The sequence below is a fragment of the Nocardia vinacea genome (assembly GCF_035920345.1).
In the GTDB taxonomy this organism is placed as follows: Bacteria; Actinomycetota; Actinomycetes; order Mycobacteriales; family Mycobacteriaceae; genus Nocardia; species Nocardia vinacea_A.
Map to the genome: position 1 here is coordinate 2574466 of NZ_CP109149.1, position 922746 is coordinate 3497211.

Annotated in this window: 809 protein-coding genes, 5 tRNA genes, 22 pseudogenes and 1 riboswitch (2 of these 837 cut by a window edge); of the genes and pseudogenes, 373 read left to right on the forward strand and 463 right to left on the reverse strand. The window is 65.6% G+C overall.

Going from position 1 to position 922746, the window contains the following annotated elements; translation table 11 throughout:
• The 4 genes in view from OIE68_RS12135 to OIE68_RS12150 are tightly spaced (at most 8 nt apart) and all read right to left on the reverse strand, a layout consistent with a single transcriptional unit that may run on beyond the window.
• Positions 1-1121, reverse strand: partial view of an MlaD family protein gene (locus OIE68_RS12135; protein ID WP_327099480.1) — the 5' portion only. Its footprint begins 190 nt before the window's first position; the window shows 1121 of its 1311 coding nt (coding positions 1-1121); it begins with the start codon at positions 1119-1121; the stop codon falls past the left edge of the window.
• Positions 1122-1124: 3 nt separating this feature from the next.
• On the reverse strand, positions 1125-1979 hold the full coding sequence (locus OIE68_RS12140; protein WP_040701565.1) for an ABC transporter permease: 855 nt from the start codon (positions 1977-1979) through the stop codon (positions 1125-1127).
• Complete coding sequence (locus tag OIE68_RS12145; RefSeq protein WP_327099481.1) at positions 1979-2854, reverse strand: ABC transporter permease; 876 nt, start codon at positions 2852-2854, stop codon at positions 1979-1981. Before OIE68_RS12145 ends, OIE68_RS12140 begins: the two co-directional genes overlap by 1 nt.
• 8 nt (positions 2855-2862) lie before the next feature.
• On the reverse strand, positions 2863-3297 hold the full coding sequence (locus tag OIE68_RS12150) for a nuclear transport factor 2 family protein (protein WP_327099482.1): 435 nt from the start codon (positions 3295-3297) through the stop codon (positions 2863-2865).
• A gap of 121 nt (positions 3298-3418) precedes the next feature.
• Here OIE68_RS12150 and OIE68_RS12155 point away from each other — a divergent pair, with 121 nt between their 5' ends.
• Complete coding sequence (locus OIE68_RS12155; protein ID WP_327099483.1) at positions 3419-4285, forward strand: helix-turn-helix domain-containing protein; 867 nt, start codon at positions 3419-3421, stop codon at positions 4283-4285.
• A gap of 16 nt (positions 4286-4301) precedes the next feature.
• Here OIE68_RS12155 and OIE68_RS12160 read toward each other — a convergent pair whose 3' ends face one another.
• The 5 genes from OIE68_RS12160 to OIE68_RS12180 form a co-directional block, all read right to left on the reverse strand.
• Positions 4302-4850, reverse strand: coding sequence for a nuclear transport factor 2 family protein (locus tag OIE68_RS12160; RefSeq protein WP_327099484.1), 549 nt, complete (start codon positions 4848-4850; stop codon positions 4302-4304).
• The gene (locus OIE68_RS12165) at positions 4847-5260 is read right to left on the reverse strand and encodes a nuclear transport factor 2 family protein (RefSeq protein ID WP_327099485.1); all 414 of its coding nucleotides are present in this window, start codon (positions 5258-5260) and stop codon (positions 4847-4849) included. Before OIE68_RS12165 ends, OIE68_RS12160 begins: the two co-directional genes overlap by 4 nt.
• Positions 5261-5436: 176 nt before the next feature.
• A complete protein-coding gene (locus OIE68_RS12170) occupies positions 5437-5571 on the reverse strand; it encodes a hypothetical protein (RefSeq protein WP_327099486.1) in 135 nt (44 codons plus the stop codon).
• 231 nt (positions 5572-5802) lie between these two features.
• Positions 5803-6696, reverse strand: a complete 894-nt coding sequence (sigJ, locus tag OIE68_RS12175) for an RNA polymerase sigma factor SigJ (RefSeq protein ID WP_327101648.1) — start codon at positions 6694-6696, stop codon at positions 5803-5805.
• On the reverse strand, positions 6696-7874 hold the full coding sequence (locus OIE68_RS12180) for an NAD(P)/FAD-dependent oxidoreductase (RefSeq protein WP_327099487.1): 1179 nt from the start codon (positions 7872-7874) through the stop codon (positions 6696-6698). The genes sigJ and OIE68_RS12180 overlap by 1 nt, the downstream gene beginning before the upstream one ends.
• A 537-nt stretch (positions 7875-8411) precedes the next feature.
• Between OIE68_RS12180 and OIE68_RS12185 the strand changes: the two genes are divergently transcribed.
• Both OIE68_RS12185 and OIE68_RS12190 read left to right on the forward strand, forming a co-directional pair.
• Entirely contained in the window at positions 8412-8822 is a 411-nt protein-coding gene (locus OIE68_RS12185) for a nuclear transport factor 2 family protein (protein WP_327099488.1), read from the forward strand.
• Positions 8823-8914: 92 nt separating this feature from the next.
• The gene (locus tag OIE68_RS12190; protein ID WP_327099489.1) at positions 8915-9814 is read left to right on the forward strand and encodes a glycoside hydrolase family 43 protein; all 900 of its coding nucleotides are present in this window, start codon (positions 8915-8917) and stop codon (positions 9812-9814) included.
• Positions 9815-9851: 37 nt separating this feature from the next.
• Here the strand turns inward: OIE68_RS12190 and OIE68_RS12195 are convergent, their stop codons facing one another.
• The 3 genes from OIE68_RS12195 to OIE68_RS12205 form a co-directional block, all read right to left on the reverse strand.
• On the reverse strand, positions 9852-10646 hold the full coding sequence (locus OIE68_RS12195; RefSeq protein WP_327099490.1) for an MBL fold metallo-hydrolase: 795 nt from the start codon (positions 10644-10646) through the stop codon (positions 9852-9854).
• Positions 10647-10741: 95 nt separating this feature from the next.
• The gene (locus tag OIE68_RS12200) at positions 10742-11302 is read right to left on the reverse strand and encodes an ester cyclase (RefSeq protein WP_327099491.1); all 561 of its coding nucleotides are present in this window, start codon (positions 11300-11302) and stop codon (positions 10742-10744) included.
• Positions 11303-11318: 16 nt separating this feature from the next.
• A complete protein-coding gene (locus OIE68_RS12205) occupies positions 11319-12419 on the reverse strand; it encodes a hypothetical protein (protein ID WP_327101649.1) in 1101 nt (366 codons plus the stop codon).
• A gap of 80 nt (positions 12420-12499) precedes the next feature.
• Between OIE68_RS12205 and OIE68_RS12210 the strand changes: the two genes are divergently transcribed.
• The 3 genes and pseudogenes from OIE68_RS12210 to OIE68_RS12220 all read left to right on the forward strand — a co-directional run.
• Positions 12500-13198, forward strand: coding sequence for a TetR/AcrR family transcriptional regulator (locus OIE68_RS12210; protein WP_327099492.1), 699 nt, complete (start codon positions 12500-12502; stop codon positions 13196-13198).
• Positions 13199-13312: 114 nt separating this feature from the next.
• Positions 13313-16726: a protein kinase domain-containing protein gene (locus tag OIE68_RS12215; RefSeq protein WP_327099493.1), complete on the forward strand. Its 3414-nt coding sequence runs from the start codon at positions 13313-13315 to the stop codon at positions 16724-16726.
• Positions 16727-17026: 300 nt separating this feature from the next.
• A pseudogene (locus OIE68_RS12220) lies at positions 17027-17239 on the forward strand (alpha/beta hydrolase); the annotation flags it as partial.
• Positions 17240-17286: 47 nt separating this feature from the next.
• Here OIE68_RS12220 and OIE68_RS12225 read toward each other — a convergent pair.
• Complete coding sequence (locus OIE68_RS12225) at positions 17287-17643, reverse strand: helix-turn-helix domain-containing protein (RefSeq protein WP_327099494.1); 357 nt, start codon at positions 17641-17643, stop codon at positions 17287-17289.
• 525 nt (positions 17644-18168) lie between these two features.
• On the opposite strand from OIE68_RS12225, the gene OIE68_RS12230 reads away from it, so the two are divergent.
• Positions 18169-18600, forward strand: a complete 432-nt coding sequence (locus OIE68_RS12230; RefSeq protein WP_327099495.1) for an ATP-binding protein — start codon at positions 18169-18171, stop codon at positions 18598-18600.
• 12 nt (positions 18601-18612) lie between these two features.
• On the opposite strand, the gene OIE68_RS12235 is transcribed toward OIE68_RS12230, so the two are convergent.
• Positions 18613-18744, reverse strand: a complete 132-nt coding sequence (locus OIE68_RS12235; protein ID WP_327099496.1) for a hypothetical protein — start codon at positions 18742-18744, stop codon at positions 18613-18615.
• Positions 18745-19063: 319 nt separating this feature from the next.
• Here OIE68_RS12235 and OIE68_RS12240 point away from each other — a divergent pair.
• Positions 19064-19465, forward strand: a pseudogene (locus OIE68_RS12240) (acyl-CoA desaturase); the annotation flags it as partial.
• A 78-nt stretch (positions 19466-19543) separates the two neighbouring features.
• Here the strand turns inward: OIE68_RS12240 and OIE68_RS12245 are convergent.
• From OIE68_RS12245 to OIE68_RS12275, 7 genes are all read right to left on the reverse strand, one after another.
• Complete coding sequence (locus tag OIE68_RS12245) at positions 19544-19747, reverse strand: cold-shock protein (protein WP_327099497.1); 204 nt, start codon at positions 19745-19747, stop codon at positions 19544-19546.
• A 136-nt stretch (positions 19748-19883) separates the two neighbouring features.
• Positions 19884-20138 carry a MerR family transcriptional regulator gene (locus OIE68_RS12250; protein WP_327099498.1) on the reverse strand — a complete coding sequence of 85 codons (255 nt, stop codon included), beginning with the start codon at positions 20136-20138 and terminating at the stop codon, positions 19884-19886.
• A 526-nt stretch (positions 20139-20664) separates the two neighbouring features.
• The gene (locus tag OIE68_RS12255; RefSeq protein ID WP_327099499.1) at positions 20665-21360 is read right to left on the reverse strand and encodes a Tn3 family transposase; all 696 of its coding nucleotides are present in this window, start codon (positions 21358-21360) and stop codon (positions 20665-20667) included.
• On the reverse strand, positions 21348-21944 hold the full coding sequence (locus tag OIE68_RS12260) for a DUF4158 domain-containing protein (protein ID WP_327099500.1): 597 nt from the start codon (positions 21942-21944) through the stop codon (positions 21348-21350). Before OIE68_RS12260 ends, OIE68_RS12255 begins: the two co-directional genes overlap by 13 nt.
• Positions 21945-22116: 172 nt before the next feature.
• Entirely contained in the window at positions 22117-23157 is a 1041-nt protein-coding gene (locus OIE68_RS12265; protein WP_327099501.1) for an integrase, read from the reverse strand.
• A gap of 233 nt (positions 23158-23390) precedes the next feature.
• Positions 23391-23714 (reverse strand): helix-turn-helix transcriptional regulator, encoded by a 324-nt coding sequence (locus OIE68_RS12270; RefSeq protein ID WP_327099502.1) that lies wholly within the window; start codon positions 23712-23714, stop codon positions 23391-23393.
• The gene (locus tag OIE68_RS12275) at positions 23711-24787 is read right to left on the reverse strand and encodes a site-specific integrase (RefSeq protein WP_327099503.1); all 1077 of its coding nucleotides are present in this window, start codon (positions 24785-24787) and stop codon (positions 23711-23713) included. The genes OIE68_RS12270 and OIE68_RS12275 overlap by 4 nt, the downstream gene beginning before the upstream one ends.
• Positions 24788-25070: 283 nt before the next feature.
• On the opposite strand from OIE68_RS12275, the gene OIE68_RS12280 reads away from it, so the two are divergent.
• Positions 25071-26174, forward strand: coding sequence for a CapA family protein (locus tag OIE68_RS12280; protein WP_327099504.1), 1104 nt, complete (start codon positions 25071-25073; stop codon positions 26172-26174).
• On the opposite strand, the pseudogene OIE68_RS12285 reads toward OIE68_RS12280, so the two are convergent.
• Together OIE68_RS12285 and OIE68_RS12290 are read right to left on the reverse strand one after the other, a co-directional pair.
• A pseudogene (locus tag OIE68_RS12285) lies at positions 26155-26808 on the reverse strand (dienelactone hydrolase family protein); the annotation flags it as partial. The gene OIE68_RS12280 and the pseudogene OIE68_RS12285 sit on opposite strands and share 20 nt — an antisense overlap.
• 74 nt (positions 26809-26882) lie before the next feature.
• The gene (locus OIE68_RS12290) at positions 26883-27599 is read right to left on the reverse strand and encodes a carbonic anhydrase (protein WP_327099505.1); all 717 of its coding nucleotides are present in this window, start codon (positions 27597-27599) and stop codon (positions 26883-26885) included.
• A gap of 218 nt (positions 27600-27817) precedes the next feature.
• On the opposite strand from OIE68_RS12290, the gene OIE68_RS12295 reads away from it, so the two are divergent.
• A complete protein-coding gene (locus OIE68_RS12295; RefSeq protein ID WP_327099506.1) occupies positions 27818-29002 on the forward strand; it encodes an FAD/NAD(P)-binding oxidoreductase in 1185 nt (394 codons plus the stop codon).
• On the opposite strand, the gene OIE68_RS12300 is transcribed toward OIE68_RS12295, so the two are convergent.
• From OIE68_RS12300 to OIE68_RS12310, 3 genes are all read right to left on the reverse strand, one after another.
• Complete coding sequence (locus OIE68_RS12300; protein ID WP_327099507.1) at positions 28975-30039, reverse strand: sulfite oxidase; 1065 nt, start codon at positions 30037-30039, stop codon at positions 28975-28977. The two genes, OIE68_RS12295 and OIE68_RS12300, sit on opposite strands and share 28 nt — an antisense overlap.
• Before the next feature lie 85 nt (positions 30040-30124).
• Positions 30125-30766, reverse strand: coding sequence for a cutinase family protein (locus OIE68_RS12305; protein ID WP_327099508.1), 642 nt, complete (start codon positions 30764-30766; stop codon positions 30125-30127).
• 195 nt (positions 30767-30961) lie between these two features.
• Positions 30962-36424: a carboxyl transferase domain-containing protein gene (locus tag OIE68_RS12310; RefSeq protein ID WP_327099509.1), complete on the reverse strand. Its 5463-nt coding sequence runs from the start codon at positions 36422-36424 to the stop codon at positions 30962-30964.
• A 340-nt stretch (positions 36425-36764) separates the two neighbouring features.
• On the opposite strand from OIE68_RS12310, the gene OIE68_RS12315 reads away from it, so the two are divergent.
• On the forward strand, positions 36765-37136 hold the full coding sequence (locus OIE68_RS12315; protein ID WP_327099510.1) for a hypothetical protein: 372 nt from the start codon (positions 36765-36767) through the stop codon (positions 37134-37136).
• A gap of 5 nt (positions 37137-37141) precedes the next feature.
• On the opposite strand, the gene OIE68_RS12320 is transcribed toward OIE68_RS12315, so the two are convergent.
• From OIE68_RS12320 to OIE68_RS12335, 4 genes are all read right to left on the reverse strand, one after another.
• Complete coding sequence (locus OIE68_RS12320) at positions 37142-37291, reverse strand: hypothetical protein (RefSeq protein WP_327099511.1); 150 nt, start codon at positions 37289-37291, stop codon at positions 37142-37144.
• 258 nt (positions 37292-37549) lie between these two features.
• Complete coding sequence (locus OIE68_RS12325) at positions 37550-38176, reverse strand: hypothetical protein (protein ID WP_327099512.1); 627 nt, start codon at positions 38174-38176, stop codon at positions 37550-37552.
• 95 nt (positions 38177-38271) lie between these two features.
• Positions 38272-38472 carry an LLM class flavin-dependent oxidoreductase gene (locus OIE68_RS12330; protein ID WP_419150698.1) on the reverse strand — a complete coding sequence of 67 codons (201 nt, stop codon included), beginning with the start codon at positions 38470-38472 and terminating at the stop codon, positions 38272-38274.
• A gap of 24 nt (positions 38473-38496) precedes the next feature.
• A complete protein-coding gene (locus OIE68_RS12335) occupies positions 38497-39774 on the reverse strand; it encodes a lipase family protein (RefSeq protein WP_327099513.1) in 1278 nt (425 codons plus the stop codon).
• A gap of 455 nt (positions 39775-40229) precedes the next feature.
• Between OIE68_RS12335 and OIE68_RS12340 the strand changes: the two genes are divergently transcribed.
• The 10 genes from OIE68_RS12340 to OIE68_RS12385 all read left to right on the forward strand — a co-directional run bounded on the left by OIE68_RS12340 (position 40230) and on the right by OIE68_RS12385 (position 50540).
• A complete protein-coding gene (locus OIE68_RS12340) occupies positions 40230-40538 on the forward strand; it encodes a DUF1330 domain-containing protein (RefSeq protein ID WP_327099514.1) in 309 nt (102 codons plus the stop codon).
• Positions 40531-41496: an LLM class flavin-dependent oxidoreductase gene (locus tag OIE68_RS12345; protein ID WP_327099515.1), complete on the forward strand. Its 966-nt coding sequence runs from the start codon at positions 40531-40533 to the stop codon at positions 41494-41496. The genes OIE68_RS12340 and OIE68_RS12345 overlap by 8 nt, the downstream gene beginning before the upstream one ends.
• 18 nt (positions 41497-41514) lie before the next feature.
• Positions 41515-42051, forward strand: coding sequence for a VOC family protein (locus OIE68_RS12350; RefSeq protein WP_327099516.1), 537 nt, complete (start codon positions 41515-41517; stop codon positions 42049-42051).
• A 420-nt stretch (positions 42052-42471) separates the two neighbouring features.
• Entirely contained in the window at positions 42472-44043 is a 1572-nt protein-coding gene (locus OIE68_RS12355; protein ID WP_327099517.1) for a hypothetical protein, read from the forward strand.
• Complete coding sequence (locus OIE68_RS12360) at positions 44040-44687, forward strand: DUF305 domain-containing protein (RefSeq protein WP_327099518.1); 648 nt, start codon at positions 44040-44042, stop codon at positions 44685-44687. The genes OIE68_RS12355 and OIE68_RS12360 overlap by 4 nt, the downstream gene beginning before the upstream one ends.
• Before the next feature lie 4 nt (positions 44688-44691).
• Positions 44692-44835, forward strand: a complete 144-nt coding sequence (locus tag OIE68_RS12365) for a hypothetical protein (RefSeq protein WP_327099519.1) — start codon at positions 44692-44694, stop codon at positions 44833-44835.
• Positions 44836-45141: 306 nt separating this feature from the next.
• Complete coding sequence (locus tag OIE68_RS12370) at positions 45142-46071, forward strand: DUF4344 domain-containing metallopeptidase (RefSeq protein ID WP_327099520.1); 930 nt, start codon at positions 45142-45144, stop codon at positions 46069-46071.
• Between the two features lie 324 nt (positions 46072-46395).
• Positions 46396-47106 carry a hypothetical protein gene (locus OIE68_RS12375; RefSeq protein ID WP_327099521.1) on the forward strand — a complete coding sequence of 237 codons (711 nt, stop codon included), beginning with the start codon at positions 46396-46398 and terminating at the stop codon, positions 47104-47106.
• A gap of 2 nt (positions 47107-47108) precedes the next feature.
• Entirely contained in the window at positions 47109-48950 is a 1842-nt protein-coding gene (locus tag OIE68_RS12380) for a dynamin family protein (protein WP_327099522.1), read from the forward strand.
• Between the two features lie 162 nt (positions 48951-49112).
• Positions 49113-50540, forward strand: coding sequence for an Hsp70 family protein (locus tag OIE68_RS12385; RefSeq protein ID WP_327099523.1), 1428 nt, complete (start codon positions 49113-49115; stop codon positions 50538-50540).
• A gap of 6 nt (positions 50541-50546) precedes the next feature.
• Here the strand turns inward: OIE68_RS12385 and OIE68_RS12390 are convergent, their stop codons facing one another.
• On the reverse strand, positions 50547-52025 hold the full coding sequence (locus OIE68_RS12390) for a dynamin family protein (protein WP_327099524.1): 1479 nt from the start codon (positions 52023-52025) through the stop codon (positions 50547-50549).
• Between the two features lie 546 nt (positions 52026-52571).
• Between OIE68_RS12390 and OIE68_RS12395 the strand changes: the two genes are divergently transcribed.
• Entirely contained in the window at positions 52572-53234 is a 663-nt protein-coding gene (locus OIE68_RS12395) for a S1 family peptidase (RefSeq protein WP_327099525.1), read from the forward strand.
• A 29-nt stretch (positions 53235-53263) separates the two neighbouring features.
• On the opposite strand, the gene OIE68_RS12400 is transcribed toward OIE68_RS12395, so the two are convergent.
• The 15 genes from OIE68_RS12400 to OIE68_RS12470 all read right to left on the reverse strand — a co-directional run bounded on the left by OIE68_RS12400 (position 53264) and on the right by OIE68_RS12470 (position 64797).
• Positions 53264-53797 (reverse strand): FHA domain-containing protein, encoded by a 534-nt coding sequence (locus OIE68_RS12400; protein ID WP_327099526.1) that lies wholly within the window; start codon positions 53795-53797, stop codon positions 53264-53266.
• A gap of 390 nt (positions 53798-54187) precedes the next feature.
• A complete protein-coding gene (locus tag OIE68_RS12405; RefSeq protein ID WP_327099527.1) occupies positions 54188-55819 on the reverse strand; it encodes a tetratricopeptide repeat protein in 1632 nt (543 codons plus the stop codon).
• On the reverse strand, positions 55816-57636 hold the full coding sequence (locus OIE68_RS12410; RefSeq protein WP_327099528.1) for a hypothetical protein: 1821 nt from the start codon (positions 57634-57636) through the stop codon (positions 55816-55818). The genes OIE68_RS12405 and OIE68_RS12410 overlap by 4 nt, the downstream gene beginning before the upstream one ends.
• Positions 57633-58925, reverse strand: a complete 1293-nt coding sequence (locus tag OIE68_RS12415) for an ABC transporter substrate-binding protein (protein ID WP_327099529.1) — start codon at positions 58923-58925, stop codon at positions 57633-57635. The genes OIE68_RS12410 and OIE68_RS12415 overlap by 4 nt, the downstream gene beginning before the upstream one ends.
• A gap of 52 nt (positions 58926-58977) precedes the next feature.
• Positions 58978-59268 (reverse strand): gas vesicle protein K, encoded by a 291-nt coding sequence (locus OIE68_RS12420; protein ID WP_040695647.1) that lies wholly within the window; start codon positions 59266-59268, stop codon positions 58978-58980.
• Positions 59265-59498 (reverse strand): gas vesicle protein, encoded by a 234-nt coding sequence (locus OIE68_RS12425; RefSeq protein WP_327099530.1) that lies wholly within the window; start codon positions 59496-59498, stop codon positions 59265-59267. Before OIE68_RS12425 ends, OIE68_RS12420 begins: the two co-directional genes overlap by 4 nt.
• Positions 59495-60289 (reverse strand): GvpL/GvpF family gas vesicle protein, encoded by a 795-nt coding sequence (locus OIE68_RS12430; protein ID WP_327099531.1) that lies wholly within the window; start codon positions 60287-60289, stop codon positions 59495-59497. The genes OIE68_RS12425 and OIE68_RS12430 overlap by 4 nt, the downstream gene beginning before the upstream one ends.
• Positions 60282-60674 (reverse strand): gas vesicle protein, encoded by a 393-nt coding sequence (locus OIE68_RS12435; protein ID WP_327099532.1) that lies wholly within the window; start codon positions 60672-60674, stop codon positions 60282-60284. Before OIE68_RS12435 ends, OIE68_RS12430 begins: the two co-directional genes overlap by 8 nt.
• Positions 60671-60997, reverse strand: coding sequence for a gas vesicle protein GvpO (gene gvpO / locus OIE68_RS12440; protein WP_327101650.1), 327 nt, complete (start codon positions 60995-60997; stop codon positions 60671-60673). Before gvpO ends, OIE68_RS12435 begins: the two co-directional genes overlap by 4 nt.
• A 14-nt stretch (positions 60998-61011) precedes the next feature.
• Positions 61012-61269 (reverse strand): gas vesicle protein GvpG, encoded by a 258-nt coding sequence (locus OIE68_RS12445; protein WP_327099533.1) that lies wholly within the window; start codon positions 61267-61269, stop codon positions 61012-61014.
• 3 nt (positions 61270-61272) lie between these two features.
• Positions 61273-62031, reverse strand: coding sequence for a GvpL/GvpF family gas vesicle protein (locus OIE68_RS12450; RefSeq protein WP_327099534.1), 759 nt, complete (start codon positions 62029-62031; stop codon positions 61273-61275).
• Positions 62031-62435 (reverse strand): gas vesicle protein GvpJ, encoded by a 405-nt coding sequence (gene gvpJ / locus OIE68_RS12455; protein ID WP_327099535.1) that lies wholly within the window; start codon positions 62433-62435, stop codon positions 62031-62033. The genes OIE68_RS12450 and gvpJ overlap by 1 nt, the downstream gene beginning before the upstream one ends.
• Complete coding sequence (locus OIE68_RS12460) at positions 62432-63598, reverse strand: SRPBCC family protein (protein WP_327099536.1); 1167 nt, start codon at positions 63596-63598, stop codon at positions 62432-62434. The genes gvpJ and OIE68_RS12460 overlap by 4 nt, the downstream gene beginning before the upstream one ends.
• A gap of 5 nt (positions 63599-63603) precedes the next feature.
• A complete protein-coding gene (locus tag OIE68_RS12465) occupies positions 63604-64248 on the reverse strand; it encodes a hypothetical protein (protein ID WP_327099537.1) in 645 nt (214 codons plus the stop codon).
• Positions 64249-64425: 177 nt separating this feature from the next.
• Positions 64426-64797 carry a VOC family protein gene (locus OIE68_RS12470; RefSeq protein WP_327099538.1) on the reverse strand — a complete coding sequence of 124 codons (372 nt, stop codon included), beginning with the start codon at positions 64795-64797 and terminating at the stop codon, positions 64426-64428.
• Between the two features lie 85 nt (positions 64798-64882).
• Here OIE68_RS12470 and OIE68_RS12475 point away from each other — a divergent pair, with 85 nt between their 5' ends.
• From OIE68_RS12475 to OIE68_RS12505, 7 genes are all read left to right on the forward strand, one after another.
• Positions 64883-65368 carry a MarR family winged helix-turn-helix transcriptional regulator gene (locus OIE68_RS12475; RefSeq protein ID WP_327099539.1) on the forward strand — a complete coding sequence of 162 codons (486 nt, stop codon included), beginning with the start codon at positions 64883-64885 and terminating at the stop codon, positions 65366-65368.
• A gap of 72 nt (positions 65369-65440) precedes the next feature.
• A complete protein-coding gene (locus OIE68_RS12480; protein ID WP_327099540.1) occupies positions 65441-66640 on the forward strand; it encodes a helix-turn-helix domain-containing protein in 1200 nt (399 codons plus the stop codon).
• 155 nt (positions 66641-66795) lie between these two features.
• Positions 66796-68250, forward strand: a complete 1455-nt coding sequence (gene lpdA, locus OIE68_RS12485) for a dihydrolipoyl dehydrogenase (protein WP_327099541.1) — start codon at positions 66796-66798, stop codon at positions 68248-68250.
• 9 nt (positions 68251-68259) lie between these two features.
• Entirely contained in the window at positions 68260-69327 is a 1068-nt protein-coding gene (pdhA, locus tag OIE68_RS12490) for a pyruvate dehydrogenase (acetyl-transferring) E1 component subunit alpha (RefSeq protein ID WP_327099542.1), read from the forward strand.
• A gap of 41 nt (positions 69328-69368) precedes the next feature.
• Positions 69369-70352, forward strand: a complete 984-nt coding sequence (locus OIE68_RS12495; protein ID WP_327099543.1) for an alpha-ketoacid dehydrogenase subunit beta — start codon at positions 69369-69371, stop codon at positions 70350-70352.
• 11 nt (positions 70353-70363) lie between these two features.
• Positions 70364-71638, forward strand: coding sequence for a dihydrolipoamide acetyltransferase family protein (locus tag OIE68_RS12500; RefSeq protein ID WP_327099544.1), 1275 nt, complete (start codon positions 70364-70366; stop codon positions 71636-71638).
• Positions 71639-71732: 94 nt separating this feature from the next.
• Entirely contained in the window at positions 71733-72641 is a 909-nt protein-coding gene (locus OIE68_RS12505; RefSeq protein WP_327099545.1) for a bile acid:sodium symporter family protein, read from the forward strand.
• On the opposite strand, the gene OIE68_RS12510 is transcribed toward OIE68_RS12505, so the two are convergent.
• The 4 genes from OIE68_RS12510 to OIE68_RS12525 form a co-directional block, all read right to left on the reverse strand.
• A complete protein-coding gene (locus OIE68_RS12510) occupies positions 72619-73050 on the reverse strand; it encodes a MarR family winged helix-turn-helix transcriptional regulator (RefSeq protein ID WP_327099546.1) in 432 nt (143 codons plus the stop codon). The genes OIE68_RS12505 and OIE68_RS12510 overlap by 23 nt on opposite strands.
• A gap of 44 nt (positions 73051-73094) precedes the next feature.
• Positions 73095-74723: an MDR family MFS transporter gene (locus OIE68_RS12515; RefSeq protein ID WP_327099547.1), complete on the reverse strand. Its 1629-nt coding sequence runs from the start codon at positions 74721-74723 to the stop codon at positions 73095-73097.
• A gap of 144 nt (positions 74724-74867) precedes the next feature.
• Positions 74868-75323 carry a hypothetical protein gene (locus OIE68_RS12520; RefSeq protein WP_327099548.1) on the reverse strand — a complete coding sequence of 152 codons (456 nt, stop codon included), beginning with the start codon at positions 75321-75323 and terminating at the stop codon, positions 74868-74870.
• A 336-nt stretch (positions 75324-75659) separates the two neighbouring features.
• Positions 75660-75785: a hypothetical protein gene (locus OIE68_RS12525; protein ID WP_327099549.1), complete on the reverse strand. Its 126-nt coding sequence runs from the start codon at positions 75783-75785 to the stop codon at positions 75660-75662.
• Between the two features lie 579 nt (positions 75786-76364).
• On the opposite strand from OIE68_RS12525, the gene OIE68_RS12530 reads away from it, so the two are divergent.
• Complete coding sequence (locus OIE68_RS12530) at positions 76365-77789, forward strand: CYTH and CHAD domain-containing protein (protein ID WP_327099550.1); 1425 nt, start codon at positions 76365-76367, stop codon at positions 77787-77789.
• Positions 77790-77846: 57 nt separating this feature from the next.
• Here the strand turns inward: OIE68_RS12530 and OIE68_RS12535 are convergent.
• Positions 77847-81121: pseudogene (locus OIE68_RS12535) on the reverse strand (protein kinase domain-containing protein).
• A gap of 339 nt (positions 81122-81460) precedes the next feature.
• On the opposite strand from OIE68_RS12535, the gene OIE68_RS12540 reads away from it, so the two are divergent.
• Both OIE68_RS12540 and OIE68_RS12545 read left to right on the forward strand, forming a co-directional pair.
• Entirely contained in the window at positions 81461-83710 is a 2250-nt protein-coding gene (locus OIE68_RS12540; RefSeq protein WP_327099551.1) for a serine/threonine-protein kinase, read from the forward strand.
• A 47-nt stretch (positions 83711-83757) separates the two neighbouring features.
• Positions 83758-84660: a class I SAM-dependent methyltransferase gene (locus tag OIE68_RS12545; RefSeq protein ID WP_327099552.1), complete on the forward strand. Its 903-nt coding sequence runs from the start codon at positions 83758-83760 to the stop codon at positions 84658-84660.
• A gap of 21 nt (positions 84661-84681) precedes the next feature.
• On the opposite strand, the gene OIE68_RS12550 is transcribed toward OIE68_RS12545, so the two are convergent.
• Positions 84682-86847: an acyltransferase family protein gene (locus OIE68_RS12550; RefSeq protein WP_327099553.1), complete on the reverse strand. Its 2166-nt coding sequence runs from the start codon at positions 86845-86847 to the stop codon at positions 84682-84684.
• 228 nt (positions 86848-87075) lie between these two features.
• On the opposite strand from OIE68_RS12550, the gene OIE68_RS12555 reads away from it, so the two are divergent.
• Positions 87076-87612: a hypothetical protein gene (locus tag OIE68_RS12555; protein WP_327099554.1), complete on the forward strand. Its 537-nt coding sequence runs from the start codon at positions 87076-87078 to the stop codon at positions 87610-87612.
• Between the two features lie 329 nt (positions 87613-87941).
• Positions 87942-104507 (forward strand): non-ribosomal peptide synthetase, encoded by a 16566-nt coding sequence (locus tag OIE68_RS12560; RefSeq protein WP_327099555.1) that lies wholly within the window; start codon positions 87942-87944, stop codon positions 104505-104507.
• A gap of 18 nt (positions 104508-104525) precedes the next feature.
• Here the strand turns inward: OIE68_RS12560 and OIE68_RS12565 are convergent, their stop codons facing one another.
• Positions 104526-105173, reverse strand: a complete 648-nt coding sequence (locus OIE68_RS12565; RefSeq protein ID WP_327099556.1) for a TetR/AcrR family transcriptional regulator — start codon at positions 105171-105173, stop codon at positions 104526-104528.
• Between the two features lie 151 nt (positions 105174-105324).
• On the opposite strand from OIE68_RS12565, the gene OIE68_RS12570 reads away from it, so the two are divergent.
• Complete coding sequence (locus OIE68_RS12570; RefSeq protein ID WP_327099557.1) at positions 105325-105990, forward strand: SRPBCC family protein; 666 nt, start codon at positions 105325-105327, stop codon at positions 105988-105990.
• 121 nt (positions 105991-106111) lie between these two features.
• Positions 106112-106612 carry a DinB family protein gene (locus OIE68_RS12575; protein ID WP_327099558.1) on the forward strand — a complete coding sequence of 167 codons (501 nt, stop codon included), beginning with the start codon at positions 106112-106114 and terminating at the stop codon, positions 106610-106612.
• Positions 106613-106617: 5 nt separating this feature from the next.
• On the opposite strand, the pseudogene OIE68_RS12580 reads toward OIE68_RS12575, so the two are convergent.
• Positions 106618-107898 (reverse strand): annotated as a pseudogene (locus tag OIE68_RS12580) (condensation domain-containing protein).
• Positions 107899-108078: 180 nt separating this feature from the next.
• On the opposite strand from OIE68_RS12580, the gene OIE68_RS12585 reads away from it, so the two are divergent.
• Positions 108079-109146 carry a serine hydrolase domain-containing protein gene (locus OIE68_RS12585; RefSeq protein ID WP_327099559.1) on the forward strand — a complete coding sequence of 356 codons (1068 nt, stop codon included), beginning with the start codon at positions 108079-108081 and terminating at the stop codon, positions 109144-109146.
• Between the two features lie 11 nt (positions 109147-109157).
• On the opposite strand, the gene OIE68_RS12590 is transcribed toward OIE68_RS12585, so the two are convergent.
• The 10 genes from OIE68_RS12590 to OIE68_RS12635 all read right to left on the reverse strand — a co-directional run bounded on the left by OIE68_RS12590 (position 109158) and on the right by OIE68_RS12635 (position 121230).
• The gene (locus OIE68_RS12590; protein WP_327099560.1) at positions 109158-110666 is read right to left on the reverse strand and encodes a serine/threonine-protein kinase; all 1509 of its coding nucleotides are present in this window, start codon (positions 110664-110666) and stop codon (positions 109158-109160) included.
• Positions 110659-111894, reverse strand: coding sequence for a DUF7373 family lipoprotein (locus tag OIE68_RS12595; RefSeq protein WP_327099561.1), 1236 nt, complete (start codon positions 111892-111894; stop codon positions 110659-110661). The genes OIE68_RS12590 and OIE68_RS12595 overlap by 8 nt, the downstream gene beginning before the upstream one ends.
• An 11-nt stretch (positions 111895-111905) precedes the next feature.
• The gene (locus OIE68_RS12600) at positions 111906-113372 is read right to left on the reverse strand and encodes a serine/threonine-protein kinase (RefSeq protein WP_327099562.1); all 1467 of its coding nucleotides are present in this window, start codon (positions 113370-113372) and stop codon (positions 111906-111908) included.
• Between the two features lie 27 nt (positions 113373-113399).
• A complete protein-coding gene (locus OIE68_RS12605) occupies positions 113400-114971 on the reverse strand; it encodes a serine/threonine-protein kinase (RefSeq protein ID WP_327099563.1) in 1572 nt (523 codons plus the stop codon).
• Positions 114972-114975: 4 nt separating this feature from the next.
• Positions 114976-116163: a DUF7373 family lipoprotein gene (locus tag OIE68_RS12610; protein WP_327099564.1), complete on the reverse strand. Its 1188-nt coding sequence runs from the start codon at positions 116161-116163 to the stop codon at positions 114976-114978.
• Between the two features lie 11 nt (positions 116164-116174).
• Complete coding sequence (locus tag OIE68_RS12615; protein ID WP_419150699.1) at positions 116175-117656, reverse strand: serine/threonine-protein kinase; 1482 nt, start codon at positions 117654-117656, stop codon at positions 116175-116177.
• Positions 117657-117890: 234 nt separating this feature from the next.
• Positions 117891-118313: a tautomerase family protein gene (locus tag OIE68_RS12620; protein WP_327099565.1), complete on the reverse strand. Its 423-nt coding sequence runs from the start codon at positions 118311-118313 to the stop codon at positions 117891-117893.
• Between the two features lie 28 nt (positions 118314-118341).
• Positions 118342-119043 (reverse strand): SDR family oxidoreductase, encoded by a 702-nt coding sequence (locus OIE68_RS12625; RefSeq protein WP_327099566.1) that lies wholly within the window; start codon positions 119041-119043, stop codon positions 118342-118344.
• Positions 119044-119360: 317 nt separating this feature from the next.
• A complete protein-coding gene (locus OIE68_RS12630) occupies positions 119361-119582 on the reverse strand; it encodes a hypothetical protein (protein ID WP_327099567.1) in 222 nt (73 codons plus the stop codon).
• Positions 119583-119826: 244 nt separating this feature from the next.
• Complete coding sequence (locus OIE68_RS12635; protein WP_327099568.1) at positions 119827-121230, reverse strand: cellulase family glycosylhydrolase; 1404 nt, start codon at positions 121228-121230, stop codon at positions 119827-119829.
• A 467-nt stretch (positions 121231-121697) separates the two neighbouring features.
• On the opposite strand from OIE68_RS12635, the gene OIE68_RS12640 reads away from it, so the two are divergent.
• Complete coding sequence (locus OIE68_RS12640) at positions 121698-122687, forward strand: hypothetical protein (protein WP_327099569.1); 990 nt, start codon at positions 121698-121700, stop codon at positions 122685-122687.
• A 274-nt stretch (positions 122688-122961) separates the two neighbouring features.
• On the forward strand, positions 122962-124326 hold the full coding sequence (locus OIE68_RS12645; RefSeq protein ID WP_327099570.1) for a flavin monoamine oxidase family protein: 1365 nt from the start codon (positions 122962-122964) through the stop codon (positions 124324-124326).
• A gap of 67 nt (positions 124327-124393) precedes the next feature.
• Here OIE68_RS12645 and OIE68_RS12650 read toward each other — a convergent pair whose 3' ends face one another.
• Positions 124394-126031, reverse strand: coding sequence for a pentapeptide repeat-containing protein (locus OIE68_RS12650; protein ID WP_327099571.1), 1638 nt, complete (start codon positions 126029-126031; stop codon positions 124394-124396).
• Between the two features lie 264 nt (positions 126032-126295).
• Here OIE68_RS12650 and OIE68_RS12655 point away from each other — a divergent pair, with 264 nt between their 5' ends.
• Complete coding sequence (locus tag OIE68_RS12655; RefSeq protein WP_327099572.1) at positions 126296-127066, forward strand: MerR family transcriptional regulator; 771 nt, start codon at positions 126296-126298, stop codon at positions 127064-127066.
• Between the two features lie 189 nt (positions 127067-127255).
• Here OIE68_RS12655 and OIE68_RS12660 read toward each other — a convergent pair whose 3' ends face one another.
• From OIE68_RS12660 to OIE68_RS12690, 7 genes are all read right to left on the reverse strand, one after another.
• Positions 127256-127699: a TRADD-N-associated membrane domain-containing protein gene (locus OIE68_RS12660; protein WP_327099573.1), complete on the reverse strand. Its 444-nt coding sequence runs from the start codon at positions 127697-127699 to the stop codon at positions 127256-127258.
• A gap of 86 nt (positions 127700-127785) precedes the next feature.
• On the reverse strand, positions 127786-128643 hold the full coding sequence (locus OIE68_RS12665; RefSeq protein ID WP_327099574.1) for a tetratricopeptide repeat protein: 858 nt from the start codon (positions 128641-128643) through the stop codon (positions 127786-127788).
• Between the two features lie 121 nt (positions 128644-128764).
• Complete coding sequence (locus OIE68_RS12670) at positions 128765-129166, reverse strand: hypothetical protein (RefSeq protein WP_327099575.1); 402 nt, start codon at positions 129164-129166, stop codon at positions 128765-128767.
• A 553-nt stretch (positions 129167-129719) separates the two neighbouring features.
• Positions 129720-129875 (reverse strand): DUF6131 family protein, encoded by a 156-nt coding sequence (locus OIE68_RS12675; protein WP_327099576.1) that lies wholly within the window; start codon positions 129873-129875, stop codon positions 129720-129722.
• A gap of 334 nt (positions 129876-130209) precedes the next feature.
• The gene (locus OIE68_RS12680) at positions 130210-130671 is read right to left on the reverse strand and encodes an SRPBCC family protein (protein WP_327099577.1); all 462 of its coding nucleotides are present in this window, start codon (positions 130669-130671) and stop codon (positions 130210-130212) included.
• 78 nt (positions 130672-130749) lie between these two features.
• Positions 130750-130923 (reverse strand): CsbD family protein, encoded by a 174-nt coding sequence (locus OIE68_RS12685; RefSeq protein WP_327099578.1) that lies wholly within the window; start codon positions 130921-130923, stop codon positions 130750-130752.
• Between the two features lie 649 nt (positions 130924-131572).
• Positions 131573-131980 carry a hypothetical protein gene (locus tag OIE68_RS12690; protein ID WP_327099579.1) on the reverse strand — a complete coding sequence of 136 codons (408 nt, stop codon included), beginning with the start codon at positions 131978-131980 and terminating at the stop codon, positions 131573-131575.
• Between the two features lie 312 nt (positions 131981-132292).
• On the opposite strand from OIE68_RS12690, the gene OIE68_RS12695 reads away from it, so the two are divergent.
• Together OIE68_RS12695 and OIE68_RS12700 are read left to right on the forward strand one after the other, a co-directional pair.
• Entirely contained in the window at positions 132293-133537 is a 1245-nt protein-coding gene (locus OIE68_RS12695; protein ID WP_327101652.1) for an NAD(P)/FAD-dependent oxidoreductase, read from the forward strand.
• A gap of 859 nt (positions 133538-134396) precedes the next feature.
• On the forward strand, positions 134397-135011 hold the full coding sequence (locus OIE68_RS12700; protein WP_327099580.1) for a cutinase family protein: 615 nt from the start codon (positions 134397-134399) through the stop codon (positions 135009-135011).
• Positions 135012-135028: 17 nt separating this feature from the next.
• On the opposite strand, the gene OIE68_RS12705 is transcribed toward OIE68_RS12700, so the two are convergent.
• The 8 genes from OIE68_RS12705 to OIE68_RS12745 form a co-directional block, all read right to left on the reverse strand.
• Entirely contained in the window at positions 135029-135574 is a 546-nt protein-coding gene (locus OIE68_RS12705) for a hypothetical protein (RefSeq protein ID WP_327099581.1), read from the reverse strand.
• A 180-nt stretch (positions 135575-135754) separates the two neighbouring features.
• Positions 135755-136099 carry a hypothetical protein gene (locus OIE68_RS12710; protein ID WP_327099582.1) on the reverse strand — a complete coding sequence of 115 codons (345 nt, stop codon included), beginning with the start codon at positions 136097-136099 and terminating at the stop codon, positions 135755-135757.
• A 526-nt stretch (positions 136100-136625) separates the two neighbouring features.
• On the reverse strand, positions 136626-137558 hold the full coding sequence (locus OIE68_RS12715) for a hypothetical protein (RefSeq protein WP_327099583.1): 933 nt from the start codon (positions 137556-137558) through the stop codon (positions 136626-136628).
• A 961-nt stretch (positions 137559-138519) separates the two neighbouring features.
• On the reverse strand, positions 138520-140802 hold the full coding sequence (locus OIE68_RS12720) for a glycosyl hydrolase family 65 protein (protein ID WP_327099584.1): 2283 nt from the start codon (positions 140800-140802) through the stop codon (positions 138520-138522).
• A gap of 142 nt (positions 140803-140944) precedes the next feature.
• Positions 140945-141988, reverse strand: coding sequence for an L-glyceraldehyde 3-phosphate reductase (mgrA, locus tag OIE68_RS12725; protein ID WP_327099585.1), 1044 nt, complete (start codon positions 141986-141988; stop codon positions 140945-140947).
• Between the two features lie 472 nt (positions 141989-142460).
• Positions 142461-143186 (reverse strand): hypothetical protein, encoded by a 726-nt coding sequence (locus tag OIE68_RS12730; RefSeq protein WP_327099586.1) that lies wholly within the window; start codon positions 143184-143186, stop codon positions 142461-142463.
• Between the two features lie 347 nt (positions 143187-143533).
• Positions 143534-145105 carry an HD domain-containing phosphohydrolase gene (locus OIE68_RS12740; RefSeq protein ID WP_327099587.1) on the reverse strand — a complete coding sequence of 524 codons (1572 nt, stop codon included), beginning with the start codon at positions 145103-145105 and terminating at the stop codon, positions 143534-143536.
• A gap of 146 nt (positions 145106-145251) precedes the next feature.
• The gene (locus OIE68_RS12745; RefSeq protein WP_327099588.1) at positions 145252-146310 is read right to left on the reverse strand and encodes an endonuclease/exonuclease/phosphatase family protein; all 1059 of its coding nucleotides are present in this window, start codon (positions 146308-146310) and stop codon (positions 145252-145254) included.
• Between the two features lie 113 nt (positions 146311-146423).
• On the opposite strand from OIE68_RS12745, the gene OIE68_RS12750 reads away from it, so the two are divergent.
• From OIE68_RS12750 to OIE68_RS12760, 3 genes are all read left to right on the forward strand, one after another.
• Positions 146424-146729: a hypothetical protein gene (locus OIE68_RS12750; protein WP_327099589.1), complete on the forward strand. Its 306-nt coding sequence runs from the start codon at positions 146424-146426 to the stop codon at positions 146727-146729.
• A gap of 118 nt (positions 146730-146847) precedes the next feature.
• Entirely contained in the window at positions 146848-147051 is a 204-nt protein-coding gene (locus tag OIE68_RS12755; protein WP_327099590.1) for a cold-shock protein, read from the forward strand.
• Positions 147052-147487: 436 nt separating this feature from the next.
• Positions 147488-149062, forward strand: coding sequence for a molybdopterin-dependent oxidoreductase (locus tag OIE68_RS12760; protein WP_327099591.1), 1575 nt, complete (start codon positions 147488-147490; stop codon positions 149060-149062).
• Between the two features lie 22 nt (positions 149063-149084).
• On the opposite strand, the gene OIE68_RS12765 is transcribed toward OIE68_RS12760, so the two are convergent.
• The 3 genes from OIE68_RS12765 to OIE68_RS12775 form a co-directional block, all read right to left on the reverse strand.
• A complete protein-coding gene (locus tag OIE68_RS12765) occupies positions 149085-149270 on the reverse strand; it encodes a hypothetical protein (RefSeq protein WP_327099592.1) in 186 nt (61 codons plus the stop codon).
• Positions 149271-149840: 570 nt separating this feature from the next.
• Positions 149841-150161, reverse strand: coding sequence for a GYD domain-containing protein (locus OIE68_RS12770; protein ID WP_327099593.1), 321 nt, complete (start codon positions 150159-150161; stop codon positions 149841-149843).
• Between the two features lie 45 nt (positions 150162-150206).
• Entirely contained in the window at positions 150207-150338 is a 132-nt protein-coding gene (locus OIE68_RS12775) for a hypothetical protein (RefSeq protein WP_327099594.1), read from the reverse strand.
• 396 nt (positions 150339-150734) lie between these two features.
• Between OIE68_RS12775 and OIE68_RS12780 the strand changes: the two genes are divergently transcribed.
• Complete coding sequence (locus OIE68_RS12780; RefSeq protein ID WP_327099595.1) at positions 150735-151196, forward strand: PPOX class F420-dependent oxidoreductase; 462 nt, start codon at positions 150735-150737, stop codon at positions 151194-151196.
• A gap of 282 nt (positions 151197-151478) precedes the next feature.
• On the opposite strand, the gene OIE68_RS12785 is transcribed toward OIE68_RS12780, so the two are convergent.
• The 5 genes from OIE68_RS12785 to OIE68_RS12805 form a co-directional block, all read right to left on the reverse strand.
• Complete coding sequence (locus OIE68_RS12785; protein WP_327099596.1) at positions 151479-152192, reverse strand: FkbM family methyltransferase; 714 nt, start codon at positions 152190-152192, stop codon at positions 151479-151481.
• 68 nt (positions 152193-152260) lie between these two features.
• On the reverse strand, positions 152261-176686 hold the full coding sequence (locus tag OIE68_RS12790) for a non-ribosomal peptide synthase/polyketide synthase (protein ID WP_327099597.1): 24426 nt from the start codon (positions 176684-176686) through the stop codon (positions 152261-152263).
• 1611 nt (positions 176687-178297) lie between these two features.
• Positions 178298-187186, reverse strand: a complete 8889-nt coding sequence (locus OIE68_RS12795) for an IPT/TIG domain-containing protein (protein ID WP_327099598.1) — start codon at positions 187184-187186, stop codon at positions 178298-178300.
• 666 nt (positions 187187-187852) lie between these two features.
• A complete protein-coding gene (gene istB, locus OIE68_RS12800) occupies positions 187853-188824 on the reverse strand; it encodes an IS21-like element helper ATPase IstB (protein WP_327099599.1) in 972 nt (323 codons plus the stop codon).
• A gap of 481 nt (positions 188825-189305) precedes the next feature.
• Complete coding sequence (locus OIE68_RS12805) at positions 189306-189740, reverse strand: transposase (RefSeq protein WP_327099600.1); 435 nt, start codon at positions 189738-189740, stop codon at positions 189306-189308.
• Positions 189741-189762: 22 nt separating this feature from the next.
• Here OIE68_RS12805 and tnpA point away from each other — a divergent pair, with 22 nt between their 5' ends.
• Positions 189763-190209, forward strand: coding sequence for an IS200/IS605 family transposase (gene tnpA, locus OIE68_RS12810; RefSeq protein ID WP_327099601.1), 447 nt, complete (start codon positions 189763-189765; stop codon positions 190207-190209).
• Between the two features lie 41 nt (positions 190210-190250).
• Here tnpA and OIE68_RS12815 read toward each other — a convergent pair whose 3' ends face one another.
• The 3 genes from OIE68_RS12815 to OIE68_RS12825 are packed head-to-tail and all read right to left on the reverse strand — an operon-like array spanning position 190251 to position 192766.
• Positions 190251-191414: an oxygenase MpaB family protein gene (locus OIE68_RS12815; RefSeq protein WP_327099602.1), complete on the reverse strand. Its 1164-nt coding sequence runs from the start codon at positions 191412-191414 to the stop codon at positions 190251-190253.
• Positions 191415-191439: 25 nt separating this feature from the next.
• Positions 191440-192492, reverse strand: coding sequence for a polyprenyl synthetase family protein (locus OIE68_RS12820; RefSeq protein WP_327099603.1), 1053 nt, complete (start codon positions 192490-192492; stop codon positions 191440-191442).
• Complete coding sequence (locus OIE68_RS12825) at positions 192485-192766, reverse strand: hypothetical protein (RefSeq protein ID WP_327099604.1); 282 nt, start codon at positions 192764-192766, stop codon at positions 192485-192487. Before OIE68_RS12825 ends, OIE68_RS12820 begins: the two co-directional genes overlap by 8 nt.
• A 1183-nt stretch (positions 192767-193949) precedes the next feature.
• On the opposite strand from OIE68_RS12825, the gene OIE68_RS12830 reads away from it, so the two are divergent.
• Genes OIE68_RS12830 through OIE68_RS12845 form a run of 4 tightly spaced genes read left to right on the forward strand, consistent with a single transcriptional unit; the run spans position 193950 to position 198286 of the window.
• Positions 193950-195788, forward strand: a complete 1839-nt coding sequence (locus tag OIE68_RS12830; protein ID WP_327099605.1) for an asparagine synthase-related protein — start codon at positions 193950-193952, stop codon at positions 195786-195788.
• Between the two features lie 14 nt (positions 195789-195802).
• Positions 195803-196060, forward strand: a complete 258-nt coding sequence (locus tag OIE68_RS12835; protein ID WP_327099606.1) for a lasso peptide biosynthesis PqqD family chaperone — start codon at positions 195803-195805, stop codon at positions 196058-196060.
• Between the two features lie 8 nt (positions 196061-196068).
• A complete protein-coding gene (locus OIE68_RS12840) occupies positions 196069-196506 on the forward strand; it encodes a lasso peptide biosynthesis B2 protein (RefSeq protein ID WP_327101653.1) in 438 nt (145 codons plus the stop codon).
• A complete protein-coding gene (locus tag OIE68_RS12845; RefSeq protein WP_327099607.1) occupies positions 196496-198286 on the forward strand; it encodes an ABC transporter ATP-binding protein in 1791 nt (596 codons plus the stop codon). Before OIE68_RS12840 ends, OIE68_RS12845 begins: the two co-directional genes overlap by 11 nt.
• Before the next feature lie 170 nt (positions 198287-198456).
• Here the strand turns inward: OIE68_RS12845 and OIE68_RS12850 are convergent, their stop codons facing one another.
• Positions 198457-199242 (reverse strand): dienelactone hydrolase family protein, encoded by a 786-nt coding sequence (locus OIE68_RS12850; protein ID WP_327101654.1) that lies wholly within the window; start codon positions 199240-199242, stop codon positions 198457-198459.
• A gap of 131 nt (positions 199243-199373) precedes the next feature.
• Between OIE68_RS12850 and OIE68_RS12855 the strand changes: the two genes are divergently transcribed.
• The gene (locus OIE68_RS12855) at positions 199374-200378 is read left to right on the forward strand and encodes a GlxA family transcriptional regulator (protein WP_327099608.1); all 1005 of its coding nucleotides are present in this window, start codon (positions 199374-199376) and stop codon (positions 200376-200378) included.
• Positions 200379-201262: 884 nt separating this feature from the next.
• On the opposite strand, the pseudogene OIE68_RS12860 reads toward OIE68_RS12855, so the two are convergent.
• Both OIE68_RS12860 and OIE68_RS12865 read right to left on the reverse strand, forming a co-directional pair.
• Positions 201263-201619 (reverse strand): annotated as a pseudogene (locus tag OIE68_RS12860) (hypothetical protein); the annotation flags it as partial.
• A gap of 43 nt (positions 201620-201662) precedes the next feature.
• Positions 201663-202115, reverse strand: coding sequence for a hypothetical protein (locus OIE68_RS12865; RefSeq protein WP_327099609.1), 453 nt, complete (start codon positions 202113-202115; stop codon positions 201663-201665).
• A 95-nt stretch (positions 202116-202210) separates the two neighbouring features.
• Here OIE68_RS12865 and OIE68_RS12870 point away from each other — a divergent pair, with 95 nt between their 5' ends.
• A complete protein-coding gene (locus tag OIE68_RS12870; RefSeq protein WP_327099610.1) occupies positions 202211-202528 on the forward strand; it encodes a hypothetical protein in 318 nt (105 codons plus the stop codon).
• A gap of 1 nt (position 202529) precedes the next feature.
• Here OIE68_RS12870 and OIE68_RS12875 read toward each other — a convergent pair whose 3' ends face one another.
• From OIE68_RS12875 to OIE68_RS12885, 3 genes and pseudogenes are all read right to left on the reverse strand, one after another.
• Entirely contained in the window at positions 202530-207125 is a 4596-nt protein-coding gene (locus OIE68_RS12875; RefSeq protein WP_327099611.1) for a hypothetical protein, read from the reverse strand.
• Positions 207115-207621, reverse strand: a pseudogene (locus tag OIE68_RS12880) (LLM class flavin-dependent oxidoreductase); the annotation flags it as partial. The pseudogene OIE68_RS12880 and the gene OIE68_RS12875, both read right to left, overlap by 11 nt.
• 347 nt (positions 207622-207968) lie before the next feature.
• Positions 207969-209078 (reverse strand): LacI family DNA-binding transcriptional regulator, encoded by a 1110-nt coding sequence (locus OIE68_RS12885; RefSeq protein ID WP_327099612.1) that lies wholly within the window; start codon positions 209076-209078, stop codon positions 207969-207971.
• 92 nt (positions 209079-209170) lie between these two features.
• Here OIE68_RS12885 and OIE68_RS12890 point away from each other — a divergent pair, with 92 nt between their 5' ends.
• Genes OIE68_RS12890 through OIE68_RS12905 form a run of 4 tightly spaced genes read left to right on the forward strand, consistent with a single transcriptional unit; the run spans position 209171 to position 213031 of the window.
• On the forward strand, positions 209171-210490 hold the full coding sequence (locus OIE68_RS12890; RefSeq protein ID WP_327099613.1) for an aryl-sulfate sulfotransferase: 1320 nt from the start codon (positions 209171-209173) through the stop codon (positions 210488-210490).
• The gene (locus tag OIE68_RS12895; RefSeq protein WP_327099614.1) at positions 210487-211260 is read left to right on the forward strand and encodes an ABC transporter permease; all 774 of its coding nucleotides are present in this window, start codon (positions 210487-210489) and stop codon (positions 211258-211260) included. Before OIE68_RS12890 ends, OIE68_RS12895 begins: the two co-directional genes overlap by 4 nt.
• A 1-nt stretch (position 211261) precedes the next feature.
• Complete coding sequence (locus tag OIE68_RS12900; RefSeq protein WP_327099615.1) at positions 211262-212035, forward strand: ABC transporter ATP-binding protein; 774 nt, start codon at positions 211262-211264, stop codon at positions 212033-212035.
• A 30-nt stretch (positions 212036-212065) separates the two neighbouring features.
• Positions 212066-213031: an ABC transporter substrate-binding protein gene (locus OIE68_RS12905; RefSeq protein ID WP_327099616.1), complete on the forward strand. Its 966-nt coding sequence runs from the start codon at positions 212066-212068 to the stop codon at positions 213029-213031.
• Between the two features lie 167 nt (positions 213032-213198).
• Here the strand turns inward: OIE68_RS12905 and OIE68_RS12910 are convergent, their stop codons facing one another.
• Complete coding sequence (locus tag OIE68_RS12910; protein ID WP_327101655.1) at positions 213199-214671, reverse strand: MFS transporter; 1473 nt, start codon at positions 214669-214671, stop codon at positions 213199-213201.
• Between the two features lie 302 nt (positions 214672-214973).
• Here OIE68_RS12910 and OIE68_RS12915 point away from each other — a divergent pair, with 302 nt between their 5' ends.
• Entirely contained in the window at positions 214974-215795 is an 822-nt protein-coding gene (locus OIE68_RS12915; protein ID WP_327099617.1) for an SDR family oxidoreductase, read from the forward strand.
• A 213-nt stretch (positions 215796-216008) separates the two neighbouring features.
• Here OIE68_RS12915 and OIE68_RS12920 read toward each other — a convergent pair whose 3' ends face one another.
• The 8 genes from OIE68_RS12920 to OIE68_RS12955 all read right to left on the reverse strand — a co-directional run bounded on the left by OIE68_RS12920 (position 216009) and on the right by OIE68_RS12955 (position 223847).
• Entirely contained in the window at positions 216009-216959 is a 951-nt protein-coding gene (locus tag OIE68_RS12920; protein ID WP_327099618.1) for an ABC transporter substrate-binding protein, read from the reverse strand.
• A 33-nt stretch (positions 216960-216992) separates the two neighbouring features.
• Positions 216993-217700, reverse strand: coding sequence for a class II aldolase/adducin family protein (locus OIE68_RS12925; protein ID WP_327099619.1), 708 nt, complete (start codon positions 217698-217700; stop codon positions 216993-216995).
• A 12-nt stretch (positions 217701-217712) separates the two neighbouring features.
• Positions 217713-218876 (reverse strand): LLM class flavin-dependent oxidoreductase, encoded by a 1164-nt coding sequence (locus OIE68_RS12930; protein WP_327099620.1) that lies wholly within the window; start codon positions 218874-218876, stop codon positions 217713-217715.
• On the reverse strand, positions 218873-220003 hold the full coding sequence (locus OIE68_RS12935) for an LLM class flavin-dependent oxidoreductase (RefSeq protein WP_327099621.1): 1131 nt from the start codon (positions 220001-220003) through the stop codon (positions 218873-218875). Before OIE68_RS12935 ends, OIE68_RS12930 begins: the two co-directional genes overlap by 4 nt.
• A 151-nt stretch (positions 220004-220154) precedes the next feature.
• A complete protein-coding gene (locus OIE68_RS12940; protein ID WP_327099622.1) occupies positions 220155-221204 on the reverse strand; it encodes an ABC transporter substrate-binding protein in 1050 nt (349 codons plus the stop codon).
• A complete protein-coding gene (locus OIE68_RS12945) occupies positions 221205-221960 on the reverse strand; it encodes an ABC transporter ATP-binding protein (protein WP_327099623.1) in 756 nt (251 codons plus the stop codon).
• A complete protein-coding gene (locus tag OIE68_RS12950) occupies positions 221957-222802 on the reverse strand; it encodes an ABC transporter permease (protein ID WP_327099624.1) in 846 nt (281 codons plus the stop codon). Before OIE68_RS12950 ends, OIE68_RS12945 begins: the two co-directional genes overlap by 4 nt.
• Before the next feature lies 1 nt (position 222803).
• Positions 222804-223847 (reverse strand): NrtA/SsuA/CpmA family ABC transporter substrate-binding protein, encoded by a 1044-nt coding sequence (locus OIE68_RS12955; protein WP_327099625.1) that lies wholly within the window; start codon positions 223845-223847, stop codon positions 222804-222806.
• Positions 223848-224131: 284 nt separating this feature from the next.
• Between OIE68_RS12955 and OIE68_RS12960 the strand changes: the two genes are divergently transcribed.
• Both OIE68_RS12960 and OIE68_RS12965 read left to right on the forward strand, forming a co-directional pair.
• Entirely contained in the window at positions 224132-224890 is a 759-nt protein-coding gene (locus OIE68_RS12960) for an IclR family transcriptional regulator (protein WP_327099626.1), read from the forward strand.
• A gap of 273 nt (positions 224891-225163) precedes the next feature.
• On the forward strand, positions 225164-226114 hold the full coding sequence (locus OIE68_RS12965; RefSeq protein WP_327099627.1) for a TIGR03564 family F420-dependent LLM class oxidoreductase: 951 nt from the start codon (positions 225164-225166) through the stop codon (positions 226112-226114).
• A gap of 156 nt (positions 226115-226270) precedes the next feature.
• Here the strand turns inward: OIE68_RS12965 and OIE68_RS12970 are convergent, their stop codons facing one another.
• The 7 genes and pseudogenes from OIE68_RS12970 to OIE68_RS13000 all read right to left on the reverse strand — a co-directional run bounded on the left by OIE68_RS12970 (position 226271) and on the right by OIE68_RS13000 (position 232451).
• Positions 226271-226927, reverse strand: coding sequence for a GntR family transcriptional regulator (locus OIE68_RS12970; RefSeq protein WP_327099628.1), 657 nt, complete (start codon positions 226925-226927; stop codon positions 226271-226273).
• Between the two features lie 85 nt (positions 226928-227012).
• Positions 227013-228005 (reverse strand): isopenicillin N synthase family dioxygenase, encoded by a 993-nt coding sequence (locus tag OIE68_RS12975; protein WP_327099629.1) that lies wholly within the window; start codon positions 228003-228005, stop codon positions 227013-227015.
• 26 nt (positions 228006-228031) lie between these two features.
• A complete protein-coding gene (locus OIE68_RS12980; protein WP_327099630.1) occupies positions 228032-228361 on the reverse strand; it encodes a hypothetical protein in 330 nt (109 codons plus the stop codon).
• A pseudogene (locus OIE68_RS12985) lies at positions 228361-229092 on the reverse strand (ABC transporter ATP-binding protein). Before OIE68_RS12985 ends, OIE68_RS12980 begins: the two are co-directional and overlap by 1 nt.
• Before the next feature lie 176 nt (positions 229093-229268).
• The gene (locus OIE68_RS12990; protein WP_327099631.1) at positions 229269-230615 is read right to left on the reverse strand and encodes an amidohydrolase family protein; all 1347 of its coding nucleotides are present in this window, start codon (positions 230613-230615) and stop codon (positions 229269-229271) included.
• A gap of 420 nt (positions 230616-231035) precedes the next feature.
• Positions 231036-231485 (reverse strand): cupin domain-containing protein, encoded by a 450-nt coding sequence (locus OIE68_RS12995; RefSeq protein WP_327099632.1) that lies wholly within the window; start codon positions 231483-231485, stop codon positions 231036-231038.
• 45 nt (positions 231486-231530) lie between these two features.
• Positions 231531-232451 carry an MBL fold metallo-hydrolase gene (locus tag OIE68_RS13000; protein WP_327099633.1) on the reverse strand — a complete coding sequence of 307 codons (921 nt, stop codon included), beginning with the start codon at positions 232449-232451 and terminating at the stop codon, positions 231531-231533.
• A gap of 195 nt (positions 232452-232646) precedes the next feature.
• Between OIE68_RS13000 and OIE68_RS13005 the strand changes: the two genes are divergently transcribed.
• The 4 genes from OIE68_RS13005 to OIE68_RS13020 all read left to right on the forward strand — a co-directional run bounded on the left by OIE68_RS13005 (position 232647) and on the right by OIE68_RS13020 (position 236689).
• A complete protein-coding gene (locus OIE68_RS13005; protein WP_327099634.1) occupies positions 232647-234251 on the forward strand; it encodes an AtzH-like domain-containing protein in 1605 nt (534 codons plus the stop codon).
• The gene (locus OIE68_RS13010) at positions 234251-235033 is read left to right on the forward strand and encodes an isochorismatase family cysteine hydrolase (protein ID WP_327099635.1); all 783 of its coding nucleotides are present in this window, start codon (positions 234251-234253) and stop codon (positions 235031-235033) included. The genes OIE68_RS13005 and OIE68_RS13010 overlap by 1 nt, the downstream gene beginning before the upstream one ends.
• Positions 235034-235253: 220 nt before the next feature.
• On the forward strand, positions 235254-235829 hold the full coding sequence (locus OIE68_RS13015; protein ID WP_327099636.1) for a TetR/AcrR family transcriptional regulator: 576 nt from the start codon (positions 235254-235256) through the stop codon (positions 235827-235829).
• A gap of 71 nt (positions 235830-235900) precedes the next feature.
• Entirely contained in the window at positions 235901-236689 is a 789-nt protein-coding gene (locus OIE68_RS13020) for an SDR family oxidoreductase (RefSeq protein WP_327099637.1), read from the forward strand.
• 154 nt (positions 236690-236843) lie between these two features.
• Here the strand turns inward: OIE68_RS13020 and OIE68_RS13025 are convergent, their stop codons facing one another.
• Entirely contained in the window at positions 236844-237794 is a 951-nt protein-coding gene (locus OIE68_RS13025) for a PDR/VanB family oxidoreductase (protein ID WP_327099638.1), read from the reverse strand.
• A gap of 32 nt (positions 237795-237826) precedes the next feature.
• The gene (locus tag OIE68_RS13030; RefSeq protein WP_327099639.1) at positions 237827-238504 is read right to left on the reverse strand and encodes a helix-turn-helix domain-containing protein; all 678 of its coding nucleotides are present in this window, start codon (positions 238502-238504) and stop codon (positions 237827-237829) included.
• A 199-nt stretch (positions 238505-238703) separates the two neighbouring features.
• On the opposite strand from OIE68_RS13030, the gene OIE68_RS13035 reads away from it, so the two are divergent.
• Genes OIE68_RS13035 through OIE68_RS13065 form a run of 7 tightly spaced genes read left to right on the forward strand, consistent with a single transcriptional unit; the run spans position 238704 to position 246273 of the window.
• The gene (locus tag OIE68_RS13035) at positions 238704-239963 is read left to right on the forward strand and encodes an amidohydrolase family protein (protein WP_327099640.1); all 1260 of its coding nucleotides are present in this window, start codon (positions 238704-238706) and stop codon (positions 239961-239963) included.
• 17 nt (positions 239964-239980) lie between these two features.
• Positions 239981-240739: an ABC transporter ATP-binding protein gene (locus tag OIE68_RS13040; RefSeq protein WP_327099641.1), complete on the forward strand. Its 759-nt coding sequence runs from the start codon at positions 239981-239983 to the stop codon at positions 240737-240739.
• Complete coding sequence (locus OIE68_RS13045) at positions 240736-241581, forward strand: ABC transporter permease (protein WP_327099642.1); 846 nt, start codon at positions 240736-240738, stop codon at positions 241579-241581. The genes OIE68_RS13040 and OIE68_RS13045 overlap by 4 nt, the downstream gene beginning before the upstream one ends.
• A 36-nt stretch (positions 241582-241617) precedes the next feature.
• Complete coding sequence (locus tag OIE68_RS13050; RefSeq protein WP_327099643.1) at positions 241618-242796, forward strand: ABC transporter substrate-binding protein; 1179 nt, start codon at positions 241618-241620, stop codon at positions 242794-242796.
• Between the two features lie 8 nt (positions 242797-242804).
• Positions 242805-244121, forward strand: coding sequence for an FAD-binding oxidoreductase (locus tag OIE68_RS13055; RefSeq protein WP_327101656.1), 1317 nt, complete (start codon positions 242805-242807; stop codon positions 244119-244121).
• Entirely contained in the window at positions 244118-244888 is a 771-nt protein-coding gene (locus OIE68_RS13060; protein ID WP_327099644.1) for a creatininase family protein, read from the forward strand. Before OIE68_RS13055 ends, OIE68_RS13060 begins: the two co-directional genes overlap by 4 nt.
• Entirely contained in the window at positions 244885-246273 is a 1389-nt protein-coding gene (locus tag OIE68_RS13065) for an amidohydrolase family protein (protein ID WP_327099645.1), read from the forward strand. The genes OIE68_RS13060 and OIE68_RS13065 overlap by 4 nt, the downstream gene beginning before the upstream one ends.
• 105 nt (positions 246274-246378) lie before the next feature.
• On the opposite strand, the gene OIE68_RS13070 is transcribed toward OIE68_RS13065, so the two are convergent.
• From OIE68_RS13070 to OIE68_RS13095, 6 genes are all read right to left on the reverse strand, one after another.
• Positions 246379-247506 carry an ABC transporter substrate-binding protein gene (locus tag OIE68_RS13070; protein WP_327099646.1) on the reverse strand — a complete coding sequence of 376 codons (1128 nt, stop codon included), beginning with the start codon at positions 247504-247506 and terminating at the stop codon, positions 246379-246381.
• A gap of 51 nt (positions 247507-247557) precedes the next feature.
• Positions 247558-248424 (reverse strand): ABC transporter permease, encoded by an 867-nt coding sequence (locus OIE68_RS13075; RefSeq protein WP_327099647.1) that lies wholly within the window; start codon positions 248422-248424, stop codon positions 247558-247560.
• Complete coding sequence (locus tag OIE68_RS13080) at positions 248421-249248, reverse strand: ABC transporter ATP-binding protein (protein ID WP_327099648.1); 828 nt, start codon at positions 249246-249248, stop codon at positions 248421-248423. Before OIE68_RS13080 ends, OIE68_RS13075 begins: the two co-directional genes overlap by 4 nt.
• Positions 249249-249317: 69 nt before the next feature.
• Complete coding sequence (locus tag OIE68_RS13085) at positions 249318-250520, reverse strand: amidohydrolase (protein ID WP_327099649.1); 1203 nt, start codon at positions 250518-250520, stop codon at positions 249318-249320.
• 31 nt (positions 250521-250551) lie between these two features.
• Entirely contained in the window at positions 250552-250818 is a 267-nt protein-coding gene (locus OIE68_RS13090) for a hypothetical protein (RefSeq protein WP_327099650.1), read from the reverse strand.
• Positions 250819-251341: 523 nt separating this feature from the next.
• Positions 251342-252421, reverse strand: coding sequence for an acetamidase/formamidase family protein (locus OIE68_RS13095; protein WP_327099651.1), 1080 nt, complete (start codon positions 252419-252421; stop codon positions 251342-251344).
• 178 nt (positions 252422-252599) lie between these two features.
• Between OIE68_RS13095 and OIE68_RS13100 the strand changes: the two genes are divergently transcribed.
• Both OIE68_RS13100 and OIE68_RS13105 read left to right on the forward strand, forming a co-directional pair.
• Positions 252600-253250: a GntR family transcriptional regulator gene (locus tag OIE68_RS13100; RefSeq protein WP_327099652.1), complete on the forward strand. Its 651-nt coding sequence runs from the start codon at positions 252600-252602 to the stop codon at positions 253248-253250.
• Between the two features lie 83 nt (positions 253251-253333).
• Positions 253334-254617, forward strand: a complete 1284-nt coding sequence (locus OIE68_RS13105; protein ID WP_327099653.1) for an amidohydrolase family protein — start codon at positions 253334-253336, stop codon at positions 254615-254617.
• Between the two features lie 361 nt (positions 254618-254978).
• Here the strand turns inward: OIE68_RS13105 and OIE68_RS13110 are convergent, their stop codons facing one another.
• A complete protein-coding gene (locus tag OIE68_RS13110) occupies positions 254979-255482 on the reverse strand; it encodes a gluconokinase (protein ID WP_327101657.1) in 504 nt (167 codons plus the stop codon).
• Positions 255483-255548: 66 nt separating this feature from the next.
• Between OIE68_RS13110 and OIE68_RS13115 the strand changes: the two genes are divergently transcribed.
• Positions 255549-256217 carry a CAP domain-containing protein gene (locus OIE68_RS13115; RefSeq protein ID WP_327099654.1) on the forward strand — a complete coding sequence of 223 codons (669 nt, stop codon included), beginning with the start codon at positions 255549-255551 and terminating at the stop codon, positions 256215-256217.
• 43 nt (positions 256218-256260) lie between these two features.
• Here OIE68_RS13115 and OIE68_RS13120 read toward each other — a convergent pair.
• The 3 genes and pseudogenes from OIE68_RS13120 to OIE68_RS13130 all read right to left on the reverse strand — a co-directional run bounded on the left by OIE68_RS13120 (position 256261) and on the right by OIE68_RS13130 (position 259793).
• Positions 256261-257420: pseudogene (locus OIE68_RS13120) on the reverse strand (RNA polymerase sigma factor).
• Positions 257421-257533: 113 nt separating this feature from the next.
• The gene (locus OIE68_RS13125; RefSeq protein WP_327099655.1) at positions 257534-257917 is read right to left on the reverse strand and encodes a YciI family protein; all 384 of its coding nucleotides are present in this window, start codon (positions 257915-257917) and stop codon (positions 257534-257536) included.
• Positions 257918-258518: 601 nt separating this feature from the next.
• Positions 258519-259793 (reverse strand): PucR family transcriptional regulator, encoded by a 1275-nt coding sequence (locus tag OIE68_RS13130; RefSeq protein WP_327099656.1) that lies wholly within the window; start codon positions 259791-259793, stop codon positions 258519-258521.
• 373 nt (positions 259794-260166) lie between these two features.
• On the opposite strand from OIE68_RS13130, the gene OIE68_RS13135 reads away from it, so the two are divergent.
• On the forward strand, positions 260167-260556 hold the full coding sequence (locus OIE68_RS13135) for a hypothetical protein (RefSeq protein ID WP_327099657.1): 390 nt from the start codon (positions 260167-260169) through the stop codon (positions 260554-260556).
• Between the two features lie 395 nt (positions 260557-260951).
• Here the strand turns inward: OIE68_RS13135 and OIE68_RS13140 are convergent, their stop codons facing one another.
• Positions 260952-261290, reverse strand: a complete 339-nt coding sequence (locus OIE68_RS13140) for a carbonic anhydrase (protein WP_327099658.1) — start codon at positions 261288-261290, stop codon at positions 260952-260954.
• A 618-nt stretch (positions 261291-261908) separates the two neighbouring features.
• Here OIE68_RS13140 and OIE68_RS13145 point away from each other — a divergent pair.
• Positions 261909-262091: a hypothetical protein gene (locus OIE68_RS13145; RefSeq protein WP_327099659.1), complete on the forward strand. Its 183-nt coding sequence runs from the start codon at positions 261909-261911 to the stop codon at positions 262089-262091.
• A 438-nt stretch (positions 262092-262529) separates the two neighbouring features.
• Here the strand turns inward: OIE68_RS13145 and OIE68_RS13150 are convergent, their stop codons facing one another.
• On the reverse strand, positions 262530-263165 hold the full coding sequence (locus OIE68_RS13150; protein WP_327099660.1) for an inositol monophosphatase family protein: 636 nt from the start codon (positions 263163-263165) through the stop codon (positions 262530-262532).
• A gap of 2179 nt (positions 263166-265344) precedes the next feature.
• On the opposite strand from OIE68_RS13150, the pseudogene OIE68_RS13155 reads away from it, so the two are divergent.
• Positions 265345-265731 (forward strand): annotated as a pseudogene (locus OIE68_RS13155) (SulP family inorganic anion transporter); the annotation flags it as partial.
• Positions 265732-266180: 449 nt separating this feature from the next.
• Here the strand turns inward: OIE68_RS13155 and OIE68_RS13160 are convergent.
• Together OIE68_RS13160 and OIE68_RS13165 are read right to left on the reverse strand one after the other, a co-directional pair.
• Positions 266181-266798 (reverse strand): annotated as a pseudogene (locus OIE68_RS13160) (zinc-binding dehydrogenase); the annotation flags it as partial.
• Positions 266799-266994: 196 nt separating this feature from the next.
• Positions 266995-267108: pseudogene (locus OIE68_RS13165) on the reverse strand (hypothetical protein); the annotation flags it as partial.
• Here OIE68_RS13165 and OIE68_RS13170 point away from each other — a divergent pair.
• The 7 genes from OIE68_RS13170 (at position 267067) to OIE68_RS13200 (ending at position 285734) form a co-directional block, all read left to right on the forward strand.
• Positions 267067-267582 carry a hypothetical protein gene (locus OIE68_RS13170; protein WP_327102069.1) on the forward strand — a complete coding sequence of 172 codons (516 nt, stop codon included), beginning with the start codon at positions 267067-267069 and terminating at the stop codon, positions 267580-267582. The pseudogene OIE68_RS13165 and the gene OIE68_RS13170 sit on opposite strands and share 42 nt — an antisense overlap.
• Positions 267583-268361: 779 nt before the next feature.
• A complete protein-coding gene (locus tag OIE68_RS13175) occupies positions 268362-274943 on the forward strand; it encodes a polyketide synthase (protein ID WP_327099661.1) in 6582 nt (2193 codons plus the stop codon).
• Complete coding sequence (locus OIE68_RS13180) at positions 274936-280242, forward strand: type I polyketide synthase (RefSeq protein WP_327099662.1); 5307 nt, start codon at positions 274936-274938, stop codon at positions 280240-280242. Before OIE68_RS13175 ends, OIE68_RS13180 begins: the two co-directional genes overlap by 8 nt.
• A complete protein-coding gene (locus OIE68_RS13185; RefSeq protein ID WP_327099663.1) occupies positions 280239-283226 on the forward strand; it encodes a type I polyketide synthase in 2988 nt (995 codons plus the stop codon). The genes OIE68_RS13180 and OIE68_RS13185 overlap by 4 nt, the downstream gene beginning before the upstream one ends.
• Positions 283226-283888, forward strand: a complete 663-nt coding sequence (locus OIE68_RS13190) for a glutathione S-transferase family protein (protein ID WP_327099664.1) — start codon at positions 283226-283228, stop codon at positions 283886-283888. The genes OIE68_RS13185 and OIE68_RS13190 overlap by 1 nt, the downstream gene beginning before the upstream one ends.
• A 26-nt stretch (positions 283889-283914) precedes the next feature.
• On the forward strand, positions 283915-285093 hold the full coding sequence (locus tag OIE68_RS13195) for a cytochrome P450 (protein ID WP_327099665.1): 1179 nt from the start codon (positions 283915-283917) through the stop codon (positions 285091-285093).
• Positions 285090-285734, forward strand: a complete 645-nt coding sequence (locus OIE68_RS13200) for a hypothetical protein (RefSeq protein ID WP_327099666.1) — start codon at positions 285090-285092, stop codon at positions 285732-285734. The genes OIE68_RS13195 and OIE68_RS13200 overlap by 4 nt, the downstream gene beginning before the upstream one ends.
• Before the next feature lie 169 nt (positions 285735-285903).
• On the opposite strand, the gene OIE68_RS13205 is transcribed toward OIE68_RS13200, so the two are convergent.
• Positions 285904-286665 (reverse strand): helix-turn-helix transcriptional regulator, encoded by a 762-nt coding sequence (locus tag OIE68_RS13205; RefSeq protein ID WP_327099667.1) that lies wholly within the window; start codon positions 286663-286665, stop codon positions 285904-285906.
• Positions 286666-287426: 761 nt separating this feature from the next.
• Between OIE68_RS13205 and OIE68_RS13210 the strand changes: the two genes are divergently transcribed.
• On the forward strand, positions 287427-287987 hold the full coding sequence (locus OIE68_RS13210) for an MBL fold metallo-hydrolase (protein WP_327099668.1): 561 nt from the start codon (positions 287427-287429) through the stop codon (positions 287985-287987).
• Between the two features lie 76 nt (positions 287988-288063).
• Here the strand turns inward: OIE68_RS13210 and OIE68_RS13215 are convergent, their stop codons facing one another.
• Positions 288064-289119 carry a GlxA family transcriptional regulator gene (locus tag OIE68_RS13215; protein WP_327099669.1) on the reverse strand — a complete coding sequence of 352 codons (1056 nt, stop codon included), beginning with the start codon at positions 289117-289119 and terminating at the stop codon, positions 288064-288066.
• Between the two features lie 419 nt (positions 289120-289538).
• Here OIE68_RS13215 and OIE68_RS13220 point away from each other — a divergent pair, with 419 nt between their 5' ends.
• The 5 genes from OIE68_RS13220 to OIE68_RS13240 all read left to right on the forward strand — a co-directional run bounded on the left by OIE68_RS13220 (position 289539) and on the right by OIE68_RS13240 (position 292971).
• Positions 289539-290066, forward strand: coding sequence for a DUF1097 domain-containing protein (locus tag OIE68_RS13220; protein WP_327099670.1), 528 nt, complete (start codon positions 289539-289541; stop codon positions 290064-290066).
• The gene (gene nthB / locus OIE68_RS13225; RefSeq protein ID WP_327099671.1) at positions 290066-290818 is read left to right on the forward strand and encodes a nitrile hydratase subunit beta; all 753 of its coding nucleotides are present in this window, start codon (positions 290066-290068) and stop codon (positions 290816-290818) included. Before OIE68_RS13220 ends, nthB begins: the two co-directional genes overlap by 1 nt.
• Positions 290815-291438 carry a nitrile hydratase subunit alpha gene (gene nthA, locus OIE68_RS13230; protein ID WP_327099672.1) on the forward strand — a complete coding sequence of 208 codons (624 nt, stop codon included), beginning with the start codon at positions 290815-290817 and terminating at the stop codon, positions 291436-291438. Before nthB ends, nthA begins: the two co-directional genes overlap by 4 nt.
• A 26-nt stretch (positions 291439-291464) precedes the next feature.
• On the forward strand, positions 291465-291767 hold the full coding sequence (locus OIE68_RS13235; protein WP_327099673.1) for a nitrile hydratase accessory protein: 303 nt from the start codon (positions 291465-291467) through the stop codon (positions 291765-291767).
• A gap of 112 nt (positions 291768-291879) precedes the next feature.
• Positions 291880-292971, forward strand: a complete 1092-nt coding sequence (locus tag OIE68_RS13240) for a HoxN/HupN/NixA family nickel/cobalt transporter (protein ID WP_327099674.1) — start codon at positions 291880-291882, stop codon at positions 292969-292971.
• Here the strand turns inward: OIE68_RS13240 and OIE68_RS13245 are convergent.
• From OIE68_RS13245 to OIE68_RS13275, 7 genes are all read right to left on the reverse strand, one after another.
• Positions 292968-293987 (reverse strand): sensor histidine kinase, encoded by a 1020-nt coding sequence (locus OIE68_RS13245; RefSeq protein WP_327099675.1) that lies wholly within the window; start codon positions 293985-293987, stop codon positions 292968-292970. The genes OIE68_RS13240 and OIE68_RS13245 overlap by 4 nt on opposite strands.
• A gap of 97 nt (positions 293988-294084) precedes the next feature.
• Entirely contained in the window at positions 294085-295656 is a 1572-nt protein-coding gene (locus OIE68_RS13250; RefSeq protein ID WP_327099676.1) for a cation acetate symporter, read from the reverse strand.
• Complete coding sequence (locus OIE68_RS13255) at positions 295590-295982, reverse strand: hypothetical protein (protein ID WP_327099677.1); 393 nt, start codon at positions 295980-295982, stop codon at positions 295590-295592. The genes OIE68_RS13250 and OIE68_RS13255 overlap by 67 nt, the downstream gene beginning before the upstream one ends.
• A complete protein-coding gene (locus OIE68_RS13260) occupies positions 295979-296707 on the reverse strand; it encodes a LytR/AlgR family response regulator transcription factor (protein WP_327099678.1) in 729 nt (242 codons plus the stop codon). Before OIE68_RS13260 ends, OIE68_RS13255 begins: the two co-directional genes overlap by 4 nt.
• 4 nt (positions 296708-296711) lie before the next feature.
• Positions 296712-298250 carry an amidase gene (locus OIE68_RS13265; RefSeq protein WP_327099679.1) on the reverse strand — a complete coding sequence of 513 codons (1539 nt, stop codon included), beginning with the start codon at positions 298248-298250 and terminating at the stop codon, positions 296712-296714.
• Between the two features lie 41 nt (positions 298251-298291).
• Positions 298292-299908, reverse strand: coding sequence for a cation acetate symporter (locus OIE68_RS13270; protein WP_327099680.1), 1617 nt, complete (start codon positions 299906-299908; stop codon positions 298292-298294).
• Positions 299905-300576, reverse strand: a complete 672-nt coding sequence (locus OIE68_RS13275; RefSeq protein WP_327099681.1) for a DUF485 domain-containing protein — start codon at positions 300574-300576, stop codon at positions 299905-299907. Before OIE68_RS13275 ends, OIE68_RS13270 begins: the two co-directional genes overlap by 4 nt.
• Positions 300577-300659: 83 nt before the next feature.
• Here OIE68_RS13275 and OIE68_RS13280 point away from each other — a divergent pair.
• Positions 300660-301332: pseudogene (locus OIE68_RS13280) on the forward strand (PLP-dependent transferase).
• A 279-nt stretch (positions 301333-301611) separates the two neighbouring features.
• A pseudogene (locus OIE68_RS13285) lies at positions 301612-301980 on the forward strand (tyrosine-type recombinase/integrase); the annotation flags it as partial.
• 137 nt (positions 301981-302117) lie between these two features.
• Here the strand turns inward: OIE68_RS13285 and OIE68_RS13290 are convergent.
• Together OIE68_RS13290 and OIE68_RS13295 are read right to left on the reverse strand one after the other, a co-directional pair.
• Complete coding sequence (locus tag OIE68_RS13290; RefSeq protein ID WP_327099682.1) at positions 302118-303719, reverse strand: long-chain-fatty-acid--CoA ligase; 1602 nt, start codon at positions 303717-303719, stop codon at positions 302118-302120.
• A gap of 158 nt (positions 303720-303877) precedes the next feature.
• Positions 303878-305044 carry a serine hydrolase domain-containing protein gene (locus OIE68_RS13295; protein WP_327099683.1) on the reverse strand — a complete coding sequence of 389 codons (1167 nt, stop codon included), beginning with the start codon at positions 305042-305044 and terminating at the stop codon, positions 303878-303880.
• Between the two features lie 629 nt (positions 305045-305673).
• Here OIE68_RS13295 and OIE68_RS13300 point away from each other — a divergent pair.
• Together OIE68_RS13300 and OIE68_RS13305 are read left to right on the forward strand one after the other, a co-directional pair.
• A complete protein-coding gene (locus tag OIE68_RS13300; RefSeq protein ID WP_327099684.1) occupies positions 305674-306510 on the forward strand; it encodes an enoyl-CoA hydratase/isomerase family protein in 837 nt (278 codons plus the stop codon).
• A gap of 118 nt (positions 306511-306628) precedes the next feature.
• Positions 306629-307198, forward strand: a complete 570-nt coding sequence (locus tag OIE68_RS13305; RefSeq protein WP_327099685.1) for a TetR/AcrR family transcriptional regulator — start codon at positions 306629-306631, stop codon at positions 307196-307198.
• A gap of 203 nt (positions 307199-307401) precedes the next feature.
• Here the strand turns inward: OIE68_RS13305 and OIE68_RS13310 are convergent, their stop codons facing one another.
• From OIE68_RS13310 to OIE68_RS13320, 3 genes are all read right to left on the reverse strand, one after another.
• Positions 307402-308238, reverse strand: a complete 837-nt coding sequence (locus OIE68_RS13310) for a hypothetical protein (protein ID WP_327099686.1) — start codon at positions 308236-308238, stop codon at positions 307402-307404.
• Positions 308239-308309: 71 nt separating this feature from the next.
• Positions 308310-309212 carry a helix-turn-helix transcriptional regulator gene (locus OIE68_RS13315; RefSeq protein ID WP_327099687.1) on the reverse strand — a complete coding sequence of 301 codons (903 nt, stop codon included), beginning with the start codon at positions 309210-309212 and terminating at the stop codon, positions 308310-308312.
• A gap of 54 nt (positions 309213-309266) precedes the next feature.
• Positions 309267-309821, reverse strand: a complete 555-nt coding sequence (locus tag OIE68_RS13320) for a hemerythrin domain-containing protein (protein WP_327099688.1) — start codon at positions 309819-309821, stop codon at positions 309267-309269.
• Positions 309822-309940: 119 nt separating this feature from the next.
• On the opposite strand from OIE68_RS13320, the gene OIE68_RS13325 reads away from it, so the two are divergent.
• On the forward strand, positions 309941-311401 hold the full coding sequence (locus OIE68_RS13325; RefSeq protein WP_327099689.1) for an ornithine decarboxylase: 1461 nt from the start codon (positions 309941-309943) through the stop codon (positions 311399-311401).
• Positions 311402-311410: 9 nt separating this feature from the next.
• Here OIE68_RS13325 and OIE68_RS13330 read toward each other — a convergent pair whose 3' ends face one another.
• Entirely contained in the window at positions 311411-312880 is a 1470-nt protein-coding gene (locus OIE68_RS13330) for a bifunctional phosphatase PAP2/diacylglycerol kinase family protein (RefSeq protein ID WP_327099690.1), read from the reverse strand.
• Positions 312881-313062: 182 nt separating this feature from the next.
• On the opposite strand from OIE68_RS13330, the gene OIE68_RS13335 reads away from it, so the two are divergent.
• From OIE68_RS13335 to OIE68_RS13345, 3 genes are read left to right on the forward strand one after another with little or no spacing between them, the layout of a single operon-like run.
• Positions 313063-314541 (forward strand): NAD(P)/FAD-dependent oxidoreductase, encoded by a 1479-nt coding sequence (locus OIE68_RS13335; protein ID WP_327099691.1) that lies wholly within the window; start codon positions 313063-313065, stop codon positions 314539-314541.
• A complete protein-coding gene (locus OIE68_RS13340; RefSeq protein ID WP_327099692.1) occupies positions 314538-315422 on the forward strand; it encodes an SDR family oxidoreductase in 885 nt (294 codons plus the stop codon). Before OIE68_RS13335 ends, OIE68_RS13340 begins: the two co-directional genes overlap by 4 nt.
• A 13-nt stretch (positions 315423-315435) precedes the next feature.
• A complete protein-coding gene (locus OIE68_RS13345; protein WP_327099693.1) occupies positions 315436-316059 on the forward strand; it encodes a TetR/AcrR family transcriptional regulator in 624 nt (207 codons plus the stop codon).
• Here OIE68_RS13345 and car read toward each other — a convergent pair whose 3' ends face one another.
• A complete protein-coding gene (car, locus tag OIE68_RS13350; protein WP_327099694.1) occupies positions 316060-319539 on the reverse strand; it encodes a carboxylic acid reductase in 3480 nt (1159 codons plus the stop codon).
• Positions 319540-319705: 166 nt separating this feature from the next.
• On the opposite strand from car, the gene def (OIE68_RS13355) reads away from it, so the two are divergent.
• Positions 319706-320329 (forward strand): peptide deformylase, encoded by a 624-nt coding sequence (gene def, locus OIE68_RS13355; protein ID WP_327099695.1) that lies wholly within the window; start codon positions 319706-319708, stop codon positions 320327-320329.
• Positions 320330-320460: 131 nt separating this feature from the next.
• Here the strand turns inward: def (OIE68_RS13355) and OIE68_RS13360 are convergent, their stop codons facing one another.
• Genes OIE68_RS13360 through OIE68_RS13375 form a run of 4 tightly spaced genes read right to left on the reverse strand, consistent with a single transcriptional unit; the run spans position 320461 to position 325527 of the window.
• Positions 320461-322935: an Hsp70 family protein gene (locus OIE68_RS13360; RefSeq protein ID WP_327099696.1), complete on the reverse strand. Its 2475-nt coding sequence runs from the start codon at positions 322933-322935 to the stop codon at positions 320461-320463.
• A complete protein-coding gene (locus OIE68_RS13365) occupies positions 322932-323354 on the reverse strand; it encodes a hypothetical protein (protein WP_327099697.1) in 423 nt (140 codons plus the stop codon). The genes OIE68_RS13360 and OIE68_RS13365 overlap by 4 nt, the downstream gene beginning before the upstream one ends.
• Positions 323351-325003 (reverse strand): hypothetical protein, encoded by a 1653-nt coding sequence (locus tag OIE68_RS13370; protein ID WP_327099698.1) that lies wholly within the window; start codon positions 325001-325003, stop codon positions 323351-323353. The genes OIE68_RS13365 and OIE68_RS13370 overlap by 4 nt, the downstream gene beginning before the upstream one ends.
• Positions 325004-325011: 8 nt before the next feature.
• Positions 325012-325527, reverse strand: a complete 516-nt coding sequence (locus tag OIE68_RS13375) for a hypothetical protein (protein WP_327099699.1) — start codon at positions 325525-325527, stop codon at positions 325012-325014.
• A gap of 106 nt (positions 325528-325633) precedes the next feature.
• Between OIE68_RS13375 and OIE68_RS13380 the strand changes: the two genes are divergently transcribed.
• Complete coding sequence (locus OIE68_RS13380; protein WP_327099700.1) at positions 325634-326299, forward strand: sigma-70 family RNA polymerase sigma factor; 666 nt, start codon at positions 325634-325636, stop codon at positions 326297-326299.
• 27 nt (positions 326300-326326) lie between these two features.
• Here OIE68_RS13380 and OIE68_RS13385 read toward each other — a convergent pair whose 3' ends face one another.
• Entirely contained in the window at positions 326327-330490 is a 4164-nt protein-coding gene (locus OIE68_RS13385) for a trypsin-like peptidase domain-containing protein (RefSeq protein WP_327099701.1), read from the reverse strand.
• A gap of 194 nt (positions 330491-330684) precedes the next feature.
• Here OIE68_RS13385 and OIE68_RS13390 point away from each other — a divergent pair, with 194 nt between their 5' ends.
• From OIE68_RS13390 to OIE68_RS13405, 4 genes are all read left to right on the forward strand, one after another.
• Complete coding sequence (locus OIE68_RS13390) at positions 330685-332136, forward strand: MFS transporter (protein ID WP_327099702.1); 1452 nt, start codon at positions 330685-330687, stop codon at positions 332134-332136.
• 126 nt (positions 332137-332262) lie between these two features.
• A complete protein-coding gene (locus OIE68_RS13395; RefSeq protein WP_327099703.1) occupies positions 332263-333330 on the forward strand; it encodes an LLM class flavin-dependent oxidoreductase in 1068 nt (355 codons plus the stop codon).
• A complete protein-coding gene (locus OIE68_RS13400) occupies positions 333330-334694 on the forward strand; it encodes an NtaA/DmoA family FMN-dependent monooxygenase (protein ID WP_327099704.1) in 1365 nt (454 codons plus the stop codon). Before OIE68_RS13395 ends, OIE68_RS13400 begins: the two co-directional genes overlap by 1 nt.
• 104 nt (positions 334695-334798) lie before the next feature.
• Positions 334799-336397, forward strand: coding sequence for a GMC family oxidoreductase (locus OIE68_RS13405; protein WP_327099705.1), 1599 nt, complete (start codon positions 334799-334801; stop codon positions 336395-336397).
• Between the two features lie 475 nt (positions 336398-336872).
• Here OIE68_RS13405 and OIE68_RS13410 read toward each other — a convergent pair whose 3' ends face one another.
• The gene (locus OIE68_RS13410; RefSeq protein WP_327099706.1) at positions 336873-337220 is read right to left on the reverse strand and encodes a DoxX family protein; all 348 of its coding nucleotides are present in this window, start codon (positions 337218-337220) and stop codon (positions 336873-336875) included.
• Between the two features lie 103 nt (positions 337221-337323).
• Here OIE68_RS13410 and OIE68_RS13415 point away from each other — a divergent pair, with 103 nt between their 5' ends.
• Entirely contained in the window at positions 337324-338208 is an 885-nt protein-coding gene (locus OIE68_RS13415) for a sigma-70 family RNA polymerase sigma factor (RefSeq protein ID WP_327099707.1), read from the forward strand.
• A 171-nt stretch (positions 338209-338379) separates the two neighbouring features.
• On the opposite strand, the gene ilvD is transcribed toward OIE68_RS13415, so the two are convergent.
• The 14 genes from ilvD to OIE68_RS13485 form a co-directional block, all read right to left on the reverse strand.
• Complete coding sequence (ilvD, locus tag OIE68_RS13420; protein WP_327099708.1) at positions 338380-340086, reverse strand: dihydroxy-acid dehydratase; 1707 nt, start codon at positions 340084-340086, stop codon at positions 338380-338382.
• A gap of 163 nt (positions 340087-340249) precedes the next feature.
• Positions 340250-340723 carry an HAD-IIIC family phosphatase gene (locus OIE68_RS13425; RefSeq protein WP_327099709.1) on the reverse strand — a complete coding sequence of 158 codons (474 nt, stop codon included), beginning with the start codon at positions 340721-340723 and terminating at the stop codon, positions 340250-340252.
• A 166-nt stretch (positions 340724-340889) separates the two neighbouring features.
• Positions 340890-341666: an SDR family NAD(P)-dependent oxidoreductase gene (locus OIE68_RS13430; RefSeq protein WP_327099710.1), complete on the reverse strand. Its 777-nt coding sequence runs from the start codon at positions 341664-341666 to the stop codon at positions 340890-340892.
• The gene (locus OIE68_RS13435; protein ID WP_327099711.1) at positions 341663-342595 is read right to left on the reverse strand and encodes a diacylglycerol/lipid kinase family protein; all 933 of its coding nucleotides are present in this window, start codon (positions 342593-342595) and stop codon (positions 341663-341665) included. The genes OIE68_RS13430 and OIE68_RS13435 overlap by 4 nt, the downstream gene beginning before the upstream one ends.
• The gene (locus OIE68_RS13440; RefSeq protein ID WP_327099712.1) at positions 342580-343302 is read right to left on the reverse strand and encodes an HAD family hydrolase; all 723 of its coding nucleotides are present in this window, start codon (positions 343300-343302) and stop codon (positions 342580-342582) included. The genes OIE68_RS13435 and OIE68_RS13440 overlap by 16 nt, the downstream gene beginning before the upstream one ends.
• Entirely contained in the window at positions 343299-344702 is a 1404-nt protein-coding gene (locus OIE68_RS13445; RefSeq protein WP_327099713.1) for a nucleotidyltransferase family protein, read from the reverse strand. Before OIE68_RS13445 ends, OIE68_RS13440 begins: the two co-directional genes overlap by 4 nt.
• 1 nt (position 344703) lies before the next feature.
• Entirely contained in the window at positions 344704-346026 is a 1323-nt protein-coding gene (locus OIE68_RS13450) for a pyridoxal phosphate-dependent aminotransferase family protein (protein ID WP_327099714.1), read from the reverse strand.
• Entirely contained in the window at positions 346023-348746 is a 2724-nt protein-coding gene (locus OIE68_RS13455; protein WP_327099715.1) for a PEP/pyruvate-binding domain-containing protein, read from the reverse strand. Before OIE68_RS13455 ends, OIE68_RS13450 begins: the two co-directional genes overlap by 4 nt.
• The gene (locus OIE68_RS13460; protein ID WP_327099716.1) at positions 348743-350134 is read right to left on the reverse strand and encodes a cytochrome P450; all 1392 of its coding nucleotides are present in this window, start codon (positions 350132-350134) and stop codon (positions 348743-348745) included. The genes OIE68_RS13455 and OIE68_RS13460 overlap by 4 nt, the downstream gene beginning before the upstream one ends.
• The gene (locus OIE68_RS13465) at positions 350131-351846 is read right to left on the reverse strand and encodes a fatty acyl-AMP ligase (RefSeq protein WP_327099717.1); all 1716 of its coding nucleotides are present in this window, start codon (positions 351844-351846) and stop codon (positions 350131-350133) included. Before OIE68_RS13465 ends, OIE68_RS13460 begins: the two co-directional genes overlap by 4 nt.
• Positions 351843-352097, reverse strand: a complete 255-nt coding sequence (locus tag OIE68_RS13470; protein ID WP_327099718.1) for an acyl carrier protein — start codon at positions 352095-352097, stop codon at positions 351843-351845. Before OIE68_RS13470 ends, OIE68_RS13465 begins: the two co-directional genes overlap by 4 nt.
• Positions 352094-352933, reverse strand: coding sequence for a hypothetical protein (locus OIE68_RS13475; protein WP_327099719.1), 840 nt, complete (start codon positions 352931-352933; stop codon positions 352094-352096). Before OIE68_RS13475 ends, OIE68_RS13470 begins: the two co-directional genes overlap by 4 nt.
• Complete coding sequence (locus OIE68_RS13480) at positions 352930-358965, reverse strand: aminotransferase class III-fold pyridoxal phosphate-dependent enzyme (protein ID WP_327099720.1); 6036 nt, start codon at positions 358963-358965, stop codon at positions 352930-352932. The genes OIE68_RS13475 and OIE68_RS13480 overlap by 4 nt, the downstream gene beginning before the upstream one ends.
• A gap of 18 nt (positions 358966-358983) precedes the next feature.
• Positions 358984-359247 carry an acyl carrier protein gene (locus tag OIE68_RS13485; protein ID WP_327099721.1) on the reverse strand — a complete coding sequence of 88 codons (264 nt, stop codon included), beginning with the start codon at positions 359245-359247 and terminating at the stop codon, positions 358984-358986.
• 829 nt (positions 359248-360076) lie between these two features.
• Here OIE68_RS13485 and OIE68_RS13490 point away from each other — a divergent pair.
• Complete coding sequence (locus OIE68_RS13490; RefSeq protein WP_327099722.1) at positions 360077-361294, forward strand: helix-turn-helix domain-containing protein; 1218 nt, start codon at positions 360077-360079, stop codon at positions 361292-361294.
• A gap of 11 nt (positions 361295-361305) precedes the next feature.
• Here the strand turns inward: OIE68_RS13490 and OIE68_RS13495 are convergent, their stop codons facing one another.
• The 6 genes from OIE68_RS13495 to OIE68_RS13520 form a co-directional block, all read right to left on the reverse strand.
• Positions 361306-362268 carry an alpha/beta hydrolase gene (locus OIE68_RS13495; RefSeq protein ID WP_327101658.1) on the reverse strand — a complete coding sequence of 321 codons (963 nt, stop codon included), beginning with the start codon at positions 362266-362268 and terminating at the stop codon, positions 361306-361308.
• Between the two features lie 362 nt (positions 362269-362630).
• Entirely contained in the window at positions 362631-363143 is a 513-nt protein-coding gene (locus tag OIE68_RS13500) for a hypothetical protein (protein ID WP_327099723.1), read from the reverse strand.
• A complete protein-coding gene (locus OIE68_RS13505; protein WP_327099724.1) occupies positions 363144-363596 on the reverse strand; it encodes an ABA4-like family protein in 453 nt (150 codons plus the stop codon).
• Positions 363593-364549 carry a hypothetical protein gene (locus OIE68_RS13510; RefSeq protein WP_327099725.1) on the reverse strand — a complete coding sequence of 319 codons (957 nt, stop codon included), beginning with the start codon at positions 364547-364549 and terminating at the stop codon, positions 363593-363595. Before OIE68_RS13510 ends, OIE68_RS13505 begins: the two co-directional genes overlap by 4 nt.
• Positions 364550-364573: 24 nt before the next feature.
• Complete coding sequence (locus OIE68_RS13515) at positions 364574-365788, reverse strand: carboxylesterase/lipase family protein (RefSeq protein ID WP_327099726.1); 1215 nt, start codon at positions 365786-365788, stop codon at positions 364574-364576.
• Positions 365785-366666, reverse strand: coding sequence for a VOC family protein (locus OIE68_RS13520; protein ID WP_327099727.1), 882 nt, complete (start codon positions 366664-366666; stop codon positions 365785-365787). Before OIE68_RS13520 ends, OIE68_RS13515 begins: the two co-directional genes overlap by 4 nt.
• Positions 366667-366751: 85 nt before the next feature.
• Here OIE68_RS13520 and OIE68_RS13525 point away from each other — a divergent pair, with 85 nt between their 5' ends.
• Positions 366752-367705 (forward strand): AsnC family transcriptional regulator, encoded by a 954-nt coding sequence (locus tag OIE68_RS13525; protein WP_327099728.1) that lies wholly within the window; start codon positions 366752-366754, stop codon positions 367703-367705.
• Positions 367706-367723: 18 nt separating this feature from the next.
• Here the strand turns inward: OIE68_RS13525 and OIE68_RS13530 are convergent, their stop codons facing one another.
• Positions 367724-368524, reverse strand: coding sequence for a VOC family protein (locus tag OIE68_RS13530; RefSeq protein WP_327099729.1), 801 nt, complete (start codon positions 368522-368524; stop codon positions 367724-367726).
• Between the two features lie 363 nt (positions 368525-368887).
• Positions 368888-370096 carry an esterase/lipase family protein gene (locus OIE68_RS13535; protein WP_327099730.1) on the reverse strand — a complete coding sequence of 403 codons (1209 nt, stop codon included), beginning with the start codon at positions 370094-370096 and terminating at the stop codon, positions 368888-368890.
• Between the two features lie 337 nt (positions 370097-370433).
• Between OIE68_RS13535 and OIE68_RS13540 the strand changes: the two genes are divergently transcribed.
• Positions 370434-371084, forward strand: a complete 651-nt coding sequence (locus OIE68_RS13540) for a YdcF family protein (protein ID WP_327099731.1) — start codon at positions 370434-370436, stop codon at positions 371082-371084.
• 32 nt (positions 371085-371116) lie between these two features.
• On the forward strand, positions 371117-372169 hold the full coding sequence (locus tag OIE68_RS13545; protein ID WP_327099732.1) for a fused (3R)-hydroxyacyl-ACP dehydratase subunits HadA/HadB: 1053 nt from the start codon (positions 371117-371119) through the stop codon (positions 372167-372169).
• On the opposite strand, the gene OIE68_RS13550 is transcribed toward OIE68_RS13545, so the two are convergent.
• The gene (locus OIE68_RS13550; RefSeq protein WP_327099733.1) at positions 372130-373194 is read right to left on the reverse strand and encodes an LLM class flavin-dependent oxidoreductase; all 1065 of its coding nucleotides are present in this window, start codon (positions 373192-373194) and stop codon (positions 372130-372132) included. The two genes, OIE68_RS13545 and OIE68_RS13550, sit on opposite strands and share 40 nt — an antisense overlap.
• 157 nt (positions 373195-373351) lie before the next feature.
• On the opposite strand from OIE68_RS13550, the gene OIE68_RS13555 reads away from it, so the two are divergent.
• On the forward strand, positions 373352-376081 hold the full coding sequence (locus OIE68_RS13555; protein ID WP_327099734.1) for a discoidin domain-containing protein: 2730 nt from the start codon (positions 373352-373354) through the stop codon (positions 376079-376081).
• 95 nt (positions 376082-376176) lie between these two features.
• Here OIE68_RS13555 and OIE68_RS13560 read toward each other — a convergent pair.
• The 4 genes and pseudogenes from OIE68_RS13560 to OIE68_RS13575 form a co-directional block, all read right to left on the reverse strand.
• Positions 376177-376323: pseudogene (locus OIE68_RS13560) on the reverse strand (ABC transporter ATP-binding protein); the annotation flags it as partial.
• A 32-nt stretch (positions 376324-376355) separates the two neighbouring features.
• A complete protein-coding gene (locus OIE68_RS13565) occupies positions 376356-377366 on the reverse strand; it encodes an alpha/beta hydrolase family protein (RefSeq protein ID WP_327099735.1) in 1011 nt (336 codons plus the stop codon).
• Positions 377363-378313 (reverse strand): acyl-ACP desaturase, encoded by a 951-nt coding sequence (locus tag OIE68_RS13570; RefSeq protein WP_327099736.1) that lies wholly within the window; start codon positions 378311-378313, stop codon positions 377363-377365. The genes OIE68_RS13565 and OIE68_RS13570 overlap by 4 nt, the downstream gene beginning before the upstream one ends.
• A gap of 45 nt (positions 378314-378358) precedes the next feature.
• On the reverse strand, positions 378359-379192 hold the full coding sequence (locus tag OIE68_RS13575; RefSeq protein WP_327099737.1) for a transcriptional regulator: 834 nt from the start codon (positions 379190-379192) through the stop codon (positions 378359-378361).
• Positions 379193-379729: 537 nt separating this feature from the next.
• Between OIE68_RS13575 and OIE68_RS13580 the strand changes: the two genes are divergently transcribed.
• On the forward strand, positions 379730-381280 hold the full coding sequence (locus tag OIE68_RS13580) for an acyl-CoA carboxylase subunit beta (protein ID WP_327099738.1): 1551 nt from the start codon (positions 379730-379732) through the stop codon (positions 381278-381280).
• 206 nt (positions 381281-381486) lie between these two features.
• On the opposite strand, the gene OIE68_RS13585 is transcribed toward OIE68_RS13580, so the two are convergent.
• The 7 genes from OIE68_RS13585 to OIE68_RS13615 form a co-directional block, all read right to left on the reverse strand.
• Complete coding sequence (locus OIE68_RS13585; protein ID WP_327099739.1) at positions 381487-382095, reverse strand: hypothetical protein; 609 nt, start codon at positions 382093-382095, stop codon at positions 381487-381489.
• Positions 382092-382739 (reverse strand): helix-turn-helix domain-containing protein, encoded by a 648-nt coding sequence (locus OIE68_RS13590; protein ID WP_327099740.1) that lies wholly within the window; start codon positions 382737-382739, stop codon positions 382092-382094. The genes OIE68_RS13585 and OIE68_RS13590 overlap by 4 nt, the downstream gene beginning before the upstream one ends.
• A 55-nt stretch (positions 382740-382794) precedes the next feature.
• Positions 382795-383637, reverse strand: coding sequence for an SAM-dependent methyltransferase (locus OIE68_RS13595; protein WP_327099741.1), 843 nt, complete (start codon positions 383635-383637; stop codon positions 382795-382797).
• 136 nt (positions 383638-383773) lie between these two features.
• Entirely contained in the window at positions 383774-384715 is a 942-nt protein-coding gene (locus tag OIE68_RS13600) for a helix-turn-helix transcriptional regulator (RefSeq protein WP_327099742.1), read from the reverse strand.
• Between the two features lie 113 nt (positions 384716-384828).
• The gene (locus OIE68_RS13605) at positions 384829-385854 is read right to left on the reverse strand and encodes a fused (3R)-hydroxyacyl-ACP dehydratase subunits HadA/HadB (protein WP_327099743.1); all 1026 of its coding nucleotides are present in this window, start codon (positions 385852-385854) and stop codon (positions 384829-384831) included.
• 97 nt (positions 385855-385951) lie between these two features.
• A complete protein-coding gene (locus tag OIE68_RS13610; protein ID WP_327099744.1) occupies positions 385952-387355 on the reverse strand; it encodes a lipase family protein in 1404 nt (467 codons plus the stop codon).
• A 260-nt stretch (positions 387356-387615) separates the two neighbouring features.
• Positions 387616-388794, reverse strand: a complete 1179-nt coding sequence (locus OIE68_RS13615) for a lipase family protein (protein WP_327101659.1) — start codon at positions 388792-388794, stop codon at positions 387616-387618.
• 360 nt (positions 388795-389154) lie between these two features.
• Between OIE68_RS13615 and OIE68_RS13620 the strand changes: the two genes are divergently transcribed.
• From OIE68_RS13620 to OIE68_RS13640, 5 genes are all read left to right on the forward strand, one after another.
• Complete coding sequence (locus OIE68_RS13620) at positions 389155-389427, forward strand: hypothetical protein (RefSeq protein WP_327099745.1); 273 nt, start codon at positions 389155-389157, stop codon at positions 389425-389427.
• A gap of 125 nt (positions 389428-389552) precedes the next feature.
• Positions 389553-390053: a DUF2599 domain-containing protein gene (locus OIE68_RS13625; protein WP_327099746.1), complete on the forward strand. Its 501-nt coding sequence runs from the start codon at positions 389553-389555 to the stop codon at positions 390051-390053.
• 49 nt (positions 390054-390102) lie between these two features.
• Positions 390103-390798 carry an SDR family oxidoreductase gene (locus OIE68_RS13630; RefSeq protein WP_327099747.1) on the forward strand — a complete coding sequence of 232 codons (696 nt, stop codon included), beginning with the start codon at positions 390103-390105 and terminating at the stop codon, positions 390796-390798.
• A gap of 32 nt (positions 390799-390830) precedes the next feature.
• On the forward strand, positions 390831-391133 hold the full coding sequence (locus OIE68_RS13635) for a putative quinol monooxygenase (RefSeq protein ID WP_040700936.1): 303 nt from the start codon (positions 390831-390833) through the stop codon (positions 391131-391133).
• A 311-nt stretch (positions 391134-391444) separates the two neighbouring features.
• Positions 391445-391672 carry a hypothetical protein gene (locus OIE68_RS13640; protein WP_327099748.1) on the forward strand — a complete coding sequence of 76 codons (228 nt, stop codon included), beginning with the start codon at positions 391445-391447 and terminating at the stop codon, positions 391670-391672.
• A 53-nt stretch (positions 391673-391725) separates the two neighbouring features.
• Here OIE68_RS13640 and OIE68_RS13645 read toward each other — a convergent pair whose 3' ends face one another.
• Positions 391726-392364 (reverse strand): TetR family transcriptional regulator, encoded by a 639-nt coding sequence (locus OIE68_RS13645; RefSeq protein ID WP_327099749.1) that lies wholly within the window; start codon positions 392362-392364, stop codon positions 391726-391728.
• Positions 392365-392418: 54 nt separating this feature from the next.
• Here OIE68_RS13645 and OIE68_RS13650 point away from each other — a divergent pair, with 54 nt between their 5' ends.
• Together OIE68_RS13650 and OIE68_RS13655 are read left to right on the forward strand one after the other, a co-directional pair.
• Positions 392419-393087, forward strand: a complete 669-nt coding sequence (locus OIE68_RS13650) for a class II aldolase/adducin family protein (protein WP_327099750.1) — start codon at positions 392419-392421, stop codon at positions 393085-393087.
• Complete coding sequence (locus OIE68_RS13655; RefSeq protein ID WP_327099751.1) at positions 393084-394031, forward strand: carbohydrate kinase family protein; 948 nt, start codon at positions 393084-393086, stop codon at positions 394029-394031. The genes OIE68_RS13650 and OIE68_RS13655 overlap by 4 nt, the downstream gene beginning before the upstream one ends.
• Positions 394032-394037: 6 nt before the next feature.
• Here the strand turns inward: OIE68_RS13655 and OIE68_RS13660 are convergent, their stop codons facing one another.
• Together OIE68_RS13660 and OIE68_RS13665 are read right to left on the reverse strand one after the other, a co-directional pair.
• Positions 394038-394925, reverse strand: coding sequence for a helix-turn-helix transcriptional regulator (locus OIE68_RS13660; protein ID WP_327099752.1), 888 nt, complete (start codon positions 394923-394925; stop codon positions 394038-394040).
• A gap of 88 nt (positions 394926-395013) precedes the next feature.
• Positions 395014-395238: a DUF397 domain-containing protein gene (locus OIE68_RS13665; protein ID WP_085998535.1), complete on the reverse strand. Its 225-nt coding sequence runs from the start codon at positions 395236-395238 to the stop codon at positions 395014-395016.
• A gap of 362 nt (positions 395239-395600) precedes the next feature.
• Between OIE68_RS13665 and OIE68_RS13670 the strand changes: the two genes are divergently transcribed.
• The 12 genes from OIE68_RS13670 (at position 395601) to OIE68_RS13725 (ending at position 407429) form a co-directional block, all read left to right on the forward strand.
• Entirely contained in the window at positions 395601-396398 is a 798-nt protein-coding gene (locus OIE68_RS13670; RefSeq protein ID WP_327099753.1) for an SAM-dependent methyltransferase, read from the forward strand.
• Positions 396399-396601: 203 nt separating this feature from the next.
• Positions 396602-396838 carry a hypothetical protein gene (locus OIE68_RS13675; protein ID WP_327099754.1) on the forward strand — a complete coding sequence of 79 codons (237 nt, stop codon included), beginning with the start codon at positions 396602-396604 and terminating at the stop codon, positions 396836-396838.
• Positions 396839-397029: 191 nt separating this feature from the next.
• A complete protein-coding gene (locus OIE68_RS13680) occupies positions 397030-397227 on the forward strand; it encodes a hypothetical protein (protein WP_327099755.1) in 198 nt (65 codons plus the stop codon).
• A 445-nt stretch (positions 397228-397672) separates the two neighbouring features.
• The gene (locus tag OIE68_RS13685; RefSeq protein ID WP_327099756.1) at positions 397673-398932 is read left to right on the forward strand and encodes a helix-turn-helix domain-containing protein; all 1260 of its coding nucleotides are present in this window, start codon (positions 397673-397675) and stop codon (positions 398930-398932) included.
• A gap of 83 nt (positions 398933-399015) precedes the next feature.
• Positions 399016-399450, forward strand: a complete 435-nt coding sequence (locus OIE68_RS13690) for a CBS domain-containing protein (RefSeq protein ID WP_327099757.1) — start codon at positions 399016-399018, stop codon at positions 399448-399450.
• Between the two features lie 208 nt (positions 399451-399658).
• A complete protein-coding gene (locus OIE68_RS13695; protein WP_327099758.1) occupies positions 399659-400888 on the forward strand; it encodes an aminotransferase class V-fold PLP-dependent enzyme in 1230 nt (409 codons plus the stop codon).
• On the forward strand, positions 400885-402177 hold the full coding sequence (locus tag OIE68_RS13700; RefSeq protein ID WP_327099759.1) for a heavy-metal-associated domain-containing protein: 1293 nt from the start codon (positions 400885-400887) through the stop codon (positions 402175-402177). The genes OIE68_RS13695 and OIE68_RS13700 overlap by 4 nt, the downstream gene beginning before the upstream one ends.
• A complete protein-coding gene (locus OIE68_RS13705; protein ID WP_327099760.1) occupies positions 402174-403769 on the forward strand; it encodes a decarboxylase in 1596 nt (531 codons plus the stop codon). Before OIE68_RS13700 ends, OIE68_RS13705 begins: the two co-directional genes overlap by 4 nt.
• Entirely contained in the window at positions 403769-405088 is a 1320-nt protein-coding gene (locus tag OIE68_RS13710) for a pyridoxal-phosphate dependent enzyme (protein ID WP_327099761.1), read from the forward strand. Before OIE68_RS13705 ends, OIE68_RS13710 begins: the two co-directional genes overlap by 1 nt.
• 60 nt (positions 405089-405148) lie before the next feature.
• Entirely contained in the window at positions 405149-405775 is a 627-nt protein-coding gene (locus tag OIE68_RS13715) for a TetR/AcrR family transcriptional regulator (protein ID WP_327099762.1), read from the forward strand.
• Between the two features lie 98 nt (positions 405776-405873).
• Positions 405874-406045, forward strand: a riboswitch (M-box (ykoK) riboswitch).
• A 235-nt stretch (positions 406046-406280) separates the two neighbouring features.
• Positions 406281-407000 (forward strand): MgtC/SapB family protein, encoded by a 720-nt coding sequence (locus tag OIE68_RS13720; protein WP_327099763.1) that lies wholly within the window; start codon positions 406281-406283, stop codon positions 406998-407000.
• 168 nt (positions 407001-407168) lie between these two features.
• Complete coding sequence (locus OIE68_RS13725) at positions 407169-407429, forward strand: ATP-binding cassette domain-containing protein (RefSeq protein ID WP_327099764.1); 261 nt, start codon at positions 407169-407171, stop codon at positions 407427-407429.
• Positions 407430-407813: 384 nt separating this feature from the next.
• On the opposite strand, the gene OIE68_RS13730 is transcribed toward OIE68_RS13725, so the two are convergent.
• Complete coding sequence (locus tag OIE68_RS13730) at positions 407814-408176, reverse strand: GFA family protein (protein WP_327099765.1); 363 nt, start codon at positions 408174-408176, stop codon at positions 407814-407816.
• Positions 408177-408606: 430 nt separating this feature from the next.
• On the opposite strand from OIE68_RS13730, the gene OIE68_RS13735 reads away from it, so the two are divergent.
• The 3 genes from OIE68_RS13735 to OIE68_RS13745 all read left to right on the forward strand — a co-directional run bounded on the left by OIE68_RS13735 (position 408607) and on the right by OIE68_RS13745 (position 412136).
• Positions 408607-409329 (forward strand): hypothetical protein, encoded by a 723-nt coding sequence (locus OIE68_RS13735; RefSeq protein ID WP_327099766.1) that lies wholly within the window; start codon positions 408607-408609, stop codon positions 409327-409329.
• A gap of 250 nt (positions 409330-409579) precedes the next feature.
• Positions 409580-410131 carry an AAA family ATPase gene (locus tag OIE68_RS13740; RefSeq protein ID WP_327099767.1) on the forward strand — a complete coding sequence of 184 codons (552 nt, stop codon included), beginning with the start codon at positions 409580-409582 and terminating at the stop codon, positions 410129-410131.
• Between the two features lie 499 nt (positions 410132-410630).
• Complete coding sequence (locus OIE68_RS13745) at positions 410631-412136, forward strand: FGGY-family carbohydrate kinase (RefSeq protein ID WP_327101660.1); 1506 nt, start codon at positions 410631-410633, stop codon at positions 412134-412136.
• 82 nt (positions 412137-412218) lie between these two features.
• Here the strand turns inward: OIE68_RS13745 and OIE68_RS13750 are convergent, their stop codons facing one another.
• The 4 genes from OIE68_RS13750 to OIE68_RS13765 form a co-directional block, all read right to left on the reverse strand.
• Positions 412219-413490: a sugar ABC transporter permease gene (locus tag OIE68_RS13750; RefSeq protein ID WP_327099768.1), complete on the reverse strand. Its 1272-nt coding sequence runs from the start codon at positions 413488-413490 to the stop codon at positions 412219-412221.
• Entirely contained in the window at positions 413487-414311 is an 825-nt protein-coding gene (locus OIE68_RS13755) for an ATP-binding cassette domain-containing protein (protein WP_327099769.1), read from the reverse strand. Before OIE68_RS13755 ends, OIE68_RS13750 begins: the two co-directional genes overlap by 4 nt.
• 30 nt (positions 414312-414341) lie before the next feature.
• Positions 414342-415439, reverse strand: a complete 1098-nt coding sequence (locus OIE68_RS13760; RefSeq protein ID WP_327099770.1) for a substrate-binding domain-containing protein — start codon at positions 415437-415439, stop codon at positions 414342-414344.
• A gap of 101 nt (positions 415440-415540) precedes the next feature.
• Complete coding sequence (locus OIE68_RS13765) at positions 415541-416602, reverse strand: alcohol dehydrogenase catalytic domain-containing protein (RefSeq protein WP_327101661.1); 1062 nt, start codon at positions 416600-416602, stop codon at positions 415541-415543.
• Between the two features lie 195 nt (positions 416603-416797).
• Between OIE68_RS13765 and OIE68_RS13770 the strand changes: the two genes are divergently transcribed.
• Positions 416798-417772 (forward strand): sugar-binding transcriptional regulator, encoded by a 975-nt coding sequence (locus tag OIE68_RS13770; protein WP_327099771.1) that lies wholly within the window; start codon positions 416798-416800, stop codon positions 417770-417772.
• A gap of 71 nt (positions 417773-417843) precedes the next feature.
• On the opposite strand, the gene OIE68_RS13775 is transcribed toward OIE68_RS13770, so the two are convergent.
• Complete coding sequence (locus OIE68_RS13775) at positions 417844-419124, reverse strand: family 2 encapsulin nanocompartment cargo protein terpene cyclase (RefSeq protein WP_327099772.1); 1281 nt, start codon at positions 419122-419124, stop codon at positions 417844-417846.
• Between the two features lie 257 nt (positions 419125-419381).
• Here OIE68_RS13775 and OIE68_RS13780 point away from each other — a divergent pair, with 257 nt between their 5' ends.
• The 3 genes from OIE68_RS13780 (at position 419382) to OIE68_RS13785 (ending at position 420940) form a co-directional block, all read left to right on the forward strand.
• Positions 419382-419693: an AAA-associated domain-containing protein gene (locus OIE68_RS13780; protein ID WP_419150700.1), complete on the forward strand. Its 312-nt coding sequence runs from the start codon at positions 419382-419384 to the stop codon at positions 419691-419693.
• On the forward strand, positions 419690-420154 hold the full coding sequence (locus OIE68_RS47065; protein WP_419150701.1) for a tyrosine-type recombinase/integrase: 465 nt from the start codon (positions 419690-419692) through the stop codon (positions 420152-420154). Before OIE68_RS13780 ends, OIE68_RS47065 begins: the two co-directional genes overlap by 4 nt.
• A gap of 171 nt (positions 420155-420325) precedes the next feature.
• Positions 420326-420940, forward strand: coding sequence for a class I SAM-dependent methyltransferase (locus OIE68_RS13785; protein WP_327099773.1), 615 nt, complete (start codon positions 420326-420328; stop codon positions 420938-420940).
• 164 nt (positions 420941-421104) lie between these two features.
• Here OIE68_RS13785 and OIE68_RS13790 read toward each other — a convergent pair whose 3' ends face one another.
• The 6 genes and pseudogenes from OIE68_RS13790 to OIE68_RS13815 form a co-directional block, all read right to left on the reverse strand.
• Positions 421105-422880, reverse strand: a complete 1776-nt coding sequence (locus OIE68_RS13790; protein ID WP_327099774.1) for a transposase — start codon at positions 422878-422880, stop codon at positions 421105-421107.
• 154 nt (positions 422881-423034) lie between these two features.
• The gene (locus OIE68_RS13795) at positions 423035-423358 is read right to left on the reverse strand and encodes a hypothetical protein (protein ID WP_327099775.1); all 324 of its coding nucleotides are present in this window, start codon (positions 423356-423358) and stop codon (positions 423035-423037) included.
• A gap of 64 nt (positions 423359-423422) precedes the next feature.
• Positions 423423-423823 (reverse strand): annotated as a pseudogene (locus OIE68_RS13800) (BTAD domain-containing putative transcriptional regulator); the annotation flags it as partial.
• The gene (locus OIE68_RS13805; RefSeq protein ID WP_327099777.1) at positions 423774-423920 is read right to left on the reverse strand and encodes a hypothetical protein; all 147 of its coding nucleotides are present in this window, start codon (positions 423918-423920) and stop codon (positions 423774-423776) included. The pseudogene OIE68_RS13800 and the gene OIE68_RS13805, both read right to left, overlap by 50 nt.
• 5 nt (positions 423921-423925) lie before the next feature.
• Positions 423926-424072 (reverse strand): hypothetical protein, encoded by a 147-nt coding sequence (locus OIE68_RS13810; protein ID WP_327099778.1) that lies wholly within the window; start codon positions 424070-424072, stop codon positions 423926-423928.
• A gap of 74 nt (positions 424073-424146) precedes the next feature.
• Positions 424147-427083, reverse strand: coding sequence for a tetratricopeptide repeat protein (locus OIE68_RS13815; RefSeq protein WP_327099779.1), 2937 nt, complete (start codon positions 427081-427083; stop codon positions 424147-424149).
• 156 nt (positions 427084-427239) lie between these two features.
• Here OIE68_RS13815 and OIE68_RS13820 point away from each other — a divergent pair, with 156 nt between their 5' ends.
• From OIE68_RS13820 to ligD, 6 genes are all read left to right on the forward strand, one after another.
• Positions 427240-428160: a hypothetical protein gene (locus tag OIE68_RS13820; protein WP_327099780.1), complete on the forward strand. Its 921-nt coding sequence runs from the start codon at positions 427240-427242 to the stop codon at positions 428158-428160.
• Between the two features lie 65 nt (positions 428161-428225).
• The gene (locus OIE68_RS13825) at positions 428226-428459 is read left to right on the forward strand and encodes a hypothetical protein (protein ID WP_040690061.1); all 234 of its coding nucleotides are present in this window, start codon (positions 428226-428228) and stop codon (positions 428457-428459) included.
• Positions 428460-428496: 37 nt separating this feature from the next.
• A complete protein-coding gene (locus tag OIE68_RS13830) occupies positions 428497-429597 on the forward strand; it encodes an SPFH domain-containing protein (RefSeq protein ID WP_327099781.1) in 1101 nt (366 codons plus the stop codon).
• A 31-nt stretch (positions 429598-429628) separates the two neighbouring features.
• Complete coding sequence (locus OIE68_RS13835) at positions 429629-430027, forward strand: cold shock domain-containing protein (RefSeq protein WP_327099782.1); 399 nt, start codon at positions 429629-429631, stop codon at positions 430025-430027.
• 305 nt (positions 430028-430332) lie between these two features.
• Positions 430333-431418, forward strand: a complete 1086-nt coding sequence (locus OIE68_RS13840; RefSeq protein ID WP_327099783.1) for an ATP-dependent DNA ligase — start codon at positions 430333-430335, stop codon at positions 431416-431418.
• Complete coding sequence (gene ligD / locus OIE68_RS13845; protein WP_327099784.1) at positions 431418-432428, forward strand: non-homologous end-joining DNA ligase; 1011 nt, start codon at positions 431418-431420, stop codon at positions 432426-432428. Before OIE68_RS13840 ends, ligD begins: the two co-directional genes overlap by 1 nt.
• A gap of 11 nt (positions 432429-432439) precedes the next feature.
• On the opposite strand, the gene OIE68_RS13850 is transcribed toward ligD, so the two are convergent.
• Entirely contained in the window at positions 432440-433207 is a 768-nt protein-coding gene (locus tag OIE68_RS13850) for a DUF4190 domain-containing protein (protein WP_327099785.1), read from the reverse strand.
• Positions 433208-433520: 313 nt separating this feature from the next.
• Between OIE68_RS13850 and OIE68_RS13855 the strand changes: the two genes are divergently transcribed.
• Positions 433521-433889, forward strand: coding sequence for a hypothetical protein (locus tag OIE68_RS13855; RefSeq protein WP_327099786.1), 369 nt, complete (start codon positions 433521-433523; stop codon positions 433887-433889).
• Between the two features lie 14 nt (positions 433890-433903).
• Here OIE68_RS13855 and OIE68_RS13860 read toward each other — a convergent pair whose 3' ends face one another.
• Positions 433904-434575, reverse strand: coding sequence for a TetR/AcrR family transcriptional regulator (locus OIE68_RS13860; protein WP_419150702.1), 672 nt, complete (start codon positions 434573-434575; stop codon positions 433904-433906).
• Positions 434559-435704, reverse strand: coding sequence for an acyl-CoA dehydrogenase family protein (locus OIE68_RS13865; RefSeq protein WP_327099787.1), 1146 nt, complete (start codon positions 435702-435704; stop codon positions 434559-434561). Before OIE68_RS13865 ends, OIE68_RS13860 begins: the two co-directional genes overlap by 17 nt.
• Positions 435705-436083: 379 nt before the next feature.
• Here OIE68_RS13865 and OIE68_RS13870 point away from each other — a divergent pair, with 379 nt between their 5' ends.
• Entirely contained in the window at positions 436084-438642 is a 2559-nt protein-coding gene (locus tag OIE68_RS13870) for an ATP-binding protein (RefSeq protein ID WP_327099788.1), read from the forward strand.
• 1099 nt (positions 438643-439741) lie between these two features.
• On the opposite strand, the gene OIE68_RS13875 is transcribed toward OIE68_RS13870, so the two are convergent.
• A complete protein-coding gene (locus OIE68_RS13875) occupies positions 439742-440446 on the reverse strand; it encodes a TetR/AcrR family transcriptional regulator (protein ID WP_327099789.1) in 705 nt (234 codons plus the stop codon).
• A 181-nt stretch (positions 440447-440627) separates the two neighbouring features.
• On the opposite strand from OIE68_RS13875, the gene OIE68_RS13880 reads away from it, so the two are divergent.
• The 4 genes from OIE68_RS13880 to OIE68_RS13895 all read left to right on the forward strand — a co-directional run bounded on the left by OIE68_RS13880 (position 440628) and on the right by OIE68_RS13895 (position 444954).
• Complete coding sequence (locus tag OIE68_RS13880; protein ID WP_327099790.1) at positions 440628-441563, forward strand: alpha/beta fold hydrolase; 936 nt, start codon at positions 440628-440630, stop codon at positions 441561-441563.
• A gap of 61 nt (positions 441564-441624) precedes the next feature.
• Entirely contained in the window at positions 441625-442944 is a 1320-nt protein-coding gene (locus OIE68_RS13885) for a hypothetical protein (protein WP_327099791.1), read from the forward strand.
• A 105-nt stretch (positions 442945-443049) separates the two neighbouring features.
• Positions 443050-444519, forward strand: a complete 1470-nt coding sequence (locus OIE68_RS13890; RefSeq protein WP_327099792.1) for an SDR family NAD(P)-dependent oxidoreductase — start codon at positions 443050-443052, stop codon at positions 444517-444519.
• A 45-nt stretch (positions 444520-444564) separates the two neighbouring features.
• Positions 444565-444954 (forward strand): DUF2784 domain-containing protein, encoded by a 390-nt coding sequence (locus OIE68_RS13895; protein WP_327099793.1) that lies wholly within the window; start codon positions 444565-444567, stop codon positions 444952-444954.
• On the opposite strand, the gene OIE68_RS13900 is transcribed toward OIE68_RS13895, so the two are convergent.
• Both OIE68_RS13900 and OIE68_RS13905 read right to left on the reverse strand, forming a co-directional pair.
• Positions 444894-445652, reverse strand: a complete 759-nt coding sequence (locus OIE68_RS13900) for a thioesterase II family protein (RefSeq protein WP_327099794.1) — start codon at positions 445650-445652, stop codon at positions 444894-444896. The genes OIE68_RS13895 and OIE68_RS13900 overlap by 61 nt on opposite strands.
• Positions 445653-445663: 11 nt before the next feature.
• A complete protein-coding gene (locus tag OIE68_RS13905) occupies positions 445664-446569 on the reverse strand; it encodes a dienelactone hydrolase family protein (RefSeq protein WP_327099795.1) in 906 nt (301 codons plus the stop codon).
• Between the two features lie 44 nt (positions 446570-446613).
• Between OIE68_RS13905 and OIE68_RS13910 the strand changes: the two genes are divergently transcribed.
• Positions 446614-447960, forward strand: a complete 1347-nt coding sequence (locus tag OIE68_RS13910) for a CoA transferase (protein ID WP_327099796.1) — start codon at positions 446614-446616, stop codon at positions 447958-447960.
• 33 nt (positions 447961-447993) lie between these two features.
• On the opposite strand, the gene OIE68_RS13915 is transcribed toward OIE68_RS13910, so the two are convergent.
• A complete protein-coding gene (locus OIE68_RS13915) occupies positions 447994-448566 on the reverse strand; it encodes a TetR/AcrR family transcriptional regulator (RefSeq protein WP_327099797.1) in 573 nt (190 codons plus the stop codon).
• A gap of 101 nt (positions 448567-448667) precedes the next feature.
• Between OIE68_RS13915 and OIE68_RS13920 the strand changes: the two genes are divergently transcribed.
• The 3 genes from OIE68_RS13920 to OIE68_RS13930 are packed head-to-tail and all read left to right on the forward strand — an operon-like array spanning position 448668 to position 451832.
• Positions 448668-449870: an FAD-dependent monooxygenase gene (locus tag OIE68_RS13920; RefSeq protein ID WP_327099798.1), complete on the forward strand. Its 1203-nt coding sequence runs from the start codon at positions 448668-448670 to the stop codon at positions 449868-449870.
• A gap of 49 nt (positions 449871-449919) precedes the next feature.
• Positions 449920-450948, forward strand: coding sequence for a nucleoside hydrolase (locus tag OIE68_RS13925; protein ID WP_419150768.1), 1029 nt, complete (start codon positions 449920-449922; stop codon positions 450946-450948).
• On the forward strand, positions 450945-451832 hold the full coding sequence (locus tag OIE68_RS13930) for an amidohydrolase family protein (protein ID WP_327099799.1): 888 nt from the start codon (positions 450945-450947) through the stop codon (positions 451830-451832). Before OIE68_RS13925 ends, OIE68_RS13930 begins: the two co-directional genes overlap by 4 nt.
• A 3-nt stretch (positions 451833-451835) precedes the next feature.
• On the opposite strand, the gene OIE68_RS13935 is transcribed toward OIE68_RS13930, so the two are convergent.
• Positions 451836-452477, reverse strand: a complete 642-nt coding sequence (locus OIE68_RS13935) for an NAD(P)-dependent oxidoreductase (RefSeq protein WP_327099800.1) — start codon at positions 452475-452477, stop codon at positions 451836-451838.
• 120 nt (positions 452478-452597) lie between these two features.
• On the opposite strand from OIE68_RS13935, the gene OIE68_RS13940 reads away from it, so the two are divergent.
• Positions 452598-453092, forward strand: coding sequence for a MarR family transcriptional regulator (locus tag OIE68_RS13940; RefSeq protein WP_327099801.1), 495 nt, complete (start codon positions 452598-452600; stop codon positions 453090-453092).
• Positions 453093-453142: 50 nt separating this feature from the next.
• Here OIE68_RS13940 and meaB read toward each other — a convergent pair whose 3' ends face one another.
• The 3 genes from meaB to OIE68_RS13955 are packed head-to-tail and all read right to left on the reverse strand — an operon-like array spanning position 453143 to position 458333.
• On the reverse strand, positions 453143-454189 hold the full coding sequence (gene meaB, locus OIE68_RS13945) for a methylmalonyl Co-A mutase-associated GTPase MeaB (RefSeq protein WP_327099802.1): 1047 nt from the start codon (positions 454187-454189) through the stop codon (positions 453143-453145).
• Positions 454186-456486, reverse strand: a complete 2301-nt coding sequence (gene scpA / locus OIE68_RS13950; RefSeq protein ID WP_327099803.1) for a methylmalonyl-CoA mutase — start codon at positions 456484-456486, stop codon at positions 454186-454188. Before scpA ends, meaB begins: the two co-directional genes overlap by 4 nt.
• The gene (locus OIE68_RS13955) at positions 456486-458333 is read right to left on the reverse strand and encodes a methylmalonyl-CoA mutase family protein (RefSeq protein WP_327099804.1); all 1848 of its coding nucleotides are present in this window, start codon (positions 458331-458333) and stop codon (positions 456486-456488) included. Before OIE68_RS13955 ends, scpA begins: the two co-directional genes overlap by 1 nt.
• 174 nt (positions 458334-458507) lie before the next feature.
• Between OIE68_RS13955 and OIE68_RS13960 the strand changes: the two genes are divergently transcribed.
• Positions 458508-459191, forward strand: coding sequence for a TVP38/TMEM64 family protein (locus OIE68_RS13960; RefSeq protein WP_327099805.1), 684 nt, complete (start codon positions 458508-458510; stop codon positions 459189-459191).
• A 232-nt stretch (positions 459192-459423) separates the two neighbouring features.
• Here the strand turns inward: OIE68_RS13960 and OIE68_RS13965 are convergent, their stop codons facing one another.
• From OIE68_RS13965 to OIE68_RS13975, 3 genes are all read right to left on the reverse strand, one after another.
• Positions 459424-460326 (reverse strand): S1C family serine protease, encoded by a 903-nt coding sequence (locus OIE68_RS13965; RefSeq protein WP_327101665.1) that lies wholly within the window; start codon positions 460324-460326, stop codon positions 459424-459426.
• 446 nt (positions 460327-460772) lie between these two features.
• Positions 460773-461138 (reverse strand): nuclear transport factor 2 family protein, encoded by a 366-nt coding sequence (locus tag OIE68_RS13970; RefSeq protein WP_063040324.1) that lies wholly within the window; start codon positions 461136-461138, stop codon positions 460773-460775.
• Positions 461139-461247: 109 nt separating this feature from the next.
• Positions 461248-461640 (reverse strand): hypothetical protein, encoded by a 393-nt coding sequence (locus OIE68_RS13975; RefSeq protein WP_327099806.1) that lies wholly within the window; start codon positions 461638-461640, stop codon positions 461248-461250.
• Between the two features lie 164 nt (positions 461641-461804).
• Between OIE68_RS13975 and OIE68_RS13980 the strand changes: the two genes are divergently transcribed.
• Genes OIE68_RS13980 through OIE68_RS13990 form a run of 3 tightly spaced genes read left to right on the forward strand, consistent with a single transcriptional unit; the run spans position 461805 to position 463508 of the window.
• Positions 461805-462122, forward strand: a complete 318-nt coding sequence (locus OIE68_RS13980) for a hypothetical protein (protein ID WP_040691888.1) — start codon at positions 461805-461807, stop codon at positions 462120-462122.
• 4 nt (positions 462123-462126) lie between these two features.
• Positions 462127-462672: a DUF6879 family protein gene (locus OIE68_RS13985; RefSeq protein WP_327099807.1), complete on the forward strand. Its 546-nt coding sequence runs from the start codon at positions 462127-462129 to the stop codon at positions 462670-462672.
• Entirely contained in the window at positions 462669-463508 is an 840-nt protein-coding gene (locus tag OIE68_RS13990) for a helix-turn-helix transcriptional regulator (protein WP_327099808.1), read from the forward strand. Before OIE68_RS13985 ends, OIE68_RS13990 begins: the two co-directional genes overlap by 4 nt.
• Here the strand turns inward: OIE68_RS13990 and OIE68_RS13995 are convergent, their stop codons facing one another.
• The 4 genes from OIE68_RS13995 to argS all read right to left on the reverse strand — a co-directional run bounded on the left by OIE68_RS13995 (position 463509) and on the right by argS (position 466320).
• Positions 463509-464312, reverse strand: coding sequence for an LLM class flavin-dependent oxidoreductase (locus OIE68_RS13995; protein ID WP_327099809.1), 804 nt, complete (start codon positions 464310-464312; stop codon positions 463509-463511).
• 69 nt (positions 464313-464381) lie between these two features.
• Positions 464382-465689, reverse strand: coding sequence for a YhgE/Pip domain-containing protein (locus OIE68_RS14000; protein ID WP_327099810.1), 1308 nt, complete (start codon positions 465687-465689; stop codon positions 464382-464384).
• Between the two features lie 108 nt (positions 465690-465797).
• A complete protein-coding gene (locus OIE68_RS14005; protein ID WP_327099811.1) occupies positions 465798-466088 on the reverse strand; it encodes a CorA family divalent cation transporter in 291 nt (96 codons plus the stop codon).
• A 10-nt stretch (positions 466089-466098) separates the two neighbouring features.
• Positions 466099-466320, reverse strand: a complete 222-nt coding sequence (gene argS, locus OIE68_RS14010) for an arginine--tRNA ligase (RefSeq protein WP_327099812.1) — start codon at positions 466318-466320, stop codon at positions 466099-466101.
• A 205-nt stretch (positions 466321-466525) separates the two neighbouring features.
• On the opposite strand from argS, the gene OIE68_RS14015 reads away from it, so the two are divergent.
• Positions 466526-467062 carry a DUF3558 family protein gene (locus OIE68_RS14015; protein WP_327099813.1) on the forward strand — a complete coding sequence of 179 codons (537 nt, stop codon included), beginning with the start codon at positions 466526-466528 and terminating at the stop codon, positions 467060-467062.
• A 57-nt stretch (positions 467063-467119) separates the two neighbouring features.
• Here the strand turns inward: OIE68_RS14015 and OIE68_RS14020 are convergent, their stop codons facing one another.
• Positions 467120-468367, reverse strand: a complete 1248-nt coding sequence (locus OIE68_RS14020) for an SPFH domain-containing protein (RefSeq protein ID WP_327099814.1) — start codon at positions 468365-468367, stop codon at positions 467120-467122.
• Positions 468368-468799, reverse strand: coding sequence for an NfeD family protein (locus OIE68_RS14025; protein WP_327099815.1), 432 nt, complete (start codon positions 468797-468799; stop codon positions 468368-468370).
• 223 nt (positions 468800-469022) lie between these two features.
• Between OIE68_RS14025 and OIE68_RS14030 the strand changes: the two genes are divergently transcribed.
• From OIE68_RS14030 to OIE68_RS14050, 5 genes are all read left to right on the forward strand, one after another.
• Positions 469023-470240, forward strand: a complete 1218-nt coding sequence (locus OIE68_RS14030) for a DUF7373 family lipoprotein (protein WP_327099816.1) — start codon at positions 469023-469025, stop codon at positions 470238-470240.
• Positions 470241-470297: 57 nt separating this feature from the next.
• A complete protein-coding gene (locus OIE68_RS14035) occupies positions 470298-471125 on the forward strand; it encodes a DUF3097 domain-containing protein (RefSeq protein ID WP_327099817.1) in 828 nt (275 codons plus the stop codon).
• Between the two features lie 188 nt (positions 471126-471313).
• Positions 471314-472132, forward strand: a complete 819-nt coding sequence (locus OIE68_RS14040; protein WP_327099818.1) for a hypothetical protein — start codon at positions 471314-471316, stop codon at positions 472130-472132.
• A 109-nt stretch (positions 472133-472241) separates the two neighbouring features.
• Complete coding sequence (locus tag OIE68_RS14045) at positions 472242-473012, forward strand: serine protease (protein ID WP_327099819.1); 771 nt, start codon at positions 472242-472244, stop codon at positions 473010-473012.
• A gap of 297 nt (positions 473013-473309) precedes the next feature.
• The gene (locus OIE68_RS14050; protein WP_327099820.1) at positions 473310-475772 is read left to right on the forward strand and encodes an FHA domain-containing protein; all 2463 of its coding nucleotides are present in this window, start codon (positions 473310-473312) and stop codon (positions 475770-475772) included.
• A gap of 135 nt (positions 475773-475907) precedes the next feature.
• On the opposite strand, the gene OIE68_RS14055 is transcribed toward OIE68_RS14050, so the two are convergent.
• The 8 genes from OIE68_RS14055 to OIE68_RS14090 form a co-directional block, all read right to left on the reverse strand.
• Positions 475908-476969, reverse strand: a complete 1062-nt coding sequence (locus tag OIE68_RS14055; protein ID WP_327099821.1) for a ferrochelatase — start codon at positions 476967-476969, stop codon at positions 475908-475910.
• Positions 476970-476990: 21 nt separating this feature from the next.
• Complete coding sequence (inhA, locus tag OIE68_RS14060; protein ID WP_040691901.1) at positions 476991-477827, reverse strand: NADH-dependent enoyl-ACP reductase InhA; 837 nt, start codon at positions 477825-477827, stop codon at positions 476991-476993.
• Between the two features lie 72 nt (positions 477828-477899).
• Positions 477900-478616: a 3-oxoacyl-ACP reductase FabG1 gene (gene fabG1, locus OIE68_RS14065; RefSeq protein ID WP_040691902.1), complete on the reverse strand. Its 717-nt coding sequence runs from the start codon at positions 478614-478616 to the stop codon at positions 477900-477902.
• Positions 478617-478713: 97 nt separating this feature from the next.
• The gene (locus OIE68_RS14070) at positions 478714-479718 is read right to left on the reverse strand and encodes a VWA domain-containing protein (protein ID WP_327099822.1); all 1005 of its coding nucleotides are present in this window, start codon (positions 479716-479718) and stop codon (positions 478714-478716) included.
• The gene (locus OIE68_RS14075; RefSeq protein ID WP_327101666.1) at positions 479715-480665 is read right to left on the reverse strand and encodes a DUF58 domain-containing protein; all 951 of its coding nucleotides are present in this window, start codon (positions 480663-480665) and stop codon (positions 479715-479717) included. The genes OIE68_RS14070 and OIE68_RS14075 overlap by 4 nt, the downstream gene beginning before the upstream one ends.
• Before the next feature lie 32 nt (positions 480666-480697).
• The gene (locus OIE68_RS14080; protein ID WP_327099823.1) at positions 480698-481921 is read right to left on the reverse strand and encodes a MoxR family ATPase; all 1224 of its coding nucleotides are present in this window, start codon (positions 481919-481921) and stop codon (positions 480698-480700) included.
• Positions 481922-482078: 157 nt separating this feature from the next.
• A complete protein-coding gene (locus OIE68_RS14085; protein WP_327099824.1) occupies positions 482079-483506 on the reverse strand; it encodes an NlpC/P60 family protein in 1428 nt (475 codons plus the stop codon).
• A gap of 263 nt (positions 483507-483769) precedes the next feature.
• Complete coding sequence (locus tag OIE68_RS14090) at positions 483770-484345, reverse strand: DUF6676 family protein (RefSeq protein ID WP_327099825.1); 576 nt, start codon at positions 484343-484345, stop codon at positions 483770-483772.
• Between the two features lie 333 nt (positions 484346-484678).
• Here OIE68_RS14090 and OIE68_RS14095 point away from each other — a divergent pair, with 333 nt between their 5' ends.
• The 3 genes from OIE68_RS14095 to OIE68_RS14105 all read left to right on the forward strand — a co-directional run bounded on the left by OIE68_RS14095 (position 484679) and on the right by OIE68_RS14105 (position 489102).
• The gene (locus tag OIE68_RS14095) at positions 484679-487495 is read left to right on the forward strand and encodes an aconitate hydratase (protein ID WP_327099826.1); all 2817 of its coding nucleotides are present in this window, start codon (positions 484679-484681) and stop codon (positions 487493-487495) included.
• A 96-nt stretch (positions 487496-487591) separates the two neighbouring features.
• Positions 487592-488158, forward strand: coding sequence for a helix-turn-helix domain-containing protein (locus OIE68_RS14100; protein WP_327099827.1), 567 nt, complete (start codon positions 487592-487594; stop codon positions 488156-488158).
• A 152-nt stretch (positions 488159-488310) separates the two neighbouring features.
• Positions 488311-489102: an SDR family NAD(P)-dependent oxidoreductase gene (locus OIE68_RS14105; RefSeq protein ID WP_327099828.1), complete on the forward strand. Its 792-nt coding sequence runs from the start codon at positions 488311-488313 to the stop codon at positions 489100-489102.
• 94 nt (positions 489103-489196) lie between these two features.
• Here OIE68_RS14105 and OIE68_RS14110 read toward each other — a convergent pair whose 3' ends face one another.
• On the reverse strand, positions 489197-489925 hold the full coding sequence (locus OIE68_RS14110) for an ABC transporter permease (RefSeq protein WP_419150769.1): 729 nt from the start codon (positions 489923-489925) through the stop codon (positions 489197-489199).
• Positions 489926-489951: 26 nt separating this feature from the next.
• Entirely contained in the window at positions 489952-491229 is a 1278-nt protein-coding gene (locus OIE68_RS14115) for a glycosyltransferase (protein ID WP_327099830.1), read from the reverse strand.
• Between the two features lie 98 nt (positions 491230-491327).
• On the opposite strand from OIE68_RS14115, the gene OIE68_RS14120 reads away from it, so the two are divergent.
• Positions 491328-493892, forward strand: a complete 2565-nt coding sequence (locus OIE68_RS14120; protein ID WP_327099831.1) for a cytochrome P450 — start codon at positions 491328-491330, stop codon at positions 493890-493892.
• 42 nt (positions 493893-493934) lie between these two features.
• The gene (locus tag OIE68_RS14125; protein ID WP_327099832.1) at positions 493935-494753 is read left to right on the forward strand and encodes an SDR family oxidoreductase; all 819 of its coding nucleotides are present in this window, start codon (positions 493935-493937) and stop codon (positions 494751-494753) included.
• A gap of 191 nt (positions 494754-494944) precedes the next feature.
• Here OIE68_RS14125 and OIE68_RS14130 read toward each other — a convergent pair whose 3' ends face one another.
• Together OIE68_RS14130 and OIE68_RS14135 are read right to left on the reverse strand one after the other, a co-directional pair.
• Positions 494945-495736, reverse strand: a complete 792-nt coding sequence (locus OIE68_RS14130; protein ID WP_327099833.1) for a hypothetical protein — start codon at positions 495734-495736, stop codon at positions 494945-494947.
• A 50-nt stretch (positions 495737-495786) separates the two neighbouring features.
• Positions 495787-496272 carry a MarR family transcriptional regulator gene (locus OIE68_RS14135; protein ID WP_327099834.1) on the reverse strand — a complete coding sequence of 162 codons (486 nt, stop codon included), beginning with the start codon at positions 496270-496272 and terminating at the stop codon, positions 495787-495789.
• A gap of 300 nt (positions 496273-496572) precedes the next feature.
• Between OIE68_RS14135 and OIE68_RS14140 the strand changes: the two genes are divergently transcribed.
• The 4 genes from OIE68_RS14140 (at position 496573) to OIE68_RS14155 (ending at position 499083) form a co-directional block, all read left to right on the forward strand.
• Positions 496573-496998 carry a cupin domain-containing protein gene (locus OIE68_RS14140; RefSeq protein ID WP_327101667.1) on the forward strand — a complete coding sequence of 142 codons (426 nt, stop codon included), beginning with the start codon at positions 496573-496575 and terminating at the stop codon, positions 496996-496998.
• A gap of 18 nt (positions 496999-497016) precedes the next feature.
• Complete coding sequence (locus OIE68_RS14145; protein ID WP_327101668.1) at positions 497017-497376, forward strand: acyl-CoA thioesterase; 360 nt, start codon at positions 497017-497019, stop codon at positions 497374-497376.
• A gap of 273 nt (positions 497377-497649) precedes the next feature.
• A complete protein-coding gene (locus OIE68_RS14150) occupies positions 497650-498108 on the forward strand; it encodes a hypothetical protein (RefSeq protein ID WP_327099835.1) in 459 nt (152 codons plus the stop codon).
• Positions 498109-498120: 12 nt separating this feature from the next.
• Positions 498121-499083 (forward strand): hypothetical protein, encoded by a 963-nt coding sequence (locus tag OIE68_RS14155; RefSeq protein ID WP_327099836.1) that lies wholly within the window; start codon positions 498121-498123, stop codon positions 499081-499083.
• Between the two features lie 66 nt (positions 499084-499149).
• Here OIE68_RS14155 and OIE68_RS14160 read toward each other — a convergent pair whose 3' ends face one another.
• From OIE68_RS14160 to OIE68_RS14170, 3 genes are all read right to left on the reverse strand, one after another.
• On the reverse strand, positions 499150-499383 hold the full coding sequence (locus OIE68_RS14160) for a helix-turn-helix domain-containing protein (RefSeq protein ID WP_040692003.1): 234 nt from the start codon (positions 499381-499383) through the stop codon (positions 499150-499152).
• A 151-nt stretch (positions 499384-499534) separates the two neighbouring features.
• Positions 499535-501166, reverse strand: coding sequence for an ABC-F family ATP-binding cassette domain-containing protein (locus OIE68_RS14165; protein ID WP_040691953.1), 1632 nt, complete (start codon positions 501164-501166; stop codon positions 499535-499537).
• 211 nt (positions 501167-501377) lie between these two features.
• The gene (locus OIE68_RS14170; RefSeq protein WP_327099837.1) at positions 501378-502385 is read right to left on the reverse strand and encodes a transglycosylase SLT domain-containing protein; all 1008 of its coding nucleotides are present in this window, start codon (positions 502383-502385) and stop codon (positions 501378-501380) included.
• Positions 502386-502547: 162 nt separating this feature from the next.
• On the opposite strand from OIE68_RS14170, the gene OIE68_RS14175 reads away from it, so the two are divergent.
• Positions 502548-503312: an SDR family oxidoreductase gene (locus OIE68_RS14175; RefSeq protein ID WP_327099838.1), complete on the forward strand. Its 765-nt coding sequence runs from the start codon at positions 502548-502550 to the stop codon at positions 503310-503312.
• Positions 503313-503406: 94 nt separating this feature from the next.
• Here OIE68_RS14175 and OIE68_RS14180 read toward each other — a convergent pair whose 3' ends face one another.
• Genes OIE68_RS14180 through OIE68_RS14205 form a run of 6 tightly spaced genes read right to left on the reverse strand, consistent with a single transcriptional unit; the run spans position 503407 to position 511799 of the window.
• Positions 503407-505644 (reverse strand): MMPL family transporter, encoded by a 2238-nt coding sequence (locus OIE68_RS14180; RefSeq protein ID WP_327099839.1) that lies wholly within the window; start codon positions 505642-505644, stop codon positions 503407-503409.
• Between the two features lie 20 nt (positions 505645-505664).
• On the reverse strand, positions 505665-507083 hold the full coding sequence (locus OIE68_RS14185; RefSeq protein WP_327099840.1) for a cytochrome P450: 1419 nt from the start codon (positions 507081-507083) through the stop codon (positions 505665-505667).
• A 55-nt stretch (positions 507084-507138) separates the two neighbouring features.
• Positions 507139-508191 (reverse strand): NAD-dependent epimerase/dehydratase family protein, encoded by a 1053-nt coding sequence (locus tag OIE68_RS14190; protein ID WP_327099841.1) that lies wholly within the window; start codon positions 508189-508191, stop codon positions 507139-507141.
• Positions 508164-509855 carry a fatty acid CoA ligase family protein gene (locus OIE68_RS14195; RefSeq protein WP_327099842.1) on the reverse strand — a complete coding sequence of 564 codons (1692 nt, stop codon included), beginning with the start codon at positions 509853-509855 and terminating at the stop codon, positions 508164-508166. The genes OIE68_RS14190 and OIE68_RS14195 overlap by 28 nt, the downstream gene beginning before the upstream one ends.
• On the reverse strand, positions 509852-510760 hold the full coding sequence (locus OIE68_RS14200) for a hypothetical protein (protein WP_327099843.1): 909 nt from the start codon (positions 510758-510760) through the stop codon (positions 509852-509854). The genes OIE68_RS14195 and OIE68_RS14200 overlap by 4 nt, the downstream gene beginning before the upstream one ends.
• A gap of 1 nt (position 510761) precedes the next feature.
• Positions 510762-511799 carry a 3-oxoacyl-ACP synthase III family protein gene (locus OIE68_RS14205; protein ID WP_327099844.1) on the reverse strand — a complete coding sequence of 346 codons (1038 nt, stop codon included), beginning with the start codon at positions 511797-511799 and terminating at the stop codon, positions 510762-510764.
• 459 nt (positions 511800-512258) lie between these two features.
• Here OIE68_RS14205 and OIE68_RS14210 point away from each other — a divergent pair, with 459 nt between their 5' ends.
• Genes OIE68_RS14210 through OIE68_RS14220 form a run of 3 tightly spaced genes read left to right on the forward strand, consistent with a single transcriptional unit; the run spans position 512259 to position 514531 of the window.
• On the forward strand, positions 512259-513362 hold the full coding sequence (locus OIE68_RS14210) for a lycopene cyclase family protein (RefSeq protein ID WP_327099845.1): 1104 nt from the start codon (positions 512259-512261) through the stop codon (positions 513360-513362).
• On the forward strand, positions 513362-514312 hold the full coding sequence (locus OIE68_RS14215) for a Ku protein (RefSeq protein WP_327099846.1): 951 nt from the start codon (positions 513362-513364) through the stop codon (positions 514310-514312). The genes OIE68_RS14210 and OIE68_RS14215 overlap by 1 nt, the downstream gene beginning before the upstream one ends.
• Positions 514313-514372: 60 nt before the next feature.
• Positions 514373-514531 carry a hypothetical protein gene (locus OIE68_RS14220; protein ID WP_327099847.1) on the forward strand — a complete coding sequence of 53 codons (159 nt, stop codon included), beginning with the start codon at positions 514373-514375 and terminating at the stop codon, positions 514529-514531.
• Between the two features lie 144 nt (positions 514532-514675).
• Here the strand turns inward: OIE68_RS14220 and OIE68_RS14225 are convergent, their stop codons facing one another.
• Positions 514676-515053, reverse strand: a complete 378-nt coding sequence (locus OIE68_RS14225; RefSeq protein WP_327099848.1) for a nuclear transport factor 2 family protein — start codon at positions 515051-515053, stop codon at positions 514676-514678.
• A gap of 88 nt (positions 515054-515141) precedes the next feature.
• Here OIE68_RS14225 and OIE68_RS14230 point away from each other — a divergent pair, with 88 nt between their 5' ends.
• The gene (locus OIE68_RS14230; RefSeq protein WP_327099849.1) at positions 515142-515921 is read left to right on the forward strand and encodes a helix-turn-helix domain-containing protein; all 780 of its coding nucleotides are present in this window, start codon (positions 515142-515144) and stop codon (positions 515919-515921) included.
• 3 nt (positions 515922-515924) lie between these two features.
• Here the strand turns inward: OIE68_RS14230 and OIE68_RS14235 are convergent, their stop codons facing one another.
• On the reverse strand, positions 515925-516545 hold the full coding sequence (locus OIE68_RS14235; protein ID WP_327099850.1) for a hypothetical protein: 621 nt from the start codon (positions 516543-516545) through the stop codon (positions 515925-515927).
• Positions 516546-516684: 139 nt separating this feature from the next.
• Between OIE68_RS14235 and OIE68_RS14240 the strand changes: the two genes are divergently transcribed.
• The gene (locus OIE68_RS14240) at positions 516685-517737 is read left to right on the forward strand and encodes an isopenicillin N synthase family dioxygenase (protein ID WP_327099851.1); all 1053 of its coding nucleotides are present in this window, start codon (positions 516685-516687) and stop codon (positions 517735-517737) included.
• Positions 517738-517744: 7 nt separating this feature from the next.
• Here the strand turns inward: OIE68_RS14240 and OIE68_RS14245 are convergent, their stop codons facing one another.
• A complete protein-coding gene (locus OIE68_RS14245; protein ID WP_327099852.1) occupies positions 517745-518611 on the reverse strand; it encodes a MetQ/NlpA family ABC transporter substrate-binding protein in 867 nt (288 codons plus the stop codon).
• Between the two features lie 131 nt (positions 518612-518742).
• Between OIE68_RS14245 and OIE68_RS14250 the strand changes: the two genes are divergently transcribed.
• The 3 genes from OIE68_RS14250 to OIE68_RS14260 are packed head-to-tail and all read left to right on the forward strand — an operon-like array spanning position 518743 to position 521337.
• A complete protein-coding gene (locus tag OIE68_RS14250) occupies positions 518743-519615 on the forward strand; it encodes a MetQ/NlpA family ABC transporter substrate-binding protein (RefSeq protein ID WP_419150703.1) in 873 nt (290 codons plus the stop codon).
• Positions 519612-520622 (forward strand): methionine ABC transporter ATP-binding protein, encoded by a 1011-nt coding sequence (locus OIE68_RS14255; protein WP_327099853.1) that lies wholly within the window; start codon positions 519612-519614, stop codon positions 520620-520622. The genes OIE68_RS14250 and OIE68_RS14255 overlap by 4 nt, the downstream gene beginning before the upstream one ends.
• A gap of 52 nt (positions 520623-520674) precedes the next feature.
• Entirely contained in the window at positions 520675-521337 is a 663-nt protein-coding gene (locus OIE68_RS14260) for a methionine ABC transporter permease (protein WP_327099854.1), read from the forward strand.
• Between the two features lie 70 nt (positions 521338-521407).
• Here the strand turns inward: OIE68_RS14260 and OIE68_RS14265 are convergent, their stop codons facing one another.
• On the reverse strand, positions 521408-521845 hold the full coding sequence (locus OIE68_RS14265) for a DUF4189 domain-containing protein (RefSeq protein ID WP_327099855.1): 438 nt from the start codon (positions 521843-521845) through the stop codon (positions 521408-521410).
• A gap of 103 nt (positions 521846-521948) precedes the next feature.
• Entirely contained in the window at positions 521949-522401 is a 453-nt protein-coding gene (locus tag OIE68_RS14270) for a DoxX family protein (RefSeq protein ID WP_327099856.1), read from the reverse strand.
• Positions 522402-522828: 427 nt separating this feature from the next.
• Here OIE68_RS14270 and OIE68_RS14275 point away from each other — a divergent pair, with 427 nt between their 5' ends.
• Positions 522829-524487, forward strand: a complete 1659-nt coding sequence (locus tag OIE68_RS14275; RefSeq protein WP_327099857.1) for a nuclease-related domain-containing protein — start codon at positions 522829-522831, stop codon at positions 524485-524487.
• Between the two features lie 83 nt (positions 524488-524570).
• Here OIE68_RS14275 and OIE68_RS14280 read toward each other — a convergent pair whose 3' ends face one another.
• Genes OIE68_RS14280 through OIE68_RS14310 form a run of 7 tightly spaced genes read right to left on the reverse strand, consistent with a single transcriptional unit; the run spans position 524571 to position 531009 of the window.
• Positions 524571-524942: a metal-sulfur cluster assembly factor gene (locus OIE68_RS14280; RefSeq protein ID WP_327099858.1), complete on the reverse strand. Its 372-nt coding sequence runs from the start codon at positions 524940-524942 to the stop codon at positions 524571-524573.
• Positions 524939-525433: a Fe-S cluster assembly sulfur transfer protein SufU gene (gene sufU, locus OIE68_RS14285; RefSeq protein ID WP_327099859.1), complete on the reverse strand. Its 495-nt coding sequence runs from the start codon at positions 525431-525433 to the stop codon at positions 524939-524941. Before sufU ends, OIE68_RS14280 begins: the two co-directional genes overlap by 4 nt.
• Before the next feature lie 3 nt (positions 525434-525436).
• The gene (locus OIE68_RS14290; protein WP_327099860.1) at positions 525437-526690 is read right to left on the reverse strand and encodes a cysteine desulfurase; all 1254 of its coding nucleotides are present in this window, start codon (positions 526688-526690) and stop codon (positions 525437-525439) included.
• 1 nt (position 526691) lies between these two features.
• A complete protein-coding gene (gene sufC, locus OIE68_RS14295; RefSeq protein ID WP_327099861.1) occupies positions 526692-527510 on the reverse strand; it encodes a Fe-S cluster assembly ATPase SufC in 819 nt (272 codons plus the stop codon).
• 39 nt (positions 527511-527549) lie between these two features.
• The gene (sufD, locus tag OIE68_RS14300; protein WP_327099862.1) at positions 527550-528761 is read right to left on the reverse strand and encodes a Fe-S cluster assembly protein SufD; all 1212 of its coding nucleotides are present in this window, start codon (positions 528759-528761) and stop codon (positions 527550-527552) included.
• Positions 528761-530197, reverse strand: coding sequence for a Fe-S cluster assembly protein SufB (gene sufB / locus OIE68_RS14305; RefSeq protein ID WP_327099863.1), 1437 nt, complete (start codon positions 530195-530197; stop codon positions 528761-528763). The genes sufD and sufB overlap by 1 nt, the downstream gene beginning before the upstream one ends.
• A complete protein-coding gene (locus OIE68_RS14310; RefSeq protein ID WP_327099864.1) occupies positions 530194-531009 on the reverse strand; it encodes a metalloregulator ArsR/SmtB family transcription factor in 816 nt (271 codons plus the stop codon). Before OIE68_RS14310 ends, sufB begins: the two co-directional genes overlap by 4 nt.
• 361 nt (positions 531010-531370) lie before the next feature.
• Between OIE68_RS14310 and mptB the strand changes: the two genes are divergently transcribed.
• From mptB to OIE68_RS14340, 6 genes are all read left to right on the forward strand, one after another.
• Positions 531371-533110, forward strand: a complete 1740-nt coding sequence (gene mptB / locus OIE68_RS14315; RefSeq protein ID WP_327101670.1) for a polyprenol phosphomannose-dependent alpha 1,6 mannosyltransferase MptB — start codon at positions 531371-531373, stop codon at positions 533108-533110.
• Positions 533111-533235: 125 nt separating this feature from the next.
• Positions 533236-534171 carry an ABC transporter ATP-binding protein gene (locus tag OIE68_RS14320; protein ID WP_327099865.1) on the forward strand — a complete coding sequence of 312 codons (936 nt, stop codon included), beginning with the start codon at positions 533236-533238 and terminating at the stop codon, positions 534169-534171.
• Positions 534168-534959, forward strand: coding sequence for an ABC transporter permease (locus OIE68_RS14325; protein ID WP_327099866.1), 792 nt, complete (start codon positions 534168-534170; stop codon positions 534957-534959). The genes OIE68_RS14320 and OIE68_RS14325 overlap by 4 nt, the downstream gene beginning before the upstream one ends.
• Before the next feature lie 130 nt (positions 534960-535089).
• Positions 535090-536064, forward strand: coding sequence for a heme A synthase (locus OIE68_RS14330; RefSeq protein ID WP_327099867.1), 975 nt, complete (start codon positions 535090-535092; stop codon positions 536062-536064).
• Positions 536065-536078: 14 nt separating this feature from the next.
• Positions 536079-537107, forward strand: a complete 1029-nt coding sequence (gene pip / locus OIE68_RS14335; protein WP_327099868.1) for a prolyl aminopeptidase — start codon at positions 536079-536081, stop codon at positions 537105-537107.
• A 10-nt stretch (positions 537108-537117) separates the two neighbouring features.
• Positions 537118-538029: an NAD(P)-dependent oxidoreductase gene (locus OIE68_RS14340; protein ID WP_327099869.1), complete on the forward strand. Its 912-nt coding sequence runs from the start codon at positions 537118-537120 to the stop codon at positions 538027-538029.
• 22 nt (positions 538030-538051) lie between these two features.
• Here the strand turns inward: OIE68_RS14340 and OIE68_RS14345 are convergent, their stop codons facing one another.
• Complete coding sequence (locus OIE68_RS14345) at positions 538052-538888, reverse strand: hypothetical protein (protein WP_327099870.1); 837 nt, start codon at positions 538886-538888, stop codon at positions 538052-538054.
• 190 nt (positions 538889-539078) lie between these two features.
• Between OIE68_RS14345 and OIE68_RS14350 the strand changes: the two genes are divergently transcribed.
• The 3 genes from OIE68_RS14350 to OIE68_RS14360 all read left to right on the forward strand — a co-directional run bounded on the left by OIE68_RS14350 (position 539079) and on the right by OIE68_RS14360 (position 540948).
• Complete coding sequence (locus OIE68_RS14350; RefSeq protein ID WP_327099871.1) at positions 539079-539771, forward strand: type 1 glutamine amidotransferase domain-containing protein; 693 nt, start codon at positions 539079-539081, stop codon at positions 539769-539771.
• Positions 539772-539851: 80 nt separating this feature from the next.
• The gene (locus OIE68_RS14355; RefSeq protein WP_327099872.1) at positions 539852-540187 is read left to right on the forward strand and encodes a hypothetical protein; all 336 of its coding nucleotides are present in this window, start codon (positions 539852-539854) and stop codon (positions 540185-540187) included.
• A gap of 83 nt (positions 540188-540270) precedes the next feature.
• The gene (locus OIE68_RS14360) at positions 540271-540948 is read left to right on the forward strand and encodes a respiratory nitrate reductase subunit gamma (RefSeq protein WP_327099873.1); all 678 of its coding nucleotides are present in this window, start codon (positions 540271-540273) and stop codon (positions 540946-540948) included.
• A 5-nt stretch (positions 540949-540953) separates the two neighbouring features.
• Here OIE68_RS14360 and OIE68_RS14365 read toward each other — a convergent pair whose 3' ends face one another.
• On the reverse strand, positions 540954-541304 hold the full coding sequence (locus tag OIE68_RS14365) for a hypothetical protein (protein ID WP_327099874.1): 351 nt from the start codon (positions 541302-541304) through the stop codon (positions 540954-540956).
• Between the two features lie 61 nt (positions 541305-541365).
• Between OIE68_RS14365 and OIE68_RS14370 the strand changes: the two genes are divergently transcribed.
• Complete coding sequence (locus tag OIE68_RS14370; RefSeq protein ID WP_327099875.1) at positions 541366-542331, forward strand: quinone oxidoreductase; 966 nt, start codon at positions 541366-541368, stop codon at positions 542329-542331.
• A 172-nt stretch (positions 542332-542503) separates the two neighbouring features.
• Here OIE68_RS14370 and OIE68_RS14375 read toward each other — a convergent pair whose 3' ends face one another.
• Positions 542504-543106 (reverse strand): TetR/AcrR family transcriptional regulator, encoded by a 603-nt coding sequence (locus tag OIE68_RS14375; protein ID WP_327099876.1) that lies wholly within the window; start codon positions 543104-543106, stop codon positions 542504-542506.
• Positions 543107-543191: 85 nt separating this feature from the next.
• Between OIE68_RS14375 and OIE68_RS14380 the strand changes: the two genes are divergently transcribed.
• Together OIE68_RS14380 and OIE68_RS14385 are read left to right on the forward strand one after the other, a co-directional pair.
• Positions 543192-544166, forward strand: coding sequence for a zinc-binding alcohol dehydrogenase family protein (locus OIE68_RS14380; protein ID WP_327099877.1), 975 nt, complete (start codon positions 543192-543194; stop codon positions 544164-544166).
• A 44-nt stretch (positions 544167-544210) separates the two neighbouring features.
• The gene (locus OIE68_RS14385) at positions 544211-545632 is read left to right on the forward strand and encodes an FAD-dependent monooxygenase (protein ID WP_327099878.1); all 1422 of its coding nucleotides are present in this window, start codon (positions 544211-544213) and stop codon (positions 545630-545632) included.
• Position 545633: 1 nt separating this feature from the next.
• Here the strand turns inward: OIE68_RS14385 and OIE68_RS14390 are convergent, their stop codons facing one another.
• On the reverse strand, positions 545634-546623 hold the full coding sequence (locus OIE68_RS14390) for a heme o synthase (RefSeq protein ID WP_327099879.1): 990 nt from the start codon (positions 546621-546623) through the stop codon (positions 545634-545636).
• A 307-nt stretch (positions 546624-546930) separates the two neighbouring features.
• Between OIE68_RS14390 and tkt the strand changes: the two genes are divergently transcribed.
• Genes tkt through pgl form a run of 5 tightly spaced genes read left to right on the forward strand, consistent with a single transcriptional unit; the run spans position 546931 to position 553432 of the window.
• Positions 546931-549072 (forward strand): transketolase, encoded by a 2142-nt coding sequence (gene tkt / locus OIE68_RS14395; protein WP_327099880.1) that lies wholly within the window; start codon positions 546931-546933, stop codon positions 549070-549072.
• Positions 549073-549078: 6 nt separating this feature from the next.
• On the forward strand, positions 549079-550209 hold the full coding sequence (tal, locus tag OIE68_RS14400; protein ID WP_327099881.1) for a transaldolase: 1131 nt from the start codon (positions 549079-549081) through the stop codon (positions 550207-550209).
• Positions 550210-550213: 4 nt separating this feature from the next.
• Positions 550214-551773, forward strand: coding sequence for a glucose-6-phosphate dehydrogenase (zwf, locus tag OIE68_RS14405; protein WP_327099882.1), 1560 nt, complete (start codon positions 550214-550216; stop codon positions 551771-551773).
• Entirely contained in the window at positions 551770-552678 is a 909-nt protein-coding gene (gene opcA, locus OIE68_RS14410) for a glucose-6-phosphate dehydrogenase assembly protein OpcA (RefSeq protein WP_327099883.1), read from the forward strand. Before zwf ends, opcA begins: the two co-directional genes overlap by 4 nt.
• Positions 552671-553432 carry a 6-phosphogluconolactonase gene (pgl, locus tag OIE68_RS14415; protein WP_327099884.1) on the forward strand — a complete coding sequence of 254 codons (762 nt, stop codon included), beginning with the start codon at positions 552671-552673 and terminating at the stop codon, positions 553430-553432. The genes opcA and pgl overlap by 8 nt, the downstream gene beginning before the upstream one ends.
• On the opposite strand, the gene OIE68_RS14420 is transcribed toward pgl, so the two are convergent.
• Positions 553429-554199, reverse strand: coding sequence for an amidohydrolase family protein (locus OIE68_RS14420; protein ID WP_327099885.1), 771 nt, complete (start codon positions 554197-554199; stop codon positions 553429-553431). The genes pgl and OIE68_RS14420 overlap by 4 nt on opposite strands.
• A gap of 68 nt (positions 554200-554267) precedes the next feature.
• Between OIE68_RS14420 and OIE68_RS14425 the strand changes: the two genes are divergently transcribed.
• The gene (locus tag OIE68_RS14425) at positions 554268-554621 is read left to right on the forward strand and encodes a MerR family transcriptional regulator (protein WP_327099886.1); all 354 of its coding nucleotides are present in this window, start codon (positions 554268-554270) and stop codon (positions 554619-554621) included.
• A gap of 155 nt (positions 554622-554776) precedes the next feature.
• Entirely contained in the window at positions 554777-556951 is a 2175-nt protein-coding gene (locus OIE68_RS14430; RefSeq protein WP_327099887.1) for a thiamine pyrophosphate-dependent enzyme, read from the forward strand.
• A gap of 67 nt (positions 556952-557018) precedes the next feature.
• On the opposite strand, the gene OIE68_RS14435 is transcribed toward OIE68_RS14430, so the two are convergent.
• The gene (locus OIE68_RS14435) at positions 557019-557447 is read right to left on the reverse strand and encodes a hypothetical protein (RefSeq protein ID WP_327099888.1); all 429 of its coding nucleotides are present in this window, start codon (positions 557445-557447) and stop codon (positions 557019-557021) included.
• A gap of 190 nt (positions 557448-557637) precedes the next feature.
• Here OIE68_RS14435 and OIE68_RS14440 point away from each other — a divergent pair, with 190 nt between their 5' ends.
• The 3 genes from OIE68_RS14440 (at position 557638) to OIE68_RS14450 (ending at position 559836) form a co-directional block, all read left to right on the forward strand.
• Complete coding sequence (locus OIE68_RS14440; RefSeq protein WP_327099889.1) at positions 557638-558534, forward strand: DUF5753 domain-containing protein; 897 nt, start codon at positions 557638-557640, stop codon at positions 558532-558534.
• Between the two features lie 18 nt (positions 558535-558552).
• The gene (locus OIE68_RS14445; RefSeq protein WP_327099890.1) at positions 558553-559374 is read left to right on the forward strand and encodes an SAM-dependent methyltransferase; all 822 of its coding nucleotides are present in this window, start codon (positions 558553-558555) and stop codon (positions 559372-559374) included.
• A gap of 63 nt (positions 559375-559437) precedes the next feature.
• Positions 559438-559836 (forward strand): DUF397 domain-containing protein, encoded by a 399-nt coding sequence (locus tag OIE68_RS14450; RefSeq protein WP_327099891.1) that lies wholly within the window; start codon positions 559438-559440, stop codon positions 559834-559836.
• Positions 559837-559994: 158 nt separating this feature from the next.
• Here OIE68_RS14450 and OIE68_RS14455 read toward each other — a convergent pair whose 3' ends face one another.
• Positions 559995-561104, reverse strand: a complete 1110-nt coding sequence (locus tag OIE68_RS14455; protein WP_327099892.1) for an FAD-dependent oxidoreductase — start codon at positions 561102-561104, stop codon at positions 559995-559997.
• A gap of 66 nt (positions 561105-561170) precedes the next feature.
• On the opposite strand from OIE68_RS14455, the gene OIE68_RS14460 reads away from it, so the two are divergent.
• On the forward strand, positions 561171-561851 hold the full coding sequence (locus OIE68_RS14460) for a TetR/AcrR family transcriptional regulator (protein WP_327099893.1): 681 nt from the start codon (positions 561171-561173) through the stop codon (positions 561849-561851).
• Between the two features lie 320 nt (positions 561852-562171).
• Positions 562172-562651 carry a hypothetical protein gene (locus OIE68_RS14465; RefSeq protein WP_327099894.1) on the forward strand — a complete coding sequence of 160 codons (480 nt, stop codon included), beginning with the start codon at positions 562172-562174 and terminating at the stop codon, positions 562649-562651.
• Between the two features lie 5 nt (positions 562652-562656).
• On the opposite strand, the gene OIE68_RS14470 is transcribed toward OIE68_RS14465, so the two are convergent.
• The gene (locus OIE68_RS14470) at positions 562657-563643 is read right to left on the reverse strand and encodes an alpha/beta hydrolase (protein WP_327099895.1); all 987 of its coding nucleotides are present in this window, start codon (positions 563641-563643) and stop codon (positions 562657-562659) included.
• Between the two features lie 54 nt (positions 563644-563697).
• On the opposite strand from OIE68_RS14470, the gene OIE68_RS14475 reads away from it, so the two are divergent.
• On the forward strand, positions 563698-564546 hold the full coding sequence (locus tag OIE68_RS14475) for an SDR family NAD(P)-dependent oxidoreductase (protein WP_327099896.1): 849 nt from the start codon (positions 563698-563700) through the stop codon (positions 564544-564546).
• Positions 564547-564549: 3 nt separating this feature from the next.
• Here OIE68_RS14475 and OIE68_RS14480 read toward each other — a convergent pair whose 3' ends face one another.
• Positions 564550-565383, reverse strand: coding sequence for a LysR family transcriptional regulator (locus tag OIE68_RS14480; RefSeq protein ID WP_327099897.1), 834 nt, complete (start codon positions 565381-565383; stop codon positions 564550-564552).
• 70 nt (positions 565384-565453) lie between these two features.
• Here OIE68_RS14480 and OIE68_RS14485 point away from each other — a divergent pair, with 70 nt between their 5' ends.
• Positions 565454-566587, forward strand: coding sequence for a YbfB/YjiJ family MFS transporter (locus OIE68_RS14485; protein ID WP_327099898.1), 1134 nt, complete (start codon positions 565454-565456; stop codon positions 566585-566587).
• Here OIE68_RS14485 and secG read toward each other — a convergent pair.
• Genes secG through OIE68_RS14505 form a run of 4 tightly spaced genes read right to left on the reverse strand, consistent with a single transcriptional unit; the run spans position 566574 to position 569985 of the window.
• Positions 566574-566807 carry a preprotein translocase subunit SecG gene (gene secG, locus OIE68_RS14490; protein WP_040692092.1) on the reverse strand — a complete coding sequence of 78 codons (234 nt, stop codon included), beginning with the start codon at positions 566805-566807 and terminating at the stop codon, positions 566574-566576. The genes OIE68_RS14485 and secG overlap by 14 nt on opposite strands.
• A 58-nt stretch (positions 566808-566865) precedes the next feature.
• Positions 566866-568476, reverse strand: a complete 1611-nt coding sequence (locus OIE68_RS14495; protein WP_327099899.1) for an MFS transporter — start codon at positions 568474-568476, stop codon at positions 566866-566868.
• Positions 568477-568525: 49 nt separating this feature from the next.
• On the reverse strand, positions 568526-569158 hold the full coding sequence (locus OIE68_RS14500; RefSeq protein ID WP_327099900.1) for a hypothetical protein: 633 nt from the start codon (positions 569156-569158) through the stop codon (positions 568526-568528).
• Positions 569155-569985: a hypothetical protein gene (locus OIE68_RS14505; protein ID WP_327099901.1), complete on the reverse strand. Its 831-nt coding sequence runs from the start codon at positions 569983-569985 to the stop codon at positions 569155-569157. The genes OIE68_RS14500 and OIE68_RS14505 overlap by 4 nt, the downstream gene beginning before the upstream one ends.
• Before the next feature lie 174 nt (positions 569986-570159).
• Between OIE68_RS14505 and OIE68_RS14510 the strand changes: the two genes are divergently transcribed.
• The gene (locus tag OIE68_RS14510) at positions 570160-570954 is read left to right on the forward strand and encodes an META domain-containing protein (RefSeq protein WP_327099902.1); all 795 of its coding nucleotides are present in this window, start codon (positions 570160-570162) and stop codon (positions 570952-570954) included.
• Between the two features lie 2 nt (positions 570955-570956).
• Positions 570957-571475 carry a hypothetical protein gene (locus OIE68_RS14515; protein WP_327099903.1) on the forward strand — a complete coding sequence of 173 codons (519 nt, stop codon included), beginning with the start codon at positions 570957-570959 and terminating at the stop codon, positions 571473-571475.
• A 67-nt stretch (positions 571476-571542) separates the two neighbouring features.
• On the opposite strand, the gene OIE68_RS14520 is transcribed toward OIE68_RS14515, so the two are convergent.
• The 9 genes from OIE68_RS14520 to OIE68_RS14560 form a co-directional block, all read right to left on the reverse strand.
• Positions 571543-571824, reverse strand: coding sequence for a DUF1579 family protein (locus tag OIE68_RS14520; RefSeq protein ID WP_327099904.1), 282 nt, complete (start codon positions 571822-571824; stop codon positions 571543-571545).
• A 61-nt stretch (positions 571825-571885) separates the two neighbouring features.
• Positions 571886-572671: a triose-phosphate isomerase gene (gene tpiA / locus OIE68_RS14525; RefSeq protein WP_327099905.1), complete on the reverse strand. Its 786-nt coding sequence runs from the start codon at positions 572669-572671 to the stop codon at positions 571886-571888.
• A 3-nt stretch (positions 572672-572674) separates the two neighbouring features.
• On the reverse strand, positions 572675-573889 hold the full coding sequence (locus OIE68_RS14530) for a phosphoglycerate kinase (RefSeq protein WP_040692070.1): 1215 nt from the start codon (positions 573887-573889) through the stop codon (positions 572675-572677).
• Between the two features lie 5 nt (positions 573890-573894).
• Entirely contained in the window at positions 573895-574914 is a 1020-nt protein-coding gene (gene gap, locus OIE68_RS14535) for a type I glyceraldehyde-3-phosphate dehydrogenase (protein WP_327099906.1), read from the reverse strand.
• 330 nt (positions 574915-575244) lie between these two features.
• Positions 575245-576228: a DNA-binding protein WhiA gene (whiA, locus tag OIE68_RS14540; RefSeq protein ID WP_040692075.1), complete on the reverse strand. Its 984-nt coding sequence runs from the start codon at positions 576226-576228 to the stop codon at positions 575245-575247.
• Positions 576219-577265, reverse strand: coding sequence for a gluconeogenesis factor YvcK family protein (locus OIE68_RS14545; protein WP_040692079.1), 1047 nt, complete (start codon positions 577263-577265; stop codon positions 576219-576221). The genes whiA and OIE68_RS14545 overlap by 10 nt, the downstream gene beginning before the upstream one ends.
• On the reverse strand, positions 577262-578266 hold the full coding sequence (rapZ, locus tag OIE68_RS14550; protein ID WP_327099907.1) for an RNase adapter RapZ: 1005 nt from the start codon (positions 578264-578266) through the stop codon (positions 577262-577264). Before rapZ ends, OIE68_RS14545 begins: the two co-directional genes overlap by 4 nt.
• A gap of 83 nt (positions 578267-578349) precedes the next feature.
• Positions 578350-580398, reverse strand: coding sequence for an excinuclease ABC subunit UvrC (gene uvrC, locus OIE68_RS14555; protein ID WP_327099908.1), 2049 nt, complete (start codon positions 580396-580398; stop codon positions 578350-578352).
• Positions 580399-580445: 47 nt separating this feature from the next.
• Complete coding sequence (locus OIE68_RS14560) at positions 580446-581291, reverse strand: LysR family transcriptional regulator (protein WP_327099909.1); 846 nt, start codon at positions 581289-581291, stop codon at positions 580446-580448.
• 82 nt (positions 581292-581373) lie between these two features.
• Between OIE68_RS14560 and OIE68_RS14565 the strand changes: the two genes are divergently transcribed.
• Entirely contained in the window at positions 581374-582378 is a 1005-nt protein-coding gene (locus OIE68_RS14565) for a bile acid:sodium symporter family protein (RefSeq protein ID WP_327099910.1), read from the forward strand.
• Between the two features lie 10 nt (positions 582379-582388).
• On the opposite strand, the gene OIE68_RS14570 is transcribed toward OIE68_RS14565, so the two are convergent.
• Both OIE68_RS14570 and OIE68_RS14575 read right to left on the reverse strand, forming a co-directional pair.
• Positions 582389-582826, reverse strand: a complete 438-nt coding sequence (locus OIE68_RS14570; protein WP_327099911.1) for a hypothetical protein — start codon at positions 582824-582826, stop codon at positions 582389-582391.
• Between the two features lie 118 nt (positions 582827-582944).
• The gene (locus OIE68_RS14575; protein ID WP_327099912.1) at positions 582945-583628 is read right to left on the reverse strand and encodes an HAD-IA family hydrolase; all 684 of its coding nucleotides are present in this window, start codon (positions 583626-583628) and stop codon (positions 582945-582947) included.
• A 198-nt stretch (positions 583629-583826) separates the two neighbouring features.
• On the opposite strand from OIE68_RS14575, the gene OIE68_RS14580 reads away from it, so the two are divergent.
• A complete protein-coding gene (locus tag OIE68_RS14580; RefSeq protein WP_327099913.1) occupies positions 583827-585779 on the forward strand; it encodes a gamma-glutamyltransferase family protein in 1953 nt (650 codons plus the stop codon).
• Positions 585780-585965: 186 nt separating this feature from the next.
• Here the strand turns inward: OIE68_RS14580 and OIE68_RS14585 are convergent, their stop codons facing one another.
• From OIE68_RS14585 to OIE68_RS14600, 4 genes are all read right to left on the reverse strand, one after another.
• Positions 585966-586466, reverse strand: a complete 501-nt coding sequence (locus OIE68_RS14585) for a PH domain-containing protein (RefSeq protein ID WP_327099914.1) — start codon at positions 586464-586466, stop codon at positions 585966-585968.
• 3 nt (positions 586467-586469) lie between these two features.
• Positions 586470-586943 (reverse strand): 6,7-dimethyl-8-ribityllumazine synthase, encoded by a 474-nt coding sequence (gene ribH, locus OIE68_RS14590; protein ID WP_063043207.1) that lies wholly within the window; start codon positions 586941-586943, stop codon positions 586470-586472.
• Between the two features lie 111 nt (positions 586944-587054).
• Entirely contained in the window at positions 587055-588299 is a 1245-nt protein-coding gene (locus tag OIE68_RS14595) for a bifunctional 3,4-dihydroxy-2-butanone-4-phosphate synthase/GTP cyclohydrolase II (RefSeq protein ID WP_327099915.1), read from the reverse strand.
• 275 nt (positions 588300-588574) lie between these two features.
• Positions 588575-589198 carry a riboflavin synthase gene (locus tag OIE68_RS14600; protein WP_327099916.1) on the reverse strand — a complete coding sequence of 208 codons (624 nt, stop codon included), beginning with the start codon at positions 589196-589198 and terminating at the stop codon, positions 588575-588577.
• A 578-nt stretch (positions 589199-589776) separates the two neighbouring features.
• Here OIE68_RS14600 and OIE68_RS14605 point away from each other — a divergent pair.
• Positions 589777-590247, forward strand: coding sequence for a hypothetical protein (locus OIE68_RS14605; RefSeq protein ID WP_327099917.1), 471 nt, complete (start codon positions 589777-589779; stop codon positions 590245-590247).
• 12 nt (positions 590248-590259) lie between these two features.
• On the opposite strand, the gene rpe is transcribed toward OIE68_RS14605, so the two are convergent.
• Positions 590260-590916, reverse strand: coding sequence for a ribulose-phosphate 3-epimerase (gene rpe / locus OIE68_RS14610; protein WP_327101671.1), 657 nt, complete (start codon positions 590914-590916; stop codon positions 590260-590262).
• A gap of 96 nt (positions 590917-591012) precedes the next feature.
• On the opposite strand from rpe, the gene OIE68_RS14615 reads away from it, so the two are divergent.
• Together OIE68_RS14615 and OIE68_RS14620 are read left to right on the forward strand one after the other, a co-directional pair.
• A complete protein-coding gene (locus OIE68_RS14615) occupies positions 591013-591435 on the forward strand; it encodes an ATP-binding protein (RefSeq protein ID WP_040692115.1) in 423 nt (140 codons plus the stop codon).
• Between the two features lie 53 nt (positions 591436-591488).
• On the forward strand, positions 591489-592292 hold the full coding sequence (locus OIE68_RS14620; RefSeq protein ID WP_419150770.1) for an RNA polymerase sigma factor SigF: 804 nt from the start codon (positions 591489-591491) through the stop codon (positions 592290-592292).
• Between the two features lie 6 nt (positions 592293-592298).
• Here the strand turns inward: OIE68_RS14620 and OIE68_RS14625 are convergent, their stop codons facing one another.
• The 4 genes from OIE68_RS14625 to def (OIE68_RS14640) all read right to left on the reverse strand — a co-directional run bounded on the left by OIE68_RS14625 (position 592299) and on the right by def (OIE68_RS14640) (position 596220).
• On the reverse strand, positions 592299-592640 hold the full coding sequence (locus OIE68_RS14625) for an MmcQ/YjbR family DNA-binding protein (RefSeq protein WP_327099919.1): 342 nt from the start codon (positions 592638-592640) through the stop codon (positions 592299-592301).
• 225 nt (positions 592641-592865) lie between these two features.
• On the reverse strand, positions 592866-594191 hold the full coding sequence (locus OIE68_RS14630) for an RsmB/NOP family class I SAM-dependent RNA methyltransferase (RefSeq protein WP_327101672.1): 1326 nt from the start codon (positions 594189-594191) through the stop codon (positions 592866-592868).
• A gap of 542 nt (positions 594192-594733) precedes the next feature.
• Positions 594734-595657 (reverse strand): methionyl-tRNA formyltransferase, encoded by a 924-nt coding sequence (gene fmt / locus OIE68_RS14635; RefSeq protein ID WP_327099920.1) that lies wholly within the window; start codon positions 595655-595657, stop codon positions 594734-594736.
• Positions 595657-596220: a peptide deformylase gene (gene def / locus OIE68_RS14640; RefSeq protein ID WP_040692128.1), complete on the reverse strand. Its 564-nt coding sequence runs from the start codon at positions 596218-596220 to the stop codon at positions 595657-595659. The genes fmt and def (OIE68_RS14640) overlap by 1 nt, the downstream gene beginning before the upstream one ends.
• 228 nt (positions 596221-596448) lie before the next feature.
• On the opposite strand from def (OIE68_RS14640), the gene OIE68_RS14645 reads away from it, so the two are divergent.
• Positions 596449-597843 (forward strand): ATP-binding protein, encoded by a 1395-nt coding sequence (locus tag OIE68_RS14645; protein WP_327099921.1) that lies wholly within the window; start codon positions 596449-596451, stop codon positions 597841-597843.
• Positions 597840-599792: a VWA domain-containing protein gene (locus OIE68_RS14650; protein WP_327099922.1), complete on the forward strand. Its 1953-nt coding sequence runs from the start codon at positions 597840-597842 to the stop codon at positions 599790-599792. The genes OIE68_RS14645 and OIE68_RS14650 overlap by 4 nt, the downstream gene beginning before the upstream one ends.
• A gap of 4 nt (positions 599793-599796) precedes the next feature.
• On the opposite strand, the gene OIE68_RS14655 is transcribed toward OIE68_RS14650, so the two are convergent.
• From OIE68_RS14655 to OIE68_RS14675, 5 genes are all read right to left on the reverse strand, one after another.
• Entirely contained in the window at positions 599797-600108 is a 312-nt protein-coding gene (locus OIE68_RS14655) for a zinc-binding dehydrogenase (protein WP_419150704.1), read from the reverse strand.
• A 92-nt stretch (positions 600109-600200) separates the two neighbouring features.
• Positions 600201-601109: an esterase/lipase family protein gene (locus OIE68_RS14660; protein ID WP_419150705.1), complete on the reverse strand. Its 909-nt coding sequence runs from the start codon at positions 601107-601109 to the stop codon at positions 600201-600203.
• A gap of 203 nt (positions 601110-601312) precedes the next feature.
• Positions 601313-601969, reverse strand: a complete 657-nt coding sequence (locus OIE68_RS14665) for a PadR family transcriptional regulator (protein WP_327099924.1) — start codon at positions 601967-601969, stop codon at positions 601313-601315.
• A 187-nt stretch (positions 601970-602156) separates the two neighbouring features.
• Positions 602157-602387, reverse strand: a complete 231-nt coding sequence (locus OIE68_RS14670) for a carotenoid oxygenase family protein (RefSeq protein WP_419150706.1) — start codon at positions 602385-602387, stop codon at positions 602157-602159.
• Between the two features lie 62 nt (positions 602388-602449).
• Positions 602450-603040, reverse strand: coding sequence for a TetR/AcrR family transcriptional regulator (locus tag OIE68_RS14675; RefSeq protein ID WP_327099925.1), 591 nt, complete (start codon positions 603038-603040; stop codon positions 602450-602452).
• 74 nt (positions 603041-603114) lie between these two features.
• On the opposite strand from OIE68_RS14675, the gene OIE68_RS14680 reads away from it, so the two are divergent.
• Positions 603115-603960 carry an NAD(P)H-binding protein gene (locus OIE68_RS14680; protein ID WP_327099926.1) on the forward strand — a complete coding sequence of 282 codons (846 nt, stop codon included), beginning with the start codon at positions 603115-603117 and terminating at the stop codon, positions 603958-603960.
• 409 nt (positions 603961-604369) lie between these two features.
• On the opposite strand, the gene OIE68_RS14685 is transcribed toward OIE68_RS14680, so the two are convergent.
• The 14 genes from OIE68_RS14685 to OIE68_RS14750 all read right to left on the reverse strand — a co-directional run bounded on the left by OIE68_RS14685 (position 604370) and on the right by OIE68_RS14750 (position 621459).
• A complete protein-coding gene (locus OIE68_RS14685; RefSeq protein ID WP_327101674.1) occupies positions 604370-606925 on the reverse strand; it encodes a primosomal protein N' in 2556 nt (851 codons plus the stop codon).
• 131 nt (positions 606926-607056) lie between these two features.
• Positions 607057-608271 carry a methionine adenosyltransferase gene (gene metK / locus OIE68_RS14690; protein WP_327099927.1) on the reverse strand — a complete coding sequence of 405 codons (1215 nt, stop codon included), beginning with the start codon at positions 608269-608271 and terminating at the stop codon, positions 607057-607059.
• A gap of 287 nt (positions 608272-608558) precedes the next feature.
• Positions 608559-609782: a bifunctional phosphopantothenoylcysteine decarboxylase/phosphopantothenate--cysteine ligase CoaBC gene (gene coaBC, locus OIE68_RS14695; RefSeq protein WP_327099928.1), complete on the reverse strand. Its 1224-nt coding sequence runs from the start codon at positions 609780-609782 to the stop codon at positions 608559-608561.
• 25 nt (positions 609783-609807) lie between these two features.
• On the reverse strand, positions 609808-610089 hold the full coding sequence (rpoZ, locus tag OIE68_RS14700) for a DNA-directed RNA polymerase subunit omega (protein WP_040692158.1): 282 nt from the start codon (positions 610087-610089) through the stop codon (positions 609808-609810).
• Positions 610090-610148: 59 nt separating this feature from the next.
• On the reverse strand, positions 610149-610733 hold the full coding sequence (gene gmk, locus OIE68_RS14705; protein WP_327099929.1) for a guanylate kinase: 585 nt from the start codon (positions 610731-610733) through the stop codon (positions 610149-610151).
• 8 nt (positions 610734-610741) lie between these two features.
• Positions 610742-611059 carry an integration host factor, actinobacterial type gene (gene mihF / locus OIE68_RS14710; RefSeq protein ID WP_040692163.1) on the reverse strand — a complete coding sequence of 106 codons (318 nt, stop codon included), beginning with the start codon at positions 611057-611059 and terminating at the stop codon, positions 610742-610744.
• 658 nt (positions 611060-611717) lie between these two features.
• Positions 611718-612542 carry an orotidine-5'-phosphate decarboxylase gene (gene pyrF / locus OIE68_RS14715; RefSeq protein WP_327099930.1) on the reverse strand — a complete coding sequence of 275 codons (825 nt, stop codon included), beginning with the start codon at positions 612540-612542 and terminating at the stop codon, positions 611718-611720.
• A gap of 16 nt (positions 612543-612558) precedes the next feature.
• Positions 612559-615867, reverse strand: coding sequence for a carbamoyl-phosphate synthase large subunit (gene carB, locus OIE68_RS14720; RefSeq protein WP_327099931.1), 3309 nt, complete (start codon positions 615865-615867; stop codon positions 612559-612561).
• The gene (gene carA, locus OIE68_RS14725) at positions 615867-617009 is read right to left on the reverse strand and encodes a glutamine-hydrolyzing carbamoyl-phosphate synthase small subunit (RefSeq protein WP_327099932.1); all 1143 of its coding nucleotides are present in this window, start codon (positions 617007-617009) and stop codon (positions 615867-615869) included. The genes carB and carA overlap by 1 nt, the downstream gene beginning before the upstream one ends.
• 23 nt (positions 617010-617032) lie before the next feature.
• A complete protein-coding gene (locus tag OIE68_RS14730; protein WP_063043181.1) occupies positions 617033-617524 on the reverse strand; it encodes a hypothetical protein in 492 nt (163 codons plus the stop codon).
• Complete coding sequence (locus OIE68_RS14735; RefSeq protein ID WP_327099933.1) at positions 617521-618819, reverse strand: dihydroorotase; 1299 nt, start codon at positions 618817-618819, stop codon at positions 617521-617523. The genes OIE68_RS14730 and OIE68_RS14735 overlap by 4 nt, the downstream gene beginning before the upstream one ends.
• Positions 618816-619772, reverse strand: a complete 957-nt coding sequence (locus OIE68_RS14740) for an aspartate carbamoyltransferase catalytic subunit (RefSeq protein ID WP_327099934.1) — start codon at positions 619770-619772, stop codon at positions 618816-618818. The genes OIE68_RS14735 and OIE68_RS14740 overlap by 4 nt, the downstream gene beginning before the upstream one ends.
• 37 nt (positions 619773-619809) lie before the next feature.
• Positions 619810-620445 carry a bifunctional pyr operon transcriptional regulator/uracil phosphoribosyltransferase PyrR gene (gene pyrR / locus OIE68_RS14745; protein WP_327099935.1) on the reverse strand — a complete coding sequence of 212 codons (636 nt, stop codon included), beginning with the start codon at positions 620443-620445 and terminating at the stop codon, positions 619810-619812.
• Between the two features lie 153 nt (positions 620446-620598).
• Positions 620599-621459 (reverse strand): SAM-dependent methyltransferase, encoded by an 861-nt coding sequence (locus OIE68_RS14750; protein ID WP_327099936.1) that lies wholly within the window; start codon positions 621457-621459, stop codon positions 620599-620601.
• 105 nt (positions 621460-621564) lie between these two features.
• On the opposite strand from OIE68_RS14750, the gene OIE68_RS14755 reads away from it, so the two are divergent.
• The 3 genes from OIE68_RS14755 (at position 621565) to OIE68_RS14765 (ending at position 623305) form a co-directional block, all read left to right on the forward strand.
• The gene (locus OIE68_RS14755; RefSeq protein WP_327099937.1) at positions 621565-622119 is read left to right on the forward strand and encodes a helix-turn-helix domain-containing protein; all 555 of its coding nucleotides are present in this window, start codon (positions 621565-621567) and stop codon (positions 622117-622119) included.
• Between the two features lie 51 nt (positions 622120-622170).
• The gene (locus OIE68_RS14760) at positions 622171-622797 is read left to right on the forward strand and encodes an alpha-ketoglutarate-dependent dioxygenase AlkB (RefSeq protein WP_327099938.1); all 627 of its coding nucleotides are present in this window, start codon (positions 622171-622173) and stop codon (positions 622795-622797) included.
• Between the two features lie 61 nt (positions 622798-622858).
• Positions 622859-623305: an SgcJ/EcaC family oxidoreductase gene (locus OIE68_RS14765; RefSeq protein ID WP_327099939.1), complete on the forward strand. Its 447-nt coding sequence runs from the start codon at positions 622859-622861 to the stop codon at positions 623303-623305.
• Between the two features lie 3 nt (positions 623306-623308).
• Here OIE68_RS14765 and OIE68_RS14770 read toward each other — a convergent pair whose 3' ends face one another.
• Positions 623309-624157 carry a hypothetical protein gene (locus OIE68_RS14770; RefSeq protein WP_419150771.1) on the reverse strand — a complete coding sequence of 283 codons (849 nt, stop codon included), beginning with the start codon at positions 624155-624157 and terminating at the stop codon, positions 623309-623311.
• A 134-nt stretch (positions 624158-624291) separates the two neighbouring features.
• Between OIE68_RS14770 and OIE68_RS14775 the strand changes: the two genes are divergently transcribed.
• Entirely contained in the window at positions 624292-625005 is a 714-nt protein-coding gene (locus tag OIE68_RS14775; protein WP_040692189.1) for an HD domain-containing protein, read from the forward strand.
• On the opposite strand, the gene OIE68_RS14780 is transcribed toward OIE68_RS14775, so the two are convergent.
• Positions 625002-625577: a helix-turn-helix domain-containing protein gene (locus OIE68_RS14780; protein WP_327099941.1), complete on the reverse strand. Its 576-nt coding sequence runs from the start codon at positions 625575-625577 to the stop codon at positions 625002-625004. The two genes, OIE68_RS14775 and OIE68_RS14780, sit on opposite strands and share 4 nt — an antisense overlap.
• 82 nt (positions 625578-625659) lie before the next feature.
• Between OIE68_RS14780 and OIE68_RS14785 the strand changes: the two genes are divergently transcribed.
• Positions 625660-626628, forward strand: a complete 969-nt coding sequence (locus OIE68_RS14785; RefSeq protein ID WP_327099942.1) for a quinone oxidoreductase family protein — start codon at positions 625660-625662, stop codon at positions 626626-626628.
• Positions 626629-626921: 293 nt separating this feature from the next.
• Here OIE68_RS14785 and OIE68_RS14790 read toward each other — a convergent pair whose 3' ends face one another.
• The 3 genes from OIE68_RS14790 to OIE68_RS14800 form a co-directional block, all read right to left on the reverse strand.
• Positions 626922-628151 carry an FAD-dependent oxidoreductase gene (locus OIE68_RS14790; protein WP_327099943.1) on the reverse strand — a complete coding sequence of 410 codons (1230 nt, stop codon included), beginning with the start codon at positions 628149-628151 and terminating at the stop codon, positions 626922-626924.
• Positions 628152-628287: 136 nt separating this feature from the next.
• Entirely contained in the window at positions 628288-628836 is a 549-nt protein-coding gene (locus OIE68_RS14795; RefSeq protein WP_327099944.1) for a DUF4334 domain-containing protein, read from the reverse strand.
• A gap of 64 nt (positions 628837-628900) precedes the next feature.
• Positions 628901-634603 carry a TIR domain-containing protein gene (locus OIE68_RS14800; protein ID WP_327099945.1) on the reverse strand — a complete coding sequence of 1901 codons (5703 nt, stop codon included), beginning with the start codon at positions 634601-634603 and terminating at the stop codon, positions 628901-628903.
• A 96-nt stretch (positions 634604-634699) separates the two neighbouring features.
• On the opposite strand from OIE68_RS14800, the gene OIE68_RS14805 reads away from it, so the two are divergent.
• The gene (locus tag OIE68_RS14805; RefSeq protein ID WP_327101675.1) at positions 634700-635968 is read left to right on the forward strand and encodes an SLC13 family permease; all 1269 of its coding nucleotides are present in this window, start codon (positions 634700-634702) and stop codon (positions 635966-635968) included.
• 66 nt (positions 635969-636034) lie between these two features.
• Here the strand turns inward: OIE68_RS14805 and OIE68_RS14810 are convergent, their stop codons facing one another.
• From OIE68_RS14810 to OIE68_RS14825, 4 genes are all read right to left on the reverse strand, one after another.
• The gene (locus tag OIE68_RS14810; protein ID WP_327099946.1) at positions 636035-636976 is read right to left on the reverse strand and encodes an inositol monophosphatase; all 942 of its coding nucleotides are present in this window, start codon (positions 636974-636976) and stop codon (positions 636035-636037) included.
• Positions 636958-637644 carry a hypothetical protein gene (locus OIE68_RS14815; protein ID WP_327099947.1) on the reverse strand — a complete coding sequence of 229 codons (687 nt, stop codon included), beginning with the start codon at positions 637642-637644 and terminating at the stop codon, positions 636958-636960. The genes OIE68_RS14810 and OIE68_RS14815 overlap by 19 nt, the downstream gene beginning before the upstream one ends.
• On the reverse strand, positions 637645-638541 hold the full coding sequence (locus tag OIE68_RS14820) for a hypothetical protein (RefSeq protein WP_327099948.1): 897 nt from the start codon (positions 638539-638541) through the stop codon (positions 637645-637647).
• Positions 638542-638610: 69 nt separating this feature from the next.
• Positions 638611-639249 (reverse strand): TetR/AcrR family transcriptional regulator, encoded by a 639-nt coding sequence (locus OIE68_RS14825; protein WP_327099949.1) that lies wholly within the window; start codon positions 639247-639249, stop codon positions 638611-638613.
• A gap of 300 nt (positions 639250-639549) precedes the next feature.
• On the opposite strand from OIE68_RS14825, the gene OIE68_RS14830 reads away from it, so the two are divergent.
• Positions 639550-640512, forward strand: a complete 963-nt coding sequence (locus OIE68_RS14830; protein ID WP_327099950.1) for an NADP-dependent oxidoreductase — start codon at positions 639550-639552, stop codon at positions 640510-640512.
• A gap of 247 nt (positions 640513-640759) precedes the next feature.
• On the opposite strand, the gene OIE68_RS14835 is transcribed toward OIE68_RS14830, so the two are convergent.
• From OIE68_RS14835 to OIE68_RS14850, 4 genes are all read right to left on the reverse strand, one after another.
• A complete protein-coding gene (locus OIE68_RS14835; RefSeq protein WP_327099951.1) occupies positions 640760-641026 on the reverse strand; it encodes a YciI family protein in 267 nt (88 codons plus the stop codon).
• Positions 641023-641532 carry a transcription antitermination factor NusB gene (gene nusB / locus OIE68_RS14840; RefSeq protein WP_040692236.1) on the reverse strand — a complete coding sequence of 170 codons (510 nt, stop codon included), beginning with the start codon at positions 641530-641532 and terminating at the stop codon, positions 641023-641025. Before nusB ends, OIE68_RS14835 begins: the two co-directional genes overlap by 4 nt.
• A gap of 110 nt (positions 641533-641642) precedes the next feature.
• The gene (gene efp, locus OIE68_RS14845) at positions 641643-642206 is read right to left on the reverse strand and encodes an elongation factor P (RefSeq protein ID WP_040692206.1); all 564 of its coding nucleotides are present in this window, start codon (positions 642204-642206) and stop codon (positions 641643-641645) included.
• Positions 642207-642253: 47 nt separating this feature from the next.
• Positions 642254-643381 carry a Xaa-Pro peptidase family protein gene (locus tag OIE68_RS14850; RefSeq protein WP_327099952.1) on the reverse strand — a complete coding sequence of 376 codons (1128 nt, stop codon included), beginning with the start codon at positions 643379-643381 and terminating at the stop codon, positions 642254-642256.
• Positions 643382-643536: 155 nt separating this feature from the next.
• Here OIE68_RS14850 and OIE68_RS14855 point away from each other — a divergent pair, with 155 nt between their 5' ends.
• The 4 genes and pseudogenes from OIE68_RS14855 to aroB all read left to right on the forward strand — a co-directional run bounded on the left by OIE68_RS14855 (position 643537) and on the right by aroB (position 647371).
• Positions 643537-643992: an A24 family peptidase gene (locus tag OIE68_RS14855; RefSeq protein ID WP_327099953.1), complete on the forward strand. Its 456-nt coding sequence runs from the start codon at positions 643537-643539 to the stop codon at positions 643990-643992.
• A gap of 82 nt (positions 643993-644074) precedes the next feature.
• A complete protein-coding gene (gene aroC, locus OIE68_RS14860; RefSeq protein ID WP_327101676.1) occupies positions 644075-645268 on the forward strand; it encodes a chorismate synthase in 1194 nt (397 codons plus the stop codon).
• Positions 645265-645783, forward strand: a pseudogene (locus OIE68_RS14865) (shikimate kinase); the annotation flags it as partial. The gene aroC and the pseudogene OIE68_RS14865, both read left to right, overlap by 4 nt.
• A 412-nt stretch (positions 645784-646195) precedes the next feature.
• Positions 646196-647371 carry a 3-dehydroquinate synthase gene (aroB, locus tag OIE68_RS14870; RefSeq protein ID WP_327099954.1) on the forward strand — a complete coding sequence of 392 codons (1176 nt, stop codon included), beginning with the start codon at positions 646196-646198 and terminating at the stop codon, positions 647369-647371.
• Between the two features lie 213 nt (positions 647372-647584).
• On the opposite strand, the gene OIE68_RS14875 is transcribed toward aroB, so the two are convergent.
• The 6 genes from OIE68_RS14875 to OIE68_RS14900 form a co-directional block, all read right to left on the reverse strand.
• Positions 647585-648067 carry a B-4DMT family transporter gene (locus tag OIE68_RS14875; RefSeq protein WP_245567238.1) on the reverse strand — a complete coding sequence of 161 codons (483 nt, stop codon included), beginning with the start codon at positions 648065-648067 and terminating at the stop codon, positions 647585-647587.
• Between the two features lie 46 nt (positions 648068-648113).
• A complete protein-coding gene (locus tag OIE68_RS14880; RefSeq protein WP_327099955.1) occupies positions 648114-648926 on the reverse strand; it encodes a shikimate dehydrogenase in 813 nt (270 codons plus the stop codon).
• 4 nt (positions 648927-648930) lie between these two features.
• A complete protein-coding gene (locus OIE68_RS14885) occupies positions 648931-650508 on the reverse strand; it encodes an endolytic transglycosylase MltG (protein ID WP_327099956.1) in 1578 nt (525 codons plus the stop codon).
• Entirely contained in the window at positions 650505-651038 is a 534-nt protein-coding gene (gene ruvX / locus OIE68_RS14890; RefSeq protein ID WP_327099957.1) for a Holliday junction resolvase RuvX, read from the reverse strand. The genes OIE68_RS14885 and ruvX overlap by 4 nt, the downstream gene beginning before the upstream one ends.
• Positions 651038-653704, reverse strand: a complete 2667-nt coding sequence (gene alaS / locus OIE68_RS14895) for an alanine--tRNA ligase (protein ID WP_327099958.1) — start codon at positions 653702-653704, stop codon at positions 651038-651040. The genes ruvX and alaS overlap by 1 nt, the downstream gene beginning before the upstream one ends.
• A gap of 105 nt (positions 653705-653809) precedes the next feature.
• The gene (locus OIE68_RS14900) at positions 653810-655156 is read right to left on the reverse strand and encodes a replication-associated recombination protein A (protein WP_419150707.1); all 1347 of its coding nucleotides are present in this window, start codon (positions 655154-655156) and stop codon (positions 653810-653812) included.
• 110 nt (positions 655157-655266) lie between these two features.
• On the opposite strand from OIE68_RS14900, the gene OIE68_RS14905 reads away from it, so the two are divergent.
• From OIE68_RS14905 to OIE68_RS14915, 3 genes are all read left to right on the forward strand, one after another.
• On the forward strand, positions 655267-655422 hold the full coding sequence (locus OIE68_RS14905) for a hypothetical protein (protein ID WP_327099959.1): 156 nt from the start codon (positions 655267-655269) through the stop codon (positions 655420-655422).
• 200 nt (positions 655423-655622) lie between these two features.
• Entirely contained in the window at positions 655623-655970 is a 348-nt protein-coding gene (locus OIE68_RS14910; RefSeq protein ID WP_327099960.1) for a YciI family protein, read from the forward strand.
• Positions 655971-655974: 4 nt separating this feature from the next.
• A complete protein-coding gene (locus OIE68_RS14915; protein WP_327099961.1) occupies positions 655975-657228 on the forward strand; it encodes an RNA polymerase sigma factor in 1254 nt (417 codons plus the stop codon).
• A 140-nt stretch (positions 657229-657368) separates the two neighbouring features.
• On the opposite strand, the gene OIE68_RS14920 is transcribed toward OIE68_RS14915, so the two are convergent.
• Positions 657369-658538: a kinase gene (locus OIE68_RS14920; RefSeq protein ID WP_327099962.1), complete on the reverse strand. Its 1170-nt coding sequence runs from the start codon at positions 658536-658538 to the stop codon at positions 657369-657371.
• Positions 658539-658731: 193 nt separating this feature from the next.
• Here OIE68_RS14920 and OIE68_RS14925 point away from each other — a divergent pair, with 193 nt between their 5' ends.
• A complete protein-coding gene (locus OIE68_RS14925) occupies positions 658732-659946 on the forward strand; it encodes a hypothetical protein (RefSeq protein WP_327099963.1) in 1215 nt (404 codons plus the stop codon).
• 67 nt (positions 659947-660013) lie between these two features.
• On the opposite strand, the gene OIE68_RS14930 is transcribed toward OIE68_RS14925, so the two are convergent.
• A complete protein-coding gene (locus OIE68_RS14930; protein WP_327099964.1) occupies positions 660014-660982 on the reverse strand; it encodes a DUF389 domain-containing protein in 969 nt (322 codons plus the stop codon).
• 169 nt (positions 660983-661151) lie between these two features.
• A complete protein-coding gene (gene aspS, locus OIE68_RS14935) occupies positions 661152-662948 on the reverse strand; it encodes an aspartate--tRNA ligase (protein WP_327099965.1) in 1797 nt (598 codons plus the stop codon).
• Between the two features lie 341 nt (positions 662949-663289).
• Between aspS and OIE68_RS14940 the strand changes: the two genes are divergently transcribed.
• Together OIE68_RS14940 and OIE68_RS14945 are read left to right on the forward strand one after the other, a co-directional pair.
• On the forward strand, positions 663290-664213 hold the full coding sequence (locus tag OIE68_RS14940) for a neutral zinc metallopeptidase (RefSeq protein WP_327099966.1): 924 nt from the start codon (positions 663290-663292) through the stop codon (positions 664211-664213).
• A gap of 63 nt (positions 664214-664276) precedes the next feature.
• Positions 664277-664798, forward strand: a complete 522-nt coding sequence (locus OIE68_RS14945; protein ID WP_327099967.1) for a hypothetical protein — start codon at positions 664277-664279, stop codon at positions 664796-664798.
• A 158-nt stretch (positions 664799-664956) separates the two neighbouring features.
• On the opposite strand, the gene OIE68_RS14950 is transcribed toward OIE68_RS14945, so the two are convergent.
• Positions 664957-666573: a hypothetical protein gene (locus OIE68_RS14950; protein WP_327099968.1), complete on the reverse strand. Its 1617-nt coding sequence runs from the start codon at positions 666571-666573 to the stop codon at positions 664957-664959.
• Positions 666570-666899, reverse strand: coding sequence for a type VII secretion target (locus OIE68_RS14955; protein ID WP_327099969.1), 330 nt, complete (start codon positions 666897-666899; stop codon positions 666570-666572). Before OIE68_RS14955 ends, OIE68_RS14950 begins: the two co-directional genes overlap by 4 nt.
• Before the next feature lie 247 nt (positions 666900-667146).
• On the opposite strand from OIE68_RS14955, the gene OIE68_RS14960 reads away from it, so the two are divergent.
• From OIE68_RS14960 to OIE68_RS14975, 4 genes are all read left to right on the forward strand, one after another.
• Complete coding sequence (locus tag OIE68_RS14960) at positions 667147-668151, forward strand: NAD-dependent epimerase/dehydratase family protein (RefSeq protein WP_327099970.1); 1005 nt, start codon at positions 667147-667149, stop codon at positions 668149-668151.
• A gap of 31 nt (positions 668152-668182) precedes the next feature.
• Positions 668183-669199, forward strand: coding sequence for an Rv2578c family radical SAM protein (locus OIE68_RS14965; RefSeq protein WP_327099971.1), 1017 nt, complete (start codon positions 668183-668185; stop codon positions 669197-669199).
• 83 nt (positions 669200-669282) lie between these two features.
• Positions 669283-671208, forward strand: a complete 1926-nt coding sequence (locus tag OIE68_RS14970) for a 2-oxoacid:acceptor oxidoreductase subunit alpha (RefSeq protein ID WP_327099972.1) — start codon at positions 669283-669285, stop codon at positions 671206-671208.
• Positions 671208-672287: a 2-oxoacid:ferredoxin oxidoreductase subunit beta gene (locus tag OIE68_RS14975; RefSeq protein WP_327099973.1), complete on the forward strand. Its 1080-nt coding sequence runs from the start codon at positions 671208-671210 to the stop codon at positions 672285-672287. The genes OIE68_RS14970 and OIE68_RS14975 overlap by 1 nt, the downstream gene beginning before the upstream one ends.
• On the opposite strand, the gene OIE68_RS14980 is transcribed toward OIE68_RS14975, so the two are convergent.
• Entirely contained in the window at positions 672280-672726 is a 447-nt protein-coding gene (locus tag OIE68_RS14980) for a MarR family winged helix-turn-helix transcriptional regulator (protein ID WP_327099974.1), read from the reverse strand. The two genes, OIE68_RS14975 and OIE68_RS14980, sit on opposite strands and share 8 nt — an antisense overlap.
• 58 nt (positions 672727-672784) lie before the next feature.
• Between OIE68_RS14980 and OIE68_RS14985 the strand changes: the two genes are divergently transcribed.
• A complete protein-coding gene (locus tag OIE68_RS14985) occupies positions 672785-673180 on the forward strand; it encodes a hypothetical protein (protein ID WP_327099975.1) in 396 nt (131 codons plus the stop codon).
• Between the two features lie 20 nt (positions 673181-673200).
• Here OIE68_RS14985 and OIE68_RS14990 read toward each other — a convergent pair whose 3' ends face one another.
• From OIE68_RS14990 to hisS, 3 genes are all read right to left on the reverse strand, one after another.
• On the reverse strand, positions 673201-674208 hold the full coding sequence (locus OIE68_RS14990) for a malate dehydrogenase (protein WP_327099976.1): 1008 nt from the start codon (positions 674206-674208) through the stop codon (positions 673201-673203).
• Between the two features lie 382 nt (positions 674209-674590).
• Positions 674591-675247, reverse strand: a complete 657-nt coding sequence (locus OIE68_RS14995) for a hypothetical protein (RefSeq protein WP_327099977.1) — start codon at positions 675245-675247, stop codon at positions 674591-674593.
• Between the two features lie 42 nt (positions 675248-675289).
• Positions 675290-676567: a histidine--tRNA ligase gene (gene hisS / locus OIE68_RS15000; RefSeq protein ID WP_040692304.1), complete on the reverse strand. Its 1278-nt coding sequence runs from the start codon at positions 676565-676567 to the stop codon at positions 675290-675292.
• A gap of 194 nt (positions 676568-676761) precedes the next feature.
• Here hisS and OIE68_RS15005 point away from each other — a divergent pair, with 194 nt between their 5' ends.
• Both OIE68_RS15005 and OIE68_RS15010 read left to right on the forward strand, forming a co-directional pair.
• Entirely contained in the window at positions 676762-677577 is an 816-nt protein-coding gene (locus tag OIE68_RS15005) for a peptidylprolyl isomerase (RefSeq protein WP_327099978.1), read from the forward strand.
• 456 nt (positions 677578-678033) lie between these two features.
• Positions 678034-678588 carry a hypothetical protein gene (locus tag OIE68_RS15010; protein WP_327099979.1) on the forward strand — a complete coding sequence of 185 codons (555 nt, stop codon included), beginning with the start codon at positions 678034-678036 and terminating at the stop codon, positions 678586-678588.
• A 67-nt stretch (positions 678589-678655) separates the two neighbouring features.
• Here the strand turns inward: OIE68_RS15010 and OIE68_RS15015 are convergent, their stop codons facing one another.
• From OIE68_RS15015 to OIE68_RS15105, 19 genes are all read right to left on the reverse strand, one after another.
• The gene (locus OIE68_RS15015; protein WP_245567240.1) at positions 678656-679042 is read right to left on the reverse strand and encodes a DUF4913 domain-containing protein; all 387 of its coding nucleotides are present in this window, start codon (positions 679040-679042) and stop codon (positions 678656-678658) included.
• Positions 679043-679115: 73 nt separating this feature from the next.
• The gene (locus OIE68_RS15020) at positions 679116-680939 is read right to left on the reverse strand and encodes a type IV secretory system conjugative DNA transfer family protein (RefSeq protein ID WP_327099980.1); all 1824 of its coding nucleotides are present in this window, start codon (positions 680937-680939) and stop codon (positions 679116-679118) included.
• A gap of 48 nt (positions 680940-680987) precedes the next feature.
• Positions 680988-681701 (reverse strand): hypothetical protein, encoded by a 714-nt coding sequence (locus OIE68_RS15025; RefSeq protein WP_327099981.1) that lies wholly within the window; start codon positions 681699-681701, stop codon positions 680988-680990.
• A complete protein-coding gene (locus tag OIE68_RS15030; protein WP_327099982.1) occupies positions 681698-683380 on the reverse strand; it encodes a peptidoglycan DD-metalloendopeptidase family protein in 1683 nt (560 codons plus the stop codon). The genes OIE68_RS15025 and OIE68_RS15030 overlap by 4 nt, the downstream gene beginning before the upstream one ends.
• A gap of 46 nt (positions 683381-683426) precedes the next feature.
• On the reverse strand, positions 683427-683735 hold the full coding sequence (locus OIE68_RS15035) for a transposase (protein ID WP_327099983.1): 309 nt from the start codon (positions 683733-683735) through the stop codon (positions 683427-683429).
• Positions 683736-683820: 85 nt separating this feature from the next.
• The gene (locus OIE68_RS15040; protein ID WP_327099984.1) at positions 683821-686124 is read right to left on the reverse strand and encodes a hypothetical protein; all 2304 of its coding nucleotides are present in this window, start codon (positions 686122-686124) and stop codon (positions 683821-683823) included.
• Between the two features lie 7 nt (positions 686125-686131).
• Complete coding sequence (locus OIE68_RS15045; RefSeq protein ID WP_419150772.1) at positions 686132-687622, reverse strand: SCO6880 family protein; 1491 nt, start codon at positions 687620-687622, stop codon at positions 686132-686134.
• A 2-nt stretch (positions 687623-687624) separates the two neighbouring features.
• Positions 687625-689109, reverse strand: a complete 1485-nt coding sequence (locus OIE68_RS15050; protein WP_327099986.1) for a hypothetical protein — start codon at positions 689107-689109, stop codon at positions 687625-687627.
• Complete coding sequence (locus OIE68_RS15055; RefSeq protein WP_327099987.1) at positions 689103-689954, reverse strand: hypothetical protein; 852 nt, start codon at positions 689952-689954, stop codon at positions 689103-689105. Before OIE68_RS15055 ends, OIE68_RS15050 begins: the two co-directional genes overlap by 7 nt.
• Entirely contained in the window at positions 689948-690763 is an 816-nt protein-coding gene (locus OIE68_RS15060) for a hypothetical protein (protein ID WP_327099988.1), read from the reverse strand. The genes OIE68_RS15055 and OIE68_RS15060 overlap by 7 nt, the downstream gene beginning before the upstream one ends.
• Positions 690764-690836: 73 nt before the next feature.
• Complete coding sequence (locus tag OIE68_RS15065) at positions 690837-691490, reverse strand: hypothetical protein (RefSeq protein WP_327099989.1); 654 nt, start codon at positions 691488-691490, stop codon at positions 690837-690839.
• A gap of 23 nt (positions 691491-691513) precedes the next feature.
• Positions 691514-691789: a hypothetical protein gene (locus tag OIE68_RS15070; RefSeq protein ID WP_245567243.1), complete on the reverse strand. Its 276-nt coding sequence runs from the start codon at positions 691787-691789 to the stop codon at positions 691514-691516.
• A gap of 8 nt (positions 691790-691797) precedes the next feature.
• Complete coding sequence (locus OIE68_RS15075) at positions 691798-692094, reverse strand: hypothetical protein (RefSeq protein ID WP_040692318.1); 297 nt, start codon at positions 692092-692094, stop codon at positions 691798-691800.
• Between the two features lie 25 nt (positions 692095-692119).
• Complete coding sequence (locus OIE68_RS15080; protein ID WP_327099990.1) at positions 692120-692761, reverse strand: hypothetical protein; 642 nt, start codon at positions 692759-692761, stop codon at positions 692120-692122.
• Complete coding sequence (locus tag OIE68_RS15085; protein WP_327099991.1) at positions 692758-693633, reverse strand: hypothetical protein; 876 nt, start codon at positions 693631-693633, stop codon at positions 692758-692760. The genes OIE68_RS15080 and OIE68_RS15085 overlap by 4 nt, the downstream gene beginning before the upstream one ends.
• A gap of 19 nt (positions 693634-693652) precedes the next feature.
• Complete coding sequence (locus tag OIE68_RS15090) at positions 693653-694588, reverse strand: hypothetical protein (RefSeq protein ID WP_327099992.1); 936 nt, start codon at positions 694586-694588, stop codon at positions 693653-693655.
• A gap of 51 nt (positions 694589-694639) precedes the next feature.
• Positions 694640-696265 carry a cutinase family protein gene (locus OIE68_RS15095; protein WP_327099993.1) on the reverse strand — a complete coding sequence of 542 codons (1626 nt, stop codon included), beginning with the start codon at positions 696263-696265 and terminating at the stop codon, positions 694640-694642.
• 333 nt (positions 696266-696598) lie between these two features.
• Positions 696599-699004, reverse strand: a complete 2406-nt coding sequence (locus tag OIE68_RS15100; protein WP_419150708.1) for a RelA/SpoT family protein — start codon at positions 699002-699004, stop codon at positions 696599-696601.
• 193 nt (positions 699005-699197) lie between these two features.
• On the reverse strand, positions 699198-700169 hold the full coding sequence (locus OIE68_RS15105; protein ID WP_327099994.1) for an alkaline phosphatase family protein: 972 nt from the start codon (positions 700167-700169) through the stop codon (positions 699198-699200).
• A gap of 215 nt (positions 700170-700384) precedes the next feature.
• Between OIE68_RS15105 and OIE68_RS15110 the strand changes: the two genes are divergently transcribed.
• Positions 700385-701104, forward strand: a complete 720-nt coding sequence (locus OIE68_RS15110; protein ID WP_327099995.1) for a metallophosphoesterase family protein — start codon at positions 700385-700387, stop codon at positions 701102-701104.
• Positions 701105-701140: 36 nt separating this feature from the next.
• Positions 701141-701473 (forward strand): YnfA family protein, encoded by a 333-nt coding sequence (locus tag OIE68_RS15115; RefSeq protein ID WP_327099996.1) that lies wholly within the window; start codon positions 701141-701143, stop codon positions 701471-701473.
• A 33-nt stretch (positions 701474-701506) separates the two neighbouring features.
• On the opposite strand, the gene OIE68_RS15120 is transcribed toward OIE68_RS15115, so the two are convergent.
• From OIE68_RS15120 to OIE68_RS15140, 5 genes are all read right to left on the reverse strand, one after another.
• The gene (locus OIE68_RS15120) at positions 701507-702133 is read right to left on the reverse strand and encodes an NUDIX hydrolase (RefSeq protein ID WP_327099997.1); all 627 of its coding nucleotides are present in this window, start codon (positions 702131-702133) and stop codon (positions 701507-701509) included.
• Between the two features lie 58 nt (positions 702134-702191).
• Positions 702192-703445, reverse strand: a complete 1254-nt coding sequence (locus OIE68_RS15125) for an adenylosuccinate synthetase (protein ID WP_327099998.1) — start codon at positions 703443-703445, stop codon at positions 702192-702194.
• A gap of 215 nt (positions 703446-703660) precedes the next feature.
• Positions 703661-704611: a hypothetical protein gene (locus OIE68_RS15130; RefSeq protein WP_327099999.1), complete on the reverse strand. Its 951-nt coding sequence runs from the start codon at positions 704609-704611 to the stop codon at positions 703661-703663.
• A 105-nt stretch (positions 704612-704716) separates the two neighbouring features.
• A complete protein-coding gene (locus OIE68_RS15135) occupies positions 704717-705676 on the reverse strand; it encodes an acyl-ACP desaturase (RefSeq protein WP_327100000.1) in 960 nt (319 codons plus the stop codon).
• A 188-nt stretch (positions 705677-705864) separates the two neighbouring features.
• Entirely contained in the window at positions 705865-707115 is a 1251-nt protein-coding gene (locus tag OIE68_RS15140; RefSeq protein ID WP_327100001.1) for an alpha/beta fold hydrolase, read from the reverse strand.
• 81 nt (positions 707116-707196) lie between these two features.
• Between OIE68_RS15140 and OIE68_RS15145 the strand changes: the two genes are divergently transcribed.
• On the forward strand, positions 707197-707736 hold the full coding sequence (locus OIE68_RS15145) for a helix-turn-helix domain-containing protein (protein ID WP_327100002.1): 540 nt from the start codon (positions 707197-707199) through the stop codon (positions 707734-707736).
• Between the two features lie 36 nt (positions 707737-707772).
• Here OIE68_RS15145 and OIE68_RS15150 read toward each other — a convergent pair whose 3' ends face one another.
• The 4 genes from OIE68_RS15150 to OIE68_RS15165 form a co-directional block, all read right to left on the reverse strand.
• Positions 707773-708138 (reverse strand): DUF4345 domain-containing protein, encoded by a 366-nt coding sequence (locus OIE68_RS15150; RefSeq protein ID WP_329411167.1) that lies wholly within the window; start codon positions 708136-708138, stop codon positions 707773-707775.
• Positions 708139-708210: 72 nt separating this feature from the next.
• Entirely contained in the window at positions 708211-709482 is a 1272-nt protein-coding gene (locus tag OIE68_RS15155; protein WP_327100003.1) for a hypothetical protein, read from the reverse strand.
• A gap of 79 nt (positions 709483-709561) precedes the next feature.
• Positions 709562-710827 (reverse strand): hypothetical protein, encoded by a 1266-nt coding sequence (locus tag OIE68_RS15160; protein WP_327100004.1) that lies wholly within the window; start codon positions 710825-710827, stop codon positions 709562-709564.
• A 65-nt stretch (positions 710828-710892) separates the two neighbouring features.
• On the reverse strand, positions 710893-711393 hold the full coding sequence (locus OIE68_RS15165) for a helix-turn-helix domain-containing protein (RefSeq protein ID WP_327100005.1): 501 nt from the start codon (positions 711391-711393) through the stop codon (positions 710893-710895).
• A gap of 80 nt (positions 711394-711473) precedes the next feature.
• Between OIE68_RS15165 and OIE68_RS15170 the strand changes: the two genes are divergently transcribed.
• Positions 711474-711905 carry a nuclear transport factor 2 family protein gene (locus tag OIE68_RS15170; protein ID WP_327100006.1) on the forward strand — a complete coding sequence of 144 codons (432 nt, stop codon included), beginning with the start codon at positions 711474-711476 and terminating at the stop codon, positions 711903-711905.
• On the opposite strand, the gene OIE68_RS15175 is transcribed toward OIE68_RS15170, so the two are convergent.
• The 7 genes from OIE68_RS15175 to OIE68_RS15205 all read right to left on the reverse strand — a co-directional run bounded on the left by OIE68_RS15175 (position 711876) and on the right by OIE68_RS15205 (position 721212).
• Positions 711876-713456 carry an ABC-F family ATP-binding cassette domain-containing protein gene (locus OIE68_RS15175; RefSeq protein ID WP_327100007.1) on the reverse strand — a complete coding sequence of 527 codons (1581 nt, stop codon included), beginning with the start codon at positions 713454-713456 and terminating at the stop codon, positions 711876-711878. The genes OIE68_RS15170 and OIE68_RS15175 overlap by 30 nt on opposite strands.
• Before the next feature lie 318 nt (positions 713457-713774).
• Positions 713775-714347, reverse strand: a complete 573-nt coding sequence (locus tag OIE68_RS15180; RefSeq protein WP_327100008.1) for an adenine phosphoribosyltransferase — start codon at positions 714345-714347, stop codon at positions 713775-713777.
• 37 nt (positions 714348-714384) lie between these two features.
• On the reverse strand, positions 714385-716091 hold the full coding sequence (locus tag OIE68_RS15185; protein WP_327100009.1) for an ABC transporter substrate-binding protein: 1707 nt from the start codon (positions 716089-716091) through the stop codon (positions 714385-714387).
• Between the two features lie 26 nt (positions 716092-716117).
• Positions 716118-717314 (reverse strand): protein translocase subunit SecF, encoded by a 1197-nt coding sequence (secF, locus tag OIE68_RS15190; protein ID WP_327100010.1) that lies wholly within the window; start codon positions 717312-717314, stop codon positions 716118-716120.
• Positions 717311-719044, reverse strand: a complete 1734-nt coding sequence (gene secD / locus OIE68_RS15195) for a protein translocase subunit SecD (RefSeq protein ID WP_327100011.1) — start codon at positions 719042-719044, stop codon at positions 717311-717313. Before secD ends, secF begins: the two co-directional genes overlap by 4 nt.
• Positions 719045-719191: 147 nt before the next feature.
• On the reverse strand, positions 719192-719539 hold the full coding sequence (gene yajC / locus OIE68_RS15200; RefSeq protein WP_327100012.1) for a preprotein translocase subunit YajC: 348 nt from the start codon (positions 719537-719539) through the stop codon (positions 719192-719194).
• Between the two features lie 182 nt (positions 719540-719721).
• Positions 719722-721212 (reverse strand): NAD(P)/FAD-dependent oxidoreductase, encoded by a 1491-nt coding sequence (locus tag OIE68_RS15205; protein WP_327100013.1) that lies wholly within the window; start codon positions 721210-721212, stop codon positions 719722-719724.
• A 98-nt stretch (positions 721213-721310) separates the two neighbouring features.
• On the opposite strand from OIE68_RS15205, the gene OIE68_RS15210 reads away from it, so the two are divergent.
• Together OIE68_RS15210 and OIE68_RS15215 are read left to right on the forward strand one after the other, a co-directional pair.
• On the forward strand, positions 721311-721961 hold the full coding sequence (locus OIE68_RS15210) for a TetR/AcrR family transcriptional regulator (protein WP_245567247.1): 651 nt from the start codon (positions 721311-721313) through the stop codon (positions 721959-721961).
• A gap of 159 nt (positions 721962-722120) precedes the next feature.
• Positions 722121-722684, forward strand: a complete 564-nt coding sequence (locus OIE68_RS15215; protein WP_327100014.1) for a DivIVA domain-containing protein — start codon at positions 722121-722123, stop codon at positions 722682-722684.
• Positions 722685-722775: 91 nt separating this feature from the next.
• Here OIE68_RS15215 and ruvB read toward each other — a convergent pair whose 3' ends face one another.
• The 4 genes from ruvB to OIE68_RS15235 all read right to left on the reverse strand — a co-directional run bounded on the left by ruvB (position 722776) and on the right by OIE68_RS15235 (position 725610).
• Positions 722776-723861, reverse strand: coding sequence for a Holliday junction branch migration DNA helicase RuvB (gene ruvB, locus OIE68_RS15220; RefSeq protein WP_327100015.1), 1086 nt, complete (start codon positions 723859-723861; stop codon positions 722776-722778).
• Between the two features lie 6 nt (positions 723862-723867).
• Complete coding sequence (ruvA, locus tag OIE68_RS15225; protein ID WP_040692392.1) at positions 723868-724473, reverse strand: Holliday junction branch migration protein RuvA; 606 nt, start codon at positions 724471-724473, stop codon at positions 723868-723870.
• Positions 724470-725039 (reverse strand): crossover junction endodeoxyribonuclease RuvC, encoded by a 570-nt coding sequence (gene ruvC, locus OIE68_RS15230; protein ID WP_327100016.1) that lies wholly within the window; start codon positions 725037-725039, stop codon positions 724470-724472. The genes ruvA and ruvC overlap by 4 nt, the downstream gene beginning before the upstream one ends.
• A 94-nt stretch (positions 725040-725133) precedes the next feature.
• Positions 725134-725610 carry an MmpS family transport accessory protein gene (locus tag OIE68_RS15235; RefSeq protein ID WP_327100017.1) on the reverse strand — a complete coding sequence of 159 codons (477 nt, stop codon included), beginning with the start codon at positions 725608-725610 and terminating at the stop codon, positions 725134-725136.
• A gap of 177 nt (positions 725611-725787) precedes the next feature.
• On the opposite strand from OIE68_RS15235, the gene OIE68_RS15240 reads away from it, so the two are divergent.
• Positions 725788-727254 carry an alpha/beta hydrolase gene (locus OIE68_RS15240; protein WP_419150709.1) on the forward strand — a complete coding sequence of 489 codons (1467 nt, stop codon included), beginning with the start codon at positions 725788-725790 and terminating at the stop codon, positions 727252-727254.
• A gap of 33 nt (positions 727255-727287) precedes the next feature.
• On the opposite strand, the gene OIE68_RS15245 is transcribed toward OIE68_RS15240, so the two are convergent.
• Entirely contained in the window at positions 727288-728283 is a 996-nt protein-coding gene (locus OIE68_RS15245; protein ID WP_327100018.1) for a GlxA family transcriptional regulator, read from the reverse strand.
• Positions 728284-728353: 70 nt separating this feature from the next.
• On the opposite strand from OIE68_RS15245, the gene OIE68_RS15250 reads away from it, so the two are divergent.
• Positions 728354-729304: an NADP-dependent oxidoreductase gene (locus tag OIE68_RS15250; protein WP_327100019.1), complete on the forward strand. Its 951-nt coding sequence runs from the start codon at positions 728354-728356 to the stop codon at positions 729302-729304.
• A gap of 7 nt (positions 729305-729311) precedes the next feature.
• Here the strand turns inward: OIE68_RS15250 and OIE68_RS15255 are convergent, their stop codons facing one another.
• The gene (locus OIE68_RS15255) at positions 729312-729563 is read right to left on the reverse strand and encodes a hypothetical protein (protein ID WP_327100020.1); all 252 of its coding nucleotides are present in this window, start codon (positions 729561-729563) and stop codon (positions 729312-729314) included.
• Positions 729564-729870: 307 nt separating this feature from the next.
• Here OIE68_RS15255 and OIE68_RS15260 point away from each other — a divergent pair, with 307 nt between their 5' ends.
• Entirely contained in the window at positions 729871-730077 is a 207-nt protein-coding gene (locus OIE68_RS15260) for a DUF5988 family protein (RefSeq protein ID WP_327100021.1), read from the forward strand.
• 83 nt (positions 730078-730160) lie between these two features.
• On the opposite strand, the gene OIE68_RS15265 is transcribed toward OIE68_RS15260, so the two are convergent.
• Both OIE68_RS15265 and pdxT read right to left on the reverse strand, forming a co-directional pair.
• Positions 730161-730916: a YebC/PmpR family DNA-binding transcriptional regulator gene (locus OIE68_RS15265; RefSeq protein ID WP_327100022.1), complete on the reverse strand. Its 756-nt coding sequence runs from the start codon at positions 730914-730916 to the stop codon at positions 730161-730163.
• A 113-nt stretch (positions 730917-731029) separates the two neighbouring features.
• Positions 731030-731680 carry a pyridoxal 5'-phosphate synthase glutaminase subunit PdxT gene (gene pdxT / locus OIE68_RS15270; RefSeq protein WP_327100023.1) on the reverse strand — a complete coding sequence of 217 codons (651 nt, stop codon included), beginning with the start codon at positions 731678-731680 and terminating at the stop codon, positions 731030-731032.
• Positions 731681-731784: 104 nt separating this feature from the next.
• Here pdxT and OIE68_RS15275 point away from each other — a divergent pair, with 104 nt between their 5' ends.
• Positions 731785-732348, forward strand: a complete 564-nt coding sequence (locus OIE68_RS15275; RefSeq protein WP_327100024.1) for a hypothetical protein — start codon at positions 731785-731787, stop codon at positions 732346-732348.
• A 68-nt stretch (positions 732349-732416) separates the two neighbouring features.
• On the opposite strand, the gene OIE68_RS15280 is transcribed toward OIE68_RS15275, so the two are convergent.
• Positions 732417-732653 carry a hypothetical protein gene (locus OIE68_RS15280; RefSeq protein ID WP_040692402.1) on the reverse strand — a complete coding sequence of 79 codons (237 nt, stop codon included), beginning with the start codon at positions 732651-732653 and terminating at the stop codon, positions 732417-732419.
• A gap of 139 nt (positions 732654-732792) precedes the next feature.
• Positions 732793-733614, reverse strand: a complete 822-nt coding sequence (locus tag OIE68_RS15285) for an acyl-CoA thioesterase II (protein WP_327100025.1) — start codon at positions 733612-733614, stop codon at positions 732793-732795.
• Positions 733615-733724: 110 nt separating this feature from the next.
• Between OIE68_RS15285 and OIE68_RS15290 the strand changes: the two genes are divergently transcribed.
• Positions 733725-734345: a hypothetical protein gene (locus OIE68_RS15290; RefSeq protein WP_327100026.1), complete on the forward strand. Its 621-nt coding sequence runs from the start codon at positions 733725-733727 to the stop codon at positions 734343-734345.
• A 321-nt stretch (positions 734346-734666) separates the two neighbouring features.
• On the opposite strand, the gene OIE68_RS15295 is transcribed toward OIE68_RS15290, so the two are convergent.
• The 14 genes from OIE68_RS15295 to OIE68_RS15360 form a co-directional block, all read right to left on the reverse strand.
• On the reverse strand, positions 734667-735161 hold the full coding sequence (locus OIE68_RS15295) for a hypothetical protein (RefSeq protein ID WP_327100027.1): 495 nt from the start codon (positions 735159-735161) through the stop codon (positions 734667-734669).
• Between the two features lie 233 nt (positions 735162-735394).
• Entirely contained in the window at positions 735395-736297 is a 903-nt protein-coding gene (gene pdxS, locus OIE68_RS15300; protein WP_040692437.1) for a pyridoxal 5'-phosphate synthase lyase subunit PdxS, read from the reverse strand.
• A 217-nt stretch (positions 736298-736514) separates the two neighbouring features.
• Positions 736515-736640, reverse strand: coding sequence for a hypothetical protein (locus OIE68_RS15305; RefSeq protein ID WP_281005263.1), 126 nt, complete (start codon positions 736638-736640; stop codon positions 736515-736517).
• Between the two features lie 241 nt (positions 736641-736881).
• Complete coding sequence (locus tag OIE68_RS15310; RefSeq protein ID WP_327101681.1) at positions 736882-737925, reverse strand: NUDIX hydrolase; 1044 nt, start codon at positions 737923-737925, stop codon at positions 736882-736884.
• Positions 737926-737953: 28 nt separating this feature from the next.
• The gene (locus OIE68_RS15315) at positions 737954-739078 is read right to left on the reverse strand and encodes a glycosyltransferase family 4 protein (RefSeq protein WP_327100028.1); all 1125 of its coding nucleotides are present in this window, start codon (positions 739076-739078) and stop codon (positions 737954-737956) included.
• Complete coding sequence (locus tag OIE68_RS15320; RefSeq protein WP_327100029.1) at positions 739075-740073, reverse strand: phosphatidylinositol mannoside acyltransferase; 999 nt, start codon at positions 740071-740073, stop codon at positions 739075-739077. Before OIE68_RS15320 ends, OIE68_RS15315 begins: the two co-directional genes overlap by 4 nt.
• 73 nt (positions 740074-740146) lie before the next feature.
• On the reverse strand, positions 740147-740827 hold the full coding sequence (pgsA, locus tag OIE68_RS15325) for a phosphatidylinositol phosphate synthase (RefSeq protein WP_327100030.1): 681 nt from the start codon (positions 740825-740827) through the stop codon (positions 740147-740149).
• A gap of 1 nt (position 740828) precedes the next feature.
• On the reverse strand, positions 740829-741428 hold the full coding sequence (locus OIE68_RS15330; RefSeq protein WP_327100031.1) for an HIT domain-containing protein: 600 nt from the start codon (positions 741426-741428) through the stop codon (positions 740829-740831).
• Positions 741429-741499: 71 nt separating this feature from the next.
• On the reverse strand, positions 741500-743551 hold the full coding sequence (thrS, locus tag OIE68_RS15335) for a threonine--tRNA ligase (RefSeq protein ID WP_327100032.1): 2052 nt from the start codon (positions 743549-743551) through the stop codon (positions 741500-741502).
• 289 nt (positions 743552-743840) lie between these two features.
• On the reverse strand, positions 743841-744545 hold the full coding sequence (locus tag OIE68_RS15340) for a (2Fe-2S)-binding protein (RefSeq protein ID WP_327100033.1): 705 nt from the start codon (positions 744543-744545) through the stop codon (positions 743841-743843).
• Complete coding sequence (locus tag OIE68_RS15345; RefSeq protein ID WP_327100034.1) at positions 744512-744937, reverse strand: TIGR02611 family protein; 426 nt, start codon at positions 744935-744937, stop codon at positions 744512-744514. Before OIE68_RS15345 ends, OIE68_RS15340 begins: the two co-directional genes overlap by 34 nt.
• A 70-nt stretch (positions 744938-745007) precedes the next feature.
• The gene (locus OIE68_RS15350; RefSeq protein WP_327100035.1) at positions 745008-747263 is read right to left on the reverse strand and encodes a bifunctional SulP family inorganic anion transporter/carbonic anhydrase; all 2256 of its coding nucleotides are present in this window, start codon (positions 747261-747263) and stop codon (positions 745008-745010) included.
• 280 nt (positions 747264-747543) lie between these two features.
• Positions 747544-749808: a bifunctional SulP family inorganic anion transporter/carbonic anhydrase gene (locus OIE68_RS15355; protein WP_327100036.1), complete on the reverse strand. Its 2265-nt coding sequence runs from the start codon at positions 749806-749808 to the stop codon at positions 747544-747546.
• Positions 749809-750164: 356 nt separating this feature from the next.
• A tRNA-Val gene (locus OIE68_RS15360) sits at positions 750165-750232 on the reverse strand.
• Between the two features lie 129 nt (positions 750233-750361).
• Between OIE68_RS15360 and OIE68_RS15365 the strand changes: the two genes are divergently transcribed.
• The gene (locus tag OIE68_RS15365; RefSeq protein WP_327100037.1) at positions 750362-751726 is read left to right on the forward strand and encodes a site-specific integrase; all 1365 of its coding nucleotides are present in this window, start codon (positions 750362-750364) and stop codon (positions 751724-751726) included.
• A 425-nt stretch (positions 751727-752151) separates the two neighbouring features.
• Positions 752152-752337 (forward strand): annotated as a pseudogene (locus OIE68_RS15370) (DnaB-like helicase N-terminal domain-containing protein); the annotation flags it as partial.
• A 25-nt stretch (positions 752338-752362) separates the two neighbouring features.
• Here OIE68_RS15370 and OIE68_RS15375 read toward each other — a convergent pair.
• Positions 752363-752545 carry a hypothetical protein gene (locus tag OIE68_RS15375; protein ID WP_327100038.1) on the reverse strand — a complete coding sequence of 61 codons (183 nt, stop codon included), beginning with the start codon at positions 752543-752545 and terminating at the stop codon, positions 752363-752365.
• A gap of 326 nt (positions 752546-752871) precedes the next feature.
• Here OIE68_RS15375 and OIE68_RS15380 point away from each other — a divergent pair, with 326 nt between their 5' ends.
• From OIE68_RS15380 to OIE68_RS15405, 6 genes are all read left to right on the forward strand, one after another.
• Positions 752872-753096, forward strand: a complete 225-nt coding sequence (locus OIE68_RS15380; RefSeq protein WP_327100039.1) for a hypothetical protein — start codon at positions 752872-752874, stop codon at positions 753094-753096.
• A gap of 163 nt (positions 753097-753259) precedes the next feature.
• Positions 753260-753574 carry a hypothetical protein gene (locus OIE68_RS15385; protein ID WP_327100040.1) on the forward strand — a complete coding sequence of 105 codons (315 nt, stop codon included), beginning with the start codon at positions 753260-753262 and terminating at the stop codon, positions 753572-753574.
• Between the two features lie 402 nt (positions 753575-753976).
• Positions 753977-754828: a helix-turn-helix domain-containing protein gene (locus tag OIE68_RS15390; RefSeq protein ID WP_327100041.1), complete on the forward strand. Its 852-nt coding sequence runs from the start codon at positions 753977-753979 to the stop codon at positions 754826-754828.
• Between the two features lie 11 nt (positions 754829-754839).
• A complete protein-coding gene (locus OIE68_RS15395) occupies positions 754840-756144 on the forward strand; it encodes an AAA family ATPase (RefSeq protein ID WP_327100042.1) in 1305 nt (434 codons plus the stop codon).
• On the forward strand, positions 756141-756347 hold the full coding sequence (locus OIE68_RS15400; RefSeq protein WP_327100043.1) for a hypothetical protein: 207 nt from the start codon (positions 756141-756143) through the stop codon (positions 756345-756347). The genes OIE68_RS15395 and OIE68_RS15400 overlap by 4 nt, the downstream gene beginning before the upstream one ends.
• Before the next feature lie 60 nt (positions 756348-756407).
• Positions 756408-756782, forward strand: a complete 375-nt coding sequence (locus OIE68_RS15405) for a hypothetical protein (RefSeq protein ID WP_327100044.1) — start codon at positions 756408-756410, stop codon at positions 756780-756782.
• Positions 756783-756872: 90 nt separating this feature from the next.
• On the opposite strand, the gene OIE68_RS15410 is transcribed toward OIE68_RS15405, so the two are convergent.
• Entirely contained in the window at positions 756873-757160 is a 288-nt protein-coding gene (locus OIE68_RS15410) for a hypothetical protein (RefSeq protein WP_327100045.1), read from the reverse strand.
• A gap of 14 nt (positions 757161-757174) precedes the next feature.
• Here OIE68_RS15410 and OIE68_RS15415 point away from each other — a divergent pair, with 14 nt between their 5' ends.
• The 35 genes from OIE68_RS15415 to OIE68_RS15585 all read left to right on the forward strand — a co-directional run bounded on the left by OIE68_RS15415 (position 757175) and on the right by OIE68_RS15585 (position 785338).
• Entirely contained in the window at positions 757175-758134 is a 960-nt protein-coding gene (locus tag OIE68_RS15415; RefSeq protein ID WP_327100046.1) for a hypothetical protein, read from the forward strand.
• A complete protein-coding gene (locus OIE68_RS15420; protein WP_327100047.1) occupies positions 758131-758472 on the forward strand; it encodes a hypothetical protein in 342 nt (113 codons plus the stop codon). The genes OIE68_RS15415 and OIE68_RS15420 overlap by 4 nt, the downstream gene beginning before the upstream one ends.
• Positions 758473-758867: 395 nt before the next feature.
• A complete protein-coding gene (locus tag OIE68_RS15425; RefSeq protein ID WP_327100048.1) occupies positions 758868-759170 on the forward strand; it encodes a hypothetical protein in 303 nt (100 codons plus the stop codon).
• Positions 759171-759230: 60 nt separating this feature from the next.
• Positions 759231-759470 (forward strand): helix-turn-helix domain-containing protein, encoded by a 240-nt coding sequence (locus tag OIE68_RS15430; RefSeq protein ID WP_327100049.1) that lies wholly within the window; start codon positions 759231-759233, stop codon positions 759468-759470.
• Positions 759470-759829 carry a hypothetical protein gene (locus tag OIE68_RS15435; protein ID WP_327100050.1) on the forward strand — a complete coding sequence of 120 codons (360 nt, stop codon included), beginning with the start codon at positions 759470-759472 and terminating at the stop codon, positions 759827-759829. The genes OIE68_RS15430 and OIE68_RS15435 overlap by 1 nt, the downstream gene beginning before the upstream one ends.
• Before the next feature lie 268 nt (positions 759830-760097).
• Complete coding sequence (locus OIE68_RS15440) at positions 760098-760253, forward strand: hypothetical protein (RefSeq protein WP_327100051.1); 156 nt, start codon at positions 760098-760100, stop codon at positions 760251-760253.
• A 7-nt stretch (positions 760254-760260) separates the two neighbouring features.
• Positions 760261-760626 (forward strand): HNH endonuclease signature motif containing protein, encoded by a 366-nt coding sequence (locus tag OIE68_RS15445; RefSeq protein ID WP_327100052.1) that lies wholly within the window; start codon positions 760261-760263, stop codon positions 760624-760626.
• A 303-nt stretch (positions 760627-760929) separates the two neighbouring features.
• The gene (locus tag OIE68_RS15450) at positions 760930-761373 is read left to right on the forward strand and encodes a hypothetical protein (protein ID WP_327100053.1); all 444 of its coding nucleotides are present in this window, start codon (positions 760930-760932) and stop codon (positions 761371-761373) included.
• Between the two features lie 129 nt (positions 761374-761502).
• Positions 761503-761814 carry a hypothetical protein gene (locus tag OIE68_RS15455; RefSeq protein WP_327100054.1) on the forward strand — a complete coding sequence of 104 codons (312 nt, stop codon included), beginning with the start codon at positions 761503-761505 and terminating at the stop codon, positions 761812-761814.
• A complete protein-coding gene (locus tag OIE68_RS15460) occupies positions 761804-763600 on the forward strand; it encodes a hypothetical protein (protein WP_327100055.1) in 1797 nt (598 codons plus the stop codon). The genes OIE68_RS15455 and OIE68_RS15460 overlap by 11 nt, the downstream gene beginning before the upstream one ends.
• A gap of 25 nt (positions 763601-763625) precedes the next feature.
• Positions 763626-765116, forward strand: coding sequence for a phage portal protein (locus tag OIE68_RS15465; RefSeq protein WP_327101682.1), 1491 nt, complete (start codon positions 763626-763628; stop codon positions 765114-765116).
• On the forward strand, positions 765116-766051 hold the full coding sequence (locus OIE68_RS15470; RefSeq protein WP_327100056.1) for a hypothetical protein: 936 nt from the start codon (positions 765116-765118) through the stop codon (positions 766049-766051). Before OIE68_RS15465 ends, OIE68_RS15470 begins: the two co-directional genes overlap by 1 nt.
• Before the next feature lie 55 nt (positions 766052-766106).
• Positions 766107-766751 carry a hypothetical protein gene (locus tag OIE68_RS15475; RefSeq protein WP_327100057.1) on the forward strand — a complete coding sequence of 215 codons (645 nt, stop codon included), beginning with the start codon at positions 766107-766109 and terminating at the stop codon, positions 766749-766751.
• Positions 766752-766804: 53 nt separating this feature from the next.
• Positions 766805-767755, forward strand: coding sequence for an SU10 major capsid protein (locus OIE68_RS15480; RefSeq protein ID WP_327100058.1), 951 nt, complete (start codon positions 766805-766807; stop codon positions 767753-767755).
• A complete protein-coding gene (locus OIE68_RS15485) occupies positions 767755-767991 on the forward strand; it encodes a hypothetical protein (protein ID WP_327100059.1) in 237 nt (78 codons plus the stop codon). The genes OIE68_RS15480 and OIE68_RS15485 overlap by 1 nt, the downstream gene beginning before the upstream one ends.
• Before the next feature lie 15 nt (positions 767992-768006).
• Positions 768007-768465, forward strand: a complete 459-nt coding sequence (locus tag OIE68_RS15490; protein WP_327100060.1) for a Gp19/Gp15/Gp42 family protein — start codon at positions 768007-768009, stop codon at positions 768463-768465.
• Positions 768462-768827, forward strand: coding sequence for a hypothetical protein (locus tag OIE68_RS15495; RefSeq protein ID WP_327100061.1), 366 nt, complete (start codon positions 768462-768464; stop codon positions 768825-768827). The genes OIE68_RS15490 and OIE68_RS15495 overlap by 4 nt, the downstream gene beginning before the upstream one ends.
• A complete protein-coding gene (locus OIE68_RS15500) occupies positions 768828-769100 on the forward strand; it encodes a hypothetical protein (protein WP_327100062.1) in 273 nt (90 codons plus the stop codon).
• Positions 769097-769504 carry a hypothetical protein gene (locus OIE68_RS15505; protein WP_327100063.1) on the forward strand — a complete coding sequence of 136 codons (408 nt, stop codon included), beginning with the start codon at positions 769097-769099 and terminating at the stop codon, positions 769502-769504. Before OIE68_RS15500 ends, OIE68_RS15505 begins: the two co-directional genes overlap by 4 nt.
• 50 nt (positions 769505-769554) lie before the next feature.
• The gene (locus tag OIE68_RS15510) at positions 769555-770139 is read left to right on the forward strand and encodes a hypothetical protein (RefSeq protein WP_327100064.1); all 585 of its coding nucleotides are present in this window, start codon (positions 769555-769557) and stop codon (positions 770137-770139) included.
• Positions 770140-770260: 121 nt separating this feature from the next.
• Entirely contained in the window at positions 770261-770533 is a 273-nt protein-coding gene (locus OIE68_RS15515; RefSeq protein ID WP_327100065.1) for a hypothetical protein, read from the forward strand.
• Positions 770534-770682: 149 nt separating this feature from the next.
• Entirely contained in the window at positions 770683-770925 is a 243-nt protein-coding gene (locus tag OIE68_RS15520) for a DUF5361 domain-containing protein (protein ID WP_327100066.1), read from the forward strand.
• The gene (locus OIE68_RS15525) at positions 770926-775074 is read left to right on the forward strand and encodes a hypothetical protein (RefSeq protein ID WP_327100067.1); all 4149 of its coding nucleotides are present in this window, start codon (positions 770926-770928) and stop codon (positions 775072-775074) included.
• Entirely contained in the window at positions 775071-775943 is an 873-nt protein-coding gene (locus OIE68_RS15530; protein WP_327100068.1) for a phage tail protein, read from the forward strand. The genes OIE68_RS15525 and OIE68_RS15530 overlap by 4 nt, the downstream gene beginning before the upstream one ends.
• Positions 775943-777577 (forward strand): phage tail protein, encoded by a 1635-nt coding sequence (locus OIE68_RS15535; RefSeq protein WP_327100069.1) that lies wholly within the window; start codon positions 775943-775945, stop codon positions 777575-777577. The genes OIE68_RS15530 and OIE68_RS15535 overlap by 1 nt, the downstream gene beginning before the upstream one ends.
• Positions 777578-777587: 10 nt before the next feature.
• Positions 777588-778625 (forward strand): hypothetical protein, encoded by a 1038-nt coding sequence (locus tag OIE68_RS15540; RefSeq protein WP_327100070.1) that lies wholly within the window; start codon positions 777588-777590, stop codon positions 778623-778625.
• 10 nt (positions 778626-778635) lie between these two features.
• The gene (locus tag OIE68_RS15545) at positions 778636-779703 is read left to right on the forward strand and encodes a hypothetical protein (protein WP_327100071.1); all 1068 of its coding nucleotides are present in this window, start codon (positions 778636-778638) and stop codon (positions 779701-779703) included.
• Positions 779703-780752 carry a hypothetical protein gene (locus tag OIE68_RS15550; protein WP_327100072.1) on the forward strand — a complete coding sequence of 350 codons (1050 nt, stop codon included), beginning with the start codon at positions 779703-779705 and terminating at the stop codon, positions 780750-780752. The genes OIE68_RS15545 and OIE68_RS15550 overlap by 1 nt, the downstream gene beginning before the upstream one ends.
• Positions 780749-781366 (forward strand): hypothetical protein, encoded by a 618-nt coding sequence (locus tag OIE68_RS15555; protein ID WP_327100073.1) that lies wholly within the window; start codon positions 780749-780751, stop codon positions 781364-781366. Before OIE68_RS15550 ends, OIE68_RS15555 begins: the two co-directional genes overlap by 4 nt.
• Positions 781363-781965, forward strand: a complete 603-nt coding sequence (locus tag OIE68_RS15560; RefSeq protein WP_327100074.1) for a C39 family peptidase — start codon at positions 781363-781365, stop codon at positions 781963-781965. Before OIE68_RS15555 ends, OIE68_RS15560 begins: the two co-directional genes overlap by 4 nt.
• Entirely contained in the window at positions 781962-782885 is a 924-nt protein-coding gene (locus OIE68_RS15565; RefSeq protein WP_327100075.1) for a glycoside hydrolase family 25 protein, read from the forward strand. Before OIE68_RS15560 ends, OIE68_RS15565 begins: the two co-directional genes overlap by 4 nt.
• Positions 782885-783115 carry a hypothetical protein gene (locus OIE68_RS15570; RefSeq protein ID WP_327100076.1) on the forward strand — a complete coding sequence of 77 codons (231 nt, stop codon included), beginning with the start codon at positions 782885-782887 and terminating at the stop codon, positions 783113-783115. The genes OIE68_RS15565 and OIE68_RS15570 overlap by 1 nt, the downstream gene beginning before the upstream one ends.
• Positions 783115-783402, forward strand: a complete 288-nt coding sequence (locus OIE68_RS15575) for a hypothetical protein (RefSeq protein WP_327100077.1) — start codon at positions 783115-783117, stop codon at positions 783400-783402. Before OIE68_RS15570 ends, OIE68_RS15575 begins: the two co-directional genes overlap by 1 nt.
• Complete coding sequence (locus tag OIE68_RS15580; protein ID WP_327100078.1) at positions 783402-784907, forward strand: hypothetical protein; 1506 nt, start codon at positions 783402-783404, stop codon at positions 784905-784907. Before OIE68_RS15575 ends, OIE68_RS15580 begins: the two co-directional genes overlap by 1 nt.
• Positions 784904-785338, forward strand: coding sequence for a hypothetical protein (locus OIE68_RS15585; protein WP_327100079.1), 435 nt, complete (start codon positions 784904-784906; stop codon positions 785336-785338). Before OIE68_RS15580 ends, OIE68_RS15585 begins: the two co-directional genes overlap by 4 nt.
• Before the next feature lie 70 nt (positions 785339-785408).
• Here OIE68_RS15585 and OIE68_RS15590 read toward each other — a convergent pair whose 3' ends face one another.
• The 4 genes from OIE68_RS15590 to OIE68_RS15605 all read right to left on the reverse strand — a co-directional run bounded on the left by OIE68_RS15590 (position 785409) and on the right by OIE68_RS15605 (position 786980).
• Positions 785409-785735, reverse strand: a complete 327-nt coding sequence (locus tag OIE68_RS15590; protein WP_327100080.1) for a Clp protease N-terminal domain-containing protein — start codon at positions 785733-785735, stop codon at positions 785409-785411.
• A 17-nt stretch (positions 785736-785752) separates the two neighbouring features.
• On the reverse strand, positions 785753-786097 hold the full coding sequence (locus tag OIE68_RS15595) for a hypothetical protein (protein ID WP_327100081.1): 345 nt from the start codon (positions 786095-786097) through the stop codon (positions 785753-785755).
• A 257-nt stretch (positions 786098-786354) separates the two neighbouring features.
• On the reverse strand, positions 786355-786693 hold the full coding sequence (locus OIE68_RS15600; protein WP_327100082.1) for a hypothetical protein: 339 nt from the start codon (positions 786691-786693) through the stop codon (positions 786355-786357).
• Complete coding sequence (locus OIE68_RS15605) at positions 786690-786980, reverse strand: hypothetical protein (RefSeq protein ID WP_327100083.1); 291 nt, start codon at positions 786978-786980, stop codon at positions 786690-786692. Before OIE68_RS15605 ends, OIE68_RS15600 begins: the two co-directional genes overlap by 4 nt.
• A 404-nt stretch (positions 786981-787384) precedes the next feature.
• On the opposite strand from OIE68_RS15605, the gene OIE68_RS15610 reads away from it, so the two are divergent.
• The 4 genes and pseudogenes from OIE68_RS15610 (at position 787385) to OIE68_RS15625 (ending at position 789067) form a co-directional block, all read left to right on the forward strand.
• Positions 787385-787729 carry a hypothetical protein gene (locus OIE68_RS15610; protein WP_327100084.1) on the forward strand — a complete coding sequence of 115 codons (345 nt, stop codon included), beginning with the start codon at positions 787385-787387 and terminating at the stop codon, positions 787727-787729.
• A complete protein-coding gene (locus OIE68_RS15615; protein ID WP_327100085.1) occupies positions 787710-788228 on the forward strand; it encodes a DUF6879 family protein in 519 nt (172 codons plus the stop codon). Before OIE68_RS15610 ends, OIE68_RS15615 begins: the two co-directional genes overlap by 20 nt.
• A pseudogene (locus tag OIE68_RS15620) lies at positions 788225-788401 on the forward strand (helix-turn-helix domain-containing protein); the annotation flags it as partial. The gene OIE68_RS15615 and the pseudogene OIE68_RS15620, both read left to right, overlap by 4 nt.
• A gap of 18 nt (positions 788402-788419) precedes the next feature.
• The gene (locus OIE68_RS15625) at positions 788420-789067 is read left to right on the forward strand and encodes a DUF5753 domain-containing protein (protein ID WP_327101683.1); all 648 of its coding nucleotides are present in this window, start codon (positions 788420-788422) and stop codon (positions 789065-789067) included.
• Positions 789068-789147: 80 nt separating this feature from the next.
• Here the strand turns inward: OIE68_RS15625 and OIE68_RS15630 are convergent, their stop codons facing one another.
• The 4 genes from OIE68_RS15630 to OIE68_RS15645 form a co-directional block, all read right to left on the reverse strand.
• The gene (locus OIE68_RS15630) at positions 789148-789714 is read right to left on the reverse strand and encodes an MmpS family transport accessory protein (RefSeq protein ID WP_327100086.1); all 567 of its coding nucleotides are present in this window, start codon (positions 789712-789714) and stop codon (positions 789148-789150) included.
• Between the two features lie 143 nt (positions 789715-789857).
• The gene (locus OIE68_RS15635) at positions 789858-790025 is read right to left on the reverse strand and encodes a hypothetical protein (RefSeq protein ID WP_327100087.1); all 168 of its coding nucleotides are present in this window, start codon (positions 790023-790025) and stop codon (positions 789858-789860) included.
• On the reverse strand, positions 790022-790549 hold the full coding sequence (locus OIE68_RS15640; protein ID WP_327100088.1) for a hypothetical protein: 528 nt from the start codon (positions 790547-790549) through the stop codon (positions 790022-790024). The genes OIE68_RS15635 and OIE68_RS15640 overlap by 4 nt, the downstream gene beginning before the upstream one ends.
• Before the next feature lie 199 nt (positions 790550-790748).
• Positions 790749-790820 (reverse strand) — tRNA-Val (locus tag OIE68_RS15645).
• A 356-nt stretch (positions 790821-791176) separates the two neighbouring features.
• On the opposite strand from OIE68_RS15645, the gene OIE68_RS15650 reads away from it, so the two are divergent.
• The 3 genes from OIE68_RS15650 to OIE68_RS15660 all read left to right on the forward strand — a co-directional run bounded on the left by OIE68_RS15650 (position 791177) and on the right by OIE68_RS15660 (position 791440).
• Positions 791177-791249 (forward strand) — tRNA-Gly (locus OIE68_RS15650).
• Between the two features lie 44 nt (positions 791250-791293).
• Positions 791294-791364 (forward strand) — tRNA-Cys (locus tag OIE68_RS15655).
• Between the two features lies 1 nt (position 791365).
• Positions 791366-791440, forward strand: a tRNA-Val gene (locus OIE68_RS15660).
• 212 nt (positions 791441-791652) lie between these two features.
• On the opposite strand, the gene OIE68_RS15665 is transcribed toward OIE68_RS15660, so the two are convergent.
• Both OIE68_RS15665 and OIE68_RS15670 read right to left on the reverse strand, forming a co-directional pair.
• Complete coding sequence (locus tag OIE68_RS15665; protein WP_327100089.1) at positions 791653-792327, reverse strand: phosphodiesterase; 675 nt, start codon at positions 792325-792327, stop codon at positions 791653-791655.
• Between the two features lie 202 nt (positions 792328-792529).
• A complete protein-coding gene (locus OIE68_RS15670; protein WP_327100090.1) occupies positions 792530-793135 on the reverse strand; it encodes a TetR/AcrR family transcriptional regulator in 606 nt (201 codons plus the stop codon).
• Between the two features lie 78 nt (positions 793136-793213).
• Between OIE68_RS15670 and OIE68_RS15675 the strand changes: the two genes are divergently transcribed.
• From OIE68_RS15675 to OIE68_RS15690, 4 genes are all read left to right on the forward strand, one after another.
• Complete coding sequence (locus OIE68_RS15675) at positions 793214-794224, forward strand: GlxA family transcriptional regulator (protein ID WP_327100091.1); 1011 nt, start codon at positions 793214-793216, stop codon at positions 794222-794224.
• 93 nt (positions 794225-794317) lie between these two features.
• Positions 794318-795040, forward strand: coding sequence for an alpha/beta hydrolase (locus OIE68_RS15680; RefSeq protein WP_327100092.1), 723 nt, complete (start codon positions 794318-794320; stop codon positions 795038-795040).
• A 27-nt stretch (positions 795041-795067) separates the two neighbouring features.
• Entirely contained in the window at positions 795068-796033 is a 966-nt protein-coding gene (locus tag OIE68_RS15685) for an alpha/beta hydrolase (protein ID WP_327100093.1), read from the forward strand.
• A 152-nt stretch (positions 796034-796185) separates the two neighbouring features.
• On the forward strand, positions 796186-796776 hold the full coding sequence (locus OIE68_RS15690) for an alpha/beta hydrolase (RefSeq protein WP_327101684.1): 591 nt from the start codon (positions 796186-796188) through the stop codon (positions 796774-796776).
• Positions 796777-796825: 49 nt separating this feature from the next.
• Here the strand turns inward: OIE68_RS15690 and OIE68_RS15695 are convergent, their stop codons facing one another.
• Entirely contained in the window at positions 796826-797827 is a 1002-nt protein-coding gene (locus OIE68_RS15695; protein WP_327100094.1) for an MASE1 domain-containing protein, read from the reverse strand.
• A 191-nt stretch (positions 797828-798018) separates the two neighbouring features.
• On the opposite strand from OIE68_RS15695, the gene OIE68_RS15700 reads away from it, so the two are divergent.
• Positions 798019-799269: a sigma factor-like helix-turn-helix DNA-binding protein gene (locus OIE68_RS15700; RefSeq protein ID WP_327100095.1), complete on the forward strand. Its 1251-nt coding sequence runs from the start codon at positions 798019-798021 to the stop codon at positions 799267-799269.
• On the opposite strand, the gene OIE68_RS15705 is transcribed toward OIE68_RS15700, so the two are convergent.
• The gene (locus OIE68_RS15705) at positions 799241-800224 is read right to left on the reverse strand and encodes a hypothetical protein (protein WP_327100096.1); all 984 of its coding nucleotides are present in this window, start codon (positions 800222-800224) and stop codon (positions 799241-799243) included. The genes OIE68_RS15700 and OIE68_RS15705 overlap by 29 nt on opposite strands.
• A 400-nt stretch (positions 800225-800624) precedes the next feature.
• Here OIE68_RS15705 and OIE68_RS15710 point away from each other — a divergent pair, with 400 nt between their 5' ends.
• Positions 800625-801815: a hypothetical protein gene (locus OIE68_RS15710; RefSeq protein ID WP_327100097.1), complete on the forward strand. Its 1191-nt coding sequence runs from the start codon at positions 800625-800627 to the stop codon at positions 801813-801815.
• Here the strand turns inward: OIE68_RS15710 and OIE68_RS15715 are convergent.
• The 4 genes from OIE68_RS15715 to OIE68_RS15730 form a co-directional block, all read right to left on the reverse strand.
• Positions 801771-802772, reverse strand: a complete 1002-nt coding sequence (locus tag OIE68_RS15715; protein ID WP_327100098.1) for a LysR family transcriptional regulator — start codon at positions 802770-802772, stop codon at positions 801771-801773. The two genes, OIE68_RS15710 and OIE68_RS15715, sit on opposite strands and share 45 nt — an antisense overlap.
• A gap of 369 nt (positions 802773-803141) precedes the next feature.
• Complete coding sequence (locus tag OIE68_RS15720) at positions 803142-804665, reverse strand: NAD(P)/FAD-dependent oxidoreductase (protein ID WP_327100099.1); 1524 nt, start codon at positions 804663-804665, stop codon at positions 803142-803144.
• Positions 804666-804716: 51 nt separating this feature from the next.
• Positions 804717-806033, reverse strand: coding sequence for a cytochrome P450 (locus OIE68_RS15725; RefSeq protein ID WP_327100100.1), 1317 nt, complete (start codon positions 806031-806033; stop codon positions 804717-804719).
• Between the two features lie 149 nt (positions 806034-806182).
• The gene (locus tag OIE68_RS15730) at positions 806183-807412 is read right to left on the reverse strand and encodes a cytochrome P450 (RefSeq protein WP_327100101.1); all 1230 of its coding nucleotides are present in this window, start codon (positions 807410-807412) and stop codon (positions 806183-806185) included.
• Positions 807413-807610: 198 nt separating this feature from the next.
• On the opposite strand from OIE68_RS15730, the gene OIE68_RS15735 reads away from it, so the two are divergent.
• Both OIE68_RS15735 and OIE68_RS15740 read left to right on the forward strand, forming a co-directional pair.
• The gene (locus OIE68_RS15735) at positions 807611-808837 is read left to right on the forward strand and encodes an MFS transporter (protein ID WP_327100102.1); all 1227 of its coding nucleotides are present in this window, start codon (positions 807611-807613) and stop codon (positions 808835-808837) included.
• Positions 808834-809373 carry a GNAT family N-acetyltransferase gene (locus OIE68_RS15740; protein WP_419150710.1) on the forward strand — a complete coding sequence of 180 codons (540 nt, stop codon included), beginning with the start codon at positions 808834-808836 and terminating at the stop codon, positions 809371-809373. The genes OIE68_RS15735 and OIE68_RS15740 overlap by 4 nt, the downstream gene beginning before the upstream one ends.
• A 5-nt stretch (positions 809374-809378) precedes the next feature.
• Here the strand turns inward: OIE68_RS15740 and OIE68_RS15745 are convergent, their stop codons facing one another.
• Positions 809379-810131, reverse strand: a complete 753-nt coding sequence (locus OIE68_RS15745; protein WP_327100103.1) for an alpha/beta fold hydrolase — start codon at positions 810129-810131, stop codon at positions 809379-809381.
• Between the two features lie 112 nt (positions 810132-810243).
• Here OIE68_RS15745 and OIE68_RS15750 point away from each other — a divergent pair, with 112 nt between their 5' ends.
• The 3 genes from OIE68_RS15750 to OIE68_RS15760 all read left to right on the forward strand — a co-directional run bounded on the left by OIE68_RS15750 (position 810244) and on the right by OIE68_RS15760 (position 812505).
• Positions 810244-811131 carry an ABC transporter ATP-binding protein gene (locus OIE68_RS15750; protein ID WP_327100104.1) on the forward strand — a complete coding sequence of 296 codons (888 nt, stop codon included), beginning with the start codon at positions 810244-810246 and terminating at the stop codon, positions 811129-811131.
• Between the two features lie 42 nt (positions 811132-811173).
• Positions 811174-811938, forward strand: coding sequence for an ABC transporter permease subunit (locus tag OIE68_RS15755; protein ID WP_327100105.1), 765 nt, complete (start codon positions 811174-811176; stop codon positions 811936-811938).
• A gap of 75 nt (positions 811939-812013) precedes the next feature.
• Positions 812014-812505, forward strand: coding sequence for a GbsR/MarR family transcriptional regulator (locus OIE68_RS15760; protein WP_327100106.1), 492 nt, complete (start codon positions 812014-812016; stop codon positions 812503-812505).
• A 1-nt stretch (position 812506) separates the two neighbouring features.
• Here OIE68_RS15760 and OIE68_RS15765 read toward each other — a convergent pair whose 3' ends face one another.
• Together OIE68_RS15765 and zapE are read right to left on the reverse strand one after the other, a co-directional pair.
• Positions 812507-813316 carry a tyrosine-protein phosphatase gene (locus tag OIE68_RS15765; RefSeq protein ID WP_327100107.1) on the reverse strand — a complete coding sequence of 270 codons (810 nt, stop codon included), beginning with the start codon at positions 813314-813316 and terminating at the stop codon, positions 812507-812509.
• Between the two features lie 104 nt (positions 813317-813420).
• On the reverse strand, positions 813421-814437 hold the full coding sequence (gene zapE / locus OIE68_RS15770; protein ID WP_327100108.1) for a cell division protein ZapE: 1017 nt from the start codon (positions 814435-814437) through the stop codon (positions 813421-813423).
• A gap of 35 nt (positions 814438-814472) precedes the next feature.
• Here zapE and OIE68_RS15775 point away from each other — a divergent pair, with 35 nt between their 5' ends.
• The 4 genes from OIE68_RS15775 to msrB all read left to right on the forward strand — a co-directional run bounded on the left by OIE68_RS15775 (position 814473) and on the right by msrB (position 818883).
• Positions 814473-815234 carry a pyrimidine reductase family protein gene (locus tag OIE68_RS15775; protein ID WP_327100109.1) on the forward strand — a complete coding sequence of 254 codons (762 nt, stop codon included), beginning with the start codon at positions 814473-814475 and terminating at the stop codon, positions 815232-815234.
• Between the two features lie 32 nt (positions 815235-815266).
• Entirely contained in the window at positions 815267-816823 is a 1557-nt protein-coding gene (locus tag OIE68_RS15780) for an alpha/beta hydrolase (protein ID WP_327100110.1), read from the forward strand.
• Positions 816824-817045: 222 nt separating this feature from the next.
• The gene (locus tag OIE68_RS15785; protein ID WP_327100111.1) at positions 817046-818392 is read left to right on the forward strand and encodes a glycosyltransferase family 87 protein; all 1347 of its coding nucleotides are present in this window, start codon (positions 817046-817048) and stop codon (positions 818390-818392) included.
• Positions 818393-818439: 47 nt separating this feature from the next.
• Positions 818440-818883 (forward strand): peptide-methionine (R)-S-oxide reductase MsrB, encoded by a 444-nt coding sequence (msrB, locus tag OIE68_RS15790; RefSeq protein WP_040692485.1) that lies wholly within the window; start codon positions 818440-818442, stop codon positions 818881-818883.
• An 89-nt stretch (positions 818884-818972) separates the two neighbouring features.
• Here the strand turns inward: msrB and hemQ are convergent, their stop codons facing one another.
• From hemQ to OIE68_RS15815, 5 genes are all read right to left on the reverse strand, one after another.
• Complete coding sequence (gene hemQ / locus OIE68_RS15795; RefSeq protein WP_327100112.1) at positions 818973-819668, reverse strand: hydrogen peroxide-dependent heme synthase; 696 nt, start codon at positions 819666-819668, stop codon at positions 818973-818975.
• Between the two features lie 223 nt (positions 819669-819891).
• Positions 819892-821250 carry a protoporphyrinogen oxidase gene (locus tag OIE68_RS15800; RefSeq protein WP_327100113.1) on the reverse strand — a complete coding sequence of 453 codons (1359 nt, stop codon included), beginning with the start codon at positions 821248-821250 and terminating at the stop codon, positions 819892-819894.
• Positions 821251-821352: 102 nt separating this feature from the next.
• Complete coding sequence (locus OIE68_RS15805) at positions 821353-822888, reverse strand: long-chain fatty acid--CoA ligase (protein WP_327100114.1); 1536 nt, start codon at positions 822886-822888, stop codon at positions 821353-821355.
• Between the two features lie 82 nt (positions 822889-822970).
• Positions 822971-824098 carry a DUF5938 domain-containing protein gene (locus OIE68_RS15810; protein ID WP_327100115.1) on the reverse strand — a complete coding sequence of 376 codons (1128 nt, stop codon included), beginning with the start codon at positions 824096-824098 and terminating at the stop codon, positions 822971-822973.
• A 30-nt stretch (positions 824099-824128) separates the two neighbouring features.
• Positions 824129-824932 (reverse strand): SDR family NAD(P)-dependent oxidoreductase, encoded by an 804-nt coding sequence (locus tag OIE68_RS15815; protein ID WP_327100116.1) that lies wholly within the window; start codon positions 824930-824932, stop codon positions 824129-824131.
• A gap of 218 nt (positions 824933-825150) precedes the next feature.
• Here OIE68_RS15815 and OIE68_RS15820 point away from each other — a divergent pair, with 218 nt between their 5' ends.
• Complete coding sequence (locus tag OIE68_RS15820) at positions 825151-825792, forward strand: TetR/AcrR family transcriptional regulator (protein ID WP_327100117.1); 642 nt, start codon at positions 825151-825153, stop codon at positions 825790-825792.
• 92 nt (positions 825793-825884) lie between these two features.
• Here OIE68_RS15820 and OIE68_RS15825 read toward each other — a convergent pair whose 3' ends face one another.
• The gene (locus tag OIE68_RS15825) at positions 825885-826439 is read right to left on the reverse strand and encodes an aminodeoxychorismate synthase (RefSeq protein ID WP_327100118.1); all 555 of its coding nucleotides are present in this window, start codon (positions 826437-826439) and stop codon (positions 825885-825887) included.
• A 31-nt stretch (positions 826440-826470) separates the two neighbouring features.
• A complete protein-coding gene (gene hemE / locus OIE68_RS15830) occupies positions 826471-827526 on the reverse strand; it encodes a uroporphyrinogen decarboxylase (RefSeq protein ID WP_327100119.1) in 1056 nt (351 codons plus the stop codon).
• A gap of 171 nt (positions 827527-827697) precedes the next feature.
• On the opposite strand from hemE, the gene OIE68_RS15835 reads away from it, so the two are divergent.
• A complete protein-coding gene (locus OIE68_RS15835; RefSeq protein WP_327101686.1) occupies positions 827698-828249 on the forward strand; it encodes a DUF3000 domain-containing protein in 552 nt (183 codons plus the stop codon).
• 22 nt (positions 828250-828271) lie between these two features.
• The gene (locus OIE68_RS15840; protein ID WP_327100120.1) at positions 828272-829546 is read left to right on the forward strand and encodes an HRDC domain-containing protein; all 1275 of its coding nucleotides are present in this window, start codon (positions 828272-828274) and stop codon (positions 829544-829546) included.
• A 14-nt stretch (positions 829547-829560) separates the two neighbouring features.
• Here OIE68_RS15840 and OIE68_RS15845 read toward each other — a convergent pair whose 3' ends face one another.
• Complete coding sequence (locus tag OIE68_RS15845; protein WP_327100121.1) at positions 829561-829977, reverse strand: SRPBCC family protein; 417 nt, start codon at positions 829975-829977, stop codon at positions 829561-829563.
• Positions 829978-830084: 107 nt separating this feature from the next.
• Here OIE68_RS15845 and OIE68_RS15850 point away from each other — a divergent pair, with 107 nt between their 5' ends.
• Entirely contained in the window at positions 830085-830654 is a 570-nt protein-coding gene (locus tag OIE68_RS15850; protein ID WP_327100122.1) for a CGNR zinc finger domain-containing protein, read from the forward strand.
• A gap of 159 nt (positions 830655-830813) precedes the next feature.
• Here the strand turns inward: OIE68_RS15850 and dxs are convergent, their stop codons facing one another.
• Positions 830814-832712: a 1-deoxy-D-xylulose-5-phosphate synthase gene (gene dxs / locus OIE68_RS15855; protein ID WP_327100123.1), complete on the reverse strand. Its 1899-nt coding sequence runs from the start codon at positions 832710-832712 to the stop codon at positions 830814-830816.
• Positions 832713-832982: 270 nt separating this feature from the next.
• On the opposite strand from dxs, the pseudogene OIE68_RS47070 reads away from it, so the two are divergent.
• The 4 genes and pseudogenes from OIE68_RS47070 to OIE68_RS15875 all read left to right on the forward strand — a co-directional run.
• Positions 832983-833063 (forward strand): annotated as a pseudogene (locus tag OIE68_RS47070) (helix-turn-helix domain-containing protein); the annotation flags it as partial.
• 385 nt (positions 833064-833448) lie between these two features.
• Positions 833449-834132, forward strand: coding sequence for an SIMPL domain-containing protein (locus OIE68_RS15865; protein ID WP_327100125.1), 684 nt, complete (start codon positions 833449-833451; stop codon positions 834130-834132).
• 65 nt (positions 834133-834197) lie between these two features.
• On the forward strand, positions 834198-835001 hold the full coding sequence (locus OIE68_RS15870; protein ID WP_327100126.1) for an enoyl-CoA hydratase: 804 nt from the start codon (positions 834198-834200) through the stop codon (positions 834999-835001).
• 36 nt (positions 835002-835037) lie between these two features.
• Positions 835038-835457, forward strand: coding sequence for a CPBP family intramembrane glutamic endopeptidase (locus tag OIE68_RS15875; RefSeq protein ID WP_327100127.1), 420 nt, complete (start codon positions 835038-835040; stop codon positions 835455-835457).
• 41 nt (positions 835458-835498) lie between these two features.
• Here the strand turns inward: OIE68_RS15875 and OIE68_RS15880 are convergent, their stop codons facing one another.
• Positions 835499-837133 carry a class I SAM-dependent RNA methyltransferase gene (locus OIE68_RS15880; protein WP_327100128.1) on the reverse strand — a complete coding sequence of 545 codons (1635 nt, stop codon included), beginning with the start codon at positions 837131-837133 and terminating at the stop codon, positions 835499-835501.
• Positions 837130-839118, reverse strand: coding sequence for an APC family permease (locus OIE68_RS15885; protein ID WP_327100129.1), 1989 nt, complete (start codon positions 839116-839118; stop codon positions 837130-837132). Before OIE68_RS15885 ends, OIE68_RS15880 begins: the two co-directional genes overlap by 4 nt.
• Before the next feature lie 242 nt (positions 839119-839360).
• Here OIE68_RS15885 and OIE68_RS15890 point away from each other — a divergent pair, with 242 nt between their 5' ends.
• Positions 839361-840026, forward strand: a complete 666-nt coding sequence (locus tag OIE68_RS15890) for a TrkA family potassium uptake protein (RefSeq protein WP_327100130.1) — start codon at positions 839361-839363, stop codon at positions 840024-840026.
• 2 nt (positions 840027-840028) lie between these two features.
• Complete coding sequence (locus OIE68_RS15895) at positions 840029-840700, forward strand: potassium channel family protein (RefSeq protein ID WP_040692534.1); 672 nt, start codon at positions 840029-840031, stop codon at positions 840698-840700.
• Positions 840701-840740: 40 nt separating this feature from the next.
• On the opposite strand, the gene OIE68_RS15900 is transcribed toward OIE68_RS15895, so the two are convergent.
• From OIE68_RS15900 to OIE68_RS15910, 3 genes are all read right to left on the reverse strand, one after another.
• Positions 840741-841376 (reverse strand): sigma-70 family RNA polymerase sigma factor, encoded by a 636-nt coding sequence (locus tag OIE68_RS15900; protein WP_327100131.1) that lies wholly within the window; start codon positions 841374-841376, stop codon positions 840741-840743.
• A gap of 148 nt (positions 841377-841524) precedes the next feature.
• Positions 841525-842253 carry a DUF3159 domain-containing protein gene (locus OIE68_RS15905; RefSeq protein WP_327100132.1) on the reverse strand — a complete coding sequence of 243 codons (729 nt, stop codon included), beginning with the start codon at positions 842251-842253 and terminating at the stop codon, positions 841525-841527.
• Between the two features lie 3 nt (positions 842254-842256).
• Entirely contained in the window at positions 842257-842634 is a 378-nt protein-coding gene (locus OIE68_RS15910) for an OB-fold nucleic acid binding domain-containing protein (protein WP_040692536.1), read from the reverse strand.
• A gap of 130 nt (positions 842635-842764) precedes the next feature.
• On the opposite strand from OIE68_RS15910, the gene OIE68_RS15915 reads away from it, so the two are divergent.
• A complete protein-coding gene (locus OIE68_RS15915) occupies positions 842765-843481 on the forward strand; it encodes an alpha/beta hydrolase (protein WP_327100133.1) in 717 nt (238 codons plus the stop codon).
• Here OIE68_RS15915 and OIE68_RS15920 read toward each other — a convergent pair.
• The gene (locus OIE68_RS15920; protein WP_327101687.1) at positions 843478-844464 is read right to left on the reverse strand and encodes a DUF3710 domain-containing protein; all 987 of its coding nucleotides are present in this window, start codon (positions 844462-844464) and stop codon (positions 843478-843480) included. The genes OIE68_RS15915 and OIE68_RS15920 overlap by 4 nt on opposite strands.
• A 5-nt stretch (positions 844465-844469) precedes the next feature.
• Positions 844470-844967: a dUTP diphosphatase gene (dut, locus tag OIE68_RS15925; protein ID WP_040692540.1), complete on the reverse strand. Its 498-nt coding sequence runs from the start codon at positions 844965-844967 to the stop codon at positions 844470-844472.
• A gap of 159 nt (positions 844968-845126) precedes the next feature.
• On the opposite strand from dut, the gene OIE68_RS15930 reads away from it, so the two are divergent.
• A complete protein-coding gene (locus tag OIE68_RS15930; protein ID WP_327101689.1) occupies positions 845127-845606 on the forward strand; it encodes a DUF3093 domain-containing protein in 480 nt (159 codons plus the stop codon).
• A gap of 65 nt (positions 845607-845671) precedes the next feature.
• Here OIE68_RS15930 and OIE68_RS15935 read toward each other — a convergent pair whose 3' ends face one another.
• The gene (locus OIE68_RS15935) at positions 845672-845974 is read right to left on the reverse strand and encodes a DUF4193 domain-containing protein (RefSeq protein ID WP_040692543.1); all 303 of its coding nucleotides are present in this window, start codon (positions 845972-845974) and stop codon (positions 845672-845674) included.
• A gap of 373 nt (positions 845975-846347) precedes the next feature.
• Between OIE68_RS15935 and cei the strand changes: the two genes are divergently transcribed.
• Positions 846348-847028, forward strand: coding sequence for an envelope integrity protein Cei (gene cei / locus OIE68_RS15940; protein ID WP_327100134.1), 681 nt, complete (start codon positions 846348-846350; stop codon positions 847026-847028).
• 61 nt (positions 847029-847089) lie between these two features.
• On the opposite strand, the gene OIE68_RS15945 is transcribed toward cei, so the two are convergent.
• Positions 847090-847995 carry an inositol monophosphatase family protein gene (locus OIE68_RS15945; RefSeq protein WP_327100135.1) on the reverse strand — a complete coding sequence of 302 codons (906 nt, stop codon included), beginning with the start codon at positions 847993-847995 and terminating at the stop codon, positions 847090-847092.
• 179 nt (positions 847996-848174) lie between these two features.
• Between OIE68_RS15945 and ppgK the strand changes: the two genes are divergently transcribed.
• From ppgK to OIE68_RS15960, 3 genes are all read left to right on the forward strand, one after another.
• Positions 848175-848933 (forward strand): polyphosphate--glucose phosphotransferase, encoded by a 759-nt coding sequence (gene ppgK / locus OIE68_RS15950; RefSeq protein WP_327100136.1) that lies wholly within the window; start codon positions 848175-848177, stop codon positions 848931-848933.
• Positions 848934-849129: 196 nt separating this feature from the next.
• Positions 849130-850494, forward strand: a complete 1365-nt coding sequence (locus OIE68_RS15955) for an RNA polymerase sigma factor (protein ID WP_327100137.1) — start codon at positions 849130-849132, stop codon at positions 850492-850494.
• Positions 850495-850908: 414 nt separating this feature from the next.
• Positions 850909-851754 carry an MHYT domain-containing protein gene (locus tag OIE68_RS15960; protein ID WP_327100138.1) on the forward strand — a complete coding sequence of 282 codons (846 nt, stop codon included), beginning with the start codon at positions 850909-850911 and terminating at the stop codon, positions 851752-851754.
• Positions 851755-851813: 59 nt separating this feature from the next.
• On the opposite strand, the gene OIE68_RS15965 is transcribed toward OIE68_RS15960, so the two are convergent.
• Positions 851814-852590, reverse strand: a complete 777-nt coding sequence (locus OIE68_RS15965; RefSeq protein ID WP_327100139.1) for an MHYT domain-containing protein — start codon at positions 852588-852590, stop codon at positions 851814-851816.
• A 720-nt stretch (positions 852591-853310) separates the two neighbouring features.
• Between OIE68_RS15965 and OIE68_RS15970 the strand changes: the two genes are divergently transcribed.
• A complete protein-coding gene (locus tag OIE68_RS15970) occupies positions 853311-854255 on the forward strand; it encodes a rhomboid-like protein (protein WP_327100140.1) in 945 nt (314 codons plus the stop codon).
• Here the strand turns inward: OIE68_RS15970 and OIE68_RS15975 are convergent.
• Positions 854157-855341, reverse strand: a complete 1185-nt coding sequence (locus tag OIE68_RS15975; RefSeq protein WP_327100141.1) for a cation:proton antiporter — start codon at positions 855339-855341, stop codon at positions 854157-854159. The two genes, OIE68_RS15970 and OIE68_RS15975, sit on opposite strands and share 99 nt — an antisense overlap.
• A gap of 4 nt (positions 855342-855345) precedes the next feature.
• A complete protein-coding gene (locus tag OIE68_RS15980) occupies positions 855346-855828 on the reverse strand; it encodes a cation:proton antiporter regulatory subunit (protein WP_327100142.1) in 483 nt (160 codons plus the stop codon).
• A 263-nt stretch (positions 855829-856091) separates the two neighbouring features.
• Between OIE68_RS15980 and OIE68_RS15985 the strand changes: the two genes are divergently transcribed.
• Both OIE68_RS15985 and OIE68_RS15990 read left to right on the forward strand, forming a co-directional pair.
• Positions 856092-857288 (forward strand): sensor histidine kinase, encoded by a 1197-nt coding sequence (locus OIE68_RS15985; protein ID WP_327100143.1) that lies wholly within the window; start codon positions 856092-856094, stop codon positions 857286-857288.
• Positions 857285-857929 carry a response regulator transcription factor gene (locus OIE68_RS15990; RefSeq protein ID WP_327100144.1) on the forward strand — a complete coding sequence of 215 codons (645 nt, stop codon included), beginning with the start codon at positions 857285-857287 and terminating at the stop codon, positions 857927-857929. The genes OIE68_RS15985 and OIE68_RS15990 overlap by 4 nt, the downstream gene beginning before the upstream one ends.
• A 1-nt stretch (position 857930) precedes the next feature.
• On the opposite strand, the gene OIE68_RS15995 is transcribed toward OIE68_RS15990, so the two are convergent.
• Positions 857931-858302, reverse strand: coding sequence for a DUF952 domain-containing protein (locus OIE68_RS15995; RefSeq protein ID WP_040692576.1), 372 nt, complete (start codon positions 858300-858302; stop codon positions 857931-857933).
• A 276-nt stretch (positions 858303-858578) separates the two neighbouring features.
• Here OIE68_RS15995 and OIE68_RS16000 point away from each other — a divergent pair, with 276 nt between their 5' ends.
• Complete coding sequence (locus OIE68_RS16000) at positions 858579-858773, forward strand: DUF7455 domain-containing protein (RefSeq protein ID WP_029903635.1); 195 nt, start codon at positions 858579-858581, stop codon at positions 858771-858773.
• A gap of 68 nt (positions 858774-858841) precedes the next feature.
• On the opposite strand, the gene OIE68_RS16005 is transcribed toward OIE68_RS16000, so the two are convergent.
• Positions 858842-859582, reverse strand: a complete 741-nt coding sequence (locus tag OIE68_RS16005; RefSeq protein ID WP_419150773.1) for a TetR/AcrR family transcriptional regulator — start codon at positions 859580-859582, stop codon at positions 858842-858844.
• A gap of 509 nt (positions 859583-860091) precedes the next feature.
• Here OIE68_RS16005 and OIE68_RS16010 point away from each other — a divergent pair.
• Positions 860092-861645, forward strand: coding sequence for a DEAD/DEAH box helicase (locus tag OIE68_RS16010; RefSeq protein ID WP_327101690.1), 1554 nt, complete (start codon positions 860092-860094; stop codon positions 861643-861645).
• Positions 861645-862205, forward strand: a complete 561-nt coding sequence (locus OIE68_RS16015; RefSeq protein ID WP_327100146.1) for a hypothetical protein — start codon at positions 861645-861647, stop codon at positions 862203-862205. The genes OIE68_RS16010 and OIE68_RS16015 overlap by 1 nt, the downstream gene beginning before the upstream one ends.
• Positions 862206-862211: 6 nt before the next feature.
• On the opposite strand, the gene OIE68_RS16020 is transcribed toward OIE68_RS16015, so the two are convergent.
• Entirely contained in the window at positions 862212-862781 is a 570-nt protein-coding gene (locus OIE68_RS16020) for a class I SAM-dependent methyltransferase (RefSeq protein WP_327100147.1), read from the reverse strand.
• Between the two features lie 118 nt (positions 862782-862899).
• Between OIE68_RS16020 and OIE68_RS16025 the strand changes: the two genes are divergently transcribed.
• Positions 862900-863772 (forward strand): helix-turn-helix transcriptional regulator, encoded by an 873-nt coding sequence (locus OIE68_RS16025; protein WP_327100148.1) that lies wholly within the window; start codon positions 862900-862902, stop codon positions 863770-863772.
• Between the two features lie 13 nt (positions 863773-863785).
• Here the strand turns inward: OIE68_RS16025 and OIE68_RS16030 are convergent, their stop codons facing one another.
• Complete coding sequence (locus OIE68_RS16030) at positions 863786-864526, reverse strand: SDR family NAD(P)-dependent oxidoreductase (RefSeq protein WP_327100149.1); 741 nt, start codon at positions 864524-864526, stop codon at positions 863786-863788.
• Positions 864527-864633: 107 nt separating this feature from the next.
• Here OIE68_RS16030 and OIE68_RS16035 point away from each other — a divergent pair, with 107 nt between their 5' ends.
• Positions 864634-865242, forward strand: coding sequence for a TetR/AcrR family transcriptional regulator (locus OIE68_RS16035; RefSeq protein ID WP_327100150.1), 609 nt, complete (start codon positions 864634-864636; stop codon positions 865240-865242).
• A 9-nt stretch (positions 865243-865251) separates the two neighbouring features.
• Here OIE68_RS16035 and OIE68_RS16040 read toward each other — a convergent pair whose 3' ends face one another.
• Positions 865252-866910, reverse strand: a complete 1659-nt coding sequence (locus tag OIE68_RS16040) for a DEAD/DEAH box helicase (RefSeq protein WP_327101691.1) — start codon at positions 866908-866910, stop codon at positions 865252-865254.
• Between the two features lie 288 nt (positions 866911-867198).
• Here OIE68_RS16040 and OIE68_RS16045 point away from each other — a divergent pair, with 288 nt between their 5' ends.
• Positions 867199-868407, forward strand: coding sequence for a YihY/virulence factor BrkB family protein (locus tag OIE68_RS16045; protein ID WP_327100151.1), 1209 nt, complete (start codon positions 867199-867201; stop codon positions 868405-868407).
• Here the strand turns inward: OIE68_RS16045 and OIE68_RS16050 are convergent.
• Complete coding sequence (locus tag OIE68_RS16050) at positions 868380-868616, reverse strand: DUF3039 domain-containing protein (RefSeq protein WP_327100152.1); 237 nt, start codon at positions 868614-868616, stop codon at positions 868380-868382. The two genes, OIE68_RS16045 and OIE68_RS16050, sit on opposite strands and share 28 nt — an antisense overlap.
• Before the next feature lie 107 nt (positions 868617-868723).
• On the opposite strand from OIE68_RS16050, the gene OIE68_RS16055 reads away from it, so the two are divergent.
• A complete protein-coding gene (locus OIE68_RS16055) occupies positions 868724-869143 on the forward strand; it encodes a DUF3099 domain-containing protein (RefSeq protein WP_327100153.1) in 420 nt (139 codons plus the stop codon).
• A gap of 263 nt (positions 869144-869406) precedes the next feature.
• Here the strand turns inward: OIE68_RS16055 and OIE68_RS16060 are convergent, their stop codons facing one another.
• A complete protein-coding gene (locus OIE68_RS16060) occupies positions 869407-870684 on the reverse strand; it encodes an MFS transporter (protein WP_327100154.1) in 1278 nt (425 codons plus the stop codon).
• Positions 870685-870959: 275 nt separating this feature from the next.
• On the opposite strand from OIE68_RS16060, the gene OIE68_RS16065 reads away from it, so the two are divergent.
• From OIE68_RS16065 to OIE68_RS16075, 3 genes are all read left to right on the forward strand, one after another.
• Positions 870960-871700: a VOC family protein gene (locus tag OIE68_RS16065; protein WP_327100155.1), complete on the forward strand. Its 741-nt coding sequence runs from the start codon at positions 870960-870962 to the stop codon at positions 871698-871700.
• A 72-nt stretch (positions 871701-871772) separates the two neighbouring features.
• Positions 871773-873290 carry a DUF7059 domain-containing protein gene (locus OIE68_RS16070; protein WP_327100156.1) on the forward strand — a complete coding sequence of 506 codons (1518 nt, stop codon included), beginning with the start codon at positions 871773-871775 and terminating at the stop codon, positions 873288-873290.
• A gap of 194 nt (positions 873291-873484) precedes the next feature.
• The gene (locus OIE68_RS16075) at positions 873485-874453 is read left to right on the forward strand and encodes a sigma-70 family RNA polymerase sigma factor (RefSeq protein WP_327100157.1); all 969 of its coding nucleotides are present in this window, start codon (positions 873485-873487) and stop codon (positions 874451-874453) included.
• A gap of 172 nt (positions 874454-874625) precedes the next feature.
• Here the strand turns inward: OIE68_RS16075 and OIE68_RS16080 are convergent, their stop codons facing one another.
• Positions 874626-874760: a hypothetical protein gene (locus tag OIE68_RS16080; protein ID WP_327100158.1), complete on the reverse strand. Its 135-nt coding sequence runs from the start codon at positions 874758-874760 to the stop codon at positions 874626-874628.
• Between the two features lie 92 nt (positions 874761-874852).
• On the opposite strand from OIE68_RS16080, the pseudogene OIE68_RS47075 reads away from it, so the two are divergent.
• From OIE68_RS47075 to OIE68_RS47085, 3 genes and pseudogenes are all read left to right on the forward strand, one after another.
• Positions 874853-874996, forward strand: a pseudogene (locus OIE68_RS47075) (LacI family DNA-binding transcriptional regulator); the annotation flags it as partial.
• A 100-nt stretch (positions 874997-875096) separates the two neighbouring features.
• Positions 875097-875147, forward strand: a pseudogene (locus OIE68_RS47080) (hypothetical protein); the annotation flags it as partial.
• Between the two features lie 107 nt (positions 875148-875254).
• Complete coding sequence (locus OIE68_RS47085; RefSeq protein ID WP_419150774.1) at positions 875255-875584, forward strand: substrate-binding domain-containing protein; 330 nt, start codon at positions 875255-875257, stop codon at positions 875582-875584.
• 214 nt (positions 875585-875798) lie between these two features.
• Here the strand turns inward: OIE68_RS47085 and OIE68_RS16090 are convergent, their stop codons facing one another.
• Both OIE68_RS16090 and OIE68_RS16095 read right to left on the reverse strand, forming a co-directional pair.
• Positions 875799-878567, reverse strand: a complete 2769-nt coding sequence (locus OIE68_RS16090) for a GNAT family N-acetyltransferase (protein WP_327100160.1) — start codon at positions 878565-878567, stop codon at positions 875799-875801.
• Positions 878560-879837 (reverse strand): acetoin utilization protein AcuC, encoded by a 1278-nt coding sequence (locus tag OIE68_RS16095; RefSeq protein ID WP_419150712.1) that lies wholly within the window; start codon positions 879835-879837, stop codon positions 878560-878562. Before OIE68_RS16095 ends, OIE68_RS16090 begins: the two co-directional genes overlap by 8 nt.
• 198 nt (positions 879838-880035) lie before the next feature.
• Between OIE68_RS16095 and OIE68_RS16100 the strand changes: the two genes are divergently transcribed.
• The gene (locus tag OIE68_RS16100; RefSeq protein WP_327100161.1) at positions 880036-880722 is read left to right on the forward strand and encodes a metal-dependent transcriptional regulator; all 687 of its coding nucleotides are present in this window, start codon (positions 880036-880038) and stop codon (positions 880720-880722) included.
• A 3-nt stretch (positions 880723-880725) separates the two neighbouring features.
• Positions 880726-881706 carry a UDP-glucose 4-epimerase GalE gene (gene galE / locus OIE68_RS16105; protein ID WP_327100162.1) on the forward strand — a complete coding sequence of 327 codons (981 nt, stop codon included), beginning with the start codon at positions 880726-880728 and terminating at the stop codon, positions 881704-881706.
• Positions 881707-881808: 102 nt separating this feature from the next.
• Here the strand turns inward: galE and OIE68_RS16110 are convergent, their stop codons facing one another.
• Positions 881809-883032, reverse strand: coding sequence for a DUF4192 domain-containing protein (locus tag OIE68_RS16110; RefSeq protein WP_327100163.1), 1224 nt, complete (start codon positions 883030-883032; stop codon positions 881809-881811).
• A gap of 599 nt (positions 883033-883631) precedes the next feature.
• Positions 883632-884354, reverse strand: a complete 723-nt coding sequence (locus tag OIE68_RS16115) for a sensor domain-containing protein (RefSeq protein ID WP_327100164.1) — start codon at positions 884352-884354, stop codon at positions 883632-883634.
• A gap of 234 nt (positions 884355-884588) precedes the next feature.
• Here OIE68_RS16115 and OIE68_RS16120 point away from each other — a divergent pair, with 234 nt between their 5' ends.
• The 4 genes from OIE68_RS16120 (at position 884589) to speD (ending at position 890519) form a co-directional block, all read left to right on the forward strand.
• Positions 884589-885533 carry a PAC2 family protein gene (locus OIE68_RS16120; protein ID WP_327100165.1) on the forward strand — a complete coding sequence of 315 codons (945 nt, stop codon included), beginning with the start codon at positions 884589-884591 and terminating at the stop codon, positions 885531-885533.
• Between the two features lie 49 nt (positions 885534-885582).
• Complete coding sequence (locus OIE68_RS16125; protein ID WP_327100166.1) at positions 885583-888081, forward strand: DEAD/DEAH box helicase; 2499 nt, start codon at positions 885583-885585, stop codon at positions 888079-888081.
• Between the two features lie 126 nt (positions 888082-888207).
• A complete protein-coding gene (locus OIE68_RS16130) occupies positions 888208-889308 on the forward strand; it encodes a type III PLP-dependent enzyme (protein ID WP_327101693.1) in 1101 nt (366 codons plus the stop codon).
• Positions 889309-889316: 8 nt separating this feature from the next.
• Positions 889317-890519 carry an adenosylmethionine decarboxylase gene (speD, locus tag OIE68_RS16135; protein ID WP_327100167.1) on the forward strand — a complete coding sequence of 401 codons (1203 nt, stop codon included), beginning with the start codon at positions 889317-889319 and terminating at the stop codon, positions 890517-890519.
• Positions 890520-890584: 65 nt separating this feature from the next.
• Here speD and OIE68_RS16140 read toward each other — a convergent pair whose 3' ends face one another.
• The 5 genes from OIE68_RS16140 to OIE68_RS16160 all read right to left on the reverse strand — a co-directional run bounded on the left by OIE68_RS16140 (position 890585) and on the right by OIE68_RS16160 (position 894059).
• Positions 890585-890845 carry a 4-oxalocrotonate tautomerase family protein gene (locus OIE68_RS16140; RefSeq protein ID WP_327100168.1) on the reverse strand — a complete coding sequence of 87 codons (261 nt, stop codon included), beginning with the start codon at positions 890843-890845 and terminating at the stop codon, positions 890585-890587.
• Positions 890845-891579, reverse strand: a complete 735-nt coding sequence (locus OIE68_RS16145; RefSeq protein ID WP_327100169.1) for an SDR family NAD(P)-dependent oxidoreductase — start codon at positions 891577-891579, stop codon at positions 890845-890847. The genes OIE68_RS16140 and OIE68_RS16145 overlap by 1 nt, the downstream gene beginning before the upstream one ends.
• A gap of 88 nt (positions 891580-891667) precedes the next feature.
• Positions 891668-892216 (reverse strand): TetR/AcrR family transcriptional regulator, encoded by a 549-nt coding sequence (locus tag OIE68_RS16150; RefSeq protein ID WP_327100170.1) that lies wholly within the window; start codon positions 892214-892216, stop codon positions 891668-891670.
• Positions 892217-892306: 90 nt separating this feature from the next.
• Complete coding sequence (locus tag OIE68_RS16155) at positions 892307-892765, reverse strand: gamma-glutamylcyclotransferase family protein (RefSeq protein WP_327100171.1); 459 nt, start codon at positions 892763-892765, stop codon at positions 892307-892309.
• Positions 892766-893213: 448 nt separating this feature from the next.
• On the reverse strand, positions 893214-894059 hold the full coding sequence (locus tag OIE68_RS16160; RefSeq protein WP_327100172.1) for an SDR family oxidoreductase: 846 nt from the start codon (positions 894057-894059) through the stop codon (positions 893214-893216).
• Positions 894060-894145: 86 nt separating this feature from the next.
• Here OIE68_RS16160 and OIE68_RS16165 point away from each other — a divergent pair, with 86 nt between their 5' ends.
• Positions 894146-894580 carry a MarR family winged helix-turn-helix transcriptional regulator gene (locus OIE68_RS16165; protein WP_327100173.1) on the forward strand — a complete coding sequence of 145 codons (435 nt, stop codon included), beginning with the start codon at positions 894146-894148 and terminating at the stop codon, positions 894578-894580.
• A gap of 10 nt (positions 894581-894590) precedes the next feature.
• On the opposite strand, the gene OIE68_RS16170 is transcribed toward OIE68_RS16165, so the two are convergent.
• A complete protein-coding gene (locus tag OIE68_RS16170; protein WP_327100174.1) occupies positions 894591-895505 on the reverse strand; it encodes a hydrogen peroxide-inducible genes activator in 915 nt (304 codons plus the stop codon).
• A gap of 114 nt (positions 895506-895619) precedes the next feature.
• Here OIE68_RS16170 and OIE68_RS16175 point away from each other — a divergent pair, with 114 nt between their 5' ends.
• The 4 genes from OIE68_RS16175 to OIE68_RS16190 all read left to right on the forward strand — a co-directional run bounded on the left by OIE68_RS16175 (position 895620) and on the right by OIE68_RS16190 (position 901030).
• Positions 895620-896207, forward strand: coding sequence for a peroxiredoxin (locus OIE68_RS16175; protein ID WP_040692624.1), 588 nt, complete (start codon positions 895620-895622; stop codon positions 896205-896207).
• Between the two features lie 50 nt (positions 896208-896257).
• Positions 896258-896797 (forward strand): carboxymuconolactone decarboxylase family protein, encoded by a 540-nt coding sequence (locus tag OIE68_RS16180; RefSeq protein WP_327100175.1) that lies wholly within the window; start codon positions 896258-896260, stop codon positions 896795-896797.
• Between the two features lie 132 nt (positions 896798-896929).
• Entirely contained in the window at positions 896930-900211 is a 3282-nt protein-coding gene (locus OIE68_RS16185) for a DUF4132 domain-containing protein (protein ID WP_327100176.1), read from the forward strand.
• Positions 900212-900328: 117 nt separating this feature from the next.
• Entirely contained in the window at positions 900329-901030 is a 702-nt protein-coding gene (locus OIE68_RS16190; RefSeq protein WP_327100177.1) for a PhzF family phenazine biosynthesis protein, read from the forward strand.
• An 87-nt stretch (positions 901031-901117) separates the two neighbouring features.
• On the opposite strand, the gene OIE68_RS16195 is transcribed toward OIE68_RS16190, so the two are convergent.
• On the reverse strand, positions 901118-901543 hold the full coding sequence (locus OIE68_RS16195; protein ID WP_327100178.1) for a MarR family winged helix-turn-helix transcriptional regulator: 426 nt from the start codon (positions 901541-901543) through the stop codon (positions 901118-901120).
• 17 nt (positions 901544-901560) lie between these two features.
• Here OIE68_RS16195 and OIE68_RS16200 point away from each other — a divergent pair, with 17 nt between their 5' ends.
• Positions 901561-902076, forward strand: coding sequence for an amidohydrolase family protein (locus OIE68_RS16200; protein ID WP_327100179.1), 516 nt, complete (start codon positions 901561-901563; stop codon positions 902074-902076).
• 21 nt (positions 902077-902097) lie between these two features.
• Here OIE68_RS16200 and OIE68_RS16205 read toward each other — a convergent pair whose 3' ends face one another.
• Positions 902098-902772 (reverse strand): DUF5134 domain-containing protein, encoded by a 675-nt coding sequence (locus OIE68_RS16205; protein WP_327100180.1) that lies wholly within the window; start codon positions 902770-902772, stop codon positions 902098-902100.
• Positions 902773-902953: 181 nt separating this feature from the next.
• Entirely contained in the window at positions 902954-903991 is a 1038-nt protein-coding gene (locus tag OIE68_RS16210; protein ID WP_327100181.1) for an AraC family transcriptional regulator, read from the reverse strand.
• A 188-nt stretch (positions 903992-904179) separates the two neighbouring features.
• Here OIE68_RS16210 and OIE68_RS16215 point away from each other — a divergent pair, with 188 nt between their 5' ends.
• On the forward strand, positions 904180-904908 hold the full coding sequence (locus OIE68_RS16215; protein ID WP_327100182.1) for an SDR family NAD(P)-dependent oxidoreductase: 729 nt from the start codon (positions 904180-904182) through the stop codon (positions 904906-904908).
• Positions 904909-904912: 4 nt separating this feature from the next.
• Here OIE68_RS16215 and OIE68_RS16220 read toward each other — a convergent pair whose 3' ends face one another.
• Positions 904913-906556: an acyl-CoA synthetase gene (locus tag OIE68_RS16220; protein WP_327100183.1), complete on the reverse strand. Its 1644-nt coding sequence runs from the start codon at positions 906554-906556 to the stop codon at positions 904913-904915.
• 324 nt (positions 906557-906880) lie between these two features.
• Here OIE68_RS16220 and OIE68_RS16225 point away from each other — a divergent pair, with 324 nt between their 5' ends.
• On the forward strand, positions 906881-907390 hold the full coding sequence (locus tag OIE68_RS16225; RefSeq protein ID WP_327100184.1) for a GNAT family N-acetyltransferase: 510 nt from the start codon (positions 906881-906883) through the stop codon (positions 907388-907390).
• Between the two features lie 67 nt (positions 907391-907457).
• Here OIE68_RS16225 and OIE68_RS16230 read toward each other — a convergent pair whose 3' ends face one another.
• Genes OIE68_RS16230 through OIE68_RS16240 form a run of 3 tightly spaced genes read right to left on the reverse strand, consistent with a single transcriptional unit; the run spans position 907458 to position 910040 of the window.
• Positions 907458-908444, reverse strand: a complete 987-nt coding sequence (locus OIE68_RS16230) for a hypothetical protein (RefSeq protein WP_327100185.1) — start codon at positions 908442-908444, stop codon at positions 907458-907460.
• A complete protein-coding gene (locus OIE68_RS16235) occupies positions 908431-909720 on the reverse strand; it encodes a hypothetical protein (RefSeq protein WP_327100186.1) in 1290 nt (429 codons plus the stop codon). The genes OIE68_RS16230 and OIE68_RS16235 overlap by 14 nt, the downstream gene beginning before the upstream one ends.
• Positions 909717-910040 (reverse strand): hypothetical protein, encoded by a 324-nt coding sequence (locus OIE68_RS16240; RefSeq protein WP_327100187.1) that lies wholly within the window; start codon positions 910038-910040, stop codon positions 909717-909719. Before OIE68_RS16240 ends, OIE68_RS16235 begins: the two co-directional genes overlap by 4 nt.
• 366 nt (positions 910041-910406) lie before the next feature.
• Here OIE68_RS16240 and OIE68_RS16245 point away from each other — a divergent pair, with 366 nt between their 5' ends.
• A complete protein-coding gene (locus tag OIE68_RS16245) occupies positions 910407-910838 on the forward strand; it encodes a L,D-transpeptidase (protein ID WP_327100188.1) in 432 nt (143 codons plus the stop codon).
• Positions 910839-910906: 68 nt separating this feature from the next.
• On the opposite strand, the gene OIE68_RS16250 is transcribed toward OIE68_RS16245, so the two are convergent.
• Both OIE68_RS16250 and OIE68_RS16255 read right to left on the reverse strand, forming a co-directional pair.
• Positions 910907-912502 carry an MDR family MFS transporter gene (locus OIE68_RS16250; protein ID WP_327100189.1) on the reverse strand — a complete coding sequence of 532 codons (1596 nt, stop codon included), beginning with the start codon at positions 912500-912502 and terminating at the stop codon, positions 910907-910909.
• Positions 912499-913131 carry a helix-turn-helix domain-containing protein gene (locus OIE68_RS16255; protein WP_327100190.1) on the reverse strand — a complete coding sequence of 211 codons (633 nt, stop codon included), beginning with the start codon at positions 913129-913131 and terminating at the stop codon, positions 912499-912501. The genes OIE68_RS16250 and OIE68_RS16255 overlap by 4 nt, the downstream gene beginning before the upstream one ends.
• Positions 913132-913492: 361 nt before the next feature.
• On the opposite strand from OIE68_RS16255, the gene OIE68_RS16260 reads away from it, so the two are divergent.
• The gene (locus OIE68_RS16260; protein ID WP_327100191.1) at positions 913493-914362 is read left to right on the forward strand and encodes an AfsR/SARP family transcriptional regulator; all 870 of its coding nucleotides are present in this window, start codon (positions 913493-913495) and stop codon (positions 914360-914362) included.
• On the opposite strand, the gene accC is transcribed toward OIE68_RS16260, so the two are convergent.
• Positions 914359-915708, reverse strand: a complete 1350-nt coding sequence (gene accC, locus OIE68_RS16265; protein WP_327100192.1) for an acetyl-CoA carboxylase biotin carboxylase subunit — start codon at positions 915706-915708, stop codon at positions 914359-914361. The genes OIE68_RS16260 and accC overlap by 4 nt on opposite strands.
• 16 nt (positions 915709-915724) lie before the next feature.
• On the reverse strand, positions 915725-917416 hold the full coding sequence (accA, locus tag OIE68_RS16270) for an acetyl-CoA carboxylase carboxyl transferase subunit alpha (RefSeq protein ID WP_327100193.1): 1692 nt from the start codon (positions 917414-917416) through the stop codon (positions 915725-915727).
• A gap of 167 nt (positions 917417-917583) precedes the next feature.
• Between accA and OIE68_RS16275 the strand changes: the two genes are divergently transcribed.
• The 6 genes in view from OIE68_RS16275 to OIE68_RS16300 are tightly spaced (at most 10 nt apart) and all read left to right on the forward strand, a layout consistent with a single transcriptional unit that may run on beyond the window.
• Positions 917584-918852: a beta-ketoacyl-[acyl-carrier-protein] synthase family protein gene (locus OIE68_RS16275; RefSeq protein ID WP_327100194.1), complete on the forward strand. Its 1269-nt coding sequence runs from the start codon at positions 917584-917586 to the stop codon at positions 918850-918852.
• Positions 918849-920066, forward strand: coding sequence for a ketosynthase chain-length factor (locus OIE68_RS16280; RefSeq protein ID WP_327100195.1), 1218 nt, complete (start codon positions 918849-918851; stop codon positions 920064-920066). Before OIE68_RS16275 ends, OIE68_RS16280 begins: the two co-directional genes overlap by 4 nt.
• Positions 920067-920076: 10 nt before the next feature.
• Positions 920077-920322, forward strand: a complete 246-nt coding sequence (locus OIE68_RS16285) for an acyl carrier protein (protein ID WP_327100196.1) — start codon at positions 920077-920079, stop codon at positions 920320-920322.
• A complete protein-coding gene (locus OIE68_RS16290; RefSeq protein WP_327100197.1) occupies positions 920319-921257 on the forward strand; it encodes an aromatase/cyclase in 939 nt (312 codons plus the stop codon). Before OIE68_RS16285 ends, OIE68_RS16290 begins: the two co-directional genes overlap by 4 nt.
• A complete protein-coding gene (locus OIE68_RS16295) occupies positions 921254-922189 on the forward strand; it encodes an MBL fold metallo-hydrolase (RefSeq protein ID WP_327100198.1) in 936 nt (311 codons plus the stop codon). Before OIE68_RS16290 ends, OIE68_RS16295 begins: the two co-directional genes overlap by 4 nt.
• Positions 922177-922746: the start of an FAD-dependent oxidoreductase gene (locus tag OIE68_RS16300; RefSeq protein ID WP_327100199.1), read on the forward strand. The gene runs 690 nt beyond the window's last position; the window shows 570 of its 1260 coding nt (coding positions 1-570); it begins with the start codon at positions 922177-922179; its stop codon lies off the right edge, out of view. Before OIE68_RS16295 ends, OIE68_RS16300 begins: the two co-directional genes overlap by 13 nt.

The following is a 922746-nucleotide window of genomic DNA, read 5'->3' on the forward strand; positions in this document are numbered from 1 at the left end:
GGTGCTGCAGCCGCATTCGGGCCGATGATGGTGGGCCCCCCGACCGGGGCCGTGCGGCAACTCGGCCCCTCGAGATCGCCGTAGCGCGGGCAATCGGCGCGTGTGTACTGCCGATGCGGCGTCAGCTCGACGATGACCTTGGCAGTGACGTTCTGATCCGCGGTGTCCCACAGCCCGAGGAACGTCCGGGCCAGCCGGGTCTGCGAAGTGGTCATCTGGACGAAATTACGACTCCCCACGGCGATAGTGCCGACCACCGGGGACAGCTTCGCGGTCATATCGGTGATCGTCGCCGTGTTGTTCTCCAATGCCGTGCCGATCGTTTCGGAGGTGGACAGACCGCCCGTCAGCAAGGTCGCCAGCTGGTCTCGGCGCTCTGCCACCGCACGCATCGGCCCCACCGCGTTGTGCACCGCGCTCATCAGGTCGGGCGCCGAGTTGCGAAGTCCAGCAAGAGCATCCGAAAGTGCACCGAGTGTCGAAGCGGTACCGTCGGGAGCCATCGCCGCATTGAACGCCTCCGCGATACGGGTCAGTTCGGCACCGGCCCGAATTGCCTCGGCGCCGCGGCCGCTGGTGGCGCGTTCGACGACGGCCAGGAGCCCGAGCGCCGGATCCGATTCCGAACGCCCTGCGGCGGCGACGATTCGGCTCAGCGCAGTCAAGGATGTCTGCAGCCGGACCGTATCCAGGCTCTGGTCCTCGGGAATGTGCGCGCCCGCGGCAAGCGGTGCACCGCCGCCCTGGTAGACCAGCTGGACCGACGGCACCGCGAATACGTTGCTCGGCACCACACGTGCGGTCACCGTCGCCGGAATCCCCCGCACATATTCGGGTTTCAGATCGATCTGCACGTAATTCGGGCCGCCCTCGCTGGACGGCGTCACACTGTCGACCTGACCGACCAGAATGCCCTGATATTTCACATCCGATTTCACCGGCAGGCCGTCACCCACATTGACCAACACCGCTGTGACGCGAACGGTCTGCCGGAATACGCCTTGCGATCTGGCGATCATCAGGACCGCGGCCGTGGTGACGACCAGGAGCAAGGCAATCCCGCGCAGAAGCAGCTGCCAGTCGGGCAGGACCTTGCCGTCGGATTCGAACGCAATCGACATCTTTTACCCACTGATTCTCGCGCCGGCGTCGAAGCCCCACAGCGTCATCGTCATCAGCAGATTCACGAAGATCATCGCGGTGATGCTCGCGCGCATCGCACGCCCGGCCGCCACGCCGACCCCTTGCGGGCCGCCCGAGGCGTAGAAACCGAAATAGCACTGGATCGTCGTGGTAATGATGACGAAGACGACAGCCTTCGACAGCGAATAGATAATGTCGGTGCCGCTGAGCACCAGGCGGAAATAGTGTTCGTAGGTACCCGGTGACTGGCCGCCGGACAGACCGACAACGATTTCGACGGCCAGGTAGCTGGACGCGAGGCAGGCCAGGTACAGCGGAATCATCGCCACTATCGAGGCCAGCATCCTCGTCGTGACCAGATACGGTATCGGGCGGATCGCTATCGAATCGAGAGCGTCGACCTCCTCCGCGATGCGCATGGATCCCAGCTGCGCGGTGAAGCGGCAGCCCGCCTGCGCGGCGAAGGCGATCGAGGACATGATGGGCGCCAGTTCGCGGGTTACCGCCGTCGAGGCGATCATCCCGGTAGCCGGTGCCATGCCCAGCAGTTTCAGTGCGCTGAAGCCCTCGATGGCGACGATCGCCCCCGCTGCGGCACCGAGCACGAGAACGACCTGCCCGGTTCCGCCGCCCACGACGATGGAGCCGTTTCCCCACGTCACATTCGACAGAATGCGCAGGAACTCCGTGCGATAGTGCCGCAGCACCACCGGAATACCGCCCAGCACACGGCCGAAGAAGGTGACCATGTACCCCAGCCGCATGACCGGAACCGCCATCGTGGTCCCGGCTACTACGACCGGCCGGATTCCTGGCGGATAGTAACGCGACGCCATCAGAGCGTCGTCCTCGGAAACAGGATGGTGTACAACTCGGTGAATCCCGCATTCACCAGCATGAGCATGATGATGGAGGCGACGACGGCGGCGTTGACGGAGTTCGCGACGCCTCCTGGACCACCCTTGGTGCTCAGGCCTTTTTCACAGGCGACAACGGTGACGATGACGGCGAACACCACGGCCTTCGCCATCGCCAGATAGAGGTCGCCGATCCTGGCGAAAGAGGAGAACGTAGCCAGATAGCTTCCCGAGGTGCCGCCCTGGACATAGACGTTGAATAGGTATCCGGCCAGAAATCCGACGAAGGAGCTCAGAACCGTCAGCCCGAGCGCAACCACGATGCCTGCGGCCAAGCGGGGCACCACCAGCATCCGCAGTGGCGAGACGCCCATGACCTCCATCGCGTCGATCTCTTCGCGGATCGTGCGCGCTCCGAGGTCCGCGCAGATGGCGGATCCGACGGCCGCGGCCAACAGAATGGCCGTAACCATCGGCGCCGCCTGCCGGATCACCGCCAGGCCCCCCGCGGCACCAGCCAGCGAACTCGCCCCGACCTGACCGGCCAGCAGCCCGAACAGGATCGACATCGTCGCGCTGATCGGGATCGCCACGGCAATGGTCGGCACGTAGGAGGTCTTGGCCATGAACACCGCCTGGAGCACGAATTCACGGAACGGGAACTTGCCCGTGACGATGTCGACGAACAGGTACTGGATCGCCCGCACGGCCAGGACGACCTGCCCGCCGACGGTCTCCAGGGACGCACCGGGATGACGGCGCAGATATCCGCGTGCCCACAGCTCGATCTCACGGATCGCCGACCGCTCGGCGATCCCCCCCGAAGTCACCGGCATCTTTGCCCGTGCCATCATGAATGCCTCTATCTCTCAGTGGTGCCGGACTCTTCGGTGATCAGCCGGGTCAAGGTGAGCGAGGCGAGTTTCCAGTCATCGTGGCGTCGTACCCAGCGTTCGTGGTAGTGCCCGTATCCGGTCAGTGCCGTCCCGTTGTTCCATACGACGCGGTCCTGCATGGCCCAGACGACGCGGGCCTCGTCGCCGTCGGCGTCGATCAGCGGCGTGTGGACCTGGTGGGCGGTGCGGGCACCGGTAAGCGCGGTGCGGATCATCGCGACGGCGTTGTCTCGCCCGGTAATGACGGGGACGCCGGTGTTGCTGTGGCTGACGTCCAGTTCGACGTCCGGGGTCATCAAGTCGGTGAGGGCTGCCCAGTCCTGGGTGTCGACGGCCAGGCAATAACGCGCTTTTGCCTGCGTCAGTTCGTGGATCGTGATGAGAATGTCCGGTGTAGCCATGGATCGTGTTTTCCCTCGGTTTGCTTCGCGAGTCACCCTCAGGTACTGTTATCGAATATTCGATAATCTCTATCAGATATTCGATGGTTAGACCGTAGGGCAGAGCGGGAAGGGAGTCAAGATGCGTGGTGCTATATCTGCACCGACCGCACGTGTCGTAGATGTCGTGGAGTTGCTGGCACGTCGCGGCAACGTGCGGCTCCGCTACAGCGACATCGCGCGCGAGTTGGATATGACCCTGGCCACCACGCATGCCATCTTGAAGACCCTGTGCGATCGCGGGTGGGTCACCCGCGATCCGGCCGGGAAGGCCTACGCGCTCGGACCCGGGCTCGCCGTCGTGGCAGCGGCGGTGAATACGCGCCCGTTCGTCGAGGCCGCGCGGGCCGCCGCGGGCCGCCTTACGGCCGAATTCGGTTATGCCGCATCGGTAACCGAGAAGGTCGCCGACTCGTTGGTGATCACCGCTTTCGAAGGCGGCGAGCGACCATGGCCCGGTGATCGCATCCCCTACGCGCCGCCGTTCGGCGCCGTGTTCGCGGCCTGGGACATCGCCGAGGAACGCCGCGCCTGGATCCAGCGGGCTGCGTCGACGAATACGGCGATCGCCGAGCGCCTGAACGAGGCGCTGAACAGGATTCGCGGCCGCGGATTCGATGTGGACTACACCTCACCCGCTATCGGACAAGCCGCGAGCCTCATCGGCACGCTCGACACCGGCACGATCGCACTCCCATCGAACATCCAGGAGACTCTCGACCAGCTACGCGTGGAATTCACCACGCTCGGGTTTCCCGACGTCACCTCCGCCCAGCCCCACCCGGTATCCGCCATCACCGCGCCGGTACTCGACCCACAAGGACACGCGGCGCTGTTGCTCTCGGTCCACCCCCTCGGCGAACTCCCGCCGGAACAGACCGAGACCATCGGCCAACACCTGGTCCGGATAACGACCGCGATCACCGGCGTCGCCCGGTCCGAGGTCTGACCGGGCGACGCGGTCCTCACATGCCGAACAGTTTCTCCTCCGCGAGCGGATCGAGGTAGAGGCGGGTGAGTTTGGAGCTTTTGATGCGCCAGCGGTCACCGTCGAATGCGTAGGTTTCGTGGTAGTGCCCGAATCCGATGACTCGTACGTTGCCGGGAAAAATCAGCAGATCCTGCAACGCCCACACCCCGGTCGCGGCACTCGGTGACTGCACCTCGATTTCGGGCATATGCCCCTGGTGGACGGTCTGGGCAGCACCGATGGTCAGCTTCAGATAGGTGATGAAGGCATCATCGCCGACCGTGACGATTCCGGCCGAGCCGGTCGTGTCGATCACGACATCGGGCATCACCTGCTGCTTCAGCAGATCCCAGTCCTTGGTATCCACCGCCCGGAAATAGCGCGCCTTGACCTGCTTGATCGCGGCAACGGCCGCTACCGCGGCCGCAGGGTCCAGCGGCGCCGCATCACCCGGGTCCGCAGATACACGTGCCGACACCGCTGCAGCCAGACCGAAGGCGGCCGCCCCGGTCCCGATCATGAAGGCTCGCCGCGTATAGGTCATGACTGGTCCGCCTGTAGGCGAATCGATTTGATGCCCGTGATCACCCATCGGCCGTTACGAATGCCGTAGGTGTCGTTGTGGTGGCCGAATGCCAGGAAGCGTTTGCCGTCCGTCTTGACCAGCAGCACCTGCACCGCCCATGTTCCGGTCGCCGCGCCCGCGGCGGTGATCGCGATTTCGGGCATGTGCCCATGATGGACCGTCACCCCGTCGCCGTAATCGCGTTGCAGCGCAGCCACGTAGTTCGACGCACCCGTGACACGGGTACCACCCAGCGCCGTCGTGTCCACATCGATGTCATCAGCGAGGACGGAGCCGAATGCCGCCCAGTCCTTGGTATCGAGACTGCGGAAATAACGCGCCTTCAGCGACTCGATCGCATTGATCGCCTGCAGTATGTCCGGATCCACCGCTGTTCCTACTCTTCCTGTTGTCGACGATCGCGACTGCGGCACCGTCGTGAAGAAATTCCAGCGGCAGAGCATGCAACGATCATTATCGACTATTCGATATCTAACATCGAATAGTTGACAGAACCTTAGGCGGGCCGGTGAAAACGCGTCAAGCCCAAGTACTCGCCGCTCCGTCACTCACCGACGGCGACGGCGCGCACCCGGGTGAAGTCTTCGACCAGGAAGTCGGCCTCGACGCCATCCGGCGGCACCGAGCCGTGGACACACGCCAGCCCCCGAAGCCACGTCCCTCGGCGGGAGCTGCTCAAATCGATCCGGCAGGGTCGGGGACGTACCAGGTGCGATGCGGCGCAGGGCCGGACCGCACGAGGCTAGGTCGGAATGGCGCCGAGTTGTTGCATCTGGGCGAAGACGTCGACGACTCCCCAGATCTCAGCAATTCGGCCGTCGACGAAGCGGACAATGAGATCTCGTTGTAGGTGACGGATCTACCGGTTGGCGGCAGGCCCCGGTAGTCGCTCCTGGTGGGTTCCGGTCGGCTACCGGCTGATCTGACGCGGAACCACCGTGGCAAGTTTGTCCGGATTGCGGATGGCGTAGAAGTTGGTGATCTTGCCGTCGATGATCTCCATCAGGAAGACGCCTTCCAGGCGGTCGTCGCTGTGGACGGCCATCGCAGGCGCGTTGTTGCAGTTGACCATCTCGATCCGCAGGTTCGGCGTCTTCCTCGCCCGATGGAACAGGTCCATAAGGCGCGCGGCCACCTTTTCCGCGCCCACCACCGGCCGGCGTGCCGCGATGGCCTTGCCGCCGCTGTCGGCGGTCCAGGTGGCGTCCGGTGCGAGCAGCGAGAGCAGCGCCTGCGTGTCACCGGTGGCCGCCGCTGTCATGAACTGCTGCGTGATCTGCGCGATCTTCGCCGCGTCGACGGGTTCGAAGCGTTTGCGACGCGCCTGCACGTGTGAGCGGGCGCGATGCGCCACCTGGCGCACCGTCATCACGGATTTGCCTACCGCTGCGGCGATGTCGTCGTAATCGAAGCCGAACACCTCGCGCAGCACGAACACCGCACGCTCATCGGGCGTGAGTGTTTCGAGCAGCACCAGCATCGCCATCGACACCGACTCGGCGAGCACCACGTCAGCCGATGCGTCGTGCTCGTCGAGCAGCAGCGGCTCGGGCAGCCACGGTCCGATGTAGTCCTCGCGGCGGCGCGCGCCGGCCCGTACGGCGTTGAGCGCCTGACGGGTCACCAGCCGTGCCAGATACGACTTGGTGTCGCGCACCGTCGCGAGGTTCACCTCGGCCCACCGCAGATAGCTGTCCTGCAGCACGTCGTCGGATTCGGTTGCCGAGCCGAGGATTTCGTAGACGATCGTGAACAGCAGCGGCCGCAGCACGGTGAATCGCTCGGCATGCTCGTCGGTCATCATCACGATGTAACCATTGGTGCAGAGGCCGACCGCTCGGGACGCGGACCGCCCTTGGGCCAGATCAGCGAACCCGGCTTGCGGGCCTCCCGACGTATCTTCCACACCGCGACCTTGCAGGTCATCTCCTTGATTCTCGCGCCCATGCGGCCGCCGATATAGAGGTTCACCGCGATGTCGTCTTTGCGGGCGAGCTGTCGGATGCCGACGCGACGGCCGAGGCTGACGCACGCCCCCGTGAGGGCCAGGTCGAGCATCGCGGGTTCGGCCCCCGCGATGTGACTCAGCACGGTATCGGCGGCCTGCGCCCCGAGCGGCCCCGCGCCCTGGCAGCTCATCCGCAGTGGCTGGCCCGACGGTGCGGCGGCGTCGCCCGTCGCCACAATGCGGTCGTCGTCGATACTGGTCAGCGTCTCGTCGGTGAGCAGCCGGCCCAGCGCGTCGGTCTGCAGCCCGCTCTCGGCCGCCAACTCCGGCACGCCGAAACCCGTTGTCCAGATGGTGAGTTCGCTCGGACGCACCGCACCGTCGGCGAAGACGACCGCATCCGGCCTGACCTCGGTCACCACGTCGGCCTCGAGCACGGCGACACCGTGCCGCGACAGCCACTTGCCGACGTACCGGCGACCCGGCGCACTCAGCGACGGCATCAGGGTTCCGCCACACACCAGCGTGACCGTGCGTCCCTGTTCGGCCAGTTCGGCGGCCGTCTCGATGCCGGTCGGTCCGCCGCCGACCACGGTGACCGGAGCAGCGAGCGGCAACTCGTCCAGCCTGGCACGCACCCGCTGCGCGGACTCGAATTCAGCGATGGGGAAAGCGAACTCGGCCGCGCCGGACACCGACGGTATCGCCGCAGTGCTACCGACCGCGTAGATGACGTGGTCATAGTCCAGCACGCGCCCCGACGCCAACCGCACCATACGGGCAGCGGCGTCGATCCGCGTGGCACTGTCGACAACCAACCGGATACCGTCGCCGAGGAGCGTGCCATAGTCGATCGTCGTATCACCGGTCCCGGCCACGAACTGGTGCAGCCGGACTCGGTCGACGAACTCCGAGCGTGGATTGACCAGCGTGATATCGACATCGGTGCGCATCCGTAGATGGTTGGCCGCGAGCGTCCCGGCGTAACCGCCGCCGATGACGACGACCTTGTGGAGTGTGTCGTGTTCAGTCATGCCCTAGAGACACCGCGGACCGCCGAAACATGACACCGAGATGACGTGACGTGCGTCACTTCACTCGAGGGCGCGATACGCCGACCATCCCCGGATATCCGGGCCGGCACCAGCCACGGACCGCGAGAACCATTGCGGCATGCAAAGACAAACTGCCGACTTCCGTGGGCCGGAAGGAACGCCTGGTTGCTCCAGCGCACAGCGACCGCGGATCTCAGGGCAATCGGATTGGTGATGGGGCAGTCGGATCGAAGCCGATCATGGAGCAGATTCGATCGATTTCGGTGTGCGGGTACGCAGTTCTTCGATCTTCCGTATACCCCGCGATGCGGCACCACCCCACCGTACCTGAGGCTCGAGGCTCATTCCTCGAACCGCCGCAGCCGAGACACGATGCGGCTCAGCACATCCCGCCGTGATCGCAGGGCTAGGCGTGCGCGGATGCGAACCACGACATCTCAATTTCATTGGCGCAACCAATGAAAACCTGTATAGTTGGCGATGCCAATGTTGGCACTACCAACGAAAGAGGATGTCATGTCCACGGATACTCTGATCGCCGACCGTATCGAAATCGCCGACCTGTTCACCCGCTTCGCTCGCCTGCTCGACGAGGTTCGGTACGAGGATGTCGACACCGTCTTCACCGACGATGTGGAGGTCCACTCGCCGCGAATCCAAGTCCGCGGCATCGACAAGGTCACCGACTTCATGCGGCAGTCTCAGGTCGAGGGCGAACTCACTCAGCACACGACGACTGATCTGCTGGTGAAGCTCGACGGCGACCAAGCGGCGGCCTCGGCGAACTCGCTCGTGTACTACTACCGAGACGGTCAACCGCCCCACCAAACCGGCGGCCTGCGACTGGCCGGCACCGCAGTGCGGACCTCGGCGGGCTGGCGACTCCGCGAAGCCCGCATCATGCTCGCCTGGATGCGCAAGGACTGATCTCGAAAGGCCGGACAGGCCTTGCCTTTAGACCCACCGACACCACCGGCGTGTCGGTAAGTATTCAGACAACTTCACGGCACAATCAGCGCATGCTGCTCAGCCGAAGATCGTTGCTGGCGTTGACTGCCGCGCTGCCCGCCGCCGGGCACGCGGCAGCGACACAGCGACCACGTTCGGTGCCGCGGTACACCATGACCGCATTCACCAATGACAGCGAAACCGATCTGTATGTCTACGAATCCGACGATGCGATCACCTTCCGGCAGCTGTGCGGGCCCGCCTACCGTCCGCCGACGGGCCTGCTGCGCGACCCCAGCGTCTTTCGCAATATCGATGGCTACTACTACCTGACCTACACCACCGGCTGGGAAGGGCGAACCATCGGTTTCGCCTACAGCGCGGACCGGATGAACTGGAGTCATCTCTACGACATCACGATGCCGCTACCCGGCGTGACATCGACCTGGGCGCCGGAATGGTTCATCGACACGGACCGAAGCATCAACGTCATCGTGTCGCTCTCGGACGGCTATCGGTTCACACCGCACCTGATCACCGCCGAGTCGAGATTGCGCTCATGGAGCGTGCCGAGGCCGATGATCGGGCTGGCCCAGCCCGACAACACCTCCTACGGCTATATCGACACCACCGTGGTCCGCGCCGACCGGCGCTACTACGCGTTCACCAAGAACGAATCCACCAAATACATCGAACTCGCGGTCGCCGACCACCTGCTCGGCCCGTACACCTTTGTGGCGACCGACGATTGGGCCGGTTGGGGCACTCCCATCGAAGGACAGTGCGTCATCGCGCTGCCCGACGGCGGCTGGCGCATCTATTTCGACGCCTACACCGACCACCAATACTTCTACAGCGACTGCTACGACGACTTACGAACGTGGACAACTCCTCTCGAACTTCCTGAGATATCAGGTACGGTCCGCCATTTCACGGTCTTCCCGGAGTTCATCGAACAGCCCGATAGTTGATCTCCACCTCGCCACGCATAACGCCGAGCAAGCTGTGTCACGCGCGCCCGGTGGCACGGTCGAGCAGATGCGGGTCGTGTGCGTTGACGAGAAGAAGGTCCGGCTCGGCCATCGCCCACAACTGGGCCAGCCGTTGGTGATTGGCCTGGACCTGCTTCCAATCGTGGGCGATGACGCGTTCCATCGCGGTGATCGCTTTGGGTGCGGTATCGGTGCCGTCGAGTTGGCCGTGGTGATAGAAGGAATCCCCGACATGCAGGATCCAACGGTCACCGGCATCGACGGCGACGGCGGCGTGACCACGGCTGTGGCCGGGCAGGTTGATCAGCACGATCCCGGCCGCGATATCGGTGAGTTCTTCGGCTCCCGGAAACCCGCGCCACGACTCACCCGCCGACGGCTCGTGCTCGACGAGCACCGGGCGGTGGGCGCGCTGCGCCGGGCGATAGCGCTCTCGTTCGATCAAGGTCCGTGGATGCTGGGCGGCGAAGGCTTCGGCACCCGTGAGATGCACTCGAGCCCAAGGGAAGTCGGCGAGACCACCGGTGTGGTCGGCATCGAAGTGGGTGAGCACGATATGCCGGACCTCGGCCGGATCGTATCCGAGTTGCCGGATCTGGTTGATCGCGGCTTCGTTCGGGTCGAAGGTGGGCCGGACGTAGAAGCGGGCGGGGCCGAAGCGCTCGCCAGGCGCTACGGCATCGCGTAGGCCCAGGCCCGAATCGATCAGGACCAGACCACGATTGGTCTCGACGAGCAGGACGTGGCAGACCAATCCGCCGGGTGTGGCGGGTGGCCGCATCGTGCCGCAGTTGAGGTGGTGGACTTTCATCCGCGTGCCGCTTTCATCTCATCCATGTGTTTGCGGTGACGTCAGCGCCGGCCGCGGTGAGCGCGAATGCGCGAGATTCCTTTCATCCGTTCGAATCAGGCCGAGAGGTCGGCAGGTGCGGTGTCGACGAGCAGCCGATTCGGATTGCTCGACATAGCGAGCAATCCGCGCAGTGCGCGCAAGACCAGCGGCCACTTACGCGGGTAGCGCAGGTTCACGCCGCTGACGAGCTGTTTGAGCATCGACAGCGTGTCGAAGTAGATCCGCTCGACGATCAGGTTCTCGTTGTCGTCGAATACGAAGTACGCCGTCATCCGGGTGCGATGCCGGGAACCGGTGGCCGGAATGCCGCCGAGCGGCCCCAAATGTGTTCCGAGTAGCCAGAATTCGACAATGACCGCGTCGGCGCTGTGCCGCAGCGCGATGATCTCGTGGTCCTGATCGGGAAACGCGACGCGGGTGTCGTGGTAGTAGTCGCGGACCTCGGCGTCACCGTCATGGACGGTGAGCGTGGGAATGATCTCGTAATGCGGATGCGGGAACGTGGCCAGCACGTCGTCCCAGTCCTGGCGCACCTCGTCGTGGAAGTGATCGAGGACGAGTTTCTCGCGGGCGCGCAGCACCTCGGCGGATGGCACGGCAAAGCGGTCGGTCATGAAAACTCCTGCGGTATCAGTGATGTGTGATGCGGCCGTGGGTGAATGTCGGCGTTGTTCCCGGGTTCGTCCACGCACCGGTCAACTCGCTGGACGGGAAGAACTGGAGGAAACGCGAGTCGCGCTGGCTGCGATCGGCCAGCGTCTTCTCGAACACGACCGAGTTGTATTGATCGGCCGTGGCTTCGATGGTGTTGGCATTGAGCACGATCTCCTGCCCCCACTCCGCCGCCCAGCGCGCCACTCCGGGCAGCCGCGAGTGCTCCGGTGTGAGACATTCGGCGGCGATGACGTTCTCACTGCTCACCCAGATGCCGGTCGAGGTATTGAGGACCAGGCTCTGGTTACCGAAGACATGACCCGGCGTCTTCACGACCGCGACGCCCGGGCCGAGGATCACCGAGCCATCGATCGGCAAGAAGGCATCCGGTGCAATGTCGCGGTACGCGCCGGGCTGGTACCAAGGCTTTTGCAGCGGGTGCAGGTCTGCCATCGCGGCCAGTTCGTCCCGCTGCACGATGACCTTGGCGTTGGGGAATACCGCTTTCGGCTGCGTTCCGAGGTCGACCTGATGCGCCGTCGTGCCGATCCAGCGTCGCAGGTCCTGGGTGTGCAGGTGGTCGAACATCAAGTAGTCGACCTCGGCCGGATCGATGCCGAGCCCGGACAGGTGATCGGTCACGGTGGCGTGCTCGACCACCATCCGCCGCGCGGCGATATCCGGGGTACGGCGGGCGAGCTTGTCGAAATACGGTGTGTGACGGCCGAGTTCGACATCACTCGGCTCGAACAGCAGCACCCGAGGCGTCCCGTCGCTCTCGTGCCAGCGGATCACCAGCATCCGGTTCGTGATCGCGAGGAATGGGGCCAGCGCACGGGATGCGCGGAACAGGCCGAACCGCGTCGGATAGGGCAGCGTGACGAGGTCGCACGTCACCACACTGTCGGGCACCCCCGTGCTCGCGAACTCATCGCGGAAGACCTCGGCCTGACTCCGCGCTGCCGTCAGCCGCGCACCCGGCCCACCGTCGATCTTCGACAGGTCGGCCAGACACTCCACACGCGAGCCGATGCCCGCCAGGTCCTCTGCGTCACCTTGTCGCCATGGCAGTTGCATATCCACCTCGAATCATTAATCCCACGGCGTGGGAATAATGAGATTAAACCCACAGCGTGGAAATATGCAAGAGTGAGGGCATGCGGGCCACGACCGATGCAGCATCGACCCAGCCGCCGCGCCGCGGACGGCCACCGAAAGCGCAGGCGCAGCTCTCGCGCACGGCGATACGAGACGCCGCGCTAGCGGTGATCGACGCCGAGGGGATCGGCGCGGTGAGCATGAGATCCGTCAGCCGCACATTGGGCGTGGACGCCAAGAGCCTGTATCACCACGTCGACGGCAAAGACGACCTGCTCGACACCGTCGCCGAATACATCCTCGAGCAACTCCGGATGCCCGAGTCGACGGAATCGATCGAAGCCGACCTGCGCGCGCTGGCATACGAATTCCGCCGTGTCACTCTCGCGCACCCGGAAGCGGCGACCCTGGTCCTGACGCGTCAGCTCGCATCACTCGCCGGACTCGCCCCGATCGAAGCCGTCCTCACTGTGCTCCGCCGAACCGGGCGAACCCCCGAAGAAGCAGTCCACCTACTTCGCACCGTCCTGGCCACCCTGGTCGGAACACTGCTCCGCGAAGTCTCCGCCGGACCGACATTCGGCACCGATGACGCCGACGGAATCGGCGAACGCAGGCACGCGCTCGAAGCATCCGGGCTGCCACAAGTCGCCCTCGCCGCACCCCACTTGGCGCGCTTCGACCGCGAACGCGAGTTCGAGTACACCGTCGATCTCATCGTCGATGTCATCACTTCTCACCGCAGCGCCGTCGACTGACACCGTCGATGTCGACCTTGGAGAACGCCTGGTTACCGCCCGTCCGCAACGGCGCTATCGTTGATGCACAGGTCGGGGTGGATGCGCTGACTCGGAGGTGCCGACGAATATTCGATGGACGAACTCGACGAGGCCGCGACACAGCGAGACCTTCCCACCGGAATCGCGGCGGAACTAGCGGCGGCCGGATTCGGCGACGCGACCGAAATCGGCCGCGGCGGCTTCGGCGTCGTGTATTGCTGCTACGAATACGCACTCGAACGCTACGTCGCGGTCAAATTGCTCAGGTCCGAGGTCAGCGGCTCCGAGCGCGAGCAATTCCTCCGGGAACAGCGTGCATTAGGGCGGCTGTTCGGACACCCCGATATCCTCCAGGTGCTGCAGGTCGACATCACCGCCACCGGCCGCCCCTATATCGTCATGCCGTTCTACGCGTGCGGCTCGCTCGAGACCGTGCTGCGGGATTCGGGACCGCTGCGGTGGTCGGAGGTGCTTTCGATCGGCGTCAAGATGGCCGCAGCGCTGGCCGCCGCCCATGCGATCGGCATCGTGCATCGCGACGTGAAGCCCGGCAATATTCTGCTCACCGATTACGGCGAACCCCAGCTCGCCGACTTCGGCATCGCACAATTCGGCGACGGCACCACATCATCCCTGCGCATCGTCCAGGGCACGCCCGCATTCACCGCACCGGAGGTGCTCGGCGGCGCGACGCCCAACCCGATCTCGGATATCTACGGCCTCGGCGCTACCTTGCACTGCCTGCTGGCCGGGCAAGCCGCATTCGCACGCCGCACCGGTGAACAACTGGAAGTGCAACTTGCCCGGATCGCCACCGCCGCCGCACCCACGCTGCGCGATCAGCACATTCCCGCGGCGGTGTGCGCGGCCATCGAGGCGGCCATGGCGGCGAAGCCGGCCGACCGGCCGAAGTCGGCGATCGAGTTCGGGGAAATGCTGCGGCGGGTCCAACATGAGACCGGCCAGGCGGTGGACGCTCTGGCATTGCCGCCGACAGTCATCGAATCCGGTTCGCCCACAGCGGTTCCCGTGGCCTCGCACACCCCGGATGTGGCCACACCACCCCCGCCGCCCAGCACGGCAATGAAATTCCGTCCGCCTGCCGCACCCCATACGATGATCGCGCGCACGCGGCTGCTCACGCTATTGCGTGACGGCGGCGACCGGCGCCTGACGCTGATCCACGGACCAGCCGGATTCGGCAAAACCACCCTGGCGCTGCAATGGGCCACAGCGCTGGCGGCCGAGGATGTCCCGGTGGCATGGCTGACAGCCGACCCTGACGACGACAATATCGCCTGGTTTCTCTCCCACCTGGTCGAGGCAATCCGCCGCGTCGCTCCGGAGCTGGCGCGTGAACTCGGCACGCTATTGGATGAACGATCTTCCGACACTGCAAGATACGTGCTGTCCGCGCTGATCGACGAAATCCACTCGGGTGGACAGGCGATGGTGCTCGTGATCGATGACTGGCACCGGGTTCACGGCGAAACCACGTGTGCCGCACTGGATTATCTGCTGGAGCACGGTTGCCATCACCTGCGGCTTGTCATCGCCAGCCGGACCCGGGCGTGTCTGCCGCTGAGTCGGATGCTGGTGCGCGACGAACTGGTCGAAATCGACGTCGCGGAGCTGCGTTTCGACCCTCACGAAACGGGTGCTTTCCTGGTCGACTCCGGTGGGTTGTCGTTGTCCACCGACGATGTGAACCGCCTGCAGGAAACGACCGAAGGCTGGCCTGCCGCACTGCAATTGGCTTCGCTGTCGTTGCGCGGCCACGATCATCCCGCCGCATTCATCAACCAACTGACCGGCCGCCACCGGGCACTCGCCGACTATCTCGCCGAGAACGTGCTCGACTCACTCGAGCCACCGCTGCTGGATTTCCTGCTGGCAACGGCGATCACGGAGCGAGTGTGCGCCGATCTCGCGGTCCGGCTGACGGACCGATCCGACAGCCAGGAACTACTCGAAGAGATAGCCGACCGAAATCTGTTCCTGCGCCGCCTCGACGAAGAGGACCAGTGGTTCCAATACCACCACCTGTTCGCCGACTACCTGCGGCGTCGACTGGTCCGCCGTGATCCCACACGCTTGACACAACTGCACCGCCGTGCGGCCGAGTGGTGCGATGACCACGAGATCGTCCCCGCCGCAGTCGATCACGCACTGGCCGCCGACGATCCGGACTACGCCGCGGATCTGGTCGAACGACGGGCCATGGACCTCATCGAAGGCTCCCGTATGGCGACGTTCCTCGGCTTGCTCACGAAACTGCCGCAACGCCTGGCGGAGTCGCGGCCGAGGCTACAGATCTGCCGAGCCTGGGCCAACGTCGGGCTACAGCGCTCCGAACAGGTTCGGCTGGCGCTGGAGCAAGTAGACGCCGCACTCGACGCCGGTGCGGCGACCGGTACCGAGGCGACCAAGCTGCGGATCGAGGCGGAAACGGTCGCGGGCGCAGCACAATTCGTCACCGACCGATTCGATGGTCTGCCAGACCTCCTGGCCCGGCATCTCGAGGACGCCGACACCCCGTTCACCGCCATCAACGCGGCGAATCTCGCGTCCGTCGATGCGCTCAACCGTTTCGACTTCACCGAGGCCCGCCGCTGGCAGCAATGGGCAGCCCCATATCACCGTCGTAGCAAAGGTCCGTTCGGGGTGATGTACGGCAGGTGCGTCGCAGGTCTCGCAGCGCTCGAAGAGCTCGACATCGCCTCCGCCGAAGAGCATTTCGATGCCGCCATCACCCACACGCGACGCGGCCGCTCGCAAACCTACGGTTCACGGATGTCCGGCGCCCTACTCGGCTCCATACGCTACGAGCAGGACCGCCTCGACGAAGCCGAGCAACTACTCGATTCGAGCGCTGATCTCGGCCGCCACGGTGGCGCGGTCTGGTTCCTGCTCGCCAGCTTCGGTACCGGCGCACGCATCAAAGCGATACGCGGCGACCTCGCCGCCGCCGAACAACGCCTGACCGAGGGGGCGGCAATCGCCGAGAACGAGTCACTGCCGCGCTTGGCCGCTCGCATGGTCAACGAACGCATCCGGCTGGGCCTACCGGTTCCACCTGAGGCTCGCGACGCACTCCGGCAGCTGCCGCTATACCGCAAGCAGGACACAATGATTCACGCCGGCATCGCCGAACTGGAACAGGACTCCGCGATCCGGCTCCTGCTTGCCGACCACTTGGCTGATGAAGCCTGTAATCGCGCCGACCAGATGGTGCGCGAGATCGAAACTCAGCATCGACCAAGAGCATTCGTCCAAGCGCAACTGTTGCGGGCGGGTTGCCTGTGGACCGCGGGACGCCGCCAGAACGCCAAGGAGGCCGCGCTACCCGCGTTGATGCTGTGCGCTGAACAAGGCCTCGTCCGAACCGTCGTCGATGCTGCACCACACATTTCGGAGATCCTGACCGAACTGGAACACGACGATGCACCACGGATAGTACTGGAACTTCTCCAGGCCGCCGCGAACTCGTCAGCCTCGAGCCGATGAGCCTCGACCACAGCGCCCGGCGGAGGTCCCACACGTCAGGCCCCGCCCATGCAACAGCGCAGTCGCGGCGCATATCCACAGTGCCGTGGCCCCATAAAAACTGTTGCTACTCTGAGTTTTTCGATCCGTCGCTCCCTTCGACGGCGAAGCATTCCGATCACCCCTCGCTCCCGGTGACGAATTCCCGGACCGCGTCGGCGAAGCGTTCGGGTCAGTGGATCCCGGGCCCGCCGGGGTGGGCGAGGCAGACGGGTCCGCTGCCGTACACGTGGTAACGCTGGGCGATGCGATCGGAACGCCACCTACGACCGCAGCGCCGCCGCCTTCGACAATCCCGACCACGTCGATGTCGTCATCCACAACTACCGGCGGCAACTGAGCCTGGCGCCCGGCGAGCCGCAATACGACGCCTACTAGCAGCAACTCGCCACCGGACCGGCCATCACCGTGCCCGCCATCACCATCGCCAGCGACTTCGACGGCGCGGCCAAGGACGGAAACCCGATCCGGCGCTAAAGCATCTGGCCGGTGCGTGTTTCCATCACGTTCACTTCTCGGTTTCAGTCGGGGTCGGTGCGCTGGTCGAGGGTGTGCTGCAGGTCGATGTTGAGGCGTTGGGCCTCGGCGAGCTGGTCTTCGAGGATCACGATGCGGCACGCCGCCTCGAGGGCGTTACCGGCATCGACGAGCTCGCGCACTCGCCCGGCGATACGCAACTGGTAGCGCGAGTAGCGCCGGTGCCCACCCGCCGAACGTTGCGGGGTCAAAAGTTCGGCGGTGTCGAGGCCGCGCAGAAACGCTTGGGTGACACCGAGTATCTCCGCGGCGCGTCCCATGCTGTAGGCCGGGTAATCATCGTCATCGAGTTTGTCCGCGGCGCCGGGACCGTCGGCCGGATTCGGGTTCGGTTGCTGCACAGCACCTCTCGGGTTCAACACCGACAGGCCCCGGCGCATGTGCGCCGGGGCCTGGGATCTACGAAGGGGGGATTGACATTAACTCTGTTCACCGGCCGCGCGGGCCGATGTCCTACACCGCACCCGACACTTCCCGGGACGCGGAACTGATAAATGACTACTCAGTGAGCACCACCTCCTGGATTACCGGTCCTATCCGCGTAACTTCTCGGTCTTGCTTCTTCGCTGTTACTTCTCGGTCGTGCTTCTTCGTCCCCCTCCGGCGGTCCGGCCGAGGGCACCGGATTCTCTTCTCCGCCGGAGGGGACGGTGGAACCTCATGTTCCGGGCAGTTCACCTACCCGGCCACTGGACTCATCAATTCGAACGACAGCGACTGTATACCGGCCCTCGCGGAATGTCTACACCCGACACAACAGATTTTCGTCTACCGGTGCAGGGGATTATTTTGCATGAGGTAGACGGTTTCGGACCATTGCGACCGGGGTAGATCCGGTGCACCCGAGCAGTGACGCAGGAGGGGTGATGGTCATGACGACACCGGTGCTCGATGATCTGCACTGCGACGTGGACCGCAGCGTTGCGATGGATCTCGATCTCGACCTGATCGCGCCCGCGCGGGCGCGGGCGATGGTGCGCGAGTTGCTGGCGCCGCTGTCGGAGATAGTGGTCATCGACGCGATCCAAGTGTTCGACGAGCTGGCCGCCAACGCCCGCCGCCACGGACGGGCACCACGGCGAGCCCGGGTATCACTGCGTGCGGACCGGCCGTTGTTGCGCATAGAAGTAGAAGACACCGGCCCCGGTGTCCCCCATCTGCGCACCCCGGACGGTACCGGCGGGCGCGGCATGATCCTGATCGACCGACTCGCCACAGCATGGGCCTACACCCGCTACCACGGACACAAGACCGTGTGGGCCGAGATCGCTGTGGACCGGCACCGACATCCAGCGTGACCGGTGGTCGGATCAGCGACCCGCCCGCCGACGCGCCGCCTGGTCGCTGTCGGCCTGATATCGACGCAGCCCCTCGTCGGAGACCCGCGCATACTTCGCGAGGCTGCGTACCGAGGTATGTCCCGACAGCTTCAAGTAGGCCACTATCTGCGGTGACTTCTTAGGCGCCGGATCGGGCGGATTTACTCCTCGCCCCCTCCCCGGGGGAGTCGTCGCTTCGCCGGCGGTCGCGGCCGGATGCGGGAATCCGAGTTCGGCTGGGACGGCGAAACGGGCGCGGTCTGCGTCGTGGTTGGCTCGCCCGGCCCCCAGTCCGCTCTCCCTTTTCGGATGCTGTCTGCCGGGCCTCGGAAAGCAAGAAACCCGCGCCGTGGGGCGGGTTTCTGCCCGCCGGGGAAGGTGAGCCGGACCGGGACGGATGCGACCTTTGGCTGCCGGTGACCCACCACGCTTTTGACGTGGGACCACCGGTTCGCTCGGCAAGCAGTATCTGCTGGCCTTCCGCACGATTCACAAGCTGGCACTGCCGGACCGCTTCCTGCGGCGGACCGCCGACGACGCCCCCGAGACCTCCTCGGAGCGCAAATTCGCCGGACTGTCGCGGGTGACGCTGCCGACCGCCGATCAGTGGGCCCAACACCATTGGCCCGGAATCGATCCGCAGACCGGTCACCGGCGCGGCCTGCGCTCGGCCCTGGCCGAGGCCAAGGTCGCACTGAAGGAGAAAGCGCGCCACGAGAAGCAGGTGCTACGTGAGACCAGGCGGACCCTGAAGGACAAGGCCCTCCAGGAGAAGCAGCTCTTGCGCCGCAAAGCGATGCGCGAGAAGGAGATCAGGCGGGCACGGCAGCAGCCGCGGGCCTAGCGGTGAGCGTGCCTGACGCGATCCCTTTGGAAAGCAAGAAACCCGCGCGGATCGCGCGGGTTTCTGGTTTGTCGGCTCCTAGATGGCGCGGACGCTCTGGGCCTGCGGGCCCTTCTGGCCCTGGCCGACCTCGAACTCGACACGCTGACCCTCGTCGAGGGACTTGTAGCCGGAGCCGGAAATCTCGGAGTAGTGGACGAAAACGTCGGGACCGCCCTCGTCTTGGGCGATGAACCCGAAGCCCTTTTCGCCGTTAAACCACTTCACACTGCCTTGCGACATACTGTTTGTTTTACTTCCTGTAGCGAGCCGGGCGATCACTTCAACAACCCGTGCTCACCGCTAAGCATGCCACACTCCCAGGCGTCACCCCGAAACGGCACCCTCGACCGTGGCGGCGAGCCCGCCGGTACAGTGCTCAGTCCTGTCGGCCGTGTTCGGCGTTGAGCTCGAGTGCTTCGGCCAGTTGGTCTTCGAGGATGATGATTCGGCACGCCGCGTCCAGGGGTGTGCCGGAGTCGAGGAGTTCACGGGCGCGGGCGGCCAGGCGCAGCTGGTAGCGGGAGTAGCGGCGGTGCCCGCCCGAGGAGCGTTGCGGGGTGATCAGTTTCGCCTCGTCGAGGCTGCGCAGGAACGCCTGGGTGGTGCCCAGCATGTCCGCGGCCCGGCCCATCGTGTAGGCGGGGTAGTCGTCGTCGTCGAACTTCTCGTTCGCGGTCGTGGAATCAGGAATCGTGGCGCCTCCAAACGACGAGTGCCCCGGCGCCGTAACGGCGCCGGGGCACTGAAGGGGAATTACTAACCATCTTCGAACATGTCACCGACACTTCGGCGGTCGCCCGAGCATAGTGACTCACGGGCGATTTGACGGCGGGCAACTCCTCCCTTCTCTTCACTGCGTTACTTCATCTTTCGTGCACTTCATCTTGCGTACCCCGGCGGGCCCGGAACCGGTAACTTCCCGATCCTGCGTATGCGGGCCGCCGTCCTCGACTTCACGGGCAGTTCGTCATCTCCCGTGCCATCCAGACTTCGTTCTCTTCCGACACGAGAGAAATTACCTCGATCTTCACCGAATGTCTACAGCCGACACAGAAGATTTTTTCACTCGCCGTGTGCTGCACCGGTCTCCGAACAGTGCATGGCTCACCTGAAGCTAGAAATGACCGTCCCGTAGTGGTCCTCCGCGTCCGAGGCTTTCAGCCCGCGGCACGTTCACGGGTGAGGTCCAGCCGGGTGTCCATGTCGAGCTGGGACCGGCCGTAGGGGTTGATGTTGGACCAGAACAGCGGCGAGAGCGCCCGGCGCTCGGTGTCGCCGACCAGATGCGTGTCGACGTAGTTCGCTTCGATCTCCGCGGCGGTGCGGTGCCGCAGCAATCCCTCGATCATCGCCGCCACCTCCGAGCTGGAGCAGGATTTGAGCTGGGAGTAGATGCGCACGTTGCGGTGCTCGACGAGCCAGTAGATCATCACCCCGTACCCGCCGTAGCACTGGTGGTACTGGGTCATCAGGTTCGACTCCCACGACCCGAACTTCTTCGAATCCGACGCGCACGAGGTGCCCGTACCCCACCAGTTCGGATCCCGCGCGGCGAAGGTCGCGTTGACCAGCTTCGTGGTCGCGCGCCGCAAGTTGTCGCGGGTAATGAAGTGCGGCCGCACATGCCGCAACGCCGCTTCGGACTCCTGCTGCTCACCGGTGTTCACGATCGCCCGGATCCCCATGTTCGTCCCGAGCGCGAACAGGTCCAGCAACAGCCGTTTACGCAGGGTGGCGCGGTCGATGACCTCCCGCGATGCCACCGAGGTGAACTCGGCGGTGAAATCGGCGTCCTTGAGCACATCGAGAAGATCCAGCGTGACCTTACCCGGATCGGACTTCAACTCCGCCAACAGATTCCGGCCACCGACCAACGGTGCCGCACGACCGCGATCAGGTTGTTCAACCGGTCGATCGACAACTCACTCAGCCGTGACACGGTACGCTCGCAGAACCGTTTTTCGAACGTCGAGCGCGCCGAACCGATCAGCCGGTCGATCCAGCCTGGTGTCGTCGGCTCGATCCGCTCGGCACGGCACCGCACCAGCACGGCCTGACGCAGCTGCTCCTCGCGCAGCTCGACCGGGCACACCTCCGCGGCCAGCCAGCCGGTCAGCTTGGCCTCATCGCCGACGTTGAACTCGCGGAAGCCGAACGCTGCCCGGATCTGCTCACGGTGATACTTGGCCGACCGGCCCGACCACGGGAAGGCGTCGAACTCGGCAGGATCGACCTTCAACTGCTCCGACATGTAGGCGACCGCCGCAGCCGGAACCTCCTCCGGACCACGAGGAAACCGAGCCTCCAGCTCGAAAAACTTCAGCAACAGCCCGAAGCCCAACCGCGTGGCCCCAGCCTTGTTCTTCACCAACTGCCAGTCGCCGCCGATCAGCGTCCACGACCCGATCAGATCTTCGGCCGACCACTCCTGACGCACGCCCGGTCACGCTAGACGAACCCGCCTGTCTCCGAAGCTACTTTGCACTTCCTGACAACTTCAGGATTCCGGGCTCTCCCGTGGGTTCAGCCGGACTGAAGCGATTTCAGCTGGAACTCACGGCATTTCGACGGACGAATGCACGAAATCGCGGCGGGTTCTCAGCCGGAGTCTAACGGTTCCCGAGGTCTGGCTGCTCAAGCTCGTCGGCGAGCAGCTGCTCGGCGACGGTGGTGTAGCGCAGCGCGGTTTCGTGGCTGATATTGAACACCATCGACAGGCGCAGCGGGTCCGGGCCGCCGGTGAGCGCCTCGTGGAGGATGCGGTCGGCGCGGATCCGGTCGATGCTGAAACCGTTGGTGCCCAAGGTAAATCGTACGAATTCGTGGGAGACCGGTCCGGTGCCGAGTGAGGTGCGTTTGCTGATGAGGACGTGCTGATTCGGGCTGTTGGGCCAGGTTGCGCGGCGATGGTCGAGCCATACGCGCATTGCGCGATAGGTCAAATCGCCGAGGCGCTGGCGGTGGCCGGCCACGGTGATGCGGCGATTGGGGAGGTCGACGTCATCGAGCATCAGATGGCGGATGGTGTTGGCGCGGGCGGCGTGCTCGGCGGCGAGGGCAAGAGCGAGCCTGTCGGACGGCCGCGCCGCCAGCTGCTCGATGGTGCGGATCTCGTCACCGGTCATGGGTGTCAGCGGGAGTTCGGGATGCGGCGTCTTCATCCCGGTCCTGGGGTTGGTGAAGATCAGGCCCCGGTGTTTGGCGAACCGGAATAGCGACCGTAGTGCTGTCACGTTGTTGTTGCGCCGACTTCCAGTCATCGCCCGGACCGCTTGGTAGACATCGGATTTGGTGACCTCGCGCAGATGTCCGTAGGTGTGCCCCCACTGCGTGAGCAATGGTCGCACCGATTTGAAGTAGGCGTAGAGGGTTGCCTGTGATCGGGGCCGGGCGCGGGCGTCGCCGTCCAGCAGGACCAGTAGCCATTGTCGGGCGGGATCGCCGAAACCGTGCGGCAGCTCGCTAGTGGCTCGCTCGATCCATGACCTGATCGCGGGTGTCGAGTCGTCTTCGAGCAATCCGAGATCGGTGAGCACTTCGGCTAGCCGAGGCCGGGACACGTGGCGATGTGGGCGGGCTCGGACCTCGCTGAACGGCACTATGTCCCCGACGAACCGGCCCTCGAGCACTGTGGTCAGACCGTCGAGCACGCCCCGGAGGGTGTGCGGCCGCCAGCCCCGGGTCTCTGCGAGCTGCTGAGCGTGTTGAGCTGCCGTTCGAAGAGGATCATCCGGGGCCGTCAACGCTGGATGCTGCCAGCGCGGGGGCGGCGGTTCACCTCTGCGTCGACGCCAGTACGACGCCCACGCGCTGCACAAGTTATTGCAATACATGCGATCTCGGCGACTGTTCGCCGGCAACAGCGCGTCGCAGTGCAAGCAGTTCACCGGGGCGGCAGAGAGCGCCCGCTGCGCGCCCGTGGAACGACCGGCTGGGTCTCGCCGACCGCGGCCGCCGCCGATTCGGTCGCGGGCTTCGGCGCGGCGACGGTCTCGGGCTCGGGGATCAACAGTTCTTCGACACCGCAGCCCAGGACTACGCAGATGACGTCCAGGTCGCGAAGTTTCACGACGTTGGGATCCCCCGACCACAACCCGGACATCTTGCCGGCACTGATGACCAGGCCGCGATCGGCGAGCATGCGTTGCAGCTCACTGGCCTTCCAGATGCCGCGGTTGGCCGCGGCCAGACGCAGGTTCCATTTCATCGGTCGAGTCCTTTCCATCGGTCGGCGACCCGGCGCTGCCCGGTCACCCAGGCGTCTTCGACGTGGGTGGCGTGAACGTGGATATACCGAGCGGTCGTGGCCGTCCAAGAGTGGCCGAGTAGTTCCTGGATCGCGAAGAGATTCATCCCGGCCAGATAGAGCTGCGAGGCACAAAAATGGCGCAAGACATGCGGGGTCAGCTTCCCCGACCAGGCCGGGAGATGCCGGTCGGATGCCTCGGCGAGCGCGCGACGGAACACGTCGGCGGTCGCGCGCATGGCCGTGCCGTCGGTGTTCTTGCGTTCGGACGGAAACAGCGGCATCCCGTGGCGTGACGGGTCGATATCGAACAGGCCGAGGACATCCTCGATGAACCAGCGCAGACTCCGGTCGGCGCCGTTGATCAACGGAACCAGCCGCGGCTTCGGGCCCTTGCGGCGAGATCCTTTGCCGTGACGGACATTCAGCTTCCCGAATCGGCCCAGTTCCCACCGCACGTCATCGAGGTCGAGCATGCGGGCCTCGTTGATCCGCAATCCGACGTCGGCGGCCAGGCGGGCGACCGCGTAGTTGCGGGCGATCGGTGCGAACTTGCGGCAGGTCGCCAGCTCGGCGCGCCATCCGGCGAACAACTGCTCGATCTCCTCGGTGGTCGGCGGAATCCGCAACTGCGGATCCACCGATCCACGCGGCCTGTTGATCTCGTCGAGCGGGCATTCGACGACGCGACCGGTGAGGTTGTGCAGTTCGACCTTGTGACGCAGCTCCAGGAAGTGGAAGAACACCGTCAACGCTGCCGCGCGGCCGGTTCGGGTCGACGGCTTCGCCTCTCGCAGCACCTTTCCGAAATAGGTGTCCGCATCGGCGGGCTGCATCTCCCACAGCGGCCGCCCGAACCAATCCCGAATCAGCTCAAGGTGATTGACGTCGTTGCGGATCGTGGAGTCCACCAGTCCCGCCGACGCACGCGCCAGCACGAACCCGGACAGCACGTCAGTCTCGAAGGCAGCGATCTCGTCTTCGGTCGCTGGAGCCCGCAGCTCCCGCAGGTCGCGCACAGCCGCCAGAGCCAACCCACGCATCCTTACCTTCACCCGCAGTGAGAAACCATCGGCCGCGCCGCATTTCGATCGACCGTGCCGATGCTGTTTCAGTGAAGGATTCGGTGCCGAAGACGCTCGGGATGGCCCGGGTCCAGGCCGGATCGAGGGGAGTGAGAGAAGTCGGAGCAGTCAGGAACTCATCGACTGTTGGTTAGCCTTATAGAGAGCCGCGCGTTCGGATGCTGCCCTTCGGACGCGAGCTCGATGACGGTGCCGATGCAACGCCCCGCGCGGACATGATCGACAATGGGGTATGGCGACGGTGCTGCTGGGGGGCGACGTCATGGTGGGCCGCGGTGTGGATCAGATTCTCCCGCACCCCGGTGATCCGACGCTGCGCGAACGGTGCGTCGAGGATGCGCGGACGTATGCGGAACTGGCGGAGCAAACAAACGGTGAATTTGCCCGTCCTGTGGATTTCGGCCACCCATGGGGTGACGTCCTGGCGATTCTTGCTCAGCTCGCCCCGCAGGTACGACTGATCAATCTGGAAACCGCGATCACCGGCGGCGGCGCGTTCGCACCGCTCAAAGGCATCCACTACCGCATGAACCCGGACAATGTGCCGGTGTTGACCGCAATCGCGCCGGTCGTGTGCGCACTGGCCAATAACCACATTCTCGATTTCGGTATTCGCGGTCTCGCGGACACGCTGGCGACACTCGATACCGCAGGCATCCAGCGCGCCGGAGCGGGCGCGGATTTCGACGATGCCCGGGCCCCGGCGATATCGGAACTCGATGACGGGCGACGAGTGGTAATCGTCTCGGTCGGTGCGGGATCGAGTGGGATTCCGCAACATTGGGCGGCTCGCCGTGATCGGCCGGGGCTGTGGTGGATCGGCGATACACCGAATATTCGTGCCGCCGACGAAGTGGCGGCAGAAGTGTTGGCGCACAAGCGCAATGACGATATCGCGATCGTCTCCGTACATTGGGGGCCCAATTGGAGTTACCGGGTGCCAATGAGCGAAAGGCAGTTTGCGCATCGGTTGATCGATGCCGGGATCGACCTCGTGCACGGGCATTCCGCACACCATCCGCGGCCGATCGAGATCTACCGGGGCAAACCGATTCTGTACGGGTGCGGTGATGTCATCGATGATTACGAGGGCATCCGCGGCTACGAGCGTTATCGCCCGGAGCTTCGCTTGCTATATCTGGTTTCCCTCGATCCTGGCGTGATGGAAACGCGAATGATTCCACTGCGGATCCGGCGCATGCGCCTGCAATCGGCCACGCACAACGAATCTCAATGGCTGTGCGAGACGATCGAGCACATCAGTCGCGAATTCGGCACCCGGGTCGCATCGCGGCCCGACGACCTACCGGTGGTGTTCAAGACCGCACAACACTGAGGTGGCGGCGGAACCAGTCGCGGGCCAGATCCGCCACCTGTTCGAGCGCACCGGCCTCCTCGAACAGGTGCGTCGCACCGGGCACGACGTCGATCTCACTCGGACACGGCATCCGCAACTGGGCCTCGCGATTGAGCTCGAGTACCTGTCGATCGTTGCCGCCGACGATGAGCAGTGTCGGCGCGCTGACGTGCGCCAGCCGCGGACCGGCCAGGTCGGGGCGGCCGCCGCGGGAGACGATGCCCGCGATCTCGGTGCCGGGTTCGGTGGCCGCCCACAGTGCGGCACCGGCACCGGTGCTCGCCCCGAAATATCCGGCCGGAAGCCCACTCAGGACCGCCCGCGTGCGCAGTCCGCGGGTCACCGCGACGAGACGCTCGGCGAGCAGCTCGATATCGAAAACCCGTGCACGGTCACCTTCCTCGGCCGCGGTCAGCAGATCGACGAGCATGGTTGCGAGTCCGGCCCGATTCAGCACATCGGCGACCAGCCGATTCCGCGGACTATGTCGGCCGCTACCGCTGCCGTGCGCGAAAACGACCAGACCGGTGGAGTTCTCTGGGACGGCCAGTATCCCCGTCAGTCGGATGGACTCCGACGACATGATGACTTCCTGTGTCCGCGTCAAGGGATCGGATGCGGAGGGCGACATCGAACACCTCCTGGTATCCGGACTACCCGCCCGGCCGGTCATGTGCAAGCGGGCGATCAGGCGGGGGCTCCGTCGAGTACCTCGACCCGACCGGTGTCCAGGTTGTAGTAGGCGCCGACCACCGAAACAGCGCCACGTTCCACCATCGGCGCCAGGTCATTGTTGCGCCGCAGATCTTGTGCGGTCAGCTCGATCTGGATGCGGGTCATCGTCTCGACCGGGTCTTCACCCGGCGAGTCCATCCGCTCGTACGCCGGGCGCAGAGCCTCCACAATCGACTGCAGATTGCCCGGTAGCGGGGTTCCCTCACGCAGCGACTTGTATGCTGCGGCAACCGCCCCGCAGCGCTGGTGTCCGAGGACCATGATCAACGGGGTGCCACCGGTCATCGGACCGTACTCGACAGAACCGGTCACGACGGGGCCTACCGCGATGCCGCCGGTGCGCATCACGAACAAATCGCCGAGCCCGGTGTCGAACACCAGCTCCGGCGGAACGCGCGAGTCGATACACGCCAGTACGACGCCGTACGGCTGCTGGTTCCGGGCCAACAGCTCGCGTCGATCCGGATCGCGGTCGGGGTGGTCCAGATTGCCGTCGATCCAGCGCCGGTTGCCTGCCATCAGTCTGTCGAAGGCGGCCTTCGCCGTCTGCGGCGGTGCTTGGGTCGTAGGGACTTGCTCCGATGGCTGATCTCCCCCGCAACCCGCCATCACCGCGGTTGTCGCGGTCAGGGCGCCGACCAGAACTGTTCGGCGATCGAGCACACCCATGTTGTCACCTCCGCACTCGGTGGATCTCCAGCGTTACGGCGAAACGGTGCCACAGCAATTGCTGCAAGTATGCTCGCCGGTGAATCCGGGTTCCATCCGGCCACCGGGGCGCGCACAATGGAAACGCGATCAACACGCTCGTGAACGACGGATTATCGGGGAGCCTCGCCACAACACGCGATTCCACACACCATCTCCCAAGGTGAAAGCGTTCAACTATGTCCATACCCGCGAACGTTCGAATGCCGACGGTGCTCATTCTGGGGGCCGGATTCGGTGGGCTGGAATTGGCGGCTTGCCTGTCCGAGTCACTGCCCGGTGAGGTTCGGGTAATACTGGTCGACCGCAACGACGGGTTCACGTTCGGTTTCTCCAAGCTGGAGATCCTGTTCCGCGACCGGACCCCGGAATCTGTGCGCCTCAGTTACCGCGACCTGGTCCTTCCCGGAGTCGAGTTCCGGCAGGAGCAGGTCACTTCGATCGACCCGCAGACCCGCCACGTCGTCACCGACCGCACCAGCTACAACCCGGACTTTCTGGTTGTCGCGTTGGGCGCCGATTACGACCCGGCCGCTACCCAGGGGTTCGTAGCGGACGGTCACGAGTATTACTCGATCCACGGAGCTTGCCGACTGCGCGATCAGCTGGCCCATTTCGACGGCGGCAACGTTCTCATCTCGGTGTTGAGCGTTCCGTTCAAGTGCCCGCCCGCACCCTACGAATGCGCGATGCTGCTACACGAACTGCTGACCCGTCGTGGCATCCGCCACCGCACCCGCATGCACGTGCTCACCCCGATGGACTCACCCATCCCGGTCTCCGCGGACACCTCCGCGGCGCTTGTCGACGCACTCGCGCAACGTGGGATCGGCTACTCCCCGGGGCGGCGGGTCCACGCGCTCGACCCGGAGAACCATATCGCGGCCACCCACACCGGCGACCTCGCCTACGACCTGTTCATCGGCATCCCGACCCATTGCGTTCCGCCCGTGGTCGAGGCATCCGGGCTGACCGTCGACGGCGCCGATGGTTGGATCCACGTCGACCCGCGAACCCTCGCCACCCCGTATCCGGGCGTCTACGCCATCGGTGACTGCGCGGACGCGCCGGTGCCGCGCGCAGGGGTGTTCGCAGAGAACGCCGCCCGCACGGTCGCGGCGCATATCGCCGCGCAACTGCGCGGAACACCCTCGCCAGGAAAGTATCTCGGCCAGGGCTCCTGCTACATCGAATTCGGAGACGGTCTCGTCGGCAAGGTCGACGCCGACTTCCTTTCCGGACCAAAGCCGGTCGCGCCGTTCGTCGCACCCTCGACCGAATTGGCAGCCGAGAAGGCCGAATTCGCCGCCACGCGGATTCGGCGCTGGTTCACCGATCAGCGGACCGTGACCGGGAACTCCTGAATCAGGTTGTTACCCATGCCCTGGCGGTTCCAGAATTGCTCGGCCGGTTGCACATTTCCATCCGCGTCGGTGGCACGGCAGCTGAGTCGATACTCGCCCGGTCCCACATCCCAGGTGTAACTCCAACTGCACCAAGCGAATTCGGCGACGCTACGATCCAATTGGGCGTCCCGCCAGACGCCGTCGACACCGACCTCCACGCCGACCACGGGCGAGGTTCCGGACCACGCACGGCCGCAGAGAACGACGGCACCGGCCTCGACCGTGCGTCGCCGACTCTGGAAATCGGGAATGCCGGGCGGAATCATCAACGCACGCACCCTGATCCGCGACACCGGTAGCCCCGGATCCTCGGCGTCGCGTTGGTACCGATAGGCCGCCGTCTGTTGGAATCCGGTGAAGGGCCGGTCGACGACTTCGATATTCCGCAGCCATTTGACGCTCGTCATGCCGTACCACCCGGGGACGAGCAGCCGCAATGGAAAGCCGTGCTGCGGCGGAAGCGGTGTGCCATTCATCTCGTAGGCCAGCAGAACTTCGGGTCTGCGGCATTCGCCGATGGGCAGGGAGCGTTGATAGTCGTGCTCCACATTGTCCTGGAATCCGCGATCAGCCCCGGTGAATACGACCTCGACCGCCTCGTCCCGGATACCGCAGCCGTCGAGAATCCCACCGAGTGCGGTGCCGGTCCATACCGCCGTGCCGATCGCCTCGAGACCCCACGGTTGGCTGATGTTGCGCGGGTCCATCCCGGTGCGTCCGTTACCCGCGCATTCGAGGGTGACCGGAATCGTCGTCGCCGGTCGCGACCTGATGTCGTCGAGCGATAGCTCCAGTTCGCGCTCGACATTCCCGGTAACCCGCAGCCGCCACGACGATGCGTCGATCTCCGGGATATCGAAATGAATCAGCAGGTAGTGCATGCCGATGGGCGTGACGTCGTACCGCATGCCCTCGAGTTGCATGCCGTGGTTGCGCGTCGCCAGCGCGAGCTCGTCGAACCGGACGCCCTGCGCGCGCGAGACGAGTTCGGTCATCGGCTCGGGCTGTTTCTGATCGAGATGGAACAGGCTGTCGGGGTCAGTATAGGACTGCTCGGACGGGTGCCAACAGCGCCGGAAGCTACAAATGCGCTGCGCTGAATCCCACTGCGGCACCGATGAAATCGCCGTAGCGGGCGTGCGCCCCGGGGTCGGTGCCGGCGCCACAGACCGGGTCGCCTGCCGCGCAGAATTCGGCGGTGCGGTCGGAGTACTGGTCGGGAACGCTCCACCCGATCGAGCGCAGCGGGTCGCCGAAGAGCAGGACGACGGCCACGCGGTCGACGAGATCGCCGGGCAGTTGCACCACCCCCGGCAGCCCGGTGAAGATACCGGTGCCGAGCGCGGCATGCACGACGCCCGCCCCCAGCGAGTAGCCGGCGAGTATGAACTGTTCATCCGGGCAGGCCGCGGCTAGATAAGCGACATGTGCGACCAGATCGGCGCTACCCGCGCTCACATCCGTCAGATTCGCGGAGTAGTTCACCGAATACGCATGCACGCTCACCGGTAATGCCTGCCGCATCGCGTCGTACAGCGGATCACCGACGAAGGTTCCGAGGTACCCGGGTTCCTGGGCTCCCCTCGCCACGACCAGATCCACCGCAGCACACGATTGTGCTGCGGCATGCGGACCGAGCACGGCACTCGCCGCGATCGCCAAGACCGCGAATGCCGATGCAATCGGCCACTTTTTGAACAGAACCACCTTTCGGTCGCCCATTTTCCTCACCTCTCACGCCGTTGTGAGAAGTGCTTCCGCAGCCTCACGTCATTGTGAGACGTCGAGTGACACTTGTCAGAGACAAGTCTCAATGTACTCCGCTACGCGGCACATGGACGACGACAGTCGGCCGACTCGGGAGCGGTATTGCCCGAGCCGGCCGACTGTTTCAGCAATCTGATGGGTCCGGAATGATCAGCCCGGCAGACCCGCCTCGATGGCTTCGATGATGCGGGGGCGCAGTTCGGCGGCGCGGATGATGGCGTCGACCGAACCGACCTCCACGGCGCGCTGAATGTTGTGCACGCGGTCGAATTCCGCCGCGACCTCGCCGAGTTTCTCCGTTCGAATCGACGACCGGACCTCGTCGCGTTCCGCCGTCAGAGCCGCACGGTCGGCGCCCAGCGCGTTCGCGGCACGTGCCTCGAGATCCCGCACTCGCTGATCGGCTGCCGTACGGGCATCGACCTCGCCGGAGAACACCACCGCGGCCGCTGGGGCGCCGCCGAGCACCGAGGCGAACGAGCCTTCCAGCGCGAGCACGGTCATATTCGGGTTGAGCAGCTTCGAGAACACCACGAACGCGCCGCCGTGATAGCGCGAGATCACGCAGAACACGATGGGGCCCTGGAAGTTCACGATCGCGCGGCCGATCTCTGCACCGTACTCGAGCTGCAACTTCCGCATCGATTCCGGCGAACCGTCGAAGCCCGACAGGTTCGCCAGCACCACGAGCGGCCGATTGCCGCTGGCCCCGTTGATCGCCCGCGCGGCCTTCTTCGACGACTGCGGGAACAACGTGCCCGCCGTATAGGTGTCCGGGCCGTCGGTGGACGGGTAGCCGCGGCGCGGTACTCCCCTGGACTCGATGCCCAGCAGGCACACCGGCATACCGCCGAGCCGCGCGTCCTGCACCACGGCCGTCTCGGCGTCAGCCATCCCCGCCCAGCGTTCCAGCACCGGGTGGTCCTGATCGGCCACCGCCCGCATCACGGTCCGGATGTCGAACGGCTTCTTGCGGTCCGGGTTCGCCGTGGCGGAGAAGATCTCGCCGACCGTGGTGAAGTCGCTGCCCGCCACGACATGCGGGAAGTCGGAGACGTCGCGATCGATGGGGTCGCTGGTCCGCGACCGCCGCGGCGACTGCTCGCCGGGCGCCACATAGGTGTGGTCGTAGTGCGACATCAGCACCTCCCGCGCGGCGTGCAGGTTCGGCGCCCAGTACTGCGCCTGCCCGTTCGGGCCCATCACCCGGTCGTAGCCGCCGATACCGAAATTGTCCTCGGCCGACACACCACCGGAGAAGTCCAGCGCCTGTTTGCCGGTGAGCACCATCGCCGAATCCGGCGTCATCACCAGGATGCCCTTGGTGTGCATGAGCATCGTCGCCTCGGCGTTCCAGTACGGCTGCGCGCCGACGTTGATGCCCGAGACCACGATGTTGATCTCGCCGCCGTCCTGGGTGAATTCGACGATCCGCTTGAGCGCCGCCGCCACCCAGTCCATGTTCTCGGTGCCGGACTGCATCGAGATCCGGGCGCCGGAGGACAGCGCGTACCACTCCAGCGGCACCTGCATCTGTTCGGCCAGGTCCATCGCGGCGATTACGCGGCGGCACTCCGGTTCCGAGAGCGCGCCGAGCGATTTCGTCGGATCACCGAGCAGCACCACCCTGGTGATGCCGTCCGGATACTGCTCGGTCGGTGTGGTGACCACGCCCGCGACGATCGCGGCCTTGTTACGTCCCTTGGGCCGGTCGACCGGGACGAGCGTGTGATCGGAGTCGAGGTCGTACTCGGCGAACTCACCGAGCAGGCCGGTCAGTTCGTACGGGTACACGGTGTTGCGGCTACTGGCCCGCAGCACTTTCTGCCGGTACTCGTCGATCGGCTCGACCACCTCGCCGGACCGCTCACCGATGGTCACCTCGGTGCCGCCGGTAGCGTCGAACGAGATGCGCACGGCGACCTTGATCAACTCACCGGACCGCCGGTCCCGGTGCCGTGCGATGAGCAGGATCTCCTCCAGCCCGGCACCCGCGCTCGTCGGCCGCACCCGGTCGACGATCGTCTCCAGCTCGGCGCGGGTCATCTCGACCGGCGGCCAGATGTACATCACGACGCGGTTGGTGTGGAACCGCTTGGCCGACGGCCGCTGCGACTGCGCCCGGCGGATCGAGTCGAGGCAGGAGGCGATGGTGCTCTCGGCCGTCGGCAGCGCCAGCAGCCTGCCGTCGTGCTCGCGCAGCGCGGCCAGGTCACGCACCTGCGCGAATGCGACGAGACGCTCGTCGGACGCGTTGTCCTTCGCGATGCACCGGAACAGGTAGATCTCCTCGTCCGAGGACGGGAGCCGGGTGAGGTCGAACTTGCGCAGCCGCTTCATCTGCATCCGCTCCGCGATGTACGGATGCAGGCCGCGGATCAACCGCTCCTCGGCCATGCCGGTGGCGGACGGGCGGAAGGTGAAGTGGTGGTGCATCACCGCACCGCCGCTGCCCGCGACGGTGGCGGTGATCCGGTGGATCTGGTTCGGCAACGGCCGAGCACCGAGCACTTCCTGCAGTGCGGCCGCCATCGCGTCGAAGTCCTCCGGCTGCTTCTCCCAGCTCAGATAGATGTCGACCTCGATGGACGCGGCCACACTCGTCAGTTCGGTGAGACCACGCAGCACGGTGTCGAGCGCGTCGAAACTCACCGCCGCCGATACCAGGCTCAGGCCCCGGCGCTCGGCGATCACGAAGGTGCACCCGCCGACCTCGCGGGTGTGCACACCGGCCAGACCTTTGTTGCCGTAGTACCGACGGGTCAGCACCTCGAGCATGGCCGTGTTGTCGGCACTGCCGCGCACCAACCGCTGCCCGAGCAGCCGCACCAGCGGCTCGGTGCTGCGCACCATCTCGGAGATGCGCTCGGGGCGATCGGGGGTTTCCGGGTGCGCGTCGAGGTGGCTCAGCTGTTTACGAACATTGGTGTAGACGCGGGCGCGGTTGCGCCGCAACAGCGGCTGGCCGAACCAGGAATACACCAGACCGCGGGTGAGGTCGGAGATCACGGGGAAGCGCACCTGCGTCGCGGCCACCAGCCGCTCCAGCGCCAGACCGACCGGCTCGCGCAGCGCCCGGTCCGGCACCGGCTCGCCCAGCCACTCGCGCAGCAAGGTGGTGATGACCGTGACGGTGTCGGACGGCCGCTGCTGGGCGAGGAAGATCCGGAAGACGGCGGCTTCGAGCTCCGGGGAACGATCCAGTTCGGTGACGCCGTAATGCCCGAGCGCCTTGGCAAGCTTGGCCTGGTACGACTCCGGCAGCCCGGCCCGCTCGACATCGAGGCTCTGCAGGTAGGTGTGGAAGTACTCGCGGGCGCTGTGAACGTGGCCCTGGATGCCGTCCTCGTCCCACGACCGGTTGTGGCTCAGTTCGGACAGGTCGGAGAACACCTGCACGAGTTCGATCTCGTCGGCGAGGGGCCTGCGGTTGTCCGCGATGGCCGCCCGGCGCACGGCGAGGTAGTGGTCGAGCACGCGGCGCTCGTTATGCGGGTCGACGTCGAAGCCGAGCAGCAAGCTGCGCAGGTCCTGCAGGCTGCGGGCGGTGCCCTCGTACGGTCGGTCCGCTGCGGGCTCGTCGGGCAGGTCCAGTTCGACCGACGCGACCTCCTCGGCGTCCGCGGCCTCGTCGTCCTCGACGAGCGGCTCCAGCCGCATCAGCGGCGCGCCGGTCTCGACCTGGGTGCCGACGGTAACAGCGCATTCCTTCAACCGAGCCCGGAACGGCGCGCGCAGCACCGTTTCCATCTTCATGCTCTCGAGTACCAGCACCGGTGCGCCCGCCTCGACCTCGGCACCGACCTCCAGCGGCGTGGCAACGACCAGCGCGGGGGCGGGCGAGCGGACGACGCCACCCTCGTCACGGTTGATCCGATGGGTCACACCGTCGACATCGACCAGATGTATCGGCCCATGCGTGCCGGTGATCACGCGGTAGCGGACGCCGTTGACCACGATCTGCCCGGTGTGGCGGTCGAAACGCTCGAGATCAATATCGGCGGCACGCATCTCGCCACCCGCTTCGATGCCGACGCGGAACCGGTGCGCACCGATCCGTGCCACGCGCACCCGGTATCCGACGCCACGCAACTTCAGGTCGTGCGGGCGACCGCTCTGGTGCTGCACCTGGGGCCGTCCACCGGCCGCCGTGGACAACAGCCGGTGCCGCTCGACCCGCTCGTCCTCTTCATAGGCATCGATGGCGGCGACGGCCACCGCGACCGCGGAGTGTTGATGCGATACGAGGCGTCCCTCGGCGCGAACACGGTCGATCCAGCCGGTGTCCGCGCTGGCGTCGATCACCTCGGGCTGGTTCAGCAGATCGAGCACGAAGCTCTTGTTCGTCGCGCCGCCCTCGATGACGACCCGGGTCTGCGCCATTGCCCGGCGCAGCCGGCCCAGCGCTTGCTCGCGGTCTCGTCCGTAGGCGATGATCTTGGCGATCATCGAGTCGAAGTCGGCGGGAATTGTGTCGCCCTCGCTGACACCGGTGTCGACTCGAATGCCCGGCCCGGCGGGCAGATCCAGCCGGGCGATGCGGCCTGGAGCGGGCGCGAAGTCGCGGTCCGGATCCTCCGCGTTGAGCCGGGCCTCGATCGCGTGCCCGCGCTCGGCCGGCGGTTCGCCCTCGAGCTTGCCGCCCGATGCCACCAGCAGCTGCGCCCGAACCAGGTCGAAACCGGTGGTGTACTCGGTGATCGGGTGTTCGACCTGCAGTCGGGTATTGACCTCGAGGAATGCGAACAGCTCGTCGCCCGGGTGGTACAGGAATTCGACGGTCGCCGCGCCGCGATACTCGACCGCGATCGCCAACCGCTCAGCCGACTGCTTGAGCTCGGCTGCCTGCTCGGGGCGCAGCACCGGAGACGCCGACTCCTCGATGACCTTCTGATTGCGCCGCTGCACCGAGCAGTCGCGGACGCCGAGCGCCCACGCGGTGCCTTGGCCGTCGGCGATCACCTGGACCTCGACGTGCCGGGCGCCGGTCACCAGCCGTTCCAGGAAGACCACGCCGCTGCCGAACGCACGCGCGGCTTCCTGACGGGTGCGCTCGTAGGCATCGACGAGCTCGGCCTCGTTCGTGACGACCCGGATACCCCGGCCGCCGCCACCGGCGGTCGCCTTGAGCATCAGCGGGTAGCCGATGTCGGCGGCGGCCGCGAGGGCGGCGTCCACGGTCTCGACGGCACCGCGGCTCCACGGCGCGACAGGCACGCCGACTTCCTCCGCGATCAGCTTCGCACCGATCTTGTCACCGAGCTTGCGCATGGCCTCCGGACTGGGGCCGATGAAGGTGACGCCGATCTGCTCGCACAGCTCGGCGAATGCCGGATCCTCGGCGACGAAACCCCAACCGACCCATGCGGCGTCGGCCTTGGTCGTCACCAGAGCGCGCTCGAGCGCCTTCAGATCCAGATACGGACGCGCGGACGCCGGACCGAGGTCATAGGCGATATCGGCCTCGCGCACGAATGTCGCGTTCCGGTCGACATCGGTGTGCAAAGCAACGGTTTCGATCGGTCGCCCGGTCTCCGCGGCCAGATCTCGGACGGCATGGATGAGGCGCATAGCGGCCTCTCCCCGGTTCACGATGGCGATGCGGCTGAACACGCGCCAACTCCTTCCACTCCACAGCACTGGCCCGGTCGGGCGACGGTTTGCGACTGCCGGTCCGGCGTAGTTTGCACTCCTACTGCGCCCAAGTACACAGCGTCAGGTGGTTACCCGCGCGTATCGTGGGAAATTCCTCATTTATGTCTATGACACTAGTGGCGGAATTCCTCGGTCGACAGGCTTCCAGTACCGTACCCGTGATCGAGTCGTAGCCGAGTCGCGTGTCGATCAAAGCAATCAAACGAGAGGGAGCGTCGATTCGCGCCCGACCATCGTCAGATGCGTTGACCGGCAACCTTTTCTCTCGGGTTCGAGCGCAGTGTGGGAGGTGATCTGGGTGGCCGACATTCTCGACGTACTGCATGCGCGCTGCGCCGAGGTCGCGGGCGAGGCGATCCTCTCCGGCGAGGAGCACCCGAGCCTCACCCTGACCACACGTGAGGTGGCCGACCTGCTCAACCATCTGGCCGACCTGCGCCGCCGCTACCACGACATCGACCTCGCCTACCGCGAACTCGACCACCGCTACACCGTGCTCCGCCGAGCGACCGGCGATGCGACGGCGTCATTGGATCGGATCCGTGCCACGCTGGCGCAGCGGACTGCGCACCCGGAAGCGCTTACGCGCCAGGCCTGCACGATCGCCCGGTTCGCTGCCGAGAACCTCAGCGCCGCGAGCATGGACTCCGAGACGACGTCGGGCCCGTGATGCGGTTATCGGGCGCGCGGTAGCACCGATCCGAGTCCGGCGACAGTGAACAACTGCGTGGTGACCGTGACGTCGGTGTCGGTGAACCGACGTCCGCCCAGCTGCTCGGTGATGAAATATCGGATCGGTTCGGATTGGTCCGCAAGGCTGTTCATTATTTCGGACGGCACCTCCACAGTGCCGTCGAGGTGCCGCGGCTGATCGCTGATCCCCCGCTGCTGCGGCAGCGGGCAGTGCGATGTCGGCGGGCGGTAGCCCTTCCAGGCCCGCGCTGGACTGGTCGCTTCCGATCTCGGGAGTTCCCACTGTGCCGAGCAAGGTACATGGCGCGTATTCGGCGGTTGCGGAATTCGTAGTGAGCCCGGTGAACACGAGCGTCAGCGCGGTGGGGAGCGCGAATCGAGCGAGAGTTTTCACAACCATCCGAATGAGCCGAAGACAATGAGAGCCACCGCGTCGAGCCCGAGAATCACACCGACGACAACGGCCTTGGCGCGCACCGTGGGCAGATCGTGCACCCAGAAGCAGGCCGCGAAGAACGGCACATAGCCGATCAGCCAGATCAGTGGCGGGAAGCCCGCCTGCCACCAGGACCAGTCCCAGGTCAGCACGCCGATCTTGTTGAGCACGATCTCGACGCCAACGGCCAGCGCCGCGTTCAGGGCCACGAGCACCGGACGGTTGGGTAGCCCGAACACGCGTATCTCGCGCGGCGGCAACAACTTCGCGGCCGCGACGCCCATGATCGCGAACATGAAGCAGATCTCGATATTGAGCCCGATCAGGATCTGATAGGCGGTCGGCCCCGTCGCGCCCCACACCGGAGCGCGATCGGTGACATGGAAGACCACGGCGTTCCAGATCTCGTTGAACCAGTCCATCCCCCACAGCGCCAGCCCACCGAACAGGACATTCCAGTTCCGGCGCTCCACCTCGGTGGCATACACGTAGAGCACGATCAGCAGTAGCGGGATTACATACCACTTGAACTGGCTCGAATCACGAACCAACTCCAGCGCCGCACGGGCGTTATCGGTCACTGGCCAGCCTCTCTTCCGATGACCGCAAACCCCGAAAGTGTGTTACATCGCTACACTCAGTGTCAATCTGTCATGGTGCGAGCGTCGAGATCGAGCTAGGCCCTCAGACGAGGTACCGGTGGGCGACTTCGGTAATTCCATCGAGGGCGCGCACGCGGATCGGTCCCGTGATCGGCCATCTCCTCGCAATTCCAGCCCGTGCCGACACCGAATACGAAGCGCCCGTGCGAGATTCGGTCAAGTGTGGCGACCTCCTTCGCGGCGTGGATGACATCGCGCTTTCGATCGCCAACCACCCGGGGCAGACAACTCCGATACTTTCAATCGATGGTGCATCCCGTCACGGGCAATCCGTTCAACCGGTCGACGAGATAGCCGATCGCGTTATTGGTTCCGTAGCCGTCGATCAGCTCCGGACCGAAGTGGTTCGGGATGGTGGTCCCGGACAGGATGGGCGGCAGCTCGTTGGTGCGGAAGGTGACGGTCGCGCCGTGGCCGCACCAGTCGGCCGCCAGTTGCCCGGCCTGGCCGTAGGGGACGGTGTCGTCATTGCGGCCGCTGGTGATGAACACCGGACTGGTCGGCTTCAGTGAGCCGATGCGCAGTCGGTCCAGAATGCCGACGAGTTCCGGGATCTCGCGCAAATGATCCGACATTGCGCGGTGGTCGACGGTGAAATCGGCGGACCGCATGAACGGGTGCAGGAAGATGACATCGGCGATGCACTCGTCGGCCAGCTCACGCAGCAGCGCCTTGCCCTCGGGCGTGGTGCGCGCGTCGAGTTGCGGTTGTAAGTCCGGATGGCGGGCGAGCAGGCCGTTGATAGCGAATCCGGTCACGCCGCTGATGAGCACTCCGTCGACCTGCCGCAATATCTCGGAGAGGTCCGCTGTCGGCGCACCGGCCCAGGTGCCCTTCAGATTCAATTCGGGGGCGTAGCCGGACTGCATCTCGGCCGCCGCGGCAGTCGCCCCGCCGCCTTGCGAATAGCCCCAGAAGGCCAGCGGGGTGTCGGTTCCGCTGCCGGACAGTGCATTCGCCGCGCGGGCCCCGTCGAGGACAGCGTGCGCCTCCTCGATGCGGTTGACGTAGGTATGAACTCCAGGTGTGCCCATGCCGATGTAGTCGGTCACGAAAACGCGCGCGCCCAAGGAATTCCATGCCAGCGCCGCGAGCGCCTCCTGATTGACCGACAGCGCCGGCGGCGTGACTCGGGCATAGACCCCCGTGGAGAAGGCCAGCGACATCGCGCACTGATCGCCTTGCCCCGTGGTGCCGGGGCCGATGATGATGGTCGGCCGCGGACCGGAGCCGCGCCATGGCTGGTCGGCATCGATGAAGATGCCGGTGGCCGCGACCGGGGCGTCGTCCTCGGTCCGCGTTGTGTACATGACCTGTTTCGCCGGTATCGGCCACTTGCCGTTGTCCGTCGGCTGCGCCAGGTACACCGAGGTATCGACGGTCTTGATAACGGCTCCGCGCGTCGCGTCGAATTGTGCAGGGGGAACGTAGAAATCGTTCACCGGGTCGGCCGAGGCTTGCCCCGGCCCGACGCAGGCGACCACAGCGGCCAGGCTCAGCGCGCTCACGACCGCCATCACATGCCGAAACTTGTTCGGCCGCCGGCGATTCGATGCGGACCAGCGCCGTTGTCCTGACATCATTCTTCTTTCTCTGCGGAGCTCCCGCGCGCACGAACCGCGCGTGTGTATGCGATGAAAGGAGTTGTGCCCCAAACGAATCGGACGCGGCAGGTCGCGTCGATGATGTCGACGCCTCGACCTGAATCGCGGTCCGGGCGAGCGCCGCACGAGTTGCGTGCGTCGTCGAGTCTTCGAGTAACCCGGTTATTGGCGGTAACCAAGTTACCACAGCTTCGTCATCGACTTCCCGGCGTTCGATCCCGACCTTTCCACTCAGCGGAAGTTGATCAGGGATAGGCCATCCAACCGTTGGTATGAAGGTTGCGGGACAGCCGGTCCATGCAGCGTTCGCTCGGAGGACGCACAGCAGCGCCGCCTACTGATCGACAGACGGTCGAAGGGATGAACTGATGCCGAAGGGATACGTGATCCTGACCGAAGCAATTCGGGATCCGGCGGGTATGGACGAGTACGGGCGTGCGGCGGGACGGTCGATGGCGGAATTCGGCGCGGCGCCCCTGGTCGTCGATGGCAATCCGGAGGTCCTCGAAGGTTCCTGGCACGGCGATCGGACGGTCGTGATGGAATTTCCCTCGGTGGAGGCTGCGCGCGCCTGGTACGAGTCGGAGAGCTACGCGCGAGCAAAGCCGTTGCGGCACGCAGCCGCCGACGCCAACGCGGTCATAGTCGCAGGTTTCGAAATGCCGCCGCATGAGTGAGATCGAACTCTCCTGCGCGTTGCCGCCGGGTCCGGAGTTCGCGGATCTGGCGGCACTGGCGGAAACTCTCGGCTATGCCCGGGTATGGATCTACGGTTCCGCCCCGCTGTGGGAGGACCCGTTCGTTCATCTGGCGCTGGCGGCGCAGCGGACCAGCCGGATCGGTCTCGGCACCGCCGTGCTGATTCCGACCGAACGTTCGGAAATGGCGATGGCGAGTGCGATCGCGACAATCACACGCCTGTCCAGCGGCCGATTCCGCGCGTGTTTCGGTACCGGATTCACCGCCAGATCGGCGATGGGTCAGCGCCCGATGATCTTGCGCGCCTTGACGGAATACGTCACGGCCGTACGCACCCTGCTCGCGGGCGAGACCGCTGTCATCGACGGTCAACCGGCCCGGATGCTGCATGCCACCGGACTGGCCGCGCCGCGTCCGATCGATACGCCGTTGTGGCTGAGCGCTTTCGGCCCGCGCGGCGCCGAGCTGGCAACCTCGGTGGCCGACGGTGTCATCGGACCAGTCCATCCCACTTTGCCCACCGCCATCACCGTCTCCGGCACCGTGCTCGAGACCGGCGAAGACCGCGGATCGAGTCGAGTGCGCGATGCGATCGGTCCGTGCCGGGTCGTCGACTGGCATGTCGCCTATGCCGCCGGTGGTGCGGCGGCTGTCGACGCGATGCCCGGCGGTAGCGCGTGGCGCGAGGCGCTGGAATCCGAGACACCGGAAGACGAGCGGCGTCCGCGGGCATTCGAGGGTCACTTCACCCACCTTTCCGACCGCGATCGCTTGTTGCTCGAGCACATCGATGTCGCCACGATGGTCGGCGAGCGCTCGGAAATCGCGGCGGCAGTAGCGAACCTGGCCGCGGCGGGGTACCACGAGGTTGTGTACATGCCGACCGGTCCCGACGTAGTCCGCGAACTGCGGGCCTTCGCATCGGTCGAGCACTGAGGAAACGGAGCAACTTTCATGCCAGTCCAGCGCCTGAACCATGCCGTCCTGTTCGTCTCCGATGTGGAGCGCTCGGCCACGTTCTACCGCGAGGTCCTCGGCTTCCGACAGATCGGCGCAATTCCGGGTGGGGTCTTCCTGCAGGCGGCCGGTTCAGCCAACGACCATGACCTGGGTTTGTTCCGATCCACCGAACCGGCCGCTCCGCATCGCACCGGACGAGTCGGGCTGTACCACCTGGCCTGGGAGGTGGACACGCTGCGCGAATTGGGGCGGGTCAAGGATGCGCTGCGGGCGGCGGACGCCCTGACCGGAGCATCGAATCATGCGGTCACCAAGTCGCTGTACGGAGCCGACCCCGACGGCATCGAATTCGAGGTGTGCTGGTTGGTGCCGGATGCCGCGATCGAACAGGAGTTGCGAGGTATGGCCGCGCCGACCATGCCGCTCGATCTCGCCGCGGAGATCACCCGATATGGCGCGGATACGCCCGGCGGCAAGCGTACGGATCATGCGGTCTGGCAGCGCTTCCTCGCGAGTGAGACTGCCGACTGACCAGCACTTCGAACGGGGAAGTGCATGGAGCGCATCGGCATAGAACATCTCAGCGTCTTCGGTCTGCCACGGATCGAATTCGTCGACCTGGCAGCGGATCTTGGCGTCCCGAACATATCGACGTCACTGCAGAGCACCGGGAACAGCCCGCTCGGCTATCCGCACTTCTCACTCTCGACCGTAAGCGACCCGCAGCGAAATCCGGGGGTATGAGCAGCACAGGTCTTGACTCCGGATGGCGCCTCGCGCACACTACCGAGCAGTAACCGGACAGCACAGTCCGGATGGTGAGACCGCACAGCCGCCACCATGGCAGTCGCATCTCAATGATTTCCGCAGCCGCCGATCGACGGACCACCAGCCCCGCGGCCGACCGGAACGACCGACACGAAAGGCAACCCTCATTGCCGAGGGTCACCCATGACATCATCGTTGCTCCCCCTGGCTCGGCGTTCCCTGGTGACGGTCGCGGCCACGGCACTGCTGTTACCGACCGGAACCCTCGCCGCCCAACCACAGTCGGATATGACCGGCAGTGTTCGCGAAATCTCCGGACTCACCGATATCGCCGTCGCCCGCGCCGAGTGCGGCCCCGGCTCCGACCCAGAATCCGGACACCAGGGCGACGTACCCGCCGCCGACCGGAACAACGGCCGCAGCACCCTCGGCTACCGCTGCAATATGTCGCAGGTCGGCAATTACGCGGGGCGCGGCGGGGGTATCTCCTCGGTCAGCTTCGACCACTGCGTCTACGTCGGCACCTTCTTCCCGGGCAACCTGCTGGGGCCCGAACAAGGTGTGCAGGTGCTCGACGTCTCCGATCCCACCGCGCCGGCGCTGACCGAAACATTGAACGAACCGGCGATGCGGGCCGGCACCTGGGAAAGCTTGAAGGTCAACGAAACTCGCAAGCTGCTCGTCGGCGCGGGCGCGCCGTTCATGACCGGCGCGGGTCTGCTTTCGGTCTACGACATCTCCGATTGCGCGCACCCTCGGCTGCTCAACCCGGGCGCCGGGACCAGTTTGAACATGCCACTGCCGATCACCGCACACGAGGGCGGCTTCTCCCCCGACGGCAACACCTACTGGAGCTCGGGCGTCGCCCCTGGCCTGGTCAGCGCGGTCGATCTCACCGATCCGGCCAATCCGCGCGTCATCTGGCAGAACCTGCCCGGATTATCCATGCACGGCTTCGGATTCACCCCCGACGGCAACACCATGTATCTCGCCAATAACTCCGGCGGACTCATGGTCCTCGACATCAGCGCTGTCCAGCGCCGCGATCCGAATCCGCAAGTGCGCCAATTGGCCGATATCACCTGGACCGACGGTTGGGCCACCCAGCACAATATCCCGGTCACATATCGAGGCACGCCGTATGTCTTCGCCACCAATGAGGCCGGATCCGGCGGCGTAAAGCTGTTCGACGTCTCCGACGCGACGAATCCGCGCCTGCGCAACACCATCAAACTCGAGATCGATCTGCCCCAGAACCAGGACATCGCAATGGCTTCCGCCGCGGGCGGCTCGCTGTTCGCCTACGACGCGCACTACTGCGCCGCGGATCGGCCTGCCGATCCCACCGCACTGGCCTGCAGTTGGACCTCCTCCGGCATCCGCGTATTCGACGTCCGCGACCCGCTCGACATCCGCGAGATCGCCTACTACAACCCGCCCGCGCACACTGGGCACAACACCGAGCTGACGAACTCGCCGCACGCACTCGCCTCGATCATCGGCCCACCGCTGCTCGCGTCCCCGACGGTGGTCCAGACCATATTGCAGGGCCAGTTCGATATGTCCGAGGCCGCCGGTCCGCGCACCGGCATGCTCGCCTTCGGCGATCTCTCCTCGGACTGGTGCTTCTCCGCGCCCGAATGGCGTGGCAACCAATTGTGGACGACCTGTGCCGATAATGGATTCCTTGCGCTGCAACTGGATTCGAGCGTCTACACCCCGCCTGCCGACCAGCATTCGACCATGGGCTCATGACCCGGCGGACCTGGATCAGGAGTGCCGCGCTCGTCAGCCTCGCCGTGCTGCTGCTGGCGGTCGGCGCGGCCATCCGTCCGCTGCTGATAGCCGACGACAAGCCCGCACCGCCCGTCCTCAGCAGTACCGAGATCGGCTTCGCGCAGGATATGGTCGCGCATCACAGCCAGGCACTGGTCATGACGCAGCGACTCGACACCGGAGTCGAACCGACGGTACGTGCGCTGGCACAACAGATTTCGGACACCCAGCGCACCGAGATCGGTATGTTGCTCGGCTGGCTGCGAATGGCTCGCGTGGTCACGATCAATCCGCACCCGATGGCGTGGATGCACACCGACCAAACGAACCTCACCCAGCACCAGCACGCGACCGGCACCGCCCCGGCGACCGGCGATCTCATGCCCGGCATGGCGACCCAGGCCGAACTCGACGCACTGGCGGCGGCGCGCGGTGCCGACGCGGGAGCGCTGTTCCTGCAACTCATGCAGCGCCACCATGCCGGTGGCATCCAGATGGCCCAGGCGGCCGAGCGCCAATTGTCCAGCGGCATCGTCAAACAGGCGGCACGCGACATGATCGACACACAGAGCCGTGAAGTCGGCCTGATGATGCTGTTGACACAGCGCAGCACCCCGAGCTGACGCCGTGTTGACCACGGCAGTCATCAAGCGGCGACTCGTCATCCAGTACTGCATGGAAGTACGCACCAGCCCACGGTGGCTGCGCCTTTTCACCGACATCTGGCTGCTCGCCTGCTGGGCTGCGGCGCTGACCGTATACCTGCACTGACCCGGACATCGGCGTGGCGAGCGCGCCGAAGCCGGCCATTCGGTTACGCGGCAGCAATGCCGCGTCCGCCTGTCGGAGCGACCGAGAAATCGACCAGTCGAGGGCAAGCGACCGAGCGGGATACCGATGACCTCGGTGAACGCCCTGGCCCGAGACGACGCTTCAACGATGCGAGGAAAACCCAACATGCCGAGCACACGACCTTGCTACCATTTAGCAAACATCGCGTAGCGGGCGCCCTGCGACTTGGAGAGGCGTATTGCAATGATTCCCACATGGTGTCGATGGGCCGGGGCGGTGGCCATATTGGCTGCGGCGACCACGGCATGTTCATCGGATAACGACGGAAAGCCGGCGTCGCAGGGGACAACAAGCGCCGCGACTACGAGCAAGGTGGCGGACACCGGAAAGTTCGTGCCCAAGTACGAGCGTGCGATGGCTTCGGACCTTGCCAAAGAAGGCAAGGACGCCATTCAAGACAACAAGGTCCTCGAAGAGCTCACCGATGCCCTCGGGACGATGTACAAGCTACCCAAGGACATTCCCGTCATCGCCAAGGAATGTGGCGAGTTCAACGCGTACTGGGACCCGAAGAACCAGTCGCTGATCCTCTGTTACGAGATGTTCGCGGTCGCCGAGAGATACGCGAAGATGCAGGCTGCCGATCCTGCGAATGCGAATTCTATGGGAACTACTGACATTTTCAACCTTTACTTCGACGGCGTAACTCGCATGATCACCTTCCACGAGTCCGCACACATGGCGATCAACCTGTATTCGCTCCCCGCGACAGGACGTGAAGAGGACTCCGCGGACCAGCTCGGCGCCCTGGTCCTATTGACCATCCCCGGTCCCCTCGGTGCCGGTAGCGTGGCCGCGGCGGCCGACTTCTGGTTCGCCGTCTCCGATGATCCGGCAAGTCTCGATGCGCGCACCTTCGCCGACGAACACTCGCTGAGTCAGGTACGCGCCTACAACCTGGAGTGCTGGACCTACGGCTCCAACCCCAACGTGCTGGACGTGCTTGTGAACAAACCGGGTGAGCCAGAGAAGAAAGGGTTCCTGCCATATCAGCGTGCTGCGGGGTGTCCCGATGAGTACAACCGAATGAAGGCCGCGTGGGAGACCCTTTTGAAGCCCTATATCGAGACCAGTCTCGGCGCACCCGCCAGCAATACCCCGAGTGCGACACCTTCTTCGACTACCCAAACGCATTCCACCACCCCTACGCGCTAGGCGAGTCGTCGTCCCGCTGTCTCTACGACAACGGATGCTGTTGACGTCGCAGGCGGCCACAGCGTTCACCTTCGGGGCGAATGCCCGCCTCCAAGGGTGTGGGTTTGCTCCACCTCAGGTGTCTATTTCCTGCCGTCGTATGCCCGGACCATAGATCACGAGCCATTGGTACCGGGAAGTCCAGACGTGGATTGGTCCCATCCACAATTCGACGACAGACACCCATGGAGGCAAAAATTGTCACAGGAAAACCCATTCGACGACATCATGAACCAGCTTGGCGGAGCCCCGAGTTGCGGTGGCGCCACGACGGATCCGCAGGATATGACGGCACAGCTGAGCCAGGGATTCGACGACATCATGAATCAGCTGGGCGGGATTCCCGGTCTCGAACAGCCGCAGGGGCCGATTGAAATTCCCGGCCTCGAGCTGCCGGTCGACCAGCAACCGGTGGATCAGCAGCAACCACCTGTGGATCAGCAACAGCCTGTCGACCAGCAGGCACCTGCCGACCAGCAAGCACCCGTCGACCAGCAAGCACCCGTCGACCAGCAAGCACCCGTCGACCAGCAAGCACCCGTCGACCAGCAAGCACCCGTCGACCAGCAAGCACCCGTCGACCAGCAAGCACCCGTCGACCAGCAAGCACCCGTCGACCAGCAAGCACCCGTCGACCAGCAAGCACCCGTCGACCAGCAAGCACCCGTCGACCAGCAACCGATCGACCTGCAGTTCCCCATGGACCAGCAGGCACCTGCCGATCAGCAACAGCCCATCGACCAGCAACAGCCCGTCGATCAGCAGGCACCCGTCGATCAGCAGGCACCCGCCGACCAACAGCCGCCCATGGACCAGCAACCGATCGACGAGCAGCCGATCGACGAGATGTCCATGGACGACGGCCTGCCGCCCGATGACGTCTACAACACGGATTCCAACGGCCTCGGCATGGGCGCTGGGACGGAAGACATGTTTTCCGAAGGGCCCTTGGCCGATATCGGTGACACCATCGCCGACTCCATGGACATGTTCTGAGCATGCGACCCGATCAACTACCGACAGGTGGATCGGCCGCGGCCGTCCCGCCCCTGTTCGATTGGTTGATCCGGCTCGCACAGTCGGCGGACCGGGAAGACCTGCTCGGCACCCTCCAATCCGTGCGACGCCGATCCGCCGACGCTGCCATGCGGGTCGCCGTTGTCGGATTGCGCCAGCAGGGCAAAAGCCAGCTGATCAATGCCCTGCTGAACGAGCAGGTCTGCGTAGTCGGTGACCGTCGAGCCACCTCGGTGGTCACCGTCGTCCGGCACGCGGACGAACCGGTCGCGAAGCTGGTGGTCGAGCTGCCGGACGCCGAAACTCCCGTCGCGGCTGCACTGCCATTCGGTGAGTTGCAATCCGAGCTGGCGAAGTCCGCGCACGCGCGCGGCGGCCAGGTGGTGTGCGCTGAGGTCGGCATCGATACCGCGACGCTGCCGAAAGGTCTGGCCCTCATCGACACCCCGGGGGTCGGTGGCATCGGCCAGCGGCATGTCCCGCGAGTATTGAACGAGGTGGCGCTGGCGGACGCCGTCATCATCGTCACCGATGCCAGCCAGGAGTTCACCGAACCCGAATTTCGGTTCGTGCAGCAGGTGATCGGTCTGTGCCCCACGGCCGTCATCGCGTTGACCAAGGTCGACATCTACCCCGAATGGCGCCGAATCGCGGACGCCGACCGGCGCCACCTCGCCGATGCCGGAGTCGGCTGCCGAATCATTCCGGTTTCGTCGATGCTGCGCGGCCACGCGGTACGCCTGCGCGACAAGGAACTCAATGCCGAATCCGGCTATCCCGACCTGCTCGCGTTCCTGCGCACCGAGGGTCTCGCCGACATCGCAACCAAACGGCGCATCCGCATAGCGCGGGATATCGAGTCCGTCGCACACCATCTGACCGTGCCGTTCGAGGCGGAATTGAATGCGTTGCGGGACCCAGGGTTCCAGCAGCGAATGGCCGAGGAGTTGAAGACGCGCAAGGACATCTCGGACGCGCAGGTGAAGTCGGCACGGTCGTGGCAGCAGGTATTGAACGACGGTGTCGCGGACCTCAATTCCGAGATCGACCATGACCTTCGGGAACGGCTGCGGAGCATCAACAAGCACATCGAGTCCGAGCTCGAGGACGGCGACCCGGACAAGAAATGGCCGGTGCTGACCGAGTGGGTGCAGGAAGAGGTGAGCGCTGCGGTCGCCGACAATTTCGTCTGGGCGTACCAGTCCGCTCAGGCACTGGCCGAGCGGGTGGCGGCATCGTTTGCCGTGGACGGCAACGGCGTTGATCTCCCCGTGCTCGAGGCCATCTGCGAAGGTGACCTGATCGACCGACGGCTGCAGATCGGTGATCTGCGCGATATGAAGGTTTCGCTGGCGGACAAGGGCCTGACCGCGGTTCGCAGTGGCTACAGCGGCGCGATGATGATCGGTATGGGCGCCACCATGGTCGGCGCGGCGATGATGAACCCGATCACGATCGGAGCCGGGGTGGTGATCGGTGTGAAGGCCTACCAGCAGGACCGCGCGGGACGACTGGCCCGCCGCCGCAACGTCGCTCAGCTCACGCTCCGAAAGTACGTCGACGACGTATCCTTCCAGGTGCACAAGCTCTCCCGTGACCGCCTCCGGAATGTGCAGCGGGAGTTGCGCGATCACTTCAAGGAATCTGCCGAGCAAGCCTTGGCGTCACTGCAGAGTTCGTTGAAGGCAGCACAGGACGCAGCAGGCATGGAGCGCGTGGTGCGGGAAAAGCGTGCGGCCGAGGTCGAGCAGAATTTGACCGCGCTGGCCAGGGTTCGCGAAGGCGCTACCCGGCTGCGGACCGTGCAGTCGCAGCGAACCTAGCCGATTCCACCTTGGGTGAACGAACCTCACCCCATGCGGGGTCCGGTTCACCACTTGGGGTTATGGCCGACGATCCGTCTGTGCAGGAGATTTATAACCGTAACTCCCCAGCAACCAGCAACCAGCAACCAGCAACCAGCAACCAGCAACCGAGAGGTGTGCATGTCCGGCAGTCTTGGCATCAAGATCGGCACGGCCGATTTCGTCACCGCAGCTGACGCGGCGTCCGGAGGTTCCGAGCGGCGCGCCCCACGTCTTCAGACGACACAGCACCAGGCGACGTTGATCATGACCCAAGGCATGGCGCCGACGCTGTCTCCAATCGGCAGCGGTACCCGTCCGGCGCACATGGGACTGGTAGTCACCGGATTCGTGGACCGAGTCGGCGACCCGATCGATCTCGTCGCCGCCGACGGTTCCGCTCATCGGCCGGAGAAACTCGTCGCCAGCGCCGTCCAGTACCTGACGCGTTATTCGGCCGGTGCGTTCGCCGGGCCTCCCACCATCGCGGCGACATATCCCAGCTACTGGCAGCCACAGGGCGTGCAGGCGCTTCGCGAGGCGCTCGACCGGATGGACATGGCCGGTGTGGCACTCGTGGACGAGGTCGGATCGATTCTCGCCCGTGTCGAGTCGACACGAGGGCTACCTTCGGACGGCGCCGTCGTGGTGTACGACCTCGGCGGCAACGGCCTCAGCGTCTCGGTGGCCCGCGGTACCGAACAGATCGGCAGAACGGTCCGGAGCGCGGAATTCGGTGGCAAGCACATCGATGACGCCATCTTGCGGCACGTTCTCCGAGGCCTGGCTGGAGAACTCGGAGACATCGATCTCGCGGCCCCCGCTTTACTGGCGCCACTGAACGAACTGCGGCTGCGCTGCCGTCAGGCCAAGGAGACGCTTTCCATCGAAACTGCCTCGGTGATCGAGGTGGAGCTGGGACCTGTGCGTCACGATGTGCGACTTGTCCGCTCCGAGCTCGAGGATCTGATCAGAGAGCAGGTTGTCGAGTCCGCCGGACTTGTCCGAGAAGCTCTGCGCACCAACGAAATCGATGCCGGCGACGTGCGAGCAGTAGTGCTGGCCGGTGCGGCGTCGGCGACCCCGCTCGTGGCCGAGGTGTTGTCCACAGAGTTGCACGTACCGGTGATAGCGGAACCCGATCCCGGCCTCACATCCGCGAATGGCGCTGCTCTGCTGGCGCGTTCTTCGGCAAGTGTCGCCCCATCGGCGCCGGTGCCGCCGCTATCGATGCCGGCACCGACACCCGCTACCCCGCCGCAACCTCCGGAACCGCCTCGGTCCGCCGAGCCGGTCGCGAATACGCCGCCGGTGGTCGTCGCAGCCGCGAATCCGGTGGCGCCGGAATCAACAGGAGGTGGCAAAAAGGTCGGCAGTCGACGTCGTAAACAAGCACTTCTCGCCGCTGCGGCCATTGCTACGCTCGCAGCGGCGATTGTCGGAATTGTCGCGCACAGCACGCCGAAGACCGAGCCGCAGCCCACGGTAACCGAGCAAGTTACCGACACACCTTCACCTGCCGCGACAACCACCACGCAACTCCCCTACCCCACCAGGCCTGTTTCATAAGCAGTCCTATCGAACACCCCGCCGCAACTCGCTCAGCACGCCTTCGGCGCTGCGGGCCGCCACAATGCAGGCATTGGCGGTGAACTGATCCGCGAGCGGGTGTTCGGCCCGGGATCGCCATCGTCTGATTTCCGCCAATGCGACGTCCTGGCCCACGCCCGCGACCGCGAACGGTTCGATTCCCAAGCGTTCGGCCGGTCCCGTCCCGTGACCGCCGATCACCCGTTGCAGATCGGTGAGTTCGTGCTCGGACAACACCGTCTCGGTCGAGCGGAGCCGACTCAGGAGTCGGAGTTCTTCGAAGCCGTGCACATTCGCGAGCAGTGTCGCGACTTCCTGGCCGAGCGGTACGGCCTGCGGGGCCGGGTCGGCGGCGAATATCTGCCGCAGCATCAGCAGCGCGGTATGTGCCTTCAATTCGTCCGCCCGCTGGCCGAACTGAATGTCGATGACGCGCTCGAGTTCACCGATACCGCTGCGTGCGATCAATTCGTCGACCAGAGCCGCCGAATCGCTGGTTCCGGACCGTAGTCGAGTCAGTGCCATGCCGATTCCGAATAGCCCCAGACGTCTGACGAGGTGCTGTCGCGCCGCGGAATCAATCGGCAGATAGTCGGCTCGCTGGAATCGGTCGGCCGAGAGCATGGCCAATTCCAGGTCGGCCGGTGCGACCGTGGCAAGCCGGCGAAGGCCCACGAACTCGCTCTGTCGAAGAGTTTTCGCGGTAAAGGCGAGCAAACCTGCAACCGGTACGGCCGCCTGGCACAGGCCCGTCGTTTCCAATTCGCGCGTGAAGTCTTTGGCGGCCGCGCGGGCGGAGTGCATTGCGTCCGGACGGCCCGCACCGAGTTCGTCTGCCCGTGAGAGGACGCCGACGATTCCGAGCGGACCGGCGTTGCCGCCGACGTGCTCGCCGATCTGACGAATCAGTGCGAGGTCGGAATCGTCGAGCGCACGAAACAGATAGACCACCGCATCGGCTCCGGCGGAGCCGGTGTCCGGAGTCAGCAATCGCAGTGTGCGCGCGGACACATCCCTCGACAGTGACGTGGTTCCGGGGGTGTCGATGATCGTGGTGCGCGCGAGGCGGGGCACCGGCCAGTCGACGTCGATTCGATCGACCTGCGCGGCCACGAGCTTCCCGAGGTCGAACGTCAGACCACCGTCGGCTCGCTGTATCGGTACATACTCAGCCCGGCCGCTCGCGAGCCGAGCGATGACCGTCGGCGTGGCACCGTGCCGGTACCAGGTCACGACGCGGGTGCATTCGGTGGCGTCGGTGGGGGCGATATCTTGGCCGACCAGTGCGTTGAGCAGTGTCGACTTTCCGGCCTTGACGGCACCGGCCAATGCGATGCGCAGCGGTTCGTGCAGCCGTCGCGCGCCCTCTTCGAGGCGATCGGTAGCGGCGCGGTTACCGAAGTAAACGCGATGGGCGGCCTCGATGATTCTGTCGACCCTGGCGATCGGCGCTGCCGTGTTCATATCGGCACTCGGGTAACCCGCATGGTTTCACCCATACCGAACATCATTGCGCCACCGAATCCGCAGCGTGTGCCTAACACTTCTTTCTCTGCGTCGACGTTCTCCGATGGCCTGGGGTGACGGCGCGCGCCACCGAGGTGTGAGGGTTTCCAACCCGGGGGAGGATGATCTTCCGGACGCGCTACGAGAAGAGTTGGTGGTGTTCACGTGCGGGAAGTCTTCGACGGACGAGGGCATCCCTGAACCCCAGTTGAAGGAACCATCATGAACAGCACCAAAATTCGCGCAGCCCTAGCAGTGGCAGCGCTCGCACCGATGATTGCTCTCGGGTCAGGCGTAGCTACCGCCGCTCCCGCCCCGGTTGCTCCCCCTGCGCCTGTCCAAGTGGCACCCGCCGCCGAACAATTGCCCCCGCAAGTCGAGCCTGCCGTTTTGTCGTGGAACCCATTACTGTGGTGGGTCTGCTTCGTACCGCCGATCTTCCCCCTCGGTACGGGCATCTGCCTCGTATGACCGGATAGTTGCAGCTCAGCGATTGGATTGGACATGTTCAAGAAGCTCGCGAGGGCTGCGGCTGTGCTCGCAGCATGCGCAGCGCCGGCCGGGGTGCAAGTAGGCACTGCGCATGCCATAGACCCGTCTGTTCTGGGCGGTGGTTCCGGCATTATCGTCAACGACCAAGGCGTCTGCACGCTCACCACGATCGGGCACGATGCTGCGGGTCGGCTGGTCGGGCTCACCGCGGGTCATTGCGGTGAGGCGGGTACCACGGTCGTTGCCGACGCCAACCGTGACGCCGGTGTTGTGGGCACCTTCGCCTACGCGAACAACGATATGGACTACGCCGTCATCGTGTTCGATCCGGACAAGGTCGTACCCGTGAATCGCGTGGGTAATACGACGATTACCGGATTGGGCGGTCCGGCGCAGTTCCCGGACGTCGCGTGCAAGGAAGGCTATACCACGGGCCAGACCTGTGGACTGGCCTACGGAGATGTGTTCCAGACCGACACCTGGACCTGGACGCAGATATGCGTCCTTCCCGGTGACTCCGGCGGACCGGTCGTGGTCGGCACAACGCTCGTCGGCATGGTGAACGGATACCTGAGGGTGCCGTGCCTGGGACCGCAGCTCGGCGCGAATATTGCCGCCATCATGGGCGACGTCGACGCGCGCGGTGATATCGGAGCGGGTTTCCGCCCGATCTAGCTGCGTCACCGCACATTCCAGCCGAAGTCCTACCGCCCGTGGTGATTGACGACCACGCCGCTGTCGAGTGCGCGCTCAACTAGAAACACGCGTTTTTTGTTCTGCGGGAAGGATTCGACGTCGAATATTTTGAACAGCGCCCGCATGTGAGTCTTCACCGTGGCGACGCTCAGGCAGAGATCGTCTGCAATCTGCCAGTTCGATGCGGGGTAGGTGAACCCGGTCTCAGCGTCGTACGGGCGACATAGTGCCTCGAGAATCAGATACTGAGCGTCGGTCAGCGCAGTACGGGCCGGGAGACCGGTCTGGGCAATTGTTCGTTCATCCTCGGATGGGTGGCCGTCGGTGAAGATGAATACCGACTTCCCGAGCCGAATCGAATCGCCGGACTCGAGTTTGCGATACCCGCCGATGCGCTCGCCGTTGACGAAGGTCCCGTTTGTCGACAGCCCATTATCGATGACGACCCAGCAGTCGCTCACCCGCTTGATTATGGCGTGCAGGCGCGAGACGGTCGCGTCGGTCACGGTGATATCGGCCGCCTCCGACCGCCCGATTGTCATACTGTGCGTGTCGCGGTCGAGTGAAATCTCGCGCCGAATTCCGTAGCCGCTCCGGTGGGAAAGAGTGCCACCACCGGCTGACTGTTGCCGCGCATGTTCGCCTGCGTCCGGGTAGGGGTCGTGACGCAGGGCCTGTTGTCCGTATGACGTGGACATGATGCGTGGTTCCCAATCCGAGGTACGTCATGAACTGCCGGCACTGATTTGTAAGATCAGAATGCGCCGTTCTGCCGCTTAATGTACGAATTCAACTCAATTGATATGCGGGGCGGGGGTCTGATCGTTCCCTAGGTCTCATTTACGCAAATATTCCAGACTAAGAGTTCGGCAATCAGAGTGTGGGGTTGCTCGTTCGGTCGCAATTCTTCCCCGGCGCGTCGGGAACCCCGGCTATTGCGGATCCGGGGCAGGCAGCGGCCAGCGATCCACGGTGTGCAGTGTCGAACCGGCTTGGCGCGCATAGTGTTCGGCGTGCAGGGCATCGGGGTGCAGGCGGCGGGCGGCGGCCAGCCAGCCGCCGGCCTGCCGGAGAACTTCGGTACGGGTGCGCGCCGGGTCGTTACCCAGCAGCAGACCACCGTGTTCCGGGGCGAGGACCACCGCCGATCCGAGGTGCTGCAGGCAACGACCGGTACCGAGATCGTCTCCGAGCTCGCGGTAGGCGGTGAGAGCGCGTTGCCAATGCCGAAGGGCCCGGCGGGGTTCACCGCGGGTCCACCAGAGGACCCCGAGTGTTTCGCGCGTCTGGGCACGGCCATCGGGGTCGCGGCCGTCGCGGGTCAAGGATTCAGCCAATTCCAGGCGGTCCTGGGCAGCGTCCAACCGACCCTGATGTAAGTGGACGACGGCCAGGTTGATCAGCGCGCACACCACTGCGGCCAGATCCGCACGCGGCAGCACCCACCAGGCGGCTTCCAGTTGTTCTGCCGACTCGGACAGTACGGTCGGACTCGGCGGCGCGGCCTCGAGTCGATGCAGCGCGGCGTAGTGCGACCAGCGCGCGGACAGACTGGTGGACAGGGCGCGTGGACGGTACTTCCGCGGCCGTCGGCGTAGGCGGCCCGCGCGCAGTGCAGCCAGCTCGCCACGCAGCGGGAAGTCGTCGGGATCGGTGAGTTCGCACAGCGCCTGCGCGACGCCGTAGGCATTCTCGGGCAGGCCCTTCCGGGCGTACCAGACGTCGAGGGCGTCCGCGATTCTGGCGAGTTCGTGGACCGCCGCCGTCGGTAGCCGCGTTGCCGGAATCGGGAAGAGCGTGCGCAGATATTCTTCTTCCGCTTCGAACCAGCGTCGCGCCCCCTTGGCGAAACGAACCGTTTCCAAGGCGATCGCCCAGCGGCTGGCCCGGTCCGCGTAGTGATGCAGCAGTGCGGACAACGCCGCCCGCCAGTGGGGTCCACGGACGACCTCCGCGGTGAGCGGCAGCCGCGGAGCCTTGCGCAGGCAATATCGGTCGGCGCCGAGATAATCGATGACTCCGCGTACCTCGAGGTCGGCCAGCAACAGCGTCGCGGTGCGCCCGTCGGGTGCGGAATCCGGGGGCAACCGGGTCGGCGCCTCGAGGGTGGCAGACAGCACCGCGAGCAGAGCGGCTGTCTCGAATTCCTGAACCGGTAGGTCCCGCAATGCGGCGAGGATGGGATCGTGATCGAGTTCGGAAAGCTGTTGCGGCGGATCAGGACAGTTTCTGGCGTCGACGAAGCGTACCGGCTCGCCGGGTTCGACGAGTTCGGCGATCAGGGCGAGTTCCCTTTCGGTGCGCACTCTTTCGCGAAAGCTGTCTATGCGTCGGTAAGCCACATACGCGCCGGCGCCCAGCACTGCGACGATGGCGAGCCCGCGCAGCACCCCGCCGATCACCTTGACGACATCGCTGTCGCCGAGTGAGTTGACCACGATATTGCGACCGAGTTCGAGTACCAGCGCCCATGCGACGACACCCGCTGTGCCGAGCACGCCCTCCCAGATCGACGAGCGCGGCGTGATCTGCTGCGGCGCCTCGTATCCGCGTGGCGCCGTCACGACAGCGTCCCGCCGGTCAGTCCCGGTACCAGCCAGCGGCGCCACGTGGCAAGCAACAGCAGCACGGGCAGCACGGCCGACAGCAGCGACCCGGCCGCCAATTCCGCGGCGTTCTCGTTGAATTGCCGTGCCTCGCCCCACAGCAGCAACGACCAGGGGCTGGCACCCGCGCCGTTCATCATCAGCCCGATGAAGAAGTCGTTCCACACCTGGATGAATTCCAGTACCGCGACCGCCACTACGGCCGGGCCCGCCGATGCCAGCAGCCGCCGCGTGACGGTGCCCGGACTGGCCAGCCCGTGCAGCGCCGCATCGGCCGGAGTGTCCGGCGGGGCCAGCATCGCACCGCGCAGGATCAGGATCGCGATCGGCAATCCCGCGGCGGCGTGCACGAAGATCAACGGAATCCTGGTGCCGGACAAGTTGAACGTGTCGATGAACGCATCGAGGGAACCTAGGTAGCTCTGCGCGGGCAGCACCGACAGGACCACCAGGGACACCACCGCGATCCGCGAGACCACACCCTCCTGACGCCCCGCGGCCAATCGATGCGCCACCGGAAGTGCGGCCGCCACCACGACGATCGTCGCCAACCCGGCCACCAGCAATGTCGTCTGCCATGCCGCACGGAAGGATTCATCGCGCCACATACCGGTGAGCGCGGAAAGCCCGAATCCCTTGGGGCCGTTCAGACAAACGGCGATCAGCACCAGGATCGGCACCAACGCGAACAGCGACACCGCGGCGATCCCGATCGCGCGCACCGGACCGATGCGGCGACTGGCATCCACCGGCGGCGAAACCGCCGCATGGGTCCGGCCGCCGCGCTGTCCGCGCACGCCGGTCCGCGGCAGCCAGGCCACGAAGCCGACCAGCACCGCCAACGGCAGCGCGTACGCCGCGGCGACACCCGCGCCGAGATCGCCGTCGGTGGCCAGTCGCCACCACTGCACGGTCGCACTGTCGAGCTGATACTGCATTGAACCGGGTACCCCGATCAGCACCACATCGAAGACCCGGGCCGCGGCGACCGCGACGACCAATCCGAGAATGAGCAGGATCGGACGCACCAACTCCAGCAGGCGCAGCAGCGGGAAACGCTTTCCCTGCCTGTGCAGATAGCCCGACCGCACCGGATCCGCCTCGATGGCACGGATATCGGCGCGCAACAAGCCGGTCAGGAAACCCAGCCAGGTCCACAGAAACGCCGAACCGAGCATCAGCGCGAACCAGATCCGGTACCCGCCAACGCTTTCGATGCCGAACCGAGCGGCGAGATGTTGGAAGATTATCCGGAAGGCGACACCCGAGACGAATGCAGAGATACCGAACGGCACGATCAGCGGCGCCCACAACCTGCGCGAATCGCGTGACAGCCAGGCGATGCCGACGGCGACGAGCAGCAGGACCAGACCGAAGACGACCCACAGCATGGTCAGCAGGTACGCCCATCGTCCGTCGTCGGCCAGGGCGTCGGCGAGCAACCAGAGCCCCAGCGCGGTGAGCACGGCGCAAGCCGCCAGCACCGACAGCCGTGCCCGGCTCGACGATCCACGCCTGCGGATCAGGGTGAAGGCGACGGCACCACAGGCAACAAGCGTGCAGGAGAACACGATTCGCGGACGCGCGGGCACCGCGATCGCCACCGTCCACACCGCGGGCGCCACCAGCAACGCCGCAATCAACCCGACCGCCAGCAGACCGGCCCAACCGAGCCAGCGATGCGGCCGCCCGCCCGGTATCAGTGGGCCGCGCATCCGGCGAGTCGCGAGCTCGATGCGCATTCCGTTGGCACGGAAGTCGGCCACACCCGTCATCGGCGACTCCGCTCGAATCCGTCCAATGCGGCGATCGCGCGATCGATCGCGGCATCCGGCGGCTCGGCGGCACCGTCGCCGATCGCGACGAGAAAGTCGGTCAGTATGCGCCACAACCCATTACGGCCACCCACCGCTCCTAGCTGATCGGACAGGTCGAACGCGCTCCAGGGGCTCTGCGACCGCGCGATCGGTTCCAGCAGTGCCGAATAGCGCACGGTGGTCCGCGTATTCGGGGCGATGAAGCCGCCGTCGCCCTGAATCCAGGGCAGCGGCGCCTCCGGTGCAGCCAGCGCCGCCACCACCTCATCAGCGCGCGAGCCGGCATATTTGGTCACCACCATGACATCGCCGCCCACAATCCGTGGCCGTTCACCACCGAGGCCGGTGACCGGGAACGGTGCGATACCAACCACCTCCTCCAGCCTTCGGCCCGAGGCTCGAAGGCACTCGCGGACAACGGGTTCGGCGAAATCGGGCGCGATCACCATGGCGGCGCGGCGGTGCTCGAACACCTCTCGAATTGCGTCCGGGAACTGACGGGTCAACGCCACCGCGACTCCGCCCGCGATGGCATGCCGTCGGCCCCACAGCCGGGCGAGATTTCCGAACGTCGCGCGCACGGCAGGCCGGTCCCAGACGCGCTCCTGCGTGGTGGTCGTCAAATCGTCGTAGGTGCGTGGAGATTCGGCGCGCAGCACATTCTCGAAGACATCGGTCAGTACCCAGCCGTCCGCCGCGGCGAGGGCGAGCAACCGGATCGGCGTGTCCGCTAGCACCTCGATCCGGTCGACCCAATCCGCGATCGTCCAATCGGCGGGGTCGCCGAGGTGATACTTGTCGACGGTCTGCCGGTCGTACCAGACCAGCGACTTGTCGGCGGCCTTGAACGGCACCCCGTACGGCTTTCCGTTGTAGTACAACAGCTGTCGCCACAACTCGGGATACCGCGCCCCTTGGTCGTCGGTCCACAGCGCATCGGGGACCGGCCGAAGCTTACCGTCGTCGACGAGTGCGCGAACCTGACCGGCCTGCGGCAGCAGCACGATATCCGGCGCCGACTTCCCGCCCGCGCTGAACGCGGTACCGACCTCGTCGCCCATCGGAATCACATCCACCGATCGCGCGAACGGCATCGGCGCCAACACCTTCCGGAAGGCAGCCAGCTCCGCCCCACTCCACGACACCCCGATCCGGATCGACCCCGAATCGCCCCACAACAGCTGCGGCGCACACGCGGCCAGCGGCAACACCCAACCCGCTTGCAGCAAAGCTCTTCTCGTCCCCATGCTCCCCCAACCGAGCGGTTATGGTGTCGCCGAGGATTATTCCATCACCCTCCTAGTCGGGAAGAAGCTTTCCCAAGGGACCCAGGTCGATGTTGAGATCTTCTGGGGTGAGGCCGAAATGGTCGCGCAGTTCGTCCATGCGTTGTTCGAGCAGCATCAGGGTGGTGCCGATGCGTTCGATCTGGGTCTCCGTCAGCTCGCCATCGTCCACGCGCCGCAGTGCCTGCCGTTCCATCAGTTGCCGCAGCAGCTCCACCAGTGTGAGCACAAGCGTGACCAGACCGCGCTCGACGGATTCGGGGTCGGTATCGATACGCGGTGGAATGCCACCGATTTCAGTCATCTCGGGGGCGGTTCCAGTTCAGGGTGTGACGCCGTGGACTCGACCGCAGACACAGACAGCGTACTGATGGATGAGATCAGGGCTCGCAGCGAGATTGCGACCAGGTCGACGTCCGCGATGGCCAGCCTGACGTCGCCGGAGATGACTACGCCGCCGGCCAGCACTCGGTCCAACAAATCGACGAGTGCGACCCGGCGCTCGCCGTCGACGCTCTGGTCGGCGGGTTTCATATCGGCTCCTGATCCACGCCGGCGAACGAATACGGCGGCCACGGACCGGTGATTTCGAGCCGGATGCCGGGCAATTCCTTGCCGAGTTCGTTCACGGTCGCGGCGAAGTCAGCGGCGTGGTCGTCATCGACCAGATAGGTGCCGTTGAGCACCATCCAGTCGCGGCGGCCGCTCAGCGCCGGATCCGTCGCCGCTTGACGACGTCCCGCGGCGGCCTGGCGAACCAAGCGCGCATGTACCGCCTCGGCCCGTTCTGCCGCGTCGCGTTCCACGGTTTCCTGTGCGGACAGTTCCGCGCGGCGACGGGCCAGATAGGCCGTGCCCGTACCCTTTCCGCTCCCCGTGCTCGCGGCCCTGGCATCGGCCACTGCGGCGGTGAGGGTGGCACGGTCGGTATAGGCTTTCACGCCCCACTCGGTGCGGCCGGTCACCAGCGTCAGCGCTGCGATGAAGTCCGCACGCCTCGTATCGAGCAGCTCGCGCACCCGCTCGTCGTCGAGAAAGACCGTGGCCAGGCGTAGCGGGACGGTCGGGCCGCGGCGCACCAGCGCTGACACCACGGCGTCGTGCGCCCGTGCCGTCGCCGCCAGCCAGTCCAGATCCTCCAAGTTCCGCCGTAGTGGCTGCTCCCCGAATACCTCGAGCGGCACCGATCCGACGAACGCCGCCAGCGCATCCGAGACCACCGCGCGTACCGGCTCGCCCGCGACGCCGGTGACCGAGCCCGATCCCGCCGCGGCGTCCGTGGCCCGGGTGACCGCGTACAACCAGACGCCGACCTGTTCAGTCACGGTCCTTCGATTCCTCGGGTTCGCGGCGGCGTTCGATGGATTGGTGGCGCTTGCCTGCGGCCTCGAGTTCGGCGATTCGGTCGCGCAGTTCCCGGTTCTCGAGTTCGAGGTCGTGATCCTGCCGCTCGAGCGTGTGGGCCTTGCTGTTGAGCCAGGGGTCGGTCTCCCACCAGTCGATGCCGACCGCCTTGGCCGTCTCCAAGGACGCGATGACCAGTCGCAGCTTGATCGTGAGCAGTTCGATGTCGAGCAGATTCACCTGGATGTCCCCCGCGATCACCAAGCCCTTGTCGAGCACCCGTTCGAGGATGTCGGCGAGATTCGTCGATTGATGTCCGCCGCCGTACGGCTGCGGTGCCGAGGACTCGCCTCCGACCACCGTCATGGTCGAGCTCTTCCACCGATATCGGTGCTACCGCGGTAGTAGCGCCTGGTTCTGCGGTAGGCCAGCAGATTTCCGTCCAAATCGAGCTCGAGCTCGTAGAGCGCCAGCATGTCCCCCGATGAGGGGATGCGGCGATCCTCGAGCACCTCCATCTCTACCAGCCATCCGTCCTCGATCGGCTCCATGGAGGTGACGCCCTCCACGTGCTTCGAGGTCAGTTCCACCAGGATCTCGATTGCCGCGGCCGAGGCCTGTGCCGCGGTGATGGGAGGCGGTTCGTCCGGCACCGCGTCGACATCCTCGGGGTTTTCCGGAGTGGTCATGCGTGCCACGCGAGTCACTCCTTCCGTTTAGTCGCCGTCGTGTCGTCCGAGGACGGGAGTGTGCGATCGAGGACGGCTTGCTGCGCTTGCTTCCGCTCTTCTTCGGACAGGCGACCGGCCGCGGCGGCCTCATCGATCTCCTCGAGTTCGCGCCGCACTGCCGCGGGACTTTGTAGCTGCTGCTCTACCTGGTCCTGGATCAGTTCGCCCAGCCAGATCACGCCGCGCACCGGTGCGAGGGGCAACGACAAGATCGCTGAGACCAGACCCATGGTTCAGCTCTCGGGTGCCTGCTTGGTCACGAAGTCGTAGGCTGCCATCGGTCCGAGCAGGGTCAGTTCGACCCGGTCGTCCCAGTCCCTGGCGAGCCGGCGCAACACATCCTCCAGATCGCCTTGCCGACTCGTGTCGACCAGAACCGCGACGTGCACGGCGTCCTCCTCGTGGGTGGGCTGGCGTTGGTTGACGAGCGGGTCGAACTCCTCGAGTTCGGAAATCACCCTGCGGGTGTCCTCGGCGCGTTTGGCTTCGATCGCCTGGTTGATCATTTCGCCCAGTGCGATCCGGGCATCGCGGGTGGCGTCTTCGGGTTTGTCGTGGATCTCCTCGCGCAGCCGGGCGACTTCGGCGTTCTCGTCGACGAGTTCACGCAGGACGGCATTCTCGACGTAGCGCCCCTTGATCACGAACTGCGCACGCCCCTCCAGTTCCTCCAGCGCGGCACGGAATTCGTCCTCGTGTTCCCCGAGCAGCTCGTTCCCCACCGCCTCCGCATCGGTCATCACCGCGCCGAAGCGCAGCGGCAGCACCGGAACCACGGCCGCCGACTCGTCCAGCAGCTTGGCGTGTGCGGCGAGATCATCGGGATCGCCGAGCCGGCGATCGGTGGCGACGTCACTGACCAGCGCGGCGATCTCGCCGTGTCGCACCACTGCGACATCGCCGGGGGGATCGCCGACACCACTGGCATGCGGCTGCGGCTCCACATCGGCAGGGACGATTCCGTAGACGTACAGGGCGTGGCCGGTAGCCATTATTCCTCCCTGCGCCGCGAAGACCGGGGTGCTGTTTGGCGCTTGTCCTCGACGTCGTCGAGGAAGCTCTTGACCTTCTCGCCCGCCGCCTCGAGCGCACCCTTGGTCTTGTGCTTGCTCGCACCCTCGGTGACGTCGCCGACGATATCGGTCAAGCCCTTGGGTTCACTGGTGGAAATTTCGAGCCGATTGACGGCCTCGGCAAAGCGTAGATACGTGTCGACGCTGGCCACGACGACGCGGGCGTCGACGGTCACCAGTTCGATGCCGACCAACGACACGCGCGCGAACGCGTCGATAACCAGTCCTTTGTCGAGAATCGTGTCTACAACGTCGGCCAGGCTGGAGGAATTCGGGCGCGCCATTGTGCCGGTTCCGCCACCGCCTGCGGGTTCGATGGTCATGTTCGTGCTCTCCTCTCGCTCGACCGGCGGGCCGCTGTGGTGCGGCGCTGCGAGCCCGATCGACGGCGGGGCCGCGCGGGTGCGGTCTGCTCGTCCTCGTCTTGCTCGTCCTCGTCGTACTCGTCGGACTCGCCTTTCGGTTCCTCTTCGTCGGACTCGTCTTTCGGTTCCTCTTCGTCTCGATCTTCTTCGTCCGCAGTTTCGGCCTCGGCGTTCTCCTGTTCCTCGCGCCGTGCGGTCTCGTCGTCCTTGACGACTTTGCTGTCGTGGATCTCGCCGTGCCAGCCCACGATGTCGTCGGGGTGCAGCACAGCCTCGGTCATGACGTGCCGCTCGAATTGCTTGAGCTCCAAGCGGCATCGGCGACCGGCCGCGCGCCACAGGTTGGCTGTCTTCTCGAAGACGCCGTTGGGCTGGTACTCGAGCACCACGAGGATGCGGGTGAGATCCGGTGTGATCTCGTGAAAACTCACCGCGCCGTCGATGTAGCCCTTGGCGCCTGAAGAACGCCAGACGATTCGCTCGAAAGGCACCTGCTCGAGGATCGTGGATTTCCAAGTCCGCCTTGACCAGAACACCTTGCCGGTCCAGGTGAGTTTCTCGTCGGCGACCTGCTCGACCTGCTCGACCTTCTTGGTGAACTTCGGAAATTCGGCGAACTGGGTCCACTGGTCATAGGCGAGGTCGATCGGAACGCCGAGATCGAGCTGCTCGACGATATTGGTCGGTTTGCGCTTCTTGCCGCCCCCCTTGCCCTTACCGCCGGTCATGGACTCCTTGACCGTTTCGAAGTTGTCGCGGACGGAGTGCTTCAGCCTGTCCATGCCCGCACTCATCGCCGCTTGCAACGGCGTGGCGCCTTGGCTGAGTTTTTCCACTCCGGTTATCGCCGAAAGTAGATTTCCCCCACCGTCTTCAGCGTATTGATTCAGCCGGTCCGCGGTCTTCGATACCGTGCCCGAGAGCCCGGAGGCTGCGCGTGCAGCCAGGGTTGCGGTGAGATTCTGCACCGATTGCTGCAGGGGGCTGGCCGGAATGGCTTGTTGGGTCTTCTTCTGGATGGTCGACCCCGCCCCGGTCGCGGCTTTGGTGGCCCGGCCCGCGGAGGCGGCGGCCTTCTTGCCGACTCCGGCCGTCGTATCACGCAATGTCTTGGCCGCCATCGGCCTCATCTCCTCGTGCGTCGCACGGGCGCTTCGTCGGCGTCATCGGTATCGACGCGACTACGGCGTCGGCGGGTCGAGGGTGCCTTACGCTCGGCGGAGCCGGGCGCACGATCCGAGGTCCGGGAGCCCGTCCTACGCACCGCCGTACGCGTCCGGCGCGGCCGCGGCCGCGCGCTGGTCCGCTCGTCGTCCTCGTCGTCCTCGTCCTCGTCGTCCTCGTCCTCGTCCTCGTCTTCGTCGTCCTCGGCCGGTTCTTCTTCGGCGGGTTCGTCCTCGGGCAGTTCGTCCTCGGGCAGTTCGTCTTCGTCGGAATCCGGCTCCCGCGAATCGCCCCGGTCCTCCTGCGGATCGGGCATCGCACGCTGCTGCAACCGGGCGTTGAGCGCGTCGATGCGGTGGCTGGCGGCGGTGACCGCGGCGGACCGCACAGCGCCTATCAATTCACCCTTGACGGTATCAGTGATCTGAGTCAGCTCCGGCGACGATCTGAGCAACGATGTCCCCCGCTCGAGCAGATCCGCAGGCGTTCCCTCCGACCGCCTTGCCATCGCCGCACCCGCCAGCGCCAACGCCAACCGCATCTTGCGCGTGCGCCCCAGCACGTACCCGATGCCCACCCCTATGGCAATTCTTACTCCACCTTTCACGGCTCACTCCTTGCTCACCTCGACACCCAAACGCATCAGCGAAGCCCGGGCGTCCGAGATACGACGCCCCAGAGTGGGGTAGATCGGGACGCAGAATATTTGGCAAACTTCAGCGTATTCCTGGTTACCGGATAGGTCCATGGGTGCGGCCCGCGAAAAGCGGTCGGACTGCGAGGTTCACGGAACAGCCGTGAACAGTTCATAGCTGTGGCCGTCGGGGTCGCGAACATATACCCCTCGCCCTCCAGCGAGGTGGTTGATCTCCCGATCCCAGCCGTTCTCGGGGCCGGAACCGTAATCGACAGCAGGCCATTTCGACAATCGGTGCAGCACCGCGTCGAAGGTCGCGTCATCGACGAGGAATGCATAGTGCCCTGCTTCGACACTGCCACGGTGGTCGAAGTCGAAGGTCAGCTCGTGGTTGACGGTCACCGGCACGAACGGCCCGTTCGGAGGCGACACCGAAAGCCCCATCAACTCCGCGAAGAACGTCGCCGCCGCCTGCTTGTCGGTCGTGGGCACGATTGTGTGATTGAGAACGATGGTCATGCGACCTCCTGTGCTGGAACCGAGTACGGCTCATTTGTATGTGATACGCACACAAATATACGTGCGGATCGCATACAATGTCGAGATGAATGTCAGTGCTGCCCGAAACAGTGAGACCGCCGATGGCGGACCGGCGTTGTTCCGGTTGGTTCGCTTCTGGTCACGCCGCTGGATCAACCAGGCCCTGACAGATACCGCGGCGGCCCCGGACCACGACCTGCGCCAGGTCCAGCACATCCAGGTCGTCGAAGCCGTCACGGCCGGGCTGCGGATTTCCGACGAAGCCACCGTCTCGACCGTTGCCGATCAACTCGGCCTGGATCACTCCGGCGCCAGCCGCATGGTCCGCGATGCCGTCGCGGCCGGTTACCTCACCCGCGTCGACTCCGCCCATGACCGGCGACGAGTGGTCCTGAAACTCACCGGCAACGGTCGAGACCTGCTCGCCGGATCCCGCGACTGGCAACGCCGATGCTTCGATCAACTAACCGCGTCCTGGCACGAACGCGACCGCCGCCAGTTCGCCGCCTACCTGCAACGCCTCGCCGACGAAACCACCACCCACCCTTGAGCCGGTCAACGAAATCTATTGGGACGGTGTCGCATATCGACGCCGCAACGGCACTGAGTAGCGTCGACGGGTATGGCTACACCCCAGCATCCGGTCGCCACGGTGGGTACACGAAAGTTGGCCGCGGCCTGCCGGGCGGAAATTCCAGTGCTGACCCGGCGGTTGCTGTCGGCGATTTTCACCGATAACCCGGAGTGGACGGATTACACCTCGGTGCCGCGCAAGGAGCTGCGGGAAGGCTGTCGGCAATATCTGACCCGGATTTTGGATCTGCTGGGCGGGGCGGCGACCGATCCCGAACACGATGATGTGGCCGCGGCGATCGGCAGGCATCGCGCTGCGCAAGCGGTGCCGTTGGAGGCGATGTTGCGCACGTTCCGCCTCGGCGGCGGGATCGTGTGGGAGGCGTTGCTGGACAAGGCCGAGGCGATCGACGCACGCGAGATCCGCGAGGCGGGTACCGCGATGTGGACGGTGATCGATGGGTTGTCCTCGGCGCTGGTCACGTCGTATCGCAATGCCGAACTCGAACAGGTACGCCACGACGAACGCCGCAGGCATGCGCTGATCGAGGATCTGCTCGCCGGGCGCGCGCATGATGCGACCTTCGCCGCGCGGGTGGCGCGCGAGCTGAACTTGCCCGCCCACGGGGGCTATCTGGTGGTCGCGGTCCGTGGCGGTGAGGGACGGCCGCTACGCGCGGGCGCCGAAACCGCGTTGGGCGCGTTGGGGATTCGGTCGGTATGGCATGACCGGGTGGATGCCACGATCGGGCTGGTTTCGCTGGCCCGTCATGACAGCGCTGCCGTGCTGGCTCATCTTCGCCCCCAAATACGTGGACTGGCCGGGGTCTCCCCCGCTGTCGCGGGACTCGCGGATGTCGATACCGCGCACGCGCTCGCTATCATCGCGATGCAGACAATGCCCCGGGACGCAACGGGATTGGTCGCCTTGGACGAGCGTTATCCGGAAGCGCTGCTGGTCCGCTCGCCCGACCTGACCGAACTGCTGGTCACCCGAACCCTCGGCCCGGTGTTGGCGCTCCCGGTCAAAGAACGCGACTCGCTGCTGCGCACCCTTGCAGTATGGCTGGCGGAGAACTGCTCGGCGGCCAATGCCGCGCCGCGTCTGCATTGCCACCGCAATACCGTGATCAACCGGCTGCAACGCATCTCGACCCTGCTCGGTCGTCCGCTCGACGGACAACGCTCCTATCTGGAGCTTTCGCTCGCGCTCGCGGCGCTCCGACTCGGCGAACCGGAGTACCGATAGGCACCCGTGGAATTGTGCTCAGCGCCCATTTTCGAGACCGATTTCCTGGGCTTCGGAGTGATTGTCTGTGCGCTGGGTGGTGACAAGACTCGTCGATGATGACTCGCGCCATACCCGTGCCGAGTCGAAATCGTTCGAGACGAGGAGCACCACGAGTGCCGGACTTCGATCTTTTGGTGGTCGGCGGCGGCCCCGGCGGCTATGTGGCCGCCATCCGCGCGGCTCAGCACGGCTTGGCGGTCGCCTTGGTGGAAAAGGAGCGGCCGGGCGGGGTCTGCCTGAATTGGGGCTGCATTCCGACCAAGGCCATGCTGCGGTCCGCGGAGGTTTTCCAGACCGTCAGCGCCGCAGCAGATTTCGGTGTCTACGCCGAGAACGTGCGCTTCGACTTCGCCGCTGTGCGCCAGCGCAAGGACGGCATCGTCAAGGAACTCACCGACGGTGTCGCGGGCTTGCTCGCGGCCAACGGCGTGACCGTCATCGAGGGCCATGCCCGCTTCATCGATCCCACCACCGTCGAGGTGCACGAGGTAGGCCACTCCCCCGTCGGTCCGCAGGGCCCGCGCTACGCCGCCGCCCCGACCACGCTGATCCGGCAGGTCAGTGCGCGCGATGTGATCATCGCGACCGGCTCGGTGCCCGCTCGGCTGCCGATTCCGGGCGCTGATCTGCCCGGCGTGATCACCTCCGACGGCGCGTTCGGGTTGACCGAGGTGCCGAAGCGGCTGGTGATCATCGGCGGCAGCGCGGTCGGCGCCGAATGGGCCAGCCTGTTCGCCACCTTCGGCGCCGAGGTCACGATCGTCGAAATGCAGGACCGGCTCGTTCCCGCGGAGGACACCGATATCGGGTCCGCGCTGGGCCGCTCCTTCGGCAAGCGCGGCATTTCGGTGCTCACCGGGTCAACGGTGAAGTCCATTGCACAAGAGTCGAATCAGGCACTGCGAGTGACTGTCGACGGCCCGCGGGCGCGCGAGCTCGATGCCGACGTGGTACTGGTCGGTGTCGGGCGGCGTCCCAACACCGCCGACCTCGGCTTGGACATTGCCGCCATCGCCACCGACGACCGGGGATTCATTACCGTCGACGAGCAGTTGCGTACCGGTACCGCGCACGTGTACGCCATCGGCGACGTCACCGGTCGGGCGCTGCTCGCCCACGTCGCCTCCCATCAAGGCCTCACCGCCGCCGACGTGATCGCCGGACATCAGGCGCATATCGATTACACGGTGATCCCCGCGGCCACGTTCACCCATCCGGAGATCGCCAGCGTCGGACTCACCGAGGCCGCCGCCCGCGCCGCCGGGCACGAGGTGATCACCGCGCGCTTCCCGTTCGCGGCCCTGGGGCGAGCCAAAACCTTCGGCGAGACCGAGGGATTCGTGAAAATTGTCGCCGGGCAACAGCATCAGGAAGTCCTCGGCGTGCACATCATCGGCCCCTCGGCCAGCGACCTGATCACCGAAGGCGCACTGGCGATTTCGCTCGAGGCGACGCTCGACGAGCTGGCAGGCACCATCCACGCCCACCCGACCCTCGGCGAGATCGGCATGGAGGCGGCGCTGGCCGGCCTGGGACTGCCCGTACACATCGCGCCACGCAAACGCTGAGGAGCCACCGTGACCACGACCACCGCACCCCGTAAAACCACGTCGAAAGCCGCGGCCCGTAAGGCATTCGCCGGTACAGATCCCGACACCCTGCGTGGCTACTTCCGCGACATGCTGTTCGTGCGCCGCTTCGAAGAGCGCACCGCGCAGGGCTACACCCAGGCCAAGATCGGCGGCTACTGCCATCTCAACCTCGGCGAGGAAGCCACCGTCGTCGGACTCGCCGCAGCGATGCGCCCGACCGACTACCTGTTCACCAACTACCGCGAACATGGCTACGCGATCGCCAAAGGCATCGAACCCGGCCGGGTGATGGCCGAACTCTACGGCCGAACCACCGGCACCTCGAAGGGGTGGGGCGGCTCGATGCATATGTTCGACACCGCGACCCGACTGCTCGGCGGCTACGGCATCGTGGGTGGCCAATTGCCGTTGGCCGTCGGCGCCGCACTGGCCATCGACTACCGCGGCGGCGACGATGTCGTAGTCTGCCAAATGGGTGACGGCACAACCAATATCGGGGCATTCCACGAATCGCTGAATATCGCGGCACTGTGGCATCTGCCCGTAGTGTTCGTCGTGATCAACAACCACACCGGCATGGGCACCACCGTCGAACAGTCCTCCGCCGAACCCGACCTCTACAAGCGCGCCAGCGCATACCGGATGCGCGGCGAACGAGTCGATGGGACGGACGTACTCGCGGTGCGGGATATCGCCACCGAGCTGGTGGAAGCCGCCCGCCGGGAGGGAAAACCAGCCCTGCTCGAGGCCGTCAGCCACCGACTCAAGGGGCATTCGGTGGTCGACCCCGCGAAATACCGTAGCGCCGAAGCGGTTTCGACCGCACGCGAATCCGATCCGGTCGCGCGGCTACAGCGCGAGCTGATCGCCGCCGGTGTCCTCGACGAGGACACCGTTGCCGCCATCGAAGCCGAGGTGCGCGAAGAAGTCGACGCCGCCGTGGCCTTCGCCGACGCCAGCCCACACCCCGAGCCAACCAGCCTGTTCGACTACACCTATGCCACCCCGGTGGCCGGTGAATCCCGAAGGCTGCCAGCCGATCCGCTGTTCTGAAAACACTTCCCGCAACCGCTGAGGACACCACCGTGCCTGTCATGACCTATCGCGAAGCGCTGCGCGAAACCCTGCGCGAGGAGATGCGTCGCGATGACGACGTCCTGCTCATCGGGGAAGAGATCGGCGTCTTCGAAGGCTCCTACAAGATCACCGCCGGACTGCTCGCCGAATTCGGCGAGAAACGGGTGCGCGATACCCCGATCGCCGAAGAGGGATTCGTCGGCGCGGCCATCGGCGCCGCGATGCTCGGCCTGCGCCCCGTCGTGGAACTCATGACGATCAACTTCTCGCTGCTGGCGCTGGACCAGATCGTCAACCACGCCGCCAAGATCTACGGCATGTTCGGCGGACAGACCAGCGTGCCGATGGTCATCCGCACTCCTGGTGGCGGCGGCCAGCAATTGGGCGCCACCCACTCGCAGAACATCGAGCTGTATTACGCGTTCGTGCCCGGACTGAAGGTCGTCGCCCCCAGCACTCCGGCCGACGCGCGGGCACTGCTGCGCGCCGCGATCGAGGACGACGACCCGGTGCTGTTCCTGGAGAACCTCGCCCTCTACAACACCAAAGGCGAAGTGCCCGAGGATCTTCCACCAATTCCGATCGGCAAGGCAGCGATCACGCGTCCGGGCACCGACATCACCCTCATCGGCTACTCGCGCATGGCGACGATCGCCACCCAGGTTGCCGAACGCCTGGCCACCGAAGGGATCTCGGCCGAGGTCATCGACCTGCGCAGCCTGCGCCCCTTGGACCGCGACACCATTGTCAGCTCGGTACGCAGGACCGGCTGCGCGGTGGTCGCCGAAGACGACTGGCTCACCTACGGCATCGGCGCGGAAATCGCCGCCTCCATCTCCGACGGCGCCTTCGACTACCTCGACGCACCGGTTCGGCGAGTCGCCGCCGCGGAAGTGCCGCTGCCCTACGCCAAAACTCTCGAACAGATCGCGCTGCCGTCCGCCGAATCCCTTTACACCGCCGCCGCGGAAACACTCGCGGCCGTCGGCCGACGCCGCTGAGAGGACTTCACATGCCCGACATCATCATGCCCCGCCTGTCCGACACCATGGAGGAAGGCGTCGTCGTCGCCTGGCTCAAACAGGTCGGCGACAAGATCAGCCGCGGCGATATCCTCGCCGAAATCGAAACCGACAAAGCCCTCATGGAACTCGAGGCCTACGAGGACGGCATCCTCGAACAGATTCTGTTCGAACCGGGCTCGCGCGTCCCGATCGGCAATACAATCGCGCTGATCGGCGACGGAACCGGGTCCGCGGCGGGCGGCTCTGCCGGATCGAACGCCGCTGCAGCCGAAAGCGGTGCGGCATCGAGTGATACGGCGAAGGACCAGGCGGCCGATCCGCCGGGAAGTGTTGGTACACAGAATAATCCGATCGACACATCGGGAACTTTTTCCGCGGCTATGGAGACCGGAACTCACAAGAAATCCTCACCGCTGGCCCGCAAGATCGCCCGCGAACTCCACGTCGACCTCGCCACCGTAACCGGCACCGGCCCCGGCGGACGGGTCACTCGCAACGATGTCGAATCCGCTTACCGCGCTATCGAATCCACTCCCACTGCGCCGCCGGTAGCATCCGTGACCCCCGCAGGCGACTACGACGAGATCCCGCTCAGCACCATCCAGCAGGTCTCGGCCAAACGCCTCACCGAAAGCAAACAGCAGGCCCCGCACATCTACTTGACCAGCGCAATCGACGTCACCGACCTGCTGGCCTTCCGTGCCGAGATCAACCGCACCCTCGAACAAGCAGGCAAAACCAAGGTCAGCGTCAACGACCTACTCGTCAAAGCGGTCGCCACCGCACTGCGCACCGACCCCGCCGTCAACGTCTCCATCGCCGACGACAAACTCCTGCGGCACCGCGGAATTCACCTCGGCATCGCCGTCGCCACCCCCGCTGGACTCCTCGTCCCGGTCGTCCGCGACGCCGACCGCAAGAGCGTCTCGGAAATCGCCACCGAAACCCGCGACAAAGCCGAACGCGCCCGCGACCGCAAACTGCGCGCCGACGAAATGAGCGGCGGCACCTTCACCATCTCCAACCTCGGCATGTTCGGCATCGAACAATTCACCGCCGTCATCAACCCGCCAGAATCCGCCATCCTCGCCGTCGGCGCGGCCAAAGACGAACTACGCCTCGACAACTCCCAGGTCGTCACCCGCAGCATCCTGCGCGTCACTCTCTCCGCCGACCACCGCGCAATCGACGGCGCAACCGCCGCACGGTTCCTCCAACAGTTGACCGAACTCCTGGAACACCCCTTGCGCATCATCACCTGACCGGTCCTTCTCGCTGAGCGGAAGGACCAGGCCACCTCACCGCCCCAGCCGGATACCGTTTCCGCGTCCACTCCAACGCGACGAAGGAACACCGGTGAACTCACCGCTCGTATCACTGGCTCTGCCACTGGCTTTGGCCGTGATCATGTTCGGGCTGGGACTTTCGCTCAGCGTCGACGATTTCACCCGGATCGCGCGCCAACCCAGGACGGTCGCTATCGCGCTGGCGTGTCAGTTGCTCGTGCTGCCGGCAATCGCGTTCGGTCTGGTCCTGCTCTTCGATCTACCGCCGACCCTTGCCGTCGGCATGCTGCTGCTCGCGTCGTCGCCGGGCGGTACCACGGCCAACCTGCTCAGTCACCTGTTCGGCGGCGATGTCGCACTCAACGTATCCCTCACGGCCGTCAATTCGATCATCGCGGTCGTCACCGCACCCCTGATCACGAACTTCGCGATCGACTACTTCGAACCCGAAGCCGGTGCGAGCGGACTGGGCTTGCAGTTCGGCAAGGTGATCCAGGTGTTCGCGATGATCCTGATCCCGGTCATCGTCGGTATGCTGGTGCGGCGGCTATCCCCCGACTTCGCCGACCGGATGAACCGCCCGGTGCGCATCGGCTCGGCGCTGACCCTGGTACTAGTCATAGCCGCAAGCGTGATCAGCGGCGCCGCTGACCTGCCGGGATATCTCCTCGACGTCGGCGCGGTCACCTTTGTCTTCTGCCTGCTCAGCTTGACTGTGGGCTACTTCGTCCCCCGATGGCTCGGCGTCGACATCCGCCAGGCGATAGCCTGCTCGATGGAGATCGGTATCCACAACAGTGCCATCGCCATCACCATCGCCATCAGCGTTCTCGACAGCACCGAAATAAGTGTGCCCGCAGGGGTTTACGGCGGAATCATGCTCCCGGTCGCGGGCGCTGTCGGTTGGCTCATCACCCGGCGACACACCGCGGTGCGGACCGAAGAGGGTGACGGTCTCAGTCGCCGAATTCGGCATTGAGGCGGTGCAGGAGTTCGGCGAGTGTTGCCAGGTCGGATTCGGGCCAGCTCGACAGTCGTTCGTGCAGCACTCGGCGGCGGGCGACGCGGGTCGCGTCCAACCGCTGTTTGCCGAGCGTGGTCAGTGCGAGCAGCTGTGCGCGACCGTCGTCCGGATCGGGTTGCCGGTCGATTAGTCCGAGTTCCTCGAGTGCCGAAAGTTGGCGTCCGGTAGTGGCTTTCCCGATACGGAAGTAGCTGGCCAGGTCGCTGGGACGGCTGGGGCCGATGGCGTCGAGCCGCATCAGGAAGGCGTAGGCGGCGGGTTCGAGACCGGGATGGACACGTTCCGCGGACTCGAACGAGGTTCTGCGGCTGCGCCGCAGCGCCACAATGAGCTGCTCCTCGATCTCGTCGATCGTATCGTTCACCGTCTTACCCACCTCCACAGCGCCGCGTGAAGCATACGGGTTACTCAAGAGTGGCCGACTTTACCCTCGGTCCGCGGTCCAGCCGCTTCGACTACAGGGTCCGGGGCATTTGTGGTGCGCAGCGGGACCTCTCGGATGAACAGGACGGCGACCAGCGCGAGTACGGCCAGCGGCGCGGCGCAGAGGAAGGCATCGGCGACGCCGTGTCCATAGGCGTCTTCCACTACCGAGCGGACCGGGGCCGACAGTGCTGACAAGCTCGGCAGGCTGCTACCCGAATGAACGCCACTGCCGGGGATTCCCAGCCGGGCCAAACCCGTTTCGGTGTAGTGGGTGATGCTGTTCGCCATGACCGCACCAAGTGCGGCAACGCCGATCGCGCCGCCGAGAGATCGCATGAACGCGACAGTCGCGCTGGCCGCGCCGATCTCGTGGATGCGCACTTGATTCTGTACGGCGAGTACCAAGTTCTGCATAGTCATGCCGACTCCGGCGCCGACGCAGAACATGTAGACGGCCAGCAATCCGTAAGGGGTGTCGGCGCGGGCGGTGCCCAACGAGGTGACACCGACCACCATGAGCACACTGCCGATGACCAGGACGATCTTCCAGCGGCCGGTCCGGGAGATCAGCCGCCCCGACACGATCGACACGATGGCCAGGCCGAAGATCATCGGCAGGGTGAGCAGGCCGGCCGCCGTCGGTGACGCATCCCGGGCGAGTTGAAAGTACTGGCTGAGGAAAGTGGTGCCCGCGTACATGGCCACACCCGCGACCAAGGAGCCCACGACGGCCAGCACGATGGTGCGATTGCCGAACAGGTACAGCGGGATGATCGGCTCGCTCGTCTTCGACTCCGTCAGCAGCAACAGCGCGACCAAAACCACTGTGCCGCCGATCATCACGCCGGTCTGCCAGGACAGCCAGGCGTACTTGTCGCCGGCGAACGAGATCCAGATCAGCAGCAGCGAGGTAGCGGCGGCCACCAGCAGCGCTCCGAGCCAGTCCACCGATGTCTGCCGCTTGACCATCGGCAGGTGCATCGTCTTCTGGAGTACGACCAATGCGACCGCCGCAACGGGGATGCCGATGAAGAAGCACCACCGCCAGCCCAGCCAGGAAGTATCCACGATGGCACCGCCCACCAGCGGTCCCACGACGGTGCCGACGGCGAAGAGACCGCTCATGTAGCCGCCGTAGCGACCGCGTTCGCGGGGCGAGATCATGACCGCCATGATGGTCTGGGTCAGCGCCGTCATACCGCCTGCACCGACACCTTGGATCGTCCGCGCCGCGATCAGCTGTCCCACGTTGGCGGCCAGGCCCGCGATGATCGAGCCCACGACGAAGATGACCAGGCTTATCTGCACGAGAAGTTTCTTGTCGACCAGATCCGACAGTTTTCCCCAGATCGGCGTGGTCACCGTCATCGCGAGCAGGGTCGCGGTGATCACCCAGCTGTAGGCGGTCTGGCCCGCATGCAGATCGGAGATGATCGTGGGCAGCGCGTTCGCCACGATGGTCGAGGACAGGATCGCGACGAACATGCCGGTCAGCAGTCCGGTCAGCGTTTCCATGATCTGACGGTGTGTCATCGGAGCGCCGGGCTCGGCGTGCTTGTTCAGGTCCGGCGCGGCCTTCTCCTGGTCGGCGTCCTGCAAATTCTGCGACAAGGCAGGCCTCACTCTCTCGTGGCGCTAGTGCACGCGGCACCGGATTGCCCGCTGAGTGGACGTCATCGCGGACCCCGTCGATAGTTGCTCGGGGCTACCATATCAGATTAGTTGCCCAAGGCAACTAGTCGAGGACGGGACGGGCTACGACAAAAGACGTCCGGCCGCGTCGACGACGGGCGTTTCAGCCGCTGTACCTCGGGAGAAATTGTCCGCACCGTGCAGCCACGGTTTGGTTGTGCTGAAGAAGATCGAGGTGTTGAGGACCACCAGCAGCAGACACAGCGGCGGAATCGCACCCATGATGGCTTTGGCGGCCAGCGAAAGCTCGCCGGGATCCGTTGCGTTGAACGCGTTTCCGAGGACGCCGGCGGCCACACCGCTCAGCAGGAGAACCCCGAAGTACAGTCGGATGATTCCAGTCCGATACGGCAACGTTCCGACCATCACGTAGCAGTACGCGATCTGAAAGACCGTGAGGCCCACCACGATCGGCCACAGCCACGCGATGGTCGATGGCGTTCCGGCCAACCGTGCCAGATGATGCGCGAACGCGAATGATGCGACCGCCGCCACTGCAATCAGAACCGAGGCGGACACGACAGCGACTCTGTTGACCGAGAGCCGCTCAGTCCATGGGTTCATCCGTTTCCTCCGAGTTGAGATAGCTTGATAATGACTGGAATTCGTCGCCGACATCGAACATGCAGCCGGGCAATAACTAGCGATGACGGCAGTGACCGGCGGGGCTCTACCGCCCCGGTCGGCGTGATGAATCGAGCGATATCGGCTGGGGCAGTGGGCAATCCAGGTTCACGAACGGCTGACGCAGATCGCACCGAGCGTCGCGCCTTTCTAGTTCGCTATGGGCGTTGGTGCCGTCGAGCCAGTCGCGTGCCCGGTCGGGCGCGGCCTGCTCGCGGCGGACGTGCCTGCTTACCTGCGCTCGGCCAATAGCTGCGCGGGTTGGATTTTCAATGCGTCCACCGCCGCGCGGGTCTGGCGTAGTTCGGCGCGCGGTTCGGCGATTTCGGCAACACGAGCGACGATCGCACTGGTCACGACGGGCCCCTTCGGGTCTTGTCTCTCCTCGGTGCAGCTTTGGCTCGCCCAGTATGCCCTCGACATCACACCGACACGCGGAATACCGACATTCGCCGGCCACCGCACCGGATCGCGATCGATACCGTAGGTTGCGGGCTCGCGACTCCGATAGCCTGGCCCGCAACCTATTCGGATGTTCGATCAGGACTTCTTGCCGATTTTTCACGCCGAAGATCAACTGCCGCAGCTGATTTCGTGGACCGGCGAAGTCGCCTCGCCCGTGATGCTGCCCAATATCACCCCGACCGTCCCCGGTTTTCGGTGTTCGACGCAGGCCTGGGCACCGCACCACGCAATGGTGGTCGCCGCGCGGGAGTTGTCCGAAAGCGACAGGTACCGGTCGAGGACAGAGGCCGCGGTCGCCGACCGGGCAGGCGATGCTCGCCGCACCCGACGTGCGCCGCAAGATCGAGATGTTCATCCACGGTCCGGCGCGGCGGCAAGCGTGGTTGAGACCGGCCGAATACGCGACGAGATCGATCTCGATGAGGGCGACGTCGACTGTTTCAGGGGTGGTGGGCCGGGAACGCCCAATTTATGGAGGAAGTACTGGAACGTGAAAGCAAATGGGAGGTCGACGAGGTCTTTTCTCTTCCGGCATTGGACAACCTCGTCTCCGACAGTCGTATCGAAACGACGTCGGTCGAATTGACCAGCACCTATTTCGATACCCCAGAGCGAGATCTGCTCGCTCACAATCTCACCCTGCGCCGCCGGGAAGGTGCCGACGAATCCGGCTGGCAGTTGAAAGTTCCCCATCCGAACGGTCGCACCGAATTGCATGCCCCGCTCTCGGAGGAACTGCCGCCCGAGTTCGTCGAGGTAGTCACCGGCGCGGCGCTGGGTAAACCACTGCACGCGGTCACCACGATTCACACGCTGCGGAATCGCCACCGTGTACTCGGGCCGGACGGCGAATTGATAGTCGAAGTCGACGACGACATCGTCGATACGACACCGGCTGACGGAAGTTCCGTCGCCTGGCACGAGATCGAGGTCGAACTCGGCCCGCGAATCGACGCTGTACCCGAGGCGCTGGTGGACAGTCTCGCTGAGGCGGGCGCACGCAGATCGGAATTTCCCTCCAAGCTCTCTCACGTGCTGCCCCCGCAGCCCAAGCCGGTCACGGACACTGCGGCGGAGCGCGCCATCTACGAGTACATGACCGCGCAGATCGACATGATCTTCGCCGGTGATGTCGCTCTGCGCCGCGGCCAGGAACCGATCCACGACACCCGCGTCGCGACGCGGCGTCTGCGCAGCACCCTGCGCGTGTTCGGAAAGCTGTTGGACCGCTCCGCCATCGGTGCTGTCGAGGACGAATTGAAGTGGTATGCAGGGTTACTCGGCGATGTGCGCGACTGCCACGTCCAACATCGCCGTCTGGCCGACCAGGTGCATAAACTGCCGTCCGAACTCGTCCTCGGCCCGGTCGCCGCGCGCATCGACGCGACGATTCTGGCCCGACAGGTGCCCAGCCGCAATGCAATCACCGAGGCCATGGACTCGACTCGCTACCTGGAATTGCTCGCGACCCTGCATGCCTGGCAATCGCACCCGCCGTTCGACAGGCGACTTCGCAGACGTGAACTCGTGCAGCGGGCTCGCAAAGCCGCCCGCAAAGCCGATCACCGGCTCACGACCGCCCTGCACGACCAACGACAGGCGTCATTGCACCGCGCCCGCAAGGCCGCCAAACGAGCCCGCTACGCCGCCGAACTACTCGAGCCCGCGGGAAAACACTCGCGAGCGAAGCCGAACATCAAGTACTACAAGAAGATTCAACGCGTGCTCGGCGACTACAACGACGGAATCGTATCTGCACGATTCCTGTGGCGCACCGCGACGACCGCAGGCACAGCAGCCGGCGAGAACGGCTTCACCTTCGGCCTGCTGTACGCAAACGAAATGCACGCCGCCGACGATGCCCGGCGTAAGACCTCCAAAATCGCCACGAGGTAGCAAGCGACAGGAGTTGTCCGGGCGCGACCGGAGCGCGGGTTCAGCTGGACTGTGCGGTCACGAAGTCGCTTGCCGGCTTTGATCCACGATCCAGGCAGCGATCTGCGCGCGGGAGGTGAATCCGAGTTTGCTCAGGATGTGTTCGACATGCCCGTCCGCGGTGCGTTGCGAGATCACCAGTTTCGCCGCGATCTGCTTATTGGTGAGTCCTTGGGCCACAAGGTCTGCGACCTGCTGCTCGCGTTTGGTCAATGCCAGTTCCGAAGCTCGCGGGCCGGCGGTTGTCGGCTCCCCCAGCGCGTAGGCGACTGCGGCGTTTATTCCCATGGATTGGCCGCGCCGGAATGCCGCATCGAATCCTCGGTTGCCGAGCACACGACGCGCCGTGCGCTCACATTCGTCGTGAAATCTGAATAGCTCCGGGAAAAAGTCGACAAGCCAGAGGAGGCCCGCAACAGATTTTCCACGGCGCCCAGCAGAACGGCCGAGCGCTCACCATCGCGATCGGCGGCGATCCAGGCCTGCCCCTCGAGATCGACGGCCGTGACGAGAGGGCTGCGCGCGGACCGGCTGACTCGCAGCGATTCCTGCAGCAACTGGAGTGCGTCGGACCGCTCGCCCTGCTGCAAGACGGCAATGCCCTTCGCCCCCAGGGCGGCCGAGCGAAACAACGATTCGCCGCGCGCTTCGGTGATGGAAACAATTCGATCGTGATACTCGATCGCCCGCCGTTTGTCCCCCTGCAGAGCATGTGCCCAACCGAGCAACACCAACGTAGCGATATGGAGGTGTCCCCGCAGGTTCGAGCTGAACACTTCGACGGCACGCTCGAGGCAGGAGACCGCGCGAGCGGGTTCATTCCTATACAGCGCCAAAGTGCCCTCGGCCTTAGCAATCAGCGCCTGGTTCAGAGGAGTGGGATCCTGTTCGGCCAGTGCGCGTCCTTCGTCCAGTAAGGCACCTGCTGACTGAAAGTCCCGCTGCATCGCGGCTGCGTTACTGCTGTCATGAAGCGCCCTGACACGGTCGGGTATCGATCGTGCGGCGGGGTTGGCAAGGGCGCGGCCGAGCCAGCGTCTGGCCTCACCCCACAGGCCCCGAAAACCCCAGAACACAGTAGCCAACACGGCCGCAATGCGTAGCCCAGCCACGGCCGATTCCGCACTGTCCTCGGACGTGCAGAACTCGAGCGCGTCCAGCAGGTTTGGTTGTTCACGGTCGAGCCGGGTCAACCAGTAGGGCTGCCGGTCACTGATCCAGCCGGCCTCGGCATCCAGCGCCAGCCGCTCGTACCAGTCGCGGTGCCGTCGACGCAGATCCTCGTATTCGCCGGACTCTTGCAACTTCTCCCGACCGTAGTCGCGAATCGTCTCGAGCATCCGGAAGCGCACGGCGTCCTCCAGCGTCTCCCGGTTTACGATCGACTTGTCCACCAGGGAAGACAACGCATCCAACAAACTCTCGAGCTCCAGGTCCGCACCGCACACCCGTTCGGCGGCGTCGAGTTCGAAGCCGCCGGCGAATACCGACAATCGGGCCCATAGCCGCTGCTCGGCCGGCGTGCACAATTGGTAGCTCCAGTCGATGCACCAACGCAGCGTCTGCTGCCGCTTCGGCGCGGTGCGACTGCTGCGGGTCAGCAGCGCGTACCGGTCGCTGAGCCGCGCCAGGATCTGCTCGGGCGACATGGTGCGCATCCGTGCCGCGGCAAGTTCGATCGCCAGCGGCAACCCGTCCAGCCGCGAACAGATACCGGCCACAGCGGCCTTGTTGTCGTCGGTGAGTTCGAAGCCCGGTACGACCAGCGCGGCGCGTTCGGCGAATAATGTCAACGCGTCGTATTTAGGCAATCCCCGCAGCGTCGGCTCACCGTCGGTGCCCGGAACAGTCAGCGGCAGCACCCGCAGCACTGCTTCCCCGGCGATGTCGAGCGGCTCGCGGCTGGTGACCAGAATCCGCAGGCTCGGACACGCCAGCAACAATGTTTCGACCAGCTCCGCCAACGCCTCCACAACCTGCTCGCCATTGTCCACAACGAGCAACGTTTCCCGGGAACACAGGAACTCGACCAGCACGTGCTGCATCGGTCGAGCCGAATCGTCCCGCAGGCCCAGCGTGGACGCCACGACGCCGATCAGCAGTGCCGGGTCTCGCACGTCGCCCAGCTCGATCACCCATGCCCCGTCGGGGAAATCGCGTCGCGCGTTCGACGCCGCCCGCAGCGCCAGCCGGGTCTTGCCGACACCACCGATCCCGGCCAACGTCACCAGCCGCGACACCGACAGCAAAGCCTTGATCTCCGACACCTCGGTACGGCGGTCGACGAAACTGGTCAACTCCAGCGGCAGCTCACCAGTGCTGCCGCGACCCCCCGTTGTCTGCGGCCCAGACCATACCTGCGACGGCGGCGTGTGCTCGTGCGGCCCGCTGTCCGGTGTCCGCAGCGCCATCTCGCCCACCTGATATCCGTGACGCCGCTGTACCTGGCGGATGGCCTCACCTACCTCGGTCGCCGACGGCCGCCGCTGTGGATCCCGGCCCATCGCCGATTCCACCACCGCCGACAAGTCATCAGGAATACCGCTATCCCGCAGATCCGGCACCGGCTGGCTGGTGATCCGCAAAAACTGGGCTACCACCTGCTCACCGCTACGACGCTCGAACGCGGCATGCCCGGTCAGCGCGCAGAACAAGGTCGCACCCAGCCCATAGACATCCGCCGCCGGTGTCGCGGCTTCGCCACCGAGCACCTCCGGGGCGGTGAACGCCGGCGACCCGGTCAAGATGCCCGTCGCTGTCTGGAAACCGCCGGACATGCGCGCGATACCGAAATCGGTCAACGCCGGCTCCCCGTAATCGGTCAGCAGAATATTTCCCGGCTTCACATCCCGATGCACGATCCCGAGCCGATGCGCGCTCTCGAGCGCGCCCGCGATCTTCACCCCGATCCACAACACCGTCTCCACCGGCACCCGGCCCTGCCGACGAACCCACGCATCCAGCGAATCCAACGGGTGATACGGCATCACCAGATACGGATGGCCGCTCGCGGTGACACCCACCTGCAGCACCGTGACGATATTCGGATGCCCGGTCAGTCGGCCCATCGCCTGCTGCTCGCGGAAGAACCGCTCCCGATTGTCTTCGTCCAGCTCATCGGTCAGCACCTTCACCGCAACCGTGCGGTCCAGCGCCACCTGCCTGCAGCGATACACCACACCGAAACCACCGCGGCCGATCTCCGCGGCATCCTCGAACCCGGACGCACTCAACTCCACCGCGACGGGCATGCTCACGTCACGTTGGGTCCGCGGCGGATCATCGCCGACCATCAGCGGCGTGCGATCCACTCGGCATGTGCACCGAAACCGGGCACCATCTGCTCACCCTTCCGACAATGCCCAGCGTATCGCCAACAAAGGTGAACGGCCCGCCGGTCCGCATCGCGACTCCCGGGGGCCGACCGGTTCGAATATCGGTCGGTCGACCGTTGGTGGTCGAAGCGGTTGCGAGAATCAGGGCAGCCGAGGCCTGGTTCGCCAAACGAGGTCGGGGGTGGACAAATGCCCACAAGGGCGAAAGGCTGTTGGTGAAGTGCCAGCTACTCCCCCGGAGGGATCCGAAACCCCTCGGTGCGGGAGCCGGGCTCGACCACTTCGAAGCGAGCGACGATGAATCAGAACCTCGGAGCGAACACACCCGGCGTCGGTGTAGCCCGCGCGACAGCAACGCAGACCGCGTTGACGACTCTGGTTGCCCAGTTCGCCGGGGACTGGAAAGCATCGAGCGAACCGCCCGATTTGTCGGCGCATCTGCCCCTCGAGCCCGCGCTGCGGCGGACCACGTTGATCGAGCTGATCAAAGTCGATCTGCACGAACGGTGGCAGCGCAGCGACGACGCGCTGCGCCTGGCCGACTATCGCGAGCAGTTCCCGGAATTGGGCACTGCCCCGTTGCCGCCGGATCTCGTCTACGAGGAGATCAGTGCCCGCAGCTGCCGCAACGACGTCGACCTCACCGAGTACGAGCACGACTATCCGAACCAAATGGCCCGCATCACCGAGACTTTCGATGTCGGCGGTCTGCGCAGCACGCTGCTGGCCGACCCCAAGGCGCTCGATGCCCTCGAGGCCATCGGTACGGGCGCCTCGGTCGACGATTTCGATCTGCTGCTGCCGCTCGGCCGCGGCGCCTTCGCGCGCGTATTCCTGGCCCGGCAGCGATCGATGAGCCGGCTGGTGGCAGTGAAGATCTCCCGCGACCGCGGCACCGAACCGCAGACGCTGGCCCAGCTCGACCACGACTACATCGTCCGCGTCTTCGATCAGCGTCAGCTCGCCGAACAGCATCTGAAGCTGATGTACATGCAGTACGTGCCCGGCGGCACCCTGCTGGGCGTCCTGCGGCAACTGCGCAGCACCCCACCGGAACGACGTAGCGGCAAGCTGCTGCTGCAGGCCATCGACGCCGCCACCACCAGCGGTGGCGTGCTCGAGCCGCAGAACTCGCCCGCGCGCGCGGAACTGGAACAGCTCACCTGGCCGGAAACCGTAGCCCGGTTGGGCGCCCGGCTGGCCGCCGCGCTCGATTACGCCAACCACCACGGTGTGCTGCACCGCGACATCAAACCCGCAAATGTGCTGCTGACCGCCGACGGCCAGCCCAAACTGGCCGACTTCAACATCAGCTTCAGCCGCCACCTGCCCGGTGCGAACCCCGTCGCCTACTTCGGCGGATCCCTGGCCTACATGTCCCCCGAACAGCTCGAGGCCTGCCACCCCACCCTGGCCACCACTGCGGCCGATCTCGATACCCGCAGCGACCTCTACTCGCTGGCTGTGGTCCTGTGGGAACTACTCACCGGACGGCGACCGTTCGACGACGGCTTCGGAGCAGGCGAATCGGAGCAATCGTTGCAGGCAATGGTCGATCGACGCCGCCGGATCGACGATGCGAACCTCGAAGCCGACCTGCCCCCGGACTGCCCGGCCCTCCTGCGTCATGCACTACTCACCTGCCTTGCGCCCGACCCCGCCGACCGCTACCCCGGCGGCGCGGAACTGGCCCAGCAGCTGGAATTGAGCCAGGACCGGGCCGCCCGCGACCTGGTCGACCCGCCCGCACACAGCCTGCGGGCACGGCTGCGCATGCGGCCGATCCCGGTGGTGATTCCGGCAAGCATGTTCGGCCAGGTCGCGGCGGGACTGTACCTGTCGGCGCACAACGTCCGCCTGATCCAACTCGAACTGGGCTCCGAGGCTGCCGGGCGGCTGACCCACCTGGGGTACGTGGTGATCGCGATCTCCTATCCGGTCGCCATCGCAGGCCTGCTGTACTGGTGCCGCAACGTCTTTCTGGTGCCCGACGGCCTGCGCCGGGGCAAGCAATTCGACGAGGCCACCCTCGCTCGGGCGCGCGCCGACACCCTGGCCTGCGGCGACCGAATCGCGGCAGTCGCGTTTATCGGATGGATCCTGGCCATGGTTATCTTCGCGGTGAAGCTGCTGACGCTGGGGCCGATACCTGGTGGCCTGCTGGCGAATCTGATTGCCTCGAGCCTCGTCGCGGCCGCAGTGGCGGTCGTGTACACGTACTTTCCGGCCACCTTTTTCGTCTTGCGCTGGTACTACCCGGGTTTGGTCGCCGCCGGTCACATCTCCCCCGACGACGCTCCCCGGCTGCATCGGCTGATCCGGCGCAGCCGCGTGTATCTCGGTGTGGCAGCATCGGTTCCGCTGATCGGCGTGTCGTTGGGGCTGATATTCCTGACTCCGCATCAGCAGCACACGGTGATCGGCTCGATAGTAGCCCTGTGTATCGGTGGGTTCATCGCGTTCGCCGTCGCCCTGCGCACCTTCTACGCCCTGCAATCGGATCTGGCGGCCCTCGAGCGCATCGTGAACCCGCATTACCGCACCTGACCGCTGAACGACCTGTCATTGATCGCTGACACCATGGGGTGATATTTATGCGAACGGACGGAGACAGCTGGGACATCGTGACGAGCGTGGGGCTGACCGCCCTGGGCGTCGCCACGTTTCGCGCACGCGAGACGCTCGATCCCGAGCCGATGATCCACGACGACTACGCGGCGTGGTTCGTCGAGGCGGCGGGTGAACCGCACTTTCTGCAGAAACTGGACGAACCGGCGTCGGGGGGCTCGGTCGGATTGTTCGGGCGGTTCATAGGGATTCGGACAAAGTTCTTCGACGAGTTCTTCGCCGCGGCATGGCAGCAGGGTATGCGGCAGGCAGTGATCCTGGCATCCGGTCTCGACGCGCGGGCCTATCGACTGGATTGGCCCGCGGGCACGGTCGTCTTCGAGATCGATCAGCCCGGTGTGCTGGAGTTCAAGAACCGGGTGCTCGCCGAGCACGGTGCCGTGGCCACGGCCGATCGGCGCGCGCTGGCGGTCGATCTGCGCGACGACTGGCCCGCCGCGCTCACTGCTGCGGGTTTCGATCCCGGGCGGCCGGCGGCGTGGTCGGCCGAGGGGCTCTTGCCTTTCCTGCCGGGTTCGGCACACGACGCACTGTTCGAACGCATCGACGCCCTGTCCGCGCCCGCCAGTTGCGTGGCCGCCGACGACTTCGGCCGCGGCATGGACCAGCACCACTTCGACATGGAGGAAAGGTTCTTCGGCAGCAACCCGTTCGGCAACCTGAACGTGCGCGACCTGTGGTACGACGACACCCGCGTCGATCCCGGGGACTGGCTGTCTCGGCACAGCTGGTCGGTCCACCGCGTCACCCCCTTCGACCTGGCCGCCGGCTACGGCCGTCCGATCACCGACTTGCCCACCGACCTGCCCGCCGAGCTGCTCGACCGGCTGCAGCAGGCGTCCTACGTATCCGCCGAGAAGCACCGGTGAACCCGGACCTGCCTGGCCCGCTCAGCCGTTGGCCAGCGCACGGTCAGCGAGTGCGGCGATGACCGGTCCGAGTGTTCTGGCGTAACTGACAGTGAGGTGATTGTCGTCGCGGTACACCAGGTTGTCACCGATGATGAGGGGGCAGCTGGCGGCGGTACAGAACAGCGAGGTCAGATCGGCGTACTGGCCGCCGCCGGTGGTAGCTGCCGCGTGCTCAGCCGCCATACCCGCGTCATCGACCGCGTCCGGCCGCGCCGGCGTGCATGCCGCGGCATTGTCGATATGTTCGGACAGGCACGCAGGCACGGTGGTGTGCGGATCGGGGATCGACCCGAGAACGAGGACCGCCGCTCCGGTCGCTCGCAGCTGGCCGACCAGGCGGTTCAGGCTGTCGATCCAGGCCTGGTCGTAAGAGACGAAGCCGAAATCGGCGCCGTAGCGCCGGGACATGCTCACCACGATCAGCCGGGGGTGTTCGGCCCGCAACCTGGTCAGGATCTGGCCGCGCCACTGCTCGCATTCGGTGTACTCCCGGCCCAGATAAGGGCTGGTGATGGGCAAGCCGAGCAACGGACAGGTGACCTTGGCCATGGTTTCCAGCCGCCAGTGCCGCTGCGCGGCGATCGACTCGAACGCCGGATGCCACATCGCGGCGTGTGAATCACCGACCAGGGCCACTGTCGTGGCCGAGTCCGGATCGCCGGAGGCGCACTCGGCCTGTCCCACGTCACGCCACGATCGCACGCAGCCGTCGACGAACACGCCCGCCTTGTCGCCGGGCGCGTCGGCCAGTGCGGGGGTGAGATTCGAAGGGACAGCGCGGATTTCGGCCGAGGCAGCGACTGCGGCCTGCGTCTGTGCGGTCAGCTGCCCGACCGCCTCGTCGCGCGCGACCGCGCTGAGGGTGGCCGGCGCGGCCGGCGTGGCGAGTGTGAGAGCCGCGGCCGCCGCGCCGCGGCCGACCGGGACGGGAATGAGCACGAGCAGCATCAGTGCCACACCACCGGCGACCGCGGTGATCGCGCCGCCACAGGCGAGGCTACGTGCGGCCGACCCTCGCAATGGGGCGGCGAAGCGAACCGGGTTCTCGACCAGCCAAAACGTGAGCATGGCGAGTCCGCCTGCCATCATGACCGCGCCCATCGAGCCACTCCGTCCGAGTTGGTGACCGAGCGCGCACGGCGCCAGCAGTAATACCGGCCAGTGCCACAGATACCAGGAGTACGACACGCGGCCGATCGCCCGCATTACCGGCGCCGCCAGTCCGCGACCGAGCCCGAATCGTGTTTCCACACAACCCGATACGATCACCAGTGCGGTACCGAGAACGGGCAGCAGGGCCGCAGTGCCCGGATACGGGGTCTTCCCGTTCAGCTGGGTACACGCAGCAACGATCAGGGTCAGACCGATCCATCCGGCAGGGGCGGCGACCGGTTTCGGCAACCGGGACCACACGCCGACCGACAGCGCGATCATGCCGCCGGCGCCGAGCTCCCAGGCCCGTGTCGGCAGCGAGAAGAACGCCCACGGTGGCAGCGTGCGGGTCCAGGTCAGCGAGAGCGCGAAGGAGAGCGCGGTGACAACCGCAAGAACGACCAGGTACGGGAACACAGCGGCCGATCCGATTCCGCGCCGCCGCGCGAACCAGGCCGTGCCGGCGATCAGCGCGGGCCACAACAAATAGAACTGCTCCTCCACACCGAGCGACCAGAAGTGCTGAAACGGCGACGGGAGCGTGTCGCCGGCAAGGTAGTCGGTGCCGTGCAGCGCGAGCCGATAATTCCCGGCGTACAAGGCGCTGGCGATCCCATCGCCGAGGACCTGGCGAGCCTGCAGCGGCGGCAGCAGTACCGCCGCACCGATCGCGGTGGCAACCACCACGACACCCGCCGCGGGCAGTAGACGGCGGGCCCGCGCGCCGTAGAACCGGAGCAGCCCGACAGTGTCGGCGGAAGCCGCTTCCCGCCAAAGGATTCCGGTGACGAGGAAGCCGGAAATGACGAAGAAGACATCGACACCGACGAATGCGCCCCCGAGCCCGGGCGTGTTCGCATGAAAAAGCACAACGGCCAACACGGCGACTGCTCGCAACCCCTCGATGTCGGGCCGAAATGTCTTGCGCGGTGTCGCACTGGGTGCCTGATCAACCCGCCGATTTATCAATCCGCCGCTCGCCGCCACCGTCATGCGCGGCATTGTTACCGATCGCCCCAGTTAAGTCACGGCAACTCACCGCGCACCAGGCTGCCCGACCTCGATTTTTCGCCTCCACAGGCAGACGGAGTTCGAGATCGGGATTTCACTATGCGTCGAGACCACGGCGTGGATGCGTGCCGCGAAATGCGCACTCTCCGTGGCAGATCCGCACCTCACCGTGGGCTACGCTGCCAAAGCGCGCGTGGGTGGCTGGGGCTGATGCGGAATGGTCTCGTCGGACTCGGCCTGAAACGAAACACCACCAGCGCCCGCGCGATCGAGGAAATCCAGGCCGACGACCGTGGTGCGGGAAGCGCGGTCCATCCCGGGAAGGCGGAAAGCAGTATGCCGCGAACGATTCTCTACCCATCCGACGAACTGATCCGCACCGTGACCGCTACCTTGCTCGGAGCCAACGAGCAGTCGGACTCGGCTCCCCTCTTTTTCGGCCTCACCCTGGCGGGTCCGGATCAGATCGGCGTTCTCACGCTGCCGACGTCTGCTGATCCGCCGTTCCAGGATTTGGCGACGCTGATCTTCTCGCGGGCCCCCCGTAAGACACTGTGGGGGTTCGGATTCCACGCGGAAGCGGCTGTGATGCGGACCGCCGACGCACGGGGCAATCTCTGGTCGGCGGCCCGGGAGCACCGCGGTGCCGATGTCGTGGAAACATTCCGGTCGGCCGATCACGGTGTGCCGGACGATCCGATCGATCGAGAGCTGTGGGTCGCCGCACTGGCTCTCGCAGCGCTCTGAGTGACTCCCCGCCGGATACAGAATCTCAGGACTGCTCCGCGTTCGGGTGGCTATCGATCCAGCAACCGGTGAGCGCCCTGCCCCGGATGTAACCCGTGTGACGTCATGACGCCGCCGCCTGTGATTTGATAGGGCACAAATACTCCAAAATCGATTCCTTCTCGCTTTGTTCGACACTGGTTCGCCAACGGTGTGCCGGGATCCGGCCGGGTTCGTGGGTTTCGGCAAGACCTGTGGGCTGGACGCGAGAGGACTGTAGTACTCGAATGGATAGGGTTCGTCGCACTGTTCGGGGTCGAATTCGCCGCAGATCGAGTAGCCCGCTCTTCATGCAGTTGTTGGGGGCCGCGGTCGAATCCGCGGCCGACTCGATCGCGATCCGCTACAACCCGACCGGCGAACCCGCTGATCAGCGCGAACTCACCTACACGGAGCTGGACGAGTCGTCATCACGACTGGCACGGGAACTGATCGAGCGGGGCGTGGGCCCCGGCGACCTCGTCGCCGTCGGCTTCACCCGCTCGATCGAATCCGTGCTGGCCGTATGGGCCGTCGCCAAGACCGGTGCGGCCTACGTGCCGGTCGACCCCACCCTTCCGCCGGAGCGCAGCGAATACATCGTCGCCGACTCTCGGGCGGTGCTGGGGCTCACCGACTCGACGCATCGCTCGCGGTTCGGCACCGAGATCTACTGGCTCGACATCGATGATCCGCTGCACCGGGAACGGATCGCGGCCCGGCCTGCACATCCGATCTCCTACGTCGACCGGGTGGGCACACCGACCGAACAGCATCCGGCGTACGTCATCTACACCTCCGGCTCCACCGGTCGCCCGAAGGGCGTTGTGGTGACGCACGCAGGTATTGCGATGCTGGTGAACGCTCAGCGAGAGCGCTACGCGGTCGATGGCGATTCGCGGGTGCTGCACGTTTGTTCGCCGAACTTCGACGTATCGGTGCTCGAGCTGCTGCTGGCCTTCAGTTCCGGCGCGACGCTCCTGGTGGCCCCGCCGACGGTGTTCGGCGGCGCCGAGCTCGCCGACCTGTTACGCCGTGAACGTGTCACGCACATGCTGATCACGCCCGCGGCGCTGGAGTCGGTCGATCCGGTCGGACTCGACACGTTGCGGGCCGTGGTCGTTGCGGGTGATGCGTTCGGCCCCCGACTGGTCGAGCGGTGGGCGGTCGCCGGACGGTCTTTCTACAACGCTTACGGGCCCACCGAGGCCACCATTCTCGCCACTGGTAGCGCCGAGTTGGTGCCCGGTCAGCCGATCACCATCGGTACCGCCCTGCCGGGTGTCGGCGCGGTAGTGCTCGATTCGCGGTTGCGGCCGGTACCCGCCGAAGTGATCGGCGAACTCTACCTTTCCGGTCCCGCGCTCGCGCAGGGCTATCTGGGCCGAGCGGCGCTCACGGCGGAACGATTCGTGGCGAATCCGTTCAGCGGGGAAGTCGGCAACCCTGGCGCACGGATGTATCGCACCGGCGATTTGGTGCGGCGCCGCATGGCCGATGGCGCGATCGAATATCTGGGACGCTCGGATTTCCAGGTCAAGATCCGCGGCTTCCGTATCGAGCCAGGTGAGATCGACGCCGCACTGACCGGTCACCCCGATATCGAATACGCCGCGACTCTCGGCAAGCTCGCGCCCTCCGGCGCGACCGTACTGGTCTCTTATGTGCTGCCGCGCAACGGCATTTCCATCGATGCCGGAGAACTCCTGCGCTTCGCCGGAGCCGCATTGCCCGGCCATATGGTGCCGTCCGCGATCGTCGTTCTCGACGCGATCCCCTTGTCCCCCAACGGAAAGCTCGATCGGCAGGCGTTGCCGGAGCCGGTTTTCGAGGCGGCGGTGTCGCGTGCCCCTGTCGGCGCCGTCGAATCCCGGCTCGCCGAGTTGTATGCACAAGTGCTCGGTGTGCGGGTCGGGGCGGAGGACTCGTTCTTCGCCGCAGGTGGAGACAGCATCCTATCGATCCAGCTGGTCTCGCGGGCCCGTGCGGCAGGGATAGTGTTCACCCCCCAGGATGTGTTCGAGCAGCGCACCGTGGCCGGGTTGGCGCGGGTCGCGGTTGTCGGTTCCGAACCCACGCCGAGGCTCGCGGAGTTACCCGGCGGCGGCGTCGGGGAGATTCCGCTGACACCGGTGCTGGCCGCCCACCTCCTCGGGGGGAGGTCGTTCGGCCGGTTCTCCCAGCACATGGTGCTTGCCCTACCCGAGCACATCGACCGGGCGGGTTTGGTGGCCACGCTCGCCGCGGTGCTGGACCACCACGACATGCTGCGCGCACGGTTGTGGTCCGACGACGGGCGATGGCAGCTGCACACTCTGCCGCCGGGTGCGATGGACGTGGATACCCTGCTCACTCGTGTCGACGTGCCCGTGGGACTGGACATCGATGAGTTATGCGGAACTGCCAGTGCGGCAATGGATTCCGCCCTCGATACGCTCGACCCGGCGTCGGCTCGGATGATCGCCTGCACCTGGCTGTCTCGACCGGACGGCCGGGATGCGCTGATCATCGCCGCGCATCACTACGTGATCGATGGTGTGTCGTGGCGCATTCTGATCTCTGACTTGGTGACCGCGTGGGCGCAACGCGACGGTGGCCACCGGATCGCCCTGCCCGATGTCGGCACGTCGTTCCGGCGGTGGGCGCACGGTCTGGTCGAGGCGGCGACCGCCGCGGACCGTTCCGGCGAACTGCCGTACTGGCGGCAGGTTCTGACCGTCGCTGATCCGCTATTGGGCGCGCGGGCACTCGACCCGGTCGTCGACACAGCGGCAACGGTGCGGTATTTCACCATCACGGTGCCGGCCGAGGTCACCCATGCGGTCTTGACCGAATTGCCGAGGCTGTATCGGAGCGGAGTCAACGACGGTCTGCTCGCGGCGTTGGCGCTCGCGGTGCGCTCATGGCGGGCGAAAAGAGGGGTCGATGCCGCGACCACGCGAATCCGGCTCGAGGGACACGGTCGTGAAGAAACCGCCGTCGCCGGTGCCGACCTGAACCGCACTGTCGGCTGGTTCACCAGCATGTATCCGGTGGTGCTCGATCTGTCCGGCATCGACGCCGATGCCGCATGGAATACTGCCGACGCGACCGCGGCGATGCTCAAGACGGTGAAGGAGCAGCTGCTCGCGGTGCCGGATAAAGGCATCGGTTTCGGCATGCTGCGTCATCTCGACACCGATACCGCAGGCGAACTCGACGGTGCGCTGGGCCAGATCGGTTTCAATTATCTCGGTCGGATTTCCGCAGGCGACTTGCCGGAGGGGCTGACGGATCGTAGTTGGCTGCCGACCGCCGACTGGGGCGCCCCGGAAGCTGCCCAGGATCGGGCGATGCCCGCGGCCGCCGTGGTGGATATCAACGCGATCGTTACCGATGCCGACGCGGGCGCGCAGATGAACGCGTCGTTCGCGTACGCGTCCGAGATCCTCGACGAGGACTCCGTGCGGGAGCTGGCCGAGTACTGGGTGGCCGCACTGACCATGCTTGCCGGACATGTACACGATCCGGCGGCCGGTGGCCTGACTCCGGCGGATGTCCCGCTCGTGCGGATCACCCAGGGTGAACTCGATATCTGGCAGCGGGAGCACCCGGGTCTGCTCGATGTCCTGCCGCTGTCGCCCCTGCAGCTCGGATTGCTTTTCCTGACACAGCTTTCGGACGATTCGGCAGATCCCTATCTGCTGCAGTTGGCGGTGGAGTTGTCCGGCGTGATCGATCTGGATCGCCTACGGCGGGCGGCGCAAACGATGTTGGATCGGCATGTGACCCTGCGTGCCGCGTTCAGAACTTCGGTCGATGGCACCCCGGTCCAGATCGTCGCCGAGTCTGTGGCGGTCCCGTGGCGGATCGTCGACACCTCGGACGCCGATCCGGCGTCGCTCCTAACCGCCGAAGCACGCGTCGGATTCGATCCGACGGTGGCGCCGCTGCTGCGATTCACGGTGTATCGCACGAACTCCGGGCGCGTACATCTGGTTTTGACCGCGCATCACATCCTGTTGGATGGCTGGTCGATGCCGTTGCTGATGAAGGAACTACTGGTTTCCTATGCGGCCGACGGTGATTCGACACCGCTGCCGCGAGTCCGGCCGTATCGGGACTATCTCGCGTGGTTGGCGCGCTACGACCGGGACGCCACCGTGCAGACGTGGCGCGCGGCGCTGGCAGGTCTGACGCCGACGCGGCTGGCCACGACCCTGCCGCCGCCCGCGACGCCCGCCGACGGCCATGGGGTTTGCGCCGCCGACCTTTCACCCGCCGCGACAGCGGAGCTGCTGAGGTTCGCCGCCGCAACCGAGGTCACCGTCAATACGGTGGTCCAGGCGGCGTGGGGTCTGGTGCTCGCGGCCTGTGCCGGAGGTGACGATGTCGTGTTCGGCGCGGTGGTTTCCGGGCGGCCGCCGCAGGTCGACGGGGTCGACGAAATGGTCGGCCTGTTCGCCAATACCGTCCCGGTTCGGGTTCGGTTCGACTCCGGTACACCGGTGCGGCAACTGCTGATTCGGCTGCAGTCCGAACAGGTTTCGTTGCTCGACTGTCATCACATCGGGTTGGCCGATATTCAGCGCGCCGCGGGTGCGGGCGAGTTGTTCGATTCTCTCGTGGCTTTCGAGTCGTATCCCATCGACACCGATGGTTTGCGGCAGGCCCACGCGACGATCGACGGGCTGGAAGTCGTCGATCTCCAAGGTCGCAACTTCACGCACTATCCGGTGGCTGTCGTGGCCGAGTTGGGCACTCAACTGCATATACAAGTGCAGTACCGGCGCGACATGATCACCACCGCCACCGCGCAGGCGCTCGCCGCGCGGTTGCGGGTGCTGATCGGTGAATTCGTTGCGACGCCGGAGCGCACGCCGGCGGAAATCAATCGGTTCTTCGATGATCGCGGCGATCTGATCGCGCAGACGCGCTACTGGCGCACCGCGCTCCAGGGGATACCGGATGAGCTGAACCTGCCCATGGATCGCCCACGGCCTGCGGTCCCCTCTCGTGCGGACTCGTGCGTCGAGTTCGAGATCGGTGCGGATTTGCAGCACCGGCTACATCAAGTCGCGCACGACACGACGGTGTTCACCGTCGTACACGCGACCTTGGCGGTACTGCTTGCGCGACTATCGGGGACCGATGACATCGCGATCGGCACCCCCGTCGAAACGAGCGGATCGGTCAACACGGTCGTACTGCGCACCAGGGTGCCGGGTGAAATCTCCTTCGACGATCTGCTCGCGCAGGCGAAAGACATCGCCCTACAGGCGTTCACACGAGCAGACCTGCCCTTCGACGAGTTGGTAGCACTGCTGGATCCGGTTCGGTCGGACGCACGTCACCCGCTGGTACAGGTGATGTTGTCCGCCGGTGATCGGACTCCCGTCGCACGCGGGCCATTCGATCTGTCCCTGCACGTCCGGGAGAACCGAGACAGCGCCTGCATCGCCGCGAACCTGTCCTTCGCGCCCGATCTGTTCGACCGGCGCACCGTGGAGATTTTCGCCGAGCGATTCCTGCGGCTGCTGGCGGCCGCGGTGCACCACCCCGGGGACCCGATCGGTGATTTGCCGTTGCTCGGCGACGACGAGCTGGCCCTGCTGACCCGGGTCCACGACGATGCCGTGCGGGCGCCCCGGTTGCTGCCTGATCTGCTGACCAGTGGACTCGCCTTGGGCCGGGACCGGGTGGCGGTGCGATACCGGGGTCGGTCGATCAGTTACGGCGAACTCGACGAACAGTCGTCGCGGTTGGCGAGAGTCCTGATCGATCGAGGTGTCGGTCCCGAACTGCCGGTCGCGGTGTCACTACCCCGTTCCTACGAGATGGTGCTGGCAGCAATCGCGATCGCCAAGGCCGGTGGTGCGCACCTGCCGGTCGACCCGGCTCATCCCGCGCATCGGGTGCGGCACATGTTGACCGATTCTGGTGCGGCCCTGGGCATTACCGGATCCGACTACGTCGATCGACTACCCGATGCGGTGGATTGGCTGGTGCTCGATGCACCGGCGACGGTGGTGTTGTGCGCCGATAAGTCCACCGACACGGTCACCGATGCCGAGCGGATTGCGCCGTTACGGACGCAACATCCGGCCTACGTGATCTACACCTCGGGCTCGACGGGCCTGCCCAAGGGGGTCGCCGTAACCCATGGCGGGTTGAGCGATCTGGTCGATCATTCGGTCGGCCAGTACTGTCTCGAGCCGCACCACCGGTACCTGCATATCTGTTCGCCGAGTTTCGATCCGTCGGTGATGGAATGGATGTGCGCGTTCTCGGTGGGGGCGACGTTGGTGGTCGTGCCGTCGGATGTCATGGGCGGACCGGAACTCGGCGAGTTGCTGCGGACCGAGGGGGTGACGCACACGATCATCACGCCGGCGGTGCTCGGCACGGTCGATCCGGCCGGTGTGGACCGGATGGAAGTGCTGTTCGTGGGTGGGGATGTCCTGACCCCGGAGCTGTTGGCCAGGTGGCAGCCGGGCCGCCGGTTGTTCAACGCGTACGGTCCGACCGAGGCGACGGTGATGTCGTCGAATGTGGAACTTGTTGCGGGGCAGCACATCACGATCGGCAAGCCGATTCTGGGCAGCTCGGCATTCGTGCTGGATTCGCGGTTGAATCCGGTACCGCCCGGTGTTACCGGTGAGCTGTATCTGGCCGGCGCCGCCTTGGCTCGTGGCTACTGGAACCGCGCCGGGTTGTCCGCGCAGCGGTTTGTCGCCAATCCCTGGGGTGGGCCGGGTTCGCGGATGTATCGCACCGGCGACCTCGTGCGCTGGTACGCGGCACCGGAGCAGCGGGCAGGGAATCTCGCCGTTCCGTCGGCGGATTGGCAGCTCGACTATGTCGGTCGCGCTGATTTCCAGGTGAAGGTCCGTGGTTTCCGTATCGAGCTCGGCGAGATCGATACCGTGCTCGGCCGACATTCCGATATCGATTTCGTGGTCACGCTGGGGCGTGAAAGGCCCGGTGGCGCAACAGCATTGGCGTCTTATGTGCTGGCCGCGCCGGGGCGGGTGGTGGATCCGGCGGTGCTGCGGGAGTATGCGGCCGGGATCCTGCCGTCGCATATGGTGCCCGCGGCGATTGTGGTGCTGGACCGGGTTCCGTTGACTTCGAATGGAAAGCTGGACCGTAAAGCGTTGCCGGAGCCGGTGTTCCCGACGGCGGTGTCGCGTGCTCCGGTCGGCGCGGTGGAGTCGCGGCTTGCCGAACTCTTCGCGCAGGTGCTGGGTGTGGCACGGGTCGGGGTGGACGATTCGTTCTTCGCGGTCGGTGGTGACAGCATCATGTCGATCCAGTTGGTGTCGCGGGCCAAGGCGGCGGGGATGGTGTTCACCGCGCGGGATGTATTCGAGCAGAAGACAGTCGCGAGGTTGGCTCGTGTTGCCGCGGTCGGTGCGGAGTCGGCGGCGGTGGTTTTGGCAGAGTTGCCCGGCGCTGGTGTCGGCGCGGTTCCGTTGACTCCCGTACTTGCCTGGTTCCTCGCCAACGGTTCGTTCGGTCGATTCGCCCAGAGCATGGTGCTCGGATTGCCGGAGGGGATCGATCGCGCGGGTGTGGTGGCCACTGTCGGCGCGGTGCTCGATCATCATGATGTGCTGCGCTCGCGCGTGTGGCAGGCGGACGGATCGTGGCGGTTCGAGGTGCTGGCGCGTAACGCCATCGAGGCCGACGCGCTGGTCACCGAGGTCGAGGTCCCCGCCGGTATCGACGAGACCGAGCTGAACCGAATTGCCAACGCGGCCATGGATTCCGCGTTGGCCACGTTGGATCCCGCTGCGGGCCGCATGATCACCTTGACATGGCTGCGCAGACCCGATGCGCGCGATGCTGTCGCCGTCGCGGTCCATCACTATGCGATCGATGGTGTGTCGTGGCGCATCCTGATCCCGGACCTGGTGCTGGCGTGGGCGCAGCGCAGCGCCGGGCAGCCGGTGGCTTTACCCACCGTCGGCACTTCCTTCCGGCGCTGGGCGCACGCCTTGGTGGCAGCGGCTGCCACACCGGACCGTGTCGAGGAACTCGGCTATTGGCAGCGGGTATTGGCCACGCCGGATCCGCTGCTAGGCGCGCGTGCACTGGCCCCGGTCGCCGATACCTTCCGGACCAGGGGCGTATTCGAAATCCGTGTTCCGGTCGAGGTCGCCGACGCGGTGCTCGCCAAGGTTCCCGCGCTGTACCAGGGCGGCGCCAACGACAGTCTGCTCGCCGCGCTCGCGATGGCGGTGCGTTCCTGGCGGGCGCGGCGCGGCATCGATGCTCCGGCCACTCGGCTGCGACTCGAGGGGCACGGTCGCGAGGAAGACGCGGTGCCCGGCGCTGACCTGACCCGCACCGTGGGTTGGTTCACCAGCATCAGTCCGGTGGCCATCGACCTGTCCGGAATCGACACCGAAGCCGCCCACGCCGGTGGCGAGGCGACCGCAGCGGTGCTGAAATCGGTGAAGGAGCAACTGCTTTCCGTGCCGGATCGAGGCATCGGTTTCGGCCTGCTGCGGCATCTGAATCCGGATACCGGCGACGCGCTGGCCGATGATCTCGGGCAGATCAGCTTCAACTACCTCGGTCGTGTCTCGGCGGGTGCGGTGCCCGACGGTCTCTCGGACTGGTTGCCGACCGCAGAACTGGGAGCCATTGCCGCAGAGCCGAATCCGAACCTCCCACTGTCCGCGGTGATCGACATCAACACGATCGTCAGCGATACCGCGGATGGCCCGCGGATGGTGGCGTCGTTCGCCTTCGCCGCCGCGATTCTCGACGAGGCGGCGGTGCGGGAGTTGGCCGAGGACTGGCTGGCCGCGCTCACCGCGATTGCCGACCACTCGACGGATCCGGCTGCCGGCGGTCTGACTCCGTCGGATGTGCCGCTGGTGCGGGTCTCTCAGGTCGAGTTGGACCAGTGGCGGCGGAACCATCCTGGACTGTCGGATGTGCTGCCACTGTCACCGCTGCAGAATTCGCTGCGGGTACTCATCGAGCTACTGGACGATTCGGTCGACGCCTACATAATCCAGCTGGCGGCCCGGCTGACGGGCGAGCTGGATATGGGCCGGTTGCGCCGAGCCGCGCAGACCATTCTGGACCGGCACGCGAACCTGCGGTCGGCCTTCGTACCCACCGTCGACGGGACGTCGGTGCAGCTGGTAGTGGACGGGGTCGAGGTGCCGTGGCAGGTTGTCGACGGCGTGTCCGAGGCCGAGCTGCCGGAACTGCTGGTCGCCGAGCGCCGTCGCGGATTCGATCCGGCGGTGGCGCCGCTGCTGCGATTCACGGTGTACACCAACGACTCCGGGCACCACGGGGGGATGGCAGCCGACGGAGCTTGCGGAGTCGGCGGGGTGGGTAAGTACAGCCACCTCGTGTTGACCGGACACCACATCCTGCTCGACGGCTGGTCGATGCCGCTGTTGATGAAGGAGCTCCTAGTCCTGTACGCGACCGGTGGCGACACGTCACTGCTCGCACCGGTCCGGCCCTACCGCGACTACCTGCGGTGGCTCGCACAACAAGACCGGGAAGCCGCGGTACGCGCCTGGTCGGACGTATTGACCGGCGCCACCGCGACGATGCTCGCCCCTGAACTGGCGTGGCCCGCGGCGACCGGCGACGGGTTCGGCGTCTGTGAATTCGAGCTGTCGACCGCACAGACCTCGGCGCTCACGGCGTTCGCGGCAACGGCCGAAGTCACCGCCAATACGGTGATACAGGCGGCATGGGGTCTGGTCATCGCCGGTAGCACCGGCCGCGACGATATCGTCTTCGGCGCGACCGTCTCCGGCAGACCGCCGCAACTCGACGGTATCGGCGACATGATCGGCCTGTTCGTGGATGCCATCCCGGTGCGGATCCGGTTCGATCGCGGCACAACGATGCGGGCTCTGCTGGAGGGTCTGCAGGGCGAACAAGCGTCGCTGTTGGACCATCACCACCTCGGACTCGGCGCCATCCAACGCGTCGCTGCCCGGCAGTGTTCAACCACCCCGCCGACTCCGCAAGCTCCATCGGCTGCCATCCCGCAGTGTTTACCCACCCCGCCGACTCCGTCGGCTGCCATCCCCCTGTGCTCACCCACCCCGCCGACTCCGTCGGCTGCCATCCCCCGTGACGAACTCTTCGACACGATGCTGGTCTTCGAGTCCTACCCGGTCGACGCCGAGGGGCTGCAGCAGGCCGGCGGCGCCATCGACGGGTTGCGGATCGAGCAAATGCGCGGGGCCGACTTCACGCACTATCCGATCACGGTTGTGGTCTTCCTGGATGCCCGAACGCTGGTGCAGGTGAAGTACCGGCGCGATATCGTCGCCGACGAGACGGCGCAGGCCGTGGCCGATCGGCTTCGCCGCGTGCTCAGCGATCTGCTCGCGACACCGGAGCGCGCCGCGGCCGATATCGCGCTGCTGTGCGACACCGAATCGGATGACCCGATCACCAGGTCTCGGTACTGGCGCACCGCATTGGCGGGCTTGCCCGATCGGCTGGAGCTGCCGACGGATCGGCCGCGCACCGCGGCGCGGTCCGATGTCCGTGGGCGGGTGGAGTTCTCGGTACCGAACGAGGTACACCTGGGTCTCCGACAGCTTGCGCGCACGGCGGGCGTGACATGGACCGCGGTGGTGCGCACGGCATTGGCGGTAGTGCTCGCGCGGCTGTCAGGTTCCGACGACATCGCGATCGGCACTCCGCCGCCGGGCGGCCGCGGTGCCGAGCTGGTGCTGCGTACCCGCGTGGATCGCACAGCGCGCTTCGCCGACCTCCTACCGGAGGCACACCGGTGTGAACTGCAAGGGTTCACGTACGCAGGCATTCCGTTCGACGAGTTGGTCGATCTGTTGGGAGCGCGGCGGTCGCCGGATCGGCATCCCCTGTTCCAGGTGGCTCTGTCGTTCCAGAGTCCGCCGGATGCGGTCGGGGATCTGGCGCTGGCGATGTCGGCCGCGGATGGCGACTCGGACCGGGTGCGCGGCGAGATGTCTTTCGTGCGTGATCTTTTCGATGACCGTACGGCGGAGATGTTTGCCCGGCGGTTCGTTCGGGTGCTGGCGGCGGTCGTGGACGAGCCCGCGACGCGGGTGCGCGATCTGCCGCTGTTGATCGACGACGAGTACGAGGGGCTGACCCGGATGGGCGGCGGCGCCCCGGCTACCGTCGGGATGCTGCCGGATCTGCTGGCCCGGGGCGTCGGTTTCGGGCGTGATCGAGTCGCGGTGCGCGACGCGGGGCGGGCGTATACCTACGGTGAGCTCGACGAGCTGTCGTCGCGTCTGGCGCGCGTACTGATCGATCGAGGTGTCGCGCCGGAGACGGTGGTGGCGCTGGCGATGCGACGTTCGTACGAGATGATCGCCGCGGTATGGGCGGTCGCCAAGGCCGGTGGCGCGTATCTGCCGGTCGATCCGAGCTATCCGGTGGACCGGGTGCGGCACATGGTGGCCGATTCCGGTGCGGTGGTGGGCATTACGGTCGCTGAGCACGCGGATCTACCCGACACGGTGGATTGGCTGGTGTTCGACGATCCCGCGGTGCTCGCACGCTGCGCCGCCCAGTCGGCGGCCGCGGTGACCGACGCGGACCGTCGTGCGCCGCTGCGCATGTCGCATCCGGCCTATGTGATCTACACGTCGGGGTCTACGGGATTGCCCAAGGGGGTCGCAGTCACCCACGCCGGGCTCGGTGGACTCGTCGGCCACACTGTCGACATGCTCGGACTCGGGCCGCAACATCGGATGCTGCATGTGTGTTCGCCGAGTTTCGACCAATCGGTCGAGGAGTGGTCCAGCGCGTTCTACAGCGGTGCCACCCTGGTGATCGCCGCACCGGATATCGTCGGCGGCACCGAACTGCATGACCTGCTGCGCGGCGAACGGGTTACGCATACGATCATCACCCCGGCGCTGCTCGGCACCGTCGATCCCGCCGCCTTGGACGACTTGGCGGTGGTGTCCGCAGGGGGCGAAGCCACCACTCCCGAACTGCTTGCCAGGTGGCAGCCGGGTCGCCGCTTCATCAACGGATACGGCCCGACCGAGGCAACGATCGGCGCCACCTATACGACTCTGCTTGCGGGACAACGGGTAACGATCGGCCGTCCGGTACCCGGCGGGTGGGCGGCGGTGCTCGATGAGCGGTTGCACCCGGTACCCGCGGGCGTCACCGGTGAGCTGTATCTGGCGGGCCCGGCACTCGCCCGCGGCTATCACGGGCGTTCCGGCTCGACGTCGGAACGTTTCGTCGCGAATCCGTGGGGTCCGCCGGGCGACCGGATGTACCGGACCGGCGATCTGGTCCGTTGGGTCGAGGTACCGAATGCCACCGCTACCGGTTGGGAGTTGGAGTACCTGGGCCGCACGGACTTCCAGGTGAAGATCCGTGGCTTCCGCATCGAGCTCGGGGAGATCGACGCGGTGCTCGCCGCGCACCCCGACGTGGACTACGCGGTGACCCTCGGGCGCGAAAACCCCAGCGGGGCCACGATTCTGGTCTCGTATGTGCTGGGCCGGTCGCTGGATCCGGATCAACTGGCGCGGTGGGCTGCGCGAAGCCTGCCATCGCATATGGTTCCCGCGTCGGTCGTGGTGCTCGACGAGATTCCATTGACCGCGGTCGGCAAACTCGACCGACATGCCCTCCCCGAACCGCAGTTCGCGGCGCGCACCTACCGGGAACCGTCGACGGTAGCGGAACGGGCCGTAGCCCGTGTCTTCGCCGAGGTGCTCGGTATCGAGCGGATCGGCGCCGACGACAATTTCTTCGAGCTGGGCGGCAATTCGCTGCTCGCCACGCGGGTGACCGCTCGCCTCGGCATGGCGCAGGATGCCCGGGTTCCGGTGCGTGTGCTGTTCGCCGCGCCCACCGTCGCGGGTTGTGCACGGGAGGTGGCGAAGCTCACCGGTACCGGGAGTCGCCGCGCCCTGGTAGCGGGCCCACGGCCGGAACGTATTCCGCTGTCGCCCGCACAGCAACGGATGTGGTTTCTCAACAGGCTCGATACCGAGTCGACCGCATACAACATTCCTGTCGCGATCGGTTTGACCGGCGATTTGGATATCGCCGCGTTGGGGCAAGCCTTCATCGATGTCGTTGTGCGCCATGAGATCTTGCGAACCATATATCCGCAGCCAGGGGATGCAGCGGATCCGGTGCAGGTCATCCTGCCTCCCGGCCACTCCGAGGTGCCGCGGCTGCAGGTCCGGACCATCGGTGCCACCGAGGTGGAATCAGCTGTGCTGGAACTGGTTTCGACGACCTTCGACGTGACTTCCGAGGTGCCGGTCCGCGCCGTGCTCTTCCAGGTCGCGGACGGCGAATTCGTGCTGGCCATGGTCGTCGACCACATCGCGGGTGACGGCTACTCCGGTGGCCCCCTGACTCGTGATCTGGCGTCCGCATATACGGCTCGTGCGCTGGGCCGGGCCCCGGATTGGTCGCCGCTGGCCGTGCAGTACGCCGATTACACGCTGTGGCAACGTGCGTTGCTCGGCAGTGCGGACCAGCCCGGGTCGATGGCGGCCGAGCAGATCGCCTACTGGCGGCGGGCCCTTGCCGACCTGCCGGATCAGTTGGAGTTGCCGCGAGATCGGCCGCGCCCGGCGGTGCAGTCGTTCGCAGGCGGCCGAGTGGAGTTGCACATCGATGCGCGTGCGCATGCGGCGTTGGCGGGGCTGGCACGGGCCGAGGGCGCGACGCTGTTCATGGTTGCGCATACCGCACTGGCAGTTTTGCTGGCTCGCTTGTCGGGCACCGACGATATTGCGATCGGTACACCGATAGCGGGCCGGGGTGAGGCGGTGCTGGATGATCTGATCGGCATGTTCGTCAACACCCTGGTGTTCCGTACCCGGGTGGATGCGGGTGCGGGTTTCACGGAGTTGCTTGCGCGGCAACGTGATATCGACGTCCAAGCGTTCGCCCATGCCGATGTGCCGTTCGAGCAATTGGTCGAAGTGCTGAATCCGGTGCGCTCGACGGCGCGGCATCCACTGTTCCAGGTGGGGCTGTCGTTCCAGAATCTGGCCCCGGCCAGGATGGAGTTGCCGGGCTTGACCGTCACGGCGTTGGAAACGGATCGCCAGCTGTCGCAGTTCGATCTGCATGTGATCATGGCCGACAGCTACGACGAGGACGGTGTGCCGACGGGTATCGGCGGCTTCTTCACCTACGCCGCGGATCTGTTCGACGAGTCGACGGTGCGGAGTTTCGTGGACCGGTTCGTGCGGGTGCTCGATGCCGTGATCGCGGATCCACAGGTGCCGGTCGGTGCCATCGATCTGCTCGCGACCGAAGAAAGTGCACGAATCCGCACGGCGTGGAACGACACCGCACACCAGGTGAATACGGCCACCACGTTGGTGTCGCTGCTCGACGAGACTGTCGCTGCCACACCGGAGTCCACGGCGCTGGTCGCTGCCGATGGCACTCCGATCAGCTACGGCGAGCTGGATGGACGCGTGAACAAGGTTGCGCGGTACTTGATTTCGTCGGGTGTGGGGCCGGAGTCACGGGTGGCGTTGGCTATTCGGCGTTCGGTGGACCTGGTCGTAGCGATGTATGCGGTGAGCAAGGCCGGCGGTGTGTACGTGCCGGTCGATCCGGATCAACCCGCGCAGCGGACCGACTACATGCTGGAGACGGCGGCACCGGTTTGTGTGCTGACGAATGCCGATGCGGGTTTCGGGACCACCGCCGCGCCGGTGGTGCTGATGGATCGACTGGACCTGTCCACGGTGGACGCGGCCCCGATCGCCGACGCAGAGCGGATCGCGCCGTTGCGCGCCGAGCACACGGCCTATCTGATCTTCACGTCGGGTTCCACGGGTCGCCCGAAGGGGGTCGCTGTCACACACGGTGCGATTGTCAACCAAATGGTCTGGAAGACAGCGCAATTCGGATTGACCGTCGATGACGCCGTGCTGTTGAAGACGGCGGCGACGTTCGATTTGTCGGTGTGGGAATTCTGGTCGGCCGCGGCCTGCGGCGGCCGCCTGGTAATCGCAGCGCCGGATGGCCACCGCGACCCGGCATACCTGAACGAGCTGATGACACGTGAGGGCGTGACCACGCTGCACGCGGTGCCGTCGATGCTCGACGCATTGCTGACGGGTCGGCTGCCGGACTCGTTGCGCCAGGTGCTGGCGATCGGCGAGACGCTGCCTGCCGCGCTGGCGCACCGATTCGCGGCGGCGGCGCCCGACACGTCGCTGTACAACCTGTACGGCCCGACCGAGGCGGCGGTGTCGATCACCAGCCATCAGGTGCGCAGGTTCGATGAACTGGCCGTCCCGATCGGCAGACCGGCGTGGAACAGTCAGGTATACGTACTGGATTCGCGGTTACGCCCGGTTCCGGTCGGCGTCGCGGGTGAGTTGTACTTGGCCGGAGTGCAGTTGGCGCGGGGCTACTTCGGTCGCGCTGACCTGACGGCGGATCGTTTCGTCGCCAACCCGTTCCAGCCGGGCGCCCGGATGTATCGCACCGGCGATCTGGTGGCATGGAATGCCGACGGCGAGCTCGACTATCGGGGCCGTACCGATTTCCAGGTGAAAATCCGTGGCTTCCGAATCGAACTCGGCGAGATCGACGCGGTACTGGCCGCCCATGCGGAAGTGGATTTCGCCGTCACGGTCGGCAGGGAGAATTCCGCTGGGGCAACGGTTCTGGTGTCGTACGTGGTGGCGGCCCAGGACCGGGTGATCGATCCGGATCGGCTGATCCGCTGGGCCGCACGGACCTTGCCGTCGCATATGGTTCCCACGGCGATCGTGGTCCTCGACGGTGTCCCGTTGACCCAGGTCGGCAAACTCGACCGCGCGGCACTGCCCGAACCGGAGCTCGGGACCCGCGCCTTCCGCGCACCGACGACAGCGCTCGAGACCATGGTCTGCGAGATTTTCGCGGATGTACTGTGTCTGGATCGCATCGGATTGGATGACAACTTCTTCGAACTCGGCGGCAATTCACTGATCGCGACCAAACTGACGGCTCGGTTGAGCGAAGCGATGGCCGAAACGATTCCGGTGATGTGGGCGTTCACCGCCCCCACCCCCGCGGGCATCGTCGCGGAGTTGCGTGCGCGCGGCGCAGAGGGCGCCGGTGCCGACGCGGCATTCGATGTGCTGTTGCCGCTGCGGGTTTCCGGCACCGCCGAGCCGCTGTTCTGCATCCATCCGATCGGGGGCATCGCGTGGTCGTTCGCCGGGCTGGCAGCCCATCTCGATGCGGATCGGCCCATTTACGGACTCCAGTCACCCGCGCTGAGTTCAGCGGACCCACTGCCGGATTCGATCGAGGATTGGGCGCGGCACTACGTCAAACACGTTCGTGAGGTGCAACCGGAGGGGCCCTACCACCTGCTCGGCTGGTCACTCGGCGGTGTGCTCGCGCATGCCATGGCCGTCCAACTCCAGGACGAAGGCGCGCAGGTGGCGCTGCTGGGCATGATGGACAGCCGACTACTCGACATCGGCGCCGGGTCCAAACTCGCGGGGATCGAGGTGACGGTGCCAGAACTTCTCGGAGGACTGCTCGGCGCTCGAGCCGCGGAGTTCGGCCTGGACGAAACGGTGGAATTGTCTGAGCTGGCACAGCGATTGAGCACGCTCCCCGAGCCGTTCGCATCCTTCGGGGCCGCGCGGATCGAACGGGTCGTGGCCGCGGCGATCGATTCGGCGGCTCTCGACGCGGCATATCGTGCGCGGTCCTTCGACGGAGACCTCGTCTACTTCACCGCTGCCCTCGACGATCCGACGGGTTCCGTCGGCGCCGCGACCTGGACGCCCGCAGTGGCGGGTTCCGTGCACAACCACCCGGTGGCCACCACACACTGGCGGATGACCACCGATGCGGCGCTCCGGCGTATCGCGGAGGTCCTGCGCGAGTGGTTGTGACACGCTGCTGCGGCGTGATCAGTGTGTGATGAGGGTGTCGAGTTCGTCGGCGAACAGTAGGGCCGGGTCGAATTCCATTCCGGTGAAGTGCCCGGCGAGTTCGAGGGAGAGGACGCCGTGCAGCCGGGTCCAGAAGGACACCGCTCGATGCAGAGTTGTGGTTGGTACCGAGTGGTCGGCGGCCCATCGGCGATGGTGTTCGAGGTGGGTGTCGAACGGTGTCGCCGGTAGGTCCGCGGGCAGCGCGGAGAATGCCTCGATCAGCATCGTCATGATCTCGTTCGAAATCTCGGTGGTGTCCTCGGGTGCATGGTAACCGGGGACGGGCGTGCCGTAGATGAGGAAGTATCGCTGGGGGTCGGCCAAGGCCCACTCCCGTAGCGCGTAGGCCAGTCCGGCCAGGTCGGCGCCGGAGTCTCGGGCCGCGCGCAAGGTGTCGGCGAGGCTGCGGTAGGCGTCGCGAATGAGTTCGGTAATCAGTTCGTCGCGGCCGGCGAAGTACCGGTACAGAGCGGGGCCGCTCATGCCCACCTGTTTGGCGATGGCGTTGAGCGACAGTGCGGACGCCCCCGCCGTGGCGATCTGCTGCCAGGCGCACTGTTTTATTTCCGCCCGCATCTGCACTCGATAGCGCTCCCGCGGGGTCTTCGCACCTGGGTTTGCCATGGGCCGCTTCCTTCCCGGCTGTGCGCCACGATCTCTGGTTAGAAGGTATCACTTTTGCTCTTGCTTCTCACCAAAGAAGCGTTATACCCTCTAACCATTGCAATAGATGATCATCGACTTTTGTGTGAGCCCGTAGATGAGGAGCAGAACCATGAACGACACTCGCCTGTCCGTCACACCGAAGGCGCACGCGGAGTCCGGCACCATCCGTCGCCGCGGGCGGGCCACTCTGCTCGGGATCGCGCTGACCGCCGCATTCCTGAGCGCCACCGTCACCCCTGCGCATGCCGACGGCCCAGCTGACTCGGCTCCGCTGACCTGCGAGGGTGCGGGCATCGACACCGCCGCTCCGATTCACTACCGGACCGAGGCCCTGATCAAAGCACCGCTGGATGCCGTCTGGAATCTGCAGACCGACGCTGAACGCTGGCCGTCCTGGCAGCAGCCGGTCACCAGCATCGAGCGTCTGGATTCGGGGCCGCTGCAGGCTGGTTCGCAATTCCGGTGGACCACTCCAGCCCCCGCCACCGCCACGACCCCCGCGACCACCCTGACAATCACCTCCACCGTCCAACAGCTGCAGCCCGCCCGGTGCATCCGCTGGAGCGGACCGGCGATCGGTGATGGGATGCGCATCGACGGCGGAATTCATGTCTGGACCTTCACCCCGGTAGACGGCGGCGTCCTGGTGCGCACCGAGGAGAACTGGAACGGAGCCCAGGTCGAAGAAAACGTGCCGACCTCCACCCACTTTCTCGGCGCCGGTCTCGAGGCCTGGCTTGCCGACCTGCGGACCGCCGCCGAAACACAGCACTGACAAGTTATTTCGCTGAGATCATCGCCAGCTCCACGAGGCCATCTTGCCGGAACAGCAAGATGACGTGCCAGATCGTGGCGAGCGTGGCAAGACTGGGCGCGTGCCGACCAAAGGAGGCTTGATGAGTACCACCACGCGCCGCAAACGCCGCGGCGACACCCCACCGCCCCGGACCGGAAGCAGCGAGACCGAAATCCTGCGCGGATTCCTCGACTACCTCCGGGCCTCGATCGCCGCGAAGGTGGACGGCGCCCCCGAACCGCAGGTACGAACAGCCGCAGTGCCGTCGGGCACGAACCTGCTCGGGCTGCTCGAGCACCTGACTTTCGTCGAACGCTCGATGTTCCTCGGGGACAACGTCACCGACTGGCAGGCGACGTTCCGGGCATCACCAGCGGACAGCGTGGCCGATGTGGTCGTCCGCTACCGAGAGGCGGTCGAGCGTGCCAACGAAATACTCGACGGCTGTACCGATCTCGGCGCACCGGTCCCTCGATCGCGGCCGGGCCGGGCCGCTCCCAGCCTCCGCTGGGCACTCACCCACATGATCGAGGAGACCGGCCGCCACGCCGGCCACGCGGACATCCTGCGCGAACTGATCGACGGCACGACCGGGCGCTGACTTCTTCACATCGCCGCCAACGCGGTGGTCATCGCCGTGACGACGGACTCGACCGTCGATTGATCGAAAAGCTCAGCGGCGTATACCATTTCGCCGTGGATTCCGGCGCATTGTCCGTCAGGGTGGTATTCCTCCCGCAGGTTCAGCAGTAGCTCGAAAGGGGTTCGGCGCACCGCTACCGGCCGGTGCCGGATCGCCAATCCGTGCGGGGCCGTGCCGGTGTCGAATCCGCGTAGATAGGTCACCATCACCTGGAACAGCGGATGATGGGTCCGGGAGCGTGGCGGGTTCACCAGCGCGACAAGGCGATCGAAGGGAAACTCCTTGTTCTCGTACGCGCCGAGGACACGCTCGCGGACCTGATGGACGAGTTCGCGATAGGTGGGCGCACCCGACAGGTCGAGGCGCACCACCGCGGTGTCGACCACGCACCCGACGACATCCTGCAGCCCTTCCGAATCGCGTCCGCTCAATGCCACCCCGATCGGCAGATCGGTGCCGGCACCGTGACCGTTCAGCGCCATCGCGAGCGCGGTGTGCACCAGCATGTAGATGCTCACCCGGTAGTCGAGGGCAGTCCGGGCGAGCCTGCGATGGGTGTCGGCGTCGACGAGAACGGGCACCGCCGCCGCCGTATTCGACCGCCGCTCAGCGCGGGGACGGTCGACGGGGAGCACCGGCTGTTCCGGCACGCCGTCGAGCATGGTGCGCCAGTACCGCGCCTGCTGCTCGAGCACGTGGGTATCCGGGCCGAGCAACTGCCGCAACCATATGGCGTAGTCCGCGAATTACGTTGCCGGACTGAACCATTGCGGTACCCGGCCGGCGACCCGCGCCCGGTAGGCGGTCAGGAGATCACGCTGGAGGATGCCCATGGATTCGCCGTCGCCGGCAATGTGATGGACCACCCCGAAAAAGACGTGATGCTCGCGACCCAACCGGTACAGGCGGGTTCGCATCGGCTGCTGCACCGTCAGGTCGAACCCGTGCCGCAACTCGGATTCCATTGCCCGCTCGACACTGTCGATACCGTCGGCTTCGACGATGCGGAAATCCGGCTGCGCCGACCCGATCGGCAAAATCCGCTGTACCGGGCTGTCCACCGCATACGGCAGTACGGTGCGCAGGATTTCGTGCCGGGCGACCAGATCGCCGATCGCCACCTGAACTGCCGCCGCGTCGAGCGGTCCACGGATGTCGAGCGCGGTCGCGATCAGGTAGTCGGGTTGCTGCCCACCGAGATAGTTCACCGTCCACAGGCGCAACTGCGCGGGCGAGAGCGGGATCGGGTCGGTGCGGGGAACATGCGCTCATCCCGCTGGCGAACGGCCGTGCGCCCTCGCAGACCACGACAACACGGGCCGTGACCACCCGACAAGACCCGGTTTCCACCGGCCACATCAAGAGGGGCGGCAGTGGGTGAAAATCATTGGTGCCGTGGGGTGAACGCGGTCTACGGTGTGCCCGTGACTACCGATGTACGAGGTTCCTACGACACACGGTTCGCCGGTGTCGCCGAGGCCCTCGCGGCATCGCTGAACGCCGACGATGTCGGCGCGTCGGCGGCGGTGTACGTCGACGGCGAACCCGTGGTCGACATCTGGGGTGGTTATGCCGACGCGGACCGCACCGTGACGTGGGAGGCGGACACCATCGTCAACGTCTGGTCGACGACCAAGACGATGGTGGCATTGTGCACGCTCATACTGGCCGACCGTGGCGAACTCGATCTGAACGCGCCGGTCGCCAGGTACTGGCCGGAGTTCGCGGCGGCGGGCAAACACGATGTGCTGGTACGGCACCTACTCGGTCACACCGCGGGTCTGCCGGTATGGGATGACCCCGTCGCGGCCGCCGACCTGTACTCCTGGCCGACCGTCACCGCGCGTCTTGCCGGACAGTCTCCCCTATGGGAACCGGGCACCGAAGGGGGTTATCACTCGATAACCTTCGGCTTCCTCGTCGGTGAGGTCATCGCCCGGGTGACCGGACGCAGCGTGGGCACATTCTTCGCTGAGGAAGTGGCCGCGCCGTTGGGCGCGGACTTCCACATAGGACTCACGGCTGAGCACGACCATCGCGTCGCCGCGCTCATCCCCGCGCCCGAGGGGGACCGCCCCGAGGGATTCTCGGTCGGAGTGTCCGACGCCAACACTCCGGCGTGGCGGCGCGCGGAGATCCCGGCCATCAACGGTCACGGCAACGCACGCTCGGTCGCCGCGGTCCAGTCGATACTCGCGTGCGGCGGCAGCGTCGGCGGGGTTCGCCTGCTGTCGCAGCCCGGCTGTGACCGCGTATTCGAAGAACAATTCCACGGCCGGGACCGTGTGCTGGAACGGCCGATCCGCTGGGGCATGGGCTACCGCCTCGAGGGGCGCACCTGCTCGTGGGGCGGATGGGGCGGCTCCCTGGTTCTCGTCGATTTCAAGCACCGGATGACGGTGTCCTACGTGATGAACCAGGTGCTGTGGACCGACGACAATATGCGAGCCCTGAGCATCCTGATCGCCGCCTACGATGCACTGACCACCTGACGGCGACCATCTCACACGGGTGCGTTGCGCCACCAGCGCTCGTAGAGGTCTTGGCCCGAGGTGCCGCCGGACACCCCCATGGTGCAGTTCGCCCGCGCGGCGTCGTCGAATCGGAGCAGTAACTCTCCTGTGGGCCCTGTCACGCCGGTGGTGTCGTACCAGGTGGCGTGCCCCTGTCCCGTCGGCCGCACCCAGCTTTCTTCACCGACGAAGGTTCCACCCTGCGACGGCACGAATTCGTCGGCCGGTTTGTCGATCCCGCATCGCACCAGGATTCGGGAAACCGGATCTCGGTTTCCGTTGCAGGCCAACGAGTTCATCGAATCCCGTGTCTGTCTCGCGTCGATCGGCCGCTGATCGCCATCGATCGCGACGCATCGGAGGCCCTGATAACCACTGTCCGTCTGCGTCTTCGGAAGCAGTTGCGGGAAGGCCTTGATCACTCGCTCGTGCGCCGCCCAGGAGTTCGGGTCGACCGGTACCGTCGCGGACGGCACGCTCGACAGCGCGTCCGCCGACGCCGACGCCGACGCCGGATGCTGGGTCGAATTACGGTTCAGCACAAAAATACTCGCGATCGCCAAGACGGCCACCGCCGTCAGGACACCGACCCCGATACCGACGTTCCTGCGCCGAGCCGGTCGGTGGCCGATCGCCGGGACCGGATCCTGAGCGACGCCGAAAGCCGTTGCCGCCGCGGCGGCGAGCGCTCCGCAGCTCGGGTAGCGCTGCTGCGGATCCTTGGCCAGCGCGCGAGCGATCACGTCATCGATCTCCCCGGGAAGTTCCGGGACGGTGGCGGTCGGCCGTGGCGGCGGATCCTGGAGGTGCGCCATGATCACGGCATCGGTCCTCGCGCGCGGGAACGGTTTCGCGGCGGTCAGCAGTTCGTAGAGGGTGCAGCCCAGCGAGTAGACGTCGGCACGGTGATCGACCGCCGCTCCGGTCAACTGCTCCGGCGCCGCATAGGCAATGGTCGCCAGGATCGATCCCGCCTGGGTCAGCACCGTCGTCGCGGCTGCGGCCTTGGCGATACCGAAGTCGGTGATGGCGACCCGATCCGATTGTCCTGGAATCGATTCCACCAGAATATTGGCCGGTTTGACGTCACGGTGCAGCATGCCTGCCCGATGCGCGTGATCGAGGCCGCGAGCGACGGCGCCGATGATGTGCAGGATCCGCTGCGGGGACGCCACCGCGCGGTGGCGGATTAGTTCGGCTGCGTCGGGGCCGTCCATGAACCGCATCGCGATCCACAGCCGTCCGTGCTCGATGCCGCGGTCGTAGACGCCGATGATGTTCGGATGGTCCAGCCGGGCGGCGAGTTCGGCCTCACGGACGAAGCGGGCCCGGAACTCGGGATCCGTACTGTATTCCGCCGACAGCACTTTCAGCGCGTCCCGGCGCGGCAACCTGGGATGCGCTGCCACATACACCGTTCCCATGCCGCCGCTGCCGAGCAACCGCTCGATCCGGTACCCCGCGAAAACCGTACCCGGCAACAACTTTCTGCTATCCACTGTGCACCAGCAGCGCGTATTGGGCGGCAATCAGCTGTTGTGCGTCCGTCGGATTACGGCCGACGATCCTCGCGGTGTACCGGCCGTAGAGGACGTGGCAGAGGACCTGGGCCGGCCACTCCGGCTGCGTGTTGATGCCGTTGCGGCAATACACGTCCGGGACCCCGGCCGGTGCGGCGATTCTCTTGGTGGGGTCCGCCGCGCGCATCTCCTCGGTGAATACCCGGCGCGCGCTGACGGCATCCGGAAACCGCTCGAGCAGGTTGTGACCGTTCATAGCGACGATTTCGATCGGTTCTTTGAACCCGAGGTGCTTCATCAGCCGGGTGGCATGCGGGCCCAGCACCACGCCGCTGATGCGGAGGCCGGACGACCAGCCCGCATTGTCATCGGTGTCCGATGCGGTCACCGTCGGATACGACCAGTGCCCGGCCCCGTAGGGCAGCAACCGCGACAGCATGCGGTCCCGATCCAGGGGTAGGTCGGCGAACCGATCCGGTGCGGTCTCGTGGAAGTCCCGCAACCTGGGTAGCTGGACGTCGAATGCCTTGCGCACCAGCCCGGTCAGTACCGCTTGATCCGGTGCGGTGTGCCCGGCCAGCACGCTGACGACGAACGACCCTTGCGCGATCGTCGCGCCCATGGTCGGCACCGCCGGGCGCCAGTGCACGAAGGCCGACGGGTACTCCGCGAGCCGTACCGGCACATTGTCCGGGCTGATCGCGGCATCGGTGGCGTCCATCTGCCGAGCCGCCAACTGCGCCGCCATGGCATCGGGAAAGCGCAGCAGGATCACCGTCAACAGCCGCCCGGCGCCGATCTGCGGCGGCGCTACGCCGAAGTCGACATCGCTGCCACTGACCGCGAATCCAGCCAGCATGCGATGCGATGCGAGCACGCCCCGAACCCGCTCGGCCAGAATGCCCGCCGCCTTCAGCGGGGTCGGCAACGGCGCGATCCGGTCGACGACGCCGTTGGTCAACACCGGGTCGACCTCGACGGGGTCGAGTGCGGCTTCAGCCATCCGCATCGATTCCAGCACCCGCCCGTACTTGTCGGTGCTGGTGCGCGGCGGCGACAGCGGGTCGACGCTGTTCGATCCGACGTCGAGCGCGGCTAGGTCGAGGCGTTCCGGCGTCGGCTGGCCGGGCCGTACACACCCGCACAACACTGTCAGGGCCGCGGCCAGTACGGCGACGGCCCGTATGCCTTCAGCGCGCGAATACATCGGTCCCCCTGTCATAGCGGCGCATTCGGCCACCACCGTTCCCGGAGCACGGAACCGGAGATGGCACCGCCTACGCGCAGGCGGCAGAAGTTGCGATCCGGGCGGTCGAACATCACGTCGAGTCTGCCTACGGTCACCCCATCGTTCGTGGTGGCACTCCCCCAGCGGACCCGCCCGGCGGCGCCGTCGCGGGACCACAGCTCCTCCCCTTCCAGCTGCGTCATCGGGGACCAGTCGCGAATCGGCGTGCGGTCCGAATTACAGATGACGATGACCACTTCGGCCGGGTCCCGGTCGCCGAGACAGATCACGCCACCAGTCGGGACCTGCTGATCGAAGGAGATGAAGTTGTTGTTCTGGTCGGTGTGCAGGCAGGTGTTGAGTTCCTGATATCCGACGGCGGCCGGTGCGACCGGCAGCAGGTTCGGAAAGGTCTCGGCGGCAAGGGCGGCCGCGCCCCAGGCAGCCGAATTCGTCGCGACCCAGGTCGGGCCGGTCTCGGACGATCCCGCGGAGTCGTCGCGACCGAGGCCGCCGGCCAGCGAAACCACCGCCGTCACCAGCACAATCGCCGCGATCGCCGCACCGGTCAGAATCCTGCGGCGCCGCATCGCACGGGGGGCGGTCTCGCCGGCGGCATCAGCCGACCACGCCGCGTGTGCCGCCGCCGCCAACGCACCGCAGCTCTGATAGCGGTCGGCCGGGTCCTTGGCCAGCGCCGTGGCAATGACCGAATCCAATCCCGTTGGTACCCGGGGATTGTCGAGGCTCGGGCGTGGCGGCTCCTCATGCAGGTGCGCGTACATCACCGCCGCCGGACTGCTGCGCAGATACGGCACCGAACCGGTGAGCAGCTGATACAGCGTGCAGCCGAGCGAGTACACATCGGCACGGTGATCGACCGTGTCACCGCTGATCAGCTCGGGCGGCGCATAAGCCAGCGTGGCGGTGAACCCCCCACCCTCGGACAGGGTTCCCTCCGCACCGGCGGTGCGCGCGATACCGAAGTCGGTGACCAGCACTCGATCCGGCTGCCCCGGTTCTTCGGCGAGCAGCAGATTCGCGGGCTTCACATCACGATGCTGCAGACCGACTCGATGGATCTCATCCAACCCCTGCGCGGCCTCGGCCAGGATCCGTAGCGCGCGCTCGACCGGGACCGTCGCGTCGCGCCGGATCAGATCGGCGACATCACCGCCATCGACGTACTGCATCGCGATCCACAGTCGGCCGTCGTGCTCACCACGGTCGCGCACCGCAACCACATTCGGATGCTGCAGCCGCACCGCGACCTCGGCCTCGCGCAGGAACCGCGCCCGGAATTCGGCGTCGCTCGCGTGCCGGTCGGACAGGATCTTCAGCGCATCGTGACGGGGCAGCCGGGGATGACGCGCCAGATACACCTCACCCATACCGCCCGCGCCGAGCCTGCGTTCGATCCGATACCCGGCGAAATCCGTACCGTCCGCGACAGTCACCGGCGCTGCCCTCCTTTTCCTGCGCGATCAGAACGGTGCATTCGGCCACCAGCGGTCGTAGAGGTCCTGACCCGAACTGCCACCGATCACGACAACCATGCAGAAGTTGCGTGTGGGTTCATCGAATTCGAGACCGACAATCCCGATTTGCCCGCTATAACCGAGCATGCTCGACCAGACCACTCGGCCGCGACCAGAGGATCGTTCCCACCGCTGATCGCCGAGGACGACGACCCCCTCCTCGTTCACCAGGCTGTAGGGGCTCCGATTCGCCGAACACTGCACATCCACATCTCGTATCGGGTTCTCGTTGCCGGTGCATCGCATGTGGGCGATGTGTTCTGGCACCCGGTTGAGGTCGGCGGCATTGCCCTTGTCGTCGATGGCGGCACAGCGGATGCCCTGATGACCGGTCCGGGTGGGTGTGGCGGGCAGCAACTGTGGCAGTGCGTCGACGACGAAGGCATATCTCCCCCAGGTCAATCCGCCGGCGCTGCTGGTCGGCGCGGTGGGATTCGTCGTAGTTCCGCTCGAATCACGGTTCCACACCACGACACTCGTGATCGCTAGCACCAGCGCGATCACCGCCGCCGCGGCGACGGCGGCGTACCGCGGCCGCCGCCGGGGTGGATTCGGCAGCGGCGGTGGGACTTTCGGTGTCGCCTTCGGTGCGGGCGGATGGGTGGCAGCCGACAGCGCGGGCGGTGGCGAGGGTAGCTCCGGTGGCTGGACCGCGAAAACGGTCTGCTCCACCGGGAACCCGAAAGCACTCGCCGTCGCGGCCGCCAACGCCCCACAGGACGAATAGCGGTCGTCCGGATTCTTCGCCATGGCCCGGGCGATCACCGCGTCGATCGCGGCGGGCAGATTCGGCCGCGCCGCACGGGCCCGCGGCGGCGGCTCCATCAGATGGGCCTGCATCACCGCGACTACCGAATCGCGCGGGAACGGCTTTGCGCCGGTGATCAGTTCGAAGAGGGTACAGCCCAGGGCATAGACATCGGCGCGATGATCGACCCGCTGGTCGGCCAGCAGTTCCGGCGCGGCGTAGGCGAGCGTCGCCACGACCGTCCCGACCTCGGTCAGCGCGGTGCCGTCACCGGCAGCCCTGGCGATCCCGAAATCTGCCACCAGCACCCGATCCGGAGCGCCCTCGAGGTGTTCGATCAGGATGTTCGCCGGTTTGACATCCCGGTGCAGCATGCCGGATCTGTGCGCCTCGTCCAGACCTCGCGCCGTCTCGGTGACGATGTGCAGCGCGCGCTGCGGCTCCACTGCGCCATCACGGCGGAGCAACTGGGCCGCGTCGATACCGCTCACGAACTCCATCGCGATCCAGAGCCGGCCGTGCTCGATACCGCGGTCGTGCACCGCGACGATATTCGGATGGTCCAGCCGGGCGGCCAGCTCCGCCTCCCGCAGGAACCGGGCACGGAATTCGTCGGCGGCGCCGCAGTTCTCGGGCAGCACCTTCAGTGCGTCGCGGCGCGGCAGACGCGGATGCCGGGCCACATATACCGCGCCCATGCCGCCGGTGCCCAGCACGCGCTCGATCCGGTATCCGGCGAATATTGTTCCAGCAGTGAGTATTTCAACCATACGCCTACTCGCTGTTCACCAGCAGCGCGTACTGCGCCGCAGCTCGTTGCTGCACATCCCGATAATCCCGGCTGAAAACCAGTGCGACATAACGGCCGTGCCGGAGCACGCAATCGAACTTGACCATCCCGGTGGAATTCAGCGTATCCGTGCAGCGGACGTCCACGAGGCCGGCCGGTGCCGCGACCTCCACTCCCCCTTCGGGGGTCTTCAGGCGGGTGAAGTACTTCTGGGCGGTGGCCGCGTCGGCGAAGCGCATGAGCCGGTCGAAGCGGTTGAGGCCGAGGAGTTCGACCGGCTCTTGGCTGGATCCGGCGAAGCGCTCGGCGCCACGGGGTCCATACACGATGCCGCGAGCTTGGACCAGGCTGCCCCATCCCGCGTTCGCCGCCAAGTCGCCGAGGATCACCACCGGGAACGGCCAGCGGCCGGGCGCCTCGGGAACCATTCGCCCCAGCATGCCGTCACGATCCAAGGGTAGTTCGGCGAACCTGTCGGGCGGTGTGGGCGCGAAGTCGCGCAGCAACGGCACCTGGACGTCGAATGTCCTGCGCGCCAGCGTGGTCAGGGCGCTCAGGTCGGGCGAGGTATGCCCGGCAAGCACACTGACGACAAACGCGTCCTGCGCCACCGTGGCCGCGATCGTCGGCACCGTCGGACGCCAATGCGCATGGGCCGCAGGATGTTCCGGGATCGCGACGGAGACATTGTCCGAGCTCACCGCGGCATCGACGGCATCGATCTCCTGCGCGGCCCGCTGCGCCGCCGCCGGATCCGGGAAACGCAGCACCATGACCTGTAGCAGTCGACCGCCGCCCACCACCACTTGCGACGGAGTGTCGGTAGCACCGACGGTGAACCCGGCCAGCATGCCGTGCCGTTCGAGGACCGCGCGGACCGGATCGGCCAGCAGCGCTGCGGCTTTCGCCGGAGTGGGCAGCGGGACGGCTCGGCTTCTACTGAGCGGGATCTGCAACGCCTGATCCACATCGACGGGATTCAGCATGATCTCCGCCATACGGACCGATTCGATCACCCGGCCGCGGTATTCGCTGCCGTGCGCCGGCGCGAGCAGCGGACTGCGGCTGTACGGACCGACATCGAGGGCGGCCGGATCCGGTGCGGGCACCGGATTCCCCGCTACCGCGCATCCCGTGGTGACGGCCAGCACCACACCCAGTGCCATGGCCATGTGTGCGAGCCTCACAGCGGCGCCTCCGTCCACCAGCGGGCCCGCAATTCGGCCCCGGTCGGGGACCCGGTGACGACGATGTAGCAGAAATTGCGGCCAGGGTCGTCGAAGTACAGCCGAAGGTGTCCCACAATCTTGTCCTCGCGCCCGAGGGCGGTGCCCCAGTGCAGATTTCCGGTGCCCGAGGGACGGGTCCAGTGCTCGTCGCCTTCGGCTCGATCGAAGGTGACCGGTGGGGCGATGGGCGAGCGGTCCGCGTTGCACACCACATCCAGGCTGATCACCGGTTCTCGGTTGCCCTGGCAGAAGATCCGACCGACCGGCACGAAGACATCGATCGAGACGTCCTTGTCCCGCTCGTCGACCGTTCGACAGGCGAACATCTCCTGATAACCGGTGCCGAACTGGGAAGCGGGCAACAACTCCGGAAATGCCTGCGCGACATAGGTATACGCGCCCCAGGACACCGCATCCACGCCCGTCTGCGGGCCGAGGGGGGTTGCACTCGACGCCTGCTCGGCGGAACCGTCACGGCCGAATCCGACCAGCACCGCCGTCGCCACCGCGACCAGGACGGCGGAGGCTGCGGCGGCGCCGATCATCAGTCGGCGTCGCCGGGAGGCCCGGCGCGGTGGCCGGCCGGCCGCCGGGATCCGGACCGTCCCCTGCGCTGCCGCTTCCGCCGCAGCCGCCAACGCACCGCAGCTCGCGAACCGCTCGGCCGGATTCTTGGCGAGCGCGGTGGCGATCACCTCGTCGAATCCCGGTGGCGTCCCGGCGTTTTCCAGCGTGGGCGGGGGCTCGTGCAGGTGCGCGTACAGCACCGCGGCCGGGGTGTCGCGGGCGAACGGCACCGACCCCGTCAACAGCTCGTACAGCACGCAGCCGAGCGCGTACACGTCGGTCCGGTGATCCACCGGCCCACCGCTGATCTGCTCGGGTGCGGCGTAGGCCGGCGTCGCGCTGAGCCCGGCGCCGGTCGATGTCGTCGGTTCGTCGGCGGACCGGGCAATGCCGAAGTCTGTGACCAGCACCCGGTCCGGGCGTCCGTCCTGTTCGGCGACGAGAATGTTGGCCGGCTTCACATCCCGATGCAGCAGGCCCGTGCGGTGCAGCGCGTCGACCCCCTTGGCGACCTCGGTGATGATCCGGACCACCCGCTCGAGCGGTAGCGCGGCAGGTCCGCGCCGGATCAGCTGGGCGAGATCGACGCCCTCGACATATTGCATCGCGATCCACAACCGGCCGCTGTGCTGGCCGCGGTCGCGCACCGCGACCAGGTTGGGATGATGCAGACTCGCCGCGATCGAGGCCTCGCGCAGGAATCGGGCGCGGAACACGGGATCGCCGGTGTGCCCGTCGGACAGGATCTTCAGCGCGTCCTTGCGGGGTAGGCGCGGGTGCTGGGCGAGAAACACTGTGCCCATGCCACCCATACCGAGGCGTCGTTCTATGCGATACCCGGCAAAATCCATGCCCTCAGTGACAGTCAACCGCACTGCCTTCCCGCCCGAATAGTGCCGGGACCCTTCCGGCGCATGCCGGCTGACCATCCGCGAGGTCATGCGGTGAGGTGCAACCGATTCGGAACGGCGCAGCCGACGGGGCCGACTATAGCAACAAGGTGGTAGTCACCACAGCAGAGAACATCGAGCCGCGCAAGTGCGGTGGAAAGCCCAGTGCGCCTGGTGAATCCGATACCTCGGACGAGTACGCCGCCGCCGACTTCAGTACGGGATGGGCTTGTTCTCCTCGGCCCAGGCCTGCTCGATATCGCTGCCGATCGGCGGCGGGAAGAGCCCAGCGATCATCCAGGTGTCGCGGACGACCTCGTTGATATTGAATTCGAGGTACAGGCCGCGGTCGTGCGTATAGGGAGCCATGAGGGTGTCGAGGCCGCGGGTCATGCGCTTTCGCATTTCGGGGTCGTCGAGTTGACGGGCGAGGTGGTCGATGGTGATGCGCACCGAGGCGGCGGTGGGTTTGCCGCCCACATAGAAGGAGTCGGCGGGGAGTTCGTGGAAGAGGGCTACGGCGTAGAACTCCGGGAGGCCGACGCGGGCGTAGTAGGCGGTGATGTCCCGGGCGAAGTTCTGCTTGTCCTCAGGGGTGTAGGTGTTCGCGGGGTGGTAGATGTGCCAGAGCGGCATGGCGAATTCCTTTGGGCGAAGCGGTGTCTCAGCGACGGAAGGGAAGGACGAGGTTTTCGACGGGTCCGGAGAGGGATGCCTTCACCTGCCGGGTGAACTCGTCGACAAGAACTTCGTGCGCACCCTTTTCCAGGCCATCGGCGACCGCGGCGGCGACTGCGGCAGGGCTGAGCTTGACGGCATCTATGCCCTTCACCATGTCGGTCTCGGCGAAGCCGAGGTGGATACCGACGACCTGGGTGCCCTGCGCCGCCAGTTCGATGCGCAGGGAGTTGGTCAGCGACCACAGGGCGGCCTTCGACGCACCGTAGGCCGCGGCCCCGGAGCTCCAGGACAGCACGGAGTGGATATCCACCAGTGCGCCACCACCATTGGCGGCGAGGATGGGGGCGAAGGCCTGGGCGATGCGCAGGGGGCCGAAGACGTTGGTCTCGAACGTTTCGACCACATCGGCCATTTCGGCATGCAGTAGCGGCGCTGGGCGCAGCACACCCGCGTTGTTGATGACGATGTTCACATCCGTGGCCCGATCCGCCACGGCCACAACCGAATCCGGGTCGGTAACCTCCAATTCGAGTGGGACGACACGAGAGTCATCGCCCGCCTCGGGCTTGCGGGCAGTGGCGTAAACCTTGGCCGCGCCACGCGCCAGGAGCTCCTCGGTGAATGCTCGGCCGAGGCCGCGTTGCCCGCCGGTCACCAAGGCGATAGCACCTTCGATTCTGGTCATGTCTGCCTTCCTGATTCGTCCACGTCGTAGCTGACTATATGAAACTATAGCCAACATGCTGTCAGTCCGACAACTGCGGGCCTCCAGGGAAAATCGCCATCAGTACCCCGCTCGTGCTGCGCAACCACCTCGGCGGCCCCACGCTCGGAGAGGACGTGATCAAGGACGGCTTCTACGCACGGCATTCGACGCGGCGGGGCAGCGGCAGCGGGTGGCGCGGTCGCAGCTGAGGCACCCCTGCCACGCCCTGATATCGAGGTGCCGAGCCGGCTGACTTGTTCGAATCCGCAGCTGGGCGAAGCGAGTCGGTGAGCGGATCAGCGCTCGTTCGGGCCCAGTTCCGGAAATCGGTCGAGCAACAGATCCAGGCAGCGGCGCACCTCGCGCATGTCCCGATCCAGCAACCGGGCCTCGGTGGTCGCCCGTGGTGCCCCGCGCCGGGTCAGCTGAGTTCGCAGCATCGCATCCAGGGCAGCGGCCTCGGCTTCGAGCAATCTGTAGAAGACGCGCGCCTGCGCCACATCGGATTCGTCATGCACTCGATGCTCGCGTCAGGCCGTCCGTCCCGACAGGCATCGAGCAGTTCGACATTCGTACATCCGACAGACACCCATGATTCATATTGTCCGGTGTCTGCCCGCTGGTCAATCGGTCGACTCATGGTCGGCGGTCAGGATCCGTCGATGGTGCCGAAGAAATCCTGTAGCAGTGCCGTAGCCGAACACCACGGTAGCCGCCTCCGGCCGGCCGGGGCTCCGGTGTCGGTGTAGGCCTCGGCGCCGATCACCGTCGCGTCACAATCACCTGCACGGTGTCCTGTCCGGGGTTGGTGGTGAGTTGAAGTAGCCGGGCATCGGGTGCGGACACGACGTCGGCGCCCTGGATTTCGACCTGGTAGCCGGCGGGGAAGTTGCTCTGCGGCAGATGCACCTCGGTGCGGGCTCCAGGTGCGAACGGTTGACCGGAATCTGCGCGGCGGGCACTGAATTGGATGGTGAACGTCCCGGTCGCGCTGTCGTAGTGCCACTGCTGCGGGGTGCCTGCGATTGCACGCGGATATGGCCGGACGATCGCCGGGTCCATCAGGTTGGGGCCGGTCGGCGGCTCCTGGGCATGACCGGGTGTCTGGTCCTGCGGTTGGGACCAGAACAGCCAGGAAGCCATGTTGTCGTCGAATGTATCGGCGAGACGAGTCAGCTTCGCCCAATCTTTGGTCGCGCCGAACTCGGTCACCAGCCCGACAACGCCGTCGGCATCGGCGCGATCCAATCCGTTGCGCACGCAGGTGTCGATCGGGCCCGGGCAGTAGTCGTGAAAGCTCAACCCCGCGTTCGGATCGCCGGTGGGATTCGACATCCAGTCCGGCGTACCCAAGTCGTTGGTGACGGACGGTTCGTAGAACAGCAGGTGTTCCGGGTCGACTCGGCGGATGGCGTTCATCGCTTTTGCTTCGAGCGTCGCGAGTGCACCGCGCTCGAACTGGGGGCAGCCCTGCGGAAAGCAAGTCGGGTATTCCCAACCGGGCCACGGCTCGTTGATCAGGTCGTAGCCCAGCACATACGGCTCGTCTGCGAAGTGTTGCGCGACATGCGCCCACATGGCCGCATAGTGGTCCTGCAGTCCGACGCCATCGGGCGCGGCACGGTTGTGCCAGAAGTTCGCCCACGTTTGATTTTGCGCGGGGCTCGTGAAGTAGACCAACGGAAAGCCGGGATCGGGCTGCAATGGAAACCCGTCGGTGATCGTCGCCCACTCGGGGAACCCGCTCCAACTCGCGCCAACCGATTCGTTGAACGCATCCTGATGGGAATCGACAAGGCTGTAGATGTTGTACCGGGCCAGCAACTGCTGGGTCTGCTCGAGCTGCGCGATGTAGTCATCGTCGTAAACTCCGGGCTGCGGCTCGACCGCGTTCCATGCGAAACCCAGCCGCACCGCGTTGAAACCGTTCTCCGCCAGGAACTGGGCGTCGTTCTCGCCGAAACCACCCGCTGCGGGGAAATACGGCGGGTACTTGTAGACCAGATTCACGCCGTGCAAGGTGACCACCCGGCCCTGGTCGTCAGTGAGCCAGCGGCCCGAGTGCCCCAGTTCGGGAGCCGTCGGTAGCGCCGCGGCCGGTGCCGTCAGTCCCAGCAGCAACATCACCAACCCGAGACACCGCGCTGTCGAGGACATGATGGTCATCGCGCAAACCTTTCGACGAGTAGGCGCCTACGGCACTTCTACGGCAGGCCGAATCCCGGTTCGGCTTTGCACCGGAGGAGGTATCGCGGTCGTGATCGCCTCGGCGGGAGGGTCGCGATGCTATTCCGCCGAGCCGGTTCAGCTAAGTTATGCTGAGAATTCGCGGGCTATCATCTCAGCGTCTTATCGACTCCTCGGCAGTAACTGACCACATCGTGATGGCAAACGAATGGGGTTCAGATTAGCTGGTGATCGGGTTTTGCACGGCAGCCCGCCTGCCGGGCTCCGAAACCGGTTCGAGCATCGCCACAAGTTTGCGCAACGGCCGTCACCGGCCGACCAAGGACGCAATGTGAGCAGGAACCCGGATGGCAATCGCTAGGCAACGTCGTCGCGCTCGGCGCTTGCTGTCCGCGGCCGCACCCCGGCGCTAGATCGTCAACCTCACAACCATAAGGAGACCATCCATGCTGCTGTCCAGTTTTCGCCGCGCGTTCACCATTCCGGTGACTTGCGTCCTCGCAGCGACCGGCACGTACCTGGCTGCCGGCTGCGGCAACCAGCCCGGCACCGACAGCACAGCAGACAACCATGTTTCGGCTTCGACACCTGCGTCGCCGCAACGGCAGGCCTTCACCTTCGGCGCCGGCTACGGGACGACCGTTCCTGCCGACCAGGCCGGACATCAATGGGCGCCCGCCGCCTCTGCCGCGATCACCCCCGGGATACAGACCTATACCCACGGCGCGGTCCAATGCACGGCGAACTACGTCTTCGTCGATGACACCGGCCATGTGTACATCGGCCAGGCGGCCCACTGCGCCACCACGGGACAGGTCACCGATACCGATGGGTGCACCGCCAGCAGCCTTCCCCTGGGAACCGCCGTGAGTCTCAACCGCAACGGCTCGCTGGTTTCCGGCGCGACGACCACTGCCGACGGGCAACTCGCGTACAGCAGCTGGCTGACCATGCAGGAAACCGGCGAGAAGGATCAAAATACCTGCGCCTACAACGACTTTGCGCTGGTGAAGCTCGCACCGGAGGACATCGGGAAAGTCAATCCGAGCCTGCCGCACTGGGGCGGCCCGGTCGGCATCAACACCAGCGGCACAAATGCCGGCGACCGCCTCTACAGCTACTGGAACTCCATTCTCCGTGGCGGAATCGCCACCCTGTCCCCTCAGGTCGGTGAAAGCAAGATCGACGATGTCGCTGCCAGTGGCTGGACCCACGCATTTGTCGCGGCCATACCCGGCATCCCGGGCGACAGTGGCAGCGCCTTCCTCGATCGTGATGGCTATGCGCTCGGCACTCTGTCAACGCTCGCCATTTCGCTTCCCATCGTCAACAACGTCGGTGACATCGGCCGCGAACTGGCCTACGCCCGAACGCATTCCGGTATCTCGGGTCTGCGCCTGGTGCTCGGGACCGAACCGTTCACGCCGAACCGTTGACAGCTGCGCCGGCGAAGCCGGGCATCGTCGACGTCGTGTGTGACGCGTAGCGGGCGCACTTCTTCGGCATACGGTGACCTTCGGCGGACTTCGTCGAATTCACTCGGATCGGCCTACCGGCTTATCCTGCCTCGGAATTCGCTCTAGAATTGCTGAATATTCGACCCGTATACCTGATCGAAGGCGATGTGCACCCGTTGTGTCGAGGGTGCCGCGATCGTGCGCTGGTCGTACGGCGGCCGTGCGCAGAACTGCGATACGAGGACGGCTCGCCATGACAGATGTCGACTATTGCGTGATCGGCGCAGGCTTCGCAGGATTGACGGCCGCACTGCGGCTGAAACAGGCGGGTCGATCGGTAGCGGTGCTGGAAGCCCGCGACCGGCTCGGCGGGCGCACGTTCACCGAAGTGCGTGCCGACGGGTCGTGGATCGATCGCGGTGGCGCGTGGGTAGGACCGGGGCAGGACCGGATCCACGCACTGATGGACGAGTTCGGGGTACCGAGTTACCAGCAGTACACCGACGGTGAGGCCATCATGGTGGTCGACGGCAAGCAGCACCGCTACACGGGCACGATTCCGTGGACGATGAGCCCGTGGGCGGCGTTGAACCTCGGTGCGGCGTTGTTCGAGCTGGGACATATGTGCGAGTCGGTTCCCCTCGATGCGCCGTGGGCATCGAAGCAGGCCGGCAGATTGGACCAGCTCAGCCTGGCGCAGTGGCTGGATGACAACGTATTGTCCAGGCCCGCCCATGATCTGCTCGAGACCGCCGTTGCCGGCTGCTACACCTCGGCCGCCTCGGAGGTGTCATTGCTGTTCGTGCTGTACCAGATGGCATCGGGGGGAGGGCCGAATTTCGTCCTCGGGGTGAAGGACGGCGCGCAGGATGCTCGGCCGGTCGGCGGTATGGGTGCGATCTACCGGCCGATGGCGGCCGAGATCGGCGACTCGATCCACCTGTCGCAGCCGGTTCGCCGGATAGAGCAGGACACCGCCGGTGTCACGGTGTGCGCGGAGGAGTTGACGGTGCGCGCACGCCGGGCGATCGTGGCGGTTCCGCTGGCCATCGCGAGTCACATTCTGTACGAGCCCATGCTGCCGGTCGATCGATCGTTTCTCCATCAGCGGATGCCGAGCGGCTCGATCATCAAGATTGCCGCCGTGTACGACGAGCCGTTCTGGCGGCGCGATGGATTGTCCGGGCAGTCGGCCGCACCGGGGTCACCCGCGACCATCACCATCGATGCCTGCACGGATACCGGGCGACCCGGGATCCTATGTGTCATCGTCGAGGGACCCATCGCGCGGCAGGTCGGACAACTCGACGAGGCCGAACGAAGGAAGACGGTACTCGGTGCGCTAGTCGAGCGGTTCGGCGATGCGGCCGGCTCCCCCGTCGACTACGTCGAGCACAACTGGACTGTCGAGCGCTACTCCGGCGGCGGGATGCTCAGTCACGCACCCACTGGTGTCCTCACCCAGTTCGGCCATGCTCTGCGTGAGCCGTGCGGCCGCATCCATTGGGCCGGCACCGAGAGCTCTGCCGTCATGTGCGGCTGGGTCGACGGAGCCGTTCGCTCGGGAGAACGGGTAGCAAGTGAAGTGCTCGAGCACGAGACCGCGACCGTGGTCTGAGGATGAGAAACGATCACCACGCCTAGCCGGATCGAAATCGTACTACCCGGCAGCTCACCCTGCGGGTTCACTGTTGCCGCGCCGCCTCCGTGGCGCGTGGTGCGGGTGGCCAGTCCTGGGGTTCGATATTGGTCGGCTTGCCGGGCAGATTGTCGTCCCAATCGAACTTCGGCGCGGGTGGACCCCACTGTCGAGGCGATCGGAACGAGACTTCTGCCGTTCCGAAATCGGTTGGCGAGAAGTTGGTGTCGGAGGTGAATGTCGCGTGTTCGAACCAGGTGGGGCCGGTGAACCTTGCGCCCCCGAACTCTGCGGGGCCGGAGAACTTCACGTCCTCGAACTTGGCGGTAGTGGTGAATGCCGCGTCACGGAACCCGGCGGGACCGGAAAACTTCGCGTCCCGGAACTCTGCGGGGCCGGAGAACCTCGCGCCCGCGAACCTGGCGGTGCTGATGAACGCCGCACCCCTGAACCCGGCGATGCCGGCGAAGGTTACCCCGCGGAATCCCGCGGCGCCGGTGAAGATCGCGTGCTCGAACCCCGCCCTGCCGGCGAACGTTGCGCCCTCGAACCCAGCCGTTCCGGCGAATCCTGTGTGCTCGAACCCGGCCGTGCCAGCGAATGTTGTGCGCTCGAATCTGGCGGTGCGAGCGAAGGTCGCGTGGTCGAATCCGGCGGTGCCGCCGAACCTCACGTCTGTGAACCCGGCCGCGCCAGCGAATGCTGTCTGCTCGAATCCGGCCGTGTCGATGAACGTAGTGTGCTCGAATCCGGTAGTAGCTGAGAACGTCACGTCCCTGAACCCGGCGGGGCCGGTGAACCTCGTGCCCTCGAACCAGGCGGGACCGTTGAACCTCGCGCCGACGAACGAGACGGGACCGTTGAATGTCGTGTGCTCGAATCCGGCGGCACCGGTGAATGTCGAGCTCACGAACCTGCTAGAACCGGTGAATGTCGCGCCCTCGAACCTGACATCGGTGAATGTGATGTGGGTGAAGTCGGCATTTTCGAGATGGGCGGTGCGAAAGTCGAAGTTGCTTGTCGACCAGTTGTATTCGGCTTCTCGTTTCAGATGGTCGGCGATGACGCGAATGATGGTTCGGCGGACTTCCCGGTCGTTGTGTCGATATTCGATGTGTTCTTGGATTTCGCCGCGATCTCGTCCGCGGTCGACACGCGGACTGATCGTCACGAGTTTCGTGCGGCCGCTGCTGCCATGGTCGGGGTCATAGGGCAGGCGCAGGTAGCCGCACAGGACGTCGATGCATTGCTGGCGACGCAGGCCGTCGGATTCGTCGGCGACACCGGCCATCGCATAGACCCCGGCAATGCGGACCGCGACGTCGGTCGCGCCGAGTTGCGCGGCGGCGGCGCCGAAGCGTTCCACGAACCGGTTCTGCTCGAGGTCACGCTGGCGGCGGTAGGCGATCACCAGGGCGACGACACCGCCGACTCCGGCTACGACGGTCAGCGAGACACGGGTGATGTCGATCGGCGCGGCCTCGGCATCGCTGGTCGGGGTGATCAGTCTCAGAAACCCGTAGGCGACGAGGGCCACGACCAGGCCGACACCGAGCGCGGACAAGACCGCGGGTAACAACCTGATCCGGACCGCGCGGCGGCCGATCGCCGCCCTGTTGGCACTGCCGATTCGCGCGCGTGCCGCAGTCGTCTTCGTATGTACCTGCGCGCCAATAGCGCTCACCCACCCGAGCATCGCTCGATTCTGGCCGACGCAAACGTGCTCCGCACCACGACCATGGAACCAAACCCGCCCTGCGAGCACAATCAGACCATCGCGACGGACATAGCTTCGGGCGCATGACATTCCAACACCGGAAGTAGCCGAGGCGACCGGGCTGTCCCCGGAAAGATCAAGCCGCCTACCCCGGTATTGAGGTTCACGCTGCGTGAATGTTTAGCGTCGAGGTGCCGGACCAGCCGGCAGAGTTCCGAGTAGGAGGTGGGTGTGTCCTGGTCGGTTGCCGAGATAGCTCGCATGTCCGGAGTGACGCCGCGGACACTGCGTCACTACGACGAGATTGGGCTGCTACCGCCCGCGGGTGTCCGCAGCAATGGCTACCGCTTCTACGAGCAGGAGCAACTGCTGCGGCTCCAGCAGATCCTCGTGTTGCGGGAGCTGGATCTGGGGCTCGACGCCATCGTGGCGATTCTCGACCGGCAGACCGACCACGTGCAGACTCTGCGCGACCACCACGCGAGGGTGATCGGCGAGCGTGATCGCCTCACTCGTGTGGCGCGCACGATCGCCCGCACCATCGAGGAGCTCGAGAGACAGGAAGGAACAGCGAGCATGATCGAAATCAACAGGCCGGAAAACCTTTTCGACGGTTTCGACCCGAACCGGTACGAATCGAAAGTGCCCGACGATCGGCCCGGTCAGGAGCAGGCCCGGGAGCGGTCGCAACAGTTCACCGACTCGCTGACTGCCGAGGAAACCGAGCGGATGCAGAAAGAAACGACAGCGGCGATGATCCGCATGGCCGAATTCATGGCATCCGGCACAGCGGTGAGCGCCCCGGCCGTGCAGGCCGAGATCGAGACCGCGTATCAGCTCATCCGCTCGACCTGGAACCCGGACGCGCACGCGTTCAGGGCGCTGGCTCAGACGTACCTCGAAGACCCGGCCTACACCGAGAATTTCGACCAGATCGCTCCTGGGCTAGCCGAGTACTACCGCACCGCCATGGTGGTCTTCGCCGACACCCGACTCACCTAGCAGGTAGTCGCCATCGCGGAATCGCCCGTTCGCGGAGCAGTGCCGCATCACTGTCGCGGGCATCCACCAACCTCGCTTCCGCGCAGCGGGCTGTGTTCCGTTGTGCGGCAATCGAAGTCGCTCCCACGTCCTTCGGCACCAGCTACTTCCCACAGAAGGGATGCAACAACGTCCAAGTGGTGGTCGAGCTCACCGGGTCGTGCCACCGTTGTCGACCATCGCCCGGACCAAGTCCGCGATCACCTGGGAGCGGGCATCCTCGGACAGGTTGGAGCTCATGCTGTTCGCCAGCAAGTATCGCTGCGTCCTCTCCAGTCGCAGATGGAAGGCATCGAGCTGCAGCGCCGTCCTGCCGTACAGCCAGAAATTGAGGCCGGAGATCACTTCGACGATCCCGCCGGCAAGGGAGCTGATCAGCGCGGCATCCAGGTTGTGGCTGATCATGGCGAACGCCACCGAACAGACGAAGAACAGCAGGCCCACACCAGCCGACACGATCGCGGCGACGAAACTCCGAGACGCCTGGCGCAGCACACTCTCGTAGTAGTCGTTGCTGATCGCGAGCTGGGAAGCGGCCACTTCCTGGATGTTTCCGGGATCGGCCTTGGCCAAGCTCTCGATCGCACTGCTCATGAAGACATTACGAACAGTCGTGGGCACTCCCATCTCGGTGCCCGCGGCGCCCCCGTCGGAGTACGGCTGCAGATTCGGAATGGCCGTCACCGTCCGCCGTCCCGCTGTGCTCGCCAGTACTGGAGATTGGTTGCGGCGCCCCGGGTTCCGGGGTGGTCCGCTCCCAGCGCCCGGGTGGAGTCGAAGACCAGTTGCTCGAGCTCACGCACCGCATGGCGCGGATTGCCGGCCAGACCGAGGAAGTGGGCCAAGTTGTTTCGCGTCGCGAGGGTGTCGGGATGATCGGGACCGAGTATCTGACGCCGGTCCACGAGCACCGCTTCCAGCGCCGCCACCGCAAGTGGCGCGTTTCCGTTCTGCCCCTGCAGACTTGCCAGGTTGTTTCGTAGCGTCATCGCGACTGGATGACGAATACCCACGGTGCGCGCGTAGGCCTCGAGCACGGCCCGGTACGCCCTGACCGACTTCTCCTTGTCACCACACTCACCTATCCAATGCGCCAATGCTGCTCGTGTGGCAAGGGTGTCGGGGTCGTCGGGACCGAGGATCCTCTTCTGATCCTTCGCCAGCTGCTCGAGATCCGTGACCGCGCCGCGGGGATTGCCGCCCAGCCCGCGCCACACGGCCAGACTGTGCCGAACAGTCAGGGTGTCGGGATGTGTGTCGCCGAATACCCGGGAGCACTCGGACTCCAGATTAAGGAAATCTACGACGGCGCCAGACAGATCACCGGATTGACCCCGGCAGTGCGCCAGCAGATTCATGGTCGCAAGCACCTCGGGCGCAACCGATCCGAGCTGGACGATCTGCTTCTGCAGAACCGCTTCCAGGGTCAGAACCGCATCGCGGGCATCGCCTCGTTGAGCACGTGTGAACGCCAGCTCTGCCTGTAGTTTCAAAGTCCTCACATGACCTGCGCCCACCGCTTCGGCAGTCTGCAGCATCAGCTCTTCCACCTGCAGCGGTGACTGCCGTTGATCCGGCCAGCTCAGCACCCTCACGGGCGGGGAAGGCGCGGGCCTGGATGCCCCGGGCCGCTGGGGCGAGTGGGACGTGTCGACCAACCTACTCACCCCGGACGGTGCCGTCGCTTCTGGAAAAAGTGTTGACCTGAATATTGTGGTCGCCGACCTGCACCCCGCGACCCCACCTGACATCGATGGAATACCCGGCGCCACTGGCGCTCTCGTCGACGAGCTGAACCAGACCTTCGGCGAGATCGAGGATCTGTCTGTCGAGCACGGCCGGACGGCCGCGGAGATGCCGGAGGAACAGGATGTCTGTGCGCTCGGGATCGCTCTCGATCTCCGAGAACAGATCGGCGCCCAGTTCCTTATCGTCGATCCGCGCGATGAGAGCCGCCCGAAGAGCGCGGTACGCGTCCTGGACTGCGACCGAGGAGTTCTCACTCGACTGGGCCCTGGCACCCGCAGCAAGTGCAGCGACGACGATCGAATACGGATCCACCGTGAACCCCGCTAGTCAGATGCTTATCAGACAACGAGTTTAGCCACCCATCGCTGATCGTGCTGCCCGGATCGACCACGGACCCAAAGTGCCCATCTCGGCCGAACTGATCCCTCCCTATTCAGCCCGGCCGTAGCGCTGATCGACAGTCCGCCAACATGTTCGAATCGCATCTCGGCCTGTCCGACGCGCAGAAACCGGTAGGCATGAAGCGCTTGGCCAGGCCACGGGCGGCGTCGACAGCATGTGTCGCGGGCCCCGTTGATCACCTACTCACACGCCAGCCAGCCGATGCCGAGTTCGTTCCACCAACTCGCCACCCACGTGATCTGCGCCTTGCGACTTGGCGCCGATTGAAGGATCGCGAAGGATTTCGGGATTTCCGAAGGCCGCCTGCACAACTGGCTCAAAACAGGCCGACATCGCCTACGGCCACCGGGCGGGCCCGCGACATCGGCGCAAGGTCCGCCGGATAGATCCTGTCCGGGTTGCCGTCGGCTGCCAGCGGACCTAGCGGTGGCGACCGGATCAGAGCGCAAACGCGAGCCATGGGTCAGTAGTAATGGCGTCGGCCGCCGACAGCGCGGCCCGTCGACCCCAACAGCAACAATACGAGCCCGATGATGAGAACCACGATCCCGATGGTCCAGAGGATCGGGATGCTGAATATGAACCCGATGACAAGAAGAATGACTCCGAGAACGATCATGGCCAGCTACCTCGTTTCGCTGCTGTACTCGAAGGGTCTCAGAAACCCTCCGGTGCTGGTATCGGTCATGCGCGCGCAATGCCGGCACGCCCCACTACGCACACCCAGCCACGGCCACGGCCACGGGAAACAACAGACACGATGATCAACCCCGTGTGCTGCATATTCCAGTAGACGCCTCCGGATCCAGGATGTACACACCCCGTCTACCGAAGTTGCAGCTCAATCGTGTTTTGCTGGTCAACACACGACCGGCGAACGGCGACAGGCCCATTCGCGGGAGTTGCGCGGATCTGGCGGCGAGCATCAGGCAATCCGAGTTCATCGACGAAGATCATGCGTCAGGGCGTGGAATATCACCGCGCCACGCGCCCGTTTCATGCTCCCGGCCTTCGATGAAGTGCTTGAAGCGCTGCATGTCGCCATTGACGCGGTGCTTGAGCACGCCGAGCTTATCGGCGGCGCTCTCCACGAATCCCTCCGGATCGATCTCCATTTGCGCGGTGATCCGCGTGTGGGTGTCGTCCAGACGATGAAAAGTGATCACGCCCGCATGATCGGGACCACTGTCGGACTTCCACGCAACACGTTCGTCGGGATGCTGCTCGGTGATGGTCGCGTCGAATTCCCGGGTCGCGGGTCCAACGTGGATACGCCAGTGGGTGTGCTTGTCGTCGAGCTGGTCTACCGCCTCCACACCGACCATGAATTGCGGGAATGTCTCGAACTGCGTCCATTGGTTGTAAGCGGTGCGAACCGGTACTTCGACATCGACGGTCGCGGCTACGGTGCTCATATCAGCTCCTTTTGCAGGCTCGTCCCGATGCCGCCGCGTATGCGTACGGCCGAGGTGGAACGTGCACTCATGGACAAGTCAGTCGCGAAAGGCGTCCTTGACCTTCTCGCCTGCATCCTTGAGGTTTGACTTGGTCTGATCGGCCTTGCCCTCCTGCTGCATGTCCTTGTCGTCGGTTGCCTCGCCGAACTTCTCCTTGGCCTTACCGGAGAGTTCCTCGGCCTTATTCCTTGCCTTGTCTACAGCGCCCATGATTGCGGCCCCTTTGTTCGAAGGTGCCCGGCCTGCTGGTTCCTGCCGGTCTTCTGGCGGATAACCCGCATTCCGACAGCCAAACAACGCTGCTGGAGAGACTTGTCGCGGGTCGAGGGCTAGCTGTCCTCATGCGCGAGTACCGGCCACGCCCGGATCTCGCACCGGACGATGCGACCGCACCAGTCCGGTTACCGGTGGTCAGTCGGCGCGGGGCCTGGCGGCAAATACCTCATGTATTTCGCTTCCGCGGCAAATCCTCGATTCCATTCGGGAGCACTGGCGTTGCCGCGCTCGCGGAAGGCCTGGCCAACGTCGCGCGAGGCGTGGCAGCTCCATAATGTCGCGCCACAGCTTCGCGCCCCGGTACGAAATCCTTTCGGCAGAACGGGTTTCGTCGCCATCTGAATCTCCGGCGCTCGGGAACCGACACCAGGGCGGCTGGCATTTGGAATCGGGTGTCGACAGGCTGCTGGTGGCGATACCGTGTCGACTCGAAACTCCTCGGCGACCTTTTCGAACTGGTCGTCGGAACCTCGCCGATGGCACCGGCGATCGGCCAAGCGTAGGAAATGTATACCCGGCCGGCCGTCGGCTTCGGCGGCACGAAGGGTGAAAACAATTGCACCAGTGCGGAATCGGGTGCGCACTACTGCACGGTGAACTTCTTCGCCTGTCCGGAGACCACAGTGCCGTTGCGGTCGACGAGCGCCACCCGCACCTGCGCCTCGGAACCCGAGGTCAGCGGTGGCTGGCTGGGGTCCACCGTCAGCGGGACGGTGGCGCTCTGCGAGGAACCGTTGCAGTCGACAGAGTCCTGGGCGCCCTGGGCCGCGGGACGGTCGGCGTTGGGGTCGCCCATCATCGCCTGAATGCTCGCCACCCCGGCGGAGTCGTCGCAGCTGTAGTCGACCTGGACCATGTTCGATCCGGCGCCGGTGATATCGAGAGTCGTGGCGGCGAACGCGGGAGCGGCAGCCACCATCGAGGCCGCGGCCATCGCGACGAAGACAGCCGCGATACGGGCAGAACGCCGAGAGTTCAGAGTAGTCATCATGGAGCTTCATTCCTCCTGTGTGGCGGACATAGATCGCGGAACACAACGGGAAGAGACACGGTACGCATCGCACCGCCCGCATCCATGGTCCAGCCCTTTGCCCGCCGCGGTGGGAAAACCGCTCGAATGGCGCATCGCGGGCCAGCCGATCATTCCGGGTCACACCCTGGACATAAGCGAAGCCGCTGGCTTCGCATCGCCATCTCCCCCGAATCAGAGAGACTATCCGCAGACCAATCTCGCTCGGACGCGGGCCGAAGTCTGAACCCCCATGGATCTCCTAGTTAGAATCACGATGTGCAGCGCGCTGCAGTGACCGATCCTTCGCGTGTCGTGGTTCTAGGGTCCGGGTTTGCGGGTCTGTGGGCGGCGCTGGCGGCGGCCCGGCGGCTTGACGAGCTCGGTGTGGCGGTCGGAACCGTCGATCTCACGATGATCAGTTCGACGCCTTACCACGACATCCGCGTGCGCGACTATGAGACCGATCTGAGCACATCCCGCATCCCGTTGAGCGCTCTTCTCGATCCGGTCGGAATCAAGCACATCATCGGCGAAGTGACGGCGATCGATGCTGTGGCGCGGGTCGTGGAATCCACCGCGGGCGCTCACGGCTACGACCGACTGGTGCTCGCGTTGGGTAGCCAAGTGGTCAAGCCCGATATTCCTGGCCTGCGGGAGTTCGGTTTCGACATCGACACCCATGACGCAGCGACCAGACTGCAAGCCCACCTGCGTCGGCTTGCCGAGGGCCCCGCTGACCCGGCGGCCGCGACAGTAGTCGTCGTAGGGGCAGGTTTGACGGGGATCGAAGAGGCGACCGAGCTGCCCGCAATGCTCGCCGACGCCTTTGCCACGCGTGCCCTCGCACCGAGGGTCATCCTGATCGACCGCAACCCGTTGGTCGGCTCGGACATGGGCGCATCGGCGCGACCGGTCATCGAGGCGGCGCTGGCCTACATCGGGATCGAGACCAAGTTGGGCGTCGGGGTCGTCGCCATCGACGAGCGCGGCGTGACGCTCTCCTCGGGTGAAGTGGTGACCGCCGCCACTGTCGTCTGGTGTGCCGGCATGCGGGCCAGCCCGCTGACCGCAGACTTCGGGGTCGACCGTGACCGGCTGGGTCGACTCCCCGTCGACGATTATCTGCGGGTCTGTGGTGTCCCCGGAGTATTCGCCGCCGGTGACGTCGCCGCCGCAAAAATGGACGACAAGCATATGTCGGTGATGTCCTGCCAGCACAGCCGCCCGATGGGCCGATGGGCGGGATACAACGTCATCGGCGATCTTCTGGGCAAGCCCGTGAAGCCCTTGCGGATCCCTTGGTATGTAACGGTTCTCGATCTGGGACCGGCAGGCGCGGTGTATACCGAGGGCTGGGACCGCCACGTGGTCGCGTGCGGCGAGGAGGCCAAAGACACCAAGCGCGCCATCAACACCCGGCGTATCTATCCTCCGTTGAGCCGCGACCGCGACGCATTGCTGGCCGCCGCCGCGCCCGAACTGCAGGCCGCGCCCGAGCACGACCCGAGTCCGCCCATCGACTACCAATCGCGCTGAATAATCCGACAGAAGAGGCAGCCGCAGCGCCGCCGCACCACCGTACGAGTTGCCCGTCGTCGGTTATGAACGCGACCACGATTTGACTGTCGCTGTGCGGCAAGGTTTCTCGCCGATCGGTGCGGATATGGGTGGCGCCCGAGCGGGTCGACTTGGATCTGATGTGTTGATGCCCAGTATCGACGAGAATTCCCCGGTCTCGATCACCATCCCACACCGGTGCCGCCAAGAATCATGCAACCACGTTAGAGGTAGCGGACAGAATCAGGGCGGAGTAGCTTCGCCGAGGCCCCTGACAACTGGGGATCGTCGCCGACCGCAGATGGCGCGATCCTCGTGCCCGAGGGCCGGCATAGTGAATTCCTCGAGCGCGAAGAATCCCACCTTCCACGCGGGCCGCGCCAAGGGGGTTAGGAACGTTGCGCCACGGGTGAATTCGACCAGCATGTTGCCAATGGCTGCGTAGCCGAGTCCGGAGTGCAGCCAGGTGCCGGTACCACTGCTGCCATTCCGCGTAGGGTCTGCGGGATGATCGCGGGATCCAGTCCGATTGTCTGTCTTGGTCGATGCCAGTGGCGTCGGAGGCGAGGCGCGCGGCCGGGAGTGTGTGCGAATCTCTGGTTATGCGAGTCCTCCCCTGGACCAGAGGGTTTCGCGAAATCTGAGGTGGACCTCGGTCGGACAAGGCAGGGCGTGCGATGTCCTTTTCCGGATGATGGCCTCCGACATTGCGTTACGGCTAAGGAATCCATGGCGGATGTAACTGTTTCGCCAGAAAACAAGAACGCCAGCAATTTTTGGGTACAAATCGTGCAAGCCGGGCCGGACCCGGAGGCACGAAGAATTAAGAAGTACTATCATGCGCAGAGCAACGGCGCTCTTCGCCGCTTTACTGTTGGCCATCTTCCTTTCCATCAACTACGCGGCAATCCCGAAGGCGCACGCCGATTACTGTACTGGCGATTGGGCCATCGGTATCGGCGGTCTCGGGGACAACACCTCGTCGGTGTTCATCCCATTTGTGGATCAGCCTGTCGGTTACAACTCCGCCGACCCGATGTCGGGGTTGAACGAACTCGACCGGCTGTTCTGGGTGCATCGCAGCCAATGCCCCAGCGACCACATCAGGTTGATCGGGCACAGCGAGGGCGCGGGTATCGTCCACGCCTGGGTCACCGCACACCAGGATGTCGGCAATGCCAATGCCATTCTCCTGTCGGATCCCAAGCGAGCCGCCGGGCCCGGTTGGGCCGGATTGTCATCGACACCCGGGAGCGGGATCATCGGTTATCCACTGGCCGGTGTCGATGATTGGTTCGGCGACTTCCCGGTGTTGACCGTGTGCAACCACGACGACCAGATCTGCGATACCTCAGCTGGTTGGTGGGGTTACCTCTTCGCGGGTGCACACTCTCGCTACGATTTCAACGTCTGGGACTACGGTGACTGGGATTCCGGTGTCTGGTACCGGTAGCCAGTGAATCTTGGGGATCAGTAGCCATGCGGCACTGGTCCCCATTGACTGAACCCGTGCCCCATCGAGGTACACACTGCCGCACCTTGAAAGGTGATTTGGCAGTTCGCTCCGGCATATGTGACCGAATACTGTGGATCGTGGTAGTTCACACGCGTGAGGCGCGGCAATGATGGATTCCCGCCCGGCAGCGTGTGACTGCCGTTGGCGTTCCATTGGGGATGCGCGGGCCACGTAGCCGAATCAATGATGATGGCAGACACATTCGGCAACGACACCTGCATTCCGGCATACAGCACATCCATCGACGAAGCCGGGACCGCGAGGTCGCATCCCACCACGCCATTCGCACTGATCGAGCAGTTCCAATCGCCCAAAGCGAAATACTCTGTGTCGCCGACCAGTACCGGGCCTGGCGCATCATCGGCGTGCGCGGTGCCCATTCCGAACAGGCATGCAATCATCCCGAGAATTCCCCCGCAAACCCGTTCGGTGGCACGCTTCACAGCCCTGGACACGGAATCTCCCTTGGTGGGTAGCGAGATTTTAGTCTCGTTGACCATAGAGAAAAAATTATCACGATACGGCACAACGGCGAAAGATCTGTCGAGGGGGCTTACACAGAAAATCGGCCCGCCGCTCATACACATCGGCCCCGGAATCAGCGACAGGGCAGCAGATTTGCTTTGCACGGCGCAAGATACCCGCCCGGATTGGGATTCGAGAGAAACTTTCGGTGATCTTCAGGCGGCCCCGTCGACAACGAATTCGTGGCCCTCGGCCGTCAAACGCGCGCCGTGCACGGCCCGATGCTGAGCCAGTTTCCCGATTTCGAGAAGGCCATGCTCGGCTGCTTCGCCGAGGCCGCCGCAAGCGGCTAGTAGCGGCGCTGGCGTCGAAGCCGCCCGCGACGTGGCATTCGAACTGCGCCACCTCGCCCCCGACGCCGCCCGGCTCGTCAACACCGCCCGCACCCTCGGAATCGAGAGCGACTCGCCCCTCGACGACACGACACCAGGCACCTCGGCATCGGGCACGTCACCGCGAACACCGAATCCGATATTTCCCCAAGCGATCTCGTCGCACACAACCTCACCGTGCGGACCGTCGCCGATCGCTCCCCCGCGCCGATGCCATCAGATTGCTGGACGCGCTCACCCCCGCCGAACCACATCCCAGCGCCAGCTCGATGCCACACCGGCAGCCGCTCCGACTACCACAGCCACCGAAACTGCCTGCAGCACTATCGATCTCACCGTCGACTCCGTCGGTGGGACGGCACTGCTGCCTCCTGATTTCCGCGACCGGCTTCACCGCAACGGCTGCCCGAAAGCGACCGGGCCGCCGAGTTCACCACATCGCCGGCACCAGACGACCCCGCCATCGCCCCGGCGGCCCGTAGAACCCGTGCCCGATCGCAGCAGGGGTCTCGCCTGGGCTGCGGCCCGGCACCGACGATGCCGGGCCGACACCGTGGTTGGCGGTCGCCAGCGCTGCCTGTCGCGCTACCAGAGACAGGAGTGATCTTCACACCGCCGAAGCCGAACTCGTCTGGCGTATTGGTGATTTCACTGAGTTCTCGCTCCCGGTTCGGCATCGGGGTTGGTGTGGATCTTACGGGGCCAGCTGCTGCCACACCACGTTCGCGGCGTAGAACACCTGGCAGTCGGAATGCACATGCAGCGTCGGCTCCAAATTGGTCCCGAGGGCTTCGAAGGCACAGGCCTTGTACTCGACTTCGGTGAATTCCCCTGGCACGAAAAAGATCCCGGCGTGGGTGTCGGTGTCGACCGCGATCAGATACCGCAGGTACGCGCCGGTGACCGGCTCGAGGTTCTGCCCCGCCGCGATCCGCGACGCCAGCACCCGCCTGCAGGTGGCGTACCGCTCGGCGAGCACGTATTCCTGCGCGCCGGTCAGATCTAAGTGGTAGGTGCGCCTGCCGGGGCCCTCGACGCGGCCGTTGCGGTCGGTCAGGACCCATCCGTTGCGCGACCCCAGCTCCGTCGCCGTCCAGCGCGCATCGCGACTGCGGTAGATCGCCGCGGCAAGCCACAACACGAGTGCGCAGTGGCGCGGGAAGGCCCCCTCGGCCAGTTTGCGTCGGCGCGCGCATGCCAGCGCGCCGAACAACAATGCCTCACCGGCGAATCCGGCCGTGGCATCGGGGTCCACGGCGAGAACATGGGCTTGGTCGCGTGCCAGGATCCACTGCTCGGCGTCGGACGGTTCGGTGACGACGCAGGCCTCGGCGATGACGAGCGCAGCGACCGTCTCGCACAACGGCGCGGCGGGCGCACTGGAGAGGATCTCGCCGATGCCGGCGGGCACCTGCCGTATCCCCCACACCAGCGCGGCACGGTAGATCTGGCACCGGGCGAGGAGGTCTCCGCCGGTGAGCTCACCGGCGAGGCTCCACACCCGCGCGGTGGCCTCGGCCGCAGAGTGTTCGGCGTGCGGGTCGTAGAAGGCAGCGACAGCCTGCTCGCGCAGCTGCCCGACCACATCGCGGCTGGCGGCGAAAGCGGCGGTAACGGATTCGGTCATGACGAGACGGCGGCTTCTTCCTAGTCGCATCGGAATCGATTGTGTGGCTGTTGGTTTCGTGTTCGGACGGGGTCAGCCGGATCTGATTACAGGGTGATGTGCCAGAACGGCCGGGGTTCACATCACGCGGCCACCGTCATGGGCTCGCAGAATGCCCAGCCGCCGAGTTTCGCGCCACACCCGGCCATCGATCAGCACCCGCTGCTCCCACCCCCTGTCACAACTGCTTCTCCCCCAGCGCATTCCGTATGGAACTTACCCTGAAACATCCTCGCCGACGCGCAGGGACGTGGCTGCGCCAGGTAGTGGCGTCCACCGATCTACTGGCTATCCCCTTGCGGAGCTACAGCCGGGGCGGACCGCCGCTCACCGGCACAACACGGATGAGTCCACACCAGACTCCTCGCGAATCCTCCAATTACGCTCGAACACAACGCAATCCGAACTCCGACACGACCCCAACCACAGCACCCCGTGCGAAACCGGCCTGTTCCTGATCACTGCGAGCTGGACACTCGAATCTCGGCGTGCAGAGCCTTCACGACAGGCCTTCGCGCCGCACCACTTCCGATGGTTCGTGTGAAACGCGGTGGATACCCCCCGCCTGAATCCAACACTGAATTGGCCGAGATGATCTGAGCTGCAGCGGGATTCGGTGATGAACCCGCTGGCATTGTGCAACCCGTTGCGCGCGCGGCAGTGATGAGCCGCCGGGCTTGTCGGACGCTGATTTCGAGCAATTCAGCGACGCCTTCGTCGGCCAGTCGTTACCCACGCTCAGAATTTGCCTATGGATCCCCGCGTCCCGCTCCTGGGGTGCTTCGACCTTTGGACCGCGCATTTCACCAACGGTCCGTCGACAACCTGCTCGGACTTGCTCGATGGTATCCAGAGGCGTTGTCGCACAAGGGATCTTGACGCATGCGGAACACGACACGACCGGTTCGCGATGTCTTCGGGATCAGGGACAGGCGCGCCTGGTCGGCAGCGACAGCGGTGTTTCCGGTCGGACGGTCGCCGGGCCGCCGGGCGTCTCGACGGTGACCGGACCACCCGAAGTGACGTCCACGGTCGTGCCTTCCGATCGGATGCGCACGGTCAACCTGCTATCGCGTACCGCGAGGTCGCGCACCGTTATCCCCTCGGGAAACCCGCTGGGCAGCATCGGGTCCAGCCAGGGACCCGTCTCGGCCCACCGCAGCCCGCTCGGTCCGTACAGCAAACCTTGCAGGAATCCGCCCGCACCCGTGACGAAGATCCACGCCGGTTGACCGACCGTGTTTTCACCCGACCGTTCGCCACGCGCCTCGGACTGGAACCCATATGGCGGTCGGACATACGGCTGCACCGATTGGTCCAGGAACTGCTGAGTGCGGCAGGGATCATACTGCGCGCTGAGGATCGCGCCGGCGCTGTTGCTCATGTTGGGGCCGTCGGGATCGGTGCGATCGAAGTAGTACGCCAGCGTCGCCTCGGGCGAATAACCCGGTGCCGCATAGGAGTACGGGTAGCTGATCAGCACCGTGTCGGCCTGCTTGATCTTCGCCCCTTGGTACCCGAGATACTCGGCGGGCACCCCTGGCACGATGTCCGGCGGCATCGCCATATGGGCGGCGATATCAGCCCACAGTGGGTTCAGCGGCATTCCGGCCAGCCGAGCGGCCGACATCGCCGTGCGCATCGTCGCCATCACTCCGACGTTGGTGAGTGCGTTGTCCACGGAGACCGAAACGTATTCGTCGGCGCCCGCCGCAGGCGCGTAGTGGTAGCGACCATCGGGCAGCTTCGGGCCGACGCGGGCAGCCTGGTAGTTCGCGATAGCCGTGATCACCGGCGCGCCGCTGTCACGCAGCCATTGCTCGTCGCCGGTGGCCGAATAGTACTGCCATTGCGCGAGCGCGATCTCGTTCCCCAAATGTTCCTGGACCAGTCCGCATACCGCCGGTGACGCGCACCGCTGTGTCGGTCCGTCGTTCCAGGGGAATAATGCGCCGGTCAGCCCGTAGGCACGCGCGTTCGCCTCGGCTTGTGGTAGCGCCGCCACGCGGAAATCCACCACGGTGCGGGCCAATTCGGGATAGAGCGCGAGCAGGGTGGGGAAGATCCAGGTCTCGGCGTCCCAGTAGGTCAGGCCGCCATAGTCGTCGGAGGACAGCCCAGCGGGCTGCACGGACCACCGCTGTCCGGCCCGGACGCTGGACAGCACCGAGTACAGTGCGGGCCGGATCCAGCCCCGATAATCGTCGCGGCCGGGGATCTCGATGGCGGGCTGCCACAAGCGATCCCACTCTGCTGTGTGTTCGGCGTGGGCGGCGGCGAAACCACGCGCCGCGCTGGATTCGGAGACGTCGGTGGCAATCGCGCGCGGGTCCGCGCCGTCCGCGCCGGAGGCGATTCCCACGTACTTGGTGACTGTGTAACTGCGGCCCGCCACGACGGTGCCGTCGAATCGTGTTCCAGCCGTCGACCCGTTCGCAGGTAGCGCGGCACCACCCAGCTCATCAGGCGTGGTGACCGTGGATACAAGGAAGGCGGTGCGGTCGGTGCCGTCGGCACGCACGCCGACCGTGGTCTGCCCCCGGTTCGGATCGGAGGCCGCCGTCGTCGGGGTGACCCGCCGCGCGGCGGCCCCGTCGATCAGGTCGGTGACCGTGAGCGGCCCCGAAAAGTGCGGAATGACAGTGAGCTGCTGGACCGCAAGGTTCTGCTGCGCCCGTGACACGAAGGTCCGGTAGGTCAGATCCAGCCGGTGTTCCGCGTCGGGTGTCCAGGTGGCTTCGGTGGTGACGGTGGCATCGCGACAGTTCAGGCGCTGCCGGTATTGCGTGAGCGTGGCCGGGTCGACGTCGGCCCGGTAGGTTCGGTCCGCGACGTCGATGGTTAGGCTCGACCACGCGGGGAGCGCAGCGATCGCCTCTGTGTTGTTCCACGACATGGACTTCATGGCATAGAAGCCCGCGAGATACGTTCCGGTGTAGCGCGGTTCCACTAATGGGAACGAGGCGCGCACCGAGACGCCGTAGTCCTGATATCCGCCGCCGCTCGGCGGGATCATCGCGCCGATGCGCCCGTTGCCCAGGTACGGGGCAGCGCGGAAGTTCTCGGGTTCGAACGTCTCGGAGACCGCCGACCAGTCGTCTCCAACCGCCTGCCCGCCCTGCGCCGTCGCTACCCCGGATAGTCCGGGCAGCGGCACAAACGCACAGGTCAATAGCACCGCACCGATACTCGACACGAGTCGCATCGGGCCGACAGTAGCAGCGGCCGCGCTGAGCCGATCGGAGCGACACGGCGGCTGCACCACGCCCCTCCTACTCGGGTACGGCGCGATATAGCAGCTGTCCTCGGGCCCGTGGCGCGCACCCAACTGAACCGCTTCGATCTTTTCAGAGTGTGCCCTCGCGTGCTGCTCGCCACAGGTCGACCGCACCGTCGTCGTCGAGCAGCGCGTCGATCTCGGCCAGCTCGTCCGCGCTGAGATCGAGATTGTCCAGCGTGGCGACGTTCTGCTCGAGCTGTTGGGTCGAGGACGCGCCGATCACCAGCGAGGTCACGCGCGGGTCGCGCAGCGCCCACGCCAGCGCCAACTGTGCCAGCGTCTGTCCGCGGCGGGCGGCGAGCGCGTCGAGCTTGCGCAGCCGCTCGATCATCTCGGCGGTCAGCAACTCGGTCTGGAACGACTTTCCTTGCGTGGCCCGCGATCCCGTCGGCACGCCGTCGAGATACTTCGATGTGAGCAGGCCCTGCGCGAGTGCGGTGAACCCGATGACCCCGACCCCTTCCTCGGCGGCGGTGTCCAGCAGCCCCTCGGTCTCGATCCAGCGGTTGAGCATCGAGTACGACGGCTGATGGATAAGCAGCGGTGTGCCCAGTTCCCGCAGGATCCGCGCGATACTTGCGGAGTTCTCGGCGGTGTACGACGAGATCCCCACATACAGTGCCTTCCCCTGCCGTACCGCGGTATCCAGCGCCGCCGCGGTCTCCTCCAGCGGAGTTGTCGGGTCGAAACGGTGCGAGTAGAAGATGTCGACGTAGTCCAGGCCCAGCCGGCTCAGCGACTGATCGAGCGAGGCCAGCACGTACTTCCGTGAACCGCCACCCTGTCCGTACGGTCCGGGCCACATGTCCCACCCGGCCTTGGTGGAGATGATCAATTCGTCGCGGTACGCGGCGAGCTCCTCGCGCAGCAAGCGCCCGGCGTTGATCTCGGCCGCCCCATACGGTGGACCGTAGTTATTGGCCAGGTCGAAGTGCGTGATTCCGAGATCGAAAGCGCGCAAGGCGATCTCACGCTGGACGCAGTATGGGCGATCGTCACCGAAGTTGTGCCAGAAGCCGAGCGAGAGCAGCGGCAGATCGAGGCCCGACCTGCCGCTCCGGCGATAGCGCATCGTGCCGTCGTAGCGTGCCGACTCTGCAACATATGTCATCGGTACTCCTCCCGGGACGCGTGGCCGTCCCGATCTGATCGAACTTCGAGCTAGGTTGCCAAAAGTACCGATATGAACGGCCACATTTGGTGGATGTATCAACCTGTCGTTCACCAAATATAGGCTGAATCGGTGGCCGATCAGCAGGTTGCTGCCACGCGCCGAAGACCGGCGCCTCGGTGGCGACCGATGTCTCTGCAGGTGGCGCCAGGAAGTCCCGGGAAGACTTAGCAGTGGAGATCTCCCCGACGACATCGTCAACGGTGGAGAACGGATGCAGTGGCGTGCGAACGCCCCTGGTCGACCACCGCGCCCTTGCCGACCAGGTTTCCAGATGCCTCGACGCGCGAGACCGGCAATTCACCCGTCCTACCCCGCCGCCGCGTGAAACCGCTCCCGGTGCTCTCCCCACGGACGCTGCCGCTCTTCATCACTCATCGCCGACAACTCCCGTAACTTCCCCCACGCCACCTCAATTGCCAGGGCCCGAATTACTTTCGGTCGGAGCTAGGGCCTGCCACATCGCCTGGCCGACAGCGACCACGCCCCGGGCGGGCAGGGCGACGTCGCCGATGACTGGGTTCATATCCAGGCGTGCGGGATGCCCGAGGTCGCGGTCATCGAGCACGGCCGTCGACTGCGTGATCAGGTACATCTGCTGGGGCATGAGGATTCCGACGTGACCGCTCGGCATGACACCCGCCATGCTCAGATGACCCAAACCCAGTGCGGCGGCGATCATTTCCCGGGCACGCACCAGCGAACGCGACCGCCAAGTGGCAAGCGGCAGATGCCGCCCGACGGCGTTGACCATATGCAACGCCGGAGTCTCGTGTGCGGTCAGCGTCCAATCCAGCGCGGGCTCGTCGACGGTGACTCGCAGCGATGCCGGTCCGGTCCACGCCACTCGAATCGTCGCGAAACCGGTGTAGGCACATGCGGGACCGTAGTAGCGCGGACAGGCGTTCTCGAGCCGGTCGCCGTCGACGAAGATCGACCATCGGCCGTCGGGGTCGCGGTGCCAGACGGTTTTGTATGGGCCGAAGTCGTTTTCGGGGAAGACGCGCAGGGCGAGGATGTGGCCGCTGTCGAAGGGAAGACCGAAAACGCCCCAGCCCTTGACATATTCGTGGCCGGGCCACGGCGCGCGGCCCTGGTGTTCCGGCAGGTCGGTCAACTGGGATGCCAGATCTAACATGGTTCTCACCTCCGGCGCGGCGCGCCTCAGTAGCTGAATGTGGTGGCCGGGACGTCGCCGATCCACTGCCACATCGGATGATGCCCCGCAGTTCGGCGGTGCCTTCGAGCGCGAGCCGGGCAGCTTCCTTCATCAGGAACATCAGGGTCTCGGGGCCGGTCTCGACGGCGCAGACGGCCACCAGGAACGCGACGGTGACCCTTCTCCGGGTCCGCCCGACCCGTGGTCGAGCTGATCACGGCTTTCGACATCGCGAAACCTCATTTCATGCACTGCCGCCGGACGACAGAATGGATCACGAAACGAACACTAGGCGCGACAGATATGCGTGTCGTCGGGTGTTCTCCCTACGAATCGGCGGCCAGTGTGTCCAGCAAGCCGTGCTGAACCGCGTAGAGGGTGGCGGTCGCTCGTGTCGACGATCCGGTCTTGGCGTAGATGCGTTCGATGTGAGTGCCTGCCGTTTTCGGGGTGATGCCCAGAGTGCGTGCGACGTGCCGAGTCGAGCCACCCCGCGCGATCAGTACGAGGACCTCGAGTTCGCGCGGTGTCAGACCGTCCGGGCCGGAGCGGTGGCGGTGGCGCGGCTGTCCCGCTGCCTCGAGGACGGCATCGACCGCCCCCGCGTCGAGTCGACCGCGGCGCACCTCGGCACGCAGTTCGGCGAGAATCTGCTTGGGTAGCAAGGGATCCCGATACGGACGCGGCTCGGTCATGGCCCGATACGTATCAGCCGCCGCCAGCAGGCGCGCCGACACCGGGATCGACGGTCCGGTCAGCCCGCGATGTGCACCGGAGCCGTCGAGGCGCTCGTAGGCCAGGGCCGCGATAGCCCCGATGCGAGACAGCGCGGCCGGGCGGGCAAGCACCCGCTCGGTGTAGTACGAACTCATCCGAAGTCGCTCGAGCTCGGTCACGCTCAACGCTCCCGGCTTGTCCAGAATGGTGGCCGGAACACCGTGTAACCCGATGTCGTGCAACAACGCCGCGCGACGCACCACGGTGATATCGGCTTCGGGTAACCCGGCGACAGCCGCGGCACGGCCGGCGAGATCGGCTACACCACGAGAATGCCCTGCCCTATAGGGCGAGCGCAGATCGGTGAAGTCGGCGATCACCTCGAGCGCCGAATCCAGTTCCGCGCCGGTAAGGTGCCGCCGCAGCGCCGGATCGGCGGCAATGAGCTCCCCGTAATCCGGCTCGACTTCCGCATCTGCCAGCAGGTCGCGGGCCGAGGCACAGAACGCGTCCACCACGGCCGGATCGAACTGCGTCCCACGCCGCGAACGGGCGACCTCGATCGCGGCATCGATTCCAGCACTACGGTGCAGCACCTCGACGACGTCGGCGAGATGGAACAGCCGCATCCCGAGCCCGATTCGCTCCCCGGCGACACCGCCCGGCACGCCCTTGCCGTCCCATCGCGCGAAGAACTGCCGCAGCGAGTCCCCGACAGCCGGGCCCAGCCCGAGACGTTCCGCCATCGTCGATGTGGTGAGGCAGTGCGACATCAACCCCCGCTCGATATCGCGGCCGCCCTTCGCCGCGATCGTCACCGTCTTGCGCACCCGCTGCACGAACGGTCCCGTGGACCCCGCGTGCGACAGGAAGAAGACCGCCCCGCTCACCCCGCGCAAATCCAGTTTGTAACTGTCCGCGCGAAAAGCGATGTCATCGCCGAACCACGCGGCCACCTCGGGTGCGTCGGCCACACAACCGGTCCACGCCAGCACCGCGGTGTAGTACAGGTCGGACCGCTCCTCGGCGCTCAACCCGACTCGCTCTCCGAGCCGCGAAGCCAGCCGCCACGACCGCAGCACATGCGCCATCGGCTGGCCAAGGCCGAGATCCATCGCAAACGAGAACGCGGCCAGCAACGCGGCCAGCGAAACACCCGAATCCCGAGCGTCACGCGTCATGCTGCGAGCATAGGCGTGTCAGCATACGCAGCGGTTGATCCCTGGAAAGGATGCTCCGCTGCAGCATCCGCCGATCGCCTTCCAGTCGGGGCTGGTACGCGTCGAACCGCCACGGGAGCACGGCATCGGTCGCCTCTGACAGCCTGTCAGTCGGTGAGTTGGTATGTCGCGAACATGCCTTTGTGGTCACTGCCCCATCGCGTTGGCGTGGCGAGGAAATTGTCCTGGGTTGGTTCTTGCGATCGGGTACCGCGCACGATGGACTCGCGCGGGCCGATAATGCCCACAGCGGACAGACACAGCGCGGCACCATGAGCGAAGATATAGTCGACGCGGTCGCGTTCGTCGGCCTCAGGAGCCCACGCGAGCTCGCAGACATCGACATCGACGTTGTGCGAGGGCCAGGTGAGTCCGGGATGGGTGGCCGGGTCCGGATACATCGATCGGTAGGCATCGATGAAACCCGCTTCTCGCAGGCGTCGAGTGCTCTCCCACGCCAACACCACACCGTTGTGGTCGAACAAGTTCGCTGTGGCGGGCGTCCAATCCAGCAGGGACGGCTCGTTCAGGTCACCACCCAGGACGACCGAAGACCCGGCGGCGATCTCGGCTTCCGCGTCGGCGAGAAAGTCGCTGATTACCTCTGGGCGTCCCGAGGCCGCGTTGATGCGCTCGATCACGGCGGGGTCGGTCACCGGTCCGTCGGGCAGCTTGTTCCACTCGTGCTCGGCGAACTCGCCCGGCGCCGGGACTCCCGGTCCGTACCCTCGGGGCAGGTTGGAGGCATACCAGCGATACTCCAGATGCGCGGAGTAGACGGTGACGCGCTTTCCGTCGATGTTCAACCGCGCCTTGACCATCCATCCCAGATCGGCGCTGTCCTGGACCGGAAACACCGACAGAATTCCCGTGTCGTGCGAAGCGACGGCGTTGAACTCGCGCCCCCGCCGCACCAGTTCGGCCGCGACGGCCGTGGTCGCTTCGGTTGCCTCCGAGAGCAGCACGATCGAGGCCTGTGTCGAAACGATGAGATCGGTGATCAGCTGAATTCCACTGGCGATCTTGCTGCCGCTGTGCCACGTGTTCAATGCGAGCACCCGGATCTCGCGGGCCGCGGGTGCAGCAGCGGCAACGGGCATCACCGCACCGGCCGCGACCGCTCCGCCCGCCCCTGCCGACTCTATGTCGTCATCCCTTCGCGTCATCACCCCATCATGGCCTCCATCGAAATGCCATCGATTGCGAGCAATGCTGCAGCACGTCCGGGGCTCAGGTGAGCGCTACCGACGGTCCGGCCCATCTCCGGCGTGCCGGAGGGGTGGTCGCGCTGTTCGACGGCTCACTCGAACCCGCGAAGGGGCCGCCGGACTGCCGCGAACGCATCGCGGTGCCGGCTGACATGGCGGTCCTGGGCGGGGACTTGCCGATCGGGATCGTGCGACCCGCATTGCAATTCGCCGATCAGCACGTCGAATCGGTGACACGATCGGACCGCGCCACGGAGGTACTCGCTGTCACCGAGGCCGAGCTCGACCGGTCCGGAAGGGCGGTCTATCGTGTGCACCGCCGCTGCTGCGCCGCCCGCCGGACGGACACGGCAGGCAGTGACCGTACAGGGGGCTGAGGGTCGGTTGGCTCACATTCTGCGTTTCTGTCGTATTTCCATGGGATGATTGTCGGGTGAGATCAGGCTTATCGACGTGATCCGCTTGGCTCATCTACAGAAAAGAATGAAGTAAGCAATGACTCAAGGCAGTGTGAAGTGGTTCAACGCCGAAAAGGGCTTCGGTTTTATCGCGCAGGACGGTGGCGGCCCTGACGTCTTCGTGCACTACTCCGCCGTATCCGGCTCGGGATTCAAGTCCCTCGAAGAAGGACAGCGCGTGGAGTTCGAGGTCGGACAAGGACAGAAGGGCCCGCAGGCCCAGGACGTCCGCGCTATCTGATCGACGCAGCTCGGTACAGCCCCGCACCCTCAGGGTGCGGGGCTGTTGCGTATTCCGGGGCCTATGAACCGGGCGGCGCTGCTGGCCGGCCCCCAGCTGAGATCCCTCAATCTCACTGGAGCAGTACGCCATTCGGGAGCGGGTCCCGGAACCCCGGGGGCAGAGCCCCGAACGCCTGGGCGCGACGCCCAGATCCGGGAACGATTCGCGGACGAATGCCTCATCGCCTCCTATGTCGACGCGACGATGAAACGCTGCCTGGAAGCAGGCTATGTTCGACGCGGGCCCTGTCGGCCGACCGTCGCTCGGCACCTTGACGGCGGGCGGACTTGCGCGACGGCGTCGAGATCGAGATCGAGATCGAGATCGAGATCGAGATCGAAGGCATCGGCAGAGCCCGGCAACGGTGTCACGACGCCGGGTAGGCTCACTGTCGATGGCAAATCTGCGCGCGTCGAGCGGGATCGTGTCCGCCGGGGCGACTCTCGGTGTCGCCGAGCTGATTTCGGTCCCGATCGGACCGAATAGCGCGCCGTTCAACGCTTTCGGCTCCATTGTCATCGATTCCACGCCGCAGAATCTTCGTGAATGGGTCATCGGCACCTTCGGGACCAACGACAAGCTCTTGCTGTACGCGGCGATGTTCCTGGTGGCGATCGGCGTCGCCGCTCTCGCCGGGTTGCTCGAGCGGACCACCCGGCCACTCGGGTCGGCGCTGTTCGTCGCCTTCGGCATCGCAGGCGTGATAGCAGCATGCACCCGGGCGAACGCGTCATGGACCTACGCCCTGCCGACGCTGCTCGGCAGCGTTGTCGGATTGTTCGCGCTGCGGATGCTGATCCGACGCGTCGACGCCGTCCCGCCCGCGAAACTCCGGCAGGCATCGCGCGAAAAGAGCTCTGCCGCTACCGAATCGGCCACCGCTGCGCCCTCGTCGGAGCAGCTGGCACGGCGCCGACTCCTCGGCGGAGTGGTCGGTGTCGGAGTGCTCGCGCTGGTGACCGGATTGACCGGACGACAACTCGCCGTGCGCGCCAACGACGTGTCCGCAAATCGGGCGGCGGTCCGCCTGCCCGCGCCGGCCGAGCCAGCGGCGTCCGTTCCAGCCGCTGCCGAGCTGCGGGTTTCCGGGCTGACACCATTCATCACCTCGAATTCCAGCTTCTACCGGATCGATACCGCGTTGACCGTGCCGCAGCTCTCGACCGACGACTGGAACTTGCACATCCACGGCATGGTCGATCGCGAGGTCACCCTCTCCTACGCCGATCTGGCCGAACGCACGCCGATCGAGCGGATATTCACCTTGACCTGCGTGTCGAATCCCGTCGGCGGCGACCTGACCGGTAACGCGCGCTGGCTCGGCTATCGGGTCGCCGATCTGCTCGCGGAGGCAGGTGTGCGCTCGGGCGCCGATATGGTTCTGTCCACCAGCACCGACGACTTCACCGCAGGAACGCCGCTGACGGCGCTGACCGACGGCCGTGATGCGCTGCTGGCGATCGGCATGAACGGCGAACCGTTGCCCGTACCCCACGGCTATCCGGTCCGCCTCGTCGTCCCCGGGCTCTACGGGTACCTCTCGGCAACCAAATGGGTGATCGATCTCGAGGTGACCAGATTCGATCGGGCGCGCGGTTATTGGGCTCGGCGCGGCTGGTCGACCCAAGGGCCGATCAAGACCGAAGCCAGAATCGATACGCCGAAATCATCGACGAAACTATCGGCCGGCCCGGTCGCGATCGCGGGCATCGCCTGGGCCCAGCGTCGAGGTGTGACAGCCGTCGAGGTCCAGGTGGACAACGAGGATTGGCAGCCCGCGCAACTGTCCGAGGAGTACTCGATCGACACGTGGCGGCAATGGGTTTATCAGTGGAACGCGACGCCGGGTCCACACACTGTGCGCGCCCGCGCGACCGACGGTACCGGTGCCGTACAGACCGCGGAGAGCAAGGACGTAGTCCCAGACGGTGCGTCCGGCTATCCGTCGGTGTCCGTGCGGGTCGGGTAGCGGCCCGAGGCCAGCCCGCCGACTACCGCCTTCGCAGACCGACACCGGCCAGAAAAATGCCGACGACGACCACGATCAGGCCGATGACGACCCAAATCGCCTGCCCGTTCATGCCACCGGTCTGCCCCAGCAGGTTCAGCCCTTGCAGCGTCCACAGACCACCCATCAACACGAGCAGTATCCCGATGATCAACCACACCCAGCGCATCGCCGCTCCTCAGCTTCGGTCGCAAGCAACCTGGAACATCCATCGTGCCACGGAAGTAGCTGCCGCCGTGCCGCAGCCAATCATCGGTGGGATGTAGCCGCGAGACAGGACAAGCGGCCCGTCCGGCCGCGGCACCCGCCGAAGTTCACCCGATGCGGCGATGAGCTACGACCCCGCGACTAGGCAGTGTGTCGAAGTGAGTGAGGTAGGCACCGTTGCGCGGCGCCTACCTCAGTTGGCTTCTGAAAGCTGTTGTCTGCGTTGCTATATGGGCGAGGGGCGGATTCAATCGGTCGTCGCAACACCTTCGATTCGACACACCGGTGATGATCGACCAGCCGACGATGCGGTGGGAGAACGCATCGAGCACCACTGCGCAATACACCCAGCCCTCGCGGATGCGGTGCTGGGTGATGGCCGTGCAACACAACCGATCCGGCGCATCGGCGCAGAAGCGGCGGTCGACCAGATCCCGATGGGGATCGGCGGCCGGGTGCCGAGTGGCTTCCAACATTACAAGTCGTACTGAACCATCTGATGTGGATACGAACCGGACCGTGCAATCCTCAGTCAGTTGCCTGGTGGCCGGTACTCCGCAGTGCGCTGCACCGCTTCATCCACCTGTTCCGGCGTCAGCAGCCGCACGGACTGCGATCGCGCTGCACCGGAAGCGGCCGTTTGAATCGCGAGCACTGCGGCCGCTTCCTCGTCGGGGACTGTCCCGATCACGAACAAATCCCGCGCACCCAGTGCGAAATAGCATGATTCGACGGTCCCGCCGACGCTTTCCACCATTCGAATTATCGCGTCGCGCCGGGCACTACCGCCCTCCGCCAACAGCCCGCTCGCGCCCGCGGACGTATAGGTGACCTCCCACAGAAACCTTGGCATACACCCTCCATACATAGACGAAGACGATGTCCGGCAATCGTTCTCCTACGACAGCACAGATGCAAGGCACCACCCCGCGCTTCCGCCGTGTAGTTCGGCCAGCACATCGGCTTCGAGCAGATCACCGAACAACCGGGCATAGCCGACAATCACCATGTCGAGATCTCCGCTATCCACCGCATACCCTTTTTCTCGATGGCGGCACCACGTCCAGCTTGCGCTCGGCGAAATCCGCTGCCACGCCTCACTCGCCGTGCCGGATCTCCCATACTCGCACTGCGCGGGCCGCCTAGTGGAACGGGCCAGCTTGCCAGCTGGCGGAGTTCGACTGTCCCGCAACAGATTTGCCTGTTCAACTGAGGGACGGTAGGTGTTCGAGTTCTGCGCTATTCGGCAGTCCTCACGCCATCGCTATTCGGAGGTGCCGGTATTCGTGGTGTGCGCGATTCGATCGTATGCGGTAACGACTGGACCATTGTGCCCGCGACGGGTCGGAGCGGTGTGGTCTATCGCTGTGACACGATGACCCGTGACCGCGTTTGTCCCTGGCATCGCCACGACAGGAGCCCGACCATGCCACGTATCGCCACCGCCGACCCGGTCGAACGAGCCGAACTGCTGGAATTCCTGCGCACTCGCCACCGCGGCGTCCTGGTCACGAGCCGCGGCGACGGCCGCCCACAATTGTCGCCGGTAACCTGCGGGATTGATCCCGAGGGCCGCATCGTGGTGTCGACCTACCCGACCCGCGCCAAGGTCGGCAACGCGCGACGCGACCCGCGCGTGTCGATCTGCGTGCTATCCGACGACTGGAACGGCCCTTATGTACAGGTCGACGGCCGCGCCGAGGTCCTGGACATGCCGGAGGCCCTCGACGGGCTCGTCGAGTACTTTCGCGGCATCTCCGGCGAACATCCGGACTGGGCCGAGTATCGCGAGGCCATGGCACGGCAGAACAAGTCGCTGTTGCGCATCGATATCGAACGCTGGGGACCGGTCGCGACGGGCGGCTTCCCGCCCGAACTCGCGGACTGAGTCGGTCGCTCACCGTCCGCCTTCGTACTCCCCACATCACCCGCAGTGGCCGGGGGGCCGGTGTGGTCGGTACCCGACACAGTGCTCCAATCGCAGAGCAGGCACAGACCCCCGCCCTACCCACCGCGGCATGGCACTGCTGCCAATGCTCGATCCACGGACGCTGGCGATCTTCCCCCCTCGTCGCCAACAACTCCCGCAACTGGCGCGGTTCTCCGCTCTTCGCTCCCGTCGAACTGGCGGCAGTTGAATATGCGACCGCACCAGTCCGGTTACCGTTCGTCAGTCGGCGCGGGGCCTGACGGCAAATACCTCGTGTATTTCGGTTCCGATCAAACGCGGGTCCTGCTGAGTCTGCGTGGACATACCCTGCCGACCGAACAGCTCGCAAACTTCTCGCAAGCGGCCGTCGCGATCATGGACTTCGGCGACGACGGCGTGGATACGAGGCCAGTCCGCTTCGGTGATGCCATGCAAGACTTCCAATTCGGCACGCTCGACATCGACTTTGAGCAACCCGATCTCGCTGTCGCGGCAGTGTTCGTCCAGTATCGCCGAAACAGTAGTGACCCCGACCTTCAGCGGTACACCGTCGTGCAGGCCGGTGATGATAAGCGCGATGGCCTTGTCGTCCAAGCCGCTGTTGCGCAGATAGATCTTGGTGGCTTCGTCGTCTGCCTCGCGATCGGCGAAGAAACCGGAGTTCGCCGTTGCGTGCGGATACCAGGTGAACGGCCGCGTGCCCGGCGTGGCGCCGACGGCGATCTGGAGGGGTATCCCATCCGGAACATGCGCTGCAATATTGCGGTGCAGGCAATTAAAGGTCATCGGCACGGGCTCGACTGCGATGACCTGAATTCCGGGGCAGGTGTCGGCGAACATCATCGCGGTGAGTCCGATGTTGGCGCCTATGTCGAGGGCAACGTCTCCAGGGAGAAGGCACGCGGCGGCCCGGCGGTAGAACCCGTGCGTCGCAGTCGTCTCGCCCCACAGCATCCGGGCCTCGACCGGGCTCGTGCAGGTCACCATTCTGCCGTCGTCGAGACGCAGTTGCTGGAAAGTGGTCAGCATTCTTTTATGAACCTTTCGAGGACAGGGCCGACGATGGCCAGCGCATGGGGATGGCTCAACTCGAGGTGGCGGGCGTCGACGACGACGTTGTGAATGTCGCCGCTGACATAGGGCCGCCACGTGTGCGCGAGAGAATCGTGGTCCGCGTGGTCTTTTCCGGCGGTGAAGAAGACCAGGTCGCCGTCGAAGACGTTCGGCCGATAACCGGCGGAGATATCGCTTGCGGTTCGGAAGCTCTCCATCACCCGATCCGTCTGTTCGGCGGTGAACAGTCCGGTTGCGATTACCTGGTCCTGGATTACATTCCACATCTGCTCGTTGGTGGTCGCCTGCAGCTCGTCGCCGAGGTCGAACAGCTCCCGCCAGCCGCCGAGCAGATCGGCCATCAGCCGTCCCGGTGCGGGCTGCTCTGCGAGGGATGTGGCCGGTTGCGATGGTGCACCTGCTGCGCTGTCCAGCATGGCCACGATGCCGACTCGATCACCGTCGCGCTGCAGCTGTACCGCGATAGCGTGCGCGATCTGTCCGCCCAACGACCAGCCGAGCAGATGATACGGACCCGTAGGCTGCACTCGGCGAATCTCGACCACATAGCGTGCGGCCAGTTCGTCGACGGACTCCGCACGTCGTTCGCCGGACACGACATGCGGATCCTGCAACCCGTACACCGGCCGATCCGGATGCAGGTGTTCGATGATGCCGCCGTAGAACCACGCCAAACCGCCCGCCGGGTGCACGGCGAAGACCGCTGGCTCGGATCCGCTCGCGCGCAGCGCCAGCAGCACCTTCAGGCCGGAGTCGCCTTCCGAGTCGTCGGTCCTGCGCGCCAACGCCTGTGGAGTCGCATCCTGGAACATCCAGGGCAGTTCGATCGTCACACCACGAGTCCGCAACTCTGTGACCACCATGGTGGCCAGCAGTGAGTTGCCCCCCAGCTCGAAGAACCCGTCGGTCACCCCGACCCGCGGGGTTCCCAAGACCTGCGCGTACACATCGCTGATCTCTTTCTCGGTATGAGTCCGCGGTGCGACGAACCGGTTTGCTGCTCCGTCGAAATCGGGAGCGGGCAATGCTTTTCGATCCAGCTTTCCGTTGATGGTCAACGGCAGATCGGGCAGGACCATGACGACCGAGGGCACCATGTAGCTCGTCAGCACCTCAGCGGCCGCCGCCCGGACCGGGTCCGGATCGATCTGCTGCCCTTCGGTGGCGACAACGTAACCGATCAGCTGATCGACGTCGCGCTCGTGGCGGTGCACCGCCGCGGCGGCCCTCGACACCGACGGATGCCGTAGTAGCGCCGACTCCACTTCGCCCAGCTCGATCCGGTACCCGCGCAACTGAACTTGTGCGTCGCCCCGGCCGGCGTAGGTCAACTCCAGCCCGCTGCTGGTCTTGCGCCAGCGGCCGACATCGCCCGTCCGATACAACCGGCCGCCGTTCGGATCGAACGAGTTCGCCACGAAGCGGCTCGCCGTCAACGCGGGAGCTCGGAGGTAACCGCGCGCGAGTTGCCTTCCTGCGATATAGATCTCGCCGCGGACCCCGATCGGCACCGGTTGTAGCCGATCGTCGAGCACATAGACCCGCAGCCCCGGCAGCGGTGATCCGATCCTGGCTTCGCTCGGGTCATCGACCTTGGCGAATGTCACGTGCACGGTCGTCTCGGTGATCCCGTACATGTTGACCAATTGCGGCGATCCGGGCTCATGCGCCTCGAACCAGCCGGTCAACCGCGCTGCATCCAATGCCTCGCCACCGAAGACGACATACCGGAGCACGAGATCGCCGCAGCCGCAACCGGATCCGCGATACCGGCGCTCCGCATCGACGAATCCATAGAAGGCCGAAGGGGTTTGGTTCAACACCGTGACGCGCTCGCGCGCCAACAGTTCCACCAATGCCTCTGGCGACCGGGAGGTGTCGTAGTCGACGACGACCAGCCTGCCTCCGGTCAGCAGGGCGCCCCACATTTCCCACACCGCGAAATCGAAGGCGTACGAATGGAATATCGTCCACACGTCGTCGGGGTGGAAGTCGAATCGTTCGGCGGTGTGGGTAAACAATGTGACGGCTTCGCGATGGCTGACGGCCACCCCCTTCGGGGTGCCGGTCGACCCGGAGGTGTAGATCACGTAGGCGAGGTTGTCCATTCGCGCGGCCGAGGGCACCGGACAGTCCGGGCCCGCGGACCGGGATTCTTCGATCAGTAGCGTAGGTGCCGCGTATCCCGTTAGGTCCTTCGCCATTTCGACAGAGGTCAACACTGCGGCCGGACGCGCGTCGTCGAGGATGTAGCGCAATCGCTGCGGCGGGTTCGCCATATCGAGCGGCAGATATCCGGCGCCTGCGCGCACGACCGCGAGCAGGCCCACGACCAGGTCGACCGAACGCGACAACGCCACTGCCACCAGGGTTTCCGGCCCCACACCGCGCTCGGTGAGCCGAATAGCGAGCTGGGTGGCGCGCCGATCCAGCTCGGCATAGGTCAGCTGCGACACACCATCGGTCACAGCGACCGCATCCGGCTGCGCCGAGACGCGGGAGGTGAACAGGTCGGCCAGGGTCACATCCGCGACCGCGGCGCCGTCGACTCCGGCAGCGGCCAGCACCTCGCGCCGCTGGTCGGGCTCCACGATGTCGATATCGCCCACGGCGACAGCCGGATTCACGACCCCCTGCTCCAGGATCCCGGTATACGCGTGCGCGAACCGAGTCATCGTCTGCTCGACGAACAGATCGGTGGCGAAGGTCAGACGTCCGACCATGCCATCCGGACGGCCCCCTGCACCGAACCGTTCGACGAGCTTGACATTCAGATCCGCGCGGGCCTGGTCGAAGTCGTTCTCGATCGGTTCGATGGTGAGCCCCGCCAGCTCCAACGCGGCCGCGCTGAGATCCTGGACATCGAGCATTACCTGATAGAGCGGCATGTGCGCGGTCGACCGCTGCGGATTCAGCGCCTCCACGATCTCCTCGAAGGGCACATCGGCATGGGCGAACGCGGCGAGATCCGTCTCGCGGGTGGTAGCGAGCAGGTCGGCGAACGACTGCCGCGACAACACCCGCGACCGCAACACCAGCGTGTTGACGAACATGCCGATCAGATCGTCGATTTCGCGGTCGCCACGGCCGGCCACCGGGGTGCCGATCGCGACATCGTCGACGTCGGCCAGCCTCGACAGCAGCACAGTCAAGGCGGCGTGCAGGACCATGAACACGGTCGCGTTCGCCTCGCGGGCGAGGGCAACGATGCGGGCGTGCAACTCGGCGGAAAGCTCGAAATCGACCGCGCGGCCGCGCATGGACGGCACCGGCGGCCGGGGCAGGTCGGTCGGCAGCTCGAGCAGTTCGGGCAGCCCGGTGAGGCTGTCGGTCCAGAATCGCAGCTGCCGGGAGACGAGCGAGTCCGGATCGTTTTCGTCGCCGAGCACCTCGCGCTGCCACAGCGCGTAGTCGGCGTACTGGAGCGGAAGGGGCGACCAGTTCGGTTGTTTCCCTCGCCTGCTCGCCTCGTAGGCCACCGCTACGTCCCGCGCGAGAGGAATCATCGACTGTCCGTCGGCGCAGATGTGATGCACGCAGATCGCCAGCACGTGATCGCGGTCGCCGACGGCGAACAATTCGGCTCGCACCGGAGGTGCTTGGGTCACATCGAAGCCCGCGGAAACCACCGCCGCCGCCTGTTCCCGCACATGCTGTTCGTCGACTCGGATCGGCGCCAGAGCCGGTGCGACCTCGTCGACGCCGACCATGACCTGACAGGGCGTTCCGTTGATCATCGGGAACTTGGTTCGCAGCGACTCGTGCCGGTCGATGACCAGCTCGCACGCGTGCCGCAGTGCATCGATATCGAGGTCGCCCCGCAGCCGGATCACCAGCGGGACGTTGTACGCGCCGACCGAGGTGTCGAATTGATTGAGGAACCACATCCGCTGCTGTGCTGGGGACAGCGGCACCAGAGCTGGGCGGGTGCGCGGCGTCGGCGGCACCGCAACCTTCCGGTCGGCGGTAGCCAGATGCGCGGCCAGTCCGGCGACTGTCGGTGCGTCGAACAAGTCCCGAATATCGACGCTCACGCCGAGTGCCGTGCACAATCGCGCGACAACGCGCGTCGCCGACAGCGAATTGCCGCCGAGCTCGAAGAAGCTGTCCGCCGCGCCCACTTCGCTGGAACCCAAGACGTCGCCGAAAACGTCCGCGATGGTCTGTTCGGTGTCGGTACTCGGGGCGACCCATTCCCGCTCCGGGAATTCCGGCGTGGGTAGTGCCGCCCGATCCAGCTTGCCGGTCGCGGTCAGCGGGAGCTCGGCGAGCGGCATCAGCACGTCGGGCACCATGTGCGCGGGCAGATGACGTCGGGCAGCAGCCTTGACCTCGCTCGGATCGATGTGTTCGTCGCCGACCAGATAGCCGACGAGCTGGTCGGTGCCGTGCTCGTCTGTGCGCAACACGACCACCGCGTGGTCGATCCCGGGATGCTCGGACAGCACGGCCTCGATCTCGCCGAGTTCGATGCGTTGACCGCGGATCTTGACCTGGAAATCGCGGCGGCCGAGGTACTCCACGGCGTGGTCCGCGGTCCAGCGGGCCAGATCACCGGTGCGGTACATACGCGACCCCGCCGCGCCGAAGGGATTCGCCACGAAGACACCCGCGGTGGCTGCGGGCCGGTTCACATACTCACGCGCCAGCTGGACGCCCGCGAGGTACAACTCCCCCACCACTCCGACCGGCACCGGCCGCAACCACGGATCGAGCACGACGGCCTCGACGCCCCGGATCGGTCCGCCGATCGTCACCACATGGCCCGGGTGCAACGAACCGCTGATCCCGGCCAGAATCGTGGCTTCGGTCGGGCCGTATCCGTTCAGCAACCGCCTGCCCGGCGACCACACCGAGACCAGCTCTGGTGTCACCGCCTCGCCGCCGGCGACCAGCACTCGCAACGAATCCATACCGGCCGGTGACATGGTGGCCAGCACGCTCGGGGTGAGGAACGCATGCGATACCCGTTGCGCCCGAATCAATTCCGCCAGCTCGTCGCCGGCGAACGCGTCCGGTGCCGCCACCACCAGCAACGCGCCGTTCGTATGGGCCAGCAATACTTCGAGAAACATCACATCGAAACCGGTACCGGCCGCCTGCAGCACGCGCGAACCGGTGTCCACGCCGAAGCGGTCACGCACTACCGCGGAGAAATTCGCCAGCCCCTCGTGAGTGACCACGACGCCCTTCGGGATTCCGGTCGATCCCGAGGTGTAGATCACGTACGCCGCATCCCGGATCTGTGGCGTCCGCACGCGATCGGCGTCTGTGACGGCGGCCGCGGACTTCGCCACGATCGCGGTCTCGGTGCCCGGATCGTCGAGGACCAGCGTGCGCACCGCGTCGGGAAGTAGATTCCGCGATGCCTCGACGGTGAGCGCGACCCGCACGCCGGAGTCCGCGAGCATATATGCCACGCGCTCGGCCGGGTTGCGTGGATCGATCGGCACGAACGCCGCACCTGTCTTGGCTGTCGCCCACAGGCCGAGCACGAACTCCGCCGAGCGCGCCATCGCCAGCGCGACGTGATCGCCGGGGCCGGCACCGCACTCGATCAACTGCCGAGCCAGCTGGTTCGACCGCGCATCCAACTCGGCGTAGGACATCGTGCGCTGCCCCGAAAGCAGCGCTGCTGCAACGGGATTCACGTCCACACCGGCAGCCAGCAACTCCGCCGACAGCTGTGGCGACACGGCACTGCCACCCGTGGCGGGCACCAGTTCACGCCGATCGGCCGTGGACAGCAGATCGACCAAATCGAGCCGAGCGTGCGGATCAGTCGTGATCGCGCGCAGCACGATGTCGAGCCGGGCGGCGAGACCGGACGCCGTCTCGTCGTCTATGCGGTCCTGCTGGTAGCGCAGGCGTACGTGCAGTTTGTCGGTGTGGTGCGCCTGCACGGTGATCGGGTAATGCGCGGCGTCGCGACCTTCCGCCGAGACCACCCGCATGCCCTCGATGTCGGCGTCGCCCAATCCGCTGCTGTCGACCGGGTAAGACTCGAACACGACCAGCGTGTCGAACAGGGACACAGCGTCCACGGCCCCCAAGATCTGCGGTAGTTCGAGGTAGTGGTGGTCGAGAAGACGGGTGTTGTCGGCCTGCAATCGAGTCAGTGCGTCCTCGATGGTCCGGTCCCGGTGCACCTCGACGACGACCGGAATCGTATTGATGAACAGACCGATCATCGACTCGACCCCGGGCACGTCGGCGGGACGGCCGGACACCGTGCTGCCGAACACTACGCGGTCGGCGCCGAGGAGGTTGCTCAACACCACCGCCCAGGCGAACTGGACGATCGTGGCCATTGTCACCGCGTGTGTCCGTGCGAATTCCACCAACTCGGCCGTCGCGTCGGGATCGAGAACGACCGGGAGATCGATCGGGATGGTCGCGGCCGTATCGGTGTGCCGATCGGCGACCAGCGTGGGCTCGGCGACACCGCGCAGCGCGTCCCGCCACACCTCGACGCTTCCGATACGGTCGCGCCGAGCCAGCCATTCCAGATAATCGCGGTAGGACACCGCATCGGGCAACAGCTGCGGCTGTGTGTCCACTGCGTACAAGCCGATCAGTTCACGCCACAGCAGCGGCAGCGACCAGCCGTCGAGCAGAAGGTGGTGGGCGGTCAATATCAGCCGGAAGTCTCGCGGTCCCACCATAACGAGCACGAACCGCAGCAGCGGCGGATCAGCCGGATCGAACCCGGCCGCCCGCTCGGCATCGGTTATTTCGTCCAGGTCCAGTGTGTGCTCGGACAGCGTGATGCTGCGCCACGGGATTGCGGTATCGACCGGAATCACTTGTACCGGAACACCTTCGGCGGTTCGGGTGAAGGCGGCCCGCAGGTTGGGATAGCGGGCGAGCAGGGCCCGCGCGGCGCGCTCCAGCCGGTGCCCGTCGATTGTGCCCGACAGCGTGAGGACCGATTGCGCGATGTAGACGTCGAGGTGGCCCGCGGCAACCTCGGCGTGGAACAGCAGCCCCGCCTGCAGCGGCGCCAACGGCCACACGTCGCTCAATCGTCCGTACCGGTCGGCGAACTCGTCCAAATCGCGCTGGGTGACGTCGGCGAGCGGAACGTCGGCCCGACTCAGTCCCCAGTCCTGGTTCGCGACGGCCGCGATGGCGGACAGGGCATCGACCCATTCTTCGACGAGTTCGGCCACGTCGTCGCGGTCGAGCAACCGCGAGGCGTAGCCGACGTATGCCGACAGCCGAGGTCCGGCCGCCGCGTCGACAATGTTCACGTCGATCGTGAGGACCGCCGCCGCCGGCATATCCGGATCGAATGCGGCCCGTCGGTCGAAAGGTTCGTCGGTCGGAACCCACGGCAGATCCGGCAATGCCGTGAGATCGACGCCGATTCGCCCGAGATTGTTGACACTGATCTGCGGCTCCGGCAGTACCGCGAGTCGCTCGGCCGTCTCAGTATTCAGATAGCGCAGCAGGCCGTAACCGATTCCCTTGTCCGGGATGCCGCGTAGCTGGTCTTTGACGGATTTCACCGCCGCGCGCACATCAGTGGGATCTACATCACTCAGGTCGAGCGCCGCCGGATAGCGAGTGGTGAACCAGCCAACGGTTCGGGAGACGTCGGCGCCCTCCGCGATCTGCTCCTCGCGACCGTGCCCCTCCAACAGGACATTCATGCCCGCGTACGCAATGCCGCGACGCCGCCGCCAGCGAGTCAGGGCCACGGTGAGAGCGGACAGCAGTGCATCGTCGACACTGCCGCGCACAGCTTCGGGCACCTCGTCGAGCAGCGCCGAGGTCACTTCGGCCGAAAGCGACACGGTCAGCTGACGCACGGTCGACTGGGTGTCCAGCGCGGGATCCAAATCCGCACGCCCGAGCAACGGATCGGGTGCCGAACAGATCCGATGCCACAGCTCGAATTCGCCGGTGCGCGCTGCCGCGGCGGCGATCGACGCATCCGACCACCGACGCATAGAGGTGCCAGGCGCGGCCAACTCGACCGGCCGCCCCTCGGCGATCTGCTGCCACGCAGTCACGAAGTCGGGCAGCAGAATCCGCCACGACACCGCATCGACGGCCAGGTGATGGATCACGATGAGAGCACGAGCCTCGGCGTCGACGCCCGTTGCGGGCAGCAGACACACGATGTGCATCATCCTGCCCACCGCCGGGTCGAGCCGGTCGAAGGCGGTGGAGGACGCCGCCTCCACCACGGCGGTGAAATCGGTGCTTCCCGGAGCCTCGGCGGCACCGAAGGTCCGGACGGAGACCGAACCGGCGGTATCGGCAGCGCTCGGTGGCAGCACCTCCCAGCGTTGGGCATCGAGCCGCGAACGCAACACATCGTGGTGTTCGACGATCGCCCGCACGGTTGAGAGCACATCGTCGACCCGTGCGTCACGCGGCAAGCGCACCAGCATCGACTGCGCGAACCGAGCCGGTGCCCCGAGTCGCTCGACGAACCAGGACACAATCGGCGTGAACGGAATCTCGCCCACACCGCCGCCGGGCAGCTCGTCGAGCGACGTCCGCTCGGCGGCCTGCGCCACCTGTGCCAGTCCGCGAACTGTCTTGCGCTCGAAGATGTCTCGAGCCGTCACACCGATGCCCGCGGACTTCAGTCGCGAGGCCAACTGGATCGACATGATGGAATCACCGCCGAGCGCGAAGAAGGAGGTCGTCGCGCCCACCGTAGCGACGGCCAGGACATCCGCGAAGGCGGCGGCGATGGCGCGTTCCAGTTCGGTCGATGCCGCGGCGGCACCGTCCTCGGTGGTCTCGAAGCCGGGCTCCGGCAACGCTTCTCGATCTACCTTGCCCGTCGAAGTGAGCGGCAAGTGGTCGAGCACCGTGATCGTCGCCGGCACCATGTGGGCGGGCAAGGCGGCCGCCACGTGATCGAGTACCGCGCTCGGATCGGCGCCCGCTGCGGGTTCGGTCGTGATGTACCCGGCGAGCACAGGTTGCCCGCCGGGCCCCGTACGACTCACGGTGACCGCGGTGGCGACCGCCGGATGCGTGAGCAGCGCGGCATCGATCTCGCCCAACTCGACACGCTGGCCCCGAATCTTGATCTGGAAATCGAGGCGGCCGATGTATTGCAGCGTGCCCTGCGTCGTCCAGCGGACGATATCGCCCGTGCGATACATCCGTGCACCCGGCGCACCGTAGGGGTTCGCCACGAACGATCCCGCCGTTGTCGCCGGGCGATTCAGGTAACCGCGCGCCAGCGCGGCCCCCGAGAAGTACAGCTCCCCCGCTACTCCGATCGGCACCGGCCGCAACCGGGCGTCCAGCACCACCGCCTCAGCACCCCGGATCGGTCCGCCGATGGTGAGCACCTCGCTCGGGTGCACCGGGTCGCTGATCGTGATCACAATCGTCGTCTCGGTCGGACCGTAGATGTGGTGCAATCGCCGCCCGGCCGCCCAGGCGGCAATCAGATCCTCCGCCGCCTTTTCGCCGCCGACCGCCAGCATCTGAATCGAATCCACTGCGGCAGGGGACATCGTCGACAGCACACTCGGTGTCAGAAACGCATGCGTCACCTGATGTGTTCGGATCAGCGCGACCAGGTCTGCGCCGCCGAGCACTTCCGGCGGCGACACCACCAGCGCCGCGCCTGCGGCGTGCGCCATCAACGCTTCGAGCAGGACCGCGTCGAAGGCGGGTGCCGCAGCTTGCAGCACGCGCGACGTGTCGTCCACCCGATAGCGCTCGCGCTGCTCGGCCGCGAAGGCCGCCAGCCCCTCGTGGGTAACCACCACGCCCTTCGGCGTCCCGGTCGAACCCGACGTGTAGATCACATATGCCGCATCCTGAATCCGCAGTGCGCGTGGACGATTCGCGTCCGAGATGGCATGGCCGGGACGTGCGGCGATGTCGGCGGCCGTGCCCGGGTCGTCGAGCACCAGCCAGCGGACGCCGTCCGGCAGAGACGTGCGCGCGGCCGCGACCGTGATCCCGACTTCGGCACCGGAGTCATGCAGCAGGTAGGCGATCCGCTCCGGCGGATAGCGGAGGTCCACCGGTACGAAGGTGGCGCCGGTCTTCGTGATCGCCCACATGGCGACGTGATAGTCCGCCGATCGTGGCACGGCCAGCGCCGCGCACATTCCCGGCCCCGCACCCCAGGAAAGCAACTGTGCCGCAAGCTGATTCGCGCGGTGATCGAGTTCGATAAAGGTGAGGGCCCGGGTGCCGTCGATCAGGGCGATCGCCGAGGGGGTGGTTGCCACGGCCGAGGCCAGCAGATCGGGAAGCAGACGCGGCGCGGAGGCGGCGCTGCCGCGCGCCGGGACCAGCCGTTCGGCCTCTTCGGTGCCGATCAGCGGGATGTCGCCCACCGGCCGCGTCGGATCGCAGACCACTGCATCGAGGACGCGGATGAACCGCTCGGCCAGCGATTCCGCAGTCGATTCGACGAAAACATCCGTGGCATAGATGATTTCGCCCTCGATCCCGGCAGGTCGACCACCGCCGAAGCGTTCGGTCAGCAATACCGTGAGGTCGGTCTTGGCCTGGGCGATACCGGGATCGAGCAGTTCGACATCGACGTTCGGCAGCTGCAACCGGGCCGCCGGGGTGTTCTGCAACCCGAACAGCACCTGATAAAGCGGCGTATACGCCGTCGACCGGGGCCGGTCGAGCAGATCGACCAGTCGCTCATAGGGCAGATCCGCGTGCGCGAGCGCCTCGAGGTCGACACCGCGCACCTCCGCGACAAGGTGCCGGAACGACCTGTCGTCGCGGACCGGCGTGCGCAGCACCACGGTGTTGACAAACATGCCGACGAGATCGTCCAGCGCCGGGATGCCGCGACCTGCTACGGGTGTGCCGACCGACACATCGTCGGTGTGCGCGGTGCGCGCCAAGACGATTGCCAGCGCGGAATGCAGCACGACGAATACGGTCACGCCCTCTCGGCGGGCCAGCCGCACGACCTCGTCGTGTAGCCGCTGCGGGATGCCGAAGCGGACACTGCCACCGACCATCGACATGGTCGCAGGCCGTGGTCGATCGGTCGGCAGGTCGAGCAACTCTGGGGCCTCAGCGAGAACCTCGGTCCAGTAGGCGATCTGCCGCGCGATCACCGACGACGGATCGTCCTCGGCGCCGAGCATCTCCCGCCGCCACAGCGCATAGTCGGCGTACTGGACTTGCAATGGTTTCCATTGCGGCGCTTGGTCTTTCACCTGCGCGCAGTAGGCGGCGAATATGTCGCGGGCCAGTGGCGCCATCGATGAGCCGTCGGCGGCGATGTGATGGACGACCAGCACCAGAATGTGCTCGTCAGGGCCGGTGCGATACAGTCGCGCCCGCAGTGGCACTGCTGCCGAGACGTCGAAGCCCGTCTCGACGGTCCGCCGGATCCGCTCGCCCAGGGTCCCGTCGGCGACCGGTTCCGCATCCAATGCCAGGCCATCGACTACTGTCGCCACATCCCGCACGACCTGACACGGTTCGCCGCCGACCGTGGGATACACCGTCCGCAGTGGCTCGTGCCGGGCCACCACGTCCCCGAACGACGCACGCAACGCGTCGACGTCCAGCGCGCCGGTCAACCGTGCCGCGAAAGCGATGTTGTAGGCGGCTGAGGCGGTATCGAACTGGTTGATGAACCACAACCGTCGTTGCGCCGCCGCCAGCGGGATCGTCGCCGGGCGCGGCCGCGGCGCGAGCGGCAACAGCGACGACCGCGGGCGCTGCTCCAGGCGTGCTGCCAATCTGGCGATCGTCGGCTCCTCGAAGATATCGCGGATACCGACTCGGACACCGAGCGCCGCCTCGGCGCGGGCGGCGATCCGGGCAGCCGAGAGCGAGTCGACACCGATCTCGAACAGGTTCGCCCGCACGCTTACCCGGCCGCGGCCCGTGAGCGTGGCGACGATGTCGGCCAGTGCCGCTTCGCGTTCGGTGCGCGCCGGCTCGAATTCCTCCCCGACATCGAACATCGGCTGCGGCAATGCGGCTCGGTCGAGCTTGCCGTTCGCGGTGAGCGGCATCTCGTCGAGCACCTCGACGCCGGCCGGAACCAGATACGACGGCAGCGTGCGAGCGAGTTGGTCGCGAAGCGCGCGACCATCGGTCACCGCTCCTGGCGCGAGCGTCACGTAGGCGACGATTCGCTCCGAGGTCGCGACAGCAACAGCACGAGCAACCTCCGGTATCGCGCACGCCGCCGCTTCGATGTCCCCCGGCTCCACCCGCTGACCGCGGACCTTGACCTGGAAATCGCTGCGGCCCAGAAAATCCAGTTCTCCAGTTCTCGTCCACCGCACCAGGTCACCGGTGCGATACAGCCGCTCCCCCGGCGCGCCGAACGGATGCGCGACGAAGGCTGTGCACGTCAGGTCGGCGCGGCCGTAATAACCGCGTGCCAACTGCACACCCGAGACATACAGATCGCCGACAACACCGACCGGCCCCGGTCGCAGTCGCTTGTCGAGCACGTAGACCCGCATGCCGGATACAGGCGCGCCGATCGGGACCGTCGCGGGCGTCGTCGCACCGGGCAGGCAGCGCACGGCGGTGACCACCTCCGCCTCGGCCGGGCCGTACCAGTTCACCACCTCCGCCGCGGTGAACACGCGCGCCGCGGCGTCGACGGTGTGCTGCGCCAGCGCCTCACCAGCGACGAATATTCGCCGGATCGAGGGCAATTCGGTATCACCGACGGCTTCGAGGAGAACATCGAGCATCGACGGAACGAAGTGCACAGTGCTGACATTTCGGCTCGCGATGACGTCCGCGAGGTAGGCCGGGTCGCGGTGCCCGTCGGGTTCGGCCACCACGATGTGCGCGCCGATCTGCAACGGCCAGAACAACTCCCACACGGCGATATCGAAGGTGATCGGAGTCTTGTACAGCACCTGGTCGGCCGCGGTGTGCGGCCACTGCTGCTGCGCCCACGCCAGCTGACTCATGGTCGCGGCATGGGTCAGGGCAACCCCCTTGGGAACGCCGGTGGAGCCGGACGTGAACAGGACGTAGGCCACGTTGTCCGGCCGCAGCGGCGCACACCGTTCCATGTCCGTGATCGGGGCACCGGACAGCCGGGCCAGATCCAGCTGATCGAGGCGAACGGAGGTGAATCCCTCAGGCAGTCCGTCGCCGTCCGCTGATGTCGTGAGCACCATCAGCGGTCGTGCCGCACCCAGTACACCGGCGATTCGCTCGCTCGGTTGATCCGGGTCGATCGGCAGGAATGCGGCACCCGCCTCGAGCACCGCATACAGCGCCGCCACGAGGTCGATCGAGCGTCGAATAGCCACGGCCACCACGGTTTCCGGCCTTGCATCACGCGATATGAGCCACCTGGCCAGCCGATTGACGCGGGCGGCGAAATCCCGGTAGCCCAGCACATCGCCATCCGGAAGCCGAATCGCCGGAGCATCAGGGCTGCGTTCCACCTGTTCATCGAAGGCGTCCACCAGGGTTCGGCCCACTGATACGGGGCCGCCGGTGTCGTTCCAACGCTCGAGCACCACCTGGCGCTCGGCGGCATCGAGCAGATCGAGCTCACCGATCGGCCCTTCGGCATCGGTCGCGACGCAGTCGAGCAGACGAACGAACCGGTCAGCGATATGCTGTGCGGAGTCCGCGTCGAGCAGGTCGGTGGCATAGGTCAGGCGCAGCGTCATGCCGGTCGGCTCGTTGTCCGGCCCGTGGTCCTCCGTCATCATGAGCAGCAGGTCGTAGATCGCGGCACTGTCGCCCGGGTCGATGGCCTCGATGGTGAGACCAGGAAGTTCCACGCGCGCCCGCACCATATTCTGGTAGGCGAGCATGACTTGGAACAACGGCGTCTGCGCTGTCGACCGTGCCGGATTCAGCGTTTCCACCAGCTGCTCGAACGGCACGGTGGCGTGGTCGAAGGCCTCGATGTCGCTGTGCCGCACCGCATCCAGCAAGCTGGTGAATGTCTGATCGAGCGTGACGCGGGTGCGCAGGACCAAGGTGTTGACGAACATCCCGACGAGGTGGTCGAGCGCCCGGTGGCCGCGACCCGCATGTGGCACGCCGATAGTGATGTCGTCACTGCCGGACAGCCGTGACAGCAGCACCGCGAGTGCGGTGTGCACCACCATGAACGTCGTCGCCTGGGCACGCCGGGCCAGGGACTCCACTCGGCTCTGCAGGTCCGCCGGAATCTCGACGTGTATCACCGCGCCACGGTGGGTCTGCTCCACCGGGCGCGGTCGATCGGTCGGCAGCTCGAGCAGTTCGGGTATGCCCGCGAGTCGGGTTCGCCAGTAGGCGATATCGCGGGACACGGGCGAATCCGGGTCGTCCGGCGAGCCGAGCACCTCGCGCTGCCACAGAGCGTAATCGGCGAATTGGACGGGGAGTGGCAGCCAGTCCGGCAGCTTTCCGCCGGCCCGCGCCCGATAGGCCGTCACGATATCGGCGGCCAGCGGCGTCACCGAATAACCGTCGCAACTGATGTGGTGCACGGCCACCGCGACCACCCAGGCCGTGTCCGACAGCTGGTACAGCGTGACCCGCACCGGCACGCCCTTCGACACATCGAATCCGGTGGTCGAGAACGTGGCCAGCCGACGTGCCAGCTCGGGCTCCTCGATCCGCTGCGGGCTGAGGTCCCAGCCCGCGACGACATCGGCCGCGTCCAGCACCACCTGCGTGGGCGTGCCGTCGACCGCCGGGTACACGGTGCGCAAGCTCTCGTGCCGCTCGACGACATCCTCGACGGCCGCCATGAGCGCATCGACATCGAGCACTCCATCGAGACGCAACGCAAGCGGCACAATGTATCCCGGCGCAGCCGGATCGAACTGGTTGAGGAACCACATGCGGGCCTGCGCCGTCGACAACGGCAGACGTTCCGGTCTCGATTTCGGCGTCGGGGCGGGCAGACCGGGCACCCCCCGCAGCTGTGCGATGCGCTCGGCCAACTCGGCGACGGTGGGCGCCTCGAACATCATTCGCACTGGCACGGTCGTGTCGACCATGGCGCCGATCCGGCTCAACGCTCGGGTGGCGACGAGCGAATTCCCACCCAGGTCGAAGAAGTCGTCGTCCGCACCGACCGTCGGCAGGCCGAGCAGTTCGGCGAAGACCTCGGCGACGGCTTGCTCCACCAGCCCTCGCGGCGCTCGGTATTCCGTGTGGTCGCTCGGATCCGGAACAGGTAATGCCCGGTAATCGACCTTGCCGTTCGCCGTGAGCGGGATGGCGTCGATCCGGACGATCGCGGACGGCACCATATAGGCCGGCAGGCGCTCCCCCAGGAGGCGTCGAATCTGCTTGGTGTCCAATGTCTCTGGGGCCACCACGTAGCCGACCAAGCGTTGCTCGTCACGGCCGGGATGCACCCGCGCAACGGCCACGGTCACTTGTTCGTGCGCGAGCAGGGCTGCCTCGATGTCGCCCAATTCGATCCGCATCCCGCGAATCTTCACCTGATCGTCGGCGCGGCCGACATAGCGCAGAGCGCCGCCCTTGTCCCAGCGAACAAGGTCGCCGGTGCGGTACAGGCGAGACCCGTGCGCGCCGTCGAGCGGGTCGGCGACGAACGTCGCCGCCGTCAGATCACGACGTTGGTGGTAGCCGCGGGCCAGCTGGATGCCGCCCAGATACAACTCACCGGTCACACCCACCGGAACGGGGTGCAGTCGCGAATCCAGTACATGCGCTATGACATTCGGCTCGGGAACCCCGATCGGCACCGCGGAGCCGTCGATGCCGTCGATGCGATACGCGGTGACGCTGACTGCGGCCTCCGTCGGCCCGTACAGGTTGTCGATGCGCGCGTCGCTGAGATCCCGGAAACGGCGCACGGTTTCGGTCGACAGTACTTCGCCGATGCACAGCACGCGCCGCAGGTCCGGGAACTGGCGTCCGGCGGCCGTCTCGTGGAACACCGAGAGCAACGATGGCACGAAATCCGCTGTCGTCACGTGATGTTCGGCTATCAACCGGGCCATAGCATCCGGGTCGCCGCTCCCGTTGGCGCCCGCGACAACCAACTTCGCACCACATATCAAGGGGCAGAACAACTCCCAGACGGACAGGTCGAAGGTGACCGGAGTCCGCAAGAGCATGACGTCGTCGCCGAGTCGGTAGTGCTCGCGCATCCAGCTCAGTTGATTGACCACCGCGGCATGCGGTACCGCCACACCCTTCGGTACTCCGGTCGAGCCCGAGGTATAGATGACATACGCCAGGTTCTGGGGATGCAGCGGCTCGAGCCGATCGGCGTCCGTCACCGGCGACCCATCCCGGTACTCGGCATCGAGTTCCGCGAATGCCCATACCGGGACGTCGTCGGGTAGATTTGCTTCGTCGAACGGACGGGTGAGCACCGCCCGCGGCCGCGCGGCGGCGAGCACGGTGCGCACGCGATCGAGCGGGTGGTCCGGATCCAGGGGCAGGTACGCCCCGCCGGCCGCGTGGATCGCATACAGCGTGGTCAGCAGGTCGATGGAGCGGCGCATCGCCACGGCCACAACGGTTTCGGGGCCAACTCCGCGTCCGATCAACGAACGCGCAAGCGAATTCACCCGCGCCGCGAACTCTCGGTAGCTGAGTCGCACGCCGTCTTCGGAGTCGAGCACGGCCGCGCTGTCCGGCGTCGTCGCGGCCTGGGCGGCGAACAGGTCCGCGATCGTCGCAGACGACGGCGGCGTCGTCCCCCCGGTTTCGCGCACGGCCAGCTCGTGTGCCTCATGCGCGGTCAGCAGCTCTATGTCGCCGACCACGCGGGCGGGATCGGCGACTATCGCACGCAGCAGCAGCACGAATCGGTCGACCATCGAAATGATCGTTGCCTCGTCGAAAAGATCTGTGGCGTAACTGAATTCGACTGCCATCTCACCCGGTTCACCGTCACGCTCCGCGGCGTCGACGAGATTCAGATGCAAATCGTATTTGGCCACACCTGGATCGGCGATCCGGGCCGACACCGTCAGTCCCTCGAACTGCACCGTGGGAATCTCGATGTTGTGGAACGAGAAACCCACCTGCGTCAACGGCGCGTGTGCGGCCGTGCGTGGTGGATTCAGCACTTCGACCAGGCGCTCGAACGGGATGTCGGCGTGGTCGAAGGCGGCTAGATCGGTAGCCCGGATCTGTTCCAGGATGTCAAGGAAGGCCGCGCCGACTTCGATGCGCGTCCGCAGCACCAGGGTGTTGACGAACATTCCGACCAGGCGCTCGAGTCCCGGTTCGCCGCGACCGGCGAGGGGCGTGCCGACAGCGATGTCACCGGTTCCCGAAAGCCGGGCCAGTAGTGCGGCATACGCCGCGTGCAGCACCATGAAGACCGTCACGTCGCGGTGGCGGGCCAGGGAGACCAGGTCACGACCGAGGTCGGCGGGCAGTGTCGCCGATACGGTCGCACCGCGGAACGTTTGCCGCGCCGGGCGCGGACGATCGGTGGGTAGGTCGAGTACTTCGGGCAGATCGGCCAGAGCGGCCCGCCAATACTCGATCTGGGTCGCCGCCGGGCAGTTCGGGTCGTCCTCGGTGCCGAGCCATTTCCGTTGCCACAGAGCGTAATCCGCGTACCGCACCGGCAATGGCGACCACTGCGGCGCCTCGTGCCGCAGGCGAGCGTCGTAGGCGGTCATCAGGTCCGCGGCCAGCGGAGCGAGCGAGGATCCGTCGAAGCTGATGTGATGAACGATGAAAACCAGGGTGTGTTGATCGGATGCACTGCGCAGCAACATGCTTCGGAACGGAACCTCGCGGGTGACATCGAATCCGGCCGCGGCCGCCGCGGCGATGTGCGCCTCGACGTCTGCCGCCACCACCTCGACCGGCTCCAGCGGGGGTAGTGCCGCCTGCACCGACACGATCAACTGGTGCGGTCCGCTGTCGCTGTCCGGGTAAACGGTCCGCAGAGCTTCGTGCCGGTCGAGCACATCGGCGATCGTCGCGTGCATGGCGGCCACGTCGAGGGGTCCCGACATGTCCACGACGAGGGCAATGTTGTACAGCGCCGAGCCCGTGTCGAACTGATTGAGAAACCACATGCGGGCCTGGGCGGGCGACAGCGGGATCCGCGCCGGGCGTTCCTGCGGAATCAGCGGTTCCCGCCCGGGGGCGTCGATGGCCCGCAGATCCTCCGCGAATGCCGCGATGGTCGGCGCGTTGAACACGGTGTGCAGGGGAATTTCGACACCGAACACAGCGCTCAGCCCCGCAGCTACCCGCGTCGCCGACAGCGAGTTGCCGCCGAGATCGAAGAAGTTGTCGAGGACGCCGACGCGATCGATGCCCAGAACAGCGCCGCACATATCGGCGACGATCTGCTCGGCCGCGTCGCGGGGCGCGACGAACTCGGTGGTCGCGGCGGCGAACACCGGTGCAGGCAACGCGGCACGGTCGACCTTGCCCACCGATGTCAGCGGCAGCGCGTCGAGCACCGTCACCGCGTCCGGAACCATGTGCAACGGCAAGCGTTGCGCGGCATAGGCCATCAGCTCCGTGGCGTCGACGGCATCCATTGTCGGCGTCACATAGGCGGCAAGCCGCGGTCCGCTTTCCGTCGCAACGCTGACCGTCAGCGCGACCGCCACCGCTGGGTGCCCGGCGAGGACGGCTTCGATTTCGCCGAGTTCGATGCGCTGGCCGCGGATCTTCACCTGGAAGTCGGTGCGCCCGACGTATTCGAGGGTGCGCTCGGGTGTCCAGCGGGCCAGGTCGCCGGTGCGGTACATACGTGCCCCCACCACACCGAACGGATCGGCTACGAATGCCGACGCGGTGTCCGCGGGTCGGTCGAGGTATCCGCGGGCGAGATGGATACCGGAGATGTACAGCTGTCCCGTCACCCCGACCGGTACCGGCCGCAGATTCGCGTCCAATACCAAGGCCTCGACACCGCGGATCGGGCCGCCTATTGTGACGCGGCCACCGGAGCACAGGGGATCACTGATCGCGACCATTATCGTGGTCTCGGTCGGCCCGTACCCGTTGAACAACCGACGGCCGGGACTCCACACCGCGACCGTTTCCGCCGATACTGCCTCACCACCGGCGACCAACACCTGTAATGAATCCACATCGGTAGGCGACATCGTCGCCAGCACGCTCGGCGTAATGAATGCATGCGAAACCCGTTGCTTGCGAATCAATTCCGTCAAGCGATCGCCAGCGAAAACATCCGGCGGCGACACCACCAAGGCCGCTCCGTTCGGGTGCGCCATCAACAACTCCAGAACCACCGCGTCAAAGCCTGGAGCTGCCACCTGCAACACCCGCGCGGAACTGTCGATCCGATAGCGTTCACGTTGTTCGGCGGCGAAATTCGCCAAGCCCTCGTGCGTCACAGTGACGCCCTTCGGCTCGCCCGTCGACCCCGAGGTGTACAGCACGTACGCCGTGTTCGAGGCACGGCAGGCGCGGATCCGATCCGCTTCCGTCACGGCGGCCGGGGATCGCGCCGCGATGCAGATCTCGGTGCCCGGATCGTCGAGAATCAACCGCTCGACCGAGGACGGGAGCAGGCCCTGGGTCGCTTCCACCGTCAATGCCACCCGAACATCGGCGACCATGAGTGCGACTCGCTCGGCCGGATGCCGCGGATCCACCGGGACGAATGCCGCACCCACCTTCGCCACCGCCCACATCCCCACCACGAGTTCCACCGACCGCGCCATCACCAGCGCGACCTGATCATCCGGACCCGTCTCCCACTCGATCAGCAACTGAGCGAGCTGATTCGACCGAGCATCCAACTCCCCGTACGACACCGTGCGTTCTCCCGACACGATTGCCACGGCATCCGGCTCCTGGACCGTCAGCAACTCCGCCAGCACCCGTGGTGCCTCGGCACGGCCGCCCGACGCGGGGACCAACGCGGCTCGCTCGGTCGTCGACAGCACATCGACGCTGCCCACTCGCTGCTGCGGATTCGACACGACCGACTCGAGGATCCGATTCAATCGCGCGGCGAATTCCTCGATCGTTCCCCGATCGAACAGTTCGGTCGCGTAGTTGACCCGTAGCGCGAGATCGCCTGTTGCCCTGGCATTCTCGGCGACGGTGATGATGATGTCGACCTTCGCCGGTTGCGGTCCCGGATCCATGATCTCGACGGTGAGCTCGGACAGCTCCAGTTTCGGGCGGTCCATATTGTCGAAGGCGAGGTACACCCGACACAGCGGTTCATGCGCCGCCGACGGCATCGGATCGACCGCTTCGACGACGCGTTCGTACGGCAGGTCGCTGTGGGCGAAAGCTTCGATATCGATGTCTTTGACTCGCGTCAGAAACTCTGTGAACGATTCGTCGCCGCGCACCTGGGTGCACAGTGGCACCGTGTTGACGAACATGCCGACGAGCGGTTCCAGCGCGCGCTCGCCGCGACCCGCGACCGGCGTCCCGATGGTGATGTCCGCCGAATCCGACAGCCGGGCGAGCAGAACGGCCAATGCGGCATGAACGACCATGAAGGTCGTGACGTTCGCCATGCGCGCAACACGTTCGATCCCGGCGCAGGTTTCGGCGGGGAGCACAGTGTCGACGACGTCAGCGAGCATGGACCGGCGAGCCGGCAGCCGGCGGTCGGCGGGAAGTTCCAGCGGACGCGCACTCCCCACTAATTGCGCTGTCCAGTAACGCAATTGCCGTGCCGCGAGCGAGTCCGGATCGTTTTCGTCGCCGAGCACACTGCGATGCCAGATGCTGTAGTCGGCGTACTGCACGGCCAGTGGTGGCCAATCCGGGGCGTGTCCCTGCGACCTCGCTCGGTAGGCCGCCGCGAAATCGGCCGCGAGCGGTGCCAGCGACGATCCGTCGCAGCAGATGTGGTGCAGGACGACGACCAAGACGTGTCTGCGCTGGTCGGTGGATGCGAGCAGTGCCACCCGGATCGGCGGACGTCGGCGGACGTCGGTCCCGGTCGCAGCCAGCTCGCGGATCCGGTTGTCGAAATCGTCGGGACTGGTGAGCCGCGGGGTCGAATCGAGATCGGCGGCGACTTGCTCGGCCGACAGGATCACCTGCGTCCCTTGACCGTTTACGGCGGGATAGACGGTTCGCAGGGATTCGTGCCGTTCGATCACGTCGGTCAGCGCCGAGCGCAGTGCCGACGTGTCGAGGTGTCCGGTCAGCTGCAGGACCAGCGGAATGTTGTACGCCGCCGACTCCGGGTCGACCTGATTGATCAGCCAGATCCGGTTCTGTGCGGGCGCCAGCGGAATCGGCTCGACGCGTGACTGCGCCCGCAGGGCGGGGCGGCTGGAGTGCCGACCGGCTTCGATATGGGCGGCGAGTTCGGCAGCGGTCGGCTTGCCGAACACGTCGCGCACCGATACCTCGCACCGGGTCAGCTCGGCGATCCGCACGGAAGCGCTGGTGGCGGTGAGCGAATTGCCGCCCAGGTCGAAGAAGCTCTCCAGCACACCGACCCGCGGAGTGCCCAGGACCTCGGCGAAGACGTCGGCGATGGTCTCCTCGACGACGGTGCTCGGCGCTACGTACGCGGCCGAACCGACGGCCGGCTCGGGCAGCGCCCGATAGTCGACTTTGCCGTTGACGGTCAGTGGCAACGCAGGCAATACGACGATGTGGGCCGGGACCATGTATTCCGGCAGCATCGACCCGACGTGCACGCGCAGCACCTCGGGCTCGCAGACCGCGTCGGCGGCGGGCACGACATAGGCGATCAGCCGGGCCGCTTCCGTGCCCGGCAGGTGCACGATGACGACCGCCGTCGAGACCGCGCTGTGACTCAGCAGCGCACTGCGGATCTCGTCCAGCTCGATCCGGTACCCGCGCAGCTGCACCTGCTGGTCTGCACGTCCGCGATATTCCAACTCGCCCTTACTATTTCGGCGCGCGACGTCGCCGCTGCGATAGAGGCGCTCGCCCGGCTCGCCGAACGGGTCGGCAACGAAGCGGCCCGCGGTCAACCCGGGGCGGCCGAGGTAGCCGCGGGCGAGTTGCGTTCCCGCGACATAGATCTGGCCCCAGGCTCCCAGCGGCGCCGGGTGCAATCGCTCGTCCAGGATGTACACGCGCAAGCCCGGCAGCGGTGGGCCGATCGTGCTCGGTGCGCCCGGCACGGCGACCTCGGGTGTCAACCGGAGATAGGTGACGAAGACGGTGGTTTCGGTGATGCCGTAGCTGTTGGCCAGCACGGGCAGGTTCGGATTGTGTTCGTACCAGTCCGACAAACCCGCCGGATCGAGCGCTTCGCCCGAGAGAACGCCAAGTCGCAGGGAAACCTCTCCGTCGGGCTCCCCGGCCTCCGCATATCGCTGTCGCGCCGTCGCGAATTGATGGAATGCCGAGGGTGTTTGGCTGAGGACGCTCACCTTCTCGCGCGCCACCAGGCGCACGACCTCGTCCGGCGAACGCGTGACAGGGCCGTCGACCACAACTACCCGGCCGCCGGTAACCAGCGCACCGAAGATCTCCCACACCGAATAGTCGAACGCGAACGAATGGAATAACGTCCACACGTCGCCGGTGCGCACTCCGATTTCGGTACACGCGTTCGTCAGGTAGGAGGCGACCGCGCGATGGGTGATCGGCACGCCTTTCGGCCGACCCGTCGATCCGGAGGTATAGATGACGTAGGCGACATTGTCGAGGCGCAGCGGGCGAATGCGATCCGCATCGGTGATCGGACGAGCGGTTTCCACACCCGAGTCGTCGTCGAACAGCACCACGGGGCACGCATCGCCGGGCACCTGATCGCGCATGCTCCGGTTCGTCACCACAGCGATCGGATCGGCGTCGTTCAGCACGTAGTCGAGTCGATCGAGCGGGTGTGCGAGGTCCAGCGGCAGATACCCGGCGCCCGACTTCAGCACCGCGAGAGCAACGATGATCAGATCGGCATCGCGTGGCATCGCGATGGCCACCAGCGATTCCGGCCCCGCACCGAGGGCGATGAGCTTGCGGGCGAACCGGTTCGAGCGCTCGTCGAGCTCACGGTAGGTGAGCGCGGTCGTACCCGACGTGACGGCGACCGCGGACGGGGTGGCCGCGGCCTGTCGCGACAGCAGATCGACGAGTGTCGCAGCGGTCACCGCGCCGTCGCGGCCGGCGAGTTCGCCGAGCATGCTCCGCTCCTCGGCGGGATCGACGAGCGGGATGTCGGCCAGGCGGGTGTCGCCGGGCGAGTCCATCATGCGATGTAGGAAGTCGATGAATCGACCAGTGTGCACGTCGAGTTCGTCCTGGCTGTACAGGTTGGCGTTGCCGTGCAATTCGATGAGCAGCGGCGCGTCGGCCCCGGAGCGGTACATATTGAGCTGTAGGTCGTCCAGTGCCCCGGACGTCAGTGCGCGGTAGTGGCCGATCGCCGAGCCGAGCCGGATCTCGGAATCGAAGAACAAGATATTGAGGATCGGACCGAACGAGGCCGCGGCCGCGTCCAACGCGTTGGAATCGCGGCGCAGATCCTCGAACCGATAGAGCTGGTGCCGCATCGCCAGGACGAGCTCGGACACCGACGCGCGAATCAGCCCTTCCACGGTGGTCGTCGCGTCCACGGCGAATCGGATCGGCACCATGTTCGCCAACATCGCTGCGGCGTTCCGCAAGCGCATCGTCGTCCGTCCGGTCACCGGCAGCGACAAGACGACATCGTCGGTGTCCGTCATGCGGGCGAGAAATGCGGCGAACGCGGCCACCACCACCTGCGCGGGCGACGCATGCAGGTCGCCGGCGAGACGGTCGAGCATGGCGGTCAACTGCGACGGCAGCGGCCGACCGGCGAAGCGGTCGTCTTCACCCCATTTGGCGGTGCGACCGGACAGACTCGTCGTCGGCGGCAGATCGGCGACCTTGTCGAGCCAGTACGCTTTGTCGGTGTCGAACCGGCGGCTCATGCGATATTCGCGCTCCGCCGCGATGATGTCCGTCAGCCGGGCCGCCACCAGCCGGGCCGGCGGCCTGCCCTCGAGCAGCGCGTTGTAGTGCTCGGCTACTCGATTCAGGACGTTGAACGCGCCATAGCCATCGATCACCAGATGGTGGGCGCGCGCGTACCACAGATACCGGTCTTCGCCGAGCCGGATGAGCCGTGTCGCGGCGAGTCGGTCCCGGGCCAGATCGATGGCCTTGGTGTTGTAGTCACGGCGCATCCATTCCATCGCCGCCGCGTACGGATCGTCTGCGGCGCTGAGATCCAGCAACGGTTCGTCGTAAACGATGCTGCGATCGACGAATTGATACGGGTGACCGCCGGATTCGACCACCCGGACAACCAGAGACTCGGTCTCATGACCGGCGTCGTTCACCGCCTTGGTGAACGCGTCGTAGTCTATAGGCCCCTCGATCTCGACGTAGTGTGCGATATTGACGTTCTGGCCGCCGGGCAGGTTGTTCGCGAGCCACATTCCGTATTGCGCCCTCGAAAGCGGAATCAGATCCGGGTCTCGGTCGGCATGCGCGGCTGAATTCGGACTCATCGTCTAATCTCTCCTCGAATTCCGAGACACAGGGGCAGCGCGCAGCAAAGACCCCGTCCACGCCCAGGAATTTCCCGTAGTGCATTCTTACTTACAGATGCAATTGCATATGCGCTTCACCGGAGCGGCCATCCCCACTGCGGCCATGCGCCGGTCGAAGCGAATGACTTCACTAATGGCAACTCGAAGTCGTAGCCGCTCCCCGGTGAAAGCGATATTCAGACGTCGCCGCCTGCAATAGGTACACCAACCACCAACCCCCTGTCCCGATCTTCCCGAGCAACTGTGCAACAAGTTCGTCGTAACGGAGTTACGACGATGTGCCGCCCCAAGTGTGTAGACGTCCGGAAACCCCTGCTCCCGCGAGGTCTATGGCGACCTCGCCGGACCTGTCACGCTATGTACGATATGTCCGTATCAAAAGGATATTTGCTTTGTCGAAGTGGCTGATTCCCTCACCCACCTCGGTGCGGGATCGCACTCAAAAGTTGAGCCAGGCCCGGGGGTAGCCACGTCGAACATTATCCTGCCACTTCAAAATACAAGAAGCTCACACGTCCACGCGCTGAAACTGCGCGCAGGGACCTTCTGCACCAGCGATATATGGAAACCCGTTGCGCCGCACCCATCTAATGCTACTGAACACCGGCTTTGATGTCTCGCACTCGACGTGAATCGATGAGTTCCGCGGCCGGAAATTGTGATTTGATCGGTCGCGACGCCGAACACCGCCGCACCCGCCGCCCCAAAAGTCAGATAAATCGTGAGGATGTAATTCGACCCTGTTACCGAGTCGGCCGGCGATTCCGGTGCGGCTGTCAGGTAAAGTACGAGGTTTCAAACTCCAGACCTCAAACGCTCCGACAACCGCAGGACCGGTTATTACGAGTCTGGAAGACAAGATTCGTGCTCTGGACGACAGAGCAGCGACCACTCCGCCCGCCGAGTGACCGGGACGACCTGACCTCGACGATCTCCGCCCGCCGCGACTGCCTACTGTGTGCGGGTCCACGACGTGAAAACCAACTGCCGCGCCGTCGCGGTCACCGCCGCCTAGCAGGCAGCTCGACGAGAGACCGCTCCGGCAGTATCCGGGATATACACGCGATGATCGGCCCGCCGCCGATCGCCCCGTGTTCTGGTGCGTCTGCAACGGCTAGGCCCCGGCGGGGCACCCGCCGACGTTCTGCGAGCACTGCGCACCCGGGCCCGCCGCCACCGGATGTCAGCGCCGGCGGCTTGGGTCGGGGATTGGTTCGCCGCGGCTGCCGTGATCGCACCCCACCTGCGCACCGAACCCGTTGCCGCGCATATGGCTTTCACGTCCCCGACGGCGCGCAGCCGATCGCAGTAATCGCGCCGCAGCGGCTTCGCACCGACGTCCGCGCCGGGCCGTGAGTCCGAGAAGTAGCCGATGACAACGTCGTATCCCGCATCCTTGATGGCTTGCCGGTCGATCAGACTCGCAGAGAAGCCCAACAGTTTCACTGCCCCGCCTCCTCCTTGTGGTGAGTGCTGCCGAACCGCGCCCCGGGCAGGGAATGCGTAGTCTGCCCAAGAGCGCGGTTCGGCGTCATCCAGTGCATGGGCGTCAGCCGCCCGGGCGCCCGGTCAGACGTAGATGTAGGACACCCCGTTGCTGGTTCCACCCGCGGTGGTGGCAGTGACCTGCACCGTCCCGGCCGCACCCGCAGGGGCGACGGCCGTGATCTGGATGGCGGAGTCCACGGTGAACGAGGTTGCCGGTGTGGCACCGAAGTCGACCGCCGTGGCTCCCGTCAGATCTGTTCCGGTAAGGACCACCGTTGTTCCACCGGCTGCCGGACCCGTATTCGGGACGACCGTAGTGAGCGTCGGTACCGTGATGTAGGTGTAGCCGACACCGTTGCTGGTTCCGCCCGCGGTGGTGGCGGTGACTTGCACCGTCCCCGTGCCAGCGGGCGCGACCGCCGTGATCTGCGTAGCAGAGTCCACGGTGAACGAGATCGCCGGTGTAGCACCGAAGTCGACCGCGGTAGCTGCGGTCAGATTCGTCCCGGTAAGGACCACCGTTGTTCCACCGGCCACCGACCCCACGTTCGGAACCACTGCGGTCAGGGTGGGGACAGCAACATAGGTGTAGGAGACACCGTTACTGGTTCCACCCGCAGTGGTGGCGGTCACCTGCACCGTCCCAGCCGACCCCGCTGGGGTGAGGGCCGTGATCTGGGTGTCGGAGTTGGCGGTGAACAAGGTCGCCGGTATCGCACCGAAGGTGACCCCGGTGGTTCCGGTCAAACCTGTTCCCGTGATCACAACCACTGTCCCACCGCTTACCGGCCCTGAACTGGGAGTGATGCCGCTCAGGGTGGGGACCGCGACATAGGTGTAGCCGACACCGTTACTGGTTCCACCGCCGGTGGTAGCGGTGACCTGCACCGTCCCGGTTCCAGCAGGGGTAACGGCGGTGATCTGGGTGGCAGAATCCACCGTGAACGAGGTTGCCGGTGTGGCACCGAAGTTGACCGCGGTGGTTCCGGTCAAACCTGTTCCCGTGATCACAACCACCGTCCCACCGCTTACCGGCCCTGAACTGGGAGTGATGGCGCTCAGGGTGGGGACCGCGACATAGGTGTAAGAGACACCGTTACTGGTCCCACCCGCAGTGGTGACGGTGACCTGCACCGTTCCGGCCGCACCCGCGGGGACGAGGGCCGTGATCTGGGTGTCGGAGTTGACAGCGAACAAGATCGCCGGAATCGCGCCGAAAGTGACCCCGGTGGCTCCGGTCAAACCTGTTCCCGTGATCACAACCACCGTCCCACCGGTTGCCGGCCCTGAACTGGGAGTGATGCCGCTCAGGGTGGGGACAGCGACATAGGTGTAGCCGACACCGTTACTGGTTCCACCCGCGGTAGTGACGGTGACCTGCACCGTCCCCGTACCGGCAGGCGCGACCGCCGTGATCTGCGTGGCAGAGTCCACCGTAAACGAAATCGCCGGTGTGGCACCGAAAGTCACCGCTGTCGCCCCGGTCAGGTTCGTCCCGGTGAGGACGACCGTTGTTCCACCGGCCACCGATCCCACGTTCGGAACGACCGTGGTCAGGGTGGGGACCGCAACATAGGTGTAGCCGACACCGTTACTGGTCCCGCCCACAGTGGTGACGGTGACCTGCACCGTCCCCGTACCGGCGGGCGCGACCGCCGTGATCTGGGTGGCAGAGTCCACAGTGAACGAGATCGCCGGGGTGGCACCGAAGTCGACCGCGGTAGCTGCGGTCAGATTCGTCCCGGTCAAAACAACCGTTGTTCCGCCGGCCACCGGACCCACGCTCGGAACCACCGTGGTCAGGATGGGGACAGCAACATAGGTGTAAGAGACACCGTTACTGGTCCCACCGGCGGTGGTAGCGGTGACCTGCACCGTCCCAGCCGCACCCGCAGGGGCGACGGCCGTGATCTGGGTGGCAGAGTCCACAGTGAACGAAGTCGCCGGTGTGGCACCGAAACTCACCGCCGTGGCCGCGGTCAAATTCGTCCCGGTCAGAACCACCGTTGTTCCGCCAGCCACCGGACCCGCATTCGGAACGACCGTGGTCAAAGTAGGGACAGCAACATAGGTGTAGCCGACACCGTTACTGGTCCCACCGGCGGTAGTGACGGTGACCTGCACGGTTCCTGTGCCGGCGGGGGCGACCGCCGTGATCTGGGTGGCAGAGTCCACCGTGAACGAGATCGCCGGGGTGGCACCGAAGTCGACCGCGGTAGCTGCGGTCAGGCTCGTCCCGGTCAAAACAACCGTTGTTCCACCGGCCACCGATCCCACGTTCGGAACGACCGTGGTCAGGGTGGGGACAGCAACATAGGTGTAGCCGACACCGTTACTGGTTCCACCCGCAGTGGTGACGGTGACCTGCACGGTTCCTGTGCCGGCAGGCGCGACCGCCGTGATCTGGGTGGCAGAGTCCACCGTGAACGAAATCGCCGGGGTGGCACCGAAGTCGACCGCGGTAGCTGCGGTCAGATTCGTCCCGGTCAAAACAACCGTTGTTCCACCGGCCACCGGACCCACATTCGGAACGACCGTGGTCAAAGTGGGGACCGCAACATAGGTGTAGCCGACACCGTTACTGGTCCCACCCGCAGTGGTGACGGTGACCTGCACCGTCCCCGTACCGGCAGGCGCGACCGCCGTGATCTGGGTGGCAGAGTCCACCGTAAACGAGATCGCCGGGGTGGCACCGAAGTCGACCGCGGTAGCTGCGGTCAGATTCGTCCCGGTCAAAACAACCGTTGTTCCACCGGCCACCGGACCCACGCTCGGAACGACCGTGGTCAAAGTGGGGACAGCAACATAGGTGTAGCCGACACCGTTACTGGTTCCACCGGCGGTAGTGACGGTGACTTGCACGGTTCCTGTGCCGGCGGGGGCGACCGCCGTGATCTGGGTGGCAGAGTCGACCGTGAACGAGATCGCCGGGGTGGCACCGAAGTCGACCGCCGTGGCTCCTGTCAGGTTTGTTCCGGTCAGGATGACTGTTGTTCCGCCAGCCACCGGACCCGCATTCGGAACGACCGTGGTCAAAGTGGGGACCGCAACATAGGTGTAGCCGACACCGTTACTGGTCCCACCGGCGGTAGTGACGGTGACCTGCACGGTTCCTGTGCCGGCGGGGGCGACCGCCGTGATCTGGGTGGCAGAGTCCACCGTGAACGAGATCGCCGGGGTGGCACCGAAGTCGACCGCGGTAGCTGCGGTCAGGCTCGTCCCGGTCAAAACAACCGTTGTTCCGCCAGCCACCGGACCCACATTCGGAACGACCGTGGTCAAAGTGGGGACCGCAACATAGGTGTAGCCGACACCGTTACTGGTTCCACCCGCAGTGGTGACGGTGACCTGCACGGTTCCTGTGCCGGCGGGCGCGACCGCCGTGATCTGGGTGGCAGAGTCCACCGTGAACGAGATCGCCGGGGTGGCACCGAAGTCGACCGCGGTAGCTGCGGTCAGATTCGTCCCGGTCAAAACAACCGTTGTTCCACCGGCCACCGGACCCGCATTCGGAACGACCGTGGTCAAAGTGGGGACCGCAACATAGGTGTAGCCGACACCGTTACTGGTCCCACCCGCAGTGGTGACGGTGACCTGCACCGTCCCCGTACCGGCGGGCGCGACCGCCGTGATCTGGGTGGCAGAGTCCACAGTGAACGAAGTCGCCGGGGTGGCACCGAAGTCGACCGCGGTAGCTGCGGTCAGATTCGTCCCGGTCAGAACAACCGTTGTTCCACCGGCCACCGGACCCACGCTCGGAACGACCGTGGTCAAAGTGGGGACAGCAACATAGGTGTAGCCGACACCGTTACTGGTTCCACCGGCGGTAGTGACGGTGACTTGCACGGTTCCTGTGCCGGCGGGGGCGACCGCCGTGATCTGGGTGGCAGAGTCGACCGTGAACGAGATCGCCGGGGTGGCACCGAAGTCGACCGCCGTGGCTCCTGTCAGGTTTGTTCCGGTCAGGATGACTGTTGTTCCGCCAGCCACCGGACCCGCATTCGGAACGACCGTGGTCAAAGTGGGGACCGCAACATAGGTGTAGCCGACACCGTTACTGGTCCCACCGGCGGTAGTGACGGTGACCTGCACCGTCCCAGCCGCACCCGCAGGGACGACGGCCGTGATCTGGGTGGCAGAGTCCACCGTAAACGAGATCGCCGGTGTAACACCAAAAGTCACCGCCGTCGCTCCGGTCAGGCTCGTCCCGGTCAGGACAACCGTCGTCCCACCGGCCACCGGACCCACGCTCGGAACCACCGTGGTCAGAGTGGGGACAGCAACATAGGTGTAAGAGACACCGTTACTGGTTCCACCCGCCGTGGTGACGGTGACCTGCACCGTCCCCGTACCAGCGGGTGCGACCGCCGTGATCTGGGTGGCAGAGTCCACGGTGAACGAAGTCGCCGGGGTGCCGCCGAAAGTCACCGCCGTGGCCGCGGTCAAATTCGTCCCGGTGAGGACGACCGTCGTCCCACCGGCCACCGGACCCACATTCGGAACGACCGTGGTCAGAGTGGGGACAGCAACATAGGTGTAAGAGACACCGTTACTGGTTCCACCGGCGGTAGTGACGGTGACCTGCACCGTCCCCGTACCCGCGGGCGCGACCGCCGTGATCTGGGTGGCAGAGTTCACCGTGAACGAGATCGCCGGTGTGGCACCGAAGTCGACCGCCGTGGCCGCGGTCAAATTCGTCCCAGTCAGAACCACCGTCGTCCCGCCAGCCACCGGACCCACGCTCGGAACGACCGTGGTCAAAGTAGGGACAGCAACATAGGTGTAGCCGACACCGTTACTGGTCCCACCCGCGGTAGTGGCAGTGACCTGCACCGTCCCCGTACCGGCGGGCGCGACCGCCGTGATCTGGGTGGCAGAGTCCACAGTGAACGAAGTCGCCGGTGTAACACCGAAAGTCACCGCCGTGGCCCCGGTCAAATTCGTCCCGGTCAGAACAACCGTTGTTCCACCAGCCACCGGACCCACGCTCGGAACGACCGTGGTCAAAGTGGGGACAGCAACATAGGTGTAGCCGACACCATTACTGGTTCCACCCGCGGTAGTGACGGTGACCTGCACCGTCCCAGCCGATCCCGCGGGCGCGACCGCCGTGATCTGCGTAGCAGAGTCCACCGTGAACGAAGTCGCCGGGGTGGCACCGAAGTCGACCGCCGTGGCTCCTGTCAGGTTTGTTCCGGTCAGAACCACCGTCGTCCCACCGGCCACCGGACCCGCATTCGGAACGACCGTGGTCAAAGTAGGGACAGCAACATAGGTGTAAGAGACACCATTGCTGGTCCCACCCGCAGTGGTGACGGTGACCTGCACCGTCCCCGTACCAGCGGGCGCGACCGCCGTGATCTGGGTGGCAGAGTCCACCGTGAACGAGATCGCCGGGGTGGCACCGAAGTCGACCGCCGTGGCTCCTGTCAGGTTTGTTCCGGTCAGGATGACTGTTGTTCCACCGGCCACCGGACCCACGCTCGGAACGACCGTGGTCAGAGTGGGGACAGCAACATAGGTGTAAGAGACACCGTTACTGGTTCCACCGGCCGTGGTAGCGGTGACCTGCACCGTCCCAGCCGCACCCGCAGGGGCGACGGCCGTGATCTGGGTGGCAGAGTCCACGGTGAACGAAGTCGCCGGGGTGCCGCCGAAAGTCACCGCCGTGGCCGCGGTCAAATTCGTCCCGGTGAGGACGACCGTTGTTCCACCGGCCACCGGACCCGCATTCGGAACGACCGTGGTCAGGGTGGGGACCGCAACATAGGTGTAGCCGACACCGTTACTGGTTCCACCGTCGGTAGTGACGGTGACCTGCACCGTCCCAGCCGATCCCGCGGGCGCGACCGCCGTGATCTGCGTAGCAGAGTTCACCGTGAACGAGATCGCCGGTGTGGCACCGAAGTTGACCGCCGTGGCCGCGGTCAGGTTCGTCCCGGTCAGGACAACCGTTGTTCCACCGGCCACCGGACCCGCATTCGGAACGACCGTGGTCAGAGTGGGGACAGCGACATAGGTGTAGCCGACACCGTTACTGGTTCCACCGGCGGTAGTGACGGTGACCTGCACCGTCCCAGCCGCACCCGCAGGGACGACGGCCGTGATCTGGGTGGCAGAGTCCACCGTAAACGAGATCGCCGGTGTGGCACCGAAGTTGACCGCCGTGGCCGCGGTCAGGCTCGTCCCGGTCAGGACAACCGTCGTCCCACCGGCCACCGGACCCACATTCGGAACGACCGTGGTCAGGATGGGGACAGCAACATAGGTGTAAGAGACACCGTTACTGGTTCCCCCCGCAGTGGTGACGGTGACCTGCACCGTCCCAGCCGCACCCGCGGGCGCGACCGCCGTGATCTGCGTAGCAGAGTTCACCGTGAACGAGATCGCCGGTGTGGCACCGAAGTCGACCGCCGTGGCCGCGGTCAAATTCGTCCCGGTCAAAACCACCGTCGTCCCGCCGGCCACCGGACCCACGCTCGGAACGACCGTGGTCAAAGTAGGGACAGCAACATAGGTGTAGCCGACACCGTTACTGGTCCCACCCGCGGTAGTGGCAGTGACCTGCACCGTCCCCGTACCGGCAGGCGCGACCGCCGTGATCTGCGTGGCAGAGTCCACAGTGAACGAAGTCGCCGGTGTAACACCGAAACTCACCGCCGTGGCCCCGGTCAAATTCGTCCCGGTCAAAACAACCGTTGTTCCACCAGCCACCGGACCCACATTCGGAACCACCGTGGTCAAAGTGGGAACTGCGACATAGGTGTAGCCGACACCATTGCTGGTCCCACCGGCGGTAGTGGCAGTGACCTGCACCGTCCCCGTACCGCCGGGCGCGACCGCCGTGATCTGGGTAGCGGAGTTCACAGTGAACGAGATCGCCGGTGTGGCACCGAAGGTGACCGCCGTCGCCCCGGTCAAATTCGTCCCGGTCAGAACAACCGTCGTCCCACCGGCCACCGGACCCACATTCGGAACCACCGTGGTCAAAGTAGGGACAGCAACATAGGTGTAAGAGACACCATTGCTGGTCCCACCCGCAGTGGTGACGGTGACCTGCACCGTCCCCGTACCAGCGGGTGCGACGGCCGTGATCTGGGTGGCGGAGTTCACGGTGAACGAAGTCGCCGGGGTAACACCAAAAGTCACCGCCGTGGCCCCGGTCAAATTCGTCCCGGTCAAAACAACCGTTGTTCCACCAGCCACCGGACCCACATTCGGAACCACCGTGGTCAAAGTAGGGACAGCAACATAGGTGTAGCCGACACCGTTACTGGTTCCACCAGCGGTAGTGACGGTGACTTGCACGGTTCCTGTGCCGGCGGGTGCGACTGCGGTGATCTGGGTGGCGGAGTTCACGGTGAACGAGATCGCCGGGGTAACACCAAAAGTCACCGCCGTGGCCGCGGTCAGGTTCGTCCCGGTCAGGACAACCGTTGTTCCACCGGCCACCGGACCCGCATTCGGAACGACCGTGGTCAGGGTGGGGACAGCAACATAGGTGTAAGAGACACCGTTACTGGTCCCACCGGCCGTGGTGACGGTGACCTGCACGGTCCCGGCTGCACCGGCAGGCGCGACCGCCGTGATCTGGGTGGCGGAGTTCACCGTGAACGAAGTCGCCGGTGTGGCACCGAATTTGACCGCCGTGGCCGCGGTCAGGTTCGTCCCGGTCAGGACAACCGTTGTTCCACCGGCCACCGGACCCGCATTCGGAACGACCGTGGTCAAAGTGGGGACCGCAACGTAGGTGTAGCCGACACCGTTACTGGTTCCACCGGCGGTAGTGACGGTGACCTGCACCGTCCCCGTACCGGCTGGCGCGACCGCCGTGATCTGCGTAGCAGAGTTCACCGTGAACGAAGTCGCCGGTGTGGCACCGAATTTGACCGCCGTGGCCGCGGTCAGGTTCGTCCCGGTCAGGACAACCGTCGTCCCACCGGCCACCGGACCCGCATTCGGAACGACCGTGGTCAAAGTAGGGACCGCAACATAGGTGTAAGAGACACCGTTACTGGTCCCACCCGCAGTAGTGACGGTGACCTGCACCGTCCCCGTACCGGCTGGCGCGACCGCCGTGATCTGCGTAGCAGAGTTCACCGTGAACGAAGTCGCCGGTGTAGCACCGAATTTGACCGCGGAGGCAGTGGATAGCCCCGTCCCGGTGAGGACGACCGTCGTCCCGCCGACCACTGGTCCTGAACTGGGAGTGATGCTGGTCAGGGCGGGAACCCCGGCATAGGTGTAGGAGACCCCGTTGCTGGGACCACCCGAGCCAGTGACGGTGACCTGCACCGTGCCCGTCCCTGGAGGTGCGATCGCAGTGAGCTGCGTACTGGAATTCACGGTGAAGGTGGTAGCGGTGGTGCCGAACCGCACGGTGAGGGGGCCGGTGAACTCGGTGCCGGTCACCGTGACACTGTTACCTCCCGAGGCGGGCCCCGCAGTCGGAGAGATGGACGTGATGGTGGGTACGACGACATAGATATAGGTCGCCCCGTTGCTGGTTCCGCCCGGGGCGGTGACGGTGATCTGCACAATGCCGGTTCCGGCAGGAGCGACAGCCGTGATCTGCGTGTTCGAGACGACAGTGAAGGAGGTTGCCGCCGTACCACCGAAGCTGACCGCTGTGACACCAGACAGATTGGTGCCGGTGAGGGTGACCGTGTTCCCGCCAGTGGTGGGCCCCTGAGTTGGACTCACGCTGGTCAGGGAAGGAACCGGGAGATAAGTGTAGGAAACACCGTTACTGATACCACCACCCGACGTGGTGACGGTGACCTGCACCGTACCTGTTCCGGGAGGGGCGATGGCCGTGATCTGCGTGGGAGAGTTCACCGTGAAAGTGGTTGCCACCGTGCCGAACTTCACGGTGGTGACGATGGGGACGAACCCGGTGCCGGTAATCGTGACACTGGTATTCCCCGAGGCAGGCCCCGCCGTGGGAGAGATGGACGTGATGGTTGGCATGATTATCTTCCTTCGAGAAGTCCGTCAGAGCCCCGGTCCGCCCCTGGGCCAGTAGGCCAGGGCAGATTGTGGTGCTAGTGGGAGCCGGCCCCAGGCAGGGGCACGACAGCCTGGCCGCTGCCATTGCGGCATCGCCGATGACGTTGCCAGCGGTCAGTAATGCGACTCACCGTTGCCGGTGACGAATTTGCATTTCGAGTAAGCGGCGTCGCCAGGTTCGCGCCGCCACTTCCTCCATAATTTAGAACTGGCTACATTTTCCTCACAGAACTTGACTGGACATAAAACCACTCACAAACATACGTCTACGAAAACCAGCGCGCAATAGTTTATTTTGAATATAATCCGAGCGCCGAGGCAGGTCACGGGCCGTTTCAGTGAATTTTTCACGAATGCCGACGGCGTTTTATCACGAATATCGACGGCGTTTTACCGCGAATTTCGACGGCGTTTTACCGCGAATTTCGACATCGCCTCAGGTCGAGCTATTCGCGAATTCCGAGGACCTCAGCGATGCGTACTCTTTCTGAATTCGGAACGTATGTTCCTCATATACGGCCCGGGGCGTCCGATGGAACCGAAGCGGGGGCGCCGACGAGCCTTTTGTTGAGCAGACGCAGCTGCAGGCGCGACGGCATCGTCGGCGCGAGTCGGGGCTCGAGAAGGTCAGCGGGGTTTGTCGGTGGGTTCGGTTGCCCTGGCGTGGGCATTGCGATAGCTGTGGGTGCCAGTCTCGATGATGTTGCCGCCGAGGGTAAGTCGGTCGATGATGGCGGCGCGCAGCCCAGCGTCGGTGAAGGTTTTGGACCAGTCTGCGAAGCTGCGGTTGGAAACGATCGCGACCGACTTCCCCTCCTCGCGTTCGGTCAATACCTGGAACAGCAATTCGGCGCCGCGTCTGTCCAGTTCTGTGTAGCCGAGTTCGTCGATGCATAGCAGGTCGACGCCGCTGTAGCGAGCGATGGTGTTGGTGAGCCGTTTGCGATCGGCGGCTTCGATCAGTTTGTTGACCAGCCTGGCAGCCAGGGTGTATCTGACGCGATATCCGGCTTTCGCCGCCTCGGTGCCCAAGGCGATGAGCAGATGGGATTTTCCGGTGCCGGAGTCACCGATCAAGCACAACGGCAGCCCTTCCTTGACCCAGTCGCATCTAGCGAGAGTGCGGATCATGGCAGGGTCGACACTGGGGTTGGCACCGAAATCGAAGTCACGCAACGTTTTAGAGCGAGGGAACCCCGCGGCCTTGATGAGCCTTTCGGAGCGGCGACGGGCTGTTATCTGTTCCGCCTGTAGCTGTGGTTTGCGTTTGCGGACATAGGCACTGACTCGCTGATACGACACGTCCCTCATGCCGTGCTCCTCGACCAAACGGTGATAGATCCGGGTCGCCGTGTGATGTTGTCTACGAGGCACATCCAGATCGGCTCGCAGCACATCGTCGATGAACGGCTTGTAGGGATCCAGCTTCTGTGGTCGCGGCGGATACCCCTTACGCGGCTCGGGCCACACCGAATCCGTCGCGCTGGCCACCGTACGCCACCCGACCCTGTACTTGCGCTCGATGGCACGCATGGATAGGCCGGCACGAAGATCCTGTCGGATAGCCGCGTACAGTTCGACTTTTGACATGTCAGACATGGGCAGGCTCCCCTCGCCCCGCAACCGATAACTACACTATAACCGCTGGTGCTGCCTAAATCCGTGACTCCGCAACGCGCCCGTCAAGATTCGTGAGCAACCGCCGTCACGGTTGATGAACATGGCACCGGCTCGAAGTGGCCTCGATACCGTCCTGAGTAGTGGCAGATCGTGTTTCGACTGGGCAGGTCGATGCGTTGCTGCTGCGGCAGCGACGCGGCAAGTCACCACGTGTCGTGCGCAGCAGTGGGAACGCCCGCGAGCACGCGCGGGCGTGGATGCTCGGCTCGACCCATGCGCCGCCAGGCAGGCAGCCTCGCGTTTGCTCGGTGGATCCGCGTCGAGGTATAACGTCGAACCCTCTTCCTGTTAGTGGGTCTTCCCGTCTGACGACTGGGGCCGCAATGGTGGCCGTAGGACGCGGACCTCACCTCGGCCCGTCACCGTTGACTATCCGGGAATTACGTGAACGAAAACCGGCTCAACCTGAGGATTTCCGTGAACGCCGACACTCCCGGCCTGCGATCGCCGTGTCGGACAACCGCCGCTCACAGCGACTGTGCACCCGAGCCGACAGCTTGCGAGACCGGAAACGCGGCGCGCCCAGCCTGGAGCCCTTGCGCTTGCCCGATAGGGAATCGAACCAGTTCCGGTACCCTGCCCGCGCATCCCGGCACGCCTGCACGAGCACCACCGATGCCACCTCTGCCAGCCACGCCCGCTCCGGGCTGCGCTTCGCCAACGTGACCACCCGGCGCTGAATCTCGGTGTCGGACACCTTCACACCGGCGGAATGTGCTTCCTGCCGCACCCGCAGGCAATCGTTGTACACCACCCGCGCGCACCCGAACGCCCGCGCCAACGCAATCTGCTGGCCCGGCGTCGGATAGACGCGGAAGTTGTACCGTAGCTGCACAATTCGATCGTATCAATGGTCTATGGTTTCGAATTCGGACTACAGACGCGGGCGCAGTGCCGTTTCCGCGATGCATGTTCATTTGGTCTTCGTCACCAAATACCGACGTGGCGTGCTCACCGAAGAACTGCTCACCACCTGCGAGCACGTGATGCGCGACGTGTGCACCGACTTCGAGTGCGAGCTGGTCGAGTTCAACGGCGACCACGACCATGTGCACCTGCTGATCGAATATCCACCCAAGGTCGCGGTGTCCAAGCTGGTGAACAGCCTCGAGGGGGTGTCCGCTCGTCGCCTGCGTGACGAATACCGTGGTTGGGTGAACCGGCACAGCATGAACGGGCACTTCTGGTCCCCGAGCTATTTCGCTGCCTCCTGCGGCGGCGCCCCACTGTCGATCATCCAGCAATACATCGAGCAGCAGCAACGGCCGCCCCGTACCCCAGGAAGACCGAAGTTGATGCGCTGACCCGGCCCTGAAGGACCGGGCTTGCGCGCTACGTTTCTCGGTCAGGTCGTGATGGAGACGGCCGGGGGTGTCCAGCGGCGGGTGCGCGAAAGTGTGGACGAGACACCGAACTCCGGCTTGAGATGGTCCGGGATGGCGTAGTGCATGACGCGGCCACGGGTGAGAGAGCTGAGTTCGAAGAGGGTGGTGAAGTGGCCGAGGCGATCGAGGGCCCAAGCGCCCATCGGGGACTTGTCCTCGATCGTTTCCAGGATTCCGAGCAGGGTGGGCGCGGTCTTGACGGCGGCATCCCAGGCAGTACGCGGCACTTGCAGCCAGTCGGCGCAGGTGTCTCCGACGAGGTAGCGGATCAGTGCGGAAACGACGGGGTCGAAGAAGGTGCCGGGTACGACTTCCTCGTAGAGGTCGATGAGCTGTCGGGTGAGGCGGACGCCTTCGTCGCTGGGGCCCATATGGCGGATCATATAGAGGTCGTGGAATTGCCGTGCGGACTCCACATCCTTGGGTGCGTGCTCCTGGTCGACGCCGAGCATGGCGCCGACGACACGCCAAGCGTAGAAGTACGCCTCCGCGCCGTCGACGCTCATGTGGATGCTCAGTCGGTGCAGGCTGTCGAGCACGAGGAGGGAAAACAGCATCTGGCCGCCAATCATGTCCTCCTGGCAGATGGGAGTGCCGAATATGTCGGTGTCCCATCGGTTTTCCTGGGAGAGGTGATGGCGGATGGCTGCGTGCAGCAACCGCACTTTCTGGACCGCGGGTATGAAACGGCTGCCTGCCTCGAAAGCATCGGGCTGCATCAGGTAGACGGTGAACTGCCCGGTCTCGGCCATGCGTTTGGAGGGGTAATCCAGCGAATGCGTGGCCGACAGCAGTTTCGCGACGGGCGGCAGAACATAGCAGGCCGGCATCGCGGCAAAAGACAATGCGGTGGAGATGTGCACGTTGTTGTCGATGAAGAACAGCCTGGCCTTCTCCATCTCGTCCCAGTCCACCCATGCTGGGGGAGCCGAGGTTTCGTGCAGATAGTCCCGTGCGACGTCGGGCAGACCGTCGGGCAGGGGCGCGCCCGCGGTGGAGACATAGCGCATGAGCGTGTTGAACTTGCCCACCTCACCGCGTTCGAACAGCGTGGCCACGGTGGCGTCGGCGATTTCGTCGCCGTACTGCCGCAGTGCATCCAATGACGTTTCGGTGTAGGTCATCTGGGCTCCTGGATCAGGCGAAGGTTTAATGTCGGCGGGCCGTCGCGGCTTGGGCGAGTTCGGTCAACGCTCGGGCGGCGTGGGCCGCAACGTCGACGCCGCTCAGTGCGGATGTGGCCTCCTCGACCCGTGCGGTGATCATGGCTTCGATGCGGGCAGGAGCCTGGACACGGGACATCAGATCGCGAATTTCGTGCAGGTCGTCGTCGCTGGCGTCGGGTCGATTCAGCAAGCGCCGCAATTGTTTACGCTGTGTGTGGTCGGCCGCCTGCCAGGTCTCGGCGAGCAGGGCGGTAGGGCGTCGAGTGCGGAGGTCGTCGATGCTCGCCTTACCGGTCCGGGCCGGATCGCCGAACAGGCCGAGCAGGTCATCGCGCAGTTGAAACGCTTCGCCCAGCGGTAATCCGTACGCGGAGAACGCCTTCAGCAGCCGGGGGGCAGCGCCGGCCAGTGCGCCGCCGATGAGCAACGGCTGCTCGACGGTGTACTTCGCGGTCTTGTATCGCACCACCTTCAACGACTCGGTGATGTCCGGTGCCGCACCGGTGCAGAGGATTTCCAGACACTCCCCCGCGATCAATTCCCGAGCCAGCGACGCCCACAGCGGACGCGCCCGCGACAGGTACGCCGAGGGCAGGCCGCTGGCGACGAAAAGCTGTCCGGCCAACGCCATCAACATATCCCCGACCAGCATCGCGAGCGCCCGGGCGGACGATTTGGATCTCGGCCGATCCCGCAGCGGTTCCCGCAGTGTGACGTGCGCGGTAGGCAGACCGTGCCGCAAGAGACTGTCATCGATGATGTCGTCGTGCACACTCGCCGCCGCGTGCACCAATTCCATTGCCGCCGCGGCCCGCACGAGAGCGTCACTATCCGGTTGTCCGGCCGCCCGCCAACCCCAGTAGCAGAACGCCGCTCGCAGCCGTTTGCCGTGCGTGGTCGCCACCACGATCTGATCGGCCACCGGCCGCAGTTGCGGGTCGATGGCCAGGAACTGGTCGTTCTCCTGCCCGACGAACTGTTCCAGTGCGGCATCGACGCGAGCTTTGAAGGCGCCCGGATCGTAGCGATCAGACATCGCCGGAAGCGCCACGTCGCGCCACAACCTGCCGGGCGAGGATTTCCAGATGCGCCTCGGGCACAGCGGCATACCGGTCCAGCGCAACCCGTCCACGGGCCTTCAGATCCGTTTCCACCTCACCCGCCAGCCCCGCCAGGTCCGACCGTCGCAACAGCCCCCGAAGCCGACCCACCGCAGGCCCGACCCGGCTCAGCGCCAGATCCGCTAGTCCGGCCGCGAGCAGCAAGGCGTCCTCTCCGCGGCCACCGGGCTGATTCGAATTCTGCGACATGCGATCACGCTCCATCCATACGTTCGGCACCGGGCACTCGTGCAGTTCCGACCGGCTGGAATCGGCCTCACCCGCCAGTGTGGCACAAGCCCACTGGGACACGCCGAGAACCTGCTGGAGCAGCTTTGGCATCTGAACGGCTCGGAGCGCCAGGGACAGCCGACCCGCTCTGTTGGTGATCACAGATGAGACCCGTTGGCGCAGAGTGGTGTTCGATGTTCCAGGCATCGACTGAACAACGATGTTGCAGTCGTGCACATACATTCGATCTCGAGCGCGAAATCTCGCACCCTGCACTATTCACTCGATTTCGGATCTTGGCATGTCCGAGGTTCCGGTTAGGACATCGATTGAGCGGATGGCAACTGGCCTCAGGTCGGACCCGCCACGACGGTGCAGATGCTGCTGTTCTCGGCGTCCCTCGAGGCAATCCAGCACGTCTTGGTGGACTACTCGAGCAGCGGTCAGGGAGAACCCCTGCTGCTGGGGAATCCGCAGCAGATCCTGGGCGGCCAACTCTCGCTGCTGTTGCAGCAGGTGAGCGTAGACCGCGAGCCCCGTTCAGCGCACTCGAGAGTGATTTTCTGTGCTAACTACTTGACCAGCTGCACATTAAAGCGCAGAATGGCGATCGGGGACGGGAGTAGGTCACTAGGTGGCACAGGGGGACGATTCGCAAAATGGCCCGAAAAATCCGCGATGGGCGGCGGCTGCACGTTATGACGACGACCAAATGCTTGTTCGGACTCGGCATGGGGATTGGTTAGTAGAATTGACAAGGCTGTCACGATATTCCCTGTCGAGCAAGTACGTCCGCCATAGGCCGACCCTATCTCTGTTGTCAATTCGGCATCCAGCCAACAAACGTGCGTCGTCGCGGTCTATATCTGCCTCGAAAATATAGATAGTTACTTTTCAGTTAAGTCTTCGAGTCGAACAAACCCGACTCAGGAAGAGACCCCGCCTCCGAGGGGAGTGCGCGAAAGGAAAGGAAAGTAAAAATGGAAAAGGTCGAAAATAACTCGAACAAAAAGGTGTACGAGAAGCCGGTCGTCGCCAAGTGCGGGGAGTTTCGAACGCTTACCGGAGGGGTTTTCACGACACAATCCGACTTGCTGGTCGGACGCCGAGGAATGATTTGATTCGACACCGTAAACGAACTCGAATCGTAGGAGCCTAACAGATGACTGGCGATGCTCGAACAGGATTCGTCGTACTCCCTGATAGCGAGGCAGGAGTGGGCATCGCCAGGCGTCTTCTTCCATGGGGAAAAATATTGGCCGAGCACCCTTCGGAACGGCCCATGGTAGTTGGAGATTGCCGAGACCGGCCTGTCATTTACAAAGTCGGACACGCGGCGCGAGTAGTGATACTCGGCCATGCCCTGATCGACGAAGACGCGGTTCACGAGTATGCGATATCGATTGATTCGGCAGCCCGCTGGCGAGCCCTTCTCGACACGATCGATGGATCCTTTCACTCTATCGTCAATGTGAATGGCGACATCTATGTAAATGGTTCCACATACGGGTCCCGCAGCCTGTACCGCGCTCGAGTGGACGGCATCGACATTGCTGCCGACACGGTGCATGCCCTTACACACCTGGTCGGCGGGCGGCTCGACGTCGGCGCCCTCGCCGCGCATCTGCTCGAGCCGATACCCCATCACCTTGCACAACGTCCATTGCTTGCCGGAATCGACCCGGTGCCCCCGGGCGTTGAGATGGTCCTAACGCCGAGGGGAACGTCCCGGTCGATCAGGGGCAAGACAGAAACAACAGTGGTGCGGGACCTCGACGAAGGAGCACATGAGGTCCGGAATCGGCTGGTGGGTGCGGTGTCGGCTCGCACAGCGGCGGGTGGCACGGTTACTTCGGAGCTTTCAGGTGGCTACGACTCGACATCGATAAGCTTCATAGCTGCGAGGGGGCCGGCAGAGGTCAAGCTGCTGACGGCGCGCGGACGCGATTCCGCCAATGAGGACCTCGAGTGGGCTTTGCGCGCCGCACGGCATCTGCCAGAAGTGGAACACACGATTCTCCCGGATTCCGATTTACCTCTTACCTATTCCGGGCTGGAGGATGGGCCGACCTGGTTGAACGAGCCGTCACCGCTGATCGTCGGCAGAAGTCGCGTCGGTGCGCTCGCAAAACTGGCGTCGACTTTCGGTTCGAGTGTGCATCTGACCGGTCATGGGGGCGACCACGTCTTCACCGGTTTGCCTACGCGCTATCGCGATCTCCTGTGGCAACGTCCTTTCACCGCCTGGCGCGGGTTGCGGGGCTTTGCGGCCCTTGGCGGATGGCGATTGCGAGACCTGTTGTACGACGCTGTCGAGCCCACCGGTTTCCACTCGTGGTGGAAGAAGAACACCAGGCCGGTCGTGGGCGTGCCAGAAAGGCGTAAACCGATGTTGGGCTGGGCAATTACTCCATCCATGCCCATATGGGCGACGGAAACCGCTGAAAAGGCAATCAGCGAAGGCATCCTCTGGATGGCATCCACTAGGGAACCACTGGCACCCGAGCGTGGATATCATGTTGAACTGGAGACCATAATCGAGGGCGCCAGAACGGTGGCCGTATTGAACAGGATGTCGTTGGCAGCGGGCGGACCACCTTTGGCGGCACCCTACTTCGACGACAGAGTGATTTCCGCTTCCTTGTCGGTAGCCGTTCAGCACCGAGTCAGCGCGTGGACATACAAGCCCCTGCTCAGAGCATCGGTACGCGGAATCGTTCCTGATGTGGTTTTGCAACGGCAGACGAAGGACGACGGCTCGCATGATGTCGAGCTCGGATTGCGAAAGCATCGCGACGAACTCGTAGCACTATGGGAAGGGTCGCGGCTCGGCGATATCGGCCTCATAGACTCGCAGAAACTGAAGCAGTTGTGCGCGAATCCCAGCTCGTTCGAGTTGGAAGAGGGAACGATGTATACAACGATTGCCTGCGAGCTCTGGCTGCGAGACCTGGAGCGAAGTTTCGTCGAACCGCAGAATGGTAGTACTGGGAAAAGATAAGGGACAGAAGGAACATGGATTCCGCTACACCGAGACCCGGCTTGTCTTTTGTAAGAACAGAGTATGGGGGTGTGATTCTCGATATGCAGCGAGGCGACTATTGGCGGCTGAATCCGGTAGGAGCGGAAGTGTTCGCATCGCTTGTCGTCGACAGCGGCGCCGACCTCGTTGCGGCAGTCCTCGATCAGTTCGATGTCGATGCAGCTACAGCACAGCGTGACGTGAAAGAACTCCTGGACCACCTTCGAGATGTTGGATTGGTGCTCGCGTGAGTCATCACATGGCCCTCGGGACCGGACTCGAGGCGGACGGGCGCAGGGGTGAACGGTTTTCCGCACGGTGGGCTGTTCGAGCCGCGAGGGTCGTTGTCATGTTGCGGCCGCGGCGGATCGAATGGTCCTTGAAGCAGTTACGTAGAGGAAGTCGTCCGGCCTCATTCGAAGATGCCGAAAGATGGAGGCGGCGGGTAGTGGAGGTGAGTCCTGATGCCGCCGGACGATATGGGTGTCTGATGAGGTCCGTGGCGACCGCCCTCTTGAGCCGAAGATACGGTGCGTGGACGACCTGGTGTGTCGGCGTTCGCACGGAACTGCCGTTCGCGGCACACGCATGGGTCGAGGCAGACGGCAGGCTTGTCGGTGAGGCAGGCGATATGACTACATTCAGCCGACTGATCGTGGTCGGCCCGCACGAGAACGTGGGTGAAGATGTCAGCTGACAACGGTGACACTCGGCAGGGCGATTCGTGGCTGCGCAGAGTCGGGGCCTTACTCAGGTTGATCGCACCCCAACGGAATTCCTTGTTGGGAGCAACGGCACTTCTTCTCGTAGGTACCGGACTTTCGCTGGTGCAGCCGCTGCTGGCCGGACGGGTCATCCGGGATGCGGTTTCGGGTGAGACAATCGTATGGTCCCTTGCGGCGTTGGTCGGAGCCTATCTCTTGTATGCCGTAACCGATACCTGCGGACTCTATATTCTCGAGCGATCCAGTGAGTCCGTGCTTTTGTCTGTGCGCAATCGCTTGGCCGGGCATCTGCTGAGGTTGAGAATTCCCACACTCGAGTCGCTCAGGGTTGGAGACCTGATTTCCCGCGTGACGCTCGATTCAACGGTGATTCGGAACGCCGTCGGGACCAGTCTTATTCAAATATTGACCGGGGCGATCACACTCATTGGGACCGTCGCGGTGATGATCTATCTCGATTGGCTGTTGTTCTCGATCGTTTTCGTTACCGTTGGCGCTGCCGCGGGTGCGATGTTGCTGGTCATGATGAGAATCGAGGTAGCCTCGACTCGATTGCAAGAGAGTGTCGGTGCGCTTTCCGCGGACATCGAACGCGCGCTCACCGGAGTGCGCACGGTCAAAGTGAACAATGCCGAGGACCGCGAGCACGAGCACTTGGCCGAGTTGGCCGGTGCGGCATTCTCCGCCGGCGTGCGCGCCGCCAGATTGAAGGCACTGGGAAATCCGGCAATGCACCTGGCGGTGACCGGTTCGTTTGTTGTATCTCTGCTGGTCGGCGGCGTCCGGGTAGCGAATCACCAGATGGAGTTGAGCAGTCTTGTGACGATGATGCTCCTCGCGATGAATTTGCTGATTCCGGTCGGCGATCTTTTCAACGGCTCCGTCGGGCTTCAGAAAGCCCTGGGTGCGCTCAGCCGGATAGAGTCGACACTCGAATTGCCTTCCGAGGACGTCGACGACATCCAGGAAAGCGGCACTGAACCAGGTCGCAGATCGCCGATCGCAACGATCGACAAGTCTGCGGAAAATGGGCAACTCGCGCTCGAGTTCCGGGATGTGCATTTCTCATACGATGAGAGAACAATTCTCAAGGGTGTGAATTTTTCGGTTCCGTCACACGGGCATGTAGCGTTGGTCGGGCATTCGGGTGCTGGAAAGTCCACGGTGTTCTCGTTGGTGAGCAGGTTCTACAATCCGGACGACGGCGACATTCTGTTGGGAGGTCGGTCGTACGCTGGTCGGCCGCGCCGGGCATGGCGCTCGGAAATCAGCTTGCTGGAACAGAACGCGCCACTGTTGTTCGGCAGCCTTCGAGACAATTTGACATACCGGGAACCCGGTCTCGCTGAGGATGACCTGCAGCGCGCAATAAAGCTCGCCGGTCTGGCAGATCTTGTCGCACGACTGCCTCGTGGCCTCGACACCCCAGTGGGTGAGCACGGCGTTCTGCTCTCTGGCGGCGAGCGACAACGCGTGGCGTTGGCACGGGCATTGATTCGACGTCCAGTGCTGATGATGCTGGATGAGCCCACGGCGATGCTGGACGCCGAGACCGAGAAGGCGTTGAACGTGACCATCCAGGCAGTGCGAAAAGAGTGCGCGCTGTTGGTCATTGCCCATCGCCTGTCCACGATTCGCGAAGCTGATACCGTCATGTTCCTCAAGGACGGGCAGATCGTCGACAGCGGCTCACACGACGAGTTGGTTGCCCGGAACGTGGACTACCAACAGCTTGTCGGCGCGAAGGTGTGAATCGCCCGACGCGTCCGGAGCGTTGGACATCCCCGGTTTCTCGGATGCCGCGTTGCCGGGCGCCGTCGTGGCGTCGCACACACTGCCCCACGTCAAGAAGCGTCAGCGACACCTGACTGGTGTCGAAGTGCCGCTTACCTACCTCCAGCCGCGTTACCGCCGGTACCGCCTCACCCCTGAGGGGCCGCGCCCTGATCAGCAAGTCTCCCAACCAGAAATGCGATGATCTCGTCGCGGACCGCTGCGGTGGGTTCGCCTTCGGCATCTATCAAGTGAGCCGTCACAACGCTGTGAGCGCAGCCGACGAACTGCTCGAAGAACGGCGGCGGGGCGGGATTCGCCGCAGCAGCGGAAAGGACGCGAGGCTCGAAACGAGGGCCGAGGGCCTCGGCATAGGCGGCGAAACGCGCTGCGGTGCAGAAGCGGTCGCCCTCGAAGCGATAGGCGCGCACGACCAGGTTCTCCCGATCCAGAACTTCGCGGACAGACGCCAGGTCCTCCGGTGAAATCTCCAGCCCAGCAGGATTATCCAGCGGCAGGGAAGGCTGGCAGAGCACGGGGGCGAGCATCGACGGCTCCAGCATCATCGTCAGGGCGAAGTTCCCGGTAAAACACATTCCCACCGCGCCGACTCCAGGGCCACCGCATTCCCGGTGGGCGAGGGCAGCCAGGGCACGCAACCAGTCGGCGACCGGACTCGCAGCCCCGCCGCCGAACGCACGGAATTCGGCACTGACACAGGCACGTTTGAACACCGCGAGCCCCGCCTCGGCCTCCGGGTAGGCCCCATCGCGGCCGAACAGCGACGGCATGTACACCGTGAGCCCGGCGTCACGGACCCAGCGGGCGAAGCGGGCCACATCGGGACTGATACCGGGCATTTCGGCCATCACAATGACCGCCGGTCCGGTTCCCGACACGTACACCGCGCGTGCGGCACCGTCGAACGTGACCATCCGGCGGTGGAAGTCGTCGAGCCGATCATCGCGGGCATTGTCAAAGGAGGAATGCTGCACATTCACACCATGCCGGTCGCAGGCTGGCATAACCATTGACTGAATCGCCACTTTTCGGTCCAATCTTGCCAATGATCACCCATCTGATCCTCGAGGGTGTGCTCGAAGGAGCGCTCGGCATGGGCATCGACATCGTCGACACCGCTGCCGGACTAGCCCAGGACCGCACTCCCCCGCACCGCGACCACCTGCTGCGCCAACGCGTCATCTCCGTCGATGGCAAACCAGTGCGATCCGGAAGCGGACGACCAATTCCGGTAACGACCGAAAACCTGTCCGCCGCTGTGCAATTCGGTTCAAACGATATCTTGGTTCTGCCGGGTCCGTCTGCCGGAACCGAAGGACGAATTCACGAACTTCTGTCACGCCCCGACACTGTGCAGGCCATTGAGCTGATCCGACAGGCCGCCGCCAACGGCGCAACCGTTGCCGCGTCCTGCTCGGCAACCTTCATCCTCGCCGCCTCCGGCCTGCTCTCCGGCCGCACCGCCACCACAACCTGGTGGCTCGCCCCTTTTTTCACCCGCCGCTTCCCCGACATCACCGTCCTAGTCGACCGCATGGTTATCGACACCGGCCCGGTCGTCACCGCCGGCGCCGCCTTTGCCCACGCCGACCTCATGCTCACCCTCATCGCCCGCCTCCACAGTGCGGCACTGGCCGACCGCGTAGCTCGCTACCTCGTCCTCGATTCCCGAATGTCCCAATCCCGCTACATGATCCTCGAACACCTCCGCTCCACCGACCCCGCCCTGCGAGCCCTTGAACACCACATCACCATCAATCTCAGCCGCCAGCTAAGCCTCGCCGAACTGGCCGGCGCCGCATCCGTCTCCACCCGCACCCTCGCCCGCCGCACTCACACCCACCTGGGCATGTCCCCCACCGAATACGTCCATCGCCTGCGCGTCAGCCACGCGGCAGCCTTGCTGGCCACCACCGACGACCCCGTAGATGCCATCGCCGCCGCCACCGGCTACGCCGACCCTGCCGCCTGCCGCCGCATCTACCGCCGCTACACCGGCGAATCCCCCACCACCACCCGGACCCGCGCCCAAACCTCGACGCCGAACTGACACCACAGCTCGGTTACACCGCGGTAAGACTTGCGGCGTCAGAGTCCCCTCCGGACACAGACCATAACCCCAACAGTGCGGGTCGAGAGATGTCTCGACCCGCACGGTTCGTTTGGCGGGGTGGTAGGTCATCTGCACGTTGAGGTGCCGGTAGACGTCGGCTTTGTCCGCCGGATCCGCCCCGGACAACACGTGCCGGATATCTCCTAGTTCCTTGATGAGACAACGGATCTCCTCGCTGGTCATTCGCCGTTGCCTCGCGATCGGCCGCGAACCTGACCACTACGCTGCCCTCCGTTCATCGCGGAACTCGCTCTGTCGCTGAGCTAGCTCCTCGAACTTTTCCCGCGACCGCCGCTGTGCGGCGTTGCACGACAGGCGCAGCACCGCCCCCAACGTGATCTTCAGTGAGACAGGCATATTCGGCGATTCGAAGTCAGTCATCGGTGCGTCCCTTTCGTCGACATCTCGCGAGAACCATGCACCTGTCGGGACCGGTCCCACAGCAGGCCGCTTACGGTGCGGCTGTCAACGAGCCGCGGCAGAGAGGCGTCGATCCCGATGTGGCTGAGAACTTCACGCAGATGCGTTCCTGCGCTGACGGCTGCGGCCGCCATTGCCCTGGCCGGATGTGGCAGCGCGGAATCGGTGCATCCCGGCGCGACAGTCCTACGTCCAACTCTGCCGTTGGCATGCCGACCTCGCCGAGCACATCCGTCGGCAGTAGTTCCGCACCGACTGAATCGCCAGGCGAGCCGATTACCTCCGACGTGGGAGACTGTTTCGGCGGTCAATGCCGGCTCGAGGTGCTCGGTCCGACGGCAATTCCGTTGGATGCCAATCGTTTCCACTACGAGTCGATCGCCGTGGTCGCGGTGACCAGCTCATCGCTGACCTACCAGGTGCCCTATCCGACAGGCGGACACGCAGAACAGACGCTCGGCGTGGGAGGTAGCGGATCGTTCGGCTTCCGGGGCCAGGACTCGATCTCCGTGCGTCTCGAGTCGATCGACAGCGGTCACGCAGTGCTCAGTTTGGTTCCTGGGCCACCATTGTGACCGACGCGGCTGGGCTTGTGAGCCCCTATTGCTATGGTGCACAACATCTTTCACGCAACAACCCTCGTATTTCCGCGTCCGGATGGCATGCTCGATCGCACCGAGTACAAACGTCGTGGTCATCGACGTCGAGCTGTGCCAGCCCAGAATCCGGCGGGCGTAGGCGTCGACGACGAACGCGATTCTGTGGAATCTGATTTGTCCTTTTTGTGCCCGTTTTCCCTGGTTATTGAGGTGTGATCGGGAGGAGGGTTGCCGTGGGTGGGATTCCTATCTCACGTGGCGTTTGCCCTGTCGGCGTGGTGACGTTGGCCAGTCGTTCGAGGAGTCGGTCGAGGGCAGCTTGCCCGTCGTCGACGGCGGCGCGTTCGTCGTCGGTGAGCGGAATGGAGGAAAGCATCCGTTGCAGGTTGTCCTTGGCTTCCAGAAGCTGGGCCTTGCTGGATGCCTTTGGTGTGTAGAAATCGCAACGGGCGCAAGCCATTCGGTGTGGACACTGCTCGAAAAAGCTGTAGGTGCACCATCCGTGACCGAGGTCGTAATACTGCCATGGTTGCCCGTTCGCGGCGGCTCCGCTGGTGACGGCGTCGCGGTCGACGAGGACTTCGATGGTGCGGACGTGTGCTCTGCACTTTCCTGGACGGCAATCGCGCGGTTCGCGGCTGGTCGCCGCCGCCACCGATACACCAGATCCTGCGGGCTTGCCCGAACCCCCACTGCTCCCGCAACACCCGCTCGGCCCGCATACGCAGATCCGCTTCGGGCGGCGTGTAGGTGGGGCGTGTAGGTGGGCAGCCCAGCGCGCGCATCGACCGGCCCGATGAGCTCGATGTGACCATCCGCTCCGGCACCTTCCGGCTCCTGCGCCCGGACCGGATCGGCCGACTCGTCACCGCACCGGGTCGGCTGCCGATGTATCCGTCGGGTCCGATGTTTCCTCGCTCGTCGGGCGGAAACGGCTCGCCACTGTTCGGAGCCGACCCGTCCGTCGATTGCGCCGATCCGTCGGATATGAGCGGGCGGGGGCCGTCCAGCCGGATGTCCGGTTTCCCGCAGTCTCCCGTGCTGTCCAGCACGACTTGGCCCGGCTAGATCACTCGGTCCCGCCAGGGAGGAGGGCTTGGGTCAAGGCCGTGACCGTGGGTGTGAGATCCGGCAGGTTCGCGATCGCTCGGCGTTCGGCACCTACGGCCCGGATCCGATCGGTGACGATGCCGGTGACCGCGGCGGCGAGCAGGCGGCCGGTGTGTGTGTCGATGGGACCGAGCGACCTAGCGAAGTGCTCGGCGAGCATGGACCAGTGCTGGTCGTGCAGCGGGCGTGCTTCGAGACCGGGAGCGAACATGTCTCGGTGCAGGACACAGGCCTCGTCCGGATGCTCGGCCAGGGCGGTGAGGTAGGCGCGCGTGGCGGTCTCCAGCCGCGACCGCACGCCGCCGTGCCGCTCATGCGCGTCCGGCATCGCCGCGTCACAGGCGGTCCGCACGCGGTCGATCGCCGACGCGCAGGCGGCCTCGAAGCCGCTCCGCTTACCGGAATACATCCGGAAGTACGTCCGGCGCGTCAGCTGGGCGCGCTCCAGGACAGTCTCCAGCGACATCGGACCGTATCCCTGGTCGGCCGCGACGGCGAGGAACTGCGTCAGAAGGTGTTCGCGCCGGTCGTCTCCCGGCTGTCCGGACGAGCGGCCGGCCCGCCGCGGCACCGCGCGGACCGGATCGCCGGAGCAGCCGGACATGCGGCCGGTGAGGGTCGGTTCGGTGAATCGAAGCTGCGGGAAATCGCGTCCGAGCAGCGGTAGCAGGAACCCACCCACCATCACGGCGATCTTGGAGCCCGACGTCTGGCGGTACGCCTCGACGTCGAAATCCGCCAAGGACTGCCGGAGCCGGTCAGTGGACGGCCGGGCTGCTCCGGCCGGATCGAACGTGACGAAACCCGGGCACACGCCCCCACGATCGTCCGCGCGTGCCTGTTTCGCCGGTCCGGTGATCGCAACCGACGTGATCGTCTGGTTCGCGGTGTCGAATTCGACGGCGAACCGCGGCGGGTCGCGCGGCTCGGTGAACTCACCCAGCGTGGTGAAGGTGACTCCCGCCAGCACGCTCAAGCGGCTGGCGAATTCCAGGACGCCGTGCTGGATGCTCGCCCACGGCCAGCCCTCGATCACGTCGGCATGCTCGGCGAGGCTCTCGAGGTAGCCCCGCAACACGATCTGCACGCTGCCCATGTTGGTCGCGGCGCTGAGCACCGTGTTGTCGCCCGGTATCGAGAATTCGTCGACCGAGTGAGCGGGTAGGTCGAGTTCGGCACGTCGGTGCGGCGGGATCGAGTTCAGCATCGGTGCCCGATCGCGGGAGCGTTCGTCCTTGATGGCCGCGAGTTCCTGCCATACCGGCCCGTCCACCAGATCCCAGACCGCGGTCAGATGCTCGACTGCCGCCTGCATGAATGCATGCTGGCCGCTGTCGCGGGGGTAACCGTCGCGGCCGTGCATGACGTAGTCGTCGTCCAGCCAGGACGCGAAATAACCCGGCTCGACCTCCGAATACGTTGCCTGCAGTGCCGCGGCTACCCGCTCGGGGTGGCTCATCATCTGCTGCAACGCAGTCTCGGTCAGCTGGTACTGCAGGCATCCCGACGCGATCGACCGCTCCAGCGAATACTGCTGATAGGCAAGCTCATCCGGCGGAAACAACTCCGCCAGCCGCCGCGTGACACCGCCGACGCGCACCGGGAGATCCGTCTCCGCGAACCGCCTGCCGACCTCGGCGATGACCGCCCGTGCCTGCGCCGGGTCCGCGAGCACTCGCGTCATGCCCTCCTTCGACAGCCCGCGAATCAGCGACACGACCGTGCGCGGCACCTGCGCCGACGGCAGCCAATCGGTCGGCGCATCGTCAGGCTGTGCGGCCTCGGGGGTCGAATCGCCCGACTCTCGGTGCTCCGGCCCGGTGGGGCCGGGCTCGGGCGGTTCGGCATCGGATTGGGAAACCGATTGTCCACCAATTGGTCCGGTGTCGGCGGGCGGGGGGTGGCCCGAAGCAACCGTTTGCGGGCCATGTCCCACGAGATCGGCGATGTGTCGGCGGAGAAGGCTGGCGTCGCCGGATCCGGCCCAGTCGGCGAGTATGCCGTGAATGGCCGCCACCAGGATCCGGTGGGCGGGTGCGGGCGGCTCACCGAATGCGGTCGCCACCGTGTCGGCGATGGCTTCCGTTACGGCCTCGTAGCTGCCCGACCGCAGCGGGTCGGCGACGAACTCCTCGGTCAGCAGCCGCTCCAGCACCGTGCCAGGTCCCAGGCGCACCGGCACCTGCTGCCCCTCGTCCTGATCCACCGGTAGCAATGCGGCCAACTCCGCTCGCAGCGCCGATCTCTCCTGTGGTGTCAGCACTGGCGGTGCCGAATCGGACGAGTCCGTCGGGCGGCTGCCGATGTAGCCGGGTCGGGCAGCGGTGGTTGCGGGTGAGGCGACCACTCGGCCGTTCAGCTGTCTCCGGATGAGGTTCAGCAACCGGCGGCGGCGGCGGGCATGCAGGTGCCGGCACCAGTGTGCGAGCACATCGCCCGGGTAGAAGTCGGAGTAGAACGGCACCAGCAGACGCCACGTGCCCGACGGGTCCTTCCCCACCGTGACACGCGCCGACATGACACCGAGGTCGAGCACTTCGCTGGAGCGTTCCGTCAACTGTGCCGGTTGTTCCGGGATCGGCGCGGGGCGGGCAACATCGTCGGGGGCCTCGAGGACAACCCGACGCAGTGCCGCCAACACACCGTGCGGATCGTCGGACTCACTCGCCCGCGGTGGCCTGCATCCCTCCTCTACAGCACGGTCGGTCAGAATGTGGCCGTTGGTCGTCATTGTGTAGGAGGAGTCACCGGGGCCCTTGAACACGCTTGGCGGGAGCCCCTGGATCCACTGCTCGAAGGTCGGCCGCTTCGGCGATTTCCCGGGCTTTGTCCCCGGCTTGTCGAGCACTCCCGCACTGCACAGACGCAGGTACTCGTCGAGCAGCCGGCCCGGGATCAGTTTCCGGCTCGGATCGGCACCGTCGGGCTGGAGACGCTCGCTGCGAACCTCCCCGTCGATCCGCAGCTGCACGCCATCGTAGGCGATCCGCAGGCGGCCACCGTGGCGCGGAATCGTGTCCAGCACATCCGGGCGTTCGGTGAACAGCTTGCGCAGGACACGGCCGTGCCCGCCCATGCTCGCGACTCTCAGGCCGGTCGGATTGTCATCCCGGTCCACCTGTACTGCCACCTGCGGGTGTCCGTCGATCGGCAATGCTCCGGGCGACCGTAGCGCCTCCTCGATCCGCGTGCTCGACACGGCGGCGTCGACCATCTCGACCAGTCGCGTCGGCGCACCCGCGGCGCCCTCGGCCCGCTCCCACTCGTCGAACGCGGCGGTCAATCGCTGTACGTCGGGCCGTCCTTGCACCCATTCAGCAAAGTCAGGGAACTCACGGCGCCAATTCTTCTTGTTGAACGGCCGCAAGGCCCGCGATTCCCGGCTCGGTGGCACTCGAAGCTCTGTGCCGGTCGCCGGTGGCTGCGTCCACGGACCGGGTCCGAACTCGACACGCACCGTGTGCGACCAGTTCGCCAGCATTGCGTTACTGATGTCCGCGATTGTCGTGACTTCGACCCCGCTCAATCTGGTCGCGCCGCGGCGCGGCTGTGCCAGCAGCCAAGGGCAACGGGCGCCGAACGAAAGCACGGAGGCGGAGTCAACCCTGCGATCGGCTTTGCCGTCAGCCACCGCGACATGCATCAACCGTTCTTCTCCACCCGGCTCATCCGCGCCGAACCACATCACCACGTCACCGTGCTGTGGACGCGCCCCTGTGTCACGGTCCGAGAGGCGTTGCCGCCCTGCCGGAACCAGGAGGCCGGGCAGTTCGTGCACCCAGCGCCGGGAGAAGTCGTCGGGGTCGTCCCAGTTGTAGATAGCGCGGACCTGCTCGCGGCGGAGTGCACCGGCGGCGACGGCGGCGTACACCACCATGTCGATGCAGCTGAGCGGCAGGTCCGGGGCCAGAGCGGGGAGCTGTTCATCACTCGACCAGCCCCAGTCGGCGAAGACGCTGTCCGGCTTCAGCTGACACCAGTAGGCCGTATCTCGGCGGGTGAAGTACCCGAGCAAGTGCTCCACGACGCTGGCCGACGCGGGTATCGCAGATGATTCCGCCGCGACCATCTCGGCCGTTTCGCCATCGCCGCCGACACCATCGCGTGCATCACTGTCCGAGAGCCGCGACCATGGCGTCGCCCGAGGCGTCTCCTCCGATGCCGGCCCAGGTGCAGACTCCCCCGGTTCAGGTGGTCTGCTCCCGATGAATCCGCCCGGCCTGGTCGTGCCCTCGCCCGGCGCGGAATCATCGCGCGACACCGGTGGATTCGACGGCTGATCCGACTCCGTGGTCGAGGTGTTCCACGGTGTCGGTATCGGCAGTTTCTGCTCGCTCGCGGAGGTGTCCCGATCACTTACGGTGACTTCGGGGGCGAATGCGGTACGCAGCCGGACAAGGGCGTCGGCGAGGACGTCCGCCGCGATCGCGTGTGGCAGGCCCAGCCGTCTCGCGGTGTGGGCCAGCGACACGCCCTCGACCAGATGAGCCATTACCAGCCGTTCGGCGATACCGGGATCGGGCAGATCCACCAGCGCCGCTCGGACGGTCATCATGTGGCGTAATCCGCGGTACCACAGTGGAATCGGTCACCTGGTAGTGCTCACCACGGTAGGTGACGTTCTCCTCGGTCCACAGCTTGCGGACGAGCTGAATGAATTCCTTGGTGCGGGAATAGCGATGCGCCTGATCGCTTTCGGTCTCGCCGTACGCTCCGAGGTTGTCCTTGCCGGACACGATGTTTACACGGACCCGGCCGCCGGACAGATGGTCCAGACTCGCCGCGGCGGACGCGAAGTTCGCAGGTCGCCAGTAGCCGGGCCGGATCGCGATGAGTGGCTCGAATGTCGTCGTCCTCGCGGCAAGGGCGGTGGCGACGGTGACCGTGTCCGGGTGACCCCAACCGGTGCCGATCAATGCCCCCTTCCAGCCGTGGTCCTCGAGGGCCTTCGCCTGGGCGCTCAGGGTTTCCAGGCTGTTGTGGTCGACCGTGACGGCGTCGCCACGGTGTCCCGGCGTCGCCTGATTGGGGATGTACCAGAGGAACTCCAGGCTCGAGGATTGCTTCCTGTTCGGTGCAGGGCTGTCCGCGGCTGCCACAGCCGGGCCGCCCGCCACATTCGCCACTGTCATTGCGTCCCTTCCGTATTCCGCGTCGAGAATGCGGATCACTCGACAGACGATGATCATCATTCGGACATCGCGATTATTGCCCGAGACTGTCGACGAAAGCTGTTCACGACGTGCGTCATACACCACAAGAACAGGCACTGAACTGGGATATTTCGATGCGATCGGAGATAAATTCGTCCAGATTCCAGAACCACGAGCGCCGCTGCCCTGGCCGGCCAGCCGAGGCATCTCACTCGGCCCGGAGCGCCTCTGACGACTCCGGAAGACTACTGTGCCAAGGGCATTGGCGGTCGGCAGCCGCACGTTTCTCCGAGATCGAGCTGGATATCGATGGCCACGGGGCTCTCGTCGGCGTCGGGAGTGCTGCATGAACTCAGCACTGCGTTGAGGGCTGTGCGGGCGATTGTGTCGATGGGTTGCCGCACTGTGGTGAGGACCAGTTGCGCGTAGGTGTTGCTGCGGTCGCCGTCGAAGCCGACGACCGAAATGTCCTGGGGGATACGTGCTCCCGTGTCGGTGATGGCACGCAGCGCCGCGGCGGCCTGCCCGTAGGTGCCGACCACCACGCCGCCGGGCGCCGGGTTGTCGGCCAGGTACCGGCGCACCGCGCGGTACGCCCCTGCCGGGGTGAGATCGGTGCGGATCTGGCGTGCGGCCTCGGCGCCCACGACGGAGGCATAACCCGCATAGCGCTGTGCAACGGTTTCGCGGTCACCGTGCTGAACGTCTTCGCTGGTGAATCCGCCGACGAACACGATGTCGTCGCGGTGGTGCGCGGTTGCGAGGTGACGGGTGGCCAGTGCGCCGGCCTCGAGATGGTCGGCGCCGATGACGGGCGCGTCGACGTTATCCCTGTTGTTGTGCACCCAGACGATCGGAATCCGGTTCTGGGCACAGAGTTTCGCGGTCGCGGCACCGTTGGCGCCGCCAACGACGATCAGGCCGTCGATGCCCGAGTCGGCGAAGGCGCCGACGAATTCGAGCTCCCGCTCCGGGTCGTATCCGGTGTTGCCGATCAGTGTCAGATGGTCGCGCAGCCGCGCCTCGACCTCGATATGCCCGACCAGTGCGCCGAACAGCGGTAGCGTCACGTCGGGGATCAGCAGTCCGATCTGCCGCCATCGGCTCGGGCGGCGCAGTGCGCGGGCGATGCGGTCCGGGCGATAGTCGAGATCGTCCAGCGCCTCGAGCACGCGCGCGCGCAAGGCCTCGGAGACCGGTCGCGGACCGTCGTTGAGGACGTAGCTGACGACAGCGGTGGAGGTCCCCGCTCGCCGCGCCACGTCGGCGAGCGTCACACGCTTGACTGTCACAACTGGCCCATTCTGGTCGGCATTACGCAGCTCGGACATGGTTTTAATCGTCCTGATTCTCACACGGTACGGCCGCCGGAAAGCCTACGCAAATCGATTAGATTGGTAACGCTCGCGATTCACGCACTTAACAACCGACTGGTGGAGTAATTGGCATGGCATTCGTTCGGCTCACTGGCGTCACCTATTACGACCCCGATCTGGCGCACAACAGCTATGTCCTCTACACCGGATCGGATGCGATTACCCGCCTCATCGATCTGAACGGTGCGGTCGTCCAGGAGTGGCCGTTCGCGGGTGTGCCGCCACGCATCATCGATCCCGCGCTCACCGGTGATCGGCTGGGCGATGTCGGTGTACAGCTCGCGCCCAGCGGCGACACCAGGGGCGGTATCTACGCGAATGGCACTGTGGGGCAGCTGACTTGGACGGGAGAGCGGGTATGGGAATGGGGTGAGCAGGCCCCCGGCGGGGCCGCGCGGCAAAACCACGACTGGGAACTACTGCCGAACGGGAACCGCCTGCTGCTGGTCACCATCCCGCGCATCGTGCCCGGCCTGGCCGACGAGATCGTCGGCGACCAGGGACTGTATGAGGTCACGCCCGACGGCGAGATCGTGTGGGAGTGGCGGGCCGGCGATCACCTCGACGAGCTCGGCTTCTCCGAAGACGGCTGGAAAACATTGCAGGACACCGCATCCCGTGATCCGAATGATCCATGGGGCTATCTGGAGATGAACAGCGCCAAGACGCTGGGACCGAACCGGTGGCACCGCGCGGACCCGCGCAGCGTATTCCATCCCGACAACATCCTCATCAGCCTGCGCAAGGCGAATGTGATCGCGCTGATCGACAAGACCACCAAAGCCATTGTGTGGAAACTGGGTCCGTATTTCGCGGCCGAGCCCGGAGCACAGCATCAGCGGATCAACGCGCACAAGGTGCCGCGTCCGCTCGATCAGATCTCCGGACAGCACAATCCGCACTTCATCGCCGACGGGCTCCCCGGCGCGGGCAATATTCTGGTCTTCGACAATCAGGGCGGGGCCGGTTATCCGCCCGCGGCATTGGGGATTTACGCGGGATCACGCGTCCTGGAGATCGACCCGGCGACCGAGCAGATCGTGTGGCAGTACACGGCCGAGGACTCCGGGCAGCCATCGTGGACGTTCTTCAGCTCCTTCGTGAGCAACGCCCAACGCCTGCCAAACGGCAACACCCTGATCACCGAGGGCATGAACGGCCGTCTGTTCCAGGTGACTCCGGACGGCCAGGTGGTCTGGGAGTACCAGAACCCCTACGAAGGCTACGGAGTCGCCGGGGAACCGGAAGTGCACGAACCTCGGGTACCAGGCGTCGATCGCCTCAGCCGGACCTCGCTCATTTATCGCGCACAGGCGGTTCCGTTCGAATGGGTGCCCGTCGGGGCTCCACAGTCGGCTCCCGAACCCGTCGACCGGCGGACTGCGCCATGAAGACGTCGAACAAACGCTGGGCAGCGATCGGGGGAATCGTCGGCGGCCTTGCCCTGGCAAGCCTGCTGTGGAGTCTCGTCGTCGCGACCGGACGCTTTCCCAGCGCACTGTTTCCGACTGTGCCGCAGATCATTCGGGCCGGGCACAGCCTGTGGTCTCAGGGGCTGCTGATACCGGATATCGCGGCCAGCCTGCAACGGGCGCTGCTCGGATTCGTCTCGGGTGCGATCGCCGGCATCTCGGCGGCGATCGTCACCGCAAGCACTTGGCTGGGGCGCAGGATTCTGCAACCCGTGCTCAGGTTGCTATCTCCCATTCCAACTATCGGCATCGTGCCGCTGGCGATTCTCTGGTTCGGGATCGGCGAGAGCAGCAAGACCTTGGTCATCGCCCTCGGAGTTTTCGTCCCGGTGTGGATCAACAGTCATACCGGATTCGCGAGCACCCCGGCCGATTACCTGCAGGCTTCACGCTGCCTCGGCGCGCGCCGCTGGCAAACCATGACTCGGATCGTCCTGCCCGAGGCGGCGCCCGATGTGGTTTCTGGCCTCCGGGTCGGCGCGGCGATGGCTTTCGTGCTGATCGTCGTCGCCGAAATGACCGGCACCACAGCGGGAATCGGCTACCGCATTTACCAAGCCCAATTGTTCTCGCAGGCCGATCGGCTGATCTTCTGCCTGATAGTGCTCGGAGTAATCGGGGCGGTATGTGATCTGGCGATTGCCTCGATTTCCGCACCGGCCACGCGATGGGCACACGAGGAGCACTGACATGACCATCGTGACACAGGATCTTGTCGTTCAATTCCCGAACAAGTCCGCCCCCGCACTGCGCAACATCACGCTGAGTGTGCCCGAGGGCTCGTTCACCGTATTGGTCGGCGCGTCCGGCAGCGGCAAATCGACTCTGCTGCACTGTCTCGCCGGGCTCATTACGCCGACCTCCGGCACGGTGACCGACAACGACGAACCGGTGACGGCTCCGGACCCGCGCCGCGGCGTGGCCTTCCAGCGCGACGTGCTGTTTCCGTGGATGAGCGTTTCCGACAACATCGGCTACGCCCTGCGCGCACATCGTGTTCCGCGCAAACAGCGGCGTGCGCGCATCGGCGAACTTCTCGACCTCGTCGGACTGTCGGGCGAGGTGGGCAAACAACGCCCGAGCCAGCTCTCGGGCGGCATGCGCCAACGCGTCGGCATCGCGCGCATGCTCGGCGGCGAACCCACCGTCATGCTGATGGACGAACCGTTCGCGGCGCTCGACGCGTTGACGCGCCTGCGCATGCAGGACCTGCTCATCGATCTGTGGACGCGGTTGAACCGTACGGTCATCTTTGTCACCCACGATGTCGACGAAGCAATTCGACTGTCGGACATCATCAGTGTGCTCAGGGACGGGCAGATCACCCGGCACATCACCAATCCGCTGACCCGCCCACGCCCCGCCGATACGCTCGCCGACCAATCCGGCTACAGCGAGCTCCGCCGCACTCTGCACCACGAACTCGGCGTCGAGCACGACGATCGACAGCTGCTGGACAGCTGAATCCCTACCCGCAACACGAACAGAGACCCCATGAAAACACTCACGAACCGGCTGCTCACGGCAGTCCTGACAGTCACCGCGATAGCCACTACGCTCGCCGCGTGCGCCACCTCCGACGGGTCCGATGCCAACACCCTCACGGTCGCCTTCGTCGTCGATCCGTCCTGGGCACAGATACCTGTAGCCCAGCAGGACGGATTGTTCGAAAAGCACGGCGTGCACGTCAAAGTCGTGAACTTCCCCTCGGGTGTGGAAGCGCTGCAAGCGCTCGCCGCGCACCAGGTCGACGTCGCGACCGCCGCCGATGTCCCAGCCGCCGCCACCCTGACACGATCTCCGTCGCTGCGCGTCGTCGCCGACGGGTCCCGTTGGCAGGGATCACGAATCGTGGCCCGGCGCAGCGCCGGAATCACCTCGCTCGAAAGCCTGTCCGGACGATCCATCGGCACCCCGCTCGGCACCAGTGCGGCGTACTTCGCCGCGAAAGCGCTCTCAGACAAGGGAATCGAAGCCGATTTGGTACAGGTAGCACCGCAGGCGACGCTCACAGCCGCGACCCAGCACAACGTCGACGCCGTCTCCATCTTCCAGCCGTATCAGGCGCAGGTGATCGCCGCCCTCGGCGACGACGCCGTCCAGCTCCCGGGCGGCAGCTACAACCAGCACAGCCTCTACCTGGCGTCCGATACCGTGGTAGCCCAGAAATCGGCTTCCCTGAGCGCATTCTTCGCAGCGCTGAACGAGGCGAGCACGGCACTGTCGACGCACGCCGACAGCGCGATCGCCGCCATCGCCGCCGCCACCCAGCTCGCACCCTCCCTACTCCAGAAGATCCTGCCCGAATTCGACTACACGATTCAGCTGCAGCCCGATCTCGCCGCCAATCTCATGAGCCTCGGCACGTGGGCCAAGGCCCAAGGCAAAATCGACCAGTCCACCCAGTTGCCGAACTACGATTCCCTGCTCGTGACGACCTTCCTGCCGCACGTCGGCTAGCGGGTCAGGTCCACTTGCACGAGGCACGGGGTGAAGTCGCCTATGCGACTTCGTGCGCTGGTTCGCCGAAGAGGCCGGCTGATGCCGCAACGGCAACCAACTGGCTGGCGCTGCTACAAGAATGAGCACGACGAACGCTGACGCCGTAGGGCGATATCGCAGCGCGGTTATCGCGATTCCGAATCGGTGCTCCGCCGTCGGAGGTCGGCGACAGCACAGACCAGCGACAATACGACCATCGCGAGGCAGACCGTGAGCGCGGGGGAAATCGCATGTCCCGCACCGCCGATGCGCGAACCGGTGGCCGCGAGATACAGTCCGGAGACGCCGGTCAGCGCGACGGTCGCCGAAAGACGTTGTGCCAACTGCAGGAATCCGGCCGCCACCCCGTTCGCACCGTTCGGCGCGTATTCGAGCGTCATCGCCCGGTTCGGCGCATCGACGAACCCTCCGGCCGTCCCCGACGCCGCAGCCAACAACGCCACCACGAAGAACACCGCCGGACGCGGGATCACTTCGACCGCAACGATGTATCCGGTCACCACACCGCACTGCAGTACCAGCGCGCAGACCACGGTCATTCGGCCGAACTTCGTGACGATCCGCCAGCCGAAACCCGATGCCAGCGCCATCATTACCGAACCGCCGACCATCACCAGCGCGGCCTGGACCGCCCCGAGCCCGAGCCCTTCGACCAGGTACAGCGTCATCACCGTATTGAGCGAGACGATCGCGCCGAACCAGAACATCGCGACGGCCGTGCCGAGGGTGTAACCACGCGCGGCCGCCAGCGCGGGCAGCAGCACCGGTGCGCCGCCGGATCGCGCGTACCGGCGCTCCCACCACCAGAACACCGCCAGCATGGCCAGCGATCCCGCGACGCAGACCACCGCACGGCCCCGCCCCGCCGAGGACACCATCGGCAGCAACAACAGCAGGGTCGCCGCCGCCAACATCACCAGGCCCACGGCATCGAACCGTGCCGAGCCGCGCACCGTGCGGTCCCGCCGCAGCAGCACCGCCCCGCCGACCAAGGTGAGCAGCGCGAACGGCACGTTCAGCAGCAGCACCAACCGCCAGCCGAGGTCCGGCCCGGCGGCGCCCAGGATCGCCCCCGCCGTGATCGGCCCGACCATTCCCGCGAGCCCGGCCGCGACACCGTAGGCCGCCAATGCCTTTGCCCGACCGACACCGGTGTATCGGTCGGCGATGATGCCCAGCACCTGTGAGCTGATCACGCCCGCACCCGCACCCTGACACAGCCGTGCCGCCACCACCGGCCACGGTCCGTTCGCCAGCGCCGCGCAGACCGCCGATACGGCGAAGACCGCGATTCCGGCCAGGAACAGCCGCCGTCGACCCAGGACGTCGCCGAGCCGTCCCGCGGGTACCAGCGCGAGGCCGAACGTCAATGAATAGCTCGCCAGCAGCCATTGGACCTGGCCCGCGTCGGCGCGCAATCCCGCCCGAAGCGCGGGCACCGTGATACCGAGCACCGACGAGTCCAGCAGCGTGGCGAAACCGGCGCAAACACAGACAAGAACTTCCAGCCGCGCGCGTGCGGGTGTGGACGGCGGACTCGGCAGGACGGCGGTCAGTGTGGGTCCCCCGCGTCCGAGGGCGGGTTGTTTCGCACGCAGCGTTCAATTCCCCTGGCCCACAGGGTATTTCCCCTCGCTCGAGCTGATCGCAACCGTTGACATCAGGTTCGTCCGCAGGATCTGTTGCGGCTATGGTCACCACAGCACTACCGGTGAGTCCAGGGCGGGCCCGTCGACACGAATCCGATGGCCGCAACGCAGTATCGGCGACCCAGCGAAGCACGGTGATCATTGCCGCCGAGCTTGTTCCGCTGTCGCCGGTCAGAGTTCGGACAGCCGAGCGGTGGCAGTGTGCCGTTCGGAAGTTGCGGCACGGTATTTCTTGGCTATCGAATATGGTTATGACGTACTCACAGGTTCTGGCTGGGCGAGTCGCGGTCGTCACCGGAGTTTCTCGGCGACGCGGGATCGGTTTCGCTATCGCCCATCGACTGGCCGCGATGGGTGCACGGCTGTACATCACCCACTGGATTCCGCATGACGAGGCGCAACCGTGGGGTGCCGACGACATCGAACTAGTGCGGCGGGAACTGTCGGCGGCCCCACGGGTCATCGACCGCAGTATCGATTTCGCAGATCCGGACGCGCCGCAACAGGTCATGGACGAAGCGGTCGCGGAGTTCGGGCACGTGGACATCCTGGTTGCCAACCACGCTCTCAGCGGTACCGACGGGACCCTGTTCGACATCGATGCGGCGGTGCTCGACAACCATTGGGTTGTCGATGCGCGGTCGGTGTTGATACTGACTCAGGCTTTCGCGAAGCAGTATCGCGCTGATCACAGCACAGTCACCGACAGAGGTCGCGTGATCTGGATGACGTCGGGGCAGCATCTAGCGCCGATGCGGGCGGAGATTGCCTACGCGTCTGCGAAGTCGGTGTTGGCAGGAATGACAGCCACGGTCGCGGCGGAGTTGATCGATCGGGGCATCGTGCTCAACACCGTCAATCCCGGACCGGTCGACACCGGTTTCCTATCGACCGACACGGCTGACCGCGATCTCACACTGATCGAGGAGGTCCGCTCGGCGTTTCCTCGCGGGCAAGTGGGCCAGCCGGATGATCCAGCACGTTTGATCACCTGGTTGGTATCGGACGAAGGTCGTTGGATCGTCGGACAAGTCATCGACTCCGAAGGCGGATTCCGCAGACAACGCTGGTGAGAGCTGACCGAAAAGGCTTCGGGCGCAGTCCATTTCGGCCGAACCGGTGGAATACACGATATAGCCGATGAGCGGATACCGCCCACTCGATGTTATTGAGCGCGCTCGCCTGATCTCTGACATACTGACCAGCTGGTCGGGGGTTGCGGCGGGCGGCGCGGGTGATGGACCGATGCTGTCCGGCCGCTCACGCGAGCGGCCGGACGGCACTTGTCAGTTGGCGGTCGCCGGCTCGCGGCTCGCGGCGACGAACTCACCGATCGATGCGTCGACCGCTTCGCGCACGCGAATCGTCTGGGGCAGTAGTCCGTTCGCGGCGAGCAAGTCCGCGGCGTGCTGCTGTTCGTCCAGGAATTCCTCGGTCACCGGGCCGATGCCGAACGGGCGCCCTCGCAGCGCCGCCTCCCAGGCATCCAGATCGGCGCTGCCGCCCCGGGCGACGATGTCGTCGACGAAGTACTGGGCCGCCGCACGCGGGTTCTGCGCGATCCACGCATCGGATTCCTGCAGCGCGGCAATGATCGCCGCGAAGGCTTCGCGATTGTTCTCGGCGAAGTCGCGGCGGGTGAACCACAGCGAAGGATGGCTGAACAGCGACTCGGTGTCGATCAGCGTCCGCAGTTCGGTGACAGCCTCCACGGCGGTCAACCCTGGGTAGGCGCCAACCCAGGCATCGAGGTCGCCTGCTATCAGCGCGGCGCCACCGTCGTGCACGTCGGTATCGACCGGTTCGATGTCGGCCCAGCCCAGTCCGGCCTGCTCCAGCGCGAACAGCAGCAGAGTGGTCTGCCAGGAGCCGTGGGCGATGCCGACGCGCTTGCCCTTCAAATCGGCGACCGATTCGATGCCGCTGTCGGCCTTGGTGACCAGGCGCCCGTTCTCGATGCGCGGACCGGAGATGCCGACGTAGACGATGTCGCGGCCGTGGGCCAAGGCGGTGACCGGCGGGGTGAAGCCGGTGCCGATGAAGTCGTAGCCGGGATCGGTGAACAAGAAGTCCGAATGCAGCGACGGCAGTGCGGTTTTCACATCCACGCGCTCCGGCTGCGGCAGAGCGCGCAGGTCCACCCATTCCACCTCGGGCACGGTGCGCTCGAGGATGCCGCGGTGGCGCAGGACGAACAGGGAGTTGTTGTGCGGGAAGTAGCCGACACGAACGGTCATGGAAAGGCTCCTGGGGATACTGGGGAGTGGTGGTCAGATCAGGCCGCGGCGGCGGGCTTCGTCGGCGAGGCCGGTGCGACCCCACTGGACGGCGAGGTTGGATTTGTCGAAATCAACCGAGCCGCCGAGTGTTTCGGCGATGGCCTGATATTGGGCGCCTTCCTCGAGCAGGACCACCAGCTTTGCCAGCTCCAGCAATCCGGCGCGGCCGATAACGTTGGCGCCGCCGTTGGCTTCGAAGATGGCGATCAGGTCGGGGTCCAGCGTGAGCTGGTCGAGGATGAAATCGCCGGCGCCGATGCTGCGGTCGATATGCGGCGGAATCTGCCGCGACAGGGTCAGCCGCTGCACCGCGGCGTAGCGGATGGGGAATACGCGGTGGGTCTGGGCCCAGCCGCCCAACCACGGGCTGTGCACGTGCACCACGGAGGTGATCTCCGGGTGCGCGCGGAACACCTTTGCGTAGCCGGTGACGAACCCGGCGGATCCGGTGCCGGAGAGCACGTCTCCGTCGAAGCCGGCCACGACCGGCACGACGGTGCGCTCCTCGGCCCACGGGCCAGGTTCGTTGAGGGCGACGGCGATCTCGGTACCCGGTACGCGTTCGACGAAATTGACAGTGCCGTTGCCGGTGACGGTGCCGGTCTCACGCAGCACTCGGAAGGCCTTCTCCGCGTCACGGGTCGCGGCGACGACGAAGGCCTGCACGGTCGCGTCGAGCCGAATCTCGGTGGTAGTCATGGCTTCTCCTGGTCAGGCGTGGGTGAGCACGGGAGTGGTCGGGGTGGTCAGACGGGTGCGACCCAGCAGCGGCAGAACTTCCTCACCGATCCGGTAGGCCTCTTCCAGATGCGGGTTACCGGCCAGAATGAAGGCGTCGACACCGAGATCGATCAACTCGTCGAGGCGTTGGGCGACCTGTTCGTAGCTGCCGACCAGACCGAAGGCGGGCCCGCCGCGAATCAGGCTGAACCCGCACCAGACGTTGGGCTGCACTTCCAGATCGCGGTAGCCGGTGATGGTTTCGGGCACCCAGCCTTTGATGCGGGCCGCACCGACCGAATCACCTCGGGCGGCGCGGTTGGCGGCATCGCGATCGACGAAGGCCCAGCCTTTGCGAATCTCGGCCCAGGCCGCTTCCTCGGTGTGACGGGCCACGATGTCGATGCGGACCGCGAATTTCGGGGTGCGCCCGATCGTTTCGGCGTGCGCGCGCACCCCATCGAACTTGGCGCGCAGATCAGCGTAGGGCTCGAGCCAGGACAGATAGTAGTCGGCGTGACGGCCGGCGGCCTGCACTGCTGCACCCGAGGACCCGGAGAAGTAGACCTCCGGGAACGGTTGCCCTGCCAGGCCCGGCGGCAGGGCGGCGGCGTCGGTCCCGAAGAACCGGCCGTCGTGGGTGAAGGGCTGTCCATCCCACACCCCGCGCAGCACGTCGAGAAATTCGCTGGTGCGTGCGTAGCGGTCGTCGTGGGATACCTTGTCACCCCACCACAATTGGGCCGGACCACCGCCTCCGCTGATGATGTTGTAGACCAGTCGTCCGCCGGTTGCGCGTTGCAGGCTGGCCGACATGCGCGCGGCCTGCACCGGATGCAGGAACCCGGGCTGGAAGGCGACCATGAACCGATAGGTGGTGGTCTCGCGGGCCAGCGCAGCGGCAAAGGCCCACGGGTCCTCGGTCACTGGGAACGAGGGCAACAGACCGCCCAGGAACCCGGCGGATTCACTGGCTTTGGCGACGGCGGCGACGTGGTCGATGTAGCTGTAGCCATCGAGTGCGCCGCCGCGCACGGCCGGGGCGATATTGCCCGGGCCGTAGCCATTGGCGTGGCCCCGGTTGTAGCGGCGCGGGGTACGCAGGGAGGCATGGTCGCCTTCCATGCCGATGCGCCAATAGATGTCGATGCTCATGCCGTGGTCTCCTGCAGGGTGCGGCCGGCCGGATCGGCCAGGAACAGCAAATGCTCACCGGCGCGGTGCACTTCCTCGATGTTCGGGTGCCCGGACAACACGATGCTGTCGAAACCGGCAACCTCGTAGACCTGCAACTGCTGGGCGACATGCTCGTAGCTGCCGACCAGGCCGACCGGCTGCGGGTAGCCGAGCTCGGCGAACCCGGCCCAGCGGGCACCGTCGAGACTCAGCGACCGCGCGCCGGGACCGTCGGGATGTACTTCGCGCCATTGGCGTTCCGCGCGCGCCCATGCCTCGTCCTCGGTTTCGCGGGCGATCACCGGCAGCTCGAGCCCCGCGCGCACATGGCGACCGGTCTCGACGGTGCGCTCTCGCAGCTGCGCCAGCGCTGCGGCCGGACCGTCGGTGGATTCGGTGAACAGGTGCACATCACCGTGTCGGGCCGAAAGATCCAGTGCCGGTTCCGAAGTGCCCGACAGGTACACCGTCGGGAACGGCAACCCGGACAGGATGCCGCGGAAGCCGCCGTCGATCACGTCGTAGTATTCGCCCGCGAAATCGAACCCGGTGCCTTGGAATCCGGCGCCGGGCACCGGGTCGGCATTCCACACACCGCGCGCCACGGTCAGGAACTCTGCTGCCCGCGCGTACCGGTCGTCCCCGCTGACCCGGTCGCCGCGGGTACGCGCATCCTCGGCGTCGGTGTCGACGGCCAGCCGCCAGCTCAACCGTCCCGCGGACAGCCGTTGCAGGGTGGCCGAGACCTTCGCCGCATACACCGGAGTGCCGAAAGCAGGCTGGAATTCGACGATCACGCGCGCGTGGCGGGTGGCGCGCAATGCACCGCCGGCCACGATCCACGATTCCTCGCCCAGCGGGTCGTACGGTGCGAGCACACCGTCGAGGCCCGCCAGCTCGGCGGCGTCGATCACCTGGTGCAGATCGTCGAAAGGCCCGAAGTGTCCGCGACGTACATCGGTCGGTTCCCGGTCGTCCGGGCGCGCACCGAAGGGCCCGCCGGCCGGTGTCGGGACCGGGTCACCGAATCCACCGCGGTGACGTAACTGCGGGCGAGCTCGGCGGCCGTCACCATGGCTGGGCAGCCGCCACAGATACTCGGTCATGCGGTGTCCTTTCTGGCATGCCCGAGGGACCCTCCGTGGTTACGCGCGCTGCCTCCTCCGGGCCCTGACTCGATCATGCGGTGTCCTTTCTGGCATGCCCGAGGAGCCCCTCCGTGGTTACGCGCGCTGCCTCCTCCGGGCCCTGACTCGGTCATGCCGCGACCGTCCCGGTGGCGACCAGCTCCCGCGCCCGCGCCAGCGGCTCGTGGGCGACCCAGGAGTCGAGGTCGAAATCGGCGGCCAGGAAACCGTGGGTATAGAGGAACTGCTTCTGCACCCCGAGCAGCTCCACGCGTTCGGGATCCAGCGACGGATGCAGACCGCGATGGAACTCGGTGCCGTAGGCGGCCACGACTCCCTCAGGCCCGGACAGGGTTTCGCGTTGCAGCACCTCCCGTACGCCGTCGAGATTGTCGGTCGCCCAGTCCGCAGCCCGCAGGCTCTGAGCCAGGAACCCGATCACCGCATCCGGGTTGGTGTCGAGCAGATCCTGATGCACCGTAATCGGGCGCGGGGTGCCGTTGTTGACGCGCAGAAGTTTGGTGTCGGTGGCGTCCAGGTCCACCGCTACCCGCAGCCCGTGCCGCGCGGCGACTTCCTGAGCGCGGGCACCCTTGACGTAGATGGCGTCCACCTCACCGCGCAGCAACTCCTCGGCGCCCCAGGTGATGGACCGGGAACGCTGCTGAACCTCGGTGCGCACCTGCGGATCCCGCTCCACACGCAGCTCCACGACCTGGACATCGGCGAGGGTGAGCCCACCCAGGCGCAGGGCGCTGGTGAACCCGTGCAGTGCCATCGCTCGCGGGAAGCTGCGCGCCTGATCCTGCGCCCAGGCCGGGATGCCGATCCGCAGCCCCGCCAGTTCGGCCGGTGAACTCACCGGCGACTGCGGGCCGACCAGAATGGCCTGCGCTTCGTCGATCCAGGTCAGGCCGATGAGCCGGGTCGGTGAGCCCTGGGCGCGCGCGGCCAGCGCGGGCACGTTGCCGCCTTCACGCACCAAACCCTCGAGAGTGTGGTCGAAGTGGCGGGCCGCCAGCTCCGGGCCGGCGTCCTGCAGGACCCCGAAGTCCAGGCCGTGGATACGGGCGATCTCGCCCAGCCAGCCCAGACTGTGAGCCAGCCCGCTGGCGGTCGGCACCGGGCAGCGGGTGTACCAGAGGGTGCCGGCGGGATCGGGCTTTGCTGTGTTGGTCATCTATGCTCCTGAGTTCTTCGAGGGCGCGGTGCCGACGCCGAGTTCGGCGAGGAAGGCCGCGCGATAGCGCAGCGCGGCAGGGTCGTTGCCGTCGCGCGGTTGGGCCAGGTCGATCTCGGTGTCCACCGCGAACCGGCCGTGATCGAGAATGAGCACCCGGTCGGCCAGGCGCACCGCCTCGTCCACGTCATGGGTCACCATGAGCACCGCCGGGTGATGGCGGGTAACCAACTCCCCCACCAGGTCCTGCATCTGCAACCGGGTCAGCGCGTCCAGCGCGGCGAACGGCTCGTCCAGCAACAGCAGTTCGGGTTCGCGCACCAGCGCCCGCGCCAGCGCCGCACGCTGGGCTTCACCACCGGACAGGGTCGCCGGCCATTGCCGGGCCTTACCATCCAGATGTACCTCGGCCAGCGCGCGCAGGCCCGCCTCCCGGGTCTGTTTCGAGCGCCGTTGCCCGACCGTCACATTGGCCAGCACCCGCTTGGACGGGATCAGTCGCGGCTCCTGATAGACGGTGGTGCGCACCGTCGGCACCAGCACCTGTCCGGCGTCAGGGGTTTCCAGGCCGGTGAGCAGGCGCAGCAAGGTGGTCTTGCCGGTGCCGCTGGGGCCGAGCAGGACCACGAACTCGCCGCGGCGAATGGTCAGATCGACCCCGTCGAGGACGATCTTGTCACCGAAGGCCTTGCGCAGGCCGGTGATCCGCACGGCGACCGGCGCGGTGGCACGCGGCGACTGTTCGACGGCGGTCATCGGATTGCCACCTGCCGCCGCCAGGGCATCGCATACCGTTCGGCCAACCGCACCACGGCGTCGAAGATCAAGCCCAGCACCGCATACAGCACCACGCACAGCACCATGTAGTCGGTGCGGTTGTACTCCTGTGCCAACGTGACCAGATAGCCCACACCCTTGGTGGTGCCGACCTGTTCGGCGGCGATGAGGCCGGTGATGCTGATGGACAAGCACACCCGCAGCGCCATGAGGATCCCCGGCAGCGCCGAGGGCAGGATCACCTCCAGCACCAGCCGCGCCCCGCTCAAACCGAATCCGCGCGCAGCCTCGACCACTTTGCGGTCCACATTGCGCACTCCCAGATAGGTGTACGCGTACATGGGCGCGATGGTGGCCACAGCGATGAGTGCCACCTTGTACAGCTCGTCGATGCCGAACCAGGCTATGAACAAGGGCACCAGCGCCAGGAACGGCACCGCGCGCACGATCTGCATGGTGGAGTCCACCAATTCCTCACCGAGGCTGGACAATCCGGCGATCAGGCCGAGCAGCAGCCCGACACCGACGCCCAGCCCGACACCGAACGCGGCGCGGGTGAACGAGGCCACTGCGAAGTCGAGCAGCTGGCCACTGCCCAGCAGTTCGGTGAACGCCGACCAGACCTTGGGTGGTCCGGCCAGCACCTGCGGCGAGAGCGCACCGGTGGCCGAGCCGATCCACCAGGCGGCGACGATCAACGCGGGCAGCAGCACACGCAGCGGTACCGACAGCCAAGCCGGGTGTGCTTTCTCGACCCGAGTCCGCGGCGGAGCCAACGTGCCGAGGTCGTCCTCGGCGGCGGGGACAGTGAGGACAGCCATGTCAGTGACCAGTCTCGAGTGCGGCCAGCTGCTCAGGAGTGAGCTTGGCCTTCAGGTCGTAGAAGATGTCGGAGGCAGTGATCTTGCGGGTGATCACGCCGTTGTCGGCGAACAGATTCACCACATCGGCCAGATCGGCGGCATCGGAATCGGCCGGCAGCCGCGGCACGGTCGCCTCCGCCCCTACCCGCAGCGCGTCGGACAGGCGCGCACCACTGAGCGCGCGCGGACCGGTCTGCTCGAAGACGTTCTCGAACCCGGCGGGATTGTCGTGCTGCTGAGCGGTCAGGCTCTGCAGCACTTCGAGGTACTTGGCCGCGACTTCGGGCCGCTTGTCGAGGATCTCGGTGCGGAACACCACCACCGAGTTGTCCTTGGAGCCGATGCTTTGTTCAGTGGCGATCTCCACGCCGCCGTTGGCCTTGGCCTCCTGATACGGCACCAGGAACGACGCCCACGCATCGACCTTGCCGGTCGCGAACGCCGAGGCCGCGTCCTTCTGCTGCAACGGCACTCGCGTCACCTTGTCAGCTGGGATACCGGCCTGCGCCAGCGCCTTGAGCACGATGTATTCGCCCTTGCCGGCCGGATTGACCGCGACCCGCTTGCCGACCAGATCCGCGACGGAGTGGATCCCGGAATCCTTGCCCGCGATGATGCCGCTCTGATCCTTGCCCGCAGGGTCCTGCACCGCGACGATGCGCACGGCCACGTCCTTGGACAGCGCGCCGACCACCGGGCTGAACGCGGCACCGGAGACGTCGAGTTCCTTGGTGTTGAACAGCTTCAGCATGGAGCTGAATCCCGGTGTGGTGGTGACCCATTCGACCTTCGCGCCCAGCGGTGCGAGCGCCTTGTCGAAGGTGCCGTCGCGCTTGGCCACCGCCAGCGGACCGGAATTGCCGGGGTCGGCCACCTTCAGTACCAGCTCCGCCTGCGGGCCCGCCTCGGTGGCGGTTCCCGAGCCACATGCCGCCACCAGAGCAACGACGGGGGCCAGCGCGAGCGCGAGACGCCAACGGCTTGGCCTGCGCGTGCAGAACATCGTGGAATACCTCTTCCGAGTCAGGGATCGAAGCCGATCAATGAGCAGCGACAGTAGGGGCGCAGCCGCGGCGTTGCGAGGTAATGCTTTCCGAGGATCGGAAGGCTTGACACGTACACAATGGAAGCGTTATTGGACACCTATTTTCGGTCGACCGGGCGAAACATAATCTGCCGCCCCGCTTTTCGCTCGCCGTGAGCAGAACCCAGATAACGCCACGATTTCCACATATCGGAAAGGACTGTCGCCCAGCGGCACCGCCGCGCCGTGTTACCGTCCCCGGCGTGGAAGCTTCCGGAGTGCAGACCGTCGCCCGTGCCCTGTCTGTGCTGGACTGCTTCCGCGGCGGCGAGGAACGCGGCGTATCAGAGATCGCCCGCCGGCAAGGCCTGGCGGTCAGCACCACCCACCGGCTATTGAGCGCCCTCGTGCAGGCCGGATTCCTCGACAAGAACGAAACCTCGAGCCGCTACCGCATGGGCAGCGCCCTAGCCGAATACGGCCAGATCGCCTACCGACAGCACCGCATCTACCTGGCCGAACCCAGCCTCGAACAGCTCGCCGCCACCACCGGCGCCAGCGCCTCGGTCGCAATCCGCCACAGCATCCACGCCGTGCTGCTGGGCACCAGCCGCTGGCGCGACAGCGACGGCCACCGCCTCATGGGCGTTCGACTTCCCCTGCACGCCAGCGCCCTGGGCAAAGCTTTGCTCGCCTGGTCCGACGCCCCTGACGACTTCCTGACCACCCTGCCCTACGACGAAGGCACCGCCCGCTCGGTCTCCACCCCCGCCGAACTGCGAGAAGAACTCACCCGCACCCGATCCCGCGGCTACGCCTACAACGACGAAGAACTCGACCCCGACTTCCGCACCATCGGCCTGCCCATCCTCACCCCCACCGGCGACGCCCGCTTCGCCCTCGGCCTGCGCGGCCCCACCACCCTCATGATCCCCGAGCGCCTCCCGTTCCTCGTCGAGCTGGCCAAAGTGACAGCCGCTGAGATCGCCGCCCGCTTCGCCGCAGATCAGACCGGCGAATGACACCCGAACATAGTGCCGTGCAAGGTATCTATGAGGTTCCTTGTCAGAGGTTGAACCGGTACCGAGCCGTCGACGACCGCTCCAGCAGGTCCGGACGCGCGCCGCGTGGCGGTCGGTCTCACGACAGCACGCCCGGTCGCCACTGCAACATCGGCGCGTCCCCTCCTCAAAAGATCGGCCCACAGACTCTCGGACGACGAAAATCCTTGTGATCAAGCTGATTTCATCTCGCCGTTCGGGAACAGGCGCGCACGCACGCAGGTTGCCCCTGGCATGACTCTCGGAATTGCGCTCGCTGCCTCGAATTCGGGCAACTATGTCGACCAGATCGTGGCGCAGGCCCGCTCGGTCGCCGAGCTGGGTATCGGGTCGGTGTGGTTCGGACAGCGGATGGATTACGACTCCCCCGCCCTCGCCGCCATCGTGGGCCGGGAGGTGCCGGGCGTACAGGTCGGCACCTCGGCCATCCCCGTGGTCGGGCGCCATCCGCTGCTTGTTTCCTCTCAGGCGCAGACCGCCCAAGCCGCGACGCACGGGCGCTATCATCTGGGTCTGGCCGTCGGTTCGACGCTCGCCGCCAGTGCGTTCGGCACATCCTTCGATCGGCCCATTACCCGCTTGCGCGAGTTCCTCACCGCGCTGCGGGAATTGCTCGACACGGGCACCGCCGGCTTCCACGGCGAACTGCTGACGGTCACACCGCCACTGCCGACCACGGTTCCCGGGGCAGAACCACGCGTACCGGTGTTGGTGGCCGCGATGGGGCCGCAAGCACTACGCGTCACCGGCGAACTCGCCGACGGCACCCTGCCGTATCTGGCGGGCCCGAAGACCTTGAGCGAGCACATCGTGCCGGTGATCACGAAGACGTCGGAAACCGCACCGCGCATCGTCGCCTTCGTACCGGCAGTCGTCACCTCCGATGTCGAGGGCACCCGTGCGACGGCGGTGCAACAGCTGGCGTTCTACGAGCAGGTGCCGTCCTATCGCCGGGTCATCGAACTCGAAGGTGCCTCGCGGGCAGCCGAACTGGCACTCATCGGCGACGAGGAAACCATCGCCGCCGGAATCCAGCGCTACTACGACGCAGGCGCCACCGAGGTCGTGCTGACCTCCACGGATCTGGCCGGCCCGGACGATCAGCACCGCACCTGGACGCTGGCCGGGGCACTCGCGGGCGACCGGGCCGACTCCTCGACGGCTGCAGCCCTGCCCGCGGAGTAGCACCGCACCATCCCGAGATCAGCCCCGGCGCACCCGCGCACGGCGGCGCGACCAGTGTACTGACTACCCGCTGCGTGACTTCGGGCGAAACGGCACTGCCGCACACCTCCTGAAATCGCAAATGGCAAGTGTGGACGAGGTGCTATTCCGTCGCCGTCAGCGTCTGCTGAGGCGGGTGATAAGCCCGTGCACATGCGCCTCGGCCGCCATACGTGCGTCCTGTGCATGTCCGGATTCGAGGGCATCGACAATGCGTCGATGTTCGCGCAAGGCGACGCGGCGGTTGAGTTCGGAACGCCAGAGATCGCCGCGGTAGAGGTGGGTCTTGGCTTCTAGGCGGGCGAGTTCGTCGGCGAGCGGGCGGTTGCCCGCGCAGTCCCGGATGAATGTGTGGAATTCCAGGTCGAGCTCGGTGTCGCGGGCCGGGTCGGCCGCGCAGCGCAAGTTCTCCTCCTGTGCGGTCAGGATGGTCGCGAGCTTTGCCAGATCGGATTCGGTGAGTGTGGTGGCGGCCGTCGCGGCGGCCAGACCGTCCAGCACCGCGCGGACCGCGAGGACGTCGCGCACCTGCTCGTCGTCGATGGCTGCGACCCGGGCGCCCGCATGCGGGACATTCACGGCCAGCCCCTCATAGATGAGCTGCTGGACGGCCTCGCGCACCGGGCTCCGGCTCACACCGAGCCGGGCGGCCAGGGCCGGAACACTGAGCGGCGTACCCGGCTCCAGCTCGCCGGACAGGACCAACTGCCGCACCTGCCGGTGCACGGATGCGCCGAGCAGCGCGGACGTAGTCGCCGCGTCGGAGTCGGTCATCGCAGTCGGTCCTAATCAGTGAGCAGGATGCGTTCTCGCCCGGGCTCGTGTTCCCGGGGTCGGTCGTTCGTCTTCGGTGGTGAAGTTACCCTTGCGGCCGGTAGTTGGCCTGCACGCGCTGGGCGAGGAAGTCGGCGGCGGTCACCGGCGGGTACTTGCGGCGCGGCCCCTGGATGACGGCGTTGCGGTCGGCCTGGGCGAAGTAGGCGATGCTGTAGCGGTCGCCCTGGTACTCGCCCGCGCCTGGGCTGCGGACACGGTGGAAGTTCGACGGCAGTTCGTCATCGCTCCAGCGGGTGAGCATGTCACCGATATTGCAGGTGATCAGTGCGGACGACGGGGTTATCGACGTCCATTGCTGCTCCTGCATCTCCTTGCCTGGGCAGACCTGCAGGCCACCCTGCCCATCCCGCTGGAAAAGCAGTGTCAGACAGTCGAAGTCGGTGTGCGCACCCGCACGCCAGCGACCCGGCACGCCCTGGAGTTCTGCCGGAACAGCGAAGTAGTGCAGCAGCCGCAGCGTGCTCTGATACTGCGCGGATTCCGGATCATGAGCCTTGGTGAAGTGATTGCGGTCCAGGCCGAGGCGGTCGGCGAAGCAGGAGAGTACGCGCATCGCGACAGTCCACGCCCGATACTCGAAATCGAGTATGTCGGTGCGGAATTCGACCAACTCCGCTTCGCTCGGCCACAGCTCGGCCATATGCGGGCGGGTGATCTGGTAGGACTCCTTCTGATCGGGCACGCCGATGGACGGGCGCACCTGACTCAGGCTCTCCCAGCCGGCGTTATTCGCCTTGACCAGTGGATATCGCGCCTTGGTCGACTCCGGGAGCGCGAAAAACGCTGCGGTGCGGGCGAATACATTGTCGATCTGGTGCTGCGGGATGCCGTGCCCGGAGAGCTGGAAGAAGCCGATCTCGGTGGCCGCGGCCCATAGCTGGTCGGTGATCTCGGCGCGGCGGTCCGCGAAATCGGTCAGGTCGATGACGCGGATATCGCGGGCGTCGGTCTCCACGCCGAGGCCGCCCATCTGCTGCTCGCGGGATACCTCGGACAGGTCGTAGCTGGCGGTCATTGTCAGTCCTTGTCTGCGTGGGGGTCTCAGCTGCCGACGTTGATCGTCGGATCGAGGAATTCCTTGGTGACGATGTCTTCGGCGCGCAGGTTGTTCGGTATATCCGCGCCGCCGCGACGCAGGATCGGGGCGAATTCGTCGATCACCCGCTGCACCCTGGCCTCGTCGAAACTGCCGATCACACCGTCGGTGTCGTTGCCGATGAGACCGCCGTCGATGAGCGTCTTCGAGCCGTAGGCGGCGAGCTCGGCACTGTCGGCGTCGACGTGGTAACCGCGGCCGAGCAGGCCGAAGATCGGGCCGGAGTCGGTCTCCGGTTCGACAGAGGTGGCGGCTCGCGCCGCGATACCGACCATCAGCAGGCTTCTTTCAGTGAGCGGGAGGCCCGCGCGACCAGTTCGGTGATCGCGGGATCGAAGCGCAGCTCACGACCGCGCGGGTAGGGCAGATCAACATCGATCACCTCGTGCACGCGGCTGGGCCTGGCGGACATGACGACCACCGTCGAGGCGAGGAAGACCGCCTCGGACACCGAGTGCGTGATGAACAGCGCGGTGAAACCGTTGTCCTGGTAAAGCCGCAACAGTTCTTCCTGCATGTTCAGCCGGGCCAACTCGTCGAGCGCGCCGAACGGTTCGTCGAGCAGCAGCAACCGCGGTTCCAGCGACAACGCCCTGGCCAGCGAGACACGATGCGCATGCCGCCGGAGAGTTGACTGGGCAGGCAGTTCGCGAAGTTGGCCAGTCCAACTGCGGCGAGTGCGCGAGTTGCCCACTCACGGCGCGTCTTTCGATCGATCCCCCGCAGCTCAGCCGAGAGTTCCACGCTACGCGAAACCTTCCGCCACGGCAGCAGAGTGGCCTCCTGAAAGATGAAGCCGCTCGAATCATTCTGCACCGCAACAGTTCCCGAGCTGAACCTGTTCGAGTCCGGCGGCCAGACGCAGCAGCGTCGACTTGCCGCAGCCGGAAGGGCCTACGACGGCGACGAATTCGCCCTGCCGGATATCGAGGCCGACCTCCTCGATGGCGACGGTTCCCTCGGCGCCGCCGAATCGTTTGTGCGCGTTGGCGAAAGACACCTCCATGTCCGAGAGCAGCGTCCGGGCAACGGCGTCGCGCACCACGTCGTGCAATGTCTCAGAGAGTTTCACCGTGCTTGACCTTCTCCCGTGGAGCACTCGCATTGCGTGCAATAAGTGCGCATCATCAGTTTCACAGAACTGAATTACATGCAATGTGTCTCGAGTTTCGAGCTGATTAACTATGGCCGCATGGCACAGAGACGCCGCGTGAGCGAGCCGGTATCCACCCGCGTGCTGACGCCGTCGCGAATAACCGGTTCCCCGTCCACCCACACCGTGTCCACCACGCGCGGTGAGGCTGCGGTCAGCAAGGTGGCGCCGGGATCGCGCACCGGTAGGCAGGCGAAATCGCGGTCGAATCGGATCAGCGAGAAGTCGGCAGGGTCTCCCACCGCGAGCCCGGGCGCGGTCGACGAGCGCCCGAGTGCGCGGTTCGCTCCGCAGGTGGCCAGCCGCATCATTGCGTCGAAGTCCAGGATGTCGGCGCGCCTGCGGGTGACGCGCTGCAGGTAGGAGCCCATGCGCAGGGCGAGCAGCATGTCCTGGGTGTCGTTGCTCGCGGCGCCGTCCACGCCGAGGCCGACATCGATTCCGGCGCCGAGCATCTCCAACACGGGTGCGGCGCCGCTGCCGAGTCGCATATTGCTCAGCGGATTGTAGGAAACGGCCACGCCGCGGTCGGCGAATACCGCGCGGCCGTCGGCGTCCAGATCGACGCAGTGCACCGCCAGGGTCCGGTCCCAGAGGAATCCGCCGACATCGAGGTACTCCACCGCCGAGCGGCCTGCATGCAATCGGCACATATCCTCGTCGGTGGAGGTCTCCAGTACATGTATCGAGACCGTCTTGCCGGTCCGCTGGGCGTACTCGCGCGCGGCGGCCATGCCGTCGGGGGTCAGACAGCGCGGGTTGGGGATCGCGAGCGCGGTGCCGATGCGCGAGCCGGTCAGCCGGGCGTCAAGGTCATCGATATGGGCGAAAACCTCTGGCAGCGGCTGCATCAGGCGCGGATCGATGCCCCATTTCCGGGTGACGTCGGCGCGGTCGGCGACACCGCGGCCGAGGATTACGCGGATACCCAGTTCGTCCAGTGCCCGAATCATGGCGTCGTGCACGGCTTCCGAGCGATTCGGCCACATGTGCTCGACCACGGTGGTAACACCGCTGCGGAGTAACTCCAAGCCACCCGCGAGCGCGGAGAGATAGGTCTGCTCGGCCGTGGCGGCGACGGTGCGCTCCCCCACGCACCGCAACCATTCCAGCAGCGGAAGCCCCTCGCCGATGCCGCGGAGCACGGCCTGCTGCAGATGGGTGTGGGTATTGACGAAACCCGGAATCAGATGGCCGCCATTGCCATCGACGCACGGCAGTTCACGGTGGTCGGCACCCGCGGCCGCTCCGATCGCGGTGATGGCTCCATCCAGCACGACGACGTCCTGACCGGACAGCCACTGAGCGCCGGTTCCGGCGCGCTGGTAGACGGTGACATTGCTGATGACAGACGAATAGGGCCGATTGGGAACCACGCGACATTCCTCCTGGAAATGCGGCTGGTTCGCCCGCCTGGATTCGACGGCCCCGTCGTCCGTTTCAGCCATGAACGACGTGCGAGCCAGCGTAGCGGCCCCGAATTTCCGAAGCGTTAAACCCCGACCGAGCCCAACCTCGAACCGCACCGATCAGGGCCGCAGATCCGCCCTACCTCGAGGATCTCGACCTGGGACTCTAAGAGCCGTAGATATGTCCTTTTGCGGGTGGCGAAGGCGTCCAACCCGATCGTGACGATCCTGCCTTTCGCCTGCATCGCATGGCCATGCGCCAACTACCGTCTCGCCGCTGGGGACGAGCCAAGCAATACAGTCGGTTTCGAGCTGACCGTACACGGCATCAGCTATCGGCAGCGAGATTTGCGTTGCAGTACTGAGTGTTTCGGACCGGCGGCAAATTCAATGACCCGGCGCGGACCCGAAGCCTGTTGCCAGAGTGCGGATATCCGCCTCGGACAGCCCCGTGGGCGTGCCACGATGGACGAGATCGGCGAATCCTCCGTCATCCGCCATCACTGTGATCGTGTACAGCCGCTCGGTGCCGGAGGTGTTCAGAATGCGGTGTTCGGATCCCGGTTGCAGGATCAGTACGTCGCCCGCGCCGAGGTCGACGGCGTGGTTGTCGCTGTGTGCGCGGGCGGTGCCGGCCAGCACGATGAAGATTTCGGCCGAATCCTCATGGGAGTTCAGTGGTTGCGCACCGCCCGGCTCCCAGATTTCGAGGAATACGCTTGCGCTGGAGCCGTGTTCGGGTCCAGCGAGCGTGCACAGCCGTACCGTGTCCGCGGGTGAGATGAGAGCTGCCGACAGGTCGGCGAGGTGTCGTACGACGGGAGGTGCCCCAGCCATATCGGATCCTTTCGGGTAGATGTCGCTATCGCCGCGGAACGCGGTTCAGCCGACGGGTGGTGTGAGCAGGGTGACCGGGCCGCAGTCGTGGCGGGTTACCGGCTGGCCGAGCATGTCGCGGCCCGGCACAGCGATCGTTGTTCCCTCCAGCATCGCCGCCGCGGCGTGGGCGACCTCGCCAGCCGCGCTGGCCGGTAGTTCGCAGATAAGGTTGTGGGCGGCCAGAATTCGGGTGATCGGGAGCCTCGACAGGCGGTGCGTCGATTCGGCGAACCGGACTGGATCGGCTCCGGCGCCGTGCAGCCAGTGGGCGGCGGCGAGCACCGTGTCACCCGAGAGCAGCGTGCCGGTGGTGTGGTCGAACAGGCACAGGGTGTCCGGCGCATGGCCGGGCGTGTGCAGTACCTCGAACTGTCGTCCACCCAGGTCGATGATTTCGCCGTCGGCCAGCGCCCGGCTGATCGGGGTCGGCGGTATCGCCCACTTCGTCAGGTCCGGCAGCGGGCGTAACCGACCGACCCGCGCCAGGGTGAAGAAATACTGGGCATCCAGCAGGGCGAACCGGTCGAACTCCGCGACCACCCGCGACATGGCGGCGGCATATGTACGAAGGAACGCTGGATCGGCGGCGGTGTGCAGGCACCCGGAATTCGGGTCCGCAGCCGTGGGGTGCGCGGCGAAGTCGATAACGTCGACCTGCGCGGCGAGGTCGGCATTGCCGCCGCGGTGATCGATGTGATGATGCGACGACACCACCAACACCGGCAGCGCCGTCAACGCCTGCACCACTTGGGATATCGGGGCGATGCCGAGCCCGGAATCGAACAGCAGCGCCGTGTGTTCGCCGATCACGAGGTAGCTGGCGACATGCCCGGGTTCGTTGATCAGGTGGATGCCCTCCCCGATGTCTCGAACGTGGAACCAGGACTCCGCTTCGGCACAGAAGGTGGGAGCTCGTGAGGCCACCGCAGCTCCTCGAATGTTGATGACAGTTACATTTGCGAATGTAACTGCGGCGCGTTTCCGGGAGGTAAAGGTTGCGGACCGACCATCGAACGGAGCGAAGGTCGCAGTCCATCAACCGGTCGCGGCGAAAAGGTTCACAACAGCGTTACGCGGACAATGTTCATCACATCAACATTCATGGCTACCGTCTGACCGGTGATCTCTCCCTTCGATGACCTCGACGCCGATCTACGTTCGGCATTCGCACGGTATGAAAGAGCCTTGATGGCCAACGATCTCGCCGAACTGGACGCCGCATTCGCCGACGGTCCTCGGCCGATCCGCAGCGATCCGGCAACCGCGCTGGTCGGCCACGACGCGATCGCCGAGTTCCGGGCCGGGCGAGCCGGAGCACCGACCCGCTTCCTCGTGCGGGTATATGTGCGCAGACTCGGCCCCGAAGCCTCGGCGATCGTCGCGGAGACCCGCCGAACGAACGGTTCACAGGGTGTCCAAACCCAAGTCTGGGAGCGCGACAGCGGCGGTCGATGGGCCGTCACCGTGGCGCATGTATCCGGCGGTCCCGCGCCCACCGACGGCAGCACGGTCAGCCCCGACTCATCGATTTGGCGTGTCGCGCCGGGCGAGGCCCCGCTCGTACGCGGCGGCCCAGGACCGCTCCGCGATGCGCGGGTGGCCGTCAAAGATCTGTTCGCGGTGGCCGGCCACGCGATCGGAGCGGGGAACCCGACCTGGCTGGCGGCAGCGCCGGTGGAGACTCGCCACGCCGCGGCGGTATCCGCATTGCTGGCGGCAGGGGCCGATATCACGGGTATCGCGACCACCGACGAGCTGGCATTCTCACTTGCGGGCTCCAATATTCACTACGGCGCGACACCGAATCCGGTTGCGGCGCACCGAGTCAGCGGCGGGTCGAGCAGCGGTCCGGCAGCCGCGGTCGCCGCCGGGTTCGCCGATATCGGCCTCGGCACCGACACCGCGGGCTCGATTCGCGTCCCGGCATCATATTGCGGGCTCTACGGTCTACGCACGACCCACGGGGTGGTCGCGCGGACGGGTCTGGTGGGTTTGGCACCGAGCTTCGATACCGTGGGCCTGCTCACCCGCGATGCGACGTTGCTCGCCCGGGCGGGCGGGGCGCTGCTGCCGAATCAAGAAGTACATCCGGTCACCAGGATGGTGGTGGCACCGGAACTGGTCGATCTGCTGGATCCTGCCGCACGCGAATCTTTTTGGGCTGCGGTGCAGGCACTGGCGCTGCGCGATGCGGCCGCTGGAAACGTATTGCCACCGCCGGAGACGATCGCGCTCGACTACCCCGACGGCGCCGGGCTCGACACGGTTCTCATGGCATTCCGCACGGTTCAGGCCGCCGAGGCGTGGCGCTCGCACGGTACCTTCGTGTCCGCTCAGCCGACCGCGTTGGCGCCCGATGTCGCCGCTCGATTCCACGTCGGCCGCGAGATCGACGCCGCAACCGAGACCGAGGCGCGCGGTCTGCTCGACGACATGAGCACCCGGCTGCGGCGGATGCTTCCCCCCGGCGTCGTCCTCGCGCTGCCCGCCGCCTCGTCGGCGGCTCCACGCCGAGACTCCTCGTCAGCGGACGTGGAAGCGGTGCGGCAGCAGACATTGCGACTGACCTGCCTCGCGTCGCTCGCAGGACTGCCCGCGTTGTCGATGCCCCACCTCCGGGCGGGAAACCTGCCGGTCGGGTTGTGCCTGCTGGCCGGACCAGGACAGGACTCCACCCTGCTCACCTTCGCCATTCCACCTTTCGACCGACAGGACCACACCTGATGTCCCGAAACTCCTGGTCACTGTCCGGCGACCATGCGGATCTGCGTCGCCCCATCCATCCGCCACACTCGCTGGAGCTCGATGCTCTGCCGCAACGGGTGAGCATCGATCTCGCGCGCACCGCGTTGATCGTCATCGACCTCCAGAACGACTTCTGTCATGTCGACGGGTGGCTTGCGCGCATCGGAGTGGACGTCTCGCCCGCACGTGCGGCCGTCGATACCCTGCGGACCGCGCTGCCGGCCGTGCGCGGAGCCGACATCCCGGTCGTGTGGGTGAATTGGGGCAACCGGCCCGACCGGGCCAATCTGCCGCCCGGTGTGCTGCACGTCTACGATCCTGCTGGCACTGGCGTCGGAATCGGCAGTGCGGCAACCGCTTCGAGCACCGCAGTGCTCGAAGCGGGCAGCTGGGGCGCGGACGTAGTCGACGATCTCCAGATCGCGCCAGCAGACATTCGCGTCGACAAGTACCGGATGAGTGGATTCGTCGATACGGTTCTGGATTCCGTGCTCCGCAACCTGCGGGTCGACACCCTGCTGTTCGCTGGCGTGAACGCCGATCAATGTGTGTTGTCGACATTGATGGACGCCGCGAACATCGGCTACGACGTGGTGCTGCTCACCGATGCGGTGGCCACCACCTCACCCGAATACTGTATGGAGGCAACGACGTACAACGTCCGACAGTGTTTCGGGTTCACCGCGACCGCCGCGGACCTCGTCCGCGGACTCACCTCAGCGTCTAGTGCGTTGATCACGAACGTCCGCCGGGTTCGGTGATACGCCGCCGCCGGGTTCCGGCAACGGTCCGGCGGCGGCCGCCGGGTTCCGGCAACGGTCCGGGAGTCCGTGACTCTCGACGGCGGTAGTTGCTGTCGGGAGTGTGGGGTTGGTCTGCGCCGGAACCGGTTCGGGCCTGTCGGCTGAGCGACGCGGAAGGTCGACGGCCGCAGCCACCAGCATTCTTGACCTACGGGTCAATAACATTTAGAGTCATCGCATGGGCAGGCCACGGAACTTCGAAACCGATACCGTGGTCGAGCGCGCAATGGAGGAATTCTGGACCCACGGGTACGCCGGTACCTCTCCCGCGCAACTCGCCGAGGCCACCGGCGTCGGCAAGGGCAGCCTGTACCACACGTTCGGCAGCAAACGGCAACTGTTCGACCAGGCATTGGCCCGCTACGGACGGATGGGCGTGGAGCACGCCGAGGAGTTGCTGTTCCAACCGGGAAGCGCCCGCGAATGCATCGGCGCATACCTGCGTCAGACCGTGGATTCCGATGTCGCACAGCCGGTTCGGCGGGGCTGCATGGTCGTGAACACGGCCGCCGAGCTCGGTGGCCACGACGAGGAGATCACCCGAGCCCTGCGTGGCATCGAGGATGGTATCGTCGCCGTGCTGGCCGCCCGGATCGAACAGGGCCGACGCGACGGCGACGTCGGCCCCGACGTCGATGCGCGGGCCACGGCCGAGTTCCTGCTCAATACCAGCGTCGGCCTGCGCATCATGACCAAGACCCGCGACACCGAAGTGCTGTATCGCACCATCGACGTCGCCCTGACCGCCCTCTGACCGATCCGCCACGTTGCGGTGGCTTTCGCATACCCGAGTTTTTGACCTGTAGTTCAAGAAAGGAAGTCTCCATGGATCTCGAATTGACCGGCAAGACCGCCGTCGTCACCGGAGCGAGCCGCGGCATCGGCCTGGCCGTCGCCGAGACCTTGTCCGCCGCGGGCGCGCGCGTGGTCGGCGCTGCCCGCACCATCACACCCGAACTCGAAAAGGCCACCGTGGCCACCGCTTCGGTGGATCTGAGCTCGCAAGACGGCGCCACTGCGCTCGTGGACACCGCGCTGAAAGAGCTCGGCGGCATCGACATCCTGATCAACAACGTTGGTGGCGGCGACGCCGACCAACTGACGCTGGGCGGATTCCTCGACAGTACCGACGATCAGTGGCGGCACTTCCTGGATGTCAACCTGTTCAGCGCCGTCTGGGCGACCCGTGCAGCCCTGCCCAGCCTGCTCGACCGTCGCGGCGCGATCGTGAACGTCTCCTCGATCAACGCACATCTCCCGTCCGCCGGGCCAGTCGGCTACAGCGAGGCCAAGGCCGCGCTCACCGCCTTCGGCAAGCGCCTGAGCGAGGAGTTCGGTCCCCAGGGAGTCCGCGTCAACACGGTCTCGCCGGGTGTGGTCGGCACCCGGATCTGGCGCGGTTCCGAATGGGTCGGCGCGAAACTCGCCGCCGCACAGGGCATCTCGCACGAACAGCTGCTGGCGGCGCTGCCGGACCAGTTCGACATCGCCTCGCGCCGAATCTCCGAACCGGAAGAGGTCGCGGCCCTCGTGGCGTTCCTGGTCTCGGGCAAGGCTACCAACATCGTCGGAGCCGACCTCGTCATCGACGGCGGGACCATCAAGACCAGCTGACCCCCTGCATCAGGACATCGCGCGGCCGGCGCGTTGGCCGCCTTCGCCCCGGTGCGGCGACGGCGGCCCCAGCGGCTGGATAAGGGCAGCCCCAGCGGCCCGGCACCGCCGCTGCGTTCGTGCCGCCGAAATTCGATGCCGGACATTCAGCGCTTCACAGTTCGAGTACCAATCGTGCTCCAGCGCAGCGTGATACGCAGATCATCATGGACTCGCCCTCGGCGCGTTCCTCCGGCGACAGCACAGAGTCGCGGTGGTCGACCTCCCCGCTCACCACGCCCGTCTCGCAGGTACCGCAGGTCCCTTCCCGGCATGACGAGAGTGCGACCACGCCGCTTTCCTCGGCCACCTCGAGTATTGATCGGGTCGCCGGAACCGTGAGCGTCAGCCCCGACATCGCGAGGGACACCTCGAACGGGACCGCGGCGGACTCCGCGATATCTCGCGCGACGAACCGCTCGGCGAACACATCGACCGCCTCGAGTCCCGCGCAAGCGTCCTCGGCGGCGGCAATCAAACCTGCTGGACCGCAGGCCAGTACCGCGGTTCCCGGCGTCGAATCGGCGAGGAGTGCCGCCATATCCAGGCGTCCCGCACGCGCCGAGTAATGCAGCAGGACCGCATCGCCGTAATGTTCGCGTAGATCACGCAGGTAAGCCATGGCCGACTCGTCACGGCCGGTGTATATCAGCCGCCAAGGCCGCCCGCTGCGCTGCGCGGCGGCGGCGAGCGCGAGCATCGGCGTGATCCCGATACCTCCGGCGATCAGCACGTAGCCGAGCGCACGCACGAGCGGAAAGTGGTTGCGCGGCGGCCGGATCGAGGCCGTTGCGCCGATCGACAGGAGTTGGTGGGCCCGGACCGAACCACCGCGCCCATGCGCCTCGCGCAGTACCGCGATCCGATACAGCATGGTGTCGCCGGGATCGGAAACCAGCGAGTACTGCCGGACGATCCCGTCGCCGAGCAGTAGGTCGATGTGTGCCCCCGCCTGCCACGGCGGTAGCCGGTCACCGTGCGGGTGGCCGAGGGTGAACTCGTCGATATTCTCGGCCACTCGGCGGCGGTCGCGTACGACGACGGCGATGGAGTCGGAATCATTCATCAGGGCCTCCAGGAAATACGGGCCCCGCCTAGTTATTGGTCCCAGCCACGGGAATCCGCCTCGCGCCCAGCCGCTTTCACGACAATCAGCCTGGCATGCGGGCCGTCCACCACACGCCACCGGTGTGGTGTGCCGCCAGTGTAGTAGAGGCTGTCACCGTCGGCGAGTCGCGCGTGGCCATGGTCACCGAGGTCGACCACGATCGCGCCCTCGACGACGTACACCCACTCGTCCTCGTCGTGCTCGAAGTAGGGGCCGAACTCGGCGTGCACGTCGACGAATTCTTGCGGGTAGAACGATGCGCGCCCGTGCACCAGCAGCCGGGTCGAGCCCTCCTCCTGCCCCGATCTGGCGATACCCCGCGGCAGCTGGACGCCCTCGTGGGAGCGGATCACCTGGCCCTCGGCGGTCCCTTCGGCGTCCTCGCCGCCGCGGGTGTCCGCCGCCAGCATCAGTTCGACCTGGGTGGTTCCCAGTGCTTCGGCGATGCGAGCCAGCGTCAGCATGCTCGGCCGTGCCAGGCCACGTTCGAGCTGACTGAGGAACGGATGCGAGATCTGCGCCTGCTCGGCCAGTCGGACCAGGGTGAGTCCGCGATCACGCCTACGGCGGCGGATCTCGGCCCCGAGCATGGTTTGCGCGTCGTCGGGCGGCTTTTTGGTCACGTTCTCCACCTTCATATCCCACCACCGATAGTCGAAGTGCGTCACGGACGGGCACCCGCACGCTAGACCACCCGTTGTCGCGTCGGCGAATTAACAAGACCGTAGCTGGCTCGTTCATCTACCCGAAACAAGGCGGCTGAATAGTGCTAAATGTTGATCACATCAACATTAGCTCTATCCGTAACGTCTCGCCGACCAGCCACGAGCGGGCCACCACGACCTGTTTCTCTCTCGAAGGACCTCCATGGATCATCCGCTACCGCAGCGTGTTTCGCGCCTGTGCGGGGCAACCTTGCCCGACGGCTCGGTGGTCGATCTCGACATCGGACGCGACGGCGGGCATTCGCTGGTGACCGCGGTTCGCCCGAGCGCACCGGACCGGATCGGCGAAACCTCCGACGCATCAATAGATCTGAGCGGTTTCGTGCTGTTGACCGCACCCGCCGAGCCACACGCACACCTGGACAAGGCGCTGAGCTGGGATGTGCTCACGCCGACCTTCGGCAATCTCGGAGCGGCGATCGACACATGGCGCCAGGGCAGTGCCGAACTGACCGAGGAGTCTTTCCGCAGTCGGGCAACCGCGGCGGCATCGGCCCTGTTGCGCAACGGCACGACCGCCATTCGGTCGCACGTCGATATCCTCGGTGGCACGGACCCGATGCGCGGTATCCGCGCGGTGCATAGCGTACGCAGGCGATTGTCCGGGCTCGTCGACATCGAGATCGTGGCGTTGACACCCCCGGCGGCCGATCCCGGACTGCTCCACGCGGCCCTGGACGCGGGCGCCGACTTGATCGGTGGCGCACCGCATATCGCGCCGGACCCGATCGCCGAACTCACCCGGCTACTCGACATTGCCGAGGCCCGCGGAGTCGGCGCCGACCTACACGTCGACGAGTTCTTGTGCGGCGACCACCACACACTCGCCCACTTCGCCGAGCGGGTCGCCGGGTGGCCCGCCGCCCGGACGCGCACCGCTGGGCACTGCTGCCGGCTCGGCACTATGGCCGCGGACGAACTGGACGCGCTGCTGGCCACGGTGGCGCGCAGTGGCGTGGGGATCGTCAGCCTGCCCATCACCAATTTGTATCTGCAGGGCTGGGATGACCCGGTCGCTATGCCGCGCGGATTGACCGCGCTCGCCGCGCTGCTCGACGCGGGCATCCCCGTCGCGGCCGGTGCCGACAATGTCCGCGATCCGTTCAACCCGATCGGCCGCAGTGACGCACTCGAAACGGCCGCACTGCTGATCACGGCCGGTCATCTGGCGCCGGAAGTGGCCGTGCACTTGGTTACCGACGGTGCGCGCGCGGTGCTCGGCCTGCCCGAGGCCGGCGCGAAACCCGGTGCCCGCGCGGAATTTCTCGCCGTACGCGGCAGCAGTCTGCTCGATGTTGTCGCGAACGCACCTGCCGACCGGATCGTCATCCGCGACGGCGCGATCGTGTCCATCAGCCGAACCGACCATCGCACAGCCGATTTCGCAGTACTGGAGGTCTGATGTCCAGCATGCCAACCATGAGCGCCGCCCCGCCCCGCCCCGGCAGTCAGGTGCTCGGATTCGAATCGACCGAACTCACCTATCCCAACGGCACGGTCGCGCTCTCGGGTGTCGATCTGACAGTCCGGGCCGGTGAATTCGTCAGCGTCGTCGGGCCCTCTGGATGCGGGAAGTCGACGCTGCTTCGCATCGCCTCCGGCCTGGAGTCCGCGACCGGGGGTTACACCCAGGTCGGCGCGAATCGGATCGGCTATGTGTTCCAGGACGCCACCCTGCTGCCATGGCGCTCGGTGCGCGACAATGTTGCGCTACTGGCCGAACTCGATCACATGGCCAAGTCCGAACGCTATCGCCGTGCCGACGATGCCATCGAGTTGGTCGGTCTCGCGGGGTTCGCCGATCACCTGCCGCGCATGCTCTCCGGTGGTATGCGGATGCGGGTGTCGCTGGCTCGTTCGCTCACCGTCGATCCCGAGTTGTTCTTATTCGATGAACCTTTCGGCGCACTGGATGAGATCACGCGGCAGCGGCTCGGCGACGAGATCACCGAACTGTTCGACGACCGCCGCTTCGCTGGCCTGTTCATCACGCATTCGGTGACCGAGGCCGTGTACCTCTCGACCCGCGTCGCGGTGATGTCGGGCAGGCCGGGCCGAATCGTCGAGGAGATCGACGTTCCGTTCGACTTCCCGCGCCGACCGGATATCCGCTTCACCCCCGAGTTCACCGCACTCGCGAGCCGAGTCTCGCAGGCGCTGCGAGGAAGTCACGCATGAGCATCGAAACAGCCACTGCCGCAACGGTATCCGAATCAGTTGTGGCCACCGCTGCGGCGCGCACGTTCAAACTGCGTACGGTCCTTGCTCCGCTCGCGGTCCTGGCCATGGTGATCGGCGCCTGGTACCTGGTGACCTACACGGTGCTGGCGCCGTCGCGCCGGTTTCTGATGCCGCCGCCGCACAAAGTGGTGACCGAGGGACTGCTCGGTCCGGCGGCGCCGAATATGTGGGACGCGTTGCAGCGGACCGCGACCGTGGCGTTCACCGGTCTGGTGATCGCCGTGGCCCTCGGGATCGTCTGGGCGGTGCTGATGGCGCAAGCTGGTTGGGCGGAGATTGCTCTGTTTCCGTATGCGGTTGTGCTGCAGTGTATTCCGATCCTGGCATTGGTTCCGCTGATCGGGTTCTGGTTCGGTTTCGGATTCACCGCGCGGGTGTTCGTCTGCGTGCTGATCGCCCTGTTCCCGGTGGTGTCGAACACCCTGTTCGGGCTGAAATCGGTGGACAAGGGCCTGCGGGAATTGTTCGCGCTGCGTGCCACTGGCCGGATGACGGTGCTGCGCAAGCTCGAGTTCCCGGCCGCGATGCCCGCCATTTTCGCCGGTGTCCGGATCTCGGCCGGGCTCGCGGTGGTCGGCGCGATCGTCGGCGACTTCTTCTTCAAGCAGGGCGATCCCGGCATCGGCATCCTGATCGACAACTACCGATCCCGGCTGCAGTCGCCCGAGTTGTTCGCCTCGATCCTGCTGGCCTCCGGCCTCGGCGTCGTAGTTTTCGCGTTCTTCAGCTGGCTGTCTCGCCGGCTGGTCGGCGCTTGGTACGACTCCGCCCGCAACTGAAATCCCACCCTGCCACTGCGCCCCTTTGGGAGAAACATGAGAACACTTAGTCTGCCGCGTTCGGCCCGCGTGACCGTATCGGCGACCGTCATCGGCCTCGCCGTACTGACCGGCTGTGCCCAAACTGATAGCCCAACAGCAACTTCCGGTTACAGCGGCCCGATCGGCGCGATCGACTTGAAGCAGGTCTGCCCGACGAAAATCGTGGTGCAGAGCGATTGGAACCCGGAGGCCGAACATGGCAGCCTCTATCAACTACTCGGTCCGAACCCGGCGATCGACGCCGCGGGCAAGAAGGTCACCGGTCCGCTTTTCGCCCACGGCGAGTACACCGGGGTGGACCTGGAGATCCGCGCCGGTGGCCCCGCGATCGGATTCCAGACCGTGACATCGCAGATGTATCAGGACGACTCGATCATGCTCGGCTTCGTCGACACCGACCAGTCCATCCAGTCCGCGGCCACCAACCCGACCACGGGCGTCTTCGCACCGCTGGAGATCAACCCGCAGATGATCATGTGGGATCCGGCGACCTATCCGAATGTGCACTCCATCAGCGACCTGAAGGCCGCGAAGGCGACCGTGTTGTACTTCCAGGGCGCTGCCTACATGGACTATCTGACCGGTGCCGGCATTCTCGACAAGAGTCAGGTGGACGGCAGCTACGACGGCACACCGGCCAACTTCGTCGCTGCCGGTGGCGCCAAGGCGCAACAGGGGTTCATCAGCGCCGAACCCTATCTCTACGAACAGAAGATCCCCCAATGGCACAAGCCGGTGGCCTACCAGCTGCTGCACGACTCCGGATACCCAGAGTACAAGTCCGCGCTCGCGGTCCGGTCCGGCAAGCTGGAGGCCGATTCGGCGTGCCTGCAACGCCTTGTTCCGGTGATGCAGCAAGCCGAGCTCGACTATTTCGCCGATCCGGCCACGGCCAACGATCTGATCGTGCAGGCAGTCGACAAGTACGACACCGGCTGGGTATACGACGCGGGCAACGCGGCCTTTGCGACGAAGCGGATGCGCGAGGCCGGTGTGGTCGGCAACGGCGGCAATGCCACGGTCGGTGATTTCGACGCCGCGCGAGTTCAGCGGGTCATCGACATCACCCGGCCGATCTACACCGAGCAGAAAGTCTCGGTCCCCCAAGGACTGACGACCGAACAGATCGCGACGGACCGATTCATCGATCCCAAGATCGGATTCGCGTCGTGACCGCCGCCATGCTCGAGGCCGGTGATCGTCCCGACTTCGGCCCCGAGCACCTCGACGGTCTGGTCGATGACCTGCTCGCGCTGCTCGGCCCGCGCAGCGTGAGCACCCTCGACCGCGCCCTGGACCGCGCCTCCCGTGACGGGTCGGGGATGAGCCCGATCCTCTCGGCCCAGCAACCCCTCGGGCGGCCGGACGCGGTGTGTTATCCGAAGACGGCCCAACAGGTTCCGGCGATTGTGCGGGCCGCGGTGCGTCGCGGCGTACCGATCACCGCGCGCGGCAAGGGCACCGGCAATTACGGCCAGGTGGTGCCCCGCTTCGGCGGCCTTGTCATGGACATGACCTCGCTGGCCGGTATCCGGGACCTCACCGACACCACCATCACCGCGGAGGCGGGCGCCAGGATGATCAACCTGGAGCAGGCCGCGTGGGATGCCGGACGGCAGCTCTGGATGTACCCGTCGACCGCGCAATCCACCCTCGGCGGATTTCTGGCCGGTGGATCCGCCGGCACGGGCACCATCGTGCACGGCCGCAACCACATGGGTTTCGTGGAATCCGTCGATGTCGTCTACGGCCACGAGGATGCCGAACTTCTGCACCTCGAAGGTGCTGCGGCACAACCGATGGTGCATACCTACGGGGTGGCGGGGATCATCGTTTCGGCCACGGTCCGGTTGGAACCACTGCAAGACTGGAAGTGCGTGTACGCCAGCTTCGGGTCCCATCACGAGGCCTTCCCGGCCGCCATGCGCGCCGCGTCGATCGAACCGAAGCCGCGGCTGTTGTCCGCCGATGGTGCGACGATCGTCGACGCACTGCCGTCGGACCCCGCGTTGGTGCACGGCAGGGCGAGTGTCCGCGGCATCGTCGACGCCGCGGCGCTCGAGGAGACGGTTGCGGTGCTGGAGGCCGGTGGCGGCCGGATCGAGGCGGTGCGCGAGGGGCTGGCGCAGACGATGCGGTTGAGCACTCTCTCTTACAACCACCCGACCTGGTGGCTGCAGAAAGCCGTGCCGGACACCTACTTTCACATGGAATGCCAAGGCGACGCGCTCGTCACCCGGCTGCGGGAGGTGGAGGACGTCTATGACGGCGGGATGCTGCACTTGGAGGTCGGGCACCAGACCATGTTCGGGATGATCAACGGCGTCTACCGCGATTCCGAACAGGTATTCGCGGGGGTGCCCGCGCTGGAGGCGCTCGGCGTCGGTGTGCATTCGCCGCACCAGTCCTATGTCGATCTCGACGCCGATCGGGTCCGGGCGCTGGCGCGCAGCACCGATCCGAAGGGTCTGCTCAATCCAGGAAGGTGGCAGCGGTGACGACATCCACCCGGCACTTCGCCGATCTGACCACGGCCGAAGTCTCCGAGGCGCTGAGCCGCGACTCCGTGCTCGTGCTGCCCACCGGAGCGATCGAACCGCACGGCCCACATCTGCCGCTGCGCACCGATCTGGTAATGGCCGAGGCCGTTTCCGGCGCCGCGGTCGATCGCGCCGCCGCCGAGGGCAACGACGTATGGTTGCTGCCCGCATTGGGCTACACCAAGTCCGACGAGCATGCCAATCTGCCCGGCGCGATGTGGTTGCAGGCGGAGACGATGATGCGCGTCGTGGTCGACCTGGGGCGCAGCATCGCCGCGACTCCGGCGCGGCGGGTGTTGTTCGTCAACTGTCACGGCGGCAACTCGGCCTTGCTCGAGGTGGCGCTACGTGAATTGCGCCGCCGATTCGACCTGCAGACCTTCCTCTACGCATCGCCTGCCCGGCCGGGGCCGACCGAGGAGGGTTTCGGCATCCACGCCGGATGGGCCGAGACGTCGATGATGCTGCACCTGCGCCCCGATCTCGTCGATATGACCAAGGCGAAAGCCGCTGTACCGCACTCGATCGCGGGCCACAAGCACGTCGGATTCGGTAAACCGGTCCGATTCGGTTGGCTCGCCGACGATTTCGCCGAGTCCGGCGTGATCGGCGATCCGACCGGTGCGGATGCCGCGTTCGGCGCCGAACTATTCGAGGGCACAGTCGATTCCCTGGTGCAGGCCATCCCGGAGGTCAGCACCTTCGATCCCGGACGCGTCGGATGACCGTACTGACAATCAAGAATGCGACGCTGCTGCCCGTCGGGGGAGATCGCGAGTGGTTGCGCGGCTGGATGACCGTCGATGCCGACGGCCGGATATCCGGTGTCGGAGAAGGAGATCCGCCTGCTACGGGTGGTGAGGTCCACGACGTGGCGGGCGCCATGGTCGGGCCCGGCTTCGTCTCCGCGCACAGCCATATCTACACCGGGGGGATGCGCGGTGTCGCCGCCAACAGCACGCTTTACCCGTGGGTCACCCGCAACACCGAGATGCTGCTCGCCGCAGGCGCCGAGGACCTGTACTGGCTCACCCTGGCCGGGTCGTTCGACTTTCTCGCCAACGGCATCACCTCGGCCTACAACTTCACCCAGAGCCGGGTGCTGGCGCTGTTCGACTACACCTCCTCGAGTATGAAAGCGGCCGCTGTTCGGCCGCTCGAGTTTCTCACCCGCCAGATCGACGCCACCAGCGACGCGGGCATCCGATTCGTCGCCAGCGTCCGGCTCGACGACGAGCAACTGCCCGAAGACGAAGCGCTCGGGGCCTTCGGTGCGGTGATGGATTACGCGAAAACGACTGTGCCGCCGAATCTTTACCTGGGGGGCTCGGTCTACGGATCCGTACAGTGGTCGACCTCACCTGCCACCGCCGAGCGTGAACGCACCATGATGGACCGTCACGGCGTCACCAACCAAGCCCATTTCGTCGAAACCGCGGAACAACTCGACATCCAGCAAGCCAAGTTCGACTGGTACGACGAAGCCGGAGTCCTCGGCCCGGATTTCGCGTTCGGCCACTTCGTCCATCCCACCGACCGAATGATCGACCGCGCGGCTCAGACCGGATGCGCCATGGTGTGGCAGCCGATGTCCAACGGCCGCCTCGGATCCGGGATCGCCGATATACCAAGGATCTTGGCCACCGGCATGCGTGTGGGGATCGGGCTGGACGATCAATCGTGCACCGACTTGTCCGACCCCTTCGAAAACATGCGCACCGGCCTGTACACCCAACGCGCGCTGCACAGCGACGCAGCCGTCCTGACACCGGCACAGATGCTCCGACTGCACACACTCGGCGCGGCATCGGCCATCGGCGCAGCAGACCGAATCGGCTCGCTGGAGGTCGGAAAATACGCGGACTTCATCATCGTCGATCCGTTCGACCCCGACACTGGACCAGTCTGGGATCCGGTCGCCACCTACGTCTTGGCCTGCTCGACACGCAACTTGCGTGCGGTGTACGTCGGCGGGCACTGCGCATGGGCCGGTAGCCGCTCGACCCATCCGCTCGCCGATCAGGCCACTCGCGAACTGCACCAACGAATGGTCCGAGTAGCGGCGGTCAATGGCTTTCACCCAGCCCTTCGGTCACAGACCCACCACTAGCCCGGCATTGGTCACTGCCCACGGCGGCAGGGCGGACCTGATCTCGTCGTTCTCCTGGATCGTCGCCCACCTCGGGCTCCCCGTACTCGAGGCGACCTGAGCGGACTACTGGGCCCGCAAACCGATTGCGGGGTCGATGAATTGGTTGGTAACCAGGTCCGCGGCGGTGACGCCGTCGGGAACCTGCTGACTACGACCGCGCAGCGTATCGGTCACGGCGGTGATGACGCGGTCGACCCGGGCGGTGTCGAAATTGCCGAGGGTGTCATCGGTTCCGTTTCCGACGATCTTCTCCGCGAGCTGAACCTTCACCGAGTTCGCATTGCCTGCGGCGGTGATCGGCGGACCGTCCGGAATGGTCTGCGCGATGCGCAGCAGTGCCTGATTCGTCGGCTCCGGGTTGGTCACGTAATCGACCTCGGCCTGTTGCAGTTTCGGGACCAGCTTGGTCAGGCACGGACTCAGTTCGGCGAGTTTGTCACTGCGGACCGACCATTGGTGCGGGTAGATCTCGTAGCCCGCCTTGTGCACGAGCAGGTAGTTCGTCGGCTCGAGCCAGCCCTTGACATCGTGTTCCCAGCGGTAGGGCTCATTGGAGACATAACCCTGCTGCATCACCTTGCCGCGCTCGGCGACGAACCGGCTCGGCGTCCCGTCGAAGGACGCGTCGGCTTGTTCGGGCCGTACGTAGCCCTTGGCGATCAGGTAGTCCATGTAGATCTTGCCCTCGCTGTACACGACGGGCGCCCCGGTCGCGGCCACGTCGTTCCAGGACTCGACATGATAGCTCGCGGGATCCCACATCACGATCTGCGGATTGATATCGAGAGATGCGAAAACGCCAGTGACGTTGAACTTTCCGCGCGCCTGCAGCGCCTCGTCGGTCGGAATCATGCCGAGGGTGATGCTGGCGTCCTGATACATCTGCGCCGGAACCGGCTGCCCACCGAGGAACGGACCGCCCAGGCGCACTTCGACATTGACGCCGGTGTCGCCGAGTGGGCCGGAGTAGGCGCCCTTCTTGACGTCGACGGTGCCATCGGGTCCGACCAGTTGGAAGGAAGCGGCACGTTCCGGTGTTGCGTACCAGTCCGTTTGGATCACGACGGTCGAGGGGCAGACGCCCGCGAGTTCGCCCTTGCCGCTCGGCGCGGGCGTCGAGGTGGCACCGCTACAGGCGGTGAGCAGTGCGGTGCCGGACAGCGCGGCAACGGCGAGGAGGCATTTCTTCACGGGATTTCCTTGGGGTCGAGCGGGTTCGGAGCAGAGCGATGCGAGTCGGGGTTACCTACCGCGACGGACACCATGTGCGCGGTCGACGCGCCCGGCGAGGAAGTCGAAGCACCAGAAGAGGATCAGACCCACCAGCGAGGACAGCAGTAGCGCCGTGAGCAACTCCTCGGTGGCCAGGCGCTGGCGGTAGACATCGATCATGCGGCCGATGCCCGGCTGGCCCTGACGAAAGAAGAAGTCGGCGACGATCGAGCCGATCACCGCCATCCCACCGGAGATCTTGAACCCGGAGATCATGGCCGGAAGCGCTGCGGGCAGTTGCAGTTTCAGCAGGCGCTGCCAGCGATTGGCGCCGTGCAGGGTGAACAGATCGTGTTCGGCCACGGCCACCGATTTGAGGCCGAACAGCGTGTTGGTGATGATCGGGAACAACGCCACCATCACGCATACGATCACGCGACTGCCGAACTCGTAGCCGAACCAGAAACCGAACAGCGGCACCACCGCGAGGATCGGAATGGTCTGCAGGATCACCGCATACGGATACAGCGAATACTCGGCCCACCGCGCCTGACTCATGAGCACCGCGAACCCCACTCCGAGCACGATGGCGATGCCGAGCCCGACCAGCGCCACCTGCACCGTCGACCACAGCGCGGTCAGAATCTCGGTGCGCGCCACCGAATCCAGCAGACCGTGCGAGACGACGGCCTCGGGTGCGGGCAGCAGGAATCGCGACTCTTCGGCCAGCAGAAAGTGACTCGCGATCGACCACAGCGCGATGACCATGACGAAAACGACGACCGGTGCGATGATGCGAATCGGTGCGATCGGCATGTGCCAGTACCGTTTCCGAGTGGCCGATTCGATCTGACTCGCGGTCGCCTCTGCGACCGGACCCGCAGTGGCGGCGGTCATGCGGCAACCGCCTGTCCGGAGCCGCGCAGCGCGGCGGACACATCGGCGGCGATATCGGCGAACTCGGCCGTATACCGCAGCTCCGGTGCGCGTGGAAAGCCCAGTGGTACCGGAATATCGGCGCACACCCGGCCCGGCTGCCCGGTCAGCACGACGATCCGGGTGGACATGAAGACCGCCTCGGCTACCGAATGGGTGACGAACACGCCGGCGAAACCATCACGGCGGAACAGCGTCCCGACCTCCTCGTTGAGCCGCTGGCGGGTGATCTCGTCCAGCGCGCCGAAGGGTTCGTCGAACAGGAACAGTTCGGGCCGCACGGTGAGGGCGCGCGCGATGGAGGCGCGCATCCGCATACCGCCGGAAAGCTGTGCGGGCTTGTGCTTCTCGAACCCGGCGAGACCGACCCGCTCGATGGCGTCGCGGGCGGCAGCCCGCCGGGTCGCCTTGTCCACGCCCGCGAGTTCGGCGGGCAGTTCGACATTGCGCAGTACACTGCGCCACGGCAGCAGGGTCGACTCCTGGAATACATAGCCGAGCTGGGCCGTCGCGACGTCGACAGTGCCCGCGGTGGCCCGCTCGAAACCGGCGGCCAGCCGCAGCAGTGTGGACTTACCGCAGCCGGACGGGCCGACCAGTGACACGAATTCACCACCGCGAATAGCGATGTCGATGTCGGCGAGCGCCTGGGTGCCGTTCTCGAAGGTCAGGGATACGCCGCGAAACGCAAGGGCCGGTGCGGCATCCGCGGGACTGCGGTCGGCAGCGGTCGTATACGCAGATGCACCCTGCGTCGTCGACGCTGGAGAAGCGGTTGTGCTCATGAACTAGTTCTATCGGCAGGTGATTGCCGAACGCGGTCGGCGCGATTACGCGCCTGTTTCGTATACAATCTACTTCTCGGTAACGACCACACCGTCGTGGACGACGATCCGGCCACGTTTGAGCACCAGTTTGCGAGGCGGCAGCGCGACCACCGCGGCCGCCGGTGTCGGTGCGTCGACGACGAGCAGATCGGCCGGTGCTCCGGCCATGAGCCCGTAGTCATCGAGTCCGAGAACCATTGCGCCACCGTAGGTTCCGGCGAGCAAGGCCAACTCGATCTCGGTATCAGCGACCAGCCGGTCCCGATACGCGACGCTGTTGATCCGACGCAGCATGTCGCCGTCGCCATACGGGGTCCACAGATCCCGCACACCGTCATTTCCCAGCGCGAGGGTGGCGCCCGCGTCGTGCATGACCCGCACCGGCACGACCGGCGCCTCGCCGACCGCGCACGTCACCATGGAAACACCTGCCTCGGCGAGGTTTTCGGCGACTCGCCGCTGCTCATCGGGTGCGAGGGCCCCCATCGCGTACGCGTGGCTGATCGTGACCCGCCCCGCCAGGCCGGTAGCGCGGGTGCGCTCGATGATGAGGTCGAATTCCCAAGCGCCGAGGGCGCCGCCGTCGTGCAGGTGGATGTCTATCTTCGCGCCGTGGCGTTCCGCGAGGCCGAAGATCACATCGAGCTGCCCCACCGGATCCCGGTCATAGCCCGCCGGATCGAGACCACCGACGACCTCGACACCGTCCGCGAGCGCCGACGCCATCAACTCGGCGGTCCCCGGCCGGGTCAGCAGCCCGCCTTGGGGGAACGCGACCAACTCGACATCCACCCGATCCGCGTGCCGCGCGGCGGCTTCCCGCACCGCTTCCACACCGCCCAAACCGACCTCCGGATCGATATCGATGTGGCTGCGCACCTGCGTGGTGCCCCCGCTGATCATGGCGTCCAACAGATTTGCGGCGTAGTCCGCGCTGGGCAGGCCGAGTTCGGCCCGCCGGCCCTCACCATTCGCGATGCGCCCGGGCAGGGTCCGGCCACCGGTGTTGGGTACCCATGCGCCGCCGAACAGCGTCTTGTCCAGATGGCAGTGCGTATCGACCAGGCCCGGAAGTACCAGCGCGCCGGCCAGATCGATGATCTCGACGTCCGGCGCTTCCAGAGCGGGCGCGATCTTCGCGATCCGTCCATCGACGATGAGGATATCCGCGGTGTCGATCGACAGCCCAGGAATCCAGGGGCGTCCGCCTCGCAGCAGCAGGTTGTTCATTGAGAGTCCTCTCGGTATTCAGGGTGAGTAGTCAGCTGAGCAGCATCGTTGCCCCCGCACCCACGCCGAAGATGATGACCACGGCGCGGAAAGCGTTGGGGTGCAGCCGTCGCCGCCGCAGGGCCGCCGCACCACCGAAATAGCCGGGCCAGCCCGACACCGAATTGGTCACCGTGGCGGCGACCGGCGGCAGTCCCGTGGCGAGCAGTGCGGGAAATGAGAGCGCCTCCGGCAACGGCGTTGCATACCCCGCGCCGAAACCCGCGATGAGCAGTAGGGCCAGATGTGGGAGATCCATCCATGAAGTCCTTCCAACGGGTCCACGAAGACGGCCGCGGCCGAAATAGGCGGCGCGGCACGAGACTCCGGCGATCAGCCCAGCAATTCGGCAGTGGCCAGCAGAGATTCGTCCCGACCTGGAGCCGCCAGCGGGGAGAGTCCCAGCGGTAGCCCGTCGATCGCGGCGACCGGCACGCTCGAGGCGGGAGCACCGCAGACTGGCGCGAGACACGTGAGCCGCACGACGGCGGTCGGCTGTGGCCCAGCCCGTCCGGCTGTGGGCGAGTTCGTCGGCGTGTGTCTTGCCGATCACCGTGAACGCGCTGCGCAACCGTGCGACTGCGACCGGATCACGAGCGGGCAGCTCACGTGTGGTCAGCCATTTCGGGTGGCCCGCACCTGTCGGCATCCCTGCCACATCGATGACATCTTTGACCGCCAGACGCTGTCCGGCCGGTGCCGAGTCCACCGGCAACCAGGGCACGAATCCGTTCACGACGCCACCGCGCCGCGCTCGGACGCGGAGAACCGGATGCACTCGCTCACAGCCCCTCCAAATGGCTCTTGCTGATACAGCAGTGCACGCCCTTCACCACATCCACTACCTGGGAGATTCGGAAATCCGCTGCGGCACTGAGGTACGCGAGCGCGACGGCCGGGGGTATCCGATAGCGCGCACCGAGGAACGTGATGGCATTGCGGGTGGCCTGTTTCACCGCCTCGTCCAGATCGGTGTCCAGGCCGAGCAGCAAGTGGTCGGTCGCGGTCTCCGCATACGGAAGAGCCAGGGCGGCAGCCATTTTCCGCGCCCCAGGATCGGCGTGCAGTGTCAGTCGCACGGTGGCGCGCAGCGGGGCCTCGAAGGCGGTGAGCGCGACTTCACCGTCTCCCATCGCGAAATGCGGGTCACCCGCGTAGAACATCGCGCCCGGCACCTGAACCGGAAGGTAAAGCCGCGCACCGACTCCCAGCATCCGCACATCGATATTCCCGCCGTGCGGGCCAGGCGGCACCGAATGCACAGCCTGTTTGGTGGCCGCGGCCACGCCCATGATGCCGAGGAAGGGGTCGAGCGGAAAGCGCAGCGCACGACCGTCACCGATATCTATCACCCCGCGCTCGGCCGCATCGACGGTGGCGATCGTGCACACCGGCGGCACCGGACCATCCGGATCGTGGTCCCCCCGCTGCGGAAATTCGCCCGGCAGTGCACCTTTGCCATGCCGATTACTGATGACGCCGTAGGGCGCGCGCCGCAGCAGTTCGAGCACCTCGACCTCGAGCACATCGCCGGGGCGCGCACCGCGCACCGCGATCGGGCCGGTCACCACATGCGGCCCGTGCACGCTCGGGTCGTGTACGACCGAGCGCGCCACCTCGGCGGTGTCAGCCAGGATCTCCGTGATCCCACTCGCCGCGAAGAAGGCCGCCGGATCCCGGCCCTGGTCCTCGAGTATGCCTTCGTGGCTGATGGTGTCCAAACACACAGCCGTACCGGAGTCCACTGTGATCACCGGCTTGGCGAGGGAATTCGGCAGCAGTCCCCAGGAGATCCGGTCGGGATCTGCGGGAAGGTATATGTCTGTGGAGCGGGCACCGGCACGCGACTGTAGTAAATTCATGGCATCCGATCCGACGGTTGAGGAGTGGATCGTATACAACCACTGCTCTCGGTCGTCCGCCACCGCTAGCGACTGCTTGCAGGTCGCTCGAAAAGATCGGCTGGCGACTGCTTGCAGGTCGCTCGAACAACACCACCCAGCGCGCTGTGGGAGCCATGTGAGCAGCACCACCCGGCGAATGACTCCGCAACAAGTGTGCCGAGCCATCCGCGACGACATCATCCGCGGCGTCTTCGCGCCCGGCCAACGCCTCACCGAGGACACCCTCGCCGAGCGCTACGGCGTATCCCGAGTTCCGGTGCGCGAGGCGCTACGCACCCTGGAGGCCGAGGGTTTCGCCTGGTCGCGCCCATACGCCGGGACTTTCGTCGCCGAACTGACCGAGGCCGACGCCGCCGATCTGCTCGAAATCCGCGCCCTGCTCGAACCGCTGTGCGCGGGCCGCGCCGCCGTACGCCGCACCGCGGAGCAACTCGGCAGGCTCAAGGAACTCACCGCACTCGGCCAGGACGCCGTGCGCGACGGACGGTTCGACGAGCTCACGCGACTCAACAGCCGCTTCCACGAGGTACTCGCCGAGGCGTCGGGCAGCACCCTGCTCAGCCAGCTGATCACCCAGCTCAGCTGGAAGATCGCCTGGGTATACGCGGTCGAATTGCCCAGGCGCGCCGAGGATTCCTGGCACGAGCACGAGGAGATCTGCGCCGCACTCGACGCGGGCGATCCGGAGCGCGCCACCCAGGTGGTCGCCGCACATATCGCCCACGCCACCTCGGCATATCGGCGCCGCGACCGCGCCGCCGATCCAGCGGCGCAACAGGATCCGTAACCCAGACGTCGCATTTCTCGCGGCGGAACGAAACACGAGGGTCGTATACAACCTTTGTCCCGTTCTTCTCCCGGAGGTTGCCCATGGTGGATCTGCTGCTGCGCGACGCCCGCATCGCCGACGACGCGGCCCTGGTCGACATTGTCATCGACCAAGGCGTCATCATGCAGCTCGACCACCTACCGCCCGGGCGTGCCGACCACGAAATCGACTGCGCCGGACGCGTCGTCATCCCGGGACTTATCGAATCACACCTGCACCTGGACAAGGCACTGCTCGATCGCGAACGACCGAACCTCGATGGCACCCTGGCCGGGGCGATCGCGGTCACCGGCGAACTCAAGCGCACCTTCACCCGCGCGTCGATCCGCGACCGGGCGCGGCGCGTTCTCGACCTGGCGATCACCAACGGCACCACCACGATTCGCGCCCATCCCGACGTCGACCCGATCATCGGACTGCTCGGTGTCGAGGCACTACTCGACCTGCGTGAGGAGTATCGCGGCAGAATCGATCTGCAGATCGTCGCCTTTCCGCAGGAAGGCATCCTGCGTGCCCCCGGCACCATCGACCTGCTGCGCGAAAGCCTGCGTCGCGGCGCAGATGTCATCGGCGGCTGCGCCTACAACGAAGCGACCGTCGCCGACTGCCGTCGCCATATCGATCTCATCTTCGAACTGGCCGCCGAATTCGACGTCCCGATCGATATCCACGCCGATTTCGCCGACGACGCGACCGATCCCCGCTTCGCGCTCGCCGACTACATCGCCGAGGTCACCGAGCGCACCGGCATGCGAGGCCGAGTTGCGTTGGGCCACATGACTTCCCTGGCTGGTCAGCCACCGAGGCAGCGACGCGAAACCCTGAACCGTCTGGCCGCAGCAGGCATCGCGGTCGTCCCGCTGCCCGCCACCGACATACATCTCGGCGGCCGCGCTGATACCACAAATATCCGCCGTGGCATCGCACCGGTCCGTGAGCTCTGGGACGCGGGCATCACCACCGCGTACTCCTCCAACAACATTCGCAATGCGTTCACCCCCTACGGCAACGCCGACCTCCTCGACATCGGCCTGTTCCTGGCCCAGACCAGCCACCTTTCCACTCCCGCCGAGCTGACCCGGATCCTGACCATGGCCACCACCCAGGCCGCCGCCGTCATCGGGATCGCTGATCGCTACGGCATCCGCCCCGGCGCCGCCGCGGATCTCGTCGTCCTGTCCACCCATCGCGTCGCCGATGCCCTACTCGACCGCCCGGACCGCTGCTACGTCATCAAATCGGGCCGGATAGTCGCGCGTACCACGCGAACCCACGAACTGCTGCCCGCTGCCGATCCACCGGCACGGCAGCCACTGGCCAGCTGACATGCGCCGCACAGCGATTCAGCCCAGCGAATCCGCTTCTCGAGACAGCCGCGTAGCCGGCGTAACGCGACACGAACTCCCAGTGGCGGAGTCCTCGGCCGGAAGCATCATGGACGACCAGGAATGGCGGACCGCTTCAGCACGTGGTCGCTTTGATCCCGCGCCGGCGCAACCAGGGGGTTTCCGGTCGTGGGCCGGTTGATGCGCGGGACACCGCGGCGGATGCCTGCGAGGGGTCTGCTGGCGCATCTGGATTCACGGTTGGAACCGCGACGGTGGTCGCTGGTGCGGGTGCGCCGTCGCGTCATCCCAAGACCTGCGGTCACCGTGCGCCGGCGAAGTAGCGGTATGTGCTGTCGAGCTATTCGGCGTCCGGTGTGCTGGCGTGCTTCTGAAGAAGCGTGGCTGCTGCTTGGGCGACCTTCTCGGGCGCTTGGTCGGCAGAGAGGACAGCGCCCCGCTCGGCGGATTCAAGTGGTTCGAGCGCGGCTAATTGGGAATCGAGTAGGGACAGGGGCATGTAATGGCCGTGGCGATGGGCCATACGCTCGATCAGTTGCTCACGGTCGGCGGTCAAGAGCAGAAAGAACACCGTTGATGCGGAGGCCCGCAGTATCTCGCGGTAGCGTCGTTTGAGCGCCGAGCACGCGACCACGCCACCGGTGCCTGCTGTGTCGCGATCGTGCAGCCAGCGACCGACGGCGGCGAGCCAGGGCTCGCGATCGGAGTCATCCAGTGGGAGACCCGAGGACATCTTGGCGACGTTGCCAGGTGTGTGGAAGTCGTTCGCGTCGGCGAACGGGACGCCGAGCCGGGTTGCTAGTAGGCAAGCGATTGTTGTTTTCCCCGTCCCGGAAACTCCCAGTCGAGGAGCGCAATGGTTCCTCGAACGTACGGAGTTGAAAGACCATGAGCCGCAAGATCATCGGCGGTGCCATACTGGCGCTGGCCATCACCACCACCCGCCGTCACCGGTCTCCCCCGCACCACCGCGCCCGCCGCCGCGGCCCCCACCTGCGATAACGCCGACGACCCGGTGCACGGCTACCAGTACTTCGCGAACAAGTACCCCAACAACGGCCTCGGCGCCATGTTCGCCCTGAACGACCAGTTCGACAAGATCGAGCACGCCGTCTTCTGCCTCACCAACATCGAACGCGCCAATGCCGGTGTCCCCGAGCTGAAATGGAGCGACGACTTGCGCAGCAGCGCAGCTGATTTCGCCCGCCACGCCGAGGGGCGCCAATGGTGGACCGACGGAGCGAACTCTCACGACGATCCCGACCTCGCCGGTGTCCCGGTGGACACCCAGATCCAGCGCCGCGTGAAGTCCTACAACCCCTGCACCTACTACCAGGGCGATGGCCACGACGTGAACCGCTGGTCGGAGAACACCTACGCAGGCTGGGGCTCGAACACCTTCACCACCGCCCGAGCAGCCGTCACCTGGTGGATGAACAGCCCCACCCACAAGGCCAACATCCTCGACCGCAACGTCACCAAGCTCGGTGCAGGTGTCCGCGCCGGCGCCGCCCGCCCCGGCTTCGACACCACCGACCCCGCCGGCATCTTCGTCCAGCAATTCATCTCCTGCAGCTGACTTCCCAGGCCTTTCAGCGATTCCATCCGTCGTCACGGCCGATTCAGCAGGACGCGGCCCGGTCGAGCAGCAGCGTCCGCTCGGCCTCGTTACTGGTCATCGCCGCGGCCCGTTCGAACTCCGAGCGTGCCTCGTCACGACGCTCGAGCTTGAGCAGCAGATCACCCCGGACGGCAGGCAGCAGGTGGTAGCCGCGCAGCGCGGTGAGGGCGGACAGCTCATCGACGATGGCCAGCGCGGCTGTGGGTCCGTCGGCCATCGACACCGCGACGGCCCGGTTCAGCTCGACCACCGGCGAGCCGGTCAGTGCGCTGAGTTCGTGATAGAGCTCGGCGATGCGGTGCCAGTCGGTAACAGGTGCGCTCATCGCGCGGGCGTGACAGGCGGCGATCGAGGCCTGCAACACGTAGGACCCGCGTCCGCCGAGGTGTTCGGCCCGCCGCAGCGCACCCTCGGCATGTGTGATGAGCAACCGGTCCCAGCGGGTCCGGTCCTGACGGTCCAGCGGCACCGGCCGGCCGCCGGCGTCGGTTCGGGCCCGCAGCCGCGACGCCTGGAACTCCATCAGCGCCACCAGTGCGTGCGGCTCCGGTTCGTCGGGTGCGAGCGCCGCGAGCATCCGACGAACCGCATGGCCTCCGCACACAGCTCTGCACGCATCCAGGAATCGCCGCTGGTGGCGGCGTATCCCTCGTTGAAGACGAGGTAGACGACCTCGAGCACCGAGGCCAGCCGTGCGGTCAGCTCGTCGCCGACCGGAACCTCGAACCGGACCCCCGCGTTCGACAACGTCTTCTTCGCTCGCGAAATCCGCTGACCGAGCGTGGTGGGCGGGATCAGGAAGGCGTGGGCTATCTCGTCGGTGGACAGTCCCGCCACCGTCTTGAGCGTGAGCGCCACCCGTGCGTCGCGGCCGAGCACCGGGTGGCACGCGGTGAACATCAACCGCAGGACATCATCGCCGACGTGCCTGTCGAATTCGATCGCGTCCATCGGATCCTCGCCCTCAGGCGTCTCGCGGGCGAGCAGTGCGAGCTTGCGCTCCAGGTTCACCTGGCGGCGGACTGTGTCGACCGCGCGACGGCGGGCGACAGCCAGCAGCCAGGCGCCCGGCTTGTCCGGAACGCCCGACTCGGGCCACTGCTCCAGCGCCGCGATCAGCGCATCCTGGGCCAAGTCCTCGGCCAAGCCCAGGTCGTTCACGATTCGCGCCAGGGAGGCGGTCAACCGCGCCGACTCGATCCGCCAGACCGCCTCCACGGTCCGCCGGGTCGCACTCGTCACCCGATGCCCTCGGCCCTACAAGCCCGGTCTTCTCACGCCTCGCGCAGCTCGGGCGTCAACGCCTCGCCGAAGTCCTCCGCGGTGTATAACGGCCGTACCTCGACGACACCATTGCGGATCGGGGCGCGGCGGACCCACTCGAGCGCCTCCTCGAGCGAGGACACCTCCCAGATCTGGTAGCCGGCGATCAGCTCCTTGGTTTCGGCGAACGGCCCGTCGAGCACCGACGAGCCGCCCTTCTCGTCGAAGGCCACCCGCTTGCCGGCCGAGCTCGGCTTCAGGCCGTCACCGGCCAGCACCACGCCGGCCTTGGCAAGCTCTTCATTGAAGGCCTCCATATCGGCGAACTCCTCGGTGGTGGGCGGGACCCCGCGCTCGGTGTCCTCGGTCGCCTTCCCCAGAATCATGACTCGCATGTGATTGCTCCTTAGCCGTCGCCGGGGCCGACCCACCGTTCGCGGACCGTCTCCACCCTGACTCACCCCTACGTCGAACGGCAAGCCGCGGTTTCGACATCGACACCGAGAAATTTCTGCGCCCTGGGATCTTCGTAACCGATGGCTCCGCTCGTCTATGAGGAACGATCCCGCCGCTGCACCACTGATCCAACCGGCAAGTGGACACCACTTCCCAAGTCCGGCATCGACGCCAGCCCAGCCGCGTCCCTCGATCGGCGAAGCCGATCCCGGCTTCGCCGTCAGTGGTCGGTCATCAGCTGACCGTCGACCACGGTTCCGCAGCACGAATGCGACTCGCTGCGAGACCGGCAGCGCTCGAGGTACGGCGGTGCGACAACAGTTGTCGAGCACGGTCACCGCCATCCAAGACATGACCTGCGGGTTCGGCGGATCGTTGATGATCGGCGCTCGTCGCGCGCCAACTGGTCGGCGGCTGAATACTCGTGCGATGTCCTGCCGTCGCAGCTACCAGCGGAACGCGACTGAGAGAAGCCGCCGGAAACACCCTTGGCGAGACAGTCCCCGATCGAATCGCCGGGGCGGCTCAGTGGCGCACACCCTATGGTCGCGTTCGAGTTGGCTGATCGAGTGCGGGGCGGCTGGTTGTGTCGGTTGTGTGCTGCGGGTATCCGCGGGCGATCAGAGCTGCTCGGAGGTGCCAGATACCGGAGAGTTTGGATGGGTCGAAGCCGGTGAGTTGGCCGATTCTCTTGAGTCGGTAGTCGACGGTGTTGGTGTGTACGTGCAGCGACTGGGCGGTGCGTCGGCGGGTGAGGTTGTGGCTGAAGTGTCGTTGCAGTGTTTCGAGGAGTTCGGGGTGTTCGTCGAGTGGGGTCAAAATTGTGCGAAGCCATTCCAGACCAGGGCCCGGGCGGGTGAGCTGGTATTCCATCGCGAGTTGATCGAAGCGATATAGTCCGCGCGCATACTGCAGCCGCTGCACCATGTCGAGGAGTTCGTGTGCTTGGTCGGTGGCGCCCGGAATACGGGAGGTCGGGGCGGTGACGACCGTGGCGGTGATGGGAACCTGTGCGGCGCATGACAATTCATCGATCAACGCGTCGAGGTCTTCGTTGGGCACCAGTGTCGCGGGTAGCAGGATCGTGCCGCCGTCGACGCTGAGTAGTGAAAGCGCATTGCCGGTGTACTTTTTGGCGAGCTCCGCTTGTATACGCCGAAGTTTGCGTCGTGCAACGACTTTGGTATCCAGGCGCGGGTTGTGTTCCTCCGGGTGTGCCGGGATGGCCACGGCGAGAACCCAATAGGATTCGGCGATCTCTATGCCGCACTCGCGCGCCATGGTAGAGGTGGAGTTGCCGCCGAGCAGAGCTGAGGTGAGCGTGTGCGCGGCGGTGTGGTGGTCGCTGACCACGGCCCGCAACTCCTTGACGTAGGCGCGGGAGACGGTGGCGGTGATTGTGTCGAGGATTTCGAGCAGTCGCCGGCTGGCCGACTTGATACTGTCGAAGTCCGCGGCCGTCGCGTCGGCGAGGACCAGGTCGAAGCCGAGCTTGAACCCTTCGTGCACCGCGTGGTGGATGGTGTCGATCGGTATGCCTTCGCGAGCCCAGCCCTCGGCGGCAGTCCGTAGTTTCTGGGTCCGCTCGGGGCCATCGGAACCGTCGAGCATGCTCACGGCGAGCTCGAGGCAGGTCCGGGTGATCGTGGTGATATCGCCATTGAGCGCCTCGCCGGGCAACGTCCGGCACGGAACGATGTGCTCGACGAAGTGGCCGACCATTTTCCGCGATAGTGTCCGGACGTCTTTCAACGGCGATGTGACGGGCTGGCCCGAAACGATCAAGTCCCGACGGGCTGAACTGGCGATGGTCATTGTGACTCCCTTCCATCCCCGCAGCGTGGCGAAGCACATAACGGTAACGCGGCGATCGCCGGTATCGGTCCGGCTATCTACGCTTCTGGGATTTGGGGAATGGAGTTGATCACGCCGCTGTGATCAACCACAGATCTGAAGGCGCCATCCCTGGATACGCGGTCGCTGGACTGGTCAAACGTCCGGTTGGCATCGCGTATCCGCAATACGTTGGCCGAGTTCGCCGAGCACACGCCACCGGGCCGAGATCGTAGGGAAGGTTCACAATCGAGACAGCGCTCGGTTCGTTCGATCACTGAAATGAGCCGGTCAGCGCGAAGCCGCAGCTATCAGCCCGTACCGTCGATGCTTGAAGAGCGGCGGAGGGAGCGCCATGGCAGTGGACCCGCACGACGAACGCCGAACAGCGGGCGCAACATCCGCCCACAACGGACGCCCTCGACATACCGTCGCGGACCGAGTTCTCAAGGCCGGCATCGAACGTGCGCTCGTCGTATTCGACGCCGCCGAAGCCTCGGGTGCCCTCACATTCGATTGGTTCGAGCACGCCGCGACCCGCTGCGCACAGGACGGAATCCCGATCGAGACTGTCCACGCAGTGGTCACCGAAAGTGTGAAATCGGCGTTGGGTCGACTTGGTTCGGCCACCGACGTCGTCGACGGCGGACGGGAAGTCGGGCTCGAACAAATCGCTCCCCTGAGTATCCTCGACCAGCTCATCGCCGTCGTCTCGCGCGCCTATGCCGGACCGTCGGTGGCATAGCCGGAGGGCTGGCGGGCCTCGGTTCCGGTGAGCAGCCGTTTGAGGATCCGCGATCGTGGTTCGCTCCGGCACCGGCGGGCGCCCGTCAGTGTTGTAGCGCGGAATATCGGAATGCAGGTACTGGACGAGTTTCCAGGTCGCCGTCTACGAACAGTGCCGACAAGCGGTGTCGCGGAACGATCTCCTCGGACTGCAGCCCGGAAAGACAACCCGCAGTCGTTGCGGCTGCATGGTCGACCTGTCCCTGCGGACATGTCACAGGTACCGGGTCGAGTGCGATGCGATGATCCGATAGCCGGGATGCTGGGCAGACACCGCCGCTGCGGCATGGCTGCGAGAACGTCGAGGCCTGGCACGACTTCGATTGGCGTGCAGGTGAACTCGCATCCAATCGGTCAGACGGTGACCGGTGCGGTGGCGTCCTGGTCGGCCATCTGGCTGATGCCATCGGCGGTGACCTCCAGCACGCAGGCAGTGGAGATATCGAAGAACAGGCCCGACACCGTCAGGCCGCGCTCCGCGACGGCCCCGCGCATAACTGGATGATGCTGCAGGGTCTCCAGCTGCACGGCGACGTTCACCATGCTCAGCTGAGCGGCCTCGTCGTAGCCCGCGGCCGTCGCGGCCAACCGCACCGGGTGCTCGGCCCGGTAAGCGTCCAGGCTGGGCCGGGCATGGGCGAGCCAGGCATCCAGCCTCGGTCCGGCGGAGGTGCCGGCGAGCAGCGCCTTCATCTTCAGGCGTCGTATCGGTGTCGGTGGACATATTTCTCCTTCACCAGGCCGGTGGGCCGGCCCCAGTTTGTCGAACATGTTCTCCAGGCATCGAAAGCAGCTGCCGGACAACGATGTCCGAGACCTCGATGTCCAGCAGCCTCTCAGGCGTGAGGAGTTTCCAAGATCAAAGTACTGGCAGCAGCACAACGAAAAACGGGCCAGGCGAATGTTTGTGACCGACACTATTCCGAACGGTAGCGTTTTCGGTGCCGCCACAACGCGTCTCGGACGGAGTGACCGGGCTTCGATGGACCCGAGAGGCCCACAGAGCGCAAGCACAAGCGTAGATGCCACGGAAGCTGAAGTGGCGCAGCATGCCCTCGTAGCCGACCCCGAGATTACCCGACGGCTGCGACGAAAGACCACAATTGATCTACAGAATTCTCGTGTGTATTCACAACACGGCTGTTTTCGTGAATACCGCGGAATTATTGGGCATATCCACGAAAACTCCGCAAACACATAATCTGAGAACCCAAATTCTTGCCGACTGCGGGCAGCGGTCCCGCGGGGCGTGGTCTGATTGGGCCGCCTCGAGTTCGGGGCTTGTCACGTAGCACAATTGAGGATGACTGTATGAATTCAAGAATTATCCGTCGACTCGCCATATTCGCGTTCGCACTGCCCGCAATCGCGTTGAGCGGCGGTACAGCCTCGGCAGCAGCCGCCACGGCCACTCCGGTCGGTGGCTCGGTGGAATTGTGTATTCCCATCCCCCTTGGCTCGGCCGAGAACACCTTCTGCCTGCCTATCGGCTAGTTCGAGTTGGGTGCGGCGGTGGCGAGACCGTTCATGGCTAGCAGGATTCTGTTTCCAGTTCGGAGTCGCCACCGTCGCGCGGCATCGGTGGAGTTCACCGGGTGGCAAGTGTCGGCTCGCGGACGCAGTAGCGTCGGTTGCGGGCCATACCGGGTAGTGCGCTACTGGTTGAAAGCTGTTGTCACGCTGAATGTTCGACCTGACAGTGCCTGATATGCGCCCGGCACTGGTCGAGCTCGCTTCTTTGGAGAAGGGGCAGTTCCGCAGCGTCGCGGAACGTGTCGGCAGTGGGTGGCCCTGACCGGGGTGGCAACCGATTTTGCCGCTCCGGTCTGCTGAGGCCGATCGTACGCGATGGCGGTATCCGACCAAACGTGTTGCCGTCCACCGGAGTCGTGACGGAAACAGGCTCTGGCGCATCAGTGATCCGTGTAGGTGTCAGAGATCGACCTGTCCAGCGGCAACGAGCATGGCGCCCTGGCAAGCGCCAGCCCAGTTCGTCAGCGGGCCGCCGTCGCCACAGCGGGCCAGCAGTGCAGTGGCTCTGGCCAGACGTTGCGCAGGAACCCAGTCAGCGACGGGCCAAATCGCTGCGGTGGCTTTGTCGAGAATCCTGGTTCTCGTCACAGTCAGCGCTTGGCGAGGTCCAAGGCGCCCGGGAAGGCAGGTACTGGTCCACGCACCAGTCGCGCGTGATGCCCACCAGCGACGCTGCAGCGCGGGCGCGGTGATCACGCCCGTGCGGACCTCGCCATCGGCCTCCACTGCGATCAGGGTGCTCCACTCCGCCCGCCCGATCGAGAAGTTACCGGTGCCATCAATCGGGTCGATCACCCAGCACCGGGCCGCATTGCCGTGCCCGCCGAACTCCTCCCCGACGACGCAATCCTGGGGACGAGCGCTGGCGAGCCGATCCCGGATGACTTGCTCAACCTCACGATCAGCGGCCGTGACGGGGCTACCGTCGGCTTTGCGTTGCGTTCCGACGTTTCCAGCCGAGAAGAACTGCATCGAGATGCGGTCGGCAACATCGGCCAGATGCTGAGCAAGCAGGAGATCGTCTATCGGCGACACACGTATCAAATTCTAGAAACCCCCAGTGGGCCAGGAAGATTCGCTGGCTAGATCGTGCACTCTAGCCGGAACTTCGGCAACCGAGCAGGCCGGAAACCGCCCCCGAGCACCTCGATCAACCTGACCTTGACGATTCCACCTGATCACGAAAAGTGTGCCTGATCCAGTATTCAGCTGCCGTTGACAAGGACCTGGGTCTTCGTCCGGCATTCGGCAATATCGTATGTTGAGTACACCGCCGGAAGCCGTCTGAGCCAACCGATCTGAAGCGAGCTCGGATGGCTAGGCTCACGCCCACCGCGAGCTATCACCGGGCATTGTCGAGGCTATTGGCTCAGTTCGATGAATGGGAAGACATCCCGAAACCGTTGCAGGACGTCTGGTCTCCGCTGCAGTATCCGGAGGGCCGTCGGTCGGCTGACCGGCGAATCGAAAACATCCATCCCGTTGGGGGCGCTTCGATGCGCCGCAACCTTTGATCGGGCAGGTTCGGTGTCGACTTCGTCGAGGAATCTTGGGTCCAGAGCCAGCCCGTGCCGACGGGGTCCTTCGCCTCGAGGTCTGTAGTCCACACGGTGATGGTCGGCCAAAAAGGATCAGCGTCTGTCCTTTCGGGGCCAGACGCCATCGCGGGGCCTGGCAACTCCGCCGGTTGAACGGTTACTCGAATCCGGTGTGCGCCCATGTCGATCGCGTCGGTTCTTGTGTGGATCCCAATTCATGGCGATGGCCGCGCTCGTCAGCAACGTCGCGACAATGGCTACCACGACCAACTCGGTCAGCATGTCGTCCCACTTTCCGTCGACCCGGACTATGCCGGGGTATTACGCCACGACCTCGATGGCCCAGGGGTATTGATCGTTCAGACGGGAAGTTACAGCTCTACCAGCAGATTTCCGGCCTCGGCTGGACTTGTCACACTCTGGTTCCGGTCTATGGGTGACGGCGCACATATCGGACTGTGTGGACGGGATATGGCGAGCCGGGCCCTGGAGACGGATTTCTCGCCGAGTGCCAGCACGTGCGGGGATCGTTCCAGACGCCCGAATCTCATAGCAGCGCAACCGAAGCCGGACAGACAAGGGGGTCATCGACGGTGCCGATGATCAGTTCTCGGCCACTGAGACTGCCGCCGAACATGCTCGTGCACATCGGAATCGACCCGGTCGCGCCGCTCCCCGCGGCCACGTGGATCCAGAGCTGCGGCCGCGATACCCAGCAACACCAGTACGACGATGACGCCCACGATAGATCCGCCGATCAACAACAACCGTTTCCCATTCCCTCGACAGGTGCGTGGCGCGAACACCGCCACCGGTGATCTGATAGTCCTTGCGGCACAAATACTTTCATGCCACTCCTACACAAACCAACCCTACAAGCGCGGACCAGCCAGCCGAGCTCGGTCACCACGGGTCCCGAGGATCCTGAAGCCCCCGCAGCCGCGAAGTGAGCAGAGACTCCCGAAGCCGTCCCCAGAAGCCACAGTGCCCGATCGCACCAGCCCGCAACCTCATTACCGGCGCGAACTGACCGGTGATACGAAATGTGTTGTCGCGCGGGGGTTTCAGGGTGGAGTCGCGGGTGCGATGAAATCCATCTCGATCACGAATTCTGTTGTGCATCATACTTTTGACACACGCTTCATCAACAGTATATGAAAACTACTGTCGGACAGTCGGTTTGATGTGCTCAAACAGGTGGACGGTCATGAATCGTCTATCCGAAGGAGTCGGGACTGACCGCGCCGCCGCGCCGCGTCGCCGGATTTCGCCGAGGCTGGTCGTGGCAGCACTTCGGCCCCGGTGCAGCGTCCTCGACTGTGGATCGAGGCTGGTCGAGCCTATCGCGGCGCGCCCCGCTCCGTAGGGGCCCGGTCCCGGATGTCGGGGGCTTGAATGGCTTCGAGCTCGCCGGAACTCGCCGGCTGGTGCTGGTGTGCTCAGTGCGTCGATCGCCCGGCTGGATTCGTCGACACCGTTGCAAGCCACCGATGTTCCGGATGACGCCTTGGCGCTACTGCAGCTGACGTCGGGATCCACCGGCAGCCCGAAAGGTCCAAGGAAACAGCCATGCCAGCTCGCGGCACCCTCGGCACCGCCGAGCACGGGGGTCTCGTCGTTGTTCGCGACAGTGTGGTCAGCCTGATATGCGCGGGTTGGTTACCGCAGGACGATTGTTCGGCGGGATCGCGCGCGCCGCGCTGGCGATAGCGCCGGTCGTCGTGCACGCGATGCTCGCCGGTATCGGTGTCACCATCGCGCTGCAGCAGGTGCACGTGCTGTTGGGCGGCTCGTCGCGCGGCCCGGCTTTCGAGAACATCACCGAGCTGCCCGGTCAGCTGCTGAACCTGCACGGTGACAACTTCGTGGTCGGCGTGGTCGTCATCGGCTTCATCGTCGCCTGGCGTTGGGTGCCGGAGCGGGTGCGGCTGATCCCGGGCCCGCTGGTGGCGGTGCTCGTGGGTACGGTGCTGTCGCTGGTGCTGCCCGGCGATCCGGAGCGCATCAAGATCGACGGTTCGCTGTTCGACGCGATCGGCCTGCCCGGCCTGCCCGGCGGCAGCGGTCGACGCCGGCTGCATCGCCGAACTCCTCGTTTGCGCAGGTCTTGTCGGAGAGCTTGCCGTCCAGCGAACTGCATAAGGTAGACGAAGCGCTCGATCTGCTGGAGAGAATTGCCTACGGGTGATCTTCCCATGCCCCGGACCGGCTTGCGGCGAGCGAACGCTTGGCCGATAGAGTGCGCAGGCCAAGCGGCAGGCACTGTTGATCGGGACCGAATGCGAGCGGCTCCCATTGTCGAGCATCGAACCGATCCGACGGTCTGGGCGCGTGACACCATCAGATCCCTCGATGTCATCGACGCCGAAGTGGTGTTGATCGGTCCCCCCTTCGACAGCGCGGCGACCATCCTCGCCGAGCACGTGCACAGTGCTGGCGGTCTAGGGGATCGGGCGTGGCGACACCTCGATGGTGGCCAAGGGCAGCGCCGAGCTCCACAATCCGTATGCCACCACGGGCGGCCCCATGCCACACCGATCACAGCGATGTCCCGGATGAGCAGCCGGTTGACCTTGACCGTGGGGATCTCGCCAGCGGTGAACCCCACGACCAGCAGCCGCCCCTCCGGCTTCAAACAGCGCAGCGAGTCGGTGAACCGGTCCCCACCTACCGGGTCGAGAACGAGGCACAACTCAGAGATGAATTCCTCCCACCCCGGATCACCGAGATTCTTCACATACGAACCACGCAGATAACCCACCATGCGCCGCAAATCATCCCAATTATGGTGATAGGCGTTGCAGCACTCCGGGGTCAGGAACACCCGCCGCGCCACATTCCGCTCCCCCTTTACGAAACCCGGGCACAGTGCCTCATACGACTTATTGTGCGCAAGCACGTCATAACGCGGACTCAACACCACACCCGGCAAAGGTTCCAGATGATCCAGAATCACCTGAAGTTCTTCTGGCAGAGCAGTTCCCGCGTGCGCAGTCGGCACCGTCGGCACATCCGCCAACCGATACAAGTGCGCCTTCTCCGCAGCATCCAACGACAACGTACGTGCAACCGAATTCAACACCTGCACACTGATATTGATATTTCTGCCCTGCTCGAGCCAGGAGAACCACGGAAAGAGATATCGATGGACAACCCCGCCGCAGAAGCGTAAAAGCGAGGCTCAGAACCAGTTTCCATGACGGCGCACCGCAAAGTCCGACGTATAGCTTGCTCGGTGTGATCAGCAGCGTGTTGCGATAACGGCGCACGGTAAACCCGAGAAAGTCGAAGCCCTCGTCGAGGCAGGTGATGCGTGTCTTGTCCTCGTTGAGGGCCAGTGCTCTCGGCGCGAGCCCTGCGGCGAGCTGAGCTTTGATCTGCTCAGCCTGCTGCCTGGAGTGACAGAGGGCGACCAGGTCGTCGGCATATCTGATCAGCACCGGCGAATTCCGGTGCGCCGCAGCGCTTTAGGGCCGATGCGGTCGTATCGAGCTGGGGCGGAATATTCCATCCCATGCGAGGCCACGTTCGGCAATAACGGGCTGACCTCGCCGTTATTGGCCAATGTCTATCTGTCCGTGCTGGATCGGCATTTCGCGCGGACCCGGGACGAACAGATGAGTCCGCCTTGGCGGCGGCAGTATCGCCGCCGGACGGGCCGACCGAACTACCGGCTGATTCGCTATGCCGATAATTTCGTCGTGCTGGTGCACGGCACGAAATCCGAAGCAGAAGACCTGAAGTCGCAGATCTCGGTCCTGTTGGCCGGGCGGTTGAAGATGACTCTCTCGGACGAGAAGACCCACATCAACGACGGATTCATATCCTCGGCTTCCACATCCAGGCGAAGCCCCGAGGCGGCGGCCGTCGTGTCGTGCTCACCATCCCGTCCAAGAACGTGTTGGCGTCGGTGATGCACAAGATCAAGACACTGACGAAGCGGGCACCACCTCGCTGCCTGAGGGGAAGCTCGACCATTCTTGCCATTGTTGGGAACATTTTGATGTGAGAATGCTCTATCTGCAAGGGCGCTCAGCGCCATGTGAAGCGATCGGGGGCGCGGGGTGCAGGTCGAAAGGTTCGCCGACTCGAAGTCGATCCAGGCCAGCACGCCGCCAGCACCCCCCCATCCATGGCACTGAGATGCTCACCGTTGCAAGGCAATAGCCGCAACAGATGGCAATCGAGGCTGCGATTCCGGCTTGGTGCACCATTCGGTCTGCCCGTGACCAAGCCGTGGTCCACGTGTCTCGAAGTCGCCAGCAGGGGTGACAGCAGATAACAGATGTGTTGCACCGCAAGATATTTCGCATCATCGGGTCGGCCGCAGCGGTAGCGCGGACGCCGGATTCCATCAGTGGCCGAGTTATGGATGCCGTTGCCGAGCCGTAATCGCTCGGATCCACTGGCAGGTCGAGAAGTGTTGCCCCAGAACGCCGATGTTGTCTTCACTGGTTTCTCACTACCGGGAACCGCGCGGGCAGAGGCAATACGTCACCTGTCACGGTTTCGAGGGTTGTCATATGAATCCACGCTGAACGTTGCGGACGCTTCGACACCTGGGCGGTCCGGGGGAGCAACACCCAAAGAAGACTGTTCGGTATATACCCAGGGTATGATCCGTGCGCGTGCCGACGGCGCAGGACACGGCCACGCAATGATGAGGATTTTGCGTGTTGGAGGTGGGCGGCCTATGCGGTCCCGGTCTATGGAGGACGTGCGGGACTGGCTCATTTCCAGAATGGGCGAGCTGAGCCAGGTGAACCCCGCCGCGATCGACGGACGCGAGCCGTTCACCCGCTACGGGCTCGATTCGCGGACTTTGACCATGCTTGCCGGTGAGCTGAGTGCGGCAACCGGCCAACCGGTGTCGCCGACCCAAATGTGGGCGCATCCGACACCGATTGCATTGGCACACTGGCTGATCGGGACCAGGTCGGAGCCACTGCAACAGTATGAGGCACCGGGTTCGGAGCCACAGCCGATCGCTATCGTCGGTCTCGCCTGCCGCTTCCCCGGAGCTCCGGACGCGGCGGCGTACTGGCGACTGCTCAGCACCGGTTCGGACGCGCTCACCGAACCCCCGGACGGGCGGTGGGCCGGGGACGGTCCCCCACGCGGCGGGTTCATCGATGGGATAGACAAGTTCGATCCCGAGTTCTTCGGCATCTCTCCGCGCGAGGCTCCACACATCGATCCGCAGCAAAGGTTGATGCTCGAATTGATGCAGGAAGCCCTTGATGACGCGGGTATTCCGGTAGGCGGTCTCGGCGGCAGCCGGACCGGTGTGTTCGTCGGCGCGATGTGGAGCGAGTACGGGGCGGGAATTCGCGCCGACCCGGATCTGGTCACCGAACACACGTTGGCCGGAGGCGATCCGAGCATCATTCCCGCCCGATTGTCGTACACGCTGGGTGCACGCGGACCGAGCCTGCTGGTGAACACCGCGTGCTCATCGTCACTGGTCGCCGTGCACCTCGCGGCGCAGAGCCTGCGGGCGGGCGAGTGTGACATCGCGCTGGCCGGTGGTGTGAGTCTGATGCTGGCGCAGGATACGGTGCATGCGCTCGCACGGCTCGGGGCGCTGGCACCGGACGGGCGTTCCAAGGCGTTCGATGCGCGCGCCGATGGGTACGGCCGTGGCGAGGGCGCCGGGATGATCGTGCTGAAGCCATTGGACCGGGCGTTGGCCCACGGCAATCCGATTCACGGTGTCATCAAGGGCAGCGCAGTAAATCACGATGGGTTCACCAATGGCCTGACCGCGCCGAGCTTGCTGGCCCAGGAGTCCTTGCTGCGCAGCGCGTATCGGCGAGCGGGCGTTGCGCCGTCCGAGGTCGGGTACGTTGAAGCGCACGGGACGGGAACGGCGCTCGGTGATCCGATCGAGGCGAGCGCGCTGGCCACTGTGCTCGGCGCGGAGCGGGCGCCTGACCGGCTGCTGCCGATCGGTTCGGTCAAGAGCGCGATCGGGCATCTCGAACCGGCGGCCGGGATCGCCGGGCTGATCAAGGTGCTGCTGGCGATGCGGCATCGCACGCTGCCGCCCTCCGGCCAGTTCGCGCAAGCCAGTCCGCACATCCCCTTCGAGGAATGGGGCTTGCGGATACTTTCGCGGCCGGAGAAGTGGCGAGGCGACGCCGGAGGCCGCCGCCTCGCTGGGGTGAGTGCATTCGGGTTCGGCGGGACGAACTGTCACGTGATCCTCGAAAGCGGCGAAAACGCTCCGATCCACCTGCTGCCGCTCGCCGCGGACAGCGAGGACGGCCTTCGTGTCGTCGTGCGTGACCTGGCGACTGTTCGGGACCGGGCATCGCTGGCCCGGTTGTGTGCTTCCCCCTCGGCGAAGGCGGAAGGCTCGCACCGGCTTGCGCTGTCGGTGCGCGACCCCGATGATCTCGCGGCTGCCAGCGAGAAGTTCAACAGCGGCTACACCGGAGCCGGAATCAGCACGGGAACAGTCGAAAAAGACCCGCCGAGAATCACATTCCTGTTCGGCGGGCAGGGATCACAGTGGACCGGAATGGGCGCGTGGCTGCTACGTGAGCCCACATTCCGGTCAGCGATCAACCGGTGTGAGACCGCGCTGCGCCGGCACGTCGACTGGTCCCTCACCCAGTTGCTGACCTCGGCCGACCAGAGCTGGATCGAGCGCACCGAGCTCGCCCAACCTGCAATTTTCGCGATGCAGGTCGCGCTGACCGAGCTGTGGCGATCAAAGGGAGTCGAGCCCGATGCCGTCGCCGGGATGAGCATGGGTGAGGTGGCCGCCGCGCACGTCGCCGGTGCGCTCAGCCTCGACGACGCTGTGTTGATCATGTGTCGGCGCGCCACGTTGGCGGGCAACCTCTCCGGTCACGGCGCTATGGCCCTACTAGATCTGTCCGTTGCGGACACGAACGAACTGATGTCCCGACACAGGGGCCGGGTGTGGGTCGCAGGCGAGGCCGGACCGGAATCCACTGTGGTCTCGGGTAACCGAGAGACCATCGAGGCAGTGCGGCACGAACTCGCTGGGCGATCGATCGGGTCGGCTCTGATCAGGGTCGACTACGCCTCGCACAGTCCCTATGTGGATCCGATACTGCCCGGTTTGCGGGACGCGCTCGCGAATGTGCGGCCTGGCGAGACCCGAATACCGTTCTATTCCTCGGTCACCGGTGAGCGGATGGAGGGCACGCAGTTGGTCGCCGAGCACTGGGTGCGCACCGAACGCGAGCCGTGGCGATTCCGAAACACGATGGAATGCTTGCTTGCCGACGACAGTCACATCTTCATCGACGTCGACCCGCATCCGATTCTCGCCCCGGTGGTCGAGCAGAACGGTGGCCGGGCGCTGCCGACATTGCGACGAGGCGACCGCGACTGCTCGACGCTGATCGATTCGCTCGGTGCGCTCTACGTCCGAGGCGCCGCCCGGCCCCCCGTGCCGGACCACGGCCGGACGGAGTTGCTGGTGCTTTCCGCTCGATCGCGTGATTCCCTGTTCGCATCGGCGAACGACATGGCGCGCAAGCTCATCAGCGACGATGGAACCGCCCTGGGTGACCTGTGTTATACGGCGGCCGCCAGGCGGGACCATCACGAACACCGCCTCGCTGTGACGGGTTCGTCGCCGAATGAGCTGGCCGACTCCTTGCGCGCCACAGTCGGGGGCAGCATGCCGAGCAACACGTGGATGGGCACCGTGGAGCATGGCGAGCGGCGCCGGACGGTGTTCGTGTGCTCCGGTCAGGGTTCGCAATGGATCGGAATGGGCCGAAACCTGTTGACCGAACCGGTCTTCCGCGCCGCCGTCGAGGAATGCGACGAATTGCTGCGGCCACTGACCCGTTGGTCGCTGACCGACGAGCTCACCGCATCGCCGGAACACAGCCGCCTGCACCTCACCGCGGTCGCGCAACCCGCGCTGTTCGCAATCCAGGTGGGGGTCATTCGGCTGTGGCAGGCATGGGGACTCGTGCCGGACGCTGTTATCGGCCACAGTGTCGGCGAGGTCACCGCAGCGTATGTGGCCGGGGCACTGTCTCTCGCCGAATCGGTCGACGTGGTATATCACCGCAGCCGGTCGATGCACGCCGCGGTGGTGCCCGGGGAGGGCGGCATGGCTTCGGTCGAACTGCCTGCCGAGCGGTTGCTCGGCAGGCTGCGGGAATACCGGGGGGAAGTGGCGATCGCAGCGGTCAACGATCCGTATTCGACGGTCGTCTCGGGCAGTGACTCCGCACTGGCGGACTTGCTCGGACGGCTGCGTCGCGACGGCGTCGCTTTCCGTGAACTCCGGGTCGGTTACGCCTTCCACAGCGCGCAGATGGATCCGGCCGCGGATGACTTGTCCCAGGCACTCGGCACACTTGCGCCCGAGCCGAACCGGTTGCCCGTCTACAGCACAGTTTCCGGGAAGCTCGCTGACGATCAGCGATTCGACTCGGACTACTGGAGGCGAAACGTCCGGCAAACCGTACGGTTTGCGGATGCGATGGACGCGGCGATCTCCGACGGGTACCGAGTTTTCCTGGAGATCGGCCCGCATCCGGTCCTGATGGAAAATATCCAACGATGTTTTGCCGCCCGCAGCATCGATGGTTACGTCTTCGGTTCATTGCGCAGGGACGAGGACGACCTGTCGTCGCTGCGGCGCGCCGCCGGCGCGCTGTATGCGGCCGGTTGCGCGCCGGACTTCGATCGGCTCCTGGGTACTGGTCGAGTCGTGTCGCTGCCGGCGTATCCGTGGCAGCGAAAGCGGTACTGGCTCGCGGCGGACCGGCGCGCTGTCCTGTCCCGCACTGCCGAAGGTCACCCCCTGCTCGGTCCCGGTCTGGTCTCGGCGGTCGAGCACGGAACCCGGTACTGGCACCGCGCTCTGGACCCGGCACACCTGCCGTATCTGGCCGACCTCACGGTGGGCGGGAGCGTTGTGCTTTCCGCGGCCACCTTCGCCGAAATGGCGTTGGCTGCGGCCGCGGAGGCCTATGAGACCACGGATATCGCCGTTACTCGGCTGACGTTCGAACGCTTGCTGGAGCTGACCGCCGCGGTGTCGCCCACGACCCAGACGGTGATCAGCACCCGGGACGAACTCTTCCAGATGTTCAGCCGCCGTGGTCCGGACTGGGTGCGGCATGCGCTGGCCACCGTCGGCCCAGACACTGGTACGCCGCACGTGCACGAACAGCCGGCTTCGATCCGGAAGCGCTGCACGACGCGCCGGGACGGCGCCGAGCACTATCGGGCACTGGCCAGAGCGGGACTGGATATCGGCGAGCACCTGAGTGGGGTCTCCGAGTTATGGTTCGGCCAGGACGAGGTGCTGGCGAGGGTCATCCCGCCGACACCGTCTCGCCGTGCCGATTACCGCGTCCATCCCCCGGTGCTCGATGCTGGTCTGCAGGCGCTGATCGCCCTGTGCAACGGTTCGTCAGGCAGTTATGTGGTGACCGAGATCGGCCGGTTGCGGGTGTATCGGGCGCCGACCGGCCCGGTCTGGGCGCACGGCCGATCGGCCGGTCCGGGTGGTGACCTCTACCTGCTCGACGACGACGGCCGGGTGCTGGTGGAAGTCGAGGGCGTGCGTCTGAGCTCGCTCTCGCCCTCCGATCCGGATCCGGCTGCCGATTGCCTCTACACCGTGGAATGGCGCGAAGTCCCGCACCGAGAATCATTGCGACAGCGGATCGGGCCGTGGATCGTGTTCGCGGGTGAGGACGCCCTCGGCACCGAACTCGCGGACGCGTTACGTGCGCGAAACATTCCCTGCGATCTTAAGACCGACCGGGCACTCAGCTCTGCCACGACCGAGTCGCTGCGCACCGTTCTTCCCGGACAACCACCTGCCGGGGTGGTGCACATCGGCAGTCTCGGCGCCTCCAGTGCGAGCGCGCTGGCCGAGGCGCTGACCGGAATGGGATGGCGGGACCGGCCACGACTGTGGCTGCTGACCCGTGCCGCACAGGCAGTCGGCGCGGATACCACTCCGGTCAGCGTCGACCAAGCGTCTCTGTGGGGACTCGGCAGGACGATAGGGCTCGACTGTCCTACGCTGTCCGTCACGCGAGTGGACCTCACGGCGCGGCCGACGCCCGATGAAGTGGCCACACTGGCAACAGAATTGCTCAGCGACGACCGGGATACCGATGTCGCCCTGCGTCCCCACGGCCGGTTCGTCGCCAGGCTGGTTCGGGTGCCCGAGGCCGCTGAGCGGGCGGCGCAGTTGCAGTCAGACGGCACATATCTGATTGTCTGCGGGGCCACGGCATCAGCCGAGCCGTATGCCCAGTGGATGACCGACTGCGGCGCGCGCAACATCGTGATCTTGGGCCGGGCCGCTGCCATCGGGCCGATCGACGTCCCGGGGGCCGGGGTGCTGACCGTCGACACATACGACATCGGCGATCATGAGATGAGCTCCCTGATCGACGAGATCGAAACCGCCGCAGGCCCATTGCGCGGGCTGATCCACACAGGGAATGGTGACAGCGCATGGCGGTGGCACCAGCACACACTCGATCGCAGGCTCGATTTCTTCATACTCTGCTCCTCGGTCGCCGCATTGTTCGGTCGCCCGGGTGACGCACCGGACAGTGCTCGGCTGGATGCCATCGCCCACCACCGCCGTGCCCTGGGCCTGCCCGCACTGAGCTTGCATGTCGCGCGGGCAGACACAGCGGCACAAGGCATCGCCGAAGCGCCCGCGAGGAGTCTCACGCGGGCGTTGGATCGTGGTATCGGCTCGAATCTCGGTCGGCTCGCAGTCATGGATCCGAACCTCCAACACTGGTTCGAGTCGTACCCCGGAGCGGCCGGCGCGCCCTTTTTCGATGCGGTCGAAAGCAGGGCCCCGGACAGACCTACCGCATTCGCCGCCAGGCTGGCCGCGGCCAGTGTCTCCGAACGAGGCGCGCTGCTCGAGGAGCACCTGACGCACCAGCTTTCCCTGACGCTGCAACGAGATCCAGTGAACCTGAGCCGGAGGGCGACGTTCCAGGGCATGGGCATGGGGTCGATCATGGCGGTGGAGCTACGCAACCGGCTGGAGTCCACGCTCGGCATCCGGTTGTCGGTCGCGCTGCTGTTCACCTACTCCACCGTCGCCGCGCTCGCGGAGTTCATCGCGGATGAACTTGCGGTGACGCAACCCTCGGCGCGGCAACCGGATTCGGAATCGGAGGACGAGCCATCCCGGATGGCGGACCTCGATCTACTCTCGGACGCCGAAGCCGAGGCCATGCTGCTGGACAGCATCCGGCTCGTCGAACAGGAACTGGGCAATGACTGAGCAGCCGTCGGTGAAGCAGGCTCTGACGGCCATCCGAACGCTGCAGGCACGGTTGGACCGCGAACTGCTGGCGAAGACCGAGCCGATCGCCGTCATCGGCATGAGTTGCCGGGTGCCCGGCGGCGGCACTAGCCCGGACGAGTTCTGGCGGCTGATCGACGGTGGCGTCGACGCCATCAGCGACGTGCCACCGGACCGGTGGGCAGCCGACGACGGCGCCACCGCGAGCCGCTGGGGCGGCTTCCTGTCCGGTGTGGACCGATTCGACCCAGCCTTCTTCGGTATATCGCCTCGTGAAGCCGAGGCGATGGACCCCCAGCAACGCCTGCTGCTGGAAGTGACCTGGGAGGCGCTGGAACAGGCGGGACGGGCCCTGCCGGAGCAGTTGAACGGCTCGCGAACCGGTGTGTTCGCCGGCGTCGTCGTCACCGATTACGACCGGCTCAGCGTCGGCAAGCGCGATATCTACACCGTGACCGGCAACGGGCACTCGTTCCCCGCCGGACGGCTGTCGTATGTGCTCGGGTTGCAGGGGCCGAGCATGGTGGTGGACACGGCGTGTTCGTCGTCGCTGGTCGCGGTGCATCTCGCGGTGCAGAGCCTGCGATCCGGCGAGAGCACGATGGCGCTGGCCGGTGGTGTCAACGTGATGCTGGCCAGAGACATGACCGACATGATGGCCAGCTCTCGCGCACTGTCCGACGACGGGCGGTGCAAGACCTTCGACGCGTTGGCCGATGGCTACGTCCGCGGTGAGGGATGCGGGATGCTGGTCCTCAAACGTCTGTCCGTCGCGGTGGCAGATGGCGATCCGGTGCTCGCCGTGATCCGTGGGTCCGCGGTGAACTCCGACGGCCGTTCATCCGGGCTGACCGCGCCGAACGTGTCCGCGCAGAAAGCGTTGCTACGTCAGGCATTGCGCAACGCGCGCGCCGACGCGGCGGATATCGGCTATGTCGAAACACACGGCACCGGAACGCCCCTGGGTGATCCGATCGAAGTGGATGCGCTCATCGATGTGATCGGAAAGCCGAGGGAGGACGGCTCACACTGCGTGCTCGGTGCGGTGAAGACCAACATCGGTCATCTCGAGGCGGCTGCCGGGGTGATCGGGTTGATCAAGGCCGTGCTCGCGTTGCGCTGGGAGCGTATTCCGGCGAACGTGCATTTGCACACGCTGAATCCCCGGATCGACCTCGACGGAACCGCTCTGGTGCTGCCGAGAGAACCGGTCCCGTGGCCGAGACGCGACGGTGTGACGCGGATGGCGGGAGTCAGCTCGTTCGGTATCAGCGGGACGAACGCACACGTCATCGTCGCTGATCCGCCGGAGCGAGTCGAACCTCCCGTAGCTGCGCCCACCTCAGGGTCCGCCCTGGTACCGATTTCCGCGCGCGACGCACAGGGGCTGATCGAACTTGTCGCAGCGTTCCGGACGACGCTGGCCGACAGGCAGGCCGAGATCGCCGATATCGCCTACACCGCGGCCGTCCGTAGACACCATCACGAACACCGTGCCGCACTGGTGGTGTCCGCAGACGGACAACTGCAGCTGGTGTCTGGTACCCAACCTGCCCAACGGCACCGGACCGTGTTCGTATTTCCCGGACAGGGCTCGCAGTGGCTCGGTATGGGCCGCGCGCTGTTCGACAGTGAGCCGGTGTTCCGCTCGGCTGTCGAGGCGTGCGACGACGCGATCCGCGACGAAGCGCAATGGTCGGTCATTGCTGAACTGACCGCCGATCCGTCCGAGTCCCGGCTGAACCGGATCGACATCGTCCAGCCTGTGCTGTTCGCGATGGAGGTCGGCTTGGCAGCGTTGTGGCGATCGAAGGGCATCGAGCCCGACGCGGTCATCGGCCACAGCTTGGGCGAGGTGGCCGCCGCGCACGTGGCCGGCGCGCTCTCCCTGACGGACGCGGCGCGAATCATCGTCCGCCGCAGCCGGTTACTGCGCACACTGACCGGACGCGGCGCGATGGCGCAGGTAGAGCTGCCGTTCGAGGAGGCGAACGCGGCGCTTTCGGAGTGGGCGGACCGGGTGTCGATCGCGGCGAGCAACAGTGCGCGTTCGACTGTGCTGTCTGGTGCTCCGGACGCGCTGGACGAGATCGTGGCCCAGCTGACCGATGCCGGGGTGTTCTGCCGCCGAATCAAGGTCGAGGTCGCCGCGCACAGCCCGCAAGTCGACGCAATCACCGATGAGCTCGGCCGTGAACTGGGTGTACTGGAACCGAAGGCCGCCGCGGTGCCGATGTGGTCCACCGTGCTCGGAAGTTTCTGCGGCGGCGCCGAACTGGATGCCGCCTACTGGGTCCGCAATCTACGAGAACCCGTGCTGTTCTCCGAGGCGGTCCGCGAACAGATTGCGGCGGGCCCGACGGTATTCGTCGAGTTGAGTCCGCACCCGATCCTACTGACTTCGATAGAAGAGGACGGCGGCACGGTCGTCGCGTCAGGTCGTCGCGGACACGACGAACGCGAGATATTCCTCGGATCGCTTGCCGCGCTGTATGTCCGGGGCAGCCGGGTCGACTGGCCCGCGCTGCACCCCGGCGGCGGGCGCTGCGTACCGCTACCCGCTTATCCGTGGCGGCGCGAACGTTACTGGGTGGACCGGACGCCGGTCCACCCAGAGCAACGCGGACACCCGTTTCTCGGCGAGCCGGTCAGCCTCGCGACCTCGCCGGGGACTCGGATCTGGGAGCGGGAACTGCATCTGCCCTATCTGGCCGACCACACCGTCGACGGTGTGGTCGTGTTCCCGGCGTCGGGCTATGTGGAGATGGCGCTGTACGCCTCCGGGCGATCATCGGTTCTGAATGATCTCGTATTCGAACGTATGACAATTCTCGGCAGCGACGGCTCCGGCCACTTCCAACTCATCGAGGACGCCGACGGCTTCCGGGTATATGCCCGCGCAGACAATTCCGAGCCGTGGGTGCGCTGTGCACATGGGACGATCGGCCGTGCCGACGACGGACCACCTCCGGCCGAGCCGCTGACGTCGGTGCGGGACCGCTGTCGCACCGAGGTCACTGCGGACGAGCACTACGCGCGATATGCCGGGCGAACCATCGACTACGGCCCGGCCTTTCGTGGCGTGCAACGAATCTGGACCGGTGCGGGTGAGAGCATCGCGGCGATCGAGCTTGCGGAGTCGTCCACGGGGTACGTCTGCCACCCGGCCCTGCTGGACGCCTGCTTCCAGGTCCTCGGCGGTGTTCTGCTCGACCGGCTGCCGACCGGAGGAATCGTTCCGGCGCGGATCGATCGGCTTCGAGTGCACGGGCCGATCGGTCGACGGGTGTGGGTACACGCGCGCGCAAGGTCCACCGAACACTGTGGTGATCTGCTGGTGCTCGACGAGGACGGCACCGTGCTGATCGAGGTCGAGGGGCTCACGGTGGCCGAGCTCGCCGAACCGGATCCGTACCGAGACTGGCTCTACCGAGTGGATTGGGCCGCGGGGAAACGTCTCGTAGCGCCGGATCGGCGCGACGGGGCTGCCGGTACCTGGCTGGTGCTCGCCGATTCCTCCGGCGTCGGCAGCGCCCTGGCCGCACTGCTCGAACAACGCGGCCGAACCTGCGTCCTGGTCGGCAAGGACGACATCGACGTTGCCGACGATGAAGCCTGGAACGCACTGCTGGACAACGTCGCCCAGGGCGAACCGGGCTGTGCCGGTGTGGTGCACCTGTGGAGCCTGAATACCACCGACACCGAATACGTCACCGCCGATACCCTGACCGAGGATCAGCACACCACCGGGCTCAGCACGGTGCGCCTGGTCCGCGCGCTCGCTCGCCTGGGCCTGCGGGACCATCCCCGCTTGTGGCTGGTCACCCGAGGAGCGCAGCAGGTAGGCCGCGAACCGGTTGCGGTGTCCCAAGCTCCGCTGTGGGGACTGGCAAGGACATTGAGCGTCGAGCATCCCGAACTGGAATGCACCCGGGTGGACCTCGACTCGGAGTGGACGCTCACTCGTTGCGCCGCGGAACTCCTTCCCGAACTCGTCGCATCAGATCGCGAAGACGAAATCGCGCTGCGCGAGGAAGGGCGGAAGCTCGCCAGGCTGGTACGGACCCGGTTCGACTGCGGGAATGCCGAGCCGGCGCTGACCGGCGGGACATACCTGATCAGCGGTGGGCTCGGTGGGCTCGGTATCGGCCTGGCACGCTGGCTGGCAACCCGGGGGGCGCAGCACCTCGTGCTGGCCGGACGGCACGAACCGGGTCCGGACGCACAGGCGAGGATCGCCGAGCTCAGGCGCGATGGTGTCGAGGTGGTGGTGGCGCGCGCGGACGTCACCCGGCGCGCGGACGTCGCCAGGGTGCTCGCCGATATCGACGACCGGATGCCACCACTGCGCGGAGTGCTGCACACGGCCATGGTGCTCGACGATCGGACCATTCTGGGACTGGATGCCGAACGATTCGATCGGGTCCTGGCACCCAAGGTCCGCGGCGCGTGGAACCTGCACGAACTGACCGGGGACCGGGAACTGGACTTCTTCGTCATGTACTCCTCAGCGTCGGCTGTGCTCGGCTCACCGGGACAGGCGAGCTACGCGGCCGCCAACGCATTTCTGGGCGGGCTCGCGCGGCATCGGGAATGCAGTGGCAGAACGGCATTGTGCGTGGACTGGGGGCTGTACTCGCAGGACGGAATCATGGCGAGGCGCGAGTCGGAAGGGCAGCGACTCGCGCACCGGGGGGTCGGCACCATCACCCCTGCGCAAGGTGTGGACATCCTGGGTCGCCTGCTGGGCGGCAGCGCCAGCCAGGTCGTGGCGGCGAATCTCGATCTGCGGCAATGGCTCGCGTTCTACCCGTCTCTGGCCGGTGCGTCGCTGTACGCCGAACTCGACGACGACAACCGCGGGAACACCAGTGGACGGCCGACCGAGTTCGTGGACCGGCTGCGCGTGGCCGCCGCTGCCGAACGCCCGAGTTTGATCGACACCGTCGTGACCGGACAACTCAGCCAGGTCCTGCACCTCGACCCAGCTCTGATCGACCGGAAAGCGCCGCTGACCACCATGGGCGTCGACTCGCTGATGGCGCTCGAACTACGGAATCGGCTCGAATCCGCACTAGGCGTACGACTGTCGGCGACGCTGCTGTACAGCGCGCCGACAGTGCTCGCGCTGACCGGACAGCTACTCGACGCGCTCGGCATGGCCGAGCCGCAGGCGACCACCGGCCAACTAGATGAACTCGGAGATCTGGACATGGACGATCTGCTGGCGCAGATCGACGATTCGATAAACCGGCTCGAAGAGGGGGAGTTGACGTGAACATCGCCGACGAGCAACGTTATCGCACACAGCTCGTGAAAGCCGCTTCCGCGCTGCGCACGATGGAAGCCGAGGTCGTGCGGCTGCGGCGACAGCACACCGAAGCTATTGCGGTAATCGGCATGGGCTGCCGTTTCCCGGGTGGCGCCGACGACCCCGAAGCATTCTGGACACTGCTCTCCGACGGTGTCGACACAGTGTCCCAACGACCCGACCGTGCCACCGGTGACGCTGGAGCAACCGGTGCTTTCCTGCCCTCGGTGGACGGATTCGACGGGGCGTTCTTCGGGATAGCCCCGCAGGAAGCCGACGCGCTGGATCCACAGCATCGGCTGCTGCTCGAGGTCGCCTGGGAGGCGCTGGAAGACGCCGGAGTGGCGACCGAGCGGCTGGCCGGCAGCCGAACCGGCGTCTTCGTAGGGATGAGCAGCAACGACTACCTGCTGCTCAGCGCGCGTTCCGGCGCAATGAGCGGCTATACCGGCACCGGAACGGCCCACAGTTTCGGCGCGGGTCGGTTGTCGTACCTGCTCGGGCTGTGTGGGCCGAGTCTCGCGGTTGACACCGCGTGCTCATCATCGCTGGTCGCGGTACATCTTGCGATCCGGAGCCTGCGGACCGGGGAAAGCTCCCTCGCCCTGGCCGGTGGGGTGAATCTCGTTCTGGACGAAGCGGTGACCGAGATGATCAGCGATCTACAAGCGCTGTCGCCGGATGGCCGGTGCCGTAGCTTCGACGCCCGTGCGAACGGGTTCGTCCGCGGCGAGGGCTGCGGAATCGTTGTGCTGAAGAGGCTCTCCGATGCACTGGCCGACGGCGATCGAGTACTGGCAGTCCTGCAGGGTTCGGCAATGAACTCCGACGGTCGCTCGGCCGGGCTGACCGCACCCAATCCACTGGCGCAGCGGGACCTGCTGCGCCAGGCGTTCGCCGATGCCCAGGTGCGCCCCGTCGATATCGGGTATGTGGAGACCCATGGAACCGGCACCGCACTCGGAGACCCGGTCGAGATCGAGGCACTGGCCGAGGTTTTCGGCGAGGGGGACGCTAACAGTGGCGGTTGCGTACTGGGTGCGGTCAAGACCAACATCGGACATCTCGAGGCCGCCGCGGGCATCGCCGGACTGATCAAGGCGGTACTGGCCTTGCAGTACGCGGAAATCCCCCGCAACCTGCACTTCAGCACGCTCAATCCGAGGATTTCCCTGACCGGAACACCTTTCGTCATCCCGACGAAGACCATCGCGTGGCCGGAGGGCGAGAAGCCGCGGATCGTGGGTGTCAGTTCGTTCGGTATGAGCGGCACCAACGCGCATGTCGTCGTCGCCGAGGCGCCCACGGTCGAGCAGCTGCCGCCGCGGGGCGGACCGGTCCTGCTCCCGCTGTCGGCGCGCAGCCCGTCGGCACTGATCGAGTTGGCTATCGCACACGCGAATGTCCTGGAGCGGGAAGATGATCCGTGCGATGTCGCCTATACGGCGGGAGCCCGGCGTGATCATCACGAATGGCGGACCGCAGTAGTTGGTGCCTCCGGTGCCGAACTGGCCGAGCACCTGCACGCATTCGTGCGCGACGGTGCCACCCGGGCCCGAGCCACGGCACCCACGATCACCTACGTCTTCTCCGGGCAGGGGGCGCAGTGGATCGGTATGGGTCGCGAGCTGCAGGGCAGTGAACCGATTTTCCGCGCCGCACTCGAAGAATGCGACCGATTGGTCGCGGAGCACACATCGTTATCGTTGCTCGCGGAACTGGCTGCGCCAGAAGGCGAATCGAGGTTACACCGCACGGAGATCGCCCAACCCGCGCTGTTCGCATGCCAGATTGCGCTGTCGGCCCTGCTCGCGTCGTGGGGCATTCGGCCCGACGCAGTCATCGGGCACAGTGTTGGTGAGATCGCCGCCGCGCATGTCGCGGGTGCGCTGAGCCTGGCGGAAGCCATCAGGATCGTGGTATCGAGAGGACGCCTCATGGCGCCGGCCGACGGTTCGGGGGCGATGGTTGCAGTCGCGCTGGGGCCGGATGAGATCGCGAACGTTATTGCCGGATCGAACACTTCGGTCGTGGTGGCAGCGATCAACGACGCCCGGTCCGTCGTACTGTCCGGCTCGGTGGACGAGTTGCACACCGTGCTCAACCCGCTCCAGCGGCGAGACGTCCACTGCCGCTGGTTGCCGGGCGGCTACGCATTCCACTCACGTTCCATGGCCCCGATGGCCACAGAGCTCGAGAAGGAACTCGCCGCGGTAGAGTGCGGCCCCACAACGTGCCCCATGTACAGCACGGTGGGCGGAGACCGGATCGCCGGAAGCGAATTGACCGGCGATTATTGGGCGAACAACGTCCGGCAGCCGGTCCGATTCGCTGACGCTGTGCACGCCGCAGCCCGCGATAGGCAGCAGATCTTCCTCGAGATAGCGCCGCATTCCGTGCTCTCCGGCCATATCGCGAACTGTCTCGGCACAGCAGCTGCAATCCCGACGTTGCGCAGAGAGCGCCCGGAACAACGCAGCCTGCTCAACTCGATTGCCGAGCTCTACACCGCGGGCTATCCAGTGGACTTCGCCCGGCTATACCCGGATCGGCGCCGGGTCGCAACGTTGCCGCGCTATCCATGGCAGCGCAAACGTCATTGGCTCGACGCACCGGCACCGCCCAGCGAACAGGTGGCCGTCGTGCCGGCGCACTGGGTCGATGAACTGATCGGGTTGCCGAACGGCGATCGGGAGGCCGCGATCGAGGCAGCAGTACGCCGGGACACAGCGGCCTTACTCCAGCTACCTTCGCCCTCGGACGTCCCGATGGACGGCAAGTTCATGGCACTCGGCATGGATTCCCTGATGGCCGTGCAGCTGCGACACGAACTCGCGGCGCGAACCGGACTCGCTCTGCCGTCGACGCTCGCCTTCGATCATCAGACCCCGAGGGCGGTCACCCGGTATCTGTTGAAAGTGCTCACGGAGTACACAAAGGACGAAACATAATGAAGGTGTACGGGACGGCCACCAGCGCCTGCACCCACAAGGTACTGATGGTCCTGGCCGAGAAGAATCAGCACGCCGAGCTGGTCGAGGTGAGTGTTCTCCAAGGGCAGGACAAGTCGCCGGAGCACCGGAAACTCCAGCCGTTCGGTGAGATTCCGGTACTGGAGGACGATGGGTTCCTGCTGTACGAATCGCGGGCTATCATCCGCTATCTGGACCATCGGTTGCCGGGCCCGGCACTGACACCGGACGACCTCAGGCTGCGCGGGCTGATGGAACAGTGGATCAGCATCGAGCAGAGCTACGTCAGCGGACCGGTGTGGGACCTCGTCCGCGCCGGCCCTGTGTACGAGATCATCCGCCGCAGCCCGGGCGCGAAATTCCTTCCGCCACCACCAGATCGGAACGCCATCGCTGCGGCGCGCGGTGAGCTGGCAACCGCGTTCGACGTCGCGGACGCCACGCTGGCCAGGCAGCAATTCCTTGCCGGACCCGAGTTCTCGCTCGCCGAGGTGACCTGGCTGCCCTACTTGCAGTATCTCGTCGCCTCCAACGGTGCAGACCTGATCGACGCGCGACCGAACCTTGCGCGCTGGTGGCGAGAGATCAGTGACAGGCCCACCTGGCGCCGGGTCGGACAAGTGCTGGAGCGGCCCGAGTGAACCGGTTCGACCTGTGGGGTGAACAGATGCGTGTCGATCCCCTGCCGACACTGGCGCGGATGCGGTCCGAGGCGCCGATCATCCGCCTGTTCAACCCGCACCAGCAAGCACCCGAGTGGCGTGTGACCCGCTACGCCGACGTCGTCGAACTGCTCCGCGACAATCGTTTCAGCAAGGACAAGCGGAAGCTGTCCGACGCGGCGCGATCCAGGTACTTCCGGGTGACCGAATTCGACCAGCTGGACAAGCACATGCTCTACGCCGATCCCCCGGAGCACACAAGATTGCGTGCCCTGGTCGCCAAGGCGTTCACTCCGCACCGGATCATCGAGCTCCGTCCATACGTCGCCGCAGCCACCGACAGGCTGCTGAACCAGGCCGAGCAGCAGGACTCGGTGGACCTGCTCGATGCACTGGCCTTCCGGCTGCCGATCACCGTCCTAGCCGAGCTGATCGGGATACCGATCGAAGACCAGGAGCGGTTCCGGGAGTGGACCAGGATCCTGATCGCTCCGCCGTCGGAGGGAGATTTCGACGCGCTGCGCACCATGGCGATCGAGTTCCAGCAGTATCTCGAGGAATTCCTCGAGGTACGCCGCCGACAGCGCCGCGACGACCTCACCAGTGCGTTGATCGAGGCGCAGACTCATCGTGACCGGCTGTCGCCGGTGGAACTGATGAGCATGATCTTCTTGCTCATCGCCGCGGGTTTCGAAACGACGGGAAACCTCATCGGCAACGCGGCGTGGGCGCTGCTACGGAATCCCGCGGAACTGATGCGGCTGCGTGCCACACCAGCGCTCATCGAACCGGCGATCGAGGAGGTGGTGCGATACTGCCCTCCGGTGAAGAACAGCACCGGAGCCTTTTCGCTGACCGATGTCGAGTTCCGGGGCACGGTCATTCCGGCCGAGGAATTGGTCGTCGCGTCGCTGCTGTCGGCACATCATGATGACGCGCAGTTTCCCGAACCCGAACGGTTCGACATCACCCGAACACCGAACCGGCACTTGGGGTTCGGCCTCGGACCGCACTTCTGCCTCGGGGCCTCACTGGCAAGACTGGAGGCGACGGTCGCGATCAGCGCCGTGGTGCGGCGCTTCCCCCGACTGGAGTTCGCGGTCGATCCCGATACATTGCGATGGAAGGATGGCGTATTCGTGCACGGCCTGGAGCAACTTCCCGTGACCTGGGGGATACGATGACGATCCTGGTGCGGCAGGCGACGTTGGACGACATGGACGAGATCATGGCTGTCGAGCAAGACTGGGAGGAATCTCAGCGAGCGAGCCGTGACCAGATGACAGCTCGCCTTCGTGCGTATCCCGAGGGGTTCTGGATCTTCGAGCAGCACGGCGAGGTCGTCGGCACCTTGATGGGCTTCCCCATGCGGTATGAGGCGGACCGCATTTCCGAACTCAGCGATTGGGACACGGTGACCGGTCACGGTTACTATCCGGTCATCGATCTGGACACCGCGAACGCCATCTACCTGGCTTCCGGCTCATTGAAGCGCACCGCACGCGGCGGCACAGCATACGCGGTGATGATGGAAACCCCAGTCGAGCTGGCCGAGCGCTACGGACTGGATTATGTCCTCACCGGAGCAAAGATCCCCGGCTACGACGCATACTGCCGCCGATTCGGCGAGATCGACGCCCCCGACTACGTGTTACGCACACTCGGCGGCTGCCTGGTCGATCCCTTCTTGGAGATGTACCGAGGGCACAACTATCTGGTGCCCGACCGAAGCCACATCGTCCCCAACTACTATCCGGACCCGCCAAGCCGCGATTACGGCGCGATCGTGGTGCGGAGCGTGCGGGACTCGCCCGCTCGAGGCTGAATCGCGTCCCCCATCAGCCCGGCAGGCAGCTGCAGCAAGCTGATGGTTCTGCAACACGGCAGCCATGCGCGGTGCGTGAGGCTCACGCCGGTCACGGTGCTGCGGCTGGTCTGCATCGGTGTGGTGTCTTTGATTCCGAACCACGACAGCGAACCCAACGAACCGCCCACTACCCCGCCGCAGCGTGATACTGCTCGCGATGCTCGATCCACGGACGTTGGCGCTGTTCCTCACTCATCGCCAACAACTCACGCAACTTCCCCCACGCCACCTCATCAACCGGGGTATAGATCTGCATCCACGCATGGGGCAACGACGGCAGCGACATGCTCGTCAAGAACATCTCCAACTCCCCCACCGCCAAATTACGGATCTGCTTCGTCCGACTCGCCGGAACCGCCACATCATTACGAGCCCACAACGAAGCGAAAGTCTCACTCTCCGCACACAACTCAGAGATGAATTCCTCCCAACCCGGATCACCGAGATTCTTCACATACGAACCACGCAGATAACCCACCATGCGCCGCAAATCATCCCAATTATGGTGATAGGCGTTGCAGCACTCCGGGGTCAGGAACACCCGCCGCGCCACATTCCGCTCCCCCTTTACGAAACCCGGGCACAGTGCCTCATACGACTTATTGTGCGCAAGCACGTCATAACGCGGACTCAACACCACACCCGGCAAAGGTTCCAGATGATCCAGAATCACCTGAAGTTCTTCTGGCAGAGCAGTTCCCGCGTGCGCAGTCGGCACCGTCGGCACATCCGCCAACCGATACAAGTGCGCCTTCTCCGCAGCATCCAACGACAACGTCCGCGCAACCGAATTCAACACCTGCACACTGACATTGATGTTGCGACCTTGTTCTAGCCAGGAGAACCACGGAAAGAGGTACCGATGAGCAACGTTACCGCCGAAGCACAAAGACGCAGCTCAGACACACATTCCGCGTGGTGGCACTCCCAAGTCTGCCGTATAGCCGACTTAACGCGACACGAACCCTCAGTGGCGATTCCTTGGCCAACAGCTTCATGGACGACCGGGAAACGCAAACCATTTCAGCACCTGCTGTGACATAGACATGATCAGCGTGCCGTCCACCACCACCGCGTCCATACGACGCATGCAGCAGATCGCTGTAGCGCCGGCATGCGCAGGCGAGCCACAGACCGAACCGACATGGTCGGGACACAGTCCTCGGCTCACGTACAGTCCGCCGCAGAGCAGACTGGGCGGACCGGCTCGATGTTCCGCGTCGCTTGACAACAAGAGTCGATCCCCGAACCCGCGACCAATGGATTCGCAGTCTACGGCGGACAAGACGATTCGACCGGATTCGGCTACGTTCGATTTCACCGGTTTCGCTGCACGAATATTCCAATAGAGCGAGGACCTGGAATGTGTTGATATTCGATCGATTTCGGTCGTATTCGAATGAAAAAAGAGAGTAAATGGCGACCACCTGATCGATAACTGTGGAGCCACCGCTCGCTCGCACCCTCAATCCATCGTTGCCTCGGTCTAGCTCTGCATAGACGAGCAATCACTCTGCTATCCAATCAGTCCCAGGGCGCGGCATGCAACGACTTCAGGTATTTCCGAAACCCCTTCCGTCACAGTCCCAATCAATGGCCAGCCGGATTGGATTATCCCCGCGTGCGCGGGGAGCACTCCTTGGGGGACTCATGGTCAAGCTCAACGCTCGGATCATCCCCGCGTGCGGGGGTACGGTCGAAAGCGTCGGCGCGGGAGTCGAATCCGTCATGGCAGCCATCGGCGACCGCAATGTCGCTGCCGTCGTATGCACCCACGGGCACAATGACCACGTCACCTTCGCCCCACAACTCGCCGAAGACGCCTATGCACCCGTCCTGGTGCACCCCGGAGACGATCCGCTCTGGCAGCTGACCCATCCGGGCCAGTCCTACTGGGCGCTCACCGATCAACAGCGCATCGCCATCGTGGGAACGCACATGCACGTCATCCACGCGCCCGGGCATTCACCGGGCTCGGTGTGCCTGTACCTCCCCGAAGCCGACACACTCTTCTCCGGCGACACCCTGTTCGCGGGCGGACCCGGAGCCACCGGCCGGTCGTTCTCGGATTTCCCCACCATCATCAGTTCCATCCGCGACCGCCTGCTCACACTCCCAGAGCACACCCGCGTCTACACCGGCCACGGTGACGGTACGACCATCGGCACCGAAGCACCCCACCTAGCGGAGTGGATCGCCCGCGGATACTAATATCCTTAAGCGCCCCTATATGTTCCGAGAGGAAGCGACTCCCTGACGCCCTGAGTCACGGGGTGCCACCGAACGTCTACTCGGACTTCGAAACTTCCGGATCGATACCAGTGGTACGGAATCGGCCGCGATAGCCGCCCGGTGAGACACCGAGGTGGCGGCGGAAGACCCGCCGCATCGTCTCCGCCGAGCCGAATCCGGCCTGGCGCGCCACGGAGTCCTGGCTGCCGTCAGTGGTCACCATCAGCCGCTTAGCTGCCTCCAGCCTGGTCAGCTCCACATAACGCGCCGGCGTCGTACCCACCTCGTCGTGGAACAGCCGAGCGAGGTGACGCTCACTCATAGCCGCGCGGGCGGCCATCGCGGCGGTGGAATGGTCGGCGGCCGGATCGAGGACCACCGCGTCGAGAAGCTGGCGCAGACCACGAGTGGTCGTGACACCCGCCTCCGACCAGACGCTGAACTGTGCCTGCCCGCCTGGACGCTGCAAAAATACGACCATCCACCGGGCAACCCTCCGGGCGATATCGGTGCCGTAGTCATTCTCCACGATCGCGAGTGCCATATCGGTGCCCGCGCTGATGCCAGCACCAGTGATAAAGGGCCCGTCCTGCACGAACAACGCGTCCGGTTCCACCACGACGCGGGGGTAGTCGCGGGCGAGTTGCGCGCAATGTGCCCAGTGCGTGGTCGCGCGACGCCCGTCCAGCATCCCCAGTGCGGCCAGCAGGAACGCGCCCGTGCACACCGAGGCGATCCGTAGCGCTCGGGGTGCCAGTTCGCGAACCATCGCGAGTGCCTCGGGGACGGTGTCTGGCGTGAGTTCCTCGGGTATGTCGTGCGCTGCGGCCGTGAAGGCGAAGTCGGCCGGCACCCCGCCCGGCACCAGCAACGTGTCGATGGCAGCGGGTGCGTCGGCTACCGAGATGTCGGCGCTGAGCCGGGTGAAAGCGGTCGTTCCGACCGGCTGCCCGGTCGGCGAGGCGAGCAGCACCCGGTAGCGGGCTCCGAAGTCGTTGGCGCGGGCAAAGATCTCCAGTGGCGCCGCCACGTCCTGCAACGTCACCTTGTCGTACAGCGCGAACACAACTGTCCGTTCGGTCTTCGCGGCAGCGATGGGCCGACTCAGCAACCTGGTCTCCTCACTTCTTGTCCGAAATCGTGGCTCGCCTGTCTGCCACAGCCCTTGGCCGCAGCTGCGCCAGAGCCGAAAATTGCAACCGAATAGATCGACTCGAATTGCGAACTCCGGACCATCAGACTACCGGGGATCTAATTGAATTCTGACCTGCACACTAATCGACCGAAAGCCCCGGCGCCACTCGGCCGTCAGCGCAGAACCAGTTGAATAACAGCCGCCCGTCGAGCCTGATCAGCAGGCCTCGCGGCGGCTTTTTGTGCTCAATATCGAATTCGCACTAACTAAGTCTTTGAAACAATTCTTTCAATCACAGTTAACTGCCGCGAAATAATTCGACCGGAGTCTATTCATACCCAACAACATTACGTCCGCCTCTTTTGTGCGGCTCCAAAGGAAGCTCATAAATCATCATGCGACAATTAGATGCCCTGTCGATCAGTATCGGCGTGCTCGGGGGGACCGCTACGCTGATCACCGCAACCGTCCTGACCGTTCCGGTCTGGGTAATCTTCATCGCCTGGGCCTCTTTCTTCATTCTCGGGGCAGGTACCGCTGGCCTGAAGAAGTCGATCGCCTCGAACCTGGTCGGCATCGCCATCGCCTCACTCACACTGCTGGCCATCCACGCACTGGGTGGCGGCACCGCCGTCGCCGCGATCGCGGTCGGCGTCGGCAGCGCCGCAATGGTGCAGGCATCCAAGATCGAGCTGTTGTCGAAACTCCCCGCCATAGTGTGGGGCTTCGCTTCCACCGTAGGCACGGTGGCTGCCACCGGCTACGGAATCACCACCGCATCCATCAGCAACCCGGCACTCGTCACGGCGCTGGCCATGGTCCTCGGGGCGCTTTTCGGCATCGCCTCGGAGTACTGGGGAGCCGCCATGACGGCACACCCAGCCAGCGGACCGGTCGCCGAGGTACTACCGGAAGGGCAGTAATGAAACTCCAACACCACCTGGGCGGACTGGAAAACCTCGGCCCGGTCCAGTACGAACCTCGCGTCTTCGTCGAGGAATGGGAGAAACGGATCTTCGGCATCCACGTGGCCATGATGGGATTGAGCAACCATCTGGGCGATGCCGGGCCCAAGTACCCGATCACCGAGGTTCCCACCACCTTCTCCTCCACTTGGACCTGGGCGGACCTGCGCAAGGGCGCCGAAGCGATGCACCCCTTCGCCTACTTCCAGTACCGCTACTACGAGAAGTGGCTCGGCGGGATCAGCGGATTCTTCGTCTCCCAGGGTTACATCACCAATGAGGAACTCGAGGCGAAGACCGCCGAATACCTGAAGAACCCGGCCCTGCCGACCACCGAAGGCGGGAACCAGCGGATCGACGACCAGGTCATCCGGTATCTGCACGAAGGCGACTCCCCTCGCCAAGGGCCGGCGCGGTCCCCGGACTTCGCCGTCGGTGACCGAGTGACCGTCAAGAATGTGCCGCCGACCGATCACACCCGACTTCCGGGCAACCTGCGCGGGCGCTCCGGCACGGTCCAGCGCGTCTTCGAAGGCAATTACGGCTACTTCTGCTCCACCGGCCCAGACGGTATCGGGGAGCCCATGCCGGTTTACATCGTGCGTTTCGAACCCACCGATATCTGGGGCGAACTCGCCGAACCAGGAGCCGTCCTCTACGGCGAGCTCTACCAGGCCTACCTCACACCCGCGACCGAGGACCAACAATGACAATGCAGTTCGGCTACCCCGACAACCGTGAAGCCGCCAATGCGGCCCGCGTCCGCGCACTCGAATCCCTTCTCATCGAGAAGCGGGTGATGACCGACTCCACCGTCGACAAGGTGCTCGGATACTTCGAGACCGATATGACGCCTCTCAACGGCGCCACCATCGTGGCGCACGCGTGGACCGATCCCGAATTCGCGCAACGACTCGTCGACAACACCCCGGCGGCCATCTCCGAACTCGACCTCCCCGTTGGCATGGACGGCGCCGAGGGCGAACACCTGCAGGCCGTGGCCAATACCCCAGGCGTGCACAACCTGGTCATCTGCACCCTGTGCTCGTGCTTCCCATGGCCGGTCCTCGGCCTGCCGCCGTACTGGTACAAGGATCCGACCTTCCGCGCCCGCGCTGCCCGCGAACCCCGCGTGGTGCTGCGGGAACTCGGCCTTGATCTGGATCCGTCGGTCGAACTCCGGGTGTGGGACAGCAGCGGTCACTCGCGCTGGTTTGTGATTCCGGAGCGGCCCGCGGGAACCGAGGGCCTGAGCGAGAAGGAGCTCGCCGCCCTCGTCACGACCGAATCCATGATCGGCATCGCCGAAGTTCCTGCTCCCGCCGCCTGACCACCTACAAACTTAGGGAGACCGTCATGGAGTCATCCACGACTACCACACCCCTGCACGAATCCTGCGTCACCGACGCGGACGCGCCCACCTTCGACGCCGAATGGGAACGCCGCGCGTTCGGCGTCGCCGTCGCCCTGTCGGAATTCGGGCACTATCCCTGGGATGCTTTCCAACAGCGGCTCATCTCCGAGATCGGGTTCTGGGAAACCACGCCCGAACCGGGGGACTGGCAGTACTACGACCACTGGCTCGCCGCGCTCGAGCGTGTACTCGTGGACCACGGCCTGGTGTCCGAGGACGAATTACGCGCCCGCCTCGGGGCGTAGCCCCGCAATCCCGCCACCACCGTATCCGCAGCGTTCCGGCGCTGCGGATACGGCAATACCCGCACACCGCTCACGTCGGCATCGTCGGTGCCGCCCTGCCAAGGACACCCGCTTGACCACCACGACCCTCATGTCCACCGGCCGCTGGACTCACGGTGAACGGCTGCGCATCACCGGCATCGTCGGTGTCATCACCGCGCTGCACATCATCGGCTGGAGTCTCTACATCTTCTACGCTAGCGGCCCGGCGGGCGCCGGCGCCTTCGCCGGAGCCGGAACCCTCGCCTACACCCTCGGCATTCGGCACGCCTTCGACGCGGACCATATCGCGGCCATCGACGACACCACGAGACTGATGATGCACCGCGGACGCCGACCGATCGGCGTCGGCTTCTTCTTCGCCATGGGCCATTCCACCGTGGTCCTCGTCCTGGCATTCATCGTCGCACTCGCCGCAGGTGCTGCCGGATCCGGTGTCGACACCTTCCGCCATATCGGCGGAGTAGTCTCTCAGCTGGTCTCCATCGTGTTCTTGCTGCTCGTCGCCGTGTTGAATGTGCTTGTGCTGACCGGCATCATCGGTCTGTGGCGACGCATGACCGCAGGGCGGTTGGACCACCACGAACTCGAACTACAGCTGCTGAACCGGGGCCTGCTCAACCGCGTTCTCGGCCGTCGAGCCCGAGAACTTGTCCGGTCTTCGTGGCATATGTATCCGATCGGGATCCTGTTCGGCCTCGGCCTGGAGACCGCCAGCGAGGTCACCCTGCTCGCATTGTCAGCCAGCACCGCATCTCACGGACCCGATATCCCCATGCTGGCGGTACTGTCGCTCCCCTTGCTCTTCGCCGCGGGCATGAGCGCGTTCGATACCGCCGACAGCATGCTGATGACGCGCCTCTACTCCTGGGCCCATCGCATCCCGGCCAGGCGGCTCTACTACAACATCGCCACCACCGGAATGACCGTGGCCGTCGCCGCCTTCATCGCCAGTGTCTACGTCGCCGGGCTGATCGCCGACGGCACCGGGGACGGCGGCCTCTTGGCCGCCTACGGTTCTCTCTCGGACCACTTCGAGATGCTCGGCTACATCGTCGTCGCGATCTTCGCGGTTTCGTGGCTCGCCGCAGCCGCCATCTGGCATTTTCGCGGACTGGGCGACAGGTACGACGACCGTCAGGGGAACCGCGACCCCGCACACTAGAACTCACGGTCGAGGGCGAACTTCGGGACTCGGACCGTGATCAGCGTGCCTTCGCCTGGAGCCGTTTCCACGACGAGACCGAAGGCGCTCCCGTAGATCTGCCGCAGGCGCACATCGACATTCCGCAGTCCGACATGCACGCTTTCCAGCTCTCCGGCTAGCACAGCGCGAACACGATCCGGGTTCATGCCGATCCCATCGTCTTCGACCGTGATGATCGTCAGAACACCCTCATCATGCGCCGTGAGTGACACCGAGCCGCGACCGCCACCCGACTCGATTCCGTGGCGAACCGCGTTCTCTATCAACGGTTGAATGCTCAGATGAGGGATCCTGGTAGCCAGGGATTCCGGGCTGGCCTCGATGTGCACGGTGAGACGCTCGCCGTAGCGCGCGCGCTCGAGCAGCAGGTAGCTCTCGATGGCGTGGAGTTCGTCCGCGAAAGTGGTGAACGTACCGCGTTCTCCGTACCAGTACCGCGTGAAGCTCGCGAACTCGGTGATCAGAGCGCGGGCTCGCTCGGGGTCGGTGATGGTGAACGAGGCGATCACGTTGAGCGCGTTGTAAATAAAGTGGGGTCGAATCTGCGCTTTGAGCGCCAGCAGCTGAGCGTGGGTCGTCGACGCACGCGCTGCACCGAGTTCGTGTGCGGCGAGCTGGGTTTCCACACAACGCGCGATGTCCTGGACCGTTCGGATCACGCTCTTGTCGACTGCCGGATGCGTGACGAGCAACGCCCCTACCGTCACGCCTTCGACGACAAGGCCGACTCCGATAAGACCAGGACGGATTTCGGAAGCATCCCCATCGAGGACGCTCGGATCCCCTGTCGCTTCCTCGATGAGGCCGAGTTCGTCACCTCGGATGGCGCGCGTGCCCAAGCGTCCGATCAAGCCTACCCCGGTCCAACCGAGGAACTGGCGGATTCGGTCGAGCGAGTCCAGGGCGGCGCGACTGTCGATCCCTTCGGAAAATCCGGATATAGCCCGGACCAGCTCCATATCGGGAGCAGACACCGCTACTCGCCGTGCATGACGATTGGCCACCAATATGCCTAGCCCGGCCCCGCCGGCAATGCCGACGATGGCAATCAGGAGTATGAGCGAACCTGTTTCAATCGACGTCATAGCGATACTCCGACACGTCTGTTCGCGATCGTGAATACTCCGGGCTGTGCAGCTGAGCGAGGAATCGTTCGCCCGCATCGGACCGGTGGGAGCTCGCGACCTGTAGCTGAGACACGGCCAGCATCACCACGAAGGCAAGGGGCGCGCTCCACCCACCAGGTTGAGCCATTAGATCTCCCGCTACACCGGCCGGTCGGCCGAGCGCGTAGTGGCCGATCGCGGCGCCGACAACAGCGGCGCCGCCGACCAGCATGCCCGCGGCAACGCCCGCGGAGGTAACCGCACGTGACCAGATCGCCAGAACAAGCATTGGAAAGAGCGTGGAGGCCGACAACGCGAAGACATATCCGACTGTCTCCGTCAGTCGAGAGGAACTAGTCACAAGCGCGATGACGAGTGTCATTACGGTGGCGGCGATTGCGGCGCGACGGAATCCGCGCACGTCCGCGCCGAACACGTCCTGGCTGACCACGCCTGCCATCGTGACGATCAGGCCCGATGATGTGGCGAGGAAGGTGCTGAATGCCCCAGCGGCGACGATCGCGGTGAGCACCTCGCCCAGCGTTCCGCCGACGATCGCACCGGGCAGTCGGAGCACGAGCGTATCCGTCCGGTCACCGGCGGTGGCGTCCGACGCGAACCACCGACCCAGGACACCGTAGGCGAGCGGCAGGAGGTAGAACGTGCCGACCAGCACCACGACGATCGCCAGTGTGCGCTGCGCGGTACGACTGTCGCGGCTTGTGCATAGCCGGACGAGAACGTGTGGCAGACCTGCTGTACCGAGTAGCACCGATGCTAGTAGTGAGATCGACCAGTATGCGCTGTGGGCCGGCTCGTCGATGACCCTGTGCATGGCCGACGAATCGGATGCGGTGCCACGGCGCAGCACAATGACGATCATGAAGATCAAGGGGATCAACAGACTAACGACTTTGAACCCATACTGAACACCTTGTGCGAGCGTGATCGAGCGCATCCCGCCCGCCGCGACGGTGGCGGCGACCACGGTCGCCACCACTACCGGGCCGATCCAGCCCGGGACGCCACCGACCGATCGCGCGATCAGCGCGGCGGCATGGAGTTGGGGGACTATATAGATACTGCAAATCAGTACGACCACGACAGAAGTAATATGCCGCACCCGCATCGAGTCGAAACGGGCCTGAGCGAAATCCGATACCGTGTATGCGTTCGACCGCCGCAGCGAAGAAGCGACGAATATCAGCATCACCAGAAATCCGGCCGTATAACCGCTTACCAATAACAGCGCTTCACCGGAGCTGTCGAGCATCAAACCGGCGATCCCGAAAAAGCTGGCTGCCGCAAGAAACTCACCACTTATCGCTGATGCATTCCACCATGGTCGCACCGATCGCGAAGCGACGAAAAAATCACTGGTCGATCGGGTGATACGTAACCCGCGCAGACCGACGACAAGGGTGCAGGCGATAACCAGCCCGATTGCGCTTGCGGTGAATACCGCCATCATCATCGATCCGTGTCTTTCGTGAACAACCAGGCATCGTCGATCCGATCGCTGGCCACCCGAAACCATCGGACGCACCCGAGCGTCGCGACGAACACTTCCGCGCACATCAGGAGGGTTCGCAGTGGAAGGCCGAGATAATCGATTCCGCGCAGCGGCGTCAGGATCGCGCTCGCGGCAAGTAATACGACGTATACGAATGCGACGGTCAGCGACAAACGCCGCCGATTGGCCAGCAGCTTCAGGCCTTGCTCCTGGGACAGCGCTCCTTCGGGCGTGTCCATTCGGCGCAGGAGAGCGCCGAGGTCGATGTCGGTCTTGGTCGTCGGCGCGGTGACCCGGACCCTGCGCGTCCCTCCGAACCGAGCATGGGGCGGGCGACCGGGATCACTCATCGGCCTGACCGGATCCGATTGACCTGGAGCATGCTTCGAAGAAGTGGAACGCTCCGGCGGCTCACCGGCAGGCGGACAGGCCCGACCGTCACCGAACCCGTGACTCCCTGGAAATGCACCTGATCCACATGCCGAAGCGAAACCAGATAGGACCGGTGGATCCGCACGAAGCCGTCGCTTTCCCATTGCTCTGCGAGCGTAGACATCGGAATTCGCACCAAGTAGTCCGAATCCGCAGTGAAGAGACGTACATAATCCCCTGATGCCTCCGCGTACCGCACCTCCTCCAGCTTGATCATGCGGCTGAAACTCCCCTGATCCACGGTGACGAGCTGCGGATCCGGCGACAGCGGGGCGCGGGATCCCGCCAACCTGCCCACCGTCTCGGCGAGTCGCCGTTCGGACACCGGCTTTAGTAGATAGTCGGCGGCCTTCAACTCGAACGCCTTGACGGCCAGGGTGTCGTCTGCCGTCACGAACACCACCGCGGGCGGCTCGGTGAACCGGTTCAGGACCCGCGCCAGATCCAGACCGGTCAGAGACGGCATATGGATGTCGAGGAATATCGCGTCCACGTGGTGTTCCTGCAGCACTCGGAGAGCTTCGTTCACGGAGGTCGCGGAGAAGATTCGTCCGATCCGGCCATCGCGATCGAGGAAATGGACCATCGCGTCGACCGCGGGCTTTTCGTCATCGACAACCAGAACATCGAGCAGGCCGATCATGAGCTCAGGATATGTCCGTCGCCATGTGTATGGGTGTCCGAATCACGGCCGCACCCCGATCACGATTCTTGCGGTCGTAGATCGCATTCCACGGTCGGACCTTTTCGAATGCCGCACTGGCCTCGATAACGTCGAGATCTCCGTGCGGGCGTCCGGTGATCTGGATCCCCATGGGCAATCCGGATGTCATGATGATCGGCACCGATGCGCTGGGGTTGCCTGTGAAATTGGTCAGGTATGCCATACACCACCCGATAAGTGGGTCGACCGGCTGTCCTTCGATCTCCGATGGCCCCTGGGTGAATCCGTCCAGCGCGTTGGGCACCGGGGGGTGCGCGACAGTCGGGGCGATGAGCAGGTCAATTGACTGGAATGCGCGTTCGAAGGCGCCGAAAACTCCGGAGCGGACGGTCTGGTCCCGCACCAACTCTCGAACTGTCATCGAACCGACGACGTCCACCCACCGCATCATGAGGTCGGGCAGTTCCTCAGGGCACTGGGTTCGTACGTCGATTCCGCGCGCCGCCAAGGCATCGATGATCGAGCAAGTACCGATTGCGGTCAAGCGGCTCCACACATCGCTCAACTGTGCCTGTGTGTAGGGCAGTTGAAGGTCGACTTCGACGACCTTTGCGCCGAGACTGCCCAGCACGGACACGGCTCGATCGAATCCTTCGCGGATTTCGGCGTGGACCGGATAGATCCCGTAGTCCACTGTCACGCCTATTCGCACCCCGTCCAGGCCAGTGGTGCGGCCTCTGTCGTGGGCCGCCAGGAAATCGAGTCGGCCCGGGAGGGCGGCTGGATCTCCGCTGTCGTAACCCTGCAGGGTCGCCATTACGAGCGCCGCGTCTTCCACCGTTCGAGTTATCGGTCCCTCGAAGAAGTACGGACTGGGCCCGAAGTAGTTCGGGCGCGCCGGGAACGGCGCTCGTCCCGGGGTGGGCTGGAAACCGTACGCACCGCACCACGCGGACGGGATCCGGATCGAACCGCCGACATCTGTGGCGCCGGCAACCGGGACGTATCCGGCGGCCACCACGGCCGCGCTGCCGCCCGAGGACCCGCCGGCGTTCAGCCGCGGGTCGTGCGGATTGCGGCAGGGGCCGAACGCTTTGCTGTCGGTGGTGCCGCGAAACCCGAAGACCGCGCTGTTCGTGGTGCCCAGCAGGATCGCGTCCGCGGCTTCCATTCGGCGTGGATAGTTCGTCGTGTGCTGCGCGAGGTCGCCGCGCAGAACGCTCAACCCCGAGGAGTGCGGCCAGCCCTTCTTGGAACTGAACGAGTCCTTGGTGAGGGTGGGCACGCCGGCCAGTGCCCCGACCTCGTCTCCGCGGCCGATCCGATCTTGGAGCTTGCGTGCCCTCATTCGGGCCTCGTCGTACGCGGTGAAAACGACCGCGTTGATAACGGTATCGGATTCCTGGATGCGCTCAATCGCCGCCTCGACCGTGTCCGTCGCGGACACTTCCCCCTTTCGGACGAGGTCTGCGGTGCGTCGGGCGGATAGCCGTCCTAGCTCCGCGGCGTCCCGTGTGTTCATCTCGAAGACTCCATGTCGTTCGTCGGGTGATTCTCGATTGTTCAGTGCTCGACGGCCGGCTCGGCACCGATCCCTGTCAGCGAACGAACGTCCATCTCTGCTGTCTTGGCGGGATCCGCAGGGGCGTGGTCGAGGATCGAGCCGATCCAACCGAGCAAGAAGGCCAGCGGGATGGACACGATTCCCGGGTTGTTCAACGGGAAGACCGCGAAATTGACGCTGGAAAGCAAGGAGGTGGGTGTGCCGGAGGCGACCGGCGAGATGATGATCAACAGCAGCGACGACCCCAACCCGCCGTACATGCTGAGCAGGGCACCCCTGGTAGTGAAACGCTTCCAGTACAAGGAGTACAGGATCGTGGGCAGATTCGCGCTCGCCGCGATCGCGAACGCCAGCGCAATAAGGAACGCGACGTTCTGGTCTTTGGCGGCGATGCCACCGATGATGGCCGCCACCCCTATCACGATCACGGTGCAGCGAGCGGCCTTTACCTCCTTCACGGAGTCGACCTTTCCGCGGCGAATCACGTTCGCGTACACGTCATGTGCGAACGACGCCGCCGCCGTGATGGTAAGTCCAGCAACGACCGCGAGGAGCGTGGCGAACGCGACCGCAGAGATGAACCCGAGAAGCAGTGGGCCGCCGAGGTCGTACGCCAAGAGCGTGACCGCGGAATTGACGCCACCGGGGGCGGCCAGAATCCGCTTCGACCCGACGATCGCGGCGGCGCCGTAGCCGAGGACGAGCGTGAAGACATAGAACAGGCCGATCATGAAGATCGAGTACACGACCGACTTACGGGCGTCCCGAGCGGTCGGCACGGTATAGAACCGCATCAGGACGTGGGGCAGGGCGGCAGTGCCGAGGACGAGCGCGACGGCGAGGGAGATGAAGTCCACCTTCGAGGTTCCCGAGGCGCCGTACCGGTTGCCTGGCTCGAGGAGGTTGAACCCGCTTTCCTGACCCTTCACGACTGCCGCACCGAGCATGTCGGAGAAATTGAATCCGTATAGAACGAGCACCCACACGCTCATGACGCCCGCCCCGCCTATCAGCAGGACCGCTTTGATGATCTGCACCCACGTGGTGCCCTTCATCCCGCCGATCAGGACGTAGACGATCATGAGCGCACCGACGACGGCGATGACGAGACCCTGCCCGAGATCGCTGCCTATACCCAGTAGCAGCGATACCAACGCTCCTGCGCCGGCCATTTGCGCCAGGAGGTAGAAGAAGCAGACGGTCAATGTTCCGAGGGCGGCCGCAGTACGAACCGGGCGCTCACGCAGTCGGAATGACAGCACGTCGGCCATCGTGAACTTGCCGGCGTTGCGCACGAGTTCGGCCACAAGCAGCAACGCGACCAGCCACGCCACCAGAAAACCGATCGAGTAGAGGAACCCGTCGTACCCGTACACCGCGATAGCTCCGACCACGCCCATCAGCGAAGCCGCCCCGAGGTAGTCACCGCTGATCGCCAGCCCGTTCTGACCACCTGTGAACGATCGCCCACCAGCGTAGTAGTCGGCCGCCGTTCGGTTACCTCGCGAAACCCGGAGAACGATCCCGAACGACACCGCGACAAACACACCGAAGATGGCCATATTCAGGATAGGATTCACGTTCTCACCCGACGTCGCGGCCAGAATGCCGGTCATCGCACATCCTCCGCAATGTCGGAACGAACGAATGACTGCGTCGCAGGCACATAGTGGACGACTGGCAGGTCCGCTCGAAGCCGGCTGGACCGGGGGTCGAGAACACGATTCGCGTACGCCACATACGTGAGGGTGACGACGAATGTCATGATGATTTGAAGGAACCCGAGAACTAGGCCCATGGTGATATTTCCGAGAACCGTGATCGACATGAAGCTGTGCGCGAATGCGGCGAGAGTTATGTAAGCGCCGTATCCACCAAGGGCCGCCACCGTCACCGGAAAAACGAATCGGTGATGCAGGGATTTGAGCGATCTGAATTCGGGGGAATCCTGAATCTCAGCGAAATCGCAGAACCGCGACTCATGGCCGGCAGAGGCGGCGTCGAATGGTGATGACATTACGATTCCTTTTGTTGTCGACGCGGTTCGGATCCCGCACGCCGATATGTGATCCCCAACACTTCCAACACGGCCTGCGCTATGGCGCACGACACGTGATCCGTTCGGCAAAGCGGCCGACCGGCGCGCCGAGCGGATGCGATACCACGACGAGCGGGCGAGCGGCGTCGACGAGTCCGCCGCCATCTCCACCGAGACCCGACTGATGACCACCGCCGGCACGAATCGGGCGGCAGCGACTACCTCGTCGGCACTCTCGGCGTGCACCGAGAAGATCCGGTGGCCCCTGTCACGCAGACGGTGGGAACCGCGCCGACGACACCACCGGCGCGATCCGCACCCCTATCGTGATGGCGAACTCCTACCGGCTCCCACCCGACCCGACAACCCTGGACGATTCCGATCCTGACCTGCTCGTCTACACCCGTGAATCTGGCGCCAATCAACTCGGCCTGCAAACCAAGCTGGCCGCGATCGAACACGGTGAAGCGGCCGCGGTGTTCGGCACCGGGATGGCCGCCTTGCACGCCGCCTTGCGACCATGTGATCGTCTCGAACGTCGTCTACATGCGAGCCTGGGGTCTGTTCGACGCGCTGCTACCGGCCAAACTCGGTATCGAGGTTGATTTCGTCGACATCACCGACCTCGACGCCGTACGGGCGGTCGTGCGCCCCAACACCCGGCTGATTCACACCGCGGCCATCGCCAATCCTGATCTCCGCGTAGCCGAGATCGCCGCACTGGCCGAGATCGCGCACGCTGATGGTGCGCTGCTGACCGTCGACTCGACCTTCACAACCCCGCCCATGTTGCGGCGGCTGGACCTCGGCGCCGATCTGGTTGCTCACTCGTACGTACCGGGCATCGGCAACGCAGCAGGTGATGACCACGCGTGCCAGGTCGGCCTCGGTCGTATCGGGGTGTCGTTGCTCGAGATCCTTTGGGCAGATGACGAATCCGCTGATCGTCACCTCGCGGCCGTCGAGGGAATGGTTGGAATCCAGCAGCGCCCGGTTGACTAGATCCACGACCGGCGCGTTCGGTGCGGGATCGGTGGGCAGTGGTGGGAACGGCCACTGCTTCGGTGCCGCCGCAGGCGAATCGCGCGGCACGACCTGGACCGGAGAGCTGGCCACGGCGGCGCTCGCGCCGAGTGCGGGTGGGGCGATGAGCAGCAGTGCGACGGCGGGGATAAGCAGCAGCCAGTGGGAGCGGCCGCTGCCGTGCGCCACCGCGCGATACCCGACCAGGCGATCGACAACCTGTTCGCGGCGTTGCGCAGCCACCGGGATCGGGCATTGGTGGCGTTCTATCTGTCCTCAGGTGTGCGGGCTTCGGAGCTACTCGGGATGCGGTTGATCGATGTCGACGCTGGGCGTCGCACCATCAAGGTCGTCTCCAAGGGCAGTCGGGAGCTGGCCGAGGTGCCCGCTTCTGCGGATGCGTTCGCGTGGCTGGCGTTGTATCTGATGGAGGCCGCCCAACAAAGTTGGCTGGCCAATGGCCTGGTCTGGCACACGCTGCGAAGCCCGTACCGGCCGTTGAACTATCACGCGACGCGGGCGGTGCTGATGCGCGCGAACGCCCTGCTCGGCACGAATCACTCCCTGCACGATCTGCGCCACACCCCGGCGACCCGCATGGTCGATGATCCAGTGTTCACTCTCGTCGACGTGCAAACGATCCTGCGCCACGCCTCGATCTCCACCACCTTGCTCTACACCCGGCCGCGACTGGAGGACCTCATCGCCAAGGTCAGGATTGCCATCCGTCAGTTCGGCTGCACCACAGCGTCACAGACGTACCGTCAGTCTGGGAATTGCTCACGCAGAGCGGTTTTGCGAAACTTGCCGGTAGCCGTGCGCGGAATCGCGGAGACGAACTCGAATCGTTCCGGCACTTGCCATTTCGCGAAGGCGCTCAAGAGATGCTCTCGGAGTGCGGCAGGTGCGACGGTGTGCCCGATCCGGGGCACCACGACCGCAACTGGACGCTCGCCCCATCGAGGGTCGGCGACCGCAATTACCGCCGCCTCCGCTACGGCTGGGTGATTCATCAGGTGGTTTTCCAGGTCGACTGAGGAGATCCATTCGCCTCCGGATTTCACCAGGTCCTTCACCCGGTCGCAGATGCGGATACTCCCTCGTCCATCGATGCGTACGACATCACCTGTGCGAAACCAGCCATCAGCGGTGAAGCTGTCGGCACCCCTGCCGTTGTGGTAGCCCCGGGCAACCCAAGGCCCTCGTACTTCGAGTTCACCGACCGCTGTGTCGTCCCAATCGATCGGAGCGCCGGTGTCGTCGACCGCGCGGATCTCGATCAGCGGAAGAGCCCTGCCCTGCCTGGTTCTATACGCGTACCGAGCGTCGGGATCGTCATCGATCTCGAGTTCGCGCGGTAGCCGCGAAGTCGCTCCCAAGGGCGCCAGCTCCGTCATCCCCCACGCTTGAATCACTTCCAAGCCGTGCTTGTCGTAACCTTCGAGCATCGAGCGTGGAACAGCAGCTCCCCCAACGATCAGCCGGTTCAGTCGTGACAGATCCCACCGATGCGGATCCGCGTCGAGGGCGGCCAGCATGTCCATCCACACCGTGGGAACGCCAGCCGTCACGGTAACGTGCTCGCTCGCCAGCAAGTCAAGAATGTTCGCGGGATCAAGCAGAGGTCCGGGAAAGATGATCGACGCACCAACAAGTGCAGCTGCATACGGCAAGCCCCAGGCGTTTGCGTGGAACATCGGAACCACCGGAAGAACGGTGTCTTGCATCGAGATCCCGACGACGTCCGGTAACGCTGCGGCCATCGAGTGAAGGACGAGGGCGCGGTGCGAGTAGACGACGCCTTTGGGGCGTCCTGTTGTGCCTGAGGTGTAGCACATTACCGCCGCGCTACGCTCGTCGACCGCTGGCCAAACCATTGGTTCTGCTGTCGCGATGCAGGATTCGTAGGCAATCGTTCCGTCGGGAACCGGCTCGCCCGACGTGACAACGATGACATGGTTGAAGGAGTGGGTTTTGATGATGCTTGAAGCGACATCCCATAGCGATTCATCCACGACAAGTACCGAGTCGCCGGCGTCGTCAGCGATGAACGCTAGTTCGTCTGGGTGCAGTCGTGGATTGAGGGTATGCAGGGTCGCGCCCATCGCCGGCACGGCGAAGTACAACTCGAGATGTTCGGTTTGATTCCATAGCAGCGTGGCCACCAGGTCCCCCGGGGCGACTCCGAGGTCGGCGAGAGAAGTCGCAAGACATCTTGCGCGACGGGCACATTCGCCGAGATTGGACCTCACGATACGACCGTCTGGTCGGCGCATAACCACGTCAGCGTCGGTAAACAACTGCGCACGTTCGACCAAAGTGGTCAGCAATAAGGGGTGCTCGTCCATCGTGAGTGCGTTGATCATCGTCTTTTCTTCTCTCGTCAGCGGGTGACATCTATGCATCGACGACTGTGTAGAGGGAACCGGTTGCGGCGGCTGTAGTACGTCGCCACAACTACAGCGGCCGAAATCGTTTGCACTTCAGGTCTGCGTCGAGAAATGGAAGTCTCGCCGCAGTGGGTCTAGTCCAGGACGGCCGACTGAACGAGGTCGGCATAACGCTGGTGCCGTTCAGAGCTGTGCGAGTCTTCCATCAGGCCTGCGGACAGAAAGACGTAGGAGATGTCACGGGCCGGATCGACCCAAAAGCACGTGGAGCCCGAACCTACTCCACCGAACGTTCCTGGCGAAGAGAGAAGCCCGAACGCATGGACGAAGGCTGCGGGTCCTCGAACGTAGAAGCCCAGTCCCAGGTTCGCCGGAGATTCGGGCCATCCGCGCTGTTGGCGGGTGTAATCCCACATACTGTTCGGGAGATCACCTGTCGCCACGGTGGTGGCAAGCCGCAGGATTGCCGGACTCAGCACGCGGACACCGTCGAGTTCACCGCCGCGACGCAAGGCCTCGGCGAATCGGAGCCAGTCCGTCGCGGTAGTAAACGCGCCACCTGCCGGAATCTCGACCCCCTCGATCGCCGACGCGACAGCGACACCCTCCAGCATCGCGGGATCGAACAGGGCGGACCCGCGGTCACGGACGATCACGGGAACCGCCCGGTCGGCCAGGTCTGCCCGCAGCCCAGCACCGAGTGAGGTGTCGGACATGCCGAGTGGTTCGAGCAAGTCGTCGTTCAAGATTCGACCGAACGTACGGCTGCCGCCGTCCACTCGGCGCACGATCTCGGCGAGGACACTATGTCCGACCACCGCCGAATAGCTGATGGTCGTCCCGGGAACCGACTGTGGAACCATCTTGCACACAGCAGCAGTGGTCGCCTGGATGTCGCCCAATACTTCCGGTGGAAGAGGCGCGCCCAGGGGCAGCCCTGCCTTGTGCAACAGCAGATCGGCAATGGTGGTGTTGCCCTTGCCGTTTGCCGCGTATTCGGGAATGACCTCGCGGACTTGCGTAGTGAAGGAGATCTGACCGCGATCGATGAATTGGAGCACTGCGGCGTTGGTCATCGTCTTGAACATGGACAGCGTGACGAAGACCGAGTCGAGTTGTATTGGGCGCCCGGCTGCCCGGTCGGCATATCCGATCGCCTCGTGGAGAATGACCTCACCACGCCGGGCGACCAGTACCACTGCCCCGTCGTATTTCTCGGCGTCGATGTCGGACTTGATGGCCGCCGGAAGAAGCGATAGACGTTCCGCGTCGACGCCGAGTGATTGTGTGGCAGTGGTCATGTTGGACTCCTCAGTTGTTGAAATCACTGGCTCCGCAGTCCAACTCGCTTGTCCAGCTGTTGAACGTGGCCGCGATTCGTCGGCAGAATCAGGATGATGCACATCATCCTGATTGTCAATCGCCAAATGGGCTGCAACACCGACCACTTCCGGCGCACATCGCCTGACACGGCACGATCCCTTGGGCAACCGCGACACAACCCCTTGCAGGGGCAATGGCGCGGCCACATCCGGAGACGTACTCACATTCGGGTGCGGCCATAGCGAATCTCGAAGGCTCGAACAGCCCAACGACGACAACGGCGGACCTCATGCCGCCCATGCCGGCGACGTGATCAGCCCGAGCCGATTCGACCGATTTCGCTACTGGTGCGGACGGCGGCCCCGAACGGGTGGACCGGACCTACGAACACAGAAGCCGATGCGCCGAAGTGGCGAGCCTTCCTCACCATCTGCACTGATAGGCGATCCCGAATCCGCTACCCAACTCGCACGCCCGGCGGTCGAGCGGCGCCGCAGGGGCGTCCATTGACAATCAAGATGATGTGCATCATCCTGATTGCAGATCGCCACATGCGCTGCACTCCGCTTCGGGGTGCGCAGCGCCCGAGAATGAAGGAATCCTTCGGATGACCGAATCATTGACCCAGTTCACGATCACCGAGGCAGCGACGGGATATTGGAGGGTGACGTTCAACAATCCGCCAATCAACTTGTCGGATACCGACACCCTCCTCGAGCTACAGCGTGTCGTCGGTCTCATCGAGTCCGACGACACGTTGCGGGTCGTTGTGTTCGACAGTGCTGACCCCGACTTCTTCATCAATCACTACGACGTCTCCCGGTTCGCCGAATTCCCCTTGGCGCCCGGGCCGACTGGTCTGCCGACGTTCATCGACACCACGACACGGCTGGCCACCTCCCCGGTGGTAACCATCGCGTCCATTCGCGGTCGCACACGCGGCGGGGGGTCTGAGATCGCCCTGGCATGTGACATGCGTTTCGCCAGTCTGGAGCGAGCGATCTTCGCGCAGATCGAAGTCGGGGCGGGGGTCTTCCCGGGAGGTGGCGGCATCGAGCGCCTGCCTCTGCTCGTCGGACGGGCCAGGGCACTCGAAATCGTCCTCGGCAGTGACGACTTCGACGCAGCAACCGCGGAGAACTACGGCTGGGTGAACCGCGCGTTCCCCGACGACGAGCTCGACGCCTACGTCGACAACCTTGCCAGGCGCATCGCGTCGTTCGACAAGCCTGCGCTCGCTGAGGCCAAGCGGTTGATCAACCGCAACACATTGCCGTCCGCTGAGGATCTGGTGCAGACACAAGACGCATTCCTCGACGCATTCTCCTGGCCTACTGTGCAGCAGAGGGGGGCCCGAATCCGTCGTCGAGCAGGCGAAGTGGGTCCCGACTTCGAAGCACGCTTCGGCCATCACCTCGGCGAGCTTGGCGGTGACGCCAATTGACGACCCAGAGCGGCTCACCTGAGTACGGCCACAGCCATGGCGTACGTTCGGCTGCACAGGGTAAATGCTAAGTTCGCCGGCATCAGACTGATGTCGGATCAGGCTCGGAGGTCTATTCGTGGGTAGTTCGCAGGCCGACAAGGCGGCAAGCCACGACCGCATCGTCAACATCGCTGCGACCCGAATGCGCCGTAGTGGCATCAACGGCGTCGGGGTAGCAGAGGTGATGCAGGAAGCCGGCCTGACCCATGGTGGCTTCTACCGACATTTCAAGTCCCGAGAGGAATTGGTCGCTGCCGCGGTGGAGCGCGCCTTGGTCCAGGGAAGTGCGCGGACTATGGGCGCGGCCGAGGAAGGCGGCAGACGGGCGTTCGAGGCGATCGTCGACGACTACCTAAGTCATGCCCACCGCGCCCATCCCGAGGCCGGATGCGCGGTGGCCGGGTTGGCTCAAGATATTTCGCGCGCGGATGATCGAACCCGCCTGGCTTACGGTCACCAAGTCGAGCAGTATCTTGAGCTTTTCGCCGGGTTGACACCGAGTTCGGACGCCGCTGCCGATCGACGTCGCGCCTGCTTAGTGCTCAGCGCGCTGGTCGGCGCCATTGCCATGGCGCGAGCCGTCAGCGACGTCGACTTCTCCGATGACATCCTCTCCGAGACTGCGGCGGCACTCAAGGAGCTCTAGACTTGCCAAGTTCAGAGAAGGATCCAGTCGAACTTCACTTCGTAGGCCCACCGCTCATCGTCGCTGGGCAGCACCCCCGACGCTGCCAGCATCGCCGCATATCGCGGCAGTTTCGTCACCGGGACATCGCCACCATCGCCGGACCTTCCGCGAACCCCAATACTTCTGGCAAACCTGCAGCTTAACTCGCCGGTTTGGTTCGATCAGTGCTGCGGAGACCGGTTTGCGCTGGTGGTGCGGTGGCGGCGGGTGAGTTCGGCGGCGTAGGTGTCGCCGCTGGCGTCGGCGAGTTTGCCCCACCGGATCGCAGTGGTGACCGACAGTCCCAGCAGGTCGGCCAGCACTTTGGCGGGCAGGACGGCGGCGTGCTCGGCCAGGGCGGTGTTGCGTCCGGCGCGGCTGGGCACGCCGATGCGGCCAAGTCGTGCCGCCAGTGCGCTCGGGTGCATGGCGGTGCCGGGCAGCCCGGCGGGGAGCAGCCAGCGATTGTCGTCGTCGCGGTGGCCGAGCGCGGCCTTGCCCCGGCGGGTGGCGGCCAGCTCGACAAGCAGCCCGTCCAGGGGGTTCGGAACGGTCAGGGGCTGGCGGCCGAGCCGCAGCGCTACCTGGTCGCCGGTGTCGGTGACATCGGTCGTGGTGAGGCGCACGATCCGGGCGACGGTCTGGCCGTAGAGCAGGATGAGCAGGCCCGCGACGCGGTCACCGGTGGTGAGGCTGGTGTCGTGCAGCAGGCGCCGCGCGAGCTGCCAGCGGTGTTCGCCGTCGCCGAACACGATCCGGTGCTCACGCTGGGGCGGTGCCGCGATGACCAGGCGGGCGGTGTGGCCACGGGTGCCGCACCAGGTGAGGAAGTGGTGGGCGCGGCGCGGCATGTGCCCGCACCGCCGGCACCACGCATCGATGTCGGCCTGGCTGCAGGTGCGCAGGCTCCGGTCGCGGGCCTGTAGCCAGGCTATGAGTTTGACCGCGCTTTTCACCTCACCACAGATGCTGGCCACCGACGGCGGTGTCGCCGGTGACGAATGAGCCCACCTTGCCACCGACTGTATCCCCACAGACCATGACCTCGACACGATCCACACCCACGGCAGCGAACCCAACGAACCGCCCACTACCCCGCAGCAGCATGATACTGCTCGCGATGCTCGATCCAAGGCCGTTGGCGCTCTTCCTCACTCATCGCCAACAACTCACCCAACTTCACCCACGCCGCCTCATCGACCGGGGTATAGATCTGCATCCACGCATGCGGAAGCGAGGGCAGAGACATGCTCGTCAAGAACATCTCCAACTCCCCAACCGCCAAATTACGAATCTGCTTCGTCCGACTCGCCGGAACCGCAACATCATTACGAGCCCACAACGACGCGAAAGTCTCACTCTCGGCACATAATTCAGCGATGAAATCTTCCCACCCGGGATCGCCGAGGTTCTTCGCATACGAACCCCGCAGATAACCGACCATGCGCCGCAAGTCATCCCAATTGTGGTGATAGGTGTTGCAGCACTCCGGAGTCAGGAACACCCGACGGGCCACATTACGCTCGCCCTTGACGAAACCCGGGCACAATGCCTCATAGGACTTGTTGTGCGCCAACACGTCATAGCGTGGGCTGAGCACGACACCCGGCAACGGTTCCAGATGATCCAAAATCACCTGAAGCTCCTCCGGCAGAGCGGTGCCCGCGTGCGCGGTCGGCACGGTCGGCACATCCGCAAGTCGATAAAGATGCGCCTTCTCCGCAGCATCCAACGACAACGTCCGCGCAACCGAATTCAACACCTGCACACTGACATTGATATTTCTGCCTTGTTCAAGCCAGGTGTACCAGGTGATGCCGATGCCGGCGAGTTGCGCGACCTCTTCGCGGCGTAGACCGGGGGTCCGGCGGCGTGGGCCGGGTGGCAGGCCGACGTCATCGGGGGTGATCCGCGCGCGGCGGGACTTCAGGAAGGCGCCCAATTCGGCGCGGCGCGCCTTGCGTACCGCGCGAACATCAACAACATCAGCCATGCAGCGATCATCCCGGATCCCGCTAGTGGTATCCAGGTGCTATCAGTAATAGTTTCAGTGTGAGCGCATGTCGCGCAGGACGTCCCGTGCTCGGTCGAATACGGCCAGTGGCGGGCTCATCACGAGGTTCGCCAGGCCGGTCTCGCCCGCATGGGGGTGCGGCCGGGTCGGGGCGAGTCTCTCGGCGGCGCGCACCATGCCGGCCCAGCGTTCGAGTTGGTTGACCGAGAACTGTTTGAGCAGGAAGGGGAATTCCTCGGTCTCCTCATGTGCGGCGTGTGCGGAGACCTTATCGGCGAATACGGCGAGCTTCGCATCGAAATCGGGATGGTCGACGCCCATGTCGTACAGTTCGGCCAGTGCGTGCTTCACCGCGTTTTCCTCGGCCAATCTGGGGCCGATGATGTCGTCGGCGCCGAAAGCCGCGCGCCGCGCCACCGCATGCACAACCTCCTCCTCGGCGGTTTCGTGTACCGCGAGTAGGCGCACCAACTCGGTGAACAGTTCCCGCTTATCGTCCTGACCCGATTTCACCTTCTCGAGCAGGCGCCGGATCTGCTCGTGCTGGTCGGTCAGCAAATCGATCACATTCTGATCCAGCTTTCCCATCGTGCACCTCATTTCTGCGGCGGGGTACTACACATCTTCCTCCGAAGGCCGACCAGCGCGCCACGGGCAAACTCGCCACCGAACCGTTTCCTACCTGCACCCCTGGGTAGGTCGGCAATATGGACCATACCGGAGCACCTTTACTCGATGCCCTTGCCGAATACCGTGAGCTGGGCCGATACGGTTTCACCCCGCCCGGCCACCGACAGGGCCGCGGCGCGGACGAACGCGTGCGGCGCATCCTCGGCGCCGAGACATTCGGTTCGGATGTCCTCGGCAACAGTGGACTCGACGACCGCAAGGCAAGCGGTGGCTATCTGGCGCGTGCCGAGGAGTTGATGGCCGATGCGGTCGGCGCCGACTATGCGTTCTTCTCGACCTGCGGTAGTTCACTGTCGGTCAAGGCGGCGATGATGGCGGTCGCGGGCGGCTCACCGGGGCTGCTCGTGGCGCGCGACAGCCACAAGTCGATCGTCGCCGGTTTGATCTTCTCCGGTGTGCAGCCGCGCTGGATCACCCCGCGCTGGGATACCGAGCGGCACCTGTCCCATCCGCCGTCGCCCGAGCAGATCCGCGAAACCTGGGAGCGCCATCCGGATGCGGCGGGGGCCTTGATCGTCAGCCCGAGTCCGTACGGAACGTGCGCAGATATCCGGGGTATCGCCGAGGTGTGCCATGACCGCGGGAAGCCGCTCATCGTGGATGAGGCGTGGGGCGCGCATCTGCCGTTCCACGACGAATTGCCCACGTGGGCAATGGATGCGGGCGCGGATGTCTGTGTGGTCAGCGTGCACAAGATGGGCAGTGGATTCGAGCAGGGTTCGGTCTTCCACCTGCAGGGCGACCTGGTCGAACGCGAACGTCTATCGGCATGCGCCGATCTGTTGATGACCACCAGCCCGAATGTCATGGTGTATGCGGCATTGGACGGGTGGCGCCGCCAGATGGTCGAGCACGGTAACGAATTGCTCAGCGCCGCATTGAAATTGGCCGGACAACTACGCGCCGATATCGAGAACATTCCGGGATTGCACGTACTGGAGGACGAGCTGCTCGGCGCCGAGGCCTCGCACGACCTGGACCGGATGCAGGTCCTCATCGATGTCGGCGAGCTCGGGCTGTCCGGCTATCAGTGTGCCGACTGGCTGCGGGAGAACGCGCGCATCGACGTCGGACTCAGCGATCACCGCCGGATCATGGCGACACTGTCGATGGCCGATGATGAGTCCACCACCCGGCGGCTGCTCGATGCACTGCTGTCACTGAGCGCGGCGGCCCCGGAAATTCCTGCGCCGGAACCGATTCGACTTCCCGATCCGCAAGACCTCGAACTCGAAACCACGATGCTCCCCCGTGACGCGTTCTTCGGGGCCGTCGATACGGTCGAGATGAAGTCCGCTGCCGGGCGGATTGTCGCCGAGCAGCTCACACCGTATCCGCCCGGCATACCGGTCGCGGTGCCCGGGGAGCGGCTGAACGAGGCCGTGATCGACTACCTGGTCACCGGGGTTCGCGCCGGAATGATGGTGCCGGACGCCGCCGACAGTTCGATGCGGACGGTCCGGGCGGTCGCGGACTGACGCGCCGAATCAACTCGGCTCCGGCCTGCGGAACAGAGTGAGCGTCCCGGGGCGGCTGGTGAAGGTGAAGTCGTTGGCGCGGTGATCGACCTCGCCGTCGGTGGCCAGGGCGACCGGGCCACCGTCGACGTGCACGGTTAGCCGGTCGACGCGGCGGTTGACGTAGGTCGCGGAGCGGTCGAGGGTGCCGGTGAGGGTGGCCCAGATCAGGCGGGTTCGGGAAAACGGCAGGTCCGCGCGCAGATATCGGATGTCGAGGGTGCCGTGGCGCAGTGCGGGACGCGACATCGGGATCTGGTCGGCGGGGCGGTAGTGGCCGTTGCCGACGAACAGCATCCAGATCGCGGTGCGAGTACCGTCGATGGTCGTCGGTAGCGGCTGGGCCCGAAACAGTACGCGCACCATGGCGATTCCCGCGGCGGGCCATTTGCCCAGGCGCGGCTCCCAGTGTTCGCGGAAGCGGACGAAGTCGGGATAGCCGCCGAGGCTTGCGGTATTGACGAAAGTGCGCGGCGCGAGTCCGTCGGATCGCACCTCGGCGGTATCGGTTCGGACCGCGTCGCCGGATTCCAGTGCGGCCAGGGTGTGCTCGGGGTGTTCCACTCCGGTATCGCGGGCGAAATGGTTGAGGGTGCCACCGGCGAATACCGCCAGTGGCAGCCGATGTTCGACCGCCGCGGCCGCGACGGCCGAAACTGTTCCGTCCCCGCCGAATACGCCGAGTGCGGCGACATCGTGGCGGCGGGCGCGTTCGTCGAGCTGGGCGGTGAGGTCTTCGGTCACCGCCAAAACCTCAGCGGCGGGCAAGTTTTCGTGTAGTAACTGCAGTTGCTCCGAGCCGGCGCCGCCGCCCGAATCCGTATTGACCACGAGCAGCAGCCCGAATCCGTTGTGCATTGCGGTGGTTCGTTCATGCGGGCCCAATTCGGCGGGCTCATCGTCGCGCTGCGCCCACCAGCGTCGGGTACCGAGAGCGATCGCACTGCCCAATGCCGCGCCCGCGATCACATCGGAGGGCCAATGCACGCCGATGTGCACGCGCGAGTAGCCGACAGCCGCGGCTATCGGTGCGACAACGACCGCTGCGGCCGGAGATTCGAGGGCGACGCCGGTTGCGAAGGCAGCCGCGGAGGCGGAGTGGCCGGAGGGGAACGAGGAGGATACCGGCGGTTTCACCAGCCGTCGCACGAAGGGCACCGACTCGTCCGGCGGTCGGCGGCGCGGAAACAGCGGCTTCGCAATGCCGTTTGCCACCGAACTGGCCAGCGCCACCGAGAGGAGCCCGCGCACGGCCGCCCGTCGCGGTGCTCGGCCGCCCATCGACATCAGCGCCGCCACGACCAGCCACAGGCGACTGTGGTCGGCGCTCATGCTCAATGCCCGCAGGAACCGATCGGCGGGGGTCGGCCGCACCCGCGCGCTGCGCGCCACCAGCCACGCGTCCACGTGACCCGAGAGCTTCCGTGACCGCTTGCGCATGTCCACAGGCTATTCCGGCCGGGTGCGGTCAGCCACGGCAGTGCCCGCCGCAACCCTCGCTTCAGCCCGTTGAACTGCGATAACACCGATCAGCCTTGACACATATACACTATAAAGGAATCATCTGATTCCACTGGAATCGCCCGATTCCAATGGGCGCGGACTCGTTCGGAGGAGTGCAGATGGATCAGCCGACGACGCGACCCGACCATGTGCCGATCGTTGTGATAGGCGCCGGGTTCGCGGGTATCGGATTGGCGGTGAAACTGCGAGAGGCGGGTTTCCGCGACTTCGTCATCCTCGAACGCGGCTCCGACCTCGGTGGCACCTGGAGCGCCAACACCTACCCCGGTTGTGCGTGCGACGTGCCTTCGATGCTGTATTCGTATTCCTTCGCCCCGAATCCGAATTGGTCCCGCCGCTACGGCACCCAGCCGGAGATCCTCGACTACTTGCGTGGCGTGGCGAACAAATACGATGTACCGCAACATATTCGCTACAACACGGAGGTACTCGACGCCGCGTGGGACGAAGCAGCCGGACGGTGGCGCATCCGTACCGGGCAGGGGCAATTGACCGCGGATGTATTGGTTTCGGGGATCGGACCGTTCAGCGAGGCACAAATCCCCAGCGTGCCAGGTATCGCGAATTTCACCGGCACTCAGTTCCATTCGCTGCACTGGGATCACGACCACGATCTAACCGGTGAGCGGGTCGCAGTGATCGGCACCGGCGCGTCCGCGGTGCAGTTCATTCCGGAGATCCAGCCCATGGTGGAACGGCTCACGATCTTCCAGCGTTCCGCCCCGTGGATCGTGCCTCGCATGGACTGGGCGACCAGCACCGTCGAGCGCAGACTCCTGCGCCGGATGCCATTGCTGGGCAAGACGATCCGCGCTGCGTACTTCACCGGCATCGAAGGATTCGGGCTGGTCGGGTTCGTGGACAAGCGGTTCCGTCATCCGTTCGAGGCACTGGGCCGACTGCAGCTGCGCCGCCAGGTTCCCGATCCGCGACTGCGCCGAAAGCTGATGCCCGACTACATGATCGGTTGCAAACGCGCGATCTTCTCGGACGCCTACTATCCCGCGCTGTCCAAGCCCAACGTCGAGGTGGAGACCGCCGGGATCACCGAGGTCCGGCCGCGATCGATCGTCACCGCGGACGGCACCGAACACGAGGTCGACACGATCATCTGGGGCACCGGATTCGGCGTGCCACCACGGATATTCGAGGCCATCCACGACACCGGGGGACGCACCCTCGCCCAGCTGTATCGTGAACGCCCACAGAGCTATCTCGGCACCACCGTCACCGGATTTCCGAACTTCTTCACCACCCTCGGCCCGTTCGGCGCGGCCGGAAACCAGTCGGCGATCTTCATGATCGAGGCGCAGATCCGCTATATCGTGGACGCGGTAAAGCATATGCGCGACAACGGACTTCGCCGTATCGAGGTGCGACCGCAGGTGCAGCGGGACTTCGTCGAGGAGATGGAGCAGCGCAGCCGCGACACGGTATGGGTCACCGGTGGCTGCCGCAGCTACTATCAGACCGCCGACGGCCATCACAATGCCGGGCTGTACCCGAACTGGAGCTTCGAATACGCCAGGCGCACCATGCGATTCGATTCCGACGCCTACCTGATCGAGGCATCATGAACCTGTTGCGGCTGCTGCCGACCAACGACACCTTCGACGTGGCCGACAAGGTGGTGGTGATCACCGGCGCCGGACGCGGCATCGGTGCGGAACTGGCGCAAATCCTGCACCGCCGCCGCGCGCGGGTCGTCATGCTCGACCTGGACGAGGCCAAAGTCCACACTGCGGCGTCGCGATTGGGGTCACGCGCGGTCCCGCTGCGCGCCGATGTCGCCGACCGCGACAGCATGGTCGCCGCCATGGCGACGGTCCGTGACCGCTTCGGCCGTATCGATCTCGTGGTCGCCAATGCCGGTATCACCCCCACGCCCGCCACCCTACGCACGATGGACCCCGCCGATTTCGACCGGGTCATCGGGGTCAACCTGACCGGTGTCTTCAACACCGTACGACCGGTCCTCGACGATATCGTCGCCACCCGCGGCCATGTCGTCGTGGTCTCCTCCTGCGCCGCGTTCGCGCCCGGCATGGGTGGCTCGCCGTACATGATCAGCAAGGCCGGGGTCGAACAGCTCGGCCGCGCGCTGCGGGTCGAACTCGCCGCATCCGGCGCCAGCGCGGGAGTCGCCTATTTCGGCATTGTCGACACCGCCATGACTCACCACACGCTCGACGACGACGAATTCGGTCGCGCCGCTGACGCCATGCTGCCCTGGCCGCTCAACCAGCGCATCAGCGCCGCTCAGGCCGCACTGGCCGTCGCCGACGGCATCGCCCAGCGCGCCCCGCGCACCATCGCACCCCGCGTCTGGGAGCCCTACGCCCTGCTGCGCGGTGCCATCAATGTGCTGATGGACCAGTACCTCAGTACCGACGAACAGCTGCGGATCCTGCTCCGCAAGCTGGAACAACGCCCGCGCAGCGAGTCCAACGGCGCATGACATGATCCAACCCGTGACTTCGTCAGCCAGCACCTGGCGCGGCAGCACCATGGCCAGCCGCGCCGCCGAGCGCCGCGTACAACTCGTGCGCGCCGGCTACGCGCTGCTCGGCGGCGAGGGCGCGGCGGCGACCACCATGCGGGCGGTGTGCCGTGAAGCGGGCCTGAGCCTGCGCTACTTCTACGAGAACTTCGCCGATCGCGAAGCCCTGTTCATCGAGATCTACGACCAGACCGCACACGGGCTCGTCGACGCCGTCACCACGCGGCTGGCCGACGCACCCGACGACGAAACCGCCCGTGCCCGCGCGGCTTTCGACGCGGCAGCGCAGTACTTCGCGGACGATCCGCGCCGCGGGCGGATCATGTTCCGCGAAACCCTCGCCGATGACACCCTGCGCGCCCACGGCGCCGATGTACTCCCCGCCTTCGTCACGCTCGTCGCCGCGCAACTGGCACCGAAGCGGGCCGCGCGCTTCACTGCCGCACCGGGCCGGATTCCGCTGCCGGTCAGCGCGATATCCGGCGCACTCGTCGCACTATTCCTCGATTGGCTCGACGGCGATGTCGAGGCAAATCGCGACGAGGTGGTCGACTACGCCACTCGACTCACCATCACCATTCTCGAGCTCACCTGACTACAGCAGTCCACGCAACCGCAGATCGCTGACGTACTTGTCGATTAGCGCGGGTGTCAGATGCGGAATATCATGCTCGGCACCGACTTTCGCGGCTTGTACGGCAGCGGTGAAACCCATTGCCGGAAGCGCGGCGCCAGGGAACGGCCGACCGGGTCGGCTGTAAGCGTGCAGCAGCGGAAGCAGCGAGGCCTGGCGCTGTTTCTCGGGGAGGCCGCGCAGTGCGGTTTCGAATCGGCTGAACCATTCCTGATAGTCGTCGATCCGCCGGATGGGGTGGCCGGATTCGATGAGCCAGTCGACGAATTCGTCGAGGGAGATGCCGTCGTCGTGTGGATTGAGGACATCGAAGGTGTGGAAATCGGTGCGCGCCTGGGTGCCGATGGCGGTGATCGATTCGGCGGTGAAGTCGACGGGCAGGCCGTCGTAGTGTGCGCGTTGGCGCTTGCCGTCGGCATCGGTCTCATAGAAGGAGTACGGGGCGATGCCGGTGGCCACCAGACTCAGCAGCAGTCGGGTGAACATGTCCGGAATATTGAGCTGGCCGCCGAATCGGCTGTGCGCCAGGATCATATCGGATCGGAAGACGGCGACCGGAAGTCCGCACAGATCGTGCGCTTCCCGCAGCAGGACCTCCCCCGCCCATTTGCTGTTGCCGTAGCCGTTGGCGTAGCTGTCGTCGATGGCACGCGTGGGGCTGATTTCGCGGATGTCGCCGTCCTCCTCGAAGGACGATGGCTGGATCTGGGCGGCGACGGCCACGGTGGACAGATATGTGACGGGCTTGATCCGCGTGGTGATGGCCAGGCGGATGAGTTCCGCGGTACCGACGACATTGGGGCCGAACAGCTGGTTGTAGGGCAGGACGTGGTTGACCAGCGCGGCGGGATGCACGATCAGATCGACAGTGTCGGCCAGCCGATGCCAGGTCGCATCGTCCAGGCCGAGATTCGGCTCGCCGATATCACCGGGCAGCACTTCGAGGCGGCGGGCCGCCAGCTCGCGGTAGTGCCGCAGCAGGTCCGGATCACCGCTGTCGAAGGCATCGTCGAGCCGTTTCCGTGCTGCTGCAGCGTCTTTGCCGCGGATGATGCAGATGAGTGTGCCGTCCGTGTTGTCGAGTCGCTCGAGCCATTCCAAGCACAGGAAGCGGCCGAGGTAACCGTTAGCACCCGTCAGCAGTACCGTTTGCGCCTCGGTCGTGTGCGGGAGAGTCGTTGCGGCGGAAAGTGTTTGCGCGTCGATGAACTTGTCCAGTGTCAGTTCATCGGCCCGCGCGACGCCGCCGTGTGTATGGACCGCGGCGAAGGTGGGCCGGATCGCGCCGGCCCCCTGCGCCGACTCGACATACTGCGCCAACTCGCGCAATCCGTTGGCCGGGCTGACGATCACGCCCACCGGTACCTCGACGGCGAAGATATCGCGCAGCAGATTCGAATACGACAGCGCCGACAGGGAATCGCCGCCCAGATCGGTGAAATGCGCATCCGGGCGCAGATCAGTTGCCGCGCAACCGAGCAATGCACGCGCGGCCCGGCTCACGGTTTCCAGAACCGGCAGGTCGGCGGCTTCGCGGCGCAGTGCGAGCAGTTCGTTCGTCTGCCCTTCGGCCAGCTCGGCGTACAGCTGCTGCAGCCGCTCGCCGTAGCGCTCGATCAACTTGGGACGCAACAACTTGCCGATGCCGGAGAGCAGACCGTTTTCGGTAGTGAAAGGTTCGGTTTCGATGAGGAAATCGCGCGGGATCTCATACGACTCGAGATCGGCCTCCTTGGCGATGCGCTGCAGCGAATCACTCAGTGCTGCCTTGGAATCGGCGCTGCGCAGCGTGTCCTCGGTCGGAACGATCACCGCGAGCAGGTAGGCGCGCTCACTGCTGCCGTATACGAAGATCTGCTCGAGCAGCGGGCTGCTGGCATATACGGCTTCCAGGTGTGCGACCGCGACGAATTCGCCTTGGGAAAGCTTCAGCACATTATTGCGACGGTCGAGGTAGACGAGTTCATCGGGTTGAAGTTCGGCCACGATGTCACCGGTCCGGTAGAAACCGTCCGCGTCGAAGATCTCCGCGGTGACCTCGGGACGCTTGTAGTAGCCGGGAATCATGGTGCTGGTCTTCAGCAGCAGCTCACCGCGCGGATGCGGCTGGTCGGTACCGAAATATCCCAGCTCCGGCACGTCCACCAGCTTGTAGTCGAGCACGGGTGGACGGTGGATCACATTGTCGACCATGACGGCGCCGCCCGCCTCGGTCGAACCGTAGCCATCGTGCAGGTCCATCTCGATGACCGATTCCATGAATGTCTTCATCTCGGCCGCAAGTGGCGCACTGCCGACGATGGGCGATAGGAATCGGCCGCCCAGGAAGTCCTCGCGCAGTTCGGTTTTCACCGCACGGTCGAGTTCGGCGCGGTCGATATCCGGTTCGGCGCGACGTTCCATTTCGCTCTGATAGCGCTGGAAGACCATATCGCATACGCGTGGCACGAAGAACATCTCCGTCGGCCGGACGAGGCCGATATCCTCGAAAAGCGTCGAAATATCGCTCTTGGCCGTGAAATACGCGGTGCCGCCGCGGGCCAGCACGCCGTAGAGCGACATGCGTCCGGCCATATGGCTCATCGGCATGTAGTTCAGGCCGATCCCCCCGACCTCCGGCTGGGCCAACCACATCGCGGTTACCAACCGGCTGGTGTACATCGCGCCCTTGGGAGTTCCGGTGCTGCCGGAGGTGTAGATCAGCAGCTCCAAAGCGTCGTCGTCGGGTACGAACAGCGGCGCGGGCGGCAGGGTACGGCCACGTTCGAGTACCGACTCCAGCGATTCCACCACTATCGGAGTGTTCGCCAGGCGATCGCGGGCGGATTCGAATGCGCCGCGCTGATCATCGTCCTCGGGGTGGTAATCGAAGACCACGAGGCGTTCCGGCGCCGGGCCCGCGAGCACGCATTCCACTGCGGTAGTGAGGGTTTCGGGAGTCGCGGCGAGGATGCGTGGTTCGGTCTCGGCAATGATCGCCGACAATTGCTTCGGTGCCGCACCTGCCTGCAGCGGCACGGCAACCGCGCCGAGATACAGACAGGCCAGATCGAGTGTGGTGTAGTCGCTGCTGGTGAAGCCTAGTGTGGCGATGAAGTCGCCCGCTTCGATGGGGTTGTCGGGGTTGTGATGCCAGGCTGCGGCGATCGCACCGACGCGCGCCCACAACTCGCCGTAAGTGATGGTGCCGAATTCGGGCAGCGGTCGCAGCGTGCGCCGCCCGGACTCGTCAGTGGTGGGTTCGAGGACCCGGTGCCCGAGCGCGGGACGATCGGCGTAGGCCGCCATGACCGTCGCCACGATCTGTGATGGCCGCATTTCGGGTTCTCGGATCGCGGCGAAAGTCTCCGGTTTCGGTCGCGCGTTGCGAATGTCCGGATAGGTGGCGTACAGGTCGGCGATGCGATTCACGACCTGTTCCATCCGCGTATCAATAATCATGGCCAGCCTCCTTCGATCGCATGTCGACCGTCGGTTGTTCTGTTCAGATTGAAGACGCCTGTATCCAGTAACACGTTAGCCTGGCTAAATATTCCAGGGCGGTCCATATTCGGCAACGGGCCTGGCCATATCATTGCGCCGCGCGGCGCTTTGCGATGCTGAAACCATGACGATCCCGCTTCCCGATCTTGTCGAGACGCTGCTCGGTGGTCCACTCTCCATTGTTACCGCGGGCGATCCGGTGCTGCGCACGCCGGCCGCGCGCTACGACGGACAGCTGACGCAGACGCAATTGGATCGCCTGGTGCGGGCTATGCGGGAGACGATGCATGCCGCCCCTGGTGTCGGACTGGCCGCCCCGCAAGTCGGGATACCGCTGCGGCTGGCCGTGCTGGAGGATCCGGCCGAAGTGACCGACGATGTGCGCGCGGTCCGCGGACGGGTCCCGCTACCGTTCCGAGTTCTGGTCAACCCGACCTACGAACCCATCGGCGACGCATGCGCCGCATTCTTCGAGGGGTGCCTGAGCGTTCCGGGCTGGCAGGCCGTCGTCGCGCGCCACGCCCACGTGCGCCTGCGCGGACAGGACGAGCGCGGCCGCGAACTGGACGAGGAAGTCTCCGGCTGGCCCGCCCGTATCGTCCAACACGAAACCGACCACCTCGATGGCACCCTCTACATCGATCGCGCCATCACCCGCTCCCTGACCTCCGCCCAAACCCTCATCGACCGCTGGTCCCAGCCGACCCCCGCCGCCGCAGCCGACGCCCTGGGCTTCGACCTCCCCTGAACTCGCGGCTCGTCGACGGGGTCATTCGGTCGTAGCGCGGCGGGAGTCGCATGAGCTGCACGGGCCGCTCGCCGAGCGAGCGCTGGCGCAGCGGCGGCTGGACGCGGTGATTCGGCGGCCACAGCTGGAAGTCAGTACGACGGCCGAACCGTGCTGAACGGATCGCCCGCTGCCTGCGATGCTGTGGGCAGCAGGGCGAAGAGCTGACTGTTGATCGATCGCAATGGCGCAGTTTCGTCGCGGTCCAAGGCAGCCCGGCCCTGCGCGATGAGGCGATCGGCGTGTGGCGGGCTGCTCATCTCGGCTCGGCGGGCGGCGAGATGGTGAAAGAGCTCGACCTGCAGAACACCTGCGCGATCGAGCACCTGACCGATGAGGCGGCCGAGGTCGTTCGTGTGCTGGCGCAGCGACCTCGAGTCACGTGTGTCGATAGCTTCTTCGATCGCGAGCGTCGCCACCCGCATCGCGGCGGCGTCGTCGGTATTCCCGTGCGCGGCAACGATATCGGTGGCCTCGACGCAGGCCGAGCGAGCTTCGGCGACGAGTTCGGGCCATTGCAGCGCGTCCTCGGCTTCGTCGAGGGCGGCGTGCAACTCGCGCACCATGGCGTCGCAACCTTGTGCGGCGTCGGTGTCGTCGCGGGCGGCGGCGAGCCGCTGTTCGACCGTCTCCGTTCGGCCCGCCGCGTCGACCCGCATGAGCACCATGCCGGCGACCGGATCGCCCGCCTGCCCCTGACGGGATCGCAACGACGCCAATCGTTCCCGGATCTCACTCACTCGGTCGGCGAGTTCGTTGTGGGTGGGCACCGTCTCGGACTCGAGGTCGGCGACCTGGTCGAACTCCTCGTCCAGCATCGGCACATAGGCGCGGGCGGTCACCAGCCGCGACGAGTCGATCTCCACGATGAACTCGATGTCCGAGCCGAGGGGCAACGGCCGCGAGACCTGCTGCGCGCGCACCTCGAGGCAGCCGACCTGCCGATTCCGATCCGCTCTCGGCTGTTCGCCTTCGAGAATCGGGATCCGGATCACGCCGCTCGCGACGCCGGGCCCGATGGTTGTCGTGGTGTGCAACTTGGTGCGGCAGCGCACCGGCAAGGTGGCGCCTTTGGGAGCGAGCGACAGCAACGTATTGTCCGCGAGGCCGATTCCGATGGAATGGATCAGCGGTTGCTCGGTCTGCACCGCGCCGACGGTGTAGGTGAACGTGTCGGGGCCGACCTGGCGGCGGTTACCGAACGCATCGCTCAACCACACTTGAAACGTGTTGAGACGCCCACGCTCTGCGAGCACCCGCGTGGCGAAGGTGCCGTCCGCCGCGACCGGGAGGCGGCCGCTGTGCCACGGCGGGCGGGACTCGGGATTGCCGAATTCGATGGAAAGACCGCGGTCGGCCGGTTCGATGCTGCCGCGGATCAGCGGGTCGGGGTCCGGTCCGACCGGGTGGTAGTCCAGCGTGAGCGTAAAGCCGCCGTGCACGACGGGTGCCGAAACGGTCTCGTAGCGTTGCGTTCCCGCGAAGATTGCGGCACCGCGAGCGACGACCGTGAGCGGATCCTGGGTGTGATCGAGTGAAATACCCAGCCCGGAGTCCGGGTCCGCGAGGTAGTCGCGAACAAACGGCGACAGCGTCGGCCCGCCGACGAGGACCACGCGTTCGATATCGCCGCGGCCCAGGTTCTTCTCGGCCAGTGCTCGTCGGCACAACTCGACCGTGCGCGCGAGCACCGGAGCAGTGAGTCGCTCGAGATCGGCGCGGCGCAACTCGAACTCGAACTCGTAGCGGCGCAACCCATCCGGGCCGACAAGGTCGGCGACAATCTCGGTACCGACCTGGCGAGACAGGCGGATCTTGGCACGTTCGGCCTCGAGCTTGAGCGTATTCAATGTCGCCCGCCAGCGGGCGTCGCCGCGTCGCACATCGAGCCCGTGCCGCTTCGCAAGGGCAGGCAGCAGCAGCTTCTCGATGATCCGCCAGTCGATGTCCTTGCCGCCCAGATGATTATTGCCGGCGTGCGTGACAATGCTGAACTCGCCGTCCCGCAGCCGGACAACGGCCGCGTCGAACGTGCCGCCACCGAGGTCGTAGACCAACCAGCGCACGCCGTCCGCACTCGACTGGAACCCGTGGGCCATCGCCGCCGCGGCCGGCTCCTGCAACAACGGAATCTGCCGCAGTCCGGCGAGTTCGGCCGCATGGCGGGTCGCATGGCAAGCATTCAGATCGAACGCGGCGGGCACCGTAATCACCGCGGCGTCCACGTTGTCACCGAGCCGCTGCGTCACGTCCGCTCGCAGCGACTTCAGCACCTCCGCCGACAATTCCTCCGCGCTGAGGCCCCGATCGGAACCGGCGAAGCGCTTGACGGTGCCGGCAAACCCCATGTGCCGCTTGAACTCCATCGCCGTGTTGTCCGGGTCTATTTCCGCCTTGTCCTTCGCCGCCCGGCCGACCTGCAGCGAGCCGTGCCTGCTGATCCAGACTGCCGACGGCGTGATGTCACCGTCTTCGTTGTTCTTGACGATCTCGGTGTCGACGCCGCGCAGCACGGCGATCGCACTGTTGGTGGTACCGAGGTCGATACCGAAATTGATTGCATTCACGATGTGCCTCCCACGGGCATGCCGACGATCACCTCGCCGGTCTGGATGAGTACGCCGCGCAGATACACGCTCGGCCGTAGCGTCTCCACAACTGTCGCCCGGTCGATGCCCGGCATCTCTTGCGCGGCAACCACTTCCAGCCGCTGACCAGCGACGAACTCGGCACCGCCGTGATCCTGCACGTCGACACCGGCCTCGGCGAGATGTTCGAGCGTGGTCCGGATCTGGCGCCGTAGCGGCCGCAGTTCGGTCTCGTCGAGCCTGCGGTTCGCCCGCCACTGTGCAGTCGCGATCGCGGCGACGACGTCGGGTGTGAGCACACCGCAGCGGTGCTCCGGTTCGGGCGCAGGCGGATTCAGGCGTGCGTGCAGCACCGCGACCAATCTGCGGGCCGCCGAAACCACGCTGTCGGGTATCACTTTCGCACTTCCATGACCGCCAACACGCGAGCGTCCATGAGTTCCCGCGCGACAGCCGGATGCTCTCGCATGCGTGCGTCGATCCCTCGCGCACGTCCCCCGGCAATCCACGTTCCTGCATAAGCGACAGCGAAGACACCGAGCGCGGGAATATATACGCCCGAACCGATTACGCCGAGCAATCCGAGCACCGGAACGATGGTCACGAGGGCCAGGAGCATCGTGAGCATGATCAGGTTCATCGCACCGAGGATCGGCGATATGCGATTCCACGCCCGCTGACACGACGGACATCGTTCGATATCCACCACCTGTTCGGTGAGCGTGCGCCTTCGCACCAGCCGCACCCGGGCCACGGATTCCAATGAGCTCAACTGACCACAGAACCAACAGCACTGGCGCAGTTCATGCCCGATCGTCGCAGCCATACGCGCCGCGCCGATGAGAAACCGCGTGTCACCGGTCGCCGCGAGTGCCTCCGCCCGGCGCAACAACGCGTCTGCGCGCCGCGAGTCGCACATAGCCGTCAAGCGCATCGAGACAGCAGTGACGATGGCCAGCACGACGTTGTCACAGCTCTCGTCGAATTCTTCCGGCGGCATGCTCGGAATTTCGGCGAGCAGATAAAGCACGTCTTCCGCCGAATCCAACAGTGTCGCAACATCTCTCAACTCGTGATCGGGTCGACCATCGACGGGAGCGCGCATCTCGTCACAGAGCGTGCGGAGCTCGTTGCTCAGGAACGTGCCCCGGTCTACGTCGATATCGCGGATAGCCACGGCATTGCTGGTGAGTGACCGTGCCTGTGCCAGCAGCCGCGCGCACGAACTGGCGGCGCCCGTTTCATTACCGTAGGCAGCGATGCACCATCGTGCGGTGGCGGCGATCTCGTCACAGAGTGTCGCCACCTTCGCGCGGCCGGGCGCCTTGCCAATGACCCGGGCCAAGTGTTCGGCTTGCGCGATCAGCTGCTGGGCGATTACCAATCCTCGCCGGTGATCCACCGTGACCTCGTCCTGTGCCGCGGCGGCGCGTCGCCGGATGTCGTCGAGCACGGGCTGAATCGCTCTCGCGATCTCGGCACCGGCCAGCCGCTCGTCGGCGGATGCCATCTGCACGGTCGCACGCATCTGATTCGCGGCCGCCGATTCGTCGCCACGTTCGATGGCGCGGGCGAACAGGGCGGCGTTGACCGAAACCAACAGCGTCGGCAGCAGCCGCCGCAACTGGTCGACGAAGTCGGGGCGGATCTCCGGCTCGTCCAACTGCAGAATCCGGTCGTGCACATAGTCCCAACCGGCCTCATCGCCGGCGGCTTCATGCCAGCGCAACCGCACACCTGCCCAGTCGACCTCGTCCGCTGGATCGGCCAGGGCCTTTGCGTGCGCATCGACCGCGCGATTATGCGCGTCGTAACCCGGCCAGTGCCAAAAGAATTCGTCGATGATCCGGCGCATCGGGTCGCCCAGTTGCCGACACGCCTCGGCGATTTGCTCGTCGCCTCGCATCTCCTCGGCGCGTCGACGGACCGCACGGCCCGATGCCGTGATGTCCAGGTCGGCTAGTCGAAAACTATTGTGCTGGTACATCTGCGGGCCGATGAAACGGCGCATGCCCGTCTCGTAGCCTGCCTCGGCCGTTGGAATCATCGTTCGCCCTATGCTCGAGGCTGTGCCGGACGATAATCGAGCCAAAGCTTGGTCGCCGGAACCGCGGCAAGGATGAGCGTGATAATCGCTGGTGTCTGGACGACGAGCGTGGCCAGTATCGAAGGACCGACTTTCAATCGGACCGTGCTGTCATCGCCAAATCCGGCAATTGCCATATACGCGAGCATGATCCAGCCGACCGAGATGTTGGTGATGCACGCTGCCAGCACGAGCGACCGGCCCTGGATCCTTCTGCGGAACAGCTGGACGGCTCCCGCTGCCAGCAGGGCTCCGACAGCAAGCCCGAAGAGACCGATGAGGGCGATCGTCGGCTTGAACCACGATGGCCACTCGCCGTCGATGCCGGCATCGGCTGGTGTCGATCCGAGCACCAGGCCCGCGAGAATGACTCCGAACAGGTGTGATGCGGCACCGAGGCCGGCCAGTACACCTGCTGTGAGAGCAGTGAAGCCCCGGGGCGGATTGCCGGAAAGCTGTTGAGGTGTTGCCGAATCAGGTTTCATACCCCCCTCAACCCCGGGAGGGTGCAAAAGGTTGTGCCGAATTCGAACCCAACCTTTTCATGCACATTTCTGTTGTAGTCGAGTAGGACACGGAAGGGCGGTTCAGATGAGCACCACAGACGATGGCGACTGGGTTCGTGACGTTGCGCTCATCGCGCTACTAGGCGCGGTGCTGCAGGACTGTGCGCGAGAACCGCTGTCATTGCTCGCGAGCGCTCCTGAGACGTCGGTCATTCGGATCGGGCGAGGCGGCGCCGATTCGGCGCGGCCGTTCGATGAACTGCTCGTCGAGGCATACGAATCGGCCAAGGACATGCTGCTCGCTTGGGTAACGAAACAGGTCGGGAGCCGCACCGACGCGGAAGACATCGTCCAGACCGCGTTTATGCGCGTCTACGCCGCGCGTCCCGATATCACCGATCCCGAGGAGCTGCGCCGCTACATCTGGACCGCCGCGAAGAACCTGACCCGCGATAGCTGGCGGCGAGCCGCGAACGAACGCGACCGTCTCGATCCCGATGGCGAGACCAGGATCGCGCAGCTGGCAGACGGCGCCGGACTCGCCTTCGACGACGTGATCGCGTTGCGGCACATGCTGATCGCCGCGCTGAACGCCGTCCCCGCCCGCGAGCGCCAGGCAGTGGTTGTGCGCGCGTTCGAGGGAAACACCTATGCCGAAACGGCCGCGATCATGGGCGTGGGAGACGGAACTGTGAAGGCCTACGTGCACGCCGCACTCAAACGGCTGCGGGCAAATATCGAAGCGGCTTGATACACCATCGAATTCAACACTCGAGCGTTACCCGCTCGAGCACGGCGGCTTGCTATCGACGCCGCGTGCGAGCTCGTCGCGTTCGGCGTCTGTGTAGTCGCGATTGCTGATCGCGCACAGCCGTTGCTGAATGTTGTTGCGGTCGAGATTGATTCGGATCGGGCCGAGGTCCGAAAGACCGATGAGCGTCGTTCCGATGAGCTTCCACACCGTGGTGGATCCAGGCACGTTGAACTTCGTGTTGGTGCCCGTCCGGGTGTCCCACACTTCCACTTCGGACTTGTTGCCGAGAACGACAAGACCGTCCGGTGACCAGCCGGCGACAACGGAGTCACGCGGTACCGGTGGTATGTCCAACTTCGCCGTTTCGCCAGTGGCGGTGTTCCAGCGGAACAACGCCCCTTGCTCATCCCGGACCATTACCTCGGCGTGCCCTGGATTCATATGGACACTCGCCACACGCGAACCCTGTGGAACGAACGAGCGAATCAGCGCGCCGGTCTCGAGATTCCACAGCTGCAGAGACGCGGTGGCAACGTTGACAACTACCGAGTCTGTCGACGCATAACCGACGAGGGTCGACGCTTGTGCGGTAATCCGTAAATCCTCGAGGTTCTTGCTGAGCAGGACCTGACCACCGATCTGTCGACCGTCGCCGATGCGCCAGCGGGTGATGGCGCCCGCGTACAGCGCGGCTATTTCGTCGTCGGTGCGGATGGCGAAGGTTATGAACGACTGATGTGTCGGATCCAATCCCGAGGGCGTCGGGAGCTGTATCCGACTTGTCTCGTCGAAGTCCGGCATGAGCACAACGGCAACATTCGAAGGGCCGGTCCACATCATGGCGTGCCGCCCATCTGGGGTGAAGGCGAGCATCGCGTGCGGCCACACGCGAAGCGTGAAACCGGGCAGGTCGTAGACAAGACGCATCGACTTCAGGTCGATGACTTCGAACGTTTCACCGCGATCGCTCGCGACATAACGACCGTCGGGACTCCACAGGGATGTGACAGCGTCGGGCGTGATCTCGGGCCAATCAGGGTTGGACTCCGCTGCCGCCGCGTATCGCTCGATCCCGTTGGTCGCCGCTTGGATCAACAAGGGACCGCCCGAGGTCAGATGCACCGCGGGGGCGACCGCCTCGGAACTGTATCGAACCTGGACCTGATAAAGGCGTCCAGTCGCAACGTGGACAAGCTTTGCGATCCCGAACGCATCCCTGTCCCCTACGTGGTATTCGATCGCGAATTGGCCTGTGCTGTCGAGCCGGATCGATCCGCAGCTGCCGAGACCCACGCTGCGAAGCTGCGCACCGTCGGCGCCGCGAATGATCAGCGTCTTCGCGTCATCGGCGCATTCGATTGTCAGGCCGTCCGGTGTGACGGCGTGTCCTCGCCATTCACGAACTGGCCGACCGCTTCTCAGATCGTAAATGACCTGGTGATCTTTGAAATCGACGTCCGTCTCCGTAAGCCACAGTGTCTCGTTCACGGAGTCGACTCGTTCGACCTTCCGTGTCGGCATGCCATCGGCAGGAAGATCAGGGAGCCTACGAGGTTGTCCCGACAGGTCATATCGTTCGACGACATCGGGATCGCCGAAATAGGTGCCATGCTCCCGCTTCGGATCGACAGAAATGAACAACTGTCTGCCATCGTCGGAGAACTTCGGGACGAGCGCCGTTCTTCCCACGACATCCGCACCGTCGGGACGAACAGTGACCGGACCGGATCGCGTCGACACGTCCCACAGCGTGATGCCGCCACGATCGTTGAAGACCGCAAGTTTGCCGCCATCGGGGCTCACGCGTGCACTGATGACATTCGGCACTGTAGCCACCCGCCATGGCGACGGCGGTCCGGTAAGAAATCCCGTCCAGACCGTGATATCGCCATTCGATTCGGCAGTTGCCAAGATCGACGCATCCGCACTGAAGACCATTGACTTCGCATCGGACCACAGCTCGTTGTACGCGACCTCCAATGAGCCCAGCCGAACCTGCTGGAGCAGCTGATCCGCTCGAACATCCGCATTGTCCGGGGCGAATCGTCCTGCGGCTTGCACGAATTGGAGCGCCCCCGACGGATCGGTGTTGCCGAGAACTTCCGATTGCTGAGCGAGGTTGATTCCCGCCTGCTCGCGTAACTGTGCTGTCCGCTCCTGACTGGTGCGATAGGCGACGACCGCGGTGCCGGAGGCGACAAGGGCGAGTACGGTGACCACCGCGGTGAAGGTCCACAAGCGCCGCACCTCGCGTCGGCGGAGTCGGCGGGACGCGGCGATGTATAGCCGATGCGCTGCAGGGACTTCGGGTTTGCGCTTGTCGACCCAGTCGAGCGCATCCTCCAGAGCTCTGCCGTGCAGTAGCGCGCCGTTGTCGTGCTCGGATAGTTCCCACTTCTGGCGGTCCCGCTCGAGTTGCTGCTGCCAGGCGCGGAAGTCGCGGTCGTCCTGCAGCCAGCCGCGCAGCCGCGACCAGTTGTCGATGAGGGCCTGGTGAGCCAGTTCGACGGTATCGGTTCCGTGCGGATCTCGACCAACGACGACCAGCCGATCGCGCGCCAATCGACCAGCGACACTGCGCAATTCAGGAAAATCACCCATCGACACCACGGACCGGACGAAACCCCCTCCGCTCGAAGCGGGAGCAGCGAGCAGCTTCAGTAGGCGCTGCACGTCGAACGCTTCGAGCGGGTCGGTGAACTGGGCCAGCACGCGGTCAGCGCGGTCGGTGAAGAAACCTGTTGCGCGGCCTGCTTTTTCGTAGTCCTCGACGGTAATCGCCGCGCCGGCGCGGCGATCCCACAGTTGCGTCAATGTCGACTCGAGCAGTGGCAGCGCGCCCGGCTCGCCCACCGTGTCGTCCACGAGACGCTCGACGAGCGCCGGCTGCAGATCGACTCCAGGCGCACGGGCGGCGGGCCGTTGGATGGCGTCGCGGAGCTGGTCACGCCCCATCGGTGCGAGCGCCACCGTCGCCCCGTCGAGAAATCCGGCGAGCTCCGCGTCGATCAGGTTGTTCAGCGCATCCCAACGCAACGTGAGCAGAATTCGGATGCGCCCTTCGGTATCGGCGCGAGTGAGCTCCATCAGCCATTGCAGCACCGCACGCGCGTGCTCCGGCGCGGTCGCGGCCAGGTCCTCGAACTGATCCGCGAACAGCACCAGGCCCTCCGGCGGCACGCCCTCGAGCAACCGCGCCACCGAGTCGTCGGCGGTCCCCGGTTCGCGCGCCGCCTGCTCCGCCAGCAGCATCGAGAGCTGGCCGCCATCTGGTAGGTCGAATCGTGGAGTAACCGCACGGACAACCGTTGTGGCCGAATCACCCGGCGACACCTCGCCGGCGAGCCGGAAGCTCGCGATCTGCCGCCCCTGTGCGCGGAGCCGGGGGATCACCCCCGCCCGGATGAGCGAGGATTTGCCGGTGCCCGACGGTCCGGCCACCGCGACGAGCGGTCGCTGCCGCAGTGCCGCCGACACCCGGTCGATGTCGTCGTCTCGACCGTAGAAGTAGTCCGCGTGTTCCTCGTCGAACGGCTCCAGCCCACGATAGGGATTCGGGACGAACGAGGGGTCCATGCCGAGTACTTCGGCGATCGGGATCATGAACGCGGTCCCGGTGTACCCACGCGGGTCGGCAACCGCCGCCATCCCCACCACCGCGTCTGTTCCGCTGTCCCACACCGGCGCACCGCTGAACCCCCGCGTGATCGGCTGACCGCCGACCCGCTGCAGCTGCAGCCAGCCGGTACCCTGCCGTTCCCGGAACTCGCCCGACGCCCAGACACCGTCGGGCAACTCCGCGGGAAAGCCGAACATCCGGAACTCACGCCCCCACGGGTCATGGGCTCGCCAAAACGGCGGCGGCGCAATCGAATCGCCTACGGCGTCGTCCAGCTCCAGGATCGCGATATCACCTCGACCGTCCCCGGCGATCGGGGTCCACCGGCGCACCCGCGCACGCCGCGGCCCGATTGACGGCTGCAACGGAAAGTCCACCGCTACGATCGATTCCGGCGGCTGCACATCGTTTGGATCGGTACCGGCCGCGAACGCGATCACGTGCGCACACGTCGCGACGATGTTCGGGCCGACCAGGAACCCTGCGCCGACGACCTGACCTGCGGTCGTGCAGATCCGCGCATGCGCCGAGCCGAACCGAGCGACAGCGCTCGAACCACCTGCAGTCATGGTCCCTCTCCCTGAGTACGCGAACGAACATATCCCGGCACAACGGAGCTCGAGATCGAAAGCGATATCGTCCGTGAACATCTCGCCGGGCTTCGTCGACCTTCGTCGCGTCCACCGGTCGCTATCCAGGTGTTGCCAGTACCAGTGTTATCGGACTCCTGTTACTGGTGTCGGATCGGTTGCAAGCTCATGACATGACTCAGACCTTGCAGCCTGGTAACGCTGCGGCCACGTCGGCCGTTGCGGGATCGGCAGTTCAACCCGCCGTGTTCGGTGCGCGGCAGACCATCGCGGTGCTCGCGGTGTTGCTCACCGGGCAGTTCATGGCGGTACTCGATGCCTCGATCGTGAATGTTGCCATTCCTTCTATTCGTACTTCGTTGCATACCAGTGGATCCGCGCTGCAGTTGATCGTCGCGGGTTATGTGATCGCCTATGCCGTGCTGCTCGTGACCGGTGCGCGATTGGGTGATCGGTTCACTCAGCGTCACACCTTCATCACCGGGCTCGCGGTGTTCACTGTTGCCTCGCTGGCCTGCGGGTTGGCATGGAATGAGTTCTCGCTCATCGCATTCCGGTTCCTGCAGGGCGCGGGCGCTGCGGCGATGATTCCGCAGATCATGACCATGATCCAGCGGAATTTCACCGGCAATGCCAGGGCCAAGGCGCTCAGTGCGTACTCGGCGATCATTTCCGGCGGTATGGTCGTCGGTCAGGTGGCGGGCGGATTGATCGTCAATGCCGACCTTTTCGGGAGTAGCTGGCGCGGTGTATTCCTGGTGAATGTGCCGATCGGTGCGGTGCTTCTGCTGATCGCGCCGCGGGTATTGCCCACTGCCACCGCGCGATTCGATCGGAAACTCGATCTCGCAGGTCTGACCATGCTCACCGTCTCGGTGCTGCTGCTCGTGTTGCCCCTGATGCTGGGGCATGAGCAGGACTGGCCGCTGTGGACATGGATCATGTTGGGCACCAGCGTGATCGGTGTCGGATTGTTCGTGGCGATCGAGCGGGCGGTCGCGGCACGCGACGGTGAACCGCTGTTCGCGCAGCGGGTGCTGAAGTCTCCGGGGCTGGCGCTCACCGCGGGCACGCTGTTCACGATCATGGCGACCTTCGGGGGCTGGATGTTCGTCATGGCGATACACCTGCAGAGCACTCTCGGCTACACCGCACTGCACGCGGGTCTGCTGTTCATCCCGATGGGCGTGACCTTCGCGCTGGCCAGTTTGAACTGGGAGCGCATCCCACATCGCCTGCACGCCACCATGATTCCATTCGGCCTGGTCGTCGGCGCGGCCACCATGGTGGCGCTGGGCATGATGCTGCGCAACGGCGCCGACTTCGGGCCGCTGCCGCTGGTCGTCTTCGGGACCCAGGGCATCGGTTTCGGCCTGGCCTTCAGCCCGCTGATGACCCGCACCCTGGCCAGGATTCCGATGGCCCTTGCGGCCGATGCCAGCGGCATTCTGGTGACCAGTGTGCAACTCGGCATCGTGGTCGGGATCGCGTGCTTCGGAACGGTATTCCTCGGCCTCGCGGGCAGTACGGTGCTTTCGGCCGCACATGCGTTGGGCGGCACCGCGATTGCCGAGGGCGTTACGGTGTTGGTCGCCGCGGTACTGTCTGCCCGCGCCGCACGGTAAGGACAACCGATCCCGGATTCGCTCGGAGGCGAATCCGGGATCACCGCTATCTCGCGATCGTCGGCTTTCGGATCATCGCGACGCAAATCATGGCGGTGGCGGTCAAGTTTGACGATCGTCATACCAATGAGCGGAAATGTCTTCGCGGTGGGCATCGAATTGGATGGCGAGGGATATCACCCGGCCGCGTGGCGGCGGGCCGCACATGCGCCCGACCAGTTGCTCACCGGCAATACGCTGCGCAAACGGGTAAGTGCGGCCGAGAATGCCGGTTTCACCCTCGCCACCTTCGACGATTCGATCCTGCCGCCCACAGAGCATCCGGCGGGGCGGATCGACGGGGTAACGCGGGCTTCGTTCGTCGCGGCGACGACCAGCACCATCGGGCTGGTGGCAACGGTCGCGACCACCTACGCGGAGCCGTTCCACACATCGTCACAACTGGCCACGCTCGATTACGCCTCGCGTGGGCGCGGCGGGTGGATCGCCACGACCGATCCCGCTGCCGCCACCACCTGGGGACGACCGCCGCGCACTACCGAAGCGGAACTCGCACGCGAACAATGGGATTCGATCGAGGTCGCGCGTCGGCTGTGGGATTCGTGGGAAGACGACGCCGTGGTACGCGACTATGCGGCGAGCCGATTCCTGGATCGAGACAAGCTGCACTACATCGACTTCAGCGGTGAAACGTTCTCGGTGAAGGGACCGGCGATCGCGCCTCGGCCGCCGCAGGGACAGGTGGTCGTCTTCGCACATGACACCGGTGATGCCGACGTCATCCTGGTCACCGGAACCGACCTCGCTCAAACCCTCGCCGCGGCCGACCACGCGCGGGCCACCGGTGCACTGGTGTTCGCGGAACTCGATGTCGCCCTGGATATTCCGGATGCAACCGCCGCCGCACGCCTTGCCGACCTGGACAAGTACACGGCCGCGAATCGCACCGAGCGCCTGGCCTTCGCGGGCTCCCCTGCCGAACTCGTCCGCCTCATCACCGAACTCGTACGCCATGTCGACGGCGTGCGCCTGCATCCGGCCGTCATCGACGAAGACCTCCCGGCGCTGGCGCGCTACGTCCTGCCCGCCCTCTTCCGCGCCGGTGTCGCCCACCGTCCGGTGCCGGGTTCGACCCTGCGCGCCAATCTCGGCCTGGAGCGGCCGATCAACCGTTATGCGAAGGATCAGCACTGATGACAGACGTTCCGTTTCCCGACGCACAGGTTCATTTCGGCGTTTTCTTCCAGGGCGTCAACCACAGCACCATCTGGTCGGATTCGAGCAGCGGCTCGCAGATCGACTTCGAAACCTTCCGGCATATCGTCACCACGGCCGAGCGCGGACTATTCGACGCATTCTTCCTCGGTGAGGGCCTGCGCCTACGCGAACAGAACGGAAAGCTCCTCGATACCGATATCGCCGGGCGTCCCGACGCCATTGCCCAGTTGGCGGCGCTGGCCGGGATCACCAGCCGGATCGGTCTGGTCGCCACCCAGAACACCACCTACAACGAACCCGCCGATCTCGCCCGCCGACTCGCGGGCCTGGATCTGCTGTCCGGCGGCCGAGCGGGCTGGAACGCGGTCACCACCGACAATGCGTGGACCGGTGCGAATTTCCGGCGCGGCGGCTTCCTCGACCACGCGCAGCGCTACGAGCGCGCGGGCGAATTCATCCGGACGGCCCGCGAGATCTGGGATGCCTGGGCCGACAATGCGATCGCGACCTCGCGCCACGATACCGATTGGGCCGCATCGGATTCGGTACGGACGGTGACCCGCGACAACGAGCACTTCCAAGTCTCGATCACGCCGACCCTGCCGCGCAGCGCACAGGGCCATCCGGTGATCTTCCAGGCCGGTGATTCATCCGCGGGCCGCGATTTCGCAGCGGCGCATGCCGAGGTCATCTTCTCCAGGCACGGAACACATTTCGACGCCGCGCTCGCATTCGCGAACGATATTCGGGTACGCCTGGAACGCGCGGGCCGGCCGGCCGACGACATCAAGATCCTGCCCGGCACCCAGATCGTATTGGCGGAGCGGGAATCCGAGGTCGAGGAGAAGGCGCGCTGGGTGCTGGAGGGCCAATTCACCGGACAGACCGCGCTTTCCCTGGTCGGGCAGGTGTGGGGTCGCGATCTGTCGGATCTCGATCCGGACGGCCCCTTGCCCGCGGACGACCCACAGCCCCAAGTGATTTCGGGCGAGCGCGGCGCACAGCGCGACGGTCAGGATCCGGTGGCGATCGCCCGGGAGTGGCGGGCGCTCGCCGAGGCCAAGAATCTGTCGCTACGCCAGGTCGCCATCGAGACCTCGCAGCGGTCCGGATTCGCCGGGACACCGAGTCAGGTCGCCGACGAGCTCACCCGCTGGGTCCGCCACGGCGCGACCCACGGGTTCAATATCTCGCCATATCTGGTGCCCACCGGACTCGACGAGATCGTCGACTGGCTGATTCCCGAATTGCAGGAACGCGGGTCGTATCGCACCGAGTACACGGGCAACACCCTGCGCGAACATCTCGGCCTGCGACCGCCGCTGACCAGGCGCAGATAACCGGGTCCGATCCGCGAAACATAGCCCGTTTGTCACCGAAACCGAACCCGAGGCCGCGTCCTACTCGTATGTTTGCCGTACGCAGTGCAGATCGGAGTGGGACAGTGCAAGCAGGGGTTACCGCGGATTATGTGATCGTCGGCTCCGGATCGGCCGGCGCGGTCCTGGCCAACCGGCTCAGCGTCGATCCGAATGTGTCGGTGGTGGTACTGGAAGCCGGACCGCCGGATAAGAACAAGTTCGCCCATATTCCAGCTGCATTCGCGAAGCTGTTCCGCTCGGAGGTGGATTGGGACTACCTCACCGAACCGCAGCCCGAGCTGAAGAATCGGCAGATCTACTGGCCGAGAGGCAAAATGTTCGGCGGATCATCGTCGATGAACGCGATGATGTGGGTGCGCGGATTCCGTGCCGACTACGACGAGTGGGCATTGCTGGCCGGAGACGAGTGGGGTTTCGCGGCGGCGGTCGAGCAGTTCCGCAAGATCGAGACGGTCGAGGACGCCCAGTATCCGGATGAGGGCGCGACCGGGCCACTGCATATTTCGCGCCAGCGCAGTCCGCGCACATTGACCGCGGCGTATTTGGCCGCGGTCAAGGAATCCGGATTCCTTGTGGAGCCACCGAACCGGCCGCAGCCGGCAGGTTTCAGCGAGACCATGGTCACCCAGCGCGGCGGCAGGCGGTGGAGTACGGCCGATGGGTATCTGAAGCCCGCGATGCGCCGTGCGAATCTCACCCTGTATGCCGACGCGCTCGCGTCGCGGATCATCTTCGAGACCTCACCGACCGGAAGGCCGCGCGCGACCGGTGTGGAGTACCGCAAGGACGGCATCGCGCAGACGGTGTCCGCCAGGCGCGAGGTGGTGCTCTGCGGTGGTGCGATCAACAGCCCGCAACTGCTCATGCTCTCGGGTATCGGCGATGAGGACGAGCTGGCGCGCCATCACATTCCGCTTGTGCACCATGCGCCCGAGGTGGGCGCCAATTTGCAGGACCACCTGGTTGCGGCGCTCGGCTACGGTGTCGAATCCGATTCGCTGTTCACGGCGGAGAAGCCACGTCAGCTGCTCGATTATCTGATCCGGCACCGCGGCATGCTCACCTCCAATGTCGGTGAGGCCTACGGGTTCATCCGCAGCCGATCCGATCTCGAATTGCCGGATCTGGAGCTGATTTTCGCGCCCGCGCCGTTCTTCTACGAAGGTCTCGTGGATCCGACCGAGCACGGGGTCGTGCTGGCGACGGTGCTGTTGCGGCCGCACAGTCGCGGCCGGATCTCGCTGGGTTCCGGTGATCCCACCGCCAAACCGGTCATCGACCCGCGCTATCTCTCCGATAGCGGTGGCGCGGACCGGACCGCGATCATGTCTGGTTTGCGTGTGTGCGCCGAACTGGCCGTGGCTCCGGCCCTGAAGGCGGTACTCGGGCCGCTGATCTATCCTCCGCAGGCTCCGGCCGAGCTCGAGGCCGCGATGGAATTGACACTGAACGGCTACTCGCACACCCTGTATCACCCGGTCGGCACCTGCCGGATGGGTGCCGATGCGGGAAGTGTTGTGACGCCGCGACTGGAAGTGCGTGGGGTGCAAGGACTCCGCGTCGCGGACGCGTCGGTGATGCCGTTGCTGATTCGCGGGCACACGCATGCGCCGAGCGTGTTCATCGGTGAGCAGGCGGCTCAGTTCATCTTGCGTGGTTAGCGCGCTGCAGTAGGCGAAGGCTCGATCGGCCGCGTTGCCGGGCTGGATCCTCAGGACTCGGCGTGTCCGCGGGAATGTGCCGGGCGGACAAGGGAATCTGTGGCCTGGGGATCTGCACTGCAAAATAGGGCTGGCAATGGCATCGAGTGCAATATCACATTGCATGCAGGTGCGCATAACATGCTGTGCCGCACCGGATGTCGAATAGCCCACTGGCCGACTGGTGTGCCGCCGCTGTGCTCGCTTCGTCGAGGCGAATTATCTGGTCGCTGCCGAAGGGTGGTGCGTGGGCACCTGGCAAGACGATGACACCCAGCGGGACAGCGGCACCCAGCAGCACCCGGCGGCGCGACGACACCCAGCAACTCGACAGCATCCGGCAGCGCAGTAGCACCCGGCGGCGCAGTAGCACCCGGCGGCGCAGCGGCGCCCGGCAGCGCAGCGGCCTCGATCGGGGGCACGGAGGCATGGCGAGTCAGGCGTAGGCGAACAGGGCGAGGGAGGCTGTGGACAGGATCAGGTATGGCAGGGGGTAAACGATGTCGGTGTACCACTTGGCTCGGATGATGGTGATTTCTGCACCGAGGAAGTACAGGACCAAGCAGAGTGCGGCGGCGAGGCCAAGTGGCGGGATGGCCAGGCCGATCAAGAGGCCGAGGCCGCCGAGGGCTTTCAGGATGGCCAGTGGGTTGAGGGTCCATTGTGGGAGGCCGTAGCCGCGCATCATCTCGCGCACCTGATCCGCCTTGACGATATCGAAGCCGGTGGCGCCGAATGCGGCTGCGGCGGCAAGGATGGTGACGACGACATATGCGACAGACATAGGGACTACCCTCCGGGTATCTGGGTTCTGCGGGTCTGCGATCGTGGGTGGGGCACCCGATCGCCTTATTCACGTGACGGATGCCGACCGCGAAAGGTGACCGATGCACGCACAGGAATTGTTGGCGCGACGATTCGAGACGCACCGCGATCACCTGCACGCGGTCGCCTACCGGATGCTCGGGTCGGCCAGTGAAGCCGAGGACGCGGTGCAGGAGGCCTGGCTGCGGCTGGACCGCTCCGACACGAGCGAGGTCGAGAATCTGGCGGGCTGGTTGACCACGGTGGTCTCCCGGATCTGTCTCGATATGCTGCGCTCGCGGACCGCCCGGCGCGAGGATCCGATCGATCGGATCGCCGAATTCCGGGACGCCGCCGATGACCGCGATCCGGAAAGTGAAGCGGTGCTGATCGATTCGGTCGGGCGCGCGTTACTGGTGGTGCTGGATACGCTCGGTCCGGATGAGCGGGTGGCGTTCGTGTTGCACGATATGTTCGCCGTTCCCTTCGATCAGATCGCGCCGATCGTGGGGCGCACCAGCGCCGCCACCAAGAAGCTCGCCAGCCGGGCTCGGACCCGGGCGCACGGCGATGCGAGCGCGTCCACCGCCGAACTCGCGCAGCAGCGCCATGTCGTGGATGCCTTCCTCGCCGCTGCCCGCAGCGGTGATCTCGACGCACTGCTCGCGGTCCTCGCACCCGATGTGGTGCGTACGGCCGATCCGGCCGCGCTGCCCTCGGGTATGGCGCCGGTCGCGCGGGGTGCGCAGGCAGTGGCCCGCGAGACCGTCATTCTGCGCCGCCGCTCCCGGGTCGCTGCGCTCGCGCTGGTCGACGGCGCGGTCGGCATCATTGTCGCCCCGCGCGGCAAACTGCTGCTCGCGCTTGCGGTTACCGTCGCGGACCACCGAATCGCGGGCTACGAGGTGATCGCCGATCCGGCCCGCCTGCGGCAGCTCGACCTGGCCGTACTCCCCGAATTTCCCTGAACGAGCGGAATTCAGGTCGCCACGCATGAGCCATCGACAACGCCGCCTGGGCAGTTCATGCGGTGGTCGCGGCGAGCCGGTGCGAGCGGGCCACGTGATCCGCCGACGACCGCGTCTTCCGGTGCAGGCATCAATCGTGGCCCGAAGGCATCGGCAGCCGAAGGCTCCCCATCAGTCGCAGACGGCCCCGAAGGACGCTGAGCCCACCAGCTTCGAGTATTTGGCGAGCACGCCACGGGTGTACCGCGACGGCAAAGGTTTCCAGCCTTCGCGGCGGCGGTCGAGTTCTTCGGGGGCGACGAGAAGGTCGAGGGTGCCTGCGGCGACGTCGAGACGGATCTGGTCGCCATCGTGGACAAAGGCGATCGGCCCAGCATCGACCGCCTCGGGAGCGACATGGCCGACGCAGAGACCGGTGGTGCCGCCGGAGAAGCGTCCGTCGGTGAGCAGCAGCACGTCCTTGCCGAGGCCCGCGCCCTTGATGGCCGCGGTGATCGCCAGCATCTCGCGCATACCGGGACCGCCCTTGGGCCCCTCGTAGCGGATGACCACCACATCGCCCGCAGTGATCGTGCCGTCCTCGAGCGCGTCCATCGCCGACCGCTCGCGATCGAAAACCCGTGCTGTACCGGTGAATACGTCGGAATCGAAACCTGCCGACTTGACCACCGCGCCGCCGGGCGCGAGCGATCCGGCGAGAATCGTGATGCCACCGGTCGGGTGGATCGGAGATGTCATGGCCCGCACCACTTTTCCGTCGGGATCCGGCGGAGCGATGGTGGCGAGGTTCTCCGCGACCGTGCGACCGGTGACGGTCAGGCAGTCGCCGTGTAGCAGTCCGGCATCGAGCAGCGCCTTCATCATCACCGGCACGCCGCCGATCCGGTCGACATCCGTCATCACATGTCGCCCGAAGGGCTTCACATCGGCGAGGTGCGGCACCCGGCGGCCGATGCGCGCGAAATCCTCGAGTGCCAGATCAACTTTTGCGTCGTGGGCGATCGCGAGCAGATGCAGCACGGCATTGGTGGAGCCGCCGAATGCCATCACCACCGCAATCGCGTTCTCGAAGGCCTCCTTGGTGAGGATGTCGGCCGTCGTGATTCCCCGCCGCAGCAATTCCACCACCGCCTCACCGCTGCGCCGCGCGTAGCCGTCGCGGCGCCGATCGGTCGCGGGCGGTGCCGCACTGCCGGGCAGCGACATACCCAATGCCTCGGCCGCGCTCGCCATGGTGTTGGCGGTGTACATGCCGCCGCAGGCGCCCTCACCTGGACAGATGGCCCGTTCGATGGCGTCCACGTCCGCACGGCTCATCAAACCGCGCGAGCAGGCGCCGACCGCCTCGAACGCGTCGATGATCGTCACTTCGCGCTCACTGCCATCGCTGAGTTTCGCGATACCGGGCAGGATCGAGCCCGCGTACAGGAACACACTCGCCAGGTTCAGCCGCGCCGCCGCCATCAGCATGCCGGGCAAGGATTTATCGCATCCGGCCAGCAGCACCGAACCGTCGAGCCGCTCGGCCTGCATCACGGTTTCCACGCTGTCGGCGATCACCTCCCGGGATACCAGGGAGAAATGCATGCCCTCATGTCCCATGGAGATGCCGTCGGATACCGAAATGGTTCCGAATTCCATCGGATACCCGCCGCCCGCGAACACCCCCTCCTTGCACGCCTTGGCAAGCCGGTCCAGCGACAGATTGCACGGCGTGATCTCGTTCCACGAGGAGGCCACCCCGATCTGCGACTTCCCCCAGTCGCCGTCGTCCATACCGACCGCCCGCAGCATGCCACGCGCGGCCGTCTTCTCCAGACCATCGGTGACATCGCGACTACGCGGCTTGATATCGGGACCGTTCGGATCATTGACCATGGCCACATCATTCCCGCCCGGATCGCCGAGCGCCGCCGACCACGCCGATCACCGCGTCGATTATCACCGACCGCCGACCAAGATCAGGTGGAGCTGGTGGAGAGGGCTACTCGGGCGATGCCGCCGTGGATTCCACCTGATCTTGATTTCTCATTTGGGCGGCCTAGCCTCGGACGCTCGCGAAACCCATGGGCGGGGTGGGTGATGGGCCTGTGCGTAGGACCGGGCGGAAGTCGGGTAGGGCGGGCAGGACATCGGCATTGCGGGCGGCGTAGCAGCGCACGCGTGGGAGTGCGCGGGTGACCTCGGCCCGTTCCACCGGTTCGGCATCGATGAAACCGATGGTGTCCAGTTCCAAACCGAGGGTGTGCGCGATCCGCGATAGCGAAGCCGATTTGCGGCCCCAGCCGATCTCGACGGCCGAGAACATGTCGTAGAGCCCGTGCCGGTAGAGCTTTTTGAGGGTGAGGTCGCGGTCGCTGCGGCTGGCTACGGCGTGCCAGATGCCGCGCTCGCTGAGCTTCAGCAGCGTGCGCAGGGCGGCGGGGCGTGGTGCGCCGCTGGTCGCGTCGCAGACGACACCATCCCAGAGGGTGTTGTCCAATTCCCAGACAAGACATCTCAGAGCCGGTGCCATCGCCTGCCCCTATCGGTTGGTCATCGCTGCCTCTCCTGCCATGTCGTCGGCAGATGGGCTACTGCGAAAACCATCCAGCGAACGGCACGTACCGGACAAGCCCCCGCTTTCTTGGGAGCCCGTGCGGCCGAGGTGATACTACCGGCACTGCCCGTGCATGCTCCTGTCAAAGGCCGTAGTAGCGGCGAACGAGCCGTTCGTAGACCCGAGCGGGCGTGAATCGCCGGGTCCAGAACGAGAGCCGAACGTCGCTGCCGCACAGGTAGGTTTGGCGCGGTTCGGACGCTTCCAGGATTGTCCGCACCTTCCTGGCTACCATCTCCGCGGATTGTCCGTGCTCCAGATATCCGGTGACGCGCCCCAGCACCGAAGTCCGATCCGGCGTGTATGCCTCGATCGGATCGGCAACGCGCGCAGCCGAATCGATGATCGGGGTGACCGTCCACCCCGGCGCGAGGACCGAGACGTGGATGCCGAAGCCCGCGGTCTCCATCCGCATCGCCTCACCGAGACGTTCGATGGCCGCCTTGGTGGCCGAATACCAGCCGCCATAGGGTTCGGCGATCGCGCCCGCACCGGAGCTCACCACGATTACCCGGCCGTGCCCCTGCGCACGCATGATCGGCAGCACTTCGCGCAGCACGCGGTGGGTGCCGATCACATTGGTATCGATGAGTGCGGCCGCCTCGTCCGGATCGGTCTCCTCCACCGAACCGACAATGCCGTAGGCGGCGAAGGTGACGACCGCATCGATGCGGCCGTGCCGTGCGTGCACGGATTTCACCCAACTCCGCACCGCCTCGGAATCGCGGACATCGACCGCACTCACGCCATCCCGCGCGATCTTGTCGCTGCCCGCGACCGTATAGCCGCCGCGCGCGAGGTATTCGACGGTCGCCGCGCCCATACCGTTGGCGGCCCCGGTCACCAGGACAACGGTCACGGCGCACACACCTGCAGCACGCGCGGCAGCACCTCTAACCGGGCCGATTCCACAATCGTGATCTCGCCGTCCAATTCGAGCGGTGCGGGTGCGGCGGGCCGCAGTTCCACCGCGGTGTCGCGACGGCAGGTGGCCAGCGCCGAACCCCTGAACTTGCCGCGGTAGAGACCTGCGATGAGCCCCAGGATCCGTGCCCGTCCGGCGGCTTCCCAGATATTCACGTCGAACATGCCGTCCCCGCGGGTGACCGGTGTGTCGTAGTACATGCCACCGGCGAAGTGCACGCTCTTGAGCACACCGACATTCGTGATCGGTGCGGTGTGCACCCAGTCGGATCCGCGCAGTTGGATGGCGAGTGGCTTGTGGGTGGCGATATTGCTCAGCGCGGTGGCGATAATGGCCGCCTCGACATTGCGGGATTTGAGCCAACCGATCAGCCCGCGCGCATTGTTGAACGAATGATTGCCTGCCGCAACGAGTCCCATGCTCGCATTGAGCAGGAAGTATCGGACTGTTCGGGTGCCGTCCGCGAGCAGCATGGTGGCCTTGCCGACATCGACGAGCTCGGGTGTGCCGAGCCGAACCGGGATATCGGCGATACTGGTTCGCACCGGTTTGTGGAAGTCGTTGGAACTGCCGAGACCGATCGCGCCGAGTGCGACCGATTCCGCCCCGTGTCGCGGTCGGTCGGTCGCCGGGTCCATGATCGCGTTGAGGACCAGGTTGACCATGCCGTCGCCGCCCGCTGCCACGATCACCTCAGCTGGATCCGACTCGAGGCTCGCCTGGACCAGTTTCATGGCTTGTTCTGCGTCACTGGGCATTTCGACGGTGAGATCGGTATTCCGTTCGCGTAGCACGCCTTCTACCGGCCGCCACCGCTGCAGCGCGGTCCCGGCATTGGACTGTGGATTCAGGACGACGAGCATGATTTCTCCTCGATACCCAGCCACTCGCGCAGCCGAGGCCAATCCCCCGTACTTACAAGGCCCGAATATTCGTGTGGAACAGCCGATTTCGGCACACTCACCAGGAATACGGGGATCCCGAGAAGTGCCGCCGGTGCGTCGTTGGCGGCGTCGTTGCCGATCATCACGCACTCCCCCGGTTCCGCGCCGAGCCGGTCGAGCAGTTCTCGGTAGAACTCGTTGCTTGGTTTCGAGTGGCGCATGTTCTCGCCGCTGGTGCGGAAGGTGAACACGGACGGGTCGTAGCCGCCCCAGCCGAGCCGGGTGGTGACGGTGCTGTCCGGCCACAGCGGGTTGGTCGCAATGACCTGTACCGTGCCCGATTCCTGGAGCCGGGTCACCGTATCCAGCGCCAACGGCTCCGGTGGAAAGCAACCACGCAGGCGCGGAAAACCTGTCTCCGCCAGGCTCTTCAGTTGACTCGCCACCGCGTCAGGTGCGACCCGCAGCCGCTCGGCGAGCAGTCGGACCATCAGGTCGGTGTTGGTGTGCTCGCTGTCGTTGGCCCGAACCTGCTCGAGCACGCCGGGCAGAACACGCAGAAAACGATGCGGTGGGGTCAACCCGCGAAATGCCTGCGCGGCCACCAGCGGCATCAGCGCCTTGAACCGGCGCCGATGCAACCCCACCAAGGTGCCGTCAAGGTCCCACAGCACTGTGCGGTTCATTCCTGACTGTCCAGTACCGCTTGGAGATCGGTGCGGGTCAGGCCCAGTTGGGCCGCGTATTCGTCGATGCCGGGACGTTCGGTCGCAGTCGTACCGATTCCGGCCCGGCTCGCCAGCTCCGAACCGTACGCGGCACCGAGATCGAAGACGGTCTTGGCCAGAGCCGCCGGAAACAGCCAGCGGCCGAGGTCGCGCTGGAAAACGCGAGTCAACCGGTAGGGGGCGGAGATTCGCGCGCCGAGATCGGCTAGCGGCGCCGGCTCGCGCAGCGAACTCATCTTGCGCGCTTCGTCACCGGGCGCCAGCAGCAGATCCGACCACAGGCGGCCGAAGCGGTCGCGCTTCTCGCTCGCGAGCGCGGTCATATTGAATTCGGTGTAGGCCTTTTCGATGCGTGAGGTGTGGGTGGAGCGGCTGCGCAGCAGGACATGGATATCGGCGGTTTTGCGCGCGGTGTCGTAGCGGGTGAAGCGGTTGATCCTCGGTGCGATCCGGCTGATCAATGCCGCGGACTCCGGTTCGGGCACGAGCCGATCGGCCAGCGAAAAGGCGTGGTACATCAGGCTCTCGCTGCCCGCCTTGGCGATTTCACCGGCCAGCAGGTCGTAGTCGAGGTCATCGGCGTAGCGGGCCAGGTTCCAGATGTCGGCGAGTTCGCGTACACCGGTCTTGTAGTAGGGCAGGTGGATGCCGAGGTGGTGCAGGTTGTCTTCGTGCGACATAGCCCAGGCGGGCACACCGTAGAAGTCGATGCGCCGCACGCGCTTCCAGATCGCGGTGTAGTCGACGGTGTACGGAGCCAGCGGGGTGATCAGGCCCCAGTGCGTGCCGACGACAAGGGATCCGTCGCGGGAAACGAACGACGGCAGGTGGTGTGAGCGTTCGGCGCGGACCTTAGGGGCCTTGCCCAGCAGTTCGGAAGTGGCGAAAAGTCCCATCTCCCGGTGGATCTCGATGACGGTGTCCACCTGATCGAGTTCTATGAGGATGTCCAGGTCGTTCATGCGCTTGTAGCGCGGATCGTGGTAGATCTCCGCCGAGAACAACATGCCCTTGAGCACGACGCAGCGCACGCCGCGTTCGTCGAAGCGGCGCAACAGTTCCCTGGCACCGGCCAGGCGCCGATCGTTCACGGCGGCAATGTGATCGGTCACGCTGGCGAAATGTGCTCGCACCAGTTCGGGAACGAGGTGGTAGAGCTCCTCGGATTCCAAGCGGCGCTGCACCAGTGGGATGGTCGCATTGAGCTTGGCGAGTTCGAAAACCTCTGACCAGTCGGTGATCTCGTGGGCGAGCTTCGCCAATGCGGCTCGCTCGTCCTGACTCGGGTCGGCGAGCGCCGCGTGCACGAGCAGGCGTTCGGAAGCCGTGCCGCCCGCGGCGATTTCGGTTCCGGTCATATCAGCGGATTCCTTCTTCGATCGTGCCGATTTGTTCGGGATGGAAGGCGAAGCGGCGAGCCACGGCCGAGATCTTCTCCAGCGCGAAATCCAGCTGATCGCGACTGAGCGTGGCCATCATGCTGACCCGCAGTCGCTGCTGTTCGCGTGGGACGGCCGGGAATTCGACGCCGTTGACGAATACACCCTCCGCGTGCAGCGCCGCAACGACCTCGGCGACGGCGAGGTGCTGCGGCACCAGGATCGGGATGATCGCGGTCTGCGGATCGACCGCAAAACCCATTCGACGCAGTTCCCGCACGAAGTAGTCGACATTGTCGTGCAGTTGGCGGACTCGCTCCGGATGCGCATCGATGAAATCGATGGCGGCGAGTACCGAGGCGACGACCGCGGGGGCCAGCGATGCCGAGAACATGTACGAGCGCGCGAAGAACCGCAGTGTGTCCACCAGATCCTTCGACCCGGCCACGAAACCGCCGGTGGTGGCGAACACCTTCGAGAAGGTGCCCATGTACAGCTCGACCGATCCGGCCCCCATGCCGAAATGTTCGGCGGTGCCGTGGCCGTTCGTCCCGAGCACACCGGTGCCGTGCGCGTCGTCGATGGCCAGCCAGGCTCCGAACGAATCGCACAGCGCCCGAATCTCCGGCAGCGGTGCGATATCGCCGTCCATCGAATACACGCCCTCGACGGCGACCACGATATTCGCGCCCGGATTGCGCCAGCGGATCTGCATGAGCCGGTGCCGAAGATGCCGAAGATCGTTGTGCTCGAAGGCCATCGAGCGGACCCGCCCCAGTTGGATGCCGTCATAGAGGCTGGCATGGCTCTGCTCGTCGTAGAGCAGGATGTCGCCCTTGCGCAGCAGGCCGGTCACCCAGCCCACATTGGCGGCGTAGCCGGAGGAGAACACCAGCGCGGATTCGCAGCCCTTGGTCTCGGCGAGGCGTTCTTCCAGCCGCCGGTGCACCGAAGTGGTGCCGTTGAGCAGTGGCGGTCCGCCATGGCCGACACCGAATTCGCGCACAGCCCGGACGGCGGCCTCGACGATCTCCGGTTCGTTGCCGAGGCCGAGGTAGTTGTTCGACCCCAACATGATCAGGTCGCGGACTGCGCCCCCGTCGGGATCGCGGACCTGTACGACCGGACCCGCAGGCCCGGTGATCTCACGCAGGACGAATCCGGTGCCGCGCGCGTTCGCGACATAGGGCCGGAATTCCTCGAAGCGCTGTTCGAAAGTGTGCGCGGCGGGATCGAGGTAGTGCTCGAGGCTGAAGTTCTCGCCGTGCGCGGTCTCGTGCGGTGCTGCTGCGGTGGATGTCATGAGGTGTGTTCCTGAACGATGGTTGCGGTCCCGGCCTTGCCGTCGAGAATCAGCACATCCCCGCTGGCGACCAGCCGGGTGACGCCCGGAACGCCGACGACGGTGGGAATGCCGAGTTCACGGCCGATAATGGCGGTATGGGAAAGCGGGCTGCCCTTCTCGCTGACCAATCCCCCGGCCGCCACCATCAGGAAGACCCAACCGGGATCGGTACTGGCTGCGACGAGGATCTGACCGTCGACGACCACATCCGGTTCCGGCGTGGTCAACACCAGTGCCGGAGCTTCGACTCGGCCCGGCGCGCAACCGATTCCGTGCAGCACACTGCCGGAATCGCCGATGGGAGCCGGATGGTCGAAGGCCGGATCGTTGATGCCGACGGCCGCGATTCCTGCCGTGACGATCCGTGACGGCAGTTGCTCGATGCGCCAGCGCTCATGATCGCTCTTGCGTGTGGCGACCGTGCGCGCCGCATCGGTATCGACAGCGGTCCCGCGGGTAAGAGCCGCGATCTCCTCGTAGGTGAGCCAGAAGATGTCGCGCGGATCCTCGAGCAGTCCGGCCGCGTGCATCTGCCTGCCGTATTCCCGGAATACCCGTTTCACCAGGCCGAAGGAGCGGCTGCGACCCAGCCGCATATTCTCGCGCTGTTTCACATGCTCGCGTGCCCGGCCGAGTGCGAACCGGAATGCCAACCGTTGCGGGAGCTTTCCACGGAACAACCTGGCCGCGGTGCGCTCCGCGTCGCGCCGGATCTGCTTCTCGCGCGCCGCCATTTCGTCGATGTTCTGACCGCCACGCAGGTAGTTCCGCAGCATAGGAACCAGTCGCTCCGGATGTTCGCCGAGCGGATCGGTTTCCAGCTTCAGCTCGTCGACGGTCCGGTCGCCGAACAGGGCGATATGCCGCAGGCATGCACCGCGGAAATCGGCGAACTCCGGCTGCGCCAGAGCTTTCCACACTTCGTGCGGTTCCAGTGGCCCCTCGAACAGCTCACGCAGCGCGGCATCCGCCCGGACCGTTGCGGTCAGTGCGAGCGCCGAGCGGACCGGGTCGACACTGTCGACACCTTCTTCGCCGCAGAACAATTCATTGCGCAGTGTGATGGCGGCCGGCTCGGTGAGGCCTTCGCGTTCCAGCAGCAGACCCACGACGTGGAACATCTGCTGGGCCAGAAAGTCATTGAAGATCTGCACCGCGTAGGCGGGTACGAGTTCGTGCAGGCAGCGTTCCATCCACTCCAGTAGTGCTTCCGGATCCCGTTCCCGCTCCGGTGTTTCCGGGTCGAGCCGGTGGTCCAGATCGGTGGTGAAGGCCTGGAGTTCGGTGAAGAACGCGCGCAGCCGCCGCGGTAGCCGCAGCCAGCCGACGGTGATGATGGCGGCGATACGCAAGCGCAGCAGATACATCTTCGCCCGTGCCGGCCCGCGTTTCGGCGCGGCGGGCCGCTGGTAGCGGTTCTCGATATTGAGTGCCGCCTCCCAGGCTTCGATGGCGAACTCCATGCCCGGTATCTGCAGGAACAGCCGGTACCAGTTGCTGATGTTGTAGTAGATGCGGCCGTGTGCGGTACCGACCAAATAGGGGTACAGGCTCGCGGCATTGCGGTCGACGATGGCGTCGGTTGCGCCGAAATCCTTGTGGCAGGCACGGAACACCTGCTCATAGGCGTTCCGCAGGATCGAGAAGGTCAGCGGGCTGGACAGACCGGGATAGGACTCGGCGACATTCACATTGTCGAAAATGGTTTCGCGGGCACCGGTCGCGGTGATCGGGCGGGCCTGGAGCAGGTACAGCACGCCCTCGGCGTCATAGGCCCATTCGACATCCTGTGGCGCGCCGAAGGCCTCGGCCAATCCCGTTGCGGTATCGACGAGTTCGACTACCTGCGCGTCGGTGAGTGCCGGATCGGTGACGGCGGCGATCTGCTCGATGACCGTGCCGGAACCATCGGCCGCAACCACGACCCGGCTCTGCTTCTCCGCCACAGAACGGGACACGATCGTGCACGCGGCGGTGTCGACGAAATAGGTATCGCACTCCACGGTTCCGGCAACCACACCTTCGCCCAGACCTAGTGCCGCCGAGACGACGGCCTCGCCCGGGTCACCGGTCTGCGGGTTGCAGCTGAAGGCGACGCCCGAGACCGCGCTGTCGATCAGCGCCTGCACCAGGACGGCACAGTCGATCTCGGTGTTGTCCAGTCCACGGTGTGCTCGGTAGAACAGTGACCGCTCCGAGTAGGCCGAGGCGAGCACTTCCAGCACCGCCGCCGATACGTCCGCCGGGGCGACATTCAGCAGGGTATCGAGTTGGCCCGCGAAGGAGTCCGTCGCCGAATCCTCACCGCTCACGGAGGAACGCACAGCCAGCCGAGCACCGGATTGTGGTGTGCGATCAACGATTTCGCGCACGTCCGCGCCCAGCTCGGTGTCGATATCCGCTGGGATCGGCTGAGCAAGGATGATCGTGCGGATCTCCTCCGACGCCGCACGCAACGATGCCGGAACGGTGTGATCGAGCGAATCCAGCGCGTCGGCGATGGAGCCACGGATCGGTTCGAGGATGCGCGCACACGCGGCGGCATTCAGCACCACGAACGGTGGCACCCGGTAGCCAGCCGCTACGAGCCTGCCGAGATTCGCTGCCTTGGCGCCCACTTGCGGCGCCATCGTCGCATCGGCGGCCAGTGCGGTATCGCTGACGGTGGTTCCGGTCATTGCGCGGCCTCCTGCATGGTCGTGGCCGTCGGCACCGCGGGCGCACGCCGGGTGAGCCGCACGAGTACCGGATCGGGGGTATTGGAGATCTCCGGGTTCTCCCGCACCCGCATCCCGTTGACGAGTTCGATGTCGTAGCGGGCCAACAGCATTGCGATGCCCACCCGCACCTCCATCAGCGCCATATGTTGGCCGACGCACAGATGTGCGCCCCAGCCGAACGGGAAGTAGCGGTACGGCGGGCGCGCCTTGGTCTGTTCCTTGGTGAACCGGTCCGGATCGAAGGTCAGTGGTGAATCCCAGAATTCGGGGAAGCGGTGGTTCACGAACGGGCTGATCACCACGATCGCGCCCGGTTGCAGATCGAAGCGGTCGAAGCTGTCCGGTTCGACGGCGGTGCGGCTGAATGCCCACGCGGGTGGATGCAGACGCATGGCCTCGTCGATCGCGCGCCCGGTCAGCTCCAGCGCGGGCAGCGCCCGGTCGACACCGTCGGTCAGTGCGAGGGCGATATCGATCTCGTCGCGTACCCGCGCGAGCACCGCCGGGTTGTGGGCCAGCTCGTACATGGTCCATGCCATCGCGCCGCCGGTGGTTTCGTGTCCGGCGAGCAGGAAGGTGAGCACTTCGTGACGCAGTTGCGCGTCATCCATGGCGTGCCCGGCGTCATCGCGGGCCGCGAGCAATCGGGCCAGCAGGGAAGTCGCTTCGGCATCGGCTTCTCGGTGACGCTGGATGACGCTGTCCACCACGCGATGTAGTCGTTCGCGAACACCCTGGAAGCGGCGATTGGCCGGGATCGGCACGTTCGGCGGGACTTGGATGGGTGCGGCCATATGCCGCATTACCCACGAAACACCCCCGCGCACATCGTCTTCGATCTGGGGCAGTACACCGTCGATATCGGAGCCCATGACCGCGCGGCACACCACATCGGCCGCGAAACCCATCACCTCGGGGACCAGGTCGAAGGCCGCGCCCGTCGCGGCGTACGCATCGAGGCGATCGAGCATCCGCTGTCCGCACTCGACCATCAGCGGAATCTCGGTATCGACGTGGCGGCGGGAGAATGCGGGTTTGATCAAGGCGCGCTGACGTTTCCAGAGTTCACCGCCGCTGGTCAGGAGCCCAGGGCCGAGCAGGTAGTTCAGACTCTGATAGCTGATGCCCTTCTCGTACTTGGCCGCGTTGGTGACCAACACCTGATTGATGTGCTCCGGCTCGACGAGCAGATGCATCTGCTGATGCACCAGCCGCAGCCGGACGCTGCCGCCGTGCGCGACGGCCTGCTCGTAGAACAGCGCGAGCGGGTCGGCGCGGTAGTCCGGATACGCACCCAGCGGATGTCGCAGCGCCGGACCGCCGAGCCTGCGGCCGCGTTCGCTCATGCCGCGCCTCCGGCACCGACCAGATCGTCCTCGGCCAGGAACAGCCGCCTGGCCTCGGCGCGCTGCACCTTGCCGCTCGTGGTCTTCGGAATGCTGCGCGGCGGCACCACCCGAACCCCAGCGGGCAGCACACCGGTGCGCTTGCTCACCGCGACCCGCACCGCTCGGCGCAACGCATCGTGTTCGGTCGCCTCCGCACCCGATTCGACAATGAGATGCAGTTCCTCCGAGAGCCCTCGGGTATCGGCATGACCGACGGCCGCGACGCCACCGAGGCGCACACCCGCGACTTCCTGTGCGGCGAGCTCGAAATCGGTGGGCAGGTAGTTCGCGCCGCGGATGATGATCAGGTCCTTATGCCTGCCGGTGATGCGCAGCCGGCCGTCGCGCAGGTAGCCGATATCGCCGGTGTCCCACCAGCCGTCCCGAGTGGCGGCCGCGGTCTCTTCGGGCAGCCGGAAGTAACCGATGGTCATCGATGGGCCGCGGAATTGAATGCGGCCGACCACGTCCGAACCGCACACCGCGCCGTCCTCGTCGACGATGCGTACCTCGGTACCGGGCAGCGGTGCGCCGCAGTCGACGATATGCATCACATCGCGGTCGTCTTCCGGAATGTCCAGGGCCACACCTTTTCCGGTGAGCGCCCGGCGCGACACCGAGTCGTAGGCGACCGGCGCGTGCGGGCGATTCACGGTGACCGCGAGGGATGCCTCGGCCATGCCGTAGCAGGGCACCAATGCATTCTTCGGCAGTCCCCAGGCCGCGAACCGGTCGACGAAACTCTGCACGGTCGGCGGATGGATCGGCTCCGCGCCGCAGAACAGGAACCGCCAGCTCGACAGATCGACGCCGTCGAGTTCGGCGTCGGTAACCCGGGCGGCCGCATATCCGTATGCGAAATTCGGTGCCGCCGTGAATGTTCCGCGATACCGGCTGACCGCACGCAGCCAATCCCCCGGACTGCGCAGGAATCGGCTCGGCGGCATGAGCACCGCGTCGATGCCACGGAATACCGGCGTCAGGAATCCGCCGATCAGCCCCATATCGTGGTGTAGCGGCAGCCAGCCGACCCAGGTGTCACCCACTCCCATCGCGGCGGCCTGTGCGATCTGTTCGCAGTTGGCGGCCAGATTCGCGTGGGTGATCTGCACACCTTTCGGTGTGCCCGTCGAACCGGAGGTCGCCTGGATGAACGCCAGATCTCCCGGTTCGGGAAGTCTGGGCGCCAACGTCGGCGCGTCCGGCGAACAGGCCCAGGCGTGCAGCACATCGCCATCGATGGCGGCCATGGTGTCCGGCAGTGCTCCCCCTGCGAGCACCGACCGCGTCGCGACAACCGCCGCGGGTTCCAGATAGCCGAGCAGCCGAGTGAACTTGTCGCGGAAGATATCCGCCGAACCGAACCCGCTCGGTGTCGCCACCGCGGTCGGCACCGCGCCGAGCATCAGCGCACCGAAGAACGCCGTGACGAACTCCGGCGAGGTGGGCAGACACAGCATCACCCGATCTCCCGGCTCGACCCCCTCGGCGGACAGTGCGGCCGCGGTGCGTCCCGCGGCGGCCGCGAGATCTTCGTGTCGCCAGGCGATTTCACCGTCGGCGTCGCCGCGCTCCGGAACGAAAATCGTGGACGGTGCCGATGCGCCACGCTCGGCGTTGGCCATTAGCGCATGCACGATCGTCGGATGCTGGGGAACCAATTCCGTCACTGTTCACCCCGTACGTATCGCACGATCTCGCCGACCGTATTCAACTGCGCCGCAGCGTCTTCCGGTATGACGATGCCGAATGCCTGCTCCAGCTGAATGGTCAGCTCGATCGCGGTCGGCGAATCCAATCCGTAGTCGATCAATTGCGCGGACGCGTCGATCTCGTCCGCCGAAACCCACAGCACCTCACCGACAATGGCGCGCACCCGCGCCTCGGTCTCGGTGGCCGGGGTATCTGCCTGTGTACTCACCCGAGTAACTTCCCTTCCGTCACGCAGGCGCGGACCGACTCCTCGAGATCGACGCCGTCGCCGGTGTCGATGCGGTGGAATCCCACTTCGGGGAAGGCCGCCGCGAGGGTGTCGCGCACCTGTAGATATCCGTCACGCAGGGCTCCGAGCCGCTCTGCTGTTTCATGGGCCTCCTTCGGCCCGTTCCCCGAACGTTCCGCACACCGTGCCGCTGCCTGTTCCGGCGGTGCGTCCAGCCAGAGCACCGCGTCGGGCAGGGTGGTGCGAAAACGGTCGGCGAAGCCGGGAACGGATTCGGTCACATCCCGGCACACCAGATCCGCGATCTCCGACAGCAGCTCCCAGATATCCGGGGAACTGCCCAGACGCGTGGATTCCGACCCCTGCCAGGCGAGGATGTCGTCGAACGTGCCCGGCCGGTGGCGTTCCAGCACGGCGGTGATCTCCTCGGCGCGATCGTGACCGTTCCATTCGGGGCGGGCCAGCGCGACATACAGCGGCCCGTAGACCAGCAATTCGATCAGCGGATGCCGTTCGAATACCAGCACATCCGGTGACCAGGTGGTCAGGAAGTGCCGCTCCACCGGACCGAACAGCGTCATCTGCAGATACATCGCGGTGGCCTTCATTTCCAGGCTGCCGATTTCATCGCATCCGACGCTGAAGGCCTTGAGCTGCTCGGACAGATCCGTCAGCGGCACATTCCGGGTGTTGTGGAAGTCCGGACAGGTCATCGAGGCGAAAGCACCTGCGCCCGGAGCCAATTCGCGCAGCCGTGCCATGACCGAGGACTTGCCGGCACCGTCGATGCCGACAATCGCGACGCGACGGGTCACCGGTCGTCCTCCCGCAGTTGGGCGAGCACAGCCTTCGTGATGTCGGCGGGTGTATCGGTGCCGTCCAGACGGATCCAGCCGAACTCCTCCGACAACGCTTCCAGCGCATCGTGACTGCGCCGCTGAAAGGCCAGGAAGGTCTCCTCGTCGCCGTAGCCGCTCTCGTAGTCGCTGCGCAACTGCTTGCGCCCCAACGCATCCTGCGGACTAACCGCGAGGTAGAAGGTGCGGTCCGGTTCCGGGAATCCCGACGCCAGCTTGCGCAGCACCGCCGGATCGCCGCCGTGTGCGACCTCGGTGGCGAAGTACTTGTACCAGTAGGCATTTGCCAGCAGGATGTCCGGGCCGCGTTCGGCGGCGAGGTCGAAGGACAGCTGCATGGCATGGAACAGGAAGTGCGCGCGACTCAGCGGCGACAGCAGTTTCAGGTAGCCGTAGATCTCGGCCGGACTGCGCCACGGCAGCTTCGAGGAGACCTTCGGATCCAGGAATGCGTCCCAAATGGTCACGGCGGCAACGCTTTGGCCCTGCGCCTCGAATTCCGCGGCGATGCGGGCCACCTGGGTGGTCTTACCCGATCCGTCGGCACCGGCGATGCAGATCAGGCGTTTGCGTGCGGTCAGTGGTTCATCCGTTCTGGCGGCCGCCGGGCGTGGGCGCTCCGGGGGCGGTGGCATGGGTTCGGTGGGTCGCAATGGCACTGCAGGCTTCGGCGGGGCGGGCTCATTCGGCTCACTGATCGGCAGCTCGTCGGGGACCGGCCACTCGTCGGGGACCGGGCGCTCGTCGGGGACCGGGCGCTCGTCGGGGACCGGCCGCAGACGCTCCCGCGACCGCTCGGGATCTGTGACGACATCGAGTTCCTGCCCGTTGTCCGAACCGGACGGCGGCGCAACCGGCTCGGACGAGACCACGGTCTCCAGCACGCTGATGACCCCCGCACCGCCATCGACCCGGATCCGCTGACCCGAGCGGATCGCGGTCGTCGCACCCGCGACATTCAGCACCGCTGGTATGCCGTATTCGCGTCCGATGACCGCCGCGTGCGAGAGCATCCCGCCCACCTCGGTCACCACGGCGGAAACCAGCCCGAGCGCGGGCGTCCACCCGGGATCGGTGAACCGAGTCACGAGGATGTCCCCTTCGCGCAGCTGGTCGATATCGGCCAGCGAAGTGATCACCCGAGCGGTGCCCTCCGCGATGCCCGGACTGCAACCCAGCCCGGTCAGATCGCCGTCGCCGATCTCGCGGACCGCGCCCACGGTGACACCACCACCCAGCTCATGCGGTGGCACCAGATCCCGATAGCCCGCGTAAACCGCACGGCGATAAGCGATCTGCGGTGCGAGCGTCGAGATATCCGCCCGCCCGGCCGCGAGATCACACAGCTCGTGGATAGACAGCTGGAACACATCATCGGCCTGCTCGAGCGTCCCCGCCGCAGCCAGGCGCACCCCGGCCTCCACGACATACGCGCGCACAATGGCATAGCACTGCGAGGAAAACTCCCGCATGCGTTCGCGCGCAACGAGATATCGGCGCATCCGCTCGATATGCTTATCCAATGCCTTGGCGTGTTTCACCCGCGCCAGCGGCTTGGCCCGCACCCGGGCGCGCACCGCGGCGAGTTCGTTTTCGTAGCGTTTGCGCTGATCCACCAGCGTCACATCGGGGTCCGCGGGCGGGGTGCCGTGTTCGAGCATGACCGCGATCATCGAGCGCACCCGCTCGGGCGCCTCCGACCAGCGCGGGCTGGTGAGATCCAGTTCCGCGTCGGCGTGGAAGCCCTGCTCGTCGAGGAAGGCATCGAGCGCCTTCGTCCATTCGGAACTGTCCAGGCCGTGATCGCCTGCCACCCTGTGCAATTCGACGATGCCGCGCTGCAGCTGCATATGGCTGATATCGGCGAGCCCGCCCATCAAGTCGATGGCCGCGGTGGTCCCGTCGGTCGCGGCATCCACCTTGTCGAGCAGTTGCTTGAAGTCGGTCTGGACGCTGGAGTTGTTGTAGATGGTGGTGAAGTAGGTGCGCTCGGTGGCGGCGTGGAAGGTGAGCAGGCAGTCCACCAGATCCGCGACGAAGGTGGCCTCGTCGGTGTGCGGCAGTTCGCGTACTCGCTCGCGCCACACCGCGTATTTCGCGGGCCATTCCGCCGCGAACGCATCGACCGCCGCCAGTTGATCCTGGTAGCTCTTCTGCACGGCCAGCGCCGCGGGCAGCGCCTTGGCAATGGTCTTCGCATTCGTCGGAGTGCGGTGCGGACCGTGGGGCCCGTAGTCGTTGAGCACACCGAGGTCGTCGTCGAAATGCTGCTCGTCGAAGCCGGGAATGCGGAAGAAGCACTTCTTCACCGCGCTGACATTCCAGTAGGCGCGGCCGTAGTACATGGCCATCCAGTCCGGTTCCGCGCCCGGTTCGGCGAGCTTCAACCGTTCGAAGAACTGCTGCATCGAGTACTGGAAGGCGTTGTCGTACAACGAGAACATCATCGGCGTGCAGACCCGCGCCGAGACGCCGCCGTCGCGCAGATCCGCGTCGGAGAACTGGTCGATATCGGTGCGCCAGCTGATCGCGGTAATGGCTCGCGCTTGTAGCAGCCACAGTTTCCCGTCGCCGTCGACGGCCCATTCGATGTCCTGCGGGCGGTGCCGGTGCGCCTGCACCGAGAGCATGAGGGCCGCGAGTTCCGCTGTGGCGGTGGCATTCAGCTCGACATCCTCATCGCCCGCGTCCCGCTCGACCACGGTGCCGTCGAACAGTCGCAGCGTGTATCTGGTCGGTGTGACCTGTCCGGAGACGAGTCGTTCGCCGAGTCCCCGGCAGGCTTCGACGACCGCGTGGTCCTCGATGCCGGTGAGCGCGTCGATGCTGAAACCGACACCGGCACAACGCGCGTCGACCATGCGCTGCACCAGAACGGCGACCGACGCGTCGGCCTCGTGATAGCCGCGCCGGGCCAGGTAGGTGCGAACTCGCTCGTTGTGCACCGATTCTCGGCACTGCTCGATATGAACGCGCAAGGCCGCGACATCGGTGATATCGAGGTACGATTCGTACTGACCGGCAAAACTCGCGTCGTCGAGGTCTTCGAGCACGCCACTCGAACGCGCGGCGACCGGGAAGCCGCCCAGCGCTCGTACCCAGCCGGTCAGATCGTCATCGGATACTTCGGCCAGGTCGAGATCGGGTGTGACGACGAATCCGGGCGGCACCTCGAATCCGGCCACGATCAATTCGTGCAGGGTGCCCGCCTTGCCGCCGGCGCGGTCCGGTGCGAAATCGGCCGCACCGAGGAACATCGGGACGGGGGTGGCTGCGGTGGGAGTTTCGGACACGGTTGGAGCTCCTGTCGGAAGCAGAACCGGGCGCACATCGTGACGGGCGGCCAGGTCGCGGGCGGCACGCACGCCTGCCGCGGTCAGGCCGCCGTAGGACGGACTCGCGGTGCGCGGTTCGAAACCGAGTAGAACGGTTTCGGCCATACACGCGTAGACGACCCCGGCGGGCAGCCCGGTTTCGGGAAACGGGGGTGTCTGGCCGAGCGGCAGCGCCATGCGCCCGCCGGAGACCAGGGTGATATTCGGTTGCTGGGGCACCGCAAGATCCACATCGCCGGGGACCGCGAGATCGACCACGAGCACCGGATGGTCGTCGGCCAGTACTTCGGCGGTGACCACCGGCACGGCCGAATTCGTGGCGGTGAGGACGATGCGACAGGTACGCAGGGCGGTCAGGTCCTCACTGACCGTCACCGCGCCGGGCAGGCCCGCGGCCACCCGCTCGAGCCGGGACGCCGATCCGGCGCGCCCGACGAGGGTCACCGAATCCGCGAGCGGCGCAAGCAGTTCCGCCATCACGGCACCGATATTGCCGAGCGCGCCGAGGATGCCGATCCGGCGCCGGCCCGGTTCGAGGCGGGCGAGTTCGGCACGAACCACCTCGTAGGCGCAGGCCGCGGTGAGCGAATTGCCCGAGGTCACCTTGACGGTGTCCTCCACGATATCGCGCGAGGCGTCGGTGACGATAGACGTGTACCCGCCGAGTCCGATTACGCTGGCGCCCAAGGCAATTGCCTGCTCCACTGCCTCCAGCACAAGATCACGCAACCAAGCGCGATGTCCGGCGCGCTGGCATTCGATGATCTGCTCGGCCGAAATCGGCACCGCGATCAGGCATACCTCGACCACGGCGCCGGTCGGCGACGTGACGAGCTGTCTGGTCAGTTCGAAGGGTTCGGCCACCCCGCGCAGCCGTTCGAACAGTGCGGCGAATTGGCCGTCGGACCATTCGGCCAACTCCGGTGCGAATCTGCGCAGATCCGCGGCATCGGGCAGATTGGCCAGGAACACCACCCTGGTCGGGGCGTTCCAATCGCGGGCGACGTCGTGGGTGCGCCGCCGCGATGGTGATCGGCGTTCCGGCACCGGCCAATTCGTAGTGACCGGTGCGGCCAAGTGTGCGAGCAGCCGGACGTAGTCGCCGCGGTGCAGCAGTGCGGCTAGATCGTCGAGCGCTGCCGTCAGTCGATCGAGCTCCGCGTCGGCGAGGAAGGCCGAGGGCTGGATCCGCAGTGTCGTTGGTGCGGAAAGCGTTGGCAGCATACGGATCCGGTGGACGTGCAGCAGATACCCCGCCACCACGTATCCGAACAGCTCCGGATCGCAGATCTCGCGCAGCAGCGCGGATGCCGGTTCCAGTGGCGACAGTTCGATGCCCTGCAGCAACCCGCGCCCCCGCACGGCGACGATCTCCTTGGGCCAGCGCCGTGCCACCGCCTCGAGCCGGGAGCGCAGCCGCGCGCCGGTATCGCAGATGCGGATCTGGTTGTCCCGCAGCAGGTCCAGCGCGGCGTCGGCAACCGCGCAGGACAGATCGTCATCGGCGAACGTCGATGTGTGGTAGCGGCCGAAGTCGGCGATCGAGCGCTGCCGGTCGACCAGCAGCGCCGAGATCTTCACCAGCCCGCCGCCCAGCGATTTCGAGAGCAGGTAGTAGTCCGCGCTCACCTGCGACGGTGACGAGGCGAGGAAGGTTCCGGTGCGCCCCATGCCCGACTGGATCTCGTCGAATACCAGGGCCGCCGTGTGCCGATCGGCCAACTCCCGCAATGCCCGCAGGGTCGCGGCCGGAACCTCGCGGACGCCGCCCTCACCCTGGATCGGCTCGGCGAATACCGCGGCGATCGGCGAAATCCTGGTCCATGACCGCACCGGCCGACCCGTGCCGTCGAAGATAATCCGGCATACCGGCCGCAGTTCATCGGCGAACGCATTCGCCACCGCGTCCGGTTCCCACGTGGCGAGCCTGCGCCGCTCGGGACCAGGCACCACCAGGTCCGCGGGCGTATCGGCGTGCTCGGTCAGGGCGAACGCACCGGCGGTCTTGCCGTGGAAGGCACCGGTCAACGAGACGAAAACCGGTCCGCGCCGCTGCAATTCGTCGACCTCGCGCAGCGATTCGGTGAGAATCTCCGCGACCGATCGGCCATCGTCGTCGGATCCGTTGTCGCCAACGGTAATCGGACGAACATCGTGCAGACCGTCGCGCCGAACCCGGCGCAGGGTGCGCCGCAGTTCGGTCTCGAGATCGCCGAGGTCGCGGGCGTGCGCCACCGCCGCATGCCGGATCGCCGCCTCCACCGCATCGGCACCGGTGGACCCGAACGTCACCACGTATTCGCGACCGCTCCCGGCGGCCACCGCCTCCGAAAGCCTTCGGGCAAGCCGCGCGGCCCCGGGCCGGACACTGCCCTGGGAGACGAACGGCGCCTGCTGATTCAGCCGGGCCGTCGCCACCCGCACCAGCGCCGGATGGTTGTGCCCGAACAGCGCCGCACCGAAACCGCCGACAAGATCCAATACTCGAGTGCCATCCGGCCGGATCAGATGGTCACTTTCAGCACCCACATACACGACATCCAGGTGGCAGGCACGTAGCAGCCGAGCCAGTCCGGGGCGGTTGTGCCGGGCGAAATCATCGAATAATTCGTCTTCGGAAACAATGGCGGAAGAATTTATTTGTTCCGAAAACACAACACCTGCCGACACGATCTATGCCCCGATACCAGAGTGCCGGTCGGCGGCAGACTTGGCGACCACACAGTCGATTACGTCGCGCGCGGTGTGCAGTGTCGCAGCCTCCGCATCGGAGATCTCGATACCGAACGTGCGCTCGAGTTCGATGACGAGTTCGGCCGACCGGACCGAGTCCAAGCCATAATCCAGCAACGGCGTATTCACATCGATCGACGGGACCTGCAATCCTCGCGAAAAGAGTCCGCGCACCCGTGTGCCGACATCGTTCAACCCGGTCATCGCACGTCCTCCCACGCGCTCGAACCTACCGCGTCTGCAGTGCGCGCGACGCGGGTACAGAACATCGACTCCGTCGCGTAAACCATGAATCTTTGCTGCTCAGCGCGGAATCCAGCGTCAGCCGGGACTGCGATCACTTGCCCTCCGATACGGCAATCAGGACTGCCACGTCCAATATCTCGTCCATGCGCACAACTGTTGGCAATCACAGTGGTGCATGCACACATCTGTACACCGCTGATTTACGACTGGCAATGCGAATAGCGCCGACTCAGAGCCGGTTCGAACTTTCAGCAACTATTGCGCTAATGCAGCCAGACAATGTACGCAAAACTCGGATACACCCACCGAAAATGGGGCCCGACGAGTCAGCGTCTGAGACAATCCGTTCCTCTATTCGCGGTCACAGACAATTCGTCAATTCGACTATCGGTCGCGGCACGGGACCATTTATCAATATATTCGCTGTTCATACCCGGTTCACTGAGCGGACAGCAGAGTTTCCGAACCGACCTATCGGTACTTTTGTTTTGAATTGATCGCTAACATATTCCCGAGTCGAATGCAAAGTCGCGTAACCGCGTTTTTACGTCATGCAGCCGGACACGCACAGCATCCGAACTCCCGGCTAACTTCTGGTCCCAGCGGCGGATGTGACGGCTCTCATTACCCGCCGGTAGCCCCTCTGAAGCACTGTGACCGGTCACAAGCGCCCGACCACCCGGGTAGCGCACTCTCACAGAACCAAGCGAACCGGTCCACACCTCACCTCGCACGGTTACTGTGAATGCTCCACACAGCTACACCCGTGGCCAAAAAGGAGTCGCCAATGTCCGTCGACCACTCGACCAGGCCGACCCTGACCCTTTCGGGCAAGCCGATGTCGTCCCCGCTCAAGGACGTCCGCGCGCTGTCCCGACAGATGGTCGGCCACTTCGTGGACAACGTCATCCCGTGCGCGACGATGCCGGGGGAAGCCATCACCGGCGACTTCACCGCCAGCACCCGCGTCTGCCTCGAGATCGCGGTCAGCATGCTCGACGGCAAGGACATCCCGGAGAAGGTGCAGCGGCTCGAGGACCATGCCGCGGGCTGGGCCCGCGAGGGCGTGCCGATCGACACCATCCTGCATTCCATCCACGAGGGCTTCCAGATGGGCCTCGAACTGGTGGTTTCCAGTGCGACGATCAAGGATTACGACAATCTCGTCGACGGCGCCAAGATGGTCATCGAACTGCTCGACAAGCTCACCTCGGCGATCTCGGTGGCCTACATCCGCGAGCTGCGCGCCGTCGTCAGCGAGCACCACACCGCCGTGCACACCCTCACCTCCGCGCTGCTCGGCGGCCACAGCACCTCGACCATGGCCCGCGAATGCGGCATCGCCATCGCGGAGTCGTACGACGTTCTCGCCGTTGCCATTCCACCCCATCGCGACGAGCACAATCCGATGCTCGACGCCCAAGTGGTGGCCCGGCGCAAGTTGCGTCGGCTGCAGGCCGAACTCGCCACGCAATGCGGTGCGAGCGCGCTGTCGCTGCTGAGTGTGGACGGCGGCACCGTGCTGATCCCCTCGGCCCAATTCGACAACGAAGAGTTCGACGCCGTGGTGGCCAGGCTCTCGCACGCCGCGCAGGTCGGCATTACGGCGACCATGGTCGTGGCCACGCCGGAACAGATTCCGAACGCCGCCGACCAGGCTCACGAACTCCTCGACATGGTGCAACGGCTGCAGGCGGTGGCCGGGCTGTACCGCTTCGACGAACTCGCCCTCGAATACCAGCTCACCCGGCCGGGCCCGGGCCGCGAATACCTCGGTTCGCTGCTGGATCCGCTGGACGAACACCCCGAACTGCTGGAGACCCTGCAGCGCCACATCGCCAATAACCTCAACCGCCAGCGCACCGCCCGGGTGCTGCACGTGCACACCAATACCGTCGACTACCGACTCAAGCGCATCGGACAACTCACCGGCTTCGATCCGTCACAGCCGTCGGGGCTCTGGTATCTGCGCTCCGCCTTGGTCGCGCGCACATACCGAACCTGACACCGACGCAATCAGGAGGGAATGCCAAGCCCCGCGGCCAGCACGGGCCACGAAGTCTTCAGTGCCTCTTGCCAATAGCCCCACGAGTGCGTCCCGGTGGGCTGGAAGTCGTAGGTGGCGGGGATGCCCAGCCGATCCAGTTCGGTGCGCAGGTTCTGGGTGCACCAGTTCACCGCCGATTCGATGACACCGCCGATCACCAGCTGGTTGAAGAACCCGCGCGGCCCGGGCTGCATATGACTGCCGTTGTAGCGGTCATACATGCCAGGAACACCCGTCCCCGTCGAGATGAACAGGTGGATGCCGCGCAACTGCTCGGCATGCAGGTACGGGTCGTTGGCCGCCCACATCGGATCATTCGGCGGCCCATACATATTCACCGTATCGCCCCCGCCCCATCCCTCCACCGCAAGCTTCACGAACTGCTGCCCGATCGGATCGCTGATCTGGGCGCAACCGCTGTAGGCCGCAACCGCCTGGTACAGACCGGGTTTCGCGATCGGCAACTGCAAAACCGATGTGCCCGAGGTGGACAGCCCCGCGATCGCGTTGATGCCGGTGGTACCGAGTTCGGCATCGATCAGCGGCGGCAACTCCTCGGTGAGGAACGTCTTCCATTTGTACAGACCGAGTTTCGGATCCGGCGCACGCCAGTCGGTGTAGTAGCTCCACTTGCCACCCACCGGCTGAACCACATTCACGTCTTTATCGGCAAGGAACTTCAGCACATCGGTGTTCTTCTGCCAGGTCGCACTGTCCTGCCCACCCCCACCACCATTGAGCAGATACAACGTGGGCCGCGGCGTCGACCGATCTGCCGGACGCAGCACCTTCACCATGATGTCTTGCTGCATAGCAGCGGAATACACCCGCAACTGCACCGTGCGATCATCCTCGGCCCACGATCCGGTGATCGACGACGGCGCATCAGCATTCGCGGCCGACGGTACCGCAACCACACCCACAGTGAACATCGCCGCCAGCGCCGCCAGCGCGTGCAGCCAAGGGCAGCAACGTATTTCACCCCTCGATCGGCCCGAATCAGCAACCGACGCAGCCGTCCGTCCGGCGGGACTTCGCTTCATTGTTCACATCCTCCAGAACCCTGGCGTTCGTCGACTCGCACCGTTTGTACTCGTCAGCGGCACAGAAACTGCGCCAACGCTAAAACCGGAGAAGAACGATGTTCCGCAAACATCGGCCGGAACTGGACACCTCACGAATGCGTCCGACACCCCTAGGGATACGACACAACCCGCGATACACGCCACCGTTCTCGGCGTCCGCTGGCACCCTGGCCAGCACAAAGGCCCAACGTTCGGTGTGACAACACCGGTCAGCGTTCCGCTGCCACGTCGACGCGTTCGACACGGCTCGGGCTGTACAGCCCGGCCGCCCACACCGCCACGGCGATGTAGAGCACCTGTTCAGGTATCCGAATCCACAGCGGGGATGCCGGCGCACCGTTGAACGGGATGTCGGATACGGCGGCGTAGATGTTGGCGGGCAGCAGGGTGACGAACAGTGCGGCCAAGCCGATCCCGGCGGGTCGACGGGTTCTGGTGAGGACGAGACCGAGCGCGCCGAGCAGTTCCAGCACACCGGTCAGGTACACCATGAAACTCGGAAATGGCACGAATGGCGGCACCATCGGCAGCAGATCACTGTGGGTGGGAGCGGGTCCGCTCGCGAGGCTGTCGGGAAGGAAATGTGTTGTGCCGGTGAGCACCAGCATCGCCGCGAGCGCATACGCCGCGCACGTCACCCAGTCGGTGAATCGAGTGGCTCCCAGTAGACCCGCCAGGCGCAGCCCGAGCAGCACGATCAGGAGAAAGATCAGGGTTTCCATTTATGTCTCCGCATAGGTGGGTTGGTTCGGTATCGGTCGGTATGCCGGGAGGAATCGGATGATCAGGTAGCCGAGTACGCCGAGCGGCGCGAACAAGATCGTGAACAGCAGCAGTACGCTGATCGGCACGGGATGGATGCCGCGTTCGCGGCTGTCGAAGTAGATCCAGCGGCCCAGAAAAAGATCGAATCCGACGAAGTGCGCCCACGCCGCGGCCGCGCCCGTACTGCCGGCGAGAATTGTTTGCAGCCCAGGCAGGTTCGGGTTGGCAAGAGCGGACAGGAACGGCCCGAACTCCGGTAGCACCAGCGTCGCGTAGATCAGCAGCGGCGGCGCGCATATCAGCGGTGACGCGACGATGGTTGGCGTTCGGCGCCACCGCGGCGCCAGAATCATCAGTGCCCAGAAGGGCACGGCCGGCCAGAAGGTGAGGTCGAATAGCGCACGGGTCATCGAGTCGCTCCGATCGCGGTCAGCGGATCGGGTGACGGATGCGTAAATCGCGGTCGGCGCCGAATGATCATCGTGGCCGATCCGGTTGCAGCAGTGGCGATTACAGCGAGTGCCAACAGTGTCGGTTTGTCCGGATGCACCACGGATTGTCCGCGCAGCGCCTGCCAGGTCAGCACGGCGAGCAGGCCACCGAAGGTTGCTGCCGCGACGGTCACGAGCGCTGCCCTGGATCGGGCCGATCGAAAAGCAGGGATTCGGCGGGCACCGAATTCCAGGGCGATGACGACCAGTGGAAGCAGTTGCACCGCATGCATTCCGAGAAAATGCGGGATGCGTAGGTCACCACCGGTGGTGCTCCAGCCGAGAATCGGCAGGCCCGGTCCGCCGTCGGGCAGGCCGACGGTGTGCGCGCCTTGGATGGCGCTGCCGGTCTCGCGTTGGGCCGGGGTCGGCACCACCATGAGCATCCCCAGCGCCGCGCCGATCAGCGACAGTGCGGCGCCGTAGCGGATCGCGGCGTTGCGTGCCGGATCCGGCGTGGGGTTGCGGAACAGAACCAGCGATACGACCAGCGTCGCGGCCCAGACCACGACTATGGACAGCCCCATGGTGTCCCAGAGCACTGCATTGAGCGGAGTAGTGAAGTTGAAGTGGCTGGTGGTGCCGCGCACGATTTGGGTCACGATGACGGCCAGTTCCACACCGAGACCGACGGCCGCCACCGTGCCCGCCCACCAGGCGATCCGCCGCCAGCGGGTGAGCTGGGCGATGAGCCAGGCCCAGGTAACCGCGTAGATCAGCACCGAGAGCGCGAATTTCACCGCCTTGGCCCAGATCGGCAGTCCGGTGAGCACGCGATCGTCGACGATCAGGCCCCCGATCGAGAAGAGAACAAGCAGCGCCATCGCGATGGCGAGCAGCATCAGTGGGCGATGCCATTGCAGAGCGGTCATGTCGTGTCCTTCGGCAGGAACTCGTCAGGTGTTTATGTGGTGTTCGGTGGCACGGGACCAGCCGGGGTCGCCGTGGCGGATGAAGCCGATCCAGCGCTCGCGCATGTCCTCGACCAGGGCATGCGGCCGCTCGCCCATGAGCATCGGTGCGTGCGCCCACGCTGCCGCACTACCGAGCAGGAACGGCAGTTCCAAGCAGTGACAGGCGCCGAAGGGGCTGCCCGCGGGATGCCAGTCGAATCGGTAGAGCCATGCACTATTTCCTTGCGCGGCAAGGGTTTCCGCCAAACGCAAGGTAGGAGCACGGAACAGTTGGTGGGTCACAGTGTCGGCTGCGTCGGCGACCATCGCCGCCGCCTCGTCCTTTGTCGTTCCCAGCAGGACCTCGATGCCCGCCGCAGAGACCGACCGCACCAAGTCGTCGCTGACGAGAACACCATCGGCGACCAGCTGATACGGCGGAGCCGCACCACCGACCCGCGCCGCGACCGCATACTGCGCCGAGAGCAGCTCGGCCACCGGAGCGTCGAACAATCGCCGCTGCTCGTCCGGCGCAAGACCCAACTCGCTCAACAGCATTCGCCCGGCCGCCAGCGCGTCCTCGGGTGACGCGGGCGGGATACCCACAGGGGTGCTCTGCAGGATCGCACGCCGGAAAAGTCCGGCGGTTCCGGCGAGCATCGCGAGTATCGAGAGCGCCCCGCCGGATTGCCCGGCAGCGGTGACCTGCGCCGGATCCCCGCCGAACGCGGCGATGTTGTCCCGCACCCACTCCAGTGCGGCCAGTTGGTCGAGCAATCCGAGATTGCCTTCGCTCACCCCGGGCAGGCACAGATATCCGAGAACACCGAGCCGATAGTTGATCGTCACGACCACGATGTCGCCGTGCTCGGCCAATTCCGCACCGTCGTACCAGGCCAATCCGCCCGAGCCGCTGGTGAATCCGCCGCCGTGCAAGAAGACCAGCACCGGATGACCGGACCCGGCCGGTGCCCAAACATTCAGCGACAGACAGTCTTCGGCCTGGGCAACCGTGAACCGACCCATGACGCGCTCCAGCCGTGACGCCAACTGCGGTGCGGCCGGGCCGATCTCTACACTGTCGCGGATGCCCGGCCATGGCGCCGGAGCGCGCGGCGCGCCGAACCGCTCGGCAGTCGCGAAAGGGATACCGCGGAATGCGGTTACCGCACCGTCGACACTCCCCCTGACCTTCCCCCCGGCAGTCTCGACGATCATTGCGCGACGAATGCCAGTCCGGCGCCGTATGCGTCGCGCGCGGACACAAAGAACCCCGCCGCGGTCGTGCGAGTCGGCGTGCCACCGCTTTCCACAATCCGACGCGCGTGGTCGACATCATCGACCCGGATGGTCATCGCCGCGAAGTACGACGACGCAGGCACCGGCTCGCCGGGCAGCACCTGGCCGGCGTCCGACGCCCGAACGAACTCCAGCCGAACCTCTTTGTGCGCCAGCACCGTCAACGAACCCTCGATGCTCGGATCGACCGCTACGATGCGGCGGTAGCGGTCGACGATCTCGTCGAACTCGGTGTCGGCGGCCACGATCGTCACCGCCGCGATCCCGCGCGCCCCGTTCGGATGGTCGAGATACCGTGGCTGGTGCACATATTCGCGGGTCAGGTGCTGGGAGATGCCGAGCAGACCCTCGGACGTGCTGCGCGGGTCGATGTGCACCGTGCGGGCGCGCATGGTCCGCACGCCGTCCTCGGTGTCGACGTCACGTTCCAGCTCGAGCACACCGGAAGCGGGGAGCCCGGCTTCGATGAGCTGCGCGCTGACCACAGCGGCCTCGTCGGTCTCCAGATTGAGAATCCGGAATCCATCCGGCAGCGGCTTCGCGTGCCACGGGTCCGGCGCCGCGGCATCGACGATGCCGAACAATTCGATGTACGAGCCGCCGAACACCGCGCATTCGTTGGCGGTGCACCCCAGAATCGCCGGTTCACCCGGCCGCTGGCTCATCAGGTGTCGCGACCGCGGCGTCAAGGTGAATCCGAAGGACCGGTATCTACTCGTCATCGCATCGAAGTCATTGCCCTTGAGACCGGTGTGGTGGATGGCTCCGATGTACCGCTGGCCCATGTCGTCGTTCATGTGAACGACCCTGCTGGAACACAGCGTCGAAGACCGCTTATCGGGCGGTCGACGCCGTTTTCGGACATCTATCTACCCTGATCGGGTGGATTCGGACACCCTCGACGATCTCGACCTGCAACTGCTGCACGCACTACAGATCGACGGCCGCGCCGCGTACAGCACAATCGCCCAGGTACTGGGGGTTTCCTCGCGCACCGTGGCCCGTCGATACGGCCGCCTGCGCAGCAACGGACTCGTCCGAGTCACCGGCGTTGCCGCCGCGGGGCCGATCGCTACCGCCGAGTGGATCGTCCGAATCACGGTACGAGCCAGTGCCGCCACTACGCTGGCTCGCGCCCTCGCCCAGCGACCGGACACCGCCTGGGTGACGGTGGTGGACAGCGGCACCGAAATCGTGTGCATCTTCCGCATTCCCGACGACGGCCCGGCACCGCTGGCCGGACTCGCCCGACACGGGGATATCCTCGATATCTCCGCGCACCGGCTCCTGCACCACTTCATGAACCGCCGCTGGCGCGGCCGCACCTCCGCGCTGACCACCGCGCAAATCGAGGCACTGCAACCACCGGATACCGCCGCGACACAGTCTCTATCGCTGACCGAGCTCGACCACCGGCTGCTCGCCGCCCTATCACTCGACGGCCGTACCGCCTACCCCGATCTCGCCCGCCGCGTCGGCTGGTCCGAAACAGCGATCCGGCGTCGACTCGATGAGCTTCGACGCGCCGGGATCCTGCGGTTCAGCGTCGAAATCGACCCCGCCGCATTCGGTTTCACCGTCTCCTGCGTGATCTGGATGAGCGTAGTACCACATCAGCTCCAGACTGTGGCGACAGCCTTGGCTTCCGACTTCGAGGCAGCATTCATCGGCGCCACCACCGGCGAGCACAATCTGATCGAGATCGCGGTATTCCGCAAGTCCGCAGAGCTGTACGCCTACCTCACCGAGCGGATCACCACACTGGACGGCATCGAACGCATGGAGACCACACCGATCGCGTCCTACACCAAGCGCGATGCCCAAATATTTCGTTAGTCGTTCGGCGAAGGTCGTTTACTGCGGCATCGCGCCTACCGTCACGTTGGTGTCGATGATTCCGAACACCTCGCCCTGTGGCGCCGAGACCATTGCCATCCGACCGGCGGGCGAGTCGGAGGCGGGCATCAGTACCCTCGCGCCGAGTTCGGCAGCCCGCGTCAACCCGGCGTCGACATCGTCGAACTGGAACCAGGTCAGCCAGTAGCTCGGCATAGGCTCGCCGGGCATCACGGTGTCGTCGTTCATGCCGCCGACGGGCTGTTCGCCGCCGCGCGGGGTGAACATCGCGTAGATCATGTTCTTGCCGTCGCCGACGTCTGCGTAGGTGAAACCGAAGACATCGGCGTAGAACTTCTTCGCGGTGTCGAGCTGCCGGGTGTGCAGTTCGTTCCAGCAGTAGGCGCCGTGCTCGTTGTGGACGGCTGCGCCGTTGTGCGCACGGGCCTGCCAGATGCCGAATGCCGCGCCGACGGTATCGACCCCGATGAACATGCGCCCGGCGTCGAGCACGTCGAAAGGCGGCATGACCACCTGGCCGCCCGCCGCGCCCACCTTCTCGGCAATCGCGTCGGCATTATCGGCGGCGAGATAGGTCGTCCATACCGAGGGCATCCCGGCCTGCGGCTTGGGGCCGATCCCCGCGACAGCCTGCCCGCCCTTCATCCCCATCAGATATCCGCCGGCCTCGTCCCCGCCGCCTTCGATGGTCCAGCCGAACAGATCGGCGTAGAACTCGCTCGCCTTCACCGCATCGTCGACCTGGCAGTCGACCCAACACGGGGTGCCCTCGGACCAAGGTGTGCTTCGAACAGGCATCGATATCTCCGTTCACTCGTCGGTTGCCTACGGTCGCGGGCGGCGTACCTATCCCACCCGAGATGGTGCCGATCACACTGCCGTCTAGTAGTGAACCAGCATCTCCTCGCCGGTGTCCCGGAGTTCGCTGAACGTTTACCACCACCGCCCGCACCGGGTCCGGACATCCGAATGCCCACCGGCCGATTGTGCGGAATCGGCTCGGTGGGCACGCCGCCACGCGCCTGCACCGCCCGGAAAACGGAGGCGGGGTAGGAATCCGTATCACCGGGACGGGGTCGCGTGGCGGTGGGCGCACCCGCCGAACAGGCTCGGGGAGTCAGGGTTCGTCCTGTTCGGCCGCGGCGCACGCTTACTCGGATGTCACAGCTTGCCACCACCGCCGATCAACCACGGGTTGAAAGCGCATTCCAGATTCGGATGACCGGCCGGGTCGAGCGCGTTGAGCGCGATCGACAGCGCGCGCGGCGAGTACATCATCGTCAGGTGGTCGGACAGGTCCTGTTCGCAACCGTCCTGCAGGGTGATGTTGTGGACCGTCGCGCCCGGACCGGCCTTCAGGAAGGTCAGGTCGTAGGGGTTGGTGACCTCGTCGTAGCGAGTTCCGACCACGGTGTAGTCGACGCCGGGGACGGTGTCGCCGTTGGCGTTGAGCTGGTTCACGAAATCCGAGCCGATGGTCTGCTGGATGCCCGCGTGACCGACGAAGATCTCGATGAAGCCGAGAATGTCGATACCGAAGTTATTGATGGCCCGGCCCAATGCGCCGATGCCGTCGAGGCTGGTGCCGTGGTGGGTGGCGCCCAAGGTGACCAGATTCTTCACCTTGGCCGCACCACCCTCGAACTTGGTGTACCAGTTCGCCAACGAACCGCCCTGCGAGTGGGCGACGATATCGACCTCGGACGCGCCGGTCGCGGCGAGTACTCGATCGACGAAGGCCGCGACCTGTTTGGCCGAATCCTGGATGTAGCCGGTGCCCATCACACCGGGCAGCACCGATCCGAGACCGCCGCCTTCCAGCAGGTTCGAACGTCCGTAGTTGAAGGTGAAGACGCAGAAGCCCGCATCCTTCATCGGCTGGCCCATGTAGGCGAACCCGTTGTAGGCGTTCATCCACGTGCCGTGCAGTGCGACTACCGGGCGCGGATGTTCGGCGGTCGGTTTGCAGTTCCAGTCATTGGTGCCGGGCGGCGCGACATCGGGATTCAGCAGACCGTAGCCGAACGCGGCCAGCCACGCTGTGCTCGGCGGGCCGTAACCCACTGTGTCACTGGCGTATCCGCCCGACGATCCGGAGCTGCTACCGGAGCCGCCGTAGCAATCACCGGAGCCATTGCCCGATCCCGCACCGCTGCCCGAGGTGCAGGCCGAACCCGAACTGCCCGCGCTGCCGGAATCGGCGACCGGCGCCGCCTTCCGGCCCGCAGCGATGTAGTCGGCCAGTGTCTGCTCCGTGGGCGCCGGATCGGGATTCGCATTGGCTGCGACCCCGGTCATACTCATGGCGAGCACCGAGACGCCCATCATCACCGCGGCGCTGACCGACCGACCGCATCTACTTCGTTTCATGACATGCCTTCCTGGAGAACGACAGCGTTCGAGTCGCAGCGCCGAGGTATGTCGGTCGACGGCACTGAAACTGCGCCAACGCTAAAGCCGGGTGTCGGTGAAACCCATGGGACGGCAAGGTAACTGGATACCTCACCAAACGGGTTTGTCTCCGTTAGGGTTGCGGCACAATCACGGTTTTCCGGTGCCGCAGTATCGGCCACAATTCGCGCGATCCAATTCGGTGAATTATCCAGATCACCAACGGATCACGAGGAATTCGGAACATTTGGGACGACCATGGTTCCACGTTTTCCCGCCGTCGTCGGCCACCCGACGGCTAATGAGTGGAGCCGCCATGTTCGATCCGATCGAATCCACCGTCCGCTTCGGCCGCGGCACCGCGCGGATGACCGCGGGGATCCTGCTCGGCGCCGCGACGGTGGCGGCGGCATTGCTGCACAGCCCGCCCGCGGTCGCGGATGCGGGAAGCTCGGCCGAGCGGCCGCAGGGGATGCTGTTCGGTTGGCCGCCAACCGAACCCGGACCGTCGGCACAGCCGCTCGGCTTCCGCGGACCGCAGACCGCGATCGTGGTGCTCGGGTACGGACTGCTCCCCGACGGCGAAATGCGACCGGAGTTGATCAGTCGACTGCACGCCGGGTATCTGCAGGCCCTGCTGGCTCCCCTGTCGCCGATCATCGTGACCGGCGGCAATCCGCGCAATGGAGTCACCGAGGCGCGGGTGATGGCGGATTGGCTTATCGGACACGGCATTCCGGCCGAGCGCGTCCATATCGAGGCCGAGGCGGTGTCAACCGCCCAGAATGCCGAACGTTCGGCTCGGATCATGCACGATATCGGCATGCGCGACGCCGTGGTGGTGACCTCCGCCGACCATATCGACCGGGCCGCAGCCCTTTTCGGCGATGCCGGAGTAGCCGTCGTCGCCACGGTCACTCCCGAAAAGGTACCGCCGCTCGTTTGGGAGTTCGGGCCCAGATCCTGAGCCGCACCACATCCCGCAACACAGGAGCGAATATGAACAACAGCGCCGTCGATGCCGCTGCCGACCCAGCCGACCGTGCCCGCGCATTACTCGACCATCGATATCGATCCGCCACCACCTACGAGGTCGGACGGGAAAAGATCCGTGAATTCGCCCGCGCGATACAGGATTTCCACCCCGCACACTGGAATGAGGCGGCGGCCGCGCAGCTCGGCTTCGACGGTTTGATCGCCCCTCCCACATTCTCCTCGATAATCCTGCTCCGGGTCCACCGCGAAATACTCGATACCCTCATCACCGGCTACGATTCGCACCGGATTCTGCACGCGGACCAGGTGCTCGATATCGGCAGGCCGCTGGTCGCCGGCGACCGGATCACCTGTGATGTCTATTTCGAATCATTCCGGCATTTCGCCGATTACGACGTGCTCGCGGTCAAGAGCGTATTGACCGATCAGCACGGCGAAGTGGTGCAGACCGGGTCGACGGCTCTGCTGGCGCGCACCGGGCCCGAGGGCGCGGGATCGGCGGAGCGGGTCGGCCGGATCGCCATGCACTCCCCCGATGCGCCGGGTATGCCCGGCGTCATTGTTCCGGGCGAGGGCGACGGTATCGTGGCACCGATCTCGCCCCGCATACCGCGCACCACGGTCGATTTCGAATCACTTTCGGTCGGTACGGAGTTGCCGGCCCGGGTGGTACATCTGTCGCGCGGTGATCTGGTCAACTATGCCGGGGTAACCGGTGATACCAATCCGGTGCTGTTCAGTGAGCAGGCCGCCAACGCGACCGGTCTGCCGACCGTCGTCGCCCCCGGCATGCTCAAACTCGGCCTGGCCGCCGGCTACCTCGGTGGCTGGCTCGGTGATCCGGCGGCTGCCACCCGATTCCGCGCCCAGTTCGCGCATTACACGCACTATCTGCATATTCCGCCGCTACAGGCCAGCGCCATCGAATTCCGTGGTCGGATAACCTCACTCGATCCGCGTCGCCGCATGGCCACGGTCGCGCTGGATGCAAGGTCGCACGGCCGTAGGCTTTTCGGCTACGCCGCCGCGGAAGTCCTGTTCCCGGAGCGGGATTGAAGTCCCGGCCCGGGGACGGCAGCCGGCGGGGTGGACAAGCGCAGCTGCGCGAGTCTGCGATGTGAGTCCAGCCGCGCGGCGCGGTCGTAAGTGCTGGTGTGGACCAGGATTTCGTCCGCACCGGTGCGTGCGACCAAGGCTTCCAATGCCTCCGCGACCTCGTCCTCGGTGCCGTGGATATGGTCGCGCAGCGACTCGTCGAAGATCCGGCGTCCCCGGTCGGTCATCGTCATGGATTCGATCTCCGCGGGCGGAATCAGCACCGGAAACTCACCGCGCGTACGGGAATACGCGCTCGACCACGCCTCGGGCAGCAACAGCCGATGCGCTTCCTCGGTCGAATCGGCGATCACCACCGCACCGGATACGACGACATACGGTTCGGATCCCCATGGCGTCGGGCGAAAGTGCACGCGATAGCGGTCTATCGCCTCGACCATGCGGTCCGGTCCGCCGATCGAGGCGATGACCAGCGGCAAGCCGAAACGCGCAGCCCGCTCCGCACCGGAGCCGGTCGCCAGCAGGAATGCGGGTACCCGCAACCCCTCCGCAGGCCAAGCGTGCACACCCGACTTGCCGCGCGTGAAGTATTCGAGAACATCGGTGAGCTGCTGATCGAAATCGTCGGCATCGCTCTTGCCGTGTCCGAGCGCCCGTCGCACCCCATCGGTGAAACCCACCGAGCGCCCGAGTCCCATATCGATCCGCCCCGGGTACAGCGATTCCAGGACACCGAATTGCTCGGCAACGACCAATGGTTGATGGTTCGGCAGCATCACCCCGCCGGTCCCGATTCGGATCCGCGAAGTCACCGCAGCGGCAGCCGCGGCCAGCACGGTTGGAGCCGAGCCCGCGACGCCGGGCACACTATGGTGCTCCGACACCCAGAACCGGTGATATCCCCAATCCTCGGCCAGGCGCGCGAACTCCACGGTCTCCCGGAGTGCCTCCGGATGGCTCTGTCCGCGTCGGACGCGCGAACGATCCAGAATCGAAAACCGCACCTCATCGAGTCCTGAAGTCATATCAGTGTCAACACCCCGGGCCCCGCCGCATTCCACGGCGCGGATCGTTGTGGATGGAACAATGGAAATCACACCTGCGTAACCCGGTAGCCGGTCCTGCGGTCGTCGACGCGTATCGCGGCTCGGCACGAACGTCGAGCTCGACGTGGAGGCGCGAATGTCCCGGATCGGCCAGTTATTCCGACGTGTGAGCCGTCGCACCGCCATTCTGTTGGGTATCGCGCTAGCGGCGGTCATCATGTTGGCGGCAACAGCGGTGCTGGTCGCGGTGCATCACACCGATCGAGTTGCGAGTGGTGCATGTCCGGATGATCCATCGGCGTCGGCTCCCGGCTGGGCGCTGTCGAACGATGAGGTGGACGTGCCGATCGATGCACATCCGTTCGTCGGGAACGGCTATCTCGGATTGCGTGTGCCACCGCGCGGCATGGGATACACGGCGACCGATGAGCCAACCGGCTGGCCGCTCTACACGCCCGCATACGATGGCGCTTTCGTCGCCGGCCTCTATGCGCACACGCCGGGTGTGGCCGACAACCGCGAGGTCGCCGCGGCCATTCCGAACTGGTCCGGATTGCTGGTCGGTGTCGGCGAGCACACCTATTCGCCGGCCACACCCGCTGCTCAGATCTCGAACTTCACGCAAACACTGCACCTGCGCTGTGGACTGGTGCGGACCCGGCTGACCTGGAGCGCCCCCGATGGCAAGGCCACCGATCTGGTCTACGACGTGCTCACCGACCAGGTGGATCAGCATGTCGGCGCGGTGCACGTCACGGTGATGCCGCATTGGTCGGGCGAGATGGTCGTCTCCGATCTCGTCGACGGCGCCGGGGCGCGACGGGTCAGCCAGTCCGAGGTGGGCGCTCGCGATGATGACACCATTCGGGTCGGATTCCGTACCGACGGCACCGATGTCGGCGGCGAGATCGTCTCCGTGCTGCGGCCGGGAGCGGGTATCGCTTCGAACGCGATTCAGCCGATGCCACCGGGCCGCGATCTCAGTGCGCGCCAGGATGTTCGGTTTCCGGTGCGCGACGGAGGCACGTATCAGTTGACGAAGTTCGTCGGGGTCGATACCACCCGTACGTCTCCTGATCCGGCGGCGACCGCGTTCGAGTCGGCACAGCGGGCCGTGTGGACGGGGTGGGCGAACCTGCTCGCCGAAACATCCGCGGCCTGGCGGGCGCGGTGGCGCGGTGATATCGAGGTTCCCGGTCAACCCGATGTGCAGACCTGGACGCGCGGTGCGCTGTATTCGCTGTATTCGAGCACGAACTCCCAACAGGACAACAGCATTTCGCCCGTCGGGCTCAGTAGCGACAACTACGGGGGCGCGGTGTTCTGGGATGCGGATATCTGGATGTTCCCCGGGTTGTTGCAGTTCGCACCGGAATTGGCGAAATCCGTGGTGGACTACCGCTTTCGGACATTGTCCGCCGCCCAGGCGAACGCCCAGCGGCTCGGCTACCGCGGCGCCTTCTATCCGTGGACCAGTGCGAGCCGTGGCGATCTCGACGAATGCCACAGCTGGGATCCGCCGCACTGCCTGACGCAGATCCATCTGCAAGGCGATGCGTCCTTGGCGGCCTGGCAGTACTACGCGGCCACCGGCGATACCGGCTACCTGCGCGAACGCGGCTGGCCCGTGCTGCGCGCGCTCGCCGAATTCTGGGCCTCGCGGGTGACGCGCAACGACGACGGCAGCTACTCGATTCGCAATGTCGCGGGTCCCGACGAGTACAGCAACGGGGTGAACGACGCGGTCTACACCAATGCTGTCGCCGCCCTCGCCCTGCGCAATGCCACCCGCGCGGCCGAGATTCTGGGCGTACCGCACCGGCCCGAGTGGACCGCGATCGCCGATGGGCTGCGCATGCCGTTCGATCGCAACCAACGGATCTTCGTCCAATTCGACGGCTATACAGGCACTCCCATCAAACAGGCGGACACCGTGCTGCTGATCTATCCCCTGGACTGGCCGATGCCGCCGGATGTGGCGGCCAATGTGCTCGAATACTATTCGGAGCGAACCGATCCCGACGGTCCCGCGATGACAGATTCGGTGCACGCCATCGACGCGGCCACAATCGGCGTCCCCGGCTGCGCCACCGACACCTTCCTCGAGCGTGCCGCGCGCCCGTTCGTCCGCGCCCCCTTCGGCCAGTTCACCGAGGCCCGCGGCGCCAAGGTCGGAGCGAAGGACCCGCTCGCCGGTGCGCCCGCCTTCACATTCGTCACCGCGGCAGGCGGCTTCCTGCAGACCTTCACCAACGGCCTACTCGGCCTGCGCTTCGAGACCGACGAAATCCGGATCGCCCCAACCCTTCCGCCCGAACTACCCGACGGCCTCACCATCCGTGGAATCCACTGGCAGGGCCGAACTTTCGACGCCACCATCGGCCCCGACGAAACCGAACTCACCTTGACCGACGGCCAACCGCTACAGGTCCGAACCGATACCGAAACCCACCGCCTCGACAGCGCACTGACCGTCCCGACCCGCCGCCCCGACCGGACCCCCACCGACAACCTAGCCCGCTGCAAACCGGTCACCACCAGCTCCGACGAACCCGGCAAATACGCCGAAGCCGCCGTAGACGGCACTCCCGCCACCAGCTGGTCCCCCAACACCCCCACCGCCAGCCTCACCGTCGACCTGGGACAGGAAACCCACATCGCCCGAATCGTCCCGCACTGGGCCGCCCCCACCCCAACCACATTCACCGCCTCCCCCGACAACCACACCTGGACCCCGATCACCCCCGACCCAACCACGGGCACCCTCCCCACCCCACTCTCAACCCGCTACATCCGCCTGGAACTCACCACCCCAATCCCCCACCCCACCCTCCGAGAACTCGAAATCACCGGCCCCCGAACCTGATCCGTGCCCCTAGGCGCAGCTGGTCAAGCGATCACCATGCATCGGTGGCGGCATCGGCCGAGAGCCGACTACACCTTTCCCGCGATCCCGCGGGCCAATCGGTCCCGCAGTTCGGCCGCATGCCGCTCGGCTCCGGCGGCGCATTGTCCGCGCAGCCGCGCGAGATAGACGAGCTGATCGAGCACCGGCTGCTTCGGATACAGCCCGCGTTCCTCGGGCATATAACCGAACGAACGCCGAAGCAATCCGCACCAGCTCAGGATTGCCGCGTGAATCAGTGCGGGTCCGGAAGGCCGAGCGCCGGGGCGAGCACGCGCCAAGCCCTCGGCAGTTGGGCCTCGAAATCGGGCCAGGTGTGCATACCCGTCGGAGCGTAGTCGACGGTGGCCGGGATATTCAGCTCGGCCAGTCGTGCCGCGAAGCGTTCGGTGCACGAGCGCGCACCGGCCTCGAGGGCCAGGCCCCCGCCCGCCGTCTTCAAGGCTTCACCGAGGTCGGACGCACGCGATACCGCGACGAGGTCGGCATCGGTCGGCAGACCGGTCGCCGCGGCCAGGTAGATCGAGGTGCCGCGCAGCTGCGGTGCGCCGAGCAGGCTGTCGTGCGCACTCCACTCCGGCGATCCGGGTGGGCCCCAGAGATTTTCGACATTGCCACCGCGCGACGCGACGGTGATCGTGGTGACCGCCCGACCGAGATCGTCTGCGGTGGAATAACATCCACTCATTCCCGCGACCGCACGGTAACGCCCCGGATTCCGCTGGGCCAGCATCATGGCCGCCTGTGCACCCATCGATACACCCGCGATCGCCCGCCGCCCATCGGTTTTCAGATACGACTCGATAATCGGCGGCAGCTCGGCGGTGAGAAAGGTTTCCCAGCGGTTGACCCCGAGGGTGGCGTCGCGTCGCAACCAGTCGCTGTACATGCTCCCGGTGCCGCCGCTGGTCAACACCACATCGACCGGTTTATCCGCGAAGAACTCCGCCGCACGCCCCTTGGTCAGCCACCCCGAGACCGCCTCGCCGTCGACGCCATCGAGCAGATACAGCAACGGATGCGGTCCGGAACCGCTGCCGCGCAACACATCCACCGTAATGACCCGACGCATGGCGGCCGAGGCGATGGCGAAACGTTCGTGCCGCGGCCCGACCGTCTCGATGCTGATCGTTCCGGTCCGCGTCATGGCCGGATCGACGGCGGGCGGATCCGCGAGGGCAGGCACGCCCGCCAGCGCGGCGATGAGGGCCATCGCCGCCGCAGTGATCGGTGCTCGAAGACTCATGGTACGACGGCGGATCGCTCTGCCTGTCTGGCCGCGGCCCGGTCGCGCTGCTCCTCGAAACGTGTTGCCTTGACGGCCAATTCATCGAGGTATGCGCCGAGCTCGTCGCGGGCGCGTTCGCCGTCGTCGGACAGATCGGTGCGCTCGAAGACATTCCAGGCGCGCAACACCGGCCGCAACACGACATCCAGATGCTGGCGCAAGTCGTAGATGCCGTTCTTGGCCAGTACCACCGCATTTCGCCGGAAGTTGGGCTGGGTGAGTCCGGGCATCTGGAACCGCGTGACGATATCGGTGACCGCACGCATGGCCTCGTCGGGTGCGAGGTCGAGGGCGGCGGCGCTGAGGTTGCGGTAGAAGATCATATGCAGGTTCTCGTCGGCGGCAATCCGTTGCAGCATACGCTCGGCGATGGGCTCATTACAGGCGGCGCCGGTATTTCTGTGACTTATTCTGGTCGCCAGTTCCTGCAATGTTACATATGCGACCGAACGCAGGAACTGCGCCCCCTTCTCCGGCTTCGCGACACCCGTCGTCATATGCGCCATTCTGGCCTGTTCCAGTGCCACCGGATCCACCGCGCGAGTGACCACCAGATAATCGCGCATGACGATCGCATGCCGGTTTTCCTCCGCGGTCCAGCGCCCGACCCAGGTGCCCCAGACACCGTCCAGTGAGAACGACTCCGAGATCTCCCGGTGATAGGACGGCAGATTGTCCTCGGTGAGCAGGTTGGTCACCATGGCGGTGCGCGCGACCTGCGACAGCCGAGATTGCTCCGGATCCCAATCGATGCCGCCCATGGCGGCGAAATTCCGGCCGTCGTCCCACGGCACATAATCGTGCGGGTGCCATGCCTTGGCCTTGCGCAGATGCTCGTCGAGATGACGTTCGGCGACGGGCTCCAGTTCGCGCAGAATGTCGAGATCGGTCAACGCGGTCGTCACACGTGCTCCTCTGTTCACCCCTGAATCGACGATAAGCTGGCCTGTTCAGGCCGAACGGGTGATTCGTCGATCATTGGGCGAGGTGACGACAGCTCGACGATTTGGCTGGAAACCGTCACAACCCGGCAGATCGGCCAGCCGATAGAGCCCTGGCGCCCGGCCTTCGGCGAGGAGTCGGGCGAGCCGTTCCTGTGCCGAGCCTGCCAGTTCGGGAATCCGAGCGGTCTCCCCGGAGGCCACCACTGCGGTCAGCGGTACCTCGGCAGCCTCGCTGACCAGCTCGAGTACCTCCGGAGTGAGGGCGAGTGGTGCAATGGCGGATACCTCGTCGATCGGCACCAGGACCGTGCCGCCCTCGTCGGACAGCAGCGACAGTGCCCGGGAACCGAGCGGCATCGCCAGTGCCGCCTGGACCCGGCGCAACTTACGGCGGGCCGCGGATGGCGCGCCTGGACCGCGTCTTCGCTCGTCCGGATGTGCGGGAATCGCGAGGGCGACGACCTGATAAGACGCGGCGACGCTGACACCGGCGCGCCCGGCCAGCCGTGCGACGCCGTGCCCGCTGAGCAGCGCCGATACCAGAGTCTGCGCGGCGGTCTGCTGTTCGCGGGCGACCTGGCGATGTTCGTCCAGATAGGCCGTGGACGTCGCCGTCGTCACCATTTCCAGCACGCGCACGATCAATCCGGCCGCGGCCGCCACCTGATCGGCCTCCTCGTCCGCTGCCTGTTCGGCGAGGAATTCCAGCCCCGCGCGCACACCGTCGTGATAGGCGTCCAGCACAGTTTCCAGCGCCACCCCCTCGCGGGCCCACCGCGCGGCCGATCCGGTGATCACCCCGGGCTGCTCGGCAGCCGGATCCAACCGCGGTTCCAGCACTTGCGCAGCCTCCGCCAAGCAGGTGCGTGTGATAGTACCGAGATCTCCGCGCTGCGTGCGCCGGGCCTGAAAAGTCAAATGTTCGACCAGTTTCGATTCCAGGCTCTTTCTGCCCGAACCAGCCTGTTTGCCCACCATGACTTTGAAAGGCTAGTGGCGTTCGGACCGAAATCGCATACCTGGTGCGGTAATTAGGAAAGTCATCACACCGCGACGACCAGCTTGGACGAAATCACAAGCAGCGGAGCGATTCTCGGTCCAATATTTCCGGTCATTCGGATGACCGGATATAGTCGGCGAGACCGGTGCTCCACGGGGACACTGACGCGGGTGCGCCACCCGGTGCGACGGCTGTAACGCCCGGCGACGATCCACCGACGGCACCGAGGACGGCACACCCAGCGGACCGGTGAGCCGTCCCATGACTAAAGTTGAGTCCCTGTGCTGCGGGTCCTACACCCGATAGCATCGAGCGCCTTGTACCGTTCGGTGAATCCGGACAGTACAAGGCGACTAGTTCGAAGGATGGCACCCTATATGAGCGGCACGCGAGAAAAGCTCGAGGAACTCCGGGACATCCTGGAGCTCGCCGAGGAACCCGCTGGCGAGACCGGCATCGCGAAACGCAAGAACAAGGGCATACCGAGTGCGCGCGAGCGCGTGCGCATGCTGCTGGACCAGGGCTCCTTCGTGGAAATGGGCGCGCTGGTGCGGCAACCGGGCAGCACCGACGGCATGTACGGCGACGGTGTGGTGACCGGCCGCGGTTACATCGACGGCCGGCCGGTCGTCGTCATCGCCCACGACCAGACCGTGCACGGCGGTTCGGTCGGCGAGATGTTCGGCCGAAAGGTCGCCGCCGCAATGGAATTCGCGCAGGAGAACGCCTGCCCGGTGGTGTCTGTCAACGATTCCGGCGGCGCCCGCATCCAGGAGGCGGTGACCTCGCTGGCCTGGTACGCACTGATGTGCCGACGCCAGGAGGACCTGTCCGGCTTCGTGCCGATGGTCGCGGTCATGCTCGGCAAATGCGCGGCCGGTTCGGTCTACGGCCCGGTCAATATGGATGTGCTGGTCGCGACCGAGAAGTCGTACATGTTCGTCACCGGTCCGGAGGTGATCAAGGGCGTGACGGGCGAGGTGGTCAGCGCCGACGATCTCGGTGGCGCTGCCGCCCTGCAGGCCAATGGCACGGTGCACCATGTCGCGGCCGACGAGCAGGCCGCCTTCGACTGGGTCCGCAGCTATCTGAGCTACCTGCCGTCGAGCTGCCTCGAACAGGCTCCGGTGGTGAATCCGGGACTGGAGCCCGAAACCACGGAACACGACCTCGAGCTGAACTCGATCATTCCGGATTCCGACCGGTCCGGTTACGACATGCACGAGGTGCTGCTGCGAATCTTCGACGACGGCGATTTCCACGAGATCAGCGCTGGTACCGCCGCGAATCTGATCACCGGATTCGCCAGGGTCGACGGTCGCAGTGTGGGCGTGGTCGCCAATCAGCCGCAGGTGCTCGGCGGCGCGCTGGACGGACTGTGCTCGGATAAGGCGGCATATTTCATCCGGCTGTGCGACGCCTTCGGCCTGCCGCTGATCTTCGTCGTCGACACCCCGGGTGTGCTGCCCGGTCTCGAAGAGGAACGCAACGGCGTCATCAAGCGCGGCGGCCGGTTCTTCCGCGCGGTCATCGAGGCCACGGTGCCGATCGTCTCGATCGTGACACGCAAGGCCTACGGCGGCGGCTATGCGGTGATGGGCTGCAAACCGCTGGGCGCGGACCTGGCGCTGGCCTGGCCCACGGCACAGATCGCGGTCATGGGTGCCGAGAGCATGGTCGGCATCATCGGCCGCAGGCAGCTGGAGGCGACCCCGCCCGACCAGCGCGCCACCGTGCGCCAGCAGATGATCGACTTCTACAACGCCACCGTGGCCACTCCGTGGACCGCGGCCGAACGCGGCTACATCGACGCCGTCGTCGAACCGTCGCAGACCCGTCTGGAGATCCGCAGGGCGCTGCGCCTGCTGCGGGAGAAGGGCGCGGTAAGGAAGCACAACCCGCGCAAGCACAGCCTCTTCCCGGTCTAGTCGTCGGCCCGTTTGTGTTGTGTCACAGCACAAACGGGTATCGGTGGTGTGATATCAGATGTTCGTTCGCTCGTCGCGCGGCCCGATACCGCTCTGCCCTAACGTCATCCGTGCCCGACCCGTGTTCGCCGCACGACGGCCGGGTACGCGGCGTGCCCACCGAGAGTGTCCCTACCCACTCCGAGTGGGCGCGCCGCACTTGAAAACTAGGCCTGATCCGGACGCGTCCCGTGGTTGCCCCAAATGCGTTCCACCGTGGCCCATTCGGTCTCCCACAACCGGGCCCTGCGCCGATCGAGCGCGCGGCGCAGCAGTGCGTATCCGCAGCCGAAGCAGACCGCGATCCCGAAGACCATGCCGGTGGTGATCAGCAATGCCTTGCTCAGTGCCCGGGTGTCCGACGGCGGCTCGGTGACCTTGCCCGTGCCGTCGAGCCAAATCTTCACCGTGGCACCGGCTTTCATCACTCCGGTGGCCTGGTAGTCGCTGGTATGCGTGACACCGTCGGCGTCGCGCCATTGCACCCGAGCCGGGGTGATGGGCGCGTAGAGCGGCGCTTTGCCGACCTCGAGCACGGTCGCGTCGACCTCGTGTAACTGCGCCGCTTCGGCCCGCGCGATGCGGTCTTCGGTCTGGTAGATCCGGCCGCCGACCGCCATCGACAGCAGCGGGGCGATGATCAGGAACAACAGTGTGAGCACCGCGGCGACCACCAATTGCAGGCGATCCTCGCGGCGGCGCATCGGATTTCGATCCAAGCCGACCCGGCGGCAGGTGCGGCGGACAACGCACGGTGACCCGGTTGCTGCGGTCATGACGATGACACCTCGCTCTGGAATTCAGCTGTCAGCCCGTTAAGGGTGTCGAAGAATGTGTCGACGAGATCGGGGAGTCCATCGGTGTCCGAACCCGCGCCCCAGACCTGTAGTGCGGCGATGAGCAGGCCGGTCCCGGCAGCGACGGCTGCCTCCGGACGCCGGTCCACCGCGGGATCGACATCGAGTCTGGCGGCGATGATCCGCACGGATTCGCGCTGCCCCTCGAGACGGATGCGCTGATAGCCCGCGGCCAGCGTCGGTTCCGCCTCGAAGAGTTGGAACAGCGCCCAGCGCCGAGCCAGGCGCGCCCCTTTCGCACCGGTGTGTTCGGTGGCCAGCCAGTCGTGCAAGGCATTGCGGTAGGCGACCAGCGGCGACTCGCCCAGGGGGCGGCGGCACAGCGCCTCGTTGAACAGGTGCACGTCCTGGTCGATTTCACCGAGTACGGCATCCTCGATGGAGGAGAAATGACGACTGAAGGTCCGCCGGGTGACCCCGGCGCGTTCCGCGATGTCCTCGACGGCCACCGAACCCAACCCACGCTCGTTGAGCAGGTCGAATGCGGCGCGCGACATTGCCGCGCGACTGCGGAGCGTCCGCAGCCGACGGCCGTCGAGGTCGACTTCGTCGTCGATACCCATATCGGCAGTCTACGCCCTATTGTCCCACCGGGACATTAGTTCGGTGTGATTCGTATCAGGGCTTTCGTGCCAGCCCGGTGACGATGAGCTGCTCCCAGACGGTGAGCTCGCGCCCGGAGCTGCCAACCGACGCTGCGTCACCGGCCGCCACGTCCGGCCGCCACTGCGCCGACGGGACGATATCGGGTTCGAGGACTTCGAGGTCGCCGAAGAGGACGCGGATCTCCTCGGTATCGCGCCAGCGGCCGCGGCCGAAGGTGGCCTGCAGCTTCTGTTCGGCCGCGGTGGTCTCCGGATTGTGCCCGGATCGGAAGTGCGTGATCAATACGTGACTGCCGGAAGGAATCTGGTCGTTCCAGAAGCGCACCACAGCAGCCGGATCCTCGTCGTCGTTGAAGTGGTGCAGGATCGAACTGAAGATGACGCCGACGGGCTGGTCGAAATCGATCAGCCGCACAACATCCGGATGATCGCGGATCGATTTGGGATCGCGAGCGTCGGCCTGGATCACCGTGGTGTTCTTATCGGTAGCCAGCAGCGCGCGACCGTGTGCGAGCACAATCGGATCATTGTCGACGTAGACCACCCGAGCGTCGGCGGCGTACCGCTTCGCGACCTGATGCACATTGTCGGCCGTCGGCAGGCCGCTGCCGAAGTCGATGAACTGCCACATGCCCGCCCGGGCCATGTCGCGCACCCCGCGGATCAGCGCCTGCCTGCTGGTGAAGGCGATCGCCACCGAACCAGGCAGGTTCACCTTGAAGTGATCACCGATCTCCTGGTCGACGAGGTAGTTGTCCTTACCGCCGAGCAGATAGTCATAGACCCTGGCGATACTCGGTTTGCTCTGATCGATCTCCCGGTCGAGCCGAGTTGGCGGCGCAGCATCGTCGGTCATTGTCAACACCTTCGTCCACGGGACCTGTGCGGTTCCTATCCTATGAGACCCGGCATCACACCGTACGCACTTGACGAACCCGACGTGGCACCGCACCACGCCGAGTTCGATTGTCCCGCTTATTGTTTTCGGCGCATCACCGCGAATCGCCCAGCGCGGCCGGGTGATCGAGCGTCTCCGGATGCCGTTCGCACAGGGCGCGCAGCAATCCCGGGGTGTACTCCGGTGGCGCGGCATGCACCGATAGTTGATTGGCCACCGCGCGATACGCGTCGAGGTCGGCGGTCTTGTCCAGATACAGCGCACTGGTGAGTTGCTGCAGATAAACGATGTCGGGAAGATCGGCTTCGGCGAAGCGCAACATGGTGAACGCACCGTCGGCCAACGCCGGACCGCCGACATGATCCGGCAGCACCTGCACGGTGACGTGCGGCTCCTCGGTGATGCGCAGCAAATATTCGAGCTGAGCCCGCCACACCCTCGACCCGCCGATCGGCCGACGCAACGCCGCCTCCTCGACGATCAGCCACAGCTGCGGTGGATGCGGGCGGCGCAAGATCTCTTGACGGCGCAACCGCAGCGCGACCCGCCGCGCAATCGCCTCCGCCGATTCGGCCGGATGCGCCAGGGCCAGCAATGCCCGTGCATAGTCGGCGGTCTGCAGCAGCTCGGGTATCGCCCTCGGCTCGTAGCCGCGGATCAGCTTGGCGGCCTGCTCGAGTCCGAGATAGGTGTCGAACCACTTCGGCAACCAATCGCTGTCGCGATGCCACCAGCCCGAGGCGTTGGCCTGGCGCGCGAGCTCCCTGAACTCCTCGCGCTCCTCCGGGTCGGTGACACCGTAGAGCGTAAGCAGATCGAGCAGATCGCGTTCCCGGAAACCGGTGCGCCCCAATTCGAGTCGGCTGATCTTGGAATGCGAACCGCGGATCGCCTCGCCCGCATCCTCGCGGGAGATGTCACAGGTCTCGCGCAACCGTCGCATCCGGCTGCCGAGCATCATCCGCAGCACGGTCGGTCCACCGTCGGCAGCAGGGTTCTTGCCGGAAAATGAATGTCGCACTTCCGAAGCACGCATTCGATGAGTCTGCCATGAAATAGCCGCAACTCTCTAGAACCAAAATGCCCTATTTCCACAAGTATTCGTACATCTGCAAGTACATTCCGCAATATCTGCGGCCCAGCTTCGGTTCAGCGCAGCAGCACCTCCGCGCTGGCCCGACCGAACAGCTTGCGCCCGTCGGAGACTGCCGTGAGCGCGATGGTCGCCGCGCGACGATCCGGATCCAGCGCCTTGACCCGGCCGTGGAATTCGACCTCGCACTGCCGGGTGGCCGAGACCGGGGCGAATCCGGCGAACCGCACACCGTATTCGGCGATCGCGGCCGGATCGCCGAGCCAGTCGGTGAGATAGCTCGCGCCGAGACCCATGGTCAGCAGGCCGTGCGAGACCACACCGGGCAGTCCCGCGGCGATCGCAACATGCTCACTGAAGTGGATCGGATTCGAATCACCGGATACCCCAGCGTAATTCACCAGATCACCGCGCGAGAGCGGGACGACGCGGGTCGGCAGTTCGGTACCGACCTGCAGCTCGTCGAACGCGATGCCGCACGGCACCCGCACCGGGGGCTCGTCCAGACCGTCCTCGGGCAACACCTCGTCGAAGCATTCGACGATGCCGCCATCCAACGCATGCTCCGGCCGCCGGGTCGCGTCCTGCCGTTGGCGCAGCGCCTCGCCGCTCATGATGACGCCGTCGACCGCGGTAGCCAGTTCGGTGGCGACCTCGGCGCCGGTGTGGGCCACCACGGTGGTGTGCGCGGTCTGCAGCAGTTCCTTGTACTGGTTGGTGAACACATTCCGGATGACCATGAAGTCCATATCGCCGAACTGCCGGAACGATTCGACATAGGTGTCGCAGCGCAGTTGGTCACCGGCGACGAGCGGCCGGTGCGCCCGGATGCTCTGCTCGGTCTGCAGCACCTGGCTGATGTCGTAGCCGGTCAGCACCGAATCGAACATCTTGCGCTGGAGCAGCAGCAAGATGATCGAGGAAAACGTGGGCGGTGCGATGAGCCCATCGAAGCCGAGCTCCCATGCCGCGTCCTCATGCCAGTGCGCGGGGTGGAAGTCCCGAACCGCACGGGCGAATTCGCGAATTTTCTCCCGTCCGACCTCGTAATGGTCGGACATCCGATAGTGGCGCCCCACCATCGCGCTAGCTTGTTCGGATCCACTCAAAACCGTCACGTTTCATACATCGCGACCCCGATACCAGGTGCAACACCAATAGCTCATTGCCATAAGTCTCTCAACATTCATCGGGCGCCGCCACCCCCTGCAGGCGCTGATCCAGCCAGATCATCGCCTCCGGATAGCCGACACCGCCGGCGATGATGTGTTCACCGAGGACGCTGCGATACACCGCCGAGACACCGAGGCCGCACTGCTCCTGGTAGAGGTTGCGCGCGCCCTCGGCCGGAATCCAGAATTCCTGCTCACCGTTGTAGATGTAGAGCGGTGTCGCGGACTTCATGCCCGGCATGCGCGTCACGTCGTAGATCTCGGTGGCGACCTCGGAATGCAGCGGATCCGGGATCTTGGCGGCGATATCGATGGGCAGCATCAGCAACCCGACCGCACCGAATACACTGCCGCACAAGTCTTTCAGCGGTGACGTCGCCGCCCACTGCGCCAGGTTGTTCATGCTGGCCAGGATCTCCGGGCGCTCCCGGCCGACGCCGAAAGTCGCGGCCAGGAAGACCCCCGAGGCGAGGTTGCCGTTCATGCTGCGCCCGAGGATTTCGTAGTCGGCGGGCACACCGCCGAGCGCGGCACCGACGATCGATCCGGCCAATTCCGGAGCGTAGCTGTCGATCAGCTTCACCGCCCCCTTGGTGGCGATGGCGCCACCGGAGTAGCCGGTCATACCGAATCGGCTGTCGCCGAATTCATCGGGGCGCAATCCGCGCACCGCGCGGATGGCATCGAGCACGGCATGTCCGGCGACATAGGGCTCCGCGTAGGCCATCCACGGTCCCTCGTGATCCGGAATCAGCACCGCGTATCCGCGCAATGCCGCCAATTGCGTTGTAGGCGGCAGGAAGTCGGTGATGCTGGTATTGCGTGACCAACCGTGCGAGAAGGTGTAGCCGGGAGTGCAGTCCCGACCCAGCGCATCGATCGGGAGGTTGTTCACCACGACCGGTCGGCTACCCGGACCAGGCCATGCGGTGGCCGGAATGATCAATGTCGCAGTGGCATACGAGGCCGTGTCGCGCGAATCGGTGGTGCGGTATTTCAGCAGCAGCGCCTGCCGAATCGGCACCAATACCAGCGGCGCGGCCGTCGCGCTGACATCGCGCACCTCCACGAGCTCGCCGGGCGCGTAATCTTCCAGATTCGCCGGCCACGCGTCGAAGGTCGGATCACCGATGGCGCTCGGCGCCGAGGCCTGGCGCAGGGCGGCTAGCGCCGAGGACAGGGTGGTGGCCTCCTGCACCGGACCGGACAGATGCGGCCCGACAGTGATCGGCGGCGGCGGGATGACGCTATCGATCCACTTCTGCAGATCCGGCAATATCGAACCGGCATCGGTTGGGATCGGCAACGCGGGCAGGCCGGGAATAGCGGGCGGCGGTTCGGCCGACGCCTCCCCCATCGCGACCGGACACACGAGCAACAGCACGAAAACGATGACACGCAGGCACTTCATTTGGCACACGCCCCAGGGTGCGACGTCGGGTTCCCTGGCGCCCGGGTTTATGGTGCCTTCGACCCCGAAATGCCCCTGAGTGCCGAGGCCAGAAAGTCAGGCTAACCGAGGGAACTCGCGCGGATACCCCGCCGTGCTCGAGTTGTGTGTGTCACGTCGCCGAATCGCAACAATCCGAGCCGAATCCGCTTGTCCAGCAACACGGATCCGGCTCGGTCGTGCTCCGGCATCCGCCGGATCGCACCAGTTCGTGCTCATTCTCAACAGTTGCTCGGCGCTACCTCCCCTCGGAATCGCGCGTCCAACCAATTCAGCGCCGTCGGAATGCCCAGGACCGCGGCGGTGAGATGGTCGGGTACCGGGATCTGCTCGGACTGCACCCGCGCCCCGGCCGCGCACCAGCGCTTATCGGTATTCACCACCGCATCGACGGGAATGAGTCCGTCGATCGGCGAATGCCATTCGAAGATCGGCGTTTTCGGCACACCGTCGTAGAGTTCGAGGCTGTTCTCCTCGACCACCGCGCGTGCGGTGGCATCGTTGATCATCGAGGTCGACTTCGCGAAGTCCAGTGCCCCGCGCCCCGCGCCCGTGGCCAGGATGTCATTGGTGCAGCTATTGGCGATCGCAGTCCGTGCGACGAGGCCGCGCTCGTTGAGTTGGTCGCTGAGCGGGAAGCGGTCGGGATACTCCCGCTCCAGGCCGAGCCCGGCCGCAAGGGCGAGCCCGAAGACCGGATGCGAGTTGAGGCCGAGGGTCTCCAGCATGGTCACCAGATTCATCGGCACACCGCCCATCGCGGCCCCGGCGATCTCCACGTCCGGCGCGTACTCGGGCGCCAGCGCGGCCGCCCATGCGGTAGCCATGCCGCCGCCGGAGTACCCGACCATCGAGACCGGGCTCTTTTGCACCTGCAATTCGGCGACCTGCTTCACCGCTCGGATACCGTCGAGGGTGATCATGCCGCCCAATTTGGCCGCGCCGTAGGCGAAATTCGGACCGAGGTGGTCCGGCAGCGCGACGCTCCAGCCGCGCGAGAGCAGCGCATTCCAGCCCGGCGCCTCTCGGACGATGAGGTTCGGATCGCCGGTGTAGAGCACCCGCGACACCGAGCACTCGGCGCCGAGGCCATTGATGATGTGCTGATAGGAGAGCAGGGGGCCGTCGGGGGCGTGTGCCTTCGGAGTGAGCACCGTGGTGGTCGCCGCGATCGGCTGACCTTCGGAGCTGGTGGAACGGAAGCGCACGACGGTGACGGTGGTATCCGGGAAGATCGCCAGCGGGGGCATCACCCGCGTCGCGATCACATCACCGGGTTTCTTATCCGCCAGATCGGGCGGGGTCGCGTAAAAGGGATCGGGATCAGGGGTGGGGTACAGAGGTGTGGTGTGGGCGGCGCCTGCCGCCGCCGTCAGCACCATCAGCAGACCGATCGTCATGGCCAGCGACTGCTTGCCGATCGTTCGAATCACGGCGCCGACTGCGCGAATCGGTCTACGTAGGGCCTGTCTCATCGACGTATTGCCTCCGGGAGAGAGTTTGGTCCGACGTTGGGAACATAGTCGACGGCGATCGTCGCGAAGGCAAAGGGCAAGCGAAATGTTTTGAGAAATCACAACTCTCGGGTGCGCAAACCGTGGTCGGCGGTCCGGCGCCTTCGTGACTGTCTCCGATCGCGAGGTGTCGTGTCTGTGACATGTCCAGCCGATCGGCCGGACCATGTTCTGCACCATGGTGCGTGACTTACCGTCACACCTATCGACGCGGCGAGTCGAGTCGAGTCGTAAGGAGACGGTGGCATGGACGGCACTGTGAAATCTGGAACGGATTCCCCCGAGCGAAACTCGGCGTATCCGATGGATATCCAGGAGCCACCGACGCGACGGGTCACCGTCTACTTCGACGGTCCGACCTCCGAGGACGCACTCGTGCTCGAGTACGCCGCTACCCGTACCGAGGCCTGGGAATTCACCTCGGCCGCGCTCAACGCCGGGCTCACCGTGACGGTCGACAGCAAGGTGCGACCGGGACTGCGCCGACTGCCGTGCCGCTCGCTGTGGCACTCACCGTGACCGCGGCGTCGCTGCCGTAAACCGTCGCTGCTGTCAAACACTGGGCTGCCACATCCCGGTATGGCTGATGCGCCGCCGCACGATGACTACTCTCGGATGGTGGACACCATGCGGGAGGATCGACGTTGACCCAGCGGAATACCGAATGGGCACGATGGGGTGCCGCGCTGCTGTGCTGCGGCGCGCTGGTCCCGGCCATCGCGGCGTGCGGCTCCGACGAGACACCGTCGGCCGTAACGACAACCACGACGACGCCCACGGCCGCGCCCGTATCCACCAGCCCCCTCGCCGCGCTGCCGAGCGTCGATCCCTACGCAGGTATGCCGCTCATCGACCACACCACCTGGACCGAGGGCGTCGACGGTGCTCGCCTGCTGGTCTACCCCACCGAGGCCGGACGGCGCGAGGCCTTCCCCGATACCGAGGAACGGGCCTGGCAGGAGGTGCTCACGCACTCCCCCGACGCCGATACGGCCGGTATGCGTGACCAGTTCGTCTGTCACTGGGTCTGGGCCCGCATGGTGCAGCCCAACAAGGAGAGCTGGAATCTGGAACCCTGGCGTCCGGCCGTGGGCTATCAGGCCACCGTCCAGGCATCGTGTAATCCCGGAGGACCCGAACGCTGACCATTTCGAGCGATCTGCAAGCAATCGCTACGGCCTGAAAGGACCCCAAATGCGCGTCGTCATCGCAGGCGGACACGGGAAGATCGCGCTACTGCTCGGCGAAATACTCACCGGGCGCGGCGACGAGGTCGAGAGCCTGATCCGCAATGCCGACCATGCGGACGAGGTCGCGGCCACCGGCGCGCGACCGGTCGTCTTCGATCTCGAGCACAGCACGGTGGCCGAGCTCGCCGCCGTCGTAAAGGGTTCCGATGCGGTGATTTTCGCCGCAGGCGCCGGGGCGGGCAGCGGAACGGCCCGCAAGTACACGGTGGACAAGGGCGGTTCGGTGCTGTTGGCCGATGCCGCCGAGGCGGCCGGCGTCCGGCGGTTCGTGCAGATCTCCACGATGGGCGCGGGTAAGCCGCCTGCCCCCGGCACCGATGAGGTCTGGGCCGCCTATATCGACGCCAAGACCCAGGCCGAGGACGATCTGCGCGCCCGCGATCTCGATTGGACGATCCTGCGCCCCGGCCGGCTGCTCGATACCGCCGCGACCGACCGAGTCTTACTGAGCACGCCACCACTACCCTTCGGCAGCATCGCCCGGGCCGATGTCGCCGCCGTCCTCGCCGAAATTCTGCACGCGGCACAGACCACGCACACCACTTTGGAGCTCGTCGCAGGCGACATTTCGGTAACGCACGCGGTCTCCGAGATCGGTAGCCAGTCGGTCGCCGAAGGCGGTGCCACACTTACCGATTGATATTTTTCGCCGCTAGATTGGAGAACATAGCCGTGTTCAGCCGTATCACTTCCCTGAAGCTGCGACCCGGATCCCGCGGTGAATTCCTCGATGTGGTCAGTCGAAGTGCCGCCGCATCGGTGCGCGAGGAACCCGGTTGCCTGCGATTCGATGTGTGCGCCGACCGGGTTGATCCGCACCGGTTTTTCCTCTACCAGGTCTATATCGATGAGGAGGCCGCCGAAGCGCACCGTTTCACCGAGCATTTCCTGGCCTGGCGCTGCGCGGCCGACCGATATGTGGAGCCCGGCACTCAAGTTCACTACAGCACCGATGTCGTGATCAATGCGAAATGATCGCGCCGAATTAGCCCCGCATCCGCGCCGGTTCGCGGATGATTAGCAGGTGCGAAAACCTAACTGCGAAGGCACAATCGATCGTGCAGATGTGCTTGCATATGAAAGGCACACCGACCTAAACTCAGTCCCGCAAGGCATTACAGGGGACAACCAGGGGAGGCCGCGTGGGTGAACCAAGGGCGGATGTCGCCAGAGGTTTGCTGCCGCCAGACGTCAGGGGCGTTCGAATGGACCAACCACTTCACGGCGGCCGGCTCGGAATCGCCGAAGCCGCACTGGCCGACCAGCCAGCGAACGGTATAACAACTATGAGCACACCGTCGACCCGAAGCGGACAACGCAGTACCGCGTACTCGCGAGAAACCGCAGTCGCCTTCGTCATCGATGCCGTCGAGTCAACCGGTGCGGCCACTCGACATGATTTCGATATCGACCGGATCGTCACCACCGCGCACGCGATGGCCGACGACTGGGACCTAGAGACCCTGCAGCCGACGACCTTCTGGCGCATCGCCTCCAGCTTCATCAAGCAGTAACCGGCAAGCGCCGACCACTGCGGCCAATGATGTAGCAGCGCAACCGAATTGCGTTACGCCTCGGTCGGCGATGCCCACTGTGCCGTATAGGCCCGCAGTGCGACCTTGGCCTCGCGCAACAGATTCGGATCGCCGTCGGGATCGGATCGGAATGCCTCCTGCAGGACCGCATCGCCCATGAGATGGGCGGCGCGGCAGGCGATATCGAGTCCTTCGATATCGGCGACGGCGCCTTGGGCGAGCATGACCTCCCGCAGCGTCACCGCCATCCGGCGTTTGTGCTCGCGATCGGCTGCCCGGGCAGCCTCGTTGAAATCCTTGCCGAACCACAGCGCGCGGAAGCCCGGCTCGTCCCGGTAGACCTGGGCGAACGCGTCCACCAGCACGCCGATCGGATCGTCCCAGCGCTCGGCGCGCGCGAGCTCGAGCAGCAGGGCGGCCTTGGCCTCCAATTGCTCGATATAGGCCGCGGCGAGGGTTTCGATGACGGCCTCGCGATCCGGCAAGTACTGATACAGCGAGCCAACCGAAATCCGTGCCGCCGCAGCCACTCTGATCATGGTCAGCGCCTCGACGCCCTCCGTGGCGATCAGGCGATCGGCCACCTCGAGCACCCGCGCCAACCGCTCCCGGCTGCGCGCCTGAATCGGCACGCGGCGCAGGCCCGCCTCGGGTAGTGCACGGATCGGCACGGATTACCTCCGAACGTAATGTGAATCATATTCAGGTTTGGGTAGAGTATCCGGATGACCACCATCGCACCAACCGAACGCGCCGAGGTAGCGGCGGCCTGTCAGCGCCTGGCCGCACAGGGGCTGCTGATCGGCACCGCGGGCAATGTGAGCCTGCGGTGCGGTGATCTGGTCGCCGTCACGGCCACCGGTGCGGTGCTGGCGGAGGTCATAGCCGACGACGTCACGGTGGTCGACCTGGCGGGTCAGGTGGTCGCGGGACGCTACGCGCCGACCTCCGAATTGGGTTTGCATCTCGACGTCTATCGCACCTACGCCACGCAGGCAGTCGTGCACACCCATGCGCCCAAGGCGACGGCCATCGCCTGTGTGCTCGACGAACTGCCGGTCATCCATTACCAGCAGCTGCTGCTCGGCGGTGCGACCAGGGTCGCCCCGTTCCATCCCTTCGGCACCGTCGAACTCGCGGATGCGGTGCGAACGGCGTTGCAGGGCAGGCAGTCCGCGTTGCTGGCCAATCACGGCGCGGTCACCATCGGCGCATCGCTGGACGACGCCGCTGAATCCGCACTGCTGCTGGAATGGGCCTGCGCGCTGTATCTGGACGCGATGACGATCGGCAGGCCGCGCGAACTCACCGAACAGCAGCAGGCCGCGGTCGTCGAGGTGGCACTGCGCACCGGATACGGGACCCGCAAACCGCTGGATAAGGACACCGAATGAACGTAATCGCCTTGGGCGCACATGTTTTGGATATCCTGGTCCGCCCTGTCGCGGCCATACCGGACGGGCAGCAGACCGCACTGGTCGAGGACATCCGCATCACCGCGGCGGGTACGGCCGCAGGTACCGCGCTGACACTGGCCAAACTCGGCGCGAGCGTGCGGACCGCGGGTGCGATCGGAGCGGACACCTCCGGCGATATCCTGCTCGGGCTGCTCGCCAAGGCGGGCATCGATACGAAACTGGTCGTGCGCAAGGAAGATCAGCCCACCTCGTCGTCGGTGCTGCCGATCCGCCCCAATGGCGAGCGTCCCAGCCTGCATCTGTTGGGTGCCAACCCCTTCTACACCCTCGACGATGTCGATTGGACCGCGATCGCCGCCGCCGACCATCTGCACCTCGGCGGTCCGGAACTGATCGGTGCGGCAAATGCGGCGCGAATCCTGCGGCACGCCAAGGACAATGGCGTCAGCACCTCCGTCGATCTGATCGCACCCGGCGCACTCGGTAGCCTCGACGCCATCGCCGAAGTCCTCCCGCATACCGACTACTTCCTCCCGAATGACGAACAGGTGCTCGGCTTCACCGGCACCACCGACCTGGTGGCGGGTTGCGAGGTGCTCGAGGACGCGGGCGCTTGCATCCTGGCGGTTACGCGGGGCGCCGACGGCGCCCTACTCGTCGGCCCCGACAACTATCAGGACATTCCCGCGTTCGCCGTCGACGTCGTCGACACCACCGGGTGCGGTGATGCCTTCTCCGCCGGTTTCATCCGTGCGATCGCACTGGGCCGGAATCTGCGTGCCGCGGCGATCCTCGGCAATGCGGTCGCCGCACTGGTCGCCCGCGGACTCGGTAGCGACCACGGGGATTTCGATCTCGCCGCCGTGGATGCGTTCGCAGCCGAAACACCCACTATCGACCCGAACAAGCCGGGTCGATAGCGATATTCAGGCGTTCTTGGCGTACTCGGCGAGGATCTTCAGCGACTCGCCGGGCGCCTCGGCTTGCACACTCAGGCGGTCCATGACCGAGAGGTACAGCGCCAGATCCTGTTTCCGATCCAGGTACAGCGCACTGGTGAGATGTTCGAGATAGACGATGTCGGGCAGCTCGGTCTCGGCGAAACGCAAGATGCTGAACGAGCTACCCGCAGCGGCGTGTTCGCCCGCCGAGTACGGCAGGACCTGCACCGTGACATTCGGAAGTTCCGCCAGCTCGATGAGGTGTTCCATCTGCTCGCGGTGCACCCGCGAGCCACCGACCGGCCGATGCAGCGCGGCCTCGTCGATGATCGCCCAGATGATCGGCGGCTCGGCTCGGCGCAGCACCTCCTGCCGACGGATGCGGACCTGCACGCGGCGGTCCATATCGGCGTCCTCGTACCCGAGTGACATTACGGCCCTGGCATATTCGGGCGTCTGCAGCAACCCGGGCACCAGGTGCGCCTCATAGGTACGGATCTTGGTCGCGGCCTGCTCCAAGCCGAGGTAGGTGCCGAACCAGGACGGCAGCAGATCGCTGTAGCGATGCCACCAGCCTGGTTCGTTCGCCTGCCTGGCCAGATCCAGGAAACGCTCCCGCTCCTCGGCGTCGGTGACGCCATATAAAGTCAACAGATCGCGGATATCGCGTTCCTTGAATCCGGTGCGCCCCAACTCGAGACGACTGATCTTGGCGTGTGAACCGCGGATGGCGTCACCTGCGGCCTCACGAGTGATGCCATTCTTCACCCGCAGGTCACGCAACTGCCCGCCCAGCGCGATCCGCAATACGGTCGGACCACGTTCCACTACAACCGATTGCACACGACCGTCGTCATCGGGTTTTGCGATCATGAAGTCATCTCCGATACTCGGGTTTGACCACAGTGTGTCACAAATACCACGTTTCGAAACACACCGCACCGATCGCCTATGTTACCGCTCAGCTAGTCAGGTCGTCGAACTCCCCGGCCTTCGCGCCGCGCACGAACGCGTCGATCTCCGGTCGAGTGTAGAACAGGATGCCACCTTCCGGGTCGCGTGAATTGCGAACGGCGATCGAACCATCCGACGCCTCGGCGACCTCGACGCAGTTACCGCCCGACGGACCGCTGAACGAGCTCTTGCGCCACGCGCCTTTGATCTTGGGTGTACCGGTGTCGAACATCTTCCCCACTCCTCGGCTGCTTCCAGTGTGAGATGTACGCTCGAGCGGCTTTGCAGATGCGCGCTCAAACGTTCTTGCATTTGCACCTACATCTGCAAGATAGCACGAAGCTCCCTCATGCGGCACAAAAGAATTCAGACCTGCCGGTCCCCTTCGTGACCCCTGTTCAACGCGTTACGCGAGTGCTGTACGCGGCTGCGCCCGCTGCGCCGGAAATGCGTGACCGACTACTCGATCCCGCAGCTCGATTCGATACGAATCTTGTACTGTCACAGTGCACATCGGCCGTGCCAGCCAATCGCGACACCCGCCGCCTGAGCAGTCCGGTTCACCGTTTATCAGCTCGCCGAGGAGTCCAGCCCATGTCCGACGATCAAACCCCGCTCATCCGGACCGACATCCCGCATTCCGCGCGCATCTGGAACTACTGGATGGGCGGCAAGGACTATTACGAAATCGACCGGATCGCCGGTGATGCCGGCGTCGAGGTGGATCCGGACATCACCACCATGGCCGTGCAATCGCGTCAGTTCCTCATTCGCGCGGTGCGTTACCTGGCGGGCGAGGAGGGCATCCGCCAGTTCCTCGATATCGGCACCGGCCTGCCGACCATGCAGAACACCCATGAGGTCGCCCAGGGCGTCGCGCCCGACTCGAAGGTCGTCTATGTCGACAACGATCCTCTGGTCCTCACCATGGCGCGGGCGCTGCTCACCAGCACCACACCCGAGGGCGTAACCACTTACGTCGATTGCGATTACCACGATCCGGAGCAGATCCTCGCCGACGCCCGCAACGTGCTCAATTTCAATGAGCCGATCGGCGTGATGTTCATGGGCGTGCTCGGCCACGCCAAGTCCTACGACGAGTTGCTGCGCATCGTGCACACGGTGCTCGCCGCGGTGCCGTCGGGCAGCTTCCTGGTCATGTGGGACGGCACCGACGACAGCAAGGAGTATGTGACGCTGTGTGAGAACTACACCGGCACCGGCGGCGCACCCTATGTTCCCCGACCCCAGGCCGAAATCCGTGCCGTATTCGACGGTTTGGAACTGGTCGAGCCCGGATTCGTATCGATCACCCAGTGGCGCACCGATGCTGCCGAGGTCGGCGAGGCCCGGCCGATCTCCGCGTACGGCTCGGTCGCGCGCAAGCCCTGAAGCGCAAGCGGCACAACGGCGGTCATCGGCCACTCGGTCGACGACCACCGTTCATTTATCTATTGGTCGTTCGTGCAAATGTACTTGCATCTGTAAGTGCCGACAGCCTAAACTCGGAACCAGAATCGGGGAGTTACGCAGGGAGTTCGCGCCGGCGTCACCACAACCACCTCCCCATCCGGCAGACGCGAGGGGCGGTCGAGATGAGTACGCCATTCCGAACTCCGCGCGGGGCCACGATCGCCGGCGGATCCGGGATCGATACCCTGCGGCAATGCTCGGCGCCGGAGCATGCGCCACTCGATTGCGGTGTCGAACCGCGCGGCCTCACCTATCGGCAGGCCCGCGAGATCCTGCACTTGCACGAGGTGCACGGCCCGCAGTGCCGCCAGTGGCTTGCCGCCGCGGCCTACCTCTCCGCCGGACTGGACGACGAATAACGTTCGACCCCAACGGCTCCACTGGCACAGCCCCAAATCGCTTCGCACGCAGCGATGTTCGTACAGGTGTACTTGCATCTGTACGACACGCCGCTCTAAACTCTTGCGCGACAAGGGAGTTTCGCAGCCGAGGGCCCGTGCCGCTGTCGTCACCGGGATCTCTCGGCGCCAGAGCCACAGGGGGCATTCGCATGAATCCACCACGCGCTGCCGGTCGACTCGGGATCGCCGATGTCGCCGCGGCCTACGGCACCGACGCATTGCAGCGACGCATCGCCGAACTGCGAGCCAGTGGCCAGCACTACGCCGCCATCGCAATCGAACACGAAATCCGCAGCGGCGCAGTGGTAATCGATGCGGAGCTGCGGAATCAGCAAGGCGCAGCCTAGATTCCGCTGCCCCCGCCATTGAATCGGGGGTTCAAGGCGCACACGAGGTTCGGTTGTGCGGCCGGTCGAGTGCTCGCAGCGCAATGGATACCGTGCGCGGCGAGTACATCGTCGTCAGGTGATCGAGCATGTCCTCATCGCAGCCGTCCTGGAGGATGACGTCGTGCACCGTCGCATCTGGATCCGCGGCACGACGGCGCAGGCCGATCACACGCAAACGTCAGCCCAGGCCGATGTTAAGACGGCTGGTCACGGATTTTCGACAACTCGCGCCGGGCGCCGGAGCTTCCCACCACTGCACATGGCCCGCATGCGGACAATGCACAACGTTGCCGCGCCGCAATAGATTTCGCGTAGTCTTCCCTGGTTCATAACCATTTCGTATAGTGATGCAACGATTCGGGCGCAGATCTATCACGTCCGATGTGGCACTGGAGCGACGCGTATGACCTTCTCCGCGCTGGATCTGTCCGTCGACCCGACGGACCCTGTCCTAGAGATCGGCGGCCAGCCCGCGTCGATTCCCCTACTCAATACCGACCGCGTCGCCTCGCGCATGGTCGGTTACTTCGCGACCTGTATGGCGCCGTGTCGCACGCTGCCCGGCGAGCAGCTACGCGGCGATGTCACCAAGCTGACCCGCAGCTGCCTGGCATTGGCCGCCGAAATGTTCGACAAGCGTACGGTTCCCGGCGAGGAACGGCTCGGCGAGGTCAGGGAGGCGGCGGCGCAATGGGCCCGCGAGGCGGTACCGCTGGGCACCATCCTGCGCGCTTACCACGAGGGGCTGCGCATCGCATTCGGACTGGTGACCGCGCGCGCCAAGGCCGACGATATCGATGAACTGCTGGTTGCCACCGACCTCATGCTCGAACTCCTGGAGGCGATCACCGCGGCGGTTTCGGACGCCTACGTCGAAGAACAGCATCTCGTCGCGCGCGAACACCAGACCGCGACGCAGACGCTGGCTTCGGCGCTGCTGAGCGGTCGCGGCAGTTCCGCACTCGCCCGCCAGGCCGGCATCCCGATCGCCGACTCGTATCAGGTGGTCGCGCTATCGATTCCCGAACATCCGGACGAGCGCGATCCACGCGTCGACAGCCATGTCGCCGCCCGCAGGAAACTGCGCCGCCTGCAATCGGAACTGGCCACCACCTTCGAATCCCGGGTGCTCGCGCTGCTGAGCACCAAGGGCGGCACGCTACTGGTCCCGATCGAGGACGATGCACCGGTCCTGACCGCCGAAACACTGCAACTGCTCGCCGAATCCGCCGAGGTCGCACTCACCGCCACGCTGGTCACCAGCGAGACCGACCAGATACCCGACGCCGCCGATCAGGCCCACGAACTACTCAATCTGGTGCGGGTCGGCGGACGCAATCCTGGCCTGTACCAGATGGCCGACCTGGCCGTGGAGTACCAGCTCACCCGGGGTGGCCCGGCCACTCGACGCATCGCGACCATTCTCGATCCGCTCGACGCCCATCCCGAACTGTTCGACACCATGCGCGCCTACCTGGGCAACGATATGAATCGCCAGCTCACGGCGCGCCAGCTCTATGTCCACCCGAATACCGTCGATTACCGGCTACGCCGCATCGCCCAGCTGACCTCGATCGATCTGGCCACCTCGGCAGGCATCTCACAGGCCGCCATCGCCCTGCTCGCGCGCGATCTGGACCGCAGCGTCGCCCGACGGCTGTAGATTCAGCCTGATGCGGATTTGTGCTGGTCACGAGATCACAAAGGCGTCATCCTAGTAGTGCTGCGACCTCTGGATGGTGGAATATGCGAATAGCGGAGATCTTGCACAGGAAGGGCAGCGACGTGGCAACCGTCGCACCCGAGACCACGGTACGGACCCTGCTCGGCACGCTCGCCGAGCACAATATCGGGGCGGTGGTGGTATCGCCGGACGGCAACCGGATCGCCGGCATTGTCTCCGAGCGCGATGTGGTGCGCAGTCTGCACGCGCGCGGCGCCGCGCTGCTCGATACGCCCGTCGCGGAGATCATGACCGTCGATGTGCGCACCTGCGCGCCTGACGACCTGGTCGACGGACTGCGCGGCACCATGACCGAGCACCGCGTCCGACACCTGCCCGTGGTCCGCGACGGCCACCTGATCGGCATCGTCAGCATCGGCGATGTGGTCAAGAGCGCGATCTCCGAACTGGCCACCGAACGTCAGCATCTGGTCGAGTACGTACAGGGGCAGTACTGAACTGTCGCGGATATCCGCGACAGGGCCCTTGGTAGCTGCGGCTTGCCGAAAGACGTTGGCTACGAGAATCCTTCGAAGTCGTCACCGAAAGTGCGTATCGTTGGTGGCGTCCAGCGCGGTTCTCGGAGGGAGCGGCACCTTGCGGTCACCTGCGTCCGGGACGCACCTAGCCCGACCGGCCACCACCCGGTCCGCCCCGCGGATACCGGTGCCGTCGCCCCCCGCGACTGTGCGCGGACTCTTTCCGGCGCTGGCCGAATCCACGGAAATCTATTTGGACAGCGCGGCCACCACGCAGAAGCCGCTGCCGGTCATCGAGACCATCCACCGCTATCACACCTCGCGTACCGCCAACGCCGGTCGCGGAACCTACCCGTGGGCTACCAACCTCACCACCCGCCTGACCCGGGTCCGCGATCGCATGGCGACCTTCATCGGCGCCGAATCGCCCGCGGAGGTCGTCTTCACCGGCGGCGCGACCGCGGCGCTCAATGCCGTCGCATTGTCCTGGGGGCTGGCCGAACTCGATGACGGCGACGAAATCCTCTACAACCCACGCGATCACGCCTCGAATGTGCATCCGTGGCACCATCTGCGTCAGATGCTCGCCCGCTTCGGTCGGCGCATCGAACTGGTCCCCTACCGGGTGACCGAACTCGGCGAAGCCGATACCGCCGACATCCTGGCCAAGGTTGGGCCGCGCACCCGGCTGATCACCACCAGCCATCTGCACCACGTCTTCGGCGGACTCACCACGCTCGAGGAGTTGCGCGGCAAACTCGACCCCCGGATTCTGCTGTGCTTCGACTGCAGTCAGAGCGGTGGGCATATGCCGCTGGATGTGACCGAACTCGGCGCCGACTTCGCGATCTTCGCCGCGCACAAGATGTTCGGCGCGCCAGGCACCGGAATCCTCTACTGCCACCGCAGAGTTCACGATCGGCTGCTGCCGTTCCTGCCCGGCGGCAATACCGGGGTCGACCTCACCGACGCGGGATTGACCTCGACCGGCATGCCGGACCTGCTCGAGGGCGGCACCCAGAACATTCCGGGCATCCTGGCTCTCGGCAGCGCACTGGAGGTGCTGGAATCGCTGGATGTCGGCGTGATCGCCGCACACAATCGCGAATTGACGCTGCGGCTCATCGACAATCTACGTCCGGTGCCCGGGCTGGAATTCCTGCCCGGTCCGGCGCATGCGCCGTGCGCGATCGGCTACGGCATCGTGTCCTTCACGCTCGCAGGCATTTCCGCGACCGATCTCGGATTCGTATTGAGCGAGTTGGGTTTTCTGGTCCGCACCGGCTTACACTGCTCACCCCGAGCTGGCGACGACGCCATGGACTCGGTACGGGTCAGCACGCACATCTACAACACCGTCGAGGAGATCGACCGGTTCGCGACCTGCGTCAAGACGATTGCCGAGGAGGTCACATGAGAATGGACGACACCCCGCGCTATGACCGGCGGGCGGCGTCCCGGGTTCTGGCGGGCCTGGCCCAACCTGGATTGTTCACCACTCCCATCACGGTCCCGTCGAGTCGACATATCGAATACACCTGCGCCACACTGCGTCCCGAGCCCGACAGTCACCTCACCTATTCGCAGCGGCTGTACCTGCAGCAGTTCATGCGGCCGTGCCAGCCCGCGCAGGTCACCAGCGCGACACACCGCATCGCCTGGACCGATAGCGACGGCGTCCCCAATACCGGGCACTTCCGCGCCGACGGCCTCGGCCCGTTGGTGCCCATCGCCATGCGCGAAGCCGTACTGGTGCTGTGGCATGCGCTCGCCGCGAATTCCGCACTGACACAACGGATCGACTGCCTCGGCCCGCGCGAACACGCGGCGCTCGACGGGACCACCACCGATCACGATCCGATCGAAATCTTCCGCGTCGGCATCGAGGCCACCGGACGTGCACTGGCCCAGCACGCACTGCTGGCGCGGCAGACGCACTATCGCAGTGCCACCGAATTCGCCAGGGGCATACACGATTCCGGCATCTTCTCGGCGGTCGCCACCCGCTGGTTCTGGGAACTGCAAGCCTCCACCTACCGGCGCGGCATGATCCCGGTGACGCTGGCCGCCCAACCCGACGGCACGGTGCGCTACACCGCCGACACGGTGGCGACGCTGCGCGCGATGAAGGACGCCACCATCGAGGACGCGCATGCGGTGATGCGGCGAGCGACCCGGGTCGAGGGACTGAGCGTCGACGCGGCCATCGCCAAATACCACGACGATCTCGATCTCATCTCCCGCCAGTACGCGCTGCTGCCCGCCAATACCCGACCCTCTTGTCTGGCTGCCATGCCACATCATCTCGGCGGCGGGCACTACACGCTGTTGCCGCTGGTGGTGGACAAGTTCGTCGAGATCTTCGAACAGCTCGCCGAGCGGATCCGGATCACCGAGACGAGCACGGAGCTGGACGAACTGACCGCCGACGCGCCTGCCAGCGCCGAGGATCGGATCTTCTACGTGCCGGATATGAGCTGTCAGCATTGTGTCCGCACGATCACCGGGGTGCTGGAGACGATGGGCATCAAGGTGATCGAGATAGATCTGCCCAGTAAACGGGTGGTCGCCGAATTCCGCAGTCCGCGCAATCGGGCCCGCGCCTTCGAGTCGATCCGCGACGGCGGCTACAACCCGGTGGCCGAGAAACCGGCGCGAACCGCATTGGCGTCCACGCGGTCCCAGCCCACGGAAACCGCCGTATGACGGCACCGCTACCGGCGCTACCCGCGAAGATCCATCCGCTGGTGCGCGCCTTTTTCGATACCCGCGATGCCGTCGAGGAGACGCTGATTCGCTTCGGATCCCCGATCCACCTGGTGTTTCCACAGGTCTACGCGGAGAACCTGAAACAGTTGCGCGCCGTACTCGACAGCAGGGGCGCGCGCTACCGAATCTGCTACGCGCACAAGGTGAATCAATCCAGAGCCCTGGTACGCACCGCCGAACATGCTGGTATCGCCATCGATGTCGCTTCCCCGCAGGAGTTGGCCAGTGCCATCGGGGCCGGATTCGGTCCGATGCGGATCGAGGTGACCGGGCCGAAAGGTGAAGCGTTCCTGCGTGATCTGATCGACTGCGGTGTCACCATCAATGTCGACAATCTGTGGGAGCTGCGGCGGATCACCGAATTGGCCGGTGACCGCGCGAGAGTTCCGGTGCTGCTGCGGGTTTCCGGATTCGACGAGACAGCGGTGAGCCGGTTCGGTGTGCCGCTGGCCCATGTGGACCAGGCCCTGGATCTGCTGTCGGCCAATCGCCGGCGAATCACGTTCCTCGGCTTCGCCTTTCATATCGACTCCGGTGACGCCGCGGAACGCATCCGAGCCATCGACGCCTGCCTCGAGCTGGTCGAGCGCGCCTACGGCCGCGGACTCGGCCCGTCGGTGCTGAATATCGGCGGCGGCTTCCGACAGGTGTTCACCGCCGACGCGGACCGATTCGACGGGTACGTGCGGGCGCTGCGCGAATCGCTGCTCGGCCGCGGCGAATCGATGAGCTGGTCGAACAATACCTTCGGCTATCACGTGGATGATGGTGCGGTGCACGGAATTCCGGTCTTCCACAAGTACGCGAACACCGTGCCCGCGACTGCGATGTTGAACGATCTGCTCGGCGCGCCGCTGGAGCGACACGGTGGCCGCACCGTGGCCCAGGTGGCCGGCGACAATATGCTCGATATCTGGTTGGAGCCGGGCAAGGCGCTGGTCGATCATGCGGGGGTGACTGTGTCACGGGTGGAGTTCGTCAAGGAACTCGCCGATGGCACAGTGCTGGTGAATCTGGATCTGAGCCGGGATCAGGTGACCCCGGCGGATCAGGAGGTCATGGTCGATCCGGTGATCCTGCCGAGTGTCGTGCATATGCCGAGCAGCGCTCCCGTTCGCAACGCCGTACCTGGCGATGACGTAACCCCGCTGCGCAGCGCCGCCGACACCACGCCGACCTTGCGTCCGGTGGTCGAATCCGGGCCGGTCGGTGTGTATTTCGCCGGACGCCTGTGCCTGGAACGCGACCTGATCACCAATCACAAAGTCTGGCTACCCGAGTGCCCGCGCCAGGGCGATCTGGTGGTGTTCCCGAATACCGGCGCCTATCACATGGACCTGTCCGCGGCCTCGGCGTCCATGCACGCACTGCCCGCGAAACTCGCTGTCGTGCACCGCGCGGGCAGTTTCCAGGTCTACCGCGATACCGATTACGAACCGCTCATACCCGTCGGTCTGCCGCCACCGCGCCGCACTCCCCCGCGCGGCCCGCGTCGTCCGCTGCCGCGCCGACCCTCCGGAGCGCCATAGTGCGCTACGACCACATCACCGAGCTGATCGGCAATACGCCGCTGCTGCGGCTGGACCCGACCGTGCACGGCCTGGCCAATGTCGAGCTATACGCGAAACTGGAGTCGCACAATCCCTTCGGCTCGGTCAAGGACCGGGTGGCCTGGGGCATGATCCGCGACGATCTCGACGAGATCCGTGCGAGCGGGCAGACACTCATCGAGGCGTCGAGCGGCAATACCGCCAAGGCGCTGCGCATTCTCGGCGTGATACACGGCATCGGCCTGCGCGCGGTGACCAATCGGATCAAGGTTTCCGAAGTGCGAGATCTGCTGCAGCTGTTCGGCACCGAGATCGTGGAGTTGCCCGGGCTGTCCGAATGTCCGGATCCGACCACACCGAACGATGTGTATTCGGTGATCGAGGCGACCATGTCCAAGGAGCCGGGCGCCTACCATCACGCCTCGCAGTACACCAATGAGAAGAATATCGAGGCGCATCACCACGGTACCGGCCGCGAGATCCATGAGGATCTGGCCGCCGACGACATCACCCGCGTCGACTATCTGATCGGTGGGCTCGGCACCACCGGTTCCACCCGAGGCACCGCCACCTATCTGCGCAAGCACAATCCCGAATTGCGTTGTATCGCCGTGGTTTCCGATCGGTCGGACTTCATACCCGGTATCCGCTCGGAGAGCGAGATGTGGGATGTCGGGCTGTTCCAACCCGATTTCTACGACCGTATCGTCACCATCGATTCCACCCGCGCGGTGGATGCCACCCTGGCGCTGGCCACCGGGTACGGCATCCTGGCCGGTCCGACCAGCGGCGCGAGCTATGCCGCCGCGCTGGAAATCCTTGGTGAGCAGGCACTTTCATCGAACGAACCGGTGGTCGCGGTCTTCATCGTCTGTGATCGGCTCGAGCCGTACCTGTCCTATATCAAGAAGCGCAAGCCGGGGCTCTTCGACCGCGCCGATCGCCGCCGTGCACCCACCCCGGCCGAACTCGCGGCGACACCGGCCGTGTCCCCACAGGAATTGGCCGAACTGGACCGCACCGCCCGGCCCACCATCGTGGACACCCGCGGCGCGATGGCCTATCGCATCGGCCATGTGCCGGGCGCGATCAATATCCGCGACGACCAACTCGACGATATGTTCACCCACGGCATCCCGTTCTCCCGATCGCGCCCACTGGTCTTCGTCTGTCCGGTCGGCGAACTATCGCTGCGCTTCGCCGCCATCGCCCGCCAGGACGGCTTCGACGCCAGCAGCCTCGGCGGCGGGATCGTCGCCTGGCGCGATGCCGGATTCGCGCTCGAACGCGGCAACTGATCCCGATCGGTGTGGCCCAGCCCTGAGCCGGTCATTGCGGCCAGGCATTAGTGTGGGCGGGTGCAAAAAGGCCAGGAATCAGTTGACGATGCCGGTCCTCGGATCTGGGGCGGTACGACGCTCACCGAACGTCGAGAGGCACGCCGCTCCGCGCTGCTCGAGGCCGCGCTCGACCTGATCGGAGAATCGGGCGCGGGCGGTGTCACCATGCGCGCGGTATGCCGACGCGCCAATCTCACCGACCGGTACTTCTACGAGAGTTTCGCCAGCCGCGACGAACTGCTGGATGTGCTCTACCGGCAGGTCGCCGACGAATTCCTGGAACCGATGACGGCGTTCGCCGCCGCCGATCCCTCCCGCGACCGGGTGCTGTCGGAGATCCTCGTCGACAAGGTGCTCGCCGATCCGCGCAAGTCCCGGCTGTTCCTGGTCGAACCGTACTCGAGTACCGGCCTCGGCCAGACCACCATCGCGGTCATGCCGGTCTTCACCAAGGTCCTGCAGGACCACCTGTTCGCTCATATCGATGATCCGGTGCGGCGCAGACTGGCCGCGCTCACCATGGCCAGCGGTAACGCGGGCATGTTCTCGGCGTGGTTGAACGGATCGCTGCGCGCCACCCGCGAGCAGGTGATCGACCACTGCGTGGCCACGCTCGCCGCCTACCGTTCGCTCTACCAGTCCTGATTCGGTCCGCATTCGGCTCCCGCGCAGCGCGATTGGACGTTGCGCGGCGCACACCGGGTTGCGAGGCCGGCCACGCGGGTGTTTACTTGCCAACGCAAGGTGCCGATCGTTCGCTGAGGCTCCTTCACGGATATAGGCCAGCGACCCCGAACGTCGAGAGACGCCCCGGGTCAGGACAGATCTCCCCGGCCTAAGGGGTGATCCCGATTGGCTCCCGATGTAGTCGGGTTCACGCCGTGAAGTGCCAAAGGTCTTACGAGGAGAGGCTTTGACCGGTGGTTTTATCGGATTCCTCTGATGTGCTCTGCGACGTTGGCACACGACGTCCGGCTGTGCCGTGCGTCCGATCGAAGGAAGGAGGTGAGCCGGATGTCCGGCGGTGATAGTTCCAGACCCCCGTTAGCCGAATATTCACCCGGCGACACCTCCGCAGCGGCGCTCCGGCACGGGTCCAGTCCGTAGCCTGCTGTTCGATGGTGCGCTTGACCTGGTCAGGGAGTGCGTGATGTCAACGGTAGAGATGATCCTGCGGCTGCTGGCCGGTGTCGGCTTGGGCGCGGTGATCGGATTCGAGCGGCAGTATCGGGCCAGGATGGCGGGGCTGCGCACCAATGCGCTCGTTGCGGCAGGTGCGACACTGTTCGTCCTGCTCTCTGCGCACGGTTTCCACGGCGGTACCGCCGATCCGACCCGGGTGGCCGCGCAGATCGTCTCCGGTATCGGTTTCCTCGGCGCGGGTGTGATCATCCGCGACGGTTTGAATGTGCGCGGGCTCAATACCGCTGCGACACTGTGGTGTTCGGCCGCCGTCGGCGCGCTGGCCGGTGCGGGCATGTTCACCACTGCTGCCGCGGGCGCGGTGGCGGTAATGGTGGTCAATATCGCGCTGCGCGCCGCCGGGCGTGCGGTGGACCGCCAGCCCGATGCCGCCGCAGAACAACCCGCGTCCTACGTGTTCGTCGCGGTGACCAACGATGAGCAGGAAGCCCAAGTACGGGCACTGCTGGTTCAGGCGTTGACCCGCACCGACTTTCGACTGCTCTCGGTGTCCAGCGCGAATACCGAAATCCCGGGTCGAGTGGAGGTACGCGCCGAACTCACCGGTGACCAGCGCGACGACCGGCAGATGGAATCGGCAGTGAGTCGGCTCAGCCTGGAACCATCGGTGACCAGTGTCGGCTGGCATATTTCGGTCGACGACACCGCGGACGGAGCTCGGGCATGACTCCGCTGCGCTCCTATCTCTCTCGGGATGCCCTCGATCGGCCACGCAATCGGCGGGCGGATGTGGTGGTGTTCGTCGGTGCGGCAGTCCTGATCTGGGCAATCGTGCGGATCTCGACGAGTATTGCGGTGCCGTTCGACGAAACCACAACTGCGAGACGAACTGCGCGTGCTCGACGGGATCGACCTACGACTGCGCAGCGGTGAGATCGTCGCGCTGCTGTGGCGTCCGGATTCGGGCAAGTCCACGCTGCTGCGCATTACCGCCGGACTCATCGCACCGTCCAGCGGCCACGTCCGCTATCGCGGTACCGAACTCAACCGGCCAGGGTGTGAAACCACCCAGCCATCGGCAATCAAGATCCGACCGGTGGGTTCAATGCGCTGTGTGCGGCGGCGAACGTCTCAATTGCCGGTACCCGAACCGTGACCGCGGAGCTCGCTGGCCGGTCCGCAAATCCCTGCACTCTTCCTGCCCGACACCGTCATCCGGCGCTGGGGGCTACGCCACTGCGCCGCCGCCGAAGTCGTGCAGAAGCTGCTCGGACACGCCAGCATCAGCACCACCGTCGACACCTACACCGGGATGCGGGCGGCCCGATCCACGAACACGAGGCGTGGCTCGGCGAGATCGCAGGATCGATCTGACGTTGTCCTTCTTGCGGCAAAAGCGCTCGGAGACAGAGCGATTGGCCGGGTGGCACCCGCCAGGTCCGTCATGATCGCCCTGGCGCCACCGCCCAGCAGGGGCTAGGAGAACGAACCCAACGCCCTTGCGGGACAGCCCGGATCGGTGGTCCCGCAAGGCAGCGCCTCACCTCAGCGGGGCCATCCACGGGACTGCGTTGTGAGCAAAGCTCTGCTTGACCGGCACCAGGTCGGCATGATCATCCAAGGCCGTGATCGTGACCCCCACCATGCCGGCTTCATCCCCCTTGGACGCGACCGAGGAACCGCGCTTCGGACAGAACCCGCGGCAGATCTGCGGGAAGGTCTCGAACCAGGTCGGTTCCCCGCCCGGACCGGTCCACGCGAATCCTTCCTCCGGGAACGACACCCACGACATTACCGGGGCGCCTGAAAGCCTCTGGCAGTGCTCGCACGAGCACAGATGAGGGAAGTCCGGGTCGCCGGTCGCGGAGAAACGGATATTGCCGCAGAGACAGCCGCCGTTCACATCGCTCCTTCTTGCTGGACACCATGTCGTTTCATCCAAGGCCGCGCGTTGTTGATCAACGACACCCGACGCTCGGCAAGGCCTTCGCCGTCGCGGCACCGAGCAGACATGGTCACTCTGTCACACAGCCGACGGCGAGTTCGCTTGCATAGTGCAGAGCAGCTTGTGTGAGATGTTCGCTTCTGCGGCCGGACCCAGCGCAATGGCCCAGGCTGGAAGAGATCCGCGACAATCTCCAAGTCCGCATCATCGAGGCCGAACGCGAGGGCCGGCTCGGCTAAGTCGAGGGCCTCAGGTCAGCTACAGCGGCGTCAAGGACAAGCTCGCCCAGATCAACACCACCCGTGTTTGGTCAGCTGAGCGGCGGTTCCATGTCGGCGATGTCGCCTGGGGATGGCACTCGATCTCCAGTGCACAGACGGTGTTTCGCGTGTCGATTTGGGAGGAACACGGCGTGGTGCTGGCGTGGGCATGGGTGGAGCTGCCCGGCCACGTCGAGTTCCTCGTCGATCCGGACGCTGTCGAGCTGCTGCCCCAGCTGCTCGACTGGTTCGAGACGGTGGCCACAGGCCCCGCGCTGTCGTGTCAGGTGATGGAGGGCGATCGTCACCAGCGTCGGGCGTTGACTCAGCGCGGCTACACGGCGCAGGAAGCTGGGCCGTTTTTCCGCCGCCATGTCCACGATCTGGCAGGCCTCCCAGCGCCGTCACTGCCGGATGGGTTCGCGATCAGCCATGTCGCCAGCGGCGACGCCGAACGGCGGGCGGCCGTGCACCGCGCCGGCTGGTCCGACTTCGGCTCCCGCCTCACCACAGAGAGCTACCGCAACGTCATGGCCGCCTACCCCTACCGCAAGCAGACCGACCTCGTCGTCCTCGCACCCGACGGCGAGTGGGTGGCCTCGGCACTGGGCTGGTACGACGAGATCAACAAGGTCGGCCTCGTCGAGCCGGTCTCCTGCGCTCCCGCGTTCAGAGGCATCGGTCTGGCCAAAGCAGTCAATATCGCCCTCCTACATGCATTCCGATCACTCGGAGCGACCCAGTCGGCGATCCTGCCCCGCGGCGACCAGGCATACCCGGTGCCAGCGCGCCTTTATCAGTCCATCGGCTACCAGCCCGGCCCCCGCACCCTGCACTACGCGCGGAACTGATCCATCCAGTGTGCCGCACAGCCCGCGTTGGTCAGCCACGACCAGTGCCGATCTACAAGCCAGTCGAGCGCCTATGCCCGACGGCCACACATCCGGCCGAGCGCCCTGACAACACAACAGCTGGCCCTGCTCCTCCAGGTACTCGCGGACAGCGAGCAGGCAGCTCAGGTAGTCATTATCAACCGACCCGAACGCGCCCTGAGACCATCGTGGACCCACCCGCCGATCTGCCCCCGATACCCTCGACCCCATGATCATCTGGCTGAACGGAACCTTCGGCGCCGGAAAAACCACCACCGCAACAGAATTGACTACCCTGCTACCCGGGTCGCGGATCTTCGACACCGAGGAAGTCGGGCTCATGCTCCGCCACGTCCTCGGCACCGAAACCGTCCGGGACTTCCAGGATTGGCAGCCCTGGCGAGGACTGGTCGTGGCCGCAGCCACACAGATCCTCGACTACGTCGGCGGTGTCCTGGTCATTCCCCAATCCGTTCTCGTCCACCAATACTGGCAGGAGATCCGCACCGGCCTCGAAACCGCGAGCGTCCCACTGCATCACTTCGTTCTCCACGCCGAACGCGACGAACTGCTCCGCCGCATCGAAACCGACCCCACAAAACCGAACTCAACATGGCGCCTCGAGCGCCTCGACGACTACGACGCCGCCCGTTCCTGGCACAGCCAGGAAGCACACGTCATCGACACTACCGACTTGCAGCCACGCCGGGTCGCGAAACTGGTTGCCACACAAGCTGATCAAACCCGAACAATAGCGACGGATCGACATCCGACGAACTGACGACACTGCAACGGACACTTGCCTCAAAATCACCGAGATTCACCGGACCCCCGACGTCTCACGAAGTTGAGGCACCGCACCTCACGGCTGAACGCTGCCTCATGATCAACGCGACAGGACAGATCGCTCCAGCTGAGTGGGTTGTGTGGATAAGCAACTGACGTTCGTTCGTTGCGGACCCTGATGGATAGCTTCAGTGAGGAGGCCTCCGAGAACTGTCGGCGAGCACGCTGGGGACGTGCACGTCGCTGCCGAATGTGACTGCGCGCCCGGCTTCTTCGCATCATCATTGCGGGTGTCCGTCGATATCCGGTATGAAGAGAAATTGCTTCGGCCGATCGGCTGGACTCCCGCACACGTTCGCGGGCTGACCCTTGGGGTGCTGCCCGAGCTGGCGACGGCCGCGACGGACCGAAGCAAAGCGGACGGGAATGGTCCGGTATCCGCCGCCCGACTCTATTACGCTGATGCCGGACGCGGGAATGACGTGGAAGTGCGGGTGACTGGGTTGTCGGATCTGCTGCTTGGTGTCGACATGGGTACGGGCAGCACCAAGGGGGTGCTGACAACCAGCGACGGCAGGATCCTCGCGACGGCGGTCCGAAAACACGGCATGAGCCTTCCTCGGCCGGGCTGGGCAGAGGTAGATGCAGAGACCATCTGGTGGGGCGATCTGGTCGAGGTATGCCGGGAACTCGTTCCCCATATCGCAGAGCATCGTCTAGCCGGCATATGCGTCAGTGGCGTCGGTCCGTGCCTGCTGCTGTGTGACCAGGATTTGCGCCCGGTCCGGTCGGCGATTCTCTACGGAATCGACATGCGGGCTACGGCGGAGATAACTGAACTCACTGACCGACTCGGTGCCGACAAAGTGCTGCAGCGTTGCGGTAAAGCTCTGTCGACGCAAGCAGTGGGACCGAAAATGCTGTGGGTGGCGCGGAACGAGCCCGACGTGTGGCAACGGGCCACCCGGTGGTACAACTCCAGCTCATATGCCGTCGCAAAACTGACCGGGTCCTACGTGCTCGACCACCATACGGCCAGCCAGAGTGACCCGCTGTACGACCTGCGCGGACAGGATTGGGCGCAGGATTGGATCGGCGATATCGTCGGGCATCTCGAGATGCCGCAGATCGTTTGGCCACATGAGGTTGTTGGCGCGATAACGTCAGCGGCCGCACAGGAGACGGGTCTGCCCGCCGGGACTCCCGTCTGCGCGGGGACCGTCGACGCCTGGAGTGAGGCTTTCAGCGCCGGGGTGCGGCGACCCGGGGACGTGATGCTGATGTACGGCTCGACGATGTTCTTCGTCCAGGTTCTTCCTACCCTCCAAACCCACCCGCTGCTATGGACAACCTCTGGCATCGAGCCGGGGCAGTTCACGCTCGCCGCGGGAATGTCGACCTCGGGGTCGCTCACGTCATGGGTTCAGCAGTTGACCGGGGACGTGCCGTTCGAACAGCTCATCGCCGAGGCGGCGGCTGTGCCGCCTGGATCCGACGGCCTGGTACTCCTGCCGTACTTCGCTGGTGAGCGCACGCCGATCTTCGACCCGAGAGCGCGTGGCGTCGTCGCCGGACTCAGTCTGCGGCACGGGCGGGGCCATCTCTTCCGTGCTGCATACGAGGGCATCGCCTACGGCATCCGGCAGATCATCGAGTTTCTCGACAGCGAGCAGACCCCGATCGAACGGCTCGTGGCTGTCGGCGGCGGAACGCAGGGTGGCTTGTGGACTCAGATCGTGAGCGACGTCGTCGGCCGACCCCAGGTGGTACCGACCCAAACCGTGGGCGCGAGCTACGGCGACGCGCTGCTCGCCGCGATCGGAACCGGCCTGGTTCCACCGGAGACCGACTGGGCGACCGTCGGCCAGCTCATCGAACCGAACCCCCGCACCCGGGCACTTTACGACGACCTGTTCGGCGTCTACGACAGCTTGTACGGAGCGACGAAGCCGCTCGTGCACACGCTGTCCGCCATCCAGGAGTCCCCATTCACCGAGTGACTCCGCACATGCCGGACGGATGTTCGCGCGACGTGCAAGTCGGGCCGCAATCGGCCCTACTCACATCTCCGGAGGATGTTCCTCATGCCTGTCCGTGCGAGACGCGGGATCGGCGCGCCAATGAATCGATGAGTACCGCCAGGGCAAGGACAGCGCCGGTGATCATGAACCGTGGGGCCGACGACAGATTCAGCAATGTCAATCCATTCGAGATGGACTGGATCACGAGGATTCCCAGCAGGGCTGAATACGCTGATCCTCGACCACCGAACAGGCTTGTACCGCCGATGACAGCTGCGGCGATGGCGTTGAGATTGACGTCGCCGGTGCCGGCACTCTGGCTGGCCGAGGCCAGCCGGGCCGCCATGAAAATACCTCCGAGCGCCGCGAGCGTGCCGGTGAGGACGAAGGCAGACGTATAGACCCGGTTGACGTTGATACCGGCCCGACGCGCGGCCTCGACGCTGCCGCCGACCGCGAACATGTGCCTTCCCCAGTGGGTCCGGGTCAGGGCATAGTTTGCCACCACGACCGCGATGACGAAGACCATGAACATCCACGGCACTCCATTGTCCTGGTTGAGATACCAGGTGGCGGCGAGGAAGACGACCAGGAGCGCACCGCTCTTGATCAGCCGGGACTGCACGGACGGCCGGGATAGATTGGCCCGTGCTCGTTCTCGGATGTTCGCCAGACCCGCGACGAGCACGCCGACCGCAGCGACGACGCAGATTATATAAGCCACAGCGGGTGGGAGGAACTGCTGCTGGCCGAAGGTCACCAGCTGCGAACCGTACGGGAGGTTGATCGACCCGTGGCTGCCGAGCAGCTGAAGCTGAAGTCCGAGGAAGGCGAGCAGGCCGGCCAGAGTCACAACGAAGCTCGGCATACCGAATCGCGTATAGACCAGTGAATAGAGCAGCCCGATCAGCGCACCGCTGAGCAGCGCCGCTAGGACAGCCACCGGCATAGGCCAGCCCTTGTTGACCCACAGAACCCCGAGGAACGCCGCCGAGAGACCACTCAAGGAACCCACCGACAGGTCGATCTCCCCGAGAATCAGGACCAGCACGATGCCCAGGGAGATCATTCCGACGGCCGCACTGTCGTACAACAGATTGACCAGGTTCGTCGAGGTAAGGAAGACCGGATTCAGGGTCTGGAACACAACGGCGATGCCGACCAGACCGACGAGGACAGGGAGCGGTCCCAGATCACCGGAGCGCACGCGGCGACCGAATCCGGTGATCATCCCGCCGACGCCGCCCACACCGACGGTTACTCGGCTGTCCTGGCGGTCGAGTTCAGTGCGCTCGGCCGCCTCGGACTCCGTAGACGTTTCCGTCTGACTCATGACAGCTCCTCTGCGGTGTTCGCAACAGCCGCGTTGACCTCGACCGCTCGCCGGGCCGATCGACGAGCGACGACGTTGTCCGTGGCGCCCGTGATTGCCGCGACAAGCTCGTGGTTGCTCACATCCGGACCGAAGGTTCCGTTGTTGCGGCCGAGCCGGAGCACCACGATCCTGTCCGCGACCGCCCGAACGTCCTCCATGTTGTGACTGATCATGATGATGCCGAGCCCCTTGGCGCGCACCCGTTCGATCAGGTTGAGGACTTCCGCGGTTTGCGCCACCCCCAGGGCGGCAGTCGGCTCGTCGAGCATGATTAGCCGGGGGTTGACCAGCAGTGACCGGGCGATAGCGACGGTTTGGCGCTGACCACCTGACAGCGACGCGATGGGGACGCGAACGCTCGGGATCCGAGCCGATAGCTCCCCGAGGAGCTCCCAGGACCGAGTCTCCATCTCGACCTCGCTGAGCCGCGTCCTACCGAGCTCTCGACCGAGAAACAGGTTGGCGACGACGTCGAGGTTCTCACAGAGCGCGAGATCCTGGAAAACGGTAGCGATGCCGAGTTCGAGTGCCGCGTTCGGCGAGGGAATTGTGACGGGCTTCCCGTCGAAGAAGAGCTCACCGGAGTCGGGCTGATGGACACCGGACAGGACCTTGACCAGGGTGGACTTACCGGCCCCGTTATCGCCGACGAGGGCGACCACCTCGCCGGCGTGGACTTCCATGTCGATGTCGGTCAGCGCGGAGACCGCGCCGAAAGTCTTGCCGATACCGCGAAGGCTGAGCACCGGCGTCGTAGACGATGTTGCCGTGGCTGTCATAAGAACTCTATCGATGGCGTGAAGGCGGTTTCAGGAGATCCCCAGTGCCGTGCATCCGGTGGCATAGGCACCAGTGCACAGCTCCGCTGCGGTGTTGATCTTGGCGTCGACGATGTCAGCCTTCAGGTTGTCCCGTGTGACGACCTTCGGCACGAAGAGCATGGTCGGGGCCTTGAAGACGGTTGTCAGGTTGCCGCCACCGACGGCCTCGACCTGCTTGCCCTCGACGAGATCGACGACGACTTCAGCTGCTGCGGCAGCAACTATCTCGCTCGGCTTGGAGATCGTGTTGTACTGGTCACCCGAGATCACGAGCTGGAGCCCGGCATTGGTTGCGTCGTTGCCGGTAACCGGCGGGATAGGCTTGACGTTCGCGGCCTTCAACGCGGCAATGGCACCACCGGCCGTCCCGTCGTTGGCCGCGACGATCCCACCGATCTGGCCCCCGAACCGCGAGACCTGGCCCGCGACCCACTGCTGAGCAGCGGTCGGCTCCCAGTCCGGGGTGTCGTACTCGGCGAGCGTCGCATACCCGCCGCTGGCGAGGCCTTCGTGGATGCCCTTCTTGATCAAACCTGCTGCCGCGTCCGTCGGTGAGCCGTTGACTTCCAGGATCCCCTTGTCGGTCGGGACGCCGGTGTCCTTCATGTGCTTGACGAGCGATTCGGCGATCGCCTTGCCGATGGCCTCGTTGTCGAAGGACACGTAGTAATCGACCTTCGCGTCCGGGATGGGCCGATCGTAGGCAACGACCTTGATTCCCCTGGCCTGAGCACGTGACACCATCGAGGCCGCGGCGGTGGAGTCGACCGGATCGATCACGATGGCCTTGACGCCCTGCGAGATGGCGGCGTCGAACTGCTGCTGCTGCTTGGCTGCGTCAGCGTTGGCGTTGTTGTAGAGCGCCGTACAGCTCGCGCACAACTTGCTGAGCGCAGCCTTGAAGCCCGGCGCATCGTGCTGCTCATACCTGGTCGATGCCTGGTCCGGCATGAGGAAGGCGACCTTCGCGCCATCGATACCGCCGGTAGCGGTTTTGGCGTTCTTACCCGAGCTACACGCCGCGAGCGGCAGGGTGAGGGCAATAGCGAGGACAACGGCGGCCCGGGTCGTCTTGATAACGTTCATAACGATGTCTTTTCCGATCTGATGTGATGTCCGGGTGGCAGTGGGCGACCATGGTTCGGCCAGTCGCGAGCCGATCGTTTCCGTCAGCCTGAGCCGACCGATCAGGGAATGAGTGAGACCTTGATCGACTCCTTGCCCGACGCGACGAGGTCGAGTCCGCGCGCAAACTCCGCAATCGGCAGCTGGTGGGTGCAGATGTCGTCGAGCGGGAGCTTGCCGCCCTCGATGAGCCGGATCGCAGCAGGCCAGCAATTCGGTCCCAGATGGGCTCCGCGCACGTCGAGTTCCTTGTCATCGCTGATGATCGTCCAATCGACGGTCACCGCCTCCTTGAAGACGCTGTATTCGATGAAGCGACCGAGCTTGCGCAGCAGGTTGAGGCCCTGGATCACCGCCGACGGGTGCCCGGTCGCCTCGAGGTAGACATCGGCGCCATAACCACCGGTAAGTTCTCGAACGCGGGCAACGGGATCTTGCTTGCTGATGTCTATCGTCATCGTGGCCCCGGCGCGCGCCGCAAGCTCCAGCTTGCGCGGCTCCATGTCCAGAGCAATGACCTGGGCCGGAGACTTCGCCGCCGCACCCGCGACCATGCCGAGGCCGATGGGCCCGCACCCGGCGACGACAACCACATCGGAGAACGTGATGTCGGCCCGTTCGACGGCGTGGAGTGCGCAAGACAGCGGCTCCGCGAAGGCCGCGTGCGCAGGGGGAATGTCAGCGCTGATCCGATGGACCAGAGAACCCTGCGTGATGACCATGTACTCCTGCATGCCGCCGTGGGTTGCGCGCTTGAAGCCGTAGATGTCGTGCACCTGACACATGTGGTAGTTGCCCTCGGCACAGTAGCGGCAGTTCCAGCACGGAACGATCTGCTCGACGACAATGCGATCGCCGACCTCGACGCCCCAGCGCTCGCGAGCGGCATCGTCGAGCTCGACGATCCGCCCGGTGATCTCATGCCCCGGTACGACCTCCGTCTCCGCCCATGCCGCCCGGTTTTCGTCACCCCAGAACTTCGATGCGCCGTGGTAGCACTTCAGGTCGCTCGCGCAAATGCCGACGGCCTCGACGCGGATGAGTGCCTCTCCTGGTCTCCGCGACGGGACCGGTAGCTTCTCCAGCCGGTAATCAGCGGGACCGTGACACACGACTGCCTGCATCGTGTCACCAGCGCAAACGCCTGATCGGGTGCGTTGTCGATCAGTCACGAGGGACTCCTTCTGCCTGCCACCTCCCGAGGGAGGCGTGTTCTATGTCACTATAGACATCGGTGAACAAATGTACAGCACAAATGTTCAGACCCGATCGAATACTCTGAACATCTGCACACCGATTTGCACGGAAGGAGGATGCCGATGAGAGACCGAGCAGCCGGGAGTATCGATGCGGGCGCCCGCCGTCGGTTTCCTTCGGGGCTGGTGTACCAGGCGGCGCGGCTGTACTACCTGGACAACGCGACTCAGGCCGAGATCGCACACCAAATCGGCACCAGCCGTGCGACCGTGAGTCGTCTCCTCGCCGAGGCGCGCGAGACCGGCATCGTCCAGGTCACAGTCCGTAACCCGGAGAAGCGGGCACTGACCGACCTCGAGCATGATCTCCGCCAGGCGCTCGGACTAACTGCGGCATACGTGACACCGGAGTCCCCAGGCGTCGAATTGGGGACGCTGCTCGCTCCCCGCGTCGCCGACGCGCTCGCCGAATCGCAACTGCGCCCCGGAGACACGCTTCTAGTGTCAACCGGCGCAACGGTATTCGCGGTCGCACGTCACGATCTCCCACCGCTGCCCGGCGTCGTCCTGTGCCCGACAGTCGGCGGTATCGAAGAGCCGGAGGCGCACTACCAGTCGAACGAGATCACGCGGGCGCTGGCGCTGCGGGTCGGCGGAGTCCCCGTCATGCTGTACGCCCCCGCCATGCCGACCCCGACCCTGCACGAAGCGTTGATGAGCGACCCACAGATCCAACGGGTCCAGCAACTGTGGCGGTCCGCGCGCGCCGCACTACTTGGAATCGGTGCTCCACCGCTGCACCGATCGTCGCTGCCGAGCGTCATCTCGGCGCGGGAGGCAACGCTCGAGCACGCCGTCGGTGACATTTGCGCCCGGCCCTACGGACCTGACGGAGCGCCGATCGAGTCCAGTGGGTTCGAGCGCCTCATCGCCATCCCGCTAGAGGACCTCCCGCGCATTCCGCACACAATCGGCGTGGCCATCGGCCAAGACAAGGTGGATTCCATCCTCGTGGCAGCTCGCGCCGGCTACGTGAACACCCTCGTGACCGACAGCCCGACGGCGGAGGGTCTCCTCAGAGCGGCTGCCGTCAGATAGACGACCGCCACGACTCCCCCACGACCGGCACAGCACCCCCATCACGAGGCTACCGCCGGGGCACGACCGACCTAGCGGTAGCGCGGGTTCGTGTTGTGCCATTCGAACGAGCCGCCCATCCAATCGCGAACGCCGCGCATGAACAGCTGGAGCTCGGGGGAGGGGATGGCGCGCAGGGCGCGATGGTCGGCTTCGAACTGGTGCACCATCCGGTTGTGCAGGTCGACGGTGACCTCGGTCGCTTCGGCCAGCGAGCACCCACGATCGGCGGCGATCTGCAGCACCATATTGCTGACGGGTACTTCGTCGGCGGCATCCTTCTTGATCGAGAACAGGTCGTTGACCAGGACGGCGGCGGTACCCGCGCGGAACACGGCCTGCCGGACCCGATCGTCGTAGAAGAGGTTCGCGGGCAGCTCGTACCCGGCGACGGGGTCGATCAGGGTCATCGAGGTGTAGAAGGTGTCGTGCTGGCGGGCGGCGAGATATTCCCACGCGGAAGGTGATTCGCCGGTGTGTCGCCACGCGGCGTAGGCGGTCCAGGACACGAACATCGTGAACGTCGCGTAGCAGGCGCGCTGCACCTGCCCCGGGGTGGCGTGGGCGCGCAGATTCGCGATCGCGGAACCGAAAGCACGCAGCACCTTGTCTTCCCGCAGCACCTCCTCCAGCGGAGTGGTGAACTCGCCCGCGTCGGGCAACGGATCCAAGGCCGCCATCGCCAAGGTGAGTCGTTGCGGCAGCCGGGTCGGGTCCGCGCCGAGCGCCGAATCGTCGGCGTAGTAGTCGTCGGCCATCCACCAGGCGGTGTTCATCTGGGCCGGGACCAGCAGTCGGTCGGGGTCGTCGGAATCGGTGTGGGTCAGCATGACCAGCCGTCCGTAGCCGGTCCGGCGCAGCTTCTCGAGCTCCTCGTCGGTGAACCCGATCGACTCCGCCCACGTGGTGAGGCGATCGTCGATCCGGTCGGCGAGGTTGTCATCGATCCGGGTGGCGGGCGGGCAGTACAGTGGCGGCGCGGAACCGTCACCCCAGGCAAGTTCTCGGTAGGGCTCGATCTCGGCCGTCGCGTGCCGGAACGGTATCCGAAACGCGCTCTCGCCCAGGGGAGTTCCAGTGCCGCGAAGGTGCCGTAAGCCGGCGCCGGGCAGTGTGGCCGCCGGCATCGCGCCGGGCGCGGGTGGTGCCGTCGGTTCGGGCTCGGACCGGGTCATCGTCGAGAAGTGCGCGGCGAGTTCGGTGCCCAGGCCATGAGGCCCGGCCAGAAGGTTCGTGAGTCGTTCACCGGGCGGTTCCGGCTTGTCGGTAACCGTGTCGCGGTGGCTGGTCTGGTCGTTGTCGAGACTTGTCACAGCACTTCTCCCGTCGCAGGGGTCCATAGATGGAGACAGCACGATGCACTCAAAACGACTATCGGCCGTCTCGCCCAGTGCCGCAGTCGATTGCGTGATTCCGGTGGATTCGACACGCCGGGCCGAGCAGGTCCCAGCGGTTCCCGGACATGTCCAGGAAGACAGCAACCCGTCCGTAGTGCTCGCTGCGAGGATCACTGACAAAATCCACTCCCGCCGAGGTCATCCGCCGATCAGCGCGGTGGAATCCCGGTGATGTGCTGCTAACCGAGATCGGCAGCCGCTTCACCACCGCCGAAATCCAGGAGAGCAAGCGGATCTTCGCCGAACAGGCCCGCCACCGCGCCCCACTGGTGCGCACCATCTGCAAGGGCCTGGCGGGCAGCCGCGACGGCAGCCTGCGCGCCGGATTCTTCGTCGACCTGCTGCGCCGCGGTTTCGGACCGGAAGACGCCCGCCGCCAACTGGATACCGCGATCGGCTGGGGGCGCTACGCCGAGTTGTCCGACTACGATACCGATTCCGACCGGATCGCCGCCGATCCCGCCGCGCAGCTCAGATCAGCGTGAAGACGAATTCGAACAGCCCTATCACCCAGGACATCGAACCGCATAGCGTCGTAACGATTCTGCTCAACACCCGAGGCCGGAGAATAGACCGGCACTGCGCTAGCCGACGCCTCCGGCGGCTGGCGCAAGCATCGGTGGTGCGATCGCCGCGGATGCACCCGCACATGCTCAGGCACACGTTCGTCACCACCATGCTCGACGTCGGTGTAGACCGGCGCGATGTGCAGATCGCCGCCCACCACGCCGACCCCCGCACCACCGTGCGCTACGACCGACCTCGCACGAATCTGGATCGGCACCCGAACTACATCCTGGCCGCCTACATGGCTCCTGGCACAGACATCTCAACACGCACAACCTTGCCGATGACCGTTTGGAGACACCCGGCATGCAGCTGCGGGCGAGACCTGCCGCGGCTCGACCATCCTGCAGAGCGGGTAGCTATGGCGTGTTCTGGTTGAGAATCCGGGTGGTCGGTCTACGTGTGCCAATTCGGGCGTCGTTATCCGCCTGAAGTCCGGTGCCGATGGGCGGGCTGCACCGGCGGCGGGCACCATCAGGCCGCGCGCTCACTATCGGCACGGCGGTGGCACAGTGAACCAGAGGCGGGCCCGAGCGAAGAGGAACAGACCATGAGCGGACGTACCCCCAGCCAGTGGGAAGAGCTCACTGCTGCCGACCCGGCGCATTCGACGTGGTACGTGGAGCGGTTCCGAGCAATGGCGGCCGAAGGCACGGATATTGTCGGGGAGGCGCGGCTGGTCGACGCGATGCTCGACCGCAGTGGCCGAGTCCTGGATGCGGGGTGCGGTCCGGGGCGTGTGGGTGCCTACCTGCACCGAGCTGGCCACGTCGTGGTCGGCGTCGACGTCGACCCTGTGTTGATCGCTGCGGCGGAGCAGGACTATCCCGGTCCGACCTGGATAGTCGGCGATCTCGCCGAACTGGACTTACCGGGCCGTGGAATCGCCGGCGACTTTGATGTCATCGTGTGTGCGGGGAACGTGATGACATTTCTGGCGCCGTCCACCCGGGAAGCGGTGCTGGCCGGGTTCGCCCGCCATCTCGCCCCAGCCGGTCGGGTGGTTGTGGGGTTCGGCGCCGATCGTGGTTACGAGTTCCCGCAGTTCCTGGCAGACGCCGAGGACGCCGGACTCACGGTGGATTTGCGGCTATCGACGTGGGATCTACGTCCATTTACCGACGAGTCCGACTTTCTAGTGGCGGTGTTCTCGCGCGCAGATTGAAGCCTGCCTAGGTGGCTGGTGTCGAACGCGCCTGTCGGCGCGGTGATGCCGCCGGGCTGGTATGTCGTGGTTGGTTGACGGCGGCTGGCGGTGACTGTGCCAGGATTGTCGTATCAGGCTGTGTCCGTGGTGATTTGGGCTTTGTCTGTGGTGCGCCCGGAATGTCAGGCGGCGGCTGTGGTCCATCCGCTGGTGCTGTAGCCGATCCCGAGGACGGCGAGGCGGGCGAGGTTGTGCGCGGCGGCGAGCAGCCCGAAGTCGGCACTGATCTTGGCTTGTCCACGCAGACGAGCGCGGCGTCCGCCGTGGCGGCGGCGCATCAGGTGCCCGATTTTGCGTTCCACCTTGGGGCGGGTCGCGCGGTAGGCGGCCTTCCAGGCCGGGTTCAGCTGCCGGGCGCGGGCGGTGGCCAGGTATTTTTCGTGGGCTCCGACGGTAATCGTGCGCCCGCCGGCCGCCGTTGTGCACTGCGCGCGCAGCGGGCACCCGGTGCAGGCGGCACCGAAGTAGGCGGCGCCGGTGTGGCGGCCGGTGCGGGCCGCGATCGTCGCGGTGACTCCAGCCGGGCAGGTCACCGTGCGGTGGTCCAGGTCGATGCTGAACCGGTCCTTGGAGAAATGCCCTTTCACCGACGGCGACGGCTGCACCTTGATCTGGTTGCCAATCCCGTTGTCGTCCAACCGTTTCAGCAACCCTCCCGCCCCGTATGCGGCATCACCGAAAACCACCACCCCACCCTCTTCGGCTTCGGCTTCGGCTTCGGCTTCGGCTTCGGCTTCGGCTTCGGCTTCGGCTTCGGCTTCGGCTTCGGCTTCGGCTTCGGCTTCGGCTTCGGCTTCGGCTTCGGCTTCGGCTTCGGCTTCGGCTTCGGCTTCGGCTTCGGCTTCGGCTTCGGCTTCGGAGGGCAGTATGTCGGCGAGCAGGCCGGTGGCGGCGTCGGCGTCGCTGCTGTTGCCGGGGGTGACAGTGGTGGCGGTGATGATCTCGCTATCGGGGTCGACGGCGATATGGCCTTTGTAGCCGTCGAATCCGCGGGCGCTGGTCTTGTGCCCGTGGCGGGTCTCGGGATCAACGGTCGAGATCACCCGGTCGGCTGCCGTGCCGCGCACGATCCGGAAGTTCCCGTCGTCATCGGTGGTGATGTCCTGGCCGAGCACGGTCGCCAGCAGTTGTGCGGCCTTGCCGACACGCTCGTCGAGATCCAGCCCGTCCAGCAGCGTCAGCATCGCCGACCCGTCACGGGCACGGGAATCGATCAACTGCTCACGAGCGGTCTCGTCGTCCCAGTCGATCATGGGTTTCGCAGTGCCTGTGTAGTCGTCGTCGCTGGTGATCGCCGCCCGCAATGCCGCAGCCAGTTCGGCGCCGACGGCCGCGAGCAGGCCACGGATCGCCGACCGGATCAAGGTGATGGTGTCCATCGTGGCGACCGCGTCATAGAGCGGGGTCGAGTCCAGCACCCGTTTACGACCCACCAAACCAGCCTGGCGCGCCACCTCCAGCACGGCGTCGAAGATGCGGTTGGGCCGCTGCGAGCGGGCCAGCCGGGCCCGCATGTCAACCAGCACCGTGTGCACGAATCCCGGATAGTCGAAATCCAAGCCACCGGCGGCGTATTTCCAGCGGGCATCGAACGCGAACCGTTCCACCGCTTCCCGATCCGAGAGCCCCTCGATGCGTTGCAGCACCATCACCACCGCCACGATCATCGGCGGCACCGAACGCCGCCCGACATCGGTGAACAGGTCGGCGAACATCTCATCCGGGAACAACTGGAAGCAATCACGGTGCAGTACACCGTAAATCGAGCCCTCCGCCACACGACCCTCGCAGAAGTTCGCGGTCGACCGCAACAAATCCGCCTGCCTCGGCGACTGCCCCAACGTCACCCGATCATTCTGCTCGAGCCGGGCCGTCACCGCACGAAAAACACCAGCCACCTAGGGCGCGTCCTCAATCGGTGTGAGGGGTCTGCTTCGATCTCGGTTGCGGTGCGTAGGCATGAGTTGACTGATGAGCAGTGGCAGGTTGTGGAGTCGTTGTTGCCGCCGTCGGGCGTGAAGGAGCGTTCGCGGGTTGATGATCGGCGGGTGGTCAACGGGAACCCTTCCGCAGGTAGCCGAAGTCCTCGTAGTACTCGATGTACTGATGCCCGCCGTCCGTCATGGACCCCACGCTGCGCAGGTCCTCCGCGAGGAGCGCTCGGCTCTCCCGGTCCCCCACCAGCAGCAGGACCCGGTGCTGCTCGACGACCTGGACGAGCAGCCGAGGACCAGCGTCCGAGCGGACTTCGACAGCCGCGAGATCCTCGGTCTCGAACCTCCCCTCGCCCCGGGCCACCACGGCGGCCAGACCTTCGAACTCCTCCGCAGAACCGCTGACGTCGACCATGCCGTCGCTGAACTCCTCGACCCTCATAACCTATCGCCGGGCCGGGGTCGATGCCGAGTTCGTCGTCCAGTGTGGTCCGTAGCTGCCGGACCGCGCCGAGTGCGTCGGATTGCCGCCCGCTCAGATACAGCGCGGTGATCAGCTTCTCCCACAATGGTTCTCGCAAAGGATGCGCCCCCGAGCAGGGCGAGTTCGGCCGCGACGGCGTCCGCGCGCGATATCGGCCGAGGCCCGCGCCTCGATGACACCGACCCGTTCATCGTCGAGCGCAGCGGCGTAGGCGGCGGCGTAGGCGGCGGCGAATCCGAGCCCGCGCAGATCCGACAGCACCGGGCCACGCCACTGTTCCAGTGCGCTCGACAGCGCTTCGGCGGCCATGGTGAAGCGACCCGCCGCCAGTTCCCGCAGGCCCGCTTCCTTGCGTGCCCGGAACCGCTGCACATCACTGGCCCATCGGCGACCGTGATCCGGTGCCGACCTGGGCAAGTACACCGCGAACGTCGAGTCCGGCAGCACGCAGCGGTTTGCGCAGAATCGAGGGGATAGCGTGCAGACTCACCCGCACATCCGAGGGCGGACTCTCCTCCACACCGCCTACACCAGCGCGTCCACCGAGACCGGATGATTGGCATTAATCACCAGATACGCCAGCACCGCGCGCTGTTTCGGCCCGCCGACCGGCTGCGCGACGCCATCGATCGATAGCTGCACCGGCCCGAGCACACCGAATTGCGCCCACATTTCGGCCGTCGTCGCACTTATTACGACTGGGCCGGCCGCTGGCCCGCAAGAACATTAACGCCAACCCGGCTCGGCTACCCGCCGGACCGGGCGCGCCAGTACTCCAGGTTGCTTCGGGTGAGCAGGGTATGCGGATGGTCGGGTCCGAGGACGCGGATCTGATCGGCGAGCAGTGGCTCCAATTCGGTAATGGCGGCGCCGATATCACCCGCCTCGCCATAGCAGCCCGCGAGGCAATTGCGGGTGTGCAGGGTATCCGGATGATCCGGCCCGAGAATGCGCAACTGATCCGTCCGCAGGGCGGCGTATTCGGTAATGGCCCTGGTCGTTTCACCGCTCTCCCGCCGCCAGCGCGCCATACTGATGCGGGTGCGCAGGGTCTGGGCGTCATCAGGGCCGAGGATGCGGACCTGGTCGACGAGCAGCAGTTCGAATTCGGTGAAGGCGCGGACCAGCTCGCCCGCCATGGCGCGGGAACGCGCGAGATGCAGTCGGGTGCGCAGGGTTTGCGGGTCGACGGGACCGAGGATGCGCTCCTGATCGGCGATCAGCTGTTCGAATTCGATGACAGCGCGGCGCAGACTGCCGCGTTCACTGCGCCAGTAGGCCAGGCTGTTTCGCGCGCGCAACGTCCACGGGTGGTCGGTGCCGAGGATGCGGGCGTGATCGATGACGAGCCGTTCGAAATCCGCGACCGTCCGCTCGAGCTGGCCCATATGACCGCGCCAATCCGCGATGTCGTAGCGGGTGGTGACGGTATCGAGATCATCCGCGCCGAGTACCCGCGTCTGATCGCGGGCCAGCGCTTCCAATTCGGTGACGGCGGTGGCGAATTCGCCGCTGCGACCACGGCAGTTCGCGAGATGGTTGCGAACCAGCAGCGTGACCCGATGATCCGGACCCATGGCGGCGGTGAAGCTCGGCAGCCAGGCCACCCACAGATCCCGATTGTCCACCACGCGTGTGGTTTCCAGCGATTCCAGGTAGCCGAAGGCGGCCGCCGCGGCGCCATAGGCCAGGTAGTGGCGCACCGCCGCACCACGGGCATAGTCGGCAACGCGTTCGGTGGTGCCCGCCTCGATGGCCGAGATCACCGCCCGGTGCGCATCCTCACTGTGCACGCCTAGACGGTCGCATTCATCGGCCAGTCCGGGGAGCAGCGCGGCATGGGCGATACCGAGCGATTCGTCGGCCGTACCGGGGCGACTGCGCGTGACCAGCACACCCAAACCCACTGTGAGATCGCGGATGCCGGCAATGCTCACCTCGGCCCCGAGTTCACGCATCGCCGCATCCAGCAGTTCCAGCGGCAGCACCGGACCGACACCTGCCGCGACCAGCACACCGAGGACCGCGCCGATCCCCCAGGTATAGGCGACATTCGGTGCGATATCCGGTCCATCTCCCGCTGCGGCGCGGATGGCCGCGCCGACCCGCAACGCCACCAGACCGTCGACACCGACATCCTCGGCAACCACCCGATCGGTGACCTCGTCGGCGACCTCGGCCAGCAATCCGGCCAACAGCCAGCCCGCTGCAGCAGCAGGGGAATCGGCACGCGCCATTGGTGTTTCGGCCAACCGCGCATCGATCCAGCCGACCCATTCCTGCTCGTCGACGGCGGCACGCTCATACCCCGCAGATTCCACAATCGCGGCGATATCCTCGGCCACCGGCTCGGCGACGACGATCCGATGCATATGCCGCAGTTCCGAATCGTTCTCGAAGCCGAGCCCCTCCCGGATGCCCACGATCACCCGGACGTGCGCGAGCTCCGGTCGCCGGGTCAACTCGGCGACCGCGGCCACCAGCAGTCGCTGGGTGCCCTGTTCCGGTTCGTTCAATCCGTCCACGACAATGGTGACCCGTCGACCCCATCCGCCCAGGTCCGCCAGCGGTTGTCGCACCTCGACATCGAAAACATCGGGTGCGGTGACACTGTGCCGGGCCAGGCTCCGCGCCGCCGCGACCGCAGCACGGAAGCCGGGCAGTCGAGTGCTCAACTGCGCGGACAACTCGGCGGCGACCGCCTCGATGGAACTGCTGACGGTCAAAAATACTGCGGCCGTGATGTATTCGGGTGCGACGGGCAGGGTGTCGACCAGGCTCGGCCGGATGAGCATTGCCAGTAGTGTCGATTTGCCCACGCCGGGCGGTCCGATCACCCCGCGCAACCGGTAGCTGCCCGATCCGACGATATCGTCGAGCGTCTCGCGCACGGCCGGGGTCAGTAGCAGTCTGCGGGTGAGTTGATCGACGAAACCAGCTGCCGGACGGCCGGTTACGGCGTCGCGGTGACGGGCGATATTCGGCACCAGCCACAGGCCGGGATCACCGCCATCGGCCGCGGATACCGTGCCCGAGGTGAACGACAGATGTTCCGGCTGCTGCCGGGTGCACGCAGCGGCGATCGGATCGACCAGATCCGACGGCAGCAGATTCTCCCCGCGCGCGGGCAGTCCGACCGCGAAGGTGGACAGCAGCGTTCGGGTGAAGCAGCCCGCGTAAGCGGGACCGTCACCGGCGGCGACAAGTAACTCCATCCGGCCCGCCGCCCTCGACAGCAAGTCGGTCCAGCGGCGGGCCGCACCGAGCACGCCCTGTTCGGTCTCACACGCGTCGACGAGGACCACCAACCCGTCCAGCGCCGATCGGTTCAACCGCTCCCGAATCTCCTGTGTCAGATGGAAGGCCGTATGCGAGTTCGGCACCGCGGGCGAATCGTGGCCGAGCAGAAAGAAGTCCTCCGCGCTGGTCGCGGTGCCGTGTCCGACGAATCCGATCAGCAGCGTCGCCTGCTCTCGCGCCGCCGCGTCGAAAGCCTCATCCACCGCCGTAACCAGCTGTGCAACTGTCGGATTCAGCACCGGGCCCGGCACCTCCGTCGCCGCCCGCCAGCCGCCGGATCCGGTCAATGTCCCATACAGACCCGTCGCCAACTCATCGGTGAACCCCAGTTCCCCCAGTGCCTCGCACTCGGACCCGACTACCAGGGCGAGCCTTCCTCCCATTTCAGCACCACCGTTCCCACCGTCGACTCCCCGACGACCCTCGACACCCCGACACGGGGCCGTAGCGACTGCTTGCAGGTCGCTCGAAAAGGTCGGCCCTGCGTGGTAGGAAGGTACCCGAAGGCACATCGGGGCAAATGACAACGGGGGCGGCTGATGGCGGCGATAGTGCTGGCGCACGGGATCGCACAGGAGCAGTACGGTGCGGATCTACTGGAAGCGCAATGGCTTCCGGCGCTGGCGGCTGGTGTCCGTACGGCCGGCTACGGCGAACTCGCGGATCAGCTGTGGCGCGGCCAACGCCCGGGCATGCTCGAGGTTCGAATGGCGTTCTACGGCAATGCCTTTCTCGATCCCGGCGCTCAAGGCGGCGGCGGACCGGTCGGTACCGAGGATGCCGAACTCACCGAGCAGATCGCCGAGGCGTGGTTGGCGACGGCGGCCGAGCAGGCGGCCGATCAACGCGATCGGCTGGAAGCGCAACGCTACCTGGACAATTCCGCGCTCGGCACCGAGGGCGCACAGGGTTTCGGCCGCAAGGCCAGACCTGCGGCGAATGCGCTGACCAAGCTGAAGTGGTTCGCGCCCTTCGGTTTCGGGATGGCGGGCAAATTCGTCAACCGGTCACTGGCCCAGGTCAGCAGATATCTGGCCGAAGATGCGGTGCGTGCCTACGCGCAGCAACAGGTGCTCGACCTGATCGGTCCGGAGACCCGGCTCGTCATCGGACATTCGCTCGGCTCGGTGGTCGCCTATGAGGCACTGCATCGGACCGATCAGCCCGCGGCGCTGGTCACCCTGGGTTCGCCGCTGGCGTTGCAGTCCATCATCTACCCGCTGCTGCGCCCGCAGCCGCCCACGGTGCCCGCCGCGCTCACCCGCTGGGAGAATTTGGCCGATCGTGACGATATCGTCGCGGCGCATCTGGATCTGGCGCCCTATTTCCCGCCTGCACCGGGACGCGATGTGGTGCCGACGACCCATCCCGAACTCGACAATGGCTCCAGTCCGCACGATGCCACGCACTATCTCACCAAGAAGTCGGTCGGGCGCATCATCGCCGAGTCCCTCTCGTAACCGGAGCTATTCCGAATCGCGCGTACGCTGACAGCTCTGGCACCGAGTGCGAGGAGTTCACCGCGATGACCGACCCCGTGCAAGGTTTGACGGGTACGCTCACCTCGCCGATCCGGGGCCCCGGAATGCTCGGCGAAGTATTGGTTGCGATTCGTGGGGGCACGGAGATATATATCGCGCGGGCGGCCGAGCCGATCTCGGCCGGCGAAACCGTCCTGATCATCGCGGTACAGCCGGGCCGCATCGTCGATGTGGTGCCGTGGATTCCGCTCGAACCCGTCCCGGTCGACGATATCTGACACCGCGACCGAAGTTATGAACTGCTAGGGAGGCACAGTGCTGGGTTATCACGTTCCGGATCCTGACGAGGCGATGCTGGTCAGCGGCGGTACGAGCAAGGACAACGCGCCCTTCGGCGTCGTCATCGGACGAGGCAAGTGGGTGATGCCGTTCTTCCGCAAGGTGAGCTATCTGTCGCTGGCCATGTTCGAGGCCGAGATCAAGGAACGCTGCGTCACCAAGCAGGCCATCCAGCTCGAGGTGCGGGCAGTGATCGCGTTCAAGGTCGCCAACGACACCCAGTCGATCGTCAATGCGGCCCAACGCTTTCTGTCCGAACAGGAGCGGGAGATGTCGGTGCTGACCGGACGCATCTTCTCCGGACACCTGCGCTCGATCGTCGGCTCGATGACGGTCGAGGAGATCATCCGCGAACGCCAGCGGCTGGCCGACGAGGTACTGGTGGCCTCCAAGGTGGAGATGGGCAATATCGGCCTGTGGGTGGATTCGTTCCAAATCCAATCCATCGATGACGGCAATCTGGGGTACATCACCGCACTGGCCGCACCGCACAACGCGGCCGTGCAGCGCGATGCGCAGATCGCGCAATCACAGGCCGCGCAGCGTGCCGCCGAGGCTGAACAGGAATCGCTGCGCCGCCGAGCCGAATATCAGCGTGAGACCGCTATTCTCCAGGCGCAGTATCAGCAGGATATCGATAAGGCCAATGCCGAAGCGGCACAGGCCGGTCCGCTGGCCGAGGCCAAGGCGATGCAGGAGGTGCTCACCGCGCAGGCCGAACAGGCACGCAAAGAGGCCGAGTTGCGTGAGCAGCAGTTGCAGGCCGAAGTCGTGAAACCCGCTCGGGCCGAAGCGGAACGGGTACGCATCCTCGCCGAGGCCGAGGCCGATCGGACCCGGATCCAGGCCGACGCGGCGGCCTCGAACAACCGGATCGCCTTGGACCAGTTGCTGATCGAGCAGCTGCCGGAAATCGTCAAGCAGGCCTCCAACGGCCTGGCGAACGCCAACCTGACGGTGCTCAACGGACCCGATGGAGTCGGCGAATTGGTCAACGGAATGGTCGGTCAGGGCCTCACTGTATTCAACTCGTTACAAAAGGCGCTTTCATCCAACGACGGGGATAATGCGAGCTAAGGTGGCCGAGTAGCGACGGCGCGAGGAGCGGGTGTTGGTGTCCATCGGGAAATTGGTGTCGTTCGACAGTTCGCGGGGATTCGGGTTCATTCGGCCCGACGATGGTGGCCCGGATGTGTTCGTTCATGTGAACGACATCGGACTGGACGAGGATGAACTGCGCCAGGGGCGGGTGTTCGAATTCGATGTGACCGAGGGTGATCGTGGTCCGAAGGCGGTCAACCTCACCGTGGTCGGCGGTCAACCACTACCACCCGCTCCTCGGCACAAAAAAGACAGATCCGGCTCCGGCCAACTGACCGCCACCGAACACAAACGCCTGATCACCGAGCTACTACTGGACGCAAGCCCCGCCCTCACCGCCGGTGAGATCCTCACCATCCGCGACCGCCTCACCGCCTTCGCCGATCAGCACGGCTGGCTGGAATAGCGCGCAAGCTCCCCCGCCTCCCCGGGCCTTCAGGCGCCAGACTCAGGTGCCACAAAAATTGCGTTGGCGCCTGACGGCAAGATGTAAGTCGAGTTGGCCCGTCCCCGGTGAGTTACCCATGCTCGCATCTGATCTGTTGTCGCGTGGTCGGCCACCTTCTCGGCACTTCGGGCGGTCCAGGCGAGGTTCACGACCTTGTCGGACCGGCGTTCTACGATCAAGCCACAGCCCCCGGCCGCACCGATGAATCTGCGTCGACTGCGACGTCGATATGGGTGAGAGAACGGACCCCCGAGGAGGATGGTGTGGACTTACCCGTGATGCCGCCCGTCAGGCCGATGCTGGCGAAAACGGCGCCCTCGGTGCCGCACGAGCCGGGCCTGAGTTACGAACCGAAATGGGACGGCTTTCGCTGCGTGGTGTTCCGCGACGGCGACGAAGTGGAACTCGGTTCCCGCAACGACCGCCCCCTCACCCGCTATTTTCCCGAGGTCGCCGAACTACTGCAGGCGGCGCTGCCGAATAAATGCGTGGTGGACGGTGAAATCGTGGTGGTCACCGATGAGGGACTCGATTTCGACACCCTGCAGAACCGGTTACATCCGGCGGCCTCGCGGGTCAACAAGTTGGCCAAGGAAACGCCGGCCAGCTTCGTCGCCTTCGATCTGCTCGCTCTCGGCGACAAGGATCTGACCGGTGAGCCGTTCGCCGAACGCCGACGGCTGCTGGAGACCATTCTCGATACCGAACTCGCCCGGGTGCATCTGACCCCGATCACCCAGGATCCCGCCGTCGCCGAGGACTGGTTCACCCGCTTCGAGGGTGCGGGTTTCGACGGTGTCATGGTCAAGTCCAACGAGCTGGCGTATCTGCAGGACAAGCGGGTGATGCTCAAGGTCAAACACGAGCGCACCGCGGACTGCGTGGTGGCCGGTTTCCGCTGGCACAAGGACGGCGAGGGCGTCGGTTCGCTGCTGCTCGGACTCTTCGACGACGAGGGCAATATGCATCATGTCGGAGTCGCGAGCAGTTTCACCGCGGCCAAACGCAAGTCGCTGGTGGATGAGCTGAAACCGTTGCGGGAGAACGCATTGGCGAATCATCCGTGGCGGGAATGGGCCGATGCCGCGGCGCAGGCGAAGGCCGATGGCAAGATGCCGGGCGGGGTGAGCCGGTGGACCGGCGGCAAGGATCTGTCCTGGGAGGCGCTGCGTCCGGAGTTGGTCGCCGAGGTCCGCTACGAACATGTGCAGTCGGGCCGATTGCGGCACGGCGGCAGGCTGGTGCGCTTCCGGTCCGATCGCACACCGGAATCGTGTACCTACGCCCAGCTCGACGAGGTCGCACCGGCCGAATTGAGCGCCATCTTCACCGAAGCCCGGGGGCAATGATGACCGGGTCGGTCGATATCGAGGTGGACGGCAGAACCGTCGCCATCAGCAATCCGAACAAGGTCTACTTCACCAAACGCGGTGAGACGAAACTCGATCTGGTGCGGTACTACCAGGCCGTGGCCGAACCATTCCTGCAGGTGGTGCGCGATCGGCCGCTGCTGCTGGAGCGGTATCCCGATGGGGCGTCCGGTAAGTCATGGTTCCAGAAGCGGGTGCCGAAATCCGCACCGGATTGGCTGCACACCGTCGAGGTCGCCACGCCCAACGGCACCACCAGCGACGCCCTGGTTGCCCACGATCTCGCGCACATTCTGTGGGCGGTGAACCAGGGCTGCCTCGGCTTCCACGTCTGGCCCAATCACGTCGACGATCTGAATATCGCCGATGAGCTGCGCATCGACCTGGATCCCTCGCCGGGCATCACCTTCGACGATCTCGTGCACGCCGCCGTACTCACCCGTGAGCTGTTCACCGAACTCGGCATCGACTCCCGCATCAAGACCTCCGGCTCGCGTGGATTGCATATTTACGTTGCGCTGGAACCGAAATGGGACGGCTATCAGGTGCGCGCGGCCGCGGTCGCGCTGGCTCGCGAACTGGAGCGGCGGCATCCGGATGAGATCACCGCGCAGTGGTGGAAGGAGGAGCGCGGCAACCGCGTCTTCGTCGACTTCAACCAAAATGCGCCGCACAAAACGGTTTTCGGCGCATGGTGTGTGCGACCGAAGGTCGGCGCGCAGGTCTCCACGCCGATCGCCTGGTCCGATCTGGATACCGTTGCCCCCGAGGAATTGACCATCGCCACCGTCCCCGCGCGGCTGGCCGAATCCGGTGACCCGTGGGCGGACCGACCGGCCCAATCCATCGAGCCGCTGCTGAAAATGTCGGAGCGGGATATGGCATCCGGGCTCATGGACGCACCGTGGCCGCCGCAATATCCCAAGATGCCGAACGAGCCGCCCCGGGTACAGCCGAGCCGGGCCAAGAAGCCGGAAAAGGAAAGCTAGCTACCGGGAGGCTATTCGGTCCAGAGCACCCAGGCTTTGCTCTCACACGTCAGTGCGCGCCCATCCGCGGTGCGGGCACTCTTCGTCGAACCGTCGCATTTGGTCCCCGGCTCCGCGACAGTGCCGCCGACGGTGTACGGACCGTTCCACTGGTAGACGCCGCCGCCGGCCAGGCACAGCAGGGTGTTGCCGTCGGCCCCCGTGCCGATGCGGCCCGGCTCGGTGCACACCGCGCCCTTCTTCGGGGGCACCTGGCTCGTCGGCGCCGCGGCCGAGGTGGCCGGAGGGTCGACGACGGTCGGCGCCACCGAGGGCTGCGGGATGGCGGTCTGGGCGATGGTGGAGGGCGGGGCGACACTCGATACGACCGGGGTCCGGTTCACCCCGGACAGCGCGTCGGAGAAGTTGCTGCCGGACAGCACGACGTATCCGGCGACAGCGACCACCTCGATCACACCGAGCAGCAGTGCGCACACCGCCATCGTCTTGCCACGCGGATGGCTGAAGGCGATGAACCCGAAGACGATCGCGACCGGAACGAGGCCGAGCAGCGCGGCCACCAATGCGACGATCGCATACGGGTTGACGATGGGCGGAACCTCGACCCGTAGGCGACCGGCCCGGGTAGCACGCCGGGCCGGCGGCTCGACCTCCGGCCAGCGGTCGTTGGGATCCGGATCCGGATCCGGCCACCGGCCGATCGCTCCGGTTTCCGCCTCGTACTCCTCCGGCTGTGCCTCCGGCCAGCGCTCGCGCTCACGGTTATCCGTCCGTGCCATCCAGGTCCCTCTTCCACACCACCAAACCGCGCAGGAACCTCGAACTGCCCGGACCCGCCCCGATACCGACAAAGGATAGGGGCCGACAGCCGCAACATCATCCGAAACGGCCGATCAATTGTCATCAAACCGTAATCGCGAACGCCGCCATGTCAACTCGGCCTCTACTCGGCCCCGGTGCGACCGGATTCGGCACAGCGCGATTCGTGCACCGGAGTAACAAACCGGCAAACACCACTCGCGCCACGCGCCGTCGAGGTACATGCTGGTCTCGGGACCGAGCCATGCGGTGACGTCAGCAGAGGAGGGATGCATGCGCGGTGAATCCGGTTCGAAAGGACAACAAGGGCGGCCGTGGCATTCCCACGCGGGCGATCTACTCGGTGACGACTACAACGTGCCCGGCATCATTCTGTGCGCGCTCGGCATCGTCGCCATGGCGTGCACACTCACCGCGGCCGGTTACGGCTTCATCGGCTGGACCCAGATCGGTGCGATAGTGACCGCCGCACTGTGGATCTCCGGAATCGGCGCACTGCTGGTCGAGCACCGCCGCGAGGAAGTGATCGAGCGGAAGTACGGCCGCAACGGGCACGCCCCCGGGCATGTGCGGCGCGTCCGCTACAGCGCCACCGAGCGCAGGATCGCGCCGGGTGAAAGGCCTTGGGAATTGCCGAAATAGCCCACGCCGCACAGTTAGTGCCCGGGATCCACCTTCGGCATGGTTTCGGTCACCAGTGTCATCAGCATGTCGGACAGCAGCGCGTGCACCTGCTCGCGGGTGAGGGCGCCGCGGGTGATCCATTCTCGGCCCGCGACTTTCACCAACCCACCGAATGCGCGGACCATGGCGCGCAATTGCGCACTGTGCGCCGAATCCGCGCGCCCGACCATCAGCAGCATCCGCTCGGCGGCCGCGTCATCGGCCTGATCCAGGATCTGCTGCACCTCGGGATCGTCACCTACGCCCTCGTGACTGGTCACCTTGACCCAGGTGCTGCCGTGTTCGGAGATCACATCCAGCAGCCAGTGCACACTCGCATCGACGCGTTCGCGATCGGTGCCGGTCGGCGCGACCATATCGTCCAGGCGCGGCAGGGTAACCATCCGGCGCACGACCGCGAGATACAGGTCGCGCTTATTGCCGAAGTAATGGTTGATCAGCCCGCGCGCGACCCCGGCACGCTGCGCGAGTTCCGCGGTGGAAACCGCCGCGTAGGGCCGCTCGCCGAACATGTCGATCGCACACTCCAGGATCTGTGCGCGTCGCTCGTCCGGTTCCAGCCTGCGCCTGCGTGGCTGCGCCTCGGTGTCGTTTCGAGCGACCGGCAAGCGATCGCTAGCGGTGACCTCAGAGTGACCTGGCAATGAGATCCTTCATAACCTCGTTGCTGCCCGCGAGGATGCGCAGCACGCGGGCACCGGTGTAGAGCTGGGAAATCGGATACTCCGTCATGTAGCCGTAGCCGCCGAACAGTTGCAGGCAGCGATCGACCACAATACCGAGTTGGTCGGTCAACCAATACTTCGACATCGCAGCCGTGGGAATATCCAGTTCGCCGCGCAGATGTTTGCCGATGCAGTCGTCGAGGAAGATCCGGCTGACCTTGGCGATGGTCGCGCATTCGGCCATCTCGAATTTGGTGTTCTGCATCGCGAACAGCGGCTTACCGAAGGCCTCGCGCCCCTTGGTGTAGTCGACGGTCAACTGCACCGCCTTCTCCATCATTGCGACAGCGATGATGCCGGTGACCAATCGTTCCTGGGCCAGCAGCTGCATCATCTGATAGAAGCCCTGGCCCTCGGCCTCGCCGAGCAGATTCGAGGCGGGCACGCGTAGTCCGTCGAAGAACAGCTCCGCGGTGTCCTGGGCCTTGCCGCCGATCTTGTTCAGAATGCGGCCGCGCTTGAAGCCTGGAGTGTCGTCACCCACCTCGGCAAAGATCAGCGAAACGCCCGCCGCGCCCCTGGTCGGATCGGTCTTGGCGGCGATGAGGATGCCGTCGCAGAGCCAGCCGTTGGTGATGAAGATCTTCGAGCCGGTGATGACGTATTCGTCGCCCTCGCGGACCGCACGGGTCTTGATGTTCTGCAGATCCGAGCCGGTGCCCGGTTCGGTCATGCCGATGGAGAGCACCATTTCGCCGGTCGCGGCCTTGGGCAGCACCCGCCGCTTGAGGTCTTCGGTACCGAAGTGCTGGATATAAGGCGCGATGATCGAGGTGTGCACGGCCATACCCATCGAGCCGTCACCCGCGAAGGCCTGTTCCTCGATGATGGCGGCCTCGTGCGCGAAAGTGCCGCCGCCGCCGCCGTATTCGGTCGGGGTCGCGGTACACAGCAGGCCGAGTTCGCCGGCCCGGTTGTACAGGGCGCGGTCGGGATGTCCCTGCGCGACGAACTTCTCCTCGTGCGGGACGACCTCCTTTTCGAAAAAATTTCGCGCCAGTTCCCGGACTGCCTCGACCTCGTCGTCACTCCATACCGCGCGTGCCATCGCAGAAATCCTTTGCTCGGTGTCGAATTGCGGTACTCACGGGGCCCCTGCGTGGTCACGCAAGCTACCGCCTGCGGGCCCGTCGCTCCTGCCGCGGGCGCGGGCCTGTCGCACCCGCGTCTCGTCATCAGATTGGCGCACTATTGGCATAATGTCAACAAAGCGAGGACGAGGCTGGTCGAGGCGTCCGTGGCCCGAATCCCGAAGGAGGCATGCGGGTGGTCACACCCGGGATGACTGCACCGGCGGTAACGGCGAACAGATAGAAGTTCCAGCGCGTCGCACTGACTCACAGCGATAAGTTGCGGCGATTTCGCACCGTCAGGTGGCGCTGATGACGGGGATTCAGCCCGGGGTGCAGGGCCTACAATCGTATGGTATGGATGTCAGGCGCCGGGAAGGTGTAGGCAGCCTACCCGCTGTTACCTACAGCTTTATCGGTCGAGACCGCGAGCTGGAGAAGATCAGTACCCTACTGCTGGGCCCAGCCCGGTTGATCACCCTCACCGGCCCCGGTGGCATCGGGAAGACTCGTCTGGCCGTCGAAGCGTTGCGCCGTTGCGGTAAAACCGAAGCCAGGAAAACACGAGCGTGCTGGGTGCGATTGGCTCGACTGACTCCGGATTCGGATTCGACCGCGGTCGCGGAAGAAGTCGCCCATGCAGTGATCGAGGCGGATTTCTCCGGGCGATCGGCCTGGGACGCCTTGGTCGACACCCTCACCCCAACCGACACCACCGGACGTGCCACGCACACCGTGCTGGTGCTCGACAACTGCGAGCACGTACTCTCCGGTGTCGGGCCCCTGATCGCCGACCTCATCGAGACGGTACCGGGGCTGAGCATCGTGGCCACCAGCCGAGAACCCATCGGCTGGCTCGACGAACACCTGATCACCGTTCCGCCGCTATCGCAGCGCGAGGCCCTGGCCCTATTTCGGCAACGCGCCGAACTCACCGAACATCCCGTCACCGGCAAAGACCAGACCACCACCGCCGCCGAGATCTGCCACCACGTCCACAACCATCCCCTCTACATCCAGTTGGCCGCCGCACGCCTGCTTCGCCAACCGTTGGCCGCGATTCTGCACGGGCTCACCGGCCACGCTGATGACACTCGACTGAGTTGGTCGCATGGCCCCCGCGTGGGCGCCGACCCGCGCCATCGAGGAGTCGTCGACGTCATCTCCTGGTCCTACGAGCTGTGCAGCGACAAGGAACGTCTGCTCTTCGACCGCCTGTCGGTGTTCGCCGCCGGCTACGACACCAATCCCGACGACACCACAGAGGCTGCACCGGATGTGGGTGCCGAACTGGACGCCATCGAGACAATCTGCTGCGACGACGAAACCAGCGATACCCAAGTGCCCCTGACCCGGCAGGAGATCGAGGGCCTGCTCGAGCGGCTTGTCGATCAATCGTTGGTCACGACGCACAGGACGGCGACCACGGTGCGGTATTCACTAGTGGAGAGCCTGCGGGTATTCGCCCAGCAGCGACTGCGCCAGCGCTCCACCGCCGCGGTGGACGAACCCACTCGCTTGGCCCAGCGGCACTGCCGCTACTACCACGACAGGATCGCCTACGCCGCAGCCAACTGGTTCGATCCCGAAGGGCAAGCCCTGGTGGACTGGGCCCGGACGGTCTGGGCCAACACCCTCACCGCGATAGAAACCAGCATCACCACCCCGGGCCGAGCCGGAGACGGTCTGGAGATCTGTCTCGGGCTGATCACACTGCAGGTGTGCTTCACCAGCGGCTCCGTACGAGAAATACGCCAATGGACCCTACGCTGCCTCGACGCCACCCGGGCAGCAACCCCGCAACCCATCGAACTCCAGATCGGGGCCATGGCCACCATCGCATGGCTCGCCACGCTCCAAGGCACCCACGAGGATGCCGAACAGCTGCTCGATGACTGCGTTTCCGCCTGCATCCCCGACCCAGACATCAGGCGGAACTGGCGAGACACCGCCGAGACCGACATCGGGCTGCCCGCTCCAGTCGAATTCGCATGGGGTGCGGAGCTCATATTCGCGCGCCGTGACGCCCGCGCCATCACCGTCCTGAGCCGAGCCAGAGATAAATTCGAGGCCTACGGCGACCACGGCGCCGCCTCAATGAACGAGCTGTTCGCTGCCCTGGCCGCGGGCATGCTGGGAACCGCGCTGCAAGCCCACGAGATCACTCAGCGTTACCTCGAGCGCGCGACCATTTCCGGAATTCCATGGGAAAGGGCTTGCGCCGACCTCGCCAGGGCGGCAGCCCTGACCCTACACGGCAACCCCACCGATGCACTGGCTCTCGAACGATCCTCGCTGGCGTATCACCTCGCCACCAACGAGCAATGGGCCGCGGTGTGGTTGGTGCAATACCGCACCTGGTCATTGGCGCACATCATCACCAACTCGATCGTGGCCGGAAAACCCGACCGCAAGAAACTGATTGCCCTGGCCACCGAAATCGCCCACTTGGCCGGCGGCACCACAACCCTACGAGCCAAGCTCGGCATCGACTTCAAGGCGTCTGGTCCCCTCTTCGACGAATCCGAAAAAGCTATCGCTGTCGCCCGCCAGGTACTGGGGCCCGACGCCTTCGCTGCGGCAGAAACCCGAGGCATGCGTCTGCGTCCGGAACGAAACGAAGTGCAACGGCTGGCACTGGGCACACTGACCATCGATACTGCAGCGGACGCGGCCGCCACATCGCACTGGTACGAATTGACCCGGACCGAACAACAGGTCGCGATCCTGGCCGCGGCCGGGTGGACCAACATCGACATTGCCTTTCGCCGTGGAAAGTCGTCCCGCACTGTCGACGCCCAAATCGCGGCGATTTTCCATAAACTGGCCATCACTTCACGTGCGGACATATCCGAGCACATCCCCAGTGGATTCACCGACCAGGTCCGAGGTGAAGCTGCCCGACGACCGCGCTGACAGCAGGGACTGTCGAGACCGGCGAATCCGATCTCGGTCCGACCTGCCCGATCCTCGTGGTCAGCGAACTCGCCACCCTCCCCTGATATGAACATACCGGCGAGGACGACGAACCCGTCGCGGACGTACGCGATCAGCTCGTCCAGCTAACGGCGTGTGGTGTCATTCCCGGAGGCCATGTCGGTGAAGGTGTGTTCGACGTCGATGCCGTCGAGTTGGCGGACGGACGGTGTTCTGAACGACCCGGCTCCCCTCACATATCGGCATTCTTCGAGGTCAGCCTCCCGGCCACCCCAGTGATACTTGCGTTCGCGAGCCCTGCTGATGCCTTTCCATAGGTATAGCCCACGTCCATTACCGATGCGGGGTCTATACCCACGGCCCATGCTGGTTGCCGTGCAGAAGACGAAGGTCTGGGCGACGCCGTCAGCAGACCTTCAACCACACAATGTTGCGACGGCCGAGCTCGACTTCATTGCCGAGTCGACGGCGAACAGGTGCGTATATGCCGCCCTGCGATGACAAATCCATCCCGGCTGACCGAAGTGTAATCTCCCGTGGCCGACCGACCGGAAACCGAATCATCCCATGACAACTGCACTATTACCTCTTGCATACGGATACTTGCGCGACGATTTGCTCCGTGACCGGGACCGGAATTCGAGCGAAGACAGACTGCGGGACACTGCCAGGTCACTCGGCTACGAGCTGGGCGCCGTGTTTTGCGAGCCCCCACCGCGGAACGCGACACTGCCCCCGGCGTTCGTCGATCTCGTCCAGGAATGCCGGCGAGCCGAGGCACACGCAGTGATAACCCTGCGTGGACACATGTCGGATATGTCGGTGTGTCGGATGGTCCTGCTGGCGGTCCTCGAAGTGCGAGCCGGTGCCGCAGTGCACGAAGTCGATTTGTGACGCGTCCGCAGCGAGGTACGGCCACGGGGTATGGAACGTCCACCCATGAGCCGACTTGCAGGGTCGACAGCAGCCGCCGGACCCTGCGTCCGGTCACCGAGTCTGGTCGATCGCAGCCGGCACCAGCGCTGATCGCCACTCATCAGGTCAAGAGGGGCCGAACCACATCCTGGCAGAATGCGGATCAGCCGGTCGGCCGCTGGGCCTGGTTGGCGGCCGCGAGCGAGGTGAAGATCGGGATATCTGGATCGGCCGAGATGCCTTGTCGGCGCAGGAATCCATCGACCAGACCCCAGACGAATTCGGTTGCCTGCTCGACGAATTCGGCGGTGCCGTCGGGACGGCGGGGATCCGCGTCACCCAGCCACAGGTCGGTGATCGCGACGACCACGCCGACGACCGCGCGGGCCAGATAGTCGATACCGGAGGCATCGATCGGAATGGATTCGGCGATCTCACGTGCCTGGGCGGCGACGCGGCTCGCGGCCGCGCGGCCGAGATCGAATTGCAGTACCGAACCGTCGGAGTGCTGGGTGACGTGCGCCTGGCCGAGGAACCGAAAGACGTTGGGGTGCTGGAGAATACTGTCGGCATAGCCGGCGAGCACGCGGCGCAGCGCGACCCGGGGCGGTTGCAGCATCAGCGTCAGATCGTTGCCCGCACCGGCGGCGACGGAACCGGCCATCCGGTCGCCGATTTCGGTGTAGAGATCGGCCTTATCGGCGAACTGGCGGTACAGCCGCGGTTTGGTGATCCGGGCTTCGCGGGCGATGTCGTCCATACTGGGGCGCGGACCGTCCCGGTCGATCACCCGAATGGCGGCGTCGACGATCTCCTCGCGGGTGATCGTCCGCGGCGCTGATCTGGCAGATCTGTCCGAACGGGGCATGGCCGGAGCATACACGTACCGGCGGTACGCCCTGTTGAGCCGGAATTGCCCTGGGTTATGGGTGACCGACCTCATAGCCGGGCGCGGTTTCAATCCATTGCTTCGGGCAATACGTACTGTCAGTATCGGATCACGTACCGGCGGTACACGCGGCACCCAGCGCATCGATCGAGGCAAGCAGATGACCGAACAGCTCGACTCCCCCGACCCGACCGGCATCCAGCGCCCACACCGCCGCTCCACGGTGCCCGGCGCGAATGGTGAGCTGGCCGTCTTCGAATGGGGCGATCGCAGCGCGGAACCGCTCGTCTTGGTGCACGGGCTGTCCGATACCCATCTGGTCTGGTCCGCGGTGGCGACGCTGCTGGCCGACGGCTTCCGGGTCATCGCCTATGACGTGCGCGGGCACGGTGTATCGGCGAAACCCGGTGTGCCGCAGGACTATCGACTCGATCACCTGGCCGAGGATTTCTTCGCGCTGATCGATGCGATCAGTCCGAAGCGGCCGGTGCACGTCTGTGGACACGGCTGGGGTGCGGTGCAGGTGTGGGAGGCGGTCTGCGATCCACGCGCCAATACCCGGATCGCCTCGTTCACCGCCGTCGCGGGTCCGAATCTCGATCACGTCGGCATAACACTGCGCGAATTGGCCGGTCAACCGCGCCGAGCGCTGGAGCTGATCGCCGACCGGAAATTCTGGCGGCACGGAGTCGGAACGGCCCAGACCGCGGCGCGACGGATCGCCTATCCGCCGCGGGTGCGTACCTGGTTGATCGAACAGCTCGGCGGCATTGCCCGGATGTACGCTCCGATCGCTCCGACCTGGCGCACGGATCTGGCCGCCGGCGCACAGATCGCCATGGCCAACCTGGCGCATCATCTGCTGCGGCCGCGTGAGCGCACCACCGCGGTTCCGGTGCAACTCGTCGTGGACACCACCGACGTGCTGGTGCCCCCGTTCCTCTACTACGGCAGCGCACGTTGGGTGGATCGACTGTGGCGCTGCCCGATTCCGGCCGATCACTGGCTGCCGGTGACCGAGCCGCTGCTCGTCGCCGAGGCCATCGCGAACTTCGTCGAGGATCTGCGCGCGGCGAACGCCAGCATCCCGCAGTGACCACGCAGATCCCACCAGCGGTGGGTGGCCGGGAAATCGGACGGGGTGGTACTTTGCGCGCATGACCGGACCGGGGGAACAACAAAACCAGCCCAACGACGCGTGGTGGGCGCAGGAACAGCCGCAGCAGCAAGGACCGCAGTATTCACAATCGGATCCGACGATGGTCGGGCAGCCGGGGTATCAGCTGCCGTCGCAGCCCGCGGTTCCGGTGGTGGGACCGCAAGGCCAAGCCGAGCAGCAGCCCGCTGATCCGACGATGGTTCGGCAGTCGTTCGATCAGCCGGGGGCCGCGCCCGCCGGATACCAATCAGGGACTGGATATCAGCAACCGGGATACCACCAGTCCTCGCCTGGATATCCGCAGCCGGGAACGCCGCAGGCCGCGCCTGGATTCCCGCAGGCCGGAGCGCCACAAGTCACACCCGCCGGATACCAATCGGGGACCGGATACCAGCAACCGGGATACCACCAGTCCTCGCCTGGATATCCGCAGCCGGGAACGCCGCAGGCCGCGCCTGGATTCCCGCAGGGAGGGGCGCCACAATCCACACCCGGATTCCCGCAAGCCGGAGCACCGCAGTCCGCACCGGGATTCCCGCAGCCCGGGTTCCAGCAACCCGCGCCCGGATTCCCGCAGGGCGCATCGGGTTTCCAACAGCCCGGATTACAGCAACAGGCACCCGGATATCAGCAGCCGCCCAAATCCGGTGGCAAAGGCTGGCTTTGGGCGCTCGGCGCGGTCGTCATCACCTCCGCCGTATGGGCGGGGGCGATGTTCGCGATCGGCGCCTTCGATGCGGGCAAGGCCGATATCAGCAAGGACGCTGATCTGCGCGGCTACAAGTACATCGCAAATCTCTGCGATATCACCGACACCTCGCCCTACACCACTGCGGGCTTCACGCTGTCGAAGACCGATTCCTCGGGCAATACCTACCCGAAGCACGACGGTTCCAAGCACGCGGCGGTAGATACGATGGGGTGCGATGTCCGCTTCACCCCGTCCGGATCGAGCGAGAAGTACGACTACGCCTCGATCTACACCAGCGCGCAGGTGCACAAGCAGACCAATCCGGGACCGGAGTTCACCGCATCGTACGAGACCTGGACCCAGAGCGAATACGGCAAGGACGCGAAGGTCGACAAGATCTCCGGACTCGGCGACGAGGCGTATCTGATCACCGGTAAGCACAAATCGGACGATCCGACAGCCGATGTCTCACTGGCTATGCGCGACGGCTGGGCCACCTACCACATCAGCTGGTCGCAGTATTCGTCCAGTTCGTCGAAGTCTTCGGGCAAGATCCTCAGCGCGTCCGAGGTCACCGATCTGCTGAAGAAGACGGCTACCTCGACCATGAGCAAGCTGCGCAAATAGACGGCGTCCGGTCGGTGCGGGACCGCCCGCGCCGACCGGTCCGCATTCGAATGCGACAATGACTGGGTCAACCTCCCAGTTCACGAAGGATAAACCCGCATTCCGATGGTCGAGAACACCGCGTCGACGTCTACCGCCCCAGCGCCGAGCGGCACCGCCATCGACCCCGATGAGCTGGCGATCTGCCTGCGGGTGCTGGAGCAAGCCGGGCAGTTGGACAAGGACGATCCGGCGTCGGTCAAGGTGCAGCGCGCCGTCGGCCATATGTTCAAGAAATTGAAGCAGCGCAAGCGAACCGTGGCCAGGGATGCGGTCGCCGAGGCGGACCGAGCGGTGGTCGCGGCGACCGCGACCGGATCGCCGAATCGGATCGATGACGAAACCGCGGGCATTCCGCTGGCCTCGAATGCGGCGGGTGCGAGCGCGGGCACGCTGTTCCGGCCGCGGCCCTGCTATATCTGCAAACAGCGCTACACCCGCGTCGATGCGTTCTATCACCAGCTCTGCCCGGACTGCGCGGCCAGCAGCCATGCGAAACGAGACGCCCGTACCGATCTTGGCGGACGGCGTGCCCTGCTGACCGGCGGTCGCGCCAAGATCGGCATGTACATCGCGCTGCGGCTACTGCGCGACGGTGCGCACACCACCGTCACCACCCGCTTCCCGAACGATGCGATCCGCCGCTTCGCCGCCATGGACGACAGCGCCGACTGGCTGCACCGGCTGCGCATCGTCGGCATTGATCTGCGGGATCCGGCGCAGGTCGTCGCGCTCGCCGATGATGTCGCGGCACAGGGACCACTGGATATCCTGATCAACAATGCCGCCCAGACCGTGCGCCGCTCCCCCGGTGCGTACAGCGCGCTGGTCGAGGCCGAATCCGGTCCGCTGCCCGCGGGTGCGCTGCCGGATGTGGTGACCTTCGGTAAGACCATGCAGGCGCACCCCACCGCACTCACCGCATCCCTGACCCCGACGCTGTCCTCGGTCGATGTGGCGGAGCTGGCGCTGGTCGCGGGATCGGCCACGCCGGAACGCATTTCGCGCGGTATCGCCATCGACGCCGGTGGTCTGGTGCCGGATCTCGCCCACACCAACAGCTGGGTGCAGACCGTCGCCGAGGTGGATCCGACCGAACTCCTCGAGGTCCAGCTGTGCAATTCGGTGGCGCCGTTCATTCTGGTTTCCCGCCTGCGCCCGGCAATGGCCGCCGCCGCGGCCCGCCGCAAATACGTCGTGAACGTCTCCGCGATGGAGGGCCAATTCTCCCGCGCGTACAAGGGTGCGGGCCACCCCCATACGAATATGGCCAAGGCCGCGCTGAATATGTTGACCCGCACCAGCGCCCGCGAAATGTTCGAACAGGACGCCATCCTCATGACGGCCGTGGACACCGGCTGGATCACCGACGAACGCCCGCACTACACCAAACTCCGCCTCGCCGAAGAGGGCTTCCACGCGCCGCTGGACCTGGTGGACGGCGCCGCCCGCGTCTACGACCCCATCGTCCAAGGCGAAACCGGCACCGACCTCTACGGCTGCTTCCTCAAGGACTACCAACCCTCGCCCTGGTGATCCAATGGGGCCGAGCCCGCACGCATCCAGCGCTACGCTGGGCATATGCTGTATCGGCTGCTGGCCGATGCCACCGCCGCGGTGCATTTCGTATTCGTGGCGTACGTGGTGGTCGGCGGGTTCGTGGCGTGGCGGTGGCCGCGCACCATCTGGCTGCATCTGATCGCGTTCGGGTGGGGATTCAGCACGGTGCTGTTCGGATACGATTGTCCGCTCACGTATTTGGAGAATTGGGCGCGGCATCGGGCCGGGATGGCGGGGCTGCCGCCGAGCGGGTTCATCGACCATTATCTGACCGGGGTGATCTACCCGCAGAGTGCGCTGGGATTGGTGCGCGGGCTGGTCGCGGCGTGCGTGGTGGTGTCGTGGGTGGGCTATGTGTGGAGGGTGCGGGCGATGAGGTCGGCGACCTCGGAGACCTTGTCATCCAGGTAGAAGTGACCGCCGGGGAACACCTTGTACTCGAAGGAACCTGTGGTGTGCTCGCACCATTCCTCGGCCTGCTCCGGCCTCATTGTCGGGTCTTCGGTGCTGACCAGCGCCGACACAGCGCAGGACAGCGGTGCGCCCTCGCGGTAGCGGTAGGTCTCGATGGCCTGGTAGTCGCTGCGCACCGCGGGCAGTACCAGTTCGGCGAGGCTCGGTTCGGCGCGCAGGATCTGGACGGACGCGGGATCGGTCGCCAGGCGCTCCAGATCACCGATCAGATCGTCGTCGGAGCCGAGATGCAGCCGGCCCTGCTCGACGAAAGTCGGTGCGGGACGACCGGATACGAACAGCACGGTGAGCGGTTGCCCCTTGTGTTCCAGGCGGCGTGCGGTTTCGAAGGCCACGGTCGCACCCATGCTGTGGCCGAACAGCGAAAGTTGTTCCACCGGGCCCTGATTCAGCACCTCATCCACGATTCGATCGACGAGGGTGTCCATATCGCCGATGGTGGACTCACCGAGCCGGTCCTGCCGCCCCGGATACTGCACGGCCGCAACGGCAACGCCGTTGTCGAAGCATTCGGCCAGTGCCCGATATGCCGTGACCGCTCCCCCACCCGGCGGGAAACACAGCAGTTGATGGCTCGGCGCGGGATGCGCGCGCAAAACCCGCAGCCAGTCCGTCGCGGCAATGGCCTTGCCCACGTCGCTCTCCTTCACCCGAGATATGTGCCGTACCAATCCAGGACCCGCTGCCACACCTCTGCGGCGGCGGTCGGGTTGTAGCGCGGTCCGGTGTCGTTGAAGAAGGCGTGGTCCGCATTCGGTGCGACATAGATCTCATGGGTGAGGCCCGCCCGATCCAGGGCCGCTTCCGCGGTGGGGCGCGAGGCGATCACCCGCTCGTCCTTGGCGGCGTAAATTCCGAGTACCGCAGCCTTCGAACCGGACAGATCCCCGTTCTCCGGGAAGGGGCCGTAAAACGGTGTCGCCGCAGCGAGTTTCGGCGTTCCCGCGGCCAACAGCAGCCAGACCAGACCGCCGCCGAAGCAGAATCCGGTGGTGCCGATCTTCTTTCCCGGCACCCGGCGTTCCAACTCGGCAATCCCGGCCTGCAGATCGGCGGTGAACTGTGCCGGCGCGATCTTGCCGAGTTCGGCGGTGGCCGCCGCCGGATCGGTGAAGGCGGCGGTACCGCCGAGTTCGGACAGCAGGTCGACCGCGAGTGCGGAGTATCCGGCACCCGCGAAACGTCCTGTCACCGAACGGATATGGTCGGTGAGACCCTTGTTCTCATGGATGACGAGTAGGCTGCCGCGCGGCTCTGGCGCGGCCGCCCATGCGGCTTGTAGCTGGCGACCCTCCGGTCCGGGAAAGGTGATCGCGGTGGCCGGGACCGCGCCGCTGGTACCCGGCGGGGCCGACGAGGCCGCGGGTTTCGAGCCCGTCGACGCGGTATTCGCCTGGTCGCCGCTACTGGAGCAGGCGGCGAGCAATGCGACCGCGGCGGTGGCGGCGACCCCGAGCATTCCTAGTCGGCGCAGCGCTTCCCGGCGGCCGATCAACCCGTCGGCATGGTCGGTGGCTATCTCTTCGGCGATATAACGCTGCAGCGGCGTCATGGCCCCGACCCTACTACTGCGGCGCAACAACTACTCTCGATCTCGTGATTGCGCACGAACAGCTGGTCCGCGACTACGAGGCCGGAATCGGTGTACCGGCCTCCGGCACCGTCCCCGCCGCCGATCCGGGCAGCTGTTTGGCTGCGGCGCTGCCGGTTTGGGCGCTGGCCGCCGGATCGGTGGCCGCGGTGACAGCGGCGGCGAACCGAATCCGCGACGCACACCACCTGAATCCGGTGCTGCACCGACTGGATCCGGTCCGGATCACCGCCGCCTTCTGCAGTGAACGCCTGCTGCGCGTCGGCGGTGCGCCCGCCAAGATATTCGCCGATCTGTCGGGATTCTTTCCCACCTTCGACGGCTGGGTCCGCACCCACGCCAACTATCCGCATCATCGCGCGCGATTGCTCGCCTCGCTCGGACTGCCCGACGACGCCCCCGTCGATCTTGCGGTCGCGCAGATGGCGATGAGCCGGGCCCGCGATATCGAGGAACATGCGGCCGCGCACGGCGCCATCGCGGTCCAGGTGCGTAGCGAGCAGGAGTGGGCGGACAGCCCACAGGGCCAGGCCGCCGCATCGGGTCCGCTGGTGGCGATCGACACCCGGATCGACCGTGGCGAACTCGGCCTGCCGATCGGTGCATCCCCATTGCAGCCGTTGCGCGGGGTCCGGGTACTCGATCTCACCCGGGTGATCGCCGGACCCGTCGCGACCAGAACCCTGGCGCTGCTCGGCGCCGAGGTGCTGCGGATCGACCCGCCGCACCTACCCGAGATCCCATGGCAATACCACGACACCTGCCAAGGCAAGCGCTCCACGCTGCTCGATCTGCACCGGCACATGCCGCTGGTCAACGAGCTGCTCGCCGCGGCCGATGTGCTGATCACCGGATATCGACCCGGTGTACTGGAAAACGCCGGCCTCACCGCCGCCCGTCGTCCCGGTCTCGTACACGGCCGGATATCGGCATGGGGCGAATCCGGCCCGTGGGGTCGGCGGCGCGGATTCGACAGCATCGTGCAGGCCGCAGCCGGTATTTCGGTCGTCGAGGGCGCACCCGCGGTGCCGGGGACGCTGCCCGCGCAGGCACTCGACCACGCCTCCGGCTATCTGCTCGCCGCCGGGGTGATCGACGCGCTGGTCGCCCGCGCACATGACGGTATCGGCCGCGATGTCCGAGTCGCATTGGCGCGCACCGCGTCCTGGCTGCTCACCGCGCCCGACCGGACCCCGCGTCATCCGCAGGCCGCGCCGCCGAGTCCGATGGCGGCGGTCACCCACGGCAATGTCACAACCGCCGCGCCGGTGCTCGCCGAATATCCGGACTACGCGTGGCCCGCACCGCGGTACGGCGCGGACCGGCCGATGTGGCCTCTGCACACCCGATAGAACTCACACTGTTCGCCGGCAGGCACTGCCCGATCAGGACTCGCCGGCCAGGGCCGCAATGGCCTTGGCCAGTCGCGCGCCGTCGGGCAGATTCCCGCCGCGGGTGATCGTCCACAGGATGCCGAGGCCCTGCGTCAGCACGAAGTACAGCTCGCCTATCGCCTGGGCGGTGTCCGCATCGAGATCAGGACGGGATTCCCTGAGCGCTCGACCGATGTCCTCGTATGCACCGTTGAGGCTTTCGTCCATGAACGTCCGCGATTCCGGCGTCCGCGCGACGCGTACCAGATTCTCCAGACTGGCCAGCATGCCGTCCCGGTTGTCCTCGAAGACCTGCGGCATCGCGTTCCACATCTGCGTGAACGCCTCGAGCGGCGGCTGCCCACCGCCTGCGCGGATCAAGGCCTCCATCCGATCGCCGATATCGTTGCCGAGCGCCTCCGCGAGCGCCTCGGTGATCAGCCGATCCTTCGAGCCGAAGTGGTAGCCGATCGCGGCCAGGCTGACACCCGCTGCCGCCGCGATATCGCGCGCGGTCGTCTTCGCCACGCCACGTTCGATGATGGCCTTACGCGCTCCCGCCAATAGATCTTCTCGGTTTCCCATGACCTCAGCTTACACTCGACTCAGACATTTGTACTAGACATTCGTGCCAACCACGTGTTAGACATACGTCTGACACATTCGTTCGAGCGATTGGCCCGGTCATGATCAAATCCCCCCACATCCTCATCAGCGGCGGCGGCATCGCAGGCAACGCACTCGCACTGCAATTGCTGCGGGCGGGCATCCGAACCACCGTCGTCGAGCGCGCTCCGAAGCCACGCCCGGGTGGGCAGGCCGTGGACCTGCGCGGCCCGAGCCGCGAAGTCGCCGAGCAGATGGGACTCATGCCGGGCATCCGCAAGTACCAGCTCGACGAGCGCGGCATGGCCTACGTCGACGAAAGTGGCCGAGAGTTCGCCCGGATGCCCGCGGAGATGTTCGACGGCAAGGGTCCGGTGGCCGAAATCGAAATCACCCGAGGCGATTTGAATCAGGTACTGCTCACCGAACTGGCCAGTACGGCCGGTGAACTCGATTACCGCTACGACGAATGGATCGCGGCGCTGCGTCAGGACGACACCGGCGTCGAGGTCGACTTCGCGTCCGGGCGCACCGAACGTTTCGATCTGGTCGTCGGCGCGGACGGTGTGCACTCGGCAACCCGGCAGCTGGCCTTCGGACCGGAGGAGCAGTTCGTCACCTATCTCGGCGGCTACATGTCGTTCTTCACCATTCCGACCCCCGCCGGAACCGAGCCGGGCTGGTTCAAGATGCATATGGTGCCCAGTGCCGGGATCGGGATTCGACCGGATGCCGATCCGGCCACCTCGAAGGCGATCATCACCCTGCGCACCGAGGCCGATCCGGCGCTGCGCCGAGATGTCGCGGCGCAGCAGCGGCTCATCCACGACATGCTGGCCGAGGCCGGATGGGAGACCCCGGCCGTGCTCGACGCGATGACTACGACCCCGGACTTCTATTTCGACATGCTGGCGCGCGTCGATATGCCGTCGCTGTCGACCGGGCGGGTCACGCTGCTCGGCGACTCCGGCTTCTGTGGCTCCCCGATGACCGGTATGGGCACTGCCATGGCCATCGTCGGCGCGTACGTCCTGGCCGGTGAAATCGCGGCGGCGCCAGATGATCTCGCGACAGCACTGACCCGCTACGAGGAGGTCGTCACACCTTTCCTGGACAAGGCCAAGGAGCTGCCCGGTGGCGGTATCAAGATGATGCTGCCCACCTCTCGCCTCGGCACACGGATGGCCCGCACGAGCATGAAGGTCATGACCTCGCGGGTGATGCGTCCGGTAATGCTGCGGATGATGTCGAGTACCGACGACTACGTGCTGCCCACCTACTGAGCCATCCCGGTCCGCTCGCTAGGCTCGACTGGTGCGGCAGAAGATCGTCATGGACGTCGATACCGGGATCGATGATTCACTCGCGCTGCTCTACCTGCTCGCCTCCCCGGAGGCCGAGATCGTGGGAATCGCCGCCACCGCGGGCAATGTGTCCGCACCGCAGGTGGCGGCGAACAATCTCGCCTGGCTGGATGTGTGCCGCGCACCCGATATCGAGGTCGCGCTGGGTGCCGCGGAACCGCTCGCGATCCCGCTGCGCACCACCGAGGACACACATGGGCCGCAGGGGGTCGGATATGCGGAACTGCCGCAATCCGCTCGGCCGATCTCGGCCCGGTCGGCGGCCGAGATGTGGGTCGATCTGGTGCGCGGGGCTCCCGGCGAGATCATCGGGCTCTGCACGGGACCGCTGACGAATCTGGCGCTCGCCCTTCGCCTCGAGCCCCGGCTGCCACTACTGCTGCGGCGGCTGGTGATCATGGGCGGAGCCTTCAATCACCCCGGCAACACCACGCCGACCAATGAATGGAATGTGCACGTGGATCCGGAGGCGGCCAAGGAGGTCTTCGACGCCTTCTCCGCCGCCCCCGCCGATCGGCGGCCGATCGTGTGCGCGCTCGATATCACCGAGACCATCGAGATGCGGCCCAAGCATGTGGCGCAGCTCGCCGAACGCGCGGGGAGTCTGCCCGCGGAGCTGGTTTCGGAGACCGATCCGCCGGAGGCCAGGTCGGCGACGAGTAATCCGATCGTGCGTTACTTCACCGATGCGGTCCGCTTCTACTTCGATTTCCACAAGCTCTACGACCAGGGCTATCTCGCGCATATGCACGATCCGTTCGCGGCGGCCGTCGCGCTGGATCCGTCGCTCGCCATAACGCGACCGGCCACTGTCGATGTCGAACTCGTCGGCGCCATCACCCGGGCCACCACGGTGGCGGACTGGGCGGGCATGTGGGGCCGAGAACCCAACGCCGACATCGTGGTCGGCACCGACCCGGAGGTGTTCTTCGAGCGACTGATCACCAGGGTCGGTGACTTCGCGCGGTCGGTATACCCGCAGGAGGCTGCTCGATGATCGGTGACAGCGACGACAATACCTACCTGACCGATTTCCGCACCCGGCTGGACCTGCCCGGAATCATCGACGTCCATACACATTTCATGCCGGAACAGGTCATGGCCAAGGTGTGGGCGTACTTCGATTCGGCCGGTCCGCTGGTCGGCCGGGAGTGGCCGATCGCCTACCGCGACGATGAGCAGGTCCGTTTGAAGACATTGCGCGGCTTCGGTGTTCGCGCGTTCACCTCGCTGGTGTATCCGCACAAGCCGGATATGGCGGCGTGGCTCAACGAATGGACCGCCGATTTCGCCGAACGCACCCCGGACTGCCTGCACACGGCGACGTTCTATCCCGAACATTACGCAGACAGTTATGTGGAGGCGGCGATCGAGCGCGGTGCCCGGGTGTTCAAGGTGCATGTGCAGGTCGGCGATTTCCATCCCGGCGATCCGTTGTTGAACCCGGTGTGGGGCATGCTCGAGGACGCCGGGATACCGGTGCTGATCCACTGCGGCTCCGGACCCGCGCCCGGCGAGTACACCGGACCGGAGCCCATTGCCGGTCTACTGCAACGCTATCCGCGCCTACAGCTGATCATCGCGCATATGGGCACACCCGAGTACTCCGAATTCCTCGATCTCGCCGAGGAGTACCCGGGTGTATACCTGGACACGACGATGGTGTGGACCGATTTCACCGAGGCCACCGCACCCTTTCCGACCGCCGAGCACAGCAGGCTGCGCTCGTTGAGCGACCGCATCCTGTTCGGTAGCGACTTTCCGAATATCCCTTACTCCTACGGGCATTCGATCAGTGCGCTCGAGCGCCTGGAGCTGGGTGATTCCTGGCTGCGGCAGGTCTGCTACCGAAATGCCGCACGGCTCTTCGAAATCGCGTGAATCTCACACCGATGCGACGGTGAACCTGGTCCGCCGGTGCGCGGGCCGCTCGGCCTCGTCGAGCAGCGCTACCGCGAAATCCGCCATGGATATCGCCGAGACTCCGTCGGCATTCGTGAGCAGTTCATCCGTGCCGAGCCGGTAGGCGCCGGTTCGCCGACCCGGCACCAGTTCGGCGGGCGGGCTCAGGTACGTCCAGTCGGCGGCGGTCTCGGCGCGGCAGATGGCGAGTTGATCGGCGCAGGCGCGGGCGATGGCACGCAATTCGACCGGGAAATCCGGGCTTTCATGCAACGTCAGCGCATCGGCGCCGGGTACGAGCAGGGTGGCCGCGCCGCCGACCACCAGCAGACGCGCGCTGGTGCGCGCCAACCCTGATAACAGCACGGAGGTGATGGCAGGCAGTTCGTGTTCGCGACCGGGTGCTGGACGGGTCGCGGTGATCACGAGGTCCTGTCCGGCGCTCAGCGATACGACATCGTCGAGGTTCGCCGCATCACCCGTGCGCAACGTCGCCGCGGCGGGTACCGCACCAGCCCGCGCGAGGTCGCGGACCACCGCGGTGACTTCGTGCCCACGGTCCAGTGCCTCGGCTACCACTCGGCTGCCCACATCGCCCGCCGCTCCGAATACGGTGATACGCATAATGATTCGCCTTCCGTCCGGATCTGGATCAATTACTCGGCCCTAAGGAACATAGCTTAGCGTTAAGCAATTCCCGCCTATGAGATACCTCACCGCTGAGGTATTCGCTAGGCTGCGGTCGTGACAGATCATGTCGAACGGGTGCTCGATCAATGGCGCGTACAGCGTCCCGACCTGGACGTCTCACCGATGGCCGTCCTCGGCAGATTGACCAGACTGTCCCAGGTGGTCGGCGCCGAGCTACGCAAGACCTTCGCCGCGCACGGACTCGACGCCGCCTCCTTCGATGTGCTCGCCACCCTGCGGCGCAGCGACCCACCCCATCGCCTCACCCCCACCGAACTCATGCGTTCGGCCATGATCACCTCAGGCGGTGTCACCCAACGTCTGGACCGCCTGGAGGAACGCGGCCTCGTCACCCGCGCGCGCAGCGAACGCGATGGGCGGGGCGTGCACGTCACCCTCACCGATGCGGGGCGCGAACTCATCGATGCGGCACTCCCCGACCACGTCGACACCGAGGCTCGCCTGCTCGAACCCCTCACGCCCGCACAGCGCAAGCAACTCGCGACCGCCCTGCGCACCCTGCTCGAGGCCCACGGCGATTCGGTCTGACGTACTAGGCGACAACCCCGCGGCACTGCGGCGGCGGGGCTGTCGCCACCTCAACTGTCGAAGGCGTCGAGAAGCTGTTCGGCGGCCAGTGCGGCGGTCAATGTTCCGTCGCGCACCTGCTTCTCCACTTGTGCGCGAAGGGCTTTGACGCTCGGATTCTCCGCGAGGCGGCGCAGCAGTTGGTCGTGCACCATGGTCCAGGTCCAGTCGACCTGTTGGCGACGCCGCTTTTCGGCGAATTCACCCGCCTCTGTGAGCACCCGGCGGTGTTCGAGGACGGTATCCCAGAACTTGTCCAGCCCATGGCCTTCCAGACCGCTCATGGTAAGTACCGGCGGGCGCCAGAGCGCGTCGTGCGGATGAATGAGGCGCAGCGCCCCGGCCAATTCGCGGGCGGCGGCCTTGGCCTCGATCTCGTGCTTGCCGTCGGCCTTGTTCACCGCAACCAGGTCGGCGAGTTCCAGGACGCCTTTCTTGATGCCCTGCAACTGATCTCCGGTGCGAGCCAGGGTCAGAAAACAGAACACGTCGACCATATTCGCGACCGTCACCTCGGACTGGCCGACACCGACGGTCTCCACCAGGATGACGTCGTAGCCCGCGGCCTCGAGCACCACAATGGTCTCGCGGGTCGCCTTGGCGACACCACCGAGGGTGCCCGCGGTCGGCGACGGACGGATATAGGCGTTGCGCTCCAACGACAGTCGCGCCATGCGGGTCTTGTCACCCAGGATGGAGCCGCCGGTGCGAGTGGAGGACGGGTCGACGGCCAGCACCGCGACCCGATGCCCCTTGCCGATCAGATCCATACCGAGCGCATCGATGAACGTCGACTTGCCTACGCCGGGAACACCGGTGATACCGACACGATTCGAAGTGACCGTATCGGTCGGCGGGGTCAGCTGCAGCAGTAGCCGCTGAGCCAACTCCCGATGGTCGGCCCTGGTCGACTCGACCAGGGTGATCGCCCGCGCCACGGCGGCCCGCTCCTGAGAGCGAACCGCCTGCGCGAGTGCGTCGACATCAATGACGCGCTGACGCCCGACCGTCGCCCGACCGCCACCCTCCGTGGGATCGCTGCGCGATGCTGAAGTCATCGGCCGCTGCCGCCGCCGATCTCGTGACCGAGTTCGCCAGCCAACTTCTTCAGCAGATCGATCGCCGCGTCGGCGATCACGGTGCCCGGCGGGAAGATCGCGGCCGCACCCGCCGCGTACAGCTCCTCGAAGTCATCGGGCGGGATGACGCCGCCGACGATGACCATGATGTCGGGTCGCCCGACATCGGCCAGTGCCTGCCGCAGGGCGGGCACCAGCGTGAGGTGGCCGGCCGCCAGCGAGGACACACCGACGACGTGCACGTCGTTATCGGCCGCCTGCTGCGCCACCTCTTCCGGGGTCTGGAACAGCGGGCCCACATCGACGTCGAAGCCGAGGTCGGCGAAGGCCGTGGCGATCACCTTCTGACCTCGGTCGTGCCCGTCCTGGCCCATCTTGGCGACCAGGATGCGCGGGCGCCGCCCCTCCGCCTCGGCGAATTCCTCGACGAGTTCGATCGCCTTGCTGATATTGGTCACGTTCCCGGCCTCGTCGCGGTACACACCGGAGAGCGTACGGATCTCGGCCTGGTGGCGGCCGTACACCTTTTCCAGCGCATCGGAGATCTCACCGACGGTGGCCTTGGCGCGCGCGGCATTGATGGCAAGCGCGAGCAGGTTGTTCTCCATGCCACCCTCCGAAGAGGCTGCCGCACGGGACAATTCGGCCAGCGCCCGTTCCACCTCGGCCGAATCGCGTTCGGCGCGAAGCCGGTTCAGCTTCTCGATCTGTTCGGCGCGCACCCGCGAATTCTCGACCTTGAGGACCTCGACCTGCTGATCCTCTTCGACCTGGTACTTGTTCACGCCGATCACCGGCTGCTGACCGGTATCGATGCGCGCCTGCGTGCGGGCGGCCGCCTCCTCGATGCGCAGCTTCGGGATGCCCTCGCCGATCGCCTGCGCCATACCGCCGTGCGCTTCGACCTCGGCGATATGCGCGCGGGCACGGTTGGCCAGCTGGTGGGTGAGCCATTCCACGTAGTACGAACCGCCCCAAGGGTCGATCGGGCGCGTGGTGTTGGACTCCTGCTGAATCAGCAGCTGGGTATTGCGGGCGATGCGCGCGGAGAAGTCCGTCGGCAGGGCCAGCGCCTCGTCGAGGGCATTGGTGTGCAGCGACTGAGTGTGGCCCTGGGTCGCGGCCATCGCCTCGATGCAGGTACGCGCCACATTGTTGTAGGCGTCCTGCGCGGTCAGCGACCAACCCGAGGTCTGCGAATGCGTCCGCAGCGACAGCGATTTCGCGCTCTTCGGCTCGAACTTCGCGACCAGCTCACTCCAGAGCAGCCGTCCCGCACGGAGTTTGGCGACCTCCATGAAGAAGTTCATGCCGATGGCCCAGAAGAACGACAGTCGCGGCGCGAACTTGTCGACCTCCATGCCCGCGGCGATACCCGCACGAATGTACTCGACGCCGTCGGCGAGGGTGTAGGCCAATTCCAGATCGGCCGTGGCTCCGGCCTCCTGGATGTGGTAGCCGGAGATGGAGATCGAGTTGAACTTCGGCATCTTCGCGCTGGTGTAGGCAAAGATATCGGAGATGATCCGCATCGAGGGCTTGGGCGGGTAGATGTAGGTATTGCGGACCATGAACTCCTTCAGAATGTCGTTCTGAATGGTTCCGGCCAGCTGTTCCGGTGCGACGCCCTGCTCCTCGGCCGCGACCACGTACAGCGCGAGGATCGGCAGCACCGCACCGTTCATGGTCATCGACACCGAGACCTGATCCAGCGGGATGTGGTCGAAGAGCTGACGCATGTCGAGGATGGAATCAATGGCCACACCGGCCATCCCGACGTCACCCTGGACGCGCGGGTGATCGGAGTCGTAGCCGCGGTGGGTGGCCAGGTCGAAGGCGACCGACAGACCCTTCTGTCCCGCCTGCAGATTGCGGCGGTAGAAGGCATTCGAATCCGCGGCGGTGGAGAAGCCCGCGTACTGGCGAATGGTCCACGGCTGGTTCACATACATCGTCGGGTACGGACCGCGCAGGAACGGCGCGATGCCCGGCACGCTGTCGAGCGGATATCCTTCGTCCGCGATGGCATCGCGATCGGCCTTGGTGAAAACCGGTGGCACGTCGATACCTTCGGGCGTCGACCACACCAGCTGTTCGGGGGTGTAGTTGTTCGCCTCGGCGGCGGCGCGCACGTAGGCGTCGACCTGCGCGGAGTCGACGTCGGCGGGTTCGGCCGGACGTTCGGACAGCGGCACCTCGGCGAAACTACCGATCCGGTGCTCGATGCCGCCCGGCTCGTCGATTTCGCCCGGCTTGTCGATATGACTCAATGTCATCAGGCTCCCACCTTCTCCAGCAGGTCGGACAGTGCGGCCACCGCATCGATGCGGGCCGCGAGATAACCGTCGGGGCGCTGCGCGCCGCTCAGGTCGGCGACGGCCCTTTCCGCACCGGCCAGCAGCACCGTCTCGATTCCGGCGGCCCGCAACTGCTCGGCAGCCGGGCCCGCCTGCTCGGCGTAACGCTTGTCCGAACCACATAATACGGCGATCGTGGCACCGGATTCGGTTGCCGCCGTACCGATTCCGGTCACCTCCAGGGGACCGGGGTTGATCGACTCGATGCCGCCCGAGGCCAGCAGGTTCGCGATGAAGGTGACCCGAACATTGTGTTCGGCCACCGTCCCGAGCGGCACCAGCAGCGCACGCGGTCGAGCACCATTGGCCGCGAGGTAGGCATCCGAGCGGTTGCGCAGCGCCTCGAAGGCGGCACCGTAGCGAACCACCTGTCCGGGCCGGCGCGCGGCCTCGGACAGCGGCTGCTCGGCGAGGTTCGGGAATTCGTTGACACCGGTGACCGCCGTCTTACGGTGTGCCACATCGGCATCCCGGGCCGACCTGGTCACGGCGATCCGCTCGGCGAGCAGGCCGGAGTCCAGTGCGGCCAGGTAACCGCCCGCGGCCTCGAGCTCCTGCATGAACTCCCATGCCTTGGCGGCGAGTGCGGCGGTGAGATCCTCGACGTACCAGGAACCGGCGCCCGGATCCTGCACATGACCGAGATGCGACTCCTCGAGCAGCAGCAGCTGGGTATTGCGAGCCATGCGGTCGGCGAACGACTTCGAGACGCCGAGTTCACCGGGCGGCAACGCCGAATCGAAGGACAGCACCGTAACCGTTTCCGCGCCACCGACTCCCGCGCCGAAGGCCGCGAGGGTGGTGCGCAGCATATTCACCCACGGGTCACGCTGGGTCATCATCGCCGCGGAGGTCACCGCATGCTGCGGCGCATCACCGAATGCGGGTGCGCCGCACACATGCGCGACACGGGCCCAGAGCTGGCGGGCCGCACGGAATTTCGCGATAGTGGCGAACTGGTCGTCGGTCGCGGCGAAGCGAAACTCCAACTGCTCGAAGGCATCCGCGATGTCCTGACCGGCTTCGGCGAGTGCCCGCAGGTAGGCCAGGCCGGCGGCCACCGCCGCACCGAGCTCCTGCGCGTCCGAGGCACCCACATCGTGAAAGACGGTGCCGTCCACCGTGATAGCGCGCACCGTCTCAGGACGCTGCACCGCCTCACCGGCCAGGGCGATGGCCTCCGCCAGTTCGATATCGGCGGTACCGGCGAAGCGACTGGTGAGCGGGGCCGCGCCCAGCGCGACTCGAATTTCGGTCCGGTCCGCCACCTGGTAATCGTCGAGCTGCGCGAAGACTTGTTGTGCCGCTGCGGAAACCGCGTCACCTGCGGCGAGTGTCAGCGGCGCCAGTTCGAACAGCAGACCCGACAGCGCCGCGGGCAGTTCGGCCACCGGCACACCGCGCTCGCCCGCGCCGAGCCACAGTGCACTGATCCCGTTCTCCAGCGCGGCCAGGATCTCGCGATTCGCCGCGGCGCCGTCGGCCGCGCCGATGAAGGCGCTGACATACCAGCCGCGATGCACATCCCTGGTGGCGTCGCGGCCACGGACGAAGGGATATTCGCCCGGCAACGGCAGTTCGGGCCGCTCATCCCCGCGGGTGTACAGCGGGGCGATGGTCAGACCGTCGTAGGTCTGTTCCTCGAGCAGCTTTTCTGGCTCCTCCGGAAGTTCGGCGACGTCGACCCTGCGGGCCTTCGCCAGTACCCCCGCCACGCCCTTGCGCCATGCGGCGTAATCGGGCACCGGCTCTGAAGCAATCGGCATAGCTGCTGTTCCTCTTCTCCTCGACGCACACATCGCGTGCGCCCGAAACCGTTGCATTCGCCCAGCTCAGCGAGCACATCGGTTAACGAGCATTCGTCCCGTTTCCTTCGATGCTAGCGGCAGCTCCGCGGCCGGTTGACCGTGGCCGCCACTACCAACCGGTAACCTTGCCCGGTGCTCAGGCTCATCCGTGACCCACGCATCCTCGCCCTGCTCGTCGGTGGCGCGGCGCTGTTCACCGCCGCCATACTGGTCCCACTACCGACACCGCAGCAGATGCAGGACTGGGCCACCTCGATCGGCCCGATCTTCCCACTGCTGTTCTTCGTGGTCCATGCGCTGGTCACGGTGGCCCCGGTCCCGCGGACCGTGCTGACGGTGAGCGCGGGCGTTCTGTTCGGCCCCGCGCTCGGCATCGTTCTGGCCGCCTCGGCGACCACGGTCAGCGCCGCACTGGCGATTCTGCTCGTCCGCGCGCTGGATCGCGATCGAGTGGCCGCCCACCTCACCCATCCGGCGGTCCGGTCCATCGATGAACGCCTCGAACGCCGCGGCTGGCTCGCAGTCGGCTCGCTACGCCTGATCGCCTTCGCCCCGTTCTCGGTGATCAACTACTGCTGCGCCCTCTCCTCGATCCGCTTCTGGCCCTACCTGATCGCTACCGTCATCGGCATCCTCCCGGGGACCATCGGCACTGTCATCCTGGGCGATGCCCTCACCGGCCGTACCCACCCCGGCATGCTCGTAGTCTCCGGGGCGCTCATCGCCATCGGCATCATCGGTTTGATCATCGATGCGCGCTGGACGCAAACCCACGAGCCGGATCTCGAGACCACCCCGGTCACCGTGACCGACTGACGCCCCAGCGTGCCGGGCGGTGTATGCACGCCTTGCGTCGATTCCGGTTTGCGGTTGCGCGCGGATGGCTAACCCGCAACAGCAACGACCGCTCGAAGGGAGGTGACGAACGATGGTGGTACACGCAGTCGAACCAGGGCCGAATGGCAATAACCACGACAACTGGAATCAAGACCCCCGCGAAGATCTAGCCGACGACGTCATCCGACCGTGGGGCCGATGACAACCTGAGCTAATCCACGGTCAACTCGATCGGGATGGCGAAGACATCGACCATCGCGCCATTGCGCAATACCGTCACCGGCATCGAGACCCCGATGGCGTCGCCGAAGAGTTGGCGTTGGATGCCCTGGGCGTCGGTCACTTCGGAGCGGGCGACGCTGAGTACGAGGTCGCCGCGGCGCAGCCCCGCGTGATCGGCGGGGCCGCCGCGGACGACTTCGACGATGCGGACACCGGCATGTTGGCCGGTCCGGGCGGCGACGGATGCGGGCAGTGGGGCCGGAACACCGACCAGGCCGAGATAGGCGCGGCGCACGCGGCCGTCTTTCAGCAGGGTGCTGATGATGCGGCGAGTGGTGGCATTGATCGGGATCGCGAGACCGAGTCCGACGCCCGCGACCGCCGTGTTGATACCGACCACCCGCCCCGATGAATTTGCAAGTGCACCACCGGAATTGCCCGGATTCAGGGCGGCATCGGTCTGGATCACGTCTTCGATCACCCGACCGGCCCGGCGGGAGGCGACTGGGACAGCTCGCCCCAGCGCGCTCACCACGCCCGCGGTCACGGAGCCCGCCAACCCCAGCGGACTCCCGACCGCCACCACCAATTGGCCGACCACCAGCTTGTCCGCATCGCCGAGCACCACCGCACCCGGCGCACCGGCGCGGGCACGCAGCACCGCGAGATCGGAGAGCGGATCGATGCCGACGACGTCGACGCGTGACTCCACACCGTCCGCGAACACCACATCGCCGCTACTCGCCGAGCCGACCACATGCGCGTTGGTCAGCAGGAATCCGTCATCGGTGAAGACCACCGCGGATCCGCTCCCCCGCCGGGTTCGCATGCTCGCCACATGCGGTGTGACCGACGCCGCGACGGCGATGACCGACCGCGAGTACGCGTCCATCGCCGATTCGTCCAGATCGTGTTGCCTCGTGGCGTCTTCCGGACCCGACAACGGGATCGACTCGTCGTCCACGCTGACCACCATCCTGCTCATCGGGCGCACTCGATATCTAGGCCGCCCTCTCCAGCATCCTCCGTCAAGCGGTCCGGTGCAGCGTGTTCGCCACAGGCGCAACCGGATTCATCCGACGTTCACCAACGCCCGCCGATCCGGCGCGAGACACCGCGTTCATACCAATCCGCGCATCAAGTCTTGCCTCAACCGTCTGGGACAGTAGAGCGCTCGCGCCCCGCCGCCGCGCAGCACCTGCCCGGCCATCGCCCGGCCGAGCTGGTGCGCGCGAACCACGCGGTTGGTGGAGATTCGGTCGGGCACACCCATGGTGGTTGCCGCCCGAGCGCGATGTCAACGGGCCCGGAAATCCCCTGTCCCGGCCCGGGATTCGACTACGCGCCCGGCACTCGATCCAGGAAGCCGTGCACACCGATGATCCGGCCGTCCTCGGCGAGGGTGATCACATCGGTCCCGGCGACCGGTGCGCTCCCGTCGGCCGAAACCAGCTCCCAGGAGAACCGGGCGGTGCTGTGGTGCCCGTCGACGGCACCGAGCTGCCGGAATTCGAAGCCGGGGAACTGCTGGTGCACGCCTCCGATGGCCGCGGTCAGTTGCTCGTGTCCGGCGACATCGGCCAGCGGATCGGTGTAGAAACCGTCCTCGCGCCAGGCCGCGGCCACCGCCTTCGCGCGCACCTCGTCATCGGTGGCATTCCATGCCGTGAAGTAGCGCCGCACCGCATCCTCGTACTGAGACATAGCGAATCATCCTCTGCTGGAAGGTATTTCGGTCCCGCCGGAAAGCTCCGGCGGATACCTCAACCTTGCCCGCTGCCGATCACGGAGTCGATTACGCGCGAGGTAAGGATCAGCGCGCGAACCACCGCGGCCACTGATGGCCGCGCTCCCACACCGTGTCCCCGGCGACCACGACCAGATCGCAGATCTCGGTGACCGCGCGACGCGACGCCCAGATGTGCTCTCTGCTCGGCACGATGACCGCATGCGCACCGCAGCGCACGATGGCCGCGAGCAGGCGGGCGACCGGATCGCCCTGCGGACCCACCTTCATCGAGACCAGCTCGTATCCCATTCGAGCCGCGCAGCAGCGGGTGGCCCGCAGATCGTGATCCACCATGGATCCCGAAATATCCCACCGCACGAACCCGATCGCCCACGGTTTGATCGCCACCCCGTTGCCAAGTGACCCCGTTTCGCTTGCCAACCGCCCGACAACCTCCCATGGTTCCGACCCGCTCATGTCACCAACCCTGTCTGCCAGCACCCACCCTGAACGGTAGAAAATCGGCCGGGCGCGGCACCATGGTTTTGCGGGGATTTGCGGAAATTGTTGACCCATATGGCGCTGACCGGTGACGATTATGTGCAGCCAGCGCAATACCCACGCGAGACGAGGCCACTCTGATGCGTATACAACTGCTCGGCGGACCCACCAACAACACCGGCTCGCCCCGGCTGTGGATCGATGAGGATCGACATCTATATCTCGTGCAGGGGTACCGGGTGGCCCATGACGCGAACCGCGTCGAAATACCGCATATGCTGCTCGGCTGGCTGCAGCCAGGCACGTACATCGGCGCTCCGCTGCTCGATTCCGGGCACGGTTCCTTCACCCTCGCCGGACAGCCGATCACCGATCCGGATGCCTTGGCGCATATGCGGATTCCCGAGCACGAAACCGCGGTCGCGGTCCCGGTCGGACAGAGCCCGTGGGAATGGTAATGCAATGCTCTTCTTCAGCATCGAGGAAACCAACGATCTCATTCGCGAAACCCGAAGCGACGCTTTCCATCTCGAGGTATCCGATGATCACTCCCAGGTCTCCGACGAGACCGAACCGATGCGCCGCGTGCTCGCGGGCCTACCGCCGTTCGAGGAGGAGTCCTATCCGCCGTCGTGGCGGGCCTGGGAGGAGCTCACCAGCGAGGTCGCCGGACGCGGTGTGCCGATCCGGCGCGTACGGGTGGTCTCGGAGCCGCTCACCGAATACGTGCGATTCCTGCACGCACTCACCGATCGCAACCAGCGCTACGGCGAGGACATCCGCTGGCTGCCAAGGCATCTCGCCGATCCCTCGGAATACACCGATGACGAATGGTGGCTACTCGACGAGACGGTCGCCTTTACCATCTTCACCAAGACCGGCGATCTGGCGGGGGCCGCGGTGACCACCGACCCCGTGCTGGTCGCACGCTGCACGACAGTACGAGATACACTGTGGAACAAAGCAATTCCGCACCACGACTATATGCCCGGCGGGCGGAGTGGATGACCGGTGTCGAGCAGTCCCGGCAAGCCTTCGGGGCACGCTTACGTGAACTGCGCAAGGCCGCACATCTGACCGGTGTGCAGCTCGCCGCCGACGCGGGCTGGCATTCGGCCAAGGTGTCGCGCATCGAACACGGTAAACAGACGCCGAGCGATAGCGATCTTGCCGAATGGTGCAGACTGTGCGGCGCCGAACTGCTGCTGCCGGATCTGCGAGCGGCACTGGCGAATATCGAGGCGCTCTGGCAGGAGTGGCGGCGCATCGCCGCGACCGGACATGCCCAGCAGCAGCGCCGCCGCATCGAGTTGGAGGCGCGCGCCACCACCATCCGCAATTTCGAGAACGCGGTCGTCCCCGGCCTGTTGCAGACCGAACCCTATGCCAGAGCCGTGCTGGAGACATGTATCGACTTCGTCGGCGGTATCGACGATATCGATCGCGCGGTGGCGGCGCGGATCGCGCGCCAACGGATTCTGCACCACGGCACCCATCGGATCAGCATCCTGTTGGCCGAACAGGCGCTCTACACCACGGTCGGCGATAACGAGGTGATGGCCGGTCAGCTCGAACGTCTCATCGATGTGATGCCGCTGCCCCGGCTCGCGCTCGGCATCATTCCGCGGACGGCCGATTTCCTTTACACCACAACATGTTTCGTACTGCTCGACAAACGCATCGCGGAGGTCGAGACCATCTCGGCGGGTCTCACCATCACGCAGCCACGGGAACTCGCGTACTACGAGAAGACCTGGGCGGCGCTGCACCGGCAGGCTCGGTACGGCGAAGCCGCCCGAGCCATAATCACCGATGCGCTGAAGCTGAGGTTGACGCAGCTGTAGTTACAGTGCCGCACGGAGTTTCGCGGCATTCTCGTAATCGCGCTGCCATTCGGGGCCGGTCGGGGCGAGGATGACGCGTTCGACTCCGGCGTCCCGGTGGGCGGCAAGCAGGTCGATGGCGGCGGAGTGATCAGTGGGAAGTGCAGGAGCCACCACGGTCACCGGAGGTACCGGTCGATCGAATTGTGTTGCCAGTGCCCGTAATTCGTCGAAGTCGGCGGCCAACTGGTCCAGGCCCGGCTGCAGTGTGATCCAGCCGTCGGCGTATTCGGCCGCCCGCCGCCGCGCCCGAGTCCCATTGCCCGCCACCAGGACCGGCGGCATCGCCGATCCGGGTGCCAGCGCCACGTCGACGCCGTTGACCATTGCGGTCGAACCGGTGACGAGATCGGGCAGTACCCGCAGTGCCTCATCGGTGCGCCGACCGCGGTTCTCGAATGTCGTACCGGCCGCGCGCCAACCGATATCGCCGTGCGCCGGATTTCCGGTGCCGACACCGAGCAGCAACCGGTTCTCCGATACATACTGCAGCGTGCTGATCTGCTTGGCCGCCCACGCCACCGGGCGCAGCGCGAGCAGCATGACGTTGTAGCCGATCCGGATCCGGTCGGTGACGGCCGCCGCGGTCGCGAGCGTCACAGTGCTGTCCAACATGGGCGCGCTGGCCACGAGATGGTCGGTGGACCACACGGATTCGAGGTCGAGTTGTTCGGCGAGGCGGGCGGCGGCCCGTACATCGCCGAGGATCGGATGTGCCGGATCGGGGGTGGAGGTCGGGAGGATCACGCCGATATCGAAGGTCATGAGCACAACATTAGGAACGAGTCGTGAGCGTTCCCATGGCTCGATCGCTCAGCCCCATGCCCGCAACGCTCATTTCGTCGCGGCAGCCTGCTCGGCGGGTTTGCGGTGCAAGCCCTTCCGGTCGTAGTACACGGTCACCACCGCGCCGACGACCAGGCCGATACCCAGACCGAGCACCGCCATCCAGCTGCCGCGCGCGAGCCCTGCAGCGCTGTTCGCATTGAAGTAGAGGATGGCGCGCAGCCCGAGAAAGACCTGATGCATGGGCTCGAAGGTGGCCAGCCACTCGAAGTACGCCGGCGTCGCTTCGATGGGCACGCTACCGCCCGAGGAGGGCAGGCCGAGCACGATGAACAGGATCAGATTGACCAGCAGACCCGCGGTGCCGAGCGCGGCCAGCACCGACAGCGCGGTCACCCCGACCGCGATAATCGCGAGCACGCAATACAGGAACAGCGCGAGCGGGTGATCGAGCGGCACATCCAATGCCGCTGCGACACCGAGGAATACCGCGGAGACGATCGGCGCGGTGACGATCAGGATCGCCCACTTCAACAGCAGGGTGCGGAAGCGGGAGATCGGCGCGGTCGGATAGTGCACGTACCACGGGCCGTACTCGGTCGGTGCGAAACCGAGGGCGGAATCGGTCATGGCGTGAATGATCATCGCACCGGTGAATCCGGCAAGCAGCACCATGATCGTGTAGAAGAACGCGGACAAACCCTGTCCGGTGCCGTCGGGCAGCGGCCGGTACGGATCGACCACCACCTGGATCGGATGGGCGAGCATCAATTGACTGGCACCCGCAAGCTGTGGCGCTTGGCCGCCCCCGGCAGGTTGCAGCTGGGTCTGCACGGTATCGGTAAGTTGTTTGCCCACCGTCTCGTCGACGCGAGTCAGCGCCTGATCGGCAATACGCTGCATGACCCCGGTGGCGAAACTGCCCGCCCGAGGGTTCGTGTGCACCGTGATGATCGGCTGTTCGACCTTGCCCGGCACCACACCGGCCGCGCCGAGAATGGCCAGCCGCTTGGTGAAGTCACTGGGGATGACGATCGCACCGTAGACCTTGCCCTGGCTCAGTTGCCGTTGCGCCTCGGCGAATCCGACAACCCGCAGGTCGATCTTGTCGGTGGGCAGGTTCGCGACGAGTGCGTCGGTGATCTGATTACCGACATTGGTGGGCTTGCCGCCGAGGGTATCGCCGTCGTCCTGATTGACCAGTGCGACAGGGAAATCGTGCAGGTTCTTGGCCGGATTGACCACGTATGCCAGATACATCGTGGCCAGCAGTGACATGAGCAGGGTGACCACGGCGATCGGGGCGATCCAGGCCCGTGGCCGCAGATGGCGGGCGGCGGTTCCGGCAATCGTCATGGGCGCACGGTAATCCGTCACGGCGGTGTTTCGGTACCGATCCGGCGTCTGTCGGTTGCTGCTCACACCGTGGTACCGACACCCATCACGGAGACCACGATCACAATCTCAGCGCCGCCAACCCTTGCGTTTGATGTAGACCAGCGGAATCACCGCCGCCACCAGGGTCATCACCGTGGTGGCGAGAAAGCCGTGCTCCCATTCCAATTCGGGCATCCAGGTGAAGTTCATGCCGTAGAAGGTCGCGATGAGGGCCGGATTGCAGCGCCACCACCCGAGCCCTGGCCCGCTCCGCAAATGCCGGATCACCATCGAATACGGTCTGCGCCGCCTTGTACAAGCCGTCAGTGCCGAAACCGCCGACGTATCGCCGCTCAGCTCATCGTGACGCCAGCGCACCCCGGGATGCTCATCCCCGATATTGGATCATCATCCCGAACTGAGTCCCCCAGTCCGCCAAGTGATTCTGTCGAATCACCACAGCCTCCCGCCCACTTCGCCACCGCAAGCGTCCCATTCGACTGGAAGTCCGCGCGCTCGGAACGTCGCACCATCGGATCCGTCCCCAACAGCGCCGAGCCCGACCGATCGCCGCGGTCACAGCCCCGGCAACCCGATCGAGCAGCGGCATACCCCGAAATCAGCCACGCGCAGTCCCTCCTGTCTTTGTGGACCGTGAGTATGCAGCGCACCCACTGCCTCGCCGAACCATTTTTCGCTGCCGACGCCGACCGGGCCCCTGAGCAGGCAGCAGTGCCGAAACCGCCCTGCCTGCGGACCGGCCGGTAGCCTCGACGGGTGGCCGAGGGCCTCGGTGTTCGAAGAAGGGAGCCGATGTGACCGCGTTCCGTGTGCGTAGCGGACTGGCCGTGCTGGCTGCCGCAGGACTGCTGACCGGCTGTTCCGATAAGGCCGCGCCGGACGCCCAACCGGCCTCTACCCCGACGGCCAGCTCATTGGCGAACTGCACACCGCTGACCGAAGAGCAGATCAGCCGCGCCGCGCAGGCCGACACCCTCACCACCGACCACCGTCCGCCGCTCTGCGTCTGGCGCGCACAGCGTGGCGCCGATGAATCCGATCTGACCTTCACCTACATCGACCGCGAATCGCTCCAGCAGACATGGCAGCGGGCCGAGAACGACGGTTTCCAGACCGAACATCTGACGATCACCGAACAGATCTTCGGCGCGACCGTCACCGCGACCGGCTTCTACATCCGCAATCCACACGATCCAGGTGACTGCTCGGTCGCAGCCGCGGACAACGGCACTATCGTCTGGCGCGTCCAAAACCATTCCCACACAACAACACCCGACCCCTGCGCCATCGCACTCCAATTGGCAACGCTGACCATCGATCTCGCGCCCTAGGCATCGAACAAAGCACCCCGTACCTCGACGAGATCCGGGGTGCCTGTGGTTCACCGACTACTGCGACGGCGGCTGCCAGGGCTGCCCCTGCGGCCCGTCCGGGCGATACGGCGGCTGATGCGGCGGAATCTGATTGGGCGGGGTCTCCTGCTGCGCTGGCATGACCGGCTGGTGCGGGGACAATTGGGTCCGGGTCACCGGGGTCGCCACGCCCTCGACCGATGCCCGGGCATCGGCCTCCGCGGCGCGCACCGCCTGTTCGATGGCCGGATCGCGGGCCGTATCGAACCAGCCCTCGACATCGGAATCGTCCTCCGGCTTGCTCTCCACATCGTCGGCCGGGGCGGGCTCGTAGCGGAATACGCCGTCCTCGCCCTTGGTCGCGAAGTTCTGGGCGAAGCCCTCGAGCGCCTTGCCGAAATCGCTCGGCACCAGCCACACCTTATTCGCGTCACCACGCGCGACCAGCGGCAGGGTCTGCATGTACTGGTAGGCAAGTAGTTCCGGCGTCGGCTTGCCGGATTTGATTGCGGCGAAAACCTTTTCGATGGCCTTGGCCTGTCCCTGCGCGTTCAGGTAGGCGGCGGCACGCTCACCCTGGGCGCGCAGAATCCGGCTCTGCCGTTCACCTTCGGCCGCCAGGATCGAGGACTGCTTGGCGCCCTCGGCGGAGAGAATCTGCGCCTGCTTGGCGCCCTCGGCCGTCTTGATCTGCGATTCGCGGGTGCCCTCCGCGGTGAGGATCATGGCGCGCTTCTCGCGGTCGGCCTTCATCTGCTTCTCCATCGACTCCTGGATCGACGGCGGCGGATCGATGCTCTTGAGTTCGACCCGCGCGACGCGCAGCCCCCACCGGCCGGTGGCCTCGTCGAGCACCCCGCGTAGCTGACCGTTGATCTGATCGCGGGAGGTCAGCGTCTGCTCCAGGGTCATGCCGCCGACCACATTGCGCAGGGTGGTAACGGTGAGCTGTTCGACGGCCGCGATGTAGTTGCTGATCTCGTACACCGCCGCCTGCGGGCTCGTCACCTGGAAGTACACGACGGTGTCGATATGCAGGGTCAGGTTGTCCTCGGTGATCACCGGCTGCGGCGGGAAGGACACCACCCGCTCGCGCAGATCGACCTTCGCGCGGATCCGGTCGGCGAAAGGCACCAGGAACGTCAGCTGGCCGGAGACTGTGCGCGAATATCGGCCTAGTCGCTCGATGACGGCCGCCTCCGCCTGTGGCACCAGGGCGATCGACTTGAAGACCACCACCACGACCAACAGCACCAGCACGGCGGCAACGATGAGCACAGCCATTTACGGCTCCTTCCAGACGACGGCGGTCGCGCCGTCGATCTTCATGACGTACACCGTGGTTCCTTTCGGATACTCGACCGTCGAATCGAACGGCCGCGCGGTCCACTCTTCGCCACCGATTTTGACCAAGCCGCTGTGCGCGGCGACCGACTCCAGCACCAGCGCCTGCTTACCCGGCAGCGCATCGACATTCGTCGGGATCGGCGGCGGAGTTCCGAAGCGGCGCCGCAGAACTGGTCGCACCCCGAGCAGCAGCACCAGCGCCAGCACCGCGAAGACCACGGCGTCGGCGACCAGCCCGGTATCGGCCACCGCACCGACTCCCGCGGTGCCGAGCGCGGCGACGCCCAACATCAGCAGCGTGAGGTCCCCGGTGAGCATCTCCGCCGCCGCGAGCAGCAGGCCCGCGACCAGCCAAACGATTGCGGCCACAGCCCCACTGTAGTGGTCCGAACCACTTCTGTGGCGCGACAAACCCAAGATCACCGGCGGCGGTTCGACGCGCCCCATGCCGTGCTGCTCAGCCATCGAAACCGAAATGACTGTGCGCCTGATGATTTCGAGCGAAACAGGACGCAGCGGCAATCCGCTGAACCAATCCGGCTCCGCATCCGTAATCGCAACGACATCGCGTACGAAGGACGAGGAACCTGGCATGTTTCGGAGATCACGCACCGTCATTTCGGCTGCCTGCGTCGCGGTAATCGGTCTGCTGGCCGGGTGCGGCATCACCGGTATCCCGGTCGCGGCCGAACCCGATGTTCGCAAGCTGGAGATCGGCGATTATCCGGTCGACAAATACCGCTACGACCAGGACTCGCACGGCAATGGCGCACTGCTGGAAGGCATTCGGATGGCCGAGGCGGTGGTACCGACAAGCCGCATCGATCCGAAATTGACCTTCGGTGTGCTCGGTGGCGTCGTATCCGATAACCAGGAGGCGGCCGACTACTACACCGGCAGCGCGTCGATACCGGTGCTCGAGCGACGCAAGATGCTGGTGGCCTACGGCGCGGTCGGGGCAGACCGGCCCTATGAGCCGTTCCAGATCGATCAGCGCGGCCCCGGACCGGACGTCACCATCATCTCGCAGCTGCTGATGCGCTTCCCGAACGCGACCGAGGCCGAACAGGCAGCACGCGAACTCGAAGCCGCCGACTTCGCGGTCTCACCCGATCAGAACAAGCGGCTCGAGCTGGACAAATATCCCAATGCCCACACCCACTGGCGGCCCGATGTCGCCAATATCGGATCCTTCATCGCCGACAAGGAATTCGTCCTGCAGGTATTCATCCAGCGGCCCAAGGCCGATGAACGCGATCTACTGGGCTGGCTCGGCAACACCTTCGACGCCGAACTCGCCGTCGTCGACAAATTCCGGGCCACCCCCGTGGACCAGCTCGACGACTTGAAGGTCGATCCGGACGGGCTGTTGGCCCGCGCTGTCGTCCGCGACCGCCGCAACCACACGCTCGACCTGCGCGAATTCAGTGTGTACGGCCCGGCCATCGTCGTGCACACCGCCACGAATCAGGCCACCGCGCAGCGGATGATCGACGAAACCGGGCTGGACGCCTGGGCGATCGCGGACGACACCATCGTCTATCGAGTGCGCGACGAGGCCTCGGGGCCGCACCTGGTCAACGAGCTCATCGCGCGCTCCGGTGACGAATACGATCCGATCGATGCGCCAAGGGATGTGCCCGGCGCGATCTGCCAGCGGCTCAATCGGCGTGGCGATACCGATAAGCAGTTCGAGCACAGCTGCTACGTCACCTATAAGCGCTATGTCGCGAACGTCAACGGCGATAACGAAGCCGACGTTCGGCAGCAGGTGGCGGCGCAGTATGCGCTGTTCGCCAATAGTCTGTGACCGGCACACCAACTCGCTTGCGCCGCAACCCGAACCGGCGGTGCTATTTTCGGGCGGGTGAGCGGGCGTGAAATGTATGGCGGCGATATCTTCTCCGGACATTCGCGATCGAAGAAGCGAACCGTGCCGACGGTGGTCGCCGAACGCGACCTCGTGGTGGAGGATGCGGCGACCGGATTCTGCGGTGCCGTGGTCGGATTCGATCGCAGCTATGACGGCGAATTCGTCAAGTTGGAGGATGCGCGCGGTGCCGTGCGGCTATTCGCATTGCGCGAGGCCGCATTCCTGATCGACGGTGCACCCGTCACGCTGGTCCGGCCCAAGGCCGCGGCGCCGAAGAAGCCGACCCGGTCGGCGTCGGGTTCGACTCGGGTGGAGGGGCTGCGCGCGCAGGTCGCGAAGACGAGCAGGATCTGGGTGGAGGGCGTCCACGATGCCGCATTGGTGGAGCGGGTCTGGGGGCACGATCTGCGGGTCGAGGGCGTGGTCGTCGAACATCTCGAGGGTTTGGACAATCTGGCCGAGTGGCTGACCGAATTCGCGCCCGGACCGGGTCGGCGGGTCGGTGTGCTGGTCGACCATCTGGTCACCGGTTCCAAGGAAACCCAGCTGACCACCGGCCTCGGTAAGTATGTGCTGGTCACCGGGCATCCCTATATCGATGTCTGGCAGGCTGTGCGTCCTGCGGCGGTCGGTATCGAGGCGTGGCCGGAGGTGCCGCGCGGCGAGGATTGGAAGACCGGCATCTGCCGTCGGCTCGGCTGGGGCACACCGCAGGAGGGGTGGCGGCGGGTCTTTAACGCGGTCGAATCCTTCCGCGATCTGGAATCCCCCCTGATCGGCGCGGTGGAGCGGCTCATCGACTTCGTCACCGAACCGGAGTGACCATCGCTATCGGGTCCATTCGCTGAAATCATGTCCCACTCCGCGGTATTCGGCCCGCACGCCAACGGCGGCGGCGCGCCCGCCGTTGTGGTACTCGCGGTACCGGGCGGCGGATCGATGCGCGCAGCTCACCGGGGTATCCGGCATGGACGCCCCCGAGTCGCAACCCTCCTTTATGCTCGATAATTATGTGCTCTCCTAGTGCCACGCTGACGGTGTGGGCCGGCTCCTGGCTGGCCGGTTGCAGCGCGCCCGACGACATCCTCGAGGCGCTGTACGCCTGGGCGCCGCGGCACACCATCGCCGCAGGCGATCCGTTGACCGGCGGCCGCGACGACCTGCCGTGGTCTTCTCGCGACAATCTGTCCGGCACCGGAGTCATGGCGCTGCTCAAGGTGATTCGCGAGGCGATGACACAACCCGGTGCGCAGCTGCGCTTGGTGCTGCCGGTGCCCGGCGATGTGCGCGGACTGCCCACTGGAACAGCCTTCGCCGCTGATGCGATCGAGGCGGGCGAGGGAATGTTGTTCGGCGTACCGGGCGAGGAGGGCACCGGATTGATCCCGCAGTGGCCCGACGACGACACGCTGCAGTGGACCGTCTACAGCACCCCGATTCCGGCCGCGCCGGGACAGGATATGTCGCTCGGCGAGGCGGAACACACGATGCGCGAAGCGGTACGCGACGCCGCCGACGCCCTCATGCGCCTGCACACCACCGCCGCGGGCGCGACCGTCGATTCCGACCCCCGCGAACTCATCGAGGCCGAGCTCGCGGATTACTCCCGCCACGATTATCCGGATTCGATCCCGTTGCGCGCCAGGCGAATCCTCGACAGCGCCGACCACGTCGCCGCCATCCTCACTGTCGCCCAACGCGAACCGGCCTCCTCCCCGACCTCCGCCACCGCCATCGGGGCCCAGGAAGACCTCCTACGTCCATTGTGGGATGCGATCCGCGCTGCCAGGTTGGTGGCGGTGCACGCCGCGGCCCGAGGCAATTCGTAAATCAACGACGGTCGACGCATGCGGGGCCGCCGGTCCCTGAAGGCGCGAGAACGCCGGCGTCCTCTGGTTGAATAGGCGGACCGATCGCCTAAATCATCCGGGAGGCGGCATGATCCGTATACCTCGCATTGCCGCGACTGTGACCGCCGCATTCCTCATCGGTCTCGGCGCGCCCGCCGTTCCCGCCACGGCGATCGTGGGCGGAAATACCATCGAGGCGAGCGCCTACCCGTGGCTCGCCGCCATCGGCAGCCCGTTGTACTTCCCCCGGCCCTCCGGGCAATTCTGCGGCGGTGCGCTCATCGCCCCCGATCGGGTTGTGACAGCGGCGCACTGCGTCGAGTTGGCCCGGCTGCTGCCGCAGGCGATCACCGTAACCTTCGGCCGCACCGACCTGCGCTCGCACGACGGAGTCACCGTGGGGGTCAAGGAGATTCGCATCCACCCGGACTTCCGGGAAACCGATTTCGAGGGCGAGAGCGTGCACCACAATGATCTCGCGATCCTCATCCTCGACGAGCCGAGGCCGGGGCCGTTCCTGGAAATCGCCGCGCCACAACGTGATCCGCGCGCATACGGCGACACCGCGACCATCGTCGGCTGGGGCGCGACCAGCGAGAACGACACGTCGAATACGCTCCTGCGCTCCGCCACCGTCCCGATCGTCCCGAACACCACGTGCGCCGCCGCCTTTGGCTCCGCGTTCGACCCCGCCGATATGTTTTGCGCCGGATCCACCGACGCCGACACCGCCGAATACGACAGCGGCGACCCACTTCTCGCCTCGGGCCGCCTGCTCGGCCTCACCTCTTGGGGTAAGGGCAGCGCCCGCCCAGGATTCCCCGGCGTCTACGCCTACCTCACCGACCTGAGCTTCTGACCGTCACCCGACTCCGCTATCCCAATGGACCGACGGTTGACGCCCACGGAAACGTCTTCATCGCCGATCTCACCAACCGGGTGCCAGAGCTGGTGGCCGGGGCGAACACCGCGATAAAGCTTGCCTGAACTGGTCACCCGATCGGCGTTCGTGTCGACGATGTGTATTCGGCGGCGGTGCTGCCGACGGCAACCCATCCGGACCCGTCGGGAGTGTCGCCGCAATCGTCGGTCACCTCGCGATACCGATCGCCAGCAACCCGCCAGCACAAGCACGGACCCGTCGTATACTCACCTCATGGCGGATAAACCGTCCTCGACGGATTCCCTCCCGGCACCGGTTCTTGTGGTGCACACGAGGGACCGGGTCTATCGGCTACGCGCCGGAGATGCATACAACGTCGGTCGCGATCCGGCAGCCGACATTGTGGTGAGCGATCCACGCGTATCTTCGTTACACGCCGTTCTCGAGCAGGGTGCGGACGGTTGGGAAATCGAGGACGCGGGCAGCCTGAACGGCACCTTTTTCGACGGTCACCGCGTCGCGCGGATGCTGATCGACCATGACGAGACGTTCCAGCTCGGTCACGCCGTGGACGGCGAGCAGTTGGCCTGTTCCATAGAGGGACAAGAAGGACAACCCGGCGCCGAATCCTATGACGATATCGGGGGAGACACGATGGTCGTCCCCGATCCCGGCTACAACGTCGAGGATGACGCAACGATCACGAAGTTCCAGGAGGGTCGGCCCCGGCAAGTTTCGCGATCGTCATCTTCGGTGACCCGCCCCAGCGCGGTTGTCCAGATCACCTCGCCCACGCTTCGGATCGGACGCGCGGCCGACAACGACATAGTCGCGCATGACCTCATGCTCTCCCGCCATCACGCCGAGCTGCGCACGATCGACGACGGCAGGTACCGGATCGTCGACCTCGACAGCCACAACGGCACCTACGTCAACGGCCACCGGATCGACGCCGCGGACCTGTCCGAATCCGATTTGATCGGCATGGGGCACACCACGTTCCGGCTGGTCGGCGACGAGCTGCGCGAGTTCGTCGACACCGGTGACGTGTCGATCTCGGTGCAGAACCTCACCGTGCGGACCCCTGAGGGCAAGGTGCTCCTCGACAGGGTGGGCTTCCCTATCTCGCAGCGCTCGCTTGTCGGGGTCATCGGGCCCAGCGGAGCGGGCAAGTCGACGCTGCTCGGCGCGGTCACCGGGTTGCGGCCGGCGACGGAGGGGACGGTCCGCTACGACGGACGCGACCTGTACACCAACTACGACGAACTCCGGCACCGGATCGGGCTGGTCCCGCAGGAGGACATCCTGCACAACCAGCTTCCGACGCGGCGCGCGCTGCTCTACGCGGCCGAGCTGCGCTTCCCCGGTGACACACGCAGCGAGGAGCGCGAGCAGCGGGTCGACGAGGTCCTCGACGAACTCGGCTTGGCGCGGCACGCCGATACCCGCATCGATAAGCTCTCGGGCGGTCAGCGCAAACGCGTGAGCGTCGCAGTGGAGTTGCTGACCAAACCGTCTCTGTTGTTTCTCGACGAACCGACCTCCGGCCTCGACCCGGGCCTGGACAAAACGGTCATGGAAATGCTGTCCGAACTGGCACACGACGGGCGGACCGTCATCGTCGTTACGCACAGTGTGGCGAATCTCGATTCCTGCGACCGCCTGCTGGTCCTGGTGCCCGGCGGTCGGCTGGCCTATTACGGGCCGCCCGAGGAGGGGCTGCAGCAGTTCGCACAGCGCACTTGGGCCGAGGTGTTCCAGGCATTCGACCGCGAGGAAGACCGCGATTGGGCCGGTGAGTTCCAGACGTCGTTACGCTTCGAGAACTACGTGGCGGTCGGACTGACCGACGATGTCGGCCCAGCGGAAGTGCACCCACCGGCCCCGCCGCCCGCGCAGCAGTCCAAGCTTGCCCAGCTCAGTACCTTGTGCCGGCGATATCTGGCGGTGATCGCCTCGGACCGAAGCTATATGGCGCTCCTCGGCGTGATGCCCATACTTCTGGGTGGCTTGATCGCTGCAGTGCCGTCGGGCGAGGGATTCGCCGGGCCGGCGGGATCCAACGTCGACGCCCCGACCAAGCTCATGGTTTTGGCGTTCGCGGCCTGCTTCGTCGGCACCGGCAACTCGATTCGCGAGATCGTCAAGGAGCAGACGATCTATCGCAGAGAACGCGCGGCAGGCCTGTCAGCAGGGGTCTATCTGATGTCGAAACTGCTGGTCCTGGGCGTGATCACCACGCTTCAGGCGGCGGTGTTGGTCCTGATCGGAACCATCGGCGTGGATATGCCGCCCAAGGGGCTTTTCACGATCGTCGAGCTGGAGCTGATCCTGGCGATGGCGCTGCTCGGCATCGCATCGCTGGCATTGGGCTTACTGGTGTCGGTGTCGGTGAACACCTCGGAGAAGACACTGCCGCTGCTGATTGTGCTGTCGATGGCACAACTGGTGCTCACCGGCGGGCTGGTGCGGCTCCCCGGCACACTCGGCCTAGAGCAACTGGCCTACATATCGCCATCCCGTTGGGGGTTCGGTGCAGGAGCCGCCACCCTCGACCTCGACACCCTCTCACCGCACACGGGCGCAGCCGACCCGCTGTGGAAACACACCATCGGCACGTGGCTGCTCGACATGGGAGTCGTCGCCGGGCTAGGGGCCGTCTTCGTCGCGCTGGCGTGGTACCGCCTTTATCAGCTGCGTCCACGGCGACGCGGTGCCCGCAAGGCGAGGCTTTGACGCCCAGTGACGCAACCCGGCGGCTCTGGTTCGCTCGCCGAGCGCAGTCGAAACGCGGCACGACACGCCCTGCGGCACCGCCATATGTCTTCCTCGACGGATCTCGATTACCTCAGAAGCTAGCTGGACGCGGCACTAGGTTGCCGCAGCAGGGCGACGCGGCGGGGTGCAGCAGTCGATTGCACAGGGGGCACCGTTGACGGTGCAGCCGTAGCCTGGAATGTCGCCGAGTCGGCGTGGCGATTTACCGGTCAGGTGCTCGTTGATCAGTTCGACGACCAACCGGGCGAAGCGGGGGTCCGTGCCGGGGGTAGCGGCCCTGGCGAACGCCATGCCGAGTTCCTCGGCCTTCTCCCTGGCTTCGTTGTCCAGATCCCAGATGACCTCGAGATGATCGGAGACGAACCCGACCGGGCAGACCACGACCGCATCCACGCCCTTGCCGGACAGATCCTCGAGATGATCGACGATATCCGGATCGAGCCAAGGGATCCGCGGTGGCCCGGAGCGGGACTGCCACACCAAGTCATAATCGGCGAATCCCGTTGCAGCGGCACATAATCGGGCTGCCTCGGCGACCTGACGACTGTACAGACGGCCACCATCGGCAGGCGGTCCCGCGGAAATATCGGCCGACACCGGTATCGAATGCGCGGTGAAAACCAGCCGAGCACCTTCCCGGCGCTCGGCCGGAAGCGAATCCACCGCGGCACGAATCGCCGCCGCAAACGCCTCGATCAACAGCGGATGATCGAAGTACTGCCGCAACTTCACCAGTTCCGGCGCATCCGGCCCGAAAGCCGCACGCGCCCTTGCGATGTCCTCGTCGTACTGCAGACAGCCGGAGTATCCCCCCCATGCCGAGGTCGGGAACACCAATGCCGACCGCACACCGTCGGCCGCCATGCGCGCGACGGTGTCCTCGACCATCGGATCCCAGTTGCGGTTACCGAAGTACACCGGCAATTCGATTCCGACACCAGCCAATTCGCGCTCCACCGCGGCGATGATGTCGCGGTTGAGCGCATTGATCGGGGAGACACCGCCGAAGTGCAGGTAGTGCTGCGCGACCTCGTCGAGACGCTCGCGCGGCACACCCCGCCCCCGAGTGACGTTCTCCAGGAACGGCATCACGTCCTCGGGCCGCTCGGGACCGCCGAACGACAGCAGCAGCAGGGCGTCGGCGGCCCGAACCACGGTGTCTCCCTTCGGATTACCTCAGTTGATCGACATATTCTCCGGGAACCAGGTGTTGTGGCTGGCTCCGCCGTCGACGTAGATGATCGAACCGGTGGTGCCCGGCAACCAGTCCGAGAGCAGCGTGACGATCGACTTCGCCACCACGGTCGGATCGTCGACGTCCCAGCCGATCGGCGACGCGCCGTCCCAGTAGGTGTTGAGCTGGTTCAGCTTGGCGGCATCGTCGGTCGCAGTGCCCGCGATGGCCTTGGCCGCGAGGGTCTTGATCGGGCCCGCGGCGATCAGATTCGAGCGAATCCGCTTGGCGGTGCCGACCTCGCGCGCCACATACCGGTTCACCGACTCCAGCGCGGCCTTGGCCACACCCATCCAGTTGTAGAACGGCATCGCGGTGCGCGGATCGAAATCCATGCCGACGAGCGAACCGCCCTCGTTCATCACCGGCAGCACGGCGCGGGCCAGCGAGGCGTAGCTCCAGGCCGAGATCTCGAAGGCTTTGGCCGCATCCGGACCGGGACCGTCCAGGAACGGACGCGCCTCCGGGCCCATCAGCGTGCGCGGCGCGAAGGCGATCGAATGCAGCACACCGTCGAGGCCGTCCGGCGCGAGCTCACGGACCTTATCGGCCAGCGCGACCAGATCCTCCTCGTTGGTGACATCGAGCGGGATGGCCGGGGCGACCTCTTGCGGCAGCCGCTTGGCGATCCGATCGATCAACCGCAGCCGCTCCGGAATGCCGGTGATGATCACCTTCGCGCCCTGCTCCTGCGCGACCGCCGCCGCGTGGAACGCGATCGACGAATCGGTGATGATGCCGGTGATCAGGATGGTCTTGCCTTCGAGCAATCCGCCCATGGGTTTTCGGTTCTCCTGTAGTCGAAGTTCAACTGGTTACACGACCGCCGAACACGCCGGCTGTCGGTTGGGTCAGTGGCCCATGCCCATGCCGCCGTCGACCGGGATCACCGCGCCGGACACGTAGCGCGAATCCTCGGAAGCGAGGAAGCTGACCACGGCCGCGACATCCTCGGGCTCGCCGAGCCGCTGCAGCGGAATGAATTTCTTCGCCATATCGCGCAGATCGTCGGGCAGCTCAGCGGTCATATCGGTCTCGATGAAGCCGGGCGCGACGACATTGGCGGTGATCGAACGCGAACCGAGTTCACGGGTGACCGAGCGAGCCAGACCGATGACACCGGCCTTGGACGCGGCGTAGTTGATCTGTCCGGCCTGACCGGCAAGACCGACCACGGAGCCGAGGAAGATCATACGTCCCCAGCGTGCCCGCAGCATGGCGCGGTTGGCCCGCTTCGCGCAGCGGAACGCACCGGTCAGATTCGCATCGATGACCTTGGTGAACTGCTCCTCGCTCATCCGCATCAGCAGGGTGTCGTCGGTGATGCCCGCATTGGCGACCAGCACCTCGACCGCCCCCTGATGCTGCTCCACTTCGGTGAAGGCAGCATCGACCGAATCACTGTCCGTCACATCGCATTTCACACCGAACAGACCGTCCGGAACCCCCGAACCACGATGCGTGACGGCCACCTTGTGCCCGTCGGCAAGCAGACGCTGTGCGACCGCGAGTCCGATACCGCGGTTGCCACCGGTCACCAGGACCGACCGGGATGTGATGTTCGACATGAGGACCAACCTATCTGTTCGGGTTCGTGCGCCACGCCCGGGCCACACATAGTGCTCTATATAGAACCGGGCGCGTCGCGACGGCAGGCATTGACGACTACGGCAGGCGTTGACGATAGAGCAAGCCGATAACTACACCGGCAGCGACAACGAGCATGCCGAGCAAAAGCCATGGTCTGCTGGCATCGCCCCTGGTCATCTCGTAACCGATCTGCTCTTCGAGCGTGTCGTAGACCGCGGTCAACTCGGTCAGGCTCGAGGCGGTATAGAAATCGCCGCCGGAGAGTTTGGCGATCTCGCGCAACGCATCGTCGTCGACAGGCACCTTGACGCGCTGGGCACCTTTACCGTCCTGGTCCGGAATCTCCACCGTGCCCCATGAGGTGCCGAACGAAATCGTCGACACCGGAACACCTTTGTTCTTGGCAAGGCGGGCCGCGGTGAAACCGTGCCGTGGATTGTCGACATCCTTGTCGTCGGGCACGGTCTGCTTACCGTCGGACATCAGCACGATGCGTGCGGGCGGCGGCGTTTCCGCACCACCGAGCACGGTGGCGATGGTGTCGATCGACTGCAGCGCGGTGAGAATGCCCTCACCGGTGGCGGTACGCTCGGCGAGTTTGATGTTGTCGATTGCCGCCTTGACGGCCTCGCGGTTCGTCGTCGGCGGCACCATCACCGAGGCGGTGCCCGCGAAGGTGACGAAGCCGAGATTGATACCGGGCGGCAGCCCGTCGACGAATTCCTTACCGGCCTTCTGCGCCACCTTCAGGCGCGACGGCGGCACATCGGTCGCCTCCATGGACAGCGAAACGTCCATCACCAGAACGACTGTCGCGCGATTGCGCGGCACCTTCTTGACCGCCGTCGGCCCCGCGGCCGCGATGGTGAGGAACACCAGACCGACCAGCATCAGCGCGATCGGCACATGCCGCATCGGACTCGGCCGCGACGGGGCGACCTTTTCCAGCAGCTCCATATTGGTGAACTGCAGCATGTGCCGGTGGCGGCTGCGCTGAACGAGGATGTAGCCCAACGCAATCAGCACGACCACGGCAAGGAAACCGAGCCAGATCAGCGCGGTGAAATGCGAAATACTCACTGGCGCGGCGCCCGTCCGCTCGGGGCGCCGAATGCGTGGCGCCGGGTGGACACGAACCGGACGACGTCGGAGATCCAGTCCCGATCGGTCTGCAGGGTGAGCACCGGTGCGCCGCAACTGCGCAGGGCTTGTTCGACCTGAACGCGATGACGCTCGGCAGCGGCCGCGAAATCGGCGCGCAGTGAAGGCGTCACACTGAATTCGCGGGTGCGCCCGGTCTCGGGATCGTGCAGCACCACATCACCCACATCGGGCAGCGACAGATCGCGTGGATCGAGCACCTCCACCGCGAGCAGATCGTGGCGCGCGGAGATGGCGCGCAGTGAGCGCTGCCAATTGATATCACCGAGGAAGTCGCTGATGACCACCGCGAGTCCGCGCTTGCGCTGCGGGCGGCGCAGCGATTCGATCGCCTCGCGCAGATCGCCGCGCACACCGTCAGGGGCATGCGGCGTCGTCGCGATCTCACGCAGCATCGACTGCGCGTGCACTCGGCCGCTGCGCGCGGGAATGCGGGTCAACTGCTCACCGGTCGCGACGACCGCGCCGATTCGATTGCCGCCGCCGCTGGTGAGGTGGGTGATCGCCGCAGCGGCCGCGACGGCCAGATCGCGCTTCTGACACAGCGCGGTGCCGAAGTCGAGGCTGGCCGACAGGTCGACCACCATCCAGGTCTCGAGTTCCCGGTCCGCGATCATCTGCCGCACATGCGGATGGGTGGTGCGGGCGGTGACCGACCAATCCATCTGGCGCACATCGTCGCCCGGCTGATAGGTCCTGGCCTCGCCCGGCTCTGAGCCGGGGCCTGGAATCAAGCCGAGGTGATCGCCGTGCAGAACACCGTCGAGCCGACGACGGACGGTCAGTTCCAGCGTTCTGAGCGCCGCCGTCAGCTTGGGGTCGGACAGTTCGCCCGATCGGAAAGACGGTGGTGCATGTGGAGACATCGGCACTGGTGGAACCGGATCCGATGCCGAGGTCACTTCGGCTGATTATTGCCGGCGGCCGGAGACATCTGCGCGACCGGCGGCTGCGGCACCGCATCCTGGGGGGCGGGCGGCTGCGGGATCGGCGGCTGTGCGCCGTGCGGACCCATGGCGGGCGGCGCGGCCGGAACGGGTGCGGCCGACGGCTGCACCCCTGCTCCATGGGGGGCGACCGCCTGCGGCGCGACCTGCGGCAGGCCGACGGTCTGCAGCACGCGCTTGATCACATCGTCAGGGCTGATCTCATCGGCGAGCGCGTCGTAGGACAGCACCAGACGGTGGCGCAGCACATCAGGAATAACCTCCACGACATCCTGCGGCACCACATAGTCGCGGCCGCGGATGAGCGCGACGGCGCGGGCCGCGGCGATGATGCCGAGGCTGGCGCGCGGCGAGGCGCCGTAGGCGATCCAGCTCGCCACATCCTGCATGCCGAATTCGCCGGGCTTGCGGGTCGCCGCGATCACCCGGACCACGTAGTCGACCAGCGCATGGTGCACGAACGTATTCGCGGCCACCCGCTGCAGGCGGATCAGCTCGGACGGCTCGAGGATCGGCTTGGCCTCCGGCGGGGTGACACCCATCCGGTAGATGATCTCGCGCTCTTCCTCCACCGACGGGTAGTCGACGACGACCTTGAACAGGAAGCGGTCGCGCTGCGCCTCGGGCAGCGGGTACACGCCCTCGCTCTCGATCGGGTTCTGAGTCGCCATGACCAGGAACGGGTCGGGCATCGGGTAGGTCTTGCCGCCGATCGACACATGCCGCTCGGCCATCACCTCGAGCAGTGCGGACTGCACCTTGGCCGGCGCGCGGTTGATCTCGTCGGCGAGAACGAAGTTCGCGACGACCGGGCCGAGTTCGGTATCGAATTCCTCGCGGCCCTGGCGGTAGATGCGGGTACCGATCAAGTCGGTGGGCACCAGATCGGGGGTGAACTGGACGCGGGCGAACGAACCACCGACCACCCTGGCGAAGGTCTCCACCGCAAGGGTTTTGGCGATACCTGGCACACCCTCGAGCAGTACGTGGCCGCGTGCGAGCACCCCGACGAGCAGCCGTTCGACGAGCCGATCCTGGCCGACGATAACGCGCTTGACCTCGTATATCGCCTTCTCCAGGGTCTGGACGTCACGCTCCAGGGTGCTGGGTGCGGGAGCAGCGGCCTCTTTCGCCAAGCTTGCCCCGCTCACACCGTCCGTCGAAGTCACCAACATCCCCGCTTTCGCTTTGGTCCTGTGCGTGCTGCCACAACTATTCCAGGTAATGGCCGCATATGCCGCAACCGGACCCGAGATCATGGCAAATCAACAGGTTCGCGGTCGGGTTCGGGGCGTGCGGCCCAGCCTGGGGGTTACCGGACGAGCCTAGGGGTTACGAGACGATCCGCACCGCGTACGGCATGATGCCGCCTTCGCGCACCGGCGACACCCGTACCACCTCGCCGGATTGCGGCGCCTCCACCATCTTCCCGTTTCCGAGGTAGAGCGCAACATGTTCGCTGCCGTTCGGCCCCCAGAACAGCATGTCGCCGCGGCTGCGCTCGTCGACAGGCACTCTGGTGCCCGCGTTGTATTGATAGCCGCTGTAGTGCGGCAGTGAGACGCCGATACCCGCGAAGGCGTAGATCATCAGACCCGAGCAGTCGAAGCCGACTTTGTTGTAATCGCCGTAGCTGTCGGCGACACCGCCGTCGCGGATGCCGAGGGTCGGGCCGTCCTCGTCGCCACCGCCCCAGGCATAGACGACGCCCAGCTGCGACATGGCCCTATCGACCACGGTTTCGATCGCCTCGGCGCCGCCGATGGACGGCATGGTCGGCCCGGTGGCGCGCGGCCTGGTCTGGCGCGGCGGCGGCGAATCCTCCATCTGGATATGCGGCCGCCTACCCTCGCCCGCCTGCGCCGCGCGGTCCTTGGCGGCCTGGTCCTGGGCCGCACGAGCCGCGGCGGCCGCGGCGGCCGCGCGGATGGCGGCCTCCTCGGCCTTGCGCTGTTCGTCCCAGGCCAGATAGACCTCGCGTTGGCCTTGCAGCCCGGCCACATTCGCGCGCGCCTGGTCGAGGCGGCCCTGCGCCACCGTGCGCTCGCGGAGTAGGCCCTCCCGCTGCGCCGCCTGCTGATCCTGTTCAGCCTGCACCGCGGCGACGGCGTTTTCGGCGTCGATCTTCTTCTGTTCGGCCACCGCGGCGGCCGCGTCGGCGGCCGATTTCGCTTGGCGCGCACTGGCATTCCTATTGCCCTGTGCTATCTGGGCGCGGCGCAACGCGTCGAGCACCGACTGCTGATTCTTCGATACCAGCGTGAACACCTGGGCCCGGCTGAGAGCGACATCCGGTGTGGCCGAGGACAGATAGGTGACCATCGAGGTCGCGGCGGGCCGGGTGTACGCCTGCACCGCGAACTCGTCGAAATTGCGCCTGGCCTGGTCGACTTGGGTTCCGGCGGTGCTCAGTTCGCGTTGGGTCTGCACCACCGCGGCCGCGGCGGCGTCGGCGGCGTCGCGGGCGTCCTGCAGATCGACGAGGGCCTTGTTTACCTCTTCGCGCTTCTGGGCGATCGCGGCGTCGAGTTCGTGCAGCTTCTGATCCGTCACCGCGACCTGGTTGATCAGCGCGCCGACCTCGGCAACTCTGGTGTCGACTTGCGCTCCCGCGTCGGCGATCTGGCTATCGCTCGGGTTGGGTGGGGCAGACGGCACCGCGGCGACCGGTCCGGCCGTGACGAGCACGGCGGCAGCGACCAGCAACCCCAGAGCGACCCACAGCGGACGCCGAGAACCGGCAACGCCGTTGTTGCGCATCGCACCTCCCAAGGACCCGACCAGGCTTAACCTCACGAGCCCCCTGCGAACCATCACGCTCAGTGGTGCACAGATAGCTCTCTGAACACTCTTTCCCCATCAGTAACCATTCGAACCGTACGACACATCATTCACCAAAGAAACTCTGGCAACAGAACTACAGCCGCGTAATTTGGCAGTTGCCGAGAAATAGCCGTACAGGTACGAGGATTCAGCCGGAAAAACAAACCGACCGACAGGAAAAGTAACTGAGCGGATACTCGCTACGAGGTGAGATCCCGGTCGTCGCCGCGACCCGAAACCTCGACCGGCACAGCCCGCCCGGCAGAACGGCGGGACTTCACCCAGTAGAGTCCCCCGACCACCACCGCCGTGCCTACAAGCAACACACTGGTGGTCACGGTCCAGGAGAACGTCTGCGGCCGCTCCAGCTGATCGACGAAAAGCTGCGCCGCCTGCGCCGAATGCCCCTGCGTGCTCTTGGACAGGTCCTCGGCCCGCTCGAGCTTCACCCGGCTGATCGAATCGCTGTAGGTGCCGACCCAGTCGTCGCTCAGTACCACCACGGTTCCGTGCTCGGTCTTGCCGACCTCGGTGGCGAGGTCACGTAAATTGGAGTCGTGGCCTGGATTACCGGGAATCACCACGATGCTGAGCTCGATGCCGTGGGCACGAGCATCGGCGACGACCGCCTCGAGTGCGTCCTGATCCTTACCCTTCGGCGTGGCCACATGATTGTCGACCACATCCTCCTTGATCTGGGTCAACGTCTTGTCGTCGATACCAGGGGGGAGTTCGGCGCGCATAGGCGTGAACACCGAGGTGTGCGAGACGGTCATCTTCCATCCGGTCTGTCGAGCCGCATCGGCACGCGAGGCGACGGGCATCCAACACTGCAGGGGAACCGGTGCAGGCCCACCGGTCACCCCGAACAACTCGAAAGCACAGTACGCGACGGAGTGTCGGACCACCTTCGGACGGCGCGTTCAACGGCACCCGCGCGTTTCACAGGACAAGCGTACTGTTAGGATCGAGGCTGCGAGGAACCAGTACGTTCCAGCGCTGGGACCCTCCGAACACGTAACCGTAGCGACTGCCTGCAAGTCGCTCGAAAAAACCAGCCGCGGGCACAGCCCCGCCCGCGGCAACCCTCACAGACGAGTGGAGCTGACGTGACGACAAGTATCGATACTTTCGGCGCCAAGGGCACCCTCGAGGTCGGAAGCAACTCCTACGAGATCTTCCGTCTCTCGGCCGTGCCCGGTACCGAAAAACTCCCCTACGCACTGAAGGTCCTCGCGGAGAATCTGCTCCGCACCGAGGACGGCGCCAACATCACCGCCGATCACATCCGCGCCATCGCGAGCTGGGATCCGTCGGCTCAGCCGAACACCGAGATCCAGTTCACCCCGGCCCGCGTGATCATGCAGGACTTCACCGGTGTGCCCTGCATCGTCGACCTGGCCACCATGCGCGAGGCCGTCACCACCCTCGGCGGCGACCCGAGCAAGGTCAACCCGCTCTCCCCCGCCGACATGGTCATCGACCACTCGGTCATCCTCGACGTGTTCGGCCGCGCCGACGCCCTCGAGCGCAACGTCGACCTGGAGTACCAGCGCAACGGCGAGCGCTACCAGTTCCTGCGCTGGGGCCAGGGCGCCTTCGACGATTTCAAGGTCGTCCCGCCGGGCGTCGGCATCGTGCACCAGGTCAACATCGAATACCTGGCCCCCACGGTCATGGTCCGCAACGGCCAGGCCTACCCCGACACCTGCGTCGGCACCGACTCGCACACCACCATGGTCAACGGCCTGGGCGTACTGGGTTGGGGCGTAGGCGGTATCGAGGCCGAGGCGGCCATGCTGGGGCAGCCGGTCTCCATGCTCATCCCGCGCGTCGTCGGCTTCAAGCTGACCGGTGAGATCAAGCCGGGCGTGACCGCCACCGACGTGGTGCTCACCGTCACCGATATGCTGCGCAAGCACGGTGTGGTCGGCAAGTTCGTCGAGTTCTACGGTAAGGGCGTCGCCGAGGTGCCGCTGGCCAACCGGGCCACCCTGGGCAACATGAGCCCCGAATTCGGTTCCACCGCAGCGATCTTCCCGATCGACGGCGAGACCATCAACTACCTGCGCCTCACCGGCCGCACCGACGAGCAGCTCGCGCTGGTCGAGGCGTACGCCAAGGAACAGGGCCTCTGGCACGACGCCGACGACGAGCCCGCCTACTCGGAGTACCTCGAGCTGGACCTGAGCACCGTGGTGCCGTCCATCGCCGGTCCGAAGCGTCCGCAGGACCGAATCCTGTTGTCGGACTCCAAGACCGCGTTCCGCAAGGACATCCACAACTACACCAACGACGCGGAGTCCGGCCCGGCCGCCGCCACCCCGCACACGCATCTGGATGAGGCCATCGAGGAGTCCTTCCCGGCCTCGGATCCGGCCGTGCTGTCCTTCGCCGACGACGACGCGATCCTGCCGTCCGCCGCCAACGGCAGTGTCGGCCGTCCGTCCAAGCCGGTCAAGGTCTCCGATCCGGAGCGCGGTGACTTCGTGCTCGATCACGGCGCGGTCGTGGTCGCGGGTATCACCTCCTGCACCAACACCTCCAACCCGTCGGTCATGCTGGGCGCGGCCCTGCTGGCTCGTAACGCGGTCGAGAAGGGCCTGTCCTCCAAGCCGTGGGTCAAGACCAACATGGCCCCGGGCTCGCAGGTCGTCTCCGACTACTACGAGAAGGCCGGTCTGTGGCCGTACCTGGAGAAGCTGGGCTTCTACGTGGGCGGTTACGGCTGCACCACCTGCATCGGTAACACCGGTCCGCTGCCGGAGGAGATCTCCAAGGCGATCAACGACAACGATCTGTCGGTCACCGCCGTGCTGTCCGGTAACCGCAACTTCGAGGGTCGTATCTCCCCCGACGTGAAGATGAACTACCTGGCCTCGCCACCGCTGGTCATCGCGTACGCGCTCGCGGGCACCATGGACTTCGACTTCGAGACCGACGCCCTGGGCAAGGACACCGACGGCAACGACGTCTTCCTGAAGGACATCTGGCCGTCCCCGCAGGAGATCGACGACACCATCAAGTCGGCGATCAGCCGGGATATGTTCACCAAGTCCTACGCCACCGTCTTCCAGGGCGACGAGCGCTGGCAGGGCCTGAACACCCCTGAGGGCAACACCTTCGCGTGGGACGAGAACTCGACCTACGTCCGCAAGGCGCCGTACTTCGACGGCATGGATATGGAGCCGGCTCCGGTCGAGGACATCAAGGGCGCGCGCGTACTCGCGCTGCTCGGTGACTCGGTCACCACCGACCACATCTCCCCGGCCGGTCCGATCAAGCCGGGCACCCCGGCCGCGCAGTACCTCGACTCGCACGGCGTGGAGCGCAAGGACTACAACTCCCTGGGCTCGCGTCGCGGTAACCATGAGGTGATGATCCGCGGCACCTTCGCCAACATCCGGCTGCGCAACCAGCTGCTCGACGATGTCTCGGGCGGTTACACCCGCGACTTCACCCAGGACGGTGGCCCGCAGGCGTTCATCTACGACGCCTCGCAGAACTACCAGGCCGCGGGCATCCCGCTTGTCGTGCTGGGCGGTAAGGAGTACGGCTCGGGTTCCTCGCGTGACTGGGCCGCCAAGGGCACCTCGCTGCTGGGTGTGAAGGCCGTCATCACCGAGTCCTTCGAGCGCATCCACCGCTCGAACCTCATTGGTATGGGTGTCATTCCGCTGCAGTTCCCGGCCGGCGAGTCGGCCGCGTCGCTGAAGCTGGACGGCACCGAGACCTTCGATATCGAGGGCATCACCAAGCTGAACGAGGGTGCGACTCCGAAGACCCTGAAGGTCACCGCCACCAAGGAGAACGGTGATGTCGTCAGCTTCGACGCGGTGGTCCGGATCGACACCCCCGGTGAGGCCGACTACTACCGCAACGGTGGCATCCTGCAGTACGTGCTGCGCAACATGATTCGCGGCTGAACGACTGTGCTGTAGTAGGTCCGCGCACCGCGTCACCCGCGGTGCGCGGACCTCTTCACATTGCATTGCCCGCTTCGCTCGGAGGAGCCCGCCGAAATGCCCAAAGTCAGTGATGATCACCTCGCCGCCCGGCGTAGTCAGATTCTGGACGGGGCGCGGGCCTGTTTCGCCGAGTACGGGTACGACGGTGCGACCGTGCGCCGCCTGGAAGAGGGCATCGGCCTGTCTCGCGGCGCGATCTTCCACCACTTCCGGGACAAGGACGCCCTGTTTCTCGCGCTGGCCCAAGAAGATGCCGACCGCATGGCCGATGTCGCGGCCAATCAGGGGCTGGTGCAGGTCATGCGCGATATGCTCGCCCACCCGGAGCAATTCAATTGGCTCGGAACCCGTTTGGAGATCGCGCGCCGCCTGCGCACCGATCCGGAATTCCGCGCGAGCTGGACCCAGCGCTCCGCCGAACTGACCGCCGCCACCCTGGCCCGCCTGGAACGCCGCAAGGCCGCAGGCGCCCTACGCGACGACGTCCCCACCGACGTCCTCCTCGGCTACCTCGACCTCGTCCTCGACGGCCTCATCGCCCGCATAGCGTCCGGCCACACCAACGAAAACCTCTCCGCCGTACTGGATCTCGTAGAAGCCTCGGTCCGCCGCAAGGAGTGAGTCAGTTGCGGCATCCCCGCGCGGACCGTCCGGCAGCGGCGCGGAATCCATCGAGCGACCAGTTCCAGGATTGCCGGCAGCCGCCGCACACGACGACACCGTCCAACCACGGATGCTTCACGGAATGCGGAATCTCGACAACAATCGTCGACATGGAACTGAACGGAGCACGCGTCCTGATCACCGGCGCGACGGGCGGGATCGGGGTCGCGATCGCCGCCGCGGTCACCGCACGGGGCGCGAACGTAGTGCTGTCCGGACGGCGTGCCGAAGCGCTCGACCAGGTCGCGACCCGGTTCGGCGCGCTGGCGGTGGTCGCGGACCTCGCCGTCCCGGGTGGTGCCGAGAAGCTGCTCGAGGAGGCCGGTGACCTCGATGTCGTCATCGCCAATGCCGCTCTGCCCGGTTCGGGCGACCTACTCGACTATTCGCTGACCGAGATCGATCGCGCGCTGGAGGTCAATCTGCGTGCCCCCATCGTGCTTGCGCGCCTCGCCGGTGCGCAGATGGCCGAACGCGGCAAGGGCCATCTGGTCTTCATCAACTCCCTGTCCGGCAAGGCCGCATCCGGTAAGGCGGCGATGTACAACGCGACCAAATTCGGACTGCGCGGCTTCGCCTTGGCCTTGCGCGCCGACCTGCAGAGCCGCGGCATCGGTGTCTCCTCGATCTACCCCGGATTCGTCAGGGACGCGGGCATGTTCATCAAATCCGGCGCGGCCCTACCACAGGGCGTCGGCACCCGAAGCCCGGAAGACGTCGCGAACGCCGTGGTCCGAGCGATCGAACGGAACATCGCCGAAACCGACGTAGCCCCCCTCCCGGTCCGCTTCGGCGCGACATTGGCCCTGATCGCCCCCAATCTCTCAGCCCGTGTCCAGCGTCTCTTCGGCGCCGACAAGGTAATGACCGACCTAGCCGCTGGTCACCGCGATATGCGCTGAGCCCTACGACGGGATGCGACGCATTCCCGCAATACACCGTCGCCTCGATCTTCGTCGGCGGCGCAAAAGCCGGTCGTCAGCATGTACGAGCTGGTCAGTGCTTGGACAGACGACTGAATACGATGCTGGCGCTGGCGAATCCGAGGGTGCAGAGCACGGCGCACCAGAGGAGGGCGAGGGGGGCGTTGTGGCCGGTGTCGTGGGAGTTCAGGAGTCCGCGCACGGTTTCGATGATGGGGGTGGCGGGTTGGTAGTCGGCGAAGCCGCGCAGCCAGTGCGGCATGGTGGTGGTTTGGACGAAGGCGCTGCTGATGTAGGGGATGAACATGATGGCGTAGGTGAGGCCGCCGGCGGCTTCCGGATTCTTGGCGACCAGGCCGAGGGCGACGGCGATCCAGGAGATGGCGGTGACGAACAGGGTGATTACCGCGAGGGCCGCCAGCCAGCCGAATGGTCCGGCCTGGGGACGGTAGCCGAGTGCGAGCGCCACCGTGACCGCGATCGCGATGGCCGCGAGATTGCGGACAGCGCCCTCGGCGACATGGCCGGCGAGCACGGCCTGACGAAACATCGGCAGGGTACGGAAGCGGTCGATGCTGCCCCTTGTCATGTCCGTGGAGACGGCGGTGGCGGTGATCGATGAGCCGAAACCCGTGCACAGCAACATGATTCCGGGCACCACATAGTCGAGATAGGGTCCGCCGACATCGATGGCGCCGCCGAAGACGTAGGTGAACAGCAACATCACCAGAATCGGCATGAGCAGCGAAATAATCAGGGTGTCGCGGCTGCGCAGGGTGTGCCGGGTACAGCGGCGGAACATGACGAGGGTGTCGGCGAAGACGTCGGTCACCGGGCGGCGGCTTCGACGATATCGGCGGTGCGGGCGGCGGCGTCCTCGGTGCTCAGCGTCTTCGCGAATTCCGCTGCGCGGGAGCGGCGTTCGGGCGTCAGCAGCGACGCGACGCCTTGTTCCAGCCGAGCCTCGGTCAGTCGCGTGAACGGCAGATGCGCCCCCACCCCGAGGCGCTCGACCTGCCCGCCCCACATTGGTTGTTCGAACGACACCGAGCACACCAGCGTCGGCAATCCGGCGCGCAGACTCTCGAACAGCGTTCCGATACCGCCGTGATGCACCGCCGCGGCGCAATGCGGAAAAACCAGATCGTGCGCGAACGGACCGACAACCTTTACATTCGGCCCCGCCTGCGCATCGGCAATATCCAGATCACTCCACCCCGCGCTGACCAATGCACGCACACCCAAACGAGCAGACACTTCGGTAACCATCGCCAGCACTGAGGCCGTGTCCCGAATGGGCATACTGCCGAATCCGAAGAAAACCGGCGGCGCCCCCGCCTCGATCCACGACAGAATGCCCGCGTGGTCGCCGGCCAGATCACCGACGGCCTCGCGGGCGGCGGGATCGAGCGTCAGAAATCCGGTGAAAGGCCTGCGTTCATCCCATTGTTCGGGCAGTCCTGGAACCAATGCCGGATCGTAGATCTGCACCTCGGGAACATGCGCACGCGCCAATACCGCTGCGGTACTCGCTCGCGATTTCGGCAGCCCGAGAGTCGCGCGTAGATCGTTGAGATAACGCATGAACACCACCCGGCGCAGATTCTCCGCGACCGCCCACGTCGCACGATTAACAGCCGCAGGCGGATTCCACCGCGGCGGCAGCGCACCCGGAAACGGATATGCGCCATTACTGCGGCAGGGAAAATAATGCAGGCTGACCAGCGGAACCCCCATTGCCTCCGCAACCGAACCGGCCCGATCCTCGGTGACGGTGCTCGCCACGATCAGATCCGCACCCGTGCAAACGTCGATGACTTCTCGATTCATCTGCTGGGCATAGTCGGCCATCTGCCGGGCTACCAATTGCATGAGCCGCAGGGTGTTGCCCGCCGCCAGCGCCCGCTGTCCGGCATCCGAACTGTAAAGCTGCTGCACATCCGGTCCGCAGGTGACCGCGGCAAGCCCAGTGGCCGTGGCGAATTCGACCAGATTCGGCGGCGCCCCGAGCAGCACATCGTGGCCGCGACGGCGCAGCTCGAGTCCCAGCGCCACGACGGGCTGGACATCACCGCGGGTTCCGGTGAGCGGAATCGCTATTTTCACGGCGGCTCTTTCGGTATCGGGTCCCCTGACGACGCCGACCGGATATTCCACAGAATTAAGGGCTCCGCACGGCGGCGATGTGTCAGTACAGTGCCATTGTGCACATAGCGATGTTCATGGACTACCACCCGGCCACCCTCGGTGGGGTCCAGACCGCGGTCGCTTCGCTGTGCCGTGGACTCGAACGCGCAGGTCACCGCGTCACCATGTTCGTCGCGCCGCAGCCGGGCGCCGGCGAGCTGCCGAATGTGGTGCCGCTGCGCGCCGCAGGTGGTCTCGCAGTGAACGGATTCCCCGTTGTGCTGCCGACAAAGCACAATGCCGAACTCATCGACGCCGCCTTCGCCGCACGCGGCCCGATCGACCTCGTGCACAGCCACACCACCTACGGTGTCGCCATCGCCGGCATGAAAGCCGCACGGCGACACCGGATTCCGCTGATCCATACGGCCCAGAGCCGCGACGACGCGTTCATCGAGAACACCTCGCCCGCACCGTATTCGGCGGCGCTGGCCCTGCGCGCCCTGCACGGCCGGTTCGTACCGCACGATCAGCACATGCCGCACCGCGCCGAAAGCCGTGCGGCACGCCATGCCTGGTGGACGATCGTCGGTCAGGCCCAGGTCGCGGATCGGGTCATCGCGCCGACCCGGCACTTCGCTGACCAACTGCTCGCCCACGGTCTGACCCGGCCGCTTCGGGTGGTATCCAACGGTGTCGATGACGAACTCATCGAAAACACCAGCGGCACACAGATCTTCGAGCACGCGATCGACGCGCCATTGCGGTTGATCTGGTGTGGGCGGCTGTCGGCCGAGAAGCGGCTCCTCGCTGCGATCGAGGCCATGCGGCATCTCGACGACTGCACACTCGACGTCTACGGTGACGGCGACCTGCAGGTCCAGGCGGCCGCCGCAATCACCGAATATCGACTCACGGACCGAATCCGTTTGCACGGCAGGGCCACTCAGGCCGAATGCCTCGCTGCCATGTCCGAAGGCGACGCACTGCTGTTCCCCTCCAACGGTTTCGATACACAGGGCATGGTCCTGCTGGAGGCGGTGGCGGTCGGCCTGCCGATCATCTACTGCGATCCCGATCTCGACGAATCGGTGCCTGCCGGTGGCGGCATTCGCACCGCCGATCCGTCGCCGGTCGCGATCGCCGACACCATCGCCGAGCTCGACGCCGATCGCAACGCGCTCGCGGAAATGCGCCAGATCCTCGGCAAATACAGCGACTCGGTGCTCCAGTCACAGCACATCGGGAGCGTGCTCGAAATCTATCGACAGGCTCGGGCCGAGTCCGCGCGCAGCCCGGAACTGGTCATGCCGCAATCGCTTTCGGAAGTACCTACCGCACCTGGTCAATTGCCACTGGTCGGCCACAGTCTGCAGGCCCTGCGCGACGCTCCGGGCTTCGTCACCTCACTGGCCGATCTCGGCCCGATCGTGCGCCTGCGATTCGGCCAGAAGACCGGATATCTGCTCACCACACCGGACCTCGTCCGCGAGGTCGGGCTCGGCGATGCCGAACTCAATCGGGATGATCTGCGTGAGGCCATCGAGGATGTCGCGGGCGGATCCGTCAATGTTCTGCGCGGTGCGGAACACAAGCTGCGGCGTCGCATGATCTCGCCCGCGCTGCGGCAGAGCCGGCTCGCCGAATACACGCGGTCGGCGGCCGATATCGCCGAAACCTGGTCGGCGGGACTGCCTTCGGGCGGACGCGTGAATCTCATGGACGAGGCGCACGGCCTGATCCTCGACACGGTCTCCTCGACACTGTTCACCGCCGAGTTCAGCGATCACGCACGCCGCGAGATCCGGGACAGCGTCCCATGGCTGCTCAGTCAGGTCATTCTGCGCACCGCGCTCCCCCCGCAGGTGCGCCGACTTCGGCTCATTTCGAACTGGCGCTGGCGCACCAAGGCTCGCCACCTGCGCACCGCTATCGGGGCTGTCATCACCGAATACCGCCGCCGCGACGAGGATTTCAACGATGTGGTTTCGGCGCTCATCCGACACACCGACAGCGAGACCGGCGCGACGCTGTCCGATGAGCACATCATCGACGAAGCGATCCTCATGCTGGCCGGTGGCGTCGGCTCGATGGCATCGCTTACCGGCTGGCTCTGGCACGAGGTCATGCGCCGCCCGCACATCGGCGAGCGGTTATATGCCGAACTCGATTCCGTCGTCGGATCGGGCCCGGTCCGCGCCGATCATCTCGGAGCGCTTCCCTACCTGAAACAGGTTGTGGCAGAGACACTTCGGTTCTGGGGGCCATGGATCAGCGCGGGCACCGCCGACGGCGACGTCACCATCGGCGGACTCACCGTTCCGGACGGCACGGCAATCATGTTCTCCCCCTACCTGGTTCAGCACAACAAGCGCTACTACGCCGACCCGGAGTCCTTCGACCCGGATCGCTGGTCGCCCGAACGCGCCGCCGATATCGACAAGAAGGCCAACCTCTCGTTCGGCGTCGGCCGTCGCCGCTGCCTCGGCGACCATTTCGCCATGATCGAGATCGGCCTCGCCGCCGCCGCGCTGTTGGCCCGCTGGCGCCCGACACCCGACCCGAACTACACGGTGCGCGCCTCCAATCGAGACTTCGTCCTTTCTCCCTCAGCGCTGCCGGTTACGCTGCAACCGCGTTGAATACTTGCTTGGAGTGCACTCCAGGTCGCTAGCGTGAGTCACATGAGCAAAGTTTGGTTCATCACCGGAGTCTCACGAGGATTCGGCCGTGAATGGGCACTCGCCGCATTGGAACGCGGCGATCAAGTGGCCGGCACGGCGCGCGATACCAGCACACTCGACGATCTCGTCGCGAAGTATCCGGATACCTTCCTGCCGCTGCGCCTGGACGTCACCGATCGGGACGGCGATTTCGCCGCGGTACAGCAGGCCGCCGAGCGATTCGGGCGGCTCGATATCGTGATCAACAATGCCGGCTACGGCCAGTTCGGCATGATCGAGGAACTCAGCGAGGACGAGTTCCGCGCACAATTGGAAACCAACGTCTTCGGCGCACTGTGGGTCACCCAGGCGGCGCTGCCGATCCTGCGGGGCCAGGGCAGCGGCCACATCATCCAGGTGTCGAGCATCGGCGGCATCGCCGCGTTCCAGAACCTGGGCGCATATCACGCGTCGAAGTGGGCGCTCGAAGGTTTCTCCCAGGCGCTCGCCCAGGAGGTAGCACCCTTCGGCATCCACGTCACCCTGATCGAACCGGGCGGATTCGGCACCGACTGGGGCGGCCCCTCGGCGCAGCATGCCACCCCGCTCCCGGCCTACGATTCGGCCAGGGCCGCCCGAGCCGCCCAGCGTTCGGCGGTGCGCCAGGGCGATCCCGCCGCCACTCGCACCGCCATCCTCGCGGTCGTCGACGCGCCCGAACCGCCGCTGCGCATTTTCCTCGGCGAGGTCCCGCTGACCGTCGCCACCGCAGAATACGAATCCCGCCTCGCGCTCTGGCGCGAGTGGCAGCCCATCTCCGCTGCCGCACAGGGGGATTGAGCCGTCACCTCTAGTGCGACGCCGCCGGGGAGAGTGGGGATGATGGTGGACCCATCCCCGGCGGCGCCGACTATCCGAGACCGCGCCCTCGCCGGCCGACGGCGCGGGTACAGGTCGAACCGGGACGAGCTGAAAATAGGCCCACCCGTCCGGAATTCCCGAACTTCAGGTACGAAACCACCCCGAGCGGGTCAGTAGTTGGCGTTCAGATAGTCGGCGGCATGGGTCGTCCACAGGACATTCGTGCCGGGCATATTGTGTCCCGAGTAGAGAACATGCTGACCGTCCGGCCACGGCGTCAGATAGCCGATGACACCGTTGACCGCGGTCGCATAGCGATCGAGATTGCCGATCGGATCGTTCATCAGGAAACGCAGCAGCTCGGCGAAGATCAGCGGAGCCACATTCCCGATGCGGGCGCCCTCGACGAACGAGAACGGCGAGATGCCGACATCGATCACCCGCAGCGGCGAGTCGCCCGGTGACGCGGTGATGATATCGCCCGGATTCGCGTACTCCTTGACATCGAGTGCGGGCCAGGCGCCGCGCTCCCCGTGCAGGCCGTAAGTCGTTGCCGGACACAGATTGCCGACCGACTGACCACGTTTGCGCAGGGGGTTCGCGATATTGACGGCGAAGGCGATTTCCAGGGGCGAGCCGTCGGTGTTCTTGTACTTGCCCGACCGCACCCCCTCCAGAATTTTGCTCGCGCAGATACTTCCGAGCGAATAGCTCAACAGGCCGCAGACATTCGGCGAGTCCTGAATCGCCTTCACGCCCGCCGCGACACCGAGCCGGATCGAGGTATCCAGCGACGGGCCCCATAGATCCGGGCTCGGCCCGACCGAGGCGGGCCAATTCGGCTCGAAGGCGGTGAAACGGCCGGGATCAAGCAGTTTCGTGACATCGTGCAGCATGCCGGCGGGTGTCCCATTGGTATTCCGCGGCTCACCCGTGCCGCGGAGGGTGATGATGTCGATCATCACCCCATGGTGAATGCATGACCGGCCCAGCACCCGAGTAGCGAACTACCCTATTTCGCGCCGCCCTCGAGGCTGCCGAGCAGTACCCGGGCGATCCGATCCAGGTCGCGGCGATCCTTCGCCGAAAGCACCGACAACATCCTGGTTTCGTTCTCGGTATGCGCGGTGACGACTTTGTCGATCAGTGCGCGGCCCGCCTCGGTGAGCACCACTCTGATGGCGCGGCGATCCTCCGCATCCGCGCTGCGCCGGACCAACCCCGCCGACTCCAGACGGTCGAGCCGCCCGGTCATTCCGGCGCGCGACAGCATCAGCGTGTCGGCGAGCACCGACGGGTTCAATTCGAACGGCTCGCCCGAACGACGCAGTGCGGCAAGCACATCGAACTCGCCGCGCTGCAGCCCATGCGAGATGAAGACCGCCTCGATATCCCGCTGCGCGACCACGAGCAGCCGACCCAGCCGCCCGATCACGCCCATCGCCTCCAGCTCGAGGTCCGGCCGCTCCCGCCGCCACTGCTCGACGATCGCATCCACCGGATCCTGTCCCGCCTGCCCGAGCCTTTTGCCAGTCGTACCTGCCGCGACAGTGTCGTTGCGGGCCGACGGTTGAGTGCCTGGCGGGGTTCTGGGCGTACCCGGCGAGTTACCCATGTGCCTGCGAAATCAGTTGTCGCGTCTCAGCCATGGACAACATTCTATTCGCTGGGATATAGTTCGCTAGCGAATTATATTTCAGCGAACCACTTGGAGACCGTCATGAACGCCACTGCCGACCGCCCTTTCGCCATCCGCCAGCCGCAGGATGCCGAGACCCTGGTGACCCCCTCGGTCACCATGCGCCTGCTCATCGACTCGAACGAAGCGGGCGGCGCGGTCAGCCACCTGGAGGTCAATATGGACAAGGGCGCAGACGGCGCGGCACCGCACTACCACACCAAGTCGGACGAGCTGTTCTACGTCGCCGACGGCGAACTGCAGGTACTGGCCGGGGACAAGATCGTCACCGTCGGAGCGGGCGGGTCGATCGTCGTCCCCAAGCGCATGCCGCACGCCTTCGGTGCCGCCCCGGACAGCTCCGCGCGGATCCTGATCGCCCTGATGCCCGCGGTGGAGCGCTTCGGCTACTTCCGCCTGCTCGACCGGCTGGTCAAGGGCGAGGCCACCTTCGAAGAACTGGCGGCATCGCAGGAGGAATACGACAACTGGTTCGTCGAGTCGCCCGAATGGTGGGCCGAGCGCAACGCGAACCGGAATTTGTGAAAGCATACCCTCGGCCATCTGAATCAGGCTGTGTATCTGCAGTACGCCGAGCACGCCCGCTGGGAACTGCTGCAGGCGGCCGGAATCGGCGGCGAGAAGCTGATCTCCGGCGGCATCGGCCCGGTCGTGCTGGAAACCAACATCAAGTATCGGCGCGAACTGCGCGGCGGCGACGAGGTCGCGGTCACCTGCGAATTCCAGTGGGACGGCGGGAAGATCTTCCGAATCCACCAGGAGATGCGCAAGCTCGACGGTACTGTCGCAGCAGAGGTCGAGGTGGTACTCGGCATCATGGATCTCACCGCACGCAAACTGGTCGCCGATCCCGGCGAACGCTTGCGCGCCCTCGCCGAACAACCGGATCTGCTCGGACTCTGAACCGCGGCGGGCAGATCCGCGCCAACGGATGCACGGCCGCCAATCCCGGGCAATATCGACCGCACGGAACCGTTCGGAAGTAGCTCAACGATTGCCGGAGCCCGTTCGGGCCGATACCGAAAATCTTTCGGCGCTAGCGCATCCCGAGCCGAAATCTGGTTTGCCAGCGGCGGTCAAATCTCGCGATCCGGACCGTGCGAGACCCCTTGCGCGATATGATCCAGTTCCCGCTCGGGGGTCCTGGCAAATCGCGAGCAGATCGGAGCGCTCACTATGACCGACGCAATCCACCTCCCCGGTACCGGGCCGGCGGGTGACCGCGTCCCCGCGTTGCAGGGACTGCTGGTGGCCGAGTCGGAACGAGATTTCACGGTCAGAGTGACCGAAGGAACCTGGACCTTCCGCCGCGACGATGTACTTCGGGTCCTCGACTGGACCGACAGCGCGACCACCGAGCGTGACGGCCGTCCGGTACTGATGGATATCCGCCCCGGCGCCACCGCCGATTTCACCCGCCGCCTGCGCATCGACCTCGTCGACCGGCCGATGACGCTGGCCGAGGAACCCTCCGCGGCACTGGGAGATGAAGCGCTGCAACAACTCACCGCATCTTGGGCCGACAGCCTGCAGCTCGCCGAATGCCCGGGCACCAGCGGAGCGACCTTCACCTACTGCCAAACCAAATCGCTCGCGACAAGCGACGACGGCATAAACTGCGACAGCCTCGACTGAACAGGACTGCGCATGGCGGCGCGCCGGACAGGTTCGGTCCTCATCGTCTCCGAATCCGATGATCTGCACGGCACCGCGATGGCGGCGACGTTGCGAGAACACCACGGGCTCAGCCCGATTCAGCTCGATCTGCGCGACTTCCCGCGCGAATCCGGAAGTTTCCGGCTCGATCGGCACGGTACTGCGCGATCGCTGTCGCATGTGATCGGACTCGACGACGTCCGCTCGGTCTGGTGGCGCAGACCGCATCCCGCACAGGTTCCGGCTGGCGTGCGCGCCTCGGACGACGCCTATCGCCAAGCCGAATGCGACGGCTTCATCCAGGGCCTGCTGTGGTCGATTCCGGCGTACTGGGTCAACGATCCCGGCGCCGATCGCACCGCGAGCCGCAAAATCGTGCAGTTGGAGACCGCACGGCGAGCCGGTTTCGTCATCCCGGAAACGCTCATCACCAATGATCCGGACGAAGCGCGAAGCTTCGTCGAATCACGTTCGGGCTCGGTTGTTTACAAGCGAACCGGCACCGGACGAGCCGAATTCGCCGAAACCCGAATAATTGCCAAGGCCGACTTCGGCCGCCTCGCGGGCATCCGCTCCGCGCCGACCACCTTCCAGGACTACGTCGAGGCACAGTGCGATCTGCGTGTGGTGTGGATGGACGGCGTCGAATGGGCGGTGCGCATCGACTCGCAGTCCGGCGTCGGCCGGGTGGATTCCCGGCTGGACACCACGGTCGACTTCGTACCGGAGCATCTGCCCGCCTCGGTCAGCAAGTCGCTGGCCACGCTGATGGGCGCACTCGGCCTGAGCTTCGGCGTGCTGGATCTACGCCTCGGCCTCGACGGCGAGTACTACTTCCTCGAGGTCAACCCACAGGGCCAGTTCGCGTATCTGGAGATCAAGACGGGCCTGCCGATGTTCCGCAGCCTCGCCAACCTGCTGGTCAACGGCGACGGCGCGGTGCCGGGCTATTAGCACGCACGGTCTCGCTCGGTGTCGGCGAAATCCATTCGCCGACACCGGGATTCAGATCCAGGAACGCTACTGGCTCTTGCGGCGGTTCGCACCGCCGCGACTGCGGAGTTGCACGTGCGACTCCACCAGCACGTTGTGGACGAAACCGTAGGAGCGGCCGGTCGACCGGGCCAGCGATCGGATGCTGGCTCCCGCCTCGTACTGCTTCTTCAGCTGGGTTTGCAAACGGTCGCGTGATTTCCCCGTGACGCGTGTGCCCTTACCCAGTGTGGCCTTGACTTGTGTGGGCCTGTCGCTCATGGCTTCCTCCGAGTCGCCGAGCCGCGTCATTCCAGGCTAGACACTCGGGAAGCTGTGATCAACGGGTCTTTGTGATGAATATCACCGGAGGCCGAATTCGAGAGAGTGAAAACCTACCGCCCACAACGAAACTCCGCCAAGATCACCCCGATCAGGCCAGCTGAATCAGCTCCAAATATTCTGCCGACCAGTGGTCTTCCTGGCCGTCCGGCAGCAAGATCACCCGCTCCGGCGACAGCGCCTCGGCAGCGCCCGGGTCGTGGGTGACCAGGACGACCGCGCCCGCGTAGGTGCGCAGCGCGTCGAGGACCTGCTCACGCGAGATCGGGTCGAGGTTATTGGTCGGCTCGTCCAGCAGCAGCACATTGGCCGCCGAGGAGACCAGCCCTGCCAGCGCGAGACGGGTCTTCTCACCGCCGGAGAGGGTGCCTGCGGGCTGCTCCAGCTGCGGTCCGGAGAACATGAACGCACCGAGCAGTCCGCGCAGCTCCTGCTCCCCCGCATCCGGCGCGGCATGGCGGATGTTCTCCCACACTGTGGCCTGATCGTCGAGGGTGTCGTGCTCCTGGGCGAAGTAACCGACCTTGAGCCCGTGACCGGGCACGAGACCGCCCGCCGTCGGCGTCTCCACCCCGGCGAGCAGGCGCAGCAGCGTGGTCTTGCCCGCGCCGTTGAGACCGAGCACTACGACGCGGCTGCCGCGGTCGATGGCCAGATCGACGCCGGTAAAGATTTCCAGCGAGCCGTAGACCTTGGTCAGGTTCTCGGCCATCAGCGGGGTCTTGCCGCAGGTGGCGGGTTCGGGGAATTTGATCCGCGCGACCTTGTCGGCCACCCGCACCTCGTCGAGTTCAGCCATCAAGCGGTCCGCTCGCTTGGCCATATTCTGTGCCGCAGTGGCTTTCGTGGCCTTGGCGCCGAGTTTGGCGGCTTGGGCGCGCAGGGCGCTGGCCTTCTTCTCGGCATTGGCACGTTCGCGGCGGCGGCGCTGTTCATCGGTGGCACGCGCGTCCAAATATTTCTGCCAGCCCATGTTGTAGACGTCGGCCTCACCGCGCACCGCGTCCAGGAACCAGACCTTGTTCACCACATCGCCGAGCAGTTCGACATCGTGGCTGATCACGATCAGGCCGCCGTCGTGGTTCTGCAGGAAGCCGCGCAGCCAGGTGATGGAGTCGGCGTCGAGGTGGTTGGTCGGCTCGTCGAGCAGCAGGATGGTGTCCGAGCGCCCGCCGCTGCCGTCGGAGGCGGCGAACAGGATGCGCGCCAACTCGATTCGGCGTCGCTGACCACCGGAGAGCGTGCGCAGCGCCTGGCCGAGTACCCGATCGGGCAGGCCGAGGCTATTGCAGATGCGCGCCGCTTCGCTCTCGGCCACATAGCCGCCGAGCGCCGAGAAGCGTTCCTCCAACCGACCGTATTTGCGCACCGCCTTCTCGCGTTCGGCGTCATCGACCACCTCGGCCATCAGCGCCTGCTGCTTCTCCATATCGCGCAGCAGGGTGTCCAGGCCGCGGGCGGAGAGCACGCGATCGCGGGCGAGCACGTCCAGATTGCCCTCGCGCGGATCCTGCGGGAGATACCCGATATCGCTGGAGCGCAAAATCTTTCCGGCGTAGGGCTCACCTTCGCCCGCCAGAATGCGCAGCGTGGTCGTCTTGCCCGCGCCATTGCGTCCGACCAGTCCGATCCGGTCGCCGGCCTGCACCCGCAGCGCAGGTCCGGGGGCCGACAGCAGGGTGCGGACTCCGGCCCGGACCTCCAGGTCCGTCGCGGTGATCACAGGCTTCTCCTACGGGTACGTGGTGCTGATCGGTTGCTTGCTCGATTGTGCGACGCGAACACGCACAAGAACCACCGATTTTACCTGGCTCCAGAGGTGCTTCCGACACCCCCGATCCAGGTGTGACCGCGCTAACTCTCCGCAGGGCCGCAAGTACCGCCCTGCGATGTCGTGGGGGCCGCGTAGCTGGCTGGGTGCGGATGCCAGCGCCTCAGTAGCCCTTCGCAGCCGCGCGAGGATTGGCCTGATCGACGTTCGCCGCCAGATTGGAGCCATCCGCACTTACGTCGTAGCGGTGCATCACATAGTTCATGCTGGCTGCGATATTGGCTGTCGGATCGGTGATATTCGACGACGTTCCGGCCACGTGATAGGACGAAAACGTGCCGGGAATCGTCTGGGTCAGGCCTTGCGAAGCGTGTCCGGCGGCGGCATTGGAGTCCCAGTTGTTGATGGCACCTGCCCTGAATCCCGATTCTCGCTCGATAAGGGTCATGTACCCCTCGGTCCACCTCGCGCGGGCGGCGGGGTCGGTGATGCCCAGAGCGTCCAGCGCCTTCCCGATGTAGTATCTGACCTGGTCCTCACTGAGCTTGTTCTCCCCGCCACCACCCGTCGTAGCGGTGACCGGCTCGGTGTACGGGCTCTTGGAGCCGGAGTAGTTGCCGCCGCCGCCCCCGCCGCCCGCTGACGTCGGGCTGTAGTTGTTCCCCGCGGGGGCCGCCGGGTCGTCCACACCACCGCGAAGTTCATCCATCTCGGCGTGCGCTTCCGACACGTGCTCCGCCGTTGTGGTGACAGCCTTGTCGATGCTGCCTATTGCACTCAACTGCAACCCGATGTTGGGGTTCTGCGGCACACTGGCGATGATCCCCTTGACCGTGCCCACCAGACTCTCGACTTCGGTGTAGATCGTATTCGCCAGATCGGCCGATTTCTGCGCCATACCCGCGATACCGACGATCTTCGTATCCAACGAGTTCAAATCGTCCCGGTATTTCGTAGCGTCACTTTGCTGGGCGTCGTACTTCGTGACGAGATCGCCAGACTTCAGCTGCGACTCCCCAAGGCCATCCAGCCCCTCGACCGTAATCGACTTCGCCGAGCCATCGCCCACCCCCTTCACCAACTTCGTCAGCACCACCTCGAAATGGCTGATGAAGGCGTTGAGGATAGGTGCATCCGGGCGCGACGGCAGCGATGTGTCGACAGCAGCCATATCCCACCTTCCGCCGATACCTGTTTCGGCAGCTTAATCGCAGCTAGGCGCCATGCCCTGACCACCGGGTCCCCGCCGGTGGGAACAGTCTTTCCGGGTCGAGATCGCGCAAAACCGACCGGGTCCACTCGGCGGATTTCAACAGCGGTAGCGTGCCATCACATGACGACCGATCTGTTGGGCAAGAGCGCACTCGTTTCCGGAGCCAGCCGGGGCATCGGGAAGGCGGTTGCGGCGGAGTTGCTGCGTCGCGGTGCCAATGTGCTGATCACCGCCCGCAAGCCGGAACCGCTCGAGGAGGCGGCCACCGAGCTGCGGGCGCTCGGTTATCGAGGCGAGGTCAGCGCGCTGGCGGGCAATTCGGGTGATCCGGACAGCCGGGCCGCCGCGGTGGGGCGCGTGGTCTCGGAATTCGGCTCATTGGACATCCTGATCAACAACACCGGTATCAATCCGGTCTACGGCTCGCTCATGGATGCCGATCTGGAGGCGGTGCGCAAGATCTTCGACGTCAATGTCGTCGCCGCACTCGGCTACGTGCAGGAGGCATACAAGGCGTGGATGCGCGATCACGGCGGTGCGGTGGTGAATGTGGCCAGTGTCGCCGGCCTGCGTTCGACGGGCGTGATCGCGGCGTACGGCGCGTCCAAGGCCGCGCTGATCCGGCTCACCGACGAACTGGCCTGGCAGCTGGGCCCGAATATCCGGGTGAACGCGGTGGCGCCGGGCGTGATCAAGACGAAGTTCGCCGATGCGCTGTACTCGGCGGATGAGGAGCGGGCCGCGAGCGTGTACCCGATGAAGCGGCTCGGCGCGCCGGAGGATGTCGCGCAGCTGATCAGATTCCTGGTGTCGGACGAAGCCAAGTGGATCACCGGTGAGACTATCCGCGTCGATGGTGGATTGCTGTCGACCGGCGGAATCTGATACGTCCGAGGCAATCCGCTGACCAGCGGCGGAACCTCAACCGTCCCAATAGGATCGATGGCCGTGCGGCGAATCCGCACGGCCATCGGACTATCTACACGCTGGCGGGCTGGCGCAGATCGTCCCGGTGCGGCAGGGGCGGGGCGGACGGTCCTTCGTCGAATCCGAAACGCTCGTGCAGCTTTTCGAGCGGGCCGGGTGCCCACCAGTTCCAGTCGCCGAGCAGTTTCATCACCGCGGGCAGCAGGAAGCCGCGGATCAAAGTCGCATCAACCAGTACCGCCAGCGGCAGGCCGATGCCGAAGGACTTCATGAAGGTGATGTCCGAGGCCAGGAATCCCAGGAACACCAAGGAGATCAGGACCGCTGCGGCGGTGACGATCCGGCCGATCTTTTCCAGGCCATGGGCAACGGCCGATTCGTTCTTGCCGGTGCGTTCGTACTCTTCGAGAATCCGGGACAGCAGGAATACCTGGTAATCCATGGCCAGACCGAAGGCCACACCGAACAGCATGACCGGCACGGTCGGCGGCAGATCGCCGGTCACGGTGAAATCGAGCAGGCCGGACAGGTGCCCGTCCTGGAAGATCCAGACCAGCGCGCCGAAAGTCGCGGTGAGGCTCAGGGCGCTGAGCACGATTGCGACCAGCGGCAGCACCACGCTGCCGGTCAGCAGAAACAGCACGACCAGCATGATGATCACAACGTAGGCCAGCGCCAGGGGCAGCGCCGAGGTCACCGCATCGAGGGAATCGGCGCTCGCGGCCGCGATACCGCCGACCAACCGCTGTGCGGGTGCGGGCACTGCGCGCAACTTCTTGGCCACCCGATCCAGCAGTGCCGGATCGCTGGTGTCCGGTGTCACCGAAAGGTATGCGGCGTCCTTGGTTTCGAAGCGCGCGTGCTGTGCCATGGCCGGGGCGAGCTGCCCGCCGTGGGCGTAGCTGCCGGTGGCGGTGTCGACGCGACGGACATTGTCGACTTCGGAGAGCTTCCTGGCGTAGGCATCCAGGTCGGACTTGCTGTCTGGAAGTACGACGAACAGTCCGTTGGTGTCGGTGGCGGCGAACTCACGCTGGATGGTCTCGGTGATCTGCCGGTTGTTCATCGACTCCGGCAATGCCCGCTCGTCGGGGAAGCCGAGTTTCACACCGAGGAACGGGGTCCCGAGCAGCAGCAGGAAGGCCGCGACCGCCAGACCGATCGGCACCGGCTTCCGCATCACGAATACCGCGAGCCGATGCCAGAACCCCTCACCGGGCGCCGGACGCTGCGGACGGAAGAACCAGCCGAGTTGACCGCGATCGATGCGACTGCCGAGCAGCAGCAGAATCGCGGGCAGCACCGTCAGCGAAACCGTCGCGGCGATCGCGGCAACGGCCAGACCCGCATAACCCATGGACCGCACCGCGAGCAGTGGGAAGAACAACAGGCCCGACAGCGCGACCGCAACGGTGACCGCCGAGAAGGCCACGGTGCGTCCGGCCGAGCGCATGGTCGCGGCGACGGCCGGACCGGTCGCGGCGCCTGCGGCCAATTCGTCGCGGTAGCGGCTGATGATCAGCAGGCTGTAGTCGATCGCCAGGCCGAGGCCGAGCAGAGTGGCGACATTGGTCGCGGTCGCGGCGAGATCGGTGACCAGGGCGATCAGCCACAGAGCGCCCATGGTGATCATCACGGTCACCGCTGCGACGACCAGCGGCAGGCTGGCCGCGACCAGACCGCCGAATACGAACAGCAGGGCGATCAGCGTGATCGGGAACGCGATGGATTCGCCGAGTACGGCGTCCTTCTCGCTCTGCTGCACCGTCTCGTGCAACAACATCGCGTAACCGCCGACGCGCACCTGCACCGGCCCGTGCTTGCCGCCGTAGCGGTCCGCCAGACCGCCGATCTTCTGGTCGACCGCACCCTCCTCGCCGAGAATGCTCGCCACTATCAGCCCCGACTTGCCGTCGGCGCTGCGCAGCGCAGGCGACTTGTCCATCCAGTACGACATGACACCCGCAACACCCGGCTCATCCTTCAGCTTCAGCGCCAATTTCACTGCGGCCGTTGCCGATTCGGGATCGTCGACCGAGGTGTCGCTGTGCACCAGCAGCACGAAGTTCGGCGGCGCCTGACCGAAGGCATCGCGCAAAATCTCGGTGGCCCGGCTGGATTCGCCGCCGGGATCGCTGTAGCCACCGCCCTGCACTTTGTCGAACAACGTCGAGCTGAGCATCGCCATTATCAGCGCGAGACCGGCGAAGACGCCGAGAATCCATTTTGCGCGCCGCGTAGCGACTGCTTGCACGTCGCTCGAAATGGTCAGCTTGGTCAGTTCGAACACCGCCACACCCTCATCACTCGTTAAGCCGCCCCGCGTTCGCTCCCTGACGAATCCGCGACGTGCCCGGTTTGCACCTGCCTGGCCACCACTCGCATCGGCAGATACTTCGGGTGCACCAGGGCGCCGATCACCGTCTCTTGCACCGCGATACCGGGCATCGGGCGCAGGCACCAGCGCCCGCCGATCGTAGCAACCTGCAGGGCAACCTCGGTGAGCGAGAACACATTTCCCGGACACTGCCGGGTGCCCATACCGAACGGCAGGTACGCGCCCTTGGGCCGGGACTCCATTGCCGCAGGCAGCCAGCGGTCCGGGTCGAATTCATCGGGATTCGGGAAGATGGCCGGATCCCGGTGCACCGCAACAGGACACACCAGCAACATGGCACCCTTCGGCAATGCCTTGCCGCCGAGTTCATAGTTCGCGGGCACATCGCGGACGGTCAGCCACGGCGAGTACATGCGCAGGGTCTCGGTGACGATCCGCTTGGTCAGATCGAGCCGACCGAGATCGGCGAATTCGGCCGGGCGACCACCCAGCACCGCATCGATCTCGGCGTGGAAAGCGGCCTCCAGCTCGGGATTTCGGCCCAGCTCGTGGAATACCCAGGACAGCGTCATCCCGGTTGCCTCGGTGCCGCCGACCAGGAAGTTGATCAGCTCGTCGTGCACCTGGGCATCGGTGAGCGCGACACCGTCCTCATCACGGGCCTTGATCAGGGTGTCCAGCAAGTCGCCATGATCCAGGTTCGGGTCGGCGGCCAGGTCCGCACGGTAAGCGGCGATGATCTTGCTGGTCGCCGACTTCATACCGGCCACAAGCCCTTCGAAGCGGCGATTGCTGGGCAGTGGCAGCTTGTCGATCCAGGCCGGGCGGGTGACGCGGCGGGCGAGCAGCGTCATGACCGGTGTGAGCATCTCGTGGATTTCCGCGCCGGTCTCCGCGCCGAGGTCGCCGCTGAACAGCGCCCCCGCGACGGTGCGTAGCGCCAGGTCGTGCATCTCGGTATCGACGACCACCATTTGACCGTCACGCCAGGCATCGGCCTGTTCCGCGCCCAGACGCGTCATCACGGTGGCGTACTGCGCAATGCGGCCGCGAGCGAAGGCCGGAGCGATCATTCGGCGTTCCCGCTTGTGCTGGGGGCCCGACAGCACGGTGACCCCAGCGCCGAGCAGCGCCTCCGCGCGATCGATCATGGAACCCTGATCGGACAGGCCGACGAAGGCTTCGCGGATCAGGTCCGGTTCGGTGACGACGTAGGTGTCGTAACCCGGAATCTTCACCCGCACCACGGGTCCGAGGTCCGACAGCGTCTGCAGGAAGCGGTACGGCCTGCGCGCGAGGCGGTGTGAATGGCCGATGAGGGGCAGGGCCCCCGGTGCGGTCGGCACCGCATTCGTGCCGGTCGGGCGGGTGGCGAGCCGGGTGGTCATCATGCGAGTCTCCTAGGCGTGGATCGACTTTCGCGCACTCGATCGAGGGGTCGGTTGGTCATCCGCGAGCGATGACGGCGTCGACGCCGCCGAGCTGTCCGACCCAGTCGACGTAGGCCGCCAGTCCGTCGGCCAGCGAGACCGCCGGCGCGTAGCCGAAATCCCGGGTGGCCGCGCTGGTGTCGTAGGTACTGGAAACAGTCAATGCCGCGGTGGTCCAACTGGACAGCGGCGGCGCGTAGCGCTCCTTGATCGCCGGCACTCGCCATATGGTGTCGAAAACCGCGATGGCGGCGTCGAATACCGGTTTGGGAATGGTCCGGGTGGGCGGCGTCAGGTCCAGAGCGACGGCGAGGTCCTCGACGAACTTCCACAGATCGACATCCTCGGGATCGGCGAGGAAGTAGGCATTGCCCGCGACCTGATCCGAGCGCGCCGCCTGCAGACAAGCCTGCGCGGCATGCTCGCAGTATGTGATCGACACCATGACGTTCTTGCCGCCGGAGAGGTCGGGCAGCTTGCCGGACTTCAACTTTCGCAGCAGCAGCGTCATCCAACCCGAGGAACGCGGTCCCCAGATCATTCGCGGTCGCAGCGCACAGGTCACGAAATCCGGGGTGTTGCCGGCCAGGACGAGCTGTTCGGCGGCGGCCTTGGTCTCCACGTACAGGCTCTTCGGAGCGGTCACGTACGGCTCGGACTCGTCGATGCCGAAGCGGTCGGTGTCATAGGAGGTCGCCACCGAGGGGCTGCTGACGAAGACGAATCGGCCGACACCGGCCTCCTGTGCAGCCTTCATCAGCCGCCGGGTGCCCTCGACATTGGCCTCCCAGAACTGCGCCCGGCTGCCGACCTCGGCGACCAGTCCAGCGCTGTGATAGACCACATCGACGCCCTTACACGCGGTGACCAGCGATTCGTAGTCGCCGAGATCGCCTGCCACCGTTTCGAGTTCGGGCACCATCGACAGGTAGCCGAGATCGCTCGACGGCCGGACGATGGCACGTAGCTCATCACCGGCCGCCACGGCGGCGTCGACGATATGGCTGCCGAGGAATCCGGTTGCCCCGGTGACCAAAGCCTTCATGGCGTCATACCCTTTCCGGCCCATACGGCCAATTCCTCGCGCCCGATCTTGGCGTTGTGCCTGATGTCGACCGGGAACCCGGGATGGGCGCGGAATACCTTGATGGACCTGGTGAATTCGCGCCCGCGCGCGATGGACCACAGTTCCCGCTGAACCCGTGGAATCTCGGATTCCGCCACCCCGGACCGCAGTTCGAAGCACAGCACCGGGATCTGTGCCCCCGGCTCACCGACACCGACGAGCGCGGTGCGGTGCACATCCGGGTGGGTGTTGAAGATCTGCTCGCACTGCACAGTGAACAGGTCACCGGCCGCGGTGCGGACCCGCTGCGCCGTGCGGCCACAGAACCACAGCCGACCGGACTCGTCCTGCCAGGCCAGATCACCGACGCGATGCCAACGGCGCACCGTGCCGTCCGGGCGGGTTTCGTCGATCTTGTTGCGGGCATCGGCGGCCGGGTTGCGGTGATAAGCGGTGCTGACTTGCGCACCGGCGGCGACGATTTCGCCGATCTCCCCCGGTGGCAGCACGAGGTCGTCGCGCCAGGTGGGGATTTCGTCATCGGAGACGGCAATGATCCGTACTCTTGTATCGCTGTCGGATTCCGCGATCGGGCGGCCGACGCAGGTGCCCGCGCCCTCGGCGGTCTGCTTGCGGGTTTCGTCGAGTTCGGACCATTCGAGGGTGGTCAGCGGCAATGCCTCGGTCGCACCGTAGGTGGTGAAGACGCGCGCGGACTCACCGAGAGCGGCCCTAACCCCCACCAGCGCATCGAGGTTCGCGGGCGCGCCCATCGAGATGATCCGAACCAGACTCGGCAGCGTAATCCCGGTTCTTGTCAGATATTCGCCGAGCGGACCGAGCAGGGCGGGGGATGCGGTGACATCGGTGGCCTGGAAACTCTGGACCACATCGGTGAGCAGTGCCGGATCGGCCTTGGACACCCGCACCGGATCGACCGGCCCGAGCACCACATGCGCACCCTGCAGCAGATCGAAGATGCCGAACAGCGGTACCGAGGTGAGCGAGACGAAACCCGTTGGGCGGCCGTGCAACTGCTCGATCACCCGCAGTGAGGCGGCGAATCCGGCCCGGGTGAACTCCACCCCCTTGGCCGGTCCGGTACTGCCGGTGGTGAAGGCGATCATCAGCAGATCGTCGGGCGCATGGGTGATTTCGGGTGCAGCCGCACCAGGCGTTTGTCGCATGGCGAGCAAGGTGTGCCCACCCCAGAACGAGCGTCCAACCGACACATGCACCCGCACCGAACGGAAGGTGCGCCGCGCCGCCAGTCGCACCAGATGCGCCAGCGGTATGCCGATGAACGCCTCCGCACCGACACTGCGGAAGCAATGCAGCATGCGGCGCACACCCATACCCGGATCCACCACCACCGGCACCGCACCGACCCGGAACAGCGCGAAGATCACCGCGAACAGATCAGGATCGGGTTTGACCATGACAATGGTCTTGACGCCCTTGCTGATTCCGATCCGTTCGAAGGCCGCGGCATAGGCCTCGACCCGCGCGCCGAGTTCGGCGAAGGTCAGCACCGCGAATCCGAGATCCGCTGCGCGCCCGGCACGTTCGGGATGCGCGACGGTCGGATAGCTGATGGCGGGCAGGTCGGCGCGCTGCCGGATCTGGTGCGCCAGCAGCGCGCTCAGATCTGCGGGCTCCTGACTCACCCCGCACCGCCGGCGGGAACGGTGTAGCTCACGCAGCCGGCGATCGGACCGGATCCCGCGGCGACCAGGAGCAATTCGTCGCCGGCCGACAGTTCACCGGCCCCGAGCAACTGGTGGTAGCCGATGATCAAACCCGAGCTGCCCGCGTCCAGGTCGCCGGTCGCGGCCTGATGCGCTCGGGCGAAACCGAATTCGCTCGCCAGGGTGGCCGCGAAGTCGGGCACCGGGTTATTGGTGACCAGCACGCGCTGCCCCTCCGGCCGTTCGGCCAGGTACGGGCGGACCGCGGCAAACGCTGCGCCGCTGACCAGTTCGGCGTAGTCGTCGGCGACATCGACGGTGATCGAGCGCTGTCCGTCGTTACCCATCGCCTTCAGATCGAGGTACCCGGCGACACCTGGATGGGTGCCGGCCGCGCGCGGCAGCGGTGCCGGGATGTGCACGCGATCGAAGCCGGTGCCCTCATCGATCCCCTTGGTCACCAGCAATGCGGCACCGACCGCTGCGTAGCGGAAGTCGGCCGGTGCGTGTCCGATGCCGCCGGGGTGTGCGTCGCTGCCGACGATCAGCACCCGCTCGACCGTGCCGTTCTCCAGCAGCGCACCCGCGGCCTGCAATGCGTTGAGCACGCCGCAGGCCCCATTGCGCAGATCGAGCGAGAAACCCGCCCGCGACGAGCCGACCTGGTAGTCCAGGTGCATCCCCAGTTCCTTCTGGATCAGAGCGGCATTGGACGGTTCGACGATATTGCTGTCGCGGTAGACGCCGACATTGATCAGCACGTCGATATCGTTCGGTTCGACGCCCGCCCCCGAAAGGCACTCCCCGGCCGCCCGCACGGCGTGGTCGATGGAACCCAGGGTGGGGTCGGCGCTGACGGCGGACCGCCGAATAATGAACGTCATTTCATCCCACCAATGCGCTGATAGTTGCCGAAAGGACACCGAAGACCATTCCGGAGGCCGTCGGCACGAAACAGATTTTGGTCCCCTTCGGGATCTCGCCTCGGGAAATATAGTCGTGCAGCACCAAGAAATGCGTACTCGCCCCGGTGTTGCCATACTTTTCGACGGTCGCCAACCGCGGCGGCATCTCGGTGCCGTGAATCTTGCTGCCGGATTCGGCGAGCTTCTCGGTGAATCCGACGCCGAGCTGGTGGAACACGATGAAGTCGAACTTCTCGTCGGCGAATGTGGTGCCGCGCTTTGCGAGGATATCGCTATGGAATTTCGCCCATGTTTCCCGGCGCGGCGCGGCTTGCATGGTGAGATTGTCGGTCAACATGATCATGTTCTCGCTGGCATCGCTCGGTTTGGCAATACACAATGGCGAGTACTCGGCGCAGGTCGTCAGATCGACGTAGTGCAGCACGTCTTCTTCGTCCACCGCGGGGTCCAGAATGACCGCGACCGCGGCATCCGCGAGAGTGAGTGCGGCGAACTGCGGATCGCGCGCATCGATGGCCTCGGCGAGTGCCCCCTCGGTCACCGGCGAGATCACCTCGGGCGTGACGACCATGCCATTGCGCACCGCACCCGCGCGAATCAGATTGTCCAGCAGATAGATTCCGGTCATGGTGCCGCCGCAGGCATTCGCCACGTCATAACCGGAGGCATTGACCGCGCCGATGCGCCGGGCGATCTCCTGGGATGCCGACGGTTCGAAGACCATATGGAATCCGTCGTGCACGGTGGTGCCGCCACAGATGATGATATCCAGGTCGGCGGCGTCCAATCCGGACTTCGCCAGCGCGTCCTGCGCGGCCCGCGCGCCGAGGGTGAGGGTGTCCTCGCTGGTGCGGTCAACCATATAGCGATGACCGATGCCGGTAATTCGCTCGACGTCGAACTCGCCGCCGCTCGTCATCCGACTCAGTACTTCCGAAGTGGTGTATTCGCCGACCGGAAGGGCGGCTCCCAGGGCGCGTAATCGGGAAGAATTCACCGTAGCGGTCCTTTCGACAGAGACGGGCAGCAGGAACTCCCCGGCTGGCACGACAATGGCCGCGGGCAGATGATGCGGGAATTCCGTTCCACGCGATCGCGAGAACAGAAGGTTCCGAAATCAACATTGATTTCGGCAATCGGATCCGGATTGCCCGACCCTGGGCAATCCGTTCGACAACGCCGAGCATACGGCGCACCGGACAATGTGACCAGCCAGATGACAGCACGGTGCTACTGGTGAGTCACATCGTTGCTGGAAAAGCGAGATCTGACATGATCGCATTATGAAGAATGTCACCGTCGATATCCGTGAACTATCACAGCGCAACGGTGACTCGACCACCCGACAGTAAGCTCCGCACGACCGACGAACCACGCCGACCACGAAGGGGCTCGCCCTGCACACCACCGAACTCGCTGTGCCACACCGACATCCGCGTTCCGCATGGGAACAGTGATGACCACCGACCTCATCGTCTGCGGCCTCGGCCCCGCCGGTCGCGCACTCACACACCGCTGTCTCGCGCACGGAATGTCGGTCACCGCAATCGATCCGGTGCCGGATCGTCGCTGGTCGGCAACGTATGCGGGGTGGTACGACGAACTGCCGGGATGGCTGGATCCGTCGGTCCTCGCCACTACCTTGGAGCATCCGACGGCCTGGGGTACGAGGTCGCATCGACTCGAACGAACCTATGTCGTCTTCGACTCCGCACGGTTGCGGGATTCGCTGAATCTCGACGGTGCACAAATAGTTACCGATCGGGTTGTCGAAATTCGGCACAACACAGTGACTTTGGCTTCGGAAACAATATTCAGCGCAAATCGTGTTATCGACGCACGAGGAATTGCCCGCTCTCCCGAGCTCGCCGAACAAACCGCGTACGGCGTGGTTGTGCGACGCGACGCCGACATCGAACCCCTGTTCATGGACTGGCGCACGGACAACGGCGCGAAACCCGATGCGCCACGGTCGTTTCTGTACGCGGTGCCGCTCAGCGCGGAGACGATGTTGCTGGAGGAGACCTGTCTCGCCGGGCGCCCCGCCCTCGATACCGCGGTGCTGCGCGACCGCCTGCACCACCGGTTGCGCTCGCGCGGAATCGAACTCACCGGCACCGAACCGATCGAGCGCGTGCGTTTCCCGGTGCAGGGCGGCCACCCCGGACAGCGACGATTCGGCGCAGCGGGCGCATTCACCCATCCCGCAACGGGTTACAGCGTCACTGCCTCGCTCGCCGCCGCCGACACTGTCGCCCGCGATGTGTCGGCATGGCCTGCCCAGGCACGAGCGGTACACGCGTTGCGGTCGGCGGGTCTGCGCGCGCTGCTCGCGTTGCCGCCCGCCGACCTTCCCGTCTTCTTCGATGCCTTCTTCACCCTGCCACCGGAACTGCAACGGGCCTATCTGTCGGGCCGCACCGATCTCGGCGGCACTGTCGCCGCCATGCGCACCCTCTACGCCACCCTGCCCGCACCGCTGCGTCGGCGCGTCGCGACCGCGACACTCGGGATTCCGATTCGCTCGCCTATTCGAATTGGTTCGTCCATGATGGGGTAATGGCACGAGCTATCTGGAAGGGCTCGATTGCGTTCGGGCTGGTAAACGTCCCTGTCAAGGTGTACACGGCCACCGAGGACCACGACATTCGGTTCCACCAGGTGCATGCCAAGGACGGTGGCCGGATCAAATACGACCGCGTCTGCACGGTCTGCGGCAAGTCCGTGCAGTACGCCGATATCGATAAGGCATATGAATCCCCTGAGGGAGACAAGGTCATCCTGACCGACGAGGACTTCTCGAAACTGCCCGCCGCCGAGAAGCACGAGATTCCGGTGCTGCAGTTCGTACCCAACGATCAGATCGACCCGATCCTGTTCGAGAAGAGCTACTACCTCGAACCCGACTCGAACACACCCAAGGCCTACGTGCTGCTGGCGACCACGCTGGAGCGCATCGATCGGACCGCGCTCGTACATTTCACGCTCCGGCAGAAGACGCGGCTCTCGGCATTGCGGGTGCGCGACGGCGTACTGGTACTGCAGACGCTGCTATGGCCCGATGAGGTCCGTGCCGTCGATTTCGAATCTCTGGACGGTGTCGCCGAGCCGAAGCCGCAGGAGATCAAGATGGCCGAGACGCTGGTCGAGACCATGTCCGACGATTTCGATCCCGAGCAGTACACCGACGAGTACCAGATCGAGCTGCAGAAGGTGCTCGACGAGGCCATCGCCAGCGGCACCGGGAAGGTGGTCAGTCAGCCCGAAGAGGCGCCCGCCGCGATGGACGCCGAGGTCGTCGACCTGGTGGCCGCCCTGCAACGCAGTCTGGAGGCCAGTGGGCGGCGGACCGCGGAGAGTTCCGGCAAGGCAGCCGCCGAGCCCAAGGCCAAGGCGGCACCGGCGAAGAAGGCGACCAAGTCTGCGGCCACCAAATCTGCGGCGAAGAAGACCACCGCCAAGCCCGCCAAGAAGACCGCGAAGAAGGCGGCCGCCCGCAAGGGCGCATAGCCATCTACCCGCACACTCCTGGCAAACTTGCGACATGGACCCGCCGTAGCGTTCGTCCCGATGGGCCTCGGCCATCTACGCCAGGTGCTCGATCTGGGTTACGAGGTATTCGAGGGAGGCGCTGTTCGCGCGCGGCGCATGGTCACCGATGTCGAGGAGCGCAATACCGCCTCTGCGACGCTGATGACGCGCAATGGGTTCCTCCCGCGGCATCGGTGACACTGTTCGTCCGTCCGAATCCGAATGAGCTCGAACTGGATTCCACGGACGACGCCCTGCTCCGCGGTGCCGCCGGGCACGAAGCGGGCGCTGATCCGCCGCGGCCGACTGGCCGGTGAGGGGCGGGGCGCCCGCTAACCCGGATCAGAACATGCCGTGCGGAAGCTGGTCGGCGTCGGGCACCGGTTGTACGACATCCCAGTGCTCGGTGACAACGCCGTCGACCAGCCGCCAGATATCCACCACCGCCACGCCGCGGGCATCGTCGGGCGCGATCATGTGGTAGTGCACGACGGCATATTCGTCATCGGTGATAACCCGTTTGATTTCCAGTCGGGCGGCGGCCACCGGCGCGTTCGCGATGAACTCGATGAAGGCGTCGCGGCCGGACGGATTGCCCGGACTGTGCTCGATGAAGTTCTCGTGCAACAGGTCTCGCAGTACCTCGATATTGCCCGCACTGAACTCGGCGAGGCCGTGCAGTAAAAGATCCCTATTGCGGGTTGCCAGGTTGTTCGTCATGGCGGTAACCGTCGCAATCGCACGGTAAGCCTGTCGATTACCAGGCATGTAATGGCGGCTGCCCGCGTGGTGTGGTGATACTGACCGGGTGGATAGCGAACGCCCCGTCGGGGCGCTGCTGCGCGAGTGGCGGCTGCGGCGCAGACTGAGCCAGCTCGAATTGTCCGTGCAGTCGGGCATCTCGACGCGGCATGTGAGTTTCGTGGAGACCGGACGCACCATTCCCAGCCCAGGGATGGTCGAGCGGTTCGCCGAACATCTGGGCATCCCGTTGCGCGAACGCAATCGGCTGCTGGTCGCGGCCGGATACGCCCCGACGTACCGGCATCGCACACTCGACGATCCGGATCTTGCGCAGGCGCGCGCCGCGGTCCGGCGCGTACTCGATGCCCACGAACCGTTTCCCGCGCTGGCCATCGATCAACGGTGGAATCTGTTGTTCGCGAACACGGCGGCGGAGGTGTTCTTCGAGGGTGTGGCCGCGGAGCTGTTGGAGCCGCCGATCAACATGATGCGAATCGGTCTGCATCCCAAGGGGTTCGCGCCGCGCGTGCGAAATATCGATCAGGTGCGCGGGTTCCTGCTGCCTCGGCTCGCGCGGCAGGCGGCGCTGTCCGGAGATCCCGAATTGGTCGCGCTCCATGCGGAATTGAGGGTGTTCGCATCGGAAGGCGTTTTTCCGCAGGTGGATCCGTCCGAGGTCGCGCTGCTCATCCATCTCGACCACCGCGGCACGCAGCTGTCGCTGTTCAATACGATCATGCGGTTCGGCGCGGCCTTCGATGTGACGCTCGATGAGATCGCCATCGAGTCCTACTTTCCTGCCGATCAAACCACCAGTGCCTACCTGCACTCATTTGCCAGGTGATCGTCAGGACTCGGCGGCTCGCGCTTTGCCTTCTTCGAAGAAATCGAGGAGGGCGGCGGCGTTGTTCACCTCCTCGCGCGAGCGCAGCGCGCCGAACGAGGCATTCCAGAATTCGCCGGTGCGCGGCGTCCATGGGCCGACATAGGCGTACGGACCCGGATGCGCCGAATCACCCGGTGACACACCGTAATTGACCTCATTGAGGGTGCTGGACAGATCGAAATGCTCTGGCCACAGCACCGGAATGGCATCGGGTGCAGTGCAGCGCAGCGTCGAATCCCCGAGCGTGAACCAGTCCGCGATGAGCGCCGCCGCCTCCGGATCGACAGCGAGTTGGTCACCGGGGTCGACTCCGGTGGTATCGGCGTAGACGTTCGCCGGTGCCTCCGGTTCAAAGCCCGCGGCGGCGGCGACCTTGTCGAAGGTGCCCGCGAGCGCGGCCCGGCCCTCCGGCCACACCAGATCGGTGCCGACCACAGAGACCGGCCACTGCGCACCGCCGAAACCACCGTGCACCACCCGTAGCCGGATGGTCCCGAAGCGCCGATATTGTGGGCCCGCGATCAACAACTCCCCCACCGCGTGCAGCGCGAGCCGGGTGTCCCGATACGTGATGTCGTCCACCCGGAAATCATCGCCGCTGCGGGCCGCCCGCGCTGGTGAATCGCACCAGCGGAATCAGGACGGATGCGCGATGACCAGATCAGCAAATTCTGATTGCTGTCGCCTATCATCAAGATGTTGTCGTGGGAAGGACACTGCCGTGGAATTCCGAGTGCCGGTCATCGATATCTCGTCTTATATCGGCGATGGCGCCCCGGCCGAACGCCGGGCCGTTGCCCGCGCAATCGACGCCGCCGCGAGCACCGTCGGCTTTATGCAGATCACCGGCCACGCCATCCCACAACCGGTGCTCGACGACTTCGCGGCCGCACTCGACAGCTTCTTCGACCTCGAACCGGCGACCAAACAGGGCTATCGCACCCCGCCCGAAATCAATCGCGGCTACTCACCGCCCAAGAGCGAGAGCCTCAGCCTGAGCCTCGGCGTCGCATCCGCTACCCGCATGAACGATTACTTCGAGGCATTCAATGTGGGCATCCCCGCGGCCGCCTATCCGGAGGTCGAGTTGTCCGCGCGCGACTACGCCGAAAATCTCTGGCCGACAGAGGTTCCCGGCTTCCGCGCACCCGTGGAGACCTATTTCGCACACGCCGCGCGGATCGCGCGAACCCTCACCACCATCTTCGCCGACGCCCTCGAACTGGCGCCGGGCTACTTCACCAGGTTCACCGACCACTCCCTCGACGTCCTGCGGATGAACAACTACGCGCTGCCGCCGGGCACCGTGGATCTCGACGACGAACTCACCGGTATGGGCGAACACACCGACTACGGCATCGTCACCGTCTTGTGGGCGGACCAGGTCCCCGGTCTCCAGGTCGTCGGCGCCGATAACCGTTGGCACGATGTACAACCCGCCGACAACGCCCTGCTGGTCAATCTCGGCGACGTGATGGCGCGCTGGACCAACGAACGCTGGCTCTCCACCCTGCACCGCGTCATGCCGCCGATCGCCGACGGCACCATCCAAAGACGCCGCAGCGCAGCCTTTTTCCACGACGGCAATCCGGACGCCGTCATCGAAACACTCCCCTCCTGCCTCGGCGAGGGAAGTAAATACGCCCCGATCACCGTCGCCGAACACCTGCGCACGAAACTCGCCGGTTCCCGTGCCCTGCAACCCAATACCGATGCCACTCGCGAGGCGGCACGGGTCCTCGCCGCGGCAAGCACCGAACGCACTCCGGAGTGAGCGCCACTCACTTGCGGAATTCGGTCTCCAGCTCGGCCAGTGCGGCCTGCAGATCTGCCGCATCATTCGTCTTGAAGATGCCCTGGAATCCGGCCTCCGCACGGATGGCGGCCTCGACCTCGGGATCGTGGTAAAGCTTCACCAGCGCAAGCAGTTTCGGGTTGTCCCTATCTTCGGCCCGCGCCGCGAAAATATTGATGTACTGCTTTAGTTCCGGGCGTTCCGGGTCGTCGGTGAAGATGGTCTCGTTCTTGGTGAGACCCGCGGGACGAGCGAAGGTGTCGTCGACGAACGCTGCATCGACACTCTCCAGAGATTGCGCGGTCAAGGTCGGATCGATGGTCTTCAGCGTCACCCGCGATGCGTCGGTGTCCACATCCTCGATCTTCGAATCCCAACTCGCACCGCCCTTCAGCACGATCAGTCCGGCGGCGGCCAAGCCGAGCAGCGGGCGAACCTGATTGGCCGGGTTATTGCTCAGGGTGATCTGGCCGCCCTTCGGGATCTCCGCCACCGACTTGTGCTTGCGCGAATACAGCGTGAGCGGGTAGATCTCGGTCGCGCCGATCGGCACCAGGGTGTCGTTGTTGCGGACGTTGTAGTTCGCCAGGTACCGCACGTGCTGGAACTTGTTGAGATCGATCCGACGTTGTGCCAGTGCGGGATTCGGCTGGTTGTAGTCGGTGAAATTGACGAATTCCACGGCGATGCCCTGCTCGGCAGCCTTCTTCTTGTAGACATCCCAATGCGGCAGCGAGATGTCGTTCACGCCGATGCGCACGACATCGCCATGGTGCTCCCGACCACACGCGACCCCGCCGGCGGCCAGGGCAAGAAGCAGGGGAATCACCAGAACACGGCGCAGCAGTCGCATTGCAGGCAACCTAGACGCTCGTCCAATTAGTTGCCAGGGTTTCGCTCAGCACAATCCAAACCGTTGTCCGCCCCCTTGGCGCATCGCTTGGATTATCGGGTTCATATTGCGACAAGCATTCGGGAGCACGAGTGAAATTCCATCGGGTACTGGCGATCCCGGTCCTGGTAGCCACCGCGGCCCTCACCCTGACGGCGTGCGGCGACAACAAGGCTTCCGCCGACAACGTAGTGCGCATCGGCACCACCGACAAGGACCACGCCTGGGACGTATTCGAGGAGAAGGCGAAGGCACAGGGGATCAACCTGCGGATCACCAACTTCTCCGACTACAAGCAGCCGAATCTCGCACTGTCGCAAAAGCAGATCGATCTCAATCTGTTCCAGCATCTGCAGTTTCTCGGCGCCTACAACGTGGCCAATAACGACACCCTGACGCCGATCGCCTCGACCTATATCGTGCCGCTCGGGCTCTACTCCAAGAAGCACAAGTCGCTCGCGGATCTGCCACAGGCCGCCGAGATCGCGATCCCGAACGATCCGACCAATCAGGCGCGAGCGCTGTTCGTCCTGCAAGCTGCCGGTTTGCTGAAGCTCTCCGGTGACAGCAAGGCGCCGACCCCCGCCGATATCGATAAGGGTGCGTCCAAGGTCAAGGTGACCCCGGTCGATGCGGCGCAGACCGCGCTCTCGCTGGCCTCGGTCGACGGATCGATCATCAACAACACCTTCCTCGATCGTTCCGGCATCGACCCGAATTCGGCTCTCTACAAGGATGATCCGAAGAATCCGGCGGCCGAGCCGTACATCAATGTCGTGGTGTCCAGGGCCGAGGACAAGAACAACGAGCTCTACCAGAAAGTGGCCCAGCTCTGGCACGATCCGGAGGTGCAGCAGGCGCACGCCGAGGTCACCAAAAACACGGCGGTCGAAGTAAAGCGCAGCGGTCCCGAGTTGGAGCAGATCCTGGCCAGGGTGCAGCAGACCATCAAAGACGGCAAGTGAGCGAGCAAACGGTCCCTGCGGTCGAATTCCGGTCGGTCACGAAGGTTTTCGGCAAGGGCGCTGATCAGCAGGTCGCGCTCGACGATATCGACCTGCGCATCGAACAGGGCGAGATCTTCGGTGTGATCGGCTATTCCGGCGCGGGCAAGAGCACGCTGGTCCGGCTGATCAATGCATTGGAGAAGCCGACCACCGGCACCATCGAGGTCGCCGGCACGCCCGTCACAGGTGTGCGGGAGGCCGAGGTGCGCCGCATCCGCCGGGATATCGGCATGGTGTTCCAGCAGTTCAACCTGTTCCGATCGCGCACGGCCGCAGGCAATATCGAGTATCCGCTCAAGGTCGCGGGCTGGAAGCGCGCCGAGCGCAAGGCACGGGTGAAGGAGTTGCTGGAGTTCGTCGGGCTCACCGACAAGGCCCGCAGCTATCCGGATCAGCTGTCGGGCGGTCAGAAGCAGCGGGTCGGCATCGCGCGGGCACTGGCGACCTCACCGTCACTGCTGCTCGCCGATGAATCGACCTCGGCGCTGGATCCGGAGACCACCGGTGAGGTGCTGCGGCTGCTGAAGAAGATCAATCGCGAACTCGGTGTCACCATTGTGGTGATCACCCACGAGATGGATGTGATCCGCGCGGTGGCCGATCGGGTTGCGGTGCTCGCGGAGGGCAAGATTGTCGAATTGGCCAGCACCTTCGAGGTTTTCGCTACCCCGCAGGCGGCGCCGACACAGTCGTTCGTCGAGACCGTGCTCCACAATCGGCCCGACGCCGAAGAACTGCGGCGACTCGGTGAGCTGCACGGCGGACGGTTGGTCACCGTGGATATCGATGACAAGCATGGGATCGGTGCGGCACTGGCCGCCGCCGCGCATGCGGGTGTCGAGTTCGAGGTGGTGTACGGCGGGGTAAGTACGTTGCAGGACAAGACGTTCGGCAGCGTGACGCTGGCATTGCACGGTTCGGATGACGATGTGGACACGGTGGTCGAAGAGCTCGATCGCCGCTAGCGACTGCTCGCAGGTCGCTCGAAACGATCTGCGTCGGCTGAAGGGGTAACTCGTGCATACGGATTGGGACAAACTCCGGCCGGTACTGACCGAGGCCATCGGCACCACCATCTATCTGGTGCTGCTCACGTTCGTGGTCGGCGGATTGATCGGGCTGTTCCTCGGCACCGCCCTCTACACCACCCGCAAGGGCGGGCTGCTGGCGAATGCGCCGATCAATGTGCTGCTCAATGTGTTGGTGAATGTGGTCCGGCCGATTCCGTTCGTCATTCTGCTGGCGGCGCTCGGTCCGGTCACCCTAGAAGTGGTCGGGACGACGATCGGTACGGAGGCCGCTGCCTTCGTCATGATCGTGGCGGCATCCTTCGGTATCGCTCGGATCGTGGAGCAGAATCTGGTCACGGTGGATCCGGGCGTCATCGAGGCGGCCAGGGCGGTCGGCGCCGGGCCGCTGCGGATCATTCTGACACTGCTGATCCCGGAAGCGTTGGGGCCCTTGGTGCTCGGCTACACCTTCGTGGTGATCGCCATCGTCGACATGTCCGCCATGGCGGGCACGGTCGGCGGCGGCGGGCTCGGTGATTTCGCGCTGGTCTACGGATACCAGCGCTTCGACTGGCAGGTCACCCTGGTCGCGACACTGATCATTATCGTCGGCGTGCAGGGGATTCAGTTCCTGGGCAATATCATTGCCCGAAAGGTGCTGCGCCGCTGATCCCTCGGCGCGGCCACAACCAGGTGCGCTCTCGACGCCGATCGCGTCGAGAGCGCGCTCGGTTCTTCCGTCAGCTCGCGTTCGCGGTGCACTGCGAATCGACGATGCGCGGTTCGCGCGGCACCGAACTGCCGAAGTTCAGCAGCGGCGGCGGTGCGGTCGGCCCGGCGTTCGCGATCGCCTGCTGCTCGGCCTCGGCCCGTGTCGGCGCCCAGGCCCAGCCCAGATGATCATCGCCATTGCGGGCCACGGCCGCGCACGCATTGGCGAATTGCACGATGACATGGCAGCTGGACAGTCCGCACTGCTGCACCGCGGCACGGTCCGAATCCGTCCAGTTCGAGTAGTTGTACGCCCATCCGAGGGTCGCGTCGCCGCGCGACGAGACCGAAATCGCCAATGAGCCGTAGAGGCCATCGTCCGCCTGTGCGGTGCCGGCACCGGCGGCGACGAACGCACCCGCGGACGCGGCCACCAGACCCATGGCAGCCTTGGACGATAGTGACATGTGTTGCGCTCCCCAGTTCCGAAAATAGCTTCGGATCGAAATCCTGACCGTTCCGATCCCAATTGTCCAAATCTTTGTATCACCAGAGCTGGACAACCGTCGGTCAGCGATCCCCCAGCGCCACGGCTCCTCTTGCCGCCAACGCCGACGAGCCCCACGGCGGCACCACATCTCGCCAGTCCGCCGGCCAATTCGCCAGCGCGACAACCATCATGATCACCAGATGAATCGGCGCCGAGGTGCCCTGCCAGAACGGGGCGTCATCGATGAGATGTGTGGTCACCGCCCCGGTCAGCACCAGTACCAGCGTGGCCGCGCCGAGGAATCTGCTCTCCCGCCGCGGAAGCACCAGCAGCACAGCCGCGATCAACTCCAGCCCACCAACCACGAACCGCATATTCGGATGAAATCCCCACTCCGCGAACTTCTCCGAATAGGCAGGCCCGAAAAACGTAGACCCGGGCCAGAACTTGGTTGCGAAGCCGACGAAGAACTCGAATCCGAGAAACCAGTAGAGCCCGGTACGTATCCGAGCCGACCGCAAGCGTTGCGACATGTTCCCTCTTCCGCAGGTCATCCACCGCTATGCGGCGGCGACGGACATCTGCCCGCCACCGCTATGACCAGGCCCGACCGGGAAATGTGACGGCGGGCGCGGCGCTGGCCTCTCGACTATGCGAGAGCCGGATCGACAAGCAATCATCGTCACCGGTGGCAGCCGCGGCATCGGTACCGACCCGTGAGCGTCGCTGGTATCCGCGATCAGTCATCGATGACAGTGTCTTCCAGACTGGGGTCGTAGTCGTCGAGTTCGGGGTCGTAGGAGTCATGCACCGTCGCTGCTGCTCTGCCGACGCGCCGACGTAGTCACACCTTTTGTCGCCAAAACCCTGCTCTTTGAGTGCCTTTCACATTCTCACGGGACCTCTGCAATGAATACCGTTGTGGGGTCGACTGTGCAGGCGAGACGGAGGGTGACCTCGATGCTGGTTGTCAACGAAGGGTCGACGCAACGATCCGAACAGTGCGTGCTCGATTGGATACGGACTTGGAACGGCCAACACGTCATTGTGGGGCTTGCTGTTTCGGGGTATCCCATACCCGACCGCGACCCGAATGACGCGGCGCGGCAGATGGACGTGGTGGTCATTACGCCGCGCGCTGTGGTCGTGATCGAAGTCCAGGAGATCACTTCCGAGGTGACCGGCGGGGTGCTGTCGGTGCGGGCCGACGGGCGCTGGCAGCTGTCCGGATTCGATGGGGAGCCGGTTCCCCGCCACGACAGTGATCCATTCGGCCAGGTGGCGAGCAATGTGTACCTCTTGAGCCAAGTGGTACGCAGACGCCACCCCGACGCCCTCGTCGACGGGCTGATCGTGGTCGTGCCGCCCCGAGAAGCGACCATCACACTGGATATCGAATCCCGAAAGCCCGGCGGCACCATGGTCCTCGACTCGTCGGCGGGGTTGCGTGCCTGGTTCCTTCGAACAGCGAACCGGAAGCTGATCTGGACTGCCGAGCAGGCGTACGAACTGCTCGGCGAGCTCGGCCTATCGCATGCGGTAACGGTCGAAGAGCTTGTGGCCGAAGGATTTCCGTCGCAAAGCAGACGACCTGAACGGCCCGCATCGAAGGTGCTGGTGCAAGCCCATGCGTCCTCCGCGCTCGGCGCCGTCGAACTTCCCGACGACGGTCGCATGCCATCGGAGGTGTCACCTTCCGGGGCTGCATACCCGCCATGGCTTCCGACCGACATCGCCGAGGAGCCGTCGGAGAGCGTGGCACCATCGCGGCTCGTAGTCGATACCGATATGGAGCCGCACGCCCAGGTATCCGCGCTGCCGCCGGAGCCGGTGGACCATCCGGATGCGATACAGGCGCAGTCGGCTCCGCAGTTGTCGTCGGCATTCACCGACCGATGGTCGTCCTGGATCGAGTCCGATGGGTCGTCGGACGAGCCTCGGTCCCGCCGTGACCTCGACCGTCGAGGTCGTCCGCACCGAGAGCCACGCCTGCGGAACTGGCTGCCGACCCCACCGAATTTTGTGGCAACGGCGGCACCACACCTGTCGAAGGCGAAGCTTCAGCCTTCGACGCCGGCTGGGCCGGAACCTCGATCGGCGGAAGGGCCGCGGCATTGGACCGCGACCGGATCGGGGTCGCTGACAGACATTGAGCCGCAATCATTGTCGACAGCACCGGCCCAGCCTTCGGCGATGGTTGGGGCGCAACCGGTATCGGAGCACGAGCCACCACGTTCATCGGCGGTTGGATCGGAACCACCGACGATGGCCGATAGGCTGCCTGCGCGCTCGTTGCGGCCGGGCAGCGCGCCCGTCGCACAGCGTTCGTATCAGGCTTCGACTCCTCGGCTGGCGTCCGTGGTGCGCCTCTGCGTTGCCACCGTGGTCGCCAAGGGGATGAAGCTCATCGCGGGCCTGCCGCAACTGCTCGCGACGGTGGTGGTGGTCGGGGTGATTGTCGGCACGATCTGGTTACTTGTGTCCGAAGGTATGCACCCGAAACCTGCTGTCGTCGAGCCCCGCCAGGAATCGAGCACCGAGCCGGCTGTGCTGCCGCAACTACCAGCCCCGCCCCAGCCACCTGCGGCGGAGTGCTTCCCATTCCAACAGCAGTGCTGATCGGCGCGAGCCACGCACTGTGCTAGTGCGTGGCTCGTCATGGTCCGTGCGACAAGCTGGGCGCCGCAGCCGTATTCGCGGTGCTAGACCGTGAACCCCAAGGCGCGGAGTTGCTCGCGGCCGTCTTCGGTGATCTTGTCGGGGCCCCACGGGGGCATCCAGACCCAGTTGATCTTGAGGTCCTCGGCCAGGCCGGAACGGACGAGGGCGTTGCGGGACTGATCCTCGATGACATCGGTCAGCGGGCAGGCCGCCGAGGTGAGGGTCATATCGAGGGTGACGATATTGTCCTGGTCGACGCTCATACCGTAGACCAAGCCGAGGTCGACAACATTGATGCCGAGTTCGGGGTCGACGACGTCGCGCATCGCCTCCTCGATGTCCTCGAGTTGCTTGATGTCCTCGGCCGAAAGTTCGACCTGCTCGGCCGTTTCGGTGACTGGTGTCTCACTCATGACGTTTTTCCATTCGTGGAGATGTCGCTGCCCATGATCCGCTTGGCCTCTTCCGCGGAGGTTATCCGGATCACCGCATCCTTGAACGCCAGCCAGCCGAGCAGCGCGCATTTGACCCGCGCCGGATACTTGGACACTCCGCCCAGCGCGATACCGTCGCCGATCATGTCCTCGTCGCCCTCGACGGTGCCGCGGCTGGAGATCATCTCGTTGTACGAGTCGACGACCTTCAGCGCCTGCTGCACCGGCAATCCGATCACCTGATCGGTGAGGATCGAGGTGGCGGCCTGACTGATCGAACAGCCCTGACCGTCGTAGGAGACATCGGCGACATCACCGTTGTCGTCGAGCTGGACGCGCAGGGTCACCTCGTCACCGCAGGTCGGGTTGACGTGGTGCACCTCGGCGCCGAACGGCTCCCGCAGCCCGCGGTGATGCGGGTGCTTGTAGTGATCCAGGATCACTTCCTGGTACATCTGCTCCATGCGCATGTCTTATGCAACTCCGAAGAAGCTCTGGGCCTTCCGCACGGCGGCTACCAGCTGGTCTACCTCATCCAGGGTGTTGTAAACCGCGAACGACGCACGGGCCGTCGCTTGCACGCCGAGGCGGCGCATCAGCGGCCACGCGCAGTGGTGGCCCACTCGCACGGCGACACCCTCGTCGTCCAGAATCTGCCCGACGTCATGGGCGTGGATGCCGTCGACCACGAACGACACCGCGCCGCCGCGGTCGATGTTCTCGGTCGGGCCGACGATCCGCACGCCCGCGATCGCGGCGAGTCCGTCCAGCGCCGCACCGGTGAGCGCATGTTCATGTGCCGCAACGGCTTCCATACCGATCGCTTCGAGATACCGCACGGCCGCGCCCAATCCGACCACCTGCGAGGTCATCGGCACACCGGCCTCGAAACGCTGCGGCGGCGGTGCGTAGGTGCTGCCCTCCATGGTGACGGTCTCGATCATCGAACCGCCGGTGATGAACGGCGGGGTCTCCGCGAACAGCGCGCGCCGCCCGTAGAGCACACCGACACCGGACGGTCCGAGCATCTTGTGCCCGGAGAACGCGGCGAAGTCGACGCCGAGTTCACGGAAGTTCACCGGCATATGCGGCACCGACTGGCAGGCATCCAGCACGGTGAGCGCGCCGACTTCCTTTGCCCGACGGACCAATTCGGCGACATCGGTGACCGCACCGGTCACATTCGACTGGTGCGTGAACGCGACAACCTTGGTGGCGGGCGACAATTCGAGTGAATCGAGATCGATGCGGCCGTCATCGGTGATGCCGTACCACTTCAGCGTCGCGCCGGTGCGGCGCGCGAGCTCCTGCCACGGCACGAGATTCGCGTGGTGTTCCAGCTCGGTGATGACGATCTCGTCGCCGCGGCCCACGTGGTACGGGAACCGGCTGTCGGCGAACGAGTAGGTCACCAAGTTCAGCGATTCGGTCGCGTTCTTGGTGAACACGATCTCATCCGCGTCCACTCCGACGAACCGGCCGATATCGGCGCGGGCGCCCTCGTACGCGTCGGTCGCCTCCTCGGCCAGCTGGTGCGCACCGCGGTGCACCGCCGAATTGCTCTCGGTCAGGAACTTCCGTTCCGCGTCGAGTACCGCGAGCGGACGCTGCGAGGTCGCGCCGGAGTCCAGGTACACCAACGGTTTCCCGTCCCGAACCGTGCGGTTCAGGATCGGGAAGTCGGCCCGGATGCGGGCGACGTCGAGGGTGCGGACCGTGGCGGTCATATCAGGCTCCAGCGGTAGCGGACTCGGGGATGGCAGTCGGCGAAGCCGACGGGGTGTGTGAGCTTTGCGTGAAGCGGACGTAGCCATTGGCGTCGAGTTCCTCGGCCAGCTCGGCGCCGCCCTCGGCGACGATGCGGCCGCCGACGAATACGTGCACGAATTCGGGCTGGATGTAGCGCAGGATGCGGGTGTAGTGCGTGATCAGCAGCACACCACCGTTCTCGCGCTCCTTGTAGCGGTTGACGCCCTCGGAGACGATGCGCAGCGCGTCGACGTCCAGGCCGGAGTCGGTTTCGTCCAGGATCGCGATCTTCGGCTTGAGCAGACCCAGCTGCAGGATCTCGTGACGCTTCTTCTCACCGCCGGAGAAGCCCTCGTTCACGCTGCGATCGGCGAAGGCGGCGTCGATCTCCAGCTCGTTCATCGACTCCTTCACCTCCTTGACCCAGGTGCGCAGCTTGGGGGCCTCACCGCGGACCGCGGTGGCGGCGGTGCGCAGGAAGTTCGACATCGAGACACCGGGCACCTCGACCGGGTACTGCATGGCCAGGAACAGGCCCGCCCGCGCCCGCTCGTCGACGGACATCGCGAGGACGTCCTCGCCGTCGAGGGTGATCGAACCGGAGGTCACCGTGTACTTCGGGTGTCCGGCGATCGCGTACGACAGAGTCGACTTGCCGGAGCCGTTCGGGCCCATGATCGCGTGCGTCTCACCGGAGGAGATGGTGAGGTTCACGCCCGTAAGGATTTTGATGGGCTCGCCGGACTCGTCCGGGTTGGCGACCTCGACGTGCAGGTCCTTGATTTCCAGGGTGGTCATCGAATTCGAGTTCCTTTGTGGGGGTAAGTGGTTCGGGTGTCAGACGCCGATCGCGGCGAGTTCGGCCTCGATGGCCGCCTCCAGCCGCTCCCGGATCTCGGGGACCGCGATTTTCTGGATGATCTCGTGGAAGAAGCCGCGCACTACCAGACGGCGGGCCGCATCCTCCGGAATACCGCGAGCGCGCAGGTAGAACAGCTGCTCGTCGTCGAAACGACCGGTCGCCGATGCGTGTCCGGCGCCGACGATCTCGCCGGTCTCGATCTCCAGGTTCGGCACCGAATCGGCGCGCGCGCCGTCGGTGAGCACCAGGTTGCGGTTCACCTCGAAGGTGTCGGTGCCCTCGGCGGCGGCGCGGATGAGCACGTCACCGACCCACACCGTGCGGGCATCGCCCTTGGGCGAATGCGGATCGCCCTGCAGCGCACCCTTGTACAGCACATTCGACTTGCAGTGCGGAACCGCGTGATCGATGAGCAGGCGCTGCTCGAAGTGCTGACCGGCATCGGCGAAGTAGAGGCCGAGCAGTTCGGCGTCGCCGCCGGGACCGTCGTAACGAACGTTCGCGGTGAGGCGCACCAGATCGCCGCCCAGTGTCACCGCGATATGCCGCAGGGTCGCGTCGCGACCGAGCTCGGCATGGTGCGCGGTGGTGTTCACGGCGTCGTCGGCCCAGTCCTGGACCGCGACGACGGTCAGCTTCGCACTGTCACCCAGCACGAATTCGACATTCTCGGCGTAGGTTCCGCTGCCACGCTGATCGATGACCACGGTGGCGACGGCGAAATTGCCGAGGCGAATCTGCAGGTGCCCGTAGGCGGTCTTGCCCTCGCCGGGACCGGTGACCGTGACGATCACCGCCTCGGCGACCTCGGTCTCCGCGCCGACCGACACGACCGTCGCCGACTCGAAGCCCGAATATGCCTGGGCGGCAACACGATCCGACGGCACACCGGCCGCACCGAGACGAGAGTCGGTGCGCGCCACCGTCTCCACGTGCACACCGGCGACCGAGGAGACCTCGACCGTGGCCTTGCCGTCGCGGACCGCGGTGCCGTCGTGCAGACCGCGCAGTCGACGCAGCGGGGTGAACCGCCACGCCTCGTCCTTGCCCGAAGGCACCTCGAAGGCGTTCACGTCGTAGGAGGTGAAGACCTCACCCTTGTTGGTCGCGGCCCCTGCGCCCGGGTTCTGAATCGGCTTAGCCGTGGGGTTCTCGCCCTCGACCGCTCCAATTACACCAGTCGCCATCAGCCAACGGCCCCTTCCATCTGCAGCTCGATGAGCCGGTTCAGTTCCAATGCGTATTCCATCGGGAGTTCCTTGGCGATCGGCTCGACGAAGCCGCGCACGACCATCGCCATGGCCTCGTCCTCGGTGAGGCCGCGGCTCATCAGGTAGAACAGCTGGTCCTCGGACACCTTCGAGACGGTGGCCTCATGGCCCATCGTCACGTCGTCCTCGCGGATATCGACGTACGGGTAGGTGTCGGAACGACTGATCGTATCGACCAGCAGCGCATCACATTTCACGGTCGACTTGGAACCGTGTGCGCCCTTGTTGACCTGAACCAGACCGCGGTAGGAGGCCCGGCCGCCACCGCGCGCCACCGACTTGCTGATGATGGTGGACGAGGTGTGCGGCGCCAGGTGCAGCATCTTCGCGCCGGTGTCCTGGTGCTGGCCGGGACCGGCGAAGGCCACCGACAGGACCTCACCACGGGCGTGCTCACCGGTCATCCAGACCGCCGGGTACTTCATGGTGACCTTGGAGCCGATATTGCCGTCGACCCATTCCATGGTCGCGCCCGCCTCGGCCTTGGCCCGCTTGGTGACCAGGTTGTAGACGTTGTTCGACCAGTTCTGGATGGTGGTGTAGCGGCAGCGGCCGCCCTTCTTCACGATGATCTCGACCACCGCGGAGTGCAGCGAATCGGACTTGTAGATCGGCGCGGTGCAGCCCTCGACGTAGTGCACGTAGGCGCCCTCGTCGACGATGATCAGGGTCCGCTCGAACTGACCCATATTCTCGGTATTGATCCGGAAGTAGGCCTGCAGCGGAATATCGACGTGCACGCCCGGCGGCACGTAGATGAACGAACCACCCGACCACACGGCGGTATTCAGCGCGGAGAACTTGTTGTCACCGGCCGGGATCACCGAGCCGAAGTACTGCTCGAAGATCTCCGGATGCTCGCGCAGACCGGTGTCGGTGTCCAGGAAGATGACCCCCTGCTTCTCGAGGTCCTCGCGGATCGAGTGGTAGACGACCTCCGACTCGTACTGCGCGGCGACACCGGCGACCAGGCGCTGCTTCTCCGCCTCCGGGATGCCGAGCTTGTCGTAGGTGTTCTTGATGTCCTCGGGCAGGTCTTCCCAGCTCTCGGCCTGCTTCTCGCTGGAGCGCACGAAGTACTTGATGTTGTCGAAGTCGATACCGTCGAGGTTGGAGCCCCAACTCGGCATCGGCTTGCGATCGAAGATGCGCAATGCCTTTAGCCGGTGCTCGAGCATCCAATCGGTCTCGTTCTTCTTGGCCGAGATGTCGCGGACGACAGCCTCGGACAGGCCTCGTTGCGCACTGGCACCGGCCACATCCGAATCGGCCCAGCCGTAACCGTATTTGCCCAGGGAAGCAATGGTTTCTTCCTGAGTGAGCGGTTGCACCTGGTCGGTGGTCGTCGTCATTCGGCACTCCTTCCGGAGTCGTTCGTACGTACCACTGCGGGCTGTGCAGCGGTTTTATGGGAAGCGTTATCGGTGATAGGGAGAACGAACAGCGGCACATGGGTAGTGCACGCGCAGTCGCCATTGGCGATCGTCGCAAGTCGCTGCACGTGGGTTCCGAGCAGGTCCCGGAAAGCCTCGAGTTCGGCCTCGCACAACTGTGGGAATTCCTCGGCGACGTGGGCCACCGGGCAGTGGTGCTGGCAGATCTGCACGCCCGCGCCGACCTTGCGGGTGGACGCGGCGAATCCGGCGTCGGTGAAGGCCTCGGCGATCTCGTCCGCCTTGGCGGTGGTGGTCTCGGGGGTGTGTTCGGCGACCGGTTCGATGCCCTCGACGATGGTCCGCGCCCGCTTGCGCGCGAAATCGGCAATCGCCTGCTCCCCGCCGATCTCACCCAGCTGGCGAAGGGCCGCACCGGCCAGATCGTCGTAGGCGTGGCCGAGCCGTCCCCGGCCGACGGCCGTCAGCTGATATTGCTTGGCGGGACGGCCGCGACCCTTCTGCTGCCACGGCGCCGAGCGGCTGGCCCGCGCCTGACCGGATTCGATCAGGGCGTCCAGGTGCCGACGGACGCCGGCCGGCGTCAGGCCGAGCTTGGTGCCGATCGCGGTCGCGGTGATCGGGCCCTCTTCGAGCAGCAGCTGAACCACGGCGGCGCGAGTATGTCCTTCACCGCCCGTGACCAGGGGCGCGGGCGCAGCAACAGACCCGGCACCGGTACGGCGACCGGCCCCTCGATCCTCGTCGTGCGGTAAACCCACGGTTTTCACAACACCAGTGTGACGGAATTAGTTCCCGGAATCTAATAAGGGTGCCCTGAGTTGAACGGGCCGATGACCTGCACGGGAGCGCCTTTCCCGCGACGTTCGGATGCAACACGTTCGCCACCTGCGGGTCTCGTGCCACGGCCGGCCCGGGCACCCAACGAAATTACGAGTGCGATTTAGGCCACACCTCGGTGACGGAAATCCGTCAGCGCACCGTGACCACCTTCATCTGCACCTGATAGCGGGGTCGATTCGAACTTCCGGGGCCACGCCTGCGCTTGGGTCCGAACGTAGCGCGACCTGCCCCGCGGTCGGTTCCGCGGGCACCGGATACGCCGGTGGTATCGGCTACGCTGACCGCGTGATGTCAGGCGAACACGGCGAACCAGGTGTCGAACGCAGCCGGTCGACCACCCTGATTCGCCTGCGTCGGACCGCGCCCATCAGCACCGCCGTTGCGCTGGGGCGCCGGATCATCGGTCTGGATGTCCCGCCCGACCACACCGTCGGCGACACCCTGCACATCAACGAACCCGAAGCCGCCGAACTCAACCCGCAGGAGACCGCACAACTGCGTCGCGTCCGTCTCCTGGGCGCGACGGGTGCGGTCATGATGGCCATCGGCGCGCTCGGTCTCGGCGCCCAGCCCACGCTGCAGAATCCGACCTACGGCAAGGCGATTCTCGGGCTGCCCGCGCGCGTGCACAATTCGGGACTGGCGACGACCATGGTCGGCACGGTCATCGTCATGTTGGCCTGGCTGCTGCTCGGCCGATTCGCACTCGGCTTGCAGTCCAACCGCATTCGCCGCATCAGCCGATCACAACTCGACCGCACACTGCTGCTGTGGATCATCCCGCTGTCGGTCGCACCGCCGATGTTCAGCCAGGATGTCTATTCCTATCTGGCCCAGGGTGAGATCGCGGCGAGCGGACTCGATCCCTATGACGTCGGCCCGGTACAGGGACTCGGCCAGGACCATATTCTGACGCGCAGCGTCCCCAATATCTGGCAGAATTCGCCCGCGCCATACGGCCCCCTCTCGATTTGGCTGGGCAAGGGCATCGCCGAAATCGTCGGCGACAATATGCTCGCCGGAGTGCTGCTGCACCGAATGCTGGCGTTGCTCGGCGTGGCCTGCATCGTTTGGGCACTGCCGCGACTGGCACAGCGCTGTCGGGTATCGCCGGTGGCCGCATTGTGGCTCGGCGCCGTGAACCCACTGGTGATATTCCACCTGGTATCCGGTGTACACAACGAGGCCATGATGCTCGGCCTGATGCTGGTCGGATTGGAATATTGTCTGGCGGCCCTGAGCAATATCGGACCGATGCGTGGACACACACTCGTGCTGCTCTTATCGGGCACCACCCTGATAGCGCTGTCCGCCATGGTCAAGATTCCGTCGATGCTGGCACTGGCATTCGTGTGGATGGCATTGAGCCGAAAATGGGGCGGTGATTGGCGTGCCGTGCTCAGATCCGCGCTATTCCTCGGCTGCGTCACCGGTACCGTCATGCTCGCGGTATGCCTGGGCAGCGGTCTCGGTTTCGGCTGGATAGACACCCTGACCATGGCCAACTCGGTGCGCAGCTGGATGTCGCTACCCACCGCGCTCGGGGTCGTCACCGGATTCGGCGGCGTTCTACTGGGATTGGGCGACCACACCACCGCCCTGTTGAGCATCACCCGACCGATCGCGGCGCTCGCGGCCTCGCTGATCGTGGTGCGGCTGATGGTGGCCACCTGGCGCGGACGGCTGCATCCGGTCGGTGCGCTCGGCGTCGCCTTCGGCGCGGTCGTCCTGCTGTTCCCGGTGGTGCAGCCTTGGTATCTGCTCTGGGGCATCGTCCCGCTGGCGGCGTGGGCCAGCCGACCCGCCTTCCGGGTCCCGGCCACGATCGCCTCGGCGGCGATCAGCGTCATGCTCATGCCTTCCGGCAGCGAAATCCAGCCTTTCGTCCTTATCTATGCGGCCTGCATCACCATCCTCACCTGCACGCTGATGATCCTCGCCACCCGCAAGTCGCTGCCGTGGCGGCTACACCACCTCGGCGCCGACACCGCGCCCACCGCCGCCGGTCCTTCCGGACCGCAGAGTTGACGAGACAGGGGTGTCGTCCGGGTCACATCCGTCGACGGCTTACGGTGTGACACCGTGAGGGAGCGAAGCGAGCGAACAATGGGCACAGCACCCTTGGACGCGACGGAGCCGAGCACCGAGGCGCGATGGTGACCGCAGCCTCGGAACCCGCCGTCTGTATCGACGGCGTCGTCAAACGTTACGGCGAGACCACCGCCGTCGCCGGGATCAGCTTCGCGGTCGAACGGGCACAGGTGCTGGCCCTGCTCGGCCCGAACGGCGCGGGCAAGACCACGACGGTCGAAATGTGCGAGGGGTTCAAAACCCCGGATGCCGGGTCGGTCCGGGTCCTCGGACTCGATCCGATCGCCGACTCCGACCGGTTGCGGCCGCGCATCGGCGTCATGCTGCAGGGCGGTGGCGCGTACCCGGGTGCGCGCGCGGGCGAGATGCTCGATCTGGTCGCCGCCTACTCGGCCGATCCGCTCGATCCCGAGTGGTTGCTGAAAACCCTTGGCCTGCAGGACAACCGACGCACTCCGTACCGGCGGCTGTCCGGCGGCCAGCAGCAGCGGCTCGCCCTGGCCTGCGCACTGGTCGGGAAGCCGGAGATCGTCTTCCTCGACGAACCGACCGCGGGCCTGGACGCGCAGGCCCGGCTCATCGTGTGGGAGCTGATCGACGCGCTGCGCCGTGACGGGGTCACGGTGCTGCTCACCACGCACATGATGGACGAGGCCGAGCAACTGGCCGACCAACTGGTGATCATCGATCACGGACAGATCGTCGCCTCCGGAACACCCGCCGAGGTCACCGCACAGGGCGCGGCCGGTCAACTGCGCTTCACCGCCCCGCCGAAACTCGATCTGCGGCTGCTGAAAACCGCTCTGCCGGAAGGCTTCTCGCCGCGCGAGACGATGCCGGGACAGTATCTGGTCGAGGGTGAGATCGATCCGCAGGTACTGGCGACGGTGACCGCGTGGTGTGCGCAGCAGAATGTGCTGGCCACCGATATCCGAATCGATCAGCGTCGCCTCGAGGACGTCTTCCTGGAACTCACCGGACGGGACCTACGCGGATGAATCAGCCAGATCTCGCCGGGAACCGCTTCGCGCCGGGCACTTTCACCCCCGATCCGCGCCCGAGCAGCCGCCTCGCCATGATGACCGCGCAGACCCGGCTCGAACTGATCCTGTTGCTGCGCAATGGCGAACAGCTGCTGCTCACCATGTTCATTCCGATCACGCTGCTGGTCGGGTTGAGTCTGTTGCCGTTCGGGGACCTCGGCGAGGACCGGGTCGACAAGATCGTGCCCGCGGTCATGATGGTCGCGGTCATGTCGACCGCCTTCACCGGACAGGCGATCGCGGTCGGATTCGACCGGCGCTACGGTGCGCTCAAACGCCTCGGCGCGACCCCACTCCCCCGCTGGGGCATTGTGGCGGGCAAGAGCGCCGCGGTGCTGATCGTTGTGGTGATGCAGGCAATTCTGTTGGGAGCCATCGGATTCGCGCTCGGCTGGCGACCGGAACTCGCCGGGCTCGCGCTCGGCGCGCTGGTGATCGCGCTCGGCACAGCCACTTTCGCGGCAATGGGTCTGCTGCTCGGCGGCACGCTCAAGGCGGAGATCGTGCTGGCGCTGGCGAATATCCTGTGGTTTGTCATGCTCGGCATTGCGAGCATCGTGTTCGCATCCGACGACCTGCCTTCGGCGGTGAATGTGCTCGTGCGGTTGGTGCCGTCCGGGGCGCTGGCCGTCACGCTGGAAGACGCCATGCGCACCAGCATCGACTGGTTCGGCATCGCCGCCCTCGCCGCATGGGGTGGGATCTCCGGCTTCCTCGCCACCCGCTTCTTCCGCTTCGACTAGCCCGCTCGAGATCGCGGCGGGGCCTCTCGATCGATGTCGCCGAGGCGTCCGCCCGATCTCGATCGGCGGCAACGACGGAATGTAGTAGACCGGGTGCGGGTGGTTGAAGTGGCCCGGCTACGATCGTTGGGTGCTGTATCGCGCATTCCTGCGACTCGTCGATCTGCTCCCGCTGCCCTCGTTGCGGGTGCAGCGCTTGATCGCCATCGCGGTCATCGTCTCCCAGGCGGGTATCGCCGTCACCGGTGCGATCGTGCGGGTCACGGCGTCCGGACTCGGATGCCCGACCTGGCCGCAGTGCTTCCCGGGCAGCTTCACCCCGACCGGTGTGGCCGAGGTTCCGGTGCTGCATCAGACCGTCGAATTCAGCAACCGCATGCTGACCTTCGCGGTGACGCTGTGCGCGGCGCTCATCGTGCTCGCCGTCACCCGCGCCCGCCGCCGTCGCGAGGTGCTGGTGTACGCGTGGTTGATGCCGGGCGGGACGGTGCTGCAGGCGATTATCGGCGGTATCACCGTGCGCACCGGTCTGCTGTGGTGGACGGTGTCGGTGCATCTGCTGGCGTCGATGCTGATGGTGTGGGTCGCGGTGGTCATGTTCGCGAAGGTCAGCGAACCCGATGACGGCATCGAAGTGATCCAGGCGCCCGGGCCGCTGCGCTGGCTCACCGGGCTGAGCGGGGTCGCGCTCGCCGGGGTCCTCATCGCGGGGACGCTGGTCACCGGCGCCGGACCGCATGCGGGCGATAAGAGCATCGAACGACCGGTCGAACGCCTCCAGGTCGAGATCGTCACCCTGGTGCATCTGCACTCGCAGCTGCTCGTCGGCTATCTCGCACTGCTCATCGGCTTGGCCTTCGGCCTCTTCGCCGTCGGCATCACCCCCGCCGTCCGTACCCGCCTGTTCGTCCTGCTCGGCTTGGTCTGCGCCCAGTCCCTGGTCGGCGTCGTACAGTACTTCACCGACGTGCCCGCCGCCCTGGTCGCGACCCACGTCGGCGGCGCCGCAGCCTGCACCGCCGCTACCGCCGCCCTCTGGGCTTCCCTGCGCACCCGCGAACGCGTCACAGCGTCGGTCTCCGACTCCGCCGAACAGTTGGCATAGCGCACACTGTTCCGATGCGCCCTTCAGCGTCGAGTACCGAAGCGCCACAACCGTTCCCGGATATCGAGCCGTATGAGGTCGGACTCCTCGAAGTCGGCGACGGAAACCAGGTCTATTGGGAGACCAGCGGCAACCCGCACGGTAAGCCCGCGCTCGTAGTGCACGGCGGACCGGGCAGCGGCGGCCAGCGCGGATCGCGAAAGTTGTTCGATCCCAACGTGTATCGAGTCGTTCTCTTCGACCAGCGCGGATGCGGGGAGAGTCTGCCGCATGCCTCGGACCCCACTGTCGATATGGCGCACAACACCACTGACCATCTGATCGCGGATATCGAGCGGCTGCGCGAGCACCTCGGGATCGAACGGTGGCTGCTGTACGGCGGCTCGTGGGGATCGACCTTGATCCTGGCGTATGCGCAGCGATATCCGGAGCGGGTCAGCGCGGTTGTGCTCGTCGGCGTCACGATGACGCGCCCAGAGGAGATCGAGTGGCTGTATCACGGTGTCGCGCGATTGTTGCCTGGCGAGTGGGAGGCATTCCGGAATGGGGTGCCCCCGGGCGAGCGCGACGGAAACCTGGTTGCGGCCTACAACCGCCTGATCAACAGCCCGGACGCGGACGTGCGCACCAAGGCCGCCCGAGAGTGGTGTGCCTGGGAGGATGCGATCATCGCGCATGAGAACCTCGGCAATCCGGGGCAGTACAGCGCGAAGCCGGATGACGCGATGCTCGCTATGGTCCGGATCTGCACGCATTACTTCGCCAATGCCGCCTGGCTCGAGGATGGCGTACTGCTACGTGAGGCACACAAGCTCGCGGGAATTCCCGCCGTGTTGATCCACGGCCGCCTCGACCTGTCCGGACCTCTCTACACCGCTTGGCAATTGGCGCGGGCCTGGCCCAGTGCGGAGCTGCGGGTCATCGAGGATTCCGGCCATACCGGCAGCCCGGCCATGCGCAACGCGATACTCGAAGCATTGGCCCGCTTCGGCAGTAGCGAATGGTCCGATGATCGGATGCAATTCGGCGGCGAGCGCGGCTAACCTGGCAGGCATGCCGGTCACCGTCCTTGTGCCAGATGATTATGGAGTCGGGGTATTGGCCCGGCTCGATGAGATTCGCCCGGTGCGGTATTCGCCCGGCGAACCGCTGCCCGCGGGGGCGGAGTTGGCGGAGGTGCTGGTTCCGGCGTTTCTGGCTCGGCCCGATTCGATCGATATGGCCGGGTTGCCGAAGTTGCGGTTGGTGCAGATGCTGACGGCCGGGGCCGAACGGTGGATCGGTCGGCTGCCGGATGGGGTGCTGCTGTCGAATGCGCGGGGGGCGCATGGTGGCAGTTCCGCGGAGTGGGTGGTTGCGGCGCTGCTCACGATTTATCGCGAGCTGACGGAGTTCGCCGATTTGCGGCGCGAGCAGCGCTGGTATCAGCATCGGACGGATACGTTGGCGGGTAAGCGGATCCTCGGCATCGGCGCGGGTGATCTCGGTATCGAATTGCGCCGCAGGGTCGAGGCTTTCGATGCGACCTTGACGCTGGTCGGCACGACCGCCCGCGACGGTGTGCACGGTGTCGACGAATTGCCGTGGCTGCTCAGCGAATTCGATGCCGTCGTGCTGATGGTTCCGGTGACCGATCAGACTATCGGCATGGTCGATGCCGAATTCCTGGCCAAGATGGCCGACGGCGCGGTACTGGTGAATGTCGCGCGTGGACCGATCGTGCGGACCGAAGCGCTACTGGCCGAACTAGTTTCGGGACGATTGCGCGCAGCCCTTGATGTCACCGACCCGGAGCCCCTTCCGCCCGAGCATCCGCTCTGGACAGCGCCCGGGCTGTTGCTGACACCGCATGTCGCGGGAAGTAGCCGAGGCAGTCTCGAACGCGCCTACGCCGTTGTCGCTGCGGAGATCGCCCGATACACGGCTGGTCAATTACCGAAAAACCTTGTGCGCGGGGATTATTGAATCGCTCACGGATGAACGATCGCTACGCGAACCGCGGCCGAGTGACGCGCGCGAGTGTTCGGATCAAAGCATCCGATGCCAGTTGCCCGCGTTCGATGCGCAACCCCGCATAGCAGGGATCGCCGTTCTCGACGAGCCCGACGATCGTCGGCTCATCCAATTGCTCCGCGGCGAACGCATATATCTGCTCCAACTTCGGCACGATCAGACCGTAATCGAGCGCCCGCGCCACGCGTCCCTCGAGCGCGAGCACACCATCGACGGACATATTCGCCAGCGGATACACCTCGGGAAAAACATTCCGCAGGTCGAGGAACAGGCGGACCGAGCTGCGGCGCGGATCGGCCGACCAGCCGCCGAGGGCCCCGAACCGGCCGAGCGCCAGCGTCGGCCGCGCCACCATGACGTGGGTGAACAGCACGCGCATGAGTGTCACATTGATCATCAACCGCTCGGCGGGCAATTCGGCCGCCGCCAACTCCTGATGTTCCAGATAACCGGCGACGATGCTGCGATTGTGCGCCCGGTACCACGCCGCGGGCGAAGGGGCGATGAGAAATTCGAGCCACAGCCGGGCACCGGGCGTCGACGCATCGCGGGCATCGGCATGATGCAGCAGCGCGGCCTCCAGTTTGTCGTGCAGTAAGCGGTCGTTGATTGCCCGCCACCACGGGCTGCCGGTCTCGGAGTGCAGCACACCGCGCGCGAGTTCCCACTGCAGAAAGGCGATTTCGGCCCGACGGTAGGCGCGGAGTTCCGGCGGATAGAAGCTCTCGGCGAGCGCGACGCGGTGCTGCGCGTCGGCATGCGCGGCGCCGACCCGCCGAGCCGCCAACTCGCTCGCCTTATCCGCGTTCATCGTCCCCTACCTTACGATCCGGACGCCTCCCACACCCGCAACCAGAGACCCATCATTATTCCGATATCTCTTACAGGCGATCCTATTGGTGCTTCGATGAATGTGTGCCTAACGTCGATATCGTGACGAACTGACACCCTGCATATGCAACGTCAGCACGTCGACCAATCCCCTGATCAGGAGGCACACGATGTCGAAGGTTCTTTTCGTCATGACCGGCGTCGACTATTGGACACTCGCCGATGGCACGAAACATCCGACCGGCTACTGGGCCGAAGAGGTCGTGGCTCCATATAAGGCCATCAAGGCGGCGGGTCACGAGATTGTGGTGGCCACTCCCGACGGCGTCGTACCGACGGTCGACCAGGGCAGTCTCGCACCCGAGGTCAACGGCGGTGCGGACGGTGCCGCGGAGATCGCCGAGACCCTGGCCGATGCGGCAGAACTGCGCAGCCCGATCCGGCTCGAGGATGTCGACCTGGCCGAATACGACGCCGTGTACTACCCGGGCGGACACGGCCCGATGGAAGATCTGTCGGTGAATGCCGACTCCGGCGCCCTGCTCAATGCCGCGCTGGCCTCGGGCAAACCGCTGGGTGTCGTCTGCCACGCGCCCGCCGCGCTGCTCGCGACCGCCATCGACGGCGATTCCCCGTTCGTCGGCTACCAGGTCACCGGATTCACCAATGCCGAAGAGGCACAAGCCGGATTCGCCGATAAGGCCAAGTGGCTGCTGCAGGATCGGCTGGTCGAGCTCGGCGTCGATTTCCGCGAGGGCGAGCCGTGGGCCCCGCATATCGAGGTCGATCGCAATCTCTACACCGGCCAGAATCCCGCCTCGTCGGCACCGCTGGCCGCAGCGATCGTCAAAGCGCTGGGCTGACTCGAGACCTGGGCTGACTCGAGACCTGGGCTGACTCGAGACCGCTCGCCGATGCCAAGGCCCGCCAAGCGGCCGTCGAAATGGCAACGCGCGTCGCACAACTCGAAGCACAGCAGAAGGAACAGCAACTGCAGGTCGAGATCCGCAAGCCGGCGGATGCCGATGCCTTTCGCCAGACCACCCTCGCCGCGGCGGGCCGTGACGCGCGGACCAGCCAGGCCGAGGCCGAGGCCGAGGAGACCCGTTTGCGCGCGGAAGCCGCTGCGGCACAGACGAAAATGCAGGCACTCGCCGAGGCCGAGGCGATCAAACTCCGGGCCGCCGCCCAAGGCCGAGGCCACCCGGCTCACCAGTCAGGCGAGTCGGCGGCGATCCTCGACCGTCTCGCCGCCGACGCCCGAAGTACCCTTCGGTAAGGGCCGTTGGCCCCTTGTTCGACATTCGGTGTCTCTGCGACCGTGATACGTCCGATCGTCGGCAAGCGGAAAGCGAACTCGCCGTGACATCGCTGTTGTGGATCGCGCTGCCCTATGGCGCGTTCGTGTCGTTCGTGCTCGGTCACATCTGGCGCTACCGGCGCGACGGTTTCCGCAGCTATACCAGTTATCCGGAGATGGACCGTAGCCAACGGTTCGGATCGACGGCATTTCGGTCCGGGGTGTGCCTCATAGTCCTCACCCGCCTGATCAATGTAATCACCACCGAACCACACGCCCGACCCTCCGGTGCGCTGCACGTGGTCACCATGATCGTGCAGATCGGCGGTGTCGCCGCGGCCGCGGTCGGGGCGGTGTTGCTGTTCCTACCGGATCTGATCACCGGCCCGTCGCGTCCCGTGATCACCCCGCTGGACCGCATCACGTTCCCGGCCCTGACGGCCGCGCTGCTGTCCGGAGTGATCATCGAATACGATCCGACCACGGTGGCCCGCGAATATCGAACCGGCGAAACGCTTTTCGCGTGGTTCCGCTCGCTGGTCACCATCGATCCGTATCCCGAGGCCATGCAGCATGCACCGCTCATCTACCAGGCGCGGGGATTGATCCTGCTGCTGATCCTCGGCATCTGGCCCTTCACCCGGCTCGCGGGCATCTTCGCGGGCCCGGTCGCGCGGCTGGTCCTGCGCCCTGTCCCACGCCGGACTCGCGAACTGGACGGCGCGACCATGGAAGCCTGAACAGCTCAGTTCTCGTTGCGCGCCTTGGGAAAACGGGTCTGCCGGGCGACCCAACCGGCCATCTTGGCCCAGTGCCCCTTGCGCGGCGTGACCACCGAGATCAGCTCGCGGTCCCATTCATCGGCCTCGGTCAGGCCGTTGATGGTCTCGACCAATTCCTTGGCGGTCGCCAGATCGTCGACCACGCGGTCACCAAGGACACCGTCGGAGCCGACCAGGGTGACGCGCACGCCCGCGCGGCCGATCGGCTGCAGTACAGCGGTGGCGGAGCCGCCGTGCTCGGCGACGAATCCCTTGACTGAATCCACTAGGGAACCCGACAGCTGCACTGGGGCGGTGGCGGCTTGAACACTCATGGCGGTTAGTTTACTGACCGGTACGTTCGGGTCCAGACCCCTTGGGTGTAGAACGGATCTCATGCGCGCTATTCAGGTTTCCGAGCACGGCGGTCCCGAAGTCCTGAACTACGTCGAGGTGCCGGATCCGCAGATCGGTCCGGATCAGCTGCTCATCGACACCCAGGCGATCGGCATCAACTTCATCGATACCTATATCCGCACCGGCCGCTACCCGCAGGCGGTGCCCTATATTCCCGGCGCCGAGGGCACCGGTGTGGTGGCCGAGGTCGGCGCGAATGTGACCGAATTCGCAGTCGGCGACCGGGTCGCCTGGGCGGCCGCACCCGGCAGCTATGCCCAGCGGGTCGCCGTACCGGCGGCGGTCGCGGTCAAGGTGCCCGACGGTGTCGACGCACCGGTCGCCGCCTCGGCGCTGCTGCAGGGTATGACCGCGCACTACCTGATCGAATCGATCTACAAGCCCGAACCCGGCGAGACCGTGCTGGTGCACGCGGGCGCGGGCGGCGTCGGTCTTATACTCACTCAGCTCGCCGTCGCGCGCGGGGTGCGGGTGATCACCACCGTTTCCTCGGACGCGAAGGAAAAACTGTCCCGTGAGGCGGGCGCGAGCGAAGTACTGCGTTACAGCGATGATCTCGCCGATCAGGTTCGCGCACGCACCGAGGGCGTCGGCGTCGCGGCCGTATACGACGGTGTCGGCGCGGCCACCTTCGAGGCCAGCCTCGCATCTCTGCGGGTGCGCGGCATGCTGGCCCTCTTCGGCGCGGCCAGCGGCCCGGTACCGCCCTTCGATCTGCAGCGCCTCAACCCGGCAGGGTCGCTGTTCGTCACCCGCCCCACGCTGGTGCACTACACCCGCGACCGTGCCGAATTGCTCTGGCGCGCAACCGATATCCTCACCGCGATCGCCGACGGAACGCTGCATGTACGGATCGGTGCCACGTATCCGCTGGCCGAAGCCGAGCAGGCGCACCGCGATCTCGAAGGCCGCAAGACCACCGGCTCGATCGTCCTGCTGCCGTAACCACACGCCAACGGCCGTGCACCGGCGCGGCCGTTGGCACCTGGAATCCATTGCCCAGCAGCACGATCGCACCCCCGCCACTGACGAGCCGGTCTCGCTGCCCGACAGCCCGAATCGCGCTTCCGGCCGCTGCCGAGCCGGTTTCCGCCGTCCGGCAACCAGATCCGCCGAATCAGTAGTCCTGCCCGGTCAGACCACGATAAATGAACCGCGTCAAACCCTCGATCGCCTGTTCATCCGTCAGCGTGACGGAACCGTCCTCGACCGCCGCCAACATCCCCTGGGTGACCTGGAACATCATCGCCAGACTGGCATCGACACTGCTCGGCAGCCGTAATCCCTTGTCGGCCAGGCCATCCAGATGATCGGCGATATCCGCGCGCTGTTCGACCCCGAACTGTCCGAGCGCCCGAGCGAAATCCTCGCTGACGATCGCCGCCTGAGCAATCGCGCGCATCACCGCCCCATGTTCCCGAGAGAAGGACCAATACCCGGCGATGTGATACCGCACCGCCTCCGGATCACTGAAATCGGATTTGTGTTCGGGCTGCTCCGCGCGCTCGTCTCCGGCGCTCGCCAGATCGTTCAGCAGCGCCTGGAGTAGCTCCTCCTTGCTCGCGAAGTGGTTGTAGAACGACCCGGCCGCGCGCCCAGCGGCCGCCGTGATGTCGGTGATCTTGGTGTTCAAGTAGCCGCGTTCGGCGAACACCCGCCGCGCCGCATCCTTCAGTGCCTGTTCGGTCTCTGCGGACTTTTCCCGGCGACTCGACGTCACTCACACCACCTCCTTGACACGAAAACCTATCAATCCCCATACTGAATGCAGATTCAGTGAATTTCAATTCAGATTGGTGAAGGTCATGAAAGCAGCAGTCCTGCGCAGCGCAGGCGAAAGTCCTGTGTATGCCGACTTCGACGAGCCGGAGGTGACCGAAGGCCGGGAGCTGGTCGAGCTGGTGGCGGCAGGCATTCATCCGATCGTTCGATCGCTGGCGGCCGGTACGCACTACGGCAGCACCGACGCCTATCCCCTGATCCCAGGCATCGACGCGGTGGCGCGCACCACCGACGGCGCGCTCGTCTACACCGGTTTCCCACAGGCTCCTTACGGCACGCTGGCCGAACGCATGGCGGTGCCCGCGCGGATGCGGATTCCGCTCCCGACCGGCGCCGATCCCGCGCGAATCGCCGGTGGACTCAACCCCGGGTTGTCCTCGTGGCTGGCCCTGCGCGAGCGCCGCTACGCACTGCCCAACCAGCACCTCGGCACCGTGCTGATCCTCGGCGCCACCGGGGCAGCAGGTCTGCTGGCCGTGCAGAACGCCTTCGTGCTCGGCGCGGACCGGGTGATCGCCGCCGGACGCAATCCGTCGGCACTCGAGCGGGCGGCGGGATACGGCGCGACCACGGTCACGCTGCAGGACGCCAAGGACGCCACCGCGTCGGCGCTGGCCGAGGCGATCGGGACCGTGGCGCCGAGCCTGGTGCTCGACTATGTGTGGGGCACACCGGCCGAGGCCGCCTTCGCGGCGCTCGGACGCCAAGGCCTGACCGAGGACGACGCAGATATCGCGTACATCCAGATCGGCGCCACCGCGGGTGCCGAGGCGGCCGTTCCGGCCGCGCTGTTGCGCAGCCGTCGCATCGCGATCTCCGGTAGCGGGGCCGGATCCGCGTCGGTGCAGTCGATCCTGGCCGCAATCCCCGAGTACATGCAGTTGATCGCCGATGGCCGGTTGGACACCGCGGTGCAGGAGTTCCCGCTCTCGAAGATCGAAGAGGCTTGGGCCGCCGCGCAATTCGGCGCCACCCGGGCAGTCGTCGTCCCGGATTGATCTATCGACGGTAACCAACCAACGCAATTCGGTACGGAGATATAGTGCACGACCAAACGCAAGTACTCATCGCAGGCGCCGGACCCACCGGCCTCACCCTCGCCATCGACTTGGCCCGCCGCAATATTCCGGTGCGCATCATCGACCGGGCCACCGAATTCTTCGCGGGATCGCGCGGCGACGGTATCCAGCCGCGCACGCTCGAGGTTTTCGACGACCTCGGCGTGCTGGATGCGGTCCGCCGGGCCGGATCACCGTCACCAGTGATCCGCGCGTACTTCGGCGGTGAATTCGCGGGCGAACATCGGATGGCCGAACCAGTCGAGCCGACGCCATCGGTCCCCTACCCCAACCTCTGGGTGCTCGGGCAGTCGCGGACCGAGGCGATCCTGCGTGACCGGCTCGCGGAGTTCGGCGTGCGGGTCGAACTCGCCACGGCGCTGGTCACTTTCGAACAGGACGAGACGGGCGTCAGCGTCCAATTGGCGCACGACGGTGTCATCGAGGCGTTGCGTGTCGCCTATCTGGTCGGCGCGGACGGCGGGAAAAGCACCGTCCGTAAGACGCTCGGCATTCCGTTCGAAGGCACCACCGACGATTCGATCCGAGTGTTGCTGGGCGATGTCGGTGCCGATGCGCTCGATCACGCCTACGGCTACTGGTTCGCCGCGGCCGGTCGGCCGATGGAGGGAATCATGTTGTCCCCGTTGCCCGGTGGCAGCCAGTTCCAATTCGGTGCGCCATTGGACACCGACGCCGAGCCCACCCTCGAGGTGCTGCAGAAGTTCGTCGACCGCTATGCCGGAAATCTGGATATCGTCCTGACCGATCTCACCTGGGCGACAGTATGGCGGCCGAATATTCGTCTGGCGCAACGATTCCGAGAGGGTCGGGTATTCCTCACGGGCGACGCCGCACATGTGCATCCGCCCACCGGCGGACAGGGCATGAACACCGGTATCCAGGATGCCTACAACCTCGGCTGGAAGCTCGCCGCCGCGGTCGCGGGCGACGAATCACTGCTGGACAGTTACGAATCCGAACGCCGCACAGTAGCCGCACGGGTGCTCGGGATCAGTACCGAACTGCTGGACAAGCTGGTCGACGGTGCCGAGGACGCCATGCAGCGCGGTGCGGAGACACGTCAATTGGATATCAGCTACCGAGATCGCGCCGACCACGGCGTGCTCGTCGCCGGTGATCGCGCACCCGACGCACCGGTCAAAGATGCCGAGGGGCGGCCGATTCGACTGTTCGACCTGTTCCGCGGACCGCATGCGACGCTGCTGTCATTCGGTGAAACCGACGTACCGCCCGAGCCCGGTGTCGAGGTGTACACGGTGATCTGCCCCGGCGACAAGGCGACTGGACAGCACGTCGTGGATGTCGACGGTCACGCCTTCACCGCCTATGACGCGGTCGATGGCACCACCGTCCTCGTCCGGCCCGACGGATATATCGGCTGATTCAGCCGAAGAAGCTGCCGATCGTGTCCCACCCGAGCACCGAATCCACCGCGAGACCACAGAACACCACGGCCAGATAGTTGTTGGACTGCAGGAACAGTCGCAACGGCTTCACCGATTCACCGCGCCGCACACCGGAGTACAGCTGGTGCGCCATGAGCAGGAACCACGCTCCGGCCACCAGTGCGACGGCCGCGTAGACCACACCGGTAGCGGGGACCAGCGCGAGAGTGGTGAGCACGGTGAGCCAGGTGTAGATGACGATCTGCTTGGTGACGGCCTGCTCGGTGGCCACGACCGGCAGCATCGGCACGCCGGCCGCGCGGTAGTCCTCCTTGTAGCGCATGGCCAAAGCCCAGGTGTGCGGCGGCGTCCAGAAGAAGATGACACCGAACAGCGCGATCGCGGGCCAGCCGATATTTCCGGTCGCCGCCGACCAGCCGACCAGCGCGGGCATACATCCGGCCGCGCCGCCCCACACCACATTCTGCGAGGTCCGGCGCTTGAGACCGAGGGTGTACACGAAGACGTAGAACAGGATCGTCGCGACGACCAGCAGGCCGCTGAGCAGATTCGCCTGCCACCACAGCCAGGCGAACGACCCGATACCGAGCGTGACACCGAAGACGAAGGCGTGCGAAGTCGGCACGGCCTCCCTGGCCAGCGGCCGCTTCGCCGTCCGCTTCATCACCTTGTCGATATCGGCGTCGGCGACGCAGTTGAGCGTATTGGCGCTCGCGGCGCCCATCCAACCGCCGAACAGCGTGACCAGGATCAGCCGGATATCGACATGGCCGCGATCGGCCAGCAGCATCGTCGGAATCGTCGCGACCAGCAGCAGCTCGATGACGCGCGGCTTGGTCAACGCGATATAGGCGAGGGGTCGCCGCAGTAGTCGGGACAGCAGGCCGTCGCCGGTCAACCGGTCGGCCAGCGCCGTCGCGGAGGAGCCGTGTGCACCATTGCCACCCGGCTGTTGCCCAATCCGCACTATCTCTCCTCGCACGCTGTGCATCGCATCCGGCATGGAACCACCACCGCGCTCCCCTGCTCGAGCTGGTGCGAGGCGGCAACTACTACACACGATGGTAGACCCAGCCGCACAGCCTTCTTTCCATAGCCCCCTCGCTCCGGCACGCTGTCGAAGCGATTCGACACCTGAACTAAGCCGGGTTCCTCACATGCCGGTCATCGGGCACATCTAGGGTAGTTGGGGTAAACCCGGTTCGCATTCCACAGCTGCCGTGCGCGCACCCCTCCGCCACCGTCGACGAAACAATGTCAGGAGAACCTCGGTCGTGTCAGTCACAGACGACATCCGCGCCCTCACTCAGCCGCATCACCCGGACGACTGGACGGATCTGGACACCAAGGCCGTCGACACCGTTCGGGTTCTAGCCGCCGATTCGGTGCAGAACGCCGGGAACGGGCACCCCGGCACCGCGATGAGCCTCGCACCGCTGGCCTACACGCTCTACCAGCGCACCATGCGCCTGGACCCGAGCGATCCGAGCTGGGTCGGCCGGGACCGCTTCGTACTGTCCTGCGGTCACTCCAGCATCACCCAGTACATTCAGCTCTACTTGGCCGGATACGGTCTGGAGCTGAACGATCTCGAGCACCTGCGCAAGTGGGGCTCGCTCACCCCGGGCCACCCCGAATTCCGCCACACCGACGGCGTCGAGATCACCACCGGCCCGCTGGGTCAGGGTCTGGCCTCCGCGGTCGGTATGGCGATGGCGGCACGGCGCGAGCGCGGTCTGTTCGACCCGGACGCCGCACCGGGCACCAGCCCGTTCGACCACTTCATCTACGTCATCACCTCCGACGGCGATATGGAGGAGGGCGTCACCTCCGAAGCCTCCTCGCTCGCGGGCACCCAGCAGTTGGGCAACCTGGTCGTGATCTACGACGACAACAAGATCTCCATCGAGGACGACACCACCATCGCCTTCACCGAGGATGTCGCCGAGCGCTACGCGGCCTACGGCTGGCACGTGCAGGTGGTCGAGGGCGGCGAGGACGTCGTCGCCATCGAGGCGGCGCTGGCTGCGGCCAAGGCGGAGACCGGTAAGCCATCGATAATCGTACTGCGCACCATCATCGGCTTCCCCGCCCCGAACAAGATGAACACCGGCGCCGCGCACGGTGCCGCACTCGGCGCCGACGAGGTGGCCGCCACCAAGAAGATCCTCGGCTTCGACCCGGAAAAGAACTTCCAGGTCGACGACGATGTCATCGCGCACACCCGCAAGGTCATCGAGCGCGGCCAGCAGGCGCATGCGGCCTGGCAGCAGCAGTTCGACGCGTGGGCCGCCGCGAACCCGCAGAACAAGGCGCTGTTCGATCGGCTCGCCAAGCGTGAGCTGCCCGCCGGCTGGGCCGCGAATCTGCCGACCTACGAGGCGGATCCGAAGGGTATGGCCACCCGCAAGGCGTCCGGCAAGGTGCTGGCCGCGCTGGCGCCGGTGCTGCCGGAACTGTGGGGCGGTTCGGCCGACCTCGCCGAATCCAACAACACCACTATGCCCGACACGCCGAGCTTCGGTCCGGAGTCGATCTCGACCGGTATGTGGAAGGCCAACCCGTACGGCCGCACCCTGCACTTCGGTGTGCGCGAGCACGCCATGGGCGCGATCCTGAACGGCATCGCCCTGCACGGCCCGACCCGTCCGTACGGCGGCACCTTCCTGGTCTTCTCCGACTACATGCGCCCGGCCGTGCGCCTGGCGGCGCTGATGCGGGTACCCGCGATCTACGTGTGGACGCACGACTCCATCGGTCTCGGCGAAGACGGCCCGACGCATCAGCCGATCGAACATCTGGCCGCGCTGCGCGCGATCCCGGGTCTGAACGTGGTCCGCCCCGGCGACGCCAACGAGACCACATACGCCTGGCGCACCATCCTCGAGCGCGACAGCAGCGAGCACACCTCGCACTTCTCGGTCTCCGAACCGGCACACCAGGACGGGCCGTCCGCGCTCACACTGACCCGCCAGGATCTGCCGATCCAGGAGGGCACCAGCTACGAGGGCGTCAAGAAGGGCGGCTACGTGCTGGCCGAGGCGTCCACCGGCACTCCGCAGATAATCCTGATCGCGACCGGATCCGAGCTCCAACTCGCGGTCGCCGCGCGCACTACGCTGGAGGCGCAGGGCATCGGTACCCGCGTGGTGTCGATGCCGTGTGTGGAGTGGTTCGACGCGCAGGACAAGGCATATCGGGACGAGGTGCTGCCGCCGACAGTCGCCGCTCGCGTGGCCGTCGAGGCCGGTATCGCGATGCCGTGGTACCGGTTCACCGGTGACTCGGGCGAGATCGTTTCGATCGAGCACTTCGGTGCCTCGGCCGATTTCAAGACCCTGTTCCGCGAGTTCGGCATCACCGCGGAAGCTGTAGTCGCTGCCGCGCAACGCACGCTGGAAAACGTGAAGGGATAAGAGCTAATGGCACAGAACGAAAACGTCGCCGCCCTCTCCGCCGCGGGCGTCTCGGTGTGGCTCGATGATCTGTCGCGGGACCGGATCCAGTCCGGGAACCTGGCAGAGCTCATCGAAACCCGCAGCGTCGTCGGCGTCACCACCAATCCGACCATCTTCCAGGGTGCCCTGAGCCAGGGCCACGCCTACGACGGCCAGGTGAAAGAGCTTGCCGCCCAAGGCGCGGATGTGGATTCCGCGATCCGGACCATCACCACCGACGATGTGCGTGCGGCCTGCGACGTGCTGGCCGGCGTCTACGAGTCCAGCAACGGTGTCGACGGCCGGGTCTCCATCGAGGTGGACCCGCGCCTGGCCTTCGACGCCGAGCAGACGGTCGCGCAGGCCATCGACCTGTGGAAGACGGTGGATCGGCCCAACCTGTTCATCAAAATTCCGGCCACCGAGGCGGGCCTGCCCGCGATCACCCGGGTGATCGCCGAGGGCATCAGCGTCAACGTGACCCTGATCTTCTCGGTCAAGCGCTACCGCCAGGTGATGGGCGCCTACCTCGACGGTCTGCGCGGAGCCAAGGCCACCAGCCACGATCTGGCCAAGATCCATTCGGTCGCTTCGTTCTTCGTCTCCCGCGTGGACACCGAGATCGATAAGCGACTCGAAACGATCGGTACACCGGAAGCGCTGGCACTGCGCGGACAGGCGGGGGTCGCCAACGCGCGCCTGGCCTACGCCGAATACCAGGATGTCTTCGACGGTGGAGCGCACACCTCGACCTACACGCATCTGGCCGCCTCCGGTGCGAATCGGCAACGGCCGCTGTGGGCTTCGACCGGTGTGAAGAATCCGGAGTACTCGGACACGCTGTATGTCACCGAACTCGTCGCGCCGAATACGGTGAACACGCTGCCGGAGAAGACCCTCGAGGCGGTCGCCGATCACGGCGAGATCCGTGGCGACGCCGTCAGCGGTACCGCCGCGGCCGCGCAGGAGGTCTTCGACAAGCTCACCGCGGTCGGCATCGACCTCGACGACGTCTTCGACGTACTCGAGCGCGAGGGTGTGGAAAAGTTCGAGAAGTCGTGGGAGGAGCTGCTTTCCGCCACGGCAGGCGAACTGGCCAAGTCCGGGGATAACTGACCCGATGGCCGGCACTCAGACGAATACCTGGAAGAACCCGCTCCGCGACGAGCGGGATAAGCGGGTCCCCCGCATAGCGGGACCGTGCAGCATGGTGATCTTCGGCGTCACCGGCGATCTGTCCCGGAAGAAACTGATGCCGGCCATCTACGATCTGTCGAACCGGGGGCTGCTGCCCCCGGGCTTCGCACTGGTCGGCTTCGCCCGCCGGGACTACGCGGACGAGGACTTCGCGAATGTCGTGCTCGACGCGGTAAAAGCACACGCACGCACACCATTTCGGCAGGAGGTCTGGGACCACCTCGCCGAGGGCATCCGATTCGTACAGGGCTCCTTCGACGACGATTCCGCCTTCGCCAAACTCGCCGACGTCCTGGCGAAGCTGGACAAGGACCGCGGCACCGGCGGCAATCACGCCTTCTACCTGTCGATTCCGCCGAATATGTTCCCGGTGGTGCTCGATCAGCTCTCCGAGCACAAACTGGCCCAACCGACGAAAACCAATGGCGAGGGCCGCAAGCCGTGGCGCCGGGTAGTGATCGAGAAGCCGTTCGGCCACGATCTGGACAGCGCGGTCGAACTCAACGCATTGGTCAACCGGGTGTTCCCGGAAGAGACGGTATTCCGCATCGATCACTATCTCGGCAAGGAGACGGTGCAGAACATCCTGGCGCTGCGCTTCGCCAACCAGCTCTACGAACCGATCTGGAATGCCAATTACGTCGACCATGTGCAGATCACCATGGCCGAGGACATCGGATTGGGCGGGCGCGCAGGCTATTACGACGGTATCGGCGCGGCCCGCGATGTCATCCAGAACCACCTGCTGCAGTTGCTCGCGCTGACTGCCATGGAGGAGCCGATCAGCTTCGAGCCCAAGCAGTTGCAGGCGGAGAAGATCAAGGTGCTCTCGGCGACCAAACTCGTCGAGCCTCTCGATGAAACCACTGCGCGCGGACAGTACGCGGAAGGCTGGCAGGGCGGCGAGCATGTGGTCGGACTGCTCGATGAGGAGGGTTTCGACCCGCAATCGCGCACCGAGACCTACGCTGCGATCACCCTCGAGGTCGACACCCGACGCTGGGCTGGTGTGCCGTTCTACCTGCGCACCGGAAAACGCTTGGGCCGCAGGGTGACCGAGATCGCGGTGGTGTTCAAGCGAGCACCGCATCTGCCGTTCGACCAGACCATGACCGAGGATCTCGGGCAGAACGCACTGGTCATCCGGGTGCAGCCCGATGAGGGCATTACCACCCGCTTCGGTTCGAAGGTGCCGGGGTCGAGCATGGAAGTGCGCGATGTCAATATGGATTTCAGCTACGGCGAGGCGTTCACCGAATCCTCCCCCGAGGCCTACGAACGCCTGATCCTCGATGTGCTGCTCGGGGTGCCGTCCCTGTTCCCGGTGAACGCGGAGGTCGAATTGTCCTGGCGCATCCTGGATCCGGTGCTCGAGCACTGGACCGCCGACGGTAAACCCGAACAGTACGAGGCGGGGACCTGGGGTCCGGCCTCGGCCGATGAGATGGTGGCCCGCACCGGGCGCGAATGGCGGCGGCCATGATCGTCGATATGCCGCAGACCACCACCGGCGAGGTCACCAAACGCCTGGTGCGCCTTCGGGAGAGCAATGGTGTGATCACCATGGGCCGGGTGCTGACTCTGGTCGTGTGCACGCTGGACAGCTCCGAGGCCGAAGACGCCATCGACGCCGCCAATGACGCCAGCCGCGAACATCCCTGTCGCGTGGTTGTTTTGGCGCGGGGGGATCGCGAGGCCGAGACCCGATTGGATGCCCAGATCCGCGTCGGCGGCGATGCGGGTGCGGCCGAGGTGATAGTGCTGCGGCTGCAGGGTGATCTGATCAACCACGAGAGCAGCGTCGTCATCCCGTTCCTGCTGCCGGACACACCGGTGGTGGCGTGGTGGCCGCGTGGTGCCCCGGAGTTCCCGTCCAAGGATTCGGTGGGACGCTTGGCGACTCGCCGCATCACCGACGCCACCTTCGCCGCCGATCCGCAGGCGACGATCAAGAAACGCCTCGGCTCCTACGCCTCCGGGGATACCGATCTGGCGTGGAGTCGCATCACCTACTGGCGGGCGCTCTTGGCGGCCGCCATGGACGAACCGCCGTTCGAGCCGGTGGATTCGGTGATCATCTCCGGACTGCGCGAAGAACCCGCGCTGGATATGCTCGCGGGCTGGTTGGCCGCCCGGCTCGACTGTCCGGTGCGTCGCCGCTCGGGTGCGCTGCGCGTGGAGGTACGTCGCCCGACGGTGTCGATCGCGATCGAGCGGCCGCAGACCGGGCGCACCGCGACGCTGACCCGCACCGGTGACCCGGATCAGCGAATCGCCTTGGCGCGCCGAGAAACTCGCGACTGCCTCGCCGAGGAGCTGCGACGGCTGGATGCCGACGAGATCTATGCCGAGGCGCTCGCCGGAATCGAGAAGGTGACCTATGAGTGAGCGCGCGAACTTTCCCGCGAACACCGTCGAAGTACACAACGACACCGATGCCTTGATCGCCGCCGCGGCCACGCGATTCGTCGCGGTCGTGGTGGCGGCGCAGGCGGCACGTGGCTCCGCATCGGTGGTGTTGACCGGCGGTGGGACCGGGATCGGACTGTTGGAATCGGTCCGCAAGACACCCGGCGATATCGACTGGTCGCTGCTCGATGTGTTCTGGGGTGACGAGCGATTCGTGCCCGCGGGCGATTCGGAGCGCAATGATCTGCAGGCGCGGCAGGCGCTGCTGGATCATGTGCCGGTTGATCCGTCGCGGGTGCATCCGGTTGCCACCTCCGATGGTGAGTATCCGGATCCGGTCGAAGCCGCCGCCGAGTATGCGGCGGCGGTGCACGCGCACCTGGCCGAGCACGGGGCCTTCGATCTGCATCTGCTCGGTATGGGCGGCGAGGGCCATGTGAATTCGCTGTTCCCGGATACCGATGCGGTGCGGGAACAGCACGAACTCGTTGTCGCGGTGCCGGATTCGCCGAAGCCGCCGCCGGTGCGGGTCACGCTGACGCTGCCCGCGGTGCGGCACAGTCGCCATGTTGTGCTGGTTGTCGGTGGTGCCGCCAAGGCCGAAGCCGTTGCCGCGGCGGTTGCCGGTGCGGATCCGGTGGAGATTCCCGCGGCGGGTGCCGTCGGGTCGGAATCCACTACATGGCTGTTGGATCGGGACGCCGCCGCGGCTTTGCCGGGTACCGCGAGCTAACTCAGCAGCTGCTGCGCGGTCGCGCCGAGGACCAGTTCACGCACGTGTGGTGAGCGGGTGGCGCGTTCGACGGTGGTGCGCGCGACGACCGGGTCGCCGTAGGGGGCATCCGAGCCGAAGAGGGTACGCTCGGGAATTTCGGCTATGGCCAGGCGGACCGCGAAAACGATACTGGCAGTGGACAGTTCGAGGTACATATTCGGGGTGTCGCGAACCAGTTCGATTGCGTCCATCCAGTGCGCTCCGCCGAGTTGGGATACCACGAGCGGCACGCGGGGGTAGCGTCGCGCGAGGTCGGTCAGGGTGCGCAGGTCGGCGGCGGTCGTGGGTGCGGCGCCGTGGACGACGACAGGGAGTCGATCGTGGTCGGTGGCGGCACGGAGTACCGGCTCGATCAGGGCCGCTTGGTCCGGCGGCGGGGTCAACTCACCGATGCCGCGCAGTCCGCGCCCGACTACGTCGCGTTCGACGATCGCGTCGGCATCGGGCGTGTCGAGTGGTACCGAGGCGAATCCGATGAAGCGGTCCGGGTAGGCGGCGATTGCGGCATCGAGTTCGCGCCGGGCTGTTTCTCGGCCGAGGGCGCCGCCGCCCGCGAGAGCCTGCGTCAGTAGGTCCATCTCTTCGCGTAGTTCGGTGAGGTTTCCGGCTCGTTCGGGATGCGGTCGGGTCATGAACAGAATGGTCTTGTCCACGCCTGCCTCGTCGAGCACCGCGATGTGATCGGTGAGCGGGTCGTGGACGTGGCTGTGTGCGTCGATGATCAACGTTTCTCCTGACGGAATCGAGTTGCAGGCTCGAGTGTTGATCCCTGACACCATGGGAAGGTCAAATCATGCTGATCGGTGAGCTGGCCAGCCGTACCGGCACCAGTGAGCGGCTGCTGCGGTATTACGAGCGGGTCGGGTTGCTGTCGGCCGAACGCCGCCACAATGGGTATCGCGAGTACGACGCGGATGCCGAGCGGCGTGTCGGGCAGATTCGCGCTTTGCTCGCGGCGGGACTCTCGACCCGGGTGATCGGGCAGTTGCTGCCGTGCGCTGTCGACGACGGCGCGTTGCGGGCCTGTCCTGGCGTGTTGCCCGCGCTGCGGGATCGGCTGGCGGAGTTGGATCGTCGGGCCGTTGAGCTCGATACCGCTCGCGATCTGCTGCGGCGGACGATCGAGGAGACCGAGCAGTCAGGCTGATGCTGTGCACCATTCTGACCGCAGCCGATAAATCCGCGATTCGGCACCGGGGTACTCGGAGAAGTTTCTCGCAACTACCGCGGTGATCAGAATACTTTCGGAAATAGCGCCGAAATCAGGTCCCCGGAGCAGCGTTTGTCGGAGATGATCACAGCGTGACCGAACAGCGAGTCGACCTCGAGGAGCGGTTCCGGGCCGAGCTATCGGCGCTGGAGCCGCGGCCCAGCCGTCCTATCGAACAGCCGGTCGAGGATGTCGGACTCACCGGAGCCCAGTGCCTGGACCTGTTCGAATCACAGGCGACCAGTAGGCATCTCGATCTCGCAGCGCGCCGGTTGGGCAGCGCCAAGCGCGGCTATTACAGCATCGGGTCATCAGGGCACGAGGGCAATGCGGCGGTGGCGGCGGCCCTGCGCCCGACCGATCCGGCGCTGCTGCACTATCGCTCCGGGGCATTCTTCGTGCACCGGGCCAGGCAGGTGCCCGGTCTCGACCCGATCCGGGATGTGCTGCTCGGCATGGTCGCGGCGGCCGCCGAGCCGATATCCGGCGGCCGACACAAGGTTTTCGGCAGCAAACCGGCTGCGGTGATCCCGCAGACCTCCACCATCGCATCACATCTGCCGCGCGCCGTCGGCCTCGCCTTCGCGATCGAGCGCGCGGCACGGCTCGGCGTCGCCTGCGAATGGCCCTCGGATTCAGTGGTGCTCTGCAGTTTCGGCGATGCGTCGGCCAATCACTCCACCGCCGCCGGCGCCATCAATGCCGCGATTCACACTGCACGGCAAGGGGTTCCGCTGCCGCTGCTGTTCGTGTGCGAGGACAATGGCATCGGCATCAGCGTTCCGACCCCGCCCGGCTGGATCGAACAGTCCTACGGCATCCGCCTCGGGCTGCAGTATTTCGACGCGGACGGCAGCGATCTCCTCGATGCCGCGACAACCGCGACGCAGGTGGTCGACTGGGTGCGCGAACACCGCAAGCCCGCCTTTCTCCACCTGAGCACCGTACGACTCATGGGACACGCCGGATCCGATGTCGAATCCGCCTACCGCAGCCCCACCGATATCACCGCCGACCTGCGCCGCGACCCGGTGATTGCAACCGGCCGCCTCCTGGTCACTTCCGGTATCGCCACCCCGACCGAAGTCATCGCACGCTACGACGAAATCGGCGGACGAGTCGCTGCCATGGCCGAATTGGTTTGTCGCGAACCGAAATTGACTTCCGCCTCTGCGGTGATGGCCCCGTTGGTCTCGCCGCATCCGGACCTGGTCCAGGCCGATGTGTTGCGTCGAGGACACACAGTTGCACAGGGTGATTCGGTGACGTTGGCGCAGGCGATCAATCAGACGCTCGCCGCACTGCTCGACCGGGACAACGACGTCCTGGTATTCGGCGAGGATGTCGGGCGCAAGGGCGGCGTGTACGGCGTCACCAAGGGGCTACAGAAGCAGTTCGGAGTGCGCCGCGTCTTCGATACGCTGCTCGACGAACAGAGCGTGCTGGGCACGGCTCTGGGTGCCGGGCTCGCGGGATTCGTGCCGATTCCGGAGATCCAGTATCTCGCCTACGTGCACAACGCCGCGGACCAGTTGCGCGGAGAAGCCGCCACACTGTCGTACTTCTCCCAGGGGCAATACCGGAATCCGATGGTCGTCCGCATTGCCGGTTATGGCTATCAGAAGGGGTTCGGCGGCCACTTCCACAACGACAATTCCATTGCGGCACTGCGCGATATCCCGGGCTTGATCATCGCCTCTCCCGCTCGCGCCGATGATGCCGCCGCCATGCTGCGCACCTGCGTCTCCGCCGCCCGCGTGGACGGCCGCGTCTGCATCTATCTCGAGCCCATTGCCCTCTACCACACCCGCGACCTGCACCGCCCCGGCGATAATGCCTGGCTTGCAACACCTTCCGATACCGACCACATCGCCATCGGCCACGCCCGCGTCTACGGCGACGGCAGCGACCTCACCATCGTCACCTTCGCCAATGGGGTCCCCATGAGTCTGCGTGTAGCCCAACGCCTCTCGGATCGCGGCATCCGAGCCCGCGTTCTCGACCTCCGCTGGCTCTCCCCCCTCCCCCTCGACGACTTACTCGACCACGCCCGCGCCACCGGCCGAGTCCTCATCGCCGACGAAACCCGCCACACGGGCGGTGTCTCCGAATCCCTCTGCACAGCCCTGATCGACGCCGGTTTCAACGGCCCCGTAACCCGCGTAACCAGCGAAGACTCCTTCATCCCCCTGGGCCCGGCCGCCACTACCGTCCTCCTCGACGAATCCCGAATCGAATCCGCAGCCACGAAACTCGTCACCCGCTAACCGTCCGGGACCGCGCGTCACTCGCCGACCCCTCATATCGGCGAGTACCGCGCGCCCGCTGGAACCGTTATCGCCGCAACCTCAGCACCGCTTCCAAGATTTCTCGCATCGACGGCCGAAACCTGTTGTGCGGCTCGTGGATCCAGCGCCGAAATCCGCGCCGCTCGTCAGCCGGAGACGGCAGCACAATGTATTTCGACGCGACGCCGACATTCCAGCGCAGCAGCGCGGGCGTCAGACTCTCCGGACACGGTCCGGACGGTCCGGTCAGAAAGGTCCACCGCCGCGACGCCGGATGCTCTATCACCGGCCCCAACGGCCCTTGCTGCTCCGCGACGACTTCCGTTGCCAGCCTCGAGGGCATCATCACCGCGCTGACAGGTCCGGTCTGCACGATGATCCGTGTCTCGGTCTCGGGCATGATCACTGCGGGCAGTCCCAGATCGCGTTGGTAGTGCCGACAGCGCTGCGCGGTTGCCTCTGCGCTACTGGGCATTTCGCACCATCCGACGATCGTTCGTGGCTGTCGTCATCCGACCCCCTCAAACCGCGACGCAGGGGACGGTCCTCGATGACACCCACTGCCTCGGCGTGCCGTGATATCTTTGGTGTGGTAATGCTAGCGTGATTATCACGCTCCAGGAAGTGAATCGGATGAGTAGCGTCGGACGATACGCTGGGGAGCCATGGGAACTCGATTACGGACCGCGCGAAAATTGTTGCTGGGACGCGAGATCGAGCATATGGTCCGCACCGCGGGTGTCAGCCAGACCGAGGCCGGCAAAATCATCGAGTCGACCCAGAGCCGAATCAACCAGCTTATCAACGGAGTCGGCGCCATCAGCGTCGGCGATCTCGAACTCCTCACGACCACACTGGGTTTCACCGATCCGGGTTATATCGAGACGCTCAAGGAACTGCGCCGCGACAACCACAAGCGCGGCTTTTGGACCACCGGCCATCGCCGCGCCTACGTCGAGGACCTGCGACTGCTCGTCGATCTGGAGGCGCATGCCAGCCTGTTGCGCACCGCCGAGGCGGAGATCATGCCGGGACTCGTCCAGTGCGAGTCCTACATTCGCGCACTGCACGAACCGGTTACTCCGGTCGCGGCCGACCGCGTCACCGTCGAGGAATCGGTGCAGGCGCGGCTGGCCCGGCAACAGGTCCTGACCGAGGCGAACCCGCCGGAATTCCGCGCGATCCTGTCCGAATCCTGTCTGCGCCGCGAATACGGCGGGCGCGAGGTGATGCTCGAACAACTCGAACATCTGTCGAATCTGTCCAGACGGCCCAACATCCTGATCCAGGTCCTGCCATTCACCGTCACCACCCGCGGGGCGGGGATGGAGGACCGGTACACCCTGGTCCGGGTGCCGTCGCCGGGCGCGGCGGGTGACCTCGAGATGGCGATCGTGGAGAGCCAGGGCGATATCCGCTACATCGATGACAAACCCGCGGTGGCCGCCCGCGAAACCGTATGGTCCCGGCTCAGCGCGGCCGCTCTCGGCGCCGCGGACTCCCGCAAATTCATCGAGCACGTCGCACGATCGTTCCGCCGCAAGACATTCACCAGCACTTGACGAATCAGGAGCACCCGAATGCCCGCCGACTTCGAGCCCCGTGAAATTGATGCGAGCCGACCATCCGCCGCTCGCATGTATCACTACTACCTGTCCGGGGAAGCCGTCTTCGAGGTCGACAAGATCTTCGGTGAGCGACTGTTCGAAATACTGCCATTCCTCGATGTGTGGGCGCATCACAACCGCGGATTCCTGCGTCGCGCAACACGATTCATGGTGGAGCAGGGCATCCGGCAATTCCTCGATATCGGTTCCGGACTCCCCACCGTCGGCAATACGCACGAGGTCGCGAGGGAATCCGCGCCGGATTCGCGGGTGGTCTATGTCGACAACGATCTGGAGGCGGTCAATCGCGCCCACGACCTTCTGCTGCACGGCGGTGCCCTCGACAACACCGCCATCGTCGAGGCCGATCTGCGTTATCCCGACCTGATTCTGGACCATCCGGATACCCGGCGGCTGATCGACTTCGGGCAGCCGCTCGGTCTCTTGATCGTCAGCGTCTGGCCGTTCGTGCCCGACACCGACCAGCCGCACGAGCTGATGGCGCGACTACGCGACCGGCTCCCCTCGGGCAGTTATGCCGCGATGACCCATGTGTCCCTGGACGACGCAGGTTCGGAGATCAAGCAGCAAATGGCTGCCGCCGCCGCACTTTACGACGAGACCTCCGATCCGGTGTCCTTGCGCACCCGCGCCCAGTTCACCGCGCTCTACCACGGCCTGGACCTGGTCGAACCCGGTATCGCCTACGCACCGGACTGGCGCCCGGACCAACCGGTCGACCTGGAAGATACGGCGCGGCCGTGTAATTTCGCCGCCGTTGGCTATAAGCCTTAATGGACGAGCAACGGGTCTGCCAACCCCGTGCGACTCCTGCTTTACCCGTTGAAAGGACATGCAATGACGCAGCCCACCTTCACCGTCGCCGAATTCCGCAAGGCGACCTTCAGCTCGCCCAACCAGAATTGCGTGCGCATCGCACGTAAGAACGGGTGGACTGCGGTCTGGGACGACAAGCTCGCCGACGAGCGATACACGCCCGGAATGTCGTTGCCCGACAACGAAATTCTCGTCTTCACCGACGAGCAGTTCGACGTTTTCCAGGCCGGAGTGCGGGCGGGGCGCGTCGAGGATCGCCATCTGGCGATATCGCGCCGCGACGGCGGATACGTTTTCCGCGCCGCCATTCCCCAGCCGATCGATGGCGTGGAGCTACTCTTCGATCAGGATGAGTTCGATGCCTTCCGACAGGGTGTGCTGAACAACGAATTCGATTGCGCGCGATTCATCGCGGCCTGAGATGTCGGGTCTCAGAATTCGTGGCGGAATCGCAGAATGTTTGGGAGGCGACGTGGCGGATCCGCCACGGTTCTGAGATTCCCGAACTACATCCTTGCCCGAACCGCGGGTGATCGCGCTGGCTGGGCGACCGGTTGCTTGGTCGTGTTCAGTCACCTTCAGCCCGGTTGAAAGAACTCGAGCATTCTCCGGCTGGCGTCCGGCGACATCAGCAATTCCTGCATGTCCGCGGACATCCGGGCGGCAGCGCTGGTGCGTTCGAACATCTCGCGTTCGTATTCTTTGACGGCGGCGGGATAGTCGTCCGGGTGCGCGGCCAGTGCGCGGCCGAGTAGGGCGCCGTCGAGCAGCGCCATATTGGCGCCTTCCCCCACCGGCGGCATCAGGTGCGCGGCATCGCCGAGCAGCGTGACGCTTGGTGTCGATGGCCAGGTCAGGCCGACCGGGAGAGTGGTGATCGACCGTGGCAGGACCGTGTCGTCGCAGGCTGCGATCAGTGCGGTGAACCGTGAGTCCCAGCCGGCAAACAGCTCGATCAGCCGCGCCCGGGCGGCGGCCGGGTCGTCGAACGCGATCCCGCTCGTGGCGAACCAGTCCTCGGCGGTGTTGTAGAAGCTGAGGCCGATCCGAACGCGGCCGTCGCCGTTGCGCTGCGCTGCCAGGGATTGTCCGTTGCCGAGCACCCAGTAGTTGCCGCGACCGACCATCGCCGCGAGGTCGGGGTGGGTGCGATCGATGTCGGGAATACCGACCTCGACGACGTTCTGGCCGATATGCGCCGGGCGGGCGTCGGTGAGCAGCGCGCGCACCCGGGACTGCGCGCCGTCCGCGCCGACCAGCAGGTCATACGTCGCACTGCTGCCGTCGGCGAAGTGCAGCACGCCGTTGTCAGCGGACTCGAACGCGCGCCCCCAGCGCACCGCGTGTTCAGGAAGCGAGTCCAGCAGCAGGTTGCGCAGATCGGCACGGTCCACCTCGGGTCGCTCGAGCGGGGCGCCCTCGGGTGTGTCCTCCTGCAGCAGCAGGGTGCCGTCCGACTCCAGAAGCCGCATGTCCTGACCCTCACCACGGGCAATCGCGTAGAACTGGTCAATCAGACCGGCCTCGCGCAGCGCCCGCTGCCCGGAGTGGATGTCGAGCATGCCGCCCTGACCGCGCGCACCACGCGACGATTCACGTTCATACACCACGGCGTCGATGGCGTTCACGTGCAGCACCCGGGCAAGGGCCAAGCCACCCAAGCCGGCTCCGACAATGGCGATGGCCATAGCTATCCTCGATTCACTGTATCACCCAATACACTGTATCACTCCTAACGCTGTATTGTCGTCGGCATGTTGGTGTGGGAGCGGCCGGAGCCGCCGGATCGACCGACGCCGGCCCCGCTGAGCCGGGAGCGGATCGTCCGAGCAGCGATCCAACTCGCCGATGCGGACGGCCTGGACGCGGTGTCGCTGCGCAAGGTCGCCGCGGCGCTGGACGTCGGACCGATGCGGCTGTATGGCTACATCGCCACCAAGGAGGAGTTGCTCGACCTGGTGGTCGATGCGGTCTACGCGGAGATCAGGCCGACCGGAGACGGTTGGCGCGAGGTGCTGCGTTCCCTCGCCGAAACCATCCGGCAGGCCGCCCACCAGCACGAATGGTTCGCCGACCTGCTCGGCGGGCGGCCCCAGCTCGGGCCGAACACGCTGGCCAGCGGAGAGGCGGTGCTGGCCGCGATGGGCGGCGTCGACCTGGACACTGTCGTGCCGGCGGTCGCCGCGGTCAATGCTTACGTGATCGGCGCGGTACGCCGGGAGATCACCGAGCGGCGCGCCGAGCGGGTCTCCGGGATGGACCAGAAGCAGTGGCAGGCCACCTTCGGGCCTTATCTGCAGCGAACCTTCGCCACCGGCCGATTTCCCGCGCTGGCCTCGGTCGTCCACGATGGCCCCCACCTGGACGCCGACCAAACCTTCTGGACCGGCCTCGATTTCCTCCTCGACGGCATCGAAGCCCGCATCTCGAGCTGACGCGCGGCCGAGGGCCAGACGAGGGCCACCCACGGCACCAGCTCGCCGCTGACGCATTGAGAAGACACAACCTCATCAAAACTGAAGAAATGCCACGGAACTGAGATTCAAGCCGCATTACATCCCGTGAGACAACCGAAGGATCCAGTGGTGAGCGGAGATCAACATGTCACGCGATCCGAGACCCCTACATGAGATCTGTCCCGGTGGCGCCGACCGATCCGACACGCGGTAGCCGCGACTTCCGGTGAATCCGATTCGGCGGCGCCACCGGGGAAATACAGTGGACATACGGTGACCAGCGGCGAAAGGGCACGGCTATGACCACGATGTCCATGCTCGGCGAGGTACGACCCGAACACGATCGGGCGATCGAGGAGGGCCGGGTACTACTGCACTTTCTGCGGTCGTTCCGCATGCCCGCACTCGACGTATGGTCCGCCTGCGCCGAACGCCGGCAATTGGATCGCTGGTTCGGCAAGGTCACCGGCGGCAATGGCAACCTGACCATCGAACCGTTCGACGGTCCGGTCCCCGGCCCCATCGCAATCCGCGTCGAAGACTGCCGCGCGCCACATGATCTGGTGATCCACATCGACGGCGGCATCCTCGAACTGCATATGACCCAGGTGGGCGTCGTCACCAATCTCGAACTGATCCGCCGCCACATCTGCCCCGCCGACGCCTGCTCGGTCGGCCCGCGCTGGCAGTACCTGCTGGATCGGCTCACCGCCTACCTGGACCGACGCCCCCTCCCCAGCTGGGCCGACTACCCCGAATTGACCAACGAATACCGCTGACCCGGCTATTGCGTGAGGGCCGGATTCGGGACCAGGTCGCGGAGGTGGCTCGTGATCAGAGCGTTGACCTCGTCGGTGCGTTCCAACTGCACGAGGTGACCCGCGTCCGCGATCTTGGTGACGGCGCGCAGATCGGGAACGTTCGCACGGAGAGTTGCGAGCGGGTCGCGCCCGCTGAAGCCCTCCATATCCGGATCTCGGTCGCCGTAGAGGAAATACGTCGGAACGGAGATCTCGGCGTCGGCGAATTCGGCGGTGAGTTCCCAGTTCCGATCGAGCACGCGGTACCAGTTGAGACCGCCGGTGAAGCCGGTGCGCTCGAAATCCTGTGCCAGGGTGTCGAATTCGGCGATGGAGAACCACCGCCACGGCAGCAGCGGGGCTTCGGGGAGAACGTCGAGGTAGCCGGCGCCCTCGGCCGGGAAGCGCCAGGTGTCGAGATAGTGGTAGTCGGCGCTGAGCGAGTAGTAGACGCGAGCCAGGAATTCCCTTGTGCGGCCGCCCAGTTCGGCATCGGCCACGCCCGGCTTCTGGAAATAGTCCAGATGCAGGAAGTGACGCTGAGCGGCCTTGGCCCATAGCTGCGATGGCGCGCGCGGCGGCCGCGGGGCGAACGGATTATTGAGCACGATGACACCGCTCACCCGCTCCGGCGCGCGCAACGCCAACTCCCACACCAGCGCGGCCCCGAAATCCAAGCCGACGAAGACCGCCTGCTCGGCGTCCATGTCATCGAGTAGGCAGAGCAGATCGCCGATAACGGCGCGGTTGGTGTAGTCGCCGATATCGGTAGGTACATCCGTACGCCCATATCCGCGCAAATCCGGCGCAACGGCTCGGTAGCCCGCTGCGGCGACGGCCGCGAGCTGGCGATGCCACATGAACCAGGTATGCGGAAAGCCGTGGCAGAAGATCACCGGATGCCCTTCGCCCTGCTCGGCGACATGCATGCGAATGCCGTTGCTCGTAACGAACCGATGGATCAATTCCACTACGGCCTCCAATAGCTAGAACGTGTTCTTGTTTCACGGTAATGTCCCGGGATCGTGAACGGAATACCTCAGGTTCTAGGCGGCCGGGTCGCGGTGGTGACCGGCGCGAGCCGCGGCATCGGCAAGGGCATCGCGTTGGAGTTGGGTGCGGCGGGGGCCACCGTCTTCGTCACCGGGCGCTCGGCCGCACCCGGACGCCTGCCGGGGACCGTGCACGCGACCGCGGCCGAGATCGACCTGCTCGGCGGCGTCGGGGTTCCGGTCGTCTGCGATCACCGCGACGACGATGCGGTCGAGCGACTATTCGAGCGGATCCGCAACGAGCACGGGCGACTCGATGTACTGGTGAACAACGTCTACAACGCCCCCGCTGCCGCACGCTGGCTGGGCAAACCGTTCTGGGAGGTGCCGCCGCAGGCCTGGGATGAGACATTCGACGTCGGCCTGCGATCACATTACGTCGCAAGCGTTTTCGCGGCCCCCCTGCTGATCGAATCGGCGGGCCTGATCGCCAATATCTCCTCCCCCGGCGCCGAGCGCTATATGCACAACGCGGTATACGGCGTCGCCAAGGCCGCGCTGGACCGGCTCACCTCGGATATGGCCGACGATCTCGCCGAGTCGGGCGTCACGGTGGTCTCACTGTGGCCCGGAATCGTCGACACCGAACTGCTGCAAATGGTTCCACGCGATAAGGACGGCCGCCGCGTCGTCACGCTGCCCGGTGAGGGCACCTACGACCTCGACAACGCCGAATCCCCCCGCTTTCCGGGCCGTGCCGTCGTCGCGCTGGCCGCCGATCCGGACCGCAGCCAACGCTCCGGATCGGCTTGGCGCATAGCGGATCTCGCCGAAGAGTACGGTTTCACCGACGTCGACGGCCGCATCCCGCGCAACGACTGAGATTCAGACCAGCATCAGGAAACGCTGCACCGATCGCAACGGCGTCGGCTTGATCCGCCAGGTCAGATAGATATGCGAGCGCGGCGCATCCACGATGTCGACATAGACCACGCCCGGATGCGGTGCCCGAGAGCGCGCCAGCACCGGCACTATCCCGATACCGCGTTCGGCCGCGACGAGTTCGATCCACTCGTCGAAATTCGTGCAGGTGATGACGGTGCGATTCGGATCGGGCGAGTCCCACGATTCGGCATTGGTGGTGCCGGAAACGGTATTGGCCACCAGCGGAAAGTGTGCGAGATCGGCCCAGCGCACCTCGACCGCGGTTGCCAGCGGCGAATGCACTGAAACCGCCAGAACTCGCTGCTCCGAACCTATTTCGCGGGATTCGAGATGGTGCGGCAGCCAGATATCGTTGCGGTGGATGGCGATATCGATCGAACGGTCGTCGAGCGCCGCCATCGGATCCTCCACGCGGCGTAGCGAAATCCGGCCGCCAAGCGCCTCGTAGCGGGTGCGGATCGCGGCGAACCAGGCATCGGGCAGCAGCCAAGAGAATCCGACCTCGATCGTGGCGCGCATGCGCAGATCCGCCTGGACGGTCTCGATATCGCCGATGATGCGTCTGCTGTGTTCGAGTAGCTCGGCTCCCTCGTCGGTCAAATCGAAGCGCCGGGACGTGCGCTCGATCAACCGGCATTCGACCAGGCGCTCCAACTGCTGGATGGTTCGGGTCAGCGCGGGCTGGCTGAGGTGCAACCGGGCGGCGGCGCGGGTGTAGTTCGCTTCCTCGCAGAGCGCGACGTATGCCCGCAGGTGCCGCACCTCGATATCCATGCGTCGAGCGTATACATCGTGCACAGAAAGCATTTCACAGGCTTGTCAGCGGACCATACCGTCGGATCTTGTGACCGCATCAGCTCTCCTCGACACCCCGCGCCGCACCCTGGCACCGGCACTCGCCGCAGGTGCGGGCCTCGCCGGCGCCGTCGGTGTCGGGCGCTTCGCCTACACACCGCTGCTGCCCGCGATGGTGGACGCGCACCGCATCGATGCCCACGATGGCGCGCTCATCGCCGCCGCCAACTATTCGGGCTATCTCGCGGGCGCGGTGCTACTCGCACGTCGTCCGGATATGAACAGCCGCAATATTTTTCGCACTTCGGCTGCGATCCTGGTGGTCAGTGAAGCATTGGTCGTATTGCCCGGCCCGACCGTGATACCCGCGCTGCTTCGATTGATCGCGGGGTTGGCCAGCGCGGTGATCTTCGTCGGCTGCGCGGGCGCGATCGCTCGACTCGGTGGCCGCGCGCACGCTGCGGGCATCGCCTTCGGCGGGGTCGGCTCGGGTATCGCGCTCACCGGATTGCTCGCGCTGGCCGCGCAGCCGGTCTTGTCCTGGCAGGGTCTGTGGCTCGGCGCCGCCGGATTGACCGCCTTACTACTGCTGCCCGCCTTCCGACTGGATATTCACGGCGGGCGGAGCGCCGAGGTGGTCCATGCGAAACCTAAAAGCACGGCTTGGCGCGCGCTGCTCATCTCCTACTCGCTCGAAGGCGTCGGCTATATCGTGATCGGCACCTTCTTGGTCGCCGCCGTCGGCGCACACAACGCCACCGTGGGCTCGGCGATGTGGGTGATCGTCGGCGCGGCTGCCGCACCGGCGGTGCTCTGGAGCATTGCCGCACATCGCTGGACACCGACGACCGCCCTGGTCTTCGGGCTACTCGCGCAGTGCGCCTCGTCGGCCCTGCTCGCCTGGTCGACGACCATGTGGTCGGCGGTTATCGCGGCGGCGCTGTTCGGCGGGACGTTCATGGGTATCTGCATGCTCGCGATCCAGATCGGCATCGAATTGACCGACCACCGGGCCGCGGCCACACTCACCGCAGGCTACGGCGCCGGGCAGATGCTGGGGCCCCTGGTCGTCGCACCGGTAATCGGCGACGGCTATGCGATGGCCTTCGTGATCGCGACCCTCGTGCTGGCGGCGGCGACAGCGGCAGCCGTCATCGTCGCCAGGCAACTCAAGCGAACTTGATCTCCAGGCCGATGCCGAGGATGGCGATGAGCCAGATCATGCCGGTGAAGATGGTGATGCGGTCGAGATTCTTCTCGACGACAGTCGAACCCGACAGGCTGGATTGCACACCGCCACCAAACAAGCTGGACAGACCTCCACCCTTGGCACGGTGCAGCAGCACCAGCAGCACCAGCAGCACGCTGGTGACGATCAGGAGGATATCCAGGAACATCCGCATGCCGGACAGTCTATGGGTGCGCGCCGGTACCGGCATAATCGCCCCGGCTCGACGCGACCTACGGTGTGTCCACCGCGACCAGGTGCGTGGTGGTGTCCTGGCCGATCATGAACTCCGCGACGGCGCGCTCGCGCAGTTGGTCCTGGGCGGTGAGCCGCACCTGATGCTGGTGCATATGCTCAGACCAGGAACGCACCACGAACGCCTCGACATAGCGATCGACCACCCCGACGTCGCGATACAGCCGCCATTCCATCGCGCCGGTGCGCTGCATGGACCGTCCGACGAACACCATCGCGGCCAGGAATTCGTCGACCTTCTCCGGCGGGACATCGTAGGTGCGCAACACCAGCACGGGGCCGTCCTCGGGATCCGGTTCGACCACGAGCTGCGGTTCCGGCCAGAAGGCACTCGGGCTCAGATCCATTTCCTCCGCATTGTGGCGGATCGGTAGCCAGACCGAACTCAGCGCGGAGCCTGCCAACAGCACAGCGGCCGCCAGCAGTGCGGTCACCGGCCCCACCGCACCCGCGACCAGACCCCACACCAGCGAACCGAGTGCCTGGCCGCCCATGAACACCAGCATGTACACCGACAACCCGCGCGCCCGCACCCATGCGGGCAGCAGCAATTGCATGGTCGAGTTCATCGTCGACATCGCGAGCAGCCAGGCAAATCCCGCCCCGACCACCAGCACCAGCACCACCGGCACACTGTGTAGCACCGCCGCACCCGCCGAGGCGATGCCGAACAGAACCGCGGCCGCGGTCAAGCGCTGCGTGGGTGTCAACAGCGCACGGACCCGACCCAAGCCGACCGCACCCGTCACCGCGCCGAGCCCGAGCGCGCCGAGCAGCAGGCCGTAGCCCGATGAGGACAAACCGAGTTCGTCGCGGGCGATGACCGGAAGCAGCGCCCACACCGCGCTCGCCGGCGCTATGAACAGAATCGAGCGCAACAGCACCCGCCGGATCGCGGGCGCGGCGCGAATGAACCGGGTGCCCGCCTGCAGCGCCGCCAGCGGACGTTCACTGGGCAGCTTTTGTTCCTTCGCCGGTCTTCGCCAGCTGAGCAGCACCGTCACGATGCCGACGAACGACACCGCGTTCAGCGCGAACACCAGCGTCGGTCCGGACACCGAGACCAGTACGCCCGCGATGGCGGGTCCGACCGCGCGCCCGATATTGATATTCATACTGCCCAGCGCTGCAGCGGACGGAATCTGTTCGCGTGCAACGAGTTCCGGCTGAATCGCCTGCCAAGACGGCGCCGTCAACGCCTGCCCGCACCCGAGCAGGAACAGCAACGTCAACAGCACGCCCGGAGTGGTGTGCCCGGTCGCTGTCGACACCGCGAGCACGGCCGCCAACACCGCCATCGCCGACTGTGCCCCGACCAACAACCTGCGGCGATCCAACAGATCCGCCAACACCCCCGACGGAATCGACAACAGCATCACCGGCAATGTCGTCGCCGTCTGCACGAATGCCACCAACGTCGCAGCATTGGGCGCATCGACCAGAATCCACTGCGCCCCAACGGTTTGCATCCAGGTACCCAGATTCGAGACCAACTGCGCGATCCAGAGCGCCCGATAGATTCGCGACCGTAACGGCGCCCAGGTGGATACAGGTGTCGTCGCATCGGCAGTGGTCACTGGCCCGAGCATAGCGACGGGTCGAACTACGTGCCGTTCACCATTAGTGCGAATATGGTGACTATGACCTCGGCACGGCTCGGGTCGATGCGGTGGCAGGCCGGGGCGACTGGTGGTCGACGAGCGGGATCGGCCGCCGCAGATCGACCATGGTCGCCAGCGGGATCGGATGTTCACGCTCGATGATCGGCCCGACTTCCGGTGCGCCGATCGAGACCGACACAGTGCAGTCACCAGGTCCCAACGCCGCCAGCATGCCATCACGAACGGTTGCCACGAGTGGTCGAACCAGCACCGTGACACAGAGTTCGAGCTCGAATTCGCCCACCTGGCTGCCGTCGACGGTTACCTCGAGGCGCGGACAGTAGCTCCGAGTGACCTCGTGTTCGAACAACTCGACCTGTTCGACTCCGCCGGCGCGGGTTCGCATCGCCGCACTGTGCAGCCGCTGGTAGCGACGCCAACCCGCGACCGCGACCCCGCCGAGATCAACCTCGAGCAACCCGTCCACCGCCCTGGCCACCTCACGCAGCGCCGCCGACCGCAGGACCTCGGTAGCGACCGGTGTTCTGCGCAAAGCCAGTTGCTCGACACCGCTCGCGCCCAGGCGCTCGGCCAACTCCCCCTCGACGACCTCACGCTCCACCTGCCCGAACAATACCGCCCGAGCCGTGATCGATATCGGCCTCGTCATCGCGAAACCTCCCTGATGTGCAGCTGCGGCTCACCGACACTCAGCCGAACGTGAACAGCCGGAACAGTGGGGCGCATGAATTCCCGAATATGAATCGACCGCCGCAGGTCCCCGGCCACCTGCACGCGTACCAACGGCGGGCGCGGATCACGGTGGTACGCGCGCGACCGATCGGCTGCCTTACGCCGCTGGCGCAGTACGAGCGTCGCCACACCGACGGCGAAGAGTAACAAGCCGATTCCCAACACTGCACCGAAGTGGTTGCCCCGCTGCGGATCGTCCACCGCTGACCCTGCGGTCGGCGCGTCAGATGTTTCCGCGACAGCTGCTTGTGTGGTGGTCGTCGTGATCGGCTCGGTGGTCGTCGTGATCGGCTTGGTGGTGGTAGTCGTGCCGGAGCGAGGATCGATCGTGATCTGCCGGACTGCAGATGCCTCGCCACAGGCGGCGCTGATCGTCTGGGGGCCGGTTGCGGCCTGATTGGACACGGCAATGGAAGTGGCGAACACCCCCTGGGAGACCGACGCGTTCTGCGGCGAACCGGACCAGCTCGGGGTAAGCCGGATCACGTTACACGGCCAGTAACTGCCGTTCACTGTGATCTGTGTGCCGCGTTCCGCGCGGGTCGGCGCAACGTTGAAAGTGGGATCGGGACGCGGACAAGACTCCCCCACCGCCGTGCGAGCCGTAGTGCACGGCCCCGCCTGTCCGGTGATCGGCGTAGGCGAGGTTGTCGTAGGCGCCGACACCGCCAGCGGTACCGCCACCACGCCGAGCACACCCGCCGCGGCCACCGCGACAAGGAACGCTCGTGCCTCGCTTCTCATAACCACCTCTCCGAAACGCCGATCGCCCAGCAACGATCCGTGCTCCGGAATCAAGTCTGTGCCCGCCCCCACACACCGACACGAGTAACCCACTACCTGTTTCGACGGTCGCACCCGCCCAACGGCCAGCCGATTTGCGCGGTTTCCAGCGGCAACGGCCGTACCATCGGCTACATGTCGGCTACAACGGTGCGCGTCGGGATTTTTCTGGCTATGGCGGCCGGTCTGGTGGCCGGGTGTTCGGGGGACGATGAGAAGGAGAACAAACCGGCGGGGTCGCCGATGGGACGCACTTTTGTCTCGACCGGGGTCGAGGGGCAGCAGATTCCGGGCGGCGGACCGATGACGCTCACCTTCGCCGATGGCAAGATCTCGGCGAACTCCGGCTGCAATACGGCCGATGGCACGGTGGATCTGACCGATGGGATCCTGCATATCGGCACGCTCTCGAGCACCCTGATGGCCTGTCCGGATGAACGCAGCCAGGCCGATAGCTGGCAGGACAAAGTGCTGATGTCGCTACCCAAATGGCGGGTCGACGATTCGACACTGACGCTGACCGGAAAGGAAACAACGGTCACGTTGCTGGACAAGAAGATCGCTCAACCCGATAAACCGCTCATCGGCACGACATGGATCGTCTCCGCCCTGATGACGCCCGATGCGCAGATCCGTTCCCAGACGCTGGACGATGTGAAGCCGACGCTCACCATCGCGGCGGACGGCGCGGTCGTCGGCAGCGCGGGATGCAATCGCATGACCGGTCACGCCACCGCATCGCCCACCGCCAACGGCCCGGACGTCACGTTCCAGATCGGCACCACGAAGATGGCGTGCGCGCCGGAGATCATGGAGGTCGAGCAGGCGGTGCTGAAGGCCCTCGACGGCAAGACAACGGCGACCATCGACGCGGACAATCTGATCCTGCGCAATACCAACCGCTTCGGCCTGACCCTGCGCGCGGCATAGCCGTGAACCAAAACGCCTCCCGCACAACGGATCTCCGTCACCCGGACCGCAAACGCACCTGGCATACCGAGATCGGTCCGTGGCCGGATCTTCCGTCCGCCCATATCGAGAAGCTGCCCGCGCCGCCGTCCCCGGTAACCCTCGTCCGCTACGCCGAGCTCTACACCGCCGCTGGCCGCATCCGCCGCACCGAACACGGCGGCTCGGATATGGATACCGTCACCGCGCTACTCGCCGCGCGAGACGAATTCCTGCACACCACCTTCACTTTGGGTTTTATCGACCCCGACGGCGCACTCCTGGCCGAATGCTCGGTCGGCATCTCCGATACCACAGCCAGGCTGTACATCGTGCACGCCACCAAGCAGCCCGCAGAACTCGCCCACCTCCTGCGCGGCACCCTGTACCGGTTGCACGTGCACTATCCGGACGTGCGGACCGCCGAAGTCTCGATGGACCCGCACGACGAACCTTTGGAGCTGGCGCTCACCGCCAGCGGTTTCATAGTGAACCACCTCTGATCCCGACTACTTCCGCGTCAGGATCACCCGGTCCGCAATTCGCTCCGCCTCCCCGGGCGGGAGCGAATTAGAGCTCCATGGTCACCCGATCGGCCGACTCCAGCTTGATCACCGTCCGCATCGGAATCGTCTTGCCGATGAATTGCGGACCGAGCACACCCGGATCGGTGAACTCCCCCGCCACCTCGATGCCGGCGGCGCTGCCGCTGGCCTTGGTGCCCTTGTAGGTCATCATCATCGGCGTCACGCTGTCCACCGTCGACCATTCGTAGCGGTCGTCGGTCGGCGAATAGCCGAGAGTGCCGAGCCGGTAGTACGGCTTGCCGCCGAAGGTGCCCTCGGCTTCCACGCGAATCAGCCCGGCAACACGCGATCGGGCGTGCTACCGGGCTGATTCGAACATTCACCCGTCAGGGCAGCGGACCACCCGCGGCAATCGCGGACAGCGTGGCGAATTCGTCGCCCTTGAGCGACGCACCGCCGACAAGCGCGCCGTCGATATCGGTCTGCGCGACCAACTCGCCCACGTTCTTGGCATTCACCGAGCCGCCGTAGAGCACCCGCACACCCGCCGCGACCTCGGCCGAGGCCAGTTCGACGAGTTCCGCGCGAATCGCACCGCAGACTTCCTGCGCGTCGGCGGGGGTGGCGACCTTACCGGTGCCGATGGCCCAGACCGGCTCGTAGGCGATGACGATCTTCGAAATCTCTTCGGCCGTCAGACCTTTGAGCGAGCCACGCAACTGCTCGAGGTTGTACTCGACGTGGGTCTTCGCCTCGCGGACATTGAGACCCTCACCGATGCACACGATCGGGGTGATCCCGTACTTCAGCGCCTGCTTGGTCTTGGCCAGCACGGTGGCATCGTCCTCGGAGTGGTACTGCCGCCGCTCCGAATGGCCGACAACCGCGAAGGTGCAACCCAGTTTGGCCAGCATGGCACCGCTGATCTCACCGGTGTACGCGCCCTCGTCGTGGGTCGACACATCCTGCGCACCATAGGTGAGCAGCAGCTTGTCACCCTCGACAAGGGTCTGCACGCTGCGGATGTCGGTGAACGGCGGGATGACCGCGACGTCGACCTTCGCGAAGTACTTCTCCGGCAGCGCGAAGGCGATCTTCTGCACCAGGGCGATGGCCTCGAGGTGGTTGAGGTTCATCTTCCAGTTGCCCGCGATGAGCGGTTTGCGTGCCATGGTTCAGTCCTCCAGTACCGCGATGCCGGGCAGTTCCTTGCCCTCGAGGTATTCCAGGGATGCCCCGCCACCAGTGGAGATGTGCGAGAAACCGTCCTCGGGCAGGCCGAGCGCGCGGACGGCCGCGGCCGAATCGCCACCGCCGACAACGGTGAAAGCACCCTTGCCCGTCGCGGTCACAATCGCCTCGGCGACACCCCGGGTACCCGCGGCGAAGTTCTCGAACTCGAATACGCCCATCGGGCCGTTCCAGAACACCGTCTTCGCCTCGGTGAGTAGTACCGCGAACCGGTCCACCGACTCGGGACCGACATCCAATCCGAGCCAGCCGTCCGGAATCTCGTGGGCGGGCACCACCTTCGAATCCGCGTCGGCCGCGAACTTATCCGCGACGACGATATCGCGCGGCAGGTGGATGACATCCGCGTAGCGCTCCAGCAGGCCCTTGCAGGTCTCGATCATCTCCTCCTGCAGCAGCGAGCCGCCGACCGAAAGCCCCTGTGCGGCAAGGAAGGTGAAGCACATGCCGCCGCCGATCACCAGGGTGTCGACCTTGGGTGCGAGTGCCTCGATGACGGCCAGCTTGTCGGAGACCTTGGAGCCGCCGAGCACGACCGCGTACGGGCGCTCCGAGTTCTCGGTCAGCTTGGCAAGCACCTCGACCTCGGCGGCGACCAGCGTGCCCGCGTAGTGCGGCAGCAGCTTGGCCACGTCGTAGACCGAAGCCTGCTTGCGGTGCACCACACCGAAGCCGTCGGAGACGAACGCGCCATCATCGCCGACCAACTCGACCAGGGCCGCGGCCAATTTGGCCCGCTCGCCGTCGTCCTTGCTGGTCTCACGCGGATCGAAGCGCACGTTCTCCAGCAGCAGTACATCGCCGTCGGTGAGGCCCTCCGAGCGCGACAACGCGTCGTAGCCGACGACGTCACCGGCCAGCTGGACATTGCGGCCGAGCAGCTCGGCCAACTTCACCGCGACCGGGGCAAGGGAGAATTTCGGGTCCGGCTCACCCTTCGGACGGCCGAGATGCGCCGTGACGACCACCTTGGCGCCGGCCTCGACCAGCGCCTTCAGCGTCGGCACCGAGGCGATGATGCGCCCCGGATCGGTGATCTCGCCGTTCTCGTCGAGGGGGACGTTCAGATCGGAGCGCACGAGTACGCCCCGACCCTCGACACCCTCGCTCAGCAGGTCCTGGAGTGTCTTGACTGCCATGCGCGTCAGAGCGACTTGCCGACGAGGCCGATGAGGTCGGCCAGGCGGTTGGAGTAGCCCCACTCGTTGTCGTACCAGGAGTACACCTTCACCTGGTCGTCGATGACCTTGGTCAGCGGCGCGTCGAAGATCGACGAGTGCGGGTCGGTGACGATATCGCTGGACACGATCGGGTCCACGCTGTACTTCAGGATGCCCTTGAGCGGGCCATCGGCGGCGGCCTTGAACGCGGCGTTGATCTCCTCGACCGTGGCCTTCTTGGCCAGATCCGCGGTCAGGTCGGTGATCGAACCGGTGGGGATCGGGACGCGCAGCGAGTAGCCGTCCAGCTTGCCGTTCAGCTCGGGCAGCACCAGGCCGATGGCCTTGGCGGCGCCGGTGCTGGTCGGCACGATGTTCAGCGCGGCAGCGCGGGCACGGCGCAGATCCTTGTGCGGGCCGTCCTGCAGGTTCTGGTCCTGGGTGTAGGCGTGGATGGTGGTCATCAGACCCTTGACGATGCCGAACTCGTCATTGAGGACCTTCGCCAGCGGGCCGAGGCAGTTGGTGGTGCAGGAGGCGTTGGAGATGATGTTCTGGCTGCCGTCGTACTTGTCGTCGTTGACACCCATGACGACGGTGAGGTCCTCGCCCTTGGCGGGCGCGGAGATGATGACCTTCTTGGCGCCGGCGGCGATGTGGCCCTTGGCCTTGGTCGCGTCGGTGAAGATGCCGGTGGATTCGACGACCACGTCGACACCCAGGTCACCCCACGGCAGGGCGGCCGGGCCCTCCTTGATGGCCAGCGCCTTGATCCGCTGCTCGCCGACGACGATGGTGTCGTCACCGTCCAGCGACACGTCCTGCGGCAGGCGGCCGAGGATCGAGTCGTACTTCAGCAGCGTAGCGAGGGTCGCGTTGTCGGTGAGGTCGTTGACCGCGACGATCTCGATGTCGGTGGTGCCGAGCGCCTTCTGCGCCTCCACCGCCCGGAAGAAGTTACGTCCGATACGGCCGAAGCCGTTGATACCAACCCGGACAGTCACGTTATCGCTCCTCAGCTTTCAAGCGGATTCATTCCGATGCCATAACCACACTAGTGCCCGGCCGTACTCTCTCCGACACGTACCTGGCATTCGTGAGGACGCGGGACCTGCGCAGACGCCCGTACGTGTGGTTTCAGCGCACTAATCCGCCGTCCACACCCTTGTTTCGGCTCACCATGGAACCCGGTGCTCACCCGACCCAGATGCGGCCCGAGCAGGTCCGACACGCGCGACCGCGGCGGCCTGCGCGCCGGACCTCGGACCGTAAGCCGGGTGGACAGCCCGGCCTCGGAAAATACGAATCGCCGCCCATCCGGACGGCGATTCGCCTCACGCTTCGTCGAGCAGTTCGGCGGTGACGGCCGATTCGGTATCGGGTACGCCCAACTCCTTGGCCCGGCGGTCCGCCATCGACAGCAGCCGTCGAATTCGGCCTGCCACAGCGTCTTTCGTCATCGGCGGATCAGCGAGCTGGCCGAGTTCCTCCAGTGACGCCTGGCGGTGCTGCACCCGCAGCTTGCCCGCCGCGGCCAAATGGTCGGGCACCTCGTCGCCCAGAATCTCCAGTGCACGTTCGACTCTCGCGGCGGCGGCGACCGCGGCACGGGCCGATCGGCGCAGGTTGGCGTCGTCGAAATTGGCCAGGCGGTTCGCCGTGGCCCGCACCTCGCGCCGCAGCCTGCGCTCCTCCCAGACGATCCGGGTGTCCTGCGCACCCATCCGAGTCAGCAGTGCGCCGATGGCCTCGCCGTCGCGCACCACGACCCGATCAGTGCCGCGCACCTCACGCGCCTTGGCGGTGATGCCGAGCCGGCGCGCCGCACCGACGAGTGCCAGCGCGGCCTCCGGACCGGGGCAGCTGACCTCGAGCGCCGAGGAGCGACCCGGTTCGGTGAGCGAGCCGTGTGCGAGAAACGCTCCGCGCCAAGCGGCTTCGGCATCACCGATGCTGCCGCCGACCACCTGCGCGGGCAGACCGCGCACCGGACGGCCGCGCACATCGAGCAGGCCGGTCTGTCTGGCCAGCGCCTCGCCCTCCTTGGATACCCGCACCACATAGCGCGAGGTCTTGCGCAAACCGCCCGCGCCGAGCACGTGCACATCGGAGCCGTAGCCGTACAGCTCGAAGATCTCGCGCCGTAGCCGGCGCGCGATGGAACCCATATCCACCTCGGCCTCGACGATCACCCGCCCGCCGACGATGTGCAGGCCGCCCGCAAACCGCAGCAGCGCAGACAATTCCGCCTTGCGAGAACTCACCTGCGAGACCGTGAGCCTGCTCAGCTCGTCCTTCACTTCGGCTGTCATCGCCACGAGACGCGCTCCTTTCCACCCAACCCGGAACGCACATCCTGACCCATGTGCCGTCCCTCGACTCGAAGCCCTGCCATATGTGGCCGAGGTTGCCGGATCAGCTGATCCAGTGCGGCGGCAAGCTTTCCGGGGTGATGCCGGTCGGTTCCCGCTTCGGCGACATCGGAGAAGGTTACTCGCGCCCGCAATTGTTCGGCAGCCCTGGCCACATGTTCTCTTTCGCGACCCTCCGGCACCGACCCGGAATCGACCAGTACCTCGTCGACCACGAATTCCGGTGCGTGCTGGGACAATACATGTAGATGGCGTTCCGCGGAGAAACCCGCCGTTTCTCCGGGCTCCGCAGCCAGATTCAGCACCAGGACCTTGCGTGCTCTGGTATAGACCAGCGCGTCACGCAATTCGGGCACGAGCACATGCGGAATCACGCTGGTGAACCAGGAACCCGGGCCGAGCACAACGACATCGGCGTGTTCGATGGCCGAGGTTGCCTCCGGACTGGCGGGCGGATCGGACGGAATCAGCCGCACCCGCCGCACCTTGCCCGGGGTCGTCGCGATGGCGACCTGGCCACGGATGCAGCGGCTCACCCGCGGATCCGCTTCCAGACCAGAAACATCCGCCTCGATATCGAGGGCGATGGGCGACATCGGCAGCACCCGTCCGGTGATTCGCAACATCTTGGCGACCTCGTCTAGCGCGGCGACCGGATCGCCGAGCACCTCGGTCAGTCCCGCGAGGATCAGATTGCCGACCGAATGTCCGGCCAGCGCGCCGGTGCCGCCGAAGCGATGCTGCACGGTGCGCGTCCACACATCGTCACTGTCCGCGGCGAGCGCCGCGAGGGCCATGCGCAGATCGCCGGGCGGTGGCACACCGAGCTCGGCACGCAGTCTGCCCGATGACCCGCCGTCATCGGCGACGGTCACCACCGCACTGATCTTTCTGGTCAGCCGCCGCACCGCGGTGAGCGTCGCGTACAGCCCGTGCCCGCCACCGAGCGCAACTATGGCGGGATCCGATTCCCACCCCGTCATTCGCGCCCCAGATCCCGATGCACAACCCGCACGACATCGGCCGGACCGGATTTCTCCGTCTCCGAGCCGACCAGTTCGCCGAGCGCCTCGGCTATCGCCACGCTGCGGTGTTTACCTCCGGTGCAGCCCACTGCCACCGTCATGTATCGCTTCCCCTCTTGGCGGTAACCATTCGTCGTCAGGTCGACCAGGTGGTGGCAGGTGCTCAAGTAATCGGCCGCGCCGGGACGCGACAATACATACTCGCTGACCACGGTCTCCTGTCCCGAATGTTCCCGAAGTTCCGGTATCCAATGCGGATTGGGTAGAAAACGCACATCCAACACCATGTCCGCATCGAGTGGAACCCCATACTTGAATCCGAACGACTGCACCGTCAGCTGCAGTGCGGTGGGCGCGCCGCCGCCGTAGGCCTCCTCCAGCTTGCGGTGCAGCTGGTGGATCGAGAGTTCGGTCGTGTCGATCACCAGGTCGGCCGCCGTTTTCACGGCGGAAAGGCGGATCCGTTCGGCAGCGATGCCCGCCGAGAGCGTACCGTCGGCGCTTTCACTCTGCAGCGGGTGGCGTCGGCGCGCGAAGCCGAAGCGCCGGATCAGCACGTCATCGGACGCCTCGAGGAACAGGATCCTGGTCGGCACGCCCGCGGAGCGCAGCTGATCGGTGACGGCCGAAAGATCGCCGGTGAAGAAGCGACTGCGCACGTCCATGACCAGCGCGAGCCTGCGGATCGGTGGTTCGGCGGAGGCGCCGAGTTCGACCATCCGCCCGATCAGCTCGGGCGGCAGATTATCGGTGACATACCAGCCGAGATCTTCGAGTACACGGGCCGCGGTACCGCGACCCGCGCCGGATAGGCCGGTCACGATGACCACCTCGACCTTTGGCTGCGCTGGGTTGCCGTCGCCGCGTTCGACAGGTGCGCCGAGGGTGCCCGCGGGGCCGGTCCGCCCAGCGGTCGACCGCGGGCTGCCCGCACTGTTGTTCGATTCGACGCGTGTCATGTCCTACCGGATCTGTGTCAGGGTGCCTGTCGATCATCCCGCACCGGTTCCGGTATCGGGCGCAGACACACAACGTAGGTGTCTTATTCCTCCCGCAATGCGGCCAAAACGGCCTTCGCGGTCGCCACACCGATGCCGGGCACCTCGGTGATCTGCTCGACCGTGGCCTCCTTCAGTTTGGCGACCGACCCGAAATGGGTGACGAGCGCGGTCCGGCGGGACTCGCCGAGGCCGCGCACCGAGTCCAGTGCGGACGCGGTCATCCGACGGGAGCGTTTGCTGCGGTGGAAGGTGATGGCGAAGCGGTGCGCTTCGTCGCGCACCCGTTGCAGCAGATACAGCGACTCACTGTTGCGCGGCATGATCACCGGATCGCTCTCCCCCGGCACCCACACCTCCTCCAGCCGTTTGGCCAGGCCGATCACCGCGACATCGGTGATGCCGAGTTCGTCGAGGACCTCCGCGGCGGCCGCGACCTGGGGTGCGCCGCCGTCGACCACATAGAGATTGGGTGGATAGGCGAATCTGCGCGGGCGGCCCGTGCGTGGGTCGACGCCGGGGCGTGAAGTGAGTTCGAGGTCGTCGTCTACGTGTCCGTTTTCCGGACCAGCTGTCAGCTCCTCGGCCTCCAGTTCGTCCCGCTCGCGGCGCAGACGATAGAACCGCCGTCTGGTCACCTCCGCGATGCTGCCGACATCGTCGGAGCGGCCCTCACCCGCGGCCTCTTTGATCGCATAGTGGCGATACTCGGACTTGCGCGGCAGGCCGTCCTCGAACACCACCAGCGAAGCCACCACATCGGTGCCCTGCACGTGGCTGATATCCACACACTCGATTCGTAGCGGCGCGCTGTCCAGATCGAGGGCATCTTGAATGTCTTGCAGTGCAGCGGATCTCGAGGTCAGATCGCCCGCACGCTTGAGTTTGTGCTGGGCCAGCGCCTCCATCGCATTGCGCTGCACGGTTTCGGCGAGCGCCTTCTTGTCACCGCGCTGCGGCACCCGCAGCCGCACCGCCGAGCCGCGCAGTCTGCTCAGCCATTCCTCCACCTGTTCGGCATCGGCGGGCAGTTCCGGCACCAGCACCTCGCGCGGCACCGCGGTGGCCGGTTGTTCGGCCTCGCCCTGTTCGGCCTCGCCCTGTTCGGCCTCGCCCTGTTCGGCCTGTGCGGCCTGCTCGCCGTAGAACTGGGTGAGGAACTGCTCGACCAGTGCGGCGACCTCGCCACCGGCCTCCTGCCCGTCGATGGCGTCGCCGGATTTGTCGACCACCCAGCCGCGCTGACCGCGCACCCGGCCGTCGCGGACGTGGAAGATCTGGACCGCCACCTCGAGCTCATCGATGGCGAAGGCGACCACATCGGCGTCGGTGCCGGTGCCGAGGACGACGGCCTGCTTCTCCAGTGCCCGCCGCAGCGCCTGAACGTCGTCGCGGAGCCGGGCGGCGGTTTCGAAGTCCAGATCCTCGGCGGCGTCGTGCATCCGGCGCTCCAAGTCGCGCACCATGCGATCGGTGCGCCCGGCCAGGAAGTCGCAGAAGTCCTCGACGATCCGGCGATGCTCATCGGCATCGACGCGGCCGATGCACGGGGCCGAGCATTTGTCGATATAGCCGAGCAGACAAGGCCGCCCGATCTGGTTGTGCCGCTTGAAGACTCCGTTGGAGCAGGTGCGCGCGGGGAAGACCCGCAGCAGCAGATCCAGGGTTTCCCGAATGGCCCAGGCGTGCGCGTACGGCCCGAAGTACCGTACCCCCTTCTTGCGTGCGCCGCGATAGACGAACAGCCGCGGGTATTCCTCGTTCAGGGTGACCGCCAGCACCGGATACGACTTGTCGTCCCGATACCGCACGTTGAATCGCGGATCGAACTCCTTGATCCAGTTGTATTCCAGCTGAAGGGCTTCCACCTCGGTGGAGACCACGGTCCATTCGACGCTGGCCGCCGTCGTGACCATCTGCTTGGTTCGCGGATGCAGCGACGCCACATCGGCGAAGTACGAATTCAACCTGCTGCGCAGGCTCTTGGCCTTGCCGACATAGATCACACGCCCGTGCGCGTCCCGGAATTTGTAGACACCGGGTTCAACGGGAATCGTGCCCGGCTTCGGCCGGTAGGTCGCGGGATCTGCCACGAATCCAAGCCTATCGACCGGCTCCGACACATCCGCACGGGCGCGGCTCAGCCGAAGCGGCGGGCACTGGCGACGATCGCGTCGCACAGCGCCTGCTCCGGCGCGGACAGGGTCGTACGCCGCCGCATCAGCACGAATTCGAGGTCGCCGAGCACCGGAAGCCGCGGGTCGGCGAGCACGCACAGACCGTCCGGGATCAGGGTTTCGGCATGCACGATGACGCCGAGACCGGCGAGGACCGCAGCGCGCAAGCCGAGCTGACTGTCGCTGGTACAGGTCACACGCCAGGTGCGGACGTCGCGTTCGAGAGCCTGCAGTGCGATGCGGCGGGTGAGGCTGGGTGGCGGATAGGTCACCAGCGGGACCGGATCGTCGAATTCCGTTGTGGCCGAACGGCCCGCCCACACCAGGCGGTCACGCCACAACAGTTCGCCGTGCCGTTCACCGGGCAGGCGTTTGCCGACGACCAGGTCGAGTTCACCGGTCTCCATGCGGGTTTTGAGGTTTTCGCTCAGGCCGACGGTGAGTTCCAGATCGACCCCCGGATGGGTGCGCTGGAATTCCAGGAGTACGTCGGGGAGTTCACGGGCCATCACATCATCGGAGGCGCCGAGCCGGATCAGGCCGGTGAGGGTGGAGTCGGAGAAGTAGCGCTCGGCCTGGCCCTGCGCGTCGAGGATGGTGCGGGCGAAGCCGACCATGGCCGCACCGTCGGCGGTCAGCGCGAGATTGCGCGTATCGCGGCGGAACAATTCGCGCCCTACGGCCTTCTCCAATCGGGCAATGTGGCCGCTGATGGTGGACTGACGCAGGCCGAGGATCCGACCGGCGGCGGTGAATCCGCCCGCGCGCTCGACGGCAAGGAAGGTGCGCAGCAGTTCGGGTTCGAACACACCCCAATTATCACGGTTTGCGTTTACAGATATCAATCTGAACGCCTTTCGCGTTCAATTGGCCGAGTCGTACGGTCTACTGGTGAAGTTGCTCGCCAAACTCCGGATCGATGCGTTCATGCTGGGCATCCTGGCCAGCGTCGCGGTGGCCGCGCTGCTGCCCGCGCGGGGTGTCGCGGCCGATACGCTCGACTGGATCACCAAGATCGCGATCGGTGTGCTGTTCCTGCTCTACGGCGCCCGGCTCGAGCCTCGTGAGGCACTGGCAGGATTGCGGCATTGGCGGTTGCATTCGACGGCGCTGGCGGTGACCTATCTGATCTTCCCGCTGATCGGGCTGGCGCTGCACGCGCTGGTGCCATCGGTACTGACCGACGATCTCTACACCGGCGTGCTGTTCCTGTGTCTGGTGCCGTCGACCGTGCAGTCATCGATCGCCTTCACCTCGATTGCCCGCGGGAATGTGGCGGGCGCGGTGGTCAGCGCGTCGCTGTCGAATCTGATCGGCGTCTTCGCGACCCCGTTACTGGTCATGCTGCTGATGGACACCACCGGCAACGCAACCGTCTCCCCCACCGCGATCCTCGCGATCGTCGTTCAGTTGCTGCTGCCGTTCCTGGCGGGCCAACTCTTGCGGCCCCGGATGACCTGGCTGCTGCGGCATACCACGGTGACCAGGGCCGTCGATCGCGGTTCGGTCTATCTCGTCGTCTATGCCGCCTTCAGCGCGGGCATGGTGGAACACATCTGGAGCGGCATTTCGCCGCGGGCGCTACTGGCAATCGTCGCGGTTTGCGCCGGCATTCTCGCCGTAGTCCTGACGATTACCACCTTCGGCAGTCGCCTCCTTGGTTTCGCCCGCCCCGATCAGATCGTCACCGTGTTCTGCGGTTCGAAGAAGAGCTTGGCCACCGGTCTCCCCATGGCCTCGGTCCTGTTCGCGGGACATCCGGTCGGCTTGATCGTGTTGCCGCTCATGGTCTTCCACCAGATCCAATTGCTGACCTGCACTGTGCTCGCTCAGCGCTACGCGCGATCAGCACAGTCCGATCTCGCGGCAGCCGAGCCATCCGTACAACCGGCCTGATCCGAGCTGTTCACCACTCGGCGTCGGCAATCCGAATATCGAACCACGCCTTGGCTTCCGGTCGCGACAGCTGGTAGAGGATCGTCGCCGATGCGCCCAGCGTGAAGAGGACGACGACCAGCCGGGCCAAGTCCGGGACAGCCTCGACGTGAATCCTCAGTACCGCGACGGACTGCAGCATGACCGAAACAATCGCGACGCGGCGTACCCGCGGCCCACGACCGAGGGCCAGCACCGCGAGGCCGAGCACCCAACTGCAGCCGAATTGCAGCGCTGCGGATCTGGCCGCCTCGTCCCCGGCGATCAGACCCATGACGACCGGATACGCGAGGCCGAAGCCCGCGAGTCCAAATGCGGCCTCTCTGGCCGCGCGGACCGATTCGGGCGGGCCGGCCGGCCGCGCCGTCCGCACGGCCGACGATTCGAAATATGCCTCGGCATCATCCATGGCCACTCCCCGTCGAGCTTGCGCACCGCAATGTGGTGGGCGTCACAGCAAGCTAATTCAGTTCGGGGGACTCGGCATTCAGGAACAGCAGAGTGTGTCGTAGGTCACATACCGAACATTAGGCCAGTTCGTGTCGCCGCAGTACCTCGAGCAGACCTTCGGCGCGCTCCACCGTCGGCAACGGATCGACCAGCGCGAAACCGCAGCCCGCCGCGACCGCGCCGCCATCGGCCTCGGCACTGTCGCCGACCATGAGCGCCGATTCGGGACGCACACCGAGTTGTTCCACCGCGGCCCGGAAGATCCGCGGATCCGGCTTCACCGCACCGACTTCGAACGACAGCGTGTGCGCGGCGACGAGCCGATCCCAACCGTTGGCGGCGAACGCCGGGCGAATATCGAAGGCGATATTGCTCACTACAGCGACCGGGATACCCTGTGCCGCCAGGACTTTCAGGACGGCGTCGGTGTCCGGATACGGCGTCCACGCCAGCGGGTCCAGCATCCAGTCATAGAGCTGCTCGATCAGCGCTGATGTCGGCACCCCGGCTTGTCGCAGCACCTCGTAGTAGGCCATGCGGTGCATTGCCGGATCCAGATCCCGCCGCTCCCAGGCGAGCCGCCCCGCGGCATCGAAGACTGCACCGTGGCCGACGGGCGTCGTCATCCGATCCAGGATCGCAGCCTGCTGCGACCGGTCCAGGGGTTTGTTATCTGCCCCGACCATATCGGCCCAGGTTTCATCGGGTTCCAGCCGGAACAGCGTGCCGGAGAAGTCGAAAAGAACTGCCTCGATCGCCACCGGGCCAGCCTACCGATTGCGACGGTTGTCCTTAAGGGCGAGCGGATTGGCTTCAGCGCCAATTCCGCTGAGAATCCCGCACCGAATGGGCGGTCAATGCAATTGCCCGCTAACCGTTTTCGCTGAACTCACCAGCGCTGGGAGCCCACAGCGTCGGATTTCACGCGACGCTCGCCGATCGGCGATACAGTGCCGTCCATGAGTGGCACGCGAAGAACCTGGGTCAGCGCCGCGGCGGCGCTCACGCTCATCGTCGGCGTTGTCAGCGGATGTTCATCCGACGACACACCGGCGAACGCGGCGTGTAGTGCGACGCCGAACGGGACCCCGGTGGTCGCGACCTCAGCGGGTGCGACTCCAGGCGCGACCAAGGATCTGAGCACCAATCCCGAGATCGCGACCGGCTATCGGTCCGATATGACGGCGGTGCGCACCAAGACCTACGCGGTGTCCACGGCCAACCCGGTCTCTACCAAGGCCGCCTGTGAGGTGCTGAGCAACGGCGGCACGGCCGCGGATGCACTCATTGCGGCGCAGATGGTGCTCGGGTTGGTGGAGCCGCAGGCCTCCGGTATCGGTGGCGGCTCGTTCATGCTCTATTACGACGCGGCCAGCAAGAGTGTGGAGGCATACGACGGTCGGGAGATCGCCCCAGCGGCGGCGACCGAGAATTATCTGCGCTGGGTCAGCGATACCGATCGGACCGAGCCGAAGCCGAGTGCCCGTGCGAGCGGACGCTCGATCGGCGTGCCCGGCGTCTTGCGCATGCTGGAACTGGCGCATCGCGACCATGGCAAGACCGCTTGGCGGGACCTCTTCGACCCGGCCATCGGACTGGCCGATCGCGGCTTCCCGATCAGTCCGCGCCTGGCCGGTCAGATCGCCGAATCCGCCAAGGATCTCGCGGTGGACGAGTCCGCGAAGGCCTACTTCCTCAATCCGGACGGCACCCCGAAACGGGCCGACACCCTACTGACCAACCCGGCAATGTCCAAGACCTTGAACGCCATTGCCACCGACGGCGCGAATGCCTTCTACACCGGCGCGATCGCCCACGACATCGTCGACGCGGCCGGATCCACTGCAGGGGGGCGCACCCCGAGCCTCATCACCGCCAACGACCTCGCCGGATATCAGGCCAAGAAGCGGACCGCGCTCTGCACGAGCTACCGCACGCACGAGATCTGCGGTATGCCGAGCCCGTCCTCGGGCGGCATCACCGTCGCGGCCACCCTCGGCATTCTGGAGAACTTCGACCTGTCCGCGCTGAAGCCGGACAATATCGACCGCAACGGCGGCAAGCCGAAGGCCGAAGCGGTGCATCTGATCTCGGAGGCCGAGCGGCTCGCCTACGCCGACCGGAACAAGTACGTCGCCGATACGGATTTCATTCCGCTGCCGGGTAATTCACCGCAGACCCTGCTGAACAAGGACTATCTGAAGCAGCGCGCCGGTCTCATCGATCCCGGCCACAGCATGGGCACCGCGCAGCCGGGCGATTTCGGCCCGGTGCCACTCGGTGTCGGCCCGCAGCCGCCCGAGCACGGCACCAGCCATATCTCGGTCGTCGATAAGTACGGCAATGCCGCCTCGATGACCACCACGGTCGAATCGGCCTTCGGATCGTTCCATCTCGTCGACGGATTCGTGCTGAACAACCAGCTCACCGACTTCTCCGCCGATCCACTCGGCACCGACGGCGCCCCCGTCGCCAATCGCGTGCAGCCGGGTAAGCGGCCGCGCAGCTCGATGAGCCCGACCCTGGTCTTCGACCACAATGCCGACGGCTCCCGCGGCGATCTGACTCAGGTCGCCGGCTCCCCCGGCGGTTCGGTGATCATCCAGTTCGTCGTGAAAGCCCTTGTCGGCGTGCTGGATTGGGGCCTGGACCCGCAGCAGGCGGTCTCTGCGGTCGCCTTCGGCGCCGGAAACACTCCGGCCACCGGCGTAGGCGGCGAACATCCCGCCATCAACGCCATCGACAACGGCGATCACGACCCACTGGTCCTACGCCTGCGCGAACTCGGCCACCAGGTCTCGGTCGCCCCCCAATCCAGCGGTCTCAGCGCACTGCAACGCGACGGTACCGAAGGCTGGATCGGCGGTGCGGATCCCAGACGCGAAGGCGCCGTCCTCGGCGACACCCGCTAACCCGCGGTGCTCTATCCGGTCTACCGCATCGGATAGAGCACCGGCCGCCGCCGAGCGCCGGGTCGCCCTGCGCGAATCTCAGAACAGCGGTAACGCTTTTCGGCGGCGAACCGCAATCGGCCAGAAGTAGGTCATGAGCGGATCGTCAGCGAATGCCTCGGCGACATGCTGACATCCGGCTGCCGACTACTCCTCGGCGGCGGTGTATTTCGCGCCGAGTGCGCGCAGCTCATCCAGGGCCTCGACGGCGCGTTGCTTGTCGTTGGAACGGATCGCCATGAGGGGGACGTAGTCGTCGTCGACCAGCTCGAGGCGGGCCCAGGACTTTCGGTCCGGGAAGGAGACGCCGCGGATGTACTCCCAGGGGAATTCGGTGTCACCCAGGATGTTCCGCACCGAGATGCCGCGCTTGCCGACACGGATGCGCGGCCGGGTCAGCAGGAGTACCGCCGCCGCACCGAGCACGCCGATGCCGATCATCGCGAACTGGTCCGCGAGGCGGAAGTTCACACCGGTCGAACCGTGGCGCAACAGGATGCCGCCCGCGGTGAAACCAGCGACGAGCAGCACCGCCACAGTCCATGCGGTCCGCACCGCGCGATGCGGCCGCACCTCGAGCTCCCACTCGCCGGAGCCCGATTCGGCAGCCGCGGCCGGGCCTCTACGCCAGATGCGAACGACCGGCATGGTCTACGGCCGCAGCGCGCGCAGCGTCAGCGCGGCATCGAGTGCTGCCGCGGCGGCCTGTTCGCCCTTGTTCTCAGCGGAGCCCGGCAATCCGGCCCTGTCCAGCGCCTCCGCCTCGTTATTGGTGGTCAGCACACCGTTGGCCACGGGCGTACCCGCATCGAGCGACACCCGAGTAAGACCGGCGGTCACCGCATCACAGACATATTCGAAATGCGGTGTGCCACCGCGGATCACCACACCGAGCGCGACCACCGCGTCATGTGAGCGGGCCAATTCCTGAGCGACCACCGGAAGTTCCATCGCGCCCGCGCACCGGACCACGGTGATGTGCTCGACGCCCGCGTCCTTGGCCACCTGCTCCGCATTCGCGACCAGTGTGTCGCAGATCTGGGTGTGCCAGCGCGAGGCTACGATGCCGAGCTTCAGATCCTTGGCATCCGACAGCTCGAAGCTGGGTACGCCAGTGCCACTCATGCCTGCGACTCGCTGACGCTCGGCTCCGGCATGCGCGATGCGCGCTGTGACATGGTTCGCTCGCTGCGCTCGCTCACTGGTGTCCTTTCCAGGCTGCGTCGAGGTGAGAAATCACTGGGCGGTCTCGCCGAGATCGAGTTCATCCAGCCCGATCAGGTCGTGCCCCATCCGGTCCCGCTTGGTGCGCAGGTACCGCAGGTTCTCGGCGTTGGCGCGCAACGGCATCGGCACCCGCTCGGTGATCTTCAGCCCGTAGCCGTCCAGTCCGACTCGCTTGGCCGGATTGTTGGTGAGCAGGCGCATCGACCGAATCCCGAGATCCACCAGTATCTGTGCGCCGGTGCCGTAGTCGCGGGCGTCGGCGGGCAGACCGAGCTGCAGATTCGCGTCGACCGTGTCGTGGCCCGAATCCTGCAGCTGGTATGCCTGCAGCTTGTGCATCAGCCCGATGCCGCGCCCCTCGTGTCCGCGCATGTAGAGCACCACACCGCGCCCCTCCTGGGCCACCATCTCCAGTGCGGCGTCCAGCTGCGGACCACAATCGCAGCGCAGCGAACCGAAGACATCACCGGTGAGGCATTCGGAATGCACCCGCACCAGCACATCGTCGCCGTCATCGATATCGCCGCGCACCAGCGCGACATGTTCGACATCGTCGTAAATGCTCTGATAGCCGACGGCCTTGAATTCGCCGTGCGCCGTTGGGATCCTGGCCTCGGCGACCCGAATGACCTGCTTCTCGTGCTTGCGCCGCCAGGCGATCATTTCCGCGATGGAGATCAGCGCCAAGTTGTGCTCGTCGGCGAAGACGCGCAGTTCCTCGGTGCGGGCCATATGGCCCTCGTCCTTCTGGCTGACGATCTCGCAGATGACACCGGCGGGCTGCAATCCAGCCATCCGCGCCAGATCGACCGCGGCCTCGGTGTGCCCGGGACGACGCAGCACGCCGCCCTCCTTGGCGCGCAACGGAACCACGTGACCGGGCCGGGTCAGATCGTCGGCCTTGGCGTTCGGATCGGCGAGTAGTCGCATGGTGGTGGCACGGTCGGCGCCGGAGATACCGGTGGTGATGCCCTCTCTGGCATCGACCGAAACTGTGTAGGCGGTGCCGTGCTTGTCCTGGTTCTGCGCGTACATCGGCGGCAGGCCGAGCCGATCGCAGTCCTCACCCGTGAGCGGCACACAGATATAACCCGAGGTGTAGCGAATCATGAAGGCGACCAGCTCGGGGGTCGCCTTTTCCGCCGCGAAGATGAGGTCGCCCTCGTTCTCACGGTCCTCGTCGTCGACGACGACGACCGCCTTACCGGCAGCGATATCGGCGACTGCGCGCTCGATGGTGTCGAACCTGGTCACGTCTGTTGTGCTCCATCTCGAAATAGGTGCCCCCATACAGTACTGTGCTCAACCTGCCGCACCTGCGGCGCGGCGTGTTCGCGGCCCCCTGCTGTCTCGCGTCCGAGCGGTCGAGACATACGACTGCGCCGTATGCGCTTCAGCCACTCGGCTGTGTTCGGTGGCAGCGCCTTCGGCGCGGCCGCGAGCCGGGCCGCGAACGGTCGCTCGCAAAACTCGCTCCGTGGTGGCCGCCGGGGCGCGAGCGGCAAGTTCAGCACAGCGTCTACTCGCCGTCAGCCGCGCTGTTGGAGGCGTTCGACGTACTTGGCGATGACATCGACTTCCAGGTTCACCTTGGTACCGACGGCGGCGGCACCGAGGTTCGTCATGGACAGGGTGGTCGGGATCAGCGAGACCTCGAACCAGTCGCGATTGCCGTCGGTGGCGGGCGCGTCGGCGATGCCGAGGCCCGAGACGGTCAGCGAGATGCCGTCGACGGTGATCGAACCCTTCTCCACTACATAGCGGGCGATCGCGTCGGGCAGCGAGATCCGCACGACCTCCCAGTTCTCCGAGGGCGTGCGCGCGAGCACGGTGCCGGTGCCGTCGACGTGGCCCTGCACCAAGTGGCCGCCGAGCCTGCTGTTCAGCGCGGCCGCACGCTCGAGATTCACCCGCGAACCCGTGCCGAGTCCGCCGATGCTGGAGCGGTTCAGCGTCTCCTGCATCACGTCCACGGTGAACGAATCGCCGTCGACCACGTCGACAACGGTCAGGCAGACGCCGTTGACGGCGATCGAATCACCGTGTCCGGCATCGGAAGTGACCAGCTTGCCCCGGATCGTCAGCCGAGCGGCATCGGCCAGCTCTTCGGTGGCCACGATCTCGCCGAGTTCCTCGACGATGCCTGTGAACATGCCTTGACTCCCTGTCGCGTCGTTTCTACGGTTGCCGAACAGCCGGGATCCGGCGACTATTCCCGTCGGTACGCCGATCCCTCCTCAGCCTAACGACGCCGGGTCGTAGACGACACTGCGGTTCCAACCAACGGTCGGTCGATACCGTGGCTCGGCAAGTCCCCGGGAAAGCAGACCGCAGGGCACCTCAGGCCGCGCCGAACCAGCGGCAATTATTTTTCGAAGCGAAATAGTGCACTGCCGCGCGAAAAAGTCGCCGCTTCCCCGCCGACGACATTTATTCATTCCTATTTTCGTGACCACACGAATGGATTTCATCCATCGCACATAGAGTCGAACGGGTAGATATACCCAGTCGAGACACACTTACACCAAAACCTTGCGCGGGCCTGAAAATGGTCGCAAGATTGTTATGTAGCCGATTCCTATCGTTCAACTTCGACTCGAGCAGTTCAGTGCGGAACGGTTCGACCCGGCCCGACGCGGTCCGGCGAGTTCGACCCAGGGAAATCCACCACTCCGAGGAAGCTGGATACAGCAGTGGGTCAAATCAGGTTCGACACTAATGGGGGTGTTGCGTGACCACTCTTGTCGATTCGACGCTGGAAGTTCGCTGTGTGCAGTACCGGCGTGAATTCCATATGCAGGCATCGATCGACCCGACGTCCCGCCGCATCCTCCTCCATATCGGCACCCATTACGGCGCTATAACGATGCCCGCAGAGCTGGGCGAACAGGTGCAGCAGCAGCTCGCCCAGGCGCAGATCGCGGCACCGGTGGTGCACCATCCGCGAGCCAGGCGCTGGACCTTCATCACCGGCCCCGCCCGGCCCGATACCCTCAGCGCGGCCATCTCCGCCGAGCTGTTCCGGCTCTACGCGACCGTCGCCTGCACCGGGAGCCAGGTCGTGCTGCCCTCACCGGATGACGAACGCACCGGCTATCGCACGTGGATCCAGCCGCCGGAGAACGCGACGACCCTGCCACCACTCAGCGCGGTGATCGAGGCGACGCGTGCCAACGGCAGCCGGAAAGTGCCCGCCCGCTAGGAGATTCGCGTCCTAGGAGCTGCGCAGTGCCGCGGCCTGCTGCCGCAGCTTTTCCACGGCCGCACCCGGATCGGCGGTGTTGTAGACCGCAGATCCGGCGACGAAACAATCGATGCCCGCTTCCGCGGCGGCCTCGATCGTGTCGGCATTGATGCCACCGTCGATTTCCACGATCAACCGCAGTTCGCCCGCGTCCACCAGTCGACGCACGATCCGCGCCTTTTCCAGCACACCCGCAATGAACGACTGTCCGCCGAAGCCCGGCTCCACGCTCATCACCAGCAATGTGTCGAAGTCGCGCAGGATTTCCAGATACGGCTCGATCGGCGTATTCGGCTTCACCGAAAGACCGGCCTTGGCGCCGGCCGCGCGAATATCGCGCGCGACAGCGATCGGATCGTCGGTCGCCTCGGCATGGAAAGTGACGTTGTACGCACCCGCCTCCGCGTAGGGCGGAGCCCAGCGGGCCGGATCCTCGATCATCAGATGGCAGTCGAGCGGAATGTCGGTGGCCTTCAACAGACTTTCGACCACGGGGAGTCCGAGAGTGAGATTCGGCACGAAGTGTGCGTCCATCACATCGACATGCAACCAATCCGCACCATGCACTGCATTCGCCTCATCCGCGAGGCGTGCGAAGTCGGCGGAGAGGATGGACGGGGCGATCATCGGCGTGGTAGGGCGCGTAAACGTCGAAGAGGACACATCGCGGGAGCTTACCGGTACCTAGGGTTGCTCCGGCCGGGAGTGGGTAGCCTGCATAGGGTGATCAACATTTCGGCGGAACAGGGGCTCTACAGCACCCCGGTGGAGATTCGGGTGGCTGCGTCGGTGACGCAGCTGCCGATCGTGCGCGGGCTCGCCGAAACACTGGTGCTGCTCAGCGATTTCACCCTCGACGAGGTGGCCGACATCCGGCTGGCCGTGGACGAGGTGTGCTCGACGCTGATCGCGGTCGCAGCACCGGCGACCAGCCTGCACTGCCGGTTCACCGTGGGTGACACCGAATTGCTCGTCAAGGTCACCGGCCTCGCCGGGACGGAGGGGCTGCCGGATCAGCGCAGCTTCGGCTGGCATGTGCTGCGCACCCTCACCGATGAAGTACAAGCGACACAGGACCCATTCGACTCGGCCGCATCCGGATATCCGACGACGGTGGAGTTCCGTCGGGTCCGGGGGAAAGCGTAGTGGCGGACGAGAAAACCGTGTCCAACGCCGAGCGGGACGACGACGCCGAACCCGTGCTGACCGAAGAGGCCGCCGAGGAAGTCGAAACCCTCCAAGCGTCCGGTGCGGGTTACGACGATGTCGGCGCGCTGTTCGAGCAGCTCGCCGCCAGCAAACCGGGTACCGCGCGGCATACCGCATTGCGTGCCGAGCTGATCAGCCGGTGCATTCCGCTCGCGGATCACATCGCCCGCAAATTCAGTGGGCGCGGTGAGCCGTTCGACGATCTCACGCAGGTGGCGCGGGTCGGTTTGGTGCACGCGGTGGACCGTTTCGATGTTTCGCGCGGCTCGAACTTCCTGTCATTCGCGGTGCCGACGATCATGGGTGAGGTGCGTCGCTATTTTCGCGACAACACCTGGGCCATGCGGGTACCGAGACGGGTGAAGGAGACTCATCTGCGCATCGGCGCGGCCATCGACGCACTCTCACAATCCCTCGGCCGCTCGCCAACCGCGAAAGAGATTGCGGCCGAACTCGATGTGGATCCCGACGAGGTGACCCAGGCCGTCATCGCGGGCAACGCCTACCAGCCGAGCTCCATCGACGCCGCCTCACTTGGCCGCGATACCGAGGCATCGCTGCTGGACACCCTCGGCGAGGAGGAATCCCAATTCGACCGGGTGGAAGAGTATGTCGCGATCCGTCCGCTGCTCGCCGGACTTCCGGAACGCGAACGCCGTATCCTCACCATGCGGTTCTTCGAGTCGATGACGCAGACCCAGATCGCCCAGCGCATGGGTATCTCGCAGATGCACGTCTCGCGCATTCTCGCAAAAACCCTTGCCCGCCTGCGCGAACAGTCAGCCCGCGACTGAACGGAGTCAGTGCGCCTGCTGTTTCCGGAGTTTCGCGGGCGCCGACAACCACCAGGCGGCGTCGAGCAGCTCGCGGAGTTGATCGGGCTCGATCCGGTCGAGGTCGATGAGGATGTAGGGATATCCGTCATAGTGCGGGGTGGTGTAGAAGGCCGGGTCACCGGAGGCGAGCATGGCCTCCTTCTCCACCATCTCGCACAGCAGCACGAGTCCCCCCTCGGCCTCCGACCGCAACCGCGCGAACCCCTTACCGCTCACCTTCAGCGCGGGACTGCGCCACCACGTCGATTCCGCCACCTCGGGAAGTTCGGTCGCCAGCACCACCACCTGTGCCCATGTCATCGCCATGCGATCAGTCTGCGCCGCCGACCTGCCCGAGTCTTGGACGAATGTCGCCTCGGAGTGTGGACTTGCGGCGGTCTTTTCGGGCCGACCGATGCAGGACCCGCCGATGTTGATGCGGCACACGTGCGGCGAGTCCATGAGGATGCGCGACAAACCGCATGTGGTCCGCTACCAGGCCGACTGCCAAATCGCCCCTGGCAGGTTGCCAGAGGCGTCTCGGATCACGTGCTACTCGAGAGGCTTGCGCAAGGCGGCGAGGAACATTGCGTCGGTGCCGTGGCGGTGGGGCCAGAGTTGGGCGCCTGGGCCATCGCCGATATCGGGGACGCCGGGGAGGAGGTCGCGGGTGTCGAGTTGGATGGCGCCGGTGCGCCGGGCAGCGTCGACGACAACCGCGACGGTCTCCAAGAGGTGTGGGGAGCAGGTCGAGTAGAGGACGACGCCGCCGGGGCGCAGGAGATCCCACGCGGCGGCGAGGAGTTCGCGTTGCAGGACGACCAGTTCGGCGACGTCGGCGGGCGTACGCCGCCAGCGGGCCTCCGGGCGGCGACGCAGTGCGCCGAGGCCGGTACACGGGGCGTCTACGAGGATCCGGTCGTAGCCAGGAGTGAGGCCGCTATTGCGGCCGTCGGCGACGTGCACGTCCACCGGTAGGTCGTGAACGGTCTTGCGGACCAGCTCGGCGCGGTGTTCGGCCGGTTCGACCGCGTCCACCCGATGGCCGTCGATTGCGGCGATCGCGCCGAGCAGAGCCGCCTTGCCGCCGGGTCCGGCGCACAGGTCGAGCCAACGGCCGTTGTCCGGACCATCCAGTTCCGCGCGGGTCAGCGCGAGTGCGACGAGTTGACTGCCCTCGTCCTGTACTGCCGCCATACCCTCGCGGACCGGCTCCAGCTTGCCGGGATCGCCGCCGCCGTCGAGGTAGACCGCGTACGGCGACCACTTGCCCTCTTCGCCGCCCGTCACCAGGGCCAGTTCCTCGGCGGTGATATCGCCGGGACGAGCCACCAGATGCACGATCGGACGAGCATCGTCGGCTGCCAGCACGTCCCGCAGCTCCCCGGCACGCGCGCCGAGCGCATCCGCGAACGCCTGCGCGATCCACACCGGATGCGCGAATTCGAATGCCAACCGGCCCACCGGATCTCGCGGCGCGAGTTCATCCACCCACTCGTCGACGGACTTCTCCCCCGCCCGCCGCAGCACGGCATTCACGAAACCTGCTTTGCCCGCGCCGAATTCCGTGCGAGCCAATGCCACCGACGTATCCACCGCCGCATGCGCCCCGATCCGGGTACGCAGCAACTGATACACCCCGAGCCGCAGCACATCCAGCAGCGGCCCATCGATCTCGTCAACCGGCCGCCCAGCACCCGCCGCGATCACTGCATCCAGCAGCCCGAGCGAACGGCAGGACCCGTAGGTCAGTTCAGTCGCCAACGCCGCATCCCGCCCCGAAATCCGCCGCTCCCGCAGCAGACCTGGCAGCACAAGATTCGCGTAAGCCTCCCGCTCCCGCACCGCCCGCAACACATCCCGCGCCGCAAGCCGCACCGGATCGCCGTGTGCTGCCGAATCCTTTTGCCGCCCACGACCTTTCGTTGCATCGACACGCCTGTCCGAAGCGCCACCGGCTCGGCCTGCCGTTGCAGCCGAACCCCGCGCACGATTCGAACGCCGCTCATCACCACCCGCAGCCTGTCGCCCCTCGTTCGACCCGGCCGAACCGGACTTCGCCGGACGGTTGGCCCGCCGCTGCCCACTGGACGCCGCATCGCCACGCCTCGCCGGATCGTCCTTCCCGCCGGCTCCACCGCCCTGCCATCCACCGCGCACCGAGCCTTTGCCCTGCGCCGAGCCCGAGCCTTTGCGCCGCGACAAACCGTCCCCCGATGATGCGGACTTGCGCTGATCGGTCATATTCCGCCGCTCTGATTGGGTCCGCGGCGCAGCGCCGCGGATCTGGTCGGTGCGCCACGGTCGGGCTTCGTCGTCGCGCCGGATGGACTGCGAATTCTTCTGTTGTGCACCACTTTTCGCTGACGTCGCGCGGGCGAGCCAACCAGCGTCGACGGCGGACTTGCGATTCGGCGTGGTCACTCGACCACCGCGCCGGCCTGCAGGCGCGCACCGCGGGCCCAGTCGAGGGCCGACATCATGCGTTTGCCTTGCGGCTGAACCTGATCGAGACGGACCGCTGTGGTTGCGGTGCCGACGAACACGCCGGACTTGCGGACCTCGATCGTCCGTTCCGGCACGACTTCCTCGACCATCTCGACGGGACCGACCTTCAAGCGGGTGCCGTTCACCTCGGTCCAGGCACCGGGTGCGGGGGTGACCGAGCGAATGCGGCGGTTGATCGCCAGCGCGGGCTGATCCCAGCGGATATGCCCGGCCTCGACCGGCACCTTGGGTGCATAGGAAACACCGTCTTGCGCTTGTGGAACCGCTTGCAGCGTCCCGTCTTCCACGCCGTCGAGCGTCTTCTCGAGCAGCACCGCCCCGGTCTTCGCGAGCCGGTCGAGCAGCGCGCCCGCGGTATCGGTCACCGCGATCTTTTCGGTCACCACGCCGAACACCGGGCCGGTGTCCAGGCCCGCCTCGATCTGGAACGTGGACGCGCCGGTGATCTCGTCGCCCGCGTCGATCGCCGCCTGCACCGGAGCCGCGCCACGCCACGCGGGCAGCAGCGAGAAGTGCAGATTGATCCAGCCGAAGCGCGGAATATCGAGCACCTGCTGCGGCAGCAGCGCACCGTAGGCCACGACCGGACAGCAGTCGGGCGCCAGTTCGGTGAGCCGCTCGATGAATTCGGGCTCGGCCGGGCGCCGCGGCGTCAGCACGGGAATGCCGTGCTCATCGGCGAGCCGCCCGACCGGCGACCGCTGCACTTTGCGTCCGCGCCCCGCGATGGCATCGGGGCGGGTCAGCACGGCGAGCACCTCGTGCCGCTCCGAATCGATGAAACGCTGCAGCGACGGGACCGCCGGTTCCGGTGTGCCCGCGAAGACAATGCGCATCAGCGACCCCGTCCGAACGGTCCGGCCTCGGTCGAGCCGAGCGCACGCGAACTGCGCACGGTGATACCCGCGCTGAACCAATCGGATTCGCGAATGGTGCGCATCGCTTCCTTGCGCTGCGCGGGATCGAGCCGATCGATGAACAGCACACCGTCCAAATGATCGGTCTCGTGCTGTACGCAGCGGGCCAGCAGGCCCTCGGCCGCGAATTCTACCGGCTTACCGTTCACATCGACACCGGCGGCCCGCACCCGCAGCGCGCGGCGCGTGTCATAGCGCAGCCCGGGAATCGACAGGCAGCCCTCGGGCCCGACCTGCTCCTCCGCACCCACTACCTCATAGGTCGGATTGATCAGATGTCCCCTGGCGTCCTCGGTGTCGTACACGAAAACCCGCAGACCGACACCGATCTGCGGCGCTGCCATCCCGACCCCGCCGTCATCGTGCATGGTCTCGGTCAGGTCGGTGACCAACTGCCGCAGCTCACGATCGAATTCGGTGACCTCCGCCGCACGTGATCGCAGGATGGGATCGCCGAAGAGGCGAACGGGCTGAATGGTCACGGTGGCGGCTCCCCAAAACGATGAACACGGTCGATTCATTCTAGAGAGCGACATCGTTCACACCGATCTCCCCGACCGAATGGGAAAAAGCTGGTAGAACTCCAGTGCGGTCCGGGCGGGGTGTTCACCCCTCCGCCCGGCCGCCCGTGCTTGTCAAGGTTATTTCCGGCTTGTTTCCGAGCACGCTGAACGTCGACCGCGTCGCCGAACCGACGTAGCGTCGATGGGGTGATTGTTCCTGAGCACCTGCCGACCACTGTCGGCGAGTTGCGCGCGGGCGGCCATCTGCCGCGCAGCGTGAAGTCCGAGATTCGCGAGAACCTGTTGTCCCGGTTGGGTTCCGGCGATGATCCGTGGCCGGGCATCGTCGGCTTCGATCGGACCGTCCTGCCGCAGCTGGAACGTGCGCTGCTGGCCGGCCACGATGTCGTACTGCTCGGCGAGCGCGGTCAGGGCAAGACCCGGCTGCTGCGCACCATGATCGGCCTGCTCGACGAATGGACACCGGTCATCGCGGGTACCGAATTGGGCGAGCATCCGCTCGCGCCGATCAGCCCGGCCGGTCGCCGATTGGCCGAGGAGTTGGGCGACGACCTGCCGGTCACCTGGCGGCACCGCTCGGAGCGCTACGCGGAGAAGCTCGCAACCCCGGACACCTCGGTCGGTGACCTGATCGGTGATGTCGATCCGGTCAAGGTGGCCGAGGGCCGCAGCCTCGGCGATCCCGAAACCATCCACTTCGGGCTCGTACCGCGCGCCCACCGCGGCATCGTGGCCATCAACGAACTGCCCGATCTCGCCGAACGCATCCAGGTCGCGCTGCTGAATGTGATGGAGGAGCGCGATATCCAGGTCCGTGGTTACACCCTCCGACTACCCCTCGACGTGCTGCTCGTCGCTACCGCCAACCCCGAGGATTACACCAACCGCGGCCGGATCATCACCCCGCTGAAGGACCGGTTCGGCGCTGAGATCCGCACCCACTACCCACTGAGCGTGTCGGCCGAGGTGGCGCTGGTCCGGCAGGAGGCCGAACTGGTGGCCGAGGTCGGCGACCCGCTGATCGAGGTGCTGGCCAGGTTCGTGCGGCATCTGCGCGAATCGTCCGCGATCGACCAGCGCTCCGGCGTATCCGCGCGATTCGCGGTGGCCGCCGCCGAGACGGTGGCAGCTGCCGCACTACGCAGATCGGCGCTGACCGGTGAGCGTCCCGCGGTCGCGCGACCCGTCGACCTCGAATCCGTACCCGCGGTATTGCGCGGCAAGCTGGAATTCGAATCCGGGGAGGAAGGGCGTGAGCAGGAGCATCTCACGCACCTGATGCGGCGTTCGTTCGCCGAGGCCGGGAGTGCGCTGCTCGGTGGGCTGAATCTGCGGCCGTTGGCGGAGGCGGTCGGCGACGGCCATCTGGTCACCACCGGCGAGCGCATCCCAGGTAAGGATGTGCTGTCCGCGTTGCCGGAACTGCCTGTCCTGCACGAGGTCGCACGTCGACTCGGCGTCGGCGCCGACGAACCGCCGGCCCGGATCGCGTCGGCGGTCGAATTCGCGCTGGAAGCCCTCTACCTGGCTCGTCAGATAGCCAAGGATTCTGACGACGGCGTCGCGGTGTACGGCTCATGACCGCCCCCGACCGCTACGCCTACGGGCCCTATCACGACGGACCCGATCCACTGGCGCCTCCGCTCGATCTGCGCGAGGCGCTGGACCAGATCGGGCGCGACGTGATGGAGGGCAGCTCCCCCCGCACCGCACTGGAGGAGTTGCTGCGCCGCGGTATGCGCGAAATGCGGGGGCTGGATGAGCTCACCCGGCAGGTGTGGCAGCGCCGCGCCGAGATCAGTAGACGACACCGACTGGACGGCACCCTGCAACAGGTCCGTGAACTGCTGGAGCAGGCTCTGAAAGCCGAGCGCCGCGAACTGTTTCCGGATCCCGCCGACGACGCCAGGTTTGCCGAGGCACAGCTGGACGCATTGCCGCCGAGCACCGCGGCGGCCGTCAACGAGCTCGCCGATTACCAGTGGCGATCCGAGACCGGCAGGGAGAACTACCAGAAGATCCGTGAGCTGCTCGGTCAGGAACTGCTCGAATCCCGGTTCCAGGGCATGAAACAGGCCCTGGAGAACACCACTCCCGAGGATGTCGAGCACGTCGGACGGATGCTGTCCGATCTGAACGACCTGCTCGCGGCACATGCACGTGGCGAGGACACCGAACAGCAATTCGCCGAATTCATGGCCGAGCACGGCGAATTCTTCCCGGAGAATCCGCGCAATACCGATGAGCTGATCGACGCGCTCGCCGCCAGGTCCGCCGCCGCACAGCGCATGTTGAACTCGATGTCCGCCGAGCAGCAGGCCGAACTGGCCGAGCTGATCGGGCAGGCATTCGGCGATCCGCGCATCGCCCAGCAGGTCGCCGCCCTCGACGCCGCGCTGCGGGCGCTGCGGCCGGGCGAGGACTGGGACTCCGCCCAGCGGTTTCGCGGCAACGATCCGTTGGGCCTCGGTGCGGGCACCCAAGCCCTGCAGGATCTCGCCGAACTCGACGCGCTGGCCGAACAGCTCAGCCAGTCCTATCCGGGCGCCAGCCTCGAGGATATCGATCTGGACGCCTTGGCCCGCCAGCTCGGCGACGACGCGAGCGTGGATGCCGCCCGGCTGGCCGAACTGGAACGCGAACTGCGCAGACAGGGCGTATTCGAACGGGCACCGGACGGCTCACTTCGGTTGACGCCCAAGGCTTTACGACGGCTCGGTGAGACCGCGCTGCGCGATGTGATTGGGCAGTTGCGGTCCCGACGCGGCGAGCGCGATACCCGGTTGGCCGGTGCGGCGGGCGAGCCGACCGGCGCCACCCGGGCATGGCAGTTCGGCGATACCGAACCGTGGGACGTACCGAGGACCGTGCGCAATGCGGTGCTGCGGTCGATGTCGGTCGGCCGTCGCGATGTCACGCTCGACGTGTCCGATGTCGAGATCATGGAAACCGAACAGCGCTCCCGTGCCGCTGTTGCGCTCTGCGTCGACACCTCGTGGTCGATGGTGCAGGAGGGCAGATGGCTGCCGATGAAGCGCACTGCCCTCGCGGTACATCAGCTGATCAGCACCCGGTTCCGCTCCGACGCACTGAGCCTGATCACCTTCGGCCGGCACGCCGCCACCGTCGATATCGGCGAACTGACTGCGCTGGAAGGCGTTTGGGAACAGGGCACCAACCTGCACCACGCATTGCTGCTGGCCGCACGCCATCTGCGCAGACATCCGGACGCGGTGCCCGTCGTGCTCGTCGTGACCGATGGCGAGCCGACCGCTCACCTGGAACCGAACGGTGCGGCGCACTTCAATTGGCCGACCGCACCGCGCACCCTGGCCGTGACAATGGCCCAGGTCGACGCCCTCGCCAAACTCGGTGCATCGGTCACCGTCTTCATGCTCGGCGAGGACCCGAGCCTGGCCGCATTCGTCGATTTGGTGGCCCGCCGCAGCGGCGGTCGCGTCGTTGCCCCGGACCTGGACGGACTCGGCGCCGCCGTGGTCAGCGACTACCTGCACGGCAGGCGCGGTTGATCCGCTAGTCGTTGACCACGACCACCTTTCCCGTGGCGTGGCCTTCCTCCTGGTAGCGCACGGCCGCAGGTATTTCGGTGAATGGATAGGTCTGGTCTATGCCCGGACTGATCTTTGCGTCCTCGATGAGCTCGGTAAGCGCCCTGAGGTTTCCCTTCCTTGTTCGCCACGACAGCGACATCGCCTCGACCCCGAGCAGTTCCGCCAACCGACACATCGTCAGCGCTTCGATACCACTCTTGTCAGCGACGCCGATCGCCGTGGAAAGTACTCGCATCCGGCTCAACGGGATTCGAGACTCGACTTCGGCCGCCACCTACGCATCCGCCCATATGGCGTAAGTCCGGCATGGACAGCTGAGTCGGGCGGCGGGTCGATATCTCCGCCCGGTCGCCCGAACTGCGGCCGTCAGGAATGTCCGGCGATGATGACCTCGGGAATGCCGGTGCCGAGCGGCACCTCTCGACACGTCGGAGCCGGTGCGTGGACCGGGTCCAGCGTTTTCAGCAACAGCTCCTGCACGAATGGGTCGTAGACCATGTGGAAGTGACCGGTCTGGTCAACCGCGCATTCGTCCTGCAGTGCGATGTTCTCCACGTTCGGGCCGTGCAGTGCAATGTTGCTGAACGGCTGGATCATCTCGTCGACGCGGCTGCCGATGGTCACGTAGTGCGGGCCGGGCACGGTGTCACCGCCCGCATTCAGTTCGACCATCAGCGACGACCCCTGCACCTGCTGCACCGCCGCGAGTGACGTGACCTGCGCGAAGGCCTGCAGCACACCCGGAATCGACTGCGCCATCGGCACCAGTCCGTACATCACCCCGCCGTAGCTCGGCGATGCGAGGCCGATCCACCGACCGACCTTCGGCGCACCACCGAGCTTGTTCACGTAGTAGCGAGTGACGTTGGCGCCCTGGGAAAATCCGACGATATCGACCTGGGCGGCATTGGTGGCGGCCAGCACCTGGTCGACGAATGCGCCGAACTGGTAGGCGCTCACCCACATATCCTCGGTGCCCCAGGTGTCTTTGCCGGGTGCACCGCCGTAGTTGAGTGCGAAGACACAGAAGCCGAGCGCCGAGATCTGCGGGCCGATGGCCGCCCAGTCGGAGTACGCCGAGGAATCGGTGCCGTGCGCCAGGACGACCGGGCGGGGATGCTCGGCGGTCGGCTTGCAGTCGAAGTTGTTGGTACCAGCCGGGGCCACGTTCTTGTGCGCCTTCTGATACACCGCCGCGGCCAGATGGTCCGATTGGGACGGACCGATTTGGGTGGGTACATCCGGCGGACGATATCCGGCGATCTGGCCACTCACTGGCGCAGGATCAGCTGGTTCGGCACCCGCTATGGGTGCCGCACCGGAGCCGAAGAAGACGGCTCCGGCCAAGACACCGGCAGACACCACTCGCCTGAACTGTGATACTCCCCAACCCCACTGACCACTCGGCTGTTCCATATCACAATGATGTACCCGATCCGCTCGAAAAGTGCACGCTCGGGCGATGTTTCACATTGCCATCACTTTTCGGGGGCATCGTCCTCGGCGAGAATGCGGTATAGCGATTTACGCGCCTCGGTGAGCACCTCCGCGGCCCGAGCCGCCTGCTGCGGAGTGCCCGCCGCCGCGACCTGAGCGGCCGCACCCATTAACTGCCCGATAAGCGCGCGCAGATCCATCGCCTGGGTGCCGACGTCCTCCTTGACATCGGCCCAGGGATCGCCGAGTTCGTCCCGATGCTCGGCGACGTAGGTCTCGCCCGCGTCGGTCAGCTTCGCGGTCTTACGACCGGCGACCTTCTCGATGAGGACCAGACCCTCGTCCTCGAGCTGTGCGAGCGCCGGGTAGATGGATCCCGGGCTCGGGCGCCAGACATCGTCGCTGCGCTCCCTGATCTGCTGGATCAGCTCGTAGCCGTGCATCGGACGCTCGGTGAGCAGCAACAACACCGCGGCACGCACGTCACCGCGCCTGCCCCGGCCACCGCGGCCGCGCCCACGTCCGAATCCCGGACCGAAACCGGGTCCGAAACCTGGACCGAAGCCCGGTCCGAACTCGGGCCCGAAACCGTGCCGCCCACCGCGGCGATGCTGGCGACGACCGGCGTCACCCTCGTCGTGCCCCGGCTTCCGCCAGCGGCCACGACCTCTGAATTCTCCGTATTCGATGTTTTCCATGTCAGCCTCCTTGGGCTCTCGTGTATATCTCACGCTATCGACGATATATCGGCAATGCATCGCACGCAAGAGTGATGGACAACACGAACCGACCGAGCGCTCCGAAACGAGGAGCGGGCCGCACATCGGTCGATGTGCAGCCCGCGTAGGGACTTGTCACATGAGCGGGTGGCACTCGTGGAGCAAGTCACCACCGAATGTCACGCGGCAAGTCGAAGCGTTGGGTGGCGGTCGGCACCCAATTCCCATGGAAGCCCGACGGAACACGGCGCGGCAGTCGGACACTCGCCATCGTCTCCAGCGTCTCGGCGTCGAGGATCGCCAGTTCACTGTGGTCGGCATCGCGGACGTAGCCCATCAGCACGCCCACATCCTCGCCAGAATCCGCTGCGGACGGCCGGAAAACGAAATCCCCCAACTCTGAACGCAATGACGCCGTTGCGGAGTACTGGCAATGATGGGCAAGCATCCAGCTACCAGTTATGGCGCAAGCGAATCGATCCAGCGCTCGAGCCGTTGCCCCTCGGTCACCATGAGTTCCGGATCGCGGAAGGTATTGGCCAGCAACGAGATCCCCTGGTAGGCGGCGAACAGCGCCACCGCGAGCTCCCCCGCATCCACACGACCCATAGCCGTGAACTGCTGTTCGATCCAGTCGAGCAGCGTGCGAATACTCGCCGCCGATGCCAACTCCAGGCCGTCGCCACGTTTACCCAGCTCCGAGGCCAAAGTTCCAGTGGGGCAACCGAATTGCACGGCGCGGTCACGCTGGTCGACCCAGCCGCGGACCAGCGCCTTCAGCCGGTCTCGCGGCTCGCCGTACTGCTCGAGCACCGTGATCAACTCCTGCAGTGTCTGCGCATGCGCGCCGAGCGCCGCCTCGACCAGCTGATCCTTGGTCTTGAAGTAGTAGTACACATTGCCGAGCGGAACCTCGGCGACCCGCGCAATATCGGCGATGGTCGTCTTCTCGACACCCTGCTCGTGGAACACCTGGGCGGCCGCGGCGGCGAGGCGTTCACGCTTGCCCGCCTTGGGCGTCGCGCGCCGCCCTTCGACCGAGTTAGTCATGCAACTAACTATAGACAAGCGTCGGATCCATCGGCTACGTTCGTTTAAGTCAGCCAACTAACTCAGGAGTGAATGTGATCGTAGTGACCGGAGCGACCGGCAATATCGGACGCACCCTCGTGCGGCACCTCGCCGCCGCCGGTGAGCAGGTGATCGCCGTATCCCGCGGCAATCAGGACATCGTCGTGCCCGATGGGGTGCGGCATCGGCGGGCCGATCTTGCCGATCCCGAAAGCCTCTCCCCCGCAGTCGAAAACGCGGATGCGCTCTTCCTGCTGCTGACCGGACCACAGCTGGTGACCGGACCGGATCCGGCGCGGTTCGTCGAGGTCGCCGCGGCGGGTGGGGTCAAGAAGGTGGTGCTGCTGTCGTCGCAGGCGACGGGTACCCGGCCCGGACTGCCCTCACATGCGCGACTGCATGCGTTCGAGTCCGCGCTGCAGCGATCGGAGTTGGACTGGACGATTCTGCGGCCGACCGGATTCTTCTCCAACACCTACGCGTGGATCGAGTCGATCCGGGCCGAGCAGGTGATTGCCGCCCCCTTCGCCGATACCGCACTGCCCGCCATCGATCCCGAAGATATCGCCGAGGTCGCCGCAACCGTATTGCGCACGGACGGCCATTCCGGACGCACCTATGAACTGACCGGTCCCGCCGCGATCAGTCCGCGCCAACAGGCCCATGCCGTCGAAGAGGCGCTGGGAATCTCGCTGCGGTTTGTCGAATTGACCCGTGAGCAGGCGCGTTCCGGCATGTTGCGATTCATGCCGGAGGATGTGGCGGATGGCACGCTCGATATCCTCGGCACGCCGACGCCTGCCGAGCAGCAGGTCAGCACCGATGCCGAACAGGTGCTCGGGCGGCCGGCGACCTCGTATGCCGAATGGGCGCAACGCAATCGCGCCATCTTCGGCTAACCCTGGCCAGCAACTCGAATCTGCCGTTCGCCCTTGCGATCTCGCACATCGACGCCGCGGGCGAGCAGCTGGGCATGACGAGTACCGGCAAACCTTTTGCCGATGCCGCCGACACAGGCGTCTCAGTGGTGGTGGTCATGCCGGCTGAGGGTCTGCACGGTGGTTGGGTCGTTCGGAATGGTCGTCATGGTGTCCTCTCGTAGTGTCTGGTGCCGGGCAGCGTCGTACGACGTCCTACGACGCTCACCAGAACAGACGCGCCATCCGGTCGAAATTCATCGCCCTCGGCAGCCGGTACGGACCACGCCGGACTGACAAGTTCACAGACCGCGCTCTTACTGTTCGCGCCCGTTCTGCGCGAGTTGGACGTGGTCGTCGGCGACGGTGAGCGCCAGGCTCTCGTTGGGGCTCAGCCGATGTCGACCGGGTCGATTTGGACGCGGAGGGGAGCGTCGGAGCGGTGGGTGCTGCGGACGGCCTGGGCGGCGGTGAGAGCGCGGGCGAGGGCTGCGCCGGAGGTGCGGTCTACCCGCAGGAGCATGCGTTCGACTTCGGCGGGGGTATCGCCGCTGTCGAAGGGTTTGCGGGCGCCGGGTGGGAGAGGCACTGGGCCGAGGAGGTTGACGTTGTCGGGAAGCTTTGCGGCGGAAAGCAATTCGCTGATGGAGTCGGGGGTACCGTCGATGGCGGCCATGCGGACGGCGGGTGGAAAGCCGACCTCGGCGCGGCTGGCCACCTCGGCGCGGGCATGGCCGACCGGATCCCAGCGCAGTAGCGCCTGGACGGTAGGTAGCGAAGGTTCGGCCATGACGATGACCTGGCCGTGATTGCGCACCAGGGTGGCCGCCGACATCCAGCGGCGCAGAGTGTCCTCGGCGGCGCGCAGGTCCGCGCGGCTCAGCAGCGCCCAACCGTCGAGCAGCAGTGCGACGCCGTAGCCGCCACGCAGCACCGGTTCGGCGCCGACGGTCGCCACGATCACCTGCGGTCCCGGCTCCACCGTGTCGAGTACCGCGCCGCCGCTGGATCCGCGAATCGGTACGCCGGGAAAAGCCCGACCGAGTTCCTCAGCGGTTCGGACCGCACCGATCACCACCGCACGTAGCGCTCTGGAAGCACAAGCCGGACAGCGGAATGCGGCCTCGGTGATACCGCACCAACGGCACGCTGGACTGTGCGCGGTCTCGCCGCGATGCCCAGCTCGCCCGTCCGGCAAGGAAAGTGGGCCATTGCAGTGCCGACATCGTGCGGGCGTACGGCATTTCGCGCAGGCCAGCGCAGGAATGTATCCCCGCCGCGGCACCTGCACCAGCACTGCGGCACCTTCATTGAGCGCAGACCGCGCGGCAGCGTAACCAACGGCGGGAATGCGGACCGCTCGCGCGACCGGGTCACGCTCCATCGCGATATCTGAGTCACCCGGTGCGCTGATGCGCGGGGAAAATTTGCGCACCACAGCACGATCGGCGACCAGATCGTGCGCCCACCCCGAATCCACCACCGCCTGGATCTCCGCCGTCCGCGCGAATCCGGCCGCGACGAATGCCGCCCCGGCCTCATGTGCCCGCAGCATCGCGACCTCGCGCGCATGCGAATACGGCGCTCTGGGCTCGGCATAGGTGTCGTCGCCGTCGTCCCAGATCGCGATCAACCCGAGATCAACCGCAGGAGCGAACACCGCACTGCGTGTCCCGACAATCACCCGTGCGGTCCCACGCAATGCTGCCAACCACCGTCGATACCGCGCGGCCGGCCCCAACCCGGCAGCCAACCCGACCGCCGAATCCCCCACCAGCCGAACACATTCCGCCAGTACCCGATCCAGATCCCGTTGATCCGGGACCATCAGAATCGCACTGCGTCCCCGGCCGACGACAACCGCCGCCAACTCCGCCAACCGCCGCGGCCAATCCTCCCCCGGCACCGCCTGCCACCCCGCCCGCACCCCTTTCCCCTGCCCCAGCGCCGACACAAACGCCGCCCCATGGATATACCGCTCCCAAGGCCGCAGTTCCCCACCGTCCGGCAAACCGGTGTCGCCCGAATCAGCCAGCACCGCAGCAACATTCGCCGATTCAGCAGCAACGACAGCGCGCTCACCCACCGCCGCGTCAGCACCCTCCGATTCCGCCTCACCTCGTCCGTGGGCGGCAGCGACAGAACCGGCACCGTCCTGCGCTGCCGACGTCACGGCACCAGAATCCGCCACCGATTCGACCGAATCCGCTGATAGCGACTCCGATCCAGCACCGGCAGCCATCACATGATCGGCCGATCGCGAGGGCACCGGAGCCGCAGTAGGGAACCGATCGCGAACGTCGACCGCCTCGTCCTCGCCAGCCACCGTCGGCGCATCGACGGAATGGTCGAGCGCCGCGACCGTATCAACGGACGCGGCGAAATCGTCGGCGAGATCGCTATCAAGCGGCGCATGCAAGGTGCCGGATGCGCGAGCTCGCCCGCGCGAAGGTGCCGCCTGCGTCGTGCGACTCGCAGACCGACCGGAGCCGTCATCAGTCGATTCGGTCGAATCCTCCTGCGGTCCTTCGGGTTCAGCCGACTTCTTCGAACCGCCGTTCTCGGTGCGCGCATGTCGGGGCGGAATCGCGAGCCGCAGGACATCCGCGCGGGTCCCTGCGTAGCGGGCAGCTACGGCGGTGGCCAGTTTCAGGATTTCCGGGGTCAGGACGCGTTCGGCGGAGACCACGCGTTCGAGTTTGACCATTTTCCCGGTGTGGTCGCTGTGAGACAGGCGGGCCAGCAGATACCCGTCGACGAGTCGCCCCGCGAAACGGATGCGGACCCGGACTCCGGGTTGGGCGATTTCGTCCAGCTCGAGGGGGACCAGATAGTCGAAGTCGCGGTCCAGGTGGGCAGGCGACAGCAGCGGGAGCACCCGGGCGATCGGGTGTCCCGCTGCTGTCGAATCGTGCGTCGCCGTGGCTCCGGCACCTGCGGAAGCCATGGCGGTGAGGTCCGCTGTGGGTTCGTGCACGCGGGCCCGATATACCTACAGGCCGACGGCCGCGCGCAGCTTATCGGCGCGCATCAGGCAGAGCCTCCCAGGGCAGGTCAGCGTATCCATATCCGCTACTCCTACAGACCGATGGCCGCACGCAGCTTATCGGCGCGGTCGGTGTGTTCCCATGGCAGGTCGACGTCGGTGCGGCCGAAGTGGCCGTACGCGGCGGTCGGCGCGTAGATCGGGCGCAGCAGGTCGAGGTCGCGGATGATCGCGCCGGGGCGCAGGTCGAAGACCTCGGTGATGGCCGTGGCGATGCGCGCCGGATCGACCTTCTCGGTACCGAAGGTCTCGACGAACAGACCGACTGGTGCGGCCTTGCCGATGGCGTAGGCGACCTGGACCTCGACCCGCTCGGCGAGTTCGGCCGCGACGACATTCTTGGCAACCCAGCGCATGGCGTAGGCGGCCGAGCGGTCCACCTTCGACGGATCCTTACCGGAGAACGCGCCACCACCGTGACGAGCCATGCCGCCGTAGGTGTCGACGATGATCTTGCGGCCGGTCAGGCCCGCATCACCCATCGGACCACCGAGAACGAACTTGCCGGTCGGGTTCACCAGCAGGCGGATATCGGAGACATCCAGCGGCGCGGGCAGATCAAGATCGGCGAGCACCACGTCGACGACCTTCTCGCGGATATCCGGTGCCAGCAAGTTGTCCAGGTCGATATCGGCGGCGTGCTGCGTGGAGATCACGACCGTATCCAGGCGGACCGGACGGTCGCCGTCGTATTCGATGGTGACCTGGGTCTTACCATCGGGACGCAGGTACGGCAGCACACCCGACTTGCGAACCTCGGTCAGCCGACGCGAGAGCCGGTGCGCAAGCGCGATCGGCAGCGGCATCAGCTCAGGTGTGTCGGTGTTGGCATAGCCGAACATCAGGCCCTGGTCGCCGGCGCCCTGCCGCTCGATGTCGTCATCCGATCCGGCGGTACGCGCCTCGTGCGAGGTGTCGACGCCCTGTGCAATATCCGGCGACTGTGCGCCGATCGCAATATTCACACCGCAGGAATTTCCGTCGAAACCCTTTGCGGACGAGTCGTATCCGATTTCCAGAACCTTTTCGCGGACGATTTTCGGAATATCCGCATAAGCCGACGTGGTGACCTCACCCGCGACGTGCACCTGGCCGGTGGTCACGAGAGTTTCCACCGCGACCCGGCTGCGCGGATCCGCCGCGAGCAGGGCGTCGAGGATGGAATCGCTGATGGCGTCACAGATCTTGTCCGGATGACCTTCGGTCACGGACTCACTGGTGAAAAGGCGGCTGCCAGACGTGGGCACAGTTCTTCCCTCTCCCTCAACGGGTTACTCGTATCGGATTGCGACGGTAACGCGATGCGGCCACCGCACAACCCTTCATTCAGACTATTCCAAACCACCGACGCGACGGGGTTGACGACAGGCAACTGTCTCAGACTATTGAAATCCGTCGATATGTCGGGCCGGGGCTCCAGCCTCCAACACATCGACCAGTCCGGGTTGCGGTCGACAACAGCCTAACCATCACGCGGCGGTGTATCCACCGGACATCCTCGATGCACAGCACAAACCAAGCGTCACAATGGGTCTCAGCGCAGCAGCGGACCGAGCGCGTCCAGCACCCGGCTCGCGAGCAATGCCTTCGATCCATGGTCTAGCGCCTGTTCGGTGCCGTCGGCACCGAGCAGCCAGCCGTCGTTGGTGTCGACCTCGAACGCCTTGCCCTCGCCGACCGCGTTCACGACCAGCAGGTCACAGCCCTTGCGCGCCAGTTTGGCCCGCGCGTGCGTGAGCACATCGCCGTGCTCGTCACCGGTCTCGGCGGCGAACCCGACGATCGCGGTTCCGGGTAGCTGACCATCACGTCGCGACTGAACGAGTCCGGCGAGAATATCGTCGGTCTTGGTCAGCGGGATCACGTCGGGCTCGTGTGCGCCCTTCTTGATCTTGGCCGCGGCCACGGTGGTCGGCCGGAAGTCGGCGACGGCCGCGGCCATGATCACCGCGTCCGCACCGGGCGCATGCTTCTCGACGGCGGTCTTGAGCTGTTCGGCGGTGGTGATGTGCACGAGGTCGACGGCGGCGGGTGCGGCCATCTCGATCGTATTGCCCGCGATCAACGTGACGTGGGCGCCGCGCTGCGCGGCGACCCTGGCCAATGCGTAGCCCTGCTTGCCGGAGCTGCGATTGCCGAGGAAACGTACCGGATCCAGCGGTTCCCTGGTGCCGCCCGCGGTGATCACCACGCGGCGGCCCGCCAGATCACGCGGGATGGCGTCGGCGCGTTCCAGCAGCAACGTCGCCAGCCCGAAGATCTCCTCGGGCTCGGGCAACCGGCCGGGCCCGGTATCGGTACCGGTCAACCGGCCCGACGCGGGTTCCATGACGATCGCACCGTGCGCGCGTAGCGTCGCGACATTGGCGATGGTGGCCGGATGCTCCCACATCTCGGTATGCATCGCGGGCGCGAACAACACCGGACATCGGGCCGTCAGCAAGGTGGCGGTGAGTAGATCGTCGGCGCGGCCCTGTGCGGCGCGCGCCATCAGATCGGCGGTCGCCGGGGCGATGACCACAAGGTCCGCCTCCTGGCCCAACCGCACATGCGGCACCTCGGGGACATCGGTGAACACATCGGTGTGCACCGGGTTCCCGGACAGCGCCTCGAAGGTTGCCTTACCGACGAACTGCAGCGCCGACTCGGTGGGGATCACCCGTACCTGGTGCCCGGTCTCGGTGAACCGGCGCACGATCGAACAGGCCTTATAGGCGGCGATCCCTCCGCCGACGCCGACGACGATCCGTGTGGTCACTACGCCTCCGGCCTAGATGTGGTTGTTACTCGCCTTCGGAGTGCTCGAGCAGGTCGGAGTGGATCTCACGCATCGCGACCGACAGCGGCTTCTCCTGCAGACCGGGCTCGACCAGCGGGCCGACGTATTCGAGGATGCCGTCGCCGAGCTGGTTGTAGTAGTCGTTGATCTGACGGGCCCGCTTGGCCGCGTAGATCACCAGCGCGTACTTGGACGAGGTGCGCTCGAGCAACTCGTCGATCGGCGGGTTGGTGAGGCCGACCGGAGTGTCGTATGCGGGCGCGGGCTTGATGTCCGTACTGCTCACTGAGAGGGCTCCTGCGGGGATCGGTTCTTCGGGCTGGGTGGTTTTTCCGAGAGTGCGGGTCACGAACTCGAATTTGTGCTAACGAACAACGATACCAACTGCTCACAGGCGCTGGTCACCTCGTCGTTCACTATGACGGTGTCGAACTCGTCACAGGCCGCCAATTCCGTCCTGGCGGTCTCCAACCTGCGGGCGATCACCTCGGGTGATTCGGTACCCCGCGCGGTCAGCCGGGAAACCAATTCCTCCCAGCTGGGCGGGGCGAGAAATACCAGCAGCCCCTCCGGCATGGCCTTGCGCACCGACCGCGCGCCCTCGAGGTCCACCTCGACGAGCACCGGCAGGCCAGCGGCTAGTGCGTCACGCACCGGTTTCGCCGGAGTACCCGAACGCTGTAGTCCCCCGTGGATATCTGCCCACTCGAGGAGTTCGCCCGCCGCGATCATGGCGTCGAACTCCTCCCGGGACACGAACCGGTAGTCGCGGCCGTCGACCTCCCCGGGCCGGGGGGCCCGGGTTGTCGCCGACACGCTGAAAACCAGTTGGGGCAGCCGCTCGCGGACGCAGCGGACCACGGTCGACTTGCCCACGGCCGAGGGGCCGACCAGTACAACCAGTCGACCCTTCCGCGTGTGTTCGACCACCTTGGTGGTCAGGCGAAGTCGAATCGGGCGAGCAGCGCCTTGCGCTGCCGATCACCCAGTCCGCGCAGACGCCGGGTGGGGGCGATCTCCAGCTCGCTCATGATCTCCGCCGCCTTGACCTTGCCCACCTTGGGCAGGGCCTCCAGCAGCGCCGACACCTTCATCTTGCCGAGGATCTCGTCGGATTCGGCATCGGTGAGGACCTGCTTCAGGTCGGTGCCGCCACGCTTCAGGCGCTCCTTGAGCTCCGCCCGAGCACGGCGAGCGGCAGCCGCCTTCTCCAAAGCAGCGGCGCGCTGCTCGTCAGTCAGCTGGGGAAGGGCCACGGTTCCTCCGTCTCATCGTTCATTGCATCAACTCCTGCCGGTAACCCAGCAGTCTCAGCGACCGTACCCACGACGTTGCCCGATTGCGAACCCACCCCCCAGGTCAGCGCATGATTCGCCGATGTCGTAAGGGTGGGCCCGGCGGGATGCGCGCAGCGCGTCGATCGCTGCGGTGATCCTACCGCCGAAATCTCGAAATGCCCCGCTAGCAGGGCTTTTTCGTGCTGAAAGCGGGTTAGCGGAGTGGTTGCGGCGCCAACCTGCATCGGACCAGCAACCGGTCACGTGTCCGACCTGGAACTTTCTCGGATTTTTCCGCGTGTCGCGTTGTTCTTGCGCGTGTCGGAGGCTGGAAATGACCGATTTCGGGCTTCCGTACCTACCGAAACCGACGCCGGTCGCGGACCGCCACAAAATCCTGACATCCGCCTGCACCGGAGCGCGACGAGCGCGAACGGCACTCTGTGCCGGTCCAGTTGGCTCCGTGATCGATCAGGATGCCGCCCCGGCCACCGGTGTGCCGGATGGCAGGGAAATCGGCGCAGCGGGCCGCACAGCTGTTCGATATGACACGTCATCCGCGTTCAACGTGCCCTCCCCTGCCCGGAACGCGAAATGGACCGACGCCGAAGCGTCGGTCCATTGCAATCGTCACCCGTCATCGCTGCAGGAAAGCGAACTCCTCTTGCAGCGCGCTCACCTTGGCACGCAGTGCCGACACGGACGGACCGGCGCCGAGGACCTCGCGCGAAACAGTCGGCACCGCGGCGTGCAACGACTGCTCCGGCACCAGCTCACGCACGGTTTCCGGACCGCCACCCTGCGCGCCGACGCCCGGCATCAGGATCGGGCCGTTGAGCTCCGTGAGATCGGGCGCTTCGGTGAGGGTGGCGCCGAGCACAATGCCGACGGAGCCGAATTCCTGGCCCGCATTGCACTGCGCCGCCGCATCGACCATGGTCTGCGCGATCGTGCGACCGTCCGACGCCACTGCCCGTTGCACCTGCGCACCTTCGGGATTCGAAGTGGCGGCGAGTACGAAGACACCGCGCCCGTTCGCCTCCGCGAGCGTCAAAGCCGGTGCGAGGGAACCGAATCCGAGATATGGCGACACCGTCACCGCATCCGAGCCGAGCGGGCCGTCGGCGAGCCAGGTCCGCGCGTAGGCATCCATGGTCGAGCCGATATCGCCGCGCTTGGCATCGGCGAGCACTAGGGTGCCCGAGGCGCGCAGCACCTCGATGGTGCGCTCGAGCACCGCGATTCCGCCGGAACCGTAGGCCTCGAAGAAGGCGACCTGCGGTTTGATCAGCGCGACCCGGCCGTCCAAGGCCTCGACGCAGATCTCGGCGAATGCCTCGACACCGTCGACATCGTCGGTGAGACCCCACGATCCGAGCAGGCCGGGATGCGGATCGATGCCGACGCACAGTGGCCCGAAATGCCCCATGGCGTGCTGCAATCGGGCACCGAAGGTCTTCATCGCACCGTCTCCTTCGTCAGCCACGCAGCACCGAATGCAGTTCCTGAAGCGAGCGCACCCCGATGCCACCGTTGATGCTCGCCTCGATGCCCTGCACGGCCGCGGCCGCACCCTGCACCGTGGTGATGCACGGGATGTTCACACCGACCGCCGCCGTACGGATCTCGTAGCCGTCCACCCGCGGACCGGAGTTGCCATAGGGGGTGTTGAACACCATGTCGACCTCGCCGTCGCGGATCTGCTCCACGATGGTCGGCTGGTCGGCCGGCCCCTGCTCGGAATGCTTGCGCACCTGTTCGCACGGAATTCCGTTGCGGCGCAGCATTTCCGCGGTGCCCTCGGTGGCCAGGATGCGGAACCCGAGGTCATTGAGACGCTTGACCGGGAATACCATGGCGCGCTTGTCCCGGTTGGCGATCGAGACGAAGACGGTGCCCTCTGTCGGCAGCGAACCGTAGGCCGCGGCCTGGCTCTTGGCGAAGGCGGTGCCGAAATCGGCGTCGATGCCCATGACCTCACCGGTGGACTTCATCTCCGGCGAGAGCAGCGAATCCACACCGCTGCCGTCGGCCTTGCGGAACCGGTGGAACGGCAGCACCGCCTCCTTCACCGCGACGGGCGCGTCGAGCGGCACGTGGCCGCCGTCGCCCTCGGCGGGCAGCATGCCCTCCTTACGCAGTTCGGCGATGGTGGCGCCCATGGTGATCCGGGCGGCCGCCTTGGCCAGCGGCACCGCGGTGGCCTTGGAGACGAACGGAACCGTGCGGCTCGCCCGCGGATTCGCCTCGAGTACGTAGAGCACATCGTCCTTGAGCGCGTACTGCACATTGAGCAGGCCCTTGACGCCGATGCCCTTGGCCAGCGCGATAGTGGAGCGGCGCACCGCCTCGATATCGCTGCGGCCCAAGGTGATCGGCGGCAGTGCACAGGCGGAGTCGCCGGAGTGGATGCCCGCCTCTTCGATGTGCTCCATCACACCGCCGAGGTAGACCTCGTCACCGTCGCAGAGCGCGTCCACGTCGATCTCGATGGCGTCTTCCAGGAAGCGGTCGACCAGCACCGGATGTTCCGGGCTGAGTTCGGTGGCCCGGGAGATGTAGCCCTCGAGCGAGGCCTCGTCGTAGACGATCTCCATACCGCGTCCGCCGAGCACGTAGGACGGACGCACCAGCACCGGGTAGCCGATGCCGGCGGCGATCTTCTTGGCCTGCGCGAAAGTGGTCGCGGTGCCGTACTTCGGCGCGGGCAGGCCCGCAGCGACCAGCACGTCACCGAACTCGCCGCGATCCTCGGCCAGGTCGATGGCGGCGGCGCTGGTGCCGACCACCGGCACACCGGCGTCGGTGAGGCGCTGCGCCAGCCCCAGCGGGGTCTGGCCACCGAGTTGCACGATTACACCGGCGACGGTGCCGGACTCGGTTTCGGCGTGGTAGACCTCGAGCACATCCTCGAAGGTCAGCGGCTCGAAGTAGAGCCGGTCCGCGGTGTCGTAGTCGGTGGAGACGGTCTCCGGATTACAGTTGACCATGACGGTCTCGTATCCGGCCTGCGAAAGCGTCTGCGCCGCATGGACACACGAGTAATCGAACTCGATACCCTGGCCGATCCGGTTCGGGCCCGAACCCAGGATGATCACCTTGTCGCGTTCACGCTGCGGCGAGACCTCCGACTCGGCGGCGGGATCGAGCTCGTAGGTCGAGTAGTGATACGGCGTTTTGGCCTCGAACTCTGCGGCGCAGGTGTCGACGGTCTTGAAGACCGGACGGATACCGAGCCGATGACGCAGTGCACGTACGCCGGTCTCACCCGCCAATTCCGGTCGCAGCGCCGCGATCTGGCGATCGGACAGACCGTAGTGCTTGGCGCGGCGCAGCAGCGGCTCGTCGAGTACGGGTGCGTCGATGACCTCTCGGCGCAGCTCGACCAGTCCGGCCACCTCGGCGACGAACCAGGGGTCGATGCCGGAGGCCGCGGCAACGTCCTCGATGCTCGCGCCCAGCCGCAGCGCCCGCTCGACCTGGTAGATGCGCCCCTCGGTCGGGGTGCGCAGGTCTTCGAGGATGGTTTCGGTATCGGTCCAGTTGCCGTCGTCCTGGGTCCAGAAGCCAGCGGCCTTGGTCTCCAGCGAGCGCAGCACCTTGCCGAGTGCCTCGGCGAAGTTGCGACCCAGCGACATCGCCTCGCCGACCGACTTCATGGTGGTGGTCAGCGTGGCGTCGGCGCCGGGGAACTTCTCGAAGGCGAAGCGCGGCGCCTTGACGACCACATAGTCCAGGGTCGGCTCGAAACAGGCCGGGGTTTCCTTGGTGATGTCGTTGACGATCTCGTCCAGGGTGTAGCCGATGGCCAGCTTGGCGGCGATCTTGGCGATCGGGAAACCCGTTGCCTTGGAAGCCAATGCGGACGAGCGCGAGACGCGCGGGTTCATCTCGATGACGATCAGGCGTCCGTCGGCCGGATTAACCGCGAACTGGATATTGCAGCCACCGGTATCGACCCCGACCTCGCGCAGGATGTCGATGCCCAGGTCGCGCAACCGCTGATATTCGCGGTCGGTGAGGGTCATCGCGGGTGCGACGGTGACCGAATCACCGGTGTGCACACCCATCGGATCCACATTCTCGATCGAGCAGACCACCACGACATTGTCGCGGCCGTCGCGCATCAGCTCGAGTTCGTATTCCTTCCAACCCAGGATGGATTCCTCGATTAGCACATTGGCGGTCGGCGAGGCGGCCAAGCCGCCGCCCGCGATGCGATCGAGGTCCTCGTCGTTGTAGGCCATGCCGGAGCCGAGACCACCCATGGTGAACGACGGCCGCACGACCACCGGAAAGCCCAGTTCAGTGACAGTTTCGCGCACCTCGTCCATGGTGTGGCAGACCCGCGAGCGCGCGCTCTCGCCGCCGACCTTGGCGACGATGTCCTTGAACTTCTGCCGGTCTTCACCGCGCTGGATGGCCTCGAAATCGGCGCCGATCAGCTCGACGTTGTACTTCTGCAGCACTCCACGCTCGTGCAGGGCGACCGCGGTATTCAGCGCGGTCTGCCCACCCAGGGTGGCGAGAATGGCGTCGGGGCGCTCCTTTTCGATGACCTTCTCGACGAACTCCGGCGTAATCGGTTCCACATAGGTGGAATCGGCGAACTCCGGGTCGGTCATGATGGTCGCCGGGTTGGAGTTCACCAGCGATACCCGCAGACCCTCGGCCCGCAGCACCCGGCACGCCTGGGTGCCGGAGTAGTCGAATTCGCAGGCCTGGCCGATGACGATCGGGCCGGAGCCGATCACCAGGATGTGCTTCAGATCCTCGCGGCGAGGCATCAGGCTCCTTCCATGAGACCGGCGAAACGGTCGAAGAGATAGGCGGCGTCATGGGGTCCGGCGGCGGCCTCCGGGTGATACTGCACCGAGAATGCGCGGCCGTCGACCAGGCGCACGCCCTCGACGGTGCCGTCATTGGCGCACACATGGCTGACCTCGGCCTTGCCGAACGGGGTGTCGAACTGTTCGCCCTGTTCACCTTCCAGCGCGAAGCCATGGTTCTGCGCGGTGATCGAGATCCTGCCGGTCTCGTGTTCGACGACCGGGATATTGATGCCGCGGTGGCCGAACTTCATCTTGTAGGTCTTGCGGCCGAAGGCGCGGCCGAGGATCTGATTGCCGAAGCAGATGCCGAACAGCGGCAGCCCCTTCTCCAGCACACCCTGGGTGATCGCGACCGCACCGTCCTGGGTGGCCGGATCGCCCGGACCGTTGGACAGGAAAACGCCGTTGGGCTTCAACTCCAAGATCTGGTCCAGCGAGACCGTCGACGGAACCACATGTACCCGCATGCCGCGCTGGGCGAACATGCGCGGGGTATTGGTCTTGATGCCGAGGTCGACCGCGACGACGGTGAAGCGCGGGTCACCGTTCGGTTCGATCGTGTACAGCGAATCTGTGCTGACCTCCTCGGCCAGATCCGCGCCGAGCATCGAAGGCTGTCCGTTGACCCGGGCCAGCAGTTCGTCTGCGTCGGCGAGCGCCGAGCCGGAGAAGATGCCCGCTTTCATCGAGCCGCGGGTGCGCAGGTGACGCACCAGCGCGCGGGTGTCGATACCCGCGATGCCGACGATCTGCTGGCGGTCCAGCTGGTCCTGCAGGGTGCCGGTCGAGCGCCAGTTCGATGCGACGCGCGAGGCGTCGCGGACCGCGTATCCGGCGACCCAGATCTTGCCGGATTCGTCGTCCTCGTCGTTCCAGCCGGTATTGCCGATCTGCGGGGCCGTGGCCACCACGATCTGGCGGTGGTAGCTGGGGTCGGTGAGGGTCTCCTGGTACCCGGTCATCGCGGTGCAGAACACCGCCTCACCGAGTGTTTCGCCCACGGCGCCGAAGGCCGTGCCGCGGAAAACCCGGCCGTCCTCCAGTACAAGCGCTGCTGCTTCTTGTGGCCCACCCGCCGCCCGGCCACCACCCCTCATCGAATCGCTCCGCGATCCTGTGTTCATTCGTCGTCTCCCGTCATCGCCCTGGCCCACGCCGGGTACACCGTCTTGTCGTCACCTCGGAAACCGGTATCTATCTCGGTTCCGGTCGGCAGCTTCCAGCGAATTACCAGCACACCATCTTCCGTCATCACCTTGCCCGCGTGTCCGCGTTCGGTCCGCACGGCGGTAATGGATTCCTGCGGAATCCAGATCACCGTCGCACCGTCGCGCTCGAGCAGAATCCCCCGTTCGAACCGCGTGAGTTCCGCTGTGGCCCGGAAACCCAGGTCGCCCACCGCGATCCGGTCCTGCCAGCTCGGCGCGATGGTGCTGCCGAGATACAGTCCGGTGGTCGGCTCGAGGACCTGAGCGCCGAGATCACCCGGCACATGCGGTAGTTCGCCGATGCGCGCCTCCTGACGCGCGGCTCGGTTCTGCCAGCCCCGGTACATCAGCCAGACGCACAGAACGAACAGTGCGATCAGCCCGACCACCAACAGCACTCTCATTTACGAACCTCCACCGCCTTGCCCTCACGGGCGGTTACCCGGCCTCGGAGCAACGTCGTTGTCACCCGAGCCGGAAACGTCATGTCCTCGAACGGCGTGTTGTTCGAAATGCTGGCGAGTTCGGCGGCCCGCACCGTCCAGGTCGCCTCCGGGGCGACCAGCGTGAGGTTGGCCGGTTCGCCGACCTCGATCGGGCGACCATGGCCGTCGAGTCCGACGATTTCGGCCGGACGCTCGCTCATCACGCGGGCGACACCGCGCCAATCCAGCAGACCGGGTTCGACCATGGTCTGCACGATGATCGACAGCGCGGTCTCCAAGCCGAGCATGCCGGGGCGGGCGGCGGCGAATTCGCAGCACTTGTCCTGTTCGGCGTGCGGGGCGTGGTCGGTGGCGACACAGTCGAGGATCCCCTCGGCGAGTGCCTGCCGCAGCGCGATGGTGTCGGAGACCTCGCGCAGCGGCGGGTTCACCTTATTGACCGCGTCGTAGGTCTCCAGGCGCGAGTCGTCGAGCAGCAGATGGTGCGGGGTGACCTCGGCGGTGATCGAAATACCTTGGGCCTTGGCCCATTTCACCAGCTCGACGGTACCGGCGGTGGAGGCGTGGCAGATGTGCACGCGGGCATCTGCGTCGCGGGCCAGCAGTGCGTCGCGGGCCACGATCGACTCTTCCGCGGCGCGCGGCCAACCGGCCAGCCCCAGGCGGGCCGCGGTCGGACCTTCGTGCGCGACAGCGTCTTTGGTCAGGCGCGGCTCTTCGGCATGCTGTGCGATCAAGACGCCGAGGGAGTTCGAGTACTCCAGTGCGCGGCGCATGAGCAGCGGGTCGTAGACGCAGTGGCCGTCGTCGGAGAACATGCGCACCGCGCCGACACCGGCGGCCATGGTGCCCATTTCGGCGAGTTGCTTGCCTTCCAGGCCGACCGTGACCGCACCCACCGGGTACACGTCGACCAGGCCGACCTCCTGACCGCGCCGCCACACGTGATCGGTGACGACCACCGAATCGGCGACCGGGTTGGTATTGGCCATGGCGAAGACCGCGGTGTAACCGCCGAGTGCCGCTGCGGCGGAACCGGTTTCGATGGTTTCGGTGTCCTCGCGGCCGGGTTCGCGCAGATGGGTGTGCAGATCCACGAAGCCGGGCAGCAGGATCTGGCCCTGCGCGTCGATAACCTCGGCGTCGATAATGCCGAGATCGGTTCCGATGGCGGCGATCAGGCCGTCACGCACGAGTACGTCGACCGGCTCGCCCTCGCCGTACGGCCGAACACCCTTGAGCAGCAGACTCATGCCACTGCCTCCTGGGTACCGACCAGCAGCCGGAACAGCACGGCCATCCGCATATGCACTCCGTTCGTCACCTGTTGCAGGATCGCCGCCTGCGGGGAATCCGCCACCGGCGAGGCGATTTCCATGCCGCGCAGCATCGGACCCGGATGCAGGACGACCGCGTTCTCGTCCAGCAGTGCGAGCCTGCGCTCGGAAAGTCCGTAGCTGACCGAATATTCGCGGGCCGACGGGAAGAAGCCGCCGTTCATCCGCTCCTGCTGTACCCGCAGCATGAGCACCGCGTCGGCGCCGGGCAATTCGGCGTCGAGCGAAGGCGAGATCCGGGCGGGCCAGAGGTCCGCGCCGACCGGCAGCAGCGTGCGCGGCGCGACCAGCACCACCTCGGCGCCAAGGGTATTGAGCAGGAAGACATTCGAGCGCGCGACTCGGCTGTGCAGGATATCGCCGACGATGACGATCCGCTTGCCCTCGATATCGCCGAGGCGCTGACGCAGGGTCAGCGCGTCCAGCAGCGCCTGCGTGGGGTGCTGGTGGGTGCCGTCACCGGCGTTGATGATGGCCGGGCCCGGCCGACCCTCGGCGACCGCCCAGCCATCCATCCAGCGCGCGATCTGATGCGCCGCACCGGAGGCCGGGTGCCGGACGATGAGCGCATCGGCGCCCGCCGCATGCAAAGTCAGCGCGGTGTCACGCAGTGATTCGCCCTTGGCGACCGAGGAACTACTCGCGCTGACATTGATCACATCGGCGCTCATCCACTTGCCCGCGACCTCGAACGAGACCCGGGTACGAGTCGAGTTCTCGTAGAAGACGGTCATCACGGTGCGGCCGCGCAGCGTCGGCAGCTTCTTGACCTCCCGGCCCAACAGCGCCTGTTCGAAGCGTTCGGCCTCGTCGAGCAATTCGGTGGCGGTGGCACGATCGAGGTCGGTCACCGTCAGCAGATGCCTCACGACCCCGCCTCGCTGACACTCGCTCCGGCGAGCCGGTTCACTGCGCTTCCTCCTGATGCAAATAGACGCCGTCGCGGCCGTCGTGTTCGGTGAGCAATACAGAAATGTCCTCGCTGCGGGAGGTCGGCACGTTCTTGCCGACGAAATCCGCGCGGATGGGGAGTTCGCGATGGCCGCGGTCGATGAGCACCGCGAGTTGGACGGCGCGGGGGCGGCCGAGATCGCGCAGACCGTCGAGGGCGGAGCGCACGGTGCGGCCGGAGAAGAGCACGTCGTCGACCAGGACCACGAGTGCGTCCTCGATGCCGCCCTCGGGCACCGAGGTCCGCTCGAGCGGACGGTGCGGTCGGCTGCGGAGATCGTCGCGATAGAGGGTGATGTCGAGCGAGCCGAGTGCCGGGCGGACGCCGGAGAACTCCTCGATCTTGTCGGTGAGTCGCGCGGCCAGGGTGGTGCCACGGGTGGGAATGCCGATCAGCACCACGCGCGGTGCGTCCGGCTCGCCCGCATCGACGGCGGTCTTTTCGATGATCTGATGCGCGATGCGCGCGATGGTCCGGCCGACGTCGGAGGGAGACAGCAATTCGCGTCCCGCGCTCACCCACTCCGGGGTGTGTCGCTGCGACGTTTCGGCAGCGCCGGACTTGGCGGCCCGTTCCTCGGGCACGGCCATGCCGACCTCCTTCCCCGCCTCACCGGACGGTCCGTTAAAGGATGTCTTTACGGCATGCAGCCTAGCAGCGCCGTTTGCACCGCTTTAACCAGGCATATCCCGCTGTGAGCGGGGCCACGCGCGGTTCGGGACACTCCGGGCATTCCCGGCGGTTTAGGCTTCGCGGACCGCGATGACGACTCCGATGTCCGGATCGTTCAAAGCGACGGGCCGGCCCAGTGCGGCGACCATATCGTCCCAGCTACGGAATTCGGTACGCCAGCCGTGTTCGTCCAGCCAGGTTCTGGCGTCGGCGCCGAGGCCGGTGCGCGGGCGATCCGCGCCGTCGTCACCACGGACCAGGCATTCGAGTTCGGCGTACGGCCGGGCATTTTCGTCGACGGCGAAGCGGCTGACGCCGAAACGGCTTCCCGGAGCGGATAATTCGGTCAGTGTGGTGACCACGTGCAAAGCGTGTTCGTGGGTCAGGTAGCCCAGGACACCCTCGTCTACCCAGTGCGTGGGCAGGTCCGGCCGAAATCCGTGCTCCCCGAGCAGCTTTGCCCAGTCTTCGCGCAGATCGATGGCGAGCACCGCGCGGCCGCAGCGAGGTTCTGCATGCGCCGCGGCGAGGACCGGTTCCTTGAATGCGAAGAGCTCCGGCAGATCGATCTCGAATACTCGAACGTCGGCGGGCAGAGCCATGCGGAATGCCCTGGTGTCCAAGCCGGCACCGATCAGCACGATCTGGCGTATCCCCTTTTCGACCGCCTCGGCGACGCGGTCATCGACGAGCCGGACGCCGACCGTGCGGCCTTCGAAGAACATGTCCGCGACCTCTTCCAGCCGCGCCCAGCGCTCGGCTCCGCCGTCGATCTCGCAGTAGTCGCGGCGTGCGGCGTCGACGAACAGTTGCGCGAGCGGATCGTCGTACAGGCGGTCCGTGCCCACCGATTCCCTCGCCCGGATGACCGCGACACCGATCGCGGTCAATGCGACACCGGCCGTCGGCGCCTTCGGATCTGTTTCGGTCATTGCTGCCTCCCCAATAGATAACTTGTCGCCCGGCTAGCAGTTCGGGCACAGCAAAGACGCTAGGCTTCCACTAGCCGGTCGTCAAGCAAAAATTGGAAGGACGCCATGGACGGACGTCGCAGCGATACGCGCGAGCGGATTCGTACTGTCGCAATGGAATTGTTCTCCGAGCGCGGCTACGAGAAGACCTCTCTGCGCGAGATCGCCGACCGCCTCGGCGTCACCAAAGCCGCGCTGTACTACCACTTCCGAACCAAGGAAGACATCGTCGCGAGCCTCTCCGACGACCTGCGCCGCGGCATCGACGACATCGTGACCTGGGCGGAGGGCGCCCCACCCGGCGCGGAACGAGCCAACGAAATCCTCAGCCGCTACGGCGCGCTGCTGCACGGCATCGGCCGGAGCATGGTCCGCTTCTGGCACGAGAACCAGCCGGCCTTCCGTCAGCTCGACTTCGGCTCGAGCATGCGCTACCAGTTCCGCGTGCTCGCTGACCTGATGGCCGGTCCGGACCAGCCGCCGCTCGCCGTCTTCCGCGCGCGCGAAGCCCTGCTCGCCATCAGCTGGAGCACCGCCATGATGGGCGATCTTCCGCTCACCGACGACGAGTGCTACGCCGCGGCCGTCGATATCGCGCGCGACATTCTCACCAAGAATTGAATGACCGTTTCTCGCTAGCACATATGTTCGATAGCGCGTAGATTCGACGGCATGCCGACACCGCTGCAGGGATCATTGCTCGACGGGTTCGGAGACATCGAGGTGAGCGGGCTCGATGGTGTGCGCCGGACGGCGTTGAGTCATGGAGCCTGGGTGGATGTGCTGCCCGGATGGTTGTCGGGGGCGGATGTGCTGTTCGAACGGTTGGTCGACCGAGTGCCGTGGCAGGCGGAGCGGCGGCCGATGTACGACCGGGTGGTGGATGTGCCGCGGCTGCTGTGTTTCTACGAGGAGAGCGCGGAGTTACCGGATCCAGCGTTGGACGAGGCACGGGACGCACTGACCGCGCACTACCGCGAGGAACTCGGTGAACCGTTCCGCACGGCCGGGTTGTGCTACTACCGCGACGGACGCGACAGCGTGGCCTGGCACGGCGATACCTTCGGGCGCGGCGCGACCGACGACACCATGGTCGCCATCGTTTCGATCGGTGCGCCACGAGCCCTACTGCTGCGACCGCGAGGTGGCGGCGCGAGTCTTCGTTTTCAGGTGGGACATGGCGATCTGCTGGTCATGGGGGGCTCATGCCAGCGCACCTGGGAACACGCCGTACCGAAGACGCGCAGACCGACCGGGCCGCGAATCAGCATTCAATTCCGACCGCGAGGCGTGCGCTGACTACGCAGCGGTGCGACGGCTTGTTGACCTCAACCACGGTTGAGATAAGAAGCTGATCTCCATGAGCGCAACGACAATTCAGCCCGTGGTAGCGGACACCACGGTCGATCACACCGACGACATTGCGGCGATCGAACAGATCATCGCCAATGTCGAAACCGCGTACAACACCAACGATGCCGAACTCATGACCGCCGATTTCACCGCCAATGCGGCGGTGGTCAATGCGGTCGGTGCGCTCATGGTCGGGAACGGCGCACTGCTGGAGGCGAATCGGCAGGGGCTGACGGGATTTCTGAAGGATCAGTATGTCCGCTACGAGATCGCCGACATCGTATTCCTGCGGCCCGATATCGCGATCGCGCACAAGCTCGCCCGGGCGACCACGGCCGAGGGCGAGCTGATCGATATCGATCACGCGATGATCGCGCTGTACGTCCTGGTCAAAGAGAACGGTCGGTGGTGGACCGCGGCGCGGCAGAACACACTGGTCCCGCAGACGAAGTAACCGTCAGTTCAGGGGCGTGGCGAGCCGTTCCTCGCGCGTTGGGAAACGACGGCGACGAACGGTCGCGCCGTGCGACCAGATTGCCCGCTGGACCTCCTCCTTCGAGGCACATCCGTCGAATCGGACGAGCACTTCGGCGCGGGCCTGACGTGCGATATTCACCTTCCGGCGGTATTGCCGGAAAATCTGCACCTCGCCATTGCGGTCCTCGTCCAGGTATTCGTAATCCATGCCGTAGTAGGCGTAGGTTCCGAGGGTCGCGAGCGAGGTTGCCCAGGATCGCAGCTGATCACGCGCACCGAAGATCGTGACCATGCCGCCGATGCGGTCGATCCGTTCCCATCCGGTCGGTATATCGGCGAAACTCCACTCGCGCTCCCCCGGCCCCTTCGCGCGCCACTCCTGCAGCTGGGCCACCGCGGCATCCAGACCGAATGTCTGCCAGCGCACCGTGCCCTGCGAACGGTCGCGAAACGGCAGTTGCCTGCGCAAAGCGACGGCTGCGGCCCGGGTGAAGACGGTCAGGTCGGCGGGGACCAGCACAATCGGATCCGACGGCGCGGCGTCGAACGGATTGGGATCCAGATGCGCCGGATCGATGACCACGAGCGTGCCCGGCCGCCGCTGATAGGCCAGGCCCCATAGCAGTCGAGCCAGCATCCGCGCACCACGCCAATCGGAGAGCACATGCCAGGTCTCGTGGAAATGGTTGGTGGCGAAACGGAAATCGCTGCCGGGGCGCAGGCTCAGCACCGTATACACCCGACCGTCGAGGACCATGGTGCGTCGATGCAGTTTCGCCATATTGTCGGTGGCCGAACCGGGGCGCGGCCGTTTGTTCTGCGCGGCCACGTTCACCTCCAGTTCTGCCTCGCGTGTATTCCAGGAGACCACGGCCGCCACCACGGGGCAACGGATTATTTTCGCGCGGTTGAACAGTTGTCCAGAGCACAGCGGTGCGCGGCCTCCACCGATAGATTGGCCATATGAGCAATCCTGGGGCGGGGGTTTTGGCCGTGATGCCGCTGCATACGATCAGCGAGGTCTACGGCGAAAGCGGACTGCGCGAACGACTACTGCTGGAAATCGCCGAACTATCCGATACCGAACGGCTCACCGAGGCCTTGGACCTGGCCACCGAACTGCACCGCGAGGATCGTTACGGCCGCGAACCGTATCTGAGTCACCTACTGCGCGTTGCGATTCGGATCGTCAGCCACTACGAGGTGCGGGATCCGGATGTCGTCGCGGCCGGGCTGCTGCACGATTCGGTCGAGGATCACCCGGTCGAACTGGCCGGCGCGCGTCCCGGTTCGCCTACCGATGCCGCCCTCGCCGAACTCTCGGCCCGGTTCGGCACCCGGGTCGCCGAACTCGTCGCCGCCGTCACCAATCCGGAACCGGATCCGGATAGCGATCGGCAAGCGCAATACCGCGAACACGTGGCGGCCAATCTCGATCGGGCGCCGTGGGCCCGAATCGTCAAACTCTCCGACTTCACCGACAACGGCGTCGGCATCCTCTACGCCGACGGACCGGCGATGCGCAAACTCGCCACCAAGTACCGCCCGCTCACCGATATCTACCGCGACCTCGTCACCCGCCCGGATACCCCGCTCGCCGAGCACGTCAAACGGCGTATCCTGCACCAGCTCGACAGCGCCGACGAACGTTTCGACGCCATTCTCGCCAGGGACTAGGGCCCGCGCAGCACCGATTCGACAAGTTCACGAACCGCTGCGAGCAGCCGTTCGGTCTCTCCCGCACGAGCCAGTCGCGGCACCTGTTCGCCACCCAATGCGCCGAACAGCAGCCTGCCGACCACCTCGGCATCCAGGTCCGGGCGGGCCTCCCGCAACAGCGCGGTGATGTGCGCATCCCAGAATTCGTGGATTTCGGCGGCACGTGGATGCGGCGGGCCCTGCAGGTAGGCGACCGTCACCTCGATGTTGTCGGTCATCATTCGCACGAAGCCGTCGAAGAAGGCCAGCAGTCGCTCCCCGGCCGGCGCCCCTGGACCCAGCGGCGGCGGTCCGCTCCGGACGGCATCCATCAAGGCGAAGGTGCTCTCGGCGATCATCTCGTGCAGTAATCCGGCGCGATTGCCGAAGCGGTGGAAGATCGTGCCCTTACCGACCCCGGCGGCCGCTGCGACGCGATCCATGGTGAGTGCGTCGGCGCCGTGTTCGGCGAGCAGCGCGGCCGTCGCGGCCAGGATCGCCTGCCGGTTACGCGCGGCATCCGCCCGTTCCCTCGGGCGTTCGTCGGTCATTCCACCACCTTCATTGACAACTTGACCGTCGGTCCATATTGTTCGAGACATCTGGACCGACAGTCAAGTTATGGAGTTATCGATGAAGGCAATAGTAATGACGGGCGTCGGCGGACCCGAGGTCCTGGTCGCCCAGGATGTCGCCGTACCGCATCCGGGCCCCGGCGAACTGGTGATCCGTGCCGAGGCGATTCCGGTGCTGTTCCCGGAGACCAAACTGCGCTCAGGCGAGTTCCCGATGCCTGTCGAAACACCGGTGGTCTTCGGTTTCCAGGCCGCCGGAGCGGTCGTCGAGGTCGGGGACGGGGTCGACCCGGCATTGCTCGGCAGACGGGTCACGGTGGCCACCGCAGGATTCGGGTCCTACGCCGAATTCGTCTGCGCACCAGCACCTTCCGTGATCGTGATTCCGGACGCTCTCTCGTCGGAAGACGCGGCGGCTGTCCTGATGGACGGATCGGTGGCACTGCCCCTGCTCGCGACCGCGGCGCTCACGGGCACCGAAACCGTCCTGATCGAAGCCGCCGCAACAGGAGTCGGCAGCGCACTCACCCAACTCGCCAAGGAATTCGGCGCCGCGCGCGTCATCGCAACCGCTGGCGGCCCTGAAAAGTCCGCGCGAGCACTGGCGTTGGGCGCGGACGAGGTCATCGACCACAACGCGCCGGACTGGCCGGCCCGTCTGCGCGAAACCCTCGACGGCACAACGCTCGACGTCGTCTTCGATTCGATCGGCGGCGGCACCGCCCGAGACCTGCTGGCAGCCATGACCCCGATGCGCGGCCGAATCCTCAGCTACGGCTGGCTCTCGGGAGCCCCAGCCCACATATCTACAACAGACCTACTCCCCCACGGCCTCACCCTCACCGCCTGCGCCGGCCCGGCCTGGCTCGCCGAGGTATCCCGCTCCGGTGCCGCTGCCCTCGACCGAGCCACCACCGGAACCCTCACTCCCCGAATCGATTCCGTTCTCCCCCTCGACGAAGCCGCCAAGGCCCACCAGCTCATCGAGCAGCGCTCCCCCATCGGCAAGATCGTCCTGCGCCCCTGACTCGCATATATCAGCTCAGCCCCGGAATGCGCTCAGGGTAGGCCGGTGCGTACACCTGCGGCACCACATATCACCGCTGCCAACAATCTGACGGCCCGATGGTGTGCCGCCGCAGTTACGAACGACTTCGTGCTGTCGGGCGCGGGCCTGTTGCCGCTGCTCGCATTTACTCGCCTCCGCAGCCGAAGATTCCGCCGGTACCCGAAGCGAAATACCATGTGACCGTTGATGTTTCCCGTGGACCATCAAGTGCACAGACTGCATGGTTGCACTGAGTGCATCCACCGACCGCGTCAGGCACGGCGGGCGAAAGCGGGGGCGTGTTCTGGGAGTATGCCTCGGGCGATCAGGAATGGGGGGACGGTGCGGAGGACTGGGATTCGGCGCAGGATGCGTAGTGGCAACGGAGTCGTTGCGGCATTGGCGATATCGATTCGGCCGGACAGGGCCGGACGGAATACGGCGGCGTGCAGGATGCGTTGCAGGCCCTGGGTGACGACGGTCGGGAGGGTGCGGCGACGCTGCACCCTGGCCAGGTCGCGGGTGGTCAGGGTGCCCGAAGTCAGGGGTGGGGCAAGGATTCTCGCGGTAGCGACGGCGTCTTGAATGGCCAGGTTGATGCCGACTCCACCGGCGGGTGACATGGCGTGGGCGGCGTCGCCGATGCAGAGCAGGCCGTCGGTGTACCACTTGGTCAGGCGGTCCAGTTTCACGTCGAGTAGTTTCACCTCGTCCCAGTCCCGCACCGCATCCTCCCGATCACGCAACCATGGTGCCGAATCGGCCATGCTGCGCACGATTTCGGTGACCGGACCGCGCCGGGCCGCCGCATCGCCGCCCTTGGCGATGAGGGTCGCGACCTGCCAATAGTCACCGCGGTCGAACATGACAGCGGCGCGGTGGGCGCTGAGCAGTCCGATCAAACCGACGGGGTCGATATCGGTGCGCGGCAAGCGGAACCACCACGCATCCATCGGTGTCGGCCAACTTCGTGAGCCGAGTCCGACCTCGGCCCGGAGCACCGAGTCACGGCCGTCGCAGGCCACGGTCAGATCGGCGCGGATTGCGCCGGTTTCGCCGTCTCTGGTCCGGTAGGCGACACCGGCGACCCGGCCGTCCTCTCGAATCACCGCTGTCGCTTCGGTATTCATCCGCAGCCGGAAGCTCGGCTCCCGATCGGCCGCACCGGCCAACAGGTCCAGCAGATCCCACTGCGGCACCATCGCGATGTATTTGTGCGTACCCGGCAGGTGTTCCAAGGTGAACACCGTCTGCACCGACCCTCGGATCGGCAGCTGGATCTGCTGCAGCTTGCGCGCGGGCAGTTTCGCGAACTCCGCACCGAGACCCAGTTCATCGAGCAGGTCCAGGGTCGTCGGATGTACTGTGTCACCGCGGAAGTCGCGCAGGAAGTCCTTGTGTTTCTCCAGGACGGTGACATCGATACCGGCGCGGGCCAGCAGCAGCCCGAGCACCATACCGGCCGGTCCACCACCAACCACCAGACACGTCGTACGTTCCATTACCCCGACCTCCCTCCGTGCGCACGCGCCGGACGGACATTCCGCGGGCGCGGATGTAGCGGTTTCCCTGGGCCGACTTCAATGGTATGCCGCACAGCCGAGCACAAGGCCCGTAACCGTTGCGTCAGCGATCGGATCAGCGACGCAGAACGAAAAAGTACGGCTCGGTCATCCCTCGCATATTCATCACCCCGAGCAGCGTATCGATATCCACCCGACGGAAGTGGTCGATGATCGGCAGATGGTCGTAAACCATCGCGGCACTCACGGCACCGCGGTATTCGATATCGCGCAAACGTGCTGTCGGCCTGCGTGTTCGGATCGCCGGAGCGAGGACGGGCAGCAGCCTCCGCGCGGTTTGCACGCCCGCGAGCGGCACCCTACCGGCCAGACCGAGCGGCACCCGCCGCGGATCGACCGCGAAGATATTTCCCGATTCGTCGGCGAACAACAGTGGATGCACCGACTCCGGATCATCGAACTGCTTGCCGTACCAGCCCGAAGCGACCAACACCCCGGCCATCGGATGCCCGGTATCCAGTTCCTCGCCCCGCCAGCGGCCGACGGTCACCTCCGCGACCCTGGCCGCGGGCAATCCATCGAACAGCTCCCACGCCCGCTCCGTCGTGCATCCACCATCGAGCAAGTCCGCCAGATCGGACTGCGCGCTCTTATTCTCGGCCACGACCGATCCCCTTCTCGACAGCAACGTTGCGAGGATAAGGCTATCAACCTCTCATTCGGTCGACTCAGAAGGGCGCGTCGGCTGCCAACTGCCCCACTTCGGGCAGGTAGGGGTCGAGTTCGCCGGATTCGAACCGCGACATGCCGATGACATGCCAGAACTGGCCGGCGATATTGCCCTCGAATTTGTATCGGCCATCGGGAGCGAGGGCCGCCCATCCTTCGGGCAGACCCAGCAAGATGGCACGAATCGACGGCGTGCCATCCTCCGGCCGCGACCACAGCAGGATGTTGCCGTCATCACCGCCGCTGGCCAGCAGCTTGCCGGACGGATCGAAGCTGAGCGACCAGACCCGGCGCTTATGCCCTTCGAGGGTATGCAGATGACGTCCGGATGCCATGTCCCACAATCGAACAACCAGATCATCGCCTCCGGTCGCCAATGTGCCGGTGCGCGAATCGACCGCGGCCGTCCAGAGCCTGCCGGTGTGCCGGGTCAGCGTATGCAGCGCATCGCCGGATTCGATATCCCAGATGCGGGCAGTGGTATCCCAGGACACGCTGGCGAGGTGGTCCTCGTGGAAGGCCACCGAATACACGCGGTCCCGATGTCCGTGCAATGCGCGCAGGAACCGTCCGGAGCGCACGTCCCACAGCCGCACCACCGAATCGTCGCAGCCGGTGGCCATCAGCGCACCGTCGGCACTGAATGCGATCGAGCGCACCCGGCCGCGATGTTCGGCGCAGACGGCGTGCAGTGCACCGGTGGTGCGCACCCAGATGATCACCGTGTCGTCGTCATTGGCGGTGGCCACATAGTCGCCGGTCGGGTCGAAGGCAGCGGCCCAGATCGGCGCGGATTCGACATTGATATGGCGTTCGTACAGGTCGGCGTCGAGGTTGAACAAGCTGAGCCGACCGTCATTGACGACGAGGCCTAGCTGATGGCTGCCGAGCTCGCTGAATATCGCCGATTCGAAGGTGAGCAGGCGGTCTTCGCTGCCGATCAATCGGCGAACCAACCGCCCGGTCACCGGATCCCACAGTCGAACCACACCGTCGTTACCCACGCCGGAGAGCAGGGTACCGTCCGCATTGAAGCTGACCGTGCGAACCTGGCGGCCGTGGCCGGTGAGCGTGTGTTTGCAGGTACCGGTTACCGGATCCCAGAGCCGGGTGGTGAATTGGTCGTCGGTAATGGCCAATTGGGTACCGTCCGGGCGAAAGGCGAACGGCCAGATCGAGCCGGTATGCGCGGTGAGGCGGTGTCGCAACTCCCCGGTCTCGCTGTCGCGCAGACAGACCAGTCCGGCGCTGTCGCCCGAGGCGAGCAGTTCACCCGCCGGATCGAAGGTGAGCCAGTAGATGGCCGCAGTGTGTTCGGTGAGCGACTGCCGTTCCGCACCGGTCTCCACATCCCACAGACGCAGTCCCCCATCGGTATCCCCGCTCGCCACAATCGGCAGGCTGGGGTGGAACGTCACGGTATAGACCCGCCCGGTATGACCGGGTAAGTCGCGAATCTTCCGACAACTCAACGGATCCCACAGCGCGAGTGTGCCGTCGACGCCACCGACCGCGAGCAGTTCACCGGTGGGATTGAACGCCACTCGGAATACCGAGCCGGACGCGCCGCTGAATTCGCCGCTCTCCCTGCCACTTTCGGTATCCCACAGCCGCACGGTGCCATCCCGGTAGGAAGCCGCGACCAGCGGTCCGCGAATATCCAAGCTGTAGATTAGTTCCCGGCCGCCACCGGCGGGGCGGCATTCGTGTCGCAGTTCGCCGCTCGGCAACGTCCACAGCCGCAGCACGCCGTCGGCGTCACCGGTGGCCAGCAGATCACCGGCGGGACTCAGCACCACCGGCCACGGCCAGTTCTTGTGCCCCAACAGGATTCGGCGCAGTTCACCGGTGGCGGCATCCCAGATGGCCACGGTGCCGTCGCCGGATCCGGTCACCAGCACCGTACCGGTGAACGCCACCGCGAACGTCCGTGCCCGGTGCGTCTGCAAGGTGCGCAGCGGTCTTCCGGTTTCGGCATCGCAGATGAGTACGCCGCCGTCATCACTGCCGATGGCCAGCGTGCCGCCGTCCGGGTTGTAGGCGACCGGCTGCGGCAGTCGGCCGTGTCTGGCGTGGAAGCCGTGCCGGACTCCGATTGCGGCAGGCGCGAATTCGGTCTGCGCCGCGACTCCGGGTACCCACGCCGCACCGTACAGATCGGTGCCGGTCGGGGTGCCGGTGACCTCGATGAGTGCCGCCCGGGACCAGCGGCTGCCGCTGGCCCGCGATCCGGTCAGATCGGTATGCACCAGGCGGGCGCGGGTGAGATCGGCCTCGCCCAGATCCGCGCCGACCAGGCTGGCCTCGTCGAGTCGAGAGCCGACCAACCGCGCACCGTTCAGGACGGCACGGTCGAGGTTCGTGCCGACCAACCGGGCACCGCTGAGATCCGCCCCGGTGAGATCGACATCGCGCAGGTCCCGATACGACAGATCCTCCCCCGCCAGACTCGCACCGCGCAGATCCGCGGTCGGTGCGGTGCGCAGCCGCGTCGCCACCCGAATGGCATTGGTGCGCGAGACTTCGTCGGCCGCCTGGTCGGCGAGTACACCCTCGGCCCAGGTGCGCAGTGCCCGGTTGTCGGCGAGATCACAGAGGAAGTCGATCGAGAGTTGGGATAGCGGCGATTGGGTCAACTGGGCGGGTGCGAGGGTGCCGACCTCGAATTGTTCGGCAATGTGGTTGGCCACCAGCCATTCCATTACCGACGAATGGATGAAGCCGAACAGGTTGTCCTCGGTGCGCACCAACAGGCTGCCGGAGCCGATGGCGTGCGCCGATTGCTGCACCGACATTCGACTCGATCCGGTCAGCTCGGCCAAACCCGCTGCCACCTCGGTCAATTCGGACAGCCGCAGATACGGCTCGTCGGTTTCCCAGACGCGCAGCGCGAATGCCGTGACACCGAGCCACAATTCGTGCAGGCGCAGCCCGGGCAGCGCACCAGCCACGCCCGCGGTGCGGTCGGCCTCGTAGGTCAGCCACGACTCCAGGATTTCCCGGTACAGCCCGGCCGGACCCACCGCCTGTTTCGCGCCCGCCGCGGCCCGTAGCCGCCGCTCGTCCAGATCGGCGATGAACCCGAGCATCCTGGGATTCTGTGCCAGTCCGAGCAGATCCTCGATACCGGTGATCAACCCCATTCTGGCGTCGGCGCGGCGGATATCGCCGCCGTAGCGGTTGGTCAGGAAGGCGTGTATCTGCGTGGGCGCGAAATCCTCGATGCCCACGATGCGCCGATCCTGCAGCACACCGACGCGTTCGCCGAGGGCGGTCAGCACCTGGGCGCGGGATTCGAAGTGCTGGGTGCGGCTGGCCACGATGATCTTGGCTTTGCCGACGGCCGCCTGCAGCAGGGTTTCGAGATGGTCGGCGGCGAAGTCGTAACTGATCCGGGTGACGAGTTCGTCGAAGCCGTCGAACAGCAACACCACCCGACCCTCGCGCAGCATGTAGTGCAGCGCCTTCAGATCGATCCGATCCTCGCCGTGATTGGCCAGATGTGCGGCGACCAGACCGTCGACCGAATGGGTTTTGTCCAGGGCCCGCAGGTCGATCAGGATCGGAATCAGCGCGGGCATGGTTTCGGTGATGCGGCGGGCCAACTCGCGTAGCGCGAAGGTTTTTCCGCGTCCGAAATCACCGAGTATGAGGATGAATCGGCCGTGGTCGGCCGCGATCACCTTCATCAGTTCGCCGACCAGATCGTCGCGGATCTGCTGGTCACCGTGTTCGAGGATCCGGAAGCGCTGCGGCACATACAGATCCGGCGGATAGGTGCGGTCCGCACGCAACTGCGCGGCCTGGTGCGTGAGGTAGTTGTCCAGATCGAGCAGGCCCTGGAATTCGGTGAAGCTGCGCACCCGCAGACCGTGGCTGGCCGCCTCCTCGCGTAGCGAACGCGGCGGCGCCGCACCGCGATACACGAGTTCGGATCCGTATTCCGGATCGTGACCGAGGAAATCCTCCACCACCTGCCTGGTCATGTCACCGACATGCACGCCCACGCGCCACTGGGCGATGACCTCGTCGTCCTCCCTGGTGATCAGCAGATGCGGCGGCTCCACCTCGACGCGCCGGACTTTCGCACCGGGATAACGGGTTTCGCACACCTCGGCGACGCGCTCGAGCAGCCGCCCATGCGGATCGACCGCCGGAGTCTCCGCGGGCGGTTCCGGGAGCTCGGGCTCGTCCGGTCCGAGGAGTTCGGGCTGTTTGGCCGTCGGCAGCGCCGCGGTCACCTTCAGCCAATCGAATTCGAGTTGTGCGGTGGACTCACCACGTCCGGAGAAACGCGCCAGGCCGGCGGCGGTGAGCTGGATGATCTCGTCGCGGCCCGGAGCGGCCGCGGGCAGGACGGGCAGCGTGTCGTCGAGCCGATCCAGATGCGGACCACCGGGTCCCGGACCGTGCAGCAGCAGGTTCAACCGGCCGCCGAGCAACCGGGACAGCGTATCTGCGTCGCGCAGCAGGTCCGGATCATGGGCGGGCGTGCCGGCGCCGGGCAGCGGATCGTGCCGGACGACACCGAGGCGCAACCAACCGTTCTCCTCGAACGGGCGCAGCCGCTCGGCGAACCAGGACGCCTGTGGTTCGCCGATCCGGCCGTAATCGTCCTCGGGCAGGTGGGTCGCGGCCATGGTCGAGTTCAATCCGGCGACCACCACCCGCAGTTCGGGAATCGGGAACAGCGTCCACGGCTGTCCGATATCGAAGACGAGGTGATCCAGCCCCTGATACAGCGCACCGAACATCCGCGCGTACTGCTCGAGCTTCGGGAAGTACGGCGGCTGTGGTTTGCGGTCCCGGGCCTCGCAGCTCAGGAAATACGCGTGGCAGGCCGGTTTGGAGACATCGTGATTGCCGGGCACCACGATCAGCCGCTCCGGACCGAGACCGAGCAGCGTTCGCAATCCGCTCAGGAAGGTCAGCGCCTCGTCGACCTCGCGCGGACGGCCGGATTCGGTCATATCCCCGGAGACCACGATCAAATCCGGTTTGGCCACACCCTGATTCACCAGATGGGTGACATTGGCGTGGATGCGCGCCTGCAATTCGGCCGCGGTGCCCGGCTCGTCCGGCGCGAGCAGCCCACGACCGAACCGCGGACCGGCCACATGCAGCACCGAGACGCTGGTGCGCGGCTCCTCATGATCGGTGGCACCCGGAAACGCAGGGGCCGCAACCGGTGTGCGACGCGGCAGCACGGATTCGGGCGTGTCCGTGATGGTTTCGACGGCGAACCGGTCTGGACCGTCGTGCGGAAAGCCCGGTTCCGACGGCGGCTTCGCCCGCCCCGCGAGCAGATGTCCGACCCGCTCCAAAAGGGTTCGGCGCGCCTCCTCGGCGGTGGACACCCGCACCAGGTCGAGATAGGTGATGGTGGCGAGCAGACCCTCGAGCGTGCATTCGGCGATACGCACCGGCATCAGCTTGCCCGGATCGGTGCGGTAGGCCGCCTGCCACTCCATGGTTCCGTAGTAGGAACCGAGATAGTTCTCCGACAGCACCACCAGCACCACCGCCGAATCACGAACACCGCGATCCATGAAATCGATGAAGTTGGTGCCGGGCACGAAATCCCAGGCCTGGATGAGGGTGCTGTAGCCCGCGGTCTCCAACTGCCAGGCCAACCATGTGGCCCATCGCTCGTCGGCCGGTGAATAACTGATGAAGAAGTCCCGCCGCCCGCCCGAAGTCACAGCATCAGTATGCCCCGATGGGTCGCCACGCCAAACGGCAGAAGATCATTACGACGCGTACCGAATGCGGAAGTGCCCCAGCCGATATGCTGCATGATGGGACATGTGTCCGAACAACAGGTCGATTCCGCTGCGGAGAACCCGCCGTCGAGTGCCCTGGTGTCCGCGCCGCCGAGATGGGGGCTGAGCACGCTGGATTGGGTCCGGCTCGGACTATTCGCGGCCGGACTGCTGTGTGTGGTGACCGGATTGCTGCCGCGCGCCGAGGCCGCCGACAATATGCGCCGAATCGGGCCGCTGCTGCTGTTCCTGTGCAGTGTGATCATTCTCGCCGAGCTGACGCGGCAGGCGAAGGTGTTCGATGTGATCGCACACCGCCTGGCCATACTCGGGCGCGGCTACTATCCGGCGTTGTTCCTGCTCTGCGTGCTTTTCGCAGCGGCGACAACGATTCTGCTCAATCTCGATACGACTGCGGTATTGCTGACTCCGGTCATGCTCGCGCTGGCGGTTCCGGCTCGCATTCCGCCACTGCCGTTGGCGATGACCACGCTCTGGCTGGCCAATACTGCGAGCCTGCTGCTTCCGGTCTCGAATCTCACCAATCTGCTTGCCGCCGACCGGGTTGCGCTGCGCGCCACGGATTTCGCGGCACGGATGTGGGCGCCGCAGCTCGTGTCGATCGCGGCGACCATGGTGTGCCTCTGGGTCTGGTACTGGCGGCGCGGTCGACGTGAAACCGATCGGTATGTACCGCCGGAGCCGATTCGTCCGGAGAACGCCAGGGAGCGCACGCTGCTCTACACGACGGCAGGCGCGTGTCTGCTGTTCATTCTTGCGATCCCGTTCGTGGGTGATCGGATCGGTATCGCCGCCACCCTGGCCGCCGCCATCGCGGTGGTCGCCTTCGCGATCTTCGACCGTTCGTCGCTGCGACTATCGCTGATCCCGTGGCAGTTGCTGGTTTTCGTGGTCGGGTTGTTCCTGGTGGTGCCGACATTGAGCCGGTTCGGGCTCGCCGATGTCATGCAAGCGCTGATCGGGCACGACTCCGGAGTAGTCGGGGCGTACCGTGCGGCGGGCGCCGGCGCCGGATTGTCCAATGTGGCCAATAATCTTCCGGCTTACACCGCAGGTGAGGCGGTGGTGTCCGAGGAGAATCGAAATCAGTTGCTGGCCTTGCTCATCGGCACCAACGTCGGGCCGATCGTAACGCCGTGGGCGTCGCTGGCGACGCTGCTGTGCCTGGAGTTCTGCCGCACCCATGGTGTTCGGGTGCCGATGCCGAGGTTCGTGCTCACCGGGCTGGGGCTCGCGGTTGTCGCTACGACTGGTGCCGTCGCTGTGCTGCTGGCGACCGGATAGGTGGATCAATTGGTTCGATCGCCCATTCCGCAACCAAAGGCGCGGGATCAGCGCAGGAATGGGCGCTCAGGCCGATCCCCTCAGCCCCGGCAGCCCCGTCACACTCACCTCGGCGGCGGCCTTCACCAGCAAAGCCAGCTCCGGCAGCATTTCAGCGCTGGCGGCAATGAAGTTCACTTCACCGCCTGGGAGGTCGAGGTGATCGTTGAGCGGTGCGCCGTCGAAATCGGTGATGTGGATACCGGATTCACCGGCCAGCAGGGTGCCCGCGGGCAGGTCGACCAAACCCGCTCGGTAACCGACGAATCCGTCGATATCGCCGCGGCACAGCATGACCCAGCAGAGCAGCGGAGACCACAGTTGGATCAGGCGACGGGAACCGGATTCCAGGGCCAGGCGCAGGCCGCGTGCCGTGGTGTCGGTGCGAGTCACCGGATAGCCCTGCAGCCAGGCCAGGGTCGGAGCGGATTCGGAGGAACGGTGCGGCGGTCGCCAGAGCGGGCCGTCCGGCCCGGTGGCGCCGGATCCGCGCACGGCGGACCAGGTGCGGTCGGCCAACGGTTCGTGGACGATGCCGAGCATCGGAACTCCGTTGTGGCACAGGGCGATACCGATTGTGCAGACGGGCAGGCCGATGGCGATGTTATTGGTGCCATCGAGCGGGTCGACGACCCAGCACCAGGAATCGTCAACGCCATGAAGCCCGGATTCCTCGGCGAGGATGCGGTGGTGCGGAAAGGCGCGGCGGATATGGCCGACGATGATATGTTCCGCGAGCAGGTCCAGGTCGGTGACCAGATCACCGCTGGCGTCCTTGGTGCGGACGGTGAGTGATCCGGCCAGACCCTCCCGGATCTCCCGGCCCGCCTCGATCGCCGCCGCCCTGGCCACCTCGGCAGCGGTCGTCAGGACGGTGTCCAGCCGGTCGAAGGCGCTGATCGGATCCAGATCGGCCAGCGCCGGACCATCCGGTGGCAGCACCAGGTTCGCTACGTCGCCTGCTCGCATCGGTCCTCCAGTTGTTCCGGCAGGGTGGGCTCCTGCAGGTGGTCGAGCACCGTTTGCGCGGCGCGCCGGGTTTCGCTCGGGGTGCAACCGGTTCGGTGCACCCAGTGGTCGGCGGTGGCGAGGGTGCCGAGGGATCGGTCCGGTCGGCCGCGACGAACCTCGCCGAGCACCACGGTGGCCGCCTCGCCCCGCACATCGGAGAGGTGAAATACCCCGTGTGGCAGGGTATATACCTCGCCTGCACGGAAATGTTCACTGGATCGAATGCGATAGCGGACCATACGCTCGGTCGCACGCACCACATCACCGTCGGCGCCACTATGAATTTCGAAGATGCGATGGGTTGCCCGGTCCGCAGAGCTCTCCACTTCGAGTATCTCGTTGCCGACCTCGCCGTACAAGACCACGCTGAGCAGATCCCAGCTGTGCGCGTGCATCGCCGAGGTCGTCGGACACGACCGCAGCCCATCGGTCCAGACGTGCACGCAGACGCCGAGTCCGCCGTCGCGCCACGCGGGAAAACACAAGAACCCCAACGGATGCCGGACCGCGCCGATGTCGATGCGACCGTCGAGCACTCCCGTCATGAAATCACGAGCCCAGCGTTGCACCGCGGGCCCCGCCGCATCGGAGCCGATCAGCGTTCGTAGTCGGGCATAGTCGTTCATTCAGTACGGATTCCTCGGCTGCAGTGCGCGTCGCACGATATCGGCGACATCGCGATCGGTATAGGAAGCCGGTAGCGCGAGACCGAGCAGATCGAACAGCGCACGAGTCTGATCGACCGACGGCTCGTCGGCGAGCGCGAGTTCCTCGCTCCGGCTCAGCGGCACCTGTCTGGCCTGCTTGAAACTGGCCACGAGCTCCCGGTTGAAGTCCCGGTAGTAGGGCTTGTCCCGTTCGAACATCAGGGCCGGAGTATTCGGATTGTCCTGCGTGACAATGACGCAACTCGACGAGAGGTCCCAGCGGAATGTCGTCATCACCATCGAGAGTCCGACATCGATGGTCAGGAAGGTGAACCGCTGCCGGTACCAGCACGCCGCGAGCACCGTCGCGAAGGACTCCTTGCGGGTCCGCTCGGTGGTCCACAATTCGCCGGTGCGGTCGGCCTCGGGCACCAGCGAGGAGCGAAACTGCGCGTAGGTCTTGCACAAGGTTTCATTGGTCGGATCCAGCACCTCCACCTGGATCCGCAGCGGACGCTGTTCGCGGCGCGCGTTCTCCACGCATTCACGCAGTGTGACGGCCCGCAGATAGGTTCCGGTGCCCCCTTTGAACAGCCACTGTTCGGTACCGCGGCGCGCGAGCGTATGCGCATGCCCGATCTCCGGACCGTACAGCAGCTGTACCGAGTTCGAATCCTGAATGGCCTTGGCGGACAAATGCCGATCACGCAGCAACGTGGTGGCCAGCAAACCGAGCACCAGCAGGATGACCGCGTTGATCAGATCCGCATCGAAGAAGCCGATATCGATCAGCGAGATCACACCGAAGATGACCGCGAGAACCAGGGCGACGAGACCGTCGATATTGTTCCGCAGCCAGATCAGCACCCGTGCCATATGTTTTCGGCCTCCCCTAGGGTTTCTACCCAGGATAGGTGCACCTGTGTCGACGCAGCGAGCGAACGGTCAAGTCCCGCTGGCGGGTCGGTGTGTGACGGCGTCCAGTCGAGCGGCGAGGATACGGCGGGCGCGATCGTAGGGCGCCGATTCGCCGAACAGCAGCGCATCCTGGGCCGCGGTGCGTGCGATGGCGTCGAGTTCGAAGGCGAGGTCGGCGGGCTCGTTATCGGGGACGATCTCGCCGAGGCCGATGGCCTCGGCAATGGTGGTTTCGTAGAGCCGCAACCAGTCTCGGCGCGATGCGGCCACGGCGTCGTGCACGCGCCCGGGGCGGGCGTCGAACTCCGCGACGGCGGACAGAAAGAAGCAGCCGCCGCTGAAGTACGGCTTCGCGGCATAGTCCAACCAGCACTCACCGAGTGCCCGGACCCGGCGAATACCAACGGGTGCACGTCGCGCGGGTTTCACCACATGTGCGACGAAGACCTCGACGGCCGCGCGGACGGTCGCGAGCTGGAGTTCTTCCTTGGAACCGAAGTGCGCGAAAACGCCGCTCTTGCTGAGGTCGAGTTCGGTCGCCAAACGCCGCACGGACAGGCTTTCCAGACCTTCGACCGAGGCGATATCCATGGCGCGGTCGAGGATGACGCGCCGAGATCGCTCACCGCGCTCTAAACGCTTGTCGACCTTGGCTTCTACGGTCATCGGCACCCACCTTTCGTCCGAAGGTCGACCATAGTTGACGGACGGTCGTCCCAATTGTTTCACACTGAATTAGCTTGATCAACCACCTATTCGGCAGCATTGACAGAACCTAAGGCAAAAGGTAATAGTACGTCCGTCCACTTAGTTCGAGACCTATATCGCTGATCTACGCCGTAATCAGCATCCTCCGACGACAACTGGATAGGCGATTCTCGATGCTGAGTCGGCATATGACCAGCGGCTCAGCGCCCTGCTCGTACCTAGGACGGGCGTCCATATTCTTCAGTGAGAGGACCGATCATGCGCGCTATTCAACAGGAGCACTGGGGCGGGCCGGACACCATGCGACTCGCGGAGATCGCGCGCCCGACACCGCTACCCACCGAAGTGCTGGTGAAAGTCGTTGCAGCGGGGGTCAATCCGATCGACTATTTCAGCCGGGAAGGGCAAGCGTACGTCCAAGCATTGACGCTGCCTTTCGTCAACGGCTGGGATGTCGCCGGAATCGTCGAGGAGGTCGGCTACGGGGTGACCCGCTTCCGACCCGGCGACCGGGTGTACGGCATGCCGTGGTTTCCGCGCGCGGCGGGGGCCTACGCGGAATATGTGACCGCGCCATCGCACCAATTCGCGCCCATGCCGACGGGTTCGAGTTTCACCGAGGCCGCGGCCCTGCCGTTGGCCGCGCTCACGGCCTGGCAGATGCTTGTCGATATCGGGGAAGTCGCACCTGGACAGCGTGTTCTGGTATCCGCCGCAGCAGGTGGCGTCGGCCACCTCGCCGTGCAGATCGCAAAGTCGTTCGGGGCCTATGTGATCGGTTCTGCACGCGCGGCCAAACACGACTTCCTCGCCGCACTCGGCGCCGACGAGACCATCGACTACACGACGACCGATGTGGCCGCGACCGTCCGCGAGGTCGATATCGCGATCCAGATGCACGGCGGCGAACCGGCGCTGCGCATGCTCGAAACCTTGCGTCCCGGTGGCATTCTCGTCAACGCACAGGCTGCGTGGACACCTGGAATGGCCAAGCGTGCGACCGAACTCGGCGTACGCGCCAGCGGCTACCTGGTGGAACCCGACCGCGCCGACCTCGAAGCACTGACCGACCTGGTCGAGAAGGGGCAGCTGCGCCCACACGTGGAATCGGTACTGCCGCTGGAGCAGGCAGCCGAAGCGCACCGTCTGATCGAACAGGGCCGAACCACCGGGAAGATCGTCCTCACCGTGAGTGAGCCAGGCCACGTGCCGGAAGCTTGACCTCGAGTGCGGTTGAGGAACCAGGATCGACTGTGCCCAGGTTCGCCGAATGCGGCGCACACCATCCGTCGGTGCGCGCCGCGGAGCCGGGCACACCCGATTCCGCGAGACGGTCCTCGCGGTTCGCTCCCGCTGGGCCAGTACACCCACCAGCGGGAGCTCGGGACGGCTATGGCACCGGATCGTGATAGGCCCTGAAATGTCAACAGCCGCATACCATTTCGGTATGCGGCTGGGCCATCGACAATCAGGCGGAGACCGCGATCTCCCACTCGTACACGGTGAGCTCCGAGGAACCGGTGGTGTGCACCGGGTCGGTGAACGCGATTTCCCTTGCGGCTTCGAGACTTTCGGCGTTGATCACATACGCACCGCCGGTGCCGTCGGTGAACCGACCGCTCTCGACCAACTGCCCGCGCTCGAGCAATTCGTTCAGGAACTGCTTGTGCGGTTCGATCACGGCCGGGTCGAACGACGGCTTGCGCATCGCCATGACCAGGTACTTGTTGATCACGCCTGCGACTCCGGACGCGGTGCCCTGGTCGCCGCGGCGGCCGCGCGCACCTGCGGGGCGACCAGCACGACCTGGCCGAGCACACCGTTGACGAATCCGGGCGAATCGTCGGTGGACAGTTCCTTGGCCAACTCCACCGCCTCGTCGACCGCGACGACCGGCGGAACATCGTTGGCGTGGAACAACTCCCATACCGCGATCCGCAGGATGGCCCGATCGACGGCGGGCAGCCGGGACAGCTCCCAGTCCTTGAGGTAGGACTCGATGGTGCCGTCCACCCGATCCAGATCGTCGGCGACGCCCTCGACCAGGGTGCGGGTGTAGGCATGCACCGGGGCGACCGCCTGGTCCTGGGTGGCCAGCTCGGCCCGCTCGGTGAGCAGGTCGGCCGCGTCCACATCGCGGGCCTCCGCCTCGAAGAGCAGATCGACCGCCCGGCGGCGGGCCTTGTGGCGCGCGCCGAGCTTCTTGAACGTGGACTTCTTGTCTATGGGCTGTTCCGCCACAGCAGTCATTATCCCTGTTCGCAGTGTCTGATGGCGGCAGCAGCGGGTCCCTGCGTGGTTACGCTGCGCTACCGCCTCCGGGCCCGTCGCTACTACCGCGGAGCGGGCGATCAGGCGTTCACGCGGCCGAGGTAGCTGCCGTCGCGCGAATCGATGCGCAGCTTGTCGCCGGTGTTGATGAACAGCGGGACCTGCACCTCGGCGCCGGTCTCGAGGGTGGCGGGCTTGGTGCCGCCGGTGGAGCGGTCGCCCTGCAGGCCGATGTCGGTGTGCTGCACCTGGAGCTCGACGGTGACCGGCAGCTCGACGTAGAGCGGCGCGCCCTCGTGGGTGGCGACCTGAACGATCATGTTCTCCAGCAGGAACCGGGCGCCGGGGCCGATGGTCTCCTCGGAGATGGAGATCTGGTCGAAGGTCTCGCCGTCCATGAAGACGTAATCCGAGCCGTCGTGGTACAGGTACGTCATATCGCGACGGTCGACGGTCGCGGTCTCCACCTTGACGCCCGCGTTGAAGGTCTTGTCGACGACCTTGCCGGACAGCACGTTCTTCAGCTTGGTCCGCACGAAGGCAGGGCCCTTACCCGGCTTGACATGCTGGAATTCGATGATCTGCTGGAGCTGACCGTCGATCTTCAGCACGAGGCCGTTCTTGAAGTCGCTGGTGTCCGCCACTGTTCTCGGATCTCCTAGTTCTGGATATGCGGTCTCGGTGACCGGCGTCATTCGACGACGGTCAGGTCTTTGCTGGTGTTGGTGAGCAGATCCGGGCCCCCCTCGCGCACCACGAGCGTGTCCTCGATCCGGACGCCGCCGCGGCCGGGGAAGTACACACCTGGTTCGACGGTCACCGCCACGCCAGACAGAAGTGTACCGGTTCCGGTTTTGGCGATTCCGGGCGCTTCGTGGATCTGCAGTCCGACACCGTGTCCGAGGCCGTGCACGAACAGCTTTCCGTGTCCGGCCGCCTCGATCACCGCACGTGCGGCCGCATCCACGTCGGTGACCGGCGCGCCGGGCTTCAGCGCCTCGCGTCCGGCCCGCTGCGCCGCCTCGACCAGCGCGTACACCTCCCGGTGCCAGTCGGATGCGGCGCCGAGTACGAAGGTGCGGGTCATATCGGAGTGGTAGCCGCCGACCACGGCGCCGAAGTCGATCTTGACGAAATCGCCGGTAGCCAGGACCGCCCCGGTGGGCCGGTGATGCGGAATGGCGGAGTTCGCACCCGTCGCCACGATGGTCTCGAAGGCGACCGCATCGGCGCCGTGTTCGAACATCGCCCATTCCAGATCCCTGGCGACCTGGCGTTCGGTACGGCCGGGGCGCAAACCGCCGCGTTCCAGCAGGGTCGCCAACCCGGCGTCACCCGCGGCGCAGGCGGCACGCAACTGTTCGATCTCGTAGGCGTCCTTGACCATGCGCAGCTGTTCGACCAGCCCCGGAGTGGCGACGAATTCCAAACCGGTCTTCTGTTCGATGAATCCGCGATGCTGGTCAACGGTGACGATATGGCTCTCGTAACCGACCCGGCCGAGCTGCCACTCCCCCGCGAGCTCCACGATGCGTCGGGCGGTCGCCCTGGCAATTTCGGCGCGCAGATCCGGCACCTGCTCGGCGACCTGGCTCAGATAGCGCCCGTCGGTGCCGATCACGGTGCGCTCCTCTGAATTACGGATATCCCAGGAGGTCACCAGTAGTGCGGCATTGGACCCGGTGAATCCGGTCAGGTACCTGATGTTCACCGGATCGGTGACCAACAGCGCGTCGACCTCGTTCTCCACCAGCAGACTGCGCAGTGCGCTGCGGCGCCCTGCGTAGTCGGGCCCAGGGCCCGCGTGATCAGCAGACATATCTCAAAACTACCGCCGACACGCCGTAGATCCCGCATAAAACACCGGTTTACCGGTATTCGAGCGAGGCGATCGATGTTCACATATCGATCGGTTGTCCCCAATCCGGGATCCGGGGCTGCATCCGCGACCGGGGGCGGACGAGGCTGAAAGCCATGTCCCCCATCGCTTTTGCCCTGCTGGTGGCTTGGTGCTCGGTGCTCACCGTCTTCGATATCCGGCGGCGCCGACTGCCCAACGCATTCACCGTTTCCGGCGCGGTGATCATCTTCGGATATGCGCTGTTCACAACACAATTCACAGCCGCGGTGGTCGGTTCGATCTTGTTGGCGATGCCCTATCTATTGGTGCACTTGATCGCGCCGACCACACTCGGGGCGGGTGATGTGAAACTGGCCGTCGGGCTCGGCGCGGTCGCCGCGCTCGGCGGTGCGCAGGTATGGGTGCGGGCGGCCCTCGTCGCACCCGTTCTGACCGCGGCATTCGGACTCGCCGTATTGGCCCACTGGCGGATTCGGTCCGGTGCTGATCGGGCCGGACCGCACGCGCTTCCCCATGGGCCCGCCATGTGTGTCGCGACGGCGCTGAGCCTGGCGGCGGCGTATGGCTAGCCGATGCCGCGACGCGGCCGCGCCGGTCATCACGGCGGGCCGCGTGCCGGAGCAGCCCCGCCGACATGGGAAGATGGACAGCGTGTTGCGCTGGATAACTGCCGGAGAATCCCATGGTCCCGCTCTTGTCACCATCCTCGAGGGGATGGTGGCCGGTGTCGAGGTGACGTCCGACGAGATCTCCGCACAGTTGGCGCGCCGTCGGCTCGGGTACGGGCGCGGCGCCCGGATGAAGTTCGAGGCCGATAAGGTCACCGTCATCGGCGGTGTGCGGCACGGGCGCACCATGGGCGGACCGGTGGCCATCGAGATCGCGAACTCCGAGTGGCCGAAGTGGACCACGGTTATGTCCGCGGATCCGGTGGACGAGAGCGAACTCGCCGATATGGCCCGCAACGCACCGCTGACCCGGCCGCGGCCCGGCCATGCCGACTACGCGGGCATGCTCAAGTACAACTTCGACGACGCCCGCAATGTTTTGGAGCGGGCCAGCGCCCGTGAGACCGCCGCGCGCGTCGCTGCGGGCACGGTCGCCAGGAATTTCCTGCGCCAGGCCTTCGGCGTCGAGGTCATCTCGCATGTCGTCTCGATCGGCACTGCCGCCAACACCACCGGCATCGCGCCGACCGCCGCCGACCTGACCGCGATCGACGAGAGTCCGGTGCGCGCGTTCGACAAGGACGCCGAGGCCGCGATGATCACCGAGATCGAGGCCGCCAAGAAGGACGGCGACACCCTCGGTGGTGTGGTCGAAGTGGTCGTGGACGGACTACCGGTTGGATTGGGGTCGTTCATCAGCGGCGCGGATCGGCTGGATTCGCGGCTCGCGGGCGCGCTCATGGGGATTCAGGCGATCAAGGGCGTCGAGGTCGGCGACGGTTTCGAAACCGCGCGCCGTCGCGGCAGCCAGGCACATGACGAGATGAAGCCGGGACCGGACGGCGTGCTGCGCTCGACCAACCGCGCCGGTGGTCTCGAGGGCGGTATGACCAATGGCGAGCCGCTGCGCGTGCGCGCCGCGATGAAGCCGATCTCGACGGTGCCGCGCGCGCTGTCCACGGTCGATATGACCACCGGCGAGGAGGCCGTCGCCATCCACCAGCGCTCGGATGTCTGTGCCGTGCCCGCTGCGGGTGTGGTCGCCGAGTCCATGGTCGCGCTGGTCGTCGCACAGGCCGCGCTGGAGAAGTTCGGCGGTGATTCACTGGTCGAGACCGTCGACAACATCACCAGCTACGTCAAGCGCATCGGCACCCGACCACACGTGCCGCAATGATCGTGCAGTCCGATCCTCGCGCACCGCGCGTGGTACTGGTCGGACCGCCGGGGGCGGGGAAGTCGACGATCGGCCGCAAGCTCGCCAGGGAACTCGGTGTCGAGCTCTACGACACCGACGCCGGAATCGAGCGCGAGACCGGACGAACCATCCCGGAGATCTTCACCGAGGACGGCGAACCGGAATTCCGCCGGATCGAGGAGCAGGTGGTGCGCCGCGCCATCCTCGCCGAACGCGGTGTGGTCTCGCTCGGCGGTGGGGCCGTGCTGTCCAAGGACACCAGGGAGCTGCTGCGCAATCGCACCGTGGTGTATCTGGAAATCAGTGTGGCCGAAGGACTTCGACGCACCGGCGCGAGCACGCAGCGACCACTGCTCAACGGTGCGGATCCGGGTGCGAAATATCGCGAGCTGATGCGCAAGCGCAGACCGCTGTACCGGGAGGTCGCCACGGTGCGGGTGCGCACCGACGGTCGCAGTCCGGGTCGGGTGGTGCGGATGATCATGGCGAAGCTGGGCATGGAATCGGTACTGCCGCAAGAAGCGGAGCCCGACTCGAGCGGAACTACGCCGGATGTCGCAGCGCCGAAACCGCAGGGCAGCAATAGATCCCGAGCCCGGCGCGCCGCCAGGGCCCGGGCGGCCGCACGTCGCCGGGCCGCCGCCGCACAGGCGGACGGCGCCGAATCCGCAGCGACCGAGCGGATCAAGCGCACCGGCAAGATCACCGCGGCCGGCCGGATCACGACCGATACCGCAACAGTCGATCGCCCCAAGCCCACCGGCAAAATCGCCAACGGCCGTACCGGTTCCGAAGGATCCGGTGACCCAGCGACACCCGGAAGCCGGTCCCGCCGCACCCGGGCCCGTCGCGCCCGCGCGCGAGCGCTCAAACAATCAGCACGCACAGAATCGGAGCCGAGTACACGTGAGTGAGCGAAGCGAGCGACCCAACAGCCCAGCTGAGCAGCAGCCGACCAGCCCGACCGAGCCGAGTCGCATCGAGGTCCGCACCGCCGACCCGTATTCGGTGATCATCGGCCGCGGCCTGCTCGGCGAGCTCGTCGAGTCGGTCGTCGGCGCGACTACCGGCGTGCGCACCGTTGCGATCTTCCATCAGCCGCCGCTGGCCGAAACCGCCGAGGTGGTGCGCAAGGCCTTGGCCGACAAGGGTATCGATGCGCACCGCGTCGAAATCCCGGATGCCGAGGCGGGTAAGGATCTGGCCGTGGCCGGCTTCTGCTGGGAGGTGCTCGGCCGCATCGGCCTGACCCGCAATGACGTCGTGGTATCGCTCGGCGGCGGTGCGGCGACAGATCTGGCCGGATTCGTCGCTGCCACCTGGATGCGCGGGGTGCATATCGTGCATGTGCCGACCACGCTGCTGGCCATGGTCGACGCGGCCGTCGGCGGTAAGACCGGTATCAACACAGAGGCGGGTAAGAATCTCGTCGGCAGCTTCCATGAACCTGCCGCGGTGCTGGTGGATCTGGCGACCCTGGAGACGGTGCCGCGCAACGAGATCGTCGCGGGCATGGCCGAGATCATCAAGGCCGGTTTCATCGCCGACCCGGTGATCCTGGACCTGGTGGAGCGCGATCCTGAGGCCGCACTCGACCCGACCGGCGATGTGCTGCCCGAATTGATCCGTCGCGCCATCCAGGTGAAGGCCGATGTCGTTGCCGCCGATCTCAAGGAAGCCAGCCTGCGCGAGATCCTCAACTACGGCCACACCCTCGGCCATGCCATCGAGCGCCGCGAGCGTTACCGGTGGCGGCACGGTGCGGCCGTCTCGGTGGGTCTGGTCTTCGCCGCCGAACTCGGTCGCCTCGCCGGTCGCCTCGACGATGCCACCGCCGACCGCCATCGCAGCGTCCTGGCCAGCGTCGGCCTGCCGACCAGCTACGACGCCGACGCCCTCCCACAACTCCTCGACGCCATGCAGACCGATAAGAAGACCCGCTCCGGTGTGCTGCGCTTCGTGGTCCTCGACGGCCTCGCCAAGCCCGGCCGCCTCGAAGGCCCGGACCCCACCCTGCTGGCCGCCGCCTACTCGGCCATCGCCCGCGAGGACAGCGCCAGCAGCGGCGCGATCCTGCTGTAGTCGCGAACAGCGAAGCGGCGCATCCGATTCGGTCGGATGCGCCGCTTTCGTTTCACGATCTCGGCCGCAGGCACAATGCCGACGACATCGGCCCCGCCCGCTGCATGGGCGAACTGAGCACCTGAACAGGACTGCGGCCAATCCGGAAAAACGAAGGCGACCCTCCGGCCGTATCGGCCGATGAAGGTCGCCTCCAATCGAATTCGCCAGCGGCTATGCGGGAGTCGCGGCGGCGCCAGGTGCCTGGGGTGCGGACCGATTAGCGGACTTGTTGATCTGGCGGTCGGCGATGATGCGGCCGATGCCGATGCCGATGAGGCCCGGAATGAAGACCAGCAGGACGATGAAGGACGCGCCCGCCGTCAGTTCGAAGAGCAGGCCGTTATCGCCGAGATCGAAGCGGGGCAGCCAGTCGAGCAGCCACGAAACCGCACCGCTGCCCAGACCCGCAGCAGCCGCAGTCTTCAGCCACAGGATGGTGAGGTCGGAGCCGTGCTCCGGATCCGGATGGACCTCACGGTCCTTGCGGCCATCCAGCACACCCCAGAACACCACCGCGGCGAGCAACACCACCAGGCACAGCGGTCGCATCCAACTGCCCTGGGTCGGCCAGTACACCATCGCGAATCCCAGCGCGGCACGCAGGAAAACGACCAGCGCACCGAGCCCGATGGCCCGCAACACCCAACCATTCATGGTCAACACCATAGCCTCGAGTCGGCCGGATCCAAATGAGAACCGGTTACAGATTTATCGCCGCGGCCATTTCCGCGTGTGGAGCCGGGCGGCCGGTGAACTGTTCGACCTGCCCGTAGGCCTGGTTCAGCAGCATCTCCAGCCCGCCCACCACGGTGTGCTCCGCCCGCGCGACCGCAACGGCCAGCGGCGTCGGCCACGGCTTGTAGATCGCATCGAGCACCACCGGGGCTGCCGCCACCGCCTCGGCGACGACCGCGGCCGCCTCGGCCGGGATAGTGCTCACCACGGCACCGGCATCCGCGCACGCCGCGCGCAATGCGTCTTTGTCGAAGCCGATCACGGCGGTGGTCATACCGAGCCGCTCCGCGAGATCCACTGCGTTGCGCGCTCTTCCGGCATCGCGGGCGACAACGGTCACCGCCTTCGCACCGAGTTCGGACAACGCGAGCAGCGCCGGACGCGCGGTTCCGCCCGCACCGAGTACGACAGCCTCGGCCAACTCGCCGACACCACCGCCGCGCAACGCGCCGAGCACACCGTCGACGTCGGTGCAGTCGGCACGCCAACCCTGCGAACCGATCCGAACCAAGGTGTTCGCCGAGCCCACCAGTACCGCACGCTCGGTGCGTTCGCTCGCATATGCCAGCGCGGCTTCTTTACCCGGCATGGTCACCGAAAGCCCGACCCATTCCGGCCCGAGCCCATCGACCAGACCGGGCAACTCCTCGGCCGAACATTCGATCCGCTCATAGGTCCAATCGAGCCCGAGCGCACGGTAGGCCGCCAGATGCAGCTGCGGCGAACGCGAATGCGCGATCGGCTTACCGAGCACGGCCGCCTTGCGGGTTTCCGTCATCGCCTCACCGCCCACTGTCGAGAATTCCGCTCTGCCTGGCCTTTTCGATATTGCGCAGATGTTCGCTGTAACTCTCGGTGAACAAGGTGGTCCCCTGTTTGTCGACAGTCACGAAGTACAACCACGTCCCCGGCTCCGGATTCTCGACGGCGCGCAACGCATTCAACGATGGCGCGGAGATCGGGGTCGCCGGCAGTCCCGGCATGGCGTAGGTGTTCCACGGCGTGCGCTTGGCACGGTCGGCGTCGGTGGTTGCGACCTCGGTGCGGTCCAGTGCGTAGTTCACCGTCGAGTCGAACTGCAGTGGCTGGTTGTCCGCGAGCCGGTTCACGATCACCCGCGCCACCTTTCCCATATCCTGCGGCAGCGCTTCGCGCTCCACCAGCGAGGCGGCGATCAGGGCCTGGTACGGATTCAGCTTCGTCTCGGCGCCGGACTGCAGCAGACCGGTCGACTCGTAGCTGCGCGCACTCGCACTCACCAGCTGTTTCAGAATCTGCTCCGGCGTACCACTGGGATCGAAATCCCAGGTACCCGCGGCGATAAGACCTTCCAGCTGCCTGCCGCGGTCCGGTACGTCACGCACCCGCTGCTCGGCCCAACTCGGCACGCCGAGGGCGGTCAGATCCGCACCCGCACCGGCGGCATCGAGCTGGTCGTAGGTGATGCATTTCTGATTCGTACCGGTGCCGACGCAGCTGGCGTCGGCGATCTTGCGGTAGATGCCGTCCTTGCGCGAGCCGGTATTCACGTCCTGCTGGTCGTGCAGCTGCCGTCCCTCGGAGACGACCAGATTGCCGACCCGCGAACTCTTGCCGAGCAGTGCCGTCACCGCCTGCGTGGACGGGCTGTGACTCGGGATCGCGTAGTAGCCGGGCTGCACCGAATTCATATTCGAATTGCGCATGGCCGCTTGGAAGAAGGCCTCACTGCTCGCGACAATGCCCTTCTTGTGCATCTCCTCCGCGATCTGGTTCGACGTATCGCCCGGATGGACCTGCACCACCACCAGCGGTCCGACCGGACCCGCGAAATCCTCGGGTGCGCCGAACATCTTGACCACTTTCATCCCCGCGAATACCGCGGCACCGGCGAACAGCGCCACGAATAGCGCACCGATCAGCCACAGATTCCGGCGGCGCTTCTTGCGCTCGGCGGCCTTGCGGGAGGCCACCCGGGACCGTCGCCCGCGCGAGGGCGCACTGCGCCGACGCTCCGAGCGGGACTCCGCACGCTCCTCGTCTGTCCGACTCCCGCCGCGCTCGGACCTGGTGCGCCCCGACCGCGCGGACGCGGCACCGGAGCGTCCGCCACCCGACTCGTCACCGCGGGACCGCCGTGGCTCCGCTCCCTCGGCCCGCTGCGGACGCCCACGCCGCGGTTCCACGCGCTCGGCCCGCTGCGGGGCCGCACGCCGCGAACGCTCGGCCTCGAGTACCTCGTCGTGATCTTCGTCGGTGTAGCGCGGAATGACCGTGGTGTCGTCGTCGTAGTCCTCCCATGCTTGGTCGTTTCGCCGGTAACGCCGCTCAGCCTCGCGCTGACGGAAACGTTCCTCGGCTCGCGCCCATCGATCCGTCATGCACCGTCTCCGGAATCAGACGCCGCTTCGGCCGACTTCAACACCGCACTCCGTTCGTCCAACCATCCCTGCAGGATCGCTACGGCGGCCGCCTGATCGATCACCTGCCGCTGGCCACGCGCGCGAACTCCACTGTCCCGCAATGCACGTGCAGCTGACACCGTAGTCAAACGTTCGTCGGAAAGTCGGATAGGCACAGGTGCTATGACTGCGCGCAAACGCTCCGCGAACGCCATCGCCGCATCGGCTGCGGTCCCCTTTTCCCCGCGCAATGTCCGTGGCAGACCGACGATGACCTCGACGGCCTCGTATTCCCGCACAATTTCGGCAATTCTGGAAATGTCGCTTGCCGGTCCGGGTGCGCGCTTATTCGGCTTCGCGCGCGCCACCGTTTCCACGGGCGTGGCGAGCATGCCGTTCGGGTCGCTGGAGGCGACCCCGATTCGGACACTGCCGACATCGATGCCGATCCGCCTGCCGCGGCCGGGATCGGTGTCGGGCGAGGGACGATGACTCTCCGAGTCGCCCATCACCCGGCGAGTTCGGCCACCCGGGCACGGACCGAGGCCAGACCGACTTCGATACCCGAGGGGTCCGAACCGGCGCCCTGCGCCATCTCCGGCTTGCCGCCGCCGCGACCGGAAATGCTCGCGCCGAAGCTGGCGACCAGGTCTCCGGCCTTGAAGCCGAGATCCTGCGCGCTCCTGTTGACCGTCACGACGAAGGGCACCTTGCCATCGGCATTGCCGAGCAGCACGACGACCGCAGGTTCGGTGCCGAACCGGCCACGGATATCGGTGGCGAGGGTGCGCAGATCACCGGCGGTGACACCTTCGGGCGCGGCCGCGGCCACCAGCAGCACGCTGCCGACCCGCTCGGCCTCGTCCACGAACTTGGCCGCCGAGGCGAGCACCGTAGCGATCTTGGTGCGCTCGAGCTCCTTCTCGGCCACCTTCAGCCGCTCCACGAGCTGCTCGACGCGCGCCGGCACCTCCTCCGAAGGCACCTTCAGCGAGGACGCGACACCGGCCAGCAGCGCACGCTCCTTTGCCAGATACCTATATGAGTCCAGGCCGACGAAGGCCTCCACACGTCGCTTACCGGAACCGATCGCCGATTCGCCGAGCACGGTGATCGGGCCGATCTGCGAGGAATGCTGTACGTGTGTACCACCGCACAGCTCCATCGAGAACGGTCCGCCGATCTCCACCACGCGCACCTCGTCGCCGTAGTTCTCGCCGAACAGCGCGAGCGCGCCCATCTGCTTGGCTTTGGGCAGATCAGTGACGAAGGTGTTCACGGGGAAGTCCGAGCCGACCCCGTCGTTGGAGACGGCCTCGATATCGGCCTTCTGCTGTTCGGAGAGCTGGCCCTGCCAGTTGAAGTCGAAACGCAGATAGCCGGGCTTGTTCAGCGAACCGGCCTGCACGGCGTTCGGGCCGAGCACCTGCCGCAGCGCGGCATGCACCATATGCGTGCCGGAGTGGCCCTGGGTGGCGCCGTGGCGCCAGGCCGGATCGGCTTGCGCGAGCACGACATCACCCTCGGTGATCTGGCCCTGTTCGACCGTGGTCTTGTGCACCCACAGCTTCTTGGCGATCTTCTGCACATCGTTGACGCGTAGTTTGAGGCCCTGCGCCGTAATGGTGCCGCGATCGGCGATCTGACCACCGGACTCCGCGTACAGCGGGCTGCGGTCCAGGATCACCTCGACATCCTGGCCGATGGTGGCGGTCGGCACCCGGACACCGTCGGCGATCAACGCGAGGACGTGCGCCTCGGAGGTCAGCTCGTCGAAACCGGTGAATTCCGTTGCGCCGCGATCGACCAACTCCTTGTAGATGGACAGGTCGGCATGTCCGTGCTTGCGTGCCTGCGCATCCTCCTTGGCCATCTTCCGCTGTTCGGCCATGAGCGAGCGGAAGCCCTCCTCGTCGACCGACAGTCCGGCCTCGGCTGCCATCTCGAGGGTCAGCTCGATCGGGAAGCCGTAGGTGTCGTGCAGTTTGAAGGCATCCGAACCCGGAATGGTCTTGCCGCCCTTGGCCGCAACCTCATCGACGGCATCGGCGAACAGCCGGGAGCCGGTATTGAGCGTCTTGAGGAACGCGGTCTCCTCACCCACCGCGACATTCTCGATCCGCGCGAAGTCGGTGGCCAGTTCCGGATACGACGGCGACATCAGCTCGCCGACGACCTTCATGAACTCGCCGATCACCGGCTTGTCCGCGCCGAGCAGTCGGGCCGAGCGCACGATCCGGCGCAGCAGACGGCGCAGCACATAGCCACGGCCCTCGTTGCCTGGGTTGACACCGTCGGCGATCAGCATGGCCGAGGTGCGGGCATGGTCGGCGATGACGCGGAAGCGGCGGTCGTCCTCGTGTTCGACGCCGTAGGACCGGCCGGTCAACTCTTCGGCCTTATCGATGATCGGGCGCAGCAGGTCGGTCTCGTAGACGTTGTCGACGCCCTGCAGCAGCAGCGCGATGCGCTCGACGCCCATACCGGTATCGATATTCTTCTTGGGCAGCGATCCGACCGGCGGGTAGCCGAGCTTGGGGCTCTGCTCACCGCGGATGTCCTGCATGAAGACCAGATTCCAGATCTCCAGGTAGCGGTCCTCGTCGGCGACCGGGCCGCCGTCCCCGCCGTATTCGGGGCCGCGGTCGTAGTAGATCTCCGAACACGGGCCGCCCGGGCCGGGCACACCCATATCCCAGTAGTTGTCCTTGCCGTCGCGGAACTGGATCCGCTCCTTCGGGATGCCCGCGACCCGGTGCCAGATCTCGGCGGCCTCCGGGTCGGATTCGTAGGCCGTCACCCAGATCCGCTCCGGATCGAAGCCGTAGCCGCCGTCCTCCTGCGACTTGCTGATCAACTCCCAGGCGAGGGTGATGGCGCCCTCCTTGAAGTAGTCACCGAAGGAGAAGTTGCCCGCCATCTGGAAGAAGGTGTTGTGCCGGGTGGTGACGCCGACCTCTTCAATATCGCCGGTGCGGACGCATTTCTGCACACTGGTCGCGCGCGCGAACGGCGGCGCCTCTTGGCCCAAGAAATACGGCTTGAACTGAACCATGCCCGCGTTGACGAACAACAGGGTCGGGTCGGCCAGGATCAGCGAGGCACTGGGCACCTCGGTGTGTCCGGCACGGACAAAATGGTCCAGGAATCGCCGTCGGATCTCGTGGGTCTGCACAGATATCCAGCCTACCGGTGCCCCGCATCCCCTTTTTCAGCGACCGGGGTGGTCCACGTCCGCTGACGGGGCCGCCCCGGAACCGGTCTGCGGCGAAGTGAGCGTTTATCGTCCACGGACGATTCTGCGCAGCTTCTCGACGCGGCGTTGGATATCGCGTTCGACGCCGTGGTCGGTCGGGGTGTAGTAGTCGCGCCCGACGATTTCGTCGGGCGGATACTGTTGGGCCAGTACGCCGTCCGGGTCGTCGTGCGGGTATTTGTAGCCCTGGGCGTTGCCGAGGGCGGCGGCTCCTGCGTAGTGGCCGTCGCGTAGGTGTGCCGGGACCGCACCCGCCTTGCCTGCCGAAATATCGGCGAGCGCGGCACCGAGCGCGGCGGGCACAGCACCGGATTTGGGGGCCGTGGCCAGGTGAATGGTCGCGTGGGTCAGGGTGAGTTGGGCCTCGGGCATGCCGATCAGCTGCACGACGTGTGCCGCCGCGACCGCGGTCTGTAGCGCCATCGGATCGGCCATGCCGATATCCTCGCTCGCCGAAATCACCAGGCGGCGGGCGATAAAACGAGGATCCTCGCCCGCGCTGAGCATGCGAGCCAGATAGTGCAGTGCCGCATCGACATCCGAACCGCGAATGGATTTGATGAAGGCACTCACCACGTCGTAGTGCTGGTCACCGGCACGGTCGTAGCGCACGGCCGCCTTGTCCACGCTGGCCTCGACCAGATCCACATCGACGGTGCCGTCCAACGAGGATTCCGCCGATGCCTCCAGCGCGGTGAGCGCCCGGCGCGCGTCGCCACCCGCGATCCGCACGATGTGCTCGAGCGCGGCCTCGGTCACCGTGTACGCGCCGCCGTAACCACGCGGGTCCGCGAGCGCACGATCGAGCACCAGCCGGATATCAGCCGCGGTGAGCGACTGCAATTGCAGTACCAGCGAGCGCGACAGCAGCGGCGAGACCACCGAGAACGACGGATTCTCGGTCGTCGCGCCGACCAGCAGCACGATCCGGTTCTCCACCGCGGCCAGCAACGCGTCCTGCTGGGTCTTGGAGAAGCGGTGCACCTCGTCGATGAACAGCACGGTCTGCTCGCCCGCGGTGAGTCGGCGGCGGGCCACATCGATGACCGCGCGCACCTCCTTCACCCCGGCCGACAAGGCCGACAGCGCCTCGAAGCGCCGACCGGTGGCCTGCGAAATCAACGACGCCAGCGTCGTCTTGCCGGTTCCCGGCGGTCCGTACAGCAGCACCGACGCCGCGCCCGAACCATCGATCAACCGCCGCAGCGGCGAGCCGGGTCCGAGCAGATGCTGTTGGCCGACCACCTCATCCAATGTCGCGGGCCGCATCCGCACCGCCAGCGGCGCACCGGCATCGCGGCGCACGACACTGTCGATGGAGTGTCCGGTCGGCACCTCGTCGCCGGGCACGTCGAATAAGCCTTCGCTCACAACGAGCACGTTACCGAGGGGGACCGACACCTCCCCAACGCTGCATGCGCCGAAGGTCCGGAACGGGCGTCGATTTGCCTGCCGACCGTGGATCGGCTGTGATCGCAGCCGTGGCTGAAAACGTCGTCGTTCCAGATTCCGAGCCGTTCGCTCGACGCACTCTGCTGAAGGCTGGTGCCGCGGCGACCGTCGCCGCGATCGCGATCGCCACGCCCGCCCGCCCGCGCCGAGGGTCCGATATTCCGCCACGGCGTGGCCTCGGGTGATCCACTGCCGAACGGCGTGATCATCTGGCCGGTCGCCTGATAGCTCGGCAGGGTCTGCATTGGCACGACTTGCGAGACTCCGCGCGATTCCAGGAGCAGAATTTTTCTCACGAAAGGTTGTCGATTTCCGTCGAGCTCGATCGTCGGAACGAATACGACGGCCCGATCGGCGGGCCGACGCAACCCGAAGGAGCGAGATCATGAGCCAGTACCTGGTGCTGATTTACGAAGACGAAAACGCGTACGCGACCGCATCGGAGCAGGTCATGGGCGAGGTCTATCAGGCACACGTGACCTTCCAGGAGATCGCGGGCGACGCCGTGCAGGGCGGCAACGCCCTCCAGCCGACCGCCACCGCCACCTCCATCCGGCAGAAGGACGACGGCGATTTCACCGTGACCGACGCCCCGTTCGCCGAGGCCAAGGAAGCGCTCGGCGGCTACTACCTGATCGAGGCCGCGGATCTGGACGCCGCGATCGCAGTCGCCAAGCAGGTGCCTGCCCGATTCGGCGGCGTCGAGGTGCGCCCGATCATGACCTTCGACTAGCCCTGTGCCGATCGATACCGATGCGGCTGCCGCCGTCGACCAGGCGCACCGTCGCGAATGGGCCTTCGTGCTCGCCGCGACGGTGCGGCTGGTCCGCGATTTCGACCTCGCCGAGGAATGCGTCCAGGACGCCTACGCTCGGGCACTCACCGAGTGGTCCGCGCACGGCGTTCCCGCCAAGCCCGGCGCCTGGCTGACCACCGTTGCCCGCCGCCGCGGTCTCGACCTGCTGCGCCGCGATTCGAGCATGCGGCGCGCACTGCCCACGCTGGTCACCGACCAGGCCGGCGACACCGCCGATCTCGCACTCGCGGAACTGGATTCGGCATCCGCCATTCCCGACGACCGGTTGCGTCTGATCAGCACCTGCTGCCACCCGGCACTGGCCCGCGAGGCCCGGGTGGCGCTGACCCTGCGTCTGGTCTGCGGTGTCACCACCGCCGAGGTCGCTCGCGCCTTCCTCACCAGCGAATCGACCATGGCGGCCCGAATTACACGCGCCAAGAAGAAGATTGCGGTGGCGCGCATTCCGTATCGGGTGCCGTCGGTGCGTGAACTCCCGGACCGGCTCGATGCCATCTGCGCGGTCATCCATCTGCTGTTCACCACCGGCCACACCGCGCCGTCGGGTAACGCGCTTGTTCGTGCCGATCTGGTCGAACGGGCGCTCCAACTTGCACGAATGATGCATGCGCTCGTCCCGGACGACCCTTCCGTCACCGGCCTCCTGGCCCTGATCCTGCTCACTGACGCGCGGCGCGCCGCCCGCGTGGATGCCGAAGGGCGCCTGTGTACTCTCGAACACCAAGACCGCTCCCGCTGGGATCGCGCGGCCATCGCCGAGGGTATTGCCTTGGTGAAAACTGCCCTGCCACATACGGATCGGTACACCCTGCAGGCCGCCATCGCCGCCGTGCACGACGAGGCACCGTCCTGGGCGGAAACCGACTGGCGTGAGATCACCGGCCTGTACGTACTCCTGCTCCGAATCTGGCCGGCACCAGTGGCGCGCCTCAATCACGCGGTAGCAGTGGGCCTTTCCGGCAATCCGACACGAGCGCTCGCCCTACTCGACGCTCTCGCCGCCGAACCGTCCCTCGCCACCTACGGCTACCTCGAAGCCTCCCGCGCGGCCTTTCTTACCCAATTGGGCCGCACCACCGAAGCCGCCCGAGCCTATGAATCCGCGCTACTCCTAACCGAAAACACCATGGAACGAGCCCACCTCGAATCCCGCCTATCCGACCTCACGGCCTGACGCAGCCGAGTAGGAGCGCGAGGTCTCCTGTTCTCACACGTACCGATAACCCCACACCCCTATGTACTGGCCACAAAAGGTACGCGGACGACGGAGTCGCGTCGACTACGCCGGGTCCCAAGCTAACGCAGGCCCGAAACCTATTCCGACCAGCGCTCTTCGAGCATCGCCGACACATCCTCGGCGAAATCCCCGACTGCGTCGTCGCCGGTGCATCGCGCGTCTTCCGCCAGGGCGGCCCAGCGATTGATCAGGGCTTCCGAGCGCGGAACGGAGAGGCCGTGTTCGCGGGCGGCGGCGATGCGGGTGTGGTCGGCGGGCAGGAACCAGTAGGTGGTGAGCCAGACCCAGATGAGGCGGGCTTCCAGGATACGTTCGGCGAGTACCGCGTCGTCGGCCAGGGCGGGCCAGACGCCGACGACCTCGGCCCGCCACGCTTCCACCATTTGCTGGGCGCGCTCGCGGGACAGTTCGAAGTCGCACAGGCAGCCGGGGAAGGACACCAGCGCGTAGGCGATGTCGAGGGTGGCATCGCGGTAGCCACCCCATTCGTAGTCGAGGAAGCGTGCGCCCTCTTCGTTGAGGATGACGTTGTCCGGGCACAGGTCAGAGGGGCTGAATGCGCGGAAGCGACCCGCGGAGAACAGGCGATTGCCTCGAACGATCCGCTCGGCGATCTCACCGGGAACCTCGATGCCGAGTTCGCGCTGCAGCATGCCGGGCACCTCGGAGATGGCGGCCTCGGCCTGTTGCGCGATGCCGTCGACCCGGTGTACCACGTCCACCCTGCGCAGCAGCGCGACGAAATCCGCTTCGCGCCCGACGGTTGCCGCATGCATCCGACCCAGCGCCTGCGCGAAAGCCATGAGCGCGTTGCGCGTCGCCGGTTCCGCACCGGATTGCAACACCTGTGTCATCCGGGCGTTCTCCCCGAGATCACTCAGGACGAGCAGCCGGTCCGGGAGGCTGTGCGCGATCACGTATGCGCCGGGCCGCTGTTCGCGGCTGAGCGCGGTAGTGAACTGATACGACACGGCCTCGCGTAGAAACGCGGAGTCGATGCTGGCGACGCCGGGCGCTAGACCACCCGTCGTGCGGTCCGCCGCGGATCCGCGAACCTGCTTGACGATAAGCGTCCGGGGCAGGGAGAAGGCGTTCTCTGAAACACGCACGCGTAGGACCGTGGTCCTACCACTACCGCTGAGTTCCATCGGATCGCTCAGCTTTACCGGAGCACCCATTCGCTTTGTGAGCAACTGCTGTGCTGCGGACACGACTTCGGCGGCGCGTTCGGCCAATAGTGCGGTCATCGCTAATCAAGCTACTCGCACCGGGTCACTTCTAGCGAGCGGTTACACAACCTTTCCGCGTCGTTCGGCGTGTCTGCGTCAAGGTTGCGGAACGGGCGCTGGTTGCTTGACACCATTGCGGCTGTCCGGTTTTCTCATCGTCAACTGCCGTGCGCCACACCGCAAACCAGTTGCGTCGAAAGGTCTGCAGACAATGTCCGACTCACCGTCGCCCAAGCCGAACGAACCAACTGGCTCGCCCGAACGGAGCAGCGGCGCGCCCGACGAAGGTGACGGCGAACAGTTCGCCGCGCGTCCGGGTCAGCACGAAGGTCCGAATCCGCAACCGACGGAACCGACGGAACCGAGCACCGGACCAGGCAGGCACGAGATGGCCGGACGCGCGGGCTACCCACAGTTCGAGGGTCCCGGCGCGGCGCAGTACGGCAGTGAACCGGTGGAGCCGCCACCGCCGGTCGGCGCGCCCGGACAGCCGGGACAGCCGAGCTATGGCCCACCGGGAACCGGTCCCGGCTCGGCGCATCCCGCACCGATGCCCCCTGGCGCGATGCCGCCCGGAGCTGCTGGAACGGTCCCGCCGGGTGCGATGCAACCCGGCTTCGATCCGGCCGGCTCAGCAGCGCCCGGCCTGGCGAAGCCCGGTGCCGTACCTCCCGGCGCAATGCCGCCTGGCGCAACGCAACCCGGCATCGAACCGGCCGGCACGATGCCTCCCCCCGGCGCAATCCCTCCGGGCGCTCAGCCCGGCGCGCCGACCTACGGCTACCAATCCGCCCCCGGCGCGCCGACAACCCTCGATGTCGGCAATGCCCTGAGCTACGGCTGGGAGAAGTTCCGCGCGAATTTCGGCCCCTGGCTGGCCGTTACCGCGGTCGGCGTGATCATCTATCTCGCCTTCGTGCTCATCGTCCAGGCCGTGCAACCGAATTCCCTGTTCGGTCTGTTGCTGATCTTCCTTGTGGTCATGGTCGCGATCTGGCTGCTGCAGGCCGCCATGATCCGCGGCGCCCTCTACGAAACCGATGGCAACAAACCGACTTTCGCGTCCTACTTCCATTTCGTGAATGCGGGCAATGTCCTCTTGACAGCCCTGCTCGCCTTCGCGCTCACCTGGATCGGCGCGGCGCTGTGCTTCGTGCCCGGTCTGATCGCCGGATTCCTGTGCATGTTCTCACTGCACTTCGTCGTCGATCAAGAACAGGGTCCGTTCGACGCGATCAAGTCCAGCGCGACGCTGGTCATCGCCAATATCGGGCAGGTGCTGCTACTCGGCCTCGCCGTGCTGGTCATCACCTTTGTCGCCACCCTGCTGTGCGGCTTCGGCCTGCTGGTCGCCGGACCGGTGTGCACGATCGCGGTGACCTACGCCTACCGGGCACTCACCGGCGGCACCGTGTCCGTGTCCTAGCCTTCGGTGCGCTGGGCGGATCTGCTCCCAGCGCACCGGAACATCGGCCCCGCAACAGAATTGGCGGTCACTTCGAGGGCAGTGACCGCATCCACCACCACTGCTTGAACCGGGCGATCGGTCCCCCCTCGCTACCCGCTCGCGGGCGCAGCGCCAGCACGAGTACCCCGGCCGTGACAATGCCGGCCAGGTTCACGGCGAGCTGCCCCGCCGACATGAACGCGACATGCCACTCCCCCAGAGTCGCCGCGATCACCGCGAATCCGGCCGCGGGGACGGTGGTGACCGAGATGAACACACCGACCAGTGCCGCCGATTTCGCGGTCACCACCGCCAGCATGCCCGCCGCACCCGCCAGCAGCGCGACCACCAGTGAGAACGGCCCGACCTCATAGATGAAGTCGACATTCTCGATGGCTTCCACCCCGGTCAGCGTGATCCAGCCGAACTGCTCCCACAGCAAGGTCGCCAACAGCGTGATGACCATCGCCACGGGAAATGCCACCAGCAGCGCGACAGCCGACTTGCGAGCAAGCAGGAAATCGCGGCGCCACAGCCCCACCGAAAAGGCTGCCAGCGGCCCGAATTCCGGCCCGACCACCATCGCGCCGACGATCGTCACCGATGAGTCGGTGGCCACGCCGACGGCCGCGAGCAGGCAGGCGATGGTGAGGAAGGCGACGAAGGTCAGTGTCAGCGAGGACTCCTCATGAGTCTGGGCGAGCAGTTCCTCCCACACCACGGCATCGGTCGGATCGCCCGGAGCCTTCTCGACCGCCCGCTCACCCGCATCAGAGATCACCGTCTCGACGGGGCCGAGCGTGATGCCGCCGGTGTGTTTGATGCCGAGCGTGGTCAGATCGGCGAGCACATCATTGGCGGCCTCACGCGCGACATCGGCCTGGATCAGATCACCGACGGGCTCGACGGCGACACCGCGCGCCAGCGTCACATGCGTGACGCCCGGGTCGGCACTCAGCACCGCCATCACCTTGTCGGTGCGTTCGGGCGGGCTGATCATGCGCAAGTGCAGCAACGGGACCCCTCGTGGTCGGCGTCGATGCGACAGCATCGACGATATTGACCAAAAAGTACCGTTCAGGCGACCGCCTCGCTATCCCGCAAGACCGACCCGCACCGTATTCGTCATGCCGACCGATGACGGTCGAAAGTGGGTCCGACCGCGTCCGCCGCGAACGTCCGGCCTACTCGGCGGCGCCCTTCGCGTCGCCGTCGTCCTTCTTCTCGGGCTTGAAGTCCAGGCCCGCTTCCTTGCGCTGCTGCGCGGTGATCGGCGCGGGCGCATCGGTCAGCGGATCCACACCGCCACCCGTCTTCGGGAAGGCGATGACCTCACGGATCGAATCCATCCCGGCCAGCAGCGCGGTGATCCGGTCCCAGCCGAAGGCGATACCGCCGTGTGGCGGGGCGCCGTAGGAGAACGCGTCGAGCAGGAAGCCGAACTTCTCCTGCGCCTCGTCGTGCCCGATGCCCATCACGTTGAAGACGCGCTCCTGCACATCGCGACGATGGATACGGATGCTGCCGCCGCCGATCTCGTTGCCGTTGCAGACGATGTCGTAGGCGTAGGCCAGGGCCGAGCCCGGGTCGGTGTCGAAGGTGTCGAGCGACTCCGGCTTGGGTGAGGTGAACGCATGGTGCACCGCGGTCCATGCCGAATGACCAAGTGCCACATCGCCACTCGCGGTCGCCTCGGCGGCGGGTTCGAACATCGGCGCATCCACGATCCACACGAACGCCCACGCGTTCTCATCGATCAGACCGCATTTGCGCGCGACCTCGCCCCGCGCCGCACCGAGCAGCGCGCGCTGCGCCTTGGCCGGGCCCGCGGCGAAGAACACACAGTCACCCGGTACCGCGCCGACATGCTTCGCCAGGCCCTCGCGCTCGGATTCGCTGAGGTTCTTGGCGACCGGACCGCCGAGCGTGCCGTCCTCCTGCACCAGCACATACGCCAGCCCCTTGGCGCCGCGCTGCTTGGCCCAGTCCTGCCAGGCGTCGAGCTGACGCCGCGGCTGGCTCGCGCCACCTGGCATCACGACCGCGCCCACGTACTCCGCCTGGAACACCCGGAACGGGGTCTCCTTGAAATATTCGGTGCATTCGGTGATCTCGACACCGAAGCGCAGGTCCGGCTTATCGCTACCGAAGCGACGCATCGCCTCCGCGTAGGTCATATGCGGAATCGGGAACGGGATCTCGTAGCCGACCAGTTTCCACAGCGCTTCCAGGATTTCCTCGGCGACCAGGATCACGTCCTCCTGGCGCACGAAGCTCATCTCGAGGTCGAGCTGGGTGAATTCGGGCTGGCGATCGGCGCGGAAGTCCTCGTCGCGGTAGCAGCGCGCGATCTGGTAGTACCGCTCGATACCGGCGACCATCAGCAGCTGCTTGAACAGCTGCGGGCTCTGCGGCAGCGCATAGAAGCTGCCCGGCTGCAGACGCGCGGGCACCAGGAAGTCGCGGGCGCCCTCGGGCGTCGACCGGGTCATCGTCGGGGTTTCGACCTCGATGAATTCATGACGAGCCAGAACCGTGCGGGCGGCCGCGTTGACCTTCGAGCGCAGCCGGATGGCCTTACCCGGCGCCTCGCGGCGCAGGTCGAGATAGCGGTACTTGAGGCGGGCCTCGTCACCGGGCTGCTCGTCGAGCTGGAACGGCAGCGGCGCACTCTCGTTGAGCACCTCGAGCTCGGTGACGTTGACCTCGATGGAACCGGTCGGCAGCTCCGGGTTCTCGTTGCCGTCGGGCCGCTGCTCGACCACACCGGTGACCTGCACGCAGAATTCGGCGCGCAGTTTGTGCGCCTGCGCCGCGGGCTCGCCCTCGCGGAACACCGCCTGCGCCACACCCGACGCATCGCGCAGATCGATGAAGATCACGCCACCGTGGTCACGACGCCGGGCCACCCAGCCGGTGAGGGTGACGGTCTGACCGGCGTGCTCGCTTCGCAGCGAACCAGCCAAGTGGGTGCGCAGCACGGGATTCCTTTCGACGAATGTGACACCGGCAGGGCGATCCGGTGCGGTTGCCATCGTAGTGAGACACATATCCCGAGAGGAAACCGATATCGCCGCCCCGCGTGCGAAGCTGTAGACATCAGGTCATCGGTCCGCAGGTTTGGGCCGAAACCGGGCAGTACCGCACACGTTCCCACCAGGGTGCGAGTCTTACGAGCGCCGTTCGCGGCGCGTCTCGCATCCGAGTGGCCGAAGCGCAGCGCCGCAGGCGCGAGTCTCGGCCGCTCGGGATGCGAGACAACAGGGGGCCGCGAACACGCGGCGCCGCAGGCGCCGCAAATCCAACACAGAAAGCGAAGCAGATGACCTTCAACGAAGGCCTCCAGATCGACCCGGATCGGGCTTCATCCGGCGGCGGACCCGGGATGGGCGGCAAGCTCGCTCTCGGCGGTGGTGCCGGGGGTCTCATCCTGCTGGTAGTCGGCCTGTTGCTCGGTGGGGATCCCGGTTCGCTGCTCGGACAGTTGAACGGCAGCGAGAGCAGCACTGTGCAGCCCGGCACCGCGGGCACGCCCGCGCACTGCAAGACCGGCGCGGACGCCAATAAGTACGTCGACTGCCGGGTGGTGCTCACCGCCCAGAGCCTCGACGCGGTGTGGGCGGCACAGCTGCCACAGCAGACCGGCAAGAAGTATTCGAAGCCGAAATTGGTGTTGTTCTCCGGCGCGGTCTCGACCGGTTGTGGCAATGCGACCAGCGCGGTCGGCCCGTTCTACTGCCCCTCCGACCGGACCGCCTACTTCGACACCGCCTTCTTCCAGGAACTGGTCGACCGCTTCGGTTCCAGCGGCGGCCCGCTCGCCCAGGAGTACGTGGTGGCGCACGAGGTCGGCCACCACATCCAGAATCTGCTCGGCGATATCGGTCGGGCCCAACAGGATCCGCGCGGACCGGAATCCGGCGCGGTGCGCACCGAACTACAGGCCGACTGCTACGCGGGCATCTGGGCCCACTTCGCCGACAAGCAGCCCGCCCCCGGCACCGATCAACCGTTCCTGAAAGCCCTGTCCGACAACGATATCCGTGACGCCCTCTCTGCCGCGTCCGCCGTCGGCGACGACCGGATACAGCGTGCCGCCCAGGGGCGCGTCAACCCGGAGGCCTGGACCCACGGGTCCTCGGACCAACGGCAGAAATGGTTTCTCACCGGCTACAAAATCGGTCAGGTCCAAGCATGCGACACGTACTCGGCCGCCGACCTGAACAACCCGTCGGCCTTACGCTGATCGCCGACGGATGGTCGATAATCGATGCCAGTTGGACTGTGGCACAGCGTAGATAGGGATTTCATGCGGATAACAAAGTCGGCACTGCTGTTTCTCGTCGTAGCGCTTGCGGGTAGCTGGGGTGTCGCCTCCGCCGAACCCGCTGCCGACGCACCACAACCGCCCGCCACGGCACTGCTGACACTCACCACCATCCCGAGCGGTTGGTCCGAACGGGTCGACCTGCGCCCGTTGCTGCAGATCTACGCCGACGGCCATGCGGTCCAACAGCCCGACGCCGCATCCACCACTCGCGCCGCCGACACCCCGCCGCAGCGGCTCACCGGCACCATCCCCACCGACGTGCTGAATGCCGCACTTGCGGAAACCAAATCACTCGCCGCCCTCGACCTCGGCATGCCCAGCGCCACCGACCAGGGCACCCAGATCATCGACCTCATGCCTACACCGCCCGACCAGGACGTCCATATCCTCATGTACGCCCCCGACGCGACCGAGAACCTCTCCTCCGACCAACAAGCCAACCGCAAACGCTTCACCGACCTCTATCGCAAACTCATCGACGCCTTCACCCGAGACCACTGAGCCGGTTGCCGACCTCGGTAGCGATGGCCACGAGGAACGTTGCGCGCTTCGGTATCCGCCAGGCCTGAGGTACCGCAACACCGTTCGGACGTATGCACAGCTAGAACGCCGATGCCCCCACTCGAAATCGAGCGGGGGCATTGCGGAACTCTTTCGGACTAGAACTGGTCCTGTTCGTAGTCCGAGCTGACCAATTCATCCGGGTGGGTCGCGCCGATTACGTCCGGGGTGGACTCACCGAGTGGCCCGGTGAGGTCATCGTTGCCGGTGCGGCTCTGGTACGGGTCCACATTGCGCGTGTGCTCGTCGTCGTTGCCGCCGCGTTGGCCGGTGGCACCGGGGCTGCCGCCCATGAAGGAACTCCCCGAGCTCGCCGCGCTGGTCGACGTACCCGTGCCCAAGGATGTGCCGGACAGGCCCGAGACCCGGCTGATGGGTGACACGGTGCTGCCCGGCGTGCCGGTCACCTTCTGCGTCGACGGCGAGCCCGACGTGCTCGGCGAACCGGAACGGCTTCCGACGCCGCTCATGCCCGAGATCCCCGAGGTAGTGTGCCCGGCATTGGTCGATGCCGCCGTGGTAGACGTGCTCGGCGACCCGGAGGTGCTGGAACCGTCCAACAGGCCGGCGGCATTGGTCGACGCATCCTGCGCGACCGACTGCGCCTGTTCCATGATCGGCTCGCCGATGTTCTGCATGACCGCCTGCGCGACCTCCTGCGGCGCGGGCAGACCGCTGGTCCCGAGGAGCTGGTTGACCACACCGGTCAGCTCGGCGGTCTTCCCAGCCAGGTCACCGCGGGTGGCATTGGCTACCGCGACGGCCGATCCGAGATGTTCGGTCGCGGTCGCAATGAGCGCGGCCTGACCGGGCGGCGTCAGCGCCACCGGCACGAGTGCGGTTGCCTGCGTGGCGAATTCGCTCGCGATACCCAACAGCTGCGCATTGCCCTGCTGCACCACCGCGGCGGCCCGCTGGGTGAGTTCGGAGATATCGATACCGCGCTGACTGGTGTCCTGCCCCTGGGTCTGCGCGGTGTTGCTGGCGGCCTGCGCCTCGCGGGACGACTGGCCCTGCCACAGCTGCTCGACGGTCTGCAGACCACCCTTGCCGACCGATACCGCGGCCTCGATGATCTTGGATGACTGACTGAGAATCGCGGTCGGGTCGAAGGCTCCGATGACGCCGGTGCCGAAGCTGTTGAGCAGCTCCAGGATCGGCTGGAACAGCGTGTCGATTCCGGGAATCCCGGGAATCGATAGCCCCTGCATCAGCGCCGCGACCGGATCAGACGGAATATTCGTCGCCGCTGCGGCCGCCGCCGCTCCCTGGTTGCTCGCCCCGCCGAGCGCACTGCTCACCGCACTCTGTGCCTGTTGCGCCGCGCTCTGCGCCGCCTGCACCACCGGCGCCGCCGCATGGCTGATCGCGGTCTGCGCATCGGTAAGCGCCTGCGACACATCGGGCGGCACCACACCGGACAGAATCGCGCTCGCGTCGGGGGTCGAATTCCCGTTGAGCCCCGGCATACTCGCTGGCATGGTCCCCAGCTGCGGCGAATCCTCGGTGATCTTGCGCGCGAGTACGAATTCGGGCGCCTCGATCGGCGGCAGATCCGCCGGCAACTGCGGCAGCGACAGATCGCTCAATCCCTGCGACACGTTCTGCAGTGTGTCGACGGCGGTGTTCTGCGTCGCGATCACGGCCTCTTCGATCGCCACGCTCTGCTGATCAGGTGCGATCACGCCGGTCGCGCCGGTATCCATCGGTCTCATGCCCCGCCTCCGACCTGGTCGGCGATCGCGTTCAGTACGCCCGCGTTGCCGAAGTCGGTGGTGTCGAACGCGCTGGCCGCGGTGAACGCGGACTTCGAGAGCTTGTCGTATTTGGCCGACAGATCATTGATGTCCTTGGCCTGCAACACCTGTGCCGCTGCGAACGCCACCAGATAATCGGCGCCGATCAGGCCGAATACCGGCGTGAGCGCCGCAACGTTCTGCACGGCATCGAAATTGCCCGCTCCCGCGATCTCGCCGGCGACCCCGGCATTGGTCGCCGCGAATGCTCGGACCGCATCGGTCTCCACCGAGAGATCAGCCATCGAGTTGCACCCCCCAAATCGTCGTGAACTGTAGTTCCGTGTTCATAGCGTCGATCAACATCTACTCCCTGCCCGCACCGGCAGCTCGGCTGCGATCGGACCCCTGCGCAGCTGCGAGTCGGTACCGGCGCCGCTGCGGTTGCGCTCAATATAGCGGACCCCACCGGCAAGTTTCGAGCCCAACGCGACCACCGGAAAGGAACTGGAACAGGTTGCAAATTAGAACAAGTTCTATATTCTCGATCGCATGAAGGTCGCAGTGACCGGCGCAGCCGGCTACCTTGGCACGAATCTGCTCAGCCTGCTGGTCGAACGAGGACACGAGGTCACAGCAATCGATCGCGTCGTTCCGGAGCAGCGGACGGACCCGAACGTCACCTGGGTCTCCGGCAATGTGCTCGACCCCGAATCCATGCGCACCGTGCTCGCCGGCGCGGAGATCGTCTACCACCTCGTCGCCGTGATCACCCTTGCCGAGCAGCACGACCTGGCATGGAAGGTCAATACCGAGGGTGTGCGCGTCGTCGCCGAGGCGGCCTTGGATCTGGGCGTGCGTCGCATGGTGCACGCGAGCTCCATTCACGCCTTCAACCAGTACACCTGCGGCGGCCGCATCGATGAGACCTCGGTGCGTTCGACCGATCCCAGCCTGCCCGTCTACGACCGCTCCAAATGGGCGGGCGAAATCGAACTGCGCAAGGTGATCGAACAGGGACTGGACGCGGTGATCTGCAATCCCACCGGCGTCTTCGGCCCGCTCGACTACAGCACGCCGCTGTCCAGGATCAACCGCACCCTCAAAGACGCCGCCCGCGGGCGGGTACCCGCGATGATCGGCGGCGGCTTCGATCTGGTCGACGTCCGCGACGTCGCGAAGGGCCTGATCCTGGCCGGCGAGCGAGGCCGGACCGGCGAGAACTACCTGCTCGGCGGTTCCATGATCTCCATGCTCGACCTGTGTCGCACCGCGGCGGAGTGCGGTGGCAAGAAGGGACCGAAGTTCTCCATCTCGCCCAAGGTCGTCAACGGCTTGATTCCGGTGCTCGAACCGATCGGCAAACTGTTCAAGACCGATATCGTGTCGAAGGCCGCACTCGGCGCGCTCGTCTCCGCCCCGATCGTCGACCACGGCAAAGCGGAGCGCGAAATCGGTTATCAACCGAGGGCCATCGATGAGACCGTGCGCGATCTGGTGAGCTTCTTCACCGATCCGAAGCAGCTCACCACGCCCGACGCCCGACAGATCGCTTGACACTCTTTAGAACACATGTTCGACTGACGGGGTGCGGTGGCAAAGCCAAACCCTGGATGCCGACGATGGCGCCCTGCCCGGTCTCGACCGGGCGGGTTTCGTGCGCACCGTACAGACTCCCGAATTCGAGGGCATCACGTTCCACGAGGTGCTGTGCAAGAGCGCACTGAACAAGATGCCTGAGGCGTCGAATCTGCCGTTCCATTGGACAATCAATCCGATGCGCGGCTGTTCACATGCCTGCCGCTACTGTTTCGCGCGTCCCACGCACGAGTATCTGGACCTGGACGCGGGCCGGGATTTCGATTCGCAGATCGTGGTGAAGACCAATATCGCCGCGGTGCTACGCAAGGAACTCGGTCGGCGGTCCTGGCATCACGAACCGGTCGCGCTGGGCACAAATACCGATCCGTATCAACGGGCCGAGGGCCGATATCGGTTGATGCCCGGCATCATTCGCGCACTGACCGATTCCGGCACACCGTTCTCCATTCTCACCAAGGGCACGCTGCTGCGCCGGGATATGCCGCTGCTCACGGCGGCGGCGCGCAAGGTCCGGGTGAGCATCGCCGTCTCCATCGCGATCCTGGATATGGATCTGCACCACAGCCTGGAATCGGGTACGCCATCGCCCAAGGCGCGGCTGGAGATGGTGCGGGCGCTGGCCGATGCCGGGTTCGAGGTGAATGTGATGGTCGCGCCGGTGATTCCATATCTCACCGACAGCCGCGCCCACCTGGACGCATTATTCGGTGCGATCGCCGAGGCCGGGGCGGTATCGGTGGTCGCATTCCCGATGCATCTGCGCGGCGCCACCCGTGGCTGGTTCCTGAGTTGGCTGGCCGAGGCGCATCCAGCGCTGGTGCGCCGCTATCGCCAGCTCTATGGCCGCGGCGCCTATGTGACGCCGGAATATGCGTCCTGGCTACGCGAGCGGGCGCAACCACTGCTCCAGCAACACGGCCTCACCCGCGAGCACACCGCGGAGCCGCAGGCACAACCCCCGGCACCGCTACCCGACGACACGCAGCTGGCGCTCTTCGCGTAGAGCATTTCACAAGCAATTCCCGCACACGGCGGAGTAGGTTGGCCAATGGCACCTCCCATCGGACGAGGAAGTGAAGCAGGCATATGGTTTCCGACCAAAGTGATGTCGGCACAGCGAAATTGGAAAAGGTCGTAATTCGGTTCGCCGGGGACTCCGGTGACGGAATGCAGCTCACCGGTGATCGCTTCACACACGAGGCGGCCGCATTCGGCAACGACCTCGCCACCCAGCCCAACTTCCCGGCCGAAATCCGGGCGCCACAGGGCACGCTGCCCGGCGTCTCGTCCTTCCAGATCCAGATCGCCGATTACGACATCCTCACCGCGGGCGACCAGCCCGATGTGCTGGTCGCGATGAATCCCGCCGCACTGAAGTCCAATATGGAGGACCTGCCGCGCGGTGCCACCCTCATCGTGAACACCGACGAGTTCACCAAACGCAATCTCGGCAAGGTCGGCTACACCACCGATCCGCTCGACGACGACACACTGAGCGATTTCGTGGTCCACCGCGTGCCGATGACCTCACTCACCCTCGGTGCGACCGAGCCGACCGGTGTCGGCAAGAAGGACGCTCAGCGCGCGAAGAATATGTTCGCGCTCGGCCTGCTGTCCTGGATGTACGGACGCCCGATCGGCGGCACCGAACGCTTCCTGCGCGAGAAGTTCGCCGCGAAACCGGATATCGCCGAGGCGAATCTGCTCGCCTTCCGCGCGGGCTGGAACTACGGCGAGACCACCGAAAGCTTCGCGACCACCTTCGAGGTGGCCCCGGCCAAACTGCCGCCGGGCACCTACCGTCAGATCACCGGCAATACCGCGCTCGCCTACGGCCTCGTCACCGCGGGGCAATTATCCGGGTTGCCGGTCTTTCTCGGCACCTATCCGATCACGCCCGCCTCCGACATCCTGCACGAACTCAGTAAGCACAAGAATTTCGGCGTTACCACCTTCCAGGCCGAGGACGAGATCGCGGGCATCGGCGCGGCCCTCGGCGCATCGCTCGGCGGCGCGCTCGGCGTCACCAGCACCTCCGGCCCCGGTCTGGCGCTCAAGAGCGAAACCATCGGGCTGGCGGTGATGACGGAACTGCCGTTGGTGATCGTCGACGTGCAGCGCGGCGGACCGTCCACCGGACTGCCGACCAAGACCGAACAGGCCGATCTACTGCAGGCGCTCTACGGCCGCAACGGGGAATCGCCGGTCGCCGTGCTCGCGCCGCGCTCCCCCGCCGACTGCTTCGCCATCGCGGTGGAGGCGGCCCGCATCGCCCTCACCTACCGCACGCCGGTGCTGTTGCTTTCCGACGGCTCGATCGCCAATGGCTCTGAGCCGTGGTCGATTCCGCAGGTTACCGAACTGGAGCCGATCGATCCGCGCTTCGAACCCGAGGCCGAGGAGGGCACGCCGTTTCAGCCCTACTCCCGTGATCCCGATACTCTCGCCAGGCCGCTCGCGGTGCCGGGCACCGCCGGTCGCGCGCACCGGATCGGTGGACTGGAGAAGGCCGATGGCAGCGGCAATATCTCCTATGAGCCCGGCAACCACGAACTGATGGTTCGCCTGCGACAGGCCAAGATCGATGGCATCACTGTCCCCGATCTCGAGGTCGACGATCCGGACGGGCGGGCCGAACTCCTGCTGATCGGCTGGGGCAGTTCCTTCGGGCCGATCGGCGAGGCGTGTCGGCGCGCGCGCCGTCGCGGCGTCCCGGTCGCGCAGGCGCATCTGCGATATCTGAATCCATTGCCCGCCAACCTCGACACCGTGCTGCGGAGCTATCGGATGGTTGTCGCACCGGAAATGAACGGCGGTCAGCTGGCCATGCTGCTGCGGGCAAAGTATCTGGTGGACGTGCAACCGTGGACGAAGATCGCGGGCACGGCATTCTCCGCACAGGAACTCGTCGGGGTGATCGATGCGGCACTGGACGGGTCGATCGAAGATATGGAACACGACAAGGCGTTCGCGGCCCGGGCGCGGGCCACGTACTCGGCTGGGGGTAACTGATGACGATCGTCGAAACCTCGCTCGTCGGAACAGATCTGGGTCTCACCGGACTGTCGGGAGTACCGTCCGCGGACGGGCCGCAGAAAGTCAAGGACTTCACCTCCGATCAGGAGGTGCGCTGGTGCCCCGGTTGCGGTGACTACGTGATCCTGGCGACCGTGCGCGGCTTCCTCGCCGAACTCGGATTGCGCAGGGAGAACCTGATGTTCGTCTCCGGGATCGGCTGCTCGAGCCGGTTCCCGTACTACCTCGAGGCCTATGGCATCCACTCCATCCACGGCCGTGCGCCCGCTATCGCGACGGGGCTTGCGGTGACCCGACCGGATCTGTCGGTGTGGGTGGTGACCGGTGACGGTGACGCGCTGTCGATCGGCGGCAACCACCTGATCCATGCCCTGCGCCGCAATGTGAATATGACAATCCTGCTGTTCAACAACCGGATCTACGGACTCACCAAGGGGCAGTACTCCCCCACCTCCGAAGAGGGCAAGATCACCAAGTCGACGCCGATGGGGTCGGTCGACCATCCGTTCAACACGCTGTCGGTCGCGCTCGGCGCGGAAGCCAGCTTCGCCGCGCGCGCTCTGGATTCCGATCGGGCGGGCCTCACCGAGGTGTTGCGCGCCGCCGCCGAACACCGCGGGACCTCGTTCGTGGAGATCCTGCAGGACTGCCCGATCTTCAACGACGGTTCCTTCGATGTGCTGCGCAAGGGCGATGCCGAATCGCGCCTCATCCCGCTGCACCACGGTCAGCCGATCCGTTTCGGCGCCGATGGCGAATTCGCCGTGGTGCGTGCCGGTTTCGGGCTCGCGGTGGTGCGCACCGACGAGGTCGAAGAGTCCGAGATCATCGTGCACGACGCCTACACCGACAATCCGGAGTACGCCTACGCGCTCTCGCGCCTGTCCGATCAGGACCTCGGCCACGTGGTCACCGGCATCTTCCGCAATGTCACCCGACCCACCTACGACGATGCGGTTCGCACCCAAACCGCCATGGCGCGGGAACGCAAACCGGTACAAGAGGACTCGCTGCAATCCCTGCTCAATGGTTCGGAAACCTGGACCATCAGCTAGGCAGGCCGAGCCGATCGGCGAGCGTGCCGAGGATGCGGTGTAGGTCGGCACGCTCGGCGGCGGTGAGATCCGCGGTGGTCTCGGCGTCGATCGCATGTGCGGCGTCGAGGCATTTACGCAGTAGTGCGCGGCCGTGGGGGGTCAAGCACAGGTTTTGACGGCGGCGATCCTCCGGATCCCGCAGCCGTTCGATGGCCCCGAAGGACTCCAGGTGGTCGGCCAGTGCGACGACCAGACTCGGCGCGACGCGCAGTATCTGCGCCATCTCCATCTGCGATGTCTTGCCGTTGGCCGCCAACACATTCAGCATTCCGGCGTGTTTCGGCTTGAGACCGAGACTCGACACATCGGCGCTGAAGCGGTCGGTCAGGAACGCACCCAGCAGTCCGAGCCGGAAGGTGATGGTCTCCGGCAGCTTTTCCGCCTTGACGTTCTTCATATCCAGCATAATACTGACCCTAAACCATTCAGAGTCTGAACGATTTAGGGAGTGAAAGATGCAGGGCGAGAAGCTCACCAGATCCGCGATCATCGTCAATGCGGTCGGCGCGAGTGTCGCCGTGGCATTCAGCGTCGCGGCGCTCGTCGACCCAACCCTGGCGATAACCGGCAGCGCGGACTCGCCTGGTGTCGATTTGTATGCCCAGGCCTACACTGTCCGTGCCATCCCGCTGGGCGCCGCACTGCTGTTCAGCCTGATGAGCCGCCGCAAGCGCGCTCTCCTACCGCTGCTGACCGTGTCCGGTGCGGTACAGCTCGGCGACGTCGCCATCGGTGCTACCCAGGGAGTTCCAGGCATGATGGTCGGCGGCAGCGTGCTCGCGCTCATTCATCTCGCCACCGCGGGTCAATTGGCCCTCGGCAGGAGTCGGTCCGCGACAGCCGCAGCCTGAGCGACGACTACGGACATGAGTCAGACGTGCTTGGCGAAGCCGAGGTCGATGACGGCGTCGCGTTCCTGTTCGAGTTCCGCGACGCTGGCCTCGATGCGGGCGCGGGAGAATTCGTCGAGGTCCAGGCTTTCGACGATCGAGTATTCGCCGTCCGCGCAGGTGACGGGGAACGAGGTGATGAGGCCTTCAGGAATGCCGTAGGAGCCGTCGGAGGGGACGGCCATAGAGGTCCAGTCGTCGGTGTGGGTGCCGAGGTACCAGTCGTGGATGTGGTCGATGGCGGCGCTGGCCGCGCTGGCGGCCGAGGAGGCGCCGCGGGCCTGGATAATGGCAGTGCCGCGCTGTTGGACGGTGGGGATGAATTCCTCGCGCACCCAGCCTTGATCGACGAGTTCGCGGGCGGGGCGGCCCGCGATGGTGGCGTGGGTGATATCCGGATACTGCGTCGCGGAGTGGTTGCCCCAGATGGCGACGCGGGCGATATCGGCGGCGGGCGCGCCGGTCTTCTTGGCCAGCTGCGCTATGGCGCGGTTGTGGTCGAGGCGGGTCATCGCGGTGAATCGCTCGGCCGGGACGTCCGGGGCATTGCTCATGGCGATGAAGGCGTTGGTATTGGCCGGATTTCCGACCACTAGCACCTTGACGTCGTCGGCGGCGCTGGCGTTGATCGCGTGGCCCTGTTCGGTGAAGATCGGGCCGTTGGCGGCCAGCAGGTCCGAGCGCTCCATCCCCGCGGTCCGTGGCCGGGCACCGACCAGCAGCGCGACATTCGCGCCCTCGAACCCGATCCACGGATCGTCACTGATGTCGATCGACTCGAGCAGCGGAAACGCACCGTCCTCGAGCTCCATCGCCACACCCTCCAGCGACGCCACCGCCGCCGGAATCTCCAGCAACCGCAGCCGCACCGGCGTCTCGGACCCCAGCAGCGCACCGGACGCGATCCGGAACAGCAGGCCGTAGGCGATCTGCCCCGCACCTCCGGTTACGGCAACGGTCACGGGCGCGGTCCGAGCAGCGGTGCTCACGAGAAACTCCTTGCGATAGACGGACACTCGATCCCCACCCTAACGACTCTCACGGCCCCCGAACCCCCGTGGTGAGCTACGCGACAATCACCCCGTCGCACCCATCCAACCTCCCCAGCTAACAACAAGCGCCCCGCCAACGGCGCGGCCCCGGCTGTCCGGTCGCCCCCCTGTCCGACTACCCGGTCAAGACCGGGTCCCGGGCTACCACGGTCGACCAAAGCCCGCCCCGGGACTGTCCCGATCGCGGCACCGCGCTCAGCCGCAGGGACACCCACAACGACTGCGCACCCGGCAGCTGTTCAGCGTATTGCGCAACCGTAGATCGCATGCAATCGCGCATGGCATGCCGATTCGTAAGTCGCACAACTCGACTCGCGTATCAACACAGTCCCGCGACTTCCTGATCGGTCAGGACGATCGGCGACACATAGTCCTTCGCCCGAGCCAGGCGAGCAGCACGGTACAGCGGCCGCTCCTCCAGTCCGGCATCTCGGGCCTCGGCGCGCAGTTGGTGGACGAGCATGGTCGATACCGCTACGGCCGCTGCGAGTTCGCTGGCAGCCAGGGCGTCGGCCAGTTTGCGGAGGCCGAGCAGGTGGAGTTCGCGACCGCTGCCCGCATCGGTGTACATCGCGAGCGGCACGAGCTGTGACTCGACGCCTGCGGTCACCCGCAGGACGATGCGGCTCAAACGGGCCGGAAAGACGAGAATCTCGACGCCGTTGGCGGCCGCGATATCGACCTGACGCTCCCCGATCACCCGCCGCGCGTGAATCGTGGTGCCGGCCAACCACATCCGCCGACGGCGCAGCGCGATGGCGTAGGCGACGGTGGGTGCACCGACGACGAGACCGATCGCGATCGCGATCGGCCACGGCACCAGCAGCGCCGCGAGCAATGCGGCACCGATACCCACCCCTACCGCGGCGAGGGCGAGTCGCCGCAGCATGGGTGCGTAAGTCTCGGGCGCGACGAGATCGAGGCCGACCGACGGAACCGGTTGGGCTGCACCGGGATTCGTGGGTTCTACCGGCACGGCTGCCCATTCGTCGTGGTGCGGGTGTACCCCGGCACCGTACTACTCGCCCGAGCGCAAAGCGGTCGCGACGGCGGCCACCGTCTCGTCCAGTGGGATCTGACGCTGTTCACCGGTGGCCATATCCTTCAGGCCGATGGTGTTCTCGGCCAGATCACGGTCACCGAGGACCAAGGTGAATTTGGCACCGGACTTATCCGCGGCCTTCAGCGACCCCTTGACGCTTCGACCGCCGTAGGCCAGATCGACCCGAATGCCCGCCGCCCGCAACTGTGCCGCGAGCACGACCAACCGCTGCTTGGCCGCATCGCCGAGTGATACGCCGTAGACCTCGCACCGCGCCGGATCGCCCGCCGACTTGCCCTCGGCCTGCAGCGCCAGAATGGTGCGGTCCACACCGAGTCCGAATCCGATGCCGGACAGCGGTTGTCCGCCCAGTTCGGCCATGAGCCCGTCGTAGCGTCCGCCGCCGCCGATCCCCGATTGCGCCCCGAGACCGTCGTGCACGAATTCGAAGGTCGTCTTCGTGTAGTAGTCCAGGCCGCGCACCATCCTCGGATTCACCACGTAGGGCACGCCGAGCGCGTCGAGATAACCGAGCACCTGCTCGAAGTGCGTCTTCGCCGACTCCGACAGGTGATCGATCATCAGCGGCGCATTCGCGGTCATCTCGCGCACCTCGGGCCGCTTATCGTCGAGCACCCGCAGCGGATTCAACTGCGCCCTCCGCTTGGTCTCCTCGTCCAGCGGCAGCCCGAATAGGAACTCCTGCAACAGCTCTCGATACTGTGGACGACAGGTCTCGTCACCGAGCGAGGTGATCTCCAGCCGGAAGCCATCCAACCCGAGTTCGCGATATCCGGCGTCCGCGATCGCGATCACCTCGGCATCCAGCGCCGGATCATCGATTCCGATCGCCTCGACGCCGACCTGCTGCAACTGCCGGTACCGACCGGCCTGCGGGCGCTCATAGCGGAAGAACGGACCCGAGTACACCAGCTTCACCGGCAATTGTCCCCGGTCGAGCCCGTGTTCGATGACCGCACGCATGACACCCGCGGTGCCCTCCGGCCGCAGCGTGACGCTGCGCTCGCCGCGGTCGGCGAAGGTGTACATCTCCTTGGTCACCACATCGGTGGATTCACCGACGCCCCGCGCGAACAAGGCGGTGTCCTCGAAGATCGGCAGCTCCACATGCCCGTACCCGGCGAGTCGGGCGGCACGGATCAAGCCGTCGCGCACCGCGACGAACTCGGCCGAACCGGGTGGCACGTAATCCGGAACCCCCTTTGGGGCGGAGAAGCTGCTGGTCTTGGTCACGATGGTCCAGTTTCCACCACTACGGCCCGTCAAGTCCAACCGGTTTGCCGCCGCTAGCGACTGCTTGCACGTCGCTCGAAAGGATCAGCTCGTTTATACGGCGTCACGACTGGTCGAAATGGCCTGCTGAGCAGTCTCAGAAATAGATGGCACAATCCTGTGCCGTACGTAACGGATACGGGAGGAACGTGGTAGTGCCGAGCAACGAACAGCGACGGGCAGCGGCCAAACGCAAGCTGGAGCGCCAGCTGGCCAACCGGGCCGATCGGGTGCGCAAGCGCAAGCGACTCACGATCGCCGGATCGGCGCTCGGCGTGGTGGTCGTGGCGGCAGCGGCCGTCGGCGTCTACTTCCTGACCAAGAGTGACGATAAGCCCGCGGCCATCAGCTGCGACTACCGCGACAGTCAAAAGCCCGCGGATAAGCAGGTGAACAAGCCGCGCACCAGCGGCATCGAGAACACCGGCGACAATGCGAGTCTCAGCGTCAGCATGGAGACCTCTCAGGGCCCCATCGGCCTCAGCCTGGACAATGCCAAGGCGCCGTGCACCGTCAACAGCTTCGCGAGCCTGGCCGGTCAGGGCTACTTCGACAACACCACTTGCCACCGCATGACCGCGGACGAGGGCCTGAAGGTGCTGCAGTGCGGTGACCCGACCGGCACCGGCACCGGCGGTCCCGGCTACCAGTTCGACAACGAGTACCCGACCAATCGGTACAACCCCGCCGACCCCGCATTGCAGCAGCCCATGGACTACAAGCGCGGCACGTTGGCCATGGCCAACGCGGGACCGGATCCCGTCACCGGCGGCGGCACCAACGGCAGTCAGTTCTTCATCGTCTACGGCGATTCGCAACTGCCGCCGAACTACACCATCTTCGGCACCGTCGATCCGGACAGCATGGGCACGTTGGACAAGATCGCCGCAGGCGGTCAGGACAACTCCAACGGACAGGGCGACGGCAAGCCCAATCTCCCCGTAACCATCCAGTCGGTCCGCATCGACTGAGCCGGCCCTTTCGAGCGACCTGCAAGCAGTCGCTACGACACGCCCGATCCGAATACTCGCTTCGTTCGGACCCGCTGCGCACAATGAGCAGCGGGCCCGAACTACCTTCCCGAACCAGCCAGGGTAGGCGACCCTAATCGTTCGGTTAGGGTGCGCTAAGACCGGAGATCCTCCGAAGCTTTCCCGTACCCGCCGGAATTGTGCGATATATGCTGTTAAGCGGCACGCCCACACGGTTGGCGCCGAGCTTTCTCGGGTAATCTCGAATAAAGGAGAACGCGAAGCGTAGTCATCCCCTGCCGGACGATCCCAACCGGGAATGCCACGCTACGAGTTCTCTGGGTGTCCACGTTTGCAGGCGGGGCACCGGCGCGGCGGACTACAGTCCGACGTGGCGGCGTCCGTGACGAAGCACCACAACATCCATAGTGATCACTGCAGCATCGGGGAGCAGCCATGTCCGAGGAACTGGACGACATCGGCCGGGAAACCGCGGCCATGATGAAGACCGCATTGCAGCTTGCGACCCTTGTCGCACTGCGGACCCGTGAGCGTGGTCAGAAGGAAGCCGAAGCCCGCGTCAAGGTCACCGAGGCCCGCATCAAGGAGGCCCGGGAACTGCAGATCCGTGAGGCCCGCGACGCCAAGGCGAAGGACCCACGCAATCTCGAACTGGCCCGGATGGTCGAGAAATCAGTTCCGGCCCAGGGTATTTCATTGGAGAAAGATCGTTTCTCCGCACAGGCCGAGGCCAGCCGGATGGCCGCGACGGCGTCGGCTCAGTCCAAACCGCTCGTTCGCTACGACTCCCAGGAACGTCGGATGGCGATCGCGGCGCATCTCGCCCGGATCGGTATCGCACCGGAACTGGCGGCAGTGCGGATGCTCATCGAGGTAGGTCAGGGGCAACCGCCCGAAGAGGCCGTACGTATTCGCGACGAAGCCGCCCGCGCGGCCGGCGCACGAGGTCGGGAACAGGACGCACGCGGTTTGGAACGCGTCCGACAGTAGCTGGATCCCGACGCCGGAAACCGAAAACGCCCGCTGAAATCAGCGGGCGTTTCGACGTTTTCGGCTCCTAGACGCGAAAATCGCCGATGGTCGGATCGCCGAAAAGCCCCTGGGTGGGGGACTTCAGCGGCAGTGGGCTCAGCATGTCCTTGTGGCCGTTGCGCACACTGCAGTACTTGAACGGTCCGCGGGGATCGAAGAGTTTGGTCATATGCGGATCCGCGTGGTCGAGGAACCAGATGCTCAATCCGGTGCTCGGCTCGAGCCGATAGTGCTCCCATGCGCGCCAGAGCGCATCTAGTCGCGCCACCGCCTCGGCATGCTTCCACCACTCCGGGCACCAGACCGTTTCACTGATATCGGTGACCTGACGCCGGTACACCAGGCCGAGGTAGTTCTCGACGAAGTCCACCACATTGCTGTAGATCATGGGCTGTTGCTGCTGTTCAGTCACAGCTCCACCTCGATCGCGCTCGGCTCCGCTGCGACTGGCCGTGCTGTGTCTATGGTTCCCTCGCTACGCTCGGTCACAGTGGCCGAACCTCCTCGATTTGACCGTATTCGGGTGGCGGAGCAGCCTTGGTCAGGTTGGGCGAGCCGAGCAGGTCGGCGATCTCGGTCTTACGCCCCGGAAGATGGTGCGAGATCGACTTCTTCACGTCGTCAGCGTAGTCGCCCTCCCACCAGGGCACGGTACGCACGAGCACTGCGGGCTGGCCGGAGGTGAAGACGATCGCGCGGCTCTGTGGCAGGGTCGCCAGCGCGTTCACGGTGAATGTCTTGGACGAACCGAGTGAACGCGAATAACTCTTGCCGCCTTTGGATTCCGAGACCGAGGACGAGATCGCGTCGTATTCGCCGATCGCCTCGGAGCGGTCGCGCAGGAAGTTCATATCGTCGACGCCCGGACCGAGCACCTTGATATTGGCCGCCGACCACAGCGCCAGCATGCCGTCGTCACCCCAGCAGCGCGCACCCTGGGCCCAGGACTGCAGCACCGTCATCACCACGATGCCGCGTGAACCGAAGTGACTGTACTGCTTGGGCAAATCCTTCCAGCGCACCACATTCGCCGCCTCGTCCAGGACCGCGAGCATCGGGATCGGCAACCGTCCGCCGGGCGAATGCGTGGCCTTGCGCATGGCCACATCGACCACGGCCTCGGTGAGCGCACTGACCAGCGGCGCCGCCGAACCGCGGCCCTCGAGCGAGAGGCTGTAGAGCGTGCCGTTGTTCTCGATGAATTCGAGTTCGTCGAACTGCAAGCGGTTGTCGCCCGGCAGGATCCACGGGTGCACATTGGACAACTGCAGGCAGCGGATCATTTTCTTCGCGGTGCCGAAAATGCCGCTCTTGGTGCGCGGATCGGCGTTGTACTGCATCGCGAGGCCCGAGGCGGTGTAGTGCTTACTCGAATTGCGCAGCAGCTCGATGGGTTCGGAGTCGTTGGGATTGGTCACCCAGTCCCAGACCTGGACGATCGGGCGACCACCGAGCGCGGCCGCCAGGAACAGCCCGGCGAGCAGATCCTCGGCCTCCGGGTCGAAGAACACATCGCCCTTGGCATCGGAGCCGCTGTCGGCATCGGCGAAGTGTCCGGCCAGACGCGCGGCCCGCATCTCCGCACCGTCGTGATATGCGTCCACCCAGGCAAGCGGATCCCAGAACCAGGTCGGCTCCTCCCCCGCGACGCCCTGCGGGTCGAAGACGAAGGTGCGACTTCCCTTGGCCTCGCGCACATCTCGGGTCGCATCGACCACATCGCGCTTATTCGAGGTGGACAGGACCGGTCCGATGGCAGTCAGGATGGCCGGGATCACCCGCGAGGTCGATTTGCCCTGACGCGGACCCCAGATGTCCAGGTGCAGATCCTCATACGAGCCGTAGAGCATCACCCCATCGGCAACACCGAAGCCGATCGGCACGCCCGGGCTGTCGTTGTAGCCGAGCCGGACGCCGAGCATTTCGGCCTTCGCCCGAACCCCGGCCTCGGTGAGCGATTTTATGGCGCTGCCGCTCCCCATCACATCGGCCTTGTCGTCCACGGAGAGCCGACCGACCGATCGACGTGCGGCGAGCCGCTTGCGCACCACCACATAGGCAACGATCGCGCCGATGACGAGCAGCACGATCACCGTTGAGGCGCGCGGCCAGTGCAGTTTCCCCCTGATCAGATCGGCGACGATCGCGATCGGGTTGATCGGAATGTCCTGCGGGGTGACAGCCATCGCGTTGCCGAGATGCAGGGCGATCCACAGGGTTCCGAGAGTCGCGAAACCGGCGTAGATCATGTAGAGGGCGATATCGGGTCCGACCACGGCCGGATCCTGCACCTTCTTCTTTTTCGCCATGTCTGCCTCCTGTTAGGACCTAGCTATGTGGTTGTCGCTGGTGCGGGTTCAGCGGAACGCGTCGAGACGCCAACCGTCCGATATGCGCACCACGGTCGCGATCACCGTTGCGGGCGGCAGGGATTCCTTGCGCCCGTTCGGGTAGACGACCGTTTGCTCGATCCCGATCTTGAACTGTTGGACGTTCGGATCGGCGCTCGCGGGCGGGCGCTCACCCGACGCGAAGGTGAACGCTTCGATATGTGCCTGCGCCTTGGCCCAGTCCGCCCACTGCAGCGTCGCTTTCGGTGTCTCGATCGCGGTCGGCGTGCTGTCCAGCATGCGGATCAGGCTGGGCCCCAACCATTTCCGCGCCCGCGACAACGAAGCACCTTGAGCCTCGGTGACGGGCTGCCAGGAGTAGATCTCCTTCAGCGCGGCCACCGCGACGCCGTCGGGCGTCACCGGATCGGGTGCGGGCACCCCCTCCAGCAATCGGGTCGTGGACGTGGGCGGCTGCGGCGCACCGGAACCCGACTCCCGACCGCACCCCGCAACCGATATCACGACGCTCACCACCAGCATCACCACCAGTTTCGCGCGTGCAGTGTTCGATTTGCGGCGTTCGCGGGCCCCTTCGTGGTCACGCTCCGCTACCGCCTCCGGGACCGTCGCTCGCACCGCCGTGTTATTCAAGGCTAGCCGCCGGGACCGACACTTGTGCGGTCCAATCGCCGCACGTACTTCGGCGTGTTCGCCGGCCGCGGTATCGATTGTCGTCACAGCACCCTCCTCCCGCGGCCGTCACCCGGCACCGCGACCTCGGTCACGCCACTGGAATGCCCGTATGCGGCGGGCACGGATTGGATCATTCGACTGTTGCCGGAATAGATTCCGACCTCGGCGGGGCCGCGCGGGCCGAATGAGCTGAACACCAGATCACCGGGTTGCAGCTTGCTCAGCGGTACTTCGACGCCCGCCTCCCACTGCTGTTCGGCGGTCCGCGGCAAAGTCACCGAGCCCGACGATGCCGCGAACACCGCGGCCGAAGTGAGACCGGGACCGTCCATGCCGCCGCCGCTCGGCCCCTGTGGGCCACCGCCACCCCAGACGTACGGCGTGCCGAGCCATTGCTGCGCCGCCTGGACGACCTGAACGCCGCCCGCCCCCTCCTGCGGAGTGAAGCGGCCATTGGAACCCTGCGCGCGGTATTGCGCTTCCATCGCAAGGATATTCGCGACGTACGGCTGGGTTTCGGCGTAGTGCGCGGCCACCTGGTTCGGCATGCCGCCGGAGGCGAGTACCGCGCCCTCGCCGGCGTTGTAGGCGGCCAGGGTCAATGCGACGACATCGCCCTGCACGCGGCCCTGGGACTCCCACGCCGTGATCTTGTGCGCGAGCGCGCACATATAACGGCCCTGACCGATGATCGCGTCGCCGTCGTCCCATACGCTCGCGACGCCATTGCCGTCGGCATCGATGACATAGGGCTGACCGTCATCGGGATCAATACTGGCCGCGGTGCCGGGCAGGAACTGGGCCAGACCCTGCGCGCCTGCGGGAGAGGATGCACCGCGCCGGAATCCGGACTCCTGCCTGCCCTGTGCGGCCAGCAGCGACGGGGTGATCTGCGGACAGATGGAACCCGCACGGCGATACCAGATCTCGAGTTCCTGCGGCACCTTGCCCGCGGCCAGCGCACCACCCGCGGTGCCGAAGCCGCGGTTACAGCGCGGATCGGACGAGAAGGCCTGCGCGCCACCGACATTCGGGGTCGGTGCGCCGTCGAGCCAGGGCAGCGGGTCGATTTGCCGACCACCGGTGAAGCGTCCGCCCGGCACGATCTCGAAATGCAGGTGCGGGCCGCTGGATTCACCCGCCGAACCGACCTGCGCGATGGGCTGACCAGCGACGACGGTATCGCCGACGTGCACATGCACGCCGCTGTCCCACATATGGCCGTACACCGCGGAATATGCGCGGCCGTTGGTGTCGACGGAATCGACGACGATCCAGTTGCCGAAACCCGAAGCGGGACCGGCCGCTACAACGCGTCCATCGGACACCGAATAAATGGTGGTGCCGTCGGCCGCAGCGAAGTCGACGCCCTTATGGGTGCCGCCGCGCGCGCCGAATACGTCCGACACGGTGAAGGTGCCGGTGGCCAGCGGCAGCGTCCGGTGGATCGGGCCGACGCCCGCGGCCAGCGACGGCGCACCCGTCGCGGTCGAATGGGCTTGGGTGGCGGTCGGATTGCCGGTCGTACGCATGGGAGTGGGGCTGCCCGCGACGCGGGAATTACCCGGCGCGTATCCGCCGAGCGGCGCCAGCATAGTCGACGATACGAGCACCGAAGTGCCCTCGCAGGCGTCGTCCACGGCGGGCATCACGATGACGACCACCAGGGTCATCAGCCCGAGTACGCTCGTCAGCGCCAGGTAGAGGAGGGTCCGCCCGGTCACCGCATCCCCGGCAGTGCCGAACGACTGCGGACCGAACCGAAAAAGTTCACGTTCGCCGCCGAGATTCGTTGAGGGTGTCGGCCAGGGTGCGGTTCATCTCCGCGGCGGCGGCCAATTGTTGTTGTAGCAGTGCGACTTTGCGGCGCAGCGCCGTCGCGTCCAGGCGCTCGAGACTCGGTCCCTCGGCGGCGCGCACCCAGTTGCGCACCGAGTTGGTATGCACGCCGATCTGCTCGGCGACCACCCGGCAGGCCTCCGATTCGCTGCGTAGTTTGCCGGTAAGTGCAATGACCTGCTCGACCGCTGCCTTGCGCACCTCCGGCGACACTCTCCGATAGGACCGGTGCGGCATCATGCGCCCCACCTCCCACAGCCATCCATCGGTCTCGAAAGCTGTGTTTTTTCGAGCGACCTGCGAGCAGTCGCAAGCGCGAGCCCCCTCATGCGGCACTCCCACTGGGGGAATCGCCACCACGCGAAGTCGACTCGGTGAACTCGGAGAAGCGCTGGTTGGTTTCGTGGATCCCACTCTCCTTCTCGGACAAGGTGAATTCCATATGGAACGGGATGCCGGGGCGGCGATCCTCACCGATCTTCAGTAGGAATTTGCCGGTACCCGGCGGCGACGGGCGCAGCTGACCAGGCTTGAGCGCCTCGCCCGTCAGCGCTTGCGGTGCGGACCATCCGGTCACCATCTCCTCCTCGGCGGATGTGAACGGAACCACACTGTCCAGGCGCTTGATCTCCTCGCCGGGCAGCGCGCCGAATATCTTGGCGCGGGCGCGTTCGAGGAAGCCCAGCGCCTTCGCGATGGCGGCTTCCGATCCCAGTGCTTGCAGGTCCTTGATGGTGTGGCTGATCATGATCAGCGCGGTGGCGATGGTGCGCTGCAGACGGGTCAGCTCATCGACCCGGTCGACCATGAAGTCGCCGAGGCCGAGCACCTGCCACAGCTCGTCCATCACTACCTGGAAATAGCGCTGCGGGCCGAGTTTCGCGTCGGCGAGCACATGCGCGGCCTCCACGGAGGCGAAACCGTCGGCCCAGCAGGCCAGCATCACCGCGGCCTTGAGCTTCTTATCGCCGGTGGGGATATGGGATACGTCGATGCAGACCGCGACCGCGCTGGTATCGATCGGAACGGTGGTCTGCCCGTTGAAGATCGCGCCGAACGGGCCCTGGGTCAGGGCGCGCAGCGAGCGGCGCAGGCCCTTGATGGCCACCTGGTATTCGTTCGGATCATCGGCGCCGGCGTCTAGCTGCAATTCGTCACCGCCGGCGACGATCACCTCGAGCAGGTTCTCCATGATGGGCGGTTGGTCGGGCGTATAACCGCTGCCCGGTCGGTAGAGGATGCGCAGCGCGGTGGCGATCAGCGTCTCCTCGTAGTCGCGCACCCGTGCGCCGCGTACGAGCTCGACCAGACCGGCGATGAGCGTGACCTGACGGGCGCGCAGATCCTGCAGCACCTGAAGTTGCAGTGCCGGAAGCTCGTCCAGCATCGGCACGACCGAACCGAGCACACCGGCGGCGAGCGGGTTGAGCTTGCCGTGGCCGTAGCCGAGGTCGATCACCTGGCCGCCGACCAGTTCGACCAACTTGCGGTAGTCCGGTTTCACGTCGGCCAGGATCAGCGGGGTGATGCCCTGCGCGATCCCGCCGAGCACGATCCGGCGCACCAGCGAGGACTTACCGAAACCGTTGAGCCCCAGCACGAAAAGGCTGGGCGCGGTGATGAAGCTGCCGCGCAGGAACCAGTTCATCGGGTCGAAGCAGACCGGGGCGCCGGTATGCAGATGCGAACCGAGCGGGGTGCCGATCAACGGCGCACCCGCGCCGACCGACCACGGCCACAGACCCGCCACCTGGGCGGTGGTGGCCCGATATTCGACCGGGCGGCCCACGACATTCATCCGGCCGCCGCCTGGACCCATATAGCCGCGATCGGTGAGTTGGGCTGTGCTGCGGTCGAATCCGTCTTCGAAGACCTGTTCGGCGCGCGCCGCGTAATTGCGGCGGCGGATATCGTCGGTGCGGATCCGGAAGGTCGCGAAGGCCGCCCGCAGGCCGGTGCCCTCACGACTGATCTGCTCGAGTTTGGCCCTGGTCGCATCGTCGAGCAGCGCCGGACCCGACTGTTTGCGCTTGTCCGACCTCGCTTTTGCGCGACGGGCGGCCTTGTCCATCTGCGGGGTGCCCATGGCGCGGTCGGCGGTGTAGTCGACCTTGGCCGCGCGCTGTGCCTCGCGACTCGTCCGCGAGCCATTGCGTTCCGGTCGTGCCACCCGTTCCCCCCGTGCCGGTCGTTGCGGTGCGCCATCGCGCGGGCGAGCGGTCCGGGCGCCGTCGGGACGTCCACGCTCGGTCGAAGTCCGTTCCCCGCGGCCGTTTTCGGGCCTGATGCGCCCGCGGTCCGGATGCGGCCGATCGGCACGGCCACCGTCCGCGGCTGCGGCGCCGGGGCGCGCCCGCCGCTCGGCTGCATCGCGCGACGGCCGCCGCTCCCGATCGGACGTTTCGCCGATGCCGGTCCGCTCGCCGCCGCTCACCCCCGCCGGGCCCCGCGTGGACCGCCGATCCCGGTCGGGCATCTCCTCGATGCCCGAGCGCTCGACCCGGCCCCCGGTGGGCCGCTGAGCGTGTTCGTCCGCCGGCCGCTCCCTTGCCGCGTCCTCGGGACGCCGCTTGCGGCGCACCGGCACCTCGTCCCGTTCGCGCACGGGTGGCTCGTACTCACGTGCCATGTAATGCTCACCCCGCCAAGGCTTTCGGAATTGTCGCGTGTTCCGGCAGGATCACCCCACAACCGAGCGAGGCCGCGAAGGCCGCCGCCTGGTAGCGGTAGCACCGCCGGATCTTCAACCGCGCCTGCGTGGACAGGTCGCGGGTAATGGCTTCGATGCGTGGCAGATCACCGCGCAGGGGCTCGGTGATGGTCACCAGCGCACCGAAGCGGGTCACACCGTGACCCCGGGCTTGTTCCTCACGGGCCTGCTGGGTGGCGCCCACCCGCAGGGTCGCGGCCGCCGAGACGACACCGCGTTCACTCTGCTGGGCCACCAGCGCGTTCTTGAAATCGTCGTCGACGATTTCGGCGGCGTCGGCGGCCGAATGCGGACGGTACACGATGGCGATGCGCTTGCGCGGCACTTCGGGATTCGGCGCGAGCAGCCGTTGCAGCACTCGCTCGTCCACCGCGCCCTCGGGTGCCGCGTCCATCTCCCAGGTGACCGAACGGCCACCGTCGTGCACCAGATGATCCCACTTCTCGTCGTGCGAAACCGGTCCGGCATCGGCCCAATCCAGTCCATGCCCCTCGGGTTCGCCCGAGGCGACCTCGAGGTCGGCCTGCGAGGCAGGGTCGTAGCTGCGCCGTATGAACGAGATGACCTCATCAGCCGACATCGGCTGCGCGCGCACACCTGCCTCGGCCATCGCGGCACAGATTCCGGGGAGCCTGCGCCCGATCTCGACGGCCTCCTCGGCCGGATTCTTGCGGCGCTCAGCGGTGGTCGCCTTGAAGGTGATCGCAACGCGCGGCAGCAACTGCACCCGTTCCTGCGGCAACTCGGTGGCGAGTTCGTACATCACCTGCTGCGCCAGCTCCGGCGCTTCCGGACGGGTGATGGTCGAGACCTCGGTCAGCAGCCGGTTACCCGTCTCGGGCACGGTATCGATCACCGGGACGACCGCGACGATGTCACTGGTCTGGCCGACCGAAGCGAGAAAAGTACCCCAGGCCGAGACCCAGCGATCGATGACCGGCTGGTCCACCGCCTCGTGCCCCTGCGGCCAAGCCCGCAAAACCACTGTGTACTGGGCGAATTGCGGTAGGTGGATCATGCCGAAGCTGTAGCCGCCCGCATCGATGCCCTCGTAGAGCTTGGACGGCGCGAGCAGACCGGGTAGCCGCGTGACACCGCCCGGAATCCGCGAGAACCGGCCGCCGCGATACACATGCTCTCCGCGGTTGCGTGAGCGCATCCAGTTGAACATCATCAATCCGTTCTCGTATCCAGAGCGGCCCCCCGTCCGCCACACCAGTGGAACCATCACGACAACACCGGTGCCGCCCACGATCAGACCCCATTTGAAGCCGCCGACCATGGCGCAGATAAGGGCCGTGATCACGACGACGAAGCCGATGACGGTCTCTTCCCAGCGCAGACCGAAAAGGCCTGCGCTGCGCGGCTTCTGCCACAGCCCGTACGAGCGGCGCTCGTAGGTATCGCTCGTCGTCATCGTCATCGCGGAATGGTGCTCCTCCCGAGGTCGGGCGAACGGTTCGCCCAGCGGTCGCCCGCCACATCACCCATGGCTTCATCGGCTCGGTTCAGCGGCGCGGATGCCGCACGGGCCACGCCGATCGCACCCGCCGCCCTCGACGCACCGGACGGTACTCCCGCCCCGCCCTGCGGGACGGAGGCGCGCGGAGGTCCGCCCGCCGCTGCGCCACTGCCACCGCCGCCGCCGCGTGGCGGGGCCGGGCGCGGCGCGCCACCGCCGCCGCGCGGACCGCCCGCACCACCCGGTGGACGCGGACCGGTGGAGGTACCGCTGACGTAACCCGCCGATCCCGGCGCGGCGCTCTTCGTCGCGACGGCCTTGGTGCCCATCGCACCCAAAGCGCCCACCGCGAGCAAGGTTCCGCCCGCCGCGGTGAGACCGGAACCACCACTACCCACGATCGCGACCGCCGGCGTGACCAACCGCATCAATGCGGGCAGCACGAACGCGACGCTGCACAGCAGCACGATGGCGACCAACATCCGTTGGGCCTGTTCACCTTCGGGCAGTCCGCCGGTATCGGTCAGCGAATCCACATGGCCCGCGGTGGTGAACGCGATCATATAGACGATGGCGGCCACCGGCTTCCAGAGCATGAACGCGATGATCCAGCCGATCAGCTTCTGATACGACTGTTTACCGATATTCATCCCGGATGCGGCCGCGGCCAATGGCAGCACACCCGCCGCGATGATCAGCAGACCCTGACGCACGATGGCGAGCACAATCTGTGCCAGTGCGCCGAGCAGTCCGACGATCGCGATGATCAACACCAGACCCGGCGAGAATGCCTGCAGCTTACTGGTTTTCACCATCAGCTCGGCCAGATCCTTGGCGTTGCCATTGGTCGAATCATTGATGATCCACTCGGAGAAGCGATCCGAGGCCTGAGTGCCCGCGACGATGACGGCGCCGAGCATCCAGGAACTGAAAACCACCCGCGTGAACATGCGGAACGATTCGGCCGCCTCATTCATGACGGCGCCGCGTCTGGCCTCGGCCAATCTGGCGCCGGACAATATCACCGAGGCTATGAGCAGCAATATCTGCGCTTGATAGGTGTAGTCGTTGATCTTGACGAACAACGAACCCGAATCGCTGGCCGCCTCGTTGGGGACCTTCATCCAGAAGGTCAACGCGAGGATGATGGCCTCACCGAGGCCGTTCATCAACGAATCGACGACCTTGCCGAAGGTCGAATCCCAGGCCTTGTCCTTGACCGCGTTCGCGGCGCTGCCCGGGTGCGAGGCGGCATTGCCCGCCTTGCATACCGCCGACGCGGCGTCACCGAGAGAGACGCCCGGCAGCCCGACATTGTCGAGGGTGTCGTGCAGTTCGTTGCACGTATCGTCGAAACCGTACGTCTGGCCATAGGCCACCGTCGGCGTCGCGATCATCACTGTGAAGATGACCGCGAATATCGTGAGTACACGCCTCACCATTGTGTCCACCCCTCGATGCTTCGCAGGGAATCGATCTGGACTTGCTGCTGTCCGCTCACCGCAGTGAGCTTCCAATCGCCGTCGCGCCATATCACTGCCAGGCGCATGCCGACCCATGTTGGTTGACCATCAGCTGTTTCTCGGGCCTTTCTCGCAAACTGGATGATCGCGGAATCTTCGGTATAGCTTTCGATTCGGAACGCATCCGAAGCGAACAGCAAGGGGCTCAACTTATCCGGCAGTCGATCCGAGACCTTGCCCTCGGCGACGAGTCGGTCGTAGTCGGCCAGGTATTGCGGGGTGACCTCGACCAGCCGCAGCAGAAGATCACGATCACGCGGGTTGGCGTTGGTGCGCCAGTAGATCTGTTCGGCAGCCAGGGCCGCGCCCTGTGGGGTGTGGGCGAATCCGACAGCGGCCTTACCGTCGACGCGCGCTGGGCCGTCGGAGGTGGAGAACCGCACTACGGGTCCGCCGAATACCCGCTGCCACACGCCTTGTCCGCTCGCGGGCTGCGGTGCCGCGGTCAGCCAGGTCGATGCGCCCGGCTGCTGCTGCACGGCCGGATTCTGTTCCAGCGCAGTGCCGATGCCGTTGTCGGGCATATCCACGCGGCGGCCGAACATATCGACTTCTGGGTTCCCGAACCCGGACACTGCGGTGCCGGGCACATTCTCCGAACTCGTGCCGGTCTTCGATACCTGGTCACCCCCGGCGGCATTGTCTCGCATCGCGACCACGGTCACGGCGACCGCGACGACCACGGCAAGCAATGCGCCGACGCCCAGCATCGCGAGCGGCGAACGTTTGCCTGCCGGACCGGATCCGGGCCCCATGGTCACCATTTGGTCCACCCGTTCAACGACTCGACGTATTCGGTCTGCGGGTTATTGGAGGTCGCCGGCTTCAGCCGCCAGTCTCCCGCATCCCAGATCATCACCAATCGCAGGGCCGCCCACAGCTGCTTGCCATCGACCACCTGGCCACGGGTTGCCAACTGGATGATCGCCAAATCGTCCGCATAGTTCTCGACCTTGAACGCGTCCGAGGCGACGAAATACTTTGTCACCTTCTCCGGCTGCTGTTCCGGGAGTTTGTCCTGGGACAGGGCCTTGTCGTAGGCGGCGATCTGCTGGGCCGAGACGCGGACCTGGCGGACATAGAGGTCGCGGTCGGCGGGGCGGGCGTTGAGGCGGTAGGTGATCTGGGCCGCGGCGAGCACCGCACCCTGCGGGGTGTGCGAATAGCCCACGGCCAGACCGTCTTCGATGTGGGTCGGTCCGTCGGAGGTGGAGAACGGGACCGAAGCGCCGTAGACGCGCTGCCAACCGTGCGGTGCGGTGGTGCCCTCGGGTGCCGCGGTCAGCCAGTCTGCGTCCGACGGCCTGCGCTGCCGAGTCGGATCCTGCAGAAGTGGTTGTCCGGCAGGGTTGTTCGGAATATCGACGCGCCTGCCGAGGATATCCACCTCGGGGGTCGCGAAGCCCTCACCGCCGGAATTGGCTGCGGCGGCGGCCTTGTCGCCACCAGAACCCGAATCGTCCCGGCTCACGTACACGAATACGCCGACGACCACGATGAGCACCAGCACAGCAGCGGACGCGATGACACCGAAGGAGACGCGATCGCGGGCGTACGACTCCTTCTCGCTCATGACTCCACCTCGCCGGCGCTCGGCTCCGTCATGAGCGAAGCACGCTGCGACATGATTCGCTCGCTGCGCTCGCTCATGCCGGTGCCTCCAATTTCACTATTTCCGTGGGCAATTCATCGACCGCCTCGATGGGGCGCGCGGTCGAGTCGGGATCCGGCAGTCTTAATCTCCAGTCGTTGCCGAACCATTCGACAGTGGTGTGGTTCACCGCCTTCGAGTTGTCCGAATATTCGGTATAGACGTCGACGGCGGAGGCCGCATCGGTGTAGCCGGTGATCTTGTATCCGAGCACTCTCGGCGCATATTCGGGCGTGGCCGGACCGGTGAGCGAGAGCTGCACCCGGCTGACCGCCCACTCGTCTCTGGCCTTGTTCGGCACCACCTCTTGGCGCACGATATCGGCCCATTGACTGTCGGCGGCCACCGACAATCGCACCGTGTGCACGATCGCCGCCAAGGCGGCACCGATCGGCGAATGCTCGAAACCCGTTGCAGCGCCGTCGGATACCTGCTTCGGGCCCTGGTCGGCACTCGGGAGCGCCACGCCCTGGAACGGCTGCCACCGCACATGGGTCGGCGCGGCCGTCAGGTTCGGGCCGGAATCACCGTCACCGCCGTTGCAGCCGACCGCCGCCAATAGCAGGGCAGCACCGAACGCACCGGCGGCGGGCTTGCGAATACCGCGCCGCCACACGCCGGGTTGCTCCCGCACAACTGTGGAAATCATCCCAGGGCCGTCCCCATCCCCGTTCACGTCGGCAGGAACGCCAACGCGATCCCCGAGGCCGTGCTCGCCACAGCCGCCCCGAGCAGACTCATCAATACACCGTGCGAGGCGTCGTTCATCGCCAGGTCGCTCCGGAACGCGATCCACAGGCGGCCCGCGGAGACGATCATCCACGCCAGGCACACCAGCAGTACGAACCAGAGCAGCCAGTTCAGCAGCTGCATCAGCGGTTGCAGCACTTCGGCGGGCATCTGCTTGTAAGCAAGCAGTTCCGCCGCCGACATTCGCACGGTAGCCATCGCCGACATCAAGTCCCGATGACGGCGTTCATGATGGTGCCCGCGCTCGTCGCGACGACGCCGCCGATCATGGCTCCGGCCACCATCTTCGGCGATTCGAGCCCACCACCGGTCCACTTCTCCCACGCGAATTTGCCACCCGCGTAGGTGATTCCGCAGATACCGGAGAGCAACACGAACCAGGTGAGATAGCGGACCAGCTGCAGGATCTTCTCCGAGCCGGGAGGCGCTTCCGGTGTCGGGTTACCGACCTGAGCCAGGACAGTGCCGTACGTGTCCTGCACGGCAAGGAGAATCATGCTCATCGGCTGCCTTTCTTGGTAGTGGCGGTCAACGGTGGTCCTCGTCGAAAGGTGCACTGCTGTCGAGGTTTTCGCGCACGACCGCAACGATATCGGCCCCGAGCTCCCGGATCTCGAGCGGAACTTCCTCTAGCGGGTCGATCCTCTTTTTCTTCTGCGGTATCTCGTCGCCCGGGGTCCAGATCGGCAGGCTCTCCGGTTCGACGAGGGTCCATTCCTCGTACCACGGGACCTGCCAGACCTGACCGGCCAGGGAGCCGACCACATCGCGGTAGCGGCGGATTTCGGCGGGCATGCGCCCGGGACGAGCCGCGACCGTGATCAGTCCGAGGACCTCACAGGAGCCGGCGAAACCCGAATGATGTTGGCGCAGAAGATCATGCGCGCGAGTGAGTCCGGCAATGGTCTCGCGAGCCACCAGGACGACGAAGGGCGATTCGCGGTCGAAGACGCCGGGCCAGCGCCGGCCCGAATCCGCCGCAGGCGCAAGCACACGCGCGAGGCTACTGGCTCCGGCACCGCCGTGCACACCTAGCAGCCACCACAGCGGCGCCCGACCGACGCCGGGTACGGGACGGTCCCAAATGGGCGCGCGACGGGACTCCGGTGGGGCGACCACACCGGCCTGGGCGGCTTCGGACTGGCGACGAAGTTTCATGGCGGCCGTCATGATGCCACTCCGGCGAGCAGCCGCCCATAAGCCCGGCGCGTCTCCGAAGCCAGTGATGCGTGGCGAACGAGTTCACCGCGCGCCAGATGCGGATCGTAGGGAATCTCCCTGATGTCACGAACCCAGCCGGAAAGGTGCTCGCGCAAATGATCGGCAACATGCGAGTCCGCACCGGGGAGCTGGTGTGAGACAACGATTGTGGTATCGCCGACGATGCCGGCGCCTTGCCCCTCGGCCGAATCGCCGAACTGGTCGTCGAGCCATTCCAGGGTCACCCGCAGTCGGTTCGCGGCATCGGCGCGCGCCGGAATGGCAAGTACCAGAGCGACATCCGCGTCATCCAGCAATGGTCTCAGCTGCCGTCCGGCAATCGGGTTGCCGCCGTCGTAGACGGCGGTGTACCCGGCGTCATAGATCGCGCGCGCAACTGTGAGATATGTGGCACGCCGACGCAGTGGCGCGGCGTCGCGCCAGAGCAGTCCGATGCCCGAACTCGCCTGCGACAGACACTCCTTCAACGGCGCCGGCTCATCGTTGCCGCGACCGTACAACCACGATTGCAGGCTGATCGGATGCAGGTGCTCATCGGCCCCGCGTAGCGCCAGATCGCTGCCCGCCGCAGTGGCGTCCACCGCCACCGTCGAGGTGCCCGTCGTGCCGAGTTCACCGGCCAAGCCCAAGGCCGTGGTCGTGGTTCCCGCACCACCACAGCCACCGACCACCAGAATCGAACGCTGCGCCGGTTCCGCGGATTCGCTGTCTCCGCCCTTACGCCGCAGACGCACCACCGGAGCCTTCGAAGGCGCGTGCCGGTCCGACGGATCACCCTCATCGGGCGCCTCGTCGAGCCAGCGGCTCCAGTCGTCTCCCATCGCTATCAGCTCTCCCTATTCATCCGGCCGCGACGCTCGTGATGAGCGTGTGGCCGTCGACCACCACCGTGGTGACGGTCTGCTTGTTGTACGTGGCGGGCGCGCCGCCGGGTCGGTACTCGGTGACCTCGACCGAATACCGGTCGTCGGTGATCGTCTGGATCCGCACGCAGTGCGTGGTGCCCAGCGGAATGGTGTCGATGCCGTGCTGGATCACCGTGGCCGAGGAGATATTCGAATCCGGGGCGACCACCGCCCGGACCCGCTCGCCGGAGCGTTCCACGTAGTAGGCGTATTGGAACGCCAGGATCACGTCCGGTCCGGAGTCGGTGCCGCCGGGTTCGGCACTGCGCACGATGCGGTCGCCGCGTTCGGTCGGACAGTCGGCGATGCCACGGGATTGGACACTGCCCGCGGTGAATTGCATCGAGGGCACGACCGGCGCGGCGGCGCGATCACCGGACGAGCGCAGGAGCAACACCGCGCCCGCGGCGGCTGCGGCCAACAGCAGTACGGCCACTACGAGCACCGCGATCACCCGGGCCCGGCGCGCGGCCGGATGATCGCGCGCCTCCTGGCGCAGTGCGCGCGTCACGCGAGTCGACCGTTCACGCGGAACCTGGTCGTGGTCGTCGTCCTCCGGCCACGGGAACTGTACAAGTTCGCCGTCGCGCGGACCGATGTAGTCGTCGTCGGGACCGGGGGCGCGTCCGGCCACCCAATCCGACCACCCACCGGTGAATTCGCTGCGACCGGAGGCCAGATCGGCGGGCACCTCGTTGCGTGCGCGCACCTCGTCGGGATCCTCCTCGCGAATGTAGTGCGGAAACCGGGGCGCTCCGTCCTCGTCACCGGGATCCAGCAATCCCGGCTCGTCGGGGTTCGGGGCCGCTACCCCCGTCTCCGGCTCCAGCGCGCCGTACCAGCGCGACAGCTGTTTGTACGACTTCAACATTCCCCCATTCCCGCAGAGCGAGGCACATGCATAATCGGACCCTCTCTGCGATCAGTTCGTGGAGAACGGGTAGGTGTTGTTTACGGTGCCGGGTACTACGGTGGGCGGAGTCGACGTCGCGCCGCCGGATGAGGTGCCATCGGCTCCTGTCCCGAACGGAAATTGTCCCGTACCGGACGAATTCGGCGGGGTCGACGCGCCGGAACTTTCTCCGAAGAATCCGGTGGTCGATTTCGTGCTGCCACCGATAGGCGCAGCTCCGCTGCCATATTTATCGGCCAGATCGTGTGCCGCCGCGGCGAACCAGTCCGCAACGAATCGGGTGGGTGTATCACCGGTCGCGGTGACCGCCGCCGTGCTGTAGACGCCGTGGCGCTGCACGGTATCCCAATAGCGCACCCAGGTAGTCACATTGAGCAGTTCGCTGTTATCGGTGATGTTCTGCACCACCGCGTCGAAGGCCTGAGTTACCAATCGTGCACCGGTCGTCGGCGGCACCAACTGCGGAATCGCGCCCAGCAATTTCGTGCCGAATAGCAGGATTCCGGAGACCGGATCGGCCAAACCCGCGGTGACCAGTTGGCTGATATTAGCCGAGCTGATGACCGACTTGACCACCGTCGCGACCGCGTTGAGTCCGATCATGCCGACCTTCAGCAACGCCTGCAGTGCCGCGGGAATATTCAACGGCGTGCGCGGATCGGCGGCATCGGCCAAGCGCTGCGAAATCGACTTCTGTGGTGAAATCGACAAATTCGCGAGTGAGTTGCCCTGAACATCTTCATTGACAACTTTGGTGGCGGTCTTGATAGACGTGTACGCCAGTGCCTGGGAAATCGAAACCAATGACGCGATCGGGTCGCCGCCACTCAACTTGGACTGGCCCGCAATAGATGCCACTGCCTTCAGAATCGGCGCGCCTTCCGGTGCATCGCACGCGAGATCGCCTGCAGCACAGAAACTCGCGACACGCCCGGTGAGCGCGGCGAAATTGGGGGCTTTATCGCGTTCCGGCCCGATTCCGCCGCCGCTCGCCGGCTCCTGTGGCAGTGCCGCGATGGAGCCGACCCCGTCCCCCGAGGTGCCCGGCGCGGGGTCCGGCGTCGCCTTGCCCGGCGAGCCGGGAAACAGCGGCGCACCGGGATTGCGGGTCGGATCGGCGAACAAGGCGACCGCAGCGACCTTCTCGGGCGGGATCACGCCATGGCCCTGGCCGACCTCCTGGGCGAACATCGAGGCCACATGCGCGCCTTGCGAATAGCCCACGATCGCGAAGCGGGTCTCGGTGCAGCGGGCCGCGACATCCCGGGCCATCGAGCGCAGCCGGAGCAGTCCGCCGATCACCGACTCCGCATACGACACCGTGCCACCGGCGGTCGCGCCGCCGAAACCGGATTCGTATGGGACATAGGCGCGGTCGACCAGGCTGGGATCGGCCTTGGCCAACATCGGCATGAAGACCGTGGAGAGCATGCCGGTATCGGTGGTCGGCGCGGCATCTGGTGACGATTCGCCTGTGCCCTGAATTCCCAAGGCGTACAATGCCGGACACGTACCGATGGCGATGTTGGTCGTCGGGCCTGCGGAATCGGACGGTTCCGCCACGGCGGTCCCCGCGGTCGCCACAGCAACGGCGAATGCGATCAGCATTCCCGAGATCCGTGCCGTGTAGTTCATCATAGCGATCCGCAATCAATTCGTGTTGCCGCAGCTAACCTAAACGCCATGAAACGCAATAGACCGTAACAGATTCCGACTCTTGCTGCGGCTTCGACGAAAAGTTTGCGCGAACCACCGAGTGGCGCATGGCAGTTCACGGCGTGCCACCCTGGATTTTCCAACAAGTTTCCGACGGCGAAAATCACCCTGCAACCGGTCGGCGACCCTACAACGACTCGAATCATCATCCTGGACTTCGCATTCCAGCGAACGCCGAACCACACGGCAGACAACCGCAACTTTCCATGCGGGTACGCCGGCTATGTCCAGCGAGGTTGACGGGGTGCGGTTCTAGGTGGCCGAGGTCACCCGGTAGACGTCGTAGACGCCCTCCACATTGCGCACCACATTCAGCAAGTGACCGAGGTGTTTCGGATCGCCCATCTCGAAGGTGAACTTGCTGATCGCAACCCGGTCGCCGTGCGTGGCGACCGAGGCGGACAGGATATTCACCTTCTCATCGGCGAGCACCTTGGTCACATCCGACAGCAGTCGGGTGCGGTCGAGTGCCTCGATCTGGATGGCGACCAGGAAGACCGAGGACGGCGAGGGCGCCCACTCCACGTCGATGATGCGCTCGGCCTGTTCGCGCAGGGAACCTGCGTTGGTGCAGTCGGTACGGTGCACGCTCACCGCGCCACCCCGGGTCACGAAGCCCATGATCTCGTCACCGGGGACGGGGGTGCAGCACTTGGCCAGCTTCGCCACCGTGCCCGACGCGCCGGGGATCAGCACTCCCGCGTCACCGGTCACGCGCTGTCGGCTCGGCGTCGTCGACGGGGTCGAGCGCTCGGCGAGCTCGTTCTCGACATCACCGATGCCACCGAGTTGCGCCATCAACCGCTGCACGACGTGGTGCGCGGACACCTGGTGCTCACCGACGGCGGTGTAGAGGGTGGAGATGTCGGTGTAGTGCAGTTCGTGCGCGACGGCGGTCATCGCGTCCACGCTCATCAACCGCTGCAGCGGCAGCCCTACGCGGCGGACCTCCTTGGAGATCTGCTCCTTACCGCTTTCCAGGGCCTCTTCGCGGCGTTCCTTGGCGAACCACTGCCGGATCTTGGCCTTGGCGCGCGGGGAGACCACGAAGTTCTGCCAGTCGCGGCTGGGTCCTGCGTTCTGCGCCTTCGAGGTGAATACCTCGACGACCTCACCGTTTTCGAGCTGACGTTCCAGTGCGACCAGCCGGCCGTTGACCCGCGCGCCGATGCAGCGGTGCCCGACCTCGGTATGCACGGCGTACGCGAAATCGACCGGAGTCGACTTCTGCGGCAACGTGATCACATCGCCTTTCGGGGTGAACACGAAGATCTCCGGTGACTTCAGGTCGAAGCGCAGCGACTCCAGGAATTCGGCCGGGTCGGCGGCCTCGCGCTGCCAGTCGAGCAGTTGACGCATCCACGCCATATCGTCGACTTCGGTGGAGTCGTTGGAATGCTTGCCGCGGGTCTCCTTGTAGCGCCAGTGCGCGGCGATGCCGAATTCGGCGGTGCGGTGCATGTCCTGGGTGCGGATCTGCACTTCCAGCGGCTTACCGTCGGGGCCGACGACCGTGGTGTGCAGCGACTGGTAGACGCCATAGCGCGGCTGGGCGATGTAGTCCTTGAACCGGCCCGCCATCGGCTGCCACAGCGAATGCACGACACCGACCGCCGCATAGCAGTCGCGCACCTCGTCGCACAGGATGCGGATGCCGACCAGGTCGTGGATATCGTCGAAGTCCTTACCCTTGACGATCATCTTCTGGTAGATCGACCAGTAGTGCTTGGGTCGCCCCTCGACGATCGCGTTGATCCGCGATGCCGCAAGCGTATTCACGATTTCCGCGCGCACCCGCGCCAGGTAGGTATCGCGCGACGGCGCCCGGTCGGCGACCAGGCGCACGATCTCGTCGTACTTCTTCGGGTGCAGAATCGCGAACGCGAGGTCCTCGAGCTCCCATTTGACCGTGGCCATACCGAGGCGGTGCGCCAGCGGCGCGATCACCTCGAGAGTCTCCTTGGCCTTCTTCGCCTGCTTCTCCGGCGGCAGGAAGCGCATGGTGCGCATGTTGTGCAGGCGGTCGGCCACCTTGATCACCAAAACGCGCGGGTCGCGCGCCATCGCGATGATCATCTTGCGGATGGTCTCGGCCTCGGCGGCGGCACCCAGGTTGACCTTGTCGAGTTTGGTGACACCGTCGACCAGATGCGCGACCTCGGCGCCGAAGTCCTCGGTCAGCTGCTCGAGCGAGTAGCCGGTGTCCTCCACGGTGTCGTGCAACAGCGCCGCGACCAGCGTGGTGGTGTCCATGCCGAGTTCGGCGAGGATATTGGCGACCGCGAGCGGGTGGGTGATGTAGGGATCACCGGACTTGCGGAACTGGTGGGCGTGGCGCTCGTCGGCGACGTCGAAAGCGCGCTGCAGCAGCGTGAGATTCGCCTTTGGATACAGCTCGCGGTGCACGCTCGCCAATGGTTCGAGCACCGGTTTGACCGCCGCTATACCGCGCTGGCCGGTCATGCGCCGGGCCAGGCGGGCGCGCACCCGCCGCGAGGCGGAGGTCGGGACCGCTGCCGTGGTCCCGGGCTGCCGCGCCGGTGCGGCACTGCCGCTCATCTGCGGTTTCGGCGTGCTCACATCCGAGGCGGCCGCACCATTCGACTGCGGGGCACCTGCCGATTGCTCGACATTCGCCTCGCCCAGATGCTGAGTCATGCCACCACCTCTCCACGCCGCGATCGGACCACAGTATCCGACCGCTGCAACCGCCCAGACCACAACTTTAGTCCGCGCGCAGGTCACCTGCCCGATCCGAGGTTGCCGAGTCGGAAATGCCCCGGTTATGCGGGTGAATTGCGGCGCTGGCGATCGTATGCGGCGACAACGAGCGGAGTGCGCGAAAGGTGCCCTATCGGCTGGTAAAAGGTTCAACGGGCTGGCGGATGCGCGATTGTCCGTCGAAGTCCGGGTCGAGCGGGGCGTGGAAGATATCCAGCACGGTGGGGGTGATATCGACCAGCGAGAAGCTGGAACTGGTCGCGCCCGCGAGGAAGTTCGGGCCGCGGGCGATGACGAAACTGGCTGTCTCGTCGGGGGTTTGGCCGCCGTGGCCGCCCTTGGGCCGGTGGCCGTGGTCGGTGGTGACCAGGATGGTCCAGCGTTCGGCGGGGTTGGCGCGAGCGCGAGCGTCCACGGCGGCGACTATGCGGCCGACGAGGGCGTCGATGCGGGTGACGGCATCGCGGTATTCACTGGACGCGCCGCCGTGCTGGTGGCCGGCTCGGTCGACCTGGTCGAGGTGGGTGAAGAGGAATTCAGGGGCGTATTTGGTGATGGCGGTGACGACGCTGTCGGCGGTGGCGGCGTCGGTGGCGCTTTCGTTGTCGTCATCGGGGACGAGCGGGGTGGAGATGACGACGTCGGCGCGTGGATCGCCGCTGGCCGTCATGGTGGCGATCTGATCCCAGGTGGCGATGGACTGGGTTTTGAGGGTCGGATCGTGGCGTTCGAGGCGGGTGAAGACCGTCGGATATTTCGCGAACGGGGTGGCGTCGAAGTTGTTGTCGGTGATGCCGTGTTTGCTGCCCCAGACGCCGGTGAGCACGGTGGCCCAGGACGGGCCGGAGATGGAGATATGCGGGGCGATGGAGCCGCGGCCGAGTGTGCCTTCGGCGCTGAGCCGCAACAGGTTCGGCGCCCGCACCTCCTCGATCTTGCGGTACATCGTGCCGTCGAGTCCGATGAGGACGACCTTGTCGGCTTGGGGGCCGGCCTGCGCACGTCCGGCGGTGAGGATGGTCGAAACGGCCGCGACGGCAACGGCTCCGGAGAAGAGTTGCCTGCGTGCGAGGGACGTGGTGGCTACGGTTCGCGCGCTCATATCCCGAACGATCCGGTACGACAGTGCCTTTCGGTAGCGCACCGAGTGAGTGTTCATGGACGTTTCATCGGTCTCGCCATTACCGGTCGCCTTGCTGAACAACCACCGAACTTGCGATAGCCAATAACTATTCATACTGCTCACGGATGCGTATCGGTGAGATGAACAGCAGAAGCCGGTTGACACGCCGTCCAGCGTGTGGCTGGCTGACCGCCATGTCCCCCGCTACACCCCTTCGGATCGCCGCCGTCGCGGATCTGCATATGCGCGACGCCGTCGCGGGACGTTTCCGCCCGGACTTCCTGCGACTGAACGCCGATGTGCTGCTGCTGGGCGGCGATCTCACCGAGGGCGGTGGGCCGCACGAAACGGATCTGCTGTGCGCCGAGATCGCCGGACTCGCCATGCCGGTGGTCGCGGTGCTCGGCAATCACGATCACGATCGGCGGCTCGGGTACCGCATCGCGGCCATGCTCACCGCACTCGGCGTGCATGTGCTCGACGGCGATGCGATCACGCTCGAACTGCGCGGGCGGCAGGTCGGTATCGCCGGTGTGATGGGTGGCAGCGGTGGATTTCCCGACTACCCGGGCACACCCGACGAGGGCAGCGTTGAGCACCGTGCCCGAATGCGGCGCGGGCCGTTGGACGCACTGCGGCTGCGTCAGGCGCTGGATTCGCTGGAGTGCGAAACTCGAATCGCCGTGATGCATTTCGCGCCGATCATCGACACGCTTGCGGGTGAACCGCCGAAGATCTATCCGGGGTTGGGCTGTCACGATCTAGGTGCCGCCGTGGACGCGGGCGGTGCGGTGCTGGCGATTCATGGACATGCGCACGGAGGCACGGAATTCGGACGCACTGCGGGTGGGGTGCCGGTGCGGAATGTGTCCTATCCGGTGCTCGGACGCACGTACGCGGTTTATGAGGTGTAAGGCGCTCGCCGTAGACCTGCCGGTACGTTCTACCGCATGACGATCGCTCGGTCGCTGCTACTGTTCGCCATTGCCGCACTCGCCGAGATCGGCGGCGCCTGGCTGGTCTGGCAGGGCTGGCGTGAACATCGCGGGCTGCTCTGGATCGCGGCAGGCGTACTCGCACTCGGTGCCTACGGCTTCGTCGCCACCTTCCAACCGGACCCGAACTTCGGCCGCATCCTGGCCGCCTACGGTGGCGTTTTCGTGGCCGGCTCCCTCGCCTGGGGCATGATCGTCGACAAATTCCACCCCGACCGCTGGGACTACCTCGGCGCCGTCCTCTGCCTCCTCGGCGTGGCCGTCATCATGTACGCCCCACGCGACTGAACACCGCTGCGTGGAAGACGTTGACGCGGTGCGTTATTCGTCGGGGGTGAAGGCCCAGACGGCGGCGGGGCGACCGGTGGCTTTGACGCGGCGGCGTTCGGTGGTGCGTTCCAGGCCGGAGATGGCGGCCAGGATGCGGTTCAGGTTCGCCGGGTCGGGGCGGGCGCCGAGGACGGAGGAGCTGAGTTCGACCGCGCGGGTCGCCGGGAATTCGTCGCCGGTCAGCGCTCTGGTGAAAACCATATCCTTCCAGAGCAGACGGGCCAGCAGGCCGCGAGCGGCATCGACGATGCGATTGTGGTCGAAGGCCAATGCGGGCACCGCATCGAACGAAACCCATTGCGCGGGCCCCTCATGCGGCCCGACCACCGCCCACATGGCGATGGACAGCGTCGGCCCGCGCGGGTCGCGATTGGGTTGGTCGAAGGTCACCAACTGCCCGACTGCCCCGATCGCCGCTTCCGGCACTCCCAACTTGGTATGCACCGCCCGCCGCGCCGCCGCGACCAACCGCTCCCCCCGCCCGAGCAGTACCCCCGGCAGCGCCAACTGCCCGGTGAACGGCTCCATCTCCCGCGTTGCGATACCCACGGTCACCCCGGCATCGTCGGCCCAGAACCGCAATGCCACCACATCAACCGAAACCACGGATTGCTCCACGCCACCCCATCCTGCCGCACCCCGGCCGGCTTCGACCGAGTGGCACACCAACGAAGTCCTAGGCAGCGGCGACGACCCGGGTCGGGATCCGGTTGCGACGGTCCGGGCCATCTGCGGTCAGGACTATCGGGGCGCCGAGTTGACGTTCCAGCCACAGCACCGGGTCGGTTGGCACCGCAGTCAGGATCGGGTCGGCCGTGGTCAGCAGGGCGGTGAGGTCCTGTTGGTGGTCGAGGTCTTGCCAGCGGCCCGGTTCGAGGCGGTCGATTGCCCCGCGCGGAGTCGCGTATCCCGTTGCGGCGTAGCCGGTTCCGGGTACGCCGAGGTGGGTGAGAGCGATGCCGTCGATGCCCCCGGAGACCTCGATGGCGTAGCGAAGCAGGATGGGGTCGAGGTGGCCGCGTCGGAAGTGGCCCTGGTAGCGGCCGGTGGTGTTGTGGGGTTCGGGGATGGTCATGGCGGGGTCTTCGGTGGGGAAGGGGCCCGCGCCGTGGCGGGTCATGTAGGTGCGGGTGACGCCGAGTGTGTAAGCGGGGGTGTCGATTTCGGTGAGCAGGGCGCGGGCGTTGCGCGGTTCGACGGTGGACCAGGTGGTGTGCGGGTGGAAGCCGCGCCATTCGTCGAGGAGAACGCCTTGTGCGCCTTCGAAAATCAGGCGCCCGCGTTGCGCTGAGCGAACGAGTTCGGCGCCGTCGACGATCCGTACGGCGGCGGCGAATTCCCGGTACATATCGACCAGATCGCGAATCGCTTCGTAGCGGTGCGTGCTCGGCGCGATCAGCGGCCCGTAGTGTGCCGCCATCGCCTGCAGTTTGGCGTACAGCACGTCGGGGCGCAGGCAGTCCGAGACAGTCGGCGCATCGTATTCGAGTGCGTAACTCGCTGTTTCGCCGATGCCGCGACCGCAGGAACCGTGCCGCGAGGAACCCCTCGCATCCTCGCGCGCACGGTTGGCGGCGATATGGATCGGGGTCGTGAGCAAGGCTCGACCGTCGATCCGCAAGAGCGACAGCGGATCCCGCACACCGAGTGCCGCCAGTTGCCGCGACTCACTCGCCAGCGCGATCGGCTCGACCAGCGTGTGCCGCGAGAGCAGTGTCGGCACACCGGAAAAGGTTCCGGATCCGAACTGGGCGAAGGTGTGATGGCGACCGTCGGCGATCACATTGTGCGCGGCCTGCGCACCGCCGTTGAATCGCACGACCGCCGATACGTCCAGCCCCGCTTCCGGTGAGCACAGCCAATCGACGGTCGCTCCCTTCCCCGCATCCCCGAACCCGAGGTCGAGCACGATAATGTGCGACGAAATCACCTTTCACCCCTTGCCTTTCCATTGATGCGTTCGAAAGCGCGGACATTCGACCCGAGCCGCGGTGGCTGCGCACCGTGATTCGGCCCTGTGCACCGCCATCCGCGTGCCACCGCCGCGTCGGTCACAGGCTCAGCGCGGCAGATCAGCAGCGTGCCCGCGCGATAGCCGTCCGGGGCCACACCCCCATCGGAGCAGCACTCCAACACTTGCCGGATTCAGCTCTGCCCCCGCGACAGGGCGCGGATACTCGGTCCCGCCTTGATGCCCAACGCCTTTCCGACCGAATCGGCCTCCGCTATCGACCCCACGTCACGCAGATCCGCGAGTCCGGCATGCACGTCGATGCGGTCTTCTTCCAGCCCGATGGTGAGTGCTATGAGCTCACAGACCGCGGCGGGATCGTCGAGCTTCATGAAGTTCTGGCCGAGCAATCCCCGCCAGTGCTCGGCGATCTCGGGATCGTCGAAGTAGTTCGACTGGTTCGGCAGGATGTAGTACACATGCCAGCGCTGGGCCAGTTCCCGATAGATCGATGCGACCTCGATATCGGTGCGCACGTGATCGCCGATGACGCCGCGGATATGGCGGCCCGCCAGCTTCGCCTTGTTCAGCTCGTCGCCGATGATGAACAGGTAGCCGCGCTTCCCGCGCCGCTCCCATGCGTCGGTCGCGACATGGGTGGCCATGAAATACGCGGCCAGTTCATAACTTTCGGACTTCTGTCCGCCGCCACCACCCTCCAACAGGATATTGCGCAACTGCTCGTCCATCCGGTTGTCGGATTCGAACTGCCCGACCTGCAGCGGCACGCGGTCGGTATCGGCGTCGCCGATGGCGCCGAACATGATCTGCGGATCCGCCGCGTAGCCCTTGCGCTGCAGCAGCCCGTGCAATTTGCCGAGCTTGTCCTGCATGATCCGCGGCACCCGCCCCATCGATCCGGTGACGTCGAACAGCACCGCGATCGGCAGCGAGTTGCCGTGCTCGACCGAATCCCGGCATTCGCGCACGGTGACGCCGAGCGGTTCGAGCGCGGGATGCGCCCGCCAATCCGAATACGGCCGACCCTGCATCTCCGCCGTGTATCCGAAATCGTCCAGACCTCGACCGGCACGGAAGGTCTTGGCCGCGCGGTAGGCGGTGTCGTCCCAATGTCCGTATCCCATGTCGTCACTTCCTCTCGTGAGCTTAGTTTTAGTGTAGAAGACTAAAACTCGGCTCGTCAAGAGTCCGCTGGTCAGGACCAAGATCATCGAACCGGCGGAAGCCGCTCAGGCCTCTTGCCGCTCGCGCTTGTGCGCCTCACGCGCCAGCGCCCGGTCGCGCTGCTCCTCGAACTTGAGCACATCCTTGCCGAGCTGCTCGAGGAATAAGCCGAGCTCCTCGCGCGCCTGCTCACCGCGGGCCCCGAAGTCGTTGCGCTCGAAGATATTCCACTTGCGCAGCACCGGCGTGATGACCTCCTCGAGGTGCTGGCGCAGATCGTAGATGCCGTGTTTGGCCATCAGCACGCTGTTGCGACGCCAGTTCGGCATGCCCGCCCCCGGCATCTGGAAGTTGCGAATGATCGCGGAGATCGCTAACAGCGCCTGGTCCGGAGCCAGATCGATGGCCGCACCGCAGAGGTTGCGGTAGAAGACCATGTGCAGGTTCTCGTCGGCGGAAATGCGCTGCAGCATCCGGTCGGCGACCGCGTCGTTGCAGACCCGGCCGGTATTGCGGTGGCTGACCCTGGTCGCCAGTTCCTGGAAAGTCACGTAGGCGACACCGGGTAGGAATCCGTTGTCGTCCACCCCGGTCGGGTGCTGCACCCCGGCTGTCATACAGACCAACCGCGCATGTTCCAGCGCCACCGGGTCCACCCCGCGGGTGACGACGAGATAGTCACGCATGACGGTCCCGTGCCGGTTCTCCTCGGCGGTCCACCGCCCTACCCAGGTGCCCCAGGCGCCGTCCTGGGAGAAGGATTCGGCGATCAGTCGGTGATAAGACGGCAGATTGTCCTCGGTCAGCAGATTGGTGACCATCGCGGCTTTGGCCAGTTCACTCAACTGGGACTGCGCTGGCTCCCAATCGATTCCGCCCATCTCGGCGAAATTGCGGCCTTGGTCCCACGGCACATAGTCGTGCGGGTGCCAGTTCTTGGCTATCGATAGGTGGCGGTTGAGATTTTGTTCGGCAACGGGTTCGAGTTCGGTCAGCAACTCCAGCTGTGTCAAGGTACGTGTCACGATCGGATTCCTGTCATCGGATCAGGGGCTCTCCTCCAGAGTGCCCCCATTGCCGGGCCACCGAAATCCCCTGCGGCTAATTCGTTTCACCGAAGGCGTGATGGCTCACTACTAATTGATCGCGAAGACGTGCCGACACGGTATCGGTGCGGACGGCGTGGCGAATACCGAATCTGCTGGGGTCCGATCTACCCCGAGGTCGCAATCCAGCCGGCGATATCGGAGACAACCTGTCGATCAACATGTTGCGCCGGTCCGTACTCCGCCGGAGTCGAAGGACCCACACCCGGAAAGAACAAGTGGTTATCGGCGTCGTACACCCGGATCGTCACCTCCGCCCGATCGGTCAGACCGGCCCGCCACCGCGACAAGTCGTCATCGACAGTGACCTGGTAATCCCGCCCACCCTGCAGGATGAACATCGGCTTACCCAGCGTCGCAGCTACCGCGACCGGGTCGTAGTCCCGCAAATCCAACCAATACGACGCAGGCAGCCCGAGGGGCAGTTCACTGGCCGGAGTCGACATCGTCAGCGCATTGTCGACCAATTGCGCCTGCCGAACGATCGCCTCGATCGCGGCCTGCGCGGCGACGCCACCATCGGGCTCCAAGGCGGCGAGGTAGCGCGTGACCCGCACCGCGGCCCAGTGCATCGGCGAGGCGTCACCGGCCAGGACGATCAACCCCGCCACCGCCGCTTCCGCGGCCGCGACCCGTGGCGCGACTTTCCCACCCATGCTGTGCCCCAGCACGAAGACCCGATCCGCATCGATAGCCGAGTTCGCACGCAGCGCCCGCACGGCCGCGACCGCGTGCGGCACGTATTCGTCGGTCATGGTGAACGATTCGAGCGCCGCGACCGCACCGGCATGCGCATGAGTGACCTTGTCGAAACGCAACACCGCGATCCCGCGGCCGGCCAGTCCCCACGCAATATCCGCGAGCGGCTTATTGGAACCCGTCGTCATATCACGGTCGAACGGTCCCCCACCCGCGAGCAGCACAACCGCCGGGCACGGCCGGGGGCTCCGCGGCAGGCTGATGGTGCCCTGAACGACGAACGGCGGTTGCCCGATCGACACCTGCTCGTCGTCGAAGGACTCCGGCTCGGCGTAATCGGGTGGCTGCCACGGCGCGGCGGGCGGCGTCAGTTGCAGGCCGGTGAGGCGATCCGTTTCGTCGATTGTCATCCCGACCACAACCTCGCCATGTTCGAGTCGCACGGGCACGCGCACCACCCCGGCCGCACGCACCGCGGCACCCACCTCGGCCACCGATCCGTACCGATCGACGATCGATTCCCAAGCGGCACCCAGCTTTTCGGCCGATGCCAGCGCTTGCAGTTGCGCCGCGAACATCGCGTGCACCTGCGCATACCGACCGGAGCACAGGTGCTCGACCACTTCGATGCCGGTGCGAGTGGGTGCGATCGACGACATCGAATCCTCCTGCTCTCCGGGCAAATCAGCCGGGATTAATCTCAACTTTGCGAACAGTATCAGAGATGAGAACATTGCTCCATGGACCCGATGGAGCTACTCGCCCACCCCGTGCGACTGCGGATCGTGCATGCCCTCGCCGGGGGCAGCGTGCTGACAACCGCACAGCTCAGCGCCCGCATGCCCGATATCTCGAAGGCCACCGTGTACCGGCATGTAGACCTGCTCGCCGACCACGACATCCTCGAAGTGGCCCGGGAACAACGAGTGCGTGGTGTGGTGGAACGCGGCTACCGCCTGCGACGCGAGCGCGCGGTGGTCGATGCCGAAACCGGGACGCCCGCCGACCATCGCCGGATCTTCCCCATCGCCATGGCCACCTTGCTGGCCGAATTCCAGGCCTACCTGCAAAGCGATGACGCAGACCCGGTCGGCGATCTGGTCGGCTATCGCCAGCATGCGGTATGGCTCAGCCGCGACGAACTCACCGAACTCATCACCGACCTGCGGGCAGCGATCCTGCCCCGACTGTCCAATGCGGCGACCGAAGACCGCGTGCCGTACCTGCTGAGCCCGATCCTCTTTCCGCTGGCCCAGGCACTGGAGGGCGACGGGACGTGACGCCGACCGGATACAAGTCACTGTCCGGTAATCGGCTCAGGCGGCCGACACCAGAGCCACCGCGGCGACCGTCTCGATAATGCAGTAGAACCAGTTGGGGTAGAAGGCGACTCGCTCATCGAGTATCGCGGATACGATGCGGCCGAACGCCATTCCCCCCAGTGCGGCACCGATGGTAACCATGATTCCGGTGCGCAGGGCTCCGTCGTGGGTGGCCGCGACCGCCAGCATCGCCGCCATCGCGAGACCGAATCCGCCATAGACGGCACGGATCTCGTAGCGCGCCTCGGTTTGCTCGAGACGAATGCCGAAGGGGCGGATCAGTGCTGCGGGGGCCGCGAGGGCATACACACCCATCGCGAGGAAGAACACGCCGATGACGGTATTGACGGCAATTGCCAAGGGAATCTCCTGTTCGAGTCGGAAGGCCAGCTTGCTCGACCAGAGCGCGCACCCGCTTCCACAAACGTGCGGTCAGTCCCCGTTGTAGTGCAGCGAGCGCCAGGCTTCGATCGCCCAATCCAATTGCGTCCCGGGAACACTGATCGTGACGAGCAGCAATTCACCATTGCGGCGACTGGCGATCCCCTGCACGCCGACCTCGTCACCGTCCTCCGAGGGCAACCACCATCCGTCACCGGGACCACCGCTGACCGGTTCGCCGCGATGACCCGCGGTCGCATTAGCACCGTATTGCAGCATCGCGGCCGGTGGCGGCCCGGTTTTCGGGTCGCCGACGCGCAGGATGGTGATCTCGATCTGGCGGGTGCCGTCCCAGGCCCACCACCGATCGCCATCCCAGCCGTAGGTGAAATCGCCGGGAATCCGCAGGCTCCACCCCGATACCGGTGTGGTGTGCACCGGGCGGCGACGGTAGCCGAGCGCCACCTGGTCCGCCGCGGCGGCCCGCGCGGACAGATCGGTGGGCGCACCCGCCGCGATGGCGGCCGAATCCGCGAGCAGCAGCCGTAATTCGTGCCAGGCCGCCCACGGCAGCTCCAGCGCCGCGTCGAGCCGGTGCGCCTCGGCGAGCAAGGCATCGGCCTGATGCAGTGCGGGCGTGTCGTCGGCGTCCGATGGTGCCCGCCAACGCACGTCGTTCCACATGATGCCGATCGCGGTATTGCGAATCGTCGGCGCGGTCCAACCGTCCTCCCACCACGGAAAGAACGCGCGCGCGGCCGCCTCGTCGCCATCGCGGACGGCCTGGAACCAGTCGCGATCGCGCGGCCCCAACCAGCTCGCGGCCAGCCCGTCGTAGTCGAAACGGTCACTGCCGAGCGACAATCCGATCGAAACCCACGCATCCTCCGCCGGAACTTCGGTCAGGACCGTTTCCGCGAGACTGCGGATCCACACCAGATAGTCGTGTTCGACCTCGGCGCGGTCATCGCCCAATCCGAGCGGATCCTCGGTCCCCTCGTCCCACACGATGTCGAATCGCCGACCCATTTCGTGCAGCACCGCCGCGACGTGCCGGTGATAGCCCGGCCCGGCCGACGCACAACCCGCGCTCACCACCACCTGCCCGTGCGCCGCACGCAGATCGACAGGTTCGGCCGCCGGATGCAGCACGGCCAGCAGGCGATCTCCGGAGACCTCCACCGATTTCCGCAGTGGCGCCGACGTGGCGGTCCAGTCGACCCGCGCACCAGCCGGGCCGGTCAGCAGCCACTCCCCCACCTGATCGAGGAAGTCCGCGGTGGGCGCGCGACATACCCCCGCCGCGTGCAACTCGATTCCCATGGATACACATCCTTGTGTCCGCGTTCCGGCGGCGAAAGTCAGGACCCTACACCTACTCTGCGGACGTGGGACCGAGCGGTTACTGCTCGACGAGCCGCCGACAGCCGTCCCGACCGCCGGGCAGACCCACGGTATCGAGCCAGCGTTCGAGTTGACCGAGCTGCCAGAGATCATCGATCTCCACCAGTACCGCGAGGAACGACAGCTGGGCGGCGGACAGCTCCGATCCGACGCCTACGGTATCCGGAAAGGCTCTGTGCAGGAAGGAAATACAGTCGTAGTGCACGGTGCTCGGATTCGCCGCCCACGCGGCTTCGATCGCGGCGGGCAGCAGCGTCTCGAAATCATCGACACGGCTGACGAGTTCGCGGATGACATCGTGGCGCAGCCAGCCGTCCTGTCCGGGCAGATGGCGATCGAACCACCGGTCGATGACCTCCGGATGCTCCAGCGCGGCAAGCAGTTCGTCGGTGGCACGCTGTTCGGCGGCGAATGCAGGCGCGAGGGCGGCGCAGGTGCGCACACCGGGATGGGCATCGGCGAGCAGTTGCTCCGGACGGCCGCCGTTCAGGCCGGAAATCCGTGCGGCAGTGGCTCGTTCGACCGGATCCGACATGGCCGGCGCGATCTCGTCCAGCCGCTGCAGCAGCGCGGCCCGCTTCTCGGCATAGGCCGGATGCGCGGTGAGTTCGATCATCGCGCGCAGCGCGGCCATGCGCACCATCACATCCGGATCGTCGAACAGGGGCGCGACCGCCTCGATCACGCCGGGAACAACTGCGCGACAAGCGATCTCGTCCCTGGCCCGCATTGCCGCCCGGAATTCGTGGTCATCGATGGCGGCCAGCAAGCCCGGTGGCGTCGGAACATGCTCCACTAGAAGGGCATTCGCGGGATCGGGCCCCAATTCCAGTAGCCCGGCGCGCCGATTCGCCTTGACGCGCTGCAGATCCTCTTCGGTACGACCGGATGGATAGGCCTCGGCGTACAACTGCTCATCGGAGATCCCCGAACAACACCCCTGCGCGAAGACCTCGAGATAGTCCAGCAGCGCGACGCGCAACGGTCGCGGGCCCGGATCCCACGGCAGTATGTCCTCGACCTTCATCTCGGTATGCGGACGCGCCAGCAGTTCGGCCACGATCGCGACGAACGGCGCGGTCGCGGAGTACACACTGCCCTGATGCAATAGCGCGGCGTCGAGATAGCCGACCGCGTCGACACAGGACTCGGCATCACCGTCCATCAGCGCCCGCAGGTGCGCCGGAGCATCCGCCGCCGGGCCGTAAGCATGTTCCAGCTCGGCCCAATCGACATCGGCTATCGCCCGCAACACCGGATCCATCGGATTGATCATGCTGCAGCCGAGCACGTCGATCAACTCGAGCGAAACACTTGCGTTACCCGAACCTACGGCGCCGGTTCCAGATGATCGCCGATCAGCATGGTTCCCGGTCCACGCTGTGCGCCGGGACCATGCTGCCAGTCCACATTGTCGGCGGTGAGCGGCGCGCCGCAGTCACGGCAGACCACTACCCCGGACGTGGGATGTCCGCAATCGCGATGCACGACCAGCGCGGGCGGCCCCGCAGGCCCGGCGAGCCACTTATCGCCCCACGTGATGAGCATCGTGAGCACCGGATACAGATCGCGCCCCTGCTCGGTGAGCACATATTCGTGGCGCACCGGATTCGTTTGATAGGCCCTGGCCTGGACGATCCCGTACTGCCGCAACGCATCCAGACGCGCGGTCAGGACATTGGAGGCGATGCCCAGATCGCGGCGGATGTCCTCGAACCGGTTCACCCCGACGAACAGGTCGCGCAGGATCAAAGGCGTCCACCGCTCCCCGACCACGTCGAGCGTTCGCGCGATCGAGCACACAATGTCGGACATGGCAGCTTTTGGCACCCACCCATCGTAGTCCATTGCTTTTTGCAAGTGACTCCACTACGTTGCGAAACAACCAACTGTGAAGGGGTGATCGAGACATGTCCGATGCTGTGGCGCGGTTTCGCGAGGCGACGGAGGCCAGCGATTTCGATGCGCTGATAACGACCCTCACACCCGATGCCGCGCTGACCTCTCCGGTCTCCGGCAGGTTGGTCTTCCGCGGTCACCAGGATCTGCGCATCCTGCTGGCCGCGGCGTACGGCAGCCTCGGCGGGCTGCGCTGGACCGAGCACATCGGCGAGGGTGCGCGCCGAGTTCTGCTCGCCGAGGCCGCCGTCGGACCATTCCGGATGACCGAGGCCATGATCCTCGAATTGGCCGCCGACGGCCGCATCCGCCGGCTCGAACCACACCTGCGGCCCTGGCTCCCGCTGACCCTGCTTGCGGTGAAGCTGGCGCCGCGCCTACTTCGTCATCCGGGCGTCATGCGGCGCGCGCTGTCACGTTTCGACCAACCCGTCGCCGGTTAGTTCGAGACGTCTGGTCACCCCGATGTCGTCGAGGAAACGAGGGTCGTGGCTGACGACGATCAGTGCGCCCTCGTAGTTGGCCAGGGCCTGGGTGAGGTGGTCGAGGCTGGGCAGGTCGAGGTTATTGGTGGGCTCGTCGAGCAGCAGCAGCTTCGGGGCCGGATCGGCGAGCAGGAGCATAGCCAGGGCCGCGCGCAGGCGTTCACCGCCGGACAGCGCCGCCGCCGCGACGTCGGCGTCAGCGCCGCGGAACAGGAAGCGGGCCAGTTGGGCTCGGATCCGTTCGGCGGCCACATGTGGTGCGGTCGCGGCGACATTCTCGAAGACCGTGCGTTGCTCGTCGAAGATGTCGAGGCGCTGTGGCAGTATGCGCCACGGCACCTGCGGCGGTTCGGCGGCGATGCGGTGCAGCAGTGTGGTTTTGCCCGCGCCGTTGCGGCCGGTCAGTGCGCTCCGCTCCGGACCGGAGACCCGCAATGTCACGGTCGGACCGCACGCCAATTCCACCTCCTCGAGATTGATGACGTCCTGGCCCGGGTAGAGCCGGGTGTCCGGCAGGTCGATGCGGATCTGCCGGTCGTCGCGCAACAGGTCCTCGGCCTGCTGCAGCTGCTCCTTCGCGGTGTCCAGCTTTTCGATGTGGTTATTGCGCAGCTTGCCCGCCGACACCTGCGCCGCCCGCTTGCGTGCGCCCATGACGATCTTCGGCTCACGTTTGTTCTCGAACATCTTCTGCCCGTAGCGCGCTCGGCGATCGAGTTTGATCCGGGTGTCGACCAGCTCGCGTGCCTGTTTGCGAACGTCACTGCGCGCGTCCCGGATTGCGGCGCGCGCCACCTCCTGCTCCGCGTCGACGATCCGCTCGTATTCACTGAAATTGCCGCCGAACAAACGTAATTCACCCTGACGCAATTCGGCGATAGTGGACATCCGCTCCAGCAGCTCGCGGTCGTGGCTGACCGTGAGGACGGTGCCGGAGAACTGGGCGACGACCTCGTAGAGCCGTTGACGGGCAACGTGATCCAGGTTGTTGGTCGGCTCGTCGAGCAGCAGCACGTCCGGATCGCGCAGCAGCTCGGCGACCAGGCCGAGCAGCACCGTCTCGCCGCCCGAGAGGGTTTCCAGACGGCGGTCCAGCTGTTCGGTCGAGTCGGCGAGGTAGTGCAGGCCCAGTCGGCCGAGCAGCGCGATGGCACTCTCCTCGACATCCCACTGCGCGCCGACGATCTCGAAGTCGGACTCGTCGCCGAGGCCGGACTCGATGCGGTGCAATGCCTTTCGTGTCTCGGCGATGCCCAGCACCGCGTCGACGCGCTGACCGTCGCCGAGGCCGAGATCTTGGCGCAGATAGCCCAGCCGCCCGGTGACCGTGATCGAACCGCGCGCCGGTACAAGCTCACCCGCGATCAGCCGCAGCAGGGTGGACTTGCCCGCACCGTTGCCGCCGACCAGGCCGAGGTGGCCGGGGCCGAGCACCGAGTCCAGACCGTCGAAGACGGGTGTGCCATCGGGCCAGGAGAAAGTGAGATCGGAAAGAGACAGATTGGTCATGTGGACCCCAGAGGTTGCGCGGAATGCGGCGCACAGGATGCGGGCCGCCCGAGTGGCTACCTCATGAGAGCAACGACATGACTCCGATCAACGGGGATGAGACCCTTCTAGATTAAACACATCCGCGAATGTCGCGCCACTGATATTTCGATCACACGCTGTGTCCGGAACGCCGCGGCGGCTCCGATCTATGTGTGAAACACCGTGGATTCGCCGCGCCTGATCGGTCACGTCTCGAATCTCGGTGATCCAGGTATCCACATACGCGTCGGCGGCCTCCCCCCGAGGCCGACTTGCAGCGACCGATGGCCGAACGACCTAGACCCGCACCACCGAACTCAACGGGTAATCGCCCTGGCGATCCCGACCATTGAGGAAACTCAACTCCAGAACCACTGCGGCCGCTATGATTTCGGCACCGGCGGCCTGGAACAGCTCCGCGGCGGCAGCCAACGTGCCGCCCGTGGCCAGCACATCGTCGAGCAGCAGAATGCGCCGCCCCTTCAGCTCGACACCGTCGGCCGGAATCTCTAGCGATGCGGTGCCGTACTCGAGGCTGTACTCACGCGAGATGACCGGCGGCGGCAACTTCCCGGCCTTGCGCACCGCCATGACACCGGTCCCCAGCGTCGCGGCAACGCCGGCCCCGAGGATGAAGCCGCGAGCGTCTACGCCCGCAACCAGGTCGGCATCGGGCGCGCACGCCGCGAGGCAGTCGATGACGGCCCGGAAACCCTCCGGATCGGCAAAGACCGGCGTGAGATCGGCGAAGCGAATGCCGGGAGAGGGGAAATCGTCGCGCCAGCGGGTCAGGCGTTCGACCAGTTCGGCCGCCTTCCCGGTCCGCTCGGCTAGGACGTCGTCCGATTCCACCGCCGCATGCTTGCTCATCGACACCTCTCCATGGTTACTCACCCACCAACACCTGTCACCGCTTCAACACCCAGCGGTCCATGTTCCAGCCGGTGCCCGCCTGGGTGGGCCCGGCTATGCCGTTCTGCAGACCGTTGCCGAACGCGATGGTGCGGGGCGTGACGAACAACGGAATGCTCGGCATCTCCGCCCACAGCAGGTTCTCGGCCTCGGTGCGCAGATTCAGCGTTGTGGTCGAGTTGTCGTCGCCCGCAAGCTGATCGGTGATCGAATCGTAGCGGCCGTTACCGAAGCGACCGAAATTGATCCCGCTACCGGTGCGCAACGCGCTGGTAGCAGCCACGCCGGTCTCGGATCCGGCCGGACCCGGGGCCGATGCGGTGCTGCCGAGGACGGCGTCGACTTTGCCCTCGGTGAGCTGAGACGGCGTGAAATCGGCGGATCCGGCATCCACCACATTGATACCGGCCGGTTTGCATGCGTCAGCGATCATCTGCACGGTCTGAGCGCGCCGATCGTCCGGCTTCACATATCCGATCCGAATAGTCGGCTTGGCCGCACCGGCGCTCGCGGCCGCCGCGGTCGCATCACCGCCGCGGTACTTGTCGGCCGCACCGATCACGTTCGGGTAATACAGCGAATCCTGCTGTGTGATACGAGAATTCAGCACCGCCGTGCCGAGTCCGGTCTTCGGCGCATCCTTGGCCTTGCCGAGCTTGTCGAACAGGTCCTGGCGCGGCACACAAAATGCGAAACCGCGCCGCGCGTCGGCCGAGGCGAACACCCCCGAAGTAGCGAGCACCAACTGCTCGGCACCGCGCCCGGGCACGGTCCGCACCGAAAAACCGTCCAGATTGATGTCTTTCACCGATCCCGCGCCGATATCGATGACCCCGACCGCATTGTCGCCGACCTTCGCCTTCAGATCGGCGGTCTTCGGATAGACCACGATCCGCCCGGTCTCAGGCTTATTGCCCCACCAGCGCTCGTTCGCCACGAGAACCAGCCCGTCCTTGGCGGAGTAGGAATCGATCCGATACGGCCCCGACGACGGGAACCGCGAAATGTCGACCTTGTCCGCGCCGATCGTCCACCCGTTGTTCCAGAAGTCGGCGATCCGCTGCAGCGCGGCCTGATCACCGGACTGCACGGCCGTCACCACATTCGGCACATTCGCCACCCGAGCGGCGACATGCGCGGGCATCAACTCACCCGCGGTGAACAGGTGGCGCCACGGCAGGTAGTGGTGGTCGGCGCGGAACACGACGGTGGCGTCCTTGGATCCCGGCTGACAGTCCACCCGTTCGATATCGGCGTATCCGGCGGTGCTCGCGGCGTCGAAGAGCGGAACCTGGCCGCGGTCACCGGCTTTGGTGTAGCGGCCGCTGCGCGCCGCCCAGGCGAGCACCAGATCGTCACATGACGTCGGCACGCCGTCGGAGTACACCCCGTCCGCATTGAGCCGGTACTGCACCGTCTGCGCCTCGCCCGGCACCTCTTTCGCGGTGCCGACATCGGTGTCCGCGACCTGCTGACCGTCCGGTCCGGTGTAGAAGAACCCGGTCAGCACCCGCGCGAACACCGCATCCGAGCCGCTACTCGCACCGAGCGTGGTAGCGCCGTTGTAGGTGGCGATCACCGCGTCGACGGCATAGCCGATGGAAGGCACCTGGTTCTGGCTGGAGCACCCGGCCATCACCGTGGCGACCACGGTGCCCGCAGCCACCGCTCCGATCAGACGTGCCGCTAGCGACTGCTTCATATATGCAAACCCCTGCCCGTCGGCTGTCAGTGCCTGCGCTTGTTCCGCTTTCCGCTCGGCCGTGCGCCCGGGCGCGGAGCCTGTCCAGGTTCCCGCACGGGACGCGCACCCGGCTCCCGGCCGGTCGCCGCGACCGCGCGCCGCTCCGCCTCGGCTCCCGCACGCGCCGACGCCACTCCGGCCCGCTTGTTGAGCACCTTCTTGGTGTGCGCCGCGACCGGACCCCACCGCTCCTTGATCGACACCAGCAGCGGCACCGCGAAGAAGATCGACGAATACGCGCCGACGATCATGCCGACCAGCTGCACCAGCGCCAGATCCTTCAGCGTGCCGACGCCGAGCAGCCACACCGCGATCACCAGCATGCCGACAATAGGCAGGATGCCGATGACCGTGGTGTTGATCGAACGCATCAAGGTCTGGTTCGCCGCGAGATTCGCCTGTTCGGCATAGGTGCGCCGGGTCGTATTGACCACACCGCGGGTGTTCTCCTCGACCTTGTCGAAGACGACGACATTGTCGTAGAGCACGTAACCGAGGATGGTCAACAGACCGATCACCGCGGCGGGTGTCACCTCGAAGCCGACCAGCGAGTAGATGCCCGCCGTGACGATCATGTTGAAGAACAGCGAGGCGATCGCCGCGATCGACATATCCCGTTCGAATCGGATCGCGATATAGACCATGGTGAGCGCGATGAACACGACCAGCGCGATCAACGCCTTCTTGGTGATCTCGCTACCCCAGGTCTCGCTGATCTCGGCGATGCTGATCGCATTGCGCGAAACGTTGCCGTCCTTGTCCTTCGGCTGGAAGGCATTGAACAGCGCGGTCTGCAGCGCGTCGGTCTGGGTGGCGCTCAGCGTGTCCGAGCGAACCTGGATGGTCTCCGCCGAGCCTGATCCGACCTTCTGCACCGTCACCGGGGCGTGGCCGATGGTCTGGGAGTAGATGTCCTCGACCTTCTGCGTGGTGGCCGTCCCCGCCGCGGGCAGCTGGATGCGCGAACCGCCCGCGAAGTCGATGCCGAGGGTGAATCCGCGAATTCCGATGCTCAGCAACGAGATCAGCACGAAGGCCGCGGTCAGCCCGTAGTAGAAACGTCGCCGACTGACGATCTTGAATCCGCCGGTACCCGTGTAGAGGCGCTCGAAGATGCTGTGCTTGGGCATCTCGAAATCGTTCACCTCGTCGGCGAACGGCTCCAGGGTCGAGTTCGTCATCGTGCCGTCTCCTTAACCAGCGCCTCGCCGGCCCTGCGCTCCCTGGCCACTTCCTGAATCGCACCGAGCCCGTTGACCGACGGCTTCGCCCAGAACGACGAGCGCGAGGCCAGCATCATCAGCGGCGCGGTCACCAGATAGAGCACGATCACGTCGAGGACGGTGGTGATACCGAGGGTGAACGCGAAGCCCTTCACCTGACCGGCGGCCAGGATGTAGAGCACCACCGAGGCGATGAGGCTGACGGTCTTGCCGGAGAGGTTGGTGCGCTGGGCCCGCTGCCAACCGCGCGGCACCGCCGAACGGAAGCTGCGCCCCTCGCGCATTTCATCCTTGATGCGTTCGAAGAACACCACGAAGGAGTCGGCGGTCAGACCGATACCGATGATCAGACCCGCGATACCGGCCAGATCCAGTGTGAATCCGATCCAACGGCCGAGCAGCACGATGATGCCGTATACCGCGATACCCGAGGCGATCAGCGAGAATCCGGCGAGGAAGCCGAGCATCCGGTAGTAGAGCAGGCAGTACAGCAGCACCACCGCGAGACCGATCGCACCCGCGAGCAGACCCGCGCGCAGCGAGGACAGACCCAGCGTCGCCGAAACCGTCTCGGCTTCGGAGGTCTGGAACGACAGCGGCAGCGAACCGTACTTCAGGGTGTTCGCGAGTTCCTTGGCGCTGGCCGCGGTGAAGCTACCGGAGATGGTGGTACGACCGCCCTGCTGCGGACCGGACTGCACGACCGGCGCGCTGACCACCTTCGAGTCGAGTACGAACGCGACCCGCTTGTTGATGTACTCACCAGTCAGCGAGGCCCACGCATCACTGCCACCGGATTTGAATTCGAGGTTCACCTCATGGCGCGCCTGCTGCTGGTTGAGCCCGGAGGTGGCGTCCTTGATCTCCTGGCCGTCGATGCGGCTCTTGTCCAGCAGCAAGATTTCCTTGCCGTCGGTGGAGCAGGTGACCAGTGGCAGATTCGGATCGTCGTTACCGGCGAGCGGATCGGACTTATTGCAGTCCATCGCGGCCATCGCGGCCTGCTGCACCGTGGCATCGGTGCTCTGCCTGGTCGCCTTGGCGTCCGCGATCTCCTTCTTCGCCTGCTCCTGCGGCGTCAGACCGCCGGGCGGAGCCGGCGGCGAGGTCGGGGCCTGCGCGGGGAAGACGCGCGGCTGCGGGGTCGACTCCGCCGCGGGCGCGGACTCCGTGGTCGGCACCGCCTCGGTGGTGGGCGCGGGCTGGGTCGGCACGGTGCCATCGGGGTTGAGCTGGGTGGTATCCGGCACAGTGCCCGGCGTCGCCGTCCCCGCGGTACCCGTCTGTGGCGTGGCCTTACCGCCGACCGCGGGCACCGCCGACAGCACCGGACGGATGTAGAGCTTGGCTGTTGTCGCCAGCGCCTTGGCCTGGCCACCGTCGTCACCCGGAACCGTGATCACCAGGTTGTCGCCGTCGATGACGACCTCGGAGCCCGAGACACCGAGGCCGTTGACGCGGTTCTCGATGATCGTCTGCGCCCGGCGCAGGCTGTCCTGGCTGGGCTTGCTGCCGTCGGGGGTCCGCGCGGTCAACGTGACGCGCGTACCACCCTGCAGGTCGATGCCGAGCTTGGGGGTCGGGGAATGGTCACCGGTGAAGAACACCAGCGCATAGATCACGGCCAGCAGCACGGCGTAGACGCCGAGCAACCGGAGCGGATGCGCCGATCCCTGGGAAGGTGGCACAGTTCGTCATCTCCTAGGCGGAAGTCGAGGTGGAACAGGCGGGCGCGCACGGCCGAGCACCCGGACGGATGGCCCGCGGCGATCTGCAGCACGCGGGCAGGCCCTTTCGAGCGACCTGCAAGCAATCGCTACGGGCCGGTAACCCGATCAGTCTTTGGTCAGCCGGGTCTCGGTCTGCTCCGCGGACTCCTCGACGAGACCGGCCTCGGTCTCGTCGGTCACGGTCTCATCCGTGGTCTCGTCCTCGGTGCGCACATCGCGGATGGCCTGACGCAGCCACGTGGTGACGACGTCCTCGGCGATCTCGAGATCGACCGTGGTGTCGTCGAGATCGACCACGGTTCCGTACAGACCCGACGTGGTGGTGACCTGATCGCCGACCTTCAGGCTTTCCTGCATGGACGTGACCTTCTCGGCCTCGCGCTTCTGGCGGCGCACACCGAGGAACATGGGCACGAGCAGGGCTACCAGTAGGAGCGGAAACAGAAGTTCCATCGTCGAAGTCAGTCCCTAGTCTGTGGGTGGGAATGGGCTATTACCCCAACAGTCTGCCAGCTCATGTCGTCACCACCACACCGGCACACCATTGACGTCCCGGAATCCGGATCTCGAGCCACTCCGGGACAGCACGAACCCCGCGATCGAGCGACGGTCGCGGGGCTGCGCAATGGGGCGTTCTAGGCGGTCTTGCCATAGGTGTAGTCGTCGAGCGGGAAGCTGACCGCCTCGCGGTGGGCATTGACGGTGCTGGTCGGACGCAGTAGCGCGGCCTCGCCGTGCTGGTTGAAGTAGTAGCTGCGCGCGGTCGCGCAGTCACCGCCGTAGAACACCGAGGAACCCAACTTCTCGGTGACGCGGTCCAGGAACCGGGTGTTGGCCTGCTCGGTCACCTCGAAGGTGGTCTCGCCGCGCCGGAACATCTCACCGAGCAACCGGCCCATGTGCTTCATCTGGGCCTCGATGGTGGTGAAGTAGGACAGGCCGCTGTAGGAGTACGGGCTGTTGAGGCTGAGGAAGTTCGGGAACTTCGGCACGGTGATGCCCTCGTAGGCCTGGAAACGGTTGTCGCGCCAGAACTTTCCGAGGTTGACGCCGTCGCGGCCGATGATCTCGATGGCCGGGAAGTTCACATCCCACAGGTTGAAGCCGGTGGCCAAAATCAGGGTATCGATCTCGGTTTTGTTTCCGTCGGCGGTGACGATGCCATCGGCCTCGATGTGATCGATCGAATTGGTCTCCAACCGGACATTGGGCTGGTTGAACGTCTTGAAGTATTGGTTGGAGAAGGTGGGGCGCTTGCAGCCGAAGTCGTAGTGCGGGGTGAGCTGCTTGCGAATCTCCTTATCGCGCACCTGGGCCCGCAGATGCGCCTTGGCGAGTACGCCCGCGGCCATATTCAGCGGCTTGGCCTGCTTGAAGTGCAGTACGCCGACCACCATGAGCGCCTCGAGCATGCTGGTGTTGACCAGCCGCGCGGCCTTCTGAGTGGCCGGCACGCGCGCGAACAGCTTCTGCACCGGCGCGGGAATCGCGGTGTCGATCTTCGGCACGACCCAGATCGGGGTGCGCTGGAACACGGTGAGTTCCTTGGTCTTCTTCGCGGCCTCGGGAATCAGCTGCACGGCGGTGGCGCCGGTGCCGATAATGGCGGCCTTGCGACCCGAGAGGTCGAAATCGTCCTCCCACGCGGTGGTGTGGATGATCTTGCCCGCGAAGGAATCGATGCCGGGAAACGGCGGCGTGTAGGGCTGGGACAGGAAGCCGGTGGCGGTGAGAAGGTAACGGCCGGTGACGGTTTCACCGCCCGCGATGGAGACGACCCAGTGCTGGTGCTCCTCGTCCCACCGCGCGCCGTCCACCACGGTGCCGAAACGCATCCGGCGACGCAGCCCATACTTGTCGGCGACGTGGGCGGCGTACTTCTTGAGCTCCTTGCCCGGCGCGAACAGACGCGTCCAATACGGGTTGGGCTCAAAGGAATACGAGTAGGTCACCGAGGCGATATCGACCGCGAGACCCGGGTAGTGATTGACATGCCAGGTGCCGCCCAGGTCGTCCTCCCGCTCCAGAATGACGAAATTGCTCAGACCCAGCCGGTCGAGCTCGATACCCGCTCCCATGCCGCCGAATCCCGCACCGATCACGACCGCGTCGTATTGAGGCGCCACGTCGAACCTCCTGCTTTAAACATTCCATCGGGAATGTAGGAACCATTCCTCACGGAATGACACATCATTCCGTTTGTGAACACCGTATCATCGGACAGGTGACGAAGCCATCCACGCGTGCGCCCCGCCCAGCGGCCGGAAATGCGATCCAGCGACGCAAGGCCGAACTGCGGCAGGAAATCATCGACACCGCCTTCGTCTGCTTCGCCGAGAAGGGCTATCACGCCACCGGCATCGCCGATATCGCCAATGAGTTGGGCATCGGCCACGGCACCTTCTACCGGTACTTCAGCAATAAGCGCGAGATCATCGACGTGGTCATCGACGATCTGGCCGCCCGGATCATCGAGGCGCTCGGCACCGACAACGCGCCTGACGCCGCCACCTCCCTTGACGAATATCGCGCCCAGATCGACCGCATCGGCGCCGCGCTCACCCGGATCCTCGTGGACGACCGCCGGGTCGCCCAACTGCTGCTGTTCCATGCCACCGGCATCGACGACGAACTCACCGCCAGGCTCTACGGTCTGCTCGATATGGCCGACGCGCTCACCGCGGGCTATCTGTCGCACGGCGTCGAACTCGGTTATCTGCGTGCGGATCTCGACACCAAGTACACCGCCAAGGCGGTGACCGGCATGCTGCTCGCGGGCATCGTCCACGGGCTGCGCAATCCGGACGAGGCCGCGGTGCAGGAGTTGAACGAGGCGATCCGGCGGCTGCTGATCGACGGCGTGCGCAGGGACTGAAAACCGGCAAATCTCCAGCGGCTACCTGAGCAGATTCCCGCTAGGGTGGGACCCGGATCGACCGGCCAACAGGGGCACAACGTGTTCGGCAGAGACCGCCTAGTTCGAAAAAACCGCATTCGACGCGAGCAGGGCAGCGACCCTGGAACAATATCGCGGGTGACCCCCGACGACGTGAGCCGAATCCACTTCGCCATGCCACCTCTGGGGCACCGCGGCTACCATGCCGATGAGGTCGACGCGTTCCTGGAACTGGTCTCAGCGACGTTGGCCGGTCAAGGTGTGCTGACCTCCGACGATATCCGGCACGTCGCCTTCGACGCCCCCCGCTTCGGCGGCCGCGGCTATCAGGCCGATCAGGTCGATGAATTCCTGGACCGGGTCCGCGTGGAACTGGAATTCCGGCAGCGCGGCTCCCGCCCGGTCCCCGCTGGCGGCAATGGTTCCGGCCCCGCCACACTGCTCAGCCCCGACGATGTGCACCGCATGCAGTTCACCCAGGCCGCTGTCGGCCGCCGCGGCTACGACATCGAGGAAGTGGACGCCTTCCTCGACTTGGTCGCCGCCACCCTCGCCCACGGCGCCCCCGGCAGCTTGACCGTCACCGACGTCCGCGCCGTCCGCTTCACCGAGGCCCGCCTCGGCACACGCGGCTACACCCGCGACGAGGTAGACGCCTTCCTGGACCTCGTCGTCACCGCCCTCGAACACAATCACCGCTAGAAATCAAGATCAGGTGGAATCCATGGCGGCATCGCCGAGTAGCCACCGCAACCAGTTCCACCTGATCTTGATCCAGTGCCCGGTGCGGGGGTTAGTCGAAGAGGTCGAGGGTGGGGTGGGGTTCGCGGCCTCGGACTTGGATGGAGCCGAAGACTAGGTCGGGGGGTGGGATGAGGCCGAGGTGTTGCCAGGCGGTGGCGGTGGCGACGCGGCCGCGTGGGGTGCGGGCGACCATGCCTGCGCGGACGAGGAACGGCTCGCAGACTTCTTCGACGGTCGCGGCCTCCTCCCCGACGGCGACCGCGAGGGTCGAAACACCAACGGGCCCACCGCCGAAGCTTCGGACCAGCGCGCCGAGGACGGCGCGGTCGAGGCGGTCCAGGCCGAGGACATCCACGTCGTAGACCTCTAGTGCGGCCTGAGCGATGGGACGGGTGATCACGCCGTCGGCGCGGACCTCGGCGTAGTCGCGGACGCGGCGCAGCAGGCGATTTGCGATGCGGGGGGTGCCACGGGAGCGGCCCGCGATCTCGGCGGCGGCATCGCGGTCGATCGCGACACCGAGAATATGAGCCGAGCGCAGCAGAATGCGCAGGAGTTCTTCGGGATCGTAGAAATCCATATGGCCGGTGAAGCCGAAGCGGTCGCGCAGCGGACCGGTGAGCGCACCGGAGCGGGTGGTCGCGCCGACCAAGGTGAACGGTGCGATATCCAGCGGAATCGATGTTGCCCCCGGCCCTTTCCCGACGACCACGTCGACGCGGAAATCCTCCATGGCGAGGTAGAGCATCTCCTCGGCGGGCCGGGCGATCCGGTGGATCTCATCGATGAACAGCACATCGCCCTCGACCAGGTTGCTCAGCATCGCGGCGAGATCGCCCGCGCGTTCCAACGCCGGACCGGACGTAATTCGCAGTGCCGTACCGAGTTCGGCGGCGATGATCATCGCCATACTGGTCTTGCCGAGCCCGGGCGGACCGGACAGCAGCACATGGTCCGGGGTACCGCCGCGCTGTTTGGCGCCGCGCAGCACGAGCGCGAGCTGTTCACGGACGCGCGGCTGGCCGATGAAATCGTCCAGGGACTTCGGGCGCAGACTGGCCTCGATATCACCATCGGACTTGAGATAGCTTGCGCTGACCTGGGATTCGGCGTCCGGTTCGGGATCGTAATCCATGACGTCTTACCGATTCTTCCCCAGCGAGCCGAGCGCCGCCCGCAGCGCCTTCGACGTATCGGCGGCGGGATTTTCGGCGAGTACCGCGTCGACCGCGGGTTCGGCCTGTTTGACCGGGAATCCGAGTCCGACCAGTGCCTCGACAACCTGCTCGCGCACCGGTGTGAGCACCGGCGTCGGCGTACTGCCGGGCGGACCCGCCTGCACCGGAACAAGATTCACCTTGTCACGCAACTCGACAACCATGCGCTCGGCCCCGCGCTTGCCGATGCCGGGCACCCGGGTCAGCGCCGCGACATTGCTCTCCGCCAGCGCCTTGCGCAGCGCCTCGGGCTCGAGCACCGCCAACACCGCCATGGCCAGCCGGGGCCCGACTCCGGAGACGGTCTGCAAAAGGCCGAACAGGTCACGGGATTCGGTATCGGCGAATCCGAACAGCGTCATCGAATCCTCGCGCACGATCATCGCCGTGAACAGCCGGGATTCCTCGCCGCGGGTCAGGGTGGACAGCGTCGCGGGGGTGACATTGAGCCGATAGCCCACGCCCGCCGCCTCGATCACGACATGATCGAGCGCGATCTCGAGCACCTCACCGCGTACCGACGCGATCACCCGCGCACCACCTTCCGTTGTTCGGCAAGCCGCTGTGTATACCGCCGTTGTGCCTCGGCGGCGCGCGCCTCGGCCTCGGCCATCCGTGCCATCAGCGGCGCCCGCCAACAATGACAGATCGCCAGGGCCAGCGCATCGGCCGCATCCGCCGGTTTCGGCGCGACCTGGAGGCCGAGGATACGCGTCACCATTGCGGTCACCTGTGCCTTGTCCGCGGTGCCGTTGCCGGTGACGGCGGCCTTCACTTCACTCGGGGTATGGAAGGCCACGGGTATCCCTCGGCGCGCGGCGGCCAGGGCGATCACGCCGCCTGCCTGGGCGGTGCCCATCGCGGTGCGCACATTGTGTTGCGCGAACACCCGCTCGATCGCGACCGCGTCGGGTTTGTGCGTATCCATCCAGTGGTCGGCGACGTCGGCGACGCCCATCAGCCGGTGTGCCAGATCCATATCCGCGGGGGTGCGCACCACGTCGACGTCGAGCGCCGTCACCTTCCGCCCCAGCCCGCCCTCGACGATGCTGAGGCCGCACCGGGTGAGTCCCGGGTCGACGCCCATCACCCGCACACGATCCCCTCTCGAAGGCACGAACAACTGTTCGAGAGTCTAGTGGACGGGCACCTACCGTTCACCAACGACACGGTGCCCGCCCGGGATTCGGCTAGTCGAACGAGTGGTAGCAGCTCACATACGCGTAGGTGCCGGAGTCCGAATCCTCGACGACTACCTTGCCGTCCTGCAGGATGCGGCAGGTCACCGTGCCGCCGTTGGATCCGCTGACGGTCGCCGAAACCCGGCCCGTGCGGACGTATCCGGTCACGGTCACGGCCTTGGTCCACGGCAGCGGTGCATCGTTGGCATTGGCGGTATCGAAATCGCCACTGTTGTAGGAGATATCGGCGGTGCCGGAGCCCGAGACCTCGTAAGTGATCGAGGTTTCCTTCTTCGACTCCTTGTCGAGCCGGTAGGCGATGGATCCGAATACCGCCACGCAGCCGCCGACGGTGAGCACGATCGCGAGGAAGACGCCGCCGAGCACCCACGGCCACACCGGCTTGCCCTTCGGCGGCTGCGGCGGATATCCCGGGTAGCCCGGATACCCCTGCCCCGGATACTGCGGCGGTGGTTGATAAGTCATGTGCACCCCTCCTGAATCCTGCACGACCAGCTATTGGACCTTACCGGACAAGACTGTTCGGAGCCCGATTCACCTGTGCGGTTATCGACCCGCGATCGACCAGCGTTTCATGGGCGCCCAGGTTTACTGGAGCGAATTCACAGGCTTTCTCGAGGAACGGTCTCGACAATGCCGTAGGTGCCCGTAGTCCGTGCCCCGCTAGCCGCACCCGCGACCCCCGTGACACCGCCACCACCGCGGCTGCCTTCGGCGAATCTGAATCCGAACTATCAGAACGGCTTTCATCACGGCATATCGCTGCTGCACGGCTGGCTGCCGGTGACCGTCGAATTGGTCGCGGTGGCCGCGTTGGTCCTGGCGATCGGCTGGCGGACCCGGCGCTGGCGGTTGGTGCTGCTGCCGGTCTGCGTGGTGCTCGGTGCGGCGGGCGCGGTGGCCGCGTGGGCGTATGTGAACGACCAGGGGCTGGCCTCGGATCCGGCGCCGGTCGAGTTGTGGGCCTGTGTCGGCGTCGCGGTCGCGGCGATCGCGGTCGCCGGGCTCGGCTGGCGCGGTGCCAGGTGGTGGCGGCGTGGCGTCTCGGTGCTCGCCATACCGCTCGCCCTGTTGAGTACCGGCATCGTGCTCAATCAGTGGGTGGGCTACTACCCCACCGTGCAGTCCGCCTGGAGTGCGCTCACCGCGGGTCCGCTGCCGAATCAGACCGATATCGATGCGCTGCCCGGACTCCGCAATACCGATGTCAGCACCGGCAAGATCGTGCCGGTGCAGATTCCGGACGCGGGCAGCGGTTTTCCGCATCGAACCGAATATGTGTACTTGCCACCGGCCTGGTTCGCCGGTCCGACGCCGCCGGCACTGCCGGTCGTCATGATGATCGGCGGCGAATTCAATACGCCCGCCGACTGGATCCGCAGCGGTCAGATCATGCCCGAGGTGGACAAGTTCACCGCCGCCAACGGTGGCCGCGCCCCGATCCTCGTCTTCGTCGATTCCAGCGGCAGTTTCAACAATGACACCGAATGCGTGAACGGTCCGCGCGGCGATGCCGCCGACCATCTGACCCGAGATGTGCCCAGCTATCTGGAATCTCGCTTCGGCGCCTCGGCGGATCCGGCGAACTGGGCGGTGGTCGGCTGGTCCATGGGCGGCACCTGTGCGGTCGATCTGGCGGTCATGCACCCCGAATTGGTGCGCACCTTCGTCGATATCGCGGGCGATCTCGGCCCGGCCTCGGGCAATAAGGAACAAACGATCCGAAGGCTTTTCGGCGGCGACGCCGATCGCTGGGCCGCCTTCGATCCGCTCACCGTTATGGCCGAACACGGTCCCTACACCGGTATGGCGGGTCTGTTCGACGATCTCGCCCCACCCAAATCCGGTCCGGGATCCCATGGTGCACGCCAACAATCCGCGGCCGCCGACGACGACAACGTAGGCATGGGCGGTCATGACGGAGTCTTCGACACCGGTGAGGTCGGCGCCGCCGAAAAGCTGTGCGACGCAGGCCACGAAGTCGGCATCGATTGCACCATTCACACCACCCAGGGTGGCCACACATGGCAATTCGCCTCGGCCGCGTTCACCTCGTCGTTCCCCTGGATCGTCGCCCGTGTCGGTCTCCCGGTGCCCGACGCGACCTGAAACCGATTGCGCGGTCGATGAATTGAGCCGCGCTCAGCCCAGGACCTCGGCCGGGACGACCGACTCGGCGCGGAAGGTTCGGCGATAGGCCAGCGGTGATACGCCGATGGAATCGTGCAGGTGTTGGCGTAGTGAGCTCCCGGTGGCGAAGCCGACCTCGCCCGCGATGCGGTCCACGGTCATATCGGTCGATTCGAGTAGCTGGCGGGCGCGGAAGACGCGCTGTTGGATGAGCCAGCGGCCCGGGCTCATGCCGACTTCGTCGCGGAAGCGACGGGCGAAGGTGCGCTTGCTCATTCGGGCCTGGACGGCGAGATCGTCCATGGTCAAAGGCAATCGGAGATTCTCGAGGGCCCAGTGTCTGGCGGCGGCGGTACCCGCCGAGGTCGACGGCGGCACCGGCTGTTCGATGTATTGGGCCTGGCCGCCATCACGCCACGGCGGCACGACGCAGCGGCGCGCCACCGTATTCGCGACGGCACTGCCGTGATCGCGGCGCACCAGGTGCAGACAGAGATCTATGCCTGCCGCCGCGCCCGCCGACGTGAGCACGTCATCGTCGTCGACGTAGAGGACATCGGTATTCAGTAGCACCCGCGGAAAGGTGCGCCGGAACAGTTCGGCCACATTCCAGTGCGTCGTCGCCGGACGACCGTCGAGCAATCCGGCGGCTGCGGTCACGAATGCGCCGGTACAGATCGACACGATGCGGGTGCCCGGTCGGATGCGTGCGAATGCCGCGGCCACCGGGGGCGGCAGCGCGCCATCGAGCGTCATATCGATATCGCAGGCCGGTATGACCACGGTGTCGGCGGTCGCCAGCGCCCGGCTGTCGTGTTGGACAGCAATGGCGAAATCGGCTCGGCTCGGTACCGGTGCGCCATCGATCGAGCAAGTGCTCACCTCGTACAGATCCGCGACGGTGCCGAAGACGCGGTTCGGAATGCCGAGTTCGAACGGATACACCCCGTCCAATGCGAGCACGACCACCCGATGTCGCGCCGAGTGCCCATCCGAGGTACCGACCATGGCACGATCATATCGAATATTGGCAATCGTGCCATTTCCTTGTGACGCCGCCGACGGCAGGCTGAACGACATGAACGACACCACCATGCGCGCGATCAGCCAAGATCTAATCGGCGGCCCTGAGGTCCTGACCGAAGTCGAACTGCCCATCCCGACGCCCGGACCCGGCGAAATCCTGGTCCGGGCGCAGGCAGCCGGTCTCAACCCGACCGATTGGCGGCATCGCGGCGCCTCCGGACTCTTCCTCGGCGAACCGCCGTTCGTGCTGGGATGGGATGTATCGGGCGACGTGGTGGCCACGGGTATCGGGGTCACTCTGTTCGAGCCGGGCGACGCGGTCTTCGGCATGCTCCCCTACCCCTACGGACACGGCGCATTCGCCGAATACGTCGTGGGCCCTGCCCGCGCCTTCGCCCCGAAACCGGTGAACCTGGACCATATTCAGGCCGCGGCCATCCCCCTGGCCGCCCTCACCGCCTGGCAGGCCCTCGTCGACACCGCGAAACTGCAAGCTGGACAACGCATCCTGATCCATGCGGCAGCGGGTGGCGTCGGACACTTCGCCGTTCAGATCGCCAAGACGCGCGGCGCGTACGTCATCGGCACCGCGAGCGCGGCCAACCACGAATTCCTGCGCGAAATCGGTGCGGACGAGACGATCGATTACCGCACAACCGATTTCACCGAGGCGGTACACGGTGTCGATGTCGTGCTGGATTCGATAGATGACGAGAACAGCCTGCGCTCCCTGCGGACGCTCCGCCCCGGCGGCCTACTGGTCTCGCTGCGCGCCTTCGGCGCGATCGAATTGGCCACCGAGGCAAAGCGATTGGGAGTCCGGGCCGTGCGCATGCTGGTGGAGGACGATCACGCCGGAATGATCGCGCTCGCGGAACTCGCCGAATCCGGGGCGCTGCGCCCGACCGTCGCCGGGGTCTTCCCGTTCGAAGAGGCGGCGAAGGCGCACGCACTCGGCGAAACCGGCCGCACTGTAGGCAAATTGGTGCTCACGGTGCCGTGAACGACAGTCAGCGTTTCTTGCCGTGACTGATCAGTAGGTCGGCGCCCCACCAGGTCATGCGTCCGGCGATCGCCACGTATAGGAAGATCGCGAAGTACACCAGGCTCGCGCCGTAGTCGGCAGCCCAGCCGGGCATCCGGTTCACCGTCGCGAATGCGGCGATGAGCAGGATCAGTCCGGTCGCGACCGCGAGCGGGGCGAGGGTGATGTTCAGGTCGGTTGAATCGCCGGGATGCTCGTCGGCAAGGGATCGACGCATGATGGCTGGTCTCTTTCCGGGGCGGGACAAGTTCTCGGTGCGCAGGAGCCTGATCGGGCGGCCGCAGCGGTCTGTCGCGGCCCTCGATTCGTAAATCAGCAATCGAACCGCAATCGTTACACCGCAGGCAATCGACAGCTGCGACCAGTTGCTCCGAATCCAGGAAATACGGTTAGCTAACTTGCGGCAACCATTAATCGGTCGTATCGGACTCCGTCGGGCGCGGCATTGGAATTCCCTCCAGGACCACGCGGCCGTTCGGCCGCGTTTGTGGCGTGCATCACATCCGAGACCTACCATCCGAAGGATGAGCAATGTTGTGAAGGCTGTCCTAGAAGGTGGGCCGAGAGACTTGCCCGCTCGCATCGTTCCGATCACGCCGCCCGGCGTCGAGCTCAAAGTCGAATACCGCGGCGGATACGAGCACTTCAAGGTCACCAATCGGGAGGCCGATACGCCCGAGGGGCGGCTGCGGGTCTACGAATGGTCCGATCGGACACGAATCGCGGAATAACCAGTTCACGCCGGGTGCGAAACGCACTCGGGGCGGTCCGCATCGCTGCGAACCGCCCCGAGGCACTGGTCGATGATGGTGCGTCAGTCCTGTTCCAACTGGGAGCCGACCTCGTCGGAGATGTCCACGTTGGTGTACACGTTCTGTACATCGTCGCTGTCTTCGAGCGCGTCGACCAACTTGAATACCTTGCGCGCGCCGTCGATGTCGACGGCGACCGATACCGACGGCTGGAAGCCGGATTCGGCGGAGTCGTAATCGATTCCGGCGTCCTGCAGCGCCTTGCGCACCGGGATCAGATCCGACGGTTCGCTGACGACTTCGAAGGAATCACCGAGGTCGTTGACCTCCTCGGCGCCCGCGTCGAGCACGGCGAGCAGCACATCGTCCTCGGACAGCCCGTTCTTCTCCAGGGTCACGATGCCCTTGCGGTGGAACAGGTAGGAAACCGAACCCGGATCAGCCATATTGCCGCCATTGCGGGTCATCGCCACACGCACCTCGCCGGCGGCGCGGTTGCGGTTGTCGGTAAGGCATTCGATCAGCACCGCGACACCATTGGGGCCGTAGCCCTCGTACATGATGGTCTGCCAGTCGGCGCCGCCGGCCTCTTCACCGCCGCCGCGCTTGCGGGCACGCTCGATGTTGTCGTTCGGAACCGACGACTTCTTCGCCTTCTGGATGGCGTCGTACAGCGTCGGATTGCCCGCCGGGTCACTGCCACCCGTGCGGGCCGCCACCTCGATGTTCTTGATCAACTTGGCGAAGAGCTTGCCGCGCTTCGCGTCGATCCCCGCCTTCTTGTGCTTGGTGGTGGCCCATTTGGAGTGGCCGCTCATTCCCTACTTCCTCCAGTCGACAGCACGTCTGATCGTGCGCACGGTACCCGCACCGGCCGGGTAGACAACTCTCTCAGCCTACTCGTCCGGTTACGGCCAGTTCCTGTGGGCGACTACTCGGCGGCGCGAACCAGATCGACGAACATCCGATGCACCCGCAAATCGCCGGTGACCTCGGGATGGAACGACGTCGCGACCACCTTGCCCTGCCGCACCGCGACAATGCGCCCGGCGGCGGGGCCACTGGGAACCGTGGCCAGCACCTCGACGCCCGCGCCGACCCGCTCCACCCACGGCGCCCGGATGAATACCGCGCGCACCGGACCGTCGGTCAGGCCCGCGAAGTCCAGATCGGTCTCGAACGAGTCGACCTGACGGCCGAAAGCATTGCGCCGCACCGTCATATCGATACCGGACAGATGCTTCGCGTCAGGGCGAGTGTCGAGCACTTCGGATGCGAGCAGGATCATCCCGGCGCAGGATCCGAAGGCGGGCATACCTTCCCGCAGCCGCGCGCGCACCGGTTCGAGGAGTTCGAAGACCTCCAGCAGCTTGCTGATGGCGGTCGACTCGCCGCCGGGCAGCACCAGCGCATCCACCGCGGCGAGCTCGGACGCGCGGCGTACCAGCACCGGTTGCGCGCCGCATTCCGCGAGTGCCGCGACATGTTCGCGCACGTCACCCTGCAGGGCCAGCACACCGATGATGGGCCGGTCGGGACTGTGCTGCGCGCCCGTTGCGGGCGAGGCGACCGATGCGTTCACGCCATGAGCTTACGAGGCGCGGCGCTGTGGCCCTGCTCACGGTGGCTGTCAACGTTGCGTCAAGACCGGGTTCATTCGCCCGAAAGCGGTCGACACTCACAGATGTGATTACCGTACTGATGGCCTCCTACCGGCAGGTGATCGCGGCCTTCCCCGACGGCGCGTGGCTCATCGTGCTGGTGCTGCCCGCGCTCGGTATGGAGCGAATCCGCGGCGCCTACACCAGAATCGGCGGCTGCCGCGGCAATGGCGCGATCCCGGACCAGCCCCAGGCCACGGGCATCGCGATCGTGGTGCCGATCTCCGAGGTCTCCGAACTCAGCCGCGAGGCGCTCTCGGCCGCCATGTCCATCGGCAAAGACATTGTCGCCGTGCATGTTTGCCTGCCCGGGGAATCGGTCAAGGTGTTCACCAAGGCCTGGGAGGCGTGGCATCCCGAGGTCCGGTTGGTCCTGCTCGAGGACAGCGATGCCACCGTCGGCGGACCCGTCGCCCGCTATGTCCGTGCGAATTTCGCCGGACGACGCAAGGTCGTCGTCATCGCAGAGATCGATCCGCCGGGCGGCTGGGACCGGGTGCTGCCCAGCCACCGCAGCGACGAACTCGAGCGCGAACTCCGTCGGATGACCGACACGGTGGTCTGCCACCTGCGCGTGCAGATGGTCTGAGCCCGACGCGGCTCATCCAGCCGCGGTGGTGTGGGTCGGCCACGCCAACGCCACCGGGTCGATCCGGGTCAGCTGGTGAATTTGCAGCTCTGGTAACCGGAGCTCACATAGGTGCTGGTGCCCGGGTCGAGGTAGATCGAATCCCCTTGGCCGTCCGTCCGGGCATACAGCCAGACCGTTGCATTCGTCTGGTTGTCCGCCGCTCCCCGGCCGATAGCTATGTTGTAGGTCCGGTACTCGTCCGGATTATCGATCCGATCCGAATAGCCCGATCCGTTCTGGTAGGAAAAGCTCCCGACAGCCACATTCCTGCCTCCATTCTTGACGCATTGAAACCGTCGTTCCTGGTCGGCGACTTCTTTGCGCGGCAGTCTACGAGCCGCCCGAACAAATACAGACCGTTCGGCATTTCCCAATACTGGGAAAAGCGTGCGATTTGGACGCTCACTCCCCGCGTAGTGTGCGAATCAAGCCCTCTTGCACAACCGCCGCCACCAACTCGCCCTCGCGGTTGAAAATCTTGCCGCCGGTCAGTGCCCGGCCGAAACCCGCAGACGGGGACGACTGGTCGTAGAGCAGCCACTCGTCGGCACGGAACGGACGCAGGAACCACATGGCGTGATCGAGCGAGGCGTTCTGCGTCGGCTCATCGGGGTGGGTGACCTTCGAGGAACCGAGCAGGGTCATATCGCTCATGTAGGCGAGGGTGCAGACGTGCACGACCGGGTCGTCGGGCAGCGGATGCCGGTAGCGGAACCACACCTGCTGCGGGGAGACGACGCCGTCGCGGCGGGTCACCACATCCTGCGGCACGGTGCGGATATCCCAATGCTCCCATTCGCGCATGGCCCACAGCCGCTCGGGGCTCATCGTCGTGCTCGCGTCGGGCAGCTCATCCGGCCCCTGCACCGACGGCATCTCGTCCTGATGTTCCGGACCCGCGTCACCGACGTGGAACGACGCCGACATGGTGAAGATCGCGGCGCCGTCCTGTACGCCGGTGACCCGGCGGGTACAGAAGGACCGGCCGTCACGGATCCGCTCGACGAGGTACACGGTCCGCTCTTCCGGATTTCCGGGCCGCAGGAAGTACCCGTGCAGCGAATGCACCTGGAACCGAGGTTCCACCGTCCGTACCGCCGCCACCAGCGCCTGGCCGGCAACCTGGCCGCCGAACGTGCGTACGAGCTGGGTCTTGGTGGACGCGCCACGGAAGATGTCCCGCTCGAGCCGCTCGATCTCCAGCGCCTCTTCGATTGTCGCCATGGGGCCGAGATTATCCCGAGCACCGATGCGACCTGTCGGTGACCTCTTGGCTATGGCCGCGTCCGCCGCCCAGAACGGCGTTCGACAGCGCGGTTTGATGGAATGGATCGGTGCCGTATTTCGATCCGATCACCCGGGACGGACTCGTCGAACTCATCACCAACCGCATCCGCGAGCTCGACGGGCGGACGCTGGTCGCCATCGACGGAGCCGACGCGGCCGAACCCGTGGCGATCGCGGACCGCATCGCCATAGCACTACGCGACATCGGCCGCGCCGCCGAGGTCGTCTCGCTGCACGGCTACATCCGCCCAGCCTCGCTCCGCATGGAATTCGGCCGCACCGACGAATTGTCTTACCGCACTGCCTGGTTCGACTACGCCGCACTCGACCGCGAAGTCATCCGGGCGCTGCGCCACGACGGAAGCTGGCTCTCCGCGCTCTGGGACGAGGACCGCGACCGCTCGGCCCGCTCCCCCATCCGCACCGCCGCCGCGGGCACAGTCTTGCTCGTCGCTGGTCCCATGCTTTCGGGCCGCGGCCTCGACTTCGATCTGATCGCCCACCTCGACATGTCCGAACCCGCACTCCACCGCCGCACCCCACCCGACGACCGGTGGACCATCCCCGCCCTCCTCCGCCACAACCGCGACAACCCCAGCACCCCAACCTTTTTCATTCGCTGGGACCACCCCGATCGTCCGGCGCTCCGAATAGACGACACCGAATAGACGACACCGCCCGCCGGTAGTCGTACCCCCGAGAACACTGGCCGCCCCTCCCCTCCTTTGCAATTTTGTTGGGAAACAGACATTTCCGTGTTTCGAGGCTAAATTACATAGTTAAATGCGCATATCTTCGTATCAGCATGAATTTTGCTGGAGCACAAGCCACCTTTTCGCGATCCGCTACGGGAGCCAGCAGGCGGATGCGAATCCCTGGAAAGAGCACGGCTCTTCGCGATGAGAGACGCTGCGAGGTGGCGAGCAAGATGCTCGCCACCTCGAATCACCCACTCCCCCGGCCGAACCCGCTGCGGCCGGGAACCGGGACTAGCCGCAGGCCGTCGACTGCTGACCGAGGTTACTCAACATGGTGCAGGACCAGCTCTTTTCGACCTTCCACTTGCCGTCCTCGGCAACGAAGGGCACGTCGACGATGTTCTCCTGGCCGTTGACGGTGAACTTCGCCTTGGCATTGAGTGCGTCGCCGAAGGCATTCACCTCGGTGACCTCGGCCTTGGCGCCCGCCTGCTGGAAGGCCTGCGCCAGGCGGTTGGGCAGTTCCGGATCGGCCTGCGCACCCTGCACCAGATCCAACTTCTCCGAACTCGGCACCGACGGGTCCAGCGCGCGGAGCAATTGGGCGTTGAGGTCGGCGACGCTCGGGGTCGGCGGGAGGTTCGCATTCGACTTCGTGACGCTGGTCGAGGTCTTGGTCGGTGTGGTCGCGGTCTTCGAGTCGTCGCTGCCACATGCCGACAGGCTGAGGGCGGCCACGGCGGCCAGTCCCGCGATCGCGACACGTCCGGTCTTACGAAGCTTCAACTGATCATCCTTTGCCATTCGGACAGGTCCGTGACCCCGACGGTGCCGCGCCAATTGCCCGCGCGGCCGCCGACGTGCACCGAATTCCGAAGCTAGCCACCAACTCTGTGGCGGGCATAAGACAACTGTGAGGGCCGCGACAGCTTCTCCCTCATCGCGCAGAACGAGCAACGCCCGCGGCAGTGGATCAAGCAATCCCGGTGCCGCGGGCGTCGATTCGATTCAGCGGTAGATCACCAACCGCGCTCGGCCAGCCGGTGATCGACCGGCAGCTCCTCGACATTGATGCCGACCATGGCCTCGCCCAGACCGCGCGAAACCTTGGCGAGCACATCCGGGTCGTCGTAGAACGTAGTCGCCTTGACGATGGCGGCAGCGCGTTCGGCCGGATTGCCGGACTTGAAGATGCCAGAACCGACGAAGACACCCTCGGCGCCGAGCTGCATCATCATCGCGGCGTCGGCGGGGGTGGCGATACCGCCCGCGGTGAACAGCACGACCGGCAGCTTGCCGGTCTGCGCGACCTCGCGCACCAGCTCGTACGGCGCCTGCAGCTCCTTGGCGGCGACGAACAGCTCGTCCTCGGGCAGCGACGACAGCTTGCGGATCTCGGCACGAATCTTGCGCATGTGGGTAGTGGCATTGGAGACGTCGCCGGTGCCCGCCTCACCCTTCGAGCGAATCATGGCCGCGCCCTCGGTGATCCGGCGCAGCGCCTCGCCCAGGTTGGTGGCACCGCACACGAACGGCACGGTGAAGTTCCACTTGTCGATGTGGTTGGCGTAGTCGGCGGGGGTCAGCACCTCGGATTCGTCGATGTAGTCGACGCCGAGGCTCTGCAGGATCTGCGCCTCTACGAAGTGGCCGATACGCGCCTTGGCCATGACCGGAATCGAGACGGCGGAGATGATGCCGTCGATCATGTCCGGATCGCTCATCCGGGAGACGCCGCCCTGTGCGCGGATATCGGCCGGAACACGCTCCAGGGCCATCACCGCAACCGCGCCGGCGTCCTCGGCGATCTTGGCCTGCTCTGGGGTGACGACATCCATGATCACCCCGCCCTTGAGCATCTCGGCCATCCCGCGCTTCACGCGGGCGGTGCCGATGGTGTTGGTGGTCTCGGGCGTGGTCACGGCAAACTCCTGAGTCATGTGCGCCAATCGGGTCGCTTGGAACTAACGCCACCGATTCTAGGCGGGCCGATCAGGCCACTTGATAGCCAGTTGGACACCACTGGCCTTGCCGCGACCAGCGGGTCCGCGTCCGGTCGGCAACCACTGGACCGGTCGCGAGACGGTTCCGTCGGGCCGACGCAAGTCTTGCGCCGCCCCGACGAACACCCGACAGGAACTACAGCGGGCCGACTACCAGCAACTGGGCCCAATACCCCGCGGCATCGGAACCCAACAACGGCAATAGGAAATCGAACAACAGGTAGGACATGTACTGCTTACCTTCCACACGCCAACGGACCATCTCACTGCAGTGGAAGTACCACCAGAACTCCCCGGTAGCGCTCCCCCACCAGCACTACCCAGGCGGCAGCAATCCAGTCGCGACGCTATCACGATCGTGAAACACATCACAGCCGAAAGATCCACGCGCGCACCCTGATCGCAGGCGTGGGAGGTTGATCGGCCCGAGCACCCATTCTCGCGCCGATGCTGTGGGAAGCCGCGCAATCGAGGCAGGAATGGGCGCTCAGGCAGCCCCCCGATCACCGAATAGACCGCACCTCGGGATGGGAGTCACCCGACGCGGCTTTGGCAGCTTCGGGAAGCAATTGGTCCAGGTGGTAGGGGTAAACGGTCTCGCCGGTGTGGTCCAGGGTGACGATGTCCGACCCGGTGCACCACTTGTGGTCGGTGATGCTGCGTCGCTCGACCGCCGTGAGATTGCCCGGCTTCGGGTCGAAGGCCGGGACACGCAGGGCGAAGAACAACTCCTCGGCCCGGATGAGTTCGCCATCGAACGGGAATACCGCGACCCGCCGCCAGATGGGACCGCGCAGGGCGGTCGGATCCGCGGTGTGCCCCGTCTCCTCCCAGAGCTCTCGCACCGCCGCACTGCGCAGGGTCTCCCCCGGTTCCACGCCGCCGCCGATGGTGAACCAGAAGGAGACGTCGGGTGTTTTGGGGTCGTTGCCGCGCATGAGCAGCACGCGGTCCTGTTCGTCGAGCAACACCACGCGCGCCGAGGTGCGGACCGTATCGACGACCAGGCCGGTCGATGCGGCCGGGGTGGCGCGTTCGCTGATCTCGAAATATGTCGGCAGCGGCGCGGTACCGCCCAGGTGCAGGATGCGGACCGGGCGGCGGGTGCGCAGGGCGAGGGTGTCGCGCACCGCGTCGTTGTGGAAGCGACGCGCGATCAGCACTCGAGCCTCGGCATCGGCGAGTTCGGCGACCTGCTGTGGGCGCAACTGGGCGATGTCGATCGCGGAAAGCGCTGCCGAGAGCTGATTTTCGATGGTTTCACGGTCGGCACGGCCCGCCCGCTCGGCCCGATCGGCGAGTGTGCTGAGCCGTTTGGCCTGCTCGACCAGCGCGGAATCGGCAGTCGGGCCCGCGATGGCCACGGCGACCGACCTGGCCACCACCGCCCGTCGCGCCAACGCACCGTCGAGGGCCTGCCAGGACTGATCCGACCGCACGTGCAACCGGTCGAGCCGGTTCGCCGTCGAAGCCGCCCAAAGACCGATCGCGACGACGACCGCGACGATGAGCGCGAGTACGAGAACCGTTGTGGCGGAGAACGTAATCATCCAGCAGCCCTCACCGTGCTATTGATCATCCGGCGGCCCGCACGCGCGTATCCCCCACCGTGACGGTTTCGTAGACCCGCAGGATCTGTTCGGCGACCACCGGCCAGTCGTATTCGCTGACCACCTGATTGGCGGTGTGGATCAGGGCTTCGCGGCGCACATCGTCGGTGAGCAGGGTGTCCAGCGCGGCGGCAAGTCGAACCGAATCCCCTACCGGGACGAGCATTCCCGCCGTGCCATCGCGCAAGACCCGGCGGAAGGCGTCCAATTCGCTTGCCACCACGGCGGTTCCGGCCGCCATTGCCTCGATCAGGATGATGCCGAAGCTCTCCCCACCGAGATTCGGCGCGACGTACACATCCGCGCTGCGCATCGCCGAAGCCTTCTCCTCGTCCGACACCTGACCGAGGAAACGCAGATGCCGGGCGAGCGGCCCGGCTTCGCGGCGCAGCCGCTCCTCGTCACCGCGCCCGACGATGAGGATCTCGACATCAGGATGTCTGCGCACCAATTCAGGCAGCGCACCGAGCAGGACTTCCATCCCCTTGCGCGGTTCGTCGTAGCGACCGAGGAACAGCACTGTTCCGCCCGCGCGCGGATATCCGGGCAGCATCGGAGCCCGCGCGAAGGCGGGCACGGCGACGCCGTTGGGGATTTCGACCGCATCCGAACCGAGCGCCTCCACCTGCCAGCGCCGCGCCAGCTCGGAGACCGCGATCCGGCCGCTGATCTTCTCGTGATAGGGCCGCAGCACACCCTGAAAGGTGCTCAGCACCAATGATTTCGTGGTCGAGGTGTGGAAGGTGGCCACGATCGGCCCCTCGGCGATCTTCAGCGCGAGCATGGACAGGCTCGGCGCGTTCGGTTCGTGGATGTGCAGCACATCGAAGTCGTTGCCATCGATCCAGCGCCGAATCCTGGTGTAGGCCATGGGACCGAAGGACAACCGGGCGACCGAACCGTTGTACGGAATCGCCACCGCGCGACCGGCCGACACCACGAAATCCGGCAGCGGCGTGTCCTCCGATGCGGGGGCGAGCACGCTCACCTTGTGGCCGCGTTCGATGAATACCCGCGCCAATTCTACGACATGGGCCTGCACACCACCGGGGACATCGAACGAATAGGGGCAGACCATGCCGATTTTCATGGTGTCTTCTCCCCTTTGGCGCTGTCCAACCCGGCCTGCGCCGCGGCGATCCTGGCCTGCCGCTCCGCCGAAAGGTCCTGCTCCCATTGTGGCTGCAACATATGCCAATCGGCGGGATGCTCGGCGATATTGGCCGCGAACCGGTCGGCCAGCGCCTGGGTGACCGACGCGACACCGTCCGAAACATCCAGCGGTGCTTCGGTCTTCATCCCCCAACCCTCGCGACCATCGGCATCGACGGTGAACCACAAGTGCACCGGAATCAGCGCCGCACCTGTCTCGATGGCCAGCTTCGCCGCGCCCGCGGGCAACCAAGTGCGCTCGCCGTACATGGTCACCGGGACACCTTTACCTGTCAGATCCCGCTCGCCCATCAGGCATACGACATTGTTCGCGCGCAGGCGGGCGGCCAGCGCGGTGAACGGCGGCTGCTCACCACCGGTCAGCGGGAATACCTCGAAACCCAAGCTCTCCCGGTAGGCGACGAACCGCTCGAACAGCGATTCCGGCTTCAACCGTTCCGCGACGGTCGCGAGGGTGCCGCTGTGGCTGACCAACCAGACCCCGGCCGCATCCCAGTTTCCGGAGTGCGGCAGCGCAAGCACCACACCGCGTCCCCGCGCCAGGGCGGCGTCCAGATTCTCCACGCCCTCCACGAGCGAACCGGTCAGTGCCGAGTGATCCATCGTCGGCAGTCGGAAGGCTTCGCGCCAGTAGCGGGCGTAGGAACGCATGCTCGCGCGGATCAGTTCGTCGGGCACCTCGGCCGGAGTCACACCGAGCACGCGAGCGAGATTGCGCCGCAACTGATTCGACTCACCACCGGCACGGAAGGCGCGATTCGCCTTGTCCGCGACCCGATTACCGCCCCAATCGAAGGCCCGCCGCGCCGTCGATTCGGGCAGCGCCCGCACAACCCGCCAACCCGCGGCATAGGCCCAATCCGTCAGTCCGGACTTGATCCGCGAGCCGACGCCTTCGGACTGGGAACTCACGACTGCGCCTCGCTGGCGCTCGGCTCCGTCGTATGCACTGCACGCTGGCACATGTTTCCCTCGCTTCGCTCGGTCACGAGGGCAACTCCGTCGCGTCCGCCGGATTCTGCGGCGCGGGCGGAATCACGTCCCGCGCGCCCGGCGATTTCCGGACCGCCAGCACCCGCTGGAACACCGTGATAATGCTCAACACCGCCAGAATCCACATCGCCACGTGCACGGCCCAGGTCAGCCATTCGATCCCCCAATACCCGCCGATTCCGGTGAATCCGGCACCGACCAACACAATGATCAGCCGATCCGGCCGCTCGATGAGTCCACCGTCCGCGGATAGGCCACTGGCCTCGGCGCGCGCCTTCGCGTACGAAATCACCTGGGAGGTAACCAGAACCACCAGGGTTGCGAAGAACAGCGGCCTACTGTTCTCGTGATACACCGCCCACCAGGCCAACCCGGCGAAAATGGCGCCGTCGGCGACACGGTCGCACGTGGCATCGAGCACCGCACCGTATTTCGTGCCGCCGCCGCGCGCTCTCGCCATGGCGCCGTCGAGCATGTCGAACATGACGAACAGCCAGATCACTATGGTTCCCCAGAACAGATGTCCGGTGGGGAACAAGGTGACCGCGGCCGTGATCGACGCGACGGTGCCGATCACCGTCACCGCATCGGGGGTGAGTCCGGTACTGACAAGCGCTCTGCCCAGCGGCGCAGTCGCTTTGGAGAACGTCTCGCGGCCGAAGAAGCTGAGCACCCTACTCGACTTCCTTCCACGCCGCCGAGAGCAGCGCCCGAGTTTCCCGCAGCAACTGCGGCATGACCTTCACACCACCGACGACGGTGATGAAGTTGGCGTCCCCGCCCCAGCGCGGCACGATGTGCTGATGCAGATGGTCGGCAAGTGAACCACCTGCCACCCCACCGAGATTCAGGCCGACATTGAAACCGTGCGGCCGCGAGACCCGCTTCATCACCCGAATCGCCTGCTGGGTGAACAACATCAGTTCGGCGCTCTCCTCGAGCGTCAGATCCTCGAGGTTGGCCACCTTGCGGTAGGGCACCACCATCATGTGCCCCGGGTTGTACGGATACAGATTCAGTACCGCATAGACGTGCTCGCCACGGGCGATGACGAGACCGTCCTCATCCGACATCTTCGGAATATCCGTAAACGGATGGCCCGTGGTGTCTTTGGGATTGGCGGTGGCGGCCTCGGCGATATAGGACATCCGGTACGGCGTCCACAGCCGCTGCAACCGATCCGGCTCACCGGCACCGGAATCCACGATGCTCCCCTGTTCGTCCGAGTCCGCGTTCAAATCCACGAGCCCGTCCGGCACCGTGCGCTCAGTCATGCTCTGTCCGATCTGGTATGTGCGGGGGCCCTCCGTGGTTACACCCGCTGCCTCCTCCGGGCCCTGACTGCTCATACCGGGCCCTTCACCACAAAACCCTCGGCGGTCGGCGAGGCGTTCTCCCGGTTCGCGATCCATTCCACGATCGTGGCCACCGCGGCGGCGACCGGCACGCCGTTGACCTGGGTGCCGTCGCGGAAGCGGAAGCTGACCGCGCCCGCGTTCACATCGCGCTCACCGGCGAGCAGCATGAACGGGATCTTCTGCGCGGTGTTGTTGAAGATCTTCTTCTGCATCCGGTCGTCGCTGCGATCGACCTGCGCGCGGATACCCGCGTCCTGCAGCTGCTCGATGACCGAATCCAGATGCGGCGCAAAGGTTTCCGCGACCGGGATGCCGACGACCTGGACCGGCGAGAGCCAGGCCGGGAAGGCGCCGGCGTAATGCTCGGTGAGCACGCCGAAGAAGCGTTCGATGGAACCGAACAGTGCGCGGTGGATCATTACCGGCCGCTGCTTGGTGCCGTCGGAAGCGGTGTATTCCAGGTTGAAGCGCTCGGGCAGGTTGAAGTCGAGCTGGATGGTCGACATCTGCCAGGTGCGACCGAGCGCATCCTTGGCCTGTACGGAGATCTTCGGGCCGTAGAAGGCCGCGCCGCCCGGATCCGGGACCAGCTCCAGTCCGGAGTCGGTGGCCACCTTACGCAGGGTCTCGGTGGCCTCCTCCCACATCTCCTCGGAGCCGACGAACTTCTTCGGATCCTTGGTGGACAGCTCGAGGTAGAAGTCGTCGAGGCCGTAGTCGGCGAGCAGGCCGAGCACGAATTGCAGCGTGCTGGTCAGCTCGGCGTGCATCTGCTCCTTGGTGCAGTAGATGTGCGCATCGTCCTGCGTCATGCCGCGCACCCGGGTCAGGCCGTGCACGACACCGGACTTCTCGTAGCGGTAAACCGAGCCGAATTCGAACATCCGCAGCGGCAGCTCCCGATAGGACCGGCCGCGCGAGCGGAAGATCAGGTTGTGCATCGGGCAGTTCATCGGCTTGACGTAGTAGTCCTGGCCGGGCTTGCGGACGGTGCCGTCCTCGTTGAGTTCGGCGTCCAGATGCATGGCCGGGAACATGCCGTCCTTGTACCAGTCCAGGTGACCGGAGACCTCGAACAGATGTCCCTTGGTGATGTGCGGTGTATTGACGAACTCATAGCCCGCGGCGACGTGGCGGCGGCGTGAGTACTCCTCGAGTTCCTTGCGGATGATGCCGCCCTTGGGGTGGAACACCGGCAGACCGGAGCCGAGTTCGTCCGGGAAGCTGAACAGATCCAGCTCCAGACCGAGTTTGCGGTGGTCACGGCGCTCGGCCTCTTCGAGCAGGTGCAGATGCTCGTCGAGGGCCTCCTGCGATTCCCAGGCGGTGCCGTAGATGCGCTGCAGATCCTCGCGGTTCTGGTCGCCGCGCCAGTAGGCGGCGGAGCTGCGGGTCAGCTTGAAGGCGGGGATGAATTTGGTGGTCGGGATGTGCGGACCGCGGCACAGATCGCCCCAGACCTTTTCGCCGGTGCGCGGGTCCAGGTTGTCGTAGATAGTCAGCTCTTTACCGCCGACCTCCATGACCTCCGGATCGTCGATACCGGACTTATCGCTGATCAGCTCGAGCTTGAACGGCTCCTTGGCCAGTTCGACGCGCGCGTCATCGACCTCGACCACCCGTCGCGAAAACCGCTGCGCGCCTTTGACGATCTTCTTCATCCGGGATTCCAGCTTGGCCAGATCCTCCGGGGTGAACGGCCGGTCGACCTGGAAGTCGTAGTAGAAGCCGTCCTTGATGGGCGGGCCGATGCCGAGCTTGGCCTCCGGGAACTCCTGCTGCACGGCCTGGGCCAGCACATGCGCGGCCGAATGCCGGACTACGCTGCGGCCGTCCTCGGTATTGGCGGCGACCGGCTCGACCTCGACATCGGTGTCCGGGGTCCAGGACAGATCCTTGAGCCCCTCCGCATCGCGCACCACGACGATGGTGTCGGGCCCCTTCGTCGGCAGCCCCGCCTCGCGCACCGCGGCACCCGCCGTCGTCCCGGCCGGCACCCGAACGAGGGCGACAGGGCTGATAGGTGCTGAGGTGGTCACGGCGAGAGACTCCTTGGCGTTCGCTGGCGGGCGTGTTCCCGCGCTGGTGCGGGCGGTTGCCCACGGGTCATCGTCGGAGGCGAATTGCTCCGGCGCGACCATGCTATCGGCACCCTGGCGGCCCCGCGTCGATGGACTCGGATCGCCGCGTCGCGGGTCGACCGGTGCCGTTGCGCGAGACCAGAACGTGACATCCGGCATTCGTGCCCTATTCACTCGAAAAATGCGCGCACAGCCCATCGCGGATGGTCAGGTACGCCGCGTGGGACGCCGAATACCTTGCGGGCGATCAGCTTTCGGCGGCGAGCCGAGCCAGGAGCGCCTTGCGTTCGGCGGCGGGCCGCTTCGGGCAGCTGGTGCACATTTCGCAGCCGGGCACCTCGAAGACCAGGCAGCACGAGATCCGGCGGACAAAGGTCCGCCCGTCGACATCCACGAACCGCGGAACCGGCAGCTTTCCACCGACCTCGCCCGCGAGCCGCGCCCCGGCCTCGGAATTCCCCGCGTCGAGGGCCCGGTTCCCGATGGCATCGGCGGCAATCGCCCAGAGTGACGGCACTCCCGCACCGGAGACCGTCGCCACTGGGCCGATCACGGCCGCCAAGGTCTCCCGCAACGCCTTCGCGCAGGCATGGCCGAGCGCGGGGTCGGACTCGTGCGCTGCACCGCTGTCACCGTCGAGACCATGCCCTACGCCCGCACCTGCGACGGGGTGGATGAGGACTCGTTCTATGCCGCCGTCCGGGCGGACCTCGCAGTCGAGGCGGTCCAGGAACGGCTCCGGCGCGGGTTCCTCGTTCGCGTAGGCGCGTGCGAGCTGTTCGACCAGTGCCGATGCGACCATGCACCACCAGAGCGTGCCGGAGACGCGCGGTTCGGTGGCACCCCAGGAGCGTCCCATTTCCGCGATGCGTGCCGACAGCCAGTCCGGTTCGGTCAGGGTGCGGCCGGGGACCGTGTTCACCATTTCAGGGGACTGCGCAACCACTGCCATTCGACTCCGATCCAGCCGCCGACCAACCCGAATGTTCCCAATACCCACAGTGTTGCGAGAACCAGCGCAAAGGTCACCACTGCCGCGAACACCCGCATGGCCGGGCCCCGTGCGGAGTACCACGCCATACCCTGCCGGTACTTGTCACGCAGCCAACCGAGCGCCCGGCGCGCCCAGGCGAATTCGGTGGCGAGAATGCCAAGTCCGGCGAATACGATCGCCCAGCCGGGGCCGGGATAGGGAATCGCCAGGATTCCGACGACCAGCACCGCGATGCCGACCACCGCGACCCCGATCCGGTAGGCGAGGTTCAGCGTAGGCCGCGCGGCCAGCCGGGTACGGAAGGCGCGCCATCCGGTGCGCGTGGGTTCGGATTCCAACTCGACACTCATCTCCATCAGCCTACGAGCGACATGCGTGGACCCGCCCGAGCGAGGTCGGACGGGTCCAGCTGTCATCGGCTCAGACGAGTTCCGGCGTGACCCGCGCGCCGTTGTCGTCGATATGAGCGAGGCCGTTCACGGTCACCTCGATGACGCGCGCGCTGGCGATATCGAAGAACAATCCCGATACCGTCACGTCACGCTCGGTCATCGCCGCACGCACCGCGGGATGCCGGTGCAGAGTTTCCAACTGCACGGCCACATTGACCATGCTCAGCTGGTCGACCTCGCCGAATCCAGCGGCCGCGGCCGCCTGTGCCACCGGGTGCCCGAGCTGGAACTGCTCCAGGCTCGGATGGGCATGGGCGAGCCAGGGTTCGATACCCGGTCCAGTGTCGGCCCCGGAATGCAGCGCCTTCATCGCTCCGCACGACGAATGCCCGCACACCACGATGGACCGCACATTCAATTCGTTGAGCGCGAAGACGAGTGCGGCCTCCACCGACGCGTCTCCGCTGTCCGGCACCAGATTGCCCACATTGCGCACCGTGAACATGTCACCGGGTCCGCTGTTGGTGATGACGTTCGGAACCACTCGGGAGTCCGCGCAGGTCAGGAAGAAGGTATCGGGATCCTGACGGTCACGCAGTTCGTCCAGATGCGGCCGCACCACATGGGCGTGGCTGCGATGGTAGGCGGCCACACCCGAGGTCACCCGGTCGGCATTCGCGTCGTCACCGCGCCACGGGCCGAGGATCTCGTCGAGCACCGCACGCCCGAATCCGCGGGCCGGCGGACCCGCGGTCGCGTGCGCCATCCGCGCACTGCCGATTTCCACGAAATCGACTGCGCCGCCGGCGCTTTCCTGCTGCCGCACCCAGTCTTCGATGGCTTCGAAGGCGGCATGGTCGAGGAAGTCGACCGTCATCTCGACGGTGACGTCCACGCCTGCGGGCACTTTCGCGAATTCCGCGGACAGCTTCGGCAGCGCGAGGAAGGTGCAGGAGCCGTCGATGGTCAGCAGCCAGCGCTGCGAACCGGGAATCTGCGTGGCCGCCACGGCAACTCGCACGACGCGCCACAGCAGCAGACCGAAAGCCAGTGCCAGACCGATGATTACGCCTTCCAGCAGATTAAGGAAGACCACGCTGACGATGGTGACGGCATAGATGAGCAGATCGCCGGTGCGCCTGGCCATCTTGATGTGGGCCAGCTTCACCAGCTGAATACCGATGACGATCAGCAGACCAGCGAGCGCGGACTTCGGAATCTGCTGCACCACCCCGGCCAGGACGACCGAGAACAGCAGAATCCAGCAGCCGTGCAGTATCGCCGAAGCGCGGCTGCGGGCACCCGCCTGCACATTGGTGGCACTGCGCACGATCACGCCGGTGACCGGCAGACCGCCTAGTAGACCCGAGAGCACATTGGCCGAGCCCTGACCGATCAGCTCACGGTCGAAATTGGTGCGCTTACCGGTATGCATCTTGTCCACGGCCACCGCCGATAGCAGACTCTCGACGCTGGCGATGAGCGCGACGGTCAGAATCATCAGCGCCACCGCGGACCAGTTGCCGCTGGGGATCTGCGGCAGTCCGATGGCGTCGAACAGCGAGCCGTTCAACACGATTCGCTCGGCCTCGAAGGGCAGCACCAGCGACAACACCGTACCGACCAAGACCGCTACCAGCGGTCCCGGCACCACCCGCACCTTGGCGGGCACCCGGCGCCAGCCGAGCATGATCGCGATGACCACCGCGCCGATGATTGCGTCATCGCCGTGCAGCGACAACAGTTGCGACGGCAACTGGGTGATGTTGTTCCAGGCGGAACTATGCGAGGACCCACCGAGCAGCACGTGAACCTGTTGCAGCGCAATGGTTATGCCGATGCCCGCGAGCATCGCGTGCACCACCACCGGCGCGACGGCCAACGCGGCCCGCGCAATCCGGCTGAGCCCGAATAGGATTTGCAGCACACCGGCCGCGACGACAATGAACGTGGTTGTCCGCCAGCCGAATTGGTTGATGGATTCGGCGACGACCACGGTCAGACCCGCGGCGGGTCCGCTGACCTGCAGGATCGAACCGCCGAGCGTGCCCGCGACGATGCCACCGATGACGGCGGCGATGAGTCCGGCGGCGACGGGCGCGCCGGAGGCGACAGCGATGCCGAGGGACAGCGGCAACGCGACCAGGAAGACCACGATAGAGGACGGCAGATCGTGGCGCAGGATCGATGTCAATCGATCGGACAGAGGTTCGGAACTGCGATGGCCCTTGCCCTGTTCAGTGGGCGGTAACGGTGGTGCGGCTACAGCGCTATCAATAGCCATTGACTTCTCCTTCGCCGACTCGGCGCGAACGCCGAGGTCGGTTGACGATCAACATGTCCAACAGGGCACAGACCGCGAACCGGCATCTCGCGGTGAAGCAGTTCCCGACACGACAGCGGGTCGAGAGGTAAATCGCATTAAGGCTATTAGTAAAGGCTTAGCAAAGCCTGAGAAGTTGTCGAAAAGTGCCCGGATCCATACCTCCGAATCGATGTGAAACGCGACACATCCGTGCCGAGTTCGCCTGTCGGGCCGAATCATTCGGCCCGACAGCACGCGACTAGACGGGCTCGGCGGCGATGCCCCGCACATCGGCCAACTCATCGAACGCTTCGACCGTCAACTCGTCATCGAACTCGGCAATACCGCCCATGGTCACCTCGATGACTCGGGCGGTCGCGAGATCGAAGAACAGTCCGGACACCGCCACGCCCCGTTCCTCGATCCCGCGCCGGACCACAGGGTGGGCATGCAGCCGCTCCAGTTGCAGTGCCACATTCACCATGCCGAGCTGGTCGACCGGCCCGAATCCGGCCGATGCCGCGGCACCGGCGACCGGATGTCCGAGCCGGAACCGGTCCAGGCTGGGCCGCGCGTAAGCGAGCCAGTCGCCCAGCCCCGGCCCCGTGTGAACCTCTCGGTGCAGTGCGTCCATCGCCCCGCAACCGGAGTGCCCGCAGACTACAACCGCCCGCACGTCCAACTTCTCCAGCGCGTAGACCAGCGCGGCCTCCACCGAGACATCGCTGCCACCGGACGGGACCAGATTGCCCACGTTGCGGACGGTGAACAGATCCCCCGGCCCGCTATTGGTGATGACATTCGGCACGATGCGGGCATCGGCGCAGGTCAGAAAGAACGTGTCGGCGTCGGGCCGGTTGCGCAATCCGTGGAGATGGGGACGCATCAGATGGGCGTGGCCGCGGTGATAGGCGGCGATACCGGCGGCGATCGGATCCGCCCGATTACCCGTCCGCCGCCACGGCCCGATGACCTCATCGATGACCTGGCGGGAGCGCCCACGCTCTGGCGGGCCCGCCACCGCGGTCGCCATCCGCGCGCTGCCGATTTCCACGAAATCGACTGTGCCACCGGCGGCCTCACGGAGACCGGCCCAGTCGGCGATCAGCTCATAGGAGGCGTGGTCGAGGAAGTCGACCGTCATCTCGATGGTCACGTCCACGTCGGCGGGGACCTTCGCCAGCTCAGCGGTGAGCTTGGGCAGCGCGAGGAAGGTGCAGGTGCCATCGATGGTGATCAGCCAGCGGCGGGCATCGGCCACCGGTTCGGCGTGGATGCTCACCCGCACTACCCGCCACAGCAGCAGGCCGAAGGCGAGTACGAGCCCGATCACCATGCCTTGCAACAGGTTCAGGAACACCACGCCCAGTACCGTGGCGACGTAGACGAACAGATCGCCGTTGCGCCGAGCCAACCGGATATGGGCCAGCTTCACCAGTTGTACGCCGATGAGGATGAGCAGCCCCGCAAGGGCCGCCTTGGGAATCTGCTGCACCAACCCGGCCAGCGCGACCGCGAACAGCAGGATCCACACCCCGTGCAGCACCGTCGCGGCCCTGGTCCGCGCCCCGGCATGGGCATTGGTAATGCTGCGGACGATCACGGCCGCGATCGGCAGCCCCCCGAGCAGACCCGACACCACATTGGCCGAGCCCTGCCCGATCAGCTCGCGGTCGAAATTGGTTCGATGGTCGGGACGCGACTTGTCCACCGCGACCGCCGAGAGCAGGCTCTCCACACTGGCAATCAGCGCGACCGTCACCATGGCCATCGCGACGGCGAACCAACTGCCGGACGGGATCGCGGGCAAACCGATGGAATCGAGCAGCGACCCGTTCAGCACGACACGCTCGACATGGGTCGGCAGTATCAGCGAAAGGATCGTGGCGACCACCACGGCAACGAGCGGCCCCGGCACGACGCGGATCGAGCGCGGGAGGAACTTCCAGCTGATCAGGATGACGATCACCACCAGACCGACGAACAGATCGCCGCGATGCACCGACATCAACTGATGAGGCAGCTGGGTGAGGCTGGCGAACGACGAACTCAGCGAGTTGCCGCCGAGCAGAATATGGACCTGCTGCAGGGCGATGATCACGCCGATACCGGCGAGCATCGCATGGACCACGACCGGTGCGATGGCGAGCGCGCCGCGCGCAACGCGACTGAGCCCGAACAGAATCTGCAATAGGCCCGCGCCGATAGTTATGAAACAGGTAGCGGCCCAACCGAATTGGTGCACGCTCTCGGCGACGACAACGGTAAGACTGGCCGTCGGCCCGCTGACCTGGACGGCCGAGCCACCTAGTAGACCGGCGACGACACCACCGACGACGGCGGCGATGAGGCCCGCAGCGACCGGAGCACCGGAGGCGACCGCGATACCAAGCGAAAGTGGTAGTGCGACAAGGAAAACCACGACAGAGGCGGGTAGGTCATGGCGGCCGACCGCGGCGAGACTCACTGGAAGACTTGCGCGAAGCGGCGACGTCCGTGGTACGGGATCGGTGTCGGTGGACATTATTCTCCTTCGCCGAAACGGCGTGGAGCCGATCGGTTCATCGGTCGAACATGTACTGGCATCGAAAGCGAGCGGCGGGCGAAGCTTTCCGAGAACGCTGGGTGCTACATCTGCTCTGCATGGAGCAGCTTCGTGAAGCGGTGACCCATGACGCGAAGGCCAGGCGCAATAGTAAAGACTTCGCAAAGCACATGGAAAGGCTTATGTTGCAAATGAGGCCAACTGCTATCAAAATGTGACCCGAGTCACAGCATGGCAAAGGGGATCCCGAGTCGGGTCGGTCGGAGATTCGGCGAATACTGCGCCGATAAGAAAGAAGGTCGGGCACTCGTAGTGCACCGACCTTGTCCAGTGGGTGGTCCCAGCTGGTTTCGAACCAGCGACCTTCCGCGTGTGAGGCGGAAGTACTCGCAATTCAGGCACTGGTCACTCCCTTCATTTTCCCTGGTAGATAGACTGTTTGACGTCTGAATCAGTCTGGATCAATTTATTGCAGGCTACAGTCATAGGCCACACTTGGTCAACACAAGTGGCATCGAGCCGAGGGATAGAAATGGAACTACGAGACGGCCAGTGGATCGCGTCGGTTGAGGTGACCGCCGAGACGAAAGCGGATCTCATCAAGCGCGTCGCTGCGGTCAAGCGCACCCTCAAACAGATCGACAAGGAACGCGAACGGGCGCGCCGAGAGAAGGGCGAAGGCGGGCTGTATAAGCGCGGAGACGGGATGTGGGTCGGGCGTGTCGAGCTGCCTCCCGGGCCGGACGGGAAGCGCCGGCGAAGCAAGCCTGTCTACTCCAAGGATCACGCGACCGCGGTCAACAAGCTCAACAAGCTTCGCGAGGACATCGCGAAGGGCATGGACCAACTGGACAAGACGCTCACCGTGGAGGCGTGGTTGCTGCGGTGGATCGACGAGATCGCCAAGCCCCGGATGCGTCCCCACGCGTGGAAGTCATACCGCTCGGCGATCAACACCCGCATCATCCCGGCGATCGGCCCGAAGAAGCTGGCACAGCTGCGACCCGAACATGTCCGGCACATGCACAAGTGGATCCTCGAATCGACCTACACAGGTCGCGACCCGGAGACCGGTGAGAAGAAGCAGATCCCGTACAGCACGCGCAGCGTGGAGGAAGCGCACAACGTGCTGAGTGCAGCACTGGGCGACGCAGTCTCCGAAGGTATCGCTCACCGCAACGTCGCCGAGTTGGTCACCAAACCTCAAGTGCTGTCGGAGTCGCACGGCGCGCTGACTTCCGCTGAGGCTCGCTCCGTGTTGCTGGCGGCGATGGGCGAAGGCGACAGCCTGGTCACGCGCTGGGCGGCAGGGCTCATGCTCGGCGGGCGCCAAGGCGAAATCCTCGGATTGCAGTGGGACCGTGTCGATTTAGAGAAAGGCACACTCGATCTCGCATGGCAGCTGGAATGGCTGCCGCTCAAACCGGGCGCAGACTCCGAAGACCCAAAGCGGTTCGATGTGCGGGCAGGGTTCGAGCACATCCCGCTCTGGAAGGGCGCCGCACTGACCCGCCCGAAGACCACCAAGTCGGCCCGACTCGTGCCGCTGCCCGCTCCCCTGGCGGCAATCCTCAAGGTCTACCGAGAAAAGTGGGAGCCGAATCCCTGGAACCTCTGCTGGTGCTCTGACCGGGGGACGCCGATCTCTGACGTCGCCGACCGCAACGGCTGGAAGGCAGCACAGAAGGCGGCGAAAGTCGCCAAACCTGTTGATGTCCACGCGATGCGGGGTACGACGGCGACGCTCCTTCTGGAAGCTGGTGTCGACGCGAAGGTGATCCAAGCGATCCTCGGTCACGCGAGCGTGGTCACGACCCGTGGTTACCAGCAAGTCGACCTCACCCTTGCGCGTCAGGCGCTCGGCAACTTGGACGCGCTGCTCGCGATCGAGGAGTGAGTAGGGAACACGCCACCAAGGTGCTGAAGAAGAACGCTTACACCTTCAGGAACTCGGCGACATCGTTGATATCCCCTCAAGACGAAGGGTCGATGAGTCGTCGTTCTTGAAGACCGACCACACCACGGTCATGTACGCCGGAAAGAAGGCCCGCAAGAAGATGACTGAGTTCTTCCACAACGTGCACACCGTTGCATCGCCGAAGACTTCCTCCGATATGTCTGCCCATAACCGGGACTTGGCCATGGAGAGTTCTACGAAGTCACCGCGTGCCCGAAGACGTTACGAGCAGACATCCAGCACACTTGCGACACCAGTGAAGTCAAGGACGGCTACGGCCCGCAACTACGTGCTGCCGCGCGGGTCGGACAACGTCAACGAGCTGAAGCACATGTTCGAGCTGCTGAAGTCGCACCATCATCAACTCAATTCTCGATCTCTACGGCCGCAGCGAACCCTCCGACCCGGTCACCGTCGCCGGGGCCTGGACGCAAGGGGAAATTCAAACGCATCGGCGGCCCACTTTACCTCGCGTGCCTCTACCCCAAACGGTGCCCACCGCCGCCAACGCGGGCTACGCCGAAATCGTCGCCAAAAAGGCGATCCTCAAGGACATCTAACCGACGGAAGGCGTGGTCAGCGCTTCGCAGTCTCGCCCACGATGCGATAGATAGTGTTTCGGCCAATCCCTGTCAAAATATGGATCCTGTGGACGTTGACGCCCGCATCGTATGCCTGCCTCACGAGCGAATCGCGCCGCTCGTAGTTCTCGCGCCAGTCCGTTAGTGCAGCTTCGGCGGCCTCCGAGCCTAGCTTCATGTACTCAACGGTACATGTATCGAGCGGTACAGTCCAATTCGGTAGCCACGAGTTGACTGCTCCAAATTGAGCATGTATCGTTTGGAGCAGTCAAGGAGACGAGCGCACCGAATCACATTCGGCGGTAAGGAGAGACGTCGGTCCCTAAATACATAATCAATCAAGCACAGTGGAGCAGCACCAGCCTCCGGCCAAAGAGTTCGGTGCCGCCCCACCCGTACAAGCCCGAACCGCTCCAAACGAGGAGAAGCAACCCGAGCATGAGCAAGCCTACCGTTGAACGCCTCCGAGGCGTAGACGCCGCCCCCTCGGACGTCACAGTCAGTATGAAGCCGTTCGCAGTGACACAGAAGACCGTGAGCGACCTCATCGGCATTTCCATCCCATCCGTCAGCCGAGAAATCCGCGCTGGCCGACTGGCTGCACGCTATTACGGCGCGACCGTCCTCGTGGACTACGAATCGGTCGAAAGGTTCTGGCGTTCCCTGCCGAGCGAAAAGGTTGTTGACCGCGAGTGCGCCGCGAATCGGCGCCACGCGGAGGCCGCCTGACCGGCCTTCCGGGCTCGTCAACTTCTCTCACCACCGCCAATCGGCTCCCCCTCGACGCCGATCTCGCGGTGCCGCAACTGGATTCGTGGCCGACGCAGCCCGGTCCAGCCCCCTCACCCACCCGCAACCATTGCGAGTTCCTCAACGCACCCAGGAGAAACCAATGACCGCCGCGAAGAACGTCGTTGTTCAATTCGCCACCGAACTCGGTTTCGGCTCGCCCGCCGAATACGCCTTCGCCCACCTCCCCGTCGAGTTGAAGCGGGCGTCGGGTGAACAAATCATCCAGGAAATCAAGGGCCGCAAGCCCGCCCGGCTCACCGCTGAAGTCGACATCGCCTCGGATGGGTTCGCCACTATCCGACCTCGCATGGGCTACACGCCGGATGATTTGATCCGCATCCTCGGAGTCGCGGCCGACGCAACCGAAGTCGAATCCTTCACGAACACCACGATCGAAGTCCTCGACGAGTTCTGAGCCACGTAACGAAAGAAGCTGGACGCGACTGCCATTCGCGTCCAGCTCTGGGATTTCCGTTTGCCTGCCCGCAAAAGCAGACCAACCCATCCGAATATCGGGGGAAGTTTTGGAAGACGAGATTCAGAATAGCAAGGCGACCAGCGGTTTTCAAGCCCGCGAATCCGTTCCCACGCAATTGCGTCGTCGCCGCGCCGCTTCTCGCCGTATGCCTGGCGGCGACGCGTGGCCGCGCCAATACGCCCGCCCTCACCGACGCAACAGCCACCAACTGGAGGCGTGGCAGGCCGCTGCCGACACGATCACCGCTGCCGGTCTCGCGCCGGTGATCCCGCTCGATGTGCAGCGTGCCATGCGATCCCGCGCCACCCGACCCAACACCGGAGGAATGGAGGCTGCTGCGTGAGCGTCCAGGCAACCCGATGGGCTGCGCGGAAGGTGCTGATCGAGGACGGCACCTTGAAGTGCGTGCTGATGATCATGGCCGACGTTGCTGGCCCACGCGGCGAGGGAGTGTGGCTGTCTCAGGAAACCCTGGCTTTGCGGACCGGGTTCACCGACCGCACTATCCGGCGCTCGCTCGAAAAACTCAAGGCACTCGGTCTAATCAAGCCAGGAAACCCCGAACTTGTCGCACATCTCGCCAAGGATGAGCGCCCCCTTGTTTGGAATCTGAATCTCACTCGCACGATCGACCAAGGTGAAGTGCACCGCAAGCCACGAAAGCTGAGCAAGAAATCCGCCATACCCCAGGACACTGAGTCCAAAAAGGACCGGACACTGAGTCCAGAAGGACCGGACAGTGAGTCCAAAACCCCCGGACTCACTGTCCTACAAAGCGTTAGTGAAGCGTTAGTAGAAGCAAACGACGCTCGCGAAGTTCGCCAGTCACCACTACTCACCGTCGTTCCCGATCCAGTCGAGATGGCCGACGAAGCCGAACCATTCGAAGAGTTCTGGGACGCGTATCCCAAGCATGCGAAGCGCGATGAAGCCCGTGCCGAGTGGGACAGCGCGATCGAAGAAGGCGCCGACCCTCAAACGGTGATCGACGCAGCCCGCCGTTTCGCCGCCGACCCCGAAACCCAGCGACTAATGAACACACCCAAAGAACGCCGCTTCATGCCGTACGCGCGGACATGGCTGAACGACCGCGCCTGGAAGGACTGGAGCACGCCGCTCCGCGCCGTCTCCGGCGACAGCTACACCCCCCAAACCCCGCGACCCATAAACCCCAACTGGCAAGAAATCTGAGGACGAAACCAGTGACTGATGTCAACAGCTACGACTTCACCGCCGAGCAAGCCCTCATCGGCGCCGTCATGCTCGCCCCCGAAGCGGCAGCCACACACTTCCTCGGCATCCGCCCCGAAGACTGGTACACCCCAGTCTTCCGAGACGTCGCGGTCATCATTCGCAGCCTCATGGCCGACCGTAAACCAGTCGACCCCACAACCGTGCTCATCGAAGCCCAGAACCGTGGGCTCGCGGGCCGGAAGATTCCGCCAACCGTGCTCATCGAAGCCCACCAGGCGGCAGCGGTCCCCGCTTCCGTGCCCGTCCTCGCCGAGCGCATCCGAAACCTCTCCGCCGCACGGAAACTCTCCGAGGCCGGAATTCGTGTTGCACAACGCATGGACAGCGCCTGGACGTCAGGTGCGGATCGCGCCGACATCGACGCTGCGCTCGCCGAAATGCGGCGCGCCTGCGACGAAGCCGAGCAGATCGCCGCCGACCCCACCAGCAACCCGCCCACGCCGATGGGCGACTTCCTCGCCCAATCGTCGCAGCACAACTGGATCGTGCCCGGACTTCTCGAACACATGGACCGCATCATCCTCACGGGAGCCGAGGGCGGCGGCAAATCGGTCCTCTGTACCCAGATCGCATGCACGCTCGCTGCGGGATTGCATCCCTTCACTGGGAACCCTCTCGGCCGCGACGGCTACCGCGCACGAGTGCTCGTCATCGACTGCGAAAACTCGCCCGCCCAATCCCGGCGCCGCTACCAGTGGGTCACGCGAATGGTTAACGACCGCAGGGCCAACCACGGGCTCACCGCAGTCGACTGGAACGACGCCATGTCCATCGAAGTACGGCCCGCCGGCATCGACCTGCGCACCGGGGACGACACGGCCTGGCTGGAACGCGCCATCGCTGACACCAATCCCGACCTCCTCGTCCTCGGCCCCCTCTACAAGCTCCACCGAATGAACCCGAACGAAGAACAACCCGCCCGAGACGTCGTCTGGGTACTCGACGGACTCCGCGAACGCTACGGCTTCGCACTCCTCACAGAAGCGCACGCAGGCAAAGCAACCACCGGTGACGGCCGCCGCAACATGTCACCGATTGGCGCTAGCCTCTGGCTCCGATGGAGCGAATTCGGATTCGGGCTCGCCCGCGCCGCAGACGACCCCGGCAAAGGCCGCGCCGAAATCGTCGACGTCGTGTCCTGGCGTGGATCCCGAGAAGAACGCGACTGGCCCTCGAAACTTCAGCACTCGCCGATTCTCCCGTGGATGCCCGCGGATCCGGACTACTACGACCAGGTAAGGAAGTCGCAGTGAGCGTCGCGCCACCGCCCAACGACGGGCACACCATCGTCCGCGTCGTCGAAGCCTTCGCGCGCCACTGGCCCCACCTGAAACCGCCAATATTCCGGGCCGCGGACGTTCTGCCGCTGCTGCACGGCGACGACCGCGAATACACCGCAGCATCGGCCCTCCTAGAGGCGGGCAGAGTCTGGTACCCGGACGGCGAAAGTCCCTGAACCAGTAGAGACACCAGATCAAACCATCCCAACCCATCCACACCAACCCGGAGGCAACAGATGCCTAACCCCCTGCCATCCAACACCGATTCCGCGCAGCAGGACGAGCCCGGCCGATGCCCGATCTGCCTTCACCCCGGATGCACGGACTGCACCAGCTTTACGCGGTTCGTAGAGCACTTCGGCGATCTCACCGAACCGACCGGCGTATGGGTCGTCGCCGGAACCAGTTGGGGCTATGAAGGCCCCGGCTACGTGATCCCCTACCCCAACCAGTTCGAAGCGTTGCAGGCCGCGAATGAAACCGACTACCACCGCGCCCGGTTCGTGCCGTACGGGACCGACCTCAACGACGTCATGAACGGACGCGTCAACCCAGCCACACCGCAACACGAGCACGCCCCGAGTTGCCCCATCTGTCAGCGCGCGGCCTGACATCACCCCGAACCTCCTGCCCGTGCAGACCATTCCGACGACCGATGCCCACAGCCAGTCGCAGCCGGTGGGCACCCGTCTATCGGTCATCTACTCCGGGAGGCTGTAGTCCCAACTGTTGTGCCCTCGGCCCGGCGTCGTCCAGGTAATGCGGAGACCCGCCTTGCCGACACTGATCTTGCGCTTGATCTTCAGGTCGAAGTGCTCGCCCGGACCGCGCGACGTCGTCACGGCGTTCTCGTGGATTTCGGCCGAGCTGACCGGCTTCAGCTCGACATTGCCGATCGGCGTCAGCGTGATCATCACAGCCTGTTCGCCGGTGTTGTTCGCGAAGCGAAACAAGCCATCGGACGGACTATCCACTGCCCAAGGTTCCACGTACAGCTCCTCTGATGTTGGTTGAAGCATTGATAGATACGCGGCCTACATCGCCCCCGATTCATTGCCGTTACCGGCTGACCGGCGTGTTGTTTCATACGGCGCGCCTCATGGATACCAAGCACGCATCGGATAGTCGACCGCTCGCAAATCCGAGATTGCATCCATCAAATAGAATTGATCTTGGGCAAAATACCGCCCACACGCCGGGGAAAATTCACCACAACCCGGTTCCCGAGGCAAGGTTCAATCGCATGCCTAACACCAACCATCAACATGAATGCCGTCGCGGAGGAAAATGCCAAAACCGCTACCGCGACACCGAAGGCCACATGCACGGCGCAGCAATCGAAGACGCCGGGAAACTCTGCCGAAACTGCGAAGAACACGCCTTCAACGCCATCCGAAAACTCGCAGACGACTACCAAGCCCTCGCACAGGCATCCACCAACCCAACCGGCACCCGAACCAATGAGCCGCGCGTGAAACGCACGCCAGGCCACGCAGTACCGATCAACTTGAACGCGTACGAGCTGATGGCACGAATCGACGACGAACTGTTGCGATGGGCATTACGGCTCGATCGCGACCTCGACGACTTCCCAACCAATCCGCAAAAACGCGTCAACCGATGCCTCACCTCGCTATCCGTACGCCTCGGCACACTCATCGACCAGCCCACCCACCTCTTCGATGCGCTACTCCCCCACTACGAAGGGGGCGATTACCTCGGCCGCGAAGCCCTCGATGGCGTCGGAGCCGTAATACGGCTCGCCAACTACCATCGACACGCACAACAGATCCTCGGCCTCACCGAGACAACAATCTCCTATCTCACCGTCGAAACCTGCCACGTCTGCGGGCAACGCAAACTCATAGCCCAGCACGAACAGGAACTCATTAGCTGCCGCAACTGCGGCAACGTGTGGGACCAAGACGAATTCACGCGCCTGAACAACCCGCTCGCCGCATGACCAGACGCAGCAACCTCGAATGGGCTCGCGACATCGCCCGCATCTACCGCAACGCCCTACGCGCTGCAGCCCCGGACAAGTGCACCGAACTCGACGAGCTAGCACGCGCGCGCGGACAAAAATGGATCGCACCCACCGAACTACCCGCCGAAGCGGTAGAAGCCGCCCTAGAAGCCGAACTACCGCCAAAACAGATCGAAGAATACTTCGCCGTCCCCGCCTCGACTCTCTACGCCTGGGCGTCAAAAGGTCTATTAACCAACCGCGGACGGAAGGGCGCACCGCTCTATCTCGTGTCGGAAATTCTAGCCGTGGAGGCGCGTAACCGTGCAGCATGACCTTCCATCATCCGGAACACGATTTGACTCTTCCGGTAAGATAAAAACAGCCCTGGATTCCCCCATGCCAAAAACGGCTACGGGTCGACAGAAACGCCGGACCACACCATCTGAATACACTATCGTCCGAGCAATCCACCCAGCCAGTCGGCAATTCATTTGCGCTGATAGAAGCGCTATTCACACTCCATGGGGAATCAATCTCCCTCCTCACGGCGGGTTGGTGAATCGCCTCCGGGACGCGAGTTCCTTTGCGTCCCGGAGGCGAGCGGGCAACAGCCTTCAACCACAGAGTGGCACCGTTCACGGCCTCGAAATTCGGGCAGAAATCGCCCCAAAACAGTCTACGTGACCAAGATCACAATCAATTCTTGCTGCGGTACGAAAGAGGCCAAATGACCCGTCGACGCGACCAATGGGCAACAGCAACATGCCGTCAAGAACCACACCAAGAATGGGCGCGACAAAACCACGGATCATTCTGGGACTTCTGCATCGACGGCGAGAAAACCAAAGCCCGGCAGCAACGCCACACCAAAGCGGCCGAATACTGCCTCAGCTGCCCGCTGCGCACCCAATGCGAGCAATACCACCAACAGCTCTCCCACGAAGCCGGACAGACCATCGTCGGCATCTGGGCAGGACGCTTGTTCACCGACAAACCGAATGCCCACTCCAGCAACATCATTGCCGCATAGCCAAAGCCGCCCGCGGCGAAGCTACTACCCTCACCGCAACCAAGCTGCGGAGGAGGCACCATGCTGGAACGCGAGTGGCTCACACCTCGCCAAGTCGCTGCCCTTACCGGGTACTCGCCGAAGACGTTGTCGAACTGGCGTCACATGAACCCGCAGAAGGGGCCGAAGTGCTTCAAGGTGCACGGCCAATACCGGTATCTACGTGACGACGTCCGCGAATGGATGGAGCGGCAAGTCAAGGGCTGCCCGGCAACATGCCAGAAGTATTGCGGCAACTGCGATATGAAGGAACCCTTCTAATGCCGAAATTCGCGAATCGCGTCACCCTCGATCTCGCAACCAAGAAGCTGTACGTCGATGACGTCGAGTTTCCCTGGTACATCAATGAAGACGGACCAACCATCAACAACCTTCCCCCTTCGGTCTATGTGCCGTCCGTGACGGTGACGTTCTTCCCGAAGGACGTCGAGGTGGATTCGACAAACAAGAAGCTGTTGGTCGACGGACAGGAATTCCCCTGGCTGATCAGTGAGAAGGGGCCGATCGTCAACAACCTCGACGCGCCCGATGGACTCCCCAGCGTGACCCTCACATTCTTCGTGCGCGACGTCGAGGTGATCCCCGAGAACCCGGAGCAGACCAATGAGGCCGCTGCGTAAGCACCTGGCCAACCGGCTCACCCGAATCGCCAATCGCATCTACCCATGGCACATGCGATTCGACGGCACACAGCCGCTAGACCTGATCATCTTCTGATGCGCAGCCGGATACAAGACCTCATCGACGCAGTCATCCTGCGCATCATCCAGGCATTGATCCGCCTAACCCACATCTCCTAACCAGAGGAACACACGACATGAGCATCGACCTCGACACCATCACCAGCGTCATCCGCATCATCCTCAGCATCCTCGAACTGTTCAGCTGATGACCCGCAAAACCCCAGCCGCGCAACCGGATCCACACACCGCAGACGAGCAAGCCGTCACCGACGCAGCCACCGCAGTCGACCAGCGTGCCGACCAGGACGACCCAGCCGAGACCGACCCGGCCCCACTGCGGCCGACCGTCTACATCGCCTGACCACCACATGAGCCGTCGTTGGGGATCTGGTCGGACCAGCACAGCCGAACACCAGAGCTGGGCGCGACAGGTCAAGGCCCGCGACTACTACCGTTGTGCGGTCTGCGGCTATCAGGGCAGACCACATGCCGGCGACGTGGAAGCCGACCACATCATCCCGACATATCGAGGTGGAACAACCACACTCGACAACGGGCAAACACTCTGCAAGCCACACCATCGAGCCAAGACCGAGGTCGAACGTCTTGCAGCCATTGAGGAACGCAACCAGCGTGGTCGACGACCCGCCGAACTGCACCCCAGTGAGCAACCCCGCCGCAAGCCCCTGGGGGAATGCCCCCTGGCCGGTCCCCAGCCGCCCCCAGGGGCATAGCAGGACCGCCCATGCGTGCGGGAGCTTCGGCATTTGCCCAGGTCAGAGGCTCGACCTCGGCTGACCGGCTCGACCGCATAGCAGTTGCTCGACATACACCCAGGTCAGGCTAGGTAATTCGTAACACGACCCTGGTATGCTGATGGCGTGGCAATCAGGCGATGCGATCAGTGCGGGGGTCCGCTCGGGCCGATGGGTGCCCGCGGGCGTAGTGCGTCTTATTGCTCGAATGCGTGTCGACAGAAGGCGTATCGGGCGCGGCGCCCGCAGGTTCCGGCCGAGTTGTTGAAGCGGGATCGGTGGGTGCTGTGGAAGCCGGTTCGTCGGCAGGGTCGGTTCACGAAGATGCCTGTGAGGGTGGATGGTTCGCCTGCGTCGAGCACGAACCCGGCTACGTGGGCGCCACATTCGAAGGTCGCCCGCGCCGAGCGTCGCGGCTTCGTGCTTGGCGACGGCATCGGCTGCGTTGACTTGGATCACTGCCTGGTCGGTGGTGTGCCGACTGCGGCTGCGCGTGCGTTCCTCGCTGCGCTACCGCCCACCTACATTGAGATCTCCCCCTCTGGTGATGGCCTGCATGTGTGGGGCCTGCTGCCTGAAGGGCGTGGCCGTGTGCGCAACGTGAACGGCCTGTCGACCGAGGCGTACAGCACCGGTCGCTTCATCACTATCACCGGTCTGCCTTTTAAGGGCTCGGTGCCGCATCTCGCGGATCTGACTGCGCTGGGGCTTATCGGCCTCGGCTGATATCCCAGCTCACTGCCGCAACGGGGGTGGGCGATTCCCGAAACGGGGAGTACCCACATGTCCGATTCTGATTCTTCGGCGTCTATGCCGATTCCTTCCCCCGATGGTTTGGGGCCGAGCGGTTTGGCCTTGTGGTTCGGCATCGCGAACGATTTCGAGCTGCGTGCGGATGAGCTGCGGATTCTCGAAGACGCTTGCTGCGAAGCCGATTTGATCGACGCCCTCGCGGCGCGTCTCGCCAACGAAGACCTGCTCATCGAGGGCAGCCAAGGGCAGACGGTTATCAATCCTCTGGTCGGCGAACTGCGTATGCATCGAAGCGTGTTGTCGACTCTGGTGGGTCGTCTGCACCTCGACGACAGCGCTGACGATTCGCCAGAACATCTGTCCGACAAGATGCGCGGGCTCGCCAATAAGCGATGGCACAAGGGTGGCGCGTAAGCGCACCGCGGCACTGATCGTCTCCCCCGAAGCTCACTACACCACTCGAATCGACTGGTACCGCGACGAACTCGTGCGCAGGCTCCCCCCGCAAGACCTGATGTGGGAGCCGATCAAGATCGGCCCAACCTGGCAGTGGGATCCGGCAACGGGTTGGCTGTTGCCGGAACGTACGCTGGGTTGGCGCGTGCTGGCCTGGTGCGGGTACTGGCTGCGCGACAAGCACGGGCAAGACTGGCAATTCACTCTCGAACAAGCGCGTTTCATCTTGTGGCTGTTTGCCCTCGACGAGAATGGCGATTTCCTTTATCCGTCTGCGGTTTTGCAGCGCCTGAAGGGCCACGGCAAGGATCCTCTTGCGGCTTGTCTTGCGATGGCGGCGATGTTCGCTGAGGTGACATTCGATCATTTCGATGTCAAGGGTGAGCCGGTGGGACGTGAAGAGTCTGCGGCCTGGGTGCAAGTTGTTGCGGTCAGCGAGAAGCAGACCGCTAATACGATGGGCCTGTTTCCGTCGTTGATTCCTCTGGAGACACGGAAGCATTTCGGTATCCAGATAAACTCTCTTACCGTATTTGGTCTGAATGGGACTCGCCGAATTGAGGCCGTCACGAGTAACCCTCTGTCAATTGAGGGCGGCCGACCGACCATGGTGATTCGGAATGAGACACAGAACTGGCAAAAGTCCAATCGCGGATTTGAGATGGCTGGAGCGCTCGACGGCAATGCCGCGAAGTCTGAGACTGTGGCGCGAGTGCTGGATATCTGCAATGCCCATCGCAGTAATGAAGAGTCTGTTGGGCGGCAGATGCGAGAGGACTATGACAAGTCGGTTGCGAATCCTGATTTGGCGGTGGCTGAATTGGGTTTGCTGTACGACAGTTTGGAAGCTCCCGCTGATGCGCCCCTGACGGGCGAGGATGCGCCCGAGGTTTTGCGTGCTGTCCGCGGCGATTCTGTTTGGCTTGATATCAGGCCGAAGGGGTCGATTGTCAAGTCGATCATCAAGCCGGGTAACTCGGCGAGCGAGTCACGCCGCAAGTGGTACAACCAGGTGCTTTCCAATGATGAGGATTGGATGCAGTACCCGGACTGCTGGGCGAATATGGTTTTGCCGCAGGTGGTTGGCCCAGATGAACCGATAGTGATGTTCTTCGATGGCTCGAAGAGTGACGATGCTACCGCGTTGATCGCTTGCCGAATCAGCGACGGCTACATTTTCACGCTCGGCATTTGGGAGCGCCCGCCGCGTAGCCCTGATGATTGGAAGCAAGACCGCGAGAAAGTGGATCGGACAGTCCGTCAGGCTTTCGGCGATTACACCATTGTCGGGTTCTGGGCTGACCTTTCCCATGCTCGCGATGATGAGAGCGGCGAACAGTATTGGCGCCCGTACGCCGATAGGTGGGCTACCGACTTTGCGCGGGAGCTAGCCAATTTGCCTGCGGTCAACACTGGGCATCGTCGGCATCTCGTGTCTTGGGACATGAGCGGATACACCCAGCAGAGCATGTTTGTTGAAGAAGCTGAGCTATTCATTACGGCGGTTTCCGAAGAACAGTTCAAGCACGATGGAAATAAATTGCTTGAACAGCATGTCAAGAACGCGAAGCGCAATCAGACGAAACATGGTGTTTCTCTGACGAAAGAGCACAGGGAAAGCCGGCGGAAGATCGATGCCGCAGTTTGCGCAGTCGGTGCCCGTCTGATGCGGCGAATGTGGTTAGCGCGAACCCCAACTAAGAAACGCCCGCCCGGTAAGGGACGCGTACGAGTCATGGACTGAATGAGGAGGTGTACGCGCTTTGCCAGTGAATTTTTCAAGCCTGCTGTCGCCTCTGCAACCCTTGCCCGAACCTGCAACTGACTTCACTTTCATGGTGAAAGACACCGCATCGGCATTGTCGCCTGAAGAAGCGGCGTTAGCTTCGCATCTAGGGCGTCGCCTCTTCGATGAGCGTGCCGAGATGATCATGTCGGGTCTGTACTTCGAGGGCCTGGAGCCGATCACTACCCTGGGCATCGCTATTCCCCCTGAATTGCAATGGCTGCGCTCGATTCTCGGTTGGCCTGAGATCGGTGTCACCGCGTTGAATGAGCGTCTTGCAGTACAGGGTTTCCGGTTGCCGTCATCGACGGAGACTGTCGCCGATCTGTGGGATGTCTGGGCTGCAAACAACCTCGCCGAAGAATCGCCGCTGGCGCATCTCGACGCAATGGTCTACGGGCGTTGCCCGATAGTCATCGGCGCCCGTGAGGGTGGCGGGCAACCGGTCATCACGATCGAGTCGCCGTTCGACATGATCGTGCATTGGGACCCGCGGCGGCGTGCCGCGACTGCGGCCCTGCAAACCTACATCGACACCGATCCGACCAGCGAGCACTACTTCCGTCAGCGCGCGGCCTTGTACGTCGTCGGGTCGACCGTCCATTTGGTGCGTGGCGAAAAGGGTTGGGAAGTCACGGATCGTGATGACCACAAGTGGCTGCCGATGCTGCCCGTAGTGCAGTTGGTCAACCGGCCGCGTGTCCGTCAACGGTGCGGCGCGTCCGAGATCACTCATGCTTGGCGGAACACGGTCGACCGGGCTGCCCGGAACATGTGCGCTATGGAGGTCTCGCGGGAGATCAACGCGGCCCCACCCCGGTACATCATCGCTGCTGCCGAGTCCGCGTTTCAGAACGCTGACGGCACCAGCAAGACGGCGTGGCAAACCTACATCGGTCGCATCCTCGCCCTCGAAGCCGACGAGCACGGGAACCTGCCGCAGGTAGGCACTTTCGATGCGGTGAGCCCTGAGCCGTTCACAAAGCTGCACGACATAGACGCCAGGCAGATGTCAGCACTGACCGGGCTGCCCCCGCAGTACCTCGGCATCCTGTCTGACGGCAACCCCGCCTCTGCGGATGCGATTCGGATTTCCGACTTCAGGTTGAAGACCCGCGCGGACCAGAAGGCGACGGGGTTCGGTGGCCGTTGGGAGGAAGCGCAGCGGATCGCACTCTACATCCGTGATCGGAAGCTTCCCCCGGATGCGAATCGGATGGAAACCGACTGGGCGCCAACGGGTATTCCTACGCCCGCCGCTGACACCGATGCGGTGACCAAGCAGATTCAGGCGAAGATGATTCCACCGGAGTCGGATGTCGCTTTGGAGAGGGTCGGGTATTCGGCGCTGGAGCGGGAGCGCATCAATGCTGATCGTCGCGCGGCGCGTGGCCGCAAGGATATCGCCGATTTGATGGGTGCCCTGAACCCGCAACCGGAGTTGCCACCCAGCTCGGAACAGACGGCTGCCTGATGGCTACGACGGCAGAGGTCGAAGAGTACTCGGCTGCGACGAAGGCTCTCGTTGCTGTTGCCGGGGCGCGGCTCGCGACGTTCATGGCGACGGCGCCGGCGCCGGATGCGTTGGCTGACTTCTATACGGAGTTGCTGCGAGCGGCGGGCCGCGGCGCGGCGTCGATCGCTGCCGACTTCTATGACGATATGCGCGCGAAGTCGCGTGCGCGTCGTGGGTTCAAAGCGGTAGCGGCTGAACCGATTCCGGTCGAGCAGGCACGTCGAGTCGTTGCGTGGGCGTCCGCGCCCCGGCCCCGGTTGTGGACACCGCCGGGCAGCGACTCGGAGTTGTCCACGCCGGATCACGGCGCCGAAGACGGCATCGTTGCCGATGGGCTCGGTGACTCCGCGGGTGATTCGATTCGCTCGAATGCGCAGGTAAACCCTGATTCCTTGGTGGATACGCCCGAGGTTCCTGATGCGGAAGACGCCGCGGGCGATACACCCGAGTTGGAGGAGCCGACTCCGGAGGAGATCGCGAGTCGACTCACTCGATCGTCGCAACGCCTGATCATGCAACCGGCGCGGGACACTATCGTCGAATCTGTCGAGGGCGATCCGGCAGACGCCCAATGGGCGCGCGTCCCGCAAGGCGAGGTCACCTGTGCGTTCTGTCTGGTGATGGCGTCGCGTGGCGCGGTGTACAGCTCGCGCGCCGCTGCGTCGCAGGTCATCGGGCGGCGTGGACGCACCCGAGGGAAACGCAAACTCGGCGACTCATATCACGACGATTGCGATTGCCAGGCTGTGCCGTTCTGGGATGACGACGAGTATCCCGAGCATTACGACCCGGATGCGCTGTATCAGCAGTACACCGACGCCCGTGACGCTGTGCGCTCCGGGGACCTGAAGACGATTCTGGCTGAGCTTCGCCGCCAGCAGGGGATCCACTAGTTCTTTCCGCCACCGAAACGGTTGCGGACAAACCCGAAACGGGAGCAGTACCAACATGTCTGAAGACAACATCACCCCCACCGCTGAAGCCGATCAGGCGAGTACCGCCGCCGTGGACTCCCCGCCTACCGACACTCCTGGCGATGGCGTTCCGCAGTCGACCGAAACGGTCGAAGAGCTTCAAGCGAAGCTGGCGAAGTACAAGGACATCGCCAGCACTCAGGAGAAGCGCGCCAAGGAGAACGCTGTCAAGGCCAAGCAGTTCGATGAACTGACTTCGGCGCAGATGTCGGAGTTGGAGCGTGCACAGGATGAGGCGAAACGCTTCGCTGCCCAGGCCGAAAGCTTCCGCGATCGCGCGGTTGTCGGTGAGGCGAAATCCCTTGCCGCGGAATTCGCCAACCCGGCTATCGCGGTCAAGTTACTCGGCGACTTGACGGGCTACGTCGACGATCAGGGCGAGATCGACTCGGCTCGATTGAAGACCGATCTCGACGAATTGCTGAAGCGTGAACCGTATCTCGCTCGCGTCCAGCAACCGGCGGGGATGCGGCCGAACCCGGCTCAGGGGCAGTCCGGTAACCCGTCGTTGACTCCGTCGCAGCGGGTGCAGGAGAGCGAGCGCGCTGGCGACTGGGCGCAGGCGAAGGCCGTCAAGGCTGACATGTTGCTGCAACTCAGTCAGCAAACCAAACACTGATCAGGCGGGCACGTTTGGCCTGCCCAGACAATCCAACGATAAGGAGTAGCTAAATGGCTACTGTCAGCGGGCAGGGAACCGTTTTCAACCTGCCGAATTACACAGGCGAGCTGTACCAGGTTGCGCCTTCCGACACCCCGTTCCTGTCTGCCATCGGCGGCCTGACCGGTGGGGCAACCACCAACTCGGTCGAGTTCGAGTGGCAGACCGAAGACCTGGAGTCGACCAGCGTAAACAACTCGAAAGTTGAAGGCGCGGCTGCGCCGACCGCTTCGGGTGTCTCGCGGGCAAACGTCTCCAACGTGGTCGAGATCCATCAGGAAGCCATCGAGGTCAGCTACACCAAGCAGGCAGCGGTTGGCCTGCACGCGGGCATCAACAACGAAGAGGCCAATCCGGTTCGCGATGAGCTGAGCCGACAGATTGACCTGAAGCTGCGCAAGGTTGCGGTCGACGTCGAAAAGTCGTTCCTCACCGGCGTTTACGCCAAGCCGGGTACGAATGCGACCCCGCGCACCACCCGCGGCATCCTGACCGCGATCACCACCAACGTGTTCGCCAACGGCGGTACCCCGCGCGCAATCTCGAAGGCGATCGTCGACAACGCCCTGTCGGCGATGTTCACCGCGGGTTCGACCCTGAATCAGGCGTCGACCGTGTTCATGGTTGGTCCGGCGCAGAAGATCGCGCTGTCGAACCTGTACGCGACTGCGACCCTGAACCAGCCGACTCAGACCCGCAATATCGGCGGTGTCGCTGTCGACACGATCGTGACCGACTTCGGCACCTTCGGTGTGATGCTCAACCGCTGGATGCCTACCGGCCAGATCGGCATCCTCGACCTGGCGGTGTGCCGCCCGGTGTGGCTCGCCACTCCCAACGGCACTCTCTTCGTCGAGCCGCTGGCCAAGACCGGTGCGAGCACCAAATATCAGCTGTACGGCGAGGTCGGCTTGGAGTACGGCCCGGAGGTCTACCACGGCGCCATCAAGGATCTGAGCTGATGGCAGTTGTCGTTTTCCACGCGACTCACGGCGTGGAGTTCTCCGAGGATGGCACGGATCCGTGGGCGAAGTTCGTGCTCGACAACGAATCGACCGGCCTGGTCAACGGCGTCACCCGGCGCGTCTACCGCTTCGAGACGAGCGACGCGAAGGTAGCGGCCCGGCTGCGCAAGGTCGAGGACTACGGAATCACCGAGGTCAAGGCCGACAAGCCTTCCCCGGTTCCCGAGCAGTGATGGTGAGGGGGCGGCATGGCTGACTTCGCGACATCCACTGATCTGGAAGCGTTGTGGCGTCCCCTCGACGATGACGAGGAGGAACGGGCGACCGTTCTCCTCGGCTACGTCGCGGCGCTGATCAGGTCCGAGTGGCCCGACATCGACGACCGCATTGCCAGCTACGCCGAGGATCCGCGGCCGGCGAATGCACTTGATCCCACGATCCCGAAGTTCGTTTCGGTCACTGCGGTCAAGCGCGCCTTGATCGGTGGGACCAGCGGTGGCGATGGCGTGTCTTCAGAGATGAAGGTCGGCGGCCCGTACACGCAGCAGACCACGTACTCGAATCCGATGGGCAACCTGTATCTGACCGCGACCGAGCGCCGTCAGTTGTCTCCTGGTGGAACGCGCCGTAAGGCGTTCACCATCAACCCTCTCGCTGAGGATGTGGGCACCCGTATGCCTTGGTGGGGTTGGGAGCCGCAATCGTGAGTTTCCTGCCTACACCGTGGACAGTCCTGTATCACGAACGCACCGCGAATGGTGTTGATCCTCACCGTAATCCGGCGACGTTCACGCCAGCAGTCGACCAGGACGGCACGCCCGTTCGGGTCTACGGCTGGTATACGCCAACGTTCGACGATCCGTTCATCGCGGGTCACCCGGATCGCGTCAATATCTCCGTCCTGCTGCTCACCCCGCCCGGCTTCTCCCCCACCGATCGCAGCCTGATCGACCTTCCCTCTGGACCAGCGGGACGGTTCGAAGTTGCCGGCGGAGTACGGGACTACAACTACGGCCCTCATGGCTTCCAACCTGGCGGGGTCGTAGCACTGCGAAAGGTGGTGGGGTAGATGGCACGTCGCGACGAACCCCGCATCGTGTGGCGATACCCAGACGCGTTCCAGGAGATCCGCAACCTGGAGAAGCTGAAAGACGTCCTGCACGACTACGCCAAGGTCGGCTCTGCTGCAGCGGGCGAGGGCTTCATTGCTCGCGCCGGGCATCAGACGACTCGTGCTCGTGCAGCGGTTATCGCCGCGCATCCGCACGCTCGTAACCGTGAGGCACGCGACCATATTCTGATGGGTCGTGCCCTCGACGCGATGCAGGCGTATCGGCCATGAACCCGGCAGTCATCTTCGGTGACATCGAGGTTGCGCTTGCCGACCATCTGGCGGCAGTTCTGGCCGACCGCGGCGTATCTGTTCCGGTGGTGAATGCGGTTCCCGCTGAACGTCCTACGCGCTTCGTGCGTGTGGCTCGCATCGGCGGGTTGACCGGCAATCTCGTCACTGATCGGCCGCGGGTTGTCGCCGAATGCAACGACACTCTTGGTACCGGCGCCCACGATTTGGGGGCGCTGGTGCGGGCACTGATCGGTGCCATCGCTCCGGGCTATGTGGGGTCGGTGTGGGTCGACAAGGTCAAAGACCTTGGACTCATCTCCAGCCCTGATCCCGACACCAATACACCGCGCTACATCGTCACAGCTGAGCTGTTCACGACCGGCACGGCACTCCCCGACTAGCTTCTTCACTTCCCCTGGGCCTGCGCAAATCCCCAAGGGAGACAACAACAATGGCTGTTAATGACGTCACCAAGATCGGTGCGGGCACTCCGAATACCGTGACCGGCGGCATCCTCGTCGCACCCATCGGCACCGCTCTGCCGACCACTGTCGCGGCCACCCCGAACGTCGCGTTCAAGCCTCTCGGCTTCGTGTCCGAAGACGGCGTCGAACCCAAGGGCGAACGCACCGTCAACGTCATCAAAGATTGGAATGCCGACGACATTGCCCAATTGCAGAACGGGCACAGCGTGCGATTCGGTTTTACGCTCTACGCCTATTGGGATGCCGATGTCCTGCAGGAAGTGTTCGGCCCCGAGAACGTGACTGTCACCGCGGCGACCAGCACGACCGGCACCCTGATCACCGTCAACGAGACGGGTTCGGTCCTGCCGCTGCGGTCGTGGATCTTCGACATGGCTAACGGTCTGCGCAAGAAGCGGATCGTGCTGCCCAACGCCAAGATCACCGAGACCACCGAGCGGTCGTTCGTCGCTGGCGAGCTGGCTGGTTTCAACGTCGTGGTCGACGCATTCAAGGACACCGCCGGCAAGAAGACGTATCGGTATTTCGACGACGGCGTGTTCTCCGCGTAATCCCCCCTTCTCCGGCAGCGGCCGGTTTCCCCCTATGCGCAGGCCCCTGGCCGCTGCCGGGCTCGCTCAGCGTGCCCGAAAAAACCCTGCGCTTCAACAACTTTGAAAGAGGTCTGCGCACATGGCTGCGAAGAAGGCAACCACACCCGTCAAGGACGACTTCGTCGAGGAGATCAACGGCGTCGAGGTACGGCTTCCGTCACTCACCTATTTGAAGCCCGGTCTGATCCGCAAGATCCGGCGCCTCGGCGAAACCGACGCCGCCTACACCCTGCTCGAACTCTCGCTCTCCGAAGAGGGCCTGGCCGCCATCGACGAGATGGACCCCGCCGAGTTCGAGGACCTGTTGCGTCGTTGGCGTGACCACTCCGGGGTGACGTTGGGGGAATCCTGAGCCTGGATGCTCTCATCGAGGAGCACCCCCAGGCGATCAAGGCCAACCTCATTACCCGTGGTCTGCGACTGCGCCAGCTCGGCACTGATGCGCTGACCTGGGACGACTTCGCCGCAGTCGTATCCACTCTCAACACATCCGATTCCGCATTGTTTCGAGCCCTTCATCCGGAGGGCTGGATGTGGGGTCTCAACGAACAGTTGCTCGCCGCGAGCGTCGACACCCTCAATCTCCTGTTCTGGGCGAAGACCGAGGGCGCACGCAAAGGCACCGGCCGGCCGAAACCTATTCCGCGGCCAGGCATCACACCACCAGTAGACGAGATCTTCGGCGAGCCCACGTCCATGTCGATCGACGAAATGAAGCGCTGGCTTGGATGGGAGGCGAAGTAAATGACCGATCCCGGACCCGGACAAGCTGTCGAAGTCGGCGCCGCATATCTCTCCATCATCGGCGAGACTGACAAGCTCGGGCGGGCCATCAAGGACCAGCTCAAACAGTCGCAGGCGCACGCACGTGCGAATCCGATCAGCGTCAAGGCGACCGCCAATGTCGAGCTGAGAAGCACTGCCGCCGAACGCAATACGTTCGTCGCTGAACTCAACAGGCGGCTCAAGGACCGTCGCATCCTCGTCTATTTGACCCCGGTCATCGACGAGCAGGCATTGCGGAACCGGCTCAACAACATGCCCGAGGGCCGCATCAAGCTGGGCCTCGACGTGTCGGCAGCGGAGATGAATCGGTTCATCACCGACTTGCGACGCAGGTTGCGCGACGCGGACTTCACCATCCCGGTCCGAATGGACTTGTCCAACGAGGCAGCGTTCCGGGCGCGCATGGAAGACCTGACGCGCGGTCGGACAGTCGATGTCGACGTCGATGTCGACTCCAACGGCTTGGACCGGCTCAAGTCGTTGTCATCTCTTGGTGGTCTCACCAAGGGTGCGCTCGGATTGTCGGCCGCCGGCGCTGGTATCGCGGCGATCGGTGGTGCCGCTGGTGCCGCATTGGGGGCTATTAGTGCCCTTGGTGTCGGTATCGCCGCTCTCGGTCCGGCTGCTGCCGCTGCTGGAGCGACCGTCGCCGTTGGTTTGCAGGGTGTGGGTGACGCGTTCAAGGCGCTGTCAGCTGCCGAGGATTCCGCTGGTTCGGATGGTGCGGCGCAAGCGAAAGCTGTTGCTGCAGCGCAGGAACAGGTGCAGACCGCGCTTGAAGGCGTGGAGACGGCACAGCGCAATCTCGCTGACGCACAGAAGGATGCGCACGATGCACAGTCCAATCTCGCGCAGGCGTATAAGGACGCAGCCGACGAACTGGAGGACTACCAGTTCAAGCTGAAGGATGCCGCCCTCAGTGAGAAAGAGGCGGCGCTAGCGGTCAAAGAAGCTCGCGACGAGCTGGCCAAAGCCAGGCCACAGGACCGCGAGAAGGCGACACTGCGTTTGCAGCGTGCCGAGCTTCGATACCAAGAGGCTGTCGAGAAGAACAAAGACACGCAAGAGGCTGCGGCTGACGCGCAGGCCAAGGGCATCGAGGGCAGCGACAAGGTCGTTGCTGCGAAAGACCGTGTCGCACAGGCAGATCAGAAGGTCGCTGACGCGCAGACCGCAGTAACCAAGGCCAATGAACAGGTCGCGAAGGCGCAGCAGGCGGTTGCCGATGCGGCGAACTCGTCGTCGTCTTCGCAGGACAAAGCTGCCGAAGCGCTGGCGAAACTCAGCCCGAACGCGCAGGCGTTCGTGTTGGCGACGCGTGATCTTGCCCCGGCGTGGAAAGACTTGCGTGGCGCTGTCCAGGACAACCTGTTCGATGGTGCGGCGCAAGGGATTACCGAGCTTGCTACCGCAGCGTTGCCCACGCTGAAGACTGGCATGGTCGATGTGGCTGGGTCCGTGAACGGGCTGACCAAGCAGTTCGCCGCGTTCTGGGCCGCGCCGCAGAATCTCGCCGGGATTCAAAGCATTTTCGCGGGCACGAAGTCGTTTATCGACGGCCTCGGTCCTGGCCTGCAGCAGGCAACCACCGGGTTCCTGTCTCTGGGGCAGGCGTTCGAGCCGGTCGCGAACCAGGTTGGCGCTCAGTTCGCTGGGATGCTCGGTCAGATCGGTCAGTCGTTTACGGATGCATTCGCCAATGGCTCACTGACACAGCTGATTTCGACGTTCGGCGACACCTTGCAGGGCTTGGGCGAGGGCCTGAATCCGTTGATTGATGGCCTGATTCAGATCGGCAATATCGTCGGTCCCACCCTCGGCCCGCTTTTCAAGGCGCTTGGCGAATCTATCGGGGCGCTGGCCCCGTCGCTCGGTCAGATCGGTGCGACGTTCGCAACGACGCTGACCGCGCTGATGCCGGATCTGACGAAGTTCATCGACGCGTTGCTGACCGGGCTCCAGCCTGTGTTGCCGGTGATCGGCGATCTTCTGCGCAGTGTCATGACGGCGTTGACTCCGCTGATCGGGCCGATGAGCCAGATCGCGCAGGTCGTGGGAACTGCACTTGCACAGGCGATTACGGCGTTGGCCCCCGCGATCGGTCCTCTCGGTGACGCGTTCGCCAGCCTGGTGACTGCGGTGGCTCCGATCCTGCCGGTACTGGCTCAGGTCATCGCCGGACTCGTCCAGGCTTTGGCACCGGCGCTGACCACCATCTTCAACGCGCTCGGACCGGTGATCAAGCAGTGGGCAGACTTGATGCTGCCCGTGTTCGAACAACTGCAACCGATCCTGGCAGACGTCGCAAAGAAGATCGCTGATGCGCTGGTATCGGCATTGAATCAGCTGGCGCCGTATCTGCCTAGCATCGCGAAGAGCTTCGGCGACCTGATCACCGCGATTGCGCCTTTGCTGCCGCAGCTCATCGACATCGGCGTGAGCTTGCTTCCGCCGCTGCTGGATCTGTTCATCGCGATTCTGCCGCAACTGCTCAAGCTCATCGACGCTTTCACCTGGCTCGTGTCGAATGTGATTGAGCCGCTGGTTCTTCCAGCGCTGAAGCAGATGGCGGACAGTTTCGGTAGTCAACTGCAGTTCGCTGCCGACGCTGTGACTACTGCACGCGACGTCATCGGCGGTGCGGTCGACAAGATCGGTGAATTCTTCACTGATGTCGGCGCGACCATCGGGGCGGCATGGGACGGCGTCGTGCATGGAATCGCGGTCGCGGTCAAGAAGATCGGTGAACTGCTCCAACAGGTCAAGATCCCTGACTGGGTGCCCGGCGTAGGCGGTAAGGGCGCAGGTTCCCTCGGCGATTCGCTAGTCAAGTGGGCAGATGCACACATGGCCACCGGCGGTTTGCTGAGCGGAAAGGGCACCGGCACAAGCGATTCGATGTTGATCGCGGCATCGACCGGTGAGTTCGTCGTGAACGCAGCCGCTACCGCGAAGACACTGCCGTTGCTGCAGGCGATCAACAGCGGTTGGGTGCCGAGTGCGGACTTCTTGCACGGGATGGTTCCGGGTTTCCGGGACGGCGGACCCGTGCCCGGCAAGGACTTCGCCGTGTCGATGGACTCGGCCACCTATCTCATGGGTGGTTTCAACCGGTCCCAAATCGATTGCAGCGGAATCGTATCCGCCACCGTCAACGACGCCCTCGGGCTGCCGCCGTTCTCCGGCCGCATGTCCACCGTCAACGAAGGCAAATGGTTGGCGGACAAGGGCGCACTGCCCGGCCTGGGTGGGCCCGGCGATATCTCGATCTCCTGGTTCGACCGCGGCGGCGGTGCCAATGGGCATACCGCACTGACGCTGGGTGACGGCACGAACGTCGAGAGCAACGGCTCTGAAGGCGTTGTCATCGGCGGCAAGGTCGGTGCTGGGGACAGCATGTTCGACCAGCATGCACACATCCCCGCGTCACTGCTACGCGGCGGGGACATCGGCGGACCCGCGACCGGCGCGGGGGCTGGCTCGACCGGTCGCCCCGGCAAGCTCGGGGGCAGCACAGGTGGTGCTGGCGGGTCCGGTACGTCCGGTGGCAGCGGCGGATCAAACAGCGGTGGTTCCGGCGGGTCGGCGGCGGCGAGCAATGTGTTCGTCACTAACTGGCCTACCTCGCTGGGTGTGGGATCGTCCGGCACTAGCAATTCGATCACTCCTGCTACCACCCCGGGAGAATTGTCTTCCACCGAGTTCGGGCCTACCCCAACTCCGTTGGCAACTTCTTCTGGTGCCGAGCAAGGCACACACCCGCTTGCGAACCTGCCTATCCCCGGTGCGGCGGAACTGTTCAACGGTCCGGCGCCCTGGTACATGGCGGCTACCCCTGAGCAGGCGATGAGCAATCTCGGTACCCAGGCCGCGAGCCTGGCGCAGTCCGGCATTGAGGACGTCACCGGGTTCTTCCAAAACAACTGGAAAGAACTCCTGAACAGCGGGTTGGCGGTCGCGGGTATCGGCGCAACCGGTGGCGGCGGCACGGTCAACAACAACTGGAACATCTCGGGCACCGACCCGATGGGGGCCGCTGCCGCGGTCGACCGGGTCTATCGACGACGCACGTTGGCGACACAACGGTCAGGGGGGTTCGGTCGATGAATCCACTCCTACAAATCGAGACCACCAAGATCGTGGTCTGGGATATCCACGGCCGCGTCTGGCATCTGCACGGTGTCGGCGCGGGCAAGGAAGGGGTCCGCCTCACCCGGCAGTCCGGGTACATGTTCGCACCAGTTCAACTGCTGGTGTCCGAAGGCGCACGCCAAGACGGCGCCACGTTCCTGCGGTCGGTGCGTTCGAAAAAGGAATGGGACTTCGTTGTCCTGCTCCGCGCTGATTCCGTTCGCGGATTCCACGCCGTCCACGATGCATGGCATCGCGGTTGGTCGACCGACATCCCTTGCAAGGTCGGATATTTCACGCGGCATCAAGGCTGGCGGTACCAGTTGGTGCAGCTCGATAACGCACCGGAACCACTCGGTGACATCGACCCGACCCGCAACCGGGCGATCGAATACCAGATGTCCGCGGCGGCAATGGATCCGCTGGCACGGCACCTGATCGAGACCGAGGTTTGGGTCAACGCCGATGGCCTCGGTGAGGGAATCGTGCGAGGGCGCAACGCCGCCGATCAACCCGCCTGGGCGCGGTACACCATGAACGGACCCGGCAGGTACGCGATCCAGGATCCGAACTTCGGCGACACCTTGCGGATCGTGGAAACCCCGCTACTCGCGGGCGGCGAAGAGCTACGCATCGACACCCATCCCCGGCATCGCACCGCCCGCGTGTACTCCGACGCCAACCCTGACGGGGACAACGTGTGGGGGAAGTTGGCCGGACGCCACTGGTTCCAGCCGCTTCCGGCCTGGTCATCCACAGAGATCATCGTGCGCGTCACCGAGGGCGCGACCCTGGAATCGACCGTACGTATTGATGTCACCTCGCGATCGTCGAGGCCGTTCTGATGGCGTGGGATCACAAAGCCGCGGCGCAGCGGCTGGACCTGCTGGAGCGCGCCGACCAGGCATATCTAGCCGATCAGACTGTGCTGGTTCGGTATTGGGACAAGTTCTTGCAAGAGGTCGGCGAGGAAGGCGCCTATTCCTCGCTGCAGTTCACCCGCACCAAGAACGGCGCGGGTGGGTTGAAGATGTCGATTCCTCGCGTGGACATGGTGCATTACGCGCACGTCTTCCAGAACGTCGACGGCGAGGACGCGACGATCCCGATCACGGTGAACACCAAGGCGTACCGGTGGGACGGCTACATCACCAAAGCGTCGGTTGTCAGGGATGAAAACGGCACCGAGACAGTAGATATAGAAGCGATCCACTGCTGGCAGCACATCGCCACAACCGCCTGCTGGGCCTCACCGTTCGCTCCGATTTTGGCACAATTTCCGCGCCACATGATCTTGTTCGGGCCTGCCTGCACTATCTCCCTTCTCTATCTCGCCGTTAACCTGATCCGCCTGCAAGCCGCGTTCTGGACCATCCCTGATAGGTGGCTGGATGCCCCGGATTGGGCGCAGGTCGGCAACGCTTTGTGGCCGATTGCTGTTGTGCCGGTTGATGTTCTGCGCGATACCTCCCCGTGGCGTGCAGCATCGGCCCGGTTCGACATGGCCGATCAGCTGATCTTGCCGATGCTCGAAGACACCGGCGTCATGCTGGATGCCTTCTTCTACCTGCCCGACGAGGACGAGCAACCAGCCCCGGAATGGTATTACCTGGACCGCCCGACCGTGGTCCTCAAGGCGGTCGACAAGTCGGCGGTGACCGGCCCGACCGGGACCCTGCTCGACGGGTTCGTTCGGATGATCGAGGAGTGGACCGATGACACCACCCCGGTCCGCTACCCGGCGTTCAACGCCCAATCCGAATACGAGGCCGTGTATTCCAGCAACGGCCCGCTCGGCACGGTCCGGTCCTTTCCCTGGGTTTGGTACCTGGAGGGTGAGTACACCGGAATCGGCTCGTCCGAGATAGCGCTACACAAACCCCTGGCCACCTCGGTGATCGTCGGCGGCAAGTCCCCCGGATGGGTGAACGCCGCCATCGAAATCGCCATGAAAAATCTGCTGGCGTGGATCGGTCTGCTGATCGGCCTGCCCGGTCTGGACAGCCTGTATCAGGGGCAGCTCGACGATGTGTTCCTGGCGTGGTTCTCCTATGAGGACGCCGGACGTACCCAGCGCGCAGGGCCGTTCGCGTTCCGCGAGCACGTCGTCACCAACAGTTCGAAAGCCTTCACCCTCGATGGCGTCATGACCGGGCGCCGCGGTCTGCACCAGACCCGCGGCTACACATCGAAGAAAGTCAGTGTCGGTGACGGCGCCCCCTACCAGATCGGGCGCGATTTCGATCTCGGGGACCAGATCGGATTCGCCGTTGGCGAGCAAGCATTCTGCGACTACGTCACCGAGTTGACGTTCACCGACGACCGGAAAACCGCAGCCCGCTGGGACGTCACCGTAGGAGACGGCTCCGACGAAGAGGACTCGGTCGTCAAGGCATGGGACCGCCTCGGCCAGATGGCCCAAGCCGTCCGCACTTTGTTCACCGATGTCGGCGCCGACCTCGACTTGATCATTTTTTAGGAGAGGTCTCTTGGATGTTTCGTTCTCTGCCCACATTTCGGTCGACGAGGATATCGACCTGGATGGCCTGCCGATCCTGACTGCCACCGTCACCCCCGCCAGCGAGGCTGCCGCGCTGCCTTTGCCCGCCGGGCCCGCAGGGCCGACCGGTCCGACTGGTGGACCGCGCACGACGTTCCGCAAGATGGGCGCTATTGCTAACTCGGCCGCCCGCCCCGGCGGCCTGACGGCAGATGATCGTGGCAAGTGGTGGCATCGCCTCGACACCGACGGCATGGATTTCTGGACCGGAACAACCTGGGTGCATTCGCCCGGTGCGGTTGGTGCACAAGGCCCAGCTGCTGCCGCGACCACGATCACCCCGACCACCACCCACGATCCTGCCCTCACCGTTCCCGCTGTCCGGTTCACCGGCCCGGGGCCTGCGCTCGGGCTGGCGGTCACCGTGCCCGCCGGACTGCAGGGCGCCCAAGGTCCCGCCGGGGATTCGGGATCCATTTCCACCGCAACGGATTTCGATTCCACGATCGGACCGGCGCAGCGCGGGATATTCGCTTGGGCTGCTGGTGCCCGTAAGTGGAAGGTGCAGCCCGCTCCGAACGGCTTCGGCAGCTGGAGTTGGTGGGATACCGACTTCTCGGCCGACACACAGACCGCGGTCGAACGCCTCACCGCCGGAACGTTCGCGCTGCCCGCGTTGCCGTTCGCGTATCGGCCGATGGTGTGGGGGCGGTTGTCGATCTACTGCCAGGACGGGCAGAACGCCGACGCCGAGATTCGGGTCAGGCTCGGATCCGAGACCGGGGCGATGGTCGGTGCCGGTGCGGGTGTGCGCTACGACGGCGGCTATCTGCTGACCGCGTTCTCACCCGCTATCGGTGACTCCACCACCAAACCGATCTCACCGACCTCGACGTTGGCGAGCGTGCCTGCCTACACCGCAACCAACCTCGTCGTGAACGTCGAACGCATCGGGCAAACCACGACCGGCGAGATCGGTTTCCAACGTTCGCGCGCTTCACTGACCGTGTGGGCGCAACCGATCTAGGGGAAGTGACATGTCTACTATCGCAGAGTATTTCGCGTCCACACTGATGCGAGGAATCAACGAAGGCATCGGCACCAGCGGGGTCGTGCAGTCCTTCGCGGGTGTTCCCGCGGACGGGGCATTGGAGCTACCTGTTGGCGCCACCGGCCCAACCGGGGAGCAAGGCTCCGCCGCACCACCGTTCCGTTGGGAAGGCGACATCGCCGATCCTGCTGCTCTGACCGCGCTCGCTCCCGATCTGGGTCCTGCCCAGGCGGGCAAGGCGTGGCGCGTCGAATCCACCAACACGGTGATGTTTTGGAACGGGTCGTCGTTCGATGCGTTCCCGGACGGGTTCGGTGCAGCCGGACCCGATGGGTCCGCGAATACATTGAGCATCGGCACGGTCACCACAGGCACCGCCGGATCCGACCTCGTCATCTCCGTGACCGGTACCCCGCCCACGCAAACGATGAACCTCACCATCCCCCGCGGTGTACAAGGCGTGAAAGGCGCTACCGGCGGACCTGGCCCGATCCGGGAAGCCACCGACTATCAGGAGTCCGCCACCCCCGTCGATGGTGCGATGCCGATGTGGTCGGCCTCGGCGGGCAAGTGGCAGCCCACCCCCGCGCCCGGCTGGCGCGGTCCATGGACGATCACCGAAACCACCGCATGGGATGGCGGTTCCGCGTTCGCCGCCAGCGTCACCAACGTGTCCACCAACCCGAACACCATCGCCATCGTCAACATCCCCGCCCAGGATGTCGCGTGGCGCCCGATGGTCCTCGGAGGCGCCCAGGTCCGTAGCGCCTCCGGCATCCGTCTCGACCTTGAAGCGTGCATCGGGTCCGCTGCCGGGCAAGTCGTCGCGGTCGGCTCCGGGGTTCCCGACGCGGTGTGGGCATACAACCAGCTGCTACCCCAATACCAAACCTCGGCGCTGACCCCAGCCAGCTCAACAGGCACCATCGCCGCCGGGGTCGCGGGCGCGATCTATCTGGTGCTGCGCCGCAACCTGGGCTCTGGAAACTACAGCTACTCAAGGCAATACGCGCACGTTGCCGTGTGGGCGGTGCCAGTGACAGGAGCGCCGTGATGAGCACTGTCTATGACGCCGATGTCACCATCACCATGCGGGGTGTCAGCGACCCGGTAGGACTGCCCTACACCGTGAATCCGCTCGACCTCACCGACCGTGAAGCCGTGATCGAGATACGCGAAGGCGACGAAGGCGAACCCGGTGTGCAGGGAGAGCCCGCATGGCCATGGATCTGGCAGGGTGATGCCGCGAATTTCGCTGTCCTGGAAGGGTTTTCCCTCACTACTGCTGACGCCCGCAAGGCGTGGCGGGTAGTGGATGAGAACGCTATCTATCTATGGACGGGCGTGGACTGGGTACGTTTCACCGACGCGTTCGACGCACCGGGTAGGCAAGGCCCGGCGAATGTCTTGTCCGGTGTGGGTGTGGCCGGTGCTGTCGGGTCTTCTGCGGCAGCGGCGTTGACCGGGACCGCACCGAACCAGCAGTTGCAGATCACATTTCCGCGAGGCGCAACCGGTGTTACCGGTGATGCGGGGACAGCAGGCGCGATAGCTGATGCCGAAGATGTCGCAGATCTCACCGACGCCCGTGACGGGTCCGTCCTGACATGGGATTCAAGCGATGCTGTGTGGAGGGCCGCACCGAATCCGAAACTCGGTGGGCCATGGGCGATTGCGGGTTCCCAGTTCGCTGCCGCATCCAACGTCAGTGCCGAATCGAGGACGGTCGCGACGATGACGATCCCCGCTCAGCCGGTCGCGTGGCGCCCGATCATCATCTCCGGGCAGATCAACGTCAAAGTCCAAATCGTCAGCGCAATCGATGACACCCGCATCATCGCCGAGATCCGGCTGGGTTCGGCCACCGGCCCTGTCGTCGGGTTCGGAATGCCTTTGGGCGCCACCAACAACAGCAACATCCTGCTCTGCCCACGGTGGGAACAGGCGATCACACCGGACTCCACACACGCCACCGTCGCCCAGAACCAGACCGCAACTCTCTACGTCGTGCTCACCCGCGTCGCTGGGGTCGGCACCTACACCGTCATCAACCAGGGCGCCCAGCTGCTCGTGATGGCTCAAGCACTCAAGGAGCAGCCGTGAGCGACGGCCCCGAAATCGTCGAGCAGATCATCACCCGCGCGGGCCGCGAACTCGATGAGCAGCTGTACCAGGCCAGCGGTGTTGAAGGTGTTGCAGTCACCGAGAAGTGGCGCGAGTTCATGCAGATGGCTCTGAATGGTCGCCTCCCCAATCTCGGGGACGTACCAGAAGTCGATCCGCAGGTGCGGGCGCTGGCCGAAGACTTGGCGGTGATCCACCTCCCCGATTGGCTGAATCCGGCTGGACGCAAGCTGGCTGAGCCGACGACCGTGCAAACCCAGCAGGCTCCACGCATCGCCCAATACCTCATCGACCGCGGATGGCGGCATCACCCTGAACTCGAAACCGTGCGATGGCGCCCCACTCCCGGCGGGCCACCCGGTGTTTATGACCGGGGACTGCACATTCACCCGGACGAGGACGGCAACTGGCCGGACCCGGATCCGGAGGGGTTCTACGACATCAGCGAGATCGAAGTCAGCCAATTGGAGGACGGCACGTGGGCCGCACGCCATCCGCGTGACCTCGCGTTCCAGGCGTCCACGAAATCCGAAGCGTACGCGGGACTCGTCAATGTGCTGCGCCGCAAGATCGAGGAGGCCAAGAACGCATGACCGAACACGTCTTGTCCTACGACCGCAGCATCGTCCCGCAAGAGACGCCGTACTGGTGTGGACCGGCATCGACTCAGGTGGTGTTGTCCGGGCGCGGCATCACCGTCACCGAACAGGACATGGCCAATGCGCTCGGCACCACCGGCAGCGGCACCAACCACATCGGCCTGATCACTCCGGTCCTGTGCTCGTTCCTCGGCAACGTGTATGTCACCCGGCAGATGCCGCAGGATCCGCCGACGCCGGCGCAGATCGAGCAGTTATGGGACGACATCGTTGCATCGATCGATGCCGGATACGGGATCGTCGCGAACATCGTTGCGCCGGAATCGAATTACCCGATCGGTGTGAAGGGATCGGCGAGTCCCGCCTACTCCGGTGGCGACGTGTACCACTACATCGCGCTCATGGGTTACGACTCCGATGAGCGCGCGGTGTGGGTGGCCGACTCCGGGTTCCGGCCGTTCGGGTATTGGATCGGTTTCGCGCAGCTCGCGAGTCTCATTCCGCCGAAGGGGTATTCGTGCGCGCCGCTGGGCTCGCTGGACACCGCGGTGTGGGACGAGATCGCTACACAGCTGATGGGGCCGCGAGCATGACCATCTACGGCATCGACATCTCAGGCTGGCAGCGAGGGATCAACCTCGATCAGGTTGCGGGCGATGGTTTCGAAGCGGTCATCGCTAAGGCCACAGAGGGCGCGGACTACACGAGTCCGGCCTACCTCGAACAGAAGGCCGACGCGCAGCGGAATCGCCTGCGGTTCATGGCTTATCACTACGTCAAGGTAGGCCAGGCAGGCGCACAGGTCGACAACTACGAGCGGGTCGAACCGGACCGCGGCGTGCCGGTGATGCTCGACCACGAACTCAACTCCGGCGGCGCCGATGTACTGCGGGCGGTGCGCGATGAATTCGCGCGCCGCGGCTACACAGTGGCGCTGATCTACCTGCCGCGCTGGTACTGGGACGGCCACATCGGATCTCCGGATCTGAGCGGGCTACCTCCGCTGATGGCATCCAGCTACGGCAGCGATCAACCCGGCTATGCCTCCGTCCTCTACCCGGGCGACGGACACAACGGATGGAACAGCTACGGCGGCAACGCCGTCGAGATCCTCCAGTTCACCCAGCGTGCCCGCGCCGGCGGGCGCGAGATCGATGCATGGGCATTCCGCGGAACCGAATCCGAACTCGACGCGCTGTTCAGCGCAAACAAGGAGAACATCATGTCCGACGCCCAAGACGTCGCCACCCAATTGTTAGGCCCCGACCGCCAGGGTTGGAAGATCCTCGGCCGCGCCGTCGAGACCGATCCCAAGCGTGACCGCTACCTGGTCGAAGCGGTCGCGGTGATCCTCACCCAGATCGCGGGCGGCCCCGGTTTCGAAGGTTGGGAACAGCTCGGCGACGGCCCCGACAGCTCTGTCCCGCGCCGCACGCTCGTCGATGGCGTCGCTCACGTGATCCGCCAGAACGAGCAGATCCTTGCCGCGCTGGCCGCGAAGGCGGCCCAGTGATGCGCGGGCTCGTCGACTCGATCCGCATCTGGCTCGCCGGGGAACCGCTGGCCGCCCGTGTCGGCCCGGCCTTGCTGCTGATCGTCGGCTACCTGGTCACCCGCGGTGTGGTCGATAACGATCTCGGCCAGCTGATCGCAGCGGTTGTGACCGTACTGCTCGGCGGTGGCGCAGTCGCTGCGACACGTGCACTGGTCACCCCGGTCCGTGATGACAGCGAGCGCCGCTGATGGAGTGGTTCAACGCCGAGCTGATCCAGGCCATCGGCATCGCCATCGCGACGGTGATCGGCGCTGTGACCGCTTGGCAGGCACGGCAAGTCAAGCAGTTGCAGGCCAGGGTGGCGAGTCTGGAAACCCAGATGGCCACCGAGCGCGGCAAGTTCCGCAAAGCCGTACGCGTCATTCGCGGGATGCAGCACTACATAGATGACCTTTGTGCGGCGATGCGTCGCGCAGGGCAGGACCCGCCGCCGAATCCTGTGGTAATTCCTACCGAGTTGGAGGAGGAGATTTAATGGCTGATCTGGCTCCATTGAAGTACGGGCGCGTGGTCGGCCGGTTCCTCGCCAATGTCGCTGATGGTCCCGACATCAACGACAGCCCAGAGTTTCCGCCGCTCACTGGTTCGGTCACCTTCACCGCCGAGGCCCCAAAGATTCTGGTTGCCGAGGCAGTGCCGGACCCTGCGACCTACGTTCAGTTGCCTAAGTATTACAAGGTCAGCTTGGATGAGTTCGGGTATCTGACGTGGCGTGGTGGGCGTGGTGTCCGCCTCGTCGCACCCAATGCCGACACCAACCCCAACGAGTGGACGTGGCGGGTGAGTTTCGACCTCTCGTATGAGGGTGATCCCGTCCCGATCTCCCCGTTCTCGTTCGTCGTACCGGAGTACACGCCCGGACCCGATGAGGAGAATCCTGACGAGGGTGCGGTGGGTCTGGTTGATCTAACCCTGGTGTCTCCGGTGCCGGCGAGCGAAGGCAACGCGATCGTGCGTGGCCTGTCCCTCGACAATGTCACCCTTGAAGGTGACGACCTGATCTTCATCCTCGATAACGGGGAAGAGCTTCCACCTGTCACAGTGCCCGCGATCGAAGCAGCTACTGATGCTGCTGCGGCAGCCGCGGCAAGCCAGTCCGCTGCCGCGAGTTCCGCGACCTCAGCACTGAACGCGGTCAACAGCTTCGACCTCGACATCGGCACTGTCACCACCGGCGCGGCAGGTTCATCCGCCTCGGCCAGCGTCCACGGCGGACCGCCCGCCTGGACAGTGGATCTCACAATCCCGCGTGGCGACACCGGCGCGACCGGCCCCGCAGCGCCGGACGCCACGAGCAGCGTGAAGGGCATCCTGCAACTGACCGGTGATCTGGGCGGTACCGCCGCGAGCCCGACCGTGCCCGGTCTGGCATCGAAGGCGCCGACGTCGCGCACGATCAGCACGACCGCCCCGTTGACCGGCGGTGGGGATCTGTCTGCGGACCGGACCTTGGCCGTTTCGGATGCCACGACCAGCGCCAAAGGTGTTGTGCAACTGGCGGGAATCCTCGCCGGCACCGCAGCGTCCCCAGCATTCAACGCTGCAGCGTTCGGCACATCCAGTTCTACCGCCTGCGTCGGCAACGACTCTCGCCTATCCGACGCCCGCACCCCTACCGCAGCCGGTCAGGTGTACGACTTCACGATCAAGTCGCATTCCGGAGCCCGCGCCAGCGGAGCAGGCAACGTCATCCCCGAAGGTGTGCGCATCGAACGCGCCATCAGCATCTCAGCGGTCACGTTTCGCGGGGAGACAGCGGGCACCGGCAACCTCGTCGTCGAACTCCGCAAGAACGGCAGCAACACGGGAATGCCTGCCGCATCAACGATCTCGGCAGCCAACCATGCCGCTGACACTGTCGTCACTTCGGGCGGCCCGTGGTCTGTCGCGGCAGGGGATCGGATCACCGTCCAGATCACCACGGCGGATAGCCCGGCAGGCACCGGGCTGCAGGTGAGTATCAAGGCGGTCACCACATGATGTTCGTGGTGGCGGGCGGCCCGGTTTTCCTGCCTTCCGGGATGACCAAGAACGGCACCCAGACCACGACCAGCAGCTTCGCGGATATCACCTCGTGGACGGCGGACACCAGCAACTATCCGGGTTCGTCGGTGTCGAGCAACGCGCTTGTTGCACAGGGCTCGAAGACTGGCGCGACGTTGACCGCTAACATCCCATTCTCTGGCGGCGGCTACGCGTTTAGCGGCGGGGGTACCCAGGTGCGCATCCTGGTCAACGGGACGGTGGTCGCGACCGGCACGGCGGTGGCAGCAAACTCAGGTACCGCGACGTGCACTACAACCCAGAACATCACCGCAGGCGACCTGGTGAAGGTGCAGATACTCGCGACTCTTTACTCACCGCAGCCCACAGTCACCGCAGGCACCGGCACCTACGTGCGCATCACCTGACATCAGACACGCCGAAACGTCGACGCGCCCCGACCTTTACCAGTCGGGGCGCGTCACTCGTTTCAGATCCCTATTCGTGGTGTTCGACGATCCTGCCATCCGGATACTCGGTCACGACGCGGCCATCAGGGAAATGTTCGACCGTCCGGCCGTCGAGGAAGCGAGCTCGATTGCGGACCTCCCGGAAGCTCTCGCTATCCATCGTTGCCCTCAACTGCGCGGTGATCTGGTCCAGGTCGATCCCCATACGTTGCAGCTCTGCCGCGGGCACCGTATCGAGGTCACCGACGATGGCGAGGAACAGGTGCTCGACGCCCACATAGCCGTCACGCTGGCCAAGTTCTTCGGCGGCGGCGATGATCTGATCGACTTCCGGTGTGCGGGGAATATCGTTCATGAAACCCCATCTCCTGTTCAGGTGCCGAGGACTTCATACCACTTAAAGTACGTCTGCCCCATCTCGGTTATCTGCATGCACTTCCATTTCCGCCAGCCCTTGCCCGCCCATGTCTTGACGCCAGCTCCCTTGTTGAGCCGGGAACAAGACAGCTTCGGACTCCCGTCCGGATTCGCCTCTGATTCTGGCCAGTTCGCGGAGTCGCTACCTTTGCACGCGCTGTTGTCGTTGTTAGGGTCGACGTGCCCGAACAGACACGGCCCGTTGACCGGAGTCGGTGCCGCGTCGGCTGGCGGGGTGATCGCACCGAACATCGATGCGGTGATCGCGCACGCCGCGAGGGCGGCTCTGATGATCTTCACTTGTTTCCTCCATCAGGGATTCCAAGAAGACGGCCCGACCCTCACGCACGAGGGTCGGGCCGCTTTTGGTGTTCACAGCTACTACTTGTGACTCGGCGGCAGTTATCGCCCCCACGGCCGAATCACGTCGTCACCTCGGTCTTCGCGAGGGTCTTGATTCCAGTTGTCGTGGCTGTTGCCATCTGGTCCTGGGTCCTCCACTCGTGCCACCATCTTGTTGGTCACCTCCCTTCGAGCGTCGTTGCTTTCAGCGGGGGTTATGCACCGTCCACGTCGACAAACCGAAACGGAGCGTGTGGCGCGTAGGTCTCTGCGGGGCAGACTGTGTTCAGCTCGCACTGCTGCACAAGTCGTTTCGGTACTTGGCCGCCGAAGTGTTCGAGGCTCGGCGCGATCACCGCGTCGACATCAAGCGCCTGGACCACGTTCACCAACCGTCCCTCTGGGTCGACGGTCTCGGCACCGAATGTCACGGTCTTGGCAAGGTCGTAGCCGAGACGTTTTGCGCGGCTGCGTATTTGAATCTCATCCCAGTCTTGGGAGACACCCGAGATGTCCTTGCGCAGGTAACCGATCGCGGTAGGTGTTGCCCTCACTGGCCTGCCCCGTTCGTGCTCACGGTGACTGCGCCGTTGCGCGGCAGGAATTCTCGGTATGGCTGTGCATTGATCAGCGACCGACCGCGAGCGGTGATCCGCCACCCGACCGGGACTGTTCGAGAACCATGGGCGAGACCGGAATCGGCGAGCCCTTGCAGCGCAGCGCGCGTAGCTGCCTCGGCGCGTCCAGCGTGGCCGCACAGTTCGCGCACGGTCAGCGTGCGCGCGGGTTCCTGAATCGCGAGTGCGGCTAACACCTTGGCCTGTGTCTCAGTGAGGGCCATGGCGCACCCCCTCATGTGGTTCACAGCGCCGGGACGACTGTGCGAGCACGGGCGGATCTGCCCACTGGCGTACCGCACCCGCGAACAGCTCGACCACATCGGCCGGTGCACCGCTATAGGGACCGGGCGGGCCGACCAGAGGATCGCGTTGCGGCAGTTTTGAATTAGGCATGAACGGCATTGGCTGTACCCGCCTCGGTGTTCGTTCGGTTTGGCAGGCCGCCCGGCGCCGAGGGCTCTTAGGCATCACCCCGGCGCCGGGTGCCCGACAATGACGGTAAGAATCCGGAGGCATGCTCGTCCAGGCTCATGCTCGAAAATGCTCGAAGTCGATTGTTCCTCTGCACAACAAGCATTTGGAGAGGAACATGGAATCTGCGTGAGCATAGGTACGCATACAGCGATTGGAGAACCAGGCCATGCGGTTACAGTTTCTCGGCAAGGGCGGAACCACTGGAGGCGGATGCCCCAGCCTCTACGCCACCGACCAAGACACCTACGTCGTACAAGGATGGAAAACCGATTCAGCCGGAACCGTCGAGATCCCACACCTGTTGCTCGGTTTCGCGCTCCCGGACACGTTCGTCGGGGTGCCGATGACCGACACCGGCCGCGGCACCTTCACTCTCGAAGGGAGCCCGGTCACCGACCCGGACGTACTCAGGGGACTGGACATCTACGACGACGAAACGTGCATCGAGGTTCCGAAGGCAGAGAGGATATTCTACGGTGCAACTCGTGCAGGATGAGGCGTTCAACCGCCTATTCCACTCCTGCCAGCGGGAGGCGTTCCACCTGGAAGTTCAGGACACCTACGAGACTCCAGAGGAGTCCGAGCCGTTCCGGAAGTTCCTTCAGGACGAACCCGACGACTATGCATGGTTCCAACCGTGGCTCGACCACGTGCGGGACGTGACCAGTCGCGGTGTGGCCGTGAACCGTGCCCGCGTGGTGACCGAACCTCACACCGACTACACGCGCTTCGCGAAGGCAGTGGCGCGGTTCAACGCTGAAGCCGGCGAGGACGTTCGCTACCTGCCGCGGCACTTGATCGCCTCGGCCGAGCTGACCGTCGATGACTGGTGGTTGTTCGATGACACGGTGCTGGCGTACACGATCTTCGAGCCGTCGGGCCGTTGGGTCGGTGCCGCAGTCACGACCGATCCTCGGCTGGTCGACTACTGCCGAGGCGTAAAAGAGCGTGTCTGGGCGCTCGCTACCCCTCTCGCGGAGTACTCCCGCCAGTGAGTGATTCGCTTCACCAACTGCGCGAAGCTCTCGGAGGCCGACTCCGAGAGCTTCGCCTCAACTCGGGGCGGACCGGCACGGAACTCGCCAACCTCGCAGGCTGGCACCAAACCAAGGTGTCAAAGATCGAGTACGGGAAAACCAAACCGACCGACGCCGACATTCGCACTTGGTGCGAGCACACAAACTCCGTGGACCAGGTGCCGGATCTCATCGCGACCGTCCGCAACATAGAGGCGTCCTACTTGGAGTGGCGCCGAGTGCTTGGAACCGGCACGAAACGGCGGCAGCAGGCTTCGATCAAGTTGGAAGCCGAGACGCAGCTGATGCGTTGGTATGAGCCGGTTCTGATCCCAGGCTTGCTACAGACTGCCGAATACGCGGAAGAGATCATGCGCAATGTGATCGAGTTCCAGGGCATACCCAATGACCTCGAAGATGGCGTATCGAAGCGGATGGAACGCCAACAAATCCTGTACCAGCGCAAGCATCGGTTTCACTTCGTGATCGGAGAACAGGCGCTACGGACGACTGTCGGCGACGACCGGATCATGACTGGACAACTGGATCGCCTGCTCGCCGTGCTGGGCATGCCGCGGGTGCTGTTCGGGATCGTGCCCGCCGAAACCCGCTACCAAGTACCAATATCGAACTTCATCATGTTCGACGATCGCACAGTGATGGTCGAAAACGTGACAGCCGAACTCACGATTACCCAGCCACGGGAGGTCGCCACATACGGGCGCGCATTCGACGTCTTGGCGAAGCAGTCCGTGAACGGCAACGCTGCTCGCGCCTTGATATCAGCGGCCCTCGAACGGCGAGCCAAGTCCGGCTGACGCCGACGCTCATCCGCCGGGCATGCGAGAGCCCGATCCGGAAGGGGACCGGATCGGGCTCTCAGCTGGAGGCTACGCGCTCAGATCGTGCCAGTGCAGTTGACGACCGCGTACTTGCCGGTAGCGGTTTTCTCGTCTTTCACCTTGCCGTCCACGATGATCCGGCACGTCACACTGGTCCCCTTCGTTTGGGCACCCAACCCGATGACTGCGAAGGTCGAGTTGTTGGTGACGATCTTCGACCACGGCGCGGTCGCGCTTGTCTCCTGCTGCAAGTCGGAGTTCTCGTCGAAGTAGGTGACGCTGTTGAGTCCGTCCGAGTCGGAGACGATCTCGTACACCACCGTCTTGCCCTTGCCGGTCGGCGGCTTCGCGCTCAACGGCGGTATCGAGGTGGCAGGAATATCGGCGGCGGCCGACTGGATGGATGAGTTCGCGGCGTCGACAGCTTTGCTCACCTCATGGCCGGCAGTGCCGACGAGGGCGACGCAGCCACCGAAAAGCAGTACCACTACCCCGAGTAGCACCCATGGCCACACCTTCCGCTTCCGAGGCGGTCGCGGGTACTGCCCGTACGGCGGTGGCTGCTGCCCGTAGGGCGGCTGCGGCGGCTGCTGGGGAGGGTAGGGCTGGTTCGGTCCGGTCATGTTGTCCCCCTTGAGGGTTGGGTAGGCGAGGGTGGGTGATCCCCCGTGATGGCAGCCCGGTTGCGGGCTGTTGGCTGCACATCCGCGAGCAGCCATGTCTTGTTACGCGGATCACGGCGTGTCCGATCGACACGCACCGCATTTCACTGAATGTCGACGGGCTTGCCGTCGACGAGTTGCTGAAGGTGACCACCGTTGCGGGCCAACCACTTCCGCATCGGCTCCATCGCATCCAATGCAAGCCCGATCTCGTGGTCGAAGATGTGGCGCTGTTCGTCGGGCACATCGAACCGGAGCATGAACGTGGTCATCGCACCACCCGCAACGGCTTCTCCCCCAACGCGATCCCGTCCAACCATTCGAGGACACTGGCCCATCCCTCCACGCGGATCCGTGCGTCGATCGCCCGGCACACCGCAAGGTCCACGCCGCCACGCGTCATCGACAGCACAGCTTCACCGCGAACGCGCCAGCGTTCGCCGACGTGGTCCGGGTAGCTGACATGATCGCGGGCGAACTCGGGCCACACCCCCGGGAAGAACTCGGCGCGGTCGATGTCCTCGTTCAGCCACACCAGGACCGCAACGGCTTCACTGAGTGCGGTATGTGACCGGGCGGGCCGAACTCTGGCGACGTCGATGCTCGGGAAGTCTTCGGCGAGCGAGGCAGTGAGCGTCAGCATCTGCTGCCAAGTCGGTCCGTCAGTCCAGTGGATATGCCATGCACGACCGCTATCGCCGACGCTGTCGTGATAGTCGAGACGCACGGTGGTTCGGGTTCGCGCGGACAGCTGGGAAGCGAGCTGGCGGGCGTGACGAGAGCGGTTGGCGCTCATCAGAGAACCACCAACCCAAGCATGTGACTAACATCACACCAAAGGAGGCGGGAGGGTGGGTGGGGAACGATCGACGTTGTGCCCACAAAGGCGGCAGCGGCCTCAAAAAATGGGCCATAGGCTACAGTTTTGGCCACACCAGTTAGACACGAGAAAGGCTCCGACCAAGCGGATTGCTGGTCAGAGCCTATTTCTTCCGTGGTCCCAGCTGGTTTCGAACCAGCGACCTTCCGCGTGTGAGGCGGACGCTCTCCCGCTGAGCTATGGGACCGAACTTGGCGTTCGAGCGGCGGCGGAGCAGCCGTTCGAACGAGATGGAACCTTAGCACGCACTACCAGCGTCCCACCAAATCGCCACCCCGACACGGGTGATCGGCCTTCGACCTCTGCGGCCAGCGTTGCTGTGCGGTCGTGAATTGCGAAGTGGTGCAGCAGGTCCCGGAGGAGCCATCCACACGAATGATCCGAGCACGTTTGCCCGTGGGTGCGCGTTACCCAACCTCGCGAACAACACCGATGTAATTCAACTTCAGGCCCTTCTACCAGCGGATTTGTAGGTTGCGCCGAACGTCGGCTAATGTTCTGTCTCGCACCACGGAGGGCCGCAAGCCCCCCGGAGACGCAAATGCGGATGTAGCGCAGCTGGTAGCGCATCACCTTGCCAAGGTGAGGGTCGCGGGTTCGAATCCCGTCATCCGCTCGAGGAGTAGGGCCAGGCAATAATAAAGCCTTCCCCCTTCGCATGGTGGAGTGGCCGAGTGGTGAGGCAACGGCCTGCAAAGCCGTGCACACGGGTTCGATTCCCGTCTCCACCTCGCGCGATTAGCTCAGCGGGAGAGCGCTTCCCTGACACGGAAGAGGTCACTGGTTCAATCCCAGTATCGCGCACCACCGTTTTACCAGGTCAGCCCCGGTTCTCACCGGGGCTGATTTTGTTTGTGCCCACCGCTCGGCCTTCAGAAGCTGGTGTTGGTGCCGCCTGGACGGCGTGACATGGTCTAGACGCAGTTGGCCAATGCGCACTCAGGTTCCACTATGGAACCGCGGAGTGACGACACCGGCTCTAGTCCCCCGCCCAGGTGATACATGGGCCCTGATGCGCGTCACGGCGCCTCACCACGTCCCTGGCGGCTACCCGAATACGCGAACTCGCGCAGTTGCCGGATGGTTTTCGGGACTATCTCGACCTCGGCGGGATGATTGATCATCGGGTCGAAGTAGTCGGTGCGGTGCTCACCCTCGGCCAGCCGCAGGTTGATTTCGGCGAGTTTGCGGGTCGGGCCGCCGATCGGGCTGCTGATCAGATCGAAATGCACCTCGTGCCCGCGCAGGTATTCTTCGAGTGCTTCGATGGAGGCGGATTTCGGTTGTGCCGCATCGGGTTCGGCGAATACCCAGGTGGTCCTACCATTGCCGAAACGGTAAGGCATCACGCCGCCGTACCTGGCGCGGGCCCAGCCCGTCGCGACGGTGATCACGAACCGCCCGACCGTACTACGGCCCGTGGTCGCAAGAGCGAAGTCCCACGGCTTGTCGTCGCGATCCAGGACGCGAAAGGCGAGCCCGAGCACATCGGGGATGGGCCCCGGCAGCCCGGTGCCCTTCGACAGGCGGGCGATGACGGCCCGTTCACCGCTGCCGAACAGGTTCTCGAACTCGTATTCGGCGTGCAGCCGACCCGACAGGTGCAGTCCGTCGGGATGGAAAACCCGCGCATGCCGGAGCCTGGCCCCGGCTGCGAACGCGCTTCGCACAACTGCGGCAGATAAATCGACCATGGCGAGTCCTCCGAGGTAGACGACGTGTCGTCTCCCGGTTGCCCCGCGCGCAGCCGGATAAACGGCAGGCGGTCTCGAGGCGGCGATGGCCCGATCCGGAACCACTTCGATGTCGCGCCGCCGAACGACGCGTGACCGTGACGACGAGCAACGCGACCTCAGCGGCTCCTCGAGCGTACGAACGACGCAGGTCCTGCCGATGTCAATGGACTAGGTGGTCGGCCCAGGGGGCTGGGAGGGCGGTGCTGGATATGTCGGCGATTTCCTGTAGGCGTGAAGTGGGGATTCCTAAGCGGCTCAGTTGGATCAGGCCCTGGGAGATCACGATGATGTGGGCGCTGAGGGCCGAGAGAGTGGCGGGGTCGGCGTTGTCCGGCGCAGCGACTCGTAGGCGGTCGGCCACGCCTTCTTCCATGGCGGTGGTGGTGCGGGTGCCGATGGTGGCGACTTCGGGGATGCGGGTGCCGAGTTGGGCGATGCTGTTGATCATGAGGCAGCCGCGGCGGTCGGGGTGGGCGGCGCAGTCGTCGATGACTGCTCGGAAGAGGGCGCGGACGGCGGCGCGCGGTGAGCCGGGCGCGGACGTGACGACCTCGCGGACGAAGCGTGCGCGGCGTTCGCAGTAGCGCTCGAAGGCGGTGAGGAACAGGCCGCGTTTATTGCCGTAAGCGGCGTAGATGCTGCCGTTCCCGACGCCGGTCGCGCGGGATACATCCTCCACCGATGTTTCGTCGAAACCCTTCGACCAGAACAACTCCGTCGCGGCATCGAGCATGTTCGACTCATCGAACTGTCGTGGCCGTCCCATGCGCTCACCGTACCAACCAGGTCGTGATGTCGAGCACCTCACTTGTTCTGGAGGCATGCCTCCATAATACTGGTTGACATGTCCGCAAAATTCGGTGGTACGGCCCGCAGGCGAGTCGGTGTGCTGGTTTTCGACAGCGTCAAGATGCTCGACTTCGTCGGTCCCGCGGAGGTATTCGTCGAGGCGAACCAGTCGGTGGCCGGTTATGAGGTGGTACTCGTTTCGGCCGACGGCAAGGACGTGCACACCTCGATCGGCGCGCGCACGCAGGTAAGCTGCGCGGCGGCCGACGCGGGTCGCTTCGACACCGTGGTGATTCCAGGCAGCGAGTTGCCCGTGGAAAAATTCGCGACTCCCGAGGTGCTGGCGGCGGCACGGCACCTGTCCTCGCATACCCGGCGGACCGCGTCGATCTGCAGCGGCGCGTTCGTCCTGGCCCAACTCGGACTGCTCGACGGCAGGCGGGCGACGACCCATTGGAAATTCACCGGCGACCTGGCGCGCCGGTTCCCATCCGTACTGGTGGAACCGGATGCGATTTTCGTGCGCGACGGCAACCTCTACAGTTCGGCCGGTGTCGCGGCCGGTGTGGATCTCGCGCTGGCGCTGGTCGAGGAGGATCATGGTGCCGATGTCGCCCGACGGGTGGCACAGTCACTGGTGGTGCATATGCAGCGTGCCGGTGGACAGTCGCAGTTCTCGGCATCACTGAGCGGGCCCGCGCCTCGCAGTCCGCTGCTGCGCGGGGTCGTAGATCTGATCTGCGCGGACCCCACGTACCCGCATACCGTGCAGAGCCTCGCCGCGCACGCACGCGTCAGCGTCCGACATCTGACCCGGCTGTTCCGCACGGAGCTCCAACGTTCGCCCGCGGAGTATGTAGCGTTCATCCGGTTCGGGGTGGCCAGGGATATGTTGCACGCCGGACGCAGCGTGACCGAGGCGGCGATGGCCGCCGGATACGGCAATAGCGAGGCATTGCGGCGGGCGTTCGTGGCGCGGCTCGGCATTTCGCCGCGCAAGTATCAGCAGCGGTTCCGGACGACCGGTTCGCTCGTGGGAGCCGAACTCGCAGCGGTGGTGTCCTGATCGGAGGTATTTCCGGCCGGTGAAGGGGGGCGCTGGCGCCGGGAAGCAGCGGAAACTGCTGTCGGCACAGCGTCATATCGAGAAAGGACCGCGATGTCCCCCGCGTCAACCCCCACACTTGTCCTCGTGCACGGCGCCTTCGCCGATGCGTCGAGTTGGTCGCCGGTCACCCAGCGGCTGCTCGACCAGGGCTACCGGGTCGTGGCACCGCCGGTGTTCAACCGCAGCCTGTCCGGCGATGCCGCCTACATCCGGGCGGTCGTCGAGCAGATCGATGGCCCGGTACTACTGGCCGGGCATTCCTACGGCGGCGCGGTGATCACCGTCGCCGGTGTTGCCGAGAATGTCGTCGGCCTCGTCTACGTGTCGGGCTACGCGTTGGAGGAAGGCGAGAGCCTCGGCCAATTGCAGGGCCGGTTCCCGGATTCCGAGCTGGCGGCACATCTGGTCTACACCTCGTACCCGGTCGACGGCGAAACGACCGGAACCGATGTTTCCGTTGAAATCGAAGCGTTCCCAGCCATTTTCGCGGACGGCGTCGACGCGGTGACGGCGCGGGTGCTCGCGGTGTCGCAGCGACCGCTGTCGGCGACGGCGTTCGGTGAGCCCGCCGCCGTGGCGGCCTGGAAGACCAGGCCCGCCTGGGGAATTGTGTCCAGCGCCGATCGCACCATCAATCCGGATGTCGAGCGTTATGGCTATGAACGGGCCGGGCTGCGGGCGGTCGTCGAGATGGACGCACCGCACCTGGTGATGCAGACCCATCCGGACCGGGTCGCGTCGGTCATCACCGACGCGATCGCCGAATTGTCCTGATCCACAACACAAGGGAAAGGCACTACCATGTCAGGTAATCCGTTGGGCATCTCGCTCGAGCAGGCAGCGCAGGAGTTCGTCGACGCCACCTCGCAGCCGCCGTTCCTCTACCAGCTCGCCCCGGAGGAGGGGCGCAAGGCCGTGGATTCGGTGCAGGATTCGCCGATTTTCAAGCCGGAGATCGACGAGGAGTGGGTCACGGTCGACGGCGGTCCGACCGGGTCGGTGCGGGCGCGCATCGTCAAGCCGCAGGGTGTCACCGAGGTACTGCCCGTGATCGTCTACACCCATGGCGCGGGTTGGGTTTTCGGCGATGCACACACCCACGACCGGCTCGTGCGCGATCTCGCCGTCGGGGTGCGCGCGGCCGTTGTTTTTCCCGAATACGATCGCTCGCCGGAGGTGCGGTACCCGGTGGCCAACGAACAGTCCTACCGGGTCGCCCAGTGGGTTACGACCGACGGCGCCGAGCACGGTCTCGACGCGTCTCGGATCGCGGTCGCGGGTGATTCGGTCGGCGGCAATATGGCCATCGCGCTGACACTCATGGCGAAGGAGCGCGGCGACCTCTCGTTCGCGCAGCAGGTGCTGTTCTACCCGGTGACCGACGCCAACTTCGACACCGGTTCGTACCAGCGGTTCGCCGAGGGTTACTTCCTGACTCGCGCAGGGATGCAATGGTTCTGGGATCAGTACACCACCAGCGCCGAAGACCGTGCGCAGATCACCGTGTCGCCGCTGCGAGCCGGCACCGAGCAGTTGAGCGGGCTGCCGCCCGCGCTGGTCATCACCGCCGAGGCGGATGTGTTGCGCGATGAGGGCGAAGCCTTCGCCGGCAAGCTGCGCGCGGCGGGCGTGCCGGTGACGCAGGTGCGCTACGGGGGGATCATCCACGACTTCGTCATGGTGAACGCGATGCACGATACCCATGCCGCCAAAGCCGCTGTCGCACAGGCGGTTGCGACGCTGAAGGCCGCCCTGCACACAGCGTGATGACACTTCGTCCGCAAACAGATCAGGAGAAATCTATGACCGCTCCAACCATTGTGCTCGTCCACGGCGCGTTCGCCGATTCCTCCAGTTGAAACGGCGTCATCGAACGCCTACGCGCACAAGGACATTCCGTCATCGCCGCCGCAAATCCGCTGCGCGGCCTCGACAGTGACGCCGCTTACATCGCGACGGTCGTCGACGGCATCGAGGGCCGGTGCGTGCTCGTCGGACACTCTTACGGTGGCAGCGTCATCACCGTGGCGGCCGAGGGAAAGGCCGATGTCACCGCATTGGTTTACATTGCCGCGTTCATTCCCGACGAGAACGAGAGCGCGCTGCAGCTGAGCGACAAGTTCCCCGGCTCCACCTTGGGGGCAGCCACCCGTCCCACGAGCTACCCCCTGTCCGACGGGAGCACCGGCACCGAACTCTATATCCGCCAGGAGGAGTTCCACCGGCAGTTCGCCGCCGATGTTCCGGCGGAAACGGCTGAGCTGATGGCCACGACACAGCGGCCGGTCGCCCTTGCCGCGCTGCAGGAGACTGCTTCCGCGGCCGCATGGAAGTCGGTGTCCGCGTTCGCATTGCTGACCACCGACGATAAGAACATCCCCATCGAGGCGCAGCGGTTCATGGCCGAACGCGCCGGGGCCGACACCGTCGAAATCTCCGCATCGCATGCGGTCTCGGTATCCGAGCCCGAGGCGGTCGCCGACCTCATCGTCCGCGCGGTCGAGCGCTAGTACGCCTCGAACCGACTCGCGCCGCGAGGAATCGCGGCGCGAGTCGGGGTCAGGTCGGTGCGGTGTCGGGAGGTCGGGTTCGGCGGCGGTGCGCGGTGTCGATGATGCCTTCCAAAGGGCGGCCCTGGCTGATGGTGAGGACGGTTTGGGCTAATTGGGTGCAGGTGTCGTCGACGGCTCGGCGGGCGCGGTCGCGTTGAGCGGTGATGGTGGCGTATATGAGGGCGGTCAGCGCGACCGAGCCGTTGAAGGCCTGCAGGGTGATCATTTTGGCGGTCAGGTCGAGGCCGGTGAAGGCCGGGAAGTCGCGGGCCACGGCGACGATGGCGACGGTCGAGGCGATGAGGGCACAAGGCAGGGCGCCGGCGAGGTGGAAGCGCATCGCGGCCCAGATCAGGAAGGGGAAGACCAGGAAGAGCAGGTTTGCCGACACCACGGTGGCCGATACCGCGACGACGGATGTGCCCGCCGCCAGCATCGCGGCCTCGATGACCCGTAATGGGCTGAGGGCCTTGGGTATGCGAATACCTTTACCGACGAGGATGAGCGGTGCGATCAGGAGTACGCCCATGGCGTCGCCGGTCCACCACACCAACCAGGCGCCCCAGAAACCGTGTGCGGAAACCGCACCGGCCACGAGCAGAGTGACGGTACCGAGCGTTGCGCTGATCAGCATTGCGGCGAGGGCACCGAGGAAAACGAGTTCGAGTACGTCACGTACGCCGACGAAATCGCCGCGGAACCCGACCCTTTTCAGCAGCAGGTACGCGACCACCGGAGCGGCCGTGTTGCCGAGGGCGATCATGAGGACGGCAGGAAGCGTCGGCCCGAGCAAGGCATTCACCGCCAACGCGCCCAGCGTGACGCCAGGCCAGGCACGCAGGCCGAATAGGAACAGACATGCGAGGGCGACCCCGGTCGGCGGCCACAGCGGCGTGACTTGATCGCCGACCAAAGCCAAACACAACCCGACCTCGGCAGCCGCAAAATACGCGACCGCCGCGACAATGATCCACAGCGCCAACTCGGCGTTGCTGCGGAAACGACCCACGACGTGAGCATAGAACCGTTTCCCTCGACGATCAGGAATATCGACGACGGCCCGGACAGCGAGGCCGAGCTGACAGACACCGATGGGCCCGATTCGGCGGCCGATCGATGGGATGGGCCGGGTTGTCGGTGGTCGGCGTTAGGCTACGGCGCACATGTCGAGTGGAGCCGAGTCGTGGTCAGGGGTCGCAGGTGACGGCAAGCGAGGCCGATGGGCGGGATCGGGCCGCTGACTATGCCGATCCCGAGGTGCTGGACGATATTGCCGGGGATGTGTCGTTCGATCTCGAGGAGATCAACGAGCTATTGGGGGAATTGATCGAGATGCGGGGGGATCGCAAGCGGCGCGATGCCGACATCGTGGGGTTTCGGCTCGGGGTGAGCGGGGAGGCGCCGGAGACGTTGGCGCGGATCGGTGCTCGATTCGATCTGTCGCGGGATCGGGCTCGACAGTTGCATACCCGGGCGGTGGCGCAGATTCTGCGGGAAGCGCAGCTGAGTGGACATCGGGCGGCCGAGGTCTTCGGGACGCGGTACCCGGTGGGGGCACGAGATCAGCAGTTGGTACGGGCGCTGTTGGTGGAGACCTATGCGACGGATGGCGATCTGGCTGCCAACGAGTTGGCTTATCTGAAGCTGCGGCTGGCGGGGCATGCGGGCGAGGATGCCAAGCGGGTCGCCGGATATGTCATGCAGCGGATCATGGCGTGGCAGAAGAAGACGAACCGGCGGTTGGCGAAACTGCACGAGCCGCTCGCGACGAGTGAGCTGAATTCATGGTTGGGACAGGTCGATTGGCCCGCCTCCGCACCAGACCCCGCTCCCCTGCCGAACGCCTCCGCGCGCACCGTCGACGGCGACGACGAAGGACGCGGGCGGTTCTATCTCGACAAGGTCGGACGCGATATCGGGTTCGATTCCGGCTTGGAGGCTCGGCTGCTTCAGACGGTGAACGCGAGCGATCTGGTCGAGACATTCCAGGAACAACCGAGTGCGGTCACCTTCGAAATAGACGGTACGGAGCGAATCTACTACCCCACCATCACCGCACGGCTGGCCGATGGCCGCGTCGTCCTGATCGATGTCGAACCGCTGGGACATGTCGGCTTTCACATCAATCGGATCAAGTCGGCGGCAGGTCGCGCACATGCGCATGCCAACGGCTGGGGCTGGCTGGTGTGGACCGGCAGCAGGATCGGGATCCCAGATCTATTGCGGCGCAAGGTAGCTGCGGAGGCCGAGAGTCGACTGTGGGAGTTGGTCGAGCGCGGACCGGTGTACTGGTCCGCGTTGCGGCAGTTGCGTGCGGAGGTCGAGCTGGATCTGCTCGACCTGATCGCGCTGGTGCTGCGCAACGAATGGCGTTGGGACCGTGCGCCGTTCCGGTTGACCGGCAACCACCCAGCTGACCGGCTCAGCGCACGAACATCGCTCCTGCGATGAATGTCACGATCAGCATCATCGCGCAATAGGTGATCAGCTGCCAGTGACCGATCGCCTTCTGCAGACTCACGATGGTGGCACGCAGGCTGGCGTCGATGCGGTGGTGGTTGTCGAGCTTGCGCTTGACCTCGGCCAGCGAGTCCGCGCGCGCCTGTGCGGACTCCTCGGCGCGTTCCAGCCGGGTGGCGAGCTTCATGATCTGTTTCTGCTTGTCCCGCACGGATTTTCGGGACACGGCCAAGGTGGTGCGTTGGTTGACCAACTCCTGGCGCTGCCGAGCGATGACGCTGGCCTGCGTCCTCGTGTGGTGTTCCCAGTCGGTCACGGTGGCCCATCCTCCTGTCATCACATCGCGGTAGCCCCACGCGATTTCGCCCCGCACCCAGCCGTACAGGAAATCGCGCAGTTCATAGGGCTCACGGCGCGGCAGGACGACCGCGCTGTTCGAAGCGTCCAACATGCCCTCTTCGGCCCGGTAATCGCAGGCGGGCGGCGCGAAGTCGGCGATGCCGAGCGCCGGCAGATGCCCGACCCAATAGCCCGGCGGGCACAGCCACAGCACCCCGTCACATCCGGAAGTGCGCAGCCGTGTCGTGTGGTGCTGCGCCGATTCCCGATCCAGCGGGCCGGTACGGACCTCGATGGCATACTGCCGATCACCGCTGCGCCAGAGCACGTCCACCGGGACGTCACCCACCCGGCGGTCCACCTCGGCCACCTCCGCACCGTAGGACGCGAGCCGACCGCACAGCCAATACTTCAGCCGCTGGATATCCCATTGCGCGGCGGCACATTCCGGACATGTGCAGCCGTATCCCCCTGCCCCCACCGCTCCGCCGACGAGTGCGCGACCATCCGGCACCCGGGTGTCCGCGACGCGACCGTCCGACAATCCCAATTCGGCGAGCATCGCCCGACGCCCGCACGCCCGCTCGACGCGCTGCTTCGTTCTCACGCGACCTCACCCCTGCCCAAAACCACCGCAGGTCAAGTACGACCTACGCCATAGATCAAGAGTGCGTCAGCTTTGGCCCGCCCGCCAGCCCCCTATACCCCGCGCTCGGGTGCGCCACAACCCGCGAACACGCTCTGACCAGCCGATGTGCGCTGTCTCACAACCGATTTCATTGCGACACGCGAGAGCATTGCCACAGTTATTCCGGTGATTGATAGTTGCGGCCATTCCTGGGACACGGCCGATACCGCCGAACGAGCGAACGAAAGCCGCCACGTAACCGGACGAAAGGTACACAGCGCGGCCACGGCCGGTCCTCGAACCGCGTCGGTACCGATCGACAGATAGAATCGGCCGGCCACGAGCGGAGTTTCGGGCGATACGGGGAAGAAGGTATGGGATGGACCACGACGAGCGGAGTGGCGAATCGATCGGCGCACTCTTGTCGAGTCTCGCGACGACCCTGCGCGAGGTGAGCAATAAACTCGACGCGGTCGCCGCCCACGTGGATGACGACCGTAACCTGGCCGGTCGCCTGGCCAAGTTGGAGGCGTGGGCTTTCCGTACCGGGGAGGATGTTTCGAAGATCGGGTCACGGTTGGAGCAGGTCGTCACCGTCGAGCCCAGTGACGAACCGGCCGAACCCGCGCTGCGGCTCCGCCCGGAGCCCGCGCCCGCGACCAGGGAACGGCGCGAACCGATTCCGTCACGTCGCGACCGCCTCGATGCCGCCAACGGGCGAGCCGACACCACGAGCGCGGACACCGAGACCGGACACAACAACCTCCCGGACAGCACCACCGTGCTCAGCGAAACGCCGACCGGACGCAACAACCGCCCCGACACCACCGGAACCGACGAGCGCCTCGAGCCCAAGACCGGCCGCAACGAGCTCGTCACGCCGACGACCGGAGCCAACGGGCGCCTAGCGACCCCGGCGGGACGTCTGGACGCCACGACCGGGCGCAACGAGCGGCTGAAAGCGCCCGAAGACATCGCGGCCCGTCCCGCACGGACCGATTTCACCGCGCCGATCACCCGCACCGAACACCTCGAACCCTTCGGCCCCGCAACGCCCAACGACTCCCTCTCCCTCCCCTCACGGACACCGCAGCTCGTGCCGCCCGCGGCCCCCCCGACCTACCGCAGCGAACCGCTCTCCGCACCCACCTCGCGCCCCGAATGGCTCGACTCGGCCACAACCGCAGGCACCGAACCTTCCGCGCCGACCTACACCAACTCCCAACCCGCGACCACCGGCGACCGGCTCGACTACGGCTCGATCGGCTCGAGTAACGGCCGCCTGGAGCCGCTCACCTCCCCGCCGCGCAACGGCTACGAATCCCCAACGCCCACAACCCGTCCCGACACCGGTATGACCGCACCACGCACCGAGGACAACGGCGCGCTGACCCCTGGCGCGCACCGCGCGGGCACCGGCGAGGACACCTCACACGTCGACAAGCTGCAGGCCATGCTCGACGAACTCAAGCGCAACCCGCACGGCCCCTTCGGTCGCCCGGAACCGTCCGCCGCGCCGAACGAACTACCCGGCGTGGACCCGAACTTCGCGATCCGCACCGAGGGCTGAGCAGCTCACTGGCCCGGACGGGTCCAGCCCGCAGAGGGTGCCGCGGATCAATTCGCGTAGCCATCGGTGACCGTTGTCGGCAGTATTGCGGGGGTGCCACGCCATGGCGATGGCGATTTCGGGGAGGGGCAGGGGGATTTCGAAGGCGCACAAGCCGAGTGCGGTGCGCGTTGTCGCAGTGAGGGCGGCGGGGACGGGGCAGATCAGATCGCCGGAGCGGACCGCCAGCAGGGCGCTGGTGAGGTCGGGTACGGTGGCCACGACGCGGCGAGTGCGGCCGTGCAGGGCCAGGCGGTCATCGATGGGCCCGCGGGCGCGACCCCGGCGGGAGATACCTAGGTGGGCAGCAGCGGCGAACCGCGCCACCGTCACACGGTCGGTGATCAGCGGATGTTCCGGTGCGGCAACGCCGATCACGCGGTCGCGCAATACCCGCTGCACGGTGGTCTCGGGATCGGTGTGCTCGATTACGCCGACCTCGATATCGACGCGACCGTCACGCAGCGCGGCGGCGCCATCATCGCGATCCGGGAGCAGGTGCAGTGTCACGCCGGGCGCCTGTGCGCGGACGGCGGCCAGCAGCGGCGTCGCCAATTCCCCGAGGACCGGATCGCCCGCCTGCACCGCGAAGTCGCGCTTCAGCGTGGTCGGGTCGAGTGCGCCGCGCGGGGTGAGCAGCGTCCGTCCCCGCTCCACCAGAACGCTTACCTCGTAACGCAATTCGAGTGCGCGCGGCGTCGGCACCAGATTGCGGCCCGCGCGCACCAGGAGCGGATCGCCTAGCGCATGACGCAGCCGGGCCAGCGTTCGGCTCATTGCGGGCGCCGAAGTGTGTAGCTGCTCGGCGGCCTGGGTGACGCTGTTGGTGTCCAGCAGCGCATCCAGGGCAACCAGCAGATTCATGTCGAGGGCGTCCACTCCTGGATTATCCAGAATGGAAAGACTGGTAGCCAACATTGCATTGGTGATAATCCGTCGCGTCGACCTCGACGTGCTGTCCCGCCCGACCGTCGCCTCTCGCCGAAAGGGCTGCACACCCAAGCGACGCCGGTCACATTTTGAACTTCTTCGACTCGAAACCCACAGTTGCACTGGGTAAATCGATGTGCTCCGCCGAGGAACGGACTCTGCTCCGATCCCGCATCCCTCCGGCGACAACGATCACCAGGGCCATTGTCCGGCAAGAGCCGAGAGATCCCCTCCCCCGATGATCGTCGACGTCGATCGAACCTGTGCCTGCGCCATACGCAACACCGTGTCCGACCTACAACACGTGAGCGCCGAGGAGAACCCCGGCAATCCCCGGGCGCACTCCGAGCAATCGACCTACGGCGTGCGCTGTTCCGCGGAGACCTGAGGCGCCATTTCCGGCGCCGCTGTCACCACCGGCCCCTTCGACCGCTCCGCGAGCCCACGATATGAAGACGGCTTGATCATCCGGAACCATTGTGCCGCACGGGTTCTGCGCGGCAGCCGGAATTTCAGGTCGGCGAGCATCTCGTCGATATTGTGGATCGAGAACGGGGTGATGGCGCCGCCGTGCGCGTGATGGCCGCCCGTGCGTTCGGCCATCCAGCGCAGGCGCTCATCGACGTGCGCGGTCATCTCCTCCTGCGTCGGCAGGGCGAGGCGGCCACGCAACAGTGCGGCGGTCCAGTGCGCGCCGACCTCGGCGCTGAGCGTGCTGATGACCGAGGAGTTGTACCCGACGAAGCTCAGATTCGGCACGCCGATCGGCAGGATCTGCCGGTACAGGCGGAAATTGCCCTCGTCGTCGGTGAGCTGACGCTGTACGTACGGGGTGAGGAACGGCACCCGCTGGTGGAATCCGGTGGCGCAGATGACGATGTCGGCCTGCAAGGTCGTACCATTCGACAGTCGCACCTGGTTCGCGGCCATCTCGGTGATGGTGCTGTCCCGGTGCACCGCGATCAGTCCCATCCCCACCCGCTCGAAGAAATCATCGGTGACCAGGCTGACCGTGCTCTCCGCGATGTCCTCGAAGCGCCCCTCCGGCACCAGCCCCAGCTCGCGCAGATGCGACTTCTTGGTGGCGAGTTCCTGGATCACATCGAGGTTGCTGTCGCGGAAGCTGTGCCCAGAACCGTGCAGGAACCGTTCGATCCGCCCGAGCTCCTGATAGCGGAAGTGCGCCTCCCCCAGCCTGGTCAGCATCAGCCGTTCGTAGTCGACCAGCCCGCGCCCCAATTTGCGCGGCATCTTCCACAGCAGTCGGCGGGCGACCACATTCGTCGAGGCCGCGACGTGACTGACCGCCTCGGCGATATCGCAGGCCGACTTGCCATAGCCGACCACCACGACAGACTTGCCGCGCGCCCACTCGACATCCAGGAACTCCGAGGCGTGCCCGATCTGCCCGCCCGCCTGCCGGAACCGCTCGGCGCCCGGAAAGTCGGGCACCGCGGGCTCACTGAATATTCCGTTGGCGATGACCAGATGGTCGCAGGAGGTGCGGTGGACACCGATGTGGTCGCGGATCTCCAGCAACCAACCACTGTCGACCGGATCGGCCGCGACCACCTCGGTGCCGAGGCGCAGGCTCTCGCCGAAGCCGAAGTGCCGCACGTACCCGTCGAGGTACTGCTGCATCTGCTGCCCGTCCGGCACGCGTGGATAGTCGTCGGGCATCGGGAAGTCGGAGAAGTGATATGTGTGTTTGCTGTTCTGTGCGCGCAGGCCGGGATACCGGCGCGTCGCACTCCACACTCCGCCCACGTCCGGGGTCCGATCGAATATTTCGACCGGAAAACCCTCCTGGCGCAACACCTTCGCGCAGGCGAGGCCTGCGATGCCCGCACCTACGATTGCGATGCGGTTCCCGCTCGTCATGGCACGGAGATTACGTCGCTCGCGCGAATGCGGCAAAGCCTCGGTGCGATTTCACGAAGTTGAACGGGGAGTGACTACAATCCTGGCCTTGTCGCGCGGCACGGTGGTGATATTGCGCACCCGTCCGCGCTCGCGTTTCGCCCCCTCGGGCGGGGCGAGGGTGTACCGGGACAGGATCTCGCGTAGCACCGTGGTGCCCTCCATCAGCGAGAATCCGGCGCCGATGCAGCGGCGCACGCCGCCGCCGAAGGGCAGCCAGGTATTCGGTTCGACCTCACCGTCGAGGAAGCGCGAAGGACGGAAGGTCCAGGTGTCGGGATAGTTGGCCGGGCTGTGGTGCGCCAGCAGGATCGAACAGCTGACCACGGTGCCCGCAGGCAGCTCCCAGCCGCCGATGGTCATATCCCTGGTGAGCTTGCGGACCGCGCCGGGAATGACGGTGCGCATCCGCATCGCCTCCTTCATGACGGCCTCGAGCGACTTGTCGTCATCGATGCGGACCGCTTCGTGGGCGTCGCGTTGTACCTGCGGGTTGACCGAGAGTTCGTGCAGCGCCCAGGACAGCGCGGCCGCGGTGGTTTCGTGACCGGCGAGCAGCAGGGTGATGAGTTGATCGCGCAGTTCGGGGTCGGTGAGGGGCGGATCGGACTCGGTATCGCCGCCCGCCTGCAGCAACCGGGACAGGACGTCGGCGCGTTCGGCCAGGTCGGGGGCGGCGCGCCGGGCCGTGATCTCGGCGTACAGCAGATCATCGATGGCGGCCATATCGGCATGGAAGGACTTCCACGGTGGATACTTCTGCAGCGCAGGTTTCATCAGGCCGATGTACTGCAGCGGGCCGATATCGACGATGCGCCCCAGGCGCGGTGCGAGCGCGGACCGAGTGCGCTCATCGGTGACGCCGAAGACCACCCGCATGATCACCTCGAGGGTGAGCGCGTTCATCCGGTCGAGGGTGATGACCGTCGAACCGGGCCGCCAGCGGTCGACCTCCGCGGCCGCGATCTCGGCGACCAGATCCCGATAGCCGCGCAAGGCCGCGCCATTGAATGCGGGCATGAGCAATCGGCGGGCCCTGGCGTGTTCGGCCTCGTCGGTCATCAGCACCGAATGCTCGCCCATCACCGGGCCGAGGATCTGATTGCCTTCGCCCGCGTGCAGGTCGCGTGGGTCGCCCGCGAAGATCTCCTTGAGGTGTTCGGGGCGGGTGAATACGACGAGGTTCTGTGCGAACGGCGGCACATGCAGCGAGAAGACGTCGCCGTAGCGCCGCCGCACCGGGGGCAGCACCTGGGCGCGGTTACGGATGTACAGCAGGCCCTGCAGAAATGCGGGTATCGGCGGACCGGGTGGATACGCCGCAGTCATCGCTTCCCTCCGCATCCGGCGCCGGACGCATCGTTACGCCCGGTTCTCTGCACTGTTCCACAGTTGTCCGGCGTGACGGAAGACCCTGGGGCACAACGCCTGATCAGCGGGGCAGTCCGCGGTTCTGCGCACTACCCCGAACGCCGGACTCAACGTAGGGCGGGCGCCCCTGCCAATTCCACGGGCAGATCCTGCAAGCCCCGGATGAGCATGCTCTCCCGCCAACGCAATTCCCCACCGTCGGCCGCCAAGCGCAGATCTGGATACTGCTCGACCAACCTCGTGATCGCGATACGCGCCTCCAGCCGAGCCAGCCCGGCACCGAGGCAGTAGTGGATGCCGTGGCCGAACGCCAAGTGGCCCGATGTGGAGCGCTGCGGGTCGAACTCTGCGGCGTCGCCGAAGTGCCGTTCGTCGTGGTTGGCCGAACCCAGTGCGACGAGCACCATCTCGCCCGCGGGAATCTCGATGCCGCCCAGCGTGAGCGGTTCGGTCGTGTAGCGCAAGGTCGCGACGTTCACCGGACCGTCGTAGCGCAGCATCTCCTCGATCAGGGCGGGCACCGCCTCGGTATTCCCGTGCAGCGCACGATAGCGCGCCGGATCCGACAGCAGGGTGAGCACGGTATTGCCGATCAGATTGACCGTGGTCTCGTGACCCGCGACCAGGATGAGGAACACCATGGAGATCAGCTCGTCATCGGTGAGACGGTCACCGTCGGCATTGGCGGCGATCAGGTCCGAGACGAGATCCTCCCCCAGCCCCTCGGCCCGCCGCCGCGTGATCAGCTGCTCGAAATAGTCGGCGATGGCATCGGTCGCGTGCCGGACCTCCTCCAGGGTCGCGGACGACAGCTCGACGATGATGCGCGACCACTCCCGGAAATCCGCGCGATCGGCCACCGGCACACCGAGTAGTTCGCAGATGACGGTGATGGGCAGCGGAAACGCGTACTCCGACAATAGATCCACCGGGCCCGCGGCGTCCGCGGCGATCCGGTCCAGGAGTTCGTCGGCGATCGCCAGCACGCGCGGGGCCAGCACCTCGATCCGGGCGGGCGCGAATGCAGGGGCGACCAGTCGGCGCAGCCGAGCATGTCCCGGTGGATCGGTATTCAGTAGGTGGTAGCTGATCCGGGTATTCACCGCGCCGACGCCGGTGTCACCGGTGCGCAGACCACGGGCCTTGCGGCTGGCGTCGGTGCGCGGATCCTTGCGGATGGCAGGATGACGCAGCACCTCACGGGCGACGTCCAGATCCACCACCAGCCAGGCGCGGACGCCGGTATTCAACTCGATGGGGTGTACCGAGCCTTCGGCGCGCAGCTCTTCATAGAAGGCATACGGTGTACGAAAGAAGTCCTGCGGCAGCTTTCTCATTCGACGGCCCTTCCCCGTTCGCGAGTTGTCTTGCGCCCCTTCGATAGTGGCACGCGATAACGATCTCGACCACCCGCGCGTCGACCGTAGCGACCGAACCTGACCAAAGGACGACCGTCGCGTGCACCGCATCCGACGAAAGGATGACCACGACGGCCTCTCCAGGCACGGCCACGGCCGGGCCGATACTCTCCGCAGATGGGATCGATTTCTCCCGTCCTGCGCGGAGCCCGGATCGCGAATTCGTTCGCCTTCGGGTTGCAGGGCTTTTTCTTCGCGGTGGTGCTCACCGAACTGCCCCAGCAGAAGGATCGCTTCGACCTGTCCGATGGTCTGATCGCCGGTTCGGTGGTGCTGGTTTCGATCCTCGCCGGCGTCGGCAGCGTGGCCGCCGAGCAGGTGGCCACGCGGTGGTCGAGCCGGGTCACGGTGCGGATCGGACTGCTGGGAATCACGGTCACCGGATGCGCCATCGCGCTCGCCCCGAATATCCCTGTGCTGGCGATCGCACTCGGGTGTTATGGAATCGCGGTCGGCATCGTCGATGCGAGCACGAATATGCAGGGTGTATTCATTCAGCACAGGTACGGGAAATTCATCCTGTCCTCGTTCTACGGGGCGTGGAGCGCCGGATCGATCCTCGGCGCGCTGTTCGTATCCGCCTGCGAGGTATTGGATGTCACGCTGCGCGAATCGTTGTTGGCGGCGGCGGGCGTAGTTCTCGTGGTCGGGTTGGTGACCGGCCCACGCCTGCTCGGCGCCGCGGAGGCCGAGTCCGGCCCGGCGGAGGTGACCGAAAGCGAACCCTCAGCATCCCGGATGGTTCCGCTGCGCATGTATCTCGCCTTCGGCATCGCGGCATCGCTCGTGTTCGCGATCGATCTCGCCGTCAGCAACTGGTCGGCCTTGTATCTGAAGGAGGATCTGCTCGCCAGTTCTTCCACCGCGGCGTTGGCATTGGCGGTCTATCAGTGTGCGTCGCTGGCCGCCAGACTGAGCGGGGATCTGTGGGTGCGGCGGCTCGGCGGACGCCGGGTGGTGCGCATCGCGGGGGCGATCGGCGTGCTCGGACTCGCCGTCGCGGTGGTCGCGCCCGGGCCGGTTATCGCGATCGTCGGCTTCCTGGTCGGCGGTTTCGGTACCGGCGTCGTCGCACCGCTGTGCTTCAGCGAGGCCGGACAACTGACCAGCGGACGGCAACTCGACGCACTGATCGCGCGCATGAATCTGTTCAACTACGTGGGCACACTCGTCGGCGGCGGGCTGGTCGGCGCGATTGCCGCCGGGTTCGGACATCGGATCGGTTTCGTGATCCCCGTCCTGTTCATGGCAATCGTTATCGGACTCGCGCGTGTATTCCATTCCCGTTCCGAACCGGATGAGCTTTCCGCGTCGAACGGAGGCCATGCTGTACTGGACACATGAGCAACATCCCAGTCACCGTCGACCGGGCCGGATTATGGGACGCCGAGGCCCTCAGTGACGTTGCGGCCGCGACCTTTCCGCTCGCCTGTCCACCACACGCCACCGGGGACGATATCGAGATTTTCATCGCCGAGGCGCTCTCCGGTGAACGCTTCGGCGAATATCTGACCGACCCTTCCCGGATCGTGCTAAAGGCGGTCGCGGGCGGCGATATCGTCGGCTACGCGATGTTGCACTACGGTGACCCGGCCGATCCCGACGTCGCCAAGGCCGTCGACCTGCGGCCGGCCGTCGAGATCAGCAAGATGTACGTACTGCCCGGCCACCATGGCGTCGGTGTGTCGAAGGCACTGATGAACGCCTCGCTGGAGCAGGCCCGCGAGGAGGCGGTTGCCGGGGTGTGGCTCGGGGTCAACAAGGAGAATGAGCGCGCCCAGCGGTTCTATCTCAAGCACGGGTTCGAGCGAGTCGGCACCAAGACCTTCACCGTGGGTAGCCAGTTGCATCACGATTTCGTTATGCGCCGGGTTTTCTGACCGGCTCAGGCCACGAACTCGACCAACGCCGCATGGAAGTTCGGATCCACGACGGCCATCAGGTGATCGCCGGGCACGATCCGCAATGTTGCGTCGGGCAGTGCGGCCGCGAGGCGATCGGGCTCGGCGGCGAACGGATCCTTATCGCCCGCCAGTACCAGGCTCGGCATGGTGATCTCGGCCAGGGTCTTTATCGGCTCGTCATCCAGGCCGGTCGCGACCGCCTCGATGGCATCGCGGTCGGCGCGCACCGCGTCGGCGAGGATCCGGAACATCATCGCGATCGGTGGTGTGCCCGCGCCGTCACCGCGCATGGCGGCGCGCAGATCGTCGATATCGATGACGCGCCGGTCGACGCCGCCGCAATCGAGCACACCGGAGCCGATGCCGCCCACAGCCAGCTTGCGCACCCGCTCATCCGCTCCCGCCACCAGCAGCGAGATGATCGCGCCCATCGAATAACCCACTTGCACAACATCATCGAAGCCCAGCTCGTCGTAGAGCGCGCTGACGTCGCGCGCCATCCCCGCCCATGAATACCGCGCCGGATCATGGGGTTTCTCGGAACGACCGTGTCCACGCGCATCCAGTGACACCACGGTGTGCCCGGCGGCCTGCAGGGCGCCGACCACCCCGGTGGCCATCCAGTTGGCATTCGTATCGGCCACTACCCCGTGTTGCAGTACAACCGGGATGCCTTCGCCGTCCCACACGCGGTAGTTGAGCTCCAGTCCGTCCCAGGTCTTGAACGTCGTCATGACCGGATCGTAGCCCGCCCCAAGTTTGACAAGTTCTTCTAGTTCAGTCTTTACTGAACACATCAGTCCTTGCGGAACATACAGGAACTAGAAGACTTCTCGAAGGAGCATCATGACCATCGCCGCGGTCCGCACCGAGGGCCTGACCAAGCACTACGGCAAGCATGTCGCACTCACCGATCTGAATCTCGAGGTCGGCCAGGGCGAGGTGTTCGGGTTTCTCGGGCCCAACGGTGCGGGAAAGTCCACCACCATCCGCATCCTGCTGGATCTGATCCGACCGACTTCGGGCCGTGTCGAGCTGTTCGGCGTCGAGCCACGCGTCGGCGATGCGCAATTACGCAGGCGCATCGGTTACCTGCCGGGCGAACTCGAGATCGAGGGTCGCAATACCGCTCGTGAACTGCTCGCCTTCCTCGCCGATCTGCGCGGCGATGTCGCACCGAATCGGATCACCGACCTGGCCGATCTGCTCGATCTGGACCTGTCGAAGAAGGTCGGCGCGATGTCCAAGGGCAATAAGCAGAAGGTCGGCATTATCGCCGCCTTCATGCACAACCCGGATCTACTGATTCTCGACGAACCCACCTCCGGACTGGATCCGCTACTGCAGCAACGCTTTCTGGATCTCGTCGGCGCGGCCAAACGCAACGGACAGACGGTGTTCATGTCCTCGCACATTCTCAGCGAGGTGCAGCAGACCGCCGATCGGGCGGTCATCATGCGTGCCGGCAAACTGCTCGGCACCGAGAATGTCGAGGATCTGCGCAGGCGTTCGCCGCGCTCGGTCGAATTGGTCTTCGGCGCGGACATTTTCGGCGACGACTTCGCCGGACTGCCCGGTGTGCGCGATCTGACCGTCGACGGAAAAACCTTGCGCTGCACCACCGAAGGCGAGGTCGACACGCTCTTCAAGATGGCCGCGAAATACCAACTGGTGAGCGTTCTGTCCACCGAACCGGATCTCGAACAGATCTTCTTCAGCCGCTACGGCCGCTGATCAAACGTCATCCGAATCATTGATCGCACAGGAGAAGTAGTCATGACTCGCTCGGTCTTCACGCAGACCTTGAAGGAACAGCGGCGCAGCCTGATCGGCTGGTCGATCGGCTTCGCCGTCATCCCGATGATGTATCTGCCGTCCTACCAGTCGCTGAAGGAGCAGGGCTCGCTCGATATCAAGCAGAACACGATGTACGAGGCCATGGGCGTCAGCGATTTCGCCAGCGCCAGTGGATATTTGAACGCGACGGTGTACTCGCTGATGGGTCTGCTGCTGATGCTGATCTTCGCGGTCACCTTCGCGAGCCGTTCGGTGGCGCAGGAGGAGTACGGGATGCTGGATCTGCTTCTCGCACAACCGATCAACCGGAGGAATCTGCTGCTACAGCGATTCGCCGCACTGGCCGTGCAGACCGCGATCGCCACCACCGTGCTCACCCTGAGCGTTATCGCCGGGGCCGAGCAGGGTGGGCTGGAGGTACCCACCGGCAATATCGTGGCCGCAAGTGCCGGGCTCGGATTGCTGGCACTGGCCGTCGGCGCGATCACACTCCTGGTCGGCGCGGCCACCGGAAAGCGTTCGGTGACACTGGGTTCGGCGTCGCTGATCGCGGTGGCGGGCTATCTGGCCAATAACCTCGGCGGTGATTTCGTGCGCAAGCTGTCACCCTTCTACTGGGCCAATGGGGGCGCGCCGCTGGTGCATGGCTGGAACGGCATCCACCTGGTGGTGCTGGTCGTCGCGGCCACGGTCGCCCTGGTGCTGGCGCTGAGCGCCTTCGATCGCCGCGATCTGGCGGTCTGATCGACCGATACGGGGCGGGCCGACACGGTCCGCCCCGTTTACCGCTCTCCGCATTCTGGAAGGGATACTTCTCCGATGGGCACCACCGACAACGAGCAGACAACCGGACCGACTCCGGAAAAGTTGGCATTCGTCGAGGATTTCGCGCTCGTACTGGAGCGGATGGGCCTCGTCCGGATGACGGGTCGGGCCGCGGGGTGGTTGCTGGTCAGCGATCCGCCGGAGCAGACCTTCGGCCAGATCGCCGATGCGCTGCAGGCCTCCAAGGGTTCCATCTCGTCGGCATTGAAGACGCTGGTCACCATGCGCTGGGTGGACAAGATCTCCAAGCCGGGCGATCGCAAGGACTACTACTCGATCCGGCCCGGAATTCTGCCGGAGCTGACCCGTCAGCAGAGCGGCATGTACACCGACCTCACCAATATGACCGCGCGCGGGCTCGCACTATTCGACGACCCGAATGGTGCTGACGCCGAACGGGTTCGGGATATGCACGAGTTCTTCGTGTGGATGGGCAAGGAACTGCCCGCGCTGATCGATCGGTGGTATGCCGAGCATCCCTCCTGAATCAGGCCAGCAGCTTCACCTTCAGTGCCGCGACATCGGTGGCCGACAGCTTCAATCCCGCACGGACATAATTGTCGAAACTGCCGTAGCTCTGGTTCGCCTGGTCGAAGGCGGCATCCAGCCATGCGGCCGAGACGCCGTTGAGCGGATCGTTCGGGCTGGCATTGCGGTACTGGTTGGACAGCAGGTAATCCTGCGTGACGGTGTCGCGGTCCACGCCGAGGATGGTCAGCAGGACCGCGGAGGTCCAGCCGGTGCGGTCCTTGCCCGCAGTGCAGTGGAAGAGTACGGCGCCGTCGGTGTCGATGATGTCGCGTAGCACCGAGGCGAAGGCCTCGTTCGCGCCGGGCGCGGTGATGAATGCGCGGTACAGGTCATTGCCACCGGTGAGGGTGATGACCAGGGTTTGCGGCGGAGCCTGACCGATGACGTCGTTCCAGTTCGCGACCGCACCAGCGGGGAGGCCGTCGCCCGCAATGGTCCGCTCGTAGACGGTGCGCAGATCGTCGACCACGCGCACCTGACGGTCGGTCAGTACGGCCAGATCGGCCGGAGTCGCATTGTTGAGCTGACCGGTGCGGTAAACCAACCCGGTGCGCACCCAGTGTCCGTCGGCGGTGCGGTAGCCGCCCGCGTCACGGCCGTTCTGCACGCCCTGCAGGTTCAGCGCGCGGTCGAAGGTGACCGGATCGGCGACGCTGACCGGGTCGGCCGGTGCGACGCCTGCCACCGGCCCGAAGGCGACGGTCAGACCGGCAGCCAGTGCGACCTGAACTCGAACGGAACGACGGACCACGACGGTTCCAATCATCGGCGTACACGACCCCCGTCCTCATCGACCGACACACAATCAAGTGAAGTATGAGTTGGTCAACTTTCCTGCTCGTATCGGGCCCGTAGGTCCGTCCTCGACAGTTACGCCGCAACCTCGAAGCGCGAAAGCGCGAGCAGACGCGAAATCGCACGCAGGTACTTCTTGCGGTAACCACCGTCGAGCATCTCCTTGGAGAAGATCTCGTCCAGCTTCGCACCCGAAACCGTCACCGGAACGCTCGCGTCGTACAGCCGGTCGGCCAGTACCACGATCCGCAGCGCGACCGCCTGATCGGTCACCGGATGCACATTCGAAATGAATACCGACGGCACCCCGGAGATCAGCGCACCGTACTTCGACGGGTGCAGTGTGCTCAGATGCTTCAGCAGCGCGTCGAATTCATCGAGCGTGGAACCCGGTGTGGCAGAAGCACGTTCGGTGAGCAGCTCCGGCGAGGTGGGTTCGGGAGCGGGCGGCAGATCGCGGTGCCGGTAGTCCGGACCGTCGACACGCACGGCCTCGAAGATCGAACCGAGCTTCTTGATCTCGCGCAGGAAATCCTGAGCGGCGAAGCGGCCCTCCCCGAGCTGGCCGGGCAGGGTGTTGGAGGTGGCGGCAATGGAGACACCACGCGCGGACAGCTCGGTCAGCAGCCGCGAGACCAGCATGGTGTCGCCGGGATCGTCGAGTTCGAATTCGTCGATGCACAGCACGCTGTTCGCCGCGAGCCGCTCGACGGCATTGTTGAAGCCGAGTGCGCCAACCAGATTGGTGAGTTCACCGAAGGTGCCGAAGGATTTCGGCGCGGGCGCGCTGTGGAAGATGGAGGCCAGCAGGTGGGTCTTACCGACGCCGAAGCCGCCGTCGAGGTAGAGCCCGGCGCCGCTGATCGGCTTCTTCTTCCCGAACAAGCTCTTCTTGTTTGCCGCCTGATGGATCTTGGCGACCTGACCGGCGAAATCCTCCGCCTTGCGGACCGCGGCCGCCTGAGTCGGCTCCTTGGGATCGGGAATGTAGGAGGCGAAACTGACCTCGTCGAACATGGGCGGTGGCACCATCTGGGCGACCAACTGGTCCGCCGGAACCTCCGGATGGCGATCGACAAGGCACTCTTGCATGCTGGAAGCCTAATGACGTGGTGTGATCTTTCTTCATGCAGCGTATCCACAATGCGATCCAGCTCACAGGACTGAGCCGGGACGAGCTCGCCGACCTGTACGCCTACCCCACCGAACTCGAGGCCCCTTGGGTCCGCGCCAATTTCGTCTCCAGCATCGACGGCTCGGCCACCAGCGACAATGTCTCCGAAGGCCTCGGGACCCCCGCTGACAAAACCGTCTTCATGCTGTTGCGCCAATTGGCCGATGTGATCGTGATCGGTGCGGGTACCGCGCGGGCGGAGAACTACGGCGGCGCCGGGACGGACCCGGTCTTCCGGCACGCCCTTTACGACCGCGGCATCGGCGGGCATCGCGACGGTGCACCGCCACCGATCGCCGTGGTCACGGCGAGCGCTTCGCTGGAGCCGGGCGCGCGGCTGTTCACCGATACCAAAGTTCCGACGCTGATCATTACGACCAGCACCGCACCGGAGGATCGCAAACAGCAACTCGCCGATGCAGGCGCGCACGTCATCGAGGCGGGCGGTGTCGCTATCACCCCGCAGGGCCTGCTCAACACACTCACCGACCTCGGGCTGCAGCGCGTGCTGTGCGAGGGCGGTCCGCATCTGTTCGGTGAGCTGCTGGAGGCGGATGCCGTCGACGAACTGTGCATCACCACCGCGCCGATCCTGGTGGGCGGTACCGCGCGCCGAATCTCGCTGTCGGCACACGAGTTCCGGGTACCGATGGTGCGCAGGCATATCCTGCTCGACGATGACGGCACCATGCTGACCCGCTGGACCCGTTCATGAACAAACCGCATGAACCTGGCAGGCTGTAGCGCATGCGCTGGACTCGGGCCGTCGTGCTGGCATCGACACTCTCGATCATGATCGCCGGATGCGGTGCGGGACCTTCCGATCGCCCTGGCGTCGCCGTCGAGCGCGCGCCGCAGGGCGGAGCGGGTCCGCACCCGACCACGGTCATCGCGCCGCCGCCGGATGCCGGTGTCCCCAAAACCGATCTGACCTGGCGCGATTGCACCACACCCACGCTAGACCTACTCGGCCTCGGCCCCGCGCCGTCCGGCCTGGTCCTGGACTGCGCCGAATACACCACCCCGATCGATTCGACCGGCGGTGTGCTCGGCAACTTCCGCACCGGCGCCATGCGGGCACGGCTGCCGCAGACCCCGACCGATGTCGCGCCGCTGGTCATCACCTCCGGCGCGGACCGCTCCTCCACCGCGACACTTGCCGGGCTCGCCGTCGGCGCGGGCAACGGGCTGCTGGCCGGCCGCCCGATTGTCGCCGTGGACCGGCGCGGCCTCGGCACCTCGCAACCGATCGACTGCATGACCGCCGAGTCCCGCCGCGGCCTGGCCGATAACGGGCAATTCGGGCCGGGCGCAAGCGATCCCGTCGAAGCGGTGACCGGATTCAGCCAGGACGCCACCATCGCCTGCCGCGACTTCCTGCAGCCCTATGAGGGCACCTTCGACGCACCGCACGCCGCCGATGACATCGAGCAGTTGCGCAGGCAGTGGCAGGTCGATCGGATCGACCTGCTCGGTTCGGGCAACGGTGCGAAGGTCGCGCTCAGCTACGCGCGCAAATTCGGCGACCACCTGGCGCGCCTGGTGCTGGACTCACCGGAGGCCGTCGGCACCGATGCTGTCACCCGCACCGAACAGCGCGTCCAGGGCGCGGAGGCGGCGGTGACGGCATTCGCCCAGCGTTGTACGGGAGTCGGCTGCTCACTCGGTACCGACCCACGTGCGGCGATCATCGATCTGGTGCGGAAAGCGAGCAGCGGCGGGCTCGGTGATATCTCCGCGAATGCGCTGCTGACCGGGTTGTCGGGCTTCCTGGCCGGTCCGCGCGACCAATCCGCACATATCGCCGAACTCGCCGACGCGCTCTCGGCCGCCGGGCGCGGCGATCGCGGCCCGCTCGGGACGCTGATCCAGCGCGAAACCGCCGCCACCGCAGCCGACGGTCAGTTCGTCAACCGTTGCACCGATAACCAGCTGCCGCCGAGCCCCACCAAGGCCAAGGAGCTCGCGGACACCTGGGGTACCAAATATCCGGTTTTCGGCAGGTCAGCCGCCATCGGGATGATGGAATGCGTCGCGTGGCCGGTCAGCGCCGCGCCGCCGCTGCCGGAGAAGCTGGACCTGCCGGTTCTCGTGCTCGGTGGGGTCGCGGATCCGTTGGTCGGCGATGGCGGTCAAGCCTCGGTGACCGGTGCGCTCGGCGCCGCGGGCGCGCGCAAGTCCGCGATCGCCTGGCAGGGTTGGGGACATCCGGTTTTCGCTCATTCCAGTTGTGCGCAGCGGGCTCTCACCGACTATCTGAAGGACGCGAAACTGCCTGCTGATGGCACCGCTTGCCCCGCATGAGCGAGCGCATCAAGAGGCACGGCCCCTTTAGGGGGATGACGGAGCCGAGCGCCAGCGAGGCGCAGTCACATGGGCGAGCGCAGCGAGCGCATCAAAAGGCACAGCCCCTTTAGGGGGGATGACGGAGCCGAGCGCCAGCGAGGCGCAGTCATTCCCCCTAACCTCGGCGCGCCAGGTAGGTCCCGGCAACCGACGCATGCGGATCCGGTGTACCGTGCCCCAGTGTTACTTCGACAGCTCGAGCCTCGCACTGCTCGCACCACCGCCGAGGTGATCAAGTTCGCACTCTGGCCCCTTGCGGTCATGACTGTGCTCAACCGGGTCTTCATCAAGGCAGTCAACGGGTTCATCACCGATGACTTCAAACCGGTCTACAACGCGTCGCTGGCATTCCTCAACCACCGACCGGTGTACACCGCGAATTACAATCTGGTGGATCCGCACTACTTGTATCCCCCGAGCGGCACGCTGCTGATCGCGCCTCTGGCGCTGATCGATCCGGAGAAGTCGCGCTGGTGCTTCATCCTGCTGAATGCCGCCGCCATCATCCTGGCCTGGTACCTGCTGCTCAAGCTGTTCAAGTTCACGGTGTCGTCGGTGGCGGCGCCGGCCCTGCTGCTGGCCATGTTCAGCTCCGAAACCGTCATCAACACACTGGTTTTCACCAATGTGAACGGATGCGTGCTGCTGGCCGAGGTGGCCTTCATCATGTTGCTGCTCGCGCGGCGGGATCTGTGGGCCGGTGCGATATTGGGTTTGAGTATCGCGGTGAAACCGACGCTCGCACCGCTGCTGCTGATCGCGGCGGCGCGCGGGCAGTGGAAGGTGTTCTACACCGCTATCGGTGTCCCGGTCGCGCTTACCGCTGTTGCCTGGCCGCTGTCGAAGGACGCGGACAAGTTCTTCACCCGTACGGCGCGCTACATCTTCGAGTCCCGGGACTACTTCAACAGCGCGATCGTCGGCAATGCCGCATATTACGGTCTGCCGCTGTGGCTGACCTGGGGCATTCGCATCGTGATGGGCGTGGTGGTGGCCATCTCGCTGTGGCTGCTGTACCGCTACTGCCGCGAGGACGAACTGTTCTTCGTGACGACTTCGTCCGGTGTGCTGATGACCGCGTCGTTCCTGCTGTCCTCACTGGGGCAGATGTACTACTCGATGATGCTGTTCCCGCTGCTGATGTCGGTCGTGCTGCGCAATTCGGTGCTGCGGAACTGGCCGGCGTGGCTGGCGGTCTTCGGATTCATGTCCTACGACAAGTGGCTCTCGGACCGCTGGCAGGGCTTCGGGCGCAATCTGGAGTATCTGCGCATCACCTTCGGCTGGGGTCTGCTGCTGATCGTCATCACGTGTGTGCTCGGCGATCGGTATCTGGCAGCGCGGCGGGAAGGTCGGCTGCAGTTCGGAATCGATCCGGAGTGGATGCGCTCGGCGCCGGATTCGCGGGATGCCGCCGAGGACGCGCCGCTGGTGGTCGAGCCGGAGACGGTATACGAAAGCACTCCCGGCGAGGCGACGAACGGCAGCGAATTGCTCGATGAACCGCGTGCAGGTGCACTCAAGTAGCGACCGGGCGGTCGGCGCAGGCGTCGAAAACCTATTAGCGTGGAGCAATGAGTTCTGACGCCGACACGTCCCTACCCGCGCCCCGGATCCAGCTGACCCCACAGGAGTGGAAGGCCAAGCTGAATCCGGAGGAATACGCGGTGCTGCGACAAGCCGCGACCGAACGTCCGTTCATCGGCGAGTACACCGACACCAAGACCGAGGGCGTCTATGTGTGCCGGGCGTGTGGGGCCGAATTGTTCCGCAGCACCGAGAAATTCGATTCGCATTGCGGCTGGCCGTCGTTCTTCGACCCGGCGAAGTCGGAGGCGGTCATTCTGCGCTCCGACGACACACTGGGCATGCACCGGGTCGAAGTGCTGTGCGCGAACTGCCACAGCCACCTCGGCCACGTTTTCGAGGGCGAGGGATACAACACGCCCACCGATAAGCGCTATTGCATCAACTCCATCGCCCTGCAACTGCACCCCTCGGGCAGTGCAGCTGAGTAGAACGACTGCGGCGCTGAGCGAAAGATACAGACCGACCGGCTTGTTGCGCATGCCCCGAAAAACTGGGGCATGCGCAATCGGTCAGTAGCTCAGGGCAGCGCGGCGATGAGTTTTTCGATTTCGACGCGGGGGCCGGTGAAGAAGGGGACCTCCTCGCGCACATGCAGGCGGGCCTCGGTGGCGCGCAGGTCACGCATGAGGTCGACGATGCGGTGCAGTTCCGGGGCCTCGAAGGCGAGGATCCACTCGTAGTCGCCGAGAGCGAAGGAGCTGACGGTGTTGGCGCGCACATCCGGGTAGCCGCGTGCGGCCTTGCCGTGGTCGGCGAGCATCTTGCGGCGCTCGTCGTCGGGCAGCAAATACCACTCGTAGGAGCGCACGAACGGGTAGACGCAGATGTAGTTGCCCGGATCCTCACCGGCCAGGAATGCCGGAATGTGGCTCTTGTTGAATTCGGCGGGCCGATGCAGCGCCACATTGCTCCAGACCGGGGCGCTGACCCGGCCCAGTTCGGTGGTGCGCCGGAAATCCGCGTACGCCGACTGCAGATCCTCGACCCGCTCGGCGTGCGACCAGATCATGAAATCGGCATCGGCGCGCATCCCCGCGACGTCATAGATGCCGCGAACCACGACATCACGCTCGGCGAGCCCTTCGAAGAACGCTCGCGCCTCCTTGATGGCTGCCTCACGGTCGTCCCCCAGCACCCCCGGCTGCACCTGGAATACCGAGAACATCAGGTAGCGGATGGTGGAATTGAGTGCTTGATAGTCGAGTCGCGCCATGATTCCTATCGTGCCACTGCGGCGAATCGATGCATCCGTGCGGGCCGTTCCCGACGCGGATGCGTGCGCCGTATCTCCGCGATTACGCGCGTCGTCGCGCCCATCGAATACATGTCGTTCGATCTGACTGGCGAGCACGCAGCGTGTGGCGCGGTGCCGATCAGGTCGCTGCGGCTCAGGCCAGAGCACTCACCCGGAAGTCGCAGTGCGTGGCGCTGCGGGGTCAGGAGGTAGTACGGGTCAGGGCGGTGGCTATGCGGTGGGCGGCGGCGGTGCCGGAGGCTACGCAGGCGGGGACGCCGACGCCGTGGAGGTAGGCGCCTGCTATCGCGAGGCCCTCGAAATCGGCTGTGGTGGATTCGATTTCGGTTATGCGGTCGAGGTGACCGGGGGCGTATTGGGCGAGACCGCCGGGCCAGCGTTGAACCACGGCCGAGATCGGTTCGATGGTGGCACCGGTGACGGTGGCGAGGTCTTCGGTGGCGGCGGTGACGAGTTCGGCGTCGGACCAACTCTGGCTGGAGTCGTCGCCGAATTTGCCGAACGAGGCTCGGACGGCGGCGGTTTCACGTTCGGCGAGATGGGTCCACTTGCGGCTCGACAGGGTGAACGCCTTGGCACGCAAGGGTTCTCCGGTGGCAACCAGGATGCCGGAGTTCTGCGGCAGCGCGGTGTCGCGTGGAAGAGCAAGGGCCACAACGACAGACGAGGACAGTTCGATGCCGGCGGCGGCCGACGCGGCGGCGGGCGCGAAGGAGCGCAGCAGATTCGCGGTCACGGGGGCCGGGGTGGCGAGCACCACCGCGTCCACCGCGCCGATCGGTTCGAGTACCCAGCCGTGGGTCGCGCGGGTCAGGTGGGTGGCCGAGGTCGCGGTGATGAATTCCGCCGCGGACTCGAGGGCCAATGCGTCGAGGAGCACCTGGTAACCGTCGCGAAGCCCGCCGAAAACCGGCGCGTTCGAGGGCGGCGGCATCGCGGCGGTGACCGCCTGGGTGAGGCTCGACGCGCCGTTGTCGAGTGCGGCGGCCAGGGTCGGCAGTGTGGCACGCACCCCGATCGAGCGCGAACTGCCCGCATAGACGCCACCGAGCAGCGGATCGACGCTGCGCTCGGCGACCTGCACACCGAAACGGTCGGCGACCAGACTGTATACGTCGATATCAGCGTCCGGGTACCAGGCCAGCGGCCGCCGCGCCTCCGCATCGATCCGCTCGAGCGTCTCGGCATCGACCAACCCGCGCATCGACTCGGCATCCGACGGAATGCCCATCAACGTGCGTTCCGGCAGCGGATGCGCGCTGCCCTGCGCCCAGACCAACGGCCGCAACCCGGCGGGCACCACCAACTGCGACTCCAGCCCGAGCTCGCGCAGCAGCGCGGGCACCTCCGGCCGCCGCCCGACGAACGCCTCCGCCCCGAGATCCAAAGGCTCCCCGGCCAATTCGCCGGTATACAGAATCCCGCCAAGCCGCGCGCCCCGATCGATGACCACGATCTCCGCATGCGCCCCCAGCAGCCCCCGTAACCGGTACGCCGCGACAAGCCCGCTGATCCCGCCACCGACCACCGCGATTCTCATGTCGCGACCGTAGCCCGCCACCGGATCCGCACCGACCACACCCCTCACCTTCGTGACCGAGCACACGGTCGGCGCCCCGAGTCCGAGCACCGGGCGGGTGTTTCAACGGTCGCCGCGCAACTGCGCCCGGATCTCCGGCTTGAGCACTTTGCCGATTTTCGAGCGCGGCAGATCAGGCCAGATCTCCACCTGTTTGGGAGTTTTCACCCCGCCGAGGCGCGCCTTGGTGTGCTCGCGCAGTTCGTCGTCGGTCGCGGTGTGACCAGGATGCAATTGGACGACAGCGGTGACCCGCTCGCCCCATTTATCGTCGGGCAGCCCGATAACCGCGCAGTCCTGGACCGCCGGATGGGTCAGCAGCGCCTGTTCGACCTCGGCGGAGTACACGTTGAATCCGCCCGTGATGATCATGTCCTTGGCTCGGTCGACGACGTAGAGGTAGTTGTCGGCATCGAGGTAACCGATGTCCCCGGTGTGATGCCAGCCGTACCGCGATACCTCGGCGGTCGCATCCGGATTCTTGTGGTATCCGGCCATCACCAGCGGACCCCTGACCACGATTTCGCCGCGCTCACCCGAGGGAAGCAGCCGGCCCTCGGCATCCATGATTGCCACCTGGGTGAGCGGGGTCGGCCGTCCGGCCGATGACAGTCGTTCGGTGGCGATCGAGCCGTCGGGACGGAAATGATCTTTCGGCGCCAGCGTAGCAACCATCATGGGCGCTTCGGACTGTCCGAACAGCTGACCCATGACCGGGCCGATCCGGTCCAGCGCCGCGGCCAGCCGGGCCGTCGACATCGGAGCAGCGCCGTACCAAAGGCACTGCAGCGAACCGAGATTCGCTTCCGGCAGCGCCGGATGATCCAGCAGCATGTAGATCAGTGTCGGCGGCAGGAAGGTGTGGGTGATCCGGTGCCTCTCGATCAACGTGAGAAATTCACCGAGATCCGGGGCGGGCATCACCACGATCTCACCGCCGAGGGTCAGGATCGGAAAACACAGCACGCCCGCCGCGTGAGTCAGGGGTGCCAGCGCCAGGTAGCGGGGCCGAAGTTCGAATGGATAACTCATCAGGGTCAGTGCGGTCATCGCCTCGATATTGTGGCCGGTGAGCCGGACCCCCTTCGGCCGTCCGGTCGTGCCACCGGTGCCGACCAGCATGGCGAGTTCGTCGATCGGCTCGACCTGCGTTGGATCGGCCGGACATTCGCGCACCCAGTCTTCGAAACATGTTGCTTCGGCGGCGTTTCCGTCCAAACAGACCAGAGTCCGCAGCCCGGGTAGTTGCGGTGCGATGGCCGAAACGAGTGGTGCGAAAGCGGATTGGAATATCAGGCAGGTGCAGTCGAAAAGGTCGAGCAGTTCCCGATTCTCCGCAGCCTCGTTGCGTGGATTGATCGGACACCACACCGCCCCGGCGCGGGCGATGCCGAAAACGCAGGCGAAGGCCAGTGTGTCGTTCGCCGACAGGATCGCGACCCGCTCGCCGGGCCGGATGCCGGATCGCGCCAGTGCCCCGGCGATGCGCCACGACAACTGTTGCACCTGCGCATAGGTCAGCGTGCGCCCGTTCATGGTCAGGCAGGGCGCGGCGGCGCCGAGTGAAGCGCCCTTGTCGAGATAGTCGGTCAAACGCACGGCAATCCTCTATGGAAGCTGTTGTGGAAGTGGCCGATTCGGGCCACGGGCAGCGCGGTCCACCCGTGGCCCGAGGCCGTGATCAACGGTGCACGTTCAGGACCGGTTCACTGACCAACCCGAAACCGCGCAGTACTCCGAGCAGTTCCCGATGACCGAAGGCCTGGCACGCCGAGGCGAACCCGGTTCGTTTCGGCGGCGTCTGTAGCAACGCATTCGCGGCAAACGCCTGCAGCAGGCCGGTCTGCTTGTAGTTGCAGTTCCCGTAGATCACACAGTGGGCACGCGCCAGCGGTCCGGACGCGTGCACGGAATCGAGCGAGGTGTTGATGCGCGGATTCTCCCGTGGCGGCATCTCGTCGCGCACCAGTGCGGCCTGTTCGGCCAGGACGCGGTATTTCTCCTGCACCGGAAGGTCTTTGACCTGCTCGACAACCGCCTGCACGATCTGCGGCACGCCCTGCATCAACGGCCGGTTGAAAACGCCGCCGAGCACCTTCACATTCGCGACCCGCGGATCGCGCTTGAACCACACCGGATGTGAGGTACCACCCCAGGGCAGTGCGAGCCCGATCTCGTGTTGGCCGGGCACCACCACGTCGTAGAGTCCGCCGTCCGCAGGCCACTCCACATACTGGTTCTGTTCGAGGTAGTAGGCCTTGGACAGCGCGGCGTTGACCAGGATCGTCTTAGTGGACGCGACCGTCGGGAAGCCCTTCCAGAAGACCTGGATATCGAGTGTGTCCAGACCGGGGGTTTCCAGGCAGATATTCGCCGCGATCTCGCCGGTGGTGTACATCTGCGCCACGCCCGGCGCGAGCAGCAGTCCGCGCGCGGCCATCTCGGCGCCGTACTGCTCATCGCAGTCGATCAGCCAATCCTGTTCGCCGGTGGTGTCGAGGTAGTGGGTCCCCGCTGCCACGCAGGCCTGTACCACCTCGTGGCCGTATTGTGCGAACGGGCCGACAGTGTTGCAGACAACCCCGGCGCCACGAAACAGCTCGGTCAGCGTTGCGACCTCGTGCGCAACCTCCACGACCTCGTGTTCCACGGTGTCGATACCGGGAATCTTGTCGATCGCCTCCTGCAACCGGGTCTTGTCCCGGCCCGCGGCGACGAACGGAATATTGAATTCGCGAAGGTATTCACAGACCAGACGGCCGGTGTATCCGGATGCGCCGTAGACGACGACGGGCTTATCGGTGCTCATGAGATCTCGAACCTTTCGTTGTCGCAGTACTCACATGCCCATGCCGCCATCGACCGGCAGACCAGCACCGGTGATGAAGCGCGCGGCATCGGAGGCGAGGAACACCACTGCGTCGGCCATATCGGCAACCTCGCCGAGCCGTCCCTGCGGCGTCTGTTCGATGACCGCATCGACGGCGGCTTCCGCACTGGGGAACAAGCCGATCCGGGCAACATCACCGGCCAACTGGGCACCCATCTCGGTCGGGACGAGTCCGGGGTATACGCAATTCACCCGCACGCCGTAGCCGAGCTTCCCGGACTCCATCGCCGCGACCCTGGTGAGCCGATCCACCGCGGACTTGGTCGCCGAATACACCGAAATACCGGGAAAGGCGATGGTCGCGGCGACCGAGGCGATATTCACGATGGCGCCACCGCGCCCCGCCGCGCCGCCGGGCCGCATCGCTCGTAACGCGTGTTTGATGCCCAATGCGGTGCCGAGCACATTCACCTCGAGCATCCGGCGCACTTCTTCCGGATCGAGATCGACTACGAGGCTGGTGATTTCGACACCGGCGTTGTTCACCACGATGTCCAGGCCACCGAGCGTCGCGACGGTATCGGTGACCGCCTGCGCCCAGTTCGTGTCATCGGTGATATCGAGCGGCACGAATTCGGCCGTGGCGCCGCCGGCCCGCAACGCTTCTACGGTCTCCTTACCGAGATCCTCGCGCACATCGCCGATCGCGACCGCCGCTCCGGCGCGGGCCAGCGCCTCGGCCATACCCGCGCCGAGTCCTCGCGCACCACCGGTTACCAGGGCCGTTCGCCCGGTCAGGTCGTACCCACTCATCCGCCATCTCCTCCTCGAGATCTGTCCATTCGGCTTTCGCGTTCGACTGATCGAATGCGACGTGGATCACAGTGTGCGCGCATCCTTGACGACCGTCAAGCTTTTCTTTGACAGTCGTCAAGTTTTTCTTGCACGATCGTCAAATCAGCTGGTCGCCCGTACCGGATACCGCGATACACTGGGCGAATTCACACGAGCGGTGACGGAGAGAAGCCACAATGACCGAAATCGTCGAGACCAGGCGGGATCGAATCGCGCGCCGACAGGTCGACAAGTTCGGCGAGCGGCGCGCACAGCTGGCTGCCGCCGCGCTGCACACTCTCGCCGAACTCGGCTATGCCCGGACCAGCCTGCGGGAGATCGCACAGAAATCCGAGTTCACCCACGGCGTGCTGCACTACTACTTCAACGACAAGGTCGAGCTGATCACCCACGCGGTGCGGCAATACGAGCAGGTGTGCGTCACCCGTTACGACGACATCGTCGCCGCCGCGACAACGGCCGAACAGCTCCGGCACGACTTCGGCGCGGCAATGGCGGCCACGCTGGACGCCGACGCACCACTACACCGGCTCTGGTACGACTTGCGCAACCAGAGTCTGTTCGAGGAGTCCTTTCGCGATGACGTGCTCGAAATCGACGGCCACCGCGAGGAGATGATCCGCAACGTCGTCGACCGCTTCGCCGAGCTGTCGGGTCGACCGCTCCTGGTCCCCTCCGCCACGGCCTACGCCATCTTCGACGGCCTCTTCCAACAGGCGCTGCTGCGCAACCTCGCCGGACACAGCGATGCCGTCGACACGCTCGCCATCGAAGCCGCCGCCTTGCTCGACGTGGTGATCGGACAACGCAAGCCCTAGTCGGAATTGCACTGTTGCACAGCCCTTTACGGTCGCAGATAGGGCGCAATCTGCGCGACGCGTCCGTTAGGTCATTCGTTTGCGGAGGGTGGTCAAGGCGCACCGGGAATGATCAGGTCCACATGGTCGCGCGTGTTGTCGGTTGCGAAGTGGGCGTCTTCGGCGGCCATCCACTGCTCCCATAAGGGCAGGGTGTGGGCACCATCGCGTTCGAGACCGCGTGCCAGACGCACCGCGCGCGGGGTGTCGATCCAGACCGCCAGCGACAGCCGAGCGCGGACGGCGGCGCGGGCCGAGGAGACGCCTTCGAGGATGAGCACTCCCCCGGGCGCGACATCATGCCATTCGGCCAAAGTCCGCTTGTCCCAGTCGTATCGCTGATACCGACCAGGACGGCCCTGGGCGATCGGTTCGAGCACCTGCTCCTCGAGCCGCGTCCACCACGGAAGTTCGTTGTTTCCGTCCGCGAAGTCGTCGGTGTGCACTACCTGCGCAGTGCACAGCCCCGCCAAATACGCTGCAAATGTCGACTTTCCGGCCCCGCCTGGTCCGTCCACCGCCACCAGGCGGGTCGAACCGAGTCGCGGCGAGCTGGTGGCGACCCGACCCGCGATCTCGTCGGGGGCCGGACTCCGCCCTGGCGACACAGGTCGAGGATCCTCACCCACGACTAGTCGGTCACAGTTCGTGGACGAGTTGCACCAGGGCGGTCAGCACGCCCGGGTCGGTATCGGGCAGCACACCGTGTCCGAGGTTGAAGATATGACCGGCCGCACCCATGGTGATCGCCTCATCGGCCTCGTGTGCGATGCGCCGCGCCTCGGCCTCGACGGCAGCGGATCCGGCGAACAGCACAGCGGGATCCAGGTTGCCTTGCAATGCTTTTCCGGGTCCGACCCGACGCACCGCCTCGGTCAGCGGCACCCGCCAATCGACGCCGACGACATCGGCGCCCGCCTCGGCCATCGCACCGAGCAACTCACCGGTCCCGACCCCGAAGTGGATCCGCGGCACCCCGGCCGCGGCGACCTCCGCGAATACCCGCTCCGAATGCGGCAGCACGAATTCGCGATAGTCGGCCAGCGAGAGCGCACCGGCCCACGAATCGAACAACTGCACGGCGTCCACACCAGCGGCCAACTGTGCCTGCAGGAAGGCGATGGTGATATCGGTCAGGACGCCGAGCAGCTCGTGCCAGGTCGCCGGGTCGGCGTGCATCATCGCCTTGGTGCGCTCATGGTTCTTACTCGGCCCACCCTCGACCAGATACGACGCGAGCGTGAACGGCGCACCGGCGAATCCGATCAGCGGCGTATCGCCGAGCGCGTCGGTCAGCAGCTTCACCCCGTCGGTCACCGCGCCCACCTCCTCGGGCCGCAGCCGCGGCAGTGCGCGCACATCCGCGATGGTCCGCACCGGCGAGGCGATCACCGGCCCGACGCCGGCCACGATATCGAGATCGATACCGGCGGCCTTCAGCGGAACGACGATGTCGGAGAACAAGATCGCCGCATCGACACCGTGGCGCCGGATCGGCTGCATGGTGATCTCACACACCAACTCCGGGTCGAAGCAGGACTCCAGCATGCCGATGCCCTTGCGCAGTTCCCGGTACTCGGGCAGCGACCGTCCGGCCTGCCGCATGAACCACACCGGACGACGGCTCGGTGCGGCGCCGGTGGCGGCGGCCAGGAACGGGGCATCGGTCAACCGGCGACGGGTTTGAGTGCTCATCACCGACTATCGTATGCGGCCCGCAAGGCCCTCTAGCGGCGCGCCTCCGACTGCGCCGGGCCCGCAAGGTCTACCGTCGCATCCGTGACACCGCTCGACTTCCGCGACGGAGCCGCACCGACCGAAGGACCCAACGGCGAGCCAGCTCAATTTCGCGCCGCGGTCGATGCGATGGGCACCGCGACCGTGCACCCTCGAATCGAGCTGGCACCGATCCGACCCCCACAACGCCTGGCACCCTTTTCGTACGCACTAGGCGCGGAAGTCAAACACCCCGAAACCAATGTGGTGCCGGTCGATTCCGAGGGCGACGCCTTCGGCAGGCTGATCCTGCTGCACGATCCCGAGGGCGCCGAGGCCTGGCACGGTATCTTCCGCTTGGTCGCCTACATCCAGGCCGACATCGATGCGGCACTGGCCACCGACCCGCTGCTGCCCGAGGTCGCCTGGAGCTGGCTGGTAGACGCGCTGGAAACCCGTGGCGAACCGTTCACCGCGCTCGGCGGCACCGTCACCTCCACCAGTTCGGTGCGCTTCGGCGATATCGCCGGACCACCGCGCGCACACCAATTGGAGCTGCGCGCCTCCTGGACCGCGATGACCACCGATATGCGCCCGCACGTGGAAGGCTTCTGCGAAGTGCTGGCCTACGCGGCCGGTTTGCCGCCCGCCGGAATCACCCATCTGCGCCCGGAGTCGTATACCAGCAACGACCACACCTGATCGCCACGTAAAGTTCAGGTTTATGTCGGTAGCAGACGAGTCCGAGCAAAGCAACACGCCACCAGAAAGCACGGCTGAGCCGCTGCTCATGCCCGCCGACGGTGTGCCCCCCGTGCTCGTTACCGCAGCAGAGGTCGCCGACGCCGCCGCTCGGCTCGCGGTGGGCACCGGTCCACTGGCCGTCGATGCCGAACGCGCCTCCGGTTTCCGGTACTCGGCGCGCGCCTACCTGATCCAGTTGCGGCGCGCGGGTTCGGGCAGTTTCCTGATCGATCCGATTCCGGTCGCCGATGCGCTCGAACCGCTGGCCGCCGCGATCAACGATCTGGAGTGGGTGCTGCATTCGGCGGACCAGGATCTACCTGGACTCGCCGAACTCGGTCTGCGGCCTGCGCGACTGTTCGACACCGAATTGGGTGGCAGGCTGGCCGGTTTCGAGCGCGTCGGACTGGCGGCCATGGTGGAGCGGCTGCTCGGCCGTGCGCTGCGCAAGGGTCACGGTGCGGCCGACTGGTCGACCCGACCGCTGCCCGACGATTGGCTGAACTACGCGGCGCTCGATGTCGAATTGCTGCTCGAGCTGCGTGACGAGGTTGCTGCCTCGCTCGACGCCCAGCACAAGACCGATTGGGCCGCACAGGAATTCGAGCATGTCCGGATCACCGAACCCGGTACGCCGAAGGCCGACCGCTGGCGGCGCACCTCCGGCATCCACACCCTGCGCCGCACCCGCCAGCTGGCCATCGTGCGCGAACTGTGGACCACCAGGGATACCCTCGCCCGCACCCGCGACGTCGCCCCGGCCCGCATCCTCCCGGATGCCGCCATCATCGCCGCCGCGAATGCCGAACCGCGCACCATCGCCCAACTGCGCACCCTGCCGGTCTTCGGCGGGCCACGCCAACGCCGCTACTCCCGCGACTGGCTCGCCGCCGTGGATCGCGGCCGCACCCTCCCCGACACCGAACTACCACCCCTGACCCAACCGTTCGAGGGACCGCCCCCGGTGAACCGCTGGGAGCGCCGCGATCCGGCCGCCGCCGCCCGCCTGGTTCGAGCACGCGCGGCGATGGGCGAACTGTCCACCGAGTACGCGATTCCGGTGGAGAATCTGCTCTCCCCCGACCTGGTGCGCCGCTTGTGCTGGGACGGGCTCCCCGATTACGACCGTGTGGGCGAGCTCGACGACCTATCCGCCGCGATCGACGGATTCCTCAAGTCGGGCGGCGCCCGACCCTGGCAGCGCGAACTCGCGGTTTCCCGACTCGCCGTCGCCCTGACCCCAACCCCCGAGTAGGCCGAACTCGGCGTTCAGGACGAGGTCGCGACGGCGGTCTCGACGGTTTGCTTGAAGACCTGCAGGCCGTGCTCCATGGACGCGCCGAATGCGTCGGCGAGTTCGTGCGGCAGGGTGTCGTGAATCCAGACGAAGCGGCTGCCGTCGGCGTGCGGGAAAACCTGCATGGACGAGTTGTCGTGCTCCGGGGTGACGCTCCCGCCGACGATCGAGAACACGATCCGGCGTTCGGCTTCGTCGAGTGCGATGAACCGTTCGTGCATGACCGTGCCATTCGCGAAGGTGACGATGCGCAGGTCCGGACCGTCGAGGGTGCTGCCGGTGACGAAGCCGGGCGCCATTCGGACCGGACCCTGCGCGAAGTCGCCGATGATCGCCCATAACTCCTCGGCGGGCGCCTCGACAATGATCTCCCTCTTGACCGATCCCATGACTGATCCTCCTGTGCCGGAGCGGAGTCTCCGCTCGGGATAACTTCTGTTACCGAAACGGTAGTTAGGTAACCAGCCACCGTCAATGGGCGGTTACTATTGATCTCATGTCCGACACAGTCGATGCCGCACCTGCGGCGCTCGCTCGTCTGGTGGAATTCGTCAATACCCGCCGCGCGGATGGCGACGCCATCGGCACACCCGAGCAATTGACGAGTTGGCTCCGCACACATGCATTGCTGCCCGAGGGCTCAGCCGATACGGCCGGACAACAGCGAACCGCCCGAGTCCGGGAGGGGCTGCGCGCCCTACTCGCCACGAACAATGCCGAACCCGTCACCAGCCCCCGTCCGGACGGTCTGAACCCAGCGGCCCGCACCGAACTCGCCACGCTCACCGCGGCGCTGCCACTCACTCTGGACGTGACCAGCACCCCACCCCGCTTGGTCCCGCACACCAACGACCGCGTCGACCACGCCCTGGCCACCCTGCTCGCCGACGTCGCCACCGCCGTCGCAGCAGGCACCTGGTCACGCCTCAAGACCTGCCGAGAACCGAGCTGCCGCTGGGCCTTCTACGATCATTCCCGCAACCGCGGCCGCACCTGGTGCTCGATGGATGTCTGCGGCAATCGCGTGAAAGTCCGTGCCTCCCACCGCCGTAACACAGCACGATAGTCGCAGTCGCGCAGGCTATCGCCTATGGGACGGCGGCCAGAGCGTGCCGAAGCCGACCGGCACCGAGGAATCCGTCAATCGATCCCTGTGATCACCGGTCGAAAGCACCAATGATGGTGCCGCCCAGCGCCAGTCGGCACCGGAGTGACAACCCCCGACTCAGCGTGCGTCGAGCCAGCCCGAGATTCGGCGGGCGATATCGGTAGCCGTCAGTCCGAGCTCTTCGTGCACCTCGTTGCGAGACGCATGGTCCAGGAAGTGTTGCGGCACACCGAGATCGCGGGTCGGCACATCCAAGCCCGCACTGCGCAAGCGCGCGGAAACGGTGGACCCGATGCCGCCGTGCAGACCGCCGTCCTCCAGAGTCACTACGAGACGGTAGTTTTCGGCGAGTTTGACGACGGTATCGGAAACCGGCAGCACCCACCGCGGATCGATGGCCGTGACCGAAATACCTTCTGGCTCCAGCAGATCCGCGACCGCGACAGCGGTCGACGCGAAGGGGCCGACCGCGACCAGCAGTACATCACCGCGCTGGGCTCGAGTAGAGCCGCCCTCACGCTCGGCCAGCCGCAGCACATCGACCCCATCTAGCCGCTCGACCGCCGAAATATCCTCGGCCACACTGCCCTTCGGAAAGCGGATGGCGGTCGGTCCGTCGCTCACCGCGAGCGCCTCGGCCAACTCCTCACGCAATGTCGCCGCATCACGCGGGGCCGCAACGCGCATGCCGGGAATGATGCCGAGCACCGACAGATCCCACATGCCATTGTGCGAGGCACCGTCCGGACCGGTGATTCCGGCGCGATCCAGCACCACCGTCACCGGCTGCTTCAGCAGCGCGACATCCATCAGCAACTGGTCGAAGGCGCGGTTGAGGAACGTCGAGTAGATCGCCACCACTGGATGCATGCCGCCGAGGGCGAGTCCGGCCGCCGAGGCCATCGCATGCTGTTCGGCGATGCCGACATCGAACATCCGCTCCGGGAAACGCTCCCCGAATGCCGCCAGACCGGTCGGTCCGGGCATGGCCGCGGTGATCGCGACGATATCGTCGCGCTTCTCCGCATGCGCGATCAGCTCCTGGGAGAACACCGAGGTCCAGCCGAGCGCCTTGGGGCCGCCGAGCGGGCGGCCGGTGAGCGGATCGATCGGATCACAGGCGTGCATCTGGTCGGCGACGTGGTTCTCGGCGTGCGAGTAGCCGCGCCCCTTCTGCGTCACCACGTGCACGACCACCGGCCCGCCGAAATCCTTCGCGCGACGCAGTGCCGCCTCCAATGCGACGGTGTCGTGGCCATCCACCGGCCCGACGTACTTCAGCCCGAGATCGCTGAACAGCTCCTGCGGACTCACCGCATCCTTGATCCCGGCCTTCACCGCATGCACCATCGAGTACGCGGATTCACCGACGCGCGGAATGCTTTTGAGGATCCGCTTCCCCGCATCCAGCGCATGCTCATAGGCGGGCTGAGTGCGCAGCGCGGTCAACCGGTCGGCGAGCCCACCGATGGTCGGCGCGTAGGAGCGCCCGTTGTCGTTGACTACCACGACGACGGGCCGGTCCGGCGCCGCGGCGATATTGTTCAGCGCCTCCCAGCACATGCCCCCGGTGAGTGCACCGTCGCCGACGACCGCGACCACATGCCGGTTCTGCCCGGTCAGGGCGAAGGCCTTCGCCAGACCGTCGGCATAGGACAGTGAGGCCGAGGCGTGCGAAGACTCGACCCAGTCGTGGGCGCTCTCGGCTCGGCTCGGGTAGCCGGACAATCCACCCTGCTTGCGCAGCGTGTCGAACTGATCCTTGCGACCGGTGAGGATCTTGTGCACGTAGGCCTGATGCCCGGTGTCGAAGATCAACGGATCGGCCGGCGAGTCGAAGATCCGGTGTAGTGCGATGGTCAGCTCGACCACGCCGAGATTGGGGCCGAGGTGCCCGCCGGTGACGGCGACCTTCTGCACCAGGAACTCGCGAATCTCCTCCGCCAGTTCACCCAATTCGGCAACGGTCAGCCGTCGCAGGTCTGCGGGCGTATCGACCCGGGAAAGCACTCCCACCTGAACTCGCTCCCTCCGGATAGCGCATCTGATCCGATCAGTCTACGGAGCCGCGCCAGTGGCTCCGCACGACAATGCCCCGCCACCAGCCGACTTCGCGTGGAAGTGTGAGCCTCCACACGAATCGCCAGCCCATCCGAAGACAAGCTCGGGCGGACGAGTTCGCCGGTCCACCTTAGAGCGTATCTGAGGACTCGGACGGAATCGTGAGGCAAGTCGGTCACCCGGGTTCGCCGTCGCAGTCGGTGGCCTGTGTCACACTCGCCGGTGATGAGCCGCCACACCACGTTCCGGTACTGCATCGACCCCACCGTCGAGCAGCAAGCCGTGCTCGCCCGCCATGCCGGAGCGGCGCGCTTCGCATTCAACACCTGCCTCGACATCGTGAAAACCGCGCTCACCCAACGGAAATCCGACCCCGACCATTCGGTGCCGTGGACCGGATTCAGCTTGATCAACGCATTCAACGGGTGGAAGAAAACCGAAGCCGCCGGGCGGGTGATCGCTGTCGCTCCGGACGGGGTCGCCGAGGTCGCAGTGACCGAGCTGGCCTGGCGCACGCAGGTACGTCAGCAGGTGTTCGAAGAAGCCGCCGTCGACTGCGGGCACGCCTTGGCCGCGTTCGCCGACTCCCGCACCGGAAAACGCAAAGGCAGACGCGTCGGATTCCCCCGGATCAACGGAATTCAGACACGCTGTGAAACCGATGAAGTCAGAGAGAGAAGAGGAGAGCGCCGTGAGCAAGAAGAAGTCCCACGACACCGCGGGCACGGTCACCACCTTCGGGTCCGGCAGCGCCCGCGCCACCCCGGATCTGATGCGCGTCACCATCTCCATCGAAACCCGGGCCGGCAAGGTCGCGCTCGCCTACGGCCAGGCTGGTGAGCGCGTCGCCGCCGTCACCGATTCGCTGCGCTCCGATGGCGTTCTCGGCACCGATATCGCCACCAGCGGACTGTCGGTGCGCACCGAAACCGTCTGGCTCGAAGGCGGTGGTTCCAAGATCACCGGTTACGTCGCGACCACCGACCTCACCGTTGTGCTGCGCGATATCGGCGAAACGGCCGATCCGGGACCCGCCACGATCATCGCCGACTGTGTCGACGCCGGTGGTGACGATGTCCGCCTCGGCGGCCTCAATCTCGGTTTCGCCGATCAGGAAAGCCTGCTGATCCGCGCCCGCGATGCCGCCTGGGACAACGCCCTCGCAAAGGCTGAGCAGTATGCGGGCCGTGCTCGGCGGACCCTCGGCCCGGTTCTCGAAATCACCGAGAACGCCACCTCCGCTCCGCCCACCACCCCCCGGCTGATGGCCATGTCGGCCCCGATGAACGAGTCGTACGGCGGCGCTCCGGTTCCGGTCGAACTCGGCGAATCCGAAATCTCGGCGACCATCCGCGCGACCTGGCAGCTCGACTGATTTCATCTGACCTAACGCTTGCTTGGGTATAGTGAGGGCCTCATCGCGTCTGATCAGGAGTCCGCATGTCGTTCGTGCTCATCGAGAAACCGCGACCGCAGGTCGCGCTGGTCACACTCAATCGGCCGGATCGGATGAACGCGATGGCCTTCGACGTGATGATCCCGCTGCGCGAGGCCCTCGAAACGGTCAGTGCCGATAACGATGTGCGGGTCGTGGTGCTCACCGGCGCGGGCGAGGGCTTCTGCTCCGGTGCGGATCTGCAGAGCGCGGGCCGGATTCCCAATACCGAAGGTCTGACCAAGACCAGCGTTGCGCGGCGCTCGATGGATCTGCTCAACGATGTAATGATCACGCTGCGGCGGATGAACCAACCGGTCATCGGCGCGATCAACGGTGCGGCGATCGGCGGTGGCTTCTGTCTCAGCGTCGCCACCGATATCCGAATCGCGGGCGAGGACGCCTACTTTCGCGCGGCGGGCATCAATAACGGCCTCACCTCAGCAGAATTGGGTATCAGCTATCTGCTGCCGCGCGCCATCGGCGCCTCGCGCGCCTTCGAAATCATGTTGTCGGGCCGGGATGTCGACGCGGTCGAGGCCGAACGGATCGGCCTCGTCTCGCGCGTCGTGCCCACCGCCAAACTCCTCGATACCTGCTACGACCTGGCCGAACAGATCATCAGCTTCAGCCGCGTCGGCACCGAGCTCACCAAACGCATGCTGTGGAGCGGTATGGAGGCCGGCGGGTTCGAATCCCATATGCAACACGAGGGCATGTCCCAGCTCTACGTCCGCCTCACCACCGAGAATTTCGACGAAGCCATCCGTGCGCGGCGCGACCGGCGGCCACCGATATACGAAGACTGACCTTCACGAGCGGCGGTCTATGCCACGGCGCTGTTGATGATGCTGACTCCGATGCTCGGGGTGCTGGCGGTATGGCGCTATCGCGGGCGGTCCTGGGGTGAGTTGGTTTCCGAAACCGGACTGACGCTGGGTGCCCGGCCGCGGCGAACGGTTGGGCTGGTCGTGGCAACGTGGCTCGGTGCGCCGCTGTTCCTCGCGGTCGCATTCGGTCTCAGCGCCGTATTCGGTTTGTATTCCTTCGAATTCACTTCCGCCGAAACCGTCGCCGCACTTGTGCTGAACAGCTTGGCGGCCAGTGTTCTCGGCACCGTGGTCTTCGCCCTCGGCGAGGAGATCGGTTGGCGCGGCTGGATGCTGCCGCAGCTCGCGCGGCGCTTCGGTCTGGCCAGCGGACTGCTCATCACCGGTGTGGTCTGGGCGCTGCGGCACACGAATTACCGTGCGAATTCCACCTGATCTTGATCCGGACTGTGCTGTGCGCCAGGGTATTACGGGTCTCAACGCTCCAGGAGGGCGAGGCATTCGACATGGTGGGTGGCTGGGAAGGCGTCGAAGGCGCGCAGATCAGCGAGGTGGTAGCCCGCCGATTGGTAGAGGCCGAGGTCGCGGGCGAATGAGGCCGGATCGCAACCGATATGGATGATGCGGGAGGGGCCGCTGGTGGTGACGGCGGTGACGACCTCCTTGCCCGCGCCCGCGCGGGGTGGATCCAAGACGACCACCTCCGGGGCGGCGCTGCTGGCGTGTTCGGCCAGCCAGTGCTCGACACGCTGGGTGCGCAGATCCAGCCAGGGCAGATCGCGCAGCGCGGCACTACCGTCGGCGACCGCGGACCGCGTCGATTCCACCGCGAGCACCGAACCGGTCTGACCGACCTGTCCGGCCAGTCGGGCCGCGAAAACCCCTACGCCGCTGTACAGATCCCACGCCCGCTCCCCGTGACCGAGCCCCGCCCACCCGGCGACCACATCCGAATAACATTGCGCCGCACCATGATGTGCCTGCCAGAACCCGGTCGCCGCGAGCTCCCACCGCCGCCCGGCCACATACTCGACCGTCCGACCGCTACCGCCCATCACCCATTCGTCCCGAGCCGCATGCGTCGCAGCCCGGCGCGCCGCCGCCCGCCGCCGAACCCCCTCTCCCCCAGCCGATCCGGACGAATCGCTGCCTCGCGAACCTTCGCCGCCGAACTCATCACGACGAGACCGATCCCGACGCCTGCCCCGATCGCCGCCGCGACCCCACTCGCCATCGTGCCCCGGTTCTGCACCACGACGACTCCGACCATCCGTATCGCCGGGCAGGGCCCGAGAGCCGTCGCCGTCATCGATACGCCGCCATTCCGATCCGCCCCGACGACCTTCGTCGTCGTGTCCACGGGCACCGGTCCGCGGCGACTCGCTGCCGGGCCCCCGCTCGGCGGCTCGACGCTTTCCGGAACGCCGGTCTGTCTCCCGCCTGCCACGCCGATCCCCACCTCGCATCGAAGGCCGTTCAGACTCAGCACGTCCCGCAACCGCAGACGGAGCCAACTCGACGATGTGCCGCATCCCATCGCCGTCGACCGCGACCACCAGATCCGCGCCGGGGGTCCACATTCGGTCCGCGATGCCGTCCATCGCACCCGGAACCGGTTGGGGGCAGCGCAGATCGGTGATCACCTCGGTGCTGCGGTACCCGTGCACTCCGGCTCGGCCCTCGGCGTCAACGGCCAAGCGGACGCGGGTGCGCCAGCCGCCGGTGGCGTCGGCCGGATGTCCGGCGATCGGCTCCACAGTGATATCGCGTTCGATTCCGGCGATGCGGCGCAACTGCTCCGCGACCACTGCCGCCTTCAGCGCCCGCTGCGCGGCGGGGGTGGCGAAGGAGAAATCGCAGCAGCCCGCGCCACCGGGGCCGGAGACAGGACAAGTGGCGGGAACGCGATCCGGGGATGCCTCCAGAATCTCGATCGCATCGGCTCGGCAGAACGAACCCCCGCGATCCTCGGTGACCCGCACTCGAACCAGTTCATCGGGCAGCCCTTGTCGTACGAAGACCACCCGGCCCTCGTGCCGCGCGACGCAGAATCCGCCGTGCCCGGGCGGCCCGAGCCGCACCTGGAAAGTGTTCGAACGCCAGTCGGTCACCCTCGGTCCTCGTACCCGCGCCGCACCGCACCCGGCGCATTCACCACACCGGCCTGCCTTGCCTTCGCGGACGACGTCAACTGCCACGGCACACTCGTCACCATGACACCCGGCTCGAACAGCAACCTGCCCTTGAGCCGCAACGCGCTCTGGTTGTGCAGAATCTGCTCCCACCAGTGTCCGACAACGTATTCCGGAATGAATACGGTCACCACATCGCGCGGCGAATCGCGCCGCACCCGCTTGACGTAATCCAGTACCGGCTTGGTGATTTCGCGATACGGCGATTCGATCACCTTGAGCGGCACCGTGATATCGCTGCGCTCCCACTCCCGCACCAGCGCCCTGGTGTCGGCCTCGTCGACGTTCACCGTCACCGCCTCCAAAGTATCGGGGCGGGTGGCGCGCGCGTAGGCCAGCGCCCGGCGCGTCGGCAGATGCAGTTTGGACACCAGCACGATCGAATGCGACCGACTCGGCAGTACGCCGTCCCATTCGTGCTCATCGAGTTCGCGGGAAACCGAATCGTAGTGCCGCCGAATGAGTTTCATCACAACGAAGATCGCCACCATGGTGCAGATCGCGATCCAGGCACCGGCGAAGAACTTGGTGATCAACACGATGACCAGCACCGTCCCGGTGGCACTCAGCCCGATTGCGTTGATCACCCGCGAACGCTTCATCCGCGCCCGCTGCGACGGATCGGTTTCGGTGCGCAACAACCGGGTCCAGTGCCGCAGCATGCCGGTCTGGCTGAGCACAAACGACACGAACACCCCGACGATGTACAGCTGGATGAGCTTGGTCACCTCGGCGCCGAACACCACGACGAATGCGACGGCCGCACCCGAGAGGAACAGAATGCCGTTGCTGAACGCCAACCGGTCGCCACGGGTGTGCAACTGCCGTGGCAGGTAACGGTCCTGCGCCAGAATCGAACCCAGCACCGGGAAGCCGTTGAACGCGGTATTCGCGGCGAGCACCAGGATCAAGGCGGTCACCGTGGTGATGAAGAAGAAGCCGATCGGGAAGCCGTGGAACACGGTCTCGGCCAGCTGGGCGATGAGCGTCTTCTGGTGGTAGTCCGCGGGCGCGCCGATCAACTCGGATTCGTTGTGCGCGTATACGATCCCGATCTTCTGGGCCAGGACGATGATGCCCATGAGCAGTGCGATCGCGATACTGCCGAGCATCAGCAGCGTGGTCGCGGCGTTGCGCGACTTGGGTTTCCGGAATGCGGGCACACCATTGCTGATCGCCTCGACACCGGTCAGCGCGGCACAGCCGGAGGAGAACGACCGCGCGATCAGGAAGGCGAACGCGAGCCCGTATAGGTGCTCCTCCTCGGCATTGAGCTGGAAGCCCGCCGATTCGGCACGCAGGTCGTCGCCGAGTACGAAGATGCGGAACAGCCCCCACCCCAGCATCGCGAACATGCCCAAGATGAAGGCGTAGGTCGGAATCGCGAAGGCGACACCCGATTCCCGGATGCCGCGCAGATTGATCGATGTCAGCACGACGATGGCGACGACCGCGAACAACACCTTGTGCGTGGCGACGAACGGAATCGCGGACCCGATATTCGACGCCGCCGAGGAGATCGATACCGCCACGGTGAGCACATAGTCGACAAGCAGCGCACTGCCGACGGTGAGCCCGGCATTGGGCCCGAGATTCGTGGTGGCGACCTCGTAGTCACCGCCGCCCGAGGGGTAGGCATGCACATTCTGCCGATAGCTGGCGACCACCACCGCCATCACGAATGAGACGGCCAGACCAACCCAGGGCGCATAGACGTAGGCAGAAATGCCTGCGACCGAAAGAACAAGGAAGATTTCCTCCGGGGCGTAGGCCACCGAAGACATAGCATCGGAGGCGAACACCGGGAGTGCGATTCGCTTCGGCAGCAGGGTATGGCCCAGCGCATCGCTACGGAAAGGCCTGCCCAGCAGCAAACGTTTGGCTGCCGTCGTCAACTTGGACACTGGAGCGAGCATAGATCCCCGCAGGATGGAGCGCTCCCTCGGCCGGTTCGCGTCGTATGTTTGGTTGACAGGCGGAGGGGAAATTGGGCCATGGAAACATCTGGCGGGTACGGTTCGATGCCGAGGTAAGCAAACCGAACGCCCCGCGGCGTGAGCTCCCGCCCCGGAGGAGGAAGCTTGCGTAACCACGCAGGGCCTGCGAGTGCCGCCAATTGAACACAGTTTCCAGGAACGAGGTTGCGGTGTACGTAGTGATCATGGGTTGCGGACGGGTCGGCTCATCGCTGGCACGCGCCCTGGTCCGGGTCGGCCATGAGGTCACCGTGATCGACCGGGACCACAGCGCCTTCCTGCGCCTCGGCGAGGACTTTCCAGGCGAGCGGGTGGTCGGAGTCGGCTTCGACCGGGATGTGCTGACCCGCGCGGGAATCGAGCGGGCCGACGCCTTCGCCGCGGTCTCCTCCGGCGACAACTCCAACATCATCTCCGCGCGGGTGGCCCGGGAAATGTTCGGTGTGGAGCGCGTGGTCGCGCGCATCTACGACGCCAAACGCGCCGCCGTCTACGAGCGCCTCGGCATTCCGACCATCGCCACCGTGCCGTGGACCACCGACCGCTTCCTCACCACGCTGATCGGGGACGGCGGCACCACCACCTGGCGCGATCCGACGGGCACCGTGGCGGTAGCCCAGTTGACGCTGCACGAGGAGTGGTACGGGCGCACCGTGCGCGATCTGGAACGCAACGTGGGCGCCAGGGTCGCCTTCATCATCCGGTTCGGTCAGGGCCTGCTCCCCGAGAGCAAGACCGTGGTCCAAGCCGACGACGTCGTCTATGTCGCAGCCACCTCCGGCTCCGTCGGCGAGGCCGTCGCCTTGGCCGGTAAGCCCCCAGCAAGCGAGGACTGAACATGAAAGTGGCGATCGCCGGAGCCGGCGCCGTCGGCCGATCGATAGCAAGGGAGCTATTGCGCGGCGGCCATCGGGTGATGCTGCTCGAGCGCCAGCTCGACCACATCGACCCCGCCGCCATCCCGGATGCCGTGTGGGTCCATGCCGACGCGTGCGAACTCGCGCTGCTGGAGGACGCGGGTCTGCAGACCTACGAGGTCGTCATCGCCGCCACCGGTGACGATAAGACGAATCTGGTGCACAGCCTGCTCGCCAAGACCGAATTCGGCGTGCGCCGGGTGGTGGCGCGGGTCAACGACCCACGCAATGAATGGCTCTTCGATGCGTCCTGGGGCGTCGATGTCGCGGTGTCGACGCCGCGGCTGCTTGCCTCGCTGGTGGAAGAGGCGGTCTCGGTCGGCGATCTGGTCCGGTTGATGACGCTGCGGCAGGGTCAGGCCAATCTGGTCGAGATCACCCTGCCCAGCGATACCGCCTTGGCGGGCAAGCCGGTGCGGACACTCACCCTGCCGCGCGACGCCGCCCTGGTGACGATTCTGCGTGGCGGCCGGGTGATCGTGCCGCAGCCCGACGACCCCTTCGAGGGCGATGACGAGTTGTTGTTCGTGACCTCCGTGGAGGCCGAGGAAGACCTGCGGGTGGCGCTGGCCACGCACGGTATCAAACCCTGACTCCCCGACAAGGCTGATACGGATCAGCGCCTGTCCGACCTCAGGATGCGGCCGCGAGCTGCGCGCGCAGCTTGTTCAGCGCGCGGTGCTGCATCACCCGAACCACGCCGGGACTGGTGCCGATGGCCTCGGCGGTCTGCGCCGCGGTCCAGCCGAGCATGATCCGCATCACCAGCACCTCGCGGTGCGCGGGTGCCAGGATCTTCATCAATTCCCGGGTGGCCTCGCGACGTTCGGACGCGATCGCCCACTCCTCCGGGCCTGCGGCGGTCGATGCCATATCGGGCACCTGGTCGACCGGGTACGTCGGGTGCAGCTGCGAACGCCGGAACGCGTCGGCCACCTTATTGGCCGCGATGCCGTAGACGAAGGCCAGGAATGACTTGCCCTGATCGCGGTAGCGCGGAATGGCGTTGACGGTGGCCAGCAGGATCTCCTGCACCACATCGTCGGCCGTGACGTGCAGATGTGCGGTATTGCCAAGGCGCGCACCGCAATACCGGCGCACGAGTGGGTGGACCAGCCGGATGATCTCGGTGACCGCCGCACGATCGCCCGCGGCTGCCGGACCGATCAACTTATCCAGTTCGGCCGATACCCGGCGGCTCTCCGACAGGGCGGGGTTGTGGTGGGCCTGGTTCTTCGACAGTGTCGCAATGCTGTGCTCGGTAGCCAACTTCCGAGTCCTTCCTCGCCGATCGTGCTTTTTTGCTTGCACTGATCGTCTGATGAACTCGGTCGCCTAACCAGGCACCCCAGGGTGCGTACTCCCCCACCTCTGGCGGCGATTCGTTAACACCCCAGCGGAATTCGGGGCGGGAATCCTAGGCCGTTTCGGCGGCCGTACCCCGGCGCACCGGCAGATGTCCGGCCCGGCGTACCGCCCACACGGTGACAGCCAGCGCGACGGCGGTCAGCGGCCAGCCCATGGCGATGCGCGCGAAGGCCAGCCAGCCGGTGCGATCGGTGTCGTAGAGCTGTGACTGCACCAGATAGCGCGCGCCGAATACGATCACCCAGGTGGTGGTCGCCAGGTCGTAGAGGCGCACGACGCGACGGTCGGACCGCCATTCGGTGCCGTGGCCGTTGAGCACACCCCAGATCACGCCGACCAGCGGCCAGCGCACCAGCATCGACACCAGGAACACCCCGGCGTAGACCAGGCTGGTGTAGATGCCGAACAGGAAGAAACCCTTCGCCTCACCCATGCGGTAGGCGATTAACGCACAGATGCCCACCCCGAGGAAGCCCGAGATCGCGGGCTGGATGGGGCTGCGCCGCACCAGCCGCCACACCAGAATCGCGGCGGCCACGCCGAGTGCCGACCAGATCGCCACAGTGAGCCCGGCAAAGGTGTTCACGGGCACGAAAACCAGCACCGGCAGCGTCGAGTAGATCAGGCCGCTGAAGCCGCCCAACTGCTCGAGGAGGGTTTGTTCGGCCTCTTCGGTTTCGGCGTCGACAGAGCGATCTACGACGTCGGACGGGCCCGCGTCGATCGGCTCACGACCTCGGGTGTGGATCTCGGCGGCGTTCTCGTTGCTCGATGGCATACGTCAGCTGTTCTCACGCAATTCGTAGTAGGGGTTGTAGATCACCTTACGACCATCCCGGTCACCCACACGACCGCGGACGAGGATCTTGCGTCCCGGTTCGATACCGGGAATACGGCGGCGGCCGATCCACACCAGACTGATGGCATCGGTGCCGTCGAAGAATTCTGCCTGAACACTGGCGCCGACAGACTTCGGACACGCCTCGACACTGCGTAGTCGGCCGAGCATGGTCGCCTCGTCACCGCGCTGACAGTCCGAGGCCCGGCAAGCACCCGACGCATCAGCAGATTCGGCGAGTTCCTCGGCGTCCAACTGATCGATATCCTCGGTCAGCCTGCGGCTCAGACGACGAAAATAACCTGAGGCGGCGGATGACATTTGACGCTCTCCTGCGTGGAGCAAGACGACGTGGGTCCCACGCCATCATGGTTGTTCCGGTAACGACCGGCTTAAGGCCGTATACCCGCCACTGTAGATGGGCAACCCTCCCCCCGCTACGCTCGGACCGGTGTTCGACTCCCCACATTTCGCGCCGGACCGCAGCGGCCGCGCCCTGATCGCCGTGGCGTTGCCGGGAACGGGTTCGGATGCCGACTTCGCCCGCCGCGCCTTCGGACCGGCTTGTGCGGCACGCGGAATCGAATTCATCGCCGTCGAACCCGACCCGTGCGGAGTGGTTGCCGGGTACCGGGCGGCGCTCGACGAGGCTGCCGGGCGCGGCCCGGTCCTGGCCACCGGGATCTCCCTCGGCGCGGCGGTCGCACTCGAATGGGCGGCTGAACATCCCGGGGCAGCAACCGGCGTAGTGGCGGCGCTACCAGCCTGGACCGGTCCCGATACCGCCGCCTGCCCGGCCGCGCTCAGCGCCGCCGCCACCGCGGCCCAGTTGCGTGCGGACGGGCTCGACGCGGTGGTCGAACGCATGCGCGCGAGCAGCCCGCGCTGGCTCGCCGACGCGCTCACCCAGTCCTGGCATTCGCAGTGGCCGCGGCTGCCCGAGGCGCTGCAGGAGGCCGCCGACTACAAATGGCCCGATGCGGAACGACTCGGCACCGTCGAGGTGCCCGTCACCATCGTCACCGCCGTCGACGATCCGGTGCACCCGCTGTCGGTCGCCGAAGAATGGGGCGAGCTGATCCCGCGCGCCGAGCTGATCCGGATTACCCTCGATGAACTCGGCGCGAATCCCGCGATCCTCGGAAACGCGGGACTCGCGGCGTTCTAGTTCAGCCCGAGCTGCTGCATGGCGGAGCCGTCCGCACCGCGGCGCGGTTCATTCGGCATACGCGGCGGGACCAGCGGCTGGGGTGTGGGCTGGACCGCGGCCTGCTGTGCGGCCATTGCCTGCTGCTGTGCGTCCACCTGCGCTTGATGCGCGGCGGCCAGCTGCTCGGCCAGCTCCGGTGGCAGCACGACGGCCAGCGGTTCGCGCACCGGCATCGGATCGTCGCCGCGCCGAATCACGGTCTCGGTCAAGATCGCTCGCGCGGCCCGCACCAGCGGCCCACCGTCATCGGCGGCGCCCTGCGGACCCGCTGCCACCAGCCGCACCATCCATCGCGGACCATCCACCCCGATGAAGCGCAGGTCCGCGCCCTCGGTGATGGCGAGCAGTTCCCGGCCCCACGGTCCGGTCTCCACCGCGACCCTGGCGCCGTCCTTGCGTAGCGATTCGGCCAGATCCGCTGCCACCGAACGCCATTGGCCCGCCGATTTGGGCGCGGCATAGGCCGCGACAGTGATCCGACCGTGTTCGGTCGCCAGGTGCACCGCCTGCGGCGTGCCGTCCGGGGTCATCTCGACCTGTAATTGGCCGCCCGGCGGCACCGGCAGGATCACCGAACCCAGATCGAGGCGCTGATCGGAGACATTGTCCAGCAGCTCGGCCACCTCGTCGTAGTCGTACGGGCCGGATTTGAGCATGTCCACGTCATCGTCGTAGTCGTGCTCGTCGTACTCGGGTTCGGCGTACTCGGGTTCGGCGTACTCGGGTTCGGCGTCGTAGCGTGCGGCGACGTAATCGGCCGGGACGATCGGATTCTCGTCGGTGATCGGATCGATGATGGGGTTCTCGTCGGTGATCGGCTCATCGTCGTAACCCGCGTCGCCGTAGGCGGCGTACTCGCCGTATTCGTCGGCGTAATCGTCGTCGTACCGGTCCTCGGCGTATTCGTCACGTCCGCCGGACTTGCGTCTCTTCCCGAACATGCCGGTCATGCCTCCTTGCCGAGAGTGGCCGCCTCGTCGGCCGACGCGGCCAGACTGGCGTGGCCACCGCTCGACCCGTAACCGCCCGCACCCCGCGTGGTGTCGTCGAGTACGTCGACCTCCACGAAATCGACCAGTTCCACCCGCTGCACCAGCAGCTGCGCGATCCGATCCCCGCGACGCAATTCGATCGGGGTGCGCGGATCGTGATTGATCAGGCACACCTTGATTTCGCCCCGATAGCCCGCATCGACGGTGCCCGGCGTATTCACCACGGACAGACCGGTTTTCGCGGCGAGTCCGGACCTGGGATGGATCAGGCCGACCGTGCCGACCGGCAGTGCGACCGCAACACCGGTGCCGACCAGCACGCGCTCCCCCGGTTCGATGATGACGTCCTCTGTAGTGCACAGGTCCACGCCCGCGTCTCCGTGGTGGGCACGCGTTGGCACTGGGATGCCGGGATCGAGCCGCAGCAAAGGTATGGGTGAAAGGGCGCTCATGACTGCGCCTCGCTGACGCTCGGCTCCGTCATGACCGCCCGGGCGGCTGTGTTGATTAATCGCTCGCTGCGCTCGCTCACGTTCACCGAGCCTACGCGTACGCCCTCGACCTCAGTGAATTAGTGTTGAGTCGTGTCGGACCAGCCCAACCCAGTGACTATGGACGAACAAAAGCGAAGCTTCGAGCCCTACCGCGAGCGCCTGTGGGTGCCGCTGTGGTGGTGGCCGATCGCGTTCGCCATCGCCGGGTTGCTGGCCGCCGAAATCCATATGGGCGCACCGGGTCTGCGCGCCTGGTTGCCCTACGCGTTGCTGTTTCCGGTGCCGGTGTGGGTGCTGCTGTGGCTGAGCCGTCATCGGGTGGAGGTCGCCCAGGACGGCTCCGGCATCCGCGAACTCCGTGCCGATCGCGCGCATCTGCCGGTGAACTTCGTGGCCAGATCGGCCACGGTGGCCCCCACCGCCAAGAGTGCGGCGCTGGGCCGCCAGCTCGACCCCGCCGCCTATGTCCAGCATCGGCCATGGGTGGGGCCGATGGTGCTACTTGTACTCGACGACCCGGACGACCCGACGCCGTACTGGTTGATCAGTACGCGCCGGCCGGACCGGGTCTTGGCCGCGCTTGGCATACCTGGCTGAGGCCGGGCGTGCCGAGCGCGGGCTGACCGTTGATCTCGGCTGGAGATCAGATCTCGCGCCGGAGATCAGGCTGCACAGTCCATGCAGATCAGCTGACCGCCACTCTCACTGGCCAGCCTGCTCCGGTGATGGACCAGGAAACAGCTGGAACAGGTGAACTCGTCGGCCTGCTTCGGGATCACCCGAACTGTCAGGACTTCCTCGGACAAGTCCGCGCCGGGAAGCTCGAACGACTCCGCGGTATCGGATTCGTCGATATCCACGACGGCGGACTGTGCCTCGTTGCGACGAGCCTTCAGCTCCTCCAGCGAATCTTCCGACACTTCGTCGGATTCAGTGCGCCTCGGTGCGTCATAGTCGGTTGCCATGTCGTCTTCCCCTCGTCCTTACTCCGTATATCCCGGACCGGGCCACTCACACCGATTCCCTCGGAATCGGAATGACCAGCACCGCCCCGCCGGTGGTGCACGTCACACGTACACCGGTCCCCTATCAGGGCGGATCATGCGGACCCACCTTTGATAGCGCTCGGTAAACGCAGGACATGCCCTTCTTGTTCCCGCGACCGACCACCGTTTTGGGCTGCGATGTTTCGATCTGGGCCGCCAGACAATAGCGGACGCCGCGGCAAAAGTCGCAATCAAAACACAGACGATTCGAAACTGAGGGGTAATCGACACCAACCGTGAACTCGCCGAGACCTTACGCACTAGTGCGGACACATTTTCGTAGAGTATGCACGTGGTTTCACTCATCACCGAAGGCAGCGCAACGGATCGAACGGGTCAACCCTTCCTCCGGCGACGCAACCAGCCATGGTTGATCCTGGTCGGCGTCCTACTCCTGATCTGCACCGTAGTGTGGATCAAGGCCCTGACCACCGAGGACAGCAGCGGAACCGCGATGGCGTGCAATTCGCCGAGCCCGGCCACCGACGCGAAATCGCCCCAACCGGCCCCGATGGGGCAGCGGGTGGGCCAGTCGCGGCTGACCGACGTCGAACCGGCGGCGCTGGCCTCGTCGAAGGTCCGCGTGCTGAACGCGAACAGCAAGAGCGGTCAGGCCTCGCACATCGCGTCGGCGCTCGGCGATCTGGGCTTCGCGAGCGGGCCGGGACAGCAATTCGGTAACGATCCGGTTTATGTCAACGGCGACCTGAACTGCACCGGCCAGATCCGCTTCGGCGTGAACGGCCGACCGGCCGCCGCCTCGGTCCAGTTGGTCGCGCCGTGCGCCGAGCTGATCGAGGATCAGCGCAACGACGACACCGTGGACCTGGTGCTCGGTTCGGTCTTCGGCGAATCGCTGCGGCCGAGCCCCGATGCCGAGGAGGTGCTGAAATCGCTGAAGAATCCGGCACCGGGCGGATCGACGTCCATTGATCCCAAACTGCTGTCCGCAGCGCGCACGGCACGCTGCTGACCTCCTGAACCGACCTTCATCGCCCCGGTATGCCGCTTCGGCAAACCGGGGCGATCCGTTTTCAAGCGTCCGGGATCGCGGTGGTCGCGCCGACACGCTCGAGCAGTTCGGTCAATTCGTTCGCGACTCCCGGTGCGGCGGCAACGACCAACTCACCTGCCGCACCTGGGCTGGTGGCCGCGGGCAAGCGCAGCGCCGCACCCGCCTCCGCGGCGATCAAAGCGCCCGCCGCCCAGTCCCACGCGTTGAGTCCGTGTTCGTAGTACGCGTCGACGCGGCCCTCGGCGACGAAGCACAGATCCAGTGCCGCCGCGCCGAGGCGGCGGATATCGCGGATTTCCGGCAGGATCTGCGCGATCAGCTCCGCCTGCCTGGCCCTGCGGTGTTTGCCGTACGCGAATCCGGTGGACACCAAGGCCATCGCCGCCGATCGCACCGGCGTGCAGCGCAGATGTTCCACGGCGCCGTCACCGGTCACCTTCGTGGCTCCCATCCGCAGTCCGGCGCTGTAGGTGGCCGCCCGCGCGACATCGACCACCGCGCCGGCGACGGGTTGTCCATCGCGCACCGCGGCCACCGAAATCGCATAGCCCGGAATGCCGTACAGAAAGTTCACGGTGCCGTCGATCGGGTCCACCACCCAGTGCACGGTTTCCTCGCCACCGTCGATCAGGCTGCCGCCGCCCTCCTCACCGAGGATCGGATCGCCGGGGCGCGCTTCATCGAGTAGGCGCCGGATCAGATCCTCGGTCTCGGTATCGACGATCGTCACCGGATCGGTCGGGTGGCCTTTGGCCTGCACGACCCCGTCGCGCGCACCCTCCGGACCGAATACCTCGGGCCGACGCGAGCGCACATGCGCGGCCGCGGTTTCGGCGAGTTGGACCGCGATCCGGCGCAATTCGGCAACATCCTCGGATGGCGTCGCGGGCGGGCGGGCGGTAACTGACACTCTGGTCTCCGGCATGCCCCCATGCCATCACACATCCTCGGCGAACGGGAACCGATGCCCGGCCATTACTCTTGTCGTGCACGACACAACGCCGTCGTCGGGCACATCACCGCATGCTCCGCGGCCAGCCGGTGGTGAGCTCCTGTGCGGCGGCGTGTTCACACATCGGCCAGCACAGGGAACGAGGGAACGTCATGTCCGCTCGGGGGCACGCATTCGGTATCGATATCGGTGGCAGCGGCGTCAAGGGCGCCGCGGTGGATCTGGCCACCGGAGCATTGGTCCATGAGCGGATAAAGATTCTGACACCGCATCCCTCGACACCGCAGGCGGTCGCCGACGCGGTCGCCAAACTGGTCGCCCAGGCCGATTGGGACGGCCCGGTCGGCATCACACTGCCCTCGGTCGTGCTGGAAGGCGTCGCGCAGACGGCCGCCAATATCGACAAGGCGTGGATCGGCACCGACGCGCGGGCGCTGTTCTCCGCCGCCCTCGACGGCCGCGCCGTCACCGTGCTCAACGACGCCGACGCGGCCGGTCTGGCCGAAGATCACTACGGCGCGGCAAAGGAATTCGACGGTCTGGTGGTGCTGCTGACCTTCGGCACCGGCATCGGCTCCGCGCTGCTGTTCCACGGCACGCTGGTGCCCAATACCGAACTCGGCCACCTGGAGATCGGTGGCATGGAGACCGAACACCGCGCCGCCGCTTCGATCAAGGATCGCGACGGCCTGACCTACGAGCAGTGGGCCGCCCAGGTCAGCATTGTGCTCAGCGGCCTGGAGAATTTGTTCTGGCCGAAGGTCTTCGTCGCAGGTGGCGGCATCAGCCGCGATGCCGAACAATGGATTCCATTGCTCACCAACCGAACCCAGGTGATTCCGGCCCGACTGGAGAACACCGCGGGCATCGTGGGGGCGGCCATGGCCATCGATGCGGGCATCGCACCGTAGACGCGCGGAGAGTGCGGCATTAGCCGTTGCCGGGATCGTGCCGTAGGTACCCTGGTTCGATCGTTACAATGGAACGTACTCCGGCCGCGAGCCGGAAACCCCAGACCCGGCGCTCAGCCGGTGAAACCCGACAGACCGCTCCGCCGGAACACCACTCTGGCGTGACGCCGCACGAGACCGTCACGAAAGGGCGTACGTGGTAGCCACGACCCGTCAGACCGCCGAATCGGCCGATGCCGACTCCGCAGATGTAACCGAAGCACGGCCGGTCCGCAAGGCTGCCGCGAAGAAGGCCCCGGCCAAGAAGGCCGCTGCCAAGAAGGCTCCGGCCAAGAAGGCCGCCGCCGCGAAGGCGACGAAGGGCCCGGCCAAGAAGGCCGGGCCGAAGAAGGCCGGACCGGACGGCGAACCCGGCGGCGACGAGAACATCGAGGCCGAGGAGCTCGACATCGAGGATCTCGGCGATCTCGAGGTCTCCGAGGACGATCTCGCCGACGAGGCCGAGGAACTGGTCGAGGAAGTCGCCGAGGAGACCGGGGCCGACGAACCGACCGCCGCGGACAAGGCCTCCGGCGACTTCGTCTGGGACGAGGAGGAATCCGAGGCGCTGCGCCAGGCCCGCAAGGATGCCGAGCTCACCGCATCGGCCGACTCGGTGCGTGCCTACCTCAAGCAGATCGGCAAGGTCGCACTGCTCAACGCCGAGGAAGAGGTCGAACTCGCCAAGCGGATCGAGGCCGGCCTCTACGCGGCGGAGAAGGTGCGCGAATTCGCCGAGCAGGGTGAGAAGCTGCCGGTCGCGATGCGCCGCGACTACACCTGGATCGTGCGCGACGGCAACCGCGCCAAGAACCATCTGCTGGAAGCGAACCTGCGTCTGGTGGTCTCGCTGGCCAAGCGCTACACCGGCCGCGGTATGGCATTCCTGGACCTGATCCAGGAGGGCAACCTCGGTCTGATCCGCGCGGTGGAGAAGTTCGACTACACCAAGGGCTACAAGTTCTCCACGTACGCCACCTGGTGGATCCGGCAGGCCATCACCCGCGCCATGGCCGATCAGGCCCGCACCATCCGCATCCCGGTGCATATGGTCGAGGTCATCAACAAGCTCGGCCGCATCCAGCGCGAGCTGCTCCAGGATCTGGGCCGCGAGCCCACCCCGGAGGAGCTGGCCAAGGAAATGGACATCACGCCGGAGAAGGTCCTCGAGATCCAGCAGTACGCGCGTGAGCCCATCTCGCTGGACCAGACCATCGGCGATGAGGGCGACAGCCAACTCGGCGACTTCATCGAGGACTCCGAGGCGGTCGTCGCGGTGGACGCGGTGAGCTTCACGCTGCTGCAGGATCAGCTGCAGTCGGTGCTGGAGACGCTGTCCGAGCGCGAGGCGGGTGTGGTCCGGCTGCGCTTCGGCCTGACCGACGGCCAGCCGCGCACCCTCGACGAGATCGGTCAGGTCTACGGGGTCACCCGTGAGCGCATCCGGCAGATCGAGTCGAAGACCATGAGCAAGTTGCGCCACCCGAGCCGCTCACAGGTCCTGCGCGACTACCTCGACTAGTTCGTTCTGCTCGATTTTTCCGAAGCGCCCGCGCCTGACAGCGCGGGCGCTTCGTTTTTCGCAACCGGCCTTCTTGTCGTTCGGTCAACCGGCAACTCTGCCCGCATTCGCTCCGCCTACGGCCCCGCTATCGTCGAATCCGGCTGCACCCATTGGGGTTTTCAACCGTATCGAGCCGAATTGCCTCCGCAACAGTCACTTTCGGCGTTGTGCCGCGCAACCGATCAGCCATGGGGCGGCAACCGAGACAGCGTCCGGCTCGCTAACCAATTCGGGTTTCAATCAAACCTAAAAGTGACCGAAACCACTTATACGAAACCAGATTTCGGCTCCCATGGGGTCGACGGCTGTCGTATCGTCTGACCCGCTGTTATTTCAATCGCCGATGCTCTTTTTTCGGCAGTGGGGGCGTGCGTGCTCGACATCTACCATTTCAGTTACGGACTACTGACCCCGCTGCTGGCCTACACCATGTCGGTCACCGGATGCCTGCTCGGCTTGCAGTGCGCCGCACGCGCCCGCAGCGGCAAGGATCGGATCGGCTGGCTGCTCGGCGCGGCCGTCGCCATCGGCGGGACCGGCATCTGGGTCATGCATTTCATTGCGATGCTGGGCTTTTCGATCCGCGGCACCGAGATCCGGTACGACATTCCGCTTACCCTGATCAGCGCGATCACCGCGATAGCCGTGGTCGGCATCGGGCTGTTCATCGTAGTCAAACCCGAACCGTCGCTGCGCGGCCTGCTGGCCGGAGGTGCGATCACCGGCCTCGGCGTCGGGGCTATGCATTACATGGGCATGTATGCGATGAAGTCGAATGCGATGATCAGCTATGACGCGCGGCGGGTCGGGCTGTCGATGGCCATTGCGGTGGTGGCGGCGACGGTTGCGCTCTGGTTCACGTTGCGGGTCAAGGGATTTTTCGCGACCATCGGCGCCGGACTGATCATGGGTGTGGCCGTTTGCGGCATGCATTACACCGGGATGTCGGCGATGCATGCGCACACCGGAGATATGCATACCCCCGAAGGGACCGGCGCCATGGAGCTGATCGCGCCGATCATCGTCGTGATAAGTGTGGTGACGATGCTGCTGCTCATCAGCGTCAGCCTGACCGAGATCGATCGCAGCGTAGAACTGCCGCCGCTGCGCATCACACCGCGCGCCAAACCCGATCCGCTACCGCCGCTGCCACCGGTGGAACCGCAGATACTGCCGACCGCGTACTGGCCGACGCGGACCGAGGTACCGCGCCACTGAACCCGTCGAAATCGCCTGTGCGACAAGCTCCCAGGACGACCCCACCGGGCTATGCAGACTCAGTCCCTGGTCGGCCAGTAGCGCGCCGGGCGCGGTCCGCGCGCACCGTCGTAGGCCGGATCCTCGACATCGGTAATGCCGATATGCAGTAGCAGCATCATGGTGACCATGCCGACGCCGACCGTCAGCGGAGTCAGCAGTTGGGTCGCGCCCGCGCCCGCGGGTGGGTGCATGTGATGGCCGTTCTGCACATGCATCGCGAACATACCGGTGTAGTGCATGCCGCAGACCGCGACGCCCATCACCAGCGCCGCGCCGATGGTGGCCAGCGTGCCGCGGATATGCAGCGCGAACCAGAGCGCCGCCGTCGCGGCGATCACCGCGATCACCATGGACAGCAACACTATTCGTCCGTCGTATTCGATGACCGCATCGGATTTCATCGCATACATGCCGGAATAGTGCATGGCGCCGACGCCGACGCCGGTGATCGCACCGCCGATGTACAGCGCCACCGGCTCCAATCCAGGCAGCTGCGCGACCCGTAATCCGATCCACACCACCGCCATCGCGATCACCGCGCTGAGCAGGGTGATCGGCACGTCGTAGCGGATCGATGCGCCGTGGATCGAAAAGCCCAGCATGGCAATGAAATGCATGACCCAGATACCGGTGCCGCCGATCGCGACGGCCGCGGCGACGAGCCATCCGGCGTGGCCGCTACCGGCCCGCGCCCGAACCACGCACCGCAGTCCCAGCAATGATCCGGTGAATGACATCAGATAAGCGACAACCGGCGTGAGCAACCCGTGGCTGAAGTGATCGATTTCCAGCACGCGAACTCCCTCGTTGGGCGGACGTCGACCGTCATCGGGACAGCGCGAGCCCGCCCGCTTGTCAAGAACCAGCAGGTAGACGATTTACAGTACTACTGTCCGCTAAATTTGGCATGGGATGAATCCGGCCAGTGAGACAGCGCCCGCTATCCGGCGGCGATCAGCTGTGCCCCATGCATACCGAACGGTCCGCCGCCGCCGAATCCCACCGATAGCCACTTCCGGCAATCGATCAGCACTGATATTGCTGGGGCACAATGGATCTCGTGAATTCGCCAGGCAACAACAGGTGTTCGCACATTTGCAAGAACAGCACGGCAATTTCGGTACGCATGCCGAGTCTCATTGCGGCCCAGAGCCGCCGAGCCGGATCAGGCTCAGTCGCCAACTGGACTTGACCGGCGTCATGTGCTCGCGGCGGGTCTGCAGAATTCGCGTGCAACTTGCCGAAGTTGCAGGAGCACGCGGCAGCGCATCGCCAGTTGCCAGATCGGGTGACAGCGCGTCGCCAGTGCGACGGCCAGTGCACGCAGCGGCGAGGACAACGGTCCGACCGGCAAGCACTCGGCCGACCTCGTGGTCGGCGGACCAATTCTGCGGAGCCGACGATGCCCCGGGTGTGAATCGACGTTACGGCGAAAAGACCAGCTCAGGTGAGCCAGGACACAGACCGGGCGGGTCTACGGGCAGAAGTGCTTCGGAACCGGCAGACTTGTGCATGTGGTTGCCCCCACTTTGCGCCGAATCCACTCCCCCTGGACGCAGACCGTCGACCTCGGTGACGAGTTGCGTGCGGTCTGGTCGTGGGCGCGTCGGCCCCGATTGGTGCGCCGACTGCTGCCCGAACTGCGCCAACACCTGTCCGGCGCACCGGCCAGCACGGCCTACGCGTTTACGTTGTTCATCACCTGGTGGACGCTGCGCGGGGTCGGCGATTCGGTGGAGCGCAGGCTGATCTTCTCGGCCTCCACCAACCTCTACAACATGCAGCACAACCCGATCCAGGTGCTGGTGGCGTCGGCGTTCTGGACCCAGGGGCAATTTCCGTGGGTCACCATCGCGGAGATTCTGGTCGTCATGGGCTTCGCCGAACGCTGGCTCGGCACCAGTCGCTGGATTCTGCTGTTCGCGACCGGACATATCGGCGCGACGCTGCTCACCGTCACCGCCATCGACCATGCCATCGACCACCACGTCATCCCCGTGCGTGTGCAGTATGCGGCGGACGTCGGCACCAGCTACGGGTTCACTGCGGTTTTGGCGGCCATGGCGTTCCACTTCCGCGGTATGGTCCGCGCGCTGTGGGCGGGTGTCATCGTCGTATTCCTCGGCTCGGCACTGCTGATCGGACCGACCTTCACCGACTACGGGCATATGTGCGCGGCCCTGATCGGTTTGGCGGTCGGATTCGTCGCGTCTACTTTCTGGCGGCGCATCGAACGCCTGCGTGCCGAACGCGAGGCGACTTCCGCCGCGCCGACAACGGTATCGACGAATCCGCTTGCGGCGTCCCGAATTCCCGCGGCCGGCGCCGATACCGGGACGAGTTCCGTTGTGGCGCAGCCGCTATCCGGTGCTGACGGCGGGGCTGAAGCGGCGCTGCACCATGCCGATTGCCGGTTCGACGACGCGGGCCGCGATCGGACCGAGCACCGCCATCAGTAGCACATAGGCCGAGGCGAGTGCGGCGAGTTGACCGTCGACCCCGCCCATGCCCACCGCCAAACCCGCAATGACAATGGAGAATTCACCGCGCGCCACCAGTGCGGCGCCCGCTCGCGCCCGGCCCATCCGGCGGATGCCCTGCCGACTCGCCGCCCACCAGCCGGTCGCGACCTTGGTCACCACCGTCACCACCGCGAGCAGAATCGCCCAGCCCAGCACCGGTGGAATGGCCCCGGGATCGGTACTGAGTCCGAAGGCCACGAAGAAGATGGCCGCGAACAGATCCCGGATCGGTTCCAGCAATTTCGTCGCCTCGCGCGCGGTCGAACCGGAGATCGCGATGCCGAGCAAGAACGCGCCGACTGCCGCCGAAACATTCAGCGCCGATGCCAGCCCGGCGACCAGCAGCGCCGCGCCCAGCAGCTTCAACAGGAATACCTCGCGGTCGGCGCTGTCCACGATGGCCGAGACGTACCGGCCGTACCGCAGCGCGACGACCAAGACGACGGTGACCGTGGCCAGGGCCAGACCGAGCACGGTCAGCCCGCTCAGCAAGCTCGTACCGGCCAGGATCGCGGTGAGGATCGGCAGATACATCGCCATCGCGAGATCCTCGAAAACCAGAATCGACAGGATGACCGGGGTTTCCCGGTTACCGAGGCGGCCGAGGTCGTTGAGCACCTTGGCGACGATGCCCGAGGACGAGATGTAGGTGACGCCGGCCAGGGTGATGGCTCCGGTCATCCCCCAGCCGAGTAGCAAGGCGACCACCGCGCCGGGCGTCGCGTTCGCGACGATATCGACCAGGCCCGCGGCCCAGGAGCGCCGCAATCCGGTCACCAATTCGGCCGCGGTGTACTCGAGGCCGAGCAGTAACAACAGCAGCACCACGCCGATTTCGCCTGCGATATGGCCGAATTCGTTCGCGGCGCCCAGTTGGATGAATCCGCCCTGGCCGAAGGCCAGCCCACCGAGCAGGTATAGCGGAATCGGGGACATACCGAAGCGAGCCGCCACTCTCCCGAGCATGCCGAGTGCGAATAACACCGCCCCGAGCTCGATAAGGGCGAGCGCGGTTTCGTTCACGCTCTCACCCGTGCGTCAGGATCTTCGCGGCCGCGTCCAGACCGTCGGGGGTACCGACGACCACGAGTATGTCATCGGCGGTGAAGGTGAAGTCCGGTCCCGGTGAGGGGTGCAGCTGCCCCGCGCGCATCACCGCGACGATGGAAGCCTTGGTGCGCGTGCGCATTCCGGTCTCGCCGAGGGTGCGGCCCTCGTACGGCGAATCCTCGGCGATGGGTAGCTGGCGGGTGGTGATCCCGGGTAGGTCGCGGTGATCCTCGCGTAGCTTCGCCACCAGCTGCGGCGAGCCGAGTAGGTTGGCGAGCACCGCGGCCTCGTCGGGAGTCAGCGGTACTTGCGCGGCGCAGGAGTCCGGGTCATCGGGTTTGGAGACGATCAGATCGATGCCGCCGTCGCGGTGATCGACCACACCGACTCGGCGGCCCGACCGCAGCTGGAAGTCTTTGCGTACCCCGATCCCGGGTAGGGCGGTGACATCGACGTTCACACCTCCACCCTAACCGGCAAAAGCGGCTGACCGCCCAACAGCCCACCGACCACGCTGACCGTTTCGATCGACCTGCAAGCAATCGCTACGGCGCAATGCCTGCGATCACCGATGCCCAACCCGTGACGCTGTCGGCATGCCCTGGTATCGGATCACCCGTCAGCGTCGCGGCGGGCGGGATCCGCTACGTGGGTCATCAAATCGACCCGGACTCATTCCTTCGGCGGACCCGGTGGCGCTGGAGCATGTGCTGTGATGGGGCGATGCGACGGCAGTGGGATGCTTTGTCGGCGACCACGCAGGACGCGCTGGTCGCCGCCTTCGCGCTCGTACTCGGCGCCGCGCTCTATCTGACCGGCTTGTTCGAGATGGCCAGTGACCTGAGCCGCCATCCGTCGCTGCCGGTGCGGTTCGGGGTGCTCGCGCTGATCTGCGTGGCAAGCTTCCTGCGGCGTCGCATGCCGATGTCGGCGCTCGGTATCGGGCTGATCCCGTTCGCCATCGATTGCGCACTCGGTCCGACGGTGCCGGTCTGGCTCATCTATTCGGATCTGATCTATGCGGGTGTGCTGTATGCCGCGCCCGCGCGCTCGCGCTGGCTGGTCACGGTTTGCGGGGTGGTCTCGGCCGTACTGACCGTGCTGGCGCTCGTGCTCGGCGACTGGCGGGTCGCGGTGATCACCATCGCCGCGCTGTTCGCCTTCGTCGCGACGCCGCTGTGGTGGGCGCTGTCGGTGCGCGGGCACAAGGAGATCGCCGAGGCCGAACGCAAACGCGCGCAGGCGATGACACTGGTCGCCGAATTGGATCGGCGCGCCGCCATCGCCGACGAACGCAAGACGATGGCGCGCGATCTGCACGATGTGATTGCCGGACACCTGTCGGCCATCGCCATCCAATCGGAAGCGGCGCTCGGGGTGTTGGCCCGGCAGGAAACCGATCCCACTGTCGCCGGGATCGTTTCGTCGATCCGGTCCAATAGTGTCAGCGCGCTGCAGGAGATGCGCACCATGATCGGTCTGCTGCAGCGCGACGACGGCGCCGAGGACGATGCGGCCGCGCCGCGCAAACTGGCTCAGCTGCCGATTCTCGTCGACGCGGCCCGCGCCGCCGGAATCACCGTGCGCGTGCGGGATTCGCTGAACGGGACGGCGCTGCCGAGCGCGGTCGACCAGGCCGCCTACCGAATCGTCCAGGAAGCACTGACGAATGCCATGAAACACGCACCGGGACAGGAGGTCGATATCGACGTGCGTACGGAGGCAACGAATCTGGCTCTCTCGGTGCGCAATCCCACGGTACCGGTGCGCAATCGACCACCCGACGACGCGCGCCACAGTGGTCTGATGAATATGCGGGAACGAGCCGCGGCGCTCGGCGGCACCTTCACCGCCGGACCCGGCGCCAACGGCTGGGAAGTCCTTGCACGACTGCCGATCTCGACGACGGAGGTGTCATGATCCGGGTACTGATCGCCGATGACCACGGCGCGATCCGGGCCGGACTGCGGATGATCCTGGAGACCGCCGAGGGCATCGAAGTGGTCGGTGAGGCCGCCGACGGCGATATCGCGGTGGCACAGGCCAAGGCGCTGCGCCCGGATGTGGTGCTGATGGATGTGCGCATGCCGGGCGTCGACGGCATCACCGCCACCGGCCGCATCACCGACGCCGGCCTGGCAAGGGTGCTCATCCTGACGACCTTCGACCTGGACGAGTACGTCTTCCGGACGCTGCGCGCCGGCGCGTCCGGCTTCGTGCTGAAATCCGCGTCGGGACAGGCACTTGTCGATGCGGTGCGCGCGGTGGCCGCGGGTGACGGCGTGCTCGCGCCCGAGGTGACCGCCGCGGTGATCAATGCGTTCGCCTCGACCGAAGGCGATCCGAGCCGGCCCGCGCCGGACGGCCTGGACGAGCTGACCGAACGCGAACGCGAGGTGCTCGACTGTCTCGGCGACGGTCTGTCCAATGCGCAGATCGCCACCCGGTTGTTCATCGGCGAGACAACAGTCAAAACACATGTCTCACGTGTACTCACCAAACTCGGTGTGCGGTCTCGCGTTCAGGCCGCCATCGTGGCGCGCGAGGCCAGGGAGCGGTAGGTCAGGACGCCGGAAAGTTCGGGTCGAGCGCGGCGAAGGTGCCGTCCGCCCCGGGCTGGTAGTCGACTACGGCGGTGACCGCGCCGACCGGCAGCGGACCGTACAGATGTGGGAACAGCATCGATTCCGGATCAGTGGGCACGCCCGGTTCCCATTTCACCGGCGCGCCGACGCGGGCCGGATCGATGCGTAGCAGCACCATGTCACGCCGACCGGCGAACAGTCGGTTGGCGGGCAGATGCGCCTGCTGTGGCGTGGACAGATGGATGAACCCGATCTCCTCGAACGACTCCGGGCGGTACTCGCCGGTTTGCCGCGCGGTCAGCCATTCGGCGAGTGTGCAAATGTGAACGAGCGTGTGAGTGTCATGGATCACGGGTAATCTCCCGGTAGACAACTGGATAGGCCTGTTCGTGATCGTGGTCGAGTGGAGTTCGATACGTAACCGGAGATGTTCGCCAGTAGCGAAATCCCAGGTGGTGTTATCGAAAACACACAGAATCACTTCCGGGAACAAAGCCCCCGTCCCGAACGTCTGACAGAGTAGTCATACCCCTGCTGGGAAGTAGCGGTAGCGAGCCCGCGGAGTGACCACGGGCCCCACACCAGGTGAACGGACTGTAGTGCCGGGAGCCAGGACGGAGGAGTCATGCCAGGAACCCTGACAAGCACCCCACTGACCGCGGTCGATCGTTGCGACCGTTGCGGTGCTGCCGCACGAGTTCGTGCCGTATTGCCCGCAGGTGGCGAGTTGCTCTTCTGCCAGCACCACGCGAATGAACACATGGATCGCTTGCGTGAGCTCGAAGCCGTGATCGATACGGAATCGGCTCCCGCGCTCTGACCAGTCCTCGCGTCCCGACACAACAGCATCGAACAACAGAACATCGCTGATAGACGACAGCGGGCGACCTACAGGTCGCCCGCTGTCGGCGTTTCCGGTCCCGCTGCTCCGGACAGGATGCCGTCGAGCAGTTTTCCCAGACCGAAGGCGAAGTCGCCCGCCGGGTCCGACGGCGCTTGATAGCGTTCGCCTACCGCCGCACCGACCCGCGAGGCGATCGGGAACTCCTCGACCGACATGACCTCGGTCAGCAGCGGACCGTGCTGCTCCCACCACTGCGCGTCGGTCAGCTCCGCTGTACTGCGGATTCCGGCGATCGCCATCCGCGCATTGCCGGTCGCGAATTCCGACAGCACGGCGATCACCCGATCCATAGCCAGATCGGATAACCCGATCCCCTCGATCGCGGCCAGCTGCCGTTCATATCGGCGCATCCGGCCCGGACCGAGCACCAACCGCCACGGTGGCACCTCGAGCATCCACGGGTGCGCGATCAGTTCCGCGCGGACCTGTTCGGCGATCGCGGACATTCGGTCACGGACCGGGAGATCGGCCGGGACGGGTACGTCCTCCAGTGCGACCGTGTCGACCATCAACACAGTCAAAGCCTCCTTGCTCGGCACATAGGTATAGAGGCTCATCGGGCGCAGGCCGAGTTCGGCGGCGACCGCTCGGATCGACACCTTTTCGTACCCCTCCCGATCGGCGAGGGCGATCGCGGCGACGACAACCTCATCGACACTCACCGTCTGCTTCGGTCCGCGCCCACCGGATCGCGGCGGCACAGCATGTCGCCAGAGCAGGCTCATCAACTGTTTCGCCTGGTCGGTCACGTGGTCCTCTCGGAATTAATTCGGTACGCTGTACGTTGTTATAATACTCCGTACACCATACGACGATCTAGGGGACCGTTCTGCCCAGCACACAGGCCACCTACCTGCCCGACCGCCACATGTTCGCGCTGTGGACTTGGAACGGATCCGCGCCCGGCCACGCGCCCGACGGCGATCAAGAAGCACTCTCTCTAGCAGTGCCGACGGGTCCGGACGGCGCGATCGAGGTCACGGATGTCGATTGCACACTCGTTGATACCGACGAGCTGTTGCATCTGGACCTCGGTGACCCGGGCCCGTCCGTACACGCTTGGCGTGCGGTGCTGCGGGACGGAGTCGAACCGTGCGATGCGCAGACGCATGCGGATACCAAATCTTCCGGTGCACACCCGCCTGGACACTCGGCCGACACCCGATCCGCCGATGCAGCCTTCGAAGCCGCTGCGACAACGCGGACGCAGGTGGCCGACGCTTCGACTGATCAGCTGGGCGGCATACAGGCGCGGTCCGAGTCGGTGGGTCCAGGCGATACGGTGTTGCTGCCGATCGCCGCGCACGCGGTGCCCGATGCCGCCGGGACGTCGATCGTGTCCGCCGAGCGTGCTGCGCGGGTGTTGCGTGAAACACGGTGTGTCGGGGCGGAATTGCGGGCGGGGCTGAAGGCGGAGCTGCGGCCCTATCAAGTGCGGGGCGCAGGCTGGTTGCACGAGACCGTCGCGGCACACGGCGGGGCGGTATTGGCCGATGAGATGGGTCTCGGTAAGACGGTGCAGACCATCGGTTTTCTGCTCGGGCGGGCCGGGGGTGGGGCGCAGCTCGTGGTTTGTCCGACGTCATTGGTCGGGAACTGGGCGCACGAGATCACGCGGTTCGCGCCGGGCCTGCGGCCGGTGGTGTGGCGTGGGGGTGCGGTCACAGATGAGGCCGGGACCGTTGTGGTGACCGGGTATCCGATGTTGCGGCTGCACGGTGCTGTGTTGGCCGATCAATCCTGGGCGACAGTCGTTTTCGATGAGGCGCAGGCGTTGAAGAATCCGCGCACCCAGGTGTCCAAGGCAGCGCGGGCATTGACGGCGGAGGCGAAGGTCGCGCTGACGGGTACGCCGGTGGAGAACCATCTCGAGGAGCTGTGGGCGCTGCTGAATCTGGTGGCGCCGCGGCTGTTCGGGCATCGCACCCAGTTCCGCCGTCGATTCGTCCGGCCGATCCACGAGGGTTCGGCGGCCGCAGCGGGCCGACTGCGCGATGCGCTCGAACCGGTGCTGCTGGCGCGCAAGAAGGCTCAGGTCGCCGCATCGCTGCCCGCGAAGATCCACAGCGATCTGCTCTGTGATCTGACCACCGAACAGGAACGGCTCTACGACCAACTGCTCGACAAGGCGATCGATGACGGCTTCGGCCACGGCGCGCAACGGCAGAGCCGAGTGCTCGCCGCATTGACCGCTCTCAAGCAGGTCTGCAACCATCCGGGACTGATCACCGGTGAGCTGGACGAATTGGCGGGCCGGTCCGGAAAGCTGGACCTGTGCTCCGATATCGTGGCCAATAATCTCGAAACCGGTGACCCGACACTGATATTCACCCAGTATCGCGCCACCGGTGACCTGCTGGTCCGCCACCTGCACGAGCAGTTCGGGCTGCGGGCGCCGTTCTTCCACGGCGGACTGAATCAGGCCGAGCGTGCCGAGATCGTTTCGGGTTTCCAGGCCGAAGACGGTCCGCCCGTGTTGATCCTGAGTCTGCGCGCCGCAGGCACCGGTCTCACCCTGACGCGTGCCGCCGATGTCATCCACTTCGACCGCTGGTGGAATCCGGCCGTCGAAGCCCAGGCCTCCGACCGGGTGCACCGCATCGGCCAGACCCGCACCGTCACCATCACCACCCTGACCTCGGGCACCACCGTCGAGGAGCACATCGCGGGCATGCACGACCGCAAATCCGCCCTCGCGGACCTCAACGATTCGGCCGGGATCGCCGCACTGGCCCGCCTCGACGACGACCAGCTCATCGAGATCCTGCGCCGCAAGAGGGAGAACTGATGACGGACAACGAATTCGGATACACGGCATGGGGCATGGACTGGGTCCGGCTCGCCGAACCCCTGCGCCAGACCCGACCCGACCCGCTGCTCCCCCGTGCCCGCAGCATTGCCCGCAACAACGGTGTCCAGGCGACCATCGAAGGGCGCATCGTGCGCGCCGCCATCCACCGCGGTGGGCAGGCCTCGGTAACCCACCTCGAAGTCGCGCCGCTTTCCCGTTCAGCCATCATCGCGATCGCCGAAATCATCCCGGATACAACAGTTCTCACCGACGAAATGCACCGAGCGCTGGTCGACGCCGGCATGCGCCCGGCACCCGGCCCGGCCGGGACGGACTGCTCCTGTTCGGCTCGCACCGCCCGCTGCGTGCACGTTCTCGCGGTGTTCTACGACATGGCCCGCCGCGTGGACGAGAACCCTCGCCTGGCGCTGGAGATCCAGGGCTATTTCCAAGCGGCACCGGAGGATTCGACAGCGCCGGTCGAGTCACCCCGCTGGACCCCGATCAATGCACTGGATCCTGCGGACTACTTCGAGGCCGCAATAGCGGTGCGCTGAAAGGATTCACTCGGGGCGACGGGCACGGAAGCGGAAACTTCCTGCGCCGGTTTCGATCTCGACGTCGTTGAAACCGGCTCGGGTGAGCCGGTCGGCGGCGTGCTCCGGCGGTACCGGCACGCAGGTGTCGCCGAGGTGCAGCAGGCGGAATACGCGGCCGTCGAGGCCGTCGCTGCCTGCGAATACACCGCCAGGCCGCAGGACACGCAGGGCTTCGCCGAAAAGAGCGTCCTGTGCTCCGACAGTGGGTACGTGGTGCAGCATCGTGAAGCACACGACCGAGTCGAATTGTCTTGGGGGCAAGGGCATATCCGCGCCGTCGCCCTCGATCACCGTCATCGCGGCGCCATGCCGGGTGCGCAGCCGATCGACGAGCACCGGATCGATCTCGACACCGGTCAGCTCGCTGGTGCGCTCTCGCAAGGCGCGGATATTGGCGCCGTAGCCGGGGCCGATCTCGAGTGCGGACGCACCGAGGTCGAGACCGGACAGCGCCCACGGGACGATCCGCGTCGTACTCGTACGCTCCCACGCCGCCGATCGGCACATCAATTTGTGTACGTAGTTCATCGCCATGCGATTCACGCTAGGAGCGGCCAGCTGTGACCACGACAGGCTACGGTGACAAGTTGTGTCGCGAAACGGCCAAGTCTTGGCGCCCCAACCCGGGACATCCCAGCCGAACGACGGATCCATGGTATTCCCGGCCGCGATCGGAGATACCGCCATGGCCTTCGGCGCGGGCGTCATGTCCGCGGGCTACTGGTTCGACACCCATGAACATCCGCAGCACCAAATCGCCTGGGCGGCAAGGGGTGTCATCGCCGTCGAAATCGGCGACGGATACTGGGTGCTGCCACCCACCCGCGCCCTGTGGATCCCCGGCGGCACCCGCCATCGAACCGGAACCACCCAGGGCGCGACCATGCGCGGCATCTTCGTGGCACCCGATCGATGCCCGGTCTCATTGACCACCCCGACGATGCTGCGAGTATCGCCATTGCTGCGCGAACTGTTCGACCATCTCACCGGGCCCGACACCGCCCTTGCGGGAGACCCTGATCGACTGGAGCACCTCGGTGGGACTCCGATCAGCGCCCGACCGCTCACGGACGCTCGAACTGAGGGGACCGCCGCGGCCCCGACTTCGAATCCCGACGAGGACATCGCCGCCGCACGACGTGAACGCGCGGAGGCGGTCATATTCGACCTGCTCGAGCCGGTCGACGTGATTCCCGTCGGCGCCCGCCGACCGGCGGATGCCCGAGCCGGACAGGTCGCCGACGCCCTGACCCGCAATCCCGCCGACCCCCGCACCCTCGCCGAATTCGCCGCCGATGCCGCAACCAGCCCCCGCACCCTGGCCCGTCTATTCCTCGTCGAAACCGGAATCTCCTTCGGCCAGTGGCGAACCCAGATCCGGCTAGCCGCCTCCCTCCCCCTGCTCGCCGAGGGCCTGCCGATCGCCCGCATCGCGGGCCGCGTCGGCTACGCCACCCCGAGCGCCTACGTGGCCGCCTTCCGCCGCACCGTCGGCGTCTCCCCCGGCCGTTACTTCACTGGGTAATCGCGCTGCGGAGTCAGGCGTTGGTGCCGCCGTCGACGGTGAAGGTCGCTCCGGTGATGCTGCGGCCGGAGGGGCCGGCGAGGAAGGTTACGGTGGCGGCGATGTCGTCGGTGGTGCCGAAGCGGCCGAGCGCGGTCAGGTTGATCTGGTGCGAGGCGTGGTCGCCGTCGGCCGGGTTCATATCGGTGTCGGTGGAGCCGGGCTGCACCAGGTTGACCGTGATGTTGCGCGGACCGAGTTCACGCGCAAGGGCTTTCGTGAATCCGTTGAGTGCGGATTTGCTCAGGTTGTACAGCGCGAGTCCACCGAATGCGGCGCGCTCGGACAGGTTGCTGCCGATGCTGATGATCCGCCCGCCCTCGGCCATATGCTCGACCGCCGCCTGCGAACCGACGAACGCCGCCCGCGCGTGGATATTGAGCGCGCGGTCGATCTCCTCGACGGTGAACTCCTCGAACGGCTTGGCCGGGAAGATGCCCGCGTTATTGACCAGCACGTCGAGCCTGCCGAGTTCGGCCGCGGCCCGATGCACCGCCGCGACGACCGCGCCCGCGTCGGCGCTGTCGGCTTGGACGGCGATCGCGCGCCGCCCCAACGCTTCCGCTTCGGCGACCACCGATTTCGCCTGCAGTTCGTTGTGCTGGTAGGTCAGTGCCACATCCGCGCCCGCGGTGGCCAGGTGCCGCACGATCGCCGCTCCGATCCCCCGGCTGCCCCCGGTCACCAGCGCAACTTTGCCCGTCAGATCCGCCATCGCAACTCCTCCTAATTCTGTGTCGATCAGTACATAAATAGCTAAGCGCATGGGCGACGACGGCGTCAAGGGGTATATTTAACGATCGACACAGAAAGGAACGGGCCATGGCCGAACGTGGGCGCCCGCGCGCATTCGACCGCGAGGTCGCGCTGCGTCGCGCCATGGAGGTGTTCTGGGAGCACGGCTACGAGGGCTCGTCGATGAGCGATCTCACCGCGGCGATGGGCATCAACTCACCGAGCCTGTACGCCGCCTTCGGCGGCAAGGAAGAGCTGTTCCGCGCGGCTGTCGGTCTGTACGGCGAGGCCGAAGGCGGCTACACCGTACGTGCCCTGCGCGAGGAACCCACCGCCCGCGCCAGCATCGAAGCCATGTTGCGCGACAACGCCACTGCCTATACCCACGAGGACAAACCGCACGGCTGCATGGTCGTGCTGGCGGGCTCCACCTACACCACCCGCAGCGAAACCATCCGCGACTTCCTGGTCGAAAAGCGCCGCGAGACAACCGCAGACATCCGCGAACGCCTGGATCGCGGTGTCGCGGAAGGTGATCTACCTCCGGACACCAATACTGCGGCCCTCGCCAGCTTCTACACAACGGTCCTGTACGGCCTGTCGATCCGCGCCCGCGACGGCGCTTCGCACACCGAACTCACCCAATCCATCGACTGTGCCATGGCAGCATGGCCCGCATCGGCCATCACACGCTGATCGCAGCGGTTACTTACGGCGCAGGGCGGCGATGCGCTCACCGAGTTGGTCCGCGGTGGCCAATGCCGTTGGCGGACCACCGCATTCGCGGCGCAACTCACCGTGGATCACACCGTGCGGCTTGCCGGTGCGATGGTGGTGCATGGCGACCAGGCTGTTGAGCTCGCGCCGCAACTCACCGAGCTTGTCCGCGGTCGCGACCCGCTCGGCGGCCGAGGCGACCTGCGGACCAGGATCGGGCGTCGCGGGTTCACCTCGTTCGGCGAGTTGCTTCGACTGACGTTCACGCAGCAGCGCCCGCATCTGCTCCGCGTCCAACAGCCCGGGAATCCCGAGGTAGTCCGCCTCCTCGGCACTGCCCGCGAAAGTGGCTGTGCCGAAGGAGGATCCGTCGTAGATCACCTGGTCGAGTTCGGCGTCCGCGGCGAGTGCGACGAAGGGCTTCTCGTCCTCGCCCGGCTCGTCCTTCTGCTTGTTCGCGTCGATCAGCAGTTCGTCTTCGAGGCCGTTCTGCTCGCGGTGCGGCTTGCCGATGACGTGATCGCGCTGCAGTTCCAGCTGCGCAGCCAGATCGAGCAGCACCGGCACCGACGGCAGGAACACGCTGGCGGTCTCGCCTGGCTTGCGCGCACGCACGAACCGGCCGATGGCCTGGGCGAAGTACAGCGGTGTCGAGGCACTGGTCGCATAGACGCCGACGGCGAGGCGCGGCACGTCGACGCCCTCGGACACCATACGGACCGCGACCATCCACGGCTGGGTGTTCTTGCTGAATTCGGCGATCCGGTCCGAGGAGGACGGATCGTCCGAGAGCACCACCGCGGGCCGCTCGCCCGAGATGTGCTCCAGCAGTTCGGCGTAATCGCGGGCCCGCTCCTGATCGGTGGCGATCACCAGACCACCAGCATCGGGCATACCGGTCGCACGCAGCTGGCGCAGCCGGGTGTCCGCGGCGACCAGCACCTTGGACATCCAGTCGCCAGCCGGATCCAGCGCGGTGCGCCACGCACGGGCGGTGTGTTCCGCGCTCAGCGGCTCCCCGAGGCGGGCCGAATACTCCTCGCCCGCGCTGTCGCGCCAGTGCGCCTCACCGGAATACGCCAGGAAGACGACTGGCCGGACGACGCCGTCGGCCAATGCCTCCGCGTAGCCGTAGGTGTGGTCGGCGCGCGAGCGCGGGAAACCGGCCTCATCGGGTTCGTAAATGATGAACGGAATCTGGCTGTCATCGCTGCGGAACGGGGTGCCGGTCAGCGCGAGCCGGCGGGTGGCGTCACCGAATGCCTCGGCGGTCGCCTCACCCCAGGACTTCGCATCGCCCGCATGGTGGATCTCGTCGAGAATCACCAGCGTTCTGCGTCTTTCGGTGCGGACACGGTGCCGCGCGGGATGCGAGGCGATCTGCGCGTAGGTGACCACGACGCCGTGATAGTCGCCGGAGGTCGCACCGGTCGCGTTGGAGAAGCGCGAATCCAGCTGGATGCCCACGCGGGCGGCGGATTGGGACCACTGATGTTTGAGGTGTTCGGTCGGGGCGACCACGGTGACCTGGTCGACGGTGCGGTCGGCCAGCAGTTCTGCCGCGACCCGCAGTGCGAAGGTGGTCTTACCCGCACCCGGCGTCGCCACCGCGAGGAAGTCCCTCGGCTTGGTCGACAAGTACTTCATCAGGGCCCGGCGCTGCCAGGCGCGTAGCGAACCACCTGGGGAACCCGCGGCGCTCGATCTTTGCGAATCGCCCGGTGTTTCCGCTTCTCCCGCCACAGCGGCGCCACCCGACACAGTCACGAAGACGACCCTAGCTGTCCCCCATGGCGTGTCGCCAAACCGACGCGGCGTGGGCGACGGGCGTCACACGCCGAACCGTGCGCCACGCCGTGTTCATCTGCTTCCCATCGACGCGATGCCATGGCAAACCGGAACAATATGCTCGGATGCGCGATGCTGTTAGGCATCATGACCGATGAAAGTGCTCTACCGCGCCGCACCCCGGGGACCGGCGACCAGCCGATCCACAGCGGCGGAGGCGGCGCGGAACCCACCGCGGCGACCTATGCCCGCAAGGCCGCAACGCGGGTTGCGCATGCCGCGCGACAGAGTGGCAAACTCGTCCTGCGGGTGGCATCGAAGTCGTGGAACGATTCGATTTTCACCAAATCAGCTGCCGCGGCGTTCTGGCAGACGATGTCGCTGGCGCCGCTGCTGCTCGGGGTGCTCGGTAGCCTCGGTTACGTCGGGGAATGGTTCGGACCCGACACCGTGGAGATCGTCGAGCAGAAGATCATCGCATTCAGCCGTGACCTGTTCAGTTCCAGTGTGGTGAGCGATCTGATCGAACCTACCGTCACCGATGTGCTGGGTCGCGGACGCGCCGCCTTCGTCTCGGTGGGGTTCATATTGTCGCTGTGGGCCGGATCATCGGCGATGTCGACCTTCGTGGATTCGATCGTCGAGGCACACGGACAGAAGGATGCCCGGCATCCGGTGTGGCAGCGCATCTTCGCGTTGCTGCTGTATGTGCTGTTCCTGGTGGTAGCGGTGTTCCTGCTGCCGCTGATCGCGCTGGGTCCGACATTGATCGGACGGGTGCTGCCGGATTCGTGGCGGGAACCCGGGTTGCGGCTGATCGACTCGTTCTATTACCCGGGTGTCGGCCTAGTACTGATCATCGGGCTCACCACGCTGTACAAGCTGGCACTGCACAAATCGCTGCCGTGGCACCGCTTGTTCGGCGGGGCGTTGGTCGCGGGCGTGTTCTTCATGGCCGCCAGCGAGGGTCTGCGCCGCTACCTGGCCTGGGTTACCAGGACCGGCATCAGCTACGGCGCGCTCGCCACGCCGATCGCGTTCCTGCTGTTCACGTTCTTCCTGGGCTTCGCGGTCATCCTCGGCGCCGAATTCAATGCCGCGGTGCAGGAATTCTGGCCCGCTCGCAGCACCCGCATCGACCAGGTGAAGGAATGGTTGTCCAATCAGTTGGGCGGGGACGACTCCGACACCGACCAGGATGATCCGGGCACAGCGAAGCCCCCGAACCCGCCGGAGGCTCAGGGGCCGATCGAGCGGACAGACAACAACGGCGCCGATGCCGACCGGGCACGACTCAGCGCGCCCGGCGAACCGTCACCGGCGTCGGCTCAGTCGCCCTTGCGCAAGCCGTCGTAGACCTTCTTGCACTCAGGGCAGACCGGCGAACCGGGCTTCGCCGAGCGCGTCACCGGAAAGACCTCACCGCATAGGGCGACCACATGGGTGCCCATGACGGCACTCTCGGCGATCTTGTCCTTCTTCACGTAGTGGAAGAACTTCGGGGTGTCGTCGCCCGTCGTCTCGTCGGTGGTCGTATCCGGGCGAACCAGAGTGTCGGTACTCACGCATTCCATGATGCCGCATCCTCGCGAGCTCGGCTGATGACGGTCGGTGTTCGTCGAGCTGACCAGGCCATGTGCGGTGCGCCCTCGACAGTGGAAGACTCAGGGGTATGCAGCAGTACGGCGACTCCTCCGACGCCGACGACATCGGCAGCGGTGATCGCCCGGACGTGACAGTGCCGACGCCACCCCGCAAGTCCACCGGCTACTTCCCCGGCAATGACGAGAAGCACCCGGTGCTGATCACCGAGGCCGCGCCGTCACTGGAAGATCAGCACCGCGCCAGAGTTCGCCGCTACACCATCATCATGGCGTTCCGCATCCCCTGCCTGATCCTGGCCGCGATCGCCTACAGCGCCTTCAGCAACGCACTGCTCTCGATCCTGATCATCACCGCCTCGATCCCCCTCCCCTGGATCGCCGTCCTCATCGCCAACGACCGCCCGCCGCGCCGCAAGGACGAACCCAGCCGTTGGGACCGCCCCCGCACCGCCATCGAATCCCGACCACACCGCGCCATCGACTCCTGACGCCGGCCCGGGACCTCGGGGTAGGCAACCAGAAAGACACCCGCGCCTCCATCACGCTGGCACCGCCACGCCGATCCCGAGCTGGACGAGCGATCTGTAGGCAAACATCGAGAGCGCCCTGCCATGAGCGCATTGCAGACGATTAGGTGCGCGCGGCCGTCGGGGTACAGGCCGGTGCGCCCAGCATCGATGCGGTTCGGGGGTCGATATTGTCGCTACGGCGGCCATGCGGCGGCCGAGGGCGGTGGTGGTCGGCGCTGGATTCAGGGGTGGCGACGGATGCCTGCGGACATCAGGGCCGCGGCGGCGCAGAGGGCGCCGGCGATGTACCAGGCGAGGTTGTAGGAGCCTTGGACGTCGCGGATGACGCCGGCGCCGGTGGCGGCTATGGCGGAGCCGATCTGGTGGGAGGCGAAGACCCAGCCGAAAGCGACGGGGCCGTCGGCGCCGAAGAGTTCGCGGCAGAGCATCACCGTGGGCGGGACGGTGGCGATCCAGTCCAGGCCGTAGAAGATGATGAACACCCACATGCTCGGCTGCGTGTCCGGCGCGAACAGCGACGGCAGGATCAGCAGCGACAGTCCGCGCAGCGTGTAGTAGCCGACCAGCAGGTAGCGGGGGTCGGCGCGGTCGGTGAGCCAGCCGGAGAAGATGGTGCCCGCAACATCGAAGATGCCGACCAGTGCCAGCAGACCGGCGGCGGTGGTCGGCGGCATGCCGTGATCGTGTGCGGCACTGACGAAGTGGGTGCCGACCAGGCCGTTGGTCGATGCGCCACAGATCGCGAATCCGCCTGCGAGCAGCCAGAATCCGGGACTGCGTGCGATCGTGGTCAAGACCGTCAGCGCACGGGTCGCACCGCCGGTCGCCTGCACGCGCAGTCCAACTGTGCTACCGGGTTCGGCACCGTACGCGGAAACGCCTGCGTCACTGGGGAAGTCGCGGATGAACAGCAGGACCAGCGGCACCACCGCCAGTGCGACAATCGCGACGATCAGCGAGGGCACCCGCCAACCGTGCTCATGCGCCACCGCAGACACCACCGGCAGGAAGATCAGCTGCCCGGTCGCACCCGCCGCGGTGAGCACGCCGGTCACCAGCCCGCGCTGACGCACAAACCAGCGACCGGTGATCGTCGCCACGAACGGCATGGACATCGATCCGACACCGACTCCGACCAAGAGCCCCCAGGTCGCCACCAAATGCCAAGGCTGGGTCATGAATACGGTGAGCCCGCTACCCGCCGCGACCAGCACCAGCGCGCATGCCACCACCCGGCGAATACCGAATCGGTCCATCAGCGCCGCCGCGAACGGCGAAATCAGCCCGTACAGCAGCAGATTCAGCGAGACCGCGGCACCGATGGTGCCATGGGACCAGCCGAACTCCTCGTGCAGCGGATCCAGCAGCACACTCGGCACCGACCGGAACGCCGCCGCTCCCAACAGCGCGATGAATCCCACACCGGCGACGATCCAGGCGGGGTGCAGCCGCCTCGGCACGGAATCGACAGGTACCGGAGGCGTCTGCAGTTCAGTCACCCGCTGAGCGTGCCGGAATTTCGCCCATCGAACGAGTGGCCGGAATGCCATAAACCGCCAAGATCGTGCCAGTTACGGCCGATCCGAAACCGGCTCGACAGCATCGCGGGCGACACCTACTGTGTGGCGGGGGTAAGCGACGGGAACTCTCTCAGCGCCAGTGATGTGCGACACATCCGCGCCAACCGGGCGCGGGCGCCGCCGAATCGCCGGAAAATGCGACAACTGTATGCCGGCTGCGGCGCGGGGACTCCCGCCAGGAAACAGGAGAAAGCATGATTCGGTGGGTCTGGGCCTTCCTCGACCGCCCGACGCAACGTTTCGACGAATGCGCGACATTCTGGTCGACGATCACCGACACCCAACTCTCGCCGCGACGCGGCGAGAACGACGAATTCCTCACGCTCCTACCTGATCCCGCACTGTTCGCCGATGCGGGCGTCAAGATGCAGGCGGTGACCGGACTCGGCCGGGTACACCTCGATTTCGACGTCGACGATGTCACCGCCGCGGTCCGCGTCGCACTCGACCTCGACGCCGAACTGGTCGCCAACCACAAGAGCTACGCCGTGCTGCGCTCACCGGGCGGTCAGATCTTCTGCTTCACCCCCAGCGTCCGCGCGAAGGGCACTCCCGCCCCGGCCGTCCGCGCCCCGGACGGCACTTTCACCCGCCTCGACCAGGTCTGCCTCGATATCGGCCCGACCGACCACGCCGCCGAATCCCGCTTCTGGACCACTCTCACCAACTGGGACCTCACCCAGGGCCGCCTGCCCGAATTCGCCCGGCTGCGCGCGAAAGCACCGATGCCTGTACAGCTGCTGCTGCAGCGCCTCGGCGAGGACCGACCCGCCGGCGCGCACATCGACCTCGCCTCCGCGGATATCGACGCCACCGCCGCCTGGCACAAGTCCCTCGGCGCGACACTGGTCGAGCGCCATGAGCAATGGATCGTCATGTCCGATCCGGCCGACGCGCCCTACTGCATTACCGGCCGCGACCCGAACGGCGTCTGAGATCGCACGCTGTCCAAGTGACACGACGAGCACGTTTCGGTTGCCGGCGTGTCGCGGTGGCAGAGTACCGGTGTGCCTACCAATCAGACGACCACCGGATCGCTGCTCACCGCGCTGTGCCCCGATCTGCGGGCCGCGCTGACCCGCGTCGGCTACGACGCCGACACGCTGCTGGAAGTGCTCGGCGCCGACGCGCACGCCGCACTGGGCCGGTCCGAACCGGTACCGGTGCGTCGCGCCGCTCGCCGAGCGGGCGCACTCGGAACCCTGATCCGCCTGTTGCTGCTCGGTGACGCACTGCCCGAACGCGAGGTCGCGGCCGCACTGGCACCGGTGGAGATCGACCGCGCGGTAGCCGCCGGCCTGCTCGCCCGCGACGGCGACGATGTGCGCGCGGCCCTGGACCTGCGTCCGCTCGACGCGGGCGAGGGCACCCGCTGGATCCTGTCCGACCTCGACGATTCGATGTTCCGGCGCACCCTGACCGAGGATCACGTGCTCGGCGTCGGCCATGCCTCCCTGTCGCTGTTGCGCGCCACCCCCACCCGCCGCGTTGGTTCGGTCCTGGACCTGGGCACCGGCTGTGGTGTCCAGGCCGTCCACGCCGCCGCGTACGCGAATCGGGTGACCGCGACCGACGTGAACCCGCGCGCCCTGTGGCTGGCCGAGGCGACGGCCGCACTCAACGGACTCGATATCGAACTTCTGGCCGGTTCCTGGTTCGAGCCGGTGGCCGGTCGCCGCTTCGACCAGGTGGTGGCCAATCCGCCGTTCGTCGTCGGCCCCGCCCGCATCGAACACACCTACCGCGACTCCGGCCTCGCCCTCGACGGCGCAAGCGAATTGGTGATCTCGCAAGCACCCGCCCTGCTCGCCCCCGGTGGCACCGCCGCGATGCTGGCGGCGTGGGTGCATGTGGACGGCGAGGACTGGCGCCAACGCGTCTCGTCCTGGCTGCCCGCGCACGGCGTCGATGCCTGGGTAGTCCAACGCGATGTCGCCGATCCGGCCCTCTATGTCGGAACATGGCTGCGTGACGCGGGTTTGGATCCGCGCGACCCGGCCGCACAGGAGCGCGCCGAACAGTGGCTCGACGCCTTCACCGCCGCCGGTGTCGAGGGCATCGGCTTCGACTTCGTCTACCTGCACGCCATCGACGGTCCGACCGAACTGCTCGCCGAGGACCTGACGCACGGCTTCGACGATCCGCTCGGCGCCGAGGCCACCGCGTATTTCGCGCGCGCGGCCTGGTTGCGCCGCGCCGCCGCCGAGGAAAATCTCGCCTGGTCAACACGTTTCGTGGTCGATCCGGCAACCGCGCTGGAGCGGGTCTATCTGCACAGCGAATTAGGTTGGGAGCAGCAGGTCGCGCGGCTACACCGCGGCGACGGTCCGCGCTGGCAGCACGAGGTGGATGAGTCCACCATCGCACTCGTCGCGGGAATGCGCGCCGAGGGTTTGCCGTTACAAGAGCTGATAGAACTGCTCGCGCTCGCCGACGGATCGGGCGAAGTGACCGAGGAGTTCGCAGCCGACGCATTATCCGTGGTGGCCGGATTGGTTCGCCACGGTTTGGTGCGGCCTGTGTAACGAAGCGGCAACCGCTCGCATCCCATCGGACGCTTCGCGCACGGGCTCTTCCGACAGGGTGGGGTTCTCAGGAACTTCTCAGACGCGAGTGATGGAAACCGCAGTTCAGAGCGGTTTATCGGAGCAGTAGCGGGGAACTTTCTACTTGTCGGGTCCGTTATTCGGAGTGAGACACCACCGACAGGAGGCAAGTCATGACAAGCCCCGCCACCACTCGTGTGCGCACCAGCGATTCGGACCTCGACGCCCAGAGCCCTGCCGCCGACCTGGTACGTGTGTACCTGAACGGGATCGGCCGTACCGCACTGCTCACGGCAGCCGACGAGGTCGAGCTGGCCAGGCGTATCGAGGCGGGCCTCTATGCGCAGCATCTGCTGGAGACCGGCAAACGACTGTCGGCCACCCGCAAACGCGATTTGGCCGCCATCGTTCGCGAAGGCCAGGCCGCGCGCTCGCATCTGCTCGAAGCCAACCTCCGGCTCGTGGTCTCCCTCGCCAAGCGCTACACCGGCCGCGGTATGCCGCTGCTGGACCTGATCCAGGAGGGCAACCTCGGCCTGATCAGGGCAATGGAGAAGTTCGACTACGCCAAGGGATTCAAGTTCTCCACCTATGCCACGTGGTGGATTCGTCAGGCCATCACCCGCGGTATGGCCGATCAGAGCCGCACTATCCGCCTCCCCGTGCATCTGGTCGAGCAGGTCAACAAGCTGGCCAGGATCAAGCGGGAACTGCATCAGCAGCTCGGTCGCGAGGCCACCGATGCCGAACTCGCCAACGAGTCCGGCATTCCGGTCGACAAGATCTCTGATCTGCTCGACCACAGCCGCGACCCGGTAAGCCTGGATATGCCGGTCGGCAATGACGAAGAGGCCCCGCTGGGCGACTTCATCGAGGACTCCGAGGCCACCTCGGCCGAATCCGCCGTGATCGCCGGGCTCCTGCACCACGATGTGCGCAGCGTGCTCGCCACCCTGGACGAGCGCGAACAGCAGGTCATCCGGTTGCGCTTCGGCCTGGACGACGGCCAGCCGCGCACCCTCGATCAGATCGGCAAGCTCTTCGGGCTCTCCCGCGAGCGTGTTCGTCAGATCGAGCGTGAGGTCATGTCGAAGCTGCGCAAGGGAGAGCGGGCCGACCGCCTGCGCGCCTACGCCAGCTGATTCCCGCAATAACTCGTGCCGGTGATCCCGGCACGTGCCCATGGCGCCGGACTACTCCGAGGTAGGTTCCGGCGTCCGACTTGGTGACCCTCGACGGTCACCTCGAAACGCCGACCGGTGACCGCGCGTCCCGCCCCCTCCGGGTTCGCGCGAGCCGGTCGGCGAACCCCATTCAATCCCCGCCGAGTCCGTCGTCGACCGCGACGTTCTCTGGTTTCAGTTCGAGTGCGGAATTCTCGGCCTGCAGATCGAGCAGGATCGCGAAATTCTCCTGCACTCGGCCGCTGCCGACGCATCTGCACGCCACGGCGGCCAGGGTGCCCCAGGCGCTGAATCCGGCGCTTGGAGCGGGGATGACGCGAAGTGGGGTCGGTGCGGCGGCCGCTTAGTATTTCTGCAATGCAGGGACCCACACTCCGGGATGTGGCCAAAGCGGCCGGTGTGCACACTGCCACGGCTTCGCGCGCCTTGAACCCGAACGCCCGCGCCTTGGTGAATCCGGAGACGGCGCGGCGGGTGCTGCGGGCGGCCGAAACGCTCGGCTATCGACCGAATCCGATTGCCAGAAGTCTGAAGACCGCGAAGTACCCTCATCGTCAATACCGACGACCGGCCCGAACGCGAGCGGGCGCAGATCACCTCGCTGCGCTCGCGCCAGGCCGAAGGTCTGATCATTGCCACCGCGCTGCTGAAACATCCGCTGCTGCAACAGTTGCACGAGCAGCGCGTGCCGATGGTGCTGGTCACCGCCGCACCGAGGAACTCGCCGGCGGATCCGTCGCCGCCGATGACGCGGCGGGCATCGGGCTCGCCGTCAAGCATCTCGTCGAGCTGGGCCACCGCCGGATCCTGCACCTCGCAGGCCCGCAGACCAACTCCACCGGTGTCGAGCGTCTGCGCGCCTTCCGCACCGCCGCTCGCGAACACGAGGCTCTTCGAGCCACCTGCTCAACCCCGCCGCTGACCGGTGCGCCCGCGACGGTGCTGGTGCTGATGCCCCCGGGGACCGCCGCGATCCCTACGCACCGCGCACCACCGACCGAACCGGTCCGTGCGCTACCCGGTCGGCGATTCGCATCAGCCGACGCGAGACCGCGCGCCGATGAGTGCAGCCGGTCACCGCCGCGCTGACCGGCCAACACCAGCAACTCGCACAGCTCCGCGATTACGTCGACTAGCGCCGATGCTCTCGGGCGCGGCCCGTACACTGCTCACGATTGATCTGGCTCATGCGCTGCCCGGCGGCGATTCGCACCTGACGCGGGACTGCGCGCGAGTGCAGCAGATTGGTGCGTTGAGCGGCTCGGGGGTCGTACGGCCCGGGGCGGCGGCGAGCTGCGAGAGCTCAGCCGAGGCGGCGGGGGCCGGTGTCGAAGCGGCTGGGTTGGGGGCCGAAGCGGGCTCGGGCGTAGAGGATTGCGGCGGCGTTGGCGGAGGCGAGGACGGGGTCGAAGGATAGTTCGCGGATTTCGGGGAGGTCGTCGAATAGGGCCGAGACGCGTTGGACCAGTTCGACAAGCGCAGGTTTGTCGACGCGGGGGCTGGCGGGGGTGCCGGAGAGGAGTGGGGCGGCGCGAGGGGCGTCGATGAGGGCGGTCGCCTCGTCGGCGGTGAGTGGGAGGGCACGGTAGGCGCGGTCGCCGAGGAGTTCGATGATCATGCCGGACAGCCCGAATTCGATAACCGAGCCGAAGGACGGGTCGTCCTGCACCCGCAGCACACAGCCGACGCCGGGGCTGGCCATCTTCTGGATGTGCACGGCGGGATCACCGCATAGTTCCGCCAGATGCGAATACGCCTGGCGCACAGCTTCAGACCGCCACAGGTCCAGCCGGACCCCACTGAGATCCGGTCGGCGCCGCCACATTTCGCCGGTCGCCTTGGCCGCGACCGGGTAGCCGAGTTCTTCGGCCGCCGCCACTGCCTCGTCGGCGCTGCGGACCTCGCGGAATTCGACGACGCGAATTCCATAGCAGTCCAACAGGTCCACTGCTTCCAGATCGGTGAGCCAACGCCCGTCGGATTCGCGCATCCAGCCCGCGACCAGCCGCTCGGCCCGTTCCGCGTCGATGCCCGCCGGACGCACCACGGTCGACACCGGTTTCGTGCGCCATTGCGCGTATCGGTGCGCCCTGGCCAGTGCCCGTGCGGCCCGCTCGGGATCCGGATAGGACGGTATCGAGCCGCGCACCGCCGTACCGCCCGGACCGCGCATGGCGAGTAGGTTCGGGATCCCTTGCTCAGCAACGAAAGTGGTGAGAATGGGTTTCGCCGCATCGGGCACGGCCGCTGCGGCCTCGCGAATGGCATCGGCGAATCCGGCCATCCGCAGCGGCACCGGCGGCGCGAAAACCACGATAACCGCGTCGATCTCGTCCGAGCGCAGCGCGGCGACCACCGCGTCCAGATAGGCGCCGGGCGTCGCGTCGGGCCCCAGGTTCACCGGATCGCCGATCGACTCCTCGTCCACCACACGCTCGGTCGGGCGCGGTCGCCGAACATTGTCGAACGGCACCGCGGCTGGACGTCGGACCTCGAGACCCTCACCACGTGCGGCATCGACGGCCAGCCAGTTCAGCGCCGCGCTATTGCCGATTACGGCGACCCGAGGACCCGCAGGCAGCGGCTGATAGCCCAGCAGCGCCGCACAGTCGAACAGCTCCGAAATCGAGTCGACCTGAACGATTCCCGACTGCGCGAACAGGTCCCGCACGATCGATCGGTCCATATCGCCGGTCGGCTGGGCCCGCGCGGCCAACCGCCCACTGCTCACCGCGACGATCGGTTTACTCCGCGCGACCCGACGCGCGATCCGGGAAAATTTGCGCGGATTACCGAAGCTCTCCAGATACAGCAGGATCACATCGGTGGCGGAGTCGGTGTCCCAGTATTGCAGCAGGTCGTTGCCGGACACATCCGCGCGATTACCCGCCGAGACGAAGGTCGACAACCCGAGGTTGCGCGCGGCGGCCTCACCTAGGATGGCCGCACCCAACGGCCCGGATTGACAGAAGAATCCGATGCGCCCGGGCCCAGGCAGTACCGAAGCCAGGGTCGCGTTCAACGAAACCGAGGCATCGGTATTGGCGATGCCGAGCGCGCTCGGCCCGACCACCCGCATCCCGTGTCCACGTGCCGCGGCAACCAACTCGTGTTCGGCAGCCACACCGCCATCACCGGTCTCCCCGAAGCCCGCGGTGAGCACGACCAACCCCTTGACGCCCTTGGCCATACAGTCGTCCAGAACAGAGCTGATCGCCTCCGGAGGCACGGCAACCACCGCGAGATCCACCTCATCGGGAATATCGCGCACCGTTGGGTAAGCCCGTACCCCACGCACCGATCGCCGGTTCGGATTGACCGGGAACACCGGACCTTGGAATACCCCAGAAAGCAGATTGGCCAAGATCACTCCGCCGACCCGGGCCGGGCCCACAGTGGCGCCGATCACCGCGACCGAACGCGGCGCGAGCAGATTGCCGACACTGCGCGCCTCGGAGGCGCGTTCGCGCGAATCCCGCACCGAGAGCAGTGCCTCGGTGGGATCGATGGCGAATTCCAGATGCAGCACCGAACCGTCCCTGGCACGCTCCACCTGATAGCCCGCGTCACGGAATACGGTGACCATCACGGTGTTCTCGGCGAGCACTTCCGCGACGAACGTCTCGATCTTGTTCTCCGCGGCCGCACCCGCCAGATGTTCGAGCAGGATGGAACCGAGCCCGCGTCCCTGATGCTCGTCGGCCACCACGAATGCGACTTCGGCGGCGCGCGGTCCGGTGCGGTCGGTCAGCAGTTCGTAGCGGCCGACCGCGATGATTGCCTCACCCAGTACCAGCAGCAGTCCGACCCGGTCGTGGTGGTCGACGTGGGTGGAGCGGTACAGATCCTTGGGCGAAATACGCGGGTACGGACCGAAGTAGCGCAGGTATCGGGAGCGATCCGACAGTGCTGTGTGGAACTCCTGCAGGCGCTCGGCGTCATCGGGCGTGATCGGGCGCAGACGTACCACGCCACCGTCCGAGGCGAGTACATCGGCGAACCAGTGCTGTGGCGGTGGAGGCGGTACCGCGGGCGTACTCGAGGAATCCGGGACGGGCGGGTTCTCAGTCACGGGGGTCCTCCGGATCAAGGCCGAGTAACCCGAAGGTGGCTCGGCGCGTAGCCAATACGGCCGTATCGATAGCGCGTTGCGCGCGGTCGGTGCGCGCGTCCCCAGTTTCCCCCGTGCCGCCGGGACCATCCCACGGGCGGTAGGCGGTATCACCACCGTCACCCATGGTGCGCGGCGGATCGACGGACGGCGCCGCAGACTGGATCATATCGATCCAGTCCTGCGGCACCGCGGTTTTCGGTGCGATGGTGCGATCCAGCGCGGTCGCCAGCAGATGCGTCCAGGCGCGCGGCACCACCCGCACCAGGCCGTAGCCACCGCCGCCGACGGCGAGCCAACGGCCTTCGGCGTATTCGTCGGCCAGATCGCGCATGGCGATAAAGGCGGCGCGTTGACCGTCGACGGTCAGTTCCATATCGGCGAGTGGGTCCTCCCGATGGGTGTCGACACCGCATTGGCTGACCACGATCTGCGGCCGGAACGCCGCCAGCGCACCGGGCACGATCGCGTGAAAGCCGCGCAGCCACTGCGGATCCCGGGTGCCCGGCAGGACCGCCAGATTGATCGCGGTGCCCTCGGCGGCGCCGTGGCCGGTCTCCTCCGGCCAGCCGGTATTGGGCCACAGCGTGGCCGGATGCTGATGAATCGAGATCGTCAGCACTCGGGGGTCGGCGTAAAAAGCGCGCTGCACACCGTCACCGTGATGCACGTCGACATCGATGTAGGCGATCCGATCGAATCCGTTGTCCAGCAGCCAGGAGACGGCCACGGCCGCATCGTTGTAGATGCAGAATCCGGCCGCCGAATCCGGCATCGCGTGGTGCATGCCACCACCGATGCTCACTGCGCGCCGGGTGCGCCCCTGGGCTATCTCGCGTGCCGCAGTCAATGTGCCGCCGACGATCACCGAGGCCGCCTGATGCATCCGCGGGAACACCGGATTATCCGGTGAGCCGAGACCGTACGGCGGTGCGAGCGGCGCACCCGCGGGCGGTGTGGCCTGTTCGACGGCCTCGATGTAGTCCGCGGTATGGATGCGCAGCAAATCGGATACTTCGGCCCGCTCGGGCACCAATCGCTCGATACCGTCGAGTAATCCGAGACTTTCCGCCAGGGCCATGGTGAACTGCAGGCGCGCCGGTTTCATGGGGTGCTCCGGCGTCCATGCGTAGTCGAGGAAGCGGTCGGTCCAGACAACCGTGCCGGATCGCGCCTCGAGATCACCTTCGTCGAGCGGCGCGGACTGTTCGCCGTGCGGTGCAGTGGCCATGCTCGCAACGCTACGCGGGAAGGTAACGGCCCCGTTGGACGTTGGTATGCAGTAGAAATACATGCAAGAGCGAATACGGTGACAGGCCGTGCGCCGACAGAATTCCCACAGCGCAGTCACGGGTGTAACGCGAAACCACGCGGCACACGGGGGTGCCGACGTGCGTGGGTAGAATTCGTGCCGACGAAGGGGTAACAGGTGAAGGATCTGGTCGACACCACGGAGATGTACCTCCGTACCATCTACGACCTCGAGGAAGAGGGCGTGGTGCCCCTGCGTGCGCGCATCGCCGAGCGCCTCGAGCAGAGTGGCCCGACGGTCAGCCAGACCGTCGCGCGGATGGAACGCGATGGTCTGCTGCTGGTCGCCGGTGACCGCCATCTCGAACTGACCGACAAGGGCCGCAGCATGGCGGTCGCGGTCATGCGCAAACATCGCCTCGCCGAGCGGCTGCTCGTGGACATTATCGGGCTCGACTGGCAGAACGTGCACGCCGAGGCGTGCCGCTGGGAACACGTCATGAGCGAGGATGTCGAGCGGCGGCTGGTCGAGGTGCTCAACCACCCGACCACCTCCCCCTACGGCAACCCGATCCCGGGCCTGGACGAGCTGGGCCTCGCCCCGCAGAGCGGCGCCGACGAGACCCTGGTGCGGCTGTCGGATCTGCCGCACGGCCAGGTGCACGCGGTCGTGGTGCGTCGCCTCGCCGAGCACATCCAGACCGATCCCGAGGTCATCGGCCAGCTGCGGGAGGCCGGCGTGGTGCCCGACGCGCGCGTGACGGTCGAGACCAAACCTGGTTCGGTGGTCATCACCGTGCCCGGCCACGAGGGTTTCGAGCTCTCGGACGAAATGTCCCACGCCGTCCAGGTGAAGTTGGTCTGAGGCGTGAAACTTCTGGTCACGGGTGGCGCGGGCTATGTCGGTGGCGTCTGCGCGCAGGTTCTGCTCGAATCGGGGCACGAGATCGTGGTGGTCGACGATCTGTCGACCGGCAATGCAGAGGGCGTGCCGACCGAGGCGCGATTCGTCGAGGGTGATGTCGCGGTCGCCGCGCCCGCTCTGCTCGAGGCCGAATCCTTCGACGGTGTCCTGCATTTCGCGGCGCAGTCGCTGGTCGGTGAGTCGGTGCAGCAGCCGGAGAAGTACTGGCACGGCAATGTGGTGAAGACGCTCGAGTTGCTGGAGGCGATGCGCCGCACCGAGACGCCGCGGCTGGTCTTCTCCTCGACCGCGGCCGTGTACGGCGAACCCGAACGAGTACCGATCACCGAGGACGCGCCGACCCGGCCGACCAACCCCTACGGCGCCTCCAAACTGGCCATCGACCACGCCATCACCTCCTATTCGATCGCACACGGTCTCGCCGCGACCAGCCTGCGCTACTTCAACGTCGCGGGCGCCTACGGCGGCCTCGGCGAAAACCGGGTGGTGGAAACCCATCTCATCCCCCTCGTGCTCCAGGTCGCCCTCGGTCATCGCAAGGCGATCTCGGTCTTCGGCGCCGACTGGCCCACACCCGACGGCACCGCGGTCCGCGATTACATCCACATTCGCGACCTCGCCGACGCCCACCTGCTGGCCCTCGGCTCCGCCGAATCCGGCACACATCGCATCTTCAATCTCGGCAGCGGCACCGGTTTCTCGGTCCGCGAGGTGATTTCGGCCTGCGAGCGCGTCACCGGCCTGCCCATCGCAGCCCAGGACGCACCGCGTCGTGCCGGCGACCCGGCCACGCTGATCGCGTCCAGCGACCGCGCCATCACCGACCTCGGCTGGCAGCCCAAGCACAACGATCTGGACGAAATCGTCGCCGATGCTTGGGAATTCCTGCGTCACCTCGGTCCGCTGGCACACAGCGCGAAGTAAGCCGACGCACCATCGAGCGCAGCCACATGGTGGTGCCGCATTTGCCACGACCACCATGTGACTCGCCAACTCACCTCTGACCACCCGAGAACGCGAACGGGCTCACCGGACAACCGGCCCCAAGTCGATACCGAGGTCCGCGGCAATGCCGAGCCCGCAGTAGGCAAGGCGGCGGAGCGTATCCGGACGCATCCCGGTGCGCAGTGAGATCTCGAGCAAACTCGCCATGGAATGGGCGGGATCGGCTTCCAAAGCCGCCTGCAGTGCGACGCCGGCAAGCGGCCCGTCACCGCGGATGTAAGCGCTGTAGCCGAGAAGTGTCGCCGCATCGGCACGGTCGCTGCCCGACAGTGCATGCGTCAGCGCCACCCAGAGGGTTTCCGCAGGGGCGGCGTGGTCTCCGACGGCCAGCCCGAACAGCGAGTCGCGCACCGTCCGATCACGCAGTGCCGCGGCCAGTTCCGCGTATTCCTGGGCGGTGAGGGCCACACCGGAGTCGATGTTGGCGATCTGCCACAGCACATGTTCGAGTGCCCGCCGGTGGTATCCGTCGGGATCACCGCGCCGGACAGCCGCCGCGTACCGCTCGTGCGCGAGAGCGAAAGCGCTGTCCAGATGTACCGCGACCTGGTGCACCAGTTCCTCATCCGGTGCGACCAGAGCGGTCAGCTCCGAACGGGTTCCCCGGATCGGCCGCCCTTCGAGCACATGCGCCACGGTCACCATCGACGTGGCCGGATCCGGCAGCGTCCCATGGTGATTCGCATCGAGCAGACTCCACCACCGCTGATCCGCCTCGATGGCGCGCACCGCCCAGGCGCCCTCGAGGTACACCTCGGCGCGCGCCAGTCGGCGCGCGAACGCCGCGATGAGCGTGCCCCACGGTCCCGTGCTCCCCGCACCGTTTCGGCGCGTGCGCCGCGGTTCGCGCACCCGGTCATCGACGATTACCGCGAGTACTTCCGTCGCCCCCTCTGCGGCACAGATGTGCGAAACACACTCCGCATATGCCGCCGCGAGCCCCCGCCGACTCCCGCCTTCCTGATCCAAATCGAACCGCACCACCGCATCGATGATCGGACTCTGCTCCGCATCGGTCGCGCCCCGCAGCACCGCCACCACCAGCGACCGCTCCGGCACGAATCCGACTATGGCGGGGACCGCCACAATCAATTCACCGGGATCGTCGACATGCAGTGAATCCCCTGGGATCCGATCCCCGAATTCCGGGGGCGGTTCCGCACAGATTCCCGGGCGCGGCTCTTTCCCGAAACCTCGTGTGCATTCCGACAATTCGTCGTCGACATCAGGGTCGAAGAAGGACACCGAATCAATTCGGGCCGAGACCTTGTCCACAGGCCACGTGCGATATGCATGCGCCCCAACGCTATCGCGCGCTGGTTCATCGAAACGCGGCGCAGGGACAATGTCACTCGAATACGCGATGGCGTGCGAGCCCTCTGTTTCGTCGACGACATGCACCCCGCGATCCGCTGACCCCGGAGTAACACCTGGATGCCCAGCGGCTCGATAGTCCGCCGGCTTGTCGGTACCTATCCCGGCGCCGTCACACGGATGCGCGATATCGCGCCGGCCCGGATCGCTGACACCCGACGAGTGGGCGGATTTGCGGAGGTGAACGGCGGGGCTTGGGCAAAAACCGGTGCGCGGCGATGCACCATCGCCTGGATCTCCGAGGGCGGGAGCGGGATTCGTGGAAGTCGTCATGCATCGAGGGTGCGCTCACCCACCTCGAAGCCCGGGACACTGACCTGGGAATATCGCGGGATCGAATTGCCCTGTGGAAAACACTTGGACTGTGGACGAATCGGGAATCGGACACGAATACGGCGACGACTATGTCGGTGCCACCTGCTACTGTCCGCCCGCAAGCTCCAGCCACCGTGCGGTGGAGGCCACCGCATTCACCCCTGCTTCACTTGCCGCACCGCCGTCGTGAACAGCTCGCCCAATGCCGCCGTATCTGGCTTCTCAGCGCCGAATGTCATGTACGTCACCGTGATTCGCACATCGGCGACCTGCCCGGTGAGTGTCTGCATCGACTGCGTCAGCCCGGCCGCGCTCACCTGCGGTGCCACCGTGCGGCGCAGCGCGAGCGTGTCGTCGGCATCGATCGGCAGCGGCGCTTGCAGTTCGGTGGTCACCGTCGTCGTCGCACCCGCTCGGCTCACGTGCACCTGCTGACACCGCTTCAACTGGTCACGCAACGCCGACAACGGCTGTCCGGTCCTGGTCAACTCCACGGTCATCGTGGCACGCGTATCGTTGTCGGTGCCCACCGCGACGGCCGTCTGATTCGGACCGAATTGCTGAGCGGGCGGGACACATCCGTCGGGTTGCACCGTAGAACCGCGCCCGACCCCGGTCAGATCCCCCGCCGCCTGCGCGGCCGCCTCCGGTGGCAGCACGACCGCCTCGTATCTGGCCGGGAACTGCGCAAGATCGGGCAGCAGCGTCGAAAGCTGTGCCGTCACATACTGGGTCCCCGCACTCGGACCGGAGGCGACCGGATGTCCGGTCACCGTCGACGCGCAGCCGGCGAGCAGCACCGCGCCGGCGGCGAGGGGCACCCAACCCGATACCCCGAATCCGCGTGGTCCCCTGCGCGTCGAATTCGGCACAGTCACCGCTCCACTGTGCCAAACTCCCCGTGCCCGCCCGCGATGCCACGCCGATTCTTCGAGCGACCGGGAATGTGCGGGGCAGCACCGATGTTGCCCACTCCTATGGGTCGGTGTCGCCCGTGGCAGCGTTTGTCGGGGCCATGGGGGACAATGGACAGTGGTTGACCGCCGCGAATTGCCCAACAGGCCTGTGACCCTGGAAGCTCGCATCGGTGAACCGCGCAGGAAGGAGACGCGATGGACCACGAGTCGCGAATGTATGAGTTGGAGTTCCCAGCTCCGCAGCTGTCGAACGACGATGGCTTGGGTCCGGTCCTGGTACATGGACTGGAGGGCTTCACCGATGCCGGGCAGGCGGTGCGGCTGGCCACGACGCACCTGCGCGAGAGTCTCGAGAGCGAGCTGGTCGCCTCGTTCGATGTCGACGAGTTGCTGGACTACCGCTCGCGTCGTCCGCTGATGACGTTCAAGACCGACCATTTCTCGGAATACGCCGAACCCGAGCTGAATCTCTGGGCGCTGCGTGATACCGCGGGCACCCCATTCTTGCTGCTGTCCGGGCTGGAACCGGATCTGCGCTGGGAGAAATTCACCACCGCGGTGCGTCTGCTCGCCGAACAGCTCGGTGTGCGGCGCAGCATCGGACTGAGTGCCATCCCGATGGCGATCCCGCATACCCGCCCGCTCGGCATAACCGCGCACTCCTCCGACCGCGACCTCATCGCCGACCATCAGCGCTGGCCGGGCGAACTACAGGTGCCGGGCAGCGCGTCCTCGCTGCTGGAGTACCGGATGGCCCAGCACGGTCACGAATCCGTCGGGTTCTCGGTGCATGTGCCGCACTACCTCGCGCAGACCGCCTACCCCGAGGCCGCGCAGACCCTGCTCGAGCACGTCGCCGACAACGCGGGCCTGGAATTCCCGCTGGCTGCGCTCGGTGAGGCCGCCGCGCGGGTGCGCGAGCAGGTCAACGAGCACATCGCGGGGAATTCCGAGGTCGAAACCGTGGTGCACGCGCTCGAGCGCCAGTACGACAGCTTCGTCTCCGCGCAGGAACGCCAGTCGAGCCTGCTGGTCGGCGATGGTGAACTGCCCAGCGGCGACGAATTGGGCGCCGAATTCGAGCGCTTCCTGGCCGAGCAGGGCGGCTACGACGGCGACGAGGACGAACAGTCCAACTGATCCGATCACCCTGACGGGGCCGTAGACGGCTGCCCGTAGGGTGGTCGGAGTGGATCTGACCGAACTGCTGGAGATACCGGGAACCGACGCCGACGCGCTCTATGAATCCTTCGGGGAGTGGGCGGCCGAGCAGGGCACCCCGCTGTATCCGGCGCAGGACGAGGCGCTACTGGAATTGGCGTCCGGATCCAATGTCATCCTGGCCACCCCCACCGGATCCGGTAAATCCCTTGTCGCGGTCGGCGCGCATTTGTTCGCGTTGACCCGCGGCCTGCGCACCTACTACACCGCGCCCATCAAAGCGCTGGTCAGCGAGAAATTCTTCGCCCTGTGCGAGGTTTTCGGCGCGGACCGGGTCGGTATGGTGACCGGTGACGCGGCGGTGAATCCGGAGGCGCCGATCATCTGCGCCACCGCCGAGATCCTGGCGAATATGGCGCTGCGCGAGGGCACGGCCGCTGATGTCGGCCAGGTTGTGATGGACGAATTCCACTTCTACGCCGATCCGGACCGCGGCTGGGCCTGGCAGGTACCGCTGCTGGAACTCCCGCGCGCCCAATTCCTGCTCATGTCGGCCACTCTGGGCGAGGTCGACTTCTTCGCCGCCGATCTGAAACGCCGCACCGGCAATCCGACCGCCATTGTCGCGGGCACCGAACGTCCTGTCCCACTGAGCTTTTCCTACGCGCGCACCCCGATCACCGAAACCCTGGAAGATCTCGTCACGACCAACCAGTCGCCGGTGTACGTCGTGCATTTCACCCAGGCCGCCGCATTGGAACGCGCGCAGGCGCTGACCAGCGTCAACTTTGCCACGCGCGCCGAAAAGGACGCCATCGCAACGGCACTGGGCGATTTCCGCTTCTCCTCCGGATTCGGCAAGACCCTGTCCCGGCTGATCCGCCACGGTATCGGCGTACATCACGCGGGCATGCTGCCCAAGTACCGCCGCCTGGTGGAGCGCCTCGCCCAGGACGGTCTGCTGAAGGTGGTGTGCGGCACCGACACTCTCGGCGTCGGCATCAACGTGCCGATCCGCACGGTACTGCTCACCGGCCTGACCAAATTCGACGGTGTGCGCACCCGCAGGCTCAAGGCCCGCGAATTCCATCAGATCGCGGGCCGGGCGGGCCGGGCGGGCTACGACACCATGGGCACCGTTGTCGTGCAGGCGCCCGACCATGAAGTGGAGAACACCCGGCTGCTGGCCAAGGCGGGCGACGATCCGAAGAAGCAGCGCAAGGTGGTGCGCCGCAAGCCGCCGGAGGGCTTCGTCTCCTGGAGCGAGGAGACCTTCGACCGGCTCGTCACCGCCAGCCCCGAACCGATGGTGTCGCGCTTCAACGTGACGAACTCCATGCTGCTCAATGTGATCGCCCGACCGGGCAATTGCTTCGACGCCATGCGCCATCTGCTGGAGGACAATCACGAGCCCCGCCCCGCGCAACGCCGCCACATCCTGCGCGCCATCCGCCTGTATCGCGCGCTGCGCGATGCCGGTGTGGTGCAACAGCTTCCCGAACCCGACGCACAGGGCCGCCGCGCCAGGCTCACCGTCGACCTGCAGCGCGATTTCGCCCTCGACCAGCCCCTGTCCCCCTTCGCCCTCGCCGCGCTCGACCTGCTCGACAAGGACGCCCCCGGCTACACCCTCGACGTCATCTCCCTCATCGAATCGACGCTCGAAGATCCGCGCCAGCTGCTGATGGCCCAGCAGCACAAGGCTCGCGGCCAGGCGATCAACGAGATGAAGGCCGACGGCATCGAATACGACGAGCGCATGGAGCTGCTGGAAGAGGTCACCTGGCCCAAACCGCTGGCCGAGCTGATCGAACCCGCCTTCGAGACCTACCGGGCCGGGCACCCCTGGATGTCGGAATTCGCGCCGTCCCCCAAATCGGTCGTCCGCGACATGATCGAACGCTCGATGACCTTCGCCGAGCTGATCTCGCATTACGAGCTGGCCCGCTCCGAGGGGGTGGTGCTGCGCTATCTCGCCGACGCCTACCGCGCGCTGCGACGCACGGTCCCGGAATCCGCGCGCACCGAAGATCTCGACGATATGACCGAATGGCTGGGTGAGCTTGTGCGCCAAGTGGATTCGAGCCTGCTCGACGAATGGGAGCAGCTCACCAATCCGGGCGCGGAGACCGATGCCGATCAGCTCGCCTTCGGCGCGGAAACGGTGCGGCCGATCTCGGCCAATGAGCGCGCGTTCAAGGTGATGATCCGCAATGCCATGTTCCGTCGCGTCGAACTCGCCGCGCTGCGCCGCTGGGGGGCGCTCGCCGAGCTGGGCACCGGACCGGACTGGGCGGCCGAGCTGACGCCCTACTTCGACGAGTACGAAAGCATCGGCACCGGCCCGGATGCTCGCGGTCCGCAGCTGTTCCAGGTGGAACAACGCCCCGGTTTCTGGCAGGTGCGCCAGGTGCTCGACGATCCCGCCGGGGACCACGGCTGGGCGCTGGCGGCGGTGGTCGATCTCGCCGAGTCCGATGCTGCGGGCGAGGTCGTATTCGACGAGGTCACGGTAGTCGCAGGGTGATCATGATCAAGGTGTCGTCAACGAGTTGGTTACCAGGGGCATTGCGCTGATACTCTCTCGCGCGGTGCCCGAACGACGGCCGACCCCCAAACGACGGAGAGTTCCCTTAGATTGACCGGTTCAAACCTGCCCGAATCGCCCTATCTGGCCATCCACCCAGAGCGGGTGCGCGAGAACTATCGCGCACTCCAGGCCGCGGTACCAGGAGCCCGAATACGCTTCGCGGTCAAGGCGAGTCCGGTCCCGGAACTCATCCGTCTGCTCGACCGTCACGGCGCGGAGTTCGACGTCGCCAGTGTCGGTGAGATCGACCTGTGCCTGCGCGAGGGCGTCGCCCCGGCCCGCATGTGCTACGGGAACCCGATCAAGAAGGCCACCCACATCGCTGCCGCCTACGCCGCGGGCGTGCGCCGCTATGCGTTCGACACCGAGGACGATCTGCTGCGCATCGTCGAGCACGCGCCGGGCTCGGAAGTCGAGTGCCGGTTCCTGTCCTCGGCGCCGCAGTCGACGACTCCCTTCGGCACCAAATTCGGCTGCTCCCCCACCGAGGCGCTGCGCCTGCTGGTGCGCGCCCGCGATCTCGGACTGATCGTCGGGGGTCCGTACTTCCACGTCGGCTCCCAGCAGACCGACCCGCGGGCCTGGCGCATCGGCATCGAACAGGCGGGCCGCATCGTGGCAGCGTTGGCGGATAAAGATATTCCGGTGCGCTCGGTGAATATCGGTGGCGGCCTGCCCATTTCGTACGTCGAGGCGGCACCCGCACTCGATGATATCGGCGCCGTCATCGCGGCCGCCACCGCCGAATTCCTGCCCGAGACCGCCGGACTCGTCATCGAGCCCGGCCGCGCGCTCGTAGGTTCGGCGGGCACCATTCACGCCGAGGTCATCGGCGTGCGCATAGCGCCGGACGGACGGCGCTGGGTGTATCTCGACATCGGCCGCTACAACGGCATGGCCGAGACCGAGAACGAGTACATCGCATACCGCTTCGTCACCGAACGTGACGGAGATCCCGTGGACGAGGCGGTGGTGGCCGGACCGACCTGCGATGGCGACGATGTACTGTATCAACGCACGAAGGTCCTTCTTCCGACCTCGTTGCGAGCCGGTGATCGCATCCAGATCCTCGATACCGGCGCCTATACCGCGAGCTATTCGTCGGTGTCCTTCAATGGTTTTCCGCCCTTGACCGTTCATGTCTCGGGCGCTGAGCGAGAGTGAGTTTGCCTATGACGGCGGAATTCACCGGCTGGCATGTGCTGGCCGAGTTCGGTGGTGTCGACGTAGATCTCTGCGACGATCTCGAACGACTCGAATCGGCGTTGCGCGAGTCTCTGATCGCGGCGGGCGTCACCATCTGCGATGTCGTACACAAGAAGTTCGATCCGCAGGGGGTGACCGTCCTCGCGCTGTTGTCGGAGTCCCACGCCTCGATTCACACTTATCCGGAGTCCGGCGACATCTTTGTCGATGTATTCACCTGCGGAAGTATCGGCGCCGGCGCGTCGAAGGCCGTCGAACTACTGCGAGATAAGTTGTCTCCCAAGGATGTTCGCATGCAGGTCATCCAACGCGGGCACGGCTCGACGCGGATCGAGGAGCCGGTGGGCAATGGCCTGACCCGCATCTGGGATCTGCACGAGGTCATCGTCGACACCCATACTCCGTTCCAGCACATGGTGATCGCGCGCACCGAACAGGGCATCAGCCTGTTCTCCGACGACGATCGCCAGTCCACGGAGTTCTCCCAGCTGACCTATCACGAGGCGATGATGGTCCCGGCCTTCGCGCTGGCCGCGAAGCTGGACAAGGTGCTGATCATCGGGTCGGGTGAGGGTGTGGCCAGCCAGATGTCGGTCGCCGCGGGCGCGACGCTGGTGGATCACGTCGATATCGACCAGCGCGAGGTCGAGTTGTGCGCCGAGCACTTGCCCTACGGCTACACCAGCGACGAACTGGCCGCCGCGGTGAAGGGCGAGGGCCCGGTCGAAGTGCACTATGCCGACGGCTGGGACTTCCTTGCCAACGCGAACGAGGCGGGCACCCGCTACGACGTCATAGTCATCGATCTGCCCGATGAGCGGGTCGAGGACGCGCAGCACAACCGGCTCTACGAGTCGGAGTTCCTGTCGCGATGTCGGGCGCTGCTCGCACCCGGCGGCGTGCTCAGCGCACAGGCCGGATGCGCGACGATGTGGCGCAACGAGACGCTGAAGCGGTCCTGGAAGCGCTTCCACGAGCAGTTCGACACCGTGGTGCAGTATGGCAGCGATGAGCACGAGTGGACCTTCCTGTTCGGGATGAACGAGCGAATCGATGACCCGGTGCAGGCAATGACCGATCGACTGGTCACGCTGCCCTACCGCGCCGAGACGATCGATGCGCGGGCGCTTGTCCGCGGCGCGATCGAGCCGCACGCGCTGCGCGTTTAGCAGCACTCTCGAATCGCACCGGCTCCCAAGGGTTTCCCTTCGAGCCGGTGCGGTTCGGCGTTCGGTTACGTGCTCGTGTGTTCGATCGGACTCGGCTTTCCGGACTTGTGGCCGGGCGCTCGAGCCTGCGGCTGCTTGCGCCAGTCCTCGACATTCATCCCGCCGATACCCCAATCGGTCAGCTCGACCTCGTCGATCACGACGAACGTTGTCGCCGGGTCCTTCCCGAGGACCTCGCGCAGCAGATCGGTCACACCCTTGATCAGTTGGGTCTTCTGCTCGCGCGTCACGCCCTCGTTCGTGACTTTGATATTGACGTATGGCACTACGCGGCCCTTCCCGAGATGAATCCGCCGTCGACGGGGAAGATGTGGCCGGTGGTGAAGGCTGCGTCCGCGAGATACAGCACCGCTGCGGTGGTTTCGCTCACCTCACCGATTCGGTTGAGCAAAGCCAGTCGGCCCGAGGCGCTTTCGTCGCCGTCACCGAACAGTGGCGTGCGAATGATACCGGGAGCGACGGCATTGACCCGGATGCCGTCCGCGGCGAGTTCCGCGGCCAGGCTCGTGGTCAACGCGTGGACGCCGCCCTTGCTGACCAGTCCGGCCGATGCGGGCAGCCCCGCGAGCGCGTGGTTGATCAGCACCGTTCCGATATTGACAATGCTGCCACCGCTTTTCTGCGCTTGCAGCTGACGCACGACGGCCTGTGTGGTGAAGTAAGTGCCTTTCAGGTTGCCGTTCAGGTAACTGTCCAGATCCGCCTCGGTGACATCGACGAACGGCTTGGCCCCGAAGATCCCGGCATTGTTCACCAGCACATCGACTCGCCCGAAACGTTCCACAGCAAGGCGCACGAGCTCGGAACCCGTTGTGGGCGTACCGATATCACCGGCGAATACCGCCAACTGTGATGGCGCGCCCAACGAATCCGCGACCGCCGCGAGCTTGTCCGCATCCCGTCCGTTGAGCACGACATTGTCGCCACGCGCCACGAAGGCCCGAGCGCTATCGCGCCCGATCCCACTGGAGGATCCGGTGACGATGACCGTCTTGACCATATTCTTCTCTCTTCCTCGTGATACTTACCGATACGACCGGTCGTCTTGGAACAGGTACGCGGCCGGCAAGGCCTGCAATATCTAAAGGTCAGGGCCGAAAGTAGTCATCCAGCAGTCGGCGCAAACACTTGTGCAGCGGTTCGAGCGAGCGCTCGATCTTCATCCTGATCACCGCGCCCTCCCACGATTCCAACAGCAGATCAGCCAATTCCGTGGCGTCGATATCGTCGCGAATCGTCCCGAGCTCCTGCGCCCGCCGCAGCGCCGCCGCCACCCCATCGCGCCAGGAATTCCAAGCCCCCGCCAAGGATTCCCGCAGCACCTCACTGCCCTCGAGTTCGCCGCCGAGGTTCGCGATCAGGCATCCACCGGTGAACTCCGCCCGCACGAAATCATCCATGAGCCGCCCGAAGAACGCTCGCAACCCGGCGACCGGGTCCGACGAACTCCCGAGCGCCTCGGCCAAATTCCGCTGCACACACAGCGAATGGTGGTCGATGATCGCCTGCCCGAAACTCTCTTTGCTATCGAAGTAGTTGTAGAACGAACCCTTCGGTACGCCGACCGCATCCAGGATCTGCTTGATTCCGGTCCCGTGATAGCCGTTCGTCAGGAACCCGGCAGCTCCCTGTTCCACCAGAAGCCGTCGAGTGTCATCACTGCGTCGAGGTCTCGCCACGGAGTTAATATATGACCGGTCGTCTTGGAATGGCAAATTCGGCTTGGTTCAGAGCAGCCGTCGCCACTCGGCGCACCGAGCCACGAACGTACCCAGATGCTCGGCGGCAAAGCGCTCGGCATACCAATCATCCTGCGCGACAACGGAAGTCCACACGTACGTCCACACCGACATCGCCGGACCGGGCCGAACCCGCCGCAACTCGTACTCGTCATCCTCGAACGCATCCAGCACCGCCCACTCCCCCGTGTCGAGCCCCGACAACACCACACCTCGCGCAATCCCACCTCTGGCGGGCACCAACCCGGGATACACCCGCCCCGGCAGTGCCGCCGCCCGCCACCCGGTCAGCTCCGCCGCCACCAATTCCGGACACCGCCCGATCAACTCGACCAGCACCTCCGGAAACTGCAATGTTCCGTAGACGAACAGCTGATCGCCATTCGCGATCGAGCGACCAAGCCGCTGGCCCGGCTCGGTCGACACATTGGCACCCGACTCATCCACCGTGCACCCTTTCAACTGCCTACCAGCGGAGATTACGCCCAACGATCCGACGCAGGTCACCATCCGGCCCGCTGACCGGCAGCCGGTCTGGACCGTCGACCTCCCGTTCGGCACCACGAGGAAACCGCTCTGCCGGTCCCCGGCGCCTTCGTCCGCATCGCTAGCGCGCATATCGCGAATCGCTCTGTCGGACTGCACAGCCCGGATACCGCCTACCAGGACATGGCGGCCGTGATCGCCACCACCCAACCAACGCCGACCATTCGATAGACCTGCGTTGGAACTGGGGTGGTTACTCACCCGACAAACAATTCACCGGAAGCGTCGAGGTGGCCGGATGCTCCGACCGAGCCACCGCCGCCGACGCCCACCCGAGCGCTACCTCACCCCGAATGCCATAGCCCTGCGGCGCCGACTCCGCACCGAACTCGAAACCTGCGAATAGCCTTCACACGAACGCGTGGCTATTGCGTACGCACCACTCCGCGAACGTTCGCGGACTTCTGCCGAGCAGCTCACGCACTGTGTCGGTGCGGAATCCCACCGTATCGGCGCGCATCAGCTCGAACCCCTCGATGATCGCCGCCGCCAGCGCCGGTGGTGCACCGCCCGGGTAGCGGGATTCCAAAGCCTCCTGCGGTGTGGCCGCCTCGTGCACATCGATGGCGCGACCGATCGTGCGGGCGATGGTCGCGACTTGTTCTGCGACAGTGCAGGTTTCCGCGCCGGTGAGGGTGTATGTCATGCCGTGGTGACCGTCGCCGGTGAGCACCTCGGCCGCCACCGCGGCGATATCGGCGGGGTCGATCGGGGCGTAGCGACCGGGTCCGGTGGGGTCGAGAACCGTGCCGCCGGAGCGGATCGTCTGCGCCCACGCCAGCGCATTCGTCATGAATCCACCGGGCCGCAGCACGGTCACCGGTATGCCGGATTCGGCGACGACCCGCTCGCGCTCGACATGCCACCGCCCCATGGCCGGTACCGGATCGCCCATCGCATTGAACGACGACAACTGCACGATATGCCCTACTCCGGCCGCTCGCGCCGCGTTCACCGCATCGACGGTGTGTGCCAGGCCGATGCCGGGCACCAGCAGGAACAGCGCTTCGGCACCGTCGAATGCAGGCGCGAGGGTCGCCGGATCGTCCAGATCGCCGACGATCAACTCACCTCCGCCCGGATCCGCGGCACGAGCCGGATCGCGCACGAGAACACGGAATTCCGCACCTCTGGCCGCGAGTTCGCCGACGAGTTCACGACCGATATTTCCGGTGCCACCGGTGACCACTATCATCAGATCTCCATATCGTTAGCCGTCTAACGAAATGGAACGTTAGACGGCTAACGATCTATTCGTCAATCGCCAAGGAGATCCGACCCGTGCCCGAGTTCCTCGACCTACACGGCCGCAGTTCGAAGGTGCTGCGCGCACTTGCCGACCGCGAAATGCGCACGCACGGACTGCATCTGGGCCAGAATTACGTCCTGGCCCTACTGTGGGAGCAGGATGGGCGCACTCCGGGCGAGGTCGCCGCGGCGTTGAACGTCACCACCCCGACCGTCGTCAAAATGGCCACCCGCATGAACGCCGCGGAGCTGCTGGAGCGCCGTCGCGACGACCACGACAACCGCCTCGTCCGCCTCTGGCTCACCGATAAGGGACGCGCCCTTCAACAGCCGATCGAGGCACAGCGACAAGCCTTGGAGGACAAGGTGACCGCCGAGCTCACCCCCACCGAACGCCGTTACCTCATGAGCGCACTGCGCAAGATCCACCGCACCGCAACCGAACTCCTCGGCGACGCCGCACCCTGATCCCGCGGCCTCAGTTCACTCCGGGCCGCTGGGACCGAATGATCTGCGCCAGCCGTTCGTAATCGTCCGCGCGCGCCGTCGACGCGCGAAACGCCAGACCGAGCGTGCGCCCCGGAGCGGGGGCGGCGAAATGCGCGGTTTCCAATGTGCCGCGCGCGGTTTCGGCCGCCACCGCCATCTCCGGAATCAACGTCACCCCGAGACCGCCTGCGACACACTGGACCACGGTCGCCAGCGAAGCCGCACGGGTATCGCCGACCGCACCCGGATGGGCGTCGGCGGAGCGGCAGAATTCCAGGGTCTGATCACGCAGGCAGTGACCCTCGTCGAGCAGTAGCAGCGGCAGCGCGTCCAAGGTGGCGGGTGCGATATCGGTGCGCCCGGCCAGCTCGTGACCGCGCGGAGTCACCAGGACGAATTCCTCGGTGTACAGCGGGATCTCGACGAGTCCAGGCGCTTCGGTCGGCAGCGCGAGCAGCGCCACATCCAGGACGCCGGTGCGCAATCCCTCCAGCAGCCGGGCGGTTTGGTCCTCGACCACCTGGGGATTCAAAGCGGGCAATTCCTTGCGCAATTCGGGCAGCAGATCCGGCAGCACATACGGGGCAACCGTCGGAATGATGCCGATCCGCAGGGTGCCGCCCAGGCTGTCACCGGTCGCCGAGGCGACGAATCGATCGGCCGCCTCGAGGGTCGCGGTCGCCTGCGGCAGCAGCCGCATACCCGCGGCGGTGACGAGCACCCGCCGGGTGCTGCGCTCGATCAGCTGCAGCCCGAGCCCGTGTTCCAATGCGGCCAGTGCCTGCGATAACGTGGGCTGGCTCACACTGAGCCGCGCGGCCGCTGTGCCGAAGTGGCGGTACTCCGCGACCGCTACGAACGCACGCAGCTGCGACAGGGTCGGCTGATAAGTCTGATCAGTCACGCCTATCAGTGTAGTGCGACTGATCACGTTTACCTTTCACCGGCCTTTGGGCAAGATCACCAGTGAGCTTTTCGATCCACTCGCTCTAGCAAACCGACTGACGAGGAGACAAGCATGGCTTTGCTGACCATCGGCGACCAATTCCCGGCATACAACCTCACCGCGGTGATCGGCGGTGACCTGTCGAAGGTCGACGCTCAGCAGCCTGACGACTACTTCACCCGCATCACCTCCGACGACCACGCCGGCAAGTGGCGCATCGTCTTCTTCTGGCCCAAGGACTTCACCTTCGTGTGCCCGACCGAGATCGCCGCCTTCGGCAAGCTCAACGAGGAGTTCGAGGACCGCGACGCGCAGGTGCTCGGCGCCTCGGTCGACAACGAGTTCGTGCACTTCCAGTGGCGCGCCCAGCACGAGGATCTCAAGACCCTCCCCTTCCCGATGCTGAGCGACCTCAAGCGTGAATTGGCTTCCGCCACCGGCGTTCTCAACGCCGACGGCGTCGCCGACCGCGCCACCTTCATCATCGACCCGAACAACGAGATCCAGTTCGTCTCGGTGACCGCGGGTTCGGTCGGCCGCAATGTCGACGAGGTGCTGCGCGTGCTGGACGCACTGCAGTCCGATGAGCTCTGCGCCTGCAACTGGAAGAAGGGCGACCCGACCATCAACGCGGGCGAACTGCTCGCCGCAAGCGTCTGAGCATTATCCGAACCACCTGAAAACCCCCGAACGAGAAGAGGATTCGCCGAATGAGCATTGAGACCCTGAAGAACTCTCTTCCCGAGTACGCAAAGGACCTCAAGCTCAATCTGTCGTCCATCGCACGCACCACCGTGCTGAACGAACAGCAGCTGTGGGGCACGCTGCTCGCGTCGGCGGCCGCGACCCGGTCGGCGACGACGCTGCGGGAAATCGCCGAGGAAGCCGCGGACAATCTGTCGGCGGAGGCCTACAACGCCGCACTCGGCGCCGCCTCGATCATGGGCATGAACAATGTGTTCTACCGGGGCAAAGCGTTTCTGGAGGGCCGCTACGACGATCTGCGTGCCGGTCTGCGGATGAACATCATCGGCAACCCGGGTGTCGACAAGGCCGATTTCGAGCTGTGGTCGTTCGCGGTCTCCTCGATCAACGGCTGTGCGCACTGCCTGGAGGCGCACGAGAAGACCCTGCGCGAGGCGGGCGTCTCGCGTGAGGTGATCTTCGAATCGCTGCGCGCGGCCGCGATCGTCTCCGGTGTCGGCCAGGCCGTGCAATCCACGGAAACGCTGGCCACCGCCGCGGTCTGATATATCGCCGGAAAACGCAACGGCCCCGTCCGAGTGGACGGGGCCGTTGTCGTTTCCGCGCCGACCGGCACGTGTCGGAGCGGCTCGCTAGCCTGTCCGCGATACGCACCTCGTGAACAAGGGAGCAGGCCGATGGCTGTCCGCACGCCGCCGACCGATGAGGACATCTGGGTGGTACCCGCCGCCTGGTGGTCGAAAACCGATCCGTTCCGCGGCCGATGGCCCGCACGCAGGATTGCCGTGAATGCGGCTGCGGCACAGACCGTCTCCGACAAATTGGCACAGTCCGCGGATCGGATCCGCGCCATCCTGAGCCATTCCGCCTCGCACAAGGTGCTCACCGAGCGGGGTGCGCGATACCTGGAAGACCGGCGTGCCGACCCGCTCGGCGCGGCCGTGTGCGCCGCGATCGGCATGGACGCGATGCTTTGGGATGCCGACGCCCTCGGCCGCTACTACGACGACCACGCGGATCTGGCCGATTATCTGGTCGCAACCCACGGTCTCGGCTGTGCCGTGGCGACCGTGGCCGCACTCAGCGGCATCTGCGCGGAAGCATCGGATACCTGGGGCGGGCAATCGAATCGCTTTGTGGTTTCGCGTCCCTGCGATCCGCCCGCCACCCTGGTCCGCCGATTGCGCACCCTGCTGGCCGCCGCCGGGGAGATGGATTACGCCGACGCCCTGGACCAGGCACGGCAGCTGCGCCGCGGATCGCTCTCGATCCGGTTGCTCACCTCGTACCTGTTCCCCACCGAACAGGACTGGGTCACAAACAATCTCGCCGATCCGAAACTCACCGACGGCTTCGGATCGATCTTCCTGCTCGCCTCGGTAACCGATTCGGCGCACGCGCACCGAATCCTCGATCTGCTCGGCTGGCATTGGCATCTGCTGCGCGACAACAAATCGCTGATCTACAGTGTCGCAGCACATCTCGGCGCCGACGCCGCCTCGGTCCTCACTCGACTGTGGGAGGCGGGTCAGGGCAACAGCTCCGCACCGGGACCGGAAACCCTGTCGCGCATCCTCGCCCACCTCCCCGCTGACGAAGCGATGGACTTCCTGGCCGGGCATTCGTGGCGCAATGTGACCGCTGCGGCGCTGCTCGCCTCGACCGAACGGTTTCCAGCCCGTGCCATGCGTGTGCTCGGTACACGGACCGCCCAGCAGGAGAACGCCGCCGACTTCTGCCAGCACGTCCGCCGCTATCCCGAACTCGCCGTCGCCATGCGCGATGAACTGCCCGAATCCGCACAGCAGTTGATCACCGAGAGTCTGCCCGAAGAGCAGACGGTCGATACGACTCCCGCCCAACTGGTTCCCGCGATCCTGAGCACACCGCCATGGCAACGACCGCCCCGTAAGCCTGTTGCCGCCGTAGCACTCGAAGTTCCTGGGGATATTGATATTTCGTGGCTCGATGGCGAACGGGAGAAATGGCTCGACACCGTCGGCACGCTGTCCGAGGACGAGATACGCGAGCGGCTGGAGCGCATTCCGCCCGGCAATGATTTTCTCAATGACTGGACACTGGACGCACTCGCCCAGGCTGACTTTTCGATCGCGGAACCGTATCTGCGCACCAGCACCGTGGGGTGGGGACTCTGGTCCGCCACTCCCCTGCTCGCACTCACCGCAAAACACGGTGCCGCTACGCATGATCTGGTCATCGACACTGTCACGAAGCGACCGCGCGACCACGCTGCCGCGATCGCCCCTTTCGAAAGCCCGGCCGCCGCCGAACTGGTCGTGGACTGGCTGCGCCTGCGCTCGCGCCGCCGGATCGCGCTGGACTGGTTGCGCCGCCATCCCGCCTACGCCGCGACCGCGTTCATTCCGGGAGCGATCGGCAAGGCGCGCAAGGCGAGACGCACCCATGCCGCGGCTCTGCGCACCCTCGTCACACTCGGTTACACCGATGCCGTCATTGCCGCCGCGGCCGCATATGACGCCACCGCTGCGGTGCGCGAATTGCTCGATACCGATCCCGCCGAGATCGTGCCTGCGCGAATTCCCGTTCTCCCGCAATGGTTGTCGATTTCGGAGCTGCCCGCGATCGGGCTGGCCGACGGCCACGCGCTGCCGCCCGGGGCGGTCGCCGATCTCGTTACGTTGATGATGATGTCGGAACCCGGAGCGCCGCATGCCGCGCTGGCACGGGTTCGCGACGACTGCGACGCGTCGAGTCTGGCCGCTGCGGCCGGTGCGATCCACAGCCAGTGGACCAGGGCGGGCGCGCCGTCGAAGGACACCTGGGTCTGGGAAGCGCTGGCTGCCTTGGGAAATGACGAGACCGTCGATGAGCTGCTGCCGAATATCCTTTGGAACGGGGCCAAGGACAATGCGCTCGACACCCTCGCCGCCATCGGTACCGACCACGCCTTGTCGGCACTGATCACATTGCACGAGAAGGGCCGGAACGCGGCGGTCCGGGATGCGGCGCAGACCCGGGTAACCGATGTCGCGGACGAATTGGGTTTGAGCGAGGATCAACTCGCCGACCGCCTGGTTTCCGATCTCGGCCTGCGCCCCGACGGTACGGCGCTGCTGGACTTCGGGCCGCGCCAATTCGTGCTCGGCTTCGATGAACAGCTGCGCCCCACCATTACCGGTACCGACGGCACCCGCTACAAGGCACTACCCAAGGCCGGAGTGCACGACGACGAGTACTCGGCCGCCGATGCGAACGCGACGTATCGCTCGATCCGCAAGTCGGTCAAGAAGTTCGCCGCCGATCAGATCCGGCGGCTCGAACGCGCCATGGTCACCGAACGCCGCTTCACCCTGGACGAACTGCGCACCCTGTTCATCGCACATCCGGTGCGCATCAACGTGACTCGCCGACTGATCTGGGCGACCTATCGCGACGACCAGGTGCTCGACTCGTTCCGCATCGCCGAAGACAACACCTTCGCCGATGCCGACGACGCCACACTCGAAGTCGCCGAGGATGTCGTCGTCGGAATTGCACATCCCCTCCACCTGGGCACCGAACTGACCGCCGCGTGGGCCGATGTGCTCGCCGATTACGAACTCCTGCAACCATTTTCACAGATCGCCCGGGAGGTGCACCATCCGGATCCGGAACTGCTCGCCAGTTCCTCCGTGCCGACTCCTGCGAATGCAACTGTTCCTCTCGGCCGTATCCACGGCCTGACCGATCGCGGCTGGAATCCACCAGAACGCGGCGACGGCGGTCGCATCGATACCTTCGACAAGCGGCTGCCGAACGACCGGGTTTTCAATATCGGGATCGATCCGGGCATGGAGCCGTTCGACTCGGTCGCGCCTGTGCACGAGCTCAGGTACGCCGCGCTTACCGGACACAATGGCCCCACCTTCGCCGACCTCAGCCCGGTGACCGTGTCGGAAATCCTGCGTGATCTCGCCTGGCTCTGCGGCCCGCATTGACAGCACTTCCTGGACGGACACAACAGGCAAATAGGCACATCAGATGCGGGCTCGTCCCGGACGCAAACTCTGCGGCGGCGCATGAATCACTTCTCGAAGGCCGGTAGGCTCGCGAACATGGGCACACACGGTGAACCAGAGGTCATCGGAACGCGGGTCGAGGTCGTGCGCGTTTTCACGGACCCGACCGGGCGGGGTGGCAACGAGCTCGGCATCGCTCGCGCCGCCGATGTCGCCGAGGTCGACCACCAGGCGCTGGCGGCGAAGGCGGGGTACAGCGAGACCGTCGTTGTCGAGGACCCCGTCGACGAGGTAGCCAAGGTGCGGATCTACACCCCCGCGGTGGAGCTGCCCTTCGCCGGGCATCCGTCGGTGGGCACCGCGTGGTGGTTCGCCGAGCAGGGCCAGCCGGTGCGGACTCTGCAAGTGTCGGCAGGTGCGGTCGCCGTCGAACTGACCGACGGCCTCGTCTGGATCAAGGCACGCGGCGAATGGGCCCCGGATTTCACCTTCCACCAGCTCGAAGATCTCGACGCGCTGGCAAATCTGCGCCCCGACGATTTCACCACCGGCTCGCATTACCTCTGGACCTGGACCGACGAGCACCGCGGCGCCCTGCGCTCCCGCATGTTCGCCCCCGCCATGGGCGTCCCCGAGGACGAAGCCACCGGAGCCGCCGCCGTCGCCCTCACCGCTCTGCTGCGCCGCAGCCTGATCATCACCCAGGGCAAGGGCTCACAGATCTTCACCGAATGGGACTCCGACGGTTGGGTCCGGCTCGGCGGCCGCGTCGTCGCCGACTCGGTCGTCCACCTCTAGGCCGCGAGTATCCGACGGTACGTCCGCTCGGACTGCTGACCAGAGCTGAGACTCCGCGCGAACTCTTTGGACCGCAGGTGGGACGACCTATTCCGGTTGCGGATGGCGGCCGGAATCGGAGACTAGTTCGGCGAGACGGCGCAGCAGCGTGACGAGCTGGACCCGTTCGGTGGGCATAAACGCCTCGTAGGCCCGGAGCTGGCGCTCGCGCAGCCGGGTCCGGAGCAAAGCGAGCCGCTCGGCGCCATCGTCGGTGAGGCTGACCAGGACTCGCCGCTCGTCCTCCGGGGATCGGCGGCGCACGACGACGCCCTTCGCCTCCAGTTGCTGCAACATGCGGGTGGCGGTGGGCACGCTGACATCCGCGTTGCTCGCCAGTCGTCCCACCGGGATGTCCGCCTCCCCGGCCAGCGGTTCCAGGAGTGCGACCTGGGCCAGGGAGAGTCCACCGATCTGCTCGGCGTCCACCAGCACCTCATCCCGCCTGTCTACCGGGATGCAATGGACCGTCATGGGGAGACGGCCGGGGGTTGGCCCACACCCGCTGGGATGCCGAGAGTGCGATCGCGATGATGGACCACCGGTCGATCGCGACCGGCATCCTCTCGATCAGCTCACCGGGCACCCACTTCGGCGACGACGCGGAGGCCCGCGCGATCACCCGCGACGTCAACGAGTACAGCGCGGAGCTGACCAAGGACCGGCCCGACCGCTTCGGGTTCTTCGCGAGCCTCCCGCTACCGGACATCGAGGGCGCGATCACCGAAACCTCCTACGCGCTGGACGAACTGCACGCCAACGGTGTGGCGCTGCTATCCAACTACTACGGCCGCTACCTCGGCCACAAGGAGTTCGAGCCACTCTGGGCCGAGCTCGACACTCGCGCCGCGGTGGTTTTCATCCACCCCACTGCCCCGCCGATGCCGATGCTGGAGGGCATGCCGAGTTCCCTGCTGGACAGCTACGAGGGCTTCGAACCCGGCCAGCTCGATGCGATCAATCGCGGTAGCGCCGAGGCCCTATTCCCCCGTCTCGCAGCAGCCTGATCAGACAGCGACGCGGGCGGCCTATCCGGAGACGGCGGCGATCAGCATGTAGGCCGTGCCGAGGTCCATGACGATATGCGGCACGATCGCGGATGTCAGTGCGCGGGTGACGAAGTAAGCCGACCGCTGCGGGCCGGTTCGGCTGCCGATCGGGTGGCCGAGCCAGCGCCGGCAACGGCCGGTACTCGCCGCGACGATCAAGGCGAGCGCATCGGCGGTGAAGAGCGCGGTCAGTGTCAGCGCCGGTCCGGGGGCCGGCCCGTCGGCGTGCATGCCCGCACTGTGTCCCGCGATCGAGTACAGCATGGCAGCCGCGACGGCGATGTGATATCCGACGGCGATGATTCGATCGTCGGGTAGCACACGAGTTGTATTGCACCACTGCACAATTCGATCTACCAGTAAAGCCGCGAAGACGATGATGAGCGCGATCAGCACACCGCGCAGCACCACCGGATCCGCTCCCATCGGAAAGATCAGCATCGCAAGCATGACCATGCACATGATCAGATGGGCGGCGTCGGACTCGTGACATGCCGCCGCATTCATGCCGCGCGAATCTGCTTGCAGGCGAACGGGTTCGGCCCTACCGACGCCATCCGGTGCCGCCAATCGCCCGAGCACCACCGCGCCCGCGACCAGAAACGCCACCACGACCGCCCACCGCAAGGCGGCATACTCCTGCGCGAACTCCACCACACCCACCTCCCGACCCAGCTCTTCCCCTCCATGCTCGCACCCCAACCCCCTCACCCGCCGCCCTTTCCCCACACCCCTCCGACACAGACCCCAGGCCCCGCTGGACGGATGATCACGTGGAAACCATGGCGGCAAATCGCGAAAAGCCCCCGCCACCAGTTCCACCTGATCTTGATCGCTAGCGCACGATGCTGGGGCGGAGGCGCTCGGTGGCGGCGCGGGCGAAGCGGCCCGGCGAGATGCCGCGCCATTGTTTGAAGGCGTTGGAGAAGCTCGGGGCGCCGGAATAGCCCATCCGGTAGGCGACATCTTCGACGGTGAGACCGGTGGCGAGTAGTTCCTCGGCGAGGGTGCCGTAGGTTTCGACGCACAGTCGGCGGTATGAGGTGCCCTCGTCGGCTAGTCGGCGACGCATTGTGCGCAGGCTCATGTGCAGGCGTTCGGCCACATCCTCCTGGGTGATGCGGCCGTTCATCTGATGTAGCAGCACCTCGCGCACCGATCCGGCAAGGCCCTGCTGCAAACCTCGGCGTTGCAGCAGGTCGGCGCACTGTTCCTCGAACATCAGCGCGGTGAGCGGGCTGGCATTGGGCATCGGTCGATCGATATCGGTGGCGTCGAAGACCGCGAGCTGCAGCTCCGGGGATTCGATGCTGGGAATCTCGAATTGCTCCAGTATCGGCCGCATTCGGGACAGCAGCCCACCGGCGACCTCGGCCCGCACCACCGGCGGCGGCACCCCGAACACCAGATACCAGTTGTAGAGCAGGGCCGCCACATCTCGTTCGGCGAGAAAGGCACGCAGATCCGCGGGCAGATCCCGGTCGTCGCCGTAGAGCCAGACCTCGTCGCCGTGATAGACGTGCCAAGCCCGCGCGAACGAGGTCATCATGCTGAAGTAGCGCATCGCGACATCGATGGCCGAACGCATAGTCGGACTGCTCAGCACCGCCATACCGAGTACGCCGTGGGTGGTGATGCGCGTGCGCATACCCGCCTCGAAGCCCAGGCCCGGTTGGTCGTCGAGCAAAGTGACGAGATTGCGGACGAGTAGAAGTTCCTGTGCCGCAGTGATCTCCGCGCCGGGCGTTTTCAACACCACCGGACCGATACCGGTGCCGCACAGGAGGTCCGCGCGCGTCAGATTGTGATCATCGGCGAGCTCGGCAAGGATCGCCGCATTCGCCACCGACCGCCGCCACTCCCAAGAGGCCACGGATACATCGTGAGCGCTGCTGGCCGATACTCGCAAGGTTTTGGCCGGACATCGTATATACCAAGCGAGTTCGGCTCGAGCTGACCGGTATGCGCAATCTCATGACCCGATATCGCATGGCAACCGCACTATTGCATATCTACCGTCATAGCTATCGTCGAGCGAAGACCAAGGTAGGCGAGAACAACATGCCGAGAAAGCCCCTTGTCGGTACGCGCGTCGCGATTACGGGCGGCACCTACGGTATCGGTAAGGAGACCGCATTGGCCTTCCTGGCCGCCGGTGCCGATGTGGCGATCGGTGACGCGGACACCGGCAAAGTGCGTGCAATCACCGCCCAGCTCAACCGGATTCATGGTGCCGACGCCGTCGGCCTTCCTGTCGCGGTCACCGACGGCGTGCGTTTCGCCGAATTCCTCGCGATCGCCGAACACAGGCTGGGCGGTCTCGATGTCGTGGTGAATGCCGCCGACATCGAACCAATCGGTTCGTTCCTAGCCGGATCCGATCACGAATCGGATCGGCAGATCGACATCAATCTCCGTGCGGTGATCACCGGATCCCGGCTCGCCGGAATGCGTTTCGTCCAACAGGGCCACGGACATATCGTCAATATCGGTTCGGCCATCGGCGTCACGGCCGCACTCGGCGCCGCGGTGTATTGCGCGACCAAACATGCGGTGGTCGGACTCGGCACCGCACTGCACCGCGGACTCGCCGAGCAGGGTGTACTGGTCAGCACCATCGCGCCCGGTTACGCACCCGATCCGGAAGCGGTGGCGGACGCGATCGTCGACTGTGTCGAACACCGGCGCGGCGGACTCGTGGTGGTGCCGCCGACGGGGTGGTTGCGTACCGCGATGCCGGATCCGGCGCAGTTGCGTCATACGATGCGACGGATGCTCGGCAGTATGTGAGCCGTCAGGCCGGGAGCTCCCGCAGGACCCGTTTGAGTACCTTCCCGGTGGGGTTGCGCGGGAGCTCGTCGACGAACAGCACGTCACGCGGGACCTTGAAGCGGGCCAGATGCGTCTTCACGTGCTCGCGCACCTCGTCCTCGGTGAGCGAATGCCCTTCGCGGACAACGACTACCACGCGCAGGCGCTGGCCGTATCGATCGTCCTGGACCCCGAATGCGCTGACCTCCGCCACTGCCGGATGCGCGGCGAGCAGTTCCTCGACCTCGCCCGGAAAGACGTTCTCGCCGCCGGAGACGATCATGTCGTCATCGCGTCCGTCGATGAAAAGTCTTCCGGCACTGTCGAAATGGCCGACATCGCCGGTGGACATCAGCGGTCCGATGCGCGCCTTGTCGCCACCGCCGGTGTAGCCCTCGAATTGGTAGTTGTTGCCGACGAAGATGCGTCCGGTCGTGCCGGGACTTACCTCTCGGTCGTTGTCGTCGAAGATCTTCACGGTGGTACCGGGCACCGGAGAGCCGACGCAGCCGGGCTCGACAGCCAGATCCGCAGGTGTCGCAATAGTCGCGTAGGCCACCTCCGTGGACCCGTAAACGTTGTACACCACCGGCCCGAATGCGTCGGTCACCCGGATACACAGGTCGGCACCCAGCTGCGAGCCCGCGACGAAGATGATCCGCAACCGCGAAAGATCGCACTCAGCAATAGCTTTCGGTCCAGCGTCGACGAGTCGCCGCAGCATCACCGGCACCGCGACCATGGCCGTGGCACCGTGGCGGTCCAGACTGTCCAGCACCTCCTGGGGATCGAAGCGCCGCCGGATCACCAGCGTGGAACCGAAGCCGACCGCGAGGACGGCGTGCGCGAACCCGAGCGTATGGAATAGCGGCGCAGGGCATTCGGTGATTTCACGGGCACGGAACGGCACTTTGCCGAGGATGGCGCCCAGCGGTGACAGTGAGGCAGGCTCGCTGCTGCGCGGCGCACCTTTCGGGGTGCCGGTCGTCCCGCTGGTCAGCAGGATGATGCGGGCGGCGGTGCGCGGCTTACGCGGTGGTGTCCGCGCCGCACCCGCGATCAGATTGTCGATGGTGTCGACGCCCGGTTTATCGGCCCAGGCACGGTAGCGGCCCCGACGCGGCGTGAAATCGCCGAGCATACTTGCGTATTCGTCGTCGAAGATCAGCAGATCGGCGCCCTCGCGGGTCACCACCTCGCGCAGTTGCGGCGCCGCGAAATCGGTATTGAGCAGGATGATTCGCGCACCGCATTTCGCGGCGGCGAAGACCGCGTAGTGGAAGCCGCGGTGGTTGCGCGCCAGGATGGCGACACCCTCGCCGTCCCGCAGTCCACGCGCCCGCCAGGCATTCGCGAGCGCGGTGCTGCGCTCGTCGAGTTCACGAAAACTGACGCGGCCGAGTTCATCGATGATGGCGGCGCGATCGCGATAGCGCAGAGCGGCAACCGTTGTCAGCCCGCCCAGCAGTCCGGAGCGCAGCACCGCGGCACCCATGAGGGCGAGTCGATCCGGACGTTCGGGGGTCGCGAGTCCGGCACGCACCGTCAACGCGGCGTAATAGGTCTCATCGGCGGCCCGACGCGCCGCAGCCGCGGCCAGCGCCCCGACCTTGTTCGCAAACTTCATGATTCGATCCTGACGCCAATCTCGCCGAACCGCTCGCCGACCCGAACCCCTTCGGCCGCAGCCGGTTCTGACACCGCGGCCGTGCGGCCGATTCGCCTGAACACGGCGTCGCGCCCCGCTCTGCTGGCCACGGCGCCCAGGGGTACCGGCAGTCGGCGCGGCCCAGTCAGAGCACGATCCGTGCGCGGCGCGTACTTCTCGAGTATCGGCATCGTTGTCCACCTAGGTGAGGGCGAGTGCCCTCACAGTAAAGGGTCTCCGGCGAATTCGTCGAGCACCGACCCAGACAGCAGGACCGACGCAGGCACGATCCATGATGGACGGATGTCCAGCGATATCGGCGACCCCCTACCGACCTCAACCGCACCGGCTGCCGTGCTGCGGATCGTCGTCGATGATGTGTCCGGTCCCGAAGTCGCTGCCCTGCTCACCCAGCATCTGGCCGAGATGTACGACAACTCGCCCGAAGACAGCGTGCACGCCCTGGACCTGGATGCGCTCCGTGGACCGAACGTCACCTTCTGGAGCGCCTGGGAGGACGACGAACTCGCTGGTTGCGGCGCACTCAAACAACTCGCCCCCACCCACGGCGAGATCAAGTCGATGCGCACCGCCACCGATCGCACCGGCCGCGGCATCGCCTCGGCCCTGCTGCACCATGTCATCGCCGAGGCCCGCGCACGCAATTACCAGCGACTCAGCCTGGAGACGGGAGCATCCGACTACTTCGCCCCCGCACTGCGGCTCTACGCCCGCCATGGCTTCGAGATCTGCGCGCCCTTCGCCGACTACGTCGAGGATCCGCACAGCGTCTTCATGACGCGCACCCTCTGACGCCACACGCCGGAGAGGACCTTCAGCGCGCCGGATTCGGATCATCGACGCCGAGTGGAACTGACCGTCAGCCCGCGTTGATCGCGGTGATCAGCGTGCGATTGGCCGCCGTTCGCGTCGTGATGATCTGCGTGAAGGTCTGCGGCTGCTCGCCTGGAAGCTGCTGGGTCAGCCGGACCTCCCAATGCGCCTCCCCCGCATCGCTACCCGCGCGGGTGATCTGCACACAGTAGAGGGTGCCGATCGGTACCTGGTTGATTCCGCGCTGAATCTGGTCGGCGGCGGGCACATTCGCATCGTTGGCGACTACGCCGCGCGCGGCGAATCCGGAACGCTGCACATAGTAGGCACGTTCGAACGCGAGGATCGCCGACGGCCCATCGCTGGTGCCGCCGGGATCGGTGCCGGAGATGACATCACCGGTGCGCCGCTGTTCGCAGCCCGGCGTGGCGACCGCGGAAGGTTGGTCACCGGGTGCCGGGGTCGCTGAGGGGCGCCCGGCAGTCCCCTGGGCAACCGCCTGCGTCGTCGCGGCGGCAGGTCGCTTGTGATTGCCCGAACCGCCGAAGACGAACATCACCACCGATACCACTGCCAACACGACACCGAGCACGATCAGCACCGCGACGACTCGGTTGCCGCCACCTGTCGGTTGCGAATCGCGACGGCGCGGCGGATGCCGCAGTGCCGGACCGGGATTGCCGCCGGACCGATCGATGATCGTCGGTACGACGGAACTGGTCTCCGCCGGTAGCTCGGACTCGGCTTCGACCGCGCGCGTCGGAGGCCGACTGCGATTCGCCTCCGGTGGCGCCGCCGCGGGGCGCTGCGGTTCGAGCCACTCCTGCCAATCCCCGGCCGGCCGAGGACGGCGCGGCCGCTCGGGTGGATCGAGCGCATCGGCCAGCGGTGTCCGGGGCTGGCCCGAACCGAGGCGTACGGTCGGACGGCGGCGCCGCTTCGGGGTCGGAGCGGCGGGCCGGACCATGGGCAGCCCGGTGTCGAACGGATTGCCCTGGTTCTGGCTCGAGGAGCCGGAATCAGAGCTCGTCATTGTCGAATTCGCCGATCACCGCAGGCGGGACGGTCGCCAATACGGTCGGCACGGTGACGCCGAGTTGACCGTCGCGCGGTCGACGGTCCTCATCCGACTGCGATGACGGCGGCATCGCCAGACCACCGGTGGTGCCGGGTTGATTTGTCGGTTCCGGCCCAGACGGGCGCGATGGCGGCGCGTCCGCGCTCGCGGCCGGTGCCTGCGGCCCCGGTGCGGGCGCGGGTTTCGTCGCGGTCGGGCCGTCCAGGTTGGGCGGGATCACCGAGTTGGTTCCGATATTCGGCGCGGGCTTGGACGACTGCCCAGATCCGCCACCGAAGTCGATGACATTCGTGGGCTTGCTCGCGCTGTCACCGCCCGTGGGCGAATTCGTGGTGCTGCCCGGATGGATGAGTTCGGGAATCGCCTTATCGATGACCTTATCTGCGGACGCGGCCACGGTGTCCATGGCGTGCGTGCCGACTTCGGCGATCTTGTCGATGAGGTGGGTGCCGATATTGACTCCGGCATCGATGGCTGCGGTGCCGACCGATACGCCCGCGTTGATCAGGTACTGCTGCAATTGGAGTTGGGCAGCCTGCACCGGATCCAGTGGCGTCGTTGTGGTCACGCCCGCCGTGGTCACGCCGTTCGTCGTGCCCGGCACGACCGTCTGCTGGGTGGTGCCGACACCCTGTGGCGTGGTTACCGTGAGCGGCCCCATCGCATCCAACCGCGCAGTGTGGTCATCCATTTCCGACTGCGCCGTGCTGACCGCGGTGACCGCGTCGCGCAACGCCTGGGTCGCCCGCGCGATTACCGCGTCGGAATCCGAGGACGCACTCGCGGTGCTCATGATCTGCTTGGCGTCGCGACGGAAGTCCGCGATGATCTGATCCACCTTCTGCGCGGCGCGGGCGCTGGTGGCATGGGCGTCGCCGAGCACCGACAGGTACTCGGGTCCGCGATCGGTGATATCACCGATCTGAGTTTGCGTGGTGCGCAATGCCGGAACGGCATCATCGGCGGCGCGGGAGGTCCATGTCGATTCGAGGGCGTGCAGGCCCTCGCGGTGCGGGCCCTCGGCATCGGCGGCCTGGGTGGACGCGGTGGACAGCGCGTTGACGACGGACTGGTCCGGAGTCGCGACGCCGCTGCCGAGCGAAGCGCGCAATTGCAGCAGCGGCTCGACCAGCGCCGCTACGATCGGCGGATCCGCATTCGGATCAACGGGCGTGCTGGCGGGAGTATCGGAGGCGTTGTTCGTGGGCCGCCGTCGAAGCAGTCGTCTCATGGCAGCGCCTCTCCTTGCCGGGCAAGAGCGCCCGCGGAATCGACATCGATACCCTGCATGTCCGCGCTGTAGTCGCGCAGCACCTGCCCGTAGGCGGCGACCAGTTGCCCTGCGGTCGAGAGCGCCTGCACGTGTTCATTCACCTTCTCGGTGAACCGGGCCACGAATCCGGCACCGACCTGACCGAGGTCGGCGGCCAGCCGCTCGGGATTCACGGCGCCACCCGCGACCTCCGACGCCGAGGCCAGTTGTTGCGACACCGTATTCGCGATCGTGGTGTAGGCGGCCATCGCCGCCGGGTCGAGCTTCAGCGCGTCCACTGTTCCCCCTTAATACGGAAACCAATCTGTCGCGTCACATTTCGACACTCCGAGCGTACTTGGGACCCGGGCAATGCGCGCGCGGATCCTTTCGTTCCGTTGGAGTCTATGCCGCCGGATCCGTCGCTTATGCCGACATCGGTCCGGTTCCGCAGATACCGAGGTCGAATGCGGAAATGATCACTTTCACCTCGCGCCGGTTCTATGCTTGTGGCGACGGAGTTGGTCCCATCATCACCCTGGCGATCCCCGCGCAGGGTGCCGGCAAGGGTTAGAGGGGGCAGGAGCGTGAAGAACAGCAAACGTTTTCGAAACTGGTCGGTCAGATCCGCTTTACTCGTAGGTGCCGTTTCCGCAGGTCTCCTGATGGCGGGGACGGTACAGGCCGAGCCGTTGTGGCCCGGTGGACCGGATATCGGCACACCGGCGATCATCCCGCCGGTTCCGATCGTCGCACCGTGTGGCACCACCGCACGCATGTGCATGCGGCTGTCGACGAACGAGGCCTGGCTGATGGACAACGGCAAGGTCACCTACGGTCCGACCCCGATTTCGCACGGGCGGCCGGGATATGAGACACCACCCGGCGTCTTCAAGGTCGCCTTCAAGCGGGAAGACTTCTGGAGCACCATGCACAACGCTCCGATGAAGTGGGCGGTCTTCTTCAACGGCGATATCGCCACCCATATCGGCCCCATCGAGGAGCAGTCGCACGGCTGCATCCGGATGACCCCCGAGGGCGCCGAAGCGACCTACCGCTACCTCAACCCCGGTGACGTGGTCGAAGTCGTACCCTGACACCGGATTTGCGCATGAAAGGCCCGGGCGGATTCCGCCCGGACCTTCTCATATCCTCCTCGCCTGCCTCAGTTTTCTCCGACGAGCTGCGGATCCGCGTCTTCTTCCATTACCGCCTCGCCGCGGGCGACCATGCCCGCTTCATCGGCGAGCTTCATATGGGGAATGAACAGCGCGAGCACGAAGGCGATTACCGCGCCTGGGATCAGGTACCAGAAGCCGGGGACCAAGGCGTCCACGTAGGCGCCGACGATGGCGTCATGTAGGCCGTCGGGTAGATGCTTGACCACCGAGGGCACCAACGCGCCTGGATCCAGCTTCGCCGCTGCGGCTTCGGGCCCGTGGGAGACGAAGACATCGGTGAGGCCCTCGGTCAAACGGTTGGTGAAGATGGAGCCGAAAATCGCCACGCCCAGTGCGCCGCCCATTTCACGGAAATAGTTGTTGGCGCTGGTGGCGGTGCCGATTTGGTCGGGGGCCACGGCATTCTGGACGACCAGGACGATGATCTGCATGATCAGGCCGAGGCCCGCACCCATGACGAACAGCATGGCGGAGACGACCCACATCGGGGTGTCCGCGTCCAGGCGGGTCAACCAGAGCATGTCCACGAACATCAAAACCGCGCCGAGGGGCGGATAGAGCTTGTAGCGGCCGGTTTTGGTGATCATCGTCATCGAGGCGATCAATGCGATCATCAGACCGACCATCATCGGAATCAGCAGCAGACCCGATACCGAAGCCGAAGCGCCCGTTGCCATTTGAAGATAGGTCGGGATAAAGGCGAGGGCGGCGAACATCACCAGGCCGACCACGAAGCCGATCGCGGAGGTCAGCACGAAGGTGCGATTGCGGAACAACCACAGCGGCAGCATCGGCTCCTCCGCGCGCGCCTCCACCAGCACGAAGGCAGCGACCACCACGACGAACGCCGCGATCATGGTGACCATAACCGTTGAGCCCCAAGCGTATTGCTTGCCGCCCCAGTCGGTGATCAGGATCAGCAGCGTGGTCGCGGCCGACATCAACACCACACCGAGATAGTCGGGCCGGGTCTTGGGCCGGTGGCTGGGGATGCTCAAGTAGCGGAAGGCGATGAACAGTGCGGCAATTCCGATCGGCACATTGATCCAGAAGCACCAGCGCCAGCCGAGATGGTCGGCGAAGAAACCGCCGAGCAGCGGTCCCGCGACCGAGGTGATGCCGAAGACCGCGCCCATCGGGGCCATATATTTGCCGCGATCCTTGGCGGGCACCACATCGGCGATGATGGCCTGCGCCAGAATCATCAGACCACCACCGCCGACGCCCTGCAGGCCGCGGAAGGTGATGAACTCCCAGAAACTCGTCGACGCGGCGGCGCCGATGGAGGCCACTGTGAAGATCGTGATGGCGAACAGGAACGGCCAGCGCCGCCCGAACAGATCGCCGAATTTGCCGTAGATCGGCATCATGATGGTGGTCGCGAGCAGATATGACGTTGCGGTCCAAGCCATATGGGAGATGCCGCCCAGATCGCCGACGATGGTCGGCATCGCGGTGCCGACGATGGTCTGGTCCAGGCTGGCCAGGAACATCCCCGCGATCAGCGCGCCGAAGATGAGCCAGATCCGCTTCTGGGTCAGGACAATCGGCGCGGGCGGCGATTCAGCTGTGATGGTCATCTCTTGCGTCTCTCTTTCCTGCCGTCATGCTGTTCGAACAGCCGCGCGGCCATTGCGCAGTGTTCGCGTACTGCCGCCGCCAGCGACACAGTCGGATCTCCGACCGTGGTCATCGCTGCCCGCGTGGTGATGTTCGTCATGAATCCCGCTGCCAGACCGGCGAATTCGGGCGCTACGGCACTGCCGAGCCGAGCCGAGAGCAGGTCGATCATCACGCTCTGCAAGCGGGCGCCCGAGGCGACGAAGGCCGCGAGCACCCGCGGCTCGGTCTTGATGATCTCGGTAACCAGCGCGATGCCCTCGCGCACCTCGGTTTCGGATTCGAAGCCGTGCACGAACAACCAGGTGAGATCGTCCATCAGCACGCCACTCGGCCCGCCCGCGATGAACTGCTCGCGCAACTCCGGTGTGCCGATCTCGCCGATCGGACCGACTACCGCATCCATTTTCGTCTCGTAGTAGTTGAAGAACGTGCGGGGCGAGACCCCGACCGCTCTCGCGATGTCCTCGACGGTCGTCGCGTCCAACCCGTGCTCGACCGCGAGCCGTCGTGCGGCGAGACAGAGATCGAGCTCGGTCTGGCGTTTCTTCTGCTCCCGCAACCCGATCGGGCGCTCGTCCTTGGACATGTCCGCCAAAGTAGCACAAACTGCAATTTTTCAGAAACTGCAAGTTCGGGCGCATGCGGCTCGCAGCCGAGAGACCCCGGCCCGGACAGCTCCGAGCTGTGAACAATCCGCTGCCCATTCGGAAGCGAATCGCCGGCTACGCGCAACCCGAGCGAGCGTCGTCCCACGAATTGGCCCGATGCGCGAATCTCCTTGGCAGGAAGGAGAATTAGCGCACCCTGCGCGCCCAGTTAACTCCGATATAACTCAAGATTCATCGACTTGATACTGAATTTTGGATAGTGTTGATATTGCCTACAGCGAGGTGGGATTTCGAGAACTCACGTCGGTCGGGGGGATAACGCCCGTAGGAGAACTCCAGGTGAAGTATCCAGTGTGCGCTCGCGTGTTAGGTCCATTGACGCTTGCCCTCAATAACCACAACGCAACGCCGACAGCACAGAAACAACGCCAACTACTCGCCTTACTACTCGTCAGACACGACACTGTCGTTCCGGTAACAACGCTGGTCGAAGAGCTGTGGAACGACGATCCACCACGCAGCGCCGTCACTGTCGTGCAGACCTATGTACTGGGAATTCGAAAGAAGATGGCCGAGCAGCTCGGCATCGGGCAGTCCGAGGTGGCCGAACGATTTCTCCGGACACGCAGTAAGGGGTATTCGTTCGATGTCAAGGACTGCGTCTTCGATTTGCGCGACTATCAGAGCATGTCCGAGGCCGCGCGCTGTGCCGCCAAGGCAGGCGACGACTATCGCGCGGTAGATCTGTTCACCGCCGCGGAGGCGCTGTGGAGCGGTCCGGCGCTGGTCGATGTGGAGGGCGGTATCCCGCTCGCCGCGGAGATCTCGCATCTGGATCACCTGCGGCTGACCAATATCGAGCTGCGCGTCGAGGCCGAACTGCGGCTCGGTCGATATCGCGAAGTCTCCCCTGACCTGGCCCGACTCACCATGCAGCACCCGCTGCACGAGCGGCTGCAGGCGTACTACATGTTCGCACTGAGTCGTGCGGGCCAGCGCGCCCGCGCGCTGGAGTCCTACCAGCAGTTCAGCAGGTCGATGCAGCGCGAGCTCGGCCTCGATCCATGCCAGAAGCTGCAGAAATTGCATCGGGATATCCTCGCCGCCTCCGATGTATCGGTCAGTGCCATGCTCAACAGCCGTCACGCGGGATACCTCATCGGCTGGTACTCCCCCGAATTCCGCGCGGCTCGAGCAGAACCCGCCTAATCCGCTCGCAATAACTCGTCCACCAGCGCGGTCGAATGCGTCGCCGACCGCATGGCCGGGTGGTCGAGTACTTCCCGCAGAAAATCCCGGGTCGTCTCGACGCGCGCACCCGAAATCCGGAATTCGGCCAGGGCTCGCCGCATGCGCGCGAGCGCCTGGTCCCGGTCCGGCGCCCATACGATCAGTTTGGCAAGTAGCGAATCGTAATGCGGTGGGATCGAATATCCGGCGTGCACATGCGTATCGACACGAACGAACGGACCACCGGGGGGAGTGAATTCGGCCACAATTCCGGGTGCCGGTGCGAATTCAGCAGCCGGGTCCTCGGCATTGATGCGGCATTCAATTGCCGCACCACGCAGGAAAATATCGTGCTGCGCGATGCTGAGCGATTGCCCTGCCGCGATATAGATCTGCTCGGCAACCAAATCGATACCGGTAACCATTTCTGTCACCGGATGTTCGACCTGGATTCGGCAGTTCACCTCCATAAAATAGTAATGCCCCTGCCGATCCACCAGAAATTCCACGGTTCCGGCGCCGACGTACCCGGCTTCCAGCACCCCGTCCACCGCGGATTTGCCCATCCGCGCCGCGAGCCCCTCCGGCAGCCGCGGCGCGGGCGATTCCTCGATGAGCTTCTGGTGCCTGCGCTGCACCGAGCAGTCGCGTTCACCGAGGTGCACACCGTTGCCGTAGCCATCGCACAACACCTGGATCTCGACGTGCCGGGCGCCCTCGAGGTACTTCTCCAGATAGACTCGACTGTCCCCGAACAACATTCGCGCGGTCGCCCGCGTCTCCTGATAGGCGCGTGGGAACGCCGCACTGTCGCGTACCACCTGCATCCCGCGCCCGCCGCCACCCGCGGCGGCCTTGATGATCACCGGGTACCCGATCGAGTCGGCCAGTGCGTGCGCATCCTCGGGTTCGAGCGGATCCAGACTGCCCGGCAGCAGCGGTAGCCCCGCCTTGGCCATCAGGGTGCGTGCCGACTGCTTATCACCGAGTTGGGCCATCACATCGGCGGGCGGACCGATCAGGGTGACACCCGCCGCGCGGCAGGCATCCGCGAAATCCGGTGACTCCGAAAGGAATCCGTAGCCGGGATGGATCGCATCGGCGCCGGTCGTCTCAGCCGCGGCGAGTACGGCGGCCGCATTGAGATAGCTGCGTTTGGCCGCGGCCGGCCCGATCTGCACCGATTCGTCGGCAAACTGCACGACGGCCGACTCCGCGTCGGCGACCGAATGTACCGCTACGGTGCGCACCCCGAGTTCCCGGCAGGTGCGCGCGACCCGCAGCGCGATCTCGCCGCGATTGGCGATAAGAATCTTCTCGAACATGGTGTCCCGCACTCTCCTACGCCACCGACCGAACCGGAACCTGCTGCCGCGCACCGAACCGTCGGAACCGGGCGCGCCGCTCGGCGGCGAGGTCTTCGCCGCCACAACCGGTCAACTCGCGCAGGCTCGCCGCCAGCGCACGATGCAGTTGGTTCGCCGCCGCCAGCGGTGCCGCACCCACATCGTCGCCGGGTTCGGGCAGCACCGCATCCACGATGCCCAGCCGCAGCAGGTCACCGGCCGTAAGTGACAGCGCGGCAGCGGCTTTCGGTGCCGCAGCCGGATCGTTCCATACGATGGCCGCGCATCCTTCCGGGCTGATCACCGAATATGTACCGTTGGCGAACATCAGCACCCGATTGGCGACGCCGAGCGCCAACGCGCCGCCGCTGCCGCCCTCCCCGATCACCACGCTGATCACCGGCACCCGCAGTGCGGACATCAGCCGGATATTCTCCGCGATCACCACCGCCTGCCCCTGCTCCTCGGCGGTCGCGCCGGGATAAGCGCCGGGAGTGTCGATCAACGTGATCACCGGCAGCCCGAGCTTTTCGGCGAAACGCATGAGCCGTGCGGACTTTCGGTAGCCCGCCGGAGTCGGCATACCGAAGTTGCGCGCCATCAACTCCTTCGGCTCACGCCCCTTCTGATGTCCGATTACCACGACCGGCTGGTCACCGAGCCATGCGGTTCCGCCGACGATGGCCGGGCAGTTCCCCGAGATGCGGTCCCCGCGCAACTCCTGGAAGCCTTCGAAGGCCAGGGCGAAGTAATCGAGCGCGGTCGGTCTGCTCGGCGTGCGCGCCCGCCGAACCTGCGCCCAGGGATCGCTGTCGGGAACCCGAGCCGGGTCGGTGATGGTTCCCGCGTCCAACTCGGTCACCGCATCGCCGGTCGGATCGACCGGACCGGCCACTCGCAGCAGGGACCCGAGTGCCTGGCGCAATCCGGCGCGCGGCACGATCATATCGATCAGCCCGCGCTCCAACAGGAATTCGGCGGTCTGGAACTTCGGCGGCAGTTCTTGACGGATCGTCTGTTCGATCACCCGGCGACCAGCGAAGCCCAGCCGCGCCCCCGGTTCGGCGATCAGCACATCCGACAGCGTGGCGAACGACGCCGCGACCCCACCGTAGGTCGGGTCGGTGATCAGTGTGATGGTGAGGATGCCCGCGCGGTCCAGCTGTTCCAGCGCCGCACTTGTTTTCGCCATCTGCATCAGCGACAGCGGTCCCTCCTGCATTCGTGCGCCACCCGAGGCGGTGACGATGAGCAGCGGAATCCGTTCGGCGAGCGCGGTTTCCGCGGCCGCGGTGATCATCTCGCCGACCGCGGTGCCCAGACTGCCACCGAGGAACCGGAAATCCATGGCCGCGATGATCACCGGATTGCCGTCGACAGCCGCGAACGCGCACAGCACGGCATCGTGCATGCCAGTGCGCGCCCGGGCGGCGGCGAGCCGGTCCGGATAGGGCTTGGTATCGGTGAAGGTCAGCGGATCGTCGTCGGTGGGGATGACGGCGAGCGGTTCGAACCGGCCCTCGTCGGCGAGCTGGGCGATGCGCTGCTCGGCCGGGATCGGGGTGTGTCTGCCGCATTCGCCGCAGACACCGAGGTCGCGGGCGAATCGCTTGCCGTACAGCGGAATCAGACAGGCCGGGCAGAGTACCCAGTCCGCGGCACCGTCCAGGCCGTGTGCTGACTTCATCACGCGTGTCTCCTGTGCTCGGGGAAGGTGCGACCCAGCCTGCGCGCACCCGCTAGAGAACAGCTCGACTCCGGCGCTCGAGTCAGGTTCGAGGACCGCCTTCGATGCTTGACCCCACGATCGAAGGGAGATAACGCCATGAACCCCAACGCATCCGGTGGTGCGGTATGAGCCGCCGCGTTGTCGTCACCGGACTAGGTGTCCGCGCGCCCGGCGGTTCGGGTAAGGACAAGTTCTGGAAACTGCTGTCCGAGGGCCGTACCGCGACGCGCCGGATTTCATTCTTCGACCCCACGCCCTACCGGTCCCAGGTGGCGGGCGAGGCCGATTTCGACCCGATTCAGGAAGGGTTGTCGCCCAGGGAAATTCGCCGTATGGACCGAGCGGTGCAGTTCGCCGTGGTGTGCGGACGGGAGGCGGTGGCCGATAGCGGCATCGATATCGGATCGCTGGATCCGCACCGGCTCGGCGTCAGCCTCGGCAGCGCGGTCGCCGCGGCGACCAGCCTGGAGCAGGAGTATCTCGTGCTGTCGGATTCCGGTAAGAACTGGCTGGTCGACCAGACCTACCTGTCCCCGCACATGTTCGACTACATGGTGCCGAGCGTAATGCCCGCCGAGGTGGCCTGGAGTGTGGGCGCGGAAGGGCCGGTCGCCATGGTCTCCAACGGCTGCACCTCCGGGTTGGATTCGGTCGGCCACGCCGTGCAGTTGATCCGCGAGGGTTCGGCCGATGTGATGCTGGCCGGCGCGGCGGATACCCCGATTACGCCGATCGTGGTGGCTTGCTTCGATGCGATCAAGGCCACCACCTCCCGCAATGACGATGCCGAACATGCCTCCCGACCGTTCGACAACTCGCGCAATGGCTTCGTGCTCGCGGAGGGGGCGGCGCTGTTCGTACTGGAGGAGTACGAGAGCGCGCGCAAGCGGGGCGCGCGTATCTACGCCGAGATCACCGGCTACGCCACGCGCTGCAACGCCTACCACATGACCGGCCTCAAGGCCGACGGCCGGGAGATGGCCGAGGCGATCCGGGTCGCACTGGACGAATCGCGCATCGACCCCACCGGCGTGAATTACATCAACGCGCACGGTTCGGGCACCCGGCAGAACGATCGGCACGAGACCGCCGCCGTAAAGCGCAGTCTCGGCCAGCACGCCTACGCGACGCCGATGAGCTCCATCAAATCGATGGTCGGCCACTCGCTGGGCGCCATCGGTTCGGTCGAGATCGCCGCCTCCCTGCTTGCGCTGGAATACCAGGTGGTGCCGCCGACTGCGAATCTGCACGAAGCCGACCCGGAGTGCGATCTGGACTATGTGCCGCTCACCGCGCGCCAGCACCGGATGGACACCGTGCTCACCGTCGGTAGCGGATTCGGTGGCTTCCAGAGCGCGATGGTGTTGCGTAAACCCCAGGCGGTGGCGGCATGATCCTGGTTACCGGTATGGGCGTGCTCGCGCCGAATGGCCTCGGCGTCGAGCGCTTCTGGGATGCGGTGTTGGATGGCCACAGTGGTATCGCACCGCTGACCCGGTTCGACACCAACCGCAGCACCGCGCGATTGGCCGGACAGGTCGCCGATTTCGATGCGGCCGAACATCTGCCGAGCCGATTGCTGCCGCAGACCGATATTTCGACGCGGATGGCGTTGGTGGCCGCGCAGTGGGCCCTGGACGACGCCAAGGTCGATACGGCGGCACTGACCGACTACGACATGGGTGTGGTCACCGGAAATGCCTCCGGCGGTTTCGAATTCACCCATCGCGAGTTCAATAAGCTGTGGTCGCGCGGTTCCGAGCATGTGAGCGTCTACGAGTCGTTCGCCTGGTTCTACGCGGTGAATACCGGGCAGATCTCGATCCGGCACGGTATGCGCGGGCCGAGCAGTGCGCTGGTCGCCGAACAGGCGGGCGGTTTGGACGCGGTCGGGCACGCCCGCCGGACGGTCAACCGCGGCACCCCGCTGGTGGTCACCGGCGGCGTGGATTCCGCGCTCGATCCCTGGGGCTGGGCCTCACATCTGGCCAGCGGCGAGGTCAGCACGTCGGACGCGCCGGAGCGTGCCTATCTGCCATTCGACACCGCAGCGGCCGGATATGTGCCGGGTGAGGGCGGTGCGATGCTGGTGGTCGAGGACGCCACGGCGGCCCGTGCCCGCGGCGTTCCGAAGGTGCATGGCGAAATCGCCGGGTACGCTTCGACATTCGATCCGGCGCCGGATTCGGGAAGACCCTCGGGTCTGCGCCGCGCCGCGGAACTCGCACTCGCCGACGCCGGTATGGGACCGGGCGATATCGATATCGTCTTCGCCGATGCGGCGGGTGTACCCGACCGCGATCGGGACGAGGCGGCGGCCATCGAGGCCATCTTCGGCGCCGGTGGCGTCCCGGTCACGGCGTCGAAACCGCTGACCGGACGGCTGTTCTCGGGCGCGGGCCCGCTCGACATCGTGACCGCACTGCTGTCCATACGCGATTCGGTGATTCCGCCGACCGCCTACACCACCACCCTCGCCGAGGACTACCGGATCGATCTGGTTCTCGGCGCACCGCGGCCCGCCACCGTCGGCGGCGCCCTCGTCCTGGCCCGTGGCCGTTGGGGTTTCAACTCCGCGGTCGTCGTGCGCGCTGTCGACCAAACCTAGGGAGCCGATCATGACCATGACAATTACCGAATTACGCCGGATCCTTGTGGAATGCGCGGGCGGCGATGATATCGCCGAAGATATCGCCGGACTCGACTTCGAACAGCTCGGCTACGACTCCCTGGCGCTCATCGAAACGGCCTCGCGGATCCAACGCGATTTCGGCGTGCTGATCCCGGAGGAACAGCTCATCGATGTCACGACGCCGCAGGAGCTGGTCGATATCGTCAATAGCCAATTGCGCGGTGCTGCATGAATACACAGGTGATGAGCCACACCAAGGTGGTGCAGGCGCCGCCAGAGGTCGTCTACGCCCTGGTCGCGGATGTGACCAAATGGCCGGTGATCTTCGCGCCGAGCGTGCTGGTGCGTCATCTGCACCGCGGACCCGATGAGGAGCGGTTCCGGTTGTGGGCCACCGTCAATGGTGAGGTGAAGAATTGGACCTCCCGGCGGGTGCTCGATGCGGCGCAACGGCGCATCGTCTTCGAACAGGAGCGCAGTCACGCACCGATCGCGTCCATGGGCGGCGGCTGGTCGTTCCGCGAAATCGATCCCGGCACAACGAAGGTCACCCTCGACCACCGCTTCACCGTGGTGGACGGCGCCGATCCGGATCTGGTGGCGGGCGCGGTGGATCGCAATAGCGAGACAGAGTTGGCCGCGTTGGCTCATATCGCAGAGCTGGGACATCCGGTCGACGAGGTGGTGCACACCTTCGAAGACGCCGTCTCGCTCGATATTGCGGCGGCCGAGGCATACGACTTCATCTACCACAGCGAGCGCTGGCCCGAACACGTCCCGCACGTCGGCAGGATCGAACTCGACGAGGACGCCGATGGTGTGCAGCTGATGGAGATGGATACCGTTACCGCGGGCGGTATTCCGCACACCACCAAATCGGTGCGCGTCTGCGTCACCGACGAGCGGATCGATTACAAGCAGCTGCTGCCGCCTGCCATGCTCTTCGGGCACAGCGGCGCATGGGAATTCGCGGACGGTCCGGACGGTGCGGTGGTGACGGCACGGCACACAGTTGCGATCAATCCGGTTGCCGCCCGCGAAGTCCTCGGGGCCGATACCGATCTCGCCGATGCGCGCGCATATCTCACCGAAGCGCTGTCGACCAACAGCCGCAATACCCTGCTGTGCGCGGTGCGGTATGCCGAGTCCGTGAAGTCACCGACATGACCGCCACCGAACCACCGATGGTGGCCGGGGGCCCGGTCGTGCGCGAAATCGCCGACCGGGTCTACGCGTACACGCACAGTCGAGGCGGCTGGTGTGTCAGCAATGCGGGCGTGCTGGCGGGGCCGGGCGGGGCGGTGGTGATCGATACGCTGGCGACCGAGGGACGCACCCGCGCGCTGGTCGAATTCGTCGACGGCCTCGATATCGGTCCGGCCAGAACGATTGTCAACACCCACCATCACGGCGACCACAATTTCGGCAATCACCTCTTCGGGCCCACCGCGGTCGTCATCGGCCACGATCGGATCCGGCCGGAGATGATCGAGACCGGACTCGCGCTGACCGAACTGTGGCCGCAGGTGCAGTGGGGCGATGTGCGAGTAACCCTGCCCAGCATCACCTTCAGCGGCCGCGTGACCCTGCATATCGGCGAACGGCGCGTCGAACTATTCCACCTCGGACCGGCCGCGCACACCACCAATGATGTGGTGGCGTGGCTGCCCGAGGAGAAGGTGCTCTTCGCCGGAGATCTGGTGATGTCGGGGGCCGCGCCGTTCTGCCTGATGGGATCGGTCAGCGGGACGATAAACGCGATCAGCAGGCTAGCCGAACTGGGCGCGGAAACTGTGGTGTCCGGGCACGGTCCGGTGACCGGACCCGAGATCTTCGAGCAGACATTGCGATATCTGCGGTGGGTGCAGGAGCTGGCCGCCGAGGGCCGCTCCCTCGGACTCACCCCGCTGGCCATCGCGCTCGAGGCCGATCACGGTGAATTCGCCGATCTGGTCGACGAAGAGCGCATAGTCGGCAATCTGTACCGCGCCGATGCGGAGTGGGCGGGCGGTCCGATCGGCGAGCCGCTGGATGTGCTGTCGATTTTCGGCGAGATGATCGTGTACAACCACGGGCAGGTGCCGACATGTCTGGCGTGACAACCGAATCGGTGCGGGTCTGCGTGGTCGGCGGCGGACCGGCCGGGCTGATGACCGGTCTAGTGCTCGCCCGATCGGGCGTGGAAGTGCTTGTGTTGGAAAAGCATCCGGACTTCCTGCGCGACTTCCGCGGTGACACCGTGCACCCATCCACTCTCCGGGCGATCGACGAACTCGGGCTGGCCACCGAATTCCTCGCGCTACCGCACGTCGAACTGCCACAGCTGCCGATGGCCACCGCGAGTGGGCCGGTGATCTTCGCCGACTTCCGCTCGCTCCCAGGCGGTTTCCCGTTCGTGGCATTTATGCCGCAGTGGGATGTGCTGAACTTCCTGGCCGAGGCCGGTGGGCGGTACCCGGGCTTCCGCTTGATCCAGCGGGCCGAGGTCACCGAACTCATCCAGGAGCACGACACCGTGGTCGGCGCACGGGTACGCACACCCGAGGGACCTCTCGAGGTCCGGTCCCAGTTGGTGATCGCCGCGGATGGACGCAATTCGATTGTGCGCGGCGGCCTGCTGGAGGTCGCGGCCGGCGCGGCGCCGATGGACGTGCTG

Excerpts from the sequence above, each read along its gene's own strand:
- OIE68_RS12140 (WP_040701565.1), bottom strand. The coding sequence starts at position 1,979 with ATGGCGTCGCGTTACTATCCGCCAGGAATCCGGCCGGTCGTAGTAGCC.
- OIE68_RS12145 (WP_327099481.1), bottom strand. The coding sequence starts at position 2,854 with ATGATGGCACGGGCAAAGATGCCGGTGACTTCGGGGGGGATCGCCGAG.
- OIE68_RS12150 (WP_327099482.1), bottom strand. The coding sequence starts at position 3,297 with ATGGCTACACCGGACATTCTCATCACGATCCACGAACTGACGCAGGCA.
- OIE68_RS12155 (WP_327099483.1), top strand. The coding sequence starts at position 3,419 with ATGCGTGGTGCTATATCTGCACCGACCGCACGTGTCGTAGATGTCGTG.
- OIE68_RS12160 (WP_327099484.1), bottom strand. The coding sequence starts at position 4,850 with ATGACCTATACGCGGCGAGCCTTCATGATCGGGACCGGGGCGGCCGCC.
- sigJ (WP_327101648.1), bottom strand. The coding sequence starts at position 6,696 with ATGATGACCGACGAGCATGCCGAGCGATTCACCGTGCTGCGGCCGCTG.
- OIE68_RS12180 (WP_327099487.1), bottom strand. The coding sequence starts at position 7,874 with ATGACTGAACACGACACACTCCACAAGGTCGTCGTCATCGGCGGCGGT.
- OIE68_RS12185 (WP_327099488.1), top strand. The coding sequence starts at position 8,412 with ATGTCCACGGATACTCTGATCGCCGACCGTATCGAAATCGCCGACCTG.
- OIE68_RS12190 (WP_327099489.1), top strand. The coding sequence starts at position 8,915 with ATGCTGCTCAGCCGAAGATCGTTGCTGGCGTTGACTGCCGCGCTGCCC.
- OIE68_RS12195 (WP_327099490.1), bottom strand. The coding sequence starts at position 10,646 with ATGAAAGTCCACCACCTCAACTGCGGCACGATGCGGCCACCCGCCACA.
- OIE68_RS12200 (WP_327099491.1), bottom strand. The coding sequence starts at position 11,302 with ATGACCGACCGCTTTGCCGTGCCATCCGCCGAGGTGCTGCGCGCCCGC.
- OIE68_RS12205 (WP_327101649.1), bottom strand. The coding sequence starts at position 12,419 with ATGCAACTGCCATGGCGACAAGGTGACGCAGAGGACCTGGCGGGCATC.
- OIE68_RS12210 (WP_327099492.1), top strand. The coding sequence starts at position 12,500 with ATGCGGGCCACGACCGATGCAGCATCGACCCAGCCGCCGCGCCGCGGA.
- OIE68_RS12215 (WP_327099493.1), top strand. The coding sequence starts at position 13,313 with ATGGACGAACTCGACGAGGCCGCGACACAGCGAGACCTTCCCACCGGA.
- OIE68_RS12230 (WP_327099495.1), top strand. The coding sequence starts at position 18,169 with ATGGTCATGACGACACCGGTGCTCGATGATCTGCACTGCGACGTGGAC.
- OIE68_RS12245 (WP_327099497.1), bottom strand. The coding sequence starts at position 19,747 with ATGTCGCAAGGCAGTGTGAAGTGGTTTAACGGCGAAAAGGGCTTCGGG.
- OIE68_RS12250 (WP_327099498.1), bottom strand. The coding sequence starts at position 20,138 with ATGGGCCGGGCCGCGGACATGCTGGGCACCACCCAGGCGTTCCTGCGC.
- OIE68_RS12270 (WP_327099502.1), bottom strand. The coding sequence starts at position 23,714 with ATGAAATGGAACCTGCGTCTGGCCGCGGCCAACCGCGGCATCTGGAAG.
- OIE68_RS12280 (WP_327099504.1), top strand. The coding sequence starts at position 25,071 with ATGGCGACGGTGCTGCTGGGGGGCGACGTCATGGTGGGCCGCGGTGTG.
- OIE68_RS12290 (WP_327099505.1), bottom strand. The coding sequence starts at position 27,599 with ATGGGTGTGCTCGATCGCCGAACAGTTCTGGTCGGCGCCCTGACCGCG.
- OIE68_RS12295 (WP_327099506.1), top strand. The coding sequence starts at position 27,818 with ATGTCCATACCCGCGAACGTTCGAATGCCGACGGTGCTCATTCTGGGG.
- OIE68_RS12300 (WP_327099507.1), bottom strand. The coding sequence starts at position 30,039 with ATGACCGAACTCGTCTCGCGCGCGCAGGGCGTCCGGTTCGACGAGCTC.
- OIE68_RS12305 (WP_327099508.1), bottom strand. The coding sequence starts at position 30,766 with ATGGGCGACCGAAAGGTGGTTCTGTTCAAAAAGTGGCCGATTGCATCG.
- OIE68_RS12320 (WP_327099511.1), bottom strand. The coding sequence starts at position 37,291 with ATGAACAGCCTTGCGGACCAATCCGAACCGATCCGATATTTCATCACC.
- OIE68_RS12335 (WP_327099513.1), bottom strand. The coding sequence starts at position 39,774 with ATGGCGGTCGTGAGCGCGCTGAGCCTGGCCGCTGTGGTCGCCTGCGTC.
- OIE68_RS12340 (WP_327099514.1), top strand. The coding sequence starts at position 40,230 with ATGCCGAAGGGATACGTGATCCTGACCGAAGCAATTCGGGATCCGGCG.
- OIE68_RS12345 (WP_327099515.1), top strand. The coding sequence starts at position 40,531 with ATGAGTGAGATCGAACTCTCCTGCGCGTTGCCGCCGGGTCCGGAGTTC.
- OIE68_RS12350 (WP_327099516.1), top strand. The coding sequence starts at position 41,515 with ATGCCAGTCCAGCGCCTGAACCATGCCGTCCTGTTCGTCTCCGATGTG.
- OIE68_RS12355 (WP_327099517.1), top strand. The coding sequence starts at position 42,472 with ATGACATCATCGTTGCTCCCCCTGGCTCGGCGTTCCCTGGTGACGGTC.
- OIE68_RS12360 (WP_327099518.1), top strand. The coding sequence starts at position 44,040 with ATGACCCGGCGGACCTGGATCAGGAGTGCCGCGCTCGTCAGCCTCGCC.
- OIE68_RS12375 (WP_327099521.1), top strand. The coding sequence starts at position 46,396 with ATGACGGCACAGCTGAGCCAGGGATTCGACGACATCATGAATCAGCTG.
- OIE68_RS12380 (WP_327099522.1), top strand. The coding sequence starts at position 47,109 with ATGCGACCCGATCAACTACCGACAGGTGGATCGGCCGCGGCCGTCCCG.
- OIE68_RS12385 (WP_327099523.1), top strand. The coding sequence starts at position 49,113 with ATGTCCGGCAGTCTTGGCATCAAGATCGGCACGGCCGATTTCGTCACC.
- OIE68_RS12390 (WP_327099524.1), bottom strand. The coding sequence starts at position 52,025 with ATGAACACGGCAGCGCCGATCGCCAGGGTCGACAGAATCATCGAGGCC.
- OIE68_RS12395 (WP_327099525.1), top strand. The coding sequence starts at position 52,572 with ATGTTCAAGAAGCTCGCGAGGGCTGCGGCTGTGCTCGCAGCATGCGCA.
- OIE68_RS12400 (WP_327099526.1), bottom strand. The coding sequence starts at position 53,797 with ATGACAATCGGGCGGTCGGAGGCGGCCGATATCACCGTGACCGACGCG.
- OIE68_RS12410 (WP_327099528.1), bottom strand. The coding sequence starts at position 57,636 with ATGACGGGTGTGGCCGACTTCCGTGCCAACGGAATGCGCATCGAGCTC.
- OIE68_RS12415 (WP_327099529.1), bottom strand. The coding sequence starts at position 58,925 with ATGGGGACGAGAAGAGCTTTGCTGCAAGCGGGTTGGGTGTTGCCGCTG.
- OIE68_RS12420 (WP_040695647.1), bottom strand. The coding sequence starts at position 59,268 with ATGACTGAAATCGGTGGCATTCCACCGCGTATCGATACCGACCCCGAA.
- OIE68_RS12425 (WP_327099530.1), bottom strand. The coding sequence starts at position 59,498 with ATGAAACCCGCCGACCAGAGCGTCGACGGCGAGCGCCGGGTCGCACTC.
- OIE68_RS12435 (WP_327099532.1), bottom strand. The coding sequence starts at position 60,674 with ATGACGGTGGTCGGAGGCGAGTCCTCGGCACCGCAGCCGTACGGCGGC.
- gvpO (WP_327101650.1), bottom strand. The coding sequence starts at position 60,997 with ATGACCACTCCGGAAAACCCCGAGGATGTCGACGCGGTGCCGGACGAA.
- OIE68_RS12445 (WP_327099533.1), bottom strand. The coding sequence starts at position 61,269 with ATGGGTCTGGTCTCAGCGATCTTGTCGTTGCCCCTCGCACCGGTGCGC.
- OIE68_RS12450 (WP_327099534.1), bottom strand. The coding sequence starts at position 62,031 with ATGGCTACCGGCCACGCCCTGTACGTCTACGGAATCGTCCCTGCCGAT.
- gvpJ (WP_327099535.1), bottom strand. The coding sequence starts at position 62,435 with ATGACCATCGAACCCGCAGGCGGTGGCGGAACCGGCACAATGGCGCGC.
- OIE68_RS12460 (WP_327099536.1), bottom strand. The coding sequence starts at position 63,598 with ATGGCGGCCAAGACATTGCGTGATACGACGGCCGGAGTCGGCAAGAAG.
- OIE68_RS12470 (WP_327099538.1), bottom strand. The coding sequence starts at position 64,797 with ATGACCATCGTTCTCAATCACACAATCGTGCCCACGACCGACAAGCAG.
- OIE68_RS12475 (WP_327099539.1), top strand. The coding sequence starts at position 64,883 with ATGAATGTCAGTGCTGCCCGAAACAGTGAGACCGCCGATGGCGGACCG.
- OIE68_RS12480 (WP_327099540.1), top strand. The coding sequence starts at position 65,441 with ATGGCTACACCCCAGCATCCGGTCGCCACGGTGGGTACACGAAAGTTG.
- OIE68_RS12495 (WP_327099543.1), top strand. The coding sequence starts at position 69,369 with ATGACCTATCGCGAAGCGCTGCGCGAAACCCTGCGCGAGGAGATGCGT.
- OIE68_RS12500 (WP_327099544.1), top strand. The coding sequence starts at position 70,364 with ATGCCCGACATCATCATGCCCCGCCTGTCCGACACCATGGAGGAAGGC.
- OIE68_RS12530 (WP_327099550.1), top strand. The coding sequence starts at position 76,365 with ATGGAGGAAGTACTGGAACGTGAAAGCAAATGGGAGGTCGACGAGGTC.
- OIE68_RS12540 (WP_327099551.1), top strand. The coding sequence starts at position 81,461 with ATGAATCAGAACCTCGGAGCGAACACACCCGGCGTCGGTGTAGCCCGC.
- OIE68_RS12545 (WP_327099552.1), top strand. The coding sequence starts at position 83,758 with ATGCGAACGGACGGAGACAGCTGGGACATCGTGACGAGCGTGGGGCTG.
- OIE68_RS12550 (WP_327099553.1), bottom strand. The coding sequence starts at position 86,847 with ATGACGGTGGCGGCGAGCGGCGGATTGATAAATCGGCGGGTTGATCAG.
- OIE68_RS12555 (WP_327099554.1), top strand. The coding sequence starts at position 87,076 with ATGCGGAATGGTCTCGTCGGACTCGGCCTGAAACGAAACACCACCAGC.
- OIE68_RS12560 (WP_327099555.1), top strand. The coding sequence starts at position 87,942 with ATGCAGTTGTTGGGGGCCGCGGTCGAATCCGCGGCCGACTCGATCGCG.
- OIE68_RS12565 (WP_327099556.1), bottom strand. The coding sequence starts at position 105,173 with ATGGCAAACCCAGGTGCGAAGACCCCGCGGGAGCGCTATCGAGTGCAG.
- OIE68_RS12570 (WP_327099557.1), top strand. The coding sequence starts at position 105,325 with ATGAACGACACTCGCCTGTCCGTCACACCGAAGGCGCACGCGGAGTCC.
- OIE68_RS12575 (WP_327099558.1), top strand. The coding sequence starts at position 106,112 with ATGAGTACCACCACGCGCCGCAAACGCCGCGGCGACACCCCACCGCCC.
- OIE68_RS12595 (WP_327099561.1), bottom strand. The coding sequence starts at position 111,894 with ATGTATTCGCGCGCTGAAGGCATACGGGCCGTCGCCGTACTGGCCGCG.
- OIE68_RS12605 (WP_327099563.1), bottom strand. The coding sequence starts at position 114,971 with ATGGTTGAAATACTCACTGCTGGAACAATATTCGCCGGATACCGGATC.
- OIE68_RS12610 (WP_327099564.1), bottom strand. The coding sequence starts at position 116,163 with ATGGCCATGGCACTGGGTGTGGTGCTGGCCGTCACCACGGGATGCGCG.
- OIE68_RS12620 (WP_327099565.1), bottom strand. The coding sequence starts at position 118,313 with ATGCCGCTCTGGCACATCTACCACCCCGCGAACACCTACACCCCTGAG.
- OIE68_RS12625 (WP_327099566.1), bottom strand. The coding sequence starts at position 119,043 with ATGACCAGAATCGAAGGTGCTATCGCCTTGGTGACCGGCGGGCAACGC.
- OIE68_RS12635 (WP_327099568.1), bottom strand. The coding sequence starts at position 121,230 with ATGACCATCATGTCCTCGACAGCGCGGTGTCTCGGGTTGGTGATGTTG.
- OIE68_RS12640 (WP_327099569.1), top strand. The coding sequence starts at position 121,698 with ATGCTGCTGTCCAGTTTTCGCCGCGCGTTCACCATTCCGGTGACTTGC.
- OIE68_RS12645 (WP_327099570.1), top strand. The coding sequence starts at position 122,962 with ATGACAGATGTCGACTATTGCGTGATCGGCGCAGGCTTCGCAGGATTG.
- OIE68_RS12660 (WP_327099573.1), bottom strand. The coding sequence starts at position 127,699 with ATGAGCAGTGCGATCGAGAGCTTGGCCAAGGCCGATCCCGGAAACATC.
- OIE68_RS12665 (WP_327099574.1), bottom strand. The coding sequence starts at position 128,643 with ATGCTGCAGACTGCCGAAGCGGTGGGCGCAGGTCATGTGAGGACTTTG.
- OIE68_RS12675 (WP_327099576.1), bottom strand. The coding sequence starts at position 129,875 with ATGATCGTTCTCGGAGTCATTCTTCTTGTCATCGGGTTCATATTCAGC.
- OIE68_RS12680 (WP_327099577.1), bottom strand. The coding sequence starts at position 130,671 with ATGAGCACCGTAGCCGCGACCGTCGATGTCGAAGTACCGGTTCGCACC.
- OIE68_RS12685 (WP_327099578.1), bottom strand. The coding sequence starts at position 130,923 with ATGGGCGCTGTAGACAAGGCAAGGAATAAGGCCGAGGAACTCTCCGGT.
- OIE68_RS12690 (WP_327099579.1), bottom strand. The coding sequence starts at position 131,980 with ATGATGACTACTCTGAACTCTCGGCGTTCTGCCCGTATCGCGGCTGTC.
- OIE68_RS12700 (WP_327099580.1), top strand. The coding sequence starts at position 134,397 with ATGCGCAGAGCAACGGCGCTCTTCGCCGCTTTACTGTTGGCCATCTTC.
- OIE68_RS12705 (WP_327099581.1), bottom strand. The coding sequence starts at position 135,574 with ATGGTCAACGAGACTAAAATCTCGCTACCCACCAAGGGAGATTCCGTG.
- OIE68_RS12715 (WP_327099583.1), bottom strand. The coding sequence starts at position 137,558 with ATGACCGAATCCGTTACCGCCGCTTTCGCCGCCAGCCGCGATGTGGTC.
- OIE68_RS12720 (WP_327099584.1), bottom strand. The coding sequence starts at position 140,802 with ATGCGACTCGTGTCGAGTATCGGTGCGGTGCTATTGACCTGTGCGTTT.
- mgrA (WP_327099585.1), bottom strand. The coding sequence starts at position 141,988 with ATGACATATGTTGCAGAGTCGGCACGCTACGACGGCACGATGCGCTAT.
- OIE68_RS12730 (WP_327099586.1), bottom strand. The coding sequence starts at position 143,186 with ATGTTAGATCTGGCATCCCAGTTGACCGACCTGCCGGAACACCAGGGC.
- OIE68_RS12740 (WP_327099587.1), bottom strand. The coding sequence starts at position 145,105 with ATGACGCGTGACGCTCGGGATTCGGGTGTTTCGCTGGCCGCGTTGCTG.
- OIE68_RS12745 (WP_327099588.1), bottom strand. The coding sequence starts at position 146,310 with ATGACGCGAAGGGATGACGACATAGAGTCGGCAGGGGCGGGCGGAGCG.
- OIE68_RS12755 (WP_327099590.1), top strand. The coding sequence starts at position 146,848 with ATGACTCAAGGCAGTGTGAAGTGGTTCAACGCCGAAAAGGGCTTCGGT.
- OIE68_RS12760 (WP_327099591.1), top strand. The coding sequence starts at position 147,488 with ATGGCAAATCTGCGCGCGTCGAGCGGGATCGTGTCCGCCGGGGCGACT.
- OIE68_RS12765 (WP_327099592.1), bottom strand. The coding sequence starts at position 149,270 with ATGCGCTGGGTGTGGTTGATCATCGGGATACTGCTCGTGTTGATGGGT.
- OIE68_RS12770 (WP_327099593.1), bottom strand. The coding sequence starts at position 150,161 with ATGCCAAGGTTTCTGTGGGAGGTCACCTATACGTCCGCGGGCGCGAGC.
- OIE68_RS12780 (WP_327099595.1), top strand. The coding sequence starts at position 150,735 with ATGCCACGTATCGCCACCGCCGACCCGGTCGAACGAGCCGAACTGCTG.
- OIE68_RS12785 (WP_327099596.1), bottom strand. The coding sequence starts at position 152,192 with ATGCTGTGGGGCGAGACGACTGCGACGCACGGGTTCTACCGCCGGGCC.
- OIE68_RS12790 (WP_327099597.1), bottom strand. The coding sequence starts at position 176,686 with ATGAGTCCGAATTCAGCCGCGCATGCCGACCGAGACCCGGATCTGATT.
- OIE68_RS12795 (WP_327099598.1), bottom strand. The coding sequence starts at position 187,186 with ATGCCAACCATCACGTCCATCTCTCCCACGGCGGGGCCTGCCTCGGGG.
- istB (WP_327099599.1), bottom strand. The coding sequence starts at position 188,824 with ATGTCTGACATGTCAAAAGTCGAACTGTACGCGGCTATCCGACAGGAT.
- tnpA (WP_327099601.1), top strand. The coding sequence starts at position 189,763 with ATGGTTTCGAATTCGGACTACAGACGCGGGCGCAGTGCCGTTTCCGCG.
- OIE68_RS12815 (WP_327099602.1), bottom strand. The coding sequence starts at position 191,414 with ATGACCTACACCGAAACGTCATTGGATGCACTGCGGCAGTACGGCGAC.
- OIE68_RS12820 (WP_327099603.1), bottom strand. The coding sequence starts at position 192,492 with ATGTCTGATCGCTACGATCCGGGCGCCTTCAAAGCTCGCGTCGATGCC.
- OIE68_RS12825 (WP_327099604.1), bottom strand. The coding sequence starts at position 192,766 with ATGTCGCAGAATTCGAATCAGCCCGGTGGCCGCGGAGAGGACGCCTTG.
- OIE68_RS12830 (WP_327099605.1), top strand. The coding sequence starts at position 193,950 with ATGACTGGCGATGCTCGAACAGGATTCGTCGTACTCCCTGATAGCGAG.
- OIE68_RS12835 (WP_327099606.1), top strand. The coding sequence starts at position 195,803 with ATGGATTCCGCTACACCGAGACCCGGCTTGTCTTTTGTAAGAACAGAG.
- OIE68_RS12840 (WP_327101653.1), top strand. The coding sequence starts at position 196,069 with ATGGCCCTCGGGACCGGACTCGAGGCGGACGGGCGCAGGGGTGAACGG.
- OIE68_RS12845 (WP_327099607.1), top strand. The coding sequence starts at position 196,496 with ATGTCAGCTGACAACGGTGACACTCGGCAGGGCGATTCGTGGCTGCGC.
- OIE68_RS12850 (WP_327101654.1), bottom strand. The coding sequence starts at position 199,242 with ATGGTCACGTTCGACGGTGCCGCACGCGCGGTGTACGTGTCGGGAACC.
- OIE68_RS12855 (WP_327099608.1), top strand. The coding sequence starts at position 199,374 with ATGATCACCCATCTGATCCTCGAGGGTGTGCTCGAAGGAGCGCTCGGC.
- OIE68_RS12875 (WP_327099611.1), bottom strand. The coding sequence starts at position 207,125 with ATGATGACCGTCCGAGCGGCGCTGGTGGATCTGCCCGATCCCGGTATC.
- OIE68_RS12890 (WP_327099613.1), top strand. The coding sequence starts at position 209,171 with ATGGCATTCGTTCGGCTCACTGGCGTCACCTATTACGACCCCGATCTG.
- OIE68_RS12895 (WP_327099614.1), top strand. The coding sequence starts at position 210,487 with ATGAAGACGTCGAACAAACGCTGGGCAGCGATCGGGGGAATCGTCGGC.
- OIE68_RS12900 (WP_327099615.1), top strand. The coding sequence starts at position 211,262 with ATGACCATCGTGACACAGGATCTTGTCGTTCAATTCCCGAACAAGTCC.
- OIE68_RS12905 (WP_327099616.1), top strand. The coding sequence starts at position 212,066 with ATGAAAACACTCACGAACCGGCTGCTCACGGCAGTCCTGACAGTCACC.
- OIE68_RS12915 (WP_327099617.1), top strand. The coding sequence starts at position 214,974 with ATGACGTACTCACAGGTTCTGGCTGGGCGAGTCGCGGTCGTCACCGGA.
- OIE68_RS12920 (WP_327099618.1), bottom strand. The coding sequence starts at position 216,959 with ATGACCGTTCGTGTCGGCTACTTCCCGCACAACAACTCCCTGTTCGTC.
- OIE68_RS12925 (WP_327099619.1), bottom strand. The coding sequence starts at position 217,700 with ATGACTACCACCGAGATTCGGCTCGACGCGACCGTGCAGGCCTTCGTC.
- OIE68_RS12930 (WP_327099620.1), bottom strand. The coding sequence starts at position 218,876 with ATGAGCATCGACATCTATTGGCGCATCGGCATGGAAGGCGACCATGCC.
- OIE68_RS12935 (WP_327099621.1), bottom strand. The coding sequence starts at position 220,003 with ATGACCGAGTATCTGTGGCGGCTGCCCAGCCATGGTGACGGCCGCCGA.
- OIE68_RS12940 (WP_327099622.1), bottom strand. The coding sequence starts at position 221,204 with ATGACCAACACAGCAAAGCCCGATCCCGCCGGCACCCTCTGGTACACC.
- OIE68_RS12945 (WP_327099623.1), bottom strand. The coding sequence starts at position 221,960 with ATGACCGCCGTCGAACAGTCGCCGCGTGCCACCGCGCCGGTCGCCGTG.
- OIE68_RS12950 (WP_327099624.1), bottom strand. The coding sequence starts at position 222,802 with ATGGCTGTCCTCACTGTCCCCGCCGCCGAGGACGACCTCGGCACGTTG.
- OIE68_RS12955 (WP_327099625.1), bottom strand. The coding sequence starts at position 223,847 with ATGTTCTGCACGCGCAGGCCAAGCCGTTGGCGTCTCGCGCTCGCGCTG.
- OIE68_RS12965 (WP_327099627.1), top strand. The coding sequence starts at position 225,164 with ATGACTCTCGGAATTGCGCTCGCTGCCTCGAATTCGGGCAACTATGTC.
- OIE68_RS12970 (WP_327099628.1), bottom strand. The coding sequence starts at position 226,927 with ATGACCGACTCCGACGCGGCGACTACGTCCGCGCTGCTCGGCGCATCC.
- OIE68_RS12975 (WP_327099629.1), bottom strand. The coding sequence starts at position 228,005 with ATGACCGCCAGCTACGACCTGTCCGAGGTATCCCGCGAGCAGCAGATG.
- OIE68_RS12980 (WP_327099630.1), bottom strand. The coding sequence starts at position 228,361 with ATGGTCGGTATCGCGGCGCGAGCCGCCACCTCTGTCGAACCGGAGACC.
- OIE68_RS12995 (WP_327099632.1), bottom strand. The coding sequence starts at position 231,485 with ATGGCTGGGGCACCTCCCGTCGTACGACACCTCGCCGACCTGTCGGCA.
- OIE68_RS13010 (WP_327099635.1), top strand. The coding sequence starts at position 234,251 with ATGTCCCGAAACTCCTGGTCACTGTCCGGCGACCATGCGGATCTGCGT.
- OIE68_RS13015 (WP_327099636.1), top strand. The coding sequence starts at position 235,254 with ATGGGCAGGCCACGGAACTTCGAAACCGATACCGTGGTCGAGCGCGCA.
- OIE68_RS13020 (WP_327099637.1), top strand. The coding sequence starts at position 235,901 with ATGGATCTCGAATTGACCGGCAAGACCGCCGTCGTCACCGGAGCGAGC.
- OIE68_RS13025 (WP_327099638.1), bottom strand. The coding sequence starts at position 237,794 with ATGAATGATTCCGACTCCATCGCCGTCGTCGTACGCGACCGCCGCCGA.
- OIE68_RS13035 (WP_327099640.1), top strand. The coding sequence starts at position 238,704 with ATGGATCATCCGCTACCGCAGCGTGTTTCGCGCCTGTGCGGGGCAACC.
- OIE68_RS13040 (WP_327099641.1), top strand. The coding sequence starts at position 239,981 with ATGAGCGCCGCCCCGCCCCGCCCCGGCAGTCAGGTGCTCGGATTCGAA.
- OIE68_RS13045 (WP_327099642.1), top strand. The coding sequence starts at position 240,736 with ATGAGCATCGAAACAGCCACTGCCGCAACGGTATCCGAATCAGTTGTG.
- OIE68_RS13050 (WP_327099643.1), top strand. The coding sequence starts at position 241,618 with ATGAGAACACTTAGTCTGCCGCGTTCGGCCCGCGTGACCGTATCGGCG.
- OIE68_RS13055 (WP_327101656.1), top strand. The coding sequence starts at position 242,805 with ATGCTCGAGGCCGGTGATCGTCCCGACTTCGGCCCCGAGCACCTCGAC.
- OIE68_RS13065 (WP_327099645.1), top strand. The coding sequence starts at position 244,885 with ATGACCGTACTGACAATCAAGAATGCGACGCTGCTGCCCGTCGGGGGA.
- OIE68_RS13075 (WP_327099647.1), bottom strand. The coding sequence starts at position 248,424 with ATGACCGCCGCCACTGCGGGTCCGGTCGCAGAGGCGACCGCGAGTCAG.
- OIE68_RS13080 (WP_327099648.1), bottom strand. The coding sequence starts at position 249,248 with ATGAGCACAACCGCTTCTCCAGCGTCGACGACGCAGGGTGCATCTGCG.
- OIE68_RS13085 (WP_327099649.1), bottom strand. The coding sequence starts at position 250,520 with ATGAACAACCTGCTGCTGCGAGGCGGACGCCCCTGGATTCCTGGGCTG.
- OIE68_RS13090 (WP_327099650.1), bottom strand. The coding sequence starts at position 250,818 with ATGGATCTCCCACATCTGGCCCTACTGCTCATCGCGGGTTTCGGCGCG.
- OIE68_RS13095 (WP_327099651.1), bottom strand. The coding sequence starts at position 252,421 with ATGAATTTACTACAGTCGCGTGCCGGTGCCCGCTCCACAGACATATAC.
- OIE68_RS13100 (WP_327099652.1), top strand. The coding sequence starts at position 252,600 with ATGACTCCGCAACAAGTGTGCCGAGCCATCCGCGACGACATCATCCGC.
- OIE68_RS13105 (WP_327099653.1), top strand. The coding sequence starts at position 253,334 with ATGGTGGATCTGCTGCTGCGCGACGCCCGCATCGCCGACGACGCGGCC.
- OIE68_RS13125 (WP_327099655.1), bottom strand. The coding sequence starts at position 257,917 with ATGCGAGTCATGATTCTGGGGAAGGCGACCGAGGACACCGAGCGCGGG.
- OIE68_RS13130 (WP_327099656.1), bottom strand. The coding sequence starts at position 259,793 with ATGACCATCGCCAGTTCAGCCCGTCGGGACTTGATCGTTTCGGGCCAG.
- OIE68_RS13135 (WP_327099657.1), top strand. The coding sequence starts at position 260,167 with ATGGCAGTGGACCCGCACGACGAACGCCGAACAGCGGGCGCAACATCC.
- OIE68_RS13140 (WP_327099658.1), bottom strand. The coding sequence starts at position 261,290 with ATGAAGGCGCTGCTCGCCGGCACCTCCGCCGGACCGAGGCTGGATGCC.
- OIE68_RS13145 (WP_327099659.1), top strand. The coding sequence starts at position 261,909 with ATGAATTCAAGAATTATCCGTCGACTCGCCATATTCGCGTTCGCACTG.
- OIE68_RS13175 (WP_327099661.1), top strand. The coding sequence starts at position 268,362 with ATGCGGTCCCGGTCTATGGAGGACGTGCGGGACTGGCTCATTTCCAGA.
- OIE68_RS13180 (WP_327099662.1), top strand. The coding sequence starts at position 274,936 with ATGACTGAGCAGCCGTCGGTGAAGCAGGCTCTGACGGCCATCCGAACG.
- OIE68_RS13190 (WP_327099664.1), top strand. The coding sequence starts at position 283,226 with ATGAAGGTGTACGGGACGGCCACCAGCGCCTGCACCCACAAGGTACTG.
- OIE68_RS13195 (WP_327099665.1), top strand. The coding sequence starts at position 283,915 with ATGCGTGTCGATCCCCTGCCGACACTGGCGCGGATGCGGTCCGAGGCG.
- OIE68_RS13200 (WP_327099666.1), top strand. The coding sequence starts at position 285,090 with ATGACGATCCTGGTGCGGCAGGCGACGTTGGACGACATGGACGAGATC.
- OIE68_RS13210 (WP_327099668.1), top strand. The coding sequence starts at position 287,427 with ATGGTCAAGCTCAACGCTCGGATCATCCCCGCGTGCGGGGGTACGGTC.
- OIE68_RS13220 (WP_327099670.1), top strand. The coding sequence starts at position 289,539 with ATGCGACAATTAGATGCCCTGTCGATCAGTATCGGCGTGCTCGGGGGG.
- nthB (WP_327099671.1), top strand. The coding sequence starts at position 290,066 with ATGAAACTCCAACACCACCTGGGCGGACTGGAAAACCTCGGCCCGGTC.
- nthA (WP_327099672.1), top strand. The coding sequence starts at position 290,815 with ATGACAATGCAGTTCGGCTACCCCGACAACCGTGAAGCCGCCAATGCG.
- OIE68_RS13235 (WP_327099673.1), top strand. The coding sequence starts at position 291,465 with ATGGAGTCATCCACGACTACCACACCCCTGCACGAATCCTGCGTCACC.
- OIE68_RS13250 (WP_327099676.1), bottom strand. The coding sequence starts at position 295,656 with ATGGTTTCGGGTGGCCAGCGATCGGATCGACGATGCCTGGTTGTTCAC.
- OIE68_RS13255 (WP_327099677.1), bottom strand. The coding sequence starts at position 295,982 with ATGAGTGATCCCGGTCGCCCGCCCCATGCTCGGTTCGGAGGGACGCGC.
- OIE68_RS13260 (WP_327099678.1), bottom strand. The coding sequence starts at position 296,707 with ATGATCGGCCTGCTCGATGTTCTGGTTGTCGATGACGAAAAGCCCGCG.
- OIE68_RS13265 (WP_327099679.1), bottom strand. The coding sequence starts at position 298,250 with ATGAACACACGGGACGCCGCGGAGCTAGGACGGCTATCCGCCCGACGC.
- OIE68_RS13270 (WP_327099680.1), bottom strand. The coding sequence starts at position 299,908 with ATGACCGGCATTCTGGCCGCGACGTCGGGTGAGAACGTGAATCCTATC.
- OIE68_RS13290 (WP_327099682.1), bottom strand. The coding sequence starts at position 303,719 with ATGATCAACGCACTCACGATGGACGAGCACCCCTTATTGCTGACCACT.
- OIE68_RS13295 (WP_327099683.1), bottom strand. The coding sequence starts at position 305,044 with ATGACCACTGCCACACAATCACTCGGCGTCGACGCGGAACGTCTATCG.
- OIE68_RS13300 (WP_327099684.1), top strand. The coding sequence starts at position 305,674 with ATGACCGAATCATTGACCCAGTTCACGATCACCGAGGCAGCGACGGGA.
- OIE68_RS13315 (WP_327099687.1), bottom strand. The coding sequence starts at position 309,212 with ATGGCTGATGTTGTTGATGTTCGCGCGGTACGCAAGGCGCGCCGCGCC.
- OIE68_RS13320 (WP_327099688.1), bottom strand. The coding sequence starts at position 309,821 with ATGGGAAAGCTGGATCAGAATGTGATCGATTTGCTGACCGACCAGCAC.
- OIE68_RS13325 (WP_327099689.1), top strand. The coding sequence starts at position 309,941 with ATGGACCATACCGGAGCACCTTTACTCGATGCCCTTGCCGAATACCGT.
- OIE68_RS13330 (WP_327099690.1), bottom strand. The coding sequence starts at position 312,880 with ATGCGCAAGCGGTCACGGAAGCTCTCGGGTCACGTGGACGCGTGGCTG.
- OIE68_RS13335 (WP_327099691.1), top strand. The coding sequence starts at position 313,063 with ATGGATCAGCCGACGACGCGACCCGACCATGTGCCGATCGTTGTGATA.
- OIE68_RS13340 (WP_327099692.1), top strand. The coding sequence starts at position 314,538 with ATGAACCTGTTGCGGCTGCTGCCGACCAACGACACCTTCGACGTGGCC.
- car (WP_327099694.1), bottom strand. The coding sequence starts at position 319,539 with ATGATTATTGATACGCGGATGGAACAGGTCGTGAATCGCATCGCCGAC.
- def (WP_327099695.1), top strand. The coding sequence starts at position 319,706 with ATGACGATCCCGCTTCCCGATCTTGTCGAGACGCTGCTCGGTGGTCCA.
- OIE68_RS13370 (WP_327099698.1), bottom strand. The coding sequence starts at position 325,003 with ATGATTCCAACGGCCGAGGCAGGCTACGAGACGGGCATGCGCCGTTTC.
- OIE68_RS13375 (WP_327099699.1), bottom strand. The coding sequence starts at position 325,527 with ATGAAACCTGATTCGGCAACACCTCAACAGCTTTCCGGCAATCCGCCC.
- OIE68_RS13380 (WP_327099700.1), top strand. The coding sequence starts at position 325,634 with ATGAGCACCACAGACGATGGCGACTGGGTTCGTGACGTTGCGCTCATC.
- OIE68_RS13385 (WP_327099701.1), bottom strand. The coding sequence starts at position 330,490 with ATGACTGCAGGTGGTTCGAGCGCTGTCGCTCGGTTCGGCTCGGCGCAT.
- OIE68_RS13390 (WP_327099702.1), top strand. The coding sequence starts at position 330,685 with ATGACTCAGACCTTGCAGCCTGGTAACGCTGCGGCCACGTCGGCCGTT.
- OIE68_RS13395 (WP_327099703.1), top strand. The coding sequence starts at position 332,263 with ATGAGCGGAAATGTCTTCGCGGTGGGCATCGAATTGGATGGCGAGGGA.
- OIE68_RS13400 (WP_327099704.1), top strand. The coding sequence starts at position 333,330 with ATGACAGACGTTCCGTTTCCCGACGCACAGGTTCATTTCGGCGTTTTC.
- OIE68_RS13410 (WP_327099706.1), bottom strand. The coding sequence starts at position 337,220 with ATGTCTGTCGCATATGTCGTCGTCACCATCCTTGCCGCCGCAGCCGCA.
- OIE68_RS13415 (WP_327099707.1), top strand. The coding sequence starts at position 337,324 with ATGCACGCACAGGAATTGTTGGCGCGACGATTCGAGACGCACCGCGAT.
- ilvD (WP_327099708.1), bottom strand. The coding sequence starts at position 340,086 with ATGGTCAATGATCCGAACGGTCCCGATATCAAGCCGCGTAGTCGCGAT.
- OIE68_RS13425 (WP_327099709.1), bottom strand. The coding sequence starts at position 340,723 with ATGGCACCGGCTCTGAGATGTCTTGTCTGGGAATTGGACAACACCCTC.
- OIE68_RS13435 (WP_327099711.1), bottom strand. The coding sequence starts at position 342,595 with ATGCTCGTCGTCCTGAATCCACAGTCCAATGCCGGGACCGCGCTGCAG.
- OIE68_RS13440 (WP_327099712.1), bottom strand. The coding sequence starts at position 343,302 with ATGAACCGCACAGTGCTGTGGGACCTTGACGGCACCTTGGTGGGGTTG.
- OIE68_RS13445 (WP_327099713.1), bottom strand. The coding sequence starts at position 344,702 with ATGACCGGAACCGAAATCGCCGCGGGCGGCACGGCTTCCGAACGCCTG.
- OIE68_RS13450 (WP_327099714.1), bottom strand. The coding sequence starts at position 346,026 with ATGACATCCACCGCAGCAGCACCGCACGAGACCGCGCACGGCGAGAAC.
- OIE68_RS13455 (WP_327099715.1), bottom strand. The coding sequence starts at position 348,746 with ATGACCGGAACCACCGTCAGCGATACCGCACTGGCCGCCGATGCGACG.
- OIE68_RS13460 (WP_327099716.1), bottom strand. The coding sequence starts at position 350,134 with ATGAGCGAACGCGGCCGCAGGCTCGGCGGTCCGGCGCTGCGACATCCG.
- OIE68_RS13485 (WP_327099721.1), bottom strand. The coding sequence starts at position 359,247 with ATGACCGGGTTGAACGATGTCGGCACACGGGTGCGCGGACTCTTTTCG.
- OIE68_RS13490 (WP_327099722.1), top strand. The coding sequence starts at position 360,077 with ATGTCCGTCGACCACTCGACCAGGCCGACCCTGACCCTTTCGGGCAAG.
- OIE68_RS13495 (WP_327101658.1), bottom strand. The coding sequence starts at position 362,268 with ATGTTCACTGTGGGTGTGGTTGCGGTACCGTCGGCCGCGAATGCTGAT.
- OIE68_RS13500 (WP_327099723.1), bottom strand. The coding sequence starts at position 363,143 with ATGGAAACCCTGATCTTTCTCCTGATCGTGCTGCTCGGGCTGCGCCTG.
- OIE68_RS13505 (WP_327099724.1), bottom strand. The coding sequence starts at position 363,596 with ATGACCCGTGCGCTATTCGACCTCACCTTCTGGCCGGCCGTGCCCTTC.
- OIE68_RS13510 (WP_327099725.1), bottom strand. The coding sequence starts at position 364,549 with ATGACCGCTCTGCAATGGCATCGCCCACTGATGCTGCTCGCCATCGCG.
- OIE68_RS13515 (WP_327099726.1), bottom strand. The coding sequence starts at position 365,788 with ATGATCGTCGAGACTGCCGGGGGGAAGGTCAGGGGGAGTGTCGACGGT.
- OIE68_RS13520 (WP_327099727.1), bottom strand. The coding sequence starts at position 366,666 with ATGAACGACGACATGGGCCAGCGGTACATCGGAGCCATCCACCACACC.
- OIE68_RS13530 (WP_327099729.1), bottom strand. The coding sequence starts at position 368,524 with ATGCCTGTTCGAAGCACACCTTGGTCCGAGGGCACCCCGTGTTGGGTC.
- OIE68_RS13535 (WP_327099730.1), bottom strand. The coding sequence starts at position 370,096 with ATGAAACGAAGTAGATGCGGTCGGTCGGTCAGCGCCGCGGTGATGATG.
- OIE68_RS13540 (WP_327099731.1), top strand. The coding sequence starts at position 370,434 with ATGTTCGATCCGATCGAATCCACCGTCCGCTTCGGCCGCGGCACCGCG.
- OIE68_RS13545 (WP_327099732.1), top strand. The coding sequence starts at position 371,117 with ATGAACAACAGCGCCGTCGATGCCGCTGCCGACCCAGCCGACCGTGCC.
- OIE68_RS13550 (WP_327099733.1), bottom strand. The coding sequence starts at position 373,194 with ATGACTTCAGGACTCGATGAGGTGCGGTTTTCGATTCTGGATCGTTCG.
- OIE68_RS13555 (WP_327099734.1), top strand. The coding sequence starts at position 373,352 with ATGTCCCGGATCGGCCAGTTATTCCGACGTGTGAGCCGTCGCACCGCC.
- OIE68_RS13565 (WP_327099735.1), bottom strand. The coding sequence starts at position 377,366 with ATGAGTCTTCGAGCACCGATCACTGCGGCGGCGATGGCCCTCATCGCC.
- OIE68_RS13580 (WP_327099738.1), top strand. The coding sequence starts at position 379,730 with ATGAGCGGCACGCGAGAAAAGCTCGAGGAACTCCGGGACATCCTGGAG.
- OIE68_RS13585 (WP_327099739.1), bottom strand. The coding sequence starts at position 382,095 with ATGACCGCAGCAACCGGGTCACCGTGCGTTGTCCGCCGCACCTGCCGC.
- OIE68_RS13590 (WP_327099740.1), bottom strand. The coding sequence starts at position 382,739 with ATGGGTATCGACGACGAAGTCGACCTCGACGGCCGTCGGCTGCGGACG.
- OIE68_RS13595 (WP_327099741.1), bottom strand. The coding sequence starts at position 383,637 with ATGACCGACGATGCTGCGCCGCCAACTCGGCTCGACCGGGAGATCGAT.
- OIE68_RS13600 (WP_327099742.1), bottom strand. The coding sequence starts at position 384,715 with ATGCGTGCTTCGGAAGTGCGACATTCATTTTCCGGCAAGAACCCTGCT.
- OIE68_RS13605 (WP_327099743.1), bottom strand. The coding sequence starts at position 385,854 with ATGGTGGGGCGCCACTATCGGATGTCCGACCATTACGAGGTCGGACGG.
- OIE68_RS13610 (WP_327099744.1), bottom strand. The coding sequence starts at position 387,355 with ATGAAGTGCCTGCGTGTCATCGTTTTCGTGCTGTTGCTCGTGTGTCCG.
- OIE68_RS13615 (WP_327101659.1), bottom strand. The coding sequence starts at position 388,794 with ATGACGATCGGTCTGCTGATGGTGCTGACGGCGGCGGCAGGCGCCGCC.
- OIE68_RS13620 (WP_327099745.1), top strand. The coding sequence starts at position 389,155 with ATGGACGGCACTGTGAAATCTGGAACGGATTCCCCCGAGCGAAACTCG.
- OIE68_RS13630 (WP_327099747.1), top strand. The coding sequence starts at position 390,103 with ATGCGCGTCGTCATCGCAGGCGGACACGGGAAGATCGCGCTACTGCTC.
- OIE68_RS13640 (WP_327099748.1), top strand. The coding sequence starts at position 391,445 with ATGAGCACACCGTCGACCCGAAGCGGACAACGCAGTACCGCGTACTCG.
- OIE68_RS13650 (WP_327099750.1), top strand. The coding sequence starts at position 392,419 with ATGACCACCATCGCACCAACCGAACGCGCCGAGGTAGCGGCGGCCTGT.
- OIE68_RS13655 (WP_327099751.1), top strand. The coding sequence starts at position 393,084 with ATGAACGTAATCGCCTTGGGCGCACATGTTTTGGATATCCTGGTCCGC.
- OIE68_RS13660 (WP_327099752.1), bottom strand. The coding sequence starts at position 394,925 with ATGATCGCAAAACCCGATGACGACGGTCGTGTGCAATCGGTTGTAGTG.
- OIE68_RS13665 (WP_085998535.1), bottom strand. The coding sequence starts at position 395,238 with ATGTTCGACACCGGTACACCCAAGATCAAAGGCGCGTGGCGCAAGAGC.
- OIE68_RS13670 (WP_327099753.1), top strand. The coding sequence starts at position 395,601 with ATGTCCGACGATCAAACCCCGCTCATCCGGACCGACATCCCGCATTCC.
- OIE68_RS13675 (WP_327099754.1), top strand. The coding sequence starts at position 396,602 with ATGAGTACGCCATTCCGAACTCCGCGCGGGGCCACGATCGCCGGCGGA.
- OIE68_RS13680 (WP_327099755.1), top strand. The coding sequence starts at position 397,030 with ATGAATCCACCACGCGCTGCCGGTCGACTCGGGATCGCCGATGTCGCC.
- OIE68_RS13685 (WP_327099756.1), top strand. The coding sequence starts at position 397,673 with ATGACCTTCTCCGCGCTGGATCTGTCCGTCGACCCGACGGACCCTGTC.
- OIE68_RS13690 (WP_327099757.1), top strand. The coding sequence starts at position 399,016 with ATGCGAATAGCGGAGATCTTGCACAGGAAGGGCAGCGACGTGGCAACC.
- OIE68_RS13700 (WP_327099759.1), top strand. The coding sequence starts at position 400,885 with ATGAGAATGGACGACACCCCGCGCTATGACCGGCGGGCGGCGTCCCGG.
- OIE68_RS13705 (WP_327099760.1), top strand. The coding sequence starts at position 402,174 with ATGACGGCACCGCTACCGGCGCTACCCGCGAAGATCCATCCGCTGGTG.
- OIE68_RS13720 (WP_327099763.1), top strand. The coding sequence starts at position 406,281 with ATGTCAACGGTAGAGATGATCCTGCGGCTGCTGGCCGGTGTCGGCTTG.
- OIE68_RS13740 (WP_327099767.1), top strand. The coding sequence starts at position 409,580 with ATGATCATCTGGCTGAACGGAACCTTCGGCGCCGGAAAAACCACCACC.
- OIE68_RS13750 (WP_327099768.1), bottom strand. The coding sequence starts at position 413,490 with ATGAGTCAGACGGAAACGTCTACGGAGTCCGAGGCGGCCGAGCGCACT.
- OIE68_RS13755 (WP_327099769.1), bottom strand. The coding sequence starts at position 414,311 with ATGACAGCCACGGCAACATCGTCTACGACGCCGGTGCTCAGCCTTCGC.
- OIE68_RS13760 (WP_327099770.1), bottom strand. The coding sequence starts at position 415,439 with ATGAACGTTATCAAGACGACCCGGGCCGCCGTTGTCCTCGCTATTGCC.
- OIE68_RS13765 (WP_327101661.1), bottom strand. The coding sequence starts at position 416,602 with ATGCAGGCAGTCGTGTGTCACGGTCCCGCTGATTACCGGCTGGAGAAG.
- OIE68_RS13770 (WP_327099771.1), top strand. The coding sequence starts at position 416,798 with ATGAGAGACCGAGCAGCCGGGAGTATCGATGCGGGCGCCCGCCGTCGG.
- OIE68_RS13785 (WP_327099773.1), top strand. The coding sequence starts at position 420,326 with ATGAGCGGACGTACCCCCAGCCAGTGGGAAGAGCTCACTGCTGCCGAC.
- OIE68_RS13795 (WP_327099775.1), bottom strand. The coding sequence starts at position 423,358 with ATGAGGGTCGAGGAGTTCAGCGACGGCATGGTCGACGTCAGCGGTTCT.
- OIE68_RS13810 (WP_327099778.1), bottom strand. The coding sequence starts at position 424,072 with ATGTGGGCGCAATTCGGTGTGCTCGGGCCGGTGCAGCTATCGATCGAT.
- OIE68_RS13815 (WP_327099779.1), bottom strand. The coding sequence starts at position 427,083 with ATGGGAGGAAGGCTCGCCCTGGTAGTCGGGTCCGAGTGCGAGGCACTG.
- OIE68_RS13820 (WP_327099780.1), top strand. The coding sequence starts at position 427,240 with ATGGCGGCGATAGTGCTGGCGCACGGGATCGCACAGGAGCAGTACGGT.
- OIE68_RS13825 (WP_040690061.1), top strand. The coding sequence starts at position 428,226 with ATGACCGACCCCGTGCAAGGTTTGACGGGTACGCTCACCTCGCCGATC.
- ligD (WP_327099784.1), top strand. The coding sequence starts at position 431,418 with ATGACCGGGTCGGTCGATATCGAGGTGGACGGCAGAACCGTCGCCATC.
- OIE68_RS13850 (WP_327099785.1), bottom strand. The coding sequence starts at position 433,207 with ATGGCACGGACGGATAACCGTGAGCGCGAGCGCTGGCCGGAGGCACAG.
- OIE68_RS13855 (WP_327099786.1), top strand. The coding sequence starts at position 433,521 with ATGCGCGGTGAATCCGGTTCGAAAGGACAACAAGGGCGGCCGTGGCAT.
- OIE68_RS13865 (WP_327099787.1), bottom strand. The coding sequence starts at position 435,704 with ATGGCACGCGCGGTATGGAGTGACGACGAGGTCGAGGCAGTCCGGGAA.
- OIE68_RS13870 (WP_327099788.1), top strand. The coding sequence starts at position 436,084 with ATGGATGTCAGGCGCCGGGAAGGTGTAGGCAGCCTACCCGCTGTTACC.
- OIE68_RS13875 (WP_327099789.1), bottom strand. The coding sequence starts at position 440,446 with ATGCCCCGTTCGGACAGATCTGCCAGATCAGCGCCGCGGACGATCACC.
- OIE68_RS13880 (WP_327099790.1), top strand. The coding sequence starts at position 440,628 with ATGACCGAACAGCTCGACTCCCCCGACCCGACCGGCATCCAGCGCCCA.
- OIE68_RS13885 (WP_327099791.1), top strand. The coding sequence starts at position 441,625 with ATGACCGGACCGGGGGAACAACAAAACCAGCCCAACGACGCGTGGTGG.
- OIE68_RS13890 (WP_327099792.1), top strand. The coding sequence starts at position 443,050 with ATGGTCGAGAACACCGCGTCGACGTCTACCGCCCCAGCGCCGAGCGGC.
- OIE68_RS13895 (WP_327099793.1), top strand. The coding sequence starts at position 444,565 with ATGCTGTATCGGCTGCTGGCCGATGCCACCGCCGCGGTGCATTTCGTA.
- OIE68_RS13905 (WP_327099795.1), bottom strand. The coding sequence starts at position 446,569 with ATGACGCCGCTGCAGCGTTATATCGCCGAAGAGATAGCCACCGACCAT.
- OIE68_RS13915 (WP_327099797.1), bottom strand. The coding sequence starts at position 448,566 with ATGGGAAACCGAGAAGATCTATTGGCGGGAGCGCGTAAGGCCATCATC.
- OIE68_RS13920 (WP_327099798.1), top strand. The coding sequence starts at position 448,668 with ATGATCAAATCCCCCCACATCCTCATCAGCGGCGGCGGCATCGCAGGC.
- OIE68_RS13925 (WP_419150768.1), top strand. The coding sequence starts at position 449,920 with ATGGACGTCGATACCGGGATCGATGATTCACTCGCGCTGCTCTACCTG.
- OIE68_RS13930 (WP_327099799.1), top strand. The coding sequence starts at position 450,945 with ATGATCGGTGACAGCGACGACAATACCTACCTGACCGATTTCCGCACC.
- OIE68_RS13935 (WP_327099800.1), bottom strand. The coding sequence starts at position 452,477 with ATGCGTATCACCGTATTCGGAGCGGCGGGCGATGTGGGCAGCCGAGTG.
- meaB (WP_327099802.1), bottom strand. The coding sequence starts at position 454,189 with ATGACTTCAGCATCGCGCAGCGATCCCACGGAGGGTGGCGGTCGGGCG.
- scpA (WP_327099803.1), bottom strand. The coding sequence starts at position 456,486 with ATGACATTGAGTCATATCGACAAGCCGGGCGAAATCGACGAGCCGGGC.
- OIE68_RS13955 (WP_327099804.1), bottom strand. The coding sequence starts at position 458,333 with ATGCCGATTGCTTCAGAGCCGGTGCCCGATTACGCCGCATGGCGCAAG.
- OIE68_RS13965 (WP_327101665.1), bottom strand. The coding sequence starts at position 460,326 with ATGGACGCGTACTCGCGGTCGGTCATCGCCGTCGCGGCGTCGGTCACA.
- OIE68_RS13970 (WP_063040324.1), bottom strand. The coding sequence starts at position 461,138 with ATGTCTCAGTACGAGGATGCGGTGCGGCGCTACTTCACGGCATGGAAT.
- OIE68_RS13975 (WP_327099806.1), bottom strand. The coding sequence starts at position 461,640 with ATGAGCGGGTCGGAACCATGGGAGGTTGTCGGGCGGTTGGCAAGCGAA.
- OIE68_RS13980 (WP_040691888.1), top strand. The coding sequence starts at position 461,805 with ATGCGTATACAACTGCTCGGCGGACCCACCAACAACACCGGCTCGCCC.
- OIE68_RS13985 (WP_327099807.1), top strand. The coding sequence starts at position 462,127 with ATGCTCTTCTTCAGCATCGAGGAAACCAACGATCTCATTCGCGAAACC.
- OIE68_RS13990 (WP_327099808.1), top strand. The coding sequence starts at position 462,669 with ATGACCGGTGTCGAGCAGTCCCGGCAAGCCTTCGGGGCACGCTTACGT.
- OIE68_RS13995 (WP_327099809.1), bottom strand. The coding sequence starts at position 464,312 with ATGACCTTCGATATCGGCGTGATCCTCCCGACCTCCACCCCCGATCCG.
- OIE68_RS14000 (WP_327099810.1), bottom strand. The coding sequence starts at position 465,689 with ATGACGATTGCCGGAACCGCCGCCCGCCATCTGCGGCCACGGGCCTGG.
- argS (WP_327099812.1), bottom strand. The coding sequence starts at position 466,320 with ATGCCGCTGCTCGATCGGGTTGCCGGGGCTGTGACCGCGGCGATCGGT.
- OIE68_RS14020 (WP_327099814.1), bottom strand. The coding sequence starts at position 468,367 with ATGGCTGTGCTCATCGTTGCCGCCGTGCTGGTGCTGTTGGTCGTGGTG.
- OIE68_RS14030 (WP_327099816.1), top strand. The coding sequence starts at position 469,023 with ATGTTTCGGAGATCACGCACCGTCATTTCGGCTGCCTGCGTCGCGGTA.
- OIE68_RS14040 (WP_327099818.1), top strand. The coding sequence starts at position 471,314 with ATGTGCTCTCCTAGTGCCACGCTGACGGTGTGGGCCGGCTCCTGGCTG.
- OIE68_RS14045 (WP_327099819.1), top strand. The coding sequence starts at position 472,242 with ATGATCCGTATACCTCGCATTGCCGCGACTGTGACCGCCGCATTCCTC.
- OIE68_RS14050 (WP_327099820.1), top strand. The coding sequence starts at position 473,310 with ATGGCGGATAAACCGTCCTCGACGGATTCCCTCCCGGCACCGGTTCTT.
- inhA (WP_040691901.1), bottom strand. The coding sequence starts at position 477,827 with ATGGGCGGATTGCTCGAAGGCAAGACCATCCTGATCACCGGCATCATC.
- fabG1 (WP_040691902.1), bottom strand. The coding sequence starts at position 478,616 with ATGTCGAACATCACATCCCGGTCGGTCCTGGTGACCGGTGGCAACCGC.
- OIE68_RS14075 (WP_327101666.1), bottom strand. The coding sequence starts at position 480,665 with ATGTCTCCACATGCACCACCGTCTTTCCGATCGGGCGAACTGTCCGAC.
- OIE68_RS14080 (WP_327099823.1), bottom strand. The coding sequence starts at position 481,921 with ATGTTGGTGACTTCGACGGACGGTGTGAGCGGGGCAAGCTTGGCGAAA.
- OIE68_RS14085 (WP_327099824.1), bottom strand. The coding sequence starts at position 483,506 with ATGCGCAACAACGGCGTTGCCGGTTCTCGGCGTCCGCTGTGGGTCGCT.
- OIE68_RS14090 (WP_327099825.1), bottom strand. The coding sequence starts at position 484,345 with ATGACCGTCTCGCACACCTCGGTGTTCACGCCTATGCGCGCCGAACTC.
- OIE68_RS14100 (WP_327099827.1), top strand. The coding sequence starts at position 487,592 with ATGCCCAAAGTCAGTGATGATCACCTCGCCGCCCGGCGTAGTCAGATT.
- OIE68_RS14105 (WP_327099828.1), top strand. The coding sequence starts at position 488,311 with ATGGAACTGAACGGAGCACGCGTCCTGATCACCGGCGCGACGGGCGGG.
- OIE68_RS14110 (WP_419150769.1), bottom strand. The coding sequence starts at position 489,925 with ATGTTCCGCCGCTGTACCCGGCACACCCTGCGCAGCCGCGACACCCTG.
- OIE68_RS14125 (WP_327099832.1), top strand. The coding sequence starts at position 493,935 with ATGAGCAAAGTTTGGTTCATCACCGGAGTCTCACGAGGATTCGGCCGT.
- OIE68_RS14130 (WP_327099833.1), bottom strand. The coding sequence starts at position 495,736 with ATGATCGACATCATCACCCTCCGCGGCACGGGTGAGCCGCGGAATACC.
- OIE68_RS14140 (WP_327101667.1), top strand. The coding sequence starts at position 496,573 with ATGCGCCTGCTCATCGACTCGAACGAAGCGGGCGGCGCGGTCAGCCAC.
- OIE68_RS14150 (WP_327099835.1), top strand. The coding sequence starts at position 497,650 with ATGACCGACGCAATCCACCTCCCCGGTACCGGGCCGGCGGGTGACCGC.
- OIE68_RS14155 (WP_327099836.1), top strand. The coding sequence starts at position 498,121 with ATGGCGGCGCGCCGGACAGGTTCGGTCCTCATCGTCTCCGAATCCGAT.
- OIE68_RS14160 (WP_040692003.1), bottom strand. The coding sequence starts at position 499,383 with ATGAGCGACAGGCCCACACAAGTCAAGGCCACACTGGGTAAGGGCACA.
- OIE68_RS14170 (WP_327099837.1), bottom strand. The coding sequence starts at position 502,385 with ATGGCTGCTGTCGACACATCGCTGCCGTCGCGCCCGGATGCACCTATC.
- OIE68_RS14175 (WP_327099838.1), top strand. The coding sequence starts at position 502,548 with ATGACGACCGATCTGTTGGGCAAGAGCGCACTCGTTTCCGGAGCCAGC.
- OIE68_RS14185 (WP_327099840.1), bottom strand. The coding sequence starts at position 507,083 with ATGATGACCACCCGGCTCGCCACCCGCCCGACCGGCACGAATGCGGTG.
- OIE68_RS14190 (WP_327099841.1), bottom strand. The coding sequence starts at position 508,191 with ATGGGCCGGAAAGGGTATGACGCCATGAAGGCTTTGGTCACCGGGGCA.
- OIE68_RS14200 (WP_327099843.1), bottom strand. The coding sequence starts at position 510,760 with ATGACGTTCATTATTCGGCGGTCCGCCGTCAGCGCCGACCCCACCCTG.
- OIE68_RS14210 (WP_327099845.1), top strand. The coding sequence starts at position 512,259 with ATGACCACCGACCTCATCGTCTGCGGCCTCGGCCCCGCCGGTCGCGCA.
- OIE68_RS14215 (WP_327099846.1), top strand. The coding sequence starts at position 513,362 with ATGGCACGAGCTATCTGGAAGGGCTCGATTGCGTTCGGGCTGGTAAAC.
- OIE68_RS14220 (WP_327099847.1), top strand. The coding sequence starts at position 514,373 with ATGGGCCTCGGCCATCTACGCCAGGTGCTCGATCTGGGTTACGAGGTA.
- OIE68_RS14225 (WP_327099848.1), bottom strand. The coding sequence starts at position 515,053 with ATGACGAACAACCTGGCAACCCGCAATAGGGATCTTTTACTGCACGGC.
- OIE68_RS14245 (WP_327099852.1), bottom strand. The coding sequence starts at position 518,611 with ATGCGACTGCTGCGCCGTGTTCTGGTGATTCCCCTGCTTCTTGCCCTG.
- OIE68_RS14265 (WP_327099855.1), bottom strand. The coding sequence starts at position 521,845 with ATGTCACTATCGTCCAAGGCTGCCATGGGTCTGGTGGCCGCGTCCGCG.
- OIE68_RS14270 (WP_327099856.1), bottom strand. The coding sequence starts at position 522,401 with ATGTCGCAACGCTTGCGGTCGGCTCGGATACGTACCGGGCTCTACTGG.
- OIE68_RS14275 (WP_327099857.1), top strand. The coding sequence starts at position 522,829 with ATGCTGGTTGTCAACGAAGGGTCGACGCAACGATCCGAACAGTGCGTG.
- OIE68_RS14280 (WP_327099858.1), bottom strand. The coding sequence starts at position 524,942 with ATGAGTGAGACACCAGTCACCGAAACGGCCGAGCAGGTCGAACTTTCG.
- sufU (WP_327099859.1), bottom strand. The coding sequence starts at position 525,433 with ATGCGCATGGAGCAGATGTACCAGGAAGTGATCCTGGATCACTACAAG.
- OIE68_RS14290 (WP_327099860.1), bottom strand. The coding sequence starts at position 526,690 with ATGACCGCCACGGTCCGCACCCTCGACGTCGCCCGCATCCGGGCCGAC.
- sufC (WP_327099861.1), bottom strand. The coding sequence starts at position 527,510 with ATGACCACCCTGGAAATCAAGGACCTGCACGTCGAGGTCGCCAACCCG.
- sufD (WP_327099862.1), bottom strand. The coding sequence starts at position 528,761 with ATGGCGACTGGTGTAATTGGAGCGGTCGAGGGCGAGAACCCCACGGCT.
- sufB (WP_327099863.1), bottom strand. The coding sequence starts at position 530,197 with ATGACGACGACCACCGACCAGGTGCAACCGCTCACTCAGGAAGAAACC.
- mptB (WP_327101670.1), top strand. The coding sequence starts at position 531,371 with ATGTCAGGCGAACACGGCGAACCAGGTGTCGAACGCAGCCGGTCGACC.
- OIE68_RS14320 (WP_327099865.1), top strand. The coding sequence starts at position 533,236 with ATGGTGACCGCAGCCTCGGAACCCGCCGTCTGTATCGACGGCGTCGTC.
- OIE68_RS14325 (WP_327099866.1), top strand. The coding sequence starts at position 534,168 with ATGAATCAGCCAGATCTCGCCGGGAACCGCTTCGCGCCGGGCACTTTC.
- pip (WP_327099868.1), top strand. The coding sequence starts at position 536,079 with ATGCGCCCTTCAGCGTCGAGTACCGAAGCGCCACAACCGTTCCCGGAT.
- OIE68_RS14340 (WP_327099869.1), top strand. The coding sequence starts at position 537,118 with ATGCCGGTCACCGTCCTTGTGCCAGATGATTATGGAGTCGGGGTATTG.
- OIE68_RS14345 (WP_327099870.1), bottom strand. The coding sequence starts at position 538,888 with ATGAACGCGGATAAGGCGAGCGAGTTGGCGGCTCGGCGGGTCGGCGCC.
- OIE68_RS14350 (WP_327099871.1), top strand. The coding sequence starts at position 539,079 with ATGTCGAAGGTTCTTTTCGTCATGACCGGCGTCGACTATTGGACACTC.
- OIE68_RS14355 (WP_327099872.1), top strand. The coding sequence starts at position 539,852 with ATGGCAACGCGCGTCGCACAACTCGAAGCACAGCAGAAGGAACAGCAA.
- OIE68_RS14365 (WP_327099874.1), bottom strand. The coding sequence starts at position 541,304 with ATGAGTGTTCAAGCCGCCACCGCCCCAGTGCAGCTGTCGGGTTCCCTA.
- OIE68_RS14370 (WP_327099875.1), top strand. The coding sequence starts at position 541,366 with ATGCGCGCTATTCAGGTTTCCGAGCACGGCGGTCCCGAAGTCCTGAAC.
- OIE68_RS14380 (WP_327099877.1), top strand. The coding sequence starts at position 543,192 with ATGAAAGCAGCAGTCCTGCGCAGCGCAGGCGAAAGTCCTGTGTATGCC.
- tal (WP_327099881.1), top strand. The coding sequence starts at position 549,079 with ATGGCACAGAACGAAAACGTCGCCGCCCTCTCCGCCGCGGGCGTCTCG.
- zwf (WP_327099882.1), top strand. The coding sequence starts at position 550,214 with ATGGCCGGCACTCAGACGAATACCTGGAAGAACCCGCTCCGCGACGAG.
- opcA (WP_327099883.1), top strand. The coding sequence starts at position 551,770 with ATGATCGTCGATATGCCGCAGACCACCACCGGCGAGGTCACCAAACGC.
- pgl (WP_327099884.1), top strand. The coding sequence starts at position 552,671 with ATGAGTGAGCGCGCGAACTTTCCCGCGAACACCGTCGAAGTACACAAC.
- OIE68_RS14425 (WP_327099886.1), top strand. The coding sequence starts at position 554,268 with ATGCTGATCGGTGAGCTGGCCAGCCGTACCGGCACCAGTGAGCGGCTG.
- OIE68_RS14435 (WP_327099888.1), bottom strand. The coding sequence starts at position 557,447 with ATGCCCAGTAGCGCAGAGGCAACCGCGCAGCGCTGTCGGCACTACCAA.
- OIE68_RS14440 (WP_327099889.1), top strand. The coding sequence starts at position 557,638 with ATGGGAACTCGATTACGGACCGCGCGAAAATTGTTGCTGGGACGCGAG.
- OIE68_RS14445 (WP_327099890.1), top strand. The coding sequence starts at position 558,553 with ATGCCCGCCGACTTCGAGCCCCGTGAAATTGATGCGAGCCGACCATCC.
- OIE68_RS14450 (WP_327099891.1), top strand. The coding sequence starts at position 559,438 with ATGACGCAGCCCACCTTCACCGTCGCCGAATTCCGCAAGGCGACCTTC.
- OIE68_RS14455 (WP_327099892.1), bottom strand. The coding sequence starts at position 561,104 with ATGGCCATCGCCATTGTCGGAGCCGGCTTGGGTGGCTTGGCCCTTGCC.
- OIE68_RS14460 (WP_327099893.1), top strand. The coding sequence starts at position 561,171 with ATGTTGGTGTGGGAGCGGCCGGAGCCGCCGGATCGACCGACGCCGGCC.
- OIE68_RS14465 (WP_327099894.1), top strand. The coding sequence starts at position 562,172 with ATGACCACGATGTCCATGCTCGGCGAGGTACGACCCGAACACGATCGG.
- OIE68_RS14480 (WP_327099897.1), bottom strand. The coding sequence starts at position 565,383 with ATGGATATCGAGGTGCGGCACCTGCGGGCATACGTCGCGCTCTGCGAG.
- secG (WP_040692092.1), bottom strand. The coding sequence starts at position 566,807 with ATGCGGATGTTCCTGGATATCCTCCTGATCGTCACCAGCGTGCTGCTG.
- OIE68_RS14495 (WP_327099899.1), bottom strand. The coding sequence starts at position 568,476 with ATGCTCGGGCCAGTGACCACTGCCGATGCGACGACACCTGTATCCACC.
- OIE68_RS14500 (WP_327099900.1), bottom strand. The coding sequence starts at position 569,158 with ATGACGAGGCCGATATCGATCACGGCTCGGGCGGTATTGTTCGGGCAG.
- OIE68_RS14505 (WP_327099901.1), bottom strand. The coding sequence starts at position 569,985 with ATGAGAAGCGAGGCACGAGCGTTCCTTGTCGCGGTGGCCGCGGCGGGT.
- OIE68_RS14510 (WP_327099902.1), top strand. The coding sequence starts at position 570,160 with ATGTCGGCTACAACGGTGCGCGTCGGGATTTTTCTGGCTATGGCGGCC.
- tpiA (WP_327099905.1), bottom strand. The coding sequence starts at position 572,671 with ATGGCACGCAAACCGCTCATCGCGGGCAACTGGAAGATGAACCTCAAC.
- OIE68_RS14530 (WP_040692070.1), bottom strand. The coding sequence starts at position 573,889 with ATGGCAGTCAAGACACTCCAGGACCTGCTGAGCGAGGGTGTCGAGGGT.
- OIE68_RS14545 (WP_040692079.1), bottom strand. The coding sequence starts at position 577,265 with ATGACGGGGTGGGAATCGGATCCCGCCATAGTTGCGCTCGGTGGCGGG.
- rapZ (WP_327099907.1), bottom strand. The coding sequence starts at position 578,266 with ATGACACGCGTCGAATCGAACAACAGTGCGGGCAGCCCGCGGTCGACC.
- OIE68_RS14570 (WP_327099911.1), bottom strand. The coding sequence starts at position 582,826 with ATGGATGATGCCGAGGCATATTTCGAATCGTCGGCCGTGCGGACGGCG.
- OIE68_RS14580 (WP_327099913.1), top strand. The coding sequence starts at position 583,827 with ATGAGTGGCACGCGAAGAACCTGGGTCAGCGCCGCGGCGGCGCTCACG.
- OIE68_RS14585 (WP_327099914.1), bottom strand. The coding sequence starts at position 586,466 with ATGCCGGTCGTTCGCATCTGGCGTAGAGGCCCGGCCGCGGCTGCCGAA.
- ribH (WP_063043207.1), bottom strand. The coding sequence starts at position 586,943 with ATGAGTGGCACTGGCGTACCCAGCTTCGAGCTGTCGGATGCCAAGGAT.
- OIE68_RS14600 (WP_327099916.1), bottom strand. The coding sequence starts at position 589,198 with ATGTTCACAGGCATCGTCGAGGAACTCGGCGAGATCGTGGCCACCGAA.
- rpe (WP_327101671.1), bottom strand. The coding sequence starts at position 590,916 with ATGATCGCCCCGTCCATCCTCTCCGCCGACTTCGCACGCCTCGCGGAT.
- OIE68_RS14625 (WP_327099919.1), bottom strand. The coding sequence starts at position 592,640 with ATGGCGATGACATGGGCACAGGTGGTGGTGCTGGCGACCGAACTTCCC.
- fmt (WP_327099920.1), bottom strand. The coding sequence starts at position 595,657 with ATGCGCATTGTCTTCGCGGGCACACCGGAACCGGCGGTCCCGTCGCTG.
- OIE68_RS14650 (WP_327099922.1), top strand. The coding sequence starts at position 597,840 with ATGACCGCCCCCGACCGCTACGCCTACGGGCCCTATCACGACGGACCC.
- OIE68_RS14665 (WP_327099924.1), bottom strand. The coding sequence starts at position 601,969 with ATGGAAAACATCGAATACGGAGAATTCAGAGGTCGTGGCCGCTGGCGG.
- OIE68_RS14675 (WP_327099925.1), bottom strand. The coding sequence starts at position 603,040 with ATGACTAACTCGGTCGAAGGGCGGCGCGCGACGCCCAAGGCGGGCAAG.
- OIE68_RS14685 (WP_327101674.1), bottom strand. The coding sequence starts at position 606,925 with ATGGCTTCCGCAGGTGCCGGAGCCACGGCGACGCACGATTCGACAGCA.
- pyrF (WP_327099930.1), bottom strand. The coding sequence starts at position 612,542 with ATGAAGACCTTCGGTGCCCGATTGCAGCACGCCATGGGGCATTTCGGG.
- carB (WP_327099931.1), bottom strand. The coding sequence starts at position 615,867 with ATGCCTCGCCGCGAGGATCTGAAGCACATCCTGGTGATCGGCTCCGGC.
- carA (WP_327099932.1), bottom strand. The coding sequence starts at position 617,009 with ATGAGGGGTGGTGGCCGGGCGGCGGGTGGGCCACAAGAAGCAGCAGCG.
- OIE68_RS14730 (WP_063043181.1), bottom strand. The coding sequence starts at position 617,524 with ATGAGAGTGCTGTTGGTGGTCGGGCTGATCGCACTGTTCGTTCTGTGC.
- OIE68_RS14735 (WP_327099933.1), bottom strand. The coding sequence starts at position 618,819 with ATGAGTCTGCTGCTCAAGGGTGTTCGGCCGTACGGCGAGGGCGAGCCG.
- pyrR (WP_327099935.1), bottom strand. The coding sequence starts at position 620,445 with ATGGCCGTGCCCGAGGAACGGGCCGCCAAGTCCGGCGCTGCCGAAACG.
- OIE68_RS14750 (WP_327099936.1), bottom strand. The coding sequence starts at position 621,459 with ATGACCGAAACAGATCCGAAGGCGCCGACGGCCGGTGTCGCATTGACC.
- OIE68_RS14755 (WP_327099937.1), top strand. The coding sequence starts at position 621,565 with ATGGACGGACGTCGCAGCGATACGCGCGAGCGGATTCGTACTGTCGCA.
- OIE68_RS14760 (WP_327099938.1), top strand. The coding sequence starts at position 622,171 with ATGCCGACACCGCTGCAGGGATCATTGCTCGACGGGTTCGGAGACATC.
- OIE68_RS14765 (WP_327099939.1), top strand. The coding sequence starts at position 622,859 with ATGAGCGCAACGACAATTCAGCCCGTGGTAGCGGACACCACGGTCGAT.
- OIE68_RS14775 (WP_040692189.1), top strand. The coding sequence starts at position 624,292 with ATGAGCAATCCTGGGGCGGGGGTTTTGGCCGTGATGCCGCTGCATACG.
- OIE68_RS14780 (WP_327099941.1), bottom strand. The coding sequence starts at position 625,577 with ATGACCGACGAACGCCCGAGGGAACGGGCGGATGCCGCGCGTAACCGG.
- OIE68_RS14785 (WP_327099942.1), top strand. The coding sequence starts at position 625,660 with ATGAAGGCAATAGTAATGACGGGCGTCGGCGGACCCGAGGTCCTGGTC.
- OIE68_RS14790 (WP_327099943.1), bottom strand. The coding sequence starts at position 628,151 with ATGGAACGTACGACGTGTCTGGTGGTTGGTGGTGGACCGGCCGGTATG.
- OIE68_RS14805 (WP_327101675.1), top strand. The coding sequence starts at position 634,700 with ATGGGACATGTGTCCGAACAACAGGTCGATTCCGCTGCGGAGAACCCG.
- OIE68_RS14810 (WP_327099946.1), bottom strand. The coding sequence starts at position 636,976 with ATGCGAGCAGGCGACGTAGCGAACCTGGTGCTGCCACCGGATGGTCCG.
- OIE68_RS14815 (WP_327099947.1), bottom strand. The coding sequence starts at position 637,644 with ATGAACGACTATGCCCGACTACGAACGCTGATCGGCTCCGATGCGGCG.
- OIE68_RS14820 (WP_327099948.1), bottom strand. The coding sequence starts at position 638,541 with ATGGCACGGGTGCTGATCTGGCTGCGGAACAATATCGACGGTCTCGTC.
- OIE68_RS14825 (WP_327099949.1), bottom strand. The coding sequence starts at position 639,249 with ATGACCGTAGAAGCCAAGGTCGACAAGCGTTTAGAGCGCGGTGAGCGA.
- OIE68_RS14830 (WP_327099950.1), top strand. The coding sequence starts at position 639,550 with ATGCGCGCTATTCAACAGGAGCACTGGGGCGGGCCGGACACCATGCGA.
- OIE68_RS14850 (WP_327099952.1), bottom strand. The coding sequence starts at position 643,381 with ATGTCTGCTGATCACGCGGGCCCTGGGCCCGACTACGCAGGGCGCCGC.
- OIE68_RS14855 (WP_327099953.1), top strand. The coding sequence starts at position 643,537 with ATGTCCCCCATCGCTTTTGCCCTGCTGGTGGCTTGGTGCTCGGTGCTC.
- OIE68_RS14875 (WP_245567238.1), bottom strand. The coding sequence starts at position 648,067 with ATGAATGGTTGGGTGTTGCGGGCCATCGGGCTCGGTGCGCTGGTCGTT.
- OIE68_RS14880 (WP_327099955.1), bottom strand. The coding sequence starts at position 648,926 with ATGACGGAAACCCGCAAGGCGGCCGTGCTCGGTAAGCCGATCGCGCAT.
- OIE68_RS14885 (WP_327099956.1), bottom strand. The coding sequence starts at position 650,508 with ATGACGGATCGATGGGCGCGAGCCGAGGAACGTTTCCGTCAGCGCGAG.
- ruvX (WP_327099957.1), bottom strand. The coding sequence starts at position 651,038 with ATGGGCGACTCGGAGAGTCATCGTCCCTCGCCCGACACCGATCCCGGC.
- OIE68_RS14910 (WP_327099960.1), top strand. The coding sequence starts at position 655,623 with ATGAGCCAGTACCTGGTGCTGATTTACGAAGACGAAAACGCGTACGCG.
- OIE68_RS14920 (WP_327099962.1), bottom strand. The coding sequence starts at position 658,538 with ATGACCGCACTATTGGCCGAACGCGCCGCCGAAGTCGTGTCCGCAGCA.
- OIE68_RS14925 (WP_327099963.1), top strand. The coding sequence starts at position 658,732 with ATGTCCGACTCACCGTCGCCCAAGCCGAACGAACCAACTGGCTCGCCC.
- OIE68_RS14940 (WP_327099966.1), top strand. The coding sequence starts at position 663,290 with ATGACCTTCAACGAAGGCCTCCAGATCGACCCGGATCGGGCTTCATCC.
- OIE68_RS14945 (WP_327099967.1), top strand. The coding sequence starts at position 664,277 with ATGCGGATAACAAAGTCGGCACTGCTGTTTCTCGTCGTAGCGCTTGCG.
- OIE68_RS14950 (WP_327099968.1), bottom strand. The coding sequence starts at position 666,573 with ATGAGACCGATGGATACCGGCGCGACCGGCGTGATCGCACCTGATCAG.
- OIE68_RS14955 (WP_327099969.1), bottom strand. The coding sequence starts at position 666,899 with ATGGCTGATCTCTCGGTGGAGACCGATGCGGTCCGAGCATTCGCGGCG.
- OIE68_RS14960 (WP_327099970.1), top strand. The coding sequence starts at position 667,147 with ATGAAGGTCGCAGTGACCGGCGCAGCCGGCTACCTTGGCACGAATCTG.
- OIE68_RS14970 (WP_327099972.1), top strand. The coding sequence starts at position 669,283 with ATGGTTTCCGACCAAAGTGATGTCGGCACAGCGAAATTGGAAAAGGTC.
- OIE68_RS14975 (WP_327099973.1), top strand. The coding sequence starts at position 671,208 with ATGACGATCGTCGAAACCTCGCTCGTCGGAACAGATCTGGGTCTCACC.
- OIE68_RS14980 (WP_327099974.1), bottom strand. The coding sequence starts at position 672,726 with ATGAAGAACGTCAAGGCGGAAAAGCTGCCGGAGACCATCACCTTCCGG.
- OIE68_RS14985 (WP_327099975.1), top strand. The coding sequence starts at position 672,785 with ATGCAGGGCGAGAAGCTCACCAGATCCGCGATCATCGTCAATGCGGTC.
- OIE68_RS15010 (WP_327099979.1), top strand. The coding sequence starts at position 678,034 with ATGTCCGAGGAACTGGACGACATCGGCCGGGAAACCGCGGCCATGATG.
- OIE68_RS15020 (WP_327099980.1), bottom strand. The coding sequence starts at position 680,939 with ATGGCGAAAAAGAAGAAGGTGCAGGATCCGGCCGTGGTCGGACCCGAT.
- OIE68_RS15035 (WP_327099983.1), bottom strand. The coding sequence starts at position 683,735 with ATGATGCCGCACCGGTCCTATCGGAGAGTGTCGCCGGAGGTGCGCAAG.
- OIE68_RS15040 (WP_327099984.1), bottom strand. The coding sequence starts at position 686,124 with ATGGCACGTGAGTACGAGCCACCCGTGCGCGAACGGGACGAGGTGCCG.
- OIE68_RS15045 (WP_419150772.1), bottom strand. The coding sequence starts at position 687,622 with ATGACGACGAGCGATACCTACGAGCGCCGCTCGTACGGGCTGTGGCAG.
- OIE68_RS15050 (WP_327099986.1), bottom strand. The coding sequence starts at position 689,109 with ATGGTGAGGCGTGTACTCACGATATTCGCGGTCATCTTCACAGTGATG.
- OIE68_RS15055 (WP_327099987.1), bottom strand. The coding sequence starts at position 689,954 with ATGGTGACCATGGGGCCCGGATCCGGTCCGGCAGGCAAACGTTCGCCG.
- OIE68_RS15060 (WP_327099988.1), bottom strand. The coding sequence starts at position 690,763 with ATGAGCGAGAAGGAGTCGTACGCCCGCGATCGCGTCTCCTTCGGTGTC.
- OIE68_RS15065 (WP_327099989.1), bottom strand. The coding sequence starts at position 691,490 with ATGATTTCCACAGTTGTGCGGGAGCAACCCGGCGTGTGGCGGCGCGGT.
- OIE68_RS15070 (WP_245567243.1), bottom strand. The coding sequence starts at position 691,789 with ATGGCTACCGTGCGAATGTCGGCGGCGGAACTGCTTGCTTACAAGCAG.
- OIE68_RS15075 (WP_040692318.1), bottom strand. The coding sequence starts at position 692,094 with ATGAGCATGATTCTCCTTGCCGTGCAGGACACGTACGGCACTGTCCTG.
- OIE68_RS15080 (WP_327099990.1), bottom strand. The coding sequence starts at position 692,761 with ATGACGGCCGCCATGAAACTTCGTCGCCAGTCCGAAGCCGCCCAGGCC.
- OIE68_RS15085 (WP_327099991.1), bottom strand. The coding sequence starts at position 693,633 with ATGGGAGACGACTGGAGCCGCTGGCTCGACGAGGCGCCCGATGAGGGT.
- OIE68_RS15090 (WP_327099992.1), bottom strand. The coding sequence starts at position 694,588 with ATGTTGAAGTCGTACAAACAGCTGTCGCGCTGGTACGGCGCGCTGGAG.
- OIE68_RS15095 (WP_327099993.1), bottom strand. The coding sequence starts at position 696,265 with ATGAACTACACGGCACGGATCTCGGGAATGCTGATCGCATTCGCCGTT.
- OIE68_RS15100 (WP_419150708.1), bottom strand. The coding sequence starts at position 699,004 with ATGACTCAGCATCTGGGCGAGGCGAATGTCGAGCAATCGGCAGGTGCC.
- OIE68_RS15105 (WP_327099994.1), bottom strand. The coding sequence starts at position 700,169 with ATGAGCGCGCGAACCGTAGCCACCACGTCCCTCGCACGCAGGCAACTC.
- OIE68_RS15110 (WP_327099995.1), top strand. The coding sequence starts at position 700,385 with ATGTCCCCCGCTACACCCCTTCGGATCGCCGCCGTCGCGGATCTGCAT.
- OIE68_RS15115 (WP_327099996.1), top strand. The coding sequence starts at position 701,141 with ATGACGATCGCTCGGTCGCTGCTACTGTTCGCCATTGCCGCACTCGCC.
- OIE68_RS15130 (WP_327099999.1), bottom strand. The coding sequence starts at position 704,611 with ATGGGATACGGACATTGGGACGACACCGCCTACCGCGCGGCCAAGACC.
- OIE68_RS15140 (WP_327100001.1), bottom strand. The coding sequence starts at position 707,115 with ATGTCGTCGATCGCACCCACTCGCACCGGCATCGAAGTGGTCGAGCAC.
- OIE68_RS15145 (WP_327100002.1), top strand. The coding sequence starts at position 707,197 with ATGGACCCGATGGAGCTACTCGCCCACCCCGTGCGACTGCGGATCGTG.
- OIE68_RS15155 (WP_327100003.1), bottom strand. The coding sequence starts at position 709,482 with ATGGGAATCGAGTTGCACGCGGCGGGGGTATGTCGCGCGCCCACCGCG.
- OIE68_RS15160 (WP_327100004.1), bottom strand. The coding sequence starts at position 710,827 with ATGGATCCGGTGTTGCGGGCGATAGCCGATGTCGATTGGGCCGAGCTG.
- OIE68_RS15170 (WP_327100006.1), top strand. The coding sequence starts at position 711,474 with ATGTCCGATGCTGTGGCGCGGTTTCGCGAGGCGACGGAGGCCAGCGAT.
- OIE68_RS15175 (WP_327100007.1), bottom strand. The coding sequence starts at position 713,456 with ATGACCAATCTGTCTCTTTCCGATCTCACTTTCTCCTGGCCCGATGGC.
- OIE68_RS15180 (WP_327100008.1), bottom strand. The coding sequence starts at position 714,347 with ATGAGCAAGCATGCGGCGGTGGAATCGGACGACGTCCTAGCCGAGCGG.
- OIE68_RS15185 (WP_327100009.1), bottom strand. The coding sequence starts at position 716,091 with ATGAAGCAGTCGCTAGCGGCACGTCTGATCGGAGCGGTGGCTGCGGGC.
- secF (WP_327100010.1), bottom strand. The coding sequence starts at position 717,314 with ATGACGAACTCGACCCTGGAGCCGTTCGCCGACGAGGTGAACGATTTC.
- yajC (WP_327100012.1), bottom strand. The coding sequence starts at position 719,539 with ATGGAACTTCTGTTTCCGCTCCTACTGGTAGCCCTGCTCGTGCCCATG.
- ruvB (WP_327100015.1), bottom strand. The coding sequence starts at position 723,861 with ATGGATTACGATCCCGAACCGGACGCCGAATCCCAGGTCAGCGCAAGC.
- OIE68_RS15235 (WP_327100017.1), bottom strand. The coding sequence starts at position 725,610 with ATGACTTATCAACCACCGCCGCAGTATCCGGGGCAGGGGTATCCGGGC.
- OIE68_RS15245 (WP_327100018.1), bottom strand. The coding sequence starts at position 728,283 with ATGGTCGGTACCTCGGATGGGCACTCGGCGCGACATCGGGTGGTCGTG.
- OIE68_RS15250 (WP_327100019.1), top strand. The coding sequence starts at position 728,354 with ATGAACGACACCACCATGCGCGCGATCAGCCAAGATCTAATCGGCGGC.
- OIE68_RS15255 (WP_327100020.1), bottom strand. The coding sequence starts at position 729,563 with ATGCGTCGATCCCTTGCCGACGAGCATCCCGGCGATTCAACCGACCTG.
- OIE68_RS15260 (WP_327100021.1), top strand. The coding sequence starts at position 729,871 with ATGAGCAATGTTGTGAAGGCTGTCCTAGAAGGTGGGCCGAGAGACTTG.
- OIE68_RS15265 (WP_327100022.1), bottom strand. The coding sequence starts at position 730,916 with ATGAGCGGCCACTCCAAATGGGCCACCACCAAGCACAAGAAGGCGGGG.
- OIE68_RS15285 (WP_327100025.1), bottom strand. The coding sequence starts at position 733,614 with ATGGCGACAATCGAAGAGGCGCTGGAGATCGAGCGGCTCGAGCGGGAC.
- OIE68_RS15305 (WP_281005263.1), bottom strand. The coding sequence starts at position 736,640 with ATGGTCCGTTGGCGTGTGGAAGGTAAGCAGTACATGTCCTACCTGTTG.
- OIE68_RS15315 (WP_327100028.1), bottom strand. The coding sequence starts at position 739,078 with ATGAAAATCGGCATGGTCTGCCCCTATTCGTTCGATGTCCCCGGTGGT.
- OIE68_RS15330 (WP_327100031.1), bottom strand. The coding sequence starts at position 741,428 with ATGACTGAGCGCACGGTGCCGGACGGGCTCGTGGATTTGAACGCGGAC.
- OIE68_RS15340 (WP_327100033.1), bottom strand. The coding sequence starts at position 744,545 with ATGGCAGTGGTTGCGCAGTCCCCTGAAATGGTGAACACGGTCCCCGGC.
- OIE68_RS15345 (WP_327100034.1), bottom strand. The coding sequence starts at position 744,937 with ATGAGTGTCGAGTTGGAATCCGAACCCACGCGCACCGGATGGCGCGCC.
- OIE68_RS15350 (WP_327100035.1), bottom strand. The coding sequence starts at position 747,263 with ATGGCTATTGATAGCGCTGTAGCCGCACCACCGTTACCGCCCACTGAA.
- OIE68_RS15355 (WP_327100036.1), bottom strand. The coding sequence starts at position 749,808 with ATGTCCACCGACACCGATCCCGTACCACGGACGTCGCCGCTTCGCGCA.
- OIE68_RS15365 (WP_327100037.1), top strand. The coding sequence starts at position 750,362 with ATGGAACTACGAGACGGCCAGTGGATCGCGTCGGTTGAGGTGACCGCC.
- OIE68_RS15375 (WP_327100038.1), bottom strand. The coding sequence starts at position 752,545 with ATGAAGCTAGGCTCGGAGGCCGCCGAAGCTGCACTAACGGACTGGCGC.
- OIE68_RS15380 (WP_327100039.1), top strand. The coding sequence starts at position 752,872 with ATGAAGCCGTTCGCAGTGACACAGAAGACCGTGAGCGACCTCATCGGC.
- OIE68_RS15385 (WP_327100040.1), top strand. The coding sequence starts at position 753,260 with ATGACCGCCGCGAAGAACGTCGTTGTTCAATTCGCCACCGAACTCGGT.
- OIE68_RS15405 (WP_327100044.1), top strand. The coding sequence starts at position 756,408 with ATGCCTAACCCCCTGCCATCCAACACCGATTCCGCGCAGCAGGACGAG.
- OIE68_RS15415 (WP_327100046.1), top strand. The coding sequence starts at position 757,175 with ATGTTGGTTGAAGCATTGATAGATACGCGGCCTACATCGCCCCCGATT.
- OIE68_RS15420 (WP_327100047.1), top strand. The coding sequence starts at position 758,131 with ATGACCAGACGCAGCAACCTCGAATGGGCTCGCGACATCGCCCGCATC.
- OIE68_RS15425 (WP_327100048.1), top strand. The coding sequence starts at position 758,868 with ATGACCCGTCGACGCGACCAATGGGCAACAGCAACATGCCGTCAAGAA.
- OIE68_RS15430 (WP_327100049.1), top strand. The coding sequence starts at position 759,231 with ATGCTGGAACGCGAGTGGCTCACACCTCGCCAAGTCGCTGCCCTTACC.
- OIE68_RS15435 (WP_327100050.1), top strand. The coding sequence starts at position 759,470 with ATGCCGAAATTCGCGAATCGCGTCACCCTCGATCTCGCAACCAAGAAG.
- OIE68_RS15440 (WP_327100051.1), top strand. The coding sequence starts at position 760,098 with ATGACCCGCAAAACCCCAGCCGCGCAACCGGATCCACACACCGCAGAC.
- OIE68_RS15445 (WP_327100052.1), top strand. The coding sequence starts at position 760,261 with ATGAGCCGTCGTTGGGGATCTGGTCGGACCAGCACAGCCGAACACCAG.
- OIE68_RS15470 (WP_327100056.1), top strand. The coding sequence starts at position 765,116 with ATGGCTACGACGGCAGAGGTCGAAGAGTACTCGGCTGCGACGAAGGCT.
- OIE68_RS15475 (WP_327100057.1), top strand. The coding sequence starts at position 766,107 with ATGTCTGAAGACAACATCACCCCCACCGCTGAAGCCGATCAGGCGAGT.
- OIE68_RS15480 (WP_327100058.1), top strand. The coding sequence starts at position 766,805 with ATGGCTACTGTCAGCGGGCAGGGAACCGTTTTCAACCTGCCGAATTAC.
- OIE68_RS15485 (WP_327100059.1), top strand. The coding sequence starts at position 767,755 with ATGGCAGTTGTCGTTTTCCACGCGACTCACGGCGTGGAGTTCTCCGAG.
- OIE68_RS15490 (WP_327100060.1), top strand. The coding sequence starts at position 768,007 with ATGGCTGACTTCGCGACATCCACTGATCTGGAAGCGTTGTGGCGTCCC.
- OIE68_RS15500 (WP_327100062.1), top strand. The coding sequence starts at position 768,828 with ATGGCACGTCGCGACGAACCCCGCATCGTGTGGCGATACCCAGACGCG.
- OIE68_RS15505 (WP_327100063.1), top strand. The coding sequence starts at position 769,097 with ATGAACCCGGCAGTCATCTTCGGTGACATCGAGGTTGCGCTTGCCGAC.
- OIE68_RS15510 (WP_327100064.1), top strand. The coding sequence starts at position 769,555 with ATGGCTGTTAATGACGTCACCAAGATCGGTGCGGGCACTCCGAATACC.
- OIE68_RS15515 (WP_327100065.1), top strand. The coding sequence starts at position 770,261 with ATGGCTGCGAAGAAGGCAACCACACCCGTCAAGGACGACTTCGTCGAG.
- OIE68_RS15525 (WP_327100067.1), top strand. The coding sequence starts at position 770,926 with ATGACCGATCCCGGACCCGGACAAGCTGTCGAAGTCGGCGCCGCATAT.
- OIE68_RS15530 (WP_327100068.1), top strand. The coding sequence starts at position 775,071 with ATGAATCCACTCCTACAAATCGAGACCACCAAGATCGTGGTCTGGGAT.
- OIE68_RS15535 (WP_327100069.1), top strand. The coding sequence starts at position 775,943 with ATGGCGTGGGATCACAAAGCCGCGGCGCAGCGGCTGGACCTGCTGGAG.
- OIE68_RS15545 (WP_327100071.1), top strand. The coding sequence starts at position 778,636 with ATGTCTACTATCGCAGAGTATTTCGCGTCCACACTGATGCGAGGAATC.
- OIE68_RS15550 (WP_327100072.1), top strand. The coding sequence starts at position 779,703 with ATGAGCACTGTCTATGACGCCGATGTCACCATCACCATGCGGGGTGTC.
- OIE68_RS15560 (WP_327100074.1), top strand. The coding sequence starts at position 781,363 with ATGACCGAACACGTCTTGTCCTACGACCGCAGCATCGTCCCGCAAGAG.
- OIE68_RS15565 (WP_327100075.1), top strand. The coding sequence starts at position 781,962 with ATGACCATCTACGGCATCGACATCTCAGGCTGGCAGCGAGGGATCAAC.
- OIE68_RS15570 (WP_327100076.1), top strand. The coding sequence starts at position 782,885 with ATGCGCGGGCTCGTCGACTCGATCCGCATCTGGCTCGCCGGGGAACCG.
- OIE68_RS15575 (WP_327100077.1), top strand. The coding sequence starts at position 783,115 with ATGGAGTGGTTCAACGCCGAGCTGATCCAGGCCATCGGCATCGCCATC.
- OIE68_RS15580 (WP_327100078.1), top strand. The coding sequence starts at position 783,402 with ATGGCTGATCTGGCTCCATTGAAGTACGGGCGCGTGGTCGGCCGGTTC.
- OIE68_RS15585 (WP_327100079.1), top strand. The coding sequence starts at position 784,904 with ATGATGTTCGTGGTGGCGGGCGGCCCGGTTTTCCTGCCTTCCGGGATG.
- OIE68_RS15590 (WP_327100080.1), bottom strand. The coding sequence starts at position 785,735 with ATGAACGATATTCCCCGCACACCGGAAGTCGATCAGATCATCGCCGCC.
- OIE68_RS15605 (WP_327100083.1), bottom strand. The coding sequence starts at position 786,980 with ATGGCCCTCACTGAGACACAGGCCAAGGTGTTAGCCGCACTCGCGATT.
- OIE68_RS15630 (WP_327100086.1), bottom strand. The coding sequence starts at position 789,714 with ATGACCGGACCGAACCAGCCCTACCCTCCCCAGCAGCCGCCGCAGCCG.
- OIE68_RS15635 (WP_327100087.1), bottom strand. The coding sequence starts at position 790,025 with ATGACCACGTTCATGCTCCGGTTCGATGTGCCCGACGAACAGCGCCAC.
- OIE68_RS15640 (WP_327100088.1), bottom strand. The coding sequence starts at position 790,549 with ATGAGCGCCAACCGCTCTCGTCACGCCCGCCAGCTCGCTTCCCAGCTG.
- OIE68_RS15665 (WP_327100089.1), bottom strand. The coding sequence starts at position 792,327 with ATGGTCGATTTATCTGCCGCAGTTGTGCGAAGCGCGTTCGCAGCCGGG.
- OIE68_RS15670 (WP_327100090.1), bottom strand. The coding sequence starts at position 793,135 with ATGGGACGGCCACGACAGTTCGATGAGTCGAACATGCTCGATGCCGCG.
- OIE68_RS15675 (WP_327100091.1), top strand. The coding sequence starts at position 793,214 with ATGTCCGCAAAATTCGGTGGTACGGCCCGCAGGCGAGTCGGTGTGCTG.
- OIE68_RS15680 (WP_327100092.1), top strand. The coding sequence starts at position 794,318 with ATGTCCCCCGCGTCAACCCCCACACTTGTCCTCGTGCACGGCGCCTTC.
- OIE68_RS15685 (WP_327100093.1), top strand. The coding sequence starts at position 795,068 with ATGTCAGGTAATCCGTTGGGCATCTCGCTCGAGCAGGCAGCGCAGGAG.
- OIE68_RS15710 (WP_327100097.1), top strand. The coding sequence starts at position 800,625 with ATGGACCACGACGAGCGGAGTGGCGAATCGATCGGCGCACTCTTGTCG.
- OIE68_RS15715 (WP_327100098.1), bottom strand. The coding sequence starts at position 802,772 with ATGTTGGCTACCAGTCTTTCCATTCTGGATAATCCAGGAGTGGACGCC.
- OIE68_RS15720 (WP_327100099.1), bottom strand. The coding sequence starts at position 804,665 with ATGACGAGCGGGAACCGCATCGCAATCGTAGGTGCGGGCATCGCAGGC.
- OIE68_RS15725 (WP_327100100.1), bottom strand. The coding sequence starts at position 806,033 with ATGACTGCGGCGTATCCACCCGGTCCGCCGATACCCGCATTTCTGCAG.
- OIE68_RS15730 (WP_327100101.1), bottom strand. The coding sequence starts at position 807,412 with ATGAGAAAGCTGCCGCAGGACTTCTTTCGTACACCGTATGCCTTCTAT.
- OIE68_RS15735 (WP_327100102.1), top strand. The coding sequence starts at position 807,611 with ATGGGATCGATTTCTCCCGTCCTGCGCGGAGCCCGGATCGCGAATTCG.
- OIE68_RS15740 (WP_419150710.1), top strand. The coding sequence starts at position 808,834 with ATGAGCAACATCCCAGTCACCGTCGACCGGGCCGGATTATGGGACGCC.
- OIE68_RS15745 (WP_327100103.1), bottom strand. The coding sequence starts at position 810,131 with ATGACGACGTTCAAGACCTGGGACGGACTGGAGCTCAACTACCGCGTG.
- OIE68_RS15750 (WP_327100104.1), top strand. The coding sequence starts at position 810,244 with ATGACCATCGCCGCGGTCCGCACCGAGGGCCTGACCAAGCACTACGGC.
- OIE68_RS15755 (WP_327100105.1), top strand. The coding sequence starts at position 811,174 with ATGACTCGCTCGGTCTTCACGCAGACCTTGAAGGAACAGCGGCGCAGC.
- OIE68_RS15760 (WP_327100106.1), top strand. The coding sequence starts at position 812,014 with ATGGGCACCACCGACAACGAGCAGACAACCGGACCGACTCCGGAAAAG.
- OIE68_RS15765 (WP_327100107.1), bottom strand. The coding sequence starts at position 813,316 with ATGATTGGAACCGTCGTGGTCCGTCGTTCCGTTCGAGTTCAGGTCGCA.
- zapE (WP_327100108.1), bottom strand. The coding sequence starts at position 814,437 with ATGCAAGAGTGCCTTGTCGATCGCCATCCGGAGGTTCCGGCGGACCAG.
- OIE68_RS15775 (WP_327100109.1), top strand. The coding sequence starts at position 814,473 with ATGCAGCGTATCCACAATGCGATCCAGCTCACAGGACTGAGCCGGGAC.
- OIE68_RS15780 (WP_327100110.1), top strand. The coding sequence starts at position 815,267 with ATGCGCTGGACTCGGGCCGTCGTGCTGGCATCGACACTCTCGATCATG.
- msrB (WP_040692485.1), top strand. The coding sequence starts at position 818,440 with ATGAGTTCTGACGCCGACACGTCCCTACCCGCGCCCCGGATCCAGCTG.
- hemQ (WP_327100112.1), bottom strand. The coding sequence starts at position 819,668 with ATGGCGCGACTCGACTATCAAGCACTCAATTCCACCATCCGCTACCTG.
- OIE68_RS15800 (WP_327100113.1), bottom strand. The coding sequence starts at position 821,250 with ATGAGAATCGCGGTGGTCGGTGGCGGGATCAGCGGGCTTGTCGCGGCG.
- OIE68_RS15810 (WP_327100115.1), bottom strand. The coding sequence starts at position 824,098 with ATGAGCACCGATAAGCCCGTCGTCGTCTACGGCGCATCCGGATACACC.
- OIE68_RS15815 (WP_327100116.1), bottom strand. The coding sequence starts at position 824,932 with ATGAGTGGGTACGACCTGACCGGGCGAACGGCCCTGGTAACCGGTGGT.
- OIE68_RS15820 (WP_327100117.1), top strand. The coding sequence starts at position 825,151 with ATGACCGAAATCGTCGAGACCAGGCGGGATCGAATCGCGCGCCGACAG.
- hemE (WP_327100119.1), bottom strand. The coding sequence starts at position 827,526 with ATGAGCACTCAAACCCGTCGCCGGTTGACCGATGCCCCGTTCCTGGCC.
- OIE68_RS15835 (WP_327101686.1), top strand. The coding sequence starts at position 827,698 with ATGGGCACCGCGACCGTGCACCCTCGAATCGAGCTGGCACCGATCCGA.
- OIE68_RS15840 (WP_327100120.1), top strand. The coding sequence starts at position 828,272 with ATGTCGGTAGCAGACGAGTCCGAGCAAAGCAACACGCCACCAGAAAGC.
- OIE68_RS15845 (WP_327100121.1), bottom strand. The coding sequence starts at position 829,977 with ATGGGATCGGTCAAGAGGGAGATCATTGTCGAGGCGCCCGCCGAGGAG.
- OIE68_RS15850 (WP_327100122.1), top strand. The coding sequence starts at position 830,085 with ATGTCCGACACAGTCGATGCCGCACCTGCGGCGCTCGCTCGTCTGGTG.
- OIE68_RS15870 (WP_327100126.1), top strand. The coding sequence starts at position 834,198 with ATGTCGTTCGTGCTCATCGAGAAACCGCGACCGCAGGTCGCGCTGGTC.
- OIE68_RS15875 (WP_327100127.1), top strand. The coding sequence starts at position 835,038 with ATGATGCTGACTCCGATGCTCGGGGTGCTGGCGGTATGGCGCTATCGC.
- OIE68_RS15895 (WP_040692534.1), top strand. The coding sequence starts at position 840,029 with ATGAAAGTGGCGATCGCCGGAGCCGGCGCCGTCGGCCGATCGATAGCA.
- OIE68_RS15905 (WP_327100132.1), bottom strand. The coding sequence starts at position 842,253 with ATGCCATCGAGCAACGAGAACGCCGCCGAGATCCACACCCGAGGTCGT.
- OIE68_RS15910 (WP_040692536.1), bottom strand. The coding sequence starts at position 842,634 with ATGTCATCCGCCGCCTCAGGTTATTTTCGTCGTCTGAGCCGCAGGCTG.
- OIE68_RS15920 (WP_327101687.1), bottom strand. The coding sequence starts at position 844,464 with ATGTTCGGGAAGAGACGCAAGTCCGGCGGACGTGACGAATACGCCGAG.
- dut (WP_040692540.1), bottom strand. The coding sequence starts at position 844,967 with ATGAGCGCCCTTTCACCCATACCTTTGCTGCGGCTCGATCCCGGCATC.
- OIE68_RS15930 (WP_327101689.1), top strand. The coding sequence starts at position 845,127 with ATGGACGAACAAAAGCGAAGCTTCGAGCCCTACCGCGAGCGCCTGTGG.
- OIE68_RS15935 (WP_040692543.1), bottom strand. The coding sequence starts at position 845,974 with ATGGCAACCGACTATGACGCACCGAGGCGCACTGAATCCGACGAAGTG.
- OIE68_RS15945 (WP_327100135.1), bottom strand. The coding sequence starts at position 847,995 with ATGCCGGAGACCAGAGTGTCAGTTACCGCCCGCCCGCCCGCGACGCCA.
- ppgK (WP_327100136.1), top strand. The coding sequence starts at position 848,175 with ATGTCCGCTCGGGGGCACGCATTCGGTATCGATATCGGTGGCAGCGGC.
- OIE68_RS15985 (WP_327100143.1), top strand. The coding sequence starts at position 856,092 with ATGCGACGGCAGTGGGATGCTTTGTCGGCGACCACGCAGGACGCGCTG.
- OIE68_RS15990 (WP_327100144.1), top strand. The coding sequence starts at position 857,285 with ATGATCCGGGTACTGATCGCCGATGACCACGGCGCGATCCGGGCCGGA.
- OIE68_RS16000 (WP_029903635.1), top strand. The coding sequence starts at position 858,579 with ATGCCAGGAACCCTGACAAGCACCCCACTGACCGCGGTCGATCGTTGC.
- OIE68_RS16005 (WP_419150773.1), bottom strand. The coding sequence starts at position 859,582 with ATGAGCCTGCTCTGGCGACATGCTGTGCCGCCGCGATCCGGTGGGCGC.
- OIE68_RS16015 (WP_327100146.1), top strand. The coding sequence starts at position 861,645 with ATGACGGACAACGAATTCGGATACACGGCATGGGGCATGGACTGGGTC.
- OIE68_RS16020 (WP_327100147.1), bottom strand. The coding sequence starts at position 862,781 with ATGGCGATGAACTACGTACACAAATTGATGTGCCGATCGGCGGCGTGG.
- OIE68_RS16025 (WP_327100148.1), top strand. The coding sequence starts at position 862,900 with ATGGTATTCCCGGCCGCGATCGGAGATACCGCCATGGCCTTCGGCGCG.
- OIE68_RS16030 (WP_327100149.1), bottom strand. The coding sequence starts at position 864,526 with ATGGCGGATCTGACGGGCAAAGTTGCGCTGGTGACCGGGGGCAGCCGG.
- OIE68_RS16035 (WP_327100150.1), top strand. The coding sequence starts at position 864,634 with ATGGCCGAACGTGGGCGCCCGCGCGCATTCGACCGCGAGGTCGCGCTG.
- OIE68_RS16040 (WP_327101691.1), bottom strand. The coding sequence starts at position 866,910 with ATGAAGTACTTGTCGACCAAGCCGAGGGACTTCCTCGCGGTGGCGACG.
- OIE68_RS16045 (WP_327100151.1), top strand. The coding sequence starts at position 867,199 with ATGACCGATGAAAGTGCTCTACCGCGCCGCACCCCGGGGACCGGCGAC.
- OIE68_RS16055 (WP_327100153.1), top strand. The coding sequence starts at position 868,724 with ATGCAGCAGTACGGCGACTCCTCCGACGCCGACGACATCGGCAGCGGT.
- OIE68_RS16065 (WP_327100155.1), top strand. The coding sequence starts at position 870,960 with ATGATTCGGTGGGTCTGGGCCTTCCTCGACCGCCCGACGCAACGTTTC.
- OIE68_RS16075 (WP_327100157.1), top strand. The coding sequence starts at position 873,485 with ATGACAAGCCCCGCCACCACTCGTGTGCGCACCAGCGATTCGGACCTC.
- OIE68_RS16095 (WP_419150712.1), bottom strand. The coding sequence starts at position 879,837 with ATGGCCACTGCACCGCACGGCGAACAGTCCGCGCCGCTCGACGAAGGT.
- OIE68_RS16120 (WP_327100165.1), top strand. The coding sequence starts at position 884,589 with ATGGACCACGAGTCGCGAATGTATGAGTTGGAGTTCCCAGCTCCGCAG.
- speD (WP_327100167.1), top strand. The coding sequence starts at position 889,317 with ATGACGGCGGAATTCACCGGCTGGCATGTGCTGGCCGAGTTCGGTGGT.
- OIE68_RS16145 (WP_327100169.1), bottom strand. The coding sequence starts at position 891,579 with ATGGTCAAGACGGTCATCGTCACCGGATCCTCCAGTGGGATCGGGCGC.
- OIE68_RS16160 (WP_327100172.1), bottom strand. The coding sequence starts at position 894,059 with ATGATAGTGGTCACCGGTGGCACCGGAAATATCGGTCGTGAACTCGTC.
- OIE68_RS16175 (WP_040692624.1), top strand. The coding sequence starts at position 895,620 with ATGGCTTTGCTGACCATCGGCGACCAATTCCCGGCATACAACCTCACC.
- OIE68_RS16180 (WP_327100175.1), top strand. The coding sequence starts at position 896,258 with ATGAGCATTGAGACCCTGAAGAACTCTCTTCCCGAGTACGCAAAGGAC.
- OIE68_RS16185 (WP_327100176.1), top strand. The coding sequence starts at position 896,930 with ATGGCTGTCCGCACGCCGCCGACCGATGAGGACATCTGGGTGGTACCC.
- OIE68_RS16190 (WP_327100177.1), top strand. The coding sequence starts at position 900,329 with ATGGGCACACACGGTGAACCAGAGGTCATCGGAACGCGGGTCGAGGTC.
- OIE68_RS16195 (WP_327100178.1), bottom strand. The coding sequence starts at position 901,543 with ATGACGGTCCATTGCATCCCGGTAGACAGGCGGGATGAGGTGCTGGTG.
- OIE68_RS16215 (WP_327100182.1), top strand. The coding sequence starts at position 904,180 with ATGCCGAGAAAGCCCCTTGTCGGTACGCGCGTCGCGATTACGGGCGGC.
- OIE68_RS16220 (WP_327100183.1), bottom strand. The coding sequence starts at position 906,556 with ATGAAGTTTGCGAACAAGGTCGGGGCGCTGGCCGCGGCTGCGGCGCGT.
- OIE68_RS16225 (WP_327100184.1), top strand. The coding sequence starts at position 906,881 with ATGTCCAGCGATATCGGCGACCCCCTACCGACCTCAACCGCACCGGCT.
- OIE68_RS16230 (WP_327100185.1), bottom strand. The coding sequence starts at position 908,444 with ATGACGAGCTCTGATTCCGGCTCCTCGAGCCAGAACCAGGGCAATCCG.
- OIE68_RS16235 (WP_327100186.1), bottom strand. The coding sequence starts at position 909,720 with ATGAGACGACTGCTTCGACGGCGGCCCACGAACAACGCCTCCGATACT.
- OIE68_RS16245 (WP_327100188.1), top strand. The coding sequence starts at position 910,407 with ATGGCGGGGACGGTACAGGCCGAGCCGTTGTGGCCCGGTGGACCGGAT.
- OIE68_RS16250 (WP_327100189.1), bottom strand. The coding sequence starts at position 912,502 with ATGACCATCACAGCTGAATCGCCGCCCGCGCCGATTGTCCTGACCCAG.
- OIE68_RS16255 (WP_327100190.1), bottom strand. The coding sequence starts at position 913,131 with ATGTCCAAGGACGAGCGCCCGATCGGGTTGCGGGAGCAGAAGAAACGC.
- accC (WP_327100192.1), bottom strand. The coding sequence starts at position 915,708 with ATGTTCGAGAAGATTCTTATCGCCAATCGCGGCGAGATCGCGCTGCGG.
- accA (WP_327100193.1), bottom strand. The coding sequence starts at position 917,416 with ATGAAGTCAGCACACGGCCTGGACGGTGCCGCGGACTGGGTACTCTGC.
- OIE68_RS16275 (WP_327100194.1), top strand. The coding sequence starts at position 917,584 with ATGAGCCGCCGCGTTGTCGTCACCGGACTAGGTGTCCGCGCGCCCGGC.
- OIE68_RS16280 (WP_327100195.1), top strand. The coding sequence starts at position 918,849 with ATGATCCTGGTTACCGGTATGGGCGTGCTCGCGCCGAATGGCCTCGGC.
- OIE68_RS16285 (WP_327100196.1), top strand. The coding sequence starts at position 920,077 with ATGACCATGACAATTACCGAATTACGCCGGATCCTTGTGGAATGCGCG.
- OIE68_RS16290 (WP_327100197.1), top strand. The coding sequence starts at position 920,319 with ATGAATACACAGGTGATGAGCCACACCAAGGTGGTGCAGGCGCCGCCA.
- OIE68_RS16295 (WP_327100198.1), top strand. The coding sequence starts at position 921,254 with ATGACCGCCACCGAACCACCGATGGTGGCCGGGGGCCCGGTCGTGCGC.